Source organism: Luteibacter yeojuensis (assembly GCF_011742875.1).
Lineage (GTDB): Bacteria > Pseudomonadota > Gammaproteobacteria > Xanthomonadales > Rhodanobacteraceae > Luteibacter > Luteibacter yeojuensis.
Window position 1 is genome coordinate 2,272,900 of the sequence record NZ_JAAQTL010000001.1, and the last position, 922,746, is coordinate 3,195,645.

The following is a 922,746-nucleotide window of genomic DNA, read 5'->3' on the forward strand; positions in this document are numbered from 1 at the left end:
CGTCGTCCGGACGGACGACGAAGCCGGTGACCGGGAGCTTGGCGGCGTCCACCTTCTTCCCGGTGGCCGCGGAGAGCGCGGCGGCCACTTTGTCGCGGTCGAAGGCGCGCGTGGCTTCGCCCGTCGCGGCGTCCACCTTCAGGAACTGATCGCCGTCCTTATCGTGATCGCGATACCAGAAGTGACCGTCGTCGATCCAGGTGACGCGCTGGACCGAATGGTCCACCAGCGGCATGGTGTTGTTGGCGAGGAACGAGTCCGCACGGCGGTAATCGTCGGTGGTTACCGCCGCGCTCGCGGCGGACGCCCCGATCAGGGCGAGGAGGACGGCGCCGGAAAGCGCCGCATTGCGTTTGGTCGACATCGATGGTCCCCGTGACGGTCCAGGGCGGCGCGGAAGGCACCGCAAACCGGACGAGGCTAGCCCCCGGCGCCCCGCCCGGCGTATGCCAAAGGTCACGGGTAACGGATCAGCCCCCTCGCGGGCCGGTGCGGAAACGGCGGCCCTGTCGCTGGACCATCTTCAGGGCGAGGGTGTCCGGGATCAGCTTGAACAGGCTCTTGATGGCCCGGTTGACCCGGCCGGTCACGTACACGGCCTTGCCCGCATCCGCGGCATCCAGCCCTTGCCGCGCCACCGCGGGTGCGTCCATCCACATGAAACCTGGCATTTTCGAGACGAGTTCGCGCGAACCGGTCACGTCGTGGAACTCGGAGTAGGTGAAGCCGGGGCATACGGCGGTGGCGTGCACGCCCGTACCCGCGCACTCCAGCGCAAGAGATTGCGAGAACTTGATGAGATAGGCCTTGGATGCCGCGTACAGCGTATGGCCCGCCGAACCGGGAATATGGCCCGCCAGCGACGCGATATTGAGGATGCGTCCGTAACCGCGCGCCTTCATGGCCGGAAGCAGGCGCCAGGCCAGCTCGGTGGGGGCCGTCATGAGCACCTGGATGAATGCCGCATGGGTCGCCCAGGGCTGTTCCTCGAAGTAGCCCGGCACGCCGTAGCCGGCATTGTTCACCAGCACGTCGATCGCAAGCCCCTGCGCTTCCAGCGCCGCCACCAGGGCCTCCGGCCCGTCGGTTCTTGCGAGGTCCAGCGGCGCGACGATCGCCTCGACGGCATGGCGCTCGCGCAAGTCCTTCGCCAGCGCCTCGAGCCGGTCGGCACGGCGTGCCGTGAGGACCAGGTCGTACCCACGCCGGGCCAGTTCGCGAGCGAAAGCCTCGCCGATACCGGCGGATGCGCCGGTAACCAGCGCGCGACGATGGGATGCCATGGGCCCACTCCGTAACCGTGATGTGAGACGGAAGTATGCCCCGGCCTCGCATGAATGAACGAGCATGGTTTGTAGTCGGTCCGGGAACGCGCTTTTCACGACGCCATGCGGGCCCTGACCGCGAAGCTGGCGTTCCCCAAAACGACTCCCCCGAGTCACAAGGAGCCACGACGATGACCGCGACCACCGACCACGACATCAAGGTCCTGAATACCCTGATCGAAACCACGATCGACAGCGCCGAAGGCTATGGCGAGGCCGCGAAGGACGCCGAAAACACCCGCTACGCCGCCATGTTCCAGCAGCGCGCCGCGGAACGCCGCCAGGTGGCGCAGCGGCTGCGCCAGCAGGTGAGCGCGCTGGGCGGCAAGCCCGAGGATGACGGGAGCGTTCTCGCTAAGGCACACCGCATGTTCGTCGAACTGCGCGCGAAGATGAGTTCGAAGGACGACACGGCAGTGGTCGACGAAGTCGAGCGCGGCGAGGACCATATCAAGCACAAGTACGAGGATGCGCTGAAGGACAACGACGTGACCGCCGGCACGCGCTCGGCGATCAACGAGGCGTACGTATCGGTGAAGACGGGGCACGACCAGATGCGCGATCTGAAGCACTCGCTCCATCGGTAATCCCAGGGCGTTCCTCCAACGCCACGCGACCGGCCCGGGCAGCGATGCCCGGGCTTTTTTGCGCGACAGCATCGCGAACGCATCCGCCTGCCGGCCCGGCCCCGCTGCATCCAATCCGGCCCCTCGCGCGTACAGGTCCTAAATCGTCAAGGACATCCGAATGCGAACGTCGTCCTCCATGCAGGCCTTCCCGTCGCGGCGCGGCTCCGTCCTGCAGCGGGTGCGCCTCTGGTTCGACGCCGGCACCGCCGGCGCCGTCCGGTCCGGCAACGCGCAACGTATCGACTGGGTGCGCGCCTTGCCGTTTCTCGCCATGCATCTCGCCTGCCTCGGCGTACTGTGGGTGGGTACGTCTCCCGTGGCCGTCACGGTCGCAGCAGGCCTCTACGCTGTCCGCATGTTTGCCCTCACCGGCTTCTACCACCGGTATTTCTCGCACCGCGCGTTCCGTACGTCGCGCGGCGTGCAGTTTGCGTTCGCCCTGGTCGGGGCCTCCTGCGCACAGCGCGGTCCTCTGTGGTGGGCGGCACACCACCGGCAGCATCATCGCCATGCCGATACGTCGCTCGATCCTCACTCGCCCGCCGTATACGGCTTCCTCTGGAGCCACGCAGGCTGGTTCCTCACGCCGGCGGCGTTCCCTACCGATCTCGAGCGCGTGGCCGATCTCCGCGGGTACGCGGAGCTGCGCTGGCTCGACCGCTACGACATGGCGGTACCGCTGTTGCTGGGCATGCTCATGTACGGATTGGGCGCGCTGTTGCATGTCGTCGCGCCTTCCTGGGGAACCAGTGGCCCGCAGATGCTCGTATGGGGCTTCTTCGTTTCCACCGTGGTTCTCTTCCACGCCACGGTCACCATCAATTCGCTGGCGCACCGTTTCGGCCGGCGCCGGTTCGCCACCCGCGACGACAGCCGGAACAACTTCTGGCTGGCCCTGCTGACGTTCGGCGAGGGGTGGCACAACAACCATCATTTCTATCCCGGCTCCGCCCGCCAGGGATTCCGTTGGTGGGAACTCGACCTGACCTGGTACGGGCTGCGCCTGCTGGCGGCCCTGGGGCTGATATGGGACCTCAAGTCCGTGCCGCCTTGGGTCATGCGCAAGGCGACGCCATGAGCCTGCGTATCGCCGTGGTGGGGTCGGGCATCGCCGGTCTGGCGAGTGCGTGGCTTCTGTCCCGCAAGCACGCGGTCACGCTGTACGAGGCCAACCGCTATCTCGGGGGGCATACCCACACCCACCATGTCCAGCGGGACGGTCAGGCCTACGTCGTCGATACAGGTTTCATCGTCCATAACCCGGTGCATTACCCCCTGCTGACCGCGTTGTTCGACGAACTGGGCATCGTCTCCCAACCGACCACCATGAGTTTCTCCGTGCACGACGAACGGACAGGCCTGGAATACAACGCCAGCACCCTGGATACGCTCTTCTGCCAGCGCCGCAACCTGTGCTCGCCACGGTTCCTCGGTATGGTCCGCGATCTCTTCCGTTTCTATCGGCAGGCGCCGGCCCTGCTCGACGAGTCCGGTCCCGGGGTCACGCTCGGCGACTACCTGGGTCGCGAGGGCTACGGCGCCGCCTTCCGGGACGAGCATCTGATTCCCATGGCCAGCGCCCTGTGGTCGTCCCCCGCGCACCAGATCCTGCAGTTCCCGGCGCGCTACCTGGTGCAGTTCATGGCCAATCACCAGATGCTGCAGATGAGCGGCCGCCCTCAATGGCAGGTCGTCCGGGGTGGCTCCTCACGCTACGTCGAGGCGATGCGGTCGCAGTGGACGGTCGACGAGCGCCTCTGCTCGCCGGTGCGCGCCGTACGTCGGTCCGCGGACGGCGTCCACATTCATTCGAACCGGGGAGAAGAAGCGTTCGATCACGTCGTGCTGGCGTGCCACAGCGATCAGTCCCTCGCCCTGCTCGCCGATCCCACCGACGCGGAGCGGGACATCCTGGGTGCGATCCCCTACCAGGCCAACGACACCGTGCTGCATACCGATGCACGCGCGATGCCCCGGCGGCACAAGGCATGGGCGGCCTGGAATGCCAGGATTCCGGCCGAGCCCGGGGAAAACTGCACGGTGAGCTACTGGATGAACCTGCTGCAGGGCTTCCGGTCGCCCGAGCCCTTCATCGTCAGTCTCAACCAGTCGAACGCCATCGATCCCCTGAAGGTCGTTCGACGCATGGTGTATCACCACCCGGTCTATTCGACGGCATCCGTCGCCGCGCAGGCCCGCAAGGGCGAGATCCAGGGCAGGCATCGCACCTGGTATGCGGGAGCGTACTGGGGGTGGGGTTTCCACGAGGATGGCATGCGCAGCGCCGTCGAGGTCACGCGTGCGCTGGAAGCCCGTGCGCATTTCGCCGAGACCGCGGGCGCGCCGGCATGAACCCGCTCGCCAGTGCCGTGTACGAGGGCCACGTGGTGCACCGCCGGCATGCACCGCACCCTCATGCATTCCGTTACGCCATGGCGCAGCTCTACCTGGATCTGGACGAGATCGAGCAGGTGTTCCGGCAGCATGCGCTCTGGTCGGCGCACGGACGAAACCTGGCCGAATGGCGGCGCAGCGACTACCTTGGCCCGACCGACCTGTCGCTGACCGATGCGGTGCGCGAGCGCGTTCGCGCCGCGGTCGGGGATGTGCCGGGCGGGCCGGTTCGCATGCTCGCGCATCCGCGCTACGCCGGCTATGTCTTCAATCCAGTCAGCTTCTATTACTGCTACGAAACGGACGGCCGCACACTCGCCTGCATCGTGGCCGAAGTCACCAATACGCCCTGGGGTGAACGGCACGCGTATGTGCTGCCCGTCGACAGCGCCCGCCGGCGTGGGCGCGCCTTCGCCTGGGACTTCGACAAGCAGTTTCACGTATCCCCCTTCATGACGATGGACTCTCGCTACGACTGGCGGTTTACACCCCCTTCGGACGACCTTCGCGTACACATGAAGGTGCTCAGGAACGAGACACTCCAGTTCGACGCCACATTGTCCATGCGCCGGCGCCCGGTCGATCGACGCACGCTCGGCCGGTTGCTCTGGCGCTATCCGCTGATGACGGCCCAGGTGATGGGGGCCATCCACTGGCAGGCGCTGCGGCTGTGGCTGAAACGCAATCCGTCCTATGACCACCCCGGCGCCCAGTCCTCCACGCTCAGGGAATCCTCATGACCGATATCGCGAAACCACGCCTGGGCACGGACCGGATACGCGAGGGCACCGTGGATCGCTTCCTGCGCGGCAAGCTGGTCGAGGCCATGCAAGGCCTGCGCGACGGAAGCCTGGTGCTGCACGACGGCCTGGGGCGTGTGGAACTCGGGAACGTCACGGGCGCCGCCGCTCGAGCGCATGTGCTCCTGCGGATCAACGATATGCGTTTCTATCGCGCCGTCGCCCTCAACGGCAGCGTCGGCGCCGGGGCAGCCTATGCCGACGGCTGGTGGCACTGCGACGACCTCGTCGACCTCATGCGTCTGCTGGTGCGGAACCGCGCCCTGCTCGACCGGATGGAAGGCGGCCTCGCCCGGATAGGCGGTGCGGCGATGCGCGCGTGGCACGCGCTGCGTGAGAACACGCGTGTCGGCTCCCGGCGCAACATCGCGGCGCATTACGATCTGGGCAACGACTTCTTTGCCCTGTTCCTGTCGCCGGACCTGATGTATTCGTCGGCCTTGTGGACGCACCCCGACGATACGCTGGAGGTCGCGTCGACGCGCAAGCTCGACGCCATTTGCCGCAAGCTCGCCCTCACGCCCGGCGATCGCGTCGTCGAGATCGGCACGGGATGGGGCGGATTCGCGCTTCACGCCGCCAGACACTATGGCTGCCATGTCACGACCACGACGATCTCGCGCGAACAACACGCGCTGGCCAGCCGGCGCATCGCGGAGGCCGGGCTGGACGGGCAGGTCACCTTGCTCCTGGAGGACTACCGCGATCTCGACGGGCAGTACGACAAACTTGTCTCCATCGAGATGGTCGAGGCCATCGGTGCACGCTACCTCCCGGCCTACTTCGCCAAGCTGGGCGCCCTGCTCAAGCCCGACGGCGTCGGCCTGGTGCAGGCCATCACGATCGAGGACCACCGCTATGCACAGGCATTGGCGTCGGTGGATTTCATCAAACGGCATATCTTTCCGGGCAGTTTCATCCCTTCCTTGAACGCAATGCTCGCGGCGAAGACACAGGCCAGCGATCTTGCGTTGGTCCACCAGGAAGATTTCGGCCTGTCCTACGCCCTGACATTGCGCGCATGGCGCGAGCGTTTCCTGGCGCGTTGGTCCGATGCCCGCGCGCAGGGCTACGACGAGCGCTTCCTCCGCATGTGGGAGTTCTATCTCGCCTACTGCGAGGGCGGCTTCCTCGAGCGGTCGATCGGCGTGTCCCACCTGTTGCTGGCCAAGCCGGACGCACGCCCGGGTCCTGCCGGCTGGGCGATGCCCGCCGGGAGTCCGCGATCATGAGAAGTGGCGGTTCGACCTGCCGGGCCACCGGCCGCCATGGGACACCCACATGAATGGCGCCACGCAGATGCTGTGTCTGGCAATCGTCATGACGGTCGTCATGACGATTGGCTGGGACTGGCAACGCCGTCACGGCAACGCCGGCGTGGTCGATGTGCTCTGGGCTGCCGGATTGGGCGTCGCGGCCCTGTTGACGGCCGCGACCGGCCAGGGCGCGATGACGCCACGGATCCTGCTTGCACTGATGGGCGGCGCCTGGTCCTTGCGGTTGGCCGCGCACCTGTGGCGACGCGTACGTGGCGAGGCCGAAGATGGCCGCTATCGCTACCTGCGTGCGCACTGGAACGGCAGCCAGTTGAAGTTCTTCCTGTTCTTTCAGGCACAGGCTTTCCTTGTGCTGCTGTTCGCGCTGCCCTTTGTCGCCGTGGCCGCGAACCCACACGACGCCGTGGGGGTCTGGACGGCGGCCGGCGTCCTGATCTGGGTGCTCGGCGTGACGCTGGAGACGGTCGCCGACCGGCAGCTGGCCGACTTTCGCAGCGACCCGTCGCACCATGGCAAGACGTGCCGTGTCGGATGGTGGCGCTACTCGAGGCATCCGAACTATTTCTTCGAATGGCTGCACTGGTTCAGCTACGTGGCATTGGCCGTCGGCTCGCCGATCGGCTGGCTGGCCTGGTCGGGACCGCTCGTCATGTATGTGTTTCTCCGCTGGATCAGCGGCGTTCCCTATACGGAGGCGCAGGCGTTGAGGACGCGCGGCGAGGCATACCGCGCCTACCAGCGAAGCACCCCGATGTTCATCCCTTGGTTTCCCCGCCCAGAAACTTCCAGGAATTCCCCATGAACGCCAGGCTCGCCCCTTCCGCCGAACTTCGTGCCGACCGGCCGGCGCCCGGCCTCCTCGGCCTGGCCGAGCGCGGACTCGTCCCCGACATGCTGCTGCGTGCGGGCATCCGCCGGCTTTGCGCCCAGCGACTGGCGGCCTGCAACGAGGGTGGCGTCCAGGCGTGCCAGGAACGCAACGACCGGCTGATCGGCGACCTGCGACATGGCCCCCTGGCCATCCACACCGATGTCGCCAACGCCCAGCATTACGAGCTGCCTACCGCTTTTTTTCAGCATTGCCTCGGGCCCCGCCTGAAATATTCCGCGTGCTACTTCCCGGGACCGGCCACTTCCCTGGAGCAAGCCGAGGTCGCCATGCTGGAGCTTTACGCACAACGGGCCCAGCTGGCGGACGGCCAGGACGTGCTGGAACTCGGCTGCGGCTGGGGTTCGCTCACGCTCTGGATGGCCGAGCGCTATCCCACCTCGCGCATCACGGCGGTCTCCAACTCACACTCGCAGCGTCGCCACATCTTGACGGAATGCGAGCGGCGAGGATTGCGCAACGTCCAGGTCGTCACCTGCGACATCAATGCGCTCGAGCTGCCGGGAGCAAGCTACGATCGTTGCGTCTCGGTCGAAATGTTCGAACACGTGCGTAATCACCATGCGCTGCTGGCGCGCATCGCCGGATGGCTGCGTTCGGGCGGCCGCTTGTTCGTGCACATTTTCGCGCATCGGCACGCTGCCTATCCATTCGAGACGAAGGGCGACGATAACTGGATGGCCCGCCACTTCTTCACCGGCGGGATGATGCCCGCGACCGACACCTTGTTGCGGTTCCAGCGGGATCTGCGGGTGGAACGCCAATGGTTGGTGGATGGCACCCACTACCAGCGCACCGCCAATGCCTGGCTGGCCCGCCAGGACGAACATGGCGCGCCGCTGCTCGCGTTGTTGTGCCAGGCCTATGGCAGCGAAGCGCTGGGCCGCCTGTGGTTCCAGCGCTGGCGGATGTTCTGGATGGCTTGCGCCGAACTCTTCGGTTATGCCCACGGCCAGGAATGGCTGGTGGCGCACTACCGGTTCGTCCGCGGCGATTGAAGGAGGAGCATGTCATGCGTCGGCTCGCCGGAATCCTGACCGTCATCATGTTGGCCGTGCAACCCCTTGCCGGCTGTGCCGCCCCAGCGCCCATCGTTCCGGTGCCTCACGTCGATGTGGCGCGTTTCATGGGCGACTGGTATGTCATTGCAGCCATACCGACCCGCTTCGAACGCCATGCGTATCGAGCCGTGGAATCGTATTCGCTCCGGCCGGACGGACGGGTGAAAACCACCTTCCGCTACCGAGTCGACGCCATGGACGGCGAGCTCAAGACGATGCACGCCACGGGGTTCATCCGCGAAAACACCGGCAATGCCGTCTGGGGCATGCAGTTCATCTGGCCCATCAAGGCGGAATACATCGTCGCCTGGCTCGATCCGGACTATCGATCGGTCATCGTTGCGCGCAGCAAGCGCGACTACGTCTGGATCATGGCACGGACGCCAACCATTCCACGGCAGGAATACGACCGACTGGTCGAGCGTGTCGCGGCGATGGGTTACGACACCCGGAAATTAAGGCAGGTTCCTCAGCGCTGAGATCGGACATGCCGGTTCGGAAGTCGCCCGAACCGGCATGGCGAGGGGGATGCATCCAAACGCGCGCGGCCCACGTACAGGAAAACATGATCACAAGGCGGATCGTGTCATGAACGTCAGTTTGGTGCCGGCCGGTGCTATCGGTCATCCCTCCTTCCCCCACGGGGAACCCGATGGCGCCCGCCGGCACCGCCGGTTCCCTGCCGTGCACCTTCTCTGGCTATGATGGCAACCCATCCACTACCCGCCAAGGTAAGGCCTTTCGAGGCCAAGCGACGCGTGACTGAGCCATCCGGTCAAACGATCGAAGACGCGCGCTACTGGGCCCAGCAGATGGCCGCCGTGGCCGCCGGCCGGGACGTCGACTGCTTCATGCGGATCTACGACCACTATGGGCCGCGTCTGCTCCGGTACCTGCTCGGCTTGCGGGTAGTGCCTGCGCAAGCGGAGGAACTCGTGCAAGAGGCCATGCTTCGCTTATGGCGCGGCGCGGGCCAGTTCGATCCCGCACGCGCGAGTCTCTCTACCTGGCTGTTCCGGATTGCCAGGAACCTTTACCTGGACAGGGTGCGTGCGGAGCCGCATTGGCGGGAAGTACAGGACGGCCTGGAATGGCTGGACCGGTGCGAAGCCGATGGCGAAGACAACAGCACGGAGGCGTTTGCCGATCATGTCCGGCTCACGAACGCGATCGATCGGCTGCCGGCCGTGCAGGCGCGGCTCGTTCGCATGTCTTACCTGGAATCCAAGAGCCACAGTGAAATCGCCCAGGAGCTGGGCATGCCGCTGGGTTCGGTGAAATCCAATCTGCGGCGCGCCTTCGCGAAACTTCAGGCTGGACTGAGACCCGCCCCATGAATTCCTACCACCACCTCGACAGCAGCACCTTGATCGGCTATTCGGCGGGCTCGCTACCCGAGGCCTTTCGAGCCGTGGTGTCCGCCCACCTGAGCATCTGCGCTCATTGCCGCACCCAATTGCTGGACGCGGACCGGGTCGGCGGACAGCTGATGAGCCAGCAGGAAGGCGTCCCCCTGCCCGCCGCTGCGCGGGACTCGTTGCTGAAGCGCCTGGCGCAATCGCCCGTTTCGTCGCCGGCGCATCGCGAGGCGCCCCCCCGCGTCCACGATCCCGATCGGCTGCCCGAGCCGCTGTGGCCGTACTTCGGGCGGAGCTACAGCGGCCTGCGGTGGCGAACCATCGGCCCGGGCGTGCATCACATCCGCTCGCAGGTACGGGACGGGAACCTGATGCTGCTGCGGATCGCACCGGGACGGAGCGTTCCGATGCACAGCCATGGCGGCAACGAGCTGACGATGATCCTCCAGGGAGCGTATGACGATTCCCTGGGGCATTTCGCGCCGGGCGATGTCGCCGACCTCGATTGCGACATCGAGCATCAGCCGGCGACATCGCCCGGCGTGCCTTGCGTATGTGTTGCCGCCACCGATCTGCCGCTGCGCTTCTCCGGCTGGCTTGCCCGCGCCCTGCAGCCGCTTTTCAAGATGTAGCGGACATCCGGACTCACGTCGCATGACGACGATACGCCTGGTTCTCGGACTACGTTCTCCACCACGCGCAGAAGATCATCATGGACGGGACGGCAAGGGCCATCCCGCGGGTGGCGCGTGGAACTATGACCGCCCACGACACGACCACAGCCAGGTGAAGCAAATGTCCCCCCAGACCCGGCCAGGCACCATGAAAGGCAAAGCATTATGACGATCGCCGGCAAAGAAACGGCCGCAGGCAGTGCGAAGGATCGTGCGCTTGTGGTTGACGATTGCGCAGACCTTCGAAAGCTGTTCTGCCTCATGCTCGACGAACTCGGATTCGACGCGATCGAAGCGGCAAACGCTCACGTCGCCCTGGCCATTCTCGACACCGCCGGTCCTTTCGATCTGCTGCTGACCGACGTCACCATGCCCGGTTCCATCGATGGGTCGCTGCTCGCCTCGATGGCGATGCGGCGGTACCCGGGAATGGCGATCGTCGTTACCACCGCATTGCCAGGAGAATCGCTCGAGGCGCTGCCCGAAGAGATCGCCCTGTTACCGAAGCCGTTCTACCTCACGGAGCTGGCCTCGTACATCGAGCGCGCCAGAGGTCGCTCGTCCGGCGCTCCGCCGCGATAGCGAAAGCAACCGTCCCACCCGAGACCGGGGCCGGGAAACCTTCCAGGCATCGGCCCGTTCCGTGCGACGCGTGTCAAGCCGACCATGAAAAAATAAAGCCCCGTAACGACGGGGCTATATTTCTTTCGTCACTCTGGAGCGGGCGTCGCTCAGAACGGGATATCGTCATCGTCGAAGCCCTCGTTGGCCGGCGGAGCCGAACGCTGCGGCGCGTTGCCGCCGCGCGGCTGGCCGTAGTCGTCGCCGCCGCGCGAACCGCCGGCGTAGCCGCTGCGCTGCTGGCCGCCACCGCCGCTCCAGTTGCCGCCACCGGCGCCCTGGCCACCGCGCGACTGCTGCGGGCGGCCTCCGCCCTGGCCGCCGGCGAAACCGCCGCCTTCACCGCCACCCTGGCCCTGGCCGCCGAGCATCTGCATCTCGTTGGCGATGATGTCGGTCGAATAGCGCTCGATGCCGTCCTTGTCGGTGTACTTGTCCGTGCGCAGGGAACCCTCGATGTAGACCTGGCGGCCCTTCTTCAGGTATTCGCCCGCGATCTCGGCGAGCTTGCCGAACAGCTTCACGCGGTGCCATTCGGTGCGTTCCTGCTTCTCGCCGCTCTGCTTGTCGGTCCAGGCTTCGGACGTGGCGATGCGCAAGGAAGTGATCGCCGTACCGCCGCCGGTGTAACGGGTTTCCGGATCCGCGCCGAGGTTGCCGACGATGATGACCTTGTTGATGCCGCGTGCCATGGATTTACCTCGTATGCGTGTACCCGCCCATCATAGCGGGCCGGCGCGGGATGCGCGGGCGGGTCGGACCGGCTAGTTTCGTCGATGGTCGCGCGAAGGGCAAACCGGTACGCAGGGGAGCCATCTGATGCGCCCCGTAGGCCCACCACCCTCATTCCCAGCGGATATGGATCCAGGCCGTCGCCCCCGCAGTGCCCGGACGCAACGCGCCGACACGTACGAAGCGGGCTTCGAAGCCCAGTTCCGGACGATTGCCCTGCCAGGTGAAATCCACGGCGGTCATGCCGTCCGGCGGCAGGGCCTGCCCGCCTGCGGAGCGCATTTCGATGGCGACGCCCCGCGCCTCGCCCACCGCTTCGAGGTAACGGGAGTCGTCCGGGTAGGGTGTGCCGCGCAGGGTGGCGGATGCCCTGGTCGCGCCGATGCAATCCATTCCGCCGAAGCGGGCGCCCCGCCACCGGCTGGCAGAGCCCACTGCGGCCAGTTCGCCGGCCGTCACCGAGCCGAGGTCGATGCGGATGCGGTCGGCGACGAGCGCGCAGGAGGGCGCGATGGCGCCCCGTACCTGGAATTCGAGGCGATCGTCGGCATGGACGTCCAGGCAAGCCACGCCCAAGACCGCCACGGCGAGTCCTTTGAACCTGTTCATTCGCATGCTCCTGTGAGCCGCGGCTCTCCCGCGGCGGTGGTTGCATCCGGCGCGATACGCAGGACGCACCGACCGGTTGCATCGCCGGACCAGCGCACGGTCCATTGCCCGTCGGTACGCTCCGTCCGCAGGAAGATCCGGCCGCCCTGACCGACAAGGCCTACCGAGCGGTCCTGGGAATCCAGCACCTCCGCCCCGAAGGGCAGCGGCCGTCCGTCCGCCAACCGTCCGGCAACGAGGACCGTCTTCGCGAGTTCGGTTTCGAACGCCACGAGGACAACCGCTCCCGCCGTCGGCGCCACGCGGCGGTGAGTGGCCACGAAGCCGACATCGAGCGACGTTCCGGCCGGATCGAGGTCCACCGTATTCCAGCGGTAGGGCGTGAGATGGGGAACGACCGCGTGGCCGCGACGGCCGATCCTTGCGCCCGTGCCGCCCGCCACCCCGGCACCCTGTGCGCCGCGCGCCTGCACAAGGGCGACCGCGTCGCCCAGCCGTTGGGCCGGTGTGATGCCGCCGCGATGGAAGATCAGGCCGCCCGACGCCGACAGCGACCCGGCACGCGCCACCGGCGAGCTGTCGATCGTCGCGACGACCTCGCCCGCGGCCATGCGCCGGGACACCGATGCGTCGAAGCGGCTGCCCTTTCGCCGATCCCGGCCCACTGCCGCGCCATACCGGGTTTCGGCCGCTTCGCCGACGTTTCCGTGAATACCCAGACGCGCGCCGTCGGCATGCGCGCCAGCGAGGGCCGTGGCATGCAGCCGCGCCGCGGACGCGGTCGCGCCCAGCGGCATGGAAACGTTCACCTGCCCGGCGGTCTCGCTGAAACGACCGGCGAGATCGTGACGGCGCGACCGCCTCAGCGAAACATCCATGCCGAGACGACCCCAGGTACGCGTCCACGACACGGCCTGTTCCAGCGCACCACCCTTCCCCCGCGCGTGGGCGACGTGCGAGGCGTTCACGCCGAGAATGCCCCTTCCGCCGAAGTCCTTCTGGATGAGCACATCGATACGCCGCATGGCATCGGCGCGTACCGTCGAGCCGCCCATGGCGCGGGACACGCCTTCGCGCCCCTTCGCCATACCCAACGATACGAGGGTTCCGTCGGCCCATTGCCTCCCATGACGCATGCGCCATAGTCCGGTGCTGCCGCTGCCCGAGCGGCGCGAACGTGCGATATCGAGCGCGAACGCGCCTCCCAGCGTGGCGATCGCTCCACCCACGACCAGCGAGGCGATGCCGCGCGACAGGCGTCCACCGGCGTGACCCGTCAGTTCACCCGGGAAACCGTGCCGCCCATCGGCCTGGACGACGCCGTGGGAACGCCCGCGGCCGACCATGCCGCGTCCGGCGCTCAGCGTGTACGCCGTGCTGCCCTCGCGCAGGAGTTCGGGCACCGGAAAGAACGGCACGCGAAACGTCCGGTGCCTGCCGTGTTCCTCGATGTCGACCTGGATATCCCCGCCGCGCCCGGCGGCATGGAGATCGTCGACCTCGAAAGGTCCAGGCGGCACGACGAGTTCGCGCAGCAGGATCCCGTTCTGCGTGATCCTCACGGTGGCATGGGCGGCCGCGATGCCTTTCACTCGCGGCGCATACCCGGCGAGGGCGTCGGCGGCCATGCGCGCATCGCTGGCGAGCGAGATGCCGCGCAGCTGGATCGCCGGGAACGTGCCGTTCCCCAGGGGAAAAACGCCCGTGCGCAGTTGCGCACGCCATTCGGCCACGGGGCGCTCGACATACGCGTGCCGGCGACTGTAATGCCCGCCGGACAAGGACGCGGCATGGCGTAGCCGCCACGGCCCGACGTTGACGCCCGCGTCCGCATCGGCATGGACGGACGCGTCGCTCCGGCGAGGCGAATCCGTGCGGCGCGCGCCCGCGCGCCACGCGAGGAGGCCCGCCGTCATGCCGTGGTCCCACTGGCCTGGCGGTACGGCGCCGGGTCGGCGGCGCGACATGGCGGCCTGCGGCACCTCGATGTCGAGGCGTTGCTCGCTCACGTCGAATCGAGTCGTCGCCGAGGCGACGCGTTGCGCCATGGGGAGGCAGGGATCGTCGTCCACCGCTGGCAGCGAGGCGGGATCGAGCCCATATGCGACGAGTTCCTCGCGCGCGATGCAAGGGCCGGCGTCGGCACCCCCTCCGTGGGCGACGAAACGGACCGACTTGCGCGCCTGCCACTCGCCGTTCATCCATACGTCGACGTCGTAATCGCCGGGCAGCACCGGATTGCCGAGCGCGAAGCGCGACATGTCGAGCGCCGCCGCATCGGCGGCCTGGAGGAAAGCGGCATCGAAGACAACCGGGGTGTCCTGGGCCTGGGCGACACGGACCGTCATGAGCCAGCCTCCGAATGCGCATAAGGCAAGCCACCGCGCAGAGGTACCCGACAGCATGGGCACGCGGCCACGGTCACGGAGCAATGGCCGCGGAACCGGGAATGGCGGCCCCGAAATCGTTGATCGTCACGAAGCCCACCTTTCCTTCCCGGATGTCGCCCGCGGCATCGGGAAGAGAAAAGCGCGTGGACGCGCCGGGGCCGACCATACCTCCCCCGAGGTCGCGCGCGGCGTCCCCCTTGCCGCCCGGCGAGAGGCCGACAGCCTGGAAGGAGACGTGATAAGGCGAGGGATTGTCGACGCGCAAGCGCATCTTCCCGCCGTCACGCTCCACGGACCAGCGCAGGTCCGAGGCCGCGCGCTCCGGCGCGGTGGAGAGGCCCTTGGGCCGATGGAACAACTTCAGCCGGTGACGGAAGGCGAACTGGAGGAGGTTGCCGCTTTCCGCCTCGGCCGGTTTGGGCGGGATCTCGAGCACATTCAGCCAGTAGAGCGCCTCCCTTTCCTTTGGCTTGCCGTCGCCGACATGCACGATGCGAAGCGTGTGCGCGTGACCGGGATCGATCCGGAAGACCGGGGGCGTGATGGCGAACGGTGCGCGCGCCGTCGACGGCGAGGAGGCTTCGTCGCCGTCGTCGATCCAGGCCTGGACCAGCGCCGGCTCGGTGCCCTTGTTTTCCACTTTCAACGACACGTCGCGTGCCTGCGCGGGGAACACCACGCGCGTGCCCGCGATGACCACGGCGGCATGCGCCATGCCGGCATATGCGAAGAGAACGACGGCGCCGATCGCCGATAGGGTGCGTGACATGACGGTTCCTTTTGTCCATGGAGGCATGGCCGGCCGGGCCCCGTGCCCGGCCGCACCGCGTTGACCGGCCTTATTCGTAGATGACCTGGAATCCCACGCGCGAATTCGCGGCGCCGGCCGTGACCTCGCCGGAACGGTAATAGCGGGCGATGAGGTCGACCTGCGCCTTGTTATCCGCCACGACCACGCTCTTGGAATCCTCGGTGTAGAGATGGATCGGCGTGCCGTCGCCGTTCGCGATCTGGATCTGCACGCCGCCCGCAGCGTCGGCGCCGGCGTCGATGTTGAGCCGGCCGGTGAGGCGATCGAGCGCGGGACTGGAAGGATCGAACCGGACTTTCACCGTCGTATCGTCCGCGCAATCGGGGTTGCCGCCGATCTGGATCGTGAAGCCGCGATCGCCGTAAGTCTGTCCGACCTGGGCGAGGGCACCCGCGCTGATGGTGTCCAGCGGCACGCTCTTCCTGACCCCGCCGCTGCCGGGCGGCTGGCCCTCGACTTCGCAGGTGGTGGAGGTGATCCTTCCGGTGATGTCGATGATGCCGTCGTTCGCGGCCCTGGCGGCCGGTCCGACGGCCAGGGTGGAGACGAACAGGCTCGCTGCGATGAATTTCTTGTACATGGCGGCTTCCTTGGTGGACTGGAAAGGCACGCCTGTGCGCGGCGTGCGAGGTCAGTGTGGGCACAGCGAAAGCCGCCTCGCGATAAGTAAATTCTGAAAAATCAAGCGAACACAGGCACTTTCGCGGGGGCAGCCGCGACTCGCGGCCGGTGGATGCCGGGATGGCGCGTAGGCGCGAAAGCAGGCGGCAGCCCCGAGGCAGGCCCTCCCTGCACCGACACAGACCGTTCAGCCCGTATACTGTTCGCTGATACGTCGCACACGACCTGGTCCATGTCTTCCATCGCCGCCCGCCCCTCCTCCCTCGATTTCGCCGGCGTCCGCGCCCTGGCGGCTGACGACATGAAGGAGGTCGACGCACTCATCCGGCACCGTCTCTCATCGGACGTCGTGCTCATCAACCGGATCGCCGACCACATCATCGCGGGGGGCGGCAAGCGTCTGCGTCCGATGCTCCATGTGCTTGCGGCCCGTGCCGCGGGCTACGACGGCACGGAGCACGCCAAGCTGGCGGCCATCGTCGAGTTCATCCACACCTCCACGCTGCTGCACGACGACGTGGTGGACGAGTCGGACATGCGGCGCGGCCGCAAGACGGCGAACGCCCTATGGGGAAATGCAGCGAGCGTTCTCGTGGGCGACTTCCTCTATTCGCGCTCGTTCCAGCTGATGGTGGAACTGGACGACATGCGCATCATGCGCATCCTCGCCGATACCACCAATACGATCGCCGAAGGCGAGGTGCTGCAGTTGTTGAACATCGGTAACGCCGACGTCGACGAGACCGCCTACCTTGCGGTGATCGAACGCAAGACCGCCGTGCTGTTCGCGGCGGCGACGGAACTGGGCGGCGTGCTCGGCGGCCTGCCGGACGCGCAGACGGCCGCGCTCCGCCGCTACGGCATGGAACTGGGCTACGCTTTCCAGATCGCCGACGACCTGCTCGATTACGTCTCCGACGCGGAGACGCTCGGCAAGAACATCGGCGACGATCTCGCCGAAGGCAAGCCCACCCTGCCGCTGATCTACGCCATGCAGGCGGCCGACGCGGAACAGCTGAAGTCCCTGCGGCACGCCATCGAACACGGCGGGCTCGATTCGCTGGATCGCATCGTCGCCGCCATCCGCGATTCCGGCGCACTCGAGCGCACGCACGCGAAGGCCGTGGCCCATGCGACGGCGGCACGCGACGCGCTCGCGGAACTGGCGCCCTCGACTTTCCGCGACGCCCTCGCGGCGCTCGCCGATTACTCGGTCGAACGCCGGTTCTGACACTCCTTCGCCGGCTCCGGCACTCCGTGCAGGAGCCGCTATAGCGGCGAGGGCATTCTTGTCGCGCTGTCGCGCGTTTTCCTCGCCGCTATAGCGGCTCCTACAGCGGCGCCAGGGATGCCGTTACTTCGCGAAGGCTTCCGCCAGCCACGCATGCATCGCGGCGTACGCGCGATGCGCCACCTTCGCGTCGTAACGGCAATTCCCGGTCTTCGCGGTCGCTTCCTTCTCGGTGAAGCAGTGCACCGCGCCGCCGAAGGTTTCGAGCGCCCAGTCGACCTTCGCTTCGCGCATTTCCGTCTCGAAGGCCGCGCGCTGTTCCATCGGCACACCCTGGTCGTCGGCACCGGTCAGGACGAGCACCTTGGCGTGGATGTCCGAAGGAAGCTTCGCATCGGTGGAAAGGATGCCGTGGAACGTGACCACGGCGGCGATGTCCGCCCCCTCGCGAGCCAGGTCGAGCACGGCCGATCCGCCGAAACAGAAGCCGATGGCGGCAAGCTTCGCGGGATCGATCGGCGCGCTCTTCGCTTGCGCCTTCAATTCGACGAGTGCGCGCGACACGCGCTGGCGCATGACCTTGCGGTCGGCATACAGCGGCTTCACCGCCGCCGCCGCCTCGCTTTCGTTCGACGGACGCTTGCCGTCGCCATACATGTCGGTGAGGAGGATGACGTAATCCTTGCCGGCGATCTCCTTCGCCTTGGCCACCGCCATGTCGTTCACGCCGAACCAGTTCGGCACCATGACCAGACCGGGCCGCTTGGCGGCGACGGCATCGTCGTAGACGAGGAAGCTCTTGTAGGCGATGCCGTTGTCGGTCCACTGCACCGGCTTGGCGACCATCGCCGCCGAGGCGGCACCCACGTAACCGAAAACCAGCAAGGACAGGACGAGCAGCGAACGACGCATCGGCGTGACTCCCGGGGAATGGACCCCAAGCATAGGCTCTGCCGCGCAGGAGCCGCTATAGCGGCTCCTGCGGGCCGGGTCGGATGTGACGCGGGTCAGAGGCCCGCGGCGTGGCGGGCGATGCGGCGCTTCAGCGGGCCGAAGGCATCCATCAGGCGCACGCCGGCGCCACGGACGGCCACCAGCGGTGCGGCCTGCCAGGCGTAGATGCGTGCCAGCGCATCGAACGACCAGGCGTCGAGGCCGTCGGCGCTGCGGCGACGGCGGGCGTAGCGGCGCAACACATGGGCTGCCGCGATGTCGCGACCGGCCTCGTGGGCATCCCGCAAGGTGTCGCGCAACTCGACGACGTCGCGCAAGCCCAGGTTCACGCCCTGCCCGGCCAGCGGATGGACGGCGTGCGCGGCATCGCCGAGGAGCACCAGCCTGTCCGCTTCGTAACGGTCGGCCAGCTTCAGGCGCAGGGGAAACGCGGCTCGACGCGTGACGCCGCCGATGGGGCCCAGCCGGAAATCGCTGGCCACACCGAGCGCCTCGCGAAAGCCTTCGTCGTCCAGCGCGAGCACACGGCGTGCCTCGGCATCGGGCAGCGACCACACGATCGAACTGCGTCCATCGGCCAGGGGCAGCATCGCAAGCGGGCCGGTCGGAAGGAATCGTTGCCAGGCCGTACGTTCGTGCGGGCGCGCCGTCTCGACGTGGGCGACGACGGCGCGCTGCGCGTAATCGCGCCCATGCGTGCCGATGCCGACCATGCCGCGCAGCGGCGATTCGGCACCGTCGGCGGCGACCACAAGACGGGCGGCGATCGCCTGGCCGTCGGCGAGTTCCAGCTGTGCGCGATCCTCGCGCCGCGAGAACGCCACGACCTCCGCAGGGACCACGCGGCGGACGCCGGCATCGTCGAGCGCATGCCATAACACGGCCTGCACGAGGGCGTTTTCGACAATATAGCCGAGCACGTCGCGGCCTTCGTCGGCCGCGTCGAAGCGGATCGTGGCGCCGCTTTCGGCGTCCCATACCACCATGCGGTCGTAGCCCGACGCACGGGCGGAGCGAATCGCCGGCCAGACACCCAACTGGTCGAGCAGCGCGATCGAGGAGGGCGCGAGGCCGACGACCCTCAGGTCCAGTTCGTCCGCCGCCGCCCATGGCGCCGGTTCGCGCGCATCGGCCAGGGCCACCGAGAATCCCGCGCGGGCGAGGGCCAACGCGGCCGCCGCGCCCACCATGCCGCCACCGACCACGGCGACGTCGAGCAGGTTGCCGCGGCGCCGCGCGGCCGTGTCGTTCCGGGGTTCGCTCATGGCGTCTTCTCCCGCACGGCCAGGGGCGCGTGGGCGCGGAATCCCATGCCCCGACGGCTCAAGGCATGCCGCAGTGGGGGAAGCCGGTCCAGCGCCAGCATCGCCAGCGAGCGCAACGGTCCGAGCAAAGGCTGGTCCATGCATGCGAGACGCACGAGGCCGTGGCTCATGGCCATCGTGCCTTCGCGATCCGGCGTGCGGCGACGCGCATACTCCGCGAGCATCGCCGCGTCGCCCGGATCGGCCGCCGTCGTGGCCAGTTCGGCGAGCGTGAGCGCGTCGCGAAGGCCGAGGTTGAAGCCCTGTGCGCCGATTGGATGCACGGTCTGCGCCGCATTGCCGACGAGCACCGCGCGGGAACCCGTCAAGGATTCGGCCGCGACGCGGCGAATCGGGTACGGCACCCGCCTGCCGGGCCGGCTCAGGCGGCCAAGACGCCAGCCGAAGCGCTCCTGCACCAGCGCGAGGTAGGCGGCATCGTCCATGGCCGCGACGTCGTCTGCCCGTTCGGCGGGCACCGTCAGGATTGCGCCGACACGGCGCTCGGCGAGCGGAAGCATCGCGACGGGGCCCTCGTCCGTGAAGCGTTCGAAGGCGCGCCCGCGCGGATCGCGCTCCGGCGTCATGGTGGTGACGAACAGCGCCTGTTCGTAGTCGTGTTCGCGCGTGCCGATCCCCAGCTGGGCACGGATGCCCGATGTCGTGCCGTCGGCGGCGACCAGCAGCGGCGTGGTCAGCCGGTGCGACCCCTCGGCGGTCGCCACCGTTACCGCCCAACCGCCGGTCGCCGGCTCGATGCCTTCCACGCGCGCCGGCGCCATACGGATGAGGTGCCGGCACGCATCCAGGCGTTGCAGCAGGGCGGCACCGAGTTCGCGGGCGGGTAGCGTCCAGCCGAGCGCGTCGACGCCTTCCGCCGCCGCATCCATCCGCACGCTGCCGAAATCGCCGGCGCGGCTGGTGTGGATGTGAAGGATCGGTGTAGCGCGCTGCCGGGCGAAATCCCACACGCCGATCGCATCGAGTCCGTTGACGGTCGCGCGCGCCAGTGCAAGGTTGCGCTCGTCGTAGCTGGGTTGCTGGTCGACCCGCGGCGCGGCCGCCTCGATCAGCACGGCCGGCAGGCCGGCAGCGTCCAGTGCGATGGCGAGGCTGGCACCGACCAGGCCGCCGCCGACGATGAGAATGGGTTCGGACTGGCTCATGCGCGAATGATACCTCCGTCCCGCTAGAATGCCCCGGATGGGCAATCGACTTTCCAAGATCTACACGCGCACGGGCGACGACGGCAGTACGGGGCTCGGCGACGGCAGCCGTATTGGCAAGGATTCCCTGCGGGTGGCGGCGTACGGCACGGTCGACGAACTGAACAGCGCCATCGGCATGGTCATCGCCGCCGAGGGCCTGGACGAGGACATCCGCGAGGCCCTGGTCCAGATACAGCACGAACTGTTCGACCTTGGCGGGGAGCTGTGCATCCCCGGCATGGCGATGATCCAGGCAAGGGACATCGACCGGCTCGAGGGTGTGCTGGACGGTTTCAACGCCGACCTTCCCCCGCTGAAGGACTTCATCCTTCCCGGCGGCGGCATGGCGGCCGCGACCTGTCACCTCGCCCGCACGATCTGCCGCCGCGCCGAACGTGACGTGGTCGCCCTCGGCCGGGTGGAAGAGGTCCGCCCCGAAGCACGACGCTACCTGAACCGCCTTTCAGATTTGCTCTTCGTGATGGCCCGCGTGCTCGCCCGCCGCAGCGGCCACGGCGAGGTGCTCTGGCAGCACGAGCGCCGGCCCCGGGGCTGAGCGGCCACCGCTCGCTCCGGTGTAAGCTCGCCAGGCCGGTGCGGCGATATACGCCGCGCCTTCCAAGGGATCATGCTCATGGGCGACGTGCCATCGTGCGGTGGGGCTGGCGATTCTGCTAAGTTGGCGGCCTTTCGACCGGATAAGACCGAGCCTGTGACGTCACGCATCAGCATCCTGCCTAAACGCCGCCTGCTGGCGACCGCCGTCGCCCTCATCGTTTCGGGCCTCGCCTTCGACGCCCAGGCGCAGAGCGCGCCGACCCAGGGCGAAACCCGTGCCGACCTTCCCGCGGCGCCCGTCGCCGCCGAAACCTGTCCACTGGGTTCGTTCGTCTGCCCGCCGCGACCGGTCAGCTATGCCCTGTGCCGTCCGAACGCGATGCTCGATTTCTATGAGCCGTCGATCACCAAGGACAGCTCGCTGCGCGACACCGCCGTCACCGACATCCATTCGGGTCTCGCGGACGGCAACGTGGCCGGCGTCAAGGTCGAGAGCCCCGAGCCGAACGTGTACCACATGACCGGCGGCGTCCGGCTCGAGCGCGCCGACCAGGTGCTCCGCGCGCAGGACGTGACGTATAACTCCGATTCCACGGCTTACGATGCCCGCGGCGATGTGAAATATCAGGAAGCCGGCATGCTGCTGTCGGCCGACCGCATCACCGGTACCACGACGCCCAACCAGGGCGACGCCTATAACGTCCGCTACCAGCTCCTGCAGTCGCGTGGCAATGGCGTGGCCGACCATGCGAAGGTGACGGACCCGCAGCACGGCCGTTTCACGGCCGCCAGCTACTCCACCTGCGATGTCGGCTCCCGCATGTGGGAGTTCCGCGCGAAGACGATGAACCTCAACAAGGAGACGGGTGTCGGCGAAGCGCGAAGCGCGACCATGCGCTTCAAGGGCGTGCCGTTCATGTACCTGCCCTACTTCACGTTCCCGCTGGACGACCGGCGCAAGAGCGGCTTCCTGTACCCGACCTTCGGTTCGAACACTCGCTCGGGCATGTACCTCAACCTGCCCTACTACCTTAACCTCGCGCCCAACTACGACGCGACGATCACCCCCGGCTATTACACCGATCGCGGCTTCATGCTCGGCGCGGAATTCCGCTACCTGCTTCCCCGCTCGAACGGAACCTTCGACGTTCAGTACATGAACAACGACCGGGGCCCGGAAGACGACGAAAGTGGCACCAGCGATCGCGACGGGTCGAAGCAGCGCTACTTCGTCCACATCACCAACTCGACCAACCTCGGCAACGGCTTCAATTTCGCGGCCAATATCAACCGCGCATCCGATAACCAGTATTTCCGCGATTTCAGCAACGACCTGTACCAGTCCGCGATCGGCATCCTCTCTTCGAGCGCGTACGTCACCAAGAGCGGCAAGTACTGGAGCGCCGCGCTCGGCGCCGACGACTACCAGAACGTGGACGCCGGCCTGCCGAACTACGTGGTCCCCTACCGCCGCTGGCCGCGTGCCACGTTCAATCTCGAGGCGCCGCTGAACGACTGGCTCGACGTCGGCGTCGACAGCGAAGCCGTCGCGTTCCGCAAGGTCGATCGCGCGCCGGTCTTCGGAACGCGCCCCGGCCAGGTCGACGGCAATCGCCTCGACCTCGCCCCCTACCTCGCCGCCGATTTCTCCGGCGCATCCTGGTTCGTCCGTCCGCGCATCGAATATCGCTATACGGACTACCGCCTGGATTCGGACTATCAGCATTTCAACTTCGCGAAGCAGAGTCCTTCGCGATCGCTACCCATCGGCAGCCTCGATGCCGGCCTGATCTTCGACCGCTCGACCAGCCTGTTCGGAAACAACTACACGCAGACGCTCGAGCCGCGCCTGTATTACCTGTACGTCCCGTACCGCAACCAGAACGACCTGCCGACCTTCGACACCAACGTGATGTCGTTCGACTTCTGGCAGCTGTTCACCACGAACAGGTTCTCGGGTGCCGACCGGCAGATGGATGCCAACAACCTCACGGCTGCGCTGACGACGCGGCTGCTCGACGACAACGGCGTGGAACGGCTCTCGGCGAGCATCGGCCAGATCAAGTATTTCAGCGACCAGAAGGTGCAGATGCCCGGGGTGGCGCCGACCGACTTTGGCCGATCGGACTACGTGGCCCAGCTCGGTATCCAGCTCAACGACAGGTGGCGCCTGAACAGCTCCTACCAATGGAACCCGAACAAGCAGCCGAATCCTTACCTGAACGACAAGGGCGAGGCGTTCGAGCGAGGCCGGGACACCGATCTGGCGACCGTCCAGATCCAGCGACGGATCAAGGGCGACGGCATTTTCAACTTCTCGTACCGCTATCGCCGGAACGTGATGGAACAATTCGACACTTCGGTGGTCTTTCCGCTCTCGGAACGGTGGCGCGCGCTGGCCCGGTGGGTCTTTGCCCGGCGCGATGTCCTGCCGGTCACGTATGACGGTCGCACATTCCAGTCGTTCACCTACTCGCACCGGACGCTGGAGGCCGCCGCGGGCGTGGAATACGACAGCTGCTGCGTCGCCTTCCGCGTGCTCGGCCGGCACTATGTCCACGATTACCTGCGAAAGACCGACAACGCGATCATGTTCGAGGTTGAATTCAAGGGCTTGGGCTCGCTCAACCCGCAATCGGGCGCCTATCTGCGCCGTGCTATCCTTGGCTATCAATAGTGGGGCATGCGCCCCGGGCTCCCTACTCGATGAAGCAGATCCTCGCCTATTCCCTGCTGGCCGCCTCCCTCGTGGTGGCCGTGCCTCCCGCCCACGCCCAGCTGCTGCCCTCGGCCCAGCCCTCGCAGGGGATGAGCGTGGGCAATGGCTCGCTCGACCGCATCGTCGCGGTCGTGGAAGAGGACGTCATCCTGCAGAGCGAGTTGGACGAAGCCATCAACGCCATCGTCCGTCAGTACGCGTCCAACCCGGGCCAGTTGCCGCCCAAGGACGTGCTGGCTCGCCAGGTCCTCGAGCGCCTCATCCTCACTCGCCTGCAGGTCCAGCGCGCCAACGACCAGGGCATCCGCGTGTCCGACCAGGACGTGGACCAGGCCGCCGGCAACGTGGCGCAGCAAAACAAGATGAGCCTCGACCAGCTGCGCGCGGCGGTGGAGCAGGACGGCTACAGCTATGCGGCTTTCCGCCAGCAGCTGGCCGACCAGATCATCGCCCAGAAGCTGCACGAGAGCGTCGTCCGCGATCAGGTGACCGTGACCGACGCGGAGGTGAACAACCTGCTGGCCAGCCCCACCTACAAGGCCGGGGAGGTCCACCTCGCGCACATCCAGATCAGCACCCCTTCCGGCGGTGACGCCAACGACATCGCCCAGGCCCAGGCCAAGGCCGAGGAGGCCATCAAGGCCATCCAGGGCGGCATGGATTTCAACGCGGCGGCCATCCGTTTCTCCGACGCCCCGGACGCGCTGGAAGGCGGCGACCTGGGCTGGCGCCGCCTCGACGAGGTGCCGCCGGCGTTCGCCGATGCGGTGTCCTCGCTGAAGGCGGGCGAAACCACCCCCGCCCTGCGCGGCCCTACCGGCTTCCACATCCTGAAGCTGGTGGAAACCCGCCAGCCGGGCCGGCAGATCGTCACCGAATACCACGCGCGCCAGATCCTCATCAAACCCTCCGAGATCGTCACGCCGGAGCAGGCCGAGAAGAAGGCGAACGACCTCTACACGCGCATCGTCGACAAGAAGGAAGACTTCGCGAAGCTCGCCAAGGACGAATCCAAGGACACGACGACGGCGAACAACGGCGGTGACATGGGCTGGTTCGCCAAGGACGCCTGGGGTCAGGCCATCGCCTCCCAGATCGACCAGCTGAAGGACAACGAGGTCTCGCACCCCATCCAGACCGAAGCCGGCTGGATCGTCCTGCAGCGCCTCGGCTCGCGGCAGAGCGATCTCACCGAGCAGCTCCAGCGGGACCAGGCCCGTCAGGCCATCGGCAACCGCAAGGCGGACGAAGCGTACGAGAATTACTTGCGCGAGCTGCGCTCGACCTCGTTCGTGGACATCCGCGTGCCGGAACTGAAGAATCCTGACGACAAGCAGGCTGCGGCCACTCCGTAAGCCCCGATGAACGCGACCACCCTGCCAAGGCTCGCCGTCACCGCCGGTGAGCCTGCCGGGGTGGGACCCGAGCTCCTCGCCCGCCTGGCGGCCAGCGACATCGCCGCCGACCTCGTCGCGGTGACCGATCGCGACCTGCTGCGGCGCGCCGCGATCGCCTGCGGCCTCGAGCTGGACATCCTCGACGACGACGGCACGCGCATCGCGTCCCGCCCGGCCGGCCGGATCCGTGTGCGCCACCTCGCCCTCGGAAACAGGGAGGCGCCGGGCCGGCCCGATCCGCGCAATGCGCGGCACGTGCTCGACATGCTGGCCGCGGCAGCCGATGGCTGCCTCGCCGGGGACTTCGACGCCGTGGTCACCGGGCCGGTGCAGAAATCCAGCATCAACGAGGCCGGCATTCCGTTCAGCGGGCACACCGAATTCTTCGCCGAACGCGCTTCCGCGGACGTGGTGATGATGCTCGCCAGCCCGGACCTCCGGGTCACCCTGGCCACCACCCACCTTCCACTGTCCGCCGTACCCGCCGCGATAACGCCCGCCCTGCTCGAGCGCACGCTGCGGATCGTCGGAAGCGCCCTCGCCTCACAGTTCGGCATCGCCCACCCGCGCATCGCCGTGCTCGGCCTCAACCCGCACGCAGGCGAAGGCGGCCACATGGGCCGCGAGGAGATCGAAACCATCGGCCCGCTGCTGGAGCGGCTGCGCGGCGAAGCTATGGATCTGCTCGGACCGCTGCCGGCCGACACCGCCTTCGTGCCCGCGATGCGCGGCCGCTACGACGCCGTGCTGGCGATGTACCACGACCAGGCCCTGCCGGTGCTGAAGAGCGAAGCCTTCGACAGCACGGTGAACGTCACCCTCGGCCTGCCCTTCATCCGCACCTCGGTGGACCATGGGACCGCGCTCGATCTCGCCGGCACGGGTAAGGCGAGCCCCGCCAGCCTGTTCGCGGCCGCGCGGCTCGCCACCGACCTCGTCAGGCACCGCAGCCAGTCATGAACGCACGTCCCAAGAAAAGCTTCGGCCAGCACTTCCTGCACGAGAAGCGCTATATCGATCGCATCGTGTCGTCGATCGCGCCGAAGGACGGCGACACGCTCGTCGAGATCGGCCCCGGCGAAGGCGCCATGACGATGCCCCTGCTCGCCGTCGCGAAGAAAATGACCGCGATCGAGCTGGACACCGACCTCATCCCCGGTCTGCAGGAGCGCGCGGCACCGATCGGCGACCTGCGCATCGTCCATTCCGACGTGCTCAAGGTCGACTTCGGCGCGCTGGCGCGGGAACTGGGAGCGGAACGCCTGCGCGTCGCCGGCAACCTGCCCTATTACATTTCCAGCCCCATCCTGTTTCATTGCGTGGAACACGCGGCCGCCATCCAGGACATGCACTTCATGTTGCAGAAGGAAGTCGTGGACCGCATGGCGGCGGAGCCCGGCAGCAAGGTATACGGCCGCCTCAGTGTCATGTTGCAGCTGGCCTGCCGCGTGACGCCTCTCTTCACGGTGCCCCCAGGCGCCTTCCGGCCGCCGCCGAAGGTCGACTCGGCCGTCGTGCGGCTGGTTCCCCTGCCCCCGGAGCAACTGCCGCAGGCCGATCCCGCGAAAATTCACGCTGTCGTGAAGGCCGCCTTCGCGATGCGCCGCAAGACCCTGTCCAACACCCTGAAGGGCCTGGTCGGGGAGGCCGCCATCCGCGATCTGGGCATCGATCCGCGCGCGCGCGCGGAAACGCTGGCTCCCGGGGATTTCGTGAAACTCGCGAACGTGATGTGAGCGCGTTTTCGGGGCACACTTGCCCACCCCCTCCCCGTCCCCGACAATCCCTTCATGAACTCGAAATCCCCCTACACGATCGACGTGGAGGTCGAAACCCGCTTCGTTCCCGACCAATCGCAACCGACCGATAACCGCTACGTGTTCGCCTACACGATCACGCTGCGCAACGCCGGCCAGACCGGCGCCCAGTTGCTTACGCGGCACTGGGTCATCACCGATGCGAACGGCAAGGTCGAGGAAGTACGCGGCGACGGTGTCGTCGGCGAACAGCCGTGGATGCGGCCTGGCGACTCGTTCGAGTACACATCCGGCGCCGTCCTCGAGACGGCGGTAGGCACGATGGAAGGCAGCTACCGCATGGTGGCCGACGACGGCACGCATTTCGATGCGCCGATACCCGCTTTCGTGCTTTCGATCCCACGCACGCTCCACTAGGATCGAAACCATGGACTGCGCGCACGCCGGGAACGGCATCACGGAGCAACAGGACTGATGGCCGTCTACGCGATCGGCGACGTTCAAGGTTGCTACCCCGAACTCCAGCGCTTGCTGGACAAGCTCCGTTTCGATCCGGGCGCCGACAAGCTGTGGTTCTGCGGCGACCTGGTGAACCGCGGTGGCGAGTCGCTGGCGACGCTGCGGCTCATCCATTCCCTGCGCGAGCAGACGATCATCACGCTCGGCAACCACGATCTCTCGCTCCTGGCGATCGGCCAGCGTCGCGAGGACGCGCAGGCCCGGGTGAACCCGGAACTGCGCGAAGTGCTCTTCGCCGACGACGCACCCGTGCTCCTCGAATGGTTGCGCATGCAGAAGCTGCTGCACCATGACGAGACCCTGGGCTGGACGATGGTCCACGCCGGCCTCGCGCCGATCTGGACCTTGCGCCAGGCGCAGCGTGCCGCCCTCGAGGTGGAACGGGAACTGGGCGGCCCCCGCCACCAGCGCCTGCTGAAGAACCTGTTCGGCAATCGGCCGCCCGGCTGGAACAACCGCCTGCAGGGCGTGGAACGTCATCGCGCCACCATCAACACGCTCACGCGCATGCGCTACTGCGACGTCAACGGCCGTATCGATTTCGAGGGCAAGGGCGTGCCGGGAACGCAGAAGCCCGGTCTGTATCCGTGGTTCGAGGTGCCGGGCGTGCGCCGTCGCGAGACGAAGATCGTCTGCGGCCATTGGTCGGCACTGGGCCGCTTCGCGGGCCTCGGTGTGTATGCCATCGACACCGGCTGCGTCTGGGGCGGGCAGCTCACCGCCATGCGCCTGGATTCGCCCGAGCCGGTCTACGTCACCGTCGACGCGGAACCCTACCGGCAGAAGCCCAAGGGCGGCGGCGACTGAATCCCCCAAGGAAAAACCCGCCTTCCGGCGGGTTTTTCCTTATCAGCTCAGCTGCCCGTGGCAGTGCTTGTACTTCTTGCCCGACCCACAGGGACAGGGGTCGTTGCGTCCCACTTTCGGACCTTCGTTGAACACCGGAGCCATCGCCTGGGCGACTTCGGCGCCGTCGCCAGCCTGGGCGCCCATCGCCTGCGCGTCGGCGTGCTGGAACTGCAGGCGCTGGGCTTCCGCCATGCGCTGCTGCTCGGCTTCCATCGCGGCGACTTCTTCCTCGCTGCGGATGCGAAGGCGTGCGAGCATCTGCACCACCTCGCCCTTGATCCGCTCGAGCATCTCGGCGAACAGTTCGAAGGACTCCCGCTTGAACTCCTGCTTCGGCTGCTTCTGCGCGTAACCGCGCAGATAGATACCCTGACGCAGGTAATCCATGCTCGCGAGGTGCTCCTTCCAGGCGTTGTCGACGACCGAGAGCATCACGTGCTTCTCGAGCGAACGCATCGTCTCGGCACCGATCTGCGCTTCCTTCTCGGCGAACAGCGCATCGACGGCGTCGCGGACGTGCTCGAGGATGCTGTCGGCGTCCGCGTCCTTCCGGCCTTCCAGCCAGTGCGCCACGTCGAGGCGGAGGTTCAGTTCGCTGGCCAGTTCGCGATCGAGGCCGGCGATATCCCACTGGTCGTCGATGCTGTCCGCCGGAACATGCTTGCGCACGAGGCCGGTCACGACGTCCTGGCGGATGTCGTTGATCGTGTCGGAGATATCGTCGATCTCGAGCAGCTCGTCGCGCTGCGCGTAGATCACCTTGCGCTGGTCGTTGGCGACGTCGTCGAACTCGAGGAGGTTCTTGCGGATGTCGAAGTTGTGCTGTTCGACCTTGCGCTGCACCTTTTCGATCTGACGCGTGATGAGGCGGTCTTCCAGCGCCTCGTCTTCCTTCATGCCGAACATCTGCATCCAGCGGCCGATGCGCTCGCCGCCGAAGATGCGCATGAGGTTGTCCTGCAGCGACAGGTAGAAGCGCGAGGAACCCGGATCGCCCTGGCGACCGGAACGGCCGCGCAGCTGGTTGTCGATACGACGGGATTCGTGACGCTCGGTGCCGATGATGTGCAGGCCGCCGGCCGCGAGCACCTGCTCGTGGCGCTTCTTCCATTCCTCGCGTGCCTTCGCGCGCTCGGCCTCGGTGGCGCCTTCCGGCAATGCCGCCAGCGCGGCCTCGAGGCTGCCGCCAAGCACGATATCGGTACCGCGGCCGGCCATGTTCGTCGCAATGGTCACCGCACCCGGCGCGCCGGCCTGGGCGACGATGTGCGCTTCGCGCTCGTGCTGCTTCGCGTTGAGAACCTCGTGCGCGATATGTTCCTTGCGGAGCAGGCCAGAGACGAGTTCGGACACGTCGATGGACGCGGTGCCCACCAGCACGGGCTGGCCACGCTCGTGGCAGGCCTTGATGTCGGCGATGACCGCCTTGTACTTGGCGTCCGGACCGAGGAACACCGAATCGGGATTGTCGGCTCGGATCATCGGCTTGTGCGTGGGGATGACCACCACTTCCAGGCCATAGACCGTCTGGAATTCGTAGGCTTCCGTATCGGCCGTACCGGTCATGCCGGCCAGCTTCTTGTACATGCGGAACAGGTTCTGGAACGTGACCGTCGCGAGGGTCTGGTTCTCGCGCTGGATCGGCACGCCTTCCTTCGCCTCGACCGCCTGGTGCAGGCCGTCCGACCAGCGGCGGCCGGCCAGGGTACGGCCGGTGAACTCGTCGACGATGATGACTTCGCCGTCGCGCACGATGTAGTCGACGTCGCGCTGGTAGATGGCGTTGGCGCGCAGCGCCGCGTTCATATGGTGGACGACGGCGAGGTTCTTCGAGTCGTACAGGCCGCTATCCGGGTCGATGACGCCCGCGTCGCGCAGCAGCTGCTCGGCGTGCTCCATGCCCTCTTCGGACATGTGCACCTGCTTCTGCTTCTCGTCGACGAAATAGTCGCCGGGGCCGTCTTCCTTTTCCTGTCGCGAGAGGTGCGGCACCACCTTGTTCACCGCGATATACAGCTGCGGGGAATCCTCGGCCGGGCCGGAGATGATCAGCGGCGTGCGCGCCTCGTCGATCAGGATGGAATCGACCTCGTCGACGATGGCGTAGTTCAGGCCGCGCTGGTTGCGCTGTTCCTTGCTGAGCGCCATGTTGTCGCGCAGGTAATCGAACCCGAATTCGTTGTTCGTGCCGTACGTGATGTCCGCCTGGTAGGCTCCGCGCTTGTCGGCGTGCTCCATGCCCGGGTACACGACGCCGACCGTCAGGCCGAGGAAGTTGTACAGCTTGCCCATCTGGGCGGAGTCGCGCCGCGCCAGGTAGTCGTTCACCGTGACGACGTGCACGCCCTTGCCTTCCAGGGCATTGAGGTAGACCGGGAGCGTACCGACCAGGGTCTTGCCCTCGCCCGTACGCATTTCCGCGATGCGGCCCGAGTGCAGCACCATGCCGCCGATCAGCTGCACGTCGTAGTGACGCATGCCGAGGACGCGCTTGGCCGCCTCGCGGGTGACCGCGAAGGCTTCCGGCAGCAGCTTGTCGAGCGTCTCGCCGGCGGCGAGGCGCTGGCGGAACTCGTCGGTCTTGCCACGCAAGGCGTCGTCGGAAAGTTTCTCGAATTCCGGCTCGAGGGCATTGATGCGCTTCACCGTCTTGGACAGGTCGCGCAGCACACGCTCGTTACGGCTGCCGAAAATACTCGTCAGGGCACGATTGAACATCGATCATCCGGATCTGAAGCGAAAAAAGTTGCCGGACGGCACGAAGCCGGCCGGCACGAAGGGACGATCATACTACGGGCGCCCCCGCCTTACCTCCGGGTGGCGGCTGCGCCCCCGGGATTCAAGCCCGTTCAGCGATGGCTGCGTACGTACGCCAGCGGATTGACCACGCGGTCGTGGTACCAGACCTCGAAATGGACGTGGGAGCCCGTGGAACGGCCGGTGGAACCCGCCTTGGCGATGACGTCGCCCACCCTCACGCGTTGCCCGGGGCGCGCGACGATGGCGCTGTTGTGGGCGTAACGGGTCATGTAGCCGTTGCCATGGTCGATTTCGACGACATTCCCATAACCGGAACGCTGACCGGCAAAGGTGACCATGCCTTCGGCCACCGCGGTCACCGGCGTACCCTTTGGCGCGGCGATGTCGATGCCCGTGTGGCGGGCGGCGTGACCGCTGAAGGGGTCCGGGCGGCCACCGAAATAGGACGATATATAGCCATTCACGGGCATGCCCGTCGGTCGCAGGCTGGACTCGATGCTCCGGTCCATCAGCATGTCGCGCAAGGCCTGCAGCTGGGCCTGCTGGCTGTCGAACTGCCCGGAGAGCCGCTCGATGCTCTCACTCAGCGACGCCGGCATGGTGTAGGCGGGGGTATCGGTGGTGAGTTCAGGACCGCCCTGGCCGGGCTCCTCGTCGAAATTGAATTCGCCGTCGTCGAGCTTGCCAACCTGGGTCAGGCGTTCTCCCAGGGCATTGAGACGGACGGACTGGGCCTGCAGCTGGCCCAGCTTCACGGCCAGTGCGTCCAGGTCGCGCTGGGCATCGCGCCTGATCTCGGCGACGCGGGCGTCCTGGTTACCCACTTGCTGCTCGAGATGGCCGATATCGCCAAGGACGCGGGCCTTCGGTCCGGCCACCGCCAGGGCCACGCCGGCACCGACCCCGGCAATGCCCAGGAAGCCGGTCAGGGCGATCGCCACAACCTTGCAGCGCAGGCGCCGACAGGTCAGGTCGAGCGTTTTCGGCCCTTTCTGGCCACGAGACACGAGTATGATCTGCATACGTTCCACATCGAATAGTCAAAGCCGGCCCATGCCACCGCCGTCCAGCCCGTCCCGCCGCTACACCAACGGACTCAAGTCCGTCGGGGAGTTCGGGCCCGTCGCATCGCTGGCCCAAAGGGCCCGCGAACTCGACCGCCTGGACCGCCAGCTGCGCGCGACGCTGCCCTCGCCGTTATGCGACCAGATCCGCTTCGCGGACCTGCGCGACGGCAGGCTCGTCTTCCTTGCGCCCTCGTCGGCCTGGGCTTCGCGGGTGCGCCTTTACCAGGCGCAAATCCTCGACGCCGCTCGCGCCATCGGCGCGTCAGCCCACTCGGTTGCCGTGAAAGTGGCCCCCCTGCCGCCCGAGGAAGTCATCCCCGACCGGCACAAACCGCTTTCCGCCTCGGCGGCCCGCCATCTGCGGGTCGCTGCTGCGTCACTCTCCGACCCCACGTTGCGGGATCTGTTCCTTTACTTGGCCTCCCAGGCCGAAAATCCCGATTAATCCTGTAGTTAGCGCCACCCTTAAAGTCCGTAAGTTCGCACGGACCCTGAGAGGTGGCGAACTTTATAGCACGCATGAACCCTGTGGACACCGAAAATGTACATAAAATTCACCGGACGTGACCCGCATCACTATGGTGCAGGCGCACAAAAAAGGCCGCGATGATCGCGGCCTTTGGGTGTTTCATGTTGCCTGGGGCGCTTAGACGGCCTGGGCGGGATGGGCGTAGGAAATGGGCGCCTTCGCCGGGTCCTTGAAGCTGACCTCTTCCCACGCGGTGACGTCGGCCATGAGGCTGCGCAGCAGTTTGTTGTTGAGCTCGTGGCCCGACTTGTGCGCGGAGTACGCGCCGATCAGGCTGTGGCCCAGCATGTAGATGTCGCCTATGGCGTCGAGGATCTTGTGCTTGACGAACTCGTTGTCGTAACGGAGGCCGTCTTCGTTCAGCACGCGATAGTCATCGAGCACCACGGCGTTGTCCATCGAACCGCCCAACGTGAGGTTGCGCTCGCGGAGCATTTCGATGTCGCGCATGAAGCCGAACGTGCGGGCGCGGCTGACTTCCTTGACGAACGACGTGGTCGAGAAATCCATCTCGGCCTGCGAGTTGCGCTTGTTGAACAGCGGGTGGTCGAACTCGACCGAGAAACCCACCTTGAAACCGTCGAACGGTTCGAGCTTGGCCCACTTGTCGCCGTCCTGCACGATCACCGGCTTCTTGATGCGGATGAAACGCTTGGCGGCGTCCTGTTCCTCGATGCCGGCGGACTGGATCAGGAACACGAACGGACCCGCGCTGCCGTCCATGATGGGCACTTCCGGCGCGGACAGGTCGACGTACGCATTGTCGATGCCGAGACCGGCCATCGCCGAGAGCAGATGCTCGACGGTGGAAACGCGGACGTCGCCATTCATCAGCGTGGTGGAAAGACGCGTGTCGCCGACGTTCTCCGGGCGCGAGTGCAACTCGACCGGCGGATTGAGATCGGTACGGCGGAATACGATGCCCGTATTCGGCGCCGCGGGACGAAGCGTCATGTACACCTTGTCGCCGGTATGGAGGCCGACGCCCGTGGCGCGAATGATGTTCTTTAGCGTGCGCTGCTTGATCATGTTGGGCAGAACCTTGTGGCAGCAGCCTTGAGTAATCGACATGCTAACACAGTCTTAACCTCGGAATAAACAAACCGGACGGTACAGTCCAGCATTCGCCTTCACTATTCCTTCAGCAACAGGCGCCCGTCGTTCTCATCTGCCCTGCGACTGATTCTCCGCCCTTTCAAGGACTTGCAAGTAATTGATCTCACTTGCAGCTTTTCCGTAACGAGACAGCAGGTCCCCGCCGCCCGGACGGGACGGCGGCGGGTACCCCCGGACGATCCGGCCTCATGCCGGAACGTCCTCACGTTTTCCTTAACGTGTCTTGCGTGAGTGCCGGTCAGTCGGCCTGGCGACGCAGGAAGGCCGGAATATCCAGGTAGTCGATGGCCGGCTCGGCGGTCTTCTGCGCCGGCGCGGGTTCGGAGCGGACGGACGGCGCGACGTCGGCCTGCGCGTAATCCACCACCTCGTTGCCCGTACCCGTGCGCAGCACGACCGGCCGCGGACGCTGGCGCATCTCCACCTGTTGCTGGACCGGCTGGCGGATCGGCTGCTTTGCCGACACGCCGCGGTTGAGGCCGGTGGCCACCACGGTGACGCGAACGTCGTCCTGCATCTCCGGGTCGAGCGAGGTGCCGATCACCACGGTCGCGTCTTCGGAAGCGAAGTCGTGGATCACGCGACCGATCTCGTCGAACTCGCGCATCGTAAGGTTCGGGCCAGCGGTGACGTTGACCAGGATGCCGCAGGCGCCGGACAGGTTCACGTCTTCGAGCAGCGGGTTGTTGATCGCCGACTCGGCGGCGGCCTGGGCACGGTCGTCGCCGCGGGCCGTGCCCGAACCCATCATCGCCATGCCCATCTCGCTCATGACGGTGCGGACGTCGGCGAAGTCGACGTTGATCAGACCCGGGGCCGTGATCAGGTCGGCGATGCCCTGGACGGCGCCCTGCAGCACGTCGTTGGCGGCCTTGAAGGCGTTCAGCAAGGTCACTTCGCGACCGAGCACCGACAGCAGCTTCTCGTTCGGGACGGTGATCAGCGAATCCACGTGCTGGGAGAGGTCCTCGATGCCCTTGAGCGCCACCTGCATGCGGCGGCGACCCTCGAACGGGAACGGCTTGGTGACGACCGCCACGGTGAGGATGCCCTTCTCCTTGGCCAGCTGCGCCACGACCGGCGCGGCGCCCGTACCCGTGCCGCCGCCCATGCCGGCGGTGATGAAGACCATGTCCGCGCCCTCGAGCATTTCCTCGATGCGCTCGCGGTCTTCCAGTGCGGCCTGACGGCCCACTTCCGGATTCGCGCCGGCGCCCAGGCCCTTGGTGACGTTGCCGCCGAGCTGGAGGTGCGTGCGCGAGGCACAGCTCTTCATGGCCTGCGCGTCGGTGTTGGCGACGACGAATTCCACGCCTTCGATATTGGAGTTCACCATGTGAGCCACGGCGTTGCCGCCGCCACCGCCCACACCGATGACCTTGATGACCGCATTCGGTGCCAGTTTTTCGATCAGTTCAAACATTTCCCGTCCTCCGCAGAACTTTTGTTTTATTGGTTTATGTCCCGTGACCGACTCCTGTCGACCGCGGGTTGCGGGCCTTCCTCTTGCCCCGGCGCCCCCATTCCATCGGGCACCGGCAATCCGGTAAATCAGAAATTCTTGGTGAACCAGCTTCGGAACTTCTCCACGACGCTGCCGACGTTTCCGACGGCTGAGCCGGTGTGACGCACGCCGCCGCTCGAGCGCGAGCCGTGCAGCAGCAGGCCCACGCCGGTCGAATGCAATTCGCTGGAAACCACGTCGCCCAGGCCGGACACGTGCTGCGGCACGCCGATGCGGACCATCTTGTGGAAGATCTCCTCGGCCAGTTCGAGCGCGCCTTCCATGCGCGACGCGCCACCGGTCAGCACGATGCCGGCCGCGACGAGGCTCTCGTAACCGGAGCGGCGCAGTTCGTCCTGCACCATCTCGAAGATCTCCTCGTAGCGTGCCTGCACCGACTGGGCCAGCGCCTGACGCGCGAGGCGGCGCGGCGGGCGATCGCCCACGCTGGGTACCTGGATGGTTTCCTCCGCGTGGGCCAGCTGGGCCAGCGCGCATGCGTACTTGATCTTGATCTCCTCCGCATGCGCCGTGGGCGTGTGCACGCCGTAGGCGATGTCGTTGGTGACCTGATCGCCGCCGACGGGGAGCGACTTCGTGTAGCGGATCGCGCCCTGCGTGTAGATGGCGATGTCCGTGGTGCCGGCGCCAATATCGACCAGGCACACGCCGAGTTCGAGCTCGTCCTCGGTGAGCACGGCCTTCGCGCTGGCGACGGCGGCGGGGACCAGCTCGTCGACCGAGAGCCCGCAGCGCTGGATGCACTTGGAAATGTTCTGCACCGAGCTCGCGGCACCGGTCACGAGGTGCACGCTGGCCTCGAGGCGCACGCCGCTCATGCCCACCGGATGGCGGATGCCGTCCTGGCCGTCGATGCGGTATTCCTGCGACTCCTTGTAGAGCACCTTGCGATCCGCCGGGATGGCGACCGCGCTGGCGGCCTCGAGCACCTGCTCGAGGTCGGCCGCCATCACCTCGCGGTCGCGGATGGCCGCGGTGCCATGCGAGTTGCGCGTTTCGAGGTGGCTGCCGGAGATGGAAGCGTAGACCGAGCGGATATCGCAGCCGGCCATCAGCTCGGCCTCCTCCACCGCGCGCTGGATGGAGTGCACGGTGGATTCGATGTCGACGACCGAGCCGCGCTTCATGCCGCGCGACACGTGCGTGCCGATGCCGATGACCTCGATCGGTTCGCCGGGTTCGTATTCGCCGACGATCGCGACCACCTTCGAGGTGCCGATATCGAGGCCGACGACGAGCTGTTTGTCGTTCTTGTTTCTCATGGGTTGACTCAGCTTCCGACCTTGGGCGTGGCCGTGGTTTCGGTTTCCGGCCACCGGATGGCGAATCCGTTGGTGTAACGAAGATCGGCATAGGCGAAACCGCCATGCCGACCGGCGACGAGTTGCGGGTAGACGTCGAGGAAGCGGGCGAGGCGGCGATCGGCCTGGTCGCGGTCGCCGATCACGATCTCGGCGCCGCTGTCCGTGGTGACGCTCCAGCTGCCGCGCTCGCTCAGCGAGACGCCGACGATCGAGAGCTGCGCCCTGCCTTCGAAGGCCTTGCGCGCCTGCGCGTAGAAACTCACCACCTCGGCGAGCCGCGAATCCGGTCCGCTGAGACGCGGCAGGTCGCCCATCTGGTCGGCGCCCGGGGCATCGAACACGAGCCCCTGGCGACTGATCAGCCTGTGCTCGTTCCAGCGCGCGAACGGTTGCCTTTCGTACACGCGCAACAGGAGCGTATCCGGCCAGCGCTTGCGCACTTCCACCGATTCCACCCAGGGCAGCGCGCCGATGGAACGGCGTACGTCTTCGAGGTCGGTGGCGAAGAAGCCCTTGCCAAGGCGCGGGAGCACGGCGCTGCGGATCTGTTCGGCACTGACGTGCGCGAACTCCGCCTCGACCTTGAGTTGCGTCACGGGCCAGCGGCCCGCCGCAAACCAGCCTTGCATCACGCCGACCACGGGCAGCACCACCAGCGTGATGGCGATGCCCCAGGCGACGATTCGCGTGGCAGCGGCTCCCCTCATGCCTTCGCACCCCCCCGCTGCATCGAGGTTTCGAGGATCCGCCAGCACAGGGCCTGGTAATCCAGACCAGCGGCGGCGGCGGCCTTCGGCACGAGCGAGTGCGAGGTCATGCCCGGCGCGGTATTCACTTCGAGCAGCCAGTTCTTGCCGTGGCGATCGCGCATCACGTCGACACGCCCCCAGCCGAAGCAGTCGAGAGCGTCGAAGGCCTGTAGCGCCAGCGCGCCCATCTCGTCTTCGGCGGCGCCGGAAAGACCGGGAACGATGTACTGGGTGTCTTCGGCGATGTACTTGGCGTTGTAGTCGTATTGCGTGGCCTTCGGCACGATCTTGATCGTGGGCAGCACTTCGCGGCCGAGCACGCCGACGGTGAACTCGCCACCTTCGTTCGCATCGCCCTCGATCAGCGTTTCCATGAGCATGTCGCCCGGGTAACGCCCGGCCAGTTCCACGGCGGCGTCGAGCCCGGCCTCGTCGAATACCCAGGTGATGCCCACGCTGGAGCCTTCCAGGGCCGGCTTCACGATCAACGGGAAACCGATCTCGCGGGCTGCGGCGTGCACGTCGGCACCGCGCGGCAGTGTCTTGAACTTCGGCGTGGGCAGGCCGAGCGCGATCCAGACCTGCTTGGCGCGCACCTTGTCGAGAGAGAGCGCGGAACCGAGTACGCCGGATCCCGTGTACGGCACTCCCAGCGACTGCAGCGCGCCCTGCAGCTCGCCGTTCTCGCCTCCCGCGCCGTGCAGGATGTTGAACACGCGCGCGAAATGCCCCGCGCGCACGGCGTCGAGCAGTGCCGGGATGCCGTCGATCGGATGGGCATCCACACCGCTCGCGCGAAGCGCGTCGAGCACGCCGCGGCCGGAGTTCAGCGACACGTCGCGTTCGGCGGACTGCCCCCCCATGACCACGGCGACGCGGCCGAAGTCGGCGGCGTCGGTCACGGTGCGGGGGAAGCGTGTACTGCTCATCACTTTTGAGTCCTCAGGTTGCCGGCGCTCGCCAGCTCGATGGCCGCCGCGCCGATGTCGCCGGCACCGAGCAGCAGGATCAGGTCGCCGTCGCGCGCCAGCGCGGGCAGCGTGTCGCGCAGGTCGCGCGGGTGGTCGACCAGCACCGGGTCCGTCTTGCCGCGTGCCCGGATGGCGCGCGCCAGGGCCTTGCCGTCGGCGCCGGCGATCGGCGCTTCGCCGGCCGGGTAGACCTCGGTGAGCACCAGCACGTCCACTTCGGCGAGAACGTTCGCGAAGTCGTCGAGGAGGTCGCGCGTGCGGCTGTAACGATGCGGCTGGAAGGCCACGACGAGGCGGCGATCCGGCCAGCCGCCGCGCGCGGCGGCGAACACGGCGGCCAGTTCGCGCGGATGGTGGCCGTAATCGTCGACGAGCAACGCGCTGCCGGTGTCGAGGGCGATCTCGCCACGACGATGAAAGCGGCGGCCCACGCCCTGGAATCCGGCCAGCGCGTGCGCGATGGCCTCGGCGTCGACGCCGAGCTGCCAGCCCACCGCCGCGGCGGCAAGTGCGTTCTGCACATTGTGCCGGCCCGGAAGGTTCAGCGTCACCGGCAACGTGCCGCCCATGCCCGGAAGGCGCAGGTCGAAGTGCATCTCGAAGCCGACCTGGCGCACGTTCGTCGCCGTGACGTCGGCGGCCGCGTTGTCGATGCCGTAGGTGAGCATGCGGCGCGACGTGTCCTGCGCCAGCTTCGCCGTCTCTTCGTCGTCGATGCACAGCACGGCCATGCCGTAGAACGGCAGGCGGTGCAGGAAGTCGCTGAAGGCCTTCTTCACCAGGGCGAAGTCGCCGTGGTAGTTCTCCAGGTGGTCGGCGTCGATATTCGTCACCACGGCGATCACCGGGGAGAGCATCAGGAACGAACCGTCCGACTCGTCGGCTTCGGCGACGAGGTACTGGCCCGTGCCGAGGCGCGCGTTCGCGCCGGCGGCATTCAGCTGACCGCCGATGACGAAGGTGGGATCGTAATCGGCCTCCGCGAGCACGCTGGCAACGAGGCTCGTGGTAGTCGTCTTGCCGTGCGTGCCGGCGATGGCGATACCGCGGCGGAAACGCATCAGTTCGCCCAGCATCTCCGCACGCGGGACGACGGGGATGCGCGCGGCACGCGCGGCGGTCAGCTCCGGGTTGTCGGCGCAGATGGCGCTGGAGGTGACGATCACGTCGGCGCCGTCCACATTGGACGCTTCGTGGCCGATATGCACTTCGACGCCCAGCTGCGCGAGGCGCTCGGTCGTCTGCGACGGCGCACGGTCGGAGCCGGACACGCTATAGCCAAGATTGCACAGCACCTCGGCGATACCGCTCATGCCGACGCCGCCCACGCCGATGAAGTGGACGCGGCGGAACGAGGTCATGAAATCTTCGTGGGCACGCAAACGACCGGGCGTCATGCGGAAACCTCCATGCAATGACGGGCAATCGTTGCTGCGGCGTCGGGCTTGGCCAATGTACGGGACGCGTTGGCCGCGGAAAGGATACGCACGCGGTCGCTCAACAGGTCGTCGAGCATCTTCGCGAGCAGCTCCGGGGAATCGTTTTTCGCCAGCATGGCGTCGGCGACGATGCGCGCACCCCCGGCGTCGACCATGGCGCGGGCGTTCGCCGTCTGGTGATCGTCCACCGCGTGCGGGAACGGCACCAGCAAGGCCTCGAGGCCGGCGGCGCAGAGTTCCGCCACCGTCAGCGCACCGGCGCGGCAGACCACCACATCGGCCCATTCGTAAGCGCCGGCCATGTCCTCGATGAAGGGCACGACGCTCGCCGCCACCGCGGCTTCCGTGTAAGCATCGAGCGCCTCCTGCAGGCCGCGCTCGCCGGTCTGGTGGACCACCTCGGGCATCGTCGCGCCGGAAGCGGCCATACGCGAAAGGGCACGCGGCACGGCGAGATTGAGGGTGCGCGCGCCGAGGCTGCCGCCAAGCACCAACAGGCGTCGACGACCGCTGCGCGCCGCGAAGCGCTCCGCCGGGGGCGCCAGCGCGGCGATCCTCGCACGCACGGGATTGCCCACCCACTCGGCGTTCGGCAGCACGTTCGGGAAGCCGGTGAGTACCCTCTTCGCGAACGAGGCGAGCTTGCGGTTGGTGAAGCCGGCGACCGCGTTCTGTTCGTGCACCACGAGGGGAATGCCGGCGAGACGCGCGGCGACACCGGCCGGACCGGCCACGTAGCCGCCCATCGAGAGCACGCAGCGCGGCCGCAGGCGGCGCAGCAGCTTCAGCGACGCGAACAGCGCGCGGACGAGCATCAGCGGCGCCAGCAGGCGTGTCTTCATGCCTTTGCCGCGCAGGCCGCCGACGGCCACGGTGTGAAGATCCAGCCCATGCGCCGGCACGACGCGCGTCTCCATGCCGCCCTCGGCACCGAGCCAGGCGACCGGCACGCCGCGCGAACGCAGTTCGTCGGCAACCGCGAGGCCGGGAAAGATGTGGCCGCCCGTGCCGCCGGCCATGATCAGCACCGGCGCGCTCATGCCATGCCTCCCGCCGCCGCCGCGGAGTCCGGCACGGCGTTCGCCGGCAGGCGCACGGCGGTCTGGCGCGCATCTTCGGCGCGATTGATCTCGAACGTGGCGCGCAGCAGCACGCCGACCATCGCGCAGGTCATCAGCACGGACGAGCCGCCCGAGCTGATCAGCGGCAGCGTCAGGCCCTTGGTCGGCAGTACGCCAAGGTTCACGCCGATCGACACCATCGCCTGGAAGCCGATCATCAACGAAATGCCATAGGCCACGTAACCGGAGAAGCGGTGGCCGAGTTCCACGCCCTTCAGGCCGATGTACAGGCCGCGGCCCACGAGCACCACATAAAGGAAGATCACCAGCATGATGCCCACGAGGCCGAGTTCCTCGGCAAGCACCGCCAGGATGAAGTCGGTGTGCGCTTCGGGCAGGTAGAACAGCTTCTGCACGCTGGAACCCAGGCCGACACCCGTCCATTCGCCGCGGCCGACGGCGATCAGCGCCTGGGTGAGCTGGAAACCGTCGTTGAACGGGTCCTTCCATGGGTCGAGGAAGGACGTGAGGCGCTTGATGCGGTAGTCCTCGGCGGTGGCCGCATAGATGAGCGCGGGGACCAGCGGCGTGCCGAGCAGGAGCAGGTTGCGCATCCGCGCGCCGGCCAGCCAGACCATGCCGACCGTGGTGGCGACGACCAGTGCGGCCGAACCGAAGTCGGGCTGGGCGAGCAACAACAGCACGATGAAACCGGCGACGCCCACCGGCTTCACCACACCGAACAGTTCGTACTCCACGCCTTCGCGATGGCGCACGAGGTAGCTCGACAGGTAGGCCACGAGGATCAGCTTCACCGCCTCGACGGGCTGGAAGCTCGTTACCAGCAGGTTCACCCAGCGCCGGGCGCCGTTGATGCGCATGCCGAACACCGGCAGGAACACCATCAGCAGCATGATGATGCCGATCAGGAGGAGCAGGAAGCTGTGCTTCTCGAGCGTCTTCAGTTCAGTGCGCATGGCAGCGCCCGCGAGGCACGCGCCGAGCACGAGGAAGACCAGGTGGCGCTTCAGGTAATAGAACGCGCCCTGGTGCGAACCGTCGGCCACGGCGATCGAGCTGGAGGTGACCATCACCACGCCCAGCGCCGCGAGGGCGAGCGCGGCCACGAGCAACGGGAGGTCGAAGCTCCCCCGTGGGCCCTGACGGCGTTTCGCCTGCTTGTTGCCGATGCCGAACATGCTTTCTCAACGCACCTTCAAGGTAGCCAGACCGATGAGCACCAGCACCACGCTGATGATCCAGAAGCGCACGATGACCCGGGGTTCGGGCCAGCCCTTCAGTTCGAAGTGATGGTGGATGGGCGCCATGCGGAAGATGCGCTTGCCGCGCAGCTTGAAGCTGCCGACCTGGAGCATCACCGACGCGGTCTCCATCACGAACACGCCGCCCATCACCAGCAGCACGATTTCCTGGCGCACGATCAGCGCCACGCAGCCGAGCGCGGCACCGATGGCGAGGGCGCCCACGTCGCCCATGAAAACCTGCGCGGGATAGGTGTTGAACCAGAGGAAGCCGAGGCCCGCGCCCGCGAGCGCGCTGCAGAAGATCGCCAGTTCGCCGGCCCCCGGGATCGACGGAATGCCCAGGTATTCGGAGAAGACCTTGTTGCCTGCGAGGTAGGCGAAGATACCCAGCGCGCCGGACACCAGCACGCTCGGCATGATCGCCAGGCCGTCGAGGCCGTCCGTGAGGTTCACCGCATTGGAAAAGCCCACGACGATGAAGTAGCCGATCACCACGAAGAACAGGCCGAGCGGAATCGCCACCTGCTTGAACAGGGGCACGTAGAGCGCGATCTCGGCCGGCAACTGATGGGTCTGGTAGAGGAACACCGCGGCGCCGAGGCCGAACACCGACTGCCAGAAATACTTCCAGCGGCTGGCGAGGCCGCGGCTGTCCTTCAGCACCAGCTTGCGGTAGTCGTCGTAGAAGCCGATGACGCCGAACAGCATCGTCACCAGCAGCACCACCCATACGTAGCGATTGCCGAGGTCGGCCCAGAGCAGCGTGGCGATGGCCACCGCGAAGAGGATGAGCAGGCCGCCCATGGTCGGCGTGCCGGCCTTGGCGAGGTGGGTCTGCGGGCCGTCGCTGCGCACCACCTGCCCCGCCTTCAGCGCGGCCAGCTGGCGGATCAGCCGGGGGCCGAGCAACAGCGATACGGCCAGCGCGGTGAGGGCGGCCATGATCGCGCGGAAGGTGATGTACTGGAACAGATGCAGCGACGTGAAGTGCCGAGCCATCCATTCCGCCAGTTCAAGCAGCATCGGATGCTCCTTCAGCGTATTTCTTCATCGCGGCCGCGACCCGCTCCATGCCGGAGGAACGCGAACCTTTCACGAGGCAGGTGACGCCTTCATGGATCTGCGCGCAGGCGGCCTCGATGAGGTCTTCCCGAGTGGCGAAGTGCTGCGCGCCCGGACCGAACGCCTCGACCGCCGCGGCGCTCTTCGGCCCCGTCGCGAGCAGGCGCTCGATGCCGCGCTCGCGGGCGAGGCGCCCGATGCCGGCGTGGAGTTTCACTGTCTCCGGACCGAGTTCCGCCATGTCGCCCAGGATCAGCCAGCGCTCGCCGCGGGCCAGCGCCAGGGTGTCGATCGCCGCGGCGGCGGAGCCGGGGTTCGCGTTGTAGCTGTCGTCGATCAGGGTCCAGCCTCCCGGCATCGGCTCGAGGTCGAGGCGGCCCGCGACGTGCGGCACGTGTTCCAACCCTTCGACGATGAGGTCGACAGGCACGTCGAGCGCCACGGCGATCGCCGCGGCGGCCAGCGCGTTCGCCACGTTGTGCCGCCCCGGCAGGGGGAGGTGCACCTCACCGTCGCCATGCGGCGTGGACAGCACGAAGTGCGTGCCGTCGATGCGCTCCTCGACGATGTCGGCACCGATGTCCGCGCGATGCTCGAGCGCATAGCGGAGGATCCGGCGCGAACCGGCCAGGTTGGCGAAGAAACCGGCGAAGCGCTCGTCGTCGGCATTGACGATGGCCACCCCCTCGGCCGGCAGCGACCGGTACAGCGCGCCCTTGGTTTCGGCGACGCCTTCGATCGTGCCCATGCGCTCAAGATGCGCCGCCGCGATGGAGTTCACGAGACCGATATCGGGCCGTGCGATGGCAGCCAGGTAATCGATGTCGCCCGGCTTGCCGGCGCCCATCTCGAGTACCGCGTAGCGCGTGTCCGGCGGCATCGCCAACAGGGTCAGCGGCATGCCGATCTCGTTGTTGTAGTTGCCCGCATTCACATGGGTGGGGCCATGCCGGGAAAGGATCGACGCGGTAAGCGTCTTCACCGTGGTCTTCCCGTTGGAACCCGTGATGCCGATCACCCGCACGTCGCTTTGTGCCCGCGCCGCGCTGGCGAGGTCGCCCAGCGCCAGCTGGGTGTCGTCGACGATCACCTGCGCGATGGGTGCGTCCACGGGACGCGTGACCAGCGCGCCCACGGCGCCGCGTTCCGCCGCCGCGGCCACGAAGTCGTGTGCGTCGACGTGCTCGCCCGGCAGCGCCACGAACAGGTCGCCGGCCTTCAGCGTACGGGTGTCGATGGAAAAGCCGGTCACCTCGGCGTCGGCGCCCTGCAGGCGGCCGCGGGTCCAGAGGGCGACGGCGGACAGGCGCATCATGCGCGAGCTCCTTTCTTGCTCGATTCCATCGCTTCGCGGGCGACGGCGAGATCGTCGAAGGGACGCTTGCCCTCCGGACCTTCCTGGTAGGTTTCGTGACCCTTGCCGGCGATCAGGACGACGTCGTCCGCCTTCGCATCGGCAAGCGCCAGGGCGATGGCCTGCGCGCGGTCGCGCTCGACCATCACCGTCTCGGGATGGCTGAAACCCGCCACGATCTGCGCGACGATCGCATCGCCGTCCTCGGAGCGCGGGTTGTCGTCGGTGACGATGACGACGTCGGCCAGGCGCTCGGCGATGCCGGCCATGATCGGGCGCTTGCCCTGGTCGCGATCGCCGCCGGCGCCGAACACGCAGACCAGGCGGCCTTTCGTATGCGAGCGCAGCGCCAGCAGCGCCTGTTTCAGCGAATCCGGCGTGTGCGAATAGTCGACCACCACCAGCGGCTTGCGGCCGTCGCCGCCGAGGCGGCTCATGCGGCCGTTCACCGGCTGCAGCGACTCCAGCGCGGCGTGGATGCGCTCGAACGGCTCGCCCAGCGCCCCCAGCACCGCCGCCACGGCAAGCAGGTTGGCGACGTTGAAGCGACCCAGCAGCGCGCTGCGCACGGTGCGTGCGCCCCACGGGGTGACGAGATTGAACGACAGGCCCTTGGCGGACGTCACGATGATGTCGGCACGGACCTCGGCGTCCTTGTCGGTGCTGTCGCTGGCCATGGACGTACGCAGCTTCGCCACGCCCTCGGACAACCCCTTCGCCAGCTTCACGCCGAAGGGATCGTCCACATTGACGACGGCCGCGCGCAGGCTTTCGAAGGCGAACAGCTTGGCCTTGGCCGCGCCGTACGCTTCCATCGTGCCGTGGTAATCGAGGTGGTCGCGGGTGAGGTTGGTGAAGACCGCCACATCGAAGGCGATGGCGTTCACCCGGCCCTGCTCCAGCGCGTGCGAGGAGACCTCCATCGCCACATGCGTGGCGCCGGCGTCGCGGAACTCGCCGAGCAGCGCCTGCATGCTGATCGCGTCGGGCGTGGTGCGCTCGCCTTCGGCGATGGCGCCGTGCAGGCCCGCGCCGAGCGTTCCGATCGTCGCCGGCTTGCGGCCGAGGAAGGCCAGCGCCTGTGCGATCAACTGCACGGTGGACGTCTTGCCGTTGGTGCCGGTGACGCCGATCACGTCGAGCGCTTCCGAGGGATCGCCGAAATAGCGCGCGGCGATGGGACCGGTCTTCTCGCGAAGGCCGTCCACGGCCACGACGGGCACGCCGGCGTCGACCGCGTCGAACGGCGGCTCGGCGAGGACGACGACGGCGCCCTGCGCGACGGCCTTCGCCGCGAACTCGATGCCGTGGCCCTTCGTGCCGCGCAGCGCGACGAACGCGTCGCCCTGGGCGATCTCGCGCGAATCGAGGCCGAGCCCTGAAACGACGATGTCGCCGGCACCGGGGGCGGCGGCGAATCCGTGGAGCAGGTCGGCGAGTCGCATGGTCATGGGACCACCTCTTCCGCCGCACTGTCGTCCGCCTGCGGCGGTGGCTCGCTGCTCGTGCCGATCAGCCCGCCCTGGCTGGGTCCGCCCGCATACCAGCGGCCGACGTTGTCCGGCGGGATGTCGAGCAGGCGCACCGCGCCCGTCATCACCTGCGCGAACGCCGGTCCGGCCACCGAGCCGCCGTAGTAACGGCCGCCCTTCGGATCGTTGATGACCACCACCGTCACGAGACGCGGTGCGCTCGCCGGGATCATGCCCACGAAGAGCGAAATGTAGTTGTTCGAGTAGTAACCGCCGACCGAGTTCTTGTGCGAGGTACCGGTCTTGCCGGCGACGCTGTAGTTGGCGACGGAGGCGAATCCGTAGCCGGTGCCGCCCGGGGCCACGACGGTTTCGAGCATGCGCACCAGTTCGTGCGCCACTTCGGGCGATACGACCTGGTCGGGCGGGTTGTCGGCGCCCTTGATGAAACTCGGCTCCCGCAACGCGCCGCCGTTGCCGATCGCCGCATAGCCGGTCGCCAGCTGCAGCGGCGTCAGGTTGAGGTTGTAGCCATAGGCGAGGCGCGACTTCTCGATCGGCTTCCAGGTGCGTCCCACCGGCAAGTAACCGGCGGCCTCGCCCGGGAAGCCGCTGCCCGTGCTGTTGCCGAGACCGAAGGACTTGTACACGCCGTAGAGGAAGTCGGTATCCAGCGTCATCGCGATCTTGGCCGCGCCGACGTTGGACGACTTCGTGATGACGCCCGTCGGCGTGAGCGTGCCCCAGTTGTGCGTGTCGCGCACCGGGTGGCCGCCGATCATCCAGCTGCCGGGCGAGGTCTCGATCAGCGGCGACGTGGGCGTGTACTTGCCGCTCATGAGCGCCGCGGCCATGGTGAACGCCTTCATCGTCGAGCCGGGCTCGACCACGTCGGTGACCGCGCGGTTGCGCCGTTCCGACGGCGTGCTGCCGCGCACCGCGTTCGGGTTGAACGACGGCAGGTTGGCCATGGCCAGCACTTCGCCGGTGTGGACATCCATCATGACGATGGAACCGGACTCGGCCTTGTTCTTTTCCAGCGTGTCCTTCAGCGCGCTGTACGCGAGGTACTGGATGCGCCGGTCGATCGAAAGCGTGATGTCGCGGCCCGGCTGCGGCTCGCGCACCAGCTCCACGTCTTCCACCACATGGCCCATGCGGTCGCGGATAACGCGCTTCGCGCCCGGCTTGCCGGCCAGCCACTCGTCGAAAGCCAGCTCCAGGCCCTCCTGCCCGTGGTCGTCGATGTTGGTGAAGCCGAGGATATGGCTGTTCACCGCGCCGGACGGATAGTAACGGCGGTACTCGCGCTGCGAGGCGATGCCCGGGATCTTGAGGTCGACGATGGCCTGCGCCTCTTCCGGCCGCATCTGCCGCGCGATGTACATGAACTCCTTGTCGGCGCGCTGCGCGATCTTCTGCTTGAGGTCGTCGGCATCGACGTGCAGGGCCTTCGCCAGCTCGGGGATACGGTCCTCGTTCTCGAGCACTTCCGGCGGGTTCGCCCAGATCGAGGCGACCGGCGTGGACACCGCGAGCGGTTCGCCGTTGCGGTCGAAGATGGTGCCGCGCGAGACCGGGATGGGCATTTCGCGCAGGAAGCGCGCGTCGCCCTGGTCCTTGTAGAACTGCTCGCGCACCACCTGCAGGTCGAACGCACGGACGACGAGACCCGACGCCGCGACGCACAGGAGCGCGACGATCACCGTCATGCGCTTGCGCGGGCTGGGACCCTGGCCGCGGCGGCGGGTGGGTACGACGGGCTTGCCGTAACGGGCCTTCATCGACGCACCAGCTGGATGTCCTGCGGCTTCGGCGTGAACATGCCGAGCTTGCCGCGGGCTTCGGCGTCGATGCGGGCGGGTTCGGCGTACGTCGCCTGTTCCAGTTCGAGGCGGCCGTATTCCACGCCCAGATCGTCCTTCTGCGTCTGCAGGCGCGACAGTTCGACGAACAGCACACGGCTCTCGTGGCGCGTCCACACCACGCCGATCGCGCTGGCGATGACCGCCAGCAGCAGGATCGAGAGGCAGATGGCGCCGAAGACCTTCACGCGAGCTTCTCCGCGATGCGCAGCACGGCGGATCGCGCGCGTGGATTGCGGGCCACTTCGGCCTCGGAAGGGAAGATCGCCTTGCCGATCGGCTTCAGGCGCGCGGTCTTCGCTTCCGTCGGCGGGGCGCGCCGGCTGCCTTGCACCCGGCCCTCGTGCCCGCGGATGAACTGTTTCACGGTGCGGTCTTCCAGCGAATGGAAGCTGATCACGGCGAGGCGGCCACCGACGTTCAGCAGTTCCAGCGCGGCGTCGAGCCCGCGCTCCACCGATTCCAGCTCGGCGTTCACGCGGATGCGCAGCGCCTGGAAGGTGCGGGTGGCGGGGTTCTTGCCGGGCTCGCGACGCCCGACGCAGCGCGCGACCAGTTCGGCCAGCTCGCCCGTGCGGGCGATCGGTGCGGTGGCGCGGCGTTCCACGATGGCTTTGGCGATGCGGCGGCTGAAGCGCTCCTCGCCGAAGGTCCAGAGCACGTCGGCGATCTCGGCCTCGTCGGCTTCCGCGAGGAAATCGGCCGCACTGATGCCGCGCGTGGTGTCCATGCGCATGTCCAGCGGCGCGTCGGCCATGAAGCTGAAGCCGCGGCTGGCATCGTCCAGCTGCGGCGAGGACACGCCGAGGTCGAGCAGCACGCCGTCGAGACCGCCCTGGAGGGCCGGCCATTCGCCCATGGCGGCGAAGTTGTCGTGACGCAGCGAAACGCGCGGATCGGTGGCGAGGCCTTTTTCGGCCACGGCGATGGCGGCCGGGTCGCGGTCCATGAGGAACAGGCGGCCGTCTGCCGACAGACGGTCGAGGATCGCCCGGGCATGCCCGCCGCGACCGAAAGTCCCATCCAGGTAGCGCCCGTTCTCGCGCAAGGCGAGGCCCTCCAACACTTCGTCGAGCATCACAGGGATGTGCACATTGCGCCCCGCCGTCGCCACATCCCGCTCCCGTTCCACCAAAAACCTCGTATTAGTTCGTCGTCACAACCGAAGGTCCGCCATGTCGTCGCTGATCTCGTCCTCGCCGATCGTCTGGCGGATCTTCGCGAGGTGGGCCTGTTCGCTCCAAAGCTCGAACTTGTTGCCCATGCCCAGCAGGACGGCCTTCTTTTCTATTCCGGCGGCCGCACGCTGGCTGGACGGCAGGAGGATGCGGGCGGCTCCGTCGGGTTCGACGATGGCCGCGGCACCCACCAGCTTCATCTGCAGCGCACGGTGGACGGCCTTCACGCTGGGGAGCGCGTTGACCTGGTCGCGCACCTGTTCCCATTCCGCGTACGGGAAGATCCAGAGGCACCCGGTTTCGAAGGGGTTGTAGGTAACGACCAGACGGTTCTTGCAGACGTCGGCCACCTCGTCCCGATACGAAGTCGGGATCGTCAGACGACCCTTGTCGTCGACCGTGATGGCTGTCTCGCCTTGGAACATGTTTGCTGGCCGCCCCACCAAATCCCACGATTTCTCACCGGGGCCCACGATAGTCTCGCCCCTTGAGACTGTCAAGGAAATTTTTCTTGTGAATCAAGGAGAAAGGCCACCTTCGCCGCTATTTCCAGCCATTTCTGAGGAACTGGTGGAAGGTGATTGAATCGTGGGGTTTTTTTGCGACGAACTTCGCGTTTCGAGAGGCTTGTGGAATGTGAAATCGCAGGGGGGAATGAACGGGGATTCATCCGAAGGCGAACGTGTAGGAGCCGCTATAGCGGCGAGGGGAACCTGCCTCGCCGCTTCATCGCTGCGTAGGCTTCTCGCCGCTATAGCGGCTCCTACAAGGAGACCGCGACGCCGGGGAAGCGGCGCCGCGGTACCTGGAAGAAAAGGAGTCGGCCTGTAAGCCGGGTTCTGTGCGTCTTGCGACGTGACAGTCATTCTTCTCGGCCTGGCGTCGCCGCCAGGCTCCAGCAACCTACCCGGGAACGACGCGGGCCGCGTCATGGTTCCCTTATTTGGTCTTGCTCCGGGTGGGGTTTACCGTGCCGTGCGACGTTGGCCCCGCACGCGGTGCGCTCTTACCGCACCCTTTCACCCTTACCTGATCCCCTATGAGGGGCCATCGGCGGTCTGCTCTCTGTTGCACTGGCCGTCAGCTCACGCTGCCCAGGCGTTACCTGGCACCCTGCCCTGTGGAGCCCGGACTTTCCTCGATGCGCACAAGGCGCAACGCGACTGTCCGGCCGACTCCGTGGGGAAGTATAGCCGCGAACCGCCTCTGTAGGAGCCGCTATAGCGGCGAGGGGGCATGCCTCGCCGCTTCATCGCTCCGTTGGCTTCTCGCCGCTATAGCGGCTCCCACAGTTACGGCATGCTCCCTCGCCGCTATAGCGGCTCCTACAGGCGCGCTAGAATCGATGGCTGCGATTCACTCCGGCCTTGCCTCATGTCCCCCTCCCGCCCAGGCACCCTCCATGTCGTCGCCACGCCCATCGGCCATCGCGACGACATCGGCGCGCGCGCCATCGAGACCCTCCGGCGGGCGAAGGTGATCGCGGCCGAAGACACCCGGCATACGCGGCCCTTGCTCCAGCACCTCGGCGTCGACACGCCGCTGGTCGCCCTGCACGACCATAACGAGCGCACGGCCGTGGACGGTCTCCTGGAACGCCTGCGCGGCGGGGACGACGTCGCCCTCGTCTCCGATGCCGGGACGCCGCTGATCAGCGACCCCGGCTTCCGCCTGGTCCGCGCTGCGCGGGCGGCCGGCTTCCGGGTGAGCCCGGTACCGGGCCCGAGCGCGGTCGTGGCGGCCTTGTCCGTGGCCGGACTTCCGAGCGACCGCTTCATCTTCGAAGGTTTCCTGCCCGCGAAGGCGGGTGGGCGCCGCTCGCGCCTTGGCGAACTGGCAGGCGAGGCGCGAACGCTGATCTTCTACGAGTCGTCGCACCGCATCCTCGAATCGCTCGAGGACATGCGCGGGGCCTTCGGCGCGGACCGCGAGGCCGTGGTGGCGCGCGAGCTGACGAAAATGTTCGAAACCGTCCTCGACGGTACGCTCGACGATCTCGTTCGCCAGGTCGCGGCCGATCCGAACCAGCAGAAGGGCGAATTCGTGGTGATGGTCGCCGGGCGCGAAGCCGGCGAGGACGAGCGGCTGGCGGAGGGCCTGCGCGTGTTCGCGATCCTGAAGGACGAATTGCCCCCGGCCAAGGCGGCGAAGCTGGCGGCGGCCATCACCGGTGCGCCGCGCAAGGCGCTCTACGGCGCCTGACTCCGTTCAGGAGCCGCTGTTTTTGTGGGAGCCGCTTCAGCGGCGATGGGTGCTTGCGACAAGCTTGCCCGCTGCCGCGGGATCGCCGGCGTAGCCGGCTCCTACACGGAGCAGGCTTTCGCTATTGCACAAGGAAACGGCCCGCCTCACGCCGGCCTCGCGAATCGATGGGCTATGATCCGGACGTTTCGGCGTCCTGTGGCGCCCGTGCAGCCAAGGAACATCTTTCGATGCGATCGATCCGTGCGACCACCCTCGGCCTCCTGCTTTCCGCCGGCCTTGCCGGCTGCGTGACCCAAGGCGGCGTGCAGCATGGGGCGCCGCCTTCGGGCGCGGCCACGCAGGCCGCGCAGGCGCTCTACACCAAGGGCCAGTTCGACCAGGCCGCACAGGCCTACCTCGCCCTGGCCGACCAGGACGGCAGCCATCGCGACTATTACAAGCTGCTCGCGGCGGAGGCTTATCGTCAGGAGGGCGCGCTCGACCGCGCCGCACCCATCGTCGCCGATATCCGCCGCTCGCGGCTCGAAGGCGAGGACGCCCTGCGTGTCGACGCGCTCCGGGCGGAAATCGCCCTGAAGAACAACGACGCGAAAACGGCGTTGTCGCTTACCGGAAAGCCTTCCGCCCGCGTATCGCCACAGATCGACCAGCGTCTCGCCGAACTTCGCGCGCGGGCACAGGCCGCCGCGGGCGATGCCTGGAGCGCGGCGCAGACCCGTATCGAACTGGACGGCGGGCTCCGCGGCATCGACCGCGAGCAGAACCGCAGGGAAATCCTCGCCCTGCTCACCGGCCTCGGCGCCCAGCCGCTGGCGGAACGGGGTAGCGCCCTTCCCGCCGACGACCCGATGAAACCCTGGGTGGTCGAGGCCCAGGCCCAGCTGGGCAGTGTGACCCGCTCGCCGGCCGTGCTCGACCAGGCCGTGGGCACCGTGACCGGCGACAAGGGTGTGCGCGAAGGCTACAAGGTGCCGACCAAGGTCGCCTTGCTGCTGCCGCTTTCCGGCCCCCTCGCCGGCGCCGGCACGGCGATCCGCGACGGCTTCTTCGCCAACTACCTCGAGTCGGCGCAAAACGGGGCACCGCGCCCCGAGGTGGCGGTGTACGACTCCGGCAACGATGCCCAGCACGTCGTCGCCGCTTATGACAAGGCCGTGGCCGAAGGCGCACGCTTCGTCATCGGCCCACTGAACCGCGACGGCGTCTCCGCCATCTTCGCCAAGGGCGCGTTGCCCGCGCCGATGCTCACGCTGAACTACCCGAACGACAACAAGAACCTTCCGCCCGCGGGCGCCAACGAATTCGGCCTGCTGCCGGAAACGGAGGGCGCGCAGGTGGCCGACCACATGGCCGACCGCGGCATGCGCAACGCCACCGTGATCGTCTCCACCGACGACTTCGCCCGCCGCGCCGGCAACGCCTTCAAGGCCGAATGGCAGGCGCGCGGCGGCACGCTGGCGGGCCAGGTGACCCTCGATTCGGGGAGCATCGACTTCGCCTCGCAGCTGTCCGAGCCGGTGGACCAGGATCCCGCCACCAGTGGCGTCTTCATCAGCATGAAGCCCCAGCAGGCCCGCCTGCTGCTCCCGCAGCTGCGCCTCGCGAAGAACACGCTACCGGTGTTCGCCACCTCGCACATCTACGGGGGCGGCGACGATCCGACGGCGGATCGCGATCTTGAAGGGGTCGAGTTCTGCGATGCACCGTGGCTGTTCGACGCGCAGCCGGGCCTGCCGCGCCGCGCCGCGCTGAACGACGCACTGCCTGCGACCCGCGGCGTGGCCGCACGCCTGTTCGCCTTCGGCATGGACGCATGGGGCCTGGTGCCGTACATCGACTGGATGCGCGGCCACCCCGGCAGCTACCTGCCGGGTGCCACCGGCCAGCTGGTCGCGGACGAGTTCGGCCGCGTGCGCCGCGTACTCATCTGGGCGCGCTTCGCCGACGGCGTGGCGCGACCGGTCGCGGGTAGCCTCGAACTCGAAGCGCCTGCCACGGCCCCGGACGTCGAGAGCGGCGGCGGCTGATCCCGGCGGGTGCGAACCAGGAGAGTTCGCTTGGCCCCGCCCGCAAAGAAGACCACGGCACGTCGCGCCACCGGCAACCGCTTCGAAGACACCGCGCGCGAGTACCTCCAGGCGCGGGGCCTGCGCCTCGTGCACGCCAATTTCCTCTGTCGGCACGGCGAGATCGACCTCGTGATGCGCGACGGCGAGACCCTCGTCTTCGTCGAGGTCCGCTTTCGCCGCAGCGGCGCGTTCGGCGGTGCGCTGGGCTCGGTCACGATGGCCAAACGGCACAAGCTCGTCAGCGCCGCACACCTCTGGCTGGCCTGGCATCCGCGGGACGCGCGCCGCCCCTGTCGTTTCGACGTGATCGCCTTCGAAGGCGACGAGGTGGAATGGGTGCGCGCCGCTTTCGAGGCCTGAGCGCCTTCTTCTGTAGGAGCCGCTACAGCGGCGGGAAGCCAACGGAGCGATGAAGCCGCGAGGCACGTCCCCTCGCCGCTATAGCGGCTCCTACAGCTGTTTCGCCAAGCGCTCGGGTAGGAAATCCTCGCGGCGCATCTTCGCCAGTTCGGCCACGGTGTCGATGGCGATGTCCGGCGGCGTCTCTTCCAGTTCCTTGCCCGCCGCGGCCGCGTAGTGACCCTGTTTCACGAAGACCGTCGTCACCTTGTCGCCCAGCAGTTTCTTCATCGCGACGAGGATGCGCGGCTTGTCGTCGACCATCACGTAGTGGTCCGCGGGATACCGCGCGCGCATGTCGTCGAGCATCTCTTCCTTGTGCACGTAGATCAGCACATCATTCGCGAACGCGTCCCACAGGCCCGCTCGGCGGATCTTGCGCGGCTGGAACACGGTGTCGCCGTCGGACAGGATGACCGGGCGTCCCATCGTGCGCAGGTGCGCGACGGTTTCCGGAACGCCCGGGAAGCGGCGCTCGTCGAACGGGTAATCGAGCAGGAAGAACGACAGGCGCATGTAGGCGGGATCGCCGCCCTTGCCGCGCAGTTTCTGCAAGGCACCCAGGTAATCGGCATAACCCACCTCGGCGCGGATCTGCTTGTCGACAGCGGCATAGCGCGCGGGGCCTTCGGCACCGAGTTCGCGCTCCAGCCGCGCGGCGAGGTCGGCGCTGAAGCGGTCGTTGTCGATGAGCGTGTTGTCGACGTCGAAGAGGAAGACGATGGGGTCGTGGGTGGACACGGTGGATCCTTGGACGAAGGAGGCCCATCATCCCATGGAGACTGCCACTCCGGATTGTAGGAGCCGCTACAGCGGCGAGGGGACATACGTCGTCGCTTCACCGCTTCGTGGGCTTCTCGCCGTTATAGCGGCTCCCACAGGTGAGATCAGGCGCGTTTGGGCGGTACCAGCGACAGGCGCTTGCCTTTCGTGGCCTTCGGGGCGAGGAGGCGTTCGATCTCGTCGGGCGGAAGCGGGCGGGAATACAGGAAGCCCTGGCCTTCCTGGCAGCCCGCGCGGAGCAGGAACTCGTGCTGGGCTTCGGTTTCGATGCCCTCGGCGATCGTATGCAGGTCGAGGCTGCGTGCGATGGCCACCATCGCCTCGGTGATCGCCACGTCGTTCGCGTTCATGGGCAGGCCGCTGACGAAGGAACGATCGATCTTCAGGTAGGCCACCGCCGGCAGCTTCAGGTACGCGAGCGAGGAGTACCCGGTGCCGAAGTCGTCGATCGCCACGGCCACGCCGAGGTTGTGCAGGGTCTGCATCGCGCGCTGGGTATCCTCGCCCAGGCGCAGGATGGCGCTCTCGGTGAGTTCGACGAGCAGGCGCTTGGGGTGCACGCCGCTCACGCGCAGCGCCTGGGCGATCCCATGCAGGAAATCCGGATGGCCGAACGAACCCGCGGAGACGTTGACCGCCAGGCGCAGCGACGGCAACCGCGCCTCGTCCCAGGCGACCAGCTGGCGGGAGGCGTTCTCGAGCACCCACTGGTCGATCTGGCGTATGAGGCCAAGGCTCTCGGCGATGGGAATGAATTCGTCCGGCGCGATCTGCCCGCGCTCGGGATGCCGCCAGCGGATCAGTGCCTCGACGGCGACGATGCGGCCGCTCTTCATCTCCACGCTGGGCTGGTAGACGAGTTGGAATTCGTTCCGCGACAACGCCTGGCGCAGCTCCGAGGCGAGCTTCAGGCGGCGCCGCGCATCGGCGTGCATCTTCGGCGTATAGAAGCGCAGCGCGTTGCGCTCCTCGGTCTTGGCGACGTACATCGCGGCGTCGGCGTTGGCGATGAGCGTCACCGCATCGTTGCCGTCCAGCGGGTAACCGGCAATGCCGATGCTGGCGCTGACGAAGAGTTCGTAATCGCCCAGGTCGAACGGCCGTGCCAGCGCGGCCAGCATGGCCTCGGCCACCAGCAGCGCTTCCTCGCGCGAACGCAGGTCCGCCAGCAGCACGGTGAACTCGTCGCCGCCGATGCGGCCCGCCACGTCGTGCGGCGCGAGCTGTGCGCGGATGCGCTCGGCCACGCGCATGAGCAGGGCATCGCCGATCGCATGGCTGTAGCTGTCGTTCACCACCTTGAACGCGTCGAGGTCGACGAACAGCACGGCGACCGCACCGCGCTCGTGCGCGGCGCGCGTAATGGCCTCCGCGCAGCGCCTCTCGAATTCGGAGCGCGTGACCAGCCCGGTCAGCGGATCGTGCGTGGCCAGGTGCTGCAGCCGCTGGCGGTCGGCCTTGCGGGCCGTGATGTCGGACACCACCGCCACGTAGTGCTGTGGACGGCCATCGCGGTCGCGGATGGTGCTGATGCTCATCAGTTCGGGATACGTCGTGCCGTCCGCGCGCCGGCTCTCCACCTCCCCCAGCCAGTTGTCGCCCGCGGCGATGTCGTCCCACAGCGTCTGCGGCAGGGGCCGGCCGTCCGCCAGGGTGCGCGTGGCGTCGAAGCGCGTGCGGCGCAGGGCCTGCGCGGGAAAGCCGGTGAGCTTGACGTGCGCGGCGTTGGTCGTCGTCACGCGGCGATCGGCGTCGGCGATGATCACGCCCTCGGCGATGCTGGCCAGCGCCTCGGCCGCGATCTTGCGTTCCTGCTCCATTGCCACGCGATCGGAGATGTCGCGCACGATCGCCTGCGAGACCTGGCGCGCGCCCCACGCGACGAGGCTGCTCTGCGTTTCCACCGGCCGGGTGCCCCCGTTCACGTCGCGCAGGAGTCCCTCGCCCGATTCCGGCGAGCCGTCCACGAACAGGCTGGCCAGTTCCACGCCGGTGAGATCGGCGCGCGCGCAGCCCAGCCAGGTGGCCGCGCGGTCGTTGGCGTCGAGGATGTGGCCGCTCTCGCGGTCCACCATGAAGATCGCGTCGGCCGCGCTGTCGAACAGCAGGCTATAGCGCTCCTCCGTGCCGCGAATGCCTGCCAGGATGCGCTGGGCCATGCGCAGCCAGAGCAGCGAGGCCAGGGCGGCCACCCCGAGCACCGTGAAGAAGAGCACGCGGCCCAGCCAGGAGGCGCCGTTGGCGATGTCGAGGGAGAAGGCCTTGGCGCGCGGCTCGATGTAATCGTTCAGTGCGGCGATGCGGTCGCGTTCCGCGGTGGCGTCGCCGGACTGAAGGGAGCCCGACCGGTAGCCTTCCTCGAGGCGGTCGGCGATGGTCGCCAGCTCCAGGAGGCTCGTATCGACGGAACGCCACTCGGCCACGGCTTCGCGTACGTAAGGCATGCCGGAGAAATACTGGAAAATGAACACCATGCCCGGAATGGCTTCGGGGATGACCCCGCCCCGGGCGAAGGCGGCCTCGACCTCCGTATGCGAGAAGTCGCCGCCGGCGATGGCGTCGCGCGCCTCGCGGTCGGCCAGGAGCACCGCGTAGTTCCGGCGGAATCCGGCGAGATCGCCAGGCCGGCCATGGGCGGCGTACTCGTCCAGGTCGATCACCGCCTGTTTCTGCGCCTTGGACCAGAGACTCTCGCCGTTGAGGAAACCGGCGAGGGTCACCTGGGTCTGCAACGCGACCCACGTCAGGGTGAGGACCAGCCCCACGACCACCACGAGCGCATAGGCCAGGGGCCTCAGGCGGCGTGACAACGGTTGTTGGTGGCTGGCCTCGAGGCGCATCGGATCCTCTTGTTCCCGAACCTGACGGATAGTGCGCTACTTGGCGCCCAACTTGCGAGTCATGCAGCCGCCTCGTTCCACTTGCGGACCGGGGCCAGCGCGTCCATGCAACGATCGAGGGTGATACTCATGCTCACGTAGCTGCGGCGTACACACTCCCTGATGTGTTCCACCTGGTCCGCCGGCGGGTTGGCGCCGAGCAGCGTGCACACGATTTCCAGCGCCTCCCACGGATGGGTATCGTCATAGGCCGCGTGAAGCTGAAGCCAGCGAAGCCCGGCTTTTCGGCCGGAAATCGGCAGGCTTTCGGCATAGGTCGTGCTTTCGTACACGATCTGCGACCAATCGCCCGTCGCCCCCTCCACCGCATAGTTGGTCGCGGCGATGCCCGCGGCCAGCGAGTCGTTGCGGCTCACCTCCTCGCACCAGTCGGCCAGGGCCTGGCTGCCCTTGGGCGGCTCGGCGCCGAACACGTCCTCCCGCGACACGCCCGAGCTCTCGGCCCAGTTGAGCCAGTATTCGGCGTGGTTCTGCTCCACCCGGATGTTGCGGACCAGCCAGCGCCGGGCGAGGTCGTCGCCGGGGCTGCGGCCATAGCGGGTCTTCAGCAGGCTGTGCGACATGTAGCCGGGGAAGCGCTCGATCACGGGCCAGACCCCGACCATGAAGTTGCGGGTAGTCTGCCGGTCGAGCGTGGCGGCGCGCATGGCCGTCCACATATCGTGGCTGACGATACCGCGACGGGCATCCTCACAGGACGCGACCATGTCCTGTGCCCAGATCGGATAGCTCGCGATATCGGTCTGCGGACCGGTCAGTTCGAAACGTGCGTTCATAATGATCTCCCTAAAGATCTGCCAAGGATGGTCGGGCGAGCCCGGGCGACCCGCGACTCGCCCCGAGACCGGCCCCCTTGCGGGGCCGGACGGCCATTAGCTCACATCGCCCGTACCGCTTCGTCGGCACGCGGGGATGGCCTTGCGCCTAGTCCATCGGTCATGGACACAAGTCGAACGGCGGCGACTATCGTGGGCGTACCAATCACCAAGGGTTCCGTCCATGGCCACTATCCACCGGCTCCTAGCCGCCTCGATCGTTTGCGGTCTCGCATCGACGGCCGCCCTCGCCACCCCGCCGTCGGGCATCGACCTCAAGGGCATCGACCACGCGGTCCAGCCCGGCGACGACTTCGACGGGTATGCCAACGGCGCCTGGAAGAAGACCGCCGAGATCCCCGCCGACCGGGCCAGCACGGGTGTCTTCCTCGAGGTGTTCCAGAAGGCGGAGAAGCGGAACGCGGACCTCATCAAGGCCGCCGGCGAAGGTCATCCCGCCGCGGGCAGCAACGAACGCCTGATCGCCGACTACTACAAGGCGTACATGGATGAGGGCGCCATCGAGAAAGCGGGGCTGAAGCCCCTCGAACCCACGCTGTCGGCCATCGACGCCATCAAGGACAAGGGCCAGCTCTCCACCGCGCTCGGTGCCCAGCTGCGCGCCGACGTGGACCCGATCAACGCGACCCACCTCGAGACCGAACACCTGCTCGGCCTGTTCGTCACGCAAGGCCTGGAAGATCCCTCGAAGAATGTCCCGTACCTGCTCCAGGGCGGACTGGGCATGCCCAACCGCGACTACTACCTGAAGAACGACAAGGACATGGTCGAGGCGCGCACGAAGTACGCCGCCTACGTCCAGGCCATCCTGACCCAGGCCGGTACGCCCGATGCGGCGGCCAAGGCGAAGGCCATCGTCGCGCTGGAAACCAAGCTCGCCCAGGCGCAGCTCTCCATCGTCGAAAGCGAGGACATCCACAAGGCGAACAACCCCTGGCCGCGCACCGCCTTCGCGACGAAGGCGCCGGGCATCGACTGGAATGCCTACTTCAAGGCGGCCGGCCTGGACGACCAGCCCACCTTCATCGTGTGGCAACCCTCGACGGTCACGAAGTTCGCCTCCCTCGTCGCCAGCGAACCGCTGGATACCTGGAAGGCCTGGATGCGCTTCCACACCATCAACGAGAACGCCGCGGGACTCCTGCCCAAGGCCTACGACGACCTCGCCTTCGGCTTCTACGGCAAGACGCTCACCGGCACGCCGAAGCAGCGCGACCGCTGGAAGCGCGGCGTGAGCCGGGTGAACGTCGACCTCGGCGATGCCGTGGGCCAGATCTACGTCAAGAAGTACTTTCCCGCCTCGTCGCGCGCGGAAGTGCAGGACATGGTGAAGAACATCCTGAAGGCCTTCGACGAGCGCGTGGACACGCTCGACTGGATGTCGGCGGCCACGAAGGAAAAGGCGAAGGCCAAGATCGCCACGATCAAGGTCGGCGTCGGCTATCCCGACACCTGGCGCGATTACTCGAAGCTGGAGATCCGCCCGGACGATCCGCTCGGCAACCACGAGCGCGCCGAACTTGCCGAATATCGGCATCAGGTCGCGAAGCTGGGTAAGCCCGTGGACCGCGACGAATGGTGGATGACCCCGCAGACGGTGAACGCGGTGAACCTGCCCCTGCAGAACGCGCTCAACTTCCCGGCGGCGATCCTCGAGGCCCCGTTCTTCGATCCGAAGGCTGACCCGGCGGCGAACTACGGTTCGATCGGCGCCGTCATCGGCCACGAGATCAGCCACAGCTTCGACAACACCGGTGCCGAGTTCGATGCGCAGGGCCGCCTCGCCAACTGGTGGACCCCGGCCGACGAGAAGCACTTCAAGGAAGCCGGCCAGCGCCTGGTCCAGCAGTTCAACCAGTACGAGCCGCTGCCCGGCCTGCACATCAACGGCCAGCAGACCCTGGGCGAGAACATCGCCGACGTGTCCGGCCTCGCCATCGCGTATGCGGCCTACAAGGAGAGCCTGGGCGGCAAGCCGGCCCCGACGATCGACGGCCTCACCGGCGACCAGCGCTTCTTCCTCGCCTTCGCGCAGTCGTGGCGGACGAAGACCCGCGACGCCGCGCTGCGCCAGCAGGTGATCGGCGACGGTCATGCACCGGGCGAGTTCCGCGCGCAGACGGTGCGCAATCTCGACCCGTGGTACGACGCGTTCCAGCCGAAGCCGGGGCAGAAGCTCTACCTCGATCCGAAGCAGCGCGTGCGGATCTGGTAAACCACCCAGTGGGAGCCGCAGTAGTCTTGTAGGAGCCGCTATAGCGGCGAGGGACCATGCCTCGCCGCTTCATCGCCCCGTAGGCTTCTCGCCGCCATGGCGACTCCTACAAAGCGCGGCGCAGTCGACGTTCCAGAACTGCCAAAGCGCCATCCACCGTCAGCGCCAGCGCGCCGACCAGCAACGCGCCCTGCACGACATAGGCCGGATTGTTCCCCACCAGTCCCTCCACGATCGGCGAGCCCAGTGTGGTCGCGCCCACCGCCGAACCGATGGTCGCCGTACCGACGCCGACGATGGCCGATAGCCGTACGCCGGCCATGACCGGCCCCGCCGCCAGTGGCAATTCCACGTCGAGCAGGCGGCGCCAGCGTCCGTAACCCATGCCGTCCGCCGCGTGCAACGCGGCCGGCGACACCTGGTCGAGGCCCGCCACAGTCTGCCCAAGCACGGGAAGCACGCCGTAGAGCACCAGCGCGAGCAAGGTAGGTGCGGCACCGAATCCCAGCAAGGGCACGGCGATCGCCAGCACGGCCACGGGCGGCACCGTCTGGCCGATGACCGCGACCGCGCGGACGGTCGGCAGCAGCGAACGTCCCGCCGGACGCGTGGCGACGATGCCGAGCCCGAGGCCGACGGCCACCGCCACCGAGGTGGCGGCCGCGACGAGGCCCAGGTGCGCCAGCGTCAGGGCGAGGAACGACGTACGCGTGTAGAGCGGATGCGACAGTTGTGGCTGCCAGGCGTGGAACCACCCGGCCGCGTGTGGCAGTCCCAGCAACAAGAGGACGAGCACGGCCAAGGGCGCGACAACCCTCATGCGCCACGCGCCACGAGGTCGATGAGCACGATCGCGCCGACGGCCACGCCATGCTCGCGTACCGGCAGTCGGTCGCGGCCCTGAGCGAGCATCGCGCCCAGCGCCTCCTGCAATGTGGCGCTCGCCTCCACCGGTTCGCCTTCCGCGGACTCGCCGCGACGCATGTTCTCCCCCACCGTGCGTACGGCGAGTTCGCGCAGGCGCGCACGCGTGCCGCCGACGAACTCGCGCACCCGCTCGTCGGCGGGGTTGTGAATCAGTTCGAGGGGCTTGCCGACCTGCACCAGGCCACCGTCCAGCATCAGCCCCACGCGATCGCCGAGACCGAAGGCCTCGTCCATGTCATGGGTGACGAAGAGGATCGTCGTGCCCATGTCGCGCTGGATCGCCTTCAGGCTGCCTTGCAGCGATTCGCGCGTCAGCGGATCGAGCGCGCCGAAGGGCTCGTCCATCAGCACGATGCGCGGTCGCGCGGCGAGCGCCCGCGCCACGCCGACGCGCTGCTGCTGGCCGCCCGACAGCGTATGCGGATAGCGCCCGGCCATCCCGGGCTCGTCGAGGCGCAGCAGCTCGATGAGCTCGTCGACACGCGCGCGGATATCGGCTTCCGACCAGCGCAGCAGGCGTGGCACCGTGGCGATGTTCTCCGCCACGGTGCGATGCGGAAACAGGCCCACGGACTGGATGGCGTAGCCGATGCCGCGACGAAGGGCCTCGACATCGCGCATGGCGACATCCTCGCCGTCCACGCGCACGCATCCCGCGTCGACGTGGACGAGGCGATTGACGGTGCGCAACAGCGTGGACTTGCCCGATCCCGAGGGCCCCACCAGCACGAAGAACTCGCCATCCTCGATGCGCAGCGAGAGGTCGTCGATCACCACATGCTCGCCGAAACGCTTGTGGACATGGTCGAACTCGATCATGCGCGCCGCTCCGTGAGGGCCAGCAGCCCCTGGAAAAGAAGGTCGACGGCCAGGGCCATGACGATGATGGCGAGCGTGCCCAGCGTCACCATGTCCATGGCCCCCTGCCCGATGCCGAGGAAGACGAAACGGCCGAGACCGCCGGCGCCGATCAGCGCGGCGACGGCCGCGAGCCCGATGGTCTGCACGGCGACGATGCGCAACCCGGCGAGCAGCACCGGCCAGCCGAGCGGCAATTGCACCCGCAGCAGCAACTGCGAGCGGCTCATGCCGAGACCGCGCGCCGCTTCGCGCGCATCGCCCGGCACGGCGTCGAGACCCGCGACGGTATAGCGCACCACGGGAAGCAGGGCATACAGCAGCAAGGCGAACACCGCCGGTGCCGCGCCGGTGCCGCCGAAACCGAGCGCGCCGAGCGCCGGCCATGCGCGCGCCAGCCACGCGAACGGTGCGATCAGCAAGGCGAAGAGAGCCAGCGACGGCACGGTCTGCAGGAAGGCGAGGACACCCACCAGCACGCCGTCGCCGCGGCGCCTGCGCCACGCCCACCATCCCAGCGGCGCGCCGATGGCGAGCGCCAGTGCGAGAGTGATCGCGGCGAGGCGCAGGTGCGCCACAGCCGCCGCCGCGAATGGCGCGCGTTGCGCCTGCCACTCGCGCACGAGCGCCAGGCTGTCGAACGCCCCGGTCGCGAAGGCCAGGACGACGGCAGCGAAGGCGGCAAGCCACGCGCCGGCTTGCACCGCCCGATGCATGCCGCGCAGCCGGTCGAGCAGGAGCAGGGCCGCGGCAAGCCATTGGACCCAGAAGCCGGCCCCGAGCTGCACCCTTGCGAAGGGGCTGGCATGCGCGAGGATCAGGCGGGCATCCGTGCCGGCGAGCAGGGGCAAGCCGACCAGGCCGGCCCAGGCGAGGGCGGCCACGAGCACGCGCCTGCCCGGAAAGGCGAGCAACATGCACGCTGCGGCGAATAGCCACGCGCCCGCCATCGACCCTACATGCGGACTCAACGCGTCGCCGGACAGGAGGCGATTCGGCGCGACATGCAGGAACGCCGGCAGGGAGGCCGCGACCATGCCGACGAAGGCGAGCACGAATACGGGCAGCGCGGCAGCCTTCACTTCAGCAATCCCTGCGAACGGAGGTAGCCCTCGGCTACCTTGGCGGCATCCTCGCCGTCGATCTGCGTCCGCGCGTTGAGTCCGCGCAACACTTCCGCGGTCAACGGGCGGAATGCCGCCTCGAGCGGCGCGCGCACTCCCGGGTAACGCCGCAGCACGTCCTCGCGGAACACGGGAGCCGGCTGGTAAACCATCTCCACGTGCGCGGGGTCCGCAAGCACCACCAGGCCCGTCACCGCGATCGCGCCGTCGGTGGAATACACCATGCTCGCATTCACGCCGGAAATTCCTTCCGCCGCGGCCTTGATCGTCGCCGACGTATCCCCGCCCGCCAGCACGAGCAGCTGGTCGCCGCGCAGGTCGAACCCGTACGCGGACTGGAAAGCCGGCAGCGCCGCATCGCTCTCCACGAACTCCGCCGAACCGGCCAGCAGCACGTCGCCGCCGCCGTTCGCCCAGCGCGCGAAGTCGCGCAGGCTGCGCAGGCCCTCGCGTTTCGCCACGTCGCCGCGCACGCCTATCGCCCAATGGTTGTCGGCGGGAGCGGGCGTCAACCAGACGAGGCGATTGGCGGCGAGATCCAGCGAGGCGGCGAGCGCATAGGCCTTGCCCGCGTCGCGAAACGCCGGATCGCTTTCGCGATGGAAGAAGAACGCCGCATTGCCCGTGTACTCCGGATAGACGTCCAGGTCGCCGTTGAGCAACGCGCGGCGGACGATGGATGTCGGTCCCAGCTGCGTGCGGTCGATCACCGGCACACCCTGATGGCGAAGCACCTGCAACACGAGCTGCCCGAGCAGTGCACCCTCGTTGTCCGCCTTCGATCCCACGCGGACGGGTTCCTGCGCGTGCACCGCGCAGGCGACGAGGACGACGAGGAAGGCGGCGAGGCGGCGCAACGCTCAGCGTCCCAGCATGTCGTTGAATCCACGCTTGAATGCCTCGTCGATCGGCGTCGCGTCCACGCTCGCGGGCAACCCGGCAAAGCGTGCCTCGAACGCCCTCACCGCCTCGGCGAAGCGCTCCGGCCTGCCCTCGTCGTCGCCTTCGTCCACGGCATAGGCAAGGACGCGGGCGCCCTGCCCGGCAAGGTCGACGTCGTCGGGCAGCGCCGAGACGTCGCCCCACACTTGCTTGAGGTACTTCACGGCGTCGCTCGCGCGGCGCATGCGGTGCAACAGCCCTTCCGGCGGCGCATGCTCGGGCGCGAATCGGGCGACGACGTCCTGCGCCTCGTCCACCGGCACCGCGCCGAGGTCCACGCGGATGCAGAGCCACGCTGCGTCGAAGAGCCACGTACGCGGCCGGGGTTCGGCGCTGTAAGGCAGGATCTCGCCGTTGACCTCGATGCGTTCGGGAATGCCGGCGTCGAGGAACTCGACGACGTAGGCACGCGAAGCGGGCTGGCCGCGATAGCGGCCGTCCATGCCGTCGATGTGGACGCGGTGGACCTGGCCGTCACGCCGGTTGCGCACCCGGGTACGCGCGAATTCGCCGCGCCGGTAGCCCTGGCTCGTACCGTCGTCGTCGTAGAGTGAGGTGCAGCCTTCGGCGCCGGGAAACACCTGGAGGATCAGCGTATCGGGCACGCTGGCCAGGTCGCGCAGGCCTTCCGGATAGAGCGGCACCACGCTTCCCGGGTGAACGAAGATCGGAATTTCGCCGAGCGTGTACGACCGCTCGAGCACGCCGCCGCCCTCGAACGACTCGGCGCCGTCGCGGCTGTACCAGCGGCCGGGCGGCAGCCACACGGGGAACGGCGCGGTGCCATCGGCACCGGCGGGCACCGTCACCGGCGCGACGAGGATGTCGTTGCCGAACATGTACTGGCCCGGATACGCATACGCTTCCTCGTGCTCGGGCCAGTGGTAGTACATGGGCCGTACGATCGAGACCCCGGTGTCGTAGGCGTGGCGCGCCGCGGCGTAGATGTACGGGGCGAGCTGGTAGCGCAGGCGGATCGCCGCGAAGATCGCATCGCCGCACGGAGGGCCGAAATGCCACGGCTCCTTGTGCAGGCTCGCCTCCTTCGCCGAATGCGTGCGCAGCACGGGGCTGAACACGCCGAGCTGCATCCAGCGTGCGTAGAGCTCGGGCTCCAGGTGGCGCTCGGGGCGCGGAATCTTCTTGTCGAAGGTGTGCCCGCCGATGTCGTGGCTCCAGTACCCGTAGAGCACGTTCGAGGCCATGGACGTGAAATGCGGCTGGTAGGCCAGCGACGCCCAGGAGATCACGCTGTCGCCGGAGAAGCCGATCGGATAACGGTGGTTGCCCAGGCCGCCCCAGCGATGGTAGATGAGGCCGCGGCGGTCGCCGTCGCGCTGCATCTCGGTGAAGAACACATGGTTGAGCCACCAGGTGTTGGAGAGGCCCGGAAGCGCCTTCGACTCCGGCCACTGCTGCCAGTCGAGCCACCAGAAATCCACGCCCTGCCTTTCCAGCGGATCGAGCACCGTGTCGAACAGCGCGCGCATGTATGGCTGCGACGCGCCCTCGAACGGGATGGGCGCCTGCGTGGACGTATCCCACGACAGCGCCCGCGCCATCGCCTCGTAGCGCTCCTCGTGCGGCATCATGCCGGAGGCGGGATGCAGGTTGAGCGTGATGCGCAGGTTCTGCCCGCGCGCCCAGCGCATGAAGGCCTTCGGATCGGGAAAGAGGCTGCGATTGAAGGTATAGCCGGTCCAGCCCGAGGGTTCGCCGAAGACGTCCTTGTGTTCGTGACCCACCCGCAGCGACAAGCCTGGCGTCGTGTGCCAGTCCATGTCCAGCACGAGCACGTCGAGCGGAATGCGTTCTTTCTCGAACCGGGCGCCGAGCGTGCGCAGTTCCTCGTCGGAGTAGTTCCAGTACCGCGACCACCAGTAGCCGAACACGAAGCGCGGCGGAAGCGGCTGGGGGCCGGCGATCGCGGCGAAGTCGGCCAGCGCCGCGCGGTAGTCGCGGTCGTAACCGAAGAAGTACAGGTCCTGGCGCTCCCCCGGCGGCCGCTCCGTCACCCAGTCCGCGCCGTCGATACCGAAGCTTTCCGTGTCGTCGATCACATGCCAGCCGTCGCGCGCGATGAGGCCGTCCTCCAGCGGCAGCTTGCTGCCGTCCTGCCACGTGTCGCCCTCGTAACGGTCCAGCGTGCGGTAGGTACCGCCAAGATTCGCCTTCTGGGCATCGCCGGGATTCCATGTCACCGCCTCGCCGGCGCGGCGGACGAGGATGGCGAGGTTGGCGGCGGCGAAGCGTCCGCTGTGCTTTTCGTAACGGACCCGCAGCGGACCGGTGTCGATCTCGATGAAACGGTCGTCCTCGACAAGCGTGAAAGGTGGAACGTCCAAGCCCCGGCGCACGACGATCTGCGTGCGGCCATCGCGGAACGCCTTGCCGGCGCTCCACTCCAGGCGCACGAGGCGCGGCGTGAGCACGGTGAAACGTACCTCGCCGCGCTCGACGACGGCCTCGGGCCTGGCTGCCGCACCGGCATCCGATCGGCTCTGTGTCGTGGCTTCCATGGGCTGGGGTCACCTCTTCGCGAAACGGAGGTGGGCCATTATGACTCAGAGCCGCACGCAGCGATTGCGTCCTTCGCGCTTCGCCGCATAAAGCGCGCGATCCGCACGATCGAACGCATCCGCCGCACGCTCGTGCGCCTCGAACCGCGTGATGCCGCCGGACATCGTCACCGTCACCGGTTTCGAACTCGCATGGAAGGCCAGCCTTTCCACCGTCGCGCAGAGGCCTTGCGCCAGTGTTTCGGCGTCGGCCGGCGACGTGCGATGGAACACCGCCACGAACTCCTCGCCGCCGTAGCGGGCGACGAAGGCGCGGCCGTCCAGCTCGCGCGCGAGCGTCTGGCCGACGATGCGCAATACGGCGTCACCGGCGGCGTGACCGTAGGTGTCGTTGATGGATTTGAAATGATCGATGTCGAACGCGCCGACGCACGCCATCGCGCCTTCGCGCACTTCGCGCTCGACCTCGACCATGCGCCGCTCGTACGCGAGCCGGTTCGGCAGGCCGGTAAGGCCATCGGTCAACGCCAGTTCGTGCTCGCGACGCAGCGAATCCTGCAGCGTGGACGCCTGGCTTTCCAGCTCCTCCACGCGATCGCGCATGCGTTCGGCGCGGTCGCGATAGGCGGCAAGCCTGGCATCCTCGCGATCGCGGTAGTCGCGGAAGTGGCGGTCGATGAGCGAAAGGCGCTGGCTCACCTCGGCCTGCAGGCTCGCGAGGTCGCCCGCGGCCAGCGTCCTCTCGCCAAGCGCACGCATCTCTTCGCGCACGCGGGCATCGAGCTCGCGGCTTCCGCCCTCTTCCGTCCGGGCTTCTTCCAGCTCGGCGGCGAGATAGCGGGTCATGTCGCCGAGACGCGCACTCACCATGGCGAGGAGATCCTGCAGCCGTGCGATGTCGGCACGCAGCGCCTCGACGGTGGCGGCATCCACGCCGGCATCGGGCGGCAACGCCTCGTCCATCCGCGTGACGGCTTCGGCCAGCGCTTCCAGCAGCGGCTCGATCGACGCGGGCGACGGCGTGCCGCGCAGTTCGGAGGTCAGGCGTTCGAGCAGCGCCTCGATGTCGCCGCCGGCCGGCCTGACGAGCGCCGCGAGACGCAGCGACAGACGGCGCAGCAGCTCCTCGACGGCGCGAAATTCGCGCTCGTCGCGTTCCATCCGCTCGAGCGCAAGATGGTATTTGCGCTCCCAGACATCCTGTTCCAAGCAATTCCCCAATCCGAGTGACCCTGGCCTTGCCGCATCCTACGCCGAAGCGGGTATCAGCCGGTGACCGGGCGGAGCATGCGGCAGATGCCCGTGATCGGGCGGTGCGGCGCACAGGGGTCGGCATGCCACGGATCGTTGCGCTGGTGCGCGGCCGCCTCGGCGAACGAGGGACGGCCCGCGCCTCCCGCCACGCCCGCGGCGAACGAGAGCAGGATGCCTGCGACGAAGGCAACGGTACGGGTCCGGGTGCGCATGGCTTTCTCCCCTGTAGGCGATGCCGACGGTAGGACCACCGCCGCCGGGAGACAATAGACCGAACGGCTGGATCAGACCGGGGTGGTAACGGGGCGGCGCGACACCGTCGCCCGGTCGCTGTCGATGGCGATGGACTGATCGGCCAGGACCGCGACGCCGGGGCGATGCGAGACCACGAGGAGGATCGTGCTTGGAAGCCGGCGCTTCAGCGCCGCCAGCACGTTCAGTTCCGACGCCGCGTCGAGGGCGCTGGTGGCCTCGTCCAGTACGGCCAGCCGCGGCCGGCGCAGGATCACCTGGGCGAGCAGGAGGCGCTGCAACTCGCCACCGGAGAGCCGGCTGGAAGCATCGGCGAGCGCGGTATCGAGGCCTTCCGCGCTGTCGTCCAGGCGACGATCGAGGCCCACGTCGGCCAGGGCCTCGCGCAGCGTGGCGTCGTCCGCATCCGGTGCCGCCCATGCCAGGCATTCGCGCACGGTGTGCTGCCAGAGCCGGACGCCCTGGCTGACGTACGCACCCTTGCTCACCAGGGCGCGATAGGCCTCGAAGCCGAGGCTCGCCCGCCCCGCGCGCGCGGAGAAGGCTTCCGGCGGCGCCATGCCTGCGAGGACGTCGACGAGACTGGTCTTGCCGATGCCCGAATCGCCGCAGACGAGCGTGAGTTCGCCGGGTATCAGCTCGAGGTCCGCGACCTCGATCCCGCGTACCGGCGGCCGGACGAGCATCCGCTCGATATGGACGGGCACGGCGCCGGGCAACTCGGCGGCACCGGAGGCAGCGCGCCGCGGCGTCGCCAGTCCCATGTACCGCCGCCACAGTTCGATCGCCGGCACCGCCGAGCGCAGCTGCTGGAAACTTTGCCGCGTGGTGGCGACATAAGGCAGCAGACGCCCGAGCAGCAGGCAGACGGCCACCAGCGACGCGGTGTCGATGCCGTGCCAGCGCCGCGCCAGCATGAAGAGTCCCGCGATGCCGGCAGCGGAAACCAGTTCGAGCACCAGTCTTCCGGACGCGATCAACTCGAGCTGGCGCGCATAACCATGGGCCAGCCCGGCGGCGACTTCGCCGTAGCTCGCCTTCTCCGATGCCTCGCGCCCGAACGAACGCACATGACGCAGGCGGCGCGGCAGATCCTCGCTGTGCCAGAACAGGCGCGTCATGCCGGCCACATAGGCCCTGCCCACCTCGGCCTGTTCGCGGCCGAAGGCGCGCGAGGCCAGCAGGCCCGCCACGGCGAACACCGGCACGGCCAGCATCAGCGGCGGCGATACCCAGAAGGCTAAGGCGAGGTTCACCGTCGCGGTGCTGCCGGCGACGAGCAGTTGCTGCAGCGCGCTGAACCCCTGCACCGCGATCTCGGCGTTATGGGTGAGCACGTTGGCGATCTCCGCCGAGGTGGCGTCCGCCAGCGCGGGAAGGGGCGCATCGACCAGGCGCGCCTGCACGCGGCGGCGCAGTGCGAGGCCGTAACCCGCGGTGAGCCGCGCGCCCAGACGCGATGCCTGCCAGCGCAGCAGGGCGAAGACGGCGGTCGCGAGCGCGAAGATGGCCGCCGGCGCATCGCTGTCCGGTGCCGGCAGGAGGAAACGCGGCAAGGAAAGGCCGTGCGCCGGCTGCACCAGCGGCACGAGCAGCAGTGCCGCCACGCTGCCGGCCAGGGCCGAACCCAGTGACAGCGCGACGTAGATCGCGATCTTCGGCCGATCGCCCCGCGGCAGCGTGTCCAGGAGGGCGCGCAGCGGCGGCGGGGTGCGGACGTCCGGACCGGCGGCCATGCCGTCAGCCCGCCGGGCGGGCGCGGTCCAGGAGCCCGCCCACGGCCCGGATCGCATCGCGCGGATGCGGCGCCCGACGCAGGCGGTAGACGCCGCCCCGCCTGATCCGCTGCACGAAGCGATCCCAGCCGGCGTGTCCCGAGGCGTAGGGCTGGTCGGCCGAGAGCATCGGCGCGACGAACTCCCAGGGAACCGGCGCAAGCAGGTCGTCCGGCCCGTGGGCGGACTCGCCGGAGACGAAGACGGTAGCGGCGAGGCGCAGCGGAGCCTTCGCGCAAGACGCGTCCCGCTCGCGCAGGTCCGCCTCGTACTTCGCGACGCCGCTGCGTCGGTGGATGACCGGCGACTTCCGGATCCACTCGCGCACGGCGGGATCGTCGACGAAGCGCAGCGTGTCCTCCTTTACGTGGAGGAAGTTGGGCACCCCGGTCGCCAGCAGGCTCTCCGGATGCGCGAAGACGCTGTCCTCCGCGAGCAGGTCCATGCCATCGACGAGGCCTTGCAGTGTCAGCGTCGACTTGCCCGCGCCGCTGGGACCCAGCAGGAGCACGCCGAGCCCGTCCCTTCCGATGCACGCCCCGTGCAGCGGCACCAGGTTCAGCACGCGCGGGGCGAGGAGGAACACGGCGAACTCGAGCAGTTCGTAACGCACGTGGTAGCGGAACGCGAGCATGTCCTCGGAAACGACGATGAGCCCCCGGCGCTGCGCGGGCGCGAGCACCATGTAGTTCGACGCGTCGACGACACCGCAGAGCAAACCCCGACCACCCTGCATGCGCACCGGCGGCGGCTCCGTGACGTCCGCTGCCGCCTCGCGCGGCACCACGCGCAGTTCGATATGGAATTCGGGGGAAAGCCCGGGAAAGCGCTGCGCGGGGAGGCTCCCATACGCCGCCTCGACCAGTTCGAGAAAGGCGATGCTGTCGCTTTCGAAACGGAACCGGGCGCCGAGCACCTGCCGGCTCATGCAGATCGCCGGGCGCAGGCGTTCCCCGAATGGATCGGAGAGCGGATCGTCGCGCAGGGAAACATCGCTGGGGAACATCATTGCCGGTCGGTCGTCCTCTGGCCGGAGCCCACGGACCCGTGGGTGCCCCTCGCACCGGGAATGGTTGCTCGTTCGCGGAGGCAACCTCCCCGGGTGAGCGCGGCACTTACGGCCATGATTCCGTTCGAGGCTGCCGACCGATGCTGAAGATCCAGATGGGTCACTCCTATTTCCTTCGCTACGACAGGAAGCAATGGGAGCGCGGCAAACCCTATCCGCCGCTGGCGACCATCCAGGTCGCGGCGTTGCTGCGTCGCATGGGCCACGAGCTGTCGCTTTTCGATGCCATGCTGTCCGATGGCGTCGAGGACTACATGCCGGCGTTCGTGCAGGCGGCACCGGACCTCGTCGTCTTCTACGAAGACAATTTCAACTTCCTTACGAAGATGTGCCTGGGCCGCATGCGCGAGGCCGCGTGCCGCATGATCGCCGAAGCGCAGGCCGCCGGCGCCCGCGTGATCGTCGCCGGCTCCGACGCCTCCGACCAGCCCGAGCCGTTCCTCGCCGCCGGCGCGGACGTCGTGCTGGTCGGCGAAGGCATCGCCGCGCTGACCGCGCTCGTGGAGCGGCTGGAGCGCCACCCGCACATCGACGACGATGCCTGGACGGCGGGCCTGCCGGGCGTCGCCACCCTCGTGGACGGCGCCGTACGCAAGGGGCATGTCGGTCCGCAGCCGCCCGATCCGCGCGTGGTGGGACAACCGGCGTGGGACCTGCTCGACATCGATCGCTATCGCGATTTCTGGCGCGAGCGGCATGGTTACTTCAGCCTCAACATGGCCGCGTCCCGCGGCTGCCCCTTCCGCTGCAACTGGTGCGCGAAGCCCATCTGGGGAAACCATTACAACCAGCGGACCGCGCGGGACGTCGCCGCCGAGATGACCTGGCTCAAGCGAACCTACGCGCCGGACCACATCTGGATGGCCGACGATATCTTCGGCTTCCGTGCCGACTGGGTCGGCGAATTCGCGCAGCACCTGCACGACGAGGACGGGTCGATCCCGTTCACCATCCAGACGCGCGCCGACCTCGCCGGCGAACGGATGTGCGCCGCGCTCGCGAAGGCCGGTTGCGCCGAGGCGTGGATCGGCGCGGAAAGCGGCAGCCAGCGCGTGCTCGACCGCATGACCAAGGGCACCCGCGTGCCGGAACTCATCGGTGCCCGGCGCCGCCTCGGCGCATACGGCATCCGCGTCGGCTTCTTCATCCAGCTCGGCTATATCGGCGAGCAGCTCGACGACCTGCTGGCCACGCGCGACCTCGTGGTCGACGCCTCGCCCGACGATATCGGCGTGAGCGTGTCCTATCCGCTGCCCGGCACGACGTTCTTCGAGGAAGTGAAGGCGCAACTCGGCCACAAGACCCACTGGGACGACAGCGCCGATCTCGCCATGATGTTCCGCGGCGCGTACGACTCCGACTTCTACCGCGGCTTCCGCGACCTCCTCCACGAACAGGTGACGCGCCAGCAGGGTGCGGCGGATGCCGCCGCCGAGGCCGCGCTGCGCAAACGCTGGGACGCCCTGATCGCGAGCGAACGCGCGCACCGCAGCGAACGACCCACGCTGCCATCGTCCCTGGCGATGCAGAGCGTCGCCCTGCCCTTCGTCTGAGGTGCGCCATGACCCCTCCGCTCAAGCTCGTCCGCCGTGGCCTCCACGACACCACCGAGATCCTTGCGGCGGAACTGGCGCTCGCACAGCCCGGCACCGAGATGCCGGCATGGAACGAACTGGAATGGCGGCTGGCGACCGCGGCCGCCGTCGCCCACGGCATCTCGCCGCTGCTCTGCCGTTTTTCCACCTGGCAGCGACCGGCCTGGCGACGCTTCCTCGTGGAGCAGCGCGGCCACGTGGCGCAACGGCATGAACGGATCGCGACGTTGCTTCGCCAGATCGATGCGGAAGCCCGCGCCGCCTCCCTGCCGCTCATGGCATTGAAAGGCGCGGCCCTGCATGCGCTGGGTCTTTACGCGGCGGGCGATCGGCCGATGGCGGACATCGACCTGCTCGTCGACGACGCGCATGCCGACGCCACGGCGAACCTGCTTGCCTCGCTCGGCTACGAGGCATCGTTCACGCAATGGAAGCATCGCGTGTTCAAGCCGGCCGGCATGGCCCCGGTCACCGGCCTCGGCGAGCATCGCGACACCCCGGTGAACATCGAACTGCACACGCGCATCCACGAGCGCCTGCCGGTCGCCACCGTCGACATCACCGCGCAGGTGCGGACACGCGACGCGTCGCCTGGCATCAACCCCTATCCGTCCATGGGCGCGCTGATGAGTCACCTGCTCCTGCACGCCGCGGGCAACATCTGCGGCCGCAGCCTGCGCCTCATCCATCTCAACGACATCGCCCTGCTCGCCACGCGCATGACGCCTTCCGACTGGGAGCCGCTATGGTCCGGCGGCGCGCCATGGTGGGCCCTCCCGCCGCTGCGCCTCGTCGCGCGCTATTACCGGGACGCGGTGCCCGGGGTCGTCCTTGCCCGGCTCGAACGCGACTGCCCGCTGCTCCTGCGCGCCTTCGCACACCGCCAGACGCTTACCCGCCTGTCCTGCTCGAACCTCTGGCTGGACGCGCTCCCCGGCCTGGAATGGACGCGCTCCCCGCGCGACGCCGTGCGCTACCTGAAGAACCGCCTGCGTCCCACCCAGGAAAGCGTGAAGGAACGCGCCGACATGGTCCGCACCCAGGCGTGGCTGCAAGGCCAGGACTGGGTCACCCTCGGCCACCGCCGCCGCCTGCTCACCTGGCTCACGCGGCCGGTGCCGCGCATGGATACGTTGTATGTGGTGCGCAAGGCCCTGGAACACGGGACGCCGCTCGCGGGCTGACGAGCGCCAGGCGCGGAATCACGGGATCCCCGGGCCCCCTTCTTCGCGAGCATGGGCGGCGAGAGGGAGCAGTTCCTCGTAAAGTGCCTGGAACGATGCCGCCGTACGGTCGGCGTCTTCCGCCAGGGCGTGACGTTGCGCTTCCCTCGCCAGGTCGATGCGCAAGACGTCGTCGTCGACGACCCGGGCGATCGCGTCGGCCAGGGCGTTCGCGTCTCCCACGGGGACGGCAAGCGCCGCCGCCGGGGCCCATTCGGCGATGTGACCCACGGCGGTCCCGACGGTAGGAATGCCGGCTACCGCCGCTTCGAGGAAAACCAGCGGTCCGGCCTCGTGCAGCGAGGACATCACGAGCAGGTCCGCCGACGCCATCAACGCGCGCAGTTCGCGCTGGGTACGGAAGCCGAGGAAGCTCACGCGTTTCCCGAGGCCAAGACAGCGCGACAAGGCCTGGATCTCGCCGTGGAGGGTATCCACGCCGACGATGCGGAGGTCGAACTCCACACCCGCGTTCGCCAGCTTCGCCATGGCGCGCAGCAAGGTCGCCTGGTCCTTGACGCGGTTCAGGCTGGCGACGTGGATGAGGCGGGCGGGCCCCCCGTCGCGCGGCCGCGGGGCCAGCGGCGGCCACGTGCCGGTATCCACGCCAAGCGATACGCGCCGCGCCGGAATGCCCAGCGCGCGCAACGAACGCAGGATCGGGGCGCTGGCGGCGGTCACGACGTTCGCAGCGCGCAGGACCACGGCCTCGCGCAGGCGGCTGCGCCACTTGCGCCGCCCGCCGTAGTCGATCGAGGTCAGCGCCACGAGTTCCCCGCCGGCGATGTGCACGAGACTCGGACGGCGCAGCCACTTGGCCGCGGCGACGGCGATGAAACCGCAGTGACCGGAGAAGATCGCCTGCACGACGTCGAATGGCCCGCGCCCGTGTTCCTCGCGAATTTCCCGGATGGCGCGCCACACGGTACGGCACGCGCCGATATTGTGGACAGTCGCGCCGGCCAGCGGCCACGATCCGGGCCGCGGCTCCTGGTGCAGCGCGAACACATGCACCTCATGCCGGCGTGCCAGCCGCCCGATGAGCGCGAGGAAGGCCGGGATCACCCGCTCTTCGCCGCCGCGGTCGACGCCCCCCGGGAGCACCAGCGCGATCTTCACGACGGTACCCGCGCCGCTTGCAGTTGCGCGTAGACGCCCGCCCAGGTCGCGCCCAGCGCTTCGAAGGACAACGCCGCATCGAAATGCGCGCGCACCCGACGCCGTTCGCACGACCCGGCAGCCGCGTCGACCAGTGCATCGGCCAACGCCATGGCGTCGCCGCGCGGCCAAAGCGTCCCGACACGGCCTGCGTCGGTCATCGCCCTGAACGAGGGAATATCCGTGACCACGGGATAGGTGCCGCAAGCCATCGCTTCCAGCAAGGCATAGCCCGCGCTTTCCGCGAGACTGGCCGAGACGAAGAGATCCGCCGCGCGCATGAGCGCCTCGATCCGCGCGTGCGGCACGTTGCCCAGCAAGCGGACGCGGCCGGCAAGGCGCTCGTCGCTATCGATGCGCCGTTGCACCCCGGCCATCAGCGGCGCCGTGCCGAACACGCAATACAGCCTCAGGTTCGGCAGACGTTCCACGGCACGGGCGACGCCGTCGAGCATCGTCATGGGGTCCTTGCCCGCGGCGAGGTGACCGACCGAGAGAACGCACGGATCGCCATGCAGGCCCGTCGCCGCGCGTGCTTCCGCGCGATCGCCGGTCGTGAAGCGGTTGCTGCTTTCCGGTACGGCGAAAATGCGCGTCCCGCGATCGAACAGACGCCGCCGGAGGAAGGGTTCCGCCTGCACCGCCGAGGTGAAGACGATGCCCGATGCGGCGCGGTACCAGTGTCGCCATGGAAGTCGGCGCCAGCCGCGGGGTACGCCATCCGCATGGTCCTGGAACACGAGGGGAAGCGCAGGATGGCAACGCGCCATGGCCGCCGCATGGCGCGCATAGGCCAGGCTGTGCACATGGACGACATCCGCACCCAGCGCGGCCACGGTGCGTGCCGCGTGGCGGCCGAGTTCGCCGGCATGCCGCGTACCGCCCGTATCGACGAAGCGGTAATCCACACCGTTGCGGGTCACCTGCGTGTCGAATCCCGCCATCTGCACGACCGATACGCGCGTGCCGCCCCCGGCGACGATCTCGGCGATGTCCACGAGCGAGCGCCAACGCGCCAGTACCTCGTCCGCGCCGAGCCCGTGCGGCGCGTTCAGGAAATTGACCATCGCGACATGCACGAGGGCGCCGCTCAGAGGCCGGACACCTGCGGCAGGCGCAGGCGCACCAGGCGGTTGGCGAGGTTGAGTTCCCAGGGCCTGTCGTAGCGCCGCCGGTGGTAGCGCCAGGCGGCCATCGCGCTCAGGCCGCGCTTCGCCCACGGCGGCGAGCGCAGGTCCTGCACCGTGGGAAAACGGCAGCGCAGCACGGTGACGAAATCCTGGATGTGCCGGCGCAGGTCGTCGCCGAGCCACGGCGCGTCCGCGTGGCAGGCGTAGTCGACCCAGCGTTTTTCCGTCCAGCCTTCCGGCGACGTGGGAAATTCGACCGGCTCCCCACGCAGGTCGAGCAGCGGCATGGACGCGCGCTTGCCGCGGTCCTTCTCGTGCTTGCTGCTTTCCGGCAGCGGCGTGTAGATGTAAACGATGATTTCCGACTGCGGGTTGATCTTCTTCAGCTCGCGGATGAATTCAAAGGTATGAATGGTTTCCTCCTCCGTGTTCACCGGCGGCGCGACCATGAAGGAGAGTTCCGGAATCACCCCGTTCCGCCGGCAAAGTTCCGCCACTTCCAGCGTCTGGTCCGGACGCGTGCCCTTGCGGATCTCCTTGAGCATGGCCCCGCTGGGCGATTCCGCGCCGATATAAGCCATGCGCAGGCGGCTCTTGCGCACCAGTTTCCAGGTCGATTCGGAAAGGTTGAGCAGCGCGTCCGAGCGCGCGTAGCACCACCAGGGCAGTTCCAGCTTCGCCATGATCTCGAGCAACGGCACCATGTCCGCCTCGCGGTCGAAGAAGTTGTGGTCGAAGAACTGGATGGCATCGGCGCCGAGCCCGTGTTTCAGGTAACGGAGGTCGCGCTCGAGCCGTGCCGTCGTGGGTAGCGCCGTCGTGCCGCCGAACATCGCCGCCACGCCGCAGAACGTGCAGCGGAAACGACAGCCGATCGCCGCCTGGTGGGCTGCCGTGCGCCGGCCGAGGAAGGTGCGTGCAAGGTAGCGGCGCGGATCGCCGAGCTTGTCGTAGGGCAGCACGATGCCGCTGTCGCCGAGCGAGAAACGCCGGTTGGGATTGTGCACGGCGACGCCGTCCCGTTTCCACGACAGCCCGCCGATGCGCGACACGTCGCGTCCGGGGCGGCCCAGCGCCGCCAGCAGTTCGGGCAGGCTTTCCTCGCCCTGCCCCCGTATCGCGTAATCGACGTAGGGAGCGGACAGCGCGGTATCGGTATACAGCGTGGGGAAGTAACCGCCCCACACGATCGGCAGGTGCGGATGACGCTCGCGTATCGCCTCCGATACGGCGATCGATGGCGCCATCTGCGGCCCGCCCATGACGCTGATGCCCACGGCGTCGAAGCGCTCCCGCTCCAGTGCCTGCAGCGTGGCGCCAACCACGTCGCGATCCACGTTGCCGTCCACGATGCGGCTCGTCCCGTCGCGGTCGAGCGCGGCGGACAGGTGGAGCAACGACAGCGGAAATCGTGCGCTGGCGCGCGAGGTGATGGTGGGATTGACCAGCAAGGTGTTGGGGGACGAACTCATGTCGGCGCACCGGGAAGAGGAGCGGGAACGCGGCGCAGCCCGAACACCAGCGCCACCGGCACGTCGAGCGCCTGGCGATCGAAGCGCGCGCCGGGGGGAATGTCGACGGGATCGAGCATCGGCTCGAGCACCTGCTCGATCGCCAGGCCGAGGCGCGCGCAGGCGGCATGCCAATGGCTGTAGAGATGCGGGGTATGGCGTACGGCATAACGGCGGCCACCGGCCTTGAAATCGCGTAGCCAGCCCAGCGCATGTCCCGTCGGGTGCACGTCGCTGCACAGGATGCGGCCGCCCGGCCGGGTCACCCGGCGCAGTTCGGCGAGCGCCGGTTCGAGCTGTTCGAGGTGGCCGATCGTGAGGCCGCATAGCGCGAGGTCCGCGATCCCCTCCTCCAGCGGCAACGCATCCAGGCTGCCCTGCCGAAGTTCCACACGCGAGCCGCCATTCGTCTGCACCGAAACGGCCTCGGCTCTCGCGAGCATCTCGGGCGACAGGTCCACGCCATGCACGCGGGCCGCGCCACGGTCCAGGGCATGGCGGATGTACCGGCCGCTGCCGCAACCCGCGTCCACCACGATCGCGCCGCGCAGATCGGCGGGCAGCAGTCCGAGCATCGCGCGCTCTTCCGCGCGCATCACCGGATTATGCGCGCAGGCCGGATAGTCCGCGGCCCAAAGCGCGTACGCCAGGGCGGGTTCGAGGATGCGTGTGGCGGTCATGCGCCGCCCCATGCGCGCCGGACGGCGCGACCGATGGCGACCGCCGGTTCCAGTCCAGGCTCCATCGCCAGCAGGTCCGGATCGGCGAAGGCCCGCGCAAGCAACTTCGGCTTGCCGTCGAGCGTCACCGCCATCGTGTCGACGTTCGCCGCGGCGAACCAGTCGGCGAAATCCGGATCGGCGAGGCAAGGCAGGCCGTCGCGCACCACGGCACGCAGCTCGGCGCGCGAGCGGCCGACAAGATTGCCCGCCACGTCGCCGCCCCGATCCTCGACGATCACGAGATCCGCCACGCAAGGGGCGTCGAGACTGCCGCGACCGGGGAGGCCGAGAATACGTGCGGCATCGGCGGTCGCCAGTCCGAGCAGCGCGTCCGCGCCCAGTTCGCCGCGCGCGGCTTCGACGCGTAGCTCCTCGAGCAGGTCGCGAGCACCGCTCAGCCTCGAATCGCTGCCCAGCGCGAGGCGTCCGGCGGACTGCAACGGACGCGGATCGAGTGAACGCCCCAGCAGGCGATGGTTGCTGCCCGGGCACCACACCACGCTGGCGCCGGCGGCGAGCACGCGCTGGATGTCGCGGGCACCCATCCCTACGCCGTGGATGAGCACGGTGTTCATGGCGAGGCAACCCATACGGTCGAGTTCGTCGAGCTCGCCGGCCGCCAGTGCATCCGTGCCCTCGGCGAGGTGGATCATCCACGGCCTGCCGAACGGCGTCGCGGCGAAGCTGGCGCGGACCGGCGGGCCATAGGCCGGGCCGTGCAGCGCGTAGCTCCATCCGTGGTCGCGCAGCACGCTCACGGGGAAATCGGGACCGTCGAGCACCGGATGCCATGGATCGTGGTGGGCCACGCAGGTGACGCCGGCCAGCAGGTTCTTCAATCCGCCGTGACGCATGCGCCTGGCCTTGGGCACCGCCAGCGCGGCGACGGTCGCCGGGTCGGCGAAGTGCGCCTGGAAGGCCTCGATCCAGTCGTACGCATTCGGAAAGACGGTATCGCCGGGCAGCGGCGGCACGTTGTTCACCTGGAGGTGCTCGTGTGCATTCAGCAGGCCCGGAAACACGACGTGGTCGCGAAGGTTCACCGGGAAGGCGCGGGGCGCCGCGCGGGCGGCGATGCGGCCGCCGCGAAGGTGCAGCGGCGCACGCATGGGTCCATGGCTGCCGGCCAGGATGGCGCCGGCGAGGGTGAACCCCGGGATGGATGCCGTGCCGCGCATGCTCAGCGCCGGTGCATGACGATCAGGAAGTGGTCGCCCATGTCGCGCAGCAGGGGAAGATCGCCGAAGCGATCGTCCAGTCGGCCCAGGCGCTCGTACCAGCCGGGCCGGCGACGATAACGATCGACCATGTAAGGCGGCGGAAGAAACAGGCTCAACGCGCGATAGCTGTCCAGCGTGAAATGGTCCGCGAACGCCGCATGGAATTCGCGCGGCATGTAATACCAGGTCCAGATGGTATGGCCATTCATCCCGACCGCCCGCGCGCCGGTGCCGAAGCGGACGGCCGCGCGGCCGAAACGGCGGCGCACGGCGTAATGGCCTAGTTCCCACGGACAGATCCTGCCCATCACCGAGAAGACCAGGCTGCCGCCGGGACGCACGAGCCGCGCGCATTCCGCGGCGACGGCATGCAGGTCGGGCGCGCAATTCAGCGGCCCGAAATTGGAGTAGATGCCGTCGAACCGCCCGCCCAGCAGGTGCAGTTGCTGGATGCCGAGATGGACCGCGCTCAGGCGCGACGCCACGCCGGCGTCCACGGCGCGCGCACGCGTCCGCTCGACCATCTCCGGCGACCAGTCGCTGGCCACGACCTGGTAGCCGTGGCGCGCGAACTCCACGGCGTCCAGGCCCGTACCGCAACCGAGATCGAGAAGGCGCGACCCGGCGGGCAACGCGGTGCCGACGGTGTTCCACATCGTGGTGCGCATCCGCTGGATCAGTTCGTTGTTGCCGCGCGGCCCGTCGTAATCGGGCGCGACACTGTCGAACGCCCGCTGCGTGTCGAGCAGCCGCGACTCGTCGAAGTCGCCGGATGCCAGCCGCCCGGTATGTGCTTGTTCAGTCATGCCGGTGAGTGCCGCGCCGGGGGCTTTAGGTTTAACGTCTCGGCCCGGCTCCGCCATCGCCCTCACGTCTGGACGTGTCGGCAAGAGCCCTGCGCCGCCCTCCCTCGACCGAGTGATTGCGGGCGCCTGTACCCCAGCGATCCAGTTCGCTGCAAGGCTCTCTCGAATAAGACATTTCTCAAAGGCAAATCCGATCGATTTTTCAGAATTTTCCCGTATCTTCGTTCGTGCTCGGCCTCTACCTTGCGTGCTCTCTTTAGCACGCCGGGAAAGACACCATGCCGATTCATCGTTCGACGCATGCGCATCGCGCTACGCTCGCCGTCGCGATTTCGTTCGCTCTTGTCGCCGGCACCGCGCAAGCACAGGAGACGCCGGAGCCCTTTCCCGCCTATCGCGACGGCCACCTCGTGCCCACGCCCGAGGGCGACGAGCACCACGATGGCACCTTGCTGGCGAGTGATGTCGCCCAGGCCGCCGATGTCTGGTGCGCGAGTCATTCAGAGTACCCGGGCTGCGTCCTCAAGACCCACGCCGAGCGCGAGATCCCCGGTGCCGACGGCAAGCACAGCGCGTACTCCAAACTCGACATCACCCTGGAACTGACCGACACGCAAGGCCGGGTGAGCGAGCGGGTGATCGACGGCGGGATCGGCCTGGTTCGTTCGTGCCCCACCGATGCCATCCTCGTCACCGATGCCGGCGGCTACCTGGACAATCGCGAGCGCGTCACCGCACAACGCGCGGTGGCCTGCGCCTCCCCCGACGCCCTGCCCAAGAGCGCCTCACTCGGCGTGCCCGAGGAAAGCGGCGCCAACCAGTGCCCGATCGGCAACAGCCCCATGGTGGGCAACCCGCTCAATCCGTTGACGATGAGCAAGATCGAACAGGTGGTGGATTATGTAGGCCCGACCGCGTCGGGGCTCACCTTTGGCCGCACGTACCACAGCGGAGCCTTTCCCCTGGGGGGCGTGGATCCGAAGACGGGAGCGCGGTATCCCGCCGGCGCACGCATCGGTGCCCGTTGGCGGCATACCTACGACCGCGCCTTCGTCCGCCGCCCGTACTACGACGGGGCGGGGCGGGTCTACGGCACGGCGCTGCACCTGCTCCGCGAGGACGGGGGCGAGACCCGCTTCGTCAAGCAAGGCGACACCTTCGTCCCGGCCGAGGGCGAGCGCGGCAGCCTGCGCGAGCATCCCGAGGGCGGCTGGATGTACACCTGGGCCGACCTGACCGTCGAGCGCTTCGACGACCAGGGCCGCTTGCGTTCGCGTACCGATGCCAACGGCAATACCCTCACCCTGCATTATGACGAGATCACCGTCGGCATCGGCGTGCGGGTGACCGTGCTGGTGCGGGTCAGCGACCGCCAGGGCCGTGAATTGCGCCTGGGCTACGACCGCCTGGGCCGGGTGGAAACCGTCGATACCCCCGACGGCCGGCTCAACTACAGCTACAGCGGCGACCTGCTCGAAGGGCTGGATGCGGACCTGGTCAAGGTCGGCTACCCCGACGGCCACGCGGTGGCTTACCTCTACGATGAGCCTGGCCTGGGCGGCACGCCCAACCACAAGCTCACCGGCATCGTCGGTCAGGACGGCAAGCGCTTCGCGACCTTCCGGTACGATGCCTACCACCGTGCCGTCGGGTCGGCTCACGGCGAGGATACCGAGCGCACCGACCTGCGCGTGTGGGACGACACGCAGATCGACATCGAGCGCCCCGGCCGGGACGGGGAGCACTGGTCGCCAACCTATGCGAACGGCGTGATTCGTCTGGGCCAGCGCGAGGAAGACCGCCGCGGTCATTCGGTCACCCGCGACTTCGCCTACCTGGGCAACCTGGTCACCCGGCAGACCGATTACCTGGGCGTACCCACCACCTACCGTTACGACCGAACGCGTCAGCTGGAGGTCGAGCGCACGGAGGCCGAAGGCACGCCGGTGGCGCGCACGGTCACCACCACCTGGCACCCCATCTTCGACAAACCCACGCGCATCGACCGCGGTGCGACCTGGACCACCTTCGACTACGACGCCCGGGGTAACCTCGTTGAACAACGCGACGGCGGCCGCGCCGATGCGGGCGACGACACGACCGCGCCCTGGCCGGAGGAACGCATCACCCGCTACACCCACGATGCCGCCGGTCGGCTTCTCACCGTCGATGGCCCCCAGCCCGGCGCGGACGACACCACCCGGTATAGCTACCGCCTCGCCGATGCCCCGGGCTGCGCCAGCGGTGGCGCCTGCGACTGGCGCCAGGGCGACCTGCACACCGTCACCCATCCCCTCGGCCACGTCCACACCGTGCTCGCCTACGATGCCGCCGGTCGTGTGCGCACCAGCACCGATGCCAACGGCGTGCGCACCGAGCGCACCTACGATGCGATGGGCCGTCCCCTCACCGTGACCCTGCGCGCTCGCCGCGACGGCACGCCGTCCGCGACGGACATCGTCACCCGCGCGACCTACACCGCGCACGGCGACCTGGATACGCTGACCGATCCGGACGGGGCCACCCTCACGCATCGTTACAATGCCGCCCGCCGTCTGATCGAACAGGTCGATGCACTCGGCCGCACGCGCCGGATCGAACGCGACGCACAAGGCCTGATCGACAACGATCGCTTCAACCGCGCCGATGGCACCGAGGATCTGCATCGGGCATTCCGCTACGACAATGACGGCGTCGTGGAGCGGGTCATGTACAACGGCTCGATCATCGACTACGAAGTCGATGCCAACGGCCGCCTTCTGCAGCGCTTCGGCTGGTTCCGAAGTCCCGCCCTCACCCGCGACGCCCGCGGCCGGGTCGCGCGGCTCACCGAAGGCCGTGGCGACGAAGCCGCCGAGACGACCCTGACCTACGACGGCACCGACCAGGTCAAAACCGTCGTCGACCCCAAGGGCCTGGCCACCGCTTACCTGCGCAACGGCCTGGGCGACCTGCTCTGGCGGCGCAGCCCCGACACCGGCGACACCATCTTCGAACCCGATGCCGCCGGCCAGCCCGTGCGCGAGACGCCGGCCGACGCCCGCACCCTTGAGCGGGCTTACGACGCTGCCGGACGCCTCACCGCGGTGACCTACAGCGACACCGCCAAGACCACGTTCGTCTACGACCAGCCCGAACTGGCCTGCGCCCCCGACGCCACCTTCGCGGTGGGTCGCCTGAGCACCGTCACCGATCGCGACGGGCGTACCAGCTTCTGCTACGACTTCGCTGGAAGGGTCGTACAGAAAATCCAGGTCACGCGCGGGGTTCGTCTGGAATTGCGCTACGCCTATACCCCTGCCGGCCGCCTGGCCGCCATGACGTATCCGGATGGCCGCACGGTCACCTACACGCGAGACGCTGCGGGTCAGGTCACGGGCGTGACCACGCAAGCCCCCCTGGCCGCCGCGCAGCCGCTCATCACCGATGTGCAGCACGACGCCCTCGGCCGCGTCCTCGGCTGGACCGCCGGTACCCGCAACGTCACCCGCGGTTACCACGCGCTGGGCCTGGTCACCGGCGTGCACGACCTGCGCCCCGGCGGGCTCAACCTCACCCTCGACTACCTTAACGGCGAGGTCGATACGATCAGCAGTGGGTTGGTCCCCGGTTTCATGTTCCACGACAGTGCCGCCCGTCTCGTCGCGACCAGCTGGCTGGGCCTGCCCGCCGTACTGCACCAGTACAGCTACGACGGCACCGGCAACCGGCTCACCTGGGACACCGGCGCGTTACAGAAGCGTCGCTACGTCTACGCCGAGGACAGCCACCGGTTGCTGATCGGCGACAACGTCCCGCGCGAGTACGATGCCAACGGCAACACCACCCGCATCGGCGAGCGCGGCTTCGTCTACGACGCCAGCGGCCGGATGAGCCAGGCCACCGTCAACGGCGTGGTCGAGATGAACTACGCGTACAACCCGTTCGGGCAACAGGTGGCGAAATACATCGCCGGACAGACCACCGTCGCCCTGCACGACGAGGCCGGCCATTGGCTCGGCGACTACGACGGTGCCGGCCAGCCGATCCGTCAGGTCGCCTGGCTCGACGATCTGCCGATTGCCGCCATCGACGGCAATGCCATCCGCGACATCCAGACCGACCACCTGGGCACGCCGCGCGTGGTCATCGACCGGGCGACGGACAAAGCCATCTGGACCTGGTCGATCGTCGGCGATGCGTTTGGTAGCGATGCGCCCAATGAAGATCCCGATGGCGACGGCACGAAGTACGTCTTCGACATGCGCTTCCCAGGACAGCGCTACGACGCGGTGACCAAGCTCTTCCAGAACGGCTGGCGCGATTACGATCCGCTGGGTGGGCGGTATATCCAGAGCGATCCGATCGGGCTCAGCGGAGGCATTTCGACCTATGCCTATGTGGGGAGCAATCCGTATGCGCGGGTTGATCCCCGAGGACTGGATGGCATGATCGTCACGTTCCCCAACTACATGGTCGACACGGGATTTGGCTTCAAGGCGCCGTTGGGTCATTCTGGCGTCATCGCCATCAATGATATGACCGGGGACGCACAGTACTTCGATATAGGCCGCTACGGCGGCAAGTACGGCGATGTGCGTGGACCATCTCCTGTCGGAAAAATCTCGTTCGATGCACAAGGGAATCCTACGCACTCCTCGCTTGTGGCAGTACTGGAAAAAGTATCTAGCGAGTTTGGACGAGGATACACATCGGTAATGACGGCATATAGCAAGGATGCTGATGCTCTTTCGATGTGGGCCTATGCCATGGAAAGAAAGGAGAATAGAGAAAAGTACCCATACACCGTTAATCCGTTCAGCACATACCCAATGAACTTCTGCCACAGCTTTGCAAAGGAAGTTTTCTCGGCGGGAATGGGGAGGTGAAGTACGTTCTAACGGCAATCACCTATACCCTGATGGCCCTATCAGCCCTCATGTTTCTGAAAAGCCTTGATCGCGCTGTAGAGATTGATGATCTGAAGTCTCACATAGAGCAACAAAATCGAGCCATTGCTTTCTTACAATCAATTAATGTTGAAGCTATGACCCCGTGCACCATGAAAATTAACGCATTCGATCGGCTTGCAAAGGCGAGCGGGTACGCATCGACCACATGGACAAATGAGCATGTATTCGTCGGCCCCTTTCAAGTTAAACGACGTGGTGATTGCATCTCCAGCATGAAGCTCATCGGGCTTCCTGGCCATCCTGGCCGGGGAAATTAGGCGAGCGATGCAAGATGTCGCAGGGATGAAAACATGTGGAGATCAACTACAGGTACACCCATTCGGCCAGCGGTCGAAGTACATCGCTGGACAAACCACCGTCTCCCTGCACGACGAGGCCGGCCATTGGCTCGGCGACTACGACGGCGCCGGCCGCCCGATCCGCCAGGTCGCCTGGCTGGACGATTTGCCGCTGGCGGCCATCGACGGCAACGCCATCCGCGACATCCAGACCGACCACCTGGGCACACCACGCGTGGTCATCGACCGCACGACGGACAAAGCCATCTGGACCTGGTCGATCGTCGGCGATGCGTTTGGCAGCGATGCGCCCAATGAAGATCCCGATGGCGACGGCACGAAGTACGTCTTCGACATGCGCTTCCCAGGACAGCGCTACGACGCGGTGACCAAGCTCTTCCAGAACGGCTGGCGCGATTACGATCCGTTGGGTGGGCGATATATCCAGAGCGATCCGATCGGGCTCGCGGGTGGGATTTCGACCTATGCCTATGTGGGGAGCAATCCGTATGCGCGGATTGACCCAACTGGTCTGTTCAATCTCTTGGTAGGAGGAAATCTCACGTTTATCCCTGCTGGCGGCGGTGGTGTCGGGGGAGGATTCTATCTCAGTTACACCGCAGAACAGGGGCTAGACTTCGGGGTTTATGGGTCAGTGAAAGGCGGCATCGGAGCCGAGATTGGAGCTGGATTGAGCGCAGGATATGTGCCCGGCGACGCATCGAATATCAGTGGAACCTCTCTTGACGCCTCCATATCCGGAGGGGTGTTCTCCGGCACAGTGGGTGGAGCCGTGAGTCAGCCGACCTATGCAAGTTATAGCGTCGGTCTTGGCATTGGATTGCCCGCGGGAGCATCACTGAGCGCTACGAAAACTTCTCACGCAAGCGCTCTCAATGGGCTGCGATGGGTCGGGAAGAAGCTTGGTTTCGGCAACGGTTGCGATTGATCAGAGCAGGCGAACTAATGCACATTATCCTCTATGTGACTGGCCTATTAATCATAACTCTATGGGGCTTAGGAGCGGCATCGTTCCTTTGGATGTTGGTCTCGTCGCCCCTCTTGCTTGGTCAATTTAGATCACCTAAAGACATGTATTCGAAAAGAACACTATGGAATCCTCTCAACGCCCTTCTACTCCCGCACTTGCTTACTGAAAGAGGACTAAAGATAAGGAGACACATAGGTCGTGCGGGCGTGATCTTTGTTTGCAGTCTGGCAATACTTGGACTGTTGCTAGGTCTCATTGGATTAATGGATACGTAAGCCCATGGAACGCCAACCGACAACGTCCCGCGCGAGTACGATGCCAACGGCAACACCACCCGCATCGGCGAGCGCGGCTTCGTCTACGACGCCAGCGGCCGGATGAGCCAGGCCACCGTCAACGGCGTGGTCGAGTTGAACTACGCGTACAACCCGTTCGGGCAACAGGTGGCGAAATACATCGCCGGACAGACCACCGTCTCCCTGCACGACGAGGCCGGCCATTGGCTCGGCGACTACGACGGTGCCGGCCAGCCGATCCGGCAGGTCGCCTGGCTGGACGATCTGCCGATCGTGGCCATCGACGGCAACGCCATCCGCGACATCCAGACCGACCACCTGCGCACGCCGCGCGTGGTCATCGACCGGGCGACGGACAAAGCCATCTGGACCTGGTCGATCGTCCATTCCTGCCGGGGAAGCAATGTTCAGACGAACGCCCTATCGAACGAGCTGAGCAACAGTGACGCTACCACACCATTGCTCTTCCCGGCAGATCGTCCACGCATCTGCCCCGTGGCAGCACAGCGAGCTGGTTACACGATGCCTTCGGAGAGATTGCGGGCATCCATGAGTTGAATCAGGCCGTGCGCCGGCGCAGCGCATGGCGGGCCACGGCGGCCATCGAGGCGAGGAAAGCGGCGGCGAGGAATCCAATGCCGCCCGTGAGCACGATGTTGGGGAGCACCCGGTCCTTCGGCACGTAGACCGGCCAGGCCATCGACGTCTGGTAGGTGTAATTGGCGAGCTGGCGGGTGGCCAGGTCGGCCCGGGCATGCTCGAGTTCGCGGATGTCGTCATTGCTGCTGGCCAGGGCCACCGCGGCCACCGCGGCGGCGTCGCCCCTGCCCGTCGCTTCCGCGACGAGCCGGTCGCGATCGGCTTGTGCCTGTTTCAGGTTCGCGTCCAGTTCGTCGAGGCGCTCCTTGGCGAGCGCGGTCGGCCTGGCGCCGATCTCCGCGTGCACGGCGTGGAGCACGGTCGCCGTGGCGGTGGCGAGCTGCTTCGCGTCCTCCGCCGAATAGCCGCGGACGCTGAGCTTGACGAGATTGGCGTAAGCCAGTTGCTCGATCCGCATGCTGCGGCGGTAGAGCGCCCCAGCCGGCGCGTCCACGGGCACGCCGATGCTTTTCAGCACGTCGTCCTGGAATGCCCGCGTCTCCAGCCGTTCCACGGTACGCGAGAACGCTTCGACATGAGGATCCTGTCCCGCCGGTGCGAAGCCCATCTGGCCGATCTGGATCCAGGCGGTGGCCTCCCACTGGCTGCGTGCATGGTGAAGGTAGGCGAACGTGGCCGCGAGCACGAGGACGCCGACGCCGATGAACCAGCGCCACTCGCGGACGACGATGCGCCACATGTCGATCAGATAGATTTCGTCGTCGTTGGCCATGCGGGAAACTCGTCGAGGGGATCGGGGGGAACGGGAAGCAGGAGGTGCCGGTTCGGCAACAGCCCTGCCAGCAGCTGGAGAAGCAGGCACAGCACGAGGAAGCCGCCGTTCATCCAGATGAAAATCTGCGGTGCGAAGGGCGACATCATGGAAACGTAGGCGATGCGCAGGAACATGAGCAGGCCGAACAGGGGAACCCCCGGCCGCAACCGGCGAACGCACCAGAGCAGCAGGAGGTAGGCCGCGACCATGGACGTAACCGCGCCGCGCACGCCCCAGGCCAGCAGGAAGGGCAGGTATTCGGTGCCTACGTTGATGTTCGCGGCATCGAGGGGGATATCGGTGTCCGCCGTCAGGAGCGGACCACTGCCCGGCACGAGCTGATGGAAGAGAAAATCCGGATTGGCGTAATGCTTGGCCACCATCGACGCGAAGTTGTACGGACCCGCGCTCACATAAAGAAGCAGCCACTTCACGCCCTGTGGCGCGGCCTTGTAGAGATCGCCGAAAGGCAGCCGCACGTTCTCGATGGAACCGGAGCGGAGCGTGCCGAGTACCGAGAACACCACGCAGCCGGTCACGGCGAGCGCAGCGATGGTCGCCCACGGCCATGGCCGCGCGGCATCGCGGCGCAGGGCCAGCACGAAGGCGATCGAAAACAGCCCGGCGAAGATGCGATTGCGGTCGATCACCAGCACGGGGAAGACCAGGCCCACGATCACGAGGCCATGACGCAACGCGGGGTGGCGCGCGCAGAGCAGGCCGACGACCGGCAGCGTCCAGCACATGTCGGAGACGTGCCGAAGATGCTCGCGCCCGGGTTCGAGCACGGCGTACGAGGATGGATCGCTGATGAGCGGCACCGGAAAGAGCGCGACGTCGAGCACGCAGAACACGACGACGACACCCGCGAACGCCAGCGCCACGAAGCCCTCCCGCGTCCCTGCGTAGTGCCGCTCGCGGAAGCGGTCCGCACCGGGAAGCCGTACCCCGAACAGCATGTCGACCAACAGGATGCCCGCCGCCACGATCGCCAGCAGCAGGATGCCCTGCCCGTAACCCTCCGGCAGATCGTAGGTGAAGGCGGTGATGCCGCAGGCCAGCAGCATCGGCAGGCAGAGGTAGCTCGACGGCAGGCGGAGGAGTTTTTTCATGCGGCGCCCACCCGGTGTCGGGCATGACCGAAGCGTAGCTTCGACAGCGCCATCAGCGCCATGTAGGCGGTCATGTGCACGGCGACCCGCCCCAGCCTGCCTTGCAGGAACGCGATCTTCGCGCCGATGCGGCAGGCCTCGGCGCGCAGGCGCGTGCGGTCGGGCTCGGCGAACATGCTGACGCGTCGCAGCGCCACTTCGCGCGCCTCGGTGAGGTTCACGATGCGGGTGGCGGTATGCCGGGTCTTGCTGAAGTTGGCGCCGTGGAGGCGGTATGCGCAGACCTTCACATCGATGAAGCCGATGGCGTCGCGCGCGGCGAGGCGCAGGAACAGGTCCCAGTCGTCGATACGCAGTCCCTCCGTCCAGCGCGCGACGGTTTCGAGCGCGCCCTTGCGCAGCATGGTGACCGGACCGCCGATGGCCCAGTGGCTGATCACCGCGCGGCGGATACCGTCGTCGGACAGGTAGAGGCGCTTGTCGGCGCCATGCAGGTCGCACATGCCGCTGTCCAGGATCTTCTTGCCGTCGCCGTCGACGACCACGCAATCGCCGATGGCGGCACCTTTGGCCGGATGGGCCATGAGGTAACGGACGAGCGCTTCCGAACCGCCGGGAAGGAGATAATCGTCGCTGGCGCCGATGCGCAGGAACTCACCGTGCGCACGCGCCGCCAGCTCGTTGAGCGTGGCGGCGATGCCCTTGTTCCCGCGGCTCACGTATTCCACGGCGATGTGGTCGCGGTGCAGCGACAGCCATCCCTCGATCCGCTCGGCGGTACGGTCGGTCGAGCCGTCGTCGATGATGACGATCTCCTTGGCCGGGTACGGATCGGCGAGGATGCTGTCCAGGCAATGCTGCACGAAAGCCTCGTGGTTGTACGCGGGGACCAGCACGGAAACGAGCGGCATCGACATCGTCGGGGGATCGATCATGTCAGAGGGCTCCCAGGTAGCGCCGCGCCACCACGAGGTTGAAGACCAGGTAGATCGCGTAGTTCGCGGCGAACGCGTACATCGCCCCGATGAGCCCGAAGTGCGCGGTGAAGACGTGGACGAGAAGGAAGTAAGTGCCTGCGAAAACCAGTTCGGAAACGACGAACAGGCGCGTCATCGCCTTGGCCAGCATCAGGTAGGCCAGCACGAAGGAAGCGATCTTCAGCACGTCGCCCAGCAACTGCGGCGCATACAGCGCGTTGGCCGCGGCGAAGTCGCCGCTGAACAGCACCCGCGTGACCGTGTCGCGCAGCGGGTAAATGCAGGCGGCCACCAGCGTCACCGCCGGCAGCAGGTAACGCCACGCCTCGCCTAGGGCGGCGACCAGGGGAGCCTTTTCCTTCGCCGCCGCCAGCCGCGGCAGGTAGTAGATGTTGATCGCCGTGACAAGGAAGAGCAGGTAGGCATCCGAGACGCGCGTCACGGCCTGCCAGTAGCCCACCTGCGTCCAGCCGAAACGGCTGGCGAGATCGTCGCGCACGGCGATGTTGACCAGTGGCGGCACCAGGGCCGAGGTCAGCGTCATCGTGGAGAACGCCGCCAGCCTTCCGGTCATCTCGCGATCGAAGCGCATGCGCAGCATGCCCCTGCTGAAGTAGGGGCTGCGCCACCATGCGGGCAGACCCACGACCAGCCACAGCACCTGGCCCAGCACCAGCGAAAGCAACGCACCGTACAGATGCAGCCAACGCGACAGCGCGAGTGCGGCCAGCATCGCCAGCAACGAGCCCGCGACCTGGATGAGCGCGAGCCGGCGTACGTCCATGAAGCCGTTCACGACGGCGAGGATGTAGTTGAGGACCGCGACACCGAGCTGCGCGAAGGCAAGGACGCGGACGAGACTCGCATAGCTCGCGTCGCCGAGAAGCCATGCCGCGATCCTTGCGCTGAACACCCACGTGACCAGACCCATTGCACAGGACGCCAGCAACGCGTACCACAGCGCCGCCGACAGGAGACGCGAAAGCCGGACGCCGTCCTCGCGGTACTCCGCCACGTATTTCACGACGGCCGATCCGATCCCTCCGCCGGCGAACACCGCCAGCAGCGACATCAGGCTGATGAACTGGCCAAGGCGCCCCACGCCGGCGGGCCCCGCGAACGACGCGACGAGCTTTACCACCAGCAGCGCCGCGAGCAGGCGCGCCGCGGTGCCGGCAGCCGCATACGCGCCGGAGCGGACGAAGCTCATGGCACCGGAAACGAAAGGCAGGCATCGATCACCCGCTCGACCTGACCGCCCCCGAGGTTGGGCGCCATCGGCAGGCTCAACACCTCGTCGTGCATGCGTTCCGTCAGCGGCAGGGAGAGGCCGGCCAGTTCCGGATACGCCCCTTGCCGGTGCGGCGGGACCGGATAGTGCACGAGTGTCCGCACACCCGCGCCGGCAAGATGCGCCATCAATGCGTCGCGCCGGGCACTGCGCACGACGAACAGGTGCCATACGTGCCCGCCGGGCGTCCCTTCGACGGGCGTGCGAATCGCCGGATGGACGATCGCCTCGCGATAGACGGTGGCGATGCCTTGGCGCGCCGCGTTTTCCGCGTCGAGGTAGCGCAGCTTCACGCGCAGCAGCGCCGCCTGCAACTCGTCGAGGCGCGAGTTGATTCCCTTGCGCGCATGCCGGTATTTCTCCGCCGATCCGTAATTGCGCAGCGCGCGCACGGTGGCCGCCAGGATGTCGTCATCGGTCGTCACGGCGCCCCCGTCGCCCAGCGCGCCCAGGTTCTTGCCGGGATAGAAGCTGAAACCCGCCGCGTCGCCGAACGAGCCCGCCTTGCGCCCGCGGCAAGCCGCGCCATGCGCCTGCGCGGCGTCCTCGATCAGCAGCAGGCCGTACCTGCGCGCGATCCCGCCCAGCGCCTGCATGTCGGCCAACCGACCGTAGAGATGCACCGCCATGATGGCGCGCGTGCGCGGCCCGATGGCCGCCTCGACGCGGACAGGATCGATGTTGAACGTATCGTCGTCGGGTTCCACCGGCACGGGCACCAGGCGGTTGGCGCTCACGGCGAGGAAGCTCGCGATGAAGGTATTCGAGGGCACGATCACCTCGTCGCCCTCCTGCAGCACGCCGAGTTCGATGTAGGCACGCAGGATCAACGCCATGGCATCCAGGCCGTTGCCCACGCCGATGGCGTGGCGCACACCGCACCATGCGGCGAACTCCTCCTCGAAGGCCGAGAGTTCCTCGCCGAGTACGTATCGGCCGGCATCGATGACCCGGGCCGCGGCCGCCTTCAGTTCGTCGGCATGCGCAGCATTGACCTGGCGAAGGTCGAGGAACGGCACCGCGGGCGGGGCGGCGGTCACCATCCGGTACCCCCGAGCCTCGCGTCGCCGCGTACCTCGTTGAGGAATTCATCGTAGTTGGTGATGTAGTCGGCCGGATCGTAGAGCTGGTCGGCCAGGACCATCAGCACGCAGTCGTCGCTGAAATCGTGAAGGTCGCGCCACACCATGCTGCCGAGGAGCAGCCCTTTGGTGGGATCGTCCAGGACCACTTCGGTCGGTCCCGTGCCGTCGTCCAGGAGGATGGTGACGCGGCCGCGCACGGCCACGGCGAGCTGGTTCAGGTGCCGGTGCGCATGCATGCCGCGATGCACGTCGGCGTTCGTCGCGAAGAGGTAGTACACACGCCTGATGGGGAAAGGCACGTTCCGCTCCTGCTCGAGCGCGATGAGCATGCCGCGACTGTCGCCATGCGTCTGCAGGAGGATCGGTTGGATGTCCATGAGCGGGCGACCTGCTGTGCTGGCGGCGGGTTTCGATCCCTGAGTGCCGCGGCGTCCGGCAAAAGGTTGCGGGGGTGTCGGCGCAACCTTCCGCCGGCCGTCCGGCACTCAACCGGACATGGCATCCGAGGATGGTTGGCGATGGACAGAGACGAACCGGTACCGACGCGCCCACGCACCCTGGTGGCGCTCCACTGGCTCACCGTCCTGTGTGTACTCACCGCGGCGACGCTGGTCCTGGTGCGAGACGAACTCGACGGTCGCGCGGTGCGCGCGTGGCTGCTGGAGGGCCACCGCCATGCCGGACTGCTGGTGCTCCTGCTGTTTGGCGCCCGGGTGGGGCTGCGCATCCGCTACGGCAAGCTGCAGCCGGGCGGCAACCATCCGAAGATCGTGCGCATCTGCGCGGCTATCACCCACGTCGCCCTCTATGCGCTGCTGCTCGCCCAGCCCCTCCTGGGCTGGGCGATGTCGAGCGCCGCGGGCGAGGACGTGCACTTTTTCGGCCTCACGCTGCCTGCGCTGGTGGGCGAAAACGAAGACCTGGCCGACGCGTTGCAGTCCTGGCACATCGATGCCGCCTGGGCCTTGCTGGTGCTCGTGACCCTGCACCTGGGCGCCGCGCTCTGGCACCACTTCGTGCTGCGCGACCACACGCTCCGAATGATGTTACCGAGGCGCCACCGCTGATGGGCGGGGGCCGCCTGCACGTTGCGACCCATCGATAGGAAGAAGGAACAGACCATGCTGCCGTTACCCGACCGACGCGTGAAGCGAAGGACCGATATGTTTCTCCTCGGCGGCCTCGTGGCCGTCTTCCTGCTCCTCGCCAGCACGGCGGCGCAGGCCATTCCCGCCTACGCCCGCCAGACCGGCGCGGCCTGCGCGGACTGCCACGCGGGTGCGTACGGCCCGGCGCTCACGCCCTACGGCATGCGCTTCAAGCTGGGCGGCTATACCGACACGGACGGCAAGGGCACGAAGATTCCGCTGGCGATGCAGCTGACCGAGACGCATGCCAATCCGGCACGTGGCGACAGCAGCACGGCGCTGACCGAAGGCGACCTGTACCTCGCCGGTCGCCTCACCGACCAGATCGGCGGGTATGTGAAGGTGGAGGCCGACCATACCGGTCACAACACGTACAACACGAAGCTCAGCAGCGTCGACCTGCGCTTCGTCGCCAAGGAATTGAAGATCGGCGGGAAGGACACCCTCTTTGGCGTGAGCGTGAACAACAGCCCCGGCTTCACCGATCCGATCCACAACCTGCCCTCCGCCAACTTCCTCGGACCCGCGGGCATCACCGGCTCCCTGCTCAATCCGTCCAGCCCCAACTCGCTGTCCAATCGGGTGATCGGCGCCACGGCCTATGCGCTCTACGACAACGACTGGTACGGCGAAGTGGGCACCTACCGGTCCCTGCCGACGTCGCAGCAGGACCACCTTGGCTACAACGTCGGCGGCGACCCCGGACGACTGCGCGATACGGCGTATGCGCGCTTCGCGTACATGAAGGACATGAGGAAGCAGTTCTTCTCCGCCGGCGTCGTCGGCCTGACCACGAAGCGTTCGCTGCCGCGCTTCGGCCCCAGCGACGACATCGTCGACCTGGGCTACGACCTGACCTACCAGTACCTGGGCAATCGCGACCACATCGTCCAGCTCGCCTACGTGAACATCCTGGAGAAACGCGACTACGGCAGCACGCCGGTGATCGGAGGCGTCGTCGCGCGCGACAGCGGTATCGTGCACGACCAGACGATGAGCGCGACCTACACGTTCAAGCAGACCTACGGCGTGACCGTCAGCCACTTCAAGAGCACCGGCTCGCGCGACCTCGCGCGCTTCGGTCCCTCGGGCGACCCGGACACGACCACCAACCTCATCAGTGTGTACTGGGCGCCGTTCGGCAAGGACGATTCGTATACGTCGATCGCCAACCTGAAGCTCGCCGCCACCTGGTTCCGCTTCACCCGCTTCGCGGGCAGGGAGAACGACATCTTCTTCGCGCCACCGGGCACGCAGCGCACCGACGCGCGCGACCTGAACGCGTTCTCGCTCTCCGCCAGCATCGCCTTCTGACCCTGACGGGAGCCGTTCGAGTGCCGACATCCACCCTGCGACACAGCCTCCACCTTTCCCTGTTCGTCATCGCTGCCGCGGGCTGGGCAGCGGCGCCGCCCGCCCGAGCCGGCGACGCCGCTGCCGGCAAGGACGTCTTCAAATCCGAATGTGCCGAATGCCATGCCGTGAAGGAAGGGCGCAACAAGAAAGGCCCCAGCCTGTTCGGGATCGTGGGCCGCAAGGCCGGAAGCGTGGCGGACTACGACTATTCCGATGCGCTGAAACACAGTCCATGGACATGGACGACGGCGCAGCTGCATATGTATCTCTCGCAGCCCGCGAAGAAGGCCAATCCGGGCACGAAAATGAAATACGAGGGCCTCGACAATGCGAAGGACCTGGACGACCTCATTTCCTATCTCGACACCCTGCACTAAAGTGCATCCGGGCGCCGAGGGGCGCTTGGATCGGCCGGATGCAGCAGATGGAATATGGTCCCGCGTTCCCGCATGCCCCGCACGACCGGGAGGTTGCCCAAGCCCGCGCGAGCTCCAGGGCCTGCCTGGCTTTCGCCGTACTCGTGCTGGCCATGGCCTGCTCCGGCGGCGTCCGCGCGCAAGCCTCGCCACTGACCGGCACCGTCGCGCTGAGCTCGCAACTGGTGGACCGCGGCATGGCTGTCACCCGGCCCGGCCCCGTGCTGCAAGGCGCGCTCAACTGGGCGTCGCCGTCCGGCTGGTCGGTCGGCGTCTCGGCCAGCGCGCAGGACCGCTCCCCGCGCGGTTTCGTGGGCTTCGTCGCCCGGATCGCGCGCTCCTGGTCGCTCTCGACCGACTGGCAGATGCAGGCGAACCTGCTCGATTACCGCTATCCCAGCCATGGCCGGTCGAGGACCTACGACCGCACCGAACTGGGCGTGAGCTGGATCTACCGCGACGTGCTCACGTTCGGGCTGTCCGCCTCGCACCTGAGTCGCTATGGCGGCCAGCGTCCGCGCGGCGCCGCCGACCTCGGGCTGCGCTGGCCCCTCGCCCACGGCTTCGCCCTTTCGGCCAGCGCGGGCGTGGCACAGGAACTGGTGCCGCCCCGCGGAACGCGGTACGAACGCCGCAACCACTACTATTACGGGCACGCCGGCCTCACGTGGGATAACGGGCCGTGGCGGGTCGAGGTCGCCCATATCGCCAGCCATCGGGATCGCCCGGACTACCAGCCGAAGGTCGCCCCATGGACGGCGACCGTCGCCTGGGCGTTCTGAAGCCGACGCAACCTTTTGCCCCCCGCCGGGAACTCACGAGTCATCCGAACCAATGGGCCAGCCCATGAGCGATGCCGACAACGAGGCCGACGCGACCGATCGCCAGCTCCTGCGCCGCATGGCGGACGGCGACCGGGCTGCGCTCGCGGTCATGTACCGCGCCTACCATGGGCGGCTGTGCCGCTTCCTGTCGCGCATCACGCGGCGAACGGACATCGTCGAGGAAGCCATCAACGACTGCTTCTGGATCGCCTGGCAGAAGGCCGGCACGTTCCAGGGCGATTCCCGCGTTTCCACCTGGATCATGGGCATCGCCTATCGCTGCGGCCTCAAGGCCCTGCGCCAGCATGGCAGCGAGCCGGTGGACGAGGACAACCTCCCCGAGGACCGCACGCCGGCGCACGATCCCGACGACGACCGGGTGCTGCGTGACTGGCTGGGCAAGGGCCTGGACCGGTTGTCCGCCGACCAGCGCGCGGTGGTCGAACTGGTCTACGGCGTCGGCCATACCCTGGACGATGTCGCGACGATCATGGGGTGCCCGGTGGGCACCGTGAAGGCACGGCTTTTCCACGCGCGCGTGAAGCTGCGCAACGTGCTCCCCGGTCTTGCCGGCGAGCGGAACATCCACAGAGAGAACGCGCCATGACCCTCCATAAGGATGCCGGCAGGGATTGCACACGAGCCTGGGAAGCGATGCCCTGGGTACTCCGCGGCGATGCCCCCGCCGAGCAGGACGATTGGCTGAAGGCCCATCTGGCCTCCTGCCCCGCCTGTCGCGAGGAATTCGCGCAGCAGGAGCGCCTGCGCGAAGCGCTGTCCCTGCCGTCCGACCTTCCGATCGACGCCGAGGCGGGACTCGCCCGGCTGATGGCCCGTATCGACGACGCCGAAACCCGGCCGGCGGCGACGCGCCGGTTCGCCTCGTCGGGATGGCTCGTCCGCGGTCTGCTGGCTGCCGTCCTCGTCCAGGCCGTCGGTATCGGCGTGCTCGGCATCAAGCTGCGCGGCGAGGACCGTCCGGCGCCGGCCTACCGTACGCTGAGCCAGCCGGAAGCGCCGGTCGCCCCGGGTTCGCTGCGCGTGGTGCCGCAGTCGACGATGAAGGTCGCCGAATGGAACACGCTGCTGCAGGACCTGCATCTGCGCGTCACGGGCGGCCCCAACGACGTGGGCGCCTATACGCTGGTTTCCGAAGACGGCAAGGCCGCGTCGGGCGAGACGCTGAAGCGCCTGCGCGCCACGCCGGGCATACGCTTCGCGGAGCCCGTCGCCGGAGCGCCATGAAGCGCCTGCCCTTCGTCCTTTCGGCCGCGCTGGTCCTTTCCACGCTGGGCGGGTGCGTGGCCCTGCCCGCCGCCCCCGCCCCGTCCCCGGGTGCCGCCCCGGCGGCCGGCGACGTCGCCTCCATGGACAGCCGGCGCGACATCGTCCTGGCCGTGGCCAACCCGCTGGAGCCGGCGGCGACCCATGCCGGCTCCAACCTGCTCGGCTACGCGCCCACCGGCAATTACGGCGCGGGTCAGCGGGCCGCATCCGCGCTCGCCGATATCGAGAAGGCCTACGGCGTACGCACCGTCACGGGCTGGCCGATCAGGGCGCTCGGCCTCTATTGCGTCGTCCTCAAGCCGCCGGCAGGCGTGGACAGGGATGCGCTGATCGCGAGGCTGGCGGCAGACAAGCGCGTGCAGCTCGCGCAGCCCCTGCAGGATTACTCCGTCTACGGCGATGCCGGCGGTTCGCAACAGGCGGCGCCGCAGGACGGCCGCCGCTACAACGACCCCTACACGGACCTGCAGCGCGGATTCGTCGAAACGCGGGCCGCCGTCGCGCATACCGTGACCCAGGGCGACGGGGTGCATGTCGCCGTCGTCGACACCGGGGCCGACATGAGCCATCCCGACCTTCGCGACCACGTGCGCGACGGCGGCGATGCCGTCGACGACGACGCGGCCGCCTTCAACGGCGATCGCCACGGCACCGAGGTCGCCGGGATCATCGCCGCCGAGGGGGACAACCACCAGGGCATGGTCGGCATCGCGCCGAAGTCGCGCATCAGCGTGTACAAGGCCTGCTGGTATCCCGATCCCGGCAAGGGCGCGCGCTGCAATTCGTTCACGCTCGCCAAGGCGCTCGCCGCGGTCAATGACACCGATGCGCGCATCGTGAACATGAGCCTGGGCGGGCCAGCGGATCCGCTGCTCGGCAAGCTGCTCGGGCAGTTGCTGAGCCGGGGCCGCATCGTCGTGGCGGCGCTGCCGCCCGACGGGAGCACCGGCGGCTTCCCCGACAACGCGCCGGGGGTCATCGTCGTGCGCTCGAGCGCAGCCGTCCCGGCGGCGCCAGGCGTCGTCAGCGCGCCCGGCAAGGACATCCTCACGACCCAACCCGGCGGCGGCTACGACTTCACCTCGGGCTCGTCCATGGCTGCCGCGCACGTGAGCGGCATCCTGGCCCTGCTGCTTTCGCTGTCGCCGCGACTGGACGCGAACAGCGCGCGCGAGATCCTGCTGCGTACGAGCAGCGTGACCCACGGCATGCGGGAAGTGAATGCCGCCGCGGCCGTCGCCGCGCTGGGCGCCGGGCGAGGAAAGCCGTAAAATCAAGGCCATGCGTATTGGCCCCTACCTCATCGCGCCGGCCGTGGTGCTCGCGCCCATGGCCGGCGTGACCGACAAGCCGTTCCGGCTCCTGTGCAAGCGCATGGGGGCTGGGCTTGCCGTGTCCGAGATGACCACGGCCGACCCGCGCCTGTGGAACACGCGCAAATCCCTGCGGCGGATGGACCACGAGGGCGAACCCGAGCCGGTGAGCGTGCAGATCGCGGGCTACGATCCCGGCATGCTCGCCGAGGCGGCAAGGTACAACGCCGACAACGGCGCGCAGATCGTCGACATCAACATGGGCTGCCCGGCCAAGAAGGTCTGCAACGTCTGGTCGGGATCCGCCCTGTTGCAGGACGAGCCGCTCGTGGCGCGCATCCTCCAGGCCGTGGTCAAGGCGGTGGATGTCCCCGTCACGCTGAAGATCCGCACCGGCTGGGACCGCGAGCACCGCAACGCGCTGAACATCGCCCGCATTGCCGAGGACGCCGGCATCGCCGCCCTCTCCGTGCATGGGCGCACGCGCGCCGACAAGTACGAGGGCGAGGCCGAGTACGCGACCATCGCGGCGGTGAAGGCCAGCGTATCGATTCCCGTGCTCGCCAACGGCGACATCGTCGATCCGGCGAAGGCCCGCGAGGTGCTCCGCGCGACGGGTGCCGACGCCGTCATGATCGGCCGTGGCGCGCAGGGCCGTCCGTGGATATTCCGCGAGATCGCCCATCACCTCGACAGCGGCGGCTTCCTTCCGGAACCCTCCCCCGCCGAGGTGCGCGACATCCTCGCCGGACACCTCGAGCACCTCTATGCCTTCTATGGCGAGACGATGGGCGTGCGCATCGCGCGCAAGCACCTCGGCTGGTACGCGAAGGATCGCCCCGAGAACGCGGCATTCCGCCTTGTGGTGAACAAGGCGGAAGACGCGGCGACCCAGTTGCGCCTGACGCGGGAGTATTTCGACGCGCTCGAGGCGGGAGTCTCGCTGGCGGCCTGAATCCCTTCCTCGGGAAGGCGTCGACTTCAATCCTCGCGCGGGAGGTCCAGCGCGCGGATCACGTCGGCCCGGAGCAGGTAGATCGAGACCACGAGCAGGACGAGGTCCTTCAGGAGGAACGCGGCGTTCATCGCCATCGCGGGGAAACCGCCGGCGCCGGCGTCCCAGCCATTCGGGACGAACGGAAGGATCGTCAGCGTGGAGACGAAGGTGACGATGGAACCGAGTGCGCCCAGCACGCCCAGCTTTTTGTTCCAGAAGCCCAGCAGCAGCAGCGTACCGAACGTCCACTCCGCGGAGCCGAGGAGGATGGCGGTGCCGTGGATGCCCAGGACCGGGATCGTCCAGGAAATGAGCGGCCCCTGCGCGATCAGCGGCGCCAGCGCCGTGATTTCGGATTCGAACCACTTGTCGTACCCGAACCACGCGAAGATGACGATCATCGCGGCGCGGAGCAGGTGGTAACCGAGGTCTTTCTTCAGGAGGCCGGATCTGGCGAGGAGCTGGAGCAAGGCGTTCATGGTGGTTCCTTCGTTAGGTGAGTGCGACGGGGCTCACTTTACGAAGGAACATCGAGCTTCTTAAGACCGAATAGTCCCAATAAGATGCCCGAAAGTATCAGGCGGCTTTCAGGACCGCCGCCATCCTGGGCCGGTCCAGTTCACGCTCCCAGGCCGAGACCACGATCGCCGCCACGCCGTTGCCGACCAGGTTCGTCATCGCGAGGCCGGTACCGAGGAAACGGTGGATGCCGAGGATCAGGACCATGCCCGCGACCGGCACCACCGGCACGACGCTCAGCGTGGAGGCCAGCATCACCAGCGCCGCGCCGGCGACGCCGCTCGCGCCTTTCGACGTGAGCATGCCCACGATCGCCACGGTGATCTGCTGCTCGAGGGTAAGCGGGATGTTCAGCGCCTGGGCGATGAACAGGATGGCCATGGTGAGGTAGATGTTGGTGCCGTCGAGGTTGAACGAATAACCGGTCGGCACGACCAGGCCCACCGTTTCCTTCGGGCAACCCAGGTCCTCCATCTTGCGCATCAGCGGTGCCAGCACGACCTCGGACGAACTGGTACCGAGCACGATCAGCAGTTCGTCCTTGATGTAGGCGCAGAAGCGCAGGATGCTGAATCCCACCAGGCGGGCGACGGCACCGAGCACCGCCACGACGAAGAGGATGCAGACGAGGTAGAAGCTGCCGATCAGCTCCATCAGCGGCACCAGCGACACGACACCGTACTTGCCGATGGTGAAGGCCATGGCACCGAAGGCGCCGATCGACGACACCGCCGTGATGTAGTGGACGATCTTGAAGAACACCTGCGCGCCCGCCTCGATCACGTCGTAGACGGGCTTGCCGCGTTCGCCGACCGACGCCAGCGCGCAACCGAACAGCACCGAGATCAGCAGGATCGAAAGCACGTCGCCTTTCGCGAATGCGCTGACGAAGGTCGACGGGATGATCGACAACAGGAACCCGACCGACTCGATGTTGTGCCCCTGGGCGACGAGGTTGCCGACCTCGCCCGCCTTCAGGGTCCCCGGATCGACGTTGAACCCCGTGCCGGGGTGGAACAGGTGGCCGGCGACGAGTCCGAAGAACAGGGCGAAGGTCGAGATCATCTCGAAGTAGAGCAGCGCCTTGCCGCCCACGCGGCCGACCTTGCGCATATCGCGCATGCCGGCGATGCCGGTGACCACCGTGCAGAAGATGATCGGACCGATCACCATCTTGATGAGGGCGATGAAGCCGTCGCCAAACGGCTTCATCGCCACCGCGTACTTCGGCGAGAGGTACCCGAGGAGCACGCCGACGACCACCGCCACGAGGACCTGGACGTAGAGTTGCCGGTAGAACGGCTTGCGCGGCTTCTGCGACGAGGGAAGGTTGGCGACGGTATCGGACATGGGAATCTCGTGACGTGGATCGATCAGGCGAAGTCGTACAGGCGCGCGGGATTGTCGACGAGCAGGCGGCGACGTAAATCCTCGTCCGGGCAGAAGCGGAACATCAGGTCGACCAGGCCACCGTCGTTGGGCATGTCCTTCGCGATGTTGGGATGCGGAAAGTCCGTACCCCACAGCACGCGATCGGGCGCGGCGTCGATGAGCGCGCCGGCGAAGGGGATCGCATCGTCGAAAGGGCGCTTGCCGGCGGACACGCGCTCGGCGCCGCACACCTTCACCCACGCCAGCGGGTTGTCCCGCATGAGTGCCAGCAGCAGGCGGAACGGTTCCTGCCCGAGGCCTTCGGCGGCCTGCACGCGTCCCATGTGGTCGATCACGAAGGGCACGCGGATCTTCGCGAGGACGTCGCCGTTCAGCTCCACGATGTCGTTGGCATCGAGGTGCAGCACCACGTGCCAACCCATCTCGGCCACCTTGTCGAGCACGCGCCAGAACACCCTCATGTCCGGCCGGCCGCCGAGGTGCTGCACGAAATTGAAGCGGACGCCGCGCACGCCGCCGCGATCCAGCGTCTCGAGGCCCTTGTCGTCGATGCCGTCGTCGACGATGGCGACGCCGCGATAGCGGCCCTCGCCGCGCGCGATGGCGTCGAGCATGGCCGTGTTGTCGGTGCCGTGGCAGCTGGCCTGCACGATCACGCCGCGGTCGAGACCGAGGAAATCGTGCAGCGCGACCAGGTCCTCGTACGGCGCGTCGGGTGGCGTGTAGCTGCGGTCCGGCGCATAGGGAAAGCGATCGGCGGGGCCGAACACGTGGCAATGCGCGTCGCAGGCGAGCGGGGGGAGCGCCTGCTGCGGCTTGGTGGGGTGCGGATCGGGAGGGAGGCAGGACTTCATCGGGGTTTTACTCGTGGGGAAGCTCGTCGACGTAACGCAGCCCGGCGGCCTCGAGCTTCGGGCGCATCGCGTAGATATCGAGGCCCAGCTCGCCGGCCGCAAGGCGCTTGCGCTTATCTTCTTCGTTAAGCATGCGCTTGCGCGACGCGGCGATGGCGGCGTCCACCGTCGCATGAGGCACCACCACCACGCCGTCGTCGTCGGCGACGACGGCGTCGCCCGGGTTCACCAGCTGCCCGCCGATGATGACCGGCACGTTGACCGAGCCCAGCGTGGCCTTCACCGTGCCGCGTGCGTGCACCGCCCGCGCCCATACCGGAAAGCCCATGCGGCGTAGTTCCGCGCTGTCGCGCACGCCGGCGTCGATGACCAGGCCGGCCACGCCACGGGCCATCAGCGAGGTCGCGAGCAGGTCGCCGAACATGCCGTCGGTGTTCTCGGTGGTGCAGGCGACCACGAGCACGTCGCCGGCACGGCATTGCTCGACGGCCACGTGCAGCATCCAGTTGTCGCCGGGCTGGGCCAGCACGGTCACCGCGGAACCCGCGATGGACCGGTCCTGCTGGATCGGCGCGATCGGCGGCTGGAGCAGACCGGTGCGTCCCTGTGCTTCGTGCACCGTCGCCACGCCGAGCGCGGCCAGCGTGCTGGCCTGCTCCGCGCCGATGGACGGCCGGTTGCGTACGACCACGCCGATCATGCGAGCGTCCCCTGCGTCACATGCGGGAACACGCGCTGGAAGGCTTCCGCGTAGGCGATCTTGAAGTCCGAGTTGCGCGTGGCCTGGGCGCCGCGCTGGAGACCGACGCGGGTGTAGTACTCCCACAGGTGCTCCTGCGCGCGCATGGTCTCGAAGGCGGCGCGCTTCTTCTCCCAGACCGGCGTGATGTCGAGGAACAGCTCGGGCTTCCACTCGCACTGTTCCGGCTGGTGCGGCTCGAAGAGGAACACCGGCGGCGCGCCGATCACCGGCACCTGGGGTTCGTGGCCATGGGCCTGCGCGACGACGCGCGCCTCCTGCGCGACGTGGGTGGCGAGCGGATGGTCGAAGTTGTACGGATCCTTCAGCGAATGGCTGAGCACGAAGGACGGGCGCAGTTCGCGGTAGACCTTGGCGAGGTGGAACACCACGTCGAGATCGGCGCGCATCGGGTAGTCGCCGATGTCGAGGAATTCCACGCTGGCGCCGAGGATGTTCGCGGCTTCCTGCGCTTCGGCGCGACGGTCGGTCTTCACCTTCTCCATCGTCATGCCGGGCTGGCGCCAGAGCTTCGCGGATTCGCCGCGCTCGCCGAACGACAGGCAGACGATATGCACGCGCCAGCCCTGGGACGCATGCAGCGCGATGGCGCCGCCGGCGCGCCAGACGAAATCGGCGGAATGGGCGCTGACGACGAGCGCGGTCTTCGGGTCGGACATGGCTAGCTCCAGGGGAATGGGATCAGGCGGCGGGACCGCACCAGATCGATGGGGAGACGGGAACGGTGCCGCGCATGAGCAGGCGGGCGGTGCGCAGGAGCGCCGCGCGGACGACGCGCGTGCCCTCCATGCCGACCTCGACGCTGAATTCGCCGGTCGGATGCTCGATCGAGAGGGTGCGCACGTCGCCCTCGCCCGGGTGCGCGACGTCGTACGCCACGGAGCCCGGGAGCACGGCGGCGGTCGCCACGGTCACCGCGCCGAGCACGCCGATCGAGGTGTGCACGTCGTGCGGGATGAAGGTGCGCGTGCCGATGGCGCCGCCGGCGCGCGGCGGCGATACCAGCGTGATCTTGGGCACGGGCTTGTGGCTCACGTCGCCGAGGTTCATGAGCGGCGCCGCCTTCAGGCGCAACGCCTCGATGCGCGCCTTCAGCGCCGCGTCGCCGTCGAGCTGCCCGGGACTCTCGTCGCCGCGCAGGCCCAGCGCCGCGGCCGCGATGATCATGACGGGCATGCCGTTGTCGATCAGCGTCATCTCGATGCCGTCGACGGTATCGCGCACGTTGCCGGTGGGCAGCAGGCTTCCCGTCAGCGAACCCTCGGTGTCGAGGAATCCGCAGGTCACCGGCGCCGCGGGACGCGGCACGCCGTCGATGCGGGCCTCGCCGTCGTAGACCGGCTGGCCGCACGGCGTCTCGATGCTGATCTCGGCTACCACGCCGGTATTCACCGTACGGACCCGGCGGGTGGTGGTGCCGCGATCGCCCTCGATCAGTCCCGCCTCGATCGCCGCGGGCAGCGCGGCCGCAAGCATGTTGCCGCAGTTGGGCGTGGTATCCACCAGCGCATCCGCGATACCCACCTGGCCGAAGAGGAAGTCGAGATCGGCGCCGCCGTCCGTCGGAACGGAGAGGATGCCGACCTTGCTGGTGAGCGGTTTCGCGCCGCCCAGGCCATCGATCTGCCGGGGGTCCGGCGAGCCCATCGCCGCCAGGATCACGGCATCGCGGATCGTGGGGTCCTCGGGCAGGTCGCGGGCCAGGAAGAACGGCCCTTTCGAGGTACCGCCTCGCATGTACCAGCAGGGAATCTCGTGCGCCATGGCCTTCGCCCAGGGGAAATCGACGGGACGATGGTCTTCCCGGCGACAAGGGCGTACAACGCGATCGGGTGCCTATCTGTTATGCATGATGCGCATATCCAGATCGGCGTCTTGCGTTTGATGCAATGCAGCACGGAACAGGCCGGAGACGCTGGGTCCCTGCCAGGGCGATCACTCCCGCGGATCCAGCTTCCCTTCCGCAATCAGCTCGTCCACCAGCGACAGCGCCCTTTCGGTGATGGGGCTCATCGGCCGCTGCGTCGGCGTGGCCACGACCAGGCGGGTGACGATCTTCGGCATCACGATGGGCACGGCGCGCAGGTGGTGCGGTCCGCGCCGCGCCAGCACCGCGTTCCGCGACAGCACGCCATAGCCCACGCCGCGCTCCACGAGGTCGAGCAGCGAGCGGACCGCGTCGATTTCCAGCCGGATGTCGAGCGACACGCCATAGCGCGCGGCATCCGCCTCGATGAGTTGCCGGACCGAGTGGAGCGGCGACGGGATGATCAGCGGGTACTTGCCGAGGGTCGCCAGCGGTACGCTTTCCGGCAGTTCGCGCCCCTCTTTCTCGCTGCCGATGAGGTAGAGCTGCTCGGAATGCACGTGGCGGAAACGCATGTTGGCGTTTATCGCCGGGTTGTACAGCAACGCGCAGTCCAGGCGGCCGAGCTGCAACCATTCGAGGAGGCTGGCGCTCAAGGCTTCCACCACGCTGATCTGCGCAGCCGGATAGCGTTCGCGGAAGCGCATCACGAGATCGACGGTGAGCAGGCCGCCCACGCTGGGCGGCAGGCCGATCGCGAGCTTGCCGGCATAGACGCCGCGCGCCTGGCCGAGCTGCATGCGGGCCACTTCCACCTGGCGCAGGATGCCGCGGCCATGCTCCACCAGTTCCCGCCCGGCTTCCGTGGCGACGACGCCGCGACCGTTGCGCTCCAGCAGGTGGGTGCCCAGCTCCATTTCGAGCTGGCGCACCTGCCGGCTCAGCAGGGATTGCGACACGTCCAGCGTGGCGGCGGCCCGCGTGAGGCTGCCGAACTCGACGATGCGGATGAAGCTCTGCAGGTGTTTCAGGTCCACGGAAGGATCGCGCGACGGCCGGCCGGGTTGGGTGGGAGGATTATGTCACTGGCTGCCTGGCCCGCCCATGTTCACCATCACGCGCAGGCCCACCACGATGGCGTTGGCCGATACCCGCTTCGCGCCCGCGGTGTTGCCGAGGATGTCCGGGTGCACGATGTACTGCAGGTTCGGCACCAGGCTCACCACCGGGAACAGCTTGTAGCTGTAGTTGAGCTCGGTCATCCATTCGTTGCGGTCGAAATGCTCGTTCGTTCCGCTGTTCTTGTGGATGAGGTCGTCCTCGAAGCCCACCGCCTTGCGGCTGAAACGGAACAGCGTTGCCTGGAAGCCCAGCGAATCGGTCGGTCGCGCCGCCGAAAGTCCGGTCCAGAGCATGCCGAAGGTGGATTGCAGTGTGTAGTTCTCGGCATTGTCCAGCGGGCCGGTCACCGAGCCGAACACCGCGAGGTTGCGCGTGTTCCTGGTCGGGTCCGGCTTCCATACCACCTTGTCGGCGAGGACGTAGAGGCCGTATCGGCCGCCCTGGTAACGACGCGCGGTGCCGCCGACGAGGCCGCGATGCAAGCCACGCGTATTGAGTTCGGGATCGGTGAATGGCGCGGAGTTGTACCAGCCGCCGATCTTCAGGTGCTTCGGATACGGGTCGTTGGCGAAGGTCGTGCCATAGCCCGCCTCGACGGGGACCAGCACGCCCGTGGCCTTGCCGATGCCCCAGTCCAGGCCGTTGTTGTTGCGGCGCTCGGGGTTGATCTCGAACGCGCCGATGGATACGTAGCGTCCGTCGGGCTGGTATTTCACGCGCGCGCCCCAGTTCACGTAGGGAAAGCCGGTGAATCCACCCGCCGTGTTGGTGAGCTGGTATGGGCAATCCGGCGCGCTCACGAAGCGGCAGCCGTAGGTCGAACGCGCGAACTGCCAGGTGGCGTTCATGCGACCGGCCAGCACGTTGACGTGGCTGCCGGAAAACTGCTGCTCCCATGTCAGCTGGGCCAGCTCCCACTGGCGCTTCGGATACCAGTAACCCTGGATCTTCTGGACCACGCCGATGTCGTTGGCCGCGACGCTGTGCCCGTAGTAGCGCGAGAACGTGATATGCATCTTGCCGCCTTCGATCCCGGCAAGCTTCGCCATGTCGAGATCGGCACCGCCTACCGCGCCACCGCCGTTGGTGGCGCCGAGCCGTTCGCCGCCACGGACACTGCCCGCCCAGTCGTTGGCCCAGACGAAGCGTAACGAGACGCCCTTGTCGCGCAGGCGGTCGACGGGCCCCTTCGCCTCGGTGGCGACGGTGGGCGCGGCCTGTCCGGGTGGCTGCGCGTCCGGCGTGCCCTGCGCGGCAGCGGTGGACGCGGCGAGCATGACGAATACGGCGATGGCAAAGCGGCGAAGCATCATGGCGGAGTACCCCCGAACCCGCCGAAACGCCGACGGAACGGGGGCGATGCTCGTCGCGATGGCATGCACGAACAACGCGATCGTGGAACTATCAGGTATGCATTACGCGCATGACTTGCGTTACGTCATGAATATTGTGCATCGCACAAACCAATCCGTGCCAGCTGACGGCCCCGATGGGGCCGCCCTTGTGGCGCCGCGACAGAACATGCCGGGAGCCGGTGCAGCGGCGATCCCGCGCCGGTGGCAGGTTCGCCCCGAGGGCCTCCATCGTCACTCGAGCGGATGCCAGGACGGTCTATCCGGCCTGCGCGATCCGTACTTTCGTTCAATTGAATCGCGGGTGCGCGCGTAGAATGATCGGTCGCGGGATCCACATCAGCGAGCACAGGCCATGAGCGAAAAATCCGTCCCCGGCATCGAACCCTATGAGAGCCCGGCCGGTGGCTGGGGCGCACTCGGTGCCGTGGCCAAGGCCATCAGCGGACAGATGGCCATCGCGCGCGAGTCCCTGGCGCTGCACAAGGTCAACCAGCCGACGGGCTTCGATTGCCCCGGCTGCGCCTGGCCCGATCCCAAGGAAACCTCCTCCTTCGAATTCTGCGAGAACGGCGCGAAGGCCGTTTCCTGGGAAGCGACGGCCAAGCGGGTGCGACCGGAATTCTTCGCCAGCAACAAGGTGGCGGACCTGTGGAACCTGTCCGATTACGCCCTCGAAGGCCTGGGCCGGCTCACCCACCCGATGGCGTACGACCGTGCGAGCGATACCTACAAGCCGATCGCCTGGGACGAGGCGTTCCAACGGATCGGCGCGGCATTGCGCGCCCTGCCCGATCCGAACATGGCGGAGTTCTACACCTCGGGCCGCGCTTCCAACGAGGCCGCGTTCCTCTACCAGCTGTTCGTCCGCGAGTACGGCACCAATAATTTCCCCGACTGTTCGAACATGTGCCATGAGGCCACCAGCGTGGGCCTGCCCAAGTCGGTAGGCTCGGGCAAGGGCACCGTGGTGCTGGAGGATTTCGAGCACTGCGATGCGATCTTCTGCATCGGCCACAACCCCGGCACGAACCATCCGCGCATGCTCTCCACGCTGCGCGAGGCGTCGCTGCGCGGCGTGCCCATCGTCGTGCTCAATCCCCTTCCCGAACGGGGCCTGGAGCGCTTCACGTCGCCGCAGCACCCGGTGGAAATGCTCACGGGCAAGTCGGTGCGCATCGCCTCCACGTATTACAAGCTGAAGATCGGCGGCGACGTCGCCGTACTGAAAGGCATGATGAAGTCGCTGCTCGCGGCCGACGAACGCGCCATCGCCGCCGGCATGCCGGGCGTGCTCGATCGCGACTTCATCGCCGCCAACACCACGGGTTTCGAAGCCCTGGCCGAGGACGTCGCGGGGACTTCCTGGGCGGCCATCGAGCGCTGCTCCGGGCTGACGCGCGCCGAGATCGAGAACGCCGCCGATATCTACGCCAAGGCCAGGAACGTCATCGTCTGCTACGGCATGGGCATCACCCAGCACGCGCACGGCACGGAGAACGTCCAGCAGATCGCCAACCTGCTGCTCCTGCGCGGGAACATCGGCCGCCAGGGCGCCGGCATCTGCCCGCTGCGCGGCCACAGCAACGTGCAGGGCGACCGCACCGTGGGCATCACGGAAAAGCCGAACGACGAACTCAACGACGGCATTCGCCGCACCTACGGCTTCGAGCCGCCGGTGGCGCACGGGCACGACGCCGTCGCGGCGGTGATCGCGATACGCGAAGGCCGGTCGAAGGCGCTGGTGGCGCTGGGCGGCAACCTCGCCGTCGCCATGCCCGATACCGCGGAGACCTTCGAAGCGATGCGCAAGCTGGACCTCGCCGTCCATGTCGCCACGAAGCTCAACCGCTCGCACCTGATCCTCGCCAGGGAGTCGATCATCCTGCCCTGCCTCGGCCGCACCGAGCTCGACGTGCAGGCCTCCGGCCCGCAAGCGGTGACGGTGGAGGATTCGATGTCGATGGTGCACGCATCCGCCGGCACCCTCGCTCCGGCCTCCGAGCACCTCCGTTCCGAACCGTGGATCGTGGCTGGCATCGCCAAGGCCACCCTGCCGCGGACGCGCGTGGACTGGGATCGCCTCGTCGGGGATTACAACCTCATCCGCGACGACATCGAGAAGGTCTTTCCGATATTCCGCGACTTCAACCGCCGTGTGAGCGTGCCCGGCGGGTTCCGCCTGCGCGTCGCGGCCAGCGAACGCGACTGGGCCACGCCGGACAGGCGGGCGCATTTCCTGCTTGCTCCCGGTCTGGAAGAAGATCCGCCGGCCGACGCGAACGGACTGATGCTGACGACGGTACGCTCGCACGACCAGTACAACACCACCATCTACGGCCTCAACGACCGCTACCGCGGCGTGAGCGGCCGCCGCGACGTGGTCTTCATGCATGCCAGGGACCTTGCCGCGCGTGGACTCGCGCATGGCGACCGCATCGACGTGTTCGCCACCGGCGTGAATGCGGCGGACGGCAAGGAACGCGCCGTACGCAACTTCGTCGCCGTGGCTTACGACATCGCCGAAGGTTCCGTCGCCATGTATTACCCGGAAGGCAACGCGCTCATCGCACTGGAGAGCCACGACCGCCGCTCCGGCACCCCGGCTTACAAATCGGTGCCGGTGCGCATCGAGGCCGCGGCGCAACCCGCCTCCGCGCCGGCGCAACCGAAGGCGGCGCATGCCACCTGAGCGCCAACCGCCGTCGGGCTGCGTCACGCGGCCCATCATCCGCTTCGAGCGTGGCCGGCGCAGCGAGGACGAGGATCGCCTCGCGGAGGAAGTGCCGGTCGCGATGCACTTCGACGGCGCCCCCTTCGCCGTGATGATGACGACCCCGGCCGACCTGGAGGATTTCGCACGCGGATTCGCGCTGACCGAAGGCAAAGTCGATTCCATGCTCGATATCGCCGACATCGAGCTGCGTGAAGTCCTGGAAGGCATCGTCGTGGATGTACGCACTTGCAGGAGCCGCCATGGCGGCGAGGAAACCTCGCCCCGGTCCACCGCCATCGCCGGCGAAGCCGGCTCCCATACAAGGCGGGAGCTGCCGGGGCGCAGCGGCTGCGGCATCTGCGGCAGCCGCGAACTCGAAGACGTGGTACGCCATCCTCCGCCGGTGGCGGCGGGACCGACGGTGGACGCCGGCGCCATCGAACGCGCACTCGAAACGCTGCGCACACGCCAGCCGATCAACGCCTTTACCGGCTCGGTGCACGCCGCCGCCTGGGCCTTGCCCGATGGCACGATCGTGGAGGTGCGCGAGGACGTGGGCCGGCACAACGCGCTGGACAAACTGATCGGCGCGATGCTCCTCGCGCGGCACGATCCGCGTGACGGCTTCCTGGTCATCACCAGCCGTGCCAGCTACGAAATGGTGACCAAGGCGGCCATCGCGGGCATGACGATCGTCGTCGCCATTTCCGCGCCCACGGCGCTCGCGGTGCACCTGGCCACGGATTGCGGCGTGACGCTGCTCGGCTTCGCGCGCCCCGGCCGTTTCAACATCTACAGCCGCGCGGAACGCATCCGCTAGCTAGCGCCGTCCCTGCGCCGGCGCAGGCTGTCCTTCACGTCCACGTCGAAGCGCACCGTCGTCGCCACGGTGTCGTAGCCGGGTATATCGAACACGAGACCGTCCTTGCTCGGCAACCGCGATTGCAGGTCGCGCAGCGCCTCGCGCGGCACCTCCATGCGCCACTCGTGCGCCGTGCCGGACAATGTGCAAGCGTTGTCCGTGGCGTCTATCGCGTAGCGCATGGTGAAGGCCTTGCCGAACGCCGTCGACCCGAGCAGCGCGATGTCCTGGAGCAGTTCGTTGAGCTCGTCCTCGTCGATCCGCACGCGGATCTTATCGTCCTCGAGTTGCACCCTCATGCGTTCGCCTCGCGCCATTCGTCGGGGGTATTGCAGTTGACCAGCAGCCGTGTGTCCAGGCCGTCCAGCGGCAGCGCCATCGCGCCGACCGCCGCCTGCAGGGCGGCGATCGAACAGGCGCGCCCGGGCCGGGCCATGAGTTCTTCGAGCGCCGCACGCGCGGTAGCGTCCATGGTCAGCCGCATGGGCAACGGATGATCCCGCCAATGGGTCGCGGCGCGACCGCGCTCGGCGAGCAAGGGAGCCAGCACCGCCGTGCCCAACCGCGGCATGTCCACCGGCACGACCAGCCACTCGCCGTCCGGCAGTCCGTGCATCGCGCTCGCGATGCCGCCGACGGGACCGCTGTCCGGCCAGCGGTCCACTATGCCACCCGCCCGGGTCCCGCTGATCGCCACCCGATCCGCGCCGGCGTCCCATAGGGCGCGCAGCGTCCGTTCCAGCAGGGTGCGTCCGTCGATGCGCAGCATCGCCTTGTCCTCGCCCATGCGGGAGGAGCGTCCGCCGGCGAGGACGAGGCCGAGGATCATGGCGCGTCCGCCGGATCGAGGGGCCACGCGTCGGCGGCATCGTCGGAGCCCGCGGCAGCGGTGAGCCAGTGCGTCGCCTCCGTGTAAGGCAGGATGCGGTAAGCGGCCTGTGCCTTCGCCACGCGCGCGACCTGCCACCCTTCCTCGTCGTGCTCGAGCAGGCCGAGGGCGAAGTGTTGCAGGCCTTCGCGGCCCCCGAGCGGGGCGACGAGGCGCACGCGCGCGGGACGCTCCGGCGCCAGGCCCGCCATCGCGCGCAGCACCGGCGCCACGAAGAAGCGATAGCCGACCGCCACCGCCATCGGATTGCCGGGCAGCGCCAGCACCAGGGGACCGCCGTCGAATCGCGCGGCGAGGAGCGGCTTGCCGGGACGGATGCCCACCTTGTGGAAAAGCCCGCTCGCGCCAAGCGCCGACAGCGCCGAGGGCACGAAGTCGAAACGTCCGGCGGATACGGCACCCGTGGTGACGATCAGGTCCGCATGCGCGTCGAGCGCATCGCGCATGGCGTTCGCGAACGCATCGCCGGCATCCGGCACGCGCGACCGGGAGAGTATTTCCGCGCCCCAATGCGTCAGGCTCGCCGCAAGGAACGGGCCGTTCGAATCGTGGATGCCGGCGGGAGGCAACGGACCCGCCGCGTTGAGTTCGCTGCCCGTCGCGACGATGGCGACCCGCGGCCGACGAAACGCCTCGACCCGTTCGATGCCCAGGGCCGCGAGCAGCATCGTCGCGGCGGCGTCCACGCGGCGCCCGCGATGGAGTACCCGGGCACCCACCGCGATGTCCGAGCCGGCATGGCGCACGTTCTGGCCGCGCCGTTCCTCGGCGGGGAAGCGAACCCGCCCGCTTCCCCGCTCGCTGCGCTCCACGGGGACGACGGTGTCGAAACCTTCGGGCATGCGCGCACCCGTGGCGATCTCGCAGGCCTGCGCCGAGGGGTAGGCGGGCGTGCCGTCGCCTGCCGCCTGCATGGCGGCAACGGCGAAGATCGAACCGGCAGCGATCGTCTCGCCGCCGGCGCGTAAGGCGTAGCCATCCATCGCCGCGTTGTCGAAGGACGGAAGCGCGAGGGGACTGTGTACGTCGCTCGCCAGGATGCGTCGTGCGGCCGACGCGAGCGGGAGAGACTCCACCCCGAGCGGTCGGGTTCCGTCCAGAAGGAGCGCAAGCGCTGCGGGATAGGAAATCATGGATGAAGCGTAACGCGGCCGGTGGGAACCGGCTATGCCGGCGATCCCGCGGCAGCGGGCCAGCGTGCCGCGAGCACCTATCGCCGCTGAAGCGGCTCCCACGAAGTCCGGCAGCTTGCAGGAGAACATGGGATCTCCCACGAGGCCGGCCGTTTGGGGGAGACCATGGGATCCCCCACGAACGGAATCGGGGGCCTGACGGCCCCCGTCCTTTCACGCCGAGCGGCGCGATGGCTCCTGCGTCGCCGGGCGATAGGCGTGGAACGCCACCGTCGCCGAGGCACGTCCCTGGCTCAGCGAGCGCAAGGCGGTGCTGTAACCGTCCAGCTGCGCAAGCGGAACGTCGGCCTCGATCTCCGTGCGCTCCTGCCGGTCGACGAGGTTCACGATCTGCCCGCCGCGGCGCTGCAGGTCGCCCAGGACATCGCCGACCGCCGGCCCGGGGGCGCTCACCGAGACGCGCATCACCGGCTCCAGGAGCACCGTGCCCGTCGTTTCCAGCGCGGACCGCACGGCGATCTGCGCGGCGCGATGGAACGCCGCCTCGTTCGAGTCCACGGCATGCGCCTGCCCATCGAGCACGACCACCGAGGCGCCGACGACCGGATAACCGCGCGGCCCTTCCAGCAACGCCGAGGCGGCTCCCTTCTCGACGGCAGCCTGGAACGCCTTCGGGATGACGCCACCGGTGGTGCGATCCTCGAAGGTGTTGGCCTCGCCACCGTTCGGTGTCACCGACAGCACGACGCGCGCGAACTGGCCGCTGCCGCCGGTCTGCTTGGCGAGCTTGCCCTCGACCGCACCCGATGCCGACGCCGGTGTTTCCTGGTAAGCCACGCGCGGCGAACCCGTGCGTACCTGCACGCCCCATTCGCGGCGCAGGCGCTCCACCATCACTTCCAGGTGCAGTTCGCCCATGCCCCAAACCAGGGTTTCGCCGGTGTCCGGATCGGTGCCCACGCGGAAAGACGGATCCTCCTGCGCCAGGCGCGCAAGCCCGTTGCCGAGCTTCAGCAGGTCGGCCGAACGCTCGGGCGACAGGCGCCACGACAGCACCGCGGGCTGCGCCTGGATCGTCTCCAGCCGCACGCGCCGGTGTGCATCGGACAGGGTTTCTCCCGTGGCCACGTCCTTCCAGCCGGCGATGGCGACGATGTCGCCCGCCTCCGCGGATTCCACCGCTTCGGTGTCCTCGGCACGCACGACGGCGAGACGGCCGACGCGCTGCACGCGGTCCGTGCCGCTGCGCCAGACGGCGTCGCCGACGCTCAGGCGTCCCGCGTACAGCCGCACGAAGGCCAGCGGTCCGTGCGCCTGGTTCACGACCTTGAAAACGAGCGCGGCCAGCGGCGCGCCCGCATCGGGCGCGACCGCCGTGTCGCCATCGTCGGTGTGCGCGACGACCGCGGGACGATCGAGCGGCGAAGGCAGGTACGCCACGAGGGCATCCAGCAGCGGCTCGATGCCGACATTGCGGAACGCCGAACCCGGGAGCACCGGCGAACCGATACCGGCCAGCGTGCCGCGACGCAGCGCCGCGGCGAGCGCGACGGCGTCGACGGGCTGCTCCGCGAGCCATAGCTCGGCCAGCGCTTCGTCGCGGTCGGCGACGGCCGCCACGAGTTCGGCGCGCGCTTCGGCGTGCGCCGCGCGCTCGGCGTCGGTCCACGCATGCGTGGACGGCTGGCCGGCCTCGTCGAAAAGCCAGGTGCGCTCGGCCACCAGGTCGACGAGCCCGGTGATATGCTCGCCCTCGATCACGGGTCGCGCGACGACCCATGGGTTGGCGCCGAGCTTGTCGCGCATCTGCGCGACCACGGCGTCGAAGTCCGCACCCGGGCGGTCCATCTTGTTCACGAACGCCATGAGCGGGACGCCATGTCGGCGGGCCTGGTGCCACACGGTTTCCGATTGCGGCTGCACGCCGGCCACGCCGGAGAACACCGTGACCGCGCCGTCGAGCACGCGCAACGAACGCTCCACCTCGATCGCGAAATCGATGTGTCCGGGCGTGTCGATGAGGGTCAGGCGATGCGGCTGTCCACCCTCCGGCGTCCAGTTGGCGCGCACGGCGGCGGCGCCGATCGTGATGCCACGCTCGCGCTCGAGTTCCATGTGATCCGTGGTGGTCGCGCCATCGTGCACCTCGCCGGTGCGATGGATCGTGCCGGTCTTGTAAAGCAGGCGCTCGGTGAGCGTGGTCTTGCCCGCGTCCACATGCGCGATGATGCCGAGGTTGCGCCAGCGGTCGACAGGAATGCGGGTTTCTCGGGCGGTACTCATGGTCGTGTTTCCTTGCGGCAAAAAAAAAAGCACCCTTGCGGGTGCTTTCAGGTTCTTCGAGGCTGGAACGACGTCTTACGACGGCATACCTCCGTCCATGGCGCGCGCGCACCCGCGACGCGCCCCTGGGGCGATCGGTGGGAGATGCATCAAATCGTGCTTGCAGCGGAACATGGCGGTCTTTCTCGTGGATCGGAGCAAGTTGTGGGCGCTCCGGCCGGTTTCAAGGGGTATCCCAGGCACGATACATCAAGGCAATGCGTAAGCCACGACGTAATCGCCGGACTTCGTGCCCAGGCCGCTGTGCCCGCCCGCGGCGATGACGACATATTGCTTCCCATCGACCGAATAGGACATCGGATTTGCCTGCCCGCCCGCCGGCAGGCGGGCCTTCCACAGCACCTTGCCGCTGCGCTCGTCGATGGCGCGCAGGTAGTCGTCCGCCGTGGCGCCGATGAACACCAGGCCGCCACGGGTGGTCATGTTACCCCCGATATTGAAGATGCCCGTGGGCAGCGGCGCGTTGACGTGGGTGCCGAACGGGCCGGTGTCGCGCGTGGTGCCCAGCGGATGTTCCCAGACCAGCTTGTGCGTCACGAGGTCGATCGCGGCGAGGGTGCCCCACGGCGGCGGATTGCAGGGTACCCCTATCGGATTCAGCCACGGGTGGACCTTGCCCACGTACGGCGTGCCGTACTGTGGCGCCAGTCCGCCACCGACGGGCGGTTCGTTGCCGGTACCGTCCCAAGGCTTCACCAGGCCCTTGGCTTCGGCGTGTTCGCGCGGCGCGAGGCTGATGATGAACGGGATGTAGTTGGCGTTGGCGATCAGCAGCTTGTTATAAGGATCGATGGAGGCGCCGTGCCAGTCGATCACGCCGTCGAAGGCGGGATACACGATGGTGTCCTTGAGCTGCGGCGGCGTGAACTGGCCCTTGTAGTACGCCTTGCGGAATTCGATGCGGCACATCAGCTGGTCGAACGGCGTGGCGCCCCACATGGACTGCTCGGTGAGGTCTTTCGGCGTCAGCGAAGGCATCCCGACCGAATAGGGCTGCGTCGGCGACGTGAAGTCGCCAGGCACCGCACCCTGCGGCACCGGCTTCTCGCGCACCTCGGTCAGCGGCGTACCGGTACGGCGATCGAGCACGAAGAACTCGCCGCGCTTCGTCGTCTGCACGAGCGCGGGAACGCTGCCGCCCTGCCCGTCCGGCAGGTCGACAAGGGAAGGACCGACCGGCACGTCCATGTCCCACACATCGTGGTGCGTGTTCTGGTAGACCCATTTCGGCGCACCGGTTTCGATATCCAGCGCGACGGTGGAACTCGATACCTTCTCGTCGATCGCACGCCGGTGGCCGCCGAAGTAATCCGGCGTGGCATTGCCCATCGGGAGGTAGACGAGGCCGAGATCCGGATCGGCGGTGTACACGCCCCAGGCATTGGGCGTGCCGCGGGTGAGCTGATCGTCCGGGCCCGGCGTCCAGTTCTGCGGGTCGTGTCCCACGTCCCATGCCCAGACGAGTTTCCCGGAAAGCGGATCGAAAGCGCGCACCGCGCCGGAAGGTTCGCCCTCGGCCTGGTTGTCGTAAATCCATCCGCCAAGCATCACGCGGTCCTTGATCACCAGCGGCGGCGAGGTGACGAAGTGAAAACCCGCCGGCACGTGCCCGAGGTACTGCGTCAGCGAAATGAAGCCATGCTGGCCGAAGTCCTCGCAGGGCTTGCCGGTATCGGCGTTCAACGCCATGAGGCGCGCGTCGAGCACGGGAGCGATGATCCGTCGGGGACAGTCGGTCTGCGTTCCTTGCGGCGCCTCGTAATAGGCGACCCCGCGGCAAGCGAGATAGACGTCCGCGTCGGTGTCGGCTTTCGGATCGAATGTCCACTTCGTCCGTCCGGTGGCGGCGTCGAGGGCCACGACCCAACTGTGGCCGGTACAGACATAGAGCGTGTCGCCCACCTTGATCGGCGTGTTCTCGAAATTGAACTCGTGGCCGGCATCGGTGCCGCCCTTGTCTTCCCCGGGACGCATCGTGTCGCCGGTGCGCGCCGTCCAGGCAACCTTGAGGTTCTTCACGTTACGCGTAGTGATCTGGTCCAGGGGCGAGAAGCGATCGCCGCGCGGGGTGCGCCCGTAGAACAGCCAGTCGCCGTCCGGAACGGAAGTGTCGTGGCCGCCGGCATCGTTGCGGACGACCATCGTGCCGCTCGTTCCGACAGGTTGCATGAATCCCGCGACGCCGGTTCCGACGGCGACGAGCGCGGCGACGAGCAACGCGGCCACGCCGCCGCGCGAGGGCGTGAGGCGGCGCGTCACCCAGGGCATCGCGAGGTATATCCCGAGCACCACGGGAACCAGCAGGCGTGGTTCAAGCTGCCATCCGACCAGGCCGACTTCGGCGATCGCCCACACGACCGTACCCAGCAGCAGGACGGCGTAAAGCCAGAGCGACGCCGAAGAGCCGCGCATGAGCAACACGCCGGTCGCCACCAGCGCCGCGCCGGCGACGAGGTAGTAGAAGCTGCCGCCCAGGACGACCAGCCAGAGGCCACCCAGCGCGAGCGCGGCGCCGCAAAGGGCGACGACGAGTCCGAGGATGCGCGGTGGGTGCGCGATCCGTAGGGCTGCTGTCATGACACACCTCCGCGCAAGCGAAAGACGTTAGAAGATAACCATGACGGGTAAATGTGGCGTCTACGATTCGTGCCGCTTCCACCGCGCGCCGGTCCGTGGGACGCGGCGCCGTCGCAACAATTTGCGATGCATGCGACAGGCGAATGGCTCGCCCGATGCCGGCGGAATGGGCTTCGCGCAACGCTGCTGGTATATGTGTGGACAGAACGCAACTTCCGACGGAGTCACTTCATGCGTTACGTGAAACTCGGCCGTACCGGTCTCGACATCTCACCCCTCGTGCTGGGCTGCATGACGTACGGCGTGCCCGACCGCGGCACGCACGCGTGGACACTCGACGAGGAGGCGAGCCGCCCCTTCATTCGCAAGGCCCTGGATCTCGGCATCAATTTTTTCGACACGGCGAACTTCTATTCCGACGGCACGTCGGAGGAAATCGTCGGACGCGCCCTGCGCGATTTCGCGAGGCGCGACGAGGTCGTCATCGCCACGAAGACCTTCTATCCCTGGCGCAAGGGCCCGAACGGCGGTGGCCTCTCGCGCAAGGCCATCTTCCATTCCGTGGACGACAGCCTCCGGCGCCTCGGCACCGACTACATCGACCTGCTGCAGATCCATCGCTTCGACCGCCACGTACCGGTGGAGGAGACGATGGAAGCGCTGCACGACGTGGTGAAGGCCGGCAAGGTGCGCTACCTCGGCGCGTCGTCCATGTACGCGTGGCAGTTCGCGAAGATGGTGTACACCTCGCGCCTGCATGGCTGGACGGAGTTCGTGAGCATGCAGGACCACTACAACCTGCTTCAGCGCGAGGAAGAGCGCGAGATGATCCCGTTCTGCATCGATCAGGGGATCGCCGTGCTGCCCTGGAGCCCGCTCGCCCGTGGCCGCCTCACCCGCGACTGGGACGAACGCAGCACGAGGCAGGACAGCGACCTCTTCGGCGGCACGCTGTACAACGCCACCCTCGATTCGGACAAGGCGATCGTCGCGGCCGTGAAGGAGGTGGCCGTGGCACGGGGCGTGCCGCGTGCCCAGGTCGCGCTTTCCTGGGTGGCGCACCGCCGCGGCGTCACGGCGCCGATCGTCGGGGCGACGAAACCGCAGCATCTGGACGATGCCGTGGCGGCGCTCGACCTGGCACTCGGCGACGAGGAGACGGCGCGGCTCGAAGCGGCATACGCGCCGCACCCCATCGAGGGGTTCTGAGCCCGGGAGAGCGCCCCATGGCTACCCGCCCCGCGCTTGCCGGGAGGCCGGCCCCCGCCCCGGGCGGCCTCCTGAACATCCATGCAATCGTCACCCCCCGGAGGTACCCTTCCCGCTGCAAAACGGACCGGGGGCGTGTATCATGGCGCGCCCCATTTATCTCTTTATCCGTAAAGAAGGATATATCACCCCGATGAGCAACTACCTCTTCACCTCCGAATCGGTCTCCGAAGGCCATCCGGACAAGATCGCCGACCAGATCTCGGACGCCGTTCTGGACGCCATCCTGGCCCAGGATCCGCGCGCACGCGTGGCCTGCGAGACGCTGGTGAAGACCGGCGTCGCCATCGTCGCGGGCGAGATCACCACCAGCGCCTGGATCGACCTCGAGGCCCTCACCCGCAAGGTGATCCTGGACATCGGTTACGACTCGTCCGACGTCGGCTTCGACGGCGAGACCTGTGGCGTGCTGAACCTCATCGGCAAGCAGTCCCCGGATATCAACCAGGGCGTGGACCGCAAGAAGCCCGAGGAACAGGGCGCCGGCGACCAGGGCCTGATGTTCGGCTATGCCACCAACGAGACCAGCGAATACATGCCGGCGGCGATCCATTACGCCCACCGTCTCGTGGAACAGCAGACCAAGGTCCGCAAGAAGAAGAACTCGCCGCTGCCGTGGCTGCGCCCGGACGCGAAAAGCCAGGTCACCCTGCGCTACGAGAACGGCGAAGCCGTCGCCATCGACGCCGTCGTGCTCTCCACCCAGCACGATCCGGACGTGAAGCAGAAGGATCTGATCGAAGGCGTGCGCGAGCTGATCCTGAAGCCCGTGCTGCCGGCGAAGCTGCTGCACAAGGGCACGAAGTTCCACATCAACCCGACCGGCAAGTTCGTCATCGGCGGCCCGGTGGGCGACTGCGGCCTGACCGGCCGCAAGATCATCGTCGACACTTACGGCGGCTGGGCCCGTCACGGTGGCGGCGCGTTCTCCGGCAAGGATCCGTCGAAGGTCGACCGTTCAGCCGCGTACGCCGCGCGCTACGTCGCCAAGAACATCGTTGCCGCCGGCCTGGCCGACCGTTGCGAGATCCAGGTCAGCTACGCCATCGGCGTGGCCGAGCCCACCTCGATCTCGGTGACCACCTTCGGCACCGGCAAGATCCCCGACGAGAAGATCGAGAAGCTGATCCGCAAGCACTTCGACCTGCGTCCGTACGGCATCATCAAGATGCTCGACCTGGTCCACCCGATGTACCAGCCGACCGCCTCGAACGGCCACTTCGGCCGCAAGCCCTACGAGATCACCGACAAGAACGGCAACACGTTCACGGCGTTCTCCTGGGAGAAGACCGACAAGGCCGAGATCCTGCGCGACGCCGCGGGCCTCGGCGCGAAGGTCGCCCGCAGGTAAGCGCGCGCGGCATCGTGCATCGAACGGGCACCCTCGGGTGCCCGTTTTTTTTGTCACGAATGCTTCATCGCCATGGTGCGACACCTTGCCTTCTGTGATCGGAGAGCCGCCATGAACCGTCGCCCCGCACTCGCCATCGCCGTCCTTGCCGTGAGGGAGCATGCTCTCGCCGCTATAGCGGCTCCTACAGGAGATGGCTCCGGCCTGCTCGTGCGGGCGCTTAGTGGCGAGGCCGCTGGCGGTCAGGCGTTGCGATTCGAGCCCGAGAGCACATCCACCCACACGGCCAGCACCAGGATCACGCCCTTGATGATCATCTGCCAGGAATTGTCCACGTCCATCAGCTGCATGCCGCTGTCGAGGCTGGCCATCACCAGGGCGCCGATCAGCGCGCCGTAGACCGTGCCGGAACCGCCGCGCATCGAGGTGCCGCCGATGAAGCAGGCCGAGATGGCGTCGAGTTCCCCGCCCGTGCCCGCCGAGGGCGAACCGGAGCCCGTGCGCGCCACCGTGATGATGCCCGCGAAGGCGCACATGAGGCCCATCAGCGCGAAGACCACCAGCTTCACCCGCGCGACGTTCACGCCGGACAGCCGCGTCGCCTCCATGTTGCCGCCCACCGCGTAGATGTGGCGGCCGAACACGGTCTGCGTCGACACGTAGGTGAACGCGGCGAGCAGGCCGAGCAGGATCATCACCGGGATGGGGATCCCGTTCGCATCGTTGAGCATGCGGATGAAGCCCGCGATGAACGCGCCGATGGCCACCAGCCGCGCCACGTCGATCCACAGCGCGGCCTGCTGCAGCCCCAGCTTCGAGCGGCGCATGCGGCGTCGCATGGTGATCCCCACCATGACGAGGAAGATCACGCCGCCGATCCAGCGCGACAGCGCCTGCGGCACGAAGCCCTGCCCCAGCGCGACGAGGTCGTCGGGCACGGGCGCGATCGTCGCGCTGCCGGTGATGTTCAGCACGATGCCGCGAAAGGCGAGCATGCCACCGAGGCCGACGATGAACGATGGCACGCGCATCTTCGTCACGACGAAGCCGTTGAACGCGCCGAGGAGCAGGCCGAGGACGAGCACCGCGCCGATGGCGGACCAGGTACCCCAGCCTTCGTTCACGGTGAGGATCGCCACCACGCCACCCAGCAAACCGAGCAACGAACCGACGGACAGGTCGATCTCGCCGGCGATGATGACGAACACCATGCCGCAGGCGAGCATGCCGGTGATCGCCATCTGCCGGAACAGGTTGGAGAGATTGCCGGGCGTGATGAAGGTCGAGTCGGTCTTCACGTGGAAGAACACCCAGATGATCGCCACGGCGATGAGCAGCGCGAGGATCTTGTAGCGGACGAACAGTTGCTGGACTTTCTGTGCCTGCATGGAAAGGCTTCCCTGGTGAAGCGGTGGACGGACAGAGATCAGGCCGCGTGGGCGGGCCCTTCCGCGGCGTGCGAAATGGCGGCGGCGAGCACCTGTTCCTGGGTGAGACCCATGCTGGGGAAATCGCCCCGCAACCTGCCCTCCCCCACGACGAGCACGCGATCGCTGACACCGAGCACCTCCGGCATCTCAGACGAGACCATGACGATGGCCACACCCTTGGAGGCCAGTTCGAACATCAGCGTGTAGATGTCGTATTTGGAACCGACGTCGACGCCCCGCGTGGGCTCGTCGAGGATCAGCACCTTCGGCTTCGGCAGCAGCATCTTCGTCAGAACGGCCTTCTGCTGGTTGCCGCCCGACAGCCCGACGATCGGCAGTTCCGGGCTGGCCGTTTTCACGCGGAGGCGTTTTATCTCCGCTTCCACGGTCTGCATTTCCGCCTGGCGGTCGATCTGCCCCGCGTGGGCGTAGTGCGAGAGCGTGGCGAGCGTGATGTTGTCGCCGACGCCGAGCAGGGGCACGATGCCCTGGCGCTTACGGTCTTCCGGCACGAGCGACAGGCCCGCCTTGATCGCCTGCTCGGGGCTGCGCACCTTGATCGGCCTGCCTTCCAGAACCAGTTCCGCTTCGTAGCGCCCCGGATAGGCGCCGAAGATCGCCGACACGAGTTCGGTACGGCCGGCGCCGACGAGCCCCGCGATGCCGAGGATCTCGCCCCGCCGCACATGGAAGGAGATATCGTCCACCCGCTTCCGCGCCGGGTTGGCGACGTCCCAGCAGGTGACATGGCGCGCCTCGAACACCACCTCGCCGATGTCGTGATCCACCTTCGGGAACAGGTTCTCGATGTCGCGCCCGACCATCGCCGTGATGATGGAGTGCGTGGTCATCTCCGCCATCGGCTTCGTGAGGATATGCTTGCCGTCGCGAATCACGGTGACGGTGTCGCAGACCCGCGCCACCTCCTCGAGCTTGTGCGAGATGTAGACGCAGGCGACGCCGTCGCGCTTCAGGTCCTCGATGATCGACAGCAACGTATCGGTTTCGGCCGAGGTGAGCGACGAGGACGGTTCGTCGAGGATCAGAAGGCGAGCGTTCTTTGCCAGCGCCTTGGCGATCTCGAACAGCTGCTGGTAGCCGCCGCCGTAGTTCATCACCGGTGCGGCGACGTTCACGTCCTTCAGCTTCAGGCGGGCCAGCAGCGCCTCCGCCTTGGCGAACATGGCGTCGTAGTCCATGAGGCCGCCGAACCGGCGGATCTCGTTGCCCAGGAAGATGTTCTCCGCCACGGACAGCTGTGGCACCAGCATCAGCTCCTGATGGATGATGACGATGCCGGCGTCTTCGCTGTCGCGCACCGAGTACGCCTTCAGCGGCCTGCCGTCGAACAGGATCTCGCCTTCCCAGGTGCCGTAGGGGTACACCCCGGAGAGCACCTTCATGAGGGTGGATTTGCCCGCGCCGTTCTCGCCGCAGAGGCCCACGCACTCGCCCGGCCGCACGGCCAGGTCGATGCCGTTGAGCGCACGCACGCCGGAGAACTCCTTGACGATGCGGCGCATCTCGAACAGGTAATCGCTCATGACAACGGGATCAGGGGCCGACCTGGGCCTGGGTGTAGAAGCCGTCCTTCACCACGAGGTCGACGTTCTGCTTCGTCAGCGCGGTGGGCTCCAGCAGGATCGTGTCGACGTCCTTCTTCCCGTTGTTCATCTTCGAGGTGAAGGTGGGCGTGCCACCCTTGGCCATCTCCACCGCGAGGTTGGCGGCATCGGTGGCGATGGTCTTGATCGGCTTGTACACCGTCATCGTCTGCGTTCCCGCCTTGATCCGCTTGATGGCGGCGAGGTCGGCGTCCTGCCCCGACACGGCGACCTTGCCGGCGAGCTTCTGGCCGTTGAGCGCGGCGATGGCGCCGCCGGCGGTGCCGTCGTTGGAGGCGACGATGCCCTGGATGTTGTTCCTGTTCGCGGTGAGGGCGTTCTCGATGATCGACTGGGCATTCGAAGCCAGCCATTCGTTCGTCCACTGCTGGCCGACGATCTTGATGTCGCCCTTGTCGACCAGCGGCTTCAGGACCTTCATCTGGCCTTGGCGCAGGATCTTCGCATTGTTGTCGGTGGGCGCGCCGCCGAGCAGGAAGTAATTGCCCTTGGGCGCGGCGTTGACGACGCCCTGCGCCTGCATCTGACCGACCTTGTCGTTGTCGAAGGAGATGTAGGCGTCGACGTCGGCATTGAGGATGAGGCGGTCATAGGAAATCACCTTGATGCCCGCGCGCTTCGCCTCGGCCACCACGGTGGTGAGCGTCTTCGCGTTGAACGGCACGATGACGATCACGTCGACCTTGCGCGAGATCAGGTTCTCGATCTGCTGGATCTGCTTCTGCTCGTTGGCATCGGCGGACTGCACGGAAACGGTGGCACCCTTGGCCTCGGCCGCGGCCTTGAAATAGTCGCGGTCGCGCGTCCACCGCTCGACGCGGAGGTCGTCGATGGAAAAGCCGATCGATGGCTTCTCCTTGCTCGCATGCGCCTGCGGCGCCGCGAGGATACCGGCACCGATCAGGGACACGGCCAGCAGGGTATGCAGGGGCTTCTGTTTCATGTGCTTCTCCATCCGGTCATGGCATCGCCCTGAGGGCGGGGCGGACATCGTCGCCTGCGGCGGCGTCGACATACAGGGGTTTCAGTTGCTCGTAAGAGCGGCGGAACAAAGGGTGGCGCGTTTGCAGGAAATAAGCATGACGCGCCGCATCGGGCTCGAACGCGGCGGTGACGGCGGGCATCCGGCACACGTCGTCGAGCGAGGCATCCGGCTCCGCCGCGAGACGGCCGAGACGTGCGGCGCCCAGCGCGGGCCCCACCTCGCTGCCACTGCGCAGTACGAGCCGCTTGCCGAGGATGTCGGCGAGCATCTGCGTCCAGTAGGCGCTGCGCGAACCGCCGCCGATGACGGTGATTTCTTCGGCGACGAGTCCCGTCGACTCCACGGCCAGCAGTCCGTCGAGAAGGCCGAGGCCGACGCCTTCGAGCGTCGCGTTCGCGAGGTCGGCACGGTCGGTGTCGGGACCCAGCTGGGTGAACGAAGCACGGGCGCGCGGGTCGTTGTGCGGCGTGCGCTCCCCGGTGAGGTAGGGCAGGAACACGGGACCATGGGTCGCCAGTCCGCGCGCCTCGGCTTCGGCGAGCAGCGCGGGCACGTCGGGCAATCCGGTGAGCCGTGCCGTGAAGTCGAGGCAGGCGGCCGCGTTGAGCATCACCGACATCAGGTGCCAGGTATCGGGCAGCGCATGGCAGAAGGCGTGCACCGCTTGTTCGGGACTCGCGCGGAAACCATCGGACACGGCGAAGTACACGCCCGAGGTTCCCAGCGAGAGCATCGCCTGTCCGTGACGCACGATGCCCACGCCGACCGCACCCGCCGCGTTGTCGCCGCCGCCGCCGGCCACGGGAACCTCGTTCATGCCCCAGCGTTCCGCCAGCTCGCGGCGCAGGTGCCCGGCAGGCTGGCTGCCTTCGAACACCTGCGGCATGTGCGAGCGGTCGAGTCCCGTGGCGGCGAGCATCGCGTCGCTCCATCGACGGTTCTTCACGTCCAGCCATAACGTGCCCGCCGCATCCGAGGCGTCGGTCATGTACTCGCCGGTGAGGCGCAGGCGGAGGTAATCCTTGGGCAGCAAGACTTTCGCGACGCGGTCGAACACCTGGCGTTCGTGCCTGCGCACCCAGGCGAGCTTCGGCGCGGTGAAACCGGGCATCGCAAGATTGCCCGTCGTCGCGCGAAAGCCGGGGACGCGTTCCAGTTCGGCGCACTCGAGGTCGGCACGGCCGTCGTTCCAGAGAATGGCGGGCCGCAGGACGTTGTCGGAGTCATCGAGCAGCGTGGCGCCGTGCATCTGCCCCGAAAGCCCGATCGCCGCCACGCGACGCGCGTCCACCTGCTTGAGGATTTTCTCTACCGCGGCTTCCGTCGCCGTCCACCACGCAGCCGGATCCTGCTCCGACCAGCGCGGTCGCGGATGGGAGACGTCGAGCGGGCTGGAAGCGTTGGCGCGCACGGCTCCCGCCTCGTCCATGAGGACCACCTTTACCGATGATGTGCCCAGGTCGATGCCCAGGTACAGACGCGCCGATGCATCCATGTCGTATCTCATTCACCCGTAGATATAGCGGTTGACGATGTTTTCGAGCAACTCCTGTCCACCCGAAACGTGCCTCGGGCGGAAATCGTGCGCCAAGGCATCGTCCGCGAGCGAGGCCAGGGTGTATCCGCCTTGTAGAATCGTGCTGCCGAATTCACCGTCCCAGCCCGCATAACGTTTCGCCTTGAAGTCGGCCAGGGCGTCGCGCTCGATCATCCGCGCGGCGCGCTCGAGGGCAAGCGCCAACGCGTCGATCGCACCGATGTGTCCATGGAAGAGGTCCTCGGGCGCACTGCTCTGCCGGCGTACCTTGGTGTCGAAGTTGAAACCGCCCGTGCCGAAGCCGCCGGACTTCAGGATTTCGTAAGTGACCAGCGTCAGCTCCTCCACGCTGTTGGGGAACTGGTCGGTATCCCACCCGTTCTGCGGATCGCCGCGGTTGGCGTCGATCGAGCCGAACAGGCCCAGCGAGATCGACGTCGCCACCTCGTGGTGGAACGAATGACCGGCCAGCGTGGCATGGTTGGCCTCGAGGTTCGTCTTCACCTCGTTCTCCAGCCCGAACTCCTTCAGGAAGCCGTAGACGGTGGCCGCGTCATAGTCGTACTGGTGCTTGGTGGGCTCCTGCGGTTTCGGCTCGATGAGGATCGTGCCCTTGAAACCGATCCTATGCTTGTGCTCGATCACCATCTTGAAGAATCGCCCGAGCTGTTCGCGCTCGCGCTTCAGGTCGGTGTTGAGGAGGGTGTCGTAACCCTCGCGCCCGCCCCAAAGTACGTAGTTGGCGCCACCCAGGCGATGCGTGGCTTCCATGGCATGGCGCACCTGCGTGGCCGCGTAGGCGAAGACCTCCGGCTGCGGATTGGTCGCCGCGCCGGCCGCGTAACGCGGGTGACTGAACAGGTTCGCGGTTCCCCACAGCAGCTTGATGCCCGTCTCGGCCTGCTTCTTTTCCAGCACGTCGACCATGGCGGCGACGTTGTTGACGTAATCCGCGAGGCCGTCGCCCTCGGGCGCCACGTCGGTGTCGTGGAAGGTGTAGAACGGCGTGCCCAGGCGCGAGAAGAAATCGAACGCGGCATCGGTCTTCTCGCGCGCCCTGGCCATCGGGTCGCCCGGCTGTTGCCAGGGACGGGCGAACGTGCCGGCGCCGAACACGTCGGAGCCCGGCCACACGAAGGTATGCCAGTAGCAACTCGCGAGGCGCAGATGGTCCTCCATGCGCTTGCCGAGCACCCGCTTGTCCGGGTCATAGTGGTGGAAGGCGAGCGGGTTGTCGCTGCCGGGACCTTCGTAACGAATCTTCGGGACGTTGGAAAAGTACGACATAGCGATTCCTTGACGGGCGTGGGGAGCATTCCATCGATCGTGACCAGCGGGCCCCGCCGTGCGCAATTGCGATTTCCAGCGGGCGCCGGGGCATTTTCGATGCCGCGCTGCGTCATGGTCGGAACGGCCGAACCCTGCTAGCTTGGGCGGGCCATGAATCCCCACCGCATCGCCCTGCTGTTCAATGCCAACAAGGTGTACGACCGGCAGGTCATCGCCGGCATCGGCCTTTACCTGAATAGCACGCGCGTGGAATGGGACCTCTTCATGGAAGAGGATTTTCGTAGCCGCATGCGCGACATCCGCCAGTTCAGGGGCGACGGCGTCATCGCCGATTTCGACGATCCCGAAGCGCCCGACGCCCTGTGCGACCTGCACATTCCCGTGGTGGCGGTCGGCGGCTCGTACCACGATCCCGCCGCGTACCCGGCCGGCGTGCCGTACATCGCCACCGACAACGCGCGACTCGTGCGACTCGCGTACGACCATCTCATCGAGCAGGGACTCGGCCGCTTCGCCTTCTACGGTCTTCCGCCCCATCCCGGCAGCCGCTGGGCGCAGGAACGCGAGCATGCCTTCCGCGCCATCGTGGAGGAGGAGGCGGTGGAAGCGACGGTGTACGAGGGCTCGCCCACCAGCGCGGGTGGCTGGGGCGAGGCCGTGGAGGAACTGGTCGCCTGGCTCACCGCGCTGCCCAAGCCGGTCGGCATCATCGCCACCACGGACGCGCGCGCGCGCCAGCTGCTCCAGGCCTGCGTGATCGGGGAGATCGCCGTGCCCGAGCAGGTCGCCATCGTGGGTATCGACAACGACCCGATGGCGCAACTGCTCACGCGCATCCCGCTCACCTCGGTGATCCAGGGCGCGGAGGAGATGGGACGCACGGCGGCGCACCTGCTTCACCAGATGCTGCGCGGGGTGGACTGTTCCGCCACGCGGGTGCTGGTGCCCCCGGTGGGCATCAACGTGCAGGTGTCGAGCCGTTACCATCCCATGCGCAGTCCGCACGTGATGCGGGCAAGCCACTACATCCGCCAGTACGGCTGCCTCGGCATCAAGACCGAACAGGTGGCCGACTATGTGGGCGTCTCGCGCACCGTGCTCGAAGAACACTTCAAGCGCGAACTGAAGCAGACCGTCCACCAGGTGATCCTGAAACATAAGCTGGACACGGCCTGCGACCTGATCGCGAACTCGGGCGCCCCGCTGGCGGACATCGCGCTGCGGTGCGGCTTCACCTCCCTGCAGTACATGTACGCGGTGTTCCGTCGCGAGTACGATTGCACGCCACGCCAGTATCTCGACCTCCATCGGACGACGGGGGCGACCTGATCGCCACTCGTTCGGAACGTTCCATGCCCGTATCCATCGCCACCGCGTGGGGCCAGCTGCCCGACGGCCGACCGCTGCACCGCTGGACGCTGCGCAACGCGGGCGGTGCGCAGGTCGAGATCAGCGATCTCGGCGCCACCCTGCTCTCGTGGCAAGTGCCCGATCGCCAGGGCCGTCTGGGCGAAGTGCTTCTCGGGCATGCCGACGCGCAGCAATATCTCGATTCCAACGCCTACATGGGCGGCATCGTGGGCCGCTGGGCCAACCGTATCCGCGGCGGCCGCTTCCGCCTCGACGGCATCGACTACAAGGTGGATCGCAACGATGGCGGCAACCACCTGCATGGCGGCAACGACGGCTTTCACCGGCAACGCTGGGATGTGGAGCCGGACGGCGAGGGACTCGTCCTGCGGCTCGTCTCGGCCGAGGGCGAGGGCGGCTTTCCCGGCGAAGTGCGCGTGGAACTGCGCCTGCGGCTCGAGGACGACGGCACGCTGGACCTTCGGTACGCCGCGACCGCCGACGCGCCCACGCCCCTCAGTCTCACCGCGCATCCGTACTTCAACCTCAACGACCGCCGGCCGGACATCCGCGACCACCTGATCCGGATAGACGCCGACGCCTTCCTGGCCATCGACGCCGGCGCGATCCCGGTGGCGCGGCAGCCGGTCGCCGGAACGGCCTTCGATTTCCGGGAAGAGGCGCCGATCGGATCGCGGCTGCACTGGCCGGACCCGCAGCTGCGGCTGGTCGGCGGCTTCGATCACTGTTACGTCCCGGCCGGCACGCCGGGGACGGCGCCCCGGATGGTGGCCGTGGTGTCCGAACCGTCCAGCGGCCGCCGGCTCAGCGTGGAGACCGACCGGCCCGGCCTGCAGTTCTACAGTGGCCAGAAGCTCACCGGGCAGCCGGGGCGGCAGGGGGACGTCTACGGTCCGTTCGCGGGCTTCGCCCTCGAGACACAGGCCTTTCCGGACCAGGTGAACGGGCCGGACGCGGAGGCCGCGATCCTGAGGCCGGGCGCCGTTTGGCGGCAGCACACGCGCTATCGCGTCGATACTGTGTAGGAACGTCGCGGTACAATGGACGGATGTCGCTTATCCAACTCCTCAACGTCGACTACAGCGTCGGCGGCCCGCTCCTGCTCGAACAGGTCGATCTTTCCCTGGATACCGGCGAGCGCGTCTGCATCGTCGGGCGCAACGGGGCCGGCAAGTCCACGCTGCTGAAACTCATCGCGGGCGAACTGCATCCCGACGACGGTGAGATCCGCCTGCAGGGCGGTACGCGCATCGCGCGGCTCACGCAGGAAGTGCCACAGGACACCGAGGGCAGCGTGTTCGACGTGGTCGCCGACGGCCTCGGCGAACTCGGTCACCTGCTCGCGCGCTATCACCATATGCTCGACGCGGGCGACATGGACGGTCTCGGCGATGTCCAGGCGGAAATCGAGGCCCACAACGCGTGGGACCTGGATTCGCGCGTGCAGCAGGTGATCGAGCGACTCGAACTGCCCGCCCATACCGATTTCTCCGAGTTGTCCGGCGGCATGAAGCGCCGCGTGCTTCTCGGCCAGGCGCTGGTGCGCGACCCGAACCTCCTCCTGCTCGACGAGCCGACCAACCATCTCGACATCGAGGCGATCGCCTGGCTCGAAGGCTTCCTCAAGGGCTTCGCCGGCAGCATCGTCTTCATCACGCACGACCGCAGTTTCCTTCGTTCGCTGGCCACGCGCATCGTCGAGATCGACCGCGGTGCGGTCACCAGCTGGCCCGGCGACTACGACAACTACCTGCGCCGCCGCGAGGAACGCTTGCACGCCGAGGCCCAGGCGAACGCGCATTTCGACCGCAAGCTGGCCCAGGAGGAAGTGTGGATCCGCCAGGGCATCAAGGCCCGGCGCACGCGCAACGAGGGCCGCGTGCGCGCGCTGAAGGCCATGCGCCGCGAGCGCGCCGAGCGCCGCGAGCAGTCCGGTAACGCGCGCATCACGCTGGCCACGGCGCAGGCGTCCGGGCGCAAGGTGATCGAGGCGAAGCACATCACCCAGGCCTATGGCGGACGGACGCTGCTCGGCGACTTCTCGACGACGATCATGCGCGGCGACCGGGTCGGCATCATGGGCCCGAACGGCGCGGGCAAGTCCACGTTGCTGAAGATCCTGCTCGGCGAACTCACGCCGCAGGAAGGCGAGGTCACGCTGGGCACCGGCCTCGACATCGCCTATTTCGACCAGCACCGGTCCATGCTCGACGATCGCATGAACGCGCTGGACAACGTGGCCGAGGGCCGCGAGTACATCGAGCTCAACGGCCAGCGCAAGCACATCATCGGCTACCTGCAGGACTTCCTGTTCTCGCCCGAACGCGCCCGCGCGCCGATCACGCGCCTTTCCGGCGGCGAGCGCAACCGCCTGCTGCTGGCGAAGCTGTTCGCCCAGCCGTCCAACCTGCTGGTGATGGACGAACCGACCAACGATCTCGACGTCGAAACGCTGGAGCTGCTCGAGGAGCTGCTCAACGAATACACCGGCACGCTGTTGCTGGTCTCGCACGACCGCGACTTCATCGACAACGTGGTCACCAGCACGCTGGTGCTGGAGGGCGACGGCATGGTCGGGGAATACGTGGGCGGCTACAGCGACTGGCTGCGCCAGCGCCCCGCCGCGCAGGCCGCGAGGCCGGCGACGGCGAAGACCCCTCCCACCCCGGTGACGGCGGCGCCTGCACCGGCCGCGCCGAAGAAGAAGCTGTCCTTCAAGGAACAACGCGAGCTCGACCTGCTGCCGGCGAAGCTCGAACAGTTGGAAGCCGAGATCGCGGAACGCACCGAGGCGATGAACGATCCGAAGTACTACCAGCAGGACGCCGCGACGATCACGCGGGCGAATGAGGATCTGGCGAAACTGCAATCCGAGTTGGAGACGGCTTTCGCACGATGGGAAGAGCTGGAAGGCTGACGCACGACGAAGATACCGTGCAGGAGCCGCCACAGCGGCGAGGAAACCTCGCGACATCGCCGCAAGATTGCTCTCGCCGCTATGGCGGCCGCGACAGCAATGGCGCGTCAACCTGTGTTTTGCAAGCCTTGCGACACGCCGTTGACGCACGCCACGAGCGCCTTCAGCAACGCATCGTCCTTACCGCCCGTCGCACGCCAGCGCTTCAAGAGATCCACCTGCAACAGGCTCATCGGATCGACATACGGGTTGCGCAGACGGATCGACGTGGACAGGCGCGGATCGCCCGCCAGCAGTTCCTTCGCGCCCTTTAGCTTCAACACCCAGTCCACCGTGCCACCGAATTCGTCGCGCAGCGTCGGGAAGAAGCGATCGTGCAGCGGCCCCGCGAGCTTCGAGAAGGCCTCGGCGATATCGATATCGGCCTTGGCGAGCACCATCTCCACATCGTCGAGCATCGTGGAGAAGAACGGCCAGTCCCGTGCCATGCGGACGAGGGTTTCGTCGCCGTACTCGCTCGCGACGGCATCGAGTGCCGAACCCAGTCCGTACCATCCCGTCAGCACGGCACGGCATTGCGTCCACGAGAACACCCAAGGAATGGCGCGCAGGTCTTCCACGCCCTTCATGCTGCGCCGGCGCGCCGGACGCGAGCCGAGCGTCATGCGCTCGATGACGTCGATCGGCGTGGCGCCGCGGAAGTAATCCACGAATCCCTCGGTATCCACGAACGCCCGGTACGCCTTGCGGCTCTCGTCCGACAACCGTGCCATCGTGTCCTTCCAGGCCGCTTCGCGCGATTCGCTGTCGCGGGGCCGCAAGGACGCGCGCATGACGGCGCCGAGCGTCTGTTCGAGGTTGCGCACCGCCAGCGCGCGGATACCGTACTTCCTGTGGATGACCTCGCCCTGTTCGGTCACGCGCAGCACGCCACCGACCGAACCCCGCGGCGAAGCCATCAGCGCCGGCGTGATCCGCGAGCCGCCGCGGCTTGCGGAACCGCCGCGACCATGGAAGAACGCGACGCGGATGCCGGCTTTCGCCGCCACGTCCAGCATCTCCACCTGGGCCCGCTGCAGGCTCCACCTGGAGGCGACGGTACCACCGTCCTTGCCGCTGTCGGAGTAGCCGAGCATCACCCATTGGCGGTCGCCGCGGGCCTTCAGGTGCGCGCGGTATACCGGATCGTCCAACAACGTGCGCAAGGTATCCGCGCCGCCCGCGAGGTCGTCGATGGTCTCGAACAACGGGGCCACGTCGAGCGGCACCCCGTCGTCGCGCACCAGACCGCCGTAACGCGCGAGCGCCAGCACGGCGAGCACGTCGGCGGCCGTCTCGGCCATGCTGATGATGTAGAGGCCGGTGGCTTCATGGCCGTAACGCCTCCGCGAATCGGCCAGGGTGGCGAAGACGGCGCGGAGCATGGTGGCGTTCTCGTCGTTCGCGCCGGCAGCGAAGCTCCGCTCGCCCGACGCATAGGGACGCAGCGTGCCGGCGCGCGAGGCGGCGTCACGGTTCGCCCATTCGCCGTCGTCGAGCAGGGCCGAAAGCGCGTCGTCGTGCACCCGGGCGTCCTGGCGGACGTCCAGCCGCGCCAGATGGAAACCGAACGTGCGCGCTCGCCAGAGCAGGCGTCCGACCGCATAGGCACCGGCGTGCCTGCCGCCGTGTTCGAGAAGGCTTTTCTCCACGAGCGCAACGTCGTCGATGAATTCGTCCGCCGAGGCATAGCGTCCGTCGCGATCCTGCAAGGTGGCCTCGAGCCGTTCGGCGACGAAGGCGAGGAAGCACCGGTACGGCATGTCGGCGTGGCGGGGCCGGATGCGCTCGGCGGCTCCCGGGAAGGTGGCGCGATACGACGCGATGCGTTGCCGGAGGCCATCGTCGAGCTCGACCCGGTCGTCCGTCTGGCTGAGCAGGCGGCCCAGTGCGCCGACATCCTCGATATAGCGCTCCAGCACCAGCGCGCGCTGCGCCGAAAGGGTCGCGGCGACGGTCTCGGCATTGACGTTCGGATTGCCATCCATGTCGCCGCCCACCCAGGTGGCAAAACGCAGCAGCCGCGGAATGGCGACGCCCTCGCCGTACGTCTCGGCGAGCGCCTGCTGCAACGATTCGTACAGCGCGGGCAAGACGCGATAGAGCGGCTGCGCGATGTAGAAGCCCACATGCTCGAATTCGTCCTGCACGCTCGGCCGCACCGGCGAAGCCTCGGCGGTCTGCCAGCCGGCCGACAACGCCATGAGGATGCGCGCATCGTCGTCGCGCCGCTCCTGCGGCGTACGGCTCGGATCGAATTCGTCGACCAGCGCGCGGACGATCTCCTGCTCCTTTTCAAGCAGCGACCGCCGCACGGCCTCGGTCGGATGCGCGGTGAAGACGGGTTCCACGTCGAGGTGCCCGAGCAGCCGGGTCAGTTCGTCGCGGTCCACGCCGTCCTTCTTCAGCAGCGCCAGCACCGCGGCCAGCGATTCCGGCTGCGGCGCGCCGCCCTCGCGCTGGTAGTCGCGGCGGCGGCGGATGCGGTGCACCCGCTCGGCGGTGTTCACCGCCTGGAAATAGGTCGCGAAGGCCCGGGCCAGGGCCTCGGCGTCGGCCGCGTCCAGGCCCGTCAGGGAGTCCGCCAGGGCATCGACGGAGGCCCCGCTGCGGCGCCGATGGATGGCCGCGGTGCGCACATGCTCCACGCGCTCGAAGAAGGCCTGGCCACCTTGCTCCGCGAGCATCTGGCCGACCAGTGCGCCGAGACGGCGCACGTCCTCGCGCAGGGGACCGTCGTGGGGCAGGAATTCGGGATCTCGGGCGGCTTCCATCGGACTCTCGTTCGGTATCGGAACCCCGAGAGTACCTAAATTCGTGTGTTCATCCCTGCATCCGGATTTAGCGATATAATCACCGGACCGTTTTGCCCGCCGAGGGGCGCTGCGACCGTGGGATGTCCCATAGGCCAGGCTCGGCGCGGCGTCCCACCGAACGGCGCCCCCGTGCATACTCCGGAGCTACGCCAGATGAACGCCGTTACCAAAGACACCTCGTTCCAGGATTACAAGGTCCGCGATATTTCGCAGGCCGACCTCGGCCGCCGCCGCATCCGCATGGCGGAAGAGGAAATGCCGGGCCTGATGCAGATCCGCGCCCGCTACGCCAAGGAGCAGCCGCTCAAGGGCGTGCGCCTCTCGGGCTCGCTGCACGTCACCAAGGAAACCGCCGTGCTCGCCGAGACCCTTCGCGAGCTGGGCGCCTCCGTGCGCTGGGCGTCGTGCAACATCTTCTCCACCCAGGACGACGTCGCCGCGGCGATGGCCGCCGGTGGCCTTCCGGTGTTCGCCTGGAAGGGCGAGACGCTGGAAGAGTACTGGCAGTGCACCCTGGACATGCTGACCCATCCGGGCGAGCTCGGTCCGCAGCTGATCGTGGACGATGGCGGCGACGCCACCCTCTTCATCCACAAGGGCGTCGAGCTCGAAGACGGCAGCGACTGGGTCAACACCCCGAGCGGCAACCACGAAGAGCAGGTCATCAAGGACCTGGTCAAGAAGACGGCCGCCGCGCGTCCGGGCTGGTTCAAGAAGATCGCCGCCGAATGGAAGGGCGTTTCGGAAGAGACCACCACCGGCGTGCACCGCCTTTACCAGCTCGCCGAAGCCGGCAAGCTGCTGATCCCGGCCATCAACGTCAACGACTCGGTGACCAAGAGCAAGTTCGACAACCTGTACGGCTGCCGCGAGTCGCTGGCCGACGGCATCAAGCGCGCCACCGACCTGATGGTGGCCGGCAAGGTCGCCGTCGTCTGCGGATACGGCGACGTGGGCAAGGGTTGCGCGCATTCGCTGAAGGGCTTCGGCGCGCGCGTCATCGTGACCGAGATCGATCCGATCAATGCCCTCCAGGCCGCGATGGAAGGTTTCCAGGTGACCACCGTCGAAGACACCCTCGGCCTCGGCGACATCTACGTCACCACCACGGGCAACAAGGACATCATCACGCTGGAACACATGGCGAAGATGAAGAACAACGCCCTGGTCTGCAACATCGGCCACTTCGACAACGAGATCCAGATCGACCGCCTGAACACGGCGAAGGACGTCACCCGCGAGAACATCAAGCCGCAGGTCGACCGTTACACCTTCGGCGCGACGGGCCGCAGCATCTACATGCTGGCGGAAGGCCGCCTGGTGAACCTCGGCTGTGCCCACGGCCATCCGAGCTTCGTGATGTCGAACAGCTTCTCCAACCAGACCCTTGCGCAGATCGACCTGTGGAAGAACAAGGACACCTACGAGAAGACGGTGTACCGCCTGCCGAAGAAGCTGGACGAGGAAGTGGCCCGCCTGCACCTCGAGCAGATCGGCGTGAAGCTCACCGTGCTGACGAAAGACCAGGCCGACTACATCGGCGTGCCGGTGGAAGGTCCGTACAAGGCGGATCATTACCGCTACTGATCGGGTGCTTCACAGCGGTCGACGGGAGGCGCCTTAGGGCGCCTCTTCTTTTGGCCGCGGCGATGGGCGGCCGGCTCGTTTCACGATCGGGACGTTTCCGGCCTTCCGGCTCGCAGCTCGGCGTTTTCGGCCTCCAACTGGGCCAGGCGCTCCTGGAGGGGGCGAACCGCCTCGCTGATCTCCTGCTCGGTGAAACGCGGCGTGATGTGTTGCGAGCAATTCCAGTCGAAGCTTGCCAGCCGCAGCCGGAAGATGCGTTCGGGATGGGCCTGGTAGGCCGGCGTGGAGACACGTTCCGTCAACCCGGGGTCCTCGTCGATGGCGAGGATGTCCACGTGCGCGTAGATCTTGAGCCGCGCGCGACGGGCATAATCCATCAGGAACAGGCATGCCCTGCCGTTGGCGGCGAGATTGCCGGTGCTGATGTACTGGCGGTTGCCGCGATAGTCGGCGAAGGCCAGCGTGCGGTCGTCGACGGCCTTGAGGAAGCCACGCGGGCCGCCGCGATGCTGTACGTAGGGCCACCCCGTCTCCGAGACTGTCGCCATGTAGAAGCTTTCGCGTTCCGCGATGTGCGCGAGTTCTCTTTCGCCGAAGCGATCGAACTCGCGGTGCCCCTTGAAGTCGCGCCAGAACTGATCGACGCCCATCCTGGCCTGCACGGCCTGGATACTGGGCGTCGTTGCGATATCGAGAAAGCCATAGGCCATGGCACGTCTCCGCTGATGGAATGCGTGGCGGGACCTACCCGGTCCCGCCACCGTCGGTGTCACGCCGCGTCGGCGACCCGCACGACCGGGAAGTCGATCTCGGTGTCGGCGACCTCGTTAAGGAAGTTCGTGAAACTGTTCTCCGCGACCAGGGCGACGATTTCCACGAGCTCCGCGTCGGTGAATCCCGCGTCGCGAACGGCCTTGATGTCGCTGTCGCTCACGTGACCGCGCTTTTCCGCGACCTTGGCGGCAAACTGGACGGCGGCGTTCGCCTTGGGATCGCTGGACGCGCCCTTGCGGTTCAGAGCGATCTCTTCCGGACCGATCTTCGCGAGATTCAGGCCGAGATAGGTGTGCGCCGAGAGGCAGTAATCGCAGCCGTTGACTTGCGCGACAGCCAGCGCGATCCGCTCCCGCGTCTTCACGTCGAGCGTCTTGGACAGGGCAGCGTGGAATCCCGTATAGGCGGTGAGCGCCACCGGGCTGTTGCCGATCAGGCGGAACAGGTTCGGGACCACGCCAAGCTGCTTGTGGATGGTGTCGAGCGTGGCCTTGGAACCTTCCGGGGCGGCGTCGAGGGCGGGAACGGCGATGCGGGACATGATGTTTTTCCTTGCTGGCGAACCGGGATGGCTCGGCTTGGGAAAAATCATGGACCCTTTCATCCAATAAGATAATCCACTAATGTTGGAAATCATTTCACCATAAAGTGAGAGAATGGATGGATCGCCTCGAAGCCATGTCGATGCTGGTGACGGTGAGCGAGACCGGAAGCCTGTCGGCGGCGGGACGGACTTTGAAAGTGCCGCTTCCCACCCTGAGCCGGAAGATCTCCGACCTTGAATCGCTCCTCGGCACGAAGCTGCTCATCCGCACGACACGCAAACTCACGCTCACGGAAGCCGGCCTTGCCTACGTCGCGGCGGCGCGGCGCATCCTCGAACAAGTCGAAGATGCCGAAAGGGAAGCGGCCGGCGAGTTCACCACGCCGAAAGGGGAGCTGGTCATCACCGCGCCGATCCTGTTCGGCCGGCTGCATGTGCTGCCGGTGGTTGCGGATTTCCTGGCCCTGTTTCCCGAGATCAACATCCGCCTGGTGATGGCCGATCGCAACATGGACCTGGTCGATGCGCACATCGATATGGCCGTCCGGATCGGCAAACTTCCCGACAGCTCGATGGTAGCCACCCAGGTGGGCCATGTGCGGAGCGTGACCTGCGCCAGCCCCTCGTTCCTCGGCGGCCATGGCCTGCCGCGAACGCCCGACGACGTACTGACACTCCCCTGCGTCAGCGTCGAAACGCCCTCACCCTTTCCCGGCTGGCGTTTCAAGACACCGGGATCGACAGCCATGTTCGATCTTCCCGTCGTACCGCGTTTATCGGTGACGACGGCCGAGGCCGCAGCGGAAGCGGCCATCCGCAGTGTCGGCATCGCGAGGCTATTGCATTACCAGGTTTCCGAAGCCGTCGAGGCCGATGCGCTGCGCATCGTCCTCGCCGACTTCGAGCCGGACCCCAGCCCCGTGCATCTCGTCCATGCCTCGCGCGGACAGATGCCGTTGAAGATGCGACGCTTCCTGGACTTCGCCGCCCCACGCCTGCGCGAGGTACTTTCCAGGATCGCCACTTTTTCCAGCCGCTGAGGCGATGTCAGGACTGGAAGTACCTAGCCGTCATCAGCCATCTTTCCATCTGGATGGAAAGATATTTATACTGCGGGTAACACGACGAGATCGCCCATGCCCGCCATCAGCTTCGAATTCTTCCCACCCAAGACCGACGAACAGCGCGAGCAGCTCGATGCCGCGGTAGGCCGCCTCAAGGCCCATGCGCCCGAATACGTCTCGGTGACCTTCGGCGCCGGCGGCTCGACGCTGAGCTACACGGACGACACGGTGAAGCGCCTGCGCGCGAACCACGGGCTCTCGGTGGCGCCGCACCTGTCCTGCATGGGCGGCACGCGGGCGGAAATCGCCGCCCTGCTGGATACCTACAAGACCACGGGCTGCCGCCGCATCGTCGCCCTGCGCGGCGACCTGCCCTCGGGCATGGCCTCGCCGGGCGACTTCCGTTATGCGTCGGAACTGGTCGCCTTCATCCGCGAGCACAGCGGCGACCATTTCCACATCGAAGTGGCCGCCTACCCGGAAACCCATCCGCAGGCGGACAACGCGCTCGCCGACCTGCGCCATTTCAAGGCGAAGGTGGACGCGGGTGCCAACGGCGCCATCACCCAGTACTTCTTCAATCCGGATGCCTACTTCCGCTTCGTGGACGACGTGGCGAAGCTCGGGGTGCGGGTGCCGATCGTGCCCGGCATCATGCCGATCGCCAATTTCAGCCAGTTGCGCCGGTTCTCCGAGCAATGCGGCGCCGAGATCCCGCGCTGGATCGTGAAGCGCATGCAGGCCCACGGCGACGACGCGGCCGCCGTGCGCGAACTGGGCGCCGACGTCGTGGCGGACCTCTGCCGGCGCCTGCTGGAAGGCGGTGCGCCCGGCCTGCACTTCTATACGATCAACCGCGCCCGGGCGACCACCTCGGTATTGGAGCGTCTCGCCACGCGGTAACGTGCGCGCCGTCACCCTTCGCAAATGCGGTGCCGGGGATGATGACGCACTGCCAGCCACCGCGTGCCACCCGTGATCCGCGCCATCGTCCTGTTGCTCCTGCTCTTCCTCGCCCTGCCGGCCGCCGCGCAGACCGCGATCCATCGTTGCGTCGGCGCCGATGGAAGCCCCGTCTTCAGCGACCAGCCCTGTACGAGCGTGGGCGCGACGTCCCTCCTCCCGCTACCCGCAACCAGCGCCAGTTCGGGCGAACCCACGGCGGGCCTCCTGTGCGCGAAAGACCTGGGCGAACTCCGCGACGGCCTGGTACAGGCCTTCGCCGCCCGCAGTGCCAATCGTGTCGGCGGCCTGATCCTCTGGAACGGCTATGGCAGCGCCGGGGCGGTTGAGAACCTGCGGGCGATGGAAGCGCTCGTCCATCGCCCCCTCGTGGCGCTGGAAGGGAACGAGGGTACGGGCATCGACGCCGTGACCTCCGCTCCGGGGGGCGCGGGCGCGACCCGACGCGCCCACTTCGACGTGGTCCGCGACTCGGGATGCCTCTGGCTTCGTCCGCCGGCCTGACCGGCCATCCGCCGGCGCACTGACGCGTCGCGCCATGTGGGCAGGGGCACTACCCGTTATCATGGGCGGTCCCCTCCGGAGCGCTCACATGTCGCAGAACTACCCCGAATGGATCTGGCAGAACGGCCAGATCAAGCCGTGGCGCGAAGCCACCGTCCACGTGATGGCGCATGCGCTCCACTACGGTTCGTCGGTATTCGAAGGCATTCGAAGCTATGAGACGCCGGACGGTGCGGCGATCTTCCGCCTGACCGACCACCTGAAGCGCCTCTACCTCTCCGCCAAGATCTACGACATCGAGATTCCCTATTCGATGGACGAGCTGGCGGAAGCCTGCCGCGAGGTGGTCAAGAAGAACGACTTCAAGGCCGCCTACCTGCGTCCGGTGGCGTTCCGCGGCCTGGGTGGTTTCGGCCTCTCCGCCGAATGCCCGACCGACGTCGCCGTGGCGACCTGGCCGATGGGCCCGTACCTCGGACCCGAGGCGCTGGAGAACGGTATCGACGCCTGCGTTTCCAGCTGGCAGCGTTTCGCGCCGAACACCATCCCGGCGGGTGCCAAGGCCGGCGGCAATTACCTTTCCGGCCAGCTGATCGCGCGCGAGGCGCGCCGCCTCGGCTTCGGCGAAGGCATCGCGCTGGCCTCCACGGGTCTCCTCAGCGAGGGCGCGGGCGAGAACCTGTTCCTGGTGTTCGACGGCGCGTTGCACACGACGCCGGCCAGCGCCTCTATCCTCGCCGGCATCACCCGCCACACGCTGATGACCCTTGCCCGCGAGGAAGGCATCGACGTGATCGAGCGCGACCTCCCGCGCGAATACCTCTATCTCGCCGACGAAATCCTGATGTGCGGCACGGCGGCGGAAGTGACGCCCATCCGCTCGGTGGACGGGAAGAAGATCGGCACCGGCAAGGGCGGCCCGATCACGCGCCGCCTGCAGGAGCTCTACTTCGGCCTGTTCAACGGCAAGACGGCCGACCGCTGGGGCTGGCTGGAGCCGCTTTAAGCACGCTACGATCTCCCCGCCAGAGGATGCAACGTCCTGCCTGGTCCATCTACAGGGGAGTTCAAAATGAAGTGGAATCATCTCGCCGCGCTCGCGGCGATCATCGTAGTGTCCACGCTCAGCGGTTGCGCCAGCGTCCAGAAAGCGGACCCTGGCGCGAGCGACCGGGCGAAAGTGTTCGCACCGCTCACCGACAAGGCCGTGGTCTATGTGTACCGCGACGAGGTGTTCGGCGCAGCCATCAAGATGCCGGTGAAGGTCGACGACTATGTAGCCGGACAGACGGGACCGAAAAGCTTCCTGCAGCTGGCCCTGTCGCCAGGCCATCACACCATCGCTTCGCTAACCGAGAAAGACGATACGCTGCCCCTCGATGTCGAAGCGGGCAAGACGTACTACGTGTGGCAGGAAGTGAAGATGGGGCTGATGGCCGCCCGCAGCAAATTGCATCTGGTCTCGGCCGATGTCGGCAAGGCCGGCGTTCGCAAGTGCGACCTGCTGCAGACCGAGGCCGTGACCCTCCGGATGCCGACGGCGCCGTAACGTCAGGCGAGACCGGGGGCCGCTCCTGCCCGAAGGCAGGAGCGGCTTTTTCCTAGTTGCAGAAGCCGTTCGGGTAGCTCGACGAACGATACGCGTAGAGCCAGCTCGTCTTGCCGCCGTCGTTGGCGATGTTCCAGCCGTTGCCGATCGAGCCGATGGCGGTGTTAAGCAGCTGCGAGCGGGTGAGTACCGGCGTAGTGAAGTAGGAGCCGCTACAGCGGCGAGAGAAATCTTGCCGCGGTGTCGCGACCTTCCCTCGCCGCTGTAGCGGCTCCTACAACGGGGCTCTGATCAGCGGAAGTCGATCGTCGAGATGGCGCCGGCCATTTCCGGACGCGGGCGCAGGGAAACATCCCAGCCGTAGAGCTCGCACAGCCGGCGCACGATGGCGAGACCGAGGCCCGCCCCGCCCCCCGTGGCGCTTTCGCCGCGGATGCCGCGCTGGAAGAGTTTCTCGGCATCCTCCGGCTTGATGCCGGGACCGGTATCGATCACGTCGATGCGCCCGTCGAGCACGCGCACGGTGACCATGCCTTCCATCGTGTACTTGATGGCGTTGCCGATCAGGTTCGTCAATGCGACCGACACCACCGAAGCAGGTGCGTTGACCGTCACCGAGCCGTCCGACACCAGTTCGATCTCGATCGGCTTGCCGCCCATCTGCGGACGCTGGCTTTCGATGACGTCGGACGCGACCTTGGCGACGTCCGTGGTTTCGCCTCGCGTCGGGCCGCGGCGCTCGGCACGCGAGAGCAGCAGCAGCGCTTCGATCAGTTCGGTGGCCTGGCGCGACGCGCGCTCGATGCGCTTCAGCCGCTCGCGCAGCTTGTCGGTGAGGTCGGGCGAGCCCTGCAGGAGCTCCGTCGTGCTCGCGATGACGGCCAGCGGCGTGCGCAGTTCGTGGCTGACATCGGAATTGAATTCCCGGTCGCGCTCCACCACGGAGGTGAGGCGCATCGCATACTCGTCGAGTGCCACCGCCAGCTCGCCCACCTCGTCGTCGGCGAAATGCGGAGCGAGCGCCTCGGCCTTGCCGACGCGGCGGAAGTCGCGCAGGCGACGGGCCAGGTCGGTGACGGGGCGCAAGACGCGCGACGACAGCCACACGCCGAGCACGAGCGACATCAGGCCGAACAGGAACACCGCGGCGATGACGCTGGTGACGAGCTGGCGCTTGCCGAGTTCGTCGCGCGAGACGTCGAACTGGAGGAAGCTGATGATGCCGCCCTCGCGACGCACCGCCACCTTGTAGTGATGGCGCTTCTCGTCCTTGTCGGTCTCGTACAGATCGTGCACGCCCGTGCCCAGCGACTGCCAGTTCAGCGGCGCCTTGTAGATGGTGCGGTCGCTGAAGGTGGCGCCCTTCACGATCTCGAATTGCGGGCGCTCGTTCGGATTCGCCCGCACCTTCGCGTTGAGCGAATCGACCTCGTCCTGCAAGGCGGAATTGATCAGCTGTTCCTCGACGCGCTCGCGAATGTTGAGAGCGGCGAACGCGAACAGCGCGCTCAGCCCAAAACCGAACAGCGTGAAGGTGACGATCAGTCGGAAACGAAGCTTACGCCTGGACCGCATCCGGATCGACCATGCGGTATCCGATACCGTGACGCGTATGGATCAGCGGCTTCTCGAACGGCTTGTCGATAGCCGCGCGCAACCCGTGGATGTGCACGCGCAAGGAGTCGGAATCGGGCAGCTCCTCGCCCCACACGCGCTGTTCCAGGTCCTGGCGGGTAACGACCGACGGACTGGCCTCCATCAACGCCTGCAGGAGCTTCAGGCCGATGGGGTTCAGCTGGATCGACTTGCCTTCCCGCGTGACGGTGAGGGTATCGAGGTTGTAGGTCAGGCCGCCCACCTTGAGCACGCGGCTCTGCGGGCCCTTGCCACGTCGCGCCAGCACTTCCAGGCGCGCGGCCAGTTCCTGCAGGGCGAAGGGCTTGGTCATGTAATCGTCCGCGCCGGACTCGAAGCCGGTGAGCTTGTGCTCCAGCGAATCGCGGGCGGTCAGCATGAGGACCGGCGTCTGCTTGTGCGCCTCGTGGCGAAGCTTCTTTGCGACGTCCAGGCCGTCCATGCCCGGCAGGGTGAGGTCCAGCACGATCACGTCGAAGTCGTGGACCACGGCCAGGTGGAGCCCGGTGACGCCGTCGCCGGCGAAATCGACGACGTGGCCACGGTCCTCGAGGTAGTCCCCGATGTTGGTCGCGATGTCGGTATTGTCTTCGATGACCAGAACGCGCATGCGGCACTCCGTTGTGCGGTCGCTTTCAATCTTATGGGTATTGCGACTTCAAGCTTACCGGGGAATCGGTGAACCGGACAGCAGCAAAAGAAAGGCCCGGGCGGGGAACCCCGCCCGGGCCGAAAGAACTACTGCCCCGATACCGTCACCCCGCGTCGCGGAATCACAGTGGGCCCTTTATAGGGGACCGTCCTTTAAATCGCTGTTAACCCCTTCGCGGACCGCGCTTTCCGGGGCTTCGCCGCGACCGGGCGCTCGGCCCGCCGGGCCTCGCAATGGGCGACGATGGCGGCGGCCACGTCCACGCCCGTGCTGCCCTCGATGCCCTCCAACCCCGGCGAAGCGTTGACCTCGAGGAGCAACGGCCCGCGCGAGGAGCGCAACAGGTCCACGCCGGCCACTTCCAGCCCGAGGGCCGAGGCGGCTTCGACGGCCACCCGGCGCTCGTCCTCGGACAGTTCGACCGCGGCGGCGGTGCCGCCGCGATGCAGGTTCGCGCGGAACTCGCCCGGGGCGGACGAGCGCTGCATGGATGCCACCACCTGGTCGCCGACCACGAAGCAGCGCAGGTCCTGGCCGTTGGCCTCGCGGATGAACTCCTGGACCAGGAAGTTGGCGTAAAGGCCGCGGAAGGCCTCGATGACGCTCTGCGAAGCCGAGCGCTTCTCCGCCAGGACCACGCCGGCGCCCTGGGTTCCTTCGTTCAGCTTGATGACATGCGGCGGGTCGCCGAGCATCGCCATCAGGTCGGCGGTGTCGTCGGGGTTGTCGCCGAAGGCGGTCAGCGGCATGTCCACCCCGCGGGCGGCCAGCAGCTGCAGGCAGCGCAGCTTGTCGCGGGCGCGCAGCACGGCGTCGGACGGATTGGGGGTGAAGACGCCCATCAGTTCCAGCTGGCGGAGCACGGCGGTGCCATAGAAGGTGCTCGAAGCGCCGATGCGCGGGATCACGCAGTCGACCGGCCCGAGCGGCTTGCCCTTGAAGTGGATGGCGAACGACTGCGGCGCGATGCTCATGTAGCAGCGCAGCGGGTCGATGACGCGCACCGTGTGCTTGCGCTTGCGCGCAGCCTCCACCAGCCGCTGGGTGGAGTACAGCCGCGCGTTGCGCGACAGGATGGCGATCTTCATGACGGGTCCCGGACGGCGCGGCGCGGCGTCTGCGAGTAGGAAAGCGATGGATCGACCACGAAACGCCCGTCGAGGGCGGTCCGGCCGAGCAGGAGGGGAAACAGCATGTGCCGCCGGTCGGTCAGGTTCACTTCCGCACCGAAACGGCGCCCGGCCAGCTCGACCTCGGTCCGGATGAACCAGCGTGCCGTGGTATGCCCGCCCGAATCGGTCACCGAGCGCCGCCCCGTCGCCCGCGCCTCGCACGGTGCCGACAGGCCGCCCTTGCGCGTGGTGCGGATCTGGAAAAGCAGCCAGGTACCGTCGGCGCGCTCGTCCACCTCCAGCCACTCGACATGCAGCGACGACGAGCGTGCGCCAGTGTCGAGTTTCGCCTTGAGGATCGGAACGCCGAGCGACGGAAGTGCGAGCCGTTCGCGCCAGCCTAGTGTGATGACATCAGCCATGGTCTGGAGCGACGGTGTGAGGACGACTTGGATCGCGGGGAACGATCCGGTGTGCGCGGCGGCCTGCCGCGATGTGAAAAGGATGCCCAACGCGCGGGGCCGGCGCAACTGGCGCGAGGCGGCCTGCCCGGAAAGGCCGTCACGCCCATGAAAAACGCGTGAAACGACCCTCGGCTAGGGCGTCTCGCGCTGACGCATCATGTAGATGGCGCTGCCCACGCCGACCAGGGCCACCAGCCCCACGTAGTGCGCCGGGCCGAGGCCGCCAGCGGACTTCGCGAGGTATCCGACCAGTACCGGCGTCGCCGCCCCGCCGATGGCGTAGGCGATGTTGTAAGACAGGGAAATGCCGGAAAAGCGGATCGCCGGCGGAAAGGCGGCGACCAGGACGGCGGGCACGATGCCCGCCACGCCAGCGAACAATCCCGCCAGCGCATACAGCGGGAAAAGGTTCGAGCCGCCCGCGACGAGATCGAGGTAAAGCGCGTAGGTGCTGACGGCCAGGCCGAGCGAACCGACGAGCATGGCGCGGGCCTTGCCCTGCCAGTCGACGAGCAGGCCGCCGAGCACGCAGCCGATGCACAGCGCCAGCGCGGCGAGGCTGCCGCCGGCGAACGCGCGCGCGGGCGCGACGTGGAATGCCGTCTGCATGAGGGTGGGCGTCATCAGGATCACCACGACGATCGCGGCGGTGAGCACCCAGGTCACCACCATGGACAACACGACCGACGGGAGGTGATCGCGCAGCACCACCCACGCGGGCAGTTCCGTCGCGAGTTCCTTGCGCTCGCGCATGCGCGCGAACACCGGCGTTTCGCTGAGCCAGCGGCGCAGGTACACGGCGAAGAAGCCGAACACACCGCCGAGCAGGAAGGCGATGCGCCAGCCGTGGTCGAGCATTTCCGCTTCGGACAGGCGCGCGTTCAGCGCGGCGGCCAGCAGCGAACCGATGAGGATGCCCACGGTGAGTCCCGCGCTGAGGCTGGCACAGGCCAGGCCGACGCGATGCCGCGGCACGTGCTCGGCGACGAAGACCCAGGCGCCCGGCACTTCGCCGCCGATGGCGATGCCCTGCACGATGCGCAGCAACGTGAGCAGCACCGGCGCGAGCACGCCGATGCTCGCGTAGGTCGGCAGCACGCCGATGATCAACGTGGGTATCGCCATCAGGAACACGCTGAGCGTGAACATGCGCTTGCGCCCCACCCGATCGCCGAAGTGCGCCATGACGAGGCCGCCCAGCGGACGCGCGAGGTAACCGACGGCGAAGATGCTGAAGGCCTGCAATTGCGCCACCCAGTCCGACGTGCCCGGCGGAAAGAACAGGTGCCCGAGCGTCTTCGCGAAATACGCGAAGATGACGAAGTCGTAGAACTCCAGCGCGCCACCGAGCGCGGAGAGGACAAGGGTCTTCGCGTCGCGGCGATCGAGGGGACGGCTCTCGGTGAGATCGGTATCGGCGATGGCGCTCATGGATACGCTTGGCGGCAAGGGAATGGGCGGGCCCAAACGGTTATTAGCCGCCATGCGTGGAGCACGGTCAAGTCATGCGGCAACGCTTGGACGAAACTGACGACGCCAGTCGCCGGGCGTCATGCCGATGCTCTCCCTGAAGACGCGACGAAACGCCGATACGGATTGGTATCCAACCGCTTCCGCCACCGCTTCGGTCGAGTCGGCCGTATTCTTCAAGACATTCGCCGCCATGCTCATGCGGATGTCCTGGAGCAGCTCGGCCGCGGATCGTCCCAGTCCGTCCTGGAAATGACGCATGAACGTCGCACGCGACATGCTGCACATCGTGGCGAGTTCCGGCAGCGTCCAGGCGCGCGCGGGATCGTCGAGCATCGCGGAAATCGCCGGTGCCAGCCGGGGATGTCCGGCCAGGGCGAGGAGACCGGGTGGCGGCGTCTCCGCTTCGCTCGCCACGCGCAGCACGAGCGCGAAGAGCGCGGCCGACAACGCATTCAACATCGCATAGCCGCCGAGGCGGCCATCGACGGATTCGCTGCGCATGAGGTCCACGAGGTTGGCGAGGTGGCCGGCGGCGGAGAGACCGTCGTCGCCGGCGCTCTCCCGTCCCGCGCGCACCACGAGCGTCGAAGGCAGATAACTGCGCAGCCAGCGATCGTGCGGCGCCGCGATCGCGAACCGCCCGCAGAGCATGTCGAGGCGCTCGCCCTGCCCCTCGTTCTCGCTGAACAGGACGTTGGGGGTGCCGCGTTCGCGCGTCGGACCCGGCGGAAGCCCGCTGCCGTCACGCAACACATGGGCCGAGCCGTGCGGGAACAACACGATGTCGCCCGCCGTCAGCGGCACGCCCTGGCCGTTGGGCCCGTCGAGCCTCGCCGTGCCGCGCAGGATCAGGTGGTAAGGCATCTCGCCCCGCGAGGAATCGCCGTAGGTGACGTTCCAGGGAGCGCCGTAGGAACAGCGGATTTCCAGACGCCCGGTCACCGTGACGATGGCAAGGAAGCGGCTGAGCCAATCGATATCCGCGGACATGGGGTCGATCCAGTGTGATCCTTTCGAGCATTTTATTGACTTTTTTCAAGCTCGTCGAGATCACCCTCAATCGCCAGAATAGCCCCATTCCAACCACACACCGGAGCAACACCATGAGCCGCACCACGATTCCCGCTGTCGACACCGCCACCGGCGCCACCGCCGAAGTCTATGCCACGGTCCGCAAGATGGCCGGCGGCAAGGTACCGAACATGTTCGCCGCCCTGGGCCACCTCTCCCCGGAACTGACCACCGCCTACCTGGACGCCGACACCGCCCTCGCTTCCGCGGGCCTGTCCCGGAAGGACCTGGAAACCATCAAGCTGCTCGTGAGCGCGCAGACTGGCTGTGACTACTGCGTGGCCGCGCACAACATGCTGGGCAAGATGGCCGGCCTCTCCGCGGACGACGTGCGCGCCATCCGCCATATGGAAGGCACCGGCGACGCGAAGCGGGACGCCCTGATCCGTTTCGTGCTCGGCATCCTGCGCCAGAACGGCACGGTGCCGGCGGCGGCCGTGGAAGACATCCGCGCGGCGGGTTACTCCGATGCGCAGCTGCTCGCCATCTCTTATGCCATGGCGATGATCACCTTCACCAACACGTTCAACCGCATCAACGACACCGACGTCGATTTTCCCGCGGCCGAATGATGGAGCCCCGCCCGTGCGCGCCCCGTGGCGCGCACGACTTTTTCAGGGAAGCCCGATTTCCCGTCGCGTGACCGCGTGGATGCATGCGGGTCAATAGGCGCAGCCTCTTGTCATCATAAGATCAATCAATTTTTGCAATATCGCGCACACGCCTATGATCCAGGAAAGGAGCCCCCTTCCGTTCCCGGCAGTCCAAAGGAGATGCGCCCATGTCGACCGAAGCAAAGTGTCCGTTCAAACACACCGCCGGTGGCGGTACGACCAATAAGGATTGGTGGCCGAAGCGCTTGCGCGTCGACCTGCTCAACCAGCACTCCTCGCGATCGAATCCGCTCACGCCGGACTTCGATTACGCCGAGGCCTTCGACAAGCTCGACCTCGCGGCAGTGAAGAGGGATCTCGCCGCGCTGATGACCGATTCGCAGGACTGGTGGCCTGCGGACTTCGGCCACTACGGTCCCCTCTTCATCCGGATGGCCTGGCACAGCGCCGGCACCTACCGTATCGGCGACGGCCGCGGCGGCGGCGGGCGCGGGCAACAGCGCTTCGCGCCGTTGAACAGCTGGCCCGACAACGTCAGCCTCGACAAGGCGCGCCGCCTGCTCTGGCCGATCAAGCAGAAGTACGGCAGCAGCATCTCCTGGGCCGACCTGATGATCCTGGCCGGCAACGTCGCCCTGGAAAGCATGGGCTTCAAGACGTTCGGCTTCGCCGGCGGACGGGAGGATACGTGGGAGCCCGACGAGGACGTGTACTGGGGCAAGGAAAACGAGTGGCTGGGCGGCGACCATCGTTACGGCAAGGCGCAGCCGGACGACGAAGGGGTACTGGTCGCGGATCCGCACCTGCACGGCACCGAGGAAGACCGCACCGATCATGGCCGCAACCTCGAGAACCCGCTCGCCGCGGTGCAGATGGGCCTCATCTACGTCAATCCCGAAGGTCCGGAAGGCAACCCCGATCCGTTCGCTGCCGCGCACGATATCCGCGAAACCTTCGCGCGCATGGCGATGAACGACGAGGAGACCGTCGCGCTGATCGCCGGCGGCCATACCTTCGGAAAGACCCACGGCGCCGCCGATGCCGCGAACGTGGCCGCCGAGCCGGAAGCCGGCGAACTCGAGCAGCAGGGCCTCGGCTGGAAGAACGCCTATGGCAGCGGCGTGGGTGCCGACACCATCACCAGCGGCCTCGAAGTCACGTGGACGCAGACGCCGGCGCAATGGAGCCATCATTTCTTCCAGAACCTCTTCAAGCACGAGTGGGAACTCACGAAGAGTCCCGCCGGCGCCAACCAGTGGGTGGCGAAGAACAGCGATGCCGACATTCCCGACGCGTTCGGCGGCGCCAGCCGCCGGCCGACGATGCTGACGACGGACCTTTCGCTGCGCCTCGATCCGGTGTACGAGAAGATTTCCCGTCACTTCCTCGAACATCCCGACGCCTTCGCCGATGCCTTCGCGCGCGCATGGTTCAAGCTGACCCATCGCGACATGGGCCCCCGCTCGCGTTACCTCGGTCCCGAAGTCCCGGACGAGGAACTGATCTGGCAGGACCCGGTTCCCAAGGTCGACCACCCGCTGGTCGGCGAGAGCGAGATCCAGGCGCTGAAGGACAAGGTGCTGGCGTCGGACCTCAGCGTGGCCGAACTGGTCTCCACCGCCTGGGCCTCCGCGTCGACGTTCCGCGGCGGCGACAAGCGCGGCGGCGCCAACGGCGCGCGCATCCGCCTCGCCCCGCAGAAGGACTGGCAATCGAACCAGCCCGAGCAACTGGCGAAGGTGCTCGAACGGCTGGAAGGCATCCGCACCGACTTCAATCGCTCGCAGACCGGTGGCAAGAAGATCTCGCTCGCCGACCTGATCGTGCTGGCGGGCGGCGCGGGCATCGAAAAGGCCGCGAGGGAAGCGGGCCATCCGGTCACGGTGCCCTTCGCACCGGGTCGCACGGACGCGTCGCAGGAACAGACCGACGTGGATTCGTTCGCGCCGCTGGAGCCCGTCGCCGACGGCTTCCGGAATTACCTGAAGGGTGCGTACAGCGTACCCGCCGAGGCCCTGCTCATCGACAAGGCCCAGCTGCTCACCCTCACCGCGCCGGAAATGACGGTGCTCGTCGGCGGCATGCGCGTGCTCGGCACGAACCTCAACGGCAGCAAGCAGGGCGTGCTCACCGACCGGCCGGGGAAACTGACGAACGACTTCTTCCGCAACCTGCTCGACATGCGCACGGAGTGGAAGCCCACGTCGCCGGCGAGGGAAACGTTCGAAGGCAGCGAGCGCGGCACGGGCAAGCTGAAGTGGATCGCCAGCCGCGTTGACCTCGTGTTCGGTTCCAACTCGGTATTGCGCGCGTTGGCCGAGGTCTACGGCAGCGCGGACGCCGAGGACAAGTTCGTCAACGACTTCGTCGCGGCCTGGACGAAGGTGATGAACCTCGACCGCTTCGACCTCAAGCGGCAAAAGGAGCCCGCGCGAGAACGGGAAGCCGCGTAACGTGAGGCCCGGTCCCGCCCGGAGGAAAGCCCCGGGCGGGACCGATCCCGTCAGGCAGCCGGCAGCATCCGGCCTCGACTTTGCCCCATCCCGCAGCGAACATTGGAACCCGTTTTCATCCCAGGGGGTTCCATGCGCAAGTTGATGCGGTCGCTTCTGCGAGCGTCGTCGGGTGTCTGTCTCGCCGTGGCCCTCGCCGCGCCCGCGATGGCCAAGGATCCGCCGGATACCCGCCTCCAGCAAACCCTCGCCCGACTCGCCGACGAAGCCAGGCCCGGTACGCTGGGGATCACGGTGCTGGACCTCGGCGCGCACACACGCACGCGGATCAATGCCGATCGCGCCTATCCGATGATGAGCGTGTTCAAGGCCCCGGTGGCGGCGGCCATTCTGGCGCAGATCGACGAAGGGAGGCTCAGACCGGACCAGGAAGTGACGATCGACAGCGGCGACGTCCTTGGTGGATCCGCCGTGCCTTCGATCGGAGCGCACTTCAAGGGAAAGAGCATGCGCTTCACGGTCGACCGCCTGCTGGAGGCCGCCGTGAGCGAGAGCGACAACACCGCCGTCGATGCCCTCATCCGACTGGCCGGCGGACCGCAGGTGGTGACGGCCTATCTCCGGAAGCACGGCATCGACGGCATGCGCATCGATCTCGGCGAGGCCGGCATCGTCGACATCTTCGAAGATACGGACCGGGGCCGGACCATTCCCGACGATGAAACGGAAGCCGCCGAGCTGGCACGGCGGCGGCGCGGCATGCAGGCGTATATGGCCGACCCGCGCAACCGCACGACGCCGGACGCGGCGGCCGACTTCCTCGAGAAGCTGTGGAAGGGCGAACTGCTATCGGCCACGTCGACGAAGCGGCTCCTGGCGCTCATGTACGGCCAGACCGTGCCCAACCGCATGCGCGCCGGCCTTCCCGCCGGGGTGCGTTTCGCGGACAAGTGCGGCACGTCGTACACCCTGGAAGGTGTGACGGCGGCATTCAACGATATCGGCATCGTCACCTGGCCGGACGGCCGTACCGTGATCGTGGCAGCGTTCCTCACCGGATCGCAGACGGACGCAAAGGACCGGAACGCGCTGTTCGCCGAAATCGGCCGGGCGGTGACGGGAGCCTCCGCAACGCCCTGAGCGGATAGTGGTATGATGCAACTCATGCCAACCGCTGGAGGTGCCTCCCATGCGCAAGAAGCGCTTCGACGGCATGAACTGCACGATCGCCCGCGCGCTGGACCAGGTCGGCGACTGGTGGACCCTGCTCATCGTGCGCGAGGCCACGCAGGGCGCGACGCGTTTCGACGAGTTCCAGAGTGAGCTCGGCATCGCCCGCAACATCCTCACGTCGCGCCTGGAGCGCCTCGTCGAGCTGGGCATCATGGAACGGTTCCCGCTCGAGAATCGCGCGAACACCGACGGCTACCGGCTGACGCGCAAGGGCGAGGACCTCTATCCCCTGCTGGTCACCCTCAAGCAGTGGGGCGACCGGTGGGTCGCGCCGAACGGCAAGCCGACCACCCGGCTGGTCACGGCGGACTCGGGCCATGTCATCCAGAAGATCACCGTGCACGGTCCCGACGGTAAACCGCTCTCGTTCCGCGACGTGCGCTTCGTGCCAGGGCCTGGCGCGACGGCCAACACCTTGCGGGTGATCGAGAGCCGCAACCACAAGGTCCTCGGCGAGGGCTGACCTCGCTCAGGACGTACAGGCCAGCGCATCGGCCCTTGCGGAACCGCGCCGCTCGAGCGCATGGATCCGCCGGTGCGCCAGTTCGGCGACGACCAGCGCCAGCGCCATGAAGCCCGATGACAGCAGGCCGAGGTGGTGCGCGCCGACGGTGGCGAGACCCGCCGCACCCAGCGCACCCGCGGTCGACACGCCAAAGTACGTGCCCGCGGTATTGAGGCCCAGCACCACCGGCGCGCTCGATGGCGCGAGGTGCACGAGACGGTGCTGCTGCGGTACCTGGAATCCCCACGCGCAGGCACCGAAGACCACGATCGCGACCACGCCGGTCGTCACCCATGCGCTTGCCCACGGCATCAGCGCCATGTCGGCGATAAGCACCGTGAACATGAAGAGCAGCACTTTCCGCGAGCCGATCCGGTCGATATAGCGGCCGGCAAGCAGGTTCATCGCCGTGCCCGCCGATCCCCAAAGGACGAGAAGAACGCCGAGGAACGCCGTGCTGCCGCCGATCACGCGATCGAAGATCACGGCGAAGTACGTGTAGACGATGAAATTGCCGGTCTGCCCCAGCAGCGTCGTGAGCAGGGTCAGCGCCACGCGACTGTCATGCAACGGCGCGATGCGTTCGCGCAGGCTGATCTGCGGCGGCAGTGGCACATCGTGCAACAGCATGGCCACGCCCAGGGCGGCAACCGTCGCGAGCGCGGCCACGAAGACCATCGTGTATCGCCAGTCCCCGAGGCCGCCAATGACGGTACCGATCGGCGAGCCCAGCGCCGTGGCGAAGGTCAGCCCGGCGATGATGACCGAGAGCGCGAAGCCGCGGCGCCCGGCGGGAACGAGCATGGTCGCGGTACCCGTCGCCGTGGGGGCGAACATGGCCGCGCCCAGACCAGCCAGCACACGCATCGCGATGGCGAACCAGAACGTGGGCGCGATCGCCGTCAGCAGGTTCGCCACCACGAAGATGGAAAGGCTTCCGAGCAGCAGGCGCTTGCGCGGCACATGCGCCGCGAGGGCGGCAATGAGCGGGGCAAGGATCGCATACGACAAGGCATACGCGGTGGTCATCTGGCCGGCAGCGCCGATACCGACATGGAAATGATCCGCCAGTTCGGGCAACACGCCGGCGACCACGAAGCTGTCGGTGCCAAGCGCGAACATGCCGAGGGCGAGCATCAACAGCCGGCGATCCATGAAAGCTCCGAACAATAGTTGCTTCATGCAACTCTAGCGACATAAGTTGCATGAAGCAACTTTAGGTTCCAAGCCCCCGCACCGCCGCCTGCGTTCGGTCGCCGCGTCTTCGCCGGCCAACTCCGGACACACGGGTATGCAGGCAGGGCGCGATGCGCTTGCCTCGAGGTCGATGTTCCTGGGGGGGGAAGAGGAGGAGCGACGGTTAGTGGAACGTCGTGGAGCGGGTGAAGGGAATCGAACCCTCGTCAGTAGCTTGGGAAGCTACAGCTCTACCATTGAGCTACACCCGCATCGGAGCTGGATGTTAATACGACTCCGGCAGCGGGGGCAAAGGTGGCGGTGGGCTGAACGCGACCGCCCGTTCCTGCGCCGTCGGCCAGGGCGGCGCGCATAATCGGCCACGGAAATTCCTACGAGGGCCGGATCATGGGTCGTGTACTTTCGCTGTCCATCGCCGCCGGGCTCGCGCTGACCGCGGGCGCGGTCATGGCGCAGTCGCGGACCGTCTCCACGGCCGATATGCCGAAGCCGGGCGTCAGCTATATCTCGGGCCCGACCGCGCCAGTCCGGAAGGAAACGGTCACCACCGGCACGCTGCCCCAACCGGCCCGCCTTTACGTCGGCGGCCAGGTATCCGTGGGTGGCGGCTACCAGGGTCGTGCCGACGACGGCTACGGCGGTTCCGTGGCCGAAGGCGGCTACTACTACGGCGACGGCTGGAACGATCGCGACCGGCGTGACGGGCGCGACCGCGATCACGGCCGGCCGGGACACGACCACGATCACGACGGCCACGATGGGCACGGTGGCGGCCACGACCACGACGGAGGGCGCGGCGAATCGCTTAGCCTTGCCGCCGGCAGCGCCGGCAACACTTCCGCCAGCGGCGCCGGGGTGAAGCTTGCTCCGCAACGGCAGCCGGACCGGCGCGATCGCCATCGGGGCTGGGACCGTGGCTATGACGGAACGCCTCCCGTGCCACCGGGAACCGGATTCACGAACAGCCGGGCGCCGCAACCCGGCACGGGCATGGGATCGGGCAACCAGCCCGGCACCGGTATTCCGACGCGAAGCGGCGATGGCGGCTGGCGCGGGCATGGGCGCTGAGCTCCGGGGCCGGTAGAATGGGCGGATGCTGATAACGCTCAACGGTGATGCGCGCGAATGCGCGTCCGGCACTTCCGTGTCCGCCCTGCTCGACGCCGCCGGTTATGCCGGCAAGCGGGTGGCCGTGGAGGTGAACCTCGAGATCGTGCCGCGCAGCGCGCACGCGACGCACCTGCTCGCCGAGGGCGACCGGGTGGAGATCGTCCACGCCATCGGCGGCGGCTGACGCCGCGGCCCCGACGGAAAGCCCCCCATGAACCACTTCGATCCCGCCGCCGACGACCTCCTCACCGTCGCCGGCCGCACGTTCCATTCGCGCCTGCTCACCGGCACCGGCAAGTACAAGGATTTCGACGAGACCCGTCGCGCCACCGACGCGGCCGGCGCACAGATCGTGACCCTCGCCATCCGCCGCGTGAACATCGGGCAGGACGCCAGCCAGCCGAACCTGCTCGATGCGCTGCCGCCCGAGCGATACACCCTGCTGCCGAACACGGCCGGTTGCTACACCGCCGACGACGCCGTGCGCACCTGCCGCCTCGCCCGCGAACTGCTCGACGGCCACAACCTCGTGAAGCTGGAAGTACTGGGCGACGAGCGCACGCTTTACCCGGACGTGGTGCAGACCCTCGTCGCGGCCGAGAAGCTCGTGGCCGACGGCTTCGACGTCATGGTCTACACCTCCGACGACCCGATCCTGGCCCGCCGCCTGGAGGAGATCGGCTGTGCCGCGATCATGCCGCTGGCCGCGCCGATCGGTTCGGGCCTGGGCATCCAGAACCGCTACAACCTGCTCGAGATCGTCGAGAACGCGAAGGTGCCGGTCATCGTCGACGCAGGCGTGGGTACCGCCTCGGACGCCGCCATCGCCATGGAACTCGGCTGCGACGGCGTGCTGATGAACACGGCCATCGCGGGCGCGAAGGATCCCGTGCTGATGGCGCATGCGATGAAGCTGGCCGTCGAAGCGGGCCGCGCGGCGTTCCGCGCCGGCCGCATCCCGCGCAAACGCTTCGCCTCGGCCTCGAGCCCGGTCGACGGGCTGGTCGGCTGACCATGGCCCACGACAACGACAAGGCCGGAGACGCCCCGCTGCACCGCCGCATCCGCAGCTTCGTGCTGCGCGAGGGCCGGATGACCCCGGCCCAGCAACGCGCGTTCGACGAGCACTGGGAACGTTTCGGGCTCGACTACACCGGCACCGAACGCGACCTGGACGCCACCTTCGGCCGCACCGCGCCGCGCGTGCTCGAGATCGGCTTCGGAAACGGCGAGGCGCTGGCCTGGGCCAGCGAGCACGACCTCGCGCGCGACTACATCGGCGTGGAAGTGCACGGCCCGGGCGTCGGCCGCCTCATGAATGCCCTGGCCGCGCGCGAGGCGACGAACGTGCGCCTCTACAAGCACGATGCCGTGGAGGTCCTCGAGCATGAGATACCGCCGGGCAGCCTGTCGGAGGTCCGCATCTGGTTCCCGGACCCCTGGCACAAGAAACGGCACAACAAGCGCCGCCTGGTCCAGCCGGCCTTCGTCGACCTGCTTGCCTCGCGGATGGCGCCGGGCGGCCTGCTCCACCTCGCCACGGACTGGGAGGCCTACGCCGAGCACATGCGCGAGACGATGGAGGCGGCGCCGGGATGGCGCAATCGCGTGGGCCCGGGCCAGTCGGCCGAGCGCCCCGCGTGGCGGATCGAAACCCACTTCGAGCGTCGCGGCACGCGGCTCGGCCATGGCGTCTGGGATTTCCTCTACGAGTGGCACGGCGCCTGAAGCTCTCCGCTTTCCTGTAGGAGCCGCTATAGCGGCGAGAAGCCGACGAAGCGATGAAGCGGCGCGAAAGGTTCCCCTCGCCGCTATAGCGGCTCTTACAGAAATGCGGCACGGCTTCAGCCCTTGTCCACACCCAACGCGTATACTCCTGCGGCAACATCCCAGCCCTGGCAAGACCATGCCACCGCACGCTCCAACCGACCGGACCCGGATAGCCGGCTAGTGGCACTCACACTCACTCCCGAAATGATCCTCGTGCTGGGCCTGGTGGGCTTCACCATGCTCATGCTCGTTCTGGAGTGGATCCGGGCCGACATGGTCGCCCTGCTCGTCGTGGTCACGATCGGCCTCACCGGCCTGATCCCCGGCGACCAGGTGTTCAACGGTTTCGCCGGCAACGCCGTCATCGCGATCATCGCCATCATGATCATGGGCGCCGGCCTCGATCGCGCCGGCGTGCTCAACCTCACCGCCGCCTTCGTCATGCGCATGGCCCGCGGCATGGAATCGCGCCTGGGCGTGGTCGTGAACAGCGTCACCAGCCTCTTCAGCGCGGTGATCCCCAGCCAGGCGCTGGCCGCGTTGATGATCCCCGTGACCAGCCGCCTGTCGGCCCGCACCGGCGTGCCGATGTCGCGCCTGCTGCTGCCGATGGCCTTCTGCATCCTCACGGCGACCAACACCACGCTGATCGCCAACTCGCCGCTGATCGTCCTCAACGACCTGATCGCCAGCGCGAACAGCAACCTGCCCCCGGGCGCGCACACGATCCCGAAGTTCGGCCTTTTCAGCGTCACGCCGGTCGGCCTCGTGCTGGCCGTCGCGGGCGTGGCCTTCTTCTACCTGTTCACCCGCAAGCTGTTGCCCGAGCGCGAGGACGACCGCCTCAAGGTCACCCCGGGTCGTACCGAGAGCTACTTCGCCGACACGTACGGCATCGTGGGCGAGACGGCCGAGCTGACGGTCACCGCGGAAAGCCCGCTGGTGGGCATGAGCATCGGCGAGGTGGAGCAGCTGCACGGCGCCCCGCTCATCCTGGCGATCAAGAACGGCAACGAGAGCCGCGTGGCTCCCCCTTCGGACCAGATGATCTGGGTCGGCACGGTGCTCGGCGTGCTCGCGCCGCGCGACGCGATCATGTCCTTCGCGAACAATCAGCTGTGCCGCGTATCGATGCGCATGCGCCAGCTGGGCGAGCAGTTCAACACGACGCGCGCGGGTATTTCCGAGGCGGTGATACCGCCGAGTTCGCGCTTCATAAAGCAGAGCGTGGGCGACCTGCGCCTGCGCAAGCGCTTCGGCATTTCCGTGCTGGCGGTGAACCGCGGCGACGAAGTGTTCCGCGAAGACGTGCGCGCGGTGACCCTGCGCGCCGGCGACACCCTCGTGCTGCACAGCAAGTGGCGCGACCTCATGCTGGCGGAGGAGGATCGCGACATCGTCGTGGTCACCGACATCCCCAAGGAAGAACAGCGCCCCGGCAAGATCTGGCAGGCCGTGGGCTTCTTCGTGCTGGCGAAGTGCCTCGCCCTCTTCACCCACCTCGACCTCTCGGTGGCGATGATGACGGGCGCCGTAGGCATGCTGCTCACCGGCGTGCTGAACATGGACGAGGCCTATAAGGCCATCAACTGGAAGACCATCTTCGTCACCGCCTGCCTCATTCCGCTGGGCTGGTCGATGGATTCGACCGGCACCGCCTCGTGGATCGCGCAGGAAGTGCTTCAGGTCCTCGGCCATGCGCCGCAATGGACACTGCAGCTGTCGATCGCGGTGCTCACGCTGATCTTCTCGCAGGTGATGTCGAACGTGGGCGCCACGGTGATGATGGTGCCCATCGCGATCAGCGTCGCCGTCACCACCGGCGGCAATCCGTCGGCTTATGCGCTGATCGTGGCGGTCTCGTCGTCCAACACCTTCCTGCTGCCCTCGGGGCATGCGGCATTGATGATGGTGGCCGGTCCCGGCGGCTACCGCTCCCGGGATTTCCTGCGCGTGGGGCTGCCACTGACGATCCTGATCCTGACGTTGACCTTGGTCACGATCAATTTGATGTACCGCTGAAGAACTCTGTAGGAGCCGCTATAGCGGCGAGAAGCCAACGGAGCGATGACGCGGCAAGGTAAGTTCCCTCGCCGCTATAGCGGCTCCTACAACAGACTTCCCGAAACGTCTTATCAAGCGAGCCGCACAATTCCGTCGGCCACCGCCACCGGCACACCACGCAACCTGTCGCCACGACAAGGCCCGGCCGTGCAATCGCCGCTCTCGGCCGTGAAGGTGGCCCCGTGGGCCGCGCAGATGATCTGCCCGCCACGGACCAGGAACTTGCCGGGGACGTAATCCAGTCGCCGCCCCGCATGCGGGCAGACATTGAAGTAGGCCCGGGCCTCGTCTCCGTGGCGGTAGACCAGCAGCGACTCCACCTCCCCGTTGACCAGGGCTTCGACTTCGATGGCGTTGCCGTCGGGGATATCCGCCAGCAGGCAGAGAGAGGGCGATTCGGTGATGGGCGTCATGGCACTTGTCTATGGGGGCCGGATGCCCCAAGGTACAGGGGCTCAGATGCATGTCATTGTGCCATATACGGATTTTTAACCAATGCGCCTCGTTTTCCCGCCCATCCGCCGCTCGCGCAACCCTCTCGTCCGCGCCTTGTCGCTGGTGCTGGGCCTCGCCGTGGTGGGCGTGCTTCTTCTCTTCGGCGTGGTCGTGCTCGGGGTGCTGTTCGCCGGCGGACTGGTCTTTCTGGCGGTACGCCAGTGGAAGCTGTCCCGTGGCCAGGTGGCGGGCGCCGCAGAGGCGGCGCCGAAGGATCCCGAAGTCCTGGAAGGCGAGTTCGTCGTTATCCGCCAGGGCCGCCCGGTCCATCACCACTGATACCCGCAAGAAGCGGATGGTGACGGGCCCCGCCCCGTCCTACGCTGGTCTCCCATGAAGGAGGCCACCATGAATTCCCAGGCTTGCGCCATGCGTCCCGCTGCCGACGATGCCCTTGAACGCGTGCGTGCCGCCCTCGAGCGCGGCGACGGCGCCACCGACCTCGCCAGCCTCGCCACCATCGCGGGATTGAGCCCGACGCACCTCCAGCGGGCGTTCCGCCGCCGCTACGGCGTGAGCCCGGCCGAATACGCCCGTGCCCGCCGCTTCGGGCAGCTGCGCGAAGCCCTGCGCGAAGGTGCCGCCGTGACCGACGCGGTATATGAAGCCGGTTTCGGCTCCGGCAGCCGGGTCTACGAGGAAAGCGACCGCCGGCTCGGCATGACGCCGGCCAGCTATCGCGCCGGGGGCGCGGGTGCGTCGATCCGCTACACCACCACGAATACCCCATTGGGCCAGTTGCTCGTCGCCACCACGGCGAAGGGCATCTGTTCGGTCACCCTCGGGGAGGGCGACGAGGAACTCGAGGCCCGCCTCGCCGCGGAGTTCCCCCTCGCCAGGCGCGCGCGCGTGGATGAGGGACGCGAGGAGTGGCTCGATGCCGTGATCGGCCGGGTCGCCCACGAGCTGGGCTGGAGCGACCGCGGCGCGCCGGCCATGCCGCCGATCGACATCGCCGCCACGGCCTTCCAGTGGCGCGTCTGGGACGCCCTCACGCGCATCCCGCGCGGCGAGACGCTGAGTTACGGCGAGCTGGCCGCGAAGCTGGGCGTACCCAAGGCCGCGCGCGCGATCGGCCGCGCGTGCGGCAGCAACAAGCTGGCCTTGCTGGTGCCTTGCCACCGGATCATCCGCGAAGACGGAAGCCTCGGTGGATGGCGCTGGGGCCTGGATATCAAGCAGCAGCTGCTCGCCACCGAACGTGCCATGAAAGCCGCTCAAGGCTGACCCCGAAACGTTTCGCTACCGCGCCCCATGCGACAACGATATCTTGCGGTGTCGTGCGGCATGAGGCCGCACGAACGACCCCGGATCCCCCGCATGTCAGACGCCGCCTGTACGAACGCATCCTCCGCCTCTCCCGTCGCCGACCAGCGCTGGATGGTGCCGCTGTCCCTGTTCGCCCTGTACGTCATATGGGGCTCGACTTACCTGGGCATCCGCTATGCGCTGGTGAGCTATCCGCCCTTCACGCTGGCCGCGATCCGCTTCGCCATCGCCGGCGTGCTGCTGTTCGCCGTGCTGCGCTTCCGCGGCGAAGCCATGCCAACCGCGCGGCAGTGGAAGAACGCCGCCATCGTGGGCACGCTGCTCCTGGCTGGCGGCAACGGTCTGGTCTGCTTCGCCGAGCAGTCGGTGGGTTCGGGCATCGCCGCCGTGGCGGTGGCCAGCATGCCGCTGTTCGCGGCCGTGTTCAGCGGCATCTACGGCGAATGGCCTTCGCGCGGCGAAACCGCAGGCCTCCTGCTCGGCTTCCTCGGCGTGATCGTGCTCAACCTCGGCGCGGGCCTGGCCGGTTCGCCGCTGGGCGCCATCGCACTGATCGTCGCGGCGATGTCGTGGGCCTTCGGCTCCGTGTGGTCGAAACGGCAGGACATGCCCAAGGGCCCGATGAATACCGCTGCCCAGATGCTTTGCGCCAGCGTCTCGCTGGCGATCATCGCGTTCCTGCACGGCGAACGCGTTCCAGCCCACCCGGAAGCCGGCGCCACCGCCGCCCTCGCCTACCTCGTGGTGTTCGGCTCCATCATCGCCTTCAGCGCGTACCTCTACGTGCTGAAGACCGTGCGCCCCGCCCTCGCCACCAGCTATGCCTACGTCAATCCGCCGGTGGCGGTGCTGTTCGGTGTGGCTCTTGCCGGCGAGCATGTGGGCGGTTTCGATCTTGCCGGCATGGCGATCATCCTGATCGGCGTCGGCATCATCACCATGATGCGTGTGCGGAAGACTTGAGCCTGAGTGACGACCGACGTCCTGCCCACATCCGTGTGGCTCATCCGTTGGGTGCGACCGCCCCAGCGCCTGGCCCAAGGTGCGGTCGCACGCCAACTTCTACGACGTGGCACCGAGTTTGCGTGGACTGTCCAAGCTCCGGACTACATCCTGCCTGAGCAAATACAGGGAGACCGCCAATAGCACGAGGTCCTTCAGCAGGAACGCGGCATTTATGGACATCGCAGGGAATCCGCCTGCGCCTGGATCCCAGCCGTCCGGCACGAAAGGAAGGATTGTCAGGGTGGAAATGAAGGTGGCGGTCGACCCGAGAGCTCCCAGCACGCCCAGCTTTTTGTTCCAGAAGCCGAGCAACAACAACGAGCCAAAGGTCCATTCGGCAGTACCAAGCAGAATCGACGTGCCGCGAATACCCAAGGCCGGGATTGTCCAGGAAATCAATGGCCCATGCGCGATGAGTGGCGCGATGGCCATGATCTCGGACTCGAACCATTTGTCGTAGCCAAACCACGCGAAGATGACGACCATCGCGGCGCGCAGCATGTGGTAGTCCAGGTCCTTTTTCAGCAAGCCGGATTTCGAAATGATCTGCAGTAGCGCATTCATGAGTTGTCCTTGCCGAGCTGGCCCAGGTTAGCGAGCGGGAAGAACGCTCGCCGGCCACCGGCCCGACCAGAGCGTTCGTCCGCTGGCATCGAAGATGTTCAGACCCGAATCGTCCTGCAAGCGCAAGATCGCTCCCGCATGACCATCCGTGTTGGACGCCCAGACGGGCCGCCCCGTGACGTCAAAGAGCATGAGATTGCCGGTGGGCTGCATCTGCGCAACAGCGATGGACTTACCGAGCGTCGTCACAGTGGCCCACGCGGGCACTCCACCGTCGTACAGTACGAAGTTCCCATCGCCCTGTAGTCCAAGAAGGTAGCGACCGTTACAGGAGCGTATCTCGGTTCCATCCGCGATGGTCTGGCCGTTACTCCATCCGGAATCACAAGCGGTCGCTGGCAGATCCGGTGGAAGGCGCGTCGGGGCGTGGAAAATTTCTATGTCAATGGCGTCCGCGATGGCTTGATAGCCAGCATCGTTCGGATGGACGCCATCCGCCGTGCCAAAATATGCCGGGGCCAGGACGGCTGGGTTTGATGGATCCCGCAGCGCGGCATCCTGGTCAACCAAACCATCGCAACCGCTTGTTCCGGATCGCAGGAACGCATTCAATCCTTGGCGTGTCGCCTCATAGGCGCCGCTGGCATTGACCGGCGGAAAGGTCGAACAGAGATAACTGATCTGCCGATCCTGGGCGCTCTTGATCATCGTCTTCTCAGCCGCAATGAGCTGCGCCAGATTGTTCTGTTCGAGATCGTTGAATTCAGTATGGATGACCCATCGAACACCGGGTTGGTTCAGGACGTCGCGCTCATATCTATTGAGAGTGCCTTCCCCATAGATTTCTCCGTTATCTCGTGTGAGCGTGCCTCCGGCGAGGCCTTGATTCATCACGCCCACGATGGTCCCGCTCTCTGCCAGACGCCGCGAGAGATAGTTCGACCAACGATGATTGGCTCCGACAGTCGAGTTGAACCCATCCGTTATCGAGGCCCCGATGGTCACCACGCTGCCCAGCGCTGCTTCGTTCTGAACATCCATCCCCGTCAGAAAGAAGTACTGTGACGGATACGACGGGTTCGCCAACGATTGTTCATCGCTGTGGTCGCCTTGTACCAGTTCCATGTATTGCTCGGTGAACACGTGGGTCGTATACGATCCCACCGGTGCGGGTCCCGGGAAGTAGGCACTGATGGCCATGTAACCATTGGCTGGAACGACCACGTCGATTGCATCGCTAAGGGCCGTCGCGCCCGCTGGAATGACCGTGCTGCCGGCGCCATCGAAGGTCACAGGTACATCCGTACCCGGTATGACATTGCCGGATTCATCCGCCTGCGCGATACGTACGTGAGAAAGCTCAAGAGGTGTTGACCCGTACTGATTGGAGAAGTGGAGCCGCGCGGCACTCCCTCCTATCGAGGTGAACACGTACTGCCTCAATGTCTGATCGACGAAGCTGGGCAGTGAGGGATTCGTAACGGAGGTTTCGGGAGCGGGCGCGGCCGTCCATGTGCCAATCCACGGCAGCCCATCCGCGTACGCTTCGCTCTGCGCAGTGCAGGCGAACAACACGGCAATCAGAGCAGCCCTGACGACACCGGGTGCGCATGCGAGTTTCTCGAACATGGGGAGATTCCAGTCTGGAAGAAAAGGGACGGCAGACGTGCGACGAACAGTGCGGGCACATCGAGGGGGTGGGGGGTGTCTGCCGTCCGAAAGCAATTACAGGAAGGCCCGGATCGCATCTGCGATCTCGTGAGCGTCAAGGCCATCGACGTTGACGGTGCGATAGGCGACGGTATTCATGGCTCCTCCAAGGCGATCAATCGCTGGCCGCGGCGTAGCGGGGAGTGGGAACCCTAAGAGGTGACATCCCTGTCGGCTTCACCCGATAGGGATCAAAAAGTGCCCGGCGTATCGGGTCCGGGCACCACGTGCGGCCCCGAGCCGGGTCCGCGGCCCGATGGGCGGAGGAAGGAGGTACAAGCCGCGGCGTTTTCTCCCTTTCGGGTTTAGCGTTGCGCCAGAACCGGGCCATAATGTAGCTCCGCCAAGAAGGCAGGTTCGATAATGGTGGACCGCATCATTCGTATCCTGATCGTCGATGACCATCCCATGATGCGGGAAGGCCTTCGCTCGACGCTGGAGCGGGAACGCGACATGAAAGTCGTGGGTGAGGCTTCGGACGGGGGCGATGCGATCGACCAGTTCCGGGCACTGCGCCCGACGGTCACGTTGATCGACCTGCAGATGTCGCCCGTGGACGGGGTTCAGGCCATCGCGAAGATCCACGAGGACTTCCCCGAGGCACCACTCATCGTGCTGACAACGTATCCTGGCGATGCACGCGTATCCCGCGCCTTACGTACCGGAGCGATGTCTTATCTGTTGAAGACGGCCTCGAGTGACGAGGTCGTTCGTACCGTGCGTTTCGCTGCCGATGGGAAGAAGGTGGTCACACCTGAGGTCATGGAGGACATCAGCGCGCATCAGGGACTGGAAGGTCTGACACCCCGCGAAGTGTTGGTGCTGCGCCTGGTTGCCCAGGGGATGTCCAACCGAGTCATCGGAGATCACCTGAGGGTATCCGAGGATACGATCAAGACGCGGATGAAAAGCATCATGGGTAAGTTGGACGCACGTGATCGGGCGCACGCCGTAACTATTGCCATCCGGCGCGGGTTTCTCGATCCGCAATAACTACCGGCTTCGCCGGCGATAGATCCGACGCGCAGGCACCGTCAGCCTCACCGAGGTACCTTGCTCGGCAGTGGAGCGCAGCCGCAACATGCCGCCCAGACGGGAGGCCCGCTCGCGCATACCGGTGATGCCCCAATGACCGTCGAGGCGCCGGCCGGCGAGCAGATCGCCGGGGAGGCCCTGCCCATTGTCCTCGACGAAAATTGCCAGCTTCATGCGCCCGTAACGGATGTGAAGCCGGATAATCGTCGCTCGCGAATGACTTACAGCGTTCTGCAGTGCCTCGCGTATGATGGCAACCACTTCCTGGCCTCGTTCGACCTTGAGTCGCCGAATGCGGCCCTCGATGGTGATCGCGTCGAACCCGCCCTCACCTGTGTCTTCGAGGAATTCGAGATAGGACTCCAAGGGGCAATCGGCATCGCTGCAGTCCTGCCGGAGGTCTCTGACACGCGAGCGACCCTCGGCGACGACCTCGCGGGCCGAGCCCAGTGTCCTGGTCAGGATGGGGCGCGCCGTCTCGTCGATCGACTCGGCTCTTACGACCGATTCCACGGCATAAAGGAGTGCCTGAGCCCCTTGCAGAAGCGTGTCATGCAGTTCGCGGGCAATGCGCTCGCGTTCCTCCAGGCGAATCCTCGCCTTCTGGCTTACCAGCGCCAGGCGCCACTGATAGAGCGAGACAATGAGCGCGATGGCGAGAATCCCGGCTCCGATACGAAAGGCGAGCGTCTGGTAAAAGGCAGGCGCGATATGCAGCACGAGTGGCTTATCCAGCGCGCTGGTTCGCCCGTCCTCGTTCGTTACCCGTAGATCAAACCGGTATTCGCCCGGCCCGAGATTCGTATAGAAAGCTTCCCGTCGTATACCCAGCTCCTGCCAACGGTCGTCGACTCCCGCAAGCTTTGCCTGAAACGTCGTTCGTGTCGGCATGGTCAGTGTGGGCGCACCGAAGTCGATGCGGATGTTGCGCGTATGCGCGGGCAGCGTCATATCATCCGAGGCGCGGTACAGGACGCCACCGGCCAAAACGGTCATGACGGCCGGCTTGGCAGGCCGCAGGTTGCGGACGAGACGACGCGTGTTGACCGACGCCACCTCGCGAGTCGTGGTGATCCACACGCGGTCATCCTGGCCCTCGACCAGCGACGGAAGAGGCCTGACCTTGTCAGCCTTACCGATCAGGCCGTCCTCTGCATCGAAAACCTCATAGTTGACTTCGTATTCGGGCCGAACTGCCACCAGACGCATATCCTCTGATGGTATGCGCACGATGCCTTCGTCCGCCTGCATCCACACCTCGCCGCTGCGCAGCTGCACCAGACCGGATATTCCAGAGAAGACGTGTTCGCCTCGCCCGCGAACCGGGTGGAAACGGCCGTGGATCATTTGCGCCAGGCCCTGCTCGCCGCCCACGAGCGCATTCGCGCGATCCAGAGCCATATCTGCGACCGCTCCGACGTCCAGTCCCGACGAAGTGTCGAACAGGACGACGGAAGCTCCATCCATGCGAACCAGATGGCCATCGCCAAAGGCTACCCAGAGGTTTCCGGCGGCATCGCCAACCAGCCGCGTGAGATGGGTCGTCGGCAATCCAGCGAGGGTTGTCAGGCGCGTCCATTGCGTGCCGTCACGACGGAAGAGACCGAGTCCGGCGAGCGCCACCCACACGGCTCCTTTACCGTCGACCGCAATCGACTGGTATTTGATTGCCTCGGACGGCGCCGTCGGCGGCCCGGCAATCTTGGATATCTCGCCATGGACAATGTGGAACACACCCGATTGCCCGGCCATCCAGACGTTGCCTAGCCTGTCCCGGGTGACGCACGAAAAGTACTGCCCGAGTTCGGGGAGCGGGGTCGATTCGGGTGTCAGACGGAAGGCGCCCCACATGGTTCCAGCCCAGCCAACGCCATCCGAATCAAATGCCACGGTGGGCATGAAGAGCCGTTCATCCACCTCGTGAGGGGTGATACGGTTCTCCCTGAACTGATCGATGCCGAGGGCCGTGGCAACCCACACGTTCGATTCGCGATCCTCAAAGAAGCCGCTTGGTATCGTGTCGGTCAACCCATCCGCCTTGTCGAATTCTTCCTTGGTCGGCGGCTGATCCTTACCCTTTGTCCATCGGTAGCGTTGGAGACCCGTCATTGAAGGCAGCCATAGCGCGCCCGCCGAATCGACGAAGGGCGTCGACACGAGATCGAGAAGGCGCTGGTCCGTGGACGGCGGCAGACCCCAGAGCTGCGTGAGGATCGTCGCCCGGTCGACGGGCTCGAAGCGGGCCGCCCCTGTGGCCAATACCAGATATTCGTTCGCGGTGGTCGTGATCCAGAGACGACCGTCGGCGGATTGGGACATGTCGCGCAAAGGCCTGCCGCTGTAGCCGACGTCGGCCCCTACCGTGTGCCATGCACCATGGACAAGGCGCGCGAGTCCACCCGTGCTCGCCACCCACAGCGTGCCGTCGGGAGTCCGCGCGAACGCGAACACCGTCCCCAAGGGCAGGCCATCGCGATAGGTGTCTATCCGATCGCCGACCACATGACTCACGCCGCCATAGAAATATCCGAGCCAGAGAGAACCATCCGCGTCCACGAAAATGCCTTTGACCATCTGGCTGGGGAGACGCTTGCTCAAGGACTGGTCAAAGTGAACACCGTCGAACCGGAAGAGGCCGCTCTGCGAGGTCATCCATAAGTAGCCATCATGATCCTGGACGATGTCCGAGGTGCGGAGCGGTGCGCCATCGGCCGATGTAAAAGCGCGGTGGTGTAGCTGGCTTACGTGAAGCCGACTGGATAAACCTGCGCCACGAGACCTTTCCTGTGCCCACGCAGCACCACCTGCCAGCCAAGCAGAAGCCAGCAGCCCAGCGCAGAAAAAGGCCCTCCTCACTGTCGTACTCAGCGTCACAAGCCCCGTCTCAAACATTCGGCTCTGCCCACGGAAGATGCGCTGGCCGGTCCACCGCGGGAGCGGATGGAAGGGGATCCATCGTAACTCGTCGATAATCGATCGGGTAGTTATCCGCTTAGCGGACGACGGATCGTGCGCTGCACGGCTCGAAGCCCCCTGGCTTCACCCGATCCGGTGGCCCTGCTGACGAGTGAAATACGTCACGAAAGAGTCTTGCGGGAATGCGCGCTCGATAATAAAGGACCGCCAGAAGCCCATGGAAAAGGACAAGGCAGGTGCGCCGACCTCCGCGGCCAGCGACGCGTACGCGACCATCGTCTTCGCGCTTGCGACGCCTGATCTAAAGATAGGGGCGGCTTCTAGCCGGCAGCCCGTGGCGGGACACGGGCAAGCAAAGGGGCCAACCCTTCCGCGAACGTCAGGTGGGCCAGAACCGCATCGCGCAGCGACGTATAGGGTAGGCCCGCGATCATGGCCGTCTGCACCACCGCCATGACTTCGCCTGCCTCTGGACCAACCATGGTGAAGCCAAGGATGCGGTCGTCGTCTGTTCCGACCAGCACTTTCATGAATCCGGCGACCTGATCGGTGGCCATGGTGCGCATGACCCGGGCCAACGGCAGCGTGGCCATGCGGACCTTTCGCCCTTCGCGCTGCGCATCCCGCTCGCGTAAACCGACGTGAGCGACTTGCGGTTCAATGAAGACGACGTTAGGCACCAGGCGGCCATCCGTACGGCGGTTACCCCCGGCGAGGTTGTCGCGGACAATCCTGAAGTCATCGAAGGATGCATGCGTGAACTGGGGGCTGCCGGCGGCCTCACCGATCGCCCAGATATTCGGGAGGTTGGTTTTCAGCGCGCCATCGACCTGCACGTATCCGCGGTCGTCGACAGCGATGCGCGCGGCTTCGAGCCCAATGCCGGCAGTATTCGGAACACGTCCGACCGAGACCAGGATATCCGTCCCTTCGAGCATCCGGGGTCCGGAGGACAACTGTACGTAAGCCTGGATCTTTACCCCGGACCGGCCCTCGATACATGTGAGCCGTGCACCGACGAGGACCTCGATCCCGTCAGTTCGCAGTATGTTGAGTACTTCCTCCGCCACGTCCAGGTCTTCGTGGGCCAGCAACTGCGTGCCCTGTTCGACGATGGTCACCCTGCTGCCGAATCGCCGGAACGCCTGGGCCATTTCGATCCCGGTATATCCCCCGCCGAGCACGATGAGGTGCTCCGGGGCCCGGTCGAGCTCCAGTGCCTCGATGTGCGTCAAGGGTATGGCCGCGCGTAAACCCGGAACATCCGGTATGAGCGCGTGCGTGCCGACGTTGATCACGATCTTCTCCCCGCGCAGACGTCGGCTGCCGCCTTCGTTGAGCGTCACTTCCAATGTGTCGGAGGAAATGAAGGATCCCGTTCCCATGATCAGTTCAGCGCCACTCGCCTCGTACGCGGCGCGGTGCGCGGCGAGGTCGCGGTCGATCATGCCCTGCTTGCGCGCGAGTACCTTTGCCATGTCGACCGAGAAAGGTCCGGTGACGGTACCGAAATGACCGGCGTGACGTACGGTGGCGGCAACGTGTGCACTCCAGACTTCGTTTTTGCTCGGAAGGCACGCGACGGCGGGGCACGATCCCCCTATCCATTGACGCTCCACCACGGCGACGCGCTTACCAAGACTGGCGAGATGCCAGGCGAGCAGCTTACCGCCCTGGCCGCTGCCAAGGATCACCACGTCGAACGATTCTGTCTGATCCATAGTCCCATCCAGCTGAGGTCGATGATTGACAAGAGGAATTCCCTCCTGGTTTTCGATCTGAGCAGATGGCGGACGAAATGACTTCACCCCTTAGTGATCAATGTGCCACGCGATGGCCTCGCCGCGCCGATCGTTGGCACCCTCCAATCTGTGATGTGGCTCGCATCCTGCGATAGCGCCGACGTATTTTCAGAATTGTTCGATGTCCGAAGTTCTCAAGGCTTCCTAGGCTTACCTGCCTCGACATGGGAGTGGGCATGGCTGGGACCCGATCGACACGATTCCGTTGCTCGCGCCGCCACCGCTGGTGGGCGGCGCGCATGATTACCGTCTTTGGCGTGGGCATCGCCGCGCTAGCCTCCTGCCAGCGATTCACGCCGGCGTCCGCCGATCCGCGCGCGCTCGTCGAGGCGTGCGGGATCGGCCTCGCCCCTGCCCTACAGTTCGCGCAGGGCCGCCGTTACGGGGAGTCGCGCGGCACGCAGTGCGGGGAAGAGGCCACCGACGAAACCGATCGCGAGAGCCCACTTGATGCCGGTCCATAACAAACCGGTACTCACATGGAAGCGAAACACCACCTGACTGAAGTTCGCTCCCAGCGTGGAGGCCGTGTAGCCGTTGAAGACGATCCACACGATGCCGGCACCGATGACGCCGCCGAGCAAGGCGAGCAGCATCGTCTCCAGCATCACAGACACCACCACGGGTATGCCGCGGAAGCCGATGGCGCGCAGCGTGGCGATCTCGCGGGCACGGGCCTGGATGGCTGCGAACATCGTATTGAGTGCGCCGAACACCGCACCGATCGCCATGATGATGCCGACGGTGATGCCCACCGCGCGCAGCACCTTGGTCAGGCCCTCGGACTGCTTTCCGAAGTATTCGCGGGTCGTGGTCACGTCGACCTTCAGGCGCGGGTCCGCGACCAGGCTGGCCTTGAACGCGTCGAAGGATGCCGGGGAATCCAGCAGCACGGTCACCGACTGCACGCTGCTGCCGCGGCGATAGGCCGAAGCGACACTCTGCGTGTCGCCCCAGAGTTCCGATTCGAGGGAATCGTTCGATTCGAACACGCCGACCACCGTCCAGGTCTGCCCCGCGAGACGGATGTTCTTGCCCACGTCGAGCCCTTCGAACTGCGCCAGCGCGCCCTTGCCGACGATCAGCTCGCGCAGGCCCGGCTTGAACTTGCGGCCCTGCACGATCTTCACCTGGTCGCGCAGGTTCCAGACATCCTCGCTCACGCCCCGGATGGGTACGTTGGAATCGCTGTCCGGTTCGCCCTTGCGCGGCAGGTTGGCCACCACCACGAGTTCACCCGAGGCGATCGGCTTGCCTTGCGCGTCCTTCTTCACGCCCGGCGCCTGGATCACCACGTTGGCGCTATCGCGATCGAGGATGGAATTGAGTTCCGCCTGCGAGCCGCCGCGCAGCACGATGGCCGTGCGGTCGTTGCCGGTGGAACGCAGCGTCTCGGCGAAGCCCTCGCTCATGGCAAGCATGGCCACGAGCACGCCCACCACGCCGGCGATGCCCACGACGACCACCGACGAGGAACCCAGCCGCTGGGTGACCGTGGCGAGGCCGACCTTCGTGACTTCCCAGGTCTGCTTGCCACGCCGGGTGACCGCCATCCAGATGGCGAGAGCTATCGCGAGGGCGACGATGCCCGGCCACGGCAAGGCGATCCAGATGGCGAGGAACACCGCCACGACCAGCACGGCGAGAAGACCGATAGCGAACTTCTTCAGGGATTTCATTGGCGTGTCTCCTCAGCGGCCGGCGAGCGCGTCGACGATGTTCAGGCGCATGGCGCGGATGGCGGGCAGCGCGCCGACGAGCGCACCGATGACCAGCATCAGCACGATGCCGAGGATCCATGTCTGCATGCCCAGCGGCGGCAGGTTGAGCATGCCGCCGCTACCCTTGGCCACGATCGGCACGACCACCGTCGCCAGGGCGAGGCCGAGGATGCCGCCGAGCAGCAGCAGGAGCATGCCCTCGGCAAGCACCATCCCCAGCACGCTGCGACTGGAGAAGCCGATGGTCTTCAGCACCGCCAGCTCGTTGGTACGCTCGCGCACCGCCTGGGCCATGGTGTTGCCGGTGAGCAGGATCAGGGTGAAGAAAACGGCGCCCATGATCGCCGACACGATCAGACCGATGTCGCCCAGCTGCTTCACGAACGAGGCGTTGAAGGCCTGCTCGGTCTGCGTCTTCGTCTCGTGGTCCGAGTTCGCCGAAAGCGCGTCGATGGCCTTCGCGACCGAGTCGGCCTTGTCGGCCGAGGTCAGCTGCACGACGTACCAGCCGACCGTTGTCCCCACGGTCTGGAAGGCGTTGGCGTCCTCGAAATACTTGTGGTGGAAGAAGAACTGCTGGTCGGTGCCGTTGGCCGCGCCCTTGGCCGGCTTGTAGATGCCGACGAGGTCGAACGGCCAGGTCTTGTCGCCGTTGCGCTGCGGGAAGATCGTCGACTGGAGGGGAATCTTGTCGCCCACCTTCCAGCCGTAGCGCTTCGCCAGCGCCTCGCCCACGATGGCGCCCGTGCGGGTGCTCTCGAAAGCCTTGCGTTGCCCGGGCGGCAGGACGATCTCATGGTAGATGTCCAGGTAGTTGTCGCTCACCGCGAAGCTCAGGACGAAGTTCTTCGGATCCTGGTAGATGCCGCCGAACCAATTCGCATAACCCACGCTCTTCACGCCAGGCACGGCCTGCATGCGCGTGGACAGGCTCGCCGGCAGCGACTGGATGATGGAATAACGCGAGGTGGTGAGCAGGCGGTCGACGCCGATCACGCTGTCCCCGCCCGACGAGAACGCCGAGCGCGTCGCGTCGAGCATGCCGAACAGCAGGAAGGCGGCAAGGATCGACACCAGGGTGAAGAAGGTGCGCGTCTTGCGCCGGAACAGCGCGGCCCAGATGAGGTGCAGGTATTTCATGCCGGCAGCCTCCGCGTCACGCCATGGCCTGCTCGACGAGGGTGCCCTTGTCGAGGTGGAGGATGTGGTTGGCGTACTCGGCGGCCTTCGGATCGTGGGTCACCATGACGATCGTCTTGCCGTGTTCCCGATTGAGTTCGCGCAGCAGGCCGAGGATATCTTCGGCGGACTGGCGGTCGAGGTCGCCGGTCGGCTCGTCGCACACGAGCAGGGTCGGATCGGAAACGATCGCGCGTGCGATCGCCACGCGCTGCTGCTGCCCGCCCGAGAGTTCCGACGGCTTGTGCGTCGCGCGGTCGGCGAGGCCCACCAGTTGCAACGCCACGGAAGCGTTCTGCTTGCGGTGGGCGCCGGACAGCTTCGTGAGGAGCAACGGCAGCTCCACGTTGCGCTGCGCGGTGAGCATCGGCATGAGGTTGTAGAACTGGAAGACGAAGCCGACGTGGGCCGCGCGCCACTTCGCCAGCGCCCCGGAGCCGAGCTGGTCGATGCGGTCGCCGCCGACGGTGATGCTGCCGCCGCTCGGTGTGTCGAGGCCACCGATGAGGTTGAGCAAGGTGGTCTTGCCCGAGCCCGACGGACCCATCAGCGCGAGGAAGTCGCCTTCCTCGATCTTGAGGTTCACGTTATGCAGGACCTCGACCTTCTGCCGGCCGCGCTCGTAGACCTTGGAAAGATCCTGGATGTCGATCAGGGTTGCCATGGTTCTGTCTCCGTGGATATCAGGGCGTGGCGGCGGCGCGAACAGCGGCGCCGTCGGCGAGGTCGGAAGGTGGCGAAACGATCACGGTGTCGCCCGCGGCGATGCCGTCGGTGACCAGCCGCAGCTCGCCGACGGGTTGGCGTGCCGCCTTCACCGGGCGCATCGCGGCCTTGCCGTCGGTGACGGTGTAGACCACGTCGCGGTCGTCGCGGCGGACAAGCGCGGTGGCCGGCACGAGTACGCCTTTCGGCGCGTTCGCCTGAAGCGGGGCGCGCCGTTCGAGGAAGGACACGCGCACGCCCATGTCGGGCACGATGCGGGCGTCTTTCTGTTCGATGGCCACGCGTACCTTCACCGTGGCCTTGCCGCGATCCGCGGCCGGCACGATCGCGATCACGTGCGCCGGAATGCGCCAGTCGGGATAGGCGTCGAGCACGGCTTCGGCAGGCATGTCGGGCTGTACTCGGCCGATGTAGGCCTCGTTGACGTCGACGTCGATCTCCAGCGAGTCCATGTCCACGATGGTGCCGACGCCCGTGCGGGTGAAGCCGCCGCCGGCGGACAGCGGCGAAACGATTTCGCCGACCTGCGCGGCCTTATCGGTGATCACGCCGTCGAAGGGCGCGCGCACCACCGTGTAATCGAGGTTGACCTGCCCGACGTTAACCTGCGCGTCGGCGGCATCGGCCTGGCGACGCGCCGTGTTCCATTGGGCGCGATACGTGTTGGCCTGGGTGCGGGTCTGTTCGGCCAGCTGGCGCGAGACCAGTCCACGGCCGACCAGCGCCTCCTGGCGATCCGCGTCGCGCCTGGCCTGCGCCAGCTGCGCCTCTGCCTGCACCACGCCGGCGTGCGCCGCCGCGGCGTTGGCGCGGGCGGATTCGAGGCTCGCGCGCAAGGCGTTGTCCTCGAGCCGGGCCAGGACCTGGCCCTTTTTCACCCGGTCGCCTTCCTCGATGAGGACCTCCACCAGGGTGCCGGTGATCTGCGCCGACACGGTCGCCTGGCGTCGCGCGGTGACGTAGCCCGTGGCCTGCAGCACCGCGCCAGCCTCGCTGTTGGCGCTCGGCGCGACGGCGGTGGTTGTCCGCACCTCGACGGGACGCCGGGCCAGGAAGGCCCACGTGCCGCCGGCGAGCGCCAGCACGATCAAGACGGCGGCGACCGCGATAAGCGCGTTACGGCCACCGCGGCTTCCCCCTCCGTCGTGCGATTCCCTGTTCGCCTTGTCGATCTTCAGCTGCCTGAGCAGCTCGGTGTTCGAAGTCATCGTCCCTCTTTCCCCAAGCCGCCTTTGCAGCAAGATCATGCGTCCCCGCGGCGACCGTGCACTACTTGCGGCCATCAGTCATCTGCCGTGACAGGTGTCACCTGCTAGTCTTGGGACATGAAAACCGTCATCCCTTCGCCGGCCCAGCCGAGCATCCCCGTCGCCGGTCGCGCCGAGCGCTTTCCCGTCCGCCGCGTCTTCTGCATCGGCCGCAATTACGCCGATCACGCCCGCGAAATGGGTGCCTCGGTGGACAAGACTAACCCGATGTTCTTCACGAAGCCCGCGGACGCCCTGGTGACCGACGGCGCCGAGGTGCCCTACCCGTCCGCCACCGCCGACCTGCACCACGAAGTGGAGATGGTGGTGGCCCTCGGCGCCGGCGGCTCGGACCTCTCCGTCGAAGAGGCCGCCAGGCTGGTCTGGGGCTACGGCGTAGGCCTCGACCTGACCCGCCGGGACCTGCAGGCGCAGGCCAAGGCCAAGGGCGCGCCGTGGGACGTCGCGAAGGCCTTCGACCATTCCGCGCCCGTATCCGCGCTGGTGCCCGCCGGGGAGGCCACGCTGTCGGCCGCCACCCGCATCGTGCTGGAGGTCAACGGCGAAGTCCGCCAGCAGGCCACGCTGGGCGACATGGTCCTCGACGTGCCGGAAATACTCAGCGCGCTCTCGCGTCTGTTCGCGCTGAAGGCCGGTGATATCGTCTACACGGGCACGCCGGCCGGCGTGGCCGCGCTGGCGCGGGGCGACCGCTTCCTCGCCACCCTGGAAGGCGTCGCCACGCTCGAGGGGCGCGTGGTCTGACTTCGCGAAGCACCGACATACGGATCGTTAGGTTCATACGTTCGCCGACAAGCCATGAGGAGAAGGGCCGATGAGCTTCATCGCGGAATTCAAGAAATTCGCACTGCGCGGCAATGTGGTCGACCTGGCGGTCGGCGTCGTGATCGGTGCCGCGTTCGGCAAGATCGTCACTTCGCTGGTGGAAAACATCATCATGCCGCCACTCGGATGGGCGATGGGCGGCATCGATTTCTCGGACTGGAAGTGGGTGCTGAAACCCGGCGATCCGGCCACCAAGACCGCCGAGGTCGCCATACAGTACGGCGTCTTCATCAACGTGCTGATCCAGTTCGTCATCGTCGCCTTCGCGATCTTCATCGTGGTCAAGGCGATCAACCGCCTCAGCCGCCGCGAAGAGGCTGCACCGGCGGCACCGCCGGCGGACGTGGCGCTGCTGACCGAGATCCGCGATCTCCTCAAACAGCAGAACCGCGCGCCCTGACCGTCTTCCCGCAGGCGCCGCTATCGCGGCGAGGGGAAGCCGCCTTGCCGCTTCATCGCTCCGTGGGCTTCTCGCCGCTATAGCGGCTCCTACGGAAGAGCAGGCCCGGAAGGAACCTTGTGGGAGCCGGCTGTGCCGGCGATCCCGCGGCAGCGGGCACGCGTACCGCGAGCCCCATCGCCGCTGAAGCGGCTCCCACAAAGACAGTTGCGCCTACGTTCCACTTCCGTGACTTCCGGCCTAGTCGTGGCCGGCGCCCAGGGCGCAATAATCGGTGTTTCCGTCCCCGGGGGTCACCGATGCGTCCTACGTTCCGTCTCCACGCGCTTGCCGCGTGCCTTGCGCTTGCCTTCTCCGCCCACGCCGCCGACAAGGCCACCACGATTCCCGCCAAGGCCGTCGCCGCCGCTACCGCACTGCGCGACCGGGCGATGAAGGACGACACCGGCTACGAATTCGTCACCGGCCTCACCACCGAAGTCGGCCCGCGCCTCGCCGGCAGCCCCGGCGATGCGCGTGGCGTCGCCTGGACGGTGTCGAAGTTCAAGGCCATGGGCTTCGACAAGGTTTACACCGAGAAGGTGAGCTACCCGCTGTGGGAGCGTCGCAGCGAACACGCCGAGATCGTCTCGCCCTTTCCGCAGCCGCTGGCCCTGACCGCGCTGGGCTACTCGGCCGGCACGCCGAAGGGCGGACTCGCCGCGCAGGTGGTCGGCTTCGACGACCTGGATGCGCTGAAGAAGGCCGATCCGGCGACGGTCAAGGGCAAGATCGTCTACGTCAGCACGCATATGCACCGGCAGAAGGACGGCCACGACTACCGCGACGGCTCGGCCACGCGCACCGCGGGCGCCGTGATCGCCGCGAAGATGGGCGCCGCCGCCTACCTCCTGCGTTCCGCCGGCACCGATCCGCACAGCCGCACGCCGCATACCGGCGTCACCGGGTTCCAGGATCCGAAGGAAGCGATTCCCGCCGCCGCCCTGTCACTGCCCGATGCCGACCAGCTCGAGCGCATCCTCAAGGAAGGCAAGCCCGTGACCGTGAAGCTCGACCTCGACGTCGGTGTCGTCGGTACTTACGAGGGCAGCAACGTCATCGCCGAGGTCACCGGCGCGAAGCATCCGGACCAGGTCGTCGCCATCGGCGGACACCTGGATTCGTGGGACCTCGGCACGGGCGCGATCGACGACGGTGCGGGCGTGGCCATCGCCGCGGCCGCCGCGAAGCTCATCAAGGACATGCCGCAGCGGCCGGATCGCAGCATCCGTGTCATCGCCTTCGCCAACGAGGAAATGGGCCTCTGGGGCGGTCGCGCCTACGCGGAAGCGCACGCCGGGGAGGTCTCGAGGTTCCAGCTCGGTACCGAGTCCGACTTCGGCGCGGGCCGCATCTGGCGCATGAGCGCGAGCGTGAAGCCGTCGGCGCGCGGCGCCATCGAGCAGATCGCGAAGGTGATCGAGCCGATCGGCGTGGCCTACGACGCGACCAAGCCCGGCGGCGGTGGCTCCGATCTCTCGCAGATGCACGCGAAAGGCATGGCCGCGCTGTCGCTCACCCAGGACGGCACCGACTACTTCGATTACCACCACAACGCCAACGACACGCTCGACAAGATCGATCCGAAGGCATTGGCGCAGAACGTGGCGGTGTATGCGACCTTCGCCTACATGGCCGCACAGGCCGACGGCGATTTCGGCTCGGCACCGGACGCGTTCAAGAACGACGGCGCGCACGACTGATACCGACATGTGGGAGCCGCAATAATCCTGTAGGAGCCGCTATAGCGGCGAGAAGCCAACGAAGCGGCGGAGCCGCGAGGCAGGTTCCCCTCGCCGCTATAGCGGCTCCTACAGCTAATGCACCGGGTTGGCCTCGAGCTCCTTCGCCGGCGCCAACCTGTCTTGCAGGCGGTTCATGTAGAGGTAGATCACCGGCGTGAGGTAGAGCGTCAGGATCTGCGATACCACGAGGCCGCCCACCACGGCGAGGCCGAGGGGACGGCGGGTTTCCGCGCCTGCGCCGATGCCCAGCGCGATCGGCAGCGTGCCCGCGAAGGCCGCCATCGTGGTCATCATGATCGGACGGAAACGCACGCGGCAAGCTTCGTAAATCGCGTCGAACGGTGCCATGCCTTCCTCACGCTGACGTTCGAGCGCGAAGTCGATCATCATGATCGCGTTCTTCTTCACGATACCCACCAGCATGATGATGCCGACGAAGGCGAACAGGTCCAGCGACGCGTTGAAGATCACCAGCGTGAGCAAGGCGCCGACCGCCGCGGCGGGAAGGCCGGAAAGAATCGTCAGCGGGTGGATGAAGCTTTCATAGAGGATGCCCAGCACCAGGTAGATGACGAACACGGCCAGCAGGAGCAGCAGGCCCATGCCCTTCACGGAATCCTGGAAGGCCTGCGCCGTGCCCTGCACCGCACCGCTGAGGGTCGGCGGCAGCTTCATTCCCGTCGTCGCGCGATCGATGCTCGCCACCGCGTCGCTGAGCGATACGCCCGGCGCCAGGTTGAACGACACCGTCACCGCGGGCAGCTGGCCCTGGTGGTTGACCGTGAGCACCTGCGGCTTGCGCTGGAAGCTCGCCACCGTGTTCAGCGGAATGAGCTTGCCGCTGTCCGCGGTCACATAGAGCCGCGACAGGACGGCGGGATCGTCCTGCATGTGGCGCTCGACCTGCAGGATCACCCAGTACTGCGTCGCCGCCCCGTAGATGGTGGAGATCTGGTTCTCGCCGAACGCCGTGCCGAGTGCCGTCTGCACCTGGTCCATCGTGAGCCCCAGCGGCGCCAGCTTGTCGCGGTTCACCGTGACCACGATGGACGGGCTGTTGAGGTCGAGGTCGGTGGTGACGTCCTGGAAACCCGGCAGTTTCTGGAACGCGTCCACGAGTTTTCCCGACCATTCGTAGAGGGCATGCAGGTCGGTGGACTGCACGGTGTACTGGTACTGCGCCTTCGACTGGCGGCCTCCGACCTGGATCGCCGGCGGATTCTGGATGTACGTGCGGATGCCCGGCACGTCGGCGAACTTGCGCCGCAGCTCCTGGATGATCTCGTCGGGCGTGGCATGGCCGCGTTCGCCGGGCGGCTTCAGGCGGAGCAGCATGGAGCCGGCGTTCGCCGTGGCGCGCGGCCCGCCCGCGCCGACGCTCGACATGACGGCTTCGATGTTCGGATCCTGCCGTGCGATCGAGGCGATCGCCTGCTGGCGCGCCGACATGGCCGCGAAGGAAATGTCGGTCGGACCTTCCGTCGTCACGCGCAGCTGGCCGCTGTCGCCTGCGGGAATGAAGTCCTTCGGCGTGATCGCGAACAGCAGGCCCGTCGCCGCGAGGCTGAGCGCGAACACGCCGATGACGACGCGCGGATGGCGCATGCACCAGGCAAGCGAGCGCGTATAGCCGCCGGACACGGCGGCAAAGCCGCGATCGAACCAGACCACGACGACACTGCGCTTTTCATGGTCGTGCGCCTTCACGAAGCGGCTGCACAGCATCGGCGTGAGCGTGATCGAGACGAAGCCCGAGATCAGGATCGACACGCTGATGACGACGGCGAATTCGTGGAACAGGCGCCCGACGATGCCGCCCATGAACATCACGGGGATGAACACGGCGACCAGCGACAGCGTCATGGAGAAGATGGTGAAACCGATCTCGCCCGCACCGATCACGGCCGCATCGAAGGGTTTCTCCCCCATTTCGATGTGACGCATGATGTTCTCGAGCATCACGATGGCGTCGTCGACCACGAAGCCCACCGCCAGCGTGAGCGCCAGCAGCGAGAGATTGTCGAGGCTGTAGCCGAGGGCGAACATGGCGCCGAACGTGCCGAGCACGGAAATCGGAAGCGCCACGGCTGGAATCAGCGTGGCCGAGGCGTTGCCGAGGAACAGGTAGATGACCAGCACCACGAGGATGCCCGCGAGCACGAGGGTGAACTGTACGTCGTGCACGGAATCGCGGATCGACGACGAGCGGTCGTACATCACGCTCAGCTTCACCGAGGGCGGCAGCGTGGCGGTGAAGCCCGGCAGCAGGCGCAGGATGTTGTCGACGGTTTCCACGGTGTTCGCGCCAGGCTGGCGCTGGATCGCCAGCGTGATCGAGCGTCCGCCGTTGAACCAGCTGGCCTTCTGGTCATCCTGCACGCTGTCGCGCGGCGTGGCGATGTCGGACAGGCGCACGGGCGCGCCGTTGCGGTAGGCGACGACCACCTGGCCGTAATCCGCCGCGCGCATCAGCTGGCCGTCCGACCGGATCGAGAGCAGCTGTCGCTTGCCGTTGAGCGAGCCGGTGGCCTTGTTCACGTTGGCCGCCGCGATGGCATCGCGCATCCGGTCCACGCCGATACCCGTGGCGGCGAGCCGGTCGGGGTCGACGGCGATGCGCACGGCGTACTTCTGCGACCCGTAGACATTCACCTGCGCCACGCCATCCACCATCGACAGCCGCTGGGCCAGCTCGGTTTCCGCGTAGTCGTCGACAGTGGACAGCGGCAGCGTCGACGACTGCATGGTGAGGTAGAGAATCGGCGCGTCGGCCGGGTTCACCTTGCGGTAGGTGGGCGGCGTGGGCATCTCGCGCGGCAGCTGGCGTGTCGCGGCGGAGATGGCCGCCTGCACGTCCTGTGCCGCGCCGTCGATGCTGCGATTCAGCGCGAAGGTGACCGTGATGGACGTCGAGCCCAGCGAACTGGAGGAAGTCATCGAATCGATGCCGGCGATGGTCGACAACTGCGCTTCGAGCGGAGTGGCCACCGACGATGCCATCGTCTCCGGCGACGCGCCGGGCAGGCTGGCGTTGATGTTGATCGTCGGAAAGTCGACGTTGGGCAGCTCGTTGACCGGTAGCTTCGGGTAGGCGGCGATGCCGAAGATGACCAGCGCCGACATCAGCAGCGTGGTCATCACGGGCCGGCGGATGCAGAGTTCCGGCAGGTTCATGGGCAGCCCTCAACCCTTGTCGACGCGCACGCGGGCGCCGTCGACGAGCAGCATCTGGCCTTCCGTGACGACGCGTTCGCCCGCCTGCAGGCCCTTGTCGACGACCACGCGGTCCGCGGTGGTCGCGCCCGTCGCGATCGTACGTTGTTCCACCGTGCCGTCCGCCTTCACCACGAAGACGAAGGTGCCCGCCGTGGAACTCTGCAAGGCGACCACGGGAATGCTCACCGCGTCGGACAAACGCGTGGTGGGCAGCGTCACTTCCGCGAACTGGCCCGGCGTGAGCCGTCCGTCGGCGTTCTCGAAACGCCCCTTCAGGACGATGGTGCCGGTGGTGGCGTCCACGCTGTTGTCGATGAATTCCAGTTCGCCGTTCAGCGGCGCGCCGTCGTCGCCTGGAATCTTCGCATGCACCGGCAGGGGCCCGCGGCGCACGCTGTTGCGCACGGCGGCGAGGCTGTCCTCGGGAATGGAGAAGGCGACGCGGATCGGGTCCACTTCGTTGAGCACCACGATGTCGGTGGTATCCGCGCTGAGCGTCGCGCCGGGATAGGCCAGCGGCGCACCGGTCACCCCGTCGAAGGGTGCGACGATGGTGGTGAAGTCCAGCTGGGTCTTGGCGGCGCGTGCCGCCGCGCGATCGCTCTCGAGGGCGGCGCGGGCCACGCCGAGGTTCGCCTTGTAGAGGTCGAAATCCGCCCGGCTGACAAAGCCCTTGCCGAGCATGTTCTGGTAGCGGGCCTGGTCGGCCTCGGCCTTCGCCAGCTGGGCCTGGTCGCGGGCCACGTTGCCCATGGCCTCGTCGTACGCGGCCTGCAGCGGACGGGGATCCACCTTTGCCAGCAGGTCCCCCTTCTTCACGTGCGCGCCGGGCGTGAACGCGAGGGATTCGAGCTGGCCGTCGACACGGGAGCGGACGTTCACCGTGGAATAGGCCTCGGCGCGTCCGATGACCTTCAGGGACAGGTCGATCTCGCCGCGTGTCGCCACCGCCGTGGTGACCGGGACGCCGGCCGTCGGCGCCTTGGCCGCGGGCTTGGCCTTGCCACCGGCTTCGTGCCGCCACATGCCGAAAACGATGGCCGCCACCGCCACGAGGACGACGATGAGGAGGAGTTTCTTCCCGGGGGATCGCTGCATGGGGGGCTCCGGCCGAATCCTTGGGGTTCGGTCGCCACGCTGGGGAGGCATGGACTGGTTTCAGGGACGGTTAACCGTAAAAGCTAACGCACATGCCCGCGACCGGTTGACCTGGATTCAGCTTTCCTCGCCGGGCCCGTCGAGGCCCTGGAGATTTTCCTTCATGCGGTCCAGCACGGCGAGCATGGTCTGCAGATCCGTGGTGGAAATGCCTTGGGTGGCGTCACGGCGAAGCCCCCGGGCGATATCCTCCATGTCGTCGATGACACCCCGGGCCTGGTCGGTATCGTGCAGGCGCCAGGCGCGGCGGTCCTTCGGATCGGCACGGCGCTCGACGAATCCCGCCGCTTGCAGGCGATCGATGACGCGGCCTACGGCGATGGGCTCCATGTCCAGTTGTTCGGCCAGCTCGTTCTGGCGCATGCCGGGGCGCCGATGCAGTGCCTTCAGGGCGCGCCACTGCGCGCGGGTGAGTCCGAAGCGCACGGCCCGTCGGTCGAAGTGCTTGCGGAAGAGCAAAGTCACGTCGTTGATGAGGTATGCGAACGAGATATCTTCGACTTTGAGTTCGGCCATGGCCTTTGGTGGATCGATGGTTGTCGGGGACATCGTAGCCAAATGCAACGTGGCCGTCACAAGGAGTTTTTCGTATGAATTTCCAAGTGATCGAGACGGATATCACCACGCTGGCAGTGGACGCGATCGTGAATGCGGCGAACGAATCCCTGCTCGGTGGCGGCGGTGTCGACGGCGCGATCCACCGCGCCGCCGGACCGGCTCTGCTGGCCGCTTGCCGGGCTTTGCCGGAAGTGCGCAGCGGTGTCCGCTGCCCAACCGGCGAAGCTCGCATCACGCCAGGCTTCGCCCTGCCCGCCCGCTTCGTCATCCATACGGCCGGGCCAGTCTGGCACGGTGGCGGCCGTGGCGAACCTGGCCTTCTGGCCGAGTGCTATACGAATTGCCTCAAAATCGCCTGCGACGAGGGCGTGGAATCCATCGCGTTTCCCGCCATCAGCGCAGGGATCTATGGCTACCCGGCGGAAGCCGCGGCCGAGATAGCCGTCCGTACGATCCGCGGGGCTGCCCGGCTCCCCCGGCGCGTCGTGTTCTGCACTTTCGGCGCCCGGATGACCGCCATTTACGAGACCCTCGTGTAGGAGCCGCCACAGCGGCTCCTGCCCAGGCCGAAGAAGAGGGGGTCTACCGCGGGTACAGGGGCGGAAGCCCGCCGTCGTTCTTCGACGCGGCCGGGGTCGACCAGTCGAAGCCCCGCTCGAAGGCATCGCGGAGGATCGCGCCCGGTGCTTCGCCGCCCGCGAAGCGCGCCCGTTGCAGTGCCGCGATCGCGTCGGTCTGCGCTCCTTCGCGCAAGGCCGCCGACAGCTCGCCCAACGTCCGAAGGGGCGGGCGGACGGTGCGTGCCCACTGGAGCAGGCTACGTTCCATCGCCGCGAAGTCGGTTCCCGCGACCGTCTTGAGGAACAGCGCGTGCGCCGGGCGCTCCCGCGTCGGCGCGTCGGCCGGGGGCACGGCTTCCCGTGCCTGGCGAAGGCCGCCCTTGCGAGCGACGACGAACCACGCGACCAGCGTCAGCAGCCACAATGCCAGCGCGCCCACGAAGAGCGAGCGCCAGGGATAGCCGGCGTCCGGAACCGCGGATGTCGCGACGCCGGCAGCCGTGGTCGCCTTCGGCGAGGCAGCGGACGGCAACGTCACCGCACCCGCGGTCGTGGCCGGCGCCGCAGCACCGCCTTCCGCCACGTCGATGTCCCGCGCGGGCACCGTCGCCACTTCGGGTTTGTCGGTGACGACGTTCCACCAGTGCAGTGTCGTGGACGGAATATGCAGCGTCCCCGCGCGCGTGGGCACGACGGCAAAACCCTGCTGCCGGCGGCCGGTGACCCAGGAACCGCTCAGGCCGCCGCCTGTCACGGCCTTGTCCGGATACACGTCCGCGCCGTCGAGCTTCGGCAGCGACAGCGCCGGCAGCGCCTCGAACGGCATGCCGGTGGCGGTCAGGTGCATGGTGAGCGTGAGGGGTTGTCCCACGCGTGCCTTGCCGTTCGCGGGCAGCCCATCGAGCGTCAGCTTCAGGTCGCGGGCCGGAATCCACGCCCCATCGGTCGCGGATGCGGGGCGTGCCCGCACGTCGACACGCACTTTCTCGGCCACCGCATTGACCGGTTGACCGGCACCGAAGAACGAATTGGCGTCGGTCGGGTCCACGGCCGTGCCCTGGAACGCGGGCGGCAGGATCTCGAGCGTGCCGGCGTGCTGCGGGAAGATGGCGTAATGCCGTTCCACGACATTGAAACGGCGACCGCCACGCATCGTCTGGTAGTTCGCGTCCTGGCCGACGCGGCGCACCTCGGCGCCCTCCGCCGTAGGGTCGCCCAACTGTCCGTCGGCGAGGTTCACCGAAAAATAGAGGCGCAACGTGTAGTCGATCTGCTGGCCTACATAGGCCCGCCTGGGCTCGGCCGTGCCCTCGAGCGCGACGGGGCGGTCCGCGGCCGGGGTACCCGTATCGCTGGACGCCACGACGTCGAGGGACGCCGGCTGCGTCCGCTGGCCGCCGATCGACAAGGCAGGAACGGTGAGGTGTCCTTCGCGGCGCGGACGCAGCGCGATGCCGAGGATCGTCTTCGATTCGCGCTTTCCGTCGATGATGCTCAGCGTGTGGTTCGTGGAGGTGCCGAGAACGATGAAGTCGGGCGTCAACGGCGAGAGATCGGGCGAATCCGTCGTCTGGTCGCCGATCTCGATGTTCAGCGTCACCGTTTCGCCCACGCCCACCCTGCTTCGGTCGAGCGAAGCGACGGGCGCCGAGTCCTGCGCCCAGGCAAGTAGCGGCACGCATCCCAGGACGAGGCCGAGCAGGATCCCGCGCATTCTCATTCTTCCGGCTCCGCGCCATGGCGGCGTTGGTATTCGAGCATGAACTTCCTCCGCAACAAGCCACCCGGATCGTCGGGCACGCGCATCAGCGCGCGCCGCACGTCGGCCGGCAGTTTCGACGATGCATCGTCGCCGGATACCGCGCCGAGATCGTGTTCCCTGCCGGCATCCTTCCCTTCGCCCCTGGCGGCGAGGGCCTGGTCCATCTTCTGCTTCAGTGCGGCCTGCGCCTGTTGCGCCTGCGCGCGCTCGGCTTCGGATTTCGCCGTCGCATCGCCCTTCGGGGCCTGCGCCTTGCCGTTGTCCTTGCTGCGATCGCCGCCCTCGCCTTCGCCCGCCTTGTCCTGCGCGCCCTGCTGTTCGCCGTTCTCGTTGCCGTCGGCACCGGATTGCCGGCCGCTTTCGCCTTGCTTCCCGTCCTTGCCGTCCTGCTGTCCCTGCCGCTGGTCCTTGTCGCCCTGTTGGCCTTTCCGGTCCTCGTCACGGTCGCCCGAACCACCCTGCTTGTCCTGCTGCTTCGGCTTGTTCTCTTGCTGCTGCTTCAGGAAATCGGCGACGGCCTTCCGGTTGGCCGCGGCATCCTCATTGCGCGGATTCGCCTTCAGCGCGCGGTCGTAAGCGGCGAGGGCGTCCTGATAGCGCTGCTGCTTCGCGAGCGCGTTGCCGAGGTTGTACTGCGAGTCGCTGTCCTTGCGTGGAGCGAGCGCCTTCTCCGCGGCGGCGTAGTCGCCCGCGCGATAGGCGGCCGCGCCGCGCAGGGCCGGATCCTTCGCCAGGGCCTGCGCCTGCTGCGCATGACCCTGCGCCAGCGCGTTCGCCGCCTGCTGATCGCGCGTGCGGAACAGGTCGGTGATGCCGTCCGCACGCGCCGGCGAGAGTGGCGCGAGGGCCAGCGCGAACACCAGCAGCCAGCCGCGCCGGAACGCGAGCGCCACGATCGGCAGCAACGGAAGCAGCAGCCAGGGGCCGCGGTCCTGCCACTCCCCCGAAGCGGTGCCCTCTACCGCCTGCCCTCCGCCGTCGCGGTGCGCGAAGCCGGCCAGGGCCTCCACGTCCGACGCATCGCCCGCGACCGGGACGAAGCGGCCACCGCCCGCGCCGGCGACCGAGGCCAGCGACGCGTCGTCCCGCTGCGCCATCACGATCGTGCCGCGCGCGTCCTTCAGGAAGCCACCGTCGTCCGTGGCGATGGGACCGCCACGCACGCTGCCGATGCCGAGCACCGACACGCTATCGCCGGCGACGCGTGCGCGCCGTGCCGCGGCCACGGCCGCGGCATCCGCGCGATCGGTCACCAGGACGATGGAGCCGCCGCGCAGGTCGGCGCGGCGAATGAGGTCGGCGGCGAGGTCGATCGCCTTGCCAGGGTCGTCGCCGTCCACGGGCATGGTGTCCGGCGCGAGCGCATTAAGGAGGTCGTCGACGCTGTGTGCGTCCGTCGTGAGCGGTGCGACGGTGAAGGCTTCGCCCGTATAGGCGACGAGCGCGTTCAAGCCGTCACGGTTCGCCGCGTAAAGTTCGCGCACCTTGTAGCGCGCGCGGCTGAGCCGGTCGGGTACGACATCGTGCGACAGCATGCGCGGCGACATGGACACCACCACGACCTGCGCGGCGCGCTCGGCGAACAGCGGTTGTGTCTGCCTGTTCCACGACGGGCCCGCGAGAGCCAGGATGGACAGCAGCGCCGCAGTGGCGAACGCGGCGACGGGCGCGCGCGACGCCGACGGCGTGCCGTCGAGCAGGTACGGGAGCAGCGCCGGGTCGGCGAGGCGCGCGAGCATGCGCTCGCCAGGCCTGCGCCGGCCCACGAGCCATGCCAGCACCGGCACCAGGAAGAGCAGCCACAGCCAGCGCGGCTCGAGGAAATGGAAGTCGGCGAACCAGGCCGTCATGCGACTCCCCTCCTTCCGGCATAGCGTGGAAGCACGGCAAGGGCGAAGAGAACGAGCGAGATGACCAGCGGCCAGCGGAACAGTTCGAAACGCGGCCGCAGTGCGGCACCTTGCTGCGGCACGGGCTCGAGGGCATCGATGGCGCGGTACGCCTTGGCCAGTTCGTCCGTGTCGGTGGCGCGGAAGAAGCGGCCACCGGTCTGGTTCGCGATGTCGGTAAGCATGCCGACATCGAGATCCGCGGAGGGGTTCACGACGCGGCTGCCGAAGAAGTCGGGGACGCGCATGGCGTTGGCACCGATGCCGATGGTGTAGACGCGCACGCCTGCCGCTTTCGCGGCGCGCGCCGCTTCGCGCGGCGCTATCGAGCCCGCGTTGTTGACGCCGTCGGTGAGCAGCACGACCACGCGTGCTTGCTCGGGCATGTCGGCAAGGCGCTTCACGGCGACGGCCAGCGCATCGCCGATGGCCGTCTCGCGGCCGGGCAGACCCACGACGGCGCCATGCAACTGCGCGCGTACGGCGTCGAGGTCGTAGGTGAGCGGCGTGACCAGGTAGGCCTGCGAACCGAACAGGATCAGGCCCAGCTCGTCCCCCGCGCGGCGGTCGATGAAGTCGCCGGCGATCGCCTCGACGGCGGCGAAACGCGTCACCTGGCGGCCAGCCAGCCGCATGTCGTCGAGCGACATGCTGCCGGAGAGGTCGACCGCCATCATCAGCGCGCGGCCGCTGCGCCTCTGCGGCTCGGGGGGACCGAGGTGCTGCGGGCGCGCCGCCGCGGCGACGAGGCAAAGCCAGGCCAGCGCGAGCAGGACGGTCGCCGCAAACGGCGCGCGGGTCAGCGAGGACTGCACGAGCGACAGGCCGGGCTGCGGCAGGTTCAGCGCCTGCGCGGGTTTCAACGGACGCAGGACATGGCGCAGCAACCAGGGCAGCGGCAGGGCGAGGAACATCCAGGGCCAGGCGAACTCAGGCAGCGGCATGCGCGCGCCTCCTGCGCATCGCCGCGCGCACCCAGGCCTCGACCTCGCGTGCCGACCGTGCCACGTCGAGGTCGGCGCCGCGCCGGTATTTCGCTTCGTCCAGCTCGGCGAGCGCGGCCACGTCGTGCGCCGGCGTCATCGCGGCGAGGGCGTCGCGCCACGCCGCGCCCGACAGCGTGACGCTGCGTGGGTCGCGCATGCGCGCCACGCGGCGGACGAGCTGGCTTGCCGCGGCCGCGAACGCGAGGGCGTCGCCGTTCTCGGCGTGCCGTGCGGTTGCTTCGCGCAGGTCGGCAAGCGATGCGTCGACATAGCGACGCCACGCCGCCCGCCGGCGCAGCGCGACGACGAGGACGGTCACGCCTAGCGCGAAAAGGGCAAGCAGTACCCACCAGCCCGGTGCCAGCGGCCACCACGGCGACACCTGGGGCAGGTGGATGTCGCGGAGTTCGGGCCCGTTCGACGGCATCAGCGTGCCCTCGCCGTGCCGAGCAAGGCCACGACGGCATCGAGCGGATCGGCGCTCGTATCCACCGTGCGGTGACGCAATCCGAGGCCGTTGCAGAGTTCTTCCAGGCGACGGCGGCCGTCGCCCAGGCCACGGGCGAAATCCGCGCGCTGGCGCTCGCCCTCCAGCACGATGTCGTAGTGCACGCCGCGATGGGCGAAGGGGTAGCGCCCCGCCGGCGGCTCGGACAGTTCCAGCGGATCGGCGACGGTCAGTACCGCCACTTCCGCCTTGGCGACGAGGCCGAGCATGCGTCCACGCGCCGCCGCGTCGACCGCGAAGCCATCGCTGACGAGCAGGACGCGCGAAGCGCCATGCATGAGCCGACCCGCACGCTGCAATGCCCCCGAAAGCGTCTCGTCCTCGCCCGGCGGCAAGGCGTCCCACGCGGCGAGGGCACCGGCAAAGGCCAATGCGCCGCGGGCGCCGCCCTGCGGCCGCAACAACTGGCGCTGCCCGCCGAAGGCGAGCACGCCGACGCGGTCCGCGCCGCGCACCGCGTACCACGCGGCCATGGTCGCCGCACGCGCGGCCTGCACGGACTTGAAGCGCGTGCGCGTACCGAAGCGCATGCTGGCGTTCGTATCGAGCAGGACCAGCAGGCGCCCTTCCCGTTCCTCCTGGAACAACTTCGTGTGCGCGACACCGCTGCGCGCGGTAAGCCGCCAGTCCATGCGGCGCACGTCGTCGCCGGCCTGGTAGACACGCGATTCGGCGTAATCCATGCCGCGGCCGTGCAACCGGCTCGGACGCTGCCCGCTGCGCTGCACGCGGGACATCACTGGCGGCGCCGGCGCGCGGGCCACGCGCGAGCGCAGGGCGATCAGCTCGGGGAGCGACACATGGACGCGCCCGTCGGCGCTGGAAGCGGTGGCGGTCACGGCAGCGGAACGAGGTCCAGCAGGCGGTCGATCACCGTATCGATGCGCACGCCTTCGGCTTCCGCCTCGTAGCTCGGCAGCACGCGATGGCGCAGTACTTCGTGGGCAATGGCATGGATGTCCTCCGGCACGACGTAATCGCGGCCGGCGAGCCAGGCGTGGGCGCGGGCGCAGCGGTCGAGCGCGATGGTCGCACGCGGGCTGGCGCCCCAGGCGATCCAGCGCGCGAGCTCCTGGCCGTAACGGCCGGAGTCGCGCGAGGCCACCACCAGCTGGGTGATGTAGAGCTCCAGCGGCTCCGCCATGTGCACGGCGAGCACCGCGTCGCGCGCGGCGAAGACATCCGCCGGACGCAGGCGGTGCACCGGCGGCGGCGTCGGGTGCAGGACCGCGCGCGCCTGCTCGCGGGCCAGGCGAAGGATCGCCAGCTCCGAGTCCGCGTCCGGGTAACCGATGGTCACGTGCATCAGGAAGCGGTCGAGCTGCGCTTCCGGCAGCGCGAACGTGCCCTCCTGCTCGATGGGGTTCTGGGTGGCCATCACCATGAACAGGTCAGGCAGTGGCCAGGTGCGCCGTCCGATCGTGATCTGGCGCTCGGCCATGGCTTCCAGCAGGGCCGATTGCACCTTGGCGGGCGCGCGGTTGATCTCGTCGGCCAGCACGATGTTATGGAACAGGGGGCCGCGTTCGAACTCGAAGCTGCCGGTCTGGGGGCGGAAGATGTCCGTGCCCGTGAGATCGGCCGGAAGCAGGTCGGGGGTGAACTGGATGCGGTGGAAATCGGCCTCCACCCGGGTGGCGAGGGCCTTGATCGCCGTGGTCTTGGCGAGGCCGGGGGCACCCTCCACCAGCAGGTGCCCGTCGGCCAGCAAGGCGATGAGCAGGCATTCGACCAGGTGCGGCTGGCCGATGATCCCCGTGGCCAGGTCCTCGCGCAGGCGGACGAAGGCGTCCTGAAGCGGGGTGGCGGCGATCGGCGTAGCTGACATCGAGGGGTTCCCGGGCAAGGCTGAGGCCCGATGAGACCACAGACTGGCCCGGAAGTTTAGGGCCGAAGGTCAGCCTTGCGCCGGGGCAAGAGATCGACGCCGCGGCGTCACCTCAACCCCACTGTGTCCTCGGCACGAAGCGCGGGAGAGCAGAGTCCCACGTTGGTTACGGTGTGGATATAAAACGCGGTGTGACCCGTAAGGCAAGGATGTGACGACCAGTAATGGCCCGCTGCGTAGGGCCACCTTCCCGCAAAAGCCTGCTGAAGCAGCATGAGCTCACCCTCTGTCGGCAGCCGTTCCCCTCTGCCGGTCACGGCACTCTGGGCATTCGAGTAGAGGTAATGGCCAACGTAACTGACCTGCACAATGCCTGTGAAAGTAATCGTGTACGCCGCCGTCGCATTGGCACTGTCGGTAACGGAGATCGTTGCGCTGCCATTCGCGCGCGGCGTGACGTGGCCGGAAGAGGTCACTACCGCCACCTGCTGGTTGCTGCTGCGATAGGTGTACGGAGGCTGGCCCCCGGAGGCTACCCGGGTGATTGAGTTATTCGCGTCGAAGGGCGGAAGGATATCCATTCGAGCGGTGATGATGAAGGTCCTGCCGGCGCGTGTCACCGGGCTGGTGTCGAACTGAAGAGGCGACGGGGTCAGGTCGGCCTGATCGTCTTCCGAATAAGTGAACGTTGCCCTCGCCGCTTTCGACGCGGGTAAGGTAAGACGGATGATCGGCACCACCTGACCGAAGTACTGGAAATAACGTAGCTGGTCGTTCTGCGCCTTGGTCCTGGCAGTCAGGTCGCCGTCAATATAAAAGAACGACTGGATGGGAAGATTGGCCCCTGTTCCCGTCGCCCAAGTCGCCAGGCGCACTTCATTCTGGACGCGCCAGAACGCGTCGTCCATACCAAGACGGGCACCAATGGCGGCCACGAAACGCGATGCCTGGTCACGCTCGCCTTCACGCACGCTCCAGCCGCATTGCCTGTCGTAGCGATCAGTGCCGGTGTTGAACCTTGCGAGCCAGGCACTGGCGGTCGATATGCCAAGGTTCGTGCATGGTTGGGAGTCGGCAGGGAAAGCCGTATTGGGACCGCAACCTTGCAATGTGGGGCGGGCGGCCGTATTGGCGTCCATCGGGAAAACGCACAGCACGGCAATATTACTGTTCTTACCCGGCGGAGTTTTCAGCACAGGATAAAAAATGAAGCCATTCCGGTAGCTGAAAACAAGCTGCGCAAAGTTGTTGTCTTGGCGTAACCATGAGAAGGACACGCCGCCATTGGTGATGGATCCCGGACTTGGGTCCCAGGGCAGGAACGTCGGATTGTTCTCCGTGGCCCTCAGCATCACTCCGCTGCACAGTGCGGCGAACAGCCCCGGATTGCCGCAATCGTCGACCGTGCTGTTGTACCACTCGGTCAGTTCGGCGGCCGATGCCGGGCCTCGCGTCTCCAGCAAGCCCGTCGTCGTGAGGATGACCGGGACCGCATCGACCTCTGCACCGGCCGTCCGCGATACGGGTGCGGGAGCCTGCGCCGCGCAGGCCGTCAGGAAGATCGTGAGAAGAAAAACGACAATCCGTTCCATGGCACGCTCCCTGTGCTCTGCAATCAGCCGGGCGAATTCCCAGATCCGCCGCGGGTTCCCTGGACTTCACCGAAGCTATGTGGGCATCCGGGGCACGCTCCTTGTCACGGGGCAATGCCTCCGGCAGGTTCTGCGCCGGGCCCGGCCCCTTGAAGTTCAAGCTATCCCACGCCTGGGGCACGTGGTATCCAACGTGCGTCGTAGGGGAAGCATGGGCACTTCCGGAAAGAGCATGCCCGCATGCGGTTTGTTCAACGGGATTTTCTTCTTCGTCGAAAACCGGACGGATTCCGAGTCCGGCAATTCCGGCGGTGAGATAAGGGAAACCAAACGTCATCCAGGCATCTGCGGGTTGCGCAAAAAAAAACGCCTGCGGGCCGCAGGCGTTTTCCTGGCTCGAAGCATTCCGCTTATTGCAGCGTATCGCTCAGGATGCGCGGCGTGACGAAGATCAGCAGTTCGGCCTTGTCGTTGCTGCGGTTCGTGCGACGGAACAGCACACCGAGGCCCGGGATGTCGCCGAGGCCCGGCACCTTGTTCGTCGTGTTGGACTTGGTGATCTCGTAGATACCGCCGAGGACCACGGTCTGGCCGTTGTCGACCAGCACGGACGTGTTGATTTCACGTGTGTCGATCTGCGGCACCGCACCGCCGCCCGGGCTCGGGATGAGCTGGGCGAGCGCATCCTTCTTCACGTTGATCTTCAGATAGACGCGGCTGTCCGCCGTGATCGTCGGCGTCACGCGCAGCTCGAGCACGGCATCCTTGAACTGCACCGTGGCGTTCTGCGCCCCGCCGCCCGAGTTGGACGCCTGGTAGGTCACGTAGCCGATCTGCGTACCCTGCTTGATCACCGCTTCCTGCTGGTTCGCGGTGATGACGCGCGGGCTGGAGATCACCTCGCTGCGGCCTTCGGTCTGGGCGGCCGACAGTTCCAGGTCGACCAGGTAGTTAGCGCCAAGGATCGCCAGGCCGATGCTGCCGGCCGGATTCGAGACGGGCAGGTTGACGTTGTAGCCACCCGGCAGCGTGTACGGGTCGCGGGTCGGGATGTCGCCGGTCCGGCCGTTCGCAAGCCACTGGTTGTACGCGTTGGCATAGTTCACGTCGCTGTTGCGGACGCTCGTCACGAGGCCGCCGGTGCCACCCGCCGTGGTGCCGTTGCCGCCGCTGGTGAGATCGGGCGACGTGCCGATGATGTTGCTGTTGTTATGGTTGAAGCCCTGCGCACCCCAGCGGACACCCAGCTGTCGGGTGAACTGATCGGTGGCGACGACGATGCGCGATTCGATCAGCACCTGCTGCACCGGACGATCGAGCGTGCCGATCAACTCGCGCAGGTCGCGGATCTTGTCGGGCGTGTCGTTGATGAGCAGCGTGTTGGTGCGGTCGTCGAACGAGACGCTGCCGCGCGGCGAGAGGAACCCGCGGGTGGTGGCGCCGCCGCTGGAGCCGCCGCCGCCTTGCAGGCTGCCCTGGGTCAGGAGCTTGGCGATGTCTTCCGCCTTGCCGTAGCTGATCGGAATGTAGTCGGACACCAGCTCGGCGGAATCCTCGGCCTTCTGGCGCGCGTCGGCGAGGTTCTGCTCGTAGCTGGCGAGCTCGGCCTGCGGCGCGATCCAGATGACGTTGCCGCTACGGCGCTTGTCGAGGCCCTTGGCGCGCAGGATCACGTCCAGCGCCTGGTCCCACGGCGTGTTGACGAGGCGCAGGGTGACGCTGCCGCCGACGCTGTCCGAGGCGACGAGGTTCAGCTTGGCTTCGTCGGCGATCAGCTGAAGGGCCGAACGCACCGGGATGTCCTGGAAGTTGAAGGTCAGGCGGGAACCCGAATACGTCGGTTCCTGACCCTTCGCGGTCTTGCCCGTGGGGGCGGGCGCCTTCTTCGGCGCGACTTCGACGACGTATTCGGTGCCGTTCTGGTAGGCCGACACCTCGACCTCGCCCTTGGTGCGGATATCGAGACGTGCGCCGCCGGGGCGCGAGCTGGGCTCGATGGCCTGCACCGGCGTCGCGAAGTCGAGCACGTCGAGGCGCTGGTTGAGTTTCGGCGGCAGCGTCGTGCCCGGCAGGCTGACGATCACATGGTCGCCCTCGCGGTGCATTTCCGGCGTGGACGTCTGGGTGCCGAGCGTCACGAGCACGCGGCCCTCGCCGTTCTGGCCGCGGCGGAAGTCGATATTGTTGAGCGGCGTGCCGACGCTCGAAGGCAGCGCCTTCGTCGGGTCCGAGACGATCGCGGTAGTGGTCGTCGCCCCGCTCGGCCCGTTGTTCACGGTGACGATGAGGTTGTTGCCGTCCACCCGCGTCTTATAGGCGGAGTCGCGGAACAGCTCGATGGTGACGCGCGTGCGTCCGCCGGCCGACACCACCGATACGCCCGACGTCGCACCCTTGCCGATATCCAGGTGGCGCGTGCTGAACGCGTTGCTGGTGTCGGGAAGGTCGATGGCGATGCGTGGCGGATTGCTGGTCGTGAAGACCTTCGGTTCCGGTGCGCGCTCGGAAAACGCGAGGGTCAGCTCGACGCGGCCACCCGGCTGGGTGTCGTAGCTGACGTTCCGCAGCGCGTTGGCCGCCGCGGCCTGGCCGGCGAAGGCACCGGCCAGGGCCAGCGTGACGCCGAGGATCCAGCGGCGCGACCGATGGCGCGCGCTACCCGGCAGATGATTGAGTTTGGTCGTCATGTGCGTCATCCCCGAGTTCTTAATTCTCACCGACCGCGATGCTTGCCGGACGCTCCATCCAACCGCCGGACCCATTGGGTACCAGCTCGACCAGATCGATCCGATCCTCGCCCACGGCGGTGATCCGGCCGTAGGCTTGCCCCATGTATTCATTGCGGTGAACCCGATGGATCACCCCTCCGGGATCCTTCACGAGCGCCTCCAGGTTACGGCCGGCACCAAGCGTGCCAACCATCTTCAGGCTGTCCAGTGAAAACATTTCCAGGGGTTCCTTCGGACGGTTCTCGTCCGGACGCGGGCCATTGGAGGCCGCGGTATCCATTTCAGCCGTGCTCGGGCTGAACGGATCGCGGGCGCCCTGGTCCTGGTAGGCGAAGGTCTCGAACGTGCGGATCACCGGCAACGGCGGGATAGGCTCGCCCTTCTTGTGCTTCTCGGCATCGACCCATTCGCGCAGGTCGGACGTGCCGCGCGTGCAGCCGGCCAGCGAGAGCGTCGCGAAGAGGGCGAGGGCGAGCGAACGAAGGATGGCGTGATCGCGGGTCATCATTTCTTCTTCCCCTTGACCGGCTTCGCGTTCTTCGCCGTCTCGTCGTCGTCGAGGTAGCGGTAGGTCTTCACGGTGCCCTGCAGGACGAGGAGGCCCGAGGACGAGCCCTTTCCGTCCTTGCCGGCGTCCTTCGGACTGAGCGACACGTCGTGCAGCGTCAGGATCACGACGCGGGGCAACGAGGCCACGCCGCTGATGAAGGTGCCGAACTGGTGGTACGTGCCCACCATGCGAAGCGTGATCGGCTTCTCGGCGTAGAAGTCCTTCGGCGTTTCGGGGCCGGGCTGGAACAGTTCGTTCTCGATGCCGGCGGCCAGCGCCGTCTGCGAGATGTCGATGAGCAGTTCCGGCATCTCGGTCTTGCTGGGCAGCTGGCGCAACAGGGTGCGCAGCATGTCCTGCATGTCGGCCAGCTGCTGTTCCAGGGCCTCGAGGTTGGCCGACTTGGCCTGCTTCTGGGAGAACTCCACCTTCAGCCGGTCTTCCTGGCTCTCGGCGTTGGTCAGATCGTCCTGCTGGCTGCTGATCTGGAAATACCAGCCGGCGAGCAGCACCACGGCGAACACCAGGCCGGTGAAGAAGAGCTTGATCGACTTGGGCCAGCCACCGACGTTGTGGCGATCGAGGTTGCGCAGATCGTCCAGGAATTTCATGGCTTGGCTCCTGCCGGGGCCGCCGCGGCCGCAGGCGTCTGGGCGGCCGGCGCGGCGTTCGGGGCCGGCCTGGCCGGGGTTGCCGCGCCGGCGGCCTGGGCCGACGGCACCGGCAGGGCGGCGGGCTTCGCCGGGGCGGCTGCCGTGGACGAGCCGGCGGGCGCCGTGTCCGCCGGGCTGCTCAGGCGTACATCGAGGCCGAAGCGATACGGCATGCGCGAGCCGTCGTGGGTGTTTTCCGTCTTGCGCAGATCGACGTGGCCCATCCAGGGCGAGGCCTCGATATTGCGCATGTATTCGGCCACGCCGGAGTTCGACTGCGAGATGCCGTCGAGCGACATGGAGGTGGCCGACTGCTTCATGCCGGAAAGGCGTGCGCTGGCCGGGATCGTCTTCACCAGCTCGTCGAACAGGTGGACCATCTGCGAACGGTTGGCCTGCAGTTGCTCGATGATCTGCTTGCGCTGGAGCAGGTCGGCGCGGACCTTCTCCAGGTCCTTGATCTTGGCGATGCGGTCGTCGAGCTGCTTGATTTCGCCTTGGAGGTAGGTGTTCCGGTCGCCCTGGTTATTGATGCGGGCATCCATCCAGAACGACCAGGCGATGAGCACCACCAGGGCGGCGCCGAAGGCCAGGCCAAGCTGGATGTAGAACTCCCGTTCGCGTTGCTTGCGGCGCTCCGCGCGCCAGGGGAGCAGGTTTATGCGTGCCATCAGTCGAAGCTCCTCATGGCCAGGCCGACGGCGATCATCAGGGCGGGTGCGTCCTGGGCGAGGGTCTGCGCCTGGACGCGGCTGGACAGCGCCATGCGGGCCAGCGGATTGGCCACCACGCAGGGCACGCCCAGCTGCTGCTCGAGCAGCTCGGTGATGCCCTCGATGGCGGCGCAGCCGCCGGCCAGCACCACCTGGTCGACGCGGCTGTACTCGCTGCCGGCGAAGAAGAACTGGAGCAGGCGGCTCACCTGCTGCACCAGCGACTCCTTGAACGGCTCGAGCGCTTCGGTTTCGTAGGATTCGGGCAGGCCGCCCTTGCGCTTGGCCCGGCCGGCTTCCTCGTAGGAAAGGCCATAGCGGCGCATGATCTCGTCGGTCAGCTGCTTGCCGCCGAAAACCTGCTCGCGGGAGTAGATGGTGCGTTGGTTCTTCAGCACGGCCAGCGTGGTCATGGTCGCGCCGATGTCCACCACGGCCACCAGGGCGTCCCTGGATACGGCCAGCTGGTCGGCCACCATGCCGAAGGCATTCTCCATGGCGAAGGCTTCGACGTCGATGACCCGGGCGGTCAGGCCGCCGAGGTCCAGTGCGGCGATGCGCATGTCCACGTTCTCCGTGCGCGAGGCGGCAAGGAGCACGTTATTCATTTCGGGATTGTCGCGAACCGGTCCCAGCACCTCGAAGTCGAGGCTTACTTCCTCGATCGGATAGGGGATGTACTGGTTCGCCTCGACCTGGATCTGCCCCTCGAGGTCGTCCTCGGAGAGGTCGGCCGACATGGGAATGACCCGGGTGATCACGGCCGAGCCGGCCACGGCGGCCGCCGCATGCCGCGACTTGGCGCCGGAACGGGCCAGGGCGCGCCGGATGGCCTCGCCCACCGCCTCGACCTCGACGATGTTCTTTTCCACGACCGCGTTGGGCGGCAGCGGCTCGACGGCATAATGCTCGACGCGATAGCGCCCGCCGGCTTGGCTGAGTTGCAGCAGCTTTACCGCGGTCGAACTGATGTCGACACCGATCAACGGCGCCGCCTTGGGTGTAAAGAGCCCCACGATGTCCCCCTTCCCCGCGCCTTGTCGGAATTGGTCTTCGGCGCGAAGGCATTAAACCTAAACCTTAACGGATTGGCAACGGGCCTCGGGGGCCTCTTACCGGCACTAATTCACAAATCCAGTCACTGGGTTAGCGGATGCCGTTAACACCCGGTCGAATTCCCGCCCCCCGCCCCGGCGGCGGCTTGGTTCTATACTCGGCCCCGACCCACAAGGCGGTGACCCCTCCCCTCCATGCGAATCCTCAAGCGTCTGCTGCGCTATGCGCTGTACCTGGCCCTGGCCGGCATCCTCTTCGTGGTTGGTGCCGTGGGCGTCGCCTACTGGCTGCTTTCCCCGCGCCTGCCCTCCGTGGCGGTCCTCCGGGACTACCACATGCAGGTTCCCCTACGGGTCCTGAGTTCCGACGGGCGGCTCATCGCCTCCTTCGGCGAAACCCGGCGCATCCCCGTGCATATCGCCGACGTGCCGGCGCGGCTCAAGAACGCCGTGCTTTCGGCCGAGGACGCCGATTTCTACAGCCATCCCGGCGTCGACTGGCACGGCATCGCCCGCGCCGGCATCCACGTGATCCTGTCCGGCGGCGACAAGGGGCCGGGTGGGTCCACCATCACCCAGCAGGTGGCGCGCAACTTCTTCCTCAGTCCCGAGAAGCTCTACTCGCGCAAGCTGACCGAGATGTTCATCGCCCTGCGCATGGAGAACGAGCTCAGCAAGGACCAGATCCTCGAGCTCTACATCAACAAGATGTTCCTCGGGCACCGCTCGTACGGGCTGGCGGCGGCCGCCGCCTACTACTACGGGAAGAACCTCGACCAGCTGACCGTCGCCGAATGCGCCGCCCTCGCCTCGACCTTCCAGCTCCCCTCGGTCGTCAATCCGCTGAACAATCCCAAGCGCCTCCTTGCGCGGCGCAACTGGGTGCTGGGCCAGATGCTGGGCAACCGCTTCATCACCCAAGCCGAATACGAGCAGGCGATCAAGGAACCGAACGACGCGTTCCCGCACGAGCAACAGATCGAGGTGGACGCGCCCTATCTGGCGGAGATGGTCCGCCAGCAGGTGCTCGAGAAGCTCGGCAACGACGCCCTTACCGAAGGCTATGTCGTGCACACCACGGTCCCCAGCGACAGCCAGGCCGCCGCCAACGAGGCGCTGCGCGGCCGGCTGTCGGCCTACGACCGCCGCCATGGCTACCGTGGCCCCGAAGGTCACGAGGAACTGCCGGCCCAGGCCGGTCCCGAGGACTATGACCGCGTTCTCGCCGGCTACACGACCATTGCGGGCATGATGCCCGGCATCGTCACGGAGACCGGCGCAAAGGAGGCCAAGGTGTACCTCTCGCCCAAGGAGACGGTCACGCTGAGCCTGGAATCCATGGCCTGGGCCCGCCCTTACGTCAACGAAGGCCGTGCCGGCGCCGCACCCTCCCGCGTCGACGCCGTGCTGAAGCGTGGCGATGTCGTCCGCCTGTTCCGCGCGGCCAAGGACGAGGTCAACGAGGACGTCGCCAGCGGCGGCAACGCCTCGCCCGCCGCCAAGCCCGAGCCGAAGATGGAGTGGCGCCTCACGCAGATTCCCGCGGTGCAGGCGGCCCTCGTGGCGCTCGATCCCGAGGATGGCGCGGTGCGCGCCCTCGTCGGCGGCTTCAGCTTCGCGCGCTCGAAGTTCAACCGCGCCGTGATGGCCGCCCGCCAGCCGGGCTCGAGCTTCAAGCCCTACCTCTATTCGGCGGCGTTCGACCGCGGCTTCACCCCCGCCTCGATCGTCAACGACGCTCCGGTGGCCTTCCCCGACCCGTCCCGCCCGGACGGTGTGTGGACGCCGTCCAACGACGACGGCAAGTTCGACGGCCCGATGCGTCTGCGCGAGGCGCTGGTGCAATCGAAGAACCTGGTGTCCGTGCGCCTGCTCGACGCGCTCGGACTTCGTTATGCCCGCGACTACATGACCCGCTTCGGCTTCACTCCCGACGCGCTGCCGCAGAACCTGTCGCTCGCGCTCGGTACGGCGTCGGTGTCGCCGATGAGCATGGCGCGTGGGTACGCCGTCTTCGCCAACGGCGGCTACCTCGTCACGCCCTACTTCATCTCGCGCATCGACGACCGCGACGGCAACGCGGTGTATGTCGCCAACCCCGAGCGCGCCTGCGCGGACTGCCAGGAGCGCCTGCTCAACCCGACGCCGCCGGGCCCGCCCACCCAGGCGTCCACCGCGCTCATTCCGGCCCGTCCGGCCACGGCGGGCAGTGCCGCGGGCAGCGGCACGGGCGACGCCGTGCTGCCGGCCGACGCGCATGCCGACGCGTCGGAAGCGCCGAAACTCGCACCCCACGTGATCGACGTCCGCAACGACTACCTCGTGACCTCGCTCATGCAGGATGTGGTGAAGCGCGGCACGGGCTCGGCCGCAAGGGCGCTGGGCCGCGACGACCTCGCGGGCAAGACCGGCTCCACGAACGACCATCGCGACGCATGGTTCGTCGGCTTCAACGGCGACGTATCCACGGCGGTGTGGGTCGGCTTCGACGACTTCAGCTCGCTGGGACGCGGCGAGTTCGGCGCCAAGGCGGCATTGCCGATCTGGATGGATTACATGGGCGCCGTCCTCAAGGACAAGCCCTCGCACACGCTGGCGATGCCGCCCGGCATCGTCACCGTGCAGATCGACCCGGGCTCCGGGCTGCCCTCGCCCGGCGGCATGAACGAGATCATGAAAGTCGAGGACGTCGACCGTCTTCGCGAGCAGGCGACGCGGAAACAACAGGAGGAGCAGCAGGAACACGCCTACGACATCTTCTGACGCGTGCGCGAGCGACGGCACGCGCCTGGCACACGAACACACCATACGGGGGTGAGTCATGGCACGAGGCGAACACCACAGGATCCATGCGCAGGACAGGACGCAGCGCAACCGCGTCCTCGTCGCCCAGGAGGCGGCGCGCCTGATGAGCGAGCATGGCATCCGTGACTTCCACCACGCGAAGCTGAAGGCCGCCGAGCGGCTCGGCATCGTCGATACACAGGCGCTTCCTCGCAACAACGAGATCGAAGATGCCCTGCGCGAACACCAGCGCCTGTTCCATGGGGATTCCCAGCCGCAGGCGCTGCGGGCCCGGCGCGAGGCCGCGGTGGAAGCCATGCGCTTCCTGCGAGATTTCGATACACGCCTGGTGGGCGCCGTGCTGGAAGGCACCGCCGACGAGCACTCCGCCGTCTGCCTGCACGTCTACAGCGACGACCCCGAAGCCCCTGGCCTCTTCCTCCGCGAACAGGGCATTCCGCTGGAAACCCAGACGCGCCGCCTGCGCTGGTCGGGCACCGAGCAGAGCGAGCACACCGTCCTCCTGTTCGGTGCCGACGGCATTCCCTTCGACATCACCGTGCTGCCCGTGGACGCCCTGCGCCGGGCACCGCTGGATCGCGTGGACGAACGCCCGATGCGCCGCGCCACGGCGGCGATGGTGCGGGAACTGCTGGCGGAAGAGGACATCGAGGCGTTCAATACCTCGAGCTGAAAGGCTCGGAGCTGCGTGTGGGAGCCGCTTCAGCGGCGATGGGTGCTCGCGACAAGGATGCCCGCTGCCGCGGGATCGCCGCTGAAGCGGCTCCCACACAAAAAAACCTCGCTATTCGCGAGGTTTTTTTCTTCTTAGCGCTTGTCGCCCGGAACGTAGTCGCGAACGTCGGCGCCGGTGTAGATCTGGCGCGGACGGCCGATGCGCGATCCCGGGGTCTCGTGCTGTTCGATCCAGTGCGAGATCCAGCCGGAGGTGCGCGCAATGGCGAACATCACGGTGAACATCTCGGTCGGGATACCCAGCGCCTTGTAGATGATGCCGGAATAGAAGTCGACGTTCGGGTACAGCTTGCGCTCGACGAAGTAATCGTCCTTCAGCGCAGCCTCTTCCAGCTTCATGGCCACGTCGAGCAGCGGGTCGTTGATACCCAGCTCCTCGAGCACCTTGTGGCACATCTCGCGGATGATCTTCGCGCGCGGGTCGAAGTTCTTGTACACGCGATGGCCGAAGCCCATCAGGCGGAAGGAATCGTTCTTGTCCTTCGCGCGCTTGACCGCCGTCTCGACCTTGTCGGCCGAACCGATTTCCTCGAGCTGCTTGAGGACGGCTTCGTTCGCGCCGCCATGCGCCGGGCCCCACAGCGCCGTGATGCCGGCGGCGATCGAGGCGTACGGATTGGCGCCGGTCGAACCGACCAGGCGCACCGTGGAGGTCGAGGCGTTCTGCTCGTGGTCGGCGTGCAGGATGAAGAGCAGGTCGAGCGCCTTGGCGACCACCGGGTTCAGTTCCAGCGGCTCGCTCGGCACTTCGAACATCATGTGCAGGAAGCGGGTGACGTATTCGAGGTTGTTGCGCGGATAACGCGTCGGCCAACCGATCGAGTGACGGTAGATGGCCGCGGAAATCGTCGGCATCTTCGCGATGAGGCGGATGGCGGCGAGCTTGCGGTCTTCCGGGTTATCGACGTCGAGCTTGTCGTGGTAGAAGGCCGACAGCGAGGCGATCGAACCCGCCAGCATGGCCATCGGGTGCGCGTCGTGGTTGAAGCCGCGCAGGAAGAACTTGAGGTTCTCGTGCATCATCGAGTGATGCGTGATGTCGTGCTCGAACTTCGCGAACTGATCCTTGTTCGGCAGTTCGCCGTTCAGAAGCAGGTACGAGGTTTCGAGGAAGGTCGACTTCTCGGCCAGCTGCTCGATGGGGTAGCCGCGGTACAGCAGGACGCCCTTGTCGCCATCGATGTAGGTGATGGCGCTCTTGGTGCTGGCGGTGCTGCCGTAGCCCGGGTCGTAGGTGAAGTAGCCGGTGTCCTTGTACAACGTGCCAATGTCGACGCACTCGGCGCCGAGCGTGCCGCCGATGACCGGCAGTTCGCTCACGGGCTTGTTGGATTCATCGACCAATTTGACGGTTTTGGCGTCGGACACGGCGAGCTCCTCTTTGTCTCTGTTCCCGCCGCCCGATACCCGGAGCGACGTAGCGATGGTGGGAAAACGGCGCCCTGGGGAAGGCGTCGTACCGGTCACTGCGTGCGACCGAAGTTCCCCATTATCGCACAGAGCCCGTTCGAACGTCCGTTAGAGGATCGTATGGGCCGGACGCAAAAAGACACGGGGCAAGCCATGGGCTCGCCCCGTGTCCTCGATCCTCGCGAAACGCCACCCCGCAGGCGGCGCGCGGACGGAAGCGGTCTTACTTCTTGCCGTAACGCTGGCGGAACTTGTCGACGCGGCCGCCGACGTCCAGCGTCTTCTGCTTGCCCGTGTAGAACGGATGCGAGTGGCTGGTGATATCGAGCTTGATCACCGGGTATTCGTTACCGTCTTCCCACTTCACGGTTTCCTTGCTGGACATCGTCGAACGCGTCAGGAACGCGAAATCGGACGACAGGTCCTGGAAGACCACCGGCTGGTACTTCGGATGGATGTTCTCTTTCATGGCTTGAACCTGAGAAATAGCGGGGTGAAAAGAGCGGCATTGTAGCCAGCGACTCCGCCCCGGTCAAGAAACGCCCAGGGCCCCGGCGATCAGCTCGCCGAAGCGGTCCTGGTCCACTTCCAGGACGATGCGGGCGTTGGGCCGGCCGCCCAGGCGACGCTGCCAGTCGACCACGGTGGCGCCGCGGGTCAGGCGGCCGTCCAGTTCGACGGCCACGTGGCGGGTTTCCTCCCGGACGACGATGCCCGGCTCCAGTGCCACCGCCATGGCCAGCGCGTCCGCGGCGATGAACCCCGTGCGCTCGTGCTTGGCGTTGAAGCGGCGCGCCGTGCCGAAGATCTTCTCGAAAAATGCGGCGCGACGATCGCCCGAGGCCACCCAACGCTCGTACACCTCGTCCGCGAAGGCATGGCGGACCGTCGCTTCCCAATCCACCAGGTCGAACATCGGGAAGGCCTCGAAGACCACGTGCGCGGCCTCGGGGTCGAAGCCGATGTTGAATTCGGCGGGCAGCTTGCCCGTGTTGCCGTGGCCCGTGACCGCGCCGCCCATGATCACCAGCCGCTTTATCCGCGCCGGCAGCGTGGGATCGAGGCGCACGGCAAGGGCCAGGTTGGTCAGCGGTCCCAGGGCGACGAGAGTGAGTTCGCCGGGGCGCTCGCGGGTCAGCCGGACCAGGGCCAGCGCGGCGTGCTCCGTCTCGGCCGCGTGCGCCGGCTCCGCGAAGCCCACATCGCCGAAGCCGTCCATCCCGTGCACGAACGCCGCATCCTCCTCGGGCTGGCGCACGAGAGGCGACGGGCAACCGGGATGGACCGGCGTGTTCGCGCCGATCAGCTCCACCAGCGTGCGCGCGTTGCGCACGGTATGGTCGAGACCGACGTTGCCCGCCGCGACGGTCAGCGCGGTCACCTCCGCGTGCCGGTGCGCCATGAGGATGGCCAGCGCGTCGTCCACGCCAGGGTCGGTGTCGATCAGCAACGGGGTCTTCTGCATCGGTATGACTTTCCGTAACGGCCGCACAGCATAGCGCCCGGCACGGGATCAGGCACCCTGCGCCGCGGCTTCGGCGCGTCTGCCGAAGTCGAAACCGAGGTCGACCGCCACCTGCTCCACACCGGCGCAGAGCGCCTCGAGCGCGGGCGTACGGGTGGCGATGCGCGGACGCAGGTCGAGCGTGCAGGCCAGGCCGGCCTGCAGGAGGTCGGCATGCGCCACGTGCAACGTATCGGCCTGGGCCTGGGTGAGCAGGCCCACGTCGCGCAGCGCATCGATCAGCACGCTGCTGGCCGGCGTATCGAGCACGGTGGGATGCGTGGACGCGTGTGCGAGCACCATGCCCTGCAGGATGAATTCGATGTCGAGCAGCGCGCCCCTGCCCTGCTTGAGGTCGATGCGCGACGCATCCGAACGATCGCGCTCGCCGCGCCAGCGCGCGCGCATCGCGCCCACCTCGTCACGGACGCGCCCGGCATCGCGCGGCGAGGAAAGGATGTCGCGGCGGATCGCCAGCAGCATCTCGCCGAGCCGCGGGTCGCCCGCGACAGGACGCGCGCGCAGCAATGCCTGGTGTTCCCAGGTCCACGCGCGGTCGCGCTGGTAGGCCTCGAAAGCATCCACGCTGGCGACCAGCAGGCCCTTCGAGCCATCGGGACGCAGGCGCGTATCCACCTCGTAGAGGCTGCCCGCATGAGTCTGCGCGCTCAGCCAGTGCATGACGCGCTGGGCGAGGCGCTGGTACCAGCGCGTGCCGTCGACCGGTCGGGGACCGTCGCTCATCGCGTTGGCACGCTTGCCGTCGTAGACGAACACGAGGTCGAGGTCGGAGGCGAAGCCGAGCTCCTCCCCGCCGAGGCTGCCGTAGCCGAGCACGGCGAACCCGCTGCCCTCGCCCGGCAGGCGGCCGTGCTGCGCCGTGAGTTCGCGCGTCGCCAGGGCGAGGATCGCCGCAACCACGGCCTCCGCCAGTCCCGCGAGGCGCCGCGCCGTCGCCGGCGCATCGGCGCGGCCGTCGTTGAAGGCGAGACCGAGGCGGAAGGCGATGCTGGAGCGGAATTCGTTGATGCGCTCGAGTTCGCGCTCGGCGTCGCGTTCGTCCAGCGCGCCAAGCGTGCGTGCGATCTCGGCGGAGATGTCGGCGCGCTTCAGCGGCAACTGGTCGATGCGCGGGTCGAGCACGTCATCCAGCAACAGAGGCTGCGCGATGACGCGCTCCGCGAGGAACGCACTGTCGGCGAATACGCCGGCGACACGGCGGCGCGCATTTGGCTGTTCGTCGAGCAGCGCGAGGTACGACGAGCGCCGCGCCACGGTCTGCACGAGGCGAAGCAGGCGGTGCAGGCTCGCCGCGGGCGCGACGCTCCCGTGTGCCGCGTCCATCAACTGCGGCATCAGGCGTTGCAGACGCTCGGCCGAGCGAGCCGACATCGAGCGCACCGCCGCGGCACGCGGCAGCTTCACGAGTTCGTCGGCCACTTCGTTGCCGGGCACGAAACCGGCCGCCTCCATCATGTTCGCGGTGAGCGTCTCGTCGCAGGCGGCCTGCCAGAGGGCGACATCGGTCGCCGGCGCGGAGGCCGTGCCGCCGGCATCCGGCATGAGCACTGCCGCGAACTCCGCCGAGACGGCATCGCGGTGCTTCGCCAGTTCCAGCGCGAGCTCGTCCCAGGACGCACGCCCCATGCCCAGCGCGAGGCGTTCGCGCGACAGCGCATCCTCGGGAATGTCGTGTGTCTGCGCATCGCGCAGCATCTGCACGCGGTTCTCCAACCGGCGCAGGAACACATAGGACGCACGCAGCGACTTCGCCCGTGCGGCGGGGATGTAGCCCCGCGCTTCGCAGGCGCGCAGCGCGGGCAACAGTCCTCGCACGCGCAGCGCGGGATCGCGTCCGCCGCGGATCATCTGGGTGAGTTGCACGATGAACTCGATCTCGCGGATACCACCGGGGCCGAGCTTGAGGTTGCCGGCGAGGTCCTTGCGCGCGACTTCCGCGTCGATCAGCGCTTTCATTTCGCGCAACCCCGCGAACGCGGTGTAATCGAGATAGCGCCGGTACACGAAGGGTCGCAGCATGTCCTGCAGTTCGCGTCCCGCCACGCGATCGCCCGCAACGGGCCGGGCCTTGATCCACGCGTAGCGTTCCCAGTCGCGGCCTTCGCGCTGGTAATACTGTTCCATGGCGGTAAACGGCAGCGCGAGGCGACCCGACTGACCGAACGGACGCAGGCGCAGGTCCACCCGCGCGCAGATGCCGTCCACGGTGGGCTCGGCCAGCAGGCGCACCAGCTGGCGAGCCTCGCGAACGAAATACTCCCCGTTGTCCAGCGGACGCGCGCCGTCCGTGTCGCCTCCCGCGGCATAGGCCAGCACGAGGTCGATGTCCGAGGAAAAATTCAGTTCGTTGCCGCCGAGTTTGCCGAAACCCAGCACCACCATCCGCTGGGCACGACCGGCGTGGTCGCGCGGCTGGCCGTAACGGGCATGGAGCGACGTTTCCGACCAGCGCAACGCGAGTTCGAGGAGCGTCTCGTAGAGCGCGCTCGTCGACGAGAGCGTGTCGTCCAGTTCGTCCAGCCCGTTCACGTCGCGGAAGACGAGGCGCACGGCCTCCGCGTGGCGGAAGCGGCGCAGGGCCGCCATGCAGCGTTCCTCGTCCGCCGGCAGGTCGAGCGCGGTACCGCGCGTGGCGGCGTCGTTGTTCGCACGGAGCCGCTCCAGCCCCGCGGGCGCCAGCAGGTCGGGCTGACGGCGGAAGACGTCGAACGCGAAGTCGGACGCCAGCAGCGTGCGGCGGATGCGCTCCGCGACGCCGGCATCGTCGTACAGGGGAATGCGTGCCGCGCGGCAGGCCGCCATCACATCGGCATAACGGGCATCGATCAATGCGCGGAGTTCTGGGCTTTCGCGCGGAGCCTGCGAGGGGGCGTTCATGAGGCGCTCATTGTGCCTCACCCGCGCCGTGGCGCGCTCGGCGGCCCTTTCCCGGCCGACGGCGGCAGCGGCCAAACGCGCGGTGAACCGGAGGCCCCCGGACCGGACAACGCATTCATGTCCGTTACGTTACAGTCCTACGCCCAAACGAGCATAAGCGTGAGGATTCGATGACAGCCCATTCGAGGCACTGGAGAGACATGGCGTCCCGGGTGGCCCTGCCGCTCTGCCTCGCCGTGGCCTTCGTCCTCTATACCGGCTTCCTCGACGGCAATCCGGGCGTGGCCAGCCTCGAATGGGCGTCGCGCCCCTGGCACCTCCTCGCCAATGCGTTTCCCGGCCTGCTGCTCGCGGCCCTGCTGCTGGTGTTGACCCGCCGCCCCTGGCTGTCGTTCGGCGTCTCGTTCATGGTCCAGGGCGCCGTGCTGGCCGTCAGCGCCATCAAGATGAAGAACCTTGGCGCGCCGTTGCTGCCCGCCGACTTCCGCATGGTCGGCCAGCTCAAGAACGGCGGCTTGCACCTGCTGGGCGGCTATCTGCCCAGCAACCCGCTGCCCTACCTCGCCATCCTCGGCGTGGTGGCGCTCATCGCCCTCGCCGCCCGTTACGAGCCGCCGCTTTTCGCGCGGCGCACGCGCGGACGCCGCCTGGTGTCCGGCATCGCGCTGGTCGCGCTCATCGGCACGCTGCTCGCCGGCATGCCAGCCTGGTCGGCGCTGTACGACAAGGACCGCCTGGGCCTGCAACCCTGGTCCGCCGCCGGCAATGCGCAGTTCAACGGCGTGGTCACCACCCTCATGCAGTTCCGTCTGCAGGACTCGGGCAAGAAATCGAAGCCGGACGCGGCCGAAGCGACCCGCTTCATCGCCGATACCGATGGCGACCTGCGTCGGCACATGAGCGCCGCGGCGGCGAACCGGCGGCAGACGCCCGACATCGTGGTGGTGCAGAGCGAATCCTTCTTCGATCCCTCCGCCATCCGCGGGCTCGAAGGCCATGACTTCGCCCCGAACCTGCACCGTCTGGCGAAGCATGCGAGCACCGGACGCCTGCACGTTCCCACCTATGGCGGAGGCACCATCCGCACCGAGTTCGAGGTACTGACAGGCCTGTCGCTGCGCTACTTCCCCGAGATGCAGTTCCCGTACCTGCAGATACACGCGGAGGTGGTGCCGAGCATGGTCCGCACGCTGCGTTCGCACGGGTACGAGACCATCGCCGTGCACGGCAACGATGCGGCGTTCTGGAACCGCACCACGGCGTTCAGGTCGCTGGGCTTCGACCGCTTCGTCTCGCAACCGGATTTCCCGAAGGACTACCGCAAGGACGGTCAGTACATGGCCGACAGCGCCATGACCGACGAGATCATGCGCCAGCTCAAGGACGCCGGTCCCCCGCAGTTCGTCTTCGCCATCAGCATGGAAGCGCACGGGCCGTACGATAAATCGGCCGACGTGGACACGAAGGAACGCGATGCGATTCCGGTGCCGGAAGGCATCAGCGACGACGCGAAGCTGCAGCTGCGCAACTACATCTACCACATGCGCCATGCGGACGCGGAGCTCGGCCGCCTCGCGGACCTGCTGAAGCACCGCGAGCGCCCGACGCTGCTGCTCTTCTACGGCGACCACCTGCCGGCGCTGACCGAGACCTTCGACAAGGCCGGCTTCGTCGACGGCGGCAGCATGCTCAACCAGACCGTGCCTTACGTCCTCGTCGACGCGCATCGCGACGGCCCGCCCCCCGAACCGGAAGACGTCGCCGCATGGATGCTTCCCGGCAAGCTGCTCGAACAGGCCGGCGTGCATGACGACGCGTACTTCGCGCTCACCCAGGTGGTCGCCCCGAAGCTCGCCATGCTCACCCACGCCCCCGACGCGCCCGTGCCCGCGGAAGATGCGATGCAGAAATACACCGACGTCTCGATGAGCAACGTGGCAAAGCTTCGCCTCAAGAAGAAGCTGGGACCACTGATGGCGGCGTACACGACCCCCGCCCCGAACGCGTCGCTGGCCCGCCAACCCGGCACCGCCGAACAAAACGCGGCTTCCGGCGCCGAGCAGTAATCGTTGGCGTCGCCCTCGCGGGCTCGGCTAGCGCCATCGCGTTTGGCCGCGCACACCGTCGCGCTTGGCGCGAGGCGCCGGGGGGTGCCCCTCAGCGCTCAAACATGCGGTCGCAAGCGACCGAACTCGCTCTGAGGGGCACCCCCCGACACCTCTCCCATCATTGACGCACGCCGATGGGAGAGCAAAAAGCGAGAGGCCGCGACACCGCTGTAGGAGCCGCTACAGCGGCGAGAAAACCTCGCAACACGCTCATGCGAGCATTTAATCTCAATGCGATCTGACTCTGCCGGCGACATGCAATCGTCCTCGACGACGCGTCGCCTACAACGGAGTCTAGCTATGTTGCGAAAGTTACCGAATGCTGTACTGGCTTCTAAAGCCAGCGCCATGCCGACCGCGGGCTATCGAAGGAATACGGCCTTGAAGCCTCGCCACGCCAGCTACGCAAGCAAATGAAATGGCAGGACTCGTTCCAGTCCCCAACCCAAGGTGAGCACATCCTCATTTACGGACTTTCCGGGACTGAAATTACTTACGAAGAAGTCTGCCACTGCACTCCTAGGCGGATCAATCGGATCCACTATGAAACGCATCAGGACGACAATTATCGTGACAATGATGATCCAGAGCGCCCAGACGAAAACTGCCAGGATGCGTTTCACAAGACGATGACCTGTCCGTACGCCTTCAGATTAGTGCATGGCACATCGAACATTTCCTGCTGACGTATGAAGCGTCGCACTATATGAAAGTCATGCATGAAGGGCAAAGTTATGCATCCAGCACTACGCCCAAACAACACGGCCGGATGCAGGCGAAATTGGCCCCGAAGCACACTTTCGCAATACGTGTTGTCATCAATACGAAGGTCTGCGGCATACAGCGCAAACCATATGGGAGCCTGCGTGAATCTGTCCCGAAGCGGACCAAAGGCTCCGCCAGACTTTCAGGAAAGCTCGAAGCCCCGATCGATGACGCACTCATTTGCAGATTGTTGAGACGATATTTGCAAACAAGCATGTAACACTCCTTTTGGTGATCTTCCATTTGCAGGTTTTGAGAAAATTGGACACTGAAATCTTCCAAAACTAACGAAGGAGTCCTGCTCGCGCAGACCCCCTTCGTGTGAAACATATGGATTGTGGGAGGAACTTAGAAGTCCATGTTGCCTACGCCAGCCCGATATCAGAGTCTGTCAAACGAACTGCGCTCTGAGGAACACGACCCGACACCTCTCTCATCACTGAGGCATCGTGACGGGAGAGCCAATGCAAAGGCTGCGATATCGTTCTTGCATCACGCCGACCGAGACTTATCGAAGGAATACCGCTTTAAAACCCCGCCACGCCAGATACACAACAAGATGGACTGGCAAAACCCTCTCTAGCGCCCAAGCTATCAGCGACACGTCTCCGCTTGGGGAAATCGTCTGATTCCTGTAACTCCCCATGAACTCCACGACCGAACTTCTCGGGGGCATGTCGCATGGACTTGTGATGCCCTCCATGACGATAACGATGATTGAAACGAACGAGATCCAAATCACCCACAAAGCAATAACCAAGAAACGCCTCATACGACGATCACTTGACCATAAGCTTTCATGTCGACGCAAGGTATATCGAACATTCTTTGCGAGGCGATGAGGCGCCTTAGCACGAGGAAATCATGCATGAAGGGCAGGGTGATGCACCCTGCGCTCTGCCCGGACCACCCCGATGGATGCAGCCGGAATTGTCCGCGCATGACGCTATCGCAGAACGTAGTGTCATCAACCCTCATATCGTCCGCATAGAGTGCGAACCACCAGTCCGCTTTCTTGAACTTATCTTTCACCGCGCCGAGGCGTCCTCCAGATTCTCGATCGACGATGTAATACGTTCCCCGAGGGATCGGACCATTCGGCATGCATTGATATGAAGGACTATTGGCGCGCCCTTCTTCGCCAGAGAATGCAGGAAAGTTGCTCGCGCCCACCGATAGCGCACTCATGGGCAGGTTGTTGAGCCGGAACTTGCAAACAAGCATGTAACACTCCTTTTTATTCGATAACCTTCCATCACGACTTGAGAAATTCGGACACTACGATCTCCCAGAATTGACGAAGGAGCCCCGCTCGCCCAGGACTCCTTCGCTTGAAACACATGGTTTTTGGGAGGAACTCGGAAGGCCGTACCACCCGCGCCACTCAGGAAATCGGGGGCATAGCCTTCGTCAATGATGATAAGGCACTGCTCGCCCGCCGATTGCCCCACGACGGCAATCCCACCGGTTACCGTGTCATCAGCCTTCCCCGTAGATACGGTTGACGAGCCGTCGGCCTCGACAGCCCTAAGACGTTTCTCACTTTTCGTTTCACTGTCTTACCCGGCGCGCACGCGCACGCCATCGACTCCCGAGGTCTCGTACGGCCTCGCTCTGCTCTCCCGCCGGGTTGGCTCAGTGCCGGGAGAGGTGTCGGGGTATGCCCCTCAGAGCGAGTTCGGTCGCTTGCGACCGCATGTTTGAGCGCTGAGGGGCACACCCCGGCGCCTCGCGCCAAGCGCGACGGTGTGCACGGCCAAACACGATGGCGCAAGCCGAGCCCGCCATGCCTGAAACGACGAAGGAGCCCCGCTTGCGCGGGACTCCTTCGTCTTGGAACACACAGGGTGCGAGGGGGACTTAGAAGTCCATACCGCCCATGCCACCCATGCCGCCCGGACCGCCGTGGGCGTGGCCTTCGTCCTTCTTCGGCAGCTCGGTCACGGCCGCTTCGGTCGTGATGATCGAGCCGGCCACCGACGCGGCGAACTGCAGCGCCGAGCGGGTCACCTTGGTCGGGTCCAGGATGCCGAAGGCGATCATGTCGCCGAACTCGCCGTTGGCGGCGTTGTAGCCGAAGTTGCCCTTGCCTTCCTTCACCTTGTTCAGCACGACCGACGGCTCTTCACCGGCGTTCGCCACGATGGCGCGCAGCGGGGCTTCCAGGGCGCGACGGGTGATGGCGATGCCGAGGTCCTGGTCGGCGTTCTTGCCCTTCAGGCCGTCGAGGGCCGTGAGCGAACGGATCAGGGCGACGCCGCCGCCCGGGACCACGCCTTCCTCGACCGCCGCACGCGTGGCGTGCAGGGCGTCTTCGACGCGGGCCTTCTTTTCCTTCATCTCGACTTCCGTCGCGGCGCCGACCTTGATGACGGCCACGCCGCCGGCCAGCTTCGCCACGCGCTCCTGCAGCTTCTCGCGATCGTAGTCGGAGGAGGTCTCCTCGATCTGCGCCTTGATCTGGCCGATGCGCGACTGGATGCGCTCGGCTTCGCCGGCACCGTCGATGATCGTGGTGTTTTCCTTGGTGATCACGACGCGCTTGGCGCGGCCAAGGTCGTTGATCGTGGCCTTGTCGAGCTGCAGGCCCACTTCCTCGGAGATGACCACGCCGTTGGTGAGGATGGCGATGTCTTCCAGGATGGCCTTGCGACGGTCACCGAAGCCCGGCGCCTTCACGGCGGCGACCTTCACGATGCCACGGATGGTGTTGACCACGAGGGTGGCCAGGGCTTCGCCCTCGACTTCCTCGGCGACGATCAGCAGCGGCTTGGCGGCCTTCGCGACGGCCTCGAGCACCGGCAGGAGCTCGCGCACGTTGGAGACCTTCTTGTCGTGGATCAGGATGAACGGGTCATCCAGCTCGACCTGCTGCGACTGCTGGTTGTTGATGAAGTACGGCGAGAGGTAACCGCGGTCGAACTGCATGCCCTCGACGACGTCGAGTTCGTTCTCGAGACCCGAGCCTTCCTCGACGGTGATGACGCCTTCCTTACCGACCTTCTTCATCGCGTTGGCGATGATGTCGCCGATGTCGGCGTCGGAGTTGGCCGAGATCGTACCGACCTGGGCGATCGCTTTGTCGTCGGCGGTGGGGTTGGAGAGCTTCTTCAGCTCGCCCACGGCGGCGCCGACGGCCTGGTCGATACCGCGCTTCAGGTCCATCGGGTTGATGCCGGCGGCGACGGCCTTGAGGCCTTCCTGGATGAACGCCTGGGCGAGGACCGTGGCCGTCGTGGTGCCGTCGCCGGCGACGTCGGAGGTCTTCGAGGCGGCTTCCTTCACGATCTGCGCGCCGATGTTCTCGTACTTGTCGGAAAGTTCGATTTCCTTCGCGACCGAGACGCCGTCCTTGGTGACGGTGGGAGCGCCGAAGCTCTTCTCGAGAACGACATTACGGCCCTTCGGGCCCAGCGTGACCTTGACCGCGTTGGCGAGGGTATTGACACCCTTCAGCATGCGTGCGCGAACGTCTTCGCTGAAGCGGACTTCTTTAGCTGCCATAAAAATTTTTGCCTCAAAAATTTTTGAATAAGGAAAGGGGGCTTCCAGGTCTTGCGACAAGCCACCCCGGAGCTACGGGCTGAAGATCAACCTTCCAGAATCGCCACGATGTCGTCTTCCTTCAGGAAGACCAGCTCTTCGCCGTCGATCTTGATCTCCTGGCCGGCGTACTTGCCGAACAGGACGGTCTCGCCTTCCTTGACCGACATCGGACGCACCGAGCCGTTTTCCAGGATGCGGCCATTGCCGGCGGCGATGACCTTGCCGCGGGTCGGCTTCTCGGTGGCGCTGTCGGGGATGACGATGCCACCGGCCGAGACACGCTCTTCCTCGAGGCGCTTGACGATGACGCGATCGTGCAGCGGGCGCAGTTTGCTCATGACTTCTCCAACCATGTGATTGACGGACAAAGGAATTGATACACCCTGTTAGCACTTGGGCAGGGTGAGTGCCAGAATTTTAGCCAAAGCCTTCCCCGGATCGGAAGGGCCTGGACCATGAACACATGGCGCCGCCGCATACCCGTTCAAGGGCCGGACCGGAAAAAGCACGACCGGGCAGGCACAATGCCTGCCATGTCCGAACCCATTGCCATCCTCGTCGCCTGCCCGCCAGGCGAGCCGGCCGACGCCCTTGCCCGTGGCCTGGTCGAGGGCGGCCTTGCCGCCTGCGTGAACCGTCTGCCCGGCATGCGGTCCACCTATCGCTGGAAAGGCGAGACCGTCACCGAGGACGAAGACCTTTTGCTGGTGAAGACCGTCCGCGGCGCGTTCGCGGCGGTGGAGGCCTTCGTCCTGGCCAACCATCCGTACGAGGTCCCGGAGATCGTGGCGCTGCCCCTGGTGGAAGGGCACGCCCCCTATCTCGCCTGGCTGGAATCCGCGGTCGGTGCAAGCCAATCCGGAAACGCCCGGTCATAATGATCGACGTTCATCGCGGTTCGTCGCCGCACCGATCCACGGAGTCGACATGATGTCTGTTGTCCGCCGCGCGCTGGCCGTCCTCGCCAGCCTCGGCCTGTTCGCCGCCGCTCTTCCGGTCCTCGCCCAGGAGGACCAGGAGCTGCTGCCCGTCACCCAGGCCTTCCACCTCACGACGGACGCCAGCCAGCCCGGCATCGTGAAACTCCACTGGCGCATCGCGCCGGACTACTACCTTTACCGCGGCCGGATCAAGATCGCCGCGGCCGACCCGGCGGCCGTGAAGCTGGGCGAGCCGAGCCTTCCGGACGGCCTGAAGGAGCACGACGAGTACCTCGGCGACGTGGAGATCTACCACGGCGACATCCAGGCCAGCGTGTCCTACACCCTGGCCGACGCGTCGACGAAAACGCTGGCGCTGAACGTGCAGTACCAGGGTTGCCACGAGGTGGAGCCGAAGATCTGCTACCCGCCGAACACCGAGCACCTGCAGCTCGCCATCGGCGGTCCGTCCATGATTCCGGCCGCCGCGCCAGCCACCCCGGCCGCGAATGCCGCCGCGCTGCTCGGCGCGCCGGCCGCGGCCTCGCCAGGCACCGACGCCCAGCCGCTACCGGCCGACCAGGCTTTCCGTTTCGAAGCACTGGTGAAGGACCGCGGCAACCTGCTCCTGCGCTGGACGATGCCGAAGGACTATTACCTCTACCGGGACAAGACGCAGATCGCCGTGACCTCGCCGGCCGGCGTGAGCGCCGGTGAGCCCGACTGGCCCAGCGGCACGGCCCATCACGACGAACACTTCGGCGACACGATCGTCTATTTCGACCAGGTGGAACTGCCCGTGCCGCTGGAGGGTGCCGCGAGCGCGACGACCCTGGGGCTGGACGTGGCCTACCAGGGCTGTCTCGAGAACGGCATCTGCTACCCGGTGATGAAGCGCCACGTCGACATCGACCTTGCCGCGGGCACCGCTTCCGTCGGCGCGGCGCAGGCATCGGAAGAGGCCGCGGCCCCCGCCGAGGTGGCGCCCACGCCGCCGCCAGCGGGCCTCGCGCCGGGCGGCGACGCGCCGGTCGGCTTCATCACGGCCATTGGCCTCGCGCTGCTCGGCGGCCTCGTGCTCAATCTCATGCCCTGCGTGCTGCCGGTGCTGTCGCTGAAGGCCATCACCGTCCTCGAGAGCGGCGAGAGCCCGGCCGCCGCGCGCCGCCACGCGCTCTGGTACACGGCAGGCGTCCTGGTGGCCTTCGCCGCGCTCGGCCTCGTCATCGTGGGCATCCGCGCGGCCGGGCACGGCATCCAGTGGGGCGCGCAGTTCCAGCAACCACTGGCGATCGGCCTGCTCGTCTACGTCATGCTCGCCGTGGGCCTGTCCATGTCAGGCGTGTTCGAGATCGGCGGCTCCCTCGGCAACGTCGGCAGCGGGCTGGCCGCCCGCTCGGGCCCGTCGGGCGATTTCTTCACCGGTGTGCTGGCCGTGGTCGTCGCCAGCCCCTGCACGGCGCCTTTCATGGGCTCGGCCATCGCCGTCGCCTTCGCGGCGCCCCTGACGGTGGCCTTCCTCATCTTCCTCGCGCTCGGCCTCGGACTTGCGTTGCCCTTCCTGGTCATGGGCTTCGTGCCGGCGGTCGCACGCCTGCTGCCGCGCCCGGGCCGCTGGATGGAGACGCTGAAGCAGGCGCTCGCCTTCCCGATGTACCTCACGGCGGTATGGCTGCTCTGGGTGCTGACGAAACAGCGCGGCGCGGATGCCGCCGCCCTCGTGCTGGCCGGCGGCGTGCTCCTGGCGATGGCGCTGTGGTGGTACGGCCGCAGCCGTGGCGGCCGCGTCCTGTCCTGGGCATTCACCGCCGTGCTGGCCATCGGGGCCGCCGCGGCACTGTGGACGGTGCACGGCCTGCCCGCGCCGTCGGCCGCCTCGGTGGCGACCGACGGCTCGGTGCCGTACTCCCCCGAGAAGCTCGCGGAACTGCGCGGCGCGGGAACGCCGGTGCTGGTCGACATGACGGCCGACTGGTGCATCACGTGCAAGGCCAATGAAAAAGCCGTGCTCGACACGGATGCCTTCCGCACGCTGCTGAAGCGCACGGGCACCGTCTACATGAAAGGCGACTGGACCGACGTGAACGCGACCATCGGCGCGTTCCTCGAGCAGTATCACTCGGTGGGCGTGCCGCTCTACGTGGTGTACCCGAAGGGCGGCGGCGAGGGCACGAAGTTGTCCACCGTCCTCACCTACGACAGCGTCGAAAAGGCGCTCGAGGCCGCCGCTCACCCATGATCCGCGGTCCGACGTTCTGGATCGTGGCGCTGGCCATCGCGGCCGCGGCGACGGGGCTCTACCTGGAGCACCGCCGCCTCCATCCGCCGCCTCCGCAGGGCCTCATCGTCGCCGACGTGGGCGGTCCGCCGCCCGCGGCCACGTTCCTTAGCGTCGACGGCAAGCCGCGCCAGCTCTCGGACTGGCGCGGCAAACGCGTGCTGCTGAACTTCTGGGCCACCTGGTGTGCGCCGTGCCGCCGCGAGATGCCACTCCTCAGCGAGAACGCGGCGCGCTACCGCGCGCGCAACGTGGCCATCGTGGGCGTGGCCGAGGACACCGCGGTCGCCGTGCGCGGCTACCTTGCCGAAAAGCCGGTGGACTACCCGATCCTGCTCGCCGACACCGATGCGCCGGGCGGTTCGCTCTCCTTCGGCAACACGCGCCGGGTGCTTCCCTACAGCGTCCTGATCGGCGAGGACGGGCGTATCCTGCGGCAGAAACTCGGCACCTTCAGCCAGGCCGAACTCGACGAATGGCTGGCCCCCGAACGATGAACGACCCGCTCATGGACGCCCTCCCCTCGCCCGATGAAGCGATCGAAGCCACCCGCCTCTGGCTCGAGCGCGCCGTGATCGGCCTCAACCTGTGCCCCTTCGCCAAGGCGGTGCAGCGCAAGGGCCAGATCCGCTACGTGGTCAGCGACGCGACCCAGCCGCTGCAACTGCATGCGGACCTGGTCCGCGAGCTGGAGCGACTGCGCGACACGGATGCGGAGACGATCGACACGACCCTGCTGATCCACCCGGGCGTGCTCGGCGACTTCATCGACTTCAACGAATTCCTCGAGGTGGCCGATGCGGCGGTCGCCGACCTGCACCTGGAGGGCGAGATCCAGGTCGCCAGCTTCCATCCCGATTTCCAGTTCGAGGGCACGGCCGCCGACGACATCACCAACTACACGAACCGCTCGCCCTACCCCACGCTGCACCTGCTCCGCGAGGCCAGCATCGATCGCGCCGTGGCAGCCTTCCCCGATGCCTCGGCGATCTTCGAGACGAACATGGAGACGCTGGAGAAGCTGGGGCACGAGGGTTGGCGGAAGCTGTTTTCCTTGTAGGAGCCGCTATGGCGGCGAGGGGAACATGCCTCGCCGCTTCATCGCCCCGTTGGCTTCTCGCCGCTCTGGCGGCTCTCACAGTTTTTGTTGAAACCATACGGCGCCGTGTGGAAAGTCACGATCTCCAGCGAACTGCGTCGAACTCCACCGAACTGGACAACACCAGGCGACAGGCGCACACTGCGCGGCGTGCCGGGGGAGCCGGCCCCAGTCATAAGGTGAACAGTGGCCAGGATCCTTGTCCTGCACGGACCCAACCTCAATCTTCTTGGCGTGCGCGAACCTTCCGTCTACGGCCATGAAACCCTGGCCGATATCAACGCGTCGCTCCAGGCCCGTGCCCAGGCGGCCGGCCACGACCTCGGCTGGTTCCAGTCGAACGCCGAGCACGAGCTGATTGGGCGTATCCACCAGGCCCGCGACGAAGGCACGGCGTGGATCCTGATCAACCCCGCGGCGTTCACGCACACCTCGGTCGCGCTGCGCGATGCGCTCGCCGGCGTGGCCATCCCGTTCATCGAGATCCACCTGTCGAACCCGCACGCGCGCGAGCCGTTCCGCCACCACTCCTACGTGTCGGACATCGCGACCGGCACGATCTGCGGATTCGGCGGCGACAGCTACCGCCTGGCACTGGAAGCCGCCCTGCTCCGCCTCGCCGTCCCGGCGGCCTGAATACCCTTTCGCGGCGCGCCCGGCGCGCCCGCTTCAACCACCAGAAGGTTTGTCCCATGGACCTGCGCAAGATCAAGAAGCTCATCGACCTGCTCGAGGAATCGAACCTCGCCGAGCTGGAAATCAAGGAAGGCGAGGAAGTGGTCCGCCTCTCGCGCGTGCCCAAGGGTGGCGTCGCCGTCGCCGCGCCCCAGGTCATGGCCGCCCCCGTGGCTGCCGCGCCGGTCGCCGTGGCCGCTGCCGCCCCGACCCCGACCCCGGCCGCCGCCGAGCCCAGCCTGCCGGCCGGCCACGTGGTGAAGGCGCCGATGGTCGGTACCTTCTATGCCGCCTCGACCCCGGGCGCGCCGGCCTTCGCCAGCGTGGGCCAGCAGGTCAAGGCCGGCGAGACGCTGGGCATCATCGAAGCCATGAAGATGTTCAACCAGATCGAAGCCGACGTGGCCGGCACGGTCGTCGCCATCATGGTCGAGAACGGCCAGCCGGTGGAATTCGACGAACCGATGTTCGTCATCGCCTGAGGTCACAACGCATGCTCGAAAAGGTCGTCATAGCCAATCGCGGCGAAATCGCGCTGCGGGTGCTGCGCGCGTGCCACGCGCTCGGCATCAAGACGGTCGCGGTGCATTCCACCGTCGATCGCAATCTCAAGCACGTCGGCCTGGCCGACGAATCGGTATGCATCGGCCCGGGTCCGTCGGCCGAAAGCTACCTCAACATTCCCGCGATCATCGCCGCGGCGGAGATCACCGACGCCGGCGCCATCCACCCGGGATACGGCTTCCTGTCGGAGAACGCCAACTTCGCCGAACAGGTGGAGAAGTCCGGCTTCGTGTTCATCGGCCCCACGGCCGACGTGATTCGCCTGATGGGCGACAAGGTCGAGGCCATCCGCGCCATGAAGGCCGCCGGCGTGCCGTGCGTGCCGGGCTCGGGCGGTCCGCTCGGCGACGACGTGGACGAGAACATCCGCATCGCGCGCGAGATCGGCTACCCGGTCATCATCAAGGCCGCGGGCGGCGGCGGCGGCCGCGGCATGCGTGTCGTGCGCACCGAGGCCCACCTCGCGAACTCCATCGTGATGACCAAGCAGGAAGCCAAGGCGGCTTTCAGCAACGATCAGGTCTACATGGAGAAGTTCCTGGAGAATCCGCGCCACGTGGAAATCCAGGTGCTCGCCGACGGCCAGGGCAACGCCATCCACCTCGGCGAACGCGACTGCTCCATGCAGCGCCGTCACCAGAAGGTGGTGGAAGAAGCCCCGGCGCCGGGCATCACGCCGGAGTTGCGCGAGCAGATCGGCAAGGTCTGCGTCGACGCGTGCATCCGCATCGGTTACCGCGGCGCGGGCACGTTCGAATTCCTGTTCGAGAACGGCCGCTTCTATTTCATCGAGATGAACACCCGCATCCAGGTGGAGCATCCGGTGACGGAACTGGTGACGGGCATCGACCTGGTTCGCGAGCAGCTGCTGATCGCCAGCGGCCACAAGCTCTCGATTCGCCAGGAAGACATCGTGCTCACCGGCCACGCCATCGAGTGCCGCGTGAACGCGGAAGATCCGGACACCTTCATGCCGAGCCCCGGCACGGTGAAGCGTTTCGAAGCCCCGGGCGGCCCCGGTGTGCGCGTGGACACGCACCTGTACGACGGCTACCGGATCCCGCCGAACTACGACTCGATGATCGGCAAGATCATCGTGCATGGTCCGGATCGCGCCACCGCCATCGCACGCATGCGCATGGCCCTGACCGAGACGGTGATCGAAGGCGTGAAGTGCAACATTCCGCTGCAGCAGCGGATCATGGCCGACGTCGGCTTCCAGCAGGGTGGGCAGAACATCCACTACCTGGAGAAGCGGATGGCTGAGCAGAAGGAAACGCCGCCGGCGGTTTAAAGCTTGGTGTGGGAGCCGCTTCAGCGGCGATGGGTGCTCGCGGCAGGCTTGCCCGCTGCCGCGGGATCGCCGCTGAAGCGGCTCCCACAAAGTTACCGAGTACTACGATAGCCGCTGATGCGTACCCAGTCTTCCAGCCTGCGCACTTCCAGCCCTTCGAACCACACGGCGTAACGGAGCAGCAGTTCCTCGTGCTGGCCGAAGAGGATGCCCGACAGCGCAAACGGCGCACCGGGTTTCACCGCGGCGGCGAACGTCGGGGCAAGCTCGCCGAGCGGACCGGCGAGGATGTTCGCCACGAGTACGTCGGCGAGCGCCGCCGGTGCCTCGCCAGGCAGATAGACGTCCAGATCGCCGGCCACGCCGTTGCGTTCGGCGTTGTCGCGCGACGCCAGCAAGGCCTGCGGATCGTTGTCGATGCCCACGGCCATCGCCGCGCCCAGCTTCAACGCAGCGATGGCGAGGATGCCCGAGCCACAGCCGTAATCCAGCACGTGCTTGCCCGCCAGCTGCTGGCCGTCCAGCCACTCCAGGCACATCGCCGTGGTCGGATGCGTGCCGGTGCCGAACGCGAGGCCGGGGTCCAGGCGCACCACGACGATATCGCCGTCGGCCGGTGGCTCGATGTTCCACGGATACACCCACAGGCGGCGTCCGAACGGCATCGGCTTGAACTGGTCCATCCAGGCGCGTTCCCAATCCTGGTCGTCCACCACGCGCCATACGATCTGCGCGGGTTCGATGAAGGGCAGGTCGTCGGCGATGGCCGCGGTGAGACCCCGCTTGTCCGCGTCGGCATCGAAGAGCGCGTTCAGCACGATCTGGTTCCACAGCGGGATCTCGCCCACGCCGGGCTCGAAGATCGCCTCCTCGTCGGGGGTCTCGGCGTCGGCATCCTGCAACGTGATCGAGAGGGCGCCGAGATCCTCGAGCGCGGCTTCGACACGCGGCTGCTCGGCGGCGCGGATCGTCAGGGAAAGTTCGAGCCAGGGCATCGTGGGGCCAGTGCGAGGGACGGGCCCACGATTCTACCGGGGTGCGCACGGACGCGGCGCGGCCGTTATGATCGGGCGATGTATACGCAGTGCCCAGAGTGCCTCACGGTCTACAAGCTGGAAGCGGAACTCCTCGTTCCCGCCTGCGGCTGCCTGCGCTGCTGCCATTGCGACGCCGTCTTCAACGCCCTGGGCACCCTGGCCACGCACCTGCCGCCGGAGCCGTTCACGCGGCTGGCCGAACATGCGCTCGACCAGGAGCCGCCCATGGCCGATGTGGCGGTGTTCCGCCCCCGCCCGGCCGTCGAGGCGGCGGCGGAGCCGGTGGAGGCGGTCCCGACCGCCGACGACAGCGTCGCCGTCGAGGAACCGGGTGAGGATTTCTCGCAACTCACGTTCACCCCACGCTTCGCCAAGCCGCGCCGACGGTCCTGGCGCACGGCGGCATGGGTCGCGGTATGCACGGTGCTCGTGATCGGCCTCGGCGCGCAGCTCGCCTGGGCGAAGCGCGACGTGCTCATCGCCGACCCCACGGTCGGACCGCTGATCGAGACCGGCTGCGCCGCCATCGGTTGCCGTCTTCCGCTGGTGTCCGCACCCGCGCGTCTGCGCCTTCTCGCCCGCGACGTCGAGCAGCATCCATCGGTCAGGGACGGCCTCCTGATCACCGCGAGCGTGCACAACGATGCCGCGTTCGCGCAGCCGTATCCGATCGTGACGATCGTGCTTTCCGATACGAACGGCCAACGCCTAGCGATGCGTCGCTTCCAGCCGGAAGACTATGTAGGCGACGCCGCCACGCGCGCACGCGGTCTTGCCGGCGGCGCGACGACGGCGATGGTCTTCGAAGTGCAAGACCCGGGCCAGCGCGCGGTCGCTTTCGCATTCAGCTTCGACTGAACCGTTCGAAAAATTTTCTTTTTGCAAGCCTGCACTTCATCGTCCGGGGCGAGTACACTCGGTTCCCTTCGCGACTGTCGACCACCCCGGCGAGGTGTGTCCAGGCCGCAATCCAAGCGACGATACGACAAGAACCGACCGGGGCTCCGCGCTCCGGCCTGCAGAGGGGAATGCCTTGAACGCTGTGAGACTGACTGCCGAGGCCGCCGCCAACGAGACCTCCATGCAGAGCGCCCTCAGCGAATGCGTCAGCCGCACGGTACGTCGTTACCTGGCCGACATCGGCGACACGGAGTTCGGCGAAGGCCTGCATGCCCTCGTCATCCGCGAAGTCGAAGGCCCCCTCCTCCGCGAAGTGCTCGCCTTCCATGAAGGCAACCAGAGCCGCGCCGCCGCCGCGCTCGGCATCAATCGCGCGACCCTGCGCAAGAAGCTCGCGGCCCACGGCATCTCCTGAAGGCGCCGCCTCGCGGCCGGACGGCTATAATGGCGCGTTTTCGACCCCGGAAGCGCCCATGCCCACGCCCGATCTCGTCCCCGTCCGCCGCGCGCTCGTCAGCGTCTCCGACAAGCAGGGCCTGACCGACCTCGCCCGGCGCCTCGTCGCCGCGAACGTCGAAATCCTTTCCACCGGTGGCTCGGCCAAGGCGCTGCGCGAGGCCGGCATCGCCGTGCGCGACGTCGGCGACCTCACCGGCTTCCCCGAAATCATGGACGGCCGCGTGAAGACGCTGCACCCCCGTGTACACGGGGGCCTGCTGGGCCGGCGCGGCACCGACGATGCGGTGATGGCCGAACACGGCATCGTTCCCATCGACCTGCTCGTGCTGAACCTCTACCCGTTCGAGCGCACCGTCGCCGATCCGGCATGCACGCTGGAAGACGCCATCGAGAACATCGACATCGGCGGCCCGGCGATGCTCCGCGCCGCGGCGAAGAACTGGAACGACGTAGGCGTGCTCACCGATCCCGCGCAGTACGACGATGCGCTCGCCGAGATCGAGTCGAAGGGCGGTCTCTCGCGCGCCACGCGCTTCCGCCTCTCGGTCGCCGCGTTCAATCGCGTCTCCGATTACGACGGCGCCATCAGCGACTACCTCTCGGGCCTCAGCCTCGACGAGTCGCATACCGCCATCGCCGGGCGCGCCGAATTCCCGGCCCAGTCCAACGGCCGCTTCGTGAAGGTGATGGACCTCCGCTACGGTGAAAACCCCCACCAGGCCGGCGCGTTCTACCGCGACCTCTACCCCGCGCCCGGCACGCTCGCGACCTTCCGCCAGTTGCAGGGCAAGGAGCTCTCCTTCAACAACATCGCCGATGCCGACGCGGCGTGGGAATGCGTGCGCCAGTTCGATGCGCCGGCCTGCGTGATCGTGAAGCATGCGAATCCGTGCGGCGTGGCCGTCGCCGCCGATCCGCTGGCCGCCTACGAACTCGCGTACGCGACCGATCCCACCTCGGCCTTCGGCGGCATCATCGCCTTCAACCGTCCGCTAGACGCGGAAACGGCCAAAACGATCCTGAAGCGCCAGTTCGTCGAGGTGCTGATCGCGCCACGGGTCGACGACGGCGCCGTGGCGGAAGCCGCGAAGAAGGCCAATGTGCGGGTGCTCGAGATCCCTGAGGGCGAGGGCCACAACACGCACGACGTGAAGCGCGTGGGCTCGGGCCTGCTCGTGCAGACCGCCGACAACCGGCAGGTACGGCGCGACGAACTGAAGGTCGTCAGCAAGCGCCAGCCGACGCCGACCGAACTCGACGACCTGCTGTTCGCCTGGCGCGTCGCGAAGATGGTGAAATCCAACGCCATCGTCTACGCGAAGGACAACCGCACCGTCGGCATCGGCGCCGGTCAGATGAGCCGCGTGGTCAGCGCGAAGATCGCAGGCCTCAAGGCGGAGGAAGCGGGCCTGGCGGTGCCGGGCAGCGCGATGGCGTCGGACGCCTTCTTCCCGTTCCGCGACGGCATCGACGCCGCCGCCGCGGCAGGCATCCGCGCCGTGATCCAGCCCGGCGGCTCGATGCGCGACAATGAAGTGATCGCCGCGGCCGACGAGCAGGACATGGCGATGGTCTTCACGGGCATCCGCCACTTCCGCCACTGAAACAACCATGTGGGAGCCGCCATGGCGGCGAGAAGCCCACGGAGCAATGAAGCGGCGAGGCAAGGTTTCCTCGCCGCTATAGCGGCTCCTGCAATGCCGGCTTTCGCGCAGAGTAGCGCCGCGCCAGAACGGCACACACCATCAGCTGGATCTGGTGGAACAGCATGATCGGGAGCACGATCATGCCCAGGGGGTGCCCCGCGAACAACACCTTCGCCATGGGCACGCCCGATGCCAGGCTCTTCTTCGAACCGCAGAAGACGATGGTGATCTCCTCCTCCCGCGAGAAGCCCAGCGCGCGCGAACCATAGCGCGTGGCGAGCAGCGCGCAGGCGAGCAGGATCGCGTTCGCCACGACCAGCCCCGCCAGCACCGACGGCGGCAGGCGATGCCAGAGGCCTTGCAGCACGGCGGCACTGAAGGCCGTGTAGACGACCAGAAGGATCGAGCCGCGGTCGACGAAACCCAGGAGCCTCGCGTTGCGCTGCACCCAGCGGCCGATCCAGCGCCGTGCGACCTGCCCGGCCACGAACGGGATGAACAGCTGCACGACGATCGCACCGACCGCATGCCACGACAGTTCGCCGTGACCCGTGCCCGCGATGAGGAGGCCCACCAGCACGGGCGTGATGAAGATGCCCAGCAGGCTCGACGCCGACGCCGCGACGACCGCCGCGGGGACATTCCCGCGCGCGATGGAGGTGAAGGCGATGGACGACTGCACCGTGGAGGGCAAGGTGCAGAGGAACAGGATGCCCAGGTAGAGGTCGGGCGTGACCAGCGGCGCGAGCACCGGGCGCAGCAGCAGGCCGAGCACCGGAAACAGCACGAAGGTGCTCGCCAGCACGGTCGCGTGCAGGCGCCAGTTACGCGTCCCCGCCACGACCGCCTCGCGCGGCAACTTCGCCCCGTGCAGGAAGAACAACAGGGCGATGGCGAGATCGGTGACCACCTCGAAGGCAGCGGCCACTTCGCCGCGGCAAGGCAGCAGGCTCGCCAGCAGGACGGTCAGCACGAGGGACAGGGTGAAGCTGTCGGGAAGGAAGCGGCGCATGCGCCAAGGGACCATGGGAATGTGCCAATTGCAACGCCTGCCAGGCGGGGCCGCTACCTTTAGCGCTGCCGTTCAATACGAACGGCATCTTCAGGCACTACCCCGAGCGGATGGCTGGACGGTCGGCGGCTTCAGTCGGAACCGGCGGGCTTCGGTGCCTTGCCCCACTCGTAAACCTTGTAGAAAACGGGGCTTACCGGGCCGTTCTTCGGATCGTGGATGGGATGGCCGGACTGGTCGAGCATGTAGGTCTGGGGCACGCCGTTCTTCGGCGTCACCACCACCATATACGGTTTGCCGCCCATGGTGAACTCGTCGACATGGTTGCCTTGCCGGTCGTAGGACCGGCTGAGCTTCGGCGCCGGGTTGCCCCGCGCGTCCACGCTGCCGTCGTCCTGCATGGATGGCAGCGCCACGGTCGAGTGGGAGCTCCGGTTGGCATCCGAGGTGGCCGGGGTGGTCTTGCCGTCCTGGGCCTGGTCGTAGGGCACGGGGCGCTCGATCGGCTTCTGACCCGAGCGGTCCGGCTCGCCCGCCTTCACGCCCGGATCGTTGAGCCCCGGCGGCGGCGGCGCCGGCTTGAACGAGGAGGTGTCCTGCGCGGCGACGGGTAAGGCCAGGATCAGGGCGAGCGCGGCGGCGAGGGCATACGGGCGGTTCATGGGAAAGTCCTCCTTGCGGGATGACGAGCATAGCAACTCCGATACCTCCGGCCACGTGAACGGACGGTTCGCGGGCGGCCGTGAGAGAATCCGGGGATGCCTACGCTCACCCTCATCGACGGGTCCTCGTACCTGTACCGCGCCTTCCACGCGCTGCCTCCCCTGACCAACACCTTTGGCGAGCCCACCGGCGCGCTGTTCGGCATCGTCAACATGCTGCGCACGACGATGAAGGCCGGGTCGGATTACGTGGCCTTCGTCTGCGACGCGCCGGGGCGCACCTTCCGCGACGACCTCTACCCCGAGTACAAGGCCCACCGCCCGCCGATGCCCGACGACCTGCGGGCGCAGATCGAGCCGATGATGAAGATCGTCGGCGCGCTCGGCTTCCCCATCCTCTGCGTGCCGGGGGTGGAAGCGGACGACGTGATCGGCACCCTCGCCCGCCAGGCCGCCGACCAGGGCATCGACACCGTCATCTCCACGGGCGACAAGGATTTCGCCCAGTTGGTGGGCGCGCACATCGTGCTCGTCAACACGATGAGCAACACGACGATGGACATCGACGGCGTCGTCGAGAAGTTCGGCGTGCGCCCGGAGCAGATCGTCGACTACCTCACCCTCATGGGCGACAGCGTCGACAACGTGCCCGGCGTGGAAAAATGCGGCCCGAAGACAGCCGCGAAATGGCTGGGCGAATACGGCAACCTCGATAACCTGTTCGCCAACGCGGACAAGATCGGCGGCAAGATCGGCGAGAACCTGCGCGCGGCGATCCCGCGCCTGCCGCTCTCGCGCGAACTGGTCACGATCCGCACCGACGTGCCGCTCGACCAGGGGCCGACGAACCTGCACAGGCGCGAGCGGGACGTCGAGGCGCTGCGCGAGCTCTACACGCGCTACGATTTCAAGGCCGCGCTGAAGGACCTGGACACGGCCGACGCGACCGCGCCGGCGCCCTCGCCCGCGGCTCCCGCAGTGGCGGCGCCCACGGTGGCGCCCGGGTTCGCCGGCGAAGGCGAGTACGAGCTGGTCGTCACCGAAGACCGCTTCGCGGCCTGGCTGGAGAAGCTCGAGACGGCGCCGCTGATCGCCTTCGACACCGAAACGACGAACATCGACGCGATGCAGGCGGATATCGTGGGCCTGTCGTTCGCGGTGGAGCCGGGCAAGGCGGCTTACGTGCCGCTGGCGCACGATTTTCCCGGCGCGCCGGCGCAGTTGTCCAAGGAGCACGTGCTCGGCGCGCTGAAGCCCATCTTCGAGGACCCCGCGCGGCCGAAGGTCGGCCAGCACGGCAAGTACGACGTGAACATCCTCGCGCACTACGGCATCGCCCTGCGCGGCCTTGCCCACGACACGATGCTCGAGTCGTACGTGCTGAACGCCACGGCGACACGCCACGACATGGATTCCCTCGCCTCGCGTTACCTCGGCTACACCACGGTGAAGTACGAAGAGGTCGCGGGCAAGGGCGCGAAGCAGATCCCGTTCTCGCAGGTCGATTGCGACGCCGCATGCCGCTACGCCGCGGAGGACGCCGATATCACGCTGCGCCTGCACCACGCCCTATGGCCGCGGCTGGAGGCCGAGCCCTCGTTGCGGGCCGTCTATACGGACATCGAGATACCGCTCGTGCCGGTCCTGGCGAAGATGGAACGCACGGGCGTGCTCATCGACGCCAACGAGCTGCGCCTGCAAAGCCAGCACCTCGGCAAGCGCATGGTCGAACTGCAGAAGCAGGCCTATGCGGCCGCGGGCCACGAGTTCAACATGGATTCGCCGAAGCAGCTGCAGACCGTGCTGTTCGACGAACTGGGGCTCGCCGCGAAGATCAGGACGCCCAAGGGCCAGCCCTCGACCAACGAGGAAGCGCTGGAAGCCATCGCGGACATGCACGAGCTGCCGCGGCTGATCCTCGAGTACCGCGGACTGGCGAAGCTGCGCTCGACATACACCGACAAGCTGGCCGGCATCGTCAATCCGCGCACCGGCCGCGTGCACACCAGCTACCACCAGGGCGCCGTCGCCACGGGCCGCATCAGCTCGTCCGATCCCAACCTGCAGAACATCCCGGTACGCACGGAGGAAGGCCGCCGCATCCGTCAGGCCTTCATCGCGCCCCCGGGCTGGCGCATCCTCGCGGCCGACTATTCGCAGATCGAACTGCGCATCATGGCCCACCTCTCGAAGGACGAGGGCCTGGTACGTGCCTTCCAGGAAGGGGGCGACGTCCACCGGGCCACGGCGGCCGAGGTGTTCGGCGTGTCGCCGGAGGAGGTCACGGCCAACCAGCGCCGCGCCGCCAAGGCGATCAACTTCGGCCTGATGTACGGCATGAGTTCCTTCGGCCTCGCCCGCCAGCTTGGCGTGGATCGCGGCGAAGCCTCCGATTACATGGGCCGCTACTTCTCGCGCTACCCGGGCGTACGGGCTTTCATGGACGCCACCCGCGAGCAGGCCCATCGCGACGGCTACGTGCAGACCCTGTTCGGCAGGCGCCTCTACCTGGAAAACCTGAAGTCGCGGAACCAGGCGTTCCGCGCGGGCGCCGAGCGGGCGGCCATCAACGCGCCCATGCAGGGCACCGCGGCCGACATCATCAAGCGGGCGATGATCGCCGTGGCCGCATGGATCGAGCCCCGCGACGACGTGCGCCTGCTGATGCAGGTGCATGACGAACTGGTGTTCGAGGTACGCGCCGATGCCGTGGACGACGTCCGGGCCGGCATCGAGGAACGCATGGCGGGCGCCGCGACCCTCAGCGTACCGCTCCAGGTGGACATCGGCGTCGGCGCAAACTGGGACGAAGCCCACTGATCGGCCATCCAAACGTAAGGTTTCCGTTAGCCAAATTCCGGCATGAACGAACGCTGACTTTTTTGCGGCGACGCTGCAACTTTCGGCACGTTCGAACGTCAATACCTGTGGACGCACGCAACGGCGTCCCATCGGTGGACTCCACCTCCCTGGAGTCACCCTGCGGAGGGTCCGATCTTCCCCTGGATCCGACCCTCCACCGGGCCCCGAGAGCTCCCCTGGCTCTCGGGGCTTTTTTTTGCACACGAACCATGCACATTCGTGACCCCATCCTTTCCGCCACATCAGAACCGGGAGGAAATCCACATGCGTGCAGGTCTCATCGTCGTCGGCGTCATCCTGATCGGGCTCGGCCTGTGGGTGACCCTGGGCAACGGCAGTTACAGCAAGACCGATACCGTCGCCTCCATCGGATCGGCCAGGATCGAGGCCACGCACGACAAGGCCATCCCGCAGTGGGTGGGTATCGCCGGCATCGTGATCGGCGGCATCGTGGCCGTGGCGGGAATCGCGCGGAAGAACTGATCCCATCCTGGCCGCGGCGAGGGCCGCCGCGGCCAGGGCCCCGTCCACACCCGTTACAATGGGGGGATGGATGTTTCCCACCTGCTCGACTCCCTCAACGACGCCCAGCGCGAGGCGGTCAGTGCTCCGCCGGGCCACTACCTGATCCTCGCCGGCGCCGGCTCCGGCAAGACCCGCGTGTTGACCCACCGGATCGGCTGGCTCACCCAGGTCGAACGGGTGCCACCTTGGGCGATCCTCGCCGTCACGTTCACCAACAAGGCGGCCGGCGAGATGCGCTCCCGCCTCGACGGCCTCATCCCGGGCGGGACGCAGGGCCTTACCGTCGGCACCTTCCATGGCATCGCCCACCGCCTCTTGCGTCGGCACTGGCGCGAAGCCGGCCTGGTCGAAGGCTTCCAGATCCTCGACTCCGACGACCAGCAGCGCCTCATCAAGCGCGTCATCGCCGGGATGGGCCTGGACGAGGCCCGCTTCCCGCCGCGCCAGGCCGCCTGGCAGATCAACCACTGGAAGGACGAGGGCAAGCGCCCCGATGCCATCGAGCATCGCGACCATCCGGTCACCCGCACCTTCGTCGAGGTCTACAAGGCGTACGAGCAGCAGTGCCAGCGCGCCGGCCTGGTCGATTTCGCGGAGCTGCTGCTGCGCGCGCACGAGCTCTGGCTGAAGGATCCGCAGGTCCTTAAGCATTACCAGGAACGCTGGCGCTACCTCCTGATCGACGAGTTCCAGGACACGAACACGCTGCAGTACGCATGGATCCGCGTGCTGGCCGGCAGCACGGGGCAGGCCTTCGTCGTCGGCGACGACGACCAGGCGATCTACGGCTGGCGCGGCGCCAAGGTGGAGAACGTGCAGCAGTTCCTGCGCGATTTCCCTGGCGCGAAGACGATCCGGCTCGAGCAGAACTACCGCTCCACGTCGACCATCCTGAATGCCGCGAACGCGGTGATCGCCCGCAACGGCGGCCGCCTCGGCAAGCAGCTGTGGACCGACGGCGGCGAGGGCGAACGCATCGCGCTGTACGCGGCGTACAACGAACAGGACGAAGCCCGTTTCGTCATCGAGCGCATCCGCGAATACATCGCGGAACACGGCAACGCGCGCGATTGCGCCATCCTCTACCGCTCGAACGCGCAGTCGCGCAACTTCGAGGAACAGCTGATCCAGCGCGACCTGCCCTATCGCGTCTACGGCGGCCTGCGCTTCTTCGAGCGTGCGGAAATCAAGGACGCGCTGGCCTACCTGCGCCTCGCCTCCAACCGCCACGACGACGCCGCCTTCGAGCGCGCCGTGAACACGCCACCGCGCGGCATCGGCGACCGTACCCTGGACGAATTGCGCCGCCGCGCGCGCGCCGACGGCAGTTCCATGTGGGAGGCCTCGCTCACCGAGGTGTCGATCGGGTCGATGGCCGGCCGCGCGAAGAATGCCGTCAAGGCTTTCCTCGGCCTCATCGACACCCTGGCACGCACCTTCGCCGGCCATGGTGGCGAGGAAGGAGACGGGTCCTCCGCGCTCGATCTCGCCGAACAGATCGAACACGCCATCGTCCATACGGGATTGCGCGACTTCTACGAAAACGACAAGCGCGGCAACGGCGAGGCCCGGGTGGAAAACCTGGACGAACTGGTCAACGTCGCCAGCCGTTTCGAGATGACGCCCGAGGACGTCGACGCCGGTCTCAACGAACTCTCGGCCTTCCTGTCGCACGCCGCGCTCGAAGCGGGCGAAGGCCAGGGCGAGGCCTGGGACGACTGCGTCCAGCTGATGACCCTGCACTCGGCGAAGGGGCTGGAATTTCCCGTGGTCTTCCTCGTCGGCATGGAAGAAGGACTGTTCCCGAGCCAGCGCTCGACCGAAGAGGAGAACCGCCTCGAAGAAGAACGGCGGCTGGCCTACGTCGGCATCACGCGCGCCCGCGAGCGGCTTTATCTCTCGCACGCGGAATCGCGCCGCATGCATGGCACGGAGATGCTGGCGCGGCCCTCGCGCTTCCTCGGCGAGATTCCCCCCGAGCTGGTCGACGAGCTGCGCCCCAGGGTGCAGGTCTCCCGTCCCGCGTATGCCGACCGCTTTGCCGCGGCGCCCTCCTTCGAGGAGTCCTCGCCGATCCGGCTGGGCCAGCGGGTCACCCATCCCAAGTTCGGCGAGGGCACCATCGTGAGCGCCGAGGGTGCCGGTGCCCACATGCGCGTGCAGGTGAACTTCGAGGATGCCGGGAGCAAATGGTTGGTTTACGCTTACGCGAACCTGACCGCCTTGTAGTTCATAATCTGTGGGAGCCGCTATAGCGGCGAGAAGCCCACGGAGCGATGAAGCGGCGAGGTACGGCTCCCCGCCGCTGTAGCGGCTCCTACAGGGCCGGTACGGGGACACAAGGGGAAAACATGATCGTCGGTATCGACCTCGGCACGACCAACAGTCTGGTCGCGGCCTGGATAGATGGCAGGCCGCGCCTGATTCCGAATGCCCTGGGCAGCATGCTCACACCGTCCTGTGTCGGCATCGACGAGGACGGTAGCGTCCTGGTGGGGCAGGCGGCGCGCGAGCGCCTGCAGACGCACCCCGAGCGGACCGCGGCGCTGTTCAAGCGCTATATGGGCAGCACGCGCAGCGTGCGCTTCGGCGATCGCGACTATCGGCCCGAGGAGCTGTCCGCCCTCGTGCTGCGCGCGTTGAAGGCCGACGCGGAAGCCTTCCTGGGCCGTCCCGTCGGCGAAGCCGTCGTCACCGTGCCCGCGTATTTTTCCGACGCGCAGCGCAAGGCGACACGCGTCGCCGGCGAACTCGCCGGCCTGAAGGTAGAGCGCCTGCTCAATGAACCCACCGCGGCAGCCCTGGCCTACGGCCTGCACGAGGCGAAGGGCGAGACGCAGTTCCTCGTGTTCGATCTGGGCGGTGGCACCTTCGACGTGTCCATCCTGGAAATGTTCGAAGGCGTGATGGAAGTGCGCGCCAGCGCCGGCGACAACATATTGGGTGGCGAGGATTTCACGAGCCTCATCGCCGATCTCGCCTTCATCCATGGCATTCCGGCGGCAGCACGCGACGACGCCGTCTTCATGCAGCGCCTGGCCGCACGGGCGGAGGCCGCCAAGCGCGAGCTCTGCGCGAAAGGAACCGCGACGCTCGACATCCGTTACAAGGACGATGCCGCTCGCGCGGCGATCGATCAGGAGGCTTTCGAGAAACTGGCTCAGCCCTTGCTCAATCGCCTGTGGCGTCCGATCGAGCGCGCACTGCGCGACGCCCGCATCCGTGCCGCCGACCTCGACAACATCGTGCTGGCGGGTGGCGCGACGCGCATGCCTATGATCCGGGCGCTGGCGACGCGCATGTTCGGCCGTTTTCCGGCCGTGGGACATAACCCGGACGAGGTCGTGGCACTCGGCGCCGCCGTGCAGGCCGGCCTCAAGATGAAGGACAAGGCCCTCGACGAGATGGTGATGACGGACGTTTGTCCTTACACCCTCGGGACGGAGGTGGTGCGCGTCCTCGAACATGGCGCGCAGGCTGGCGGTTTCTACGCGCCGGTGATCGAGCGGAACACCGTGGTGCCGGTAAGCCGCGTGCAGCGTTTCTCGCCGGTGTCGGCGCAACAGAAGCAGATCCGCATCGGCGTATACCAGGGCGAATCGCGCATGGTGCGCGACAACGTTTCGCTCGGCGAGGTGGTGGTTCCCCTCACGCCGGGACCGGGCCATGCCGAGGGCGTGGACGTACGCTTTACCTACGACGTGAACGGCCTGCTCGAGGTCGAGGTGACCGTCGTCGCCACGGGTGCCAGGGAACGCCTGGTGATCGAAAACGGCGGTACGCAACTCACGCCGGCGGAGATTGCCCAGCGCCTCGCCTCCCTTTCCGCGTTGAAGATCCACCCGCGCGACACTCTGGAGAACCGCACGCTCATGGCGCGCGCGGAGCGCCTCTACGAGCAGCTGCTCGGGGACATGCGCGAGCGTGTCGGACAACTCGTCCTGCGCTTCGAGCAAGTACTCGCGACCCAGGAAGCGCGCCTGATCGCACGCGATGCGGCTGCGTTCCGCGAGGCGCTGGACACGATCGAACGCGACTACCGTTTCGCCCCGGATCCGGTGGACTGAGCATGCACTGGCACCTGGAAGTCCTCGGACTGCCCGCCCACGCCGATCTCGTCGCTGTGCGCCGGGCGTACGCGACCGCCTTGCGCGGGATCGATCCCGCGACCGATCCCGCGGGGTTCGCGCACCTTCGCAACGCCTATGAAGCAGCGCGAGCGTGGTGCGAGCAGGCGACCGCGCCTGCCGACTTCCCGTTACCGGAAAAGGAAACGCCGGATACGGAATCCGCTTCTCCTCCGCCGGAGGAGACCCCGCCGCCTTACATCGATCCGACGGTCACGCTGGCCTGGCGCTTCGCCGCCGACGTGGGCGCGCGCCGGGTCGAGGCGGTCCCGCAACTGCTCGAGGAAGCACTGGCGGAGCTGCGCACGCAGTACATCGATGCGCCGGGACGATTCGAGGAATACCTCATCGACCTCCTCGGCCTGCAGCGTATCGGCCACCGTGCGGCGGTGTTCGCGGCGGCCGAGGAGCAGTTCCACTGGCGCGAGGTGGGGCATCTCTCCTCTCTCGGCCAGCGCGGCCAATGGATCGAGCTGGTGCTCGCGCAGCGCGAGGATTGGCTCGCCTTGCCGGAGGATCGCCGCCGTGCGTGGATCGAGATGTTCGCGCAGGCGGAGTTCGGGCTGGACAGTTCGATGGCGCGCCGCTGGCCGGAGATAAGCAGGCTCAGCGAGCGCTTTCCTGCGTGGCTGAGCCTGCACGTGTCAGCCGACACGCTACAGGCGTGGAAGGCGGCGTTCGACGCGCAGCCGCCGTCGATGCAGGAGACTTACAGGCGCATGGCGCCGCCTGCGTCGGTGTATTGGCCGAAGCGCGTGGATAACGTTCGACAGCGTTCGCGCGACCGCCGGACCATGTGGACGGTCGCCGGCTTCTTCCTCTTCCTGCTCGGCAGCAGCGCGCATTACCTTCTGAACGCGGAGAGGATCGCCCCTAACCTGGTTTCGTCGCCTGAGAGGTTATCCGTGCCGCATGAAAGCGCGGAGCAATGCGCGGCGCTCTACGTGCGAATGGACCGGATCGATGCGTTCGCCGGCCTCGATGAACAGGAGATCGCCACGCTGAAGTCGCGAGGCGATAACTGCGCCCGAGACGGGCTCTGGCACCCGCCGAAGCGCTGAGGCATCTCATTCTTCAGGGCGAAAGACGCGGCACGCCGTGCTGGTCGCGCTCTTCCACCGCCGTGACGCGCGTATCGATGCGGCGCGCACGCAGCTCCTCGGGCAAGGCTTCGGTGGCTTCGCCGCGCGCCAGCGCGAGCGCGTTGCGATAGCAGCGCTGCGCAAGATCGGGCTGGTTCTCGCCAAGGTAGACGTCGCCCAGCGCTTCCCATGCCGCGGCATGCGGTTCGATCGCCAACGCACGCTCGAGATAAGGTTTCGCCTTGCCCCACAGGCGCACACGCACGCACATGCGGCCGACCGCCGTGAGCAGCGCGGCGTCATTGGGATGCGTGTCCACCCAGCCTTCGGCGCGGCGCAGGCGCTGCTCGATGTCTTCCGCCCCCATGCCACCGTACGTGGCGACGAGCGTGGGCGACCATTCCCGGCGTAACGCGGTTTCGATTTCGTCCATCGCCGCCATCGTCTGCCCATGGCGCGCGGCCTGCCGGGCGTAGGCGTCCACGGCCGCGGGCAAGCGGCGCTGGCCCTTGGGCAGTTGCGACCACAACGTGGCGAGCGTCGCGCCGTCGGTGGCGCTCAGGACGTAAGCGGTCACCACGCGCGACTCGATATCCGCATAACCGCGCGAGCCCAGTTCGCTGCTCTTCTGCAACGGGTCCAGCGCGCGCATCGCGTTGCGCGCTTCGCCCGATGCCAGCGATGCCTCGGCGTATTCGATCCAGCCGGCCGGCGTGAGCGAACCGGCGGTCGCCTCGGGCGCCAGCAGGGTGACGGCTTCGCTCGCGCGGCCGGCGTCGCGCAGATAGCGCGCGCGCAGGACACGCGCCGCGCGCGGCGTTTCCTGCGCCGCCTGGTCCAGCGTTTCCAGTGCACGCGCGGATTCGCCATGGCGTTCCGCGGCTTCGGCGGCGGCAAGCAAGGCCGGGCCGCGCACCGACGGATAACGCGCCGCGCGGTTGAGCTCGCGCTCGGCTTCGCCGTGGCGTCCTTCGACGAGGGACACGAGGCCATCGGCGAGACGCCGGCGGCTGAGGCGGCGATGGCGTCGCGTCATCGCACCGAACGGCCAGCGCAGGAGGGCCACGATCGCCGCGATCGCGGCCCAGACGAGCAGCAACAGGGCCAGCGCGGTGACCACCGTCATCTGCACGCTCGTGCCACGCAGGCGGACCAACACGTAGCCGGGATCCTCGGCGACCCAGTGCCAGGCGAACGCCGCGACGACCGCGACGAAGATCAGGCCGACGATCCATCGCCAGGGTTTCATGGCGTGCCCTCGCGCGGCGCGGCGGCACTGGATGGACGCGCCGGTGCCGCGATGGAAGCGGCGGCGGCAGGATGTGCGTTCGGCGCGCCGCCTTGCAGCGCATGCACCGACCGCAGGTTGCGCAGTTCGCCCAGCGCGGCCCCGAGCGTCGGCTTGCCGCCGCGGGCCTGGGTGGCCAGCAGCGCGGCGATGCGCGAGCGTGCGGCCCGCACCGCCGGTGCCTCGCCGTCGAAATAGGCGGCGAGCGCGGCATCGGCCCGCTTCAGGGCGGCTTCGCGCCCCACGTCGTCGTACGCGAGCACGGCGGCTTCCGCGTGCGCCACGTCGAGCGCGGCAAGTTCGCGCGCGATGCGCTCGTCGGCGAGCGCCACCGGCGAGCCGTCGTCGTGGCTCACCCGCACGATGCTGCCCAGTGCGCTGCCGGCACGCTGCCAGAAACCCGGCTGCGCATCGCCGTCCGGCGTCGCCTCGTCACGCTTCAGCGGCAAGGTGGGGAGCTGCGCGCGCAGGTCGGCCAGCGTGGAAAGATCGTTGGTCCGCGCGGCGGGCGCGACGGCCGCCAGCGCCTCGCGCTCGGCGGCCAGATCCTGGCGTACCGCGGCAAAGGCGCTGTCGTTGACGGCGGCCAGCGTCTTGTCGGCGAGGTCGTAGGCCGCCAATGCGCCACTGGCATCGCCGAACAGCGCGAAGCGCTCCTTTGCCATCCGCAGCAGCGACTCGGCCTCGTCGAGGAGCATGGCGTCGTGCCCGCTCAGGCTGCGCTCGGACAGATTGGCCACCGCGTCCTCGAGGTTGCGCGTGCGCTCGGAGACACCGAGCACCTCCTCTCGCGCCGATCGGTTCACGGCATCGGCGTCGCTCAGGCGGCGGCGCAGGTTGGCGCTCTCTTCGCGCATGCCGTCCACGCCGGCCTGCAAGGTGTCGACCTGGCCGCGCAGGCCGTTGGCAACGCCCAGGTCCTCGCGCATGCCCCAGACCGTCCAGGCGGTGTACCCCGCCACGCCCAGCGCGGCGAGGGAAAACACCAGGGCGATGGCCAGGCCCCCGCCGCCGCGCCGTGGGGCGGGTGCGGCGGGCCGGCGCGAGGTGGCGGGCGAGGGCGCGGCGGCGGGGGCCTGCGCAGCCGGCGAGGTGTCGGTCGGAGTGGTCTCGTTCGTCATGGCCGCCATGCTAGCAGGCCATACGCGAACGCACGGAACACCTCGCTCAACGGCGGGTGAACGACACCTCGGCGGCCGCCTTGAGCAGATCGCCGGGCAGCGCGGAGCGGGCCACGGCGACGCGGTCGAAACCCGCTTCGACGGCGATGTCCCGCATGCGCTCGCTGCTCACCACGGCCACGGCCTGGACCAGCTTGCGCCAGGCGGGGGCGATCAGCGCCCGGCGGAGGTGGTCGAGGGCCTCGGCGCTGGACAACAGCACGGCCGACCGGCGGCCCAGCTTGAGCAGCGGATCGATATGGCGCCGGTCGATGCGCGGGGCCACGCGGTGGTAGACGTGGATCTCCTCGAGCCGGGCACCGCGCAGCGCGAGCTGCTCGCGAAGCAGCCCCCTGCCGCCCGGCGCCCCGACGAGGGCCACCCGCCGTCCGCCGAGGTCGGCCAGTTCGGGCATGCCCAGCACGCCTTCGCTGTCCTGGGATTTTTCTGGGAAACGGGCGTCCGGGACATTGGCCGTCTTCAGCGCGCGCGCCGTGCCGCGACCGACGGCAATCACCGTGGCGTTCGTGGCCAGGGGGAGTACGTCGGCGGCGAAACGCACGGCGGCAGGGCTGGTGAAGACCAGCACGTCGCCATCCAGCGCGCGGCGCAAGGCCGCGTCCACCGCGGACGCGTCTTCCGTGGCGCGCAGGGAAAGACCCGGCACACTGACGGGAATGCCGCCGAGCTTGCGAACGCGCCGTGCGAGGGGACCGGCGGTACCTGCGGGACGGGTGATGACGATGGTGACGTTACGAAGGGGGAGGGAGCGACTCACTACTGAGAGTCCTGTCTGGCATCCTGCGACTGAGGATGAGCATAGGGAAGGTGGGGACGCCGTCGCCAATGCCGAAGGTTGGGTCTTCACATACGCGTGCGAACGGTTCCCGCCGGCACGTAAACTTCGCCGCTTATGACCACGATCCACGCCCCTCTCCCCGAGCTTGAACGCTTCATCCGCGACGGCATCCCCCTCGCCCGCGCCATGGACCTGCGCATCGCGGCCTTCGACGGCGACCGTCTCGTCATGACCGCGCCGCTGGCACCCAACATCAACGACAAGGGTTGCGCCTTCGGCGGCAGCCTGGCCAGCCTCATGACCGTGGCCTGCTGGGCGCTGGTGGAGGCCCGGCTGCGCGAGCGCGGGCTCGATTGCGATGTGTTCGTGGCCGATTCCACGGTGCGCTACCTGGACCCGGTCTGGGACGACCTGCGCGCGGAAGCCACCCTGGCCCCGGGCGCGGCCTGGGAACCGTTCTTCGCCACGCTGGAATCCCGCGGCCGCGCCCGCGCCGACTTCGCCTGCATGGTCCCCGGCACCGGGGGCAAGCCGGCCGCCACCCTCGACGCGCGCTTCGTGGCCAAACGCCGGGCATAATGCGGCCCGACGCCTCGATGGAAGCTCTCATGCGCCTGATCGCCCTGCCCGCCCTCGCCCTCGCCCTCGCCCTCCTGGCCCTCGCGGGCTGCGCCACCGACAAGCGCAACCTCGCTCTCAACAAGACCCTGATGAACTACGCCTCGGCGATCCGCTGGGGCGACTTCGGCGGCGCGCAGACCTTTGTCGACAAGGACTATGCCGCCGAGCACCCGATGAGTTCGATCGAGCAGGGCCGCCTGGGGCAGCTGCGGGTGACCGGCTACGACGAGGGCTCCGGCCCACGGCCGGATGGCGACGACGACGTGGTCCAGGTGGTCCAGATCAACGTGGTGAACATCAATACCCAGGCCGAGCGCAGCATCGTGGATCGCCAGCGCTGGCACTACGACCGCGAAAAGAACAAGTGGAGCCTGATGACGGGCCTGCCGGACTTCTCGCCGCACTAATCGGTGCCCAGCCGATATAATCGGCCGTTTACCCCCCTCCTGGGACGCGGAAAGACCCGATGAACGACGTAATGCAGAAGCTGCCCGCCTTCGTGACCAACCACGCGCTGCTGGTGGCTTTGTTCGTGGCGATCCTCGTCGCTCTCGTCGCGGGCGAGGTCGGTCGCCTGTTCCGCAAGTGGAAGTCGCTGACTCCCGCGGGGCTCACCCAGCTGATCAACCGCGACACGCCGCTGATCGTGGATCTTTCCGCCAGCGCGGATTTCGAGAAAGCGCACATCCCCGGCGCGAAGAACGTGGCCATGAGCCAGTTCGACCCGGAAACGCAGAAGGACCTGTCCAAGGCGAAGGAACTCCCGGTGGTGCTCGTCGACAAGGACGGACGCGGCCTGGGCAAGGCCGCCAACCGGCTCGTCAAGGCCGGCTTCACCCGCGTGTTCGTGCTCGACGGCGGTACCTATGCGTGGCAGACGGCACAGCTGCCGGTCGTCAAAGGCAAGAAGTAACCAAACCGTCGCCCGACATGGCTGGGGACACTAGAGGCCGTGGATCCCGGCCCGGCCCTGCAGGATCGCGCTCAGCACATCCGGCGCCACGTCGAACGAATCGAAATACAGGCGGTCTTCCGGCAGGTTCGCGTCGATGAAGAGCTGGCGGCCGGTCGCGACCATCGCCGGCGGGCCGCTCATGTAGAGGTCGAAACCGGAAAGGTCCGGGTGGTCCTCGAGCAGTGCCTCATGGATCAGTCCTTCGCGCATCCCGCTCGCGCGCGCCGCCGCGGGATCCGACAGCACGGGCGTGAAGCGGACCGTGGGCAGCGCGCCCGCCCAGTGCCGGGCGAGATCCAACAGGTACAGGTCCGCCTCGTTGCGCGCGCCCCAGTAGACGTGCATCGGCCGCCGCGTGCCCAAGGCGATGAAATGCTCGACGATGGCTTTCACCGGCGCGAAGCCCGTGCCGCCGGCCATGAACAGCATCGGCCGCTCGGAATCCTCGCGCGGCACGAAGGTGCCCAAGGGAACCTCGACGGTGAGGCGGTCGCCCACGCGCAGCGAGTCGTACACCCAGGAGGTGAAACCCCCTCCTGGCACATGCCGCACGTGGAGTTCGATGAGACCGTCCTCGCGCGGACCGCAGGCGATGGAAAACGGACGGTGCTTGCCATCGCCCAGCACCACGTCCAGGTACTGTCCCGGCAGCCAGTTCACGCGGACACCGTCGAGCGGCTTCAGCCACACGCCGACCACGTCGGGCGCGAGGGCCCGGCGTTCGACCACCTCGGTCTCGACGCGACGATGCGGGATGTCTTCCACCGAGGCGATCTCGCGCGCCTGGATGGCGATGTCGCCCCGGGGCACCGCCTGGCAGAGCAGGATCGCATGGCGCGAAGGCGCGACGCCGGACAGCGCCACGGGAGGATTGCGCGGATAACTGCACTCGCCGCTGACGAGCGTGGCCTTGCAACTGCCGCACACGCCGCCGCGGCACGAATACGGGAGGGCGATTCCCGCGCGCTGGGCGGCTTCGAGCACGGTCTCGTCGGCGGCTGCGTCGAAGCGCTTGCCGGACGCTGTCAGGGTTACGGTGGGCACCCCTCCATTGTAGGACAATGGCGGCTTGCCCCACAGGAACACGACGGCCATGGCCATCTGGAATCAACCCATCGATCTCGCCAGGATCAACGGCTGGAGCCGCGGCACGATGATGGAAACCCTCGACATCCGCTTCACGGAGTGCGGCGACGACTGGCTGCGCGGCACGATGCCGGTCGACCAACGCACCCGGCAGCCGTTCGGACTCCTCCATGGCGGCGCCTCCGTCGTGCTGGCCGAGACACTCGGCAGTACCGCGTCGCTGCTCACCCTGGACGTGGAGAAGGAAGTGGCCGTGGGCCTGGACATCAATGCCAACCATATCCGCGGGGTTCGCGGCGGCATCGTCACGGGCACGGCCAGGGCCATGCACCTTGGCCGCACCACCCAGGTGTGGGAGATCCGCCTCGAAGAGGAACACGGAAAGCTCGTATGCCTCTCGCGTCTCACGATGGCCGTGATTCCGTCGCCGGGCGGCGCGCCGGGGAACCTCCGGGCGTGACCGGGCCCGCCCCGTACGCCGCGCTCTCGCCCGATCTCGTGCTCGCCGCCGTCGACGCCGCGGGCAGCTGGAGCGACGGCCGCCTGCTCGCTCTCAACAGCTACGAGAATCGCGTATTCCAGGTGGGGCTCGAAGACGGCGGCTTCGTCGTCGCGAAGTTCTACCGCCCCGACCGCTGGCCCGACGCCGCGATCGAGGAGGAGCATGCCTTCGCGCTCGAACTCGCCGCGGCGGAACTGCCCGTGGTGGCGCCCCTCGTCGTCGAGGGACGCACGCTGCTGCGTCGCGAGGGCTACCGTTATGCGCTGTATCCGCGCCGCGGCGGACGGGCACCGTCGCTGGAATCCCCCGACCAGCTCGAGTGGCTCGGCCGTTTACTGGGGCGCATGCACGCCGTCGGATCGCGCGACCGTTTCCACGCGCGCGGCACGCTCGACCGCGCCACGATGATCGATGCGCCGATGCGCGCGGCGCTTGGCTCGGACCTGCTTCCCGCGCACCTCTTCGATGCCTATCGGAACGCGGCAGGGCGCGTGGACGATGCGGTCGCACGGCGCTTCGAAGCCGTCGGTCCGCTGCGCCACCTCCGCCTGCACGGCGATTGCCATCCGGGCAACGTGCTGTGGACCGATGCCGGTCCTCACTTCGTCGACCTCGACGACGCGCGCATGGGCCCGGCCGTGCAGGACCTGTGGATGCTCGCGGGCGACGACGCGGCGATGGATGCCCTGCTCGAAGGCTATGCGCAGTTCCGCGACTTCGATCCCCTGGAACTCGCCCTCGTCCCCGCGCTGCGGGCGATGCGCCAGGTGCACTACGCCGGCTGGATCGCCGAGCGCTGGCACGATCCCGCGTTCCCCACGGCCTTCCCCTTCGCCGCCGAGGCGCGCTGGTGGGAACAGCACATCGCCGACCTGCACGACATCGCCGACGATCTGATGGATTTGTAGGAGCCGCCATGGCGGCGAGGGAACCTCCCTCACCGCGTCGCTGCTCCGTTGGCTTCTCGCCGCTATAGCGGCTCCTACATAAAATGGGAGACCTCATGCATTCTTTCCTCACCCGCATCATCGCCGTCTTCGAGATCGCCGGCGGGCTCTTCGGCCTGGTGCACCAGTTCAACCGCCTGCTCGGTGGCCGCTTCGGCGGTGTGGACGCCATCGTCGCCGTCCTCGGCGTGTTGCTGTTCGCCTTCATCCTCGTCGCCGGCGTGCTCCTTGCCAGCAACGACGGCCGCGGCACCGGCATGTCGATCTGGGCGCAGTTCCTGCAGGCACCGCTGCTTGCCACGCCGGTCTTCAGCTACGCCCTTTCCAGCGGCGCGTACGCGAACCTCTCGCTCACCCTGCAGCGCTCGCCGCGCCTCGGTTTCGACTGGGCCATCGCCGAACATGGCTGGCTCCTCGCGCTCGGCGGTCCCTCGGCCGCGCACATCGGCATCAACCTCCTCGCGCTGGCGTCGTGGCTGGTGCTGCGCTTCGGCCGCTGAGGGCCGGTATCATTCCCCGATGAACGCCTCCCCCCTCCCCGTCATCCGCCTGAAGTCCGACCGTGTGCCGGGCCATCCCTGGGTCTGGTCCGCCCAGATCGTGAAGCCCTCCGACCGCCTGCCTCCCGGCAGCGTGGTGGAGGTGGAGGACGCCAAAGGCCGCTTTGTCGGCCGTGGCTTCTGGAACGGGCATGCCCGCGTGGCCCTGCGCCTGCTCACCCTGCGTGCCGACGAGGCGATCGACGAGCGCTGGATCGCCGCTCGCCTCGCCCGCGCCGTGGAACTGCGCCGCGAGCTGCTGCGCCTGGACGAGGTCAGCGACGCGTGGCGCGTCGTCCACAGCGAAGGCGACGGCCTGTCCGGCCTCGTGGTGGACCGCTACGCGAACCATCTCGTGGTGGAGTACTTCGCCGCCGGCATGTGGCGATTCCGGGAGACCATCCACGCCGAACTGCTTCGCCATTTCCCGGGCGCGTCGCTGTACTGGTTCGCCGAACAGCATGTGCAGCGCCAGGAATCCTTCGACGTGCGCTCCAACGACGCGCCGGCGGCCGTGGACGTGCACGAGCATGGCCTCGCCTTCCATGCGGCGCCCGGCCTGGGGCACAAGACGGGTTTCTTCGCCGACCAGCGGGAGAACCGCCGCCGCTTCGCCGCGCTCGCACGCGGGCGGCGCGTGCTCGATCTCTGCTGCAATGCCGGCGGCTTCGCCGTGCACGCGATGAAAGCCGGCGCGCGCGAGGCCACCGGCGTGGACGCCGACGCGGCGATCCTCGAGGTGGCCCGGGAGAACGCCCGCATGAACGGCGTGGCAGCCACCTTCGAACAGGGCGACGTGTTCGAATGGCTGCGCGCGGCCATCGCGCGCGGCGAGACCTGGGATGCCGTGGTGCTCGATCCGCCCAAGCTCACTCGCGACCGCAACCAGGTGGTGAATGCGTTGAAGAAGTACTTCGCGATGAACCGCACCGCGCTCGACGTGCTGGCGCCGGGCGGCATCCTGCTCACCTGCTCCTGCACGGGACTGGTCGGCGAGGGCGATTTCCTGGAGATGATCCGCCGCGTCGCGCTCAATGCCGGGCGGGACATCCAGGTACTCGACGTCGCCGGCGCAGGCCCCGATCATCCGGTGGCAAGCAACGTACCGGAAAACCGCTACCTGAAGGCGGTGTTCTGCCGGGTGGCCTGACGGCGCGTTCACCCTGTCTTGATAGCTCGCCGGGACATAGTCCCGGCCATGTCCCGGAATCCTCCACCCGAAGCGCTCGAACCGGTCAGGTCCGAACAGGCCCATGCGAAAGCCGCAGGCCTGGTGTACGTCCGCGACACCGATCCGGGCATTGCCCGGCGCAAGCGCGGCCGCTCTTTCCAGTACCTCGACGCGGATGGGCACCCCATCGCCGACGAATCCGTGCTCCTGCGCATCCGGGCACTGGCGATCCCGCCCGCCTATACCGGCGTATGGATCTGCACGAGCGAACGCGGCCATCTGCAGGCGACCGGACGCGACGCGCGCTCCCGCAAGCAGTACCGCTACCACCCGCGCTGGCGCGACGTACGCGACCGGGGGAAATTCGACCGGATCCTCGAGTTCGGCGAGGCGCTGCCGCGCCTGCGCCGCCGCCTGCGCAAGGACCTCGCCCTGCCCGGCCTGCCGCGCGAGAAGGTGCTGGCGCTGGTGGTGAGCCTGCTGGAGGAAACGATGATCCGCGTAGGCAACGACGCCTATGCGAAGCAGAACAACTCGTACGGGCTCACCACACTGCACTCCCGCCACGCCGCCGTGCGCAAGGGTCGCATCCGCTTTCATTTCCGGGGGAAAAGCGGACTCTGGCACGACATCGAGCTGGACGACCGCCGGCTGGTGAAAGCCGTGCGTCGCGTGCAGGAACTGCCCGGCCAGCGGCTGTTCCAGTACATCGACGACGAGGGCAAGCCACAACCGGTGGATTCCGGCATGGTCAACGACTACCTGCGTGAGATCACCGGCGGGGAGTTCACCGCGAAGGACTTCCGGACCTGGGGCGGCACCGTGCAGGCCGTCGCGGTGCTCGCCGCTCTCGCCTTGCCCGACGAAGGTGGCGACCGGGCCGTGAAATCCCTGCTCGCGGGAGCCGTGAAGGAGGTGGCCGCCGTGCTGGGCAACACGCCCGCCGTGTGCCGGGCGTCGTACATCCATCCGGAAGTCTTCACCGGGTGGACGGATGGCCACCTCCATCGCTCGGTTCCCGAAACCTGCCTCCGATTTCCCCGGAAATTGGAAGCAGCGACCCTGACTTTTCTGCGCCGGCGACTTCGCGCGACGAGGCGCTCCCGTTGAGACGAACGGACGGCTATAGTGCGCGCGCGGGGTTTGGCGTTCGAACGATCTTGGGACTGGTGACGATGTCGCGGTGGAAGGCAATCCCCGTCTTGCTGTGCCTGTGCACAGGCATGACCACACGTGCGCAGGATGTGCCGGCGGAGTCGCCGTCGGCGTTTCCCGGCCCGGCCGAGCACCGGGGCGTGGTGGACGACACCTGGATCGTCGCGCCCAAACGGCTGGCCGATGCCACGCTGGTGGCCGTGAAGAACTATGCCGACGAAGGCGACATCGCCGCCGGCGTGTCGCTGCGCTACACGATCGACCATGCCGAGTGGATCGTCGCCGACGTATTCATCTACCCGGCCGGCGAGGGCGACAACGCCACGATGCTGCACCGGGCCATGGAGGACTTCCGGGAATCCGTGTCCTTCGCCGAGCGCCAGCAGATCTATCGCAACGTATGGTGGGGCGAGGAAAGCGCCTATACCGCGGTGCTGCCCGGCGGCAGGAAGGTCGAAGGCCGCTTCCTGCCCATCGTGTTCGATGCCCAGCAGGACATGCTTACTTCGCGTGCCTACCTGTTCTACCGCAAGCTCTATTTCGTGAAGATCCGCCTGAGCACCGCGGTCGAAGCGGTCGACTCCCTGGCGGAAAATGCGGACCGTTTCATCGGCAGCCTGCTGGACGGCATCGACATCGTGAGCGTGGGCACGTGCGGACGGAAAATGGACATCGTGGTGTCGCCCGCGGGGCAGGCGCCGCCGGCCGGGCTGAAGGACGGCGTGAGCGCCGACGGCTATCGCGTACTGCTCAAGGCCGATCGAACCGGCAAAGCGGCCCACGCCGCGCAGCTGGCGAAGACGACCGCTCTGGCCGCCCGGCGGCAGCAGGCGAACGGTTGCACTTCGCTCGAATACCAGCCGCCGCTCGAAAACGACACGCGTACCGTGCTGCACCTGTCGTTCGGGCCGGGCGACTGGGGTACGTCGCCACGGCAGCAGCCCTGAAAGAGAACGGCCGGGGCGCGTCCCACGCCCCGGCCGTGCCGTTCACTGGTTGGCGAACAGGGCTCAAGTCCTTGAGCCAGCCGTGGAGCCAACCCGCGGCGACCCGTCCATGATGCGCGACTTCGCCACGGCGGCCCATGGAACTATTCTGAAAAAGTCGTCCGGATCGCTCACGGTGCGAAATCCGCGAGCTCCAGCGTCGCCTTCCTTCCGTTGGCCATCGCCAGGACGACCTTCTGCCCCGGCTTCGCCCGATTGAAGACGTCGCGCCAGCCCCAGCCGCCAAGCTTCGCCGCGGGCACGCCATCGACGGAGAGGATGGCGTCGCCGGCGCGGATACCGGCCTTGGCCGCCGGGCTTCCCGGCACCACGAGCGCCACGACGAAGCGGTCCGGCCGCTCTTGTTTCCGGCCGACGCGCATTCCCGGGTCGAGGTTCCAGGGACCGCCCGGCGTCGACGTCCGTGGCGCGAGGTACATGGCGGCCCGGCGGTAATCCATGTGCACGAGGAACCGCGAGAGCACGTCCTGGCCGATGTTGCCGGCTTCGCTCACGTTCGCCGTGGCGCCCGCGTTCGGCGGCGTGAGCTGCGCGACATGACCGTGGACGGTGAGGCTCCCGATGCCCAGCGAGTCGATATGGGAGATGCGCGACACGAAGGAACCGCCCACGCCGCCGCCACCGCCCAGCGCGTAACCCCTGCTGTAGCGTCCGAACAGGCCGTTGCGCTCCATCCACTGGGGAAAGACGAGCAGGTGGCCGCTGTTACCTGTGTCGATCCCGAACACGCCGGGCTTCCCGTCGAGCGAGCCGTCGACCAGCGGCATGTCCGAGGTGAAGCGCAGTGGCACGGCCGTACCCTTGCCAGGCAGCGGTGCGGTCTTGCCATCGAAAGGAACGAGCAGCAGGCGCTTGCCGTCGTAATCGAAGGTGACGGCGAAGCGTTCGAACACTTCGAGGCCGAGGATGCCGGCGATCGGCGGGCGCTCGCCACGATCGGAGAAGCTGAAACCGAACGGCATCACGAGGAAGGTCTGGTCGCGAACCGTGGCATCGCCAAGGGCCATCGAGCCCACGCGCGCGTACGAGATCGCCATGGAACCCGGACCCGATCCCGTGCTGACACCCTTGCCCTGCCCCTCGATGCCGAGCTTCTTCGCCGTGGCCTCTGTCAGGATCGCGTGGCCACCGGTGTCCAGGATGAAGGGCAACGGCTCCGCGCCGTTGATGGATACGTCGACGAGAAGCGCACCGCCTTCGAGCGTCATCGGCGTCGATGCCTCGCGCGCGCCACCACGCATGACGACGTCGCCGGGGAGCAGCGGCGGACGTTCCAGCGCCTTCGCGAGAGTAGCGGCATCCGGCGCGGTGTAGCGATCGATGCGCACGGTCTCGTTGCTGTCTTCGGTGCCACTGTCGGTCTTCGCTACCGTGGCGATACGGTAAGGCATCGACACGCCGTGCGTGTCGCGATAATCCTCGAACTCGCGGGTCACGGTGAAGAACGACGAGCGCCACTGCGCACGCACCACGCGTCCCGTCTTGCGGTCGATCCAGAGCGTGACGGTGCGACCGCCATGCGGCGTGGCTTCGACGCGCAGCAGGCCGTCGTCGACGGTGCCCGCCGAATACGCCGTCTCGTCGGCGTCCAGCCAGCCCATCCGCAGCAACCAGCCTTCGGTCACGGCGACGGTGCGCGCCTCCTTCGAGTCGAGCGGATGCACGCCACCGGAGACGTCCTGGTGCCAGCGGCCTTTCGCGTCCGCACCGTCGGCGTAAGCGCGCGCCGCATGCTTCACCGATGCCCTCCAGTAACCCGAGTGCCGGTCGACGGCCTCTCGCCATGCACTTTGGAGGCCTTCGCTTTCCTGCGTTCCTTCGGCGACGAAGGCGGCATGGGCCTTCCATCCGTCAGCCGCCGCAGCACGTGCGGCTTGCAAGGGCAGTGGCACCTCGGCGGCCAGCGCGGTCGAACCGACGAAGAGCAGCAACATCAGGCATAGACGCATCGCTCGACTCCCTCATGCTTGGCGTCGTCGCATTCTAGGCAAAGTCCGCGCCGCGGAAAGGTGTCAAACGTAACGGACCGTACGCCATGCCTTCAAACCCATCGCCGCAAGGACGATGAAGCCGACATAGAGCACCGCCGTCACCGGCAGCGACTTGTACACATACTCGCCCACGTAGAACACATCCACCGCGATCCACAGCCACCACGCCGCCGCGTGGCGTCGTGCCTGCCACCATTGCGCGACGAGGCTGAAGGCGGTGAGTGCCGCATCGAGCCAGGGCAGCGATGCGTCGGTGTAACGATGCATCGCGTAGCCAAGCGCCAGCGCGGCGGCGCCGCCGATGGCGAGGTGCAGCAGCGCCTCGCGCGGGGACAGCGCGGCGACGCGCACATGCCCGCCATCGTCGAGGTTGCGCAGCCAGCGGTGCCAGCCGTATAGGATCAACACCGCGAAGATCGCCTGCAGCAGCATGTCCGAATAGAGTTTCGCGTCGACGAAGATCCACGCATAGGCGACGACCGACACGAGTCCCACCGGCCAGCACCACGGGCTGCGTCGCGCGGTGAGCCACACCCCCGCCGCGCTCACCAGCGCGGCGAAGACTTCGAAGGGCGACAGTTCAAAGCTCATAGGTCATCGACACGCGCGCCAGGCGCGGCATGCCGGGGAACAAGTAGCTGTCGCCGCCCGAGCTGCCGGTGTCGCGCCAATAGAAATGATTGAAGACGTTGTCGACGTTCAACCGGAAGGTCAGCGCGTGACCGCTCACGCTCATCGCGTAGCGCAGGCCCGCGTCGAAGACGTGATATGCCGGCACCCGCACCGCGCCGTCCGGCGTGGCGACATTCGCGCTCGCGTAACGCCAGCCGCCGAGAACGGCCAGGCCACGGACGAACGGCAGGCTATAGTCGGCGTACAGCGCCGTGCGCCAGCGCGGCACGTTGACCACCTGGTGGCCCTCGTACGAAGGCGCACCCGTATCCTCGGCGCGCGCGCGAATGACGTTCGCGCTGGCGGTGAGCCGCAGGTTGTCGGTGACGCGGCCGGCAAGGTTCAACTCGATGCCGGTATGCACCTCCTGCCCCTGCTGCACGAAGGTGAAGCCTTCCGGGGTATCGTCCGGCCGCGCGAACTGGTACGACTGGCGAATGCGATAAAGGGCCGCCTGCAGGTCGAGCGCATCGCTCACCGCGTACTTCACGCCCGCTTCCACCTGGCGCGAATGCAGCGGCGCGAGCGTCGTGCCGCCGTTGGACGTCCAGTAAGGCGCTTCCCGTCCGAGCGACAGGCCCTCGCCATAGCTGACGTACGCGGCAAGCGGCTCGGCCGGCTGCCAAAGCACGGCGGCCTGGGGCAATGTCTTGCTCATCTCCGTGCGGCGGTCGAGCGCGCCGGTATCGTCGTACGAACGCTCGTCGAGCCGGACGTGACGCGCGCCCGCCAGCACCTGCCAGGCCTGGCCCAGATGAATGCGATCGATGGCGAACAGCGTGCGCTGCCAACTGGTCAGCCGGCGCACCGAGGCACCGGGCTGGTTCGGCGACGGGTCGAACACCGGCACGACACGATCATCGATGTTCGCCGTCCCCACGTAATCGTAGACATAGGGACGCTGGTCGACCGTGCGACGGAACGAGGTGGCACCGGCGTTGAGTTCGTGGTCCACGGATCCCGTGGCGAAACTGCCCGTGAGCACGCCACGCCATTCGTCGTTCTGCCGGGTGTCGTCCGGGCTTCGGTAGTCGTAGACATCGTAGTCGCCGTTGGGCGCGAAGAAGTAGCCCGGCGTGGCGCCCGACGCGCAGGATGCCGCGTAGAAGCAGCCGTAGGCGAAGGCCACGTTGTCGTCGATCACGGTATGGCTGTGACCGGCCGACAGCTGCGCATTCCAGTTGTCGCTGAAGCGGTAATTGAAGCGCAGCGAGCTGTTGCTGGAGTGGATACCCACCGGCCGCTGCCACGGCTGGTAGCCGAGCAGCCGCGTGCGACTCGGATGCCGCGGAATATCCGTGCCACCCAGCAACTGGTAGCCCGATGCCGAACGCTGGCCGCTGGTCTGGTAGTCGGTGTCGAGCAGCAGGGTGGCCTTATCGGTGATCTTCCAGTCCGCCGCGACGGAGACGAAGCTGCGCCGGCCATCGGCATGCTCGATGGGCGAATGCGTTTTCTCGTTCGCCGCGTTCACCCGCATGCCGAACGTCGGGGAGAACCACGCGCCGAGGTCCAGCGCCTCATAGCTCGATCCATGCGAATCGGTGCCGACGGTCGCGGTGTGCACGTCCGCCGTGCGCTTGCTCACGTAGTTGACGAGACCACCCGGCTCGACCACGCCCGCTTCGAGTCCACCGAGGCCCTTGAGCACTTCCACGCGCTCCTTGCCTTCCAGCGCCAGCAGCTGTTCCGCCGACATGATCATGCCGTTGAAGCGGAAGCCGGTGGCCAGGTCGAGGGGAAAGCCGCGGATCGAGATGTCCTGGTAGTAGCCGGCGGGCGCGTAGTTGTCGTTGATCGCCGCGTCGCCGCGCACCAGCTCGCTCAACGTCCTCGGCTGGCGGTCGTCGATCTGCGCGCGGGTGATCACCGTGATCGCCGCGGGCGTGTCGTGCAGCGGTGCGCTGCCGAAGCTGCCGAACGTGTCGAGCTGCGAATCGGTGGCGCGGTAACTGTCGACCGTGGTCGCGTGGACGTCCACGGTGGGAAGCGTGCGCGCCTGCTGGGGCGCCGGTGCTTCGTCGGCCGCATGCGCGACGGTCGCGGCGAGCAGGAGGGCCAGGGCGAGCGGGGTACGGGAGAGGGTCATCGTCGTCTTCGGGGTTCACGGACGAAGCGACGGCGGACCACGGGCGCAACCGGCCTCCGTGGTCCTGCAAGCTCCCTACGCCGGTGCTAACCGGGTCAGGTTCCAAGGGACTCTCTCAGCCCGGCATTCGCCGGGCACCCCCGCTTCTAGAACGCCTATTGAACCACGAAACGTCAGGCGGCGCTGCGAATCGCCTCGAGGAGGGCCAGGCCGTGCGGACCGGCGAACCAGGCGGCGTGGCCGCGCAGGAAGGTGTGATAAGCCACGTCGGCGTGGTCGCGCCGCCGGGTGACTCCCTCGAAGTACTCTACCTCGGAGAGGGCGAAGTCCAGGTGCACGATAGGCAGCAGGTTCGCCAGGACGTCCAGCGCCTCGGCATCCAGGGGACGTACCGAGCGGTAGCCGGCGACGATCGCAAGGGCCAGTTCATGCCTTGCGATGTCCTCTCGCTCGACCTCCAGCCACGCGATGGCATTGCGCTCGATGGCCGTCGCGAGGTCGAACAGGGCGAAGGTGGCGGCACACAGGCCGAAATCGAGCACGTCGACGATGCGCGCGTCGTCTTCCGGGCCGCTCCAGCAGAGGTTGGACACATGCCAGTCGCCGTGCGTCCAGAGGCGTGGCTGGCCGGCGAGCGCTCCGGCCACGCGGGTGTGCCAGGGCGCGATGGCTGCACCGATCTCGTCGCGCCAGTCGCGCTCGCCGAGGTAACGCGCAAGCGCGGAACGCTCGCGAAGCTGGGTGGCGATCGTCGCCAGCGGATCCTCCGACGAGAGGATGTCCGCCCGCGCGACAAGGATGTGCGTGCGGCGTTGCGGCGCAGCGAAGGCTTCCGCTGCCGAATGCAGCCGCGCGAGCATGCTTCCCGCCGCGAACGCGTGGCCCTCGCCACCGATCGGCGACCATGAAAACGCGTCCCGGTAAATGTCGACGCCCCGCGCGGGTTCGTGCAGCTCGTAGACCCAGTCTTCCGCGCCGAACACGGTGCTGCCGTCGGGGTCGTGAAGGATGCGCGGCACGGGCACGCCGGCTTCGCGAAGAAACGCGGCGAAGCGATGCTCCTCCAACAGCGTGCCTTCGTCGCGCACGCTGCGATGATGGCGCTTGACGAAGACCCGCCCTTTACCGGTCGTCGCCAGCGCGGCCGCCGACAAGGGTCTCGGACTGCGCCAATCGATGGAGCGAAGTTCACCCGACGAGGGCACGCGCGCGATCGCGGCGGCCACTTCTTCCCACGTCAACGGCGGCCAGTCCGGCTCGAGATGGTCGCCTGCAAGGCCGTGCGCGAAATGGCCGTCGTTGGTCATCGTCGGTTCCGAGGCCTCGCGTCTACCGCCGGAGTTGACGGATCATCCCTTCGGCGGTCCAGGCACCGAGGCAGCCGCCGGCGATGCGGGCGGTCTGCTCCTCGTCGTGCGTGCGCTCGAGGCTGGCGCAGATCTCGCCGAAGCTGGCGCCGGCAAGGGCGAGGTCCAGGCAGGTGGATTCGTCGGCGGTCATGCTGGCGAAGCGTGGCGACAGGCCCTGCCGCCATACCCGGGCGCCGACGCCGGCATCGACGATCACCACCGGCGGCGGCGGTGTCTCGTCGGCCAGGGCGCGCCAGATGGCGACCGCGTTGCTGAGCATGGGGCGGAAGCGCAGCGTCGGGACGAACTCGATCTCCACACGGTCCCAATCGTCGGCGACGAGGTCGCGGACTTCCATGGGTTGCGCGTCGGCACCCGAGAACGCACGGCGCAGGTGCCAGTCCAGCCAGGCCAGTTCACCCACCTCGACATCCGCGGGATAGGCGTTCTCCAGCCACTGGACGAATTGTTCGCCGTACGCGTCCAGGGTCCACGACGACGGCGTATGACGGTCGATGTAGCGCGACGCATTGGCATCGAAGGCATCGTCGCCGAGCCAGAGCACCGTCTTCTCGTAGGTATCGCGCAGGCAGGCGAGAAGCTGCGCGCGATAGTTGTTCGCATAGACGGCCATGCCGCGCGCATCGACGCCCAAGGGGACGGCGCCCGTCGCGAGCGAGACGGCGAAGACACGCTGTCGTTCCCTGAGGTTCATGCGGCGCGGGGACGCGAGTCGCGTGCAAGGGAGCGCGCATGCGCGAGCTCGGCCAGCAGGTCCGCAAGCGGCGGAATGTGATCGTCGCGTTCGATCATCACCGCGACGTCGCCCAGGCGTTCGGCGAAGCGTGCGTAGAGATCCCACACCGGATCGCATACGGGCGAATCGTGCGTATCGATCAGCATGTCGCGCCCCTGGCTGTGCCCGGCAAGGTGGAGCTGCAACACGCGGTCGAGGGGCAGGTGCCGCATCCAGTCGTCGGGGTCGAAGCCGTGGTTCGTCGCACTGACGTAGATGTTGTTCACGTCGAGCAGGAGGTAGCAGCCGGTGCGGGCGCACAGTTCGGCGAGGAAGGCCGCCTCGCTCATGGCCGCGTCCGGAAACGCGAGGTACGTGGACGGATTCTCCAGCACCAGCGGCCGCCCGAGGGCATCCTGTGCGGCATGCACGTTGGACGCGACGAGATCGAGCGCCTCCTCCGTGTAGGGCAGCGGCAGCAGGTCGTGTGAATTGAATCCTTCCACGCCCGTCCAGCAGAGGTGGTCCGACACCCACAGCGGCTCGATACGGTCCGCCAGACGGCGCAGCCGGGCAAGGTAATCCGCATCGACGCCGTCGCTCGAACCGATGTTCATCGAGACGCCATGCAGGGCCACGGGATAACGCTCGCGAATACCGGCGAGCACGTCGAGCGGCTTGCCGCCGTCGACCATGAAATTCTCGGAGATGACCTCGAGGAAATCGACGGGCTGCGCCGCTTCGAGGAAATCGTCGTAATGCGGGATGCGCAGGCCTAGCCCAAAGCCGGACAACGGTGTCGGTACAGGGTGGGACATGCGTCGCTCCAGGCAAACGACCCGGCCGCCCCAGGGGGCAACCGGGCCACGGGACTTACTTTTCGGTCTCGCTGCCGCCCTGGGCCTTGCATTCCTTCGCGGAGACTGCCTTGAAGCCCTGGCCCTTGCAGCTGTTCATGCCCTTGCACGAGTTGTGGGCCGACTTGCAGTCGGACGTGCCCTTGCAGGTGTTGATGCCGTAGCAATGCACCGTCTTCGCGGCGCCCTGCTCAGCGGCCTGGGCCGGGGCCGAGATCGCGGCGACCGAAACGGCAAAGATGGCGGCGGCGGCGGCGATGCTATGGGTGGCGGTATGCATGTTCGTTCTCCGTGACAGGATGATTTGCCGGAATGGCATTGTCAGGTTCGCCGGGCCGGGCCGGCCGGTTACAGGAGGATACCCTCTCCTCCACTGTTTTTTCGATCAACGGATACCGAAGAGCCGGTCGAGCGAAAGACGCCCGCCGCCCCGGCCGATGAGGTAGAGGAGGATCGCGGCCCAGGAAAGGTGGGTGGGCCATGCGTCGGGATAGACGAAGATCTCGATGATGGTGGTCATGCCGAGCAGCACGAACGCCGAGAAGCGCGTGGCCAGACCCAGCACCAGCAGGATCGGGACGAAGGTCTCCACGCTGGCCGACATATGGGCCGCGATCTCCGGCGGAACCAGCGGCAGGCGGTATTCGGTGCGGAACAGTTCGTAGGTTCCCTCGGTGACGGTGAGGAACCCTTCCACCTTCGTGCGGCCGGACTGGAAGAAGATGGCGGCGATGGACAGTCGTCCCGCCAGTGCGAGCAGGTCGTGGCCGATCCATCGCTCGAGACTTCCGGCGAATGCGTTCCAGCGGCTGCGCAAGGTGGGACGTGAGGTCGTGACAACGGTGGATGCCATGGCGGGCTCCTTCATGACGTGGCGAATGCGCCGGACTGGAGGAGCCCGGAAAGAATGAGGTCGATGCGTGCATCGGGATGCGCTTCCGCCACCGCGAGCGTCGCTTCCCCGAGCGTCGCGCCCGCTTCGCATGCTTCGAGCAGTGCGATATCCGCCGCCCCCGCGGGCAGGACGCGGACGTCGTGCCCCACGCGTACCACGACAGCGTATTCGGGATCCCAGGCAAGGGCGTCGTCGACCGGCTCGCCCTGGCGACTGGCTTGCCAGATGGTGCGCGCGGGCAACGCCGAGGCGAACCCGCGTGTCGCGGGATGGAGCCGCGGGCGCATGCCGGCGAGCGCCTGGGGAGCGAGCGACGCGAGGTGCCTTGTCCCGAGCGCGGTGGCGTCGGCGGCGTGAAGGCTTTCCGACCACAGGCGATCGAGACGGGCGACGTCGGCAAGGTATGGCAGCGCGGCGGCCGGCTCGAAACCGGCAAGGAAAGCCGGGAACGCTTCGCCGTACGTGGCGAGCCGCGCGTCGCGAGGCGGCTCGTCCGCGACATGCACCGCGGCGGCGGCGCGGAACCAGTCGCGCCCGACGAGGCATGCCACGGCCGGGAAATTGGCTTCCAGCGCGTCGAGGCACGCCCGCATCACGGTATTGCGATAGATCGCGAAGGCGGGCCTGCCGGCCGGGCCGAAAAGCGACGTCTCGTCGAACAGGGCACCGGCGAAATCCCGCTGGAACGATGCAAGGCCGCTCATGCCGCCATCCGGCATTCGGCGAGCAGGGCGTTCGCGCGGAGGCATTCCTCATGCAGCGTCTCGAACGGCGGCACGTTGCCGTCCCGCTCGATGAGCGTCGGGCGCGGACCGTCGAGTGCCAGGACGTAGCGGTACAGTTCCCACACCGGTTCGGCGACCGGGGCATCGTGCGAGTCCACCAGCAGGCCGCCGGCCACGCCGTCGTCGACGCCATGACCCGCGAGGTGGATCTCCGTGACCGAACGCAGCGGGAAACGGTCCAGGTAGGCGCGCGCATCGACACCGAGGTTGTGCGCGCTCACGTGGACGTTGTTGATGTCGAGGAGCAGGCCGCAGCCGCTTCGGCGCACCAGCTCCGCAAGAAAGTCGGTTTCGCTCCAGTCGTGCCCCTCGAGCGAAAGGTAATGGGAAGGATTTTCCAGCGAAAGCTTCCGCCCGAGCGCGTCCTGGCTGCGCTGCACATTTTCCACGACGCGGGCGAGCGCTTCATGGCTGCGGGGGAACGGGAGGAGGTCCGGGAGATAGGCCCCACCCCATGCCGACCATGCAAGGTGTTCGGATACCAGCACGGGTTTCACGCGGTCGACGAGCCGGCGCAACCGGCGCAGGTGCGCCGGATCGGGTGGCGCCGCGGCGGCCAGCGAAAGCGATACGCCATGGAGCGACACGGGATGTCGCTCCGCCAGCGCATCCAGCATGGCCGGATGCGGACCGCCCTCGGCCAGGTAGTTCTCCGGATGAACCTCGAACCACAGCCCCGCCGACGCACACTCCAGCGCGCCGTCGATGTGCTGCGGTTTGAAGCTCAGGCCGGCGGCGAGCGGTCCGCGCACGGCGTCAGCCTGCTTTCGTCAGCGAGCCGTTGCCGTGGGGCGTCTTGATCGAGGTGCAGGTGCCGGCCGGAACCAGCTTCCACGCATTCTTCTGGTAATCGGCCTTCGCCGTGCCGGCGCAGGTGGTGCCGGGGCCGGCGGCGCAATCGTTCTGGCCCGCCTTGGCGACGCCCCAGCATTTCTCCATGGCGGGCTTCGCGGCGCCCTGCGCTTCGCCGGCGTGGGCGACACCGCCGACCAGGGCGGCAAGGGTAAGGGCGAGCGTGGCGGCGTGACGGTTCATAGGGTGGCTCCTTCGCGGATGGCGGACGGGAAGTCCGGGTCGTGAAAGGGTTCGTCGGCCGAGCCGGTCTGGTTACAGGAGCGCTGGTGTAACCGGACGGTACGCCCGGACGAACCAGAGCGCATGAACATCCAAGCGTCGCCATGGTTCCTGGTGTTACCGGCATCGCGGCACGTTCCCATACGTCCAGGTTATTGCGATGTCGGACCCAGCAAGGCTAAATCCCTCCCGATGAAAAATCGGCAGGTCAGCGCGGAGGTCGCGGAAGGACACCTGGTGGGTCGATCGCCCGCCGAGGTGGAAATGCGCGCGTGTTTCATTGCCGGCCTCGCCGGCGACGCGACGCGCTACCGCGACTTCCTCGACGGCCTCTCGGGCCACCTGCGCGCCTATCTCCGCCGGCGCCTGCCCCGCGCGCAGGCGGATGTCGAGGATATCCTGCAGGAAACCCTGCTGGCCGTGCATAATGCGCGGCACACGTATCGTACGGAGCAGCCGCTCACCGCCTGGGTCCATGCGATCGCCCGCTACAAGTTGATGGATTTCTTCCGAGCCCATTCGCGCCGCGAGGCATTGCACGACCCTTTCGAGGATGACGGCGGCCTGTTCGTCGCATCCGATGTCGAACCGACGGACGCGCGACGCGATGTCGGCATGTTGCTCGAGGCCCTGCCCGACCGCCACCGCCTGCCGATCCAGCTCGTGAAGCTGGAGGGGTTGTCCGTGGCCGAGGCCGCGCAACGCTGCGGCATGTCGGAATCGGCGGTGAAGGTCGGCGTGCACCGGGGCCTGAAGGCGCTGGCCGTGCGGATCCGGGGGCAGTCATGAAGACCGACGACCTCATCGCGATGCTCGCGACGCAGGCGCCCCCGGTGGACCGCCGTGCCCCCGTTCGCCGCTTCGCCCTCGCCTGGGTGACCGGTTTCGTGGCGGCCCTGCTGCTGATGGTGCTGTTGCTGGGGGTCCGGCCGGACATCGAGAACGCCATGACCATGCCGACCTTCTGGTTCCGGCTGGGCTATGCCAGCGCCATCGCGGCCGCGGCCCTCTGGGTCACCTCGCGGCTCGCCCGGCCGGGTGTGCGCGTCGGCGGGGCATGGGCGGTGCTGGCCGTACCGGTGGCGGTGGGCTGGGTGGCCATGGGCTGGGTCCTGGCCCATGCGGCGCCGGGCACCCACCTGCCGCTGATCCTGGGCCATACCTGGCGTGTCTGCCCCCTCCTCATCGCCACCCTGGCCATGCCGGCCTTCGTGGCCATGCTGTGGGCCGTCCGCGGGATGGCGCCGGTGCGGCCGCGGCTGGCCGGCGCGGCGGTCGGCCTTCTGTCGGGCGCCACGGGCACGGTGGCCTACTGCCTGCACTGCCCGGAAATGGCGCCGCCGTTCTGGTCCACGTGGTACCTGCTGGGCATGCTCATCCCCGCCGCCCTCGGCGTCGTGGTCGGCCCACGCGCCTTGCGTTGGTAAGCGGAAGGAAAATCCGGGCGCTTATTCGGCAAATCCTCCAAAACGCCATTCAGTCGATGGCGGAGCGGTCGCTATACCTTCAGACTACACACGCGGTCGGGGCATTCTGGGTACCACCCAGGCCTCCACCATCGGTGCCAGTGGATGAAGTGCCTCGTCATCGCTGGCCAATCAGCTTGGGACGCAGGACAGAGGGGGCCGAAACGTGGGCAGAACGAACAGGGATCCGTTGGTCTGGGGGCGCTACCTTGCCGTGGCGGGGGCGTATGCCGCCTGCTACGAGCTGACCCGCTACTTTTCGTTCTCCCATTGGATGCTGCCTGCCGGGCTTCGCCTGGGCTGTCTCCTTCTTGTCCCGAGGCGGTTCTGGCCGGCCCTGGCCGTGGGCGAGGCACTGCCCGTGGCCGAAATGGCCTTCCTCCATGTTTCCGTCTTCGGCCTCGCGTGGTCGCTGGCCGCCTCCGTGCCACCCATCGTCTTCTGCATGCCCGTCGTGGCCTGGATGCGCCGTCGTGCGCCGCTGGTGCTGGACGACGGGCAGATCAACATGAGCCTGATCGTCGCCGTCGCCCTCCTCTGCGCGGCGGTCACTTCCGCCGAGAACTCGGCGGTGCTGACGACGATGGTCATGAGCGACGGTTCGCCCGGTCCCGCCATCACGCTGCCGATCTTCCTCGTCTGGTTCCTCGGCGCCTATCTCGGCGCGCTGAGCCTGGTTCCCACGATCATCGGGCTGCGCGAGCGCCTGACGGCCCAGCCGAACGGTGTCGTCACATGGCATGCCGTCAGGCATAGCCCATTGCTTCGCGATACGGTCGTCATCGCCCTGCCTTCGCTGGCGTTGCTCACCGTCCTCACGTCGTTCACGAGCGACGGCGCGCTGCAATGTGCCCGCGTGGCCATGGGATTGCCGGTGATCGCGATGGCACTGCGGCATGGCTGGCATGGCGCTTCCATCGCCTCCCTGCTCGCGAGCATCGCCATCGCGTCGACGGCGTTCGCGGTAAAGGATCCCGCGATGATCCAGGCGCAGGCCATCCTCGCCTTCATCATCACGACGTCGCTCCTGTTCGGCGTTCGCGTCGCCCGGCGGCAGGCCGCGCTGCACGTCCTCGCGGCCCGCGAACTGCCCCTGCATGGACGCCGTCGCTGAGGAGGCTGTCCCTCCCCAACGACGGGTGTTCTCACGACATTACCGTCCCGTGCATTCGACCGGGTCGTTCTTGCAATCGGCCGGAACCAGCATCAGTCGCGCCGTGCCGTCGGCCTGACGTGCGACAAACAACTGCACCGCGCCGTCGTCGTAAACCGATTCGACCGCCGTACTGGCGGGGGCCGGCAAGCGTTCGTCGGGCGTGGCGAGCTCGTCGCTACCGATGGGCAGGCCACTCAGTTTGTACGGCGTGCGGGCAAACGCACCGCGCACCGCGCCACTGGCATCGTTGACCTGGATGTACCGCGTGCCGCCGCGCTCGAACACGTAGACATGGTAGTTCGGGTTGGTGCTCACGTCGGTGGCGTTGGGCCACGACTGGCCCAGTCCGGTGATGGCGGTCTGCGCTTGCGCGGCACCGATGCCGAGAGCGAGCGTGACGAGCGTGACGAGCAGGGTGCGGTTCGGATTACGCATGGTGGTGGTCCTCGTGGTTGGTGAATGCAGTCTGCGCTCTGGCGGCGTCAGATCGCGCGGCCGGCCGTGATGGATGCACAACCGGACGACGCCACTTTCCCGCACGAATCCTGCCAATACCGGATCACCTGCCGAATTCGCGCATAGATCGTCATTTCATGAAAGGCAAGTGGCGCCGGCGTTCCAGGGCCCAGCAGGCAAGAAGCATGGCCTCCCCGAGGTTCAGGACCGCCTCGGTCGGCCAGGTCACCGGATGACTGGCGTGCACCCGGTTGAATGCGGTCCACAGTGCGAGCACGTTGACCATGGCCCCGCACATGATCAACGCAAGGCAAAAGCGCACCAGGCGCCCCTTCGACTGGTCGGTGACCAGCCAGAGGGTGCTGAACGCGATGAGGCAGCACGCGCCGAGATTCACCAAGACCAATGTATGCATCACTTTTCCACTCCCTTGAAAATGCCCGCAAGAAATCGCTTCGCCACGTCTTCCCCAAACGTGGCGATGGCCTTCTGCGCGAGGATCGTTACATTGAGGCCGAAGCAGCCCACCAGGAACGACACGGCGGCCTGTACATCGAGATCGGCGTCCAGCATGTAGCGCTTCCCGATGGCGGGCGAGAGGAATACGGCGATAAACGTGCCGCAGACCACCCGCACCACCGCAGGCCCCTGCGATCCGCCCGTGTATAACGCGACGGGCATGATGGCACCGCCAACCGCTGCGAGAAGCAGCCATAGTCCCGCGATTTCTTCTTTGCTCATGACCTGGCTCCTCATGGATCGATGGCACGGTGAAGCACGCCGGACCAGGGAATCTTCTGGCGGCGAAACACCACGTCGACCGAGTCGTCCGTGTCGCGCACGACGGACAGTTCGCCGGGATAGAGGCGCTCGCAGAAGCCGCCACCGTTCTGCGGCACCGAGAACCTGTAGACGGTCGCACCCTTCGCGACCTGGAGCAGGCCCGCGACGATGGAACAGTTGGCCGGTTCGCCGAAGCGCAGCGAGATCTTTTCCCCGTCGATCGTGGCGACCACACGGGTGGGCCTGCCGTCTTCGGCGGCCACCACGCCGGCCCAGAGGCTCGGCGGAGCGGCGAAGGCGGCGCTGCCAGGGAAGCAAAGCAGGCCCGCGACGAGAACGGATTTACGGTAGAAGCACGACATGGATCAGTTCCTTTCCTGTTCGGTAGTGATGAGCCGGCCATCCACCTGCACGGCGGGATGCCAGCCGTTACCCGGGTGGCAGACAATGCGGACACGATGCACGGGACGGCGGTCGAGCCACGGAATGAATCCACGCCCCATGTGCAGCAGCGTGTCGGCGCAGCGCCGGCGTTCGTTCCAGCGTGGCGTCATGCGGCAATCGAACTCGATCGCCAGTTCCGCGAGCCTCGGTTGCGCGGAAGCGGCCGGTCGCCCCGCCTTGCGGCGACGCAGGTTGTCCTCGGCGAGACGGGCGCTTCGCCGCAAGGACGCGAGGACATCGCTCAACAGATGCCTGGCCATGCCGGCCTCACGCGTCGCCAAGCCACGAGGGCTTGCGCTGGAAACCCACGTGGTAGCAGATCCATTGCAGCACCACCTGGTGCTCGCCGATCTGCAAGATGGTGAAGCTCTTTTCGAGGCCGACGATCTTGCCCTTGGGAGAATCGCTGAGGCAGCGGTTGAGCAGCGCCCTCGCCTCGTCCACCTGTTCCTCGGTGCTCATCTGCGCGGGGTTGTTGCTTCCGACAACGATGCGTTTGACGTACTTCACATCGGTGAGATCGAACATGGGGACTCCTTGGTTCGATGGGCCGTGGCGCCGTCCTGGCGCCACGGCCCGCCGCGTGGATGCGCGGCGCTTGGGGAGGGGGTTTATCGCAGTCGAACCTTACACAACGGTTTCCGGCTGCGGCAGCGGACGCACTCGCGGCTCGCACGCGGTCTGCATGATGTCCATGACGCGGGCCAGGCCTTCCGGCATGCCCTTGTCTTCGGCCTTCACGTTGACGTGGTACTTCGCCGAGTTATCGGAACTGCGCGTGTTCTGCATGTGCGAGGACACCGAGCCGGCAATGCGGGCGTTCATCGAGAACGGGCCGATCTTCAGGCCGGTCTCGACGTCGTACTCCATCTTGTTGTCCTTGGACTCCTGCTGGGAGAAGGACGACTTCACTTCCATGTCGAAGGTGATGTCCACCGTGCTCACGCCGAGGTTGGGCACCTTGACGATCGACAGCAGCGGAACCTCCATGGACACCTCTTCCTCGCCCGTCGTGCCGTCGGCATTGATCACCGGACGCGTGAAGCGGAACGCGGCGGTGCGGGTTTCCTCGGTCGAGCCGTCCTCCGACTGCTGGAAGCCCACCGTCTTGATGAAGTCCGCGGTTGCCTGGGCCAGCTTCACCTGCGCATCGCAGGCTGCACCGAGGGGGGCGCCGATGAGATCGCCCATGGGAAGGCCCTGGAACTGCTGGGCCATGTTGACGAGTCCGGTCATGATGTAACTCCTTTACATACGGATCGGGACATGCCGCGCAAGAGACGCGGCACGGTTCGGCATGGCGCGACTCAGTCGTCGTCATGCCTGAACGTGCGGAACACACCCTGGGTCTGTGCCAGGTGGTTCATGAGACGTGCCGCGCCTTCGGTGGGCTCGGCGCCCTCCACCCGAAGCACGACGTGAACGGCGCCGGACTTGCCTTTGCCGGCTTTCATGGAGGTGTCGACCTGCACGACCGGCGCGTTGCTTTCGCCGCGCCGCCCCCAGGGCCGCGCCTTCTTCATGGGGCCATCTCCCGGCGTATCGTCGGGTGCCGGTTCGACAAGGTTGCCCAGGTCGGCATCGAAACTGATCTCCACGTCCTTGACGCGAAGGAAGCTGGTGGACACGAGCGGCAGCAGCGGGGCACGGTAGAGATCCTCGTCGTCTTCGGTGGCGCCCGGCCGCATCGAGGGCATGCGTATGACGATGCTCTTCGGCCGGTTGTGCTCGTCGAAGTATTCGCCGAGATAGGCCAGCTGGCGTTTCTCGATACGCTCCTGCGCGTCGATCACCGCGCCGGCCATGGCCTCGATGAGTCCGGGAAGGGGTGTCTGCGTCGACATCGGTCATGCCCTCCGGGTGCCGGCCGCCGCAGGCTCGAAGGAATCGACCCGGCGCAACCATCCGCGGAGGAACTTTCCGAGCGGTGGCCGCCTGGCCACGAGGCGGCGGTAGTAGTCGCGCCGGCCATCCTGGAAAAGCGCATGCACCTTCGCCGGATCGGCGCCGCGCAATGCCGCCAGGGTTCTCGCGCCGACGACGCCGTCCACATACAGGTGGCGCCCGGTACCGAGTTCGTTGAGCACGCTCTGGAGCAGTCGCGAGGAAACGGCACCGGCGTTGACCTGGAAGTCGCAGACGATGTTGGCGATGTGCTGGAACGGCATTTCGTCGCCGCGTATCGCGTCCCAGTACAGCGCCTTGTAGATCGTGGCCGCCTGCATTTCCGTGAGGTTACGCAGTGCTTCCAGGGTGGGCTCGATGCCCAGCAGCTTCCGCGCACAACGCATGAACGTGGCATGGGTAATGCCGCGATTCGTGGCACCGCCCGGATCGACCGGGTCGTCGACGAAACCTCCTTCGTGCCTGAAGAGGATCGGTGCGAAGAGATTGAAATCGGCCATGACGTCGTGTCTCTCGGTTCTGCGATGGGCTCGCCGTTGGACGTACTTTCTCCAAACCCACGCGGAACCGAAATCGGACGCGGACCGATTCGTCCATGCGACGTGCGCGGATGCGGCATCGCTCAGTCGTCCAGGGGCACCAGCCCCTGGCGGATGGCATAACGGGTCAGTTGCGCGATGCTTTGCGCGCCGATCTTCTCCATGACATGCTCGCGGTGCGTGGCGATCGTCTTCATGCTCACGCTGAGGCGATCGGCGATGTCGCGCGTGCCGAGTCCCTCGGCATAAAGGCGTGCGACCTCGCGCTCGCGCGACGTGAGCGCCGGCTGGCCGTCCGTCGATGCATGACGCGACCGGAATCCCTCGACCAGCACGTGGGCGACATCCGGGCTTACGTAATAGCCGCTGCGGAAGACGTGTTCGATCGCTTCCAGAAGCATCGCGAAGGCGCTGCGCTTCGCCAGATAGCCGTGCACCCCGGCGTCGAAGAACTCACGGACGAAACGTATGTCGTCCTGCGCCGCGAGACACAGCATCCTGGTCCGCGGCCGATGCGCAGCGACGCGACGCACCACTTCCACGCCGTTGAATCCGCCCATCAGGTTGTCGAAGATGAGCAAGTCGGGTTCTTCGCGAAGAACGAGGCGGACACACTCCCTCCCATCGCCCGTGCTTCCGCTGATGCCCACTTCGCCATGCGCGCCGAGAAGGGCCGCGAGACCTTCGCGCATGAGCGCATGTTCGTCCGCCAGGACGATCTTCAGACGCCCGCCCGGCCCCGAGCCCGCGGGTAGCCTCGACCGGTTGTCGCACGCGGCAGGGACGGCGTGATCCGATTTCTGGCCTGCAAAGTTCAGATTAGACATATAACAATCCATGTGGGGGGACGCCTACAAGCGTCCTCTGCCATATGCCGATATGTCCTTCCGGAAACCTTACGGTTTTCGTCTTAATTTGTTTGTACAGGAGATTGGTGTCGAGGCTATATGTCGACACACGCGACATGAAGCGACGAAGGATGTACGCGGCTGTTTTTAGGTTAGGCGACTGGACGGTCCGTCCCGCATTGGGAGTCATCGAACGGCATGGCGAGCGCATCCGGCTCGAGCCGAAACTTCTCGACGTGCTGGTGTGTCTTGCCGAGCGACCCGGCGACGTCGTCGGCATCGACCAGCTCCTCGATCGATGCTGGGCCGGTGACTTCTACGGCGACAACCCGGTCCACAAGACCATCGCCATGCTACGGCGGGCGCTGGGCGACGACGCGCGATCGCCATATTACATTGCGACCATACGCAAACGGGGCTATCGCCTCCTCGCACCCGTCGTCTTCCTGAGGGATCGGCCGCCCGGCCGTAACGCGTGGCTCGCACCCCTTGACCATCTGCTCGAACTCGCCCGCGCCATGGATGCCATGGGTCGCGTCCTCCTGCGCATGGGACGGATCGACGTTGCCGCCGAGTATTTCGATGAGGCCATCGAGTTGCGGACACGATGTTCCACCCATGCCCAGGTCAGACCGGATCCCCTGGCCTTCCCGGTCGCGGCGAGCGGGAGGATCACTACACCGTATTGAGAGGAATCTTAAGGTAGCTCGTTCCGTTCGCCGTGAGCTCATTGCGTCTGACGAAATCGACGATCGCATCCGCCGAAAGAACCGGCGGCTCGTCGCCAATCCCGGGTGGCCGTGCGTTCATGGGCGCGCCTCGAGCACGATGTTGAACGGCGTTTCCGCGGCCCGGCGGAAACGGCGAAAGCCGCCGGCGTCGACCAGCAGCTTGCGCAGGCGGGCCTCGCCGGCCTGCGCACCCAGCGCGGGTCCATGACGGGCCAGCGATACCGGTACGCAGATCATCGAAGACGCCGCGTAGTACACGCGGCCGACGGGATTGAGGTTATCTGCCGTGGCGTCGCCCGCGAAGGGTTCGACGACCATGCAGGTGCCATCGTCCTTCAACGCCTGCCTTGCATGACGGGCGGCTCCGTCGGGATCGCCCATGTCGTGCAGGCAATCGAAGAACGTTATGAGATCGAAATCGCGGCCCTCGTATCCGGAGGCGTCCGCCTGCTCGAACGTCGCGTTGTTCACGCCGGCCGCCTTCGCGCGCTCGCGCGCCACCTCGATCGATGGCCCGTGATAGTCGTAACCCACGAATTCGGAGGTGGGGAACGCCTTCGCCATCAGCACCGTACTGGCACCATGGCCGCATCCTATGTCGGCCACCTTGCCGCCGCGGCCGAGCTTCTCCACGACGCCGTCGAGCGCCGGCAGCCACGCGCCCAGCAGGTGGGCGTTGTATCCCGCGCGGAAGAACCGCTCGGTACCGTGGAACAGGCAGGGATGATGCTCGCCCCATTCCATGCCGGCACCGCTGCGAAAGTTGTCGCGCACGCGCGGATAGGTGTGGAAGAGCGCGAGCGCGATTTCGTAGGCGCCGGAAAGATCGACGGGGCCCGCGGGATCCGCCAGACACGCCGCCTGTTCGTCGTTGAGCCGGAACTTGCCCGAGGCCGCGTCGTAATCGACGTAGCCGCCGGCAGCCTGGTTGCCGAGCCATTCGCGCACGTAGCGTTCGTTGGTGCCGGTACGCGATGCCAGTTCGGCGGAGGTCAGCGATTCCTTCGCCAGCGCCTTGTAGAGGCCGAGCTCGTCGCCCAGCAGGACCAGCACGGCGCTGAACGCGGCGCCGAGGTCACCGACCGCCTTCCCCAGAAAAGTGTTGAGCTTCGCTTCGTCGATGGACATGAGTACGCACTCCGGAGCCCCGGGGCTCGGTGCGGCGGATCGTCGACGGTTCCGGCCCGCCGCGAGGCGTGGAACCGGAGACATCGTCCTGCCGACGGATGGTCTCAGCCGCCTGGGAGTATAGCGCCGCCGCTCAGAGGGGAAGCGCGTAGCTCTGTTTCACCACCTGGCTGGGAACGTCCGTCTTCACGTTCTGGATTCCGTTCGCGCGGGTGAGATGGGTCGACTGGAAATGCCGGTAGGCGTCGAGGTCCGCCACGACGACACGCAGCAGCGCGTCGCTCTCGCCCAGCATGACGTAGCACTCCATCACCTGCGGAAGCAGCCGCATGGCCGCCATGAACCGCTCGACGGTGTCCGCGTCCTGGGCGATCAGCCAGACCCGGGCGAACAAGGTCATGCCGACACCCACCTGGACGGGATCGAGGATCGTCACGTAACGCGAGATGACGCCCGCCTCCTCCAGGATGCGGACCCGGCGCAGGCAAGGGGACGGCGAAAGCCCGGCGACACGCGCGAGTTCGGTGTTCTGCAGACGGGCATCGTCCTGGAGTGCCCGAAGGATGCGCCTGTCGGTGGCATCCAGCTTATGCGGCATGGATGACTCCTTTTTGAATACTGATTGGCATGATATGCCAATTGTTCTTACTTGAATGGAATCTTAGGTGCCAAATTGCGCGGAAGGCGGCATAAGCTTTTCGCCCATGAACATGCATCTCCTGACGCTCTTCGTGGCCACCGTCCTTCCACTCGTCTGCGCGCCCGGACCGGACATGCTTTTCATCGCCTCCCAGGCCGTTTCCGGAAACGCCTCCGGCGGCCTCCGTGCGACGGCGGGCGTCTGCGCGGGGTACGTGGTCCATTCGGTGCTGGTCGCGATCGGCCTGGCGGCACTGATCGCGGCTTCGCCGCTGCTGTTCGGCATGCTGCGGTGGGCAGGGGTCGCGTACCTCGCCTACCTTGCCGTCCGGCTGCTGAGATCGGCACTGAAGCCCCGCGGGGCGGCCCTCGCGCCGCCGCGCGGCAACCGCCAGTTCGGCAAGGGTTTCCTTACCGCCGTCCTCAATCCCAAGGGGATGATGATCTACTTCGCCATCCTTCCGCAGTTCATGACGCCGGGCGGATCGTCGGCCATGCAGGCACTCGTGCTGTCGGCCATCTTCATTGCCCTGTGCGGCCTGGTCTACAGCGTCCTGAGTATCCTGCTGGCTCGCGGCGGAAGCGGCCCGGCCGGATTCGGCGATCGGCGCAGACGCTACGTCGAAGGCATATCGGGCGGCATCATCCTCGTGGCCGCGGCAAAGCTCGCGACCACCTGAGCGGACGCCTCCGCGAGGCTAGGGCTGCAACCGCCGCCATCCGGTCATGGGAATGTCCCCGTTGGGACGGGCGGCGACCTGGTAGCTGAGGACATCGCCATCCACCCGGTAGTGACGTACCTGGGTCGCCCCTTCCCAGTTCGGATAGGTCGAACCGTCCACGTGGAAGGTCAGCGTGTGGGCGGCCGGATCCATCTCCACCGTGCCGTAGTGCGAGCTGGTGCCCATGATGGCCCCACGGTATTCCTCCGGCGTGCCCTTGCTCTTGTCGTTCGCGGCGAATGTCGAGCGGCCAGGGTTGAAGATGAACATCGCGTAGTGCCCGGCGCGGTCCACGTGGAGGACACCCTTCGGTGGATTGCCATAGTCGTGCCCTCGCGTGCCGTCCGGATGGACGACATCGGCAAAGGCCAGCGCCCAGGTTCCCTCGAGCGTCGCGGGGGCCGGAGCGGAGCGCGTCTCGGCGGCGCTCGCGGCATGCGCCGCCAGGAACGTCAGAGCACCGAGTGAAAGCACCTTGGATAGGTTCATGGGGAGATCCTTGCCTGTGGGTACTCCGCAAGGTATAGGCTGGTATCCATTCTGAAAACGCATGGCCAGATATTTCAGCCATTTCAAGTCGAAATGAATCCATGAAATCCCTCGATCTCGACGCGGTGCGCGCCTTCGTACTCACCGCGGAACTCCAGAGTTTTACCCGCGCCGCCGACGCACTGGGCAGCACCCAATCCGCGATCAGCCTGAAACTGCGCCGGCTGGAAGCGCAGCTTGGCAGGCGCCTCCTCGAAAGAACCCCTCGCCAGGTTCGCCTTTCCGCCGAGGGGGCGAGGTTCTTCGAATCGGCCCGGGCGTTGCTCGAGGCGCATGAGCAAGCCGTGGCCTCTTTCGAGACCACGGCGCGGCGGCTTTCCATCGGCGTCAGCCACCAACTGGTCGGCAGCGAGATGCCGCGACTGCTCGGGTCGCTCAATCAATACGACCCTCATCTGATCGTCGAGCTTCGCGTCGCCGGTTCCGGCGAGGTAATGGCGAGCTACGACCAGGGGATGCTGGACGCCGCCATCGTGCTCCAGCCGCACGATCACCGCCGGCAGGGCGAGGTGTTGTTCGAGGAATCGTTCGCCTGGGTGGCCTCGCCTCACTGGGAGCCGCGCGCCGGCCAGGCCCTGCCCCTGTCCACGCAAGGCGAAACATGCAGCATCCGCAATGCTGCCGTGCAGTCGCTCGATGCCGCGGGTATTCCGTGGAGGGAAGTCTTCATCGGCAAGGGCGCCGCACTGGTCGGCGTGCCCGCGAGCATGGGATGGGCTGTCGCCGTGCTGGCAAAACGGGCGGCTCCGCCAGGCACGATCGATATCGGACACATGCATTCGCTGCCCGCCCTGCCGACCCAGCAGGTCGTCCTGCATTCCGCACTCAGCGATCCCCGCTCGCGCCAGACGCTGGCGACGCTCGCGGCCGCTTTCAGAAGTTCGCCGGCCGCTTGAAGCCACGTCGCGAATGAGAGGAGCGACATCCGGGATGGATGGGACATGCCCGGTGGCAGGAAGGGGGCGAAAAAAAAGACCCCGATTTCTCGGGGCCTTTCTGGTTTGGCTGGGAGACTAGGATTCGAACCTAGATAAACGGAGTCAGAGTCCGTTGTCCTACCGTTAGACGATCTCCCAATAAACCGGGCTTCGATGCGCTCTGACCTTGGAGCACCGAAGTGTGAAGCGCCTGCTCTAAGACAGAATCAGCGCTTCGAGAACTGCGTAGCGCGGCGGGCCTTGTGGAGACCGACCTTCTTACGCTCGACTTCGCGGGCGTCGCGGGTCATGAAACCGGCCTTGCGCAGCGGCGACTTCAGCGCTTCGTCGTACTCGACGAGGGCGCGGGCGATGCCGAGGCGGATGGCGCCGGCCTGACCCGTGATGCCGCCACCGGCAACGGTGACCATGATATCGAACTTCTCGCTGTTATCGGTCAGCTCGAGCGGCTGACGGACGATCATGCGCGAGGTTTCACGACCGAAGAACTGGTCGAGCGGCTTGCCGTTGACGACGATGCCACCGGTGCCCTTGCGGAGGAACACGCGGGCGGCGGAGGTCTTGCGGCGGCCGGTACCGTAATTCTGCTGGGTAGCCATGTCGATTCCTTAGATTTCCAGCGCCTGCGGCTGCTGTGCGGTGTGCGGGTGCTCGGCGCCGCCGTACACCTTGAGCTTGCGGTACATGGCGCGACCCAGCGGGTTCTTCGGCAGCATGCCCTTGACGGCGATCTCGATCACGCGCTCGGGGTGCGTGGCGAGCAGGTCCTTCAGACTGGTGGTCTTCAGGTTGCCGACGTAGCCGGTGAAGCGGTGGTACATCTTGTCGTCCAGCTTCGCACCGGTGACCGCCACCTTGCCGGCATTGATCACGACGATGTAATCGCCGGTATCGACGTGCGGGGTGAACTCGGGCTTGTGCTTGCCGCGGAGACGGCGCGCGACCTCGGTCGACAGACGACCCAGGGTCTTGTTCGTGGCGTCGATCACGAACCAATCGCGCTTGACGCTCTCCGGCTTGGCGCTGAACGTTTTCATTTCGAAAATACCTGGTTTGCCGCCGCGAAAGGCGGAACACGGAATCGGTGAAAGCAAAGGCGCGAGAGAATAGCGGACTTTTCCCTCATCGCGCAAGCCCACGTTGGTGCTGAGCTTTGGGCCGACAATCATAGCACGGCGGCAGGGAATCTTCACAAGCCCGTCGCATCCTGGATGGGCGCGGCAACCGGCCGCAGCGCCTTCACCCGGGACGCGACAACGGGCATTGTAACGTGTGTCGTCCCCGCCCGCTGGAGCCTCCGATGTCCGTCCGCACCCTCAGCCCCCTCGACCGCCTGCTGGACGGCCTGGAGCGGGCCATGGAAGCCGTGGCGGGCGCGCCGGAACCATCGCGCCGCTCGCCGGCGGACGCCCTCCCCGATGCCGCCCTGAGCGACGCCGAGCGACGCCATGCGGCCGGGCTGATGCGGATCAACCACGTGGGCGAGGTCTGCGCCCAGGCCCTGTACGTCGGCCAGGCCGCCCTCGCCAGGACGGACGAGACGCGCGGACACCTGATGCACGCGGCCCAGGAGGAAACGGACCATCTCGCCTGGTGCGCCGAGCGCCTGAAGCAGCTCGACAGCCGGCCCAGCCTGCTGAATCCCCTGTGGTACGCGGGCAGCTACGCCATCGGCGTGGCCGCGGCGGCCGTGGGCGATCCGGTGAGCCTCGGCTTCGTCGTGGAAACCGAGCGCCAGGTGGAGGCCCACCTTGCCGATCATCTCGAACGCCTGCCGGCGCAGGACGAGCGCTCCCGCGCCATCCTCACCCAGATGCAGGCCGACGAGATCCGTCACGCCGAGGCCGCGCAGGCCCGCGGCGGCGTGGACCTGCCATGGCCCCTGCCCGGCCTCATGCACGCCGCCTCGGCGGTGATGAAGACCGTCGCCTACCGCCTCTAGCGGCAGAAGCCGAAGCCGCGCCGAAGCACAGGAAGATGTCCCGCACGGCATTCCCACATGTGAGAAGCCCCGCTTTCGCGGGGCTTCTCGTCACATCAGGTTGCGGCCGTGGAAGAGTTCCTCGATCTCGCGACGGAGCAGCGACTCGATGCGCTGGCGCTCCTTGAAGGAAAGATCGTCGGCCTGGGCCTCGAACAGGTAGGTATCGAGGTCGAAGTCCTTGATGTGCATTTTCGTGTGGAAGATGTTTTCCTGGTATACGTTCACATCGAACATCTCGTACTTCTGGCGGATGTGCTTCGCCAGGTAGTCCTGCACGGAGTTGATCTTGTGGTCGATGAAGTGCTTCTTGCCCTTCACGTCGCGCGTGAAGCCGCGCACGCGGTAATCGGCGATGACGATGTCGGACTCGAAGCTGTCGATCAGGTAGTTAAGGGCCTTCAGCGGCGAGATGACGCCACAGGTAGCCACGTCGATGTCCGCGCGGAAGGTGGCGATGCCGTTGTGCGGATGCGTCTCCGGGTAGGTATGGACGGTGATGTGGCTCTTGTCCATGTGCGCAACGACGGCGCCCGAGATCGTGTCGCGGCCGAGCTTCTCCACCACCGGCTCCTCGGAAATGAGGATGGTGACGGAGGCGCCCTGCGGATCGTAGTCCTGGCGTGCGATGTTCAGGATGTTCGCGCCGATGATCTCGGCCACGTCGGTCAGGATCTGGGTCAGGCGGTCGGCATCGTACTGTTCGTCGATGTACTCGATGTAGTTCTGCCGCTGCTGTTCGGAAACGGCATAGCAGATATCGTAGATGTTGAAGCTCAGCGCCTTGGTAAGGTTGTTGAAACCCTGCAGGCGAAGGCGGGGAAGCGGTTTGACCACAGCGACTCTCCGAGGCCGGGGGATGGCGGCCAGCAGCAGACGCGGGTTAGCAGCAAGGGTCCCCGCAAGATGAACGCGCCGAACGGGCCTAGCCTGCCCGGCGCTTGTGTACGGCGTGAGACAAGGGGTCCGGACGCCGAGGGGGTGAAATTATGGGGCAAGATGGCCAGGATTTGAACAAGCCCGGACCTCCCCCCTTTCATTGGGGTGGATTTTGGCGCCCGGATGTCTGCAATAATCGGAAAGGGACATGGCGTGTCGGCGACGCATGACGGAATTCCGTCAGCAGACGACCGAAGGGGACGCCATGCCATTGAGGCTCAACGGAATCTGCTGTGGCTCAACTCAAATACATGTTGCAACAGGCGTTCGAACGGTCGCAGGCTCCCTCGAGCTTCGCGCCCGACCCGGCTTCGATGGGGCGCTTCCTGGATGCCTGCCACCGCCGCCGCTACCCGGGGAAGACGGCGATCATCCGTCCTGGCGACCCGGCCAACACGCTCTACTACGTGGTGGACGGCTCGCTTGCCGTCTGTACGGAGGACGAGGAAGGCCGTGAGCTGATCCTGGCCTACATCAACCGTGGCCAGTTCATCGGCGAGATGGGTCTCTTCGTGGAGCAGGCGCAGCGCGAGTCGCTGGTGCGCACCCGCACGGCCGTGGAAATGGCCGAAATCAGCTATGAACGGCTCTTCCAGCTGCTGGAAGGCCCGTTGGCCGCCGAATGCCCGAAGTTGCTCTTCGCCATCGGCTCGCAGCTGACCCACCGACTCCTGCGCACGTCGCGCCAGGTCAGCCGCATGGCGTTCATGGACGTGACGAACCGGGTCTCGCGCACCCTGCTCGACCTCTGCCAGGAACCGGATGCGATGACCCATCCGGACGGCACCCAGATCCGCATCTCGCGCCAGGAAGTGAGCCGCATCGTCGGCTGCTCCCGCGAAATGGTGGGCCGGGTGCTCAAGCAGCTCGAGGAAGAGCGAATGATCGACGTGTCCGGCAAGACGATCGTGGTGCGCGGCACCCGCTGAGGCGCGACGGCCCGGAGCAGGCTCAGCTGCCCCGGTACAGCATGTAGACGTCGGCCCGCTCGTAATGCGAGCCGGGCCGGATGGACGACTGCCGGACGAAGCCGGCGCGCTCGTACATGCCGATCGCGCGATCCAGCCGGCTGTTCGACTCCAGGAACAGCTCCTTGCCGCCACGCCGGCGGTATTCCGCGATGGCCGCATCGAGCAGCGCACGGCCGGCACCCAGCCCGCGGAAGTTCTCGTCCACGCCCATCTTCGACAGCTCGAAGACCCCCTCGCTTTCGCGTATGAGGGCGCAGGTGCCGATGACCTCACCCGCGTAGAGGGCGAAGAAGATGGCGCCGCCCGGCGCGACGATCTGGCCCTCGGGATCGGCGAACAGCGTCCGGTCCACGCCTTCCACCCGGAAATGACGCTCGAGCCACTGCTGGTTGAGCCGGCGGAAGTGATCGCGCAAGGCGGGGTCGAACGGCACCACCTCGACGCCCGCGCGGGTGAGCGCTTCGCGCTGGTCGAGAATGGCCGCCACGAGTGGCCGCTCGCGCAAGGCCTGCTCGCAGTCGTCGATGGCTTTCAGCATGGTGAGCCCATGCGGTCCCAGGGAATCCGCCATGCCGCGGCGGATCGCAAGCCATACCGGCCCGAGGGCGCCGAGTGCCCGCTCGCCCGCGTCGGTGAGCGCGAGCACGCTGCGGCGCCCATCGTGCGGATCGCGCCGCCGCACCACCATGCCGGCGTCCACGAGCCGATCGGCAAGCTGGCTGACCGCGGAATGCGTCTGGCCGATGGCCAGGGCCATGTCGGTGACGGTGGTGGGGCCCACGTCGCGGAGATAGCGCATCACCGGGAACCAGCGCGACTCGATACCGGCCCCGCAGGCGCGGTAGACCTCGTCGACGGCCGTGTAGAACTGGTCGCTCAGTGCCTTGAGCCGACTGCCGAGCGCCAGCTCGCGCAGGGATGAGAGGTACATCGGTAATCTCGCCGTGTGTGGTGGATGAGGCTAGCCGTGGCGCGAGGCCGCGTGCAAGCGCCAGAAGTCGCCCTTCATGCCCCCGTGCCGTCCACCTCGTATATGGTGGTCGCCGGATCCACCGGAGGACGAGAAAACCATGGACTGGAGCCAGTTCCTGATCTTCGTCGGCGTCGGCCTGCTGGCGCAGATGATCGACGGCGCGCTCGGCATGGCCTACGGCATCGTCTCGAACGCGGTGCTGCTCGCGTTCGGCCTGCCGCCGGCGGTCGCCAGCACCACCGTGCATACCGCCGAAGTGTTCACCACCGGCGTGTCGGGGGGTGCCCACGCCCTGTTCGGCAACGTGGACTGGAAGGCCTTCCGCCGTCTTGCCATACCGGGCGTCATCGGCGGCATCCTCGGTGCGTGGTTCCTCGCCAGCGTACCGGGCGAGGCGCTGAAACCTTTCGTCTACGCCTACCTCCTGATCCTCGGCGTGGTGGTGCTGGTGCGTGCGGCCGGACGCGTGGTGTCCCACCATCGGGTGCGCCACAAGGGAGTCCTCGGCTTCTTCGCCGGCCTGCTCGACGCCATCGGCGGCGGTGGCTGGGGCGCGATCGCCACGTCGACCCTGCTCGCCCGTGGCGGCGCGGTCAGGCAGACCATCGGCACCGTCAGCGCGGCGGAATTCGTCGTCACCATCGCCATCTCCACGACGCTGGTGGCCCACATGGGCGTCCAGCACTGGCCGATCGTCCTCGGCCTGCTGGTGGGCGGCATGCTCGCCGCGCCGGTGGCCGCCTGGCTGGTGCGTCACCTGCCGCCGCGCTACGTGATGACGGCAGTGGGCTGCCTCATCGTCGGCATCAGCCTCTACCAGCTCGGCCGCTATCTGCTGGGCTAGTACCAGTACACCGCTTCGAGTTTGCCGGCGAGCAGGCGGCTGGCCTTCTTCAGGGTCTTCGGGGAAGGATTGACCAGGCGCGCCGCATCGGCCGCCTTCAGCATCGGCACGTCCGACAGGGAGTCGCCATAGGCGACGGCCCAGGGCCGTGGAATGCCGGCGCGGTCGAGCGTGCGCACCTTGGCATGGTGGACGTTGTGGTTGACGAAGCGCATGCCGAACAGACCCATGCGGGCCTGGGAGGCCACCAGCTCGCAACCCCCGAGGTTCACTTCGTCGAGCATCGCCTCCACCATTTCCTGTTCGTTGCCGGTGACGATGACGACGCGGTCGCCGGCATCGACGTGGCGGCGCAAGGTGACGACGGCGTCGCGGCAGAACACGCCCGGGCGCCGCGCGTACGTTCGCCCGAACGCATTCATCAAGCGCCGGCATCCCGCCTCGCTGCGGCCGAACGTGACCACGCGAAGGAAGACGCGTCCGAGGAACCGGTTCCCGGCGACGCTGCCGATGAGGACCGGCACGAACGGTACGAGCGGAAGCGCCAGCAGCACACGCCAGCGTCCGAGGCCGGAAAGGCGCTGGCGATAGAACAATTCCAGCGTCTGGTGGCGGACGATCACGCCATCGAAATCGAACAAGACGACGCGTCTCGCGCCGGCGGCGGTGTCTTCGACGACCGCCGCGTCCATCCCCTGATCCATGCGTTCCTTACGACTTGTGTGCGGCGCTGTGCGGACGAACGCCGAACAGCTTCTGCAGTTCCGCGCCCGGATCGGCCGCGCGCATGAAGGCCTCCCCCACCAGGAACGTGTGGATGCCCGCCTCGCGCAGCTTGCGCACGTCTTCCACCGTGTGGATGCCCGATTCCGCGACGATCGCCGTTTCCGGGCCGACGCGGTCCTTCAGCCTGAGCGAGGTGCCCAGGGATGTCTCGAACGTGCGCAGGTTGCGGTTGTTCACGCCGATCAGCGGCGCAGGCGTGCCGAGGGCGATCTCGAGCTCCTCTTCGTTGTGGACTTCCATCAGCACGTCGAGGTCGAGTTCCGCGGCAAGCAGGGAAAGCTCGGTGAGGCGGCTCTCGTCGTAAACGCGATCGCCGTCCGGCTCCTTCTGCGCAAACGCGGCGACGATCAGCAGGATGCAGTCGGCGCCGATCGTGCGGGCTTCGTACACCTGGTATTCGTCGATGATGAAGTCCTTGCGCAGGATCGGCAGGCTGCATGCGGCACGCGCCTGGCTCACGAAATCCTCGTGGCCCTGGAAGAAATCGGCATCGGTGAGCACCGAGAGGCAGGTGGCCCCGCCGCGCTCATAGCTGCGCGCGATGATGGCGGGATCGAAGTCCTCGCGGATCAGGCCCTTGCTTGGGCTCGCCTTCTTGATTTCAGCAATGACCGCCGGATCGCCGTCGTGCAGGCGCGCATCGATGGCGGCGACGAAGCCCCGCGTCGGTTCCAGGTCGGCGATGCGCGCGGCAAGGTCGTCGAGCGTACGCTTGCGGCTGCGCTCCGCAATCTCTTGCACCTTGCGATCCAGGATGCGATGGAGGATGTCGGACATCGGGGAGTTCCTTTGGTAAGGCCGGGGACTGGGGAGCCCCGACCATATCAGGCACCGAGCCGCTGCGTCTCGGCCACGAATGCGGTCATTTTCGCACGGGCCGCACCGCTCGCAATGGTGGCGCGAGCGAGGTCGATGCCCTCCTGTATCGATGGCGTGACATCGGCCGTATAAAGGGCCGCGCCGGCGTTCAGGCAGACGATGTCCTGGGGCACGCCCGGCACGCCCCCGATGGCGTCGAGGAGCATCGCCTTCGAGCCCTCCGCGTCGTCCACCCGAAGATTGCGGCTCGACGCCATCGAGAGGCCGAAGTCCTCCGGCTCGATCTCGTACTCGCGCACGACACCGTCGCGGAGTTCGCCGACCAGCGTCGCCGCCCCCAGCGATATCTCGTCCATGCCGTCGCGGCCCCACACCACCATCGCATGGCGGGCGCCCAGCGCCTGCAGCACGCGAATCTGGATGCCCACGAGATCGGGATGGAACACGCCCATGAGGATGTTCGGGGCGTCGGCGGGATTGGTCAGGGGACCGAGGATGTTGAAGATGGTGCGCACCCCCATCTCCCTGCGCACCGGCGAGACCACCTTCATCGCGGGATGATGGTTGGGCGCGAACATGAAACCGATGTCCACCTGCTCCATGCACACCGCCACCTGCGCCGGCAGCAGGTCGATGCGCGCGCCGAGCGCCTCGAGCACGTCCGCGCTGCCCGACTTGGAGGAAACGCTGCGGCCCCCATGCTTCGCGATGCGGGCACCCGCGGCGGCCGCGACGAACATGGACGCCGTCGAAATATTGAACGTCGAAGCACCGTCGCCGCCGGTGCCCACGATGTCGAGGAAGTGCGGATGGGGGCCCACCTCGACCTTCGACGAGAGGTCGCGCATCACGCGCGCGGCACCCGTGATCTCGCCGACGGTTTCCTTCTTCACCCGCAGACCGGTGAGGATCGCGGCGGTCATGAGCGGGCTCACGTCGCCGCGCATGATCTGGTGCATCAGCTCGATCATCTCGTCGTGGAAGATCTCGCGATGCTCGATCGTGCGCTGGAGCGCCTCGGAGGCAGTGATGGGCATGGAACGCGGACCCTCAGGCGGCGAGCGGCAGCGGCATGCCGAGGAAATTGCGGAGCAGGTCGTGACCGTGCTGGGTGAGGATCGATTCCGGATGGAACTGCACGCCCTCGATGTCCAGCGTGCGGTGGCGCAGGCCCATGATCTCGTCGATGGAGCCGTCCTCGCGCTCGGTCCAGGCGGTGACTTCCAGGCAGTCGGGTACCGAATCCTTCTCCACCACCAGCGAGTGGTAACGCGTGGCTTCGAACGGATTGGGCAGACCGGCGAAGACCCCCTGGCCGCGGTGCCGCACCGGCGACGTCTTGCCGTGCATGATCTCGCGCGCCCGGACGACCTTGCCGCCGAACACCTGGCCGATGGCCTGATGGCCCAGGCAGACCCCGAAAATGGGCAGCTCGCCCGCCAGCTCGCGCAGGATGTCGATCGACACGCCCGCGTCGTCCGGCGTGCCCGGCCCCGGCGAAATCATGATCCGCGAGGGCGCCAGCGCGCGGATATCCGCCACGGTAAGCGCGTCGTTCCGTACGACCTTGACCTCCTGCCCCAGCTCGCCCAGGTACTGGACGAGGTTGAAGGTGAAGCTGTCGTAGTTGTCGATCATGAGGAGCATGGCATCACCAAGCCGTTGTTTTACAACCAAAGAGGCGGGAAAGCATCGCATGGCCGGACGGGGGCATGCGCCATCGCGCCAGCCGGGGGAGCGGGCATTATCCATTGAAAACACATTCTGCATCGACACGGTTGAGGGACGGCCGCCCGCGCCCCATGCTGAGGAGGTTCATCCCCCACAAGGACCCTCCATGGAACACCGTCAACTCGGCCGCTCCGGCCTCAAAGTCCCCGTCCTCAGCCTGGGCACCGGAACCTTCGGCGGCTCGGGCGAATTCTTCGAACGCTGGGGCTCCACCCAGGTGGCCGAAGCGAAGCGCATCGTCGACCTGTGCCTCGAGCACGGCCTCAACATGTTCGACACGGCGGACATCTATTCGCGCGGCATGGCCGAGGAAGTGCTCGGCGAAGCGCTCAAGGGGCGCCGCGACCAGGCCCTGATCGCCACGAAGTCGACCTTCTCGATGGGCGACGGCCCGAACGACAAGGGGTCGTCGCGCTACCACATCGTCCGCGCCTGCGAGGCCAGCCTGCGCCGCCTGCAGACCGATCACATCGACCTGTACTTCATGCATGGCTTCGACGCGCTCACGCCGGTGGAGGAAACCCTGCGCGCGCTCGACGACCTGATTTCGAGCGGCAAGATCGGCTACATCGGCGCCTCCAATTTCTCCGGCTGGCACCTCATGAAGTCCCTGGCCACCTCGGAGAAGTACGGCCTCGGCCGTTACGTGGCCTACCAGGGCTACTACTCGCTCATCGGCCGCGATTACGAATGGGAGCTCATGCCGCTGGCCCTCGACCAGGGCGTGGGCACGATGGTGTGGAGCGCGCTCGGCTGGGGCCGCCTCACCGGCAAGATCCGCCGCGGCAAGGCCGCCGACACCGGCCGCATCGCCTCGGGCGGTGCCGTGGGTGGGCCGCCGGTGGACGACGAAAAGCTTTACGACATCGTCGACGTGCTCGATGCCATCGCGCAGGAGCGCGGCAAGACGATCGCGCAGGTCGCGCTGAACTGGGTGCTCAGCCGTCCGTCGATTTCGAACATCGTCATCGGCGCACGCGACGAGACCCAGCTCACGCAGAACCTGGGCGCTGTCGGCTGGACGCTCACGCCGGAGGAGATCGCGCGCCTCGACACCGTGAGCCAGACCACGCCGCCATATCCTTACTGGCACCAGAAGGGATTCGACGAGCGGAATCCGAAGCCCACGACCTGGTAATCCCGCGGGGGAGCGCATCGACGCGAGCCTTTCGCGCCGGTGCGTTCCCGATGCCCTTGCCGCGCCGCCAGGCACCATGGTCCGTGGCGAACGCGTTTTCTTGCGAGGGCGGGCTGAAAGGATTTCGCCAGAGGGCCGGTCACCCTTGGTTGAATCCGACCCAAGAGCACCGACGATGACCGCACCCCCGGCCGGCCGCCGACTGGCCTCCCTGCTGTTCGAACGTCCCTCGCGCTTCTCGCATTGGGCTCCGCTTGCCATCCGGCTCGTCGTCGGCGGAGGCTTCATGCAGCATGGCTTCGCCAAGCTGCTGCGCGGTCCGGACATGTTCGCCGGCATCCTCGCCGCCATCGGCGTACCGGCACCGGAACTGATGTCGTGGCTGACCGTGGCCATCGAGATCCTTGGCGGGCTGGCCCTGGTCATCGGCGCCTTCGTCACCCTTGCCGCCATACCCATGATCGTCGTGTTGCTGGTAGCCACGTTCACCGTGCACCTGCCCTATGGCTTCAGTTCGATCAAGCTGATGTCGGTGCAGAACGGTGTCGCCCACTTCGGCCAGCCGGGTTACGAGTGCGACCTGCTTTACCTTGCGGGCATCGTCGCGTTGATGCTTTCCGGGGCCGGGCCCTGGAGCGTGGACACGCTGATCGCACGGCGAATGCATCGCGCGACATAGTCCGTGCGATGCAAAAAAAACCTGGGTATCGTGGAGAAGCGCCGAGAAATGAACCCTATGGCACGGTGGCTGTCTTCGAAGACCTCTACGGCAACGGCTGGGACCTGATCCAGCCGGCCTGACCCAGGAAACGACCATGAGCGAAGCACGCATCCGGATCGCGGTCCTCGACGATTACCAGCAGGTGGCGATGCGCAGCGCCGACTGGTCGCCTCTCGACGGCCGCGCGGACATCACCGTCTTCCACGATCACGAGGCGGACCACGAGGCACTGGTCCAACGGCTGCAACCGTTCGACGCCATCTGCGTCATGCGCGAGCGCACGCCGATGACAGCGGCACTTATCGCCGCCCTGCCCCGCCTGCGCCTCATCGCCTCCACCGGGCGGGGCAATGCCTCGATCGACCTCGACGCAGCGGCCGCGCGCGGGGTGGAGGTGGTGCACACCAACTACGCTTCCACACCGACCATCGAGTTCACCTGGGCCGCCATCCTCGGCCTGATGCGCGGCATCGCCACGGAGGCGGCATCGGTGCGCGCCGGTGGCTGGCAGGTCGGGCTCGGCTCGGAACTGCGCGGCAAGACGCTGGGCATCCTCGGCCTGGGTCGCATCGGTTCCAAGGTGGCGCGCATCGGCCAGGCCTTCGGCATGCAGGTGATCGCCTGGAGCCAGAACCTGGAGGAAGAGGCAGCGAGTGCGCTCGGCGTGCGACGGGTTTCGAAGCACGAACTGCTCGCCCATTCGGACGTGCTGACCATCCATGTCCGCCTGAGCGAGCGCACCCAGGGCCTGATCGGCGCGGCCGATCTTGCCGCGATGAAACCCACGGCAAGGCTCGTGAACAGCTCGCGCGGCCCCATCGTGGACGAGGCCGCGCTGGTGGAAGCGCTACGCTCGGAACGCCTTGCCGGCGCGGCCGTCGATGTATTCGACGAAGAGCCGCTTCCGGACGACCACCCCTTCCGCACGCTGCCGAATGTGCTGGCGACCCCCCACATCGGCTATGTCACCGAAGAGATGTACCGCACCTTCTACGGCGACACGGTACGCAACCTCGTGGACTGGCTGGACCGCCAGCGCACCTGAAGCCTCGGCCGATCAGGACGAGGCGACCTTCTTGTGCTCGTCCTCGTCGCTATCGTCATCGTCGCTGTGCTTGGGCTTGATCGTCATGAGCTCGAGCGGCTTGCCATTATCCAGCCGCACCTTCCACCCACGCTGCAACTCGGCGAGTTCGTTGAGCCGCGGGCAGATGGCCTTCGTCTTGGCTTCGAGCGCATGGGACCGCTTGTCCATTTCGCGATCCATGGTCTTGTCCAGCGACTCAGCGCGTGCCTGCAACGCGGCGACCTTGGCCGAATCGCCCGAAAGGGCCGCCGACACCGCGCCGGACGTGACCGAACCGACCAGTTCGCCCACGGAATCCGAGACCGAACCCGCGAACGTCTCGGTCATGCGATTGGCCGACCAGTGACCGGCGCCAATGCCTTCGTCGATCTCGCGCAGTGCCTGGGCCTGCTTGCGCTTGAGCTTCTCCAGCATGCTCGCGCGCTGGTCGCCGTCGGCGAAGGTCAGGGTGACGCTGGTCATGGCCGAGAAGCCCATCTGCACGCCTTCCCGGGCGATCTCCGCCACCTGCGGGAACAGCTTGCGCACGCCGTCCTCGTAGCGGCGCAGGGCTTCGGCGTCCGAACGCGACACCGCCATATCCTTGCCGTCGACACGCAGGGCCCCATCGTGCAGGAAGATCTTCGCGGGCTCGCCATCGGTGCGATGGAAGGAGAGCCCCGCGGCGGTCAGGTCCACGTCGTACGGGGTGGAATAGTCGTGATCGCAGGTATCGGTGCTGAAGCCGACGGTCCTGGCCTGCCCGGCAGCGGCCGCGACGGACAGCACGAGCACGGCGGTGCCGGCAATGAACGGATGACGCATGGTCCTTCTCCCCAGGGTTGGCGCGTGTGGGATGCGCCCGGGCACTCCAGGGTTTAAGCCGATCGTGTGCCGGAAGCATGGGCGGTTGGTCACACCCTGACTTCCGGCAGGGGTCAGGAGGACAGGCCGCGCTCGCGGGCGTACTCGGAAAGCCGGCTGTCGTGGTCGATGCCGAGCTTGCGCATGGCATCGCGTTTCTGCCGGCTCACCGTCTTCACGCTACGACTCAGCCGTTCGGCGATCTGCGAGATCGACATGCCGCTGACATACAACCGCACCACTTCGATCTCCCGCGCCGACAGTCGGACGACGTCGGGGGCGCGCAGCACGCAGGCTTCGTCGAACTGACGGCGTATGGAGTCGCTGAGATAGGGATAGCCGGCCGCGGCAAGGCGAACCGCCACCGCCACTTCGGTGAGCGGCGACCGCTTGTCGCACAGGCCCAACGCCCCGCGCGTACGCATGGTCTGCAGCACCGCGACGTTGTTCACCATCGTCAGCACCACAACGGGCAGGCGCGGGTAGCGGCGACGCATGAGGTCGATCAACGACAGGCCGTCGCCGTGGCGGCCGCCGGGCATGGAGAAATCGGTAACGACGACGTCGCAAGGACGCGATGCGAGGAGATCGACGAGCTGGTCGCTGTTGGCGGCTTCGCCAACCACATCGATATCGCCTGCTGCCTCGAGCGCCGCACGGGTTCCCATGAGGACCACGGGATGATCGTCGGCAATGATCGTGCGCAGAATCATGTCTTTCCTCGCCGGCGCAAGTTGCACCCGCCGTCCGTGAGATGTGTCGCTCGTCGTACGGCGCGCAGGTTACCGTAAACGTCCGCGCGTGTTCGGAGGAGCGCTGCAGTGCGATTGAGATTGCGGGTCATTCCGTACCGCGTCCGTCGCGCAACGACGACCATCGGGCACCGACATCCCTGCCTGGATGCTTCTGACGACGGAGCGACTCGAATGCAGAAGTTGTCTACGCCTCCCACCTACGCGATGTCGCAGGCACGCCGGCGGAAAAGAATGCTGAGCATTTGCTCAAGAAAAAAGATTCGAATTTTCAGACTTGTCTTATTCTCTCGCCACCCTGAAGCAAGTCATCCTGTTCGGATCACGCCGTCATGGCCTATGCCGGACAACTCCATGCTTCCGCACACCATCGAGTACCACATTGCCCGCATGGGCGACGCCTGGGGCATCTTCCGCGAAGGCATGCAGCTCGCCGTGCGCCGGGACCCGGCGGACGCCATCGCCTTCGCCAATTATTTCGCGGACAGGGAAACCCTCATGTCTCCGCATCCGGTACGCGTGTCGGGGGACAACCAATTGCACCGCACGCTGCACGACCTGCGCACGGCGGCCTGAACGCGCCGGATCGGGAATCAGCGCCCCGCGGCACCGCCCAGGTTGGTCATGTCCAGATGCAGCAGACGCAGACGCGCGATATGCCGACCGACCATCACGCGATCGCCGGAGGTCGCCTCGAGACGAAGGAAGGCGTCGAGCAGGCGGCGCTCCATCTGCTCCAGCGTGCGGATGTAAGTCACATCGGGGTCATGGGAAAGCTTCGCGGAGGCGTCCATCATCGTCCGCCGCATGCCGCTCATGGCGCCGCCCGCCGTGGCCGGACGACCGCCGGTGGCGCTCACCTGGTCCTGCAGTTCACGAGCGATCGCGGTGAGCGAATCGGCGGACTCCTGGAGAATCACCTTCAGACCGGGCTCGCGCACACCGCGGGCGGCCTGGCGATAAAGGTCGCGATCCGCGATCACGCGCTTTATCAAACCGTTAACGACGCGATTCGAAGTGCTTTCCATGGGGCGGACCTTAGTCCCGTGGCACTTAGCCTGCGCTAAACGCGAAGGATGCCGGTCAGCGCGCGGTCATTCGCCGGACTCGATCAGGTTCAACGGCCGACCCGAGGAATCGCGAAGTCCCGACTGCAACTCCTGGAGCTCCCGGATCGAGGGGCAAAGCGCCTGGATCCGGGGCCGCAGCGCGGCTTCCACGCGTGCCACGACGCGCGCCTGGCCACCCGTCGACACCGTGGCGACGCGGTCGCGCAGGGCTGCCGCGCCCTGGAGGTCGCCGTTCATCGCCAGCTGCATGGCTTCCCCGCCGACCTCGTTGGCGAACAGCGGGGCCACGTCCCCCACGATTTCCTGGGCATAGGCGCGCATGGCGTCTTCCTGCCAGTCGCGGGTGCTCTGGCTCGTGGCGATGCGGCGCTTGATGTCCGCGACGCGGCCGTTCAGCACCCTGTCGAGCTCGCCGCTGGCGACGGCCTGCGGGGCGGCGGTGGCCGCCTCGTCCCGCACGGCCCGCGCCGCGATGTCCACACCGTCGTTCGCGATGGCCTTGGCCTTGGGAACGAGGACGCGAACCTGGCGTTCGAACAGCGCCACGCGGTCCTGCTCGTCCGGCCGAAGCGCCACCGGCCTGCCGTCCGTGGCGAGGGCACCGTCATGCATGCGGACCGTGCGTGGCGCGGGCTCGGCCCGGTCGAACACCAGGGCGTCCGGGCGGACGGTCAGGTCGTAGGTGCTCGCGATGCGGCAGGTGGTGGCCAGGTCCTGGGCGGACGCGCCGCCGGCAAGACAAAGAAGGACGGCAAGGACAGTGGGACGTGGGCTCATGGCTGTTCGATAACCGGCGGCGGACGAATGCCCGCTGAACCGCCGGGAACCCGCTAGAGCGGCAGCCGGGCGAACTGCTGACGGACGCCCAGGCTGCCCAGTACCCAGGCCAGCCAGCCGAGTACCGGCACCGAGACGGCCTTGAGGGCCAGTCCGACCAGGAGGATCGTCCGGTGCTTCTGCCCCACCGCGAGCAACTGTGCCGGAAGGCCGGCCTGGCCCAGCACCTCTCCCAGTTGCCGCCACTGGTCGAACGCGACGAGCGCCGTATAGGCCGACCAGACCAGCAGCAGCAGGGCGACGACGCGCATCGCGCGCCGCCCCCAGTCGCGCCAGCGAAGGGTGCCGAGGGATACGACGATCACGGCGAAGGCCGCCAGCGCATAGGCCAGCGACCAGATCATGCCGATGCGCGGATCGCCCGCCCCGGCGGCGATGGCTTCCGCGCTCACCGCGCCGACGGCATTGGCGAGGACCACCGATGCGTAGGTGTTGATGACGAAACCCACGGCGGCCAGCAGCATCACCAGCCAGACCACGATGCGCCAGGACGCGAAAGGACGTGAGCGCATCGCTCCCTTGACGGCACCGAACACGATCAGGCGCCCGCCTTCTTGAGTTCGGCGAGGTCGGCCAGCACCTGGCCCGAATTCTTCTCCGGGTCCACATCCTTGTAGATCTTGACGATCTTGCCGGCGGGATCGATGAGGAAGGTTTCCCGGCGCGCGTACTTCTGGCCGGTCGCCGTCGTGGTGAGCACGTCGTATTTCACGGCCACGGCGCTGTCGGCGTCGGAGAGCAGCGGGAACGGCACGTGGTACTTCTCGGCGAATTCCTTGTGCGACTTGACGTCGTCGAGGCTCACGCCGAGCACGACGGCCCCGGCCTTGTGCAGCTTGGCGGTGTCGTCGCGATAGGTGCAGACCTCGGTGGTGCAGCCGGCCGTGAAGTCCTTGGGATAGAAGTAAAGGACCAGCCATTTGCCCTTGTGCGTTTCCAGCGTATGCCAGTCGCCCTTCTGGTCCTGCAGGCGGAAGTCGGGAGCCTTGTCGCCCACGGCGGGCGCGGCGGCCCAGGCGGTGGCGGTCACGATGCACAGCGCGAGGAAGGTGAGCAGGCGACGCATGGTGGAACCTCGGGGGTGGATGGGATCGATATGAGTGTATCCCGTGCGCTCCAAGGTTGCGCCGGCATGTGCCTCGCAAAATAAAGAGGGCGCCCGTAGCCGGGCGCCCTCTTACGGGCGTCTGCGCGCGTTTTTTACTTGAGCCGCTCGATCTCGAACTTGCTGAGGTCCACACCGAGGTTGAAGCCACGGCCCGTGCCCGTGACGGCCAGCGACACCTCGCCCTTGGTCATGGCGGCGCTCTCGGCGCTCTTCACCACGCCCGCATTGGCGCCCCCGCTGACGTATTCGCCGTAGATCTCCTGGATACCCTTGACGTTGGTGAACTCGCCCTTGCCGCCTTCGATGCTGAACTTGCCGGCGGTGAGGCCGCCGCCCCGCACGTGGATGATCACGTCGGCGGTCTGGCCGTTGTCGCAACGCACGTGGCCGCGGCCGTCGGCCTTCTTGTAGATCGCCGCCCAACCCGTGGTGCTGAAGGTCATGTGGCACTTCGTCGAGGCTTCCGCGGCCTGGGCCGGCTGGACGCCGAAGGAACCTGCCGCCGCCAGAACCAGGGCGGCCATACCCGTGATGCGCTTGATCATGTTCGTTCTCCGTGGAAAAGGTGGCAGGAAACTGCGACGCGGATTCTCCACTCACGATCGTGAAGAAACACGGAGCGGCATCGCGCCCGTTCAGGGCCCGCACGGCTAAGTGGACATCTCGTGAACCGCTTCGCGCGACATGCCGGCGGGCCTACTATGGCGCCATTCCCCCAAGGATCTTCCCATGCCTAAGCACATCCTCGTCGGCTATGACAGCTCCGAAACCGCCCGGCGCGCCTGCCGGTTCGCCCTGGAACTGGCCGCCTGCGCCGGGGCACGGGTGCATGTGGTCTCGGTCCTGCAGATCGAGAACGGGGCCGATACCTCGGCCCTCATGATGACCGAGAACGGCGAAGAACGGCTCGCCGCCCTGCGTGCGGAGGTGGCCGAACTCGATCCGGCGTCCCGCGTGGCGGTCGAGGTCGACCTCGTGCACGGCAGCCCCGGCGACGCCCTGCTGTCCTATGTCGCCCAGCACGGCGTGGACCACATCGTGATCGGCCACACCGAGCGGGGCGCCCTGGCCCGCTGGCTGGTGGGGTCCACGTCCACGGACGTGCTGGCGAAGGCGCACGTGCCGGTGACGGTCGTGCGCTGAGCCCGCAAGAACGCGCCCCGCGACCCTTTTGATGCGCCGGGCGCCCGCCTTTGTCACAATCCTGCCATTGCCCAAGGGGGCGCACGACTCGAGACCGGGGAACATCAGCAGTGAGTTACGCCGTCACCTTGCCATGGACGCTCGAAACATTGGACCTCTCGCGGATCGACGTCGCGAAGGTCAGGGACAACGAGGACCTGTTCCTGCTGCTGTGCAGCTCGTCCTTCGTCGAAAGCGGATCCGACCTGTACACGCACAACCTCGTGGACCACTTCGCCGGCGACGACGAACTCCAGGGCTGGCTGCGCGACCATTGGGAGCATGAGGAACTGCAGCACGGCCGTGCCCTCGCGGCCTACGTCCGCCACGTGTGGCCCGAATTCGACTGGGACACCGGCTTCGGCAACTTCTTCGCGCATTACGGCTCGGTCTGCACGTCCGAGGAACTGGAGCCGAACCGCGGGCTCGAACTGGCCGCGCGCTGCGTCGTCGAAACCGGCACGGCCAGCCTCTACCGCGCACTGAACGACGTGACCGACGAGCCTGTGCTCCGCGAACTCACCAATCGCATCAAGAGCGACGAGGTGCGGCACTACAAGCACTTCTACCAGCACTTCCGCATCTACCGCCAGCGCGACGGCATCGGCCGGATCAGCACGTTCCGCACCCTGCTGAAGCGGCTGCGCGAGATCAAGAACGAAGACAGCGACATCGCGCTTCGCCACGTATTCAACGTGCGCTACCCGGACAAGGCACACGACGACGCCGAGTTCCGCCGCGTCACGTCGCGCGCGGAAGGACTGCTGAAGCGGCACATCCCCGCCGAGATGACGGTGAAGATGCTGCTGCGTCCGCTGGACCTCCCGCCGAAGGTGAACTCGATGCTGGAATGGCCGCTGACGCGGATCACCGAGAAGCTGTTCCTGCATTGAAGCTCGACGGCGCGGAGTGCCTCACTTCTTCTTCGGCAACGGCGTCCACTTCTCCGGATCGAAGCCACCCGTTTCGAAGAGGAGCGTGGTTTCGCCGCGGCTGATGGTCACCACGTCGATCGTCAGGCGCTTCGTCTTCGCGAGATCCTTCAGGAACTGCGCATCGTTGCGGAACAGCAGTGCCGGTTCGCCGGTGGGCGGACGGAAGGCCTTGATCGTCTTCGGCTTGCCGTCGAACGTGGCCTTCAGCGAACAGTCGCCCTTGCAGACGAAGCCTTTGCCGGTCGTGGCGTAGAGGAACACGCTCTGGCCCCAGGCCGTATGCCTGCGCAGGATGAGCCGCACCGTCTGCTCGCCGGTGGGGCGGCTCGACTGGATGGTGGCCGTGCTCTGCGTGCCGCCCTGCATCGGCGAGGTCTGGTACAGCCACAGGGCGCTCAGGCGCGCCTTCTCGCTCGCGGCCTTGTAGTTCGCCTCCATGGCGTCGAGGGTCTTCTTCACCTCGGCCGCCGCGGGCGTGTCGGGGTACTTATCCACGATCTCGTGGCCGATCTGCACCGCCGGGCCATCGTTGTGCAGTTTCAGCAGCTGCTGGTAGATCTCCAGCTTCTTGGCGGCTTCGTCGGCGCGCGTGTCCGGGGCGGGAGCCTGCGCGGCCTGCTGGTCCTGGGGCGACGAGCAGGCGGTGGCGAGCGCGGCGACGGCGATGAGGGTGGCGATACGGCGCATGATCTTGCGAACCCCTGACGGAAAGGACCTAGCTTCCCCGATACGGCCACGCCGATCAAACACGCGACGCATGAGCGTAAAATCTGCGTAAATCCCCAAGGATCGCCGATGTCGTCCTCGCCCCGGGAAGCAGGCTCGCTGCTTCGTCACCGCGCCTTCGTGCAGTTCTGGTTCGCCAAGAACGCCTCCAGTTTCGGGTTCCAGATGATGTCGGTGGCCGTCGGCTGGCAGGTCTACGAGATCACCCACCGCGCGCTCGACCTTGGCCTCATCGGCCTCGTGCAGTTCGTGCCGTCGGTGCTGCTGGCCCTCCCCGCCGGGCACGTGGCCGACCAGTTCGACCGTCGACGCATCGTCGCGGCGTGCCAGGCCGTGGAATGGATCGCCATCGCCTTGCTGGCCGTCTTCAGCCTGTCCGGACACCTGACCGAGACCGGCATCCTCGCCCTGGTGTTCGTGGTCGGTGTCGCCAAGTCGTTCGAGTTCCCGGCGCTGCAATCGATGCTGCCGGCGCTCGTGCCGATCGAGGTGCTCCCACGCGCGATGGCGGCCAACGCGGCCGCAGGACAGGCCGCGATGATCGCCGGACCGGCGCTGGGCGGCCTTCTGTATGTCGCGGGCCCCGGCAGCGTGTACGGGGTGTCGGCCGTGCTCTACCTCGTCGCGCTGGTGCTGATCTCGCGGCTCGCCTATGACCACCAGCCACCGCGCCGGGAACCGGCGACGCTGAAGACGCTGTTCGCGGGCATTCACTTCATCCGCAACCGCCCCGCCGTGTTCGGCGTGATCTCCCTGGACCTCTTCGCCGTGCTGCTGGGCGGCGTCACCGCCCTCCTGCCCATTTTCGCGAAAGACATCCTGCACACGGGCCCCTGGGGCCTCGGCGTCCTGCGCGCCGCGCCTGCCGTGGGTGCCCTCCTGATGTCGGTGTGGCTCTCCCGTCGCTCCCTGGAGCGCCGGGTGGGGCCGATCATGTTCGCCTCGGTGGCGGGGTTCGGCGTGGCGACCCTGGTCTTCGCCATCTCGAACGTCCTCTGGCTCTCCGTGGTCGCCCTGTTCGCGCTCGGTGCGTTCGACATGGTGAGCATGGTGATCCGCGGCGCGCTGGTGCAACTGGAAACGCCGGACGACATGCGCGGCCGGGTAAGCGCGGTCAATGCCATCTTCATCAACACCTCCAACCAGCTGGGCGAGTTCGAATCCGGCCTGCTCGCCGCCGCCGTGGGCGCGGTCAACGCGGCCCTGGTCGGCGGCATCGGCACCCTCGTCGTGGTCGGGCTGTGGATGTGGTGGTTCCCCTCCCTGCGGCGTCGCCAGGCCCTGGTCTCCGAGCCCGAGCCCATCGAAGGCGCGAGCGATACGATCTGACACAAGAAGCCGTAAGCATGTTATTAGGTGGACGTCTATACCTCCAAAGGGGAAGAAGCCACCATGAAGCGACTGCTCGGTGTCCTGCTCTTCGGCCTGGTCGCGACGGCCTCCGTCGCGCACCAGGGTCCCGCCAGCCTCGATGAAGCGCTGGCCCAGGGTAAGCGCGAGCACAAGCCCGTGCTGGCCGACTTCCAGGCGGTGTGGTGTTACTCCTGCTACTTCATGGCGAGCCACGTCCTCAACGGCAAGGAGTGGGACGACCTGACGGACAAGGTCGTGTTCTACGAAGCGGACGCCGACAAGCCCGACGACAAGGCGTGGATGACGAAGCTCGGCGTCCACTTCCTGCCGACCTATGTGCTGATCGGCCCCGACGGCGAGGAGCTCGGCCGCATCCTCGCGGAGCGGCCGCGCAAGACCTTCTACGCCGAGGTGGCGGGCATCCTCTCCGGCGACGCGCGCCTCTCGAAACAGAAGGCCGATGCGGCGAAGGGCTCGCTTGCCGCCGTTGCCGACGTACTCGATACCTACCAGCTGCGCTACCAGGGCAGTGAAGGAATGGCCTGGTTCGACACGCTTCCGCCGATGGTGCGCAACGTGTCCGACAAGGACAAGCGCGTCGCGCTCGCGAAGCAGCGCCTGTTGCTCCTGCAGGCGAAGGACAGGAAGGACGCCCAGGGCATCGTCGACGCCGCCACGAAAGTACTGGCGGGGAAGATCGGCTGCAACCGCCCCTATGTACTCGGCGACCTGCTCCGGGCCAGCACGTCCCGCGCGCCCGAGGCGAAACGCAGCCTGCTGGCACCGCAGAAAGCCGCCTACGACAGATTCCTCGCCTCGCAGGTATTCACCGCGACCCCGGCCTGCGCCGACCAGCGCAGCGCCGTGCTCGCCGCGGCGGATCTCGATGCGGCGCTTGGCGACGGTGCCGGCGAGAGGGCGGTGTTGCGCAAGGCGATCGACCTCAGCCGCTCGAAGCTGGCCGGGGACCTCCGCAGCGATCGCAATATCGCCGACAACCTGCGCGTCTACCTCGTGCGCGCGAAAGCCGATGGCGAACTGGACACGCTGGAGAAGCAGCTGATCGCCGCCTATCCGGAGGACTACGTCTACAACTACCGCTATGGCCGCCGCCTCGTGGAGAGCGGCAAGGCGGCGGAGGGCCTGCCCTACCTCGACGCGGCGGCAAAGAAGGCCTACGGCGCCAACCGCATCACCGTCGCCACGTACCAGGTAAGGGCATTGCGCGCCTTGAATCGCGACGACGAGGCGCGCAGGCGTGTCGCCGAGACCGTCGCACAGGAAGGCAAGGCATTCCCGGAGCAGGCGAAGAAACTGCAGGAGTCGCTCACGAGCGCAGGCTGAGCCTGCCTTGCAGGAGCCGCTACGACGGCGAGGGAACCCTGCCTCGAGGCGGTATCCCTCGCCGCCTCAGCGGCTCCTGCAGCAGCCTCGGCGGGCCGCGACACTGAATCGCGATTCAACCCGCCGGCCTCCATTTACGCGCTCCTCACGGGTTGGACCGCAAAGTCCGGAGCGTGTAACCACGTAACAAGGGAGCCATCCGATGAGTAGAAATCGCGAGTTCGCGCGCCAGGTCGAGAGCGCCGTCAACGGAGTCTCCGGACGCGTCCGTCATTACGCCGATGAAGCCGCGAGCGCGGGCACCGACATGCTCGACCGCAGCCGCCGCATTACCGGCAAGTTTGCACGCAACGCCAACGGCAGCAACCAGCGCATCCGCTACATGGCGGAAGACCTGGCCGACGAGGCGACCTACCAGTACCGCAAGATGCGTCGCCGCGTGCAGCGCCACCCTGGCGTGACCCTCGGTATCGCCGCCGCCGCGCTCGGCACGTTCCTGTTGATCCGTCACGCACTGCGCGACGACGACTGATATTCGCCAGTGCAGGAGCCGCTACAGCGGCGAGGAAACCTCGCGACGACCTCGCAAGATTGCCTTCGCCGCTGTAGCGGCTCCTACCTGTCTGCGCTTACTGCACGGGATGCTGCTCCACCACCTTGTCCACGTGCCAGCGCACGCGCGACGCGTCCAGCGGCGGATTCTTCCTGTGGACCTCGGTGATCTTCAGCAGGTACTCGTTGCCCGGCTTCCAGTCGAAACCCTCCATCGGAACGTAACTGGCCTGCCAGGGATCGGTCGGCTGCTCGCGGTATTGCAGGCACTCCGTCTTCATGACGCCGTTCGTGCATGGCACCTTGGTGCCCGCGATATAGAGAAGCCGGGAACGCGAACCCTGGTCGGACGGGGCGGTGGCGCATCCGGCGAGGGTGAGGACGAAGGCGGCGAGGATGAACGGGCGCATGGCGTGGATCCGCGGTCGGGAACAGGAAGAAAGACTTACCACCCCACCCATCGACGATGCGTGACGCGGAAACGACGAAGGCCGGGATGGCCCGGCCTTCGTCATGCTACACGCCCCGACGGTCAGACCGTCATCGGATTGGGCTTGTCCGTGTCCAGCTTGTAATCCTTGATGGCGCGGCTGACGTCCTTGGGGTTGACCTTGCCGTCCTTCGCCAGCGCGGCCAGCGCCGCGTGGGCGATCCAGTAGCGATCGACCTCGAAGTGGCTGCGCAGGTTGGCGCGCGTGTCGCTACGGCCGAAACCGTCGGTACCCAGCACCGTATACCGCATGCCGTCCGGCATGAAGGCACGGACCTGGTCGGCGAACTCGCGCACGTAATCGGTCGCGGCGATGGCCGGACCCTGGCGGTCGGCGAGCAGGCCGGTGATGTACGGCACGCGCTGCGGCGATTCCGGATGCAGGCGGTTCCAGCGCTCGGCGTCGAAGCCTTCGCGACGGACTTCCGAGAAGCTCGGCACCGACCAGATGTCGGAGGTGACGCCGAAGTCCTTCTCCAGCAACTCGGCCGCCGCGATGACCTCGCGCAGGATGGTGCCGGAGCCCATCAGCTGCACGCGCGGCTCGTTCTTCTTCGCCTTGCCGCCGTCCTTGAACAGGTACATGCCCTTGACGATGCCTTCCTCGCTGCCCTTCGGCAGGTCGGGGTGGGCATAGTTCTCGTTCATGACGGTGATGTAGTAGTAGACGTCTTCCTGCTCCTGCATCATGCGGCGCGTGCCGTCCTGCAGGATCACGGCCAGTTCGTAGGAGAAGGTCGGGTCGTACGACACCACGTTCGGGATCGCGCCGGACAGCAGGTGCGAATGGCCGTCTTCATGCTGCAGGCCTTCGCCGTTCAGCGTCGTGCGGCCCGAGGTGCCGCCGATCAGGAAGCCGCGCGCCCGCATGTCGCCCGCGGCCCAGCAAAGGTCGCCGATGCGCTGGAAACCGAACATCGAGTAGTAGATGAAGAACGGCAGCATCGGCACGTTGCTGATGCTGTAGCTGGTACCCGCCGCGAGCCACGCGCTCATGCCGCCGGCCTCGCTGATGCCTTCCTGCAGCACCTGGCCCTTCTGGTCTTCGCGGTAGTACAGCAGCTGGTCGGCGTCCTGCGGACGGTACTTCTGGCCGAACGGCGCGTAGATGCCGATCTGACGGAACATGCCTTCCATGCCGAACGTGCGGGCCTCGTCGGCCACGATCGGCACGAGACGGGGACCGAGTTCCTTGTCGCGCAGCATGAGGTTCATGCCGCGGACGAGCGCCATGGTGGTCGAGATCTCGCGGTCGCCCGTACCCTTGGTGATCTGCTCGAAAGCCTCGAGCGCCGGCGCCTTGAACGACTGGTCGGCCTTCCGGCGGCGCTGCGGCAGCGAACCGCCGAGCGCGCGACGACGCTCGAGCATGTACTGCACTTCTTCCGAGTCCTTGCCCGGATGGTAGTACGGCACCTCGTCCAGCTTGTCGTCCGGCACCGGGATGTTGAAGCGGTCGCGGAACGCGCGCACCGCGTCGGCGTCCATCTTCTTCTGGTTGTGCGCCGGGTTCTGCGATTCGCCGGCGGCACCCATGCCGTAGCCCTTCACCGTCTTGGCGAGGATCACGGTGGGCATGCCCTTGGTATTCACGGCCGCATGGTAGGCGGCGTAGACCTTGTGCGGATCGTGTCCGCCGCGGTTGAGGCGCCAGATGTCGTCGTCGGACATGTTGGCGACCAGGGCCGCCGTCTCCGGGTACTTGCCGAAGAACTTCTCGCGCGTGTAGGCGCCGCCGAAGGCCTTGCAAGCCTGGTATTCGCCGTCGACCGTTTCCATCATCAGCTGGCGCAGCTTGCCCGAGGTATCGCGGGCGATGAGCGGATCCCAGTAGCTGCCCCAGACGACCTTGATGGCATTCCAGCCGGCGCCGCGGAACACGCCTTCCAGTTCCTGGATGATCTTGCCGTTGCCGCGCACCGGACCGTCCAGGCGCTGCAGGTTGCAGTTGATGACGAAGATGAGGTTGTCGAGGCCTTCGCGCCCGGCCAGCGAGATCGCGCCCAGCGATTCCGGTTCGTCGGATTCGCCGTCGCCCATGAAACACCAGATCTTGCGATCGGTCTTCGGCATCAGGCCGCGGTGCTCGAGGTACTTCCAGAACTGCGCCTGGTAGATCGCCTGGATGGGACCGAGGCCCATGGAGACGGTCGGCACCTGCCAGTAGTCCGGCATCAGGTAGGGGTGCGGATAGGACGAGAGGCCACGGCCCTTGCCCGCCACTTCCATGCGGAAGAGGTCCATCTGGTCTTCGCCCAGACGGCCTTCCAGGAACGAACGCGCATAGACGCCCGGCGCCGAATGGCCCTGGTGGAACACCAGGTCGCCCGGATGCTCGGCGCTGGGAGCGCGCCAGAAATGATTGAAGCCCACGTCGTACAGCGTGGCCGAGGAAGCGAAGCTGGAGATGTGGCCGCCGAGGTCGCCGGGCTTGCGGTTGGCGCGCACGACGGTGGCCAGGGCGTTCCAGCGGATCAGGGAGCGGATGCGCCATTCGATGGCGGCGTCGCCGGGGCTGCGCGCTTCCATGTGCGGCGGAATCGTATTCAGGTATTCCGTGGTCGGGTCGAACGGCAGGTAGCCGCCCGCGCGACGGGTGGAATCCACCATCCGCTCCAGCAGGAAATGCGCGCGCTCGGTGCCGTCGTGATTGATGACGGCGTTGAGCGACTCGACCCATTCGCGGGTTTCGGTAGGGTCGAGGTCCTGGTTCAGGATGTCGTCGAACTGGTCCATGGATGCTCCGCTCGCGCGTAACGCGCGCTCATGGGGACTGAAGGGGGCCGCTGGGGTGGCGGGAAAACCTTTTCATGATAGCGCAAGGTTTTCCTACACGGCATTGGATCGTGTGAAACCGCACGATTCTGTGGGAGCCGAGGGGGAATCCACCTCACCGCTTCATCGCTTCGTTGGCTTCTCGCCGCTCTAGCGGCTCCCACAGTATTATGCAGGAAAATCAATCGCTTATGACATTCCTCGGTTTCCCGGCCCGGATCTGCGCCTCGACGCAGGCCACCGAGGTCATGTTCACCACACGGCGGACCGTGGCCTGCGGGGTGAGGATGTGCGCCGGCTTGGCCACGCCCATGAGGATCGGGCCGATCACCACGCCGTCGCAGAGCACGCGGACCATGTTGTAGGTCGTGTTGGCGGCGTCGAGGTTGGGGAACACGAAGACGTTGGCCTTACCTTCCAGGCGCGAGTTCGGGAAGATCCGCTCGCGCAATTCCGGGGTGAGCGCCACGTCGGCCTGCATCTCGCCCTCCACCTCGAGGCGCGGCGCGCGCTCGCGGATGAGTTGCAACGCCTCGCGCATCTTCCTGGCGCTGCGCGACTCGCGGCTGCCGAAGTTGGAATTGGACAGCAGCGCGATCTTCGGCTGGATGCCGAACAGCTTCAGGCGGATGGACGCCTGCAACGTCGCCTCGGCGATCTGCGCGGCGCTCGGGTCTTCCTGCACGTATGTGTCGAGGAAGAAGAACGTACCCTTCTCGGTCGCCACGGCCGCCATCGCGGAGGCTTCGGCGACGCCCTCGTCGAGGCCGATGATGTCGCAGATATAGCCGAGCTTGCTCTGGAAGTTGCCCACCAGGCCGCAGATCATCGCATCGGCTTCGCCGCGCTCCACCATCAGCGCCGCGATCACCGTCGGACGCGAGCGGACCACCGCCTTCGCCGAGGCGGGCGTGACGCCGTTGCGCTCCATGATCGAGTGGTACAGGCGCCAGTAGTCCTCGAAGCGCGGGTCCGAATGGATGTTGCACATGTCGAAGTCCACGCCGGGCTTCAGGCGCAGGCCCGCCCGCGCGATGCGCTTCTCGATGACGTCGGGACGGCCGACCAGGATGGGGCGCGCCAGTCCTTCGTCCACCACCGTCTGCACGGCGCGCAGCACGGTTTCTTCCTCGCCCTCGGCGTAGACCACGCGCTTGGGGTCGGCCTTGGCGCGGTCGAACACGGGCTTCATCAGGAGGCCGGTGCGGAACACGAAGCTGGTGAGCTTTTCGATGTATGCCGGGAAATCGGTGATCGGGCGCTCGGCCACGCCCGAATCCATCGCCGCCTGCGCGATCGCCGGCGGCAGCTGGATCAGGAGGCGCGGGTCGAAGGGCTGCGGGATGAGGTAATCGGGGCCGAAGCTCGGCGGCTTGGTGCCGTAGGCACGCGCGCTCACGTCCGACGACTCGCGGCGTGCCAGTTCGGCGATGGCATGCACGCAGGCCACCTTCATCGCTTCGTTGATCACGGTGGCGCCGACATCCAGCGCACCGCGGAACAGATACGGGAAGCACAGCGCGTTGTTGACCTGGTTCGGGTAATCCGAACGGCCCGTCGCCATGATGCAGTCCGGACGGACGGCCTTGGCGTCTTCCGGCAGGATTTCCGGGTTCGGATTCGCGAGCGCGAAGATGATCGGGCGCTCGGCCATGGTCGCGACCATCTCCGGCTTGAGGATGCCGCCGGCGGAAAGACCGAGGAAAATATCCGCGCCCTCGACGATCTCGGCCAGCGTGCGCTTGTCGGTATCGCGCGCGTAGCGCTGCTTGTCCGGGTCGAGGTCGGTGCGGCCGGTGTGCAGCACGCCGTCGCGGTCGAAGGCGAGGATGTTCTCCTTGCGCATCCCCAGCGTCACCAGCATGTCCACGCAGGAAATGCCCGCCGCGCCCATGCCCGTCGTGGCGAGCTTCACGTCCTCGATCTTCTTGCCCGTGACGAGCAGGGCGTTGATCACCGCCGCGCCGACGATGATCGCGGTGCCGTGCTGGTCGTCGTGGAAGACGGGGATCTTCATCCGCTCGCGCAGCTTGCGCTCCACCACGAAGCATTCCGGCGCCTTGATGTCTTCGAGGTTGATGCCGCCGAAGGTCGGCTCGAGGCTCGCGATGATGTCGACCAGCTTGTCCGGATCGGTTTCGTCGATCTCGATGTCGAACACGTCGATGCCGGCGAACTTCTGGAACAGCACGCCCTTGCCTTCCATGACCGGCTTGCCGGCCAGCGCGCCGATGTTGCCCAGGCCGAGCACGGCCGTGCCGTTGGAGATCACGGCCACGAGGTTCGACCGCGCGGTGAGTTCGGCGGCCTGGCCGGGATCCGCCACGATCGCGTCGCATGCGGCGGCGACGCCGGGCGAGTACGCCAGCGACAAGTCGCGCTGGGTGAGCAGCGACGTGGTCGGCGTGACCTTGATCTTTCCCGGACGGGGAAGGCGGTGGTATTCGAGAGCGGCTTGCCTCAGTTCCTCGGAGATGGCCATGGGATCCTGTGGGACGTAACGGGTCGGGAAGGCGTTCGCCAGCCCCGCGGGGGCGCGCAACGCAAGCGGGCATGGTAGCACCGGCGGACGCGGCCGCCGCCGTCCTCACTGTGTGGCAATACGACAAGCAGTGATATGGATGCCGACCTATCAGCGCGATGCATACCTGCGTTGCGTACCGTGCGTGACCGTACGTCCGGCGCGTCGACCAGGACGACAGACGACCGGACCCCAAGAATCCGCCTACAGATTTTGCCGGGACTGCGGGGGTTTCATGCCTTTACCCGACATGACGCCGGGTACTCCTCCACCCAAGGAAAGGATTCGACATGCCCACCCCGCATCCCCTGCTTTACACCCTCCCGGGCGTCCTCTTGCTCGCATCGTCCCCGGCGCGGGCCGACCAGGCGCTCTGGCGCGACGCGCCGGCGATCCCGGCGGACCCATCGGCCCGAGGCTCCGATCTGCCCGCATCCGCTCGCCGGGTCGTCCTCGTCGGCGACGCGTTCGAGGCCGTCGCAAAGCGCATGCGCAAGAGTGCGACGCCATCGTCCATCGAGCTGCCTCTGCCCTCCGGGGGCACCAGCGAATTCAGACTGGAATCCTCGGGCGTGCTTCCCCCCGGCCTGGCCGCCCGCTATCCCGAACTGAAGAGCATGAAGGGCGAGGACGCCGAGGGCCGCCACGTGCGCATCGATATCGGGCCTAACGGCATCAGCGCGGCGGTCACCGACGCCGGCGGCGACTGGCTGCTGCGCCCCGAGACCCCCGAGGCCTCCAAGGCCCGCTCCGTCGACCGGCGCCACGCCGTGTTCCGGCGCGCCGCGGCCCGCAAGAGGCCCTACCGCGAAGAACCGGGCCCCCACGACGCGGCTGCCCGGCCAGGCGAGCAGCGGTCCGCCGCGGGCCCGGCGATGTCGACGGTGCGCCGTACCTTTCGCATCGCCCTGACGGCCACGCCGTCCTATACGCAAAGCCAGGGCGGAACGCGGGCGCAGACGCTTCAGTCCATGGCGGCGACGATCAATCGCGTCAACCGCATCTTCGAGAGGGATTTCGGTGTGCACCTGGTTCTGGCGGAAGACAGCGACAAGCTCATCTTCACGAAGGAAGGCCCCGATCCCTTCGGCGATCTCACGACCGACGACCGGTTCTACGACGCGAAGCTCGTCGAACGCAACGTCGAGGTCGTCGCGCAAGTCCTCGCCGACGATGCCTTCGACATCGGTCACGCGCTGGATGCGCGGCAAGACGCTGGGTTGGTCGGTGAGATAGGCAATACCTGCATGCGATGGACGGGCAAGCCGGAAGACCGCGCGCGCTCCAAGGCGGCGGGGATGACCGGCAGCACGCGACCGTTCGGAGACCCTTTCCACGTCGATTTCGTCGCTCACGAACTGGGACACCAGTTCGGCGCCCACCATACGTTCAACGGCTGCGGCCGCTTTTCGGAGTCATCGGGCGTGGAACTCGAACCCGGGAGCGGATCGACGGTGATGGGTTATGCGGGGCTGTGCTATGGACACAACCTGCAAGATAACGCCGACGACTATTTCCACGGCGCGAGCATCCAGGAAGTCGCGGCCTGGCTCTCCGGCGAGGGCGGCGCCTGTGCCGCGAGCGAGGCCAACCGGTCCCGCGCGCCGTGGCTCGATACCGAAGGATGGCGGCAACCCATGCTCGTCCCCGCCCACACACCGTTCCGACTGTCCGGCATCGCACGGTTCGCGGCTCCCGGTGCGAAGCCGAGCTATACGTTCGAGCAGATGGATCCTGGCAAGCCCCAGGACGAGACGACGCTGAGCGATCGCGGCACCGGCCCGCTCTTCCGTTCCCGCAAGCCCAATGCACAGGGCGAGCAGACGTTTCCTGCCATGCCGGTCCTCCTGGGCGACGAGAAGCTCGGTCTCGGCGACGCGTTACCCACGAGGCATCGCGACCTGCGCTTCCGCATGACGGTGCGCGACGAGCGCGAGGACCGGCCGTCCCCGGTGGTTTCCGCCGAGCGTGTCGTGACGGTGATCGACACGGGGCGCCCCTTCGCGATCACCGCGCCGAACGCTTCCGCCATCCTGCAACGCGGCAAGCGGCGGGTCGTGCGCTGGAACGTCGCCGGCACGGTAAAAGCGCCCATCGCCTGCCGGTCCGTACGCATCGACCTCTCGGTGGACGGCGGCCGCACGTTCCTGGAAACGCCGCTGGCATCCGCCGCACCCAATCAGGGACGCGCCACCGTCGAGATACCGGCCGGCATCGATGCGTCGCAGGCAGCGAGGCTGCGGGTCGCCTGCGCCGACGGTCGATTCTTCGCGCTCTCGCCGTCGATACGGGTGCGCTGAGGACCGTTCCTACAGGCCGAGGGAGATTTCCTCGGCCTCCACGCCCGCCATGTGGATGTGGTTCACGAACAGCGAGAAAGCCAGTTTTCCCGCCAGGCCGTGCACGTGCTGCATCCATGGCGGCAGGTAGCGCGGCAGCGCGATATCGCCGCTTTCGAAGTGCGCCTCCAGGCTCATCACGTCGTGCAGCGCGAGCTTGCCCGCGAACAGGTTGCGCAGCAGGTCCAGCCGGCGCTGGCGCAGCGCCCAGCGGAAGAACGTGTGCACGGCCAGGAGGCCGCTCAGGTAGACGTTGTCCTTCGCGAACGCCGAACCGCCGGTCAGCGGTACGCCGCGAAACACGCGCTGCGCCGAATGGAAGCTGTCGGGCACGTTCTGGCCGCAATCGCGGAAGTAACGGAACACCTCGACGAAATCCGCGCCGTTGAGCGCCATGTCGATCGCCAGGATGCGCAGGCTGATGCGCTTCAGCCGGGAGATGTCGATGGCCCCGGACATCAGTTCCGCGAATACCGCGAGTCCTTCCTGCGTCGCGGTGACCCGGGGCGACGTGCGCGCCAGCGAAGCCAGCACCGGCTGCTCGCGGCCGTTGAGCGCCGTGAGCGAATGGACGAAGGCCTCGTGCGCCAGGAGCTGGTGGCGGTCGTATTCGGTGAAACGCACGCCGCCGCGCAGGCGGATACGCGTGGCGCCCGCCGCGGCCTTCGCCGTGAGCTCCGGGTCGACCTCGACCGAGATCGTTCCCGGTGCGAAGAACGCGTCGAGCCGTTCGGCCATGTCGCGGCGCAGTTCCTCCGCCGGGATGTTGCCCATGGCGTCCTCGGTCTCGAGGTCGGCGCCCAGTTCGTTGGCGAGGTTCACGAAGTAGCGCGCGGCATCGAGGTTGCTGCGGTTGCTGCCGGGAATGGCGTCACCGGGCTTCCCGTAGAGCAGCACGGACGTCTCGGTGACCCGCTCGGTGCCGGCCGCATGGAGCATGTCCGCCGCGATCCGCCACGACTCGGCGGTGCGCCGGAGGTAGTCCGCGATCGGATGGTCTTCGTCGGCCTCCGCCTCGATGGCCTCCAGCTCGGCCCGGGTCTCGTCCAGCATGGGCGGACGGTAGCGAATATCGGGGATCGACACGCATCCTGCGGCGAACTCCTCGATCAGGCGCTCTTCCACCGAAGCGGGCCAGGACACCGTGGGGAGGATGCGGATGGTGCCGGCGGCGGCGAGGAGACGCTGGTCGAGCGCCGCGTAGCGCCGCATCTCGGGCGACAGGTGGTGCGGAGCGGCCTGGGCATGCATGGTTGCGAAGTATAGCGGCTCCCACAAAAACGGATTATCGGGAGCTGATGTACTTCTCGCGACGGATGTGCTGGACCGGCAGGCCATGCTCCTTCAATGCCGAAAACGCGGCATCGACCATGTTCGGGTTGCCGCAGAGGTAGGCGATGTCCGTCTCGCCGTTCGGCTCCAGCTCGGCCAGCATGTCCTGCACGTAGCCCAGCCGGTCGTGCGGACGCGGATGGGGCCGCGCCCCGCGGGACAGGCAGGGATGGAACGTGAAGCCTTCATGGGTTCGGGCGAAGGCCTCGAACTCCTCGCCGTAGAGCAGCTCGCCCTCGTTGCGGGCGCCGTACAGGAGCACGAACCGGCAGCCGCGCGAGGCCATGAGGGCCTCGATCTGCGGCAGCATGGCCCGGTACGGCGTGACGCCCGTGCCCGTGGCGATGAGGATGTAACGCTGGTTCCGGTCCCCTTCCATCAGGCAGAACCGGCCATACGGCCCGCTGGCATCCACCGTGCCGCCGTGCTCCAGGCCGCCCAGCAGGGCCGTCGCGGCGCCGCCGTCGACGTAGCTCACGGCGATCTCGATCCGCTGCGCGGGGCTGCTCCCATCGCCCACCGTGGCCACCGAATAGCTGCGCTTGGTCGGCTTGCCGTCGTCGTAGTGGAAGTGGATCTGGAGGAACTGGCCCGGCACGAAGGCGAGCGGCTGGCCATCCACCCGCTCGAAGGAGAGGTGGCGCACCGTCGGGGCCAGCATGAAGCTGTCGACGAGGCGGAGCGGGAACTGTTCGGCCATGGAAAGTCTCTGTTGACGCCGGGGAACAAAGCAGCCCGGCAAAGCCCGGTATAATAGGCGGCTTGTCATTCCGGCGCAGCCCATGACCACTCCCGCATTACACGTCAACGATTTACGGAAGACCTACGGCAACGGCGTGGAGGCCCTGAAGGGCATCTCCCTGACCGTGCAGCCGGGGGATTTCTTCGCCCTGCTCGGCCCGAACGGTGCCGGTAAATCCACCCTCATCGGCATCCTCTCCTCCCTCGTCAACGCCACTTCGGGCGACGCCGAGGTGTTCGGGGTGTCCATCCACAAGCATCGCAGCGAGGCGATGCGGCTGATCGGCCTGGTCCCCCAGGAGATCAACTTCAACCAGTTCGAAAAACCTTTCGACATCTGCGTGAACCAGGCCGGCTTCTACGGCATCGGGCGCGCGGAAGCCTCCGTGCGCGCCGAAAAGTACCTCAAGGAACTCCGGCTCTGGGACAAGGCGCACCACCAGGCGCGCATGCTCTCCGGCGGCATGAAGCGGCGCCTGATGATCGCCCGCGCGATGATGAACGAGCCGAAGCTGCTCATCCTCGACGAGCCCACCGCCGGCGTGGACATCGAGATCCGCCGGTCCATGTGGCAGTTCGTCAGCGGCATCAACGCCGCCGGCACGACGGTGATCCTGACCACGCATTACCTCGAGGAAGCCGAACAGCTCTGTCGCAACATCGCCATCATCGACCAGGGCCGCATCGTGCAGAACACCACGATGAAGAGCCTGCTCGCCACGCTCGACGTCGAAACCTTCGTGCTCGACGTCTCCGCCGTGCCGGAGATGCTGCCCAACCTGGCCGGCGTCACGCTGCGCAGGCTCGACGACCACACCATCGAAGCCGAAATGTCCCGCGCGCACGACCTCAACTCCCTGTTCGCCGCCCTGTCCACGCATGGCGTCACCGTCACATCCATGCGCAACAAGGCCAACCGACTCGAGGAACTCTTCGTGCGGCTGGTCGAACACGGCCGGGAGAACGCGGCATGAGCGGCTCCACCCACCTGGTCGCCCTGGGCACCATCGTCCGCCGCGAGATCATGCGCATCATGCGCATCTGGACGCAGACGCTGATCCCGCCCGCCATCACGATGACGCTGTACTTCGTCATCTTCGGCAAGCTCATCGGCAGCCGCATCGGCACGATGCACGGCTTCACGTACATGCAATACATCGTGCCGGGGCTCGTGATGATGAGCATCATCACGAACAGTTACGGCAACATCTCCTCGTCCTTCTTCGGCGCGAAGTTCGGCCGTTTCGTCGAGGAGATGCTGGTGTCCCCGATGCCCAACTGGGTGATCCTGCTGGGCTACGTCACCGGCGCGGTGGCCCGCGGCGTGATCGTCGGCGCCCTGGTGCTCGTCATCGCGCTGTTCTTCACCGACCTGCACGTGGCCCATCCCATCGTCACCTTCCTTTCGGTGGTGCTGGGCGCCTCGGTGTTCTCGCTGGCCGGCTTCGTCAATGCGGTGTTCGCGAAGAAGTTCGACGACATCGCCCTGGTCCCCACCTTCGTGCTCACCCCGCTGACCTACCTCGGCGGCGTGTTCTACTCGGTGGACCTGCTGGGCGAGCCATGGCACACCATCTCGCTGGCCAATCCCATCCTGTACATGGTGAACGCCTTCCGTTTCGGCGTGCTGGGCGTGAGCGACGTGCCCATCGTCACCGCCTTCGTGGTGATGCTGGTGTTCGTCGCCGGCCTGACCGCCGTGGCCCTGCGCCTTCTCACCCGTGGCGTGGGCCTGCGCTCCTAAGGCGATGCGGGTCAACAAGTACATCAGCGAGGCAGGCCTCTGCTCGCGGCGCGAAGCCGACGACCTCCTGGTCGCCGGCCGCGTCACCATCAACGACGTCGTCGTCGGCATGGGCGCGAAGGCGCTCGAAGGCGATGTCGTCAAGGTCGATGGCGAGGTCGTCGTCGCCCGCACCCTCATCGCCAGCCCGGCGAAGAGTCGCGGCGTGTACATCGCGCTGAACAAGCCGGTGGGCATCACCTGCACCACCGACACCACGGTGGACGGCAACATCGTCGACTTCGTCGACCATCCGCAGCGCATCTTTCCCATCGGCCGTCTCGACAAGGATTCGGAAGGCCTGATCCTGCTCACCAGCAACGGCGACATCGTCAACGAGATCCTGCGCGCCGAGAACCACCACGAGAAGGAATACCTCGTGGCGGTGAACAAACCGGTGACCGACGAGTTCCTCGCCGGCATGGCACGCGGCGTGCGTGTGCACGGACAGATGACGCGGCCGTGCAAGGTGCGCCGCATCGCGAAGTTCGGCTTCGCGATCATCCTCACCCAGGGCCTCAACCGGCAGATCCGCCTGATGGCCGCGGCCTTCGGGTACCGCGTAACCCAGCTGCGCCGCGTGCGCATCGTCAACGTGAAGCTCGGACACCTGAAAGTCGGCCAGTGGCGCAACCTGACCGAAGCGGAACTCAAGGGGCTCTTGCCCGGCCGTAGCCACTGGTAAGTTTCCCCCTACAGACATCCTGATTTTTACGCACTCGCAGCACAGGATGCGCTGACAGCGCCGCCCGCTCGCGTGCGCTCTAATGAGCAGAGTCGTGGAATCCCCGCCCGCGGCTGCCGGGACATCCCCACGTCGTCCCGACGTTGCCCCAGCCCCACAAGGACATCCCCCGACATGAAGTCACTCTTCAGGCTGGCAGTCTTTGCCAGTCTCTTCCCCTTATCGTCCCAGGCCGGAGACCTTCCCTCCCTCGACGCCTACAAAGAACTCGTTCGCTTCCGTGTGCAGGACACAAAGGCCAATGAAGTATTCGCAGGGACGACCGGCGAGTTTCTTGCCCAGCTCCTCGTCGTTCCTTCGTCGCCTTACAGCGACCTCGTCGAGTACCCCAGGATGACCAACGAGGTATGGTGGCCGACCTTCATCGACAGCCTCCCGACGCGGCTTCCGGATGCCGAAAGAAGCTTCCTCGGCCTCCTGCAATGGCAAGTTGGCCTGAGCAAGGCCCGTCCGGGCATCGAGGTCGCCGCCAGCGACGAAGCCGTCGCGGCTTATCGCGGCATGCAGTCCGCGGCCAGCGCCCTCAAGGCGGAAGTCGATCCCGATATCTTCTGGAAGGCGCGGGACATGAATGGATCGCACTACGCTCAAGCGGCTGGTGAGGCCGTCGCGTTGCAGATCCTGCGCGACCAGATGCGCCGCAACGATCCGGCGACCTATGGCTCGCGCGCGATCTGGCCCGACGTGTTGAGCCGATACCTGGAACAGACCGATCCAGAGGCTATCAGCAACCGTGACAGGAATTATCTCGGCGGCCTTGTCCGTCAGGCAATCACCAGCATGCCGTCGTTCGGGGATGGCGCGAGTCGTAGCGGTCTCCCGGTCGTGTACCGCGTGGCGCGCGTCGCCGCGGCCTATGCGGATGCCGAAGGCTATGTGATGGTCGGTGGCTACTGTACCGGCAACGAACCGCGCAGCGACCTGCCCCACCAGTGGCCGCGCAAAGCGGAGCCGCTTTGCTTCGTTGCCGCCAACGATCGCGCGGTGCGGGCATGGTACCGCCAGCAGCTGCATCTGGAGACCATCAGCCGCCCGCCGGAGATCGAGCACTCGGGATTGTCCAGGCTGATGCACTGGATCGGCGCCGCGCTCCTGGTCGCCGATTTCGCCGCCTTCATCGAGGTGGCCGACTCCCTCATCGCCGACGACATGCTGTCCGAAGGGCTTATCGAAGAAGAGGACGCCGCACTGGCGGGCGAGCGGGCCGAACGGCTCACCTGCGGAGGCAACCCATGAACAAGCTTCGACGGATATATCGGGCCTGCGCCGCGACGGCAGCCTTCCTTTTCCTTTCGCAGGCCTCGTGGGCCGGAAAAGAGGGAGGCATCGACATCCATGTCGGCTCCGGCAACGTACTTGGCATACTGGAAGAGGAAACCCATCTCCATCTGGACGCTTTTCGGCGGGTCGTCCTGACGCGCCCCGCGTTCCATAGCAACACCTTCCTCATGAACGGATTGCAGAAGCGACTGTGGGACTCCACGGTTGCACGGTTTGACTATAGCTACAAGAACGCTTCCGGGGAGACCGTCACGCGTACCTATCATGCACGCAGCGGCCAGTCGATCGGAGGAACGATGGATGACATCGCCCATGGCGGCTCATCCTCCGGATCTTCCTCGTCCGGGTCGGGCAAGACCCCAACCGCGAACGATCTCGATATCCTGAAAGACGCCGAAGAACGCCGGTTTTACACGGCAGACAACGCGGAGCATGTCCGCGTGCGCAATCTCGATGCGAGGGGATCGAAGGTCAAAGTCACCAATGGCGACTTCAAACGTGTACGCGATGCCGAATTGAAGACGCTTCGGCATATTGAGTTCGACCTGCGGAATGGCGTCATCCCCGAGGGCGGGCGGATCACGGGCTATGTCAGCCAGCCTCCCTGCGACTCCTGCACGGAGGTGATCCGCAACTTCGGCGAGGACTACGAGATCGCAGGCGACATCTATCATCTCGTCCCCGCGCCGCGGAATGCTGCCCCGGCTGACGGGGAGCTCGGGGAAAGCAACAAGGCGGCAAGTCGTTACTTCAGGGTACGGAAGCGAGCTATCGAGTTCGCCCTCCAGGCCAACCGCGTGACCACTCCCGCTCCCGCCACTTGGGGTGCCGATGCCTCGGAAACGATCGGTGCCTTGCAGGCAGCCGAGCAAGGCGAGCTGAACGCATTGCCGTGCCGTAAATGATTGGACGGCCATTCATCTCCTGCCCGAGGACCATGAACAGAACCTGCTCCATCGTCGCCCTGCTTTCCATCCTCATGAGCACCAGCATGGCGATCGACGCCGGCTCCGTCGTCGTCGACGATCTCGATCTCGACGAAGGCAACGTCGTCGCCTTGCTGGAGCAAACCAGTCAGTATTATGTCGACGCCATGCACGAACTGGTGAACGCTCGTTACAAGGACGAGTACAGGGCGATCCGCTGGGAGGATCTGGAGAACGCGATGACGCAGGCCCGGGTCGCCCGCGTCGAATACCACTTCGAGATCGACGGTCGCCCTCGGGTGCGGGTTTACCATGCGATGGGTGGCGTCCCCCTGGGCGTCATGGGTGAAGATATCTTCAGGGGACCGACGCGCCCGGGCACCCCGGTCACCCCGACGGATGCCGGCCCTCCCGAAGCGCACTGGGAGATCGACGAGGGCGATCCCGCTCCAAACGAGCCTCAACGCGATCTTGCCGGCCTCGACGCTGACGATGAGGTTTTCTTCGATCACTTCGATGACATCGACGTCCGTGCGCGCATCCTCCCCGGGCAGGGGTCCGCCTTGCCGTCGTTCCATATCGATGGACAGGATCGCGCCCTGGATCCGGAGATGAAGGCACTACGGCACATCGAAGACGATATGAAGAACAAGATCGTCCCTTCAGGGGGGCGCATCGATGCGAAGATCGGCGGCATCCTATGTTCTTCCTGTCGTCACGCCATGCAGACCATGGCCCGCGCCTACGACGTCGACATCCGCGCGACACAGATATTCCAGACCATGCCGCGGCGCCGGCAGGACGCCATGCTGCAATCGGGACGGGCGCGCATGGCAAGGGGACGCCTGGTCGACGCATCCTCCGGCCGTCCGCTCCTTGCCCACGACGTACTCAACGGTGCCCGTGAAGCGCAGGTCCGGAGAAGCCTCGGCGTACGCTCCCTGGACCGGTCCCTCAAGGGCGTGCAGTGGTCGAAGCGGTCGTTCCTCCCCGCTGCCATGGGCAGTACGTCGGACGCGGAATCGCCACTCACGCGACGCGCAAGCAATCCGGATGTGGACGAGCCGTCGACACCCGGATGCTGAACCCATGAGGGCCGCTTCGCCGACACGGATCGACTCCGCGACGGCCTCCTGTTCCGCATCGCGATTGGGTATCGTTCCCCGCCCATCGCGTCCAATCATCGATGGTCGACACCGCTCATGCGCGTTCGCGATATCCCCGCAAGGCGCCAGCGGGAGGCGACGCGCCGTTCGCGGGAACGCGGTGTGCTCGCAAAGGATCTCCCGACATGATGTCACCTCCACGTCTGGCGCTCGCCGCCTGCCTGCTCCCCCTCGCCACCGTCGCCGTCCACGCGACGGACGCGGGCCGTGAAACAGCCGTTGTCCCCAAGGCCGGCACGGGCGCGTCGTTCGACATGTACGAAGCACTGTCCCGCTTCCGGATCCGGCACAAGAGAACGGCCAGTGCCCTCGAATCCACGACTGCCGGCCTCCTGAGACAGCTCCTGAAGGAGCCCGCGTCACCATACAGCGACCTGGTCGACCATCCGCCCATGACCAACCATCTCGCGTGGCGGCGCTTCACGACGGACCTCTCGTCGACGTTTCCGGATGCAGGCGAGGTCGCACTCGATACATTGCGGTGGCAGATGGGACTCACGAAGGCACGCCCCGGCGTGGACATCGCCGTCGACGAACCCGCCATTACCCGCTACCGCGGCCGCGAAGCCGCCGCCAACGCGCGGAAGGCGGAGATCGACAGCGACATCTTCTGGAAAGCGCGCGACATGAACGGCTCTCGCCTTGCCGAGGCCGCCGGGGAAGCAGTGGCACTGCAGATGCTTCGCGACCAGGTACGACACACCGACCCGAAGGATCATCGCGCACTGGACATCCAGCCCGGCGTACTCGCCCGATACATGGCGCAGACCCACCCTGAGGCCATCAGCGGAGCCGATCGCCGCTACCTTGCCGAGATGCTGGGCATCGCACTCGCCGCAAGGCACTCACCGGTGGAAGGCGGCGGGAGCGGACAGTTACCGACGATCTACCGTGTAGCGCGTACGGCAGCGGCGTATGCCGATGCGAACGGCTACCTGACCCCGGGAGGCTATTGCGACGGCGACGCCCCCCGAATCCGGGCACCGGACTCACCCTTCTTCGACGAGCCATCCGCCTTGTGCTTCGTCGCCGCCACCGATCGCGCCGTTGCCCGGTGGTACCGGCGGCAGTCGCATGTCGAAGCTGTCCGGCACCCTCCGCCGCCGGAGCACGGCGGTTTCTACAATCTCCTCCACTGGGTCGGCGCGGTATTCGTACTGGTCGATTTCGCGGCCTTCATCGAGGTTACGGAAGCACTGACCGCCGAAGACATGGTCCTCGAAGGTGTGCTCGAAGACGCCGATGCGGAACTCGCCAGCAGCCGCTCCTCCCGGCTCACCTGCAGGATCTCCCAGTGAAGCACGCACTCACCATATTCCGCGTAAGCCTCCTGACCGTCGTCCTGCTGCCGCACGCGCTGTGGGCCGGGGTCGTGAACATCGAACCGGGCGCGGCCTCGGCGAAACTGGCGAAGACGGCCCAGGTCCACACGACCGCCTTCCAGATCGCGCTCGCGGATCATCCGGAATTCCTAAAGAGCGGCAAGCAGATGCGAAAGCTGCGCGCGAAGCTCCGCGGCCAGACCATCGCGCGTGTCGAATACATGCATCCCGGCGGAACGCGCGTCTACCACGGTCGCAGCGGACATTCGATCAGGAGCACGCTCGCCAGCCTCAAGTCGGGAAACAGGTCATCACGGCCATCCGAGGGAACGACCACATCGGGGTCGGACAGTGAAACGAGTCTTGTCGACTTGAGTGACGACGTCGCTGCGGACGCTGCGGAGCAGGTGTACTATCCGGAAAATACACGCGAAGACGCGCGTGCACGGCTTCTGCCGGAAGAAGAATCCGTCGTGCAGGCCCGCGACATCGGTGACGGGCACGTCCATGCATGGGATGCGGAAATCAAGGTGTTTCGCACGATCGAGAACGACATAAGGACCGGCGTCGTGTTGCCCGGCGGCAAGATCACCGGTTATGTCAGCAAGACTATCTGCGCATCCTGTCGTGCGGCCATCGAGGAGTTCGCCGGCGAATTCGACGTCACTGTCGATCTGTATGAAATGATCGAGGCCGGGAAGGATTTGCCGCGCACGCCCACGACGGTGATCGAGAAAAGCCAGGCCAGCTCGCGCCACCTCGCCAAAGCGCGAAAGATCGACGTTGACCACCGGATCGATCCTCAACGGATTGGCAACCGCCGGCACGTCTCGTGGCCCGGCGAAGCACGTATCGACGCATTCTTTCTCGAGGAATCGGCACAACGCGCAACGGAGGACGCCGGTGAGCTTGCGGCATGCGATCGGTAGGATGGCTGCGGTGGCTGCGATGGCGGCGCTTGCAGCAGCCGGCCCTGCCGTCGGGACGAACATTGCCGATGTCGATATCGACATCGTCTCGCAGTGGCAGCGTGAGCGCCTCGAAAACGTCGGCGCCGTCACGGCCCTGAACCGAAGCACGGCCTCGATCATGCGCCAAATACTCGACGATCCGGCATCGCCCTATAGCGGCTTGCGGCCTTCGCCCGACTTCATGAACGACGTCGACTGGGCAAGCATGCTCGCCAGGACGCCGACTGGCGCAGGTACCAGCGAGAATGCCCTGGCTGTGCTGCAATGGGATCTCGGCGCCACCCGCGCGCGACCGGACATCGATGTTCCGGTAGGAGCGGCGACCGGTTATCGCGATCGTTTCGTTGCGGCAAGCACACGCAAGGCCGATGTGGATGCCGATATTTTCTGGCACATGCTCGACCTCACCGGATACCGTCATTCGACCAGGGCTGCCTACTACGCGGTCGGCATGCAGATACTCCGAGCCCAGATCCTGGCCACCGCGCCCGATCGCCGCGCCGCGATCGGTGTGGACAAGGAGCTGTTCGATCGTGTCATGCTGGCTCGGCATCTGGGTCACCTGACGTCGCATGACCTGACCTATCTCTCGACCCTGGTCCAGCATCGGCTCATCCACTGGCGAGTCGGCGGGATGGCGTCGACCGGTCTTCGCCAGCTTCCCGTCGCCTTCCGCATCGCGCGCGTGGCCGCCGCTTATCGCGACGCCGAAGGCTACTTCATGGCCGCGCCTTGCCAGGCCGATGCCAGCCCCGCCGACCCGGCGACGGGCGAGGGGCAGGACGATGGCACCCGTGACCTGTGCTTCGTGGCCGCGACCGACCGCGCCGTGCATCGCTGGTATCTCGACGAGTCACGACGCCAGGCCAGCTACCGCCCACGGCAGGAATCCTCGCACCGGACCTCCTTGATCGCGGCCGTCATGGCAGTGGCCTTCCCGTTGCTGGAAATCGCGAGCATGGTCGAGGTGATGGAAGCCGCCATCGCGGACGACATGGTCACTACCGAAGTCCTGACGGTAGAAGAAGCCGAGATGGTTTCGGAACGCGCGGATCTTCTTACCTGCCGCATTCCCGGAATGCCATGAAGAATCCCGGACGCGCCGTCTTCGTCCTCGCCTGCCTGGCGGGCGCCAGTTCCCTGGCCCATGCGGGCAATGTCGTCACGGACGACCTGAGCCTCGACGAGGGCAACGTGACGGCCCTCCTCGAGGCCACCAGCCAGCGGTACGTCGACGCCATGCATCGGCTGATTGAAGCGCGGTATCGCGACGATTACCGGGCCATCCGCTGGGAAGACCTCGAAATCTCGATAACCAGGGCCCGCGTGGCCCGGTTCGAATACCACTACACGGCGAACGGCGCCGATCGCACGCGGGTGTACCACGCCATGGGCGGTGAGCCGCTGAGTTCGCTTGGCGGCCAGATCTTCGAGGGACCGACCCGGGCGGGAACCCCGGTCAGCCCCGACTCCCCCGCATCCATGGACGAGGCGGAAGTGTTCCGTGAGCCGCCGGCGCCCACGATCGATCGCGTGGCCGCCGATGCGGCGGACGATGCGCTCTTTTCGGGATTCGACGACGTCGATATCCGCGCACGCATCCTTCCCACCGGGAATTCGGTCCTGCAGCCGTTCCCCATCGACGGCGAGGACAAGGCGCTCGATCCCGAGTTCAAGCTGCTGCGGCATATCGAACACGATATCCAGAACGGGATCGTTCCCTCCGGCGGGCGCATCCAGGGCGCCATCGGCGGCAATCTCTGCTCCTCGTGTCGTTACGCCATGAAGAGCCTGTCCAACGAGTACGGTATCGAGGTGCGCGTCACCCAGATGTTCGCCTCGCTTCCGCGGCGAGAGCAGGATGCGCTAGTGCAGTCCGGTCGTGCCGTGCTCAAGGGCCGGCTACTCGTCGACGCCCGGTCCGAGCGCCCGCTCCTGGCCTACGATGCCCTGAATCGGGCCCGCACGGCACAGGTGCAACAGAAGCTCGGCCCCCGTGCCATGGGCCGGACGTTCAAGGGGATGCTCTGGCGGAATCGATCGTTCCGATTCAAACTCGACCCGCCACGCCTGCGCCGCGTATCGGAAAGTCCTCCGGACTCCAGCCCGCTCACGGCGAACCGCGACGTCGAGGAGCCCACGCCCCGATGCGACTGACGGCAAGCCCCGCCGACGCGCCGTCTCCACGGACGTGCGATCATGAGCGATGACCGATTTCCAGCAACTGCCCCTTTCGCCCGCCCTGCTCGCCGCCGTCGAGGGCATCGGTTATGCCTCGATGACGGCGATCCAGCGCGAAGCCCTGCCGCCCATCCTCGAAGGCCGCGACGTCATCGCCCAGGCGCGCACCGGCAGCGGCAAGACGGCGGCCTTCGCGCTCGGGCTCCTGCAGCGCATCGACGTACGACAGGTGAGGTTGCAGGCCCTCGTGCTCTGCCCCACCCGCGAGCTCGCCGATCAGGTCAGCAAGGCGATCCGGCGCTTCGCGGCGAACCTGCCGAACGTGAAGCTGCTCACGCTGTGCGGCGGCATGCCGCTGGGGCCCCAGCTCGCCTCGCTGGAACACGATCCGCACATCGTCGTGGGCACGCCGGGGCGCGTGCAGGAACACCTCAAGCGCGGCAGCCTGCATGGCGGCGGCATCAAGGTGTTCGTGCTGGACGAGGCGGACCGCATGCTCGACATGGGTTTCGAGGAAGCCATGGACGACATCGTCAAGCGCATCGCGAAGCATCATCAGACGCTGCTCTTCTCCGCCACGTATCCCGACGCGATCCGCGCGATAAGCGCGCGCATGCAGCATGACCCGGTCGATATCGCCGTGGAGGAAACACACGACGAGAGCAGCATCGAGCAGCGCGTCGTGGAAGCGGAGCCTTCCGTGAAAGCCGACGTGCTGGGGCGCATCCTCACCCAGGAGAAGCCCGAGGCCGCCCTCGTCTTCTGCAACATGCGCAAGGATACCGAGAGCGTCGCCGCCGAACTGGACCGCCGCGGTTTCTCCGCACTTGCCCTGCATGGCGACCTCGACCAGCGCGATCGCGACGAGGTGCTGGTGCGTTTCGCCAACCGCAGCTGCACCGTGCTCGTCGCCACCGACGTGGCCGCGCGCGGCCTCGACATCGCCAACCTCCCGCTGGTGGTGAGTTACGACGTCGCGCACGATCCCGACACGCATACGCATCGCGTGGGCCGCACCGGCCGCGCGGGTGCAACGGGCCTCGCCATCGTCCTGGCCGGTTCGCGCGAGCTCAACAAGCTGCGTGCGATCGAGGAACGCGTCGGCGCTCCGCTGGGCCGCTATCCGGCGAAGGGTGGCGGCGACGGGCGCAAGGTGCTCAACCTCGCACCGATGAAAACCCTGGTGATCGACGGCGGCCGCAAGGACAAGATGCGCCCCGGCGACATCCTCGGCGCGCTCACCGGCGACGCGGGGCTCGACGGCAAGGACATCGGCAAGATCGACGTCTACGCGACGCGTGCTTATGTCGCCATTCGCCGCGACCTCGCCAACAAGGCGCTGGAACGGTTGCGCGCGGGAAAAATCAAGGGTAGGAACTTCCGCGTCCGCCCGTTGGGCTGAGCGAGAGCGGCGAGGAAGTATGCCTTGCCGCTTCATCGCACTGTGGGCTTCTCGCCGCTATAGCGGCTCCTACAGGAGCCTTCAGGTACCGCGCGGTTTGGCGCGGTGGGTCGCCGTGGCCGTCCACGGATCGTCGGGCCAGGGATGCCTGGGGTACCGTCCCTTCAGTTCCTTCTTCACCTCGGGATAGGTCCGGTTCCAGAAGCCGGCGAGATCCTGCGTCACCTGGATAGGCCGGCCTGCGGGCGACAGCAGGTGCAACATCACGGGCACGCGCCCGTCGCCGACCCGCGGCGTATCGGCCAGGCCGAACAGCTCCTGCAACTTCACGGCCAGCACCGGCGGGGCGCCGGCATCGTCCTCGCGCGTGCCGTACTCGAGCCGGCGCGTCATCCCGCTCGGCACGGTCAGCTCTTCCGGCGCGTGCGCGTCGAGCGCGCGACGCTGGTCGTAGTCGAGCATCGAGGCAAGGGCCTGGGACAGTTCGGCCGCCTGCAAGGCCTCGAGTCGCCGCTTGCCCGAGAGATGGGGCGATAACCACGCACCGAGCTCGCGCAGCAGCGCCTCGTCGCCGACATCGGGCAGACCCAGCTCCGGCCGCCACGCGCGCAAGGCGCCGATGCGCGAACGCAGGCGCAGGGCCGGCTCGCTCCACGGCAAGGCATTCACGCCGCGCGAGCGGATGACGGCGAGCAGCACGGGCAGCGCGTCGTCGTCGGTCAATGGCACGGAGCGGCGCGACATCACCAGGGCATCGAAGCGACGCTCCTCGAATCCTTCGGCGATCTGCCGCTGGTCGTCCCAGCGAACGACGCGCTCCGTGACGAAGCGATCGGCGTGATCGCGCTCGAGCACGTCGGGATCGAACGGGGCCGCCGCGAAGACGAGGCTGTCGCGCGCGTCCAGGCGGAGATCGAGCACGACGAGCCACGGTTCGCCATGCAGCGCGCTCGCCTCGTGCAGTCGCGCGCCACGCCCGTTGGCGAGCTGGTAGCGCATCGGCTGCGCATCGTCGCGACGGGCCACGCGGTCGGGGAATGCGTGGACGAGGAGATCGCCCACGGCATGGCTGTCGGGCACTCCGCTCGCGGCGCTGCGCACGCCAAGACGGCGACGCCACCCCGCCGCCGCCTTCTCGATGGCGGCCAGTGCGCCCACGTCGGCGAAGCCGCCGCGGGCGGCGCGGGCCCCACCGTCGCGCCATAGATGCAGGGCACTCACGCGTTGACGGAAGTCGTCGCTGCGTCCGTGCTCGCCACGCAGCGGCGAGCGCGCCTCGACGAGCGCCAGCAGGTCGGCGACAAGCGCCCGATGTGTCGTGGGCGCTCGCAGGGCGGCGGCGCCAAGGCGTGGCGTCGCACCAAGCACGAGCATCTCCCGGCCAAGCGACGTGATTGCCGCCCCTGCATCGATGGCGCCGAGGCGTTGCAGGAGATCGCGGGCCTGTCCCATCGCGCCCGCGGGCGGCTCGTCCAGCCAGGGCAGGTCGTCGCTGCCCCAGCCGGCCAGTTCCAGCGCAAGACCCGACAGCTCGGTGTGCTCGATCTCGGCGCCGCGCGATGCCTCGAGCCGGCGGCTCTGCGGCCAGAGGCGATAGGCGATGCCTTCGGCGACACGTCCCGCGCGTCCGGCACGCTGGTCGGCGGAGGCCTGCGACACATGCACGGTTTCGAGACGTGCGAAGCCGGACTGCGGGTCGAACCGCGGCTCGCGCGCGAGGCCCGTGTCGACGACCGCGCGGATGCCCGGCAGGGTGACGCTCGACTCCGCGACGTTCGTGGCGAGCACGACACGGCGCGTCCCCGGTTCGGCGGGTGCCAGCGCCAGCTGCTGCTCCGCGAGCGACAGCTCGGCATGCAGCGCGACCACGTCCACGTTTTCCTCCACGCGCTGGAGCATCCCGCGGGCACGCTCGATCTCGCGCCTGCCGGGCAGGAACTCGAGCACGTCGCCATCGGTGTCGCGCAGCGCCTGCGTGACGGTCCGGACCAGGTGCTGTTCCACCGTTTCCTGGGTTCTCGCCGGCGGATACGCGATACGCACCGGATAACTTCGGCCCGGACTGGACAGGCGCGGCGCGTCCAGCCAGCGCGCGATGCGCTCGCCGTCGAGCGTCGCCGACATCACCACCAGGCGCAGATCGGGCCGCAGCCCGGTCTGTACATCGAGCGCCAGCGCCGCGCCAAGATCGCCCGCGAGGTGGCGCTCGTGGAATTCGTCGAAGAGGATCGCGCCGATGCCGTCGAGCGATGGATCGTCCTGGATCATGCGGCCGAGGATGCCTTCCGTGACGACTTCGATACGCGTGCGCGGTCCGACGCGCGATTCGAAGCGGATGCGGTACCCGACGGTTTCACCGACCTCCTCGCCGAGTTGCCGGGCCATGAAGGCCGCCGCCGCCCGCGCGGCGATGCGTCGCGGTTCGAGCATCACGATACGGCCGCCGGCCAGCCATGGCGCATCCAGCAGCGCCAGGGGCACCTGGGTGGTCTTGCCGGCCCCCGGCGGCGCCTCGAGCACGAGTCGCGGGCATTCGCCGAGCGACGCGGCAATCTCGGGAAGGAGGGGTGCGATGGGAAAGGCGACATCCATCCCCGTTATGTTACGCAACCCCGCACCGCACCGTCTCAGCCCTCGGCGTTTTCCTGCACCGCCGGACGGGACGCCTCGCGGGCCGCCGCCTCGAAGGGCTGCAACGAGCGGAACTTGAGCCTGTAGTCGTCGGAGACACGCTTGGCGTCCTCGCCGTTCGCGATGACCTTGGGCGTGATGAGCACGATCAGTTCGGTGCGTCCGCTGCCGCTCGAACGATCGCGGAACAGGGCGCCGAGCAGCGGGATGCGCGACAGTCCGGGAACGCCGTCTTGCTTCGTGTGGGCGCTGTCCTGGATAAGCCCACCCAGCAAGACGGTCTGACCGCTCTGCACCGCCACCTGGGTGGTGAGCTTGCGCTTGGAAATCGCAAGATTGCCCTCGGTTTTCCTTGTCTCGTCGGGCCGGCTCACTTCCTGGGTGACGTCGAGGTAGACCAGGCCACCGGGATTCACCCGCGGCCGCACGTCGAGGATGACGCCGGTGTCCTTGTACTCGACCTGTCCCACCGGATTTCCACTGCCGAAGCCAGGGTTCACGAACGTCTGCGTGACCGGAATCTGGTCGCCCACCTGAATGCGCGCTTTCCGGTTGTTGACGACGACGAGGGAGGGCGCCGAAAGCGTCCTGGTGTTCCCGCTCTGTTCCATCGCGCGGATCGCCACCGATACATTCCTGTTCGCGAACGAGTAGTAGAAGGTATCCTCGGACTTCGCCGGTGCGTTGCCCAGCTTCCAGCGCTGCTTGTTGCCGGGCTGGGTCACCTCGCCGTCGCCACCGGCGAGGCCTTCCAGGTACCACTGGACGCCGAAACGGAATGCGTCGACCAGATTGACCTCCAGGATGCGCGTTTCGATCTGCACCTGCAGCGGCGTGGCGTCGAGCCGCTCGATCGCCTGACGGATCTCCGCCCATTGCGAAGGCCGCGCGCGGATCATCAACTGGTTGTTCGCATCGACGGCGGTGATCCGTATCCCGGACTTCGCGTCGCCCGGGTGGCCGGACGAGGCCGCGGGTTTCGGCGGACTGAAGAACGCCGACGCTTCGTCCGCCGGGTTGTCGCCGGTAAGCGAGGCCGGGTCGTCGCTCTTCGCGTCGATTCCCAGGCCGCCGAACAGCGAGGTCGCCGAAAGACCGGGCGCGATGCTGGGCGGCGAGTCGCCAGCCACCGCACCGCCGAAGACGTTGCCGACGTATTTCGCGACATCCGAGGCCAGGAGATTGCGTACCTCGTAGACGAACAGGCGCGGTTCGTTGCCGCCACCGCGGTCGATGCGCGCGATCCAGTCGCCCACCTGGTCGACATGCTCGGCGCGCGTGGCGATGACGACCAGCGCGTTGGTCCGCTCGATGGGAATGAAACGGAACAGGCCCGCGATGGGCGTATTGCTCTTCTCGCCGAACACCGATTCCAACGCCGGCAGCAACTCGCCGACGTAGGCGTTCTCGAGACTGAAGACGCCGACCGACATGCCGGCCACCCAGTCGACGTCGAAGGTCTCGATGGTTTCCTGGTAATTGGCCAGTTCGTCGCGCGTGCCGGCCACGACGAGGACATTACGCGCGGGATCGGCGAGGAGGATCGCGCCGGGCAAGGCAAAGGGCTCGAGCAGCTTGGCCATCGCCGGCGCCGCCACGTGGCGCAGCGGGAACAGTCTCGCGTTCGTTCCCGCGGCGGGCTTGGCCGCCTTCAGGCTGGGCGCGATACGCCCTGCCACGGCACGGCTGGCCGGCAGGATGCTGTAGCGGCCGTGCTCGCGCACGAGCGCATTGCCCGTCCAGGAAAGCAGGGTTTCGAGGATCGGCAAGGCTTCTTCCTGCTTCACCGGCTTGGCGGTGGAAAAGGAAATGGCGCCTTCCACGCCGGGCGCGATCGAATAATTGGCATCGAGGAGATCGCCGAGGATGGCCTTGACCACGGCTTCGATCGGCTGGTTCTCGAAGTTGAGCGTGACCGCGCCCTCGCCCTTCGCTTCCGGCTTCGGCGTGGCGACCCCGTGCGGACGGATGAAGTGTCCATTGCCGCGGCTGATGTCGCCGATGCGGCGCCCGGCCGGCGTGTCCGACGCCTCCGGCGCGTCCTCTCCGCCAAGCGGAAGCGCCGCCGGTACCGGGTCGTCGACACCGGCCAGGGCTTCGCGCTCGAGGACGCCATCCGATTTCACGTTCTTCGAGGTGCAAGCCACCGTCAGCAAGGCCGCAAGGACGGCCGTGCCGAGCATTCCGCGTTTCATGATGTGATTCCTCCTTCCGTGGGGGCAAGACGCCCGCTATCTCGAATCCGTGGCCTGCTGCTGTCGTTGCTGCTGTTCCATGCGGCGCCTCTGGACCGCCTGTTTCAGGGCCTCGATGCGGGCGCGCTGGAGCGCGTCGTCATCCTGCCTGGGCTGCGGTGCGCGCGCCGTGCCGGCGGCGGCCGGTCGCGGGAGCGCCGGGCCGGTCATGCCGGACGACGCCTGCCGCTCGATGTGCACGCCGTTGCCGGTGGCGGGTTGCGGACGCGACGGCACGGGCGGCTGACCGGGTATCGGCGGCATCCCGGGACGTTGCGGGCCTTTCGCGGGTGCGTCGGGAGCGGCCACCTTCAAGGTAAGTTCGCGCCGCTCGCCGCCGCTTTCGAACACCGCGCTGCGTGGCGACAGGGATGCCAGCGTCCAATGGCCGTCGGCGAGCGCGCTGCCCTCCTTCACCCGCACGGTACTGTCCTTGGTGCGGTCGCGCAGCAGCGCCATGCGCAGGCCGGGGGTCACGATGATGCCGGTGAGTTCGAGGTCGCCGATGTTTCCGGTGTCTTCGCCCGTTTCGGCCACGGCGGCCGGTTTGCGATCCGGCATGAAGAGCGGGCGCTGCCAGACCTCGGCGAATCGCGCCAGCAAGGTGGGCGGCGGCATGGCCACCGGCCGCACGGCCGGCAAGGGCTGGGGTTCGCCCGGAGGGTCCCAGCGTACGCCGCGCCCCAAGCCCAGGACCAGCGACACGACGAACAGCGCCAGCACGATGGCCACGATGGCGAGGACCGGCGTAAGGCGTCGCTGACCGGCCGCGTTCACGAGGACACCTTCGCCACGCGCACCGCGTGGATGTAACCCGAGACGGTGAACTGGACTTCCATCGGTGCCGCCGCGCCGTTGCGTGCGGCGACGGGATTGCGATAGATGCTGAAGTCTTCGATGAAGAGATAAGGGGTTTCTTCCTCGATGTCGTGCAGCACCGCGGCCATCGGTTGCATCTGGCACCGCAGGCTGATGTTGACGGTGACTTTCCGGTAGGGATCGCCGCCTTTCTCCTGGCTGGGCACGGGCATCTTCTGGACGACGTCGCAGGCGCCATCCTCGCGATGCGCGGCGGCGACGTCCACGATGCGCTGCATGAGGCCGGCGGCCGCCGCGTTCGCGTCGTCGCCGGGCAGGAACGCATCGCTGCGCGTCTGCCCCTGCTCGAGCGCGGCGAGGCGTTTCAGCAGCTGCGGACGCTCCGCGATGGCCGCGGCATAACGGCGCTCCGTGTCGCGGAGGTCGCTCATCTGGCTCGCGATCGCCAGCTGCGGCGCCACGAACCACCAGTGGATGAGGACGAAATAGCCGGCCACCAGCACGGCCACCAGCAGCAGGATCGCAGCGGCGCGGGATTCAGCGGGCTTCAGGCGCATTCGCGGTCTCCGGCTTCGGCATCAGTGCCTTCGCCTGCATGTAGAAGCGCTCCTTGCCGGAGGTGGGATCGGACTGGATGGTGCCCTGGAAGCTCGGTTCGCCGAGGGTGCGCGCGCCCTTGAGCGCATCGATGAGCCGCGCCGCCTGCGGGCTCTGGCCCTGGAAGCCGAGCTGGCCCGTACCGTTGAGCGTGAACCGCTCGAGCCAGGTGTCGTCGGGCAGGCGATGGGTCAGTTCCTCCAGCACGGGCATGATGGAAGGACTTTCGGTTTTCTTGCGCGCCAGGAATCCCGACGCGCCGGCGCTGTCGGTCAGCCGCTGGCGCAATGCCGAGACCTTCTGCGCGTCGGCGCGCATCGATTCGACGGTGGCGCTCATCGTGGCGAGCGCGGCGTTCCGGTTGTGCAACCAGGTGAGCATGCCCGCGAACACGAGCAGCACGATCGCGGCGACGAGCGCGGCATTGAGGCGCCGGCGCCGGTCGACGCGCCGCGGCGCGCGCGCCGGAGGGAGCAGGTCGACGCCGGCCAGGGCGCTGCCCTGGGCCACGTCGACGCGATCCGGGTGGATGCCCAGCACGGCGAGCTCGTCGAGCAGGGGATCGAGCGTGGACCGCGGGGTGGCGGCGAGCTCCGCGACGAAGCGGCCTTCGCTGGCGGTCTCCTCGAGTTCGCGCACGCCGTAGTGGATGTCCTCCGCACGGAACGGGGTTTGCCTGTCGAGGTCGAAGCCGACCACCTGGCGCAGGTTGTCGCGGGCCGCGACCGGCAGGACGAGACGGCGGCGCAGTACCTGCGCGGACGGGAGCACGAGCGCCACCCGGCGGTCGGTCGGATCGGCTTCGCGCAGGGCATGGGCCAGCACACCGGCGCGGTGTTCCGCGCCATCGATATCGGCGATTTCCGCGAGGCTGGCCGCCTCGCCGGCGCGGCGCAGCCGCCAGCCGTCCTCGCCTCGTTCGATGGCGTACCAGCGCTGCCCTCCCGCAAACGCCGCGCGCCAGCGGGCCGGAACGAGGGGGGACAGTTCGCCACCCCACCAGCGCAGGAAGCCCGGCAGCGCGCTGCCTCGCCAGGCGCGGCGCATGCGATCGAGCTGTAGCTGGGAGGCGTCCTGCAATGTCGTCATTCAGCGTCTCCTTCGCGCCAACGCAACACGGCGTAGGGCTGGTTTCCCGATCTTATCCCACGCAGTCGGATCGTCGATGTAAGGGAACTCCTGGTTCCGTCGTCAAGGATCGCTTCCGCACGTATCGTGTGCGTGACACCGTTACCGCCCGCGACGGTGGAAGCGTCGACCTGGCCGCGCTTCGCCAGGATCGCGGCCACGCCCGCCTGGCCCAGGCCGGGAATCGCCGCCAGCGCCAGTGGCTGCGCGTGTTCGCTGTTGGGCCGCTCGCGACCGGACCAGATGGTCAGCGCGGGAGCGACGGCCGTCCAGGTCTTCGCGTCCATGCCCAGCACCATGCGCGCTTCCTCCACCGAGGCGAAGGGGCCGTTGCGCGGACCGTAAGCCAGCCCCGCCGCCTCGTATTGCGGTTTCTTCGCGCCGTTGGGCGAAGCCGCGTCGCCGGGACGCCGCCAGTCCTGGACGGCGGCGGAAAGACGGTGGGCCTTGTCGTCCGCCACGCCCGCCGCCTTGAACAGTCCGGTGAGCACGTCGCCGGATGCGGCGTTCAGGTCCACCTTGCCGTCCTCGTCGACGATGGTGATGGCTACCTTCGCACCGTCGAACTCGAAGGGATAGACGCGGCCATCGGCGACCCAGCGCGACGCGAAGTCGCGGCTCTGCAGACCTTCGATCGCACGCATGATGCCGGCCTCGGCCGCGTAGTGCGCACGCGTCTGCGCGTACTGGTAACGGGCCTGCAAGCCCTCGGTGCGAGCCAGCGCGGCGAACCCGCCGAGCATGATCGCCAGCAGGGTGCATCCCCACAGGACGATGAGCAGCGCCACGCCTCGGTCGCGTCGGATCGTCATCGGTTCCCCCGCCCGCCCGGCAGCCGGCCGGCGCTGAGGCCGTTCCGCGACGCGGACGGATCGATCCGCACGGGCGCGACCATCGCCGGGAACGCGACGTTCCCCTGCACTTCGAGTTCGATCCGCACCAGCGACGGCGTGCGCCGCCCGTCGGACCAGGCTTCGGTCCAGTCGCCCGGACGGTTCTGTTCGTCCATGCCACGGTAGGCGAACGCGCCCTTGCGGATGCCGCGAAGGAGGACTTCCGGTTCGCCGAGCGGCTGCGGGTCGCTGCCGTCGGGCGGCAGCAGCGCCAGGCGTACTTCCAGGCGATAACCCGAGTGGCCGTCCTCGACCAGCGAGACCGTCTGCAACTGGGGACCGAGCCTCGAAAGGTAGCCCGGCAACGGCGCGACGAAACGCAACGTGTGGTCGTCGCCACCGAACACGATGGGGTCGCCCTCGTCGGTCTGGTCGAACGGCACGACCAGCGCCTGCGCCAGTTCGCCGCGCAGGAAATTCTGCGCGGAACGTATTTCGTCCATCCGTTCGATGGCGGCATCGCCGCTGCGCACGATGCGCGTCGCCGTGCTGATGCCCGAGTAGACGCCGAGCAGCACGATCGTCAGCAGCGCGAGCGCCGCGAGCACTTCCATGAGACTGAAACCGCCCGCGCGCCTCATGGCGCGTTACCCCCGGCGGAACCGGCCAAGCGCAGCGTGGAGAAACGCGCATGCCGCTCGCCGCCGCCCTGTCCCCAGATCACGTCGAGGTCCAGGCGATACATCCCGCCCGCGCCGCCATCGAGGCCAGGCTGCGCATCGCCGGGCGGCACGTCGCCGGGTGGCTGGTAGCGGGTGACGTTCATCCGCCAGCGATAGGTGTCGTCGAAGCGTCCGTCGCTTACGCCTTCGCGTACCGGTTCCATGACGAAGGCGCCGTCGAGCAGGGTCCGCGCGCGCAGCGCCGCCTGGGTGCGCTCGTTCGCCCGTGCGGTGAGGCTGAGCGAACTGCCCGCGACCTGCATGAGCGCCGCGAACGCGATCGCGAGTATCGCGATGGCGGCGATCACTTCGAGCAGGCTGAAGCCGCCCTGGTGGAAGCGCCGCTTCATTTCGTGTCCACCACGCTCACCGCACCGGTAAGCCAGGCGACGTTGACGTGCCACTCGCGCTGGCCGCGCTTGAGCGTGATGCGGCCCCCGGTGGAACTGCCGTCGGGAAAGAAGCGGATGCGTCCGGCGGTCGCGCTGGCCTGATCCTCGCGCGCGCTGGTGATCGACACGCGCATGTCCTTGGGCAGGCGGACGTCCGCCTTGCCCGGCACCTTATAGGTCGACGCCGCGGTGTCCACTTCCAGCGCGAGGCTCTTCCCGCGCACGATCGACTGCGCGCGTGTCCAGCGCAGCGCCGCCGCGAGTTCGCCACTGGCCGCGTTGACGCGCGCGCTGGCGAGCCCCTGCGTGACCGGTATCGAGACGGCCGCGGCGGCGATCCCGATCAGCAGGATCACGGCCAGCATCTCGAACAGCGTGAATCCGCGCGCGCGCATGGCCGTGAACCCCGGGTGTCCTTTTACTGCCAGTTGCCCGCGTCGGCCGAATAGCCGTCGCCGCCGGCCTGTCCGTCCTGGCCGTAGAACACGAGGTCGAAGCTGCCATGCTCGCCCGGGTAGCGGTAACCGAACGCGTGGCCCCACGGATCCTTGAGGTCCGATTCCTTCGCGTAGGGACCCTGCCAGTTGCTGGCGTCGGCCGGCTTCTTCGTGAGGTCTTCCAGCGCATGCGGCGGGGTGCCGTTGTCCAGCGCGTAGTTTTCGATCTTCTGGCTCAGCGTGGTGAGCTGCGCCTTGCCCGCGCCGTACTTGCCCTTGTCGACGTTCTTGCCGACCTGGGTGACCACGATGGCACCGATGATGCCGATCAGCACGATCACCGCGAGCATTTCCAGCAGGGTGAAGCCGCGGGCATGGCTGTGGCGGAGGGTACGGTTCGCACGCATGGGAAAGCTCCTTGGAACGGTTCGATCAGTTGATGTTGCTGGTAAGGCTGAGCAGCGGCAGCAGGATCGCCGCCATGATGAAAGCGACGAGCACGGTCATGACGATGGTGAGGGTGGGCACCAGCGCGGCCAGCAGGCGATCGATGGCGCGCCTGGCTTCCACGTCGAAGGTGTCAGCCACCTTGAGCAGCATGGCATCCAGCGCGCCGGCTTCCTCGCCCACCTGGATCATCTGCAGGGCGAGCCGCGGGAAACGCTCCGTCTGGGCCAGCGCCGTGCCCAGGCCCGCGCCGCCCTTCACCCGGTCGGCGGCCTGCTCGAGCGCGAGGTCGAGCGCGCGGTTGCCGGTGACCTGGCGAGCGATGGCGAGCGAGGACAGCAACGGCACGCCGTTCTTCAGCAGCGTGCCCAGGGTGCGCGCGATGCGCGCCGTTTCCACTTTCAGCAGGAGCGGGCCGGCCACGCGCATCGTCAGCAGATAGCCGTGGAAGGCGAGCTTCGTGTCCGGATCGCGCAGGCGCATGCGCAGCACCGCGACCACCAGCACGAGCAGTACGAGGAACGCCCACCACCAGTCGCCTATCGCCGTGCCGAGCGCCAGCACCACCTGGGTGATGAGCGGGATCGGCACCTGCATGTCGGCGAAGATCGGTACGAACTGCGGCACCACGTAAGCCAGCAGCAGCACCAGCGAACCGAGCACGCCGACCATGAGGAAGGCCGGATAGATCAGCGCGTTGACGATGCTGCCACGCAAGGCCTGCGCGCGTTCCAGGTAATCGGCGAGCCGGCGCAGCGTCTCGTCCAGCGAACCGCCGGCTTCGCCCGCGCGCACGAGGCTCACGTACAGGCGCGGAAAGACGCCGTTTTCCTCGTCCAGCGCCGTGGACAGGGTGGTGCCGCCGCGCACGCGGTCGCGGATGCGTTCCACCATGTTCTTCGCGCGCTCGCCTTCGGGCAGGTCGAGCAGGATGCCCAGCGCGCGATCGAGCGGCTGGCCCGCGCCCAGCAGGGTCGCGAGCTGATGGGTGAACTGGGCGAGCTGGTCGCCGGTGAAGGGGCCTTTGCGGAACATGGCCGCGATGCCGCCGCCCGACGATTCGCCATCCGCGGGCGCGGCCTCGAGCGGCGTATGCCCCTGGTCCTGCAGACGGGCGACCACGTCCTCCACGGACAAGGCCTCCATCCGGCCCGAAAGGACCTCGCCGGCGGCGCTGATGGCTCGGTAGCGGAATTGGCTCATGCGCGCGGGCCTAGGATTCCTGCGTGACGCGCAGGACTTCCTCGATGGTAGTGATGCCGGCCACGGCCTTCGCGAGACCGTCCTCGTACATCGTGCGCATGCCCTCGGCGCGCGCCTGGCGTTCGATCTCGCCGGCGTCCGCGCGCTGCATCACCAGCCGGCGCAGGGGATCGCTCATCACCAGGAATTCCATGATGGCGCGGCGGCCGCGATAGCCGGTGGGGTTCGCCGCGCTGGAGCCCGGCTTCCACAGGCGGATGGGCCGCTCGTCGGTGTACTTGTGCAGTTCGAACTGCTCGATCACCTCGGGCAACGCTTCATAAGGAATGGCCGTTTCCGGATCCAGGCGGCGGACGAGGCGCTGGGCCAGGATGCCGTTCACCGTGGAACCGAGCAGGTAGTCCTCCACGCCCATGTCGAGCAGGCGGGTGATGCCGCCGGACGCGCTGTTGGTATGCAGCGTGGACAGCACCAGGTGGCCGGTGAGCGCGGACTGGATGGCGATGCGGCAGGTTTCCAGGTCGCGCATTTCGCCGATCATGATCACGTCCGGATCCTGGCGGACGATGGAGCGCAGGGCGCCGGCGAAGTCGAGGCCGATCTGCGGCTTCACCTGGATCTGGTTGATGCCTTCGATCTGGTATTCGACCGGGTCCTCGACAGTGATGATCTTCACGTCGGGCGTGTTGATCTGGGAGAGCGCCGTATACAGCGTGGTGGTCTTGCCCGAGCCGGTGGGTCCGGTGACCAGCAGGATGCCATGCGGGCGGTCGAGCACTTCGACGAAGCGCCCGCGGAAGTTGTCGGTGAAGCCCAGCGACGCGAAATCGAACACGACCGATTCGCGATCGAGGATTCGCATCACCACCGACTCGCCGAAGCTGGTCGGCACCGTGGAAACGCGAAGGTCCAGTTCCTTGCCTTGCACGCGCAGCTGGATGCGGCCGTCCTGCGGCAGGCGGCGCTCGGCGATGTTCAGCCGCGCCATGATCTTCACGCGCGAGATCACCGCGGCGGTGGAACTGGAAGGCGGCGCTTCCACTTCGTGCAGCACCCCGTCGATGCGATAACGCACCTTGAGCCGGTTCTCGAACGGCTCGATGTGCACGTCCGATGCGCGCTGCTCCACCGCGCGCTGGAGGATCAGGTTGACCAGGCGGATCACCGGCGCTTCGGAAGCGAGGTCGCGCAGGTGCTCGACGTCGTCCTCCACCGCGGCGTTGCCGTCGAGGCTTTCCACGATGCTGCCCATCGCCGAGCGGCCCTGGCCGTAATACCTTTCGATCAGGTCGTCGATCTCGGAACGCAGGCCCACGCGCAGCTGCACCTCGCGGCCTGTCGCGAGGCGCACCGCCTGCAACGGGTACGGATCGGCGGGATCGGCCACGAGCAGGGCCAGGCCGTCGTCCCCCTCGCGGACCGGCACCACGTGGTACTGCTTGAGGAAGCGGAGCGACAGGTCGGTGTCCGCCGGCGGCAGCTCCGGCGCATCCTTGGCGGCCAGGAGGGGCAGCCCGAGGAGGTCGGCCCAGGCATCCGCGAGGTCGCGTTCCGATACCAGGCCCAGACGGGCCATCAGCGCCGTGAGGGTGCCCTCCGGCGTTTCGTCGTGCAGGCGCCGCGCCCGCGCGAGGTCGGTGTCCTTCAGGCGGCCATGCGCGACGAGGTGCGCGCACACCTGCGCCTCGCCGGGCTCCCCGGTGAGCATGTCCCTGTGCTCGGTCATCGCAGACATGCCATCTCCACACGTTCCGTTGAATGCATTGTCCGTCCCGGTTGTTCCTGCCAGGACGGGCCGCTATTGGTAGCACATACCGTGCGTCGGCGGCGACCGCAAATCGAGTGATCCGAGACACGGCGCAAAAAGAAAAAGCCGGCGTTGCCGCCGGCTTTCAAGGACTTGGCGGCGCCCTGTAGGGCGCCGCCGGGCTTATTACCAGCCTACGCCTACACCGACGCCGCCCGAGCTTTCGCCGCCGCTGATCGCGGCGCCGAAGGTGACCGTGGCATTCGGCGTGATGCTGCGCGAGTAGCCCACCGACAGGGCGCCCTGACCCTTGTAGCCGCCGACGCCCACGCCGAGCCGGTTTTCGCCATTTACGCCCTGGGTGCTGAAGGCCATCTGCGACATCGCTGCCCCCATGGCGCCGACCTTGTCCAGCCGGTCGTTGAGGTTGGTGAAGCGGCGGTCCACCGTTCGCTTGTACTCGTCGAAGGCGCCGCCGCTGACCACATCGCCGAACTTCTGGTCCGTATAGGTCTTTGCGGCCTGCAACGTGGTGGCATCGCCCTGGTCGGCATAGGACTTGGCGGTGGCCACCGCCTGGTCGACCTGGCTGACGTTCGCCGCGTCCGTCGGCGCGGTACCCGCGGCGACATTGGTGATCGGCGCGCCGCCGCCGTCGATGGCCGTCGGGGTGACCGGCAAGGCGGCCGCCGCGGGTGCCGGTGCGGCCGCCGGTGCCGCCGCGGCGGATGTCACCGCCGCCGTGACCTCGGGGACCGTCGCCGCGGGTGTTGCCACGGAGCGGGCCGCGACCGACGGCGCCGCCGTCCGCTGGGACGCCGGGCCCGGCTTCAGGCCGCCGTCCGGTGGCGTCTCGAGCGCGCCCACGCGGCTGTCGAGGGACGAGATGGCGCCATCCAGCGCACCCACCGCGTCGCCCACCGAACCGTAGGAAGCGCCCTGCACCCGGTACACCGGGCCGACGAGGCCGTTCACACCCATCGTCGCGCCGCCGCCCAGGGCCATGGCCACGGCGTTACCCGCCGTGCTGGACGACCCGGAGAAGGCGCCGGAGAGGGCACTGTTCAGCTGACCGAGGTTCACCGCATCGGTGTTCTGCGTACCGGCCGCCACGTTGGTGATCTGACGGTTGTTGCCGGCACTGCCCACCGACACCGTGTTCGCCCGCGTCGCCAGCGATCCGGCACCGAGGGCCACCGAGTTTGCGGCCAGCGCCCGCGCGCTGTCGCCGATCGCGGTGGATGCGGCACCGCTGGCGGTCGAGAACGTCCCCACCGCCGTGGTCGATTCGTTGCTCGCCGTGGCGAAGGCGCCCGAGGCCGTCGAGAGGTCGCCCGTAGCGCTGCTGCCGGCCCCCGTAGCCGTGGCCAGTTGGCCGGTGGCCGACGCGTCGTCCGAGCCATCCATCGCGCCGGTGGCTTTCACGTAATGGGCCGCCGGGGCGACGCTGTCGGCCAGCGTATCGAGCTGGCCCTTGTTCACCGCGTCGGTGGCTTCCGTGCCGGCGGCGACATTCGTGATCTGGCGCTCCGCGCCGGCGTCGCCCACCGAGACCGTGTTCGCGCGGTCGTTGTACGAACCCGCGCCAAGGGCCACCGAGTTGTCCGCCGAGGCGTAGGACGATTCGCCGATCGCCGTGCTGCTCGCGCCATCGGCCCAGCTGTTCCAGCCCAGCGCCGTCGCATAGTCGTTCGTCGCCCACGCGCCGGCACCGAACGCCGCCGCGCCCACCCCCGTCGCCTGCGCCGGAATGAGCCCGAAGAACGTCGTGCCGCCGACGGCGACGCTCTCGTCGCCGAGCGCCTGCGCACTCTCGCCCACCGCCGTGCTGCTCACGCCGGTGGCCGCGCTCAACGTACCGACCGAGGTCGAGTAATCGCCGATCGCATTCGCCACCGCGCCGAACGCCGCCGACTGCGCGCCGGATGCGTAGGCACCCACGCCGTTCGCCGTCGAGGCGAAGCCGCTTGCGTTCGCGCTCGCACCCACCGCCGTGCCACCCACCCCCGCGCTGGTCGCGCCGGTATCCACCGGCACGCCGCCGTTGGTGATCAGCGGATTGCCGTCTTCGTCCACGGCATTGCCGCCCACCGCCACGCTTCCCGGACCGTCGGCCTGCGCGCCCGAACCATAAGCCGCGCTGTTCTGGCCCGTCGCCACCGCGCCGTAGCCAACGGCGGTCGACTGCTGCCCCGTCGCCACGGCGCCACTCCCCAGGGCGCTCGCGCCCTGGTTGCCGGCAAAGGCCCCGGAACCGGCCGCCGTGGCTTGATCGCCGACCGCCAGTGCATCGTCGCTGCCATCGCCAAGGCCGTTTGCCTTGAAGTAATGGCTGGCGTCGGTCACGCCGCCGGCCACCGCGTCAAGCTGGCTCTTGTTCACCGCGTCGGTAGCTTCCGTGCCGGCGGCGACATTCGTGATCTGGCGTTCCGCACCCACGTCGCCCACCGAGACCGTGTTGTCGCGCGTGGACACCGAGCCGGCGCCGAGCGCAACCGAGTTCACTCCCGAGGCATGCGAGGAATCGCCGATCGCCGTGGCACTCGTGCCATCCGCCCAGCTGTTCCAACCCAGTGCCATGGCATAGTCGGCCGTCGCCCAGGCACCCGTGCCGAAGGCCGCCGCACCGATACCTGTCGCTTGCGTCGGAATGAGGCCGAAGAACGTCGCGCCACCGACGGCGACGCTCTCGTCGCCAAGCGCCTGCGCACTCTCGCCTACCGCGACGCTGCTCGCGCCAACGGCCGCGCTTTGTGTACCCACCGCCGTCGACAGATCGCCGATCGCATTCGCCACCGCGCCGAACGCGGCCGACTGCGCGCCGCTCGCAAACGCGCCCACGCCGTTCGCCGTCGAGGCGAAGCCGCTCGCGTTCGCGCTCGCACCCACCGCCGTGCCACCCACCCCCGCGCTGGTCGCGCCGGTATCCACCGGCACGCCGCCGTTGGTGATCAGCGGATTGCCGTCCTCGTCCACCGCGTTGCCGCCCACCGCCACGCTTCCCGGACCGTCGGCCTGCGCGCCCGAACCATAAGCCGCGCTGTTCTGGCCCGTCGCCACCGCGCCGTAACCTGCCGCGATGGATTGCTGTCCTGTCGCTACCGCTCCGCTACCGAAGGCACTGGCGCCCGATGCTCCGGCGAAGGCACCCGAGCCAGCTGCCGTGGCGTAGTCGCCGGCCGCCACGGCGTCATCGCTGCCGTCGTTCAGGCCATTCGCTTTGAAGTAATGGCTGGCGTCGCTCACTCCGCCGGCCACCGCGTCAAGCTGGCTCTTGTTCACCGCATCCGTATCTTCCGTGCCGGCGGCCACGTTCGTGATTTGACGATCGAACGCCTCGTGCACCACGCCATTCGTATCGGTCCACGCCTGCGACGCACCCACCGATACGGTGTTGTCGCGCACGGTCATGGAGTTGGTGCCGAGCGCGACCGAATTCGTGTTGTTCGCATACGCGTTCGTACCGAGAGCCACCGCGCCATCGAACACACCGATGCTGTGCGAGCCGATGGCGATGGTGTCGGGGTCCGCCGTGCCGGCCTTGTAACCCAGCGCGATGGAATTGTTGCCGTACGCGGAAGATTCGCCGCCTATGCCCGTGGAATTGACACCGTAGGCGATGGCGAACTCGCCGAGCGCCGTCGCGTTCTCCTGGTAGGTCAGCGCGCTCCAACCGACGGCCGTCGTGTTCGCCGCACCCGCCACGGCCAGGAGGCCGACGGCCGTGCCGTAATCGCGGGCCAGCGCGCCAGCACCGATAGCGGTCGAGCCATAGCCCGCCGCTTGCGTGTCGAAAAGAAAGGTGTAACCGGTGCCGTAGAGCACGTTGGCCGGGCCACCGATGGCCACGCTGGACTCGCCGTTTGCCTGGCTCTTGTAGCCGATCGACGCGGCGTAGTCGCCAAGCCCCTGTGCTGCGCCGCCGACTGCGACGGTCTGCAGACCGCTGGCCGTCGCCGCATTGCCGAACGCGGACGCCTGCGCGCCGGAAGCCAGCGAATCCGCGCCATGCGCCGTGCTCTGCTCGCCCGTCGCCTGTGCGTTCGCGCCGTGCGCGGAACTGCCTGCACCGGTGGCGACACTGCCGTAACCGCTCGCCGTGGCGAAACTTCCCGTGGCGACCGCACCGCTGCCGTTCGCCGTCGCGCCGTCCGCACCCGCGAACGCCCCCGAACCCGACGCCGTGGCGTACTGGCCCGTCGCCAGCACATCGTCGCTGCCGTCGCCGTTGCCTGTGGCCTTGAAGTAACGCGTCGCGTCGTTCACCGACGCATCGAGCTGGCCCTTGTTCACCGCGTCGGTAGCTTCCGTCCCGGTCGCGACATTCGTGATCTGGCGCTCCGCGCCGGCGTCGCCCACCGAGACCGTGTTCGCGCGGTCGTTGTACGAACCCGCGCCAAGGGCCACCGAGTTGTCCGCCGAGGCGTAGGACGATTCGCCGATCGCCGTGCTGCTCGCGCCATCGGCCCAGCTGTTCCAGCCCAGCGCCGTCGCATAGTCGTTCGTCGCCCACGCGCCGGCACCGAACGCCGCCGCGCCCACCCCCGTCGCCTGCGCCGGAATGAGCCCGAAGAACGTCGTGCCGCCGACGGCGACGCTCTCGTCGCCGAGCGCCTGCGCACTCTCGCCCACCGCCGTGCTGCTCACGCCGGTGGCCGCGCTCAACGTACCGACCGAGGTCGAGTAATCGCCGATCGCATTCGCCACCGCGCCGAACGCCGCCGACTGCGCGCCGGATGCGTAGGCACCCACGCCGTTCGCCGTCGAGGCGAAGCCGCTTGCGTTCGCGCTCGCACCCACCGCCGTGCCACCCACCCCCGCGCTGGTCGCGCCGGTATCCACCGGCACGCCGCCGTTGGTGATCAGCGGATTGCCGTCTTCGTCCACGGCATTGCCGCCCACCGCCACGCTTCCCGGACCGTCGGCCTGCGCGCCCGAACCATAAGCCGCGCTGTTCTGGCCCGTCGCCACCGCGCCGTAGCCCGACGCGATCGACTGCTGTCCTGTCGCCACGGCGCCGCTGCCAAAGGCGCTCGCCCCCTGCGCACCCGCGTAGGAACCCTGTCCGGCCGCCGTCGTGTAGTCGCCGTTCGCGAGGCTGCCGGCACCGAAGGACGATGCGCTGTTGCCGCTGGCGATCGCGCCATGACCGTTCGCCGTCGACTCGTCGCCGATGACCGTGCTGCTTTCGCCCGTGGCGGTCGAGCCGCTGCCCTCGATCGTCGTATTCGCGCCGACCGCGGTGCTGTTGTCGCCATCGATGTTGGAAGCGCTGCCGAGACCGGTCGCGTTGTCGCCCCAGACGAAGGTGTTCGAACCATAGGCCGAGGCGCTCTCGCCCCAGACGAAGGAATTCGTGCCGACGGTGGTCGTCTGCGTGCCGATGGCGGCGCTGCGATAGCCCACGGCCACCGCGCCGACGTCGAGGGCGCCCGCCACCGCGCCGACCGCCGTGGCGTACAGATGATCCGCCGTGCTCGACCAGCCTAGCGAGGTCGTGTAATCCGCCGAGCCCCAGGCTCCGTTGCCGAAGGCCGACGAACCCACACCGCTCGCGAGCGTCGGCACGAAACCGCCGTACGCCGTACCGCCGACGGCGACGCTTTCCTCGCCGGTGGCCTGCGCGCTTTCGCCTACCGCCGTGCTGCTCACGCCAGTAGCCGCGCTCTGCGTGCCGACGGCGGTCGAGTAATCGCCGATCGCATTCGCCACCGCGCCGAACGCCGCCGATTGCGCGCCGGATGCGTAGGCACCCACGCCGTTCGCCGTCGAGGCGAAGCCGCTCGCGTTCGCGCTCGCACCCACCGCCGTGCCGCCCACGCCCGCGCTCGTCGCGCCGGTGTCCACCGGCACCCCCTGGTTGGTGATCAGCGGGTTGCCGTCCTCGTCCACCGCGTTACCGCCCACCGCGACGCTTCCCGGACCGTCGGCCTGCGCACCGGCGCCGAATGCGGCCGCGTTCTGGCCCGTCGCGACCGTGCCGTAACCCACGGCGGTCGACTGAACGCCCGTGGCGACCGCACCGCTGCCGTTCGCCGTCGCGCCGTCCGCACCCGCGAACGCCCCCGAACCCGACGCCGTGGCGTACTGGCCCGTCGCCAGCGCATCGTCGCTGCCGTCGCCCAGGCCGTTCGCCTTGAAGTAATGCGCGGCGTCGCTCACGCTGTCGGCCAACTGGTCGACGCTGTCCGACACGCCGTCGACCGTCTGCGACAGCGCGTCGACGCGATGGGATACGCCCGTCACCGACGAGGACACCTTGTCGAGCTGCCGCTTGTTCACGGCATCGGTCGCCTGGGTGCCGTCGGCGAGGTTGGTCAACTGGCGCTCCGCATTCACCGAGCCGATCGACACCGAGTTGGCGCGATTGGCGATGGAGCTTTCGCCGAGTGCGACCGAATTCTTCGCGGTGGCCTGCGCATCGGTACCGAACGCCGAGCTGGCGGAGCCGCTGGCCCGCGAGGATTCGCCGATCGCCACGCTGTCCGTGCCGGTGGCACGCGAAGCCTGGCCGATCGCGGTGGACCAGGCGCCGAGCGCCTGCGCATCGTTGCCGAACGCCGAGCCGGAGAGGCCGTCGCTACGCGCCTTCGTGCCGACCGCCGTGCTGTAATCGCCCTCGGCCTTGGCCGAGGTACCGCAGGCGAAAGCGTCGTCGCCCTTCGCCACCGGGGCCTTGCCCTGCAGGCCGAGCAGATAGCCTCCGCATACGTTGCCCGCCTGCGCCGGCGAACTAGCCAGCGCCAGCATCGCGCCGGCGGCCAGTGGCAGCGCGGCCATCGCGGCGCGCAGGCGGCGGGAGGTACCGCCCTTGCCCTTGGCCCGTGCGAGTTCCGAAGCGACGACCAGAATGCCTAGCGATGTGTTCCAGACCTTGCTGTAAATGGTATTCACGTCAACCTTCCTCCCAAGATGTCCGCATGTAAGCGATCGATGCGCGGGCGCGCGGCGCGCTGCCCCTCGCCAGTCCGTCGCGACCGCGGCGGACGATGTGTCCTGTGACTGGTACCCCTGGTTCCGGATCGGCGAATGCATCGAGGCATTCTTCGATCCGGGGTGTCTTCCCCGCGAAAGCAGGGGCCCCGGAGAACCGGGGCCCCTGTCCGTCACTGCGTGTAAGTACCCAGGACGGAGACGCCGGAGTACGCCTTCTCGCCCTTGACCGTCAGCGTCCAGGTTCCGGCCGCCGGTTTACCGGCGGTGAACATTTCGCTGTTGCCCGGACGGTTCGGCTGGTTCTTCACCGTGCCGCCGGGACTGGTCACCGAGATCGAGACGTCGCCCGAACCGCCGAACGTGCGCAACGACAGGACCTTCGCGCCGGCCGGCACGTCGAGCAGGTAGACCGTCGTCGCACCCGCGGCGCCCTGCTGGCCGGAAAGCGCCTGGTTGTTGCTGAGCACGATGCCCGGAGGCGCCGGCGGCGGACCCCATTCGTCGTACTGCGCCTGGGTCTGATCGTCGGCGAGGCAGGCATTGAGGCTGCTTGCCTGGTCGGCATTGATCAAGCCGTCGGTCGCGAGCTGCGCGGCGTACGCCGTGACGGCCGCGCGATAGGCACCCACGTCGGCAGCGTTGCCGGCGAGGATCTTCGCGTTGGCGATGACGTTGGCACCGACGATCATGCCGCCCGGCACGAGCTTCGGAATGCCCGTATCGCAGGTCAGCAGGAACTGGTTGCTACGGTCGATGCCCCAGCCGATGTCCTGGAACAGTGCGGGGCCGAGGTCGAGGTCGATCTCGCCACGGAGGTCCTGGTTGATCGCGTACTCCATGATCGCGTTCGGCGTCAGGCGCGTGTCGTAGTGCGAGAACGAGGAACCCGGCGAGAGTTGCGCCGGCGCATAGATCAGGACGCCGTCCGCGTTGGTACCGGAAAGGCCCGTGCCCTGGGCCACTGCGCCGGTGAGGCCGGAGAGATTGGCCTTCAGGGTGTTGCCGTCCGCCTGGCTCACCAGGATCACCGGGATATTCACCGGTGACGCCGGCGTGCCGCCCGGCGTCACCGCCGCGGGCTGATTGTTGGCAAGCAGCACGGCGCTGGCGCCGGCGGCCTGGGCGTTGAGCGCCTTCACCGTGAAGTCGCAGGTGCCACGGTCGATGAGCGCGACCTTGCCCGCCACCTCCGCGGCGTTGGTGAGGGCCGCGCAACCGTCGTTCGGCACGCCGCGCGCCACGCTGCCGGCGAAGTTCGCCGAGGTGGCGACCGGACCGAAGGCGGCCTGGGCGTACTCGTAATCGCCGGCGGCTGCCGCCGGGGCGGACACGCGGTAGACGTTGGGCTGGCTCAGGGCGAGCGGTGCCTCGGCGATCACCGTCGGACCGGAGAACGCGAGGTGACCGTCGTCCAGCGCCGCCGAGACGCGCTGTGCCGGCGTCAGATCGTCCCAGAACGTACCGTTATGCTTGACGAAGGTGCCGTAAATGTCCGGATGCGAATCCGCGCCGCCCGGGAAATCCTCGCCGGTCTGCAGGTCCGTGAGGCCCAGGAAACCGAGACCGTGCGACATCTCATGCAGCACGACGTTGAGGAAGTCGATCTGGCCGGCGGGAACCTGGTGGTCGAGACCCATGTACCACTTCGAACCTTCGATGCATCCCGGCGAACCCAGTGCGCCGTTGAACTGGCTCTGGATGTCGGCATTGCCCGGATCGAGGTCTTCGCCGGCAAGCGCGTCGGCTTCCGGACCGGCATACCAGGTGTTGGCAATGGCACCGGCCGGCAGGCTCGCGCCGGCATCGAACGTGAAGACGGACAAGGGGCCGGACGAACCGAGCACGCCACCGGTGGCGTCGCACTCCAGCGGTTCGAACGTCGCGTTGTTGACGATGGTCACGTCGCTTTTCAGGTAAGCGCCGTGGATGTCGGCTGCGAACTGGAAGACGTTGAGCGCCTGCTGGCCGAAGGTCGTGCCCGGGTTGCCACCGACAGGCGTGGCGGGGGTGTGGTCGTCGAGGCCCTGACCGGTGCCGACGTCCTGGTTGACGATCTTGATCTCGGCGGCGCCGGCGCTCATGGCGCCACACAGTCCGGCTGCGAGAAGGGCTGAGTAGAGGAGGCCGCGGCGGATCATCGGGTTGCCTCCGGTGCCTTGGGCGCGGCCTGCACGCCGTGGTCGTCGTGATGGATGCTGAGGCTGCCGTCCGGCGCGCGCGTGGCGACGACGCTGCTCATGCGTTCAAGCGGCACGCGCATGCCCGTGACTTTGGCTCCGTTGCGCAAGGTGATCTTGCGGGCGGTCTTCGCCGCATCGGCATTGGTGCGCGGTTGGCCGGTGAGCGCGGAGACCCTCGCCTGCCGCGTCTGCGCCGCCTTGGAGAACGCCGCACGCTCGGCAGCGGTCGGCGCCCGCAACTGCCCGGTCGACGGGTCGACGGCGACGACCTGCATGGCCTGACCGGATGCGGCCTGTGGTTTGGCTTGGGCGGCGGGGGTGTCGGCGGCGTAGGCCGCTCCCGCCACGGTGAACATGCCCGTCAGCACGAGACCCAAGGCCTGTGCCAGTGTTCGTGAAGTCATTACCAGTACCTCCCTAGTGCGGCGCCGGGACCCCTCCCTGCACGCCCACCGGCGAAGACCCCCTCGCCGGCGTAAACACCCGAGGATTCGACGTTCCCCTCAACGCCAACCCAAATCCTGTCCCCCGCCGCGCAGGGCGCGACGGCGACGATTCATGACGTGAAGAGGTCCATCGGACCGGTGACGACACAGGGAGCGGTGCCCCTGGCGAACGAAGCCTTGGCCGGCTCCGCGGCGGAACGGTTTACCATCTGCACTACCCCTAGCCACGTGGTATTGCCGTAGACGGCCGTCTGCGCCGTCTTCCCTTTTGATGTCCTCGCGAACATCCCCTGCCGAAAAAAGAGTGGATCCTGCGATCCTTCTGACCGTGGTCCCCAGCGTCATCTTCTTGACGACTGTCCATGGACCGTAGCAGCAAGAAAAAGCGAGCGTCAATGTTTTGACGCACATTTCCTGATCGTCCGAATGGCCTATGCTGAAACCCCGGTGAAAGTTCGTTCGGACGTCCATATGCGTTTCGATTCATGACCTTGCACGCCAATAACGCGTAACGACACCTCCTTGCCCATTGCCCCAACACGAAAGAAAACATGGACTTGATCGATATCGGTGCGAACCTCACTCACGAATCCTTTCGTCAGGATTTTGACGAAGTCCTAGGAAGAGCGACCGCTCACGGCGTCGGGCGGATGGTGGTCACCGGCGCCTCGCGCGAAGGCAGCCTTCACGCGCTGGAGCTCGCCCGCGCCAGCGCGGGCCGGCTGTTCGCGACCGCGGGCGTGCATCCGCACCATGCCGTCGATTACGACGACCGGACCGACGCGCAACTGCGTGAGCTGGCCCGCGAGCCGGAGGTCCGCGCCATCGGCGAAACCGGACTCGACTACAACCGGAACTACTCGCCGCGGGACATCCAGCGCGACGTGTTCGAACGGCAGCTGGACATCGCCGTGGAAGTGGGAAAGCCCCTGTTCCTCCATCAGCGCGACGCCCACCACGACTTCCTCGCCATCCTGAAGCGCTACCGCGATCGCGTGCCGGCGGCGGTGGTGCACTGCTTCACCGATACCGCCGAGGCGCTACGCGACTACCTGGACCTGGACTGCCACATCGGCATCACCGGCTGGATCTGCGACGAACGCCGTGGCGCGCACCTTCGCGAACTGGTCCGGACGATCCCGGCGAACCGCCTGATGCTGGAGACCGATGCGCCCTACCTGCTCCCGCGCACTGTCCACCCGATGCCGAAGCACCGGCGCAACGAGCCGATGTACCTCGCCCACATCCGCGACGAGGTGGCACGCGATCGCGGCGAAACCCCCGAGGAACTGACCGAGACGACGACACGCACGGCCGAACTGTTCTTCGGCCTGCGTTCCGTCGCATGACATCGCGCCTTGTAGGAGCCGCTATAGCGGCGAGAGCAATCTTGCGGAGATGTCGCGAGGTTCCCTCGCCGCTATAGCGGCTCCTACAGGAAGGTCGCGCTCAGTCTGAATGCAAGCCTGTCAACGCCGCTTCGGCAAGGTCTACTTCGCGGGCGAGCATCCGTAGCGTCTCATCGTTGATCCGGTGGTCGCGGCGCAGTTCGGTGAGCTCCTTCCGCTCCGCGCGCAGCGCGGCCAGCCGCATGGCGCGTTCGGCGCCCGCTTCGGCGCGCGCCTTCTCCGGCACGTCGCCTTCCTCTCCGGCCGCCTCGATGCGTTGCCGGTAATCCGCCATCACGCGCGCGGCGACGCGCGACGCCAGCGCGATGGCGTTGTCGTCGCCCACCTCCTCGACACGCTTCTGTTCGTCGGCGATGCCGCGCAAGGCCGCCTCGGCCGTCAGCGCGCGCGCCATCCGTTCCTCGCGCACGCGCGGATCTTCCCCGCTGAGCTTGAGTCCTTTCACGAGCAAGGGAAGGCCGATCGCACCGAAGACCAGCGTGCACAGGATCACGCCGGTGGCGAGGAAGATCATCAGGTCACGCGCGGGAAAGGGAACGCCCTCGGCTTTCATGAAGGGCAACGACAGCACGCCGGCCATCGTGATCGCACCGCGCACGCCCGCGAGCGCGGTGGTCCAGACGAGGCGCGTGCCGACCTTCGGCCGCTTCTCGCCGCGATGCCACGCGCGCATCAGCACGAACCGCAGCGAAACCCACACCCAGACAAAACGAAGGATCACGAGAGCCAGCGTGATCGCCACCACGTAGACCAGGAGATGCCAGGTCTCCCCGCCGCCCGCCTGGCGGATGTCGATACCCGCGTTGTCGACGATACCCGGCAGCTGAAGACCGAGAAGCAGGAAGATGAACCCGTTGAAAACGAATTCCACCATCGACCACACGGCACCGTTCTGCACGCGCGTGGCGACATAGCCGCCCTTGGAGACGTCCGTGTGGTGCATCGTCATGCCCGCCGCCACGGCAGCGAGGATGCCCGACGCATGGAAGTGTTCGGCAAGCAGGTACGCCGCGAAAGGCAGGACCAGCACCAGTCCGACCTGGCTCGCGGGATCCACCTCGCTGGCCCAGCGGATGAGGCGACGCCGCACGACACCGAAGACGAAACCGACGAACGCGCCCGCCACCACGCCGCCGATTGCCATCAAGGCAAAGTCGCGCGCAGCGGGAACCAGCGAGAACGTCCCGGTCATCTCGGCGGCCACCGCGAACTGCAAGGCGACGAGACCGGACGCGTCGTTGAGCAAGGCCTCGCCGGAGAGAACGTGCATGAGTCGCGGCGGCATCCTCGAACCGCCGGTGATCGAGCTCACGGCAACCGCATCCGTCGGCGACAGCACCGCCGCCAGCGCGAACGCCACGGCGAGCGGCACGGTGGGAATCATCCAGTGCACGAAGTAGCCGATGCCGACGATCGTGAAGAACACCAGACCGATCGCGAGGGCGAGAACCGGCTTGCGCAGGAGGAACAACTCGCGCTTCGGAATACGCCAGCCGTCGGCGAACAGGAGCGGCGGAATGAACAACAGGAAGAACAACTCCGGATCGAATTCCACACGCAGGCCGAAGGGCCTCGCAAGCAGCGCGCCGAGGGCGATCTGCAGCAAGGGCAGCGGAAGCCGGACCGGGAGTATGCGCACCACCGCGCCCGACAACGCGATGACGAGGAGCAGCAGGAGGATAGTGATGACGAGGTCCATGCGGCGACGCTAGCGGGGGCTCCCGACGGAGGCAACAGGAACCTTCGAGCGCACGTAATATGCTGCGTATCATACGTAATAACCTGCTTAGGACTTATTCCTATTGTTCCCTTTGTCGACAGAGGTTTACGTTTTGCAAACGCACCGGTTCCGATGCGTTCGTCGACGACGATTTCGCTCCATGGACGATGTCCTTGCATGAGCTTTTTTCAGGGGAGACAAGCAATGCCGTGCCTACTTCGGTCCGCACCCTCTTCCGCAGGAGATGGCAGGCGACGCCGCGTGCCATGACGCCGCGCCGTCGTCCGCATGAAGCGTCGACGACGATGCGATAAGCCACCACTCCCGGTATCCCGACCGCCGTGTCCCGGCGGAACGTCCGCGTGCCGCGCGGACGCGGGGCCTGCCGTCTTTTTTTCTCGTCCCGTTTCACTTACAGGAGGGTCTTTCATGCAGTACGCAATCCGTTCTTCGGCGGCGGCCCGTCGCCGGCTCGCCACGGCGGTGGCCTTCGCCATCGCCGCCGGAGCCGCCGGCGGCGCACTCGCGCAGAGCAACGCCACCGGCTCGATCTTCGGTTCGGCCACACCGGGCGATGTCGTGCACATCGAGAACACGGCCACCGGTCTCCGCCGCGACATCACCGTCGATGCCAGCGGACGTTACCGCGCCAACTCGCTGCCGATCGGCAGCTACGACGTGTCCCTGATGCATAACGGCGCCGCGGTCGACTCGCACAAAGGCGTGCAGACCTCGATCAGCCAGGGCACCGACGTGTCGTTCGCCTCCACCGCGGCCGATGCCACCGTGCTCGGCAGCGTCCAGGTCACCGCCAACAGCCTGCCCAGCATCGACGTCAGCTCGGTCGACTCGCGCACCGTGCTCTCCGCCGACCAGCTCGCCAAGCTGCCCATCGCGCGCACCTCGATCAGCTCGGTCGCGCTGTTGGCACCAGGTACCACGCCGGCCGTGCGCGGCTACGGCAACGCCCTCTCCTTCGGCGGCTCGTCGGCTTCGGAGAATGCCTATTACATCAACGGTTTCCAGGCCACCAACCCGCTGACCGGCGTGAGCTCGCGCCAGCTTCCCTATGACGCGATCGATCAGGAGCAGGTGCTGATCGGCGGCTATGGCGCGGAATACGGCCGCTCCACCGGCGGCGTGATCAACGTGGTATCCAAACGCGGCTCCAACGAGTGGAAGGGCGACGTGCAGGTGCTGTGGTCGCCGGACTCGCTCCAGCAGCAGCCGCGCAATATCGTGCAGCGCGATGGCACCCTTCTCCAGCGCGGTAATCCGTACACCTGGCGCGACCAGGAGAACCTGCAATATTCCGGATCGCTGGGCGGCGCCCTGATCAAGGACAAGCTGTTCATCTTCGCCGCCGCCGACTGGATCAAGCAGACCGGCAACTACACCGGCCCGAGTTCGGTGAGCGACGACGAACGCGACAGCAACAAGACCACGCGCTGGCTCGGAAAGATCGACTGGAACATCACCGACAACAATATCCTCGAGTTCACCGGCATAGGCGATACCGAAACGGCCGACCGCTCGATCTACGCCTACAACTACCAGACCGGCCGCGGCGACTATCTCGGCCACCAGTACACCAAGAACTACAACGGCACGCAGACCAACGCGACGCCGGGCGGCAACATGTACATCGGCCACTACACGGGCTACCTCACGGACGACCTTACCGTGAATGCGATGTATGGCCGCTCCCATTCCGATCACGAGCAGACCGTCGACTCCGCCACCGGCGAGGCGTGCCCTAGCATTACCGACAAACGATCCGAATTCGCCGGCAACAAGCAGACGGGTTGCACGGTCGGTTCCACCACCTCGCTGCTGCCGGGCTCGAAGGACAGTACCCGGGGCTGGAGCGTGAACATCGAATACCGGCTCGGCGATCACGACCTGCGTGCCGGCGTGGACAATTACGTCCTGCGCGCGACGTGGGGCGCCGTGCCCGTGGGCGGCACCGGTTACACGTACAACGACCTGGGCGATGGCCAGGCCATTCGCGACCGCCTGACCAACCTCGGCCTCGACCCGGCCTTGTACAACCCGGCGAACTTCGCCAACGGTTACTACGTGGAGTCGACCGCGTTGTCCACGGGCACCTCGGCCCGGACCGACCAGCGCTCGCAGTTCGTCGAAGATAACTGGCAGGTGTCCGACCGCTGGCACGCGTATATCGGCCTGCGCAACGAGCAGTTCACCAACTACAACGGCTCCGGCCAGGCCTACGCCAACGCCCGGCACCAGCTCGATCCGCGACTGGGCGTGTCGTGGGACGTCTATGGCGACAGCTCGCTAAAGATCTACGCCAACGCGGGCCGTTATCACCTCGGCCTGCCTACGTCCGTCGCCGTGCGCGGTGCCGGTCCGTCGACCTTCCCGTCGCAACTCTATGGCTTCACCGGCATAGATCCCAGCAACGGCACGCCGACCGGCCTCGTCGAAGGACCGTACTCGGATGTCTACTACAAGAATGGCGCCAACGGCACGCCACCGGATGCCAAGACGGTATCGGCCCAGGGCCTGCACTCGTACTACCAGGACGAATACATCCTCGGCTTCGACAAACAGCTCGCCGATAACTGGACCTTCGGCGCCAAGGCGATGTATCGGAAGCTCCGGAGCCTCATCGACGACACCTGCGACTCCCGTCCCCTGCAAGCGTGGGGCGACGCCAACGGCCTGTCCGACGAAGTGGCGGCCGGCATCGGCCGCAGCACGGGTTGCTGGCTGTTCAACCCGGGCCGCGCCAACACGTTCACGTTGTCTCCCGCCGCGGGACAGTATCTGAGCGTCCCCCTCAGCGCGGATGCACTGGGCTTTCCGAAGCCCTCGCGCCATTACTACATGGTCGACCTGTACCTCGAACACCAGTTCAGCGACAAGTGGTACGGAAAGGTCGATTACACGTACTCGCGCAGCTACGGCAACTCCGAAGGCCAGCTCGATTCGAACATCGTGCAGGCCGACGTCTCGACGACCGAGAGCTGGGACTTCCCGGAAATCATGGAGAACACCAACGGCGACCTGCCCAACGACCAGAAGCACCAGCTTCGCATCTACGGAACCTATGCCCCCACCGACGAATGGCAGTTCTCGACGGTGACCCGCATCGCCTCGGGCTATCCGGTGAGCTGCCTGGGCCTCCGCCCGGAATCGGCCGGCGGCGACCCGTACGGCTACGGCGGCAATTACTTCTGGTGCAACGGCGAGCCCGCGCATCGCGGTACGTTCGGCCGCACGCCCTGGACGTATACGGTGGACGTGAGCGCGGCTTGGAAGCCGGCCTTCGCCGCGCACAAGCTCACGTTCACCGCCGATATCTTCAACCTGCTCGGCAAGCAGCGTGCGACGCAGTACTACGAGTACGGCGAAACGGACGCCGGTGTGGCCGACCCGCAGTACAAGAGCGCCCGTTCCTTCCAGGATCCGCGTTACGTCCGCTTCGGTGCACGCTACGACTTCACGCTCTAAGCCATAACAAGAAAAGAAAACACTCCCCAGATTGGCCGCTCCCTGGGAGGGGGCGGCCTTTTTTATGGTTCATCACGCATTACCGGGGAAGGCGACGGGCCGGCCTGCGAGCGCAGTGGACTCGCTACTACACCGTGGCCGGTTCGCGGCGCAGCATCCGAGGACCGAGGACGAATACCGCCACGCCGAAGAGCATGGCAACGATGCCAGCCCATATGGCCATGTCGAAACGCTCGTCGAAAACAAGAGACGAGGTGGCAATGCCGGATACCGGAACGATGAGCGATAGCGGCGCGACCTGCGCCGATGGATAGGTCTTCATCAGATCGTTCCAGACCTTGTAGCCGAAGATCGTCGTGACATAAGACTGGAACAACACCGACCCGGCGGCCCGTGGCGTCAATCCTTCCAGAAGGCTCACGAACGGCGCCGCACCATGCTGGAGCCAGGTGAGGAGAAACAACGCAGGCGCCGAGAACACGCTGGACCACACGACGAAGGCCAGCATGTCGCGGGGCTTGCACCGCTTCACGATGAGGTTGCAGGCACTCCAGCTGAACGCGGCAAGAAGCACGAGAGCCATCCCGGACGTCGTGGCGGCACCTTCGGTATAAACGATCACCAGCGCCAGCCCGGTCCCGGCGAACGCCATGCCCGCCCACTGTGGCGCGCCGATGTGCTCGCGAAAGAAGCCGGCGCTGAGGATAACGGTGAAGAAGGCACTGAACTGCAGCACAAGCGATGACAATCCAGGTGAAAGCCCCTTAGCCATGGCCAGGTTCACGACCCACCAGAGGCCCACGCCGAACAGAACGCCGTAGACTGCCAGTGCGCCGATCCCGACGTCTCGCGGCCTGCGCAGAAAGAACACCAGGGGAAAGGCCGTGAAAGTGAAGCGCAGCGCCGTGAGAAGGAAAGGATCGAGGTCTCGCAGCCCTGCTTCGATCACGGAAAAGTTGCTCCCCCAGATCACCGTCACGAGAATGCCGAGAAGAAGATGGCGGACCTTCATACCTGGACTTCCACGGAACGCGGTGGAGTTACTCCATCGTAGACAAAGCTATCGAACGACTCGTGTCGCCATGTATCGCCACGCACGTAATAGTTGAGCACGGCCGAGATCTTTCGCTCGTTTACCGTTGGCTCACAATCATGCAGGACTTCACGCCCCTTCATGACAAGAAGTGAGCCAGCGGTCGCATGAATGGATCGCCGCTCGGTCCATTGCCCTTTCGCCGGGTGGGACCGGGGAATCTGCATGCGTAAAGGGGCTTCGCGATTCGTCGTCAGGAACAACAGGACCGTGACGCCATTGGTATCGTAATGCTCACCAAGCGTACCCCCGCCGGGCGGATAGACCTTGATGTTGATGTCTGAACGAGGATAAGGGGAAAGCACAACATCCTGGGATGTCATCGAAGAAATCAGCGGAAGCACTGCCTGATATACCGCCGTGAGTTCCGGAAGGTGACGACGAATGTCGTCACCTTCGAAGATGTGGTGAAGATAGCGCCCGCCGGAATCGGATACCGCTTCCGTTCCCAGCCCTTGATGATCGACCAGCTTTACCCGGCCCTCGCCTATCAGACGCTCGATCCGCTCGACCAATACGGCGCAGAGCTCGTCCGCCATGACACCATCTATGACCGTGACGTAGTCGTAATGGTATTCGCGCATATGCCGCGCAAGATCGAATCCAGTGTGCATGCTCACTCTCCTCTCCGATGGCTGTAGCCAGGACGCTACTGACCGATCGGAAAAAGAGATATACGACAATTCTGAAATTGCGTTCAAATGCCGTGACGGCCATCAAAGTTCGCCTTGCTATCGTCGCTCGCGAACAAATAGCTGGAGCTGTTTACTCCCCGTCGTCCTCGAAGCGCAGGTGTTTCACGCTTCGACCGTGACGGCGGACCAGCTTGAGCGCTTCGACACCGACCTTGATGTGGCGCTCGACGAAGGTCGCCGTGACCGCGGCGTCGCTGGTCTCGGTCTTCACGCCCTCGGGAATCATCGGCTGGTCGGAGACGAGGAGCAGCGCGCCACAAGGGATGTGATTGGCGAAGCCGGCGGCGAAGATCGTCGCGGTCTCCATGTCGATCGCCATGCTGCGGGTGCGGCGCAGGTATTCCTTGAAGCCGTCGTCATGCTCCCAGACCCGGCGGTTGGTGGTGTACACGGTGCCGGTCCAGTAGTCGTGGCCGAGGTCGCGGATCATCGTCGACACGGCGCGCTGCAACTGGAACGCGGGCAGCGCCGGCACTTCGGGCAGCAGGTAATCGTTCGAGGTGCCTTCGCCGCGGATGGCGGCGATCGGCAGCACCAGGTCGCCAATGGCGTTCTTCTTCTTGAGGCCGCCGCACTTGCCGAGGAACAGCACGGCCTGCGGCTCGATCACGCTGAGCAGGTCCATGACGGTGGCGGCGTTCGGGCTGCCCATGCCGAAGTTGATGAGGGTGATGCCGTCGGCCGTGGCGTTGGGCATGGGCCGGTCGCGGCCGCGTACTTCCACCCCATGCTCCTGGGCGAAGCGGTCCACGTAATGGCCGAAGTTGGTCAGCAGGATGTGCTGGCCGAAGGCCTCCAGGGGCGTGCCCGTGTAGCGGGGCAGCCAGTTGGAGACGATCTCGTTCTTGGTTTTCATGTCGAACCCGGATGCGCTTGCGCGGTGACCGGCGACGCCACGCCGGCGGAGTGCCAAATTCAGTCGTGCAAGTGTAGCATCCGGCATGAAGGGCCCGAGGGGCCTTCGAGCGGGGTGACCGATGCGGATCGGCGTGGCGATCGATGCGGCCTGTGACGTGCCGCATGACTTCCTGGAGCGTAACGGCATCGCCATGATGCCCATCGCGGTGAAAGTCGACAACCAGCGGTTCAAGGACGATCGCGACCCGGCGGAGATCCAGCGTTTCCGCGACCAGAAACTCGGCAGCCGAAGCCATTCGGCCGAAACCGAGGCCAGCTCGGTCGAGGACGTGCAGACCCTCTTCCTCGACCGCCTGGTGAAGGAGTACGACTGCGTCATCTGCCTGACCATCATGGCGACGCGCAGCCCCATCCACGACAACGTGATCAAGGCGAGCTTCGCGATCCTCAAGAACTACCGCCCGATTCGCGAGGCGGCGGGACTGAGCGGCCCCTTCCTGATGCGCGTCGTCGACACGCGCAACATCTTCGCCGGCTCAGCGCCGGCCATCGCGGAAACGGTGCGGATGATCCAGACCGGCCGCTCGCCGGCCGAGGTGCGCGAGCGGGCGGCGCAGATCGCCGACTGCTCCTACGGTTACATGCTGCCGCGCGACCTGAACTATCTGCGTTCGCGCGCGCGCAGCAAGGGCGACCGCAGCGTGAGCTTCCTCAGCTCGATGCTTGGGACGGCACTCGACATCAAGCCGATCCTGCGCGCCCATCGGGGCGAGACGGGACCGGTGGGCAAGGTCCGCGGCTTCGAGCAAGGCGCCCTGTCGCTTTTCGAATACGCATCGAGGCGCGTGCAGGCCGGGCTCCTGGTGCCGTCGCTCTCGCTCAGCTACGGCGGCGACCTCGACGAGATGCGCAACCTGCCCGGCTACACTGGCCTCGTTCGAGCCTGCGGCGATGCCGGCGTGCAGATCCTCGAAAGCCCCATGGGCATCACCGGCATGGTCAATGTCGGCGAAGGCGCGATGACCCTCGGGCTCGCTTCCGAGGACCACGTGGCCGAGTTCTGAGCATGCGTATCCTTCGCTGGGCCGTCGCGGCGACTGCATGCCTGGCCATCGGCGCGGCGACGGCCGAGACCGTCTACAAGTGCGAAGCGGGTGGCCGCACGATCTACCAGCAGACACCGTGCGCGAAGGGCCAGCGCCAGCAGACGATCCGGTTGCAGGATGCGGCGCCGGCTGTCGATCGCCCCGCCCCGGCGGGCGTACCCCCGCCTGCAACGGAGGAAGCGCCGCCAACCGCTCCGCCGGGGCCTTCCGCGCCGCCTCCGACGCTGTTCGGTTGCATACGGGCCACCGATGGCAAGCCTTACACGAGCGACAACGGCAACCCGGAACCGTACATGGCACCGTTCGGCGTCCTTGGCGCGGTGAGCCAGCCGCTGGCGGACACGTACGGCAACCGTGGCTCGGCCGTCGCCTCCGCCCCCGAACTCAACCGCGGCAAAGGCAATGTCGCAGGCATCGCCACGAGCAACTACGTGTGGGTGCAGGATCAGTGCCGGCAGCTCTCGCCAGCGGAGGCCTGCGCCGCGCTGCGCGACGAGTCGGAAGCGAACCAGCGGTCGATCCGGAATGCGTTCAAGAGCGAACGCGGACCGCTCGAGGCGAAGGACGCGCGGTTACAGAAGCAGCTGCAAGGCTGCCGATAGACAATGTGGGAGCCGCTTCGGCGGCGATCGGTGCTCGCGGCAGGCTTGCCCGCTGCCGTGGGATCGCCGGCATGGCCGGCTCCCACAGCGCATGTGCTTCCGGCCGGCAAGGCGCCGAGTTCGGTCGCCGCGACCGCCAGCCCCGAGACCACGCCCAGCGAGGGATCGCCCTCCACCATCGGTATGCCCGGGAAACTGTCGCGCACCGCGGCCTTTACGACCGGCGAACGCGACGTGCCGCCGGTAAGGAAGACGCTGTCCGGAACGGACGGCCATTCCTCGCGGACCTCGGCGAGCAGGCGCTGCATGCGCTCGATGAAGGGCTCCACCGCCTCGTCCATGTCGGCACGCGCGATATGCACGCCCAGTCCCGTTTCGAGGAAGCCGAGATCCGCTTCGGTGCGCTCCTCGCTGCTCAACGCGATCTTGCTGCGTTCGGCTGTCTGGTTCAGTCGCGTGGTGGCCCCCGGTTGCTGCAGCGCCTGCAGGCGCGAACGCCACGGCTCGTCCAGGAAGCGATAGTCCTGGCGGCGGAACTCGCGCTGCTTCGGCAGGTTGTGGACGCTCGCCGCTTCCACGTAATGGTGCACGGGCACGCGCGTCACGTTATTGCCCAGATGCGGCATGAAGGCATGCATGCTGAGGTTCACGTCGAGGTCGGTACCGCCCTTCGCCAGGCCCCAGGTGCGCACGATCCGCGGCAGTTCGCCGCCGCCGAGTTCGGCGAACGCGACGTCGGTCGTGCCGCCGCCGATATCGACGATGAGTGCCGTCTGCCGCGTGTCGAGCCGCTTGTGGTAGTGCATCGCGGCCGCGGCGGGCTCCTCGAGGAAGCTGACGCTCTCGAAGCCCGCGACGGCGGCCGCCTCGCGGATGATCTCCACCGCCTGCTCGGAACCCTTCTCGCCCATGGAACTGCGGAAATGCACCGGACGGCCGATCACCGCCGTGCGCACGTCCTCGCCCAACTGCCGGCCGGCGGCGAGGCGGATGTGCTCGAGCACGTAGGTCGCGATGTGCACGATGACCTTGCGCACCTGCGGGTCCATGCGGAAACCGAGCATCGATTTCGGCGATTCGATGAGGTTGCCGTCGCCGTATTCGAGGTACGCGGCCACCGCCTCGTCGCCGAACAGCGCGTCCTGGAAGTTTTCCACTGTCGCGGCGCGCGCTTCCGCCGCGCGACGCTTCGCGGGATCGGGCACGACTTCGGGGAAGAAGACGGCGGTGCGGAACTGTTTCGCGTCACCGAACGTGACGTGGGTCAGCTCGCCATCGACGAAGGTCGCGGCGGCGGTGTAGCTCGTGCCGAAATCGATACCGATGTGCATGGAAGTTCCTCGGGGGAACCGCGCATTTTAGACGGTCAGAAGCCGTAGCGCAGGAATCCGCCGTCCACGGCGACGATTTCTCCGGTGACGTAGCTCGAGGCAGGCAGGCAGAGGAAGGCCACCGCCCCGGCGACTTCCTCGGGCTCGCCGATGCGCCCCATGGGGGTGCGATCGAGCACCTCTTCCAGGTATTCCACATCGGCCAGGGCCGGCTCGCTCCGCTGCGTGCGTATGTACCAGGGGGCCACCGCGTTGACCCGGATGCCGTCCTCGGCCCATTCGCAGGCGAGGTTGCGGGTCATCTGGTGGAGCGCCGCCTTGGTCATGCCGTAGGGCGAGCCGGTGCGCACGTGCACGATGCCGGATACCGAGCCCACGTTCACGATGGCGGCATTGGCGTGCTGGACCAGGTGGGCATACGCCGCGCGGCTCATCTCGTAGGCGGAGAACACGTTGAGCTCGAACAGCGCGCGATACTCGTCTTCCTCATAGTCCAGCGTGGGCTTCGGCGTATTGCCGCCCACGTTGTTCACGAGGATCGAGAGGTTTGCGTCCAGATCGGCCACCCAGTCGAAGACGGCGAGGCGGTCTTCATGGTCGGAGAGATCGGCGGCCATGCCGAGCACTTCCACGTCGGGACATTCCTCGGCCAGCTCGTCGCGCACTTCCTGGAGCGCGAGTTCGTCGCGTGCAACCAGCAGCACGTCGGCGCCGAGGGCCGCCAGTTCGCGCGCGCAGGCGTAACCGATGCCCTTGCTGGCACCGGTGACGAGGGCGGTGCGACCGTCGAGGCGCCAGCTTGCGAGTCGTGGATGCATATCGGATCTCCAGGCATTGTCCGTGATCGTAAGCGATTGCACTCGCCTCGCGACAGCGCCAGACTCGACGCAGACACAGGAGGAACCGCGCCATGATCCGATATCTTCCGCTATGGGGACTGGCCATCGCCTGCGCCGCCTGCTCGAAACCGCCGCAGCCGCACGAGCCGCCGACGCCGCAGGCACGCGCGGAAACGCCCTGGGATTCGCTCGAGGCACAGAAGAAGAAGGCACAGGACGTGCAGAAGACGGTGGACGAACAGGCCAAGGCGCAGGCGAAGGCGATCGAGGCGCAGACGCAGTGATCGTGCGGGAGCACCTGTGGGAGCCGCTTCAGCGGCGATAGGTGCTCGCGGCAAGCGTGCCCGCTGCCGCGGGATCGCCGGCATGGCCGGCTCCCACAAATGCCTTCTCAGCGCGGCGAGCAGAAACAGTACGCGTAGACGTGCGGCTTACCCGCCTCTGCACCGCGGAACAGCGACCACTCCGGCGCGAGCCGCGGAAGGTCGGCCACCCACGACGGCAGGCGCAGGCCCCACGACATCGCGACGCGCGCTTCGGAGCTGTCGCCGATGTTCGTGAGGAAGCGCTCGAACGCGCCCATCGGCTTCTCCGCGTAGCGCACGCTGAAATGCTTGCCGAGACCGGCCTGCTCCGCCGCATCGGCGATCGCATCGTCGAGGCTGCCCAGGCGGTCCACGAGGCCGCGGTCCAATGCCTGCTGGCCCGTCCAGACGCGGCCCTGTGCGATGGCGTCGATGGCGGCGAAATCCTTGCCGCGCGCCTTCGCCACGTTGCCGACGAAATCGCGGTAACCCTTGTCGATGATGCTCTGGATGAGCGTCCCCACATTCGGATCGAGCGGCCGGGTCATGTCGAAGGCACCGGCCAGCGGGCCGGTGGCGACGCCGTCGCTCTTCACGCCGATCTTCGCAAGCGTGTCCGGCACGGTGAAGAACATGCCGAAGATGCCGATCGAGCCGGTGATGGTGTTCGGCTCGGCGTAGATCCGGTTGGCGTTCATCGATATCCAGTAGCCGCCGCTGGCGGCCACGTCGCCCATCGACACCACCACGGGAATGCCGGCTTCGCGGGTCAGTTCGACTTCACGCCGGATCTGCTCCGCCGCGTAGACCTCGCCGCCGGGCGAATTCACACGCAGCACGAGCGCGCGCGTGCGCCGGTCCTGGCGTACCGCGCGGATGAGTGCCGCCGTCGAATCGCCGCCGATCCGGCCCTGCGCCTGTTTCCCGCCGGAGATCTCGCCCTCGGCGACGACCACGGCCACGCCCGGCGCCGTCTGCAGCAGGTCCACGGTAGAGAGGCCGCGGTCGGCCACATAACCGGCCAGGTCGACCTGACGGAAACCCTGCTCCTTCCTTCCCGCCGGCACGCCCTCGGCGCGCAGCATCCTGACGAACTGCTGCTCGGTGGCGAGGCCGTCGGCGAGCTTCTCGTCCACCGCCAGCTGGGCGAGGCTGCCCTTCGCATCGCGCACGCGCTCGGCCAGACCGTCGACATCGGCGCGCAGCACCGCGGGATCGAGGTGGCGCATCTTCGCCACCTCGTCGATCCACGTGTTCCACAAGCCGCCCAGCCAGAAGGCGTCCGCTTCCTTCGATTCGGGCGAGGCATGATCGAGGATGAAGGGCTCGGCCGCGCTCTTGAACTGGCCCACGCGGAAAAGGTGCACCTGCACGCCGAGACGATCGAGCATGTCCTTGTAGAACAGGCGGTAGTTGGCGAGACCGGTCGCCATCACCCCGCCCTGCGGGTCGATGTAGAGCTTGTCGGCGTGGGCGGCAAGGTAGTACTGCCCCTGCTCCAGGCTGACTGCCCAGGCGAGGACGGGCTTGCCGGTCTTGCGGAAGCGGTCCAGCGCGGCGCCGACCTCGCGGAGCGCGGCGAAACCGCCGGCCTGCAGCTTGTCGGGACGCAGCACGATGCGGCTGATCCGGTCGTCCTTCGCCGCACTGTCGATGGCGCGGACGAGGTCGCGGACCTGCACCTGCTTCACGCCGTCGCCGGTCATGCGGCCGATGGCGCGGGAAAACGGATCGGCGCTGTATTGCTCCACCAGGGCGCCTTCCGGCGCCAGCACCAGCACCGTGCGATCGTCGACGCGGTTCGCCCGTTCGCCGATGAACATCAGCAGCAGGAACGCGGCCAGGAGTCCGAAGAAGATCGCATTGATGATCACCAGCCGGGTGATGTTGAGGCCGCGCCCCAGGCTGAGCATGAACCGGCCAAACCCACCGCGCCGGCGCGGGGGTGGAACGGGCTGGGGCCGGCCCGGAAGGGGCGGGGGCACGGCGTCGTGGCGATCCGACATCTAGGCGTTTCCTCGAGGATGGCGTCCAGCGTAACGCGTCGGACCGTTGGTATCACGTGTGGAATGGCATGGGCGCCGCCGTATCCGGATCGTCGCGCCACGTGCCCTTCACGCTGCTCCGCCAGAACCGCGCGAAGAGCAGGATGGCGGCCATGCTCAGGCCGGCGATCAGGCCCATCCACATGCCGCGGGCACCCATGTCCCGGTGGAATGCCAGCCACCAGCCGATGGGCATGCCGATGACCCAGTACGCGAACAAGGTGATGCCCATCGGCACCCGCGTGTCCTTCAGCCCGCGCAGGGCGCCGTTCGACGCCACCTGGATGCCGTCGGAGAACTGGAAGAAGCCGGCGAGCACCAGCAGCTGCGAGGCCATCGCGATGACTGCCACATCGCGGGTGTACAGGCGGGCGATGGCCTCCGGGAAGGCCAGCATCACGCCCGAGGAAACCAGCTGCGTGACGAGCACCAGCGCGATGCCGGACAGGCCGGCGTAACGCACGCCGGCCGGATCGCGGCGGCCGGCCGCATTGCCCACGCGGACCGTGATCGCCATCGACAGGCCCAGCGGCACCATGAACGCCACCGAGGCCACGTTGAGCGCCACGTGATGGCCGGCCGTCACGGTTTCGCCGAGGCGGCCGATCAGCAGCGCCACCGCGACGAACAGCCCGGCTTCCATCAGCAGGGTCACGGCCATCGGCAATCCGATGTGCAGGAGGCGGCCGATCTCGCGCGGATCGGGCCTGGCCATGCGTCCACCCAGGTTGAGGTCGCGGTAGTTGCGATGCTTCAGCACGTAGGTGGCGAAACCGAGCATTTCCGCCCAGAGCACCAATGCGGTGGCGATGCCGCTGCCGCGCGCGCCCATGACCGGGAAACCGAGCTTGCCGTACATCAGCACGTAGCCCAGCGGGGCGAGCAGGACGAGGCCGCCGAAGCTGAAGTACATCGACGGTCGCGGCATCGAGAGCCCTTCGGACAGGCCGCGCAGGGCGAAGTACGTGGTCAGCGCCGGCGCGGCGAAGCAGATGGCGTGGAGGAACGCTCCCACGTCCGGGCGCATGGATTCCACCACACCGAACAACGCCATCAGCGGCGACGCATGCCATACCGCGACGGCCAGCAGCAGGCCGAGGCCCCATGCGATGTAGAGCGCCTGGTGGAACACCGGACCCACCTCGCCGCGGCGGCCCGCGCCGTCCAGCTGCGCCACGGTCGGCGGCACGGCCATCATGGTGCCGATGCCGGTCACGATGGCCAGCACCCAGATGCTGGCACCCGTCACGACGGACGCCTGGGTGTGCGCCGCCTGGTGGCCGGCAAGCACGGCGTCGACGACATTGGTGCCGATGGCGGAGAGTTGCGCGACGATCATCGGCAGGGCCAACCGGAGGGTGGCGCCGATCTCCCGCCGCGCGCGAGCGCGGTCGATGGTCATGGGGTGGATGACGATGTGGGCCACCCATTGTAGCGGTTGCCGTGCCATCATCCGCAGCCGAAAGGGGAAAATTCGGGGAAGAATGCGATGAACCAACTGACGCCGTCGCCCGGCCTTTGCTGCGCCAACTGCGGCGAGGAACTGAAGGGCGAGTTCTGTCACGGCTGCGGCCAGTCGATCAAGAGCGTCATCCGTCCGGTCTCGCACATGCTCGAGGACGCGGGCGACCTGTTCTTCCACATGGACGAACGCATCGTCCACACCCTGCCTCCGCTGTACACGAAGCCGGGCTTCCTCACGCTGGAATATTTCTCCGGACGGAGGGTGCGCTACATCGCGCCCTTCCGCCTGATGTTCGTGTTCTGCCTGCTCGCCTTCTTCTTCGCGCACCTGGCCCTCGACAGCACGCCGCTGGGCAGCGCACTGGCGGGCACCGCCTCCGAACGCGACGACATCGCCCAGCTCCAGGCGGCGAAGACGGCCGACGACGTGCGGGAGCTTTACAGGGAGCAGATGAAGCAGCTGGACGCGGCCCTGGCGAATCCGGGCCTGCCGGGGCCGGCTCGACCCGCTATCGAGATGACCAAGGACGTGGTCCGCGATGCGGCCAACAAGCGGCTCGCGGAGCTCAAGGCCGAACCCGTCGCCCCCGAAAGCGGCGACAACGGCTCGCACCGCTCGCGCCGCTGGGACCACTCGGCCACGGTCGTCGACATCGGCTGGCTGCCGGACGCGGTGAACCGCCGCCTGGCCCTGGGCATCGCCCACCTGAAAGCCAACCTCATCCAGATCGAAAGCGGCGGACCGGAGAAGACCGAGGCCCTGCGCAGGATCAGCGAGGGCTTCTTCTCGGTGCTTCCGCAGACCCTGCTGGTGATGATCCCCGTCTTCGCGCTCATCCTGAAGCTCTTCTACGTGTTCAAGCGCCGGCTCTATATGGAGCACATCATCGTGGCCCTGCACAGCCACGCCTTCCTGTTCATCTCGCTGCTCGGCCTGATGCTGCTGGGTTTCGCCAAGGACGGGATACGACCGCATTTCTCGCCCGGCGCATCGGCGATCTCGCTGGTCCAGGCGGCCATGTGGGTGTGGATGCCCCTCTACCTGCTGATCATGCAGAAACGGGTCTACCGGCAAGGCTGGCCGATGACCCTCCTGAAATACTGGCTGATAGGCAGCATCTATTTCTGGCTGCTTCTGTTCGCCCTCGTCGTGGCCGCGGTCCTCGGTGCGGCGCACTAGGATTTTTTCCTACGCGGCAGGGGGTTGTACACAGGCGCCGGCACCCCTTCGCGTTTGTCAAGGCGAGATGGACAGCCGATGAACGCACCCCGTGAACCAATTCGTAAGTCATTGAATAGAAATTATATTTCAGCTTGGTTAAAATGTACCCAAGCTAACCCGAACGGCCCAACCATGCGCCTTGGATGCCCCCTATCCGAGGCTCATCCACAGAGTTATCCACAGCACTTGTGGATAACACGGAAAGCGGTCCCGGGGCGGGCACTTACAGCTTCTTCCTCCCGTCGCCCACGTCATTCTTAGGCAAACCCATGTGTGACTGGTCAATCATTGACCAGCGTTTATGGGATATCCCTCTAAACTAGGCCTCGCATGATTGCCGTCCTCCGCGTCGCCCTGCCGGTGCCCCTGCCGACCCTCTTCGACTACCTGCCCCCCGCAGCGGGCGAGGCGCGCGCGGGTGCGCGGGTACGCGTACCGTTCGGCCGGGGGGAGATGGTCGGCGTGGTGGTCGATCCGGCCGCCGAGGCGGCGGTGGGCACCGGCCGCCTGAAGCGGGTGAGCGAGGTCCTCGATCCCTACCCCCTGCTGGACGACGAGCTCATGGCCACGCTGGCGTGGGCCGCCGATTACTGGGCCGGGGCACCGGGCGAAGCGTTCGCCAACGCCTTGCCGCTGGCCCTGCGCGAACCCAGACCCTTGCCAGCGACCGGCCGCGAGGCATGGGCGCTTACCGTGCAAGGCCGCTCGGCGCGGGACGCCAAGAGCCGCAAAGGCGGCTCGGCGGCGTTGCTCGACGCCTTGTACGACGGGCCGCGGGCCGCCGACGACCTGGCACTGGCGCTGCCCGCGTGGCGGGCGGCCGCGCGCCGCCTGCTCGACGCCGGCCTGGTCGAAAAGCTCGAGCTCGAGGAAACCTTCCCGCCTGCCTCTTCCACGCCGGGTCCCGTCCTGAGCGACGAACAGGCGACGGCCGTCGCCGCCATCGGCGAAGGATTCGGCAGCTTCCAGCCTTACCTGCTGGATGGCGTGACGGGCAGCGGCAAGACCGAGGTCTACCTCGCGCTGATCGAACGGGCGCTGGCCGAGGGGAAGCAAACCCTGCTGCTGGTTCCCGAGATCGGCCTGGCCCCGCAGACAGTGCGCCGGCTGCGCGAACGGCTTGGCGTGGCGGTCGAGGTGCTGCATTCGAACCTCGCCGAGGGCGAGCGCGCCCGAGCCTGGCTGCGCGCACGCGACGGCACGGCCCGGGTGGTCATCGGCACGCGCTCGGCGGTGTTCACGCCGCTTCCGCATGCCGGCCTGATCGTCGTCGACGAAGAACACGATCCCTCCTACAAGCAACAGGAAGGCTTCCGCTACCACGCCCGCGACCTCGTGCTGGTGCGCGCCCGGGCGCTCGGCGTGCCGGTGGTGCTGGGGTCGGCCACGCCGTCGCTGGAAACCCTCGGCAACGTCCAGGCCGGACGGTACAGGCGGCTGGTACTGCGCGCCCGCCCGGGTGCCTCGCAGCCCACGCGCGTCCAGATCGTCGACATGCGCGCGCAGCGGCTGGACCATGGACTTTCGCCTACCCTAGTGCACGCCGTGGCGGCCTGCGTGGAGCGCGGCGAGCAGGCGCTGGTCTTCCGCAACCGGCGGGGCTATGCCCCGGTGCTGCTGTGCCACGACTGCGGCTGGCACGCGGACTGTCCACGCTGCGAGCGGCCCATGACACTGCACGCCGGACGGCGCAGGCTGGTCTGCCATCACTGCGACAACACGACGGCGGTCCCGCCCGCCTGCCCCGCCTGCGGGTCGGCGAACCTGAGCCCTCAAGGCCAGGGCACCGAACGGCTGGAGGAGGCGCTGACCGAACGCTTCCCCGATATCCCGGTCGTCCGTATCGATCGCGAGACGACGCGGCGGCGCGATGCGTTCGGCGACATGCTCGACGGATTGCGCGAGGACAAGCCGGCGATCCTCGTCGGCACCCAGATGCTCGCGAAGGGCCATGACCTGCCCAATCTCACCCTCGTCGCCATCGTGGGCGTGGACGAGGGGCTGCACAGCGTGGATTTCCGCGCCGGCGAGCGTCTCGCCCAGCTCGTGGTCCAGGTCGCCGGCCGGGCCGGCCGCGCCAGCAAGCCGGGAAGCGTGCTGTTGCAGACCCACCACCCCGATCACGCGATGCTGCACGCCCTCCTGCGCGGGGGGTATCCCGCCGTCGCGGAAAGCCTGCTCGAGGAGCGCCGGCTGCTCGACCTGCCGCCGTACGCCCACCAGGTGCTGCTGCGCGCGGACGCGCTGGGTCGCACGGAAGTGGACGCGTTCCTCGCCGAGGCCCACGTGGCGATCGGCGATCCCGGCGATTTGCGCATCGCCGGCCCCATGCCCGCCCCCATGCCGCTGCGCGCGGGCCGCCATCGCGGGCAGCTCCTGGTGGAAGCCGCGTCGCGTGCGCGCCTGCACGCCTTCCTGAGGCCCTGGCGGCAGGCCCTTGCCGGACTGCCTGCGGCGCGCAAGGTGCGCTGGTCCCTGGACGTGGACCCGATCGACCTCTATTGACGCTTGATTCGCGAGGTTTCGCTCACACCTCTTGGATATCGCTGAACCCATACGTTCGGATGCCTACATTTGCACGGCGTTCGGCGCGACAATAGACGTCTTACCAGGTAACGGAACCCCCAACGTGACCAGCCAACTCGAGCAGCTCCGCAAGATCACCACCGTCGTGGCCGACACCGGCGACATCGCCGCCATGAGCAAGTACAAGCCGGAGGACGCGACCACCAATCCGTCGCTGCTCCTGAAGGCGGCCGGTATTCCCGAGTACGCCAGCTACATCGGCGAAGCCGTGGAGTGGGCGAAGTCGCAGAGCAACAACCGCGACCGGCAGCTGGTCGACGCCAGCGACCGCCTTTCCGTGCTGGTGGGCCGCGAGATCCTGAAGATCGTTCCGGGCCACGTCTCGACCGAGGTCGACGCCCGCCTCTCGTTCGATACGCACGCCTCCATCGAGAAGGCGCGCCGGCTGATCGGTCTCTACGAGGACATCGGCATCAAGCGCGAGCGCATCCTCATCAAGGTCGCGTCCACCTGGGAAGGCATCCGGGCGGCCGAGCAGCTGCAGAAGGAAGGCATCAACTGCAACCTCACGCTCCTCTTCAGCTTCGAGCAGGCCGTCGCCTGCGCCGAGGCGGGCGTGTTCCTCATCTCGCCGTTCGTCGGCCGCATCTACGACTGGTACGTCGCCAACACGGACAAGAAGACCTATGCGCCGGAGGAAGACCCCGGCGTGCAGTCGGTGCGCCGCATCTACGACTGGTACAAGCTGCACGGCTTCAAGACGGTCGTCATGGGCGCCAGCTTCCGCAATATCGGCCAGATCCAGGCCCTCGCCGGCTGCGACCGCCTCACCATCGCGCCGGAACTGCTGAAGCAGCTCGACGAGACGGACGCGCCGTTGCCGGTGGCGTTGAAGGACACCGGCCGCCGCGAGGAGGCGCCCGCGAAGATCGACGAGGCCAAGTTCCGCTGGGGCCACAACGAGAACGCCATGGCCACCGACAAGCTCGCCGAAGGCATCCGCAAGTTCGCCGCGGACCAGCGCAAGCTCGAGGAACTGCTCGGCGCGAAGCTCTGAGCGTCGTCGTACCGGCATGACGAACGAAGGGGCCGCCAAGGCCCCTTCTTCCTATTCGTGGTTCTGTAGGAGCCGCTACAGCGGCGAGAGAAATCTTGCGGGTTGTCGCGAGGTTCCTCGCCGCCATAGCGGCTCCTGCCATACGTCAGGCGCTCCAGCCGCCGCCCAGCGCGCGCACCAGCTGCACGCTCGCGCGCAATTGCCGGGTTTCCAGGTCGATCACGCTGCGTTCCGCATCCAACGCCGCGGTCTGCGCCTGCACCACGTCGAGATAGCCGACGGCGCCTTCGCGATAGCGGTTGAGCGACAGGTCGACGGAGCGCTGTGCGGCGTTGGCGGCGGCACGCTGGTCGGTGAGGGCCGTGCCGAGGTCGCGCAGCAGGGTGAGGTTGTCTTCCACCTGGGCGAACGCGTTGAGCACCACGCCCCGATATTGCGCACCGGCCTCGTCCGTGGCCGCCTTGGCCTGGTCGACGGCCGCCTTGCGGCGCCCGCCGTCGAACACGTCGAGCAGCAAGGTAGGCCCGATCGCCCAAAAACGGTTCGGCGCCGTGGCGATGCTGCCCCATCGGTTGCTCTGCCAACCGCCCTGGCCGTCGAGGGTCAGCTGAGGGAAGAAAGCCGAGCGCGCAACGCCGACCTGTGCATTCGCGGCGGCGGTACGCCGCTCCGCCGCGGCGATGTCCGGACGGCGCTGCAGGATGGTCGAAGGCACCTCCAGCGGAATGGTCGGCACCTTCACGGGCGCATCGTCGGTGGCGAGCGAGAAGGTCGACGCCGAATCGCCGACCAGCACCGCGATGGCGTGCAGCACCAGTGCGCGCTGCGCCCGCGCCTGGGTCAGCTGGGACTTCGCGTTCGACACCTGGGTCTGCGCGCGGGCCACGTCGAGACCGGAAGCGATGCCGCCGTCGTGGCGCGACTGGGTCAGCGCGAGGGCGCGCGTAAACGCGTCGATGCTCTCGCTGAGCACCTTGATCTGCCGGTCGAAGCCGTTGAGCTGGAGATAGTTGTCGGCGAGCTGCGCCTGCAGGCTCAGCTGCACCGACGCGAGATCGGCGGCGGACGCGGCCTGCTCCGCGGTGCCGGCGGCCACGCTGTCGCGCACTCGGCCCCACAGGTCCACCTCGTAATCCAGCTGCGCGCCGATGGTGTAGGCGTTGTAGCTGCTCGGCGAGGTCGCGCCCCGCAATGGCCGCGTATCGGATTCGCGGTTGCGCTGTGCGTTGGCCGAAAGGCCGATCTGCGGGAACAGGTCCGCACGTACCTGGCGCGTGATCGCCACGGACTGCTGGTAATGCGCCAGCGCCGCGGCAAGCGTGGCGTTGTTCGCCAGCAACTTCGCCTGCAAGTCGTCCAGGCGCGCGTCGCCGTACAGTTTCCACCAGCCGTTGCGATCGAGCCGGTCGGCAGGCTTCGCTTCCGTCCACGGGGTATCGGCGTTCGCGTACTGCGGCGCCATCGGCACCTCGGGCACCTTGTAGGTCGGAGCGAGCGAGCAACCGGACAGACCGGTGGCAACCAGGACGCCCAGGACCGCCCGCGCCCTGTGGGAGCCGGCTATGCCGGCGATCCCGCGGCAGCGGGCCAGTGTGCCGCACGCACCCATCGCCGCTGAAGCGGCTCCCGCACGGATTCCCACCACGCGAGATGTGTCACGCCTTGGCATGGTCGCCTTCCGCCTTCGGTGCGTTGACGCGCACGGTATCGCCGTCGGCGAGGCCGTCCGGCGGACTCTCGATGAGGCGGTCGCCCGCGGCGAGACCGGAGCCGAGCTGCACCGACTTGCCGAAGTCGCGCGCGATGGTGACGGTCTTGAAGGTCACCTTGTTCTGCGCATCCACCGTGGCGATACGAAGGCCCTTGTCGTCGAAGACCAGCGCGCTCGCCGGCACGCGCAACAGGGCGGCGTTGGCGGGAAGGTCGAAGGTGACGCTGGCATAGCCGCCGGGCAGCAGTTTGCCCTCGGCATTGTCGACGGAGACCTGCACCAGCGTCGTGCCGGATGCGGCATTGATCGCCGCCGACGTCGATTCGACAGTGCCGGTAAAGTACCGTCCCGGATACTCCGGCACCGAAAGCTTCACGGTGGCGCCGTCGCGAATCGACGGCACATAGTTCTGCGGCACGTTCACGTACATGCGCAGCTTGTGCACATCGGACACCACGAACAGTTCCTGCCCGCCGCCGCCCGCATTGATGAGCGCACCGACGTCGGTCTCGCGCGCGGTGACCACGCCGTCGAACGGCGCGACGAGCTTCGCGAAGCCCTTAAGCGCCTGGATGCGCTCCAGGTTCGCCTGCGCGGCCTGCGCAAGCGCGTGCTTTGCGTCGTAGTCCCCGGTCTTCTCGTCCACTTCCTGCCGCGACACGGCATCGGAATCGCGCATCGCCTGCCAGCGCCTGGCCGTGGTGAGCGCCAGCGCCTCGTTGGCACGCGCGCTGGCGAGGTCGGCCTTTGCCTGGAGCAGCTGCTGGTCGAGGTCGGGCGTCTCGATTTCCGCGAGCAGCTGGCCGGCCTTCACCTTTTGGCCGATGTCGGCTTTCCAGTACTTCAGGTAGCCGCTGGTGCGGGCGAAGATCGGCGCTCGCGCGTAGGCCTGGAGGCGCCCAGGCAGGTCGAGTTCGCCGCCGCCCTGCCCGCCTTCCGGCGAGACCAGGTTCACGGTGGGCACGGCCTGCGCGTCGGTCCAGTCGCGCAGCTTTCGCGATTCGTTGGCACGTGTGGCCACGCCGGCCACGACGATGGCGATGACGACGATCGCGGCGATGACGCCGGCCAGGCGAAGCCGGCGCGGCGGAGGTTGGTGCAAGGTGTCAGGCGACATGGACGGGCTCTCCGGAAACGTTCGCCGGGGTGGATGACGGATGGCCGCGACGGCCATGGATGATGCTGAAGACGATCGGCACGAAGAACAGCGTGGCGGTGGTGGCGAAGATCAGGCCACCGATCACCGCGCGGCCGAGCGGCGCGTTCTGCTCGCCGCCCTCGCCCAGGCCGAGGGCCATCGGCGCCATGCCGATGATCATCGCCAGCGCGGTCATCAACACCGGGCGGAAACGGACGAAGCCGCCCTCGAGAGCGGCCTTCGCCGCGTCGCCGTGCTCGGCCAGGCGCTCGCGGCAGAAGCTCACCACGAGGATCGAGTTGGCCGTGGCGACGCCCATGCACATGATGGCGCCGGTGAGCGCGGGCACGGACAAGGTGGTGTGGGTCGCGAACAGCATCCACACGATGCCCGCGATGGCCGCCGGCAACGCGGTGACGATCACGAACGGGTCGCTCCACGACTGGAAGTTCACGACGATCAGCAGGTAGATCAACACGATCGCGCCGAGCAGGCCGAAGATCAGGCCGGAGAAGGCGCTGTTCATCGTCTGCACCTGGCCGAGCAGCGCGGTGCTCGATGCCTTCGGCAGGAACTTCCTGTTCGCGTCGACGATCTTCTGGATGTCCGCCGCCACCGCGCCAAGGTCGCGATCCTGCGTGGTGGCGAAGATCTGCACCATGGAATTGATGTTGTACTGGCTCACCACCGAGCTCATCGCCGTGCGCGAAACCGATGCGAAACCGCCAAGGATCTGCGCGCCACCCGTGCCCGTGCTCGGACTGATCGGCACATTCTCAAGGTCGGGCAGGCTGTCGATGCTGTACTGCGGCGTCTGCATCACGATCGGGTAGGACACGCCGTTTTTCGGATTGAGCCAGAAGGTCGGAGCCACCTGGCTGGAACCGGCCAGGTTCACGCCCAGGCTGGCCGTGACGTCGCGCTCGGTGATGCCTACCTGCTGCGCGCGACTGCGATCCACGTCCACGTTGAACCCCGGCGCCGCCCGTGACTGCTGGATGCGCGCATCGACGACACCCGGCACGCGGCGGATCTCGCGCAGCAGACGGTCGGCGTAGCCGAAGTTGGCCGAGACGTTCGGGCCGCGGATCTGCAGGTCGATCGGTGCGGGCGAGCCGAAGTTGAGGATCTGGCTGATGATGTCCGCCGGCGGGAACGAGAACGTCGCGCCCGGGAACTGGCGCGGCAACGTCTCGCGCAGCTTGCGCACGTAGTCGGCCGTGGGCGCATGGCCTTCGTTCAGCGCGATCTGGATGTCGCCGTCCTGCGAGCCGATGGTGCCGGTGTTGTTGTAAGTGGTGTTGATGCCCGACACCGGCTGGCCCATGTTGTCCACCACGGTGCCCAGGTCTTCCTTCGGGATGACCTTGCGCACGGCCTCGTTCACCTGGGCGAAGAGCCGCGCGGTTTCTTCCACGCGGGTGCCGATAGGCCCGCGCACGTGCATCAGGATCTGGCCGCCGTCCACCGACGGAAAGAAGTTGCGGCCCAGCATGGGAACCAGGAGGAAGGAGAGCACCACGAAGCCCATGAAGGCCATGGTGAATACCTTGCGGTGGAGCAGAGCCATCTCCAGCAGCACGTGGTAGCTCGCGCGTACGCCCTCGAAGCGCTTCTCGAAGGTGCGCTGGAAGCGGACAAGTGGATTGCGCGACACCTTGCCGTGCTCGCCGTGCGGGTCGTCGTGGCTGTGCGGCTTCAGCAGGTACTTCGCCATCGTCGGCACGAGCGTGCGCGACAGGATGAACGACGCGATCATAGCGAACATCACCGCCTCGGCCATCGGCACGAAGAGGAAGCGCGCCACGCCGTCGAGGAAGAACATCGGCACGAACACGATGCAGATGCACAGCAGCGAGACGAAGGCGGGCGTCACGATCTGCGCCGCGCCGTCGAGGATCGCCGTTTCCACGTCTTTGCCCTGCTCCAGATGCCAGTTGATGTTCTCGATCGTCACCGTGGCGTCGTCGACGAGGATGCCTACCGCCAGCGCCAGTCCGCCGAGGGTCATGATATTCATCGTCTCGCCGACGGCCGACAGCGCCGCGATGGAGCCGAGGATGGCTAGCGGGATCGAGGTGGCGATGATGACGGTGGAACGCCAGCTGCCGAGGAACAGCAGGATCATGAGGCTGGTGAGTGCTGCCGCGATGACGCCTTCGCGCGCCACGCCTTCGATGGCGGCGCTGACGAACAGCGACTGGTCGCCGATGGGCGAGATCTTCAGGCTTTCGGGCAGCGCGTCCTTCATTTCCGCCACGCGCTGCTTGATGCCGGCGATGATCGCCAGCGTCGAGGCCGAACCGTTCTTCATCACCGTCATCAGCACCGAGCGATCGCCGTTGACGTGCACGATGTTGGTCTGCGGCGGCGAACCGTCTCGCACGTGGGCCACGTCGCGGATGTACACGGTGGCGCCATTCACGACCCTCACCGGCAGGTTGCCGAGGTCCTCGATGTCCGAAGGCGAGTTGTTGAGCTGCAGCGTGTACTCGAAGCGGCCGATCTTCTGCGTGCCCACCGGGGTAATCAGGTTCTGCGCGGCGAGCGCGTTGGCCACGTCCTGCGCCGATAGCCCACGCGCCTGGAGCGCCTGCGGGTCGATGTCGATCTGCACCTGGCGGGTCTTGCCGCCGAACGGGTACGGGATGGATGCACCGGGCACCGAGACGAGCTGCGGGCGGATGATGTTCAGGCCGAGGTCGCCGAGGTTCTGTTCGGTGAGACCCTTGCCGGACAATGCCAGCTGGATGATCGGCACGGTCGACGCACTGTAGTTCAGGATCAGCGGCGGCGTCGTGCCCGCGGGCAACTGTTTCAGCAGGGTCTGCGCCACCGCCGTCACCTGCGCGTTCGCGGTACGGATGTCCGCGGTGGGCTGGAAGAAGATCTTGACGATGCCGAAACCCTGGATCGAGTTGGCCTCAATGTGCTCGATGTCGTTCACCGTGGTGGTGAGCACACGCTCGAACGGCGAGGACACGCGCCCGGCCATCTGGTCGGCGGGCAATCCCGTGTACTGCCATACCACGGCGATCACGGGAATCTTGATGTCGGGGAAGATGTCCGTCGGCGTGCGCAGGGCGGCGAGCGGCCCCACGATGAGAATCAGCAAAGCGAGGACGACGAAGGTATACGGCCGCGTGAGCGCGATCCGGACGATGCCAATCATGGGGGGACGGATTCCGAGGCGTGTGTTGCGTCGCAGCGGATTTTGCGCCGACCGTCGGCGGCGGCGTAGTTAATATTTATTTAGGCGGTCGCGGGACAGGTCACCGAAAAGACGGCGCCCTGTTCGTTGCCGCCGACGGACAGCGAATACCCGTGCAGGCGCACGATGGCGCTCACGATCGCCAGCCCAAGACCGCAACCCGGCTTCGCGCGCGTCTCGTCGCCGCGGTAGAAACGACGGAACACGGCCTCGCGTTCGTCCGGCGGAATGCCCGGCCCGGTATCCGCGATGTCTACCCGCGCATCGCCGCCGGCGTCCGTCGACGCGACGAGGCGCACGGCACCGCCGTCCGGCGTGAACTTGATGGCGTTGCCGACGAGGTTCGCGAACGCCTCGAACATCAGCTGCGGATCGCCGCGCAGCGGCGGCAGCCGACCCAGTTCGAGTTCGAAACGCTGCCCGCGGTCCTCTGCCAGCGGCGCGTAGAATTCGTGCACGTTGCGCAGCACGGTGCACAGGTCCATCGTCTCGAAGCAGGCACTGCGCTGGCGGTCCTCCAGCTCGGACACCCGGAGCAAGGCGCGGAAGCGCGACAGCACGGTGTCGATCTCGCCCACGCAGGCGTCGAGCTGGTCGCCTTCCGGCCGGCTCTCGAACTGCTGCTGCAGGCGGTAGAGGCGCGTGCGCATCCGCGTGAGCGGCGTGCGCAGGTCGTGGGCGATGTTGTCGGTCACGCCTTTCACTTCGCCCAGCAGGCGCTCGATCTCGGTCAACGTGGCGTTGACCGTGCCTGCCAGCAGGTCGACTTCGTCGCCGGTACCGCTGATGGGCAGACGCACGCTCAGGTCGCCTTCGCGGATCGGCTCCATGGCCTGCTGAATGGCGCGAATGCGCCGCGCGGGTCCGCGCGCGATCAGCACGCCGCCGAGCAGGCCGGGGATGATCGTCAGGGACAGCCCCCAGAGGAGGCCGTGACGGATGATCGTGCCGATACCGTCGATGGTGGAGCTTTCCTTCGCCACGACCAAGCGCGTCCCGTCGGGCAACGCATGGGCGAGGCCGCGCACGCGCGCGGTGACCTTGCGCGTGGGGCTGGCCAGGTTCGCGCTGAGCGAGCGGGCGACGTCGTCTTCCGCCAGTTCCTTCGGCAATGTGGCGATGTTGCCGGCGAGGTGCCTGCCCTGTGCGTCGAACAGCCCCATCCACATCGCGCCCTGGACGTCGATCTGGCTGGCCGATTCCACCGTCGCGCGCATGTTGCGCGGAGCCGTGCCTTCCAGGTAGTGCACGCGCGACGCGAGCATCTGGTCGATGACGCCGGACAGGTAGCGCGACGTCTCCCACTGCACGATGCCAAGCAAGACCACGCACCAGACGGCGAACAACGCGCCATAGATGATGATCAGGCGCGAGGTGGTGGAGCGCCAGGCGTCAGTCAGCGGGCGCAAGGACGTATCCCGAGCCGCGCACGGTGCGGATGAGCGGCAAATGGCCGACGCCGTCGATCTTGCGACGCAGGCGGCCGATGTGGACGTCGATCACGTTGGTCCCCGGGTCGAAATGGAAACCCCATACGTGTTCGAAGATCATCTGCCGGGTCACCACCTGCCCCGCGTTGCGCATCAGGAATTCCAGCAGGCGGAACTCCGTGGGCAGCAGGGTCAGTTCCTGGTCGCGGCGCTGCGCGTTGTGCCGGACCAGATCGAGTTCGAGGTCGGCGACGCGCAGCCGGGTCTCGTTGGCGCCCTGGCGGCGCCGGCGCAGCAGCACTTCGGCGCGCGCGGCCAGTTCGTCGGGCGCGAAGGGCTTGGTGAGGTAGTCGTCGCCACCCGCGCGCAGGCCGCGCACGCGCTCGTCCACGTCGGACAGCGCGCTGATCATCAGCACCGGTGTGTCCACATCGCGCTGGCGCAGTTCGGAAACGACGTCGATGCCGTCCATGCCGGGCAGCATGCGGTCGAGCGTGATGATGTCGTAGCCGTCCTCGAGGGCACGCGCCAGGCCTTCCCGCCCGTCCGCCACCCAGTCGGCGACGAGACCGTGCGCGCCCAACTCCGCGACGATATCGCGGGCGGTAACCTCGTCGTCTTCGATGACCAGGGCCCTGGGCATCCGCTCTGCTCCTGCCGGATGGACAACGGAAAACGGCCCGCAAAGGGGCCGTTTCCGATCTTACGCCGAACCGCGGCCTCAGGCCGCGATGGCGACGCGCATCTTCTTCATCGCGTTCGCCTCGATCTGACGGATGCGCTCGGCCGACACGCCGTACTCGTCCGCAAGATCCTGCAGCGTGGCCTTGTTGTCCTCGGCCAGCCAGCGACGCTGGATGATGTCGCGCGAGCGGTCGTCCAGGTTGCCGAGCGCCGAGGACAGCGCGCCCATCTGGTTGTTGCTGGCATCTTCCTCGGCGAGGTTGTCGTACGGGTCGGCGCCTTCGTCGACGAGGAACGCGGCCGGAGCCGGCTTGTCGTCGTCGTCCGCGTCGGCCGGAGCCTCGAAGCCGACGTCACGGCCCGAGAGGCGGGATTCCATCTCGCGGACGGTGGCTTCCGGCACGCCCAGGTCGTTGGCGACCACGCGCACTTCCTCGGCGTTCATCCAACCCAGGCGCTTCTTGCTCTTGCGCAGGTTGAAGAACAGCTTGCGCTGCGCCTTGGTGGTGGCGACCTTCACGATGCGCCAGTTACGCAGGATGAACTCGTGCATCTCGGCACGGATCCAATGCACCGCGAAACTGACCAGGCGGACACCCTGATCCGGGTCGAAGCGCTTCACCGCCTTCATCAGGCCGATGTTGCCCTCCTGGATGAGGTCGGACAGCTGCAGGCCGTAACCGTTGTAGCCCCGGGCCACGTGGACCACGAAACGCAGGTGGGACATCACGAGCTGCTTGGCGGCGTCGAGGTCGGCGTCGTCGTGGAAGCGGCGCGCCAGCGACTGCTCCTCGTCCAGGCTGAGCACCGGAATGCGGTGCACCGCCGAGATATAGGAATCCAGACTGCCAACGACGCTCGGTAGCCCGTAGTTCCGGGTGGCGAGGGCTTGGGACATGTGTGGAACCTCCTGAAAGTCTGTTCGCAGATTAGCAGTCCCGAAATGAGAGTGCTAAGTCGGCCCGAAGTTCATCGGTTAACTGTACGCAATGGTACAGAAATGCCCCGACGATGTCCAGAGGGTGTACTGACGCGTTCAGGATTGGGTAGGCGCCCGGCCCGACGGGGCGGGTTTCGGGGCCACGCCGCCGCCCGGCTAGGCCGCCAGCTCGGCGCGCCGCGGCAGCGACCAATCGATCGGCGGCTCGCCGCGGGATTCCAGGTAAGCGTTCGCCTTGGCGAAATGCCCGCAGCCCATGAAGCCGCGGTGGGCGGAGAGCGGCGAGGGATGCACGCTGCGCAGCACCAGGTGGCGCTTGCCGTCGATGAGCTGGCCCTTGCGCTGGGCGTGGCTGCCCCAGAGCATGAAGACGAGGCCCTCGCGCTCGCGGTTGAGCGCATCGATGGCGGCATCGGTGAAACCTTCCCAACCCCGGCCCTGGTGCGAACCCGCGTTGCCCGCTTCGACGGTCAGTACCGCGTTGAGCAGGAGCACGCCGCGGTCGGCCCAGGGCGTGAGGCAACCGTGATCCGGTCGCGGGATACCGAGGCAATCCTCGATTTCCTTGAACATGTTCTGCAACGACGGCGGCACGCGCACGCCGGGGCGGACGGAAAAAGCGAGCCCGTGCGCCTGGCCGGGGCCGTGGTACGGGTCCTGGCCGAGGACGACCACGCGCACCTTGTCGAACGGCGTGTGCGCAAAGGCGTTGAAGATTTCCGGACCCGGCGGGTAGATCGTCTTTCCGCGCGCCTTTTCCTCGCGCAGGAACTCCGAGAGGGCAAGCATCTCCGGACGATCCAGGTACGCACCGATCCTCGTCTTCCAGGACGGCTCCAGCTTCACCCGGTCGTTCAATGCGCCGCCCTCGCCCGCAGGTGCCGGGCGACGCGCAGCTGGAAGAGCAGCTTGGTGATGAGGAGCTTCTCCTCGACCGGCTTCTCGACGAGGTCGTTCGCACCGGCGCGCAGCAGCGCGGCCTGGTTGGCGGGATTCTCGTCGCCGGTCATCACCAGCGTGGGCAGTTGGCCCTTGCCGTAGCCGAAGTCGTTGCGGATACGTTCCACGAGGTCGCCGCCGGTCAGTTCGCCTTTCAGGCTCACGTCGGTCAGCACGACATCGGCACCGACCTCGCCGCGCTCGTGCGCGTCGCGGAGGTGTTGAAGGGCGTCTTCCGCGCTGATGACGTGATGCACGGTGAGGCCGTACTTCTCCATCATGCGCCGCGTGGCGAGGGCGACGACGCGGCTGTCTTCCACATAGAGCACTTCGCCCTCCGCGCCGCCCTCGGGACGCACGTAGCCGCGGATGAATTCGGCCAGCGCGCCGAAACCCAGCGATTTGTCGAAGTAGTCGGTGACGAATTCGCCGAGCTCGCGCCGGTGCAGGCGCTCCTCGACGTCGCCGGAGACGACGACGATGGGCATGTAGATCTGCGGCGCGGATTCGCGCACGAAGCGGGCGACGTCGAGTCCGTCCATGTCGGGCAGGCGCAGCGCCACGGTCACGAAGTCGAACACGCCGCGCTGGAGTTCGGCCTGGGCCTCCGCGCCGGTGGACGCGCCGACGATCTCGACACCCGGCACCTCCGCGGCGACGACGCGCGCGATGAGCTGGCGGACGACCTTCGAGCCGTCCACCAGGAGAATGCGCGGCGTGGCGCCGGCAACACCCGAACCGATGTGAGATCCCACCCCAATGCCCCCTTAGTCAGGCCGCCGCGGCACGGCGGATCTGCCGCGCGCTCACGAGTCGTGCGCCGAGCCACCCCAGCAAGGCCGACGCGAAGGGTACCGAAAGCAGCAGCCAGGCGGGGAGCCCTCCGAAGTTGACGCTGCCGTCGTAGGCCGCCGCGAGCCGCTCCACCGGGCCTGCCATCGCCAGTTCCAGCACCACGGCCAGTGCCACGGCGAGCACGCCGGCGAGGAATCCGAGCCAGACGCCCGCGTACAGATAAGGCCGTCGGACGAAGGGACGGCTGGCACCGATGAGCAGCAGCACGCCGATCTCGGCGCTGCGGCTCTGGATGTCGACGCGGATGGTGTTACCGACCACCAGCAGCGCGGCGATGCCGAGCAGCAGGGCGAGCAGGCCGACGGCGCGGCGCCCCACGCCAAGCAGGGCATCCAGACGCTGACGCCATGCCCCGGTGTCCTGGACCATGTCGACGCCCGGCGTCGCCTTCATCGATTCGACCAGACGGCCGGCTTCTTCCGCGGAGAGGCCCGGATTCGGTTTCACGGAAAGCACGTACGGCAAGGGATTCGCATCGAGCGACTGCAAGGCGCCGGAGAAACCCTGCACCTCCGCCAGTTCGTCGAGCCCGTCCTTCGGCGTCCGCACGACGACCTCCGCCACCTCCGGACGGCCGCGCAGCGCGGCGGCGGCGGTGTCCGCCATGACGGCGTTCTGCCCCGGCTTCATGAAGGCACTGATGGACTGGTTGCGGCCGAGCGCGTCGCCCATCCGTTGCACGTTGCCGAGCAGCAGGTAGAACGTGAGCGGCAGGGCCAGGGCCACGCCCATCACGGCCACGGTGAGCAGGGTGCCGAGCGGTCGCGCGCCAAGGCGACGCAGGCTGATGGACAGGCTCCAGGCGTGGTGCTCGCGCCAGGCGCCGACCTTGCGCGGCCCGCTGCGGCGGGTTTTCTCCGGCTCGGGCGTGCGGCGGGGTTCCCGGACGGCGTTCATACCACCTCCGTGGCGGGCACGTCGGCGACCAGCTTGCCGTGGTCGAGCACCACCACGCGCTTCTTCATGCGCTTGATGAGCATGAGGTCGTGGCTGGCGACGAGGACGGCGGTACCGACCGCCTGGAACTCCGCGAACAGGGTCATGATCTCCATGGCCAGCTGGGGGTCGAGGTTGCCGGTGGGCTCGTCGGCGATGAGCACGGCGGGCTTGGCGACGATGGCGCGCGCGATGCCCACGCGCTGCTGCTCGCCGGTCGAGAGGGCTTCGGGCAGCTGTTTTTCGTAGCTGAGCAGGCCGACCTTCTCCAGCGCGGCACGCACGCGACGGCCGCGATCGGACGGGGCGACACCCGCGATGATGAGCGGCAGCTCCACGTTGGCGAAGACGCTGCGGTCGAGCAGCAGGCGATGGTCCTGGAAGACCATGCCGAGCTTGCGCCGCACCTTCGGGACATCGCCCGAACGAACCGTATTGAGCTTCTGGCCGTCCAGCGTGACCACGCCGTTGGTCGGGCGCTCGATCATCGCCAGCAGCTTCAGCAGCGTGCTCTTGCCGGCACCGGAATGCCCGGTAACGAAGGCCATTTCGCCCGCGTCGACTTGAAAGGACACATCGGTAAGGGCCTGGTGACCGCCCTCGTACCTTTTGCTCACCAGATCGAAACCGATCACCGCGTTACCCGTTGGCTCGTGAAGCTCCAGAGGATAAGGGATGTGGTGTAGAAATGTGGGAGCTACAGCAACCTTGTAGGAGCCGCTATAGCGGCGAGTGAGATTGCCGAACTGTGGGAGCCGCTATAGCGGCGAGAAGCCCACGGAGCGATGAAGCGGCGAGGGAGGTTCCCCTCGCCGCTATAGCGGCTCCTACAAAGCGGATTTATCGGCCGCCGAACAGGCGGCCGATGCGGCGCAGGAGGCCCATCTTTTCCTTGGGCGGCTGAGCGACCGGTGCCGGCGCCGGACGACTGGCGGCGACCTGGCGCGACGGGCGGCGGCTCGGATTCGCCTGGCCTTCGGCCTGGCGCGGCGCGCCCTGCTTCGGCTTGTCGGTGCGCACGGCATTGCCGTTCGCCGCGCCGTTGCCGTTCTCGGCGCCCTCGCGGGCACCGCGGCCGCGGCCGCCACGACGACGGCGGCGCTTCTTCGAGGCGCCGTCGGCGGACATCGCTTCCGTGGCGGCCGGGAGTTCGGCGACGGTCTCGGCGACCACCACCGTCTTCACCGGCACCTCGGTGGGCGAACCGGCAGCGGCCGGGCGATCCTCGCGCGGCGGGCGCGGTCGGCGCTCGCGGCTGCCGGAACGCTCGCCGGAACGCGGACCACCCCGGCCATCGCGACCGCCCCGGCCGCCCTTCTCGGGCGGGGCGCCGCGCGTGGGGATATGGCCGCCGGTATCGTTCGGATCGTCCACTTCGTCCTGCACGCCGTCGGCGCGCGGGCGCGGTGCCGGCATCACCAGCATCTTCGCCTCGATGGAGGCGGTGGGAATCTTCTGATTGATGTAGGCCTCGATGTCAGGCAGGCCCATGGCGTAGAGGTCGCAGGCAAAGCTGATCGCATCGCCTTCGGCGCCGAGGCGCGCGGTGCGGCCGATGCGATGGACGTAGTCCTCGGCATCCTGCGGCAGGTCGTAGTTGAACACGTGGCTGACCGCCGGGATGTGCAGGCCGCGGGCGGCGACGTCGGTGGCCACCAAGAGGTCGATCTGGCCTTCCTGGAAGCGCTGCAGCAGCTTCTGGCGCTTCACCTGCGGCACGTCGCCGGAGATGGCGCCGACGCGGAAGTTGTGCCGCTTCAGGCGGTCGGTGATGCGCTCGGCCGCGGCTTTCGTGTTGACGAAGATGATGCTGCGCTCGGCCTTGCTCTCCTCGAGCAGGTTGAACAGCAGCGGCATCTTCTCTTCCTTCGAGGGGAAGTAGACCACCTGGCGGACGCGGTCGGCGGTGACGTTCTCCGTCTCCACCACCAGCTTCTCGGCCTCGTGCATGTGCTCGTAGGCCAGTTCCAGCACGCGATGGCTGAGCGTGGCGGAGAACAGCAGCACCTGGCGCCGGTCGCGGGCAGGCAGGCGACGGAAGATGAAGCGCACGTCCTTGATGAAGCCGAGGTCGAACATGCGGTCGGCCTCGTCGATGACCATGACCTCGACGCTGCCGAAGCCGAAGACGTCCTGCTTGTAGTAGTCGAGGAGGCGGCCCGGCGTGGCGATGATGATGTCGCAGCCGTCACGCAGTTGCTGGCGCTGCTTGTCGTAGTCGACGCCGCCGTAGATCAGGGCGCTGCGCAGGCCGGTGGCCTTGCCGATGGCCTGGAAATCCTTCTCGATCTGGATCGCCAGCTCACGGGTGGGCGCGATGACCAGGGCGCGCGGGTCGGAATCCTTGCGGTCCGCATGGGCCGGATTCTTGAGCAGGCGATCCATCAACGCGACGAGGAAGGCGAAGGTCTTGCCGGTGCCCGTCTGGGCCTGGCCCGCGACGTCGCGCCCCGTCAGGGCGACGGGGAGCGTCAGCGCCTGGATGGGGGTGCACCGGGTGATGCCGGCGGCCGCGAGGCCTTGCTGGAGCAGCGGATGGAGGTCGAGGTTTTCGTAGAAGACGTCGGTGAGAACGGTTTGGGACATGGTGGAATGAAGGGCCTGGAAGCTCGCGCCGCGCTGGGGCGGCGCCGTCCCGGCGGCATGGGGAGCCCACGGGGACACGGAGGGTCCGGCCGGCGTCACGGGAGTGTCGGGAGCGGCCGGGTGCCATGCCGGCGGCCTGCGACGCGCCCGGCGCGCGATGGCCGGAGGCGGTGGTGGCCGCGCCCGAGGGTTCCCGCTGGCATAGGTGAACCGGCTGGAAGAACCGGTTCACCTATGTCAACGGAAACCACCCGCTGGCGACCTTGAATTGCTTGAATCGCGCCCCTAGTTGGGTTGGAATGAGGGCCGCCGGCTGCAATGGCCAAGACCTTCGGTTCCGGTTGGACCCGCGACATGGGGCTCCTTAGTGTAGCCGATGCGAGCGTCACGGTCGTCAACCCCCTATTCACCCTTTTTCTGGAGATCCCGGTGAGCGACAAGATCACCCATACGAGCGACGCTGCGTTCAACAAGGACGTCCTCGAGTCCGATACCCCCGTCCTGCTCGACTTCTGGGCCGAATGGTGCGGTCCGTGCAAGTCGATCGCTCCCGCGCTCGACGAGCTGGCCGCCCAGTACGACGGCAAGGTCAAGATCGTGAAGATCAACATCGACGAGAACCAGCAGACCCCGCGTCAGTTCGGTGTACGCGGTATTCCCACGCTGATGATGTTCAAGAATGGCAAGGTCGAGGCCACGCAGATCGGCGCCGTCGGCAAGGGCCAGCTCGACCAGATGATCCAGAAGGCGATCGTTTAATCGCCTGTTCCACCCCGCCGCCGCGTGAGGCGCTTTACGTCGCGCCTCACGCGATGCTAGGCTCTAAGGCGTTCGCCGGGACACCACTTGTCCCCCTGCCGCGAACCCTCTCCCCCTCTTCTTCCAACGGCGCCCCGTGAGGTTTGCCCGTGTCCGATATCGAAACCAAAGACTCCATCGACGCCAAGGGCGCCGGCGACCAGCCTGCGACCGAACCGCGTCCGCGCACCCGCCGCAAGGCGCCCGCCGCCGAGGCCCCCGCGGTAGAGACGAGCGCGCCCGCTCCGGCGCCCGCCCCTGCCCCGCAGGCCGAACTGCAGCTTGGGAACACCAACCCGCCCGCCCTTCCGCCCCTGCCGCAACCGCAGGCCGAAGGACGCGATGGCGGTCAGCCGCCGGCCCAGGGCCAGCAACAGGGCGGCGGCCAGCAGCACCACCAGCAGAACCGCAACGACCGTAACGAGCGCGAAGGCCGAGGCCGCCGTCGCCGGAACGAGCGCAACCAGCAGCGCCAGGGCGGCGGGGGCGGCAACGCCGGCGGCAATTACCAGCATCCGCGCAACAACAATGGCTATCCCGTCGACGACGACGAGAACGCCGACGCCGGCAGCAACGATCGCCTGATCAACCTGACCGAGCTGAAACGCAAGAACTCCATCCAGCTCCTCGAATTCGCCGAGTCGCTCGGCATCCGCGAAGGCGTGGCCCGCCAGCGCAAGCAGGACGTGGTCTTCAACATCCTCAAGGCCCACGCCCGCTCCGGCGGCGGCATCTGGGCCGAGGGCGTGCTCGAGATCCTCCAGGACGGCTTCGGCTTCCTGCGCTCGGCCGACGAGTCCTACCTGGCCGGTCCGGACGACATCTACGTCTCCCCCAGCCAGATCCGCCGCTTCAACCTGCGCACCGGCGACTACATCACCGGACGCGTCCGCCATCCGAAGGAAGGCGAGCGCTACTTCGCGATGCTCAAGGTCGACGACATCAACGGCGACCCGCCGGAAGCGTCGAAGAACAAACTGCTGTTCGAGAACCTCACCCCGCTGTTCCCGCGCAAGGCGTTCAAGCTCGAGCGCGGCAACGGATCCACCGAGGACATCACGGGCCGCATTCTCGACCTCGTGGCGCCGATCGGCCGCGGCCAGCGTGGCCTCATCGTCTCCCAGCCGAAGTCGGGCAAGACGATGATGCTGCAGAACATCGCGCAGGCCATCCAGTACAACCATCCCGACGTCCACCTGATCATGCTGCTGATCGACGAGCGTCCGGAAGAAGTGACGGAAATCGCCCGCACCGTCCGCGCCGAAGTCATCAGCTCCACCTTCGACGAACCGGCCGTGCGTCACGTGCAGGTCGCCGAGATGGTGATCGAGCGCGCCAAGCGTCTGGTCGAGCACAAGAAGGACGTGGTGATCCTGCTCGACTCCATCACCCGCCTCGCCCGCGCCTACAACACCGTGGTGCCGAGTTCGGGCAAGGTGCTCACCGGCGGTGTCGACGCCAACGCGCTGCAGCGTCCGAAACGGTTCTTCGGCGCCGCGCGCAACGTCGAGGAAGGCGGCAGCCTGACCATCATCGCCACGGCGCTGACCGACACCGGCTCGAAGATGGACGAGGTGATCTACGAGGAGTTCAAAGGCACGGGCAACATGGAAGTCCACCTGTCCCGCCGCATCTCCGAGAAGCGCGTATACCCCGCCATCGACATCAACCGCTCCGGCACCCGTCGCGAGGACCTGCTGATCGATCCGGACCTGCTCGCCAAGATCTGGATCCTGCGCAAGCTCCTCCACCCGATGGACGAGCTGGCCGCGATGGAATTCATGCTCGACAAGATGAAGAACACGAAGTCCAACGACGAGTTCTTCAATTCGATGAAGCGCTGATCGGGCGCCTCGGCGAAACGAACCGCGAAAGGCCGCCTCCGGGCGGCCTTTTTCTTGCGCCGATTCCTGAACCCGCCCAGCGCGGCGGGACACTTTGGACACGGCGCCCGCGCGCGATGCTACGCTCCGCGCGCAGGCACCTTTTGCTTGCGGAAACCCGTCCCCATGTGGTCCGGCTACCGGCCGAAAGCCCCAACGTCAAGGAAAGTCCGTGTCCATCCCCAGCGCCGCGAAAAGCACGCCCATCGGCGACCGCCACGACCTGGTCGCCTACCTCGCCAAGGGCGAGAAGCCGCGTGAGGCCTGGCGCATCGGCACGGAGCACGAGAAGTTCGGGTTCTATACCGACGACCTCACGCCGCCACCCTTCGACGGCGACCGACCCGGCATCCGGGCCATCCTCGAAGGACTCGCGGCGCGCTACGGCTGGGACATCGCGCGCGAAGGCGACACGCCCGTCGCCCTGACCAAGGGCAAGGCGAACATCACCCTCGAGCCGGCGGGTCAGCTCGAACTTTCCGGCGCTCCGCTGGAAACGATCCACGAGACCTGCGACGAGGTCACCGACCACCTCAGGGAGGTGCGGTCGGTCGCCGAGGAACTGGGCATCGGCTTCCTCGGCATGGGTTTCCAGCCGAAGTGGCGCCGCGACCAGATGCCGTGGATGCCCAAGGGCCGCTACAAGATCATGCGCGAGTACATGCCCAAGGTCGGCTCGCTCGGCCTGGACATGATGACGCGCACCTGCACCGTGCAGGTCAACCTCGATTATTCGAGCGAGGCCGACATGGTGAAGAAGTTCCGCGTCGGCCTCGCGTTGCAGCCGATCGCCACCGCGTTGTTCGCCAATTCGCCGTTCACCGAGGGCAAGCCTAACGGCTACAAGTCGTATCGCTCCCATGTGTGGACGGATACCGACAAAGATCGCACCGGCATGCTCGATTTTGTCTTCGAGGATGGCTTCGGCTATGAGCGCTACGTCGACTACATCCTCGATGTGCCGATGTACTTCAGCTATCGCGATGGGAAGTACGTCGACCTCTCGGGGCAGGACTTCAAGGCGTTCATGCGTGGCGAACTGTCTGCGTTGCCGGGCATGAAGCCCACCATGACGGACTGGGCCGACCACCTCACCACTGCGTTCCCGGAAGTGCGCCTGAAGCAGTACCTGGAAATGCGCGGCGCCGACACGAGCACCTGGAATTCGCTGTGCGCGCTGCCGGCATTCTGGGTAGGCTTGCTTTACGACGATGTTGCACTCGACGCGGCGTGGGACCTGGTGAAGGACTTCAGCAAGACCGAGCGCCACGCGCTGCGCGACGGCGTACCGAAGGAAGCGCTGGACCTGGGCTTCCGGAATCACAAGGTGCGCGACCTCTCACTCGAGGCGCTGAAGATCGCGGAAGCGGGCCTGAAGCGGCGCAACCGTCAGGGCAATCGCGGCGTGGACGAGTCGATCTACCTCGAGCCGCTGATGGAGATCGCGATCTCGGGCAAGACGCAGGCGGACGTGAAGCTGGAGTTGTTCCATGGAAAATGGAACGGCAGCGTGGATCCGCTGTTCCGCGAATACGCCTACTGACCGAACCGCTTTTTGTAGGAGCCGCTATAGCGGCGAGGGGCGGCTGCGATACGGCTTCATGGCTTCGTAGGCTTCTCGCCGCTGTAGCGGCTCCTACAAAGGATGAAAAAAAACCTCCCCGTTGCCGGGGAGGTTTTTTTGTATCAGCCGATCGAGGGAACGATCAGAACGAGTACTTGGCCGACACGCTCAGCAGGTTGCCCTTGTCGTCGTTCGAGCCGACCAGGCGGTCGCCGGTCGAGCTGCTCACGCCGTCGATGTGCGCTTCATTGACGAAGATGTGCGCATAGCCGGCGTTGATCTCGAAGCGGTCGGTCGCCTTGTAGCCGATACCGAAGGCCAGCCACTTGCGGGTCGAATCCGGCACGCGCGGCGAACGGGTGCTGGCGTGGGTCGGGGTGGTATCGATGGCCACACCGCCACGCAGGGTCAGCTTGTCGCTGAGGTAATACTCACCACCGACCGACGCGAACCAGGTGTTGCGCCAGCTGTAGTCTTCGCTGGTGGTCGGCTGGTTCGGGTTCGAGTACTTGACGGTGAGATCCTTGAAGACATCCCACTTGGTCCACGACAGGTCGATACCGAGGCCGAACTTCTCGTCCTGGTGCCAGAAGCTGGCGGTGGCGATGGACGGCGTGGTGAACCCTGCGCGGCCGTCGGTGTGGGTGAACGGCGGCTGGCCGCTGCCGAGCAGACCGCCCACGGCGGGATTGGAGAGCACGGCCGTCACGTTCGACGGCATCGTAAAGTTACCGGTGCCCTCGAGGTTGTGCTTGATCTTGCTGCGATAGCTCAGCGCGAAGCGATCGTTGGCGGTCAGCTTCCACAGACCGCCGACCTGCCAGCCATAGGCCCAGTCGTCGCCCTTGATCTTGGCGTAGCCGTCGCTGCCAGGCGGTACCACGGCGGCGTACTGCGCGGCCAGCTGGCCGGCGACCTGCGGCGGCAACTGGCCGGCCATGGCGGCGCGCTGGATCAGGCCCAGGCCGACGGTGTTGTAGTTGATGGCGCTGGTCAGCTCCGCGCTCGTCTTCTGCGCGATGGCACTGACGCCCACGGCGAAATCGTCCGTCACGTCGAACGAGGCCGACAGGGTCGCGTCGAACGACTTGAAGTCGGACTTGACGCCGTTGTAGCGGCCCTTCCAGTCGGAGTCGTATTCGGTCTTGAAGCCGAACGGCGCGGTGAGGCCAAGACCGATGTGCCAGCGGTCGCCAACCTGCGAGGCGAAATACAGCGCCGGGACCGGCATGGTGGTGCCCGCGTCGCCGCCGTTACCGCCGCTGATGGGGCGGCCCTGGGCGTCGGTGGCCGTGCCGTGGAACTTGGTGCTGAAGTTGATGCCGGTCACGTCGGCCTGGAACACGTTGCCCTTGAGCATCGACATCGCGGCCGGGTTGTTGACGATCACCGAGGCGTCGTCGCCCGCCGCGGTCGAGCCCGCGAACGCACGGCCGAGGGCCTTGGCGCTGTTTTCCTTCAACTGGAAGGCGCTGGCCTGGGCAGCCTGGGGAGCCACCAGGGCACCGGCGACGGCCAACGAAAGGGCGGCGATGGCCAGCGGACGAATAGGGAGATTCAGCTTCTGCATGCGGGGTCGGCTCCTGCTTATTGTTCTGCTCGAGGGCGAAGGTAAGCACGCGTGCAAAAGCGGAAACTTACCCGATTTCATACGCGCGTTTAACATTCTGGCTGTGCATGCTGGACGAGTTGACGTCCGTTTTGCAAGTCCCGCTGCAACAAAGGTGAAACGGGTCACGTGTACGTCACCCCGCGGGCGCCCTCCATTTGCTACCGTTGGCTACCCGCCCCCGACCGCGAGACCTGCCGTCATGCACTGCTTCGTCTACGCCAGTCAGCGCAAGCCGGACACCTACGTCTGGCTCGTCCGCCGCGAGGGTTTCGACCTTCTTCCCGAGCCGCTCGCCCTCCTGCTGGGCGACCTGCGCTTCGTGCTGGAGGTGGAACTGACCCCGCAGCGCAAGCTGCCGCACGAGGATATCGAGCGTGTGCTGGGCCATCTCGCCGCCCAGGGCTGGCACATGCAGACGCCGCCCAACGAGACGCTGAGCGTGTGCAACCAGCCGAACCACAACAGGGAGATCGATCCGGACGAAACCCTCGTCCGCATGTGATCCGGCCGAATACGCGCATATCGGAGACGTGCAACGCGAGTTAACGCCACGTTACCGCGTGCGCGCGTACGGCTCCGTATACTCGCGCGCATGGCCAATTCCAAACGTCGTCGACCGCCGCTGATCAAGGCGCTGCCCTGGTTCCTCCCCGCTCTCGCAGCCGTCGCCTGTGCAGGCCTGACCGCCTCGCCCCTGGCCCTCATCCCCCTGTTGCTGGCCAATGCCCTGGCGATGAGCGCGGTATGCCATGCGATCGGCTTCGACCCGGAAACCAGCTACCTGCGCACGGTGCTCCGTCGCGGTGCCGCACACGTCGTGATGTTCACGGGCTACACCTTCCTCGTCTTCGTCCTGGTCGCCTGGCCGCTGCTCAAGCTTACCCAGGCCCCCAGCCTCGGTGCCGCACTGCTGCTGGCGGCGACGCTGGTCGTGGCGCTGGCCGCGCTGTGGCGGGTCTGGCCGGCCTTCGGGCTCGTCTTCGTCTGGGACGACGCCTATCCCGAACAGAGCGGCGACGGTTCCTGGATCTTCACCGCCATGGCCCGCTCGATCACCTTCGGCCGGCACCTGTCCGCGGAAGAGCGCTTTTTCTCGCACTTCCTGCCCGCCTCGCTGAGCCTGCTCGTCCTCGCTTTCTGCGCCGTGGCGCTGTCGGGACTCTATGGCGTGTTCCCGCCGGAGATGCGCATCGCGGCGCTGGGCATCTATGCGCTGGTACTGCTGCCGCTTGGCTGCATGGTCATCGCCAACCGCACCCTGCGCGCCCTGCTGTGCGACCGCCGCGGCCACATTCGCACCGCACGCGCGGAACCGCGCAACGACGCGCCGGCCGAGCCGGTCCGCTCACCGATTCCGGTGCTCGGCAGCGAGGAAAGCCAGCCCGGCGTGCGTGAACGTTCCCTGCTCGCCGCGGCGCGCGAAGGCGACATCGCCCGCGCCGTGGCGCTCGTCGAAGCCGGCGCCGATCCGGACACCGGCGCGGAGCCGGGCGAACGCGACCAGCGGCCGGTGCTCACGCTCGCCGCGCTCTCGCCCGATACGCGCCTGCTGCGCGCGCTGATCGGCAAGGGCGCCCAGGTGAACCGCGTCCACAACGGCATGACCGCGCTGCTCGCGGCCTGCCGCGACAGCTGGCACGGACGTCCGGAAGCCGTGCTCACCCTGCTCACCAACGGCGCGAACGCCGCCGGCACCGACGCCGAGGGAAATACGCCGTTGCACGGTGCCGTGCTCAGCGCGGAGCCGACGGTCGCCGCCATGCTGCTGGACGCCGGCGCGCCGGTGGATGCCGTGAACCACGCGGGCGAGACGCCCCTGGTGATCGCCTGCCGCACGGCGAACTGGACGCTCGCCCGCTTCCTGCTCGATCACGGCGCGAAGCCCGCGCCCGTGGGCACCGAACCCGCGCTGGTGGCCGCGGCAGGCATTCCCGACGACGACGGCGAGGGTGTGAAAGCGCTGCTCCGTTACAAGGCACCGGTGAACGCCACCGACGCCGATGGCCGCACCGCCCTGCTCGCCGCGGCCGCCGAGGGTCACGAACAGATCGCCCGCATCCTGTTGCAGGCCCATGCGAATCCGAACCTCGCCGATCGGCATGGCACCACGCCGCTCATGGAGGCCGCGCGCGCGGGCGCGCACGGCATCGTGCAGATGCTCGCCGACGCCGACGCCGACGCGTCGCCGCGCGACGGGCACGGGCGCGACGCACTGACGCTCGCCTGCCAGTCGCCTCGCGCCCAGGCGGCAACGGTGCGCGCGCTGCTCACGCTCGGCGCGCAACCGAAGGAACCCGCGGTCGACGGCCGCAGCGCGCTCGACCATGCCGCGGCTGCCGGTCGCTGGGACTTCGTCGCCCTGCTCGATCCGGAAACGCCGCTGCCCACGTCCCTGAGCGAATCGGTCGTGCCGGAAGCCGGCGCGGATTCGCCGATGCACCTTTACGACGCCCTTCGCTTCGGCCACTGGGCGGTCGCTTCCACGTTCGCCGCGAAGGTCCGCGAGTGGCCGGCGCACGAGCTCGCCGCACTGTACGTGGACCTGGCCGGCACCGGATTCGACGCGGCACGCGCCTGGCTGCTCGATCACGGCCTCTCCGCGGAAGCGCGACTTGCCGTGCACGCGGATGAGGAAGGCGCGCTCGGCCGACGCCTGTTCGATGCATTGCTGCCGCAGTTGCCGCAGTCCGCCGACGCGCTGCTCCAGCTCATGCGCGCCGGCGCGAGCCCGGCTGGCGCCGGCTTGCTCGGGCATGCCATCTGCCGACTGGAGGGCGCCGACGAGCGGCTGACCCTCGCCATGCTCGAGGCTGGCGCGGACCCCTTCGGGGCCGACGCCCGCGGCCGTACGCCCGTGCACATGGCCGCCGCCACCGGCCGAGTCGGCCTGCTCGGCGCGCTGCTCGCGCGAGGCATGGATCCGAACGTGCGCGATGCCGGCGGCCGCACGCCGCTGCACGCCGCCCTCGAGACGGGCGACGACAGCCTTCCCCTGGTCCGCCTGCTGGTCGCGCACGGTGCCGACCCCGAGGCGGCCGACATCAACGGCGAGACGCCTTATGGCCTGGCCATCGGCCACGGTGGCGTCGAACGCTGGCTGAGCTGGTCCGCGTGGCCGCTGCCGCGGCGCGCGCTGCGGCCCGACGATCTTCCCGCGGCCGCCGCCGCAGGCGACCTGCAGGCCGTCGATCGCCTGCTCGAACTGGGCTTCGACGTGGACACGCGCGACCGTCAGGGTGCCACGGCCCTGCTCCGTGCCGCGGGTGCGGGTCACCGCGACGTCGCAGAGCGACTGATGGCCGCCGGCGCCGACGCGACGGCCACCGCGGCCTCAGGCGTGACGCCGCTCGCCGCGGCGGTAAACGCCCGGCGCGAGAGCATGGTCGCGCTGTTGATCGAACGCGGCGTCGCCGTCGACCAGCGCCTGCCGGGCGAGGCCACGGCCCTGATGATCGCCGCGACGCTGGGTTATCCCGACATCGCCGACCTGCTGCTGGCGGCCGGCGCCGACGTGACCGCCGAAGACGCCCATGGACACACCGCCCTCCATGCCGCCGCGCAGTACTGCTTCGGCAGCAGCGACAGCCTGCGTGCCCGGCGCCTGTTCGATGCGGTGATCGGCAAGGGCGCCGACGTGAACAAGCCGGACAAGGACGGCGTCACGCCGCTGCTCATCCTCCTCGGCGCGCATATGCGTCCCGGCGCCGATGCGGACGCCACGCACCTCGGCGCGCTGGTGCCGGTGCTGCTGGATGCGGGAGCGAAGCTGGAGCATGCCGACCATCGCGGCGTCAGCGTGCTGCATGCGTGCGCGATGCACGCGCTGCTGCCGCCGGCTCGCGTGCTGTTGCAGCGCGGGGCGAACCGCAACGCGGCGGATGCATTCGGACGTACCGCCGGCGACGTGGCCCGGCACCTCGGTTATGTCGATGTCGCACACGAACTGGGCGCGCGGGTCGGCGCGATTCCCAGCGTGAGGCAAACACTGCGCCAGCCCGCGCAGCCGGACTGACTACTTTTCCTCTTCCCGTTCGCGCTCTTCGACGGCATCCGCCTCGAAGAGCTGCTGCAGGTCGTGCAGGGCCTCCTTGGTCGTCTGCACCAGTGCGGTCTCGTCGTCGTAGACGAGGTACTGCGCACGGAGCACCTGGTCGTCGTGCCTCCGGAAACGCTCCAGCCGGCTCTCCGCCACGTCCGGGCTCATGCCGAGGGATTCCAGCACGTTGCGGGTCATTTCCAGGCTCGAGTAGAAGGTCTCGCGCACCGGATCCTCGACACCGATATCCATCAGGCGGAACGCGTGCTGGCGATTGCGCGCGCGGGCGACGATCCGGAGGTGCGGATACTGGCGGCGTACGAGACGCGCGGTGCGCAGGTTCGCTTCCGGATCGTCCGTGGCGATGACGAAGACCTCGGCCTTGTCGGCCTGCGCGGCGCGCAGCATTTCCGGCCTGCCGGGATCGCCGAAGAACAGCGAGGTGCCACCGAAGCGGCGCGACGTGTCCACCTGTTCGACCGAGCTTTCCAGCGCGACGAACTGGATGCCCTGCGCGCGCAGGATACGGGCGACGATCTGCCCCATCCGCCCGAAGCCCGCGATGATCACGCGCGGCGTATCCGTTTCGATGTTGTCGAATTCCCTGTCGGGCTTGCGCACGCGTTCGGTCATGAGCCGCGAGGCCACCAGCACGAGCAGCGGCGTCAATGCCATCGACAGCGAGATGGCCATCACCATGAGGCCGCGCTGGGTCTCGGTCACGAGACGATTCTGCTGGGCCAGGTTGAGGATGACGAAAGCGAATTCGCCGCCGCAGGCGAGCACGGCGGCGAGCCGCACCGAATCGGCCAGGGTGAGTGCCCCGACGAGCCGGCCCAGGGGCAGGATGAGCACCGCCTTCACGGCCAGGAGCAGCCCCACCATGCCCAGCACCAGCAGCGGCTTGTCGATCAGCATGGCGAGGTCCACCGACATGCCCACGCTGATGAAGAACAGGCCCAGCAACAGCCCCTTGAACGGCTCGATGTTCGATTCGAGTTCGTGGCGGTATTCCGAATCCGCCAGCAGGAGGCCGGCGAGGAAGGCGCCAAGGGTCGTCGAGATGCCCGCGAGTTCCATCAGCCACGCGGTGCCCATCACGACCAGCAGGGCCGTGGCCGTGAACACCTCCGTGCTCTTGGCCCGCGCGACGAAGCGGAACACGTGGCGCAGCAGCAGCCGGCCGCCGACGATCACGGCGAGGATCGTCCCGACGACGCGGACGACGCTCATGAGGTCCGGCGAGTGGGCGTCGCGCGCGATGGCCCCGCCCAGCAGCGGCACGGCGGCGATCAGCGGGATCGCCGCGAGGTCCTGGAACAGCAGGATGGCGAAGGCCTGGCGGCCATAGACGGTGCCGGCTTCCTTCCGCTCGGCGAGGATCTGGAGACCGAACGCCGTGGACGAGAGCGCAAGGCTGCCGCCGACGATCACCGCGGATTTCCAGGTCAGGCCGAAGAGGAAATAGCCGATCGCGCCGATCGCCAAAGCGCAGGTGAGGACCTGCAGCGTGCCGCTGCCGAACACCGCGCGGCGCATCACCCACAGGCGCGACGGCGACAATTCCAGGCCGATGACGAAGAGCATCAGCACCACGCCGAAATCGGAGATGGTGGCGACGCCCTCGGTGTCGTTGACCAGGCCAAGCACCGATGGACCGATGACCACGCCGGCAAGCAGGTAACCGAGGACGGCCCCGAGACGGAAGCGCTTGGTGAGCGGCACGGCGATGACCGTCGCCAGCAGGAAGACGACCGCCGTCTCAAGGAAATGATGCCCGTCCATCCCGACTCCCTAAGTGTCGGCCGGGATTATGTCATGCGAAAGCGCGCGGGTTTTGGCGAAAACTGTAGGAGCCGCTATAGCGGCGAGAAGCCAACGGAGCGATGAGGCCGTGACGCGGGTTTTCTCGCCGCTATAGCGACTCCTACAGCAGCATCAGCCCTTCAGCCAGCGGGCCACATCCATGGCGAAGTAGGTCAGGATCGCGTCCGCCCCCGCGCGCTTCATGGACAGCAACGACTCCATCACCACGGCCTTCTCGTCCACCCACCCATTCTGCGCGGCCGCCTTGATCATCGCGTACTCGCCGCTCACCTGGTAAACGAACGTCGGCGCGCCGAAGGCGTCCTTTACCCGGCGCAGGATGTCGAGGTACGGCAGGCCCGGCTTCACCATCACCGCGTCGGCACCTTCGGCGAGGTCCAGCTCCACCTCGCGCAGGGCTTCGTCGCTGTTGCCCACGTCCATCTGGTAGGTGTGCTTGTTGCCCTTGCCCAGGTTCGCCGCCGACCCCACGGCGTCGCGGAACGGCCCATAGAAGCTCGAGGCATACTTCGCGGAATAGGCCAGGATGCGGGTGTGGATGTAGCCGGCGTCCTCGAGCGCCTCACGGATGGCACCGATGCGGCCGTCCATCATGTCGGAAGGGGCGACGAAATCCATGCCCGCCTCGGCCTGGGCGAGCGACATCTTGATCAGCGCCTCGACCGTCGGATCGTTCATCACGTAACCGTCGGCGTCGATCAGGCCGTCCTGGCCGTGCGTGGTGTACGGGTCCAGCGCCACGTCGCCGATGAGGCCCAGTTCCGGGAAGCGGCGTTTCAGTTCGCGGGTGGCGCGCTGGAAGAGGCCGTCCGGATTCCACGCCTCGCGGGCATCCTCGGTCTTCACCGATCCGTCCACCGAGGGAAACAGCGCCAGCGCGGGAATGCCCAGCGCGACGCATTCCGCCGCCAGCTTCACCAGCTCGTCGATCGAGAGACGCTCCACGCCCGGCATCGAGGGCACCGGCTGCCGCACGCTTTCGCCGTCGACCACGAAGGCCACCATGATGAGATCGGACACGGTGAGCACGGTCTGGCGCATCAGCGCGCGGGAGAAGGCGTCGCGGCGCATGCGGCGCATCCGTACGGCAGGAAAGGTCATGGGACGGGCCTGTTCGTGGGCGATCCGCCCATTTTACCCCTCGCGACCCGCTCGTCGGGGGACAAGGCGTCGCAGGCCGTCCTATAGCAGACTATGCCTTCGCGTCGGAGAGGGTGGAACGAGGTCGATGGCAACGAAACTTTATTCGGGCACGCGCAACGCATCGAGCTGGGCCATGCGGGCCTGGCTGGCATTGAAGGAGGCTGGCGTCGCCTTCGAGGAAGAGGTGGTGGACATCCGCCCGCCGCAGCGTTTCGCCAACCTGGCGCGGATCGGCGGCTTTTCCCCACCCGCCGCCGTGCCGGTGCTCGTCGTCGACGGCGAAACGATCTTCGACTCCCTCGCCATCATGGAATACGCGAACGAGCTGGCCGGAGGACGTCTGCTGCCCGCCGCGCCGCTGGACCGCGCCCGCGCGCGTTCGGTCCTGGCGTGGCAGCACAGCGGACTGTCCGGCATCTGCGGACTGATCTCGTTCGAAAGCGCGTTCTATCCCGACAAGCGCGCGCTGACCCGGCGCGAACGGGCCGAATGCGACCGCCTGTTCGCCTTCCTGGAGGGGTGTCTTGCCCGCAGCGGCGGCCCTTATCTCTTCGGCGAACTTTCGCTGCCCGACCTGGCCCTCGTACCCACCGTCGTGCGTCTGACCAGCCACGCGCCGGACTTCGGCCGCTGGCCGCTCACCCTCGCATGGACGAAGGCACTGCTCTCCCGTCCACATGTCGCATGGTGGATGGACGAGGCGAGGAAGCAGCCGCACGTGTGGTACGACGTCTACCTGGCCGTGCCCGCCGACGACGCCTGACCGGCTCCGCTCAGGCGTCGATGCGCGCCGTGTTTTCCGGATCGAAGAAGTGCAGGCGTTCCGGCCGGAAGCCCAGGGCCACCTCGGAATCCGGCTGGATCGTCGAATGCGGCGGCACGCGGGCCACCCACTCCGCGTCGCCGCGACGCATGTTGAGGAAGACCTCGTTGCCCACCGGCTCGACCACCTCGACATGCGCGCGCAGACGCTCGGCCAGCCCGGCGTGGTCGTCCACCGTCAGCAGGTCTTCCGGGCGGATGCCCACGACGACGGGTTTATCCAGGTACGCCGCCAAGCCCGGCGCGTCCGCACCCAGTGCGATCGCGCCGTCCTTCATTTCGAGACGAAGACCGTCCGCGCGGCGCAGCGTGCCGCGGAAGAGGTTCATCGCGGGACTGCCCAGGAAGCCGGCCACGAACAGGTTCGCCGGTGTGTTGTAGAGGTTCATCGGGGTATCCAGCTGCTGCACGACACCGCCGTTCAGCACGACGATGCGCTGGCCCAGCGTCATCGCCTCGATCTGGTCGTGGGTGACGTACACCATGGTGGCGCCGAGGCGCCGGTGGATGCGCGCGATCTCGACGCGCGTGGAGAGGCGCAGCTTCGCGTCGAGGTTGGACAGCGGCTCGTCGAGGAGGAACACCGAGGGATCGCGCACGAGCGCGCGTCCCAGTGCCACGCGCTGGCGCTGGCCGCCCGAGAGCGCGGCGGGCCGATGCTCCAGGCGCTCGTTCAGGCCAAGCATGTCGGAGGCCGCGGCAACGCGCCGGTCGATCTCGGCCCTATCCACGCCACGCAGGCGCAGGCCGAAGCCGAGGTTCTCGCGCACCGTCATGTGCGGGTAGAGCGCGTAGTTCTGGAACACCATGGCGATGTCCCGGTCCTTCGGCGCCACGTCGTTCACCACCCGGTCGCCGATGGTCATGGTGCCGCCGGTGATCGACTCCAGGCCGGCGATCATGCGCAGCAGCGTCGTCTTGCCGCAGCCGGAGGGGCCCACCAGCACCAGCAACTCGCCGTCGGCGATCTCGAAGCTCGCCTCCTTCAGGGCCACATGCCCGTTCGGATATACCTTGCGCACCTTGTCGAGGCGAACCGCTGCCATCTCGTACTCTCCCGTGGGGCCCGGGGCTGGGCAGGCGATGCCTGCCATTGCCCCTGGCAATAAGGTATTCTGCCGACGTAATCGTTTACGTCAAAGTCTCGGCCTGGAGTGCGTCAAGCTGTATGCCCTTGCGGGCCAGAGTAAGCCTTCACTAGACGTCAGCCCCCGCCCAAGGCACCCTTGCGGGCTTCCGTGATACGACAGGTTCTCCAACATGGCCAACGTTAGCGCCCCGGCGCCGACCCTGCTCGCCGACCTCGGCGGCACCAACGTGCGCTTCGGCATCGCCCATCCGGATGAAGATCAACCGCTCATCCAGGAAAGCATCCGGCGCTACCACGTCAAGGACTATGCCTCATTGGCCGATGCGGCCAGGCAGTACTTCAAGGAAACCGGACACCCGGCGCAGCGAGCCATCATCGCGGCCGCCGGTCGTATCGACAACGGCGAGACCGTCAAGGTCACCAACAACCCCTGGGCCATCTCGGCGAAGACCCTCGCCAAGGCGCTGGACCTCGAGTGGGTGCACCTCGTGAACGATTTCGCCGCCCAGTCGATGGCGGTGATGCTGATGGGCGACAAGCCCGATGCCAAGGGCCACGCGGACCTCGTGCAGGTCGGCCCTTGCGCCATCCCGAAGATCGGCAGCAAGGAAGAACAGACTTTCGTGGTCGTCGGCCCGGGCACCGGCCTCGGCGTCGGTGGCCTGCTGATCCGCGGCGACAAGGTGAGCGTGCTGCAGACCGAAGGTGGCCATGCCGGCTTCGCCGCGCACAGCGCCGAGGACATCGAGATCCTCAAGGCGCTCAACCTGCGCTATGGCCGCGTGTCGAACGAACGCCTCATCAGCGGCTCCGGCCTGGTGAACCTCTATAACGCCATCTGCGAGATCTCGGGCCGGAAACCGGACGAATCGATCACGCCGGAAGACATCACCCGTCGCGCCACGGACGAAAGCTGCCCGATGTGCGGCCGCGCGGTGGAAACCTTCGCGGGCATCTTCGGCAGCGTCGCGGGCGACCTCGTGCTCACGCTCGGCGCGTGGGACGGCGTATACCTCACCGGCGGCATGACCCCGATCCTCCTGCCGTGGATCCAGAAGGGCCACTTCCGCGAGCGCTTCGAAGCCAAGGGCCGTTTCCGCGACACGATGGAAACCGTGCCCACGCAGGCCATCATGAACCCGGAACCGGGCCTCATCGGCGGCACCGCGCTGGCGATCGTGGAAGCCGGCGGCACGCCGCTGCGCCGCTAAGCCGGCCTGCGTATCGCCGTGAAGATGCCCGACTCATGCCGGGCATCGTCTCCACACAGGCCCCTTTCAATCCACGAGCGGCTGCGGCCAGGGATTGAACGATATGGCTTCGAGACAGTTGGGCGTCTTACCCGTGAAGGCAAACATCACTTCACCCCACTCGCCAAGTGCCGACCATACGGTCCTCGTCGTCCCCGGTGGATCGTGCGGTCGCGGCGCCTGGGTTAAGTAAAGCTCGGGGTAACGCTGCAGAACCTCGCTTCGCGAAATGCATCGTCCAGCCACATTCATGTATGCAAGGCCGACGCTGCCATCGGACCTCTGCCTGATTTCCGAATGCGCGACCGTGATCTGCTTCGACAGCGAACGCACTCCACTCCCTGCCTCGGCGGGCCACACCTCGCGAAGCTTCGATGCTCCCAATCGCGCCCGCTCCGCCATATCCTCGACGCGGTCCCACAACTCGGCATCAACTTCCACGCCACTTGATTCAACGGCAAGACCATAGTTAGCGTCATACCAGTTTCCGTAGTAGTCGATGTAGGTCTCCCCGGTCGGCACTCTGTTGCGTTCGCAGAACATGTACCCGATCTCATTCGCGTAAACCGGCGGCCGCTGCGCTAATTCCTCGTACTTGGCCAGAAAAAAGTCCGGTTCTGCGGTAATCAGACCCATATCCATGCCAGAACATTTCTTCAATGCTCGATGGGCGATGATGTTCTCCAGGAGCCCGAACCCTTCATCGACGCAGGCCTTTCGGATGTAGGCATCTCGAGAACTGAGATCTTCTCTGTAGTTGTAATTCGCATGCCCCACCTCGTGAGACAGCTGCGAAGCCATATTTAACGCCGAGGCTCCTTGGCGAATCGTGATCTGCTTCGTGGCGCGATTCGCGTATGCCGCATTACCGTACTCAAAGGTCCATTCATTCCTCTGTGCTTCACGGGTCTCTGAACGAAATCGCGAAGGAATATGGACGATATCGTCAATCTCCGCCCCCAATCCCGTCTCGTATTTCACCGCGCCAGGGCTGGTGCAAGCGATATCCTGCGCAAAGACTGTTGGCGGCAACGCCAATGTCATCCACGCTACAGCGTGCTTCCATGTGCCGCGTGCCCGCCTCGACCGATCTTGTTCCATCCGTTACCCCATCCAATGAGTCTGTCCATGGCGCTACGAAGAGCATCATCGCCTTGTGCGCGATCAACCTGCAGACGTAGTTGACCGGCGCGAATGGTCGCGATCACCGGGGTCTACGTCTTGAGAATCGCGCGACGCGCTTGCACGCATCTGAAGAACTGTGAGTGACCGCACATTCCGGCGACTGCCGAGGGCAGATCGAGTCACCGAGAATAGTCAGAAGCAGAGCCCTGCCATTACGAAATATCGGAAGTGACATCGATCGCAGCGCTGCGGTCGGCATGCCGAGTCATGCCGCGCGGCAGGCGCGCAGCTCGCGCGCGCATAGGGCAAACGCTGGAGCTTGCGGCGCGGCTGCGGTCACACCGCGTGCAGGTGGAAACCCAACGCATTCACCACGCGCATGATGGTCGCGAATTCCGGATTACCGCCCGTCGCCAGAGCCCGGTAGAGGCCTTCGCGGGACATACCCGTGGCTTTCGCCACCGAGGTCATGCCACGTGCTCGCGCGATATCGCCCAGCGCGGCACGAATCAGGCATCCATCGCCGGGGTCGTCGTCGATGCAGGCGTTGAAGTACGCGACCTGATCTTCCTCGGACCGGAGATGGTCGACAGGATGCCAACGGGTGAGCTTTTCTTTCATTCGGTTCAATCTCGTACAACCTAGTCCATAGGGTACGATCGTGAGCCATGGGTTACAACCTGCGAGACAAACCCTTACGGCACTGTCTGCTGAGCGTCACGCCGAAGGCGCCAGCAACGCGTCGAGGTCGCTTTCGTCGAAGCTCAGGCGTTCGCGGCTGCCGCCGCCTTCGAGGACGGCATCGGCGAGTTCCGCCTTGCGGGCCTTCAGTTCCTCGATGCGCTCTTCTACCGTGCCCGCGGTGATCAGGCGGTAGACGAACACCGGTTTGTCCTGGCCGATGCGGTGCGCTCGATCGCTCGCCTGCGCTTCGGCGGCGGGATTCCACCACGGGTCGTAATGGATGACGGTGTCCGCGCTGGTGAGGTTGAGACCGACACCGCCCGCCTTGAGCGAAAGCAGGAACAGCGGCACCTCGCCGTCCTGGAAACGCTGCACGGGTTCCGCGCGATCGCGCGTTTCACCGGTGAGCGTGACATAGCTGATCCGGCGACGGTCGAGTTCCACGGCGATGAGTTTCAGCATCTCGGTGAACTGGCTGAAGAGCAGCACGCGGCGGCCTTCCGCGAGCAACGCGGGAAGCATGTCCATGAGTAGTTCGAACTTCGCCGATTCGCGCACGCCCCGCGCCGCCTCGAGCTTCACCAGGCGCGGATCGCAGCAGACCTGGCGCAGCTTGAGAAGGGCATCGAGGACGACGATGCCGCTGTGCGCGATGCCGCGCTGCGCGATGACCTCGCGCAGTTCCTCCGCGAGGGAAAGACGCAGGCTCTCGTAGAGGTCGCGCTGCTTCGACTCCATCACGACGCGGCGGGTGATCTCCGTCTTCGCCGGCAGTTCGGACGCGACCTGCGCTTTCGTGCGGCGGAGGATGAACGGCGCGATGCGGCGATTGAGCCGCTCCTGGCATTCGAGGTCCTGGTGCTTCTCGATCGGCAGGCGGTAATGGCGGCGGAACGCGCCCTCGTCGCCGAGCAGACCGGGCACCGCGAGGTCGACCTGCGACCACAGTTCGCCCAGGTGGTTTTCCAGCGGCGTACCGGTGAGGCACAGGCAACGCGGCGCCTTCAGTGCGAGCAGCGCGCGGCGTGCCTGCGTGCGCGGGTTCTTCACCTGCTGCGCCTCGTCGAGCACCACGAGCGAGAATGCCTGTTTCTTCAGCGTGTCCACGTCGCGCGGCAGCAGCGCGTACGTGGTGAGGATGACGTCGTGTCCGGGAATGCGCGCGAAGGTTTCCGCGCGCTGCGGCCCGTGCAGCGCGAGCAGCGTCAACTCGGGGGCGAAGCGAGCGACTTCGGAAATCCAGTTCGGGACGAGGCTGGTCGGCACGACCACCAGCGCGGGCGACTCGAGGTTGCCGCTTTCCTTCAGCGCGAGCAGATGGGTGATCAGTTGCAGCGTCTTGCCGAGGCCCATGTCGTCGGCGAGCACACCACCGGTGCCGGCTTCGGCGAGCGCGTTCATCCAGCGCAAGCCGTCGCGCTGGTAGCCGCGCAGCTCGGCGCGCAGGCCTTCCGGCACGGCGTCGCTTGCGCGCTCGGCGGCCTCGCGCAAGCGGCGGGTGAAGCCGCGGAGGCGCTCAGGCGCCTCGAAGGAGCCGCCGCTGGGCAGCGCCTGCGCCAGTTCCTCGAGGCGGCCGGCCTGCACGCGCGGCAAGTGCAATTGCTGGCGCGGCTTTTCCAGGTATTCCGCGAGGGGTGCGAGCAGTCCGCGCAGTTCCTTCAGGCGAACCGGCACGCGACGGCGCTCGTCGACCGGTGCGTACCACACCGAGTCCTCGGCCTCGCCCGGCATGGGACTGAGGCTCAACTGATGCTCGGCAAGGGCTTGCGCGACGGCGGGAAGCAGGTTCACGCGCTTTCCCTCGACCTCGATGCCGATCTCCAGGTCGAAGGCGCGGTCCGCGTCGTCCTCGTTGGCCTTGCCGTACCAGCGCACCGGTCCTTCCAATACCTCGAAGGGGAAGCTCGGCGCGTATTCGAGCAGGAAGCCGTCGGCTTCCAGCCGCGGCCGGAGGGCAAGCCAGCGTGCCGGGGTGTTCACCTCGAGCGCGCCGGCGTAACCCTTTCCGGGAAACAGCCAGGCATCGTCGGGAAGCGTGTCGGCCATGTCCCAGGGCAGCCCTTCGGTGTCCACCGCGGGATTGAGCCCGGCGGCTTCCAGGCCCTCCATGGTCGCCAGCTCTTCGGCGCGACGGCGGGCGATCTCGAGCAGCGATCCGTTGCGCACACGGCGAACCAGGGGTTCGCCACCGCGACCGGGCAGCCGCTCGCCTGCGTAGTCGAAGGCCAGCCGTCCGTAGGCGAGCGGCGGTGTGCCTGCGGCGAGCCGCGCATGCCGTGTGAGCGCGTGCAGCACCAGCACCGGGCGCGGCGACACCTCGGCACGGCGCATCTCGCCAAAGACCTGGGGCTCGGGCACGCGCGGGCCCATGCGCGTGGCCTCCAGGCCGGCACGGAACGCGGCGGTGTGCTCGGGCGGGAGCGGCGGCAGGTCGAGCCAGCCGCTTTCTTCCGGATCGCTCTCCAGCAGGCCGACCTCGGCGTGCTCCGCATCGAGGAACCACAGCGAACCCACCCGGAACAGGCGCTGGCTGGCCGGGACATCGGGCAGCAGCTTCTGGCTGCCGTCCTTTTCGAGGCTCCAGCGCCAGCGCAGGGACTGCGGCCTGCCACGCGAGAGCTGCAGGCCCGCCACGCCGCCGAAGAAGCACGGCGCGCCGTCAAGCACCTCGGCGAGCAACTGGTCGCCCAGCTCCCCGCTGAAACGGGCGTAGCTGCGACTCTTGCGAAGGGTCTGCGGCAGGCCGAGCACGGTGGAGGCCAGGCGCTTCTCCACGACCGTGATCGCGGCCTCGGGCAGGTGCCGGCTGTCCAGCGGGAGCGGTCGCGAATAGCGACCGTCGGACCCGACCGTGAGCAGGACCGGCGCGACGTCGAGGCGGGCGGCCGGTTCGTGGTCGTCGTTCACGCCCTCGAGGAAGAAACCGAGGACGACGCCTTCGGACACCGCCGGTCGCGCCGGGGCGCCCAACGCGCGCTGCCAGGCCTGTGGCAGCGTGTCCACGGGATCCTCCCGCCTGCGCTTGTCGTCCGGTTGATGCATCCGTAGCGATCCCGCCCGCGCGACCAAAACAGGAAGCTTAGCAAAGCCGGGACGCCTTACCCGTAGGATTTTTTACCCTACGGACCGCCCCGGTTCAGCCAGCCGCGCGGCGCGGGCCGCCGATGCCTGTCAGCTCCGCCCGGGAAACAGGTCGACGGGATATTCGGCCTTCTGCTCACGGCTCATGAGCGTACGCAGCGCCTCTTCGGGCGTGACCTCACCGTGCAGCACGGCGCGCACGGCCGCCGAGATCGGCAGGTCCAGACCATGGAAACCGGCAAGACGCGCCACTTCGTCCGCCGTGACGACACTTTCGACCACCTGGCCGATCTGGCGGACCGCGTCGGCCAGCGGGACGCCGCGACCAAGAGCGAGACCGAGGCGCCGGTTGCGCGACAGGTCGCCCGTGCAGGTGAGCACGAGGTCGCCCAGCCCGGCCAGGCCCATGAGGGTTTCGGCGCGCGCGCCCAGCGCCACGCCCAGGCGGAGCATCTCGTTCATGCCACGGGTGATGAGGCCGGCGCGGGCATTGAGGCCCAGTGCCATGCCGTCGGCCACGCCGGTGGCCACCGCGAGGACGTTCTTCATCGCGCCGCCCAGCTCGGCACCCAGGATGTCGTTGCCGGTGTAGGCACGGAAGTTCGGCGCGTGCAACAGCCCGGCCAGTTCCTTGCCGAAGGCCTCGTCCGTCGCGTGCACGGTGACCGCGCTGGGCAGGCCGGCGGTGACCTCGCGGGCGAACGACGGCCCGGTGATCACGGCGGCCGGGCGCCCGGGCAGCTTTTCGTTCACCAGCTCATGGAGGAACCGCCCCGTGCCGGTCTCGAACCCCTTGGTGGCCCAGGAAATCCGGGCATCGGGGTCGAGCAGGGGCACGATCTGGTCGAGCAGCGCCGCGAAGGCGTGGCTCGGCACCACCAGCAGCACGATGCCCGCCCCGCGCAGGACCTTGGCGAGATCGGCTTCGTAGGCGAGTTCCGGCGGGAGGTCCAGGTCGGGCAGGTAGCGGAGGTTGCGGCGCGCGGCGGCCATGGCCGCCAGCGCGTCGGCATCGCGCCCCCACAGGCGCGTGGGAACGTCGTTGCGCGCCAGCAGGGCAGCCAGCGCGGTACCCCATGACCCGGCGCCGAGGACGGCGACGGTGGGTCGGGTGGTGGCGCTCATCGCTCAGCTGTTGAGCGTATGGGCACCTGCGCCTTCAAGCTGCTGGCGCTGCTGCTCGGCGTAGAGGGCGTCGAAGTTGATCGGCTGGAGCAGGAACGGCGGGAAACCGCCCTCCTGGATCATGGCGGAAACCATCTGGCGTGCGTACGGGAACAGGAGGTTCGGGCAGTACGAGCCCAGGATGCCGTCGCGATCCTCGGGCGAGAAACCGGCGATGCCGAAGATGCCGGCCTGGTGGACCTCGGCCAGGTAAGCGGTGCGCTCGCCCAGGTTGCAGGTGAGGGTAAGGCTCAGCACCACCTCGAAGAGGTCGTTGCCGAGATCCACGGCCTTGTGGCCCAGGTTGAGCTGGACCTGCGGCTGGGCTTCGGTCTCGCCCATTTCCTGGAACACCTGCGGGGCGTTCGGCGCTTCGAAGGAGGCATCCTTCACGTAGATCTTCTGCAGCACGAGCTGCGGCTGGCCGGCCTGGCCGGCCTGGCCGTTGGCGGTGATTTCTGCCATTGCGTGGTCCTCGAAAAGGCGTCGTGTGGGCTGATTGCGTGCCGCTGGCACGAAAGCAGGGATTGTTTCACACAACCCGGCGCCCCGCACAGTCCGGCTTGCATGAAGGCGCGGGATTCTGAGAGAATGCCCGGCTTCCCTATGCCAGCCCGATACGTCGGGAAAGTCCGTCACGCGATGCGGGCTTCGACTGGTGGAAGTGCTCCACTCTCCAGCCATCGCGTGGCAGCCGGTCGAACGGCATGCCGCTGGGCCGTCGCCGTCCTGGCCAAAGGGCGGTCCAACGAATCTAAAGGAGGCCCCCATGGCCCGTAGATGCCAAGTCACCAACAAGGGTGTGCAGACCGGCAACAACGTCTCGCACGCGAACAACAAGACCCGTCGCCGCTGGCTGCCGAACCTGCACGAGCGCCGCTTCTGGGTCGCCAGCGAGAACCGCTGGGTGAAGCTGCGCGTTTCCAACCACGCGCTGCGCACCATCGACAAGAACGGCATCGAGGCTGTGCTGGCCGACCTCCGTTCCCGCGGCGAAAAGATCTAAGGAGATCGAACCATGGCAAGCAAGCGCGATAAGCACCGCCTGATTTCCACCGCGGGCACCGGTCACTTCTACACGACCACGAAGAACAAGAAGAACACCCCGGAAAAGATGGTCTTCATGAAGTACGACCCCGTCGTCCGGAAGCACGTGGAATACAAGGAAGGCAAGATCAAGTGATCTTGAAGGAAGCCGCCGAAAGGCGGCTTTCTTTTTTTGGCCCCCGCAAAAGCGCAAGCGAGGTGCCGGCGAGCTGAAAGGCAAGGAGATGGCCGCAGTGTTGATGGTCATCGACGCCCTGGTGAGCCGTGGCCTCGACCGTGCGATGCAGGCGCGTACGCAGATGGCGAGGGAGCGGCTGCATGCCGCCACCACGACGCTCGGCGCAACCGCCTTGTAGGAGCCGCTATGGCGGCGAGAGCAACCTTGCCGCGTCGTCGTGAAATTGTCTCGCCGCTGTAGCGGCTCCTACAGCGGTATCGCGGCCCTTCGCTTTTGCTCTCCCATCGGTGTACCTCAATGATGGGAGAGGTGTCGGGGCGTGCCCCTCAGAGCGAGTTCGGTCGCTTGCGACCGCATGTTTGAGCCTGAGGGCACACCCCGGCGCCTCGCGCCAAGCGCGACGGTGTGCGCGGCCAAACACGATGGCGAAGCCGAGCCAGAAAAAAAGGCCGCCGTCTTTCGACGGCGGCCTTTTCGGTTCCACTGGCGGTATCGCTTACGCGCCGACCGCCGAATAACCCTTCAGGCGCTGGGCGAACTGCTGGAGCGAGCGGATGCCGCTCTGCTCGGCTTCCACGATCCACTGCTGCAGGGCCTTCAGCGACTTCTCGGCGCCACGCTCTTCCATCAGGGCGACGAGGCGGGCGCGGAAGTCGCACACCGTGGTCAGAGCCGGGCGGTTGGCCAGGGCGGCCTGCAGGCGCTCGCGGGCATCGTTGTCGAGCCAGCGGCCACCATCGGCCAGGGCGCGACGCAGGCGGCGCGGCACGGCCTTGATGCTCTCGCCGGCCTGGCCCATTTCCTCGCGCATCGTCGGCAGGATCACGTTGCGGTAGTAATCCGTGGTGGCCTGGAAGCGCAGGGTGAGCACACCCTTCAGCGTCTCCGCATCGGGCAGGTGCACGTTCGGGCGGATGTTGAGCGTGGGCGCCACGCGCAGCACCTTGGCGAGGCGCATGAAGCGCAGCCCGCAGATCGCCGCCCAGCCGATATCGAATTCCCATTTGCGCAGGGCGAACTTCGCCGAGCTCGGGAAGGCGTGGTGGTTGTTGTGCAGCTCTTCGCCGCCGATCCAGAAGCCCCACGGCGAGATGTTCGTCGCGGTGTCCGAGCTCTCGAAATTACGGTAACCCCACCAGTGGCCGATGCCGTTGACGAAGCCGGCGGCCCAGAACGGGATCCACACCATCTGCACGGCCCAGATCGCAAGACCGATCACGCCGAACAGCGAGAGATTGATGATCGCCATCAGCGTCGGGCCCCAGTACGGGTGACGACCGAACAGCGTCCGCTCGAACCAGTCGTCCGGCGTACCGCGGCCGTACTTCTCCATGTCTTCCTTGTTCTCGCTGGCGTCGCGGTACAGCGACACGCCGTCGAGGAAGACTTTCTTGATACCGAAGATCTGCGGGCTATGCGGATCTTCCTCGGTCTCGACCTTCGCATGGTGCTTGCGGTGGATGGCCACCCACTCCTTGACCACCATGCCCGTGGTCAGCCAGCCCCAGAAGCGGAAGAAGCCGTTGAGCGTCCAGTGGAAGTCCACGCCGCGGTGCGTGGCGCTGCGGTGGTAATAGAGCGTCACCGTGAAAATGGTGAGCTGGGTCACCACCAGCAGATAGACCAGCATCTCTCCCCAGCTCGCGCGGGTGAGTCCGTTGGACAGGAAATCGAGCAGGGTGTCGAGCATCGAGTCGTTACCGCACGGGTAGTTAGGGAGTCTTACCCGTCCAGTCTAACGAGGCTATGCCATACCCACCAGCATGGTTATCGGCAAATTGTGAAGAGGGTTGTTGTGGGATCGCGAGCCTATTGCGCACAATCGCGGCATGACACCGACCCCCTCCGTTCAGCAGCAGCCCTGCCCCTCGGCACGATGGCACCAGGTTTCGCGACGTAGCCCGTCGATAGCCGACGTAGCCGCATGAACCAGGGTGTTTTGCTGAACGTCGAAGGCGTTTCCCGTCGCCGCGCCGGCCGCGCCGCCGTGAACGAGCTCTCCTTCACCCTGAACGGCGGTGAAGTCCTCGGGCTCCTTGGGGTCAATGGGGCCGGTAAATCCACCACCCTGTCCATGCTTTCCGGCGCCCTCCGGCCCGATCGGGGACGCATTTTCCTCGGTGGCGACGACTTCGTGGCCCATCCGGCGATCGCCCGCCGGATGATCGGCTGGCTGCCGGAGAACGCGCCGTTGTGGCCGGAGCTATCGGTCGAGGAACACCTCGTGGCGTTTTCCCGCCTGCGCGGCGCGACCCGCCCGGCCGCCCGCCGCGCGGCGGAGGCCATCGCCGGCCGTCTGCAACTGGGCGACCTGCGCCGCCGTCTCGCCGGCGTGCTCTCCCAGGGCCAGCGCCAACGCCTGGGCCTCGCCTGCGCGCTTGTCCACGAGCCCGCCCTCGTCATCCTCGACGAGCCGGCCAATGCGCTCGATCCGGTCCAGGTCGGCGAACTGCGCAAGCTTATCCGGGAGCGCGCCGCCGCCGGCGCCGCGGTGATCCTGTCCACCCACGTCCTCGCGGAAGTGGTGGCCGTGTGCGACCGCGTCGTGATCCTCCACGAGGGCCGGCTGCGCCACGATGCGCCGCTGCGCGGGGACGAAGGCGGCGCGGCCCTCGAAGCCACGTTCTTCGCCGTCGCCACGGGAGCCGCCGCATGAGCGTCGCCGCCGTCGCAGGTCTCGAACTCCGCCGCCTCGCCGTGCGCCCCCTGGCGTGGGCGCTCGCCGCGCTGACCATCGCCTGGCTGGCCTGGACCTTCGTGCTCGGCCTGGGCCAGTTCCTGGGGGCGCAGGTCAAGCTCGCCGCCGTGGCCGACGCGCCCGGCTTCACCGACCTGGTGGCGATTCCCCTGCTCGCCGAACTCGCGAAGCTCGCCTTCCTCGTCGTGCCCCTCATGACCATGACCCAGCTCGCCGGCGAACGCCGCGCGGGCACGCTCGCCCTCCTGGCCTCCACCGGGCTCGCCCCCTGGCGCATCGTGACCGGCAAGTACCTCGCGGTACTCGCGTGGCTGGGACTGTGGCTGCTGGCGACGCTGGCGATGCCGCTCGCCATCGGCGCGGAATCCACCGCCGACTGGGGCAAGCTCGCAGCGGCCACGCTGGGTACCGCCTTGCTGCTCGCCACGCTGGCCGCCATCGGCATCGCCTGCTCCGCCGCCACCTCGTTCCCGGCCATCGCGGCGGCCATGGCGCTCATCGTCACGCTCGCCCTCTGGACCATCGATCGCGGCGCACAGGCCGCCGGCGTGAGCGGCGGCTTCCTCGAATGGCTCACCATGGCCACCCACCTGCAAAACCTGCTGCGCGGGCTGGTCGTGACCAGCGACCTCGCATGGTTCGCGCTCGCGATCGCCCTCTCGCTGTGCCTCGCCGTCCGTCGCCTCGCTGCCGACAGGGAGCGCCAGTGATGCGCCGCCTCGATCGCTGGTTCGTGCTCCTCGGCCTCTTCGTCGCCGCCGGCTGCCTCGGTTTCCTCAGTTCGCGGCACGCGTGGACGTTCGACTGGACGCGCGGCGCGCGCGCCAGCCTCGCGCCCGAAAGCGTCGCCGTGCTGGACAAGCTTCGCGGCCCTGTCGACGTCGTCGGTTACATCTCGCCGACCGGACCGTTGCGCGAACAGATCGCGGCGGTGATGGAGCGCTACGTGCGCGAGAAAAAGGATCTCCGCCTCTCCTTCGTCGATCCCGACCTCGATCCCGCCGCTTCGCGCCAGCTCGGTATTTCCGGCGACGGCGCGCTGCTCGTGCGCTACCAGGGCCGCGAGGAGCGCGTGGAAAGCCCGATCAACGAGCGCAACCTCTCCAACGCGCTCGAACGCCTCGCCCGTGGCGGCCAGCGCATCGTCGCCTTCGTCACCGGCGACGGCGAGCGTCAGGGCGACGGTCACGCCAACGCGGACCTCGGCACCTTCATGAGCCAGGTGGAACGCCGCGGCATCCGGGCCGTGCCGCTCAACTTCAGCCAGACGCAAGGCGTGCCCGAGCACACCGACCTCGTCGTGCTCGCGAGCCCGATGGCGCCGCTGCCCGCGGGAAGCGTGGCGGCGCTCGTCGACTACGTGCGCGGCGGCGGCAACCTGCTGTGGCTTACCGAGCCCTCCAACGACGACCTGGGCACCGGTGCGCTCGCCGATGTGCTCGGCATCCGCGTCCTGCCCGGCGTGCTCGTGGACGGCCAGGGCAGCACGCTCAACGTCGACGATCCGCGCATCGTCGTGCTCGGCGACTATCCGTTCCACGCGATCACCCGGGCGTTCCGCGACACGACCCTCTTCCCGCAGGTGTCCGCGTTGGCGCAGGTCTCTTCGCACGATTGGGCGGTCGTGCCCTTCCTCCGCTCGGGCGAGCGCAGCTGGACGGCCTTCGGCGGCATCGACAACGAGAAGCCCTCCACGATCGCCTTCCATCCCGAAGCGGGCGAACTGAAGGGCCCGCTCGATTTCGGCTTCGCGCTGAATCGCCTGTCGCCCAGCCCGGCCAAGAGCGAACAGCGCGCCGTCGTCATCGGCGACGGCGATTTCCTGTCGAACACCTATGTCGGCAACGGCGGTAACCGCGCGCTCGGCGAACGCATCCTCGACTGGCTGCTCGGCGACGACGTGCTCGTGGACCTGCCCGCGCGCGGGGCGCCCGATCGGGTGATCTCGGTATCGCAGGACGGCCTCAACCTCGTGAGCATCGCCTTCCTGGTATGCCTGCCCCTCCTGCTGCTCGGCCTCGGCGCTGGCATCGCATGGCGACGGAGGCGGCGCTGACGTGAAGGCCCGGATCGTCGGCAGCGCCTTGTTGCTTGGCCTCGTCGGTGCGGTGGCGTGGCAGTGGCAGGCGGACGAGGCGGAGGTGCGCGCGCATACGCTCACGTCACTCGATCCGCACGCGGTGACACGCATCGAGATCGACATGCGCGGCCTGCCGGGCCAGCGCTTCGAGCGGCGCGACGGGCATTGGACCGGGAGCACGGCGCACGCGGACGAAGGTCGCGCGCAAGACCTGGCCCTGCTGGCCGCCACACCGGTGGCCGACTGGCGGCCCGCCACCGACTTCGATGCCACGAAGATCGGCCTGTCGCCGCCGCTGGCGGTATTGGTGCTCAACGGCACACGCGTGGAATTCGGCGAGATGGCCGCACTGGGCAAGCAACGTTACGCGAAGGTCGGCGACCGCATCGCCATCGTTCCGGCGCAGGCGCTGCCGCGTCCGCCGCGCACGGCGTCGTTGCCGACGACGGCGGTTGGTGGCGGTCCGTAACGAAGGGCGGCATGCAGCCGATGGGCGTGATCGAACCGGCTTGCGTGTCGCCTCCGTACGCCCCATCTTTCGCCCATGCCCGAGCTGCCCGAAGTCGAAACCACCCGCCGCGGTATCGCTCCCCACCTGGAAGGGCGCCGTGTCGCCGGCGTCGTATTGCGCCGGCCGGACCTGCGCTGGCCGATACCGCCCGAGGTCTCGACCCTCCTGCCCGGTCAGGTGATCGATAGCGTCGAACGCCGGGCGAAATACCTGCTGCTGCATACCGGGGCGGGCACCGCATTGCTCCACCTCGGCATGTCCGGGGTGCTTCGCGTGTTGCCCGAAAGCACGCCCATCGGGAAGCACGACCACGTGGACATCGTGCTCGACTCCGGCCAGGTGCTCCGCTTCACCGATCCCCGTCGCTTCGGCGCGTTGCTGTGGCAGATGCCGGGCGAGACGCACGAGCTCCTCGAAGGCATCGGACCGGAGCCGCTTACCGACGCATTCGACGGCGACCTGCTCTGGCGGGTGTCGCGCGGGCGATCGGCGGCGGTGAAGACCTTCCTCATGGACAATGCGGTCGTTGTCGGCGTGGGCAACATCTATGCGAGCGAAGCGCTGTTCGCCGCGGGCATCGATCCGCGCCGCGCGGCCGGCAAGGTTTCGCGGGAGAGGTACGCAAGACTCGCCGGCGAAGTGAAACGCATCCTTGCCCATGCGATCGCGCGCGGCGGTACCACCTTGCGCGACTTCCTTTCGCCCGACGGAGCGCCGGGTTATTTCTACCAGGAGCTGTTCGCCTATGGCCGCGCCGGCGAAGCGTGCAAGATCTGCGGCACGTCCATTCGCGTGGTGGCGCTCGGCCAACGCGCATCGTTCTACTGTCCCTCCTGTCAGCGCTGATCCGGCGACGCGGCACGCCGTGAAGGCCCGTCCTTGTCCGACTCGTCGTGACGGGGAGCGTTGACAAGCGAAGGCCTTGTGCGTCGGCAGACCCCCGACAATGGCCCTGGCTACCCTTCGCGGACCTCCAACGCCAAGGAAAGCCATTGGACATGCTTCCGTCGCAGGCGCCGCCTGCCCACGTCGCCCATACCAACCAGTCCGCCCTGGACAGACTCCAGCGCATGCGGGACATCCAAGTCTGGATCCTCGAACAGCAGGCCGCGCTGCCGGGATCGATCGAGGGCACTGACTCCTCCCTCGCCCCATTCCTCGCCGCGCTGGACGCTTTCTGGGACGCCTCCGTCGAACATAAGGCAGGCCAGCCGGCTGTCCCGCGCCGACAGGCCCTGGCCCTGCTCCTGGCCCAAGCCGCCGACGACGATGCCGCGTTACGCCACAACGACGGCACCCTCTCCGCTGAAGACCTGCTCATCGCGCGCGCCGTCAGGCTGCCTCCGGGCGGCCCTCTATCCAGCCACCTCCATGCGAGCGAACTCCTCGTCGGCACCCGGCCCTACGCCGGCGCTCTCGTCCTCCAGGACGACCGCGATCCCGCGCGGGTACTGCTGTTCACCGTCGAAACCGGCTGGCGGGTCTTCGCGTCGCTCGACGTCCTCTACCGCGACGTCGAACTGGGCATGCGCCGGCAACTGGCCCAACGCGACGAGCTGCCCGGCATCGGCATGGACGACATGGAAGCGGTCATCGACACGCACTTCCTCGACACCCGGCCCATCGACGGCGATGCGTTCGATACCTTGACCCGCCGGCTCGTCGAACGGCTGCGCGAACGGGTCACGCTGGCCTTCGCGACGCCCGTCGACGAAGAACGCCAGGATGCCTTGCATGCCGCCCTGGACCTGCACGCCCTGCTCGACGTGCACGGCATCGTGCGCGACCGGGACCTCTCCCTGGCCACCCGGCTCGACGAGGAACGTCTGGCCGGACAGCCCAAGGCAGTCCGCGACCACTGGCGGCGCATGGCCGCCGACTACCGCGACAGTGCCTACCGAGCCCGCGACCTCCAGTCCTCCGGGACGTCGTCGCTGGACGCGTTCATCCTGGACGCGTTGGCCACGGCTTTGCGCGATCGCGGCATCGCCGTGTCGCCACGCGACGTGCGGGTCCGCCTGACCCGCCGCACGCTGGAGAACGGTCCGATCGCAACCGCCCTGTCGGGATTCGCGCGGCAGGAGCTCTCGTTGCTCGAACTGGCGTATCGCAACCTCGGCGACACCGACGGCCTGGAGGTCATCCACGCCGACGGCTCGTTGCGCACCGATATCCCGGCACCGGTCGTGCGCAAGATCGTCCGCGACCTGGATCTTCCCAACGCCTACGCCCGGCACCTGGAGAGCACGCTGGGCGATACGCCGCAGGGTCGTGGACAGCGCCGGACGTTCACCGGCCTGCTGAAGGCGCGCATGGCCTTCGAGGCCGCGGATGCGCGGCTGTCCTATTACGACGGCAACGAACCCCGGTCCTTCCATCCCGATCACCGGGAGCGTGGCTTCGCCTGGGTGAAGGCCGTGCTGGACCATCCGGCCTCGACGGGCCGGGCGCGGGTCGAAGGCCACGAGATCGTTATCCACCAACTGACCTACCAGGGCGCCGCGCTGACCGGGCTCTTCCTGATCGGCGCCCGCCAGAGCGGAGCCGTCGCCCGTGTCGTGCTCTACACCCCCGACGCGCCCGATGGCCTCGCGTGGCGTGAATTCGCCGACCGGGCCACACTGACCCGCGACTTCCTGCTCAACCGCCGGTTCGAGCATTACCTCCTGGCCCACCTGCCCGACGAACTCGGCGAGGCCGATCCCGCCCGACAGGGCTCGCGCCGTTTTCGGGTGCCGCGCTTCAACGACGATCGCTCCGCGAGCTGGATATTCAGCACGGGAAGCTGCCAGGGATGCACCGAACTGGCGGAAAAATTCCACTCGCGGGAGGTCGCGACCGATATCTTCGACCGGGCCTACGACGACCTCGTCGCCCTGGCCAAGCGCAACGCCAGCGACGTCGCCCGCTCGACCGCCAACACCGACGTCGGTGCCGCCAGGGACGTGCTATGGCACTGGAACCTACCCGTCCAACTGACCCGCGAACTCGTCGGCGGTGTGATCCGGAGCGTGCCGCAGACCGCCCAGGCGGCATGGCGTTTCTACGACAACGTGAAGGCAGGCGAACGCACCGAGGCCTTCCTCGCCTTCGTCGATGGCTATACCGCCGGCCTCGCCGTCCTGCCGCTCTACTCCCAGGTGCCCGTGCTGACCGGCGCCTACGTCCGCGCTACTGCCGGCTCGCGCGTCCTTGCATCCAACCGGAGCACGCTGTCCAGGCCGGACACCCTCTTTGATAAACGTTTCCTCGCGAAGGACGTCGTCATTCCACCCGGCGAATCCATGTCGGTCTTCCATGTCGTCGAGCATGCGGGAGTGAAGCGCGGCATCATCCGGCACGAAGGAAAGTCCTATCACGTGCGCTACGACACGACGCATGACAGCTGGCGGCTCTTCGACGCCGGCAACCCCGGGCGCCACGGTCCGCCGGTGGAACGCCTTGCCGACGGCACATGGCGCTTCCGGCGCGGCGGGCTGGCTGGCGGTGGCGGCGGGTCCAGCCGCCACGCCCGTCTGCCGACGGAAGATCCCCTCTTCCTGCTGTCCGACAACGAGCTGCTGAACGCCGACGTCGCGCGGCTCACGACCCATCAGCGCGGCGTGCTCCTGGACACGCTGTACCGGGACCTCGCCGCGACCGACTACGACCGTGTCCTGAAGCACATGCTCGGACGAGAACCCGCGCCACACCGCCTGTCGTCGACGCAACGCCAGGCCTGGAACGATGCGCTGCAAGCCGGTACATGGGCGCCCGCCGAGGCGCCGGTCGCGCCCCGCCTCCCCATCGATCCGCCCGGCCTGCCGGCGGGAACCGCCCCCCGCGGCGCGAGCCGGCTGCCCCGCCTGACCACGGTCGACCAGTCCTGGTGGCCTCAGCACGTCTACGCCTACCTTCCGGGTCAGATCTCAGGCCAGGGAACGGAAGTCGTGAGCGTGGCCTTGCAAGAGCTACGGGTTTCCCGCGGGCTGCACGTGGGAATCCCCGTGACGACCCTGCCTCCCACGACGCCACTCTCCTCCCTGCCGACCGGCCTGACCCCATGGATACCGCGCGCGGCGGGAACGACCGCCAACAGTACCCTCGGTTCCGCCTCCGGCCGCTGGGTCCGTATCGACCTGCACACGCTGATGCGCCGTTCCACGACACCCCGGAGCCGGTCCTATCAGCTATTCAGGATCGATGAGACGGACGCCTACCTGCTCCGTCCGGTCAACCGGCACAACCTGCATGCGAACGTCGACAAGCAGACGTCCGTGCGCTTCTCGGGCAATGAATTCGAGATCGGCTCGATGCCGTGAACGCCGACACGTAGCAGGCCGATAGGACTTGAGCTGCTCCGCAGGACTACAACGAGTAGGGAGAAAATCTGACGGCGGGGCGTGGGGAGTGGCTTCTAGACTCAACCCTCCCCACCCCCACACGGAAGTTCCCGATGAATCACGCCTACCTCGTGTCGGTGCGCACCGGCATATTCGCCCTCGCACTGTGCGCCGGCGCCGCCCTCGCCGGCACCCCCGAGGACACCAGTCAGCCTTTCGACCGCTACAGCTGGGTCACCACGCATAACGCCTTCACCAGCAACGGCCTCATTCCCAACCAGAACCAGACCATCGACGAGCAACTCGCCGCGGGCGTGCGCGGCCTCATGCTCGATCTCTACTACCATGAGGACCGCGTGCGGCTTTGCCACAACCGGTGCAGGAGCGGCTCGCGGACGCTCGCCGACCTGTTCATCACCACCTTGCTGCCCTTCCTCGACGAAAACGGCGACGCGATCGTCACCCTGCACCTCGAGGACTACACGAGTCTCGACCAGCTCACGACCGAGCTGAACAAGGTACCGGGCCTCGGTGGCCGCACGTTCGATCCATATGCATGGCCGACGGACGGTTGGCCCACCTACAAGGCGATGCTGGAAAGAGGGCAGCGCATCCTGATCTTCAGCCACAACTGGGACAGCAGCGGAACGCTGACGACGCGCTCCGGCGACGTGCATATCATGCCGAGCGAGGACTTCACCGTCGAAAACTACTGGAGCCTCGGCACCACGGTCTTCACGCACGACCCGCGTTGCTACAGCCGGTGGGAGCACCAGCCGCTGGCGTCGCCGGAGATCCCGGGCATGCCGGGATGGCGGCCGCTGTTCACCATGAACCAGTTCCATGGCGTGCCGATACCGCTGCACCACGACAACCGGTTCGACACGCTCGTGACCCGTTACCGCGACTATTGCTGGCCCGCCGCGCAACGCAAGCCGAACTACGTCGCCGTGGACTTCCACGAAAAAGGCGATACGCGACGCTTCGTCGACTGGCTCAATGCGCAGGCGGACGGCACGAAACCCTGATCGACGCCGATCAGTCCGGCCAGCGCATGGCCGCATGGGTGTTGTTGAAGCGCGGGTCTTCCTCGTCGCCCGACACGCTCACCGCAAGGCCACCGGCTACGCCTTCCACTTCGATCGCCTGCGCGGGATCGAAGTGGGCACCCAGCGCCCCGAGTTCGACGAAGCGCTCGGACAAGGCGCCCGCGCGATCGATCTCGCGATCGGGCACGTTCGTCAGGCTGATGTCCGGACGGCCGAACTTGCGCATGCCGCGGGTGCGGATCCACGAACGCCCCTTGGTTTCCTCGGGGCTGCACAGGATCAGCACGTGGTGGCGCGGCGGCGCGCCGCCTTGTACCAGGTAGTGCTCGCGCCACGACGCGGCATCGAAGAGCGTCAGGATCTGCGGATCGACCACGGCCTTGCCACCGACGTCGGTCAGCGAGGCGACGACGCCCAATGTATCGCGAAGGTAGTCGAGGCTTTCCCGATCGGGGAAGCGCCCACGGATGGCGATCACATGCGGCGCGGCCTTGGCCTCCGCGTACGCCTCCGGATTGTCCTCGCGCAGCAGTTCGCCGAGGGCGCCGGAAAGCGGATAACCCTCCCAGCGCGACAGCACCGCGTTCTGGAAACGCTGCAACTCCACGCCCTCGGGAAGCCCCGGGCTGCCGTAGCGGGCGGCGGGTATGGCCAGGTCCTCGGCGAAGGCGCCGAAGACGAAGAACAACAGCACGGCCTGCTCGTCGCTGGGCTTCCAGTAGGGGCGCGGCCACTCGGCGGCATGGGTGGTCGTCTCGGTCACGCGGGATTTCCTTCTTCGGGTTCGCTCTCGCCGAGCGGCAGCATCGGCTGCTGCAACTCGATACGTCCGTCGCCGCCGGTGATGCTCTTGAACTCGGCGCGGCTCACGGAGACATAGCGGTCGTTGCCGCCGATCTCAACCTGGGGACCCTGGGTCACGGCGCGCCCGTGCTCGTCCACGCGTACCACCATGGTCGCCTTCTTCCCGGAATGGCAGATCGTCTTGATCTCGTCGAGGTTGTCGGCCCAGGCCAGGAGGTACTGGCTGCCCTCGAACAGCTCGCCGCGGAAATCGGTGCGCAGGCCATAGGCCAGGACGGGGATGCCGAGGCGGTCGACCACGTCGGTCAGCTGCCAGACCTGGGCCTTGCTCAGGAACTGGGCCTCGTCCACCAGCACGCAGTGCAGGGCGCCGCGCCCGGCGATGTCCTTCTCGACGATCGCGAAGATGTCCTCCTCGCCGGCAAAGCGCACCGCCCGGGCCTGCAGGCCGATCCGGGAGGCCACCATGCCTTCCCCGTAGCGGTCGTCCAGGGCCGGGGTGAGGATCAGCGTGCGCATGCCGCGCTCGTGGTAGTTGTGCGCGCTCTGCAGCAGCGTCGTGGTCTTGCCGGCGTTCATCGCCGAGTAATAGAAGTACAGCTTGGCCATGCGGGTGGTTCCGGTGCGTGACCCCACATGGTAACGCACCCACCTGCTACCATCCGGGGCCTCGTCCGCCGTCGTCCCGGTCGATCCCATGCTCAATCCCCAACAACATGCGGCCGTCGAATACTGCGACGGCCCCTTGCTGGTGCTGGCCGGTGCCGGTTCCGGCAAGACCCGCGTCATCACGGAAAAGATCTCGCACCTCATCTCGCGCCGGCACCTCGCGGCGGAGAAGATCGCGGCCATCACCTTCACCAACAAGGCGGCGAAGGAGATGCGCGAGCGCGTGGGACGGCTGATCTCCGACGATGCGGCGAAGGCGCTTACCGTCTGCACGTTCCACGCGCTGGGTCTCAAGTTCCTCCAGATCGAGCACGATCGCGCGCGCCTGCGCCGCGGCTTTTCCGTGCTCGACGCCGACGACAGCGCCAACATGATCAAGGAGCTCTCGCCCAAGGGCGTGAAGCCCGAGGTGATCCTGGGCATCCGCAACCTGGTCGGCCGCGCGAAGAACGCAGGCATGACGCCCGAGGAAGCGATGGCATCGGCGCGCAGCCCGCGCGAGATCGAAGCCGCGACGATCTACGACCTCTACCAGCAGCGCCTCGCCGCCTTCAACGCGGTGGATTTCGACGACCTGATCCGCCTGCCGCTGCGCATCCTCGAGACCGACGACGAGGCGCGCGCCATCTGGCAGGAGCGCCTGCGCTACCTGCTGGTGGACGAATACCAGGACACCAACGACGCCCAGTACCGCTTGCTGAAAGCCCTCGCCGGACCGAAGGCGCGCTTCACCTGCGTGGGCGACGACGACCAGAGCATCTACGCGTGGCGCGGCGCGAACCCCGAGAACATCGACCAGCTCGGCCGCGACTTCCCGCAACTGCGCGTGATCAAGCTGGAGCAGAACTATCGCTGCGCGAAGCGCATCCTGCGCGCGGCGAACCAGCTCATCGCGAACAATCCGCACGTCCACGAGAAGAGGCTCTGGAGCGATCATGTCGAGGGACCGCCCATCCGCGTGCTCGAATGCAAGGACAGCGACCACGAGGCCGAGCGCATCGCCGCCATCGCCGCCAACCTGCATGAGAAGTACAAGGAAAAGGGTGTCCGCTGGGACGACTTCTGCATCCTGTATCGCGGCAATTTCCAGGCGCGCGCGCTGGAGAAGGCGCTGCGCGTGGCGCGCGTGCCGTACCACCTGAGCGGCGCGCTGTCGTTCCTCGACCGCGCCGAAGTGAAGGACATCCTCTGCTACCTGCGCCTGCTCACGAATCCGACAGACGATGCCGCCTTCCTGCGCGTGGTGAACGTGCCCAAGCGCGAGATCGGCGCCACCTCCCTGGAGAAGCTGGGCCAGATCGCGCAATCGCGCAACGCCTCGCTGCTCGATGCCGCGCGCAGCGACGCCGTGCTGAAGACACTGTCGCCACGGCCGGCCTCGGCGCTGGCCGGCTTCGCGCGGCTGATGGACGAGTTGCGCAGCCACGCCGTGCATGAAAGCGCGGCGGACCTCGTGAACTCGGTCATCGAGAAATCCGGCTATGGCGCGCATATCGCCGCATCGACGCCCGACGAGACGCTGCGAGAGCGCCGCCTGGGCAACCTGCGCGAGCTGATCGACTGGTTCCGGGCCATGGGGAAGGACGGCGGCCGCACGGGCGACATCGCCGCGCAACTGGCCTTGCTGAGCCACGCCGATCGCGACGACCCCGGCAACGCGCTGCGCATGATGACGCTGCATTCGGCCAAGGGCCTGGAATTCCGCTTCGTCTTCATCGTGGGCTGCGAGGACGGCACGCTGCCGCACGAGGGTGCGATCGACGAGGGTCGCCTCGACGAGGAACGCCGCCTGATGTACGTGGGCATCACACGGGCGAAGGAATCGCTGACCTTGTCGTTCGCCGCGAAGTCGCGCAAGTACGGCGAGATCCTGAGCAACGACCCCAGCCGCTTCCTGGAGGAGCTGCCACAGGACGACCTGCACTGGGACGGCAAGGACCCGGATGCCGACGCCGAAGTGAAGAAGGAAACCGCGGAGACGCACATGGCGCGCATCCGCGCGATGCTGGCCGGCGGCGCCTGATTCGTGCGCGCCTGTAGGAGCCGCTATAGCGGCGAGGACAATCCTGCGCATTGTCGCGAGGTTTTCTCGCCGCTATAGCGGCTCCCACAGAGAGCGCCTAGATCAGGCGCTCCGCTTCCAGTTCGCTCTTCAGGTACGCGTAGTAGATCGGCGCCGCCACCAGGCCGGGCAGGCCGAAAGCGGCCTCCAGCACCAGCATCGCCACGAGCAGTTCCCATGTCCGCGCGCGGATCTGTCCGCCGACGATGCGCGCATTGAGGAAGTACTCAAGCTTGTGCACCACGATCAGGAAACCGAGCGCGGCGATACCCACCCAAAGCGACACGGACAGGCCCGCGATGGTGATGAGCACGTTCGACACCAGGTTGCCCACGACGGGAAGCAGTCCGGTGACGAAGGTGACGATCACCAGCGTCTTCGCCAGCGGCACATGGACACCGAAGGACGGCAACGCCACCAGCAGGAAGAGCGCCGCCAGCGTCGTGTTGATCGCGGAAATCTTCAGCTGCGCGAAGATGATGTTGTGGAACGCGTGCGCCAGCCGCATGGCGCGCGTCGAAAGCTCGAACGACAAAGGCCGCGCCGCGCGGCCCCCGGCACCGTGCGATACCGCCACGATGGCGCCGAGCACCAGGCCGATGACGATATGCACGAACACACGCGCCGCGGTGGTCCCGACCAGGCGCAGGTCGCCGCCGTGATCGTGCACCCAGGCCATGCCCTGGTCGCGGAAATCGACGAAGCTGTCGGGGATGTTCGCGGTCAGCCATGCCGGCAGCTGTTCGTGGGCCTTGCTCAGCAGCGGCAGCAGCTTCGTATCCCACAGCTCCTGCGGGTCGCCCAGGTCGCGCCGGTAGAAGGTGAGCGCGGCAATCACGACGAGGATGATCGCGCCCACCACGACCGCCGTCACCAGGGCTACCGCGATCGGCCTTGCACGCTCGCCCGGGGCGATGCGCCGGATCAGCGGCGTGAGGCTTTCCACCACCTCGTAGACCAGCAGGCCGGCCAGCAGGGCGGAGATCAGGTGTAGCCACAGTACCGCCCACAGCGCCACCGCCGCCAGCACGTAGGTGGCGATACGGAGGCTGCGGGTGTCCTGCGCTGTTCCGACCATGGCGCGATTCCAGCAGTCGCGGGATGAACGCTAGATCAAACGCTCCGCTTCCAGTTCAGCCTTGAGGTAGGCGTAGAAGATCGGCGCGGCGACGACGCCGGGCAGACCGAAAGCCGCCTCGAAGAGCAGCATCGCCACCAGCAGCTCCCAGGCGCGGGCGCGGATCTGGCCGCCGACGATGCGCGCATTGAGGAAGTATTCGAACTTGTGGATGACGATGAGAAAGGCCAGCGCGCCAAGGCCGACGTAGAGCGACACCGAGAGGCCCACGATCGTGATGGCCGTGTTCGACAGCAGGTTGCCGATGACGGGCAGCAGTCCCACGATGAAGGTGATGACGATGAGCGTCTTGGTCAGCGGCAGGTGTACGCCGAACATCGGCAGCACGGCCAGCAGGTAGATGCCGGTGAAAAGGGTATTGAACAGCGAGATCTTGATCTGCGCGAACACGATGTTGTGGAAGGCGTCCGCGAGGCGCGCACTGCGCAGGCTGAGTTCCGCGGCGAAGGGACCGACCTGGTGCGTGGGGCGTGCCCGGCTCAAAGCCACGATGGCGCCGAGCACGAGGCCGATGATGATGTGCACGACGACGCGCGCCGCTTCCTTGCCGGCCAGCTGCAACGTGACCGCGTGCGAACGCGCCCAGTCCATCGCGGTAATGCGAAGGGCGTCCACGCTCTCGGGAAGGCGGTCGACGACGGCCGGCGGCAGCTGTTGGCGCGCGCGTTCCACGAGCGGCATGAGTCGGTTCTGCCACAGGTCTTCCGGGTTGCCGATCTCGTTGCGGAAGAAGCTGATGCCGCCGAGCACGAGAAGGGTGAGCAGTCCGACCACGATCACGCCGACCAGCGCCACGGCAAGCACGCGCGCCCGGTCGCCCGAAAGACGCCGCCCCATCAGCGGCGCCGTGGACACCACGACTTCGTACACCAGCAATCCCGCAAGCAAGGCCGGGAGCAGACGCAGGTAGAGAACGAGGAAAAGGCCGAGTCCGGCGGCGATATAGCTGGCGATGCGCACGGCGCGCGTTCGCGAGTTGGCGGCTTCCATGGACGGTCTCGTCGTGGATGAGGGCGCAGTCTGTCAGGACGCGGGGTACTGTGGGAAGCGTGCTTCCCCACCGCCCCCCTTGGGGGCAGTCCGACTTCACAGTGTCGTAAACTCCCCAGAGAATCGCCGCCCTCGGCGCGCTGCGTCATCCAAGGGGTTTCCATGATGAAGTTCGTTCCGGTCGCCCTGGTGGCCGCCCTGTCCCTGCTCGGCTGCGCCCATGCGCCGCAGACCGCCGCACCGCCCGCCACCGCGCCGCAGGTCGCCGCGCCGGCGGAGGCGTCCGCCGGTCCCGCGGCCGACGACAACCTCAACGCCGTCGCCTGGTCGCAGAAGGCCAGCGAACACGACTACATCTTCCTGCAGACCTACCGCGACGCGCAGGAGAAACTCCTCAAGGCGAAGAAGGATCCGACCTGGGACGCGCTGCCGGCGGACGACCGCGCGGCGCATCCCTCGCTGAAAGGGCTGAAGCCGGCCGTGATCCTCGACATCGACGAGACCGTTCTGGACAACTCGCCCTACCAGGCCCGCCTGGTCCACTCCGGCGGCGAGTTCAACGAAGCCGACTGGGCCGCCTGGTGCAGGGAAGCCATCGCCCGTCCGATGCCGGGCGCGGTGGCGTTCACGAACTTCGCGGCCGACCATGGCATCGCGGTGATCTACATCTCCAACCGCGCGAAAGACCTGGACGAGGCCACCCTCGCGAACCTGCGCGCGGCTGGCTTTCCCGTCGCCGGCAAGGACTCCTTCCTCGGCCTCGGTACCTTCGTCGAGGGGTGCGAGCAGGTGGGCAGCGAGAAGGGTTGCCGCCGCCAGCGCGTGGCGAAGGACTATCGCGTGCTGATGCAGTTCGGCGACCAGATCGCGGACTTCGCGAACGTGCCGGGCAACACGGCGCAAGGCCGCGAGAAGGCCATGGCGCCCTACACCGCCTGGATCGGCGAGCGCTGGTTCGTGCTGCCGAACCCGACTTACGGGGCGTGGGAGAGCGCGCTGTTCGACAACGACTACACTCTTCCCCGTGCCGAACGCCGCCAGAAGAAGATCGAATCGCTTCGATCCAAGTAAAATCAATGAGTTAATTGTTATTTGCTGACATATTGCTTTAGCAATGTCGGGCAACTATCATTCTCCTCGCCGAAACCTGTGGCGCACAAAGCAATGCAGGCAAGGCCATTTCCCTTTCCGGCTTCGGGCTGGATAACCCCGTGAGGCCTCGCCTCCGGGGTTTTTTCTTGTGGGGGGCCGACCGGTCGCGACCGCTCTTCGCGATATGCTCCCCATTCCCCGCCCCACCGATTCCCGCCATGCGCCGCCACTCCCCCGCCATCTGGATCCTCCTGCTGGCCCTCGCCCTGCTCGGTGCTTGCAACCGGCAGAAGGAAGCGCCGGGCAGGCCGGGCGGTGGATCGCCGGAAGATGCCACCCGCGAATCGCTCGCGCTGCTGCGCGACGGCAAGTTCGACCTGTTCTGGAAACACGCCCTGCCGCCCGGCGACTTCGCCACGCTGCGCGCCGACTGGCCGCTCCGCAACGCGGCGCAGGCACCGGTCGGCCCCGACGACGAAACGAAGTTCGACGCCGGCGTGAAGCGACTCACCGAGCCCGACGCGGAGAAGAAGCTCTTCGCCGAACTGCGCCCTACCCTGGTCCGCTTCGACCGCGACTATAAGGACCAGATGCCGTTGATCTCCGGCATCGGCCAATCGATGGCGCTCACTGCCATCGACCAGGACAAAGACCTCACGCTTTCGCAGAAACGTCAGCTGCGCGAAGCCGTGAACGTGGTGGCGCCATGGACGCAGACGGTCGGCTGGGGCGACCAGGCCAAGGCGAAGGAGGCCATCGGCATCGTGGTCGACACGGCGCGCAAGGCGAACCTGTCCACGCCGGACGCCCTCCACGCCATGACGTTCGAGCAATCCATGGCCACCTGGTCCACGGCATGGCTGGGCTTCAAGCGCCTGCTCGACGTCTACGGGCTGTCGGTCGACAAGAGCTTCGATTCGGTGAGCATCGACACGATCGAGAGCAACGGCGGCTCGGCACACGTGAAGATCACCTATACGCTGCTCGGCAAGCCGATCCAGACCGACGCCACCCTGGTCCTCCTGGACGGTCGCTGGTACGACAGCGACCTGCTCCAGCGCGTTCGCGACGAGCATGCCCGCCTGGTGCCGCCGGCGCCCGCCGCCAGCGCGGCCGCGCCGCCTTCCACCACCGCTCCGCCGCCCCGGCTCCAGGCCCCCGGCGGCGCCATGGCGGACGCCAAGGCCCGCTGAAGCCGTACAATCCCACGATGCCAGACATTCCGATGAGTGCGGATCCGCACGTCCACGTCACCCGCTCCCCCTGGTGGTTCAAGCTGCTGGGTCGCATGCTCGAGCCCTGGGTCCGGATCAAGCGGGATCCGGCCGAACCCGCCGGCCTGCTCAACAGCGGCGTCCCCGTCTGCTACGCCATCGAGCGCGACGGCACGTCCGACGCGCTGATCCTGGAGCGCGCCTGCCGCGAGGCCGGCCTGCCCAGCCCGATGCAGCTGCTCGACCTGGCAGGCCGCCGCCGGCGCTCCGTGTTCTCCTTGAGCCGCCGGCACGGCTGGCTGTTCGGCCGCACCGATACGCGTGGGCCGCGCGAGCCGATCGGCCAGCTTATCCGCGCCATCGAGGACGATCCGTCGCGCGATATCCAGGTCGTGCCGGTGTCGATCTACGTCGGCCGCGCGCCGAACCGCGAAAGCGGCTGGTTCAGCGTGCTGTTCGCCGAGAACTGGCTGGTGGTCGGCCGGTTCCGGCGCATGCTGGCCTTGCTGCTCAACGGCCGCGACACCGTGGTGCACTTCTCCGCGCCCGTGTCGCTGCGCACGGTGCTCGAGGAATCGCGCGGGCTGACGCCGGAGCGGCTCACCCGCAAGATCGCGCGCGTGCTGCGCACGCACTTCCGCCGCATTCGCGCCGCGGTGATCGGCCCCGACCTCTCCCACCGCCGCACCGTGGTCGACGCCGTGCTCAATACCGAGCCGGTACGCGACGCCATCGCCGCCACCGCGAGCAAGGAAAACATCACGCTGGCGAAGGCGCAGCGCCGCGCGCGCGACTTCGCGCTGGAAATCGCCGCCGACTACTCGCATCCCGTGGTGCGCTCCACGTCGTTCCTGCTCTCGAACTTCTGGAACAAGCTCTACGACGGCATCGCGATGCACCACTTCGACAAGGCCCGCGCCGCCGCGCCGGGACACGAAGTGGTGTACGTACCCTGCCACCGCAGCCATACCGACTACCTGCTGCTGTCCTACCAGCTTCACCACTCCGGCGTGGTGCCGCCGCACATCGCGGCGGGCGTAAACCTCAACCTGCCCGTCGTCGGCCCCATCCTCCGCCGCGGCGGTGCGTTCTTCCTGCGCCGCAGCTTCAAGGGCAACGCGCTGTATTCGGTGGTCTTCAACGAGTACCTCGCGCAGCTGGTGGATCGCGGCGTGCCGCTGGAATACTTCATCGAAGGCGGCCGCTCGCGCACGGGCCGCCTGCTCGCGCCGCGCGCGGGCATGCTGGCGATGACGGTGCGCGCCTTCCTGCGCGCGCCTCGGCGCCCGGTCATGTTCCAGCCCGTGTACATCGGCTACGAGAAGCTGATGGAAGGCAAGTCGTACATCGGCGAACTGTCGGGCAAGCCCAAGGAAAAGGAATCGCTGCTCGGCCTGATCCGCGGCCTGAAAGTGCTGCGCCAGCGTTATGGCCACGTCACGCTGAACTTCGGCGAGCCCATCCTGCTGACGCCCGTGCTCGACGCGGCGGCGGCGGACTGGCGCGAGACCACGGCGGACCCGGACGTGAAGCCGGAATGGATGAGCAGCGTCGTCGACGACCTCGCCGAGCGCATCCAGGTGAACATCAACCGCGCGGTGGACGTCAACCCCATCAACCTGCTGGCACTCGCGCTCCTGGCGACGCCCAAGCACGCGATGGCCGAGAACGACCTGCTTGCGCAGCTCGAACTGAGCAAGGCGCTGTTCCAGGAACTGCCGTATTCCGATCGCGTCACGATCACGCCCATGAACCCGCAGGGCATCGTCGCCTACGGCGAGCAGATGGGCTGGATCCGCCGCGTGCGCCATCCGCTCGGCGACGTGCTGGTGACCGACGGCGAGCAGGCGGTGCTGCTCTCCTATTTCCGCAACAACGTGCTCCACCTCAACGCCGCCGCGGCGTGGGTGGCGGCGTGCTTCCTCAACAACCGGCGCATGTCGCGCTCCTCGGTGCTGCGCCTCGGCCGGCTCATCTACCCGTTCATCCAGGGCGAGCTGTTCCTGCCCTGGGACGCGGACGGCTTCGCCGCGCAGGTGCAGGACACCATCGAGTTCTTCGTCCGCCGCGGCATCCTCGAAGCCAGCGGCGAAGGCCGCGTGCTCGAGCGCGGGCCGGGACAGGACGACGGTGCCTACCAGTTGCGCGTGATCGCGCGCAGCATGCTGCAGGCGTTCGAGCGCTACTACATCGCCATCGCGGCGCTGGTGAAGAACGGTCCGCACACGATGAGCGCCGGCGAACTCGAAACCGCCTGCACGCTCACCGCGCAGCGCCTGGGCCTGCTCAACGAACTGTCCGCGCCGGAGTTCTTCGACAAGGCGCTGTTCCGCGGCTTCATCCAGAAGCTGCGCGAGGTCAAGGTCGTCTGGACGGATCCCGCCGGCAAACTCGATTTCAGCGAGGCGCTGGAGGACATGGTGCGCGACGCGCGGCTGATCCTCGCCCGCGAGGTGCGCCACTCGATCCTGAAGATCACGCCCGGCGGCGAAAGCGACCGCGACTTCGACGCCCGCCCACCGGTGGACCCCGACGACGGGTCGTCCGGCGAATCGCTGCACGACCGCCACGTCGCGAACGAACGGGAACGGCACGAAAAACACCATTGAGCGTCCCCGCGGGGGACAACACGAGTACCATCGCGCCATGGAAAACCAGAAAACCACCCATTTCGGCTTCCGCGATGTCCCGGTGGCCGACAAGCAGAAGCTCGTCGGCCAGGTGTTCACCTCGGTGGCGCGTAACTACGACTTGATGAACGACCTCATGTCGTTCGGCATCCACCGCCTGTGGAAGCGCCATTTCGTCGCCGTCAGCGGCGTGCGCCGCGGCGACCGCGTGCTCGACCTCGCCGGCGGCACGGGCGACATCGCCGCGCTCCTGAAACCGGTGGTGGGCGACGAGGGCGAGGTCGTGGTCGGCGACATCAATGCCGCGATGCTCGGGGTGGGACGCGACCGCCTGACCGACCGCGGCCTGGTCTCCGGCCTGCGCTGGGCGCAGATGAACGCCGAAGCGCTGCCGTTCCCCGACAACAGCTTCGATGCCGTCACCATCGCCTTCGGCCTGCGCAACGTCACGGACAAGGACAAGGCACTGGCGGACATGCACCGCATCCTGAAGCCCGGCGGACGCGCGCTGGTGCTGGAGTTCTCGAAGGTGCAGAGCCCGGTGCTGTCGAAGCTCTACGACGTGCACTCGTTCAAGATCCTGCCCCGGCTCGGCCGCCTGTTCGCCAACGATGCGGACAGCTACCAGTACCTCGCCGAATCCATTCGCAAGCATCCCGACCAGGAAACCCTGAAGGGCATGATGCTCGGCGCGGGCTTCGGTCATGTGGAAGTACGGAACCTGTCGAACGGCATCGTGGCGATCCACCGCGCTTACAAGTTGTAAGCGCGCCGCCGACGGGCCGTCAGGCCCGACATCGACAGACCCCGACGCCGGCCGGGCCCAACCTTGGCAATCTCCATCGCCAAGGATCGACCATGGACATGCTCCCGCCGCAGGCACCGCCGGCAGACGTCACCCACACCAACCAGTCCGCCTTCGATGCGATCCAGCGCATGGGCGAGCTCCAGCGCTGGATCGCCGGACAGCGGCAGGCGCTCCCCGAACCGCCCGGAGACCTCGAAGGCCGCGACGGGTTCCTCGCCCGCCTGGACGCCTTCTGGGAGGCGCGGGTCGAACCGGCCCCGGGAGCCGCTTCGATTCCCCGCCGGCAGGCCTTCGCCTCCCGCCTGGCCCAGGCCGCCCGGGACGATGCCGCGCTACGCGACAACGACGGCACGCTTTCGGGCGAAGCCGCTGCGCTTGTCCGCGCCGTCGCCCAGCAGGTGCCGGGCACGCCGCTTCCGGCACACCTCCATGCGCGCGAACTGCTGATCGGCGAGCTGCCCTATGCGGGCGCGCTCGTGCTCCAGGACGACCGGCATGCGGGGCGCGTCCTGCTCTTCACCGTCGAAGGCGGCTGGCAGGCATTCGACTCGATGGCGATCCTCTACCGCGACGTCGAGTGGCGCATGCGCGCGCTGCTCGCCCAGGACGACGAACTGCCCGGCGCCAGCGCGGACGATACGGGCAAGGTCATCGATACGCATTTCCTCGCTGCGCGCGCTATCGATGGCGATGTGTTCGACACCGTGATGCGTCGTCTCGTGGCCCGCGTGCGGGAGCGGGTCGTCGACGCCTTCGAGCTCTCGATCGGCGAAGACGATTTGAGCGACAGGCTGCACGACGCGCTGGCGCTGGATGCCGTGCTCGACGCGCACTCGATCGTGCGGCAACGCGACCTCGCCCTGGCCGCCCGGCTGGAGGAAGAACGGCTCGCCCCCCTGCCCGCGTCGGTGCGTCGCGACTGGCGGCAGGCCGCCGAAGGCTATCGCGACCATTGGCGCGTCGTACAGGAAGACGCGCTCGCCGCGCCACCGTCGCTCGCGACATTCACGGAGAACCTGCTGGGCGCGGAACTGACCAGGCTCGGCATCCGGGCCACGCCGGCCGAGCTGTATGTCCGCCTCACCCGCAAGGTGCCGGACCATCCGCTGGGAAACCTCGTTTCCGGCTTCCCTACCGAGGACTTCTCCCTCGCCGAGCTGGCCTACCGCAACGTCGCCCCCGCGGCCACGGAGGCACTGGCCGTCGTCCGTCCCGACGGCACGCCACGGAGCGACGTGTCCGCGGAAACCTTGCGGGGCATGATTCGTGGGCTGGATCTTTCCCAGCGCTACGCACGACATATCGACGCGACCTTCGGCGATTCGCCCGCGGGTCGCGCACGACGTGCCGCCGTCGTCGGCCTGCATCGCGCGGCGATGCGCTTCGAGGCACAGGAGGCACGCATTGCCTCGTATCACGCCTTCGACGATGCGGCACGCCACGCCAGCGCCACGAACACGGCCCCCTTCGTTTACCACCGGCGGGAACGCGGTTTCGCCTGGGTGAACGCCGTACTCGACCATCCCGCCCCGGCAGGGCGCGCGCGGATCGACGGCCACGAGATCGTGGTCCGTCAGCTCACTTACCAGGGCGCCCCGCTCACGGGTGTCTTCGTGATCGGCGCGCGCCAGCCCCAGGCCGTCCCCAACATCGTCCTCTACACGCCCGACGCTCCCGACGGCAGGGTCTTCCGCGAGTTCCGCGATCGCGACGAGCTCGACCGTCGCTTCCTGCGCAACCGCCGCTTCGAGACCTACCTCCTCGACCGCCTGCCCGAAGCGTTCGCCGAGGTCGGTCCGCAAGGCCGACGCCGCTTCAGGATCGTGCGCCTCAACGGCGATCGTTCCCTGGGCTGGGTGTTCGGCAGCGATTCCTGCCAGGACTGCACGGAACTCGGCGCGCGTTTCGAGGAACGCGAGGTCACGACATCCTTCCTCGACGTCGCCTACGACGGCATCCTCGACCTGGCCAGGGAAAACGCCAGGCAGCTTGCCCGCACCACGAGCGCGGCCAACCGGCAGGCCGCCTTCGACGCCCTGAAATGGACACGGACGCCGCAACTGCTCGTCGAGGAGTTCATCGCCGGTGCCATCCGTAGCGTACCGCGCGCGGCGCAGGCTTCCTGGCGCTTCTACGACTCGGTGAAAGCCGGCGAGTCGACGGAGGCGTTCCTCGCCTTCGTCGACGGGTATACGTCGGCGCTGAACGTCCTTCCGCTCTACACGCAGATGTCCCGCCTCGCGGGCGCCAGCGTGCGGGCTTCCGCCGGCTCCCGCACGCTCGTGCCCACCCGCCGCGCCCTGCCCGAACCGGGAACGCTGTTCGACGATCGTTACCTTGCGCGCGGCATCGTCCTGCCGCCCGGCGACGCCCCCGCCACCGGCGTCCATGTCATCGGCGGACGGCATGTCATCGGCCAGGGCGGAAAGGCGTACCACGTGAAATACGATGCCGACCTGCTCGGCTGGCGTCTCGCCCGCCCGGGCGCACCCGATGCCCACTTCACCGGACCGGCCATCGAGCGTCTCCCCAGCGGCCAATGGCACTTCCGCCGGGTCGGCCTGCGTGGCGGCGGCAACCTTCCCGGACGCCATGCCTACCAGGCCATGCCGGAACGACCGCTCGACATCCTGTCGGACAACGAGCTGTTGAACCCGGAGATAGCGGCGCTGACGCTGAATCAGCGGGAAGCCGTCGTGGCACAGCTGCGCAAAGTGCTCTCGCCGAACAAATTCAGACGCACGATGAAGAACATGCTCGGCCACGAACCGAACCCGGGAGCCCTTTCGGCACCGGAGCGGCAAGCGTGGACCCTCTCGATCATAGAAGGTCGCCTGACACCGAAGGACGCGCCGTTGAAGACGCTTCCACCGCTGCCCACCGCCTCCGGCATCCGTCCCCCCAATGTTTCGTCGGTCGCCGCCGAGGAATGGCCCAACCATGTCTATGCCTATCTGCCCGAGCCCATCGCCCCGCATGGGACGGAGGTTGCGACCGTCTCGCTACAATCGCTCCGGGTGTCCGACAGGCAGCTTATCCGCGGCATTCCGGTGACGACCCTTCCGCCCGATACACCCGTGGCATCCCTGCCGTCCCACCTCGCCACCTGGCTTCCCCGCCGGATCGAGACGGCCGGCGGCACGCTGGGGAGCGCCACGGGGGGCTGGGTGCGCATCGACCTGCATCGCCTGCGCCCTGGGGCCGGCGCAATAGGCGGGCGAACGTACAGGCCAACAGCGCGTCCCGACTCCACGGTGGACCCTCACTTCATCATCGAAACACCTGCCTTCCGCCTGCACAAGCTCCATGACCACGCCTTCGTACTGCACGGCGGCCAGGCCCTCGGCAGCGGCCGCCTAACGCGATTCTTCGGCGACGAATTCGAGGTATCCGCGCCCTGACCGCCCGCGGCCAGGGCCGCCCTTCCCGCTCGCGCGTCCCGCGCGGCGCGCCACGCCTTCCGGCGCGGCGCGCCGCCGGATGGCATACTGGTAGTTATCTTGCCTGGAGCTGCCGCATGCGCCTCATTCCCGTCGTCGCCCTCGCCGCGGCATTTCCCGTCGTGGCCTTCGCCGCCGACCCGCATTCCTACGCCCAGCCGGACGCGGTCCGGGTGACCCACCTGGACCTCGATCTCAAGCTGGACTTCGGCAAGCGCGAGTTGGCCGGCAACGCCACGCTGAAGCTCGACTGGAAGGACGCCAAGGCGAAAGACCTGGTCCTCGACACGCGCGACCTGAAGATCGCCAGCGTCGAGGCCGTGGACGCCGCGGGCAAGGCCACGCCGCTGACCTTCGCGCTCGCCCCGCGCGACAAGGAGCTCGGCTCGAAGCTGACCATCGTGGCGCCGGCCCATCCGGCGGCGGTGCGGATCGCCTATGCGACGGTACCGGAAGCCTCGGGTCTGCAATGGCTCACGCCGGAGCAGACCGCGGACAAGAAGCAGCCCTTCATGTTCTCGCAGTCCGAATCCATCCATGCGCGCTCCTGGGTGCCGCTGCAGGATTCCCCCGCCATCCGTTTCACCTACGACGCGCACGTCAGCGCGCCGAAGGACGTCCGCGTGGTGATGAGCGCCATCAACGATGCGAAGCATCCGTTGAACGGCGACTTCTCCTTCGACCAGCCGCACCCGATCCCGTCGTACCTGCTCGCCATCGCCGCGGGCGATCTCGCGGTGAAGGAAACCGGCCCGCGCAGTGCGGTCTATGCCGAGCCCAGCGTGGTCGGCAAGGCGGCCCATGAGTTCGAGGACACCGAAAAGCTGATCGCCACCACCGAGAAGCTCTACGGTCCGTACGCCTGGGGCCGCTACGACATCCTCGTGCTGCCGCCCTCGTTCCCGTTCGGCGGCATGGAAAACCCGAACATGACCTTCGCCACGCCGACCGTCCTGGTGGGCGACAAGAGCCTGGTCTCGCTGGTGTCGCACGAACTCGCGCACTCGTGGTCGGGCAACCTCGTGACCAGCGCCGCATGGCGCGACATCTGGTTGAACGAGGGCTTCACCACCTACGTGCAGGGCCGCATCACCGAGGCCGTGTACGGCAAGGCCCTGGCCGACGAGGAAGCGCTGCTGTCTGCGCGCGCGTTGCAGAAGAGCATCGGAACGATGCCGGCGAACGCGCAGAAGCTCACGCCCGATCCGCGTAGCGTCGGTGCGGACGATGCGCTGTCCGATGTCGCGTACGACAAGGGTTCGTGGTTCCTGCGCACGCTCGAACAGCGCTTCGGCCGCGAGAATTTCGATACGTACCTCAAGGGCTACTTCGCCCACTTCGCCTTCCAGAGCATCGACACCGACACGATGTTCGCGTACCTCAAGGCCAACCTGCTCGACAAGTATCCGGGCAAGATGAGCGAGGCCGAGGCCCTCTCATGGATCCGGCAGCCGGGCATTCCGAAGGATGCGCCCCTGCCCGCCTCGCCGCGCTTCGACGCCATCGATCGCGAGCGCACCGACTTCCTCGCCGGCAAGCTGGATGCCGGCAAGCTCGACGCGAAGGGCTGGAACACCCAGGAGTGGATGTACTTCCTCGACCGGCTGCCCGACGTGACGCCGCTGGCGAAGATCAAGGACATCGATGCCGCCTGGCACCTCACCGGCACGCCGAATGCCGAGATCGGCATGCGCTGGTACGCGCACGCCATCGCCGCCGGCGACAAGGACGTGTGGACGGCCGCCGCCGAGCACATGACCCGCATCGGCCGCCTGTACCTCACGACGCCGGTGTATCGCGCCTTCGCCCGCACGCCCGAAGGCCTCGCCTTCGCGAAGGAAACCTACGCGAAAGCGAAGAGCGGTTATCACCCGATGACCCAGCAGGCGGTCGAACGCATCCTCGCCGGCAAATCGAAGAAGAAATGAGCATGGCCAGGACTCCCAAGCCCGTCGCCCCCGACACCCGCCCCCTCTGGCAGCGGTTGCTGCTGCGCCGGCTGAAGTTCCTCGTCGTGGTGGCGGTGGTGCTGGGCCTGGGTGCGGGCCTGGTCTACGTCTTCGCTCCCGCGATGCTGCTCAAGGCGGATGCCGCGCGGCAGGCGATGTCGGCTCACCTCGAGAAGAAGAGCATCGTCGCGGGCGATACGACCTGGTCGTATTACGAAGGCGGCGACGGCCCCACCATCGTGCTGCTGCATGGGTTCGCGTCGAACAAGGAAACCTGGCTGGAGACGGCCAAGGGCCTGACCGAGCATTTCCATGTGGTGATTCCCGACCTGCCGGGCTGGGGCGAATCGTCCCGGCACGACGACGGCGATTACGGCATTCCCGCGCAGGCCGACCGGCTCGAAAGCTTCGCCGCCGCCATCGGGGTGCAACGCTTCCTCCTTGTCGGCCAGTCGATGGGCGGCGCGATCGCGGGCGTCTATGCCGACAGGCATCCCGAGCGTGTCGCGAGCCTCGTGCTGATGAGTTCGTTCGGGCTCACCGCCAAGGGGAACGATTTCGTGCGCGACGTGAAGGCGGGAAACAACCCCTTCGTCTACCATGACCGCGCGGGCCTCGAAGCCCTGCTCGCGCGCATCTTCGTCAAGCCGCCGCATATCCCCGGCCGCCTCGAAGATGCCTTGATCGCGCGCAACGAGAAGGACCATGCCTTCATCGAGCGCACGTTCGAGGAACTGAAGGAGCCCGCGCAGGCGTATTCGCTCGATCCGGTGATCGGGAAGCTGAGCATGCCGGTGCTTGGCATCTGGTGCCACGACGACAAGGTCATCGACGTGTCGGCCCTGGATACGCTGCGCGCCGGACTGAAGAGTTCGCCATCCATCGGCGCGACCGTGCTGAATGGCTGCAACCACATGCCGATGCTGGAGAAGCCGGTGGAAACCGCCCGCATCATCACGGGCTTCGCGCTGGCGCATTGAAGCAGTCGGGACGCCGGCTCCCACACAAAGCATCGACTCCCGGAAGATCGTGCGATCGTCAGTCCGCCACGTCGGCGATCAATCGATCGAGCTGCCGCTTCAGCCCGCTGCCATTGGCGCGCAGCCACGCGCGTTGTTCCTTGTGCTCGGGGAACACCGATTCGACCCAGTGCCAGAAGCGCGGCGAGTGGTTGCGCACCTTCAGGTGACACAGCTCGTGCACCAGCACATAACGCAGCGCCGCGGGCGGCGCCAGCGCCAGCGCGAGGTCGAGGTTGATCCGGTCGCGCGTGTCCAGGCTGCCCCAGAGGCTTTTCAGCGGACGGATGCGCAGCGCCGTCGGCGCGGCGTTGATCAGCGGAATGTACGCTGGAAGCCAGCGCGACACGTCGCGGCGGATCTGCGCCTCGAAGTGCATGGCAAGCAGGCCGCGGGCCACCAGGAGCGCGCGCGTATGCGGTCGCGGAATGCTGAGCACGAGGGCACCCGGCTCATGGTCCACGCGCGGATACGCGCCTTCGGCCCATGCCAGCGCGACGTCCTCGCCACGGAACGGGAAGGTGGTCGGCACGCCCACGCGCAACGGCGGCAGCGGCACGGCGTCCAGATGGAACTCGCCGAGTTTCTGCTCTAGCCAGCTGGCGTGATGACGCAGGAAGGCCGTCATCTGCGCCACGTGCGTGCCGTTGGGATAGGTGAGACGGGCGCCCTTGGGGGTCACGGTGAGGCGCAGGCGACGCGCACGCGGGTGCGCGGCCTTCAGCACTCTTATGGTGCCGCCGGTGGGGGTTGCCAGTTCCAGCCAGTCGCCGTCTTCCGAAGCCATGCCGCGAGTCTCTTACCGATCCCGACAAACATCCCACCTACCCGTATCAATGCCTGCGACGTCGCGGTCGTCACTCGGGCCGCGGCAGCTTGAACCACTCTTCCAGCTTGCCCAGCAGGCGTTCGTATTCGAGCGCCATCAGGGCGAAATTCGCGTCCATTTCGGCGGCGGCGGATTCCGGGCTATCGGCCTGTTCGTCCAGCACCACGTCGGTGAACTTGATTTTACGCAGGATCAGGTCCTCGCCAAGCACGAAGGAAATGCGGTCGTCGAAGACCAAACCCAACTGGAAAACCTGCTTCCCGGTCCGCAGGTGCTCCCGAATCTCATCGGTGTCGAGATCCTGGCGGCGGCAGCGCGCGATGGCGCCGGAGGCCGTGGCGGGATCCCGCAGTTCGCACTCGTCGCCCAGCGCCAGCCCGGCCGGGAGTTCGCCCGTGGCGACCCAGTGGGTCATGAGGATCCGGGGCGATTCCTCGGGTGCCAGGGGCACAGCCGGGAAGCTGCCCAGGGCCTCGCGGATCTGGCTCAGCGTGTTCTCGGCCGACTTCCGGCTGGAGGTGTCCAGCACCAGCCAGCCGTTCTTCCGGTCCGCGTAGGCCTTCATGCGCGAGCTGCGCACGAAGGCACGCGGGAGCAGTTCGTTCATCACGTCGTCCTTGATCTTCTTGCGCTCGCGGCCGCTCACCTTGCGGCCTTCCTCTTCCGCGATCTTCTGCACGCGGTTGGCCAGCTCGTCGTTGACCACCGAGGACGGCAGGAGCTTATCCTCGCTGCCCACCGTGACCATCGTGTTGCGGCCGACCACATGGGTCAGGCCTTCCTCATTGCGCCCCAGCGGGGAGACGAAGCCGCGGGTGGACAGCTCCATGGGCCCCACCGGACGCAACCGGTGTTCGGGCAGCGCGTCGTCAAGGCGCTCCAGGTCGGTGGCGACAGGTTCGGAGAAACGGAACAGCGTCAGGTTGCGAAAGAACATGTATCCAGGCATCTCATGCAAAGGAAGAGCCGCGGCGGCCGCGCGCGCGGCCGCCGGCGAAAAATCATTGGAATGGCTTACACGACGCGGGCGATGGCCTCGGCCACGCGATCGATATTGCCCTCGTTGAGCGCGGCGACACAGATACGCCCAGTGCTCACCGCATAGATGCCGAACTCCTCGCGCAGGCGATCCACCTGCGCCGCGGAAAGACCGGAGTACGAGAACATGCCGCGCTGCCGTTCGATGAAGGCGAAGTCGCCGACCTTCGACAGGCGTTCGACAAGGCCACGGCGCATCGCGCGGATGCGATCGCGCATCTCGCCCAGCTCGGTCTCCCACATCGCGCGCAGGCCGTCGTGGTTGAGCACGGCGGAGACCACGGCCGCGCCGTGCGTCGGCGGATTGGAATAGTTGGTGCGGATCACGCGCTTCAGCTGCGACTGCACGCGCAGCGCCTCGTCGTGCGAGGCGGTGACGATCGACAGCGCGCCCACGCGTTCGCCATACAGCGAGAACGATTTCGAGAAGGAGCTGGCGACGAGGAAGGACACGTCCGCCGCGGCGAACAGACGCACTGCCTCGGCATCGGCATCGATGCCGTCGCCGAACCCCTGGTAGGCGATGTCGAGGAAGGGCACGAGACCGCGTTCGCGGACGACGGACAGCACGCGCTTCCAGTCGTCGGTGCGCAGGTCCACGCCAGTGGGGTTATGGCAGCAGGCATGCAGCACGACGATCGCGCCGGCAGGCAGTTTGGCCATCCCGGCAAGCATGCCTTCCACGTCGACGCCGTGCGTGGCGGCATCGTAATACGGGTACTCCACCACCTGGAAACCGGCGCCCTCGAACAGCGCGCGATGGTTTTCCCAGCTGGGCGTGCTGATCGCCACCGGCACCGACGGGTTCAGGCGCTTGAGGAAATCCGCGCCGATCTTCAGCGCGCCGGTACCGCCAAGCGATTGCGCCGTGACCACGCGGCGCTCGGCGAGCAGGGGCGAGTCGGCACCGAACAGCAGCTTCTGCACGGCCATGTCGTAGAGGGCGATACCGTCGATAGGCAGGTACCCGCGCGGCAGCGCCGCTTCCACGCGCGCCTTCTCGGCTTCGCGCACGGCGCGCAGGAGCGGGACGTGGCCGTTGGCGTCGTAGTACACGCCGACGCCGAGGTTGACCTTGTCGGCGCGGGTGTCGGCGCCGAACGCCTCATTGAGGCCGAGGATCGGGTCGCGCGGGGCGAGTTCGACGGAAGAAAACAGGGTCATGGTCGGCAGGCCTTGCAGCGTATGTGGGGAAGGATCAATCGTTATCGTCGATGGCATCGCCGCCGGCAAGCCACGCGCGTGCATCGGCGCGCGGCACGCCTTCGCGCGCACCGAGGGAGGCGAAGTCGAACAGCTGGCGGTCGGTGAGTTGCGAGGGAGCGATGTTGCCCATGGCGCGGAAGATCGTCTCGCTGCGCCCGGGATGGGTCTTTTCCCAATCAGCCAGCATGCGCTTCACCACCTTGCGCTGCATGTTCTCCTGCGAGCCGCAGAGGTTGCAGGGAATGATCGGGAAGCGCCTCGCTTCGGCGTAAGCCGCGATATCGTCCTCGCGGCAGTAGGCGAGCGGACGGATGACCACGTGGCGGCCATCGTCGGACAGCAGCTTCGGCGGCATGGCTTTCAGGCTGCCCTGGTAGAACATGTTCAGGAAGAAAGTGCCGAGGATGTCGTCGCGGTGGTGCCCGAGGGCGATGCGCGTGACGCCGTTGTCCGCCGCCCATTGGTACAGGGCACCGCGGCGCATGCGCGAGCACAGGCTGCACATCGTCTTGCCCTGCGGGATCACGCGGGTGACGACGCTGTAGGTGTCCTGCTCGATGACATGGAACGGCACGCCGCGCGCCGTGAGGTAGTCCGGCAGGACGTGTTCCGGGAAATCCGGCTGCTTCTGGTCGAGGTTCACCGCGATCAGTTCGAAGCGCACGGGCGCCTTCGCCTGCAGCGACAACAGCATGTCCAGCAGGGTGTAGGAGTCCTTGCCGCCGGAGAGGCACACCATCACCTTGTCGCCGTCTTCGATCATGCCGTAGTCGGCGATCGCCTGGCCGACCTGGCGGCGCAGGCGCTTGGCCAGCTTGCCGGTTTCGTAGGTCTGCTTGCGGGTGGCGTCTGGGGTGGCGGACATGCTGCGGGACGAGCCGGAGAGGGGGACCCCTATTGTAGCCGCTGCGGCGGCCCCCGCCCGGCGGTACAATCGCTTCTTCTCCCGCCGCCGGCCGAACGCGATGCAGGTTCAGGATCCCGCACAGCTTGCCCAGCGCCTCGCCGAACTGAAGGTGGAGCACCGCGACCTCGACGCGGCGATCGACCACCTGGCGGCCGCCATCGGCCGGGACGAGCTCCAGCTCACCCGCCTGAAAAAGCGCAAGCTGCTCCTGAAGGACACCATCGCGCGGATCGAGAGCAGCCTCATTCCCGACCTGGACGCCTGAATGGACCCCGTTCGCCTCGAAAACGCCCACGTTACGCTGGAACCGCTATCCCTGGAGCACATCCCCCTGCTGGAACGCGCCGCCGCGGACGGCGACCTGTGGGACCTCTGGTTCACCTCGGTGCCAGCGCCCGGACAGATGGCCGAGTACGTCGAGTCGGCCCTGCGCGGCCAGGAGGAAGGCCGGATGTCCCCGTGGGCCATCCGCGAAAAGGGCAGCGGGGACATCGTCGGTTCCACGCGCTATTACGACATCGTGGCGGACCCGTCCCGCGTCGCCATCGGCTACACCTGGTACGCGCGCCGCTGGCAGCGCAGCCACCTGAACACGGCCTGCAAGCACCTGCTGCTGTCCCATGCCTTCCAGATCGTGGGCGCCGTCGCCGTGGAGTTCCACACGGACGCCTGGAACCAGGATTCGCAGCGGGCGATCGAAAAGCTCGGGGCGAAGCGCGAGGGCGTGCTGCGCGCCCACAAGCGCCGCAAGGACGGTTCGCTGCGCGACACCGTCTGCTACAGCATCCTCGCCACCGAATGGCCCGATGCGGACAAGTGGCTGCAGCTCAGGCTGCGCCGCCTGGCTTCCTTGTAGGAGCCGCTACAACGGCGAGGGGAAGCTACCTCACCGCTTCATCGCTCCGCTGGCTTCTCGCCGCTATAGCGGCTCCCACAGTCAGGCATCATCGGGCCGCCACGGTATTCTCGTGCGAAGGCCGCACGACCAGCGTGGCGGTCATGCCCGCCGACAGCACCGTCCCGGGCGGCAGGTGCGCCGTGTCGATCTTCACCCGTACCGGCACGCGCTGGGCGAGGCGCACCCAGTTGAAGGTGGGATTCACGTCGGCCAGCAGGTCGCTGCCCGTGGGATTGTCGGCATCGGTAATGCCGTGCGCGATGCTTTCCACGGTGCCCTTCAGGCGCACGCCGCCGCTCATCAGGCGGATGTCCACCGGATCGCCCACACGCAGGCCGGGCAGCTTCGTCTCCTCGAAATAGCCGTAGATCCAGTACGAATCGCTGTCGATCAGCGCGAGGCGCGCGGCGCCTGCACTGGCATAGTCGCCGATGCGGACGTCCAGGTTGGTGACATAGCCGTCGACCGGCGCCAGCACCTGCGTGCGATCCAGGTTGAGCTGCGCGGACGCGAGTTCCACCTGGGCCTGGGCCACGGCGGCGAGCGCCTGCTGCTGGGCGGCACTCGCCTGTTTCGTGCTTGCCTGCGCCTGCTGCCAGCCGGCGCGGGCGGCGTTCGCGGCGGCGACCGCGTTGGCCTTGTCTTCCGCCGAGATGACGTTGTTGATGAGTTTCTGCCGACGCTCGGACTGCGCTTCGTACATCTCGTAGTTCGAGCGGCTCTGCTGCGCGCCCGCAAAGGCGGCGTTGATATTCGCGCCCGCCGCCCGCGCGGCCGCCTCGGCGGCGGAGAGGTTCGCCTTCGCCTGGGCGACGGCGTTCCGGTAGCGCGCCTGGTCGACGACGAAGAGCAGGTCGCCCTTCTTCACCGCCTGGTTGTCGACGACGCGCACGTCCGTGACGATTCCGGCCACATCCGGGGCGATGCGCACGATCTCGGCGCGCACGCGGCCGTCGCGGGTCCATGGCGAATACATGTAGTGCTTCCACAACGCATGACCGACGAAGGCCGCGACGATCACGACGGCCGCCGTGGCGGCGAAACGGACGAGGTTGGCGAATCTCATGACGGCATCACTCAGTTGAGGAACAGCGCGAACGCGCCGAAGACACAGACGAAGGCGGCGAGGCGGAACAGCGTCGGGTGCCAGACGAGGCGGTAGAGGCCGAAGCGTCCCGCCAGCCAGTCGAGCAACCACAGCGCGAGCAGTGCCAGGACGAAGAGGACGAGCAACCCCGGAACCAGGGCGTCGCCGAGGGCGATTTCACGAGGCATGGGCGATCTCCTTGGCGGGCGGGGTGTCCGGCATGTATGCGGCGAGGACCGATTCGCCGTCGAGCAGGGCCATGCGGACGAGACGGAGGTGTTCGAGCAGGTGGCGGTGCCCCTCGTGCTCGCAGACGCCGGCGATGGCCGTGGCGACGGCGTCGCGCGCCAGCAGGTAGCTGGCGGGATCGGGCTTCACGTAGAAGCGGGCGAGCGTCGCCAGGACGCCTTCCAGGTAAGGCCGGAGCGTCGGGGGCAGTTCGCCGCGCGCCATGTCGTGGCGCAGTTCGATCAAGGCGCGGCCGGTCTCGTGAACCGCCAGCGCCCACGCGATGAGCGCGCGCGAATCGGCGCTGCCCGGCTCGGTCTGCGCGACCACCTGGCTGAAGAGGTCGTGGTTGACGCTCTCGAAGCGGTGGCGCAGCCCCGGTAGCGGCGCCTCGGCGGCGAGCGCCACCTGGCCGCGCAGGGCGGCGAGCTGGCGGCGGCGCAGCCACGGGCTGCCGATGGCCGACGGAATCACGATGAAGGAGACGACCGCCGACATCAGGCCGACGATCTGCGCGATCGCGTCGTTGATGAAATGAGCCGGGTCGTAGACCTGGTGGTTCTTGAACGCCAGGATGTAGAGCAAGCCCAGCGCCCAGCCCAGTCCGATACCGCCCCAGCGCTGGCTCGCCTGCAGCATCACGCCCACGACGAGGAACGGCAGTACGCCGGCGACCATGAGGCCGTATCCGTCGAGCTGGGTCAGGACGAAGAAATGGCACAGGAAGCCGAGGACCATGCCTATCAGGTAGCCGTAGGTAACGTCCCGGGTGACCCGCGTGGGATTGGGGGTGACGGCGAACAAGCCCGCGAAGATGGTCGCGATCAACATCGCGCTGGACCCGAGCGGCCACGCGCTCTCGATCCAGAACGCGCCGAGGACGAGCATGGTCAACGTCGTGCGCGCCGTCGCGATGCCGGCACCGAGATAATCGTTGCCGCGATCGAAGCGCACGCGCTCCACAGGGCCACCGACGATGCGCGGCGCCTGCAAGGTCGACGCCGCGTCGACGTAATCGTAAAGCTCGCCCGCGAAGCGCAGGAGGAGCGATGCGCCGGTTTCGAAATCGCGCAGATCCTGCTCGTCGGCGAACCCCGCGCGCACCTCCACGGCGTCCTCGCGCATGCGCTCCCGCGCCACGAGCAGCCGCGGCAAGAGCACACGCGCGCCCTCGCCCGCCTCGAGCGGCACCTCCAACGCCTCGCCGAGCGGGGCGTAAAGATGGACGAGCGCATCCGCGGCACGGTCGCGCCGCGCACGCTTGAGCCGGTTGATGAGGTGGTGAAGCGACTGGAAGCTCGTCGACGCCGCCATGAAGCGCTGGTTGAACAGGCGCAGGTGATTGCTTCGGGCGCGTGTCTCCGCGTCTTCGAAGATGACCGAACTGCGCAGGTCCTCGAGCGTCACGGCCGCCCGAACGAAGCGCAGGTGCGCGTTCTCCATGGCATCGCGCGGGATCGCGCCCTCCATGCTCCCGCGCACGAAGCCGAGGAAGTCGCTGAACTGCCCCCGCGCGCTGCGGCGCAGGACATCGCGCACGCGGCTGGGAAAGACCACGTCGCTGATCGCGCCGCTGACGAGGATGCCCAGCAGCACCTCGCTGAGGCGGGCAACCGCGGAATCGAAGACGCCCGGCGGGTTCTCGATGACAGGGACGACGATGACCGCCGCCGTGTAGCCGGCGAGGACGAAGGCATAGGCCTTGAAGTTGCGATACAGCGTGGCTCCGCCCGCGCAGACGCCGAGCCAGAGCGACAACGCGACGAGGAAGAGGTCGCGCTGCTGCGGGAAGGCGGCGACGATACCGATCGCGGCTCCGGCGCCGGCCACCGTGCCGAGCGCGCGGTAGAAACTCTTCGCCAGCACCATGCCCGACTGCCGGTTCGCCACGATGATCGTCGTGATCATCGCCGTGGAAGGCGACGGCAAGGCCAGGCGCATGGCAATCCAGCCCGTGACGAAGATCGCAAGGAGGGTCTTCGCCACGAAGAGCCATACCGAGGCTTCCTCGCGCAGTGTCTCGACGACAAGCCGGCGGCCGAGGGGAACGCTGCCTGAAAAATCGGAACCGGTCATGACACGCGTCCGCTCACTCCCCGAACCCGGCCAGCATCTTCTTCAGGAGGGTCTCGAGCTGCCCCTGTTCGGCCACCGTAAGGTTACGCGTCTGCCGGTGAAGCAGCGTGACGATGTCCGGCAGGAAGTCGGCGATGAGGGCGAGACCCTCGGGCGTCAGCGTGAGCGTGACCTTGCGACGGTCCGCCTCGGTGCCCGAACGAGCGATGAGACCTTTCTCGCACAGTTGCGTGGTGAGACGCGTGACGTTCGCGGATTTCTCCCCGGCGGCATCGGCCAGGGCCGAGGGATGCATGCTGTTGTCGGACGAGCCGTACAGCATCATGAGGATGTTGTACTCGGGATGGTTGAGGCCGTAGGGCCGTAGGGCCGCGTTCGCCTCGTCGTGCACTTCCTTGAAGAGGTGCTTGATCAGGCGCACCAGCACGGCCGGCTCCCGCGGAAAGTCGGGGTACTTGGCGCGGGTGATGTCCAGGCGGGCTTCGGTGGGGGCGAAATCGCGCATCGGGGTGAGTCCTGCGGCAGTTACCTCATAAGTATATAGTTCATTTATGTATATTCAATAGCTGTAGTTATTTCGCGATGCTGCCCGCTAGCAGGCTCGGAATGACCCAGGCCCCCGGCCGCCAGCTATGGTTCGATATCTCCCGATCGGGGATACGGCGGTCAGATGATTCCGCCGTTGGCGCGCAGGACCTGGCCATTGATCCAGCCGCCATCGGGACCGGCGAGGAAGGCAACGGCCGCGGCGATATCGTCGGGCGTGCCGAGGCGCTCGAGCGGCGCGAGCTTGGCGAGGTGATCGATCAGTTCGGCGGACTTGCCGTCGAGGAAAAGGTCCGTGGCGGTGGGACCCGGAGCGACGGCGTTCACCGTGATGGCGCGGCCACGCAGCTCGCGGGCGAGGATCCTGGTGGTGGCTTCGATCGCGGCCTTGGTGGCGGCATACGGCGCGTAGCCGGGCTGAAGCAGGCCGACGACGCTCGAGGAGAAGTTGACGATGCGGCCGCCGTTACGCAGGCGTTTCGCGGCTTCGCGCATCGTGTTGTAGCTGCCCTTCACGTTGATGTCGAAGAGGCGGTCGAAATCCTCGTCCTTCAATTCGGCGACGGTGGACAAGGCCATGACGCCGGCGTTGTTCACCAGCACATCGATGCCGCCGTAGACCTCTTCCACCGTGTCGAACAGGCGGCGAACATCGGCCGCCTTGGAAACGTCGGCCTGCGCGGTGATCGCCTTGCCGCCGGCCGCCTCGATCTCGCGGACGACACCGCCGGCCGCCTGGGCGCCACCGGCGTAGTTCACGACGACGATGAAGCCGTCGCGGCCCAGGCGTCGGGCCACGGCCGCGCCGATGCCCCGCGAGGCACCCGTGACGATGGCGATCCTGGATTCGGTATTCACGTTCATGTCGGTTCTCCGGTACCGGCTCGATTGCCGGGCGTGAACAGCATGCGCGTTGCCATGGGTTGGATAATCCACCAATATCTGGCTTCACTATTCCGCTTTCTGGAACAACTATCGTGTCCCTGGATCGCTTCGAGACCATGCGACTGTTCGTCCGGATCGTGGAGCGACGCAGCTTCACCCTCGCCGCGAGCGACCTCGACCTGCCGCGCTCGACGGCGACCCAGGCAATCAAACGGCTGGAAACCCGGTTGGGCGTGCGCCTGCTCCAGCGGACCACACGCCACGTGAGCCCCACGCTGGACGGCGAGGCCTACCATCGCCGCTGCGTCGCCATCCTCGCGGACATCGAAGATGCCGAAGCAGCCTTCGTGGACGCGCGCCCGACAGGGATGCTGCGCGTGGACATGCACGGCACGCTGGCGCGAACGTTCGTGCTTCCCGCCTTACCGGAATTCCTCGCGCGATACCCCGGCCTGCGCGTGCACCTTGGCGAAGGCGACCGCTGGGTGGATCTCGTGCGCGAAGGGGTGGATTGCGTGCTGCGCGTGGGCGACCTCCACGACAGCAGCATGGTGGGACGGCGGCTGGCGATGCTCGAGGAAGTGACCTGCGCGAGTCCCGATTACCTGGCGCGACATGGCACGCCGCAATCGCTGGCGGACCTCGATGGCCATGTCGCCATCGGCTTCCTGTCGACGGCGACCGGCAGCATCATCCCGCTGGAATTCATGGAAGCCGGCGGGCTGCGCCAAGTCACCCTGCCATCGGTGGTGAGCGTGGCGGGCGCGGAAACCAATACCGCCCTGGCACGACTGGGCCTGGGGCTTACCCAGGTGCCGCGCTACCACGTGGCGGCGGATCTCGCCGCGGGCAGACTGGTAGAGGTGTTGCCCGACCTTCCTCCCAGGCCTTCGCCGGTATCCCTGCTCTATCCGCAAAGCCGCCAGCTTTCGCCGCGCGTGCGCGTGTTCATCGATTGGGTCAGCGAGACGTTCAGGGCTCGCGCCGGCGATGGCGTCCGGATGTCCTGACGACGCCCCCGTCAGTCGATGACGCGGCCATCGCCGTCCACGAGGCGCAGGCCTGGGAACTGGGCCCGCAGCGGACCTTCGATATGCGTCCTGTCGCCAACGATCACCCACGTCTTCCGGCTTGTTTGCAAGACATCCTTCAAGGCCTTGCCGGCATCCTGCGTAGTGGTCTGGCTCAGCGTCTCCGGGAGGGTTCGCAGGAAGTCGTCGCGCCTGCCGAGCGTCACGTCGCCGGCGATCTGGTGCATGACCGACTCGCCCCGCTCGAGAGCACCGGCCAGGGAGCGAGCGAGCCCGATCGCGTGCCTGCCCACCTCGATGTCGGAAAGAGGCGACCGCTCCTCGACGAGACCGGCGATCTCGCGACGCAGCTCCGCGATGGCGGCGCCCGTGCGATCCGTCTGCACCCGCATGTCGATGGTCAACGGCCTCCGACCACGCTGCCTGGACAGGCTGGAATGCACACCGTACGTCCATCCTTTCGCCTCGCGCAGGTTCGTATCCAGCCGCGACCCCGGCCCGCCGGCGAAAACCATGTTGGCCAGCTCCAGCGCCACGCCGTTCGTCGCGGGCGGGGCGATGAGACCGAGAGCGATCTGCGATTGTCGTGCGTGCGGCCGATGCACGAGATAGGCCACCTCGTCCGGCGCCACGGAGGCCGCTTCCGCAGGCGGGGACGGCAACGGCGTGTCGGGAGCCCTCCAGTCGCCGAGCGCAGTGTTCAGCGTGGCGAGTGCGGCTTCCCTCGAGACATCGCCCACCACGATCACGCGAAGGTTGTCGGGACGAAGCATCGCGTCGCGAATGGCGCGAAGATCGTTCGCATCCATCGTCTCGATCGATGCGGGAGGACGCCCCTCATCGGTGCGCAGCCGGGCCAGGGTTGCCATGGCCACCTCATAGGCATCCGCCTGCCGGTCATCGGCGAACGCCATGAGCTGTGCCCGGATCCGTTCGACGTCGGCGGAGCGAAACGCCGCGCGCCGGGTCGCGTCGGCCATGACTGCCAGGGCGGATGCCAGTCGGCCGCGCGGCACCGCGAGGTCGAGCGTGCAGGTGTCGGCATCGCAATCGCTGCCGAGGGTGGCTCCCAAACGGTCGATCCGCCGCGCGAATTCCGATGCGCCGATGTCGGGGGTGCCTTGCCGGAGCATCGCCATCATGAAGCGCGCCGCGTCCGCCGGGTTCCCGCTCCCGCTGCCCCGGTCGAACTGAAAGAGCACATGGGTGAACGCGCCGCCGGCGCGTCTCGCCAGGACGAGTTCCGTCCCATTCCCCAGGCGGGCGCGCTCCAGCGGTGGAACGGGCAGCTTCGGCATCGCGACACTTACGGCGGGCACACGGGTTCGATCGACGCTCCAACCTCGCGTCACGGTGAAGTCGGATCTGGCATCGCTTCGCGCGGGCGGCTGTCCCCCGACCGGACCGCGCCCCGCGTCGGAGGCGTCTTCCGCCTCGGCGTCGAAACCGTCCGGTGCGGGCCTCACCAGGAGCGTGTGTCCAGGCCGGCCCAACCAGCTCGCGGCGGCCTCTCGCACGTCGGCGGCAGTGGTGACGTTCATGCGCTCGCGGAATGTCCATTCCGACTCGGGATCGCCGTGCCGCAACTGGCCCTGGACCAGCGCCCGCGCCATGCCGGACATCGTTTCCGTGGAGGCGAGGAAGCCGACCTCCTCGCGTGTCCGGGCCAGGGCGAGTTCGTCCCCGGCCGGCCCGTCCGCGATGAAGGCCGCCAACTCGCTGTCGAGCGCGGCTTCGACGACGGCGGGATCGACGTGCTCCGCGACATCGACGGCGACGACGAACATCCCCGCCAGCGCCCGTCTGGACAGCGTCACCTCGACACCGGACGCAAGGCCGTCCCTGGTCACCAGCCGGCGATGGAGTCGCGAGCTCCGGGTGCCTCCAAGGAGGGTCGCGGCGAGCTGGAGCGGAACCAGCGCCGCGGAACCCGCCCCGGTTCCGGGTACCGGCCAGGCCTTCACTATTCGCGTATGCGCGACCTTGCCGTGCATCACCGCGCGCGACGGCGCGGCGAACGGCACGACCCATGGCTGCTGGCGAACCCGGCCAGGACCCGGCGCGATGTCGGCGAAGTACGCCATGGCTTTCTCGCGGGCGACCTCCGGGGTGATGTCGCCTGCCATGACCAGCGTGGCATTGGCAGCGCCGTAATGCGCGCGGAACCATGTGCGCGCACGGTCGAGGGACACGTTTTCCAGATCGCCGGGAAGACCGTACCCGTCGCGATGGTAGGGATGGTTGGCGGGAAACACATGCCGCAGGAGCCTGGCCTGGGACCGGCCATGCGGCCGATCGAGCATCCCGCGACGCTCGTTGAGGACGATGTCGCGCTGGGTCCGCAACCGGGCCTCGTCGAGCGCGCCAAGGAGATGGCCCATGCGGTCGGATTCCAGCCACAGGGCCTTGTCGAGCGCACCCGTCGGCACCGTCTGGTAATAGGCTGTTTCGTCGACGTCGGTCGTGGCGTTGACCATCGTGCCGCCGCTTTCCAGGATCGCATCCAGGTGCGGGGCGCGGTGGTTTTCCGAGCCCGGGAACATGAGGTGCTCGGACAGGTGCGCCAGTCCCGATTGACCGGCCGGATCGTCGGCGGACCCGCTGCCGTACCAGACGCCCACCGAAACGATCGGCGCCTTGTGATCTTCGTGAACGAGGACGGTAAGGCCATTGGGCAGACGCAATCGCCGGTAGGCGACCCCCTCTGCCAGGGAGACGCCTGCACAGGCGCCGGCAAGCGAAACGAACAGCGTGACCTTCGCCAGACGCCCGGCACCGATGGACATGCCCATACCCACTCCCATGCTGATGAAGCATGGAAGTTAAAAGCCCTGCATGCGACGACCGTAGCGGCGTCCTGCCTCGCGACGGGTCGGGAAAGGACTCAGTTCTTGAGGGGAACGGTCTCGAAACCGCCCTGCGGCGTCGTGTTTGCCGGCGGCGGAGGCGGATTGCCGGCGCGCGCGGGGGCGACTGCGCGGTTTCCGCAGGTGTAGGCGCCCCACTCCTGCGAGCCGTCGCTGGGTTCGCCCAACGGCTTCACCGTGTCGGCGCCCATCTTCGCGGCTTCGTTGCGCGCCATGACTTCCAGTTCGTCGCGAACCTTCAGGTCGTTGCGATCCACGGGGCCGACGCGGCTCATGACGGAGACGGTGACCTTGCCCTGCTCGCGGCAGCTGCCGACGTCGCCGTTCCAGGCGGTACGCACGTTGCGCGCGCCGTCGTCGAGCTTGATGCCCCAGCTGCAGCCTGAGAGGACGAGTGGAACGAGGATGAGGAAGGTCTTGCGCATGGGTGGCTCCGGGAAAGCGGTCACTGGCTATGCTAGCCGGATGGACGTGGAGGCGCGATCTATTCGATCGCGCCTCCGCCCGGCTCACTTCGTGGCGTGGGTCGGTACCTGGCTGGCGTGCTTCGGCTTGACGGGATCGCCGTCGGCATCGACCACGTGCACCTCGCCAAGGTTCAACGCCCGGATGGGCGCCTCGATCTTGCGCAGGTCGCCCACGATCACCCAGGTCAGTGCGTCCGGATGGATGACCTCGGACAACGCTCCCTCCGCGGCCTTGCGATCGACGCCTTCGATGCGCGACTTCAGCGTCTGCACGTAGTCGTCGGGCCGGTCGTATACGACGATGCCCGTCATCGCTCCGAGCACGGCGCCCGTGGTTTCGAAGCTGCCCGGCAGCGCGCGGACGCGTTGCGAGCGGATCTTCGCGATCTCGTCGTCGGTCAGCGGCTTGGCACCGACGACAGCCTTCGCCTCCTTGAGGATTTCCGCAGCGGATTCGGCCGTCTTGTCGGTCTGTACCGGCGCGTAGATCAGCATCGGTCGCTGGCCCTGCGCATCGGAGAGCAGGCTGCCCGCGCCATAGGCCCAGCGCTTCTCCTCGCGCAGGTTCATGTTGAGGCGCGAGGTGAAGGTGCCGCCGAAGGCGCCGTTGGCGATGCCGAGGTCGAGGGCATTCTTCGCCTTCGTCGACGGCGCGATCAGGCCGGCGAGGATGAGCGACTGCGGCGCGTCGGTGCGGTTGATGAGGAACACGCGGGGTTTCGCCTGGATGGCGACCTTGCCGACGTTCTTCTTCGGCACCGGCGTGCCCGGCGGGGTCCAGTCGCCGAACACCGCGTCCAGCTGAGGCAGGATCTTCGCCAGCGTGGTGTCGCCCGCGACCAGGATGCGCACGTTGTCCGGGCGCAGGAAATCGCGCTGGAACGCCTTCAGGTCGTCGGCCTTTAGTGAGGCGATCGCTTCCTCGGTGCCGCTGCCGGTAAACGGAATGCCGTAGGCATGGTGACGGCCGTAGAGCAGCGGCGGAAGCGTGCGCAGCGCCAGGCCCGTCGGCTCGGTCTTCTCCTGCGCGATGCCGGCCAGCCACTGTCCGCGGATGCGTTCGATGTCCTCGGGCTTGAAGGCCGGATGGCGCACGATGTCGGCGAACAGGGCCAGCGAAGGCTTCAGTTCCGCATTGAGCGCGTTGAGCCCGACCGCGCAGGTGTCCAGCGAGCAGTTCGAATCGACGAAGGCGCCGAGACGCTCCTTGCGCCGCGCCACCTCGACGGAGTCCAGCGACGTGGTGCTTTCCTCCAGCAGCGTGGAGGTGAAGCTGGCGGTGCCCAGCTTGCGGCCCTGGTCGGCGGCGTAACCCGCGTCGAAGAGCAACTGGATCTGGGTCACCGGAATGGTATGACGCTCGGCCAGCACGACCTCCACGCCGTTCTTGAGCTTGCCTCGCTGGAGGGTCGGGAAGACGAGGTCGGGAAAGCTATTGACCGGGGGCACACCCTTGGAGCGATCCACGTCCGGCTTGGCGACCGTGTAGTCGGCGGCGTTGGGCAGCACCGCCGCGGGCTTCTTCCCGGAAGGACCGAGGCCCACGACCGCCTTGTCCTCCGCGGCGGGATCGAAGCCCGGACCGGCGGGAAGCACGGTCAGCGTGTAATCGCCCTTCGCGAGCCAGGTCTTCGAGGCCGACAGCACCGAAGCCACGGTGGCGGCCTGGGCCCGGGCCAGGTCCTTCTTGTACGCACCGGGATCGTTCCGGTACACCTGCCCCGCGGCCAGGATCGCGGCCTTGCCCGAACCGCCGACCTTCTCCAGGCCCCGGATGAAGCCGGCCGTGTTGACGACCTTGGCACGCGCCAGTTCGTCGTCGGTGGGGCCGTTGGCGAGGAAGGTCTTCCAGACGTCGGCGATGGCGGCTTCGACCTTCGCCGGATCCACGCCTTTCTTCACGTCGACGCTGAGCTGCACCTGGCTGGCCAGCGCGAACGGCGCGATGGCCACGCTCACGTCGTCGGCGAGCTTGTCCTGGTAGACGAGACGCTGGTAGAGGCGCGAGGTCTTGCCGCCGCCGAGGACGGTGGTGGCGAGGTCGAGCTGGATGGCGTCGTCGCTGCCCTGCTGCGGCACCACCCACGTACGCACGATGCGTACCTGCGCGACCTGGTCGTGCTGCGTGCCGCGCGTGGACGTCTGCACCGGCGTGATCCACGGCTGCTGGCGCGGCACCGGCGGGCCGGCGGGGATATCCCCGAAATATTTTTCGGCCTTGGCCTTCGCCTGGGCCACCGTGATGTCGCCGGCAAGCACGAGCGTGGTGTTCGCGGCGCCGTAATAGTCGTGGAACCACTTCTTCACGTCGGCAAGGGACGCCGCGTCGAGATCGGCCATCGAGCCGATGGTGTCGTGGTGGTAGGGATGGTCGGCGGGATAGGTGTTGAGCAGGATGTTCTCGTCCACGCGGCCGTAGGGACGGTTCTCGTCCTGCCGCTTCTCGTTCTGCACCACGCCGCGCTGCGTATCGAGTTCCTTCTGGCCGATGGCGCCCAGCAGGTGGCCCATGCGGTCCGATTCCATCCACAGGGCCATGTCGAGCGCCGTCGTGGGGACGGTCTCGAAGTAATTCGTGCGATCGAACCAGGTCGTGCCGTTCATGTCGGTGGCACCGGCCAGTTCGAACGGCTGGAAGTAAGTGCCCTTGTGGTTCTCCGAGCCGGAGAACATGAGGTGTTCGAAGAGATGGGCAAAGCCCGTCTTGCCGGCCGGTTCGTCGGCCGAGCCGACGTGGTACCAGATGCTGACGGCGACCACGGGTGCCTTGTGATCTTCGTGCACCACCACGGTGAGCCCGTTGGGCAGCTGGAAGCGGGTGTAAGCGATGTCGGGAATGGCGTCCGACGAAGCGGCGGTGGCGGACGCGGCACCGACCAGGGACATCAGCCCCGCGGCAAGCAGGGCGTAGCGATTCTTCATGTACGACTCCTCAGGGCCTTCTTGGCCTCGACTCTCCCCTGAGGCTAGCCCGCGCCGTCCGTCGGGCGCAATCGGTCTTCCGCCCCGGACACGGACGCTGTCCGGAAGACCCCGGTCAGTGTCCGCGGACAGCGGGGCACGCGGGGACGACCTGACAAACCTCATGCGAATCAGTTGATTGCGCGCTCTTAAAAGCTGGCACGGCGTTTGCCTTACTAGTCATGCCAGGCCGGTGGTCCCTTCCACCCGGCAACCGACGAGGAGAACGCCATGAAATACGAAATGCTGATGCTCCGCAGCCTGCTGATCACCACGATGCTGATCTGCGGCCTGACCCTCGGTCAGATGTTCTGACCGATCCGCATGAACACGATGCAAGGAAACGACCCCATGAAACACGAACTCCTGATGCTGCGCAGCCTGCTGGTCGCCTCGCTGCTCGTCTGCGGGCTGATCCTGGGCAACATGCTCACCTACACCGGCGAACCCATCCAGCTCGCCAACCTGGGGGCCGCGAGTACCGGCACCACCGCCACGGCCTGCACCCTGCCGCCGGACGGCGTCGTCTGCCCCTTCGCGGCCTCATAATGGGCGCATGCCCCACGTCATCCTGTTCCGACCTGAGATCCCGCCCAATACGGGCAACGTCATCCGCCTTTGCGCCAACACCGGCGCGGCTTTGCACCTCGTGCGACCGCTTGGCTTCGAGCTGGACGACACCCGCCTGCGCCGCGCCGGACTGGATTACCACGAGTTCGCCCGCGTCGCCGTCCACGACGACCTCGACGCCTGCCTCGCCGCCATCGGACCGACACGCGTCTTCGCCTTCTCGACCCGGGGCCGGCGCCTGCATACCGACGTGGCCTTCGAAGAAAACGACGCGCTGCTCTTCGGTTGCGAAACCGCCGGCCTGCCCGACGAGGTGATCGACGCCATTCCCGAAGCGCGGCGCATCCGCCTGCCCATGCGCCCGGGCAATCGCAGCCTCAACCTTTCCAATGCGGTGGCCGTGGCAGTGTTCGAAGCCTGGCGGCAGGCCGGCTTCGACGGCGCCGCCGACTAAGCGAGCCGCCCCGGCTAGTCCGCCGGAGACGTGATGGCCTCTCTGAGTTCCACCGCCACACACGCATGCGCCTGCGCCGCGCATTCGAGTCCAAGCTGCATCAGCACATCGATGCCTTCCAGCGAATGCGCCATCTTCTGACTGTTCACGGCTTCCGCCTCGTGGATCAGGTCGGCCAGCATCGCGGTCAACCCACGCGCATAGCGCAGCAACTCGGTGCCCTCATTCCATAGCGCGTGCGCCGACGCCGCAGGATCGATCCGCAAACAACTGCCGCCTTCCACACAACCTTCATGCTTCAACAAAGACATACCCATTCCTCCATGCAACACGCCCCTGTAGGAGCCGCTACAGCGGCGAGGGGTGCTCGCAAAAACACAACAAAACCGCCCTTCATCCCAGATGCGACACGCCCCCCAAAAAGCGACGTGCCGCGATGGAACAAAACGAAACCAACGGCCTCAAGGTTTCACCGGCAGCCCGTGCCCGGGCGCCGGATCGTTTCGGTGACAAAGTGGATGGCAGGCTCCGTCAGCCCACTCGACCGGCCACACAGCTACGCGCCGGGTGGCACGGCTAAGAAAAATCGGAAGCGGCGAACGGCCCTGCCGTTCGTCAACCGGCTCTATCGGGGGGATAGACGACCCGGTAACCGGTAAGGGTGCCGTCGGTGGGGAACCGGTGGGCGGGGGAGTGCCGTAGAATGGTCATAGCGGTCAATCAACGTAGTGGTTGGTTGGACGTTAGCGGGCCTCGTGGTGTTGTCGCACCCTTGGCCCGCGCTCTTCACCGCAACGAAGCGATGGTTGCCTGCGCAGCGATTACGATTCCGAGTGCAGGCAACGACGACAGGCTACCGCGTCGTATCCGCCTTGTCTCTAGCTTCGTGCACTTTTCCGATTCTTCTTGGCTGTCGTCCGATGCGTCAGAAGTCCGTCGGATTTTTCAGATTTCTTCCAAAGCCAACCTGCCGTTGACGTAGCTAGCATCCTCCCGTATCCGCACGGGAGGTTCCTCATGCACGCATGGAAGGCGGTCGGCGCCGTCATCGCAACGTCGGCCGCCCTCGCCGGCGCGGCCTATGGCTCCGGCTATCTGATTTACCTGTTGCTCGGTATCGACGCGCCGGTGGAGTGGCATACCGCGTGGCGCTACATGCAAGTCATCGACGAACCGCCGTACCAGCCGTATGCGTGGCGCATCAAGCTCGGCATCGGCCTGGGTTGTGGGCTGTCCTTCCTTGCCTGGTGCGCGGTCATGTGGCCGCTCGCGAAGTCGCTTTTCGGACCCAGCGCGGACAACGCATCGACCCACGGCGATGCCCGCTTCGCCACACTGGCCGACATCGAGAAGGCCGGCCTGCTGAAGCGCACGGACGAGAGCATCCTCATCGGCAAGTTCCAGGGCCACGAACTCTGGCTGAATGGTGCGCAGCACGTCATCAACATCAGCCCCACCCGCTCGGGCAAGACCGCGAGCGTCGCCAAGCCGGCCGGGCTGACGTACGCCCAATCCATGGTGATGCTCGACGTCAAGGGCGAACTCTACGAAGCCACCAGCGGCTATCGTGAGGCAGAAGGCGATCTGATCCGGGTCTGGGCGCCGTATAACGAGAAAGGCGAGACCCACCGCTTCAATCCGATGACGGTGCTGGATGGCATGGACCCCGGCAAGCGTATCGGCGAAATCCAGACCATCGCGGCCATCCTCTATCCCGACGCCCCGGGGCAGGATCCGTTCTGGTCGTCGCAAAGCCGTGCCGCGTTCACGGCGTTTACCTCATACATGTTCGAAGCGTGGGACCACGATCTGGCAGCGGCACAAGGCCCGAAACCGAACAGCAACGCCTCCGACAGGTTTCCCTCCTTCGAACGCATCTTGCGCCTGTCCAGCGGCGAGCGTCAGGGCGGTACGAAGGCGTTGCTGTATTCCGTCCTGAAAGACACCTCCATGACCTTCGTGAGCGTGCAGACACGCACGGTGTTCGCCAACCTCGCCGGCCTGGCCGAGCAGACGTTCTCGTCGGTCATCGCCTGCATGCAGGCACCGCTCCAGCAGTTCCTCAGCCCGATCCTCGCGGCCGCCACAAATGCCACGGATATCGACGTGAAGAGCCTGCGCCGGCGGCTGACCACGCTCTTCGTCAATATCCCGACGAATAAGCTGGACGAAAGCAGCAAGCTGCTGAACATCTTCTTCAGCACGGTCATCGGCAACAACCTGGACAAGCAGTTGGTCGAGGAGCCCGGCCTGAAATACCAGGTGCTGATGCTTATGGACGAATTCACCGCCATGGGCCGGGTGGATGTATGGGCCAAGCGTATATCGATCGCGGCCAGCTACGGTGTGCGCGACCTGTGCATCATCCAGAGCCGTGCGCAGTTGAACGGTACCTATGGCGAGAACGACGCGCAGAACTTCATCACCAACCACGGCGCGCAGATCGTCTTCGCACCGCGCGAACAGGCCGACGCCAACACCTACAGCGAAATGCTGGGCTACCGAACGGTGCTCAAGCAGCAACGCAGCACCAGCCGGGGCCAGGGCGGAACCCAGGTGTCGACCAGCTATGTCGAAGAACGCCGCGCCCTGCTCCTGCCGCAGGAGGTCAAGGAACTGCCGGCGGACGACGAGCTGATCTTTTTAGAAGGTTGCAAGCCCATCCGCGCGCAGAAGAACTGGTTCTTCAAGGACAAGGTGCTCCAGCAGCGGGCAAACATGCCACCCGCATGCATCGTGCGGGATCCGGAGCCTGACGTCGTGCAGGCATCCTATGCTGTCCAGAAGTCGAAAAGTGGGCCGATGAGGGCGGCGTTGGCAGAAGGCACACGCCAAGAGGTGGTGGCATAAGCCATGAAGACGCATGGAATCGCCGTCATGGCGTTGTTGTTGACCGCCGTGGCGCTTACCGCCTGCTCACCAGCCTCACCGACGCTGAAAAGCGATGAGGACAGGCTGCGAGCGGAACTCAACCTCAAGCCGGCGAAATGGCCGCTGAAGTTCAAGGAGCACACATTTATTCCGCTCTGCTACAGCACGTTGGCGTGCAAGGTCTCGTACGCAGGCCCCCCGTGGATCGATGACAAGCCGTCGCCACCTTCTTCCACGTACGGGCCGAAATACCTCGATCACATCATGGGCGGCCACGTCGGTATCAGCAATTTCCCCGATCCTGCGGAAGTCACCTGGCGTTCGATGGATGGCGTCGAACACAAAGCTCTTATCGACATTGGTGCGATCTTTCGCGATCGCGTGGTCCGGCACAACGTGCCGAGGGAGGAAGTGGCCGAGCTTGTCCATGGCAAGTTGAGCGGCAACCCCCTCATTCTCCTGGAGGTCAACGATCGAACGATTCGCGTCTATATGCGGGCATTTATTCCCACCAAGCATTTGAGCGATCCGGACAATCCGCTTAGTGATCGCCGCGATGAACTAGTCCTCGCCAGAACCTACCAGTACTGAACATAAGGAACATGATCCATGGGACAACTTCTTTCAGGCGGCGCCACGCGACCGGCCACTGCGAGCGACCTGGATGCTTACGAAAGGATGCGCAAGGAGCAGGCAAAGCAGCGAGCACCAGTACTTCAACGAAGCAATCAGGCGAATGAGTATCTGTTTCTCGCCCTCTTTGACGGCACCGGACAGAGTGCCGAGGATCCAAAGCAGTCACTGACGAATATCGGTCACTTTAGAAGTCAGGCGCGTGAACTGGCAACGAACACGAGCAACCGATTTGGCCTCGGCTACGCTGAAGGCATTGGCACGCAGAAGAACCCAATTACCCGTCTGATTGACGGGGCCTTTCCCTACACCTGGGACGATAAGATCGAGCAGGTGTACTGGGATCTTGCGCGCAAGACCTCGGAATGGGTGGAACAAGACCCGTATGCACGCATCCGCGTCGTCGGTGTCGGCTACAGCCGCGGCGCCGTCCTCGTGCCTGGTCTGGCACGCTTGATCGACCAGTACGGCATCGTTGATCCCAAAGGGCTGACCTTCGGTCGCGATGCTCATGGCAACATCAGTGTGAGGTCATCGCGCACGCTCGTCGCTCCCGGCGAGGTCGCCCAGGCCGTGGGCTTGTTCGATCCGGTCGGCACGAACCTGCCGAAGAACTACGACGCGCGCCTGCCTAAATCCGTGCTGTCGGGCTTCTCGCAACTGGCCCGCGACGAACAGCGCGAGCTGTTTCCGCACCAGACCATCCTCGATCCCGAATGGTCCGAGGATGGCCGCTTCCTCAGTGCCACGCTGCCCGGCGGGCATTCCAATATCGGCGGCGGCAACCGGGAGTCCGGATTGGAAAGCCTGGCTTTCAACGGCATGGCCGATTACCTCAATACGTTGACCGACCGGTTCCAGTTCGCGCCGCGCAAGGTGCCGAACGATCCGGCGCAGTTCACCATCTTCCAGGCTGGCGGGGCGACCGCGGCTTTCGGCCTGCGCATGGACACCGATGGCGAGCGCAACCTCCACGATGAACTGGCGAACTGTAAAATCGTCGATATCTGCCGCGATGCCGATCCCGTGGACGTGGCACTGGCCGCCCGCTTCGACTGGCAGCGCGTCGCTCCGCAGCCGCCCCGTGACCTGCCACACCTCCCCGGCGCGCCCACCATGGCGCACGCGCAGGCCGTCTCGCCGCCCGCGGTGGTGCCTGTCATTCGCCTCGACGATCCCAGCCATCCCGATCATGGGATGTTCCTCGCCGCACAGTCCCACGTCCATGCGCTCGACCAGCGCTTCGGGCGACAGCCCGACCAGGGCAGCGACAATCTGAGCGCCGCCCTGGTCGTCGCCGCGCGCGCCGGAGGTCTGCGTCAGATCGACCGCGTAGATCTGAGCCCGGACGGGAATACCCTGGCTGCCGTGGAGACCCCGCACGGTTGGCCGGAGCGGCGCAGCGAGGTCTCCGTCGCCGCCTCGATGGGTCAGTCGATGGCACGCAGCGCCGACGAGTGGTCCGCGGCGATGGGGACATTCGATGAGCACCGGACGACTCGGTACGAAGCGGTGCGCGAACCCTATGCCGTGCACCCGTCGGCGCAGCCAGCCCAGCCCGCGACGGCACATGATCGGGGAACCGAGGTCACGCGCGATCCGATCGGCATCTCGCCGCCGATGCCCCATCGCCACCATGCGGCCCCGGACGAGTACGACCCGCGACAGCTCGGCCCCGAAAAGCATGCGCTGTACAACGCCTTGCACGAACACATCCCCGAAGCCTCGCCGGATCGCCTGCTCCAGTTCACGGCGGCCTGTCATGCGCACCGCATTACGGCCGAAACCCTGGATACGGTTTATCTGGACGAGCCCAGCATGACCGCCAACTTCCGTGGCACGGATTGGCTGGCGACGCCGGCCGTCGTCGATCTGACCACCCCACCGCCCCTGCCCGAACAGTCGATCCAGGAGATCCAGCAGGTCGATGCGCACCGGATGCAGATCGCGCAGGAGATTGCGCAGGCGATTCAGCTCAGCCAGCAGCAGGGATTGTCGCGATAACGTCACGGTGTATGGGGCATCCGCATCCCTGTTTCACCTTGCCGGGCGCCTCCCCTAAATACATTCATCGGTCCCGACCGCCCGAGTTACAATCCGGGGCATGACCCCCGATCGCCCCGCGGCCGACGCCGGCCCCAACCGTTTCCTGCCTCGTCCCCTGCGCGTCCTCGCCGGACGCGCGATGGAAGCCGCGCTCAACCGCGCCGTGGACCTCGATCCGGATACGCGCGCGCGCCTCGACGCCCTCGACGGCCGGAGTATCCAGGTCTTCCTTGACGGCCCGGCTCTCGCCGTGCGCATCTCGGTGGCGAAGGGCCGGCTTCGCGTCGGCCCTCCCGAGGAAGGCGGCAGCCTCCGCGTGAACGCGTCGCCCGGCAGCCTGCTCGCCATGGCCCTGCGCCGCGACGACGACGGTATCGCCCCCGGCAAGGTGGAGATCGCCGGCGATGCGGAACTGGCGCGCCGTCTCGAAAAGCTCGCGCGCCAGTATGCCCCGGACGTGGAGGAAGCGTTCGCGAAGACCTTCGGCGACGTCATCGGCGTACCGCTCGCGAAGGCCCTGCGCGACGCGCTCGCCCACGCGAAGGAATCGTTCGCGCACCTCACCGAGGACACGGCGGACTGGCTGCGCGACGAAGGACGCGTGGCGGTGGCCCCCGGCGAGATGGACGACTTCCTCGACGGCGTCGACGCGGTACGCGAACGCACGGAGCGCGCGGAGGCCCGGCTCGGCCGTCTCGAGCGCATGCTGAAGGAGCGTGGCGCATGACGCCGCTGCGCCTTGCGCCACGCCTGCTGCGCGTCGCCGCCGTACTGCTCAAATACCAGCTCGACGAACTCGTGGACGGGGCGCACCTGTTCCGCCCCCTGAAGCTCGTCCGTCCACTGTTCCCGTCGGCGTCGGCCGACGTGCGCACCTTGCCGCGGGGCGCCCGCCTGCGCCTCGCGCTCACCGAACTCGGCCCCATCTTCGTCAAGGCCGGCCAGGTGCTGTCGACGCGCCGCGACCTCGTCCCCGCCGACGTGGCCGACGAACTGGCGCTGCTCCAGGACCAGGTGCCCGCCTTCCCTGGCGGCGAGGCGCGGGCCATCGTGGAGCGCGAACTGCGCGCGCCGATCGGCACGCTGTACGCTTCCTTCGACGAGGCCGCGCTAGCCTCCGCCTCCATCGCCCAGGTGCACGCCGCGACGCTGCACGACGGTCGCGACGTCGTGGTCAAGGTGCTGCGTCCAGGCATCGACAAACGCATCGCGCGGGATGTCGACCTCCTGCACGCGCTCGGCCAGCTCGCCCAGCGCTGGCACCCGAACGCGGACAAGATCCGGCCGCTCGATGTCGTGGCCGAGGTCGAGAAGATGCTTTCCAACGAACTCGACCTGCAGCGCGAAGGTGCCAGCGCCAGCCTGCTCCGGCGCAACTTCGCCAGCGGCATCGACCTCTACGTGCCCGAGGTGCACTGGGACTACAGCACCGAGCGTGTGCTGACCCTGGAGCGCGTGCGCGGCGTGAGTGCCGACGACATCGCGGCGATCGACGCCGCCGGCCTCGACCGCAAGCGTCTGGCGGAGAAAGGCGTCAGGCTCTTTTACGAACAGGTGTTCCGCGACAACTTCTTCCATGCCGACGCGCATCCCGGCAACATCTGGGTCGACACCTCGCGCCTCGACGAGCCGCGTTTCATCGCACTCGATTTCGGCATCATGGGGTCCTTGCCGGAAGCCGACCAGTACTGGCTGGCCGAGAACTTCATCGCCCTGTTCGAGCGCGATTACGCGCGTATCGCGCAGCTGCACGTGGCCGCGGGGTGGATGCCGTCGACGATCCGCCTGGACGAACTCGAAGCCGCCGTGCGCACGGTGTGCGAGCCGTACTTCACCCGGCCGCTCGCGCAGATTTCCATCGCCGAGCTGGTCGTGAAGCTGTTCCAGACCGCGCGCCGCTTCGAGTTGACGCTGCAGCCGCAACTGATCCTCTTGCAGAAGACGCTGCTGAACATCGAGGGCGTCGGCCGGATGCTCGATCCGGAGATCGACATCTGGGCCGTCGCGCATCCGGTGCTGCGGCGCATCCTGCGTGAACGCTACAGCGTGCGGGCGACCCTGCGCGACGTGCGCCGCCGCCTGCCCGAGTGGATCCATACCGCGCCGCGCGTCCCGGAACTGGTGCGCGACGCCCTTCGCCAGGTGGCGAGCGGACAGCAGGTGCAGGTGGCGGACCCCGTAGCGCTCTCACTGATGCGCGAAGATGCCCGCCGGATGCGCCGGCTGGTCGCGTGCGGCCTGCTCGGCTCGACCCTGCTCATTTCCGCCGCCTTGCTGGGGACACTGGCGCCGCACGCGATGTGGCCGGCCGTGGCGGTCGCGGTGGCGGGAGTCGTCGCCTTCGCCGCGGGCTGGCCCCGGCGCATTCCCTGACCCGTGCTGGCGATCCTTTACCAGGACGACGACATCGTCGCCGTCAACAAGCCCGCGAACCTCGCCGTGCACCGGTCGACGTTCGTCGGCCCGGACGATGCCTTCCTCATCGACCTGCTGCGCGAACAGGTGGAGGGACGCCTGCACCTTGCGCACCGCCTCGACCGGGCCACGTCGGGCGTGCTGCTGGTGGCGCGGTCGCCGGAGATCGCCGCACAACTCGGCGAGCAGTTCATGGGTCGCAGCGTGCGCAAGCGTTACCTCGCCGTCGTGCGGGGGTGGCCGGAGCCGGCCGAAGGCATGGTGGACTATCCCCTGCCCGGCTCACGCGACACAGGTCCGCGGAAGGAAGCCCGTACCGTCTACCGCCGCCTCGCGACCGTCGAGGTGGACATCCCGCTTGGACGCTACGAGAAACAGCGGTATGCACTGGTGGGCGCGGAACCGCTGACGGGCCGCTTCCGCCAGATCCGCAAGCACTTCGCGCACATCCATCACCCTATCGTGGGCGACAGCCAGCACGGCCGGGGCGACCACAACCGCCTGTTCAAGCAGCACTTCGCATCGCACCGCCTGTTGCTCCACGCGGACATGCTCGCGTTCGCGCATCCGCGGGACGGGCGCGCGATGATGCTGCGCGCCGCTCTCGACGAGACCTGGAGGCGATTGATCGGGCGTTTCGGCTGGGAAGAAGACTGGAGCCGATGGTCGGCACAGGTGGGTGAGGACCGGCCCGGCGACGCGACATCCCGCGAGGCTCCCTCGCCGCTATAGCGTTAGAATCCACCTCGACATGCTCACCGTGACCCGCTCCATCGCCATCCCCGACGCCGAACTGGTCGAGCGCTTCACGCGTGCGGACGGCCCCGGGGGCCAGCACGTCAACCGCACCGAAAGCGCGGTCGAACTGCGTTTCGACGTGGCCGGCTCGCCGTCGTTGCCCGACGACGTACGCGAACGCCTGCTCGCCCGGCGCGACCGCCGCATGACCGACGCGGGCGTCCTCGTCATCCAGGCCCGCCGCTTCCGCGACCAGGCACGCAATCGCGAAGACGCTCGCGAGCGCCTCGCCGAGATCGTCCGCGAAGGAACCGTCGTGGCGAAGAAACGCGTGGCCACGAAACCGACGCGCGCCTCGAAAGAGCGCCGCCTCGAGGGCAAGGCGCAGCGTTCGCAGACGAAGAAGACGCGCTCGCGCGACTGGAGCCGCGAGTGAGTGTCGGCTCCTTCGACCTGCCGCCACAGGCGCCGGCGCTTCCGGATTCCGCATGGAGGCGCTTCTGCCGCTGGGCGATCCGGCTGAGCGGCTGGCGCATCGTGGGTGAGCTGCCTAACCTGCCGAAGCTGATCCTGATCGGCGCGCCGCATTCGTCCTATTGGGACGGCGTGTGGGGTCTCCTGATGAAGTCGGCCCTCGGGCTCGATCTCGGCGTGATGATCAAGCGCGAGGTGTTCAACGGCCCCTACGGCCCGATCGTCCGCCGCCTCGGCTTGATCCCCATCGACCGCTCCGCCGCCACCAACGTGGTCGACCAGATGGTCGCGCGCTTCGCCAGCCACGAGAAGATGTGGCTGGGCATCACGCCCGAAGGCACACGCAAGCCCGTGAAGCAGTGGAAGTCCGGCTTCCTGCGCATCGCGCGCGCCTCCGGCGTCCCCATCCAGCCGATCTTCATCGACTATCCCACGAAGACCTTCACCGCCGGCCCCCTGGTCGAAGCGACCGACGACACCGACGCCGACATGGCGCGCATCCGCGCGATGTTTACCGGCTACCGCGGCAAGCATCGCAACGTTTGACCTACCGGTGCTATGGCTAAGCCATAGCACCGGTAGGTCAGCCCAAACCTTGGCGGTGCCTAACCTTGAAGTTCACGCGCGTGGCCCATTTGTTGACGGCCACGATCCTATAAGTGCCCGGTCCTAGATCCTGCACATACGACGATAGCCCACTCGTAACATCCATCCATTCTCCGCCCACCATTTTCTGCAGGTATATCGTCACTCCTACCGCAGATGCGGAGAACGCGCTATGACAGGTCGTCGTCCAAACATGTACAACCGATGCCTCACCGGAATTCAGCCTCCCCTCCGAAGTCATCTGTGGCAGATAGCCGATGCATCGCCCCCAATCCCCTTGGCCTCGCGTAATAACATGTCTCGTGAATTGAGCTTGAGCCGATGCTGTGACCAATAGAAGCACGCCTATCATGACACCATGAATCAAGACTTTCATGACAATCCTCATCGCTGCGCGTGATTGCGCCCACTGACCATACGACGGACATCACGCGCGAACTGTAGGCCATCAATTGGCCCTCACGTGGGTAGATGTACTCGCGGCCCCGACTTATGCCTTACTCGTTGCAGGAATGAGTCAGGCCCTCCCGCCTGCTTTTGCCGACTGTAACTAGGCGCTCCTGCGGCGAAGCTTGGCTCCAGAGAAAAAAGGGAGCACGCATGGAATTCACTATTGGCATGAGGACACCGGGAGCGTTCACGGCAGGAAAGTGCCTGGAGCGCGAACGATCAAACGAATTCGGGTTTCGGGACCATCCCATCGAGAAAGGCAACCCCTCGGATGTCGCAGAAGATCTGCCGGAGTACTTGCAAGACCGACTGACGAGCCTGGATCTTCGATCCATCGATTCCGCACAGCTTCGCGATCTTGCGGCAAACCTACTCTGGGAGGGCTATATCTCTGAGAGCGCGTTCGCGAAGTTTGCGATCTATCATATGGATCATCCGGGCCCCTTGGACTTGACCGCATGGATCGATCAGGCTCAAAAAAAAATCGATAACGGAATGCTTGCCAAGTACCCCGTCGCAATTCGAGAGTATGAGGCCGGCATCGATGCAGCCGAAGGCATCCGAAAGATGGTTGACTACTTAAGTGGACAGAGTGTCGACGTCCAAGCTTAGGGATGCTCTGATTTATTCCCCATCTGCGGCATCATAGCCATCCTCACCATCCGTTCCCAGGAAGCCCACCGCCGATGAAGCAGCGTTCCTTTGGAGTCTGTAAATTGAACTGTGTAACTGCCCTTTGAGAAGATGCGGCTAGCCGCAGGGAGCAGTGACATTGGATTTGAGAAAAGCGATGCTGGATGAGCTGACGGGCGACTGCAAGACCCCGCAGGACGTGGAGAAGCTGTTCTCGCAGATGTTGCAGCACATGATCAACCGGTCGCTGGAGGCGGAGATGCAGGCGCATCTGGGCCATGAGCGGCATAGGCCGTCGGGTGGTAACCCTCGCAACGGCAGGACGCGCAAGCGGGTTCAAAGCGCGCTGGGTGATTTGCAGATCGAGACCCCGCGCGACCGCGAGGGTACATTCGAGCCTCAGCTGGTGAAGAAGCGACAAGTGCGGCTGGCCGGGATGGAAGAAAAGATTCTGACCCTGTACGCCAAGGGCATGACCACGCGCGACATCGAGTCGGTGCTGGTGGACCTGTACGGAGTGACGATCTCGCACGCACTGATCGCACAGGTGACCGACGCGGTGCTGGATGAGGCGCGGGCCTGGCAAACGCGGCCGCTGGAGGCCATCTACCCGATCGTGTGGCTGGACGGCATTGTGGTGAAGGTGCAGCACAACAAACAGGTCATCAACAAATCGGCCCATGTGGTGTTGGGGGTGAATCTGCGCGGCGAGAAGGAGGTGCTGGGCCTGTGGCTGGCCGAGAACGAAGGTGCCAAGTTCTGGCTGTCGGTGTTGACCGAGCTGCGCCAGCGCGGGGTGCAGGATATCTACGTCGCCAGCATGGATGGCCTCAAGGGCTTGCCCGAGGCGGTTAATGCGGTATTCCCCCAAACATTGACCCAGCTGTGCATCGTGCACCTGGTACGGGCCAGCCTGCGTTACGTGACTGCCAAGGACAGCAAGGCGATCGTGCCGGCGCTGCAACGCATCTATCGGTCGGCCACGGTGGATGAGGCGGAACGAGAACTGGACGCGCTGGAGAGCGAGTGGGCAGCCAAATACAAGGCGGTGGTTCGTCTATGGCGTGAGAACTGGGGCAACATCATCCCGTTCTTCCAGTTCCTGCCGGAGATCCGCAAGGTGATTTATACGACCAACGCCATCGAGTCGTTGAACATGGTGATGCGCAAATACACTCGCAACCGGCGTATTTTTCCGAACGACGATGCGGCGTTGAAGGGCCTGTTTCTTGCCATCCGGGAGGCGTCGAAGAACTGGAAATCCATCCATCACTGGAAGCCTGCCTTGCAGAGCTTTCAGGTCATGTTTGGCGAAGAGCGCGTGCCCTTAGCCGCGCTGTGAAATCTCTGGTTACACAGTTCGTTTGACAGACTCTTCCTTTGCCTCACTGAGTTTCGAGTCCAAGAAGAAGCCGACGCGTCGCGAGCGCTTCCTGGGCGAGATGGACAAGGTCGTACCGTGGGCGGCGCTGTTGGCGCTGATCGAGCCGAGCTATCCCACCTCTGGCCGCCGTGGCCGCCCACCGATGCCCGCCGCGACCATGCTGCGCATCCACTTCATGCAGCAGTGGTACGCGCTGAGCGATCCGGCGATGGAGGATGCGCTGTACGAGATCGAGTCGATGCGCCGCTTCGCCGAACTGGAGTTGAACGAGGACGCGATTCCGGACGAGACGACGATCCTGAAGTTCCGCCGCTTTCTGGAGCAGCACGGCCTGGCGGTGAAGATCCTCGAGACGGTCAATGCGCACCTGGGTCAGCAGGGTCTGCTGCTGCGCCAGGGCACGATCGTGGATGCCACGATCATCCAGGCGCCGTCGTCGACCAAGAACCGCGACAAGCAGCGCGATCCGGACATGCGCCAGACCAAGAAGGGCCAGCAGTGGTATTTCGGCATGAAGGCGCACATCGGCGTGGATGTGGAGTCGGGGCTGGTGCACACGGTGACCACGACACCGGCCAACGTGGCCGACGTGACGGAAGTGGAGAAGTTGTTGCACGGCCGGGAGCAGACCGTGCACGCCGATGCCGGCTACCAGGGAGCTGAGAAACGCGCGCCCAAGCGCGGTCGCCGGTGGTACATCGCCGCCAAGCGCGGCAGCGTCAAGGCGATGCCCGAAGGCGCGTTGAAGGACGCGGTCAAGCACACCGAACACATGAAGGCCGCGGTTCGCGCCAAGGTGGAGCACCCGTTCCGGGTGGTGAAGCGGCAGTTCGGCTATCAGAAGGTGCGCTTCAAGGGGTTGCTCAAGAATACGGCGCAGGTGCTGACACTGTTTGCCCTGTCGAACCTGTGGATGGCGCGACGAACGTTGCTGGCTTCTGCAGGAGGGGTGCGCCTGTGAGGCGGAGAATCGAGGTGATCGGAGGTAAATCGGCGCGGCGATGGCGGCGGTCCATCTTCACTGCCACCTTTTTATCGTAGCAAGTCCGGCGTTTTCGCACGGCCGTCTGGGCGGCCATTTTGAACTCAATTGCTCAGAGCATCCTTAGGTGAGCAACATAATCACATATCAATGACAGGGAATTGTATGGGTGAACTCGGCTCTGATGTTGTATCCATCCTGACGAACCTGATGCCGGGCTTTGTCTTCGCTTGGATATTTTACGCGCTTACGACTCATCGCAAACCGAATCAGTTCGATCAAGTGGTCTACGCCCTCATCGCCACAGCGGTACTACATGCCGTCGTGGTGATTGAATCGGTCATCCTCATCTGGATCGGAAAATGGCAAGCCCTTGGACCGTGGACGATGGATTCAGAGCTAATAGCTTCTTTCGCCACTGCAATCGTGGCCGGCCTTGCCACCTCTCAGCTTGCAAGGCGTGATGCTATTTTCAGAATGCTTCGACGAATGGGACTAACTACTCGAAATCACAATACGTCAGAGTGGTGCACAGTATTTGAGCAATCCGACCTAAATGTAGTACTGCATCTGAAGGGTGAGCGACGCATCTATGGATGGCCGCTTCACTGGCCATCAGATCACAAGCAAGGTCATTTCTATTTAGCTGACGCCGAATGGCTCGATGATGAGAACAACCGCTACCCCCTATCAGGAGTTGAAGGTATTCTTATCAACGCCGAAGACGTAGAAATGGTCGAGTGCATCGAAGGAGATAAAGCGTGACAAAGCCGATCGAAGCAAAACCCATAGCGGTAACACGGGTTACCCGGGACGGTGCCAATACGAAGCCACTGCCCATTCAGAACGTCAAGCCAAGCCCACCTCCTGCGCCGCCCCCGAAGAAGAAGTAAAAGGAGTCTTGCTCTACTGACGTCGTGCTTCAGCGTCTATCTCAATCTCAACAAGCATTTTATTGCTTGAATAGAGACTTATCGCCCCGAATGTCCCGACTCATCGTAGTCGCGATGCGTCAACAGGCCGGGGCGGATCAGGTCGATGAACGCGCGCGCTTCGGCGCTCAGGAACTTGCCTTTACGCATCACCACGCCATAGCTGCGTTGCGGAAAGTATCGGCGCAGGTTGCGCACGACCAGACGTTCCTTGTCCGCCTCCGTGATGCAGATGCCGGTGACGATGGAAATGCCCAGGCCCATGGCGACATATTGCTTGATGACGTCCCAGCCGCCGACCTCGATCGCCACCGTGTACGGCACATGCCGCTGCTGGAACACCATGTCGACGAGACGGAAAGTGGTCAAGCGCTGTGGCGGGAGAATGAGCCCGTAGGGAGAAAGATCTTCGAGGCGGATGTCGTCCTTCGCGGCCAGTGGATGCTCCGGCGGCATGATCAGCATCGGGTCGTAGTGGTAGACCGGTGCCCAGGCAATGTCCTGCGGCACGTCGAGCATCGAGCCAATGGCGATATCGGCTTCGTCGGCACGCAGCAACGCCAGCCCATCCTTGCCGGTTACGTTCGCCAGTTGCAGGTGCACCGATGGATAGCGCTCGCGGTAGGCCTTCACCAGATCGGGCAGCAGGTACTGGATGGTCGACGAGCCCGCGGCGACGGTGAGTTTTGCCGCGTGACTGCCCCGGGTCCTGGCCTGGAACTCGCGGTCGAGGTTTTCGAACCCCTCCACGAGGGGGCGCGCGATCTCGTACAAGGCCTCGCCGGCATCGGTGAGGGTCACGCGCCGCCGGGTCCGTTCGAGCAAGGGCATGCCCAGCTCCCTCTCCAGCGCCTTGAGTTGGAGACTCACCGAGGGCTGCGAAAGGAACAGCGCTTCGGCGGCCCGGCTCAGGGTGCCCAAACGGGTGATATAGACAAAAGCCCGCAGCTGCTTGAGGCGGTTGCCCTTGTAATAGAAACGACCGCCGTCGTCGCTCGACGTGCCGCGGTTGGTTTTCGTCGACGGCTTCGACCGCATATTCAGCTTGCGCTGCATGATTTTATGCCAGCAATTTCAATAGGTTATTTCTATCATTAAAGTTATTAATGTTAATCTTTGAAACATATGCTTTGTCAAAAGCATAGCTCCGATCGTAGCGTGGACTCCACACCCGCACCGGAGCAGTGGCAATGGCAGTTCCCCAGCGCGCGATCGATCCCCTGTCCGGCGTCCGCTTTCAAGGCGGCGAGGTCTATCCGGACATCCTGACCCCGGCGGCCATGACCTTGGTGGCGGACCTCCATCGGCGTTTCGATGCCCGGCGCCTCGGCCTGCTGGCGGAGCGGACCGCACGCCAGCAGCGCTATGACGCCGGCGAGCTTCCCGATTTTCGCGCCGATACCGTGGCGATCCGCGAGGGCGAGTGGTCGGTGGCCCCGATCCCGGCGGCGCTGCAGGACCGCCGCGTCGAGATCACGGGTCCCGTGGAACGCAAGATGATCATCAACGCGCTGAATTCCGGGGCGAAGGTGTTCATGGCCGACTTCGAGGATTCGAGCGCGCCCACCTGGGCCAACCAGATGGACGGCCAGCGCAACCTGCGCGATGCCGTCGATGGCAGCATCGAATTCACCAGCGCGGAGGGCAAGGCGTATCGCGTGGGTGCGACACCGGCCGCGCTCGTCGTCCGGCCCCGTGGCTGGCACCTGCCCGAGCGTCATGTCGAGGTCGACGGCGACGTGGTGTCGGGCGCGCTGGTCGATTTCGGCCTCTTCGCCTTTCACAACGCGAAAGCGCTGCAGGCCCGCGATCGCGGCCCGTATTTCTACCTGCCGAAACTGCAAAGCATGGAAGAAGCCGCGCTGTGGAACGACGCGATGTCGCATGCCGAAGTCGCGCTCGGCCTGCCCCACGGCACGATGAAGGCGACGGTGCTCATCGAGACGCTGCCGGCCGTGTTCCAGATGCACGAGATCCTGCACGCACTGCGCGAGCGCGTCGTCGGTCTCAACTGCGGTCGCTGGGATTACATCTTCTCCTACCTGAAGACCTTCCGTGCACACGCAGACCGCCTGCTCCCGGAACGTGGCCAGGTCACCATGAGCGTGCCGTTCCTGAAGGCCTATTCGGAACTGCTGATCCGCACCTGCCATCGCCGTGGCGCATTCGCGATGGGCGGCATGGCAGCACAGATTCCCATCAAGGGCGACGACGCGGCCAACGAGGCCGCCATGGCCAAGGTCCGGGCGGACAAGCTGCGCGAAGTCGGCGCCGGCCACGACGGTACATGGGTGGCGCATCCCGCGCTCGTCCCGGTCGCGCAGGCGATCTTCGACGAGCACATGCCCACGCCCAACCAGTTGCACGTGCTGCGCGAAGACGTGGACGTATCGCGCGACACGCTGATCGCACCGGCCATCGGGACGATCACGCGGCAGGGTTTCGACAACAACGTCGAGGTGTGCCTGCGCTACACGGCCGCTTGGCTCGACGGCCTCGGCTGCGTGCCCATCCACCACCTGATGGAAGACGCCGCCACCGCCGAGATCGCGCGCGCCCAGTTGTGGCAGTGGCTGCATCACGGACCGCTGGAGTTCAGCGACCACGCCGACGTGAACTTCGCGCTGTTCGACCAGGCTCTCGCCGCGCACTGCCACCGGCTGCGCGGGAGCGAGTTGCCCGGCGCACGCCGCGCCGATGAAGCGGCCGCGCTCATCCATGCGCTCACGCATGCGGACGAACTGCGCGATTTCCTCACCCTCCCCGCCTACGAGCACCTGTCCTGAACCCCGGAGCACGACGATGAAGACGCAGACCGCCGAACAGATCACGCTCGACTGGAAGAACAACGACCGCTGGGAGGGCGTCCGGCGTCCCTATGCCGCGGAAGACGTGCTGCGCCTGCGCGGCTCCGTGCAGGTCGAGTACACGCTCGCCCGCCGCGGTGCGGAGCGCCTGTGGCGTTCGCTTCAGGACGAGCCGTATGTCAATGCGCTGGGCGCGCTCACCGGCAATCAGGCAATGCAGCAGGTGAAGGCCGGCTTGCAGGCCATCTACCTCTCGGGCTGGCAGGTCGCCGCCGATGCGAATACCGCCGGCACGATGTATCCCGACCAGTCGCTCTACCCCGTCGACTCGGTGCCGAACGTGGTGCGCAAGATCAACAAGACCCTGCTGCGCGCGGACCAGATCCACCACGCCGAAGGAAGGGACGGCATCGACTGGCTGGTGCCGATCGTCGCCGATGCGGAAGCGGGTTTCGGCGGCGTGCTCAACGCGTACGAGCTGATGGCGCACATGATCGAGGCAGGCGCGGCGGGCGTGCATTTCGAGGACCAGCTGGCCAGTGCGAAGAAGTGCGGGCACATGGGCGGCAAGGTGCTGGTGCCGACGCAGGAGGCCGTGCAGAAGCTCGTGGCCGCGCGACTGGCCGCCGACGTCGCCGGCGTCCCGACCCTCATCGTGGCACGTACCGATGCCATGGGTGCGGGACTGGTCACCTCGGACATCGACGACCTCGACAAGCCGTTCCTGACCGGCAAGCGCACGGTCGAAGGTTTCCATGAATCGCGCCAGGGCATCGAGCAGGCGATCGCGCGCGGCCTTGCCTATGCACCGTATGCCGACCTGATCTGGTGCGAGACGGCCACGCCGGACCTGGAACAGGCGCGCCGCTTCGCCGAGGCGATCCATGCCGTGTTCCCTGGCAAGAAGCTCGCGTACAACTGCTCGCCCAGTTTCAACTGGAAGAAGAACCTGGACGAGAAGACGATCGCGGCATTCCAGAAGCGCCTGGGCGAGATGGGTTACGCCTTCCAGTTCATCACGCTGGCCGGCTTCCATGCGCTCAACTATTCGATGTTCCAACTGGCACGTGGCTACCGCGACCGGCAGATGGCCGCCTACGTCGAACTGCAGGAAGCCGAGTTCGCGGCCGAGAAGGACGGTTACACGGCGGCGAAACATCAGCGCGAAGTCGGCACGGGTTACTTCGATACTGTGAACCAGGTGATCGCCGGCTCGTTGAGTTCGCTGTCGGCGCTGAGCGGCTCTACCGAGGAACAGCAGTTCCATCCGGCCTCGGCGGCATGATCGAGGCGTCCCGGTTCGCCTCCCGCCTGGCCGCTTCGCAAGCCTCGCCGTTGGGCTGATGCCCGACGGCGGATGGCTTCGCGCAAATCATGTGCCGCCCGGGCTCAGGCGCGCCGCGCGCGCGACCAGCGCGGGCAGCGCGCTCATGTCGCTCGTAAGACGCTGCACTTCCTTACCGTCGGCGTCGACGAGGATCACCGTGGGAATGCGCTTCACGCCATAGCGGCGGAACACGTCGCCGCTCGTGTCGATGGCCAGCGGCAGCCTCACCTTGTTCTTCGTGCGATAGGCACCGAGGGCTTCGCTGTCGGACCAGAGCCCGGAGGCGATGCCGAGCCACTGCGCGCCGGAATGCACACTGAGCTTCTCGGACTGCTCGCGTGCCGAGCGGCATTGCGCGCCCGTGGTGGGTTGGCTCTGCGCGAGGTAACCCTCGCACCATGGCGACATGAACACGAGGATGCGCGGCTTCCGGCTCGCCGAGACGCCAAGCTCGAAGGACTCGCCGTCGAGGGTGGTCAGTCGATCCGGCGCACCGCGGCTACCCTCGCGACCCGTTTTCCGCCCAGCGAGCCCGTCGGGGCTCTTGCCGCCAGCGAGTGCGGCCTCCAGCGAGGCGTTGATGAGATGACCGACGTAAGCGACCCGTCCATCCCGGCCGATTACCACATGTTGAGGCGTTACCCGCAGGTGGAATGCCTCGGCGAGCCTGCCGTCGTCCATCACGATGGGCATCTTCAGCCCGAATTTCCTGCGGAAAGTATCGACCCCTTCCCTGGTTTCGTTGAAGTTCGTGTTGATCGCGATCACCACGGTGTCCGGACCCGCCGTTTCGAATGCGTGTTCGAGATGCGGCATCTGCTCGCGGCAGGGGGCGCACCACGTCGCCCAGAATTTCAAGTAGACGATCTTGTGGCCGTAGAGCTTGCCAAGATCGATGGTCTGGCCATCGATCGTCGTCACGGTCAGGGCCGGTGCGGGCTTGCCGACCAGGGTGGAGGCGACTTCCTTTGCGTATTTCTCGCCACCGTCGTCCTGGCTCGCGAAGGCGACCGAGGGTCCCGCGAGCGCGAGGCAAAGCATGAAGCATGCGAACAACTTAGGCACGGGCCGGCGCCTCTTTCGAATAGGAGGCATTAGCGTGCGGGTGGAAGTGGTCCGTGACGAGGGCCGGATCGAAAAATATCGCATGGTCCAATTTAGGCGCCGCCCGCCACCTCCGCGATGGCCTGGCAGAGCTGCTCGACGCCCCGCTCCACGTCCTCCACCCCGATCATGCCGATACCCAACACGAGACCGCTGCAGCGGCCTTCGAGCCGGTAGGCACCGAGGTCTCGCACCGCCACCCCGCGAATCGCGGCCGCAGCGACGACGGCGTCGGCGGGCAGGTCCTCGCGGAGGTGCGCGGCCATATGCAGGCCCACATCCGTGTGGACCGGCGAAAGCCACGCGGTGCCATGACGGGCGATGGCCTGCTCCAGCGCCGCGCGGCGTTCTCCGTAGACGCGGCGCGCCCTGCGTACGTGCCGGGCGAGGTGGCCCTCGCGGATGAAGGCGGCTAGCGTCAGCTGTTCGAGCGAAGGGTTGTGTCCGTTGCCGAGCCGCTTGGCCCCCACCAGCGCCGGCACCGCCCAGGAAGGCGGAACGATGTAGCCGAGCCGCAACGCCGGAAACAGGCTCTTGGAAAACGTGCCTACGTAGAAAACGGCGTGACGCTCGTCGACAGTGCGCAGGGCATCGAGCGGGCGCCCGCCGAAACGGAACTCGCCGTCGTAATCGTCCTCGACCACCGCCATCCGATGCGCGTGCGCGAAATCCAGCAACTCGGCGCGCCTGCGCTGGGACATCACCGTGCCGAGCGGAAACTGGTGGGATGGCGTCGTCAGGATCACGCCCACATCCGCCGGTATGCAGTCGACGCGCAGGCCATCGGCGTCCATCGGCACCGTGACGAGCCGCGCGCCGGCCGCCGCGAAAGCGTCCCGCGCAGGCGGATAACCCGGATCTTCCACCGCGACACGCGTCGTGCCCGGTTCGACCAGGATGCGCGCGATCAGGTCGAAGGCCTGCTGCGCGCCACTGGTGACGACCACGTCCGCGTCGTCGCACGCGATCGCACGCGCGAACGACACATGGGCGGCAATCGCCTGGCGGAGCTCGGGCCGTCCGGCGACGTCGGCGTAATCCGTCCTCTCCTTCGAGAGGCTGCGCATCGCGGCGCAGGCGAGCCGGCGCCAGGTTTCGTGCGGAAAGAGCTGGGTATCCGGAAGTCCCACCCTGAAGTCGAACCGGTGCGCACGGAGCGGCGCCCGCGCCGGCTGGGCTACGCGATGTTGCCAGTAGGTGTTCAGCCGTCCGGCCATCCGGGCGGCGGCATCGCCACAGGCATCTCCGGGACGCACGGGCAGGTGATCGGCGACGAAGGTACCCGAGCCCTGCCGGGCGACGAGGTAGCCCTGACTGAAAAGCAGGTCGAAGGCGGACACCACGCTGTTGCGCGAAATGCCCAGCTCCTCCGCGAGCTTTCGCGTCGGCGGCATGCGGAAACCCGGCTGGAGCCGTCCGTCGAGGATGGCGCCTTGCAGTTGCCGGTGCAGCGACCGGACAAGATCGCGTTGCCTTTCGGCAGGCAGGTCGATCGCCAGAGGGAGAATTGGCTCCATGAAACTCTTCGTTCGCGGACCTTTTGAAAGTCCGCATTGAAGCACACGGCGCGGTTCCCGCGCCGATGGCGCATACCCCGGGAGCAAATGACGTGGCTCGTCCTATCCGTCCGATGGATGACCGCGAAGCAGCCCGACCGGCGCATCACCACCATGCACGGCCGCCAGCGCCGGACGAAGGAAAATCGGCCAACGCCATACAAGGCGGGCCGATGCGCGGGAAATGGGTGAAGCGCCGCTGGAAGAAGGCCGGGCCCCGGTGCTGGAGCGGGGGGAGGGAGGGGTATCCAGCACCGGGACGGGGCGGGCAGCCCATTAAGAGAACCGCCTGGTACAGAATTCTCCGCCCGGACCCTCTATTTGTCAACTAGTGAGTACATGAAATAAGTATTAACTCTTAAGGGGGTGCATCCGATGGAGCACCCAGACGGACGCGCGAGCTCAAGCCGGGTACGAGAATGACTCACGCAGCCCTGCCCAACGAACCGCCACCATCGACGAACAGGGTCTGCCCCGTTACGAAGCTCGCTCCTTCCGACATGAAGAACTGCACGGCGGCGGCAATCTCGTCGGGGGTGCCCAGGCGTCCCATGGGAATGTCGCGAATGAATTCCGCCTCGGCATCGCTGCCCACCGGAGAATTGCTGCGGAACAGCTCCGTCGCGATCGGCCCTGGGGCGACGGAGTTCACCGTGATGCCACTCCGCGCGAACTCGAGCGCCCAGTTTCGGGTGAGGCTGTCCACGGCGGCTTTCGTCGCGGCATAAGCCGAACGCTTCGGGCGGCCTAGCACCGTAAGACTCGAGATGTTGACGATGCGGCCCCAGCCGTTCGACAGCATATGGGGCAGCGCCGCCTGGACCGCATGAATGGCGCCATGAAGGTTCAGCCGCAACATGTGGTCGAGATCGTCGATGTCGATCCTGCCAGGCTCCTGCATGCGCGCCACACCGGCGTTATTGACGACGCCATCGATGGCGTACCTCCGCGCCAACTCCTCGAAGCCAGCCTTAGCGGCGGCGCTGTCGCTGACGTCGACCGAGTGGAGTTCTCCGGGGAACCCGGTATCGCCCCCGCGGGCCACCCCCACTACGAGGTGACCGGCCTCCACGAGCCGTTCGGAAATCGCCCTGCCGATGCCCTTGGTTGCGCCGGTCACCAGGAATGTTCGTTGCGTGGTCATGCTTTTGCCTCTTGGGAAGTCTTCGAGAATGGGATACCCACCGAGGCGAGGCCTTCCCGCACGGCATCGGTCAGCAAGTCCCGGTCGGCGCGGATGCGAGCCAGCACGCGAATGCCCAGCAGCAACGTAAGCAGGTGCCGCGAGGACCGTGCCGGCGAGATAGTCGCCGCGATCTCGCCGGTGCGTCGCGCGCGCGCGAGATGGCGCTCGAAGAACGACTCGATGGCCGAAAACTCGTCCGCAATCGCTTGGCGCACCTTCGTGTCGTCGGACGAGGACTGGATCGAGGAGTTGATGAGCATGCATCCGCGCATTTCGGGATCGCCGACGCTTCGCTCGACGATGTCGGCGAAGAAATCGCGGATCGCGGCGGAAGGCGAGTCGACGAGGTCGAGGTGTTCGATTCGCGCTCGGAGGGTTGTGGTCAGGTAATGGTCCAGCGCTCGATGGAACAGCTCGCGCTTGTCGCCGAAGGCCGCATAGATGCTGGACGCCGTGAGTCCGGTGTGCGCCGAGAGGTCGCGCGTGGACGCGCCCTCGTAGCCCTTCGCCCAGAAGACGTCTGCCGCCGCGGCCAGCACCTTTGTTTCGTCGTACTCACGTGGACGCGCCATGCCGGGCCCCTCGTCGCTCTAGATTATGTATCGATCGCTCCATAACCAGTATTATGGAGCGACCGATACATAATCACAAGACCCTAGAACCGCCGGTAATGCAGCGCCTCCGCAAGGTGCCCCTGCTCCACGCACCCCGTACCGCCTTCGAGATCGGCGATGGTGCGGGCCACCCGCAGGATGCGGTGATAGGCCCGGGCGGAGGCGCCGAGTTTGTCCAGCGACGTCTGCAACCACTCGCGCTCGGCGTGCGGAAGCGCGCAGTCGCGCTCGAGGTTGACCACGCTGAGTTCGGCATTCGCCTGGCCCGCCCGGAGCAAGGCTTTCTCGCGCGCCGCGATCACCCGCTGGCGTACCGTGGCGCTGTCGTCGTCGTGCGGACCGCGCGCGGCGGCCAGGTCCGCGATCGGCACGCGCGGGACTTCCACGCACAGGTCGATGCGGTCGAGCAGCGGGCCCGAGATGCGTCCGCGGTAACGCTGCACCTGGTCGGGCGTGCAACGGCACTCGTGCAACGGGTCGCCGGCATAGCCGCATGGGCAGGGATTCATCGCGGCGACGAGCTGGAACTCGGCCGGGAACGTCGACTGGCGGGCGGCGCGCGAAATCACGATCCGCCCGGACTCCAGCGGTTCGCGCAGCACTTCGAGCACGTGTCGGCTGAACTCGGGAAGTTCGTCGAGGAAGAGCACGCCGTTGTGCGCCAGCGAGATCTCGCCGGGGCGTGGCGACGAGCCCCCGCCGACGAGGGCGACGCCCGATGCGGTGTGGTGCGGCGCACGAAACGGACGGCGGCGCCAGCAGCGCGGATCGATGTCCTCGCCGGAGAGCGAACGGATGGCGCAGCTCTCCAGCGCCTCGGATTCGGTCATGGGCGGCAGGATGCCGGGGAGGCGTTCGGCCAGCATCGTCTTGCCGGTACCCGGCGGTCCGATCAGGAGCAGGTGGTGTCCGCCCGCGGCGGCGATTTCGAGGGCGCGGCGCGCCTGCAACTGCCCGCGGATGTCGAGCATGTCCGGCCCGCACGACGGCATGCTGTAGAAATCCGCGCTTTCCGGCCCCGCCAGGTCGGCCTGGCCGCTCAACCAGGCGCAGACCTCGGCCAGGCTGTCGGCGAGCAGCACGTCGCCCTCGCCGATCAAGGCCGCCTCGGCGGCGTTGGCGCGCGGAACCACGATGCGGCGGCCGCTGCGCCGGGCCCGGATGAGGGCCGGGAGAATCCCGGGAACCGCGCGAAGCTCGCCGGACAGCGCCAGCTCGCCGAGGAATTCGCAATCGTCCAGGCGCTCCCGCGGCACCTGCGATCCGGCGGCCAGGATGCCCAGGGCAATGGCGAGGTCGAACCGCCCGCCGTCCTTCGGCAACTCGGCCGGGGCCAGGTTCACGGTGACCCGGCGGTTCGGATACTCGAAGGCGGTGTTCTGGATGGCGACGCGGACGCGGTCACGAGCTTCGCGCACCGCCGCTTCGGGCAGTCCCACGATGGAGGTGGATGGCAACCCGCCGGACAGGTGCACTTCAACGACGACCTGAGGGGCCGCGACACCTTCCTGCGCGCGCGAAAGCGTGACGGCGAGGCTCATGACGGACGGTATCGTAACCGGTAACGGATATCGACCGGAGGCAGGCGCTTACGATCCGTGCTGGATCCGCTCTGCATGCGCACTCCTTTGCGATCGCTGGGAAAAATAACCGCCCCCGACCGCTCTCGGGGTGAGGGTGACGGATCGGGGGCGGTCCCGGGACGTGCGGCCGTCCTTACTGGCCGCGTTGCGCCGCGCTGATTTCCAGGTCGGCGAGGCGTTTCTCCAAAAGCTCGAGCCGTTCGCGCGTACGCGCCAGAACCTGGCTCTGAACATCGAATTCTTCGCGGGTTACGAGATCGAGGCGGCGTAGTCCTTGCGCCAGAATATCTTTGAAGTTGGCCTGCAGATCCTCACGCGCTTGCGCCAACCCTGGCGGAACCAACGATGCCAATCGCTGTGCGAGTTGATCGATACCCTGCACATCCATCTTGCGCACCTCGATGTCGTGAATGAAGTTTAGGTGATGGGATTGTAGGCGCTATAGGCCCACGCCCACACGTCGTGTAGGGTTTTTCCTACAAGCTACCGTATGGAGGCGGCTCCGGACGGATGGCACAATGACCCATCGCGCGGCTACCGGCCGCGCACTAGGAGAAGACATGAAGCTCGTGGTCGCCATCATCAAGCCTTTCAAGCTGGACGACGTCCGCGAAGCCCTGGCGGACGTAGGGGTCCAGGGAGTGACGGTGACGGAAGTGAAGGGCTTCGGCCGGCAGAAGGGCCATACCGAGTTATACCGGGGCGCCGAGTACGTGGTCGACTTCCTGCCCAAGATCAAGCTGGAGGTGGCGGTGGCCGACGACCAGATCGAGCGGGTGGTCGAGGCCATCCAGCAAGCGGCCCGGACCGGCAAGATCGGCGACGGCAAGATCTTCGTCAGTCCCCTGGAGCAGGTCATCCGCATCCGCACCGGCGAACTGGATAACGACGCCCTCTGAGCGAGGGCGTCCCGGACGGCCTCAGGCGGCCTGCAAGGCCCGCTTGTAGCGGCGGTGGTGCACCAGGATGCCGCTGTAATAAGCCAGGTAGTAGCCGATCGTGAGGCCCACGATCGCCATCGTCAGCGGGCTGTTGCCCGGCGCAGGGCCTTGGGCGTCCGTCAGCGCGCCGCCCGCCATGGCCGGCGCCAGCAGCAGGAAGCGCCAGGCCAGACGGCCCAGCAGCAGCGCGCTCAGCGCGCCGCCCATCCACGGGTTCGGAATGTAATAGTCCGCACCGTCGCCGCCGATCTCGAATCGGGTCAGCCGCAAGCCCAGCAGGATCGCCAGGGCCGCGCCGGCCACCGCGCCGCCGAGGGCGCCTTCCGCCAGGCGGATGTCCTGCAGGCCCGAGAGCATCGTCAGTCCGATCACGATCGCGAAGATGACCACACGGACCGTCATCCGCTTCGTGCGGATCGGCTGCCGGCCGAAACTGCCGCGCACGCGGCGATACACGGCGAACGCCATCAGCGGGACGGTGAAAATGAACGACAGAGCGGACGGGGCCAGCATGGCGGAGCCTCTTGGGTCGGTGTGAGGCCAGATTAGCGAAACGGCGTCACCGTTCGAGGGGCGCTTGTGACCCATCGGGGATGACGCCTGTCATACGCCGCTACTTCGCCTTGCCCTGGTTGGCGACGGCGGCCATCTTGGCCTCGATCTCGGTCTGGTCGCCCAGGTAGTAGTGCTTCACGGGACGCAGCTCGGCGTCGAACTCGTACACCAGCGGAATGCCGTTGGGGATATTGAGCTCGGCGATGTCGTCGTCGGAGATGTTGTCGAAGAACTTCACCAGCGCACGCATGGAGTTGCCGTGGGCCGCCATGAGAACGTTGTTGCCGGCGCGGATGGCCGGGGCGAGCACCTCGTGCCAGTACGGCAGCACGCGGGCCACCGTGTCCTTCAGGCACTCGGTCAGCGGCACGTCGATGCCCTTGTAACGGTCGTCGTCGGCGAAGGACGTCGCGCCTGCTTCGAGGGCCGGTGGCGGCGTGTCGTAGCTGCGGCGCCAGATGTGGACCTGTTCGTTGCCGTACTTGGCGGCGGTCTCGGCCTTGTTGAGGCCGGTCAACGCGCCGTAGTGGCGCTCGTTGAGGCGCCAGTCGGTCACCACGGGGATCCACATCAGGTCCATCTCGTCCTGGACGTGCCAGAGCGTGCGCACGGCGCGCTTCAGGTACGAGGTATGGGCCAGGTCGAAGGTGAAGCCGGCGTCCTTGAGGAGGCGCCCCGCTTCGCGGGCCTCGGCCACGCCCTGCTCGCTGAGGTCCACGTCGGCCCAGCCGCTGAAGCGGTTTTCGAGGTTCCAGGCCGACTGGCCGTGGCGAATCATCACGAGCTTGTACATGGCGTCCAAGGGGCAGGGAAAAATCCGATGGTGGAGCGTGGCCCCGGAGCCGTCAACTTCGCCCGCGGAGGCCCCCTGTCGTCAGTCACGCTAAACCTTCCCCCCGATCGGTGCATCCTAGGGGCTCATTCCACCCGCGGAGTCCCGCAATGCGTCGCACCCTCCTTTCCCTCCTCATCGCCCTCTCCGTGTCCGGCGCGGCCCTCGCGCAGGAGGACGTCAGCAAGGTCAACGGCACCGCCTCGGTCGAGGACGGCCAGCACGCGGGCGATGTCCACACCGTCAACGGCTCGGTACGCATCGGCGAGCGCGCCGTGGTGCAGAAAGCCAGCACCGTCAACGGCTCGGTCGACATCGGCGAGGGCGCCACCGCCACCAGCGTCAAGACCGTGAACGGCGCCGTGACCCTCAACGAGAAGGCACGGGTGTCCGGCGACCTCGAGAACGTGAACGGCAGGGTCCGCCTCGAGTCGGGTGCCGAGGTGAAGGGCCACCTGTCGAACGTCAACGGGCAGATCAGCCTCGAGCGCGCCCATGTCGGTGGCGGCATCGAAACGACCAATGCCGACGTCACGATCGGCGAGGACTCCAAGGTCGAAGGCGGCCTCCTGGTGAAAAAGCCTTCGTGGGGCTGGTTCAACAGCGGCAGCGACCGCGTGCCGAAGATCGTCATCGGCCCGCACGCGGTCGTCCAGGGTACGCTGACCTTCGAGCGCGACGTGGAACTCTATGTCAGCGATTCCGCCACGGTCGGCAAGATCGAGGGCGCCACGGCGAAGAAGTTCTCCGGAAGCACTCCGTAAGGACCTCGAACCTGTGGGGGCCGCTATAGCGGCGAGAAGCCAACGAAGCGGCGATGCCGCAACGCCGACTTCGGCAGGTCAAACCCAGTCGCGCGGCTTCAGGTATTCCTGGAGCCGCGCTTCCGCGCTGTCGGCATCCGGCGAATAGCCGTATTCGAAGCGCACGCGCGGCGGCAGGCTCATGAGGATCGATTCGGTACGTCCCCCCGACTGCAGGCCGAACAAGGTGCCGCGGTCGTAGACGAGGTTGAACTCCACGTAGCGGCCCCGGCGATACAGCTGGAACTCGCGCTCGCGCTCCCCATAGGGCATGTCGCGGCGCCGCTCGACGATCGGCAGGTACGCATCGAGGAATCCTTCGCCGATGTCGCGGGTGAAGTTCATGCAGCGCTCGAAGCCGCCCTCGTTGAGGTCATCGTAGAAAAGCCCGCCCACGCCGCGCGTCTCGCCGCGATGCTTGAGGTAGAAATAGTCGTCGCACCAGCGCTTGTAGCGCGCGTAGACATCGTCGCCGTACGGCTCGCACAGGTTCTTCGCGACGCTGTGCCAGTGGCGCACGTCCTCGTCGAACGGGTAGTACGGCGTGAGGTCGAAGCCACCGCCGAACCACCACACGGGATCGCTGCCTTCCTTCGAGGCTTCGAAGTAACGCACGTTCGCGTGCGTGGTCGGGATGTACGGGTTGCGCGGATGCAGCACCAGCGAGACACCCGTGGCGATGAAGCTGCCACCGACGAGGTCGGGCCGGTGCGCCGTGGCACTCGGCGGCAACGGCGAACCCGACACGAGGGAGAAGTTCACGCCGGCCTGTTCGAAGATGTTCCCCTCGCGCAGCACGCGCGTGCGGCCGCCGCCGCCAGCGGGCCGCGTCCATGCGTCTTCCTCGAAGCGCGCCTTGCCGTCCACCGCCTCGATGGCGGTGCAGATACGGTCCTGCAGGCCGCGCAGGAACGACGCGGCAAGCTCGGCTTGTTCGGACATGGCACATCCTTTCGTGAGGGACACTGGGGGGGATCGCAAAGCTTAGCTCAGGAAATCCGCGTCGCCATCCGCCGGTTCCCGGTCAGGGCCGCCCAGCGCATGCCGGTATCGATCCACATCAGGTAGCCGGCCTCCATCAGCAGGCGGGTCACGTAGCGGCGGCCGAGCGGCAGGCGCTCCTCGGCGGCAAGGGGCGCGGCGTCGAATCCGAGCCGACGGGCGAGGTAGAGGCAGCGTGCCAGGTGGTAGCGGCTGGTCACCAGCCACACCGGCGGAAGGGGCGCCTCGCTCCGCTCCCGCAACAACACGCGGGCATGGCGGAGGTTTTCGAGGGAGTCGATGGAGGCCTGCTCCAGTTCCAGCGGCACGGCGGGTGGCCAGCCTTCGGCCATCAGCCAGCGGCGCCCGGCCTCGGCTTCGCTGATGGAGCCGCCGCTGTAGCCGCCCAGCAGCAGGACCCGATCGGCGAACCCCGCGAGCGCATCGGTGCGGCCACGGGCAAGGCGGCCGAGGAAATCCGCTTCCGGACAATCGCCGACGAGCCGGCGGCCGAATATCAGCATCGCCCGGCGGCCGGCGGCCCGCGCGGGCGTGCGCGCGGCGAGCCAGCAGACGCGCGCGAGGTGCGCGGCATACACCAGCCCCAGGCTGGCGACGAAGACGACGGCGGTGACGAAGGCCGCGACGAGGATGTCGCGATCGCTGAGGTAACGCCATACGCCGCGGCGGAGGATTTTCGGAGCCTGGATACCGGACATGGAAGCATCCCGAAGAAAGCGCAGTATCGCCTGAACGCACGTCTGCATTCACGCGACGCTGCGGATCAAAAAGGATAGGCTCGCCGCATGCCGCATCCCATGACACCGTTGGCCATCCGCGCCTACACCACCACCTCCGCCCTCGGCCGCGGTCTCCAGGCCCACGCCGATGCCCTTTCCGCCCCGCGCGGCGGCCTTGCGCCGAACGATTTCAGCGTGGCCCCGCTGGATTGCTGGATCGGCCGTGTCGCCGGCGTGGAAGACGAGCCGCTTCCGCCGGAGCTGGCCGAGTGGGACTGCCGGAACAACCGGCTCGCCTGGATCGCCTTGCGGCAGGACGGCTTCGCCGAGGCCATGCGCGCGGCGCGCGAGCGGTATGGCGCATCGCGCGTGGCCGTGCTGCTCGGCACGTCGACGGCGAGCATCGGGGCCACCGAGGAAGGCTACCGCCGCCTCGACCATGGCCGCATGCCGGCGGACCTGCACCGGCCGGTGCTGCATACGCCGCACTCGCTCGCGAGCTTCGTCGCGGCGGCGTTCGCCCTGGAAGGCCCCTGCCTCACGGTGGCCACCGCATGCTCGTCCAGCGCGAAGGTGTTCGCCAACGCGGAGCGCATGATCCGGCTCGGCCTGGTCGATGCCGCGATCGTCGGCGGCACCGACACCCTTTGCGACAGCGTGCTGTTCGGTTTCAATTCGCTCGAACTGGTCTCGCCCGAGCCGTGCCGTCCGTTCGATGCCGCCCGCAGCGGCATTTCGATCGGGGAGGCCGCCGGCTTCGCCATCCTCGAACGCGTGGAAGCGGCGATGGACGCGCCCTTGCTCATCGGTTACGGCGAAGCCAGCGACGCCCACCACATGTCCACGCCCCACCCTGAAGGCCTGGGGGCGGAGCTCGCGCTGAACGACGCGCTGGCCCGCGCGGGCATCGCGCCCGACGACGTCGACTACATCAACCTGCACGGCACCGCCAGCCAGAAGAACGACGAAGTCGAGGCCGCGCTCGTCGCGCGGACCTTCCCCGCCTCGACCCGCGCCAGCTCGACGAAGGGCTTCACCGGGCACACCCTCGGCGCCGCGGGCATCCTCGAGGCCGCGATCACGCTCCTGTCGATGCGCGACGGCCGCGTTCCCGCCAACCTCGGTGCCGAAACGCCGGACCCGCTGTGCGGACCGCAGATGGCCTGGCGGCCGGAAGCGGCGGATATCCGCATCGCCCTCAGCAACTCCTTCGGCTTCGGCGGCAACAACGCGTGCCTCGCCTTCGCCCGCGCGGGGCGTCACGCATGAGCGCCGCGCTGTCGGTCTGGGTGAGCGGCATCGGCCTCTGGGCACCGGGGGCCGCCGACTGGCACGCCTTCAGCGAGATCGCCACGGGCGCGGCCACGCCGGGTGCGACGGAGCGGCCGCTCGCCGAGGTGCTTCCGCCGAACGAGCGGCGACGCGCACCGGAAAGCGTCTTGCTGGCGGCCGCGGCCGCCGGCCAGGCCGTGCGCATGAGTGGCCGCGACGCAGCCACCCTGCCCTGCGTGTTCGCCTCCGCGCATGGCGACCAGGTCATCACCGACTACATGTGCGAAACGCTGGCCAGCCACCCGCGCGAACTGTCGCCGACGAAGTTCCACAACTCCGTGCACAACGCACCGGCGGGCTACTGGACCATCGCCACGCACTGCCGTGCATCGTCGAGCGCCGTCTCTGGTGGCGAGGAAGCATTCGGCGCAGGCTTGCTCGAAGCCGCCACGCTGGCGGTGGCCGACGACCGCGACGTGCTGCTGGCGAGCTACGACATCGCCGGGACGGGGCCGCTCGGCGACATGACCAGCACCACCGGTCCGTTCGCCGTCGCGCTCGTGCTCTCCCCTCGCGCCGACGGCGCGGCCGTACGGCTCGACATCACGCCGGAGCGCGGCAACAGTGGCATCGAGGCACTCGGCGATGCCTGGCTCGACGGGCTTGTCGCGACCAATCCCTCCGCACGCGCGGTGCCGTTGATGCGCGCGCTCGCGCTCGCCCGCCCAGCGGCGCTGCGCGTGCCCGCGGCGCGGGGGCTCGACCTGCACATCGACATCGGCGTGGCCGCATGAGCATCGCCACGCCTCGCTACTGCATCCTCATCCCCTGCCTCAATGAGGAACAGGCGATCGGACGCGTCGTGGGCGAGGCCCTCGCGCTCGGGCTTCCCGTCATCGTCGTCGACGACGGTTCGGACGACCGCACCCCGGACATCGTGGGCGCCATGCCGGTCACCCTGCTCCGCCATGCGACACGCCGGGGCAAGGGCGAGGCGTTGCGCACCGGTTTCCGCGAAGTGCGCCGCCTGGGTTACGACGCCGTGGTGACGATGGATGGCGACGGCCAGCACCTCGCATCGGACATCCCCGCCATCATCGCCGCAGCCGAACGTTACCCGGGCTGCATCGTCATCGGCGCGCGCCTGCTCGATCGCGAACAGCAGCCCAGCGGACGGCGACGCGCCAACGCGGTCGCCGACTGGGGCATCTCCTGGGCATGCGGCCGCCCGATCGCCGACACGCAGAGCGGTCAGCGGCTCTATCCGCGCGAGACGCTGGACCTGGCCGATCTTCCGGCCGAACATTTCGTCTTCGAGGCCGCCGTGCTCATCACCGCCTGCCGCGAGCGCGGCATCGGCGTAGTCTCGGTACCCATCGCGTCGCGTTACCACGGCGAGTTCCGACTCAGCCATTTCCATCCCGTGCGCGACGTCACCAGGATCACCACCTACACGATCGGCCGGGTGATCCATTACGGAAGTATCCTCGCCAGCTACCGCCGGTCGCGGGCCCATCCCACGATCGTCGACGAGACACACTGAAAAGAGCGCTTGAAGGGGAGTCGAACCGATGGACCGCAAGATGCACGATGTCGTCATCCTCGGTGGGGGCCTTGCCGGGCTCACGCTGGCCATGCAGCTCAAGGGCGCCTATCCCGACCTGACCGTCGTCGTGCTGGAGCGACAGGTGCGGCCGTTGCCCGAGGCGGCCCACAAGGTGGGCGAGTCCACCGTCGAGATCGCCGCGCATTATTTCGGCCACACCATCGGACTGCTCCCGCACCTCGAAGAAGCGCACATCCGGAAGTTCGGATTCCGCTTCTTTTTCTCCGAAGGCAGGGAGGACCTCGAGGACGTCGCCGAACTCGGCGTGAGCGCGGTGCTTCCCACACCCAGCTACCAGATCGACCGCGGCATCCTGGAAAACTTCCTCGGCGAGGAGTCGCGCCGCCGCGGCATCGACTTCCGCGAAGGCGTGACGGTACGCGGCTTCGACATAGGCGCGGGCGAGGAACCGCACACGGTTCGCTACACGGACGGCGAAGGCGAGCAAACCCTGCAAGCCCGCTGGATGGTGGACGCGTCCGGCCGCGCGGGACTCATCCGCCGCAAGCTGGACCTCACGCGCGACAACGGTCATCACGCCAATGCCGTGTGGTTCCGCATCGGCGAGCGCCTGGCGATCGACGACTGGTGCGACGACGCGGAATGGAAAGAACGTTGCCATCCGCCGGAACGCTGGCGTTCCACCAACCACCTCGTCGGACCCGGCTATTGGGTGTGGCTGATTCCCCTCTCGTCCGGCGCGCATTCGGTCGGCATCGTCGCCGACGCCGGGATGCACCCGCTGGAGGGCATGAAGACCTTCGACCTCGCCCTGGCCTGGCTGGAAGAACACCAGCCCGTCGTCGCGAGGCATGTCGCCGCGCATCGCGACAAACTGCTCGATTTCGCCTTCTTCCGGAATTTCTCCTACGGCTGCTCGCGGATGTTCTCGTCCGATCGCTGGGCACTCACCGGCGAAGCGGGCGCGTTCCTCGATCCGTTCTATTCCCCTGGCAGCGATTTCATCGCGATCGCCAATACCTACATCACGCTACTGGTCGGCATCGACCGGCGCGGCGACAGGCTGGCATCGTATGCGCGCCACTACGAACGGATGTTCTTCTCGTTCTACGAAGGCACGCTGAAGATGTACCGCGGGCAGTACAACCTGTTCGGCGATCCGGAAGTCATGCCGGTGAAGGTGATCTGGGATTACGCGTACTACTGGGGCGTGCTCTGCCAGATCGTCTTCCAGAACCGCCTCGGCGACGATGCGTTCATCACCCGCATGGGCCCGGAGTTCCAGTGCTGCGCCGAGCTCAACACGGCGATGCAGGCGTTCTTCCAGCGCTGGCATGCGCTGTCGGAGCGCCGCAACGGAAGGGCCATGCTGGACCAGCGCGACCTCGCCTGGTTCGCCGACATGAACGCAACGCTGCACGATAGCCTCGACGACGACTCGCTTGCCGGGCGCCTGCGCGACAACATGCGCATGATGCAGGCGCTGGCCTCGAGCATCGTCGAGCGTGCGGCCGCGGACTATCCGTCGGTGGTGGAGGGGTACGGGCACCTCGTCGGCCCCGAGGGACAGCGCATGGATCTGTTCGAGCAGGTAGCCTGAGGCCGAGACCCCTGTATGGCGGGCGTCTCGGTCTTTGAGACGGCCGGCGGGCAGACTGTTTCCCGTCGACCCGGAGGGGCCGGTCAGGCTCCTCATCAGTCACCCTTTCGCGCTGTCCCTCCGGGTCGTCGACATACCCTCGGTGGCTACGCGTCCCGATAGAGCACGGCGGCGCGGCCGGATGCGATCTCCCGCCCGCGGTGCAGGATGCGGAAGCCATACTGCGCGCCGCTGCCGTCGGCGATCAGGCATTCCGCGTGTACATCGAGCGGACCCTGCAACGTATCCACGCGATCCACAGCGAGCTTCACGCCGCGCAGGCTGACCAGCATGCCGGCGCGCGGCCGGGTGCGTCCCTGTTCGCGCGCGAGCAGCGCCCCGTGCACGGCCATCGCCTGTGCCCCGTATTCGGCCAGATGCACCGCGTGCAGTCCCTCTTCGCCGCGCAGCGGGTGCGCGACCAGCACATGGCTCGTGCTGACCGCATGGATCGTCGTGGCGTCCCAGGCCTGCACGCCGTCCAGCAGGCACATGTCGCCCGCATGAGGGATGAGGTCAACGAACTCGGTCTTGGGCAGCATGCGGAGCCATCAGGATCGAAAGGCAGAAGTGGAAGGCGACGCCCAGCGCCACCGTGAGGCCGATCGCGCGGAGCACGGGAATCGACGACCAGGCGAGCATGCCGAACACGAGCAGTGCCGCGATGACGCAGACCACCGTGGCATGCAGCGTACGCCGCTGCTCGGCAGGGTCGCCGGTGTCGCGCTCGAAGAACAGCGCATAGTGCAAACCCAGGCCCGCGGCGAGGATCAAGGCCACGAGGTGGAACAGCGAGATGGGAATGCCCGCCATGCGCTCCACCGCCAGCACGAGGAAGGTGGCGAGCGTCATCGGCGCGAGCACGTGCCACGCACGGCGGATGCTGCGTAACGCCAGCGTGATGGTGAGGAACAGCAGTGCGGCGGCGGCAAGCACGGCGTGAAGGATGCGCGTGCGATACGCGGCCACGAGCGACTCCGAGGCCTCTTTCAGGTCGAGCAGGCGCGCGCCTGGATCGGCAGCGGCCACGGCCGCCGCGACGGCGGCCGCGTCATGCACGCCGCTCAGGGTCGACAGACCCACCCAGTGGTCGCCACGCGGCAGCAGCATCGCGGCAAGGCGCTGGCCGAGCGGCGACCGGGCGAACACCTCGGGCGTGAGCAACGGCGCGCTGCGCGCCGTTTCGACGTCGTCGACGAAGGGCGCGAACAGGTCCTTGCGGAACGGCATGCCGTCGAGGGCCTTCGTCAGCGAGGCGTCGAGCGTCGCGCGATCCGGCAGTTTCGCCTGGCGTGCGCGTTGCGTCGCCAGGTCGGGAAGGTAGATCGACGGCAGTTCGAAGCCATCGAGCGCCTTTGCCGCCACCTGCCCGCGCAGGCGCGGTTCCAGCTTCGCCGAGGCGGCGAGCACGCCATCGGCCGTCTTTGCCTGCACGATCAGGAGGTAGCGGACATCCGGCGCACCAAGCTCGCCGCGCAGGCGCGCGTCCGTCATCAACAGATCGCGCGGCAACGGCGTGAGCGCCGAGAGGTCGTTCTGCCAGAACGGGCCGGGGGCGAACGCGATCATCGCGACCACCGCCGCGGCGATGGGAACGGGCAGCCAGCGCGGACGCGGCAAGGCGTCGAGCCAGCCACGGAAGGCCGCGAGGCCCGGCATGCGCGCGACGTCGCGCGCGTGCTCGGGGAGCAGGTAGGGCAAGGCATAGCGCGTGCTGAACCCCGCGGCGAGCAGGCCGGCGATCGTGAACACGGCCAGCTGCTGCAACCCTCCGACGCCCGACGCATAGAAAGCGAGGTAGGCGATACAGGCCGAAGCGATGGCCGTGAGCAGCAGCGGCCACAATCCACGCACGCTCGCCACGGCGGATTCGCCCTCGCGGCGATGGCTCAGCAGGCGGATGGGGTATTCCTGCGCCACGCCCAGCAGCGTGAAGCCGAAGGCCAGCGTGATGCCATGCACCTCGGCAAAGCACACCGTCAACAACGCGATGCCCGCGAGCGCGCCGGTCGCGACCGGCAACGCGCCGAGCAACAGGCTGCGCACACTGCGATAGGCGACCAGCATCAGCACGATGAAGCCGATGGTCGAGATACGGCCGATCCAGTCGGCCTGATCGCGCGTCTGCGCATTCACCACCACGGTGAAATAGCCGGGGCCGCTGATCGTCAGGTGCGCCGCGGCGCTGCCCGGCAATGCCGCGAAGGCCGCGCGGAGGCGGCCGATGGCGTCCTCCTGCGCGCCCGGATCGAAACCCGCACCGCGCGTCTGCGCGAGCAGCAGGGCTTCCCCGCGCGACGAAAACCATACGCCATCGCGCACCTCGGGCGAGCGGACCGGCGTCCAGCGCTCGGCCAGCTTCAGCGTTTCGAGCGTGGGGTCGCGCGGCAGCAGGCCCTTGAGCAGGGTGGCCGCGGGCGAGCCGAGGTCGTCGAGGCGCTGCTGCAACTCGTCGGCCAGGTAGCCCTCGTCGAGCGAACCGGTGTCGAGCGTCGGCGAAAGCAGGTAGCGGTAAGGCAGCAGCGCGCTGTCCAGCATGCCGAGGTCGAAATCGCCATTCACCACCTGGGTGAATGCCGGATCCTTGCGCAGGGCAAGCGCCAGGCCGCGGCTGAGAGCCGCCTTCGCCGTGTCGTCGCCGCCGTCGATCGCGACGAGCAGCAGGCGGGAACCGGGCCCCTCGCCCACCTGCTCCATCAGCAGCTTCTGGTCCGGCGTGGTCGGTGCGGGCATGAAGCTGCGCAGGTCGGTGCCGACCTTCAGCTGCGTGGCGACCAGCGTGCCGAGCAGCGCGAGGACGAGGATCCAGGCGACGAGCAGGGCGAGGCGCGCGCCCCTCACATCGCGCCGCCGCACTGTGCGATGAGGCCCTCGCGGGTCGGCGCCGCCGGCATCGCGGCGGCGAGGTCGCCGAGCAGGTCGATCGAGGTGTCGCCGTCGCTTTCGTCCATGCGCATGCAGCGGGCGAGTTGTCCGCTGCCGTAGACGTGGATGCCGGCGATCTGCTTCGCGACGCGTGCGTCGCGCGGGGTCAGGGTGAGCTGCCAGCGGTCGGCGTCGCGACCCAGCCTGACCTCGAACGATTCGCCGAGCCGCGACGGGTCGCCGGCGAGCAGGGCGACGAAGCTGTCGAGCAGCACCTGCAATTGCGGAGCGCGCTTCAGCGAGAAGCTGCGTGGCTTCCTCCCCTCGCGCTCCTGCGTCACCTCGCCGTCGGCGATCGTGGAGACTTCCTTCGCGGGCTTCTCCACCCGGCGCTCGAGGCGATCGCCGCCGAGCCAGGCGAGTTCGCCCGAAACCACCAGCGGCTTCTCCAGCACACGCATGAAGCGCGCTTCCGCGAAGGGCGTGCGCGCGGGTGCCGGGCGATGCAGGCTGGCGATCAGCGCGTTTGCGTCATCCGCGTCAGGCGTCGGAGTGGCTGGGCACGCGAGCGGCAGCAGCAGGCTCGTCAGCAGCAGGGCCAGTTTCTTGCCAGAAGTCATAGAAATTGAACCAGTTGAAGGGATACAGGCGGGCGTAATGCTCCACGCGCGCGGCATAGCGGGCGACAAGGCCGTCCAGCGCGGCCGCACGCTCCGCGCGCGGCACGTCGATGCCGTCCGAAAAGGCCTCGAAGATCAGCCGGTAGCGATTGCCGCCGAGGTAGATGCCCATGCACAGCACGACGGGAATCTTCAGCGCGGATGCGAGGTGCCATGGGCCGACGGGGAACGGTGCCGGCCGGCCGAGGAAGGGAACCCGGCGGGTGGCCTCGTTGCGGTGGCCGCGGTCGGCCAGCAAGGCCACCATGCCGCCCTGGGCGGCGCCCTCGGCCATGGCCAAGGCCACGGAGGCGCCCCCGCGCGACGCGTCGATCACGGCCGCGCCCACGTCCGGCGCCAGCGCCTCCAGGACCGCGGTGAGCGCCGGGGTCTTCTGCTTGTCCAGCACGACGCGCAAGGGGACATCCGGACGACGGGCGCCGAGCGCGCGCAGGGCCTCGAAGCTGCCCTGGTGCGAACCGATCAGCAGGACACCTTTGCCGGCGTCGATGCAACGGTCGAGCTCCTGCAGCCCCTCCACGTCCACCGCGAAGTCGCGTTCCCCGTGCGCCAGGAAGAACAGGCGATCGAGCAGGGTCGCGGCGAACATGTGGATATGCCGGAACACGTCGTAGTTCGTGACCGGACGGTTCAATACCCGCGCGAGGTAGGTACGCGAGGCCAGCCGTTCGTCCGCGCGGCGCAGGAAGAAGTACAAGGCGATGGGATACAGCAGCACGCGTGCCACGCCACGGCCCAGCCGCAGCGCGATCGTGCGGATCAGCCAGATGGCGAACCAACCGCCGCCTTCGCGTTGCTTCCAATGGCTCATGCGCCCTCCAGCGTGCCGCGGAGCAGCGTATCCGGGCCGCGGCGAACAGTGAAGCGGAAGCGCGTGTCGTCCAGCGCCACGAGTTCGAGTTCCGCGTCCTCGTCGGGCAGGAGCGGGGCCACGAATTTCGCGTCGACGACCTGCCGCACCGCGAGCCCGCGCCAGCTTCGCAGCGCCAGCGCCGCGGCCTCAAGCAGGAGCACGCCGGCCACGACGGGGCGACCGGGAAAGTGACCGGCAAAACTCGGATGCGCCGCGGCGAAACGCAGCGGACGCACGAACGGCGCGGACTCTGACTCGGTCATCGACATCTCCGGGCGAAGCAAAGCACGCTCCGGGCCAGTACGGCCTGAACGACGATCAGGCGGTGGCGCGATGCTGTTCGATATGCGCGGACAGCGTGCTCAGGTTTGTGAAGATGGCGCGATTGTCCGGGTTGTCGGACTTCAGCTGGAAGCCGTAACGCTTGGACACGGCCAGCGCGATTTCCAGCGCGTCGATGGAATCGAGGCCCAGGTCGCCGCCGAACAGCGGGGCTTCCGGGTCGATCTCGGTGGGCTTCACCGATTCGAGGTTCAGGCTGGTGACGATGAGTTCGGCCAGTTCTTTCTGTGCTGCGGTCTGCGTTGCCATGGGTGTTTCCAGGTCCTGGATGTTCCTGCCTCCCCCCGGATGGCAGCGGGCGCGGAGTTTAGCACAGGGGTCGTTGGACCACCTTCGGAACGGTTCAGACTGGTGAAGACCGGACGTTCACGCCGCGGCCCGGCGAGGGGACGATATGATGGCGCGACCGCGTTGGACGGAAGACCCGATGCTCCCAGGAAGCGAAATGCGCCAGCCCGCGCCACAGGCCACCCATGCACGCACCGCGCCGCGCGTGCGCTACACACACGAATCCGGCGGGCTTTCGTCGTCCACATTGGCCGCCTTCGACTTTGGCGCATCCGCCCCCGCCTTCGACGATCCCCGGCGCTTCCGGGTGGCGCTGGAACCCTTCGGCGAAGCGCTGAGCGAAGTCTGGGAGGTGGACGGCGAGGTATGCAGCGGGCGCGAAGGCGAGCTGCGCTGGTCGCGCGGCGGCGGCTGGCTGTTCGCCGCGGTGGAGTGCCGGGAGGACGAGCACGGCGGCACCGAGGGTGCCGCAAGGCATGCCTATGGCCTGCTCTCGGGTCTTGTCGGCGGCGCGCCGGAGCAGCACGTGCAGCGGATCTGGAATTACCTCGGCGCGATCAACGCGGGGGACGACGACGACGAGCGCTACAAGCATTTCTGCACGGGACGCATCGGCGGCATGGGCGAGATTTTCGCCCAGGGCTTTCCCGCGGCGACAGCGATCGGACACCACGCGGATCCCACGCTGCTCCAGGTGTACCTGCTGGCCACGGACCGTCCCGGCACGCGTGTGGAGAATCCTCGCCAGGTAAGCGCCTGGCGCTATCCCCGGCAATACGGGCGCACGCCGCCGAGCTTCGCGCGGGCCACGCTGCTGCCCGCCGGCGACGTGCTCGCCATCTCGGGAACGGCGGCGGTCGTCGGGCACGCGTCGGCGCATGCGGGTGACATCGACGCGCAGCTGGCCGAGACGCTGCGCAATCTCGAGGCGCTCCTGGCCGCCGGTGGCCTGCCGGCCGGACTCGGACATCTTGCGCCAATGAAGGCTTACGTGCGCCATCCGGAACATGTGGCGACGGTGCGCGCTTTCGCCGCGAAGCACTTTCCCGAAGCGCCGTTGCTGGTATTGCATGGCGACATCTGCCGCGCCGAACTGCTGATCGAAATCGACGGCTGGCGCTATCGCGGCTGATTCCGTAGGAGCCGCTATAGCGGCGAGGGGCGCTTGCCCCGCCGCTTCATCGCTTTGTCGGCTTCTCGCCGCTATAGCGGCTCCCACAACAGCAGCTATTTCTTCGTGGGGCGGTGCCAGCCTTCGATGGTCGTCTGCCGGCCGCGCGCGACGGTCAGCGCATCCGCCGGCGCGTCCTTCGTGATCACCGAACCCGCGCCGATGGTGGCACCCGCGCGTAACGTCACCGGCGCCACCAGCGAGCTGTTGGAGCCGACGAAGACACCATCCTCGATGGTGGTGCGGCTCTTGTTCACGCCGTCGTAGTTGCAGGTGATCGTGCCGGCACCGATGTTCACCTTGCTGCCGATGACCGTGTCGCCGAGGTAAGTCAGGTGGTTCGCCTTCGAGCCGGCGGCGATGACCGCGTTCTTCGTCTCGACGAAATTGCCGATGTGCACGCCGGCCGCCAGGTCGGTACCGGGACGCAGGCGCGCGAACGGGCCGATCGTGCACGGACCATGGGTCACCACGCCGTCCAGGTCGCAATGCGCGAGCACCACGGTGCCGGCCGCGAGCTTCGCGTTGCGCACGCGGGTGAAGGGGCCGATGCGCACGTCGTCGCCCAGCACCACGTCGCCTTCGAAGATCACGTTCACGTCCACCTCGACGTCGCGGCCCGCGACGACCTTGCCGCGGATGTCGAGACGGCGCGGGTCGGCCAGGCGTACGCCGGCGAGGGCCAGCGCGCGGGCGCTGCGTTCGCGGTACAGGGCCTCCAGGCCGGCGAGCTGCCAGGGATCGTTGGCGCCCGAGGCCTCGGTGGCTTCGCAGTCGACGCAGGCGGCCGGTGCGCCTTCGTCGGCGGCCATCTCGAAGACGTCGGTGAGGTAGTACTCGCCCTGCGCATTGCTGTTGCCGAGACGCTGCGCCCACGCGAGGAGGCGCATCGCGTCGGCGGCGACGATGCCGGTGTTCACGAGGTCGATGGCGCGCTGCGCGGCGCTCGCGTCCTTCTCTTCGACGATATGGCGCACGCGGCCGGCGGCATCCAGCACGACGCGGCCGTAGCCCCTCGGGTCGGCCAGGCGTGTCGCCAGCATCGACAGGCCTTCGCGGGTCGAGACCAGGGCGGACAGCGTCTCCGGGCGGATCAGCGGCACGTCGCCATAAAGCACCAGCACGCGTCCCTCGAGGCCGCCCTGCGCCTGCAGGGTTTCGAGGGCCGTGCGCACCGCGTGGCCCGTGCCAAGGCGCTCGCGCTGTTCGATCCAGCCCAGGGCGGTATCGGCGGCGAAGGCGTCGCGTACCTGTTCGCCGTTATGGCCGTACACCACATGTACGCCGGCGGGCTCCAGGGTCCGGGCCGCTTCGATCACATGCGCCAGCAACGGGCGCCCCGCGAGCGGCATGAGCACCTTGGCCGACGCGGACTTCATCCGCTTGCCCTCGCCGGCGGCGAGGATGAGGACGTGGAGGGGCGTCGCTGTCATGGAGTCCATTGCCTGCTGCGGATGGGGCCTGAACATATCGCAAGAGTACGGGGTCAGGAAGAGCCGAGGCGCGCCTGCAGGGCGCGGGTCAATCGTCCTTGGGCCGCTCGGTCAGGTGTTCGAGGTTCGGTTTGTACGCCTCCACGAAGGCATTGCGCAGGATGCCGGCGATCGCCTCGAAGGGCGAGACACTCTTGTCGTCGATGGTCCCGGAGATGGGGACGCGGGTGGCGAACTGATCCTTGGACTGGTTCTTGAAGATCTTCGTGACGCCTTCGGCCACGGCCTCGTAGGCGAGCTTGAGGGGATTCTTCTTTTCCTGCTCCACGTCCTGCTTCCAGCTGAAGATCTTCAGGCCATGGAACAGCGGCTTGGCGTAACCGCTGAGGTGCCGGTCCCGCGCCTGCAACTCCATGAAGAAGTCGCCTTCGCCACCCGCGAAGTCGAGCCCGCTGTAGGCGCGGGCCAGGTCGTTCGCCTTCACCAGCTTGATATCGCGGATGCTCAGTTCGTAGCGGAAGTCGCCGGTGCGCTCGAGGGGATCGAACTCCGCGCGCGTTTCCAGCGGCGCATCGCCCAGCACCTTCGCCGTGGCATGCATGTGCGCCACGCGCGAGCCGCCTTCGCGCTGCACGTTCGTGAGGTTGGTGGCGGTGCCGTTCACCCCGGTCATCTTGAGGTCGACCTTCGGACTCGACACGAAGTTGTGGAAGGTGATGGTGCCGTCCATGACGTTAACCTCATCGAGTCGCGTCGGCACCAGGGCGCGGAGCTGGGCACGCCAGTCGACGCCCTTACCGGTCTGCGTATCGCCTTCGCCGCGGCCGTCGACGAAGTTCACCACGGGGTGGTAGAAGTCGATCTTGCCGCGCAGGCGGCCACGGGCGATCGCCCGCCAGCTCAGGGAGATATCGGCCCGGTCGGTGTCGAAGAGCGGCACGGGCACCTTGCCGTCCACCTTCTCGATGGTGAGCCGGTCGATGGAATACGCACCGCGCCAGAGATGGATGTCGATGTCGGCGATATGACCCGAGTACGCGCCCATGCGCGAAAGGCGGCCATTGAGATAATCGAGCACCGCGTAGGGCAGCACGATGCGCCCGACGATGAGCACGACGGCGACGACACCTGTTATCCAGAGGCTGCGGCGGTAGCGGGTTCGCATGGCTGACATACCGGGTAACGAGCGCCCAGTGTCGCCCGCCGCGAGTCGTCGTTTCATGAACGAGACTGCCCCAGTCTCTTGTAGGAGCCGCTATAGCGGCGAGGGAAACTTACCTGGCCGCTTCATCGCCCGTAGGCTTCTCGCCGCTATAGCGGCTCCTACATAAAAGGACCCCTCCGGAAGGAGGGGTCCTTTTCGATCAGTGCTTGAGCGTCTTGCGCATGCGCTCCAGGGCCTGGAGCTGGGCGAGGGCCTCGGCCAGCTTGGCCTGGGCTTCGGACACGTCCATCTGGGGGCCACGGTTCGCCAGGGCGGCCTCGGCTTCTTCCTTCGCCTTGAGGGCGGCGGCCTCGTCGAGGTCGGCCGCACGGGCCGCGGTATCGGCGAGGATGGTCACCACCTGCGGCTGCACCTCGAGGATGCCGCCGGAGACGAAGAACTGCTGGCGCTCGCCGTTGGCGGCGACCACATCGACGTGGCCGGGCTTCAGGCGGGTGATCAGCGGAGCGTGACGCGGCGCGATGCCCAGCTCGCCAAGCTCACCGGTGGCGACCACGAGCGTGGCTTCGCCGGAGTAGATCTCGGCTTCGGCGCTGACGATGTCGACGCGGATGGTATGGGTCATGGGCTGGTCTTCCGTCGGTCGGGGGATGGGTCAGAAGAGGCTTATGCGGCCTTCTTCGCACCCATCTCCTCGCCCTTCTTGATGGCTTCGTCGATGCCGCCGACCATGTAGAAGGCCTGCTCCGGCAGGTAGTCCACATCGCCGTCGACGATCATCTTGAAGCCGCGGATGGTTTCCTTCAGCGGGACGTACTTGCCCGGCGAACCCGTGAACACTTCGGCCACGTGGAACGGCTGCGAGAAGAAGCGTTCGATCTTGCGGGCGCGCGACACGGCTTCCTTGTCTTCCTGCGACAGCTCGTCCATGCCGAGGATGGCGATGATGTCCTTGAGTTCCTTGTAGCGCTGCAGCGTGCCCTGCACGCGACGGGCCACGTCGTAATGCTCCTGGCCGATCACGCCCGGGTCGAGCTGGCGGCTGGTGGAGTCCAGCGGGTCCACGGCCGGGTAGATGCCCAGCGAGGCGATGCTGCGGCTCAGGGTGACGGTGGCGTCGAGGTGGGCGAAGGTGGTCGCCGGCGACGGGTCGGTCAGGTCGTCCGCGGGCACGTAGACGGCCTGGATGGACGTGATCGAACCGGTCTTGGTCGAGGTGATGCGCTCCTGCAGCACGCCCATTTCCTCGGCCAGGGTGGGCTGGTAACCCACGGCCGACGGCATGCGGCCGAGCAGCGCCGACACTTCGGTACCGGCCAGCGTGTAGCGGTAGATGTTGTCGACGAAGAGCAGCACGTCCTTGCCCTTGCCGCTGGCGTCCTTCTCGTCGCGGAAGTATTCGGCCATGGTGAGGCCGGTGAGCGCGACGCGCAGGCGGTTGCCCGGCGGCTCGTTCATCTGGCCGTACACCATCGCGACCTTGTCGAGGACGTTGGAGTCCTTCATCTCGTGGTAGAAGTCGTTGCCCTCGCGGGTACGCTCGCCCACGCCGGCGAACACGGACAGACCCGAGTGCGCCTTCGCGATGTTGTTGATGAGCTCCATCATGTTCACGGTCTTGCCCACGCCGGCACCGCCGAACAGGCCGACCTTGCCACCCTTCGCGAACGGGCACATCAGGTCGATGACCTTGATGCCGGTTTCCAGCAGCTCGCTCGCGGCGGCCTGGTCGTCGTACGACGGGGCTTCGCGGTGGATGACCCAGCGCTCCTGCTCGCCGATCGGACCGGCTTCGTCGATCGGATTGCCGAGCACGTCCATGATGCGGCCGAGCGTGGCCTTGCCGACCGGCACCTTGATGCCTTCGCCGGTGTTGCGGGCGATGAGGTTGCGGCGCAGGCCGTCGGTCGAACCGAGCGCGATGGCACGCACGATGCCGTCACCGAGCTGCTGCTGCACTTCGAGGGTGATCTCGGTGCCGTCGACCTTCAGTGCGTCGTAGATCTGCGGCACCTGGTCGCGCGGGAATTCGACGTCGACGACCGCGCCGATGATCTGAACAACTTTACCCTGGCTCATGGAATGCTCCGGATGAATCTTATTTAGGTTCTGTAGCGGCGCCGCTTGCGCGTCGCCATGGCGTTTCGTTTAGACCGCGGCGGCGCCGCCGACGATTTCCGAGATTTCCTGGGTGATCGCCGCCTGGCGGGCCTTGTTGTAGACCAGCGTCAGTTCGCCGATGACCTTGCTGGCGTTGTCCGACGCGGCCTTCATGGCCACCATGCGCGCGGCGTGCTCGCTGGCGAGGTTCTCCAGCGCCGCCTGGTACACCACCGACTCGATGTAGCGCGTCATCAGATGCTCGAGCACCGTACGCGCGTCCGGTTCGTAGATGTAATCCCAGTCGTGGGTCTGCTCCACCTTCACGCCTTCCGACGCGGCACCGCCGGCATGTTCCAGCTCGGTGGCCACCAGCGACAGCGGCAGCAGCGCCGCAATGGCCGGCTTCTGCACGATGGTGTTCACGAAGTCGTTGTAGGCCAGGAAGACGCGGTCCAGACGGTTGTCCGAGTATGCGTCGAGCACGACCTTGATGACGCCGATGAGGTCTTCGAGCTTCGGCTTCTCGCCGAGGTGCGTCGCCGAGCCGATCAGGTTCACGCCCTTGATGCGGCGGAAGAACTGCACGGCCTTCTGGCCCACGGCCACGATGTCGATCTCGGCGCCCTTGCCCTGCCACTCGCGGATGTTGGCGAGCGTGCGGCGGAACAGGTTGGAGTTGAGGCCGCCGGCGAGACCGCGGTCGGTCGACACCACGATGAAGCCCACGCGCGCGACGTTGCCGCGCTCGGTGAGGAACGGATGGGTGAAGTCGGTGCTGGCCTGGGCGACGTGCGCGATGACCTTGCGCATCAGGCGCGCGTAGGGGCGCGAGGCCTTCATCAGGTCCTGCGCTTTGCGGATCTTCGACGCCGAGACCATTTCGAGCGCGCGCGTCACCTTGCGCATGTTCTGCGTGCTCTTGATCTTGGTTTTGATTTCGCGGCCGCTTGCCATGGCTTACTCGTCTTTGAAAGGTGTCGCCAGCTCGCGGGACGGGCGTTGCCGCCGGCGTCCCGCGCGTTTCGCTCTTACCAGCTACCGGTCTTCTTGAACTCGTCGGCGGCGGCCTTGAAGGTCGCCTCGATGTCCTTGTCCCAGTCGCCGGTCTGGTCGATCTTCGCCATCAGCTCGCCGTGGTTCTGGCGCATGAAGGCGTGCAGGCCCTTCTCGAACGGCAGCACCTTGGCGACCGGCAGGTCGTCGAGGTAGCCCTTCTCGGCCGCGAAGATCGACACGCCCAGTTCGGCGATCGACAGCGGCGCGTACTGCGCCTGCTTCATCAGCTCGGTGACGCGCTGGCCGCGGTCCAGCTGCGCGCGCGTGGCGGCATCCAGGTCCGAGGCGAACTGCGCGAACGCGGCCAGTTCGCGGTACTGCGCGAGGGCCAGCTTCACGCCGCCGGACAGCTTCTTCACGATCTTCGTCTGCGCGGCGCCACCGACGCGCGACACCGAGATACCGGCGTTCACGGGCGGACGGATGCCGGCGTTGAAGAGGTCGGTCTCGAGGAAGATCTGGCCGTCGGTGATCGAGATCACGTTGGTCGGCACGAACGCGGACACGTCGCCGGCCTGGGTCTCGATGATCGGCAGTGCGGTGAGCGAACCGGTCTTGCCCTTCACTTCGCCGTTGGTCATCTTCTCGACGTACTCGGCGCTCACGCGCGAGGCGCGCTCGAGCAGGCGCGAGTGCAGGTAGAAGACGTCGCCCGGATAGGCTTCGCGGCCCGGCGGACGCTTCAGCAGCAGCGAGATCTGACGGTAGGCCACGGCCTGCTTCGAGAGATCGTCGTAGACGATCAGCGCGTCTTCGCCGCGGTCGCGGAAGTACTCGCCCATGGCGCAGCCGGAATACGGCGCGACGTACTGCAGCGCGGCCGCTTCGGACGCCGAGGCCACGACGACGATGGTGTTGGCCAGCGCGCCGTTCTCTTCGAGCTTGCGCACGACGTTGGCGATCGAGCTGCGCTTCTGGCCGATGGCCACGTAGATGCAGCGGATGCCGGAGTCTTTCTGGTTGATGATGGCGTCGATCGCCACGGCGGTCTTGCCGGTCTGGCGGTCGCCGATGATCAGCTCGCGCTGGCCGCGGCCGATCGGGATCATCGAGTCGATGGACTTGTAACCGGTCTGCATCGGCTGGTCGACCGACTGGCGCCAGATGACGCCGGGAGCGACCTTCTCCACCGGGCTGGTGCCGGCGGCGTCGATGGGGCCCTTGCCGTCGATCGGGTTGCCGAGCGCGTCGACGACGCGGCCGAGCAGGCCCGGGCCGACCGGCACTTCGAGGATGCGGCCGGTGGTCTTCGCGGCATCGCCTTCGCGCAGGTGCTGGTACTCGCCGAGCACCACGGCGCCCACCGAATCACGCTCGAGGTTCAGCGCGAGGGCGAACGTGTTGTTCGGCAGCTCGATCATTTCGCCCTGCATCGCGTCGGCCAGGCCGTGGATGCGCACGATGCCGTCGGACACGCTGATGATCGTGCCTTCGTTGCGTGCCTCGGCGCCGAGCTTGAACTGCTCGATGCGGGTCTTGATCAGTTCGCTGATCTCGGACGGGTTCAGAGTGGTGCTGGACATGGTCGGTTCCTATATGAAATCAGTGCGTCAGCGCGCCGGCCAGCCGCTGGAGGCGGCCGCGCGCCGAACCGTCGATGACCTGCTCGCCCGTGTCGATGACGACACCGCCGAGCAACGCCGGATCGACGTGCGTATCCAGTTCGATCTCACGCTTGAAGCGGCGCTTCAGCGAGGCGCGCAGCGTTTCGGTCTGCGCCGCGTCGAGATCCAGCGCGCTCGTGACCTTGACCTTCAGGGTCGACTCCGACTCCAGCTTGTACTGGTCGTAGAGCGCGGCGATTTCGGGCAGCAGGTGCATGCGGCCGTTTTCCGCCAGTTCCTCGAGGAAACGGGCGAACGGCGCATCGGCAGCCATGCCTTGCGGAAGATGGAGGGCGACGAGCTGCGCCGGCAGCACGCGCGGATCGTTGCCGAGCCCGGCGACCTGGGGGTCGGCCGCGACCGCGGCGGCGAATCCGAGCGCCGCCGACCAGTCGGCGAGCGCACCCGACGCATGCGCCACTTCGAAAGCGGCGCGTGCGTACGGGCGGGCGAGTGTGAGCGCCTGGGCCATGGTCAGATCTCGGCAGCGAGCTGATCGAGCAGCGCCTTGTGGGCCGCCGGATCGATTTCACGCTGGACGATCTTCTCCGCACCCTTCACGGCCAGCGCGCCCACCTGCTCACGCAGCTGCTCGCGCGCCCGCTGCGCCATCGACGCGATCTCGTCCTGGGCCTGGGCCTTCAGACGGTTGATCTCGGCGGTGGCTTCGGCACGGGCCTTGTCCAGCATCTGGTTGGCCTGCTGCTGGGCCTTGTCGATGATCTCGGTCGCCTGCAGGCGGGCCTGCTTGATCTCGGTGGCGACCTTGGCGTCGGCATCCTTGAGCTCGGCGCGCGCGCGCTCGGCGGCAGCGAGACCCTCGGCCACCTTCTTCTGGCGCTCCTCGATGGCACCGTTGAGCTGGGGCCAGATGAACTTGGTGGTGAACCAGACCAGGATCGCAAAAGAGATCATCTGGCCCAGGAAGGTCATGTTGATTTCCATGATCTCTCCGAAAGACTCCGAACGCTTGGGTACTGACGATCGCCGTGACCGCTGGGGTCACGGCGACAAGACGAACGCTTGCTTAGCCGCCGACGGCAGCGCGCACGACACCGACCAGCGGGTTCGAGAACGCAAACAGCAGGGCCACGGCGAGGCCGATGATGAACGCCGCGTCGATCAGGCCGGCGAGCAGGAACATGCGGCCCTGCAGCAGCGGGACCAGCTCCGGCTGACGGGCGGCCGACTCGAGGAACTTCGAGCCCATGACGGCGATACCGAGGCAGGCGCCGAGCGCGCCGAGGCCGATGATCACGCCGATGGCGATGGCGGTCATGCCCTGGACGTGGGCGAGGAGCGAGGCGAGTTCCATGGTGTTCTCCTGGGATAACGAATAACGAAAGGGTGGAAACGAAAAGGATGGAGCCGAAGGTTCTAACGTCGGAGCGGTGAGTTAGTGGTGTTCCCGCGCCGTGGCGATGTAGACGATCGTCAGCATCATGAAGATGAACGCCTGCAGGGCGATGATCAGGATGTGGAAGATCGCCCACGCCGTGTTGAACACGACGCCAGGCACGAAGCTGATCCAGCTCACCATCAGACCGGCAATCAGCATGAACACCAGTTCGCCGCCGTACATGTTGCCGAACAGTCGCATCGCGAGCGACACGGGCTTCGACAGGGTTTCGACGACGTTGAGAAGGAAATTCGGGATCACCAGGATCAGCTTGGCGACCGGGTTGCTCGCATGGAACGGCGCGGTCAGCAGTTCCTTGCCGAAGCCGAAGCCGCCCTTGGCCTTGATGCCGTGGCCGATGACGATGAACAGCACGGCGACCGACAGGCCCACGGTGGTGTTGATGTCGGCGGTGGGCACCATGCGGAAGTACGTGTGATGCGCGACTTCATGACCGGCGAAGGTCTGCACGAGCCAGCCGGCGAGGTCGACCGGCAGCAGGTCCATGGCGTTCATGAGGAACACCCACATGAAGATGGACAGCGCCAGCGGCGTGACCGTGCGGCGGTCGCCGTGGAAGGTGTCCTTCACCTGGGTGTCGACGAACTCGATGGCCAGCTCGACCAGGGCCTGGCCCTTCGACGGCACGCCCGAGGTGGCCTTGCGCGCGAACAGCCAGAACCACAGGCAGAAGGCTGCGCCGAGCACGAACGAAACGATGATGGAATCCGCACGGAGATTCCAGAACCAGAAATGGTCGGCGCTGAAATTCACCGTCAGGTGGTTCAGGTGGTGCTGGATGTATTCGGTCAGACCGCCCTGCGGTTCGCTCGCCATGCCTCAACCCTTGAATCTGAATGCAAATACGTTGACCGCGTAGCCGGCCACCAATCCCGCCAGTGCGGGCAAGGGTGGCAGCTTCCACTGAACCAGGATGAGAGCCAGTCCACCGATGAGGACGATCCAGCGAAGGATCATGCCCACGAGGAACCGCATGAACGTTGCTCCCGCCCCACCCAGCGCGCTGAACGCTCGCGCGGCAAGCAGCGCGGTAGCGATAGCGACGATCAGGGCGCCCCCGAAGGCGGCCAGCGCGGCTGGACGTCCCTGCAGGGAGAAAGCGAGCCCCGCGACGACAGCCACCACCAGCTGCGCGATGACGACGCGCGTGGCTAAGTGACGACCGGCGGCAAGACTGTTAAGCAACGCGAGGCTCCCGTGGTTTCGCTCGAAGGCGGCACCAGATGGTTCAACGGGCCACGGTTTAATCTGGAAAAGTATACCAGCGGCGTAAACGGCGGGACAAGCTGCGAAAGGCCGTAACCACCCGTCGGCGCGACCGTGCGTCGCGTCGTTGGCGAGGCAGCGCTGGCGGTCAGGCCCGGGCGGGCGGACCTGCCAGCGTGCCGAACGACGTGGCCGTCTGCATGGCGACAGTCATCGCATCGGCAATCAGTCCGCTGGCGGCGCGCGCCTGTCCTTCCATCGCCTGCCACTGCAGGTCGGCCACGCGCTCCATCCCGCGCCAGGCCAGGGCCTGGGCGGCGGCGGCCTGACCCAAGAATCGGGCGAGGTCGGCGTAACCGTTTACTTCGGACATCGGGAGGACCGCCGGGGAACGGGGGAGGCCGGAGTGTAGTCCCGCACGCCGCAACGCAGCAACCGCGAATTGTTGCGATGACAGCTATTCGAAGCCGCGGGAGCTGCCGCAGTCTTGTAGGAGCCGCTATAGCGGCGAGGGAACCTGCCTCGCCGCTTCATCGCTCCGTTGGCTTCTCGCCGCTATAGCGGCTCCCACAGTTACGGCTAGACGGCTCGCCGCCATAGCGGCCCCTACAGCGGGGCGGCGGTGAACTCGGCGCCGGAGGTGCAGGTTTCATGCACCACCACCTTCGCCAGCCCCGGCACATCCGGGCTCAGCCGCTCGAAGATCCAGCGGGCGAGGTTCTCGCTCGTGGGATTCTCCAGGCCTTCGATGTCGTTGAGGTAGTGGTGATCGAGGCGGTCGTACAGCGGCTGGAACCGAGCCTTGAGGTCGCCGAAGTCCATGACCCAGCCGAGCACCGGATCAATGGGGCCTTCCACGTGCAGCTCCACCCGGAAGGAGTGGCCGTGCAGCCTCGAGCACTTGTGCCCCTGGGGCACATTCGGCAAGCGGTGGGCCGCTTCGATATTGAAGGTCTTGAAGATGCGCATGGGACCCATTGTAGCGGACGCGTCGCGGCCGGCTCCGCACGCGGGCATTCACGACGGCGTTCGCAGTTCGGCACATCCGGCGGGCGGATTCATGGACTTTTCATCGACGAACCGTTGCAGTGGTAACTACCGGCGCGACGCGGTGGGCTGTCCGTCGGCTTCCATGCGTACGACCAGGAGGCATCGATGTGCCTTGCTCGTGATCCACTCGACGGCTCGCATACCTGCGGGCTGGCCGAGGAAGTGTTCGCCGCGCTGCCGTGGCCCTGCGTCGTCTGGCGCCTCGACGGGCAACGCGCCGTGATGGTGAATGAGGCGTTCCGGCGCGAATTCGGCACCGCGCGGGGACGCGCCGGCCCGGCCTGGCTCGACAGCCACCTCCAGCCCACCGGCACCGCGGACGAGTTCGTCCTGTGCGACGCGCACGCGCCACCCCGCCGCTACCGGATGACGCGACAGCTGCTCGACGTGCCGCCGGAGGCCTTCCACGCCGTCTTCCTCATGCCCCTGCCCGACGACGACCCCGGCGACGAGCCCGCCGCGAGCAGCTTCGCCGCGCTGCGGCCCGACGTGTCGCTCACCCGACGCGAGTCGCAAGTGCTGGAGGGGATCATGTGCGGCAAGCTCAACAAGGTCATCGCCAGCGAGCTCTGCATCAGCCCGAAGACCGTGGAACTGCACCGCGCGAACCTCATGGCGAAGCTGCGCGTGCACAACGTGGTGGAACTGGCGCGCGCGGTGCTCGATCTGTCGCCTCGACAGGACGATATGGCTACCTCCCTGCAGGAGCCGCTATAGCGGCGAGGGGAACCTACCTCGCCGCTTCGTCGGTCCGCGGGCTTCTCGCCGCTATAGCGGCCCCCACAAAAAAAGCCGCGCCCTCAGGGCGCGGCTTTTCGTCTTGGTGGCTAGAGGCGGGCTCGAACCGCCGACCTCAGCATTATGAGTGCCGCGCTCTGACCAGCTGAGCTACCTAGCCGTGAAACCTGGTCGTCCGCGGGCTTCAGCCGCGAAGGCCGGGCAGTTTAATCGCGGCTGGCTCTCCATTCAAGTAGCGCCTTGCCCGCGCTTCTCGCGCTGTGGTTGAATCGGGCCGAACGAGCGTCCCGGCCTTTCGCCGGAAGCGTGCTCGCGGAGGGCGGATGATCGACGCTGATGGCTATCGACCGAACGTGGGGATCGTGCTCCTGAACGGAGACGGCCGCCTGTTCTGGGCGCGCCGCGTCAACCGCGATGGCTGGCAGTTCCCCCAGGGCGGCATGCGCAGCGACGAAACGCCGCTGGAAGCCATGTACCGCGAGCTGGAGGAGGAAACCGGCCTTCTCGCCCAGCACGTGGAGGTCCTCGCGGAAACCCGCGGCTGGCTCCGCTACCGCCTGCCGAACCGCTTCGTCCGCCACCACCAGCGGCCCACCTGCATCGGGCAGAAGCAGGTCTGGTTCCTCGTCCGTCTCACCTGCGGCGAAGACGCCTTCCGGCTGGACGCCTGCGAGAAGCCCGAGTTCGACCTCTGGCGCTGGGTCGATTTCTGGTATCCGGCCCATCACGTCGTCAACTTCAAGCGTCAGGTCTACGAGAGGGCGCTGCGCCAGTTCGCCCCGACGGTCGAGACGGTGTGCCGGGTCGAGGTCGGCCGCTGCCCCCAGCAGGCCGAAGCGCCGCGCCAGGCCGGGGAAGCCGGCGGCTGAACGCCCGCCCGTCCTCGTATTTGACAATCGTTCGCATTCGCGTTCGAATACGCTCCATGTACATCTGCATGTGCAATGCCGTCACCGATCACGCCATCCGCCGCGCCGTGGCCGAGGGTGTGGAGACGTTTGCCGAGCTCCAGGCCCGGACGGGCTGCTCGGACTGCTGCGGCGCTTGCGAGCCGGAGGCCCGCCAGTGCCTGCGCGAGGCCCTAGAAACCAAGCGCCCGGTGCTGACGTTCCTGCCCTCCCCGGCCTGACGTCCTCCGCGCCAGTCGCGGACGCGAAACACCTTCATTCTCGTTACGTCATGGCCGTCCCGGCCGACGTATAGTCGTGCCCTGCACAATCAGGGAGATCCCCCCATGAAGGGCGACGCGAAGGTCATCGAATACCTCAACAAGGTCCTCTACAACGAGCTGGCCGCCATCAACCAGTACTTCCTCCATTACAGGATGTTCAAGGACTGGGGATACAACGAACTCGCCAAGCACGAGTACGAGGAATCCATCGAGGAGATGAAGCATGCGGACAAGCTGATCGAGCGCATCCTGTTCCTCGACGGCCTGCCGAACCTCCAGCACCTGGGCAAGCTGCGCATCGGCGAGAACGTGGTGGAGGCCCTGCAGGGCGACCTCGACCTCGAACTCCTGGCCACGAAGAACCTGCGCGAAGCCATCGCCTACAGCGAAGGCATCCACGACTTCGTCAGCCGCGACCTCTTCAAGTTCATCCTTGGCCAGGAGGAAGAGCACATCGACTGGCTGGAAACCCAGTTCAGCCTGATTTCCGACATCGGCCCCGAGCGCTACATGCTCAGCAAGGTCGGTTCGCTGCACGATTGACCGGAGGCCGCCGCAAGGCGGCCTTTCCTCGTTCTGGGGAACGGTTCCTTGACCATTGAAGGAATCGGGGGCTATACCATCGCGGTCTTCACGCCTCCTCCACGGACACCGCCATGGCTTCACGCCCACCGCCACGGTTCGTCGTGCGCACGCTCGACGACGCGGCCAGCCAGCGCCGGAAGCGCCTCCTCCTGGTGGGCGGGTGGGCGCTCAGCCTGCTCCTGGTGGGTATCGGCGCCTGGTTCGCGGCGGCCCGCATTCCCGCGGCGGTGATCGATCGCGGCGCCGTCCGGCAGCTGAAAGCCGACAACGAGGACCTCCGCCAGCAGGTGGCCAACCTCCAACGGGCCGGCCAGGTCGCCGACGTGGCTGCGAAAGAACTCAAGCGCAACCTCGCCGAGCGCGACGAGGAAATCAGCGGCCTGCGCACCGACCTCGCCTTCTATTCCCGCCTTGTGGGCGGCGGCGGCCAGCGCGACGGACTCAAGATCCAGGGCGCGCGCAGCACGCCCGTGAAGGGTACTGCCAACGCGTGGAACCTCGTCGTGACGCTTACCCAGAACGCCCGTCGCGGCGAGGTGGTCAAGGGCTCGCTGAAGTTCGCGGTCGAGGGCATCCAGGGGAACAAGGTCGTCACCCTCGAGGGTGCGGCGCTCGGCCAGGGCAGCCAATCCACCGATCTTCCCTTCTCTTTCAAGTATTTCCAGCAGATCCAGGGCAGCTTCACCCTGCCGGCCGGCTTCAAGCCGACCCGGCTGCGACTGGTCGCCGATGTCACAGGCGATCCATCGGTGACGGGTACGGTGACGTGGAGCGACGCCCTGCGTAACGACGAGGCCAACGATGTTCAGCAATAACCGGAAGAACCAGGCGCCCTCCGTCAGCGCCGCCGCCACCAGCCTCATTGCCCGTGGCGTCACGCTGCGCGGCGACGTCCTGTTCAGCGGCGCGCTCCACCTCGACGGCACCGTCGAGGGCTCCATCCATGCCGATGCCGGCAGCGACGGCATGCTCACCATCAGCGAGACCGGCCGCGTCGTCGGTCGCATCGAGGTGCCCCATGCCGTGATCAACGGCGGCGTCACGGGCGACGTCCATGTCGCCGAGCGGCTCGAGCTGGCCCCATTGGCCCGGGTCGACGGCGACGTCCACTACCAGGTGCTGGAAATGACCGCCGGGGCCCAGGTGAACGGCAAGATGGTCCACCAGGCGCCGCAGACCATCCGTCAGCTGACCCAGGCCGCCATCGCGGCGGCCCCGGCGCTCGACGAGGCTTGACCTGTCCCGGAACGGCGCCATTATGGTCGGTATGAACAACCCATTCCCCATGGCCCCGAGCGGCGCGCCCGATTACCGCTCGGGAACGGCACCGCTGGTCTTCACCGAGGCCGCCGCCCGCAAGGTGCACGAGCTGATCGAAGAGGAAGGCAACCCCGGCCTCAAGCTCCGCGTGTACATCAGCGGTGGTGGCTGTTCCGGCTTCCAGTACGGCTTCACCTTCGACGAAGAGCAAGCCGAGGACGACCTCGCCGTGGCGCGCGAAGGCGTGACGCTTCTCGTCGACCCGCTTTCGCTGCAATACCTGACGGGCGCCGAAATCGACTACGCCGAATCGTTCAGCGGCTCGCAGTTCGTCATTCGCAATCCCAACGCGAAGACGACCTGCGGCTGCGGCTCCTCGTTCAGCGCATGAGCGAGGGAGCGTGAGCGTCGAACAGGAGCGCGACAAGGCCGCGGCAACGCGCGCCCGCGAGAACGTCTTCGCCGGCATCGACATCGACCGCATGGCGGAGCGCCGCGAAGACCGGCTCTGGGTGGAAGAACAGGAGCGGCATCCCGACACGCGTTTCCTGGTCCTCGACGCCGAAGGCAATGCGTTCGTCCGCGCCGATGCCGAATCGCCGCAATGGATGTCGCCCACGATGCGCGCCGAGCGCTTCGGCGACATTCCCTCGACCCTGCTGGGCATCGCCGGCGGTACTGCCTGGTTCACCCTCGTCGCCGATGAGGCGCAAGCCGAACTCTTCGTATCCCTGAGCGGCGCGCGGCGCATGTCGTTGCGCGAGGCCGGCCTCCTGTTCGGCGCGTTCGAAGCCGGGTTGTTCGCTTACGCGAAGGGCATCACGCATTGGCAGCGCCAGACGCGTTTCTGCAGCCAGTGCGGCGCACCGACCCTCGTGCTGGCCTCCGGCCATCGCATGCAGTGCACGAACCCCGACGGCGCCCATCTGCATTTTCCGCGCACCGACGCGGCGATCATCGTCATCGTCGAGGACGGCGACGCCTGCCTGCTCGGTCGCCAGCGCGGCTGGCCGCCGGGCCGCTATTCCACGCTCGCGGGCTTCATCGAGCCGGGCGAATCGCTCGAGGACGCCGTGCGGCGCGAGGTTCGCGAGGAATCGGGCGTCGAAGTGCTGCATGCCACGTATCACTCCTCCCAGCCCTGGCCGCTTCCGGCTTCGCTGATGGTGGGCTTCACCGCCACCGCGAAGACCCGCGAGATCCGGTTGCGCGACGACGAACTGGAAGACGCCCGCTGGTTCACGGTGGACGATATCGTGCAGGGCATGGCGTCGGGCACGCTGGGGGTGCCGCCACCCCTTTCCGTGTCATACCGCCTCATCGAGCATTGGCTCCGTTCGCGCGGCGTGGACCTGGACGAGTTGACCGCCGCCACACGCCGCTGATCGCTCCCAGGGGTCCTGCCTGGCATTGCGGCCACAGGTAGCCGCCGGCTTCGCCTACAATCGGGCCATCGACCCGCGGATCGTGTCTGTCATGGCCTTACGTCTTTTCGCCGTACTCGTCGCCCTCGTCATCGTCTGGAGCGTGCCGCAACTGGCGCGCTGGCGCGACGAACGCTGGTTCCGCCTGTGGGTGGACCGGCTGACGGACCTCTCCGGCCCCGGGCGGGTGGCGGTCGTGCTCCTTGTACCCGTCGTCGCCTGCGCCCTTATCGCGGGCATTCTCCGTTCACTGCCCTTCTTCGACCTCGGCTGGCTGGTCTTCGCGATCGCCGTGCTGGTCTATGCCCTGGGCCCACGCGAGATCGAAAGCGACATCGACGCGGTCCTGCACGCGCGCGATACCCTGCGCCGCGATGAGGCCGTGGCCGCGCTGCGCCACGACGACGCGCCCTTGGGCTGGTTCGCGCCGGTGCTCGTCGAAGCCGCTTTCTACGGCGCGCTGCGCCGCCGTTTCGGCGTGCTGTTCTGGTTCTTCCTGCTTGGCCCTTCCGGTGCGCTGGGCTACCGCCTCGCCCAGATCCTCGCGCGCGACGCCGCGCTGGCGATCGATGCCGCCACGCGCGCCGTGGCACGTCGCGTGGCCGACGCACTCGACTGGCTCCCGGCGCACCTCATGGTGTTCGCCATGGCGCTGGTCTCCGACTTCGATGCCGTCATGGGTGCGTGGAAGCAATGGCACCGCAATTCGGGCAGCCCGCGCTCGCGCCTGGAACCGGATTTCCTGGGTGCCGTGGCACGCGCGGGCGTCGATGCCGACGTGGAAGCCGGCGACGGCTACGTGCAGGACGTGAGCGACCCCATCGCCGAACTGGAAGATGCCCGCCGCGTCATCCGCCGCGTGCTGATCGTCTGGCTGGCCGTCGTCGCCGTGATCGTCCTGGCGGCCTGGTTCGCCTGAGGTTGCAGGAGCAACTGTCCCTGTGGGAGCCGCCTCAGCGGCGAGGGAAGCTCGGGGCGCGCCGGCCCGCTGCCGCGGGATCGCCGGCATAGCCGGCTCCCACAAACCTGCACCGCCGGCGCTCAGGCCTTGTCGCCGCGCAGTTCCGAAACGCGCGCTTCGAGCGCCGCCGCATTCGCATCGCCTGCCGCCAGCGGCGCGCCGCCGACCAGCTCGATCCTCGACCAGAACCGACGCGGCAGCCGTGCGCGGCGCAATGCGCTGTCGCGACGGCTGAAGATGCTGCCCCACATGCCGCGCAACGCCAGCGGCACCACCGGCACCGGGCGGCGGGCGAGGATGCGGTCCACCCCCGGACGGAAGTTCTGGATGCTGCCGTCGCGCGTGATGCCACCCTCCGGGAAGATGCAGACCAGCTCGCCGTTGGCCAGCGCCTCGTCCACGAGCTCGAACGCGCGCTCCAGCAGGGCCGGATCTTCCTGCCGCCCCGCGATGGGTATGGCTTTCGCCGTCCGGAAAACGAAACGCAGCACGGGAATGTCATAAATCCGGTGATGCATCACGAAGCGCATCGGCCGGCGCACGCTCGCCATGAGGATCAACGGATCCATGAAGCTCACATGGTTGCAGACCACCAGTGCCGCGCCTTCGTCGGGGACATTCTTCAGGCCATCCACACGCACGCGGTAAAGCGTGTTCACCAGCACCCAGGTGACGAAACGCATCAGGAACTCGGGCACGAGGGTGAAGATGTAGACGGCCACCGCGACGTTGAGGATACCCGTGATCAGGAAGATCGTCGGAGCCTCCAGCCCAAGCGCGGTCAAGCCGATGCCGAAGGCCGACGCGATGCAGATGAGCAACGCATTGACGATGTTGTTGCCCGCGATGATCCGCGACAGCCGTTCGCGCGGCGCGCGGCTTTGCACGAAGGCGAACAGCGGCACCACGTAGAAACCGGCGAACGCGCCGATCATGGTGAGGTCGAGCATCGCACGCCACGCACCCGGCACGGCGAGGAAGGCGGTCCAGTTCAGCGCGACGCCCGCCGTCACCGCGGGACGCGCGAAATACAGGTCCACGGCAAACACGGTGAGGCCGAACGCGCCCATCGGCACGAGGCCGATTTCGACACGCCGGCGGGACAGCCGCTCGCACATCAGCGAACCGATGCCGGTACCCAGGGAAAACAGGGTGAGCACCAGTGTATTGACCGAGCCGTCGCCCCCCAGCACATGGCGCGTGTAGGTCGGCAGCTGCGCGATCATCACCGTGCCGAAGAACCAGAACCAGGAAATGCCCAGCACCGCGTTGAATACCGCGCGGTCCTCGTGGGTGATCCTCAGCACGCGCCAGGTTTCGCTCAGCGGATTCCAGTTGAAACGAAGCCCGGGCGCCGTTGCCGGCGCGGGAGGAATCGCGCGACTGGCGAGGTAGCCCATGCAGGCGATACCGATGGTCGTCAGCGACGCGGCGAGCGTGCCGTAGCCGGCGATCAGCATCAGTGAGTTGCCCACGATCATGCCGATCAGCATCGCAAGCTGCGTGCCGGTTTCCACCAGCGCGTTGCCGCCGACCAGCTCGCCGCGTTCCAGCGCCTGCGGCAGGATCGAATACTTGATCGGACCGAACACGGTGGAATGCACGCCCATGAGGAACAGCACCACGAGCAGCAGCGACACGTGATGGGTGAAGAAGCCGAATGCCGCGATCGACATGGCCGCGATCTCGAACAGCTTCACGTAGCGGATGATCCGCGTCTTCTCGAACTTCTCCGCCAGCTGGCCCGCGGTCGCGGAGAACAGGAAATAAGGGAGGATGAAGAGCGCGGGCGCCAGGTTCGTGTAGAGCGACACCTGGGCGTCGGGCAAGGCCATCTGGAACGCCACGAGCATGATCATCGCGTTGCGGAACGCGTTGTCGTTGAAGGCACCCAGTGCCTGGGTCCAGAAGAATGGGGCGAACCTGCGCCTGGCGAGTAGGGAGAACTGCGACATTCTCTGTCGATCCTTGTTTTTTCCCCACAGTGTAGCGGACCACTTCCAAGCATAGCCCCCCGGAAACATTCGACGATCCCGTCACGCGACGAGGTTGTTCAGCACAGCCTTTCGTCAAATTCAGCGTGCGCCTACAGCGAGCCGTGGGCGCGCCCGGCAAATTGGCGCCTCCCCCCTCGCCAAGGACATGGCAACCCATGCAACTCCGTTATCTCGTGCTCTCCCTCGCCATCGCGACCACCGGCCTGTCGTTCCCCACCGACGGCTCGGCGATCCCGGCGCTCCCACAGCCCCATGAACTTTCCGCCGTGCTGGCGGCCCCGCACATCGACATGCAGGGCGCGCGCCCGCCTTCGACGCCCGGTGCCATGAACGTCACATGGGTCCAGCGCGGCGAGCTTTCGTCGCTGGACGTCCGCAACCGCGTCAGCGACGAACTCGGCCGGGGCCATGCGATCCTCGTTACCGGCCCCCGTCCGGAAGACGACGAGGAAGACGGCGAATCGGCGATATTCGGCTACCGGGCCTCGGGAGAGAGCTCGCTGTACTGGCGCTCCCCCCAGGGGCAGCTCGAGGTGATCACGGTCGGCGCCGAACTTCCGCTCGACGAGGCCGGCGCCGCTTTCAGGGCATGGCTGGAAGCCCGGCGCAACACGCGGCGCGCGGCGGTCGCGCCGTGGCAGCCCGTTATCGCGGGCCGGAGCCTGGGCACCGCCCGCAGCCTGGGCGTCGCCCGAAGTGCCCAGGCACCGTCCGCCGGTTACGTCCCTCGCATCGAAATCATCGAGGACCGGACATTTGCAGGCGGACGTGCCATCCGCCACCGCATCGTGGTACTGCGCGATGTCGATGCCAGCACCGACGACAAGGTCGTCATCGTGACCGCCGAAGCGGACCAGGCGCCGTCGAAGAACGGCGCACTCTGGAACGGCAAGTTCCTGTCCCAGGGCAAGGGCTACCAGCTCTTCATCCCGGACCGGTACGTGCTCACGACCCAGCTGGCCGGCGTGGGTGCGACCGTGCCGCTGACCCTGGAGAACTACGAACCGAAGACCGACGGTGCCTCGGAGCGCAACATCCAGGAAACCGTGACGGTCAGGACCACCACGAGCGCCGGGGCGAACTTCGAGATCCTCAATGGACTGGAGAAGAACGACGCCCCGCACCTCGGCAAGATCGCCCTGGACTTCAGGTACGAAAAAGAACGCGTCGAGGAGACGAGCGTATCGATGACGCTGAAGGATTACTCGGTCGAAGCATTGACGCGCGTGAGGGAGCATACCCGGACCGTCGATTGGGTGTTCCCGCTGGCGCAGGATATCGCGAGCAAGATCGATTACTTTGAAGACGGCCACAACATCCATGGCGCGCTCAACTCGACCACCCGGATGACGCCTATGATGCGCCGGGCCAACCTGCGCGGCGTGTCGGTATGGCGCATTCCCGGAAGTTATGAAGGTCGCCTCGACGTGACGACGCAGGCCACCGTCGCGCTGCGCGTCTACGATTCGCTCGCGGAGACCGTGGACCGCGGTCCGGATGCCGGCGCTCGCGTCGCCTTCAATTCGCGCATCGACCTCGGCTCGCCGCACCTCACCCGCCAGCCTACCGTGCGGCTGCAATCGTTGCAGGGCTCGGGCAAGTGCCTGTCGCAACCGGATCCAAAGGCGCCGGCGCTGGTCCTGGAAACATGCGAAAAAGGCACGGGCGGAAAGGCACAGCACTGGTACCTGGAACTCGACAACACGTACCGCAACCGCGGTAGCCGGCAATGCCTGACGACGGATCCCGCCGACGGCCGGATGTTCGCGGCCTCATGCGATGGCGCGCCGCTCACCCAGCAATGGAAGTGGCTGGCCGATCGCATCCATTCGCTTTACATGGGCGGCGGCACATGGCGCCTGCATGTTCGCGACGGCGGCACGCTGAGCGCGAAGTTCGATCCGGCACGGCACCAGCCGCTCGTCTCGAACCAGTACCACTCGCTGCTGCGCCCGTGGTCGTCCTATCCCAACAAGCCAAGCAGGGGCGACGTCATCCCTAACCTGGGCGGCGTGTCGCCGCAGATTCCCGAGAGCTACCTCGGCTTCGGCGCGGTGGGTGTCGACGAGCGCTGGCAGCCCCTGCCGTTGCGCGAGGGGCTGTAACGCGGCTCACCGCCGCGACAGCGCCCGATGGGCGATGTCGCGGCGGTGGAACGCACCCTCGAAGCGGATGGCTTCCAGGGCCTCGTAGGCGCGCTCGCGAGCGGCCGCCAGGTCGTCCCCGAGCGCGCAAACCGCGAGCACCCGGCCGCCTGCCGTCACCGGGCGGCCGTCGGCTCCCAGCCCCGTGCCGGCGTGAAACACCTTCACGTCCGCGCCAAAATCGGTGTCGGTGCCATCGATCGGATCGCCCGCGCGAACCTTGCCCGGGTAGCCGCCCGCCGCCACCACCACGCCGATGGCCGGACGCGGATCCCATGCCGCCCGCGCTGCGTCGATGCGGCCGTCCAGCGCGGCCTCGACAAGATCGACGAGGTCCGACTTCAGGCGCAGCATGATCGGCTGGGTTTCCGGATCGCCGAAGCGCACGTTGAACTCGATGACCTTGGGCGCGCCGCTGTTGTCGATCATCAGTCCGGCATAGAGGAAGCCCGTGAACGGCATGCCGTCCGCCGCCATCCCGGCGAGGGTGGGTTCGACGATCTCGCGCATGACCCGCGCCGAGACGTCGTCGGTCACCACCGGGGCCGGCGAGTACGCACCCATGCCGCCCGTGTTCGGGCCCTTGTCGCCCTCGTCGCGACGCTTGTGGTCCTGGCTGGTCGCCATCGGCAGGGCATGTTTGCCGTCGGCGATGACGATGAAGCTGGCTTCCTCGCCGTCGAGGAACTCCTCGATCACCACGCGCGACGACGCATCGCCGAAGGTCTTCCCGCCAAGCATGTCCGCGAGCGCCGCTTCGGCCTCGTCCAGCGTCATCGCCACGATCACACCCTTGCCGGCAGCGAGGCCGTCGGCCTTGATGACGATCGGCGCGCCCTTTTCGCGAACATGGGCCAGCGCGGGATCGAGTTCGGTGAACACCGCGTAATGCGCGGTGGGGATCCGGTGACGGGCGAGGAAATCCTTCGCGAAGGCCTTGCTCCCTTCAAGCTGGGCCGCCGCGGCGGTCGGTCCGAAGCAGCGCAGCCCTTCGCGCGCGAAACGATCCACCACGCCCGCGACCAACGGCACTTCGGGGCCGACGACGGTCAGCCCGACGTCCTCGCGGTGCGCCAGCGCCACCAGGCCGTCGATGTCGGTCACGGCGACATCGGCGTTCCTCATCCCCGGCTCCCGGGCCGTGCCGGCATTGCCCGGCGCCACGATGACCTCGTCCACGCGCGGGGACTGGCCGAGCTTCCAGGCCAGCGCATGTTCGCGCCCGCCGCCGCCGATGACGAGGACTTTCATGGGATTCTCCGGGTGTCGAACCGCTCATTCTAACCCGAGGCCCCGCCTTCGGCGCTGCGCCGCGGACGTTCCCGGGATCAGAGACCCGGGCTGACGAGGGCGAGCAATTCGCCGCGGGGCAACTTGCCGGTTTCGTTTCGCGGCAGCGCGTCGACCATGCGCAGCGGGCGCGGCAGGAACACCGGGTCCATCGCCTGGCGCAGCGCGGACAGCACCGCCTGCTCGCTCATACCCGGCGCGACGACCAGGCCCGCGATGCGGCGCACGCCGGACGCGTCGCTCTCGTCGAGCTGGAACAGCACGCCGTCGCGTACACCGTCGATGGCCAGCAGGCGGCGGTTGAGGTCGCCGAGCGAGGCGCGCTTGCCGGCGATCTCGAGGAGGTCGGTGTTGCGGCCGCGCAGGCGGAAGCGGCGGCCTTCGTCGTGCAGCGTGACGATGTCGGCGAGGGCGATGGGCTCGGCCAGCTGCGGCGCGTCGACGAGCGTGCCGTCCGGTTGCGGATGCAGCGTCACGCCATCGTAGAGCGCCCAATCCTCTTCGACCGAGGTACGCCGGCTGGCGAAGACGCAGGTTTCCGTCGAGCCGAAGACTTCGTAGAGCGGTGCGCCGAAGCGCTGTTCCGCCGCCGCGGCGAGCTCCACCGGCATCGGCGCGGTGGCCGACACGAAGGCGGCGAGGGTCGGGAGGACGACACCCGATTCCACAATGGCACGGAGGTGCACGGGCGTGATGACGAGCACGCGCGGCTCGGGCATCGTGCCCAGCGCGGCGGCGACATCCGCCGGAAAGAAGGGACGCCCGGCATGCACGCTGACTTCGGAGAGCAGCGGCATCAGCACGGACATCTCCATGCCGTACATGTGTTGCGGCGGAACGGTGGCGACGAGATCGAACGATCCGCCGATCGCCCTGCCGAGCATGTCCGCGTTGCCGGCGTTGCTGGCGACGAAGGCGCCCCAGGTCTTGACGTTCGGCTTGGGCCTGCCGGTGGAGCCCGAGGTGTAGCCGATGGCGACCACCGTGTCCGCGGGAATCGTCGGTACCGCGTCGCCCGGCGCGACCTCGTCGTCGAGCGACGGCATGCGCAGGTAACCGGCCGGCGCGGGTGCCAGCGCCAGCTCGCCGATGGCGTAGGAACCGGGATGCCCCGCCATCACCTCGTCGACGGCATGCGGGGCGCGCGAGGGCGGGAGCAGGTTGGCCTGCCCTCGCACGATCAGCGCGGCGAAGGCTACCAGGAAGGCATAGCGGTCCTCGCAAAGATTGACCGCGCTGTCGGCATCGGGAAGCAGGGACGCCACCCGGCGGACATGACCCAGGAAGGTGGCGGCGCTGACCGGGCGGCCGTCGCGCCATGCGACGGGCCGGGACAACGCACCGACGAGCAACGGCAAGGGCGCGCCGGCCAGGCGCCCGGTAATCTCATGAACGTTCGACGACAACGGCAAATCCCCCCTTCCTCAGGCGCGGATCATAGCGCCGCTGAGGGCGTCCCGGATGACCGTGGGCCGGTCGAGGCCGCCCAGCGGCGCGTCCAGCGCGGCATCGAGCCGTTCGCCGAAGTAGCGCTCGAGGGTGGGCAGGTCGCGGGCGGGGAGCTCGCCATGCGGGTTCGCGCTGGTCGATACCAGCGGCCGGCCGAAGGCGCGGCAGAGGGCGGCCGCCGGCTCGTGGGCGGTCACCCGCAGGGCAATGCCGGCGTGCGCGCCGGCGACCCAGTCCGGCACGCGCTCGCTGCGCGGGAATACCCAGGTATTCGGGCCAGGCCAGGACGCACGCACCTGCGCGAGCACGTCCGCGGGAACGGCGGCCAGGTCGATATAGGGTGCCACCTGCTCGAAGCTCGCGGCGATCAGCAGGACCCCCTGCGTCGCCGGACGTCCCTTCAGCGCGAAGACGCGCTCGAAGGCGGCACGGTCGTGCGGGTCGCAGCCGAGACCGAACACCGCCTCGGTAGGATAGGCGAGAACACCGCCGTCGCGGAGGACCGCGGCGGCGGCGTCGATGGTGGACAGATCGAAGCGGCGCATGTCAGTCGGCCGTGCGCGACACCGTCTTCGCCGCCGCGGTCTTCTTCACGGCGGCCTTCTTCGCGGCTGTTTTCTTGGCGGCGGACTTCTTCGCCGTGGCCTTCTTCGCAGCCGTCTTCTTCGCGGTCTTCTTCGTCGCGGTCTTCTTCACGGCGGCCTTCTTCGCCGTCGCTTCCTTGGTCGCGACCTTTTTCGCCGCGGCTTTCTTGGTGGCCGTCTTCTTCGCCGCGCGGCCGCCGCGCGGCTTCTTCACCGGCGCCGCCGCGAGCAGTTCCGCGCATTCCGCCTCGGTGAGCGTCTTCGGGTCGCGGTCCTTCGGGATGCGCGCGTTCTTCTCGCCGTCAGTGATGTACGGGCCATAGCGGCCGTTGAGCACCTGCACGCCATTGCCGAAGTCGAGGATCGTGCGGTTCGCGATGGCCTCGAGTTTTTCCTGCACCAGCTGCAGCGCGCGCGGCAGTTCGATGGTGTACGGATCGTCTTCGGCCTTGAGCGAGGCATACGTGCTGCCTTGCTTCACGAACGGCCCGAAGCGGCCGATGCCCACGGTGACTTCTTCGCCCGCCTCGGACTGGCCGAGGGTGCGCGGCAGCTTGAACAGCTCCATCGCCTCGTCGAGGGTGATGGTATGCATGCTCTGCCCCGGGCGCAGGCTGGCGTAGGTCGGCTTGGCCTCGTCGTCCTTGCTGCCGATCTGCGCATAGGCGCCGTAGCGGCCGAGGCGCACCGATACCGGCTTGCCGCTCTTGGGGTCCGTGCCGAGTTCGCGCGCGCCGGTGGCCTCGCTGCGGTCGACGGATTCGGTCTTGTCGTCCACCAGCGTCTTGAACGGCAGCCAGAAGCGCTCGAGCAACGGCACCCAGGCTTCCTCGCCACGGCTGACGGCGTCCAGCTCGTCCTCGAGCCGCGCGGTGAAGTCGTAATCCACGTACTGCTTGAAGTGTCCCGAAAGGAACTGGCTCACCGCACGACCGACGTCGGTCGGCTTGAAGCGGCGATTCTCGAGCAGTACGTACTCGCGGCTCAGCAGCACCTGGATGATGCTGGCATAGGTCGACGGACGCCCGATGCCGTATTCCTCCAGCGCCTTGACCAGGCTGGCTTCCGAGTAGCGCGGCGGCGGCTCGGTGAAATGCTGGTCGGCGGCGATCTGCGATACCGGCACCACGTCGCCCTGGGCGAGGCGCGGCAGGCGGCGCTGGTCGTCGTCGTCCTCGTTCTTCTGGTCGCGGCCTTCCTCGTAGACGGCCAGGAAGCCCGGATCGATGACCGTCGTACCGCTGGCGCGGAACGCGGAGTCGTCCACCGGAAACTCCACGGAGACCGTGTTCATCGTGGCGTGGACCATCTGGCAGGCGACGGTGCGCTTCCAGATGAGTTCGTAGAGCTTGCGCTGGTCGTCGTTGAGGAACGAGGCAACGCTGCGCGGCGCGCGCATGGCCGAGGTCGGACGCACGGCTTCGTGCGCTTCCTGGGCGTTCTTGGACTTCGACTTGTAGACCTGCACACCCTCGGGCAACGCCGATTTGCCGTATTCGCGCCCGATCAGGTCGCGGAGCTCGGCCACGGCATCGTCGGAGAGCGCCACGGAGTCGGTACGCATATACGTAATGAGACCGACGTTGCCCTCGCTGCCCAGCGAGACGCCCTCGTAGAGACCCTGGGCCACGCGCATGGTGCGGCTGGTGGAAAAGCCCAGCTTGCGCGCGGCTTCCTGCTGCAACGTGGAGGTGGTGAACGGCGGCGCCGGGCGGCGCTTGCGCTCGCGGCTGGTGACGTCGCCGACGGTGAAGCGGCCGCCCGCGGCCTTCTCCAGCGCCCCGCGCGCCGCCATGGCGTCGGCCTCGTTGGTCAGGTCGAACTGCTCGAACTTCTTGCCGTTGAGCTTCACCAGGCGGGCTTCGAAGGCCCCCTCCGGGTGCATGAGGCTGGCCTGGATCGTCCAGTATTCGCGCGCCTTGAAGGCCTCGATCTCGAGCTCGCGCTCCACGATCATCCGCAGCGCCGGCGACTGCACGCGGCCGGCCGACAGGCCGCGCTGCACCTTGCGCCAGAGCACCGGCGACAGATTGAAGCCCACCAGGTAATCCAGGGCACGGCGGGCCTGCTGGGCGTCGACGAGGTCGTGCGAGAGCTTGCGTGGGTTCGCCACGGCCTCCTTGATCGCCTTCGGCGTGATCTCGCTGAAGACCACGCGCTGGACGTCCTTGCCCTCGAGCAGGCCGCGCTCGCGCAGGATCTCGCTGATGTGCCAGGAGATGGCCTCGCCTTCGCGATCCAAGTCGGTCGCGAGGTAGATGCTGCTGGCCGCGCGCGCCGCCTTGGCGATGGCGTCCACGTGCTTCTCGTTGCGGTCGATCACCTCGTAGGCCATGCGGAAGCCGTGCTCCGGATCGACCGCGCCCTCCTTCGGCCGCAGGTCGCGGACGTGGCCATACGACGCCAGCACCTGGAAGTCGGCTCCCAGGTACTTGTTGATCGTCTTGGCCTTGGCCGGCGATTCGACGATGAGGAGGTTCTTTGCCATGCGTTACCGATTCCGAGGAGCGCGGGGGCGAGTGAACCCCAGCGTATGTATATATTTAGTTGGAAACATATCGCCGTGACGGCTGTCAAGCCGCGGCTACCGGATCACCCGCTGGTAGCGGTTGCCGGGCAGGGCCGCGATTTCGCCTTCGAGTTCCAGTATCAGCAGCATCGACGACAGCGCCCCAGGGGAGAGGCCCGTCGTGCCCACAAGGGCGTCGAGGGAGGCGGGATCGTACCCCATGACGTCGAGCAGGCGGCGATATTCCTCATCCTGGCGCCAGTCGAACGGGCCTTTCTTGGGCTTAACACTCCTTTCGGCGCCCCCGCCCCCTTCCAGCCGGGCCCGCAATTCCGCGCCTAGCTCCATGGCGGCCGGCGCCAGCGCGGCCAGGACCTCCTCCGGCCGCTGGACCAGCCGGGCTCCGTCGCCGATCAGGGCGTGGCAGCCTTCGGCCAGGGGGTTGTGGATCGACCCCGGGAGGGCGAAAACCTCGCGTCCCTGCTCGCCCGCATGGCGGGCCGTGATCAGCGAGCCGGAGCGCAGGCCGGCCTCGACCACGACCACTCCGAGGCTCAGGCCGGCGATGATCCGGTTCCGCTGGGGGAACTGATGGGCCAGGGCCGGGACGCCAGGCGGGTATTCGCTGACGATGGCCCCCTGCTCCGCGATGCGCCGGGCCAGGGCGTGATGCTTGCGGGGGTAGACCCGGTCCGGCCCCGTGGCGATCACGGCCACCGTCGGCTGGCCGGCGTCCAGGGCGGCCATGTGGGCCGCCCCGTCGACGCCGTCGGCCATGCCGCTGGTGACCAGCAGGCCGGCCGAAGCCAGTTCGGCGGCGAAGCGGCGGGCATTGGCAAGACCGGGCTCCTGGGCGCGCCGGGCGCCGACGATGGCCACCTGCGGGCGCAGCAGCAGTGCGGCATCGCCCTTCACGAACAGCGCGGCCGGCGGGTCCGGAACGGCCTCCAGCTGGGGCGGGAAGTCTTCCTCGGTGCAGCGGAGCATCCGTTGGTCCGCGCCGGCCAGCCAGGCGAGGTCGTGGGCGAGCGTGGCTTCGTCGGGCCGTTCGATCCAGGCCCGGCCCTCGTCGTCGAGCACGTCGAGATGGCGCGCCAGCCAACGCAGCAGGGCCGAGGGGCTGCCGCGGGCGACGAGCCCTTCGCGCAGGCGCCTCGCGCTGAAGCCGGGAAGGCGCAGGAGGATCAGCCAGTCGCGCAGGTCGTCGTCGGAATCGGTCATCCGCGCAGTTTAGGGGGGCGAGCTGTCCGTCTTCTGTAGGGACGCCGAGCCGGACATGTAGGAGCCGCTATAGCGGCGAGGGCAATCTTGCGACGCTGTCGCGGGATTTTCTCGCCGCTATAGCGGCTCCTACAGCAGGCGCGGGATTATTCCGGGGCGACCAGCTTGTCGCCCTTCTTCAGCGGGCGCAGCGCATCCATCACCAGCGCATAGCTCACGTGGTCGAAGGTGCGGAAGACCATGATGTGGCCGCCGTATTCGTCGGGCAGTTTCACATGGCGCGAGGTACCGCGGCGGTTGTAGTTGCCGCTGACCTCGTCGGCGATCGTCTCGCCCTGGCTCATCACCGTAAAGGTGGTGCCGTTGTCGACGCCGTCGGCCGAGCCGGCCGAGATGGACACCACCTGGCGGCTGCCCACCGCGTGGAGCGCGTCGGTGAAGCCAATGACGCGTCCGTCGGCGGGCACCGACTTCGGCGCGTGCGGATAGAAATAGGGGTCGTACGGCTTGTCGTCCACCTGCATCAGGCGGTCGCCCTTGCGCACTTCGAGGGTCGAGTCCACCAGCACCAGGCTGGCGACGTCGCCGTTGGTGGCGATGACTTCGGCCGTGCCGATCACCGAGACCTCGACGCCACGGTCCTCGCCCTTGCCGGTATGCGTGTCGTGGCGGGAGTCCTCGCGCCACGGGCTCGGCGCCATCGACACGTCGCTGTCCAGCTCGTCGGCCACGAAGGAGCCGTGCGAGGGGTTGTTCAGCATGTCGAAGCCGCCTTCGTTGCCACCGTGGTCGCGGAAGCGGTTGGTCGGACGAACGATGGCCCAGCGCTGGCCCGGCTGTGCGGCGTCGAGATCGCGCGCGTAGATTTTGTTGCCCGGCGTGGCGCGCAGGTGCGCTTCCTCGAAGCCCACCAGATAGGGGGCCTGCTCGACCTCGTCGGCGTTCATGACCCGCAGCTCCTTGAGGAACATGCGCAACTCGCTGAGCGGGATGGCCGTGACCGGCTCCCCATCGGTGCGGACGCGCGGCTGCAGGCCGATGCGCGGGCCGCCGCCCAGCATCGACAGGTTGAGCACGTCGCCCGGGTAGATGAGGTGGGGGTTGCGGACCTGGGGATTCGCCTGCCAGATCTCCGGCCAGAGCCAGGGCTTGCTCAGGAAACGGGCCGAAATATCCCAAAGGGTGTCGCCCTTGCGCACCGTGTAGGTGTCCGGGTGGTCAGGACGAAGCTGCGACACTGCCGCGTAGGCAGCCACAGTGAAAAACATGCCGCCAAGCAGCATGGCGAACTTCTTGATCATGGCGGGTTTTCCCCCTTCCCCGGTGCTGTCGCGAGTGTAACCGAATCGTTAATGGGCACAATACGTGCCCCGCGCTAGAATACGGGGGCATCCTACCTTCGCCGCTGCTTGGATTTCGCCGATTTGCCCGCAAATCCGCGGACGAGGCGCCGCATTCGGCCCGTGACGTTTCAAGGTGACACCGTGTCCACCCTCGCCATCCTCGAATTTCCCGATCCGCGCCTGCGCACCGTCGCCGCGCCGGTCACCGTCTTCGACGACGAACTGAAGCAGTTCGTGGCCGACATGTACGAGACCATGTATGCCGCCAACGGCGTGGGCCTCGCCGCCACCCAGGTCAACGTGCACAAGCGCGTGCTGGTCGCTGACATGAGCGACGACCGCAACGAGCCGATGGTGCTGATCAATCCCGAGATCCTCGAGAAGGACGGCCAGCAGGTCTACCAGGAAGGCTGCCTGTCGTTCCCCGGCATCTATGCCGATGTGACCCGCGCCCTGCACGTGAAGGTCCGTGCGCAGGACGTCGAGGGCAAGGCGATTCTCATCGAGGCCGAGGGGCCCCTCGCCGTCTGTATCCAGCACGAGATGGACCACCTCGCGGGCAAGGTCTTCGTGGACTACCTGTCTCCGCTGAAGCGCGGCATGCTGCTCAAGCGGATGGAAAAGCAGCGCAAGGCCAGCGCCTGACCGATGGCGAACCCTTCCCTGCGGGTGGCGTTCGCCGGAACGCCCGATTTCGCCGTCCCCTGTCTCGAAGCCTGCCGCGCCTCCGGCGCGGAGGTCGTAGCCGTCTATACCCAGCCCGACCGCCCGGCCGGGCGCGGCCGCAAGCTCGCCGCCAGTCCGGTGAAGGAAGCCGCCCTCGCCGCCGGCATCCCGGTCGAGCAGCCGGAATCGTTCAAGGCCGAGGCCGATCGCTCCCGCCTGGCCGCTTACGCGCCCGACCTCATGGTGGTCGTGGCCTACGGGTTGATCCTGCCGCGTAAGGTGCTCGCCATTCCCCGGCTCGGGTGCTGGAACGTGCACGCATCCCTGCTGCCGCGCTGGCGTGGCGCCGCGCCGATCCAGCGCGCCATTCTCGCGGGCGACGCCGAGTCCGGCGTCGATCTCATGCAGATGGAAGCCGGCCTCGATACCGGACCGGTGCTGGTCGAGAGGCGCACCCCCATCGCCGCCGACGAAACCGGCGGCAGCCTTCACGACCGCCTTTCCGCGCTCGGCGCCGATGCGCTCGCCGAAGGCCTGCGCCGGACCCTGGCGGGCGAAACGCTCGCACCGCGTGCCCAGGCGGCCGAGGGCGTCGAATACGCGCACAAGCTCGACAAGGCCGAAGCGCGCCTCGACTTCACCCAACCTGCCGCCGCGCTGGAGCGCAAGGTCCGCGCCTTCGATCCGTGGCCGGTGGCGGAAGCCGATATCGCCGGGGAACGCCTGCGCATCTGGTCGGCCCGCGCCGTGGCCGGTATCGCCGGTGCCGAGCCGGGCCGCATCCTCGCCGCGTCGCGCGACGGTATCGACGTGGCCTGCGGCGAGGGCGCCCTGAGGCTCACGGCGGTACAGCGCGCCGGGGGCCGCCGGATCGGGGTTGCGGATTATCTCAACGCCCGGCCGGAGCTGAAGCAGGCCTCGTCGTGAGTCGCGCCCTTTCCGTGCGTGCGCTGGCTGCCGAGGCGCTGGCCGAGATCGCGCTCTCGGGCCATTCGCTGCGCGACGTGGCCGACCGCGCCCTGCCACGCCTTCCCGATGCGCGCGATCGCGCACTGCTCACCGCGCTGCTCAACGATGGCGCGCGCTGGTGGCCGCGTTTCGACGCGGCGCTCGATCGCCTGCTCGACAAACCGATCCGGCGCAACGAGCCGGCGATACATGCGCTGCTGGTCACCGGGCTGGTCCAGCTGGAAGTCCTCGAGCTGCCGGGCTATGCCGCCGTGGCGGCGACGGTCGAAGCGGTGCGCGAGTTGCGCCGTCCGCGCCTCGCCGGCCTGGTCAACGCCGTGCTGCGCCGCTGGCAGCGCGAGCGCGACGCGCTGTCGGCCGAACTCGATGCCATGCCCGCGACTCGCCACGCGCACCCGGCGTGGCTTGCCGAAGCCATCGCCCGCGACTGGCCGGCACAGGCCGAGGGCGTTCTGGCCGCCGCGAACACGGAACCGCCGCTCATGCTGCGCGCCAATAGGCGCCGCACGGATCGCGACGACCTCGCCGGGCGCCTGCGCGCCGCCGGACAGAATGCGGAACGCCACCCCTGGCTGGCCGATGCGCTCGTCCTGCCGCACAGCACCGATGTGACCCGGCTGCCCGGCTTCGACGAGGGCCATTTCGCCGTCCAGGACGGCGCCGCGCAGGTGCCGGCCGACCTGCTCGACCTTGCCGGGGGACAGCGTGTGCTCGACGCCTGCGCCGCGCCGGGCGGAAAGGCCTGTCACGCGCTCGAGCGGGCGAAGGTCGACCTGCTCGCGGTGGAATTCGAAGACAGGCGCGCACCCCGCATCCGGCAGAACCTCGTGCGCCTCGGCCTCGAGGCGGAGGTCGTCGTCGGCGACGCGGGCGATGCGTCGGCGTGGTGGGATGGCCGCTTCTTCGATCGCGTGATGATCGACGCGCCCTGCTCGGCCACCGGCGTGATCCGCCGCCGCCCCGACGTGCGCCTGCACCGCCGGGCGACGGACATCGATGCGCTGGTCGCGCAGCAGGCGCGCATTCTTGCGGCGTGCTGGGAAACGTTGGCGCCCGGCGGGCGCCTGCTCTACGTCACCTGTTCGCTGCTGCGCCGCGAGAACGAAGGCGTGGTCGGCGACTTCCTCGCGCGACACCCCGATGCCTCGGCCGTGCCGGTTGCTCTTCCGGTCGGGCAGCCGGCCGCCATCGGTTGGCAGATCCTCCCGGGCGACGGCGACCTCGACGGGATGTACTACGCCTTGCTGGAAAAATCGCGGACCAGCGCGGTATAGACGGCCTCGGTCGCGTCCACGAAGCGCTCCATGCCGAATTCCGCTTCCGCGTGCCGCCGCGCGGCCCGCCCCATCGCGGGAAGCGCATCGCGCTCGTCCAGCAGGCGGCGCAAGGCGTCGGCGATCGCTTCGCGGTCGCGCGCCGGGACCACCCACCCGTCCTCGCCCTGCCGGATGTTTTCCGGCAGGCCCGCGTAGTCGCTGACCAGCACGGGCTTGCCCATCGCCATCATTTCGCGGCAGGCGAAAGAAATCGTCTCGACGTCCCAGGAAAGTACGAAGCCGGCGTCCAGCGCGGCGACCATCGGCCGCACGTCGTCGAGCCGACCGGTGAAATGCACCTGCGCGGAAAGCCCCAGCGCCTCCACTCTGGCCAGGTCGTCCGCCTTGGGCAGGCCACCGGCCAGCACGACACGGAACCGCGCACGCTGGTCCCGCGCCAGCAGGGCGAGGGCCTCGACCAGGTCCATCCAGCCCTTGTAGCGCGCCGTTCCGGCATTGCTGCCGATGAGCAGGCGTTCGCCCGCCGCCGCCGGCTCGAGCCAGCCCGCGCGCCGCGCGGGGTCTGCGGCGAGGGGAGCGAAACGTCCGATGTCCACGCCGTTGAATACCGTCGCCACGCGGCAGCGCGCGTACGGCGAGGCCATGACCTGGCGCCGCACGAAGTCGCAGACGGCGATCACCTGGTCCGTCCCGAACCGCGAACGCCAGGCATGGCCGATGCCGGTCATGGGCTTGGAATTGTGCTTGGTGAGGACGACCGGCGGGCGGGGCCGCAGGCCACGGGCGGCCGACATGAGCAGCCGGTGGTCGGCCGAGCCGTTCACATGGACGAGATCGAAGCGCTCGCGGCGCAGGTAGCCCGCGAGCTGCCGCCGGGCGCGGCTCCGTGCCCGGAGACGGCGCAGCCCGTTCGGGAACGGCTGGTCGAGCACCGTCACGCCGGGGATCGCGCGCGCTTCACGGTTGAGGCGACTGCCCGGCGGCGCCGCCACGTGCACCTCGTGGCGCGCGGCGAGGCCCCGGGCCAGCCCGAGGATATAGGTGGTATGCCCGCCGCCGTCGCCGTCGTGAAAATTCGTGAAGAGGAGCTTCATCGGTCCTGGCTTGCGGGAGGAAAGCTGAATTCCGGCCTCCACGCCGGTCGGTCCCGGACGGCATTGGCCGTCAGTTAAAGTACCATGCCCTCGCGCTTGTCCGGCGGCCTGGGTCGCCGCAAGGCGTGGCCTCCGTGCCGTCCCGATCCAAGCAAGGTGCCGAGTGCTCGAAAAAACCAACCCGTGGCGCATGTGGATCGTCTCGCTGCTGCTCGCGGCCATGCCGCTCACGTTCGCGCTGCCGATCAAGGCGAAGTCGATACCCGCCGCCGTCCTGTTCCTCGCCGGCCTCTGGGCGCTGTTGCGCGACCCGGATACGCGGCGCGCCTACCGTCGTGCGGCCTGGGTGATCGGGCCCGCCGCGCTGGCGTTCGCCTTCTGGCTGACGAACGTGCTGGCCCATGGCATCGACATGCGCGCATTCGACGTCACCTCGCACATCCTGGCCTTCCTCGTCATCGCCGCCAACTTCGCCGCGCCGCTGCGCACGGCGGTATTGCGCGTCGGCTTCAGCGTGTCCGCCGGCGTGCTCGGCGCCATCTGCCTGGAGCAGCGCTACATCGAGGGGATCGACCGCGTCTACGGCATGAACAACGGTCTGTGGGGCGCCATCGAGTTCGGTATGTTCATCCTGGTGCTGTCGCTGATCGCGGTGGCCCAGGCACTGCGCGCCGAACTCAGCCGTGGCGAGCGCCTGCTGCATGGCTTCTGCGCGATCATCGGCCTGTACGGCGCGCTCCTGACGCAGAGCCGCGGCCCCCTGCTCGCCTTCCTGCCTGCCTTCGCGATCGTGGTGCTCTTCCAGTCGCGCCGGAGCGGGCGCTGGCGTGAAGGCCTGCTTCTGCTGGCGCTGGGCATCGGCGCCGCGATCGTCGCGGCCAGCACGCTGCATGGCGAGATGCTCGCCCGCTTCGCGGCCGTGACCGAGGAGATGTCCACCTACAGCGAGCAGGATGCGACCGGTGCCGTGCGCGAGCGCCTCGAGATGTGGCGCACCGCGAACATGGCCATCGCCGAGCACCCCCTTGCCGGCGTGGGCCTCAACCAGTTCGGCGATTACGCCCGCGCCCGGATCGCCGAAGGCAAGGTGAACGCGACGGTGGAACGCTACGACCATCCGCACAGCGAATACCTGGAATGGGCCGTGACGGGCGGCCTGCCTGGGCTGGCCGTACTCGTCCTGTTGTTCGGCGGCGCGCTGCTGTTCTTCGGCCGGCACGCGCTGAATCCCGACAACGCCGTTGCCATGCCGGCGACCGCGGGCCTCAGCACGGTCTGCATGTATGCGTTGTGCGGCCTGACCGACAACGTGTTCTACCGCGCCATGCCGCACTCGCTCTACTTCTTCCTGACGCTGGGGCTGGCGGTGTACATCGGCCGCACCCTGAACACGCCACGGCCGCCGGCAGCGCATTGACGTGGCGTCCATCCACCTGATTGCCTGGAACAACGGGCGCGGCCTGAGCCACGACATCCGTCTGCTCGACGCCGCGCTGCGCGACCTGGGACATACCGTCACGATCACCGCCGTGCCGCGACGCAGCCGCGGCTTGCCGTGGCGGGCATGGGCGGCGGCGCTGCGCATGCACGCGCGCTGGCTGACCGGCCGCGGCCCACGCCGACACGACCTCGGCATCACGCTCGAGCACGTGCACACGGCCTACCTTCCGCTGGCCCGGCGCAACGCCTTCATCCCGAACCCGGAGTGGCTGTCGCGCCGCGACCGCCGGCATCTGCGCCGCTTCGACGCGATCCTCTGCAAGACGGCGATCGCGCGGGACACCTTCGCGGCGCAGGGCCTCCCGGTGCACCTCATCGGCTTCCAGAGCATCGATTGCCGGCGCGAGGGCGTGGTCCGCGATCGCACCTTCCTCCATCTGGCGGGTGCCAGCCGGATGAAGGGCACGGAGCGTCTGCTCGATGTGTGGCGCCGCCATCCGGAGTGGCCGACGCTGCATGTGCTGCAGGCGCCGTCGACGGCGATACCCGACCGGCCGGCCGCGGCAGCGAACCTCGACCACCGCGTGACCTACGTGGACGATATCGAAACCATCCGCCGGCTGCAGAACGCCCATGCCTTCCATGTCTGTCTTTCCGAAGCCGAGGGCTGGGGGCATTACATCGTCGAGGCGATGAGCTGCGGGGCGGTGGTGCTGACCACGGACGCGGCGCCCATGAACGAACTGGTGCGGCCGGACCGCGGCCTGCTGGTGGCCGCGCACGAATGCGGCACGCTCAACCTCTCCGCGCTCTGGCGGTTCGACGAAGCCGCCCTGGAGGCCTGCGTCGAGCACGCGGCCGGCATGAGCGACGACGAACTGCGCCGGCTGGGAGACGCCGCGCGGGCCTGGTACGCCTCGAACCAGGCCGGGTTCACGGAGCGACTGCGCGGCGCGGTCGACGCTCTGCTCTGATATCGTGCGGCTAGAATTCATGATCCTTTAACGGTAACGACGCCCTTGTCCAACAGCGCCTATACCCGATCGGAACACCTTCGCGCCCTGTGGCCCTGGCTACCGCTGTGGGCCGCGATGGCCCTGCTCGCCATCTTCGCGCATGGCCCGATGCCGATGTTCTCCACGCGGACGCTCGCCGTCGCCTGGGAGATGTGGGCGCACGGGCACTGGCTCGTGCCGCATATCAACGGCGAGCCGTACAGCGAGAAGGTGCCGCTGCTGTTCTGGATGATCCATGCCGGCTGGGCCGTGTTCGGCGTCAGCGACGTGTGGCCGCGCATCCTCGAAGTGATCTTCGGCGGCGCGCAGCTGGTGATCGCCTCGGTGCTCGCCGCCCGTCTCTTCCCCACGCGTCCGTGGGTCGCCCGCGCCACGCCGTGGCTGCTGATGGCGCTGGCCTACTCATTCCTTTTCGGCCTGCAGATCATGTACGAGGTGCTCCTCGTGGTCTGGGTACTGGCCGCGCTGCTCTGCCTCACGCCCACCGCCACGCGCCCCTCGCCGCGCTGGTGGCTGTTCGGTCTCATGGTCGGCGCCGGATTCCTCACCAAGGGTCCGGTGATGGCGCTGCATGTGGTGTTCCCGTTCCTGTTCGGCCCGCTGTGGAACGACTGGGCCCGGCAGAACAAGGCGCGCTGGTACGGTTTCGGAATGCTCGGCCTGCTGCTCGGTTTCGCCATCCTGCTCGCCTGGGCGATCCCCGCCGGCGAGGCGGGCGGGGAGGCCTATCGCCAGCGCCTTTTCTTCACCCAGACCGCCGGCCGCGTCGTCGACACGAAGGCGGAAGACCTGCAGAACCATGCCCGCCCGGCCTGGTACTACCTTGTGTTCCTGCCCTTGATCCTTTTCCCGCTGAGCGGCTGGCTGCGCGGCATCGTGGCCGTGCCGGCGACACTGTTCCGGCGGCCGTGGCGGCCGGGCACCGGTGTCGCCCTGGTCGTCGCGGGCATCGCGCTCCTGCTGCTCCTGGCCTCGGCCCTGACCACCGTCCCGGGCTGGGTCGGCAACCTGCTGGCCGTCCTCGTCGTGCTGCCCGTGTTCGTCGCACTCATGCGCCAGCCGCTCGAACCGGGGCTGCGCTTCCTCGCGGCCTGGCTGCTGCCCACCCTGCTGACCTTCTCGCTGATCACCGGCAAGCAGCTCTATTACGTGCTGCCCGAACTGGCCGGCGCCACCATGCTGGTGGCGGCCGCGGTGGCCGACCTGCGCGAGCGTCACAAAGGGTTGGCCTCGCATTACGCGCTGGGCACCTGGCCGCTGTCGCTTGGCGCCTTCCTCCTCGCGATCGTGCTCTTCGCCATGCCCTCGGTGGTGCCCACGCGCTTTCCGGACAACATCTGGCTGGTGGGCATGGCGCCCTACGCGCGCTTCTTCGGCGTGATCTTCATCGTCCTCGGCGCGCTCCTGCTGCTGCGCGGCCGCGGCGAGATGCGCAGGCTGGCCTTCGCGGGGCTCATCGGCACGGTAGCGCTGAATGCGCTGTTCACCCTCGGTCTCTGGTACCGCTATGACCTGACCCCGGCCTCGCTGTTCCTCGCGCAGGCCGACGCCGCGGGTCGTCCCATCGGAAATCTCGGCGTGTCGTACAACGGGCAGTACCATTTCGCCGGCCGGCTGATGCACCCGATCGCGAAGATCGCACTCGCTCCGGGCATGCCCGCGCAGGTGGACGAAGACGACGACAGCGTGGTCCACGACGGCGACAGCCTCGCCGATTTCGCCGGCCACCATCCCGACGGCATCATCGTCTCGTACGCGAAGCATCCGCCGGCCAACGCCTTCCGCTACGCACGACTGATCCAGCCGTCGCGCACGGGCTGGCTGATGATCTGGGACGCACCCACGCTGCTGGCCCTGCAGGAGGGCCGCCTGCCGCCGGAACCCAGGCAGCCGACCCTGCTTTACCCGCAGGATTACTGGCGCACCCGGACGGCGTTGCGATGACCGATCCCCTCGTCGAGCGCCTGCGCGCCCAACTCGGCGGCGTTCGCGACGGGGCGTTGCTGCGTTTCTCGCTCGGCAACGCGCTGCTCGGCGACGGTGCCTACGCGGAGGCCGCGCAGGCCTTCCGCGACGCGCTCGATTTCGATCCGCACTATTCGGCCGCGTGGAAGCTGCTCGGCAAGGCCCTGCTCGCCATCGAGGACGACGCGGGCGCCGCCGCCGCCTGGCGCTCCGGCATCGACACGGCCACCGCCCGCGGCGACATCCAGGCCGCGAAGGAAATGACCGTCTTCCTCAACAGGCTTTCGCGCCCGCGTTGATCTTGTACGGGTCCGCCCGGTCGTGCGCCGTGTAACGCTTGTAGTGCCACTGGTACTGCGCGAAGGCCCGCTCCACGCACGCTTCCACGCCGCGGTTCAGCGCCGTGCAGGCGATCTTGAGGTCGGCGTCGTCGATACCCTCCGGGGCGGGCAGGACGTGGATCCGGAAGCCGGCGCCATCGGGGAGGCGCTCGGCGAAGCTGAAGAGCACGGTGGCGCCCGTGCGGGCCGCCAGCCGGGGCAGCAGCACCATGGTGAGCGCATCGACACCGAAGAACGGTGCGAACTCGCCTTCCCCCTCGCGCGGCTTCTGGTCCGGAAGGATACCGACGGTACCCCCGGCGCCCAGGCGCTTGAACAGCGTGCGCACGCCGGCGCCTTCCGCCCTCACCTGCTCCGGCGCCAGCTTGCCGCGCACCTTCCGCAGCAGCGCTTCGATGGCATGGATCCGCGGAGGGCGATAGAGGATCGCCATGGGTGTCTTGCTGCACAGCCAGTAATTCAGCAGCTCCCAGCAGCCCAGGTGCGGTGCCGCGACGATCACCCCCTTGCCCGAGGCCAGGGCCTCGGCGAAAAGCTCGCCGCCCACGACCTCGCGCACCAGGCCCAGCGCCTTTTCCGCGCCGCCGCCCCAGATGGCGGCCACCTCGGTCACCGACTTGCCCGACTCCTCCATGGTCCGGCAAAGCAGCTCGCTCCGCTCCGCGTCGTTCAGTTCCGGGCGGGTGAGACGCAGGTTCACGTCGCTGAACCGGGCGCTGCGGGAATTCGCACGCAGGGAGCGGCGCCCGATCCATGCGCCGATGGCGTGGACGGTCCGCAAGGGCAGCAGGCTCACGAGCCTGAGCAGGAGATAAAGGAGATAGATGTCGGGACGCATCCTGTGAAGTGTAGTTCCCGATTAAGCTTGCTGCCCACCGGCCGCTAAAGCTCTCATGATTGCACTGATCCAGCGGGTCGAATCCGCACGCGTCGACGTCGAAGGGGAAACGGTGGGCGCCATCGGCGCCGGACTGCTCGCGCTGGTCGCGGTGGAGCCCGGCGACGGCGAAGCCCAATGCGTGCGCATGCTCGAGCGGCTGCGCGGCTACAGGATCTTCGCGGACGCCGAGGGGAAGATGAATCTCGGCCTGGCCGATACCGGGGGCGGCCTGCTTCTGGTCAGCCAGTTCACCCTGGCCGCCGACACCCGCAAGGGCATGCGGCCCAGCTTCACCACCGCCGCGCCGCCGGAACAGGGCCGGCGCTGGTTCGACCGCCTGGTCGAATTGGGCCGGATGGCCCACCCGGGGGTGGAAACCGGGCGCTTCGGTGCCCATATGAAGGTTCATCTGATCAACGACGGCCCGGTCACCTTCCACCTGGAGGTGCGCTGAGGCCCTCTTGCGCGGGGCTCCCCGGCCTCGCATCCTCCTCATCGCCCCGCTCGAACCGCCCGCCCCGAAGGGGCCTTTTGGCGCGATTCTTGCGTCCCGTCGGTGAGTCCGATCCACTTGAAAACTGGTCAAAAAATCATCAAATGACTATACTGATCGGTTCCTGTAACCCGCGGCGGTCGGCATGACTAATAAAGCTCACGAGCAACAGTCTGAAATCAAACAGCTCATCTCCAAGGGTCTGGAGCAGGGCTATCTGACCTACGCTGAAATCAACGACCACCTGCCCGACGACATCGTCGATCCGGAGCAGATCGAAGACATCATGGCGGTGCTCAAGGGCGTCGGCATCGAAGTCCACGATTCCGCGCCCGACACCGACACCATCTCCGACGGCGCCGCGCCGGGCACCAGCACGGACGACGAGTCCGCGGCCGAAGAAGCCGTGGCGCTGCTGTCGGCCGTCGACGCCGAGGTGGGCCGCACCACCGACCCCGTGCGCATGTACATGCGCGAGATGGGTACCGTCGAGCTGCTGACCCGCGAGGGCGAGATCGCCATCGCCAAGCGCATCGAGGAAGGCCTGAGCCAGGTGCAGACCGCGCTGGCCAGCTTCCCGCTCACCATCCAGCTGCTGCTCGAGGAATACGACCAGCACGTGGAAGGCAAGCGCCGCCTCAGCGAGATCCTGGCCGGCTTCGCCGACCTCGAGGAAGCCGCCGACGCCGCCCAGGCCGAAGCCGATAACGCGCCCGAAGTGGAAGGCGATAACGACGACGATGACGACGACGTCGAGGGCACCACCGACGACGAGGATACCGGCCCGACCGGTCCGGATCCGGAGGAAGTGAAGCGCCGCATGGAAGAGCTGCGTTCGCTGCATGCGAAGTTCCAGAAGGCCGCGCCGAAGGCCGAGATCAACGACAAGAAGGTCGCGAAGATCCGCGAGCAGATGTCGGAAGCCTTCCTCAACCTCAAGCTGCCGTCGGCCCTGATCGACAGCTTCGTGCGCAAGCTGCGCGAAGTGGTGAACGATATCCGTCACCACGAGCGCGTGCTGATGGACATCTTCGTCAAGCAGGTGAAGATGCCGCGCGCCGAGTTCCTGAAGAGCTTCCCGTCCAACGAGGGCAACCTCGAGTGGGCCGCCGAGCTGTCGCGCAAGCGCCAGAAGTGGTCGCCGAACATCAAGAACTTCCGCGAGGCGATCGACGCGGAACAGGAGAAGCTCGCCCAGATCGAGCGCACCCTGTACCTGCCGCTCACCGACATCAAGGAAATCAACCGCGCCATGTCCGTGGGCGAGGCGAAGGCTCGTCGCGCCAAGAAGGAAATGGTGGAGGCGAACCTGCGCCTGGTGATCTCCATCGCCAAGAAGTACACGAACCGCGGCCTGCAGTTCCTCGACCTCATCCAGGAAGGCAACATCGGCCTGATGAAGGCGGTGGACAAGTTCGAATACCGCCGCGGTTACAAGTTCTCCACGTACGCCACGTGGTGGATCCGCCAGGCCATCACCCGTTCGATCGCCGATCAGGCCCGCACCATCCGTATTCCGGTGCACATGATCGAAACGATCAACAAGCTGAACCGCATCTCCCGCCAGATGCTCCAGCAGTTCGGCCGCGAGCCGACGCCGGAAGAGCTGGCGAAGGAAATGGAGATGCCGGAAGACAAGATCCGCAAGGTCCTGAAGATCGCGAAGGAACCGATCTCCATGGAAACCCCGATCGGCGACGATGAAGATTCGCATCTTGGCGACTTCATCGAAGACACCAACGCCAGCTCGCCCATCGAGTCGGCGACCGAAACGGGTCTCATGGAAACCGTGCGCGACGTGCTCGCCGGCCTCACCCCGCGAGAGGCCAAGGTGCTGCGCATGCGCTTCGGCATCGACATGAACACGGACCACACGCTGGAGGAAGTCGGCAAGCAGTTCGACGTCACCCGCGAGCGCATCCGCCAGATCGAAGCCAAGGCTCTGCGCAAGCTGCGTCACCCGAGCCGCTCGGAGACGCTGCGGTCGTTCCTTGATATCGATTGATCGATAGCACCGCCCGCAAGACCAGAACGCCCGCGCAAGCGGGCGTTTTCTTTTGTGCTTGCCGAATCCCCACCTACCGTCGTTCCTGCGAAGGCAGGAACCCAGCGCCTTGGCTTTCCGCCAGCCGACAACGCCCCCATCGCAACCGGCAACCCCGCCTACGCCAAACCATCCCCCGCATCGGCTAAACTCCCCCCTCAGCGCAGGGCCTATAGCTCAATGGTTAGAGCAGAGGACTCATAATCCTTTGGTTCCAGGTTCGAGTCCTGGTGGGCCCACCAACATTGGCTTCTGATGTTGCAAAGCTGGTCCAGATATCGGCCATAATCCCGCAAATTGCGGGCTTTTTTGTGCGTGCTTGTCCGTGGCTGTCCAGTTGAATCCGGCAGAAAGGTGACTCAGAGGGTTGGCCAGGGGGCCGCTGACTCACAAATGGGGAAGGTCGGTCTAACACCTGGGGAACGTCGGTCTAACACCATGGAATACAGAACAGTGAAATCGAAGCAAGACCAAAGCCAGATCAAATGGATTTCCGACTTCATCTGGAACATTGCTGACGACCGCCTGCGCGACGTCTACGTGCGCGGCAAGTACCGTGACGTGATTCTGCCCTTCACTGTGCTGCGGCGGCTCGACGCCGTGCTCGAATCCACGAAAGACGAGGTGCTGAATCGTAAGAAGTTCCTGGACACCCACAAAGTTACCGAGCAGGACGGCGCGCTACGCATGGCGGCAGGCCAAGCCTTCTACAACGTCTCGGAGTTCACGCTGGCCAAGCTGAAAGCCAGCGCGGCAGGCCATCGCTTGCGCGATGACTTCATTGCGTACCTGGACGGCTTTTCGCCGAACGTGCAGGAAATCCTCACCAAGTTCAACTTCCGCAACCAGATCCAGAAGCTGGTGGATTCGCACGTCCTTGGCTACCTGATCGACGATTTCCTCGACCCCGAGGTCAATCTCGCGCCGCTGCCAGTGAAGGATGCCGATGGCCGCATCAAGCTGCCCGCGCTCGACAACCACGGCATGGGCACGGTGTTCGAGGAGCTGATTCGCCGCTTCAATGAAGATAACAACGAAGAGGCAGGCGAACACTTCACCCCGCGCGATGTGGTGTGGCTCATGGCCAAACTTCTGTTCCTGCCGGTGGCCGACCGGATCGAGTCCAGCACCTATTCGCTCTACGACGGCTCCTGCGGCACCGGCGGCATGCTCACCGTGGCCGAGGAGGCACTACACGAACTGGCTGAGCAGCACGGCAAGGAAGTCTCGATCCACCTGTTCGGCCAGGAGATCAGCGACGAAACCTACGCCATCTGCAAGGCCGACCTGCTCTTGAAGGGCGAAGGCGCAGAAGCCGAGAACATCGTCGGCGGCGCAGACAAATCCACCTTGTCCGCCGATCAGTTCCGCAGCCGCGAATTCGATTTCATGATCTCTAACCCGCCCTACGGGAAAAGTTGGAAGACCGATCTGGAGCGCATGGGCGGCAAGAAGGAGTTCAACGACCCGCGCTTCATTGTCAGCCACGCGGACAACCCTGAGTTCAAGCTCCTCACCCGCTCCAGCGACGGGCAGCTTATGTTCCAAGTGAACAAGCTGCAAAAGATGAAGCACAACACGCCCTTAGGCAGCCGCATCGCGCTGGTGCATAACGGATCGGCGCTGTTCACCGGCGACGCGAGCCAGGGCGAGAGCAACATCCGCCGCTGGGTGCTGGAAAATGACTGGCTCGAAGCCATCATCGCCCTACCGCTCAACATCTTCTACAACACGGGCATCGCCACCTACATCTGGGTGCTGGCCAACAAGAAGGCCGAAGCGCGCCGTGGCAAGGTGCAGTTGATCGACGCATCTCAGTGGTTCCAGCCGCTGCGCCGAAACCTCGGCAAGAAGAACTGCGAACTCTCGGACGGAGACATCCAGCGAATCCTCGACCTCTACCTCGGCAAGGCACAGGAAACTGTCCAGTCCAGATGGTTCGACACCCAGGATTTCGGCTACTGGAAGATCACCGTCGAGCGCCCGCTGCGTCTGAAAAGCCAGCTCTCCGACGAGCGCATTGAGTCCCTGCGCTTTGCCTCCGGCGATGAGGCACTGCGCGCCGAGATCTACGCCACCCACGGCGAGGCGCTCTACAGCGAGTTCGCCAAGCATAAACCGGCCATCGAGGCTTGGCTGAAAGGTGAGGACGAGAACGAAGACGACGACGGCGAACACAGCGGCGATGACGGTGAGGCCCCCGCCGCCCGTAATGCCGTGCCGGCAAAGCGCCGCAAGAAGTTGCTCGATGCATCGACGTGGCAGCGTGACAAGGGGCTAATGGAGGTGGCGCAACGGGCGCAGAAGACTCTGGGCATCGCCATGTTTGACGACCACAACGAATTCCGCGCCCGCTTCGATGCTGCTCTGAAGGCGCAGGGTGACAAGCTCGGCGCGTCGGAGAAGAAGGCCATCTACAAGGCGGTGAGCTGGCGCGACGAAACCGCACCGCCGGTTATCGCCAAGCGCAGCAAGCTCAAGGCAAGGGAATACTTCGAGCCTGGCTTCGATGGCGCATACCTGGAGACCGTGGGCAAAGATCGCTTCATGGTCGAATACGAACCCGACAGCGAGCTGCGCGACACCGAGCAGGTGCCAATGAAGGAGCCGGGCGGCATCGACGCCTTCTTCGCCCGCGAGGTGTTGCCGCACTCGCTGGACGCTTGGATTGCCACTGACAAGACGCAGATCGGCTACGAGATTTCCTTCGCCCGCTATTTCTACACGCCCGCACCACTGCGCACACTGGCCGAGGTGCGCGCCGACATCCTCGCGCTGGAGCAGCAGAGCGAAGGCTTGCTGCACAAGATCGTGGGGGCGGCGTGATGGCGGTGGCGGGCGCGTATCGGAACTATCGGTCATCAGGATTGCCCTGGGTTCCACGGCTGCCGGAAGATTGGCAGGTGCTTCGCAATGGCCGCCTTTTCGCTCATCGCGTCGAAACGGGCTTCCCCGATCTCCCCATTCTGGAAGTGTCGCTGCGCACTGGCGTGCGTGTGCGTGACATGGAAAACCTGAAGCGCAAGCAGGTAATGAGCCAGAAGGAGAAGTACAAACGCGCAGCCAAGGGCGACATTGCCTACAACATGATGCGGATGTGGCAAGGCGCGGTCGGCCCTGCACCAGTCGATGGGCTGGTCAGCCCGGCCTATGTCGTGGTGAAACCCTACGACGAGGCCAACAGCAGCTACTACAGCTACCTGTTCCGCACGGCGGCGTATATGCAGGAGGTCAACAAGTTCTCGCGCGGCATCGTTGCCGACCGCAACCGGCTGTATTGGGAATCCTTTAAGCAGATGCCCTCGCTTGTACCCCCACGCCCCGAGCAAGACCAGATCGTCGCCTACCTCCGCGCGCAGGACGCGCACATCGCTCGCTTCATCAAGAACAAGCGTGATCTGATCAAGCTGCTCACCGAACAAAAGCTGCGCATCATCGACCACGCCGTCACACGTGGCCTCGACGCTACCGTTACGCTGAAGCCTTCCGGCATCGAGTGGCTCAGCGAGGTGCCGGAGCATTGGGAAGTCGTGCATATCGGCTCCGCAGTCCAGATCGTCAACGGCTATCCGTTCGACAGTGGGTTATTTGACGCATTCGTAGGACATCCGCTAGTGCGTATTCGTGACCTCAATCGTACTCACACCGAAGTCCGGCTCAATGGGCCTGAAGTGCCAGAAGCGGTAATCAACACCGGCGATCTCATCGTCGGAATGGACGGCGATTTCAATGTGGCACGTTGGCGGGGCGAGCGAGCATTGCTAAACCAGCGGATGTGTTGCCTACGTCCGCGTAAGCAAATCACCACTGAGTACTTGGCGCTGATCATTCCGAAGGCGCTCAAGTTCATTAACGACCTAACGCTATCCACGACGGTGAAACATCTTTCGTCAGGCGATGTAAAGCGACTTCGTTTCCCTATTCCTGACGAGACTGAGCAGCTGCAAATCGTAGCGCACGTTCAGGCTGAAACGGCTCCAATAAACGACGCCATCACCCGCGCCGAAGAAGAAATCAAACTGATTCGGGAATACCGCGACCGCCTGATTGTCGATGTGGTCACGGGCCAGGTGGACGTGCGAGGCTCGCAACCCAGCCCGGACGACGTGGTGGACGACACGGCGCTGGCCGCACTGAGCGATGACCCTGAAGATGTGACAGAAGTTGGGGATGACGATGGCGAATACTGACATCAGTGAGCGCTGGTTCGAGGCGCGCGTGGTACGCGGTTTGACAGGCGTGCCGCAGCCTGAGTACGGCCAAGAGCTGGCTCCGACGGATTTTGCAGCAACCCACAACGGCTACGTTCAAGGCAAGCCCACCGACTACAACCGCGACGTAGCGCTGGATGTGGCGCAGTTACTGGCTTTCTTGCAGGCCACCCAGCCCAAGGCTGTGGACACGCTGGATCTGGCGGTGGAAGGCATCAAGCGGACCCAGTTCCTTCACCGACTGCAGGGCGAGATCACCAAGCGCGGCGTCGTGGACGTTCTACGCAAGGGTGTGAGCCACGGGCCCGTACACGTCGATCTCTATAAGCTGCTGCCCACGCCGGGCAATGCCGCCGCAGCGGACGCCTTCGGCAAGAACATCTTCAGCGTCACCCGGCAAGTTCGCTACAGCAACGATTCCGGCAACGAGCTGGACTTGGCCATCTTCATCAACGGTCTGCCGGTGCTGACCTTCGAGTTGAAGAACTCGCTAACCAAGCAAACCCTGGCCGACGCCATCGTCCAGTACCAGACCACGCGCAGCCCACAGGAGCTGCTGTTCCAGTTGGGTCGTTGTGTGGCGCACATCGCAGTCGATGACGCCGAGGTCGCGTTCTGTACTGAGCTGAAGGGCAAGGCCTCGTGGTTCCTACCGTTCAATCAGGGCTGGAACAGCGGCGCGGGCAATCCGCCCAACCCGAATGGCCTGAAAACCGACTATTTGTGGAAGTCGGTTCTAACGCGCGAGTCGCTGGCCAACATCATCGAGAGCTACGCGCAGGTGGTGGAGGAAGAAGAAGCAGACGCCAGCGGCAAGAAGCGCAAGAAGCGCAAGCAGATCTTCCCGCGCTTCCATCAGTTGCGCACGGTGCGTGCGCTGCTGCGCCGCGCCCATACGGATGGGGTGGGCAGGCGCTATCTGATCCAGCATTCGGCAGGCAGCGGCAAGAGCAACACGATTGCCTGGCTGGCGCACCAGTTGGTGGAGCTGCGCCGCAAGGACGACCCGTTGACGGCGCAGTTCGACTCCATCGTCGTTATCACCGACCGGCGCGCGCTGGACACACAGATTGCCCGCACCATCAAGGGTTACGACCACGTGGCGGCGATCTTCGGCCACTCCGACAACGCGCAGGAGTTGCGTGAGTACCTGCGCCGGGGCAAGAAGATCATCGTCACCACGGTGCAGAAATTCCCGTTCATCCTCGATGAGCTGGGCGACCTATCCGGCAAGAGCTTCGCGCTGTTGATCGACGAAGCGCATTCCAGCCAAGGCGGCAAGACCACGGCGCGGATGCACGAAGCCCTTGGCGGCAAGGCGGCGGAGGAGGAGTTCGAGGAGGACAGCACCCAAGATGCGGTCAATACCGAAATCGAAATGCGCATCGCCTCGCGCAAGCTTCTGGCCAACGCCAGCTACTTCGCGTTCACTGCCACACCCAAGAACAAGACGCTGGAGTTGTTCGGCGAGAAGACCCTGGTCGGCGACAAGGTGCAGTTCCGCTCGCCCGAAGAACTGACCTACACTACCAAGCAGGCCATCCAGGAGAAGTTCATCCTCGACGTAGTGGAGAACTACACCACCTACGACAGCTTCTACCAAGTGGCCAAGACGGTGGCGGACGATCCGGAATTCGACAAGGTGAAGGCGCTGAAGAAAATTCGCCATTACGTCGAATCGCACGACAAGGCCATCCGCCGCAAGGCCGAGATCATGGTCGATCACTTCATCGCGCAGGTGGCGGGCAAGCAGAAGGTCGGCGGCAAGGCGCGGGCGATGATCGTGTGCAACGGCATCGCGCGAGCCATTGACTACTGGCGCGAGGTGTCGGACTACCTCACCCAGATCAAAAGCCCGTACAAGGCCATCGTGGCATACTCGGGCGACTTCCAGATTGGCGGGCAGAAGAAGACCGAGGCCGATCTCAACGGGTTTCCAAGCAAGGACATTCCGGGCAGTCTTAAGCAAGACCCCTATCGATTCCTGATCGTTGCCAACAAGTTCGTTACCGGCTTCGACGAACCCCTGCTGCATACGATGTACGTGGACAAGCCGCTGGCGGGCGTGCTGGCGGTGCAGACCCTGTCACGCCTGAACCGGGCGCATCCGCAGAAGCACGACACCTTCGTGCTCGACTTCGCCGACAACGCCGAGGCGGTGAAGGCGGCGTTCCAGGACTACTACCGCGCCACCATACAGACCGGCGAAACCGACGCCAACAAGCTGCACGACCTGAAAGCTGAACTCGACGGACAGCAGGTCTACAGCTGGCAGCAAGTGGAAGACTTGGTGGCGCTGTACTTGAGCGGCGCTGACCGGGACAAACTCGATCCGATCCTCGATGCCTGCGTGGTCGAATACACCGACAAGCTCGGCGAGGACGATCAGGTCAAGTTCAAGGGCAAAGCCAAGGCCTTCGTGCGCAGCTACGGTTTCCTCGCCGCAATCCTGAGTTACGGTCACCCGACGTGGGAGAAGCTGTCGATCTTCCTGAACTTCCTCATTCCCAAGCTACCCGCGCCCAAGGAGGAGGATCTCTCCAAGGGTGTGCTGGAGACCATCGACATGGACAGCTACCGGGTTGAGGCCAAAGCAGCGCTGGAGATGGCTATGGACGATGCCGACGCCGCCGTCGAGCCATTGCCACCCGGTGGTGGAGGCGGCAAAGGCGAAGCCGACATCGACAGGCTCTCTGCGATCATCAAGACCTTCAACGACCTCTTCGGCAACATCGAGTGGAAGGACGAAGATAAGATCCGCAAGGTCATCGCCGAGGAAATCCCGGCGCGGGTGGCACAGGACAAGGCCTACCAGAACGCGCGGGCAAACTCCGATAAGCAAAACGCCAAGCTGGAGCACGACAAGGCACTCAACCGCGTGGTCCTGGAGCTGCTGTCCGACCACACCGAATTGTTCAGGCAGTTCAGCGACAACCCCAACTTCAAACGTTGGCTAACAGATATGGTCTTCGACGTCACTTACCAGCCTGGCATCACTCCATCTGGTCGCGCCCCCGACGAGTCGAGTAAGTCTCTTTAGGCAGTGGTTGACGAGTTCAGTGCGTCCATTACGGGGTGGAGTCGGCGCGCCTGATGATGGGGGGGCCACTTTTCCCTCGATTGAAGTAATCACGCGCGAGACAGGCTTTGGCGACCGCGAAAGGATGCGCCAGGTGTTCTCTCGTGCTTCTGGTCAGCGACCCTGTCAAAGTCGCCTGGGGCGTGACGACTGTATCGCCCGCGAAAGCGATAATCAGGGCAACTCTGGGTCGCAGTAGCGAGTGGCGCACCCGGAAGTCCAGTAGGCGGCACACCTCGTGCTTAATGCCTTTATGTCGTATCCGCCTGGTCAGGCGCAGCACTGATACCAATCAATGCGGAACCGAGCTCGTGCACAACATGGGGTAGTCCGTAAGGCCAGAGACCCCGCCTCTAAACAACGTAGCACGGTGATGCGCATTCAACGGCACACCGATACGCATCCGCTCAGACAGATCCGGATTAGCGATAAATGGCCGCCCGAAGGCGATGGGTTCAGCCCAGCCGGCACCCGACGTCACGCCGCTTTGAATAGCGGAACGGTTTGGAGTCCAGGGGTGGGTCAGTTCAAAATCCAGTCGGCAAATTCCGTGAAATTGTGCATCACCGCCACAACTTCGTCTCCAGTTCATCTATTGCCATCAGCACGCGTTCGTCATCGCTGCCGTTCATGCTCAAGATGAGCGAAAGAGGGTCGACTGTTTTCGTATCGCCGCCCAGCGTGGGCGGATAGCTCCAGACCTGGACCGCTTCCTGGGCGTCACCTGCATAAAGCACCGGTGGTTGGTTTCGCTGGATCTCGACCCAGTGCATCTGGCTGACGGCCCAGATGTGATGCTTCGGTTCGGCAAGCATGGTTAGGTGGGACAGGGCATCTACGCCGGCGAGCCGCATGACGGGGTGACCGGCCTTGATCTCAGGTCGGCGGGGATGCTCGGTCCTGAGGACAGGGCTTCGCATGAGAGGCTTGGCCCGCTTCCATGTATCGGCTCGGCTCGCCGTCAGTGCAATGACTTTGGTGCGTGTTTGGCGCCTCTGTTCAACCAGTCCATGCGCCACGAGATCGCGCACCGCGCGCGTCGCCGTCATGCCGGTATACCCGATCTTCGCGGCGAGAGCCGAAGCCACGACGGGACTCCGCATATCATCCAGCAGCATGGTGATGAGAATGGCCTGCGCAGACGGGCTTATCAGATCGCTGGGGTCGGACAGGGCCGTCGCAAATTGCTCACGCAGCGCCAGCCCGAGGGTGGGCGCAAAAAGCTGGCTCCCCGGCACGACAAACTCAATGCCCGCTTCGATCATTCTCTGACGTTCGTAGGACTGGATGCTCGGAAGCACATAGAGCACGGGCAGGCCGGTCTTCGTCGCCAGGATGTGCAACATCTTCTTGGTTTCACCGCCGGTGCCGTCTTTCGGCGCGATGGCCAACAGCACCTCCCGGCGGGCAACACGTAGCTCGTACAGATCAAATCTGGTCAGGTAATGAGGGAGTCCGTTGCGGAGCTCCAGGCTCAGCGGATGCATGAGACCGACGGCCCCTGGAAGGATGGCCTGCAGGTACTCCACGGTTTTCTGCGCCAGCGGGTTCATGGAGTCTTCTCTAACATCATGGCGCTACGTTAACATGATAGATGTTAACGTGCATATTTTATGTTAACTATATGATTTTCGATGAAATTACGTCTGAGGGGGACTTAATTTGCCCCTTTTCCCGAGGATTCCGGCTAGCCCTCTACGAAATTCGGCATTGCGATATATCGCCGTTTTACACTCTCGCGCCCTCGCTCGTGAATGCTGCATGGCTTCCTTGAGACCTCGCCGGATAAGCCAGGCATTGACGGGGTAACTCGTCGCGAAGTCGGCCACCATCGCCCATTGCATGGCGAACCAGAGCTGGATGTGACTCCGTCAACTCGGCGATGACGTCACCGCGCGTGCATTCGCTGCCGCAGTGCAAGCAGCCCCTGGTCACACTGGTCCACCGCGGTTGATCGTCGAGGCGGTGTCTGATCCGCAGCCCGCCCCATCGCACCCATTAACGCCCTTGATGCCATCACCGGGGCCCCACTCATTTGCGAAGCATCCGGTGGCCCGCGACTACCATGGATGGCTTTCTCATGCGCTGGCACGCTGAAGGCGCAGCGGTTCGGGAAGCATCAGGGTCCGCGTAGGGAAGGCGAACCCGATGTCGTGCTCGGCGAATGCGTCCATCATGGCCAGGTTCATGGACTGCTGTGCGTCCATGTATCGGTTGAAGTCGGGATGAGTCACGTAATACACGACTTCGAAGTCCAGCGAGCTGTCGCCAAAGCCTTTGAAGTGAACGCGATCCAGGCGAACGTCGGGGGTGTCGGCGGCGATGGACCGCACCAGGTCCGGAATGGCGCGCATGGTGGCCGCGTCTGTGTCGTAGGTGACGCCAAAGGAAAACACAATGCGCCGCTCTTGCATGCGAGCGTAGTTGTGCAGCGTGTTGCCGAGCAATTCGGAATTGCCGATGACGATCTCTTCGCCGCTCAAGGATTTGATGCGCGTGGTTTTGACGCCGACGTGGACGATCGTGCCTGCCACATCGCCGAAGGTGATGAATTGCCCGATCTCGAAGGGCTTGTCCAGCCCGATGGACATGGATGCAAACAAGTCGCCGAGGATGCTCTGCAGCGCCAAGGCGACCGCCACGCCCCCTACCCCGAGGCTTGCCACGAACGCGGTGATGTTCACGCCTGCGACGCTCAGGGCAGCCAGCAGCAGCGTGGCCCAGACCATGATGCGCGCAAACCAGCTCATCATCGACAACACGACGGGGTTGTGCGCTTGCCCCCCTTCGGCGGCGAGCGTCTGGGTGGTCCACGCATGTACGAGGCTGTTCGCCCAAAGCCCGACTTGCACGGCGACGGCCACGGCGCCCACCAGCCCGATGTATCGGTCGGCGCGATCGGACAAGCCGAGCGCCTGGGCGCCCAGCGCGAGGAATGCCAGCAGGACGAGCCACCAGCGCGTATGACGGGCAGCGGCACCGAGCGCACGCACCGCGACCAGGTGGCGCCTGCCCAGAGCACCGGCCAGCAGACGCAGCGCCGTGAGGGTAACGACTGTGCCCAATGCGGCGGTCGTTGCCGCCACCAGCCAGCGCCAGGCGGGGATACCAAGGAATGTGTAGTGGAGGGCCCACTGATGAAACGACTCGAACATCGCGGCTCCTGATTGCACCCGAGGGGTGCTCGTGGCAAAGGAGAAGCCGAGGATCGCATGGCGACTGTGGATGTCGTGTCGTCGCATGTCGTGACACTGCATCAGTGGCGCGTTGGCCCGTGCGCGCCAGCCCGCATGGCGAAAATGTTCGAGGCGCCTCACGCATCATCGGCTCCGTTGCACAGGCCTCTTCGGATGCCAGCGCCATTCCGGCTCGGAAAGTTTTTCAGCAAGGAAATTCCCCAGCGCTTCCGTCTTGGCCGGGCGGGATCGCAGCGTGGGTGTGACGAAATACAGGCCGCCTGTCGCCTGCGACCAGCCAGGCAGGATCTCCTGGAGTTCTCCGCGCTTCAGGTATTCGCTCGCAATGAACTCGGGCAGCTCTCCTACCGCCTTGCCCGCGAGTAGAAGCGGGATGGAAGCCTCGATGTTCGTCACGCGGAGCCGGCCTCGCGGCTTGACCAGTTCCTCGTTGCCTTTGCGATCGACCAGCTTCCAGGTGTCGTTCTGGGAACGATAGGCGTAGCCGACGCAGTCATGACGGTTCAGGTCGCCCGGGTTCTTCGGCTTGCCGTTCAAGCGAAGGTAGGTCGGCGAAGCCACCAGGAAGCGCGACACGCTGCAGAGCTTTCGCGCGACGAGCGATGAATCCGGAAGCAACGCGATACGAACCGCTGCGTCGAATCCCTCGCCGATGAGGTCCACCTGGGCATCCGACAGATGGAGATCGACGGCGATGTCCGGGTAGCGCTCCAGGAACTCCGGAAGCAACGGGGCCACCCATTTGATCCCGAATGTCATCGGTACGGCGAGGCGCACCAGCCCCCTTGGTTGCGCGGCTTGCTCGCGTGCGGCGGCCTCCAGTTCCTCGGCCTCGCGAAGCATGCGGCTTGCCCGGTCCAGCAACGACGCACCGAACTCGGTCAGGGCCAGTCGCCGCGACGTCCGATTGAACAATCGGCCACCCAGCCGCTCTTCCAGTCGCGCCACCGCTCGCGACACGGTGGCCACGGACAGGTCGAACTCCCTCGCCGCGCCGGCAAACGACCGCTCCTCCGCCACCTTGGCGAACATGGCAAGGCCTTCCAGGTCGGGCAGATAACTCATTTCATTTCTGCAACGATGATTTGCAATTGATTCTATTTCGTTCCCCTCGCGACGTCGATAGCCTATGCCCATCACGCACTACGCGTTTCCCGATGAAAGAGGAACTGGTCATGGCTCGTAAGCTCGAAGGCAAGGTCGCAGTAGTCACCGGTGGCACGACGGGCATTGGCCTGGCCACCGCGAAACGGTTTGCCGCGGAAGGCGCCCACGTCTTCATCACCGGCCGCCGGAAGAAAGAACTCGACGACGCCGTCGCGGCCATCGGCAATGCGACAGGCATCCAGGTGGACTCCTCGAAGCTCGATCAGCTCGATCGGCTCTTCGCATCGGTCAAGGACAGCAAGGGACGCATCGACGTACTGTTCGCCAATGCCGGCGGCGGCAGCATGGTCCCGCTGGGCGAAATCACCGAAGAGCAGTACGAAGACACCTTCGGGCGCAACGTGAAGGGCACGATCTTCACCGTGCAGAAGGCCCTGCCTTTGCTGACGAAGGGTGCTTCGGTCATCCTCACGGGTTCGACCGCGGGTATCACCGGCACGCCGGCTTTCAGCGTCTACTCCGCAAGCAAGGCGGCGATCCGCGCCCTCGTCCGTGGCTGGATCCTGGACGTGAAGGATCGCGGCATCCGCTTCAACGTGGTCAGTCCCGGTCCGACCAAAACCCCCGGGCTGGTCGATCTGGCGGGTCCCGATGCCGCGCAACAGCAGGGTCTTGTCGACCACCTCGCTTCGCAGGTGCCGATGGGCCGCGTCGGCGATCCGGACGAGATCGCCCGCGCGGTGGTGTTCCTCGCCTCCGACGACGCCAGCTTCGTGAATGGTGCCGAGCTGTTCGTCGACGGCGGCCAGGCCCAGATCTAAGGGAGCAGGCCCGCTAAAGGGACTCGATGACTTTCCGCAACTTCGCCTGGACTCCCGTGGCGGCTTCGGCAAGCCGAGGATTGGCGACCGCCTGCATGGATGCGACCGGGTCGATGGCGGCCACCTCGGTGGTCGTGTCGGTCGTCGCCTGTACCACGACATTGCACGGCAGCATGGTGCCGATCTTGTCTTCGATGGAAAGCGCCTCATAGGCGAGCCTGGGGTTGCAGGCACCCAGGATCCGATAAGGGTGGAAGTCGACGTCGATCTTCTTCTTCAGGGTGTCCTGGACGTCGATCGTGGAAACGATGCCAAAGCCCTCGTCCTTCAGTGCCGAAACGACATGGTCGATGGCCTGCTCGAAGCGCATGTTCAACGTCTTTGCGAAGTAGTAACTCATGGTCGTCTCCTGGCAAATGGCCCCGCCCCGGCCCGGGAGCGCGCCGATACGTGACGACCTGCGATGTACGACGAAAAAAGTGACATCGGGTTGACCCGCGTCAACTGGCGGACCGGCAAAAGATTCCACGCTCGGTTCCAGCCGGTAGGAGGCGGGTCATGGCACATGTAGTTGTTCTTGGCGCAGGTCTGGGCGGCATCGCGGCCGCATACGACATCAACGCGGCCCTGGGCAAGGCGCACCGGGTCACGGTGGTCGGCGACGGGCCGTTCTTCAATTTCACGCCCTCGAATCCGTGGGTGGCGGCCGGCTGGCGCAAGGCGGCACAGATCCGCGTCGATCTGGCCGAGCCGCTGGCGAAGCACGGCATTACCTTCGTTCCGATACCGGCCGAGGCTCTGCTCGCCGGTGAAAACCGGCTGCGGCTCCGTGACGGCAGCTTCGTCGGCTACGACTATCTGGTGATCGCCACCGGACCGCGCCTGGCCTTCGACGAGGTACCGGGACTGGGGCCCGACGGAGGACTGACGCAATCCATTTGCACCGGGCCCCATGCCGAGCGCGCGTGGGCGGCTTACCAGGCGTTCCTGGAAGCACCGGGCCCGGTGGTCATCGGTGCCGTGCAGGGAGCGAGCTGCTTTGGGCCGGCTTACGAGTTCGCGATGATCCTCGACGCCGATCTGCGTCGACGGAAGCTGCGCGACCGCGTACCGATCACCTATGTCACCGCCGAGCCTTACGTGGGGCACCTGGGCCTGGGCGGCGTGGGCGATTCGCGCGGCATGATGGAAGCGGCACTGCGACAGCGCGACATCCGCTGGATCACCCATGCCAAGGTCGTTTCCGTCGAGGCGGATGTCGTCAAGGTCGACGAGCTGGACGACAAGGGCGTCCTCTACCGGAGCCACGCGTTACCGCATCGCTACGCCATGTTCATTCCGGCATTCACCGGGGTGACAGCCCTGCGCGAGGTCGAGGGTCTGACGAATCCACGCGGGATGGTGCTCATCGACCCGTATCAGCGCAGCCCCTCCTATTCCAACATCTATGCGGCGGGAGTGTGCGTTGCCATTCCGCCGGTGGAAGCCACGCCGGTACCCACCGGTGCGCCGAAGACGGGTTTCATGATCGAGTCCATGGTCGGCGCCATCGTCGCGAACCTCAAGGCCGACATCGAAGGCCGTCCCGCCGAAGCGCAGGCGACGTGGAATGCCATCTGCCTTGCCGACATGGGCGAAACGGGCGTCGCCTTCGTGGCGTTGCCGCAGATACCTCCCCGCAACGTGGCCTGGGTCAAGGAAGGCAAATGGGTGCATCTGGCGAAGACCGCCTTCGAGAAATACTTCCTGCGGAAGGTCCGCACCGGCCATACGCATCCGACGTTCGAGACTTATGTCCTGAAGCTCCTGGGCATACGGACGCTCAGGGACAAGCGTCGGGTGGCGTGATACCGGCACGACAGAGGCAAGCGTCATGAATATCGATCGCATGGTTATGTCCTTCGCCGGCACGATGGTCCTTGTGGCCGTCGTCCTCACCTATCTCGTATCGCCATGGTGGCTGCTGCTCGCCGCCTTCGTCGGGGCCAACCTCCTGCAGGCGTCGTTCACCGGATTCTGTCCCATCGCGCGGGTCCTGGCACGCTTGGGGGTCAAGCCGGGCTGTGCGTTTCCATCGTGACCGGGCGGTCTCCGTGAAGGCCGTGATGCGCACGCTCGCATGTGGGAAGGCCATCGCGCCGGGAGCCCTGTTGGTGCTGGCGGCGTGCGGACATCCGGCGACCCAGCCGCCACCCGCATCGGCGGCACCGGCGTTGGCGTCGCTGGTGGTCAAGGCGGAACCGGCAGCGGAGCGCCAGGTGTGGGACGGCACGGTGGAAGCCGTCAATGCGGCGGTATTGTCGGCGCAGACCAATGCGCGAGTCCTTGATCTTCCGTACGACGTCAACGATGTCGTGCCTGAGGGCGCGGTCCTTGTCCGCTTCACCGACGTCGAACAGAAGTCGGCGTCGCGCGCGGCGCAGGCGCAGATCGCGGCGGCGCGGGCTGCGTATACCGACGCCAGGCTCAATTACGAGCGTGTCGCCGCCATCGCCGCCAAAGGGCTCATCGCCAGGCGGGAACTCGACCAGGCATTGGCCCAGCGTGACAGCGCGAGGGCGGCGCTCGCGGCGGCGGAGGCCACGTCGCGCCAGGTTGGCATGCAGGCCGATTACACCGTGGTGCGCGCCCCGTATGCCGGCATCGTCACCCACCGTTATGTCGAAGTCGGCGAGTCGGTGCAGGCCGGCCCGCCGGTACCCCAGCGGTTGATCGCCCTGGCGTCGCTCAAGGACCTGCGCGTCACGGCGCAGGTGCCGCAGAGTTCCGTCGATGCCATTCGCCGCTATCGCGCGGCGGAGATCCTGCTCGATGGACCGGAGCCGCGTAGCGTCCCGGCAACCAAGGTCACCGTGTTCCCCTACGCGGACCCGGCCACGCATTCCTTCGCCGTCCGCGCGGAATTCAAGGGAGACGGCACCGGACTCTATCCCGGCATGACGGTGAAGGTCGCCTTTGCCACCGGCCAGACCGAACACCTGCGCGTGCCTGCCGGCGCCCTGGTTCGCCAGGGCGAATTGCAGGGCGTGTACGTGATCGGCGATGCCGGCGTGACGTTGCGCCAGGTGCGCGTGGGTGAGCGCGACGGCGGGAGTGTCGAATTGCTGGCCGGCCTCGACGGCGGCGAACGCATCGCGCTCGATCCCCCGGCGGCCGTGCGCTGGCTGACGTCGCAGCGGCAAAGAAGCGGACCATGAGCGAGCAGACACCGGGACTCTCCGGCCGCGTCGCCCGTGCCTTCCAGTCGTCGCCGCTGACACCCATCCTCGCCCTGACCGCGCTGCTGCTCGGCGTCGCCGCCATGTTCGTCACGCCCAGGGAGGAAGAGCCGCAGATCGACGTGACCATGGCGAACGTGATGGTGCCTTTTCCCGGCGCGGACGTTCGCGATGTCGAGAGCCTCGTCGCGTTTCCCCTCGAACAGAAGCTTTCCGAGATCGAAGGCATCAAGCATGTCTATTCGGTGAGCCGGCCCGGCATGGCTATCGTCACCGTTGAATTCCAGGTCGGCGTGCCGCGGCAGACGGCCATCGTCCGCCTCTACAACCAGGTCTTCCAGAACCAGGACTTCGTACCGCCTCATCTTGGCGTGGGGCCGCCGCTGATCCGTCCCATGGGCATCGACGATGTGCCGGTGATGACGCTTGCCTTGTGGAGCGACCGGCTCGACAAGGATCCGACGCGTCTCGCCGAACTGGCACATACGCTCGAAACCGATCTCAAGCGTGTGCCGGGCACGCGCGACGTATACACCATCGGCGCGCCGGAGCGCGCGGTCGTCGCGGAACTGGATGCCACCCGGCTCGCCTCCTACGGACTGGCCCTGAGCGACCTGTCCGGCGCGCTGAAGGCGGCCAACGTCGTGACGCAGGCCGGCGACCGCATAGCGGGCGACCGGGTCAGGCCCGTCACCGCGGGCACGTTCCTGGTCGACGCCGCCGATGTCTCGCGGCTGGTGATCGGATTGAAGGACGGCCGGCCGGTGTTCCTTTCGGACGTGGCGCGCATCGACGAGGGCAGTGACATACCGGCGCGGTACGTCTGGTTCGGCACACCGGCGGGCATGTCCTTGCCCGCGACCGGAAGCGCCCCGGCAGTGACGCTCGCCATCGCCAAGAAACCCGGTACGAACGCCGCCGACATCACCAACGAAGTCGCCGTCCGCCTCGAGCGGCTTCGCGGCGTACTGATTCCTTCCGACGTTCATGTCACGGTGACTCGGGACTACGGCCGGACCGCCACGGACAAGGCGGACAGGCTGATCCACAAACTGATCTTCGCCACCTTGTCGGTCGTCGTCCTCGTCTTGCTGACGCTGGGGTGGCGCGAAGCCACGGTCGTGGGCACGGCGGTCGTCATCACCTTGATGCTCACCCTCTTCGCCTCATGGGCGATGGGGTTCACCATCAACCGCGTGTCGCTGTTCGCGCTGATCTTTTCCATCGGGATCCTGGTCGATGACGCCATCGTGGTGGTGGAAAACATCCACAGGCACATGGCGCTCGGTGGCCGCACGCTCCGGGAAGCCATTCCGGACGCGGTCGCCGAAGTGGGTGGGCCGACGATCCTCGCCACGCTCACCGTCATTGCCGCGCTGCTGCCGATGGCCTTCGTATCGGGCCTGATGGGTCCGTATATGCGGCCCATCCCGATCAATGCGTCGGCGGGGATGCTGCTGTCGCTCATGGTCGCCTTGATGGTGACGCCATGGCTGTCGCTGCGCCTCCTTCGCCACGACAGCCCCGGCCCGGGGACGACCGGTCGCGACCATCCGATGCCGGGGCGACTGCACCGCTTCTTCGTCCGGCTGATGTCGCCCTTCCTTCAGGGCAGCACCGCTCCACGCAAACGCCGCTGGCTGTACGGCGCCATGGTGCTCCTCGTGCTGATGGCCGTCGGCCTGGTCGCGGCGAAGGCCGTGATCCTGAAGATGCTGCCCTTCGACAACAAGTCCGAATTCCAGATCGTGGTGGACATGCCGGAAGGAAGCACCGTCGAGCGTACGAACCGCCTGCTTACCGAACTGGCGCAAGCTGTGTCCACGCTGCCCGAGGTCGAGAACTGGCAGGGTTATGCAGGCGTATCGGCACCCATCACGTTCAACGGCCTCGTTCGGCAGTACTACCTGCGCAGCGGCCCGACGGTCGGCGATCTGCAGGTCAACCTGGTCGGCAAGGAGCGACGCGATCGCCAGAGCCATGCGATCGCCCTTGCCATCCGCCCCGAACTCACCCGCATCGGTGCGCGGTATGGGGCCTCGGTCAAGGTCGTCGAGGTACCGCCCGGCCCGCCGGTACTCGCACCGATCGTCGCCGAAGTCTATGGCCCCGACGAGGCCACGATCCGAAGCGCCGCCCGGAAACTGGAGAGGACGTTCCGCGCCAACGCGGATATCGTCGACATCGACACCAGCGTGGAGGCGGACTCGCCGCGCGAGGTCATGGTGGTGAATCGCGAACGGGCCGCGACGTTGGGGCTGACGCAGGCCGCCATTGCCCAGGCGATCCGCGCCGCGCTGTCCGGCGACGATGCCACTTACGTCATGGATGGCCATGCGAAGTACGCCGTTCCCGTGAGGTTGCGTCTTCCCGCAAGCGACCAGGGCTCGATACGGCAGTTGCTGGCCTTGCGCGTCCGCACGCGGGGCGGCGACCTCCTGCCTCTTTCGGAGGTCGTCAGTGTCGTCACCGCCGACTGGGAAAAGGCGATCTACCACAAGGACCTCCTGCCCTACGCCTATGTGGTCGGCGATGACGCGGGTCGTACGGACAGTCCGCTCTATGGCATGTTCTCGCTCGTCGGCGCACTTGGCCATGCCAAGGCGAACGAAGAAAGCATCGCTCAGCGGTTCATCGCGCAACCCTCGGAAACATCCGGGGTATCCGTGAAATGGGACGGCGAGTGGCAGATCACCTATGAAACCTTCCGCGACATGGGGCTCGCCTATTCCGTGGGCCTCGCCTTGATCTACCTGCTGGTGGTGGCGCAGTTCAAGAGCTACGTCGTTCCGCTGATCATCATGGCACCGATCCCCCTCACGGTCATCGGCGTCATGCCCGGGCATGCCCTGGTGGGTGCGCAATACACGGCGACGTCCATGATCGGCATGATCGCCCTCGCGGGCATCATCGTGCGCAACTCCATCCTCCTGATCGACTTCATCAACCACACCATGGCCGCCGGCAAACCGCTGGTGGACGCGGTGGTGGACGCGGCCGCCGTGCGTGCCAAGCCGATCGCGCTTACCGGGGTGGCCGCCATGGTGGGCGGATTCTTCATCATCGACGATCCGATCTTCCAGGGCCTCGCCGTCTCGCTGATCTTCGGCATCCTGGTATCGACCCTGCTCACGCTGCTCGTGATTCCGGTGCTCTACTTCGCGTGGATGTCGCGTCGCCGGTCGGGTTGAACGCGGGGATGGGCGACTCGGCGCGGCCGCCGATGGCTACGACCGCGCATGGCCTCGGGAGCTAGAGCGACCAACCCTCGCGGAACTCGCGACGCAGGAACTGATTGGCCCCCGGCAGATTCGTGACACGCATGTTCGTCGCGTCATACTCGATCCTGCCGCCCGCGCGAAGCGATACGACGCCAAGCAGCATGACCTCGGTCAGCTGCGCGGCGTATTCGAAGGGCGACGACGCCTTCCCTTTCCCCTTGCACGCATCCACCCAGTTCATCTCGTGACTAGTCTTGATGCGTGCATACTTCTGCGGAGGCGTGCCCACCGAATCGTGCAACGACTGCGGCAGCAGGCGCGGGTTGGCGCCGTAGGTTTCGTGGATCAGCTTGCCCTTGTCGCCGATGTAGAGCACGCCGCCGTCCTTGCTCAATTGCCCGGCACCAAGCTCTTGCAGACCAGGCGGCACCAGCGCGCCGTCGTACCAGGTGAGCTTCACCGGTGGCCTGCCGCCGCGCGCCGGGAAGTCGTAGTACGTCATCGTCGCCATGGGGTACGACTCGTGGTTGAACGGCGTCGAGACCGTTTCCACCGACGTCGGGAAACCCAGGTCCAGCGACCAGAACGGCGAATCGATGAGGTGCGCGCCCATGTCGCCAATGGCGCCCACGCCCCAGTCCACCCAGCCGCGCCAATTGAACGGGTGATAGAGCGGGTGATACTCGACAACCGGGCCGGGGCCTAGGAAGAGGTCCCATTCCAGACCCGCCGGCTTCGGATAGTTTCCGGCCATGGCGTTGGCGAGCCGGGCCATCACCGCATCCATGTCCCAGCTCGCGTCGTCCGGCTTCGGCACGGGTCGCGGGCGTGAAATGCCCTGCGGCCAGTAGACGAGTGGACGGTTCGTCCAGACATGCACCTCGCTCACCGTGCCGATCGCGTCGGCCGCGATGTACTCGTTGATCAGCCGGGCGTCGTCGGTCGAATGCCCCTGGTTGCCCATCTGGGTGACGATCCTGGGGTTCTCCCTGGCTTTCCGGGACAGCTCGCGGGCTTCGTGGATCGACCAGGTCAGCGGCTTCTGCACATAGACGTGCTTGCCCATGCCCATCGCCGCGCTGGCGATCGTCGCATGCAGGTGGTCGGGCGTCGCTATGACCACCGCATCGATGTCCTTTTGCTGCTCGAGCATCCGGCGGAAGTCGGTATAGCGCTTGATCGAGTCGTACTTACGAGAAAGCGCCCTCGTCTGCGCGATCTCGTCCTGCAGCTCCTGGCGCTTCGCGGCGGTCTTTGCCTGATCGAGCCTTTCCTGCGCCTTCCCCAGTCCTTCGACCGATTTGCGGAAGGACTTGTCCACATAACCCCAATCCACATCGCACATGGCGACGATGTTCTCGCCGGCCAGGGCGCGCATGTTGTGCATGCCCATGCCGCCGACCCCGATGCCGGCGATGTTCAGTCGATCGCTGGGTGGCGTATGGCCGGGGCCGCCGAGGACATGGCGGGGCACGATCATCAATCCCGTCGCGGCGAGGGCCGTGGCTGTGCCTGCCAGGAACTCCCGGCGTGTGAACTTCGTTTCGTTCGACATGGGCGCTGCAATCTCCGTCTGGATGCGGAAGGTTCAGTCCAGCGGCCTCACCCAGATATTCCGGAAGCTGATGGGCTGGGAGTGGTCGCCGTGCGCCTGTAGCTTGATCGGCGCGTCGGCGTAGGCCTTGTACTTGGGCTTGCCGATATAGAAGGTCTCGCCGGCAAGTTCGGTATGGTTCTGCACAAGCACGCCGTTGTGGAACAGCGTGACGTAGGCCGGCGATTTCACCGAGCCGTCGGCGGCGAAGACCGGTGCCGTCCAGACGACGTCATAGGTCTGCCATTCGCCGGGCCGGCGCGCCGCGTTGACCAGCGGAGCCGCCTGCTTGTAGATGCTCGCGGCCTGCCCGTTGACGTAGGTCTTGTTCTCGAACGAATCCATGATCTGGATTTCGTAGCCCTCGTCGCCGGGCCCGGTGGAGGCCAGGAAAAGGCCGCTGTTACCGCGCCCCTGCCCTTCGCCGGTGATGTCCTTCGGTATCTGCCACTCCAGGTGCAGCTGGTAGTCGCGGAAACGCCGCCGGGTCTGGATGTTGCCGCTGGTCTTGTCGACGGTGACCACGCCATCGTGCACCTTCCAGCGCGCGGGAGAATGATCCTTCGATGCTTCCCACCCGGCGAGGTCGCGACCGTCGAAGAGCACGACCGCGTCCGACGGCGGCGCATGGTCCTTCGCCCCCGGCGTCACCACCCGGGGCACCGGTTCCCACTGCTCCGTGGCCTTCGGGTCGTCCTGCGCCGAAGCGCACGAGCCGATAACCGTGAACGTGACGAAGGCGAGGACAGTCGATGTGCTGCGTTTCATGGGCACTCCTTGGGAAGACGTCAGACCGCGCACGTTCTGAACGCCTCGGCGAACGAGTCGAAGGGGTCCGGGCCTGCCGGCATGAATTCATGCGCGATGAAGCCCTGGTATTTGAGGTCCGCGATGGCCGTGGCGATGGCGCGGTAGTTCAGTTCCTGCGTGCCGTCGATCTCGTGGCGACCGGGCACGCCGCCCGTATGGAAGTGACCGATCCACTGGATGTTGTCGCGGATGGTGCGGATCACGTCGCCTTCCATGATCTGCATGTGGTAGATGTCGTAGAGCAGTTTGACGTTGGGCGAACCGATGCCTTTCGTCACCGCTACGCCGAACGCGGTGCTGTCTCCCTGGTATCCGTGGTGGTCCACCTTGCTGTTCAGCAGCTCGATGCAGAGCGTGATGCCGTTCTCTTCCGCATACGGTGCGATCTTCGAAAGGCCGGCGATGCAGTTGTCGATGGCCCGCCGATCGTCGATGCCCGCCTTGCGGTTGCCGAACATGGTGATCACGTTGGTCACGCCAGCGCGCTTCGCGCGTGGGATCGTGGTCTCGATTTCCTTGATCAGCGCGGCGTGGTTCGCCGGATCGTTGAAACCCATTTCGATGAAGTTGTCCCGCTTTGCGGGATAGCCCATCGACACCGCCATGCCGTGGTCGGTCGCCACCGACCATTCGTCCGCGTAGAGCAGGTCGACGCCCGCGAAACCGATGGCCTTCAGGCGCTTGCACAGTTCGGGGAGAGGCGCCTTGGATGTCCAGCGGCTGAGCGACTGCCGGATCCGCCCGCCGGGAACCGCGGGAGGGACGGCTTTTCCGGTGACGGCTCCGGCGGAAGCGAGCAGGGGCGCGGCTCCCGCGATCGCCGCGGCCGTGGCGAGGCGTCCCAGTGCGGCGCGGCGGCCGATGTCGGTCGTGTCGTCGGGCGTGTTCATTCGAGTCCCAGGATCTGGCGGTTGAACGTGCGGTCGCTGCCTGTCGACACGAAATCGTCGAAAGCGTGATCGGTGACCTGGATGATGCGGTCGCGGATGAACGGCGCACCTTCCTTCGCGCCCTGCTGCGCATCCTTGATGCAGCACTCCCATTCGAGCACCGCCCAGCCTGGATAGTCGTATTGCGCGAGCTTGCTGAAGATCGCGCGGAAATCGATCTGTCCGTCCCCAAGCGAACGGAACCGTCCGGGGCGGTCGATCCAGTCCTGGTAGCCGCCATAGACGCCCGAGCGCCCGTTGGGCCGGAACTCGGCGTCCTTCACGTGGAAGGCGCGGATGCGCTCGTGGTAATTGTCGATGAACTGAAGGTAGTCCATCTGCTGCAGGACCATGTGGCTCGGATCGAACAGGATGTTCGCGCGCGGATGGTGGTCGACCGCGTCGAGGAATCGCTCGAAGGTGACGCCGTCGTGCAGGTCCTCGCTGGGATGAAGTTCATAGCAGACATCGACACCTGCTTCGTCGAAGGCGTCGAGAATCGGCTTCCAGCGCCTCCCGAGTTCCGCGAAGGCTTCGTCGACGAGCCCCGCCGGCCGTTGCGGCCATGGATAGAACAGGTGCCAGGCCAGCGCACCGGAAAAGGTGGCGTGGGCCGTCAGGCCGAGGTTCCTGCTTGCCTTGGCTGCGAGTTTGAGCTGGTCCACCGCCCAGGCCTGGCGCTGTTGCGTATGGCCACGCAGCGCGGGGGGAGCGAAGCCGTCGAACAGGCGGTCGTACGCGGGATGCGACGCCACCAGTTGCCCTTGCAGGTGCGTGGACAGCTCGGTCACGGCCAGGCCGTGCCCGGCGAGCATGCCCGCCATGTCGTCGCAGTACGTCTTGCTGGCCGCGGCCTGTTCGAGATCGAACAGGCGACGATCGTTGGATGGAATCTGCACGCCGACGAAGCCGAGCGACGACGCCCAACGGGCAATATCGGGAAGCGTGTTGAACGGCGCCTCGTCCGATGCGTACTGGGCGAGGAAGATGCCTGGGCCCTTGAGTGTCTTCATGTCAGATCTTCAGCTCGGTCTCGACGGCCCACGCCCTGCCGTTGCCCGCGTCGGCCAGCGGGATGTCGGCCTTCCAGGCGCCGGGAACGGGGTCGTACTGGAGCACCTGGGTGCAACCCGGCTCGGACAGGAAGAAGCCCAGCATCGCGAGCTTCTTGCTCATGAGCACGAAGTCGGCCGCCGGCGTCAGCTGGCCGCCCCGTGGCGCGGCGAGCGCTTCGGCATGAAGCCGGGTCACCAGCGCCTTGCGCTCGGCCTCGTCGAGCTGCAGGAAGGGCTTGCCGCCCGCCTTGTCGAAGGCCGCCATCGCAGCCAGGTAACGCTTCTGGTCGGCCTTCGTGTAGACGGCCTTGAACATCTGGTCGACGAACAACGGCACGCCCGCATCGACCGCTCCCGGCGTATCGGTTCGCGGAATCACGATGTCAGACACGGCACCGACCAGGCTGTACTGGGCCGGCGTGAAGAACTGGGGTTTTGTCTCCGGCTTCAGCGATGCGGCATGCGCATCGAACACCGCCAGCAGCGACGGGCCCGCGATGGCGCCGACGGCCAGCGCGGACATGCTTTTCAACCATTCGCGACGATTCATGGTGGTGTCCTCAGATGTTGCCGCGCTTGAGTTCTTCCACGGCGTGGTTGGCCGCGCGTGCGGTCAACGCCATGTAAGTCAAGGACGGGTTCTGGCAAGCGGACGACGCCATGGCCGAGCCGTCGGTCACGAAGACGTTCTTGCACGCGTGCATCTGGTTCCAGCCGTTGAGCACCGAGGTCTTCGGATCGCGGCCCATGCGCGCCGTACCCATTTCGTGGATGCCTGCGCCGACATTGGCTTTGATCTTGAACGAACCCACGTCGCGATAGCCCGCCGCGGCCAGCATCTCCATCGCGTCGTCGATGATCGCCTTGCCGATCATGATTTCGTTTTCCTGGTGCGCGGCATCAAAATTGAGGATGGGCAGGCCGTACTTGTCCTTGCGCTGCCGGTCGAGCGTCACGAAATTCTTGTGCGAGGGCAGCATTTCGCCGAAGCCCATCATCGAGATATACCAGGGGCCGGGAGCCTGCGCGGCACGCTTGAGCTCTTCGCCCAACGCCTGCTCGTCGACGAGGCGCGTCCAGTCCTGGCGTCCCGCCCCGCCCTGGAAGCCGAAACCTCGCAGGTACTTCTGCTTGTCGGTGCCGACGTTGCGATAACGGGGAATGTAAAACCCGTTGGGGCGGCGGCCCGAGTAGTAGCGGTCCTCATGGCCATCGACCATGGCGCGTGCGCCCGAGCCGAACAGGTGATCCATGATGTTGTGACCGAGTTCGCCGCTGTCGTTGCCGAAACCGTTGGGGAACCGGCTCGATGTCGAGTTCATCAGGATGTGCGCGGTGCCGAACGTCGATGCGCACATGAAGATCACGCGGGCGAAGTATTCGGTCTGCTGACCGGTTTCCGCATCCAGCACGCGCACGCCGGTGGCCTTGCCCTTGTCGTTGTCGTACATCAGCTCGTAGACGATGGCATTCGTCACCATCGTCATGTTGCCCGTCCGCTCGGCGGAAGGAAGGGTGGACGAGTTGCTGCTGAAGTAACCGCCGTAAGGGCATCCGCGCATGCAAAGGTTGCGATACTGGCACGTCGCGCGTTGCGGACTCTGGTCGTGCTTCAGCGGCGCCGAGAGATTGGCGGTGCGGCCGATGATGAGCTTGCGGTTGAACTTGCCGTCGAGCTTGCCCTGGAAATCCTTCTCCACGCAGTTGAGTTCCATGGGCGGCAGGAAGTCGCCGTCCGGCAGCTGCGCGAGATGGTCGGTGTTGCCGCTGACACCGATGAAATGCTCGACATAGTCGTACCAGGGAGCGAGGTCCTCGTAGCGGATCGGCCAGTCCACGCCCACGCCTTCCTTGCCGTTCGCCTCGAAGTCCATCTGGCTGAAGCGATAGCTCTGCCTGCCCCACATCAACGAGCGTCCGCCCACGTGGTAGCCACGGAACCAGTCGAAGGGCTTGGTTTCCTCGTAGGGATTGTCGATGTCGTCGGCGAACCAGTGCTTGGTCGACTGGGTGATGCCGTAGAACGACGGGCGCGTGTGCTTGGGCCACCGGGCAATGTCCGCCTGGGTCGGCTCGTCGCCGTAGGGCAACTCCCATGGTGCTTTCATCGCCGTGGGGTAATCGCCGTGCTTGACCATGGGACCGCGGTCGAGCACGAGGGTCTTCAGGCCCTTCTCGGTCAGTTCCTTGGCGGCCCAGCCGCCGCTGACGCCGGTACCGACGACGATGGCGTCGAATGTGTTCTTTTCCATGCAGGTTCCTCAGCGCAGCGGGCGCAGGTAGTCAAAATCGACGCGAGCGGCCTCGAGCGAGCTCATGCGGGCAAAAGGGCCTTCCTGTTCGACGAAGCAGTGCTTCAGTCCGGAGCTGTCCGCGGCGGCCATGATGGGCTTGTAGTCGAGCGTGCCGCGACCGAGTTCGGCGCCCGGATAATCCTTGGCGTTACCGGGCAGGAAATCCTTCGCGTGCATCAGCGGGATACGCCCCGGGTTGGCCTTGAAATAGTCGGTGGGGTCCTTTCCGCCAGCGTGGACCCAGCCACAATCCAGTTCGAACTGCACGAGCTTGGGGTCGGTTTCCGCGAGCAGCACGTCGTAGAACACCTTGCCGCCGCCTACGTCGCCGAATTCGGCATGGTGGTTGTGATACGCGTATCGCAGGCCCGCCGCCCGGGCTTTCTCGCCGAGCCGGTTGGCGTATTCGGCCGTGCGCTTCGCGTCGTCGAGCGTATAGGTCGGATCGCCGCCACCCTTCTCCTTCTGCATGATCGAGGGAAGCATGCTGCTGACGATGTAACGGGCGCCGAGCGTGTGCGCGGCCTTGATGCCGGGTTCGAAACCGAGACTGTCGAAATGCATGCTGGGGCAACCCAGGCCGGCCTGCTTCAGCTGGTCGCGCAGGGTCTCGGCCGTGCTGGTGACGATGGCCTCGATCTCCGTGTAGCCGATCGATTTCAGGGTCTTGAGCGTGCCGACGGGGTCGTTCTGGTACGCATCGAGCACCATATAGAGCTGGATGCCCATCCCCTTCCCTTTCGACGCGGCGGCGAGGAGCTTGCCCGGTGCGCCGAGGCCGAGCCCCAGCACCGTGCCACACAGCGCGGAACGCGCGAGGAACTGCCTTCGACTCATCATGTGCGGTTCTCCGGAATCACTGGGCGCCGGCCACGGCGGCGGTAGCGGTGGCCTTGCGCTCCTTGAAGAGCAAGACGAAAAGGGCGAAGACGAAGGCGGCGAACGTGCCGGCAATGATCCAGATGGCATGCCAGTCATGCGTCGCGTCGCCGCGCGTATACGTTTCGACCACCGCGCCGGACAACCATGAACCGACGAACATGCCGAGACCATAGGTCAGGAAGGTGATGAGCCCCTGGGTTGCCGCGCGCAGCGCGGGTGGGGCTTCCCGGTCGATGTAGATCTGGCCCACGACGAAGAAGAAGTCGAAGCAGACGCCATGCAGGACGATGCCGAGCCAAAGCATCCACATCAGCTCCCCGGTACCCCCGAAGGCGAACAGGCCGTAACGCACCACCCACGCGAGCATGCCGACGGCGAGCATCCACTTCACACCCAGGCGGCGGAAGAACCAGGGAATGAGGAGCATGAAGAACAGCTCCGACATCTGTCCGCCGGTCATCTTGCCGGCCGCGTTGACCACGCCGGCCTCGTTGAGGAAGAGGTTGGTGAAGGCGTAGTAGAACTGCAGCGGAATGCAGATCAGGAACGATGCGAGGGCGAACACCGCCATCGAGCGATCGCGGAGCAGATGCAGCGATTCGAGCGGCAGCGCGTGGCGCAGCTCGAAGCGAGCATGCCGCGCCAGCGGCGGCGTCGGCGGCAGGGTAAAGCAGTAACCGGCCAGCACGACCGAAAGGCCTGCCGCCAGGAGGAGGGGCGATGCCGTGGCCTCCACGCCCCACGCGCCGACGACCAGTCCCACCACGATCCAGCCGATGCTGCCGAAGACGCGGATGGCGCCGAATTCTTCCTGCGGGTCCTTGATGTGCCGCATGGCGAGCGAGGCGGTCAGGGCCAGGGTCGGCATGTAGCAGAGGCTATAGGCCAGCAGGGGCACATAGACCATCGCGAACGTGGTCTGCTGCGCGGCGATCGCGAGCAGGACGGCGCCAAGCAGGTGCAGCAGGGTGAGTACCCGGCGCGTGTCGAAGAGGCGATCGGCGAGCAGTCCCACGAACAGCGGCGAGATGATCGCGCCGACGGCGGTGGTACCCGCGACGGCGCCTATTTCCGTGCCGGTGAAATGCAGCGTCTTGCCGAGCCAGGTACCGACCGTGACGTACCACGCGCCCCAGATGCCGAACTCGAACAACATCATCACTCTAAGACGCCACTTCATCCGCGCTTCCTCGTTGTACGTGTGGTTTCGAGGGGGTCTTCGACCGGCCGCCATACGCCCCCGGCGGCATGGCTCCTGAGCATCGCGTCCACCAGGAGGCTATTGCGGTAACCGTCGGCGAAGGTGGGCAGCGCGACGGGCTTCGCATTCGGCCTGGCGCCGCGGCGAATCCACGCGTACGCATCGGAGATCACGTTGCGGAATGCGTCCGCCCAGGCTTCGGGATGCCCCGCGGGCAGGCGCGCATAGGCCCGGACGGAGGGATCCAGCAGCGAGGGATCTCGGGTGAGCACCGTGTTCGCCTTCGCGTGGTGGCCGATCCAGAGTTCGTTGGGTTGTTCCTGGCGCCACCCCAACGACCCTTCGCGACCGTTGACCTCCAGGCGGAGGTCGTTCTTGTGGCCGGGGAGCACCTGGCCGACGGTGACGCAGCCGCGCGCGCCGTTGTCGAAGCGAAGCAGCACGCTGGCGAGGTCTTCGCTGGTGATCTTGCGCCGCTTCCCGGGGCGCTTCGCCGTGCCCGCGAAGGCCTTTGCCGAAGCCTCGGGGGCTTCGCGCACGGGCACCACCGTGTGCAGGTCGGCCAGCACGGCGACGATGCGCGCGCCGGTCACGTGCTCGGCCAGGTCGCACCAGTGTGAACCGATGTCCCCCAGCGCGGAGCTGGCACCGCCCAGCTTGGGATCGAGGCGCCAGGTATATGCGCGCTCGTCGGTGAGCCAGTCCTGCAGGTAGCAACCATGCACGAACACGCTCCGTCCGATCCTGCCCTTGGCGATCATCGCGCGTGCCTGCTGCACGAGCGGGTATCCGCGATAGTTGAACGTGACCACATGAGCGAGGTTCGCGCCGCGTGCGGCGTCATGGAGCTCTCGCGCCTCCTGCAGCGTGGCCGCGAGGGGCTTGTCGGAGATCACGTGCTTGCCGGCGCGCAGTGCCGCCAGCGAGATGTCGCGGTGCAGGTGATTGGGCGTGGTGTTGTGCACCACGTGCACGGCGGGATCGGCCAGCAGTTCGCGGTAATCCGCGTAGGCCCGGCCGCCGTTCAATTCGCGCGCGCGCTTCTTCGCGGATTCGAGGCTGGAGCCCGCGATGCCGACCACGTCGACGTCGCCCAGGCGGCGCACGGCATCCAGATGATGCGCGGCGATGAAGCCGGGGCCCACGAGTCCCATGCCGAGCCTCATCGGCCGGCGGTCCTGGCGCTTGTCGATATCGACTGGCTTGCCATGCTTTTCCCCCGACGGCACATCGGCGCCGCCGAAAATGTATTCGATTACATCCGTGCGGCATGAAGGAACCGAGGCTCTTCGACTGCGCGGTGTCGTCATTTCCCCCGGGCGCCCTACTGGCAGAGCGCGCCGAACATGCAAAGATATGTATCAGATGGGTGAAGACGCCTGCAACGGTTTTATGTAATCCATTACATTGCAGTGCAGCATATTCAAGGCGTCGCCGGCCGGGACGCCACGGGCTGGCAAAGGAACGGAAAACGCGTGAGCGCAGAAGGATCAAGGCGGAAGCGTCAGAACGGCAACGGCGGGCGCGCCGATGTTGCGGCGCAGCCCGTCCGCGTGCGCACGGTGAAGGAAATCGCCGCCATCGCGAAAGTTTCAGTGGCAACCGTTTCGCGCGCACTGCAACGTCCGGAAATCGTGAGCGAGAAGACGCGCGAGCGCATCCACGAGGTCGTCAAACGGCTGGGCTATACGCCCAACGCGCTTGCGCGCAATCTGCGGACGGCGCGGACGCGGCTGATCGTCGCCCTGCTTCCCGACATCGCCAATCCCTTCTTCTCCGAAGTGATCCGAGGCATCGAGCAGGTCGCCTACGAGAACGGATACTCGGTGCTCCTGGGCGAAACGCAGAGCAACCTCGTGCGCGAGCAGGCCTATGCCGACATGGTCGCTGCCCGGCAGGCCGACGGCATCATCACCATGTTCCATCGCGTGCCGGCGATTCCCATCGATGGCCGCCTGCCCCTCGTCAACGCCTGCGAATACGTCAAGGACAGCGCCATCTCGAGCGTCTACGTCGACAACGTCGCGGCGGCGGCCTCGGCCGTCGCTTACCTCGTCACGCTGGGACACCGCGACATCGCCTTCATCGCCGGTCCCCCGTCGAGCCCGATCTGCGTCGACCGCGAGCAGGGTTACCATCTCGCGTTGGAGCGAGCGAACATCCGCGCCAACCCCGCCCTGACCGCCGTCGGCGATTTCTCCATCGAGGCCGGCGAGCGGGCCGTCGAGCTGTTCCTGTCGCAGGGCCTGCCTTTCAGCGCGATTTTCTGCGCCAACGACGAAATGGCCATCGGCGCGATGCGCGCCCTGATTTCCCGCGGCCTGCGCATCCCGGAAGATGTCTCCGTCGTCGGTTTCGACGACATTCGCTTCTCCCGCTACACCTCGCCGCCGCTGACCACCGTCTCCCAGCCGAAGAACGCGCTGGGACGCGAAGCCATGACGATGCTGATCGAGATACTCAACGACCCGGAGGTGCCACCGCGCAAGCGGGTATTGTCCGCCGAGCTGGTCGTGCGGGGATCCACCGGCCCCCGATAGGTCGACGAGCGCATTGACGGACCCGGTGGCGCTCGCCGCCCCTCATGCGGCACGGCGCTGCCACAGATAGACCGGCAACCCGGCAAGCAGCAATACCGCGCCCCACATCAGAGTCTCGGCCCCCGTGCCGACCAGCGCCCACAGGCTGAAGGCAAGCGCGCCGGCGGCGATCCAGCGGCGCCACTTCCTGGCCGTGGCGTCGATCCGCCACCAGGCGAGCACCGTCACCAGATAAGGCACCAGCGTCGCGGCGGTCGACAGCAGGATGGTGAAGGTAAAAAGAGCGACCAGGGTGCGACTGTAGTTGGAGCCGATCAACACACTCGCGAGGATGCTGCTGACAAGCAGGCCGAACCAGGGGGTTCCTCGCCTGTCCAGGCGGGCGAAGAGGGCCGGGAACAGGCCATCCTGCGCGGCTGCGAGTGTCGTCTGCGCCTGCAACAGCACCCATCCGTTGAGCGCACCGAAACACGAGACGGTGGCGACCACGCCCATCGCGATGCCCGCCGCATCTCCCCATACCCGCGTGGCCGCTTCGACCATCGGCGCTGGCGACGTGCGCAGCACATCGGCGGGAAGCATGCCGATGACCACGGTACATGCCAGCATCGTGGCAAGCCCGGCGACCGTCACACCGGCGAGGGTGGCGCGGGGCACCGTGCGCTGCGGATTCTTCACGACCCCGGTGGGAACGGTCGCCGTCTCCAGTCCGAGGAACGCCCACAAGGTCAACGCGGCGACCGAGGACGCCACGCTCATCAGCGGCAACCCGCTGGGGTTGAACGGCTCGAAGGCTTCCCGGTGCACCCAGCCCAGTCCCACCAGGCCGAACACGACCAGCGGCAACAGCTTGAGCACTGTCAGGACGATCGCGGTGCGGCCCGCCTCGCGCACACCGGCCAGATTGATGGCCGTGCATAGCCACAAGGCCCCCAGGGCGCACAGGGCGCCGCGCAACGGCGTGAGCGTCGCCGCCGGCCATACCGAACCCAGGCTGCCGGCGAAGGCCACCGCGATGGCCGCATTCGCCGACCACACGCAGACCCAATAGCTCCAGGCCACGACGAATCCGACACGGTCGCCGAACGCGGTTCGCGCGTAGGCGTATGCGCCGCCATGATCGGGAATCAACTCGGCCAGCCGCGCATACACCAGGGCCAGCATCAACGCGCCGCCCAGGCTGATACCCCAGCCGACCAGGCTCGCGGCACCGTAGGGCGCCAGCGCCGCCGGCAGGACGAACACACCCGAACCGATGATGTTGCCGATCACCAGCGAGATCAGCATCCATTGCCCGAGCGGCCGCCGGCTGCCGCTCATGCGGTCGCGAGGTGGTCGCGGTAGGCTCGCCGCAGCATTTCGTGGAAATGATGCACGGCGTTTTCGCGCAGCGGATTCAGGCGCCCGGTCTCGTAGGAGCCGGATGCGAGCCCTCGCTGCACGTCCTCGCAGATGGTCACGTCCTCGTCCTGCACCTCGTCGCTGAATGCAATGTCCCGTTCGCGACGCGCCCATGCCTCGGGACTGTCGTCCGGCGTGTAGTAAAAGTCGAACACCACGCGGCAGCGGTCGACGCCCAACGGCAAGACGCGATTGGTCTGCAGCCGGCCCGGAAGGATGTTGAGCATCGTGTTCGGATAGAGGAAGTAGTAGAGCGCTTCGCCACTCCCATAGAGATCGTCGCCGCTTTCCAGCGGACTGAACTGGAACGAATACCACTCGGCGGTTTCGGTGACGTAGCTGCGGTAATCGAGGAGGCTGTCGAGACCCGGGTGGATGTGGGGTACGTGGTAGCCCTCCAGGTAATTGTCCACGTAGACCTTCCAGTTGCAGGCAACGTCGTAGGTCACGCGATGGTGGAACCGATAGCCGCGCAACGCCCGGTGCTCTCCAAGACGGGCATCGATACCCGCGACGAAGTCGTCGAACGGCGGCGCCTCGCCCAGGGCGACGAAGACCAGCCCCTGCCAAAGGTGCACGCGAACCTCGGGAAGACGGATATCCGCGGGATGGAAGTCGGGGGCGCGCGCCATCTCGGGCGCGCCGCGCAGCACGCCGTCGAGGCCATAAGTCCAGCCGTGGTAGCGACAGCGGAGGTGTTTCGCCCCCTGTCCGTCGCAGCTGGCGATCGGGCCGGCGCGATGCCTGCACACATTGTGAAACGCACGGATGCACGAGGCGTCGCTGCGGACGACCAGCAAGGGCAGTCCGGCAATCTCGGTGACCACGTGATCGCCCACGCCCGCCAATTGCGAGAGATGGCATACCAGTTGCCAACTGCGCGCGAACACGGCCGAGGCATCCACCCCTGGCATACGCGCGTCGGTATAGAAGCGGGCCGGCAAGGTCAACGCATGGTCGAGTTCCTGCGGGGCGAGGGCATCCGGAGACAGCAACTCGGTCGTGACGATGAGCGGCAGTAGCGGTTTCATGTCCGATCCTTCCATGCAACGATTCACTGTGCCGGCCATGGAACCACGAATGAAAGCCGAAGATCTACAACGCCTCGTGACCATCGCGATGCCCTATGGGAAGTACAAGGGGCGCCTGATCGCCGACCTTCCCGGGGCGTACCTCGCCTGGTATGCCCGCAAGGGCTTTCCCCCGGGCAACCTGGGCACCTTGCTGGCATTGGCGCTGGAACTGGACCACAACGGCTTGAAGGGCCTGCTCGATCCGTTGCGCCCGCGGTAAGCGCGCAGCGGGCCCCGGCCGGCCCAAGGGTCAGGGAGGCAGGGTCTTCGGGTCGCCGATCCGCCAGGGCAACGGTTTTCCGCTCCACCACCGGTAGGCGCGGCGAATCCACATGCCGGCCAGGTCCGGATTCCACACGAGGGTCGCCACGCTTTCCGGCGGCATCGTGTACTCGACGCGGGCATCGCCCTGCACGACGGACACACGGCGGGCCGTCGTCTTCACGTTCACCATCACGAGGACGATCGATCCGTCCGTCGCATTCTGGAACGCGACATTGGCGATGCCCTTGTCGGCGTCGGTGTCGGTGGACCTCACGCGCACCGCGCCGGGAAGGACGAAGCGGCTGAAGTGGGCCAGCGCGTAGTACTCGTCCGTGCGGGTCACGGCGCCTGTGCCGGAGTCGATCGTGATGACGCCGTTGCAGAGCGTGCAGCCACCGAAATGCGGGCCGTGGTTCTCGTCCAACGCCAGATTCCAGTAAATCACGCCTCTCGCCCACTGTCGCGTACCGGTCACCAGCAGGTTGCGCGCGAACCAGAGCAGCTCGCCGTTCATGTTCAACGACCAGTCGCCGCCGGAGCACTCGGTGATGTAAGCGTCCTTGTCGGGGTGCTCGCGCTGCACGCGACCCTGCGCGTGCTGGCTGCCTTCGTAGCAGTGCCAGGCCACGCCGTCGACGTAACGTGCGGCCGCGGGATTCGCCAGCACCGCCAGCGGCTGTTCGGGATGGCTCCAGTTGTGGTCCCAGTCGAGGATGCTCACCTTGGGGGTGCGATGGGCCAGTTTCGGACCGAGGTATTTCGAGATGATGCGGGCGCGTGTCTCGGCACCCATCAGCATGCCGGGGTAACTGATCGGCGAATAGTTCGGCTCGTTCTGCAGGGTCAGCGCGAAGATGGGGATCCCGTGGCTGCGATACGTGTCGAGATACTTGATGAGGTAGTCGGCGTATGCACCCTCGTGCTCTTCCAGAAGCTCGCCGCCGATGAGGTTCTGGCTGTCTTTCATCCACGCCGGCGCGCTCCACGGCGACGCCACGATGAGCAGCTCCGGATGGATCGCCAGGATGTCGCGCACCGTCGGGATCAAGTCCGGCAGGTTGAAGGCAACATTGAAGTACTTGAGCTGCGGGTCGGCCTGGCCGAAAGGGATGTCGTCCAGCGTGTAGAGGTTCAACGAAAAATCGGAGGCACCGATGGTCAGGCGCATCATGTTGAAGTTGAGGTTCGGCGGCGGTCCGTAGAGCTCGCGCAACAGGGCCTGGCGCTGCGCTTCGGTCAGCCGGTTGCGGATGAGCCAGGCCGATGCGTCCGTCATCGCTGCCCCGAAGCCGGCGATGGTCTGGTACCTGGCGTCGATGTCGATGGTGATATCGGCGGGCGCCGTGCCCCGGGGGGTCATCGGGACGTCGGGTTGCGGCGCCAGCTTCAGCTTCCGATCCGCGGTGCTCAGCCAGACCTCGGCGGCCGGCATGATGGGCGTGGCTTGGGGAACAACCGCGGCGGCCAGCCTGGCCCGCTCGTAACGGGGGGCATAGAGAACGGCGAGGGTGAGCAGGGAAAGCAGGGCGATGAAGAAGGCGGGGACCCGGCCGGACTCGGATCCTCGCTCATCCATGGGGCGCGCCGGCCCGGTTTCTCGTATGTGCGTTCGCCTTGATCACGGGCGAAGCATAGCGAATCCAAGGCCGTCTATTGAAGAGCGGAATCCACACCGATCGCTTCGAGTTCCGCGAGAACCTCGTCCGACAGGCCGATCCCCGCGGCCGCGAGGTTCTCGCGGAGGTGCCCGGGCGACGACGTTCCCGGGATCAACAGGATGTTCGGCGAACGGTGCAGCAGCCAGGCAAGCGCCACCTGCATCGGCGTCGCGCCCAGCCGGCCGGCGATGGCGTTCAACGCATCGGACTGCAACGGCGAGAATCCGCCCAGCGGGAAGAACGGCACATAGGCGATGCCCATCCCGTTCAAGGCGTCGATCATCGCGTCGTCGGCACGCTGCACCAGGTTGTACTGGTTCTGCACGCACACGACCTGCGCGATGGCTTGCGCTTCCTTCACTTGCGCAAGGGTGGCGTTGCTGAGGCCGAGATGACGGATCAGCCCCTTCTCGCGCAATGCCGCCAACGGTGCGAATTGCGCCTCGATGGGACCCTCCTTCGGCGCGTGGATATCCCCCATGAGCCGAAGGTTCACCACGTCGAGCACGTCGACGCCGAGGTTGCGCAGGTTGTCGTGCACACCCTGCACGAGCTGATGCGGCTCGCGGGCCGGAAGCCACGATGCGTCGTCGCCGCGCGTCGCACCCACCTTGGTCACGATGGTCAGGTTCCCGGCGTACGGCGCCAGGGCCTCGCGGATGATCCGGTTGGTGATGTGCGGACCGTAGAAGTCGCTGGTATCGATGTGGTCGACGCCCGAAGCGACGGCCTCGCGCAATACCGCCAGTGCGGCGGCGTGATCCTTCGGCGGGCCAAAGACCCCTGGTCCCGCGAGTTGCATGGCGCCGTAGCCCATGCGGTTCACGGTGCGATCGCCCAGGGCGTAGGTACCGGCCTTGCTCAGGTTGCTCATGTGCTTCTCCAGGATCGGGGGGGGCCGGAGGGAGAATAGGGATTGACCGTCCGCTCGATAATCCTGTGGAATCGGCACGGGCTGTACGAGGCACCGAACAATGAATGCCGATCCGCAGGATCTCCTCGCCTTCCTCGCCGTGGTCCGGGCCGGCGGCTTCCGCGAGGCCGCACGCACCGGCGACGCATCGGCCTCTAGCCTGAGCGAAGCGGTACGGCGCCTGGAAACCCGCCTTGGCGTGCGCCTGCTCAACCGCACCACGCGCAGCGTGGCGCCGACCGAGGTCGGCGCGCGGCTCGCCGAACGCCTGGCGCCGGCGCTGGGCGAAGTGGAGGCGGCGCTCGACGTGGTGAACCACTATCGCGACCGTCCGGCCGGCACCTTGCGCATCAACGTACCCGCGAACGTGGCGCGCACGGTGCTCGCCCCCATCGTCGTGCCGTTCCTCGAAACATACCCCGACGTGCGCTTCGAGGTGGTAGTCGAAGACAGTTTCGTCGACCTCATCGCGGCGGGCTGCGACGCAGGCATCCGTTACGACGAACGGCTCGAGCAGGACATGATCGCGCTGCCCATCGGGCCGCGCACGCAACGCCTCGTGACCGCCGCGGCGCCCTCCTACCTCGCCGCGCACGGCACGCCGCGCCACCCACGCGAGCTGTTGCAGCATGCCTGCCTGCGCGCGCAATTCTCGGGCGGCGCCACACCCCTGTGGGAATACGAGCGCGACGGCGAGACGATTCGCGTCGACCCTCCCGGCCCGCTGGTGGTCCGCACAGGCGCGGCCTTCGACCTCGCCGTGCAGGCCGCCGTCGCAGGGCTCGGGATCATCCACCTCTTCGACGACTGGTTGCTGTCGCCGCTGCAAAGCGGTGCGCTGGTGCCGGTGCTCGAAGACTGGTGCCAGGAATTCAGCGGCCCGTTCCTCTACTACCCTGGACGCAAGCACCTGCCTTCGCCGCTGCGGGCCTTCGTCGAATTCGTTCGCGGCCGGGCCGGTCGCTAGAATCGCGTCCCCGGACCGGATCCAAGGAGTTCCTCGGGATCCAGGCCACGGTCGATGCCATGCGGGACGACGTTCTGCCCCGGGGCAAGGGCAAGCTTCTTCCCGTCGATCCAGACGTCGACTTCGCCGGGTTCGAAGGAGACGAGATTCGAGATGCGGCCCACCTCTATCCACGCCTGGGCGTAACACCACGCTGCCTTCTTCCGGCTGCCGATGTCGTAGTAACTGGCCAGGCCCTTGTAGGGGCAGAAGGTCTGCCCCTCGACGGGAACGAGCGCCGTTTCGTCGATATCTTCGCGCGCCACGTACCAGCGCGGCGCGAACCCGGATTCGAACAGCACGAGCGGGCGCCGCGTATCGGCGACGGTCCTGTCGCCATCCTTGACGACGAGGTGGCGCGAGGTCTGGCGTATGTCGATGCGGTGATAGGGATCGGCGGCATGGCCGACGATCCTCTCCTCCTCCTCGAAGAACGCGTCCATGGCACGCCAGGCGAAGGCGACATGATCGCGGAGAAGATCCGCATGAGCAGGCAGCGCCGTGTGCTGCCATGCGGCGCGCGCCGCGCTGCGATCGCCCCCGGTGACCGAGAACCAGGCCGTGTCGCCGAGATCGCGATGCTTCGTGACGCGGTCCTCCGCGGCGAGTACGCCGGGATGCACATCCGCAAGCGGGAAATAAGCGACCGGATAACGCGCCGGTTCGTGCAGGAGGAGTACGTCCTCGCTATCGGCGATCCATTCCCCACCCAGCCTGACGCGCAGCCGCCTGCGCAACGGTTCGACGAACAGCAGCCGCTCCGGTAGCGGTTCCGGTGTCAGGAACCGGCCGATGGTCGAACCGCTGAGCGGGCCTTGTTGCCAGGAAAGTCCCATGAGTCAAGCCTTGGTGTGACCGCGTTCCTGAAGGACCCAGGCGTTTCCGTCCGGGTCGGCGAAATCCGCGAAGCTGGCGTAGTCGCGGCGCTGTGGATCCATGCCCGGGCTCCATCCGCCCGCCCAGGTGCCGATGAGATCCTTGTGCCGCGGCTCGCCCACGGCGACACCGCGGGAGATCAGGCCGGCCCGGGCGTCCTCCAGGTCATCGGTCACGAGATAGAGACCGCGCGCACGCTCCGTCGAATCCGCCGCGACCAGCTGGATGGAGCAGGCCGAGCCGGGCGGCGTGAGCTGTACGACACGGAAGTCGTCGGTGGGCCGATAGTCGACGTCGAGCGCGAAGCCGACCTGCTGCGTGTAGAAGACGAGTGCCCGATCGATGTCGGTGACCGGGATGAGAACGACCTCGAGGGATAACATGACCTATTTCACCCATTCAACCAGCGGTTTGCCCTTCTCTACCACATATGTGCCCAGTTCCGCGGCATTTGTCGTTCCCACGTTCGTGGCGCTATGCACCACGCCGCGGGGCACGAACAACACATCGCCGGCCTTGAGCCGCACGGGGGGCTTCCCCTCGAGCCTGTACTCGATCGTGCCCTCGATGACGTAGATGATTTCCTCGCCGGGATGGCGGTGGTCAGGAGCGAACTTTCCCGGAGGGATGTCGACGCGAACCTGCAACGCTTCCCAGCCGGGAATGCTGAGATCGTTCCTCGACAGGTCGGTGCGATGGCTGCCCGGCTGAGGTCGAGGCTGGGCCGGGTGCGCGTGGCTGCACGGCGCGGCGAAGGTGAAGGCCACCACGGCCGCAACGGCGACGGTTTTCATGACTTGTTCCTGTGAGGCGCGCTGTCTTCATCGATGTCGCAGCATCGGATATCGGCGGTTGGCGATCTCATGGCACGTCTCGGAGCGACATCTCGATGCTTGCAGTTCACTCCACGGGCCCGCTCCTTGCTTGCCCAAAGGACGCGCGGGTTCGCGTTTCCCGCCGCGGCTTGGAAGAACCCGCTTCCGCCCGGCGACGATTCATTCCCGCCGTGTACGCGGCCGGGTCTTGCGACGCTTGCCGATGCTCGCGGCGGCCGGCGCGTCGCCGGCCGGCGACGCCTTGCCGTCACCGAGCCGCTCCATCCACGACAGGTCGTCGATGTAGGAAAGAAAATGGCGGAGGTAGCCGGGCGATACGTCGCGCATCAAGGCCATGGAGCGGTGGACCAGGGCGCTCGAGTTGAGCGGGCCCGCGTTCTCCGTCGTCTGTTCCAGCGACTGCCGCAACTGGCTCTCGGTGCGGATGCGCGACCAGATCTTCTGGAACTCCCCCAACGCAGGGAGCTCGGGGTAGCTCGACGACCGGCCGGCCTCGCCTCCGTCGAGGAGATCGACAAGCTCTCCCAGGGGACCCGGCGAGGAGCGTTCGAGGTTACCGGCCATGCGGCGCCACGGTGGCGGTGGACGGCCGGGGAACCGGGGCGATCTCCACGCGGCGGTTCATCGCCCGGCCTTCCTCGCTCGCGTTCGAACCGACGGGTTGCTGGGCGCCGAACGCCGCGGCGAACACCGACGAGGCGGGGACGCCTTCGTCCACGAGCGCGCGCGTGACCGTCAGCGCGCGCTCGGCCGACAGTTCCCAGTTGTCCGCGAAGTGGCGGTTGCCGTCGTGCACCTGCTGGTCGTCGGTGAAGCCGCTGACCATCAGGATCTCGTCGCGCGATGTCAGGTAGTCCGAGAGCGGACCGGCCAGGCTCTTGAGGATGTCCCGCCCTTCCGGCTGCAACCGGTCCGAATTCAGGGCGAAGAGCACGTTGCCGCGGATGCCGATGCGGCCGTCGACCAGCGTGACGCGCCCGGCCGCCAGCGGTGCCGCCAGGGCCTGTTCCAGCGTCATGCGACGCTGCTGTTCGGCCTGGCGCTGCTTCACCTCCTCGTCGAGGCGATGGGAGAGCTGCAGCTGCACCCCGATCACGCCGACGAGGATCAGCACGAACGCCCCGAGCAGCACCGACATGAGGTCGCCGAACGCGGCCCAGACGGGTACGCCGGCTTCGCCCTCGATTTCCAGCTCGTCGCTCATGCCGTCTCCGTCCCGGCCTCGACGTGCCGCCCGCCGAGACGCTGCATGTCCTCGATGATCTGCTTCTGCGACAGGACGCTGAGGTCGACGACTTCGCGGGCCTGCGCGACGTAGTAGGCAAGCTGTTCGTCGCTGCGCGCGAGCGACGCATCGAGCGCGCCGGCGATGCGGTCGAGGCGTTCCATCAGCGCGTCGTTGGACTTGCCGAACAGGTCCACCGCGGCGCCGAAGGTTTCGCCGAGCTTCGCGACCTCGGTCGCGCTCCCGGTGATGTCCGCAGCGACCGTGCCGAGCTTGCCGGCCTCGCTCTCCACCTGCTCCGCGAAGCGCGTGCCCACGCGGTCGAGCAGGTCGGCGGATGTCGCCACCAGTGCGTCGACGGCGGTGCGCTGTTCGGTCGACGCATGGTTCACGGCATCGAGCAGGGTATCCAGTGTTTCGAGCAGGCGGCTGCGCTCCTCGAGCATCGCGTTATCGCGCAGCATGCTTTCGGACAGCTTCTCGCGCAGCTCTCCCACCACCTGGGCGGCGATGCGCGGCGCTTCCGTCGCGGCTTCCACGAGGCGGGAAACCTCGGCGATGGTGCGGTCTGCCTGCGCCTGGGTACGCTCCGACAACTCGGCAGCGGTATGACCGAACGTGTCGCAGATGTCCTTCTGCCGCTGCGCGATGAGCTCGCCGGATTGCTCCGCGCGGGCATTCAAGCCGGCGGCCATCGACGCCAGCGCTTCCGTCCAGGCAGCGAGCCGCTCGCCGTCGCGCGACGCGAGCGTCGCCTGGATCTCCGTCTGCGACTGCCGGGCGGCCCGCAGCATCGTGTCCGCACCGTCGCGGAAGACGGTCGTGGCCTCGGCCAGCGCGTCCTTCCACGCACCCGAGGCGACGCGGGACGATGCTTCGAATTGGTTCGCCAGGCCGTCGAGCTGGCGATCCACCGCCTGCGTCACGCTGCCGTGCAACGCAGTCGCCTCGCGGGCGATGGCGGCCATCGTCGCGTCGACGGCGGGCTGGAAAGCCATGCCGGCCGCGCGCGCGCTTTCGATGACGCTTTCCCTGAGGGATTGCTCCACCGACGACGCAAGCCGTGCGTACATCGCTTCCGTGCGCGCATGGAAGGCTTCCTGGCTGGCCAGCTGACGCTCGGTGGCCGCGAGGTTCTGCCGCTCGATCGACGCCATCATCGCTTCCATCCGCTCGACCAGCGCCGGCATGGATTCCGTCTGCTGCTGCAACAGCCTGAAGGCATCGTCGCGCCGCTGGGCCTGCGAGTGCGGACGCAGCGTCGTCGCGATCCGCGCATCGAGGCGCTGCACCACGCGCAAGCGCTCGCGCCGGCACAGTGCGGAGAGCAGGCCCAGCATCGCGGAACTGGCGACGCCGGCGATCGACGTGCCGAAGGCGAAGCCCAGGCCCTTCACGGGCGCGGCGAGGGACCCGCGGATGGCTTGCAGGTCGGTGGCGCTTTCCAGCGCGACGCCCGTTCCGCGCAGCGTGGCCATCATGCCGAGGAGCGTGCCCAGCATGCCCAGCAGCACCAGCAGGCCGACGAGGTAGGGCGTCATCGTGGGTGCCGGCAGGGCCGTTCGCGCGCCTTCGATGCGCAGGCGCACCGTGTTGCGCAGGCTCGGGTGCAGCCGCTCCAGCCAGGGACCGAGGGCGGGAGGCGTGACGGACAACTCGCCCACCGCGACCCGGAGCGTGCGCGTCGCCCGGCGATAGCGCAGCAGTTCGAGCGCGCCCGCGAGATAACAGGCACCGATGAGTGCGGCCACCATGGCGCCGAGAGGATTCGACCCGGCATAGCCCACGCCGATCCAGCAAACGGCGGCGAAGCCCAGGAGGAAGATGGCGAGATAAAGGAAATTCCTGAACATGACGACCCGATTAGCGGGTGCGAAGCGCTGCGAGCAGCCCTTCCACCGGTTGAAAACGAACATCCAGCTCGGCAAGCAGCACGCCGCGCATGTCGGCGCGGAACGTGTCGAGCCAGTTCTCTTGCGGGGCGGCCGTGCCCTCTTCCGCAGCTTCCGTGGCCGATCGGCGCAACCGGTCGAAATGGTCGGCGAGCACGACCGGTACGGCCGCCAACAGCTTCTGCTCCCGCGGACTCAGGGCCATCTCCATCACGGCGTCCACCTCGGCCAGCCGGGCCATGGCGGGCGTTCCCGACGCCAGTATGTCGCGCAGACGCCCCCGCAGTTGGCCGGTATTGCCCTGTATCGACCTCTGGAGGGTCAGATAGCGCTGCCGGAAGGGCGCGAAATCTGCCGGAGCGGCGCCCTGGGCGGCCGGACGCGGTCCCGATGTGGCCAGCTCGCGCGCGCCCTCGATGGCCTTCGCCAGTGCGGTCCGCACCCGCGCACACTCTTCCTCTTCCCGGCTGTCGAAGGCCGGGACGTCCTCTGGCGGGGCCGGCGGCCGGCCGTCCAGGGCCGTGGAGAGCGCGATGGCGTGGTTCCAGTCGAGCCACCGGCTCAGCCGGTCGGGCAGCGATGGACCGGACGCCCTCGCGTCGACGGCCGTGAGGCGGGCGAGCAGACGGATGAAGGTCGGGCCGCGGACGGTCGTCCGCTGGTGAGATTGCACGATGTTTCTTGAGAAAAAACAGCAAGTTTACAGCATACTGCCCGTGACGACCGGCCCTGGGGGTCCCATGCGTGTAACGAGCGTACCGTTCCTGCTGTCCTTTCCGGCGCTGCTGTTCGCCGCCGCGCCAGCCAGCGCATCCGGGAAGGACGACGTCCAACAGATCCTCAAGGCCGAAAGCGCGATCTGCGCGGCTTATCAGAACGAGGATGCCGACTGGCTGGAGAAGCACCTCGATCCCACGTTCACCCTCACCAGTTCCAACGGCAAGGTCACAACGCGCGCGGATGAAGTGGCCGACCTGCGCAGCGGCACGAAGTACGACGTGTTCCGCAATCGCGATTCGAAGGTGCGGGTGTATGGAGATGCGGCCGTCGTAACCGGCACCACGCGCGTGGAAGGCCAGAGCGATGGCAAGCCTTACGCCCTGGACTTCCAGTTCACCGACACCTACGTTCGCAAGGCTGGCAAGTGGGTGCTCGTCGCAAGCCATGCCTCGCGGCTGACGGAAGGCCGCTGACTCTCGCGGAGGACATGCACCGTGCGCACGGTGGCCGGGCGATGTCCGAACGGACCACCTGGGCGTGAACGGCCAGCCCCGACAGGAGCAGCGTGGCCACAAGGTGGAAGCGATGCCATGGCGCCACTCAGTCCAGCGAGGAAGCCGGACCGAAGAACTCGTACCTGGCGCGCGCATCCGCCACACCCAGGTCGCGTAACGCCTTGCGCACGGCCTTCATGAACGGCTTCGGCCCAAGGAAGTAGGCGTCGATGTCGGTCGTGCCGGGCAGCCAGGCCGCCAGCAGGTTGCGATCGAGGTAGCCGCTCGCCTCGTGGCCGACATCTTCCGTGCGCGGCTTCTCGTAGCAGTAGTAGCGCCGTAGCTGGGGGTGGGACGCCGCGAGCGAGTCGATGGTGTCGCGGAACGCATGCACCCCACCGTGCCGTGCCGAATGGATGAAGTGGATCGGCCGGCCGCTCGGCAGCGCGCGCTCGAGCATCGCGAGCGTGGGCGTGATGCCCACGCCGCCGCTGATGAGCACGAGCGGGCGCTCGTTCTCTTCGAGGACGAAATGGCCCGAGGGCGGAAACAGTTCGACGGTGTCGCCGACCTGCACGTCATCGTGCAGGAACGTCGACACGGCGCCGCCGGCCACCCGCTTCACGCTGATGCGGTAACCCACGCCATCCGCGGCGGCGGAGAGCGAATAGTTGCGGCGCGAATCCACACCGTGGACATGCACGCGCAGACCGATGTACTGGCCCGGCGCATGCGCGTAAACCGGCTGTCCATCGACGGGTGCGAAACGGAAGGAAGTGATCTCGTCGCTTTCGCGGACCTTCTCGATCACGCGGAACGCACGACCGTCGCGCCAGCCGCCCGGAGCCTCCGCGACAGCGTCGTAGATGGTGGCCTCGGCGCCGGACAGGATGCCCGCCAACTGACCGTAGGCAGCCCCCCAGGCGTCGATAATCTCGTCCGTGGCGACGTCGGGACCGAGGACCTCGCGAATGGCCCGCAACAGGCAGCGACCCACGATGGGGTAATGGTCGGCACGGATGCGCAGCGACACGTGCTTGTTCACGATGACGTCGACGAGGTCGCCCAGGGCCTCCAGGCGATCGATATGCTTCGCATACATCAGCACGCCGTTCGCCAGGGCGCGCGGCTGCTCTCCGGTGATCTGGTTGGCCTGGTTGAAGTACGGCCGGACTTCGGGATGCTCGCCCAGCAGGATGCGGTAGAAATGGTTCGTCAGCGCCTCGCCGCCGGTTTCCAGCAGGGGAACGGTCGCACGGACGAGGGCACGGTGTTCGGGAGAGAGCATGGCAGGCACCTTCTGAGGTGAAGTGGGGATGTCCGATCCAATCCACGTTCCGTGCCAGTCTCCGCATGGCCGGTCATTCAATGGGTTATGATGCGCATGGGTCGATCTGACCCATTTCTTGAGGAAGTCGATACGACTTCTGGCGAGTCATCATGACCTCTCTGCCCTCGTCCCTCGAGCTCGTCCTCCCCCTCGTGGACGACCTCGCCCACGACATCCCGGAAATCGAACGCTACCGCCGCCTGCTGGACGCCTTGCGTCGCCTCCTGCCGTGCGACGCGATCGCGCTGCTGCGGCTGGAGGGAGGCGAGCTGTTGCCGCTGGCGGTGGACGGCCTCAGCGACGACACGCTGGGACGCCGTTTCAAGGTGGCCGACCACCCGCGCTTCGCCGCCCTGCTGGCGAATCCGGAGCCGACGCTCTTCCCGGCGGACAGCCCCCTGCCGGACCCGTACGACGGGTTGGTGGACAAGGCGCCCCGCCTCGACGTGCATGACTGCATGGGCTGCTCCTTGCAGGTGGACGGCAAGCCGTGGGGGCTGCTCACGCTGGATGCCCTCGAGGCAGGCCGTTTCAACGCCCAGGACCTCGCCACGCTGCGTGCCTTCTCCAGCCTTGCCGCGGCGACGGTTTCCGCGGCGGAACGCATGCACGTGCTGCAGCGGGCCGCGGAGCGCGAGCATACCCGCGCGGAAAGCTACCGCGCGGCTGCCGGCCAATCCGCCACGCGGACGCTGCTGGGGCGCAGCGCCGCGATGCGACGGCTGCTCGACGACATCGCCACCGTCGCACCCAGCGACCTGACCGTGCTGATCCGCGGGGAGACCGGCGTGGGCAAGGAGCTTGTCGCGCAGGCCATCCACGCCGCATCGTCGCGCGCCGATCGCCCGCTCATCGCGGTGAATTGCGCCGCCCTGCCCGAGAACCTGCTGGAGAGCGAGCTGTTCGGCCACGTGCGCGGGGCGTTTTCCGGCGCCACCGGGGACCGGCAGGGAAAATTCGAACTGGCCGACCACGGCACGCTGTTCCTCGACGAGGTGGCCGATCTTTCGCTGTCGGCGCAGGCCGCCCTGCTGCGCGTGATGCAGAGCGGGCAGTTGCAGCGCGTGGGTTCCGACCGGGAGCATCGCGTGGACGTGCGGATCATCGCCGCGAGCAACCGCGACCTTGCCGACGAGGTGCGCGCGGGCCGCTGCCGCGCGGATTTCTACCATCGCATCAGCGTCTATCCCATCGGGATGCCGCCACTGCGCGAGCGTGGCAACGACGTGCTGATCCTTGCGGGCACCTTCCTCGAGGAGAATCGTGCGCGCCTGCGGCTGGCCGGGTTGAGGCTTGCGCCGGAAAGCCAGTCGGCCTTGCTCGCCTGGACCTGGCCAGGCAACGTGCGCGAGCTGGAACATACGATCGGACGCGCCGCATTGAAGGCGCTCTCGCGACGCGGCGGTGGCTCGCGTGCGCTCACCATCGAAGCCATGGATCTGGACCTCGACGTAACGACCGTGACGCCGGTGGAAACCGTCGCGGCACCCGATCCGGCCGGCCTGCCGCTGCGCGCCGCCCTCGATGCCTACGAGCGCATGCTCATCGGTGCGGCATTGGAACGCCACGACGGCAGCTGGGCCGCCGCCGCACGGGAGCTGTCCGTCGATCGCGCCAATCTGCGGCGATCCGCGCTTCGCCTGGGCGTCGTTCCCGCGGCGATGGGAAACTAGCGACTCGCTCAGCCGCTCAGGGCGATCCCGAATGCCTCGCGCAGTTCCCTCCTGCCTTTCGGCGTGACGATCAATGCGCGGTCTTCCAGGCTCCGGCGTATCCATTGGCGGTCCATGCCGAGCTTCAGCAGTGCCGCGCCCAATGCGCCGCCGAGGTGCGGACGGCGCTCGCTCCAGTCGATGCAGGGATAGGCGAGCTTGCGGCGATGCGGGAACGCGGTGTCGATGCCATAACCGGCGAGCGCCTCTTTTCCGGCCGCACTCAGGTCGTATTCGCGCTTTGCGGCGTCCTTCTCCAGCCACCCGCGTTCAAGCAGCCTGTCGTGCCACCGCACGCCGAGTTCACCGGCGGCGTGGTCGTAGCAGGTGCGCGCCAGCCGCAGCGATTCGGGCGTGCTCGACCGGATACGTCCCGCAGGCTCCGCGACCACGAGCAGGGTTTCCAGCGAACGTGCCACGTCTTCGCCGGTGAGCCGGTAGTACCGATGGCGCGACTGGGCCAGCACTTCGAGCAGGCCCGCACTCACAAGCCGCGCGAGATGCGCGCTCGCGGTCGACGACGCGATGCCCGCCACCGTGGCGAGCTCCGTCGCCGTCCGCGCCGTGCCGTCCATGAGGTGGCACAGCATCCGGCCGCGCGCAGGCTCGGCAATGGCCGAGGCCACCTTCGACAATCTGAAGCCACTGTCGTCGTCGCACATGGTGGTCGCTCCTCGCCCGTCAGGGCCGTGGTGACTCGTCGCGGTCCATCAATCCATAATCGCGCAGGACCTCGACGCGCATGGCACGCACCCCGGCAAGCAGACTGCCGCTCACCGGTTCCTCGCCCAAGGCGAGCGCGTGCGACGGATCGCGGATATTGACGAACACTTCGTACCCGGCGGCGGCGAGCCTGCCGGCCTGGCCTTCGAGCGATTGTAGAAGCACGAGGTCGCCTCGCCCATCGACGATGTTGCCGACGCGGATGCGGTAGTCCTTGAGGAGACCGCCGCGTCCCTTGTCCTGGGCCGAACGATGGAGTGCGTTTTCGCGCCAGCGGATAGCCGCCGCTTCGTTTTCCCAGAGGGAGAGGGACACGAGGCGGCCCGGCCGGTGCCGGCTGCGGAACCTTTCGTTCCCGATGAAGCCTTCGACGGTCGCCAGTCGCGGCGCGAGGCTCGCCGCCAGACCGAGGTACGCCTCGAAACACTCCGGATCGGGTTCGACCTCGAAGATCACGGCGACGCTCATCGACCCGCCTCCGAGGTGGCGCGGATGAAAGCGGCGACGCTCTCGTACAGCGACCAGCGCTGCCGCTCGAGGTGCATCACATGGGTGCCGTCGTCGATGCACAAGCGCCATTTCATCGGCGACGACGTGAACTTTCCGAGGAACGCCGAGGCTTCCGCATCGTTCACGACGGTGTCGTAGTTGCCGAACACCACGAACACCGGCGCGCTCACGTCGGCCGCGGCATACGGGTATGTCCCAGCGACGCCTTCGGCGATGTCGACGTTCGAGCCGTTGGGAATTCGCATCCGCTCCGGCGCGTCGTCGCCGACGGTGGGCGTGGAAGCCCTGAATTCCCGTGCCCATCGCTCGCTCACAGCGGGCTCCAGGAGTACTTTCCCGGCCGGAAGCACCTTCTCGAAGCGAAGCTGTTCCAGGCGCTGTCCGGCGGTGAGGGGAAACCAGGCGACGTTCGGCGCCTTGTTGCCGCCCGCGCCCGGCTTCGGCACGATCGGCCCGAACAGGGTCAGTGAGGCAAGCTCGTGCGGGTACCGCGCCGCGTACGCCGCCGCAGGGATCGTTCCCCACGAATGCGCCACGATGTGGACGTCCATGACGCCCTTCTTCCCGTGCATGTAGCTCACGGCCGCGGCGATCTGCTCGGCCGCTTCGGGTGCACGGTCCACGGGCGGCGCGGCCGATGCGTCTCCCTTCATCGCGGCAGGCATGCTGGACCCGCCGTAGCCGAGGAAGTCGAGGCCGCAGGCGAGGTAACCCTGCCGGGCCATGTAGTGCATCCACGAATCCCCGGGACGGAACTGGAATCCGAACGCGAGCTTCGTGGGAAACGTCGAGCCATGCACGAACAGCACGGCCTTGCCTGTATCGCCACGCGGCGCCACGCAGTGCAGCGCCACGTGTTCCCCGCCACCGGGCAGGGGAATGTTCGTCGTCTCGATGAGCATGGCGCCGAGGGCCGCCGAGGCCATGGCACCGATCATCAGCATCGCCATCCGGATCTCGCTCTTCCACCAGGAAAACCGGAGCCTAGGACGACGGGAGGCCTCACGTTTCGTCCGAGACCGAAGCGTCGTTGCCGGCGCCCGGCCCCGGCGAAGGCGTTACTTCACTTCGTTGATGCGCACGTGATTGCCCGCCGGGTCGCGGAAGGCGCAGTCGCGGATGCCGTAAGGCTGCATGGTGGGCTCCTGGACCACCTCGGCACCGCTGGACTGAATGCGCTCGAAGGTCGTATCGAGGTCGCGGGACGCGAGGATGACCATGGCGTAGGTGCCTTTGGCCATCATCTCTGAGATCGTACGGCGCTCGTCGTCGGTGAGCCCGGGCGTGGCCGCCGGCGGATGCAGCACGATGGAAACGTCCGGCTGGCCCTTCGGGCCCACGGTGATCCAGCGCATGCCGCCATAGGCGACGTCCTTGCGCACCTCGAAGCCGAGGGTGTCCCGATAGAAGACCAGGGAGGCCTCGGGGTCGACCTGCGGGAGGAAGCTGGAGTGGATGTTGATATCCATGACGATCGGTTCCGGTGAGTGGCGAAGTCCACGGCGATCAGTCTAGGGACGGCTCGGTCGCCTGCGCTTCTCGATTCCTGACGGGTCGGCTGATCTGTTTCGCGATGCAGGCCGGCATGCCTTCCGTGGCCTGGGCTTCACGAGCGCGATAAGCGCTGGGCGGCATGCCCACCAGCTCGGTGAAGCGCGTGCTGAAGGTGCCCAGCGACGCGCAGCCGACGGCGAAGCAGACCTCGGTGACGCTGAGTTCGCCCTGGCGCAACAACGCCATCGCGCGCTCGATGCGCCGGGTCATCAGGTATGCATAGGGCGATTCCCCGTAAGCCAGCCGGAACTGCCGGCTGAGGTGGCCCGCGGACATGCCGGCGGCGCGGCCGAGGGCCTCGACATCCAGCGGCTGCGCGTACTCGCGGTCGATCCGGTCGCGGACACGGCGAAGACGGGCAAGGTCGCGCAGGTGCTGCGCGGGGGCGGGCTGGCGGGTCATGCGCCGATCGTGTCACGCCGGACGGGTCGGCTCAACCAAGGCCAGCCGCGTACCTGCGGTCCATCCACCCATGCTAGGCTCCGTGCGACCAGGCGACTTCCTATGTCCGATCCCTCTTCCGTACCGACCGAGCTCAGCGTCATGGCTTCGCTGGACACGGCGAGCGTCTCGGTGCGCAACGTGGTATGCCATGGTGGCTGCGCCCATCGCGGGCCCGAGGAGTGCGCGGCTTCCACCTTCCTGGTCTTTCCTTACCGCGGCGTCTATGTGCGCCACGTGGGCCGCGAGCAGGTCGTCGCCGATGCCAACCACGTCGTCTTCTTCAATGCGGAAGAGGCCTACCGGATCGCCCATCCGGTGGATGGAAGCGACGCGAGTCTCTCGCTGCAACTGCCTCCCGCGCTGCTCGACGAGCTGGCTCCCGCCGTGCTGCTGAAGGGGCAGGCGAATCCGGGGTTCCGGAAGCAGTACCGGCGTATCGACACCGATGCGCAGGCGCTGGTGGCGTCGATCCGCTCCGGGCTGGAAAGGAAGACGATGGAACCGCTGGAAGCCGAGGGCCTGCTGCTGGATCTGGTCGTCCGCAGCCTTGGGCCGCGCAGCTCGCACGCCACGCACGCCACGGAGGGCCAGCAGCGGCTCGCCAACCGGGTGAAGCTGCTGCTTTCGAGCGATCTGTCGCGCCGCTGGTCGCTGGCCGGGGTGGGTGCGGAGATCGGGGCGTCTCCCGTCTACCTCACCCAGGTCTTCCAGAAGGTCGAAGGCATCCCCCTGTATCGCTACCAGCTGCGCCTGCGCCTGGCTCGCGCGCTGGATCGCCTGGCTGGCGCCGATCTGGATCTGTCGGCGCTGGCGGCGGATCTCGGGTTCTCCAGCCACAGCCATTTCACCGCAGCCTTCCGTCAGGCCTACGGGCAGACCCCGGCCGATTTCAGGCGCGGCACGAACGGACGCTAAATATTTCGACAGCCCGGTCCGCGAGGCCATGGTCTCCTTGTCCTGGCCGCGTCGGGCGGCAATCGGGAGACATCATCGTGAGCAGTGTAACGACCAACTTCGGACGCCGTGCCTTCGTGCGTTGGGCGGCGGGCAGCCTGGCGTTGGGCACGCTTGCCGCGTGCGCGCCCGGCGTGGCGAGGATGGCGGCATCGAAGGCGCGAGCGCCGGCAAAGGCGATGAACGCGAAGCAGTTCAATGCGGCACGCCGATACCTTCGCACCGCCTACGGCAATATCGCCCATGTCGAACAGGGAAGCGGCGAGACCGCCCTCTTCCTCCACGGCTTTCCCTTGAATGGCTTCCAGTGGCGCGGCGTACTGCCGCAACTGGCCGACGCGCGACGCTGCATCGCACCCGATTTCCTCGGTCTCGGCTACACCGAAGTGGCCGCGGGCCAGAGCGTGGCGCCCGCGGCGCAGGCAGACATGCTTGCGGCTTTCATGGACGCCCTCGGCATCGCACGCGCGGATATCGTGGCGAACGACAGCGGCGGCGCCGTGGCGCAACTGCTGGCGACGCGGCACCCGGAGCGCGTACGCACCCTGCTCCTCACCAATTGCGATACGGAGCACGAGTGCCCGCCGGCGGCGATGGCGCCGGTGATCGCCATGTCGCGCGAAGGCACCTATGTCGGCAAGTGGCTGCGTCCCTGGCTCGAGGACAAGACCCTTGCACGTTCGCCGCAGGGGCTGGGTGGCATGACGTACTGCTATCCGGATCACCCGACCGACGAAGCGATCGACATGTACCTGTCGCCGCTCGTCGCGCACGCCGAGCGCACGCATGCCTATGCGCTCGCACTCGAAGAGAACTCCCTCGCCGGCATCGGACCGCGTCTTGCGGCGTGCACGGTGCCCCTGCGCGTCGTCTGGGGCATGTCCGATCCGATCTTCTCGCCCGCCGGCGCGGAATACCTCGACCGCGCCTTTCCGCGTTCGCGGGGCGTGCGCCGGATCGCGCAAGCGAAGCTGTTCTTTCCCGAGGAATTTCCCGATGTTGTCGCCACCGAAGCACGTGCCCTCTGGGCGGCGTCATGAAAAACCGAAGCTGAGGCTCGAGAAGTCGGTTTCGTAATCGGCTTCCCCGTCCGCCGGCAGTACGCGAGTCCAGATCACGTTGAGCAACCAGCGCCCTTGCACCGGCAGCGCGAACGTCGCGCGGCCGGTGCCGTCCGTCACGTGGATTTCCACCGGCTTCTCGTCGTGGTCGAGGTCGGTGAGTTTCACCGTGGCGCCGGCCAGCGCCTTGCCTCGGTAGACGATGCGCAGCGGCAACGCGGGAGGGCGCGGCAACGCATAGGGATTGACTTCGGGCACGATCTCGAGCGGCAATCCCACGGGCTCGGTAACCGGTGCCTGCGCGCCGGCATCGAAAGCCCCCGCCTGCATGATGACCTTCGCGCGCCGGCTGTATACCTCGGTTTCGTCGTAGTCCATGCGATGCTCGCGGCGGCGCCGCTCCAGTGCGGGGGTCAGGCCTTCCGCCGTCAGGTAATCGTTGAACCGAAGCGACGGGAGATGACTTTCCGCGCGATGGTCCGTCTCGAGCACGATCAGGTACGTGCCCCTCCCCTCCAGCGACAGGTGGCCGTCGTCCGTCCCGCCACCCGGGTGCAGCGAGCGGGAAAGGTCCGCGGTCGCCGCGAAAGGCCCGATACGCTGGAACCGCGTGATGCGACTGGCGGGAATCGGCGAACGCTGCCGATACGGGCCGTGCCCGACCTGCAACGTAAAGGCCGTCGATGCTTCCGGGCTCACCCGGAAAGTCCGCGGCTCGACCCAGAAATCATGCGCCGCAACCGCTCCCGCGAGACCGAAGCAGCTCAATGCCATCCAGGAACGCATGGTGGGTTTACTCCAGGTGATCGGGCGCGTAGCCCGGGGTGACGGGAAGCAGGGCAAGGGTCGCCGTGAGCGCGGCCACCGCGAGCAACCAGCTGATGAGCACCTGCAAGGCGACGGCACGGATTCGATCGCGGTTCATAGGAAGAACCACACGCCGATGACGGCGATCCCCATGCCCGCGAAACGCACGATCCATGCGCCTTGTCTCCAGCGCGCAATCGTGCCGAGACCGATACCGGAGAGATGCAGCGACCCGGTGGCCAGAACGAATCCCGCCGCGTACCCGACGGGCTCGGCGGCGGACGGCAATTCCTTCCCATGGGCGTATCCGTGGAAGAGACCGAAGACGGCGACGATCGCGATCGCCATCCACACCGCCGGGCGCCAGGCCATCGCGATGGACGCGCCAAGCGCGACCACGGAAAACGCAACGCCCCATTCCACCGGCGGAAACAGGACGCCGACCATGCCGAACACGGCGCCGCAGACCATGAGCCCTGGAAACACGACAGGCAGCCGGTAAACCAGGGGGTCGCCGAGGAAAGCGCCCCACAAGCCCACGGACACCATGGCGAGCAGATGATCGAGGCCGCCGAAGGGATGCGCGAAACCGGCGCCGAAACCGCCCGCGAGGCCGGTGCCCGCGTGGGCCATGACCATCGGCACCTCAATCGCGGTAATCATGCCGCTCCTCCGGATTCACACGCTCGGCAGGCGCGAGGAAGGGAAAAACATCGATCGAGGGCACATGGTCGTCATGGTGGACGCCATCGTCGATCGTATGCGTGTCGCCTGCCGCGAGCAGAGAGCGATAGACGTTGACCGCATCGTAGGTCGGCGTCCGTCCGCCGCAATCGGCAGCGAGGTCGTGTCGACCGGACAAGGCGACGAGTTCCACCGCGAACAACTGCGTGCATGCATGCGCCGTGCTGTTTACCCAAAGCCGGTCGTCGGCCAGCAGCGTCGCCAGGCGCTTGTAGCGCGCGCCCATCGGGGCCCCGCGGTCGGCGAGCCATTGGTTGCCGCGAACGCCGTCGTAGCCGTCATACAGTCCCAGACTGCGCTGGATGTCCGGAACGAACTGCCGCGATGTGGCCGGTTCGGCGCGGTTGTAGCGCTCCTTGAGCCGGTCGCTCACGGCGTCCGGCGCGAGCGGCGCCAGCAGCGCGTTGCCCGTGAGCGGGCGGCCCATGCGGTCGACACGCCCGCCCGCGGTCGCCGTCTCGCCCCATACCGCGAGCAACGGACCGCCGGCGCTCACCACACCGAGATCCACGGTCACGACGATGCATGCCGGCGTCCAGCCCGCAAGGAAATTCTTGCCGGGGCCGCCGTCGGTCTGGCGCCAATGTTTCCGGATCGACGCGACGGTTGCCGTATCGAATGCGGGAAATCCATCAGCATCGATGGGAGCCCCGCGCTCGAGCGCGGCCGCGGCGACCTCGAAGGCGGCGCGAGATCCCTTCACGTTATTGAAGAAGGGATCGTCGCGGCGCCCGGCAAACACTTTCAGGCGCCCGCCTGACGAGACGAAACCGCCGGGCGCGTCGACCAGCCCGTCCGCACGCTCGCTACCCGCGACGCATTGCGCGGCGTACGACGCGCCGAACCGGCAGGTGAGCGTGGTGGTGGCGGCCGTCTTGCCGAACGCCTTGCCGCTGTCGACATGGAAGGTATACGCGATCCTGTCGGAAAAACTGTGCCCGACAAGGGTCATGACCAGGTTCAGCCGCCTGCCGTCAGGCGATGTCCAGGCGTAGACGTCGCCGATGTCCGCACGTGGGTCCGCGGCGACGGTGGGGGTGTCGAGATGATCGGACGCGCCGACCGAAGGAGCGCCAAAGGCGCCGGACGCCAGTGCGAGGGGGAGCAGCAGGGTGAGGCCGTTTCGCATGAGTTCCGTACCCGGACGACGTAGGTACGCAGTACATGCGAAGCGACCGTTCCCGGCTGTCGAAATCTTTAGCGAACGTGCCTGCGGGGACCTTGTGGGAGCCGGCCATGCCGGCGATCGCGCGGCAGCGGACCAGCGTGCCGCGAGCACCCATCGGCGCTGAAGCGGCTCCCACGCAAAGCCGTGTCAGAGCTGCGCCGATGCCTTCCAGAGGTCGGTGCCGCCGTCGTTGGCGTAGCGGTCGATCTCCGCCAGTTCGTCCGGCGAGAAATCGAGGCCCTTGAGCGCGCCCAGCGAATCGTCGAGCTGGGCCACCGTGCGGGCACCGATCAGCGCCGAGGTGACGCGCGGGTCGCGCAGCACCCAGGCGATGGCCATCTGCGCGAGGGTCTGGCCGCGTCGCTCGGCGATGGCGTTGAGCGCGCGCACGCGTTCCAGGTTCGTCTCGTTCAACTGACCCTTGCCGAGCGAACCCTCGCGCGTGACGCGGGCATCGGCGGGGATGCCGCCGAGGTACTTCGACGTCAGCAGGCCCTGCGCCAGCGGAGAAAAGGCGATGCACCCGGTGCCCAGGTCTTCCAGCGTGTCGAGCAGGCCGTCCTCGATCCAGCGGTTGAACATCGAGTAGTTCGGCTGGTGGATGAAGAGCGGCACGCGCTCCTCCGCGAGGATCGCCGCCGCCTTGCGGGTCAGCTCCGGCGAGTAGCTGGAGATGCCGACGTACAGCGCCTTGCCCTGGCGATGCAGGTGCGCCAGCGCGCCCATCGTCTCTTCGAGCGGCGTGGTGGGATCCACGCGGTGCGAATAGAAGATGTCCACGTAGTCGAGGCCCATGCGCTTCAGCGACTGGTCGAGACTGGCGACGAGGTACTTCCGGCTGCCGCCGATGCCACCGTAAGGGCCTGGCCACATGTCCCAGCCAGCCTTCGTGGAGACGATCAGCTCGTCGCGGTACGGCGCGAGGTCGCTCGCCATCACGCGGCCGAAATTCTCCTCGGCCGAGCCGTACGGCGGCCCGTAATTGTTCGCGAGGTCGAAGTGCGTCACGCCGCGGTCGAAGGCGCGGCGCAGGATGGCGCGGCCATTCTCGAAGACGTCGGCGCCGCCGAAGTTCTGCCAGAGGCCGAGCGAGATGGCCGGGAGGTCGATGCCGCTGCGGCCGCAACGGCGATAGGGCATGAGGTTGTCGTAACGATCCGAGGCTGCTTGGTAAGTCACGGTGGGACTCCGGTGGAGGGCTGCGGGGACGGCCGGATGAAGCCCCTCATGTTACGCTTCCCGCGCATGCATCGACGACATCCGCACCATCCCGCATGACCACGTTCGCTTCGGCCCTGCGGCTGTGGTTCGGCATGCTCCTGTGCGGCCTGGCCGTGCTGCTCGCCTCCGTCCTGCTCGGTGGGGCCGATTCCACGCTGGCGGCGTCCTGGCAGGCGCTGACCACGCCCGCGGACACCGCCATGCACGCCATCGTGTGGGAGTTGCGCATCCCCCGTGCCGTGGCCGCCTACGGGGTGGGCGGCCTCCTGGCGATGTCCGGCTGCCTCATGCAGATCCTCGTGCGCAATCCCCTCGCCGACCCATACACGCTGGGCCTCTCCGGCGGTGCCGCCGTCGGCGCGCTGGGTGCCATGCTGGCCGGTGCCGGCGCCGTGCTCACCGCCATGGGCGCCGCCACCGGCGCGCTGCTCGCCTGCGTGGCCGTCTTCGTGCTGGCGCATCGCGACCTGCTGGCCCGCGCCCGCGCGGCGCAGCGCGAGGATTCCACCGACCTCATCCTCATCGGCGTGATGCTCGCCTCCGGCTTCGGGGCCATCGTGAGCATGATGCTGGTCCTGGCGCCCGACAGGAACCTGCGCGGCATGCTGTTCTGGATGATGGGCGACCTGAGCGGCGTGGCGAACGGCTCGATGCCGATCGTCGTCCTCCTGGCCTGCGTCCTTTTCGTCGTGCCGCTGGGCCGCCAGCTCAACCTGCTGATGCGCGGCGAGGAGTCGGCCAGCGCACTCGGCGTGCGCCCGAACGCGGTGAAGTCGGCGATCTTCGTCATTGCCTCGCTCGCCACCGCGGTGGCGGTGACCACGGCGGGCACCATCGGCTTCGTTGGCCTCGTGGTGCCCCATGCGCTGCGGCGCATCGTCGGCAACGACCAGCGCGTGCTGCTGCCGGCCTGCGCCATCGGCGGCGGTATCGTGGTGGTGGTCGCCGATACCGTCTCGCGCATCGTGGCCGATCCGATACAGCTGCCCGTCGGCGCGGTGATGGCGATCATCGGCGTGCCTACCTTCATGTTCCTGCTGGTGCGCCGCCGATGAGCCTGGAGCTTGCCGCCGAATCGCTCACCCTCTGGATGCGCGGGCGCACGCTCGTCCAGGCGCTCGACATGCGCGTCGCTCCCGGCGAGGTCTGGTGCGTGCTGGGTCCCAACGGCGCGGGCAAGTCGACATTGCTGCGCACGCTCGCGGGCCTGCGCGCGGCGGATGGTGGCCGCGTGCTCCTCGGCGGCCGCGACGTCGCGGGCTATCGCCCCATCGAACTGGCCCGCCGTCGCGGCTTTCTGCCGCAGACGATCGTGGATGCCTTCAGCCTCACGGTGATGGAAGCGGTGATGTCCGCGCGTCATCCGAGCCTGCCCTTCTGGGCCTGGGGCGAACGCGACACCGGCAGCGCCGGGCGCGCCCTGCATACCTTCGAACTGGAGGCGCTGGCCGATCGCGACGTCATGACGCTCTCCGGCGGCGAGCGCCAGCGTGTGAACATCGCGGCGCTGTTCACCCAGGACGTGGACGTGCTGCTGCTCGACGAGCCGCTCTCGTCGCTCGACCTGCACCACCAGATGAAGACCCTGCACGAGTTGATGCTCGCCGCGTCCACGCAGGGCAAATCGGTGGTCTACACCGTGCACGACATCAACCTCGCCTTCCAGCATGCGACGCATGCCGTGCTGCTCGACGGCAAGGGCGGCGCGCTGGCCGGACTGAAGGACGAGGTGGTCACCAGCGAGCACCTCAGCGCCGCCTTCCACCATCCCATCCACGGCGTGATGCTCGGCGACGAACTGTTCTTCCGTGCCGGACGCCTGCACGGGGCGCCGCCATGATCCGTTTCCTCGCCGGCCTGGCGATGTGGGTCGCCACCACGGCCACGGCATCCGTGACCGTGGTCGACGATGCCGGACGCACCGTGACCCTGCCCGCGCCGGCACACCGGATCGTCAGTCTCGCACCCAACCTCACCGATACCTTGTTCGCGGCCGGTGCGGGCGCCTACGTGGTGGGAACCTCGCGCTTCACCGAGTACCCGGTGGAAGCGAGGAAGGTGCCGGTCGTGGGCGATGCGACGATGATCGACCTCGAGCGGATCGTCGGCCTGAAGCCGGACATCGTCGTCGTGTGGAAAAGCGGCAATGCCGCGTCGCAGGTGGACAAGCTCGTCCGCCTCGGATTGCCCGTGTTCTATGCGGAAACGACGCGCCTCGCCGATGTGGCGCCGGCGGTGCGCCGCTTCGGCAAGCTCGCCGGAACCGAACACGAAGCCGAGCGGAGCGCGCGCGCCTTCGAGGCGGGCCTGGAGCGGCTGCGCTCGACCTACGCGCGGAAGCGGCGCCTCAAGGTGTTCTACCAGATCTGGGACCGGCCCCTGATGACCGTCGGCCGAGCCCAGATCATCGACGACGCGTTGGACCTTTGCGGCGGCGACAACGTCTTCGCGGACCTCCAGCAAGCCGCGCCCGCTGTCAGCCGAGAGGCCGTCCTCGCCCGAAACCCCGATGTCATTCTTGGTAGCGGCGATTCGGGCGACGCGCTGGAATCCTGGAAGCACGCCCGGTTCCTGGCCGCGACGCGGCACGGGAACGTCCTGTCCATCGATGCGCCGACACTGGCACTCCCTTCCCCCGCGATCCTGCCGGGTGTGACGACGCTCTGCCGCACGCTGGACCAGGCGCGACAGCGAATGGCTCGCTGACGCACCCTTCCATCGCTAGGCCGGCGTCCCGCAATCGCCGCAAAATCGGTCGTCGCCCTGCAACCGGGTACCGCAGCTTGAGCACATGCGCGCAGGCGCGGTGGCCGTGGGTTGGACTGCCGCCTGCGGCTGCGGGCGATGTTCCGCCAGCTTGCGCTTGATCTGCGATACCCCGCCACGCAGGCGGTCTTCGGCGTGCGTGTCGAGGCCCGCACCGAGCGAGTCGTGAATCATGATGTAGCCGAACATCCCGACCAGCACGAACAAGGCGACGAGCACCAGCATCACCACGCCTATGGAAGCGCTTGCGGCGCCTGCCGACTGGAGCTGGTTCATCAAGCCGTCGAAGGGGCCGCGCATGCCGCCGTACCCATAACCGCCCCCCATGGCGCCGAGGATCGAGCCAGCGCCGCCACCGCTGAAGATCGACAGGCTGAGCGTAGAGGTCAGCGTCAGCAGGCCGATGACGAACACCGCGACGGGAACGACCAGAATCGTCAGCACGACGAAATGCAACAAGGCATCGAGTGGCCGTTTCACGACGATGTCGACGGCACGGCCGATCGCACCGAGAACGCCTGCACCACGCCACACCGCCACGAGCATCAGCGGCGTGCCGATGGCGAGCAAGCCATAGCAGAACGCCAGAGCCACCGCTCCCGGACCGGCAAGCAGAAAGGCGAACAAAGTCCCCACGCCGGGGATACGCGTGAGCAGCGACAGCAGATACATCGCCAGCACGACGCACACCAGCCCTAACCCCAGGAGGAGGAAGGCAAGGAACGAGGTCCAGGTACCATGCAGACCGCCCAGGAAGGCCGCGCCCATGCCGCGCAGCGGACGCCGGTCGGCCTGATCGAGCAGCAGCAGGCCGGCACCATTGATCCCGGCGAGATAGACGGTGACGGCAATGAGCAGGCCGACGCCACCGAACAGGACGCCTGCCTGCATCGCCAGCGCTCCGGCCAGCGAAGCGCACATCCCACCACAGACGATGGCGATGGCAAGCAAGGTGAACGCGCGCCAGTTGCGCATACCTTCGTAGCAGCGCACCAACATGCCCAGGCCCGACATCAGCTCACCACCAGCATGGGCACGTCGTTCGAATCGACCTGCCGGCCATCCATCGTCAGTGTCGAGCGCAGCATGTAGCGGCCGTTCTCGATGCCCTTCGGGAGATTGAAGTTGAAGTTGGTCTGGTATTCGCCGGTGCCGCCGATATCGTTGGCGGTCTTGGTCACCGTCGACAGCTGCTTGCCATCGGGCGAAAACAGCGTGAGTGTTTCCGACAGGCGCGGCGCCTGGTCACGCGTTCCGTTCACCACAACGATATTCGAGCGCATTTCTACCGGACTTCCCGCACGCACCGTAGTCGAAGGCTGCAAGGCGCTCTGGTAAGCCGAGACGGTGTTGTTTTCGGGAAGCGCGCCGCGATCCCGCACGTAATCGGCCTCCACCGCGGTGCGCTCGCGTACCTGACGCGCGCGATAGTTGTACACCGTGCATGCCAGAGCACCGAGACCGGCGCCGACGGCGGCGCCGACGAGGTGGCCCTTGCCCTTGCCGAACAGCGCGCCCGCGAGCGCACCGACCGCGACGGCCGCGCCCGTATTGCATCCGGAAGACTCTGGTTGCGCCGCAGGTTGCCCGGCATAAGGGCCACTGGTATGCACGCCGCCTTGTGCCGGCACCTGCGCACAACCTGCAATAACGGCGAGGGTGGCGCCGCTGGCGATCAGGCCGCATGCGCGCATCGATCGATAGAAAATCCTCATGACGAACTCTCCCTTTACTGGATGGAAATGCTGTTCATGGCCTGCTGTTGCGCGCGTTGCGCTTCGTCAAGCAGCTGCTTCGCCCGCGCCAGTCCCGGATTGACGTCCAGTGCGGCGCGCGCGTTCGCGATCGCGGTGGAATAATCCTGCCGGGAGAAGGCGCTTTCACCCTTCCGCACCAGCGAAAGCGCTACGTCTTGCATCGAAGGCGTGACCGTGGGGCGTGGCGGTTGTCGCTTGGCAGGCGCCGGCTTCTCGGCCGTAAGCGGCGCGGCGCGCGGGATCGACAGGGCGACTGTTTCGACGATCGGCGCCGTGGCGGCGGGCGCCGCATGAACGGTCGGTGCCGGGACCGGCGCCGGCTCGACGACCGCCTCGGACGTCGGTGGCGGAGTTATCGCCGGCGCGGAGCGCACATCAACCGCAGGGGCCGCGTCGGGTGCAGCCGGTGCTTCCGCTACGGGCGGTACGGGGGGTGCGTCATGCCGCAGGAAACTCCAGGTGACGAGGCCACCCAACGCCACGACACCCAGCACGACCGTCGCCGCGATGGCAATGACCCGCGACCTTCCGGCAGATGGCTCAGGCGGCACCGACGACTGCGGCTGCGCTGCCTCGGCAGGTGCTGTGGCGGGAGAGACGGCATCCAGTCCGTGCGCGACCGCCTCCGCCGGCCGGGCGGTCGTCGCCCCACATTGCTTGCAGAATCGCGCACCAGCTTGAAGCGGCGATTGACAGGCCGTGCATGTCGGATCGAGTGCGCCAGGAGGTGTTATTGACGCGCCGCAACCGCGACAAAATTTGCTCGCGACGTCGTGGGGCCGTCCGCAATCCGGACAGTTCATGGTGCTTCTCCTGCACGTGTCGAGAAAATGACTAGCGACGAAAAAACGGCGCCATGGGATGGAGGGATGGGGCGACCCCATGCGCCATGGAAGGCGTACGGTCCTCGTCGATGCCGCTGCTGCGGCTTCGTCCTGTCGTCCATGTCGGTTCCCTGTAGATCACAAAAAGCAAACGGCTCGCCGTATGCTTACAAATCTCCACGGGCGCGTGCAAGCTGCACCGTCGCCGACCGACCGATACATGCCAGGGATCGCCACGATGTCATACGAATACAACGCCGAAAGTCAGCGAATGGATTTCCCGAACCCCTCCTACGTGGAGAACTGGTTCCTCATGGCGACGACGATTGTGCTTATCGCGGGCGGCATAAGCCTGCTGGTGGTCAGCCGTGGCGCCATGAGCCATGGGCACGGCATGCAAAGCATGCTGCCGTTGTTGCTCGGCGTGGGCCTCCTGGTGACAGGGCTTCGTTACGGTCGCCGCCTGCTCATGCAGTTGCGCTTTTTCTTCGGCCGCGGTCTTCCCGTCGGCCTCGCCCCGGAACTTACGGGCGATGCAAACGGCAGGAGCGTGCAGGCCGACGAACTCAAGGAAATGTTGCGACAGAACGCCATCACATATCCGGAGCCCATAGGCCCCTTGAACGGTCTTCTCTACGCGTGGATCCGCGACCTCATTTTCGCGCCACGCCCTGTGCAGTACATCGCGCAACGCCAGTTCCAGACTGGCATCGTCATCATCGTGACGCTGCTGTCCTTCCTGGTCGCGTGGCTCGGTTTTTCCGACCGCCAGGCCGCGGCCTGGATGGGACTGTTCTATTTCATCTTCAGCGTGGTGCTCCTGCTGCTGCCCATCGAAACCGGTGCGACGGGGCGTGCGAACGTGGGCATGCGCGGGCTCGTCACGCTGGTGCTGGTAGCGGTTTTCGCACCGGTCCTTCTCCCGCTGGTCTCGCACTCGCTCCCCGATATCGGCTGGCTGTCGCTCGAAGTGCAGACGCTCTTCCTGCTGCTGGCATCGCTGGGAAGCGTTGGCCTGTACTTCCGGGCGCTGATGAACCAGATGACCGGCGCGCCGAACACGAATATGGCGCGCGAGCAGACCAGCCTCTCCATGAACTGCCATCCCAAGCAGTTGATGGACGAACTTGATCGGACGCTACAGGACGAGTGGGTCGAACGGATTCCAAACCGCCGTTACGTGCGCGTGCTGCCCGTGGTTAGCGGCGGTGCCGGCGCATTCAGCGCGGAACTCGTCGAGGAAACCCAGCCGATGCCCGCCGTCGAACAGCGCCGGCTGAATGTCGCCACCGCGTTCGCCTTGGCACGCTTTCGCTGGATCGCGTGGCTGGACGTGGCTGGCGTCGCACTGATCGCGCTAGCCACCCTCTGGTTGGTGATCTTCGGGGTGCGACTCGATCCGACCATCATCGAGCCGCGCCTGTTTTCGCTGATGACGCTCGGTCTGGCCATGCTCACCCTTGGCAGCTATTGCCTGAATGCCGGGCGCGTCCTCTGGCAGCGCTTCGACTTCACGTCACGAATCGTATGGATCGAAATGCAGGGCAACTACCAGGCGGCCCGGATGGATTTCGGCAACACGTTCACGGATCGGGTGAAGACCGAGAAGCAGATCATCAACATCGAGACGATGACACTGCGCGTCTGGGCGGCCGAGCTCGACACCGTGATCTTCGGCAAGGGCGCCACGCGCATCGTCACCGGGCTGCGCGGCACCCCCGACTTCGCGCGCCGCATGACCGGGCACTTGACCGACTTTGCGGGCGAGCAGAGCGTGTTCGTCGCGCCGACCTCCCAGGCGGACCTGCAAAAGAGCGCAGTCCTTGGCGCGCTGAATCGCACGGGCGGCGCGGCGCCCGAGACGAGTCCGGCCGCGGTCGCCTTCGCGGCGGCCGCCAATGTCTGTCCATCCTGCAGCACGTCTATCGACAGGTCCGACAGGTTCTGCGGCGGATGCGGCACCGCGCTTCAACCGGCATGAGCGCGCCGTTGAATCCGTCGTCACATATCGTCTGATTACACTCGCCGACAGGACCCCCCGCCCAGAGGCCTCATGACTACCCCCAACGCCCCGTCCGGAGACACCGCCGAGCTTTCGTGGCTGGATGGCGGTGGCGAAGCTGGCGCGCTCATACGCGCGTTCGATTGGACGACGACGGGCCTCGGCCCTGTCGACAGGTGGCCGCAGAGCCTGCGCACCGTCACCGGCATGCTGCTGCTCTCGCCGGTGCCCATCGTGCTGCTCTGGGGCGAGAAGGGCATCATGATCTACAACGATGCCTACTCGGTGTTCGCGGGCAGCCGCCACCCGGCCCTGCTCGGTTCGGAGGTGCGCAAGGGGTGGGCCGAGGTCGCCGACTTCAACGACAACGTGATGCGCGTCGGGCTCGCGGGCGGTACCCTGGCGTACAAAGACCAGCAACTCACCCTCGTCCGCCACGGGAAGCCCGAGCCGGTCTGGATGGACCTCGACTACTCGCCGGTGCTGGACGAGACCGGCAAGCCGGGCGGCGTGATCGCCATCGTGGTGGAGACCACCGAGCGTGTCCTCGCCGAGGCCGAGGTGCGCGAGAGCGAGCGGCGCTTCCGCGAAGAACTGGAAGCGAAGGTGGCCGAGCGCACCGAGGCCCTGCGGCGTAGCGAGGAGAATATCCGCAAGGCCGAGATGGCGCTCATGCAGGTGCAGAAGATGGAAGCGCTGGGCAACCTCACCGGCGGCATCGCGCACGACTTCAACAACCTGCTGATGGCCGTGCAGGGCAGCCTCGAACTGTTGCGCGAACGCATGCCGCAGGAGCCGCTCCTGCTGCGCCTGCTCGATAACGCGATGGCCGGCGCGCAGCGCGGCAGCACGCTCACGCGGCGCATGCTCGCCTATGCGCGGCGCCAGGAGCTCAAGACCGAGCGCGTCGACATGCGCAACCTCGTCGAAGGCATGAAGGAACTGATGCAGCGCTCGCTCGGCGGCACCATCGTGGTGGAGACACGCTTCGCGCTGGGCCTGCCACCCGTGGAGGCGGACGCCAACCAGCTGGAAGCCGCGCTGCTCAACCTCGCCGTGAACGCCCGCGACGCCATGGACGGTGCCGGCACCATCGTCATCTCGACCAGCGAGCGGTGGATACAGGATGCGGAAGGCGTCGTGCCGCCTGGACATTACGTCCGGCTGTCGCTGTCCGATTCCGGTGCCGGCATGGACGAGGACACGCTGAACCGTGCGATCGAGCCCTTCTTCACCACGAAGGGCGTCGGCAAGGGTACCGGCCTCGGGTTGTCGATGGTGCACGGCCTCGCCGAACAGCTGGGCGGTGCGCTGGTGCTGCGCAGCAGGAAGGACGAGGGAACCACCGCGGAAATCTGGCTTCCGGCCGCCCCGCACGCGGAGGAAACCATGCCGCCGGCGGTGCGTTCGGCACAGGCATTCAGCCGCGTCTCGTCCTCGCGCGCCTTGCGGATCCTTGCCGTCGACGACGACGAGCTCGTGCGCGCCACGACGGTCGAGATGCTGGAAGACCTGGGATATGCCGTCATCGCCGCGCGCTCCGCCGCGGAAGCCCTGAGCATGATCGACGATGCCGTCGACCTCGTCATCACGGACCACGCCATGCCGCAGATGACGGGCGCGCAGCTCGCGGTGGAATTGCGCCAGCGCTATCCCGACCTGCCGGTCGTCCTCGCGACCGGCTATGCCGAGATGCCGGCCGGCCAGTCGCCCGAGCTGCCGCGGTTGGCGAAACCGTATTCGCAGGCATCGCTGGCGCGGATGGTGGTGCAGGTGATGCCAGGCGGCTGATCCAGGAAGCGCGCGCACCTTCCAGGTTCTGGCCGAACGAATAGCGCGTCGGCAAAGCCAACGGACGTCTGGCCTCAGGCACCTTCAGCCCGAGCACCCATAGAAGCGCGGTTGCCACCTTAGAATCTCATCGGGAAGAAAAATCATCAGTAATACATCGATGATTGCGATAAGGACCACGCAACGGCAGGCAATACGAAGTCCGTTGACTCGATCTCCCGCAGAAGCAGGTACATCGGAAAACACAAGACGAAATCCCAGCCTTATGCGCTGCAAATTTATGTATGGAGGAGCTTCTTCGATATATTTATCTTGATACGCGACCATTATCACTGCGATTTCCGCAGCGACAGTCAGAGCGGCCGCCAGGCAAAACAACAACCAGAAACGCAGCGTCTTACTCAGAGGGTCCAGCTGACAAATTTCACACGTCCCCGGGGCCGATCCATCCGAAAAGGCGATGTATAGGGCACTGAGGTAGCCCATCGACCCCAAAATAACGCGCATCGCAAGGACCACGCGCAATATGCGTAGCATCATCGTCGGAGCAGGATGGACGCCAAGCATGACAAGACCGGCATATCTCTGCCGCGCCATCGGATGATCGTAGGATCGTTGCATTGCGGGCGACACTCTATTCAACAAAGCCGCAAAGACCATCCAGAGCACCTGAGTGATGATTCCGAGACAGACCAGGAAGAAAAAATATACAGTTATCGTCACAACATACGCCTCGACGTCCCCCCGCCTTCAGTAGCGGCCCGGCTTAGAGTCCGGGATTACTGTTGTTATTTGAGCCGTAAGAGCCTCGGATCTCCAACATCTGATAGGCCTTCCCGTCTCCGCCAAGATGATTCGTCATTACGCCCGGCCGTTACAAAAGACATCGACCGGCGATGACTATCGAAAGTACCCCGTTGAGATAGCAATGAAGATTGTGACAATAAGCGTCAGTCCGATAACTCCTGACGCCCTTGCCGTGCAGACTAGAGACCAATGCTGTGCTCTAAACCCAGCCTCCATGGACTTCCTCCAGAAGACCGCCTTTATGAGTCGAAGCTGACCACTTGGATCGAACAAACTTACACTTTTATCGCCTGCCTTCTGCATGCGCGACGCAATTAGGCCCATTGAAGCGAGATAAACGACTACAGAGACAAAACATAACAATCCAGATGTAATCATGAGCATTTTCATTCGTTATTTTCCTTGAGGTCGACACCGACAGCGTACAAGCTGATCGACGTACCGGCTCCGACACCGACGTCGATGCCCGCTGAAAAGTAATATGGTGGTACATATTCGATAGTAACCCCGCCCCCTATGAGGGAATAGGCTGCGAGGTCTAGTCCGATGCCCATTCGGACATTCGATGGTGCCATCCCGCCGTTTCCATCGTAAGCAACCCTAATCAAGGACGTTTCGGCCGATGCACGCAGACCCAGTGCTGGGGTGACAATGCTAACGTTGCTATCCGCATTGACAACACCTTTAGTTGCTTTGATTCCTCCCCCTAAAGCTGCCGTGCTTGACGCTGTAAGCGTTGGTTTTCCGGCCACGAGCCCATCCAGACGGAAGTTGTTCTGTGGTAGTTCGAGATTTGTCATCATCGAAGCCATGGATGCCACGTTCATTTCTCGGTCGTACCTACTTTTCGCCACCTCCGCGCTACCGAAAACCTGCCGCCCATCCGGATCGACATACCGATGCGGGTTGTTCCGCCCATACGCATAACGATTGAAGTCGGCCAACTGTCCGGGCGCACCCATCACCGGATCGACTGAGAGAAAGCGGCCGATATGGGTGTCGTAATAGCGGGCCTGCATGTACACCAGGCCGTTGATGTTTTCTTCGTGCAGGTGGCCTGCGTAACCGATGTGGCCTCGCTGGGCAAGGCCCAGCATTCCCTCGCCGAACGGTGTATAGGTCTGGAGCTTCTTCGACGCTCCCTCGGCATCGGTCGCGTCCAGCGCCGTACCCTGCTCGTCGGTGAGGTAATACGTGACGACTTCCTCGTCGGCGCGCGCGGGGCCGTGCATGAACAAGCCGAGCAGGAGGATGAGCAGAATGACCCAGCCTCGGCGATCCATATATGCCAGGCCTGGGTTGACCGCGTAGAGGCGGCGCCGGATGTCGCGACGTTCGGCACGCGCCCGCAGGTATCCACGGATGACTTTGGTGACCAAGCGCCCGGACAATCCTGCCGCCAGCTTTCGTTGCTGGGCGAGTACGCGTAGACCCAACGGCGCTCGTCCATGCCGGCGCCCCAATAGCGCCTCGAGACCAGGGCCATGCTCCACCAGGCATTAGGCTGGAATGCGAACGTGCCCGGTGCATCGGGCAGCGGGTTGATGCTGGGCGCGGCCCAGCATGTCCGGTATAGCCCCGAGCGGCCGCGCCGCACAGGCGTCACGGTGAATTCCGCGGAGAGGCGCGAAGGGTGCACCATGCTGCCCGTGTACACGGTGCCCGCGTTGTCGGCGTTCGCCAGACGGTTGCAGGTTCCCGAGCCGGAGATGGCGATGCGGGCGTCGCTGGAAAACGATGCGAGGTTGAATTGCCAGCTCGCGCCGTCCGGCAAGGTAATGCCCGCCAGCGTCGCCCCGCGGGGCAACGGGGCGTACTGGTAACGCCAGGTGCGGGCCAGGGCATTCCCCGGCATCACCGTGACGGCGGCGATGCGCGATGTCCCCGCCTCGTACCCGATGGCAACATGGCGGCCGTCGCTGGCTGTGATGTCGGTCACCAGATCGCCGTTGTAGTGGTACTGGATCCAGTTGCCGAAGCGGTCTTCCACCCGCGTCGGCAACATTCGGCCTTCGCGACGTTGGAGGACATCGGTTTGTGGCGCGTGCCGTGTGCCCCCCGTTCCCAAGGGACGCTCGATGTTCGGCATCCAGCGATACGCCAGATGGTCGAGCCTGTAACGGGTGCCGTCCGGGGCAATGGCGAGGAAGGCCTGCACGGAGGCATCGTTTGACGCCTGGGCAAGGCAACCTACCGCCCAGTTTCCGCGCGTCACGATCGGATAGAGCAACCCGCCGTAAGTGGGCGCCGCCGGATTGCCGGGTACGCGGCGCAGCAGGTCCTGGTCGCCCTCGCCCGGCATATGCAGCTGGTGGCCGGACCACCATGCGGCGACTTCCCAGCCGTGACGCATGGGGTCGCCCGGTGGCGAGCGAACGAGCGGCGGCGGCCCGAACGACGAGCAGATCGCACCCGGCTGGGCCCCATCCACGGCCCAACCACGCACGTTCTGTTGGTTCGCGGTGCTGGTCGTGATCGAGGGAAGATCGAGTTCCCAATCCCCGAAGGCCCGGCCGATCAAATCCAGGCGCGTGCCGCGTTCGTTGAAGGCGAAGCGGCGGGCCACCTCGATAGTGGGGCCGTTACCGGGCAGGCTGATATCCACCTGACGGAATGCGAGCGCGCCCGAGTAGAGGGCGATTTCCTCGCCGAAGGCATTTTCACCCAACGGCGCAAGCCCGGTCTCGACGCGCAGGTACTTCCGGTACTCCTCCTCCGGCGTCGCGTTCTGCGCTTCTGCTGCGCTCGCGCACAGGAAAGCGGCAAAACCCCGGCAAGCGGCGCGAAGCGGATCGCGCCGACGACGAATCGTCAGTGACATATTGTCTCCCTGATGAAGGCGTAAACCGGGAACGGACCCGGCACACCATGGCGTCCTAGGCGCTAACCACGGATCGATCGAGTAAGGGTGGATGGAAGTCGCTGTAAGCGAAGCGCGCGCACTCGCGCCTGCGTCCCTGATCGCAGCATCGGCATGACCTTCTTCGATGAGTCTTCGACGGGGACGACGCCGAAGATTGGATGCACGGCCTGTCGGCCATGTACACCGACAGATGTGGGTGTGTGTCGGAAGTTAGTGAATCGCCATTTCTCCTGTCAACCCGCCGACGCATCGGGATCGACCTGTAGGACACCATGGCGCTCTTTGTGACTTTCAACTCTCGATAGAGACATCCTCGTTCCTCCTAAGGTGCGGCACGCCGTCGTGAAGACGGCGTACCGCGATGGAACAGCCAAAAAACGACGGCTCGCGGTTCCACCGGCAGCCCGTGGCCGAGCGCCGGATCGTTCGGTATCGGAAGTGGGTGGCAGGCCTGGTCAGCCCCGCTCGACCGCCCAGCCGGCTACGCACCGGGTTGCACGACCAAGAAAAGTCGGAGAAGACAAACGGCGCTGCCGTTCGTCAGCCGACCTTATCGGGGGGGATAGACGACCCGGTAACCGGTGAGGGTGTCGCCGGTGGGGAACCGGCGGGCGGGCGAGTGCCGTAGAATGGTCATAGCGTCAATCAACTTTGGGGTTGGTTGGTCGTTAGCGGGTTGGGGGTGCTCGAACACCCTCAGCCCGCGCTCTTCACCGCATCGAAGCGATGGTTGCCTGCGTGGCGTTTTGCGACTGGAACGCAGGCAACGAAGACAGGCTACCGCGTCGATCAGCCCTTGTCTCTAGGTGCGCGCGTTTTTCAGATTCTTCGTGTGTAGTATCCTTCCCACGCCGTCTTCTCTCCGGATCATTCCTTCGATGCGCCAGTAATGCCTTCGCCCGCTCGCGGGCAAACGTCGATCTTCCTCCGCACGGGGAAGCACATGGCATGGCTGGAAACACGCATGACGAAGACCTTCCTGACGCTCGACCGCGTCACCTGTGTCCTGCCGGACGGCCGGACCCTCTTTTCCGATCTCTCCGAAACCTTCAACGAGCGCCGCACAGGGCTCGTCGGGCGCAATGGCGTAGGCAAGAGCGTGCTCGCGCGCATCCTTGCCGGCACCGACGAGCCGACGGCGGGTCGTTGCGTTCGTAACGGCACGGTGCATTACCTTGCGCAACGCGTTGCCGACGACGGGGACCTGTCCGTCGCCGCGCTTGCCGGCGTGGGCGACATCGTCGCCGCCCTCGATCGCATCGAGGCCGGCAGCAGCGATCCGCGCGACTTCGACATCGTCGGCGATCGCTGGACCCTCCGCGAGCGCCTGCGCGACGCCCTGGAGGCGGAAGGGCTCGCGCACGTCGATCCGGCTGGCGGTGCGGCCACGCTGAGCGGCGGCGAAGCCATGCGTGTCGCACTGCTCGGCGCGCGGTTGTATGGCGCCGGTTACCTTATCCTCGACGAGCCGACCAATCACCTCGATGCCGGCGGACGCGACGCGCTGCGGCAGTGGCTGCACGCATGGCCCGGCGGGCTGCTTGTCATAAGCCACGATCGCGAACTGCTGGCGGCGATGGAGCGCATCGTCGAACTGACGCCGGCCGGCCTGCGCATCTATGGAGGAAACTATGGCTTCTACGAGGCGGCGCGCCGCGAGGAGCGCGAAGCGGCACAGCGCGCGCTCGATGCGAGCCGGATCGAGCGGAAGCGTGGAGAACTGGCGCTACGAGAACAACAGGAGCGCCAGGTGCGCCGGCAGGCACGCGGCCGGCGCGAGGCGGGCGACGCGAACCTGCCGCGGATCATGCTCGGCGGACGGAAGCATCGGAGCGAGACGACGACAGGGAAGCTGAGCCGGCGGCACGACGCCGCGCGCGAACGCCTTGCGGAAAAGGTGACGGATGCCGCGCGGCGCGTGGACGGCGAGGTACCGCCGGCACTGCTCGTCCCCGAGGCCGGGCGCGTCACCGGCCGGAGGGTCGCGCTCCTCGAGGACGTGACGCTTCCCTACGTCCGTGACGGCGCGCGTACCGTCGACCTCATTCTCCGGGGAGGCCAGCGCGTCGGCGTCACGGGACCGAACGGCTGCGGGAAATCGACGCTGCTGCGCGTCCTGGCAGGCCGTGCGGCGCCGTTGTCGGGACGCGCGAGCCTGCCCGCGCGGACGGCCTGGCTGGACCAGCGCCTTTCGACGCTGGACCCCGCGCGTCCGCTGATCGCGCAGATGCGCGAATCCGCACCGGCCGCGGGTGACGATGCGATTCGCCTGCGCCTCGCCTTGTTGGGACTGGATGCGGACAAGGTAACGATGCCCGCGGGGAACCTGAGCGGCGGCGAGCGCCTGAAGGCCGCGCTGTCCCACGCCCTGGTTGCCGAGCCGCCACCGCAGCTGCTCCTGCTGGACGAACCCGGCAACCACCTGGACATCGCATCGCTCGACGCCTTGGAAACCATGCTGCTGCAATACGAAGGCACCCTCGTCGTCGTCTCGCACGATGCGGTGTTCCTCGATCGCCTCGACCTCACCGACCGTCTTTCGCCAACGGCGGAGGGTTGGCGGATGCAGCCATGGTGAGGCGCATGCGCACCGCGTCAACGATCTGCTTTCCGATGGAGCGAGGATCGCCGGTGACGATCTGGATAGGAAGGACTTGGGTACGGGCCATCGCGGGCACCGCCTGTACTAGTTCGATTAGTGCAGAAACGATGCGGATGACCCCAATAGGCCAGAAGCCATGCAGCGCTATCGCTGCATGGCTCGGCCCTTCAGCACTTCAGCCATTTCGCCGTCGCCCGCCTACGGCTTTTTTGGTATACCCGCCCTTGCGACGACGTACTTGCGCGGCGCGGAAACCAGCTCGGGAACTCGCGAGGGCAACCGGAATGAGATGTCAACGGTCTGACCTGCAAGGTGCGCAACGTTCTCGTAGCGGAACCCATGAATCACCTCCAGGCCCGGGTTATCCGGGACGATCGCGCTTTCCCTGAGAGGGAGGCCGCTCTCCGATTCGATGATGAACGCCACCGGTTCATGGGGATGGAAGTCCCCATACCGCGCGTGAACGGATAGACCGTTCTCGAACACGAAATAAGGAATAATTCCCTCGTCTTCCTCCGCACCATCGACGGTGGGTGCCACCATGTCCTGCCGGGCACGTCGTGCAAGAGACTTCAGCGCGCTGCTTATCGACTCGAGAATGGCGAGCAGCGTCTCGTCCTTGAACTTCACGCGAAGCGTGATGGCATGGTCAGAGCATTCATTCTTAGACACGATACGTCCTCCGTGAGATTGACTCCAATACGCGGAAGCCATCGTGCCGAAGGTCGCGCGTTCGCCACGGCGAATGCCTTCCATGCGGGCACGGCGCCGTGCCGGCGGCCACCGCGCCTTCTTAGTAGAACCCCCATCGAACCGAGTCAACCGCCGGCGCCCTGAACAACTCCAATGAAAATAGCTGGTTAGCGGCACTCGTCCGGAAAGACTTACAGATAGACAATGACGCCCCGCCGCGGCCGTCCTTCAGTCGCTTTTTGCCGTCTCTGCCGTCTGCGGCAGCCGATAGCGCTGCTTGCCATAAGCCCAGCTCGGCCACAGCGCGTGCGCCAGCACCACTTTTTCCAGTTGCGGGTCCACGGCTTCCGGGGTGAGCTTTTCGCCGTCCACCGCATAGCGGTACTGCGCGGGCGGCTGGTTCGGGCGCAACACGACGAGCGTGTCGTTGCGCAGGTAACCGTAGTTGTCGCCGTACTGCATGATGGCGCGATCCGGGTAATGCTGCGTGAGGTCCGCACCGAGCATCGGATGTTCGCTGCTGATGCCGATCAACGACAGCAGCGTCGGCGCGAGGTCCACCTGGCTGACGATGTGGTCGTCCTTCTTCACCGGCACGCCCGCACCGAGGATCAATGCGGGGATGTGGAAGTGACGCACCGGCACGAGGCTGGCACCGAACACGCGCGCGTCGTGATCGGCCACGATGAGGAACACCGTGTGGTCCCAGTAGGGCGACTGCCTCGCCTTGGCGAAGAACTGCCCGATCGACCAATCGGCGTAGCGCACCGCGTTCGCGTTGCTTGCCGGATCGCCTTCGGCCTGGATGCGGCCGGCAGGATATTCCCACGGCGTATGGTTGGAGACGGAGAACGCGACGGTCAGCGTCGGCTTGTCGCCGTCGTCGAGCAGGCGCTGGTGCAGCTCCTTGAACATGTCCTCGTCGGATGCACCCCACGATCCGACGAACGTCGGCTTCGTCTTGAAGGTGGCGCGATCCACCACTTCGTCGAAACCGTTGCCGAAGAAGAACGAGCGCATGTTGTCGAAATGCGCCTCGCCGCCGTAGAGGAAGCGGGTGTGGTAACCGAAGGTATCGAGCAGTGCACCGAGCGTGAAGAAATCGCGCTGGCTGCGCGGCAGTTTCAGCACCGCCTCGGCCGGCGTGGGCAGGAAACCGGTGGTGACCGCTTCCAGGCCGCGCGCGCTGCGCGTGCCGGTCGCGTAGGTACGGGTCAGCCACCACCCCTCGTTCGACAGCTTGTCGAGTTCGGGCGTGTAGCCGGCACCGCCGAGGCTGCCGACGAACTGGGCGCCGAGGCTTTCCTCGAGGATGATGACGAGGTTGAGCGGCTTTGCGCCCTGGCGTGTCGCCTGCTGGCGATGAAGGCTGGGATACGTCGGGTCCAGCGGCGCGCCGTCGAAACCCGCCGTGCGCCGCACGATGGCCTGCATTTCGTTTTCCGGCATCTTGCCGTAGACGGCCGACGCCGAGCGTTCGTTACCGAGCGCGATGGCCGCGTTGAGCACGTTGTACAGCGAGTTGAGCGGCAGCGTGTTCACCATCGCGTCGTTGGTGAACGCGACCTGCGCGGCATTCAATGGGCGATGCTGCAAGGTGCCGCGTCCGGCGAGGAAGAGCACGACGAAGGCCAGCACCGTCGCGACCGGGCGCATCCAGCCGCGGACGGGCACCGGATCGGGCCGGCGCGTGGGCAAGAGGCGGAACCCGATCCAGCCGATGACCGCGAGCACGACGAGCGCGCCGGCGACGACCAGTTTGTAACCATGCCAGAGCATCGCCAGCACTTCGTTCGGGCTGGTGAGGTACTCGAAGTACAGGCGGTTCGGGCGCGTGTCGTATTCGATGATGAACTGCGGCGTGGACACTTCCAGCAGCACGAACGCCAGCCACCAGAAGCGCAGCCACCAGGCGGCTATGCGTGTGGGCCATGCGCGGTGCCCCAGCCAGGGCGACAGCAGGGCCGGCCACGCCGCGATCATGGCGACCAGCGAGAGGTCGATGCGCCAGCCGCCGAGGAGGATAGGCCACAATCCGCCCGCGTCGTGGACACGCGTCCACTGCCAGAGCGACAGGCCGAGGCGGGACAGGGTCAGGAAGACGAGGGCGGCAACGATGAAACGCCAGGTAAGCTTGCGCACGTGGTGGGTTCCGGAACGGGGCGCGGCGGCCGCCACGCATGGATGAGCATGTTACAGGGCCATGACTTTACACTGGCCGCCTTTTTGACAACTTACCGGGGCCTTTCGGCCGCCGCGCGAGGATCGACGATGTTCAGACTGGCCGAGGCCACCCCGATCGCCACCGGGCACGTCCGGGAGGTATACCAGCACCCGGACGATGCCGACCTGCTGATCAAGGTGATCGCCACCGGGTCCATCGAAGAGCGCTGGAACAAGGCGCCCTGGTACCGGCGCATGGCGCGCAGCGGCCCTTACAAGGATTTCGTCCGCGAGTTCCGCGAATACGTCACCGGCATCTACGTGGGCGGTTACGCCACGTCGCCCATCGCCCGCGTGGTGGGGCTCGAGATGACCGATATCGGCCTGGGCCAGATCGTGGAGAAGGTTCGCGCGCCGGACGGCCGGCTGGCGCCGACGCTGCACGACTGGGTGAAGGCCGAGGGATTTACCGCGAAGACGCAGGCCGAACTGGACGAGTTCTACGCGCGGCTGCTCTCGCACAACACCATCGCCGCCGACCTGCATGCCTGGAACGTGGTCTACGGCGAGGATTCGCGCGGCGGCCCGCGCCTCGTCATGATCGACGGTTTCGGCGAGAAGAACATCATTCCGCACTGCTCGATGAACCGCGCGCACAACGCGTCGCGTACCAGGAAGAAGTACGAGCGGATGCTGCGGCGGACAAAAGCCGAAGCGCCGACGGCTCCCTAGGGAGCCGCGAAGCGGGAACTCAGCGCGTCGACGCGGGAACACACCCCTGCCTGGAGGCGTCCGCCGGCAGGAGCGCGAAGCGCACGCGGTTCGCCACGCCGAGCCTCATCACCTTGTCGGTGACGACACAGTCATCGAACGCTTCCTCGTTCACCAGCAGCCAGCGGTGGGCGGGGTCGGCCTGCTGCCATGCGCGGGCGTCATGCAGCTGTGCCGCCGCGTCGCGGGCGAAACCGAACTCGGCCACCGGGCGGCGTGCCTGGTACATCTGTTCCTCCCGCCAGAGGACGAGGCCCAGCTGGCCATCGGGCCCGATCGCGATATCCGCCTTTTCCATCAGGCCACGCGCCGACTGGTTGTCGTTGAGCATGGGATAGGTGCCCACGGGCCAGATGATCCAGCCGAGCGCCATGCCACCGAGCAGCGCGGCCACGCCGCGGCGCGGGCGGAAGGCCAGCGCGGAAACCAGGAAGCCGACGCCCACGGCGATCACGCACCACCACAGTGGCTGGCCGTGGCCTGCCATCTCGTAGCCTTCGGCGATACGCTGCGCCGCCTTCGGCGCCTTGGCCAGTGCCCAGGCGCCCGCACCGCCGAACACCGTGGCGCAGGCGATGGCGATCCAGAACGCCGCCGCCTGGAGCCAGCGCGCCTTCAGCAGGCCGGCGACGTATGGCGCCATCGCCAGCGCCAGCATGGGCAGGGCCGGCAGGATGTAGATCGCGCGCTTGCCGCTGGGAATGGAGAAGAACGCCAGCACGAGCACGCACCACATCAGCGGCATCCACACGCGCGGATCGCGCATGCGCAGCGCCTCGCGCCAGCCCGGCACGACGAACGGGATCAGCAGCCAGGTGGGTATCCACAGGCGCAGGATCACCAGCAGGAAGAACCAGGGCTTTTCCTCGTGCTGCCACGAGTTCGCGTAACGCTCGGCGGTCTGGCGGAACAGGATGTCATGCACGTAGGCCATGAATTCCGGGGTCCGGAGGCCATACGCGGTCGCCAGCATCGGCACCAGCCAGAGCGCGATGGCGAGGAGGAAGGCCAGCGCACCACCCGCCCAGCGCCAGCCGTCGCCGCGGGTGACGGTGACGCCCGGCCATTGCCGCGCGCGCATCGCGACGTAAGGCAGCAGCATCAGCAGGGCGATCACGCCCACGCCCTTGGTGATGACGCCGAGGCCGGCCGCGAAGCAACCCAGCCAGTACAGACGCCAGTTCGGCCCGCGCAGGCAATGCAGCAGGATGCCGGCGTTGCCGAGCGTGATCCAGAACAGGTTGAGGGGGTCGATCTGGGCGTGCTTGATCACGTCGACGAACTGCATCGTCGCCAGCACCAGGGTCGCGGCGACGAGCCCCACCCGCCCGTTCCACAGGCGGCGGCCAAGGTGCCACACCAGCGCCAGCGTGCCGAGGCCGGAAAACAGCGAGGTGAGCAGGAAGGCGCCGCGCCAGCCACCGGTGATCCACATCCAGAACGCTTCCGTCCACATCAGCATGGGCGGCTTGTCGGAGTAGAGCTCCATGCCGCGGTGCGGGAACAGCCATTGGCCGGATTCGAGCATCTGCCGCGCGACCAGGGCGAACCGCGGCTCGTCCGGTGGCCACGGGTCGCGCATGCCGATGCCGGCCGCCAGCACCGCCAGGGCGATCAGCATGAACCAGCCGAACTCGCGGCGAAGGGATCGATCGTCGGTGGAGAGCATGTGTCGGGTCTGGCAAGGCGGTCGACCGCATCGTAGCGGATGACCCCGGCGCTTGCCCTACCGTTGCCTTAGGACACCTGCGCCGTTTTCGCCATCCGGCCATTTCAATTTTCCGGCGCTGGGACGTCTAGGGGTTTCGCCGGTGCGGAAATCGGCGCTCGTCCCTGCCCGTACGGGCGCCGATTTCCCACCGTGCGACCTATAGTTACCGTCCCAATGAGCGCTGTCAGGCTAACCATGGATCCATCCGAGACGGGCGCCCCCTCCGGCGGCGCGCGGGCGGCTCAGGTGGTCGCCCTGTTCCGCGAACACAACGCGGCCCTGGTCGCCTTCCTTCGCGCGCGTCTGAATTCCCATGCCGATGCGCAGGAGGTGGCCCAGGAGGTTTACCTCAAACTGCTCTCCCTCGGCGAGGACACGACGATCGATTCGCCCCGCGCCTTCCTGTTCCGGGCCGCGTCCAACCTGGCCGTGGATCGCCTGCGCATGCGCAACGTGCGGGCCGCGGCCCCGCCGGACCCGGACGACGACAACTGGCACGTCACCCCGATCCCGGAACAGCACGCCTCGGCACACGAGCAGTGGCGGGACCTGCGCCAGGCCCTCGACGAACTGCCGGCGAAAACGAGCCGTGCCTTCGTCATGCACGTGATCGATGGCCGCGACTTCGCCGCCATCGCCCGTGAGATGAATCTCAGCGAGCGCATGGTGCGCTACCACGTCGGCAACGCCCTCGCACATTGCCGCCAACGTCGCGACCGCGCGGAGACCCCCCGATGACCACGACCTTCCCCCTCGAACGGCAGATCGAGCACACCGCCGCCGACTGGTGGGCCCGCCTGCGCGATCCCGGCCTGCCCGAACCCGCCCTCCTCCAGTGGAGCGAGTGGCTGGAAGCCGATCCGCGCCACGCCGACGCCTTCGAGCGCGCATCCGCGCTGGCCGAGGCCGCCGCGGCCATGGACACCGCCAGCCGCCGCGACTTCGTCAACCGTTTCGCTCCCCGGCGCATCGTCCGTCGCGTGCCGCCACGATTCGCCCTGGCACTGGCCGCCGGCGTGGCCCTGGTCGTACTCGGTGCGGGACTGTTCCTGGCCGTGCGCCCGGGTTCGTCCGGTGCGCCCAGGCAGTACGTGAGCGAGCGCGCCGGGCATCGCGACATCGATCTGCCGGACGGCTCCCGTATCGAACTGGGCGGCGCCACTTCGGTGACCGCGCGCTACGGCCGCGACGAGCGCACGATCGACCTGGAGGCAGGCGAGGCCTTCTTCCGGGTCGCCCACGCGCCGCGTCCGTTCATCGTGAACGCGGGCCCGTTGCGGATCCGCGATCTCGGCACCGCTTTCAACGTGCGCCGCACGGGCGACCGCGTGACCGTGGCGGTCACCGAAGGCCGGGTACGCGTGTCACCGCTGGCGGCCCAGGGCGACGCGGCGACCGTCGAGCTCGGGGCCGGGCGCGAAGTCTCGTTCGACCCCGAGACGCAGGCCATGCGCATCCTCGACGTGGATCCGGCCACGGCCACGGCCTGGCGCGGCCATCGGCTGGAATTCGTCAACGAGCCGCTGTCCTCGGTGGTGGAAAACGTGAACCGCTACAGCAGCCGGCCGCTCCGCCTCGCCGACCCCGCCCTGGGTCGGCTGACGTTTACCGGTACGGTCCAGGTCGATACCATCGACAGCTGGGTAGCCGCGCTGCCTCGGGTCTTCCCGTTGCGCGTCGACACCTACCCCGACCGGCTGGAGCTCACACGCCAGACGACCACGGCGCGGGGTACCCGACCGCGCTGAACAAAAAATCCAACTGGGGCCGCAGGTCTTGCAGTACATGCTTCGCGGGCGTCGGCGCGTACTCACCGGCGCGCTCGCGCTGGCCCTCGCGGCCCCCGCCGCGGGTGCGGCCGAGGCACCCGGCGACGGCCCTTCGTCCCCGATCCCGTTTTCCATCGCCCCGCAACCGCTGGCGACCGCCTTGCTCGCCTGGGGCAAGCAGGCGAACGTGCAGGTCCTCACCGCATCCGGATCCATCGCCAACTGGCGGTCCGGCGGTGCGCATGGCGTCCTGACACCGAACGCCGCGCTCGACGAACTGCTCGAGGGCACCGATCTCGAAAGCGAGGCCTACGATCGGCGCACGATCGTGGTCCGGCAGAAGCAGCAGCCCGGCAACGCCACGCCGGCACCCGCCGATCCGGACGTCGCCTTCGATCCGGGCACCGTTGTGCCGCTGGCCACCGTCGACGTACAGGGCCTGGTCTCCGACACCGGCTTCAAGGCCGACAGCACCCGTACCGTCACGCGCAGCGAAACGCGCCTCAGCGACGTGCCGCAATCGGTGACGGTGGTGACCCGCGACGTGATCGAATCGCAGCAGGCGGTCGATATCGGCGACGTGGCGCGCTACGTCGCCGGCGTCCAGTACGTGGACGGCTACGGCAGCTCGCCGCTGTTCCTCATCCGCGGCTTCAATGCCGGCCACGGCATGACCGACGGCATGCCCAACGGGATCGCGCGCACCGAAGACCTCCCGCCGCTCATCGGCATCGAGCGCGTGGAGGTCCTGCGCGGGCCCGAGGCGATCCTCGGCGACGCGTCGCAGAACAACAATTTCGGCGGTTCGATCAACGTGGTGATGAAGCGCCCGCAGGCGGAGCCCGTGCGTACCCTCACCTATTCGCTCGGCGAATACGACGGCGCGCGACTGGGCCTCGACCTGGCGGGTGCCGCCTCGCGGAGCGGCTCGCTCACATACCGTCTCGTCGCCGCCGGGCAGCGCGGCGAAAAGACACCGCAGGGTTACGGCGGCGGCCGGGGCGCCTACCTCGCACCCTCGCTGGCATGGCAGGACGGCAGCACGCGCATCATGGGCGGGCTGGAGTACGTGGACAACCGCGTGCCGGGTCCGGATCACACGGTACTGCTCGGACCCACACTGTCGGCCGCCACGCCCACGCTGCGCTCGCGCACCGATCCCGCCGACATTTCCCGCTTCCGGACCAGCCGCGCCGTGTTCGAGGTGGATCATGCGTTCGATGGCGACTGGACCCTGCACAGCCAGGGCCAGTACGTGCGCCAGCGCAGCGACGGGCGCAGCCTGTCCTACCTCTCCACGGGATTCGCCGGAACGCTGGACGCCGTCGCGCGCAGCTTCCGTTATTCGGGCACCTACTGGACGTGGCAGAACGACCTCAGTGCCAGCTTCCGCCACGGCGACGTGACGCATAACCTGCTGGTGGGCCTCGATCTCGCACGCACCCATGCGGGCGACAACGGCGGCGGCAGCGTCGTGGAAGACGATACGGCGGATTCGTCGGACCGCGACGCGGTGATCGTGACGCGGCCGCTCGCTTACGCCCTGCGCAGCATGAGCGATTTCTCGGCGAAGTTCGGCACATTCGTCACCCCGGTCAGCACGACGGTGCAGAACCTGGGCGGCTCGTGGCAGACCAACGCGGGCTTGTACTTCCAGGACCAGGCGACGATCGGGGAGCGCTGGAACGTCCTCGCCGCGCTCCGCCGGACCAGCTACCAGCTGGACACCCGCTGGCAGGACGGTTCGCCGCGGCGCGTGCACGAGTCGCGTTGGATCCCGAAGCTGGGCGTGGTCTACAAGGTGTCGCCGGACGTCTCCCTGTACGCGGACACGTCGACGGGCTTCCAACCCGATCCCCTCCTCGGCAAGGACGGCCAGCCGCTGCCCGTCGCCACCTCGCGGCAGGTGGAGGTCGGCGGCAAGTTCGACCTGTTCGACCAACGCGCGCGGCTTACCGCGGCGCTGTACCGCATCCGCGTCGACCACAGCGTGGACCTGGTGTCGCCGGAGCCGCCATTCTTCGCCACGCCGGGGCCGGGACAGACCAACCGTGGCCTCGAGGTCGAATTCGCGGGCCGCGTCGCACCCGGCCTGGATGTGCTGGCGAGCCTCACGGAGGCACGCATCCAGAACAACGACGACACCCGTCCCACCGGCGCACCGAAACACCAGGCCGCCATCTGGGCGAGCTACCGCTTCGGCGACGGTCGGGTGAAACCCTGGGGCGTGGCCGCCGGTGTACTGGCACGCAGCCGCAGCCTCGGCCGTACCAGCGCCGATGGCCAGTACTTCGGGATTCCGGGTCAGGCCAGCGTGGAGGCGAACGTTTCCCGCTACGGCGACAACTGGCGCGTGACGCTCGGCGTGAAGAACCTCTTCGCGCGCACGCTCTACGCGGTGAACTTCGACGAGACCTTCGTGCCGATCCGGCAAGGCCGGGTCGTGCTGCTCACGGGCGTCTACGATTTCTGACCGTAGTCGCCTTCAATCTTGCTGTAGGAGCCGCTATAGCGGCGAGGGGAACCTGCCTCGCCGCTTCATCGCTTCGTGGGCTTCTCGCCGCTATAGCGGCTCCTACATTGCTTTGCCCAAGGTCTTCAGTGCCACCGCGCAGGCCTCTTCGCGAAAAACGTCACGCTGGGCAGGGGCGCTCGACTCGGCGCTCAGCGGAATGTCGTAGCAGCCATCGGCACCGGCCACTCCGCCGTGGCGGCGCCAGAAGCGGTCGTACGCGGCGGCAGTGACGCCCGCCCGGCGATCCAGCGGATGTGCTTCCTGGGCCACGCCACGCACGCGCTCGATGCCGTAGTGGGCGGCCAACGCACGCACCACGGACAGCAGCAGGTCGCGCGGACGCAGCCCGCCGCTGGACCGGGTGAAGCGGGCGATCGCGCCGCGACCCAGATAGGCCCACGAACCGCGCATCGCCCCCACGAGCAGGCCATCGTCGCCACCGAAGGTGATCGCGCAGGACGAGATCACTTCCTTCTCGCCGTTCAGCAGGTACAGGCCCAACTCGCCCGTGCACTCGTGTTCCGGCGCGCGCGCGTGCAGGTAGGCCATCTCGCCGCCGCCGAGCGGCAGCGTGGCCAGCCGCACGTCGTGGCCCCTCAGCAGGCGCGCACTGATCCGTTCGGGAAACTCGCGCGCCACGAAGCGGTAGTGCGCCTCGATCAGCCGCGCCCGGGTCGCCATGTCGAACGACCGCGAGATGTAGTGCGACTGCCAGCGCTCGTAGACCCGGGGGTTGGACTCCGCGGCCGCACGCATGGCCCGGGACGCTCCCACGAAACCGAGCCACTGGGCCTGGCGCCGGAAGGCGGTAAGGGTACGCAGCAGGTAGGCCAGCCGCCGCTCGGGTACGGGCATCGACCGGCGGAGGGCGGCGCGGCGCCGCGCGTGGTCGACCACGAGGGCGAGGGGGCCGCGTTCCTGGCGGCTCTGGGCCCAACCGAGGGGAATCTCCTCGAAGGGCGCGCTGTGGGGGTAACGGGGCTGCATGCCTTAAAGACGTGCGAGACCCTGAAAATTGAAATTCGCGGCAAGCTTGCCAACTGCCGCGGGATCGCCGGCTGATGGCCGGCTCCCACAGGCTCCTGGCCTCTATGGGAGCCGCTTCACGGGCCCCGGGCTGTCGTGGACGCCCCTTCACCGGTGTGGCTTTGTGGGCGCCCCCCTCACCGGCCGGGGCTTTGTGGGAGCCGCTTCAGCGGCGATGGGTCGCCTCAGGCTGGCGTTTGCGGCGCTCGTCCCGCCAGACGATCCAGGCGCCGAGCAGGGTCAGGAGAGCCAGGCCGTACCAGGTGATGGCGTACATCAGATGGTTGTCGGGGAAAGCGATGACCGTGAGGCCGCCCACCGGGCCGTCGTTGCCCTCGCCGCGGCCGGGCGAAGACGCGGCGTCGGCATCGACGAAGTACGGCGCCACGGACGCCAACCCCTTCGCCGCCGCGATGGCCGCCACGTCCCGCGAATACCAGCGGTCGTTCGCGGGTTCGTTCGCTTGCAGGAACGCCCCCTTCGGCTCGCTGATGCGGAGCAGGCCCGAGATCGTCGTTTCCCCCGACGGACCGGGCGTGCAGGTGGCTTTGCCGCCGCACCAGGTGGACGAGACGAAGCCGCGGTTCACGAGCACGACGTCGCCGTTGCGCTGGCGCAGCGGCGTCATCAGCCACGAGCCCATGCCCAGTTCCGTACTGGCGCGAACGCGAACGCTCCTGTCCTGCAGGAAGGTGCCGGTAAGCTTCACCCGGCGGTACTCGTCGTTGGCCGCGCTGACCACCGGCCACTGGCCCCGGCCCGGCGCGTCCACCGGCTCCGCATGCACGCGCGCGTCGACCCGCGCGACCAGGTCGTGCTTCCACGCCCTCCGCTGCACCTGCCACGTGCCGAGCGCAAGGAAGGCGGCGAACAGGACCGCGCCCAGCAAGGCGAGGCCGCCCAGAACGAAGACGCCGCGCGGGCGGCGCGGCGTCTTCATGTCGTTGCCGGTATCCATGCCCACGTTCAAGGCAGGTTCTTGGCCTGCTGCTCGGTCATGTTGTGCGACATGCCCGGCATCATGTTCGCGTTCATGTGGTACATGACCCAGATGGAACCGGTGAGGGTGATCACGACCATCACGAGGGTGAAGATGAGCGCCAGCATGTTCCAGCCGCCCTCCGCCTTCGTGTTCATGTGCAGGAAGTAGATCATGTGCACCACGATCTGGATCGCGGCGAAGGTGAGGATCACCACCGCCAGCGTCTGCGAGTTCGGGATGACCTTGTCCATCACCAGCCAGAACGGGATCGCCGTCAGCACCACCGCGAGGAAGAAGCCCGTCATGTAACCCTTCAGGGTCACCGGGGCGTGGCCGTCGTCGTGCTCGTGGTGGTCGTGCGCGTCGTGGTGGTCGTGCGATTCGATGTGCGCGCTCACGGCAGCACTCCCATCAGGTAAACGAAGGTGAAGACGCCGACCCAGACCACGTCCAGGAAGTGCCAGAACATCGACAGGCACATGATGCGGCGCTTGTTGGCCGGCGTGAGGCCGAAGCGGCCCACCTGGAACAGCAGCGTGATCAACCAGACGATGCCGAAGGTCACGTGCAGGCCGTGGGTGCCGACCAGGGTGAAGAACGACGAGAGGAAGGCGCTGCGCTGCGGGCCCGCACCCTCGTGGATCAAGTGGGCGAACTCGAACAGCTCGATGCCGAGGAACGCCGCGCCGAACAGGCCGGTGACGATCAGCCAGGCCATCATCGTGCCGCGGCGGTTCTTCTGCATCTCCAGCACGGCGAAGCCGTAGGTGATCGAGGACAGCAGCAGCATGGTGGTGTTGAGCGCCACCAGCGGCAGGTCGAACAGGTCGGCGCCGGAAGGACCGCCCGCGTAGCTCCGCCCCAGCACGCCGTACGTGGCGAACAGGCAGGCGAAGATGAGGCAGTCGCTCATCAGGTAGATCCAGAACCCGAGCAACGTGCCGTTGGCCGGGTGATGGTCCTTGGACATCCAGAACTCGATGTCCTTTTCCGCGATCGCTGCGGAAGGCGTGGCGTTCATATCAGACATGGGCGGCAAGCTCTTCCGTGCGGGCGGCCTCGGTGCGGGCCACGACGTCGGCGGGGATGTGGTAGTCGCGCTTGTAGTTGAAGGTATGGCCGATGGCGGTGACGATCAGCGCCACGAAGGCGAGGCCTGCGATCAGGAACATGTGCCAGATCATCGAGAAACCGAACACGAAGGCGAGACCGGCGAGGATGATGCCCGCGCCCGTGTTCTTCGGCATGTGGATCGGCAGGTAGCCTTCGAGACGACGGCCGGCGTTGCGCTCCTTCATGTCCCACCACGCGTCGGTGTCGTGGATGACCGGGGTGAACGCGAAGTTGTATTCCGGCGGCGGCGACGAGGTGGACCACTCCAGCGTACGGCCGTGCCACGGGTCGCCGGTGACGTCGCGCAGTTCGTCGCGGCGCTTGTAGCTCACCCACAGCTGGACGAGGAAGGCACCGATGCCGAGCGCGATGAGGAAGGCGCCGAAGGCGGCGATCTGGAACCAGATCTGCAGCGACGGATCCTCGAAGTGGTTCATGCGGCGGGTGACGCCCATGAAGCCCAGCACGTACAGCGGCATGAAGGCGACCCAGAAGCCCACCAGCCAGAACCAGAAGGACAGCTTGCCCCAGAACGGATCGAGCCGGTAGCCGAAGGCCTTCGGGAACCAGTAGTTGATGCCCGCGAACAGGCCGAAGATCACGCCGCCGATGATCACGTTATGGAAGTGCGCGATCAGGAACAGGCTGTTGTGCAGCAGGAAGTCGGCGGGCGGCACGGCAAGCATGACGCCGGTCATGCCGCCGATGACGAAGGTGACCATGAAGCCGACCGTCCACAGCATGGGCACGTCGAAGGTGATCCGGCCGCGGTACATGGTGAACAGCCAGTTGAAGATCTTCGCGCCCGTGGGGATCGAGATGATCATCGTGGTGATGCCGAAGAACGAGTTGACGCTCGCTCCGGATCCCATGGTGAAGAAGTGGTGCAGCCACACGAGGTAGGACAGCACCGTGATCACCACCGTGGCGTACACCATCGAGGCGTAACCGAACAGACGCTTGCGACTGAAGGTGGATGTGACCTCGGAGAACACGCCGAACACCGGCAGCACCAGGATGTAGACCTCGGGGTGGCCCCAGATCCAGATCAGGTTCACGTACATCATGGCGTTGCCGCCGAAGTCGTTCGTGAAGAAGTTGGTGCCGGCGTAGCGATCGAGCGAGAGCAGCACCAGCACGGCCGTCAGCACCGGGAACGCGGCGACGATCAGCACGTTGGTGCACAGCGAGGTCCAGGTGAAGATGGGCATCTTCATCATGGACATGCCGGGCGCGCGCATCTTCACGATGGTCGCGATCAGGTTGATGCCGGACAGGGTCGTTCCCACGCCCGCCACCTGTAGCGACCATATGTAGTAGTCGACGCCGACATCCGGACTCTGCGCCAGGCCCGACAGCGGCGGGTACGCCAGCCAGCCGGTGCGGGCGAACTCGCCCACGAACAGCGAGGCCATGACCAGCATCGCGCCGGCCACCGTCATCCAGAAGCTGAAGTTGTTGAGGAACGGGAAGGCCACGTCGCGCGCGCCGATCTGCAGCGGCACCACGTAGTTCATGAGGCCGGTGACCAGCGGCATCGCCACGAAGAAGATCATGATCACGCCGTGGGCGGTGAAGATCTGGTCGTAGTGGTGCGGCGGCAGGAAGCCCGGGTTGCCGTTGAAGGCGATGGCCTGCTGGGCGCGCATCATGATGGCGTCGGAGAAGCCGCGCAGCAGCATAACGATGCCGAGCACCATGTACATGATGCCGATCTTCTTGTGGTCGATGCTGGTGAACCACTCGCTCCACAGGTAGCCCCAGAGCTTGTGCTTCGTGATGAGCGCGAGCAACGCGAGGCCGCCGATGGCGACCGCGACGAAGGTGCCGATGAGGATCGGCTCGTGGTACGGAATCGCCTCGAGGGTGAGGCGTCCGAAGATCAGTTTGGATAGATCTGGCATGTTCATTACCGGGCTCGGCAAGGCTTGAATTCGTTGGGGGCCGGGGCGCTCAGAGCGGCCGCCCGGCGGGCGTCATCGGCTGGCCGCCGGTACCGCTGGCGACGCACAGGGCGCCCACGTAGCGCTTCTCGTCGGCGATGCCGACGCGCGCACGGGTGGCCGCGTCGAGCGAGGTCACGTTGTAGGCACCTACCACGCCCTGACCGCCCTGCGCGTCGAGCGCCATCATGTCGCTCACGCACATGCGGTTGGACTCGACGCAACGGTTGAGGATGGCGTTGTACAGCCCCGGGGCCACGGTGCCGTAGTAATGCACCGGTTCCTTCTCGCTGGGCTGCTCGAGCTTCAGGTAGTCCTCGCGGCCGAGCTGGTCGCCGCTGGCCTTGGCCTTGGCCACCCACGCGTCGAAGTCGGCGTCGGACAGGCTATGGAAGCGGAAGCGCATGTCGGAGAAGCCGGCGCCGCTGTAATTGGCCGAAATACCCTCGAAATCGCCGGTTTTGTTCATGACCGCGTTGAGCTTGGTCTCCATGCCCGGCATGGCATAGATCATGCCGGCCAGCGACGGGACGAAGAACGCGTTCATGACGGTGGACGCGGTGATATGGAATTCGATGGGACGGTCCACCGGGGCGGCCATCTCGTTCACCGTGGCGATACCTTGTTCGGGGTACAGGAACAGCCACTTCCAGTCGAGCGCCACGACCTCGACGACGAGGGGCTTCGTGCCTGGAGCCAGGGCGCGGGCATGGTCGACCTGCTCCACCGGGCGATACGGGTCGAGCTTGTGCGTGCTCGTCCAGGTGACCGCGCCCAGCGCGATGATGATCAGCAGCGGGGCCGACCAGATCAGCAGTTCCAGCACCGTGGAGTGGTTCCAGTCCGGGTCGTATTCGGCATGGGCCGCCTTGTTCGACTCGCGGTACTTCCAGGCGAAGGCCAGGATCATGAAGATCACCGGGACGATGATGATCAGCATCAGCACCACGGAAATGATGATCAGATCGCGCTGCTGCCGGGCAATGTCGCCGGAGGGCGAGAGCAGGACGGCGTCGCAGCCCGACAGGAGCAGGGCCAGGGCGGGGATCAGCAATCCGCGCAACATCTTCATGGACATTCGCATGATGGGGCAACCGTGGGGACACGAAAAAATACGCCGAACGGCCCGCGCCCACCATAGGACACTTTGTCCCATGGCCCTGCAAGCCGAGTAGTGCGATCCTTCGCTATCCTGCCATCCACCTCCCCGAGCGGGCCGAATACGATGTCGAGCATTTCACACGCCGATCACAATGCCGCCGAGGGCGCCGAACGCGACGTCCGGCGCCAGCACCAGCACCACACCAGCCACGCCGCCGTGGCGCCCGGCGAGATCGCCGTGGGCGTGGTCATCGGCCGCGCCTCGGAATACTTCGACTTCTTCACGTACGGCATCGCGTCCGTCCTCGTGTTCCCGTCGGTGTTCTTTCCCTTCCTGAGCCAGCTGGACGGCATCCTGCTGGCCTTCACGATCTTCTCGTTCGCCTTCATCGCCCGGCCGATCGGCACGACCCTGTTCATGGCGATCCAGCGCACCTGGAGTCGCGGCACCAAGCTTACCGCCGCCCTGTTCCTGCTGGGCACCTCCACGGTGTGCATGGCCTTCCTGCCGGCGAACACCACGCACGGTTACACCGTGATTGTGATTCTGGCGGTATTGCGCTTCTTGCAGGGCATTGCGCTGGGCGGCTCCTGGGACGGCCTGCCTTCCCTGCTCTCGCTGAACGCGCCGAAGCACCGCCGCGGCTGGTACGCCATGCTCGGCCAGTTGGGCGCCCCGACCGGCTTCCTGATCGCGGCCTCGCTGTTCCTGTTCCTCAATACCCAGCTGTCCCGTGAGGACTTCCTGGACTGGGGCTGGCGCTATCCGTTCTTCGTGGCCTTCGCCATCAATGTGGTGGCCCTGTTCGCCCGGCTGCGCCTGGTGGTCACCGAGGAATACACCCAGATGATGGAAGAGGGCCAGCTCGAGCCGATCGGCATCATCGAGATGGTCCGCGCGCAAGGCTACAACCTGTTCATCGGCGCCTTCGCGGCCCTGGCCAGCTACGCCCTGTTCCACATCGTCACGATCTTCCCGCTGTCGTGGATTTCGCTCACCCGCTCGCAGGACATCAATAATGTCCTGATCGTGCAGATCGTGGGCGCCCTCGTGGCGATCCTGGCCACCGTGGCGTCCGGCGTCATCGCCGACAAGGTGGGCCGCCGTAACACCCTGGGCACCATGGCCGTGCTGATCGGTCTCTTCGCCATCGCCTCGCCCTGGCTGCTGGGCGGCGGCAAGCTGGCCCAGGATGCCTTCCTGGTCATCGGCTTCGCCCTTTTGGGCCTGTCGTACGGCCAGGCCTCGGGCACCGTCACCGCCAACTTCGCCAAGCGTTTCCGCTATACCGGCGCCGCCCTGACCTCGGATTTCGCATGGTTGATCGGCGCGGCCTTCGCCCCGCTGGTCGCCCTGGGCCTGTCCCATCGTTTTGGCCTGGGCGCGGTCAGCGTCTACCTGCTGTCCGGCGTGGCCTGCACCCTGCTGGCCCTGCGTATCAACCGCGCGCTCGAGACCGATAAGAACAAGGCCTGAGCCCGTCCTGTAGGAGCCGCTATAGCGGCGAGAGCAATCTGGCAGCACCGCGGCCAGGTTTTCTCGCCGCTATAGCGGCTCCTACAAGAATTACGCCCTGAAATTGCCGCCCGATCCCCGGCGGCACGGCCCAGCTCCACGGCGTTACCCTTACGCCATGCTCTTCGACCTCCCCGACCACGACACCCTCTACCGGGCCCTGCTGGACCGCGACCCCGCCTACGACGGCCACGTCTACGTCGGCGTGACGAGCACGGGCGTCTTCTGCCGGCTGACCTGCGCGGCCCGCAAGCCGAAATACGAGAACACCCGGTTCTTCGATTCCGTGGCGGGCTGCTTCGAGGCGGGCTTCCGGCCCTGCCTGCGCTGCCGGCCGCTGGACCCGATAGGCCAGCGGGAGCCCCTGGTGTCGGCGCTGCTTCGCTGCCTGGAGGACGAGCCGGAGCGGGTGTGGTCGGAGGACGATCTGGTCCGCCTGGGCTACGACCCCTCCACCGTCCGGCGCAGCTTCAAGCGGCACCTCGGCCTGACCTTCCTCGACATGGCGCGCCTGCGCCGGGCCGGCCGGGGGATGGATAAGCTGGTCGCGGGGGCCAGTGTCATCGACGCGCAGCAGGCCGCGGGGTACGGGTCCGGCAGCGGATTTCGCGAAGCCGTCGTGAAGCTGCTGGGCGACTGCCCCGCCGAGCTGCGCGGACGCGAATGGCTGAAAGCCGACTGGATCGAGACGCCCATCGGCAGCATGCTGGCCGTAGGCGACACGCAGACGCTGCACCTGCTGGAGTTCTTCGATCGCACCGCCCTGCCGAACGAGTTGAAGCGGCTGCGCGCGGCGACGCGCTCCACGATTACCTTCGGGCGAACGCCGGTCATCGAGCGGATCGAAGCGGAACTGCGCGAATACTTCTCGGGCTCGCGGCGTTCGTTCGAGACACCGCTGGCGATGCATGGCTCGCCTTTCACCCGCGCCGTATGGGATGAATTGATCGCGATTCCACCGGGCACGACACGCAGCTATTCAGAGGTTGCCGCGGCGGCGGGACGGCACACGGCCGTACGCGCGGTGGCGAGGGCGAACGGCGCGAACCAGATTGCGATCGTGATTCCGTGCCACCGGGTGATTGGAGCCGACGGGTCGTTGACGGGGTATGGCGGTGGACTGTGGCGGAAAGACTGGTTGCTGCGGCACGAGCGGAAGCTGGTGTAATCGGGTCTCGCCGCTATAGCGGCTCCTACAACGATTGCCGGAACCTTGTGCTCCTACAACGGTTGCCGGAGCCTTGTAGGAGCCGCTATAGCGGCGAGAGCACGTAACCTCAACCCAACACGGGATACGGTCCATCCTCGAACACGGCGTCGTGATAGCCCTTCACGCCGACGACGCGCGCCATCTCGCTGCGGAAGTCCTCGCCACGGCGCAGGCAGTCCAGCACGAAGGCGAAATCGCGTTTCGGCCGCCAGCCGAGGTCGCGCGTGGCGCGCCCGCTGTCGTAGACGCGATCCAGCGACGGCAGCAACCTCCAGCCGCGCGTGGCATACAGCGCATCCGCGTCCGGGAACAGGCGGCGCACCACGCCGGCGGCGTCACGGCGCAGTTCCGCCACGTCGCCGCGCACGAACGGCGGCGTCGCCGAAACGATGTAGCGGCCGAATCTCAGCGCGGGCGCACGTTCCAGCGCGGCAAGGTGCGCCTCGACGATGTCCTCGATATCCGCACGCCGGTACAGCAACTCGTTGGCCTGCATGTTCGCGGTGTCGTATGCGGAACGGACGTGCGCGTTGTCGTCGTCCTCCGGAAAGAACCGCGACGTACGCAGCACCAGCACCGGCAGCTTGTCCTTCCGCGCGACGAGTTCGCACATGCCTTCGGCGGCGATCTTCGTCGCGCCGTAGATGTTCTTCGGAATCGGCGCCACGTCCTCGTCGATCCATGCCGCCGGCTCGCCCGGCGCGGGCGACAGCGCCGCACCGAACGCACTGGTGGTGCTGGTGAAGACGAACGACCGCACGCCGTGCGCCACCGCCGCCTCCAGCAAGGCCACGGTGCCGCCCACGTTGGTGTCGACGAACTCGCGTTTCGAATGCGTCGCCACGTGCGGCTTGTGCAGGGTGGCACTGTGGATCACCTGCGCGACCCCGGACATCGCGTCGCGCACGAAGGCCTCGTCGTGGATCGAACCGACGACGTGCGTGTACGGGGACGGCTTGATGTCCAGGCCGCGCACCTCGCGGCCGTCCGCCTGCAGGCGGCGGACCAGCGCTTCGCCAAGGTGGCCGGCGCTGCCGGTGACGAGGACGGTCATCGTGGATCGCTCCGTTACCAGATCAGGTCGTCCGGGACGACGAACTGCTTGTAGTAGTCGTCCACCTCTTCCTCGGAGGCCGCCGGCCCGCCTTCCTTGCGCCCGTGATCGAGCACGATCGTCTCGGGCGAGCGGGCGTGGATCTTGTCGGCCGGCATTCGCGGGATCAGCTCGTAGCCGTCGCCGAGGCGTGCGACGACCAGGGCGCCCGTCGCCAGCTGCGACCGCAGGCTCTCGTTCACGAAGATGCTGGCGATCTTCTCGCCATCGGGGAAGCGATAGGCGATATCGCCGTCGCGCTTCACGCGGGTCGTTTCGACGATCTGGCGGACCTGGGCGCGGATCTCACGCGCGCGGGCTTCGGCATTGCGCTCCGCGGCCAGGGCGCGATCGCGCTCCGCGCGCTCGGCCTGCAGCCTGCGCGCATCCACCTGCTCTTCGGCGGGTGCCGCCGGCGCCTTGCCCTGGCGCTGTTTCGCCTGGTCGCGAACGATCTTGGCGGCCTTGTCCTTTTTGACCAGGCCGGCCTTGAGGAGCTGTTCCTGCAAGGGATTGCGCATGGACGATGACTTCTTGCTGCGAAAGTCACGATTCTAACGCCGAAGGCTTGGTTACATCGCGTTACGTGCCTAGGCTTGAGGACCTCCCCGGAGGTAGAACCATGCACGCCCGACCTTCCCTGCGCCCGGCACGGCTCGCCCTCGCGCTCGCCATGCTCCTCGCCACGCCCGCCTTCGCCGCCGATGGCCTGCCCCCGCGCAGCGCCTGGAAAGCCAGCAGCTCTTCCGAGCAGGTACCCGCGCTCGCCCCGGCGCATGCCATCGACGCGGACGAGACCACCCGTTGGGGCGGCGGCTTCAGCCCCGGCCAGTGGTTCCAGGTGGACCTGGGCAAGGTGGCGAAGGTCGGCGGCGTGCGGATCCATTGGGACAGCGGCTTCGCTGCCGCCTATTCGATCCAGACCTCGGTGGACGGGAAGGACTTCCATCCCGTCTACCGCGTGACCGATGCCCCCGGCGGCACCGAGTACCTGGTCTTCCCGGCGACCGATGCGCGCTACGTGAGGCTCGCCGCGCCCGCACGCACCGCGGACTGGGGTGTTTCGGTGTTCGAGTTCGATCCCCTCGCCGCCAACGAAGCGGCGCGAATCTCCGGATTGGGCGACAAGGGCGACGGCGCCTCGCTCTGGGCCGACGGCAGCGCGCGCGACCTCGTCGGCAAGGGCCCCCTCGGTAGCCGCCAGCTGGATATCGCCCTTCCCAGGGCGCTCGATATCGCCGGCATCGAGGTCACCTGGGCCGGTCCGCGCGACGGCGCCACACTGGAAGCACGCGATGCGAACGGCCGGTGGAGCACGGTCGACAGCGACCCGGGGAGCCTTGGCGACACGTCTTACCTCGCCGCGCGCAAGGCGGCCGAGACAACCGCGCTACGCCTCGTCGTCGGCACGCAGGACGGCGCCACGCCGAGGATCGGGCGCCTGCGCCTCCTCGGTCCCTCGCGCGCGATGACCGCGATGAAGCGTTACCAGATCGCGGCTTCGCGGGCGAACGCCGAACTCTTCCCGTCGTCCCTGCACATGCGGCAGGTGTACTGGACCGCCGTGGGCGTACCGGCCGGCCTGCAGAAATCCATCTTCGACGAATACGGGAACATCGAGCCATTCAAGGGCGGACCGCAGGTCCAGGCGATCTGGCGCGACGCGTCCGGACGTACCGCCGTCTCCGACAACGTCGAGCGCACGCATGCGCTGCGCGACCGTTGGAAGCCGATCCCTTCGGTGGGCTGGACGGTGCAGCCGGGCCTCGCGATGAACAGCGAGGCGGTCGCCGTGCAGGGCGACGGCCAACCTGTCGTGCTGCTGCGTCATCGTCTGCGCAACGAGGGAACGACCACGGTCGATGGCACGCTGTCGCTCGTCGTGCGGCCCATTCAGGTCAATCCGCCGTGGCAGAACGGCGGCCCCTCGCCCATCCACGATATCGCCATCGCCGGCGACCCGGCGCGAACCGACGTACGCGTGGAAGGTCGCACGCTGCTGTCCTCGTTGACGCGGGTGGATGCGGCCGGCGCCGCGCCCTTCGGGGCGCATGGCGAGACCGAGGTCACCGCCCAGGTCGCCGCGGGCACCGTGCCGTCGACGCGCGAAGCCCATGACGACGACGGCCTCGCCGCCGGCGTGCTGGACTACCGCGTGCACCTCGCGCCCGGCGACCAGCGTGACATCGTCGTGGCCTTTCCCCTCGGCAATGCCCCCGCCGACGCGCATGGCCACTTGCCGGAACCGCCCGCCGTCGATCGCCGCACCCTGACCGCCGACGGCTATGGGAAGATCGTCGCCCAGGTATCCGACGAGTGGCAGAAGCGCCTCGGCGGCGTGGGGCTTTCCCTTCCCGATACCTCGCTCGTCGACATCCTGCGCTCGCAAGCGGCGTACATGCTGGTGAACCAGACCGGCCACGCCATGCAGGCCGGTCCGCGCAACTACAACCGGTCCTTCATCCGCGACGGTGCGGCCACCGCGTCGATCCTGCTGCGCATGGGCGAAGTGAAGACGGCGCGCGATTACCTGGACTGGTACGCCGCGCATGCCGTGCACGAGAACGGGCTGGTATCGCCGATCCTCAATGCGGATGGGAGCGTCAATCGCGGCTTCGGTTCCGACATCGAATACGACAGCCAGGGCGAATTCATCAACCTGGTGGCGGATGTGGCGCGCTTCGGCGGCGGCCCGGACAGCGTGAAGGATTATCTGCCGAAGGTGCGCGCCGCCATGCGCTTCATGCAGGAACTGCGCGAGCGCACGATGGTACCGGGCTATCTGTCCAACCTGCCGGCGCCGGAGCGTTTCCACGGCATCATCGCGCCGTCGATCAGCCATGAAGGCTATTCCAGCCCTACGCATAGCTACTGGGACGATTTCTGGGCGTTGAAGGGCTGGCACGACGGCGCGTGGCTCGCGGACCAATGGGGCGACAAGCCGCTTGCCGCGTACGCGCGCGAACAATACGCGGCGCTGCGCGAATCGATGCGCCGGTCGATCCTCGCCACCATGGCATGGAAAGGCTCCGACGTGATTCCCGCGGCGGCGGACCTCGGCGACGGCGATCCCACGAGCATCTCCATCGGGCTCGATCCCGCCGGGCAGATGGACATCCTGCCGCACGACGCCCTGGTCCACACCTTCGACCGTTACCTCGCCGACGTGCGCAAGCGTGAGAGACCGGGCGAACTGTTCGCGTATACGCCCTACGAGCTGCGCAACGTCCTCACGTACGTGCGCCTCGACCGCCCGGACGACGCCGCGGAACTGCTGGCCGACGTGGTGCGCGACCGGCGCCCGCCCGAGTGGAACATGTGGGCCGAAGTGGTGCATTCGCGCCTGCGGCATCCGGGGTACCTGGGCGACATGCCGCATACATGGATCGGCTCCGAGTACGCGCGGACGATCTTCGGCATGCTGATGCGCGAGGCCGACGACGGCCTCTACCTGTTGCCCGGCGCGCCGGCGTCGTGGGTCGCCGGCAAGGGCCTCTCGGTGACGCGGCTGCCGGTCGCGTACGGATCGCTGAGCATGCGCGCGCGACGCGAGGGCAACCGGTTCACCGTGACGCTGGACAAGGGGATTCGCGCGGGAACGCCGGTTCGGGTGTTCTGGCCGGATCGGATGAAGCCTGCGCGGGTGATGGTGGATGGAAAGGCCGTGGAGCGATGGGATTCGGATGGCGTGAGGCTGGCGAAACCGTTCCGCACGCTCGTTGCCGACTACTGAGCGCGAGCCGCTAGCGGATGCCCAGCACGCGCAGGCGGTCCACCAGCACGGCGGCCATGCGCTTCGCGGGATAACCGCGGGAATCCGCCGTATACCGCATCAAGCCGACGGCCACCGGCGAGGAATCGCCGGTGGTCTCCACCTGCCAGTGCAGCACGCCATGGGCGACACCCGTGGCGCGATCGATGCTCTGGCGCAGAGGCAGGATGACTAGGCGATGCGTCGCCCCCGCCGAGGATTCCTCGGCGTTATGTACCGCAAGCACCTCGCGCTCGGGCAGCGCGGTACTGTGGCGGCTGCCCGCCGCGTCGGTCACCGTCACCTCGACGGCGAGGCCGTGGCGACGCACGAGCTCCTCGACATCAGCCACGTCCGCGTCCATCTTTTCCGCGCCCAAGCGTTCGGCAATGGCCCGGTCAAGCTTCCGCGCGCCCGCGTACAGACCCTCCGAGCCCATCGCGTGCAGGGGCGCGAAGGAGTAGACCTGCATCTTGCCCACGGTGATGTCGCCGCTCGCATCCACGCGTTTGCCGACGCTCGCCACGGGTGCGCACGCCGCCAGCCAGAGGGCAGGCAGCACGACGCCAAGGCATGGCATGAGCGCGCGACGGGCACGGGATACGAACGTGGTACTCATCTGAAGTCGACCAGCACCGTGACCGGACGGCTGAATTCACCGGCACCGACGGGTTGCTTCGTGCCGCGCATCCGCGCGTTGAAGACGAAATCCTCGCCTGTGCCGAGGGCGTTGAAATCGACGGGCACGCCCGGCCTGATCGTATTCTTCCTGGTATCCGCGATCTCGAGGGCGACGTTCTGCGGCCCGCGGGGAATGGAGAAGAGCTGGGCCGCGTCGGGGTCCGCATCCGAAGGCGCGCCGAACGTGAAGCTGGCGATCATGCCCACGGGCTCAAGGCATTCCTGCACCGTGAGGCGAAATGACGTCCAGGGCGTGGCCCTGTCCGGGTTGTCGAAGTCGCCCACATGAGCCTGGCCGAGATCCACGTCCTGGTTGATGCTTTCCGGCGTAATAGTGCAAGCCGGACGCCTGAAGATCAGATTGAAGATCTCCATCGAGCGGAACACCACCAACCCACCTCCCGTCCGGTCGACGTTGGACTGGGCGATCGCGCCGGCGTCCACGTTGCCGAATTCGACACGACCGGGCATCCGGTAGATTTCATAGCCGACGACATCGCCATCGCTGCGCACGGTGTCGCCTGCATTGAAGCTACGAGTGAAGTCGTGCGGGAAGTATCTTTTCGGGCCAGTGCCGCTTTCCTGGAGGAACAGGCGTATGCCGAAACCGGAAGGCCTTCCTCCCACGGTCAACGGAAGCAGGCCGTCGGCGGGGTTACCTGCCTGCCAGCGACCGCGAAACGCCGCCGTTCCCGCATCGCACGTCAGCAGGAGCTTACCCTCTCCCGCCGCGCTCCCCTCGCGAACCATGGTGCCCACGGGTATGGCGTTATGAACGTCCACATAGGTCGTCTGCCCGATATGGTACGTGGCGAGATTGTTCATCGTGCAGCCGGCGAATGCCGGCGCGGCGTGGAATCCGGCCAACAGGACGGAGCAACCGATTGCCCGGCGAAGGAAAAGTCCGGTTTTCTGTTTCATCAAATTACCTCTTTCCGTAAGGAGTGACATCCACGACGGCGTCGTGGGTCGGGAAGTGACTGTCCAGCCACAGGGTCCAGCGCGAGGCGCGGCGGATAAGGTCGGTGCGGTAACGGGCGTTGATGTGCGGCGTGCGCGAGTGGTAGTTGGAGGCGCGCGTCCATACGTCCCCAACGTCGTTGCGCAGGTGGCCGCGTATACGCCACGCCGCGAGCATGAAGGGATAGCACCCAGGTGCGGCGACATCGGCTGCCGTGATCCCGTAACGGCCCAGATCGCGCAGGTAGGTCGTATTGAACTGCAACGAGCCGACGTCGAAGCTGCCGTTTTCGTTACGCACCCATTGGCCGGGCTTGCCGGCTTCCTTTTCGGCTACCGCGAGAAGGATGTTCGCGGGGACGTCGTAGGCAAGCGCGGCACCTAGGGAGCAAGTCACCATTTCCTGGCGGGCAGGGGGAATGTCCGGAAGAACGTCCATCATGCCGGCTCTCCGGAGGGGGGCTTGTCGTCCTGCATCGACAGGCGACCGTCCGGTGGCACGGCATCCAGCGGCAGCGACAACGGTGACGTCGATTGTTCGTCGCCACGGCTGCGCAGATGGGGTTTGCCGGGCCTCTGTCGCGGCGAGTCCGGCTCACTCGCTTCCGGCATGCCGGTATGCTCATCGTGCACACCTGTGACCGGCGTCGCGGGAAGTACCGCTGCACCGGGAAGCACGTCTACGCCTTCATCTCGGACGGAAGCGACCGGCTTCATGTCGCCCTGAATGACAGTGCCGATCGGCGGCGACGTCGAAGCTACCATCGCGCTCTGCCTCGCATCATTACTTCGTCCCTGAACATGCCCGTCATTGGTTGCCCCAGGTCTGGCCGTATGCCGATGCTCGATGGGACTCCACATCGCGTCGATTGCGTCGTGCGCGGTCGATCCGGACGAGGGGAAGCCGGAAGTATCTCGTGGAGTTGTCGCGAGCTCGGCCCCCGATGCATCGACGAGTGTTTCTCGCTGTCCCTCGGAAACCTGTCCGGCGACGCACGAGGTGCCGGTATCGAGGTCTTGCCCACTATCCGCCAAGCGTGCGCTCTTGCCGGTCACATCCTCCGTTTTTGTCGGCATGGATGCCGTAGCTTGGCGAGGCTGCGCGTTAGCCTGGGTCGCCTCGTTGGACACCATATCGGCCATGCCGCCCTCCGTCATACCGTTCGAAAGATGGTGGGATGCCGATATGTCCAAGGCCCCCGCTGGGGAAAGGTGCGACGTGGGCAGGTTCATGGTGTTCTCTGGCGCCGACGTGCTGATATGGAGACCCGTCTTCGCATCGTCGGGCGTCGTGTCCTGACGTGCGTTATCCGCCTGCTCGTCGATGCGCGGCATCTCGACAGCACCTGCTGGGGAAAGGTGCGACGCGGACAAGCTCACGGTGTTCTCTGGCGCCGACGTGCTGGCATGGAAACCCGTCTTCGCATCGTCGAGCGTCGTGTCCTGACGTGCACTACCCACCTGCTCGTCGATGCGTGGCATGTCGACGGCACCTGCTGGGAAAAGTTGCGACATGGACAGATTCACGGTGCCCTCAGGCACCGACGCGCCGGTGTAAAGACCCGTCCTTCCATCGTCAAGCGTGGTGCCCTGACGTGCGTTATCTACCTGCTCGTCGATGCGCGGCATGTCGACGGCACCTGCTGGGGAAAGGTGCGACGCGGACAGGCTCACGGTGTCATCGGGCGCCGGCGTGCCGGCGTGAAGACCCATCCGTCCATCGTCGAGCGTCGTGTCCTGACGTGCGTTATCTATCTGCTCGTCGATGCGCGGCATCTCGACAGCACCTGCTGGGGAAAGGTGCGACGTGGACAGGTCCATGGTTTCCTCGGGCGCCGACGTGCTGATATGGAGACCCGTCTTCGCATCGTCGGGCATCGTGTCCTGACGTGCGCTACCAACCTGTTCGCTGATGCGCGGCATGTCGAGCGGCTCCTTGCCTCCTTCGATAGCGGCCATGACGGACTCGTGCTGTCGCGCGACCTCTTCGTCGGCAACGGGACGCAACCGGCTGTAGGTGTGATTGGTTCCATTTGCTTGCGGCGCATCGACATATTGTCCGGCCGCCACTCCAGCAAATGACGGCTCCAACCGCCCCTGACTCGCGGTATTGGCATGTCGTACCAGATGCGCTCCCGGCTCAGCGGTGGCCGAGGGCACCGCACTCGCCGGACCGGTATCCACACCGGCCACATGCGACGAATCGCGCACCAATGTCGAGCTGACGAAGCGACTGGGCAGGTCCTCTCCGGCTCCCTGTGTCCTACTGAACACACTGCCGCCACCCGGTGCCCTATGCGGGTCCTGCGATCGGGTAACGCCAAACGGATCGGAGCTCCCCGTGGCGTGGAACGGATCGCTCATACCGCCGGAGGTGATCGCGGACCGATGCACAGCATCCATCACAGAATCTGTACGGTAAGAAGTCGTCGCCTCCGACGCGGAACCTCTCGAAGGGCTGCCACCGTCAGGAAATCGACCCGCAGCAGCGGCCATCACGGAACTGCTCGCGGCGCCGATCGCGGTACCCGCCGCACTCGCCGAACCCGCATACAATCCCAGGGTCGACCCCGTCACCAATGTATAGATGAGCTGAGGAAGCTTGAGCGAAAGGATCACCATCAGGATCGACACGGCAAGCATGAGACCGAGATACGGGAAGGTGACAAGTGTGTCGCTCACCGAGGGGCTCTTGTACTTGAGCTCGGTCAGAAGCTTTGCCGCAATCTTGCCTATGAAGCTGAGCACGAGCAGCGCGGCGCCTACGGCGACCACGTGCTTGTAGAAATTGATCGCGATGGGAGAGGTCCAACGAGCGCCGCCGAATCCAAGCAAGAAAATTCCCGCATAGCCAAGCACCCAGGCCATCACCAGCGCGAGCAGAAACTGCGCCGCGAGGACGGCGCATATACACAGGATGGCAAGCCCCATAAGTCCGGTCAGCAGTCGATCTGCATCGCTACCCTCCCCCGCCTCCATGACCACCGCATAGAACACGGTCAGGCCGCGTGACATGACGTCATTTCCCTTGCTGACAATCAACTCGGTAGACGGGTTGGAAGCGTCATCGTTGGCCATCTGCAGGAACGACGCGGTGATGTCTTCGACGAAACCGCCGCCACCCTGGTGCGTACTGGCGTTGACAAGAAGCCAATAGAACGTGCCGCTGACGATGATGAAGCGCAGAAGCTCCATCAGGAGTTCGCCGATATCCTGTCGCAGGATAAGCGCAGCCATGGTCCAGACTAAGCTGATCGCAGCGAGCGAAACAAAAAGCGACTTAGCCGCCGTCAGAATCGTGTCGCTGAGACTACTCGACGTGAACATCCTCATGGCATGCCCGACCACGTCGCGCGTGTCCACGAATTCATCGGCGCTGGCGACCGGCAGAACGAAAAGCCAGAGAATCGTGGCCAGAGCTACCCGTATGCGGAGAGATAGATACATGTTTGCAGCCGGAAAAATTGGGTCTCGTGGAGGTCTATCGCCTATGGCCGAGAGATCGAGCGGCGCCTGCCCGCGCCGCTCCCGGGATCAGTAGGCCTCTAACGGCTTCATGCTGAGCGCCGTGTCGAGACCCTCGCGAAGCCTGATGCCGACCGCGACGGCGCGGGCTTCACGGTCCGCCGAGGCCTGGGCTTCGGCAACGCGCGCGGACTCTGCGGCGAGCATCGTCGACCGAATCTTCATGAGCTGATTGATCTGGGATCCCGAAAGGGCGTTCGCCACTTGTAGCTGACGACCATGGCCCTCGGCGGTCGCCGTGAGGTCCGCCAGCTCCTTGATGCTTTCCACTTCGCCCAGCAATTCCGCCTCGTCGTCAGCGATAGTCGCCACCAGGGCATCGTTAGCTGCCTTTCGTGCACGCGACGACTCAATGGCCGCTTTATCGCCGAACGAGGCCGGGGCCTTCGCGTGATCCTCGACCGTCTTGTAGTGCTTCACATAGTCGTCCGTCGACTGACCGTCCATGATCGCCGCGAGCTTGTCCTTGAACGGAATGGGGATGATTTCGTCCCCTCCTTTGTTGATAATCCAGGTAAATTCGTTGTAAATCTCAGTATTGAACTCGATATTCTTATTGATTTCCGTATTTACATTCAGGATGTCTTTATTGATGTTCTTGATGGCCGTAGTCGACTTATCGATATTGGTAGTTGATTTGTTTATCGATAGTGTCGACTTGTCGATGTTGTTCGTGTAGTAGTTGATCGTTCCCGATTCCTTGTCCGCTAGCTGGCGATGAATCCCCGTCAACTGGAAGTTCTGCGCGACGTTCGATGCGAAGACGGCCATGTCAAACACGGGCGTGACCGCATGCGTGGGGCCGGCTACCAATGCACCCGCCAGCGCCAGTGCGCATGCATTCCTCTTCATGTAATTTGCTTTCAACGTTGCCTCCTTGTGGTGGGGATATCGGCATGCTTGCCGAATGGGTGGTTAACGGAACTGATATTCGAATGCCTGGTATGGCTTATTGAAGGTGAGATCTTTCACGGCCATCACATTGAACCGGTAACCCGGCCTGATCTGCAGGGTCGGTGCCACGTTCATGTTCTTCTCGATCATTTTGATGGCCACTTCTCCTACCTGCTGGGCCAGCGCCTGGCTCAGCGTCGCGGCATTGGATGAACCGAAGGGATCGCTGCTCGGATCGATGCGTGAAGAGGTCAACCCCGCCGTGATGCCGGACATGAGGATGGCTGAGCCGAACATCCGCAGGTAATGGCTGTTGACCTTGTCGTTGAAGCCAGCATATCCGGCACTATCGACGCCTTCCATCGCACCGATATCCATGGCCCTTCCATCCGGGAACACGATGCGCTGCCAGGCAACGAGCACCCGCGACTGCCCCAGCACGACGTTGTTGTTATAACGTCCGATCAGCTTGGATCCTTGTGGAATGAGCCGATACCTGCCCGTGGGCGTGTCGAACACGTCCTGACTGACCTGGGCCACGATCTGCCCGGGAAGTTCGGAGTTGATACCGGATATCATGGTCGCGGGTATCACCGAACCTGCACGCACTTCGTATGCCGTCCGCGGGTCTTCGAGTTCGGAATCCAGCAGCCAGCGATCGCTGTTCTTGCCCTTCGTCGTCTTCCGATCGAATCTCGCATAGTCGCCTCCGGCAACGATCAGAGCACCGTCTTGTCCTTCGGGCCCCGTTGCGCCACCGCCGTTTCCACTGTCGCCGCGTCTGTCGCCGGTTTCCGCACCGCCAGAGTTGCCGGGATCGTTCTTTCCATCGTCGCGGGTCTCGGACTTCTTCGGTGCAGATTGCAGCAGCCCCGTCCTCGCACGCATGGCCGTCTGGAAGAGTTTCATCCTCTCTTTCGCCATCTCGTCGTTATCCTGCTGCCTCGTCGGTTCCGCTCCGGCGGATGCGGGCTGCGGCGGAATATCCAGATCCTCGACCCGAGCGATGGGAAACGAGGGCACGGCGTTCTCTTCGGGATCGGGCACGAGCCCCGCCACGGCACCACTGGCCAGCATCTGGTCGACGAGTTGACTGTTTTCCGGAAGCGCCGCCGTCGAAACGGTCTTTGCCTCCGCCCGCTTGCTTCCGCCACGCTGCACGGCAACCAGCGCCACGAGGACGACGAATACCACGACTACACCGCCCACTATGAACAGCGGCAGATTGTTTACCCTGCGCACACCGATGGATGGATCGCCGGGCTTCGGCAACAGATCGGCGTCGGGCAGCAGGTCACCATTGACCGTTCGTTGTCTTTCCATATCGCCTACCCCCGCCGCGTCCATGTGCCACCCGCATAGGCGCGGAAGCCATCGAACACCCACGGCCGCGACAAGGTGATATCGCCCACGGTAACCGTCACGCGATAGAGGACGCCCTCGACGAGGGCTACATGACAGTCGAAGACCTCACCCGCTTCTGGCACATCCTTCATGACGAAGCCTCTGGCCCGAAGAGCCGCGTGAAGCGCGACATCGAATGCACCTGTGGCCTGTCGCGATGGTATGAGGACAGTCGCAGTCGGCTCATATACCTCGCTCACGCCGTTCACGACGTCTTCCACCACAGAGCGCCGCAGGGGATCCGTATCGGCAACCGAAGCGGTCGTCCTGGGCGCAACGGGTACGCATCCGCCAAGCAGCCAGGCCATAAAAAGGGGTATCCAAAGCCTCCTCATCGGCGTCTCTCGATGGTGACCTTGCGCTGCCCCGCGCCGACACCAGAGACCAAGACGGCTTTTTCGAACAGGGTATCCACGACATAGCGGCCATCCTGGAGACGGTAGTTCACCATGACTTCGTCGTCTTTTTTGAACACGCTTCCGCTAGCTCGCACAACAAGCAGCGTAGGTGCTTCGCCTTGCGGGAACGTGGATGGCATCTCGATAATCGTCTTGAGCCCGTCGTTATAGACCCGCGTGGGCTTGAATGGCGCATTGCCGCTCACCCGATAACCGAAATCGAGGTTACCTAAGTATTCGTTCTTCGCGCTGGCAGCCGGCACGCGCTGGGCGGCGGCTGTACGCCTCTTCATGGCCGCCCATTTCGACTCAGACGACTCGGGATAGGAAAACGCCACCCGTGGCATGTACTCCGTGCGATGGGAACGCAGTCGAAGATGGTAGGTTCGCCTGTCCGTGGTGACCATCAGCGATGTTTCCAAGCCGACGTCCAGGGGCTTGATCACCAGGTGCTGTATGGCGTCGTCGCCCGTACCCGACAATGCCGGCTCGACCAGCCAACGCACGGCGTCACCCAGGTTCACGGAGCTGACCTGCTCGCCCGACTCGAGTTCCACGTCGCATACCTGCAGGACCGCACAGACGATGCTCGGCTGCGATTGCCCGTACAGAAAGCGAATGGTTCCGTCCGGGCCAGGTACTGGCTTGACCGACGACGACGTGCTCGCGATCCACTTGCGTGAGATATCGAGGCCCGCCTTCTCCTGATCGGTGAGCTTGGGGTTTTCAGCCGAAAAGAACTGGTCGGCGAGTTGCGTTTCATTGGTAGCGGCCGAGGCGGCGCCAGCCACGACTATCATCATCATCGCAGCAATTAACAGGGTTGTTTTCATTGATCGTGCTCTATCAGAACTGCTTGGTCCAGGAGTAATCCGAAATCTGTATGCCCATCGGATTCAGGCGGATCCGGTCTTCTGTAACGTCCGCAGGCGTCGCCTGGCTATCGACATTGAGCAAAGCCCGCATCCGGTACGGCTTGCCGACGATTTCCCCCTTGCGCGTACGCTGGGTCTCGATCCAGTCCACCTGCCACGTGCTGGCCGTTTGTGGAATGGCCGAAACGATCTCCACGTTCACGGTATGCTTCTGCGCTCTCTTGAAGGGATTGGTTTCCGGATTGCCATTGAGGTACGCCGTCATCTTGCGCGTGGCCGCGCTATTGCCGGCCATCACCGCGTAGACTTTGAAAATAGCGCGCCGCTGCATGGCGATGTCGGGGGTTACCGTGCGCGCATTCACGATGAACTCCGCTACAGTCGCTCGGACGATCCGCTGATCGACCTTATCGGCCTGCTTTGCCGGCGCGACGGCCATGGCCTCCCCCAGCTTGTTGACTTCTACTACGTAGGGAATGAACTTCGATTGGCTTCCGATGTAGATCACGCCACCCACCGCCGCCAGGGCCACCAGCATGCTGACCAAAGCCATTGCCTGCCAAAGCGTACGCGACGCAATGAGGCTGCCAACATGCGAGTTCCAGCTCCGCTGCGCGTTCAGGTAGGGATGCTGTAGCGCTTGCGAAACCACACCGTTCGGAGACACGCGCTTCTTCTTCAACTTCATGATCAGACTCCATAGTCCGCGAGGCGTAAACCCTTCAGTTGCAGCCAGTCATGCACCCATGCGTCCCCATAGCGCGCCTCGAGCGCGCGTATGGTGGCTATGGATTCCTTGTCGGTGCTGCCAATGAAGGCCAGGGCGAGAGGACCAAGGGCAAGGTCATAGAGGCGACGGCCCTTGTCGGACATGTAGTAGTAATGGCGCTTCTGCACTGCCGTGGCGAGTATTTCGATCTGCCGCGTGTTCAGCCCCATGCGTCTGTACAGTGCCGCCGCGTCGTCGTCTCGAGCGAATGGATTCGGCAGGAAGATCTTGGTCGCCGTGGATTCGACGATGACGTCGAGGATGCCGGAGTTGGCTGCATCAGAAAGGCTCTGGGTCGCCATGATCACGAGGCAGTTCGACTTGCGAAGCACCTTCAACCATTCGCGAATCTTCGCCCGGAACACCGGATGGCCAAGCATAAGCCAGGCCTCGTCCAGGATGATGGCAGCCGGCTGCCCGTTCAGCGACGCTTCAATGCGGCGAAAGAGATACAGCAGCACCGGCAGAACGTACTTGTCGCCAAGATTGAGCAGGTCCTCGATCTCGAACACGGCAAAGTCAGACAGGCGGAGGCCGTCGACGGAGGCATCGAGCAGGTGACCCATGGTCCCGTCGGCAGTATAGATCTTCAGCGCTTCGCGAATCGCCTCGTCCTGTATCATAAGGACGAATTCGGACAAGGTCGTGGCGCCGGACTGATGCATGGACTGCAAAGCGCTGCCGATCTCGTTGCGTTGGACCGGCGTGGTGTGCACGCCATTAAGCGCCAGCATGGAATCTAACCATTCCATGGCCCAACCGCGATCAGACTTCGATTCCAGGAACTGCAACGGGCAGAACGCCAGATCGTCGTCGTCTCCCGCCACGTCGAAATGGAGGCCACCGCACGCTCTCACCAAGGGGTACAGCGAACGCCCCTTGTCGAAGCAGTACAGGGACATGCCAGGATAGCGACGAAGCTGCGCGGCGAGGATGCCGAGATGCGTCGACTTGCCGGCGCCCGTGGGGCCAAAGATGAAAGTGTGCCCCAGGTCGTTCACGTGCAGGTTCAGCCGGAACGGCGTGGCGCCCTGGGTAACGCACTGCATCAGGGCAGGCGAATTCGGCGGATACATGGGACACGGCGCCTCCGGCAGTCCCGTCCATATGGTCGCGGTTGGCAGGAGATCCGCGAGATTCAATGTATTGATCTGCGGCCGCCGGACGTTCTCCACACCGTGACCTGGGAAGCTACCAAGCAAAGCGTCCATCGTGTTGATGGTTTCGACCCGAGCGGCGAATCCGCGCGCATTGATCGCCTTTTCTATCTGCCTCATCGAACGATCCAGGCGCGATCGATCCTCGTCGGACACCACGACGACACTCGTGTAGTACCCCTGAGCGACGAGTCCGCTGTTGATCTCCGCGATGGCCGCCTCGGCGTCATGCATCATCGACAACGCGTCGTAGTTCACCGCTCCGTTGTTCGTCTGGAATATCTGATCGAAGAAACCCCTGACCTTCTGTCGCCACTTCTTGCGAAACTTCTCCATCTGACGGAGGGCTTCGTGCTGGTCCATGAAGATGAACCGGTTCGACCAGCGGTACTCGCTGGGGAGCTCCGCTAGCGACGCCAGTATCCCCGGATAGGATTCCATAGGGAATCCTTCGATGGCCACGACCTGAACGAAGCGCCGTCCGATGCGCGGCGCAATGCCGGTCCAGATTTCCTGCCCCCCGACGAGCGCATCGATATATACCGGGTTTTCAGGCAGAACGATGGGGTGATCGAGGCCGGTGACGCAGAACTGCAGCCAACGCAGGAAGTCGTCGTGAGTGACCGTGCGCCCTTCTTCCGTGATGCTTTCATGCCCCTGAAGACGACGCATTTTGAATACGCTTGAGAGACGGCTTTCGAAACTACGGCATTCACGCTGGAAATCACCTATGAGGCTCTGGGTCCGTTCGGTATGCCCGGCTACTTCCGTGTCGTCGTCGAACATCATCTCCACGAACTTGCGTTGGGCAACCTGCGGTGGATAGTAGGTGAGGGTCATCACGAGGTAGCCCTCGTAAGTCGTCCCCAGGCTTCGGAACAGACGGCGGCGCTCCTCGTCAATTGCCGCCGACACAGGATCGGGAAAATGCGAGGTAGCCGCGTCAGGGTATTCGCGGGCGGGTCGGCGCACGGCATCGACATGCAGCATCCAACCGTTACCAAGGCGCGACAGTACCTGGTTCACGCGCATAGACGCCGCCTCGCGCTGCTCGTCGGTGCTGCTGGCGGCGTCGTCGCCTTCGAACATCCAGGCGGCCATGAAGGCGCCGCTCTTGCAGACGATTACGCCGTCGGCGGCGACGGCAGCGTAATTGAGCAGGTCGGATACGGCCTGCCCATGAGGTCTGCGGAAGTCGAGCTTGGGTTCGGCATCCAGGCGGCGGATACCCGCGATCAACAGGATGACGAGGATGGCGGTAACAACCGCCATCCCCGTGATAAGCCAGACGATCATCGGTATTGCCGCTCCTCGGCCACGCCATTCGTACGAAATGGCGTAGAACGCGGCGCGTAGTACTTCTTGTAGCCGCGCTGCCTGAGGTAGACATAACGCAGCTTGGGATCGGACTTGGCCATGAGACGGAAGATCTGTAGCGCGGCCACCCACAGGAACACACCGAATATCCCGGCCTTTATCTCCTGAGCCGAGAAGATCAGCGCTCCCGCGAGCAATCCCGTGAACATAACGAGTTCACGATCCCCTCCAAGAACGAGGTTGTCTCGATTGCCTGCCCGACGAATCGGTACCGTTCGAGCACCCATCAAACGACAGCCGAGGCATTGGATGGAATGAAGAAGAAGCCTCTGGCGTCCCCTTCCCAACGTCCGCCGAAGAGTTCGACGATGTTGCTCGCCTGCACGATGACGGACACCACAAGGACGATGAATACCATCGTCCGGAGGAATCCGCTGATCTCTCCACCGAAGATCAGCATCGCACCGCATGCAACGATACCGACCAATGAGATGATGAAGGGAACAGGCCCGGTCATGGACGTCCGGAAGGTGGTCAAACCCTCCTCATAAGGCAAATTCTGGGCAAGTGCCAGAGATGGCATCATGATGGCGACAGATAGCAGGATTGCTCCCACAACTCTAAGCATCAAGGTACCTGCCGGCTTGGCCTGGGACAAAGCGATCATTTTTTTCTCCGGGGACGTTTAAAGATTCCGCAGCACGTAACGCCCGTCCTCGTACCCATCGACGGCTACGATGTCCTGGACGCGACGGCCGCCGGGGGTGCGCGTGATATGAACGAGCAGGTGAACGGCTTCGCCGATCAGCGGCTCGATGGGCCGCGGCGCATCGCGGTGCATACTGATGAGCATCGCCAGCCGCGAGAGGCCGGCACGCGCATCGTTGGCGTGGAGCGTGGCCGCTCCACCCTCGTGGCCTGTATTCCAGGCCATGAGCAGGTCCAGCGCCTCCGGACCGCGCACCTCGCCTACGAGGATGCGGTCGGGTCGCATGCGCAACGAGGTGCGCAGCAGCTGGGTCATGTCAACGTCGAACGACGTGCGGTACTGAACGAAGTTTTCGGCGGCGCACTGGATCTCGCCGGTGTCCTCGATGATGAAGACGCGCTCCCTGTCGTTCGCCTCGACCATCTCGCGGATGATGGCGTTGATCAGGGTGGTCTTTCCCGAGCCGGTGCCGCCGATGACCAGGATGTTGCGGTGCGCATGGATCGCGTTAAGCAGCACCTCGCGCTGGCCAGCCGTCATCGTCCCGCCGGCGACATAGTCGGCGAGGCTGAAGATGGCGATGGCCTTCTTGCGCAGGGCGAAGGTCGGTCCGCTGACGATCGGCGGAAGCTGCGCGGCGAAGCGCGATCCGTCGAGTGGAAACTCGGATTCGAGAACTGGGTTCGATTTTGTGATCTCTTTTCCGTAGTAACCTGCCGTGGTCTTGATCACGGCCTCCGACTGGCTCGGCCGCATCGTACCGATGCAACGCATGCCTTCGCCGAGTCTTTCCTGCCAAAGCCGGCTGTCCGCGTTCAACATGATCTCGACCGTCTTCGGGTCGTTGAACGCATTCATGAATGTATCGCCGAGGTCGCGCAGCAGTTTTTCGCGCGCACGCTCCCTCAGCACGGCGGTCGGACCGCCGGCTTGTACCGCTTCCATAGTTGTCGTTTCTCAGGGACGCCGACACGACCCTCGTGGTCGCGTCGGCGCTTGTCGCCGGCAGACGCATCCGCGTCCGCGATTATGCTTGTGGTATCAGGCAGCCTTTCGCATGGCGATACCGTCCTCGCTGGTTGTGCAGGGGGTTTGCATGGAGCGGTGCATGCCATGCGTCTTCAACCCATCGATCGACTCGGGTATGACGATGCGGCAACTGCCCGCTTCGCCTTCACCCCAGTTCACCGTGAGTCGTTTTCCACTCAATGCGCCTCGCGCGAAGATCTTGCTGCCCTGGCCTACGACACCGACGGCCTGGCCGGTGTCGTCGAACACCGAGGCGCCGAATGGCAAGGGACTTCCGTCCGGTTTCGTTGCGTGGATCAGCATCGACTGGGCCACGGTCGTGCGGTAGTCGAGGCGCGCGAATGAACCGGCGCGCGGCGCGATGCTTTCGCTGGTGCTTTCCAGCTCCACATCGTGCGAGGCGCCGCGAGGGTCGATGGACACGGTGTTGAGCTGGTACGGAAGGAGTCCGCGGACCACCGCATTGCCGTGTCGGTCGAGGCGCGCGCCCGCATGGCTTTCGATGCGCGCACCGGCGGCGCCGGGCGCGTGGATGATGGCGTTCGTTTCGCCAAGCTCCTGTGCCAGCGTCACGCCATCGCGATGCGCCACGACAGCGCCGGTCGCGCCGAGTCCGTACTGGGTGCTGCCCTGGCTACCGCGACCGACCGACGCCCGGTAGCTGCCCGCGTAGCTGCGGTAGACGGCACTGGCGTTGGCCGAGGTCGACGATGGCCTGTGACGACCTTCCGAACGTCCGGCCGCCAGGGTGTACATGAGGTCTTCGTTGCCGGCCATCCTGCCGTTGAGGCGCGCTTGCAGGCTGGCGTCGCCGCTGTCGTTCCGGGTGTAGGTGGCGCCGAGATTCGGCGCGGCCGGCGCGGAGCCCAGCGGCAACGAGAACGACGCGTACACGGTCGTGTCGGTGAGGTTGCGACGGCCGTTTCCTGCGCGGGCGAAGACATCGCCGAGGCGGGAACGCTGCACCGATAGGTTGTAGCTGAGCGAGCGCCAACTGCTGTTGTAGCCCAGCGTGTAGTCGACGCCGCGGGAGCGGCTGTCCCAGTAGTCCACGAGCGATCCGACCAGCGACAGCTGTCCCGCGCCGATGGCCTGACCGATGTTCGCGTCGAACCGGCTCCGCTCCCCACCGATGGCTTCGCCGGGCAGACCGCGCCGCAGGCGGCTGCGCAACGCCGCGGCGTCGACCACGCCGAGGTAGTCGCGCGTGGAGAAGCGCTGGCTGGCCAGGCCGAAATTCGTGCCCGTGGAGGAAAGCGTGCGCGACCAGCGCACGCGGGTGCTGACGCCACGGCGAACGCCGTCCCTGCGGAAGGCCGCGCGGGAACTGGTGACGTCGAGCGCCACCGCGCCGAAAGGCAGGTTCACCGCCGCGCCGAGCAAGCCCGATGTGTAGCTGTTGGACGCCGTGGCGCCGGCGTAGAGGGTCGTGCTGTTACTGACGCCGTGTTGCACCGTGCCCTGGAAGACGAACGGCGTTTCGGCGACGCTGTCCTCGTCTACCTGCCCGGCCCAGAGGGCAAAGCGCGTCGTTCCCTCGCGAAGCATCTGCGGCACCGCCGTATAGGGCACGACGATGCGCTTCGTGCGTCCGTCCGCCTCGGTAATGGTGACTTCGAGGTCGCTGCCGTAGCCGGTCGGATAGAGATCGTCGATCTCGAATGCACCTGGGGCCACGGTGGTGCTGTGGATCACGTAGCCGTTCTGCCGCACGGTCACCTGGGCGTTGCTCTCGGCCACGCCGCGGATGACCGGCGCATAGCCGCGCTGCGACGCCGGGAGCATGCGTTGGTCGCTGACGATACCGACGCCACGGAGGCGCACCGTGTCGAGGATCTCGCCGCTTGTATTCGCCTCGCCGACAGTCAACTGGGCACGCGCATCGGTGATGTCATGCTGTGCGAACACCTGGTTGTTTCGCCAGTGCCTGCTGCCGTCGGCCATCGACAGCACGCCGGTATGCCGGAGCCGCCACCCGCCGAGGTTCGCCCCGGCGTTGAGGTTGACGAAGGTGTCCGTGGAGCGCCGGCCTTCCCGACGCACCTGGAAGGTATTGACGTTGTAGTTGAGCATCGCGGCCTGCTCGCCCTGGTCCCAGAACTCGGGACTCACATAGCCGCGGGCACGCGAAACGAGGAAGGCCTGCGGCAGGGTGATGCGCAGGACCTGCTCCGAGTTGTCGAAGTCGAGCGTGGCCCCCGGGACGTATGCCGACAGGTTTCCACAGAAAGGCTTGTCGTCCAGCGGCGCCACCGTACCGTCGCTCGCCGTGCGGTTGGCCAGTTTTTCCGTGTCCAGCCCGAAGCGCACGAGCATCGCCCGGTCGAAGCACGGCTGTGCGCTCTCGCTGTTCGCGACCTGGCGGAAGGCGATGTCGCGCGACCCCGGGATCGGCCGCTCATTGACCAGCACGTCGGGCCGGTAGATGCCCGGGAGTGTGACGTTGCCGCGTTCGAAACGCGACAGATCGATGGCGCCGTTCGCCGAATGGATGAAGTCCGCGTTGAAGACGGCCTGGGGCCCGACCGGTTCCGGCTCCGGGCCGGGACCGAGCGGATCGAGGGCCACGGCTTTCGCCGCGGCGGGCCCGAGCAGGGCAAGCGCCATCGCCAGCGGGCGGCGAGCCAGCCGATGGCGTGTTCGACGGAAGAGGTTCATGGCGCTTCGATGGCCTTGCTATGCGGCACGAAGCCGCCGTAATCGTTAATGCTCTTGTACTCGACGCGGATGCCATCGGCGGACGGGAGCGAACGCTCAAGCTTCGCTGTGACGGTTTCCAGCGGCGGAATGGCAAACGGTTCCACCGCCACCTCGCCGCCATCCGCGTTCAGGCGCACATCGTTGAGCGTGACGTGGAAGGGCGTGGGGTTGCTGGCCGAAATCTGGCCATCGGCGGTGCGCCGCCACGCGAGTTTTTCCGGTGCGGCGTCGGCGGACCCCGCCAACCCCTTGGGGCGGTAAAACATCTTGAGCCGATAACGGAACGCGAGCTGCAACTTGTTGACGTCTTCCTCCGCCTTCGGCTTCGGCGGCACTTCGAGAATGTTGAGCCAGAACTGCGACTCGCGATCGGAAGGAACCTCGCCGCCGGTGTAAGAGATGCGCAAGGTCTGCGATTTGCCCGCCTCCACACGCGAAATGGGAGGCGTGAGGTTGAATGGCACGTCGACGTGTTCGGGGGTGGACTTCTCGTCGCCGTCGTCGATCCAGGCCTGGGTCAGGGCCGGCAGTTTGCCGACATTGCTGACCTTGACCGTGATTTCCTTCGCGTCGGCGACATAGACGTAACGCGTGCCGTTCATCACCACCGTCGCCGATGCGGTGCCCGCGGCACCCAGCGCCATGGCGGCGATCCACGCGTGCGCGGCACGCCTGGCTTTACGGGTCGTTCCTTGCATGATTCGGGACTTCCTTAGGGCGAAGGCAGTCGGCCGCCGGCATGCGCCGGCGACCGGGGTGGCTCTTTACGGCTCGAAGCGCACCGAGTAGGTCACGGAGCTGTCGGCCGTACCGGCCGTCACCGCGCCGATACGCTCAAACGCGGCGGCATGCGCCAGCACCGCCTGGTTGTTGCTGATCGTTTCCTTGATCGCACCCTGGTCCTGGTCCCACGGATTGATGCGGTTCATCAGCTTGTCGAACAGGCGGTATTGCACGCCCGTCGCGGTACCCGTGGTGCGGAGGCCGCCGGTGACCGGATCGACCGTCGCGCCGGGCTCGAAATGCGCCCACACCTTCGTGCCGTCGGTGCAGGTCGACTCGCCTTCCTGACCGACGAAGATCCGGAAACCCGTCAGGCCAGCGGTGTCGCCGACGTTCGGCATGTCGCCGGCGTTGACGCCGTCGATGCGCACGGTGAAGTCCGGGCTCGGATTGCTCGGGTCGTCGCCATGAATCGAGCAGGTCACCGTGCTGACCGAGCCGGTGAAGGTGATCGTGCCGGTCGTCGCGAAGACAGCCGGAGCCGCCAGCCCTGCGATAAGCAGGGCCGAAGTCATTGCCTTGAGGTTCATCCAATTAACCTTGTTACGTTCTGGAAAAAGCAACGGCCCGGTTGGGCCGTCGGCCTGGAGAGGCACGGGGCCTCCCCGTGCTCACGCAGCCGAGTGCTCGTCCTACGCGAGCGACAAGAATTTTGTCGGATTTGCCCTACAAGCAATATAGAAGTTTGCTCAAAAATCGGACTTCTTTGCCGAAGTCCGATGAGACTCGCAATTTCCGAAAGCGTTCCGTTTTCTCATGACGAAACGCTTCAGAACGTGCTAACGGTTACTGGCCGATCTTGCGCAGCGGCTTGCCGCTCATGAGGTTGCGCTCGATCTGTTCCAGGGTCACGTTCTTGGTTTCCGGAACCAGCCAGTACGTGAGGCCGATGAACACGGCATTGAAGGTGGCATAGAGCCAGAAGGTCTGCGCGTTGCCGATGCCGCTCAGCAGGCTGAGGAAGGTGACGCCGACGATGGTGTTGGCGGCCCAGTTCGTGAACGTGGAAACCGCGATGCCGAAGTCGCGACCCTTCAGCGGCTGCACTTCGGCGCACAACGCCCAGATCAACGGGCCGGCGGACATGGCGAAGCCTACGATGAAGAAAAGGAGCATGCCCACGGTGAGCAACTGCTCGCCGCGCGTGTCGATGCCAAGCCCCATCATCGTGCCGACCGAACCGAGGCCCACCACCATCATGGCGAAGCCGGCATAGAGGATCGGCTTGCGCCCAAGGCGATCGACGAAAGCCAGTGCGATCAGCGTCGCGAGCATGTTCGTCACACCCACGATGGCCGTGAACCACATCTGGGCGTGCGTGTCATAGCCCATTTCCTTGAAAATGCGCGGCGCGTAGTACATCACCACGTTGATTCCCGTGAGCTGCTGCATGACCTGCAAGAGGATGCCCAGGCCCACCGACCGGCGGAAGTTGGGATTCTCGCGGAACATGCTCCAACCGTGCTGGCGCGTCTTCAGCTGCTCGTCGATATCGGCCATCTCCCGCCTCACCGTCTCGTCGTCGCCGCGCAGCTTCATCAACACCGTCTCCGCCTCCTGGCGACGCCCCACCAGAAGAAGCCAGCGCGGACTGTCCGGCAGGAAGAAGAGGCCGATGGCGAAGAGGATGCCGGGCGCGGCGATGATGCCTAGCATCCAGCGCCAGTTGCCGGTGCTGCTGAGCGCGGTATCGGACAGGAAGGCCAGCAGGATGCCGGTGGTGATCATCAGCTGGTAGGTGGAGATCATCGCACCGCGGATCCTTTCGGGAGCCACTTCGGCGAGATAGAGCGGGGCCGTGAAAGCGGCGACACCGATGGCCAGGCCCAGTACGAAGCGCGCCACGATCAGGATCGTCGGCGTACCGGCCACCGCGCAGAACAGCGAACCGGCGACGAACAGCACACCGGCGAGCATGAGCGAGCGCTTGCGTCCCAGCGTCGCGGACATCCAGCCCGCGCCGAGCGACCCGATCGCCGCACCCGCCATCATCGCGCTCACGATCCACTCGACCACGCCGTCGCTGATCTTGAATTCGGCCTGGATGAATTGCGTGGCGCCGGAGATGACGCCGACGTCGAGGCCGAACATGAGGCCTGCCAGCGCGGCGAGGATACAGGTAGTGACGACAGCCGCCTTCGGATGGGCGACAGGGATTTCGTTCTTGGCAACATCCATCGATTCATTCCCGGCAAAAAAAACCTGTAGGAGCCGCTGCAGCGGCCCGAAGCCAACACCATGATGAAGCGGGAAGCTTCCTTACCCGGAGGGCGACGCCCAGGGATCGTAGCTTCCGAAATACCAGAGATGCCCCTGCGGATCGCGCGCCGAATAGCCCGCGCCACCGTATTCCTTCTCCTCGTACTCGTCGACGATGGTGGCGCCCGCGTTCCTGGCCTTGTCGTAGTGGGCGCGCACATCCTTGACGATGACGCAGGCACACTGCGTCTCGCGGCCCCCCACCTCGTCCGGCTGCACCATGTGCCGGCTGAATGCGGTGTCGTCGCGCACCGAGCCGAGCATGATCATGCCGCCGCCGTAGGTCAGCTGCGCGTGGTCGACGATGCCGGGATCTTCCGCGTTCGTGTACACCGCCTGCCGCTCGAAGCCGAAGGCGGTGCAGAGAAAATCGATCGCCTCGAGCGCATGGGTATAACGCAGGCAGGGAATGATCGTGCTGTTCATCGTCCAGGGCCTCCCATTGGAACCCCGTACCTTACGCCTGAATCGCACCCCATGGACACTGCCCTGCCATGGAAACGTGACATCAGGCGAGTTCGGACACCGCCTTGCGCACGGTGTCGATGCCTCCGGCCTGCTGGTCGGTCGCCTTCGCCACGTCGGAGACGCGATCCAGCAGCGTGCCCACCGAGGCGAGGATGTCGCGCATCGCCAGGCCCGCTTCCCCGCTGCGTTCGCTGCCCTCGCGCACGCGTTCGAGCGTGCCGTCGATCAGCGCGCGGATTTCCCGGGCGGAATCGGCGCTGCGCTGCGACAGCACGCGCACTTCCTGGGCCACCACCGCGAAACCTTTCCCGTGTTCGCCCGAGCGGGCCGCTTCGATCGCGGCATTGAGCGCGAGGATATTGGTCTGGAACGCGATGGCATCGATCATCGATACGATGTCGGCGATATCCCGCGCACCCGCCTGGATGGCGGACATCGTGTCGATCACCGCCTCGACCATGGCCCCGCCGTCGGTGGCGGACCGGCTGGCCTCGGTGGCCAGCGCATTCGTGGCGCGGGCCTGCGCGGCAATGGCCGGCACGGTGTCGGCCAGCTCGGCGAGCGAGGCGTGCAGGGTGCGTGTGGCGCGCGTCTGCGCCGTCACATCGGTGGCGTACTTGACCACCTTGAAAGGCCGACCGGCCATGTCGAGGATCGGGTTGTAGCTGCCCTGGATCCATACCTCGCGGCCTTGCCGGTCCACACGGCGAAACAGGCCGGCGTGGTATTCGCCGCGCCCGAGTTTCTCCCAGAACGCGCGGTAGGCCGCACCTTCCCGTTCGACGGCCTCGACGAAGATGCGGTGATGCCGGCCCACGACGTCTTCGCGGGCATAGCCCATCGTGGCGAGGAAGTTGTCGTTGACCTCGAGGATGGTACCGTCGAGCGTGAAGCTGATCACCGCCTGCGCCTTGTCGATGGCGGCCAGCCGGCCCTCCATGTCGGCGGCGCGCAAGCGCTGCCCGGTCACGTCGGTGGCGAACTTCACTATCTTCCGCGGCCTGCCGAGGCCGTCCAGCACCGGGTTGTAGCTGGCCTGGATCCATACTTCCCTGCCGCCGGCCCCGAGACGGCGGTACAGGCCGACGTCCGGCTCGCCCGATCCCAGGCGACGCCAGAACTCGGCGTACGCGGGGGTGTTCGCCTCCTCGTCGGCGACGAACATGCGGTGGTGGCGGCCGACGACCTCGGCCCGCTCGTAACCCATGGCATCGAGGAAATTGCGGTTCGCGTCGAGGATCGTGCCATCGAGGGCGAATTCGATGACGGCCTGGGTGCGGTTCAGTGCGTCCATCTTGCCGCGGACGTCGCCCTTGTCCGGGGTGCTGCGAAGACGAGAAATCATCCTGCCAATCATCGGCACTGCCCTCCCTGTGGTAAGGAGATATATCGTCAGCGACGACGCAAGCTTGAGCCGACTACTCGAGGACTCCCACGACCAGCGCGCGCGCATCCGTCCGGCCCTGGTCGTCCACCACGCGGACGAGGAAGCGCCCGGCGTGTTCGGGGGCCCACATCAGCGACTGGCCGCCGGGGACACTGCCGAGGTACGTGTCGTCGACGAACCAGTAAAGCGTCCGCGACCCCGCATCGGCCGTGGCCGTGAAGGCGATCCGCTCGCTCCCCACGCGCGAGACCCTCACCTGGTAACTGCTGCCCTTCAAAGGCGACGTGATCCTCGGAGGATCCCCGGCCGGCTGGCCTCCGCCCTGGCAATCGGGAAGCGCGGGCGGCGTCCGTCGCGGCATGCCTGCCTGGGCGAAGACCCGCGCGAGGTCGGAAGGCCAGTACTCGTACACCTCGGTTCGCGTCCGCGCCGGGTCGTAGGGTGGGCACGCGGGCTTGCCGGTGGCGATGTCGACGACCACCGGCCGGTGCACGTTACTCACACGGATGGGCGATTTGCCGGGAATGAACCAGGTGCTGCCCACTTGCGGACACCAGCTGTTCGGCAGGTCGCCGCTGGCGAGGCAGACCGGCACGCGCCGCACGTTCGGCGGATTGCGCCGGATCGGTTCGGCGAGGCCCGGGCGTTCGGCGCGCAAAGCATCGGCGATACGGAAGAACAGCGGCGCCGCCGCGTCGATCCCCACGAACGCCGGATTGCCGGCGCCATCGAAGTTGCCGATCCACACCACGAGCACATACGGCCCGAAACTTCCGGCCGTCCAGGCGTCGCGGAAACTCCATGACGTGCCCGTCTTCCAGTACAGCGGCAGGCGCGAGGGCTGTGCCGCCGCCGCATCGTCGGGCCGCGGATTCTGCCGCAGGATGTCCATGACCATGAAGCTCGCTTCCTCGCTCAGCAGGCGCGTGCCGCGCGATGTCGGCGTGCTTTCCAGCAGGCGCAGCGGCCGAAGCTCGCCGCGGTTCGCGAGCATGGCGTAGAGACCGGCGAGTTCCTGCATCGTGACCTCGCCACCGCCGAGCACCAGGGCGAGTCCGTAGTGCTGTTCGCTCGCCATGCGCGAGATGCCGGCATCGCGGAGGAACTGGTAGAGGTTGGGCGAGGCGAGTTTCGCCGCGATCTGCACGGCGGGGATGTTGCGACTGCGTATCAGTGCCTGCGTCGCCGTCACGGGTCCGAGGAAGTGGCCATCGAAGTTCTCCGGCGTATAGGGACCGAAGGCGGACGGTACGTCGCGCAGCACGGTTTCCGGATGCAGCACGCCCTGGTCGAACCCCAGCGCGTAGATGAAGGGCTTCAGCGTCGAACCCGGCGAGCGCTTGGCCAGCGTGCCGTTGACCTGGCCCTGGATCGAGGCGTCGAAATAGTCGGCCGATCCGACCATGGCCTTCACGCCCATGTCGCGCGTATCGACGAGGATCGCCGCGGCATTGCGGATGCCGCGTTCGCCACCGCGCGCCACGTACTGCCGCACCTGGCGTTCCAGGCTGTGCTGCAGCCCCAGGTCGAGGGTGGTGGCGACACGCATTTCGGCGTCGCCGCCGAGCCGACGCTCCGCCAGCACCTGTTCCACGAAATGCGGCGCTTCGAACGGCAGGCGCGAAAGGGGGCGAAGGCGCAGCGGCAGTTCGAACAGGGGGCGGGCCGAGGCATCGACGGGATACCGGGCGATCCAGCGGGCGAACAGGCGGTCGCGCGATGCCTTCAACGCCGTGTCGATCACCGCCGTGCCGCCGACACGGCCGGGCAGGCCCCGCGCCGGCTCCTGCGGAATCACCGCGAGCGTGAGCGCTTCCGGCAGGCTGAGCCGCGCGGGTGCCTTGCCGAAGTAGGCGAGGCTTGCCGCGCCCACCCCTTCCACGTTGCGACCGAAGGGCGCGGCGTTGAGGTAGGCCTCGAGGATGTCGTGCTTGGAGTGGAACAGCTCCAGCTGCAGCGCCCTTCCCACCTGCACGAGCTTGCCGCCGGGCGTTCGCGTGTCCAGATGCCACATCAGGCGGGCCAGCTGCATCGTGATCGTCGATCCGCCCTGGGGATGCCCGCCGCGAACGTAGGTCACCCACGCGCCGCGCAGCAGGCCCCAGGCGCTGACCCCCGGATGCCAGCGAAACCAGCGGTCCTCGTGCAGCAGCACCGCATCGACCATCGAGGGCGAGATGTCCTCGAGGGGCACCCACAGGCGATAGCGCTGGTCGCTGGCGAGGGTGAGGCGCAGCAGGCGGCCGTTCGCGTCGTATACCGCCGTGGAGGACGGAAACGCCGCGCGCAGCGGATCGTGTGGCCAGAGCCGGCATCCCACGAGGATGCCGGCGACGAGCAGAATGGCCGCGAGGGCGTTGTGCCAGCGGGGAAGACGAAGCCTCAGGGTTTTCGCTCCACCGTGATCGTGCCGCCGCCCGGCGCGCGCGCCTGCACGCTGCGGTCATACAGCGACTGCGCCAGCGCGGGCGGCACGACGAAGGTGCCGGCATTTGTTGCCTTGATCCGGTACACGAACTCCTGCACGTCGCGGCTCGCGTAACCGTAGACCACCACGCGGTCTTCGCGCACGTCGGCATAGGCCGGTGTCCAGGTGGACTCGGGGTTGCCGATGGGCGATCGCCATGCCGGCGTATCGCCGGCTTCGCCGCCACCCTCGGCATCGGCTTCGTCCCCTTCGCCGGTGCTTTCGCCCTCGGCCGACGAGTCGTCGGACGCCGGCGCGGCCGATGCCTCGGCGGGCGGCGCGGTATCGAGCACCGGTTCGAAACCACCCGGCAGGAGATCCACGATGGCGACATCCGCGACACCGTCGTCCTTCGTGGCGCGAATGCGCACATGCACGTCGATCTCGTCGCCGGTGTTCACCGTATCGACGGCCTTGCCGTCGAGCGTCGTATAACGGCGGACGATCTCGAGGCCGTCCTTGCGGACGTCGGTGGACGGCTTGCGATCGAAGCCGGTCTGGGCGACCCCGTACCAGGCGGTCGCATCGGCATCGTTGACCAGGCGCAGGCGCTGCGTGCCGGCGGACCAGTGCGCATCCAGGAGGGAGCCCCTGGGCGCGCCGATCGGCGTCACCGCGCCGTTCGCCGCGACGGCGCCGATCGAGAGCTTCGCGGTATCGCCGCCGCCGTCCTTCGCCCATGCGTCCAGCGCGAGGATGATCATGCCGGACGACAAGGTGTTGTAGTGTCCCTTCCCCAGCGGGCGCACGAGGTTTTCGACCGTCTCCGGCGGCAGGGCCTTCGCCTGTTCCGGGAAATGCTTCGACAGCAGGTAAAGCACGGTCGCGTCGCGGATCGGTGCGTCGTAGTACTCGGCATAGACATAAGCCTCGTCGGCGGACGGACGCGTGAGCAGCTTCCGCGGGCCGGCGATCAGGTCGCCGGCGAGCTTGTCCTGGTGCAGGAGCTTGTACGACGCCGCCACCCAGGCCGCGGCGAGGTCGTTCTTCCATGCCTTCGGATGAACCTCCTGCAGGCGGCGCTGTACCGAGGCGAGATCGTTGGTGGTGACGTTGCCCTGGCGGGTCAGCAGGTAGACGGCGTACGCGCGCTGACGCATCGCCGCGAGGGAATCGCCGGTGTCGTCGGCCGCGATCTGCCGCAGTGCATTGTCGGCGGAGGCGAGCATGTCGCGCGGCACGGCCACACCGCGATCGCCGGCCTCCAGCAGGTAGTGGACGGCGTAGTCGGTGACGAACGCATTCGTGTCCGGTGTCGTTGTCCACAGCCCGAAACCGCCCTGTCCGTTCTGCCTGGCGCGCAAGGTGCCGAGCAAGGCCGCCACAGGGTCGGCGGGCGGCGTGGCGCCGTCCTGCATGCGCGCCGGCTTCACGTCGCCGAATTCGGGCCGCTTACCGAGGACCAGCGCCGGCATCGCCGCGCTGACAACCTGCTCGGTGCAGTAATGAGGGAAATCCACGAGGTATGCGGCCAACCCGCGCGCCAGCACCACAGGGACCGTGGAGAACGCGGCGTCGCGGACCGCGTATTCGTCGTGCATGTCGCGCAGGCCCGTCACGTCGGCGCGCCCGTGGGCATCCACGTGGCCGAAGGCCAGATCGGTGCGCAGCGGCGAGGCCGGCCGCACCGACAGGTCCACCGCCTGCCTGGCCGACTTGCCGCCATAACTCGCGGTGAAGGTCATGTTCCCGGAGCCGAGCCTGTCCGTCGCGCGTACGCGGAAGACGGCCACGCCCTCGCGCATCTCGCCGAGGCTGAGCGTCTTCGCCGTATCGCCTACGATCTGCAGCTGCGGGCCGAGTTTCAGGCCCACCGCCACCGGCACGTCCTTGCCGCCGAGCCCGGTGAGGTTGTTCGCCACGCCAACGCTGATCTCGGCCTCGTCGCCCGGCGCCAGGGTGGTCGGCACGTTCGGCGAGAGCACGAAGTCGCCGCGCACGGTCGTGGACCCCTCGAAGGTGCCGGTGCGCTCCGGCGAGACGGCCACGGCCATCACGCGCAGCTTGCCATTGAAATAGTCGGGCACCGTATACGTAAGGTCGCGCGAACCGTCGACGTCGACGATGCCGGACCAGTACGCCACCGGCTTGTCGCGCTTGCGCCGGAACGGATTCAGCTGGCGGGCAATCGCACCCTCGGCGTCGCCGCCCGGCGCAGCCATGCCCATCAGCTTCTCGAAGTCCGGGATGATGAGGTCGAGGATCTGCGAAGTGGACACCTCGAGCATGCGCTTGCGGAAGAAGTAGTCCAGCGGATCGCCAAGCTTGTAGCGGGCCACCTGCAGGATGCCCTCGTCCACCGCGAACACGACAGCGCGGGTCGGCGTGGGTGAGGTGACGTGGAAGGTCACGGTGTCGCCTGGCTTCACCAGCGGGGGCGACTCCACGGCGATCGCGCTCCGCCGCGCGTCCATGTTGACCGAGAACGGCACCACACCGAACGACAGCGGGCTCATGAAGATCTCGTCGGACGATGGGTCGCGCACGTACTGCACGTTGATGTAACCGTTGCCCTCGAAGTCCGCGGGGACGGCGATGTGCTGCACCGAGCTCGTCGTGTCGGCATGGAACCAGGCGTGCGCATAGACCTTGTCGCGCTCGATCGTGATGAGGCCGCTGCCGGCGTACGGCGCGCGGATGGCGACATCCACCGTCTCGCCCGGCGCATAATCCTTCTTCGACAGCGTGAGCTGCAGTTCCGCGTTGCGCTCCAGCGAACGCGACACGTTGCCTTCGCCCGCCACGGACCAGGCGACGCGATTGACTTCCTTGCCGTCGGCGTTCTTCACCACGAGGGCGAAGTTGCCCGGCTTGTCCGTGGGCAGCGCCACGTCGAGGCCGGCTGCCGGTATCGTGAGCGGGGTTTCCGCAAGCGTGGACTCGCGCGCCCTGGATTCGTACTTGAAGACGCCGGAATCCTGCTTCGTGAGCACCGACACGTAGCGGGTCTCCACGATGGCCTGCTTCAAGCCCTTGAGTTCGATGCGCTTCGCGGTCGGATCGATGGCCACGAGGTTCACGGTGCGTTTCGCGTCGCGGCTCACGTAGTCCAGGTTGTCGACAGCCTTGTAGCCCACCAGCCAATCGTTGGACGACACCATGCCCTGGGTCGCGGCGGCCACGCTGCGACCGCCTTCCGCCTCGTACGCCTTGGCGAGGAAGTAGAGCTGGTATGTGGCATCGGCATAGCGGGACAGGTCGAGCGCGAACTCCGCGTGGCCCTTGTCGTCGGTCTTCGCGTCGGCAAGCTTTTCCTCGAAACCTTCCTTGGCACGGCGGACGTCGTAGAAGCGATAGTCCTTGTAACTGGGGAAGGATGCGAAGGCCGGACGCAGCGTCAGCGAACCTTCCACGCGGCGATTCGCCGCCGGCGTGCCGAAGAGGTTCTGCACGTCCACCAGCGCCTTCAGCTGCGCGGGCTTCACCCAGCCCTCCACCACGGTGCGGGAGAGCTTCGCCGACACTTTCATCCGGTCGGGTTGGAATTCCTTCACCTGCACCGTGGTGCTGCCGATCTGCGAGTAAGGCTTCCCGTCCTTGGCGATATAGAGGTTCACCGTCCAGTTGCCGGTCGGCGAGGTTTCGGCCGTGGTGTAACCGAGTTCGGCGAAGCCGGCCGTGTCCATCGACACGGTTTCCTGGCGTACGGCGGTACCGCGCGGGTCCACGACTTCGGCGATGAGCGGCATGCCGGCGACGCTGCGCGTCCAGCTGTTGGCGCGCACGATCATGCCGATATGGAAGAGGTCGCCCGGCCGGTAGATGCCGCGGTCGGAGAACAGGTAAGCGGAAAGCTGGCCCTGGCTGTGCGCATTGGGCTCGCCGCCAATGTCGAAGCGGGAGAAATCGAGTGAACGGTCGTAGCTGCCGACGGGCAGGAACGACAGGTCCTCGCCCTGGCGCACCACGAACATCGCCGGCGTCTTCTCCTGGGCGAAATCCTTCAGGTTGGCGAAATGCGCGCTGCCGTCGGCACCGGTGGCCTGGGTGAACAGGGTGCTGCCGTTCTTCGCGACGACCGACACCGACGCGCCGGCCACGGGGGAGCCGGTGCGAATCGACTGGACGAAGATGTCGTAGCTGCCGTCGAGCACCTTCTTCGCGATCACGCCGAGATCGGTGATGACGATGAGGCGCTGATCGCGCGGAGCGTCGTACATCATGCCGTCGGTATCGTAGCGGTCGGCGGCCGCGGCGGCCGCCGCCGCGTCGGGATCGCCGCCGGCTTCGCGCGCGGCGGCTTCCCGGGCCGCCTTCTCGCGGCGGTCGCGCGCTTCCGCGGCGGCCTTGGCGTCGTAACCGGACAGCTTGAGGAGGAACACGCCCCGTTTGCCGGAGGCAAGGTACCGGCCCAGGTCGAAGCCTTCGTAATGCGCCTTCCCCGGACCTTCGTCGGGAAAGGGCGTGGTGCTCACGAAGCGGTCGACGATGTTGTCGGGAGTCAGGCTGTACAACTCGGGTTTGGCGAAGGTGCCCGCATTCATCGACACGAGGTGCTGGAGCTGGTCGGGAAGCACCCGGCCGACCTCGACGCGCATGCCGGGCATGTTGCGCGACACCACGGAGACGCGGTGATCGCCGCTCAGCGACAGCAGCGATCCATCGGCCATGAATCGCAGCAGCTTCGGATAGTCCGGTACGGTGAGCAGGTCCGCGCGCGGCCTGGGCATCACGTAGCCGCCGAACGAGGTCATGCCCTTGTCGACGCGCACGTAGATACGCTGACCCGGCCGGGCGTGGTAGCGGAAGCTCTGCGTCTCCGACCAGTCGTTCTCCGTCGGGACGATCTCGGGCTTCAGCTTCGCGAACGTACGCAGGTCGGCTTCGCCGATGGTGTCCACGCTGCCATGCTTGTCATCGTCGGCAGGCAGGGCCCACACCTGCAGCTTTTTCGCCAGGTCGCTGTCGCTTACCGGGCCGCCGAAACGCATCACGACCACCTGTTCCGGCTCGAAGCGCTCGTTGTCCACCAGCGTGGCGGAAACCTCGTCCAATGTCAGGCTGTAGAGGCCCGGGACACGCACCGAGGTTTCGAGGTCCTTTTCCGTACCGTCGCCGCCGCGACTGCTGCGCACGCCGTCGTCGAGGTGCAGGCGCACCGAGCCGTCGTCGCGGGGCAATTCCAGCGGCTGCGAATGGACGAAGGCGTTGAGGCGGTGCTCGTCGTAGGTGACGGTGTACTTGAGTTCGCTGCCGCGCTTTTCATTCCCGCTGCGCAGGTCCAGCGCCAGGCGCTTCTCCAGCTGCGCCGCGTCCACCGGGTAATTGAAGCCAAGCTGCACGATGGTCTTCTTACGGGTCGGGTCCTGCGGGTCCTGGTAGAACTCGCCGTTGACCACGCGCACCGTGAAGGGCTCGGTCTCGAAGCTGAAATGATCCTCGGCCAGCAACGCTTGCGGCGCGAAGACCTTCGCCTTGTCGAAGCGCACGTCGACCTTGCGGCCCACCGGCCAGTCGTTGGCAGGCACGAACCGGAGCGTCCGGTCGTTTTCCCAGGTCCATTGACCCGGCAGCTTCGGGTCCATGGCAATGCCCTCGGTCACCACGTTGCCCAGCGATTCCAGGCGCGCGGCCGAGGCGGAAAAGGTGACGGTGAGCGGATGGATCGTCAGCGGCGTGTGGGCGTAGTCGCTGATGTCCGGCGCCGGTGCCTGGAACGTGATCCGCTCCGGCTCGACGGGGCGCGGCCGGTTCTGCCACCAGTGCCATCCGAACCAGCCGGCGGCGACGACGACGAGCACCGCGGCGACGGTACCGGCGAACTTCACCGGATGATGGCGCGCAGCGCGTCCGGTGGCGGGCATCCAGGCGGGAGCGGACCAGGCGAGGTTGCCGAACACGGGACGCAGCGCCCAGGCCAGAAGGCGGAAGAAGCCGCGCACCACGCGCACGGGCAGCAGAGCGATAAAGCGAAGCAGGTCCATGTTCCCTTCCGGTCCTTTCCCAGGTGACGGATACGCCTGGCCTCCGCCCATCGCGGCAGCGACGAACGGGTTATGGCCTACGTATCCCCAAAAACTATCCTTGCGCGCGGCATATGCCAGGGCGACGGCGAAATTCTGGCACAGACGGGACACGTGTCGTGCTGTTCCAGACGCGTCACACAATAGAAGAAATCTCAAAAATCGATCTAAATCCTCCTGGCGTGATCTGGCTCACGGTGGCCGCGTAACCTCATGTAACGGGCATCTATCTTGCTTTATCGTCGAGACGTCCGCGGGGGAAGCGGATGGCGGGGCCGCAGGAAGCGGGCCGTGCCGCATGGGACGCTCCGCGCGAGGGGATTCGAAAGCGCGGGCCTGACGGTAGATACGATGAGCGACAATGCGACAAGCCCAATGGACGACGTGATGGTCCTGCGCGACACCGCACGCGCACAGCGCGTGGTGATCGACGACCTGAACCATCGCATGAAGAACATGCTCATGGTCGTGCAGGCCATGGCCCGGCAGAGTTTTCGCGACGATCGTCCGCTCGACAGTTCCATGGACGCGTTCGAGAGCCGCCTTCGCGCGCTGGCCAGCGCGCACGACCTGCTGCTGACACGACCGGTCCGGCATGTGGCCTTCCTGGGGGTCGTCGAGTCCACCATCGCCCCGCACGATCCCGGTAACGCCAGGGTGAACGTCTCCGGCCCGCCGCTCGTGCTGGATGCCGAAACCGCCGTGGCGGTGGCCATGGCGCTGCACGAGCTGCTCACCAATGCGAGCAAGTACGGCGCCCTGTCCACCGCTGCCGGCACCGTGACCATCGCCTGGTCGTTCGTCGTCGGACAGGCGGGCGGTAGGGTACGGCTGGAATGGAAGGAGCGCGGTGGCCCCCCGGTGAAACCCCCGCTCCGGCGCGGGTTCGGCACCCGGTTCATCGAGCGGACGCTTGCCGGCGAAGCGCGTGGCGAGGCGGCCATCCGCTTCGAGCCGGATGGCGTCCGGGCCGTCTTCGAGGCCCCCGCCCGGCGGGCCTGATCGCCTCCGGTCGCCGGGGGTCGAATAAATGTCGGTCGCCCTTGTCGATTCCACCGGTCCACAATCGACGTCTCCATGAACGCCCGGGATCGCCCGGGCCCTCGCGGGAGTACGACGATGCGTTTCATGGTGATGGTGAGAGCGACCGCGGCCTCCGAGGCCGGCGTGATGCCCAGTGAGGAATTGCTCACGGCCATGGGCCACTTCAACGAAGCCATGTGCCGGGCCGGCGTGATGCTGGCAGGGGAAGGCCTGCATCCGAGCAGCGCCGGCGCCCGCGTGCGTTTCCAGGGCGACCGGCGCGAGGTGGTCGACGGCCCCTTCCCCGAGACCGGCGAGCTCATCGCCGGATTCTGGCTGCTGCAGTTGCGCTCCCTCGACGAAGCCATCGAATGGATGAAACGGGCACCCAATCCGTTCGAAGGCATCGACTCAGAAATTGAGATTCGCCGCGTCTACGATGCCGAGGACTTCGGCGCCGAATTCACTCCCGAAGCACACGCGCAGGAAGAACGCCTGCGCGCCGAACTGGCGTCCCGCCATGAGTCGAACCACCCCCAACGAAAGGAGTTCACATGAAGATCCAGCCCTACTTGTTTTTCAACGGTGACTGCGAAGAAGCCTTCAGGTTCTACGAGAAAGCGCTCGGCGGAAAGATCAACGAGCTGCATCGTTTCAACGAAATGCCCCCGCAGGAGAACGCCGGTGGCAGCGACGACGGATGCGGTGGCATGGACATGTCCGGCATGGGCGATAAGATCATGCACGCGAGCCTCTCCGTCGGCGACCAGATGATCATGGGATCGGACGGCGACATGAAGGACTTCAAGCCCATCCAGGGCGTCAGGGTCGCGATCGGCATCGACGACGCCAAGAAGGGCGGGAAGGTTTTCGACGCCCTTGCCGAGGGTGGCAAGGTGGAGATGCCCTATGGCGAAACCTTCTGGGCACAGGGCTTCGGCATGTGCACGGACAAGTTCGGCGTGCCCTGGATGGTCAACGCGGGCGACAAACCCAGCCCGTAAGGAGCGAACCATGCAATTCCTCATCGTCCGCAAGGCGGACCATGACAGCGAGGCCGGCGTGATGCCCAGCCGCGAACTGCTCGAGGCGATGGGCGAGTACATCGACACGCTGGCGGCCGAGGGCCGCCTGCTTGCCGGCGAAGGCCTGAAGCCCAGCAGCGCGGGCGTTCGGGTCACCTTCGGTCCCGGCCGCAAGGCGATCACCGTCGATGGCCCCTTCGCGGAAACGAAGGAACTCGTCGCCGGGTTCAGCATCATCGAAGCGGCATCGATGGAAGACGCCGTGGCATGGGTGAAGGGCTGGCCGGCGGAAGACGCGCACGGCCAGGCCGAGATCGACATCCGCCCCATCGGTTGCCCCGGAGGGCTTTCCGGCTTCGGCAATCCCAGCGAGGAGGAATCGCCCAAGCCGCGCTACATGGTGATGCTCAAGGCGAACGAGCGCAGCGAGACGGACTGGAATCCCGGCCCGGAACAGCTCGGCCGCATGAGCGAGGCCAACCGCGCGGGACACGAAGCCGGCTTCCTCATTGCCGGTCACGGCCTGTCGTCCAGCCGGCATGCGAAGCGGGTGACGTTCGGCAAGGGCAAGCCCACGGTGCTGGACGGCCCCTTCGCCGAAATCAAGGAAATGGTCGCGGGCTTCTGGGTGCTTCGCGTGGACGGCATCGACGACGTCATCGCCTGGGCGGAAACCTTTCCGTTCCCGGACGGCGACGATGCCCGCCTCGAAATCCGCGAACTGTGGCGAATGGAAGACCTGATCCCGGCCTGATTGACGCAACGCGGCTTGCCACGCATGGCGGCGAATGCTGTCATGCGTGGTCATGACCACGCACGATACCCACCGCGCCATCGACGCGATCTGGAAGATCGAATCGCCGCGCCTGATCGCGACGATCGCACGCATGGTCCGCGATCTCGACCTGGCCGAGGAATTGGCCCAGGACGCGCTCGTCTCGGCGCTGGAGCAGTGGCCGCGCGACGGGGTTCCGCGCAATCCGGGCGCCTGGCTGACCCAGACCGCCAAGCATCGCGCCGTGGACCGCATCCGCCGCGAGCGGATGGCCGGGCGCAAGCTGGAGGCGCTGGGCCAGGACATGGAGGGCCTGCTCGAGTCCCACGACGACAAGCTGATCGACGCGCTCGACGACGACATCGGCGACGACATGCTGCGGCTCATCTTCACCGCCTGCCACCCGGTCCTGTCGATCGAGGCACGGGTCGCGCTCACGCTGCGCCTGCTTGGCGGCCTGACCACCGACGAGATCGCGCGCGCCTTCATCCTGCCGGAAGCCACGGTGGCACAACGCATCGTCCGTGCGAAGCGCAGCCTCGCCGACGAAGCGGTGATTTATGAAGTACCTCGCGGCGATGCCCTGAAGGAACGCCTCGCTTCGGTGCTGCGCGTGCTTTACCTCATCTTCAACGAGGGCTATGCCGCCACCACGGGCGGCGACTGGATGCGGCCGGCCCTGTGCGAGGAGGCGCAACGCCTGGGCCGTGTGCTCGCGGAACTGATGCCGGCCGAACCGGAAGTGCACGGGCTCGTCGCGCTGATGGAAATCCAGGCATCGCGCCTGGGTGCGCGCACCGGAAAGGATGGAGAACCGGTCCTGCTGCTCGACCAGGACCGAAGCCGCTGGGACCGTTTACTGATCGGCCGCGGCATCAAGGCGCTGGAACGCGCCGAACGGCTGGGCGGACAGCGCGGCCCTTACGCCCTCCAGGCGGCGATCGCCGCCTGCCATGCGCGTGCCACGCGGGCGGAGGACACCGACTGGCTGCGCATCGCCGCCTTGTACGCGCAACTGGTGGATGTGCTCCCTTCCCCGGTGGTCGAACTCAACCGGGCCGTGGCGGTATCGATGGCGGAAGGTCCGGGGGCGGCCCTGCCTATCGTCGAAGCCCTGCTCGACGAGCCCTCGCTGAAGGACTACCACCTGCTGCCCAGCGTCCATGGCGACCTGCTCTTCCGCCTCGGCCGGACCGGCGATGCGCGCGACGCCTTCCTGCGCGCCGCCGGCATGACCCGCAACGACCGCGAACGCCGCCTGCTCGAAGCCCGCGCCGAAGCCTGCGCGCTGCCGTTCCAGAGTTGAGCCGGCATCCCGGAATCGGTCCCCGGGCGCGAGGAAGACGTCACCCGGCTGGCGCGGCGCTCAGTGCGTGATGTCGATGTTCACGCTGGTGCCGTCGGGGACATCCTGGAGCTGTTGCAGGACGGAGCCCGTGAGTTCGAAATGCTCCTTCGCGGGAACCGGGTTGAGGTTCTCCACGCTGTATTCGCCTTCCGCGAAAACCGGCAGGGTGACGTACGTGTAGCACTCGCCTTCCGCGCGCGTCTTGCCGGCCTCGATCAGCGCCTCGACCAGCGACGGCAGCAGCCAGTCCTCCGCGGCTTCCTCACGCAGCAGCTGGTTGAAGCCCGGCACGCTCTCGGCCACGCGTTCGAGTTCCGCCGTTCCCGTGTTGAGCCAGAAGATGCCGCCTTCGTCGGCCTCGTAGAACATGTCGCCCAGCGCGGTGAACAGGAGCGGTGTGAAGGCGTCGCCGATGCGCCAGCGCCAGGATTCGGCGAGCGCGTCGATGGCTTCCTTGTCGGGCGTGCAGGTGAGATCGTTCCAGGAGAGGGCCATGAGGGGGGCCTGTTGAGCGGGGACGCCAGTTTACTACCCCGCACAGGTGGCTTCCCGCCGTCGTGGCGGCTCCTACGGATGAGTGTCCACGGCGCGGTTCACCGCCTTGACGAAATCGGCTCGCGCCGTGGCCTGCGCTTCATCGGTGGCTACCGGCCAGGCGGCGAGCTGCACCACCACGAGGTGCCGCCGGGGATCGACGTGCAACAGCTGGCCGAAAATACCGATGCCCTCGAAGCTGCCATCGTCATACGTCCACCACTGGTAGCCGTAACCGCGACCCGGCGCCCCGATGTCCGCATGCTTGCGCGTGGCGTCGGCGATCCAGCCGTCGGCCAGTACCGGCTTCCCCGCGGCGACGCCCCCATCGAGCAGGAACTGCCCCAGGCGGGCGTAATCGGCGAGCGTGGCGGATACGCCCGAGCCTCCGGCCTCGGTGCCGTCGACCTCGTCCTTCAGCCAGAGCGCATCGGCCGCCATGCCATACGGCTTCCAGATTTTCTCGGACAGATAGGCCGCCAGCGTGCGGCCTGTCGCGCGCGTCACGAGGATGCCCACCAGGTCGGTTTCGCCGGTCTTGTAAACCCAATGCTCTCCCGGGGGGAAATCGCGCGGGAGGCGCGACATGTAGGTGACGAGCAGCGGCACGCCGGGCTGGCGCACGCCTTCGTACATCATGGCGACATCGGAATGCGGATCGACATAGTCCTCGTTCCAGCGCACGCCCGAGGTCATTTCCAGCAGCTGGCGCACCGTGACGTCGCGATACGCACCCGCCGACAGCTCGGGGATGTAGCGCGTCACCTTGTCGTCGAGACCGTGGATGGCGCCGTCGCGCAGCGCGGCGCCGACCAGCGTCGCGGTGAACGACTTGGCGACCGAGAACGACGTCCAGCGCGTGGCCGGGCCGGCGCCGAGGCCGTAGCGCTCCAGGCGGACCCGGCCATCCTGCACCACCATCACGCCAGCCACGTGGTGGGCGGCCATGTACGCCTCCAGCGTCGTGCCATCCGCGAAACGCGGCACGAGCGGTGCCCCCGCGGGAAGCGGACGCGCCTTGCCGTGGTGTACGACGTTGCTCGCGTAATGCGTTTCCATCGCGCGGAACGCGGCCTCGCGCTGCGGCTGGTTCCAGAACAGCACGTCGGTACGGCGAGCGTGCTGTGCCGCGCAGCCCGCCAGCAACGACAGGGCGAGGAGCCACGCCGCGACCTTCATGCGGGTGCCGCGATACGGCGGCGCACTTCGAACGCGCCGAGCGCCAGCGAGGCCACCACGAGCGGACCGAGCCCGTAGATGGCGCGATAGGCGAGCAGGGCCGCCAGCACCTGCGCACGCTGCTCCTGCGGGAACGCGGCCAGGGTCAACGCCTCGAACGCGCCGATGCCGCCCGGCGCGTTGCTGACGATGCCGGCGAGGATCGCGCCGACATAGATCGGTGCGAAATCGAGGAAGTCGCCGGCGATCTCGGCAGGCAGCAGGAGGTACATCGCACCCGTGGCACCCACCATTTCCACGACGCCTATCGCCATCTGCGCCCCCGCCGACCGGGCGGACGGCACCGGCGTGCTGAACTTCCACACTGTCAATTCGTCGTGCTTGCCGGCGAGCCAGCGCAGCAGCACCACGAAGAGCACGATCAGCGCGATGCCGGGCCAGCGTCCCCAGCCCTGTGCGATGGACGGTTCGAGCAGGAGGGCCAGGCAGGTCACGGAGGCGAAGCCCATGCCCACGGCAAAACCCACCAGGCCGACGACACGGGCGACGTCCGCCGCGCCGACGCCCTGCGTCGAGAGCACGCGATAGCGCAACGCCGTACCGGTGATCGCGTGGAAACCCAGTGCGTTGCAGATGGCGTGCGTCGTGAATCCTGAAAAAATCTTCATCCGCATCGGCACCTTGCCGGGCACCACCGTTTCCACGGCGAAGACGTCGTAGGCGGTGAGGCAGATCCAGCTGAGCATCGTCGCCGCGATGGAGCCGACCACGTGCCAGCGCGGAATGCGCTCGAACGCCTCGCGCACGTCCTGCCAGGCCATGCGCTCGATATAGCGATGGAGGAGGAAGACCGCACCGCCGACGATCGCCGCCGTGAGGGCGTACTTCGCCCTCCGGATCGCGATGGTCCTGGGGTTCCTCGTCTCTTGCCTGTCCGCCACCGCCGTGCCCTTGCCGCTTCGCCATAAACGGCGGGCATCATCCCACGACCGGGCCGGGAAGCCTAAACTTGGGCAGCCGCCCACGGGGAAACCGATGCTCCACTACGAAGGCTCGCTCTGGCTCACCGATGGCGCCCGCCGCTGGGGCGGCAGCGACCGGGTCGAACTCCTGGCCCAGATAGGCGCCACCGGCTCGATCACGGCCGCTGCCAAGGCCGTGGGGATGAGCTACAAGGGCGCGTGGGACGCCGTGGAGGCCATGAACAACCTGGCCGGCGAGGCGCTCGTGCTGCGTTCGGCAGGCGGTCGGGGGGGTGGCGGCGCGACGCTGACCCCGCGCGCGCAACGGCTCATCGCTTCGTTCCGCGGCATCGAAGCCGAACACCGCCGCTTCGTGGAGCGCCTGGCGGTCCTCGGCGAGGACGCCACCCAGGACCTCCACCTGTTGAGGACATTCACGATGCGAACGAGCGCTCGCAACCAGCTGGCCGGCATCGTCCGGCACATCGCCGAAGGCGCCGTGAACGACACCGTGGACGTCGAACTGCCCGGCGGAACGCCGCTCGTCGCCACGGTGACGCGGGAGAGCACGGCCAGTCTCGGCCTCGCCGCCGGCCGCGCCGTCGTGGCGATGGTCAAGGCGAGCTGGGTGATCCTCGCGCTGGCGGACGACGAACTCCGCCTGTCGGCCGCGAATCGCCTTCCCGGCACGGTGTCGCGCGTTCAGCCCGGCGCCGTGCACTGCGAGGTGACGATGGCCCTGGACGGCGGTGGCAGCATGACCGCCATCGTCACCCGGGAAAGCGCCAAGGCGCTGGGCCTTGTCGAAGGCCTGCCGGTGGTAGCCATCTTCGACGCGTCGTCTGTCATCCTCGGCGTTACCGACTGAGGTCGCTCTGGCGGTGGGGGAATTCAGTTCACGGCTTCAAGGAACCTTGTAGGAACCGGCTATGCCGGCGATCCCGCGGCAGTGGGCCAGCGTGCCGCGAGCACCCATCGCCGCTGAAGCGTCTCCCACAAAGACAATCGCTCCTACATTTTAAGGACGCGGCCGTCGCGGAGTTCGATGGTATGGCCGTCCAGCGCCTCGACGTCTGCCGGGTCGTGCGTGATGACCAGCATCTGCAGATCCAGCCGCGCCTGCAAGGCACGCAGTTCCGAGCGCATCCGGCCGCGCAGCGCGGGATCCAGCGCGGCGAACGGTTCGTCCAACAGCACCAGCCGTGGCTCCGCGACAAGCGCACGGGCCAGGGCCACGCGCTGGCGCTGGCCGCCGGAAATGCGCGACGGATAACTGTCGGCGACGGCGGCGAGTTCGAAGGTATCCAGCCAGCGCCCTACCCGTTCGTCGCGCATGCGGCGGCGGGGATTGAACCAGCCCCGATCCAGCCCGAAACCGATGTTCTGCGCGACGGTGAGGTGGGGAAAGAGCGCGTAATCCTGGAACACATAGGCGACACCGCGATCCCGCGCGGCAAGGTTCACGCGCGCCGTGGCATCGAACAGCGTCCGGCCGTCCACCCGCACATGCCCCTCATCGGGCGCGAGCAGGCCGGCCATCGCGCGCAGCGTCAGGCTCTTGCCCGCGCCGGAGTGACCGAACAACACGATGCGCCGATGCGCCGATGCGAAGGCGACGTCGAGTTCGAAGACGCGATCGTCGGCGCGCAGCACCTTGCGGACGGAGACGTCGACACTCATGACCGCGACCGCCGCAGGTGGTCGGGCGCCAGCCAGCCGGCCAGCAGCAGCGCCAGCACGCAGGTGACCGAGGTGACGATCACCATGATGCCGGCGGAGCGGTCGTCCCCCGCCTGCACGGCGGAATAAATCGCCACCGACAACGTCTGCGTGCGCCCCGGCAGGTTGCCCGCGATCATCAGCGTCGCCCCGAACTCGCCCATCGCACGGGCGAAAGCCAGCAGGGCACCGGCGGTGATGCCGCGCATGGCGAGCGGCAGCGACACGCGGAAGAACACGGCCACGCCACCCAGACCGAGCACGCGCGCCGCGTCCTCGAACTGGGGGTCCACGGCTTCGAACGCCGCGCGGGCCGCCTTCTGGACGAGGGGAAAGGCGACCAGGGTGGAGGCGATCACCGCGCCCTGCCAGGTGAAGACCAGATGGATGCCGAGACGATCCAGCCAGTCGCCCAGCACGCCTTGCCGGCCCAGCAGCACCAGCAGGTAGTAGCCAAGTACGGTCGGCGGCAGGACCAGCGGCAAGGTGAGAATCGAGTCCACCACTTCGCGCGCGTGCGAGCGCCATCGCGAGAGGCCAAAGGCCACGGCCACGCCGAGCACGAGGTTGATCGCCGTGGCCCACAGCGCGACCTTCAGCGTGAGCACGAGCGGCACCCAGGTCGCGCCCATGGGATTCAGGGTGCCTGGAAACCGAAGCCGGCGAGGATCTTCCGGCCTTCGGTCGACTGCACGAATGCCTGGAAGGCGGCCGCCTCCCGCGCCTGACCGGCATGGGCGACGATGGCGATGGGATACGTGACCGGTGTCGGCGTCGGCACCTCCGCGACCACGTTCACCTGGTCGCGCACGATCGCCGCGTCGGTCGCGAAGACCAGCCCCGCATCCACTTCGCCCCTGGCGACGTAGTCGAGTGCCTGGCGCACGTTCTGCGCCAGCACGCCCTTGGCCGATACCCTCTCCCACAAGCCCAGTTGTTCCAGTCCGGCCTTGGCGTAGCGTCCGGCCGGCACCGAGGCGGGATCGCCGTAGGCCACCCGCTTCACGTCATCGGCTGCGAGGCCGCCCGGCGACGACACCGGCACGCGGGCATCTTTCGGCACGATCAGGACGAGCCGGTTGCGTGCGAAATCCTGCCGGGTGGCGGGATCGACGGCGCCCGCCGCCACCGCCTTGTCCATCGCGGCCTCGTCCGCCGAAGCGAACACATCCGCCGGCGCGCCGTTCACGATCTGGCGCAACAGCACGTCCGAGGCGGCCAAGTTGAGGACGACATGCGTGCCCGGATGCCGTGCCTCGTACGACCGGCCGACGGCCTGGAAGGCGTTGGTGAGGCTGGCGGCGGCCGACACGACGAGATCGGCCGCATGTGCGGCGCAGGGCCCGGCTGACAGGAGCAGCGCAACGAGCGGACGGAGGCGCATGGGTCGGTCCCGAAGGCGGAGGCCTCGCAATATAGAAAGCTATATAGCGCCAGGTCAACGCAAAACCGCCCCTTTGCATGCACGCAGGAATCACCAAGCAAGACGGCGTCCCAGGTGGCAGCGTGATCTCTCGCCACGAGGGGACACGCATGAAACTGGCGCTGCGCATCATCGGTGGGCTGCTCGTCTTGGGCACGCTGGCCGCGCTGCTGTTCTTCTGGCTGGACCGCACCGAAACCACCACCGATGCCTACGTGACCGGCCGCATCCATCCGGTCGCGCCGCGTGTCACCGGCACAGTGCTGGTCCTGCGCGTGGACGACAACCAGCATGTGAAGGCCGGGGACGTGCTTCTGGAACTCGATACGCGCGACTTCGACGTGCGCGTGGAGCAGGCCCGCGCGGAAATCGCACGGGCCAGGGGTCAGCTGGCAAGCGCCGAAGCGCAGATCGCCGAGGCGACGGCCGCGATCGTGGCGGCGGACGCGGCGGCGCGAAAGACGGTGCTCGACCTGCGCCGCGCGGGCGAACTGGTGAACGAGACGCCGCGCGGCATCTCCCGGCAGGAATACGACGCGGCGAAGGCGGCCGCGGATTCGGCGGCGGCGAACCGGAAGAGCGCCGAAGCACGCAAGGTGGCCGCGACGGCGGCGCGCGAAATAGCCCGTGCCCAGATCGCCACGGGGGAGGCGGCCTTGCACGACGCGCAACTTGCCTACGGCTATACCAGGGTGCTCGCCCCGGTGAGCGGCTACGTCGGACGCCGTACCGTGGAGGTCGGCGCACGGGTCAACGCCGGGCAGACCCTGCTCTCGATCGTCTCCGACGAAGTCTGGGTGGTGGCGAATTTCAAGGAAACCCAGCTGGCGCGCATCCGTCCCGGCACCCGGGCGCACATGACCGTCGACGCCCTCCCCGGCATCGCGTTCGTCGGCAAGGTGGACAGCCTGTCTCCGGCGTCGGGCTCGCAGTTCGCCCTCCTTCCGCCGGACAACGCGACAGGGAATTTCACCAAGGTGGTCCAGCGCGTGCCGGTGAAGATCCTGTTCTCGCCCGACGACCTGCACCGCTATCGCGAGCGGCTGACGCCGGGCCTTTCCACCGTCGTGAAGATCCGCGCGGACGGAACCTCGCCATGAGCCCGCACGTGCCAGCCCATGCCCGCGGCCGTGCACTTCCGGCGACGATCCTGGCCATCGCTGTCGCCGTGCTCGGCGGTTGCGTGCTCGGGCCGGACTATCGGAAGCCGGACGTGGCGGCACCGGCGGCATGGCGCGACGCGCCGGCCGCGACGTCCACCGTCCCCGATGCCTGGTGGACGCTCTTCGGCGACGAGGATCTGGGCCGCCATGTCGAGGCTACGCTCGCCGCCAACCAGGATCTGGCCGCCGCGCTGGCCCGCTACGACCGCAGCCGCGCACTGCTCGGCGTCGCCCGCGCGGACGAATTCCCGGATGTGTCGCTGGACCCGGCCTATGCGCGCGCCCGCACGTCCGGCAACGTGTCGAACCGCCTGCCCGAACTGGAAACGACGCTCTGGCGCGTCCCCCTCGACGTCGCGTACGAGGTGGACCTGTGGGGCCGCGTGCGGCGCAGCGTGGAAGCCGCCGGCGCGGACGTGGAAGGCAACGCCGACACCGTCGCCGCGCTGCGGCTCAGCCTCGCGGCCGCCGCCGCGTCCACGTATCTCTCCCTACGCAGCGCCGACCGCGACATCGACGTGCTGGTCCGCACGGTGAGCCTGCGCGAGGACGCGCTGGATCTGGCGGACCGCCGGGCCCACGCCGGCGTGGTCGGCGACCTCGACGTGCTCCGCGCCCGCGCCGATCTCGCCCAGACCCGGGCCGACCTTGCGGATGCGCGCCGTCGCCGGGACAACCTCGAACACGCGCTGGCCGTGCTGGAGGCACGCAACGCACCGGACTTCACGGTGGCCGCGCGCGCATGGACCCCGGTGGTTCCCGATATTCCCGCAGGCCTTCCGTCCTCGCTGCTCGAGCGGCGCCCCGACGTGGCAGCGGACGAACGTGCCCTCGCCGCCGCCAGCGCGCGGATCGGCGTGGCGCGGGCCGCCTTCTTTCCGCAGGTCCGCCTCACCGCTTCGGGCGGCGTGGCGAGCAACGGACTCGGCGACCTCCTGGCAGGCGACAGCAAGGCATGGTCGATCGGGCCGGCCGTTCGCCTGCCGATCTTCGAAGGCGGCCGCAACCGCGCCAACCAGCAGGCGGCCGAAGCGAACTATCGCGGTGCGCTGGCGAACTGGCGCCAGGGCGGCATCGTCGCCTTTCGCGAAGTGCAGGACGCCCTCACGGAAACGCGCTGGCTGCGCGAGCGCGGCGAGGCTCTCGCCGCGACGGTGGACGCGGCGACCGCGGCGGCGAAAGTCTCGCGTTCGCGCTACGACCGCGGCCTCGCCGGCTACTTCGAAGTGGTCGACTCCGAGCGCCAGGCGCTGGCCAGCCGGCGCGCGGCGATCCAGAACGAGCAGCAGCGGCTGCTTGCCGCGGTGGCGCTGATCAAGGCGCTCGGCGGTGGCTGGAGCGAGGGCGAAGCGGTGCCCCGGCAGCCGCTCGCCGCCGCCGGGAAAACGCGATGAGCGCGACGCCCGGGACGGTGGCCGCCACGCCCTCGCCGCCCGCCGACCTCCCGTGGCTCGGCATTTTCGCCGTGCTGATGGGCGCTATCGCCACCACGCTCACGTCGCGCCTGACCTCGATCGGCCTCGCCGACGTGCGCGGTGCGATTGGCGCGGGCTTCGATGAAGGTGCCTGGATACCCACGGCGTTTTCCGCGGCGCAGATGATGATCGGACCGCTCGCGATCTTCCTCGGCCGCGTCTACACGCCGCGCCGCGTGCTTTTGGCCGGCAGCGTCGTCTACGGCCTGGCCGAATTCCTCCTGCCCCTCGCCCCCAACCTGCCCACGCTGCTGTTCCTGCAGGTCGTCGCCGGGCTGGGCTCGGGCACCTTCATCCCGCTCACTGCCTCGTTCATCCTGACCTCGCTTCCGCGCCACCTGTGGCCCTGGGGACTGGCGGCATACGCCATGAACATCATCCTCGGGCTCAACCTCGCCTCGTCGCTGGAAGGCTGGTACGTGGAGCACGCCACCTGGCACTGGATCTTCTGGCAGAACACCCTCGTGGCCGGGCCGCTCTTCCTCCTGTACTGGTTCGGCCTACGCCGCCTGCCTGTCGACCGCGACTACCTGCGCCACGGCGATTTTCGCGGCATGCTGCTCGCCGCCTCGGGATTCACCCTCGTCTTCATCGCGCTCGACCAGGGCGACCGGCTCGACTGGCTCTCCTCGTCGCTCGTGGTCGCGCTCTTCGCGCTCGGCTTCGTGGCGCTGGGCCTGTTCCTGCTGCACGAATCGATGCTGGACACGCCCAGCATCGATTTCGGCCTGCTGGTACGCCGCAACGTGGTCGTGCTCATCGTCCTCGTGCTGATCACGCGCTTCCTCGTCACCGCGAGCAACACGCTGGTGACCAACTACCTTATCCAGGTGCGCGGCCTGCGCCCGCTGGAGGTGGGCAATGCCGTGCTGTGGGTCGCCCTGCCGCAGCTGGTGATCGCTCCGGCGGTCGCCTGGATGCTCGGACGCCTGGAACCGCGTTTCGCCATCGGCACGGGACTCGCCATCGCCGCGTCGGGATTCCTGCTCGCGACCGGCATCACCTCGCAATGGGTGGAAGGCAATTTCAGCATCGCCCTGCTATTGCAGGCGATGGGCGAAACGCTGGAACTCACCGCGCTGATCTATTTCTTCGGCCATCACCTCGGGCCGGCGGATGGCATCACCTTCGGCGCCATCATCCAGACCGCGCGGTTGTTCGGCGGCCAGCTCGGCACGTCGCTCATCGTCGTGTTCACGCGCAAGGCGGAGCAACTGCATTCCAACCTCATCGGCCAGCACATTTCCATCGGCGAGCCGGATACGACCGCACGCATCGCGGCCTACGCCCGTGCCATCGGCTCATTGTCGCAAGGCGCGGGCCATGCGGAAGCACGTGGCACGGGCCTGCTGGCCGCCGCGGTCCGCGCGCAGTCGTACACGTTATCGGCGCTCGACGGCTTCCTGCTGGCGTCCAGCGTCGCCGTGCTCGGCGTCGGCCTGGTACTTGTCCTGCGCGAGCCGCCGGTGATCGCGAATCCGCCGGCGGTACCGCCCTGCATCCGGCCCCAGCCCCGCGTACGACGCCAGCGACACCGTGTCGCAGGAGCTTCACGCGAACCCGTGCGATGATCCCTGGACTCACCTCCAGGGTTGCCAGAAGGACGGTTCCGGTGCGTCGAAGCCCGGCGGGAAAGCGATGGTTGGGATGGATGGCGCTCGTTGCCGTCTGGCTCACCGTGCTTGCCCCGACGGTATCGCGTTCGCTCGCCGCCTTCGGACCGACGCCCATGCCCACGGGCATGTCGATGCCCATGCACCATCACGCGATGGCGGACATGCCGGCCCGGCACGACTCGCACGGGGCGGCGGATTGCGGCGATGCGTGCGGGTACTGCACGCTGTTCACGCAGCTGCCTGGCATGGCGGGCAGCTTCTTCGTCGGCCAGGCACTCGCGCCCGCGAGCCATGCTCCGGCCGCCGCGCCGACATGCCGGGCCGGGCCGGCCACCTGCCTCGTCTACGCACCCGCCCGAGGTCCACCGTCCGCGCAAGCCTGATCACCTTCCGATCGCCACTCGCGCCAACGACAACGGACTCCTTCATGTTCCTGCCTACCTTCCATGGGCGCGCGCTCGCGCGCGCCATCGCCTGTGCCGTCGGCAGCGCCTCGATGGCAGCGCATGCGGCCGACGCACCCGACGACCCGCAACGCGCCACGACGTTGCACGAGGTGCGCGTCTCCGCGGCGAGGACCGCCACCAGCGTCGATCCCGATATGCCGGCGGTCGTCGAAACCGTCAGCGCGGCGCGACTCGACCGGCTCAACATCGTCGATACGGCGGACGCGCTGAAATACCTGCCCGCCTTCGGCATACGCAAACGCTTCGCCGGCGACGAGAATGCGACCTTCTCGGTGCGCGGTACCAGCAACCAGCAGAGCGCGCGCGGCCTCGTCTACCTCGACGGCCTGTTGCTTTCGAACCTGCTGGGCAACAACTGGGCGAATCCGCCGCGCTGGTCGATGGCCTTTCCGCGGAACCTCGCCCGCGTGGAAGTGATCTACGGCGCCTATTCCGCGCTCTATCCCGGCAACGCCATCGGCGCCACGGTGCTCATGACCACGCGCATGCCGGAGACGCTGGAAGTCACGGGCGAGGCGCAGGTGTTCACCCAGCATGTGGACACCCATGGCGTGGATCGCGACTTCGGCGGCAGCCGGCAGGCCGCGACGATCGGCGATCGCTCCGGGCGCTTCGCCTTCCTCGTCGGCATATCGCACCTGCAATCGAACGGCCAGCCGCTGGTCTACGCCACGCAGAACCTGTCGACGCACCCGGCCACGTCGAATCCCGTCACCGGTGCCGTGGCCGATACCGGCGCCAACGGACGGCCGCGCGAGATCGTCGGCATCAACAGCGAGGGCCAGGAGGCGACGCGCCAGGACGAAGCGCATGTCCGCCTTACCTACGACGTCACCCGCGACCTGACGGGGGCGCTCACCGCGGGGTACTGGAAACAGGATCTCTCGCATCGTACGGACACCTTCCTGCGCGATGCGCAGGGGCGCCCGGTATGGTCCGGGCCGGTCGCGATCGACGGCCGCCAGTACACCTTGCCCGCGAACTACTTCGCACCGGGTACGCGACAGAGCCGCAACTATCTTTACGGGCTTTCGCTCGGCACGCACCGGGAGACCGGCTGGAACGTGGAAGGCGAGGTCTCCTACTTCGACATGGATCGTAACCGCGACCGCGTGGCGTCCGCCGTGACCTATGATGGCGCGGGCCTCCTCACCGCCGGGGACGGCAGCCGATGGCGCACGCTGGACGTCCGTGCGAGCCACACACCCGACAGCCTCGCGCCGGGCACCCACACGGTGAGCTTTGGCTACCATGTCGACGGCTATCGCCTGGACAACGCCACGCATGCGCTCGACGCATGGCGTAACGGGAGGGGCGGCCCCCTCGTCGCGGCCAATGGCGGAAGCACGCAGACGCAGGCCGTCTACCTGCAGGACGCATGGCAACTCGCGGAGCGGTGGCGCCTGACCCTCGGCGCCCGCTACGAACAGTGGCGCGCCTTCGGCGGCTTCCGTTCGACGGCGACGGCCGGCGTCGGCTACACCGAGCGCAAGGAATCGCACACCTCGCCGAAAGTCTCGCTGGCGTGGAGCGCGAGCGACTCGGTGCTGTTGCGCCTGTCCGGCGCGCGTGCGTACCGCTTCCCCACGGTGAACGAACTCTTCCAGGGCACGTTCGACGGCATCTCGCTGGTGAACAACGATCCGTCGCTGAAACCCGAGAACGATCTCTCCCGCGAACTGTCGGCGGAGTGGTACCGCGAGAACGGCGTGGCGCGCTTCACCGTGTATCGCAGCGATACGCGGAACACGCTGTTCAGCCAGACCGACACGACGGTGTTCCCGAACATCACCAGCGTGCAGAACGTGGGGCTGGTACGCACGCGCGGCGCCGAGGCGAGCTACGATGCGCACGATGCGCTCCGGCAAGGCCTCGACCTCACGGCGAACGTGGCCTACACACAGGCCACGACGGTACGCAACCCGCGCAATCCGGCTTCCGAAGGCAAACAGTTCTACCGCATCCCGCGCTGGAGGGCGAACCTGGTCGCCACATGGCGAGCCACGGAGCGTCTCGCGCTGACCCTGGCCGGACGTTACTCGGGCCGCCAGTACAACACGCTCGACCACAGCGACGTGCATCCGGATACGTTCGGTGGCGCCAGCGATTTCCTTACCTTCGATGCCAAGGTGTCGTGGAAGGCCAGCGACCGGATCGACCTGGGCGTAGGCGTGGACAACCTCACCGACCGTCGCTACTACGTGTACTACCCCTACCCGTCGCGCACCTGGCTCGCGGAGGCCCGATTCCATCTCTGACCGTGGATATAAGGCTTCCGCCGGCCTCGAACGCCGGCGAAAGCCGATCCGCGACGTCGCTAGGGAACGCCGTCGCAGAACTTCAGCGAAGCGAGCGACAGGTGGTCGTCGAGCATGAAGGATGCCGGCCCGCCGCGATGGAGACGATCGAAGAAGGCTCCCACCCCCGCGTTTCCGGTCGCGAAATCGCAACTGATGCGGAGCAGTTCCGCCCCCGGGACGGCGAAGCCTTCGTCGCGCGATACGAGGAAGGGCTCGATACCGCCGGCGATGCGTTTCGCCGCTGCGAGATAGCCGGCCGCGCTGTCGGGAAACGTCTCGGCAAGATCGAGCAAGGTCTCGCCGATGCCGGCCAGGCCGTCGAACAGGCCCGGACAGATGGCGTGCCGTCGCATCAGGTCGGCTTCGGCACCGCGAACGATGTGGCGATAGCGCGCGTCGGCCGTGCAGGCATGGAAACGCGCCGCCACGGCGACGATGCCCGCCGTGCCGTGGCGCAGGTACGGAAACAGCGTGGCGCCACCGGTTTTCTTCGGCCATGCCGCGTCGCCATCGGGGTTGGCGCCTCGTTGCGCGAGGTCGTACGCCAGCGCGGCGTCGGCGGAACGCAGGAAGCGCTCGTCGCCCGTGGCTACATGCAGGTGCAGCAGGAAGAGCGCGATGCCTGCGCCGCCATGGGCGAGGCCGACGGGCTGCGAGCCCGCACGCGGCCAGCGCAGCATGCCCTCGGTGGCGACGGCGTCGCGCAGCAGGATCTCCCCGGCTTCCGCGGCGGCGGTGAGGAAGCAGGATTCCGCCGTTTCGCGCCAGGCCTTGATCCGGGCAAAGCCCCATCCCGCCATGCCGTCGTGGAGGCCTGCGCGTTCGCGGATCGCCTCGTCCGGCGAATGGTCGCGCAGCAGGGAGGCCGCGAGCTCCCGTTCGCCCGCGTCGAACAGCACCCAGGCGATGCCGGCGTCGCCATGCATCAGGCTCGTACCCCGATCCTGGCGGCGCCGCGCACCGTCGACGACATAATCCAGCAATCCTTGCGGCGGCGTCCTGCCTCCACGCAGGTAGGCGTGCAGCACGCCCGACGCACCGTGCGCCACGCCCCAGGGATGGCTCTGGAATACCTCCGGACCCGCGGGTACGTACCGGTCGGCGCGGGCCTTTATCGCCATGCCGGAGATATAGGCGAACAAGGCATCGGCCCGATCCGTCACGGGCTCCTCTCCTGTCGCCGGCGCCGGCGAAGGCGCCGCCTCGAGCGCCCTGCGAAGCGTCGCCATGGCGGCGACGGGCGTGGGACGTTTCGTCGCGTCGCCATGGAGCAGCTCGCCGACGATGTCGGCCAGGGCGCCCGGGTAACCGACGTCCTCGCTCATGCGATGTACGAAGCGCGAAGCGGCCTGCCGGTCGAGGGGCAGCATGGCATTCATCGGCATGATGGCCGCGAGCAGGTTCGCTCCGAAGGCGTAGGCGTCCTCGGCCCGCGCCGCATCCGGATGGTCGCGCAACGGTCGCGGCGAGGCGAAACCCGGCGTCCGCAAGTCCACCGGCAGATCGAGGCCTTCCTCGATCGCCGTCTCCAGGTCGATCAGGCGTACCTCGCCGCCGGGCGTCACGATGCAGTTATGGAACGACAGGTCGCCCATCGACACGCCGATATCGTGGACGAGTTCCAGGGCTTCCGCGAAACGCGTGAACACCTCGGCGACCTCCCGCAGGTAGCGCTGCGCGTCGTCGCGGGTGGCGCGGGTCTTCAGCCAGGGGTAACGCCGCGCAAGCCAGCAGCGGAGCGTATCGCCGTCGATGAATTCCTCGACGAGGTAGCTGTGCTCCCACTCCCTGAAGTGCGCGATCGGCATGGGTGCCACACGGAGCGGCGCCAGCCGGCGCAGGAGGCGGAATTCCTTGCGCAACGCGGCCGTGGCGGTGTCGCCGCCGCCGATGAACGGGCGCGCTTCCTTGATGATGACCTGGCGGCCCTCATCGAGGTCTTCGCCGACGTAGATGCCTCCGGCGGAAGAGAACGACAAGGCTTTTCGTATGCGGAACCGCCCCGCGCCCAGGTGCGCGGCGGCACCGCCCGTCTCGTCGCTTTCCCCCGGGAACGGATCGCGCAGCCAGGGAGGAAGGTGGAAGCACGGCTTGCGCTCGTCGACCTCCCATTGCCCGTCCGGCGCGCGCAGCAGGTATTCGCGACGCCCGTCCGCGGCGATGCGATATTCGCCCGCGATGCCGCCATAGCGGTAATAGAGCACCCGCGAATCGCGGTAGCGCCGGTCGCTGAGAATGTAGGGTCCCACGTAGCCCGACAATGCGACATGGAGATCGTCGATGATGCGACGGAAATCGTCGACGCCACGCGGATACACGGTGATGAACTTTCCGGACCCTCCGCGTGGCCAGCGCTTACCGTTGATGGCCGCCAGCGTCCTTGCGTCGGCGGCGAACTTGAACGCGGTGCCCGAGGCGACGAGGGCCGCGGCGGCGATGGAAAGGACGATGCGTGCCGTGGACGCCACGCTGGATACGTGGATCTTCCACCCTTGCGCCGGCAGTTCGACACCGGGTGGCGAACAGTGCATCCATATGCCCGAGCGGCGCAGCTGCCATTTCTCGGGAACGATGCGCCGGACCGGCTGGACGAAGTCGGCGGTGTCTATCTCGCGCCGCCCGTACGGTTCGAAGAATTCCTTGTCGACGGCGGTGTACTGCAACAACTCCGTGTGTCGCTCCATGCCAACCCAACCCCCAGCAAATCGCCCGTACACTGGGCACGGGGCGTCGCAGGCGCCCCATGCCTCCCCCGGTACCGTCGTTACGACAACTCGTCGAAGCCGTCGCCGTTGGCGGTCGAGCAGGCGCGATTGCTGCACGTGCTGTAGTTCGTCTCGTTCGTCTCGTTCGCTGTCGCCAGGTCGAGATGCATGAGTTGCAGTTCGAGAATCCGGTTCATACGATTTTCCCCGATGCGTTCGCGCCATGTGCGCAGCGCGAATCTAGGTTCTCGTCGTGCGCGGCCTCAAGGCGGAACCCGCCGTTCCGGCACCGGAACATCAAGGAAACGTGATTTTTTATCGCAAACGATCGAAAACGGTCGCGCGCGTGTCCGGAAATGGACACGGGTGTCCACCTTCGGACACCCTCGCTCATGGCAGCAACGGCAGGCGGACGGTGGCGACCGCGCCGCGCGTATCCCCGCGGGACACCAGTTCGACCGATCCGGCATGCGCTTCCACGATGAGCCGGGTCAGGCTGAGGCCGATGCCCGAACCCTCCGGCTTGGTGGTGAAGAAGGGCACGAACAGCGCGTCGCTGTCCGGCAGGCCCACGCCATCGTCCTCGATGAGGATGCAGACGCGCCGTCCCTCCGTGTACCAATCCAGCCGGACACCCCCCGCCACGGGGAGGGCCGCTTCCACCGCGTTGCGCATCAGGTTGATGAAGGCCTGCGACAGCTGGTCCTCGTCGCCATAGAGGGTGACGGACTCCCTGCTCGCCACATCGATGGGGAGACGCCTGTCGAGTGAGGCCAGTCGTGCCAGCGCGACATCCAGGCGAAACAGATGGGGACGGGGTGGCGGCAAGCGCGCCAGCTTTCCGTAACCGGAGAGGAACCGGGCGAGCGAATCGGCGCGGCGGCCTATGGTTTCCAGGCCGGTCTGCAGATCGGAGCGCAAGTCTTCCGCATGCTGCCTTTCAAGCATCGTCGCCAGGCTCCCCGCCAGCGACGCGATGGGGGTGAGCGAGTTGTTCAGCTCGTGGCTCAGCACACGGATCAACCGCTGCCACGCGCGCCGCTCTTCCTGCCCGAGGGCGGCACTGAGGTCGCGCAACATGATGAGGCGATGTTCGCGGCCCTCGCTGTGCCAGGTGGCGCGCCGCACGGCCCAACGTCCCTCCCCGCCGGGGAAGCGCCCGTGGAAGACGGCATGGTCCGGTGTGGCGAGCGCCTCGGAAAGTCCAAGGGAGACGAGGTCGCGGCCCACCACCGTCGCGCGTTCGGCGCCGATGAGTTGCCGCGCCGCGGGGTTGATCAGACGCAACTTGCCTTCTTCGTCGCCGACGAACACCGGGTCCTTCAACGCCGTGAGCGTCTTGGCCAGGAACCGGGAAGCCTCGGTACGCTTCCGTCGGCCCTCGCGCAGCGCGTCCGAAAGGAGGTTCACGTCGGCCAACAGCCCTTGCAGCGGATCGTGCCCCGGACGTACCCGCCCGCGCAGGCCGTAATCGCCCTCGCGCAACGCGGCAAGGAGATCCGACACGGTGGCGAACGTGCCCAGGATGCGTCGTCCCGCCACCCATGCCAGCGCAAGCGTGAGCGACATGCCAAGGGAGAACACGCCCAGCCGCGTGATCCACGGCAGGCCGTCGATCGCCACCAGCAAACCACCCGCGGCGGTCACGGGCAGGAGGACGATGCCGATCCATGGCGCCGCGCCGAGCGGCAGGCGGGTCGAACGCGCATCGCTATTCAATGTTCTCGTGCCGACGGACGGCGTGCCCGGAGCCTCAGCCGACCGACTCCACTCCGCCCCTCGCGCGCCGCTTCTCCAGCCGGCGATACAGGGCCTGACGCGAGATGCCCAGCGCATCCGCGGCTCGCTGCAGATTGTGGTCGTACCGTTCGATCGCCTGCCTGATCAGCAACTCCTCGGCCTCGGGAAGGGTGAGACTGTCGATCACCACCGGCTCGTCCCTGCGCCGCTGGAGCGACAGCGCATCGGCATCGATGTCGTCCCTGCCGGCCAGGAGGACGGCGCGTTCGATCGCATGCTCCAACTCCCTCACGTTGCCCGGCCAGTCGTAACCGCGCAAGGCCCTTTCTGCCGAAGGTGTGAACAGCATCGCACCACGGCCTCTGCGACGGCATTCCCGGAGGAGGAAATGCCGTGCCAGCGGAACGATGTCTTCCTGCCGCTCGCGCAGCGGCGGCAGGCGCACCTGCATGGCGTTCAGGCGGTACAGCAGGTCGCGGCGGAAGCGGTCGTTGCGGATGGCGGCGTCGAGGTCGGCGTTGGACGTGGAGATCACGCGTACGTCCACCCGCCGGGTCCGCATCGAGCCGCAGCGTTCCAGTTCGCCCTCCTCGACGACGCGCAACAGCTTCACCTGCTGCAGCGGGTGGATATTGCCCACTTCCTCGAGGATGAGGCTGCCGCCATGCGCGAGTTCGAAACGGCCGGGTCGCGGCACCGGCTTGTCCTCGCCGAACATTTCCTCGGCGAAGCGCGATTCCGGCAGGGTGCCCATGTCGATGCGGATCACCGGGTTGTCCGCGCGTGGCGACAGCGCATGGATTTCGCGCGCCACGAGCGATTTTCCGGTACCGTTTTCGCCGAGCACCAGCACGTTGGCATCGCCGCTGGCGATCCGCTGGATCAGCTCGAGGACTCGGCGCATCGCCGACGATTCGCCAATGCGCAACATGTCCGCACCTTGACGGGACAACGCGGCCTCGGCACGCAGGCGCCGGTTTTCGTCGGCCATCTGGCGCAACGCGATCTGGCCGCGGACGGCATGGATCAGGTGCGCATTGTTCCACGGCTTCTCGATGAAGTCGGCCGCGCCAAGGCGCATGGCCCGCACCGCTATATCGATGCTGCCCCACGCCGTCATGGCGACGATGGGCATGTCGGGAGCCTCTTCGCGCAGGCGGGCGACCAGATCGAGGCCTTCCAGGCCCGACGTGGTATCGGACGCGTAGTTGAGGTCGAGCACGGCGCAGGAGAACTCGATGCGTGCCACCGCATCCAGCGCGGCGGCCGCCGAGCCGACATCGACCGAGGGAATGCCCTCCGAATGCAGCAGGATGCGCAGCGCAAGACGCACATCGGGATGGTCGTCCACGACGAGTACCGGTGCGACGGCTTCATGGCTTCTGGACATACCTTGCGTTTCCCAATCTCTCATTCGCTACGCAATACGCGCCAGGGCTCCACCGCCCCGGCACGGCGCGCGGGTACGACGGCCGCCGCCACCACGGCCACGCCCATCAGGCATGCGGCGATGACGGTCACGCCGATGCCGATTCCCCCAGGCCACTCCGCTTCCTTGCAAAGCCACCGTTGCAGCAGGTACGTCGCCGGGGATCCCAGGCCGGTACCCATCAGGGCGACGTAAAGCGCCTGCCGGAGCACGCGCTTCCGCTGGTTCGCCGGGCTGGCACCGAACGCACTGCGCAGGGCGATGAGGTCCCGGCCTGCGGCGACGTCCGCCGCCTGCGCCGAGTATTGCCCTATGACGGCCAGGCTCACGGCGAACAGCGACAGGGTGGCGAAGAGGATGGCGTTGCGACTCGCCATGGCGACCGGCGCGCGGGCGATCCGGCGAAGCGGGACCGGCGCGGACACGACCAGCGAGGGGTCGATCCGCTCGACGATACGTGGCAGGTCGTCCTGTGCGACCGCGGCGGCGGCCGGTCCGCGAATCACCGCGTAGATCGGTGCCAGCTCGCGGACCAGCGCGAAGTGTCGGGCATCCGCTTGCGCGAACGGGACGAAGACCGCGGGTCTCGCCACGCCGCTTCCGTCGCGCAAGGTGTCTTCCACGACGCCGACGATGCGAGCCGATGGTCCCGCGTCGCCCGCCGGGCGCACGACATCGCCCACGCCGTCGCTGGCGAAGCGATGCAGGTAAGCCTCGTTCACGATGGCGACCCGGCCGGCGCGCCTGTCGTCGTCCGCGCCGAACCAGCGGCCGGCGAGTTTGCGCAACCCCATGGCGGGGTTCCCGCCAGGTGTGACAAGCGCGTATTCCAGGAACTCGCTGCTGCCGTCGGCATGCAAGAACGGCATCCTGAACGCCTGTCCCGTGGGCAGCTGGGTGGACCATCCCACGCTGTCCACGCCAGCCAGGAGCGTCACGCCCACCCGGACGCTTTCGGCCAGGCGGAGCACGTCGCTTGCCCCTGGATAGTCGCGTGCCGGTGGATGCATCTCCACCACGACGGCATTCGCGCTGTCGAAGCCGGGTGGCGTGCGCGCGAGCCGGCATGCGCGCGACACCGCCGCCACGCAAAGCGAGAGGAGCACGGTCGCAACGGCCACCTCTGCCAGCAACAGGTAGGTACGGGCACGGCGGACCGTTCGTCCCACGCCGGCCGATCCGCGCATGGCGGACTGCTCGCGCCGAAGGAGGGGCTTGCTGATGCTTGTCGCGCCGCTCGCCGTGGCGAGCAGCGCCGCGGCCTGCGCCGCGAGCACGACCACGAGGAAGACGCGCCAGCCTGGTGTCGGCGGGAGCCCCGAGACCGACCAGGCTGGCGGAAGGAAGTCGACGAAACGCCCGGCCAGGAGCGTGCCCAGGGGCAGGCCGGCGACGCAGGCGATGGCGCCGACGACCGCGGCCTCGGTCAGCGCCGGGACCCACGTGCGCGTACCGGTCGCACCGAGCACCATCCTCAGCGCCGTTTCGTCGATGCGCTCGAACATGCGGACGGACATCAGGTGGGACACGTTCACGCCGGCCACCACGAGGACGAGCAAGGCGCAGGCGGCGAACAGCCAGAGGCTGTCATGCGCGCCCCTGGCCACGAGGGCGTCGGCGCGTGTGGCCCCATACCAGTGCAGGTCTTCGCCGCGCAGGCCCAGTCCGGCGGCATCGCGCCGCGCCGCGCGGACGACATCGGCCGAGAAAGCCGCCTCGTCTCCTGACGTCGTGAGAAGTCCCACGGCCGTCATGTTCTCCGCGGTATCCGCTGCCATCGTCGCGGGATCGAACAGGATCAGCAAATCGATATCGGAGAAGAACCGATAGTCGGCGGGAAGCACGCCAAGCACGGTCATCGGTTGCCCGTCGACGACGAGCGTGCTTCCCACCGCCGCCGTCTTCGCGTGGAACCAGCGGCGCCACAAGGCGTGCGATATGAACAGGCCCTCGCCCGACGCCGCCGTTGGCACGGCCTCGCGAGGGACGATGCCGAGGGTCGGAAGGAACCCCGCGTCGATACGTTGGGCGTGCAACATTTCCCGGTGCGCGCCGCCGACCGCGTTCACGGTTTCAGGCATGCGCGCGATCCCATGCGAGACCACCGACGGCGGCAGGCCTACCGCCGCGTACAGACGCGGCGATATGGCGCGCATGGCATCCCCCTCCGTGCGTCCCCCGTAGACGACGACGCGCTCGTGGTTCGGCCACGGGGGAGATTGCAGCACGATGGAATCCAGCAACGTGAACGTGCCGACCATGGCCGCGACACCGAGTGACAGCGTCGCCGATCCCAGCAGCAGGAATCCCGGCCGGCGCACGAGCGCCCGCCCGGTGCGCAGGATGTCGGCGACATGGTTCACGGCAACGAGTCGCCGAAGATGTGTTCGTCGAGGCCCGACTCGACCTCGCTGCGCCGTTGCTGGAACGTGCTTTCGTCGACGATGCGCCCATCCAGCAGGCGGATGGTGCGCTCGGCCATCGCGCCGAATCGCTCGTCGTGGGTCACCATGCAGATCGTGCGGCCTTCCGCATGCAGGCGGCTCAGGAGTGCCATGACCAGCTCGCCGTTGCCGACATCCAGGTTGCCCGTGGGTTCGTCGGCCAGCACGATGGCGGGGTCGTTCACGATCGCCCGCGCGACGGCCACTCGCTGCTTCTGTCCGCCGGACAGCTGCGACGGGTAGTGACGCATGCGATGGGTCATGCCCACGCACTCCAGCACTTCGCGAGTGCGCCGGCCGCGCTCGTGCCGTGGCATGTTTCCACGATACGACAAAGGCAGCGCGACGTTCTCCGCCACACTGAGATCGTCGATCAGATTGAACGCCTGGAACACGAACCCGACATGGCGGTTGCGCAGCACCGAACGCTCCGCCCGGCCCAGGTTGCGCACCGTCTGGCCCGCGAAGCGCAGCTCGCCGCTGGTAGGGAGATCGAGCAGTCCCATCAGCGACAGCAGGGTGGTCTTGCCGCAGCCGGACGGGCCGGCAACCGAAACGAATTCGCCCTGCCGAACATCCAGATGAATGTCGGTGAGTACGTGGCATTCGATCGGGCCGGCGGGAAAGGCCTTGCCGACGCCACGCATTTCGATGATCGGTGGCCTTGGACAAACCTGCATTACGGCAACTCCATGCAAGTGAGTCGAGCCTAGCGCAGCGGGACGTCCTGTCGTCGCGTGCGATGCCTTCACAAAGAGAAAACTTCCGGATGTTGCCGGAAAGGCATAACGATAGTCCCTGTGTGCATAGCAGTTGCCGGATGCGAGCCGGGAGGCCCGTCCTCCACCGGCGGCTTCCCAACGCTCCCGACGCGCTCCGTTCAGGTGTGTGAAGGTATTGGGCCCCAACGACGTAATCGTTTACACGTAACATCATTTACGTCCACACTCACCCGCCGGATGCCGGTATCCTTGCCGGCCTGATGTGTCACCCCGCCATCGCCTCGTCCCAAGGCCCGCCCCATGAATCGTGATTCCCGCATCGAAGACCTGATCGCCCGAATGACCCTCGAGGAGAAGGTCGGCCAGCTGGGCGTGTTCGCCGATGCCGTGCGTCCGTTCGCGCCCGATATCAATCCGGAGGTCAATGCGCGCGGGGCGGCCGACGTCCTGGAGCAAGTGCGCGCGGGCCGCGTGGGCGCGCTGTTCAACGGCGTGGGCGCGGCCGAGGGCCGCGAAGCCCAGCGCGTCGCCGTCGAGGAGAGCCGGCTGGGCATCCCGTTGCTTTTCGGTGCGGACGTGATCCACGGCATGCGCACCGTCTTTCCCATTCCGTTGGCCGAGGCGTCCTCGTTCGAGCCTGACCTCGCCGAACGCACGGCGCGGGCCACGGCGGTCGAGGCTACCGCCGCGGGTATCCAATGGACGTTCGCGCCGGCGGTGGACATCGCGCGCGACCAGCGCTGGGGCCGTGTCGCCGAAGGCGCGGGCGAGGACGTCGTGCTGGGTTCGGCCTTCGCCGCGGCGCGCGTGCGTGGCTTCCAGGGCGTCGACCTCAAGGCCGACGACGCGCTGCTTGCCACGCCGAAGCATTTCGCCGCCTATGGCGCGGTCGCGGCAGGCATGGAGTACAACACCGTGGACATCGCTCCGCAGACCCTGCGCGACGTGCACCTCCCCCCCTTCAAGGCCGCGGTCGACGCGGGAGCGCTCGCCTTCATGAGCGCCTTCAACGACATCAACGGCGTGCCCGCATCGGCGAATCGCGAACTGATGACCGACATCCTGCGTGGCGAATGGGGTTTCCGCGGCCTCGTGGTGTCCGACTACACGGCCGACATGGAACTGATCGCGCATGGCTTCGCGGAAGACGAGCGCGACGCCACGCGGCTCGCTTTCCTCGCCGGCGTGGACATGAGCATGCAGAGCGGCTTCTACGCCGCGCACCTGCCGGCACTCGTCGAGTCCGGCGCGGTACCGATGGACGTGCTCGACGAGAGCGTGCGCCGCGTGCTCTCCGTGAAGGACGCCATCGGTCTCTTCGACAACCCTTACCGCTCGCTCGATCCCGCCGTGGAAGCGGACCGCTCGCGCGATGCCGCCCACGCCGCGCTGGCCCGCGACGCAGCGCGCCGTTCGATCGTGATGCTGAGGAACGACGGCGTGCTGCCGCTGCGCAAGTCCGGCCAGAAGATCGCGCTGATCGGCCCCTTCGGTCCCGACACGGAACACCTCGAAGGTTGCTGGACGTTGTTCGGCGACAAGCGCCGCCATGAAAACATCGAACGAGGCCTGCGCGCGACGCTGGCCGACGACACCTTGCTCGAGGTGGTCGCGGGCTCGGACATCGAGGACGCCATCGAGGGCGGCATCGACAACGCCGTCGCCGCGGCAAGACGCGCGGACGTCGTCGTGCTCGCCATCGGCGAACCGCAGAATTACTCCGGCGAAGCGCAATCGCGCACGCAGATCGTCGTGCCCCACGCGCAGCAGGCCCTCGCCGAAGCGGTGGCGGCGACGGGCAAGCCCGTCGTCGTGTTGCTGAAGAACGGTCGCGCACTGGCGCTGACAGGCGCCGTGCGCGAAGCGAACGCGATCCTCGTCACGTGGTTCCTCGGCAGCCAGACCGGACCGGCCGTCGCCGACGTGCTGTTCGGCGACTACAACCCGTCGGCGCGCCTGCCCGTGAGCTTCCCGCAGGACGCGGGCCAGCAGCCGTACTTCTACAATCACCCGCGCACCGGACGCCCCGAACTCGCCGACCAGCCGCCGGCCTTCAAGTCGCGTTACCGGGAGGTGACGTTCGAGGCGTTGTACGCCTTCGGGCACGGCCTGAGTTACACGCGTTTCGCCTACGATGCGCCGCGCGTGAAGGCCAGCGTGGAATGGGACGAGATCATCGTCGTTTCGGCCACCGTCACCAACGCCGGTGCGGTCGCGGGCGAGGAGGTCGTGCAGTTGTATGTCCACGATCGCGTCGCCAGCCGTGTGCGGCCGGTACGCGAGCTGAAAGCGTTCCGGAAGATCCTGCTTGCGCCTGGCGCTTCGGAAGAGGTGTCTTTCGAACTGACGCGCATGGATCTTGCGTTCACCCACGCCGACGGTACGACCTTCGCCGCCGAGCCCGGCATCTTCGACGTATGGGTGGCGGGTTCGTCGGTCGAAGGGACTCCGGCACGTTTTCGCCTGCTCGCAGCCGGGTAAGTCGTTTCGGCTACGCGCCCTCCCGAGCTGGACGGGCGAACCCCGGGCCCACGCCTACGCGGACGTTCTCCGTGTCCCGCTGCCGTCGATCGTCGTGCCACGGATAGCGTGGTGGCTCCCGTCAACGGAGCCACACATGCGACGCCACCGCCTTCGATCGTGGGTCCCGCCCGTTCTGGCATTCGCCATGCTCGCCGGTGCGGAGCCGAGCGCCGGCTCTCCGGATGCACGCCTGACGAACTCCGTCGCCGCGGTGCCGCCGCTCGCATGGGGAGCCTGCCCCGAGGCCTGGATCGGCTCGTCCGCGAACCGTCTCGGCTCCCGGCTGCAATGCGCCGCCATGGCGATGCCGCTCGACCACCTCGCTCCGGACGGGCGCCTGATCGAAGTCGGTGTCCTGCGCGTCAGCGCCGCCATACCGGCACAGCGGGAGGGCGCCATCTTCCTGAATGGCGGCGGCCCGGGCCTGCATCCCGGTGCGCTCCTGCACTCGCTGGCAGCCGCCTGGACATCCATGCGTCCCCACGATCCGGACGAAGCGGACAAGCGGGGTCTCGCCGAGCGCTATGACCTCGTCGCGGTGATACCGCGCGGCCAGGTTGGAGCCGGCCCGATCCACTGCAGGACCGGGCTGGCCCCTCGATTCCAGTACCTTCCCACGCATACCGACGACACCAACTGGAACCTCGTCCTCGCAGAGGCCAGGGACATCGCGCAGGCCTGTTCCGCGCCAGGGCACGCGCGTTACGTCTCGACCGAGCAACATGCGCACGACATGGACGCGATCCGTCATGCCATCGGCGACGACCGCGTCCACTTCTATGGCATCTCTTACGGAAGCATGGTGGGAGCACGGTACGCATCGCTCTATCCGGAGCACCTCGACCGGATGATTCTCGATTCGCCCCTGGATTTCACGCGCGATTATCGGGCGGCTACCGTCGCCACGCTCGAAGCACGGCAGAAGCGGTACGTGGAGACTGTCGTCGCCCCGCTGCTCGACGACCCGGCCCGTTATGGCCTGGGGAGCGACTCCGGAGCGGTTTCCACGTCGATCGCGCAGCTTCCCGGCGACATCCGGGAAGCCATGGCGGGATACGTCGAGTCGCCCGTGCAACTCGCGGCGGCGCTGCACGCCGCTTCCTGGATGCGGCAGGACCCTGTCCCGACATTCGACCGCTTCCGCCAGATCATCCAGTCGGCGCCTCTCGCTGTCGAAGCGGCGACCGCCATCAGGGTGCGCATGGAAGCGGCGCGTATCGCACGGGCCCTGTACGTTGGATGGAGCACGGAACCGCATTTTTCGCTGGGAGCGGAAGCTGCGTCGATACGAACGATCGTTCCGTGCAACGACGTGAACTGGACGCGCAGCGACCAGGAGATCAGACAGGCCGCGCAACAGTATGCGGCGCGGTATTTCAACATCGATGGGACCGAAACCCTCGACGAGCTTGTCTGCTCGCGTTGGGGAGGATCCGCGGTCCGCACGCTCGACCTCGTCGCGATGGAGGGCGCACGGCGCTTCCTCCTCATCCAGTCGGAAAAGGACAGCACCACGCCCCTGAATGCCACCACCCGCATCCTCGACCGTTTCAACCAGGCCCGCATGTTGCTCGTACGCGACAGCGACCTGCACGGCGTGTTCAATTACACGCGGTCGCCCTGTATCGAGCGCACGGCCGCGCACTATCTGCTGACCGGCGCCTTGCCCGAGTCCGGATCGCGCGTCCTCGCCTGCGACGGCACCCTGGGCAATCCCCTGCACGCCATTCCCGGCGAGCCTCACCCGCCCTTTACGGCACCGGTGCCGGTGCCGGTGCTGGTCGACGGGTCATCCACGGCAGCCCACGACGAGCTGCGCCGTTGAATCAGAACATGACCTGCGCACGCACTTCGAAGATGTGCGGATCGATGCGCAGGTCGCGGCGATCGCTGGTCGCGCGCACGTAGTTGGCCTGCAACTTCAGGTATTTCGTGAGGTACCAGTTGGCCCCGAACGTCCAGTCGTGCTCGGTACCGCCGAGCGTCGGGCCATCGTCGAGATCCAGCGTGCTGTAACGGAGCACGAATTCGAGCGCGCCCCAAGGGCCCTTCGGCGCGACATCGCCCACGTTGCCCGCCTTGTAGCTACGCGATTCGCCGGTCATGACCCAACTGCCGAATGCATACCAGCCGTGGGCGTTGTAATCCGGCTTGTCCTTCAACGTCACATCCGCCGACAAGTACTCGCCCTGCAACGACCACGGGCCACGGATCCAGAGACCCTCCAGGCCGAAACGGTCGACATGGTCGGCCACCGTGAGCACACCGGAATCGATAAGGCGCTGCTTGGCGAGGCCCGCCTCGGGCAAGGCCCTCAGGCGCGCGCTCGGTGGCATGTAGCGACCGCGTCCGTCATAGCTTCCTTCGGGCGTTTCATGCGAGTAAGAACCGCCGAGGTGGAGCACGTCCCCCGGGACGTTCATCGGGGTCCATGCGGCGCGCGCGGCCACCATGCGACCGTCCAGGTCGCCCTGGAGGTTACCGCCCTTATAAACGCCGACTTGCACCAGGTAGGCCTTACGCGCCAGCGCCCAATCCACACCCAGGCGGCGGCTCGCGTAGATGGCCTGCATCGGCAGCGAGGTCTCCATGAAGGACGTGCTGCCCGTACTGGTATTGCCTTCGAAACCGACCGGCGTTTTCATGAAGCCAACGCGGAACGCGCCGACATCGCTGCCGAGCAGCGCCTTACCCTGCACCCGGAAGAAGACGTCGAGCCAGGTTTTCGTCTGGAAGTCGAACACGACCGTGCCGTCGTACACGCCCTTCTTGCGAACGAAGAACCCGAACTCCTTGCGGCGATTGGTCTGCGCGTCCTCGTACGTACCCTCGTCGTGCGAGAAGCGGTCGAGGTCGTACTGGTATTTCAGCGACAACCCGATGTCGGTGCCGTCGGCGAACACGTAGTGGGTCGGCCACTGGGTCCGCCAGTCGTAGGTGTTGGACGACGCACCGGCCGACGCCAAAGCGGGTGCGATCAGCGCGAGCGCGCCGAGGATGATCTTCTTCAAGGTGGGAGCCCCTTCTCAAGCCAGCCGGCGGCACCGGCTGCGATGTGAACATGACTATACAGCGTGCTTGAGAATCCGCTCAATGCTGCGCCTAAATCATCGGCAGGTTCTACCAGGGCTTTAATGAAGGCTTTTCCTGTTGGTCACCGAGCCTCCCGATTCCTCCTACAGGCGCTGTCGCGCCATACCGATACGGCCGGCGAACCGGTCCACCTAGCATCGTGTGCCTTTCCGCGGCAGGACCCAAGGCCATGCCCACGTTGCACCCATTTGCCGTCGCGTCGTGGATGCTTGGCATCCTCGTTGCATCGGCCCCGTCCGGCGCAACCGTCGCGCATGCGGCACCGGTTCCCGAACCGCCAATCGCGTGGGGGCCCTGCGCCGAGCCCTGGGTCGGCGCCACGAGCGACACACTCGGCGAGCGCCTGGAGTGCGGCAGCATGAGAGCGCCGCTGGATCACGTGGCCCCGGACGGCCGTACGATGGACGTCGGCGTCATTCGCGTGCGCGCCCGCAACACGGCGCGGCGCGAAGGCGTCATCTTCTTCAACCCGGGCGGACCGGGCCTCCATCCGGGCAGCGTGCTGCGATCGATCGCCAGTGGCTGGACCGGCGAGGCGGCGGGCGCCGGCATGGCGAGCAAACGGCAACTCTCCGAGCGCTTCGATTTCGTCACCGTCATTCCGCGAGGGCTTACCGGCAGCAGCGCGGTCAATTGCGTCACAGGCCTTCCGCCTCGGCACGCCTACCTTCCCACCCACCTCGACGACGCCAACTGGGGCCGGGTGCTCGTCGAAGCGACGACCGCCGCCGCGGCGTGTGCAGCGCTGGAGTACACGCCCTACATCAACACCGAGCAGCACGTGCACGACATGGACATGCTTCGCCGCGCGCTCGGCGACGAGCGTATCCACATCTATGGCATTTCATACGGCGGCATGATCGCGGCCTGGTACGCTTCCATCTATCCGGAGAACACCGGACGGATACTGCTCGACTCGACCATCGACTTCACCCACGACTATCGCACGGCGATCCGGCTGTCGATGATCGCGCGCAACGATGCTTTCGTGTGCGGCGTGTTGAACCCGTTGATCGCCCATGCCTCGCGCTACGGTCTCGATCCGGACCCCGATGTCATCAAGGCGGCGCTCGCCTCGCTTCCCTCGCGGATACGGGAAATATGGCGCTGGGACGATTCCGAACTACAGCTTGCCGTCGCACTGCACGTCGGCGCCCTATGGCACAACGCACGCCCCACCACATACGCGGCCATGGCGGCGCTGATCCAGCGGACGGCCATGACCCAGGACGCCGCGCTCGCCGGCCGCATGCGCCGTGAGGCGCTGCAACTTGCCACGGCCCTGTACGCGCCGTCGCCCAGTCTGCCCCTTGACGACATGGATGCCGAGGAAGAGTCCGTGCGCCTGATCGTGGTCTGCAACGACATTCCCCAGACCCGTAGCGACGCGGAAATCAGGGCGACCGCCCGCAGCCATGCCTCCCGCTACTGGACTTACAGCGGCAGCGAAACCGTGGAAGAACTGATCTGCTCGCGGTGGTCGGGGGGCGGCGCGAGGCAGCCGGTGCTGGCCACCATGGCCCAGGCGGCGCCGTTCCTGCTGCTGCAATCGGCCGACGATGTCGTGACGCCACCCGGCGGAGCGGCCCACATCCTGGAGGATTTCACCAATGCCCACCTGCTCCTGGTTCGTCACTCCAGCACGCATGGCCTGTTCAATTTCACGCTCTCTCCCTGCATCGAGAAGACCGCCGCCGACTACCTGCTGACCGGCACGATACCGGCTTCCGGCGCTCGTTCCCTGGCCTGTATCGGCACGCACGGGAGCGCGCTGTACGCCATTCCGGGCGATCCTTCCCTGTCGACCGAAGCCCCTGTCCCCATCGGGCGGCCGGCACGACACCATGACGAACTGTGATGTGAGGCCGCGGCCGGCGCCCACGACGCCGACTTGAAAAAAAGGGGGCGCCGGAGCGCCCCTTTTCCTCACCCGCGATCCTGGTCAGATCGCGTAGTACATCTGGAACTCGAGCGGGTGCGTGCTGGCGCGGTAACGCGTCACTTCCTGCATCTTCAGCGCGATGTAGCCGTCGATGAAGTCGTCGGTGAACACACCGCCCGCCTTGAGGAACTCGCGGTCCTTGTCCAGGGCCACCAGTGCCTCGTCGAGGCTGGCGCAGACCTGCGGGATGTTCTTCTCTTCTTCCGGCGGCAGGTCGTAGAGATCCTTGTCCGCCGGCGCGCCCGGGTCGATCTTGTTTAGGATGCCGTCCAGGCCGGCCATCATCAGCACGGTGAAGGTGAGGTAGCCCGACTGCATCGGATCCGGGAAACGGATTTCGATACGGCGGCCCTTCGGGCTGGACACGTACGGGATGCGGCAGGACGCCGAGCGGTTGCGCGCCGAGTAGGCGAGCATCACCGGCGCCTCGAAGCCCGGCACCAGGCGCTTGTAGCTGTTGGTGGTGGAGTTGGCGAAGGCGTTGATGGCCTTGGCGTGCTTGAAGATGCCGCCGATGTACCACAGCGCCGTCTGCGACAGGCCGCCGTACAGGTCGCCCGCGAACAGGTTTTCGCCGTTCTTCGACAGCGACTGGTGCACGTGCATGCCCGAACCGTTGTCGCCGACGATCGGCTTCGGCATGAAGGTCACCGTCTTGCCCGCCTGGTGGGCGACATTCTTGATGACGTACTTCATCGTCATCAGTTCGTCGGCCTTCTTCACCAGCGTGTTGAAGCGGGTCCCGATCTCGCACTGGCCGGCATTGGCCACTTCGTGGTGATGCACTTCCACCACCTGGCCCAGCGATTCCAGCACCTTGCACATGTCGGCGCGCAGGTCGCCCAGGCTGTCCACGGGGCTGACCGGGAAATAGCCGCCCTTCACGCCCGGACGATGGCCGGTATTGGTGCCGTCGTACTTGTAGCGCGACGACCAGGCCGCTTCTTCCGAGCCGATTTCATAGAACACGCGGCCCATGTCGTTCTGCCAGCGCACGGAATCGAAGATGAAGAATTCGGGTTCCGGACCGAAGAATGCGGTGTCGGCGATGCCGGTGGACTTCAGGTACGCCTCGGCACGCTTCGCGATCGAACGCGGGTCGCGGCCATAGGCCTGCATGGTGCTCGGCTCGAGCACGTCGCAGTGCAGGATCAGCTGCTTGTGCGCGCTGAACGGATCGAGGTGCGCGGTTTCCGGATCCGGCATGAGGACCATGTCGGACTCGTTGATGCCCTTCCAGCCCGCGATCGACGAACCGTCGAACATCTTGCCGTCTTCGAAGGTGCTCTCGTCGATGGCGTGCGCGGGGAACGTCACGTGATGGTGCTTGCCGAGGATATCGGCGAAACGCAGGTCGACGAACTCGATTTCCTCGTCCTGGATCAGGTTCAGCACTTTGGAAGCGGCGGACATACAAACCTCGAATGGAGTGGTCAGGTGCGGTTGGCGACGGCCATCCTGGGCCAGGCGGGGGCATGATAGACCGACGGTCCCCATTTCGCGCGAAAGCACCATCATGGTGCAAATATCGGCCACCAGGCGTCGTGGGCGTAACGGGGATTACGCTGGCAGGATCGGCCCCTGGCCTCCTTGGGACCCGTCCATGCGCTCGATCTTGCTAGCCACCGCCCTTGCGGCCTCGCCCTGGCTCGCGAATGCAGCACAGCGCACCTACGCCAACCCCCTCGACATCGACTACCGCTACAACTTCGAGCAGATGAACGAGGGAATCTCCTATCGCACGGGTGCCGATCCGGCGATCGTGCGCTATGGCGACGCGTATTACCTGTTCCAGACACTGGCCGACGGGTACTGGACATCGAAGGATCTCGTGCGCTGGGACTTCGTGGAGCCGGACCGCTGGCCATTCGTCGGCGTGGTGGCGCCGGCGACGCTGGTCGCGGGAGGCAGGCTGTTCCTCATGCCGTCGGCCTTCGGTCCACGGCCGCTGATGGTCTCGACCGATCCAGCCCATGGGCACTGGACGTTCTGGACACGGCAGCTCCCCCAGGTCCCCGGCGCCACGCAGTACGACGAAAGCCACAAGATGGCGGAAGGCGACGCGCCGCCGCCCGGACCCTGGGATCCCGGTCTATTCCAGGACGATGACGGCAAGGTCTACCTCTATTGGGACTCGTCCGACACGTACCCGCTCTACGGCGCGCAGATGGATTTCAAGCTCGACTCGCGCGAGGGCGGGGAGAAACGGCTGGCCTTCGTCACGCAGCCGAAGGCGTTGCTCCACCTCGATCCGGCCAACCACGGCTGGGAACGTTTCGGTCCGGACCATACGATGGGCGACAAGCCGTCGTATATCGAAGGCTCGTGGATGAACAAGCACGGCGGCCGCTACTACTTCCAGTACGCCGCGCCCGGTACGGAATACAACGTCTACGCCACGGGCGTCTACGTCGGCAAGGGACCGCTCGGTCCGTTCGAGTACGCGCCGTACAACCCGGTGGGCTACAAGCCCGGAGGATTCGTCACCGGCGCCGGGCACGGCTCGACCTTCCAGGACGTCCACGGCAATGCATGGAATACCGGCACGGCGTGGCTGGGCGTGAACTGGACATTCGAGCGCCGCATCGACATGTTCCCGGCGGGGTGGCACGACGACGGCCAGATGTGGGTCGACACGCGTTTCGGCGATTTCCCGCATCGCATGCCCGATCGCAAGCTGCGCGAAGGCGAGGACACCTTCACGGGATGGATGCTGTTGTCGTATCGCAAGCCGGTCGTCGCTTCGTCGACGATGCCCGGCCATCCGGCCTCGACGCTGACCGACGAGGATCCGCGGACGTTCTGGGTCGCGCAGGCGAACGAGTCCGGCCAGACCCTCACGCTCGACCTCGGCGGCACGCCCACGGTACGTGCCGTGCAGGTCGATTACGCCGATTACGCATCCGGCCGGTATGCCGATGCGCCCGACCTCGTGACGCGATTCGTGCTGCAAGGCTCGGCGGACGGCAAGCAATGGACGACGCTGGCCGATCTCTCGGAGGAAACGCGGGACCGTCCCAACGCTTACATCGAGCTGGAGCGGCCACGGAAGCTGCGCTTCATCCGCTATGTACACAGGCACGTGGGCGCAAAGCAGCTTGCGATTTCTGACCTGCGGGTGTTCGGCAACGCGGACGGCCAACCGCCGGCCGCGCCGCGGGGCCTTCAAGCCAGGCGCGGCACGGACGAGCGAGAGGCCACGATATCGTGGAAGCCGGTACCCGGCGCGGTCGGCTACAACGTGCGCTGGGGGCTGGCCGCCGATCGTCTGCATTCGACGTACCAGCGTTTTGCGGACCAGCCCACTTCGTTTACCCTGCGTAGCCTCAACAAGGGCGTTCGCTACGTCGTAGCCGTGGAGGCATTCGACGAGCGAGGTGTCTCACCGCTGTCACAGGTCGTACAGATCGTTCCGTAACGATGGGCGACCCCCGAATCCCCATCGGATCCCACGCATGACGAACAAGCACGACGACGACGATACCCTCGACGCAGGCCGGCGCCGCCTGCTGGGCGGCATGGCCACCACCGGTGCGCTTCTGGCGCTGGGCGGGCTCTCCGAGGCCGCGAACGCCAAGGGCGTCGCGCCCGCCGCACCGGGCGCCAAGGCGCTGGACGCACTGCTCGAAAAACACATCGGCCATGTGGTCGTCATCTATGCGGAGAATCGCAGCTTCAACAACCTCTTTGCCGAATACCCGGGCCTCCAGCAACCGCTGAGCGCGGTGCCGAAAGAGCGTTACCTCCAGCGCGACCGCGACGGCAAGCCGCTCGACACGCTGCCGCCGATCTGGGGCGGGATGGTGCCCCACGAGCAGGTGGTGGACCACAAGACCTACAAGATCGGCGAGAAGGACATCGTCGGCCTGCCCAACGCGCCCTGGGCGCTGCATACCGGCGACGGCACGCCGTTTCCGCACGGCGTGGTCACGCGCGACCTCGTCCACGCGTTCTACAACAACCAGCTGCAGATCAACGGCGGCAAGAACGACGGCTTCGTGGCCTGGGGCGACAACGGCGCCCTCACCATGGGCTATTACGCCAGCGCGCCGGTACACCTGCGCCTGTGGCGCCTCGCCGAACAATTCACGCTGTGCGACAACTTCTTCATGGGTGCCTTCGGCGGTTCGTTCCTGAACCACCAGTACCTCGTGGCCGCGCAGCCACCGTTTTATCCGGATGCGGACAAGAGCCCGGCACAGTTCAACATCGCGGTGACCGAAAGCGGCAAGCCGGACGACCATCGCCTGAAGATGGCGGAGGACTCGCCGAAGAGCGCGATGGACGGCAAGCCGAAGTTCGCGCACCACAGCACGCTCACGCCGGATTTCTGGGCGGTGAACACCATCGGGCCGCCCTACTCGCCAGGCTTCAACGTCGATCGCAAGAATCCGCTCCTGGCGGATGCGACCAGCGCGAACACCTTGCCGCCGCAATCGCACAAACACATCGGCGACATGCTTTCGGCGAAGAACGTCGACTGGGCGTGGTATGGCGGCGGCTTCCAGGCCGCGCTCGACGGCAAGGGCGACGGCAACGACGGCAGCTTCCCGCAGACGCCGAACTTCCAGCCGCACCACCAGCCGCTCAACTATTTCGTTTCGCTCGCACCCGGAACCGACGCACGCAAGCGCCATGTGCGCGATGGAGGCGTCGGCGAGACGGCAGCCACCAACCATTTCCTCGCCGATGTCGCGGCCGGCAAGCTACCTCCCGTGTCGTTCTACAAGCCGCAGGGCGACCTGAACATGCACGCCGGGTATTCCGATGTGGAAGCGGGCGACAGGCATATCGCCAATGTCGTGCACGCGCTGCGGAAGAGTCCGCAGTGGAAGGACATGCTCGTGATCGTCACCTTCGACGAGAACGGCGGCTGGTGGGATCACGTGGCGCCGCCGAAGGGCGACCGCTGGGGGCCGGGCACACGTATTCCGGCGCTGGTGATTTCGCCTTATGCGAAGAAGGGCCACGTGGAGCACACGATCTACGACACGGGTTCCATCGCGCGCTTCCTCACGCGCCGGTTCAAGCTGGAGAAGCTGCCGGGTCTGAAGATGCGGGAGGAAGCGATGGTGGCCGCCGGCGGTCCCGCACCAGGTGACCTTACCGAAACGCTGAACTTCGCTGCGGGATAAATCCGTTGTAGGAGCCGCTATAGCGGCGAGGGCAATCTTGCGGATTCGTCGCAAGGTTTTCCTCGCCGCTATAGCGGCTCCTACAGGGTCGCCCCTCAGGGATCGAATTTCTTCTCCACCCCGAGCAGGATCGACTGGTTGTCCGTGCTCGTGTTGTCCAGGTAGTTCTGGTACTCCACGCGCAGCAGCCAGCCTTTCAGCGTCTGCAAGGCCAGCCCGGCGCCCAGCATCGTGTGGGTGCGCGATTGCCGGGTCAGCGTCGCGCGGTACAGCGGGCCGTTCAGCAGATCCGCGTAACGCATCGTCGCCTGGCTGGAACCCTGCATGTCGTGCCCGAACTCCGCACGCAGTTGCGGTGCCCATACGCCGTAATCGCGCTTGGCGGACCACTGCGCGAGCACGCCCAGCGTGGCGGTGCTGGTCTTGACGGTCTGTCCCCGATAGTCGAGCGAGTAGATCGCGTCGCCTTTCTCCGTGTAGCCGTCGAGCGAGGCCCGCGCGATGTCCAGTCGGCCATATGGGGTCAGTCGCATGTCGTCGGTCTGGTGCTGGTAGCCGACCGAGAGCGAAGCGAACACCTGCTTGCCGTCGCGATCGCCGTGCACCGTGTTGCCGTTGTCGGTGACGTAGCGGCGCGCGTCGAACTGCAGCCACTGGTAGCCGACGACCGCATCGACATACGTCGTGCGCGTGGGCTGGTAGCTGCCATAGAGGGCGACGTTGTAACTGTCCACCGAGCTGCGGCTGCCATGCTGGCCGATGTCGGACTTGTCGTGGCCATAGCCGACGCCCATGCCGAGCGTGAACTGGCTGGTCACCTGCTTGTCCGCGCCGAAGCTGAGCCCCGAGGTGGTGAAGTCGATACCGTTGTCGCTCGTGCCGGTCTGCATCTTGCCGAAGTTCACCGCCCCGCCGGTCCAGAAGGCGATGTCGCCCCGTGCGCCGCCGGTACCCGTCGACGGGCTTGCCGCCGGTGCCGGCGCCGCGTCGGGTGCCACCAGGTAACGGTCATTGCGCTCGTCCATGCTATCGCGCATGCCCGCCATGGTGCCGGAGCGGCGCATGCCGCTGGCCGACGCCATGGTGATGCCGTTGCTGAAGCCGCCGACACTGCCGCCGCCGTGCAGGCTTTCCAGGCGTCGCTGGAAGTTCCCGATCTGCCCGGTGGCCATGCGCCGCGTGGCATCCACCTGCGCATCGAGCACGCCGAGCACTTCGGCATTCTTCGACGGATCGCTGCGCGGGGTCACGCTGACCGAGACCGTGCCCGGGTCGGACGTGGCGAAGGCGTTGGTCAGCGTATAGCTGACCTGCGCCATGCCGCCGAACGTCGGCGCCGCGGTGAACGACATCGTGTAGCCGCCCTCGGCCACGGCGGTCACCGTGGCCGTACCGGCATCGGCCGGAGAGATCGACAGCACCTTCGCCGCCATGAACGGTCCGCCGTGCGCCGTCGCGGTCAGGTCGACCTGCACGGTGGTGCCTGCGATGGCCGAGGCGGCGAGGTTCGGTGCCACCGGCCGCGCGTTGACGGTCACCGTCACGTGCGCGGGCTGCGACAGGCCGAACGCGTTGCTCAGGGTGAAGTCGAACTCGACCTTGCCCGAAGCGTTCGCGTCGGCGGTGTAGATGATATCCGTGCCCTGCACCACCGCCGTGCCCGACGCCGGCTTGCCGACCAGCGCGACGGCCGTGATCGGTCCATTGACCGCCCCGGCCGCCGCATGGATCGTGACCGGTTTGCCGGCCAGCACGGTAGCGGCCTGTGCCTTCGCCACCGGCACCGCGCCGGCGGCGACCGTGATCGTCACCGTCGCCGGCGCGGACGTGCCACCCGGGCCGCTCGCGGTGTACTTCAGCGTGTCGGTGCCGAAGTAGTCGTGCGCCGGGGTGTAGACGATGTTCAGGCCGTTGACGGTGGCGCTGCCATGCGCCGGTTGCTGGGTGATGGCGAGACTGGTGATCGGGCCGCTGTCGCCGTTCGTGACCGGAATGCTCACCGAGCCGTTCGCCGCCACGTTCGACGTATCGTTCACCGTCACCGGGGCCGGCTGGCCGACCACCAGCGTGTAGTTCTGCACGGCCTGGAAGCCATGCTGGTCGGTCGCCGTCGCGGTGAAGGCGAAACTGCCAGCCTCGGTCGGCGTGCCGGACAGCGTGCCGGCAGGCGACAGGGCCATGCCATTCGGAAGCGCGCCGGTGGCGGCGTACGTGTACGGCGCGACGCCTCCCGCGGTGGACAGGGTCTGCGAATACGCCTTGCCCACCGTGCCGTCCGGTACCGTCGGCGGGGTGATCGTCACGCTCGGCCCGTCGATCGTCAGCTGGAAGCTTTGCGTGGCGGTCTGCGTCGCCGCATCGGTGACACGCACCGGAATGGTGAAGTTACCCGCCACCAGCGGCGTGCCGGTCACCGCACCCGACGACGGGTTCAGGCTGAGCCCGTTCGGCAGGCCGCCGCTCGGCAGGTCGAAGATATACGGCGCCGCACCGCCGGCCGCGGTGATGGTGAACGAATACGCCGTCTCGGCCGTCGCTGTCGGCATGGCCGGGCCGACCGAGAAGGCGACCGCACCACCGGGCACGGCGACGGCGAATTGCCGCGTCACCGTCGAGGCGGGCAGGAAGGCGGTATCGCCCGACTGGTCCGCATTGATCGAGCACTGCCCCGGCGCCAGCAAGGTCAGCAGGCCCGTCGTGCTGACGGTACAGATCGACGTCGTGGTCGAACTGAAGGACACCGGCAGGCCTGAGTCCGACGTGGCCGTCAGCTGCGGCTGCGTGCCGAACTGCTGTGTACCCGGGTTGCCGAACGTAATCGTCTGCCGGCCCTGAGGCGTCACGCTGTTGGAGCTGCCGGACACCGCGCCGGGGCCCGTGCTGTTGATCGCCTGCACGGTGAAGGTATATGCGGTGCCGTTGGTCAGGCCGCTCACGGTGATCGGGCTGTTCGGGCCGGAACCGGTGAAGCCGCCCGGACTGGACGTCGCGACGTAGCTGCTCACGTTGGCACCGCCGTCGTTCGCCGGCGCGGTGAACGACACGGTCGCCTCCCCACTGGCTGACGTCGTGGCTGTGCCGATGACCGGCGCGCCGGGAGCGATCGCCGCCACCTGGAACGACTGCGTGACCGGCGCGGCGGGCAGGTACGCGGTGTCGCCTGTCTGGTGGGCCGTGACATCGCAGGTACCCGACGCGCTGAAAGTCAGGGTCCCGCCGGACGTGATCGAGCAGACGCCGGTCGAGGTGAACGTCACCGGCAGCGTCGATGTGGCCGACGCGGTCACTGTCGGCGAGGTTCCGAACGCCTGTGTACCCGGGTTGTTGAAGGTGATCGTCTGCGTCCCCTGCGGGGTGATCGCATTCGAAGGATCCGATGCCGGACCCGGGCCCGCCACATTCCTCGCGACGACGGTGAAGGTGTATGCCGTGCCATTGGTCAACCCCGTCACCACGATGGGGCTGCCGTTACCGGTCGCCGTCTTCAAGCCTGGGCTGGACGTCACGGTGTAATCGCCGATCGTCGCGCCGCCGGTGTCCGTCGGCGCGACGAAGGTCACCGTCGCCTGCCCATCACCCGCCGTTGCCGTGGCGCCCGTGGGCTTGCCCGGTGCGATGGCGCTCACGTGCACCGTGTAATTGCCGGTACCGGGGAACGCCTGGGCGTCGGTCGCCTGCACGGTGAAACCGAAATCGCCTGCCGTCGTCGGTGTACCGGACAGCGTACCGTCCGGCGCCAGGTTCATGCCGGTCGGGACGGTACCGGCCGTCGTCGCGAAGGTATAAGGAGCGGTGCCGCCGGACGCCGACAGCGACTGGCTGTACGACGTGCCCACGGTCGCATTGGGCAGGCTCGCCGGCGCCAGCGCGATCGTCGGCGGAGCGATCGTCAACGTGTACGCCTGCGAGTTGTGGTACGGCGCCGCGGGGCCGGTCGTCGAGTCGTTCGCCCTGATGCTGATCGGGAAGGAACCCGCCTGGGTCGGTGTGCCGCTCAGCACGCCCGCGGTGGACAGCGTCAGGCCGTTGGGCAGCGTGCCGGAATCCACCGTATAGGTGTACGCCGCCGTGCCCCCCGACGCGGTGATCGTCTGGCTGTACGGTGTGTTGACGGTTCCGTCGGTCAGCGCGGCCGGCGCGATCGCGATGGCCGGCGCGTCGGCGATCACGGTGACGTTGGCCGGTGCCGAGGTGAAGGGACCCGTGCCGGTCGAGCTGTCGGTGGCCCGGACCTGGATCGTGAAAGAGCCGGCCGCGGTCGGGATGCCGCTGATGACGCCATTGGCGGCGAGCGACAATCCCGCCGGAAGGCTTCCTGCGCTCTTCGCATAGGAATACGGTGCGGCACCACCGCTCGCGCCGGCGATGGATTGGCTGTACGCCATGCCGGCCTGCGCATGGGGCGGGCTGGATGGCGTATAGACGATGGTCGGCGGCGACACCGTGACGGTCACTGTGGCGGGGCTCGACGAGCCCGCCGCATTGGACGCGGTGTAGGTGAAGGAGTCCGGCCCGGCATAGCCCGTCGTGGGCGTATAACTGATCGTCGTGCCGACAGCCGTGGCCGTGCCATGCGCGGCTTGCGTGCCCACCGCCACGCTGGTCGCCGCCGGCCCGCTGAGGTTCAGCGTGATCGGGTTGTTGGTGCTGCCATAGGCGACCGTCGCCGAAGCCGGGCCCGCGGTCGGCGGCTGGTTGGTCACGTCCATCATCAGCGTGGTGATGCTGGTGTAGGGACCCGGCGATGCGCTGCTGTCCCTGCCCTCGATCTGGAAGCTGTACGAACCCAGCGCGGTCGGCGTCCCGCTGATGACGCCGTTGTTCAGCGCGAGCCCCGGCGGAAGCGAGCTTCCCGAGTGCACGGCGTAGGTGTACGGCGAGGTGCCGCCGGAAGCGGACAGCGCATGGCTGTACGGCACGTTGATGACGGCCGACGGCGGCTGGTCGACGACGATGGTCGGATTGCCGACCGTGAGCGAATAGCTCTTGGGCGTCGAGGCACCCGTGTTGTCCGTCACGGTAACGCCGAAATTGAACGTGCCTGCCTGGTTCGGCGTACCGCTGAGGGTGTCGCCGCTGAAGCTCAGGCCGCCGGGCAGCGTGCCGGAATCCAGGACGAACGTGTAGGGGGCCGTGCCGCCCGTGGCGCTCAGCGTCTGGCTGTAGAACACACCGAACGTCGCCGGCGAAGGCAACGATGACGGCGACACCACGATGGTCGACGCCGCCCCGACGGCCACCGTGACGTGGATGTCGTTGCCGAGGTCGTCCTGGAAGGTGAAGGTATCCGTGGCGCTGTCGCCATGGCCGTCGTTGACGTAAGTCACCTTGGCCAGCAACGTGTCGACCGAGAACGAACCGTGCGGCGTGGCGCCGCCCCCATCGTTCAAACCGCTCGGATTGCAGAAGCTGGCATCGATGACAAGCGTGCCACCCGACGCCATCGGCGACGTCGACGGCGACGTGTGTGCATTGGGCACCGAGAAGTCCGAGTCGACGCAGACGGCTTGCGCCACACCGGGAACCAGCAGGCACAGGCCCAACGAAAACACCCAGGTGCGGGGTGAACGGACGAGCGCGAGGAAACGCGCGGCGGCGCGCGACACGAACGGACGGTCGTACATATCCCTGATCCCCCAAAGCTTGGGCCCTGCCGGTCCACACAGCCGCGACGGTGCATGGCGCGCACCGACGCTTCCGACCTGCCAGAGCCGCTGCGGCTTTCCTGAAGCCGCCCCCTTATCCCCTGCCGCGCGCATGAGCGTCGCGGTCCCCCACCGTCTCTCCCGATCATAGTCAATCGGAGCAACAACGCCATATTGTGACGCGTTGCACAGATTACTTGTCAAGTTACCCGTATCTGCGAGACAGTAATCGGGTAAGACGACCGGGAACCCACCGGGCGTCCAACAGGGGGAAACAACATGAGTACGTTTTATCTCGGGCAGATCATGCTCACGGGGTTCAATTTCGCGCCCAAGGGATTCGCGCGCTGCGACGGCTCCTTGATGTCCATCGCCCAGAACCAGGCGCTGTTCGCCTTGCTGGGCACGATGTATGGCGGCGACGGGGTCACCACCTTCGCGCTGCCCGACCTGCGCGGACGCACGCCCATCGCCGGCGGCGGCAACGGCAGCAGGTACAACGTCGGCCAGACCGGAGGCAGCGAGAGCGTCACCCTCACGCCCGACCAGATTCCGCCGCATATGCATTTTGCGAATTTCGCCTCGGGGGCTGGCCAGGCACGCAATCCGGCCGCGGGCCTGTATGGCCAGACGACGGCGGATCACCCCATCTACGCCAATGCGAGCGGCACGCAGGTGCCAATGGATATGGGGGTGATCAGCGGGGGTGGCCAGGGCCAGCCGCATTCGAACATGCAGCCGTACACGGTGCTGAATTTCTGCATCGCGACCACCGGCGTCTTTCCGTCACGTACTTGAGGCCAGGGGCTGTCATGGAATCCTATGTTGGTGAAATCCGGCTGTTCCCCTACACCTTCGCGCCTGTAGGCTGGGCCGATTGCAATGGGCAACTCCTCTCCATCTCGGAGAATGAAACACTGTTCGTGCTGCTTGGCACCACCTATGGCGGTGACGGCGTGAACACCTTCGCCTTGCCCGACCTGCGCGGCCGCATACCGCTGCACAACGGCAGGGCTTCCTCGGGGAACGTCTACACTCCGGGGCAGATCGCAGGAAGCGAGGCCGTCACGCTCCTTCCGGGCCAGATACCCGCCCATACGCACCCCACGTATGCGACGACGGCGCTTGCCGATACGAATACCCCAAGCACTGCCGTCGAACTGGGTTCGCTCAGCGGCGACACGATGTACACCAGTACGCCAACCCAGGTACTGCCCGTCAACGGCCAGATGGTCTCCGCCACGGGTGGCACCCAGCCGCATGAGAACAGGATGCCCACGCTGACGCTGCGGTTCTGCATCAGTCTTTACGGCATTTATCCGTCACAAGGGTGACGACGGCGGCTCCGCGCGCACCGACTTCCAGGGGAATGGGTCATGAATAATTTTCTGGGCGAAATCCAGATCTTCGGTTTCAACTATCCGCCGGCCAACTGGGCCTTCTGCGACGGCAGCCTCGTGGCGATCCGGCAGTACACCGCGCTGTTCTCGCTGCTGGGCACGGTGTATGGCGGCGACGGCAAAACCACCTTCGCGCTGCCGAATCTCCAGGGACAGGCAGCCTGTGCCACGGGCATGGGCCCGGGGCTCGCGGATTACCAGCTGGGCGAGAATTTCGGCAGCGAGACCGTGACCTTGTTGTCGACCGAAATGCCCAGCCACACGCATACGGCCAACCTCTTCCTGCAGAACGACGTGACAAAGCGGATGTCCTCGCCGGTGGCGGGTGCCGCGCCGCTCGCCCCGACCGCCACCTCGCCATTCACGAAGAGCCAGTCCTCGAACGGCAGCTTCGCCCCGAGCTTCATCGGCCCCAGCACTGGTGGGCAGCCGCACGCGAACCAGCAACCTTACCTCGCGGTGAACTTCTGCATCGCCTTGCAGGGCGATTTCCCGCAGCGCCCGTAAGCGGGGGTGGACGGACACGCAACGTGCTTCCCGCCGCGACGCCAGCCGTCGCGGTGGGCGGCTCCGCTCCGGGACGCGCCCGCCTTCGCGTTGCGCGACGCCGGGCCTGACGACGTTCGCTACCTGCGCGATCTCTATGCCGCCTCGCGTGCGGAGGAACTGGCGCCGATACCATGGCCCGCTGCCGCGAAACGTAGTTTCTGTGACAGCCAGTTCGACCTGCAGCACCGGCACTATGTCGCGCAGTTCGCGACGGGGGATTTCCTCGTCGTGCTGCATGGCGATGCGGCGGTGGGCCGCCTGTACCTGCACGAATCCCCGGGAGAACTGAGGATCGTCGACATCCTTCTGGACGAAACGGTCCGCGGCAAGGGCGTCGGGTCGGCGTTGCTGCGCCGGCTGCAGCAGGAAGTGCGCGAAAGACAGCTCGCCACGCTGGCGCTGCAGGTATTGGTCACCAACCAGGCGGCACGCCGCCTCTACGAACGGCACGGCTTCATGCTCGAAGGCGACGAAACCGCCATGCACCTCGAGATGCGCTGGAGGCCCCCGCGGCCGTCTAGTTGAACAAGGCCTGGTAAATGAATCCGTCGCGGTCGCGCGCGATCGGCACCAGGAAGATGCCGAACTCGCCCAGCGCGCCGTTGCGCATGGTGTAGATGCGCTGCGGAAACACCACCGCGGCCTCGTGACGGAACAGCAGCGAGAACGGCTCTCGCATCAGCCCATGTGCCGGTTGATGAGCGATGGGCCTGGCCTCGACCAGGACGAACGGCGTGCTGACGTTCTCGATGTCGACCATGAAGGTCTCGTTGAGATGCGCCGCGAAGTGGTCCAGATGAAACAACTGCATGATTTCCCCCCGTAGGCGCCGAGCATGCCGAAGATGCGCTACCCGTTCAACACTCGGACACCGGGCAGCGGCTAAGCTATGGCGCCGCCTCACAGGAACCCCCGACACGTGAACGACCTGCTCAGCGCCATCCTCCTCGGTATCGTCGAGGGGATCACCGAGTTCCTGCCGATCTCCAGCACGGGGCATCTGCTCATCGCCGAACGCTGGCTGGGCGCGCGTTCCGATCTCTTCAACATTGCCATCCAGGCCGGCGCGATTCTCGCCGTCACGTTCATCTACTGGCGCACGCTGTGGAGCCTCGCGGTGAACTGGCGCCGCCCCGAGACGCGCGACTACGTGCTGAAGCTGCTGGTGGCGTTCCTGATCACCGCCGCGCTGGGACTCGTCGTGTCGAAGATGGGCTTCAAGCTGCCGGAGACGGTGACGCCGATCGCCTGGGCGCTCGTCATAGGCGGTGTATGGATGATGCTCGCCGAAAAACTCGCGGCGAACCGGCCCGATCATGCGGCGATTTCGTGGAAAGTTGCGATCCTCGTCGGCCTTGCGCAGATCGTTGCGGGCGTATTCCCTGGCACCTCGCGTTCCGCCGCCACGATCTTCGTCGCGATGCTCGCCGGTACCAACAATCGCGCCGCCGCCACGGAATTCGCCTTCCTTGTCGGCATTCCCACGATGTATGCGGCCTCCGGTTACGAACTGCTCAAGACCGTCCGCCACGGCGGCGCCGCCGGCGAGGACTGGACCGGCCTCGGCGTCGCCTTCGTCGTGTCCACCATTGTCGCCTTCGTGGCCGTGAAGTGGCTGCTCGGTTACATCCGCTCGCATCGCTTCACTCCCTTCGCGATCTACCGCATCGCGCTGGGCGTCGCCCTGCTGCTCTTCCTGCCCGCCGGCGGCTGACGCATGGACAACGCCACCCGCTACCGCTTGATCGATCTCACTATCGATCTCGCGCGCCAGCGGGTGGAGCGTGGCGGCATGCCGCTCGACGTGACGGGGCTCAGCTTCAGGCTGCTCGCCTGCCTGGTCGAGCGGGGCGATCGTGTCGTCGGCTTCGACGAGCTGATGGCCGAGGTCTGGGCGCCAGCGGTGGTGAACGAGGAGACGGTGACCCAGCGCGTGCGCCTGCTTCGCCAGTCGCTGGGCGACGATGCGCGCCAGCCGCGCTACGTGCGCACGGTGCGCAGCCGGGGTTACCAGTTGGGCGCGCCGCCGGTACCCGTCGGTGGGGAAGTGCCTCGGCGCCGCACGCTCTGGCCGGCCGTGGCCGCGGTGGGCGTATTCGCCGCGACCGCCGTGGGCGTGGGGTTCCTCGCTCGCGAGCAGAAACCTCCCATGACGGCGCAACGCGAGATCCTCGAGCGTGCCGGCTGGTACGCGGCGATGGGCCAGCGCGAGAACAACGAGCGTGCCCTCGCGCTGTACGACCGCGCACTGCGCGAGGCGCCCGACGACGTCGCCGCGCTGTCGGGCGCGAGCCGCACGCGCGCGGCGCGCAGCTGCCTCTATAACGCCGGTCCGGATGAGGCCCGCGACGCGTTGGGCCTGGCCACGCGGGCGGTCTCGGTTCGCGCGGACAGTGCGGCCGCCTGGGCGGCGCTCGGTTACGCCCACGATTGCCTTGGCGACATCCCCGGCGCCATCGCGGGGTACGAACGCGCGGTGCGGCTGGATCCCACGGACGATGCCAGCCGCGCATCGGCCGCGTACCTGTACCAGGAACAAGGCCGCCTCGCCGATGCCCTGCACGCGAACATGGACATGCGCGGCGATCCGGGCCGGGTGCGTTTCCGCGAAGTGCAGGTCGCCCGCGAATACGAATTGCTCGGCTTCACCGGCGCCGCCGAAGCGAGATACCGGCACGTATTCGACCTGTCGCCCGACAACGTCTTCGCCAACATCGGCTGGCCGGCCTTCCTGTTCGCACAGAAGCGCTTCGGCGAAGCGGGCGTGGCGCTCGCCGAGGCACGCGGTCGCGGCACGGCACGCTCGGAGCTGGCGCAGTTGCAGGGCGAACTGGCGCTGCATCGTGGCGACCGGGGCGCGGCCGCCACGGCCTTCGCGGAAGCCCGCGCGTTGCGCCCCTCCGCCACGATGCCGGCGACACTCGCCACCCTTTACGGCGACGCGCCGGTGGCCCCGGCCTGGCTGCGCGACCGGATCGCATCGACCCGCGCCGCGCTGCAAGGCGACCCCTGGCCCGGCAGCCGCCTGGAACTGGCCGTGCTCCTGGAAGCCGCGCACGACCGGCGCGGCGCCGTGGCGGCGCTTTCCGAAGCGGTCGACAAGGGCTGGCGCGACGCCGGCTACCTGCGCGCCTCGCCGCTGTTCGTACCGCTGGCCGGCGATCCCGGATTCGAAGCGGTCATCGAGGCCATTGGCCGACGCGTGACGGCGGAACGCGAACGGGTGCTCGAGGCGCCGTGGTGTCCGCCCGAACTGCGTACACGACGGAACGAATTCCTGTAGGAGCCGCTATAGCGGCGAGAGCAACCGTGCAGCGGCTCCGCAGGATTTCCTCGCCGCTATAGTGGGCGCCTACATGGGTTAGTACGCCCAGAAAGTCCGCCTATCGGGGAAGCGCCTTCAGGACGATATCGCGGAAGATCTCCTGCGACTGCGGATGAGCGTAACGCTGGTTGTACGCCTCGCTGGTGACGACGGCCACGAGGCCGCGCTCCGGCAACACGAATACGTAGTTCCCGCCGTTGCCGCTCATCGCCCATACCTTCGTCTCCGCGCCATGGACGGGGAAGCGGAACTGCCACCAGAGGTAGCCGTAGTCGGCATCGTCGCGGGCCTGCGCATGCGATGTCAGCATCGCGCGCACCCACGCCTCCGGCAACACCGTCCTGCCTTTCCAGCGTCCACCGTCCGCGATCGTCTGCCCGAGCTTCGCGAGGTCGCGCGAGCGGTAGCGCGTGCCGCCGCCGCCCATGCCGATGCCTTCGCTCGATGCGTTCCACTTTGCCTGCGCGATACCCAGCGGCTCTTCCAGCACCTCGTGCGCGAAGGATGCGAGCGGCTCTTTCGTGGCGCGCTCGACGACGGCACCGGCGACGAAGCTGCCGGCGGTGCAATACGAGAACGTGCGTCCGTACGGCGAATCCTTCGGCCGGCTCACCCAGGGCGCATATCCGCGGATCGGCAGGTTGAGCGCGAAATCGAGCCAGCGCTCGGTGACGTACATGCGCTCCTCGTTGCCGGAAGAGAAGGGGTTGTCGTCGTCGCACTCCCAGATCGAACTCATGGTGAGGAGGTCTTCCAGCGTGATCGTTGCGCGGCGCGGATCGGGGTGTTCGATGCGGATATCCGGAAAGAAGGCATACACCGGCGCCTTCACGTCGGGGATGGCGCCGCGCGCGATCGCCGCGCCGACCAGCATCGCGGTGAGGCTCTTGCTCGCCGAGCGGATGTCGTTGAGCCGGTCGGGCGAACCATCGTTGAAGTAATGCTCGTAGACGAGCCGCCCACGGTCGGCGACAACCACGCTGGTGATCTTCTTGTAGCTGCCGTCGGCGACCTTGTCCTCGAGGGTCGCGAGGGTCGCGGTGTTCCAGCCGAGCCTGGCGGCATCGGCTACGGGCCAGCCGTCGCTGGCCTGGACGGGCGGGCGGTAGCTGCCCGCCGCCGCAGGCAGGGTCAGGCCAAGGACAACGAGGGCCGCGAGCCCGCGGCGGGCGAACGTGGGGTACATGGCGAGGGCTCCTGGGATGGAGTCCCGAGTGAAGCGAATGGCCGCCTGAAGCGCCTGAAACCTTCGTGAAGTTTCGTGAAGGCCGCCGCTGCGACTGTAGGAGCCGCTATAGCGGCGAGGGAACCTTACCTCACCGCTTCATTGCTTCGTTGGCTTCTCGCCGCTATAGCGGCTCCTACAAAGTGCTCAGGCCACCGCCGCGGCGGCTTCCTGGCGCAGCTTGCGCTGGCGGGCCATTTCCATCTGTTGTTGCTGCACCAGTTTGCATTTCGGTTCGCTGGTGCGCTGGAACAGCTCGCTGGTCCATTCGATGAAGGCCTGGACGCGTGCGGAGAGGTGGCGCTTCTGCGGGTACACGATCCACAGGTTCGAGCCGGTGGAGATCGTGTCGGTCATGATGATCTCGAGCAGGCCCTTCTCCAGCGCCGTGTTCGCGAGGCAGTGCGGAGCCTGGATGATGCCGAGGCCGGCGATGGCGGCCTGGATCACCGATTCGCCGTCGTTGATCAGCATGTGCGCATCCACGTCGACCGACACGCGCCCGCTCGGGGAATCGAACTGCCACTGGTAGGGCTTGCCGGTGCTCGGATGGACGAAATTCACCGCGCGGTGGTTCTTCAGGTCGTCGATGGAGGACGGCATGCCGTGCTTCGCCAGGTACGACGGCGCGGCGCAGAGCACATTGCTGAAGTGGCCGATCTTGCGCGCGATGAGGCTTGAGTCGGCCAGTTCGCCCATGCGGATGGCGCAATCGAAGCCTTCCTCGTTCAGGTCGAACGGGAAGTCGCACATGGTCAGCTCGAGGCGGATGTCCGGGTATTTGTGCTCGAACTCGGCGAGATTGGGGATCAGGGCTGCACGGCCGACGGCCGAGGATGCGGCCACCCGCAGCTTGCCCGCCGGCTTGGTCCTGGCGTACCCGAGCGCCTCCGTGGCTTCGGTCAGATCGGCAAGGATCTCCTTGCAACGTGCATAGAACGCGGACCCATCGTCGGTCAGACGCAGCGAACGCGTCGAACGAAAGAACAGCCGGGCACCCAGGCTTTCCTCGAGGCGGGAAATGGCGCGGCTGACGCCCGAAGGGGTCATCTGCAGGTGCTGGGCGGCGGAGGAAAAGCTCTTGGCCTCCACCACGCGCACGAAAACGCTGATAGCGGAAAAGTCTTCCATCTCTGGACTCCGGGGGTGCATTCGTGACTGAGCGTCACAGCCGCGATGATTGTAGACCCATTTTTCGCTTGCGGGGCAAGACCTAGATTTCGCCCCCTGCGGTGGACCCGATATCGACCCGGTTGACCTCAACCTTAGTTGAGGTGTCAGGCTTACGGACTGCCAGCCCCTTTCCCCTCCTTTACGACACTCCAGGACTCCCATGAAGAAGAAAATCCTGTTCGGTTCGTCCGCCCTCGCGGTGGCTGTCGCCTCGGCGATCTGGCTGAGCGCCGGCAGCTCGGCCAGCCGCGCCGGCGAGCCCGCCGCGGCTCCGCCGGCACCGGAGGTCACCGTGGCCCAGGTCCTGCTCCGCCCCGTCTCCGACACCAATGCCTTCACCGGCCGCATCCAGGCCGTGGACACCATCCAGATCAAGCCGCGCGTCAGTGGTTATATCGATGCGATCCATTTCCGCGAAGGCGCCTTGGTGAAGAAGGGCGACCTGTTGTTCACCATCGACCCTCGCCCCTACCGTGCCGAGGCCGACCGCCTCGCGGCCAACCTCGCCCAGGCGAAAGCCGAGTCGAAGAACGCCGACGCCAACGCCGCCCGCGGCAACAAGCTGGTGGAGCAGCACGCCGTATCGCGCGAGGAAGCCGACCGGCTCGACACCGCGGCCGCCAGCGCGAAGGCGCAGGTCGCCTCGGCGCAGGCGGCGCTCGACAACGCCCGGCTCAACCTCTCGTTCACCCAGGTGCGCGCACCGGTCGACGGCAAGGTCAGCAATGCCCAGATCACCGCGGGCAACCTCGTGACACCGGGCGACACGCTCACCAGCGTGGTCACCGTGGACCCGATGTACGTCTATTTCGACGTGGACGAGCAGACCTTCCTGAAGCTGGACCGCCTACGTCGCGAGAGCGGTCGCGCCCCGGCGGTGGAAATGGGCCTGGCCGACGAGGAAGGCTATCCACACGCCGGCAAGATCGACTTCATCGACAACCAGGTGCGCACCGGTGCCGGCACGATCCGCCTGCGCGCCGTGTTCCCGAATGCCGATGGCGCCTATACCGCCGGACTCTTCGCTCGCGTCGAACTGCGCAGCGGCGACACCCAGCCACGTGCGCTGATCGACGACAAGGCCGTGGGCACCGACCTCGGTAACAAGTTCGTCTACGTGGTCGGCAAAGACAAGAAGGTCGAGTACCGGCGCGTCTCCACCGGTGCGCTGGTGGATGGCCTGCGCGTGGTCGATTCCGGCCTCGGTGCCGACGACATCGTGGTGGTGAACGGCCTGCAGCGCGTGCGCCCGGGCGTCGAAGTGAATGCGAAGCGTGTCGCGATGGCGTCGCTGGTACCGGAAGGGGCGCGCAACGTCGCCTCGCGCCCGGCCGGCGTCGACAGCGTGGCGCAGAACCAGGACTGATCCACCCATGAAAATCGCCCAATTCTTCGTCGACCGCCCGATCCTCGCGGGCGTGCTGTCGGTGCTGTTCCTGATCGCGGGCGGTATCGCCGTGTTCAAGCTGCCGATCAGCGAATACCCGGAGGTGGTGCCGCCCACCGTGGTGGTGAAGGCCTCCTATCCCGGCGCGAACCCCAAGGTGATCGCCGAAACCGTCGCCACGCCGCTGGAGGAACAGATCAACGGCGTGGAAGGCATGTTGTACACCTCCTCGCAGTCCACCAGCGACGGCGCGATGACGCTCACCGTCACCTTCGCGCTCGGCACGGACCTGGATAACGCCCAGGTGCAGGTGCAGAACCGCGTGGCGCAGGCACTGCCGCGCCTGCCCGAGGAAGTGCAGCGCCTCGGCGTGACGACGAACAAGAGTTCGCCCGACCTCACCATGGTCGTGCACCTCACGTCGCCCGACCACCGCTACGACATGCTCTACCTGTCCAACTACGCCCGCACGCGCATCAAGGACCAACTCGCCCGTCTCGACGGCGTGGGCGACGTCCAGTTGTTCGGCGCCGGCGAGTACAGCATGCGCATCTGGATGAACCCGGAGAAGCTGGCGATCCGCAACCTCACCACGGGCGACGTGATCAAGGCCATCCGCGAGCAGAACATCGAGGTGGCCGCCGGTGCGCTGAACGCGCCTCCCGGGCCGAGCACCGCCGCCTTCCAGGTAAACATCAACACGCGCGGCCGCCTGGTCACCGAGGACGACTTCCTCAACATCATCGTGCGCAGCGATCCCTCCGGCTCCGTGACGCACCTGCGCGACGTGGCCCGCGTGGAGCTGGGCTCGAACAACTACGCGCTGCGCAGCCTGCTGAACAACCGCGAGGCGGTCGCGATTCCCATCTTCCAGCGCCCGGGCTCCAACGCGATCGCCATCTCCGACGAAGTGCGCAAGGAGATGGTCGAGCTGAAGAAGGACTTCCCGCAGGGCGTCGATTATTCGATCGTCTACGATCCGACGGTGTTCGTGCGCGGGTCCATCGATGCCGTGGTGCATACGTTGTTCGAGGCGATCGTCCTCGTCGTGCTGGTGGTGATCCTGTTCCTGCAGACGTGGCGCGCGTCGATCATCCCGCTGGTGGCGGTACCGGTTTCGCTGATCGGTACCTTCGCGGTGATGTACCTCGCCGGATTCTCGTTGAACGCACTGTCGCTGTTCGGCCTCGTGCTCGCCATCGGCATCGTGGTCGACGATGCCATCGTGGTCGTGGAGAACGTGGAGCGGCACATCGAGCACGGCCTCGATCCAAAGATGGCCACGCGCCAGGCCATGACCGAGGTGACCGGCCCGATCGTCGCGACCGCCCTCGTGCTCTGCGCGGTGTTCGTGCCCGCCGCCTTCATCAGCGGCCTGACCGGCCAGTTCTATCGCCAGTTCGCGCTGACCATCGCCATCTCCACGGTGATCTCCGCGTTCAACTCGCTGACGCTGAGCCCGGCGTTGTCGGCCATCCTGCTGAAGGGCCGCGACGAGCCGAAGGACAGGCTCACGGTGTGGATGGATCGCAGCCTCGGCTGGCTGTTCCGGCCGTTCAACCGCACGTTCGAGCGCGGCGCGCACGGCTACGTGGGTGGGGTGAAGAAGATCCTTCGCTTCTCCGGCATCGTGCTGGTGCTCTACGCGGGCCTCGTCGGCCTGGCCTTCCTCGGCTTCTCGAAGGTACCGACCGGCTTCGTGCCCTCGCAGGACAAGCAGTACCTCGTGTCCTTCGCCCAGCTGCCCGACGCGGCTTCGCTCGACCGCACGGAGAGCGTCATCCGCCGCATGGGCGACATCGCGCTGGCCCAGCCGGGCGTGGAGAGCGCCGTGCAGTTCCCCGGCCTGTCGATCAACGGCTTCACCAACAGCACCAATGCCGGCATCGTCTTCGTGACGCTGAAGCCGTTCGAGGAACGCCGTAGCAAGGATGTCTCGGCCGATGCGATCGCCGCGGCGCTGAACCAGAAGTTCGCTTCCATCCAGGACGCGTACATCGCGATCTTCCCGCCGCCGCCGGTAAACGGTCTCGGTACGATCGGCGGCTTCCGCATGCAGATCGAGGATCGCGGCGGACTGGGCTTCGAGGAACTCTACAAGCAGACCCAGGGCATCATCGGGGCCAGCCAGAAGACGCCGGAGCTCGCGCACCTGTTCACCAGCTTCCAGGTGAGCGTGCCGCAGTTCGACGCCGACGTGGATCGCGAGAAGGCGAAGTCGGAAGGCATCGACCTGGGCGACGTGTTCCAGACGATGCAGGCCTACCTCGGCTCGCTCTACGTCAACGACTTCAACCGTTTCGGCCGCACCTACCAGGTGAACGTGTCGGCGGAGCCGTCGTTCCGCCACGAGCCGTCCGACATCGTGGGCCTCAAGACCCGCAATGCCGCCGGCGACCTCGTGCCGCTGGGCTCGTTCCTGACCGTGCGCCAGACCAACGGTCCGGACCGCGTGCAGCACTACAACGGCTTCCCCACCGCCGAGATCAATGGCGGCCCGGCACCGGGTTACAGCACGGGCCAGGCGCAGGACGCGATGGAAGCGCTGGTGAAGGCGAACCTGCCGAACGGCATGAGCTACGAGTGGACGGAGCTGACCTACCAGCAGATCCTCGCCGGCAATACCGCCGTGCTGGTGTTCCCCCTGTCGGTGCTGCTGGTGTTCCTCGTGCTGGCTTCGCTTTACGAGAGCCTGAGCCTGCCGCTGGCCGTGATCCTGATCGTGCCGATGGTGCTGTTGTCCGCGATCTTCGGTGTGTTCGTCACCGGCGGCGACAACAACATCTTTACCCAGATCGGCCTGATCGTGCTGGTGGGCCTGGCGTGCAAGAACGCGATCCTGATCGTCGAGTTCGCCCGCGAGGCGGAGATCGAAGGCATGAACCGCGTCGACGCGGTGCTCGAAGCCGCCCGCCTGCGACTGCGCCCGATCCTGATGACCTCGTTCGCCTTCATCATGGGCGTCGTGCCCCTGGTGACCTCGCACGGCGCGGGCGCGGAAATGCGCCATGCGATGGGCGTGGCGGTGTTCTCCGGCATGCTCGGCGTCACCTTCTTCGGCCTCATCTTCACCCCGCTCTTCTACGTGCTGATCCGCGCCTGGAACGAGCGCTCCGAGGCCCGCCGCCAGGCGCGCCGCGAGCGCCGCCTCCTCGCCCACGCGGCTCGGGAGTCCTGATATGACATCCATGTTCCGCAGTACCGCCCTGTTCGCGGCCCTCGTCCTCGCCGGTTGCGCGAGCGTGGGCCCCGACTACCACGCCCCCAAGGAAGCGCCGGTGACGTTGCAAGGCGTCGACGCCACCCACCAGGACAGCGCCGCGTTCCAGGCGCAGTGGTGGAAGCAGTTCGGCGACCCGACGCTGGACGCGCTCATCGTCCGCGCGGCGAAGAACGCGCCGGACCTGAAGATCGCGGTAGCGCGCCTCGCACAGGCGCGCGCCGCGCTGGGCACCGCGAAGTCGCAGCAGATCCCCGACATCGAGACCGGCGTGTCGTACCAGCGCAGCCGCGAACAACAGCCCGGCTTCAGCGACCGGCGCCAGACCGTGACGGCGTACCAGGCCGGCTTCGACGCCTCGTGGGAACTCGACCTGTTCGGCGGCATCCGCCGTTCGGTCGAGGCCGCCCGAGCCGACGCCGGTGCCGGCGAAGCGTCGTTGCGGGACGCGCAGGTGACGCTGTTCGCCGAGGTGGCTCGCAACTACTTCGACCTGCGCGGCACGCAGTTGCGCGTCGACGTGGCGAAGCGCGATATCGCCAACCAGCAGGATTCGCTCAAGGTGATCGCCGCCCGTGTCGACGTCGGCACGGGCGCCGAACAGGACCTCGCCAGCGCGAAGGCCCGACTTGCCGCCGTGGAAGCGCAGCTCCCCGTGCTCGAGACCCAGGCCAGCGCCGACCGGTTCCGCCTCGCGGTACTGCTTGGCGAACGACCCGGCGAACTGGATATCGACCTGTCGCCGGCGTCGTTCAAGCCGATCGACGCCACGCTCGCCATCGGCGGCGCGGATGAGGTCTTGCAGCGCCGTCCCGACATCCGCGTGGCGGAACGCGAGCTCGCCGCCGCGAATGCGCGCATCGGCGTGGCGAAGGCGGACTACTTCCCGCACATCTCCCTGGGCGGCTTCATCGGTTTCCTCGCCGGGCGCAGCAACGACTTCGGCGGTGCCGATTCGCGCGCGTGGTCGATCGCGCCGAGCATCTCGTGGTCCGGCCTCAACGTGCAGCGCGTGCGTTCCGGCGTGAAGGGCGCGGAAGCACGGGCCGACGAGGCACGCGCGAACTACGATCGCACGGTGCTCACCGCGTTGGAGGACGTCGACAACTCACTGGTCGCCTTCAACCGGCAGCGCGAGCGCGTCGAGAAGCTGGTGGTGCAGGCGAGCGAAAGCCGCCGCGCCGCCGGCCTGGCGAAGCTTCGCTACGACGCGGGCCGCACGGATTACCTGGAACTGCTTGACGCCGAGCGTACCCAGCTCGCGGCGGAAGACCAGCTGGCGGAAGCGGAAGCGGGCGTCAACCTGCGCGCGGTGCAGTTGTACAAGGCCCTGGGAGGCGGCTGGGAAGCCTGCGGCGACGACGCATGCAGCGAGGTAGCGAAAGTGCCATGAGCGCGGCCAATGTTCATCGCCTGCCGGTGCAGGCCAGGCGGACCAAGACCGTCGCGGTGGAACCGCCGCTCAGCCAGCGCGTCGCGCTGGTGAGCGGCGCCAACCGCGGCATCGGCCTCGAGGTGGCGAAGCAGCTCGCCGCCAGCGGCGTCACGGTGTTCATGGGCATGCGCGAACCCGGCAAGGGCGAGAAGGTCGCCCGGGCGATCCGCGAACTCGGTGGCGACGCGCATGCGATCCGCCTGAACGTGACGAAGCAGGACGATATCGACAAGGCCATCGCGCATATCGGCGATCACTTCGGCCGCCTCGACATCCTCGTGAACAACGCGGGCGGCTACTACGATCCCGACGGACGCCCTTCGACACCGGACCTGGACGTCATCCGCGGCGCGCTGGAGGTGAACCTCATCGGCGCATGGTGCCTCACCGCCGCCGCCTTGCCGCTGATGAAGCGCCATGGCTACGGGCGCGTGGTGAACGTGTCGAGCGAGTGCGCGGTACGCGCGATATGCGGCGAGAACAGTCCCGCTTACCGTGTGTCCAAGGCGGCGCTCAATGCGTATACGCAGGTACTCGCGCGCGAAATGGCGGGCAGCGGCATCCTCGTCAACGCCGTCTGCCCGGGTTGGACCGCCACCGCCCTCGGCGGCAGCGGCGGCCGGCCAGCGGCGGAAAGCGCGGAAGGTGTCGTGTGGGCCGCGTTGCTTTCGGAACGCGAAGCATCGTCGGGCGAATTCTTTCGCGACCGCATGAAGATCGGCTGGTAACACCGACCCCGCCGTCGTGCCTGAGCGCTTCAGCGCGAAATGATATGCGCGAACCACTGCCAGCCGCGCAGCTTCGCGGTGATCAGTTTCACGCAGGTGAGCATCGGCACGGCGAGCAGCGCGCCGGGAATGCCCCATAGCCAACCCCAGATCAACAGCCAGAGCAGGATCGCCACCGGGCTGAGCCGCGAGCGGCGGCCTTGCAGCATGGGTGTGATCAGGTTGCCTTCGATGGCAGTGATGCCGGCGAAGGTGGCTGCGGGAAGCAGTGCGGGGCCGAGTTCCTGGAAGTGCAGCACGCCGACGATGGCGAGTATGGTGGTGGTGGTGATGGCGCCCACGTAAGGAATGAAATTCGCGATCGCCGCGACGGAACCCCAGAGCAACGGATCCGGAACGCCATACAGGTAAAGCATGCCGGCGGTGATGAGGCCGAGCGTCACGTTGATCGCCGCCGTCAGCAGCAGGTAACTCGACACTTCGACCTGGATGCTTCGGACGATGCTCACCGTGTGTCGCTTGTACGAGAACGTGGGCGATATCTCGACGGCCCGTCGCAGGATTTCGTCGCCGTAGACGAGGAAGAAGAACACCAGCAGCGCGACCGTCAGGATGCTGGCGATCACCTTCGGCGCGCCCGCGACGACGTCCCATGCGGTGAAGGCGAAGCTGTTGGGACTCTGCGGCGCGTTGCGTGCCACGGTACCGCCCACGAGGGTCTGCGTGGCGCGACTGGCCGCCTCGATCTGCTGGGTCATCGGCTTGATCTTCGGCGCGAAGCTGCGCATCGCCGTCGGCGCCTCGTGGAACCAGTTGAGTGCCGGCGTGGAAAGCGTGGCCACCGCCCAGACGAGCCCCGTGCCGAGCAGGATCATGACGGTGACCGCGGCAAGCCAGCGCGGTATGCGCACACGAGCCGCAGCAGCGACGATCGGATTGAGCGCGAGGCCGATGAAGCCTGCCAGCACCAGAGGCACGAGGATCGATTTGCCGATCGCCACCGTGTACAGCAGCGCCAGCAGGATGATGCCGGTGAGCGATATGCGGATGGCGCGGAGGTGCCGGCTGATGCGTCGCGTGCTCCGGCTGCTGCCAGGCCGGCGGCGCGACGGCGCGGCCAGCGTGGACACGGCGACGCCCGGCGCCGCGGTCGAAGGAAGCGGCGTGGGCAGCGGACTGGGAAAGTCGCTCACGGAACCTCGTCGGCGCCGTCGACGGCGTCGCTGGCAAATTCGCCGAGGAAGCTGCCGGCCGCGATGGACACGCCGTGTGCGATGAGATCGGCCACGCCACCGGCGACGACACCGCTCACACCCGGGACGGCGAGCGGGTTGAGCTTGACGTTGCTGAGCAGGAACCCGGAGCCGGCGGCGATGCCCAGCACGGTAAGCGGATGTTCGTAGCCACGCGCGATCAGCGCGGCGGCGGGGCGCACGGTGTCTTCCCGCGCGGCCGTGACCCGCGCACGCGCCGCGGCAACCTTCGCCATGTTGTTGAAAATGCCCATGCCGCTACTCCCCCGCCTGTTCGCCTTCCGCCTTGCCCCGCTGTCCCGCTTCCCGGGCCAGCGCGGCGACCTCCGCGCGCGTGGCGGGGAGGGTAAGCCAGTGCATGGCGCGGCGGAAGACGAGGATGGCGCCGACCAGCAACAGCAGCTGGAGTCCTGCCAGCACGGTGAGCGCCCACGCCCACGAACCGAACCATTGCGCCAGCCCCCATCCGGCCAGCGCCAGCAGGGTGAAGCCGAGTGCCACGGCGAAGACGATGGCGGCCAGGCCCATGAACAGCATCAGGACGATGCCGCTCCGCGCCAGGCCCAGTTCGGCCGAGAGCAGCTTCAGCTGCGCGGCGAAGAGGTCCTTGAGCCCCGCACCCAGGCGGCGGACGTCGTCCAGCCACGACGGTGCCGCAGGCTTCGCCCCGTCCGCGGCACCGCCCTCTCCGGGCATCGGATCATCCACGTTCTGTCGCCCCGAGGGACCGTCGTCCAGCATGCGCCAACCCCTTGGGGTGATGGATCAGTTACGCAGGATGCGGCCAGCCAGCCAGCCGGCGGCGAGCGCCAGCGCGATCGACTGTACCGGTTTCTCCCTCACGTATTCGCGTGCGGTGTCCAGCCAGTCGTTGGTCTTGTCCACGGCCTCGTCGTAGACCTCCTTGCCCCGCATCTTCACTTCCTCGGCCTTCTCGGCGGCGCGGGTGGCGCCGTGGGCGGCCTTGTCGGTGGCGGTGTGCAAGCTGTCCTCGACCCGGTCCGCCGCCCGGTCGACCGCGTCCTTCGTGCGTTCGACGGCGTCGGAGGTGGCCTGCTTCACTCGCTCGGCGCGTGCGTCGATGCGCTCGGCGGCCGAAACGGTGTTCGCGGCGGCGGTCGCGGCGTTGGCGACATGGTCGGCGGGCTTGTTCATGGACTTCTCTCCGGTACGGGGTCTGACACGTTATGCCAAGAAAGGTGACGCCGGGGTCACGGGCCGCTAAACGCTGCGACCCCGGAAGAACGAAATGATGGCCAGGATCAGGAAGACGACGAACAGGATCTTCGCGATGCCGGCTGCCGTGCCCGCGATACCGCCGAAGCCGAACACGGCGGCGATGATCGCGATGACGAGGAAGACGAGTGCGTAGTGCAGCATGGTAGGTTCTCCGTGGAGTGGCGCGGCACCATTAAAATCCCGCGCCCCGCGCAAGCCGCGTGAAGCCGTCCCCCGCCGCTCAATACTCGTTCAGCCTGCCGCCTTCACCGCGCCGTCACGCCTTGACCTTGGGGTTGAGCGAGTACGTGCCGGTGATGACGGCCTCGTCGACCACATGGCCTTTCATGACATCGCGGAGCTCGGCCAGCGAGAACCCCTTTTCCAGTGCCACCCTCGGCACGTCCAGCGCATACACGTGGAAATGATAATGATGCTTGATGGTGTCGTTCCACGGTGGGCACGGGCCATCGTAGCCGTGGTAGTGCCCTTCCATGTCGCGGTCGCCCTTGAACCACCCCGTATAGTCGTTGAGGCCCTGTACCGATCCCGGCGGGCCCACCGGATCCTCTTTACCGCGGGGCACGATGCCCTCGCCGCAGGCGCCCTCGCCCAGCTCGCGGCATTCCACCGGGATGTTGGCCATCAGCCAGTGGACGAACTCCACGCGCGGCAGGTCGCGGCGGACCTCGCGGCCCTCCACGTTGACGTCGTCCGGCTTCGACGGCACATCGGTGTCGATCACCGCGATGACGAAGGATGCCGCCGTGGCCGGCACTTCGGTCCAGGCCAGGTGCGGCGTCATGTTGCCGGCGGGCTTGATGTGCTCGTCGCCCGGTTCCATGAACGCGAATTTGGCCGGAATCGCTTTGCCGTTCTCGAAGCTGTCGCTCTTGAGGCGCATGGGTGTCTCCTTCTTATTTCTTGTAGGTCACGCGATAGATGGCGCCATTGTCGTCATCGCTCACCAGCAGGCTGCCGTCGGGCAGCGGCTGCACGTCCGCCGGGCGCCCGGACACCTCTTCATCCTTGAGGAAACCTTCCACGAGCGGCTCGTAGCTCACCACCTTGTTGCCGTTGAGGCGCACGGTCATCACCCGGTACCCGGATTTCGCCGACCGGTTCCACGAACCGTGCTCGGCGACGATGAGGGCCCCGTGCCAGGCGGCGGGGAACTGCTTGCCGTTGTAGAAACGCAGGCCCAGTGCGGCGACGTGAGGGCCCAATTTCAGCACGGGCGGCGTGTAGTCCTTGCAGTCCTTGCCCTTGCCGAATTCCGGATCGAGGGTGTCGCCCTGGTGGCAGTACGGGTAGCCGAAGTGCTCGCCGGCCTTCGTGACGTGGTTGAGCTCGTCGTTGGGCACGTCGTCGCCCAGCATGTCGCGGCCGTTGTCGGTGAACCACAGCGTCTTGTCGGTCGGCCGCCAGTCGAAACCCACGCTGTTGCGGATGCCCCTCGCCACGGTTTCCACGCCGCTGCCGTCCGGATTCATGCGCAGCATCTGTGCGAAGCCCTCGTCGCCGCGGTCGCAGATGTTGCAGGGTGCGCCGACGGGAACGTAAAGCTTGCCGTCCGGACCGAACGCGATGAACTTCCAGCCGTGCGCCGTCTCGGTATGCAGCTTGTCGGTGATCACTTCCGGCTTCGGCGGCGCGTCGAGGTGGTTCTCGATGTCGCGCAGCACGTAGATCCGGCTCACGGCCGACACATAAAGGTCGCCCCCGTGGAAGGCGACGCCGACGGGAAGCTTCAATCCGGTGGCCAGCGTCCGCACTTTCTCGACGGAACCGTCCGGCGCGTAGCTGACGGCGTAAACCTTGCCGGCATCGTTCGAGCCGACGAAAACCGTGTTCTTCGCGCCGAGCGCCATTTCGCGCGCGTTGGGCACCTGGTCGGTCCAGACGGCGATGTGGAACCCGGGAGGAACCTTCAGCGAGGCCATGTCCGGCGTGGCGGCGAAGGCGGAAGGGGCGAGGAGAGCGAGGGCGAGAACGAAAGCACTACGCATGGACGGACTCCTTGAGGGTGGGGGCCCGCCAGGTTCAGCGGGTGATGGCGTCGAATCGCGCTGCGATGTAGTCGTCGGTGAAGCTGGTCATGCCGTAATCGCGAATGAAACCGCAGTGGCCGCCGTAGGTCGCGATGTCCAGTTCGACGTTCGGCGGCACGCGCAGCTGGTCGAACGCCGCGACCGGGATGACGGGATCGTCGCGCGAGGTGAGGATGGTGGCCGGCAGGTGCAGGTCCATCAACCGGTCGCCGGCGACGGAGTAGCCGTCGAGGTAAGCCTCGAGCGAACCGAAGTCCGTATGGCGAAGCACCAGCGAACGGGTCAGGTCGCGCATGTTCTGGCGCAGTTCGTCCAGCTCGAAGTAGGTCTGGTGCGGGAAGGCCTGCTGCTTCAGGCGCAGCGAGCGGCGCCATTTCTGCATGAAGTAGGCCTGGTAGAACCAGGGCGCCTCGCTCTCCAGCGAGAACAGGCCTTCGCTGGGATCGACGATCGGGCACACCGCCAGCACGTAGTCGACCGGCACGCCCAGCGACGGGGCCAGCATGCCGGCGCGCAGCGCGAAGTTGCCGCCGAGCGAAAAGCCGGCGACGCCGATGGCCCTCGCGGGGAACATGCGCGCGATCTCGCCCATCGCCGCCACGACCTCGTCGATGCGGCAGGAGTGGAACAGCGCTTCGTTCAGGCCGTGGCTGTCGCCGTGGTCGCGGAAGTTGAGGCGGAAGATGTCCCAGCCTTCCTCGAGGAGCCGGCTACCCGTCTGCAATACATAAGTGGAGTCGACACTGCCTTCCCAGCCGTGGAACAGGATGGCGAGCCCGCGCGACTCCCGGCCGGTGCGCTGGGCGGTGAAGCGCCCGCTCAGGCGATCGCCGTGACCGACATCGACCAGGACTTCCTGCGCGTTTTCCTGCACGCGATGCGCCCGGCGGGGCAGCAGGCGGCGGCGGATGCCGCTGGACGACAGCATCGTCTGGATATGGCCGCTGCGCAGCGGCCACGGCGGCTGGAAGTCGGAACCCATCGGCAGGTTCATGCCGGCGTATCGGTATCCAGGGCCAGCGCGATGCGTTCGCGCGAAGCCTCCGCCATGCGGCGGCGCCCTTCGAGCGACACCGGCACGGGCTCGAGGAAGTGCACCTCCACGTCGAGCGGCGGCTCGCCAAGCAGGCGCACGAAATTGCCCATGAAGCTTTCGCCTTCGCGGAAGCCGGCATCCACGACACGGCGGCCATGGCGGGCGAAACGCAGGGCCACCGGCTGCACCGGCACCTCCGCGTCGAGGGCCGCCTGGAAGATGCGCGCATGGAATACGCGCAGCACCCCGTTGTGGCCGGTGCCGCCCTCCGGGAACACTGCCACGGAGCGGCCTTCGCGCAGGCGCTCCACCATGGCGGCCATGACCGACGACAGCGAATGGTTGTTGCCGCGGCGATGGAAGATGGTGCCGCCGCGCGAGGCCATCCAGCCGACCAGGGGCCAGTTCGCGATCTCCGCCTTGGCGACGAAGCAGGCGGCGCGTTGCGAATGGAGCAGCTCGATATCCAGCCACGAGGTGTGATTGGCCACGAAGAGCACGGGGTCCGGCAGCGGCTGGCCGAAGCGCCGGCTGCGGAAACCGAAGACCCGCAGCAGCAGGGTGGACCACATGCGGATGGTGCGGTGAGCCAGGGGCTCGCGGCCGTTCTTCATCACGCCCCCCGCCCAGCTGAGCACGAGGGCGCAGATCACGATGCCGAACAGCACGTGGAGCAGCAACAGCGGCACCCGCCACAGATAGCGCAGCGGACGCAGGCGGTCGCGGGACGTCGGATTGGCGGTGGCGGCTTCCATCGAGCGCACAAGATTAACGACGGGCGCTTCATGCCGCTAGGGGAACCTGCCTTTATTCTCCGAACGCAGGGTTTTTGCGCCCCCTTCAGCCTCCGGGGGAGGCGGCTAGGAACGGACGTTTCCCAAAGGGAGGGCGGTCGAGGCCTTGACCGTGCGCAGGACGAAACTGGTGTTCACATCGGCGACACCCGAGGCATTGAGCAGGCGATCGAGCAGGAAGCGCGAGAAGCCGTCCAGGTCCGCCACGTAGACCTGGAGCAGGTAATCCATGTCGCCGGTCAGGGCGTAGCAGGAAATCACCTCCTCCCACCCGGCCACCCGCTCCGTGAAGGCATCGATGGCTTCGGATGCGTGGCGGGACAACTGCACGCGGACGAAGGCCTGGAGGCCCAGGCCGAGCGCGCGAGGCTCGAGCCGGGCGCCATAACCGGCGATCACCCCGTCCGCCTCCAGCTTCTGCACGCGGCGGAGGCACGCCGAGGGCGACAGGTTCACCTCCGCGGCGAGTTCGGCGTTGCTCATGCGGCCGTTGGCCTGGAGGGCGGCGAGGATGCGCAGGTCGGTGCGATCGAGATTGATTTGCACGATTATGGCGCTCACTTAATGAGATTCGGCTGATTATTGCTCAATAAGCCCACGTCTACGCAACATTGCAAACCTATTGCGTACATCCTTGGCTAAGCTGTTGCTTAGAGACCACTCCCGCAACCCCGAAGGAGGCCCGCCATGGACACCCCCCGCCGCGTCGAACACCAGCAGACCGACCGCGGATACGTGCCCGTCTATGCGACCGGCACGGTGGAGCAACCGTGGGCGAGCTATTCGAAGACCGACCATGAGGTCTGGGACACCCTGTACCGCCGCCAGCGCGAGCTGCTGCCCGCCTACGCGTGCCAGGAGTTCCTCGACGGCGTCGAGCGTTTCGGCCTGGGGGATGGCGGTATTCCGCGCTTCGCCGACCTGAACAAGGTGCTTGGCAAGGCGACGGGTTGGGAGTTGGTGGCCGTCGAGGGCCTCCTCCCCGACGAGGTCTTCTTCGACCATCTCGCCAACCGGCGTTTCCCGGTGAGCTGGTGGATCCGCAAGCCGGATCAACTGGACTATCTCTCGGAGCCGGACCTGTTCCACGACCTGTTCGGCCATGTGCCCCTGCTGCTCAATCCCGTGTTCGCCGACTACATGCAGGCTTACGGCAAGGGCGGCATGAAGGCCCATGCGATCGGGCCGGAGGCGCTGATGAACCTCACCCGCCTCTACTGGTACACCGTGGAATTCGGCCTTATCCGGACCGACAAGGGCCTGCGCATCTATGGCGCCGGCATCGTCAGCTCCAAGGGCGAGTCGATCTACTCCATCGACTCCCCGGCCCCGAACCGCATCGGTTTCGACCTCGAGCGCGTGATGAACACGAAGTACCGGATCGACACCTACCAGCAGACCTACTTCGTGATCGACAACTTCGAACAGCTGTTCGAGGCGACCCGCCCGGACTTCACGCCGATCTACGCGAAGCTGGCCCAGGGCACCCCGGTCGCGGCGGCGGACGTGCTTCCGACGGACACGGTGTACCAGCGCGGCACGCGCGAAGGCTTCGCCTCGGGCGGAGACAACTGAAACTCAACGGAGGCCTAACGATGGGCTCCCTAGGATGGGCCCACTTCCGTTCAGAACAGGGTGGGTTCATCGTGGTCGTCTTCGATATTCCGTTCGAGTCCGTCGGTCCGGGCCTCTGGCTTCTGCAGAAGAACGAATGCGAGATCGGCGAGTTCTGCTCGCGCGACGACGCGCTGGAATGTGCGCTCAACGAAGCCCGCCGGATCGAGGCCGCCAACGCGGCCTCCGACATCGTACTGAACATCCAGGGCAACGATGGCGTGTGGCGTGCGTTCGACACGTCCATCCGGCCGTATATGTCGCGGGTGCAGCACGCCTGATCCGGCCCCGTAGTGTGTAAGAGCCGCCATGGCGGCGAGGGGGTCTTGCCCCGCCGCTTCGTGGCTCCGTGGGCTTCTCGCCGCTATAGCGGCTCCTACGGAGCAGGCCGGCGCCGGGCAAAATAAAACCCCGGCAGCCAGGGGAGGAGCTGCCGGGGTTCGCGTCGGGTCCAGGCTATCAGGGGAAATAGCGGGACCCGGGACAACCGACTCGAAAGATCGCGTCGCTTGCCAACAGGTCGCCTCTCGGCGATCGAATACTTAGATAAGGCCGAACCCGTGAAGTTCCCGTCTCACTGCATCGCAGCATTTGGTTCCCGTTTAACTTCGGCGGCCTGCGCGTGGTCGGCCAGCCACGGACGGACCTGCGCAACCCACAGCGCGTAGCCGGTCGCATTCATGTGCAGACCGTCCTCGAGGAAGAGGCTGCGCTTGGGCTGACCCTGCGCATCGAGCATCGCCGGCGCCACGTCGAGGAACGCTACGCCCTTCTGCCCCATCGACCAGTCGCGGACCAGCTTGTTCGCGCGCTCGATGTTCGGCAGCAGCGCCAGCCGGGCGATGCTCGGCTTGATCGAGATGAAGGCGATCGGCAGGTCGGGCTGGTCCTGGCGCGCCTTGGCCACGAAGGCAGCGAAATCGTCGCGCACCTGTTCGGGCGTGTCGCCGTTCTGCAGGTCGTTGTCGCCGGCGTAGACCACGATCGCCACCGGATGGTACGGCGCCACGATGCGGTCGGCGAAAGCCGTGCTGTCGTCGAGGTCGGACCCCCCGAAGCCACGATTGATCGTGCGGTAGTTGGGGAAATCCTCCGCGAGCGTCTTCCACATGCGGATGGAGGAGCTGCCGATGAAGAGCACGGCGTTGGCCGGCGGCGGCGATGCCTTGTCCGCGGCCTCGAAGGCCTGGATGTCGTGTTCCCACTGGCTGTGGTCGGGACCCTTGGCGTGCGCGCCGAAGGAGAAGACGAACAAGGTGAGGAGGAGCGTGAGCTTTTTCATCCGGCCCACCGTAACCCCTTATGTCCGTTGGGGTAAACCCTGCCGTTCGACGGGAGTTACCTTCAGTACGGCTTCGATCCGGGTGCCGTTCCAGCGATAGATGAAGTGCTCCGCCTGGATGCAGGGCGCGACCAGGTCAGGGTAGAACGCCGCGACGCATTCGCCGCCGGCATGACGGGCGCTGTCGTAGACGATGCCGTTGGAGCCCTGCTCGCGCAGCGTCCGCGCCAGTCTGACGCTGGCGGCATAGGAGTCCGGATCGTGCTCGGCCCCCCAGCCACCGCGGATGTCGTGGAAGCGGCCCGCGATGGCGGTCTTGTAGCAGCGTACTTGTACGTCGGTCGGCGGTTCGCGGGTGGCGGCCAGGAAAGCCTCGCGGTGGAACACCGTTTCCTCGATGGCGGTGGACACGCTGTGGGCCGCGTAGAACACCCCCCAGTGGCCGTCGCTGAAGCGGCTGCCGTCCGGCGCGATATGGGTAAACGCGGCCATGATCGGCGAGGTGCCCGGTCCCGACACGCGCCGGTCCGGCGGGACGAGGCGGAGCGCGCCCATTTCCTCGCGCAGGCGCGGGTTCGTCATGGATTCGATCGACATCACGGCGTCGATGTCCTTCGGATCGGCGATGCGGTCGAACAGGCCCACGGGCGGGAAGCGGCTCGACACGATCCGATAGGCGTGACTCCAGCGGATGCGGCGGAGCGGCGGCGCCGCGCTCATCCGTTCCAGCCGCGCTGGGCGTCCAGGTACTGGCGGACGACGTAGAGGTCGGCGACGTTGCCGGAGAGCATCCGGTCCAGCGCGGAGCGGCCGCCGAAGAGCGGCGCGTCATTGGGCTTGCGCACCCAGGCATCGGCCTGGGCGGCGTCGGGGAACAGGATCTGGAGGTCCTTCCAGATGCCCAGCAGGTAGCTGATCCGCTCGATCACGTCGCGCGACGGAGTGCCATCCTGCTGCTTCTTCCATTTGAAGTAGGTGGACTCCGGCGGCTCGCCGAGCAGGGTGCGCTGCTCGGCGGGCCGGAGCTTCCAGCGCTCGGCGAGGGCGAAAAAGGCCCTGAGCGCCGGGCCGCCGACGTCGGCGAGGTGGATCGGTTCGGCATGGATGGCGGGCTGCATCGTCGCTTCACCTATGGAGTTGTGACGCAGTGTACTCCACTGGTGGAGAAAATGCTGTACCGCCGCTCTTGCTGTGAGAGATCCTGTGTTCCCCTGCAAGCGGCCGGGCTTTGTGCGGGAGCCGAGTTTTATTTCCTGGAGGCGATCCAGGCGTCGACGTGCTGCTCCAGCACCGGCAGCGGCACCGAGCCCAGGGCCAGCACCGTGTCGTGGAAGGCGCGCAGGTCGAACTTCTCGCCCAGTTGCCGTTCCGCCCGCTCACGCAGCTCACGGATCTTCAGGTAGCCGAGTTCGTACGACAGCGCCTGGCCCGGCCAGCTGATGTAGCGGTCGACCTCGTTGGCGATCTCGCGGTCGCTCAGCGCGGTGTTCCGCGTGAGGTAGTCGATGGCCTGCTGGCGCGTCCAGCCAAGGTGGTGGATGCCGGTATCGACCACGAGGCGGCACGCGCGCCACATCTGGTAGGTGAGGTACCCGAAGCGCTCGTAGGGCGTGTGGTAAATGCCCATCTCGTTGCCGAGGTATTCCGAATACAGCGCCCAGCCCTCGCCATAGGCGGAGATGTAGCCGTCGCGCCGGAACCCCGGCAGGCCACGCTGCTCGGCCGACAACGCCAGCTGCAATGCGTGGCCGGGCATCGATTCGTGCAAGGTGAGCGCGGGCATGTTGAAGAGCGGACGCGACGGCAGGTCGTAAGTGTTCACCAGATAGACGTCCGCACCACCGCGGCCCGAGGTGTAATACGGCGCGATATCGGCCGGCACCGGCTCGATGGCGAAGCGCTGGCGCGGGAGGAGGCCGAAGTATTTGCCCAGCTTCGCGTCCACCTGCTTGGCCACCCATGCCGTACGCATGAGCAGTTCGTCGGGCGTCTTCGCGTAGAACTGCGGATCCTTGCGCAGGAACGCGAGGAAGGCGGGGAAATCGCCCTTGAAGCCTGTTTCCTTCATCGTCTCCAGCATCGCCTGGTGGATGCGGTCCACTTCGCGCAGGCCGATGGCGTGGATCTCGTCGGGCGACAGGTCGAGCGTGGTGTATTCGCGGATCTGCTGACGGTAGTAGGCCTTGCCGTCGGGCAATGACTCCGCCGCCAGCGTCGTGCGCGCCTTGGGCAGGTATTCGTTACGGAAGAAGGTGAGCAGGCGGCCGTAAGCGGGGATCACGCCATCGGCGATGGCCTCGCGCGCTTCCTTCCGCAGTGCGTCCGCATCGGACGCCGGCAGGTTATTCGGCATCGTCTTGAACGGCTTGTACAGCGCGCTGTCTTCCGGATTCTTCAGCGCGGCCACCGCCGCGATCGAGACGTCGCGACCGTCGAGCACCGCGCGCGGCACGGTGAACCCGCGCGCCAGGCCCAGCCGCATGTTCGCGATTTCCTGGTCCATGTAGGCGGGGATCTGGTGCAGGCGGTCCACGTAGTGGCGGTAATCCTCGCGCGTGCGGAGGTCGTCGCCGTGCAATACGTATCCGATGTCGGACCAGAAGGCGGAGTCGCTATTGAACGGCATCTGCCACTGCTCGAAGCGCTGCGACGCGGCGAGGTTGCCGATCTGCGCGCGGTATACCGCGTAATCGACGCGCGCCTTGGCGCTCAGGTGCTTCGTGTCGATGCCGTCGAGCTGCGCCAGCACGTCGTTCCAGTAGGCCAGGCGCCTGGCCTGGTTCGCCGCATCCACCGTGTCGAGCCGGCCGTCGCCCGGCTGCGCCTCGCCCGAGGTGAGGATCCCGGCCTGGCCGTTTCGCCATGCCCATTCCTTCGTGTAGATGGCGCGGAAGGTGTCGTCGGGCGTGGTGGCGGCCTGTGCGGCGCCGGCGAAAAGGCCGGCGAAGGCGATGGCTCGGATCCAGGGGGACATGCGGGCTCCGTTGATGGGGACGAGATTCCCGATCATCGCATCCCGTCGTGGATTCACCTACCGTGCGGGATGGCTTCCTGTAGGAGCCGCTATAGCGGCGAGAGCCATCTTGCGGATGCGTCGCGAGGTTTCCTCGCCGCTATAGCGGCTCCTACAGGAAGCGGGACAGGTCATTCCAGGCCGGCGTAATGGCCGCGCATCGTCTCGAGGTACGCCTCGAGGTTGCGGCCCGGCATGTCGGGGAAGGTTTCGCCGGCGTCGCGGCAATCGGCGATGCGGTCCGGGCGGAAATTGCGGAAGGCCTGGCGGTGCCGGCACCATGTGCCGAGGGTCCAGGCGCCGCCCCAGAAGGAAAGGCACAGCGGCTCCACCTCGCGCGTGCTGCTTCGGCCCTCGGCGTCCTTGTAGTCGAGGCAGAGCACGCGACGCGCCAGCACCGCCTCGTGCAGGCGGTCCAGCATCATGGCGATGTGATTCTGGAACGGATCGCGCCAGATCGGGGCGAAGATCCGCGACTGCGCCGCCTTCTCCCGCAGCTCGGGCGGCAGCACGGCCTCGATCTTGATCAGCGCGGCCTGTGCCTCGCGTGCCAACCGCTCGCCCGCGAAGGCCCGCACGAAACGCGTGCCGGCCACCAGTGCTTCCAGTTCGTCGGCGGAGAACATCAGCGGCGGAATGTCCGAGCCCTTGCGCAGGAGGTATCCCACGCCGGCCTCGCCTTCGATGGGCACGCCGGAGAGCTGGAGGTCCGCCACGTCGCGGTAGACCGTGCGCAGCGAGACCTCGAGGGTGCTCGCCAGCTGGCGCGCGGGCAGCGCGGTGCGCCGCCCGCGCAGGGCGTTGATGATGAGGAAAAGTCGATCGGCGCGGCGCATGCCCGAATCATCGCCTCCCGCGCGCGGCACGGGAAGCGATGAAGGTCACGGGCGTGCATCGCCGGGGGCTCAGGCGGCGGCCAGCGTCTGCGCGCGGGCCAGCGCCTCGTCCTGGATCGCGGCACGGACGATGGCCGGGCGCACCATGAGCCGGGCGACGTAGCCCTCGAACGCATCGCGGCGGGGAACGATACCGAACTTCATCGTCCAGTCCAGCGCGTTCGCCCAGAGGATGTCGGCGGCGGTGAAGTGCTCGCCGAGGAGCCACGGACCCGGCGAGAGCTGCGCTTCGATGAGGTCCATGACCGTGTCGAAATCGCCATAGGGACACGTCGACGGAGGACCCGGCTCGTGCTTCATGAAGCGGTCCATCACGGCGGGTTCGAAGCAGGAACCGTAGAAGGCCAGCCAGCGCAGGTACGGGCCACGCAAGGGGCTGTCCAGCGCCGGCGCAAGACCGGCGGCCGGATAGAGGTCGGCCAGGTAGGTGAAGATCGCCGGGCGTTCCGTCACCAGGCCGCCCAGGTGCTCGATCGCGGGCACCTTGCCCATCGGATTGACCTTCATGTAGCCGGGCTGGCGCTGCTCGCCCCTGCTGAGGTCCATCACGTGCATGTCGTACTGCGCGCCCAGTTCTTCCAGGAGCATCAACGTGCTGCCCGAGCGGCTGTTCGGTGCGTGGTGGAACTTGATCCGGTGCGGGGTGTTCATGCGAGGGTCCTTGTCGAAAGGGAGGCTTGCTTTTGTGGGAGCCGCTTTAGCGGCGATGGGTGCTCGCGGCGGGCTTGCCCGCCGCCGCGGGATCGCCACTGATGCGGCTCCCACAGGAACCGGCCGTCCATCAGCCGGCCGCGCCGGCCTACCGGGGCGTACAGCGCGGCGAGTCGCTCAAGGAAACTGTTCATGCAGGTGACCTCCCCGTTGCTCGAGGGGAAAGTCTGCGTGGGGGCTGCTGACACCGTACTGTCAGCAGACAACGATGGTGGGAGCCGCCATGGCGGCGAGAAGCCCACGAGGCGATGAAGCGGCCGTCCCACCTCTGGCGCTGGTCACCCCCGACCCGGACAATGCAGGCTTTCGCGCCAGAGTCCCGCCCGATGACGAAACCGATTTCCCTGATCCAGTTCCTGATCGAAGAGAAGCGCGCCGGGCATATCAACGCCCAGCTCAGCCTTCTGATCGAGGTCGTGGCTCGCGCCTGCAAGCGCATTTCCGTCGCCACCGGCAAGGGCGCGCTCGGCGGCGTGCTCGGCAATGCCGGGTCGGAAAACGTGCAGGGCGAGGCGCAGAAGAAGCTCGACGTGATCTCCAACGAGATCCTGCTGGAAGCCAACGCCTGGGGCGGCCACCTCGCGGCCTGCGCCTCGGAGGAGATGGACGACCCGCAGCCCATCCCCGACGCCTACCCGAAGGGTAACCACCTGTTGTTGTTCGACCCGCTCGACGGTTCGTCGAACATCGACGTGAACGTTTCGGTCGGCACGATCTTCTCCGTGCTGCGCTGCCCGGACGGCGTCACCGAACCGAAGGTGGCCGACTTTCTCCAGCCCGGTACCGAGCAGGTGGCGGCGGGCTATGTGGTCTATGGACCCAGCACGTTGCTTGTGCTCACCTTCGGCCACGGCGTCCACGAGTTCACCCTTGACCGCGAGCACGGCAGCTTCGTGCTCACCCGCCGCGACATCGCCATTCCCGCCGAAACCGGCGAGTTCGCCATCAACATGTCGAACCAGCGCCACTGGGAAGCGCCGATGCAACGCTATATCGACGAACTGCTGGCCGGCACCACCGGCCCGCGCGGCCGCGACTTCAACATGCGCTGGGTCGCCTCGATGGTGGCGGACGTGCATCGCATCATCACCCGCGGCGGCGTCTTCATCTATCCGCTCGACGCCAAGATCACCGCCAAGGGTGGCACCGGGAAGCTGCGCCTGATGTACGAGGCCAACCCGATGGCCTTCATCGTCGAACAGGCCGGCGGAGCCGCCACCACGGGTCGCGAGCGGCTCATGGAACTCCAGCCCACCGCCCTGCATCAGCGCGTCCCGGTGTTCCTCGGCTCGAAGAACGAGATCGAGGTCGTCACCCGCTACCACCTCGAAGCCGACGAAACCCGGACTTGAAAGATCCGGCCCGGGCGATACCCCGCCCGGGTTACGCCATGAACGCGCCATGCCTCCGCCGCGCAGAGGCCCGATGATCCCGCAGCCGCCCTCTCATCCCCTCCTTATGCGCCTTCCTCGCCCTCGCTCCTGGCTGCCTCTGTTGTTCGCCGCGCTGCTCGGCGGTTGCTTCGGCGGAAGCAAGCCGGACACACGCCCCGATACCGCCCTGCCCGTGCTGGCGGCGAAGCCGCGCATCGGTCTGGCGCTTGGCGGTGGCGCGGCAAAAGGCTTCGCCCATATCGGCGTCATCAAGATGCTCGAAGCCAGCGGCATCCATCCCGATGCGGTTTCCGGTACCAGCGCCGGTAGCGTGGTGGGAGCGCTCTACGCCAGCGGCATGGATGCGTTCGCGCTGCAGGAACGGGCGTTCGCGCTCGACGAAGCGAGCATCCGCGACGTGCGCCTTTTCTCGGGTGGACTGGTGCAGGGGCAGAAGCTGCAGGACTACGTCAACGAACGGGTGAAGGGCGCTCCCATCGAGAAGCTGCGGATGCCCTTCGCCGCCGTGGCCACCGAACTGGAGAATGGCGAGCGCGCCGTGTTCGTGCGCGGCAATACGGGCCAGGCCGTGCGTGCCTCGAGCAGTATTCCGGGTGTGTTCGAGCCCGTCGACATCGCCGGCAAGCATTTCGTCGACGGCGGCGTGGTCAGCCCGGTGCCGGTGGACGCGGTACGCCGGCTGGGCGCGGACATCGTCATCGCGGTGGACATTTCGGCGCGCCCGAACGGGAGTAATCCGGACAGCATGGTCGGCATCGTCGGCCAGTCGATCACCATCATGGGCCGCAAGCTGGCGGAACAGGAACTGGAGCGCGCCGATATCGTCATCCGGCCGAAGGTGGGCCAGATCGGCCCCACGGACTTCGACCAGAAGAACGTGGCCATCCTGGAAGGCGAGCGCGCGGCGCTTGCCGCGATCCCCGCCATCAAGGCGAAGATCGCCGAGAAAACCGCCGCGATGGGCCAGCCCGCCGCGAAGTGATCAGCCCGCCTCGACCAGTTCCAGAGCGGCGGAGCGGCCGAGCGCGAGGATCTCGTCGGAGAGGTCGTCGTCGGCCACCGCACGCGCCAGCGACATCGAACCCACCAGCGACGCGAATACCGCCATGGCCAGCGAGCGGCGGCGCTTGCCGCGAACAGCGGCGGGCAGCGTCGAGGCGATCAGCTCGACCATCTCCGCATAGCCGTCGGTGAAAGCGGTCTTCGTTTCCACCGGACGGCGCGCCATCTCGGCCGACAGCGCCGCGGCAACGCATCCGGTTTCCGGCTGGTCGCGATGCTCCACCGACAGGTAACCGTTGATCAAGGCGCGATAGCCCTCGCCGCGCGACGCCGCCACCTTCGCCGTGAGGCGCTTGATGGCACACCCGGCACCCGCGATCACGCTTTCGCGGACCAGGTCTTCCTTCGAACCGAAATGGTTATAGAAACCGCCCTGGGTGAGACCCACCTCGCCCATGAGGCTCACCACACCGACGCCGTCGATGCCGTCCGCGCGAAAACGCTGCGACGCCGCCTCGACGATCTTCTGCCGCGTCTGTTCTTTATGGCCCTTCTCGTACCGCATACTGCCCTCACTCCCACAGGAATGGTCCTGCCCGGCTTCGATTGTAGCCAATCCTTGCGCGTTGAAATGTCGGGTGTCACGGGCTGTAAGGCATGGATGGAATAGTTGCCTAGGCTATCGTCGGGTGCATTTCCATATGGGTTTCAAGGTGATCGTGGCGATGGACTGATCTCAGCGCAGGGGGTGGGCTCCCACGCCTTCCTTGGTGATCTTCACGGGGAGGATCTTCCCGTCCTTGTCGAAGTACATGTGCTCGATCGAGGTCTGGCGATGGTTGCCGTTCGTGTCGCCCAGCGGATGACGGTGGTAGACGATGTACCAGGCATCGTCCTTCTTCACATGGAACACGGAGTTGTGGCCCGCCCCGGTGGCGACCTCAGGATCCTGCTGGAGGATCTTGCCGATGCGCTTGAACGGACCCATGGGCGAATCGCCGATGGCATAGGCCACCGAATAGTCGGGTCCGGTCCAGCCGCCCTCGGACCACATGAAGTAGTACTTGCCATGGCGCTTGAACATCAGCGGGCCTTCGACGTATTGCGGCGCTGGCGTGATCTCCTTGTAGACCGTGCCATCGGCCATCGGCTCGACACCGGTGAAGTCGGGCTTCAGCTTCACGATGTTCGCGTGCTTCCAGCCGCCGTAGATCATGTACCAGGTGCCGTCGTCGTCATGGAACACGAACTGGTCGATGGGCTGCGCGCCGTTGTGGAAAGCGTCGATGAGCGGCTTGCCGAGCATGTCCTTGTACGGACCGTCCGGCTTGTCGGCCACGGCGACGCCAATGCCCCCGAGCTCCTTGTCGCTCTGGATATCGTTGGCGGCGAAGAAGAAATAGTACTTGCCGCCGTTCTCCACCACGGCGGGCGCCCAGAGGGCTTTCTTCGCCCAGGGAATATCGTGGATGGCAAGCACGTTGGCGTGCTTCGTCCAGTGCACGAGGTCCGGCGACGAGAACGCGTCGAACCCCGTCTGCTTCGCGTAGGCCAGCGAGGTGGTGGGATAGATCCAGTAGGTGTCGTCGAAGATCGCCGCCTCGGGATCGGCATACCAGCCGGGGAAGACGGGATTACTGGCGAAGGCCGTCGCCGGCGCGGTCAGTGCGGCCATCGGCAGCAGCGCCGCCAGCAGCGCGCGCCCCACCCGCTTGCGAAATCCCATCTTCCACCCCCAGCATTTGTCGGACTTTAGATCCTACCGGCTCCGGACGTCCGAATGCCACTCCACTGCCCGTCGTTCCTGCGAAGACAGGAACCCGGTGACTCCATGCGCGCCGGGAAGTCGCTGGGTTCCTGCCTTCGCAGGGACGACGATGCGGGTCTTCTAGAACCGATAACGTGCCGTGCCCACGATGCTGCGGCGAGGGCCGTAGAAGCAGTCGCCGCGCGACAGGCAGCTGGCATTGTATGCCTGGTCGGTGAGGTTCGCGGCGTTCACGGAGAAACGCCACGGTCCCTGCACATAGGCGACCATCGCATCGAACAGCGTCTTCTCCGGCACCTTCAGTTCGCCGGTCTCGTCGTAGTTGACGCCGATGTAGCGCGCACCGATGCCGAAGCTGAAGCCGTCGTTCTCCGCGCCGCTCGCGTGGTAGACACCCCAGAGGGAGCCCTGCTGCTTCGGTAGGCCGGCGACGAGGGTGCCGTCGTCGGGTCGTGCCTTCGTCCAGGTGTACGTGCCGATCAGATCGAGGTGCGATGCGAGGCGTGTCGAGGCTTCCAGTTCCACGCCCTTCGTCTTCGCCCTGCCCGCCTGGATCTGGTTGAGTGGATTCTCCGGATCGGGGGCGAGGCGGTTCTCCTCGCGCAGGTCGTAGTAGGTCGCCGTCAGTAGCGTCGACGAACCTGCCGGCTGGTACTTCAGGCCTGCTTCGTACTGCTTCCCGCGCAGCGGCTCGTAGGGACGGTTGTAGAAGTCCAGGCTGTCCAGCGGCTGGAACGACTCCGTGTAGCTGAGGTACGGCACGAGGCCGTTATCGAAGCGGTACATCAGGCCGAAGCGCGAGGTGGTCGCATTGTCCACCGAACGGTCGCCGCCGGTGGTCAGCGTGGCGCGGTCGTGGCGCAGACCGACGGTAGCGATCCAGCGGTCGCCCCAGTCGACCTGGTCCTGCACGTACACGCCGGTCTGTCGCGTACGGCTGGAAGCGACCGGGAAGACGTCCGGCGCCACGAATCCGTTGCCGTAGGCGGGCGAGTACAGATCGAAAGGCACGTCGTCATAACCGTTGCCCCGCCGGCTGTCGGTGTGCGAGTAACCGACATCCAGACCCATGAGCAGGCGATGACGCATGGAGGCGAAGTCGAAATCCGCCTCGGCATGCGTATCGGTGACGAAACGTTTGTGCCGGTCGATCGCGATATAGCTGTAACGCGCCACGGTACGCTGGCTGTCGTCCAGGAACGGGTACGCCGGATTCGCGTAGACGTCGGGATAGAGCGTACGGTAGTCCACGTTATCGTGCGAGTAGCGCATGTTCTGTACGAACGTCCACGTATCGTCGAAACGATGCTCGAACAGGGATGTAAGCGAGCGCTGGTCCGTGTCGTAGCGATCGAAGCCCGGCTCGCTCACGAAGCGTCGCGTATCGATGCGGCCGTTGGGATTCGGGAGCAGCGTCCCCGCGTGCGGCAGGAAGTTCAGCGAAGTGCCGTTGCGGTCGAACTGCAGGTTCGCCAGAAGGGTCCACCGCGTGTCCTCGTCCGGCGCCCATGTGATCGCCGGCACGATGGCCTTGCGATCGTCCGGAACGTGGTCGATCTGCGAATCCGAATCGCGGTATACGCCGATGAGCCGGTAAGCCCAGTGCCCTGCGCTGTCCACCGGCCCGGTGACGTCGAAAGCCACCTGTTTTCGCGCGGAATTGCCCACCTGCGCTTCCACTTCGTGCGACGCAACGAACTGCGGCAGCTTCGAAGATAGCGCGATGAGGCCACCGGTGGTGCCCTGGCCATACAGCACCGACGAAGGGCCGCGCACGATTTCGACATGGTCGAGGAAATACGGCTCGGTGCGGGCGTAGGAGTAGCCGAAATACTGGCGCAAGCCATCGAGGTATTGCGTGAACGAGGTGCCGCGGACGAATGCGTCGTCGCCGCGACTGTCCACACCATAGGCATCGGCACGCACACCGGCCGAATAGCGCAGCGCATCCTGCACCGTGAGCACACCCTGGTCGAGCATCTGCGTGGCCGAGATGACGGAGATGGCTTGCGGCGTCTCGAGGATCGGCGTGTCCGTCTTGGTCGCGCCCGAGGCATCGGTACGCGCATAACCCTCGTCGGGTCGCTGGCCACGGACGTCGATCGGGGCCAGTTGCACGGCCTTCCCGCCCGGTGTCCCGGCGGGCAACGCCTGCTGGGCGGCGAGCGGGGCCGATATCCCTGCGACGAGCAGGGACAGGATTTTTCTACTCAGGATCATGGACTTCCCCCAGGCCCTGCCTTCCCGGGAATCGCGGGGGAGGCCAAGGCCGTCATTGCGAATGACTCTCATTCCGATGATGGGACAGATCGATGTTTAGCGCAATATCCCGGCGGGACCCGGTGATCCGGTGAGGCTATGGGAAGGCGACTCGGCAGATATCGCGCATGTTCTGTGGGAATCGGCGTTGGGTCAGCGCAGGTCCAGGAGGGTGCCGATGTCGCGAAGCGCCCTGAACCGCCGCACCAGGTTCAGCGGCTTGCGTTTCAATACACCGAACTCGCCGCGCTGGAAGGCTTCCGCCGCATCCAGCACGCGCTCGCTCGAATGGCCGTCGCGATAGGGATGGATGTCGTCGCCGTGCGCACGGATGGCCGCCATCAACTCGGGGGGATGCGAGAGGGCGCGATCGATGGCGGCGTCGACATCGGTGGGAGACGCCACGTCGAGCATGAAAGGCTGCGGCACGCGGTTGGCGACCGTCACCACCGGTTTGCCCATCACCGCGAACTCGTGCACGACGGAAGACGTGTCGCAGACGAGCACGTCCGCGGCGCGTTCCATGTCCATGAGGCGGTCGGACGTGTAGAACCGCGCATTCGGTGCCTGGAGGCCGCGATAGGCATCGAACAGCTCGCCGTCGCACTTCGGATGCAGGGTCAGGAGCCACTGCCGGTCGCCACGCGCGATCATCGCGCGCAACGGCTCCAGCATCGCGGGCGCACTGCTGAGACGATGGCTGAAGGTGGATGCATACATGACCACCGGGCGTCCGTCGCGCGGCGGCAGGTCGGCCATGGACGCCGACGGCGGTCCGAACAGCGGGTCGAGCTTGGGCCAGCCGGTTTCGACCACGGCGAAGTAGCCGTGCTCGCGAGCCAGCGCCTCGAACGGACGCGTGGTGGCCGGGCCCTGGGTCACGTAAAGGTCGAAGAAGCCGCGAATGGCGAAGTGCCCGCGGTCCGGCTCGCGCTTCTGCGCGTTGAAACCGTGGAACACCTGCACCTTGATCCCCGGCAACGCGGGCGACACCCAGTTCGCCGCGCAATACGTGGCCTCGGGTCGCAGCGCCCGCGCCTCGCGCAAGCTGCGCACGCGGTGTTCGTCCGGAGCCAGCTGTCCCGCCACCGCGGCCGGCACGATCCAGCCCACGTCGATGCCGCGAGCGCGCGCCGCCGCGGCCAGTGGACGCAGGATAGGCAAGCCGTACGACTCGGTGGCGAACATCAGGCACGCGGGCAAGGGCGGCACTCCGCAGTTAACGACGTGGCATTATGACGGCTCGTTACCCGACACCGCATCCCGATGACCCGACGGCCCATTTCCCTTTGCGTGATCACCCAGAACGAGGCCGATCGCATCCGGGACTGCCTGGCGTCCGCGGCCCCTTTCTGCGACGACATGGTCGTGGTGGACGGCGGCTCCACCGACGACACGGTCGCCATCGCCGGGGAAGCCGGTGCCCGCGTGATCGCTCGCCCCTTCGACGGCTTCCGCAGCCAGAAGGCCTTCGCGGTGGCCCAGGCGAAGAACGACTGGGTGCTCTGCCTGGACGCGGACGAGCGCGTCGGTGCCGAGCTGCGGGAAGCCATCGAGAAAGCGTTCGACAAGGGGTTCGACGCACCCGGTTATCGTTTCTACCGGCGGAACGACTTTTTCGGGCGCTTCATGCGCCACGGCAACGCCGGTGCCGACAAGGTGCTGCGCCTGTTCGATCGCCGCCACGGCGGCTGGCGCGGACCGCGCGAGATCCACGAGTCGGTGAGCGTCGACGGCGAGGTGCGGATGCTTCCCGGCTTCCTCGACCATTATCCGTACCGCTCGCTGTCGGAGTTGATGGCGAAACAGGAACGCTACGCGCACATGATGGCCACCGAGGAATTCGCCGCGGGCAAGCGCGCCACGCTGGCGCAGATCGTGGCGAGCCCGATGTGGCGGTTCTTTCGCGGTTATGTGCTGCGCGCCGGGTTCCTCGACGGATGGCGCGGCATCGTCTACGCGCTGCTGCGGGTGGAATACGTGCGGCGCAAGTACGTGAAGCTGTGGTTGCTGCAACACGGCCAGAAGGCCTGACGCTTCACAGGATTGCCCGCTGCCGCGGCTCGCCGCTATAGCGGCTCCTACAACGACCGTCGCTCCTGCAACGCGAGGCGAGTCCGCAAGCCTTTTCTGCAGGGACCTGTAGCGGCGAGGCCCCGCCTCAGACTCGCAGAAGCCGCGCCGCCACTTCCACGATGTCGCGCGTGATGGCCGTGGCCGAGGTTTCGCGCGCCAGCGCCGCCGCCTGTCCTGCCCAGAGCGGCTGGAAGTCGCCGCTGCCACGGGCTTCCGCGATCTTGCGCAGCGGTCCGAGCGGACCGCCGGCGAGCGGGAACGGCAGCGCGTCGCGGGAGAGGGGACCCAGTTCGCGCATCACGCGGTTGAGCACGCCACGCGCGGGACGACCGGTGAGGACATTGGTGATCGCGGTGTTGTCGTCGCGCGCTTCGCGAATGGCCTGTCGATGCACTGCCACATTCGTGGCTTCGTCCGCGAGCAGGTACGCGCTTCCTACCTGCACCGCCGACGCGCCGAGGCACAGTGCCGCCGCCATGCCGCGTCCGTCGGCGATGCCGCCCGCCGCGATCACGGGTACGTGCAGCGCATCGACCAGCTGCGGCACCAGGGCCATGGTGCCCGGCTGGGTGTCCATGTCGTCGGTGAGGAAATTGCCGCGGTGGCCGCCCGCCTCGTAACCCTGCGCGATGACGGCATCGCAACCGCGCTCGGCCAGCCAGCGGCCTTCGGCCACGGTGGTCGCCGAGGAGACCACCACCGCTCCCGTGGCCTTCACCCGGGACAACAGGCCCTCCTCGGGCAAGCCGAAGTGGAAGCTCACCACTTCAGGTCGCAGCGATTCGACCATGGCGCACATGGCGTCGTCGAACGGCGCACGGCCACCGGCCGGCGGCAGGTCGGCCGGATCGACGCCGAATTCCTCGAAATAGGGAGCCAACCGCTCCAGCCAGCGCGCCGAGGCCTCCGCCGTGGGCGTTTCCGGCCGGTGAGCGAAGAAGTTGAGGTTGATCGGCCCGTCCACCGCGCCCCGGAAGGCGACCACTTCGGCCGTGGCCGTTTCCACGCTGATCGAAGAACACGGAATCGCGCCAAGGCCGCCGGCGTCGGCCACCGCGATCGCGAGCGGCGCCAGCCCCGCACCGGCCATCGGCGCGAGCAGCAGGGGTTGTTCGATCGAGAGGAGATCGAGGATGCGGCGGTCGGTCCAGGCGGCCATGGCTCTCACCGGTGGGGATATCGGGGGACACGCCAAGCATAACGGGGCAATCGTTGGGTGGGTGTTGGGCGCCATCCGATCCCTTGGGTCCACCGTTCGTCCCCGGGGACCCGGTTTTGCTCCCTCGGCGGAAGACAGCGGCGGCGTCCGAGCCACAGGATGAGCCATCCCGACGACGAGGTTTCCCATGAACCGCCGCACCCTCCTCAAGAACGTCCTCGCCCTGCCCCTCCTGCCCCTCGCCCTGCGGGTGGATACCGTGCTGGCGGCGCCGGACGGTTTGCCGGCTCCCCTGCCGACGCGAACGCGGGTGCGTCCGGGGATGGCGGGGTGGCCGGGCGATGCCCAATGGCGGGCGCTGAACCGGCAGGTGGGCGGCCGGTTGTCGGTGCCGCGGTCGCCGTTCCTGGGCGACGGCGCCACCCGCGCCGAGGCGATGGCGCAGTTGAAGAACCCCTATTACATCGGCGACCAGGCCGCGCTCACCCAGACCAGCGGCTATTTCCATGCCTGGGATTCGCGTCCGAGCGCCTGGGCGCTTGCCGCCGAAAGCGCCGAAGACGTCGCCGCCGCAGTGGATTTCGCTCGCCGGCACGGGGTACGCCTGGTCGTCAAAGGCGGCGGGCACAGCTACCAGGGCACATCCAACGCCCCGGACTCGCTGCTCGTCTGGACACGGCGGATGAACAAGGTGGCGATGCTCGACGGCTTCGTCCCGCACGGTGCTCCGGCGGGAACGACGCCGGTCCCGGCCGCGCATGTGGGCGCCGGCGCCATGTGGATCGATGCCTACGATGAAGTCACTACCCGTGGCGGGCGCTATGTGCAGGGCGGCGGTTGTTCAACGGTGGGCGTGGCCGGTCTCGTCACCGGCGGCGGGTTCGGCAGTTTCTCGAAACGCTTCGGTACCGCGGCGTCGAACCTGCTCGAGGCCGAAGTCGTGACCGCCGACGGGCGTATCCGCGTGACGAATGCCTATCGCGATCCCGAGTTGTTCTGGGCGTTGAAGGGCGGTGGCGGCGGCTGCGTGGGCATCGTCACCCGCCTCACCTTGCGCACCCACGATCTTCCCGACACTTTCGGCGCGGTGTTCGGCGCGATCCGGGCGGACTCCGACGCGGCCTACCGCGCGCTGGCCGCGGAGGCGCTGCGTTTCTACCGCGACGCCCTGTGCAATCCGCGCTGGGGCGAGCAGATCGGCTTCCGCGGCGAGCGCACGATGCAGGTATCCATGGTGTTCCAGGGGCTGGACCGCGCGGCGGCCGAAGCCGTGTGGGCACCCTTCGTCGCCTGGGTGAACGCCCGTCCCGCGTATACCTTCGTCAAACCGTTGCAGGCGATCGCGATGCCGGCCCGGCACTTCTGGGACGCGGACTTCTTCCGCGAACACGCGCCGGACCTCGTCGTTGCCGACGCGCGCGACGGCGCGCCGCGGGACCACATCTTCTGGAAAGGCGACCAGGGGCAGGTCGGCTGGTTCATCCATGGTTATGCGTCCGCCTGGCTGCCTTCGCGCCTGCTCCACGACGGCGACCGCGACACCCTCGCCAACGCCATCTGCGACGCCGCCGGGCACATGGACGTCGAACTGCACTTCAACAAGGGCTTGTTCGGCGCGCCGGCGGAGGCACTCGCCGCGAGCAAGGACACGGCAACCCATCCCGCCGTGCTCGACGGTTTCGCCCTCGCGATCATCGGCAATGCGGGCGACCCGGCCTACGAAGGCCTCGGCACGCACATCGATGCCGACCGCGCACGAAGCGGTGCCGCACGCGTCAAGGCGTCTTATGAACGGCTCACGAAAGTCGTGCCGAATGCCGGCGCTTATGTCTCCGAGAGCGACTACTTCCAGCGCGACTGGCAGGAAGCGTTCTGGGGTTCGAACTACCGGCGCCTCGCGGCTGCGAAACGCCGGTACGATCCCGACGGCCTGTTCATCGTCCACCATGGCGTGGGTAGCGAAAGCTGGAGCGCGGATGGTTTCAGCCGACTCGACCGCCCGTCGCCCCTGTAGGAGCCGCTATAGCGGCGAGGTCAATCTTGCGGTCGTATCGCAAGACTTCCTCGCCGCTATAGCGGCTCCTACAGCATGGCGTCTATACGGGCGGCAGTTTGTCGATGAACTTGTCCAGCGTGATGGGGTAATCGCGTACGCGGACCCCGGTGGCGTTGTACACCGCGTTCGCGATGGCTGCCGCGACGCCGCAGATGCCCAGCTCGCCCACCCCCTTGGCCTTCAACGGCGAGGACATCGGATCGGTCTCGTCGAGGAAGACCACCTCCTGGCGCGGGATGTCGGCATGCACCGGCACCTCGTATCCCGCGAGGTCGTGGTTCACGAAGTAACCCAGCCGTTTGTCGACCACCAGTTCTTCCATCAGGGCCGCACCGGCACCCATCGTCATCGCGCCGATCACCTGGCTGCGCGCCGTCTTCGGATTGAGGATGCGCCCCGCGGCGCAGACCGCCAGCATGCGGTCGATGCGGATCTCGCCGGTGGCCGCGTCCACGCGCACTTCGACGAAGTGCGCGCCGAAGGTGGACTGCTGGTGGGTCTTGGCGAGATCGCCGTACTCCATGCCGTCCTCGGCCACGATGTCGCCATCGGCCGCGGCACGCTCCAGAGCTACGCGCTTGCCGTCGGCCACCACCTGGCCGCCGTCGAACGTCGCCTTGGACGGATCGACGCCAAGTTTCCGCGCGATGGCCTCGCGCAGTTTCACGCAGGCGGCATACACGCCCGCCGCCGAGCTGTTGCCGCCCCACTGGCCGCCCGAGCCCGCCGATACGGGGAACGTGGAATCGCCCAGGCGCACATCCACGCGATCGAGCGGCAGGCCGAGCATCTCCGCCGCGGTCTGGCCGATGATCGTGTAACTGCCCGTGCCGATGTCGGTCATGTCGGTTTCGACGACGAGCCGCCCGCTGCGCTCGAGACGCACGCGCGCGGCGGACTTCATCACCAGGTTGTTGCGGAATGCCGAAGCCACGCCCATGCCTTTCAGCCAGCGGCCCTCGCGCACGCTCCCCGGCCGGCTCGCGCGCTTCTCCCAACCGAACTGCTTCGCGCCGGTGCGCATGCATTCGACGAAGTGGCGTTGCGAGAAGGGGCGGCTGGGCTTTTCGGGATCCACCTGGGTATCGTTGCGGATGCGGAACTCCACGGGATCGATGTCCGTCTTCTCGGCGATCTCGTCGATCGCGATTTCCAGCGCCATCATGCCCGGCGCCTCTCCCGGCGCGCGCATGGCGTTGCCTTCCGGCAGATCGAGCACCGCGAGGCGCATCGCGGTCATGCGGTTCGCGCCGGCATAGAGCAGGCGGGTCTGCGACACCGCCGTTTCCGGGTCGCCGCCGGCTAGATCGCCCGACCAGCTCTCATGGGCGATCGCATCGATCCTGCCGTCCTTCGACGTGCCGATGCGGATGCGCTGGATCGTGGCGGGACGATGCGTCGTATTGTTGAAGATGAGCGGACGTTGCAGCGTGACGGCCACGGGACGGCCGGCGGCATGCGCGCCGAGCGCGGCCATGATCGCATCGGACCGCACGAACAGCTTGCCGCCGAAGCCACCGCCGATATACGGCGAAACGAGGCGAACGTTTTCCTTGGGAATACCGAGCGTGATGGCGACGTCGCCACGGCTCCAGTCGACCATCTGGTTCGACGTCCACAGGGTGAGCTTGTCGCCTTCCCAGGCGGCGATGGTCGCGTGCGGCTCCATCATGGCGTGCGACTGGTCGGGCGTCGTATAGGTCGCGTCGAGTTTCACCGCCGCGTCGGCGAAGGCGGCGTCGAAGTCGCCCACCGCCGTGTCGGGCTTGCCGCCCTTCGGTTTCTCCGCCGTGGCTTTCGATGCCGCGAGGTCGAAGTTACCCTTGGCCCGCGCGTAGTCGACATGCACGAGTTGCGCGGCCGCACGGGCCTGCTCGAAGGTTTCCGCCACCACCACGGCCACCGCCTGGTGGTAGTGCTCGATGTTCGGGCCGCCAAGCAGGTGTGCGGTGTTGAATTTGCCCTTCCCCAGCTTGCCGGCGTTCTGCGCGGTGACGATCGCGATGACGCCCGGAGCGCGCTTCGCGCGCGAGGTGTCGATGGAAACGACCCGGCCCTTGGGAATGGACGAACCCACGATATAGCCGTAGGCATGTTTCGGGGCCGCGTCGTGGCGCTCGTAGGCGTAATGCGCGGTACCGGTCGCCTTGAACGGACCGTCGATACGGTCGACAGGTTTGCCGACGACCTTCAGCCGGTCGATGGGATTGGTGGTGGCGGGCGTGTCGAATTTCATGCCTTCCGCTCCTTCGCTTCGGCCAGCGTGCCGGCGAGCGTGCGCTCCACGAGTACGATCTTGAACGCGTTGCCGTCCGTGGGTTTCGCGCCGGCAAGCAGCCTTTCCGCCACGGCCTTGGCGCCCTTCGGCAGCTCGGCCTCGGCGGCCTCCACGCGCCACGGCTTGTGCGCCACGCCGCCGAGCGCGACCCGCCCGCTCCCATCGGGCTGCGCGACGAGGGCGACCGATACCAGCGCGAACGCATACGACGCGCGATCGCGCACCTTGTGATAGAGCTGCGTGCCGCCGATCGGCTTCGGCAGCGTGACCGCCGTGATCAGCTCGCCCTTCGTCAACACGTGCTCGATATGCGGCGTGTTGCCCGGCAAGGTATGGAAGTCCGCGATGGGAATCCGCCTCGCGCTACCGTCGGGCTTCACGGTTTCCACCGTCGCGTCGAGGGCCCGCATGGCCACCGCCATGTCGCTGGGATGCACGGCGATGCACGACTTGCTCACGCCCACGATCGCGTGCTGGCGGCTGAAGCCCCCGATGGCCGCGCAACCGCTGCCCGGCAGGCGCTTGTTGCAGGGTTGGTTGGTGTCGTAGAAGTACGGACAACGCGTGCGCTGGAGCAGGTTGCCCGCCGTCGTGGCCTTGTTGCGCAACTGACCCGAGGCGCCGGCCAGCAGCGCGCGCGACAGCAGCGGATAGTCGCGACGGATGCGCGCGTCGGCGGCGAGGTCGGTGTTGCGGACCAGGGCACCGACACGCAGGCCGCCATCGTCGGTGGGCTCGATCTTGTCGAGGTCCAGCCCATTGACGTCGATCAGGTGGGCGGGCTGTTCGATCTCGATCTTCATGAGGTCGAGCAGGTTGGTACCGCCGGCGATGAACTTCGCGTTGGGCACCTTCGCCGCCGCGGCCGCGGCGGCCTTGGGCGAATCGGCGCGCTCGTAGGTGAAGGGCTTCATGCGGCACCCCCTGCCACTTCGGCGATCGCGTCGTGGATGTTCGAATACGCACCGCAGCGGCAGATGTTGCCGCTCATGCGTTCACGGACCTCCGTGCGGCTGAACTGCGCCTTCGCCGTCAGATCCTCGCTCACGTGGCTGGGAATGTCGTCCTTGATCTCGTCCAGCACCGCCACCGCGGAGCAGATCTGGCCGGGCGTGCAGTAACCGCACTGGTAGCCGTCGTGCTTCACGAAGGCGGCCTGCATCGGATGTAGCTTGTCCGGGGTACCCAGGCCTTCGATGGTGGTGACCTTCGCGCCCTGGTGCATCACCGCCAGGGTGAGGCAGCTGTTGATGCGGCGACCGTCCACGATGACGGTGCATGCGCCGCACTGGCCGTGGTCGCAGCCCTTCTTGGTACCGGTGAGGTGAAGGTGTTCGCGCAGGGCATCGAGCAGCGTGGTACGCGTATCGAGGTCGAGTGACTGCGCCTTGCCGTTGACCTCGAAGGCGACCTTCGCGGTGACGGGTTTGCCCGGGACGTCGTTCCTGACCTGGGCGGCCACAAGGCCGGGTACGGCAAGGGCCGACATCGACACCGCGCCCATCTTCAGGACATCGCGGCGGGTGAATTTCCAATCGTCCGACGGTTCCATGTACGGGTCCTCAGCGCTGTTGGGGAGTTAGCCTGGACAGGCTCCCGAGGGTAGACCATCGCTGTAGGAGCCGCTATAGCGGCGAGAAAATCGTGTGATGGCGCCGCGAGGTTGTCCTCGCCGCTATAGCGGCTCCTACATAGCGCTTGTGTCCACCCGTGCCCTGTCGCAGCCGCCCCGCTCCCGTCGCCGTGGAGACGATGGCTAGATTCCCTTGATCTCGCCGCCATCCATCCGCAGTGCCGAGCCGGTCATCCATCGCGCGGAGGGCGACACGACGAACGCCATCAACTCCGCGATATCTTCCGGCGTGCCGTAACGCGTGATGCCGGCTTCCTCCGGAAACTTCTCCGTCGCCTCTTCCACCGTCATGCCGTGCAGCGGTGCCCAGTGCTCGAGATAGGACCGGCGACGTCCGGTCATCACAGCGCCCGGCGACACGCTGTTTACCTGCACGCCATCCGCGATGCCGCGGTCGGAGAATGCTTTCGCGAGCGCCAAGATGGCCGCGTTGATGGTCGCCACCGCTGCGTAAGCCGACTTGGGCGCGCTTGCCGAATTGCCCGAGATGAACACCACGGAGCCCTTGGCGTCCCTCAGGGCCGGCCACGCTTCCACGGTGAGCCGGCGTGCGCCGTGCAGCTTGAGCGCCATGCCGGCATCCCATTGCTCGTCGGTCATCTCCAGGAGGTCGATCTGCGGCACCGCGCCGGCGATATGGATCATGGCGTCGATCCTGCCGAACGCGGCGAGCGTCCTGGCGACCACCGACTTCGCGGCCGATGGCGTGGCGAGGTCCGTATCGATCACGAGCGGTTCGCTGCCCGCGGCCTCCACGGCGCGCGCCGTTTCCTCGAGCTTCGCCCGGTTGCGTGCCACAAGCGCCACCGCGTCGAAATCGCGGGCGAGCCGGACGGCGGTCGCCTGGCCGATACCCTGGCTGGCCCCCGTGACGATGGCGACTTTCCTGGACATGGTTTTTCCTCTGCAATGCGTTGCGGGTTAGTCCACATAGCTGCCGCTGGTGGCGCGGCCGTGGCCGGCCATCAGCGCCGCTACCTTCGTGCCTACCGGGAACTCACCGCCCGGGCATACATGAGCGGGGTTCCCTAGGCCGACGATCAGCGGGAGAGGAAATCGCCGATAGTCTTGGCGATCTCTTCCGCGTGGGTTTCCAGGGCGAAATGCCCCGTATCGAAGAAGCGCACTTCGGCCTCGGGAATGTCGCGCTTGAACGCTTCGGCTCCCGGCGGCAGGAAGAACGGATCGTTCTTGCCCCAGACAGCCAGGAAGCGCGGCTTGTGCTGGCGGAAGTACGCCTGGAAGGCCGGGTACATCGCCACGTTGCTCTTGTAGTCGCCGAACAGGTCCAGCTGCACCTCGTCGGCACCGGGACGGGCGAGGTAGTAGTTGTCGAGCGCGATGCCATCCGGCGAGACCATGGATTCGTCGGCCACACCATGGGTGTACTGCCAGCGCGTGGTTTCCGGCTTCAGCATGTCGCGCAGCACGTCGCGGTTCTTCTGTGACGGGTCCTGCCAGTAAGCGCGGATCGGGTTCCAGCCATCGCTCAATCCTTCTTCATAGGCATTGCCGTTCTGCGAAATGATGGCCGTGATGCGCTCGGGGTGGCGGGCGGCGATGCGGAAACCCGTCGGTGCGCCGTAGTCGAAGACATACACCGCGAACTTGTCGAAACCGACCACTTCGGTGAAGCGGTCGATGACGTCGGCCACGTGGTCGAAGGTGTATTTGAAGCTGTCGCGGCTCGGCATGTCCGACAGACCGAAGCCGGGAAGGTCGGGCGCGATGATGTGGAAGCGGTCGGCGAGCAGCGGGATCAGGTCGCGGAACATGTGGCTGGACGACGGGAAGCCATGCAGCAGCAACAGCTTCGGCGCGTTCGCGGCACCGGCTTCACGATAGAACACGTTGAATCCGTCGACATTGGCGGTGCGGTAGGCGATGGCGCTCATGGGGGGTTCTCCTCGGTATGTGATGTCGGATCAGGATGTATGCGCGGGACGCATGGGGTCGTCCGCGATGGCGGGGCGGAGGTAAAGGGCCAGTGCACTGCAGGCGTGCGAAAGGCCTAGAAGGGATACAAGCACGGTCGTTACGGCCGTCACGGCGAACATGAGTGGCGAGCCGGGAGCCTCGGGCCTCGGGACCAGGATGGCGACGATCCCGGCGATCGCCGCCCTGGTGAATGCGCCGAACCGATCGATGGCCACCTCGCGTTCGGGTGTCATGGCGCGGCTCCTCTCGAATCCGGTCCGGATGTCCATGCTCAGCCCGCGATGCCGTGCGCGGCTTGCAGGATCAGGTCCACTACCGTGTCGGGGGCCGTCACCCCCGGGGTGTGATCGACAGGATGCGCCACGACCGTCGCGTTCATCCGCGCCGCCATGAAGCGCTGCGTCTCTTCCACGATCATGCGGTCCTGTGCCGCGACCAGGTACCAGCTCGGCACGTCCTTCCAGAGCGGACGGGCAACGGGGACGGTGATGCAGGCCGGGGAAATGGGACGTTGCACGGCAGCCAGCATGGCTTGCCCGTCCTCCGAGGCATCGGGCGCGAAGGCTTTCGCGAAGGCACTTTCCGGCAACCAGATCCAGCCGTGCGCGTCGGGGGCCAGGTGCGGCGCCAGCGGATGCGGCTCGGTGCGATAGAACACGTCGGCAACGGTTTCGCCTTCGTCGGGCGCCAGGGCCGTCACGTAGACAAGGCCCTTCACCTCCGGGCTGCGGACGGATCCAACCACCGCGCCGGCATAGGCATGGCCCACGAGCACCACCGGTCCACCTACCCGTTCGACGGTTCGTTCGACAGCGGCGACATCGTCGGCCAGGCTCGTCAGCGGAAGGGGTGCAGTAACCGCCTTGATGCCTCGATGAAGGAGGCCGGTAATCACCTTGGACCAGCTGGAACCGTCGGCCCAGGCGCCGTGGGCGAGGATGAAGGTCAGATCGGCTGCGAGCATGGCGTTCTCCGTATTCGGGACTGTGGTGGGCGATTCGAGTGCCGGTCAGGGCATTCCCCGGCCTCGTCTTCGGCGGTAACCGCCTTGGCGTTGATAAGAAGGTTATTCGCCCCAATGTAACTTGTCAATAGCCTTTTGAGAGGTTATTTTCATCCCACCTGACGGAGCCGACCCATGCCCCCTTCCTCCCCCGCCATCCTTATTGCCGACGCCCCCGGCCTCGACTTCCTTAATTCCATCGCGACCCCTGTGGACGTTGCCATCGACTGGATCGACGACGGCGACGCCCTGCTGGCCTGGCTGGATCAGATGCGCATGGTCCCCGCCGCGGTGCTGGCCGAGGTGCGCCAGCGCGCGATGCCCGGCGAACTCGATCGCCTCGCGGATCAGGCGCGCAGCCTGCGCGAGTGGTTCCGTGCGTTTGTCCGGGAGAGGAAAGGTCACGCGCTCGACGCGTCGAGCCTGGGGGAACTGGAGCCGCTGAATTTGCTGCTCGCGCGTGACGAAGGTTATGCGCAGGTGCTCGCCGGCGACGGGGGCGGCTCCCTGCGTTTCGTGCGCACCCGGCGCTGGACGTCGCCGGAGTCGTTGCTACAGCCGATCGGCGAGGCGATGGCGAAGCTCGTCGCCGAAGAGGATTTCACGCACATCAAGGCCTGCGAAGGTCCCACCTGCACCCTGCTCTTCGCCGACCATACCCGTGGCCGCGTGCGCCGCTGGTGCAGCATGGCCGCCTGCGGCAACCGTGCGAAGCAGACGGCACACCGCCAGAGAGCGAAGGCACACCACTGACCCACCGGGTGTGACCGTGCCCCGTGGTGGGGCACGCATTGGCGCGCGAGCGGGTGCTCATGGCAACCCCGGTCGCGCGCCAGCGGCTTTCGACTAATCGACTCTCACTTCCACGCGCCGATTGGGGGCGAGGCACGCCACGAGCTCCTCGCGTGCGCCATTCGGGCAATCCTTCACCGGGTCCCTCTCGCCAAGGCCTTCGGCGAGGATCTTGGTGCGCGGCACACCGTCGGTCACCAGCGCGTCCATCACGGCGCGTGCCCGGCGTTCGGACAACGGTTGGTTATAGGCGTGGCTGCCGAGGCGATCCGTGTAGCCGGTGACGCGAATGCCCTGGATCTGCGCCATGTGCGCGCGCAACTTCGCGCCAAGGTCCGTCACGGCCTGCTTGCCTTCGGTCGTGAGTTCGGATTTGTCGAAGGCGAAGAGTGCGTCGGCAGCGAGGGTGATCCGCTGCGGCATGTCCTCCGCGACCGCGGCCGCCGCCGGCTTCGCCACATCGAGGAACGCCGCGCACGATGCCGGCATCCAGTAGAAACTGCGCGCCAGCTTGTCCTGGTCGAACAGGATCTTGTACTGGCACTGCACTACGTCGTCGCTGCCCGCCTTGCGGAAATTGAACAGGTAGTTCCACTCGCGCACACCCCACACGCCTTCGTCGAAGTGCGGGAAGCCGATCAGTTCCGAGATCTGGTGCTTGTCGACGCCCGCCTTGATCAGGCGCAGGTTGTCGAGGTTGGGAAAGGTACCGCCCTTGTGCAGGGACGGCATGTTCCGCGGCGCGGGCCATTCGAGTTGTCCCGCCGAGCGGCCATCCTTCGCCACGTCGCGGCTGTAACTGCCGCAGGCGGCCAGCGCGAGCGTCAACGACGCCACGGCGAAACCCTTGAGCGATGCACGCATGGTCCTGACTCCTTCGATGTTGTTCATGGATGCACCCCTCACCAGACCACCGCCGCGCCGACGCCCGCGCCGGCGTCGCCGCGCGAGTTGGTCGTGGCGTTGAGCTTCAGCACGTAGTGTCCGCTCTCGGTGATGGTCGACAGGCCCACCGCGATGCCGGTTTCGCCATGGAAGCTGCCCACCGCCACACCGGCCGAATTCTGGTTGGGCTGGTAGGCCTGCGGCAGGCTCGCCATCGCCATCGCCGATGCGACACCCGCGTTGGCGCGGTTGCCGATGCGATTGAGGTCCTGGTTCACTGTCTGGAAGCGCTGGTCGGTGTAGCTCTTCGACCAGTTCTTCGCGCTTTCCACGGCCTGGTCCAGCTGGCTCACGTTCACCGCATCGGTGGGCGCGGTACCCGCCGCCACGTTGGTGACCGTGCGCTCGTGCCCCGCCGAGCCCACCGATACCGTGTTGTTCCCGCTGGCCACCGAGCCGGTGCCTATCGCGACGCTGTTGTCGCCCGTGGCCGAGGAATTCGCGCCCACCGCCGTGCTGTTGTTGCCCGTGGCCGACGAGCCGGCACCGGAAGCCGTGGAGTTGGAGCCCGTCGCCGAGGCCGGGTCCGTGTCGTCGTTGCTGTTGTCGTACTGGTTGTTGCCGCCGTTGCCGCCACCGCCCGGCGGCAGGTTGTTCACTGTGTTGCTGAGGTTGGTCAACTCGCTGTAGATCGCGTCGATGCTGGCGTTGGTGGCAAACAACTGCGAGCCGTTGATGGCGTCGGTGCTGAGCTGGCTGATCCGCCCGGCCGCCAGGTTGGTGATGGTGCGCTCCGCGCCAGCGGCGCCCACGCTCACCGTGGAGCCTGGGGTGATGCCCGCGAAGTTGTACGTGGTGCCGGCAAGCGTCGCGCTGGCCGTTCCGACCGCCGCATCCGTCTTCGACCCCGAGCCCAGGGCCACGCTGCCTACATAGTCCGCTTCCGAGCCGGCGCCCAGGGCCATGCCCTGGATGGCGTTGGCCGTCGCGCCGGTACCCAGCGCCACGCCGTCGGCGAGATTCACGGTGGTGTCCTGGCCTACCGCGATGCCGCCCGGCGCGGTCTGCTGCACGATGGCGTGGTTACCCATGCCGATGCCGTTGTCGCCGTTCACCGTGGTCTCCGGTCCGACGGCGACCGATTCCGCGCCGACCGCCGCGGAGTCCGCCGCCGCCGAATTGGCGTGGAAGTACTTCGTCGGTGTCACCGCAAACGCACTCAGCGAGCCCTTCAACTGGCGCAAGGTCACCGCGTCCTGGTCTTCCGTGCCGTCCGCCACGTTGGTCACCTGGCGGAAATCGGTGGCATTGCCCACCGATACCGCGCCGAGCAGGTTGCGGTCGCTGGTGTTGTACGGAATGGTGTGGGTGCCGGCCGTGACCGTTCCCGACGCCGGGGCGATCGCTCGATCGGATACCGCGCCGGAACCCAGCGCCACGCCGCCTACCACCGATGCGTTCGTGCCCTGGCCCAGCGCGGTAGCGTTCTGCGCCGTGGCGACCGAGCCCACGCCGGACGCCACCGCATTCAGGCCCGACGCGCCGTCGTTGGCGTAGTTGCCGCCGGTGACGCCGTTGTCGTTCACGCTGTAGTAGTGCGTGGCGCTGTTGATGACGGTGGTGTTGAGCGATTCGATCGCCTGGTTGGTGGCGAACAGCTGCGAACCGTTCACGGCGTCCGTGCTCCCCCCGTTCACCTGCCCCGCGGCGACATGGGTGATCGTGCGTTCCGCGCCCGTCGTCCCGACACTGACCGTGCTGCTCGGCGTACCGCCGGCGTAGGTGTACGCTGTGCCCGCGATGGTGTCGCCGGGGGTCTGGACCACGACATCGGTGGTCGAACCCGCGCCCAGCGCCACGTCCCCGATGTTGGCTCCAGCGGTGGCGCCATTGCCTATCGACACCGCGTTATCGGTGGTGGCGTTCGACACCGGCCCGATCGCCACGCTGTTCACACCCGCCGCAACGGAATCGGCGAGGTTTGAATTGGCGTGGAAGTACTTGATGCCGTTGGTGCCGATCTGGTCGAACACCTGCTGGACCGAGTTGTACGTGTTGCCGGCATAGTCGATGCTGGTGTTGATCGTGCCGGTGGCCGGATCGTAGGTGGTGCTTCCGCCGATGCTGTTGGCGATGGAGTCGCCGAGGTTGGTCACGGTGTTGCCGAGGTTGGTGACCGACGTGCCTACCGTGCCGACGGCATCCTGCACGGCGAACAGCTGCGACCCATTGATCGCATCGGTGCTGCCGTTGCTTATCCGGCCTGCCGCCACGTTGGTGATGGTGCGTTCGGCACCGACATCGCCCACGCTCACCGTGGAACCCGGTGCGCCGCCGGCAAAGGTGTAAGGCGTGCCGTTGATGGTGGTGCCGGTGGTGGCGACCTTGTCGGCTGTGACCGAGCCCGACCCCAGGGCCACGCTTCCCACGAAGGCGGCTTGCGAACCGGCGCCGATCGCGAGTGCCTGGATCGCATTGGATGTGGCGCCCGTACCGAGAGCCACGCCATCGGCAAGGTTCACCGTGGTGTCCTGGCCGATGGCGATGCCGCCGGGTGCCGTCTGCTGCACGATCGAATGGTTGCCCATGCCGATGGCGTTGTCGCCGTTGACCGTGGTCTCCGGACCGATGGCGACCGAGTCGGTACCGATGGCCGCCGAGTCCGCGAGAACGGAGTTGGCGTGGAAGTATTCGATCGGCGTCACCGAGAAGGAACCCATGGCGCCCTTCAACTGGCGCAGCGTCACCGCGTCCTGGTCCTCCGTACCGTCCGCCACATTCGTTACCTGGCGATAGCCGGTGGCATTGCCTACCGACACCGAGCCGAGCAGGGTCTTGTCCGTCGTGTTGTACGGGATGGTGTTCGTGCCGACGGTGATCGTGCCGGACGCCGGTGCGATTGCCCGGTCGGAGATCGCACCGGAACCGAGGGCCACGCCGCCGAGCACCGAGACGCCCGCGCCCTGCCCAAGCGCGGTAGCGTTGTCGGCCGTGGCCGTGGAGCCCACGCCGGCGGCAAGGGCATTGAGTCCGGTGGCCCCGTCGTTGGCGTAGTTTCCACCGGGCGTCCCGTTGTCGTTGACGCTGAAATAATGGACGGCGCCGGCGGCCACGTCACCGTCGATCTGGTTGAAGATCTGCTGCAGCGAACTGTAAGTATTGCCGCCGTAGGTCACGCTGGTCGTGATGTTGCCCGTGCTCGGATCGTAAGTCGTACCGCCGCCGATGGTCGTGGCGATACTGTCGCCGAGGTTGGTCACCGTATTGCCGAGATTGGTGACGCTCGTGTCCAGTCCATCCACCGCCTGGTTGGTCGCGAACAGCTGCGAACCGTTGATGGCATCGGTCGAAGCCGACGTGACCTGCCCTGCCGCGACGTTCTGGATCTGCCTCTCCGCGCCCGCGGCGCCCACCGAGAAGGCGCTGCCCGGCGTACCGCCCGCGAAAGTGTAGGAGGTACCGGCAATGGTGGCGTTCGGGACATTCGTGGTGGCCGATGTGGTGCTGCCGGAACCGATCGCGACATCGCCCGCCTTCGTCGCCGCGACGGCACCGTCGCCGATGGCGACATTGCCGCCCATGCCGGCCGCGCCCGCCGTCGACCCGTTGCCGAGCGCGACGCTTCCCTGCCCGATGGCCTTGTTGCCGTTGCCGATGGCCACCGCGCCGTCCGCCATGTTGGCGGCGGTTGCCGTGGCCGTGCCGTCGCTGTTCGCAATGTTGTTCGCGCCACCGGTAAACGCACCCGTGCCGCTGGCATAACTCGGATCGCCGATGGCCACGGCACCGTCGCCGAACGCGGTGTTTCCGGAACCGATGGCCACCGCCTTGCCGCCCGTCGCATGCGAGGCGTTTCCGATCGCCACGGCTTCCGCCGCATCGGCGGTCGCGGACGTACCGAGCGCGATGCTGGAGGCGCCACTCGCGATGGCCGTGGTGCCCATGGCGATGCCGCTGGTTCCCGATGCTGCCGCATTGTGTCCAAACGCCATCGCATCGCCAGCCGATGCGGCTGAATCCACGCCAAAACTCAGGGCGTTGTTCTGCGATGCATTCGCTCGCAGGCCGATGCCCACGGCGTAAGTGCCCGCGGCACTTACATCGGTGCCGATGGCGACAGCCGATTCGGCTGCCGCGCCGGCGCCGGCGGTGCGCGGTCCCAGATAGATGGCGTTGAGGGCGGTCGCATAGGCCTGGAAACCGACAGCCGTGGAATGAACCGCATTGCCTTGGGATCCCAGGCCGACCGAGAGCGCGCCTTCCCCGGCTGCGATCGCTCCATAACCCAGGGCGGCTGCAACGCCCACGCTCGCGGAAGAATACGCACCGAGGGCGATCGCATTGCCGCTGCTGCTCGACGCCCCGCCGCCGATGGCGATGCTGCTCACGCTGGCCGCCGTGGCCTGCCGGCCGAGCGCGATGGAGTTGAGCCCGGTGGCATGCGAGATCGTGCCGATGGATACCGCGTCGTTCTGATTGGACAACGACTGCGTGCCCATGGCGATGGCACCCGAGGCCGAAGAGGTCACATCCGTGCCGATGGCGATGCTCGCGTCGCCGAGTGCCCCTGTACCCGGAGCGGTACGGGCACCCAGGTAAATGGCGTTTATCCCTGCCGCATAGGCCTGGAAGCCCATCGTGATGCCGTTCAAGGCGGCGCTGTGCGCACCGTATCCGACGGCCGTCCCACCACCGGCATCGGCCGCGGACGATACGCCGGCGCATGTGGCCGAGCCCGAGTAGACGTTATACGGCGGATTCACGCAGCTCGCCTGCGCTTGAGCCAGCGTCGTCCAGGCAAGGCCTCCCAAGGTAAGCAGCGCCGCGGCGGCGAGCATGCCGGGCCTTCGCGCCGGCCGTTGCGAGGTCGTGCCACCGCGCGGACGGCTCGCCAGTTCCGATGCCACCACGAGCTGATTCAACTCGCGGTTCCAGATCTTGCTGTGGATTTTGTTCATGCCGGTTTCCTGTTTCGTGGGGAGATGCACGGGAGGAATGGCCGGGAATTCGTGCGCGCGCGCGTGCCCGTCGGCACGGCACAAGGCCACGCCGCACTTCGCGCAGTGACGTACGGATATCCCGGCGTTTGGCCGCAACCCCTCAGTCGCGCCTGGCTAAGGCCAGGCACGTGGAAAGGTGGCGGAATTCGGGAACGAGCGGATCAGACAGTGGCGCTTGCGCTCGCATCCGCGGGAGGTGGATGCAAAATCGTCATGCGCGATGGAAAGACACTGGGCCGCCGTCGTCGATGACCGGCGCGGTTCCGATAAACGAATCGCTTCGCACTCTGAGCAAATGGCCTTCTAAACGGGTACGTGTCCATAACGAGTACCGCTTCCCCTGCAGAGCCGGGCTTGTCGGACGACAAGCCGTGCTTTCACGGCGCTTTGACGTTATAGCTTAGGCGTTACTGAAATATTAAGGCGTAACTCTCATAAGTGTGATCTCGATCACATAGATTTTCCGGGAAGCTTCTTGCGAACAACGCGCGGAATATGAGAATGGCGCCGTTTTTCTGACCGATTTTTTTTAGGGCGGATATACACTTACGTGATACCATCAAATGTCTGACTTATTCATGCTGAGGGTTCGCGCAAGCGATGCCCATGCGCGAGGCAGACGCCTACAAGGCGCGGAAGTCACATCTCGTACTTCTCGAGTACGCCGTCCCGATAGACGTGAAGCTCATAGGCCAGGCTACGCCACGAGAGCACAGCCTCCACGATGACACGCTCCGCACCTTCGATAAGCGGGGCGGCGACGGCTCTCTTTGCTTCGGGCAGCGTATCGAACGCCACCACGTACTCGATTTCCGGAAGCTCATTGTGTCGGAGCTCCACGCCGACCCAGCCGCCGAAGCCGTTGAACGACAGGTCGAGGCCCTGCGGTACACGGCGGGACGCAACGCTTATCCCGTGCTTCGCCACCAACCCCGATCCGGCATTGACCGTCATGACGGCACCGGCAACGACCATCGCCGTGTAGCCCAGGCGACGGAAGGTGATCTCTCCGACACGGGGAAGCACCTTTCGTACGCCGAACGCCGCCGCGATGGCAGCCGCGCCAGTGACGGTACCTGCAATCAGCGCATTTGCGCCGAAGAGACCGAAGGCGCCGTAAAGAACCAGCTTGGTCAGGTGAAGCAGGATCTCGTTCGCCGCGCGCGTCGCGACCACCTGCTGTCTGCTCAGCCCATGGCGAAGATAGAAGCGGTTGAACAGCAGACCCACCGCGCCCGTGAGCCCGGACACGAAGCCGGCAACGAGACCGAGAACCAGCAGAGTGCCGGGACGGCCCGGTTTCGCGTCCATCTCCCGCTGCCGACGAAACAGCATAGGCAGATTGCCCAGGAGGAAGAGGCCCAGCACGGCTTCCAGGTAAAGCGGGCTCATACGATCCAGCAACCACACGCCGACAAACGCACCGGGAAGCGAAAGCGGCACGAACCAGCGCACCACACGCCACTCGATATGCCTTATGAATAGCCCCAGGCGGGCGGCGCTACTGATGGTGCTTCCAACGGACAGGGCCACCGGCACCTGCGCCGTGGCGAGACCCACGCCGAGCACGGGCAACAACAAGAGGCCCGCGCCGCCACCGCTCACGGTGCTGAGCGCGAAAGCGGCAAGGCTCGTAAGGAAGAGCAAAGCGAAGAACATGGGGCAGCCTGCGGACCGGGGAGGGCGTAGCCTGGCGACCGAAACTTAAGCAAGCCTTAGATGGTGTCGCTGTCGCGATGGGGCCTCGTCCGCCCCACCCGGTACGCGTGTACGCGACCGCAAACACGGCAGAACAACGTTGAGAAACGTCGTATGCGTGGCGACAACACCAGCGCGCCGATCGGATCGGAGCCCGGGTATGTGCCGGGTTTGCCTGGAGGACGGAGGCAGACCGACCCCTCTGAAGGACTTGAAGATCGGCAGGCACGCGGACATCATTGGCCCGGCATGCCATGGCCGCCGGGGGACGGGGCCGTCCGCCGGTACGGATAATCAGGGGAAAACCACATGAGCAAATCCATGAGCCGCCGCGTTGCCACGGGCGTGATGGCCCTGGCCGGCACGTTCTTGCTGGCGGGTTGCGCGCACGATGCAACGGTCGCGCCGCCGGGCACGCCGAAGGACGGCAAGGTCAGCTACGACATGGTCCCGGCGAAGGACTCCGATCGCCTCAAGCCGGCGAAGGGCCAGCACACGTTCGGGGCGCAGCCCGTCGACAATCCACCCCCGGTGTATCCGCCGGAGCTGGTCTCGGCCAACCTCGCCGCCACGATCCGCGCCAAGGTGATCGTCGACGGCGAAGGCAAGGTGACCGACGTGCGCGACCTCGACACGATGGGCGGCGAACACCACGGCGTGTTCTTCGCCGCCGTCCGCGAGGCCGCGATGCGTTGGACTTACACGCCGATGACGGTCGTCCAGGATCACGAGGACGCGCGCGGCAACTTCAGCCAGACGAAGACGACCCAGCCCTTCAGCCTCGATTATTCATTCCGTTTCGAGCTGAAGGACGGCGTGCCGACGGTGTCGGCGACGCGCTAAGGAAGGCGCTAGGCACGCTCGCTGACGACACCGTTCTCGATGACGGCCAACGCGTCGACTTTTCCATCCTTGCCCTTCTCGAATTCGAAGCGCAGGTCGCGCTCCGTCGCGAAGAAGCGCGTGGGCGATTCGGGGTAAAGCGTAGCCGTGAAGGTTCCAGCGGCGAGCTTGAGGTGGTCGTCGTCCATGGCGATCGCGATCATGCCCACGCGCGCCGATTTGTAATGACCGACGAACGCGGCCAGCGCGGTCGCAGGTAGTCTCAACGACGTCGTTGGTGGTGTATGGGGTACAGGGCCGTGGTCGTAGCTGAGCACGCGATGCATACGCCATTGCCCCTGGTCGTATTTCCACAAGGTGGTGAATTCCGCCTGGCCATCGAGCTGTTCCGGCTTGCCATCCCGTGAGACATAGAAGAGATGACGGCCCGAAAGGATCGCGTAGCCTCCCTTCATGGGGTGGAACGCGACGCTGCCATCCACGGCTTCCCGGCGCAGGTGCATCTTCGGGTCGCCGCAGGGTCCCTTGCGCAGGGATTCGATCAGCCCCTCGCGCGTCGACGTGAGTCCACCCTTGTCGTGATAGAACTCCACGTCGGCCGTGATCAGGCCACCCATCGTCGTCATGTCGCAGGCGTTGTATGCCTTCCAGAAGGTGGTGTCCGCGCTGCGCACCTGGGCCTCGTCGTCGTCCGCTGCACGGACAAACGGCGAGGAGGCCGCGAGAAGAGCCGCCAGGCCCAGTGCCACTGTCTTTCGGCTCATCCTTCCACTCCCGCCTTTGTATCCCCTCAGATTACTGAAGCAGGCGGTTGATGTCCTCCACGTCCTTCAGCGTGGCGGCACCGACCGTGCGCTTGAGCAGGAGCTTGTTGAGGATGAGCTGGTGGCGCAGCGCGGTGTACTGGCTGCGGATTTCGGCGAGGGTCTGGATCGCCACCACGACGTTGGTGAGGCTTTGCGTGCCGATGTCATAGCCGGCGCGCATCGACGCCAGGGCCTTCTTCGCGGCGTCGACCGCCTTGCGCGCATCGTCCACCTGGCCGATACCCGCCTCCACGAGGTTGAAGTAGTTGTACGTGTCGCGGGTAGTCCGCCGGCGCACGCTTTCCAGGTCGCCCTCGTCGGCGTCGCGTTGGTGGATGGCCTGGCGAACCTGTGACTGGGTCAGGCCACCGCTGAAGAGCGGCACCGAAAGCACCAGACCCACGGTGGTGGTTCCCGTGCCGTAGCTTGCACTGCCGGGCAGGCGGTTCGACCAGGCGCCGGCCTTGTCGTAACCGACGGCGAGGTTGAGGGTGGGCAGATGTCCGGCGCGGGCGGCGTCGATCGAGTGCTCGTCGGCACGGACCAGATGCGTGGCGGCAAGAACCTGGGGGCTTTGCTGCATGGCTTGCTCCACCCACGCCTTGGGGTCGTCCGGCGTCGGCTTTTCCATGGGAATGTCGTCCCGCAGGGTTTTCAGCGTACCCGGTTCCTTGCCCGTCAGTTGCTGGAGGGCACGGCGGGCATCCTTCAGTGCGGTCTCCGCATCCACGCGCGACGACTTGATGAAGAGGTAGTAGGCCTCCGACTGCGTGAGGTCGGCTTGCGGCGCCAGGCCCTGGCCGAACAACGTGGTGGCTTGGTCGTACTGCTGCTTGTATGCGTCTTCGTACGACTGGAACACTTCCACCTGGTCCTGGGCCACCAGCACGTTGAAGTACGCCGTGGTGGCGCGAACGAAGAGATCCTGCAGTTCGCCTTCGTAGGTAGCGTTCTGCGCTTCGGCCGTGAGCTTCGCTTGCCGCTCGCGCGCGAATTTCGAGAGATCGACCACCGTCTGGTCGAGGCTCAAGGTGAGGTCGCGCTGACGACTGTGACCGCTGTTGACGGGTTCCGCGTTTCCGTTGGCGTCGTTGACGACACCGGAATATCCGGGATGGAACTGCTGAAGGCTGAGGCCCGCGGACAGCTGTGGCAACAGTGCGGCGCGCGCCTGGGGCACGCCTTCCGCCACCACCAGCCGCTGCGCGTCCGCCGTCGCGAGCACGGGATCGTTGGCCACCGCCTCGCGGTAGATATCCAGAAGATCCTCGGCACCGGCTGCCGCCGGCACGCCGCCGGCCAGGGCCAGCAGCACCGTCAGGCAAGTCGATAGCTTCCGCTTTTGCATGTTCGCCCCTATGCGCATGTGTTGATGGGGGCATTTCAGCAAGAAGCGTGCCGGTCGTAGATCGCTTTGAATTTCCTCGTGTTGCGATTCGCTTTGGCGTCGAGCGAGGCTGTCCGCGGACGCTGGGTGCGGACACCCTCGGTCACCGTCAGGCGGAACGCATGGCTGCCACCGGTGGCACGGACGCCGCCCGAAGCGCCGGTGCCAGCACGGCGAGCTGACCGAGGATCCAGAGCGCCGCGGCACCCACGGGCAGGTACCCCACCGGCAGGCGCGGCAGTTCGTAGAACTGCATCAGGGTCGCATTGATACCGTAAGCCAGGGCCATTCCGAGTGCGATGCCGATACTGACGATCAGGAAGTTCTCGATCTGGAAGTAGCGGAGGATGTCGCCGCCCGTGGCGCCGAGCGCGCGGCGGACGCCTATCTGCTTGCGACGCTGCGCCACCCAGAAGCTGGCGAGGCCGACGATGCCGAGCGCCGTCGTACCCAGGAGCGCGATCACGACGCCCACCAGCAATCCGGTCATGACCCGGGAACTCAGGAAATACCTGCTGCGCAGGTCGCTGACGGTCTGGCTCTGTACCTGGTCCATCACCGCTTCCGGGGCGGCCTTGAGCACGGCCTCCCGTGCCCGGCGCATGACGCCCGGCAGATCGGAGGGGTTCGCGCGTACCAGGTACCTTCCCGCGAACATCGGGCCCGGCTGGGCCGGTACGTAGACGGACCAGTCCGCATCCTTTTCCTCGCCGCCGCCGGGTTCCGGCACGGCCAGGTGATCCAGCACGCCCACCACGCGGAAGGTTTCCGCGCTCCAGAACGTCTTGCCGAGCGGATTCTCGCCCGGCCAGAAATGCTCCGCCAGCGCGCGGGTGACCAGCACCGGGGGGCTCCTGGGAACGAACGTGGCGACGGGCGTGTACTCGTTCTGGGCGGGCATGCGCCCTGCGATCAGGTGCAGGCCGAAGGCTTCGGCCGTGCCCGGGCTCGCGAGGTAGAAGTCGACCACGCCACCGAACTGGCCATTGTCGTGATCCAGGAACACACCGGCACGTCCGGCGTGCTGGCTGAAGGGCACCGCATTGACCACGGTGGCTGACTGCACGCCGGCCACGCCGCGGATGGCGGACAGGACGCGCGCATTGAGGTCGTTGGCCTGCGCCGGGTCGAAGCCGTCGAGCACGATGGTGCCGAGCGCGCTTTCGTCGACACCGCTGACGACGTGCATCGCGTCCACCCGCTGCATGATCAGGAAGCAGGCGTTGCACAACACCGCGCAAGCCAGCGCGACCTCCAGGGCGATGAGGACAGTGGCGATACGGTGCTTGCGCAGCGCGGCGAGGATGGGCTGGAACTGCATCGTGCTCATCTCAGATCACCTTCAGTTGCAGCGCGGGTTCCACGAGGCTCGCGCGCAGCGCGGGCAACATGCCGGCGACCAGGCTCACGCCAACCGACAGTGCGAAGGTCGCCAGGAACATGGACGTGTCGAGGTGGATGAAGTCCGCATAAGGCACCGGCTGGCTTCGCACCAGGGCCAGGCCGAGCAGGGTAAGCAGCAGGCCGCCGACGCCGCCCACGATTCCGATGACGCCCGCTTCGACCAGGTATTGCGCGAACACCGTTTTCCGCGTGGCGCCAAGAGCGCGCCGCAGGCCGATTTCCCCGCCGCGGCGAAGGAACTTCGCCAGCAGTAACCCGACCACGTTGCACAGGCAGATGGCGAGGAAGGCGAAAGCCAGCATGGTCTGCAGCTTCACGTCGTTGGGAACGACGCCATTGAAATCGAGCCATTCCATCAGCGAGCGCATACGGTTGTTGTCCGCCAGCTTGATGCGGCCGAGCGCCTTCTGCGTGGCGGCGTAGTCGTCGAGGTAGCGGCGGTACGCCGCGACCTTGGCCGCATCGCCAAGCTGCACCCACAGCGCCACCCACACGCACGGCGAATTCTGCAGGTGACCGGGCGTGGCCGGCATGCCCCAGCACGTGAACTGCTGGAAGTTGCCGTCGTTGATCTCGAGGGCCGTGTCGAGAGGCGTGATCACATCTTCCGGCCTGCTGTAGAACTCCGCCGTGTCGCCGTTGGCGAAGCGGCCGCCCCGCACGTCGTAGAACAGCGGCGATGGCCGCCACGGCGCCAGCACCCCGACGATACGCACGTCCTTGCCCCTCAGGCGAAGGGTGCGGCCAACGCTGTTGCCTCCTGCGAAGAGCTTCTCGTTGAGGTCGGAAGAGATCACGGCGACACGCGCGCGGGCAGCATCGTCGGCGGCGCTCCATCCATGCCCGTAACGGAACGGCACGTCGAACATCGCGAAGAAGTCCGTGGTCGTCGAGAGCATCGGCAGCATCAGCGGGGGGAGCCTGGTTTCCGGCGCCTCAAGCTTTACCGGGCTGTTGACGACGAGTGCCTGCCGGTCGGCCCGGTGCGAACGCCAGAGGTCGACGGCGGTCCGGTAGTCCATCACGTCGTAGGGCTCGCGGCCCTTCGATTCCGGACTCACGTCGATCTGCGGGTAATAAAGGTGCTGGCTTCGCCCGGGAAGCGGATCGCCCGAGAGCAGGTGCATGACCGTCAGCGTGGTCATGCTCGCGCCGATGCCGACGGCGATCGCCAGCACCATCAACGCCGTAAGCATCTTGCTGCGCTTCATGTTGCGCAACGCGAGTTCCACGTAATAGCCAAGCATGGCTCGTCCTTCCGCGAAGGGTACCTGCCGGGACTCCCATGGCCCGGTCTGGCGTAGCCCCCAAGGTAGCTGCTCGGGCTTCGTCGGCTATGTGCCACAAGCTGGCCCTGACGTGTGGACTACGGCCGCGCGTAGGAGCCGCCATAGCGGCTCCTGCGCGGGAAGTCAGTCAGGAATGGTCGGCTCGACCAGCGTCGCCAGCTGCATCAGCGATTCCTGCCAGCCCAGATAGCACGCTTCCGTCGGAATGACGTCCGGAATGCCTTCCTGGGTCACCTTGAGTTCCGTTCCCACGCTCACCGCGGTCATGGTCACGGTGGTGACCATCTCGCCGGGGAGGTTGGGGTCGTCGAACACGTCGGTGTAGCGAAGGCGCTTGCCCGGCTCGACTTCGAGGTACTTGCCGCCGAAGGCATGGCCGTTGCCGGTGCTGAAGTTGGTGAACGACATCTTGAAGGTTCCACCGACCTTCGCGTCCATCTGGTGGACCTTGCACGTAAACCCGTACGGCGGCAGCCACTTGGCCATGGCGTCCGGGTCGGTGAAGGCCTTGAAGAGACGCTCGGGAGTGGTACGCAGGACGCGATGCAGGTTGACGGTACCCATGGTTTCACCTCGTTCGTGATGGCAGAGGACGACCCTCTATTCACTCCGTCGAACGGCCGGGGCCGGATTCGACATCCGGATGGGCATCGACATGTCAGCGGACCTCGACGAAGACATCGTCGGTGAGATTCGAATCGTCCGGCACGAGGTTCCGGGCATTCGAGCGGAACGCCACGACGCCTCCGTCGGCGGACACCGCCGGCTGGAAGCAGTCCCCATCGAGGTCGCCGCCGTCCCTGGGCACCGAGACGCGACCGATCCGCTGATGCGGAATGTCCCACCGGTAGATGTTCCGCCTGCCATCGGTGGCGGCGCCGTCCAGGTTGGTGGCCGCCGAGAGGAAGACCACCACGTTGCCGTCCGCGGATATCCGCGGCTGGCCGCTCCAGTCATTGGCGATGTGCGATCCCGACGGACCGGCGAGGGACAGGGTATTCGCACGCAGGTCCCTTATGTAGACGCGTTGCAGGCCGCCACCCGCGCCATCGACAAGGTTGGAGGCCGAGGAGCTGAAAACCAGTCGCGCACCGTCGCCGGAAAGCCACGGTTCGATGCTCCCCCCATGGGCTTCCTCGCCGTGCGAGCCCACGCTGGCACGCAGCATCGTTCCCTTTTCCACGTCGCGCACGAAGATGTCGTCGGCATGGTTGCCGTCGAGGGCCACCAGGTTGCTGGCCGATGAGCTGAAGGCGACGAATCGTCCATCGCCGGAGATCGCGGGCTGGAGGCTGGGGCCGTTGGCCGCCCGACCGTCCAGGCCGGTACTGATGCAGGTCGTGGCCGACCGGGGAATGTCGCGAAGGTAAATGTTGGCCTGGCCCTCCCGGCAGCCAGGCGCAAGGGCCGAGAACGACATGAAGGCGACCCGCGAACCGTCCGCCGATGCGACGGGATTGGCGCTGTCGAGCCCACCGGCGCGGCCGTCGGCTGCGATGCTCACCATCTCGACGGCGCCCGATGCGATGTCCTTGCGGAACACCTGCTTGTGCCCGAAGGTCCGCCCGGCCACGAGGTTCGTGGCGTTCGAGGAAAAAACCAGGAAGCGGCCGTCTCCGGAAAACCCGGGATCGACGCTCGCCGCGTTCGCTCGGGCGCCGGTGGGCGTGGCACTGGCCAGGCGGGTCGTATGCGCCACGGGATCGCGCAGGTAGATGCTCATGCCGGGCACCGTGACACCGGCGGCAAGATTGGACGCCATCGAGATGAACGCGACTTTCGTACCGTCCCCCGGCAGCTCCGGGCGAACGGAGAAAAGGTCGCCTTGCTGCCCGGTGGTGCTGACGCTGGCGCGCTCGAGATGCACTGGCTGGCCGGCCACCACGGCGGAGGCGCCGGCGAGCGTAAGAAATACTGACAGGACGTGCGTCGCGGGATTCTTCATGCGCTCAATTCCATGGGTTCCCTCAATGTCATGTCCAGGATCTGCGTGGCGTCCTGGACAACCTGGCTCCGGTGGGCCGCGTGCACGATGGTCATGCGCAAGGCGCGCAGGTTATCGAGTACACGCGCCTCGGTTTGCGAGTCGAGGTTGGCCGTGCCTTCGTCCATGAACAGCAGGACGGGTCGACGATAGACCGCGCGGGCAATGATGATCCTTTGCACCTGACCGGCCGACAGCGTCACGCCCAGTTCGCCGACCAGCGATTCATACCCCAAAGGCAGTGCCTCGATCTCCTCGGCCACGCAGGCGATGCCGCAGGCCCAGGCCACCCTCGCATCGTCGACGACGACGGATCCCAGGGCGACATTCTCGCGGATCGAGCCGGAAAAGAGTCGGTCTCCCTGCATCACCGCGGCAATACCGTTCAGCCAGGCAGCGCGGGATACCCCGGCCATGGCGGTGGATCCGCGAAGCACGGTCCCCGTCGTCGGCAGGTGCAGGCGAAGCAGCGTCTTTAGAAGCGTGGATTTCCCGCAGCCGGAAGGTCCGACCACGGCAAGGCGTTCTCCCCGTGCAAGACGGAAATCGAGGTTCTCGAACAGGACCGGCTCACCCGCGTAGGCGAAGGCCAGCCCTCGTGCTTCCAGCACGGGTTCGTCGTCCGGCGCCGGATCCGGCTCTCCGGACGGCACGACCTCCTCGGGATAGCGAAGGATGTCGGCAAGTCGTTCGAGATGAATGCCCAGCACGCGTACCTTGAAACCGACCTCGACGAGGTTCACGGCGCTCACGGAGAAGAGTCGCTTGTAGGTCAGGAACGCCACGACCATGCCTATGGTCAGGTCGCCGTGCAGCACGGCGGTGAAGGCCAGCAGCCCCGACACGATCGTCTCGACCCCCGAGAACCCGTCACGAGCGTGCATGTACCTGGCGCGCCACGACTTGATGGCAAGATCGCCGTCGAGATCGCGCGTCAGCAGGCGGAACCACCCGTCCGCGCGCGTCTCCTCGGCTTGCGCCAGCTTCACCGCCTGCATGCGCTGCACCGTTTCGAGCACATGGGCGCGCTGGGAGACCTTGTGGAAGATCTGGTCCTCGTTAGCCAGGCGAAAGCGGGAGAACGTGGCGAAGCGATAGCAGAGATAGGCCGCGACGCCGGCGACGACGCTGCATGTCAGCAAGGATCCGTACGCCAGGAGGATAGCGAGACCAACCAGGACCATAAGCGCGTCGGTGGCAATGGCGACGGCGTCTTCCGAGAGGATGGCCCGCACCTCGTCCATGGCGTCGAATTTCCCGAGCAGGTCCGCCGTGTTCCGTGTCTCGAAGAATGTCATGGGAAGGCGCATCAACCGCGTAAGCAACGAGGCATACAACTGCAGCGTGAGACGGCGGCTGAGCACCAGTGCGATAACGTTGCGCAAGGACCGGAGCGCCCATTCCAGGACCACCAGCAGCGAGAAGAATCCTCCCGCCAGCCATAGGACGTGCATGTCGTGACCGGGCAGGAGCCTGTCGATGGCCACCTGGAAGAAATACGGGCTGGCCAGCGCCAGGCCCTGGCAGACGAGCGACAGCACCAGCAGCGACGCCAGACTCGACCACAGCTTCCCCAGGCTCGGCACCAGCTCGCCAAGACGCACCCGGCGATGGTCGTCGGATGGAACGAATCCCACGGCGGGCGCCATCTCCACCGCGATTCCCGTGAGGTGCCGTCCGATGTCTGCCGTGGGTACGGTCACGACACCCCGGCCAGGGTCGTGGACGACCACGCCCTTGCGGCCTACTGCTCGAATGACGACGAAGTGCGACATGTCCCAATGCGCTATCGCCGGTAGCCTCAGCCGCGCCAACGTTTCCGGTTCGACGCTGACGACCCGTGCATCGAGCCTGGCCAACCTGGCCATGCCCAACAGGTCGCCAAGGCTCGCCCCGCGGTTCGAGATGCCCGTACGGTGGCGGAATGTCGTCAGGTCCGTCCGGTACCCGTGATACCAGGCGATCATCACGACGCAGGCAAGCGCGCACTCCGCATTCTCGCTCTGGTGAACGATCGGGAGGCGACGTCTCATGGCCGCGGCGCACAGGTCGTGGCCTGGCCACCGGGCATGAACAGGTATCGAGCGAGGCGCACGGGATGGCTTCCCAGGGAGTCCCGGCAGGTCGCGGCAGGCACCATGCCGATCCACGCCAGCGCGATCAGGCAGACGGCCGCCGATGCCAGCGCCAGCACCGGACGGGGCCGTTGCGACCGCGCCTCCGGCGGCATGGCGGACCGGCGGTGGTCGAGGGCCTCTTTCCTGAAGGGAAGTTCGCCAGCGTTCATGCCATGGCCCGCTCGAGTTCGCCGAGCAGGCGACGGCCAGCCGGCGTCCACCCCTCGCTGGAGGCGATGTCGCGGTGCATCTGGTCAATCTCGCCGTCCAGTCGGGCATCCTCCTGCTCGAGGTAGCCGCTGCGCAAGCCGACCCGAAGCATCGCGCTGGTGAGTCGCTTGATGTTCACCGCCGCATGGAAAGCGAGAAGCACGTTGTACAGGGGTCTGTGCGCACGCTTGAACGGCGAATAGAAGGTCTCCCTGCAATCCACGCGTACCAGGCGCTCGTGGCCGTTGAGCAGTGCAAGGTACTGGTGCGCGCATTCATGGATGAGCTGGGCGGCCAGGTGATGCACATCGATCGGATGTGAGACGTACACCAGACCAGGATGGCTCGAACTGCTGCCGCTGGTGGTCGTGCCATCTCCCGTGTCCACCAGTACGATACCGCGGAGGACCGGTGTCATCCACGCCAGCCCGCGCGAATACGCCGACCCGATGGCGCGGAGGGCGAGGCTCAGGCTGCGCCGGATCTCCCCCATGGGCGACGACGCGAGCGATAATCCGCCAACGAACGACACATCCTCGAATCCCCCCGTCATGGCAAAGGGAATGATCGCGGCACCGCCGATGCGCACTGCCTCTTCGGTTGCGTCGGATTTCGTCCAGGTACCGTCCATACGCAGGAATGTCCGTGTACCATCGCGGGTGGAAACATCGATTCGACGACCGTCGGTCCGGAAGGACACGCGCCCCTCCAGCACGACGGGACAGGGACCGAGATATCCGATCGCACCGCCGCCCACCGGCAAGGTGCACGTCCATCGGCCCACCCCGCCGAGGCTGGCGACGTAGAACGCCATGCCCAGCGGCACGTTCCCCCATCCATGCTCGCCCCACGCAGAGCCCAACGCGGGCCAGACGGGTGAGGCTTCGCCATCCAGCAGATCGAGATTGGCTTCGATGAAGGCGAGGATGCCTCCTTCCTCGGCGCTCGCGTCCAGCTTCTCCAGTGCCGCTGCAAGCATCCTCATCGCCGGATCGGCCACGAGCGTTCGCGGAAGAAGGCTCCCGGTTCCCACTGGCAGTCCATCCGGACTGGCGCAGAGTGCCTCGATCGCCGGCTTGCTTTCGACCACGCTCATGCGACAACCGGCAATGGAGTCTTCAGCCGCGCGTCGATCGCCTCCACGGGCATCCCCGAGTCGACGGCGGTTTCCGCCATGCGCTCGAAGAGCGCCTTGAGCGTGTCGCAGTAGATCGAGGGATTGTCGAATCCAGTGCCGCGCCGGTACCTATGATAGATATCGCCTCCCCTGCACACCGAACTCCATTCGCAGCCGCCGCAGGCCGTAGGCAGCCGGTAAGTCACGTCAGCCAGCTCGTCGAGTCGCTCGTTGCGAAGAACGTCGGCCAGCGTCGCGTCCCGAATATTGAGTCCGAGCTTCATCAGTTGCGGATCGGTCATCCTGAGGATGTCGTCGGGCGCGATGTCGCCGGCGCTCGACACGGTAAACACGATGTCCTTTCTGGCGAAGTACCTTTGCAGCTCGGACGCGAAGAATGGTTTCATCGTCAGCGCGTAGAGCAGCTTATTGAAGAAGCGTATGGTCACGCGGCCGTCCTTTTCCGCCCTGTAGCATTCGAAGAGTTCCAGCATGAAGGATCGGAAGGCCGCCCTCCGGGGCTCCGGCATGGAATCGTGGTTATCGTCCGGCAGCAGGAAATCGACGTTGTGGAATTCCAGATCGCGCACGAGGTGTCCGTAGAGGACCTGGGCATCGACCAGTTCCGGATTGACCACGCAGAGCGCCCCCGGCCTTGCAATGCGTCCATCCGCATGTGCCTTGCGCAGCAGTTCGAGGCCAGCGATGGTCCGGTCGTAAGTGCCTCGTGATCGCTTGTCCAGGCGGTAAGTGTCGTTGGCCTCGCGCGGGCCGTCGATACTCACGCCTACGTACACGTTGAAGCGCTCGAACAGCTCGATCCATGCCTCGTCGACGAGCATGGCGTTCGTCTGGATGGTGAACTGCAGTTGCGTGGCTTTCGATGCTGCCGCAATGGCGCCCAGCAGGCGCTCCATCCGCGGCCGCTTCAGCATCAGGGGTTCGCCACCATGGATGATGATGCGTACGAGGTCCAGTCGATACCGCTCGATGGCTTCTTCGACGAACGCCGCGAGGTCGTCGACCGTGTCGTCGCCGATGAACGCGGGATTGAACTTGTGCGAGTCGTCCCCGCCGAAGAAGAAGTAGCAATAGGTGCAGGCGATGTTACATCGCTCCGCCACCTTCAGGATGATCTGCAGGCTGTTGCCGCGGCCCGCCCGCATGGAGCGTTCGTACCTCGCCGCGGGCGTATTTCCGGATTCGGTCGACATCTCGGTCTGATTCACGAGCCACCTCCCTTGGAAGCCAGTGCCGGGGGCGCTTGCGCCCCCGGCCGTTTGTTCAGGCCGTCGGCCTTGCAACCGACTGCTGGATCGTGTCGCAACCGCTGCCCCACGAGGCCTTGCACCACACGGGCACCTGGCCGCCTGCCACGCGCTCGCTGATGCGGTCCAGCATCGGCTGCGAAATGGATTCCAGCGGCTCGCCGGTGGAGTCCTTGAGCCTTGACTTGAGCTTATCGATAATCGACATCGTCGTTACTCCTTGTAATGCACCAAGTTCCCTCTTCCGAGGGCTCGCCGCACAATGCGGCAAGACGAATTCCGGTCAGTTCTTCCGAGGCACGCGCGCCAGGGCCACCAGCAGATCGGCGAACTTGCCTGGATCCTGGTCCGTACCCCAATAGACAACGTATTGCCCCTTGACGACGAAAGTAGGCGTCCGCGTCACCTCGGCGTCGACGGCCATCTGGTAAATCTTCATTCGAAGATCCTTCGACGCATCCGATTCCAGGTAAGGCTGGACCTTCTCGAGCAATCCTTCGGAACGGAAGAAATCCACGACGTCGGCCTTCGTGTCGAACAGCTTCTTGTCGACATTGAAGCGGTGGAAGAGATCGGCATGTACCTGTTCTTCGACACCCGCGAGGGAGGCCGCGGCGAATGCGTACTGGGACAACTGCCAGGCCACATTGTCGTAGGCAACTTCATAAGCCTGGAAACGGATGTCCGCAGGCTTCGTCTTCTTGAACACGGCAACGGACTTCTCGGCTGCGTAGCAGTAGTTGCAGTTATACGAGAAGAACTCGATGACCTCCGGATCGCCCGGATGCCACGTAAGGGCGACGGGGTGGTAGAACCGCGCGTACTCCTTCAGGATCGGTTCGGAGCCCGACGCGGCCGCCGGCGTGGCAAGGCAGGCCAGCATGCACGCCGTCGCGAAGAGGACGATCGGGATTCGACGAATGAAGATCACGTTCCTACTCCTTCAGGTCAACACGTGGATCAGATGGAGATACCCCCGCTCGATCAAGCGTCGTGCGGCGAGGCGGCTGGCGACGATCACGAACACGGCAAGACACGAGGCGCACGCCACGACGCCCAACGCGGCCGCGAGCGGACCGGCGATACCGCTTATGACGGTGGTCGTCGTGACCACGGCGATCGCCGCGACCGCGAACGCCGCGAGCGCAACCCCGAGCGGCTTCAGCACGGTGGACGTCAGCTCGGCGACAAGGTGGCGGATGCGTGCGCCCGCTGCGATGCGGGCCGCGATCTCGCGCGCCGTTCCGATGAATACGTAGCGAACCACCGCTTCGGTGCCGGCCGCTGCCATGAGGATGGCAAGGAGGACCAGCACCGCGCACACTGCGGCTTTCACCCTATATTCCCGTACAACATCCAGGCGCAGGGTCTTCGTCGGCACGTTGGCGTCGATCGCAGCCTGCGGTACGACCTCTCTTACGATGCCTGCCAGCTTTTCCGGCTGCCCGGCGATGTCCCCGAAGACGAAGAAGGCGAGCGTGGGTACATCGTCTGGGTATTCGTACGGAAGGTATGCCTGCAACCCTGCTCCCGGAGCCGACGCGACGGGGTTCACGACGTCATTCACGACCCCGACGACGGTGTAACCCCTGCCGTCGATCTGGATGCGCTTTCCGAGCGCCGAGTCGCGACCGCCGACGAGCCTGGCGGCCGAAACACCGAGTACGACGGCATCCGCGTGATCGTGGAAGTCGTTATCGTCGAAACGACGACCTTCCATGAGTTTCATCCGCATCGCTTCCAGGTAGGATCTGCCGACGCCGTTCACCGCGAAGTTGCCGATGTTCGCTCCCGTGGCCGTCGCCACCCTGAATAAGGCAAGTGCCTGGGATATTGTCGGCATGTCGACGTTGGCAATGTCCTTCGCCCCTTCGGCGACGAAGCGCTCTTTCAACCGCTGCATGACGTCCCGTTTGGACGTGCCGTCGCGTTGGTCGGCTGGCAAGAAGAGCTGCACATACGACGAGCCTTCTTCCCGGTAGCCGACCGAAGCGGTCAGCCGCCTGACGGAATCGACCAGCACGATGCCGCCGAGATAGAGCACGCCTGCTATCACGAAGAACTGCACACCCAGGACGATGGCTCGTCCTCGGAAGCGGCTTCCCCCCGCCGACCCCTTGGCTCCTCCCGCCAACTCGAGGGAAAGGGAACTCCGGCCAAGGCCACGAAGGGGCGTCGACGCCGCGATGAGGCCGGAAAGAAGCGCCACCAACGCCATGAACAACAGGTATCCGATACCCGGCGAAAGCTCGGAAAGGCGCGGCAGCGATGCGCTCGCGAGAGCCTTCACGGCCTGTACCGCATAACCGTTGAGAGGGATTGCGGCAAACAGCGAGACGACGACGAGAATCAGCACTTCGGCCCAGACGAGCCACCTGGCGGATGCCTTGCGTGCGCCCAAGACCATGTGGGTGGCGATGACGGAGCGGCGTGCGGCCATGCGGGCGACCAGCATCGTACCTACGATGGAGAGCCCCAGGATGACGAGACACGCGGTGATGCCGAGCATGAGAAGCCCGCCGCGGTAGGTATCGCCGACGATGGCGTCACGCAGCGGCACCAGCACGGGCGTGACAACGGTCCCCTCGGGGAGCATCCCCTTGGCATCGCCCTGGGTCAACCGCGAGGTCACGGTATCGAGCGTCGCCTGGACCGCGGCGGCGTCCGACGGGTGGGCGAGCCTGCCGAGCAGTACGAGGCTGTTCGAGAATCCGTTCCACGCCGCTGCTCCCTGTGGCGCGGCCGGTAACGGGATCCAGAGATCTTCCCTGTCTCCCGCCAGCGATTTCGGCGACACGAAGTCGTCCGGCATGACGCCGACGACCCGGTAATCGAACCCGTCCAGCCGGATCACGCCATCGACGGCGCGCCCCTCGCCGAAGGCCCGGCGCGCCAGATCGTGCGAAATCACCGCAACGCGCGACCGCCATAGTTCCGGCGACAGCTCGTCCAGGGTTCGTCCGGCAAGGGCGGAAGCATGAAGCATCCGAAAATATCCCGGGCCGACACTTCCATAGCCGATGTATTCGTCGTTGCTGGCCAATCGCAGCCGGCCACCGGAAGATGCCGCTACCGCGAATTGCCCGGCGAACGATGCCGCATTCGCCCAGGCGTCCGCGAACCCGCGCGCATTGCCTTGCAATACCTGGTCCTTGGTCCCGATGTCGGCATGGATATCGACCAGCTGCCCGGGTTCGTCGTACGGCAGCGCGTTGTACAGGAACAAGCCGTTGAGGGAGAGCACGGTTGCCGATATGGCAAAAACGACTGCCAGGGTGACCACGGTCGAGAGCACGAAAAGCCTGGCGCGCAAGAGTGCCCGCGCGGCATCGACAATACCCGTCCATGCTCGCCGAGTGGACATCAGTGCGCGTGCTCCAGCACGCCGTCGAGCAGGTGCACCACCCTGGCCGCCCTGGCGGCGAAAGACGGTTCGTGTGTCACGAGCACGACCGTGGTTCCACCCTCGTGGAGTTCTCCGACCAGGTCCATGATCGCCCTGCCGCTGGCTGCATCGAGGTTTCCGGTGGGCTCATCGAGCAAGAGCAGGGCCGGAGACATGAACATGGCGCGCGCGATGGCGACACGCTGCTGTTGGCCGCCCGAGAGCTGCGTCGGAAGATGGCCTGCACGGTGCGCGATGCCTACTCGCTCGAGCAGTTGCCGCGCGACGTCCTGGGCGTGTTCGGGAGGGCGCTCCGCATAGCGGGCCGGCAACATGACATTATCCAGGACGGACAATTCGGGAATGAGCTGAAACGCCTGGAACACGAAGCCTATCGACCGATTCCGCTCCCTCGCGCGGTCGTCGAACCCCATGCTTCCTACGTCGACGCCATTGAGGCGATACGTACCCGTGCTGGGACTGTCCAGCAATCCCAACAGGTTGAGCAAGGTGGACTTCCCGCAACCGGAGGGCCCGGTCAAGGCGACGAACTCCCCCGCTCGGACATCCATCGAGACACCGCGCAAGGCATGGGTCTCCACCGTTTCGGTACGGAAGACGCGGGCGACATCGCGTAGTTCTATCAGCGCCGTCATCGTTCGATCCTGATCCGGCTGGCGTCGGCCGTCGCCGGAAGATTCGCCGCGATCTCTTCGCCGCCGGTGAGCCCGGACACGACCTCGATCTGCGCATCGCTCGCGGCGCCGAAACGGACTGTACGAGGCATCAGGTCTTGCCCGGCACGGACATAAAGGATTGCGTTGCTATAAGGAATCATCCCCTCCCTCCTGGGCAGGTACACGGCATCGCTGTCGGAAATGGTCTGGATGTCGCCGCTGACCGACTGCGCGACCCTCACCCCGGACGGCAATGGCCGCAACGGCTGCACGTCGACCATCACGGCACCGTCCTTCACTTTCGGATCGACGCGCACGATATGACCGGGCACCTGGCGGCCCATGATCGAGAGGGAAGCGGGCGAGCCCACGGCCAATTGCGAGGCGTGCGTCTGCGGTACCTTGAGCGACGCCACCAGGTGTCCTGCATCCGCGACCTGCGCCAGCTTTTCGCCCTGGGCGACCGACTGGCCAAGTGAAACGAAGACATCCTGCACGGGTCCGGCGATCGCCGCGCGTACCGCCAGGGCGTCCACGTTATGTCGCGCCTGCGCCTGCAATACCTCCGCCTGCTCGACGGCATCCTGCTTCGCGCTGACCTTCGACGCATCCAGCTCGCGCAGGAGGGACACGCGGGAGCGTTGGCTTTCGGCTTGCAGGCGCAACGTGGATATCTTCGCCTCTTGTCTCAGCATTTCCAGCTTGCTGACGATGCCCTTGTCGGCCAATGGCTTCATGGCCTCGCTTTGCTTGGCCTCCAGCGACGCCTCCGATTCGGCGGCCTTCAGCTTGTCGGCCTCGGAGATGCCATCCATGCGCTGCGCCAGCAAGGCCTCCTTCAGCTCGAGCCTTGCCTTCTGCACGGCGGCGTCGGCCAGGGTGAGCTCCTGCGCTGCTCGAGGGCTGGAGAGCATGATGATCAGGTCGTTCTTCATGACGACCGTTCCCGCAGGTGCCGCGATCTCCTCGACGACGGCGGGGACGGGAGACACGAGGAGCTTCTGGGTGAGGGCGGTCATGCTGCCATAGGCCTGCACGGGAAGGCGCGCACCGCCTCGTACCGCTGTCACCCATTGCACGTCACCCATGCGCACCGCGTGACGCGATGTGCGGAAGGCGCCGAAGAAGACAACGAGAACGATCAGGGGCACCACCAGGAACAACGCACGTTTCCGGGCCACTCTTCGCGGCGACGCTGTAATGGGCATATCCATCACGCGGAATCCATGGTGGCCATGTCGAGCGAGGCGGCGCCGGTATCGCGGATCAGCACCGTCATCGATCGAAGGAATTCCTCGTCGCTGCAGGACGTACGCGAGACGAGCTCTTCCAACGGTCTCGGTCCTCCGCGCAAGGCCTCCAGCAGCGTGCTGGCGACCGGATAGAAGCGGTCCCCGTCCGTCGACACGTTCGTCGTGTACGCATCGCCGTACCTTTCCAGGAAGTGTGCGCCGCTGAGCCGCACGACCAGACCCGAACCCGGTCCATCGAGGAGGTCGATCGATTTTCTTGCCGCAGCAAGACGCTGCACCTGCGCGTCGTCGTTGATGCAGTGGTCGAGGTAACCGGCCGTTCCCAAGGAAATCGTTGCCAGCATATGCGAGGAAAAGGACGCGATCATCTGTCGCAACCGCATCTCCGGTATGTCGCCTGCCATCTCCCTGCACCGCACGGCCGCGCGCCACTCCGGGCTGTCCATCAACGCGGCATAGGCCGCTTCCATCGCGTTGCCGAAAACCGAGGCCCAGCTGTCCACCAGCCCCACGAAGGAGAGATGCAGCGATGGCGCCGCGTCCTCGTTGACGACGCGATGAATGACGCCGCGCGGCACGTACAGCAGGTCGCCCGGGGTCAGATGTTTCGTCGCCCGGGGAACCGCGGCGTCGACGTCGACCGTGCGTTGCCTTGCTCGGTGGGCGGGCAGGCGATCCACGGGCTCGAACAGATCCCAACGCTTCTGCCCGTGGAGCTGCAGGGCGAAGACCTCGCTTCGATCGTAGTGCGGCCGCGTTGCCACGGTGCGCGGCGGCGAAAGGAAGGCGGTGACATCGAAGCGATAGCCGAACAAGGTAGCAAGCCTGGCACAAGCACTTGCCAACGCGGGCACGTGCAATTCCAGCCCCTGGATGGCGAAAGAGAATTGCCCCTCCGCGAACAGTGCGCGGAAACCTGCGGCATCGGCGTGTCCACCGAAGCGATCGAGAAGATCCGCTTTCGCCAGGCCCTCGGCCCCCACGCCCGGGTGGATGGCGCGCACGCCCCCATTCGCCATCGCGACGGGCAGGAGTTCCATGACCTCGTCGATCGAAAGCTCGACGGTAAGCGACGATCGTCCGAACAGCGCCTCGCGCTCGAAATAACGTGCGAGGAACGTGGGCAGGTCGACTTCGTCGAACAGACCGACGGAGCCGGTCGCGGCGCCTTTCACAGGAAGGCGCGCACGACGACGTAGTCGTGGCCGGTTTCGACGCGGTACGCGGCCAATTCGCTCGGCACGATTGCCGCGTGGCCCCTTTCGACAAGGCATGATGCTGCGATGTGACCGGGTATGGCCTCGACGAAAACCCTCATGTCGCCCTTGTCCGCGACGAGGATCTTTACCGGCCCGACGTGGCGCTGGTCTTCCGGAAGCCCGAAGAAGTCGTCCCGTGCGAGCGCCGTCCTTGCATCGTGGGGGATCCGTTGAACGGAAACGATCGGCCCCAGGATTTCGATGGCACCGCTGTCGTTGATGCTGGAGCGGACGCGGTGAACCGTGTCGCGAGGCATGATCGTTGCGTCCGACATGGATTCGGAGACGCGATCGCTCGCACAGTGCGCCAGCTGCTCCGCCAATCCTTCGGGAAACGTCAGCAGGCGCACTGCGCCATTGGATTTACCCGCCTGCGTATGCGCACTGATCGGCTCGTCCCGTTGCATTCCCTTGCCCCCCGGCTGTTGTGGACCATGACATCGGTTTCGAGATTAGTTGTCAAGTCCACTAAATGTGCGCAAAGTCTCGCCGCAAACCTTCTCGTACTCGTAAGCGCTTACGCGGGGCACCGGGCGCTAGTCGCCGGTCTCGAACGCCGCCGCCACATGATCGACGAAGGCCCGCACCTTAGCCGAATACCGCCGTTCCTGCGGACTCACCATGTGGATGGGCGATGGGATCGACCAATCCGGCATGAGCCGGACGACTTCGCCCCGCGCGATCTCGTCGTCGAACAGCCAGGTGGGCGTGTAGCACACACCCATGCCTGCCAGCACGGCGGCCCTCACGACTTCGCTGCTGTCCGTCTGCAGGTCTCCCGATACCGCCACGCGACGCTCGGTGCCCACGGGTTCCGGTGCGCCCGGCCCGGCAACGAAGCGCCATGCGCTGTGCATGCGGGTGCCTGTGTAAACGATGCAATTGTGGTTCAGGAGATCTTCGGGGAGCCGCGGCGACTCGACGCCTTTCGGCAACCGGCGGACGTAATCGCGATGGGCGAGCACCTCGCGTGTGGACTGACCCACGCGGCGGGCGACCAGGCTGCTGTCGGCCAGGTCGCCGATGCGCGCCGCCACGTCGATGCCGCGTTCGACAAGGTCGATGAATCCATCGCTGAGCTTGAGATCGATCTTCACCCCTGGGTGCTCCGCAAGAAAGCTCTGCACGAGAGGCATGAGTTTCAGCCGGCCGAAACCCACCGAAGCGGCCACGCGCAGCCAGCCCTTGAGTTGCTGGTGACCGCTGTCCAGCGCCGCTTCCGCCTCGGCGATCTCGGCGACCAGCCGGCGTGCCTGCTCGAAGTACCGCTCACCTTCCTCGGTAAGCGCCAGCGAACGCGTGGTCCGGGCGAGCAGCTTGGCGCCGAGTTCGTGCTCCAGGGCCGCCACCTGCTTGCTGACACCGCTCTGGGTGCCGCCGGATTCCTTCGCCACAGCGGAGAAGCTCCCCGCCTCCACCACCCGTACGAAGGTCTGCATGGCCTGCAATTTGTCCACGGCTCGCCTCTTTTATTCCCATGCGGACTTAATGATATGACATTGCGCCTTCTAGTTTCGTGCCGAGGAATGAATCAAAGTTCGCTCCAACGAATACCCCTAATCACGGAGTCCCTCATGAATCACCAAGTCGTCCTGATCACCGGCGCTCTCACCGGCATCGGCCGCGCCACGGCCCTGGCCTTTGCGAAGGAGGGTGCTCGCCTGGTCGTCAGCGGCCGCCGCGAGGAGGCAGGCCAGGCCCTCGCCGCGGAACTCCGTGCCATGGGCAACGAAGCGGAATTCATCCGTGCCGACGTGCGGTACGAGGCAGATGTCCGCGCCATGGTGGACCAGACCATCGCCCGCTTCGGACGCCTCGACGTCGCCGTGAACAACGCCGGTACCGAGGGCCAGCTGGGGCCGGTCGCCGACCAGACCGTGGACAACTACGAGAACACGTTTTCCACCAACGTGCTTGGCACGCTGCTGTCGATGAAGCACGAAATGCGCGCGATGCAGCAGCAGCGCGGCGGTGCCATCGTCAACGTCTCGTCGGTCGCCGGACATGTCGGCATCGCGGGTGCATCTGTCTATGTCGGCAGCAAGCACGCGGTGGAGGGCATGACGAAGGCCGTGGCCCTCGAAGGTGCCGCCCTCGGTATCCGCGTGAATGCCGTCGCGCCGGGTCCCGTCGCCACCGACATGCTCGACCGCTTCGTCGGCAACGACGAGGAGGCGAAGCAGGGCTTCCTCGCCATGATTCCCGCAAAGCGAGCGGCATCCGTCGACGAAATCGCGCAGACCATCGTCTTCCTCGCCGACGACAAGGCCGCGTACCTCACCGGTCAGGTCGTCGCCGTCGACGGCGGCTATTCGGCCCAATAATGAAGGAGAACACCATGTCACGTATCAACGTCCCGACCCGCGATGACGTCTCGCCGGCCAACCAGGCCCTGTTCGACAACCTGAAGAAGGGCGTCGGCATGGTGCCGAACCTGTACGCGACGTTCGCACATTCCGAGCATGCGCTCGGCAGCTACCTCGCCTTGCAGAACGCGAAGAACAGCATTACCGGTAAGGCACGCGAGGTGGTGAACCTCGTCGTGAGCCAGGTGAATGGCTGTGAATACTGCCTCGCCGCCCATACCATGGTCGGCAAGATGAGCGGATTCACCGATGCGCAGGTGCTCGAGATCCGCGGGGGACGCGCCAGCTTCGACCCGAAGCTCGATGCGCTGGCGCAGCTGGTGAAGGCCATGGTGGTCCAGCGCGGCAAGGTCGGCGATGCGCTGCTCGATGCATTCCTCGCCGCCGGGTGGACGAAGGAAAACCTGGTCGACGTCGTCGTGACCGTCGGCGACAAGACCATCAGCAATTACCTGCACTCGGTGACAAAGGTGCCGGTCGATTTTCCGGCGGCACCGGCGCTTGTCGCCTGAGTGAGGGTCCAGGCTTAGCGTGCCTTCCGCTGCGCGCTCGTACGGAAGGCACGCCGCGCATGGCCGGTATCCGCCGGTGTCTCGTTCAACCGTGCAGCGATGCCCACAAGTGCATGCTTGCAAGGCTTCGCCACGGCGCATATCGGTCCATGAGTTTCGCCGTCTCCGTTGCGTCGGGTCGGTATGCCAGCCCGTGCAGGCGTTGCAGCGCGGTGGCGAGACCGCTATCCCCGACCGGTGCCGAGTCGCCGAAGCCGATGCGCATGAGCACATAGCGGGCGGTCCAGACACCCACACCATGCTGGGCCGTAAGCCTTGCCTCGGCCTCGATCGCCGAGCCGCGCCACAGATCTTCGATCTCCAGCGCACCCGAAGCGACGGCTTGCGCGGCGGCCAGCAGGTATTTGGTCTTCGCACGCGAGAAGCGTTGCGATGTCAGGTCGGACGGATCGAGGCGGGCGATGGCTTCGGGCGTGGGATGCACCTTCATCGACCCGACAGGCGTTCCGGCCACCTCGATGAGATGGCGCCGCAGGCTACCCGCGAAGGCGAGATTGATCTGCTGGCCGACGATGGCCCAGCAGAGCGCGTCGAAGGCGGTGGATATGAGCGGTACGCGAAGCCCCCGGCGGCCCTCGACAAGCCCTGGATGGGCCTGCTCGAACGCCATCGCGTCTCCGGTCAGGCCGAGTATCTTGAGCGCGTCCATATGGAGCTTGGCGACACTGTGCCGACCTAATTTGCGTGTACTGTCGATCGACGCATCGACATGGGTACCCGAGAGGTCGAGATGCAGGATGGCGGGGCCATCGGCCGTCATCAGCGCCTTGTGGATGCACGCGCCTTCGACGCGTTCGGCGAGCCCTTGGGGATCGCGCCCCTGGTAAGCGAGCACCTCGGTCTTGCGATACCCGCGAGGCAACCGCAGCTGGAAGCGACTCGTTCGCAATGCCTCCCGGTAATCGCCGGGTGTCATCGCCATGCGGCGCTTGAAGGCGCGCTGATAGCCGGCGTCGGTGGCGAACCCCGCGCTCTCGGCGATGGAGGTGGCCGACCTCTCCCGATCGAGCAGCAGGCGTGTGGCGAAGCCGATTCTTTCCCGTTCCATCCAGGCCGCGGGTTTCAGCTGGGCATGTTCGGCTACAAGGGCCGCTGTCTCTTCCTCGCTAAGTCCCGCCGCCGAGGCCAGCGACGGAATCGAGGGGAGAGAGGCCGGGGACGAGGCCAGGCGCTCTTTCAGGCGGTTGAACAACGGAAGCGTCGTATCGGTCACCTTGGGCTCCCGGCGTGAGACGCGGCATTGTAAGGCAGGCTCGTCGTGCCGACACACGTTGCCCATCGAAGGACATCGCTGAACCTATAGAATGTCTGTCTCGCCGACCAGCGCATAGTTGTGCATGGGCCGCAACGTGCCGTCGCTCGCCGTATAGACATCGGCGTCGCCGGCGGAATCGCGGATATTGCTTCGCGGCCCGCCGATGCGGCCGGCGACGGAGGCGGGCTCCGCCGGATCGCCCCAGCCGACCGTTAGCTTCGTCGCCGTATCGGGTAGCTCCGTTTTCAGGGTGATCCGTAACATGTCCCTCCCGACGACCATCACGTCCGCGATCAGGTTGTCGTCCCCGATGCCCGCGGGAACGATGGCGTTGCCGGCATCGCGTATGTCCAGCCCGTAGTTCCGTGTTGGCGCGACCCAGGTCGTATCCAGTACGAGGCCGCCGGTCGGAACGTTGAACTTCACAAACAGGGTCCGCGCGCCCCAGGCCATGGCGGAAATCAAGTCCACCGCCGGACGGCGCAAGGGCGCGCCGGCCAGACGGTCCTGGATGAGCTGGTGGATGGCGCGCGCGAAGTAGCGCCCCTGCCAGCGGTGGCTTTCGTTGGTGAGGTGCAGCATCGGCTGCCCGAGCGCCGACTCGTCGAAGTAGTCGAAAAGATACTGCGGGTTGACCATGCGCATCGACGCGCTGGCGAGGCAGGCATCGCGCTGCGCCAGTGCGATGAAAGGGTTGCAGAAGGCCATGCTGCCGCTGCCGTAACTGTTATGGCTGCATACCTGGGCCACGAGCCAGAGCGGTCGCCATGCCTGTTCGGGTATCAACACCTGGCAGAGCTTCAGCCAATGCGCGCGTTCGAGCCTGGTCAGCTTGGAGGCGTAGCTGCTGCGCGTTTCGGTGAGACCCGTGGAATCCGTTTCGCCCTGCTGCCACGTGGTGGCCAGCCAGCTGAAGTTGGCGGTGCGAGCCGTCGCCTCCGCACGCATCAGCGCGATCATGTTCCGCAGCCTGATCTGGCTGTTCGTCCAACCCTGGTATCCGCCCAGGTTGCTGTCGTCGAGGAAGCTGGAGAAATAGCCGATGGGCCTTCCACCTTCCGCGCTGGTAAAGGCGCTGTACTGGCTGAACTGCGCGGCAAAGGGAATGCCGGCGGATGCGGCGGCGTATTCCACGAGCCCGTCGGCACAGGCATTGGTGCCCACTTCTCCGCCGGTGCCGTGGCCGCCGTCGTATTCCACGAGCGGCACGAGGCTGGTCATCGCCGCGGGATCGGTGCCCGGACGCACGCCGCCATTGAAGGTGACGTTCGCGTATATCTCCTGCAGCGTCAACGCGGGGTTTCCGCCGGTGCCCACAGCATTGGACTGACCGTGAAACATGATCAGCTCGCGGCGTGCCCTCACGAACCCTTCTCCCCGGGACGCATCCGCGGCGCGTGCCGCACCACCGGGTAACCAGCCGCCCGTTACGCCGGCCACACCGAGGCAGCCGAGCGTGGCGAGGCCCTGTCGCAGGAAGTCGCGACGGAGCGTGGAAGCGTCGTCGTCGTTCATCGTCGCACCTCGCGCCTGGGGAGTAGCGTTGCGGCGAGGTTATGCGCCCGACCGTGAGGGCGAGATCGCGGTTCGCGCCCAATTCTTCCACTTAACCTAGAACAACTCCCCTTGTGGCGAACGGACCCGCGGCGGTACGAAGCACGACGTATCGAGCACCACATCCCAGGCACGATGCAGGCCCGCCTTGCGGCACGCCACCTGCACCCGCTTGCGTATGATCTCCGCGAACACACCCTGCCCGCGCATGCGCGTCGCAAAGTTACTGTCGTAATCCTTGCCACCGTTCATCTGCTGAATCAGGCTCATGATGTGCGCGGCGCGTTCGGGATAATGCAGGTCAAGCCACTCGCGAAACAGCTGCTTCAGTTCGTGAGGAAGGCGAACGCAGGTGTACCCCACCGCCTTCGCACCACGGGCCGCCGCCTGCTCGACGATCGCTTCGAGGTCACGCTCATTGAGCGCCGGAATGATCGGCGCGACGAGGACCCCCACGGGAACCCCGGCCTGCGCCAGCGTCTCCACCGCCTTCATACGCCGATGCGGCGCCGTGGCGCGCGGCTCGAGTTTCGCGGCCAGCTTGTTGTCCAGCGAATTGATCGAAACGAACACCTGCACCAGGTTGCGTTGCGCCATGGGGGCGAGAATGTCGAGGTCGCGTTCCACCAGCGCGTTCTTCGTCACGATGGTGCACGGATGGTTGCACTCGTTGAGCAGCGCCAGCGCCGCCCGCGTCAGGCGCCACTTCTTCTCGATCGGTTGGTAGGGATCGGTGTTGCTGCCGATGTTGATCGGCTTGCATACATAGTTCCGCTTCGACAACTCCCCGCGCAGGATCTCTTCCAGGTTCGTCTTGGCGAACAGCTTCGTCTCGAAGTCGAGACCGGGAGAGAGGTTGAGGTACGAGTGCGACGGGCGGGCGAAACAGTAGATGCAACCATGCTCGCAGCCACGATAGGGATTGGTGGCCTGTTCGAAGGCCACGTCGGGGGAATCGTTCCGCGTGATGACGCTTCGCGCGAGTTCCTCTCGCACCTCGGTCTCCGGGCGATGCTCGTCGTCCTCGCGGTACCAGCCGTCGTCTTCTGCCTGATGGCGCGTGGATTCGAAGCGACCCTCCGGATTGGAGGCTGCGCCACGCCCCTTATGGGGCCGGATCATGGGAATCGGGTCGGACATTGTACAAATGTACGACTCCCCAGTCTCAGAGTGTGCGATACCGCTACACCGCCTTCGCGGATGCCTCGAGCTGGAACGGTGGGGTCGACCTGCTGCAACAGGACAGCTATGCGGTGGTTGCAGCCACCGCCAGATCCGATTAAGCCGGAATCGCGAAGTCCACCGTCGCCAGCGCTTCTTCCCTCGCCAGGGCGGCTTGCCCGTCATCCAGGAACGCCGTGCCTTGCACGGCGAGGAAGTGGACGGTTTGCAGCCCCATGCTTCCCAGCACCGCCGACAGGTATGGGGTGAGGAAATCGGGCTGGTTCGCCCTTTCACCCGAGAAGATCGCCCCGGAGGCGATCGCGATGAACACGGGGCGATCCTGGAGCAAGCCCACCTTCCCCATCGGCGTGGACCTGAAGGTGCGGGTCGCTCGAAGGACCTGGTCGATCCATGCCTTGAGTACCGACGGAACGGTGAGATTGTGCATGGGCGTTCCGATGACGACCGCATCCGCCGCCTCGACTTCCCGGATAAGCGACTCCGAGAAGTCCAGCGACCCGGGCGGAGGATCCGCCAGGGTCGTCGGCGACGACAAGGCCGTCGCGTAATCCGACCACGCATGCGGCACCGGATCGATGGCGAAATCGCGCCGGGTGACGCTCGCGCCCGGCGAGACGTCCAGGAGCCTTTCGACGATCGCCGCCGACAACTTCCGGCTGTGCGATTCGGCCCTCGGGCTGGCATCGATATGGAGGATGTTCATGTGACGACCGTCAGATCGATCCTGCCGGGGCAACGATCGGAAAATCCTTCTCGTGATCGAAGACGTTGTTGAAGAAGTTCGTCAGGGAGTACATCGCCACCAACGCGATGATCTCGATGATGTTCGCTTCCGTGTACCCGGCATCCCGAACGGCTTTCAGGTCCGCGTCGGCGACCTGTCCACGCGACGCGATGACCTTGCGTGCGAACTGGACCGCGGCGTCGCGCTTCGGCTCGGTCGCGTGCCCCTTGCGGGCAAGAATGATTTCGTCGGGCGGCAGCTTGGCCATGTGCCCGGCGGTGAAGCTGTGGACCCCGAGGCAATAGTTGCAACCGTTCACTTCGGACACCGCGAGCCCGATGCTGTCGCGGGTCTTCACGTCGAGCGCTTTGCTCAGCGAACCGAGCAGGGTGGCCCAGGCGTTGAACGCCAGCGGGCTTTGCGCGAAAACGGTCATCATGTTCGGCGTGAACCCGATGTTCTTGGTGAAGGCATCGAGGGTCGGTTTCGAATCGGCCGGTACCTGGTCGGGCGCGATTGCAGTCGTTCGGGACATCGTACGGTTTCCTTTATGTGTTTAGCGACGGGATGAGGGATCAGACGAGATCGAGCACTTCGGCGACGGGCCGGCGCGGCTTCTGCGCCCAGTTTCCTGCGCGCTCGGCGCCCACGGCCAAGAGCATGACCGGCACTTCGTCCTTGGTCAGTCCGAACTCGCGATGCACGGCGACGTCGTCGAAGCCGATCATCGGTGTCGATCCCAGGCCAAGCGAGCGGGCCGCGTAGATCATCGCCGCGGCGCCGAACGTACCGCTGCGTACCGCTTCATCGCGCTGGCGTTGCGGGTACGCCATATACAAGTCGCGTGCGGGGATTTCCCACTCGGGCACCATCGTCGCCGGCATGACGCCGGATGCGACCAGCGGTGCGAGACGATCCGGGATGACCGTGGAATCGGCCAGCTGGCCACAGATGATGAAGGTCACGGCGGCATCGGTGATCGCCGGCTGACTCCACGCGATGGGGCTCAGTCTCGCCTTGGCTTCCGGCGAGCGCACGGCGATGAATCGCCAGTTCTGCAGGTGGAAGGACGTCGGGGCGCTTGTGCCGATGCGCACGAGTTCGCTGATTTCTTCATCGCTCAAGACCGCCTTCGGATCGTAGTACTTGGCGGAGGTGCGGCTCAGGATGGTTTCGATGACGGGGTTGGTCATGGAGGCGGCTCGTTCTCGGTGTGTGTGTGTGTTGGTGCGAGAACAAGTTTCCGACCGGGCAACGTGCAGAGGGTCCGTCTATGGCGTCCCGTTTTCCGCATGAGTGGAACGGTACTCCGACGGATCCATACCGAAGATATTGCGGAAGGCACGGGCAAAGCTGCTGCGGCTTTCGTAGCCGGTGTTGCGAACGACCTGTTCGATGGGTACCTGGCCGGTGCGAAGCTGTTCCGCCGCCTGACGCATCCTCAGGTCGCGCAGCACGTTCATGGGCGGCTGGCCCACGATATCGACGAACCGCGCCATGAAGGCCGAGCGGCCCAGGTAGGCGCTTTGTGCCAGCGAATTGACCGTGTGCGGGGCGCCTGGGTTGCTGGCCATCTCCGCGAAGGCGCGAGCGATCTGCGGATCCCGAAGGAGGGAAAACCGTTCCACCCAGGTGTTGTTCGAATGCAGCGAGCGACGAAGGATGTGGACGATGACCAGCTTGAGAAGGGCCGAGCTCATCGCGCCGGAGCCGACTTCCTGCGTGACGAGTTCGGCGATGGCACTCTTAAGAGTCGTGTCCAGCCGGTCGGCTTCGGAAAACTGCTCGACGATGGGTGCGCTCAGGGTGCCGAACAGGTTCACCGCCGAGCCGTAGCAGGCATCGAAGAAGCCGCAGATGAGGATGACTTCGGGATCGCCCTCGCCGGCAACGATGTAGTTGACCGAATCCTTCGACACGGCGACCAGCATGCCGTCCACCGTGCGCAGGCTTTGCAGTCCTCGCTCGAAACCTTCCGCCTCGATGCGGAAGGGTGCATTTGGCGGAACAATGACGAGAGTGTGCGGCTTCAGTTCGACCGGCTCGCACCCCTTGATGACCAGGCGGCCGCTACCGCGGATGTTGTAATGGATGCCAGGCGCGGCGACGCCGCCCATCTCCAGGCAGTAACCCTGGCTGACAAGGCATTCCGTCAGCGCAACGAAACTGACCTCGAGGCTTCCGAGGAGCCGGTTGAGGTCTTGCGGCGAAATGCGTACGGCGGGTCCCATCATGGGGGGCCGGTCCGCAGGCTTTCCTTCATGACGCGCATGTGGGCGCTCCTGCCCACGGCCATGTCGGTCATGTCGCCTGGCCGCACCAGCCGCGTCTCTATCTCCGATCCGCGCGCCACCGTGACATGGGTGGGGCAGCGCATGGACACATCTACCAGGGCATGGATCTGGACCAGCGACAAGGGCCCAACGATCTGAATCTCCTTCAGAAAGCGGTCGCTCGATGCCAGCGTCGGGCGATCGTGGCTGACGCGCACCGCCAATCCTTCGAGTGGCCAGTCGCGGTCGTCGGCATAGCTGCGCATCGTCATCAGGGAACACGAACCCAACGCCGCGCTGAGCAGGTCGAAAGGCGTCGGTCCCGAGCCCAATCCACCCGCACCGAAAGGCTCGTCGACGATCAACGTGGAGGATGCCGATCGCACGAGCACCTGGTACGGACCGTATTTTCCATCGCTCATATAGACCGACTCGGGACCCGCTTCGAAGAGAGTATTCATGGACCCAGTCTACGAAGGGTCGCTGCGCTCCGGGTCCGGCAATAGCGTCCCATAATCCTCGGTCGGTTCAACGACTCGATCGAGGGTATCTCCTTCGGGTACCCGGGCTTACGGTACGCCGGAACGACCCGAACCCGGAAAGCGACATGACACAGGCACCCGCGATCGGCGGCAGGATGAGCGATAGATCGGCAACGCCCGACGATGGCGCCGTTCGCGACTGGATAGGGGCCCGGGCGTTCGGGCACTGGACGGCGTTGCGGAACTGGATCGACGCGTCCTACCCCGGTGTATTCGCCCCGGAGTGGCTTTATGGCGGCCAGAAGCGCGGTTGGACCCTGCGCTACAAGAAGACCAGGGCGCTCTGCACCCTGGTCCCCGGATACAGGCAGCTTTCCGTCCAGGTGATTTTGGGGCGGGCAGAGCGTGAGGCGTTCGAGGAACGGCGTTATCTCTGGCGCGCTCCCCTGGTCGCACGTTACGACGAGGCCCGCGAATACCCCGACGGGAAGTGGCTGACCGTGCCGGTCGCCTCCGCGGACGACCGGCAGGACGTGATCGAGCTTGTCAGTATGAAACGGCCCCCGCCGTCGCGCCGTTGAAAGCCCGCTGGCCGGCAGCCGTATCCAGGAAGCGGACGTGTTCATCCGGGGGCAAGAAGCGGCCACCCGTGGTCCAGACGATGTGGGTGGCGTCCGCCATCTTGTCCTGCAGACCGTTCGCGCCGAGGTAGCGCGCGCCTTCGTCCGTACCGAACAATGCCCGTAGGCCGCTGAAACCCGCCGCGGCCGAGGGCTCGATCACGTGGCCTTCGAGGTGGAACACGGTGGCGAGGTCCTCGAACATCGCCGCGTCGGATGTCGTGACGACGCCTGCGAGACGGGAGCGCATTTCCGCCACCGCCAACAGGGAGGCCTGGGCAACGGCCAGGCCGTCGGCTTCCGTGCGGTTGCTCATGCCGAGGTCGTAGACAGACCGGAGCGTATCCGGAGGTGCCTGCATCTGGGCGAGGAAGCAGGGCGATTCGGTCGGCTCGACGAAGAAGCAGTGGACATGCTCGCCGTAGACCTGTTTCAAGCCGAAGGTAATGCCGGAAGGCGCACCACCGACGCCGCAAGGGAGATAGACGAACAGCGGATGCCCGGCGTCGACCGCGATGCGTTGCATCTCGCACTGTCTGGCCAGGCGCCGCGCGGCCACGGCGTATCCGTAGAACAGCGGCAGCGAATGCTCGTCGTCGATGAAGAATGCGCGGCCGTCTTCGGCAGCGCGCTTGCGGCCGGCGGCGACGGCGAGGCCGTAGTCGCCGTCGTTCTCGATCACCTCGACACCGCGGTCGCGAAGGCGCTTCTTCTTCCACGGCTTCGCGTCCGAGGACATGTGCACGGTCGCATGAAAGCCGAGGGCCGATGCCATGATGCCGATGCTCATGCCGAGGTTGCCGGTGGAACCGACGACGATGCGGTGCTGGCTGAAGAGTTCGCGCGCCCGCGGTTCGAGCAGGTCGCGATAGTCGCTGTCGCGGGCGATCAGATCGTGGGCGAGTGCGAGGTTCTCGGCGATTTCCAGTACTTCGTGCACGCCGCCGCGCGCCTTGATGGAGCCGGCGACCGGGAGGGCATGGTCCGCCTTGATCCACAGGGAACCCTTGCCGCCTCCGTCGTGGAAGGCCCGCTGCATGGCCGGTGCGCGGAGCAGCGGCGACTCGATGATGCCGGCGGTGTCGCGGGTGTCTTCGAAGAGTTCGGCCAGCAATGGCGCGAAACGCAGGAGGCGGGCGTCGGCTTCATCGACGGCGGCGTGCGTGGCGAGAATCGTCTGCGGGATCTGCGGCTGCGGGTTGAGCCAGAGCTTGGGTGCAGTGTCCAGGGTTTGCATGGTGCGAGCCTCGTCCAGGAGTGGAGGCTGCATCGTGCATCGGGTTTTGTTGCAGCTCAAATCGCGGCGGCTGGTTGCCCCGTTTTTCAGCGGTGGCGAGAGAGGCCTGGCGACGGGTGGAGTTGCGAACTTACTCAAGCTTGCGGTGAGGTGCTGGATTCCTGCCTGCGCAGGAATCCAGCGTCCCACCCCGACCTCAATGCTCCAACGGAACGTCCTTCGTCTCACGCACGAAGAACAGGCCAACGAGGAAGGTCATCATCGAAACGATCACCGGGTACCAGAGGCCGTAGTAGATATCGCCCTTCCAGGCCACGAGCATGAAGCCGATGGTCGGAACGAAACCGCCGAACCAGCCGTTGCCGATGTGGTAGGGCAGGCTCATGGAGGTGTAGCGGATGCGCGTGGGGAACATCTCCACCAGCCATGCGGCGATCGGGCCGTACACGATCGTGACATAGAGCACGAGGATCGATAGCAGCACGATCAGCATCGGGTAGTTGGTCTGTGCCGGATCGGCCTTCTCGGGATAACCTGCCGCCTTGACCTGGCTGCCGACCTTCGCGGTGAACTCCTTGTTCCGCGCGGCGAAGGTGGCCTTGTCGAGTTGCCCGCCCTCGAACGACTCGATCACCTCGTCGCCGATCTTGACCGTGGCGAGCGTGCCCGCCGGCGCCGCGGCGTTGGTGTACGGGATGCCTTTCTTCGCCAGCACGCTCTTGGCCACGTCGCACGAGCTGGTGAAGGTCTTCTTGCCCACCGGGTCGAACTGGAACGTGCACGCGTTCGGATCGGCGGTGACCACCACCGGCGCCGAAGCCGCCGCGGCTTCCACGGCCGGATTGCCGAAGTGGGTGAGGCCCTTGAAGATCGGGAACAGGGTGAGGGCGGCCAGCAGGCAGCCGGTAAGCACCACCGTCTTGCGCCCGATCTTGTCGGACAGCCAGCCGAAGAACACGAAGAACGGCGTGCCGATGAGCAGCGCGGCGGCGATCAGCAGGTTGGCCGTGGTGCCTTCGATCTTGAGGCTCTGGGTGAGGAAGTACAGCGCGTAGAACTGGCCGGTATACCAGATGACCGCCTGGCCCGCGGTAGCGCCGAACAACGCCAGGATCACGAGCTTGAGGTTCGACCAGCGCCCGAAGGCTTCCGTGAGCGGCGCCTTCGAGTGCTTGCCCTCGGCCTTCATCTGGCGGAACACCGGCGACTCCTGGAGCTGAAGCCGGATGTACACCGAGATGCCGACGAGGACGGACGAGATCAGGAACGGGATGCGCCAGCCCCAGGACTCGAACGTCTCGTTGCCCATGCCCATGCGCGTGCCGAGGATCACCAGCAGCGACAGGAACAACCCGAAGGTGGCCGTGATCTGGATGAAGCTGGTGTACAGGCCACGCTTGCCCATCGGCGCGTGTTCCGCGACGTACGTCGCCGCGCCGCCGTATTCGCCGCCGAGCGCGAGGCCTTGCAGCAGGCGGAGCACTATCAGCAACACCGGTGCCGCCACGCCGATCGTCGAATAGCCCGGGAGCACGCCGACGAGGAAGGTCGACGTACCCATGATGACGATGGTGATGAGGAACGTGTATTTACGGCCGATCAGATCGCCCACGCGACCGAACACGATCGCCCCGAACGGCCGCACGAAGAAGCCGGCGGCGAACGCGAGCAGCGCGAAGATGAACTGGCTGGTCTCGTTGAGGCCGGTGAAGAACTGCTTGCCGATGATCGCGGCCAGCGAGCCGTACAGGTAAAAGTCGTACCACTCGAAGACCGTGCCCAGGCTGGATGCGAAGATCACCCGCTTGTGGCTGGTGCCCAGGGTGCCGTCGGCGTGGAGGCTGCTTGCGGTAGTCGCCATGTCGATCTCCGATCAGAACCGGTAATTGCCGTTGAGGGTGAGTTCGTTGGCCGACGTCCTCTGCCGCCCGAGGCCGTTGGTGGTCGTCGAGTTGAGGGTCGAGTGGAGCCATTCGATGCTGAAGTCGTACGCGCCGGCGGTGTATTGCAGGCTGAGCGCCTGCTGGCGGTTCTTCAGCAGGCCGGGCGCATTGGCGGTCCGCCAGCGCAGCACGTCGTTCTCGTTCGGCTTGCTGCCCGCGTAGGTGCCGTAGAGGCTCCAGTTCGGCGTGAACTTGTAGCCCACCTGGAGATAGCCGCCCTTGTCCTTGATGTCGCCGAACTGGGAGAGATCGCCGAAGATCTGCGCGATGGCGGTTCCCGTATACACGGCACCCTTGATCATGAAGTTGCCCGGCATCCACATGCCGCCCACTTCGTAGGCGGTGCTCTTGATGCCGCTCTTGATAGGCGTGACCGTTTCGCCGTCCACGCCGTGCAGGTCGAGCTTGCTGTAGTGCGCGGCACCGAACACCTGCCAGTTGGAGCCCTTCGCGGTGAGGCGCGCCTCCACCTGCGGCTTGAAGCCCGCATTGCCCGCGGTCAGGTAGTTCGTCGTGAGCCCCGGCCCGTTCCAGCTGCCCTCGAACACGCCGAGGTCGAAGCGCCACTTCACGCCCTCGGAGCCATGGTTGAGATCCTGCATCAGGATGATGCCCGGGTATCGCCAGCCGATCAGCCCGGTACCGTAACCCAGCGGGAAGGCTATATGAGAAAGCGACTGCGGCACGTATTCCAGCGGGAACATGAGGTCCCACATCTGGCCGATGCGGAACGTGGTGCCCGTGGCGGCATTGGTGATGTCCATGTATGCCTGGCGCAGGCGTGGCGTCGGCTGCTGCTGGCTGTAGGCACCGGTGCCGTTGAAGCCACCGAAGAAGTCCATCTCGAGGCGACCGCTGCCGGCCCAGCTCTCGGTGAACTTCGCGCCGGTGAAGTCGAGCCAGAACCGGGTATTGCGCACGTCCACGCCGCTCAGCGAATCGTTCACCCGGCCACCCAGGCCCGGAATCGGGTACTCGGCGCTGGCGCCGTTCCCGTAGGTGAAGACCTTGCTCTGGTTGAACGCGTTGGCGTTGATGAAGCCGTGCAGGGCCACGGACACGCCCGGTGCCGAGGTGAAGATGGGCTTCGCCGGCACGGCGGCCACGGTCTTCTCGACCTTGGCCACCTTCTCGTCCGTTTGCTGGGCCTGGGTCTGCGCGGCCTGGGCGGTGGCGGTCGCCTGGCTGGTGGCCGCCTTCTGTTCCTGGATCATGGCCTTCAGCTCGGCCAGTTGCTGCTCGAGCTGGCTGACACGGGATTCGAGTTCGGCCTCGCGCGTGGATTTCTTCGCCCGGGACTGGGCATGGGCCAGGTCCGGCAATGCGGCCATCGGCAGCATCAGGGCACAGGCGACGCTGAGGGCAACGGCCTTACGGCCGCCGGAGCGAATGCTGTTCATCATGGTCTCCCCAACCATTGGCAGGCCGAGCATGTGACACGCCCGCTGGGGCTTCCATTCGCCAAAGGTCGAACCTCGACCAAAGTCGTAGCGGGTTCGCAGCTTAATGCTGCGCCGCGAGGCTAAACTTCATGCCATAGCAAATGCCTGGAGCCAGCATGTCCGATTTCTACCCGGTCGATCCCGCCTTCGCCGCCTCGGCGCGCGTCCGCAAGGACGACTACCAGCGCATGTACGCCCGTTCCGTCCAGGAGCCCGAGGCTTTCTGGAAGGAGATGAGCGGGCGGCTGGACTGGATCGTGCCGCCCACGAAGATCAAGAATGTCTCGTTCGATCCGAACGACCTGTACATCCGCTGGTTCGAGGACGGCCAGCTCAACGTGTCGGCCAACTGCCTGGACCGCCACCTGGCGGATCGCGGCGACAAGACCGCCATCATCTTCGAGGGCGACGACCCCGGCGAGTCGCGCAGCCTCACGTACAAGGAACTCCACACCGAGGTGTGCAAGTTCGCCAACACGCTGAAGAACCTCGGCATCGCCAAGGGCGACCGCGTGGTGATCTACCTGCCGATGATTCCCGAGGCCGCCGTCGCCATGCTCGCCTGCGCCCGCATCGGTGCCGTGCATTCGGTGGTGTTCGGCGGTTTCTCGCCGGATTCGCTGGCGAGCCGCATCGCGGATTCGGGCGCCAAGCTCATCGTCACCGCCGACGAAGGCGTCCGCGGCGGCAAGAAGATCCCGCTCAAGGCCAACGTGGACGAATCGCTGACCCGCCCGCATACCAGTAGCGTGGAGACGGTGGTCGTGGTGCGCCGCACCGGCAGCGCCATCCACTTCCAGTCGCCGCGCGACCGCTGGTACCACACGCTGATGGAGGGCCAGTCGGAAACCTGCGACTACGAGCCGATGAACGCGGAAGACCCGCTGTTCACCCTCTACACCTCGGGCTCCACCGGCCAGCCGAAGGGCGTGCTGCACACGAGCGGCGGCTATCTCGTCTATACCAGCCTCACCCATGAACTCGCCTTCGACCTCCGCGAGGACGACATCTACTGGTGCACGGCCGACGTCGGCTGGGTCACGGGCCATAGCTACGTGGTGTATGGCCCGCTCGCGAACGGGGCCACGGTGGTGATGTTCGACGGCGTGCCCAACTATCCGGACTTCAGCCGCTTCTGGCAGGTGGTGGACAAGCACAAGGTGACGCTGTTCTACACGGCGCCCACCGCCATCCGCGCGCTGATGCGCGAAGGCGACGGCCCGGTGAAGAAAACCTCGCGGAAGAGCCTGCGGGTGCTGGGCACGGTCGGCGAGCCGATCAATCCGGAAGCCTGGAACTGGTATTACCGCGTCGTGGGCGACGAGCGTTGCCCGGTGGTGGATACCTGGTGGCAGACGGAAACGGGCGGTTTCATGATCACCCCGCTGCCGGGCGCGATCGACCTCAAGCCGGGTTCGGCCACCCTGCCGTTTTTCGGCGTGAAGCCGGCCATCGTGGACGCCGACGGCAAGACGCAGGAAGGCGAATGCAGCGGCAACCTGGTCATCACCGATTCCTGGCCCGGCCAGATGCGCACGGTGTACGGCGACCACCAGCGTTTCGTCGACACCTATTTCAAGACCTATCCGGGCAACTACTTCACGGGCGACGGCGCGCGCCGCGATGCGGACGGCTACTACTGGATCACCGGCCGCGTGGACGACGTGATCAACGTATCCGGCCATCGCATCGGCACGGCGGAAGTGGAAAGCGCGCTGGTGGCGCATCCGAAGGTGGCCGAAGCCGCCGTGGTCGGCTGCCCGCACGACATCAAGGGCCAGGGCATCTATGCCTTCGTCACGCTGGTCGCGGGGGAGACGGGCAGCCAGGCGCTGGTGAAGGAGCTGATCGCCGAGGTCCGCAAGGAGATCGGTTCGATCGCCGCACCGGATTACCTGCAATGGGCGCCGAGCCTGCCGAAGACACGTTCCGGCAAGATCATGCGCCGCATCCTGCGCAAGATTGCCGAGAACCAGCCCGACCAGCTCGGCGACGTGTCCACGCTCGCCGATCCCGGCGTGGTGAAGAACCTTGTGGAAGAGCGGTTGATCAAGTAACCCATGTCCGACGTCCTGATTGCCGACGACCATCCCCTGTTCCGCGACGCCCTGAAGCGCGCGGTGCTGGCTGCGGTGCCGGACGCCACGGTGCACACGGCGGACAGCGTGCCCGCGCTGTTCGCCCTCATCGAATCGCTTCCCGATGCGGATCTGCTGCTGATGGACCTGCACATGCCGGGAGCGCGGGGGTACTCCGCGCTCGCGCATATCCGCGGGCAGTACCCCGGGCTGCCGACCATCGTGGTGTCCGGTCACGAGGAAGGACAGATCGCGCGGCGTGCGCTCGCGCATGGCGCGTCGGCGTACATACCGAAGTCGGCCGCGGTCGAACAGATCGTCGAGGCCGTGCGTGCCGTGCTGGAGGGCGACGTCTGGCTGCCTCACCAGCTGGTCGGCGGTACCGTGGAACTGAAGGCGGACGAAGCCGAGGTGGCCGCGCGGATCGCCTCGTTGACCCCGCAGCAGTTCCGCGTGCTGAACATGATCGCCGAAGGCCTGCTCAACAAGCAGATCGCCTTCGATCTCGGCGTATCCGAAGCGACGGTGAAAGCGCACATGACGGCGATCATGCGGAAGCTCGGGGTCTCGAATCGCACGCAGGTGGCGTTGGCCGCGAGCCACCTCGATGTCGAGAAGGAAGCGTTCCCCGGGGTCTCGCAGGACATCTGACCTCCACCGTCGTTCCTGCGACGCCAGGGATCAAGCCGCGTGGGTGCCCGCGCGTTTCCCCAGCGCCACCAGCAGGGCCCGCAAGGCCGCCGGCCTCACCGGCTTGTGCAGCAGCGGATAACCCAGGGCACGCGCACGCTGCTTCAACTCGGTGCTCCCGTCCGCCGTGACCATCGCCGCCGGCGGCATCCGCGTCAGCTTGTTCCCGAGGAACTGGAGGGCTTCCACGCCGTCCAGCCCTTCGCCGAGATGGTAGTCGGCGAGGATGAGATCGACGTGCGTCGACGACAGCGTCTCCAGCGCCGCGTCCACATCCAGCGCCACGCGACAATCGACGCCCCAGCGCCCCAGCAGGGCGCGCATGCCTTCCAGGATCGTCTCGTCGTTGTCCAGGCAAAGCACGGTGAGCGGAAGCTGCTCGCCGCCCGGGCGAACGACGGCGGGCGCACGCTTGCGCGACACGGCTTCCGTGCGCGGCACGGTGATGCTGAAGCAGCTTCCCTTGCCGACGCGGGAACGCAGTCCAAGGGGAAGGCCAAGGATGCCGGCCAGGCGGTCGCAGATGGAAAGGCCCAGGCCCAGGCCCTTTTCACCCCAGGGCGAGGGACGTTCCAGGCGCTGGAATTCGCCGAAGATCCGCGCCTGCTGTTCATCGGCGATGCCCGGGCCGCTGTCCCATACCTCGATGCGAACCTTGTCCCCGGTACGCCGCACCCCGAGCAGCACGCCGCCGGACCGCGTGTAGCGCAACGCGTTGGAAAGGAAGTTCGCGACGATACGCCGGAGCAATTGCGCATCCGACCGCACCGACATCGACGACGGCACGACGCGCAGCGTGAGGCCGCGCTGCTCGGCGACGACGGCGAACTGCTGACGCAACGAATCGAACAGGTCGGCCAGGGCGAAGGGTGCGATCTCGGGTCGATAGCTGCCGGCATCGAGGCGCGAGACGTCGAGCAGCGCGTCGAGCAGGTCTTCGGCCGCGCGGAACGAGGCATCGATGCGCTCCGCGAGTTGCGCCACCTCGCCGTCGAGCCCCGGATGCTGGCGAAGCGCGGAAGTGAACAGGCGAGCCGCGTTGAGCGGCTGGAGAAGATCGTGGCTCGCGGCGGCAAGGAAGCGTGTTTTCGATGCATTTGCCGCCTCCGCCTCGCGCCGAGCCGTCGCGGTGGCACTCAGCGCATCGGACAGTTCGGCCGTGCGGTCTTCCACGCGTTGTTCGAGCGTCTCGTTCGCGTCGATGAGTGCCTGCTCGACGGACTTGTAAGCGGTGACGTCGGTGAAGGTGGTGACGAAGCCGCCGCCCGGCAACGCGCGTCCGCGCATTTCGATCACGGTGCCGTCCGGACGCACGCGCTGGAAGACATGCGGCGAACCGGCGCGCATGTAACGGATGCGCTTGGCGACATGCTCGTCGACTTCGCCCGGTCCGCATTCGCCGTGCTCGGCATTCCAGCGAATGAGGTCGGCGACCGGAAGGCCCACGTAGACCATGCCTTCCGGGTAACCGAAAAGTTCGAGGTAGCGGCGGTTCCACGCCACCAGCCGCATCTCGCCGTCGACCACGCTGATGCCTTGCGATACGTTCTCCAACGTCGTGGACAACAGCTCGCGGTTGAAGCGCAGTTCCTGCGAGGCCTCGTCCATCAGGGCCATCGCCTCGGCGATGTCGAGGCCCGTGCCCGACAGGGCGCCCATCAGGATGCGCCGCGCGCTCGCGGCACCCACGGCGCTGGCGAGGAGGCGCTCGGTGAACTGGATGAGCGGGCGGTCGGCCGCGTCGGTGGGGGAGAGCGTCACGCCATGGCGCTGGCCGTATTCGTTGAAGGCGCGCACGGTGACGCGGTCGCCCACGATGCGGCCCGCTATCGTACCCAGGTCGCGCACCGTCACCCGGCCGCGCCAGTCGCCGGCACCGGTCGCGCTGCGCACGAATGGGTCGACGAAGAGCGCCGCGTGCAGGCGTTCGGCCACGCTTGGCCGGAAACGCAGCGAGATGAAGACGAGGCAACCGACGTTGAAAAGCAGCGACCAGAAGGTGCCGTGGGTGACCGACTCCCACCCGGTCAGGTGGAAAAGCTCCGTCGGCTTGAGCCATCCGACACCGAACGGGCCCTCGTCCATCCATGCCGGATGAAACCAGCCGGCGCGGGTCATGGCGGGCAGCAGCAACGTATAGGTCCAGACGACGAAACCGGCGAGCAGTCCGACGTAGACGCCGACGCGGCTCGCGCCGCGCCAGTAGAGTGCGGAAACGATCGCCGGCGCGAACTGCGCGACGGCGGCGAACGAGAGCAGGCCGGTTGCCGCGAGGTTCTCCGCGTCGGCGATGATGCGGTAGTAGACGTAGGCGAGACCGGCGAGCGCGACGATCGCCACGCGGCGTACAAGCAGCACGATGTTGGACAGATCGCCGCGGCGCTCGAGATCGAGCCGCTTCATGCGCAGCAGCGCCGGCATGACCAGGTCGTTGCTGATCATCGTGGCGAGTGCCACCGCGGCGACGATCACCATGCCGGTGGCGGCCGAGAACCCACCGACGAATGCGAGCAGGGCCATGCCGCTGTCGCCGAGCGCGATGGGCAGGTTCAGGACCCATGCGTCCACATGGCCGCGCATCACCAGCGGCAGATCCATTCCCGCGCTGACGATGGGCAGCACCGCCACGGAAATCAGGACCATGTAGATGGGGAAGAACCAACGCGCGCGATGCAGGTCGCGCGGGTTCTCGCATTCCACGACACCGATCTGGAATTGTCGGGGCAGACAGAACATGGCGCAGAACGCGAGCAGGGTCTGCGCGAAGAAGCCCGGCGGCAGGCTCCCTTTCTCCAGCTGCGATATCGGTGCGCGCAGGGTTTCGACCGCCCCGGGCCCGTGCAGGTAGGCGTAGACGCCGATGGCCACGAAGGCGAGCAGCTTCACCAGCGATTCCGCCGCCACCGCCAGCATCATGCCATGGTGGTGTTCCGTGGCGTCGATGGTGCGCGTGCCGAACAGGATTGCGAACACGGCGAGGAGGCCGGCGCACCAGGCCGCGGTGTCGCCGAACCACCATGCCGAGCCGCCGGTGCCCAGCACGGTGAACGACATCGCCACCGCCTTGAATTGCAGGGCGATGTAGGGAATGACGGCGACCACGGCGATGAGCGCGACCAATGCCGCGAGGCCGTGCGACTTGCCGAAGCGCGCGGCGATGAAGTCCGCGATGGAGGTGATATTGCGCTCGCGCGCCACGAGCACCAGGCGCTCCAGGAGCCCGAACCCAAGGACGAAAAGCAGCAACGGGCCGAGGTAGATCGGCAGGTAGGAGAGACCGGAGACGGCGGCGGTGCCCACCGCGCCGTAGAACGTCCACGACGAACAGTAGACCGCCAGTGCAAGGCTGTAGACCAGCGGGCGCAACCTGGGCTGGCGGGGATAGAGCGGCCGGCGATCGCCAAGATACGCGATGCCGAACAGCAGCCCCACGTAAAGCAGCGACACCAGCAGCAGCAACCAGCCTGCGATCACGAATGGCCTCCCCCCGTGCAGTTGGAATCATTCTAGTGTGGGAGCCACCCTCATGTGGGAGCCGCTTCAGCGGCGATGGATGCTCGCGGCGAGCATGCCCGCTGCCGCGGGATCGCCGGCACAGCCGGGCTCCCACAGGGTAGGATCGGCCAGATGATTCAAGCGATATCGAGCGTTCCCTTCCTGGAGCAGGACGAAATCCACATCTGGCGCTGCCGCTGGGCCGGAGGTGCCGGCGAGCAGGCGTTCGCCGGCATTCTGCGCCGCTACCTCGGCGACGAAACGGTGCCGGTCGAGCGCGGCGAGCACGGCAAACCGCATTTCGCGGCGCCGCACGACACGCTGGGCTTCAACTGGTCGCATAGCGGCGACGTGGCCTTGCTGGCCCTCGGCCGCGGTCCGGCCGGCTTCGAGGTCGGCGTCGATGTGGAAACCGTGCGGCCGCGGGCGCGAGCCCTGGAACTGTCGCAACGATTCTTCGCGCCTCCTGAGACGGCACGTCTCCGGGCGCTTCCCGAAGCCGCCCGTCTGCACGGCTTCCTTACCCTGTGGACTGCGAAGGAAGCCGTGCTGAAGGCCCATGGCGGCGGTCTTTCCTACGGATTGCACCGCGTGTCGTTCAGCCTGAACGAGGAGGGCGCGGTGCCCGAAGTGTTCGAGGGCGACGTAGGCGCGGCGGCGGAATGGCAGGTGCGGCCGTTGGCGCTCGACGAAGGCCTGGTATCCGCCGTCGCGTGGCGCGGTGAGAAGCGCGCGCTTCGCGTCTTCACATTTCCGCTTTGAACCTTTCAGCCACGAGGTGTGTCTTACTCCTTGTGTGTGAGTGACCGTGGAGTGCGCCACAGGGACGTGGCGAGTTATGCTGGGACGACAGTCGTTGCGCACGCTGCGCTTTGCGGCGTGCGTTTTTTTATGGACCGTCGATGACCCTACTCAGCGTTAACCTCAACAAGATCGCCGTGCTGCGCAATTCGCGTGGCGGCACCGAGCCGGATATCGCCACCGCCGCCAACTGTTGCATCGATGCGGGATGTGGCGGACTCACCGTGCACCCTCGCCCCGACATGCGGCACGTGACGCCGGACGATGTCCGCACGCTGGCCGGGCTGTTGCGCGGGCGCGTGGAATACAACATCGAGGGCAACCCGTTCGCGGGCGCCCGCGGGGCGTACCCGGGATTATTCGAGCTCGCCCGCGAGGTGCGGCCCACCCAGGTCACCCTGGTACCCGACAGCGACGGGCAGATCACCTCGGATCACGGCTTCGACCTCACTACCGACATCGACATGCTGAGGCCTGTGGTTGCGGCGTTCCGCGACCTGGGCTGCCGCGTGAGCGTTTTCGTCGACGCCGGCGGCGAAGGCTTCGAAGCGGCAAAGGCCATCGGTATCGATCGGATCGAACTCTATACCGGGCCCTATGCCAAGGCGTTCCACGATGGCGACGCACGCCGGGAACTGAAGGTCTTCTCCGATACCGCGACGCGGGCGCAACGCGCGGGCCTGGCGGTGAACGCGGGACACGACCTGAGCCAGGCGAATCTTGGAACGTTCAAATCCGCGATTCCGGGGCTTGCCGAGGTGTCGATCGGTCACGCCTTGATCTGCGAGGCGCTTTACCAGGGACTCGGCAATACGGTCCGGGCTTACCTCGATATCCTTTCGTAGTGCGGTGGGGGGCGTGGCGAGGCCGCCGCTCGCCCGGGCGATGAGGCATCCGGTTTTCGCGACAAGCCGGCCACGGCTCTTCCCAACATAAAAAAACCCCGCCTCACGGCGGGGTTTTCGGTGCTACCGGACAACCGATCGGTTATTGCGCGTTGACGAAACCGATCTTGGTCAGGCCCTGGCCCTTAGCGTCGGAAAGCACGCGTGCCACGACCTCGTACTGAACCGCATCATCCGCGTCGATCTGCAGTTCCGGCTGGTTCGACTGTTGGGCGATCACCGCGATCTGGGCACGGAGGCCCAGTTCGTCGACCGGTGTGTCGTTCCAATACAGCGAGCCATCCTGGCGGATCTGCAGCCGGACGGGATCCGGCGGATTCTCTGGATTGACGATGTTCGGGTTCGGCTGCGGAAGATCGATCTTGATCTTATGCGACAGCATCGGAGCCGTGATCATGAAGATGATCAGGAGCACCAGCATCACGTCGACGAGCGGCGTGACGTTGATGTCCGACATCGGGCCACCGGAGTTGCCTGAGCTGAATGCCATGTTCGTTACTCCTTGCCGGTCGACATGAAGCCGACGTGGACCATGCCCGCTTCCTTGGCGTCGCCAAGGATCTTCTTGACCACCTTGTATTCGGTGGTGCGGTCCGCACGGATCTGGAGTTCCGGCTGCGGCGACTTCGCCGCCGCAACCGCGAACTGGGCCTTCAGTTCAGCCTCAGTGACTTCGCCGTCATTGAGGAAGTACGTACCGTCCGGCTTGACCGCGAGATCCATCGGTTCGACCGGGGTGTCATCCTTAACGTTCGGATTAGCCTTCGGCAGATCGATCTGGACCTTATGGGACATCAGCGGCGCCGTGATCATGAAGATGATCAGCAGAACCAGCATCACGTCGACGAGCGGCGTGACGTTGATTTCCGACATCGGACCACCGGAGTTGCCCCCGCTGCTCATAGCCATGGGTCAGTTCCTCTTACTTCTTGGCGACGGCAGCCGGACCGGTGCCCTCGACGCGGGCGCCCGTGGCGAAGAAGTCGTGCAGGTCGTGCGCGAATTCGTCGAACTGGGCGTAGGTCAGGCGGTTCGAACGCATGAAGAAGTTGTACGCGAGCACGGCCGGAATGGCGGTGAACAGACCGAACGCGGTCATGATCAGCGCCTCACCGACGGGGCCGGCGACCTTATCCATCGAAGCGGAGCCCGAAGCGGCGATACCGATCAGCGCGTGGTAGATACCCCACACCGTACCGAGAAGACCGATGAACGGAGCCGACGAACCGACCGTGGCGAGCAGGGTCAGGCCGCCTTCCAGACGCAGGCTCTCGCGAGCGACGGCCTGGCGCAGGGCGCGATCGATGAATTCCGAACGCGACAGCGTCTCGGCGAGGCGACCGCCAGCAGCCTGCTGGTGGTGAGCGACGGCCGAAGCGGCGTCGAGAGCGATCTTCGAGAACGGTTCGCCCTTCGGCTGCTCTTCGAGCATACGGATGGCTTCCTGCGTCGACGAGGTGTTCCAGAAGCCCTGGATGACCTTGTCGGCGCGCGAACGCACGAGGCTGTTACGGATGAAGTTGGCGACGATGAAGTACCACGAGAGTACGGACATCGCGACCAGCACCACGAACACAATCCAACCGAGGAAGTCGAAGTTGTGGATCAGGTGGTCGAAGCCCATCTGCTTGAGGGCGTCGGCATTGGAGTTTTGACCTGGATTAGCAGGCTGAGCGGAGGTGTCTTGCAACATAACGCTACCCTTGGGAAGTCAAGCGTGAACAGAGATGTAAGTGTGAGGACTTACAGCTGGTTTAGGTTGAACGTAACGGGGACACGTGCATAGCCTTCGACGGCCTGACCGCCTCGCTTGCCCGGGTTGAATCGCCAGTTCCTTGCCGCATCCTGCGCTGCCTTGTCCAGTTCGCGGAAACCGCTCGACTGGTCGACCTTGATGTCCTTCGGCGAACCGTCGACACCAACGAGGACCAGAAGTACCACCGTACCTTCATGCCGCTGACGGATCGCCTGCGGCGGATACCTTGGCGGGTTGCGCTGACGGTACGACAGATTCTCGCTAGGCGCGATGTCGGCCGGCGGTGCAGGCGGCGCGGGAGGCGCCGGCGGCGGGGCCGGAACGGCATTCGTGCTCGCCTCTTCGACAGCCGGCGGCGGCGGAGCCGGCGGCGGCGGTGTCGGCGGCGGCTTCACCTGCTGGATGATTTTCGGCGGCGGCTGCTTCGGGGGTTCCGGCGGCGGCGGCGGAGGAGGCGGGGGCGGCGGCGGCGGTTCGATGAAATCGACCTGCACGACCTTCTCTTTCTGCTTTTCCTGCGTCTTGGGCGGCGCCATGGGCGCGACCAGCAGCAGGAAAGCGAACGAGTGCAGCGCGATGGCTACTGCCAACGCACTGGTGCGCCCCCAACTGAACGGCGCTTGGCCGGTTGATTCGTTACTTGAGGCCATCAGTCACTATCAAGAGCTAATCAAGCGGAAGTGAGCCCGCACTGCTCTTCCGGCGTTCGGCGGCTTGACATTGCCGAAAACGCAGGTTTCTGCAAGCGGAAAGGTAAGCAAGTTACACCAGCATATGGCGTTTGTATAGCACCTGAAGGGAGGATTTATGACGATCCATAACCCCCCCTTCCGGGTCTTTACAAGCGCTTACTTGCCGGTACCTGCGGTTTTCAACCAGGCGTTGGCCTTGGCAGACGTTTCAGGGTCCTGGGCCGCGAGCTTCATGTCCGCGATGGCACCCTGCTTGTTCTTCTGACCACGCTTGGCTTCCGCGCGCACCATATAGGCCTGGCCCTTATGCTGCACGCCCTTGCTGATGGCATCCGTCGCCGACTTTTCGGCGGCGGCGTATTGATTCTTGGCGAGCTGGAGACGCGCGACGCTCAGCGTGATCTCCCCGTCCTTCGCGAGCGGCGCGGCCTTCTGGTACGCGGCCAGCGCGGCGGCTTCGTTGCCACCCGTGAGGGCGGCGTCGCCCTGGAGCTTGTAGACCTCGGCGCTGGGCTTCACCACGCCCTTCGCCATGCCGTCGTCGAGCACCGCGGCCGCCTTCGAGGCATTGGCTTCCTGGCGATCGCCATGTTCCTGGCCATCGATCAGGTAGACCTTCGCGAGGTTCACGTACTGCTTTTCGTCCTTGAACGCGCCCGCGGCGCGACCCTGCTCCATCAGCTTGATGGCATCGGGGTACTTCTGCGCCTGGATCAGCGCCGAGGCGGCGTTGTTCAGCGCGGTGGGATCGTTCGGGTTCTTCGCCAGTTCGGCGGCAGCGAGTTCGGCAGCCTTGTCGCCCTGGCCGGTCTCGGCATAGCTGGCGGCGAGGATCTGGTCCCACGAACCCTGCGGCTTCGCGTCCGGCATGGACTTGGCCTTGGTGATCGCGGCGATCGCTTCCGGATACTTCTCGAGACGGTAATCGATGTTGCCTTCGAGGCCGTAGGAATCCGCGGTTTCCTTCTTGCCTTCGTTACGCCATTCCTGCAGCGACTGCAGGGCCTGCGCGTACTGTTCGTCGGCCACGAGGAACTGCGTGTACATGTACTTCAGCTGGAAGTAGGTGTCGTTCGGCATCACGCCGATGTCGAGCGCCTGCTTCAGCGTGGTGATGGCGCCCTTGACGTCGCCGTCGTTGTACTTGAGGTTCGCGATGCCCTGCAGGGCCAGCGCCTGGGCGTACTTGCTGCTGGTAGCCGAGCCGTCGGCGAGCGGCTGCAGGATTTGCAGCGCCTTGTCCTTCTCGCCGTTGTTCGCGGCGTCGAGGCCCTCGTTGATGGCCTTCTGGTCTTTCTCGCTCTTGAGGTCGAGCTTGGGTTCCGTACGCGTGGCGTTCGGATACAGCGCTTCTTTCTTTTCCTGGGGCTTGGTGTCGCGAGCGACCACCGCACCGCTTACGAGGGAAAGTGCGATCGCCGTGGCGAGCGCCAACTTGCTGAGGGAACCCTGTTTCATTGAATGACCTCGGTGTGTAGGAGTCGGCCTACTGGGCAGCACTCCGGGGGACTACAGAGGTTAACCCGATTCGATTCCTAAGAACAAGTCGCAGTGCAAGAAAAAAGGAGAGTCAAAACAATGACTTGTTAGAAGAATGTTGGCGCTTACCGGTTTATGGGTAAAAGGTTGCCTTGAAAACGCCTTTTTTATCCCCCTTCCCGTCAACTGTGATGCAGCTCAAAAAAAACGCCTGGTCGGGATTTCGACCGGGCGTTTGGGATGTCGCGCGTGCTTTTATGTGCGAATCAGATGTCCAGATTGGCGACCTTCAGCGCGTTCGATTCGATGAAGTCGCGACGTGGTTCCACCGCCTCGCCCATCAGCATCGAGAACATCTGGTCCGCCGCGACGGCGTCCTCGATGCCCACCTGCAGCATGCGCCGGGTTTCCGGGTTCACCGTGGTCTCCCACAGCTGTTCCGGGTTCATTTCGCCCAGGCCCTTGAAGCGCTGGATGGTGCGCCCCTTCTTCGCTTCCTCGAGCAGCCAGTGGCGCACGTCGGCGAACGAGAGCACGCCGCGCGAGCCGTTGCCGCGACGAACCACCGCGCCGGGCTGAAGGCCCAGCTTGGCGAGCTGCTGGGCGATGGCCTGGATGGCGCGGAACTCGGTGCCGCCAAAGAAGGCCTGCGGCATGATCCAGGTATGGCTGAGGCCGTGCTGCATCCGCTCGACTTCGATCGCCGCACCCTGCTCGTTAAGAGCCGCACGGAACCGCAGCGCGTACGTCGGCTTGCCGAGGCCGCTGGCGCTCAGACGCGAAGCGATGCCGTCGAGCCAGACCTGCATGCGTGCGGCGTCGGTCCAATGGCCGTCTTCCAGCGGCGCGTGCTCGATCATGGCCGTGAGCACGGCGACGTCGAAGCGATGGCTGAGGCGCTGGATCTGGTCGAGCGCGACCTGGTAATCGCGGAGCAGCTTCTCGAGCGCCACGCCGTCGATGGCGGGCGCGCCCTCTTCCGGCGTGAGCGTCGCGTTGTCCACGGCACTGGCGATCAGGTACTCGTTCAGTACGTTGTCGTCCTTGATGTACATCTCCTGCTTGCCCTGCTTCACCTTGTACAGCGGCGGCAGGCCGATGTAGACGTGGCCGCGCTCGATGAGCTCGGGCATCTGGCGGTAGAAGAAGGTGAGCAGCAGCGTGCGGATGTGCGAGCCGTCCACGTCCGCGTCGGTCATGATGATGATGCGGTGGTAGCGCAGCTTGTCCGGGTTGTACTCCTCCTTGCCGATGCCCGTGCCAAGCGCGGTGATCAGCGTGCCGACCTCGGCGGAGGAAATCATCTTGTCGAAGCGGGCCTTCTCCACGTTGAGGATCTTGCCCTTCAACGGCAGCACGGCCTGGGTACGGCGGTTGCGGCCCTGCTTCGCGGAACCGCCGGCGGAGTCGCCCTCGACCAGGAACAGTTCGGACAGCGCGGGATCCTTTTCCTGGCAATCGGCCAGCTTGCCCGGCAGGCCGGCGATGTCCAGCGCGCCCTTGCGACGGGTCATCTCGCGGGCCTTGCGGGCCGCTTCGCGCGCGCGCGCGGCGTCCACGGCCTTGGAAGCGATGGCCTTGCTCTCGGCCGGGTGTTCCAGGAGGAACTCGGCGAGCTTGTCGTTGACGACCTGCTCCACCGCCGTCTTCACCTCGCTGGAAACCAGCTTGTCCTTGGTCTGCGAGGAGAACTTCGGATCGGGCACCTTCACCGAGAGGACGGCGATCAGGCCTTCGCGCATGTCGTCGCCGGACAGGCCGACCTTGGCGTTCTTGGCCAGGCCTTCCTTCTCGATGTAGTTCTGCAGGGTGCGGGTAAGCGCCGCACGGAAACCCGTGAGGTGGGTACCGCCGTCGCGCTGCGGGATGTTGTTGGTGAAGCAGAACATCGTTTCCTGGTACGCGTCCGTCCACTGCATCGCCACTTCCACGGTGATGCCTTCGGAGAACGAGCTGAAGCTGATGACGTTGGGATGCAACGCGGTCTTCAGCTGGGCCAGGTGCTGCACGAAGGACTTGATGCCGCCCTCGTAGGCAAAGACGTCCCGGCGATCGTTCCGCTCGTCCACCAGCTCGATGGTGACGCCGGAGTTGAGAAAGGCCAGCTCGCGCAGGCGCTTCGCCAGGATGTCGTAATGGAACTCGATGTTGTTGGTGAAGGTGGCCGGGCTGGGCAGGAAGCGAACCAGCGTGCCGCGACGGGTGGCGTCGCCCACGGCCCGGATGGGGGCCAGCGGTTCGCCGTGGGAGTATTCCTGGCGATATTCCTTGCCGTCGCGCCAGATCGTCAGCCACAGCTTCTCGCTGAGGGCGTTCACGACGGACACACCCACGCCGTGGAGGCCGCCGGAAACCTTGTAGGAGTTGGCGTCGAACTTGCCGCCGGCGTGGAGCACGGTCATGACCACTTCGGCCGTGGACTTGCCCTCTTCCGGGTGGATATCCACCGGAATGCCGCGACCGTTATCGTCCACGCCGACCGAACCGTCCTGATGGATGGTGACCTTGACGTAGTCGCAGTAGCCGGCGAGAGCCTCGTCGATGGCGTTGTCCACGACCTCGAACACCATGTGGTGCAGGCCCGTGCCGTCGTCGGTATCACCGATGTACATGCCAGGGCGCTTGCGGACGGCATCGAGTCCCTTGAGGACTTTGATGCTGCCGGAGTCGTAGGCTGTCGAGTTCGTCGTCGGATCGAGAGGTTCGTTCATGCGATGCCCGGTAATGGCGCCAGAAAGCGGCTCCGAGGCGGCGCGGAAAGGCCTCGGGACAGTCGGTCGATTATAGCAAAGCCGTGACGGCACCCTGTTCCACGTGGAACAAAGTGACCGGCTGCTCGGTGAGGGCGGACGGGATCTCGGTGCCCGTCACGAAAACCTGCGCATCGCGCCCCAAAAGTTGCGCGACAACCCACTCTTGATGGGTACGATCAAGCTCGGATGCAAGGTCGTCGAGGCAGACCACAGGCCATTCGCCGCGGATTTCGGCGTGGAGAGATGCCTGTCCCAACAAGCAGGCAAGGGCGCACAGCTTCTCCTGTCCACGGGACAGGTGCTCGCGGAGCGGCGCATGCTCGAAAGCGACCGAAAAGTCGGCCCGGTGCGGCCCGACGGTCGTATGGCCCCTCGCCAGGTCGCGCTGCCTGCGCTCGGCGAGGGTAGAGGCCAGATCGGCGGTCTCATCCCACCCCGGACGGTATTTGATGTTGAACCCTCCCAGTTCCGGCAGGACGTTCACCATGAATCCCTGGATGTGGGTCAGAAGCCTCTCGAGGTAGCGGCGCCGAAAAGCGGTGATGCTTTCACCCGCCAAGGCCAGTTCCGCCTCCCAAGGCGCCAGCCATGCCGGGTCCGGGCTCCCGCCCGCGCGCAGCAGGGTGTTCCTTTGCTTGAGGGCGCGCTGGTAGCGGCGCCACTGGGATACAAAGGCATGTTCCACGTGGAACAAACCCCAATCGAGGTAACGGCGGCGCTCGTCCGACGCACCGGCGATCAGGTCATGCGACCCCGGCTCGAAGCAGACCACGGCGCATTCCTGCACCAGGGCGCCAAGCGACGCCGCGGCGTCTCCGTCCACCCTCGCCTGCCAGCGGCTGCCCTCCCGGCCCAACCCCAGTCGACGAAGGCTGCCGTCGGCATGCCTGACCTCGGCGAAGACCGACAACGCGCTGGCGCCCCGCTTCAGCAGCACATCGCGGGAGCCCGCGCGGAACGACCGGCCATGGGAAAGCAGATAGGCCGCCTCCAGCACACTGGTCTTGCCTGCGCCGTTCGGACCGACGAATACGTTGATACCGGCGGAAGGCGTCAAGGACACGCCGTCCAGGCAACGCAATCCAGAGATCCGGAGCGACTCGAACTTCATACCAGCCTTCATCCCATCCAAAACGGACGACGCCGGGGTGTCCAAGACATCCCCGGCGTCGAAAGCCGAACATCGCAATGCAGTGGAGCGGTGCCTGCCGTTCGTGCCGCGCAAGCCCTAAGACTGGCGCGAAAGGCCGGCGCGGACAAGTCCGCTCCTGCAAGGGTCAGAGACGAAGCGGCATCACCACGTGACGGGCCTCGTCGTTCCCCTCTTCCTGGAGAAGGCAGCTGGACTGGGCGTCGCGCAGATTGATGCGGACCTTGTCACCACGCAGGGCGCCCAGGGCGTCGAGGAGATACCCGACGTTGAAGCCTACAGCCAGGTCGTCGACCGCCGTCTCGGCTTCCACCTCTTCCTGCGCTTCTTCCTGCTCCGGGTTGTGCGCCACGATCTTGATGCGACCGGGGCTCAGTTCCAGCTTCACGCCGCGGTACTTTTCGTTCGAGAGGATCGCCGCGCGCTGCAGGGCGCTGCGAAGCACGTCGCGCTCGATCGTCGCGGTCTTGTCGGCGCCAAGCGGAATCACCGCCTCGTAGTCCGGGAAGCGGCCGTCGATCAGCTTCGACGTGAACACCACGCCGCCGCGACGCACGCGCAGGTGGTTCCGGCCGAACTCCAGCTCCACCGAGCCCTCGCCGGACTCGAACAGGCCGATCAGCTCGTTCACGCCCTTGCGCGGAATGATGATCTGGCGGCGGGTGGAAACGGAGCTTTCGAGCTTGGTTTCCTTGAGTGCCAGGCGGTGCCCGTCGGTGGCTACGCAGCGCAGCGTGTGCTCCTGGAGGTCCAGCAGCATGCCGTTCAAGTAGTAGCGAACGTCCTGGTTCGCCATGGCGAAGGCCGTGCGGTCCATCAGATCGCGCAGCACTTCCTCGGGAAGCGTCACGCGTTCGACCAGTTCGATCTCGTCGATGATCGGGAATTCGCTGGACGGCAACGTGGCCAGGGTGAAGCGGCTGCGGCCGGCGTTCAGCGCGATGCGCTCGCCGTTCAACTTGATGTCGATCTTCGCGCCATCGGGCAATGCACGAACGATGTCGAACAGCTTGCGCGCCGGAATCGTGATTTCGCCTTCCTGCACGCCGTCGGCGGCAGTGGTGGCAATCATCTCGACCTCGAGGTCGGTGCCGGTGAACGACACCTCGCTACCGGAGGCGCGAACCAGAAGGTTGGCCAGCACGGGCAGCGTCTGGCGGCGTTCCACGACGCCCACCACCTGCTGCAGGGGTTTGAGCAGTACTTCCCTCTGGATGCTGAATTGCATGCGTCCCCTACTCCTGCTTTTAAGTTTTTAAGATTTTATTGGTGGTAGTTGTTGGGCCGGTGGATATCTTGAAAAGCCTGAAAAACAAATATGTTTCAAGGACTTGTTCTTGGATATCGACTGGCTTGAACACGCGGTTTCGTGTGGGTGCCTTGTGGATAACTTCAGGCGTCGAAACCGTCCTCCGTCCATCCACCTATTATCCACAGCTTCTCAGCCCGTCAAGATACGTATGAGCTGCTCCCAGTCCTGGCGCATGCGTACGTCCTTCTCGCAGAAACCGCGGATCGTGCGGCAGGCATGCAGCACCGTCGTATGGTCGCGGCCCCCGAACGCCTCCCCGATCTCCGGCAGGCTGTGCTCGGTCAGTTCCTTGGACAGGGCCATGGCCACCTGACGGGGGCGCGCCAGCGAGCGCACGCGGCGCTTGGAGAGCAGGTCGGACAGGCGTACCTGGTAGTAGTCGGCCACCGTCTTCTGGATGTTCGGCACCGTCACGGCCTGCGCATGCGTGTTGAGCAGGTCGCGCAGGGTTTCCTCCGCGAAATCCGTGGTGATCGGCTTGCGGTAGAAGTTGGCGCGCGCCGCTAGCGTATTGAGCGCGCCCTCGAGGTCGCGCACGTTGGAACGGATGCGCTTGGCCAGCAGCATCGCGACGTCCTCGGAGACTTCCATTTCCTTCTCCGCCGCCTTCGACAGCAGGATGGCCGCGCGCGTCTCGAAATCCGGCGGCTCGATCGCCACCGACAGGCCCCAGCCGAGGCGCGACTTCAGGCGCGGCTCGAGCTTGTCGAGTTCCTTCGGATAGCGGTCGCAGGTGAGGATGATCTGCTGCTTCGCCTCGAACAGCGCGTTGAAGGTATGGAAGAACTCTTCCTGCGTGGTGTCCTTGCCGGCGAAGAACTGGATGTCGTCGATCAGCAGCGCGTCCACCGAACGGAAGCGGCGCTTGAAGTCGTCCATGTTCTTCTGTTGCAGGGCCTTCACCATGCCGCTGACGAACTGTTCCGAGCGAAGGTAGAGCACCTTCGCGCCGGGATTGTTCTGCATGAGCATGTTGCCGGCGGCATGCATGAGATGCGTCTTGCCGAGGCCCGTGCCGCCGTAAAGGAGCAGCGGGTTGTAAGCGCGGCCGGGATTCATCGCGACCTGCATGGCCGCGGCCTTGCCCAGCTGGTTCGACTTGCCTTCGACGAAGGTTTCGAAGGTGTAGTGCGGATCCAGGTTGTGCACGTGCGGCGGTTCGTGGACCGGCTCCGCCGCGCGCGGCGCTGCCGCGGGGCTCGGCGCCGTCGACGAGGCCGGTCGGGCGGGCGCCGGCCGGCCGCCCGACGAGCCGACTTCCAGGCGCACGGGCAGGGTACGGCCGCTCAGGTGCTCGACGATCGACTGGATCTTGTCCAGGTACTGATCGCGCACGGTATCCAGCGAATAGGGGTTGGGGGCGTAGAGGAACAGACCGTGGCCGTCCTCCCTGGCCTGCAACGGCATCAGCCAGGTATGGACGTCCTCGGACGTCAACTCGCCTTCAAGACGCTCGAGACAGCGCCTCCAGAGATCACTCATCAGGTATTCTTGCCACAGCAGGGGCGCATGCGCGCGGGGTGGACGAGGAAGTCTACCAGTGTTCCGCCCCCTCCTCGGGCCCCCGTACCCACGGACGTCCCGCGACGTCCCGCGACGTCGCTCGGCCAAGCGGTTGACAGTCTTACGGAATGTCCCGCATACTTTCTGGCCTTTTTCCACCTTCATCCGGATGTAGCGCCATGAAGCGTACTTTCCAGCCCAGCAAGCTCAAGCGTGCACGTACGCACGGCTTCCGCGCCCGCATGGCCACGGCCGACGGCCGCAAGATCCTCAATGCCCGTCGCGCGAAGGGTCGCAAGCGTCTGATTCCGTAAGCGGCTCGCCTGTCGTGCGTGCCGCAGCCTTGCCGCGCGAAGCGCGGCTACGCCGCGCCGCCGACTTCGCAGCCTTGCGAACAGTCAGCGGTCGCCTCGGCGGCCGCTGTTTTCTTTTGCGCTTCGGGAACAACGACGCCGGCACCGCCCGGCTCGGCCTGGCCATCTCCAAGCGCTGCTCGAAACGCGCCGTCGATCGCAACCGGATCAAGCGCCTGGCGCGTGAGGCGTTTCGTCGCGCCCGCCCGGCCCTGCCCGCGGTCGATATCCTCGTCATGGCCCGCGACAGCGCCGTGGGCGAGCCCGGCGCGGTGCTCCTGGCCGAGCTCGACGCCCTGTTCCGCCGCATACGGCCGTTGAAGCCTGAGGGTGCCGACGGCACAATCGCGCGTTGACCCCACCGTCCTTCCCGCCTTTCCCGGCCAGCCGGCCGTGGCGCCATTCGGATCTGGCCTAAGCAATGAATCAAACGCGCACGCTTCTCTTCTTCGCGCTCATGTTCGTGGCGTACCTGCTGTGGACGGAATGGGAGAAGGACTACGGTCCCCATCCTGTCGCCCCGACGCCTGCCGCCCAGACCGACGCCGCCGCCGGCGCGGGCAAGGCGAACGCGGACGCCAGCGTTCCCGGTACCGCGGCACCCGCGACCGTGCCGAACGAAACCGCCGCCGCGCCGACCGACGGCAAGGGTGAGCAGGTCACGCTGTCGAACGATGTGCTCCGCCTGACGATCGACACGCGCGGCGGCAGCATCGTGCGCTCCGAGTTGCTGGCATACCCGGACGAGCCGGCCACGAAGACGAATCCGACCCCGCCGCCGGCACGCCTGCTCGACGACACGCCGGAACACTTCTTCGCCGCGCAGGACGGCCTCGTCAGCAGCAACGGCGCCGCGCCGGACCATCGCGCCCTCTTCCACGCCGAGAAGAAGGAAGCCACGCTGGCCGACGGCCAGAAGTCGGTGAGCCTCGACCTGACCTGGACCGATGCGTCCGGCGTGAAGGTGGTGAAGCGCTACACGCTCAAGCGCACCGATTACGTGGTCGACCTCGACCAGCGTATCGAGAACGGCTCTAGCGCGGCCTGGACCGGTAACGCCTACCACCAGCTGCAGCGCGTGCCCGCGCCGAAGGCCAACTGGTTCAAGGCCTATACGGACCCGGCCCAGCACAGCTTCTTCGGCGCCGCGTGGTACAGCCCCGAGAACAAGTTCGAATCGCTGTCGTTCCTCGACTTCGCCAAGAAGCCGCTGAACCACCAGATCACCGGTGGCTGGATCAGCATGCTGCAGCACTACTTCTTCGTCGCCTGGATTCCGCCGGCCGACCAGAACGTGACCTACAGCAGCACGATCGTCGATCCGAACTCGGCCACGCCGCGCTACCTCGTGCGCGCGTTCGGTCCGGCCATCCAGGTCGCCCCGGGCCAATCCGCCGACAGTGTCGCGCGCCTCTACGTCGGCCCGAAGCTGCAAGGCACGCTCGACGTCATCGCGCCGGGCCTCGAACTCACCAGCAACTACGGCTGGCTGACGATCATCGCCCAGCCGCTGCACTGGCTGCTGTCGAAGCTGCACGCGATCAGCGGCAACTGGGGCGTGGCCATCATCCTGCTCGTGCTGCTCATCAAGGCCGCGCTGTTCAAGCTCACGGATGCGCAGTTCCGCTCCGGCGCGCGCATGCGCAAGCTGCAGCCGCGCGTCGCCGCGCTCAAGGAGCGTTACGGCGACGATCGCATGAAGATGCAGCAGGCCATGATGGAGCTGTACAAGAAGGAGAAGGTGAACCCGATGGCGGGTTGCCTGCCCATCCTCATCACCTTCCCCATCTTCATCGGCCTGCTCCGCGTGCTGTCGGAGTCGATCGAACTGCGCCAGGCGCCGTTCTTCGGCTGGATCCACGATCTTTCCGCGCCGGATCCGCTCTACGTCCTGCCGGTGCTCTACTTCCTGGTCACGCTGCTCACCCAGCGCATGATGCCCACCGCGGGCATGGATCCGACCCAGGCCAAGATGATGAAGGTGATGCCGCTGATCTTCGGCGTGTTCTTCGCCTTCTTCCCGGCGGGCCTCGTGCTCTACTGGACGGTGAACGGTGCCACCAGCCTGCTCCAGCAGTGGTGGATCAACCGTAGCGTGGACAAGGCCGAGATCAAGGCCAGAACGGCTTGACCATCCGGGCGGCGCGTCGAAAGACGCGCCGCTTTGCCATAGCAGGTGCCTCATGAGTCACGCCGACGACACCATCGCAGCCATCGCCACCGGCGCGGGTGCGGCCGGCGTCGGCGCCGTGCGCGTGTCGGGGCCGTTGGCTCCTTCGATCGCGCGCGCCATGCTCGGTCGCGCGCCTTCGCCGCGACATGCGCACTTCGCCGCGTTCCGCGACGGCGACGGCGACCTGATCGACCGGGGCATCCTTCTCTATTTCCCAGGTCCGGCGTCCTACACCGGCGAACACGTGCTGGAACTGCAAGGCCACGGCAGCGCGGTGCTGCTGGACGCCCTGCTTCGACGCGTCGTCGCGCTGGGCGCCCGCCTCGCCCGTCCCGGGGAATTCACCGAACGGGCGTTCCTCAACGGCAAGCTCGATCTCGCGCAGGCGGAAGCGGTGGCCGACGTCGTCGCGGCCACGTCCGAAGCCGGTGCGCGTGCCGCGTTGCGTTCGATGGAGGGCGTGTTCTCCGCGCGCGTCGATGCGCTGCTCGCCGAACTGATCGCGCTTCGTGTGCATATCGAAGCGGCCATCGATTTTCCCGAGGAAGAGATCGACTTCCTCGCCGACCCCGTCATCGGCGCGAACCTCGCCGCGCTGCGCGCGAACCTCGATGCCCTGCTGATAGAAACCCGCCGCGGCGTCCGCCTGAACGACGGCGTCGCCGTGGCGATCGTCGGGCGGCCCAACGCGGGCAAGTCCAGTCTGCTGAATGCATTGGCGGGACAGGAACGCGCCATCGTCACCGACATTCCCGGCACCACGCGCGACGTGTTGCGCGAATCGGTGACGATCGACGGCGCCACGCTCGAACTGGCGGATACGGCAGGCCTGCGCGAGTCCGAGGACATCGTCGAACGCGAAGGCATCCGGCGCGCACGCGCCCAGCTCGAGCGCTGCGACGTCGCCCTCCTCGTCACCGAAGAAGCCCACGCAACCGACGACCTCGCCTTCTTCGAAGGCACACCGGTGCACGCGACCCGCCTGGTCGTCATCAACAAGATCGATCTCGCCCGGACAAAGGCCCGTCGGGCGCAGCGTGACAACCATGAAACGCTCTGGCTGTCCGCTCGCACAGGCGAAGGTATCGACGATCTGCGTGCGATCCTTCGCGATCTCGCTACCGCGGGCGCGGGTGAGGGCGCGTTCAGTGCCCGCCGTCGCCATGTGCTGGCGCTCGAGACCGTGCGCGACCATCTCGCCCGCACGGCTGTCGCGTTGCACGACGTCCATGCGGGCGAACTCGCCGCCGAAGAGTTACGCCACGCCCAGCAGGCGCTGGGAGAGATCACCGGCAGCTATTCGTCCGACGATCTGCTGGGTGCCATCTTCGGTTCGTTCTGCATAGGCAAGTAGGAGCGCGAAGGTCAGAGGGCGTACTGCACGCCCAGCACCCCCGAATGCGTTCGCATCGGTCCGTGCTTCACGCGCCAGTGGTCGGTGGGCGCATGCCCGGCGTAGCGTGTGCTGCCGAAGGTGAAATCGGCCGGCCCGGTGCGAACCATCCGATACTCGACGAATGCGGAAACGTGTCGGGTCATCCGTGCGCGAAGCCCTGCCTTCGCCTGCCATGCCAGCGCGATGTCGCTGGCGCGGTTCCTCGAATTGAAATGGTTCACCTTCTCGCCGGTATCCGGGGTCAGTTCGATCGGTCCCGATGGATGGGTCTGGTATGAAACGGCGCGGCCGGCATCGAGCTTCGCCACGCCGATGCCCAGACCGAGGTAGGGTTCCACGAATCCGCCGGTCTCGTAGGCGAGCACGAGATTCAGCATCGCCGTGCGGACGTCCGTGTGCATCCGGTTCGAAAAACGATGCTCCCCGGGGCCGAATTTATCCTTGACGACGGAGGTCGGATCCTCGCGTTCCGCCTGGCTTGCGTCGGAACCGATATTGGCCACGCCTGAGGCGAGAGGATTGCGCAGATGGGCCGTCTGCCTCGACGAAACATGCATGCCTTCCAGTTCGACGGCGGGAACGATGCCGGAATCCCTTCGGGCGAACCGGTATCCGATATGGACACCGAGCAGACCGCTGCGCCCTTGCCTGGCACGGCCCCTGCCGTCGACGACCAGGTCGAAGTCCTTGAATCCGGGCAGGGCATGGTCGCCGCGAAGGTGAGCCCTGCCGCTTTGCCGTGCATCCTGGCTGGCTCCGCCGCCGACACCGCCGAATACCGAGCCGTACCAGCCTTCATGCGGCCTGTTTGTCTCCGCATGGCCTGCTGCCGGAAGGAAGAGAAGCGAAACCATGGCGCCATGCACCCGGGTCCGGGTGGGCAAGCGCTTCGTGCGCTTATCGAACAATGTCATCTTTCATTCCTGTGAAGTGTCTTCCCTCAACCGTTCGCCTGTCCGTCCGGCGACCGGTGTCGGAAAAGCGTGGCACACATCACATGTTTTCTCATTCCGAAGAATCTCAGTGCGTCACCGCGCGTGCATCCTCCCGCAGGGTGTGACCCACACCCGGGTAGCGAACCGCATCGTCCACGGTCAGCAAGGTTCGGCGGCGACCTCGTCGTCACGGCGTTCGGCCGTGACCGACATCGCCCAGATGGCGAGACCGCATACCGCGAGAAGGCTTCCGACCCAGCCCGGAGACGTCCATCCGTAGCCGTGCGCGATGGCCAGACCTCCGAGGAAAGGCCCCAGCGCATTCGCCGTGTTGAACGCCGAGTGATTGAGCGACGCGGCCAGGCCCTGCGCATCGCCCGCCACGTCCATCAGCCGCGTTTGCAGCACGGTCGCCAGCGCACCGCCGATACCGATGAGGAATACGTTCAGCCCCAGCGTCCAGACGTTGCCGGCAGTGAACGGCAGGATGCCCAGCGTCACTATGCTCCACACCAGCAGGACGCCCGCCGTGCGCATGAGCGCGCGATCCGCGAACACCGGCACGATCATGTTGCCCGCGGTAAGGCCGATGCCGAAGACGCCGATGACCCACGGCACGCTATGCAGCGGCATCCGGGTAACGGTGAGGAGAATGTCCGCCAGGTAGGTGTACACCGCGAACAAGCCGCCGAAGCCGATCGCCCCGATGCCGAGGGTGAGCCAGACCTGCGGCCGCTTCAGCGCGCGGAGTTCGCGCAGCGGACTCGCATGGTCGTCGGCGCGCACTTCCGGAGCGAACGCGGCCACGGCGGACATCGTCGCGATGCCGAGCAGCGCGACCAGCGCGAAAGCCCAGCGCCAGCCGACCGCCTGGCCCAGCCAGCTCGCCAACGGCACACCGACCACCGTGGCGATGGTCAGGCCGAGGAACATCTGGCCGACGGCGCGCGTGCGCCGGTTCGCCGGCACCAGCGAGGAGGCGACCAGCGCCGCGACCCCGAAGTAAGCGCCATGCGGAAGACCCGCGAGGAAGCGGAACGCCAGCATCCAGTGATAGCTGGGCGACAATCCGGTCAGGCCGTTGAACAGCGTGAACATCGCCATGAGGATCAGCAGCAGGCGGCGGCGCGGCACACGCGCTCCGAGCACCGTCATGATCGGCGCACCGACCACCACGCCCAGCGCGTAGGCACTGATGACGTGGCCGGCGGTAGGCGCATCGATGCCCAGGCCCTGGGCGAACAGGGGCAACATGCTCATCGAGGCGAATTCGGTGGTACCGATGGCGAAACCGCCAACGGCGAGGGCCAGGATCACCAGGCCGACATGAGGGGTGCGAACAGGCGGCGTGCCCGTACGGGGGGCGGGTGCGGAGGAGGTCATTGAAGGCTCGGGACGATGGAGCGCGGCGCCGTGGTGCGCCGCAACATCGGCTTAGGATACGCAAGGGCGCGCGCCGGGACCAGCCGCCCGGTCGCCGCCGCTCCCACCGCGCCGTTACCGTTCTTCCCGGATGAACTCGATGAAGGCTCGCAAGGCCGAGGTGACGCGCCGCTGGCGCGGGTAATACAGCATGAAACCCGGATACGGCGGACACCAGTCCTCGAGGACCCGCCGCAGTCGTCCTTCGGCCACCAGTGCGGTCACCTGCTCGTCCAGGACAAGGGTGAAGCCGATACCGGCCAGGGCGGCATCGAGGGCGAGACGCAAGTCCCCGAAGGTCACGCGTCCGCGCACGTCCAGTTCCAGCTTCGTCGCACCCTGCTCGAACTCCCACTTGTAGAGGCGCCCGCTGGGGAAGCGAAAGCGGATGCAATCGTGTTGGAAGAGGTCGTTCGGATGCGTCGGCATGCCGTGTTTCGCGATGTATTCGGGCGATGCCACGCAGGCGCCCCGCTGCTCGCCGCCCATCGGCACGGCGATCATGTCCTCGGGCACCTGCTCGAGGAAGCGGATGCCGGCGTCGAAACCAAGGGCGACGATGTCGATGAGGCCGTCGTTGTCGACCGCCTCGAAATGGATGTCCGGATAGCGCGCCAGGAAGCGGGGCAGCAGGCCGGGCAGCAGCAGCTGGGCCGTCACCCGAGGCATGTTGACGCGGAGGGTGCCCGCCGGCGCGGCGCGGAAGTTGTTCATTTCCTCCAGCGCTTCGCCCACGTCGAGGAGCGCGGGCGCCAGCCGTTCGAGCAGCCGCTGTCCCGCCTCGGTCAGCGAGACACTGCGCGTGGTCCGATGGAACAGCACCACGCCAAGGCGCTCCTCCAGGTTCCGGATCGCATAGCTGATGGCCGAGGTCGTGAGGGTCAGCTCGGCACCTGCCTTGCGGAAGCTCGCATGGCGAGCCACGGCGGCGAAGGCGGCGAGGTGGGAAAGGTTGTCCGGACGCATGATTGTCAAGGATAACTCAACGATTCGTCGCGTAATCCCCGTTGGCGCGAAGAATTGTTGAGCCCTTATCGTTAGCGGCTACCGCTCCACCCCCTTACGAAGAGGATGACCCCCATGTTCGAAGTCCGCGGATTCGCCGCTCCCCAGGCCAACGCGCCCCTCGTCCCCTTCAAGGTGCCGCGTCGCGATGTCGGCCCGAACGATGTGCATATCGAAATCCTCTACAGCGGCATCTGCCACTCCGACCTGCACCAGGCCCAGGACGACTGGGGTCCGGGCATCTTCCCGATGGTTCCCGGCCACGAGATCGTCGGCCGCGTGAAGGCCGTCGGCCCAGGCGTGACGAAGTTCAAGGTGGGCGACTATGCCGGCGTCGGCTGCATGGTCGACTCGTGTCGCGAGTGCGAGTCGTGCAAGCGCGACCTCGAGCAGTACTGCCTCACCCATACCAGCTTCACCTACAACGGCACCGAGCAGGACAAGACCACGCCGACCTACGGCGGCTACTCCACGGACATCGTGGTGCAGGAACGCTTCACGGTGAAGATCTCCGAGAAGCTCGACCTCAAGGCCACCGCTCCGCTCCTGTGCGCCGGCATCACCACGTATTCGCCGTTGCGGCATTGGAAGGTCGGCCCGGGACAGAAGGTGGGCGTCGTCGGCCTCGGCGGTCTCGGCCACATGGGCGTGAAGTTCGCCAAGGCGATGGGCGCGCACGTCACCATGATCACCACGTCGGCCTCCAAGGGCGCCGACGCGAAGCGCCTGGGTGCCGACACTGTCCTGCTCTCCACCGATGCGGACGCGATGAAGGCGGCGGCATCCAGCTTCGACTTCCTGCTCAACACGGTGCCCGTGTCGCACGACCTGAATCCGTACATCAACCTGTTGAAGCTCGACGGCACCATGGTGCTGGTCGGTGTGCTGACCCCGATCGACGGCATGATCGGCGGCGCCCTGATGCTGCCCCGCCGCACCATCGCCGGCTCGGCGATCGGCGGCATGGCGGAAACGCAGGAGATGATGGATTTCTGCGCCGAGCACGGCATCGTGTCGGACATCGAGGTGGTGGACATGGCCTCGATCAACGAGACGTACAAGCGCCTGGTGAAGAACGACGTGCGCTACCGCTTCGTGATCGACATGGCGACGATGCCCGCCTGAGGTCAGTCCGGCATCTCCAGCCGCAACGCCATCCGATCGAGGGGCCTGCCCGTCCTGCCGTCCACGACCACGGCATGGATGGGCGCGCCCGTCTCGCTGTCGACCAGCCGGGACAGCGCCCGGCCGCCCCCGTTGTAACGGCGGCCCCATTCCCCCATCGCGGCCAGGATCGGAAGGAAATCGCGACCCGCCTGGGTCAGCACGTATTCGTCGCGGGGCGGCCGTTCGCTGTAGCGGCGCTTCTCCAAGACACCCGCCTCGGTCAGGGATTTCAATCGGCGCGACAGGATGTTCGGCGCGATGCCGAGGCTGGTTCTGAACTGGTCGAACTGGGTCATGCCCAGGCTCGCGTCGCGGAGGATCAGCGCGCTCCAGGCGTCGCCCACGTGGGCCAGGCCCCGGGAGATCGCGCAGGTGCCTGAAGAAAGTTTGTCGGTGTCCATTTATGATAGCGACGTCGCTATCGTATGGCAACGCAGTAACTATCATTTTGCAATCAACCATGCGGAGTCGACATACATGAACACCCAGAACAAAGGTAAGGCACTGATTACAGGCGCTTCTTCAGGCATCGGCGAAGTCTATGCCGAACGTCTGGCCGACCGCGGCTACGACCTGGTCCTGGTCGCCCGCCGTCTCGACCGCCTCGAAGCCCTGGCCCGGAAGATCGCCGAGCGCACCGGCCGCAAGGCGGAAGTCCTCCAGGCCGACCTTGGCGATCGCGCCGGCATCGCGGCCGTCGAGCGCCGGCTCGCGGAGGACGAGGCGATCACCCTGTTGATCAACAACGCCGGTATCTCGCTGGAAGGCAGCATCCTCGAGAACGGCAGCGCGCAGATCGAGAAGCTCATCACGGTGAACACGCTTGCCCCGACCCTCCTCGCGGCGGCAGCGGCCAAGGCGTTCGTGGCCCGCGACCGCGGCGGCATTGTCAACATCGCCTCCGTGCTGGCCTTCGTGCCGGAGATGATGGACGGTCTGTACAGCGGCACCAAGGCGCACCTGCTCAATATCACCCTCGGCCTCGCGTCGAAGCTGCAAGGCACGAAGGTGCGGGCGCAGGCGGTGCTGCCGGGCGCCACCCGCTCGGAGATCTGGGAGAAGTCGGGCAAGGACGTGGACACCCTCATGCCCGGCATGGTCATGGACACGGCCGACCTGGTCGATGCCGCACTCGTCGGTTACGACCGCGGCGAAGTCGTCACCATCCCGCCACTTGCGGACGAAGGCCAGTTCAAGGCGTACGACGCCGCGCGCCTCGCGATGGCGCCGAACCTGTCGCGCAAGGACGTGGCGCCGCGCTACCGCGCCTGAGCGGTGCCCAACCCTGTCGGCGAGGCTTCCGTGCGCCGACAGGGAGTTACCGTGCCTTTCCGGTTGGCGTCGTACGAATGCGCGCTAAACTAGCGAACTGGTTAGGTTCTCACGGTTCGGCATGCTCGCATTCGTGTTCGGCGCCTTCGGGCTGTCCACCCTCTGGTTGCTTCCCCTGCTCTGGCGATTCGTTGCAGCGCTCGTTCGGCGCAGACGGCCGCCCACGGTCGGACCCGGTGCCATACGGTTCTGGGCCGGCTTCGTCCTGGTGCTGCTGGCGAGTTCGACGCTCGAAGGCCTCGTGGTTTCGCACTACACCGACGATCCCTCGGTGGGCGGCGCCGTATGCCGTGCGCTGGCGACGATGTTCGCCAGCTTTCCGGGAGGTGCGGTGACGGCCTTGCTTGGCGGCGCCGTCCTGGCGATCGCGTTGCCGTGGTATCTCGGCGTGCCCTGGTCGTCGTTCCTCATCCGGACCAATGCCTTGCTCGAACCGGTCGGCGCGCTCGCCATCGAGGGAACGCGCCGGCTGTTTTCGCGTTCGGCCGCACGCGCCAGCGGCCGGCGCGCCGCCTCGGCCGTCCGGCGTGCCGATCGCCCGACCGCTCGCCGGCGGGCGAAGTCCGAGACGAAACGACCCGCGTCCGCGCAGGCGATGCCGACGCGTGCCACGCCTGGCCGTGCCGAATCGCCCGAACCGGCCATGCGGCCGTCCGTGGCCACGCCCGTGCCGCCGCGTCATCGCGCGCGGCCGGATACCGTCATTCGCGAGCCGTGGCTGGCGCCGCGGGCGATGGCATCGTCCGCGCCCGAGACAGGAACCGGCCTCGATTTGCCGTCGGAGCCGGCTCCTCTACAAAGCGATGCCCCCATAGCTCACGAGACCCTGTGGGAACCGGCTGCGCCGGCGATCCCTCGGCAGCGGGCAAACCTGTCGCAAGCACCCATCGCCGCTGAAGCGGCTCCCACAATGACAACCGTTCCCGCCGGTCCGGCGCCGCCGCGAGCGGTGTCGCGATTCGCCATCGCGGCGAACGACGAATCGGTGGCGGAGCCCCCGCGTCCCGCCGAGACGCCCACGCCGCCGACGTCGTTGCGGGCGAGCCGTCCGGAGGCCGTGAGCCTGCCTCCGCTCTCGCTGCTGGCCGCGGCGCGGCGCGACGTCATGTCGATATCCGATGCCGAGCTGGCGGAGACGGGTGAACTGATCGAGCAGCGCCTGCGCGAGTTCAAGGTGCCGGTGCAGGTGGTGGGCGCATCGGCCGGTCCCGTGATCACGCGCTACGAAGTCGAGCCCGCGGTAGGCGTGCGCGGCAACCAGATCGTCGCACTGATGAAGGACCTCGCGCGCGGCCTCGGCCGCACCTCCATCCGCGTCGTCGAGACGATACCCGGCAAGACCTGCATGGGTCTCGAGCTGCCCAACGAACAGCGGCAGATGATCGCGTTGTCGGAAATCCTCGACTCGGCCGAATATCGTGGTTCCGATTCGCAGCTGACGCTCGCCATGGGCAAGGGCATCACGGGCGAACCGGTCGTGGCCGACCTCGCGAAAGCGCCGCACATGCTCGTCGCCGGTACCACGGGATCGGGCAAGTCGGTCGCGGTCAACGCGATGATCCTGTCCATGCTCTACAAAGCCACGCCCGAAGACGTGCGCATGATCATGATCGACCCGAAGATGCTGGAGCTTTCGGTTTACGAAGGCATTCCGCACCTGCTGGCGCCGGTGGTCACCGACATGAAGCTCGCCGCCAACGCGCTGAACTGGTGCGTGGCGGAAATGGAGAACCGCTACAAGCTGATGTCAGACCTGCGCGTGCGCAACCTGGCCGGCTACAACCAGAAGGTGCGCGAGGCACGTGCCGCCGGAAGGCCGTTGTTCAACCCGTTCCCCGCGCATCCGGAAGTACCGGAGCATCTCGACACGCTGCCGACGATCGTCGTGGTGATCGACGAGCTGGCCGACCTCATGATGGTCGCGGGAAAGAAGATCGAGGAACTGATCGCACGCCTGGCGCAGAAGGCGCGCGCGGCGGGCATCCACCTCATCCTCGCGACGCAGCGTCCTTCGGTGGACGTGATCACCGGTCTCATCAAGGCGAACATCCCGACGCGCGTGGCGTTCCAGGTGTCGTCGAAGATCGACTCGCGCACGATCCTCGACCAGATGGGCGCGGAGAGCCTGCTCGGCCAGGGCGACATGCTGTTCCTGCCCCCGGGTACCGGTTACCCGCAACGTATCCACGGCGCCTTCGTCGCCGACGAGGAAGTGCATCGCATCGTCGCGTGGCTGAAGCAGTTCGGCGAGCCGGACTACAAGGAGGAGATTCTCGCCGGCCCCGCCGTCGAGGCCGGCGAGGGAGAACCCGGCGAGGAAGGCATCGACGCCGAACTGGATCCTCTTTACGACGAGGCCGCCGCGTTCGTGCTGCGCTCGCGGCGCGCGTCGATCTCGTTCGTGCAGCGCCAGTTCCGTATCGGTTACAACCGCGCGGCGCGCCTCGTCGAGGCGATGGAAGCGGCCGGCCTGGTCTCGCCGATGGGCATCAACGGCCAGCGCGAGGTGATCGCGCCGGCCCCGCAGGATTAGGCGGCGATCCTATTCCTTGGTCAGGAGTTTGAGCGGCACAGCGATCGATTTCTCCACTGGCTGCTTGTCGATCAGCTTCTTCGCCGTCTCGACGCCGAGCCTGCCGATTTCTTCCGGCTGCTGCGCCACCGTGGCGGCCATGCTGCCGTTCTGCACCGCGGCCTTGCCGTCGGGTGTGCCGTCGAAGCCGACGACCAGCACCTTCTTGTTCTTGCCGGTAAGCGCCTGCACCGCGCCGAGTGCCATCTCGTCGTTCTGCGCGAAGATGGCCTGGACGTCGGCGTGGCCCTGGAGCAGGTTCTCGCTCACCGAAAGGCCCTGCGCGCGGTCGAAGTTGGCGGGCTGCTTCGCCACGATCTTCATGCCGGTCGCGGCGACGGCATCGTCGAAGCCCTGGCCGCGTTCGCGCGACGCCGACGTACCGGCCACGCCCTGCAGCTCGATGATGTTGCCCTTGCCGCCCAGTGCCTTGTCCAGGTAGTCGGCCGCCATCTTTCCGCCCGCGACGTTGTCCGAGGCGATATGCGAAGCGACCTCCGCACCGTCGACGCCACGGTCCAGCGTGACGACAGGGATGTTCGCGCGCTGCGCCGATTGCACGGCACCGGCGAGCGCGGAGGAATCGGTTGGATTGAGCAGGATCACCGACACGCGCTTCTGGATGAGATCCTCCACGCTCGAGATCTGCCGGGCGGGATCGTCCTGCGCGTCGACGACCACGAGCCGCACGCCGGCGTCCTTCGCCGCCTTCTGCGCGCCGTCCTTCAGTTCGACGAAGAACGGATTGTTCTGCGTGGACAGCGCGAGGCCGATCACGGGGGTGCCCGACGCGGCGTTACCGCCGGCGGTCGCGGCCGCCGCCGGCGAGGTGTCGCCCGGACCCTGCTGCGAACAGGCGGAGAGCAGCACGACGGCCGCCGCGGTAAGGAAGTTGAGTGTGCGCATGGTGTGGTCCTCTTGGTTCACTTCCGCCTGTCGAGCAGGACGGCGATAAGGATGACGATGCCCTTGACGACCTGCTGGTAGAACGAGCTGACGCCCAGCAGGTTGAGGCCGTTGTTGAGGAAGCCGATGAGCAGTGCGCCCACCAGCGTGCCGAAGAGCCAGCCGCGGCCGCCGGAAAGGCTGGTGCCGCCGAGCACCACGGCGGCGATGGCGTCGAGCTCGTAACCGACGCCGGCGGTGGGTTGCGCGGAATCCAGGCGCGAGGTGAGCACGATGCCCGCGAAGGCGGAAAGGAGACCGGAGAGCCCGTAGATGGCGAGCTTCATCGGCGCGATGCGCACGCCCGACAGGCGCGCCGCTTCCTCGTTGCCGCCGATGGCCATGACATGGCGTCCGAACACCGTGCCGCGAAGGAGGAAGCCGCACACGCCGAAGGCGGCGAACATCAACACCACGGGCAGCGGCACGAGATGGAAGAGGTATCCCTTGCCGAGCAGGGCGAAGCCCTGGTTCGGTGCCGCGATGGGTGTGCCTTGCGTGTAAACCAGCGTCAGTCCGCGCAGCAACGTGAGCGTGCCGAGCGTGGCGATGAACGGCGCCACCCTGCCCCAGGACACGAGCACGCCGTTGACCATGCCCAGCAGCAGGCCAAGGCCGAGACCCGCGCCCACGGCCACCGTCACACCATGGCCGGCCGCTAGCAATCCGCCCGTGATGGCGCCGGTGAACGCGAGGATGGCGCCGACCGAGAGATCGATACCGCCGGCGAGGATGACGAAGGTCATGCCGAAGGCGATGAGCGCGTTGACCGAAATCTGGCGCAGCACCGACAGCAGGTTGCTCGCGGAAAGGAAATCGGGGCTCAGGACGGAGAGCACGATAAAGAGCAGCAGCAGCCCGATCACCGAGCCCAGTCGCTGGAGCAGCGGCGCCACGCGGTTCCAGTTCACTCGTGTCATGTCACTTGCCTCCGGTCGCGGCGGTTATCACGGCTTCCTGGGTGGTGCCGTGCGCGTCGAGCAATGCCGTGGCATGGCCCTCGTGCATCACGAGGATGCGGTCGCTCATGGCAAGCACCTCCGGCAGTTCCGAGGAGATCATGAGGATCGCCACGCCCTGCTCCGCGAGCTGGTTGATGATGTGGTAGATCTCGGCCTTGCCGCCCACGTCGACACCGCGGGTGGGTTCGTCGAGGATGAGCACGCGCGGCTTCAGCGCCAGCCATTTGGCGAGCACCACCTTCTGCTGGTTGCCGCCGGACAGCGAGCGGACGTCCAGTTCCATGTCGCGCGTGCGGATCTTCAGCGCGTCGATGAGGCCGCGTGTCTGCTTCTTCTCGGCGGGACGGTCGACGAGCCCCGCGTGCGCGGGCACGCGCGGAAGGCTTACGTTCTCGCGCAGGCTGAGGTCGAGGACCAGGCCCTGTGCCTTGCGGTCCTCGGTGACGAAGCCGAACCCGGAGTGGATCGCCTCACTCGGCGAGGTCGGTGTCACGACGACCCCATCGAGGGTCACCTTTCCCGAGGCGAGCGTGTCCAGGCCGAACAGCAATCGCGCCAGCTCGGTGCGGCCGGCGCCTAGCAAGCCGGCCACGCCGAGCACTTCGCCCGCGTGCAGGTCGAAGCTCACGTCGTGCACCATGCCGCCGCCGACGTGTTCGACCTTCAGGCGCACCGCGCCGATCTTCGGCGTGCGCGTGGGGTAGCGTGCATCCAGCGTGCGCCCGACCATCATCTTCACCACCTCGTCGAAGGCGAGGCCGGGGACCGGACGCGTCCCGACGAACTGGCCGTCGCGCAGCACGGAAATGCGGTCGCACAGGGCGAAGATCTCTTCCATGCGGTGCGAGACGTACACGATGCCTTTGCCCTGCTCGCGCAGTTCGCGGATAAGACGGAACAGCGTGTCGGTCTCGTGCTCGGTCAGCGCCGCGGTCGGTTCGTCCATGATCAGCACGCGGGCTTCCTGGCCGAGGGCGCGCGCGATTTCCACCATCTGCTGTCGGCCGACCGAAAGACGCTCGACCAGCGTGTCGGGGTCGAGGCTCTCCATCCCCACGCGCGTCAGCCATTCGGTGGCGCGGCGTCGCATCGCGCGGCGGTCGAGCAGGCCGAAACGGTGGATCTCGCGTCCGAGGAAGAGGTTGTCCGCCACGCTGAGCGAGGGGATGAGGTTCAGTTCCTGGTGGATGATGGCGATGCCGTATCGCTCGGCATCGGCAGGCGTCGCGATCGTCGCGGCCTTGCCGCCCACCTCGATGCTGCCCGCGTCGGGCGCGTAGATCCCCGTGAGGATCTTCATCAGCGTGGATTTGCCCGCGCCGTTCTCGCCCATCAGGGCGTGCACTTCACTCGGCAGCAGTTCGAAATCCACGCCTTCGAGCACCTTCACCGGGCCGAATGCCTTGTGGATGTCGTGCATACGGACGAGGGGTGCGTTCATCGGAAGGTGACGCCCGCATGCAGGATGACGTTGGCGTACGGCGAGGTTTCGCCGGTACGCACGATGGCGACGGCACGGGCGCTCAGCCGCTTCAACTCGTCATGGGGTACCTCGTCCACGCCGACGCCGTCGTTCCGCAGCCGCTCGCCCAGCGCCACCATCGCACGGTTCTTCGCGTGGATCTCGCTCGCCATCGTCACCCGCTCGACGGCCAGCTCGGCATACACCGCCTCGAACACCGTGGCGAACGGCGGCGTGCCGGGAAGCACGGCGAGGTCGATGCAGGGCACGCCCGGAGGTACCGGCAGGCCCACGTCGCCGATGACCAGCGTATCGGTATGGCCCATGGCCGCGACGACACGGTTGAGTTCGGCATGCAACAGGCCGTTGCGCCTCATGGCCGTGCGGCCAGGAAATCCGCCAGCTCGCCGGCGCGGGGCATGCCGTCCTGGGCACCCAGGCGCGACACGGCGATGGCGGCGGCGGCGCAGGCCTTGCGCACGGCGACCTCGAGGCCTTCGGAGAGATACACCGCCAGCGCGGCGTTGAAGGTGTCGCCGGCACCGGTGCTGTCCACGGCCTCGACCTTGAAGCCCGCCTGGTGGCGCGGCTCCTCGTCCTTTTCGCTGAACCACGCACCGTCCTCGCCCCGGGTCAGCACGACCGGGCAGGGCGCGCGACGCATGAGGTCGCGGAAGTCGGCATCGCCTGCGGCGCCGAGCGCCGCGGCGAGCTCATGCTGGTTCGGGGTGAGGAAGCGAACCTGCGACAGCCATTCGAGGGGAAGGCGTTGTGCGGGCGCGGGATTGAGGATGACGGGTACGCCCTCCTCCTGCGCGATGCGCAGCGTGGCCTCGACGGCGTCCAGCGGAATCTCCAGCTGCACCAGCAAGGCGTCGGCACCGCGCACGACGTCGCGCGCGGCTTCGACCTGCGCCGGCGTGACGCGGCCGTTCGCGCCGGGCACGACGACGATGCTGTTCTCGCCGCCGGCGACGGTGATCGACGCGGTGCCGCTGCCGACGCCTTCGACGCGCGCGACATGCGCGACGTCCACGCCTTCGGCGACGAGGCCGTCGTGCAATTGCCGGCCGAACGCGTCGTCGCCGATGCAGCCCACCATCGCCACGCTTGCACCGAGTCGCGCCGCGGCGACGGCCTGGTTCGCGCCCTTGCCGCCGGGAATGGTGAGGAAGCGGTCGCCCGTCAGCGTTTCGCCCGGATCGGGGAAGCGCGGGGCGAGGGTCACCAGGTCCATGTTGATGCTGCCGACGACGACGATTCGCGTCATGCTGGTTCGCTCCTGGGTACGCGTGGGGCGTGGGACGACGGGCCAATATACGTCGTCGAGGCGCGCGAGGCTTTCATGCGCTTGCCCTGGTTTCCCCGACCTAGCGGGAAAGCCCCTTCGCCTCGAGTTCGGCGAGGTAGGCCGGCCATGCCGTGTCGTAGGCGCGACCGAGGTCGTGGAGCGTGTCCCAGCCGAAGATGCCGCTGGCGTGCCCGTCGTCGAAGCGGATCAACACGCCGTAATGGCCGGTGGGTTCGAGTGCCGCGATGCAGACGTCGCGCTTGCCCGAGACCAGAACCTTCTGCCCCGGGCCGTGGCCCTGCACTTCGGCGCTGGGCGAATTCACGCGGAGGTATTCGCAGGGAAGACGGAAGCGCTCGCCGTTGTCGAAAACGACCTCGAGGATGCGCGAGGTCGCATGCAGGACGATGTCGGTGGGGCGGGGATAGACCACGGGCGCTTTCCTGGATCACATTCCTGTAGGAGCCGCTATAGCGGCGAGGAAAGCTCGCCACAGTGTCGCCGGATTCCTCGCCGCTATAGCGGCTCCTACAGAGAGACAGCGGCCACAGGGTTCAGGAGGTGACCGCTCCGGGCGTCAGTTCGCGCGGCCGAAGCCGTCGCCCGTGCCTTGTTCGAGCGGCGGCGGGTCGCCGGCCACCGCGAGGAGGGCCGTGGCGTAGGCGTCTTCCATGCTTACCGTGGAGACTTCATCCCAGGCGAAGAACGACGGCTCGCGCAGCCACTCCGCGTCGGGGGTGATCTCCTGCATGTTGAAGCCCTCGTCGTCCACGCTCACCACGCGGCCGATGTAGCAGACCTCGGACTCGTCCTCGCTGTCGACGTGCACGCCGATGACCGGAGCGTGCGCGGCGGCGGCCTGTACGACCTGCGAGATATCGTCCAGCGGGAAGTCGGCCGGCGGTGTCGGGTGGATACCCTTCATCGTGAGCGCCTTCTCGAGGAAGCCCGCATGCTTGTCCGGCGCCTCGAACTCCGAGATGTCGCGATGCCGCATGATGTACATGCCGTCGTAACTGACGCCGTCGCCCACCACCCAGAGGAGGAAGAACTCGCGGCCGACACCGCCGACATAGCCGCAGAAGCTGCCGTGCTCGAGTTCGCCACGCCACAGACGCACCAGCTGCCGGTTGTCCTGCGCCTCGCGCAGGGTGGCTCGCTGACCGTTGGTTTTGAGATGAATGACCTTGCCCATATACGTCAATAGTTTAGCAGAGGGGCCGCCTCCCGGTGTTCAGAGGATGTAACGGCTCAGATCCTCGTCCTTGACCAGCGAACCCAGGTTGTTGTCGACATATTCGGCGTCGATCGAATACTTTTCGCCGGATTTGTCTGCCGCTTCGAAGGAGATGCGCTCCAGGAGCCGCTCCATGACCGTGTGCAGCCGGCGGGCGCCGATGTTCTCGGTCCGCTCGTTGACCTGGAAGGCCACGTCGGCCAGCCGGTCGATGCCCGAATCGGTGAAGTCCAGGGTCACGCCTTCGGTATCGAGCAGTGCAGCATATTGCTTGGTCAGCGCGTTGTTCGGCTCGCGCAGGATCCGCTTGAAATCGTCCACCGAGAGGGCGCTCAGTTCCACGCGGATCGGCAGGCGGCCCTGCAGCTCGGGGATGAGGTCCGAGGGCTTGGCCAGCGAGAACGCGCCCGAGGCGATGAACAGGATATGGTCGGTCTTGATCGAGCCATAGCGCGTGGACACGGTGGAGCCTTCCACCAGCGGCAGCAGGTCGCGCTGCACGCCTTCGCGGCTGACGCCCGCGCCGCCCCATTCGGAGCGCTGGGCCACCTTGTCGATCTCGTCGATGAAGACGATGCCGTTCTGCTCCGCGCTCTCCACCGCGCGGCTGCGCAGTTCCTCGTCGTTGAGGAGCTTGCCGGCCTCTTCCTCGATGAGGACCGGACGGGCCTGGCGGATGGTCATCTTGCGCTTTTGCGACTTCTGGCCGCCCAGGTTCTGGAACATCTTGCCCAGCTGCTGGCTCATCTCCTCCATGCCCGGCGGGGTCATGATCTCCACGCCCACGTTCATGGCGAAGTCTAGCTCGACCTCGCGATCGTCCAGCGCACCCTCGCGCAGCTGCTTGCGCAGCTTCTGGCGGGTGTCGCTGTCGATCGCCGGCGCGGCGCTGCCGGTGTCGTCCCAGCCGCTGGGCTGGCGCCGTGGCAGCAGCGCGTCGAGCAGGCGGTCCTCGGTGGCATCCTCGGCCTGGCTGCGCACCCGGCCCTTGGCCTGCTCGCGCAGCAGCTTGTACGAGACATCGGCAAGATCGCGGATGATCGACTCCACATCCTTGCCGACGTAACCGACTTCGGTGAACTTCGTGGCTTCGACCTTCACGAACGGGGCGTTGGCCAGCGTGGCCAGGCGACGGGCGATCTCGGTCTTGCCCACGCCGGTAGGCCCGATCATCAGGATGTTCTTGGGCGTGACCTCGTCGCGCATGCCCGGGTCGAGCTGCATGCGGCGCCAGCGGTTGCGCAGGGCGATGGCCACGGCGCGCTTGGCGTCGTGCTGGCCGATGATGTAGCGGTCGAGTTCGTTGACGATTTCGCGGGGAGTGAGTTCGGACATCGGCTCAGAGCTCTTCGATCGAATAGTTGTGATTGGTGTAGATGCAGATATCGCCGGCGATCTTGAGCGCTTTCTCCACGATCGTGCGCGCATCCAGCTCGGTATTCTCCATCAGGGCCAGGGCGGCCGACTGGGCGTAAGGACCGCCCGAGCCAATCGCGATGAGGCCGTGCTCCGGCTCGAGCACGTCGCCGTTGCCGGAAATCAGGAGGGAGGCCTCCCTGTCGGCCACGGCCAGCATGGCTTCCAGGCGGCCCAGGCGGCGGTCGGTGCGCCATTCCTTGGCCATTTCCACCGCGGAACGGGTGAGGTTGCCGCCGTGCTTGACCAGTTTTTCCTCGAACAGCTCGAACAGCGTGAAGGCGTCGGCGGTGGCGCCCGCGAACCCGGCGAGGACGTCGCCCTTGCCCAGGCGGCGCACCTTGCGGGCGTTGGCCTTCATCACGGTATTGCCGAGGGTGACCTGTCCGTCACTGCCGATGACGACCTTGCCGTCGCGGCGGACGCAGACGATGGTCGTGGCGTGCATCGGTTCCATAGTGCGTTCCTTGGGGGAGACGTCAGAGGTGGGGATAACCGGGGAGCGGCGCAAGTCTTGGCGCCCCGCGGCTTCGCCTCAAGGCTTCCGCTTCGCCCGCGGATGCGCCGCGTCGTACACCTTCGCCAGGTGCTGGAAATCGAGGTGGGTGTAGATCTGGGTGGTGGCGATGTCCGCGTGGCCCAGGAGCTCCTGCACCGAGCGCAGGTCGCCGGAGGACTCCAGCATGTGGCTCGCGAAGGTGTGCCGGAGCATGTGCGGGTGGACCCGCTTCGCCTGTCCGCTGGAAAGCCTGGCCAGCCGCTGCTGCACGGTCCGGGGGGAGATGGTCGTCCCGTTCCGCCCCTTGAACACGGGCTGGTCCGGTCCGGCGGCGCCCAGGGCGGCCAGCGCCTTCAGGGCGGCGACCGCGAAACGGCCCACGGGAAGGATGCGCGTCTTGTTGCCCTTGCCCAGCACCCGGACCTGGCCGTCGTCGAGGTCGAGGTCCCGCCAGTGCAGGCCGCACAGTTCGGACAGGCGCAGGCCGCTGGAATAGAAGAGTTCCATCATCGCCGTGTCGCGCGGCGCCAGCGGGCCGCCGAGGCTGGTTTCCACCAGCTCCTTGGCCTCGTCGGCGTCCAGCACCTGGGGCAGCTTGCGCCGTACCTTGGGTCCGCGGACGCCGGCCGCCGGGTCGTGGTCCAGCCGGCCTTCGCGGGTGAGGTAGCGAAACAGTGTGCGGCAGGCGGAAAGCAGGCGCTGGATGCTGGTCGGCTCCAGGCCTTCGCGTACCTTGCCGTCCCGCCGCGGCGGCGGGCGGTGCAGGCGGGCGGTCATCGTCCGCATCCGGTCCGGGGTGAGCCGGTCGAAGCTGTCGAGGCCTTCGGCCTCCATGAATTCCAGCAGCTTGTCCAGGTCGCGCCGGTACGCCGCGAGCGTATGCGGCGACGGCGCCCGCTCGGCGGCGAAGTGGCCCAGGAAGGCCTCGACGGCGGCGCGCGGAGTCACGCCACCTTCCGCGCCCGTTCGATGGCGGAACCGACCGTGGTGGAGATCATGTCGAGGAACAGCGTGCCCATGCCCGGATGGAAGCGATCCGGATCCGCGCTGCCGATGGCCAGGAGGGCATCGGCACCGACGCGCATGAGCGCGGCCGAGCGCACGTCGGGCGCGGCCTCCCCGAACAGGCGGTGCAGCTTGTCGGGCGCCAGCCGGCCCGCGACGGGATCGCCGTGCTCGAGGAACGAGGCGAATTCCGGGAGCCCGGAAGCGCCGTGCGGCTCGCGTAGCAGCCACGGCTCGTCGGGCAAGCCGGCGAGGTCGCCGAAGAACACGAGGCGGATGCGTTCGGACTGGAAATCCTCGGTGAGCCGGCGGACCACCTGGCGCACGGTGTCCTCGATGTTGCCGGCGCCGAGCAGCGCGAGCATCAGCCCGTGCACGCGGCGCATCAGTTTCTCGTTGTCGCCGGCCACGGCGGTGAGTTCCCTGAGCCGCCCCTCGAGTTCGGCGTTCTTTTCGCGCAGGCCACGCAACTGGTGAACGGCGAGGGAGGACGCGGGCCCGTTCGCACTGGGTAGCACGAGCTCGTGGGCGAGTTCGGGGTAGGCGACGAGGAAGTCAGGGTGCCGCCTCAGGTAGGACGCCACGGTGGCTGGCTTGATGTCGCCGTCGATCGCGGTGTCGGTCATGCGTGCTTCCTCGAATGCTTGCGTGCGCAGTGTGCCCCGTTCGCGAGCGAACGTCACACCTCGCCTTCGAAAACGAAGGCGGCGGGGCCCGTCATCCACAGGGTATGGCCCGGGCCATGCCATTCGATGGTGAGCGTGCCGCCCGGGAGTTCGACGTCCACGACCGGCGCGGCGAGACCCAGCGACTGGGCCACGGCCGCCGCCGCGCAGGCGCCGGTGCCGCAGGCGCGAGTCCAGCCGCTGCCTCGTTCGTGCACGCGCAGGCGAATGCGATCCGGCCCCAAGCGCTGGGCGAAGCCCACGTTGGCGCCCTGTGGGAACACGGGATGCGCGGTAAGAACCGGGCCGAGGCGGTCGACCCGCGGATCGGCGATATCGTCGACCAGCAGCACGCCGTGCGGATTGCCCATGGAGACGGCGCCGAAGCTCACGTCTTCGCCATCCACGTGGACGGTGTAGACGGCGTGCGGCGGCAGGTCGAGCGGAATGGCGGCAGGTGCGAAATCCGGCTCGCCCATGTCGACCACCACCCTGCCCTCGTCCAGCACGCGGACGGTGACCGGGCCCGAGGGGCTTTCCAGGCGCACGTCGGTGTCGCGCTCGATGGCGCCGTCGCGGTAGAGCCATGCCGCCACGCAGCGCACGCCGTTCCCGCACTGGCCCGAGGGCGAGCCGTCCGCGTTCCAGATTCCGTAGTAGAACGCGCAGGAGGGATCGCGGGCGGACTCGATGCTGATCAGCTGGTCGAAGCCGATGCCGGTGTGCCGGTCGGCCAGCGCGGCCACGCGCGCCGCGTTCGGAACGCGCGGCGGATCCTCGCGCCAGTCGACGATGACGAAGTCGTTGCCGATCCCATGCATCTTGGTGAAGCGGGAGGCCATCGCGGCGTTACGGATGGATCACGGAATTGAACGGCTGGCTGGAGGTGCTGGCCGGCGGCGGCGCGAGCGAGGTATCCCTCTCCGTCGGCTGCGCCGGGGTGGCCTGGGGCGTTGCCGTGGTACCCGCCGCGGGCGGAGGCGGCAGGAACAGCGGGCCCTTGTTTCCACACCCCGCGAGCGCGGCGGCGCCGGCGGCGAGGGCGATGGGCAGGATGAGTCGGCGCATGGGGCAACTCCTTTGAGCGGTCGCCAGTATAGCCTCGGGTCCGCTCAAAGCTGCTTTTCGAAGCGGAAGGCGTCGGTGCCGTCGGCGTAGTAGTTGGCGTATTCGCCGATGCGCGCATAGCCCAGCCGTTCGTACAGGCGGATCGCCACGGCGTTGTCCTTGCGCACTTCCAGCCGCAGCGAGCGGCAACCGCGCACGCGGGCGGCGTCCTCGGACGCCTCGACCAATGCCGAACCGACGCCCTTGCCCTGTGCCTGCGGCGTGGTCGCGATCGAATACAGCCGCGCCACGGTCGTGCCCTTGCGGAAGAACACGACGGCGGTGCCGAGGAAGCGGCGATGGTTGGCGCTGGCGACGAGCACCAGGGCGCTCTCGCTGTCGAGGTGCTTGCGGTACTGGGCGCGACTCAGGCGATCCTGCGCGAAGCTGGATTCCTCGAGGGCGACGAGATCGTCGAGATCGCTGACTTCGGCGCGACGAACGCGCACCGCGGCGGTGACCGGGGGTGGACGCATGCGCTTGGGAACTCCGGCGCGGTGGGGACGGGGCGGGGTGGGCAAGCGCGGCACTGTAGACCTCGGCGAAGCGTGGATCAATGACTTTTTCATGAACCCGTCCGGCACGGCGCGGACACGGTGCTTGTGCGCCGCGGTGGGGGAAGGACACACTGCGCCACCGGCGATACGATCGATCCCAGGCGGGGTCGAAGGAATGGCATTCGCCGCCAGCAGAGGTGTCATGAGCAGGCTCGTCATCGTCGTGGAGAAAGCCTCGGACTGGGGCTCCTATTACCCGTCCGCCGATGTCGTCACCGCGATGGATTACCTGCGCCAGCCGGTGGGTGGGGACGACGAGCGCACCCACGTCATCAACCTCTGCCGCAGCTACAAGTACCTGGGCACGGGCTATTACGTGTCGCTGCTTGCCGAGGCCCGCGGGCACAAGGTCATTCCCTCCGTGCGCACGGTAAACGACCTGCGTCGCCGTTCGCTGTACGGCCTGGACATCGACGACCTCAACCAGAAGCTCTCCAACTTCCTCCCCGCCGGCGGGCGCGACACCACCGATTTCGGCGTGCTCGTCTATTTCGGGGAAACCGCCTACCCGGACCTGCAGGATCTTGCGAGGCAACTGTTCGACATGTTCCCGTGCCCGCTCATGCGCATCGAGTTCGAGCGCGACCGCGTCTGGCAGGTGTCCTCGATCAAGCCCGTGGGGCTGCACACGCTCGACGATGCGCAGGAAGATGCCTTTGCGCAGGCGCTGGACAAATTCTCGCGCAAGATCTGGCGCAAGCCGCGCGCGCGCCGCCGGTTCCGCTACGACATCGCGATGCTGGTCGATCCGAACGAGAAGATGCCGCCTTCGAACAAGAAGGCACTGAAACACTTCATCGAGGCCGGCAAGCACCTGGGTATCGAAGTGGATCCGATCGGCAAGAACGACTACCAGCGCCTTGCCGAATACGACGGCCTGTTCATCCGCGAGACCACCGCCAGCGACAACCATACCTACCGCTTCGCCCATCGCGCGGAGAAGGAAGGCATGGTGGTGATCGACGATCCCACGTCCATTCTCCGCTGCACGAACAAGATCTTCCTCAACGACCTCATGGTGGCGCGCAAGCTCGCGACGCCCGCCACGGAGATCCTCTACCGCGACGACATGCGGCGCCTGCGCGACCTGCCGGACCGCCTCGGCCTGCCCATCGTGCTGAAGATTCCCGACGGATCGTTTTCGCGCGGGGTGGTCAAGGTGGAAACCCGCGAGGCGCTGGAGAAGGCGGCGAGCGAACTGTTCTCGCACAGCGCCCTGCTGATCGCCCAGGAATACCTCTACACCGAGTTCGACTGGCGCGTCGGCGTGCTGAACCACGAGGCGCTCTACGCCTGCCAGTACTACATGTCGCGCGGCCACTGGCAGATCTACAACCATGGCGCGAAGGGCAGTGCGAAATCGGGCGGCTTCCGCACGGTGCCGGTCCGCAACGCTCCCGCCGAAGTGGTGAAGCTGGCGCTCAAGGCCACGCAGACCATCGGCGACGGCTTGTACGGCGTGGACCTGAAACAGGTGGGCGACAGGCCGGTGGTGATCGAGGTCAACGACAATCCGTCGATCGATGCCGGCGTCGAGGATGCTTATCTTGGCGACGACCTCTACCTGCGCATCATGCAGGAGTTCCTGCGCCGCCTCGAACTGAAGCGGCTGGGTATCCACGGCTGACGCTGATCAGCGCCGCAGCAGGCTGGCCAGCAGCGACATCGGCAAACCCGGCTTCATCGCCACCAGGATGCTCGCCGGGGCCAGCAGCAGCCAGAACGCGGGCGTCCAGCCGAGCGCGTCGCTGTGTCCCGAGAGCGGAGTGAGCAGGAGCAGCAGTGCGCCGCCGGCCAGCCAGGCCAGGGCGATGAGGGCGCGCAGGCGGCGCGGCGAAAGCGTGTCGTGCATGGCGTACTCCCGGCATCGGTAGGCGATGCCGGGAAGCTAAGCCCACACTGTCTCAGAAGCCGCGACCGGTGCGCCCGGCAGGCGCCGCCATGGCGACGAGGCAACCTCGCGACAAGGCCGCAAGCCCGCCCTCGCCGCCATGGCGGCTCCTACAAGGCTCGGCTCCTGCCATAATTTGTCCCAGCATGAGCCAAGGGAAAATCCATGAGCGCTGAAGCGCACCGTTACGCCGTATTCGGTCACCCGATCGCGCATTCGCTGTCCCCGGAAATTCACAAAGCCTTCGCCACGCAGCTCGGCATCCACCTGAGCTACGAAGCGATCGACGCGGCGCCCGGGCGGTTCGAGCAGGCGGTCCGTCGCTTCTTCGCCGAAGGCGGTCTTGGCGCCAACGTGACCCTGCCGCACAAGAACGCCGCCTTCGCATTGGCCGCCAAACGGACGGAAGCCGCCACCCGCGCCGGCTCGGCCAACACCCTTACCCCGCTCGTGAACGGCGCCATCGAGGCACACAACACCGACGGTAGCGGCTTCGTGCGCGACATCACCGAACGCCACGGCTTCGACCTGCGCGGCCACGATGCCCTGCTGCTCGGCGCCGGCGGCGCCGCAAAGGCGGTGGCCTGGGCCCTCGTGGACGCCGGGGTACAATCGCTGACCATCGTCAACCGAACGCCCGAACGCGCCGACGAACTCGCCGACGCCATCGGCGAGCCCGCTCGTTGTTACACCCGTTACTGGGACGGCCTCGACGGCGAATCCTTCAACCTCGTGGTAAACGCCACGTCCATCGGCGTCCTCGGCGGCAGCTTCGACCTGCCGACCTCGATCCTGAAGGATCATTCCACCTGCTATGACCTCAGCTACGGTGTCGCCGCGGCGGCGTTCAAGGGCTGGGCGCTGGCTGCCGGTGTGCGTCCGGACTGGTTCCGCGACGGCCTCGGCATGCTCGTGGAACAGGCCGCCGACGCCTTCGAGCGCTGGCATGGCCAGCGTCCCGACACCGACCCGGTCTACCGGATGCTGCGCGAGCGTTTCTGAAGCGGGCGCTTCAGCGGGTAAGCAGCTGGCGCACGCCGAGCGCGACGACGAGACGGTTACGGGAACCCTGCGGGAGCCAGCTATGCCGGCGATCCCGCCACGGAACTGCAACAATCGGGCGGGAAGATGGCGCGCCCGCCGGGGCCGGCCGACAGGGGGCCTGCCTGGTTGCGGGTGCTCCCCCGGATTCCCCCATGTCCAAGTTCGCCCTTGCCGCGCCTCCCCGCCGCGCGGTCGTCGTCGTCATTGTCGCCGTGGTACTGGCCACCGCGGCGTTCGCGTCGCTGCGCCTGCGCCAGCCGGCGACGATCGCCGCGCCGGATACCGGCGCCGTTGCGGAGTCGCCCGCGGACGCGGGTGAATCGAGCGGTGTCGAAATCCTTCTCGGGCTGGCGCGCCAGGCGACGCACGACGGCCGCCTCGTATCGCCGCAGGGCAACAACGCTTATGAGTATTACCTCAGCGTGATCCAGCTCGAGCCGAACAACGCCACCGCCCAGGACGCGCTGCGCGAAACGATCCCGTTCGCCTCGCAGGAGATCGAGCGGCTGATCAATCGCCGCGATCTGGAAGAGGCACGACGTGAAATAGCCCTCCTCCGCGATTACGACCCGACCAATTACACCCTGATCATCCTCGGCGCGAAGCTCGACGCGCAGCAGCAGGTCGTGACCGCCGAGGACGAGGCGAAGGCTGACGCAATGCGTCGGTGAAAGGGCGGTAGCGGTTCAGGAACAGGACCGTAGGCGAACGTCATCGTCTGCGGGCGCGTCGGAGACGACGCGCGGTCCTCTCAATCCCGCGCCGGGGAACGGGCACTCCGGCAGGTCCGCCCGCATACCTACTATGGAGTTTCACCATGAACATGATCGTTCGTCCGCTCGCCCTCGCCCTTTTCCTCGCCGTACCCCTGATGGCCGTTGCCCAGGTCCAGGGCGGCAACGGCTGGCGCCCACCCACCGGATCGCAGGGCAGCAACATGGAGGCAGGCGAGCAGCCCGCGCCGCTGCACGGCGGCAACGGCTGGCGTCCGCCGGCCGGCTTCCAGGGCGGCAATGGCGTGGCAGGCGAGCCGTCCGCGGCGCAGCAGGGTGACAACGGCGAGGGGACGGGTCGTCGCGTCGCGCGCTCGATCGGTGGCAACGCGCTGCGTTGCAGCGTTACCGATTTCCATACGTTCGATGGCTTCATCGCCGGCAAGCCGACCCCGGTCGAGTTCGTCGCCGCCTACTCGTGCGTCACGCTTGTCCTTCCCGGCGACTTCGCCAGCAGGGAGCTGCGCCCGGACAACAGCCGCTATTTCGCCGACCTCGATGCGCACGGCCGGATCGTCGGCGGTTACTTCCAGTAAGCCATGACGGGATGGGCGCCGGGTTCCGGCGTCCATTCGTGATCCGCTTCATGTGCGGCTTAGCGTGTTCGAAGGATAATGCGGGTTCCCCGAGGCAAGGAGCCTTACCCATGAATCGCATCACCCCGCTCTTCTTCATGATCGTCCTCGGCGCCGCCGCCGTCAGTGCCTGCCAGACCACGCCGGTCGCACCGCCGAAGCCCGTCGCCGGCTTCGTCACGGACATGAAGGCTTTCGATGCCTTCATCGCCACCCGGCCCACCCCCGAGCAGTTCCACGCGGCCTACCCCGACGTCATGCTGGTCACGCCGGACATGATCACGACCCGGGAGATGCGTCAGAACAACAGCCGTTACTTCCCGAAGATGGATGCCGAGGGCCGCATCGTGGGCGGTTCGTTCATGTGATCGGCCGTGGCCATGGCGGCAGCGATTACAATGCCGCCATGTCCACCTCCCTCCGGCCCTTCAAGGGCATCCTGCCGCGCCTGGGCGCCCGCGTTTACGTCGACCCTGCCGCCACCGTCATCGGAGACGTCGAACTGGCCGACGACGCGTCCGTCTGGCCGGGCGCGGTCCTTCGCGGCGACGTCCATCACATCCGCATCGGCGCCCGCAGCAACCTGCAGGACGGCGCCATCGTCCATGTGACCCATGACGGCCCCTATACCCCCGGCGGGTTTCCCACGATCGTCGGCGCCGACGTCACCATCGGACATGGGGCGGTCATCCACGCCTGCACCATCGAAGACGGTTGCCTCATCGGCATGCACGCCACCGTGCTCGACGGCGCGGTGGTGAAGAAGAACGGCTTCGTGGGCGCCGGGGCGGTGATTCCCCCGGGGAAGGTGGTCGGCGAGCGGGAGCTCTGGGTCGGGAACCCCGCGCGGATGCTCCGCGTGCTCAGCGACGCCCAGGTGGAGCAGCTCTACTACTCGGCCGCCAACTACGTCCGCCTGAAGGACGCGTACCTGGCCTAGTCGCGGTACGCGTCCGTGGGGCGCCGGAAGGGGCGGCGCGTCTCGACATGCCGCCGCTTGATTTGGCCGCGCCGGGGCACCACGCTGATCGCCTGACAGGAGATCGCCCATGGACACCCCTACCAACCCCCTGCTCGACCCGCATGGCCTGCCCGCTTTCTCGGCCATCCGGCCGGAGCACGTGGAGCCGGCCATCGACGCCCTCGTGGCGGAGCAGCGGGCCGCCATCGAACGCATCGCCGCCCCCGGCGGCGTGCGCGATTTCGACCATGTGATGCTCGCCCAGGAGCGCCTCGACCAGACCCTGGCCCACGCCTGGTCCCCGGTCAGCCACCTGCACTCGGTGGCGGATTCCGAGGCCCTGCGCAAGGCGCACGGCAACGCCGAGGAAAAGCTCACCGATCTCGGCATCGAGGTCGGCCAGAACCGGGACCTCTATGCCGCCGTGCAGGCCGTGGCGGACCGCCCGGACTTCGGTTCCCTGCCGGCGGCTGCCCGCGCCGCCGTCGACCACGCCCTGCGCGATTTCCGCCTCTCCGGCGTGGCGCTGGAGGAACCCGCGCGCAGCCGCTTCCGTGAGATCGGCGTGGAGCTGTCGCGCCTCACCACCGAGTTCTCCAACGCGGTGCTCGACGCCACCGAGGCCTGGCACCAGCACATCACCGACGAGCGCGACCTCGCCGGCATCCCCGCTTCGGGCCGGGCCGTCCTGCGCGAATACGCGCGCGAGGAAAACCTCGAGGGCTTCCTCGTCACGCTGAAGCAGCCCAGCGTGCAGGCGGTGCTCACCTACGCCGAGAAGCGCGACCTGCGCGAGGCCGTCTACTACGCCTACCAGACGCGCGCCTCGGACCAGGGCCCGACCAAGGGCAAGTTCGACAACTCGGAGCGCATCGAGAAGATCGTGGCCCTGCGCCACGAGGCGGCCCGGTTGCTCGGCTTCGCCAATGCCGCCGAGGAATCGCTGGCGACGAAGATGGCCCGCTCGCCCGACGTCGTCCTCGCGTTCCTCCGCGACCTCGCCGCGCGCGCGAAGCCGGTGGCGCGCAAGGAACTCGACGAATTGCGCCGCTTCGCTACCGAAGAGCTGAAGATCGACAACCTGGAACCCTGGGACATCGCCTTCGCCGCCGAGCGTCTGCGCCAGCGCCGTTATGCGATCGACGAGGAACAGATCAAGCCGTACTTCCCCGCTTCCGCCGCGATCGACGGTCTGCTGATGGTGGTGGAACGCCTCTACGGCATCCGCTTCGCCCCGCGGACGGATGTCGACACCTGGCACAAGGACGTGACGTACTACGATCTGGTCGACGCCAGCGGCACCGTTTTCGCCGGCGCGTACCTCGACCTCTATGCGCGCTCCGGCAAGCGCGGCGGCGCATGGATGGACGTATGCGCGGCGCGTTTCCGCGACGGCGAGCACCTGCAACTGCCCATTGCCTTCCTCACCTGCAATTTTCCGCCGCCGACCGAGGGCATGCCGGCGCTGCTCACGCATGACGACGTGCTGACGCTGTTCCACGAATTCGGCCACGGCCTCCACCACATGCTGACCGAGGTGGATATTCCCTCGGTGGGCGGCATCGACGGCGTGGAATGGGATGCGGTGGAGCTGCCCAGCCAGTTCATGGAGAACTTCGCGTGGGATCGCGACGCGTTGCGTTCCTTCGCGAAGCACTACGAAACCGGCGAGTCGCTGCCCGACGAGCTGTACCAGCGCATGCTCGACGCCCGCCATTTCCACGCAGGCCTGTTCCTCGTGCGCCAGCTGGAGTTCGGGTTGTTCGACTTCCGCCTGCACCTGGAGTACGACCCCGCGAAGGGCGCGCGACCGCTCGACGTGCTGGAAGAGGTGCGCCACGAGGTGGCCGTGCTCCATCCGCCGGCCTGGCAGCGCTTTCCGCATGCGTTCACCCATATCTTCGCGGGCGGATATTCGGCCGGTTACTACAGTTACCTCTGGGCGGAGGTGCTTTCCGCGGATGCCTTCGAGGCGTTCGAGGAAGCCGGCGTGCTGGATCGCGCCACGGGCGAGCGGTTCCGCAAGGAAGTGCTGGCGGTGGGCGCCACCCGGCCGGCCCTGGAGTCGTTCAAGGCCTTTCGCGGCCGCGAGCCCCGCCCCGATGCCCTGCTGAAGAGTTACGGGCTGACCTGATCGTCCGACGGTCGGAGTGTCCTTTACAATGGCCCGATGAAGATCGCGTCATGGAACGTCAACTCGCTGAAGGTCCGGCTGCCCCATCTCCAGCAATGGCTGGCGGAAGCGCAGCCGGACATCGTCGCCCTGCAGGAAACCAAGACCGTCGACGAGAAGTTTCCCGTCGACGAGATCGCGGCGATGGGCTACCGCGCCGTATTCTCCGGGCAGAAGACCTATAACGGCGTCGCCATCCTCGCGCGCGACGAACCCGTCGACGCCGTCACCGACATCGAGGGTCTCGACGACCCGCAGCGGCGGATCCTCGCCGCCACGGTGGGCGACATCCGCGTCGTCAACCTTTATGTGGTGAACGGCAAGGCGCTCGGCGACGAGAAGTACGCGTACAAGCTGCACTGGCTCGCGAAAGTCCGCGATTTCCTCGCGGAAGAGATCGCCCGCCACCCGAAGCTGGTGGTGCTGGGCGATTTCAACATCTGCCGCGACGACCGCGACGTGTACGATCCGGTGGCCTGGGGCGAAGACATCTTCTGCTCGCCGCCGGAGCGCGCCGCACTCCAGGCGTTGCTGGATGTCGGTCTTCATGACAGTTTCCGGCTGTTCACCGAAGATGCGGGTCTTTTCAGCTGGTGGGACTATCGTCAGGCAGCGTTCCGTCGCAACATGGGCCTGCGGATCGACCTTATCTTGATCAGCGATGCGCTCAAATCCGTCGCGACCTCGTCGATCATCGACAAGGCACCGCGCAAGTGGGAACAGCCGTCCGACCACGCGCCCGTCGCGTTGGAGTTGAATCTTTGAACACACCGAAGTCCGAATGGCCGAGTTCCCTCGACGACAAGGAACTCGAAGAACTCGACACCTACCTCCGCGCACACGGCGGCGAGGGCGACCTCATGCTCGACGGCGTGCATGGGCTGCTCTCGGCGGTGGCCATCGGCCCTCTCGAGGTGAAACCCGAGGAATGGCTGCACGAAGTGCTGCACGACGCGTTCGACGACGAGAACGAAGGCAACCGCGTGCTGGCGCTGCTGGCGAAGCTCAACGACTCGATCGGCGCGGAACTCGACGTGGATGCGTACGAACCCATCCTTGGCGAGGTGGACACCGAGGAAGGCCCGCTGCTCTCGGCCGCCGGCTGGTGCGAGGGTTTCAGCCGCGGCATCGACATGCGCGCCCAGATCTGGGAGAACCGGCTGGCGGAAGATCCCACGCTGATGCAGCTGCTCGGCCCGATCATGGCGCTGGCGGTGGACGAAGGCGTGCTGCAGGCGGACGCGGAGTTCGAGAAGCTTACCGACGAGGAATACGACGAGTGCCTGGGCCAACTGCCCGAGGTGCTGAATGCCGTCGGCGACTACTGGCGCGAATCCCCGCCCACCGAGGCCGAACTCCAGGCCCTCACCCGCCCCCGCGTGGAAGGCGAGGAAGGCCCGCCCCGCCACCGCGCCGGTCACTGGGTCCATTGACAAAAATGTGGGAGCCGCTATAGCGGCGAGAAGCCAACAAAGCGATGAAGCGGGAGAGAAGCTACCCGATCGATGAAGCGGCAAGGCAAGTTCCCCTCGCCGCTATAGCGGCTCCTACAGGTGGCGTGGTGGAACAGATCGTTCACTAACGGGATCTTGGCCGAAGCGCTCCGAAACGGCATCTTCGCTCCAACCAAGGAGCCACCCCATGACCACCCCCCGCCACATCACCCGCCGCGTCCGCGGCATGGACACCTCCGACGGCGCCGGCGTGAAGCTCAAGCGCGTCATCGGCCAGCCGGCGCTCGACATGCTGGACCCCTTCCTGCTGCTCGACGAGTTTCGCTCCGACCAGGCCGGCGACTACATCGAAGGCTTTCCCGAGCATCCGCACCGCGGTTTCGAAACGGTGACCTACATGCTCGCCGGCCGCATGCGCCACGGCGACAACCACGGCAACCGCGGCGACCTCGGCCCCGGCAGCGTGCAGTGGATGACCGCCGGCCGCGGCATCCTGCATTCGGAGATGCCCCAGCAGGAGGAAGGCCTCATGTGGGGATTCCAGCTGTGGGTGAACCTGCCCGCCGCCGACAAGATGGTGGAACCGCGTTACCAGGACATCCCGCCGGCCTCGATCCCCGTGGTGCATCCGGCGGATGGCGTTACCGTCCGCGTGGTCGCCGGGGAGCTGGCGGGTGCGACGGGTCCGGTCAGCGGGGTCAGCACCGAGCCGGTCTACCTCGACATCGCGCTGGAGGCCGGGGCGCGCTTCGATCTTGCGCTTCCCGAAGGGCACAGTGCCTTCGCTTACGTGTTCGACGGCGAGGCGGCGACGGTGGCCGGCGGGTCGCTGGCGCGAAGCGAGCTGGGGGTGCTGTCGAAGGGCGATGCGGTGAGCTTCGCCGCCGAAAGCCCCGCCCGCATCCTGTTCGTCGCCGGTCGGCCCTTGGCCGAGCCGGTGGCCCGATACGGTCCCTTCGTGATGAACACGCCGGCCCAGATCCACGAGGCGATCGCCGACTTCCGCGCCGGGAAGTTCTGATCATGTCCGCGACAAGGTTTCCTTGAGGTTGTAATCTGACAGGCATGTCCAGACACAAGCATGCCTTTCTCTTCGACCTCGACGGCACCCTGGTCGACAGCGTTTACCAGCATGTACTCGCGTGGAAGGAATCGCTCGACATGGAGGGGATCGACCTCTCCGTGTGGCGCATCCACCGCAAGATCGGCATGAGCGGTGGGCTTTTCACCGATATCCTCCTGCGCGAGACGGGTACCGAGATCACGCCGGACCGCATCGACCGCCTGCGCCGCAACCATGCGGCCGCCTATGGGCGGCTGGCCGAGGCCGGGGCCGTCAAACCGCTGCCCGGCGCCGTGGAACTGCTGGCCTGGCTGACCGACGCGAAGATTCCCTGGGCGATCGCCACCTCGGGCCGGATGGAAACGGCGGCCCACAACATCGCCGCGCTGGGCGTCGACCCGGCCAAGGTGCCCGTGGTGACCCGCGACCAGGTCCGTCACGCCAAGCCCGACCCGGACCTCTTCGTGACCGCGGCCGAACGCCTCGGCACCGACATCCGCGACGCGATGGTGATCGGCGACGCCATATGGGACATGCTTGCCGCACAGAGGGCCCGGGCCCTGGGTATCGGGCTGCTCTCGGGTGGCTATGGGGAGAACGAGCTCGAGCGCGCCGGCGCCTACCGCGTGTTCGAGGACCCGGCGGACCTGCTCCGCCATATCGACGAAGTCGCCGCACGAAGCTGAACGGACGTGGGAAGTTCCCCCAGGCATTTAGGCGGGGGACGGGTAGGGCTCCGTAGCATTGGCCTGTACGCAAAGGATTCGATTGACCATGCGCTTTTTCCTCACCGCGGTTCCACTGACGGTCGCCTTCATCATCGCGGCCTGCTCGCATTCCGAGCCCACCGCGCCCACCGCCAGTCCGGCGGCGGCGTCGACGGCCGCTTCCCCTGCCCCGGGGAAGACCGCGCCGGCCAATGCCGCGCTCGGTTCGCCCGAGTGGTACGCCTGGGTGGACCGGACCCTGGCCGTGAGCGACGACGGCCATGGGCCGCAGGCCGGCAGCGAGGAATGGAACCAGGCGGTGAACCGCAAGCTGGGCCAGGAAGCCCCGCAAAGCCAGCCCGGCTCCGCGGAATGGCAACAGGCGGTGGACGCGCTGCTGCGCACCCGCGTCGCGACCCACTGAGCCATCGCCTGTAGGAGCCGCCATGGCGGCGAGAAGCCTACGGAGCGATGAAGCGGCGACGCGCAGCTTGCCCTCGCCGCCATAGCGGCTCCTACAGGTTTACCTTCAGCGCGGTCGTTCCCGTCGGCAGTTTAGTCTCGCCCGATGGCAGCGAAAGGACGATGCCGCCCGGCGGGTTTAGCGGCTGCGTCACGGTCAGCAGTGCTTCGCCATCCTTCGTTTTCAGCGTGTACCCGAACCGCCCGTAAGGCGTGCGCAGGTCGTGGATCGCGATGCCCTCGCCTTCCAGCCATGAGGGTTGCACGCCGGCGGCGACGACCAGCGCACCGTCCGCATCGCGGTCGTAGGCGAACATGTCCAGCGCCGAACGCACGTAGTCCGAGGCGATCCAGGCATGCGGCATGTCGCCGACGAAGCGCGGCTCGCGAGGATCGCGTCCCACGACCTCCGCCCACTGGTTCCAGGCAGCCGGCCGGCGGTCGGCGAAGAAGAATGCAAGCAGTTCGTCGAGACGATCCCGCCAGCCAAGTCGGACGAAACTCGCGACCGTGCGGATCTCGTAGGGTGTGTAGTCCTTCCACGCGGTCTTGCCGTCGCGTCGTGCGACGAACGCCTGCCAGTACTTCTCGAAAGTGCGGCCGAGCAACCCGGCTGGCAGGCGCGACTGTTCGCCGCCCGGCGACAGTGCGATGGTCGTCGACGTGGCATCGAAATCGCCCAGCTCCGCGGAACCCGGGATGAAGTCGATACCCTTCGCTTTCACGGCCGCGACGATCGATGCGTGCAGGTCGGCACGGAACTGGTCGCGCGAGGCGGCGAAGCGCCGGGCATCCTCGACCTTCCCGAGTGCCTTCGCGAGTTCCACCGCGTCGTCGTAACCCTTGAGCGCCCAGAAGTCGTCCCAGTACGAATGCATCGGCTTGGCCGAATAGCCTTCGTGGCTGATCGATGCGGGCAGCAGGCCGTAGAGCGCGCGATCCGGACCGTCAAGGCGCGAAGGTTGCCGCTCGCCGGCACGCAGCTTGTCCATGTAAGCAACCGCCCTGCGCACATGCGGATAGAGCGCCTCCGCGACCGCGCGGTCGTGCGTGTAACGCCAAAGCTCCGCCACGCTGAAGACGAGTTCGCCGTGGCTGTCGTTCTCCGGCACGGGATCGGACCCGCGCGCATCGACGCAGCAGGGGACCTTGCCGTTGGAGAACTGGTGGGGCGCATACCAGCGGATGAATTCGCCGGCGACGTCCTCGTGTCCGGTGCGCAGCAGGCCTTCCAGCATCATCGCGCCGTCGCGCACCCAGGTGCGCGAGTACGAGCGGGTACCCGGCTGCAGTGCCGGGCCATCGCGCGACATGAGGATCTGGGCGATGCCGCTCTTCATGGTGTCGACGATCGGTTGCGCCTTCGCCGGCACGCTTATGTCGACGCGATCAAGCGTGTCCCGCCACGCGGCGGCGACGGCGTCGGCATGCACGGTCAACCACGTCCCGGCGTCGGCGGGCATGGCAACCTGCTCGTCCGGCTTCACCGGCACGACCACGCCGAGATCGACATGACCGTGCGCCGGCAGGTGGAGGTCGTACAGCAATCCGCCCTGTGCAAAACCCTGGTCGTCATGCAGCGACGTCGTCGAAGGACGCTCGCCCGCGTCGAGCCGTTCGCTCAGTGTCTTCGGCTGGTTGGTGCTGGCAACGAAGCGCGTGGTCCGCTGGAGGGGCACGACCTTGCGGACGCCGTTGACCGTGAGCGCGTGGCCGTCCCAGGACAGGTCGTCGATGCGGCTCGTCCCGCCCGGTGCGTTGAGGAACTGCGTGGGCGGATTGACCTGGAAAGGCCTTGCCGCGAGGACGAGCGTCACGTCGCGTGGGGCGTCGCCATCGTTGGCGACACGGTAGCTGACCACGAGCTGCGAACGGCCAGGTTTGCCCTGTGCGAAGGCGGTCGTGGTCAGCGCGAGCGCTCCTGCTTCCCAGCGCACCGATGGCATGGGCAGGTAACGATCGCGCAACGAAGGGACAGTCTTCACGTCCGCCCAGGTCAGCAGCCTGTCGCCGTCGATGAGGAAGGGCTCGATCGAGAAGCCGCCGCGGGATACCTCGACGGCACCGTCTTCGGAGATCAGCGCGGAGTCGCGGCTGCCGCCGTCCACGCCGACGATCGTCCAGTAAGACTGCTCGCCCGAGAAGCCGCGCGGATACAGGCCGCGGCGCACCTGCTTCGCGCGGGATTCGAAGACGGCATTCGGCGTGGGCGGCGGCGGCGGAACGGCTTCGGGGTTCCGGGCGGCCATCCGCAGGTTGTCGAAGCAGACCTCACCCCTGTTCTGCCCACCCGGTTCCCGCGCTTCCTTGTAGATCACGAACTCCACCTCGCGCGTATGGCGAAGGGTGCGGTCCTCGATCGGGCCCCAGGCGAACTCGACCTGCCGGCTCGTCGCCTCGATGGTCCGCCAGTGGTCGGTGGGAACGAACGACGACGTCGGGTACCACCACACGTTGTCGCCGCTGTCGTCGATGAACTTCAGCTGCAAGGTATTCGGCGGCATCTGGCCGCGCACGTCGAAGCTCAGCGCGAAACCGGGCGGAAAATCCACGGGCAGCGTCTTGCGGATCGACGCCGCGCCGGACACGCCGTTGAAGTCGTAATCGAGGCAGATGGCCTGTCCCGTCTTGCCCGGTACCGCGCGGATAGACGCCGAGACATCGTCGGTATGGTCGGCTTTCCAGCCCACCGTGGTATCGAAGGTGTCGAGGATACCCGCATGTGCGCACGACGATACGAGTAGTGCTGCGACGCAAAGACCCCGTCGGAATGCATCTTGTGGGAGCCGCTGCAGCATCGTGCTCACCCCTTCACGCTGCCCAGAAGCAACCCTTCGAGGTAATACCGCTGCAAGGCGAGGAACAGCACCAGCACCGGCAGGATGGTGACGACCGAGCCGGCCATCATCAGTTCGCTGTCCTGCACGTGCTCGCGCGACAGCGAGGCCAAGGCGATAGGCAACGTGTAATGCTCCTGGCCGGTCAGCGCGATCAACGGCCACATGAAATCGTTCCAGGCGGCAAGGAAGGTGAAGATGGCCAGGGTCACCATGATCGGCTTCAACAACGGCATCACGATGGTGGCGAAGATGCGGAACTCGCCGGCGCCGTCGATGCGCGCGGCCTCCATCAGGTCGTCCGGAATACCGCTGGCATACTGGCGCACGAGGAAGATGCCGAAGATCGTCGCGAGCGCCGGCACGATGACCGCGCCGTACGTGTTCACCAGGCCCATGTACTTCAGCAGCAGGAACAGCGGCAGCATCGCCACCTGCGCCGGGATCACCAGCGCGCCGAGCAGCATCTGGAAGATCCGCTGCCTGCCCTTGAACTCCAGCTTCGCGAAGGCATACCCCGCCATCAGGTTGAAGGCCAGCGAGATCAGCGTGATCGACGTGGAGATCAGCAGGCTGTTGAACAGGTAGCGGCCCATGCCAGCGTTCATGAACAGCTGGCGATAGTTGGCCAGCGTGGCGCCGGTGGGCAGCACGGGCGGAGGTAGCGAGCTGGCCTGCCCCTGCGGCATGAACGACACCGACACCATGTACAGCAGCGGCGCGATGGCGATGATCGCGCCCCCGGTCAGCAGGCCGTTGATGAGGGCTTTCGCCATGCGCGGGCTCATGCCGGGGCTCCCTGCTTCGACAGCCGGAGCATCGATGCGGTCACGATGAACATGATGACGAAGAGAATGAAGGCCACGGCCGAAGCCGAGCCGAGGTTCCACCACTTGAAGCCTTCCTCGTACATCAGGTAAAGCACCGACGTGGTGCTCTGCAGCGGTCCGCCCTCGGTCATCACGTAGGGCTCGGCGAACAGCTGGAAGTAACCCGATACCGTGAGGATGCTCACCATCACCATCGTGGGCTTCAGCATCGGCAAGGTGATGTGGCGGAACTGCGCGATGGCCGAGGCCCCGTCGATACGCGCGGCTTCGTAGAGGTCGCCGGGAATCGCCTGCAGGCCGGCCATGAATATGATCATGTTGTAGCCGAAGTTCTTCCACACGGCGAAGAGGATGATGGTAGGCATGGCCCAGTGCGGATCACCGAGCCAGTCGACCGTGGGAATGCCCACGGCGTCGAACACGTAGTTGACCAGGCCGTACTTGGTATTGAAGAGGTAACGCCAGATCACCGCCACCGCGACCACGGTGGTCACCACCGGTGCAAACAGGGCCGTGCGGAAGAAGGCCTTGCACCGCGCCAGCGGCGAGTTGAGCAGCATGGCGGCGCCGAGCGAGGCGATCATCGACAGCGGCACGCCCACCACCACGAAGTAGACGGTATGGCCGAGTGCCGACCAGAACAGCGGTCGTTGCAGCAGCGCCCAGTAGTTCTGCAGGGCGACGAAGCGCAGGTTGCGGATATCCGCCAGCGCATACAGGTCGTAATCGGTGAGCGAGAGGACCAGCGCCGCCACGACGGGCAGCAGGAAGAACAGCCCGAGGACGATCAGCGCGGGGATGATGAACCACCAGGCGGCGCGGGATGTGTTCATGGCGATGCCTTGTGGCCGTGGTCCAGCATCCAGCGGCGCTTCTCGAGAAGACGATCGGCGCGGCGGTCGATCTCCGCCGCGGCCTGGTCGATGGTGAGGTCGCCATGTGCCGCCTGGGCGGCCACCAGCTGCATCTCGGTGACGATACGCTCCCATTCGGCAACGGGCGGCGTGGGCTTCACGCGTTCCAGCTGTTCGCGGAAAGCGATGGCCTTGTCGTCGTCCTTCAGCGCCGGCGCGTTCCATGACGAGCGCCGTGGCGGCATGTCCCCGAGGATCTGGTAGAAGCGGTCCTGGATGGCCGGGCGCGAGAGGAACTCGATCAACGCCCAGGCATCGTCCTTGTGCTTCGACCTGCGATAGATCACCAGGCTGGAGCCGCCCGCGTTCGACGCCCCCGGTCCGTCCGGACCCGGCAACGGTGTCGTGCCCCAATCGGCCTGCTGCTCCGGCGGAAGACGCTTGCGGAACTCGCCGATGTTCCAGGGACCGGACAGATAGAACGTGAAGAAGCCCTGGCCGAAGGCGGCCCAGGGATTGCCGATGCCGACATTGGTCATCATCGGTGCCTGCCGCTCCTTGAAGATGGAAACGTAGAACGCCAGCGCCTTCTTGAACCCCGCGCTGCGGAAGTTGCCGTAACGGTTGCCGTCGCGCAGCAGGGGTTCGTCCTGCTGCAGGCCGAGCGCGAGCAACTGCTCGAACTCGTTGGTGGGCAACAGCGCGCCGTAGGTCTTGCCGGGCGGCTGCGAGAGCTTCGCCATCATCGCCTGCCATTCCGCCCAGTCGCGCGGCGGGTGGTCGTACCCCGCCTTGGCGAGCAGATCCTTGCGATAGAAGAGCAGGCGCGTGTCGACGTACCAGGGCACGCCATAGAGCACGCCGTCGATGACGTTGGTGGACCAGATGGCGGGGAAGTAGTCGGCCTTGTCCACCGTCTTCGAGGCAGCGACGCGCGCATCGAGCGGTTCGAGCGCGCCCAGGGCCACCATTTCAGGAATCCACGTATTGCCGAGCTGGGTGATGTCCGGCGTGGAATCCCCCGCATAGGCGGTGAGCAGCTTCTGGTGCGCCGCCGTCAACGGAAGCTGCTGCACGGCGACGTGCAGGCCGGGGTGTTCGCGCTCGAACTCCGGCAGCAGCTTCGCCACTGCCTCACCCTCGCGCCCGATCGTCCAGAACTGCAGCGTCCGCGTACCCTCTTCCTGTTTCGCGCAGCCGGCCAGCCCCGCACAGGCCAGGGCCAGTGCGAGCGTCGTGTGGAGGACGCGGGCGCCGCGCTTCACCACAGATTGGCGGCCGTGTCGTCGTCGAGCCAGCCGCCGGTGAAGCCGGCGCGCTCGAGGCCCTTGCGGATGTACGGATTCTTCTTCATCACGCTCCAGACGAACCCGCTGCGGTAGTTCTCGATCATCAGGACGATCGGGCCCTGGTCGATACCGAGATGCACGGTGTCGGCCCAGCCGAAGCCCGGCACGAGGCGGCCGGTGCGCAGGTCGGTGCGCGTATCGAAGCTGAGGTTGAAGGCGTCGACGAAGCCATACTTCGTATAGATGTACTGGCCGTACTTCTTCTTCATCTCCTCCAGCGCCGGAATGACGATGTCCGGCGCGAAGGCGATCGAGCCGCCGGCGGCCGTCGGCACGATAGTGCCGTCGTCGGAAATGTAGTCGCGCCCCGCGCCGCGCGCGGTATACCCGTAGAACGTGCGTTCTTTGTCGCCCTGCTTCACGATCAGGCCGCCCGGGCCGTTGCTTGCCGTCAGGCCCCAGACGTTCTTGCCATAACCCTTCCAGCCGCCGGGATTGGCGACGGCATAGGCCTGCTGCGCATACGTGGCGCGGCGGCTGTTCTCGAAATAATCGAGGTCGTGCGAGCGGTTCCAGTCGTCGCGGATGCCGCGGAAGTCGACCCACGTATGGCTGTACTGGTGTCCGAACAGCGGCGCGAAGTTGAGGAAGGTCTGGCCGTGGAATTCGCCCCAGGTCTTGTCGTACGTCTTCGTCCAGGCCGGCCAGGCGTCATTGCCCACGGCATGCGTGGGCGAGCCGAGGGCGAGAATATAGACGAGCATGCCCTCGTTATAACCGGCCCAGTCGTGCGGAATGAACTTGCCGCCCGGTGTCCAACCCATGCTGACGAGCGGCTTGTGGTTCTGCGCCCAGGTCCAGTCCACGCGACGGTAGATCTCGTCGGCCAGTTCGCGTATTTGCTTTTCCTTCGCATCGTCACGGTCGTAATAGCTCTGAGCGAACAGTACGCCGCCGAGCATCAGCGTGGTGTCGACGGTGGACAGCTCCACCCAGCGGTCGTGCCGCTTGCCGCTTTGCATGTTGAGGAAGTGGTAGAAGAAGCCCTTGTAGCCGGTGGCATCGTCCTCGGAGTCGTTCTGCGGCGCATCGCGGAAGAAGCGCAAGGTGGCGAGCGTGCGGTCCACCGCCTGCTCGCGCGTGATGTAGCCGCGCTCCACGCCGACGCCGTAAGCCGTCAGGCCGAAGCCGACCGAGGCGATGGAAGCGAAAGAGTCGGTCGGGTAATGGTCGGGCACGAGGCCATTGGCCGGATTGCCGCTGTCCCAGAACCATTGGAAGGTGCGCTTTTCCAGGTCCGCGATCATCGGCGGCACGGGATGCACGTCGCGAACGCGGGAGGTGGTCGCAGGCTTCGCCTTTGCCGGTTCCTTCTGGGCCATGGCCATGGGAGCGGCGCAGGCGAGGACGAGGCCGAGGAAGAGGGAAAGGCGCTTGATCGTCTTGGCTTGCATACAACGGAATCCTGGTTGCGTAAACGTTTACGTCGCGAGGCCGGATAAAGGCCCCGGAGGGCCTTGGTCGCGTCTGGAACCATACGGGCCGGACCGCCGCGTGGCAATTGTCGCGCTCATCAGGCGGCCACCGCCGGGGCGCGGCATTCGCGATCGATGAACTGCTGGTGGGTGGGCATGAGATCCACGTTCTTCGACACGATGTCGCGTACGCTGGCAAGGAACCTTGGCAGGTCCTCCTCGGGCATCTGGTCCACCAGGGGGTCGTAGCCGCTGGGCATGATGCCCTGGCCGATCATCACCTGGACCCAGCTCACCACGCCGAACATCTCGTCGGCGTCCCGGAAAAAGCGGCCGCTGTGGCGGAACAGGTCGATGTAGCGCTGCAGCGAGTCCGGAATCGACATCGTCCGGCAATCGTTCCAGAACGGCGAATCGTCGCGCGCGGTGGCCTTGTAGTGGAGCACCAGGAAGTCGCGGATACGCTCGGCCTCGAAACGGGTCTGCGCGTTGTAGCGGTCGACAAGCACCGGATCCATTTGCCCGTTCGCCGGGAACAGCTGGAGCAGCCGCGAGATGCCCATCTGGATCATGTGGATGCTGGTGGACTCAAGCGGTTCCATGAAGCCGCTGGCGAGTCCCAGCGATACCACGTTACGGTTCCAGGCCTTCTTGCGTATGCCGGTGACGAACCGCAGCGGCCGTGGATCGGCCAATGCCCTGCCGTCGAGGTTGGCCAACAGTTTCGCCGTGGCTTCGTCGTCGTCGATGTGGCTGCTGGAATAGACATAGCCATTGCCGGTGCGATGCTGGAGCGGAATGCGCCATTGCCAGCCCGACTCGCGTGCGGTGGAGCGCGTGTACGGCGTTGGCGTGTCCACCCGTTCGCACGGTACGGCCAAGGCACGGTCGCAGGGCAGCCAATGGCCCCATTCCTCGTAACCGGTCTTCAGCGCGTCCTCGATCAGCAGCCCGCGAAAGCCCGTGCAGTCGATGAAGAGGTCGCCTTCCACGCGTTCGCCGTCGGCAAGCACCACGGCAGCGACATGGCCGGATTCGGGATGCAGCTCGACATGCCGCACCTTGCCTTCGGTGCGGTGGACACCGCGTGCCTCGCCATAGGCACGGAGGAAGCGAGCGTAAAGCGCGGCATCGAAATGATAGGCGTAGCCAATGCCGCCGAGCGGGCTGTTCGTGGGGACATCCGTGGGCGCGGGCATGAACTTGCCGCGCGTGGCAGCCACCGTGTTCACCGAATAATCGAGCAGGTCGGCGGCGTGGCCCGCCAGCCGTCCCTTGATCCAGTACTGGTGGAATGGCGTCAGGCCCACGTCGTGCCCCATCACCCCGAAACCGTGGATATATGCGGAGCCGAGCCTGCCCCAGTCGCGGAACTGGATGCCGAGCTTGAACGTTCCCTGGGTCCTGGCGACGAACTCGGCCTCGTTGAGTCCGAGCAGATTGTTGAACAGCTTGATGTGCGGGACCGTGGCCTCGCCCACGCCGACGATGCCGATCTCGTCGGATTCGACCAGCCGGACGGTGACCTGCCTGCCGAGGACGCGGGCCAGCGCGGAAGCGGCCATCCAACCGGCGGTTCCTCCGCCGACGACAACGATATGGGTGATGCCGTAGCTCATGGTCGTCGCACGCTGGCGGAAAGAGAGGTGGCGCAACCGGCCATGCAAGCCGGTTGCGCCGGGGGAGCGCTTAGAACTTGAAGCCAGCCGTGAAGCGCGCGGTGCGCGGCACGAACTGGATGTTGCCCGTCTTGTTGAACGTGACCGGGTTGCTGGCGTTGCTCGGGTTGCCACCGGAACCGAAGTTCGTGGTGTAGTCGACGAGGTTCTTCCAGTTGAAGACGTTGAGGATGTCGAAGCGGATGTAGAACTTCGTCATGTCGCCTTCGCCGATCGGGAAGTCCTTCGTGGCCTGGAGGTCGATGTCGCGGTAACCCCAGATCTTGCCGCCCACCAGGAACTTCTCGCCCGGCGGGGTGTAGGCCCGGGGGATATTCTGCGAGCCGTCCGCGAAGACGGCGCCGTAGCCGTAGTTGCCGTTCCAGGGCAGCGGCGTGGCGAGGGTCAGCTTCGCCGAGAAGGTGAAGCCCCACGGACCGTCGAGCGAACCCGTTGCCACGAAGCGATGCTTGGACGCGGCGTTCGACGTGATGAACGGATAATCGAAGATCGTCGGCTCGTCGAACGAGTAATGTTCCTTGATGTCGCGGTTCTGCTTCGCACGGGTGTAGGTGTAAGCAAAGTTGGCGCTCCAGCCGGATTCGCGCGTATACGGCTTGTCGGCCGACAGCAGCACCTGCGTGGTGCGGGTGCGGATGCCGTTGTTGCCGATGATCATCGAGCCGAAGCCGGGGATGCCGTTGCCCCAGGGCTGATTGCCGTCCTGGAAGAACGCGCCATTCGGGAAACGGTTGCCGAGCGTGAAGGCGAAGCCGTCGTAGGACAGCACGCGCGTGATCGTGGCATCCGTATTCCAGTCGCCCAGCTTGTTCGACATGCCGATGCTGAACTGGTCCGAATACGGCGCCTTCAGATCGTTATTGAGCATGTCGACTTCCTGGCCCTTGTTCGAGCCGGCGACGAGCGCCTGCAGGTTCTCGAGGCCATTCAGGTACGACGGATCCCAGTTCACGCAGTTCGTGTTCGGGCCGACGGTGCAGCCGCGACCCGGAATGTTGAAAAGGATCTCCTGGTACGGCAACGCCGACTTGGTCTGTTCCAGCTGCAGATAGTCGTACAGGTTGCGGTCGTAGGAGCGGCCCGCACCGCCGTGGATCACATGCGCTTCGTCGGCGAACAGGTCATACGAGAAGCCGAGGCGCGGTGCCCACTGGTTCTGCGCGTGCCGGTTGTTGCCGGTGCCGATGTAGTCGCGGTAGTTGATGCCGCCCTTCGCCAGCGTCTGCGCATACGTCTGGCCCGGGAACTCGGCCTGTGCGTTCTGGTCGAGCGAGTTGAAGCCGTCGATCACGCTCTGCGGCGTGACGTAGTCCAGGTAGGAAGGGGTCTTTTCCTTGTCCCAGCGCACGCCGAGGTTCAGCGTGAGGTGATCGTTCACCGACCAGTCGTCCTGGATGTAGGCGCCGTACTGCTTGCTCTTCGTTTCCGCGACCGCGTTCAGGCCCGCGACCGGGTTCGAGAACTGGGCCTTGTAGGGCAGCGGATTCGTGCCGTTCTCGTCGACGTTATAGGTGAACTGCGGGTTCACGTTCTGCGCATCCTGCGCGTGCAGCGTGATTTCCTTGTACTTGTAACCCATCTTGACGATGTGGTCGCCGTGCCAGCTCAGGTCGTTGAAGGTGAAGTCGTCCGAGATCATCGGACCTTCCTGGCCCTTGATCTGCGTCGCCAGGGGGCCGGCGGAACCGATGCCGATGATGGGAGCATCGTTGTTCGGACGCCAGGTGTAGTTGTAGCCGTTGCCGTAGTTGAGCGGCAGCGGATCGTTCGAGGAGTTCTCGTACGAGGCCTTGAATTCGTTGAAGTACCACTCGCCGCTATGCTGCCAGCGGAAGGTGGCGCGGGTATCGTGGTTCTCGGTCACGATCGACTGCGACTGCGACTGGCCGGCACCGATATTGTCGGCCTGGGTCTCGCGGCGAACCTGGGTGCTGATTTCGATACGGTCGCGGTCGCTGAATTCCCAGTCGATCTTTCCGAAATAGAGCTTCTCGTCGAACGGCAGGTTGGCGGGGCCGAGTTCGGCCTGCGCGGCGGCCGGGAGGAGACCGATGGCGTTGGCCGGCACGTCCGAACCCGGCGTCACGGTGATCGGCGTGTCGAACTTCTTCTGCTCGAAGGTCACGAAGAAGTGCATCTGGTCCTTGATGATCGGACCGCCCAGCGCGAAGCCGTATTCCTTCTCGAACGACCGCGCCTTGTCGCCGTCTTCCTCGCCCGCGGTGCGGCTGCGGTACTTGTCCGAGGTGTAGGTGTAGAACGTTTCGCCGTGGAATTCGTTCGTGCCCGACTTCGTCTCGGCCGTGATCGCCGCCGACGACACCTGGTCGTACTCGGCCTTGTAGTTCGACGTGATGACTTTGTACTCGCCGATGGCGAGCTGCGGGAACGGGTTGCCCTGGCTGTTGACCTGGCCGGACACGCCGCCTTCCTTCACGTAGCTCTTCTGGCCCACGCCGTCGATGAAGACGTTGACCGAGCTGTTGTTCTGCGCGCCGCCGCGCAGCGAGGTGTGGCCCTGCGCGTCCACGCTGAACACCATGCCCGGCACGGTGTCGGCGAACTCGAGGAAGTTGCGCGAGACCTGCGGAATGGTCTGGATCTGGTGCAGCGAGATGGTCTTGGCGACTTCGGGCGTGCGCACTTCGGTCAACGTCGTGGCGTTGACGGTGACACCTTCGAGCGCCGCGGCGTTCGCGGCGTCGGCCGGTGCGGCGGCGGCCGGTGCCGCCAGGTTGAGCGTCGCGGTCGAAGCGACCGTCAGCGTCACGTTCTGCTGCGTGCCCGGACCGGCGTCGACCTGGTAGGTCGCCGGCGGCAGGCCGTTGATCACGTACGTACCGTCCGCCCCCGCCGTGGCTTTGCGGCTCAGGCCGGTCTGCGGGTTGAACGCGGTGACGGTCGCACCCGGTGCGGCCTTGCCGCGCAGGGTGGCGATGGCCGACTGCGCGAACGCCGACGGCGTCATGGCGGCGGTGGCAACCGTTGCCGTGATGACGCTCGCGAGAATCTTCTTCTTCAACTGCATCGAGGCTTTCATTGTTCCCCTCTCCCAAAAGGTTCCGTGTGTGATTTTCTTATGCCGGCCGTAGCGCGAGACACGGTGGTCGACTTCAGTCGTGACGCGGTGGATCGTTCCACTCTCTGCGCGCGTTCTTCCCCGTGTACGCACCCGCACCACGCGAGTGGCGCAGCCTTTGACGCTGGTGTCCTATGAAGATGCCGTCCTGAAGAATCCGTCCAGGGCCCGGCAGGCCGCGTATTCCGACGGGCGGTCAGGCCCGTCGTCGTACCGTGTCGTTACCGCCACAGGAAGCGCGTACGACGAGTTCCGTGCCGACGACGGTGCGCGGTTCCGGCGCCGCGTCCTCGGGCGCCTCGATCATGCGGACGAGGCGTCCAAGCGCCGCTTCGCCGAGTTCGGCGATGCGCACGCGGACGGTGCTGAGCGGTGGCGTGACATAGCGCGCCATCGGGATGTCGTCGAAGCCGGCCACGGCGATGTCTTCGGGCACGCGCACCTTCGCTTCCGAGAGTGCGGAGAGGCAGCCGATGGCCATCATGTCGTTCGCGGCGAAGATGGCGTCGGGGCGAGGGACCATCGCGAGCGCCTGCTTGCCCGCGCGGTAGCCGGATTCCTCGGTGAAGTCGCCCTGGAGCACCACGGCGCGATCGTCGAGCCGGGCGGCGGCCAGCGCCTCGCGGTACCCGCGGCAGCGTTCCTGCACGTCGTGGTTCACTTCGGGACCCGCGATGAAGGCGATGCGTTTGCATCCCAGGCCGAGCAGGTGCTCGGTCATCGCGCGTGCGCCACCGTAGTCGTCCACGTCGAGCGCGGCGTGCCGGTCGGACCGCACGTGGCTGTTGATCAGCACGGTGGGCAGCACGATCGGAAGGTTCTCGTCGAGGAAGGCCTCGTCGGCGTGCGGCGACATCACCAGCAGCCCGTCCACGCGGCCCTGCATCGCACGCAGTGCGATGGCCGCCTCGGTAGCGTCGCCATGCGAACTGGACACGAGCATGTAGAGGCCGCGGGCGCGTGCGGCGAGGTCGATGCCGCGGATCAGCTCGGAGAAGAACGCGCCGTGCAGATCGGGCAGCAGGGCACCGATGGTCTGCGTGCGACGGGTGATGAGGCTGCGCGCCGCGTTATGCGGCACGTAGCGCAGCCGGGCCGCCACCTCGCGGATCCGCTTCTGCGTCTCCGCCGTGACCCCGCCATGTCCATTCAGCGCGCGCGAGACCGAGGCCACCGATACGTTGGCCATTCTCGCGACGTCTTTGATCGTCACACTCACGTCGTTCTCGCCCTTGAGCAAAGCCCTCCCGGGGCTCGACGGCGCGGAACGTAAACGTTTTCACACAAGCTTGTAAAGCGTGCGAAATCAAGCGGTTGTTGCGCTGCCGCAAGAAGTGGCGGGGGTTTCAATACCAATCGGAGCGACGCGTTAAAAATTCGTGTCGCATCAGTTGTCTGAGTGGTATTCGGCAAATTGCGGCGCTGCCGCAATAAATGCACACAATCCCTTCACTCACGTAAATACCTGTCACGTATAGAAATACGTAACGCGCGTTACATCGGCGCGCGCACCGGCCTTCGAAGGCGAGTCGGCGGGGGTCAGGCTTCCTGAAGCGCGGCGTCGCGTACCGTCGCGGCGGCGGCGTTCCGCGACGACCACACGCTGCACGGATCGCCGTCGATCGCGCGCTTGCGCGTGGCCATGCCAAGCCAGGCGAAGCCGATGCCCATGGCGACGGCCACGAGGTCGACGCCCAGGACGGCGAAGTCGCCTTCTTGCAGCGTGCGCAGCAAGCGGTCGCCGTGGATCGTCGCATCGAGCACGCCGACGGCGATGCTCACGACGGCCGTGGCCCATAGCAGCTCGACGGCGGCTCTGGCCGGGCGGCGCCAAAGGGTCCAGGCCATGGCCGCGGCGAACGCGGTGAAACATACCGGCCGCACGACGTCCGTCGCCAGGGCGCCCCACAACGGCAGCAGCAGGTTGCCCAGGAACATCATGGAGATGGCGAAGCACGAGCCGATGCAGACACCGACCGTGGCGGTAGCCATCGCACGCACCTTCATCGGCTGCCCGGCCTGCCGGCGTTTGCGTCGCGATTCGATGTACAGCAGGTTGCCCGAATAGAACAGGAAGGCACCGGCGAGCCCGAGCAGGAAGTACAGCCAACGAAGCGAGAGGTTGCCGAAGGAGCCGAAGTGAAGGCCGAAGATGGCGGAATAGGTCGCGTGGTTCGCGTCGCGCACGCCGGTCAGTTGCATGTTCAACACGCGGCCGTCGATGGCATCCAGCGCCACCGAACCGTATTCGCCCAGCGTCTTCGTGGAGGTGCCGCGCACTTCTGCGGTGGCGCCTTGCTGGCCGTAATGCGCATAGCGCATATAGTCCGGTGCGAAATCGGCGGCGCCGGCGGCGATGGCAGCCCGTCGCGCGCGGGCGCCGAGTTCGGCCGGCGACAGCATCGTCGCGGTACCGTCCTTGGCCTGCGTTTCCGGTAGCGAGCTGGTCATGCGTTCGAACGCGGTCATCAGCTTGCCGTCGAAAGCCACGGTGTTGAACGCCATCAGCAGGACAAGCGTCAGGCAGAGCAGAGCGCCGGTGATGGCGAAGACGATATGGAAAGGCAGGCTGAGGATGCCGATGACGTTGTGCGCGTCCTGCCACAGCCGCTTGAGGTTGTTCCCCGGCCGCAGCGCGAACAGCTCGCGCACCAGGTTGGGCAGGTGGATCAAGAGGCCGGTCAGCAGCGCCAGCCCGTAGATGACGCTGACGACGCCCATCAGGTAGATGCCGACGACAGGAATGCCCAGGTCGTAATGCAGTTCGTAGACGAAGTCGGCGAGACCATGCTCATGGTCTTCGGAATCGCGCGGCGTGCTGTCGCCCAGTGCCTGCGTTTTCCAGGAGCCGTCCTTTTCCATCCAGTACGCGGCCACTTCGTGCGAGGGATGGTCGGCGGGATAGGTGACACCTATCTGCGTGCGCGCCGCCGGATGCTTCGCGACGATGTCGGCCAGCATCGCATGCGCGCGTTCCATCGTATCCGCGCGCGCCATCGCGGCCCGCGGCATCGCCCAGGTGTCGATCTGTTCGTGGAACATCGTCAGCGCGCCGGCATAGAACGCGATGAACAGGGCGAAGCCGGCGAGCAGACCGGTCCAGGTGTGTACCGTGGTGAAGGTGCGGATCGTGGGAGCTTTCATCGTCAGAGCCCGGGCAGCGTGTGCTTGGCGAGGAACAGCGCGGCGAACGCGGCGAGGTTCGCTGCCGCGAGCCACATCCATGCGTGGGCGCCGCGGCGGAAGAGGAAGGTGGCGGCCATGACGCCGATCCAGAGCGGGAAGAACAGCATGAGCATCGGTATGACCACCGACTCGCTCGAGTGCGGCCACAGCCAGATGGCCAACGACACCACGGCCATGGACAGGGGAAGGCCCAACAGGATGCCGGCGAAGGTCTTGGCGAGCATCAGCGCGGCTTCCGTCCGGTGGCGGGGCGGAAGAACCAGGTGAGGTACGGCAGGATCACAGCGCCGAACATCAGCGCCGTCAGGGCCGCAAAAATGCCGGGCAGCGAGGTCTCCCTCGCGACCCAGGCCACGAGCGCCGCAAGGGCAAGCACCCAGGCCGCGACTTTGGCGGCCCCGCGAAGCGGCGTCCGCAGGAACCGCTGGTTAGGCGACGACAGGTAGGCAAGGGCCATGGCGGCAATGGCCGCCACGCAGCCGAGGAAATCCATGAGCAAGGCCGGGCGATGGACTGATTGATAATTATTATCATTTGTGTCCGACCGGTCAAATCGTCGCCAGGCCGGAAGGTCTGCTCAAGTTTTGACCAACCCGTCCGTTAACTGAATAGGGGTCACTGGTAAAACTTGCGTTAAAGCCGGCCGTTAAATTAGAATTAATACCCCGACCATCATCATCACGGCATCTGCCAACCCATTGATGTAGCAGCCATGTTGACTACCGCCCTCATCGCCACGACCCTTGCTGCGTTCGCCTTTGCGGCGATCTCGGTCCGGCGCATTCCCGAAGGGCAGGTCTATACGGTGCGTCGCCTGGGTCGCGCTCCCGCGCTGCTTACCGCCGGCACCCATGTCGTGCTGCCGATGATCGACCGCGTCGCGCACAAGATCGACCTTGGCGGCCAGGTCCTCCGCTTCGAGGGCGGTACGGTCTACTGGCAGGTCCTGGAACCGGAAGTCGCCGACGAAGTCATCGACGAGGCGCCGGAACTCATCCGCATCAACCTCGTCGCTGCGCTGCGCGACACGAGCACCGCCCACCAGGCCGACCGCCGCGCCGTGGGCACCCAGCTCAAGCATGCCGTGAACGGCTCGCTCCGCGCCCGCGGCATGCTCGTCACTCGCGTCGAACTCGACGCCGCCTGATTCTTTCTTCGTTCGACCTTCGGACAACGCCATTGGCTTATCTGCCAATGGCGTCCTTTCATTTACGCCCGGCTCGAAGGATGACCTGCATGGATAAGCCGCGCTGGCGGTGTCGCGCCCGGGCTTTCATACTCTCCGTCCTCTTCGACGACCCCGATGCCGCATGACCGCGCGCGACGCCCTGCAAACCCAGCTCGAACACGGTATAGCCACCCTCGGCCTCGACATGCCCGAAGGTGCCGTGGAGCGCCTGCTCGACTATCGCGACCTGCTGGAGCGCTGGAACTCGGCCTATAACCTCACCGCGATCCGCGACGATCGCGAGATGGTCGCGCGCCACCTGCTGGATTCGCTGGCGATCCTGCCCTATGTGCATGGCCGAACGCTCGCCGACCTCGGCACCGGCCCAGGCCTGCCCGGCATTCCGCTCGCCATCGCCGAACCGGCGCGCGAAGTGCTGATGGTCGATTCCAACGGCAAGAAGGTCCGCTTCCTGCGCGAGGCCATCCGCTCGCTGAAGCTGGGCAATGCCAAGGCCTTGCAGAGCCGGGTGGAAGACGTGGAAGGCACCTTCGAGTGCATCACCGCGCGGGCCTTCGCCTCGCTGGCCGACATGCTCGGCTGGGGCGGCCACCTTCTGGCTCCCAACGGAATCTGGCTGGCCATGAAGGGCAAGCATCCGGCCGATGAGCTGGACGGCGTGCCGGATGGCTTCCGGGTAGAGGCCATCCACACCCTCACCGTGCCGGACGTCGAGGGCGAGCGGCACCTGGTCGTTATCCGCCGCACCTAGGGCCCGGCGGCCCGTCGATGCTACGCTAGCTCCCTTTCCGCGCACGGCAGCTACCGGTACCCCATGGCCCGCATCATCGCAGTCGCCAACCAGAAGGGCGGCGTCGGCAAGACCACCACCTCCGTGAACCTCGCCGCGGCCCTGGCCGCCGCGAAGCGCAAGGTGCTGCTCGTCGACTTCGATCCGCAGGGCAATGCCACGATGGCTTCCGGCGTGGACAAGCACGAGGCCAAGCCGAACGGCTGCGAGGTGCTGCTGGACGAGGCCCCCATCGCCGACGTGCTGGTCCGGACCGAAGCGGGCTTCGACCTGTTGCCGGGCAACGGCGACCTGACCGCGGCCGAGCTGAAGCTGATGGACGGCCTGGCCCGCGAGCTACGCCTGAAGGAACAGCTGGCCAAGATCGCCGACCGCTACGACACGATCCTGATCGACTGCCCGCCCTCGCTGCACCTGCTCACGCTGAACGCCCTGACGGCGGCCGATGGCGTGCTGATTCCGGTGCAGTGCGAGTATTTCGCACTGGAAGGCCTGTCGAGCCTGCTCGACACCATCGAAGCCGTGCGCCAGCGCCTGAACCCGCGGCTGGAAGTCGAAGGCCTGCTGCGTACCATGTACGACGTGCGTAACAACCTCGGCAACGAGGTCTCGGCCCAGCTCACCCAGCATTTCGGCGAGAAGGTGCTGCGCTCGATCATTCCGCGCAACGTGCGCCTGGCCGAGGCGCCCAGCCACGGGCAGCCGATCCATCTTTACGACCGCGGTTCGCGCGGCGCCATCGCCTATATCGGCCTGGCGGGCGAAATCATCCGCCGCGAGCGGGCCCTGAACGGCGCGGCCGTCGAATCCGCCGCGAACGACATCGACGAAGCCGCGCCGGATTCCACCGGCGCCGCCTCCTAAGGAGCCTCCATGGCAGCAGCGAAGAAACGTGGACTCGGCCGTGGCCTCGACGCCTTGCTCGGCGGCGGCGCGGGTCCCACGGCCACACCCTCGGTCATCGAGCAGGAGGGCGAGCTGCGTTCGCTGCCGATCCAGCAGATCCAGGCCGGCAAGTATCAGCCGCGCCGTCACTGGAACGACGAGGCGCTGGACGAACTGGCCGCCTCGATCAAGGCCCAGGGCCTGATCCAGCCGGTGGTCGTACGGTCCATCGGCAAGAACAGCTATGAGCTGATCGCCGGCGAGCGCCGCTGGCGTGCCGCGCAGCGCGCCTCGATGAGCGAGATTCCCGCGCTGGTGAAGGACGTGCCCGAGCAATCCGTGCTCGCCATGGCGCTCATCGAAAACATCCAGCGCCAGGAGCTCACCCCGCTGGAAGAGGCCCAGGCCCTGCAGCGGCTGATCGACGAATTCGACCTCACCCACCAGCAGGCCGCCGACGCCGTGGGCCGCTCGCGCGCGGCCGTGTCCAACCTGCTCCGCCTCATGGAATTGCCGCAGTCCATCAAGCAGCTGCTCGACGAGAGCAAGCTCGAGATGGGCCATGCCCGTGCCCTGCTGACCCTGCCCTCCACCGTCGCCGAGCCGCTGGCGCTGGAGGCCGCGCGCAACGGCTGGACCGTGCGCGAACTGGAAGAAGCCGCCCGCAAGGCCCAGCTGGCGCCCAAGGGCAAGGCGAAGTCTGCCCCGGTGGACCCGAACATCGCCAACCTCGAGCGCGAGCTGGCCGAGCGCTTCGCCACCCGCGTGGAACTCGCCCACGGCCGTGGTGGTAAGGGCAAGCTGGTCATCCATTACCACAGCCTCGACGAGCTCGATGGCATCCTCACCAAGGTCCGTTAACCGGACTCTGTAAGAGAATGCCCATGGCGCCGGTCAAAGAGGGTGTGAATCCGAAGCAGCGCCAGTACGAAGCCATGGTGCGCGCCCTGTCGGCCGACCTTTACCGGTACGCCTTCTGGTTGTCGCGCTCCGAAACGGTCGCCCAGGACCTCGTCCAGGAGACCTTCCTGCGTGCGTGGAAGAACCTCGACGCCCTGCGCGACGTGGATTCGGCCAAGCCGTGGCTCATCACGATCCTCCGCCGCGAACATGCGCGGCTGTACGAACGGAAGCGGCTGGACCTGGTCGAGCTGGACGACAACGTGCCCGAGGACACCGTCTTCGCGAGTCCGGAGCGCAGCGGCGACGCCGCGCAGGTGCGTGAGGCGATGCTCAAGCTGCCCGACAAGTACCGCGATCCGCTGGCCATGCAGGTGCTGGGCGGCATGACCTGCGAAGAGATCGCGGAAAGCACCGGGCAGCAACCCGGCGCCGTGATGACCCAGTTGTTCCGTGCCCGTCAACGGCTCAAGGCCTTGCTGGCCGGGCGCGCCGCGGCCGAAGGGGGCCGGAAATGAACTGCCTCGACTTCCGCCGTCGCATCGGCGCCGAGCCGCGCTCGCGCGATCCCGAACTGCTCGCCCATCGCGACACCTGCAAGGAAGGCTGCGCCGCGTTCTGGCAGCGCGCCCAGCGGTTCGAGGACGATTTCGAGGCCGCGCTCGCCGTTCCCGTGCCCGAAGGCCTGGCCGACCGCATCCTGCTTGCCCAGGCGACCGGCGAACGGCGCCAGCAGGTGCGCCGGCGCCGCACCTGGATGGCGATGGCCGCTTCGGTGCTGATCGTCTTCATCGGCGGCGGCCTGTTCTGGCGCCAGGCGGACCTCCGTTCGCTGCCGGCCCTGGCTGTCGCGCACATGCCCGGGGAAATGGATGCGCTGAGCCTCACCCAGCCCATGACCGATGCCCAGGTGGAAGCCGGTTTCGCGGGCCGCGCCACGCGGCTCAAGGGCCCGGCGCCGGTCGGCGTCACCTACGTGCACGACTGCAAGGTGGGTCCGTACCCGGCGGTGCACCTGGTCACGCGAATGAACGACGAGCCGGTGGTGGCGCTCTACATGCCCGGCAAGATGATCGACAAGAGCGCCGACTTCCATCGCGACGGATGGGACGGTCGCGAGGTGGCGCTGAGCGGTGGCACCCTGGTGGTGATGGCCCAGGGCGCGAGCCGGCGGACCATGGCGGCGGTGGAACGGGGCTGGCGCGCGGCCATCGAAGGCCCGGCGGCCCCGAGCGTCGGCCAGATCTGATCTGAGCCGGGTTTTTCCTGTAGGAGCCGCTATAGCAGCGAGGGGAACTCGCGTCACTGCCTCATTGCTCCGTTGGCTTCTCGCCGCTATAGCGGCTCCCACAGTGGTCCCCTTCAGCCCGCTTGGGCGATAATGCCGCCCCGAATCCCGCCACTCCGGAACAGCGATGACCGACCTCGCCGTGGTCGTGCCCGTCTTCAACGAGCGCGACAACATCCCGCCCCTCCTCGCCGAGATCGCGGCGGCCCTGCGTGGACGGATCGACTTCGAGATCATCTACGTCGACGACGACAGCACCGACGACAGCGTCGCCGTGCTCACGGCGGCCAGGACGCAGTACCCGGAACTGCGGATCGTCCGCCACATCACCCGCAGCGGGCAGAGCACCGCCGTCTGGAACGGCGTGCGCGCCGCCCGCGCGCCGTGGATCGCCACGCTCGACGGCGACGGCCAGAACGACCCGGCCGATATTCCGAAGCTGCTGGCCGCGCGCGACACCGCGGCGGGGGACCTCAAGCTCTTCGCCGGCTGGCGCGTCACCCGCCGCGACAGCTTCAACAAGCGCATTTCCTCGAAGATCGCCAACGCGGTGCGCTCGCGCATGCTGCGTGACGACACGCCCGACACCGGCTGCGGCCTGAAGCTGTTCGAGCGCGAGACCTTCCTGCGCCTGCCCTACTTCGACCACATGCACCGCTACCTGCCGGCCTTGGTGAAGCGCGCTGGGTTCGCGAGCCAGAGCGTGCCGGTGGGCCACCGCCCGCGCACGGCCGGCACGTCGAAGTACGGCATGCTGGATCGCCTCTGGGTCGGCCTGGCCGACCTGCGCGGCGTGGCGTGGCTGATGCGCCGGGCGAAGGTCACCCGCACCGAGGAAGTCTGACGCAACCCTGTGGGAGCCGCTATAGCGGCGAGGAGCCCACGGAGCGATGATGCGCCGAGGTAGGGTCCCCTCGCCGCTATAGCGGCTCCTACAAATCAGCGAGTCGCAGGCGACCGCGGCTTCCAGGCCTCGAGCGCCTTCGCTGTGCGCTCGCGTCCCAGCTCGATCAGTTCGCGCGCCCGATAGAACTCGTACACCGTCGACACGTTGCGCGGGATCTCGATCAACAGGTCCGGCGGATAGGCCGCGAGGCGCAGGCGCGAGAGGTTGGCCTGCATGAGGTCCATGGACTGCGTCATCAGCTCGAACGCACCAGGATCGCGGATCTTCGGTTCGGCGGCCGGCAGCACGCGGCCGATGAACCGGCCCAGCTTTGCGGCGTAACCCTCGTCCGGTGCCGCGGTCACGTTGCGCTCCGGTGGCTTTTGCATTTCGGCCGCGCCGTCCACGCTCACCGCCACCACGTAGTCGGCCTCCTCGCGCATCAGCGGCAGGACCGGCAGGGGATTGAGCAGGGCGCCGTCGACGAGGCGGCGGCCGTCGTGCGTATAAGGGCGGAACAGCGTGGGAATGGCGATGGAGGCGCGGATCGCGTCGAACAACGGCCCCCGGGTGAGCCACACCTCGCGTTCGCGATCGATATCGGTCGCCACGGCCGTGTAGGTGAGCTCGAGGTCCTCGATGTTCACCTCGCCGATCAGTTCGCGCAGGGCGGCCATGATCCGGTCGCCCTTGATGAAGCCGCCGCCGGAAAAGCTCCAGTCCACCAGGCGCAGCACGTCGAAGCGGGCCAGCGTGGATACCCAGTCGCGGTAGATGTCGAGCTTGCCCATGGCGTAGATGCCGCCGATGAGGGCGCCCATCGAGGTGCCCGCCACCGCCACGATCTCGTAGCCGCGGTCTTCCAGCACCTCGATCGCCCCGATATGGGCGAGGCCTTTCGCCGCACCGGCGCCAAGCGCAAGGGCCACGCGCGGCTTGCGCGACCCCCCGTTCGCGGCGGGCAGGGCACCCGGATCGGCGATGTCGAAGTCGCTCACGAAACGGCCTTCAGTGATGGTTCCCGTTGGCCTGGTAGCCGGACAGCGCGAGCTGCAGCAGGATCTTCATCTCCTCGCGCAGCGGCAGCGGCGACACGATCTCCGCGTCGGGGCCGTACTTGAGCACGTCCATCAGCAGTTCGCGGGAATTTGAATACGGCACCTTCAGTTCGTAGCGGCCGTCCTGCAGCCACTCGCCCTTCTGCTGGGAATGCCAGTGCTCGTCGGCGACCCATCGCGCGGCATGGGACGAGAAGCGGATGGTGGCCCAGGCCTTTGGCTTGCCGGCGAAGATGCCGTAGCTGGAGGCGAGCAGGTCGTTGAGCTCCGTTTCCTCCACGTCCTTCGCCTTCGCCTCGAGCGCCTGCGGATCGGCGATGCGGTCGACGGCGAAGCTGCGCAGGGCCTCGCGGTCGTGGTCCCACACGTCGAGGTACCAGTTGTCGCGGTAATGGGTGAGGCGCTGTGGCGACACCGTGCGCTTCGTGTCGGAATTCGTGGTGCGCGCACGATAGCGGAAGCTCAGCTGGCGGCGTTCCAGCACGGCGCCAGCCACGATGCGGAACACCTGCTGGTCCATCTTGCGCGCGCCCCAGGAGATGACCCGGATGCGGTCCACCGGCAACGCCTTGCCGCTGCCGTGGTCGGAGAGCAGGCGCTCGATGCGCGCCTTGAACGGCGCGAGGGCGCCCGCCAGCACGCCGGGATCGGAGCGGCCGATCAGCTCGTTGAGCGCCATCAGCGCGGCCAGTTCGTCGCTGGTCAGCCACAGGCCGGGCAGTTCGAAGCTGTCGGCTTCGCCGGCTTCGTAACGGAACGAGGCCTGCTCGCCAGCCACGCTCTGCACCGGCGCGCCCAGGGCGTCGCGGAGGAAGGCCACGTCGCGATACAGGGTGGCCCGCGAACATTCCAGTTCGTCCATCAGACGGGATAGCGGCACCGGGTAATGGGCGGACTTCAGCAGTCGGTGCAGGGTGAGAATGCGCTCGTAGCGGTCCATGGGTGTCGCCGGCAGATGGAGCTTCGGGTAAGTGTGTCCGTGCGGGCGTGACGCCCGTATCTACGGTCGAAGCATGGCGGTGGCAGGGCCACTCCGCAAGAGAGTACGGCGACGGAGCGTGCCCGGGTTTGCGCCGGGCGCCATAAGGCGCAAAAATGACCCTTTGCGATTCGCCGAAGGCCTTCCCCGACCATGGCGGAACCGACCGAGACGCCCTCCGTCGCGCTGGACCCGCAGGGCCGGCCCGACAGGGGCGATCCTGCCCGCAACCTGTTCTCAACCCCGAGCGTGGTCATCCAGACGGCCACCGCGACCGGGTACGGCCTGTGGATGGTGCTCGGCACGGCGCTGGCGCTCGGCACGTACCCCAACGGTCGCGGCGAGGTACTGGTTCCGCTGTCGATCGGGCTGGTCTTCGTCGCCTCCGGCCTGGTCGCGACCTGCCTGCGCCTGCCGTTCGCGTCGGACTGGCATGGATGGAATCCGGTGAAGCGGATGATGCCGACCCTGGAAGGCATGATCGCGATGGTGAATTTCCTGCCCATGCTGGCGCTCGCCGGCCTGGCGCGTGGCGACAACGATTTCTGGGCCACGCGCCTGGCCGGTGCCGCCCTCATGCTGTGCAGCCTCGCCACCCTGGTGTATACGGCGCGCGGCATCTCCCGCGGCCTTCCCATCGCCGTGGCCGCCGTCGCGAACACCTTGCCGCTGGCACGCACCACCTGGGCGCTGTTCGCCGGCGGTCTCTGGTTCTGGCTCTGCGTCGCACTGCAGACCGAGACGCCCACCGGCTCGTTCAACCCATGGCGGCTCGCGTTGCTCGCCGTGGCCCTGGCGCTGGGTATCGTGGAAGGCATGCGCTGGCGCGCGCTGCGCCGCCTGGCCGAGGAAAACGGCGCCGCCGAGCGCTTTTCCCGCGGCCGCGGCGCCATATCCCTGCTTGGCGGGCGGGTCGCGGTGGCCATGCTTTCGGTGGGTCTGCCCAGCCTCCTGCTGATTTCCCATCCCGCCGGCCCGACCCACGCGCTGGCCGCCGGTCTGGCCGCGTTAAGCTGCGTTATCGGTCAATGCCTCGAACAGCGGCTTTACGGTCGCGCGTACGACCGGCTCGTGGCCGGCCGCGCATGACGGTTTCCCTTCCACAATACGGGTAGACGATGAAAAAACTCCTTATCGCCACGCTCGTCCTCGCCGCACTGCCCTTCACGGCATCGGCCCAGGACGCCAATGCCAACGCCAACGCGAATTCGGATGCCTCCCAGAATGGCGGCTGGACGGGCTCCGGCGAATTCGGCTTCGCCTCCTCCCGCGGCAACTCCCGTTCGGAGAACGCCAACGCCAAACTGGGACTCAGCCAGGAAAACGAGGTCTGGAAGAACAACTTCTTCCTCAACGGCCTGCGTTCCAAGGGCGAGGTTTCGGTCGAGGACGGCGCCGGCAACACGGTCGACAAGTTCAGCACCACGGCCAACCGTTACGACACGGGTGCGTCGGTGGGCTACAAGTTCGATCCGCGCAGCTATGTGGTGACGGCGGCTCGCTACGAGCACGACGACTTCGGCGCCAATCTCTGGCAGGGCATCATCTCGGTCGGCTACGGCTATATCGCGCTGAAGAACGAGCGTGCCGAGCTGTCGTTCGAAATCGGCCCCGGTTTCAAGCGCTACCAGCCGGCGAAGTCCGAACGCGCCCTGCTCGGCCCCGACGGCACGCCGGTGGTGGACGCCGACGGCAACACCGTGAGCGAAACCTACACGCCGGACGCCGAGAGCGAAGTGGTCGGCCGCGGCCTGGTCAATGCCAAGTACCGCCTCACCGACAACACGGCGCTGGAAGACACGCTGCTGATGGAAGCGGGCTCCAAGAACCAGTACTACCAGAACGACATCGGTCTTTCGGTCAGCATGACGAAGAAGATGGCACTGAAGGTGGGCTACCAGATCCGTTACAACAGCGACACCCAGCCCGGCACGCAGAGCACCGACAAGCTCACGACGACGAATCTCGTCTACAACTTCTGAGGGCCTGTACCTGTAGGAGCCGCTCTAGCGGCGAGGGAACCTGCCTCGCCGCTTCATCGCTTCGCAGGCTTCTCGCGGCCATAGCGGCTCCTACAGTTCCATTCAGCGCTGCGGCTTCAGGAATTCCTCGGCGCCCAGCGACAGCAGCATCGCCGCCACCTCGTGGCCCAGCGTCACCGGCGTGTCGTTCTTGCTGTCGGCCTGCGCGCGCAGAAGCTCGCCGGTGGCCGCGTTACCCACCACGCCGTGCAGGGTGAGTCCGTGTTCCGCCACCACGCACCAGGCGCCGATCGCCACGGCGCAGCTGCCGCCCAGCTTCTCGTTCATGGCCCGCTCCGCGTCCACCGCGATGCGCGTCTCCGGGTCGTCCAGTGCCGCCATGAGTTCGCCCACGCGTACGTCGGCCTCGCGCGATTCGACGGCAATCGCGCCCTGTCCCGGTGCGGACAGCCAGTCGGGGCTGGCCAGGCGATGGCTGATGCGTCCGGCCATGCCGAGCCGCTCGACACCGGCGCAGGCCAGAACGATCGCGTCGTAGTGACCGTCGTCGAGTTTCGCCAGGCGCGTGTTCACATTGCCGCGCAGGTCCAGCAGCTGCAGGTCCGGGCGCAGCGCGCGCGCCTGTGCCTGACGGCGCAGCGACGAGGTGCCGACACGGGCGCCGTTCGGAAGGTCCGCCAGCGTCGCGTAGTCGTTGCTGATGAAGGCGTCCGCGGCATCGGCGCGCGGCAGGATCGCCGAAAGCACGAAGCCCGGCTCCAGCTCGGCCGGTACGTCCTTCAGCGAGTGCACGGCGATGTCGGCCCGGCCGTCGAGGATCGCAACCTCCAGTTCCTTCAGGAACAGGCCCTTGCCGCCGATCGTCGCCAGGGAACGGTCGAGGATCTCGTCGCCGCGCGTGGACAGCGGCACCAGTTCCACGACCAGGCCCGGATGCGCCTGACGCAGCAGGGTGGCCACGTGTTCGGCCTGCCAGAGGGCCAGTGCGCTTTTGCGGGTGGCGATGCGGAGCGGTGCGGTCATTGCTTTCCAGCCGGGACGAAACGGACGAAGGCGGGAATTGTCCCGCAAACCGGCGGCGCGCGCAGCGACCCTTATGTCGCCCGCAACAGCTGCCGAACCGCCGGCAGATTGCGCCGGCTGACTTCCGGCGCCACCTCGGTGCCCGACAGCCGCGCGAGCACGCGGCCATCCGGCAGCGTTTTCAGGCCTTGCAGGCGGGATCGCGGAACCAGGCAATTGCGGTGCAGGCGGACCAGCCGCTCGCCGTGCGCCGCTTCCAGCTGGCGCAGCGATTCGTCGATCAGCCACATGCCGCCGGCATGGTGCACGGCCACGTATTTCTCGTCCGCCAGCAGGTAGAGCACGTCGTCCAGCGCCACGCGTACCTCGTCGCCGCCGCTGCGCGCGCGCAGCCACGCACCGCGCTCCGGGCGCGGCGACGGGCGGCGCGCGGCGGCACGGTCGAGCGCCTCGTCCAGGCGTTCCGCGCGGACCGGTTTCAGGACGTAATCTGTGGCGCCGAGTTCGAACGCGCTGAGGGCATGCTGTTCGTAGGCCGTGCAGAACACGACCTGCGGCGGTGCGGGCAGGCCCGCGAGCCGTCGCGCGGCCGCCGTGCCGGTCAGGCCGGGCATCTCCACATCGAGCAGGACGAGGTCCGGCGCGAGTTCGACACAGGCCTCGAGCATCGCCTCGCCGTCGGCGACCTCGCCGACGACGGTCACGTCGCTGCGCCGTGCCAGCAGGCCGCGCAGGCGAACCCGCGCGAGCGGCTCGTCATCGGCGATCAGTACGCGCATGCGCGGCCTCCGGCAGGAACACGCTGACGACGAAACGGCCGTCGCGCGCCTGCGCACTCACCGTGGCACGTTCGCCGAAGTGGAAACGTACCCGCTCGCGCACATTGCGCAGGCCATGCCCATTGCCCGGCGTGGCCGGTGTGCCACCCAGGGGATTGTCCACCACGAGCTCCACGCCGCCCGGAACCCGATGGCCGCCGAGACGGATGGTGCCGCCTGCGCGGAGCGGCTGCACGCCGTGGCGTATGGCGTTCTCCACCAGCGGCTGGAGAAGCAGGTGCGGCAACGGGAGGTCCGCCGGCAGGTCGATGTCGCGCTCCACGCGAAGGCGGTCGCCGAGACGCAGCGCCTCGATCTCCAGGTAGCGGTCGACCAGCGACCATTCCTCGCCCAGCGTGCCCAGCGAAGCCTGGTCGCTGCCCAGCGCCGCGCGGAACAGCTCGGCCAGGTTTTCCACCGTACGCTCGGCGGCATCCGGATCCACGCGAATGAGCGCCGCCACCGCGTTCATGCTGTTGAAGAGGAAATGCGGGCGGATGCGCGCCTGCAGCGCGGCCACCTGCGCCTGCGCCGCGGCGGCCACACGCACCTGCCATTGCGCCACCACGTAGAAATAGCGCAGCAGGCCTGCGCCAAGCAGCCCGGTGGCGAGCATGCTGTCGCGGACGAAGCGGAAGCCCGAAGCGGGGCTGAGGCCCGCCCCGAGGTTGCGGTCGATCCACCCGAGCACGGCGGCGCTCGCGCCCACCGTGATCACCAGCAGCAGCCATACGGCGGCATAAGGCAGGAGCCAGGGTAGCCGCTGCATCCAGGGGCGCAGCTTGCACAGCGCCACGGTGAGGAGGATCGACAGCCAGCTCGTGAAGAGTACCGCGATGCTGTAGTCGCGCAGGTCGCCGTCGTTCCCCGGCGCCAGCCACATCAGCGTGACCGTGAGCGCGCCGACGACCAGCAGGGCGAACAGCACCGGCAGGCTGCAGAAATCCGGCAGCGGGGCGGAAGGCTGGCGCGGATTGTGAGGGTCCCCTGGCATGCGGCGAGTATGCCGGAAGCCGGCCCAAACGCTGCTAGCGGTCGGTCACGAAACCTGGCTCCTGCAGGGTGGCATCAGGCCTCGGCGAAGCGTTCCGACAGCCAGGCGCGGATGTCCGCGATCTCCGGCATGCTCACCTGGTGGCCCATGGGGTAGGTGTGCCAGTCGATCCGATGGCCCAGAGCTTCCAGGGCCTGGCGCGACTGCTCGCCGAGGACCATCGGCACGATGGGATCGGCGCTGCCGTGGCCCCAGAAGATCGGCGTGGCATGGTTCGCTCCGCTGCGTTCGGCCTCGATGGTGTCGTGCAGCGGGAGATAGGCGGACAGCACCAGGATGCCGGCGAGCGATTCGCGATGACGCAGGCCGGCGGCCAGGGCCATCGCGCCGCCCTGCGAGAACCCGGCCAGCACGATCCGCGACGGTGGCACGCCGCGCTCCACTTCGCGCGCTATCAGCGCCTCCACCTCGCCGATCGAGGCGCGGATACCGGGAGCGTCCTGTTTGTCGGCGATGGCGAGGCCCTTGATGTCGTACCAGGCGCGCATCGGCACCCCGTTATTCACCGTGATCGGCCGCACCGGTGCGTGCGGGAACACGAAGCGGACCCCCGGCCACGCCGTGTCGACCAGTTCCGGCACGATGGGAGCGAAATCGTTGCCGTCGGCACCCAGGCCGTGCAGCCAGATGACCGACCAGGTCGGCGAGGGGCGGGTTTCGTGTTCGACGGTGGGCAGGGGCATCGACAAAGGACTCCTTTCAGAACCCCGCATCGTAACAGCCCACCCTTGCAGGAGCCGCTATAGCGGTGAGGGGAACCTGCCTCGCCGCTTCATCGCTTCGTCGGCTTCTCGCCGCTATAGCGGCTCCTACAGGGGGCGGCGGGGGTTGGGCGAAACCTTTCCGGAGCTCGGAAGCACTTACCCTTATCGACGTAAGGGCGGTCGCAAATGCATACCGGGGAGCAGTACCACCAGTTCTTCCTGACTTCCAGGCGCGAGGTGGCCGTACGCGACCGCTTCCGGGAGCTGGCGCTGGGCCTTCTGGCGAAAGGTGCCGACGTGCTCGATTTCGGCGCCGGCACGGGCATCGACGCCAAGGCCTACGTTGCCAACGGCCACCGTACCTTCGTCCATGAGCCGTCGCCGTCGATGCGTGGCCACCTCGAGCTTTACTGTCACGACGAGGTCGCCAGGGGCGCGGTGGTCTGCGTCGACGCGGACCTTCCGTGCCGTGTCGACGCGGTGACCGCCAACTTCGCCGTGTTGAACCATATCGCCGATCAGACGCCGCTTTTCGAACAGCTGTACACCGTGGTCAACCCCGGCGGATTCGTTCTCGCCAGCATGCTCAACCCGTACTTCCTGGGCGATGCGCGATACGGCTGGTGGCGAAGGAACCTCTTCAACCTGTTTCGCCATGGCTTCTATTCGTTCGAGACGGAAAGCGGCATCCATCGCTTCGCCCCGCGCGTGCCGGAGCGTGCGGCCGCGCCATACTTTCGCCTGGAGCGCAGGCTCCCCGGCGGATTCGGCATGTTGACCGAACCGTACCTCTTCCTTCTCTTCCGGCGAACCTGAGCATGTTGCGGAAAGCGATCGGGCGAATCGTGCCCTCCGTGCCGCAGTGGGCGACGGTCGCCGTCGATCCCGCGGAACGGTACGTGAGGGCGGAGTTGCACTGGGAAGGCGGTCATGCGGACGCCACCCGGGACCACACCGTCGCCTCGCTCAACCCGTTGACGATCGCGACCGGCATCGATGCCGGCACGCATCCGCTGCTGCGCTACCACGATAGCCACACCGGGAGTCTCCTCGGGCAGTTGCGTCTTCGCAAGGAAGGCCGCATCGCGGTCGATCGCGCCGGAGTCCACCTGTACCGGGTCGAGAAAGGCGAGCATTACTGCCTCGGTTGGCCGCTTCGTCCGCTGACGGCATGGCGCCAGAACCGGAACATGCTCAGGCACCGGTCCACGAACCATCTGAACATGGAGCCGGCGGCCGCGCAGCAACTGATGATCGCCTACCTGCCTCCGCGTCCCGTCGTCCTGGTGTCGCTGGAAACGGAAGGCCACCGCAACATCTTCCCCATGGACCTCATCGGACCGCTCGAAAGCAGCGGTCTTTTCTCGCTCGCCCTGCGCAGCAGCAATGTATCGGAGCCGACGATGCGCACCCTGCGCCGGTTGGCCCTCTCGCACCCGCCCGCGTCGATGAAACCGACGGTCTACCAGTTGGCGCGCCACCACAGGGAGGCAGTCACGGCCTGGAACGAACTTTCCTTCCCTCTGAGCCGGTCGCCCGGGTTCGACATTCCGACGGTCGCATCGGCGCTCCGCATAGAGGAGCTGACCATCGTCCACAGCGAGGCGATCGGCTCGCATACGTTCTTCCTTTGTCGCATCGTCTCGTCCGACGGCATGGGCACCGGTGCGCAGCTTCATCATACGGCGGGCTTCCACCAGCACCGCCGACGCCGCCAGGGGATGCCGTTCCCGGAAGTCTAGTGTCCCTGGCGAAACCGGTGCGGCACGAAGCAGCTCGTATTGCGCGTGATCCGGTCGTCGTCTTCGCGGATGCCGATGCCGGCGGGTTCGTCGCCGATCACCCAGGACCCCACCAGCGCGTGCCGCCCATCGAACACGGGCAGGGGCGCGAGCGACTGGTAGACATGAAGCGGCTTGTCCTCGCCGCGTTCGTTCACACCGAGCACGACGATGCCGTCGCCCTCGCGGCCCCAGTACGGCTTCGCCACCACGGGACCGTCGACGTGCGCACGCGTGCGGCTCGCGGGCAGCAGGTTCGGATGCCCCGGAAAGAATTCCCAAAGCAGTGGAAGGATCGCCTTGTTCGACAGCAGCATCTTCCACGGCGGCTCGAGCCAGCGCGTTCCGCTGTGCGGGATGTGCGTGGCGAATGGCTCGCTCATCAGCCACTCCCACGGATACAGCTTGAACAGGCGGTCGATCGGGCGGTCGGCCAGGTCGATGAACGCCTTGCCGGACCAGCCGATTTCCTCGATATCGAGCGGTTGCACGTCGTATCCCGCCTGGACGCAGGTATCCAGCAGGTAGTCCGTGGTGGTGCCGTCCTCGGGATTGTCGTAGCAGGCCGCGAAGTGCACGCGCGGTCCACCGCCGATCTCCCGCCAGCGTGCGATGAGTTTCTCGTGGATCGAATTGAACTGGTCCGCCTCGGGCGCGACGTCCTCCAGCCAGTACCACTGGACTACCGAGGCTTCGAAGAGCGACGTGGGCGTATCCGCGTTGTATTCGAACAGCTTCGGTGGCGAACGGCCGTCGAAGGAGAGGTCCATCCGGCCATAGAGCGAGGGATCGCGATCGAACCAGCTGCGTTCCGCCAGGCGCGCCGCATCGTCGGGGAGGCCGAGATCGGCGTAGCGGCCGGCGCGGACGATACGGTCGACGGCTTCCAGGCACAGGGAGTGGAGCTCGGCCGTTGCCGTTTCCAGCATGGCGATCGCGGATTCGTCGAAGACGTAGCAGGCATCCTCGCGCCAGTAAGGCCTGCCGTCGAGCGTGTGGAAACCGAAGCCGATCGCCTCCACGCGATGCTGCCAGCCGGCGCGCGGCTCGATGCGTTCGCGCCGCATCAGCCTCCCCTTGCGGAGACGCGTCCCGAGGAGCCGAAGCCGCCACGGCGGCCGAAGTCCATCGAGGAAGGTCCATGACCGTTAAAGCCGGCCCCGGAGGCGAAGCTGCGTCCGGGGCCGGGATCGCCCTTGATCGGGCCATTGCGCCAGTCGCTGCGATACCAGGGGCCGTAATAGTGATAGCCCCCGTAGTGGCCGCCGCTGCCTCCGTTCGAGGACACCGCGGTGTCCCGCGTGCATTGCCCGCTGGCGTAATCGTGCTCGCAATCCTCCAGCGTCTCGTAACCGTTCCGCTGCACGTCCTTGCCGCCGAACGCCATGAAACCCACGGCCGCCACGCCGAGCGCGCCCAGGGCCACGCTCACGGAACGCTTCCGCAGCAACGGATCGGGCGGCGCATGGAACGAAGGGTGCCTGGCGACCGGTGGCTGCGAGGCACGGATGTCCTTTTTCATGCCGTCACCCTTCAGTAGGACATGGCGGCGGCGTTGATCGCGCCGACGCAGGCCGCGACCACCGCGACGAACAGCGCCACCGAACGCACGTCGCCTTCGATCTTGCTGCGCAGGTCGCGCACCACCAGGCGAAGCACGAAATGGGTCAGCAGTTGCACCACCCAGGCCACCAGCCCCCAGAGGGCGAGGTCCAGCAGGCTGACGCTGTGCGCGATCGCGCTGGCAAGCGGTTGCACGAAGCCGACGGCGGCGCCGCCGAGGCTGAGGGCGGCGGCGAGGTTGCCGTCGCGGATCAACGCCATTTCCCGCTGGGGGGTGATCCAGATGTAGGTCACCAGGAAGGCGACGAAGTACAAGGCACCGAGAGCCAGGTAGGCCACGAAGGCGGGAAGGGCGAACAGGTCCGACACGATCACGAAGGCTTCCTTGGCGACGCGGCCACCACCGGCCGCGCCGCCAATATAGGCGAAGCGCGCGACCCGCCGTTACTCCCCGAGGCCCAATTCGGTCGCGAAGAACGTCATCGCCAGCGCCTGGTTGCCCACGCGCTGGCTGAAGGGCGCGCCGATGCCGTGACCCGCGTTCATGCGGGTGAGCAGGAGCACCGGCTGGCCGGAGCTGCTGGCGTCCTGCAACGCCGCGGCGAACTTGCGCGACTGCCAGGGCGCCACGCGCGGATCGTTGGCGCCGGTGGTCAGCAGAACGGCCGGGTACTTCGCGCCCTTCTTCACGTTATGCAGGGGCGAATAGGCCAGCATCGCCTTCGCCAGCACGGGATCGGACACGCTACCGTATTCGCTCACGTTGTACGGACCGTTGGCGAAGGCCGTCTCGTGGCGCGGTACGTCGTAGATACCCACGGCGCCGACCACGGCGCGGTACTGCTCCGGATGCTGCGTGAGCGCCGCGCCCATCAGCAGGCCGCCATTGCTGCCACCGAGGATGCCGAGGTGCTTCGTGTCGGTCCACTTCGTATCGATCAGCGCCTGCGAGGCCGCATAGAAATCGTCGAACACGTTCTGCTTGCGCGTCTTCTGACCCTGCTCGTGCCACGCCTCGCCGAACTCGTTACCGCCACGGATGTTGGCGTAGGCGAGCACGCCGCCGCGTTCCAGCCAGGCGAGGTTTGCCCCGATGAAGCCCGGCGTCACCGGAATGCCGAAGCCGCCATAGCTGTAGAGGATGGTCGGGCGCTTGCCGTTCGGCGACGTGCCGTCCATCGCGATCACCGTCACCGGGATCTTCGTGCCGTCCTTCGAGGTGCCTTCCACCCGCGTGACGCGCACCTTCGAATAGTCGGCGGCGGGCTTCACTTCGAAGATGGTCTTCACCGCGCCGGTGGCGCCGTCGTACTCGGCCCAATGCGTCGGCTGGGTCCAGCCGGCATAGGTGATCAGCGCCTTGCCCTGACCCTTTTCGGCGGCGACGCCACCGATGGCGATACCCGTGGCGGGCAACGGCACGCGGCGCACGAAGCCGGCCCTGGCGTCGTACTGGTCGGCCCACCAGTCGGGGCCGGCGCTGCGCACGACGAGGAAACCGTCGCCTAGCGCGGTCACGTGCTGGATGGCGCCCTTGCCCTCGGCGAGGACGTCGGTGGCCTTGCCGTCCGCCCCGATCGCGACGACCTTTCCGCGCGGCGCGCCCGCGAAGGTGACGACGTAGAGGCGGTCGCCCACCCAGCTCGCCGCGCGCACGTCCGCTTCGCGGCCGAGCACACGCCTGAAGGAACCGTTGCCCTCGCGCAGGTAGACCTCGGCCGGACCGCCGTCGCCCTCGTTGGCGAGCAGTGCCGTGGCCTTGCCGCCCGCGTCCTCCTTGAGGATGTACTCGGCCACGTGCGAGTAACCCTTGCCGAATACCACCTTGTCCTTCGCCGCCGGTTGACCGATGACGTGGTGGGCAAGGTAGGCATCGAATTCGCGGAGCGGCTTGCCGGCCGCCGGGGCGTCGAAGCGCGCATAGGTCACGCCCTTCTCGTCGGCATCCCAGGCCAGCGCCTGCGGCGTGGTGCCGCCGCCGGCGAAGGGCAGCACGTCGCCCAGCGGTTTGCCGGTGTTCGTGTCGAGGATATGGATGGTGGTCAGCTCGCTACCGCCCTCGGCCGTGCCGTAGGCGAGGTAGCGGCCGCTGGGCGACGGCCAGTAAGCGGTGATCGCGGTGCTGCCGTCGCCCTGGTTGAGGTCGACGAGGGTGCGCGTCTTGCCGTCCGGCCAGGCTTTCGCGACCAGTACCGGCTGCGGCTGCGGCGGCGTGTTCTCGAAATAGAAAAGCGTGCCGCCCGCCAGCGTCGGCGAGGAGCGCGTGGTGGAAGTGATCGACAGCTCGCGGATGCGGTTGCTCAGCGTCTTGCCCAGCGGCATGGCGCCGATGGCAGCCTCGGTGTAGGCGTTCTGCGCGTCGATCCACTGCTTCACGTCAGCCGCCGCCGAGTTCTCCAGCCAGCGGTACGGATCGTTCACGGGCTGGCCCGCAAGCGTTTCCGAAACCATCCGCTTCGGCGTCGGCGGCGGAGGGGACGTGGCGGCGTGGGCGCCGAAGGCGAAGAGAAGGCTGGCGGCGAGCAGGCGGGGGACGAGGACGCGCATTGGGTTGGACTCCCGTAGAGGATTTCCGAGGGTAGCACCCCTGTAGGAGCCGCTATAGCGGCGAGGGGAACCTGCCTCGCCGCTTCGTCGCTTCGTGGGCTTCTCGCCGCTATAGCGGCTCCTACAAGGTAAGCTCGCGGGTTTTAGGCTGGACTCTTTCGATGCGCGTACTCGCCGCCGCCCTGATCACCGCCCTCGCCGCGGCCCCTGCACTGGCCGCACAGCCGCCGCTCGACATGGAAACGATCATGGCCGATCCGGATTGGATCGGGCCGCCGGTGGAGGACGCCTACTGGAGCGTGGACGGCAGCCAGGTCTACTACTCGCTGAAGCACGACGGCACGCCGGTGCGCGACCTCTGGCGGGTGGCCGCGGACGGCGGCACGCCGGAGCGCCTCGACCCGGCGGCGGTCGCGAAGGCCGACGGCGGCAAGCCGGTATTCGACCGCGACCGTCGCCATGCCGCCTTCGTCCACCATGGCGACATCCTCCTGCGCGACCTTGCCAGCGGCACCACCGTGCAGGTGACGCGAAGCGGTGCGAAGGAGCGCGACCCGCGCTTCTCCCTCGACGGGCGGCTGCTCACCTTCCGCGCCGACAACGACTGGTTCGCGTATGCCGTGGCCGGTGGTCCGGTGTCGCAGGTAGCCGACCTGGAAGCGAAGGACGATCCGGAGGCGAAGAAGTCCGACGGACTGACCGACGACCAGCAGGCGCTGTTCAAGACGCTGCGCGACCTGCGATCCGACGAAAAAGCGATGGCGGCGGATGCCGACGCCCTTTCGGCCGCCGATCCGGGGCGCGCGCCGAAGCCGTTCTGGCTGGGCAAGAACGTGAGCATCGTGGATACCTCGCTGTCGCCGGACGGTCGCTGGATGATCGTGGTGACCGAGGCCAAGGACGCGGACAAGGGCAAGGTCGCCGACCTCACGCATTACGTGACCGATTCCGGATACGCGGAGCCCGAGGCGACGCGCAGCTACGTGGGAAGGAAGGATCCCGCGCCGCAGTCCCTGCGCTTGCTCGACCTGAAGACGCATGCGAGCTACGACCTCGACACGAAGACCCTGCCGGGCATCGGCGACGATCCGCTGGCCGAGATCCGTGCGAAGACCGTGGCGGCGCTGCGCAAGGAGGGCAGGAAGGAACGCGCCGACGAACTCGCCGCTCCGGCGAAGCGGCCGGCGATCGTCAACGCCGAGTACAGCCCGGGCATCGTCTGGAGCGACGACGGCCGCGAAGCGGCCGTGCAGCTGCGCGCCATCGACAACAAGGATCGCTGGATCGCCACCGTCGACTTCGACCGCCATGCCCTGGTCTCGCAGCATCGACTGACCGACAAGGCCTGGATCAACTGGGACGGCAACGACTTCGGCTGGCTACGCGATGGACGCACGCTCTGGTACCTGAGCGAGGAATCCGGCTACGCGCAGCTGTACACGCGTCCCCTTGGGGGCAAGGCCACGGCGCTGACCGCGGGCCGCTTCGAGGTCGATCACCCGGTGTTGAGCCCCGACGGTTCGCGCTTCTACGTGCGTACGAACAAGGTCGCACCCTATAGCTATGACATCTACGCCGTGCCGGCGAAGGGTGGCGAGCTTGCCCGCATCACGCACTTCGAGGGTCTCGACGATTTCACGCTTTCGCCGGACGGGAGCCGCCTCGCCGTCCTGCATTCTTCGCCCTACGTTCCCTCCCAGCTGGCAACGATCGGGGTGGATGGCTCGGCGCCGCGCGAGCTGACCGATACGCGCAAGCCGGCCTACAAGGCGCGCGAGTGGATCGCGCCGAAGATCGTCCAGGTGCCCTCGAAGCACGGCGCAGGCACGATCTGGGCGAAGTTCTACGGCCCGGCCGACGCGGCCGCGGCGGCCTCGCGCCCGGCGGTGATCTTCGTCCACGGTGCCGGCTACCTGCAGAACGTACACCTGTCCTACCCGTCGTACTTCCGTGAGCAGATGTTCCACAACCTGTTGGTGCAGCGCGGCTACGTGGTGCTGGACATGGACTATCGCGCTTCGAAGGGCTACGGCCGCGACTGGCGAACGGCGATCTACCGGCAGATGGGTCATCCCGAACTGGACGACCTGCTCGACGGCAAGGCCTGGCTGGTGGCGAACCATGGCGTGGACCCGAAGCGCGTGGGTATCTATGGCGGCAGCTACGGCGGCTTCATGACGTTGATGGCCCTGCTGCGCGCGCCGGGCGAGTTCGCCGCGGGCGCCGCGTTGCGTCCGGTCACGGACTGGACCAGCTACAACCATGAGTACACCTCGAACATCCTCAACGATCCGCAGCTGGACCCGGAGGCGTACAAGACCAGCTCGCCGATCCATTACGCCGAGGCGCTCGCCGATCCGCTGCTGATCGAGCATGGCCTGATCGACGACAACGTGCTGGCCAGCGACTCCATCCGCCTGTACCAGCGTTTCATCGAGCTGCACAAGACGAATTTCTGGATGTCGCTGTATCCGTTGGAGCGGCATGGGTTCGTGCATGCGGACTCGTGGTATGACGAGTACCGGCGGATCGACGAACTGTTCCGGGAGAGGTTGGAAAAGTAGGAAATCGCTAAAATTTACGCAAACGTTACGCCGCCCTCCGGTATCGATACACCGTAGATATCGCCCCAGGCGAACAATGCGCACCGTCCTTTCCGACGGAACGCCATCGTGGAATTCCTGTACGTCCTCCTCGTCATCGTGCTTACGGCCATGACGATCGGCTTCCTCATGATCTGCGACCGGCTGGGTCGCCGCTGAGGTAGCCGCCATGTCCTTCATCTATATCGTCGCCATGGTCATCGCCGTGGCGCTCGCGGGCTATCTGTGCGTCGCCCTCCTCAAGCCGGAGTGGTTCGAATGACCGCCAACGATTTCTTCCAGATCGGCCTCTACCTGGTCGTCTTGCTGGCGCTCGTGAAACCGGTAGGCCGCTACATGGCCCTCGTCTTCGCCGACGAGCCCAACCGGGTGACCCGCTTCGGCGCGGGCGCGGAGCGCCTGCTGTATCGCCTCTCCGGCATCCGTGCCGACGAGGACATGGGCTGGAAGCGCTATGCCCTCGCCATGCTGGTCTTCAACGTGGCCGGCGTGGCGGCGGTGTACCTGCTCCAGCGCACCCAGCAGTGGCTGCCGCTGAACCCGCAGCACTTCGGGGCGGTGACGCCCGATTCCGCCATGAACACCGCCGTCAGTTTCGCGACGAACACCAACTGGCAGGGCTACGGCGGCGAGTCGACGATGAGTTACCTGACCCAGGCCCTTGGCCTGGCCGTGCAGAACTTCCTCTCGGCCGCCACCGGCATCGCGGTGCTGATCGCGGTGGTGCGTGGCTTCGCCCGGCGCGGGGTGAACGCCCTGGGCAACTTCTGGGTCGATGTCACCCGCACCACGCTGTACATCCTGCTGCCGTTCTCCCTGCTGATCGCGTTGCTGCTGGTGTCGCAGGGTGTCGTGCAGAACCTCTCGGCCTATGTCGACGCGACGACGCTGCAGCACGGCACGCAAACGCTGCCGATGGGCCCGGCCGCGTCGCAGACCGCGATCAAGATGCTGGGCACGAACGGCGGCGGCTTCTTCAACGCCAACTCCTCGCATCCTTTCGAGAACCCGACGCCGTTGTCGAACTTCATCGAGATGCTCTCGATCTTCCTGATCCCGGGTGCGCTCTGCTACACGTTCGGCAGCATGGTCGGGGACCGCCGCCAGGGCTGGGCGATCCTTGCGACCATGTTGCTCATCTTCGTCCCGCTGACGATCGGTGTCGTGGCCGCCGAGCAGGCCGGCAACCCGGCGCTGCACGGCCTGCACATCGATGCGCAGGCATCGGCCATGCAGAGCGGCGGCAACATGGAGGGCAAGGAAACCCGTTTCGGGATCGCCAGCTCCGGCCTGTTCGCCGCGATCACCACGGCGGCGTCGTGCGGCGCGGTGAACGCGATGCACGATTCGCTCACCCCGCTGGGCGGTCTGGTGCCGATGTGGTTGATGCAGCTGGGCGAAGTGGTCTTCGGTGGCGTCGGCTCGGGGCTGTACGGCATGCTGGCCTTCGCGGTGGTCGCCGTGTTCATCGCCGGCCTCATGGTGGGCCGGACGCCGGAATACCTGGGCAAGAAGATCGAAGCCCACGAGATGAAGATGGCGAGCCTCGCCGTGCTGATTCCGTGCGCCCTGGTGGTGGTGTGCACCGCCATCGCGGTGATGGTTCCCGCCGGGGTGGCGGGCATAGCGAATCCCGGCGCGCACGGCTTCAGCGAGATCCTGTACGCCGTGAGCTCGGCCTCGAACAACAACGGCAGCGCGTTCGGCGGTCTTTCGGCGAACACGCCGTTCTGGAACGTGCTGCTTGCCATCTGCATGTTCTTCGCCCGCTTCCCGTTGGCCATCGCCATGCTGGCCATGGCCGGCTCGCTCGCCGCCAAGCGGCACGTGCCGCCCTCGACGGGCACGCTGCCCACGCATACGCCGCTGTTCGTCGCGTTGCTGGCCTGCATCGTCATCGTCGTCGGCGCGCTCACCTTCCTCCCGGCGCTGGCCCTCGGGCCGATCGTCGAGCACCTCACGTCTCTCACGGGGCACTGATCCATGACCTCCCATGCCCATGCCGCGCGCGGTTTCGACCGCGCGATGGTGACGCGCGCCGTCGCCGACGCGTTCCTCAAGCTCAATCCGCGGATGCAGTTCCGCAATCCGGTGATGTTCGTCGTCTTCGTGTGCAGCATCCTGACCACCCTCCTGTGGGTACAGGCGCTGGCCGGTCACGGCGAAGCCCCCACGGCCTTCATCTTCTGGGTCGGCCTCTGGCTCTGGTTCACGCTGCTGTTCGCCAACTTCGCCGAAGCCCTGGCGGAGGGGCGTGGCAAGGCGCAAGCCGATGCGCTGCGGGGTTCGCGGCGTGACGTGGCGGCCAAGAAGCTCACCGCGCCGCGGCACGACGCGCAGGTCGTGTTTACCCCGTCGAGCGAATTGCGCACCGGTCATCACGTGCTGGTGGAAGCCGGCGACATCGTGCCGGGCGACGGCGATGTCGTGATCGGGGCGGCGAGCATCGACGAAAGCGCCATCACCGGCGAATCGGCACCGGTGATCCGCGAAGCCGGCGGCGACCGCAGCGCCGTCACCGGCGGCACCCGCGTACTGTCCGACTGGCTGGTCGTGCGCATCACGAGCAATCCCGGCGAGAGCTTCCTCGACCGCATGATCGCGATGGTGGAAGGTGCTTCGCGCCGCAAGACACCGAACGAGATCGCCCTCACCATCATGCTGGCGAAGTTCACCCTGATCTTCCTGCTGGCCTGCGCGACGCTCCTGCCTTATTCGATCTACAGCGTGCAGGCCGCCGGCAGCGGCAACCCGATCACGCTGACCGTGCTGGTGGCGCTCCTGGTGTGCCTCATTCCCACCACGATCGGCGCGCTGCTCTCGGCCATCGGCATCGCGGGCATGGACCGGATGATCCGCGCCAACGTGATCGCCACGTCGGGACGCGCGGTGGAAGCCGCCGGCGACGTGGACGTGCTGCTGCTGGACAAGACCGGCACCATCACGCTCGGCAATCGCCAGGCCGTGGCGTTCCATCCCGCCCCTGGCGTGGAAGTGCGCGAGCTCGCGGAGGCCGCCGAGCTCGCCTCGCGCGCCGACGAAACGCCGGAGGGCCGCAGCATCGTCGTGCTCGCCGAAGCGGCCTTCGGCATGCATGGCCGTCGCCGGGACGATGGCGCCACCTTCGTGCCCTTCACCGCGCAGACCCGGATGAGCGGCGTGGACATCGGCGTCCGTCACATCCGCAAGGGTGCGATCGACGCGGTCGAGCGTTACCTCGAAGCCCAGGACAGCCACATGCCGCCGCTCGTGAAGCGCATGGCCGAGGACGTGGCGCGGCGCGGCGCCACGCCGCTGATCGTGGTCGACGGCGCGCTGACGCTGGGCGTGGTCGAACTCAAGGACATCGTGAAGGACGGCATCAAGGAACGCTTCGCGGAAATGCGCCGCATGGGCATCCGCACGGTCATGATCACCGGCGACAACCCGCTCACCGCGGCCGCCATCGCCGCCGAAGCCGGCGTGGACGATTTCCTCGCCGAGGCGACGCCGGAAGCGAAGCTGAAACTGATTCGCGACATCCAGGCCGAGAACCGCCTGGTGGCCATGTGCGGCGACGGTACCAACGACGCACCCGCACTCGCCCAGGCCGACGTGGCCGTGGCGATGAACAGCGGTACCCAGGCGGCGAAGGAAGCCGGCAACATGGTCGACCTGGATTCCAATCCGACCAAGCTGATCGAGGTCGTCGCGATCGGCAAGCAGATGCTGATCACCCGCGGCGCGCTGACCACGTTCTCGATCGCCAACGACATCGCGAAGTACTTCGCGATCATCCCCGCGGCGTTCGCGACGACCTATCCGGCGCTCAACGCGCTGAACGTGATGCACCTCGCCACACCGCAGAGCGCCATCCTGTCGGCGGTGATCTTCAACGCGCTGATCATCGTCTTCCTCATTCCGCTCGCGCTCAAAGGCGTGGCCTACCGCGCACTGGGCGCAGGCCCCCTGCTCCGCCGCAACCTGCTGGTGTACGGCCTGGGCGGCGTCATCGTGCCCTTCGTCGGCATCAAGCTCGTCGACATGCTCCTGGTCCTCACGGGCCTGGCCTGACCGGAGGCGCCCCCCATGCACAGCATCAAGCTCACACGGATCCTCTTGCTGGCCGCCTGCGCGGCAGCCGCCACCGCCGTCCTCGCTCCTGCCGCCCATGCGGCCGGCGCGCCGCCCGTCACCGGCAACGTGGCGATCGTGTCGGATTACATGTTCCGCGGCCTGAGCCAGACCTGGGGCCACCCGGCCATCCAGGGTGGCGCCGACTACAGCAACCCCGCCGGCTTCGCCGCCGGCACCTGGGCCTCGAGCGTCAGCGACCGCAGCTATGCCGGCGGTTCGATGGAGCTCGATCTGTACGCCAGCTTCGGTCGTCCCATCGACGACGACTGGTCGTGGCGCGTGGGCCTCTACGGCTACGTGTATCCGGGCGCCAACCTGGACCAGGCGGCGGGGTACCGGGGCCGCTCGTTCAATACCGCCGAAGCGAACGCGGCGCTCTCGTGGCGCCAGTTCACCTTGAAGTACAACCGCTCCCTTACGGACTATTTCGGCGCGGATCGCGAGCAGGGATTCGATGGCGATACCCACGGTACCGGTTACCTGCAGCTGGACGCCGCGCTGCCCTTGTCGGATGCATGGTCCCTCGCCCTGCACGCGGGGCATACCCATTACACCGCCTCGCTGGCCGTGCCGACGGCGTACGGCGTGCACGACGTGAGCTACAGCGATTACTCGGCGACGGTGAAGTACGCCATCGACGAGCACTGGTCGGTCAGCGCCGGCATCACGCATGCGACCAACGACCGTTACTACGGCCACGTGTCCAGTTATGCCGACGCCGCGGACACCCGCGACCTCGGCGGCACGCGTGGTCTCGTCATGATCCAGGGCACGTTCTGAGGAGTCCGCCATGAAATCCCTTCTTCGCCAGGGCATCGTCCTGTTTCTCGGCCTCACAGCGATCACCGGCATCGCCTATCCGCTGGTGGTCACCGGTATCGCGCAGGTCGTCTTTCCGCACCAGGCGAACGGCAGCAGGATCGAGTCCGGCGGCACGGTGATCGGGTCATCGCTCGTCGGCCAGTCGTTCACCGAACCGCGCTATTTCTGGGGCCGTCCATCGGCCACTTCGCCCGACCCTTACAACGGCGCCTCGTCCGGCGGCTCGAACCAGGGTCCCACCAATCCCGCCCTGACCGACGCGGCAAGAAAGCGCCTCGCCGCGTTGCAGGCGGCCGACCCGGGTAACGCCGCGCCGGTGCCCGTGGAACTGGTGACCGCCTCCGGCAGCGGCCTCGACCCGGAAATCAGTCCGGCGGCGGCGCGTTACCAGGTCGGTCGCGTGGCCCGTGCGCGCAGGATGGACCCCGCCGCCGTGCAGGCCCTCGTCGACGCGAACACCCAGGGTCGCCAGCTCGGCGTGTTGGGCGAGCCGCGGGTGAACGTGCTGGAGCTGAACATGGCTCTGGACGAGACCCGCCGCTGAGCCGAGCCCCCTTGTAGCAGCCGCTATAGCGGCTCCTACAATCTTGCCGCTTGCCGCAAGGTTTCCTCGCCGCTATAGCGGCTCCTACAATCTTCTTCCAGCTCATCCGGGCCAACCCATGACTGACGATCGCGACGCCCGTGCCGACGCGCTGCTCCATGCGGCGAAGGAAGGGCAGCGCCTGAAGATTTTCCTCGGTGCCGCGCCCGGAGTCGGCAAGACCTACGCGATGCTTTCGGCGGCCCGCGACCTGCGCCGGCAAGGCGTGGATGTGGTGGTGGGACTGGTGGAAACCCATGGCAGGGCGGAGACCGCGGCCCTGCTCGAGGGCATCGAGGTTCTTCCGACCCGCACCGTGCGTTACGCGGGGCGCGACTTCCAGGAATTCGACCTGGACGCCGCATTGGCCCGCAAGCCGGCCGTGCTCATCGTCGACGAACTGCCGCACACGAATCTGCCGGGCGGCCGTCACACGCGCCGTTGGCAGGATATCGCCGACCTTCTCGATGCCGGCATCGAGGTCTACACGGCATTGAACGTGCAGCACCTGGAAAGCCTGAACGACCAGGTGCGCCGCATCACCAACGTGGCCGTGCGGGAGACCGTTCCCGATGCCTTCCTGGACCGCGCCCGCGACATCGTCCTCGTCGACCTGCCGCCGCGCGAACTGATCGCCCGGCTGAAGCAGGGGAAGGTGTACGTGCCGGAAACGGCGGCGGTGGCGCTCGATGCGTTCTTCTCGCCCACCAACCTGGCCGCGCTGCGCGAGCTGGCGGTGGAAACGGTCGCCCACCACGTGGACAGCGACCTGCGCGAGCACATGCTGGCCCGCGGCGGCGCCATGCCGGTGCGGCGCCGTACCCTGGCCGCCATCGATGGCCATGCACAGAGCGAATACCTGGTGCGCATGACGCGACGCATCGCCGAGCGGCGCGGCGGTCCATGGAGCGTGGTGTTCGTCGATACGGGGAACATCGACGGCGAACGGCGCGAGCGTGTCGAGACGGCCATGCGCCTCGCCCGCCGTCTCGGCGGCGAACCGGTGATCCTGCGCGGTCACGCCATCGCCGACGAAATCCTCGCCTGGGCCGATCGCGAAGGGGTCGGCCAGATCGTGGTGGGCCGTACGCGTGAGCGTCCGATCGCACGCCGCCTCGGGTTTTCGTTGACCCAGCAACTGCTGCGGCGTGGCGCCCACCTCGAACTCACGATCGTGGCCACGCCCGCCGAACGCGCGCGCGCGCGTCGCCGCCTCCGTTTCGCCGGTGGCACCGGTACGCGGCAAGAGTACGGTTTCGCGACGGCGGCAACCGCCGTCGCCATGGGACTCTCGTTCGTCGCGGATCGCTTCCTGTCGGTTGCCAACCTCTCGCTGATCTTCCTTACGGCCGTGCTCGTCGTGGCCGTGCGCACACGCATGGCCGTGGCCGTGTACACGGCGATCCTCTGCTTCCTCGGCTACAACTTCTTCTTCGCGTCGCCGCGGTACACGCTGGTCATCGCCAACGCGGACGACGTGCTGGCGGTGACCCTGTTCCTGGTGGCCGCGCTCGTATGCAGCCGCCTCGCCACGCGCCTGGCCGGCCAGGTGCAATCGCTGCGCGCGGCTCAGGTGCGCGGGCGCGCGCTGGTGGCACTCGGCCAGCAGCTGGCCACCAGCGCCGACGCGGAGGGTATCCGGGCCGCCGGTGCCCGCGCGCTGGCGCGCGCGCTCGATGCGGAGGTGGCGGTACTGGCGCGGGACGCGGGCGGCGACCTGCGCGTGGTGGCCTCGGTGCCCGAGGCCTTCGCGCTCTCCGCGCAGGATCTCGCCGCGGCCGACTGGTGCGAGGGCCATGCCGAGCCCGCCGGCCGCTACACGGACACGCTCAACGGCGCTTCCTGCTGGATGCTTCCGCTCGGCAACGAACAGCATCGCGCCGGCGTCGCCGCGCTTCGTTTTCCGGCGAGGGCGCGCGAGCCCGATGCGGACCACCGCGGCCTGGCCCTCGCCATGAGCGAAGACATCGCCCAGGCCCTCGAGCGCGCCCGCCTCGCCGTGGAACTGGAAAGCGCCCGCGTGCAGGGCGAAACGGAGCGCCTGCGCAGCGCGCTCCTGTCGTCGGTGTCGCACGACCTGCGCTCGCCGCTCGCCTCGATGATCGGTTCCGCCGGCACCCTGCTGGACTACGACAGGCAGCTTCCCGAGGACGAGCGGCGCGACCTGCTGGAGGCCATCCTCGGCGAAGGGCAGCGGCTGGACCGGTACATCCAGAACCTGCTCGACATGACCCGGCTGGGCCACGGCGCGCTGAAACTCAACCGCGACTGGGTCGACGCCGGCGAAATCGTCGCCGCCGCGGTGGCGCGCATGCGCAAGCTATTCCCCGAATCGCGCGTGGACATGCAGCTGCCGCGCGACACCGTGCTTCTCCATGTGCATCCCGCGCTGATCGAACAGGCGCTCTTCAACATCCTCGAGAATGCCGCGCGCTTCTCTCCCCCCAACGAACCGGTGCGCGTGGTGGTCCGCGGCGAGGCGGACCGCCTGCTGGTCGACGTGATCGACCGGGGCCCCGGCATTCCGGAGGACGAGCGGGAGCGCATCTTCGACATGTTCCACTCCGTCGCGCGGGGCGATCGCGGCAAACAGGGCACGGGTCTCGGGCTGGCCATCTGCCGCGGCATGATCGGCGCCCATGGCGGTAGCGTGGAGGCCTTGCCCAATGCGGGCGGTGGGACCACCATCCGCGTGTCGCTGCCCTTGCCGGCGCCACCCGACGAGACCCCATGAATGCCACCGCTCCGCGCGTGCTGGTGATCGACGACGAAGTCCAGATCCGCCGTTTCCTCGACATCGGCCTGCGTGCCGAGGGCTATCAGGTGATCCTCGCCTCCACCGGGCAGGAGGGCCTGGGCCTCGCCGCCACCCGTTCGCCCGACGTGGTCATCCTCGATATCGGCCTGCCGGACATGGAAGGCCACGACGTGCTGCGCGAACTGCGTGCGTGGAGCGAGGTGCCGGTGCTGATGCTTTCGGTGCGGGATGCGGAAAGCGAAAAGGTGAAGGCACTGGATCGCGGCGCGAACGATTACGTCACCAAGCCGTTCGGTATCCAGGAACTCATGGCGCGCCTGCGCGTGCTGCTGCGCTCGGGCGCGAAGGCGGGCGACGCCGAGGCATCGTTGCGCTACGACGACGGCACGCTGTCGATCGACATCGCGCGCCGCGAGGTATGCCTCGACGGCCAGGCCGTGGCGCTCACGCGCAAGGAATTCGCGGTGCTGTCGCTGCTCGTGCGTCATCCCGGCCGCGTGGTCGGGCAGCAACAGATCCTGCGCGACGTCTGGGGCGCGACGCATACGCAGGACACGCACTACCTTCGCATCGTCATGGGGAAGCTCCGGCAGAAGCTCGGCGACGACCCCTCGTCTCCGCGTTGGCTCAAAACGGAGCCGGGCGTGGGCTATCGTTTTCCCGCGGCGTGATCGCGACGCAAACGTTTTCGTCTCTCACGCCGGCTTCATCCCGTCGCGCGAGCGCGTGATCGCCGTCACAACCCGGCCATCGCGCCCGATTTCTAAGACAAGTCCGATTCCCTTCGTCGATCCGCTGCCGCAGCCTCGCGCGCCTCATTCGAAGAAGGAGAACCGCGTGGTCCGACTGTCGTCCATCATCATCGCCGTCGTATCCCTTTCCGCGGGGGCCGTGAAGGCACCCTTCCCGCGGGCCGCGATGTCGTGCGCCGACGAACGCTTCGTCGCGGGCGAGCGCATCCTGCCGTCGTACGACGAGGCCTTCCTGCAGTGCCGCGAGGAAGAGCGCTGGATGACCCATCCGGAGACGGGAGACTTCGAAATGGAGCGCGCCTGCTACGAGGTGAACGCGCCGGGCGCCCACGGCGAATGGCAATACGGCCGCATCGCGATGGACGTCGTCGAACGCCACAGCGGCGATGCTTACACCTTCGAAACCCTGTGGATGTGCAAACCGTTGCGGGAGCCGCTATAGCGGCGAGGGGAATCGGCCGCGCCGCCTCATCGCTGCGTGGGCTTCTCGCCGCTATAGCGGCTCCTACAACGCAAGTCACAACGCAATGGCCTGCCTGGCGAGGTAACGCCCGGGCGAATCGCCGAAGGCCTTGCGGAACATCGCCACGAAGGCGCTGGGCGAGGCGTAGCCGAGCGCGTCCGCCACGACCGAGACCGGCTCGCCCTCCGCCAGCCGTTCCAGCGCGCAGGTGAGGCGCGCCTGCTGCCGCCATTGCGCCACGCTGCATTGCGTTTCCTGGCGGAACAGGCGGGTGAGGGTACGCACGGACATGCCGGCCCAGCTCGCCCATTCCTCGATGCCGCGGGTGTCGTCGGGCCGTTCGAACATCGCCATCGCGATACGGCGCAGGCGGCGGTCGACCGGCATGGGCAGGTGCAGCTGTTCGACCGGCGCGCGGCGCATCTCGTCGAGCAGCACCGCGAGCAGGCGCTCCTTCTCCGGTTCGCTTTCGGCATCCGGCGGCCAGCTCGCCGCACGTTTCACGATCGCGCGGAAGAGATCGTTCACGCCAACGACGCAGGGGCGGTCGGGCAACCCCGCCACCGCGCACGGCGCGATGAACACGCCCCATGCGTGGATGGGGCCGGCGATGCTGACGGTGTGCATCTCGCCCGGCGGCATCCAGCCGGCGCGGTGCGGCGGAAGGAGCCACGAGCCGTGCTCCGTACGGCTGATCACCAGGCCCCGCTCGACATAGAAGAACTGCCCGCGTACGTGTCTGTGCCAGCCGGTTTCTTCCAGGGGAATCTCCCCCTTCGCCTCGTAGGCAACCAGCGGCGGACCGTCGGCGCTCTCGAGGAATGCATGTAGGACATCATCCAGCATTTTGGCCGTTTCTCGACATAAGTTGGCCGAGTGACGATATCAGGCCGTTAGCTTCCATGGCTAACATTTGCACTCCCAAACAAATGTCCCCGCCGTGGCGAGCCACTGCCGCGACAGGGACTCCGACGCCGGAGATTTCCCCATGATCCGTCTCGTCACCAGCGACTACAGCGACCTCGATGGAGGCCAGGAGGCGGGTCACGCCCTGGTCACCTTCGTCGCCTGCGCCCACGCGATGCTCGATCCGGTCACCCCGGAAGAGCGGGTGAGAACCCTTGAACACCGCCTGCTGGCACAGTTGCCCACCCTTCGCGCCCTGGGCGTGTTCGACCTGTTCGCGGTTCGCGATCCGGCCCTCGCCGCCCTGCTGGCCGACGAAAACGAACCGTCCATGACGTGAAAATATCTGCCGCACGCATATTTGCCTTGACAACTATAATGCGGGCAATAGAATATGCGTCATGAACCCGAACGTTTGCCCAACCCCTGACGGCCGCGACAGCCTCGGCGCCCTTATCGGCATGGTCCGTAGCGAAATCGTGCGTGCCATCGAGAGCGACCTCGCCGCCCAGGGAGCCGACCTCAAGTTCACGCAGTTCCATGTGCTCAAGCGGCTGGCCATATTCGGACCGATGTCGGCCACGGAACTGGCCCGTGCCGTCGACCTGGACGGGGGTGCCATGACCCGCCAGCTCGATCAGCTCGAGACCAAGGGCTACCTGCGCCGGCAGCCGCACGAACAGGATCGCCGCGCGCTGCGCATCGAACTGACCGAGGCCGGGGAGGCGCTCTGGCGTCACCTCCACGAAAGCAATGTCGCGACGCTGGAGCGTGCGCAACGCAGCCTGTCCGCCGAGGAACGCGAGCAGCTGCATGATTACCTGGGGCGCGTACTCACCGCGCTCCGCGACAAAGACTGACTTTACCGTCGAGGCAAAAACTCATGCGTCTGCACACTCTCGTGGCGGCCGTCGGGGCCGCGTTGATCCTTTCCGGCTGCGTCACCAGCCGTGGACTGGAGCCGCAGGGCCAGCTCGCCGATCCGGCCACCCTTCACGCCGAACGCAGCCTGGCGAAAGCCCAGGTGTCGCCGGCCAACTGGCCCGCGGCGGACTGGTGGACGGGTCTTGGCGACGGCCAGCTTTCCTCCCTGATCGAGGAAGCGCTGAAGAACAATCCCGACCTTGCCTCCGTGGATGCGCGCGTGCGCCAGGCCGAAGCGCAGAGCGGCGCCGCCGATGCCGCGCGCGGCCCCACCCTGTCCGTGGGCGGCGGCGTCGCCGGCGCGCACCTGCCCGGCACGCTGTTCCCCGCGCCCCTGGGTAACCACTTCGGTTGGACGAAGTACGGCTACGGCGACTTCAACTGGGACTTCGACCTGTGGGGTGGCAAGCGCGCCGCGTGGGAAGCCGCGGTGGGCGCGCAGCGTGCCAGCGAGATCGATGCGCGCGCCGCGCGCATCGAACTGTCGACCAACGTGGCCCGTGCCTATGTGCAGTTGGGCTACGCGTTCACCCAGCAGGACGTGGCGAAGGCCGAACTGGAGCGCAGCATCGCCTCGCGCGATCTGACCCACCAGCGCGTCGCCGCCGGCGTGGACAACCAGATCCAGGCGAAGCAGGCCGATACCGAGGTGGCGTCGGCGGAACGCGAGATGGCCGTGGCGCAGCGTGCCATCGACGCCTCGCGCAGCGCACTGAGCGTGCTGCTCGGCAAGGGACCGGATCGCGGCCTCGATATCGCGCGCCCCGCCGTGCTCTCGCCCTCGGCCGTGGCCGTGCCGGCGAACCTGCCCGCCGACCTCCTGGGCCATCGCGCCGACCTCGTCGCCGCGCGCTGGCGCGTGGAAGCCGCGTCGAAGGACATCGCCGCTGCGAAGACGGCGTTCCTGCCCAACGTGAGCCTCGGCATCCTCGCCGCGCAGGTCGCGGGCGGCTCCGAGAACCTGTTCTCCTCGCGCGCCCGCTTCTGGCAGGTGCTGCCGGCGGTGAGCCTGCCGATCTTCGACGGCGGGCGGCTGCGCGCGAACCTCGCCGGCAAGGATGCCGACTACGACATGGCCGTCGCGCAGTACAACAAGATCCTCGTCGGCGCGCTCAACGAGGTGGCCGACGATCTTTCCGGGCTCGATTCGCTGGGCACGCAGATCCAGGCGCAGCAGCGCGCGAGGGATGCGGCGCAGCAGGCCTTCGACCTGTCGCAGCAGCGCTACAAGGCCGGTGTCGGCAGCTACCTCGAATCGCTCGTGGTGCGCCAGCAACTGCTCCAGGCCGAACAGCGCATGGCCGCGCTGCGCGCGCAGCAGGTCGACACCTCCGTCCAACTCATCCAGGCGCTCGGTGGCGGGTTCCGCCCCGAGGCAGGCGACCAGCCGGTCGCCGCCGCCACGCCGGCGACCCACTAAGAAAACGTCCCGAGGCAGCTAACGATGTCCCCAGAAACCACCGCCCCCGCCGGCGCCGTCGTGGCGCCGCCGCCGAAGAGCCGCCGCGGCCTCTTCCTCAAGCTCCTTGTCATCGTCCTCATCCTGGCCGCGATCGGCTGGACGGTGTGGTATTTCGTCGACGGCCGCTGGTATGAGGATACCGACGACGCCTACGTCAACGGCAACGTCGTGCAGATCACACCGCAGATCGCCGCCACCGTGCTGTCGATCACGGCCGACGACGGCGACCTCGTGCACAAGGGCGACGTGCTGGTGAAGCTGGACGACAGCGACGCCCAGATCGCCCTGCTGAGCGCGCGCGCCGAACTCGCCAACACCGTGCGCCGCGTGCGTGGCCTGTACAACAACGTCAGTTCCGCCCAGGCCGACGTGGCGGTGCGCCAGACGGCCGTGGATCGTGCCCGCGCCGACTACAACCGGCGCCGCGACCTGGCGAAGTCGGGTGCGATCTCCTCGGAAGAACTGTCGCACGCGCTCGATGCGCTCACCTCGGCGGAAAGCAGCCTCGCATCGGCCAAGCAGTCCTACAGCACCAGCAAGGTGCTGGTCGACGATACCGTGGTGGCCTCGCATCCCGATGTGCGCGCCGCCGCCGCGAAGCTGCGCTCGGCCATCCTCGACGAGGCGCGCACGGTCATCCTCGCGCCGGTGGACGGCTACGTCGCCAAGCGCACCGTGCAGCTCGGCCAGCGCGTGCAGCCGGGTGCCGCCCTGATGGCCGTGGTGCCGCTCCACGAGGTGTGGATCGACGCCAACTTCAAGGAAACCCAGCTCACCCACATGCGCATCGGCCAGCCGGTGGACGTCACTGCCGACATCTACGGGGGCGACGTGGTCTACAAGGCAAAGATCCGCAGCCTCGGCGTGGGCAGCGGCAGCGCGTTCTCGCTGCTTCCCGCGCAGAACGCCACGGGCAACTGGATCAAGATCGTGCAGCGCGTGCCGGTGCGGGTCGTCTTCACCGATCCGAAGCAGCTCGACGAAAAGCCGCTGCGCCTCGGCCTGTCGACCAAGGTGACGGTGTCGCTGCACGACCAGGGCGGTCCGCTGCTCGCCCAACAGGCACCGACCAAGCCGGAGTTCGCGACCGATGTCTACGACCGCCGCCTCGCGGGCGCGGACGAGGAAATCGCGCGCGTCATCCACGAGAACGCCTCGGCCGGCGAAGGCGAAAAGGAAAAGGCGCCGAAGTAAGCGCCGCGGCGGGCATGGCCACAGCATGCCCGCCCTCCCTTCGTCCGCACCGTCCTCCAACGATCAGGTTTATCCATGAGCACCGAATTTCGACCGCCGAACCTGGCGCTGTCCACGGTCGGCCTCTCGCTCGCGACCTTCATGCAGGTGCTGGACACCACGATCGCGAACGTCTCGCTGCCCACCATCGCGGGCAACCTCGGCGTCAGTTCCAACCAGAGCACCTGGGTCATCACCTCGTTCGCGGTGAGTAACGCCATCGCGCTGCCGCTCACCGGCTTCCTCACCCGGCGCTTCGGCGAGACGAAGCTGTTCGTGTGGGCGACGCTGCTGTTCTCGCTGGCCTCCTTCCTGTGCGGCGTCGCGCAGAGCATGGGCATGCTGATCCTGTTCCGCGCCCTGCAGGGCGCGGTGGCAGGCCCCATGTACCCGATCACGCAGAGCCTGCTCATCTCGATCTATCCCCCCGCGAAACGCGGCATGGCGCTGGCGCTGCTCGCGATGGTCACCGTCGTGGCGCCCATCGCCGGCCCGATCCTGGGCGGCTGGATCACCGACAACTACGCGTGGCCGTGGATCTTCTTCATCAACGTGCCCATCGGCATCTTCGCCAGCTTCGTCGTGGCCAACCAGATGAAGGGACGCCCGGAGGTCACCGAACGCCCGAAGGTCGATTACGTGGGCCTGATCACGCTCATCATCGGCGTGGGCGCGCTGCAGGTAGTGCTCGACAAGGGCAACGACGAGGATTGGTTCAACTCCACGTTCATCGTCATCACGGCGATCGTCGCGGCGGTGGGTCTCATCGTGTTCCTCATCTGGGAGCTTACCGACAAGGAGCCGATCGTCGACCTGAAGCTGTTCCGGCACCGGAACTTCGCGATGGGCACGCTATGCCTCGTGCTGGCGTATGCGGCGTTCTTCGCCATCGGCCTGCTCGTGCCGCAGTGGCTGCAGCGCAACGTCGGGTACACCTCGACATGGGCGGGCTTCGCCGCGGCACCGCTGGGCATCCTGCCGGTGATACTCACACCGTTCGTGGGCCGCTATGCGCACAAGTTCGACCTGCGTCTCCTGGCATCCGGCGCCTTCATCGTCATGGGCGCCACCTGCTTCATGCGCTCGGAGTTCTACCTGCAGATCGACTTCTACAGCGTGGCGATGGTGCAGCTGATCCAGGGCCTGGGCGTGGCGCTGTTCTTCATGCCGGTGTTGACGATCCTGCTCTCCGACCTCCAGCCACGCGAGATCGCGTCGGGGTCCGGTCTTGCCACCTTCCTGCGTACCCTGGGCGGCAGCTTCGCGGCTTCGATCACCACGTTCATGTGGGACCACCGCGCGATCGTTCACCACGAGCGCCTTGCCGAGAACATCACGCCGTTCGATCCGACGGCGCAGCAGGCGCTCGAACAGATCGGCCACGGCGATTCGCAGTACGCGGCGGCGGCAGTGAACCAGATGATCACGCAGCAGGGTTACCAGATCGCCTTCAACGAAGTCTTCCACGTGCTGGGCTATGTCTTCGTCGCGCTGATCCTGGTGGTGTGGCTGGCGAAGCCGCCCTTCGCGGCGAAGGCGGGACCGGCGGCCGCCGGGCATTGATGGCAGCCGCCCTGTAGGAGCCGCTATGGCGGCGAGAAGCCAACGGAGCGACGAAGCGGCGAGGCCAGTTTTCCTCGCCGCCATGGCGGCTCCTACAAGGCTTTGTCAGATATCGAAACCGACGCCCAGCAGCGCCATCGTCTCGCCGCGGTTCGGTTCCTTGAACCCGCCGTTGGAAATGTGGCGGACCTGGAAGCTGACGTTCTTCCACTGGTAGCCGATGGTGCTCACGAACTCATAGCCGCTCGACAGCGCCTGGGTACGGCCGCCCGCGATACCGGCGAGCTGGAAACTGAAGAAGAACGGCTGGTACCAGTCGCCATGGTTGCCGTAATGGAAACGCGCGCCCGCGGCGCCTACCCAGATGTTGTCCGTCACGCCGGGGTCGGCGCCACGGTAGCGGCCGAGGTCCCGCCCCTTGATGTAGCCGATGGAAACATCCGGCGACCAGGTGAAGCGGCTCCGGCCCATGACCTGGGGCTCGAACACGGCTTCGGCGAAGAAGGCATTGGTGCCGTGGCTATTCATGTAGCTGCGGCCACCCTGCACTTCCAGGTGGGTCTGCGCGCTGGCGGGAAGGCTGGCGGCGGCAAGGGCGATGGCGGCAAGGGAGCCGAGGACGGGACGGGACGAACGCATGGGGACGGGGCCTTCTGGTGGGACGTTTTGTTGAACTGGATCGTTTGGTAAATAGTGTCCAACGAATGTGAATAAAGGGCGCAAACCAAATTATTTTCCGCCGTGCATCGGGAAGATTGGCTGCACCTGTCACGACGGTCGGTAAAGCGGAGTCGGGGGGTGCCGATACAGAGCGGGGACCCGTCGCCAAAGGCGGGCACAGGGGCTACAGGGGTCAGGGAACGGTGGAAGCCGGGACGTTCAAGGTGGCGACGAGGGTGCGCGCCCGTCATGTGCGCCTGGCGACCTGGGCGGTGACCCTCGCGTTGTCGGCGGCCATCGCCGCCATCGTCGCCGTCCTCCAGCTCGACGGCTACCAACGCATGCTCGGCAATACCTGGCGGCAACTGGCCGGGTCGGCATCGGGTGCCGTTCGCATGATCGACCAGAACATCGACGGCAGCCTCGGTCCGCTGCTCGCCTTGCGCAACGTGGTCGACAGCGCGGACTCGGGCCCCCTCCACGCGCGGCTGGCCGAGGTGCAGGCGCGTCACCCCGAACTGGCCAGCATGGTGGCGCTGGATGAGGACGGCGGGGTGATCGCATCGACCAGCGTGCCCCTGGCGAACTGGCGGAACAGCCTCGCGGCGCCACGTCACATGGCGCTGGGCGCGAGCGTGCGTGTGCTCGTGGCCGACGCACAGGGATCGATCCCGGCAGGCGTGCGCATCCTCGTCGACTCCCGGGTGCCGCAACCCGCCGCGTTCGGAGCGGTCGTCGACGCCGGGCGCGTGCGCGACGGCATGCGCCATTCGATGCTCGGCCTGACCGCGGTGATGAGCGCGTTCGCGCTGGACGGCCGTCCGCTCGCGAGCAATCGCGACGACATCGCCACCCCATGGACGCTGCCATCGCCAGCCCCGGGCGCGTCCGGCGGCTACGACGATGGCGACAGGCTGTACGCCTGGCTTGCCTCGGAGCGCTACCCTTACGTGGTGCTGGTGAGCCTGGACCGCGCCGGTACCTATGCCGAGTGGATGCGCCAGGCCCGCCCCTCGGTGCTGGCGACGCTGGCGCTCGTGATCTTCCTCAACGGCTTCGCCGCGCTGTTCGACCGGGCATACCGAAGGCAGACCCGGCTCGTGGACGCGTTGTCGCGAAGCACGCGGCACCTGGGCGACGTGCAGCGCACGGGACACATCGGCCTGTGGGAAGCCGACCTCGCGGAGCGGACCATCGCCTGGTCCGGGCAGGTCCACGAAATCACCGGCCTGCCCCCGGGCCGGGTGACCGGCCGCCAGGGCACCTATTACAGGCTCGTGCACGAGGACGATCAGCCGGCGGTGGCGACGTGGTTCGCATCGTTCTCGCGCGGCGACGGACCCTACGAGTGCGAGCACCGCCTGCGTCGTCCGGACGGGCGGGAGGTTCGGGTAAACCTGCGCGCCGCGCGGATCACCAACGAGGAAGGTCATTCGATCCTCGCCGGCACGATCAGCGAGATCACGGCACTGCACGAAACCCGGCAGCGTCTGCAGGACACGGACCGCGACCTTGCCGCCAGCGAAGCCGCGTATCGCCAGCTGCTGGCACGCATGCCCCTGCCGCTGGTGATCGTTCGCGACGATCGCATCGAGTACGCCAACCTCCTCGCCGAGGAACGCCTCGGCGACGGGAGGTCGACCCTGGTCGGCCGGCAGGCGGGCGATTTCCTGGATGCGGACGCGCTCGAGGTCACGCGGCGCGGCACGCCCGAGGGCACCAGCGTCGCCGCGTGGATCGAACCGGGCCGCGGGATGCCGTTCGAGGCCGAACTCGCGCTCTCCGATTACCGCGATTCCCGCGGTCGCGGCACCTTGGTGATCGTCCGCGACGTGACCGAGCAACGCCGTTACGAGGAACGCCTCAACCACCAGGCCAGGCACGACGAACTCACCGGTCTGCCGAACCGTCGCGCCTTGCGCGAAACGCTGGATGCGATGGTCGCGCAGAGCGTGCGCGACGGTTCGGGCCTGATGGTGGTGTTCGTCGATCTGGATCACTTCAAGGTCATCAACGACGCGCTCGGCCACGCCCTCGGCGACCAGGTGCTGCGCGATGTCACCTTGCGCCTGGGCGATGCCCTCGACGGCGAGGGACAGGTCGGGCGATTCGGCGGCGACGAATTCGTGGCGGTGCTGCCGTTTACCTGCTCCCCCGCGAAGGCGATCGACGTCCTGCCGCGCATCCAGCGCGCCATCGAGGAGCCGCTGGAAGTGGCCGGGACGTTGCAGCGACTGAAGTGCAGCATCGGCGTCGCCTTCGCCACGCGCGACGGGGCCGACGCGGACACGCTGATCCGCAATGCCGATACGGCGATGTACGATGCCAAGCGTTCGGGGCGGCACACATGGAAATGCTATTCGGCCGAAATGCACGCCACGGCGATGGCGCGGCTCACCGTGCTCACCCGTCTCTCGGGTTCCAACCTCGACAACGAACTCGCGCTCGCATGGCAGACCCAGCATGCGGGCGCCGACGGCGCGACGATCGGTGCGGAAGCCCTGCTGCGCTGGCCGTCGGCACCCGGCGACCTCGGCAGCAACGACCGCCTCATTCCCCTGCTGGAGGAGACCGGCGCGATCGTGCAGATCGGCCAGTGGGTGCTGCGCGAGGCCTGCCGGCAGCAGCGCCTCGTGCTCGACACCATCGGGCATGGCTGCCGCCTGTCGGTGAACGTGTCGGCGCAGCAACTGGTGCATACCGACCTCGTGGCCGACGTGCGCCAGGCGCTGGCCGAGACGGGCGCCAGCGCCTCCGCGCTGGAACTGGAACTGACGGAAAGCGCCTTCATGCACGAGCCCGAGCGGGCGATACGCACCTTGCACGAGCTGCGTGCGATGGGCGTCAGCATCGCGCTGGACGACTTCGGCACCGGCTATTCGAACCTCACCTACCTCTCGCGCCTGCCGCTGGACAAGATCAAGATCGACCGCCACTTCACCTGCACCCTGCTGCAGGACGACGTGGACACGTCCATCTGCCGTTCGATCATCTTCCTCGCACGCAGCCTGAACCTGGAAGCGGTGGCCGAGGGGGTGGAAACCGACCGCCAGCGCAGCTGGCTGCTGGACGCCGGCTGCAGCGCCATGCAGGGCTATTTCTTCTCGCGCCCGGTGCCGGTCGAGGAAGTGCGGCACGTGCGGCGCGTGCCACCAGCCGCGCCCACGGATCAGTCTTCTGTCCTCTGGGAGCCCTTGTAGGAGCCGCTATGGCGGCGAGAAGCCAATGGAGCGACGAAGCGGTGAGGTCGGTCCCTTCGCCGCTATGGCGGCTCCTACCGAGGAGGCTCCGCGGTCGTTCACCGGGCGACCCAATCCGTTCGCCGGAAGGCGATTTATCCCAAGGCACCGCAGTCCTACATTGGAATCATGGCACCAGGCCATCGTCCCCGAGTGATCCCCATGTACCGTGCCCCCGCCATCTTCGTCTCCCACGGCGCGCCCACCTTCGCGCTGGAGCCGGGCCTGCTCGGGTCCCGCCTCACCGCGCTGGGCGAGCGTCTCGCCGCCGCGACCGCCATCGTCGTCGTCTCCCCGCACTGGCAGACCTGCGGCATCCGCGTCACCGGCGCGGCGTGGCCGCCGACGATCCACGACTTCGGTGGTTTTCCGCCGCCGCTCTACAGCCTTACCTACCCGGCGCCAGGCTCGGCCAGCCTCGCCGCCGAAACCGCTTCGCTGCTGATCGATGGCGGCCTCGTCGCGACGGTGGATTCCGAACGCGGCTACGACCACGGTGCGTGGGTGCCGTTGCGCTACCTGCGTCCCGAGGCCGACACGCCGGTGATCCAGGTCTCGATGCCGCACAACCTCGATACCGCCGGTGCCCTGCGACTCGGGAAGACTCTGGCACCGCTGCGCGATCGCGGCGTCGCCGTCGTCGGTTCGGGTAGCCTGACGCACAATCTCTACGAGGTGCGCCGCGGCGGCGAAACCGCGGTGTATGCGAAGGAATTCGCCGCCTGGAGCCGGAAGGCCGTGCTGGCCGGCGATGTCCAGGCCTTGCTGGATTACCGCCAGGTGGCGCCGAGCGCCTTGCGCGCGCATCCCACCGAGGAACATTACCTGCCGCTGCTGGTGGCCCTGGGTGCGGCCGGCGGCGACACGGCGGTGGCGATCGATGGCGGCATCACCTACGGGGTGCTCTCGATGGATTCGTACGCCTGGGGTGTCCCGGGACCGGCCTGATCGGCCCCAGGGAAATCGAATTTCACCCGGAAAGTATTGATCGACAAATTTAATCCGGGTATTATTTGGCGACCGATCCGGAGCCGTCCCATGTCCACCTACACCGCCTTCCACGCCCAGACCCGCCTCGCCGCCGGCTCGCTCAGCGCGGTCGCCGAGCGCTGCAAGGCTTTCCTCGACACCGATCCCGGTGCCGCCATTCTCGTTTACGACGACGGCACGGGCCGCCCGGTCGATATCGATTACCGGGGCAGCACGCACGACGTGCTGGCCCGGTTGGCTCCTTCCCCCGAGCCGACGACGAAGCGTGGGCCCGGCCGGCCGAAGCTCGGCGTCGTCGCACGCGAGGTCACCCTGCTGCCGCGTCACTGGGATTGGCTGGCCAGCCAGCCCGGCGGCGCCTCCGTGGCGCTGCGACGGCTGGTCGAGGCGGCGAGTCGCGACAATGCCTCCGCCGACCGCACCCGCCAGGCGCGCGAAGCGGTCGACCGCGTGATGCTGGCGCTGGGCGGCAACCTGCCCGGTTACGAGGAAGCCTCGCGCGCGTTTCATCGGGGCGAGCGCGAGCGGTTCGAGTCGCTGATCGACGGATGGCCCGCCGACATACGCGATTACGTTCGCACCCTGGCGGCACCCGCGCTGTAGGAGCCGCTATAGCGGCGAGGTCACTCTGGCGGCACGGTCGCGAGGTTTCCTCGCCGCCATGGCGGCTCCCGCAGACCCAGGGATCAGGCCTCGCTGGGAGTGAGGCCCCGCACCCCGCCACGCTCCCGCTCCTTCCGGATCTTCACCCACCGCTTGTACCGGCGCTTCAGCTTGCGCCGGTATTTGCGCTCCTTGCGGTCGTGGTTCCAGAGGTAGATCGCCGGAGTGCTGAGCAGGGTGAGCAACTGGGAGACGAGCAGTCCGCCGACGATGGCGATACCGAGCGGACGGCGCATCTCCGAGCCCACGCCGAAGCCGATGGCGAGCGGCAGCGCCGCGCCCATGGCCACCAGCGTCGTCATCGTGATCGGGCGGAAGCGCACCAGCGCCGCCTGCCGGATGGCCTCCACCGGCGACATGCCATGGTCGCGCTGCGCCACGAGGGCGAAATCGACCATGAGGATCGCGTTCTTCTTCACGATGCCGATCAGCAGCAGCACCGAGATGATCGCCATCAGGGTCAGCTGCGTCTGCGTCACGAGCATCGCCAGGAAGGCACCCGCACCCGCCGCGGGCAGTGTCGAGATGATCGTCAACGGATGGCCGAGGCTCTCGTAAAGGATGCCCAGCACGATGTACACGGCGAGGATGGCGCCGATCAGGAGCACCATGCCGTTCGACTGCGCGTCGCGCAGGCGCTGGTTGGCGCCGGTGAAATCCATGCGCACGCCCTCGGGCAGGTGGATGGCCTGCACCGCCTGTTCCACCAGGCCGTTGCCCTTGTCCGCCGAGATCTTCGGCGCGAGGTTGTACGTGATGTCCGCCGATTCCAGCTGGTTCTGGTGGGTCACCGCGCTCGGCACCGCGACGGGAGCGATCTTCGCCACCGCCGAGAGCGGGATCATCTTGCCCAGTTCGTTCTTCACGTAGGTGTTGAGCAGGGCCTCCGGGCTGAGCGTCTGCGCCGCGGCGGCGGTGAGCACCACCCAGTACTGGTTGATGTCCGAGTAGATGATCGACACCTGGCGCTGGCCGAACGCATTGAACAGCGCCGAGTCGATCGTGCCCATGCCCACGTGCAGGCGGCCCGCGGCCTCGCGGTCCACCTTCAGCATCTGCTGCTTGCCGACGATGTCGAAGTCGCTGCCGACATCGCGGAATTCCTTCATCGTGCGCATCTGCCGCACCAGCTTCAGCGCCCAGGGCTGGAGGTCTTCGCCGCTGGTGCTGATCAGCTGGAAGGAGTACTGGCCGCGGTTGCTGTTGCCGCCGCCGCCGCCGAGGAACTGCACCGGGTTCATGAACACCTGGACGTCGGAGATCTTCTCGTACTCCTTGCCCAGGCGCTCCATGATTTCCTTGATCGACTCCTTGCGCTCGCCGGGGCCGCTGCCCTTGGGCTTCAGGTCGACGAACATCAGACCCTGGTTGCCGACGGCGCCGCCGTTGTCGCCGCCGAGGATGGTCGTGACGTCGGCCACCGTGCTGTCGGCCTGCATGATGTCGCCGACCCGGTTCAGTCGCCGGGTCATTTCGTCCGGCGAGATGTTCGCGTCGGCGCTGATCTGCGCCTGCAGCATGCCGGTGTCTTCGTCGGGCATGAAGTTGCCGCCGGCGGTCTTCACCACCGCGATGCCCAGCAGGATGGTGGCCGCGAGCAGGATCAACGGCTGCCAGCGCATCAGGCGGCGGTGGTGCATGGCCCAGTCGAGCGCGCGCTGGTAGACGTGGAGGAAGCCGCGGTCGAAGCGTTCCAGTGCGCGCTCCCAGCGCGCGGGCTTGCGGTCCGGCGGGTCGTGCTTCAGGTAGCGGGCGCACAGCGCGGGCGTCAGCGTCAGCGACACCACCGCCGAGATCAGCACCGCCGAGGCCAGCGTCACCGAGAACTCGCGCAGGAGCTTGGTGATCATGTTGTTGCCGAACAGCAGCGGGGCGAACACCGCCACCAGCGACAGCGTGATGGAGATGACGGTGAAGCCGATCTCGCGCACGCCCTCGAGGGCGGCCTCCATCGGCCTGGCGCCGCTCTCCATGTGGCGCACGATGTTCTCGATGACCACGATGGCGTCGTCGACGACGAAGCCGATGCAAAGCACCAGCGCCATCAGCGACATGGTGTTGAGGGTGTAACCCAGCGACCACATCACGACGAAGGCGCCGGCCAGGGAGAGCGGCACGCTCAGCGTGGCGATCAGCGTTGGCCCCAGGCGGCGCAGGAACACCATCATCACCAGCACCACCATGAGGATACTGATCATGAGGGCGACCTTGACCTCGTGCAGCGCCGACTGCGTGGTCTGGGTGAGGTCGAAGATGGGGGTCACCTGCGCATCGGCCGGCAGCAGCGCGCGGAATCGCGGCAGCGCGGCGCGGATGGCGTTCGCGGTGGCGATGGAATTGGCCTCCGGACGCTTGCTGATCTGCATGGTCACCGAGCGCTCGCCCTGGAACCAGGCTTTCTGGTACTGGTCCTGCTGCCCGCTGTAGACCTTCGCGATGTCCGAAAGTCGCACCGGGATGTTGTTCTTCACGGCGATCAGTATGTTGCCGAACTCGGACGGGTCGTGCAGCCCGTCGTTCGCGATCACCGTCATCTGCGTCTTGCCGTCGGAAAGCAGGCCCTGCGGCGAATTCACGTTCGCGGCCTGCAAGGCGTTGGAGACGTCGTTGGTGGTGATGCCCTTCGAGGACAGCGCGTTCGTGTCCAGTTCGATGCGCACGGCATGCGGCGTGCCACCGAACACCTGCACGCGCGACACGCCGTCGATCTGCGCCACGGCCGGGCGAATCAGCGTGTCCACTACGTCGTAGAGCTTGTCCGGCGGCATGGTCTTCGAGGTGAAGGCCACCAGCAGCACGGGAATCTGCCCGGTATCGAACTTGAAGTACTGCGGCGGTGACGGCATGCCGGCCGGCAGGTCCGCCGCGGCCGCGTTGATGGCGGCCTGCACGTCGCGCGCGGCCGCGTCCGTGGAGCGGTCGAGGTTGAAGCGGATGCGCACGAAACCGGCGCCCTCCACGCTGTTCGAGTACATCTGGTCGATGCCGGGTATCTGGCCCAGGTGCCTTTCCAGCGGCGCGATCACCGTCGACGCCATCGTCTGCGCGCTGGCGCCGGGCATCTGCGTCTGGATGAACACGGCTGGCACTTCGACCGACGGCAACGCGGCGACGCCCAGCAGCATGTACGCCAGCGCACCGGCCAGCGTAAGGCCCGCCGCAAGCAGCGAGGTGCCTTTCGGCCGGCGAATGAATGGAGCAAAAAAGTTCACGGCACTTCCTGTGTGGGCGGAGCCCACACTCCGCGCCCGCGAACTTTATGACTTCCTGCCGGATTCGTCGCGTGTGCCTTTAGTACGGACCGTGCCGTTAGGCATGGGTTTCCGCCCCCATATCCTCTGTAGGAGCCGCTATAGCGGCGAGGGAACCGCCCTCACGGCCTCGCCGCTCCGTTGGCCTCTCGCCGCTATAGCGGCTCCTACAGGAGGCATGGCATCCGTCAGGCTTAACGCATCGGCGAATAGCGCAGCGTCAGGTAACAGGTGCGGCCGAGCTGGTTGTAGTAGGCCGCTGTCTCGTAGCGTTTGTCCGCCACGTTCGCCACGCGCGCCTGCACGCTCCAGTCCGCGTCGACGTGCCAGGTTACGCGTAGGTCGGCGGTGGCGTAGCCGCCCAGCCGGCGCGTGTTGGCCGCATCGTCGTAGCTGTAGCCCGCCGCATTCATCGAGCCGCCGAGGGTGAACGCGCCAAGGTCCTTGTCGATGTCGACGCGCCCGATGCGCCGCGGGCGGCGGGCCAGCAGGTTGTCCTTCTGCGCACCGGTGTCGCGGTTCTCCGGCTGCTGGAAGGTGAGGTAGCCGCGAAGGTGCCAGCCGTCCACGTCCGCGCCGGCCTGTCCCTCCAGGCCACGGATCCGCGCCTTGCTGACGTTGATCGGAAGGAAGTTGGCATCGAAGCCGATCAGGTCGTCGACCTCGGTGGTATAGGCACTCACCGCCCAGCTCCAGACGCCCGGGCGCGCGGAAAGACCCAGCTCCGCCGTCCGCGATCTCTCCGGATCGAGGTTCACGGGCGCGCCGTACGGATAGAACTCGTCGTTGAAGGTGGGTGCGTGGAAGGCCGTGCCATAGGACGCGGTGACCTTCATGCCGTTGCCGAAGCGGAACCCGTAGGCCGCCGAGCCGGTGGTGTGGTTGCCGAACTGTGTGTTGTGCTCATGGCGTGCCGACAGTTCCAGTTCGTGCGGACCGTAGACGCCACGATACAGGGCGAACGCGCCGGTGTTGTTCCGCGAATCGGCCAGGTAAGCGGTGTCGCTCTCCAGTTTCTCCTGCTGGTAGTCGACGCCCGCGGTGAGCACCTGGTTCGCCGCCAGCGTGAAGTCGTTCTGCCAGGAAGCCTGGTTGCGCTTCGAATAGAGGTAGCCGACGCGTGCCCTGTCGACGCCGTAGTTCACCGCATCGAGGGTCTTGTCCGGGCCGTCGAGGTAATTGTCGGCGCGGTCCTGGTTCTGGCCCACGGAGAGCGACATGCGCCAGCCTGTCGTCGCATCGAAGGCGAGCTTCGCGCCCGCTACCTGCTGCGAACGGCGGGTGACGTTCTGGAAATCGCCGTCGTAGTCGATGTCGCCCTTGCTGCGCAGCCAGCTGCCGGTCAGCTCGGTGCCGTCGTCCCAGCGATACCCGCCGGAGAGCGCGCCGTTGTAGGTGCGGTACGCGTCGCGATCCGGCTCGTCGGTGAAGCAGCCGGCGAACGCCGCGGCGGCGCCGACGCGGCAGGCATTGATGCCCGAGGTGTACTGGCCGCCGAGGCTCGCGTTGTACCAGCCGTGCGTCGTGCCGCCGGAGAGCCCGGCCTGGCCGGCGGCATAGCCGTGGCTGCCGCCGGTGAGCGAAAACGTGGGCGCCGGAGCCTGCCCCATGTCCCCATGGCGGGTGAATATCTGGATGACGCCGCCGATCGCGTCGGACCCGTACACCGCGGAGCGCGGACCCCGCACGACCTCGATCCGGTCGATCTGTTCGACGGGGAGCTGCTCGTAGGCGGGAAGCCCGGCGCCGACCGTCCCCACGCGGACACCGTCGACGAGCACGAGGGTGTGCGAGGAGTTCGTGCCGCGCATGAACAGCGAGGTCTGCTGGCCGAGCCCGCCGGTGCTGGACAGCGCGACGCCAGGCAGGCCGGCAAGAAGGTCCTGCACGTCGAGCGGCTGCAGGCGCTCGATGTCCTCGCGCGCGATCACCGTGACCGGGGCAAGCACCTCGTCCAGTGGCGTGGCGAAACGACTGGCGGTCACCACGACGGGATCGAGGCGGTCGGGCACGTCGGCCGCGTGGGCCGTGGCGATGGTCGACAGCAGGGCCGTCGCAAGCAGGGTCTTCCTCATCTCACCGATTTCCTGGACCGCCACCGCGGCCGTTGCACGGGGCCGACGAGGAGGACAGGCGAACGGCGAACGGGAAGGGGCCCGGAAGCTGTCCGGATCCGCCCTCCGCGAATCGACCGAAACAGGGACACCCACCCCAAGGCGGGGCGGGCGGTCATCGGGCCGGTCTCCGGACTCGCGCCAGCCATCGCCGATGGCTGCTCCGGTGCCTTCCCGCTTTCGCAGTGGCTTACGACCGGAGCCGCAGGAAAGCGTGGAAGCCCTCCCGATTGACGCATACCGTTGCGGGGGCAGTGCCGGCCTTGCCTAGGAACTGGCGCACCGGCTTCCCGTTTCAGCCCCCGAAAACGCTTTCGAGGGCCACCCGAACGTGCGGGATGCTACTCCGCAAGTCCCTGTCTGTCACGGAATTTTCACAAAAAACCTTAACGGGCCCTTGACGATCGCGAAATAATTCGATTACAAGCTTAGGAGATTGCCGTCATGGGGCGAGATCTTTCGCCACGGGGGCGTGTCCGTGAACCACCACATCCTGGGGAGGATGGGCGGAGCGGGCACGACGACGGTCATCGCGAACAGAAGTCCCGGTCCCATCATGGCGACGGGCTTCCTTGCTGTTTATTCGGGGAGACAACACATGCAACGTTCCACCCGCCGCAATGGCGTCATTCGCCGCTCCACCCTGTGCACCGCGCTCGCCCTTTGTTTTGCCAGCGGCGCCGTGCTCGCCCAGTCCAATGCTTCCGGTGTCGTGTTCGGCCGTGTCGCACAGCCTGAAGGCGCCGTCGTCCACCTGCAGAACCTCGACACCGGCCTGACCCGCGACGTCAGCGTCGACGCCGATGGCCGTTACCGCGCCAGCTCCATGCCGGTCGGTCGCTACAAGGTCTCCGTCGAGCGCGGCGGCCAGGTCGCCGAAACCCGCGACAATGTCCAGGTGACCCTGGGCGGCGGCGTGGACGTGTCCTTCGCGGGCGCCGCCGCCACCGCCGAGGCGCAGAACCTCGAAGGCGTGCAGGTTACCGGCAACGTGCTGCCCGCGATCGACGTGTCGCAGGTCGACTCGCGCACCGTCCTCACTTCCGAACAGCTGCAGAAGCTGCCGCTCGCCCGTGACGTGACCGCCGCCGCGCTGCTCGCGCCGGGCGTCATCTCCGGCGACAGCCGTTACGGCAACGTCGCTTCGTTCGGCGGTTCGTCGGCTTCGGAAAACCAGTACTACATCAACGGCTACGCGGTCACCAACGCGCTGACCGGCCTGGGCTTCACCAGCCTGCCGTACGACGCGATCGACCAGCAGCAGATCTTCACCGGCGGCTACGGCGCGGAATACGGCCGTTCGACCGGCGGCGTGATCAACATCGTCACCAAGCGCGGTGGTAACACCTGGAAGGGTGGCGTCGGCATGTACTTCCAGCCGTCGGCGCTGCGCCAGAATCCGCGCAACATCTACCGCACGAACGGCACGCTCTACCAAGACCGCTCGGACAACAAGAGCACCGACACGCAGTACACCGGTTACATCAGCGGTCCGCTGATCCAGGACAAGCTGTTCCTGTTCGCCGCGGGTGACTTCACCCGCTCCAACAGCCGGAACACCAGCGTGGTGACCGCGCCGCAGAGGACGTACCAGGAGCAGAAGGCCACCAAGTGGCTGGCCAAGATCGACTGGAACATCACGGACAACCACCTGCTGGAAGTCACCGGCCTCGGCGACAAGACCAACACCGACCGCAGCGTCTACAAGTACGATTACCCGAACGGTACCCGCGCCAATTACATCGGCACGGACAACCTGAAGAACTTCGACGCGGGCCCGGGCTCGGCGCCGGGCGGCGACGTCTACATCGCCAAGTACACGGGCTACATCACCGACGACCTGACGATCAACGCGCTGTACGGTCACAGCAAGACGGTGCACGAGCGCAACCTCGCCTACGCGTCCAATCCGAACTGCCCGTGGATCACCGATAACCGTTCGGTCAGCACCCCGATCGTGGGTTGCAGCCTGGTCAACGGCACCGTTCTCGGCGATGGCGCGGAAGACAAGACGCATGGCTATCGCCTCGACGTCGAATACCGCATTGGCGACCACGACCTGCGCGTCGGCGTGGATAACCAGACCCTCGAATCCTACGCGGGCAACGAGTACGAAGGCGGCTACCGCTGGGTGTACAAGGACGCCGGTACCGTGCCGAACCGTCCGGACATCGTGCCGCCCCCGGGTGCCGATTATTTCGTCGAAAAGCGTCTGTTCAAGACCGGCGCGGGCGTGAAGACCGAGCAGGAAGCGCAGTACATCGAAGACCACTGGCAGGTCACCGATCGCTGGATGGTGTACCTCGGCCTGCGTAACGAGCAGTTCAAGAACATCAACGGCAGTGGCGCCACCTACGTGAAGCAGCGTCACCAGCTGGCTCCGCGCCTGGGTGCCACCTGGGACGTGTTCGGCGATTCGACCTTCAAGATCTACGCGAACGCCGGCCGCTACCACCTCGCCATCCCGTCGAACGTCGCCATCCGCGGCGCCTCGGCCTCCACGTACTACAGCGAGTACTACTCGTATACGGGCGTGGGCCCGAATGGCGAGCCGACGGGCACCACGCAGCTGGGTAGCCGCCGTTACCTCAACGGCGAGGACGGCACCCCGCTCGATCCGAAGACCGTGGCCGCACAGGGTATCGACGCCTACTACCAGGACGAGTACATCCTCGGTTTCGACAAGGCGATCAGCGACAACTGGAGCTTCGGCGCCAAGGCCACCTACCGCAAGCTGAAGAGCTCGATCGACGACTTCTGCGATTCGCGTCCGTTCGAGTCCTATGCCGAGCGCAACGGCATCGATATCACCAACGCCTCGCTGCCGGGCTGCTACCTGTTCAACCCGGGCAAGTCGAACACGTTCCTCGTGGACGTCGGTGGCGGCCAGTACGTGCCGTTCAAGCTGACGAAGGACGACTTCACCTCGCCTGCCGGCGTGAAGTTCCCGGACCTGAAGCGCAGCTACTACGCACTGGACCTCTACCTCGAGCACCACTTCGCGGACGACTGGTACGGTCGCGTCGACTACACCTTCTCGCGCAGCTACGGTAACTCGGAAGGCCAGCTGAAGTCGGATATCGGCCAGCTCGATCCGTCGGTGACCCAGGACTGGGACGCCCCCGAAATCATGCAGTACACGAACGGCCCGCTGCCGAACGACCGCACGCACCAGCTGAAGGCGTACGGTTACTGGCAGGCTTCGCCCGAGTGGCTGATCGGCGGCAACCTGTCGATCGCCACCGGTCGTCCGAAGAACTGCATCGGTGTCGACCCGGTCGATGCGATCGACTACGGTGCCTCGTACTTCGAGTGCGGCCTGAAGCCGGCGCCGCGCGGTTCGAAGGGCCGCCTGCCGTATACCTGGAACCTCGACCTGAACGCCGAGTACCGTCCGATGTGGGCCGGCGAGAAGCAGCCGCTCGCCTTCACCGCGACGATCTTCAACGTCGCCGGCAAGCAGCGCACGGTGGCACAGGTCGACGTGGGCGAGACGGGCGAGATCGATACGGACACCGGCCTGCCCGTGCAGAGCATCAACTACAAGCGTCCCATCGCGTACCAGAACCCGCGCTACGTCCGCGTCGGCGTTCGCTACGACTTCTCGCTCTAAACAGCGGGAACCTGCGCGCACCCGGGCGAAGTACCCGGGTGCGCGACGAGATCTCCCTGGAACTGGCCGGCGCGGAGCGCCGGCCTTTTTTATGGTTCATCGCGGAAGTCCGGGGACGCATGCCGCATGCATCGGTGCATTCGCCAAGGCGAATGCATGTAGCCAGCGGCTGGCGCCGCCGCTGCTCGGACGGTAGGGCCAGAGCCTTCGGTGTCCACCCTCGCTGCTCAGACAGGTCCTCCGCGTTCGTATCGGTGGGGCCGCTTGCGCGGCCCGTTTACCTATCTGGCCTTCGGCCGCTCACTTGTGCGGAACTCGCCTCGAGGGTGGACACCGAAGACTCTCCCGATACATGAGGTGCGTGTCCGGAGAGCAGCACCGCACAAGCCGGCAGCTGCTGCTCATGCGACAGCATCGCATCGCCTCGGTCCGGTAGCGCCGGTCAGGCCTTTCGTGACGCCGGGCCACCCCTTGTCGGGCATCTTTCGCCTGAAGCCGTGCGCGTGCAGGCCACCGTCTCGAACGCCCGCCGCTCTCCCACCACGCGCCCGCGTCGCCCGGGAGGGTCCTTGGTGTCCGCCCTCGAGGCGAGTTCCGCACAAGTAAGCGGCCGCAGGCCAATAAGCACATGGGCCGCGTCCGCGGCCTTCCTTTACGAACGCGGAGGACCTGTCTGGGCAGCGAGGGTGGGCACCAAGGGCCCATGCGAAGCGCTAAGGTGCGTAGCGCTTTGGCGACTCGATGCTCGTGAACGCCGGGACGAGCTCGGGGAAACCACAACCGTCGAGCCGAAACATCTGTTGCCCCCGGTAATCCGTGAAGAACCTTTTTTTATGTCCGAGGATAGGGCGTTCCTTCACGTTGACGAGCGCATGGCGGTCGCGCGATCCATCGCCACGGACGCATGGGCGTGCGACACGCATTGCACGCCCAGCTTCGTCAGCACCTCGGCGCCTTCCAGCGCAAAGGCCATGTTCTGCGAATCGATCTTCTCGCCTTCATGCACCAACGCGGCCAGCATGGCGATCAACCCACCGGCGTATTGCACCAGTTCCGTCGCGCTGTTCAACAAATCGTGCGTCGTGGTGTCGGGATCGATCTGCAAGCTCGCAATCGCTTTCCACTCATCGTTCGTATGCATCCAATCGTCCTCCATGGCGCAAGCCGTGCGACACGGCATGGCCTTCCTGTGAGATACCCCATGTTCTCCTGCAAGCTGCCGGGCTTTGTGTGGGAGCCGCTTCTGCGGCGATGGGCTGGCGATGCCGTCAGACATCCCAGCCAGGCAGGCGTGCACACGCCGGGCTCCACGGCTGAGAAATATCGGGGAGAGCACGGCGTTGCCGTGGGATCAAAAGGGCCAGTCGGGAGGATAGACGGCCCGATAACAGGTAATGGTGCCGCCGGCGGGAAACCGGCGGGCGTGCGTTTGCCTTATCATGGTTGGAGCCGTGGCAAGTCGTGCAGGAACTGCTCGCTGGCCGCTGGTCGCCGCAGCAGATTGCAGGAATACTGCATGACGCCTTCCCTGATGATCATTCCCTGCGCGTGTCTCACGAAACGATTTATACCGCGATCTACCTCACTCCCCGTGGCGAGCTGCGCAAGCAGCTGATCGCCAGCCTCAGACAGGGGCGAAGCACGCGCAAACCGCGCACGCGAGGCACGGATCGGCGTGGAAAAATCCCGGATATGCAGAGTATTCATGTGCGTCCTGCCGAGGTCGAAGACCGCCTTATCCCCGGTCATTGGGAGGGAGATCTCATCAAGGGAGCGGGCAACCGATCGTCCGTGGGCACGTTAGTCGAGCGCACCAGTGGATTTGTCGTTCTTGCGAAGATGAGCAGCGCCAGCGCTGCCGACGCGCTGGAGAGCTTCAGCAAGGCACTGGAACGCATCCCGCCGGTGCTACGCAAGACACTCACCTACGACCAAGGCAAGGAGATGAGTTATCACGCCGCGCTTACCTTGCGCACCGGGGTAAAGGTTTATTTTGCCGACCCGCACAGCCCCTGGCAGCGAGGTAGCAACGAGAACACCAACGGCCTGCTTCGCCAATACCTTCCCAAGGGCGAAGACCTGTCGGTCTATAGCCAGGACGAACTCAACGCCATCGCACTGAGCCTGAACACGCGACCACGCCAGCGACATGGTTTTCGCACACCGCTACAGGTTTACAACGCGCTCCTTGACCTCGCTCAGGCTGATCTGGGCGCCATGCATTGAGAGTGTTGCGCGCGGACCTTGAAACCGCCATGTTTTGTCCGGGCCACGAAGCTATATCTCGTGGGGAGATACGCGAACACCCGGCAGAAGAGTCGTGAAAGTAAATGGCTTCCCACTAGTGGACTCTTCCCACTGCTCCGACAAGATAACTCTAGCGAAGCTCGAAGCCTTCAATGAGTCGCGGCGAATGATCCAATGATAAAAGCCTGCCGATCATCTGGAAAACCATGACTTCGAAAAGTATCGGAAGACAACAGGTTTAGGGGGTGATTTCATCATCTACTCCGATGTGTACTGGGAACGCGTAGATCTATCACTGGACCTGACATGAATAATTGGCGAGTGATCGTCGTGATAGTTACAGTGGTGGCCACCACGGCGATCTATATGGCGTCAAATTGGTGGGAACGGGCGTTCGCAACGTATGAGCATTCGAATACCAGCCCTGACGGGTGCATTCGTATCGACGCGTACAAGTCATACTGGATTTTGCCATCGGCGTTCCATCGAACTCCACATCCCGATCCAGAAGCTCGCACGACCTTAGGTCGCGAGTGGGATCTACCCATGTTTTATCGGGCGTACGAGGTTCGGACGGGAGCCCTTCTCGGCGAAACCGTCGTTTTCGACGCATCGGTTGCGAACAATCTTCTCTATTGGGGGGACGCCTCGACACCTGGGCGTCGTATCGTCAATGCCTACGGCTTCCCGCTTGTCGATTCCGATCGATGCTCAGACGAGGCCACGCTGGCGAAGCTCGAAACGTTCAACAAGACGCAGCTGCTCATCTATTGACGCCGGCCTTGTTTTGATCGCAATTCGGTAGTAGTGCGCTTCGAGTTATCGCCTAGAATGGTATTGCGAGTGCGACGGTGCCTTGTGTGGTAGCCGCTTCAGCGACGATGGATGCTTGCGACACGCTTGCCCGCTGCCACGGGATCGTCGCTGGAGCGGCTCCCACAAGTTCAGCCGAAGACCTTCGTGCCGCCGATCCACGTCTCGATCACGTGCTGGTTCTCGTCCACCACGGCGAAGTCCGCCCGGTAACCGGCGGCGATGTGGCCGTGCGTGGCGCCGAGGCCGAGGAAGGCGGCGGGATAGGTCGAGGCCATGCGCGCGGCCTCGTCGTAGGCGACGCCGACCATGTGCACGCTGTTGCGTACCGCGGTCGCCATGTCCAGCGCGGAACCCGCGATGGTGCCGTCGGCCGTGCGAACGGCGCCGTCGTGTACCGTGATCGTTTCGCCCTTCAGCACGAAGCTGGGATTGTCCGAACCGACAGGGGGCATCGCATCGGTCACCAGCATCATCTTCTCGCGCGCCTTCGCGGCGATCGCGACGCGCAGCGAGGCCGGATGCACGTGATGGCCGTCGACGATCAGGCCGCACCAGCTGCCCACGTCTTCCAGTGCCGCACCGACCACACCGGGTTCGCGGCTGGTGAACGGCGTCATCGCGTTGAACAGGTGGGTAAAGCCCCGCACGCCCGAGGCCAGCGCGTTTCGCGTGGTGTCATAGTCGGCGGCGGTATGGCCGGCGGCGACGATGACGCCATTGGCGACGAGTTGTGCGAGCACCTCGGGCGGCGTGCGTTCCGGCGCAAGCGTGAGCAGGGTGACGCCGCCGTGCCGGCGCGCCAGCATCGCGATGTCGTCGGCACCGGCGATGCGGAACTTCGCCGGATCGTGCACGCCCTTCCGTTCGGGCGCGATGAATGGCCCTTCAAGGTGGATGCCGAGCACGCCCGGCACGCCCTGCTCCACCGCGGCATTCACCGCATCGATGGCCTTCGCCATCACCTCGGCGTCGTCGCTGATCAGCGTGGGAAGGAAGCCGGTGGTGCCGAACTTCGCATGGGCCTCGCCGATGCGACGGATCGTGTCGACCGTGGGCGCGTCGTTGAAGAGCACGCCGCCGCCGCCGTTGACCTGGCAGTCGATGAACCCGGGCAGCAGCGTGCGGCCGCCGAGGTCGTGGCGTTCCGCCGCGCGCACGCGGGGGTCGGACGGCAGGGCAAGGCCGGTGATCGTGCCACCGTCGACGAGCACGGCGAAACCGCCCTGGAATCCGTTGTCGGTGAGTACGCGGCCGTTGACGAGGGCGATGGTCATCTGGAAGTGGTCCTTAAACGGTCTCGGTGACTTTGTTGAGGTGCGGCGGGACATCCGGATCGAACCCGCGCTTCAGTGCCAGCGCCGCGGTGGCGCGATAGAAACTCTGCACGGTGACCAGCGGCGCGCTGATCGGCGCCGTGGCGACCAGGGGCAGCATGCCCTCGCCCTTCGCGCCCGGCGCGGCGATCCATACCTTGGCACCGCGCTTGCGGAATTCGTCGGCGACCTGGAGCACGCCCGGCAGCGTGTCGTCGTCCTGGGCGAAGAACAGCACGGGGAAATCCGGGCCGACGAGGGCCATCGGGCCGTGCTTCACCTCGGCCGAACTGAACGCTTCGGCGTGCAGGCCCGAGGTTTCCTTGAATTTCAGCGCGGCCTCGAGGGCACCGGCGAAGCCGAAGCCCCGGCCGACGACGAAGAGGTTGTGCGCGTCGACGAGTCCGTCGGTGAGTGCGGACCAGTCGGCGTCCCAGCCTTCGCGGAGCTGCGCGGGCAGCGCGGCAAGGGCTTCGCCGATGGCAGGGTTGTCGCTCCAGCGCGCGGCGATGTGCAGGATGGCGGCGAGCGCGGCGAGATAACTCTTCGTGGCGGCGACGCTCTTTTCGGGACCTGCGTGCAGCGGGACGACGACGTCGGCGCAGGCGGCCAGTGGCGAGTCCACCACGTTCACCAGCGCGACCACATAAGCGCCCGCCCGCTTGGCCGCTTCCGCGTTGCGGACCAGGTCGGGGCTCTTTCCGGACTGCGAGACCGCGATGTAGAGCGCGCCTTCGACGCACTGTTTCGCGTGGTAGATCGACGTGACCGACGGCGAGGCGGATGCCGTGACGACGCCCAGCTGCGTTTCGAATACGTACTTCGCGTACATGGCCGCATGGTCGGAACTGCCGCGCGCGCAGGTGATCACCATGCGCGGCGGGTTCGCGCGCAGGCGCGCGGCCAGGGCGCCGACCACCGCCTCGTTGCCGGCAAGCTGGCGCTCCACGACACCGGCGGTCTCGTGCGCTTCGCGGAACATCAGGGTGTCTTGCGGTCGTTTCGTCATGGAAGGAGCCTGGCGGGTCAGTCGCTCTGCAGTTCGGCGACGAAATCGTAGATATCGCCGCGGTACCAGGAGCAGGTGAATTCGACGATGCGGCCGTCCTCGAGAAAACTGCGCCGCTCGATGTTGAGTCCGGCGCTGCCGGCGCCGAGGCGGAGCAGTCGCGTCTGGGCTGGGCCGAGCACCACCGCGCGCAGTCGCTGCAACGCCCGCAGGGGGCGGTTGCCCAGCTTGTCCAGCGCCTCGTAGAGCGAGTCCACCACGAGGTTCGGGTCGGGCAGGAGGTCGAGCGGCACCGCGCTGCGTTCGATGGCCAGCGGCTCGTCGCCGGCGTAGCGCAGGCGATGCAGGCGGACCACCTGGGTACCCGGCGAGAGGTTCATCGCCATGGCTTCTTCGGGCGTGACCTCGCCGATGCCGCGCTCGAAGAACTCCGAGCGCGGATTGAGGCCGCGGGCGCGAAGGTCCTCGGTGAAGCTGGTCATCCGCGACAACGGCTTCACGATGCGTTCGGATACGAACGTGCCGGCACCATGGCGTTGGGTGAGCAGGCCGTCCTCGACCAGGCCGCCGATGGCCTTGCGGACGGTGACCCGGGACAGGGTGAGGGCCCTGGCCAGATCCCGCTCGCTGGGGAGGGCGTGGCCCACCTGCACCTCGCCGTTCTCGATCACGTTGCGGATGGCGCGGCGCAGGCGCATGTACGCCAGCGGCTGCCGGGCGGCCGGATCGTGTTGCAGACGCTGGTATTCGGCGACGAGGGCGCTTTCCATGCCACGAAGATACCAATTCACGACCACTGAGGCAAGACCATGCAAGCTGCGCCATACCAGCGGTCCGTTCAAACGGTCGTTGGCACGATTTAAATGACAATGGAAACGTTTCCATTCCGTTGTCAGGGCGTGAAGCGGGGCGAAACGTCGCGGCCACTGGTACGGGGCTGGTACGTCCTGGTATGTCACTGGTACGATCCGGAGGCATCCATCTCCGATCCTTCAAGAGGCCTCTGTCGTGAGCGCTCCCCTCCTGCCGATCGAACCGTTCGATCTGGTCATTTTCGGCGGCACCGGCGACCTCGCCGTCCGCAAGCTGCTGCCCGCCATGTACCACCGCTTCGCCGACGGCCAGATCCAGGCCACCAGCCGGATCATCGGCGTGGCGCGCGAAGGCCTGGACGACGATGCCTATCGGCAGCAGGTGCGCGCCGCCGTCGAGAAGGGCGTCTCGCACATCGTGCCCGCGCAACTGGACGCCTTCATCCGGATGATCGGCTACCGCTCGCTCGATGCGCGCAAGGCCGATGGCTGGGAGGAGTTCGCCGCGCTGATGGCGGCGGAGCCGTCCCACATCCGCGTTTTCTACCTTTCGACCTCGCCCGACATCTTCACGGATATCTGCCAGCGGCTCGGTGGCCTCGGCCTCAACGGCGAGCGCTCGCGCGTGGTGCTGGAGAAGCCGATCGGCCGCGACCTGGAAAGCGCCAACGCGATCAACGACGCGGTCGCCCGCGTGTTCGGCGAGTCGCAGACGTATCGCATCGACCATTACCTCGGCAAGGAGACGGTGCAGAACCTGCTCGCCCTGCGCTTCGGCAATGCCCTGTTCGAACCGCTGTGGAACGCCCAGCACATCGACCACGTACAGATCACCGTGGCCGAAACCGTCGGCGTCGGCCATCGCGCCGGCTACTACGACCGTGCGGGCGCGCTGCGCGACATGGTCCAGAACCACATCCTCCAGCTCCTGTGCATGCTCGCCATGGAGCCGCCCTCGTCGCTGGCTCCCGACGCCGTGCGCGACGAGAAGCTCAAGGTGCTGCGTTCGCTGCGCCCCATCGACGGCACGAACGCCGCGCAGCTCACCGTGCGCGGCCAGTACCGCGCCGGTGCCGCGGAGGGCCAGGGCGTTCCGGGCTACCTGGACGAACTCGGCAGCGAACAGTCGACCACCGAGACCTTCGTCGCCCTCAAGGCGGAGATCGGTAACTGGCGGTGGGCCGGCGTGCCGTTCTACCTGCGCACCGGCAAGCGCCTTCCCAACCGTGTGTCGGAGATCGTGGTGACGTTCCGCGCGTTGCCGCATTCGATCTTCGATCCCACCAGCGGTCCGCTCCTGCCCAACCGCCTCACGCTGCGCCTGCAGCCGGACGAGGGCGTGAAGCTGTGGCTGACCATCAAGCATCCGGGTCCGGGCGGCCTGCGCCTGCGCCACGTGCCGCTCGACATGAGCTTCGCGGCGGCGTTCGGCGTGCAGCAGCCCGATGCCTACGAGCGGCTCATCCTCGATGTCGTGCGTGGCAACCCGACCCTGTTCATGCGTCGCGACGAAGTCGAGGCGGCATGGAACTGGGCCGGTCCCATCCTCGACGCGTGGGAGGCCAGCGGCGACATGCCGAAGCCGTATACCGCGGGCACCTGGGGACCGAGCGCCGCCGTGGCGCTCATCGAACGCGATGGCCGTACCTGGGCCGAGGACGCCGCATGAACGCCAAGATCAACCGTCACGACTTCGCCGACCGCCTTACCCTCGCCGACAAGCTGGCGCGGGATGTCGCCTCTCGACTGGATGCCGCGATCAAGGCGCGCGGCAAGGCCACCGTCGCCGTGTCCGGCGGCGGTACGCCCAAGCTCATGTTCGCCGTGCTCGCCCAGCAGGAGATCGACTGGTCGAAGGTCACCGTGACGCTCGTGGACGAGCGTTGGGTGGACACCGACAGCGATCGCTCGAACGCGCGCATGGTGGCGGAACACCTGTTCCACCACGAGTCGCACACGGCCCAATTCGTTCCATTGTTCGACCGCGCGCACAAGGACAACGTGGACGGTGCCCTTGCCGATGTCGGCGCGCGCATCGACGCGCTCGGCCTGCCGTTCGACGTGGTGCTGCTCGGCATGGGCTCCGACGGGCATACGGCGTCGTTCTTCCCCGGTGGCGACAACCTCGCCAAGGCGCTCGATCCGGACGGCAAGGACACCGTCGTCTCGATGCGTGCCGATGGCGCCGGCGAGCCGCGCATCACGCTCAGCCTGCCGCGCGTGCTCGATACGCGTGCGCTCTACCTGCACATCGAGGGCGACGACAAGAAGCAGGTACTGCAGAATGCGCTCGACGGCGGCGACGCCCCGATCGCAAAGGTGCTGACGCAGGAGCGCGTCCCCCTGGACATCTACTGGGCGCCGTAAGCATGGCCATCCATCCCATCCTCGCCGAGGTCACCGAGCGCATCGTCGAGCGCAGCCGCGCGTCGCGCGCCGCCTACCTTGCCAAGATCGATGCCGCGCGCGGCAAGGGCGCCAGGCGCCACCACCTCTCCTGCGGCAACCTGGCGCATGGCTTCGCCGCCTGCGCGGAAACCGACAAGGACGCACTTCGCAACGGTCACGCGGCCAATCTCGCCATCGTCACCTCGTACAACGACATGCTCTCGGCCCACCAGCCGTACGAGCGCTATCCGGAACTGATCCGCCAGACCGCGCGACTGCTCGGCGCCACCGCGCAGGTGGCCGGTGGCGTGCCGGCGATGTGCGACGGCGTGACCCAGGGCCGGCCGGGCATGGAGCTGTCGCTGTTCTCGCGCGATCTGATCGCCATGGCCACCGCGGTGGCGTTGTCGCACGACATGTACGAGGGTGCGCTGTACCTCGGCATCTGCGACAAGATCGTGCCGGGCATGCTCATCGGCGCACTGAGCTTCGGACACCTCGCGAGCGCCTTCGTGCCTTCGGGTCCGATGCCCTCGGGCATACCGAACGAGGAAAAGTCGAAGGTGCGCCAGGCCTTCGCCGCCGGCAAGGCGTCACGCGCCGAACTGCTCGAGGCGGAGGCGCGCTCGTACCACGGATCGGGCACCTGCACGTTCTACGGCACGGCGAATTCCAACCAGATGCTCATGGAGATCATGGGCCTGCACCTGCCCGGCTCGAGCTTCGAAGCGCCGGACACGCCGCTGCGCGACGCGTTGACCCGGGCCACGGTGAAGCGCGTGCTCGCCATCGACACGCTCGGCGAGCACTACCTTCCGCTGGGCCATATCGTCGACGAGCGCGCCATCGTCAACGGCGTGGTGGGCCTGCATGCCACGGGCGGTTCCACGAACCACCTCCTGCACCTCGTCGCCATCGCCCGTGCGGCCGGCGTCGAACTGCGCTGGGACGACTTCGATGCGCTCTCCGCCGTCGTGCCGCTGCTGGCCCGCGTGTATCCCAACGGCTACGCCGACGTGAACCATTTCCACGAAGCCGGCGGCATGGGTTTCCTGGTCGACCAGCTGCTCGATGCGGGCCTGCTCCACGACGACGTGAACACGATCATGGGCCCGGGGCTTCGCCATTACCGCAAGGTGCCTGCGCTCGAAGGTGCCGCGCTGGTGTGGAAGCCGGTGTCGAAGGAAAGCGGCAACCGTGGCGTGCTGCGTTCCATCGACGAGCCGTTCCGCCAGGACGGCGGCCTGCGCATGCTCAAGGGCAACCTTGGCCGTGGCGTCATCAAGGTGTCCTCGGTCCCGGACGATCGCATGGTCGTCGAGGCGCCGGCGATCGTCTTCGACGAGCAGGACGACGTGAAGGCCGCCTTCGACCGCGGCGAGTTGAATCGCGACTTCGTGGCCGTCGTGCGCTTCCAGGGTCCGCGTGCGCGCGGGATGCCCGAGTTGCATAAGCTCACGCCCACGCTGAGCCTGCTGCAGGACCGTGGCCATCGTGTCGCGCTCGTCACCGACGGCCGCATGTCCGGTGCCTCGGGCCGCGTGCCCGCCGCCATCCATGTCACGCCGGAAGCGGAATCGGGCGGGCCCATCGCGCGGGTCCGCACGGGCGACCTCGTTCGCGTCGACGCCGTCGCCGGCACCATCGAAGTGCTGGTGGACGCGCACGACTGGAACGCCCGCACGCCCGACGCCGCCGACCTCGGCGTGCACCACAGCGGCATGGGCCGCGAACTCTTCGCCATGTTCCGCCAGTCCGCCGTCACGGCGGACCTTGGCGCGGGCGTTTTCTGATCCACCGGAGCCGAGATGAGCAACGAAGCCAAGCAACAGCGTGTCGAGTCCACCCTGCGCCTCGCGCCAGTCGTTCCCGTGGTGATCATCGAGGACGCGTCGAAGGCCGTGGGCATGGCACGCGCGCTGGTCGCCGGCGGCGTGCCCGCGATCGAGGTCACCCTGCGCACCCCTGCCGCGCTCGACGCCGTGCGTGCCATCGCCGGCGAAGTCGAGGGCGCCTTCGTGGGCGTGGGCACGGTGCTCACCGCGCGCGATCTCGAGAACGCGTACAAGGCCGGCGCGACGTTCGCCGTCTCTCCGGGCAGCGCGCCGCGGTTGCTCGATGCCGCCGACGATTCGGAACTTCCGCTGCTGCCGGGCGCCGCGACGTCCAGCGAAGCCATGGAACTGCTGGAACGCGGCTATCGCTTCCAGAAGTTCTTCCCGGCCGTGCCGGCGGGTGGAGCGAAGCTGCTCGGTGCCTGGGCCAGCCCGCTGCCGCAGATCCGCTTCTGCCCCACCGGCGGCATCAGCCTCGGGAACGCGCCCGAGTTCCTGGCGCTGCCGAACGTCGCCTGTGTGGGTGGCTCGTGGCTCACGCCGGCGGACAAACTCGCCGCCTCCGACTGGGCAGGCATCGAAGCCCTGGCCCGCGAAGCCTCGCGGCTGCCGCGCTGACCGCGCCGGCTCTGCGTGGGAGCCGCTTCAGCGGCGAGGGGTGCTCGCGGCAAGGTTGCCCGCTGCCGCGGGATCGCCGGCACAGCCGGCTCCCGCACGGTATGTGAGATCCTTCGCGCTTCGTTCCCGCAAGTCCGGCCATGACCTACATCCTCCTCGCGGTCCTTTTCAGCGTCGCCGTCTCGGTCTTGCTGAAGCTCGCCCGCAGGTACGGCATCGACATCGTGCAGGCCGTGGCGACGAACTATGTCGTGGCCGCGCTGCTCGCGGCGATGCTGCTCGGCGCCACGCCGCAGGCGGCCATCGAGGCGAAGGCTACCTACGTACCGCTCGTCCTTCTCGGCATCCTGCTTCCCGCGATCTTCGTCGTGCTCGCGCGGTCGGTGCGTACCGCGGGGATCGTGCGCACCGACGTGGCGCAGCGTCTCTCGTTGTTCCTGTCGCTCGTGGCCGCGTTCGTTTTCCTGGGCGACACGCTGACGGGCATGAAGTCGCTGGGCATCGCGCTGGCCTTCGCCGCCGTGCTCTGCGTGCTCTGGCGCAGGCAACGCGACCCGATGGACCGCGCCGGCTGGATCGCGCCGCTGGCCGTGTTCGCGGGCTTCGGCGCCATCGACATCTGCTTCAAGCGGGTGGCGCAGGCCGGCGCGCCCTTTGCGAGTGCCCTACTCGCCTCTTTCCTGATCGCCATGGCGCTGTGCTGGATCGCGGTCCTGGCGCGCGCGGCGATGCGCGTGGCGCCGGTCACCCTGCGCAGCCTGGGTTTCGGCGTGCTGCTGGGCGCGGCCAACTTCGCCAACATCCTGTTCTACGTGCGCGGGCACCAGGCCCTGCCGAATGACCCGTCGCTGGTATTCGCCTCGATGAACGTGGGCGTGGTGGTGCTCGGCACCCTCGTGGGTGCGTTCGGTTTCAAGGAGCGGCTGGCGGCGGTCAACTGGCTGGGCATCGCACTGTCGATCGGTGCGATAACCGTCATGGCCACCCTGTAGGAGCCGCTATAGCGGCGAGAAGCCAACGGAGCACTGAAGCGGCGAGAGCGATCCTGCCGCGATATCGCGAGGTTTCCTCGCCGCTATAGCGGCTCCTACATTCGCAGGTCAGCGGCGCCGCGGGGCGGTCGAGCCGCGCACCACCAGGTCGGGGCTGAAGCCCTCGTTCTCGATGACGTGGTCGTCGCCCTCGCGCTCGAGTTCAGCGATCAGCCGCTGCGCCGCGTGGCGGCCGATTTCCTCGGTGTTCTGCCGGGCGGTGGTGAGGGCGGGCCAGGATTGCTTTGAGAAGGGACTGTCCTCGAAACCCGCGATGGACAGCTCCCACGGCACGTCGACGCCGCCCGAACGCGCGGCGGCCAGCACGCCGGCGGCGATTTCGTCGTTGGAGCCGAAGATTGCCGTCGGCGGCTCCTTCAGGGCGAGCAGCTTGCGCGCGCCACGGAAGCCATCGTCGAAGGAATAGTCGCCCTCGACCACCAGGCGCTTGTCCACGGCGATGCCGTACGCGCGCAGGGCATCTTCGTAACCCTGGTAACGCTCGGGGCTGGAGCGATGCTCCTTGCCGCCCCAGAGGAAGCCGATGCGGTGATGACCGAGCTGTATCAGGTGTTCGGTGATCGCATAGGCCGCGTCGCGGTCGTCGACGAACACGCAGGGCCAGCCGTCCTTCGGGTCCTGCCGCGCGGAGATGATCCGCACGAAAGGCACCTTCTGCTCGGTCAGCGCGGTCAGCAGGCGGGGCTGTTCGGACATGGGCGGGCAGAGCACCAGGCCGGCGAGGCGGTTGCGCCGGACCAGGTCGGCCAGCTGGTCGGCCAGCTTCGGCGCCGACGAGTCGCAGGGATGGATCTGCAGACCGAACCCGCGCTCGCGGCACACCGAGAGCACGCCGTTCTGCATGGCGATGACGTAGTGCGCGTTCGGATTGTCGTAGACGAGCCCGAGGGCATAAGTGCGGGCGCTGCGCAGGCTGCGCGCGGCCTGGTCGGGCTGGTAGTCCAGCGCTTCGATGGCGCGCTGAACCTTGTCCCGGGTGCGGGCGTGAACCGACGGCTCGTGGTTGATCACACGCGAGACGGTCTTCAGCGAGACACCGGCCCGCTCGGCAACGTCCTTGATGGTAGGACTACGCAATCTACGACCCCTATTGGCAGGACGGCCATCCTAGCGGATGGCCGTCGTGGCGCGAAGATGGGAACTCAGTCCCGGGCGTGCTGCCCGACCCGGTGCCCCGCCGCGCCGTAGTACAGGATGTACAGGTAGCAGGGAACCATGAGACAGAGGAACACGCCCTGGAAGTCGAAGTGCTGCTTGAGGTGCGCGAACAGCACCGGAATCACGGCGCCGCCGGCGATACCCATGATGAGGAAGGCCGAGCCGAACTCGGTGAGGCGGCCCAGGCCCTTGATGGCGAGCGGGAAGATCGCCGGCCACATCATGGCGTTGGCGAAGCCCAGCGCGGCCACGAAGGCCACCGACACGTAGCCGGTCGTGACATAGGTGCCGATCGAGAACACGACGCCGAGGATCGCGGAGAAGGCGAGGTAACGCTGCTGGGAGACGAACTTCGGGATCAGCAACAGGCCCGCCACGTAACCGATCAGCATGGCGATCAGCGTATACGAGGTGAAGTGGCTGGTTTCGGCGGGCGACATGCCGAAGCCCTGGCCGTAGGTGCCGATGGCGTCGCCGGCCATCACCTCGACGCCGACGTAGACGAACAGGCAGAGCACGCCCAGCCAGAGGTGCGGGAAGCTGAAGAGGCTGCCCTTGTCGTGGCCGATGGCGCGTTCGGAGTTGTCGCTGGACGGCTTGATCTCCGGCAGCGAGGAACGCACGACCCAGATCGCGAGCACGACGAGCAGGCCGGCCATCACCATGTACGGCAGGTGCACCTTGGAGGCGAAGGAGGCGAGCAGCGCGTCCTTTTCCGCCGGCGACGCCGCCGCGGCGATCTGCTTGTCGAGGCCGTCGATATTGCTCATCACCAGCGCGCCGAAGACGAACGGCGCCAGCGCCCCGGCCACCTTGTTGCAGATGCCCATGAAGGCGATGCGCTGCGCGCCGCTCTCGATCGGACCGAGGATGGAAATGTACGGATTGGAAGCCGTCTGCAGCAGCGAAAGGCCGGCACCGATGACGAACAGGCCGGTGAGCGCGCCCGGATAGACGCGCATGGTGACGAACTGGCCGAACATCGCCGCGCCGATCGCCATGACGAAGAGGCCGAGGCCCATGCCCTTCTTCATGCCCGTCTTCCTGAGGATGAAGGAGGAGGGCAGGGCGAGGAAGAAGTACGACAGGTAGAAGGCCATCGGCACCAGGAACGCGTTCACGTCGTCGAGGTTGAAGGCCAGTTTGACGAAGGTGATCAGGGGCCCGTTGAGCCACGTGACGAAGCCGAAGATAAAGAACAGGACGCCGATGATGATCATCGGGACCAGGCTGGAATGGCGCGCCTCGTTGACCGCGGCCGTGGTGGACGACATGGATGCTCCCCTCTCGCAGGGGCCGTACGTGCCCCGATCCGCCCCTTTATCGGCTTCCCTGCCCAACGTTGTCAATCGCGCGGCTGCCGGGGCGCGTGACCTCCGGCAGGGCCGGTCACTTTCGATGCCGCGCCGCGTCAAGCGCGCCACCCACCCCGCTTTGGCCGTATATCGCGCCACGACAAGCGCTTACGCGACGGACCGCCGAGCGGCGTCGCAAACGTTTCCTGTTGCAGCGCGTTATGGAATGCCGGCTGTCTTGGCCATTTGTCCTGTTGACAACGTTGTCATCCGAGCCAAGACTCGCCGCCATAACGGGGTCGTCACAAAGTTTCGAAGAGGGGCGGGGCGTGATCGAATCGGCCAAACAGCGGGAAGTGCTGCGTGCGTCGCGAGCGGAGGCGTTCCTCGCCGCCGACGTGGGCGGTACGCATGCCCGCATCGGCCTGGTCCGCGTGGCCGACGCATCCTCGACGATCGATGTGCTCCGCTACGAGCGTTATGCCTGCGCCGAGTGGCCCAGCCTGACCGCCGTGCTCCAGGACTTCGTCGGGCGGCTGGATGGTCAGGTGGCGATCGCGCACTGCGCCGTGGCCAGCGCCGGTTACGTGGTGGGCGACGCCATCGTCAACGAAAACCTCCCATGGCCCGTGTCGATCGGCGACATCCGCCAGACACTGGGTCTTTCCGGCCTCGCCGTAGTCAACGACTTCGAAGCCGTGGCCTACGCCTGCCAGTTCCTGCAGCGCCATGAAACGGCGCCGATCATCGAGACGGACGCCGCGCCCGCCGAAGGCCCGATCCTCGTGATGGGCCCCGGCACCGGGCTGGGCTCCGCGGTATTGCTGCCGGGCCGCCCGCACGCGACCGTGCTGCCGACCGAGGCCGGACAGATCTCGCTGGCACCGGGCAATGCGCGCGAGGTCGCCATCCTCGGCGAGCTGGCCCGCGACCGCGACTACGTTTCCTACGAGACCGCGCTTTCCGGGCCGGGCCTCGTCAATCTCTATCGTGCCATTTCCAGGCTGCGCGGCAGTGCCGCGACGCTGGCCGAACCCGCCGCCGTCACCGGCGCCGCCCTCGACGGCAGCGACATCGCCGCGTCGGAAGCGCTGGACGTGTTCTGCGGGTTGCTCGGCAGCTTCGTCGGCGACCTCGCCATGCTCTATGGCGCCCGCGGCGGCGTGTACCTGGCGGGGGGCATCCTCCCCCAGGTCCGCGAACGCCTGCTCGCCAGCAGCTTCGCCACCAGGTTCTTCAACAAGGGCGTCATGCGCGCCTTTCTCCAGCAAGTGCCGGTACGTCTGATGGACCACGGACAGTTGGGTGTGATCGGTGCCGCCGGTCTCTACCTGCACGGTTCGACCGCTCATTGAAGAGCGGGAAAGGAACGCAGGCTTAGTTCATAGAGCGGGCCGCAAGGCCTATATCCGATACATCCTCTGAGGGGAGGACACCATGTCGCATCGTAGAAACCTGCTGACGGCGAGCATCATCGCCGGGCTCTGTTGTTTCACCGGCACCGTGGCCGCACAGGACACGGCCGCGCCGGCGAAACCGCAGACTGCCCAGGAAAAGGCCGACGCCGCCAAGGCGGCCCAGCTCGAGGGCATCACCGTCACCGGCATCCGCGCCAGTCTCGAGAAGTCGCTCGACACCAAGCGCAACGCCGACGCCGTCGTCGAGGCGGTCACCGCCGAAGACATCGGCAAGTTCCCGAACACCAACGTCGCCGAGGCGATGACGCAGATCCCGGGCGTGGTGATCGACCGCCAGTTCGGCCAGGGCGACCGCGTGTCCATCGACGGCACGGACCCCAGCCTCAACCTCACCTTCCTCAACGGCCAGCCGATCTCGCAGACGCCGTGGCAGTACGGCGCGCAGCCCAACCGCGGCTTCGACTTCACCATGCTCGCGCCGGAAATCATCGGCCGGCTGGAGGTCTACAAGTCGCCCGAGGCGCGCCTGCCGGAAGGCAGCCTTGGCGGTACGGTGCTGCTGCACACGTTGCAACCGCTCGATCTGCCGGCGAATACCATCCGTGGCTCCTTCGGCCTTAACTACAACGACCAGGCTTCGGCGGGTGCGCGCCCTTCGGGCTCGGTGCTCTACAGCTGGAAGAATGTTTCGAATACCTTCGGCCTGATCGCGTCGTTGCAGCACTACGAAGAGAAAATCGACCGGCAGGGCATCGAGATATTTGGCTATAACCCTGTGTCCGATTACATTAAGAGCCCGTATGTCGCCGCGGGCATCGCTAATGGCACGCTCGATCCGAATGCCAAGGTGCCGGACGAAGTAAACGCGGCGTGGTTCCAGCAAAAGCGCAAGCGTGATACGGCAACGCTCGGTTTTCAGATTCATCCAACCGATAACTGGGACATCGATCTCAATTCGCTGTTTATCCGCGAGAATTTCGACAACTGGAACCAGTCGCTTTATCCCTTCACCCACCAACCCGATGCACGCGGCAACATCACCAGCTTCAATACCGGCCCGGACGGCGTCGTTACCAGCGGCCACGTCTGCGGCAACGACAACCCGGGTTGTCCCGCGATTGCCCAAGGCACGTTCGACAGCAATATCCGCAAGTCGGTCGTGCGCACATCGGCGTTCGATTTCAAGTCGACCTACCGTGGTGAGGGCTGGAGCCTGGGTGGCGCGGCTGGCTACAGCAAGGCCATCAATGATCGCATTTCGCAGGCGGTGATCGAACCGAACTATGCGGGCGGCTACAGCTGGGATATCCGTCACGGCTTCGAATTCGACAATCCGGCCGCAGCGCGCGATCCGGCCAACTGGCATATCGGCGATGCGCCGGGACTCGGCGGCTGGCCCGGCAACTATGGCGAATACAACGCACACTCCCGCGACACATATGGCCAGCTCGACTTCAGCAAGGACTTCGACAGTTTCTTCAACCAGCTCCAGGTGGGATACCGCTGGAATCGCCACGAAGAAGCCATGAATGCCCACGTCTACGGGCCCAACGGCGCCATCTCGCTCTCCGATCTTGGAACCGGAGGCTACACCGATCTCGGCGGGCTCGGTCTGTGGGACAGTGCCGCAAGCCACATCATGCCGGATCGTGACGCGCAGTACGCGTGGGTGCGCTCGACCAATGGCGGGAACGAGGATCCAGGAACGTTTCTCAATGGCACGTACAAGATCATCGAAAAGACCAATGCCGCATATGCCCAGTTCAACTTCGCCGGTGGCGACTGGCACGGCAACGTGGGCGTCCGCTATGTCGATACCAAGACCGACGGTTATGGCTACAACTATCTCGGCAAGCCTGTGCTTCCGCCTCCGTCCGGAACGTATGTGAAGTCGGCACAGACCACGAGAAACTGGCTGCCCTCGCTCAACGTGGCCTACGATCTGGCCGAGGATGTGCTGCTCCGCTTTGCCGCCGCGAAAGTGATGGCCCGCGCGCCGTACAACATGCAGGTCAACAATCTGTTCCTCAACGACACCCAGCTCACGGGTGCCGGTGGCAATTCGGGCATCAAACCATATAAGTCGAAGAACTTCTCGCTGTCGGGAGAGTGGTATTTCGCACCGCAGTCGTACCTGGCCCTCACGGGGTTCTACAAGAAGGTGGACGACTACGTCTTTATGGACGTCGTGAAGGAGCAGCATTTCAATTCCGCCACTTCGACCGACCCTGCGACCTTCGCCGCCCAACTTGCAGCCGGTCTGTGTACCGCCGACGGCTATTGCACCTACGACATCAGCCGTCCCGAAAACGTCGGCTCGGGCAAGATAAAGGGTGGAAGCCTCAGCTATCAGCAGTCGTTCGGCGAAACCGGCTTCGGTGTCACCGCAAACTATACCTATGCAAAGGGCACGCTCGATGCGGGCGGTGCATTGCCGTACAACTCGAAGAACGCGTATTCCGTTAGCCCGTTCTATGAGAAAGGCCCCTTCAGCTTCCGCATCAACTATAACTGGCGCAGCAAATACCTCGCCGGTGGCTACGTGGCGGGTGCGCCGCCGGCCACGACTGAAGACTACGCCGACCTAGGCGCCACGCTGGGCTGGAAGCTCAACGAGCAGGTCTCGTTCACCCTCGCGGGCATGAACCTCACCAACGAGGAATACAAACAGTACATCGGCGTGAAGTCGATGCCCGTCGCACGCTACACCACCGGTCGCCGCTACATGGCCTCGGTGCACTTCGACCTCTGATAAGCGTCATGGATGAGCGGCCACGGACGGCCGCAAACGCACTCCTCGAATCTCCATTCCCCTCGGGCCCGTCAATTCCTCGACCGGGCCCGCTTTTTTTCGAACCTGTGGGAGCCGCAGTCTTCCTGTAGGAGCCGCTATAGCGGCGAGGAAAGCTGCCTCGCCGCTTCATCGCTCCGTGGGCTTCTCGCCGCTATAGCGGCTCCTACAATTCGGCAGCCCCCTCGCCGCTATAGCGGCTCCTACAGGGAAACTGCACAATCGACCGACCGCCGACAGAACAGGAACCCTCGATGCGCCGACTCCTCCTTCTCGCGATGGCCGCCGGCCTGAGCGCCTGCGCCACCCAACCGAAGCAAGCAGCCGGTCCCGTCGACACTGTTCCTCTTTCGCTCATCCCGATGCCCGCGCAGGTGCTGCGCGTGCCGGGACATTTCAAGCTGGATGCCGCCACGACGATCGTGGTCGCGCCCGGCGATACGCAGGCGAGGCGCGTCGCCGGACAGCTGCAAGCCTGGATACGGCAGGCGCGCGGCTTCGCGCCCGCGATCGTGGAGGGCAAGGCGGCCAGTGGCGGCATCGCCCTCGCGACGCAGGCCGGGATCAAGGGCCGCGAAGCGTATACGCTCGACGTCGGCGGCGACGGCGTGCGCATCGCGGCGAACGATGAAACCGGCCTGTTCTACGGCGCGGTCACCTACTGGCAGCTGTTGACCGATCCCGCCGCGCGCAACGGTGTGCCGGGCCTGCATATCGTGGATGCGCCTCGCTTCGAGTGGCGCGGCCTGATGCTCGACTCCAGCCGCCACTTCCAGTCGGTGAACGAGATCGAGCACCTGCTCGACCAGATGGCGATGCACAAGCTCAACACCTTCCACTGGCACCTCACCGACGACCAGGGCTGGCGCCTGCAGATCGAGAAGTACCCGAAGCTCACGCAGACGGGCGCGTGCCGCAAGGCGGTGGGTCCGGATGCCGCGCTCACCGGCGGTGCGGACAAGCCGTACTGCGGCTTCTACACGCAGGAAGAAGCGAAACAGATCGTCGCCTATGCCGCGGAGAGACATATCACCGTGGTGCCGGAAATCGAGATGCCTGGCCACGCGCAGGCCGCGGTCGCCTCGTACCCGAAGTTCGGTGCCGGCGGGAAGAAGCTGGCGGTTTCCTCCGACTGGGGCGTGAACACCGCGCTCTACAACGTCGACGATGGCACCTTCACGTTCCTGCAGGACGTGCTCGACGAGGTCATGGACATTTTCCCGTCCACGTATATCCACGTCGGCGGCGACGAGGCCGCGAAGGATGAATGGGAGCGGTCGAAGGCGGTGCAGGCGAAGATGAAGTCGCTGGGTATCGACGACGAGGAGAAGATGCAGGGCTGGTTCATCGCGCGCATCGG

General features: G+C 66.8%; 802 protein-coding genes, 4 tRNA genes, 1 other RNA gene, 7 pseudogenes and 3 riboswitches (2 of these 817 cut by a window edge). Of the genes and pseudogenes, 334 read left to right on the top strand and 480 right to left on the bottom strand.

Going from position 1 to position 922,746, the window contains the following annotated elements:
* Together HBF32_RS10395 and HBF32_RS10400 are read right to left on the bottom strand one after the other, a co-directional pair.
* Positions 1-364: the start of a S9 family peptidase gene (locus tag HBF32_RS10395; RefSeq protein ID WP_166699558.1), read on the bottom strand. It extends 1,976 nt beyond the left edge of the window; 364 of the gene's 2,340 nt are visible here — the first part of the coding sequence; its start codon is at positions 362-364; the stop codon falls past the left edge of the window.
* 106 nt (positions 365-470) lie between these two features.
* Positions 471-1,283 (bottom strand): SDR family NAD(P)-dependent oxidoreductase, encoded by an 813-nt coding sequence (locus HBF32_RS10400; protein WP_166699559.1) that lies wholly within the window; start codon positions 1,281-1,283, stop codon positions 471-473.
* A 173-nt stretch (positions 1,284-1,456) separates the two neighbouring features.
* On the opposite strand from HBF32_RS10400, the gene HBF32_RS10405 reads away from it, so the two are divergent.
* From HBF32_RS10405 to HBF32_RS10455, 11 genes are all read left to right on the top strand, one after another.
* Positions 1,457-1,912, top strand: coding sequence for a PA2169 family four-helix-bundle protein (locus tag HBF32_RS10405; protein ID WP_166699560.1), 456 nt, complete (start codon positions 1,457-1,459; stop codon positions 1,910-1,912).
* Positions 1,913-2,090: 178 nt separating this feature from the next.
* Positions 2,091-3,032 (top strand): acyl-CoA desaturase, encoded by a 942-nt coding sequence (locus HBF32_RS10410; protein ID WP_166700507.1) that lies wholly within the window; start codon positions 2,091-2,093, stop codon positions 3,030-3,032.
* Positions 3,029-4,306, top strand: a complete 1,278-nt coding sequence (locus HBF32_RS10415) for an NAD(P)/FAD-dependent oxidoreductase (RefSeq protein WP_205287733.1) — start codon at positions 3,029-3,031, stop codon at positions 4,304-4,306. The genes HBF32_RS10410 and HBF32_RS10415 overlap by 4 nt, the downstream gene beginning before the upstream one ends.
* The gene (locus tag HBF32_RS10420) at positions 4,303-5,088 is read left to right on the top strand and encodes a DUF1365 domain-containing protein (RefSeq protein ID WP_193570350.1); all 786 of its coding nucleotides are present in this window, start codon (positions 4,303-4,305) and stop codon (positions 5,086-5,088) included. Before HBF32_RS10415 ends, HBF32_RS10420 begins: the two co-directional genes overlap by 4 nt.
* Positions 5,085-6,380 carry an SAM-dependent methyltransferase gene (locus tag HBF32_RS10425; RefSeq protein ID WP_166699561.1) on the top strand — a complete coding sequence of 432 codons (1,296 nt, stop codon included), beginning with the start codon at positions 5,085-5,087 and terminating at the stop codon, positions 6,378-6,380. Before HBF32_RS10420 ends, HBF32_RS10425 begins: the two co-directional genes overlap by 4 nt.
* Positions 6,381-6,429: 49 nt before the next feature.
* Positions 6,430-7,227, top strand: a complete 798-nt coding sequence (locus tag HBF32_RS10430; RefSeq protein ID WP_166699562.1) for a DUF1295 domain-containing protein — start codon at positions 6,430-6,432, stop codon at positions 7,225-7,227.
* Positions 7,224-8,312, top strand: coding sequence for an SAM-dependent methyltransferase (locus HBF32_RS10435; protein ID WP_166699563.1), 1,089 nt, complete (start codon positions 7,224-7,226; stop codon positions 8,310-8,312). Before HBF32_RS10430 ends, HBF32_RS10435 begins: the two co-directional genes overlap by 4 nt.
* Before the next feature lie 14 nt (positions 8,313-8,326).
* Positions 8,327-8,854 carry a lipocalin family protein gene (locus tag HBF32_RS10440; protein ID WP_166699564.1) on the top strand — a complete coding sequence of 176 codons (528 nt, stop codon included), beginning with the start codon at positions 8,327-8,329 and terminating at the stop codon, positions 8,852-8,854.
* A 222-nt stretch (positions 8,855-9,076) separates the two neighbouring features.
* Positions 9,077-9,712, top strand: a complete 636-nt coding sequence (locus HBF32_RS10445) for a sigma-70 family RNA polymerase sigma factor (protein WP_166699565.1) — start codon at positions 9,077-9,079, stop codon at positions 9,710-9,712.
* A complete protein-coding gene (locus HBF32_RS10450) occupies positions 9,709-10,365 on the top strand; it encodes a ChrR family anti-sigma-E factor (RefSeq protein WP_166699566.1) in 657 nt (218 codons plus the stop codon). Before HBF32_RS10445 ends, HBF32_RS10450 begins: the two co-directional genes overlap by 4 nt.
* 207 nt (positions 10,366-10,572) lie before the next feature.
* Entirely contained in the window at positions 10,573-10,989 is a 417-nt protein-coding gene (locus tag HBF32_RS10455) for a response regulator (protein WP_166699567.1), read from the top strand.
* A 149-nt stretch (positions 10,990-11,138) separates the two neighbouring features.
* On the opposite strand, the gene ssb is transcribed toward HBF32_RS10455, so the two are convergent.
* From ssb to HBF32_RS10480, 5 genes are all read right to left on the bottom strand, one after another.
* Positions 11,139-11,720, bottom strand: a complete 582-nt coding sequence (gene ssb / locus HBF32_RS10460; protein WP_166699568.1) for a single-stranded DNA-binding protein — start codon at positions 11,718-11,720, stop codon at positions 11,139-11,141.
* Positions 11,721-11,871: 151 nt separating this feature from the next.
* Entirely contained in the window at positions 11,872-12,369 is a 498-nt protein-coding gene (locus HBF32_RS10465) for a fimbrial protein (RefSeq protein ID WP_166699569.1), read from the bottom strand.
* Entirely contained in the window at positions 12,366-14,717 is a 2,352-nt protein-coding gene (locus tag HBF32_RS10470; protein ID WP_166699570.1) for a fimbria/pilus outer membrane usher protein, read from the bottom strand. The genes HBF32_RS10465 and HBF32_RS10470 overlap by 4 nt, the downstream gene beginning before the upstream one ends.
* Before the next feature lie 73 nt (positions 14,718-14,790).
* Entirely contained in the window at positions 14,791-15,528 is a 738-nt protein-coding gene (locus tag HBF32_RS10475) for a fimbrial biogenesis chaperone (protein ID WP_166699571.1), read from the bottom strand.
* A 70-nt stretch (positions 15,529-15,598) separates the two neighbouring features.
* Complete coding sequence (locus HBF32_RS10480) at positions 15,599-16,150, bottom strand: fimbrial protein (RefSeq protein ID WP_166699572.1); 552 nt, start codon at positions 16,148-16,150, stop codon at positions 15,599-15,601.
* Positions 16,151-16,423: 273 nt separating this feature from the next.
* Here HBF32_RS10480 and HBF32_RS10485 point away from each other — a divergent pair, with 273 nt between their 5' ends.
* Entirely contained in the window at positions 16,424-17,422 is a 999-nt protein-coding gene (locus HBF32_RS10485; protein ID WP_166699573.1) for a polyprenyl synthetase family protein, read from the top strand.
* Between the two features lie 123 nt (positions 17,423-17,545).
* Here the strand turns inward: HBF32_RS10485 and HBF32_RS10490 are convergent, their stop codons facing one another.
* The 3 genes from HBF32_RS10490 to ubiH form a co-directional block, all read right to left on the bottom strand.
* Complete coding sequence (locus HBF32_RS10490; protein WP_166699574.1) at positions 17,546-18,334, bottom strand: dienelactone hydrolase family protein; 789 nt, start codon at positions 18,332-18,334, stop codon at positions 17,546-17,548.
* A gap of 95 nt (positions 18,335-18,429) precedes the next feature.
* Positions 18,430-19,641 (bottom strand): UbiH/UbiF/VisC/COQ6 family ubiquinone biosynthesis hydroxylase, encoded by a 1,212-nt coding sequence (locus HBF32_RS10495; RefSeq protein ID WP_166699575.1) that lies wholly within the window; start codon positions 19,639-19,641, stop codon positions 18,430-18,432.
* Entirely contained in the window at positions 19,638-20,846 is a 1,209-nt protein-coding gene (ubiH, locus tag HBF32_RS10500) for a 2-octaprenyl-6-methoxyphenyl hydroxylase (RefSeq protein ID WP_166699576.1), read from the bottom strand. The genes HBF32_RS10495 and ubiH overlap by 4 nt, the downstream gene beginning before the upstream one ends.
* Before the next feature lie 37 nt (positions 20,847-20,883).
* Between ubiH and HBF32_RS10505 the strand changes: the two genes are divergently transcribed.
* The 7 genes from HBF32_RS10505 to HBF32_RS10535 all read left to right on the top strand — a co-directional run bounded on the left by HBF32_RS10505 (position 20,884) and on the right by HBF32_RS10535 (position 28,645).
* Entirely contained in the window at positions 20,884-21,444 is a 561-nt protein-coding gene (locus tag HBF32_RS10505) for a cob(I)yrinic acid a,c-diamide adenosyltransferase (RefSeq protein WP_166699577.1), read from the top strand.
* A 156-nt stretch (positions 21,445-21,600) separates the two neighbouring features.
* A complete protein-coding gene (locus HBF32_RS10510; protein ID WP_338039764.1) occupies positions 21,601-24,123 on the top strand; it encodes an LPS-assembly protein LptD in 2,523 nt (840 codons plus the stop codon).
* A gap of 29 nt (positions 24,124-24,152) precedes the next feature.
* Entirely contained in the window at positions 24,153-25,520 is a 1,368-nt protein-coding gene (locus HBF32_RS10515; protein WP_166699579.1) for a peptidylprolyl isomerase, read from the top strand.
* Between the two features lie 6 nt (positions 25,521-25,526).
* Positions 25,527-26,522 (top strand): 4-hydroxythreonine-4-phosphate dehydrogenase PdxA, encoded by a 996-nt coding sequence (gene pdxA / locus HBF32_RS10520; RefSeq protein ID WP_166699580.1) that lies wholly within the window; start codon positions 25,527-25,529, stop codon positions 26,520-26,522.
* On the top strand, positions 26,519-27,298 hold the full coding sequence (gene rsmA, locus HBF32_RS10525) for a 16S rRNA (adenine(1518)-N(6)/adenine(1519)-N(6))-dimethyltransferase RsmA (protein ID WP_166699581.1): 780 nt from the start codon (positions 26,519-26,521) through the stop codon (positions 27,296-27,298). Before pdxA ends, rsmA begins: the two co-directional genes overlap by 4 nt.
* 54 nt (positions 27,299-27,352) lie before the next feature.
* Positions 27,353-27,736 carry a Co2+/Mg2+ efflux protein ApaG gene (apaG, locus tag HBF32_RS10530; protein WP_166699582.1) on the top strand — a complete coding sequence of 128 codons (384 nt, stop codon included), beginning with the start codon at positions 27,353-27,355 and terminating at the stop codon, positions 27,734-27,736.
* A gap of 57 nt (positions 27,737-27,793) precedes the next feature.
* Positions 27,794-28,645 (top strand): symmetrical bis(5'-nucleosyl)-tetraphosphatase, encoded by an 852-nt coding sequence (locus tag HBF32_RS10535; RefSeq protein WP_166699583.1) that lies wholly within the window; start codon positions 27,794-27,796, stop codon positions 28,643-28,645.
* A gap of 42 nt (positions 28,646-28,687) precedes the next feature.
* Here the strand turns inward: HBF32_RS10535 and secA are convergent, their stop codons facing one another.
* Together secA and HBF32_RS10545 are read right to left on the bottom strand one after the other, a co-directional pair.
* A complete protein-coding gene (gene secA, locus HBF32_RS10540) occupies positions 28,688-31,405 on the bottom strand; it encodes a preprotein translocase subunit SecA (protein ID WP_166699584.1) in 2,718 nt (905 codons plus the stop codon).
* Positions 31,406-31,536: 131 nt separating this feature from the next.
* Positions 31,537-32,469 carry a M23 family metallopeptidase gene (locus HBF32_RS10545; RefSeq protein WP_166699585.1) on the bottom strand — a complete coding sequence of 311 codons (933 nt, stop codon included), beginning with the start codon at positions 32,467-32,469 and terminating at the stop codon, positions 31,537-31,539.
* A 31-nt stretch (positions 32,470-32,500) separates the two neighbouring features.
* Here HBF32_RS10545 and HBF32_RS10550 point away from each other — a divergent pair, with 31 nt between their 5' ends.
* A complete protein-coding gene (locus HBF32_RS10550; protein ID WP_166699586.1) occupies positions 32,501-32,959 on the top strand; it encodes a DciA family protein in 459 nt (152 codons plus the stop codon).
* A gap of 201 nt (positions 32,960-33,160) precedes the next feature.
* Here the strand turns inward: HBF32_RS10550 and lpxC are convergent, their stop codons facing one another.
* The 16 genes from lpxC to rnpB form a co-directional block, all read right to left on the bottom strand.
* Positions 33,161-34,072 carry a UDP-3-O-acyl-N-acetylglucosamine deacetylase gene (gene lpxC / locus HBF32_RS10555; protein ID WP_166699587.1) on the bottom strand — a complete coding sequence of 304 codons (912 nt, stop codon included), beginning with the start codon at positions 34,070-34,072 and terminating at the stop codon, positions 33,161-33,163.
* Positions 34,073-34,397: 325 nt separating this feature from the next.
* The gene (gene ftsZ / locus HBF32_RS10560) at positions 34,398-35,582 is read right to left on the bottom strand and encodes a cell division protein FtsZ (RefSeq protein ID WP_166699588.1); all 1,185 of its coding nucleotides are present in this window, start codon (positions 35,580-35,582) and stop codon (positions 34,398-34,400) included.
* Between the two features lie 128 nt (positions 35,583-35,710).
* Positions 35,711-36,946: a cell division protein FtsA gene (ftsA, locus tag HBF32_RS10565; RefSeq protein WP_166699589.1), complete on the bottom strand. Its 1,236-nt coding sequence runs from the start codon at positions 36,944-36,946 to the stop codon at positions 35,711-35,713.
* An 8-nt stretch (positions 36,947-36,954) separates the two neighbouring features.
* A complete protein-coding gene (locus HBF32_RS10570; RefSeq protein ID WP_166699590.1) occupies positions 36,955-37,695 on the bottom strand; it encodes a cell division protein FtsQ/DivIB in 741 nt (246 codons plus the stop codon).
* Positions 37,692-38,666 (bottom strand): D-alanine--D-alanine ligase, encoded by a 975-nt coding sequence (locus tag HBF32_RS10575; protein ID WP_166699591.1) that lies wholly within the window; start codon positions 38,664-38,666, stop codon positions 37,692-37,694. Before HBF32_RS10575 ends, HBF32_RS10570 begins: the two co-directional genes overlap by 4 nt.
* Positions 38,666-40,105, bottom strand: coding sequence for a UDP-N-acetylmuramate--L-alanine ligase (gene murC / locus HBF32_RS10580; RefSeq protein ID WP_166699592.1), 1,440 nt, complete (start codon positions 40,103-40,105; stop codon positions 38,666-38,668). Before murC ends, HBF32_RS10575 begins: the two co-directional genes overlap by 1 nt.
* Positions 40,102-41,187, bottom strand: coding sequence for an undecaprenyldiphospho-muramoylpentapeptide beta-N-acetylglucosaminyltransferase (gene murG / locus HBF32_RS10585; protein ID WP_166699593.1), 1,086 nt, complete (start codon positions 41,185-41,187; stop codon positions 40,102-40,104). Before murG ends, murC begins: the two co-directional genes overlap by 4 nt.
* Positions 41,184-42,407: a putative lipid II flippase FtsW gene (gene ftsW, locus HBF32_RS10590; protein WP_166699594.1), complete on the bottom strand. Its 1,224-nt coding sequence runs from the start codon at positions 42,405-42,407 to the stop codon at positions 41,184-41,186. Before ftsW ends, murG begins: the two co-directional genes overlap by 4 nt.
* A 6-nt stretch (positions 42,408-42,413) precedes the next feature.
* The gene (gene mraY, locus HBF32_RS10595) at positions 42,414-43,496 is read right to left on the bottom strand and encodes a phospho-N-acetylmuramoyl-pentapeptide-transferase (RefSeq protein ID WP_166699595.1); all 1,083 of its coding nucleotides are present in this window, start codon (positions 43,494-43,496) and stop codon (positions 42,414-42,416) included.
* Positions 43,486-44,850, bottom strand: coding sequence for a UDP-N-acetylmuramoyl-tripeptide--D-alanyl-D-alanine ligase (locus tag HBF32_RS10600; RefSeq protein WP_166699596.1), 1,365 nt, complete (start codon positions 44,848-44,850; stop codon positions 43,486-43,488). The genes mraY and HBF32_RS10600 overlap by 11 nt, the downstream gene beginning before the upstream one ends.
* Entirely contained in the window at positions 44,847-46,340 is a 1,494-nt protein-coding gene (locus HBF32_RS10605) for a UDP-N-acetylmuramoyl-L-alanyl-D-glutamate--2,6-diaminopimelate ligase (RefSeq protein ID WP_166699597.1), read from the bottom strand. Before HBF32_RS10605 ends, HBF32_RS10600 begins: the two co-directional genes overlap by 4 nt.
* Complete coding sequence (locus HBF32_RS10610) at positions 46,337-48,145, bottom strand: peptidoglycan D,D-transpeptidase FtsI family protein (RefSeq protein ID WP_240147818.1); 1,809 nt, start codon at positions 48,143-48,145, stop codon at positions 46,337-46,339. The genes HBF32_RS10605 and HBF32_RS10610 overlap by 4 nt, the downstream gene beginning before the upstream one ends.
* Positions 48,142-48,414, bottom strand: a complete 273-nt coding sequence (gene ftsL, locus HBF32_RS10615) for a cell division protein FtsL (RefSeq protein WP_166699598.1) — start codon at positions 48,412-48,414, stop codon at positions 48,142-48,144. The genes HBF32_RS10610 and ftsL overlap by 4 nt, the downstream gene beginning before the upstream one ends.
* Positions 48,411-49,358 carry a 16S rRNA (cytosine(1402)-N(4))-methyltransferase RsmH gene (gene rsmH / locus HBF32_RS10620; RefSeq protein ID WP_338039765.1) on the bottom strand — a complete coding sequence of 316 codons (948 nt, stop codon included), beginning with the start codon at positions 49,356-49,358 and terminating at the stop codon, positions 48,411-48,413. Before rsmH ends, ftsL begins: the two co-directional genes overlap by 4 nt.
* 24 nt (positions 49,359-49,382) lie before the next feature.
* Entirely contained in the window at positions 49,383-49,829 is a 447-nt protein-coding gene (mraZ, locus tag HBF32_RS10625) for a division/cell wall cluster transcriptional repressor MraZ (protein ID WP_166699599.1), read from the bottom strand.
* A 387-nt stretch (positions 49,830-50,216) separates the two neighbouring features.
* Positions 50,217-50,583: RNase P RNA component class A (gene rnpB / locus HBF32_RS10630), an RNA gene on the bottom strand.
* Between the two features lie 195 nt (positions 50,584-50,778).
* On the opposite strand from rnpB, the gene rsmI reads away from it, so the two are divergent.
* From rsmI to HBF32_RS10645, 3 genes are all read left to right on the top strand, one after another.
* Positions 50,779-51,606, top strand: a complete 828-nt coding sequence (gene rsmI, locus HBF32_RS10635; RefSeq protein WP_166699600.1) for a 16S rRNA (cytidine(1402)-2'-O)-methyltransferase — start codon at positions 50,779-50,781, stop codon at positions 51,604-51,606.
* Positions 51,607-51,836: 230 nt separating this feature from the next.
* Positions 51,837-53,636 carry a penicillin-binding protein activator gene (locus HBF32_RS10640; protein WP_166699601.1) on the top strand — a complete coding sequence of 600 codons (1,800 nt, stop codon included), beginning with the start codon at positions 51,837-51,839 and terminating at the stop codon, positions 53,634-53,636.
* Between the two features lie 30 nt (positions 53,637-53,666).
* Positions 53,667-54,038: a YraN family protein gene (locus tag HBF32_RS10645; protein WP_166699602.1), complete on the top strand. Its 372-nt coding sequence runs from the start codon at positions 53,667-53,669 to the stop codon at positions 54,036-54,038.
* A gap of 90 nt (positions 54,039-54,128) precedes the next feature.
* On the opposite strand, the gene HBF32_RS10650 is transcribed toward HBF32_RS10645, so the two are convergent.
* The 3 genes from HBF32_RS10650 to HBF32_RS10660 form a co-directional block, all read right to left on the bottom strand.
* Positions 54,129-54,818: an HAD family hydrolase gene (locus HBF32_RS10650; RefSeq protein ID WP_166699603.1), complete on the bottom strand. Its 690-nt coding sequence runs from the start codon at positions 54,816-54,818 to the stop codon at positions 54,129-54,131.
* A 146-nt stretch (positions 54,819-54,964) separates the two neighbouring features.
* On the bottom strand, positions 54,965-57,700 hold the full coding sequence (locus HBF32_RS10655; protein WP_166699604.1) for a putative bifunctional diguanylate cyclase/phosphodiesterase: 2,736 nt from the start codon (positions 57,698-57,700) through the stop codon (positions 54,965-54,967).
* A gap of 59 nt (positions 57,701-57,759) precedes the next feature.
* The gene (locus HBF32_RS10660) at positions 57,760-58,536 is read right to left on the bottom strand and encodes an iron-containing redox enzyme family protein (protein WP_166699605.1); all 777 of its coding nucleotides are present in this window, start codon (positions 58,534-58,536) and stop codon (positions 57,760-57,762) included.
* A 223-nt stretch (positions 58,537-58,759) separates the two neighbouring features.
* On the opposite strand from HBF32_RS10660, the gene HBF32_RS10665 reads away from it, so the two are divergent.
* Complete coding sequence (locus HBF32_RS10665) at positions 58,760-60,811, top strand: M13 family metallopeptidase (RefSeq protein WP_166699606.1); 2,052 nt, start codon at positions 58,760-58,762, stop codon at positions 60,809-60,811.
* 106 nt (positions 60,812-60,917) lie between these two features.
* Here HBF32_RS10665 and HBF32_RS10670 read toward each other — a convergent pair whose 3' ends face one another.
* From HBF32_RS10670 to HBF32_RS10710, 9 genes are all read right to left on the bottom strand, one after another.
* Positions 60,918-61,631: an ABC transporter permease gene (locus tag HBF32_RS10670; protein ID WP_166699607.1), complete on the bottom strand. Its 714-nt coding sequence runs from the start codon at positions 61,629-61,631 to the stop codon at positions 60,918-60,920.
* Entirely contained in the window at positions 61,628-62,557 is a 930-nt protein-coding gene (locus HBF32_RS10675) for an ABC transporter ATP-binding protein (protein ID WP_166699608.1), read from the bottom strand. Before HBF32_RS10675 ends, HBF32_RS10670 begins: the two co-directional genes overlap by 4 nt.
* Positions 62,554-63,678 carry an ABC transporter permease subunit gene (locus tag HBF32_RS10680; RefSeq protein ID WP_166699609.1) on the bottom strand — a complete coding sequence of 375 codons (1,125 nt, stop codon included), beginning with the start codon at positions 63,676-63,678 and terminating at the stop codon, positions 62,554-62,556. The genes HBF32_RS10675 and HBF32_RS10680 overlap by 4 nt, the downstream gene beginning before the upstream one ends.
* Complete coding sequence (locus HBF32_RS10685; protein ID WP_166699610.1) at positions 63,675-64,577, bottom strand: glycine betaine ABC transporter substrate-binding protein; 903 nt, start codon at positions 64,575-64,577, stop codon at positions 63,675-63,677. Before HBF32_RS10685 ends, HBF32_RS10680 begins: the two co-directional genes overlap by 4 nt.
* Positions 64,578-64,580: 3 nt before the next feature.
* Positions 64,581-67,181 (bottom strand): glycoside hydrolase family 31 protein, encoded by a 2,601-nt coding sequence (locus tag HBF32_RS10690; RefSeq protein ID WP_166699611.1) that lies wholly within the window; start codon positions 67,179-67,181, stop codon positions 64,581-64,583.
* A gap of 45 nt (positions 67,182-67,226) precedes the next feature.
* Positions 67,227-68,390 carry a GGDEF domain-containing protein gene (locus tag HBF32_RS10695; protein ID WP_166699612.1) on the bottom strand — a complete coding sequence of 388 codons (1,164 nt, stop codon included), beginning with the start codon at positions 68,388-68,390 and terminating at the stop codon, positions 67,227-67,229.
* A 56-nt stretch (positions 68,391-68,446) separates the two neighbouring features.
* A complete protein-coding gene (locus tag HBF32_RS10700; RefSeq protein WP_166699613.1) occupies positions 68,447-68,647 on the bottom strand; it encodes a hypothetical protein in 201 nt (66 codons plus the stop codon).
* A 72-nt stretch (positions 68,648-68,719) separates the two neighbouring features.
* Complete coding sequence (locus tag HBF32_RS10705) at positions 68,720-70,423, bottom strand: ATP-binding cassette domain-containing protein (protein ID WP_166699614.1); 1,704 nt, start codon at positions 70,421-70,423, stop codon at positions 68,720-68,722.
* Between the two features lie 4 nt (positions 70,424-70,427).
* Positions 70,428-71,471 carry a phosphoenolpyruvate carboxykinase (ATP) gene (locus HBF32_RS10710; protein WP_240147819.1) on the bottom strand — a complete coding sequence of 348 codons (1,044 nt, stop codon included), beginning with the start codon at positions 71,469-71,471 and terminating at the stop codon, positions 70,428-70,430.
* A gap of 140 nt (positions 71,472-71,611) precedes the next feature.
* Between HBF32_RS10710 and HBF32_RS10715 the strand changes: the two genes are divergently transcribed.
* Complete coding sequence (locus HBF32_RS10715; protein WP_166699615.1) at positions 71,612-73,084, top strand: B12-binding domain-containing radical SAM protein; 1,473 nt, start codon at positions 71,612-71,614, stop codon at positions 73,082-73,084.
* An 8-nt stretch (positions 73,085-73,092) separates the two neighbouring features.
* Positions 73,093-74,310, top strand: coding sequence for a nucleotidyltransferase family protein (locus tag HBF32_RS10720; protein WP_166699616.1), 1,218 nt, complete (start codon positions 73,093-73,095; stop codon positions 74,308-74,310).
* Between the two features lie 18 nt (positions 74,311-74,328).
* On the opposite strand, the gene HBF32_RS10725 is transcribed toward HBF32_RS10720, so the two are convergent.
* From HBF32_RS10725 to HBF32_RS10750, 6 genes are read right to left on the bottom strand one after another with little or no spacing between them, the layout of a single operon-like run.
* Positions 74,329-75,468 (bottom strand): glycosyltransferase, encoded by a 1,140-nt coding sequence (locus tag HBF32_RS10725; protein ID WP_166699617.1) that lies wholly within the window; start codon positions 75,466-75,468, stop codon positions 74,329-74,331.
* Positions 75,465-76,574 (bottom strand): glycosyltransferase family 4 protein, encoded by a 1,110-nt coding sequence (locus HBF32_RS10730; protein WP_193570351.1) that lies wholly within the window; start codon positions 76,572-76,574, stop codon positions 75,465-75,467. The genes HBF32_RS10725 and HBF32_RS10730 overlap by 4 nt, the downstream gene beginning before the upstream one ends.
* Positions 76,575-76,597: 23 nt before the next feature.
* The gene (locus HBF32_RS10735; RefSeq protein ID WP_166699619.1) at positions 76,598-78,109 is read right to left on the bottom strand and encodes a B12-binding domain-containing radical SAM protein; all 1,512 of its coding nucleotides are present in this window, start codon (positions 78,107-78,109) and stop codon (positions 76,598-76,600) included.
* Entirely contained in the window at positions 78,106-78,828 is a 723-nt protein-coding gene (locus tag HBF32_RS10740; protein ID WP_166699620.1) for a class I SAM-dependent methyltransferase, read from the bottom strand. The genes HBF32_RS10735 and HBF32_RS10740 overlap by 4 nt, the downstream gene beginning before the upstream one ends.
* Positions 78,825-80,048, bottom strand: a complete 1,224-nt coding sequence (locus HBF32_RS10745; RefSeq protein ID WP_425482201.1) for an amidohydrolase family protein — start codon at positions 80,046-80,048, stop codon at positions 78,825-78,827. Before HBF32_RS10745 ends, HBF32_RS10740 begins: the two co-directional genes overlap by 4 nt.
* Before the next feature lie 2 nt (positions 80,049-80,050).
* Entirely contained in the window at positions 80,051-80,896 is an 846-nt protein-coding gene (locus tag HBF32_RS10750; protein WP_166699621.1) for a class I SAM-dependent methyltransferase, read from the bottom strand.
* Positions 80,897-81,174: 278 nt separating this feature from the next.
* On the opposite strand from HBF32_RS10750, the gene HBF32_RS10755 reads away from it, so the two are divergent.
* The 4 genes from HBF32_RS10755 to HBF32_RS10770 all read left to right on the top strand — a co-directional run bounded on the left by HBF32_RS10755 (position 81,175) and on the right by HBF32_RS10770 (position 87,971).
* Positions 81,175-85,764, top strand: a complete 4,590-nt coding sequence (locus HBF32_RS10755; RefSeq protein WP_166699622.1) for an RHS repeat-associated core domain-containing protein — start codon at positions 81,175-81,177, stop codon at positions 85,762-85,764.
* Entirely contained in the window at positions 85,761-86,105 is a 345-nt protein-coding gene (locus HBF32_RS10760) for a hypothetical protein (RefSeq protein WP_166699623.1), read from the top strand. The genes HBF32_RS10755 and HBF32_RS10760 overlap by 4 nt, the downstream gene beginning before the upstream one ends.
* A 7-nt stretch (positions 86,106-86,112) precedes the next feature.
* Positions 86,113-87,075 carry an RHS repeat-associated core domain-containing protein gene (locus HBF32_RS10765; protein ID WP_166699624.1) on the top strand — a complete coding sequence of 321 codons (963 nt, stop codon included), beginning with the start codon at positions 86,113-86,115 and terminating at the stop codon, positions 87,073-87,075.
* Between the two features lie 419 nt (positions 87,076-87,494).
* Positions 87,495-87,971 carry a hypothetical protein gene (locus HBF32_RS10770; RefSeq protein ID WP_166699625.1) on the top strand — a complete coding sequence of 159 codons (477 nt, stop codon included), beginning with the start codon at positions 87,495-87,497 and terminating at the stop codon, positions 87,969-87,971.
* A 1-nt stretch (position 87,972) separates the two neighbouring features.
* Here the strand turns inward: HBF32_RS10770 and HBF32_RS10775 are convergent, their stop codons facing one another.
* Genes HBF32_RS10775 through HBF32_RS10800 form a run of 6 tightly spaced genes read right to left on the bottom strand, consistent with a single transcriptional unit; the run spans position 87,973 to position 93,669 of the window.
* A complete protein-coding gene (locus HBF32_RS10775; RefSeq protein ID WP_166699626.1) occupies positions 87,973-88,785 on the bottom strand; it encodes a Wzz/FepE/Etk N-terminal domain-containing protein in 813 nt (270 codons plus the stop codon).
* Positions 88,758-89,939, bottom strand: a complete 1,182-nt coding sequence (locus HBF32_RS10780; protein WP_166699627.1) for a hypothetical protein — start codon at positions 89,937-89,939, stop codon at positions 88,758-88,760. Before HBF32_RS10780 ends, HBF32_RS10775 begins: the two co-directional genes overlap by 28 nt.
* Entirely contained in the window at positions 89,936-90,874 is a 939-nt protein-coding gene (locus HBF32_RS10785) for a glycosyltransferase family 2 protein (RefSeq protein WP_240147820.1), read from the bottom strand. The genes HBF32_RS10780 and HBF32_RS10785 overlap by 4 nt, the downstream gene beginning before the upstream one ends.
* Before the next feature lies 1 nt (position 90,875).
* Positions 90,876-92,126, bottom strand: a complete 1,251-nt coding sequence (locus HBF32_RS10790; RefSeq protein ID WP_166699628.1) for an O-antigen translocase — start codon at positions 92,124-92,126, stop codon at positions 90,876-90,878.
* Complete coding sequence (locus HBF32_RS10795; RefSeq protein ID WP_166699629.1) at positions 92,123-93,250, bottom strand: DegT/DnrJ/EryC1/StrS family aminotransferase; 1,128 nt, start codon at positions 93,248-93,250, stop codon at positions 92,123-92,125. Before HBF32_RS10795 ends, HBF32_RS10790 begins: the two co-directional genes overlap by 4 nt.
* Positions 93,244-93,669 (bottom strand): sugar 3,4-ketoisomerase, encoded by a 426-nt coding sequence (locus HBF32_RS10800; RefSeq protein WP_166699630.1) that lies wholly within the window; start codon positions 93,667-93,669, stop codon positions 93,244-93,246. Before HBF32_RS10800 ends, HBF32_RS10795 begins: the two co-directional genes overlap by 7 nt.
* Positions 93,670-93,810: 141 nt before the next feature.
* Here HBF32_RS10800 and HBF32_RS10805 point away from each other — a divergent pair, with 141 nt between their 5' ends.
* The 8 genes from HBF32_RS10805 to dusB are packed head-to-tail and all read left to right on the top strand — an operon-like array spanning position 93,811 to position 100,591.
* Positions 93,811-94,359 (top strand): cytochrome b, encoded by a 549-nt coding sequence (locus HBF32_RS10805; RefSeq protein ID WP_240147821.1) that lies wholly within the window; start codon positions 93,811-93,813, stop codon positions 94,357-94,359.
* Between the two features lie 54 nt (positions 94,360-94,413).
* Positions 94,414-95,754, top strand: a complete 1,341-nt coding sequence (locus HBF32_RS10810; RefSeq protein ID WP_166699632.1) for a cytochrome C — start codon at positions 94,414-94,416, stop codon at positions 95,752-95,754.
* Between the two features lie 35 nt (positions 95,755-95,789).
* Complete coding sequence (locus HBF32_RS10815) at positions 95,790-96,173, top strand: c-type cytochrome (RefSeq protein ID WP_166700514.1); 384 nt, start codon at positions 95,790-95,792, stop codon at positions 96,171-96,173.
* 47 nt (positions 96,174-96,220) lie between these two features.
* Entirely contained in the window at positions 96,221-96,994 is a 774-nt protein-coding gene (locus HBF32_RS10820; protein WP_166699633.1) for a TorF family putative porin, read from the top strand.
* Between the two features lie 52 nt (positions 96,995-97,046).
* Positions 97,047-97,643 (top strand): RNA polymerase sigma factor, encoded by a 597-nt coding sequence (locus tag HBF32_RS10825; protein WP_193570352.1) that lies wholly within the window; start codon positions 97,047-97,049, stop codon positions 97,641-97,643.
* The gene (locus HBF32_RS10830; protein ID WP_166699635.1) at positions 97,640-98,281 is read left to right on the top strand and encodes an anti-sigma factor family protein; all 642 of its coding nucleotides are present in this window, start codon (positions 97,640-97,642) and stop codon (positions 98,279-98,281) included. The genes HBF32_RS10825 and HBF32_RS10830 overlap by 4 nt, the downstream gene beginning before the upstream one ends.
* The gene (locus tag HBF32_RS10835) at positions 98,278-99,594 is read left to right on the top strand and encodes a S8 family serine peptidase (RefSeq protein ID WP_166699636.1); all 1,317 of its coding nucleotides are present in this window, start codon (positions 98,278-98,280) and stop codon (positions 99,592-99,594) included. Before HBF32_RS10830 ends, HBF32_RS10835 begins: the two co-directional genes overlap by 4 nt.
* 10 nt (positions 99,595-99,604) lie before the next feature.
* A complete protein-coding gene (dusB, locus tag HBF32_RS10840) occupies positions 99,605-100,591 on the top strand; it encodes a tRNA dihydrouridine synthase DusB (protein WP_166699637.1) in 987 nt (328 codons plus the stop codon).
* 26 nt (positions 100,592-100,617) lie between these two features.
* Here dusB and HBF32_RS10845 read toward each other — a convergent pair whose 3' ends face one another.
* The 8 genes from HBF32_RS10845 to HBF32_RS10880 form a co-directional block, all read right to left on the bottom strand.
* Complete coding sequence (locus HBF32_RS10845) at positions 100,618-101,112, bottom strand: YkgB family protein (protein ID WP_166699638.1); 495 nt, start codon at positions 101,110-101,112, stop codon at positions 100,618-100,620.
* 97 nt (positions 101,113-101,209) lie between these two features.
* The gene (gene dctA, locus HBF32_RS10850) at positions 101,210-102,502 is read right to left on the bottom strand and encodes a C4-dicarboxylate transporter DctA (RefSeq protein ID WP_166699639.1); all 1,293 of its coding nucleotides are present in this window, start codon (positions 102,500-102,502) and stop codon (positions 101,210-101,212) included.
* 23 nt (positions 102,503-102,525) lie between these two features.
* Positions 102,526-103,398, bottom strand: a complete 873-nt coding sequence (locus HBF32_RS10855) for an amidohydrolase family protein (RefSeq protein WP_166699640.1) — start codon at positions 103,396-103,398, stop codon at positions 102,526-102,528.
* Positions 103,399-103,405: 7 nt separating this feature from the next.
* Complete coding sequence (locus HBF32_RS10860; RefSeq protein WP_166699641.1) at positions 103,406-104,098, bottom strand: 4-carboxy-4-hydroxy-2-oxoadipate aldolase/oxaloacetate decarboxylase; 693 nt, start codon at positions 104,096-104,098, stop codon at positions 103,406-103,408.
* On the bottom strand, positions 104,095-104,817 hold the full coding sequence (locus tag HBF32_RS10865) for a PIG-L deacetylase family protein (RefSeq protein ID WP_166699642.1): 723 nt from the start codon (positions 104,815-104,817) through the stop codon (positions 104,095-104,097). The genes HBF32_RS10860 and HBF32_RS10865 overlap by 4 nt, the downstream gene beginning before the upstream one ends.
* A gap of 22 nt (positions 104,818-104,839) precedes the next feature.
* Positions 104,840-105,922: a 4-oxalomesaconate tautomerase gene (locus HBF32_RS10870; protein WP_166699643.1), complete on the bottom strand. Its 1,083-nt coding sequence runs from the start codon at positions 105,920-105,922 to the stop codon at positions 104,840-104,842.
* A 171-nt stretch (positions 105,923-106,093) separates the two neighbouring features.
* Positions 106,094-107,002 (bottom strand): LysR substrate-binding domain-containing protein, encoded by a 909-nt coding sequence (locus HBF32_RS10875; protein WP_166699644.1) that lies wholly within the window; start codon positions 107,000-107,002, stop codon positions 106,094-106,096.
* A 45-nt stretch (positions 107,003-107,047) separates the two neighbouring features.
* Positions 107,048-108,400, bottom strand: coding sequence for a carbohydrate porin (locus HBF32_RS10880; protein WP_166699645.1), 1,353 nt, complete (start codon positions 108,398-108,400; stop codon positions 107,048-107,050).
* A 394-nt stretch (positions 108,401-108,794) separates the two neighbouring features.
* Here HBF32_RS10880 and HBF32_RS10885 point away from each other — a divergent pair, with 394 nt between their 5' ends.
* Together HBF32_RS10885 and fdhD are read left to right on the top strand one after the other, a co-directional pair.
* Complete coding sequence (locus tag HBF32_RS10885; RefSeq protein WP_166699646.1) at positions 108,795-111,131, top strand: FdhF/YdeP family oxidoreductase; 2,337 nt, start codon at positions 108,795-108,797, stop codon at positions 111,129-111,131.
* On the top strand, positions 111,121-111,975 hold the full coding sequence (gene fdhD / locus HBF32_RS10890; protein ID WP_166699647.1) for a formate dehydrogenase accessory sulfurtransferase FdhD: 855 nt from the start codon (positions 111,121-111,123) through the stop codon (positions 111,973-111,975). The genes HBF32_RS10885 and fdhD overlap by 11 nt, the downstream gene beginning before the upstream one ends.
* On the opposite strand, the gene HBF32_RS10895 is transcribed toward fdhD, so the two are convergent.
* The 5 genes from HBF32_RS10895 to HBF32_RS10915 all read right to left on the bottom strand — a co-directional run bounded on the left by HBF32_RS10895 (position 111,972) and on the right by HBF32_RS10915 (position 118,959).
* Complete coding sequence (locus HBF32_RS10895) at positions 111,972-112,316, bottom strand: DUF7009 family protein (protein ID WP_166699648.1); 345 nt, start codon at positions 112,314-112,316, stop codon at positions 111,972-111,974. The genes fdhD and HBF32_RS10895 overlap by 4 nt on opposite strands.
* The gene (gene mobA, locus HBF32_RS10900) at positions 112,313-112,846 is read right to left on the bottom strand and encodes a molybdenum cofactor guanylyltransferase (protein WP_166699649.1); all 534 of its coding nucleotides are present in this window, start codon (positions 112,844-112,846) and stop codon (positions 112,313-112,315) included. Before mobA ends, HBF32_RS10895 begins: the two co-directional genes overlap by 4 nt.
* On the bottom strand, positions 112,843-114,039 hold the full coding sequence (locus HBF32_RS10905) for a molybdopterin molybdotransferase MoeA (protein WP_166699650.1): 1,197 nt from the start codon (positions 114,037-114,039) through the stop codon (positions 112,843-112,845). The genes mobA and HBF32_RS10905 overlap by 4 nt, the downstream gene beginning before the upstream one ends.
* Positions 114,040-114,252: 213 nt before the next feature.
* Positions 114,253-116,322 carry an elongation factor G gene (gene fusA / locus HBF32_RS10910; RefSeq protein ID WP_166699651.1) on the bottom strand — a complete coding sequence of 690 codons (2,070 nt, stop codon included), beginning with the start codon at positions 116,320-116,322 and terminating at the stop codon, positions 114,253-114,255.
* A gap of 249 nt (positions 116,323-116,571) precedes the next feature.
* Positions 116,572-118,959: a membrane-bound PQQ-dependent dehydrogenase, glucose/quinate/shikimate family gene (locus HBF32_RS10915; protein ID WP_166699652.1), complete on the bottom strand. Its 2,388-nt coding sequence runs from the start codon at positions 118,957-118,959 to the stop codon at positions 116,572-116,574.
* A 231-nt stretch (positions 118,960-119,190) separates the two neighbouring features.
* On the opposite strand from HBF32_RS10915, the gene HBF32_RS10920 reads away from it, so the two are divergent.
* Positions 119,191-120,168 carry an aldo/keto reductase gene (locus tag HBF32_RS10920; RefSeq protein WP_166699653.1) on the top strand — a complete coding sequence of 326 codons (978 nt, stop codon included), beginning with the start codon at positions 119,191-119,193 and terminating at the stop codon, positions 120,166-120,168.
* 193 nt (positions 120,169-120,361) lie between these two features.
* Positions 120,362-121,579: a methionine adenosyltransferase gene (metK, locus tag HBF32_RS10925; protein ID WP_166699654.1), complete on the top strand. Its 1,218-nt coding sequence runs from the start codon at positions 120,362-120,364 to the stop codon at positions 121,577-121,579.
* A 242-nt stretch (positions 121,580-121,821) separates the two neighbouring features.
* On the opposite strand, the gene HBF32_RS10930 is transcribed toward metK, so the two are convergent.
* From HBF32_RS10930 to xylA, 5 genes are read right to left on the bottom strand one after another with little or no spacing between them, the layout of a single operon-like run.
* The gene (locus HBF32_RS10930) at positions 121,822-122,967 is read right to left on the bottom strand and encodes a sugar ABC transporter permease (protein ID WP_166699655.1); all 1,146 of its coding nucleotides are present in this window, start codon (positions 122,965-122,967) and stop codon (positions 121,822-121,824) included.
* A 38-nt stretch (positions 122,968-123,005) separates the two neighbouring features.
* Positions 123,006-124,553, bottom strand: coding sequence for a xylose ABC transporter ATP-binding protein (locus tag HBF32_RS10935; RefSeq protein WP_166699656.1), 1,548 nt, complete (start codon positions 124,551-124,553; stop codon positions 123,006-123,008).
* A gap of 10 nt (positions 124,554-124,563) precedes the next feature.
* Complete coding sequence (gene xylF / locus HBF32_RS10940) at positions 124,564-125,577, bottom strand: D-xylose ABC transporter substrate-binding protein (RefSeq protein ID WP_205287734.1); 1,014 nt, start codon at positions 125,575-125,577, stop codon at positions 124,564-124,566.
* 16 nt (positions 125,578-125,593) lie between these two features.
* Entirely contained in the window at positions 125,594-127,114 is a 1,521-nt protein-coding gene (gene xylB / locus HBF32_RS10945; RefSeq protein WP_343203507.1) for a xylulokinase, read from the bottom strand.
* Between the two features lie 12 nt (positions 127,115-127,126).
* Positions 127,127-128,443: a xylose isomerase gene (gene xylA / locus HBF32_RS10950; RefSeq protein ID WP_166699658.1), complete on the bottom strand. Its 1,317-nt coding sequence runs from the start codon at positions 128,441-128,443 to the stop codon at positions 127,127-127,129.
* 153 nt (positions 128,444-128,596) lie between these two features.
* Here xylA and HBF32_RS10955 point away from each other — a divergent pair, with 153 nt between their 5' ends.
* Genes HBF32_RS10955 through HBF32_RS10965 form a run of 3 tightly spaced genes read left to right on the top strand, consistent with a single transcriptional unit; the run spans position 128,597 to position 132,734 of the window.
* Positions 128,597-129,775 (top strand): XylR family transcriptional regulator, encoded by a 1,179-nt coding sequence (locus HBF32_RS10955; protein WP_166699659.1) that lies wholly within the window; start codon positions 128,597-128,599, stop codon positions 129,773-129,775.
* Between the two features lie 23 nt (positions 129,776-129,798).
* Positions 129,799-130,842, top strand: a complete 1,044-nt coding sequence (locus tag HBF32_RS10960) for an aldose epimerase family protein (protein ID WP_166699660.1) — start codon at positions 129,799-129,801, stop codon at positions 130,840-130,842.
* Between the two features lie 23 nt (positions 130,843-130,865).
* Positions 130,866-132,734 (top strand): ATP-binding cassette domain-containing protein, encoded by a 1,869-nt coding sequence (locus tag HBF32_RS10965; RefSeq protein ID WP_166699661.1) that lies wholly within the window; start codon positions 130,866-130,868, stop codon positions 132,732-132,734.
* A gap of 107 nt (positions 132,735-132,841) precedes the next feature.
* Here the strand turns inward: HBF32_RS10965 and ppc are convergent, their stop codons facing one another.
* Entirely contained in the window at positions 132,842-135,547 is a 2,706-nt protein-coding gene (ppc, locus tag HBF32_RS10970; protein ID WP_166699662.1) for a phosphoenolpyruvate carboxylase, read from the bottom strand.
* Positions 135,548-135,642: 95 nt separating this feature from the next.
* A riboswitch (S-adenosyl-L-homocysteine riboswitch) is annotated at positions 135,643-135,723 on the top strand.
* Between the two features lie 19 nt (positions 135,724-135,742).
* On the opposite strand from ppc, the gene ahcY reads away from it, so the two are divergent.
* Positions 135,743-137,176 (top strand): adenosylhomocysteinase, encoded by a 1,434-nt coding sequence (gene ahcY, locus HBF32_RS10975; RefSeq protein ID WP_166699663.1) that lies wholly within the window; start codon positions 135,743-135,745, stop codon positions 137,174-137,176.
* An 80-nt stretch (positions 137,177-137,256) separates the two neighbouring features.
* On the opposite strand, the gene HBF32_RS10980 is transcribed toward ahcY, so the two are convergent.
* Both HBF32_RS10980 and HBF32_RS10985 read right to left on the bottom strand, forming a co-directional pair.
* Positions 137,257-137,886 carry a pyridoxamine 5'-phosphate oxidase family protein gene (locus tag HBF32_RS10980; RefSeq protein ID WP_166699664.1) on the bottom strand — a complete coding sequence of 210 codons (630 nt, stop codon included), beginning with the start codon at positions 137,884-137,886 and terminating at the stop codon, positions 137,257-137,259.
* A 59-nt stretch (positions 137,887-137,945) separates the two neighbouring features.
* Positions 137,946-138,491, bottom strand: coding sequence for a carboxymuconolactone decarboxylase family protein (locus tag HBF32_RS10985; protein WP_166699665.1), 546 nt, complete (start codon positions 138,489-138,491; stop codon positions 137,946-137,948).
* Positions 138,492-138,610: 119 nt separating this feature from the next.
* On the opposite strand from HBF32_RS10985, the gene HBF32_RS10990 reads away from it, so the two are divergent.
* The 5 genes from HBF32_RS10990 (at position 138,611) to HBF32_RS11010 (ending at position 142,574) form a co-directional block, all read left to right on the top strand.
* Positions 138,611-139,534 carry a LysR family transcriptional regulator gene (locus tag HBF32_RS10990; protein ID WP_166699666.1) on the top strand — a complete coding sequence of 308 codons (924 nt, stop codon included), beginning with the start codon at positions 138,611-138,613 and terminating at the stop codon, positions 139,532-139,534.
* Positions 139,535-139,630: 96 nt separating this feature from the next.
* Complete coding sequence (metF, locus tag HBF32_RS10995; protein ID WP_166699667.1) at positions 139,631-140,461, top strand: methylenetetrahydrofolate reductase [NAD(P)H]; 831 nt, start codon at positions 139,631-139,633, stop codon at positions 140,459-140,461.
* A gap of 72 nt (positions 140,462-140,533) precedes the next feature.
* On the top strand, positions 140,534-141,025 hold the full coding sequence (locus HBF32_RS11000) for a DUF4124 domain-containing protein (protein WP_166699668.1): 492 nt from the start codon (positions 140,534-140,536) through the stop codon (positions 141,023-141,025).
* A gap of 88 nt (positions 141,026-141,113) precedes the next feature.
* Positions 141,114-142,031 carry a branched-chain amino acid transaminase gene (locus HBF32_RS11005; protein ID WP_166699669.1) on the top strand — a complete coding sequence of 306 codons (918 nt, stop codon included), beginning with the start codon at positions 141,114-141,116 and terminating at the stop codon, positions 142,029-142,031.
* Between the two features lie 66 nt (positions 142,032-142,097).
* The gene (locus HBF32_RS11010) at positions 142,098-142,574 is read left to right on the top strand and encodes a DUF2846 domain-containing protein (RefSeq protein WP_166699670.1); all 477 of its coding nucleotides are present in this window, start codon (positions 142,098-142,100) and stop codon (positions 142,572-142,574) included.
* Between the two features lie 291 nt (positions 142,575-142,865).
* On the opposite strand, the gene HBF32_RS11015 is transcribed toward HBF32_RS11010, so the two are convergent.
* The 6 genes from HBF32_RS11015 to HBF32_RS11040 form a co-directional block, all read right to left on the bottom strand.
* Positions 142,866-144,149 carry a sensor histidine kinase gene (locus HBF32_RS11015; protein ID WP_166699671.1) on the bottom strand — a complete coding sequence of 428 codons (1,284 nt, stop codon included), beginning with the start codon at positions 144,147-144,149 and terminating at the stop codon, positions 142,866-142,868.
* Complete coding sequence (locus tag HBF32_RS11020) at positions 144,133-144,819, bottom strand: response regulator transcription factor (protein WP_166699672.1); 687 nt, start codon at positions 144,817-144,819, stop codon at positions 144,133-144,135. The genes HBF32_RS11015 and HBF32_RS11020 overlap by 17 nt, the downstream gene beginning before the upstream one ends.
* A gap of 194 nt (positions 144,820-145,013) precedes the next feature.
* Positions 145,014-145,949, bottom strand: a complete 936-nt coding sequence (gene rimK, locus HBF32_RS11025; RefSeq protein WP_166699673.1) for a 30S ribosomal protein S6--L-glutamate ligase — start codon at positions 145,947-145,949, stop codon at positions 145,014-145,016.
* Positions 145,946-146,395, bottom strand: a complete 450-nt coding sequence (locus HBF32_RS11030; RefSeq protein ID WP_166699674.1) for an ATP-dependent zinc protease family protein — start codon at positions 146,393-146,395, stop codon at positions 145,946-145,948. Before HBF32_RS11030 ends, rimK begins: the two co-directional genes overlap by 4 nt.
* A 174-nt stretch (positions 146,396-146,569) precedes the next feature.
* Complete coding sequence (locus tag HBF32_RS11035; RefSeq protein WP_166699675.1) at positions 146,570-147,868, bottom strand: MFS transporter; 1,299 nt, start codon at positions 147,866-147,868, stop codon at positions 146,570-146,572.
* Between the two features lie 72 nt (positions 147,869-147,940).
* Complete coding sequence (locus tag HBF32_RS11040) at positions 147,941-148,900, bottom strand: AraC family transcriptional regulator (protein WP_166699676.1); 960 nt, start codon at positions 148,898-148,900, stop codon at positions 147,941-147,943.
* Between the two features lie 113 nt (positions 148,901-149,013).
* Between HBF32_RS11040 and HBF32_RS11045 the strand changes: the two genes are divergently transcribed.
* From HBF32_RS11045 to HBF32_RS11060, 4 genes are all read left to right on the top strand, one after another.
* Entirely contained in the window at positions 149,014-149,553 is a 540-nt protein-coding gene (locus HBF32_RS11045) for a carboxymuconolactone decarboxylase family protein (RefSeq protein ID WP_166699677.1), read from the top strand.
* A gap of 209 nt (positions 149,554-149,762) precedes the next feature.
* Entirely contained in the window at positions 149,763-152,048 is a 2,286-nt protein-coding gene (gene katG, locus HBF32_RS11050) for a catalase/peroxidase HPI (RefSeq protein WP_166699678.1), read from the top strand.
* Positions 152,049-152,180: 132 nt separating this feature from the next.
* On the top strand, positions 152,181-153,188 hold the full coding sequence (bla, locus tag HBF32_RS11055; protein WP_166699679.1) for a class A beta-lactamase: 1,008 nt from the start codon (positions 152,181-152,183) through the stop codon (positions 153,186-153,188).
* 49 nt (positions 153,189-153,237) lie between these two features.
* Positions 153,238-153,744 carry a winged helix-turn-helix transcriptional regulator gene (locus HBF32_RS11060; protein ID WP_166699680.1) on the top strand — a complete coding sequence of 169 codons (507 nt, stop codon included), beginning with the start codon at positions 153,238-153,240 and terminating at the stop codon, positions 153,742-153,744.
* 6 nt (positions 153,745-153,750) lie between these two features.
* On the opposite strand, the gene HBF32_RS11065 is transcribed toward HBF32_RS11060, so the two are convergent.
* Together HBF32_RS11065 and HBF32_RS11070 are read right to left on the bottom strand one after the other, a co-directional pair.
* Positions 153,751-154,941, bottom strand: coding sequence for an MFS transporter (locus HBF32_RS11065; protein ID WP_166699681.1), 1,191 nt, complete (start codon positions 154,939-154,941; stop codon positions 153,751-153,753).
* 219 nt (positions 154,942-155,160) lie between these two features.
* A tRNA-Gly gene (locus HBF32_RS11070) sits at positions 155,161-155,234 on the bottom strand.
* 136 nt (positions 155,235-155,370) lie between these two features.
* Here HBF32_RS11070 and HBF32_RS11075 point away from each other — a divergent pair.
* The 5 genes from HBF32_RS11075 (at position 155,371) to HBF32_RS11095 (ending at position 159,885) form a co-directional block, all read left to right on the top strand.
* A complete protein-coding gene (locus HBF32_RS11075) occupies positions 155,371-156,051 on the top strand; it encodes a hypothetical protein (protein ID WP_166699682.1) in 681 nt (226 codons plus the stop codon).
* Positions 156,052-156,076: 25 nt separating this feature from the next.
* Positions 156,077-156,277: a sulfur carrier protein ThiS gene (gene thiS / locus HBF32_RS11080; protein ID WP_166699683.1), complete on the top strand. Its 201-nt coding sequence runs from the start codon at positions 156,077-156,079 to the stop codon at positions 156,275-156,277.
* Positions 156,278-156,304: 27 nt separating this feature from the next.
* Positions 156,305-157,105, top strand: coding sequence for a thiazole synthase (locus HBF32_RS11085; RefSeq protein ID WP_166699684.1), 801 nt, complete (start codon positions 156,305-156,307; stop codon positions 157,103-157,105).
* A 2-nt stretch (positions 157,106-157,107) separates the two neighbouring features.
* Positions 157,108-157,821: a tRNA (guanosine(46)-N7)-methyltransferase TrmB gene (trmB, locus tag HBF32_RS11090; RefSeq protein ID WP_166699685.1), complete on the top strand. Its 714-nt coding sequence runs from the start codon at positions 157,108-157,110 to the stop codon at positions 157,819-157,821.
* Between the two features lie 246 nt (positions 157,822-158,067).
* Positions 158,068-159,885 carry an SLC13 family permease gene (locus HBF32_RS11095; RefSeq protein WP_166700516.1) on the top strand — a complete coding sequence of 606 codons (1,818 nt, stop codon included), beginning with the start codon at positions 158,068-158,070 and terminating at the stop codon, positions 159,883-159,885.
* A 113-nt stretch (positions 159,886-159,998) separates the two neighbouring features.
* Here HBF32_RS11095 and HBF32_RS11100 read toward each other — a convergent pair whose 3' ends face one another.
* Positions 159,999-160,340 carry a Rieske (2Fe-2S) protein gene (locus HBF32_RS11100; protein ID WP_166699686.1) on the bottom strand — a complete coding sequence of 114 codons (342 nt, stop codon included), beginning with the start codon at positions 160,338-160,340 and terminating at the stop codon, positions 159,999-160,001.
* Positions 160,341-160,422: 82 nt separating this feature from the next.
* Between HBF32_RS11100 and HBF32_RS11105 the strand changes: the two genes are divergently transcribed.
* From HBF32_RS11105 to yedA, 3 genes are all read left to right on the top strand, one after another.
* Positions 160,423-160,701, top strand: a complete 279-nt coding sequence (locus HBF32_RS11105; protein WP_166699687.1) for a hypothetical protein — start codon at positions 160,423-160,425, stop codon at positions 160,699-160,701.
* A 69-nt stretch (positions 160,702-160,770) separates the two neighbouring features.
* A complete protein-coding gene (locus HBF32_RS11110) occupies positions 160,771-161,649 on the top strand; it encodes a methylated-DNA--[protein]-cysteine S-methyltransferase (protein WP_240147822.1) in 879 nt (292 codons plus the stop codon).
* A 93-nt stretch (positions 161,650-161,742) separates the two neighbouring features.
* Positions 161,743-162,654, top strand: coding sequence for a drug/metabolite exporter YedA (gene yedA, locus HBF32_RS11115; protein ID WP_166699688.1), 912 nt, complete (start codon positions 161,743-161,745; stop codon positions 162,652-162,654).
* Between the two features lie 99 nt (positions 162,655-162,753).
* Here yedA and HBF32_RS11120 read toward each other — a convergent pair whose 3' ends face one another.
* Positions 162,754-163,260 carry a YkgB family protein gene (locus tag HBF32_RS11120; RefSeq protein WP_166699689.1) on the bottom strand — a complete coding sequence of 169 codons (507 nt, stop codon included), beginning with the start codon at positions 163,258-163,260 and terminating at the stop codon, positions 162,754-162,756.
* A gap of 27 nt (positions 163,261-163,287) precedes the next feature.
* Complete coding sequence (locus HBF32_RS11125; RefSeq protein ID WP_166699690.1) at positions 163,288-164,889, bottom strand: GDSL-type esterase/lipase family protein; 1,602 nt, start codon at positions 164,887-164,889, stop codon at positions 163,288-163,290.
* 444 nt (positions 164,890-165,333) lie between these two features.
* Between HBF32_RS11125 and HBF32_RS11130 the strand changes: the two genes are divergently transcribed.
* The gene (locus tag HBF32_RS11130) at positions 165,334-165,963 is read left to right on the top strand and encodes a response regulator (RefSeq protein WP_166699691.1); all 630 of its coding nucleotides are present in this window, start codon (positions 165,334-165,336) and stop codon (positions 165,961-165,963) included.
* Here HBF32_RS11130 and HBF32_RS11135 read toward each other — a convergent pair whose 3' ends face one another.
* The 6 genes from HBF32_RS11135 to HBF32_RS11160 all read right to left on the bottom strand — a co-directional run bounded on the left by HBF32_RS11135 (position 165,964) and on the right by HBF32_RS11160 (position 175,557).
* Complete coding sequence (locus HBF32_RS11135; protein WP_166699692.1) at positions 165,964-168,657, bottom strand: sensor histidine kinase; 2,694 nt, start codon at positions 168,655-168,657, stop codon at positions 165,964-165,966.
* Positions 168,658-169,241: 584 nt separating this feature from the next.
* Entirely contained in the window at positions 169,242-170,642 is a 1,401-nt protein-coding gene (locus HBF32_RS11140; RefSeq protein ID WP_166699693.1) for an FAD-dependent oxidoreductase, read from the bottom strand.
* Between the two features lie 437 nt (positions 170,643-171,079).
* Positions 171,080-172,402, bottom strand: coding sequence for an ABC transporter permease (locus HBF32_RS11145; RefSeq protein ID WP_193570353.1), 1,323 nt, complete (start codon positions 172,400-172,402; stop codon positions 171,080-171,082).
* A 12-nt stretch (positions 172,403-172,414) separates the two neighbouring features.
* A complete protein-coding gene (locus tag HBF32_RS11150; RefSeq protein WP_166699694.1) occupies positions 172,415-173,584 on the bottom strand; it encodes an ABC transporter permease in 1,170 nt (389 codons plus the stop codon).
* Between the two features lie 16 nt (positions 173,585-173,600).
* Positions 173,601-174,287, bottom strand: coding sequence for an ABC transporter ATP-binding protein (locus HBF32_RS11155; RefSeq protein ID WP_166699695.1), 687 nt, complete (start codon positions 174,285-174,287; stop codon positions 173,601-173,603).
* Positions 174,288-174,306: 19 nt separating this feature from the next.
* Positions 174,307-175,557 (bottom strand): efflux RND transporter periplasmic adaptor subunit, encoded by a 1,251-nt coding sequence (locus HBF32_RS11160; RefSeq protein ID WP_166699696.1) that lies wholly within the window; start codon positions 175,555-175,557, stop codon positions 174,307-174,309.
* Between the two features lie 117 nt (positions 175,558-175,674).
* On the opposite strand from HBF32_RS11160, the gene HBF32_RS11165 reads away from it, so the two are divergent.
* From HBF32_RS11165 to HBF32_RS11175, 3 genes are all read left to right on the top strand, one after another.
* Entirely contained in the window at positions 175,675-176,361 is a 687-nt protein-coding gene (locus tag HBF32_RS11165; RefSeq protein WP_166699697.1) for a fumarylacetoacetate hydrolase family protein, read from the top strand.
* A gap of 70 nt (positions 176,362-176,431) precedes the next feature.
* Entirely contained in the window at positions 176,432-176,842 is a 411-nt protein-coding gene (gene mscL / locus HBF32_RS11170; protein WP_166699698.1) for a large-conductance mechanosensitive channel protein MscL, read from the top strand.
* A 299-nt stretch (positions 176,843-177,141) separates the two neighbouring features.
* Positions 177,142-178,584: a M20/M25/M40 family metallo-hydrolase gene (locus HBF32_RS11175; protein ID WP_166699699.1), complete on the top strand. Its 1,443-nt coding sequence runs from the start codon at positions 177,142-177,144 to the stop codon at positions 178,582-178,584.
* A gap of 114 nt (positions 178,585-178,698) precedes the next feature.
* Here the strand turns inward: HBF32_RS11175 and HBF32_RS11180 are convergent, their stop codons facing one another.
* The 3 genes from HBF32_RS11180 to HBF32_RS11190 form a co-directional block, all read right to left on the bottom strand.
* Positions 178,699-181,800: an efflux RND transporter permease subunit gene (locus HBF32_RS11180; protein ID WP_166699700.1), complete on the bottom strand. Its 3,102-nt coding sequence runs from the start codon at positions 181,798-181,800 to the stop codon at positions 178,699-178,701.
* A gap of 9 nt (positions 181,801-181,809) precedes the next feature.
* Positions 181,810-182,940 carry an efflux RND transporter periplasmic adaptor subunit gene (locus tag HBF32_RS11185; protein ID WP_166699701.1) on the bottom strand — a complete coding sequence of 377 codons (1,131 nt, stop codon included), beginning with the start codon at positions 182,938-182,940 and terminating at the stop codon, positions 181,810-181,812.
* 117 nt (positions 182,941-183,057) lie between these two features.
* Positions 183,058-183,516, bottom strand: coding sequence for a MarR family winged helix-turn-helix transcriptional regulator (locus HBF32_RS11190; protein ID WP_166699702.1), 459 nt, complete (start codon positions 183,514-183,516; stop codon positions 183,058-183,060).
* A gap of 74 nt (positions 183,517-183,590) precedes the next feature.
* On the opposite strand from HBF32_RS11190, the gene HBF32_RS11195 reads away from it, so the two are divergent.
* A complete protein-coding gene (locus tag HBF32_RS11195) occupies positions 183,591-184,097 on the top strand; it encodes an O-acetyl-ADP-ribose deacetylase (RefSeq protein WP_166699703.1) in 507 nt (168 codons plus the stop codon).
* Positions 184,098-184,140: 43 nt separating this feature from the next.
* Here the strand turns inward: HBF32_RS11195 and HBF32_RS11200 are convergent, their stop codons facing one another.
* The 12 genes from HBF32_RS11200 to HBF32_RS11260 all read right to left on the bottom strand — a co-directional run bounded on the left by HBF32_RS11200 (position 184,141) and on the right by HBF32_RS11260 (position 198,344).
* Positions 184,141-185,832, bottom strand: a complete 1,692-nt coding sequence (locus HBF32_RS11200) for a BatD family protein (protein ID WP_166699704.1) — start codon at positions 185,830-185,832, stop codon at positions 184,141-184,143.
* A 2-nt stretch (positions 185,833-185,834) separates the two neighbouring features.
* Complete coding sequence (locus HBF32_RS11205; RefSeq protein ID WP_166699705.1) at positions 185,835-187,730, bottom strand: VWA domain-containing protein; 1,896 nt, start codon at positions 187,728-187,730, stop codon at positions 185,835-185,837.
* Entirely contained in the window at positions 187,727-188,707 is a 981-nt protein-coding gene (locus HBF32_RS11210; RefSeq protein ID WP_166700519.1) for a VWA domain-containing protein, read from the bottom strand. Before HBF32_RS11210 ends, HBF32_RS11205 begins: the two co-directional genes overlap by 4 nt.
* Complete coding sequence (locus HBF32_RS11215) at positions 188,700-189,182, bottom strand: DUF4381 domain-containing protein (protein ID WP_166699706.1); 483 nt, start codon at positions 189,180-189,182, stop codon at positions 188,700-188,702. Before HBF32_RS11215 ends, HBF32_RS11210 begins: the two co-directional genes overlap by 8 nt.
* Positions 189,182-190,102: a DUF58 domain-containing protein gene (locus tag HBF32_RS11220; RefSeq protein ID WP_338039768.1), complete on the bottom strand. Its 921-nt coding sequence runs from the start codon at positions 190,100-190,102 to the stop codon at positions 189,182-189,184. Before HBF32_RS11220 ends, HBF32_RS11215 begins: the two co-directional genes overlap by 1 nt.
* The gene (locus HBF32_RS11225; protein WP_166699707.1) at positions 190,099-191,091 is read right to left on the bottom strand and encodes an AAA family ATPase; all 993 of its coding nucleotides are present in this window, start codon (positions 191,089-191,091) and stop codon (positions 190,099-190,101) included. Before HBF32_RS11225 ends, HBF32_RS11220 begins: the two co-directional genes overlap by 4 nt.
* Positions 191,092-191,198: 107 nt before the next feature.
* Positions 191,199-192,683: an Ig-like domain-containing protein gene (locus tag HBF32_RS11230; RefSeq protein WP_166699708.1), complete on the bottom strand. Its 1,485-nt coding sequence runs from the start codon at positions 192,681-192,683 to the stop codon at positions 191,199-191,201.
* 410 nt (positions 192,684-193,093) lie between these two features.
* Positions 193,094-195,370: a type IV pilus secretin PilQ gene (locus HBF32_RS11240; RefSeq protein ID WP_166699710.1), complete on the bottom strand. Its 2,277-nt coding sequence runs from the start codon at positions 195,368-195,370 to the stop codon at positions 193,094-193,096.
* A 19-nt stretch (positions 195,371-195,389) separates the two neighbouring features.
* Positions 195,390-195,917 (bottom strand): pilus assembly protein PilP, encoded by a 528-nt coding sequence (locus tag HBF32_RS11245; protein WP_166700521.1) that lies wholly within the window; start codon positions 195,915-195,917, stop codon positions 195,390-195,392.
* Positions 195,917-196,573 carry a type IV pilus inner membrane component PilO gene (locus HBF32_RS11250; RefSeq protein WP_166699711.1) on the bottom strand — a complete coding sequence of 219 codons (657 nt, stop codon included), beginning with the start codon at positions 196,571-196,573 and terminating at the stop codon, positions 195,917-195,919. Before HBF32_RS11250 ends, HBF32_RS11245 begins: the two co-directional genes overlap by 1 nt.
* On the bottom strand, positions 196,570-197,286 hold the full coding sequence (locus HBF32_RS11255; RefSeq protein WP_166699712.1) for a PilN domain-containing protein: 717 nt from the start codon (positions 197,284-197,286) through the stop codon (positions 196,570-196,572). Before HBF32_RS11255 ends, HBF32_RS11250 begins: the two co-directional genes overlap by 4 nt.
* Positions 197,286-198,344 carry a type IV pilus assembly protein PilM gene (locus tag HBF32_RS11260; protein ID WP_166699713.1) on the bottom strand — a complete coding sequence of 353 codons (1,059 nt, stop codon included), beginning with the start codon at positions 198,342-198,344 and terminating at the stop codon, positions 197,286-197,288. Before HBF32_RS11260 ends, HBF32_RS11255 begins: the two co-directional genes overlap by 1 nt.
* A gap of 234 nt (positions 198,345-198,578) precedes the next feature.
* Here HBF32_RS11260 and HBF32_RS11265 point away from each other — a divergent pair, with 234 nt between their 5' ends.
* Together HBF32_RS11265 and HBF32_RS11270 are read left to right on the top strand one after the other, a co-directional pair.
* Positions 198,579-201,146, top strand: a complete 2,568-nt coding sequence (locus HBF32_RS11265; RefSeq protein ID WP_166699714.1) for a penicillin-binding protein 1A — start codon at positions 198,579-198,581, stop codon at positions 201,144-201,146.
* Between the two features lie 58 nt (positions 201,147-201,204).
* Positions 201,205-201,861, top strand: a complete 657-nt coding sequence (locus HBF32_RS11270) for a hypothetical protein (protein ID WP_166699715.1) — start codon at positions 201,205-201,207, stop codon at positions 201,859-201,861.
* Positions 201,862-201,995: 134 nt separating this feature from the next.
* Here the strand turns inward: HBF32_RS11270 and HBF32_RS11275 are convergent, their stop codons facing one another.
* From HBF32_RS11275 to glnE, 4 genes are all read right to left on the bottom strand, one after another.
* Entirely contained in the window at positions 201,996-203,291 is a 1,296-nt protein-coding gene (locus tag HBF32_RS11275) for a citrate synthase (RefSeq protein WP_166699716.1), read from the bottom strand.
* A gap of 265 nt (positions 203,292-203,556) precedes the next feature.
* Positions 203,557-203,802, bottom strand: coding sequence for a type B 50S ribosomal protein L31 (locus tag HBF32_RS11280; RefSeq protein WP_045827588.1), 246 nt, complete (start codon positions 203,800-203,802; stop codon positions 203,557-203,559).
* 63 nt (positions 203,803-203,865) lie between these two features.
* Positions 203,866-204,798 (bottom strand): nucleoside hydrolase, encoded by a 933-nt coding sequence (locus HBF32_RS11285; RefSeq protein ID WP_166699717.1) that lies wholly within the window; start codon positions 204,796-204,798, stop codon positions 203,866-203,868.
* A 48-nt stretch (positions 204,799-204,846) separates the two neighbouring features.
* A complete protein-coding gene (gene glnE / locus HBF32_RS11290; RefSeq protein WP_166699718.1) occupies positions 204,847-207,735 on the bottom strand; it encodes a bifunctional [glutamate--ammonia ligase]-adenylyl-L-tyrosine phosphorylase/[glutamate--ammonia-ligase] adenylyltransferase in 2,889 nt (962 codons plus the stop codon).
* A gap of 200 nt (positions 207,736-207,935) precedes the next feature.
* Here glnE and HBF32_RS11295 point away from each other — a divergent pair, with 200 nt between their 5' ends.
* Complete coding sequence (locus HBF32_RS11295) at positions 207,936-209,801, top strand: LTA synthase family protein (protein WP_166699719.1); 1,866 nt, start codon at positions 207,936-207,938, stop codon at positions 209,799-209,801.
* 661 nt (positions 209,802-210,462) lie between these two features.
* Here HBF32_RS11295 and HBF32_RS19720 read toward each other — a convergent pair.
* The 4 genes and pseudogenes from HBF32_RS19720 to groES form a co-directional block, all read right to left on the bottom strand.
* Positions 210,463-210,732, bottom strand: a pseudogene (locus HBF32_RS19720) (tlde1 domain-containing protein); the annotation flags it as partial.
* 644 nt (positions 210,733-211,376) lie between these two features.
* Positions 211,377-211,832, bottom strand: coding sequence for a DUF2778 domain-containing protein (locus tag HBF32_RS11305; protein WP_166699720.1), 456 nt, complete (start codon positions 211,830-211,832; stop codon positions 211,377-211,379).
* A gap of 636 nt (positions 211,833-212,468) precedes the next feature.
* Complete coding sequence (groL, locus tag HBF32_RS11310; protein WP_166699721.1) at positions 212,469-214,112, bottom strand: chaperonin GroEL; 1,644 nt, start codon at positions 214,110-214,112, stop codon at positions 212,469-212,471.
* A gap of 86 nt (positions 214,113-214,198) precedes the next feature.
* Positions 214,199-214,492: a co-chaperone GroES gene (gene groES, locus HBF32_RS11315; protein ID WP_166699722.1), complete on the bottom strand. Its 294-nt coding sequence runs from the start codon at positions 214,490-214,492 to the stop codon at positions 214,199-214,201.
* A gap of 195 nt (positions 214,493-214,687) precedes the next feature.
* Between groES and cutA the strand changes: the two genes are divergently transcribed.
* From cutA to accC, 7 genes are all read left to right on the top strand, one after another.
* A complete protein-coding gene (cutA, locus tag HBF32_RS11320) occupies positions 214,688-215,032 on the top strand; it encodes a divalent-cation tolerance protein CutA (protein WP_166699723.1) in 345 nt (114 codons plus the stop codon).
* Between the two features lie 52 nt (positions 215,033-215,084).
* Positions 215,085-217,313: a protein-disulfide reductase DsbD family protein gene (locus HBF32_RS11325; RefSeq protein ID WP_166700523.1), complete on the top strand. Its 2,229-nt coding sequence runs from the start codon at positions 215,085-215,087 to the stop codon at positions 217,311-217,313.
* Positions 217,310-217,849: a TlpA family protein disulfide reductase gene (locus tag HBF32_RS11330; RefSeq protein WP_166699724.1), complete on the top strand. Its 540-nt coding sequence runs from the start codon at positions 217,310-217,312 to the stop codon at positions 217,847-217,849. The genes HBF32_RS11325 and HBF32_RS11330 overlap by 4 nt, the downstream gene beginning before the upstream one ends.
* Positions 217,846-218,412 (top strand): DUF1415 domain-containing protein, encoded by a 567-nt coding sequence (locus HBF32_RS11335; protein ID WP_240147823.1) that lies wholly within the window; start codon positions 217,846-217,848, stop codon positions 218,410-218,412. Before HBF32_RS11330 ends, HBF32_RS11335 begins: the two co-directional genes overlap by 4 nt.
* 225 nt (positions 218,413-218,637) lie before the next feature.
* Positions 218,638-219,087: a type II 3-dehydroquinate dehydratase gene (gene aroQ / locus HBF32_RS11340; protein WP_166699726.1), complete on the top strand. Its 450-nt coding sequence runs from the start codon at positions 218,638-218,640 to the stop codon at positions 219,085-219,087.
* 56 nt (positions 219,088-219,143) lie between these two features.
* Complete coding sequence (accB, locus tag HBF32_RS11345) at positions 219,144-219,608, top strand: acetyl-CoA carboxylase biotin carboxyl carrier protein (protein ID WP_166699727.1); 465 nt, start codon at positions 219,144-219,146, stop codon at positions 219,606-219,608.
* An 11-nt stretch (positions 219,609-219,619) separates the two neighbouring features.
* A complete protein-coding gene (accC, locus tag HBF32_RS11350) occupies positions 219,620-220,984 on the top strand; it encodes an acetyl-CoA carboxylase biotin carboxylase subunit (protein WP_166699728.1) in 1,365 nt (454 codons plus the stop codon).
* A gap of 92 nt (positions 220,985-221,076) precedes the next feature.
* On the opposite strand, the gene prmA is transcribed toward accC, so the two are convergent.
* Positions 221,077-221,979 (bottom strand): 50S ribosomal protein L11 methyltransferase, encoded by a 903-nt coding sequence (prmA, locus tag HBF32_RS11355; protein WP_166699729.1) that lies wholly within the window; start codon positions 221,977-221,979, stop codon positions 221,077-221,079.
* 78 nt (positions 221,980-222,057) lie between these two features.
* Between prmA and HBF32_RS11360 the strand changes: the two genes are divergently transcribed.
* From HBF32_RS11360 to purH, 3 genes are all read left to right on the top strand, one after another.
* A complete protein-coding gene (locus tag HBF32_RS11360; RefSeq protein ID WP_166699730.1) occupies positions 222,058-222,879 on the top strand; it encodes a zinc-ribbon and DUF3426 domain-containing protein in 822 nt (273 codons plus the stop codon).
* Positions 222,880-223,102: 223 nt separating this feature from the next.
* Positions 223,103-223,336, top strand: coding sequence for a helix-turn-helix domain-containing protein (locus HBF32_RS11365; RefSeq protein ID WP_089981129.1), 234 nt, complete (start codon positions 223,103-223,105; stop codon positions 223,334-223,336).
* Between the two features lie 58 nt (positions 223,337-223,394).
* The gene (purH, locus tag HBF32_RS11370) at positions 223,395-224,984 is read left to right on the top strand and encodes a bifunctional phosphoribosylaminoimidazolecarboxamide formyltransferase/IMP cyclohydrolase (RefSeq protein WP_166699731.1); all 1,590 of its coding nucleotides are present in this window, start codon (positions 223,395-223,397) and stop codon (positions 224,982-224,984) included.
* Positions 224,985-225,060: 76 nt separating this feature from the next.
* Here the strand turns inward: purH and HBF32_RS11375 are convergent, their stop codons facing one another.
* A complete protein-coding gene (locus HBF32_RS11375) occupies positions 225,061-226,053 on the bottom strand; it encodes a bile acid:sodium symporter family protein (RefSeq protein WP_205287735.1) in 993 nt (330 codons plus the stop codon).
* Positions 226,054-226,169: 116 nt separating this feature from the next.
* Positions 226,170-226,700, bottom strand: a complete 531-nt coding sequence (locus HBF32_RS11380; RefSeq protein WP_166699732.1) for a DUF2782 domain-containing protein — start codon at positions 226,698-226,700, stop codon at positions 226,170-226,172.
* A 96-nt stretch (positions 226,701-226,796) separates the two neighbouring features.
* On the opposite strand from HBF32_RS11380, the gene polA reads away from it, so the two are divergent.
* The 5 genes from polA to HBF32_RS11405 all read left to right on the top strand — a co-directional run bounded on the left by polA (position 226,797) and on the right by HBF32_RS11405 (position 235,275).
* The gene (polA, locus tag HBF32_RS11385; RefSeq protein ID WP_166699733.1) at positions 226,797-229,520 is read left to right on the top strand and encodes a DNA polymerase I; all 2,724 of its coding nucleotides are present in this window, start codon (positions 226,797-226,799) and stop codon (positions 229,518-229,520) included.
* A 306-nt stretch (positions 229,521-229,826) separates the two neighbouring features.
* Entirely contained in the window at positions 229,827-230,045 is a 219-nt protein-coding gene (locus tag HBF32_RS11390; RefSeq protein WP_166699734.1) for a hypothetical protein, read from the top strand.
* A gap of 66 nt (positions 230,046-230,111) precedes the next feature.
* Positions 230,112-232,316 (top strand): DNA helicase II, encoded by a 2,205-nt coding sequence (uvrD, locus tag HBF32_RS11395; RefSeq protein ID WP_166699735.1) that lies wholly within the window; start codon positions 230,112-230,114, stop codon positions 232,314-232,316.
* A gap of 122 nt (positions 232,317-232,438) precedes the next feature.
* Entirely contained in the window at positions 232,439-234,154 is a 1,716-nt protein-coding gene (locus tag HBF32_RS11400; RefSeq protein WP_166699736.1) for an Hsp70 family protein, read from the top strand.
* A gap of 2 nt (positions 234,155-234,156) precedes the next feature.
* Positions 234,157-235,275 (top strand): hypothetical protein, encoded by a 1,119-nt coding sequence (locus HBF32_RS11405; RefSeq protein WP_166699737.1) that lies wholly within the window; start codon positions 234,157-234,159, stop codon positions 235,273-235,275.
* Positions 235,276-235,288: 13 nt separating this feature from the next.
* Here HBF32_RS11405 and HBF32_RS11410 read toward each other — a convergent pair whose 3' ends face one another.
* From HBF32_RS11410 to HBF32_RS11420, 3 genes are read right to left on the bottom strand one after another with little or no spacing between them, the layout of a single operon-like run.
* Positions 235,289-236,545, bottom strand: a complete 1,257-nt coding sequence (locus HBF32_RS11410) for a heme biosynthesis protein HemY (RefSeq protein WP_166699738.1) — start codon at positions 236,543-236,545, stop codon at positions 235,289-235,291.
* Entirely contained in the window at positions 236,542-237,705 is a 1,164-nt protein-coding gene (locus tag HBF32_RS19490; protein WP_166699739.1) for a uroporphyrinogen-III C-methyltransferase, read from the bottom strand. The genes HBF32_RS11410 and HBF32_RS19490 overlap by 4 nt, the downstream gene beginning before the upstream one ends.
* Positions 237,706-237,751: 46 nt before the next feature.
* Entirely contained in the window at positions 237,752-238,522 is a 771-nt protein-coding gene (locus HBF32_RS11420; protein ID WP_166699740.1) for a uroporphyrinogen-III synthase, read from the bottom strand.
* Positions 238,523-238,657: 135 nt separating this feature from the next.
* Here HBF32_RS11420 and HBF32_RS11425 point away from each other — a divergent pair, with 135 nt between their 5' ends.
* Genes HBF32_RS11425 through HBF32_RS11435 form a run of 3 tightly spaced genes read left to right on the top strand, consistent with a single transcriptional unit; the run spans position 238,658 to position 240,077 of the window.
* Positions 238,658-239,122 carry a YiiD C-terminal domain-containing protein gene (locus tag HBF32_RS11425; RefSeq protein WP_166699741.1) on the top strand — a complete coding sequence of 155 codons (465 nt, stop codon included), beginning with the start codon at positions 238,658-238,660 and terminating at the stop codon, positions 239,120-239,122.
* Between the two features lie 29 nt (positions 239,123-239,151).
* Positions 239,152-239,571, top strand: coding sequence for a hypothetical protein (locus tag HBF32_RS11430; RefSeq protein ID WP_166699742.1), 420 nt, complete (start codon positions 239,152-239,154; stop codon positions 239,569-239,571).
* Between the two features lie 59 nt (positions 239,572-239,630).
* On the top strand, positions 239,631-240,077 hold the full coding sequence (locus tag HBF32_RS11435; protein WP_166699743.1) for a rhodanese-like domain-containing protein: 447 nt from the start codon (positions 239,631-239,633) through the stop codon (positions 240,075-240,077).
* A 30-nt stretch (positions 240,078-240,107) separates the two neighbouring features.
* Here HBF32_RS11435 and HBF32_RS11440 read toward each other — a convergent pair whose 3' ends face one another.
* A complete protein-coding gene (locus HBF32_RS11440; RefSeq protein ID WP_338039770.1) occupies positions 240,108-241,163 on the bottom strand; it encodes a 2Fe-2S iron-sulfur cluster-binding protein in 1,056 nt (351 codons plus the stop codon).
* A 49-nt stretch (positions 241,164-241,212) separates the two neighbouring features.
* Between HBF32_RS11440 and HBF32_RS11445 the strand changes: the two genes are divergently transcribed.
* From HBF32_RS11445 to HBF32_RS11470, 6 genes are all read left to right on the top strand, one after another.
* Positions 241,213-241,665: a hotdog fold thioesterase gene (locus tag HBF32_RS11445; protein WP_166699744.1), complete on the top strand. Its 453-nt coding sequence runs from the start codon at positions 241,213-241,215 to the stop codon at positions 241,663-241,665.
* Complete coding sequence (locus HBF32_RS11450; RefSeq protein WP_338039771.1) at positions 241,662-242,615, top strand: serine/threonine protein kinase; 954 nt, start codon at positions 241,662-241,664, stop codon at positions 242,613-242,615. The genes HBF32_RS11445 and HBF32_RS11450 overlap by 4 nt, the downstream gene beginning before the upstream one ends.
* 95 nt (positions 242,616-242,710) lie before the next feature.
* On the top strand, positions 242,711-243,154 hold the full coding sequence (locus HBF32_RS11455) for a hypothetical protein (RefSeq protein ID WP_166699746.1): 444 nt from the start codon (positions 242,711-242,713) through the stop codon (positions 243,152-243,154).
* A gap of 19 nt (positions 243,155-243,173) precedes the next feature.
* Complete coding sequence (locus tag HBF32_RS11460; protein WP_166699747.1) at positions 243,174-244,343, top strand: class I SAM-dependent rRNA methyltransferase; 1,170 nt, start codon at positions 243,174-243,176, stop codon at positions 244,341-244,343.
* A gap of 48 nt (positions 244,344-244,391) precedes the next feature.
* The gene (locus HBF32_RS11465) at positions 244,392-245,474 is read left to right on the top strand and encodes a DNA topoisomerase IB (protein ID WP_166699748.1); all 1,083 of its coding nucleotides are present in this window, start codon (positions 244,392-244,394) and stop codon (positions 245,472-245,474) included.
* A 113-nt stretch (positions 245,475-245,587) separates the two neighbouring features.
* Entirely contained in the window at positions 245,588-246,466 is an 879-nt protein-coding gene (locus HBF32_RS11470) for a hypothetical protein (RefSeq protein ID WP_166699749.1), read from the top strand.
* Between the two features lie 170 nt (positions 246,467-246,636).
* Here HBF32_RS11470 and HBF32_RS11475 read toward each other — a convergent pair whose 3' ends face one another.
* From HBF32_RS11475 to HBF32_RS11525, 11 genes are all read right to left on the bottom strand, one after another.
* Positions 246,637-248,475, bottom strand: a complete 1,839-nt coding sequence (locus tag HBF32_RS11475) for an aspartyl protease family protein (RefSeq protein ID WP_166699750.1) — start codon at positions 248,473-248,475, stop codon at positions 246,637-246,639.
* 63 nt (positions 248,476-248,538) lie between these two features.
* Positions 248,539-249,108, bottom strand: coding sequence for a nicotinamide riboside transporter PnuC (gene pnuC / locus HBF32_RS11480; protein WP_425482212.1), 570 nt, complete (start codon positions 249,106-249,108; stop codon positions 248,539-248,541).
* Entirely contained in the window at positions 249,098-251,278 is a 2,181-nt protein-coding gene (locus tag HBF32_RS11485; RefSeq protein WP_166699751.1) for a TonB-dependent siderophore receptor, read from the bottom strand. Before HBF32_RS11485 ends, pnuC begins: the two co-directional genes overlap by 11 nt.
* Positions 251,279-251,333: 55 nt before the next feature.
* Positions 251,334-251,430, bottom strand: a riboswitch (TPP riboswitch).
* Between the two features lie 21 nt (positions 251,431-251,451).
* The gene (locus tag HBF32_RS11490) at positions 251,452-252,585 is read right to left on the bottom strand and encodes a phosphotransferase enzyme family protein (RefSeq protein WP_166699752.1); all 1,134 of its coding nucleotides are present in this window, start codon (positions 252,583-252,585) and stop codon (positions 251,452-251,454) included.
* A 22-nt stretch (positions 252,586-252,607) separates the two neighbouring features.
* A complete protein-coding gene (locus HBF32_RS11495) occupies positions 252,608-253,342 on the bottom strand; it encodes an HvfC/BufC N-terminal domain-containing protein (protein ID WP_166699753.1) in 735 nt (244 codons plus the stop codon).
* On the bottom strand, positions 253,339-254,181 hold the full coding sequence (gene bufB / locus HBF32_RS11500; RefSeq protein WP_166699754.1) for an MNIO family bufferin maturase: 843 nt from the start codon (positions 254,179-254,181) through the stop codon (positions 253,339-253,341). The genes HBF32_RS11495 and bufB (HBF32_RS11500) overlap by 4 nt, the downstream gene beginning before the upstream one ends.
* A gap of 55 nt (positions 254,182-254,236) precedes the next feature.
* Positions 254,237-254,500 carry a BufA2 family periplasmic bufferin-type metallophore gene (gene bufA2 / locus HBF32_RS11505; RefSeq protein WP_166699755.1) on the bottom strand — a complete coding sequence of 88 codons (264 nt, stop codon included), beginning with the start codon at positions 254,498-254,500 and terminating at the stop codon, positions 254,237-254,239.
* Positions 254,501-254,605: 105 nt separating this feature from the next.
* Positions 254,606-255,073 (bottom strand): DoxX family protein, encoded by a 468-nt coding sequence (locus HBF32_RS11510; protein ID WP_166699756.1) that lies wholly within the window; start codon positions 255,071-255,073, stop codon positions 254,606-254,608.
* Positions 255,074-255,084: 11 nt separating this feature from the next.
* Positions 255,085-255,819, bottom strand: coding sequence for an HvfC/BufC N-terminal domain-containing protein (locus HBF32_RS11515; RefSeq protein ID WP_166699757.1), 735 nt, complete (start codon positions 255,817-255,819; stop codon positions 255,085-255,087).
* Positions 255,816-256,652, bottom strand: a complete 837-nt coding sequence (gene bufB, locus HBF32_RS11520; protein WP_166699758.1) for an MNIO family bufferin maturase — start codon at positions 256,650-256,652, stop codon at positions 255,816-255,818. The genes HBF32_RS11515 and bufB (HBF32_RS11520) overlap by 4 nt, the downstream gene beginning before the upstream one ends.
* Before the next feature lie 4 nt (positions 256,653-256,656).
* Positions 256,657-256,935 carry a BufA1 family periplasmic bufferin-type metallophore gene (locus HBF32_RS11525; protein WP_166699759.1) on the bottom strand — a complete coding sequence of 93 codons (279 nt, stop codon included), beginning with the start codon at positions 256,933-256,935 and terminating at the stop codon, positions 256,657-256,659.
* Between the two features lie 231 nt (positions 256,936-257,166).
* On the opposite strand from HBF32_RS11525, the gene HBF32_RS11530 reads away from it, so the two are divergent.
* The 3 genes from HBF32_RS11530 to HBF32_RS11540 all read left to right on the top strand — a co-directional run bounded on the left by HBF32_RS11530 (position 257,167) and on the right by HBF32_RS11540 (position 259,554).
* Entirely contained in the window at positions 257,167-257,763 is a 597-nt protein-coding gene (locus HBF32_RS11530) for a sigma-70 family RNA polymerase sigma factor (protein ID WP_166699760.1), read from the top strand.
* Positions 257,760-258,401: an NrsF family protein gene (locus tag HBF32_RS11535; RefSeq protein ID WP_166699761.1), complete on the top strand. Its 642-nt coding sequence runs from the start codon at positions 257,760-257,762 to the stop codon at positions 258,399-258,401. Before HBF32_RS11530 ends, HBF32_RS11535 begins: the two co-directional genes overlap by 4 nt.
* 205 nt (positions 258,402-258,606) lie before the next feature.
* Positions 258,607-259,554, top strand: a complete 948-nt coding sequence (locus HBF32_RS11540) for an MASE1 domain-containing protein (protein WP_166699762.1) — start codon at positions 258,607-258,609, stop codon at positions 259,552-259,554.
* A 39-nt stretch (positions 259,555-259,593) separates the two neighbouring features.
* Here HBF32_RS11540 and HBF32_RS11545 read toward each other — a convergent pair whose 3' ends face one another.
* The 10 genes from HBF32_RS11545 to HBF32_RS11590 all read right to left on the bottom strand — a co-directional run bounded on the left by HBF32_RS11545 (position 259,594) and on the right by HBF32_RS11590 (position 264,550).
* Positions 259,594-260,031, bottom strand: coding sequence for a hypothetical protein (locus HBF32_RS11545; RefSeq protein ID WP_166699763.1), 438 nt, complete (start codon positions 260,029-260,031; stop codon positions 259,594-259,596).
* Positions 260,032-260,182: 151 nt separating this feature from the next.
* A complete protein-coding gene (locus HBF32_RS11550; RefSeq protein WP_166699764.1) occupies positions 260,183-260,467 on the bottom strand; it encodes a hypothetical protein in 285 nt (94 codons plus the stop codon).
* On the bottom strand, positions 260,467-260,793 hold the full coding sequence (locus HBF32_RS11555) for a hypothetical protein (protein WP_166699765.1): 327 nt from the start codon (positions 260,791-260,793) through the stop codon (positions 260,467-260,469). Before HBF32_RS11555 ends, HBF32_RS11550 begins: the two co-directional genes overlap by 1 nt.
* An 11-nt stretch (positions 260,794-260,804) precedes the next feature.
* Entirely contained in the window at positions 260,805-261,197 is a 393-nt protein-coding gene (locus tag HBF32_RS11560) for a hypothetical protein (protein WP_166699766.1), read from the bottom strand.
* Positions 261,198-261,200: 3 nt separating this feature from the next.
* A complete protein-coding gene (locus HBF32_RS11565; RefSeq protein ID WP_166699767.1) occupies positions 261,201-261,539 on the bottom strand; it encodes a hypothetical protein in 339 nt (112 codons plus the stop codon).
* A gap of 7 nt (positions 261,540-261,546) precedes the next feature.
* Positions 261,547-261,807, bottom strand: a complete 261-nt coding sequence (locus HBF32_RS11570; protein WP_166699768.1) for a hypothetical protein — start codon at positions 261,805-261,807, stop codon at positions 261,547-261,549.
* Between the two features lie 99 nt (positions 261,808-261,906).
* On the bottom strand, positions 261,907-262,515 hold the full coding sequence (locus HBF32_RS11575) for a DUF2589 domain-containing protein (protein ID WP_166699769.1): 609 nt from the start codon (positions 262,513-262,515) through the stop codon (positions 261,907-261,909).
* Between the two features lie 71 nt (positions 262,516-262,586).
* Positions 262,587-263,123, bottom strand: a complete 537-nt coding sequence (locus HBF32_RS11580) for a DUF2589 domain-containing protein (RefSeq protein ID WP_166699770.1) — start codon at positions 263,121-263,123, stop codon at positions 262,587-262,589.
* Positions 263,124-263,126: 3 nt separating this feature from the next.
* Entirely contained in the window at positions 263,127-263,684 is a 558-nt protein-coding gene (locus HBF32_RS11585) for a glycoside hydrolase family 108 protein (protein ID WP_166699771.1), read from the bottom strand.
* Between the two features lie 122 nt (positions 263,685-263,806).
* Positions 263,807-264,550: a LuxR C-terminal-related transcriptional regulator gene (locus tag HBF32_RS11590; protein ID WP_166699772.1), complete on the bottom strand. Its 744-nt coding sequence runs from the start codon at positions 264,548-264,550 to the stop codon at positions 263,807-263,809.
* Positions 264,551-264,687: 137 nt separating this feature from the next.
* Here HBF32_RS11590 and HBF32_RS19725 point away from each other — a divergent pair, with 137 nt between their 5' ends.
* Complete coding sequence (locus HBF32_RS19725; protein ID WP_166699773.1) at positions 264,688-265,260, top strand: winged helix-turn-helix domain-containing protein; 573 nt, start codon at positions 264,688-264,690, stop codon at positions 265,258-265,260.
* 117 nt (positions 265,261-265,377) lie between these two features.
* Here the strand turns inward: HBF32_RS19725 and HBF32_RS11600 are convergent, their stop codons facing one another.
* Positions 265,378-266,430: a class I SAM-dependent methyltransferase gene (locus tag HBF32_RS11600; protein WP_166699774.1), complete on the bottom strand. Its 1,053-nt coding sequence runs from the start codon at positions 266,428-266,430 to the stop codon at positions 265,378-265,380.
* A gap of 133 nt (positions 266,431-266,563) precedes the next feature.
* Positions 266,564-267,028 carry an Lrp/AsnC family transcriptional regulator gene (locus HBF32_RS11605; protein WP_166699775.1) on the bottom strand — a complete coding sequence of 155 codons (465 nt, stop codon included), beginning with the start codon at positions 267,026-267,028 and terminating at the stop codon, positions 266,564-266,566.
* A 106-nt stretch (positions 267,029-267,134) separates the two neighbouring features.
* Between HBF32_RS11605 and HBF32_RS11610 the strand changes: the two genes are divergently transcribed.
* Positions 267,135-267,749: a LysE family translocator gene (locus HBF32_RS11610; RefSeq protein WP_166699776.1), complete on the top strand. Its 615-nt coding sequence runs from the start codon at positions 267,135-267,137 to the stop codon at positions 267,747-267,749.
* Between the two features lie 18 nt (positions 267,750-267,767).
* Here the strand turns inward: HBF32_RS11610 and HBF32_RS11615 are convergent, their stop codons facing one another.
* On the bottom strand, positions 267,768-268,280 hold the full coding sequence (locus tag HBF32_RS11615; RefSeq protein ID WP_166699777.1) for a lipocalin-like domain-containing protein: 513 nt from the start codon (positions 268,278-268,280) through the stop codon (positions 267,768-267,770).
* A 101-nt stretch (positions 268,281-268,381) separates the two neighbouring features.
* Between HBF32_RS11615 and HBF32_RS11620 the strand changes: the two genes are divergently transcribed.
* Positions 268,382-269,236, top strand: coding sequence for a LysR family transcriptional regulator (locus HBF32_RS11620; protein ID WP_166699778.1), 855 nt, complete (start codon positions 268,382-268,384; stop codon positions 269,234-269,236).
* A 106-nt stretch (positions 269,237-269,342) separates the two neighbouring features.
* On the opposite strand, the gene HBF32_RS11625 is transcribed toward HBF32_RS11620, so the two are convergent.
* The 3 genes from HBF32_RS11625 to rplM form a co-directional block, all read right to left on the bottom strand.
* Positions 269,343-269,416: transfer RNA gene (locus HBF32_RS11625), tRNA-Gln, on the bottom strand.
* 68 nt (positions 269,417-269,484) lie between these two features.
* A complete protein-coding gene (gene rpsI / locus HBF32_RS11630) occupies positions 269,485-269,877 on the bottom strand; it encodes a 30S ribosomal protein S9 (protein ID WP_144916175.1) in 393 nt (130 codons plus the stop codon).
* A gap of 9 nt (positions 269,878-269,886) precedes the next feature.
* Positions 269,887-270,315 (bottom strand): 50S ribosomal protein L13, encoded by a 429-nt coding sequence (rplM, locus tag HBF32_RS11635; protein WP_166699779.1) that lies wholly within the window; start codon positions 270,313-270,315, stop codon positions 269,887-269,889.
* 263 nt (positions 270,316-270,578) lie between these two features.
* On the opposite strand from rplM, the gene coq7 reads away from it, so the two are divergent.
* Positions 270,579-271,220 (top strand): 2-polyprenyl-3-methyl-6-methoxy-1,4-benzoquinone monooxygenase, encoded by a 642-nt coding sequence (coq7, locus tag HBF32_RS11640; RefSeq protein ID WP_166699780.1) that lies wholly within the window; start codon positions 270,579-270,581, stop codon positions 271,218-271,220.
* Between the two features lie 90 nt (positions 271,221-271,310).
* On the opposite strand, the gene speD is transcribed toward coq7, so the two are convergent.
* Entirely contained in the window at positions 271,311-272,096 is a 786-nt protein-coding gene (gene speD / locus HBF32_RS11645; protein ID WP_036109987.1) for an adenosylmethionine decarboxylase, read from the bottom strand.
* A gap of 353 nt (positions 272,097-272,449) precedes the next feature.
* On the opposite strand from speD, the gene crp reads away from it, so the two are divergent.
* Entirely contained in the window at positions 272,450-273,127 is a 678-nt protein-coding gene (gene crp, locus HBF32_RS11650; RefSeq protein ID WP_193570481.1) for a cAMP-activated global transcriptional regulator CRP, read from the top strand.
* Between the two features lie 22 nt (positions 273,128-273,149).
* Here the strand turns inward: crp and HBF32_RS11655 are convergent, their stop codons facing one another.
* Positions 273,150-274,100: a bifunctional helix-turn-helix transcriptional regulator/GNAT family N-acetyltransferase gene (locus HBF32_RS11655; protein WP_166699782.1), complete on the bottom strand. Its 951-nt coding sequence runs from the start codon at positions 274,098-274,100 to the stop codon at positions 273,150-273,152.
* 139 nt (positions 274,101-274,239) lie between these two features.
* Here HBF32_RS11655 and HBF32_RS11660 point away from each other — a divergent pair, with 139 nt between their 5' ends.
* Positions 274,240-274,986, top strand: coding sequence for a sulfite exporter TauE/SafE family protein (locus tag HBF32_RS11660; RefSeq protein ID WP_166699783.1), 747 nt, complete (start codon positions 274,240-274,242; stop codon positions 274,984-274,986).
* On the opposite strand, the gene HBF32_RS11665 is transcribed toward HBF32_RS11660, so the two are convergent.
* Genes HBF32_RS11665 through HBF32_RS11680 form a run of 4 tightly spaced genes read right to left on the bottom strand, consistent with a single transcriptional unit; the run spans position 274,983 to position 278,238 of the window.
* Entirely contained in the window at positions 274,983-275,690 is a 708-nt protein-coding gene (locus HBF32_RS11665) for a haloacid dehalogenase-like hydrolase (protein ID WP_166699784.1), read from the bottom strand. The genes HBF32_RS11660 and HBF32_RS11665 overlap by 4 nt on opposite strands.
* A 7-nt stretch (positions 275,691-275,697) precedes the next feature.
* Positions 275,698-276,549 (bottom strand): indole-3-glycerol phosphate synthase TrpC, encoded by an 852-nt coding sequence (gene trpC / locus HBF32_RS11670; protein WP_166699785.1) that lies wholly within the window; start codon positions 276,547-276,549, stop codon positions 275,698-275,700.
* A gap of 47 nt (positions 276,550-276,596) precedes the next feature.
* Complete coding sequence (gene trpD, locus HBF32_RS11675; protein WP_166699786.1) at positions 276,597-277,628, bottom strand: anthranilate phosphoribosyltransferase; 1,032 nt, start codon at positions 277,626-277,628, stop codon at positions 276,597-276,599.
* A 13-nt stretch (positions 277,629-277,641) separates the two neighbouring features.
* Entirely contained in the window at positions 277,642-278,238 is a 597-nt protein-coding gene (locus HBF32_RS11680) for an anthranilate synthase component II (RefSeq protein ID WP_166699787.1), read from the bottom strand.
* Positions 278,239-278,428: 190 nt separating this feature from the next.
* Between HBF32_RS11680 and HBF32_RS11685 the strand changes: the two genes are divergently transcribed.
* From HBF32_RS11685 to HBF32_RS11700, 3 genes are all read left to right on the top strand, one after another.
* On the top strand, positions 278,429-279,460 hold the full coding sequence (locus tag HBF32_RS11685; protein ID WP_166699788.1) for an aldo/keto reductase: 1,032 nt from the start codon (positions 278,429-278,431) through the stop codon (positions 279,458-279,460).
* A gap of 175 nt (positions 279,461-279,635) precedes the next feature.
* Entirely contained in the window at positions 279,636-280,139 is a 504-nt protein-coding gene (locus tag HBF32_RS11690; protein WP_166699789.1) for a DoxX family protein, read from the top strand.
* Between the two features lie 136 nt (positions 280,140-280,275).
* Positions 280,276-281,226, top strand: a complete 951-nt coding sequence (locus tag HBF32_RS11700) for a D-2-hydroxyacid dehydrogenase family protein (RefSeq protein ID WP_166699790.1) — start codon at positions 280,276-280,278, stop codon at positions 281,224-281,226.
* 12 nt (positions 281,227-281,238) lie between these two features.
* Here HBF32_RS11700 and HBF32_RS11705 read toward each other — a convergent pair whose 3' ends face one another.
* Together HBF32_RS11705 and HBF32_RS11710 are read right to left on the bottom strand one after the other, a co-directional pair.
* A complete protein-coding gene (locus HBF32_RS11705; RefSeq protein WP_166699791.1) occupies positions 281,239-282,072 on the bottom strand; it encodes a DUF2884 family protein in 834 nt (277 codons plus the stop codon).
* 113 nt (positions 282,073-282,185) lie between these two features.
* A complete protein-coding gene (locus HBF32_RS11710) occupies positions 282,186-282,824 on the bottom strand; it encodes a response regulator (protein WP_193570354.1) in 639 nt (212 codons plus the stop codon).
* A 393-nt stretch (positions 282,825-283,217) separates the two neighbouring features.
* On the opposite strand from HBF32_RS11710, the gene HBF32_RS11715 reads away from it, so the two are divergent.
* A complete protein-coding gene (locus HBF32_RS11715; RefSeq protein ID WP_166699792.1) occupies positions 283,218-283,439 on the top strand; it encodes a hypothetical protein in 222 nt (73 codons plus the stop codon).
* 17 nt (positions 283,440-283,456) lie between these two features.
* Here the strand turns inward: HBF32_RS11715 and HBF32_RS11720 are convergent, their stop codons facing one another.
* From HBF32_RS11720 to HBF32_RS11740, 5 genes are all read right to left on the bottom strand, one after another.
* Complete coding sequence (locus tag HBF32_RS11720) at positions 283,457-283,891, bottom strand: PA2169 family four-helix-bundle protein (RefSeq protein ID WP_166699793.1); 435 nt, start codon at positions 283,889-283,891, stop codon at positions 283,457-283,459.
* Positions 283,892-283,957: 66 nt separating this feature from the next.
* Positions 283,958-284,710, bottom strand: coding sequence for a DUF2884 family protein (locus HBF32_RS11725; RefSeq protein WP_166699794.1), 753 nt, complete (start codon positions 284,708-284,710; stop codon positions 283,958-283,960).
* A gap of 53 nt (positions 284,711-284,763) precedes the next feature.
* Entirely contained in the window at positions 284,764-285,282 is a 519-nt protein-coding gene (locus tag HBF32_RS11730; RefSeq protein WP_166699795.1) for a hypothetical protein, read from the bottom strand.
* 26 nt (positions 285,283-285,308) lie between these two features.
* Positions 285,309-285,836 (bottom strand): peroxiredoxin, encoded by a 528-nt coding sequence (locus HBF32_RS11735; RefSeq protein ID WP_166699796.1) that lies wholly within the window; start codon positions 285,834-285,836, stop codon positions 285,309-285,311.
* Positions 285,837-285,970: 134 nt separating this feature from the next.
* Complete coding sequence (locus HBF32_RS11740) at positions 285,971-286,423, bottom strand: hypothetical protein (RefSeq protein WP_166699797.1); 453 nt, start codon at positions 286,421-286,423, stop codon at positions 285,971-285,973.
* Between the two features lie 184 nt (positions 286,424-286,607).
* Between HBF32_RS11740 and HBF32_RS11745 the strand changes: the two genes are divergently transcribed.
* Positions 286,608-287,021, top strand: coding sequence for a universal stress protein (locus tag HBF32_RS11745; RefSeq protein ID WP_166699798.1), 414 nt, complete (start codon positions 286,608-286,610; stop codon positions 287,019-287,021).
* 110 nt (positions 287,022-287,131) lie between these two features.
* Positions 287,132-287,953 carry a ferritin family protein gene (locus HBF32_RS11750; RefSeq protein ID WP_166699799.1) on the top strand — a complete coding sequence of 274 codons (822 nt, stop codon included), beginning with the start codon at positions 287,132-287,134 and terminating at the stop codon, positions 287,951-287,953.
* Positions 287,954-287,974: 21 nt separating this feature from the next.
* Here the strand turns inward: HBF32_RS11750 and HBF32_RS11755 are convergent, their stop codons facing one another.
* Entirely contained in the window at positions 287,975-288,682 is a 708-nt protein-coding gene (locus tag HBF32_RS11755; RefSeq protein WP_240147824.1) for a hypothetical protein, read from the bottom strand.
* A 108-nt stretch (positions 288,683-288,790) separates the two neighbouring features.
* On the opposite strand from HBF32_RS11755, the gene HBF32_RS11760 reads away from it, so the two are divergent.
* The 3 genes from HBF32_RS11760 (at position 288,791) to HBF32_RS11770 (ending at position 291,950) form a co-directional block, all read left to right on the top strand.
* The gene (locus tag HBF32_RS11760) at positions 288,791-290,050 is read left to right on the top strand and encodes an MFS transporter (RefSeq protein ID WP_166699801.1); all 1,260 of its coding nucleotides are present in this window, start codon (positions 288,791-288,793) and stop codon (positions 290,048-290,050) included.
* A 63-nt stretch (positions 290,051-290,113) separates the two neighbouring features.
* Entirely contained in the window at positions 290,114-291,418 is a 1,305-nt protein-coding gene (locus tag HBF32_RS11765; protein ID WP_166699802.1) for a thioredoxin family protein, read from the top strand.
* 202 nt (positions 291,419-291,620) lie between these two features.
* Positions 291,621-291,950 (top strand): hypothetical protein, encoded by a 330-nt coding sequence (locus tag HBF32_RS11770; protein WP_166699803.1) that lies wholly within the window; start codon positions 291,621-291,623, stop codon positions 291,948-291,950.
* 97 nt (positions 291,951-292,047) lie between these two features.
* Here HBF32_RS11770 and HBF32_RS11775 read toward each other — a convergent pair whose 3' ends face one another.
* The 3 genes from HBF32_RS11775 to HBF32_RS11785 all read right to left on the bottom strand — a co-directional run bounded on the left by HBF32_RS11775 (position 292,048) and on the right by HBF32_RS11785 (position 297,717).
* A complete protein-coding gene (locus HBF32_RS11775; protein ID WP_166699804.1) occupies positions 292,048-292,380 on the bottom strand; it encodes a DUF4377 domain-containing protein in 333 nt (110 codons plus the stop codon).
* Positions 292,381-292,502: 122 nt separating this feature from the next.
* Positions 292,503-295,196, bottom strand: a complete 2,694-nt coding sequence (gene aceE, locus HBF32_RS11780) for a pyruvate dehydrogenase (acetyl-transferring), homodimeric type (protein ID WP_166699805.1) — start codon at positions 295,194-295,196, stop codon at positions 292,503-292,505.
* A 220-nt stretch (positions 295,197-295,416) separates the two neighbouring features.
* Positions 295,417-297,717, bottom strand: a complete 2,301-nt coding sequence (locus tag HBF32_RS11785) for an NADP-dependent malic enzyme (RefSeq protein ID WP_166699806.1) — start codon at positions 297,715-297,717, stop codon at positions 295,417-295,419.
* A 329-nt stretch (positions 297,718-298,046) separates the two neighbouring features.
* On the opposite strand from HBF32_RS11785, the gene HBF32_RS11790 reads away from it, so the two are divergent.
* Positions 298,047-300,056 carry a reprolysin-like metallopeptidase gene (locus HBF32_RS11790; protein WP_166699807.1) on the top strand — a complete coding sequence of 670 codons (2,010 nt, stop codon included), beginning with the start codon at positions 298,047-298,049 and terminating at the stop codon, positions 300,054-300,056.
* A 9-nt stretch (positions 300,057-300,065) separates the two neighbouring features.
* On the opposite strand, the gene HBF32_RS11795 is transcribed toward HBF32_RS11790, so the two are convergent.
* Together HBF32_RS11795 and HBF32_RS11800 are read right to left on the bottom strand one after the other, a co-directional pair.
* Positions 300,066-301,346 (bottom strand): peptidase MATCAP family protein, encoded by a 1,281-nt coding sequence (locus HBF32_RS11795; protein WP_166699808.1) that lies wholly within the window; start codon positions 301,344-301,346, stop codon positions 300,066-300,068.
* Between the two features lie 34 nt (positions 301,347-301,380).
* Positions 301,381-302,127 carry an FAD-binding oxidoreductase gene (locus HBF32_RS11800; RefSeq protein ID WP_166699809.1) on the bottom strand — a complete coding sequence of 249 codons (747 nt, stop codon included), beginning with the start codon at positions 302,125-302,127 and terminating at the stop codon, positions 301,381-301,383.
* A gap of 82 nt (positions 302,128-302,209) precedes the next feature.
* Between HBF32_RS11800 and HBF32_RS11805 the strand changes: the two genes are divergently transcribed.
* From HBF32_RS11805 to dbpA, 11 genes are all read left to right on the top strand, one after another.
* Positions 302,210-303,142: an ABC transporter ATP-binding protein gene (locus tag HBF32_RS11805; protein ID WP_166699810.1), complete on the top strand. Its 933-nt coding sequence runs from the start codon at positions 302,210-302,212 to the stop codon at positions 303,140-303,142.
* On the top strand, positions 303,139-303,912 hold the full coding sequence (locus HBF32_RS11810; RefSeq protein ID WP_166699811.1) for an ABC transporter permease: 774 nt from the start codon (positions 303,139-303,141) through the stop codon (positions 303,910-303,912). The genes HBF32_RS11805 and HBF32_RS11810 overlap by 4 nt, the downstream gene beginning before the upstream one ends.
* A gap of 4 nt (positions 303,913-303,916) precedes the next feature.
* A complete protein-coding gene (locus tag HBF32_RS11815) occupies positions 303,917-304,636 on the top strand; it encodes a pseudouridine synthase (RefSeq protein ID WP_166699812.1) in 720 nt (239 codons plus the stop codon).
* A gap of 174 nt (positions 304,637-304,810) precedes the next feature.
* Positions 304,811-305,932, top strand: coding sequence for a hypothetical protein (locus tag HBF32_RS11820; protein WP_166699813.1), 1,122 nt, complete (start codon positions 304,811-304,813; stop codon positions 305,930-305,932).
* Complete coding sequence (locus HBF32_RS11825; RefSeq protein WP_166699814.1) at positions 305,929-306,882, top strand: hypothetical protein; 954 nt, start codon at positions 305,929-305,931, stop codon at positions 306,880-306,882. The genes HBF32_RS11820 and HBF32_RS11825 overlap by 4 nt, the downstream gene beginning before the upstream one ends.
* Positions 306,883-306,914: 32 nt before the next feature.
* Positions 306,915-307,988, top strand: coding sequence for a hypothetical protein (locus HBF32_RS11830; protein WP_166699815.1), 1,074 nt, complete (start codon positions 306,915-306,917; stop codon positions 307,986-307,988).
* 206 nt (positions 307,989-308,194) lie between these two features.
* Positions 308,195-309,367, top strand: coding sequence for a hypothetical protein (locus HBF32_RS11835; protein ID WP_166699816.1), 1,173 nt, complete (start codon positions 308,195-308,197; stop codon positions 309,365-309,367).
* Positions 309,364-310,320, top strand: a complete 957-nt coding sequence (locus HBF32_RS11840) for a hypothetical protein (RefSeq protein ID WP_166699817.1) — start codon at positions 309,364-309,366, stop codon at positions 310,318-310,320. The genes HBF32_RS11835 and HBF32_RS11840 overlap by 4 nt, the downstream gene beginning before the upstream one ends.
* Positions 310,321-310,330: 10 nt before the next feature.
* Positions 310,331-311,449 (top strand): hypothetical protein, encoded by a 1,119-nt coding sequence (locus HBF32_RS11845; RefSeq protein WP_166699818.1) that lies wholly within the window; start codon positions 310,331-310,333, stop codon positions 311,447-311,449.
* Entirely contained in the window at positions 311,446-312,519 is a 1,074-nt protein-coding gene (locus HBF32_RS11850) for a hypothetical protein (RefSeq protein ID WP_166699819.1), read from the top strand. The genes HBF32_RS11845 and HBF32_RS11850 overlap by 4 nt, the downstream gene beginning before the upstream one ends.
* 49 nt (positions 312,520-312,568) lie before the next feature.
* The gene (dbpA, locus tag HBF32_RS11855; RefSeq protein WP_166699820.1) at positions 312,569-313,945 is read left to right on the top strand and encodes an ATP-dependent RNA helicase DbpA; all 1,377 of its coding nucleotides are present in this window, start codon (positions 312,569-312,571) and stop codon (positions 313,943-313,945) included.
* An 81-nt stretch (positions 313,946-314,026) separates the two neighbouring features.
* On the opposite strand, the gene hrpB is transcribed toward dbpA, so the two are convergent.
* The 15 genes from hrpB to HBF32_RS11930 all read right to left on the bottom strand — a co-directional run bounded on the left by hrpB (position 314,027) and on the right by HBF32_RS11930 (position 336,655).
* Complete coding sequence (gene hrpB, locus HBF32_RS11860; protein ID WP_166700528.1) at positions 314,027-316,537, bottom strand: ATP-dependent helicase HrpB; 2,511 nt, start codon at positions 316,535-316,537, stop codon at positions 314,027-314,029.
* Positions 316,538-316,572: 35 nt separating this feature from the next.
* Positions 316,573-318,771: a type II secretion system secretin GspD gene (gspD, locus tag HBF32_RS11865; protein ID WP_193570355.1), complete on the bottom strand. Its 2,199-nt coding sequence runs from the start codon at positions 318,769-318,771 to the stop codon at positions 316,573-316,575.
* A gap of 36 nt (positions 318,772-318,807) precedes the next feature.
* Entirely contained in the window at positions 318,808-319,587 is a 780-nt protein-coding gene (locus HBF32_RS11870) for a general secretion pathway protein GspN (protein ID WP_166699821.1), read from the bottom strand.
* Positions 319,584-320,186 (bottom strand): type II secretion system protein GspM, encoded by a 603-nt coding sequence (gspM, locus tag HBF32_RS11875; protein WP_166699822.1) that lies wholly within the window; start codon positions 320,184-320,186, stop codon positions 319,584-319,586. The genes HBF32_RS11870 and gspM overlap by 4 nt, the downstream gene beginning before the upstream one ends.
* The gene (locus HBF32_RS11880; RefSeq protein WP_166699823.1) at positions 320,167-321,315 is read right to left on the bottom strand and encodes a PilN domain-containing protein; all 1,149 of its coding nucleotides are present in this window, start codon (positions 321,313-321,315) and stop codon (positions 320,167-320,169) included. The genes gspM and HBF32_RS11880 overlap by 20 nt, the downstream gene beginning before the upstream one ends.
* Complete coding sequence (locus HBF32_RS11885) at positions 321,312-322,166, bottom strand: type II secretion system minor pseudopilin (RefSeq protein ID WP_166699824.1); 855 nt, start codon at positions 322,164-322,166, stop codon at positions 321,312-321,314. The genes HBF32_RS11880 and HBF32_RS11885 overlap by 4 nt, the downstream gene beginning before the upstream one ends.
* A complete protein-coding gene (locus HBF32_RS11890; protein WP_166699825.1) occupies positions 322,163-322,828 on the bottom strand; it encodes a prepilin-type N-terminal cleavage/methylation domain-containing protein in 666 nt (221 codons plus the stop codon). The genes HBF32_RS11885 and HBF32_RS11890 overlap by 4 nt, the downstream gene beginning before the upstream one ends.
* Positions 322,825-323,259, bottom strand: coding sequence for a prepilin-type N-terminal cleavage/methylation domain-containing protein (locus HBF32_RS11895; protein ID WP_166699826.1), 435 nt, complete (start codon positions 323,257-323,259; stop codon positions 322,825-322,827). Before HBF32_RS11895 ends, HBF32_RS11890 begins: the two co-directional genes overlap by 4 nt.
* The gene (locus HBF32_RS11900; protein WP_166699827.1) at positions 323,256-323,696 is read right to left on the bottom strand and encodes a GspH/FimT family pseudopilin; all 441 of its coding nucleotides are present in this window, start codon (positions 323,694-323,696) and stop codon (positions 323,256-323,258) included. Before HBF32_RS11900 ends, HBF32_RS11895 begins: the two co-directional genes overlap by 4 nt.
* Before the next feature lie 23 nt (positions 323,697-323,719).
* Positions 323,720-324,145 carry a type II secretion system major pseudopilin GspG gene (gene gspG / locus HBF32_RS11905; RefSeq protein ID WP_166699828.1) on the bottom strand — a complete coding sequence of 142 codons (426 nt, stop codon included), beginning with the start codon at positions 324,143-324,145 and terminating at the stop codon, positions 323,720-323,722.
* A gap of 25 nt (positions 324,146-324,170) precedes the next feature.
* Entirely contained in the window at positions 324,171-325,388 is a 1,218-nt protein-coding gene (gspF, locus tag HBF32_RS11910; protein ID WP_166699829.1) for a type II secretion system inner membrane protein GspF, read from the bottom strand.
* Positions 325,389-325,398: 10 nt separating this feature from the next.
* Positions 325,399-327,114 (bottom strand): type II secretion system ATPase GspE, encoded by a 1,716-nt coding sequence (gspE, locus tag HBF32_RS11915; RefSeq protein WP_240147965.1) that lies wholly within the window; start codon positions 327,112-327,114, stop codon positions 325,399-325,401.
* 207 nt (positions 327,115-327,321) lie between these two features.
* The gene (locus HBF32_RS11920) at positions 327,322-334,029 is read right to left on the bottom strand and encodes an ESPR-type extended signal peptide-containing protein (protein ID WP_166699831.1); all 6,708 of its coding nucleotides are present in this window, start codon (positions 334,027-334,029) and stop codon (positions 327,322-327,324) included.
* A 212-nt stretch (positions 334,030-334,241) separates the two neighbouring features.
* On the bottom strand, positions 334,242-336,152 hold the full coding sequence (locus tag HBF32_RS11925; RefSeq protein ID WP_166699832.1) for a PA domain-containing protein: 1,911 nt from the start codon (positions 336,150-336,152) through the stop codon (positions 334,242-334,244).
* A gap of 53 nt (positions 336,153-336,205) precedes the next feature.
* Complete coding sequence (locus tag HBF32_RS11930; RefSeq protein ID WP_166699833.1) at positions 336,206-336,655, bottom strand: post-PEP-CTERM-1 domain-containing protein; 450 nt, start codon at positions 336,653-336,655, stop codon at positions 336,206-336,208.
* A gap of 593 nt (positions 336,656-337,248) precedes the next feature.
* On the opposite strand from HBF32_RS11930, the gene HBF32_RS11935 reads away from it, so the two are divergent.
* The gene (locus HBF32_RS11935) at positions 337,249-338,046 is read left to right on the top strand and encodes a TatD family hydrolase (protein ID WP_166699834.1); all 798 of its coding nucleotides are present in this window, start codon (positions 337,249-337,251) and stop codon (positions 338,044-338,046) included.
* A 100-nt stretch (positions 338,047-338,146) separates the two neighbouring features.
* On the opposite strand, the gene HBF32_RS11940 is transcribed toward HBF32_RS11935, so the two are convergent.
* Positions 338,147-339,805, bottom strand: coding sequence for a Na+/H+ antiporter (locus tag HBF32_RS11940; protein WP_166699835.1), 1,659 nt, complete (start codon positions 339,803-339,805; stop codon positions 338,147-338,149).
* A gap of 450 nt (positions 339,806-340,255) precedes the next feature.
* Between HBF32_RS11940 and HBF32_RS11945 the strand changes: the two genes are divergently transcribed.
* Complete coding sequence (locus tag HBF32_RS11945; protein WP_166699836.1) at positions 340,256-343,306, top strand: TonB-dependent receptor; 3,051 nt, start codon at positions 340,256-340,258, stop codon at positions 343,304-343,306.
* A gap of 127 nt (positions 343,307-343,433) precedes the next feature.
* On the opposite strand, the gene HBF32_RS11950 is transcribed toward HBF32_RS11945, so the two are convergent.
* From HBF32_RS11950 to HBF32_RS11960, 3 genes are all read right to left on the bottom strand, one after another.
* Complete coding sequence (locus HBF32_RS11950) at positions 343,434-344,318, bottom strand: EamA family transporter (RefSeq protein ID WP_166699837.1); 885 nt, start codon at positions 344,316-344,318, stop codon at positions 343,434-343,436.
* The gene (locus tag HBF32_RS11955; protein WP_166699838.1) at positions 344,315-345,013 is read right to left on the bottom strand and encodes a hypothetical protein; all 699 of its coding nucleotides are present in this window, start codon (positions 345,011-345,013) and stop codon (positions 344,315-344,317) included. Before HBF32_RS11955 ends, HBF32_RS11950 begins: the two co-directional genes overlap by 4 nt.
* Positions 345,014-345,164: 151 nt before the next feature.
* Complete coding sequence (locus HBF32_RS11960) at positions 345,165-345,950, bottom strand: AMP nucleosidase (protein ID WP_166699839.1); 786 nt, start codon at positions 345,948-345,950, stop codon at positions 345,165-345,167.
* A 121-nt stretch (positions 345,951-346,071) separates the two neighbouring features.
* Here HBF32_RS11960 and HBF32_RS11965 point away from each other — a divergent pair, with 121 nt between their 5' ends.
* Both HBF32_RS11965 and HBF32_RS11970 read left to right on the top strand, forming a co-directional pair.
* Positions 346,072-347,016, top strand: coding sequence for a DegV family protein (locus HBF32_RS11965; RefSeq protein WP_193570356.1), 945 nt, complete (start codon positions 346,072-346,074; stop codon positions 347,014-347,016).
* 2 nt (positions 347,017-347,018) lie between these two features.
* Complete coding sequence (locus HBF32_RS11970; protein WP_166699840.1) at positions 347,019-347,660, top strand: DUF4124 domain-containing protein; 642 nt, start codon at positions 347,019-347,021, stop codon at positions 347,658-347,660.
* 125 nt (positions 347,661-347,785) lie between these two features.
* Here HBF32_RS11970 and HBF32_RS11975 read toward each other — a convergent pair.
* Both HBF32_RS11975 and HBF32_RS11980 read right to left on the bottom strand, forming a co-directional pair.
* Positions 347,786-348,991: pseudogene (locus HBF32_RS11975) on the bottom strand (Hsp70 family protein); the annotation flags it as partial.
* A 35-nt stretch (positions 348,992-349,026) separates the two neighbouring features.
* Entirely contained in the window at positions 349,027-349,809 is a 783-nt protein-coding gene (locus HBF32_RS11980; protein WP_166699841.1) for an SDR family oxidoreductase, read from the bottom strand.
* Between the two features lie 92 nt (positions 349,810-349,901).
* Here HBF32_RS11980 and HBF32_RS11985 point away from each other — a divergent pair, with 92 nt between their 5' ends.
* Entirely contained in the window at positions 349,902-350,114 is a 213-nt protein-coding gene (locus HBF32_RS11985; protein WP_193570357.1) for a hypothetical protein, read from the top strand.
* Between the two features lie 107 nt (positions 350,115-350,221).
* Here the strand turns inward: HBF32_RS11985 and sppA are convergent, their stop codons facing one another.
* Both sppA and HBF32_RS11995 read right to left on the bottom strand, forming a co-directional pair.
* Entirely contained in the window at positions 350,222-352,048 is a 1,827-nt protein-coding gene (gene sppA, locus HBF32_RS11990) for a signal peptide peptidase SppA (protein WP_240147826.1), read from the bottom strand.
* Between the two features lie 145 nt (positions 352,049-352,193).
* Positions 352,194-353,582 (bottom strand): MATE family efflux transporter, encoded by a 1,389-nt coding sequence (locus tag HBF32_RS11995; protein ID WP_166700532.1) that lies wholly within the window; start codon positions 353,580-353,582, stop codon positions 352,194-352,196.
* A gap of 87 nt (positions 353,583-353,669) precedes the next feature.
* Here HBF32_RS11995 and HBF32_RS12000 point away from each other — a divergent pair, with 87 nt between their 5' ends.
* From HBF32_RS12000 to tal, 3 genes are all read left to right on the top strand, one after another.
* On the top strand, positions 353,670-354,824 hold the full coding sequence (locus tag HBF32_RS12000) for a DUF3667 domain-containing protein (RefSeq protein ID WP_166699843.1): 1,155 nt from the start codon (positions 353,670-353,672) through the stop codon (positions 354,822-354,824).
* A 372-nt stretch (positions 354,825-355,196) separates the two neighbouring features.
* Positions 355,197-357,371, top strand: a complete 2,175-nt coding sequence (locus HBF32_RS12005) for a primosomal protein N' (protein ID WP_166699844.1) — start codon at positions 355,197-355,199, stop codon at positions 357,369-357,371.
* Between the two features lie 124 nt (positions 357,372-357,495).
* Positions 357,496-358,449, top strand: coding sequence for a transaldolase (tal, locus tag HBF32_RS12010; RefSeq protein WP_166699845.1), 954 nt, complete (start codon positions 357,496-357,498; stop codon positions 358,447-358,449).
* 145 nt (positions 358,450-358,594) lie between these two features.
* Here tal and HBF32_RS12015 read toward each other — a convergent pair whose 3' ends face one another.
* The 11 genes from HBF32_RS12015 to HBF32_RS12065 form a co-directional block, all read right to left on the bottom strand.
* Positions 358,595-360,058: an efflux transporter outer membrane subunit gene (locus tag HBF32_RS12015; protein ID WP_166700533.1), complete on the bottom strand. Its 1,464-nt coding sequence runs from the start codon at positions 360,056-360,058 to the stop codon at positions 358,595-358,597.
* 46 nt (positions 360,059-360,104) lie between these two features.
* The gene (locus HBF32_RS12020; protein WP_166699846.1) at positions 360,105-361,277 is read right to left on the bottom strand and encodes an efflux RND transporter periplasmic adaptor subunit; all 1,173 of its coding nucleotides are present in this window, start codon (positions 361,275-361,277) and stop codon (positions 360,105-360,107) included.
* Positions 361,267-364,470: an efflux RND transporter permease subunit gene (locus tag HBF32_RS12025; protein ID WP_166699847.1), complete on the bottom strand. Its 3,204-nt coding sequence runs from the start codon at positions 364,468-364,470 to the stop codon at positions 361,267-361,269. The genes HBF32_RS12020 and HBF32_RS12025 overlap by 11 nt, the downstream gene beginning before the upstream one ends.
* 80 nt (positions 364,471-364,550) lie before the next feature.
* A complete protein-coding gene (locus HBF32_RS12030) occupies positions 364,551-365,918 on the bottom strand; it encodes a sensor histidine kinase (protein ID WP_193570359.1) in 1,368 nt (455 codons plus the stop codon).
* Entirely contained in the window at positions 365,902-366,582 is a 681-nt protein-coding gene (locus HBF32_RS12035; RefSeq protein WP_166699848.1) for a response regulator transcription factor, read from the bottom strand. The genes HBF32_RS12030 and HBF32_RS12035 overlap by 17 nt, the downstream gene beginning before the upstream one ends.
* Positions 366,583-366,660: 78 nt before the next feature.
* Positions 366,661-367,521 (bottom strand): RNA polymerase sigma factor RpoH, encoded by an 861-nt coding sequence (gene rpoH, locus HBF32_RS12040; protein WP_166699849.1) that lies wholly within the window; start codon positions 367,519-367,521, stop codon positions 366,661-366,663.
* Between the two features lie 198 nt (positions 367,522-367,719).
* Entirely contained in the window at positions 367,720-368,421 is a 702-nt protein-coding gene (gene ung / locus HBF32_RS12045; RefSeq protein WP_166699850.1) for a uracil-DNA glycosylase, read from the bottom strand.
* Positions 368,418-369,257 carry a response regulator gene (locus HBF32_RS12050; RefSeq protein ID WP_338039772.1) on the bottom strand — a complete coding sequence of 280 codons (840 nt, stop codon included), beginning with the start codon at positions 369,255-369,257 and terminating at the stop codon, positions 368,418-368,420. Before HBF32_RS12050 ends, ung begins: the two co-directional genes overlap by 4 nt.
* A 16-nt stretch (positions 369,258-369,273) precedes the next feature.
* Positions 369,274-370,254 (bottom strand): permease-like cell division protein FtsX, encoded by a 981-nt coding sequence (ftsX, locus tag HBF32_RS12055; protein WP_166699851.1) that lies wholly within the window; start codon positions 370,252-370,254, stop codon positions 369,274-369,276.
* Positions 370,251-370,928 carry a cell division ATP-binding protein FtsE gene (gene ftsE, locus HBF32_RS12060; RefSeq protein ID WP_166699852.1) on the bottom strand — a complete coding sequence of 226 codons (678 nt, stop codon included), beginning with the start codon at positions 370,926-370,928 and terminating at the stop codon, positions 370,251-370,253. The genes ftsX and ftsE overlap by 4 nt, the downstream gene beginning before the upstream one ends.
* Positions 370,929-371,133: 205 nt before the next feature.
* Positions 371,134-372,879: a DEAD/DEAH box helicase gene (locus HBF32_RS12065; protein ID WP_166699853.1), complete on the bottom strand. Its 1,746-nt coding sequence runs from the start codon at positions 372,877-372,879 to the stop codon at positions 371,134-371,136.
* Between the two features lie 429 nt (positions 372,880-373,308).
* Between HBF32_RS12065 and trxA the strand changes: the two genes are divergently transcribed.
* The 3 genes from trxA (at position 373,309) to HBF32_RS12080 (ending at position 377,103) form a co-directional block, all read left to right on the top strand.
* Entirely contained in the window at positions 373,309-373,638 is a 330-nt protein-coding gene (gene trxA, locus HBF32_RS12070) for a thioredoxin TrxA (RefSeq protein ID WP_166699854.1), read from the top strand.
* A 149-nt stretch (positions 373,639-373,787) separates the two neighbouring features.
* The gene (gene rho / locus HBF32_RS12075) at positions 373,788-375,521 is read left to right on the top strand and encodes a transcription termination factor Rho (RefSeq protein WP_166699855.1); all 1,734 of its coding nucleotides are present in this window, start codon (positions 373,788-373,790) and stop codon (positions 375,519-375,521) included.
* Positions 375,522-375,732: 211 nt separating this feature from the next.
* Positions 375,733-377,103 carry a glutamate--cysteine ligase gene (locus tag HBF32_RS12080; RefSeq protein WP_166699856.1) on the top strand — a complete coding sequence of 457 codons (1,371 nt, stop codon included), beginning with the start codon at positions 375,733-375,735 and terminating at the stop codon, positions 377,101-377,103.
* A gap of 163 nt (positions 377,104-377,266) precedes the next feature.
* On the opposite strand, the gene HBF32_RS12085 is transcribed toward HBF32_RS12080, so the two are convergent.
* Positions 377,267-378,694, bottom strand: a complete 1,428-nt coding sequence (locus HBF32_RS12085; protein WP_166699857.1) for an OmpP1/FadL family transporter — start codon at positions 378,692-378,694, stop codon at positions 377,267-377,269.
* 241 nt (positions 378,695-378,935) lie between these two features.
* On the opposite strand from HBF32_RS12085, the gene HBF32_RS12090 reads away from it, so the two are divergent.
* Positions 378,936-379,238 carry a YcgL domain-containing protein gene (locus HBF32_RS12090; RefSeq protein WP_166699858.1) on the top strand — a complete coding sequence of 101 codons (303 nt, stop codon included), beginning with the start codon at positions 378,936-378,938 and terminating at the stop codon, positions 379,236-379,238.
* A 90-nt stretch (positions 379,239-379,328) separates the two neighbouring features.
* Positions 379,329-382,748 carry an ankyrin repeat domain-containing protein gene (locus tag HBF32_RS12095; protein ID WP_166699859.1) on the top strand — a complete coding sequence of 1,140 codons (3,420 nt, stop codon included), beginning with the start codon at positions 379,329-379,331 and terminating at the stop codon, positions 382,746-382,748.
* On the opposite strand, the gene HBF32_RS12100 is transcribed toward HBF32_RS12095, so the two are convergent.
* On the bottom strand, positions 382,749-384,557 hold the full coding sequence (locus tag HBF32_RS12100) for a monovalent cation:proton antiporter-2 (CPA2) family protein (protein WP_166699860.1): 1,809 nt from the start codon (positions 384,555-384,557) through the stop codon (positions 382,749-382,751).
* A 153-nt stretch (positions 384,558-384,710) separates the two neighbouring features.
* Positions 384,711-385,700, bottom strand: coding sequence for a porphobilinogen synthase (gene hemB / locus HBF32_RS12105; protein WP_166699861.1), 990 nt, complete (start codon positions 385,698-385,700; stop codon positions 384,711-384,713).
* 127 nt (positions 385,701-385,827) lie between these two features.
* Here hemB and HBF32_RS12110 point away from each other — a divergent pair, with 127 nt between their 5' ends.
* Complete coding sequence (locus HBF32_RS12110; RefSeq protein WP_166699862.1) at positions 385,828-386,505, top strand: glutathione S-transferase family protein; 678 nt, start codon at positions 385,828-385,830, stop codon at positions 386,503-386,505.
* A 10-nt stretch (positions 386,506-386,515) separates the two neighbouring features.
* On the opposite strand, the gene HBF32_RS12115 is transcribed toward HBF32_RS12110, so the two are convergent.
* Positions 386,516-387,610, bottom strand: coding sequence for an ABC transporter ATP-binding protein (locus HBF32_RS12115; protein ID WP_166699863.1), 1,095 nt, complete (start codon positions 387,608-387,610; stop codon positions 386,516-386,518).
* Between the two features lie 214 nt (positions 387,611-387,824).
* On the opposite strand from HBF32_RS12115, the gene glk (HBF32_RS12120) reads away from it, so the two are divergent.
* Positions 387,825-388,865 (top strand): glucokinase, encoded by a 1,041-nt coding sequence (glk, locus tag HBF32_RS12120; RefSeq protein WP_166699864.1) that lies wholly within the window; start codon positions 387,825-387,827, stop codon positions 388,863-388,865.
* Between the two features lie 66 nt (positions 388,866-388,931).
* Here glk (HBF32_RS12120) and HBF32_RS12125 read toward each other — a convergent pair whose 3' ends face one another.
* The 5 genes from HBF32_RS12125 to secB form a co-directional block, all read right to left on the bottom strand.
* Positions 388,932-389,948, bottom strand: a complete 1,017-nt coding sequence (locus HBF32_RS12125; protein WP_166699865.1) for a hypothetical protein — start codon at positions 389,946-389,948, stop codon at positions 388,932-388,934.
* Positions 389,949-390,365: 417 nt separating this feature from the next.
* Complete coding sequence (locus HBF32_RS12130) at positions 390,366-390,650, bottom strand: addiction module antidote protein (protein ID WP_166699866.1); 285 nt, start codon at positions 390,648-390,650, stop codon at positions 390,366-390,368.
* A 96-nt stretch (positions 390,651-390,746) separates the two neighbouring features.
* Positions 390,747-393,755, bottom strand: coding sequence for a DEAD/DEAH box helicase (locus HBF32_RS12135; protein WP_166699867.1), 3,009 nt, complete (start codon positions 393,753-393,755; stop codon positions 390,747-390,749).
* A 129-nt stretch (positions 393,756-393,884) separates the two neighbouring features.
* Entirely contained in the window at positions 393,885-394,919 is a 1,035-nt protein-coding gene (locus HBF32_RS12140) for an NAD(P)H-dependent glycerol-3-phosphate dehydrogenase (protein ID WP_166699868.1), read from the bottom strand.
* Positions 394,920-394,922: 3 nt separating this feature from the next.
* On the bottom strand, positions 394,923-395,423 hold the full coding sequence (gene secB, locus HBF32_RS12145; protein WP_166699869.1) for a protein-export chaperone SecB: 501 nt from the start codon (positions 395,421-395,423) through the stop codon (positions 394,923-394,925).
* A 304-nt stretch (positions 395,424-395,727) separates the two neighbouring features.
* On the opposite strand from secB, the gene rpmB reads away from it, so the two are divergent.
* The 3 genes from rpmB (at position 395,728) to HBF32_RS19495 (ending at position 396,361) form a co-directional block, all read left to right on the top strand.
* Positions 395,728-395,964: a 50S ribosomal protein L28 gene (gene rpmB, locus HBF32_RS12150; RefSeq protein WP_089981369.1), complete on the top strand. Its 237-nt coding sequence runs from the start codon at positions 395,728-395,730 to the stop codon at positions 395,962-395,964.
* A gap of 12 nt (positions 395,965-395,976) precedes the next feature.
* The gene (gene rpmG / locus HBF32_RS12155; protein WP_036109728.1) at positions 395,977-396,141 is read left to right on the top strand and encodes a 50S ribosomal protein L33; all 165 of its coding nucleotides are present in this window, start codon (positions 395,977-395,979) and stop codon (positions 396,139-396,141) included.
* Between the two features lie 88 nt (positions 396,142-396,229).
* Entirely contained in the window at positions 396,230-396,361 is a 132-nt protein-coding gene (locus HBF32_RS19495) for a hypothetical protein (protein ID WP_275690417.1), read from the top strand.
* 318 nt (positions 396,362-396,679) lie between these two features.
* Here HBF32_RS19495 and HBF32_RS12160 read toward each other — a convergent pair whose 3' ends face one another.
* Positions 396,680-397,873 carry a DesA family fatty acid desaturase gene (locus HBF32_RS12160; protein WP_166699870.1) on the bottom strand — a complete coding sequence of 398 codons (1,194 nt, stop codon included), beginning with the start codon at positions 397,871-397,873 and terminating at the stop codon, positions 396,680-396,682.
* A 234-nt stretch (positions 397,874-398,107) separates the two neighbouring features.
* Here HBF32_RS12160 and HBF32_RS12165 point away from each other — a divergent pair, with 234 nt between their 5' ends.
* The 7 genes from HBF32_RS12165 to HBF32_RS12195 all read left to right on the top strand — a co-directional run bounded on the left by HBF32_RS12165 (position 398,108) and on the right by HBF32_RS12195 (position 406,822).
* Complete coding sequence (locus tag HBF32_RS12165) at positions 398,108-398,839, top strand: ABC transporter ATP-binding protein (protein ID WP_166699871.1); 732 nt, start codon at positions 398,108-398,110, stop codon at positions 398,837-398,839.
* Complete coding sequence (locus HBF32_RS12170; protein WP_166699872.1) at positions 398,836-399,591, top strand: ABC transporter permease; 756 nt, start codon at positions 398,836-398,838, stop codon at positions 399,589-399,591. The genes HBF32_RS12165 and HBF32_RS12170 overlap by 4 nt, the downstream gene beginning before the upstream one ends.
* Positions 399,591-400,937, top strand: coding sequence for a GldG family protein (locus HBF32_RS12175; protein ID WP_193570362.1), 1,347 nt, complete (start codon positions 399,591-399,593; stop codon positions 400,935-400,937). The genes HBF32_RS12170 and HBF32_RS12175 overlap by 1 nt, the downstream gene beginning before the upstream one ends.
* Before the next feature lies 1 nt (position 400,938).
* Positions 400,939-401,430, top strand: coding sequence for a hypothetical protein (locus HBF32_RS12180; RefSeq protein WP_338039773.1), 492 nt, complete (start codon positions 400,939-400,941; stop codon positions 401,428-401,430).
* A gap of 75 nt (positions 401,431-401,505) precedes the next feature.
* Positions 401,506-402,318: a bifunctional DNA-formamidopyrimidine glycosylase/DNA-(apurinic or apyrimidinic site) lyase gene (gene mutM, locus HBF32_RS12185; protein ID WP_166699874.1), complete on the top strand. Its 813-nt coding sequence runs from the start codon at positions 401,506-401,508 to the stop codon at positions 402,316-402,318.
* 152 nt (positions 402,319-402,470) lie between these two features.
* On the top strand, positions 402,471-405,773 hold the full coding sequence (locus HBF32_RS12190) for a dermonecrotic toxin domain-containing protein (RefSeq protein WP_166699875.1): 3,303 nt from the start codon (positions 402,471-402,473) through the stop codon (positions 405,771-405,773).
* A 134-nt stretch (positions 405,774-405,907) separates the two neighbouring features.
* Positions 405,908-406,822 carry a phosphoinositide-specific phospholipase C-related protein gene (locus HBF32_RS12195; protein ID WP_166699876.1) on the top strand — a complete coding sequence of 305 codons (915 nt, stop codon included), beginning with the start codon at positions 405,908-405,910 and terminating at the stop codon, positions 406,820-406,822.
* Positions 406,823-406,832: 10 nt separating this feature from the next.
* On the opposite strand, the gene HBF32_RS12200 is transcribed toward HBF32_RS12195, so the two are convergent.
* Positions 406,833-407,606, bottom strand: coding sequence for a hypothetical protein (locus tag HBF32_RS12200; protein WP_166699877.1), 774 nt, complete (start codon positions 407,604-407,606; stop codon positions 406,833-406,835).
* Positions 407,603-408,256 (bottom strand): thymidine kinase, encoded by a 654-nt coding sequence (locus HBF32_RS12205; RefSeq protein ID WP_166699878.1) that lies wholly within the window; start codon positions 408,254-408,256, stop codon positions 407,603-407,605. Before HBF32_RS12205 ends, HBF32_RS12200 begins: the two co-directional genes overlap by 4 nt.
* Positions 408,257-408,344: 88 nt before the next feature.
* Between HBF32_RS12205 and HBF32_RS12210 the strand changes: the two genes are divergently transcribed.
* Positions 408,345-410,339, top strand: a complete 1,995-nt coding sequence (locus tag HBF32_RS12210) for a UvrD-helicase domain-containing protein (RefSeq protein ID WP_166699879.1) — start codon at positions 408,345-408,347, stop codon at positions 410,337-410,339.
* 97 nt (positions 410,340-410,436) lie between these two features.
* Here HBF32_RS12210 and HBF32_RS12215 read toward each other — a convergent pair whose 3' ends face one another.
* Together HBF32_RS12215 and HBF32_RS12220 are read right to left on the bottom strand one after the other, a co-directional pair.
* A complete protein-coding gene (locus HBF32_RS12215) occupies positions 410,437-411,456 on the bottom strand; it encodes an AI-2E family transporter (protein ID WP_166699880.1) in 1,020 nt (339 codons plus the stop codon).
* A 30-nt stretch (positions 411,457-411,486) separates the two neighbouring features.
* Positions 411,487-412,506, bottom strand: coding sequence for an AI-2E family transporter (locus HBF32_RS12220; RefSeq protein WP_166699881.1), 1,020 nt, complete (start codon positions 412,504-412,506; stop codon positions 411,487-411,489).
* 162 nt (positions 412,507-412,668) lie between these two features.
* Here HBF32_RS12220 and HBF32_RS12225 point away from each other — a divergent pair, with 162 nt between their 5' ends.
* The 7 genes from HBF32_RS12225 (at position 412,669) to HBF32_RS12255 (ending at position 424,619) form a co-directional block, all read left to right on the top strand.
* Positions 412,669-413,577 (top strand): 5'-nucleotidase, lipoprotein e(P4) family, encoded by a 909-nt coding sequence (locus HBF32_RS12225; protein ID WP_166699882.1) that lies wholly within the window; start codon positions 412,669-412,671, stop codon positions 413,575-413,577.
* Positions 413,578-413,816: 239 nt separating this feature from the next.
* Entirely contained in the window at positions 413,817-414,791 is a 975-nt protein-coding gene (locus HBF32_RS12230) for a hypothetical protein (protein ID WP_166699883.1), read from the top strand.
* Between the two features lie 17 nt (positions 414,792-414,808).
* Positions 414,809-417,421, top strand: a complete 2,613-nt coding sequence (plsB, locus tag HBF32_RS12235; protein ID WP_240147828.1) for a glycerol-3-phosphate 1-O-acyltransferase PlsB — start codon at positions 414,809-414,811, stop codon at positions 417,419-417,421.
* Positions 417,422-417,458: 37 nt separating this feature from the next.
* Positions 417,459-418,208 (top strand): bifunctional demethylmenaquinone methyltransferase/2-methoxy-6-polyprenyl-1,4-benzoquinol methylase UbiE, encoded by a 750-nt coding sequence (ubiE, locus tag HBF32_RS12240; RefSeq protein WP_166699884.1) that lies wholly within the window; start codon positions 417,459-417,461, stop codon positions 418,206-418,208.
* A 92-nt stretch (positions 418,209-418,300) separates the two neighbouring features.
* On the top strand, positions 418,301-421,651 hold the full coding sequence (locus HBF32_RS12245; RefSeq protein WP_166699885.1) for a dermonecrotic toxin domain-containing protein: 3,351 nt from the start codon (positions 418,301-418,303) through the stop codon (positions 421,649-421,651).
* Positions 421,652-421,767: 116 nt separating this feature from the next.
* On the top strand, positions 421,768-423,618 hold the full coding sequence (locus HBF32_RS12250; protein ID WP_166699886.1) for a M1 family metallopeptidase: 1,851 nt from the start codon (positions 421,768-421,770) through the stop codon (positions 423,616-423,618).
* 2 nt (positions 423,619-423,620) lie between these two features.
* Positions 423,621-424,619: an alpha/beta fold hydrolase gene (locus tag HBF32_RS12255; protein WP_338039774.1), complete on the top strand. Its 999-nt coding sequence runs from the start codon at positions 423,621-423,623 to the stop codon at positions 424,617-424,619.
* 58 nt (positions 424,620-424,677) lie between these two features.
* Here the strand turns inward: HBF32_RS12255 and HBF32_RS12260 are convergent, their stop codons facing one another.
* The 4 genes from HBF32_RS12260 to ttcA all read right to left on the bottom strand — a co-directional run bounded on the left by HBF32_RS12260 (position 424,678) and on the right by ttcA (position 428,596).
* On the bottom strand, positions 424,678-425,445 hold the full coding sequence (locus HBF32_RS12260; protein ID WP_166699888.1) for a M48 family metallopeptidase: 768 nt from the start codon (positions 425,443-425,445) through the stop codon (positions 424,678-424,680).
* A gap of 70 nt (positions 425,446-425,515) precedes the next feature.
* Positions 425,516-426,424 (bottom strand): recombination-associated protein RdgC, encoded by a 909-nt coding sequence (locus HBF32_RS12265; protein ID WP_166699889.1) that lies wholly within the window; start codon positions 426,422-426,424, stop codon positions 425,516-425,518.
* Between the two features lie 77 nt (positions 426,425-426,501).
* Positions 426,502-427,689: an amino acid aminotransferase gene (locus HBF32_RS12270; protein WP_166699890.1), complete on the bottom strand. Its 1,188-nt coding sequence runs from the start codon at positions 427,687-427,689 to the stop codon at positions 426,502-426,504.
* A 34-nt stretch (positions 427,690-427,723) separates the two neighbouring features.
* Complete coding sequence (gene ttcA / locus HBF32_RS12275) at positions 427,724-428,596, bottom strand: tRNA 2-thiocytidine(32) synthetase TtcA (RefSeq protein WP_166699891.1); 873 nt, start codon at positions 428,594-428,596, stop codon at positions 427,724-427,726.
* A gap of 100 nt (positions 428,597-428,696) precedes the next feature.
* Here ttcA and HBF32_RS12280 point away from each other — a divergent pair, with 100 nt between their 5' ends.
* Entirely contained in the window at positions 428,697-428,903 is a 207-nt protein-coding gene (locus tag HBF32_RS12280; RefSeq protein ID WP_166699892.1) for a YdcH family protein, read from the top strand.
* A complete protein-coding gene (locus HBF32_RS12285; protein WP_166699893.1) occupies positions 428,904-429,494 on the top strand; it encodes a GNAT family N-acetyltransferase in 591 nt (196 codons plus the stop codon).
* Between the two features lie 88 nt (positions 429,495-429,582).
* Here HBF32_RS12285 and HBF32_RS12290 read toward each other — a convergent pair whose 3' ends face one another.
* The 5 genes from HBF32_RS12290 to HBF32_RS12310 all read right to left on the bottom strand — a co-directional run bounded on the left by HBF32_RS12290 (position 429,583) and on the right by HBF32_RS12310 (position 434,331).
* Entirely contained in the window at positions 429,583-430,602 is a 1,020-nt protein-coding gene (locus tag HBF32_RS12290; protein ID WP_166699894.1) for an HlyD family secretion protein, read from the bottom strand.
* Between the two features lie 11 nt (positions 430,603-430,613).
* Positions 430,614-430,811 carry a DUF1656 domain-containing protein gene (locus HBF32_RS12295; protein ID WP_166699895.1) on the bottom strand — a complete coding sequence of 66 codons (198 nt, stop codon included), beginning with the start codon at positions 430,809-430,811 and terminating at the stop codon, positions 430,614-430,616.
* Complete coding sequence (locus HBF32_RS12300) at positions 430,801-432,927, bottom strand: FUSC family protein (RefSeq protein ID WP_166699896.1); 2,127 nt, start codon at positions 432,925-432,927, stop codon at positions 430,801-430,803. Before HBF32_RS12300 ends, HBF32_RS12295 begins: the two co-directional genes overlap by 11 nt.
* Positions 432,928-432,940: 13 nt before the next feature.
* Positions 432,941-433,432, bottom strand: a complete 492-nt coding sequence (locus HBF32_RS12305; protein WP_166699897.1) for a MarR family winged helix-turn-helix transcriptional regulator — start codon at positions 433,430-433,432, stop codon at positions 432,941-432,943.
* 161 nt (positions 433,433-433,593) lie between these two features.
* On the bottom strand, positions 433,594-434,331 hold the full coding sequence (locus tag HBF32_RS12310; RefSeq protein ID WP_425482235.1) for an SDR family oxidoreductase: 738 nt from the start codon (positions 434,329-434,331) through the stop codon (positions 433,594-433,596).
* A gap of 125 nt (positions 434,332-434,456) precedes the next feature.
* Between HBF32_RS12310 and HBF32_RS12315 the strand changes: the two genes are divergently transcribed.
* The gene (locus HBF32_RS12315; RefSeq protein ID WP_166700538.1) at positions 434,457-435,368 is read left to right on the top strand and encodes a LysR family transcriptional regulator; all 912 of its coding nucleotides are present in this window, start codon (positions 434,457-434,459) and stop codon (positions 435,366-435,368) included.
* Positions 435,369-435,379: 11 nt separating this feature from the next.
* Here HBF32_RS12315 and HBF32_RS12320 read toward each other — a convergent pair whose 3' ends face one another.
* From HBF32_RS12320 to HBF32_RS12330, 3 genes are all read right to left on the bottom strand, one after another.
* On the bottom strand, positions 435,380-438,181 hold the full coding sequence (locus HBF32_RS12320; protein WP_166699899.1) for a M16 family metallopeptidase: 2,802 nt from the start codon (positions 438,179-438,181) through the stop codon (positions 435,380-435,382).
* Positions 438,182-438,273: 92 nt separating this feature from the next.
* On the bottom strand, positions 438,274-438,681 hold the full coding sequence (locus tag HBF32_RS12325) for a DUF4156 domain-containing protein (protein ID WP_166699900.1): 408 nt from the start codon (positions 438,679-438,681) through the stop codon (positions 438,274-438,276).
* 84 nt (positions 438,682-438,765) lie between these two features.
* On the bottom strand, positions 438,766-441,609 hold the full coding sequence (locus HBF32_RS12330; protein WP_240147969.1) for a M16 family metallopeptidase: 2,844 nt from the start codon (positions 441,607-441,609) through the stop codon (positions 438,766-438,768).
* Between the two features lie 426 nt (positions 441,610-442,035).
* Between HBF32_RS12330 and HBF32_RS12335 the strand changes: the two genes are divergently transcribed.
* Positions 442,036-442,233, top strand: coding sequence for a hypothetical protein (locus tag HBF32_RS12335; protein ID WP_166699902.1), 198 nt, complete (start codon positions 442,036-442,038; stop codon positions 442,231-442,233).
* A gap of 7 nt (positions 442,234-442,240) precedes the next feature.
* Entirely contained in the window at positions 442,241-442,708 is a 468-nt protein-coding gene (locus HBF32_RS12340) for a tRNA (cytidine(34)-2'-O)-methyltransferase (protein WP_166699903.1), read from the top strand.
* Between the two features lie 14 nt (positions 442,709-442,722).
* Here HBF32_RS12340 and HBF32_RS12345 read toward each other — a convergent pair whose 3' ends face one another.
* On the bottom strand, positions 442,723-443,019 hold the full coding sequence (locus HBF32_RS12345) for a hypothetical protein (protein ID WP_166699904.1): 297 nt from the start codon (positions 443,017-443,019) through the stop codon (positions 442,723-442,725).
* 706 nt (positions 443,020-443,725) lie between these two features.
* Between HBF32_RS12345 and HBF32_RS12350 the strand changes: the two genes are divergently transcribed.
* From HBF32_RS12350 to HBF32_RS12405, 12 genes are all read left to right on the top strand, one after another.
* Positions 443,726-445,558 carry a type IV secretory system conjugative DNA transfer family protein gene (locus tag HBF32_RS12350; protein ID WP_166699905.1) on the top strand — a complete coding sequence of 611 codons (1,833 nt, stop codon included), beginning with the start codon at positions 443,726-443,728 and terminating at the stop codon, positions 445,556-445,558.
* A 3-nt stretch (positions 445,559-445,561) separates the two neighbouring features.
* Complete coding sequence (locus HBF32_RS12355; protein ID WP_166699906.1) at positions 445,562-446,170, top strand: hypothetical protein; 609 nt, start codon at positions 445,562-445,564, stop codon at positions 446,168-446,170.
* An 18-nt stretch (positions 446,171-446,188) separates the two neighbouring features.
* A complete protein-coding gene (locus HBF32_RS12360) occupies positions 446,189-448,216 on the top strand; it encodes a T6SS phospholipase effector Tle1-like catalytic domain-containing protein (RefSeq protein WP_166699907.1) in 2,028 nt (675 codons plus the stop codon).
* 100 nt (positions 448,217-448,316) lie between these two features.
* Positions 448,317-448,985, top strand: coding sequence for a ubiquinone biosynthesis accessory factor UbiJ (locus HBF32_RS12365; protein ID WP_166699908.1), 669 nt, complete (start codon positions 448,317-448,319; stop codon positions 448,983-448,985).
* On the top strand, positions 448,982-450,631 hold the full coding sequence (gene ubiB / locus HBF32_RS12370; protein ID WP_166699909.1) for a ubiquinone biosynthesis regulatory protein kinase UbiB: 1,650 nt from the start codon (positions 448,982-448,984) through the stop codon (positions 450,629-450,631). Before HBF32_RS12365 ends, ubiB begins: the two co-directional genes overlap by 4 nt.
* A gap of 3 nt (positions 450,632-450,634) precedes the next feature.
* Positions 450,635-451,405, top strand: a complete 771-nt coding sequence (locus HBF32_RS12375; RefSeq protein ID WP_166699910.1) for a pseudouridine synthase — start codon at positions 450,635-450,637, stop codon at positions 451,403-451,405.
* Between the two features lie 19 nt (positions 451,406-451,424).
* Positions 451,425-451,847: an alternative ribosome rescue aminoacyl-tRNA hydrolase ArfB gene (arfB, locus tag HBF32_RS12380; protein ID WP_166699911.1), complete on the top strand. Its 423-nt coding sequence runs from the start codon at positions 451,425-451,427 to the stop codon at positions 451,845-451,847.
* The gene (locus HBF32_RS12385; RefSeq protein ID WP_166699912.1) at positions 451,844-452,431 is read left to right on the top strand and encodes a 1-acyl-sn-glycerol-3-phosphate acyltransferase; all 588 of its coding nucleotides are present in this window, start codon (positions 451,844-451,846) and stop codon (positions 452,429-452,431) included. The genes arfB and HBF32_RS12385 overlap by 4 nt, the downstream gene beginning before the upstream one ends.
* A gap of 660 nt (positions 452,432-453,091) precedes the next feature.
* A complete protein-coding gene (locus HBF32_RS12390) occupies positions 453,092-453,553 on the top strand; it encodes a hypothetical protein (RefSeq protein ID WP_166699913.1) in 462 nt (153 codons plus the stop codon).
* A 178-nt stretch (positions 453,554-453,731) separates the two neighbouring features.
* Complete coding sequence (locus HBF32_RS12395; protein ID WP_166699914.1) at positions 453,732-454,916, top strand: IS256 family transposase; 1,185 nt, start codon at positions 453,732-453,734, stop codon at positions 454,914-454,916.
* A 22-nt stretch (positions 454,917-454,938) separates the two neighbouring features.
* Positions 454,939-455,919 (top strand): IS5 family transposase, encoded by a 981-nt coding sequence (locus tag HBF32_RS12400; protein WP_166699915.1) that lies wholly within the window; start codon positions 454,939-454,941, stop codon positions 455,917-455,919.
* Between the two features lie 186 nt (positions 455,920-456,105).
* Positions 456,106-456,705: a DUF6338 family protein gene (locus HBF32_RS12405; protein WP_166699916.1), complete on the top strand. Its 600-nt coding sequence runs from the start codon at positions 456,106-456,108 to the stop codon at positions 456,703-456,705.
* Positions 456,706-456,911: 206 nt separating this feature from the next.
* Here the strand turns inward: HBF32_RS12405 and HBF32_RS12410 are convergent, their stop codons facing one another.
* The gene (locus HBF32_RS12410; RefSeq protein WP_240147971.1) at positions 456,912-457,910 is read right to left on the bottom strand and encodes a LysR family transcriptional regulator; all 999 of its coding nucleotides are present in this window, start codon (positions 457,908-457,910) and stop codon (positions 456,912-456,914) included.
* A 152-nt stretch (positions 457,911-458,062) separates the two neighbouring features.
* Between HBF32_RS12410 and aceB the strand changes: the two genes are divergently transcribed.
* Positions 458,063-459,658 (top strand): malate synthase A, encoded by a 1,596-nt coding sequence (gene aceB / locus HBF32_RS12415; RefSeq protein ID WP_166699918.1) that lies wholly within the window; start codon positions 458,063-458,065, stop codon positions 459,656-459,658.
* A 16-nt stretch (positions 459,659-459,674) separates the two neighbouring features.
* Positions 459,675-460,964, top strand: coding sequence for an isocitrate lyase (aceA, locus tag HBF32_RS12420; RefSeq protein ID WP_166699919.1), 1,290 nt, complete (start codon positions 459,675-459,677; stop codon positions 460,962-460,964).
* Between the two features lie 87 nt (positions 460,965-461,051).
* On the opposite strand, the gene HBF32_RS12425 is transcribed toward aceA, so the two are convergent.
* The 6 genes from HBF32_RS12425 to HBF32_RS12450 all read right to left on the bottom strand — a co-directional run bounded on the left by HBF32_RS12425 (position 461,052) and on the right by HBF32_RS12450 (position 467,437).
* Positions 461,052-462,071 carry a redoxin domain-containing protein gene (locus tag HBF32_RS12425; RefSeq protein ID WP_166699920.1) on the bottom strand — a complete coding sequence of 340 codons (1,020 nt, stop codon included), beginning with the start codon at positions 462,069-462,071 and terminating at the stop codon, positions 461,052-461,054.
* A gap of 92 nt (positions 462,072-462,163) precedes the next feature.
* On the bottom strand, positions 462,164-463,627 hold the full coding sequence (pdxR, locus tag HBF32_RS12430; protein WP_166699921.1) for a MocR-like pyridoxine biosynthesis transcription factor PdxR: 1,464 nt from the start codon (positions 463,625-463,627) through the stop codon (positions 462,164-462,166).
* 463 nt (positions 463,628-464,090) lie between these two features.
* On the bottom strand, positions 464,091-464,810 hold the full coding sequence (locus HBF32_RS12435) for an SDR family oxidoreductase (protein ID WP_166699922.1): 720 nt from the start codon (positions 464,808-464,810) through the stop codon (positions 464,091-464,093).
* Entirely contained in the window at positions 464,807-465,424 is a 618-nt protein-coding gene (locus HBF32_RS12440; RefSeq protein WP_166699923.1) for a TetR/AcrR family transcriptional regulator, read from the bottom strand. Before HBF32_RS12440 ends, HBF32_RS12435 begins: the two co-directional genes overlap by 4 nt.
* An 83-nt stretch (positions 465,425-465,507) precedes the next feature.
* Complete coding sequence (locus tag HBF32_RS12445; protein WP_166699924.1) at positions 465,508-467,007, bottom strand: YifB family Mg chelatase-like AAA ATPase; 1,500 nt, start codon at positions 467,005-467,007, stop codon at positions 465,508-465,510.
* Positions 467,008-467,182: 175 nt separating this feature from the next.
* Positions 467,183-467,437 carry an accessory factor UbiK family protein gene (locus HBF32_RS12450; protein ID WP_166700539.1) on the bottom strand — a complete coding sequence of 85 codons (255 nt, stop codon included), beginning with the start codon at positions 467,435-467,437 and terminating at the stop codon, positions 467,183-467,185.
* Between the two features lie 172 nt (positions 467,438-467,609).
* Here HBF32_RS12450 and glnK point away from each other — a divergent pair, with 172 nt between their 5' ends.
* Positions 467,610-467,948, top strand: a complete 339-nt coding sequence (gene glnK / locus HBF32_RS12455) for a P-II family nitrogen regulator (protein ID WP_166699925.1) — start codon at positions 467,610-467,612, stop codon at positions 467,946-467,948.
* A gap of 21 nt (positions 467,949-467,969) precedes the next feature.
* Here glnK and HBF32_RS12460 read toward each other — a convergent pair whose 3' ends face one another.
* Both HBF32_RS12460 and gpmA read right to left on the bottom strand, forming a co-directional pair.
* Positions 467,970-468,503 carry a CcdC protein domain-containing protein gene (locus HBF32_RS12460; protein WP_166699926.1) on the bottom strand — a complete coding sequence of 178 codons (534 nt, stop codon included), beginning with the start codon at positions 468,501-468,503 and terminating at the stop codon, positions 467,970-467,972.
* A 100-nt stretch (positions 468,504-468,603) separates the two neighbouring features.
* Positions 468,604-469,338, bottom strand: a complete 735-nt coding sequence (gene gpmA / locus HBF32_RS12465) for a 2,3-diphosphoglycerate-dependent phosphoglycerate mutase (RefSeq protein ID WP_166700540.1) — start codon at positions 469,336-469,338, stop codon at positions 468,604-468,606.
* Between the two features lie 149 nt (positions 469,339-469,487).
* Between gpmA and HBF32_RS12470 the strand changes: the two genes are divergently transcribed.
* Entirely contained in the window at positions 469,488-470,141 is a 654-nt protein-coding gene (locus HBF32_RS12470; protein ID WP_166699927.1) for a DUF4097 family beta strand repeat-containing protein, read from the top strand.
* 78 nt (positions 470,142-470,219) lie between these two features.
* Here HBF32_RS12470 and hemF read toward each other — a convergent pair whose 3' ends face one another.
* On the bottom strand, positions 470,220-471,122 hold the full coding sequence (gene hemF, locus HBF32_RS12475) for an oxygen-dependent coproporphyrinogen oxidase (RefSeq protein ID WP_166699928.1): 903 nt from the start codon (positions 471,120-471,122) through the stop codon (positions 470,220-470,222).
* A gap of 47 nt (positions 471,123-471,169) precedes the next feature.
* Entirely contained in the window at positions 471,170-471,880 is a 711-nt protein-coding gene (locus HBF32_RS12480; protein WP_166699929.1) for a YdcF family protein, read from the bottom strand.
* An 87-nt stretch (positions 471,881-471,967) separates the two neighbouring features.
* Here HBF32_RS12480 and HBF32_RS12485 point away from each other — a divergent pair, with 87 nt between their 5' ends.
* From HBF32_RS12485 to HBF32_RS12500, 4 genes are read left to right on the top strand one after another with little or no spacing between them, the layout of a single operon-like run.
* Complete coding sequence (locus HBF32_RS12485; protein ID WP_193570363.1) at positions 471,968-473,170, top strand: beta-ketoacyl-[acyl-carrier-protein] synthase family protein; 1,203 nt, start codon at positions 471,968-471,970, stop codon at positions 473,168-473,170.
* Positions 473,167-473,967: a beta-ketoacyl synthase chain length factor gene (locus HBF32_RS12490; RefSeq protein WP_166699930.1), complete on the top strand. Its 801-nt coding sequence runs from the start codon at positions 473,167-473,169 to the stop codon at positions 473,965-473,967. The genes HBF32_RS12485 and HBF32_RS12490 overlap by 4 nt, the downstream gene beginning before the upstream one ends.
* The gene (locus tag HBF32_RS12495; RefSeq protein ID WP_166699931.1) at positions 473,964-474,716 is read left to right on the top strand and encodes a glycosyltransferase family 2 protein; all 753 of its coding nucleotides are present in this window, start codon (positions 473,964-473,966) and stop codon (positions 474,714-474,716) included. The genes HBF32_RS12490 and HBF32_RS12495 overlap by 4 nt, the downstream gene beginning before the upstream one ends.
* Before the next feature lie 28 nt (positions 474,717-474,744).
* Positions 474,745-476,340: an NAD(P)/FAD-dependent oxidoreductase gene (locus HBF32_RS12500; RefSeq protein WP_166699932.1), complete on the top strand. Its 1,596-nt coding sequence runs from the start codon at positions 474,745-474,747 to the stop codon at positions 476,338-476,340.
* A 146-nt stretch (positions 476,341-476,486) separates the two neighbouring features.
* Here the strand turns inward: HBF32_RS12500 and HBF32_RS12505 are convergent, their stop codons facing one another.
* The 6 genes from HBF32_RS12505 to HBF32_RS12530 are packed head-to-tail and all read right to left on the bottom strand — an operon-like array spanning position 476,487 to position 481,368.
* A complete protein-coding gene (locus HBF32_RS12505) occupies positions 476,487-476,921 on the bottom strand; it encodes a hotdog family protein (protein WP_166699933.1) in 435 nt (144 codons plus the stop codon).
* Positions 476,896-479,220, bottom strand: coding sequence for an MMPL family transporter (locus HBF32_RS12510; RefSeq protein WP_338039775.1), 2,325 nt, complete (start codon positions 479,218-479,220; stop codon positions 476,896-476,898). The genes HBF32_RS12505 and HBF32_RS12510 overlap by 26 nt, the downstream gene beginning before the upstream one ends.
* Positions 479,217-479,864 carry a LolA-related protein gene (locus tag HBF32_RS12515; protein WP_166699935.1) on the bottom strand — a complete coding sequence of 216 codons (648 nt, stop codon included), beginning with the start codon at positions 479,862-479,864 and terminating at the stop codon, positions 479,217-479,219. The genes HBF32_RS12510 and HBF32_RS12515 overlap by 4 nt, the downstream gene beginning before the upstream one ends.
* The gene (locus HBF32_RS12520) at positions 479,785-480,735 is read right to left on the bottom strand and encodes a lysophospholipid acyltransferase family protein (RefSeq protein ID WP_166699936.1); all 951 of its coding nucleotides are present in this window, start codon (positions 480,733-480,735) and stop codon (positions 479,785-479,787) included. The genes HBF32_RS12515 and HBF32_RS12520 overlap by 80 nt, the downstream gene beginning before the upstream one ends.
* Positions 480,732-481,040, bottom strand: a complete 309-nt coding sequence (locus tag HBF32_RS12525; protein ID WP_166699937.1) for an ApeI family dehydratase — start codon at positions 481,038-481,040, stop codon at positions 480,732-480,734. The genes HBF32_RS12520 and HBF32_RS12525 overlap by 4 nt, the downstream gene beginning before the upstream one ends.
* Positions 481,041-481,095: 55 nt before the next feature.
* Complete coding sequence (locus HBF32_RS12530) at positions 481,096-481,368, bottom strand: phosphopantetheine-binding protein (protein WP_166699938.1); 273 nt, start codon at positions 481,366-481,368, stop codon at positions 481,096-481,098.
* Between the two features lie 196 nt (positions 481,369-481,564).
* Between HBF32_RS12530 and HBF32_RS12535 the strand changes: the two genes are divergently transcribed.
* Entirely contained in the window at positions 481,565-482,539 is a 975-nt protein-coding gene (locus HBF32_RS12535) for a chorismate transformation FkbO/Hyg5 family protein (protein WP_240147829.1), read from the top strand.
* 95 nt (positions 482,540-482,634) lie between these two features.
* Here the strand turns inward: HBF32_RS12535 and glmU are convergent, their stop codons facing one another.
* The 13 genes from glmU to queD all read right to left on the bottom strand — a co-directional run bounded on the left by glmU (position 482,635) and on the right by queD (position 493,534).
* On the bottom strand, positions 482,635-484,011 hold the full coding sequence (gene glmU / locus HBF32_RS12540; RefSeq protein WP_166699940.1) for a bifunctional UDP-N-acetylglucosamine diphosphorylase/glucosamine-1-phosphate N-acetyltransferase GlmU: 1,377 nt from the start codon (positions 484,009-484,011) through the stop codon (positions 482,635-482,637).
* Positions 484,012-484,099: 88 nt separating this feature from the next.
* The gene (locus HBF32_RS12545) at positions 484,100-485,176 is read right to left on the bottom strand and encodes an AsmA family protein (protein WP_166699941.1); all 1,077 of its coding nucleotides are present in this window, start codon (positions 485,174-485,176) and stop codon (positions 484,100-484,102) included.
* Between the two features lie 199 nt (positions 485,177-485,375).
* Positions 485,376-485,801, bottom strand: coding sequence for a F0F1 ATP synthase subunit epsilon (locus tag HBF32_RS12550; protein WP_166699942.1), 426 nt, complete (start codon positions 485,799-485,801; stop codon positions 485,376-485,378).
* A gap of 41 nt (positions 485,802-485,842) precedes the next feature.
* The gene (gene atpD / locus HBF32_RS12555) at positions 485,843-487,255 is read right to left on the bottom strand and encodes a F0F1 ATP synthase subunit beta (RefSeq protein ID WP_166699943.1); all 1,413 of its coding nucleotides are present in this window, start codon (positions 487,253-487,255) and stop codon (positions 485,843-485,845) included.
* A gap of 69 nt (positions 487,256-487,324) precedes the next feature.
* Entirely contained in the window at positions 487,325-488,233 is a 909-nt protein-coding gene (gene atpG, locus HBF32_RS12560) for a F0F1 ATP synthase subunit gamma (RefSeq protein ID WP_166699944.1), read from the bottom strand.
* A 74-nt stretch (positions 488,234-488,307) separates the two neighbouring features.
* Positions 488,308-489,858: a F0F1 ATP synthase subunit alpha gene (atpA, locus tag HBF32_RS12565; RefSeq protein WP_166699945.1), complete on the bottom strand. Its 1,551-nt coding sequence runs from the start codon at positions 489,856-489,858 to the stop codon at positions 488,308-488,310.
* 19 nt (positions 489,859-489,877) lie between these two features.
* Positions 489,878-490,411, bottom strand: coding sequence for a F0F1 ATP synthase subunit delta (locus HBF32_RS12570; RefSeq protein ID WP_166699946.1), 534 nt, complete (start codon positions 490,409-490,411; stop codon positions 489,878-489,880).
* Between the two features lie 2 nt (positions 490,412-490,413).
* On the bottom strand, positions 490,414-490,884 hold the full coding sequence (locus tag HBF32_RS12575; protein ID WP_166699947.1) for a F0F1 ATP synthase subunit B: 471 nt from the start codon (positions 490,882-490,884) through the stop codon (positions 490,414-490,416).
* 82 nt (positions 490,885-490,966) lie between these two features.
* Positions 490,967-491,254: a F0F1 ATP synthase subunit C gene (gene atpE, locus HBF32_RS12580; protein ID WP_089975626.1), complete on the bottom strand. Its 288-nt coding sequence runs from the start codon at positions 491,252-491,254 to the stop codon at positions 490,967-490,969.
* 81 nt (positions 491,255-491,335) lie between these two features.
* A complete protein-coding gene (gene atpB, locus HBF32_RS12585) occupies positions 491,336-492,175 on the bottom strand; it encodes a F0F1 ATP synthase subunit A (protein WP_166699948.1) in 840 nt (279 codons plus the stop codon).
* 3 nt (positions 492,176-492,178) lie between these two features.
* Positions 492,179-492,544 (bottom strand): ATP synthase subunit I, encoded by a 366-nt coding sequence (locus HBF32_RS12590; protein WP_166699949.1) that lies wholly within the window; start codon positions 492,542-492,544, stop codon positions 492,179-492,181.
* A 169-nt stretch (positions 492,545-492,713) separates the two neighbouring features.
* Positions 492,714-492,938 carry a hypothetical protein gene (locus HBF32_RS12595; protein WP_166699950.1) on the bottom strand — a complete coding sequence of 75 codons (225 nt, stop codon included), beginning with the start codon at positions 492,936-492,938 and terminating at the stop codon, positions 492,714-492,716.
* 233 nt (positions 492,939-493,171) lie between these two features.
* Positions 493,172-493,534 (bottom strand): 6-carboxytetrahydropterin synthase QueD, encoded by a 363-nt coding sequence (gene queD / locus HBF32_RS12600; RefSeq protein WP_166699951.1) that lies wholly within the window; start codon positions 493,532-493,534, stop codon positions 493,172-493,174.
* Positions 493,535-493,720: 186 nt separating this feature from the next.
* Here queD and HBF32_RS19500 point away from each other — a divergent pair, with 186 nt between their 5' ends.
* Positions 493,721-494,332: a LuxR family transcriptional regulator gene (locus HBF32_RS19500; protein WP_166699952.1), complete on the top strand. Its 612-nt coding sequence runs from the start codon at positions 493,721-493,723 to the stop codon at positions 494,330-494,332.
* Between the two features lie 104 nt (positions 494,333-494,436).
* On the opposite strand, the gene HBF32_RS12610 is transcribed toward HBF32_RS19500, so the two are convergent.
* Positions 494,437-494,513 (bottom strand) — tRNA-Met (locus HBF32_RS12610).
* Between the two features lie 163 nt (positions 494,514-494,676).
* On the opposite strand from HBF32_RS12610, the gene HBF32_RS12615 reads away from it, so the two are divergent.
* From HBF32_RS12615 to HBF32_RS12650, 8 genes are all read left to right on the top strand, one after another.
* A complete protein-coding gene (locus tag HBF32_RS12615; RefSeq protein WP_166699953.1) occupies positions 494,677-495,222 on the top strand; it encodes an RNA pyrophosphohydrolase in 546 nt (181 codons plus the stop codon).
* A gap of 56 nt (positions 495,223-495,278) precedes the next feature.
* Positions 495,279-495,482 (top strand): (2Fe-2S)-binding protein, encoded by a 204-nt coding sequence (locus HBF32_RS12620; protein WP_193570364.1) that lies wholly within the window; start codon positions 495,279-495,281, stop codon positions 495,480-495,482.
* Positions 495,483-495,587: 105 nt separating this feature from the next.
* Positions 495,588-496,067 (top strand): bacterioferritin, encoded by a 480-nt coding sequence (bfr, locus tag HBF32_RS12625; RefSeq protein WP_166699954.1) that lies wholly within the window; start codon positions 495,588-495,590, stop codon positions 496,065-496,067.
* 113 nt (positions 496,068-496,180) lie between these two features.
* Positions 496,181-496,924, top strand: coding sequence for a DUF6776 family protein (locus HBF32_RS12630; protein ID WP_166699955.1), 744 nt, complete (start codon positions 496,181-496,183; stop codon positions 496,922-496,924).
* Complete coding sequence (locus HBF32_RS12635; RefSeq protein ID WP_166699956.1) at positions 496,911-497,345, top strand: bactofilin family protein; 435 nt, start codon at positions 496,911-496,913, stop codon at positions 497,343-497,345. Before HBF32_RS12630 ends, HBF32_RS12635 begins: the two co-directional genes overlap by 14 nt.
* Positions 497,346-497,376: 31 nt before the next feature.
* Complete coding sequence (erpA, locus tag HBF32_RS12640; RefSeq protein ID WP_166699957.1) at positions 497,377-497,760, top strand: iron-sulfur cluster insertion protein ErpA; 384 nt, start codon at positions 497,377-497,379, stop codon at positions 497,758-497,760.
* Between the two features lie 10 nt (positions 497,761-497,770).
* The gene (nudC, locus tag HBF32_RS12645) at positions 497,771-498,754 is read left to right on the top strand and encodes an NAD(+) diphosphatase (RefSeq protein ID WP_338039776.1); all 984 of its coding nucleotides are present in this window, start codon (positions 497,771-497,773) and stop codon (positions 498,752-498,754) included.
* Between the two features lie 91 nt (positions 498,755-498,845).
* Positions 498,846-499,712, top strand: a complete 867-nt coding sequence (locus tag HBF32_RS12650; protein WP_166699958.1) for a beta-lactamase induction protein — start codon at positions 498,846-498,848, stop codon at positions 499,710-499,712.
* Between the two features lie 122 nt (positions 499,713-499,834).
* On the opposite strand, the gene HBF32_RS12655 is transcribed toward HBF32_RS12650, so the two are convergent.
* Positions 499,835-501,709 carry an MFS transporter gene (locus tag HBF32_RS12655; RefSeq protein ID WP_166699959.1) on the bottom strand — a complete coding sequence of 625 codons (1,875 nt, stop codon included), beginning with the start codon at positions 501,707-501,709 and terminating at the stop codon, positions 499,835-499,837.
* Between the two features lie 197 nt (positions 501,710-501,906).
* Between HBF32_RS12655 and HBF32_RS12660 the strand changes: the two genes are divergently transcribed.
* Positions 501,907-503,856, top strand: coding sequence for an RICIN domain-containing protein (locus HBF32_RS12660; protein WP_166699960.1), 1,950 nt, complete (start codon positions 501,907-501,909; stop codon positions 503,854-503,856).
* 6 nt (positions 503,857-503,862) lie between these two features.
* Here HBF32_RS12660 and purD read toward each other — a convergent pair whose 3' ends face one another.
* From purD to HBF32_RS12690, 6 genes are all read right to left on the bottom strand, one after another.
* Complete coding sequence (gene purD, locus HBF32_RS12665) at positions 503,863-505,146, bottom strand: phosphoribosylamine--glycine ligase (RefSeq protein WP_166699961.1); 1,284 nt, start codon at positions 505,144-505,146, stop codon at positions 503,863-503,865.
* Between the two features lie 77 nt (positions 505,147-505,223).
* Positions 505,224-506,591, bottom strand: a complete 1,368-nt coding sequence (locus HBF32_RS12670; protein WP_166699962.1) for an AMP-binding protein — start codon at positions 506,589-506,591, stop codon at positions 505,224-505,226.
* Positions 506,592-506,609: 18 nt separating this feature from the next.
* Positions 506,610-507,179: an L-threonylcarbamoyladenylate synthase type 1 TsaC gene (tsaC, locus tag HBF32_RS12675; RefSeq protein WP_166699963.1), complete on the bottom strand. Its 570-nt coding sequence runs from the start codon at positions 507,177-507,179 to the stop codon at positions 506,610-506,612.
* A 1-nt stretch (position 507,180) separates the two neighbouring features.
* Complete coding sequence (locus HBF32_RS12680; protein WP_166699964.1) at positions 507,181-509,706, bottom strand: DNA topoisomerase I; 2,526 nt, start codon at positions 509,704-509,706, stop codon at positions 507,181-507,183.
* Between the two features lie 96 nt (positions 509,707-509,802).
* Positions 509,803-510,948: a DNA-processing protein DprA gene (gene dprA, locus HBF32_RS12685; protein WP_166699965.1), complete on the bottom strand. Its 1,146-nt coding sequence runs from the start codon at positions 510,946-510,948 to the stop codon at positions 509,803-509,805.
* Between the two features lie 146 nt (positions 510,949-511,094).
* Positions 511,095-512,249: a LysM peptidoglycan-binding domain-containing protein gene (locus tag HBF32_RS12690; RefSeq protein ID WP_166699966.1), complete on the bottom strand. Its 1,155-nt coding sequence runs from the start codon at positions 512,247-512,249 to the stop codon at positions 511,095-511,097.
* Positions 512,250-512,432: 183 nt separating this feature from the next.
* Between HBF32_RS12690 and def the strand changes: the two genes are divergently transcribed.
* The 3 genes from def to rsmB are packed head-to-tail and all read left to right on the top strand — an operon-like array spanning position 512,433 to position 515,200.
* Complete coding sequence (def, locus tag HBF32_RS12695) at positions 512,433-512,936, top strand: peptide deformylase (protein ID WP_166699967.1); 504 nt, start codon at positions 512,433-512,435, stop codon at positions 512,934-512,936.
* Positions 512,937-512,939: 3 nt separating this feature from the next.
* On the top strand, positions 512,940-513,884 hold the full coding sequence (gene fmt, locus HBF32_RS12700; protein ID WP_193570366.1) for a methionyl-tRNA formyltransferase: 945 nt from the start codon (positions 512,940-512,942) through the stop codon (positions 513,882-513,884).
* Positions 513,881-515,200 (top strand): 16S rRNA (cytosine(967)-C(5))-methyltransferase RsmB, encoded by a 1,320-nt coding sequence (gene rsmB / locus HBF32_RS12705; protein ID WP_338039777.1) that lies wholly within the window; start codon positions 513,881-513,883, stop codon positions 515,198-515,200. The genes fmt and rsmB overlap by 4 nt, the downstream gene beginning before the upstream one ends.
* Here rsmB and HBF32_RS12710 read toward each other — a convergent pair.
* Complete coding sequence (locus HBF32_RS12710; protein ID WP_166699968.1) at positions 515,161-516,297, bottom strand: glycosyltransferase; 1,137 nt, start codon at positions 516,295-516,297, stop codon at positions 515,161-515,163. The two genes, rsmB and HBF32_RS12710, sit on opposite strands and share 40 nt — an antisense overlap.
* 163 nt (positions 516,298-516,460) lie before the next feature.
* Between HBF32_RS12710 and HBF32_RS19630 the strand changes: the two genes are divergently transcribed.
* Genes HBF32_RS19630 through HBF32_RS12730 form a run of 4 tightly spaced genes read left to right on the top strand, consistent with a single transcriptional unit; the run spans position 516,461 to position 521,017 of the window.
* Positions 516,461-517,714, top strand: coding sequence for an O-antigen ligase family protein (locus HBF32_RS19630; RefSeq protein ID WP_166699969.1), 1,254 nt, complete (start codon positions 516,461-516,463; stop codon positions 517,712-517,714).
* Between the two features lies 1 nt (position 517,715).
* The gene (locus HBF32_RS12720; RefSeq protein WP_166699970.1) at positions 517,716-518,711 is read left to right on the top strand and encodes a glycosyltransferase; all 996 of its coding nucleotides are present in this window, start codon (positions 517,716-517,718) and stop codon (positions 518,709-518,711) included.
* Positions 518,712-518,756: 45 nt separating this feature from the next.
* Complete coding sequence (locus HBF32_RS12725; protein WP_166699971.1) at positions 518,757-520,697, top strand: ArnT family glycosyltransferase; 1,941 nt, start codon at positions 518,757-518,759, stop codon at positions 520,695-520,697.
* The gene (locus HBF32_RS12730; protein ID WP_166699972.1) at positions 520,694-521,017 is read left to right on the top strand and encodes a tetratricopeptide repeat protein; all 324 of its coding nucleotides are present in this window, start codon (positions 520,694-520,696) and stop codon (positions 521,015-521,017) included. The genes HBF32_RS12725 and HBF32_RS12730 overlap by 4 nt, the downstream gene beginning before the upstream one ends.
* On the opposite strand, the gene HBF32_RS12735 is transcribed toward HBF32_RS12730, so the two are convergent.
* Positions 520,992-521,897 carry an LpxL/LpxP family acyltransferase gene (locus tag HBF32_RS12735; protein WP_166699973.1) on the bottom strand — a complete coding sequence of 302 codons (906 nt, stop codon included), beginning with the start codon at positions 521,895-521,897 and terminating at the stop codon, positions 520,992-520,994. The genes HBF32_RS12730 and HBF32_RS12735 overlap by 26 nt on opposite strands.
* 55 nt (positions 521,898-521,952) lie before the next feature.
* Here HBF32_RS12735 and dtd point away from each other — a divergent pair, with 55 nt between their 5' ends.
* The 6 genes from dtd (at position 521,953) to HBF32_RS12765 (ending at position 531,727) form a co-directional block, all read left to right on the top strand.
* Positions 521,953-522,393: a D-aminoacyl-tRNA deacylase gene (dtd, locus tag HBF32_RS12740; protein WP_166699974.1), complete on the top strand. Its 441-nt coding sequence runs from the start codon at positions 521,953-521,955 to the stop codon at positions 522,391-522,393.
* 184 nt (positions 522,394-522,577) lie between these two features.
* The gene (gene rpoD / locus HBF32_RS12745) at positions 522,578-524,437 is read left to right on the top strand and encodes an RNA polymerase sigma factor RpoD (RefSeq protein ID WP_166699975.1); all 1,860 of its coding nucleotides are present in this window, start codon (positions 522,578-522,580) and stop codon (positions 524,435-524,437) included.
* A 205-nt stretch (positions 524,438-524,642) separates the two neighbouring features.
* A tRNA-Ile gene (locus HBF32_RS12750) sits at positions 524,643-524,718 on the top strand.
* 196 nt (positions 524,719-524,914) lie between these two features.
* The gene (locus HBF32_RS12755; protein WP_166699976.1) at positions 524,915-527,302 is read left to right on the top strand and encodes a type I restriction-modification system subunit M; all 2,388 of its coding nucleotides are present in this window, start codon (positions 524,915-524,917) and stop codon (positions 527,300-527,302) included.
* The gene (locus HBF32_RS12760) at positions 527,302-528,666 is read left to right on the top strand and encodes a restriction endonuclease subunit S (protein ID WP_166699977.1); all 1,365 of its coding nucleotides are present in this window, start codon (positions 527,302-527,304) and stop codon (positions 528,664-528,666) included. The genes HBF32_RS12755 and HBF32_RS12760 overlap by 1 nt, the downstream gene beginning before the upstream one ends.
* The gene (locus HBF32_RS12765) at positions 528,653-531,727 is read left to right on the top strand and encodes a type I restriction endonuclease (RefSeq protein WP_166700546.1); all 3,075 of its coding nucleotides are present in this window, start codon (positions 528,653-528,655) and stop codon (positions 531,725-531,727) included. Before HBF32_RS12760 ends, HBF32_RS12765 begins: the two co-directional genes overlap by 14 nt.
* 331 nt (positions 531,728-532,058) lie before the next feature.
* On the opposite strand, the pseudogene HBF32_RS19355 reads toward HBF32_RS12765, so the two are convergent.
* The 5 genes and pseudogenes from HBF32_RS19355 to HBF32_RS12785 form a co-directional block, all read right to left on the bottom strand.
* Positions 532,059-532,232 (bottom strand): annotated as a pseudogene (locus tag HBF32_RS19355) (alkene reductase); the annotation flags it as partial.
* Positions 532,233-532,329: 97 nt separating this feature from the next.
* Positions 532,330-533,319 (bottom strand): winged helix-turn-helix domain-containing protein, encoded by a 990-nt coding sequence (locus tag HBF32_RS12770; protein WP_166699978.1) that lies wholly within the window; start codon positions 533,317-533,319, stop codon positions 532,330-532,332.
* A gap of 87 nt (positions 533,320-533,406) precedes the next feature.
* Entirely contained in the window at positions 533,407-533,628 is a 222-nt protein-coding gene (locus tag HBF32_RS19505) for a DUF4396 domain-containing protein (RefSeq protein WP_338039801.1), read from the bottom strand.
* Between the two features lie 216 nt (positions 533,629-533,844).
* Positions 533,845-535,083: a mechanosensitive ion channel domain-containing protein gene (locus HBF32_RS19635; protein WP_205287737.1), complete on the bottom strand. Its 1,239-nt coding sequence runs from the start codon at positions 535,081-535,083 to the stop codon at positions 533,845-533,847.
* Positions 535,084-535,086: 3 nt separating this feature from the next.
* Positions 535,087-536,100 carry a LysR family transcriptional regulator gene (locus HBF32_RS12785; RefSeq protein ID WP_240147978.1) on the bottom strand — a complete coding sequence of 338 codons (1,014 nt, stop codon included), beginning with the start codon at positions 536,098-536,100 and terminating at the stop codon, positions 535,087-535,089.
* A gap of 38 nt (positions 536,101-536,138) precedes the next feature.
* Here HBF32_RS12785 and HBF32_RS12790 point away from each other — a divergent pair, with 38 nt between their 5' ends.
* Positions 536,139-536,891: an SDR family NAD(P)-dependent oxidoreductase gene (locus HBF32_RS12790; protein ID WP_166699982.1), complete on the top strand. Its 753-nt coding sequence runs from the start codon at positions 536,139-536,141 to the stop codon at positions 536,889-536,891.
* A gap of 13 nt (positions 536,892-536,904) precedes the next feature.
* Here HBF32_RS12790 and HBF32_RS12795 read toward each other — a convergent pair whose 3' ends face one another.
* On the bottom strand, positions 536,905-537,291 hold the full coding sequence (locus HBF32_RS12795) for a DUF302 domain-containing protein (protein WP_166699983.1): 387 nt from the start codon (positions 537,289-537,291) through the stop codon (positions 536,905-536,907).
* Positions 537,292-537,449: 158 nt separating this feature from the next.
* Between HBF32_RS12795 and HBF32_RS12800 the strand changes: the two genes are divergently transcribed.
* From HBF32_RS12800 to HBF32_RS12815, 4 genes are read left to right on the top strand one after another with little or no spacing between them, the layout of a single operon-like run.
* On the top strand, positions 537,450-538,739 hold the full coding sequence (locus HBF32_RS12800; protein ID WP_166699984.1) for an NAD(P)/FAD-dependent oxidoreductase: 1,290 nt from the start codon (positions 537,450-537,452) through the stop codon (positions 538,737-538,739).
* Between the two features lie 25 nt (positions 538,740-538,764).
* Entirely contained in the window at positions 538,765-538,971 is a 207-nt protein-coding gene (locus tag HBF32_RS12805; RefSeq protein ID WP_166699985.1) for a YgaP family membrane protein, read from the top strand.
* Between the two features lie 25 nt (positions 538,972-538,996).
* Positions 538,997-540,088, top strand: a complete 1,092-nt coding sequence (locus HBF32_RS12810) for an efflux RND transporter periplasmic adaptor subunit (protein WP_166699986.1) — start codon at positions 538,997-538,999, stop codon at positions 540,086-540,088.
* A complete protein-coding gene (locus tag HBF32_RS12815) occupies positions 540,085-543,300 on the top strand; it encodes an efflux RND transporter permease subunit (protein WP_166699987.1) in 3,216 nt (1,071 codons plus the stop codon). Before HBF32_RS12810 ends, HBF32_RS12815 begins: the two co-directional genes overlap by 4 nt.
* A gap of 61 nt (positions 543,301-543,361) precedes the next feature.
* On the opposite strand, the gene HBF32_RS12820 is transcribed toward HBF32_RS12815, so the two are convergent.
* The 9 genes from HBF32_RS12820 to HBF32_RS12860 are packed head-to-tail and all read right to left on the bottom strand — an operon-like array spanning position 543,362 to position 553,249.
* Positions 543,362-544,885: a Gfo/Idh/MocA family protein gene (locus tag HBF32_RS12820; protein ID WP_166699988.1), complete on the bottom strand. Its 1,524-nt coding sequence runs from the start codon at positions 544,883-544,885 to the stop codon at positions 543,362-543,364.
* A 33-nt stretch (positions 544,886-544,918) separates the two neighbouring features.
* Complete coding sequence (locus HBF32_RS12825; protein WP_166699989.1) at positions 544,919-545,692, bottom strand: 3-keto-disaccharide hydrolase; 774 nt, start codon at positions 545,690-545,692, stop codon at positions 544,919-544,921.
* Between the two features lie 20 nt (positions 545,693-545,712).
* The gene (locus HBF32_RS12830; protein ID WP_166699990.1) at positions 545,713-546,624 is read right to left on the bottom strand and encodes a hydroxypyruvate isomerase family protein; all 912 of its coding nucleotides are present in this window, start codon (positions 546,622-546,624) and stop codon (positions 545,713-545,715) included.
* Complete coding sequence (locus HBF32_RS12835; protein ID WP_166699991.1) at positions 546,621-547,676, bottom strand: sugar phosphate isomerase/epimerase family protein; 1,056 nt, start codon at positions 547,674-547,676, stop codon at positions 546,621-546,623. Before HBF32_RS12835 ends, HBF32_RS12830 begins: the two co-directional genes overlap by 4 nt.
* Position 547,677: 1 nt before the next feature.
* Positions 547,678-548,268 (bottom strand): gluconate 2-dehydrogenase subunit 3 family protein, encoded by a 591-nt coding sequence (locus HBF32_RS12840; RefSeq protein ID WP_166699992.1) that lies wholly within the window; start codon positions 548,266-548,268, stop codon positions 547,678-547,680.
* A gap of 10 nt (positions 548,269-548,278) precedes the next feature.
* Positions 548,279-549,970 (bottom strand): GMC oxidoreductase, encoded by a 1,692-nt coding sequence (locus tag HBF32_RS12845; RefSeq protein ID WP_166699993.1) that lies wholly within the window; start codon positions 549,968-549,970, stop codon positions 548,279-548,281.
* Positions 549,971-549,979: 9 nt separating this feature from the next.
* Positions 549,980-550,852 (bottom strand): sugar phosphate isomerase/epimerase family protein, encoded by an 873-nt coding sequence (locus HBF32_RS12850; RefSeq protein WP_166699994.1) that lies wholly within the window; start codon positions 550,850-550,852, stop codon positions 549,980-549,982.
* Between the two features lie 16 nt (positions 550,853-550,868).
* Entirely contained in the window at positions 550,869-552,074 is a 1,206-nt protein-coding gene (locus tag HBF32_RS12855) for a nucleoside permease (protein WP_166699995.1), read from the bottom strand.
* Positions 552,071-553,249 carry a Gfo/Idh/MocA family protein gene (locus HBF32_RS12860; RefSeq protein ID WP_166699996.1) on the bottom strand — a complete coding sequence of 393 codons (1,179 nt, stop codon included), beginning with the start codon at positions 553,247-553,249 and terminating at the stop codon, positions 552,071-552,073. The genes HBF32_RS12855 and HBF32_RS12860 overlap by 4 nt, the downstream gene beginning before the upstream one ends.
* Positions 553,250-553,570: 321 nt before the next feature.
* On the opposite strand from HBF32_RS12860, the gene HBF32_RS12865 reads away from it, so the two are divergent.
* Complete coding sequence (locus HBF32_RS12865; RefSeq protein ID WP_338039778.1) at positions 553,571-554,635, top strand: LacI family DNA-binding transcriptional regulator; 1,065 nt, start codon at positions 553,571-553,573, stop codon at positions 554,633-554,635.
* Positions 554,636-554,677: 42 nt separating this feature from the next.
* Here the strand turns inward: HBF32_RS12865 and HBF32_RS12870 are convergent, their stop codons facing one another.
* Both HBF32_RS12870 and HBF32_RS12875 read right to left on the bottom strand, forming a co-directional pair.
* Positions 554,678-555,955, bottom strand: coding sequence for an amino acid permease (locus HBF32_RS12870; RefSeq protein ID WP_166699997.1), 1,278 nt, complete (start codon positions 555,953-555,955; stop codon positions 554,678-554,680).
* Complete coding sequence (locus HBF32_RS12875; RefSeq protein WP_193570367.1) at positions 555,952-557,067, bottom strand: aromatic ring-hydroxylating oxygenase subunit alpha; 1,116 nt, start codon at positions 557,065-557,067, stop codon at positions 555,952-555,954. Before HBF32_RS12875 ends, HBF32_RS12870 begins: the two co-directional genes overlap by 4 nt.
* A gap of 49 nt (positions 557,068-557,116) precedes the next feature.
* Between HBF32_RS12875 and HBF32_RS12880 the strand changes: the two genes are divergently transcribed.
* Complete coding sequence (locus HBF32_RS12880; RefSeq protein WP_166699998.1) at positions 557,117-557,329, top strand: DUF3820 family protein; 213 nt, start codon at positions 557,117-557,119, stop codon at positions 557,327-557,329.
* 30 nt (positions 557,330-557,359) lie between these two features.
* Here the strand turns inward: HBF32_RS12880 and HBF32_RS12885 are convergent, their stop codons facing one another.
* A complete protein-coding gene (locus tag HBF32_RS12885; protein ID WP_166699999.1) occupies positions 557,360-558,949 on the bottom strand; it encodes a glycoside hydrolase family 30 protein in 1,590 nt (529 codons plus the stop codon).
* Between the two features lie 74 nt (positions 558,950-559,023).
* Positions 559,024-559,905 (bottom strand): aldo/keto reductase family oxidoreductase, encoded by an 882-nt coding sequence (locus HBF32_RS12890; protein WP_166700000.1) that lies wholly within the window; start codon positions 559,903-559,905, stop codon positions 559,024-559,026.
* Positions 559,906-560,005: 100 nt separating this feature from the next.
* Here HBF32_RS12890 and HBF32_RS12895 point away from each other — a divergent pair, with 100 nt between their 5' ends.
* A complete protein-coding gene (locus HBF32_RS12895) occupies positions 560,006-560,911 on the top strand; it encodes a LysR family transcriptional regulator (protein ID WP_166700001.1) in 906 nt (301 codons plus the stop codon).
* Here the strand turns inward: HBF32_RS12895 and HBF32_RS12900 are convergent.
* From HBF32_RS12900 to HBF32_RS12930, 7 genes are all read right to left on the bottom strand, one after another.
* The gene (locus tag HBF32_RS12900; protein ID WP_166700002.1) at positions 560,908-561,786 is read right to left on the bottom strand and encodes a DUF427 domain-containing protein; all 879 of its coding nucleotides are present in this window, start codon (positions 561,784-561,786) and stop codon (positions 560,908-560,910) included. The genes HBF32_RS12895 and HBF32_RS12900 overlap by 4 nt on opposite strands.
* Positions 561,787-561,789: 3 nt before the next feature.
* Positions 561,790-562,209 carry a VOC family protein gene (locus HBF32_RS12905; protein WP_166700003.1) on the bottom strand — a complete coding sequence of 140 codons (420 nt, stop codon included), beginning with the start codon at positions 562,207-562,209 and terminating at the stop codon, positions 561,790-561,792.
* A gap of 3 nt (positions 562,210-562,212) precedes the next feature.
* Positions 562,213-562,620, bottom strand: coding sequence for a cupin domain-containing protein (locus HBF32_RS12910; protein ID WP_166700004.1), 408 nt, complete (start codon positions 562,618-562,620; stop codon positions 562,213-562,215).
* Between the two features lie 201 nt (positions 562,621-562,821).
* Positions 562,822-563,226, bottom strand: coding sequence for a DUF2894 domain-containing protein (locus tag HBF32_RS12915; protein WP_166700005.1), 405 nt, complete (start codon positions 563,224-563,226; stop codon positions 562,822-562,824).
* On the bottom strand, positions 563,216-563,866 hold the full coding sequence (locus HBF32_RS12920; RefSeq protein ID WP_166700006.1) for an OmpA family protein: 651 nt from the start codon (positions 563,864-563,866) through the stop codon (positions 563,216-563,218). Before HBF32_RS12920 ends, HBF32_RS12915 begins: the two co-directional genes overlap by 11 nt.
* Entirely contained in the window at positions 563,863-565,740 is a 1,878-nt protein-coding gene (locus HBF32_RS12925; RefSeq protein ID WP_166700007.1) for a coiled-coil domain-containing protein, read from the bottom strand. The genes HBF32_RS12920 and HBF32_RS12925 overlap by 4 nt, the downstream gene beginning before the upstream one ends.
* 10 nt (positions 565,741-565,750) lie before the next feature.
* Complete coding sequence (locus tag HBF32_RS12930) at positions 565,751-566,455, bottom strand: DUF3348 family protein (protein ID WP_166700549.1); 705 nt, start codon at positions 566,453-566,455, stop codon at positions 565,751-565,753.
* Between the two features lie 64 nt (positions 566,456-566,519).
* Here HBF32_RS12930 and HBF32_RS12935 point away from each other — a divergent pair, with 64 nt between their 5' ends.
* On the top strand, positions 566,520-566,972 hold the full coding sequence (locus HBF32_RS12935) for a nuclear transport factor 2 family protein (protein WP_166700008.1): 453 nt from the start codon (positions 566,520-566,522) through the stop codon (positions 566,970-566,972).
* Between the two features lie 127 nt (positions 566,973-567,099).
* On the opposite strand, the gene hmpA is transcribed toward HBF32_RS12935, so the two are convergent.
* On the bottom strand, positions 567,100-568,281 hold the full coding sequence (gene hmpA, locus HBF32_RS12940; protein ID WP_166700009.1) for an NO-inducible flavohemoprotein: 1,182 nt from the start codon (positions 568,279-568,281) through the stop codon (positions 567,100-567,102).
* A gap of 152 nt (positions 568,282-568,433) precedes the next feature.
* Between hmpA and norR the strand changes: the two genes are divergently transcribed.
* On the top strand, positions 568,434-569,996 hold the full coding sequence (gene norR, locus HBF32_RS12945; RefSeq protein WP_166700010.1) for a nitric oxide reductase transcriptional regulator NorR: 1,563 nt from the start codon (positions 568,434-568,436) through the stop codon (positions 569,994-569,996).
* 8 nt (positions 569,997-570,004) lie between these two features.
* Here the strand turns inward: norR and HBF32_RS12950 are convergent, their stop codons facing one another.
* From HBF32_RS12950 to HBF32_RS12970, 5 genes are all read right to left on the bottom strand, one after another.
* Entirely contained in the window at positions 570,005-570,697 is a 693-nt protein-coding gene (locus HBF32_RS12950; RefSeq protein ID WP_166700011.1) for an ArsR/SmtB family transcription factor, read from the bottom strand.
* A 19-nt stretch (positions 570,698-570,716) separates the two neighbouring features.
* A complete protein-coding gene (locus HBF32_RS12955; RefSeq protein WP_166700012.1) occupies positions 570,717-571,226 on the bottom strand; it encodes an antibiotic biosynthesis monooxygenase family protein in 510 nt (169 codons plus the stop codon).
* Positions 571,223-572,218 (bottom strand): alpha/beta hydrolase, encoded by a 996-nt coding sequence (locus HBF32_RS12960; protein WP_166700013.1) that lies wholly within the window; start codon positions 572,216-572,218, stop codon positions 571,223-571,225. The genes HBF32_RS12955 and HBF32_RS12960 overlap by 4 nt, the downstream gene beginning before the upstream one ends.
* A 108-nt stretch (positions 572,219-572,326) precedes the next feature.
* Positions 572,327-572,737 carry a VOC family protein gene (locus HBF32_RS12965; RefSeq protein ID WP_166700014.1) on the bottom strand — a complete coding sequence of 137 codons (411 nt, stop codon included), beginning with the start codon at positions 572,735-572,737 and terminating at the stop codon, positions 572,327-572,329.
* Between the two features lie 37 nt (positions 572,738-572,774).
* Positions 572,775-573,224, bottom strand: a complete 450-nt coding sequence (locus tag HBF32_RS12970) for a helix-turn-helix transcriptional regulator (protein WP_166700015.1) — start codon at positions 573,222-573,224, stop codon at positions 572,775-572,777.
* Positions 573,225-573,326: 102 nt separating this feature from the next.
* Between HBF32_RS12970 and HBF32_RS12975 the strand changes: the two genes are divergently transcribed.
* Positions 573,327-574,181, top strand: a complete 855-nt coding sequence (locus HBF32_RS12975) for a helix-turn-helix transcriptional regulator (RefSeq protein WP_240147831.1) — start codon at positions 573,327-573,329, stop codon at positions 574,179-574,181.
* A 77-nt stretch (positions 574,182-574,258) separates the two neighbouring features.
* Complete coding sequence (locus tag HBF32_RS12980) at positions 574,259-575,260, top strand: alpha/beta fold hydrolase (protein ID WP_338039779.1); 1,002 nt, start codon at positions 574,259-574,261, stop codon at positions 575,258-575,260.
* Here HBF32_RS12980 and HBF32_RS12985 read toward each other — a convergent pair.
* The 5 genes from HBF32_RS12985 to mgrA all read right to left on the bottom strand — a co-directional run bounded on the left by HBF32_RS12985 (position 575,255) and on the right by mgrA (position 579,179).
* Positions 575,255-576,067: a DUF4198 domain-containing protein gene (locus tag HBF32_RS12985; protein ID WP_166700016.1), complete on the bottom strand. Its 813-nt coding sequence runs from the start codon at positions 576,065-576,067 to the stop codon at positions 575,255-575,257. The two genes, HBF32_RS12980 and HBF32_RS12985, sit on opposite strands and share 6 nt — an antisense overlap.
* A gap of 7 nt (positions 576,068-576,074) precedes the next feature.
* Positions 576,075-576,206, bottom strand: coding sequence for a hypothetical protein (locus tag HBF32_RS19510; protein ID WP_275690418.1), 132 nt, complete (start codon positions 576,204-576,206; stop codon positions 576,075-576,077).
* Positions 576,203-576,751, bottom strand: a complete 549-nt coding sequence (locus HBF32_RS12990; RefSeq protein WP_166700017.1) for a HupE/UreJ family protein — start codon at positions 576,749-576,751, stop codon at positions 576,203-576,205. Before HBF32_RS12990 ends, HBF32_RS19510 begins: the two co-directional genes overlap by 4 nt.
* The gene (locus HBF32_RS12995; RefSeq protein WP_166700018.1) at positions 576,735-577,961 is read right to left on the bottom strand and encodes a DUF4331 family protein; all 1,227 of its coding nucleotides are present in this window, start codon (positions 577,959-577,961) and stop codon (positions 576,735-576,737) included. Before HBF32_RS12995 ends, HBF32_RS12990 begins: the two co-directional genes overlap by 17 nt.
* 186 nt (positions 577,962-578,147) lie before the next feature.
* Positions 578,148-579,179 carry an L-glyceraldehyde 3-phosphate reductase gene (gene mgrA / locus HBF32_RS13000; RefSeq protein WP_166700019.1) on the bottom strand — a complete coding sequence of 344 codons (1,032 nt, stop codon included), beginning with the start codon at positions 579,177-579,179 and terminating at the stop codon, positions 578,148-578,150.
* 95 nt (positions 579,180-579,274) lie between these two features.
* On the opposite strand from mgrA, the gene HBF32_RS13005 reads away from it, so the two are divergent.
* From HBF32_RS13005 to HBF32_RS13015, 3 genes are read left to right on the top strand one after another with little or no spacing between them, the layout of a single operon-like run.
* Entirely contained in the window at positions 579,275-580,276 is a 1,002-nt protein-coding gene (locus tag HBF32_RS13005) for a FecCD family ABC transporter permease (RefSeq protein WP_166700020.1), read from the top strand.
* Positions 580,273-581,061, top strand: coding sequence for an ABC transporter ATP-binding protein (locus HBF32_RS13010; protein ID WP_166700021.1), 789 nt, complete (start codon positions 580,273-580,275; stop codon positions 581,059-581,061). Before HBF32_RS13005 ends, HBF32_RS13010 begins: the two co-directional genes overlap by 4 nt.
* Positions 581,058-581,927: a cobalamin-binding protein gene (locus HBF32_RS13015; protein ID WP_166700022.1), complete on the top strand. Its 870-nt coding sequence runs from the start codon at positions 581,058-581,060 to the stop codon at positions 581,925-581,927. The genes HBF32_RS13010 and HBF32_RS13015 overlap by 4 nt, the downstream gene beginning before the upstream one ends.
* 15 nt (positions 581,928-581,942) lie before the next feature.
* On the opposite strand, the gene HBF32_RS13020 is transcribed toward HBF32_RS13015, so the two are convergent.
* From HBF32_RS13020 to HBF32_RS19730, 4 genes and pseudogenes are all read right to left on the bottom strand, one after another.
* A complete protein-coding gene (locus HBF32_RS13020; RefSeq protein WP_166700023.1) occupies positions 581,943-583,001 on the bottom strand; it encodes a zinc ribbon domain-containing protein in 1,059 nt (352 codons plus the stop codon).
* Positions 583,001-583,702, bottom strand: coding sequence for a hypothetical protein (locus HBF32_RS13025; RefSeq protein WP_166700024.1), 702 nt, complete (start codon positions 583,700-583,702; stop codon positions 583,001-583,003). Before HBF32_RS13025 ends, HBF32_RS13020 begins: the two co-directional genes overlap by 1 nt.
* Before the next feature lie 14 nt (positions 583,703-583,716).
* Positions 583,717-584,238: a hypothetical protein gene (locus HBF32_RS19365; protein ID WP_240147832.1), complete on the bottom strand. Its 522-nt coding sequence runs from the start codon at positions 584,236-584,238 to the stop codon at positions 583,717-583,719.
* A 165-nt stretch (positions 584,239-584,403) separates the two neighbouring features.
* Positions 584,404-584,628 (bottom strand): annotated as a pseudogene (locus tag HBF32_RS19730) (double zinc ribbon domain-containing protein); the annotation flags it as partial.
* Between HBF32_RS19730 and HBF32_RS13035 the strand changes: the two are divergent.
* Together HBF32_RS13035 and HBF32_RS13040 are read left to right on the top strand one after the other, a co-directional pair.
* Positions 584,627-586,549 carry a zinc ribbon domain-containing protein gene (locus tag HBF32_RS13035; protein ID WP_205287738.1) on the top strand — a complete coding sequence of 641 codons (1,923 nt, stop codon included), beginning with the start codon at positions 584,627-584,629 and terminating at the stop codon, positions 586,547-586,549. The pseudogene HBF32_RS19730 and the gene HBF32_RS13035 overlap by 2 nt on opposite strands.
* A 72-nt stretch (positions 586,550-586,621) precedes the next feature.
* Positions 586,622-588,361, top strand: a complete 1,740-nt coding sequence (locus tag HBF32_RS13040) for an ATP-binding protein (RefSeq protein ID WP_166700027.1) — start codon at positions 586,622-586,624, stop codon at positions 588,359-588,361.
* Between the two features lie 84 nt (positions 588,362-588,445).
* Here HBF32_RS13040 and HBF32_RS13045 read toward each other — a convergent pair whose 3' ends face one another.
* A complete protein-coding gene (locus HBF32_RS13045; protein WP_166700028.1) occupies positions 588,446-589,030 on the bottom strand; it encodes a hypothetical protein in 585 nt (194 codons plus the stop codon).
* A 524-nt stretch (positions 589,031-589,554) separates the two neighbouring features.
* On the bottom strand, positions 589,555-590,451 hold the full coding sequence (locus HBF32_RS13050) for an RHS repeat-associated core domain-containing protein (RefSeq protein WP_166700552.1): 897 nt from the start codon (positions 590,449-590,451) through the stop codon (positions 589,555-589,557).
* 201 nt (positions 590,452-590,652) lie between these two features.
* Between HBF32_RS13050 and HBF32_RS19770 the strand changes: the two genes are divergently transcribed.
* From HBF32_RS19770 to HBF32_RS13065, 3 genes are all read left to right on the top strand, one after another.
* Positions 590,653-590,991 carry a hypothetical protein gene (locus HBF32_RS19770; protein WP_166700029.1) on the top strand — a complete coding sequence of 113 codons (339 nt, stop codon included), beginning with the start codon at positions 590,653-590,655 and terminating at the stop codon, positions 590,989-590,991.
* Positions 590,992-591,620: 629 nt separating this feature from the next.
* Entirely contained in the window at positions 591,621-591,986 is a 366-nt protein-coding gene (locus HBF32_RS19775) for a hypothetical protein (protein WP_166700030.1), read from the top strand.
* Between the two features lie 1,009 nt (positions 591,987-592,995).
* Positions 592,996-594,609 carry an ABC-F family ATP-binding cassette domain-containing protein gene (locus tag HBF32_RS13065; protein WP_166700031.1) on the top strand — a complete coding sequence of 538 codons (1,614 nt, stop codon included), beginning with the start codon at positions 592,996-592,998 and terminating at the stop codon, positions 594,607-594,609.
* A 222-nt stretch (positions 594,610-594,831) separates the two neighbouring features.
* Here HBF32_RS13065 and HBF32_RS13070 read toward each other — a convergent pair whose 3' ends face one another.
* Both HBF32_RS13070 and HBF32_RS13075 read right to left on the bottom strand, forming a co-directional pair.
* Positions 594,832-595,389 (bottom strand): hypothetical protein, encoded by a 558-nt coding sequence (locus HBF32_RS13070; RefSeq protein ID WP_166700032.1) that lies wholly within the window; start codon positions 595,387-595,389, stop codon positions 594,832-594,834.
* A gap of 165 nt (positions 595,390-595,554) precedes the next feature.
* Positions 595,555-597,468 (bottom strand): sulfatase-like hydrolase/transferase, encoded by a 1,914-nt coding sequence (locus HBF32_RS13075; protein WP_166700033.1) that lies wholly within the window; start codon positions 597,466-597,468, stop codon positions 595,555-595,557.
* Between the two features lie 129 nt (positions 597,469-597,597).
* Between HBF32_RS13075 and HBF32_RS13080 the strand changes: the two genes are divergently transcribed.
* Positions 597,598-598,221, top strand: coding sequence for a YrbL family protein (locus HBF32_RS13080; protein WP_166700034.1), 624 nt, complete (start codon positions 597,598-597,600; stop codon positions 598,219-598,221).
* A 19-nt stretch (positions 598,222-598,240) separates the two neighbouring features.
* Here the strand turns inward: HBF32_RS13080 and HBF32_RS13085 are convergent, their stop codons facing one another.
* Complete coding sequence (locus tag HBF32_RS13085; protein WP_166700035.1) at positions 598,241-599,929, bottom strand: ArnT family glycosyltransferase; 1,689 nt, start codon at positions 599,927-599,929, stop codon at positions 598,241-598,243.
* Positions 599,930-600,166: 237 nt separating this feature from the next.
* Here HBF32_RS13085 and HBF32_RS13090 point away from each other — a divergent pair, with 237 nt between their 5' ends.
* The 3 genes from HBF32_RS13090 to HBF32_RS13100 are packed head-to-tail and all read left to right on the top strand — an operon-like array spanning position 600,167 to position 604,213.
* Positions 600,167-600,709: an RNA polymerase sigma factor gene (locus HBF32_RS13090; RefSeq protein WP_166700036.1), complete on the top strand. Its 543-nt coding sequence runs from the start codon at positions 600,167-600,169 to the stop codon at positions 600,707-600,709.
* Entirely contained in the window at positions 600,706-601,719 is a 1,014-nt protein-coding gene (locus HBF32_RS13095; protein WP_166700037.1) for a FecR family protein, read from the top strand. Before HBF32_RS13090 ends, HBF32_RS13095 begins: the two co-directional genes overlap by 4 nt.
* 37 nt (positions 601,720-601,756) lie before the next feature.
* The gene (locus HBF32_RS13100) at positions 601,757-604,213 is read left to right on the top strand and encodes a TonB-dependent siderophore receptor (RefSeq protein WP_166700038.1); all 2,457 of its coding nucleotides are present in this window, start codon (positions 601,757-601,759) and stop codon (positions 604,211-604,213) included.
* A 102-nt stretch (positions 604,214-604,315) separates the two neighbouring features.
* On the opposite strand, the gene HBF32_RS13105 is transcribed toward HBF32_RS13100, so the two are convergent.
* The 6 genes from HBF32_RS13105 to cyoA form a co-directional block, all read right to left on the bottom strand.
* The gene (locus tag HBF32_RS13105) at positions 604,316-605,242 is read right to left on the bottom strand and encodes a DUF535 family protein (protein ID WP_166700039.1); all 927 of its coding nucleotides are present in this window, start codon (positions 605,240-605,242) and stop codon (positions 604,316-604,318) included.
* 205 nt (positions 605,243-605,447) lie between these two features.
* The gene (locus HBF32_RS13110) at positions 605,448-606,245 is read right to left on the bottom strand and encodes an SURF1 family protein (RefSeq protein WP_338039803.1); all 798 of its coding nucleotides are present in this window, start codon (positions 606,243-606,245) and stop codon (positions 605,448-605,450) included.
* Positions 606,246-606,247: 2 nt separating this feature from the next.
* Positions 606,248-606,661, bottom strand: a complete 414-nt coding sequence (cyoD, locus tag HBF32_RS13115; RefSeq protein ID WP_166700040.1) for a cytochrome o ubiquinol oxidase subunit IV — start codon at positions 606,659-606,661, stop codon at positions 606,248-606,250.
* On the bottom strand, positions 606,658-607,233 hold the full coding sequence (cyoC, locus tag HBF32_RS13120) for a cytochrome o ubiquinol oxidase subunit III (RefSeq protein WP_205287759.1): 576 nt from the start codon (positions 607,231-607,233) through the stop codon (positions 606,658-606,660). The genes cyoD and cyoC overlap by 4 nt, the downstream gene beginning before the upstream one ends.
* A gap of 52 nt (positions 607,234-607,285) precedes the next feature.
* Positions 607,286-609,280, bottom strand: coding sequence for a cytochrome o ubiquinol oxidase subunit I (gene cyoB, locus HBF32_RS13125; RefSeq protein ID WP_166700042.1), 1,995 nt, complete (start codon positions 609,278-609,280; stop codon positions 607,286-607,288).
* A gap of 49 nt (positions 609,281-609,329) precedes the next feature.
* Positions 609,330-610,391, bottom strand: a complete 1,062-nt coding sequence (cyoA, locus tag HBF32_RS13130) for a ubiquinol oxidase subunit II (protein WP_205287739.1) — start codon at positions 610,389-610,391, stop codon at positions 609,330-609,332.
* Positions 610,392-610,544: 153 nt separating this feature from the next.
* Between cyoA and HBF32_RS13135 the strand changes: the two genes are divergently transcribed.
* The gene (locus HBF32_RS13135) at positions 610,545-611,897 is read left to right on the top strand and encodes an MFS transporter (protein ID WP_166700043.1); all 1,353 of its coding nucleotides are present in this window, start codon (positions 610,545-610,547) and stop codon (positions 611,895-611,897) included.
* 157 nt (positions 611,898-612,054) lie between these two features.
* Entirely contained in the window at positions 612,055-613,104 is a 1,050-nt protein-coding gene (locus HBF32_RS13140; protein ID WP_166700044.1) for a bifunctional transcriptional activator/DNA repair enzyme AdaA, read from the top strand.
* 109 nt (positions 613,105-613,213) lie between these two features.
* On the opposite strand, the gene HBF32_RS13145 is transcribed toward HBF32_RS13140, so the two are convergent.
* Both HBF32_RS13145 and HBF32_RS13150 read right to left on the bottom strand, forming a co-directional pair.
* Complete coding sequence (locus tag HBF32_RS13145) at positions 613,214-614,200, bottom strand: NAD-dependent epimerase/dehydratase family protein (protein WP_166700045.1); 987 nt, start codon at positions 614,198-614,200, stop codon at positions 613,214-613,216.
* Between the two features lie 14 nt (positions 614,201-614,214).
* Positions 614,215-614,760, bottom strand: coding sequence for a DUF2058 domain-containing protein (locus HBF32_RS13150; protein WP_166700046.1), 546 nt, complete (start codon positions 614,758-614,760; stop codon positions 614,215-614,217).
* Between the two features lie 101 nt (positions 614,761-614,861).
* Between HBF32_RS13150 and HBF32_RS13155 the strand changes: the two genes are divergently transcribed.
* Positions 614,862-617,972 carry a discoidin domain-containing protein gene (locus tag HBF32_RS13155; RefSeq protein ID WP_166700047.1) on the top strand — a complete coding sequence of 1,037 codons (3,111 nt, stop codon included), beginning with the start codon at positions 614,862-614,864 and terminating at the stop codon, positions 617,970-617,972.
* Positions 617,973-617,982: 10 nt separating this feature from the next.
* Here HBF32_RS13155 and HBF32_RS13160 read toward each other — a convergent pair whose 3' ends face one another.
* The 21 genes and pseudogenes from HBF32_RS13160 to HBF32_RS13260 all read right to left on the bottom strand — a co-directional run bounded on the left by HBF32_RS13160 (position 617,983) and on the right by HBF32_RS13260 (position 647,696).
* Entirely contained in the window at positions 617,983-618,609 is a 627-nt protein-coding gene (locus tag HBF32_RS13160) for a hypothetical protein (RefSeq protein WP_166700048.1), read from the bottom strand.
* A complete protein-coding gene (locus tag HBF32_RS13165) occupies positions 618,606-619,592 on the bottom strand; it encodes a fimbrial protein (protein ID WP_166700049.1) in 987 nt (328 codons plus the stop codon). Before HBF32_RS13165 ends, HBF32_RS13160 begins: the two co-directional genes overlap by 4 nt.
* 34 nt (positions 619,593-619,626) lie before the next feature.
* Positions 619,627-620,070, bottom strand: a pseudogene (locus tag HBF32_RS13170) (lysozyme family protein); the annotation flags it as partial.
* The gene (gene trbL, locus HBF32_RS13175) at positions 620,070-623,078 is read right to left on the bottom strand and encodes a P-type conjugative transfer protein TrbL (RefSeq protein WP_166700051.1); all 3,009 of its coding nucleotides are present in this window, start codon (positions 623,076-623,078) and stop codon (positions 620,070-620,072) included. The gene trbL and the pseudogene HBF32_RS13170, both read right to left, overlap by 1 nt.
* An 87-nt stretch (positions 623,079-623,165) precedes the next feature.
* Positions 623,166-624,023, bottom strand: a complete 858-nt coding sequence (locus HBF32_RS13180) for a TrbJ/VirB5 family protein (RefSeq protein WP_166700052.1) — start codon at positions 624,021-624,023, stop codon at positions 623,166-623,168.
* A gap of 48 nt (positions 624,024-624,071) precedes the next feature.
* Entirely contained in the window at positions 624,072-625,373 is a 1,302-nt protein-coding gene (locus HBF32_RS13185; protein WP_166700053.1) for a TrbI/VirB10 family protein, read from the bottom strand.
* A gap of 5 nt (positions 625,374-625,378) precedes the next feature.
* Positions 625,379-625,546 (bottom strand): hypothetical protein, encoded by a 168-nt coding sequence (locus HBF32_RS13190; RefSeq protein WP_166700054.1) that lies wholly within the window; start codon positions 625,544-625,546, stop codon positions 625,379-625,381.
* A gap of 239 nt (positions 625,547-625,785) precedes the next feature.
* The gene (gene trbG / locus HBF32_RS13195; protein ID WP_166700055.1) at positions 625,786-626,685 is read right to left on the bottom strand and encodes a P-type conjugative transfer protein TrbG; all 900 of its coding nucleotides are present in this window, start codon (positions 626,683-626,685) and stop codon (positions 625,786-625,788) included.
* Positions 626,686-626,698: 13 nt separating this feature from the next.
* The gene (locus HBF32_RS13200; RefSeq protein ID WP_166700056.1) at positions 626,699-627,415 is read right to left on the bottom strand and encodes a VirB8/TrbF family protein; all 717 of its coding nucleotides are present in this window, start codon (positions 627,413-627,415) and stop codon (positions 626,699-626,701) included.
* A 2-nt stretch (positions 627,416-627,417) separates the two neighbouring features.
* On the bottom strand, positions 627,418-629,949 hold the full coding sequence (locus HBF32_RS13205; RefSeq protein WP_166700057.1) for a VirB4 family type IV secretion/conjugal transfer ATPase: 2,532 nt from the start codon (positions 629,947-629,949) through the stop codon (positions 627,418-627,420).
* Complete coding sequence (locus tag HBF32_RS13210; protein ID WP_166700058.1) at positions 629,946-630,257, bottom strand: conjugal transfer protein TrbD; 312 nt, start codon at positions 630,255-630,257, stop codon at positions 629,946-629,948. The genes HBF32_RS13205 and HBF32_RS13210 overlap by 4 nt, the downstream gene beginning before the upstream one ends.
* A complete protein-coding gene (locus HBF32_RS13215; RefSeq protein ID WP_166700059.1) occupies positions 630,257-630,637 on the bottom strand; it encodes a TrbC/VirB2 family protein in 381 nt (126 codons plus the stop codon). Before HBF32_RS13215 ends, HBF32_RS13210 begins: the two co-directional genes overlap by 1 nt.
* A gap of 18 nt (positions 630,638-630,655) precedes the next feature.
* Entirely contained in the window at positions 630,656-631,624 is a 969-nt protein-coding gene (trbB, locus tag HBF32_RS13220) for a P-type conjugative transfer ATPase TrbB (RefSeq protein ID WP_166700060.1), read from the bottom strand.
* Positions 631,625-631,720: 96 nt separating this feature from the next.
* On the bottom strand, positions 631,721-634,366 hold the full coding sequence (locus HBF32_RS13225) for a fimbria/pilus outer membrane usher protein (protein WP_166700061.1): 2,646 nt from the start codon (positions 634,364-634,366) through the stop codon (positions 631,721-631,723).
* Positions 634,363-635,106, bottom strand: coding sequence for a fimbrial biogenesis chaperone (locus tag HBF32_RS13230; RefSeq protein ID WP_166700062.1), 744 nt, complete (start codon positions 635,104-635,106; stop codon positions 634,363-634,365). The genes HBF32_RS13225 and HBF32_RS13230 overlap by 4 nt, the downstream gene beginning before the upstream one ends.
* A gap of 66 nt (positions 635,107-635,172) precedes the next feature.
* A complete protein-coding gene (locus HBF32_RS13235; RefSeq protein ID WP_166700063.1) occupies positions 635,173-635,721 on the bottom strand; it encodes a fimbrial protein in 549 nt (182 codons plus the stop codon).
* Between the two features lie 256 nt (positions 635,722-635,977).
* The gene (locus HBF32_RS13240; protein ID WP_166700064.1) at positions 635,978-637,369 is read right to left on the bottom strand and encodes a sugar porter family MFS transporter; all 1,392 of its coding nucleotides are present in this window, start codon (positions 637,367-637,369) and stop codon (positions 635,978-635,980) included.
* A gap of 81 nt (positions 637,370-637,450) precedes the next feature.
* A complete protein-coding gene (locus tag HBF32_RS13245; protein ID WP_166700065.1) occupies positions 637,451-637,876 on the bottom strand; it encodes a VOC family protein in 426 nt (141 codons plus the stop codon).
* 82 nt (positions 637,877-637,958) lie between these two features.
* A complete protein-coding gene (locus HBF32_RS19515; RefSeq protein ID WP_166700066.1) occupies positions 637,959-639,263 on the bottom strand; it encodes a methyl-accepting chemotaxis protein in 1,305 nt (434 codons plus the stop codon).
* A 73-nt stretch (positions 639,264-639,336) separates the two neighbouring features.
* Positions 639,337-641,625 carry a penicillin-binding protein 1C gene (gene pbpC / locus HBF32_RS13255; RefSeq protein WP_338039781.1) on the bottom strand — a complete coding sequence of 763 codons (2,289 nt, stop codon included), beginning with the start codon at positions 641,623-641,625 and terminating at the stop codon, positions 639,337-639,339.
* A gap of 62 nt (positions 641,626-641,687) precedes the next feature.
* Complete coding sequence (locus HBF32_RS13260) at positions 641,688-647,696, bottom strand: alpha-2-macroglobulin (RefSeq protein WP_166700067.1); 6,009 nt, start codon at positions 647,694-647,696, stop codon at positions 641,688-641,690.
* Between the two features lie 390 nt (positions 647,697-648,086).
* On the opposite strand from HBF32_RS13260, the gene HBF32_RS13265 reads away from it, so the two are divergent.
* The 5 genes from HBF32_RS13265 (at position 648,087) to HBF32_RS13285 (ending at position 651,864) form a co-directional block, all read left to right on the top strand.
* Positions 648,087-648,737, top strand: coding sequence for a sensor histidine kinase (locus HBF32_RS13265; protein ID WP_166700068.1), 651 nt, complete (start codon positions 648,087-648,089; stop codon positions 648,735-648,737).
* A 117-nt stretch (positions 648,738-648,854) separates the two neighbouring features.
* On the top strand, positions 648,855-649,316 hold the full coding sequence (locus HBF32_RS13270; RefSeq protein WP_166700069.1) for a YciI family protein: 462 nt from the start codon (positions 648,855-648,857) through the stop codon (positions 649,314-649,316).
* Positions 649,313-649,762, top strand: a complete 450-nt coding sequence (locus HBF32_RS13275; protein WP_166700070.1) for a VOC family protein — start codon at positions 649,313-649,315, stop codon at positions 649,760-649,762. Before HBF32_RS13270 ends, HBF32_RS13275 begins: the two co-directional genes overlap by 4 nt.
* Before the next feature lie 10 nt (positions 649,763-649,772).
* Positions 649,773-650,537 carry a YciI family protein gene (locus HBF32_RS13280; protein ID WP_166700071.1) on the top strand — a complete coding sequence of 255 codons (765 nt, stop codon included), beginning with the start codon at positions 649,773-649,775 and terminating at the stop codon, positions 650,535-650,537.
* 52 nt (positions 650,538-650,589) lie between these two features.
* Positions 650,590-651,864, top strand: coding sequence for an RNA polymerase sigma factor (locus tag HBF32_RS13285; RefSeq protein ID WP_166700072.1), 1,275 nt, complete (start codon positions 650,590-650,592; stop codon positions 651,862-651,864).
* A gap of 60 nt (positions 651,865-651,924) precedes the next feature.
* Here HBF32_RS13285 and HBF32_RS13290 read toward each other — a convergent pair whose 3' ends face one another.
* From HBF32_RS13290 to HBF32_RS13300, 3 genes are all read right to left on the bottom strand, one after another.
* Positions 651,925-652,401, bottom strand: a complete 477-nt coding sequence (locus HBF32_RS13290) for a T6SS immunity protein Tdi1 domain-containing protein (RefSeq protein ID WP_166700073.1) — start codon at positions 652,399-652,401, stop codon at positions 651,925-651,927.
* A 72-nt stretch (positions 652,402-652,473) separates the two neighbouring features.
* A complete protein-coding gene (locus tag HBF32_RS13295) occupies positions 652,474-653,619 on the bottom strand; it encodes a serine hydrolase domain-containing protein (RefSeq protein WP_166700074.1) in 1,146 nt (381 codons plus the stop codon).
* Positions 653,616-654,560 carry a lysylphosphatidylglycerol synthase transmembrane domain-containing protein gene (locus HBF32_RS13300; protein ID WP_166700075.1) on the bottom strand — a complete coding sequence of 315 codons (945 nt, stop codon included), beginning with the start codon at positions 654,558-654,560 and terminating at the stop codon, positions 653,616-653,618. The genes HBF32_RS13295 and HBF32_RS13300 overlap by 4 nt, the downstream gene beginning before the upstream one ends.
* Before the next feature lie 94 nt (positions 654,561-654,654).
* On the opposite strand from HBF32_RS13300, the gene HBF32_RS13305 reads away from it, so the two are divergent.
* Positions 654,655-655,449 carry a TOBE domain-containing protein gene (locus HBF32_RS13305; protein ID WP_166700076.1) on the top strand — a complete coding sequence of 265 codons (795 nt, stop codon included), beginning with the start codon at positions 654,655-654,657 and terminating at the stop codon, positions 655,447-655,449.
* Between the two features lie 143 nt (positions 655,450-655,592).
* On the opposite strand, the gene HBF32_RS13310 is transcribed toward HBF32_RS13305, so the two are convergent.
* From HBF32_RS13310 to modA, 3 genes are read right to left on the bottom strand one after another with little or no spacing between them, the layout of a single operon-like run.
* On the bottom strand, positions 655,593-656,261 hold the full coding sequence (locus tag HBF32_RS13310) for an ABC transporter ATP-binding protein (protein WP_166700077.1): 669 nt from the start codon (positions 656,259-656,261) through the stop codon (positions 655,593-655,595).
* Entirely contained in the window at positions 656,258-656,932 is a 675-nt protein-coding gene (gene modB / locus HBF32_RS13315; RefSeq protein WP_166700078.1) for a molybdate ABC transporter permease subunit, read from the bottom strand. The genes HBF32_RS13310 and modB overlap by 4 nt, the downstream gene beginning before the upstream one ends.
* Positions 656,933-656,937: 5 nt before the next feature.
* Positions 656,938-657,684, bottom strand: coding sequence for a molybdate ABC transporter substrate-binding protein (gene modA, locus HBF32_RS13320; RefSeq protein ID WP_166700079.1), 747 nt, complete (start codon positions 657,682-657,684; stop codon positions 656,938-656,940).
* A 149-nt stretch (positions 657,685-657,833) separates the two neighbouring features.
* On the opposite strand from modA, the gene HBF32_RS13325 reads away from it, so the two are divergent.
* The 5 genes from HBF32_RS13325 (at position 657,834) to HBF32_RS13345 (ending at position 664,702) form a co-directional block, all read left to right on the top strand.
* On the top strand, positions 657,834-658,823 hold the full coding sequence (locus HBF32_RS13325; RefSeq protein ID WP_166700080.1) for an HlyD family secretion protein: 990 nt from the start codon (positions 657,834-657,836) through the stop codon (positions 658,821-658,823).
* Positions 658,820-660,280, top strand: a complete 1,461-nt coding sequence (locus HBF32_RS13330) for an efflux transporter outer membrane subunit (protein ID WP_166700081.1) — start codon at positions 658,820-658,822, stop codon at positions 660,278-660,280. Before HBF32_RS13325 ends, HBF32_RS13330 begins: the two co-directional genes overlap by 4 nt.
* Positions 660,277-661,932, top strand: a complete 1,656-nt coding sequence (locus tag HBF32_RS13335; protein ID WP_166700082.1) for an MFS transporter — start codon at positions 660,277-660,279, stop codon at positions 661,930-661,932. The genes HBF32_RS13330 and HBF32_RS13335 overlap by 4 nt, the downstream gene beginning before the upstream one ends.
* Before the next feature lie 80 nt (positions 661,933-662,012).
* Entirely contained in the window at positions 662,013-662,360 is a 348-nt protein-coding gene (locus tag HBF32_RS13340) for a DUF2946 family protein (protein WP_166700083.1), read from the top strand.
* Positions 662,361-662,404: 44 nt separating this feature from the next.
* A complete protein-coding gene (locus tag HBF32_RS13345) occupies positions 662,405-664,702 on the top strand; it encodes a TonB-dependent receptor (RefSeq protein WP_166700084.1) in 2,298 nt (765 codons plus the stop codon).
* A gap of 59 nt (positions 664,703-664,761) precedes the next feature.
* Here the strand turns inward: HBF32_RS13345 and lanKC are convergent, their stop codons facing one another.
* The 6 genes from lanKC to HBF32_RS13375 all read right to left on the bottom strand — a co-directional run bounded on the left by lanKC (position 664,762) and on the right by HBF32_RS13375 (position 673,742).
* Positions 664,762-667,428 carry a class III lanthionine synthetase LanKC gene (lanKC, locus tag HBF32_RS13350; protein WP_166700085.1) on the bottom strand — a complete coding sequence of 889 codons (2,667 nt, stop codon included), beginning with the start codon at positions 667,426-667,428 and terminating at the stop codon, positions 664,762-664,764.
* An 80-nt stretch (positions 667,429-667,508) separates the two neighbouring features.
* On the bottom strand, positions 667,509-667,646 hold the full coding sequence (locus HBF32_RS13355; RefSeq protein ID WP_166700086.1) for a hypothetical protein: 138 nt from the start codon (positions 667,644-667,646) through the stop codon (positions 667,509-667,511).
* A gap of 193 nt (positions 667,647-667,839) precedes the next feature.
* Positions 667,840-669,168, bottom strand: a complete 1,329-nt coding sequence (locus HBF32_RS13360; protein ID WP_166700087.1) for a sensor histidine kinase — start codon at positions 669,166-669,168, stop codon at positions 667,840-667,842.
* A 34-nt stretch (positions 669,169-669,202) separates the two neighbouring features.
* On the bottom strand, positions 669,203-670,579 hold the full coding sequence (locus tag HBF32_RS13365) for a sigma-54-dependent transcriptional regulator (RefSeq protein WP_166700088.1): 1,377 nt from the start codon (positions 670,577-670,579) through the stop codon (positions 669,203-669,205).
* A gap of 20 nt (positions 670,580-670,599) precedes the next feature.
* The gene (locus HBF32_RS13370) at positions 670,600-672,981 is read right to left on the bottom strand and encodes an ABC transporter permease (protein ID WP_166700089.1); all 2,382 of its coding nucleotides are present in this window, start codon (positions 672,979-672,981) and stop codon (positions 670,600-670,602) included.
* Positions 672,978-673,742, bottom strand: a complete 765-nt coding sequence (locus tag HBF32_RS13375; protein ID WP_166700090.1) for an ABC transporter ATP-binding protein — start codon at positions 673,740-673,742, stop codon at positions 672,978-672,980. Before HBF32_RS13375 ends, HBF32_RS13370 begins: the two co-directional genes overlap by 4 nt.
* A 342-nt stretch (positions 673,743-674,084) precedes the next feature.
* Between HBF32_RS13375 and HBF32_RS13380 the strand changes: the two genes are divergently transcribed.
* Together HBF32_RS13380 and HBF32_RS13385 are read left to right on the top strand one after the other, a co-directional pair.
* Positions 674,085-676,265, top strand: coding sequence for a glycoside hydrolase family 3 N-terminal domain-containing protein (locus HBF32_RS13380; RefSeq protein ID WP_166700091.1), 2,181 nt, complete (start codon positions 674,085-674,087; stop codon positions 676,263-676,265).
* 136 nt (positions 676,266-676,401) lie between these two features.
* Positions 676,402-678,132 carry an alpha/beta fold hydrolase gene (locus tag HBF32_RS13385; RefSeq protein WP_166700092.1) on the top strand — a complete coding sequence of 577 codons (1,731 nt, stop codon included), beginning with the start codon at positions 676,402-676,404 and terminating at the stop codon, positions 678,130-678,132.
* Between the two features lies 1 nt (position 678,133).
* On the opposite strand, the gene HBF32_RS13390 is transcribed toward HBF32_RS13385, so the two are convergent.
* Positions 678,134-679,318, bottom strand: a complete 1,185-nt coding sequence (locus HBF32_RS13390) for an OprO/OprP family phosphate-selective porin (RefSeq protein WP_166700093.1) — start codon at positions 679,316-679,318, stop codon at positions 678,134-678,136.
* Positions 679,319-679,569: 251 nt separating this feature from the next.
* On the opposite strand from HBF32_RS13390, the gene HBF32_RS13395 reads away from it, so the two are divergent.
* A complete protein-coding gene (locus HBF32_RS13395; protein WP_166700094.1) occupies positions 679,570-681,258 on the top strand; it encodes an alpha/beta fold hydrolase in 1,689 nt (562 codons plus the stop codon).
* An 84-nt stretch (positions 681,259-681,342) separates the two neighbouring features.
* Here the strand turns inward: HBF32_RS13395 and glnA are convergent, their stop codons facing one another.
* Complete coding sequence (glnA, locus tag HBF32_RS13400) at positions 681,343-682,755, bottom strand: type I glutamate--ammonia ligase (RefSeq protein ID WP_166700095.1); 1,413 nt, start codon at positions 682,753-682,755, stop codon at positions 681,343-681,345.
* Between the two features lie 190 nt (positions 682,756-682,945).
* On the opposite strand from glnA, the gene HBF32_RS13405 reads away from it, so the two are divergent.
* Positions 682,946-684,760: a family 43 glycosylhydrolase gene (locus HBF32_RS13405; protein ID WP_166700096.1), complete on the top strand. Its 1,815-nt coding sequence runs from the start codon at positions 682,946-682,948 to the stop codon at positions 684,758-684,760.
* Positions 684,761-684,797: 37 nt separating this feature from the next.
* Positions 684,798-686,477, top strand: coding sequence for an acid phosphatase (gene acpA / locus HBF32_RS13410; RefSeq protein WP_166700097.1), 1,680 nt, complete (start codon positions 684,798-684,800; stop codon positions 686,475-686,477).
* Between the two features lie 95 nt (positions 686,478-686,572).
* Here the strand turns inward: acpA and HBF32_RS13415 are convergent, their stop codons facing one another.
* Positions 686,573-692,101 (bottom strand): putative Ig domain-containing protein, encoded by a 5,529-nt coding sequence (locus tag HBF32_RS13415; protein ID WP_166700098.1) that lies wholly within the window; start codon positions 692,099-692,101, stop codon positions 686,573-686,575.
* 300 nt (positions 692,102-692,401) lie between these two features.
* Here HBF32_RS13415 and HBF32_RS13420 point away from each other — a divergent pair, with 300 nt between their 5' ends.
* Genes HBF32_RS13420 through HBF32_RS13435 form a run of 4 tightly spaced genes read left to right on the top strand, consistent with a single transcriptional unit; the run spans position 692,402 to position 694,596 of the window.
* On the top strand, positions 692,402-692,920 hold the full coding sequence (locus HBF32_RS13420; RefSeq protein WP_166700099.1) for a phage tail protein: 519 nt from the start codon (positions 692,402-692,404) through the stop codon (positions 692,918-692,920).
* Between the two features lie 14 nt (positions 692,921-692,934).
* On the top strand, positions 692,935-693,456 hold the full coding sequence (locus HBF32_RS13425) for a phage tail protein (RefSeq protein WP_166700100.1): 522 nt from the start codon (positions 692,935-692,937) through the stop codon (positions 693,454-693,456).
* A 42-nt stretch (positions 693,457-693,498) separates the two neighbouring features.
* Complete coding sequence (locus tag HBF32_RS13430; protein ID WP_166700101.1) at positions 693,499-694,029, top strand: phage tail protein; 531 nt, start codon at positions 693,499-693,501, stop codon at positions 694,027-694,029.
* A gap of 6 nt (positions 694,030-694,035) precedes the next feature.
* Entirely contained in the window at positions 694,036-694,596 is a 561-nt protein-coding gene (locus tag HBF32_RS13435; RefSeq protein WP_166700102.1) for a GNAT family N-acetyltransferase, read from the top strand.
* Here the strand turns inward: HBF32_RS13435 and HBF32_RS13440 are convergent.
* The gene (locus tag HBF32_RS13440; protein WP_166700103.1) at positions 694,589-694,882 is read right to left on the bottom strand and encodes a DUF6916 family protein; all 294 of its coding nucleotides are present in this window, start codon (positions 694,880-694,882) and stop codon (positions 694,589-694,591) included. The two genes, HBF32_RS13435 and HBF32_RS13440, sit on opposite strands and share 8 nt — an antisense overlap.
* A gap of 108 nt (positions 694,883-694,990) precedes the next feature.
* On the opposite strand from HBF32_RS13440, the gene HBF32_RS13445 reads away from it, so the two are divergent.
* Together HBF32_RS13445 and HBF32_RS13450 are read left to right on the top strand one after the other, a co-directional pair.
* Entirely contained in the window at positions 694,991-695,785 is a 795-nt protein-coding gene (locus tag HBF32_RS13445) for an undecaprenyl-diphosphate phosphatase (protein ID WP_338039782.1), read from the top strand.
* A 3-nt stretch (positions 695,786-695,788) separates the two neighbouring features.
* Positions 695,789-697,354, top strand: coding sequence for a winged helix-turn-helix domain-containing protein (locus HBF32_RS13450; RefSeq protein WP_166700105.1), 1,566 nt, complete (start codon positions 695,789-695,791; stop codon positions 697,352-697,354).
* Between the two features lie 100 nt (positions 697,355-697,454).
* Here HBF32_RS13450 and HBF32_RS13455 read toward each other — a convergent pair whose 3' ends face one another.
* Both HBF32_RS13455 and HBF32_RS13460 read right to left on the bottom strand, forming a co-directional pair.
* On the bottom strand, positions 697,455-698,582 hold the full coding sequence (locus tag HBF32_RS13455) for a serine hydrolase domain-containing protein (RefSeq protein ID WP_166700106.1): 1,128 nt from the start codon (positions 698,580-698,582) through the stop codon (positions 697,455-697,457).
* A 186-nt stretch (positions 698,583-698,768) separates the two neighbouring features.
* On the bottom strand, positions 698,769-699,752 hold the full coding sequence (locus HBF32_RS13460) for a LysR family transcriptional regulator (protein WP_166700107.1): 984 nt from the start codon (positions 699,750-699,752) through the stop codon (positions 698,769-698,771).
* A gap of 202 nt (positions 699,753-699,954) precedes the next feature.
* On the opposite strand from HBF32_RS13460, the gene HBF32_RS13465 reads away from it, so the two are divergent.
* The 4 genes from HBF32_RS13465 to HBF32_RS13480 are packed head-to-tail and all read left to right on the top strand — an operon-like array spanning position 699,955 to position 706,564.
* Positions 699,955-701,160, top strand: coding sequence for an efflux RND transporter periplasmic adaptor subunit (locus tag HBF32_RS13465; protein WP_166700108.1), 1,206 nt, complete (start codon positions 699,955-699,957; stop codon positions 701,158-701,160).
* Between the two features lie 7 nt (positions 701,161-701,167).
* Positions 701,168-704,359, top strand: coding sequence for an efflux RND transporter permease subunit (locus tag HBF32_RS13470; RefSeq protein WP_166700109.1), 3,192 nt, complete (start codon positions 701,168-701,170; stop codon positions 704,357-704,359).
* Position 704,360: 1 nt separating this feature from the next.
* Complete coding sequence (locus tag HBF32_RS13475) at positions 704,361-705,794, top strand: efflux transporter outer membrane subunit (RefSeq protein ID WP_166700110.1); 1,434 nt, start codon at positions 704,361-704,363, stop codon at positions 705,792-705,794.
* Entirely contained in the window at positions 705,791-706,564 is a 774-nt protein-coding gene (locus HBF32_RS13480; protein ID WP_166700111.1) for an SDR family NAD(P)-dependent oxidoreductase, read from the top strand. Before HBF32_RS13475 ends, HBF32_RS13480 begins: the two co-directional genes overlap by 4 nt.
* A 29-nt stretch (positions 706,565-706,593) precedes the next feature.
* Here the strand turns inward: HBF32_RS13480 and HBF32_RS13485 are convergent, their stop codons facing one another.
* The 10 genes from HBF32_RS13485 to HBF32_RS13530 all read right to left on the bottom strand — a co-directional run bounded on the left by HBF32_RS13485 (position 706,594) and on the right by HBF32_RS13530 (position 713,468).
* Positions 706,594-707,757 (bottom strand): AI-2E family transporter, encoded by a 1,164-nt coding sequence (locus HBF32_RS13485; RefSeq protein WP_166700112.1) that lies wholly within the window; start codon positions 707,755-707,757, stop codon positions 706,594-706,596.
* On the bottom strand, positions 707,754-708,071 hold the full coding sequence (locus tag HBF32_RS13490; RefSeq protein WP_166700113.1) for a hypothetical protein: 318 nt from the start codon (positions 708,069-708,071) through the stop codon (positions 707,754-707,756). The genes HBF32_RS13485 and HBF32_RS13490 overlap by 4 nt, the downstream gene beginning before the upstream one ends.
* 4 nt (positions 708,072-708,075) lie before the next feature.
* Positions 708,076-708,558 carry an ABC transporter ATP-binding protein gene (locus HBF32_RS13495; RefSeq protein WP_240147835.1) on the bottom strand — a complete coding sequence of 161 codons (483 nt, stop codon included), beginning with the start codon at positions 708,556-708,558 and terminating at the stop codon, positions 708,076-708,078.
* A gap of 24 nt (positions 708,559-708,582) precedes the next feature.
* Positions 708,583-708,972: a DUF883 family protein gene (locus tag HBF32_RS13500; RefSeq protein ID WP_166700114.1), complete on the bottom strand. Its 390-nt coding sequence runs from the start codon at positions 708,970-708,972 to the stop codon at positions 708,583-708,585.
* Positions 708,973-709,038: 66 nt separating this feature from the next.
* The gene (locus HBF32_RS13505) at positions 709,039-709,197 is read right to left on the bottom strand and encodes a DUF1328 domain-containing protein (protein WP_166700115.1); all 159 of its coding nucleotides are present in this window, start codon (positions 709,195-709,197) and stop codon (positions 709,039-709,041) included.
* 115 nt (positions 709,198-709,312) lie between these two features.
* Positions 709,313-709,939, bottom strand: a complete 627-nt coding sequence (locus HBF32_RS13510) for a YbhB/YbcL family Raf kinase inhibitor-like protein (protein WP_166700116.1) — start codon at positions 709,937-709,939, stop codon at positions 709,313-709,315.
* A 13-nt stretch (positions 709,940-709,952) separates the two neighbouring features.
* The gene (locus HBF32_RS13515) at positions 709,953-711,044 is read right to left on the bottom strand and encodes a PQQ-dependent sugar dehydrogenase (protein WP_166700117.1); all 1,092 of its coding nucleotides are present in this window, start codon (positions 711,042-711,044) and stop codon (positions 709,953-709,955) included.
* 34 nt (positions 711,045-711,078) lie between these two features.
* Positions 711,079-712,080, bottom strand: a complete 1,002-nt coding sequence (locus tag HBF32_RS13520) for a YheT family hydrolase (RefSeq protein WP_166700118.1) — start codon at positions 712,078-712,080, stop codon at positions 711,079-711,081.
* A complete protein-coding gene (locus HBF32_RS13525; protein WP_166700119.1) occupies positions 712,077-712,877 on the bottom strand; it encodes a lysophospholipid acyltransferase family protein in 801 nt (266 codons plus the stop codon). Before HBF32_RS13525 ends, HBF32_RS13520 begins: the two co-directional genes overlap by 4 nt.
* A 105-nt stretch (positions 712,878-712,982) precedes the next feature.
* Positions 712,983-713,468 carry an Lrp/AsnC ligand binding domain-containing protein gene (locus tag HBF32_RS13530; protein WP_166700557.1) on the bottom strand — a complete coding sequence of 162 codons (486 nt, stop codon included), beginning with the start codon at positions 713,466-713,468 and terminating at the stop codon, positions 712,983-712,985.
* Positions 713,469-713,603: 135 nt separating this feature from the next.
* Between HBF32_RS13530 and phhA the strand changes: the two genes are divergently transcribed.
* Together phhA and HBF32_RS13540 are read left to right on the top strand one after the other, a co-directional pair.
* Positions 713,604-714,491: a phenylalanine 4-monooxygenase gene (phhA, locus tag HBF32_RS13535; RefSeq protein ID WP_166700120.1), complete on the top strand. Its 888-nt coding sequence runs from the start codon at positions 713,604-713,606 to the stop codon at positions 714,489-714,491.
* Between the two features lie 71 nt (positions 714,492-714,562).
* Entirely contained in the window at positions 714,563-714,811 is a 249-nt protein-coding gene (locus tag HBF32_RS13540; RefSeq protein ID WP_166700121.1) for a hypothetical protein, read from the top strand.
* A 293-nt stretch (positions 714,812-715,104) separates the two neighbouring features.
* Here the strand turns inward: HBF32_RS13540 and HBF32_RS13545 are convergent, their stop codons facing one another.
* The 6 genes from HBF32_RS13545 to HBF32_RS13570 form a co-directional block, all read right to left on the bottom strand.
* Entirely contained in the window at positions 715,105-715,812 is a 708-nt protein-coding gene (locus tag HBF32_RS13545; RefSeq protein WP_166700122.1) for an SGNH/GDSL hydrolase family protein, read from the bottom strand.
* 18 nt (positions 715,813-715,830) lie between these two features.
* Positions 715,831-716,532 (bottom strand): RES family NAD+ phosphorylase, encoded by a 702-nt coding sequence (locus HBF32_RS13550; RefSeq protein WP_166700123.1) that lies wholly within the window; start codon positions 716,530-716,532, stop codon positions 715,831-715,833.
* Positions 716,529-716,930 (bottom strand): MbcA/ParS/Xre antitoxin family protein, encoded by a 402-nt coding sequence (locus tag HBF32_RS13555; protein ID WP_166700124.1) that lies wholly within the window; start codon positions 716,928-716,930, stop codon positions 716,529-716,531. Before HBF32_RS13555 ends, HBF32_RS13550 begins: the two co-directional genes overlap by 4 nt.
* Positions 716,931-717,058: 128 nt before the next feature.
* Positions 717,059-718,786 carry a DUF885 domain-containing protein gene (locus HBF32_RS13560; protein ID WP_240147836.1) on the bottom strand — a complete coding sequence of 576 codons (1,728 nt, stop codon included), beginning with the start codon at positions 718,784-718,786 and terminating at the stop codon, positions 717,059-717,061.
* A gap of 170 nt (positions 718,787-718,956) precedes the next feature.
* Entirely contained in the window at positions 718,957-719,661 is a 705-nt protein-coding gene (locus HBF32_RS13565; protein ID WP_166700126.1) for a helix-turn-helix transcriptional regulator, read from the bottom strand.
* Between the two features lie 69 nt (positions 719,662-719,730).
* The gene (locus HBF32_RS13570) at positions 719,731-720,372 is read right to left on the bottom strand and encodes a glutathione S-transferase family protein (protein ID WP_166700127.1); all 642 of its coding nucleotides are present in this window, start codon (positions 720,370-720,372) and stop codon (positions 719,731-719,733) included.
* A 386-nt stretch (positions 720,373-720,758) separates the two neighbouring features.
* Here HBF32_RS13570 and HBF32_RS13575 point away from each other — a divergent pair, with 386 nt between their 5' ends.
* The gene (locus HBF32_RS13575) at positions 720,759-721,784 is read left to right on the top strand and encodes a class 1 fructose-bisphosphatase (protein ID WP_166700128.1); all 1,026 of its coding nucleotides are present in this window, start codon (positions 720,759-720,761) and stop codon (positions 721,782-721,784) included.
* Positions 721,785-721,890: 106 nt separating this feature from the next.
* Positions 721,891-722,808, top strand: coding sequence for a patatin-like phospholipase family protein (locus HBF32_RS13580; protein ID WP_166700129.1), 918 nt, complete (start codon positions 721,891-721,893; stop codon positions 722,806-722,808).
* On the opposite strand, the gene HBF32_RS13585 is transcribed toward HBF32_RS13580, so the two are convergent.
* The 4 genes from HBF32_RS13585 to HBF32_RS13600 all read right to left on the bottom strand — a co-directional run bounded on the left by HBF32_RS13585 (position 722,809) and on the right by HBF32_RS13600 (position 728,043).
* Complete coding sequence (locus HBF32_RS13585) at positions 722,809-723,393, bottom strand: TetR/AcrR family transcriptional regulator (protein ID WP_166700130.1); 585 nt, start codon at positions 723,391-723,393, stop codon at positions 722,809-722,811.
* Between the two features lie 171 nt (positions 723,394-723,564).
* Positions 723,565-724,554, bottom strand: a complete 990-nt coding sequence (locus tag HBF32_RS13590) for a glycoside hydrolase family 43 protein (protein ID WP_166700131.1) — start codon at positions 724,552-724,554, stop codon at positions 723,565-723,567.
* 162 nt (positions 724,555-724,716) lie between these two features.
* Positions 724,717-726,816, bottom strand: coding sequence for a TonB-dependent siderophore receptor (locus tag HBF32_RS13595; protein WP_166700132.1), 2,100 nt, complete (start codon positions 726,814-726,816; stop codon positions 724,717-724,719).
* 192 nt (positions 726,817-727,008) lie between these two features.
* Positions 727,009-728,043, bottom strand: coding sequence for a CDP-glycerol glycerophosphotransferase family protein (locus HBF32_RS13600; protein WP_166700133.1), 1,035 nt, complete (start codon positions 728,041-728,043; stop codon positions 727,009-727,011).
* Between the two features lie 78 nt (positions 728,044-728,121).
* Between HBF32_RS13600 and HBF32_RS13605 the strand changes: the two genes are divergently transcribed.
* Positions 728,122-728,889 carry a glycosyltransferase family 2 protein gene (locus HBF32_RS13605; RefSeq protein ID WP_166700134.1) on the top strand — a complete coding sequence of 256 codons (768 nt, stop codon included), beginning with the start codon at positions 728,122-728,124 and terminating at the stop codon, positions 728,887-728,889.
* A gap of 127 nt (positions 728,890-729,016) precedes the next feature.
* Here HBF32_RS13605 and HBF32_RS13610 read toward each other — a convergent pair whose 3' ends face one another.
* Positions 729,017-730,090, bottom strand: a complete 1,074-nt coding sequence (locus HBF32_RS13610; protein ID WP_166700135.1) for an NAD(P)H-dependent flavin oxidoreductase — start codon at positions 730,088-730,090, stop codon at positions 729,017-729,019.
* 187 nt (positions 730,091-730,277) lie between these two features.
* Between HBF32_RS13610 and HBF32_RS13615 the strand changes: the two genes are divergently transcribed.
* Positions 730,278-732,104, top strand: a complete 1,827-nt coding sequence (locus tag HBF32_RS13615) for an FAD-binding oxidoreductase (protein WP_166700136.1) — start codon at positions 730,278-730,280, stop codon at positions 732,102-732,104.
* Positions 732,105-732,186: 82 nt separating this feature from the next.
* On the opposite strand, the gene paoC is transcribed toward HBF32_RS13615, so the two are convergent.
* From paoC to HBF32_RS13650, 7 genes are all read right to left on the bottom strand, one after another.
* Positions 732,187-734,382 carry an aldehyde oxidoreductase molybdenum-binding subunit PaoC gene (gene paoC, locus HBF32_RS13620; protein ID WP_166700137.1) on the bottom strand — a complete coding sequence of 732 codons (2,196 nt, stop codon included), beginning with the start codon at positions 734,380-734,382 and terminating at the stop codon, positions 732,187-732,189.
* The gene (locus HBF32_RS13625) at positions 734,379-735,338 is read right to left on the bottom strand and encodes an FAD binding domain-containing protein (protein WP_166700138.1); all 960 of its coding nucleotides are present in this window, start codon (positions 735,336-735,338) and stop codon (positions 734,379-734,381) included. The genes paoC and HBF32_RS13625 overlap by 4 nt, the downstream gene beginning before the upstream one ends.
* On the bottom strand, positions 735,335-735,976 hold the full coding sequence (paoA, locus tag HBF32_RS13630; RefSeq protein WP_166700139.1) for an aldehyde dehydrogenase iron-sulfur subunit PaoA: 642 nt from the start codon (positions 735,974-735,976) through the stop codon (positions 735,335-735,337). Before paoA ends, HBF32_RS13625 begins: the two co-directional genes overlap by 4 nt.
* A 204-nt stretch (positions 735,977-736,180) precedes the next feature.
* Positions 736,181-736,951 carry an SDR family oxidoreductase gene (locus HBF32_RS13635; RefSeq protein WP_166700140.1) on the bottom strand — a complete coding sequence of 257 codons (771 nt, stop codon included), beginning with the start codon at positions 736,949-736,951 and terminating at the stop codon, positions 736,181-736,183.
* A 146-nt stretch (positions 736,952-737,097) separates the two neighbouring features.
* A complete protein-coding gene (locus HBF32_RS13640; protein ID WP_166700141.1) occupies positions 737,098-737,952 on the bottom strand; it encodes an alpha/beta fold hydrolase in 855 nt (284 codons plus the stop codon).
* Positions 737,953-737,982: 30 nt separating this feature from the next.
* Entirely contained in the window at positions 737,983-738,228 is a 246-nt protein-coding gene (locus tag HBF32_RS13645; protein ID WP_166700142.1) for a hypothetical protein, read from the bottom strand.
* Positions 738,229-738,266: 38 nt separating this feature from the next.
* Positions 738,267-738,959 carry an alpha/beta fold hydrolase gene (locus HBF32_RS13650; RefSeq protein ID WP_166700143.1) on the bottom strand — a complete coding sequence of 231 codons (693 nt, stop codon included), beginning with the start codon at positions 738,957-738,959 and terminating at the stop codon, positions 738,267-738,269.
* 174 nt (positions 738,960-739,133) lie between these two features.
* Here HBF32_RS13650 and HBF32_RS13655 point away from each other — a divergent pair, with 174 nt between their 5' ends.
* Positions 739,134-739,751, top strand: a complete 618-nt coding sequence (locus HBF32_RS13655) for a CGNR zinc finger domain-containing protein (protein WP_166700144.1) — start codon at positions 739,134-739,136, stop codon at positions 739,749-739,751.
* Between the two features lie 93 nt (positions 739,752-739,844).
* Here HBF32_RS13655 and HBF32_RS13660 read toward each other — a convergent pair whose 3' ends face one another.
* The 3 genes from HBF32_RS13660 to HBF32_RS13670 form a co-directional block, all read right to left on the bottom strand.
* Complete coding sequence (locus HBF32_RS13660) at positions 739,845-740,654, bottom strand: OmpA family protein (RefSeq protein WP_166700145.1); 810 nt, start codon at positions 740,652-740,654, stop codon at positions 739,845-739,847.
* Positions 740,655-740,692: 38 nt separating this feature from the next.
* Positions 740,693-745,633 carry a YadA-like family protein gene (locus tag HBF32_RS13665; protein WP_166700146.1) on the bottom strand — a complete coding sequence of 1,647 codons (4,941 nt, stop codon included), beginning with the start codon at positions 745,631-745,633 and terminating at the stop codon, positions 740,693-740,695.
* A 681-nt stretch (positions 745,634-746,314) separates the two neighbouring features.
* Positions 746,315-747,334, bottom strand: a complete 1,020-nt coding sequence (locus tag HBF32_RS13670) for a sulfite exporter TauE/SafE family protein (protein WP_166700147.1) — start codon at positions 747,332-747,334, stop codon at positions 746,315-746,317.
* Between the two features lie 348 nt (positions 747,335-747,682).
* Here HBF32_RS13670 and HBF32_RS13675 point away from each other — a divergent pair, with 348 nt between their 5' ends.
* A complete protein-coding gene (locus tag HBF32_RS13675; RefSeq protein ID WP_166700148.1) occupies positions 747,683-748,216 on the top strand; it encodes an energy transducer TonB in 534 nt (177 codons plus the stop codon).
* 8 nt (positions 748,217-748,224) lie between these two features.
* Here HBF32_RS13675 and HBF32_RS13680 read toward each other — a convergent pair whose 3' ends face one another.
* From HBF32_RS13680 to HBF32_RS13765, 18 genes are all read right to left on the bottom strand, one after another.
* On the bottom strand, positions 748,225-748,980 hold the full coding sequence (locus HBF32_RS13680; protein ID WP_166700149.1) for a nuclear transport factor 2 family protein: 756 nt from the start codon (positions 748,978-748,980) through the stop codon (positions 748,225-748,227).
* Positions 748,981-749,011: 31 nt separating this feature from the next.
* Positions 749,012-750,370, bottom strand: a complete 1,359-nt coding sequence (locus HBF32_RS13685) for a TolC family outer membrane protein (protein WP_166700150.1) — start codon at positions 750,368-750,370, stop codon at positions 749,012-749,014.
* 148 nt (positions 750,371-750,518) lie between these two features.
* Positions 750,519-751,730: an ABC transporter permease gene (locus tag HBF32_RS13690; protein WP_166700558.1), complete on the bottom strand. Its 1,212-nt coding sequence runs from the start codon at positions 751,728-751,730 to the stop codon at positions 750,519-750,521.
* A gap of 10 nt (positions 751,731-751,740) precedes the next feature.
* Positions 751,741-753,060, bottom strand: a complete 1,320-nt coding sequence (locus HBF32_RS13695) for an ABC transporter permease (protein WP_166700151.1) — start codon at positions 753,058-753,060, stop codon at positions 751,741-751,743.
* Between the two features lie 165 nt (positions 753,061-753,225).
* Positions 753,226-753,666, bottom strand: coding sequence for an SRPBCC family protein (locus HBF32_RS13700; RefSeq protein ID WP_166700152.1), 441 nt, complete (start codon positions 753,664-753,666; stop codon positions 753,226-753,228).
* A gap of 94 nt (positions 753,667-753,760) precedes the next feature.
* Positions 753,761-755,047, bottom strand: coding sequence for a TolB family protein (locus HBF32_RS13705; protein WP_166700153.1), 1,287 nt, complete (start codon positions 755,045-755,047; stop codon positions 753,761-753,763).
* Positions 755,044-757,119: a peptidase domain-containing ABC transporter gene (locus HBF32_RS13710; protein ID WP_166700154.1), complete on the bottom strand. Its 2,076-nt coding sequence runs from the start codon at positions 757,117-757,119 to the stop codon at positions 755,044-755,046. Before HBF32_RS13710 ends, HBF32_RS13705 begins: the two co-directional genes overlap by 4 nt.
* Positions 757,116-757,373 carry a hypothetical protein gene (locus HBF32_RS13715; RefSeq protein WP_166700155.1) on the bottom strand — a complete coding sequence of 86 codons (258 nt, stop codon included), beginning with the start codon at positions 757,371-757,373 and terminating at the stop codon, positions 757,116-757,118. The genes HBF32_RS13710 and HBF32_RS13715 overlap by 4 nt, the downstream gene beginning before the upstream one ends.
* Positions 757,370-758,413, bottom strand: coding sequence for an aKG-HExxH-type peptide beta-hydroxylase (locus tag HBF32_RS19645; protein ID WP_166700156.1), 1,044 nt, complete (start codon positions 758,411-758,413; stop codon positions 757,370-757,372). Before HBF32_RS19645 ends, HBF32_RS13715 begins: the two co-directional genes overlap by 4 nt.
* A 92-nt stretch (positions 758,414-758,505) precedes the next feature.
* Complete coding sequence (locus HBF32_RS13725) at positions 758,506-759,759, bottom strand: radical SAM protein (RefSeq protein ID WP_166700157.1); 1,254 nt, start codon at positions 759,757-759,759, stop codon at positions 758,506-758,508.
* A 55-nt stretch (positions 759,760-759,814) separates the two neighbouring features.
* Entirely contained in the window at positions 759,815-760,006 is a 192-nt protein-coding gene (locus HBF32_RS13730) for a hypothetical protein (protein ID WP_166700158.1), read from the bottom strand.
* A gap of 75 nt (positions 760,007-760,081) precedes the next feature.
* Entirely contained in the window at positions 760,082-760,729 is a 648-nt protein-coding gene (locus tag HBF32_RS13735; RefSeq protein WP_166700159.1) for a DsbA family protein, read from the bottom strand.
* Positions 760,730-760,741: 12 nt separating this feature from the next.
* Positions 760,742-763,093, bottom strand: coding sequence for an ABC transporter permease (locus tag HBF32_RS13740; protein WP_166700160.1), 2,352 nt, complete (start codon positions 763,091-763,093; stop codon positions 760,742-760,744).
* A 68-nt stretch (positions 763,094-763,161) separates the two neighbouring features.
* Positions 763,162-763,839 (bottom strand): ABC transporter ATP-binding protein, encoded by a 678-nt coding sequence (locus tag HBF32_RS13745; RefSeq protein ID WP_166700161.1) that lies wholly within the window; start codon positions 763,837-763,839, stop codon positions 763,162-763,164.
* Positions 763,836-765,041 (bottom strand): HlyD family secretion protein, encoded by a 1,206-nt coding sequence (locus HBF32_RS19650; RefSeq protein ID WP_166700162.1) that lies wholly within the window; start codon positions 765,039-765,041, stop codon positions 763,836-763,838. Before HBF32_RS19650 ends, HBF32_RS13745 begins: the two co-directional genes overlap by 4 nt.
* A 32-nt stretch (positions 765,042-765,073) precedes the next feature.
* The gene (locus HBF32_RS13755) at positions 765,074-766,288 is read right to left on the bottom strand and encodes a JmjC domain-containing protein (RefSeq protein WP_166700163.1); all 1,215 of its coding nucleotides are present in this window, start codon (positions 766,286-766,288) and stop codon (positions 765,074-765,076) included.
* A complete protein-coding gene (locus HBF32_RS13760; RefSeq protein WP_166700164.1) occupies positions 766,285-766,779 on the bottom strand; it encodes a hypothetical protein in 495 nt (164 codons plus the stop codon). The genes HBF32_RS13755 and HBF32_RS13760 overlap by 4 nt, the downstream gene beginning before the upstream one ends.
* A 129-nt stretch (positions 766,780-766,908) precedes the next feature.
* The gene (locus HBF32_RS13765; RefSeq protein WP_166700166.1) at positions 766,909-767,829 is read right to left on the bottom strand and encodes a LysR substrate-binding domain-containing protein; all 921 of its coding nucleotides are present in this window, start codon (positions 767,827-767,829) and stop codon (positions 766,909-766,911) included.
* 117 nt (positions 767,830-767,946) lie between these two features.
* Between HBF32_RS13765 and HBF32_RS13770 the strand changes: the two genes are divergently transcribed.
* Complete coding sequence (locus HBF32_RS13770; protein WP_166700168.1) at positions 767,947-768,696, top strand: SDR family NAD(P)-dependent oxidoreductase; 750 nt, start codon at positions 767,947-767,949, stop codon at positions 768,694-768,696.
* Positions 768,697-768,710: 14 nt separating this feature from the next.
* Complete coding sequence (locus HBF32_RS13775; RefSeq protein ID WP_166700170.1) at positions 768,711-769,250, top strand: carboxymuconolactone decarboxylase family protein; 540 nt, start codon at positions 768,711-768,713, stop codon at positions 769,248-769,250.
* Between the two features lie 85 nt (positions 769,251-769,335).
* Here the strand turns inward: HBF32_RS13775 and HBF32_RS13780 are convergent, their stop codons facing one another.
* The 8 genes from HBF32_RS13780 to HBF32_RS13815 form a co-directional block, all read right to left on the bottom strand.
* Entirely contained in the window at positions 769,336-770,523 is a 1,188-nt protein-coding gene (locus HBF32_RS13780; RefSeq protein ID WP_166700171.1) for a helix-turn-helix domain-containing protein, read from the bottom strand.
* A gap of 84 nt (positions 770,524-770,607) precedes the next feature.
* Positions 770,608-772,080 carry a hypothetical protein gene (locus HBF32_RS13785; protein ID WP_166700172.1) on the bottom strand — a complete coding sequence of 491 codons (1,473 nt, stop codon included), beginning with the start codon at positions 772,078-772,080 and terminating at the stop codon, positions 770,608-770,610.
* A gap of 96 nt (positions 772,081-772,176) precedes the next feature.
* Entirely contained in the window at positions 772,177-773,241 is a 1,065-nt protein-coding gene (locus HBF32_RS13790) for a PA0069 family radical SAM protein (RefSeq protein ID WP_240147839.1), read from the bottom strand.
* Positions 773,242-773,398: 157 nt separating this feature from the next.
* Entirely contained in the window at positions 773,399-774,007 is a 609-nt protein-coding gene (locus HBF32_RS13795) for an FMN-dependent NADH-azoreductase (RefSeq protein ID WP_166700174.1), read from the bottom strand.
* A gap of 10 nt (positions 774,008-774,017) precedes the next feature.
* Entirely contained in the window at positions 774,018-774,563 is a 546-nt protein-coding gene (locus tag HBF32_RS13800; protein ID WP_166700175.1) for a carboxymuconolactone decarboxylase family protein, read from the bottom strand.
* 40 nt (positions 774,564-774,603) lie between these two features.
* The gene (locus HBF32_RS13805; RefSeq protein ID WP_166700176.1) at positions 774,604-775,221 is read right to left on the bottom strand and encodes a nitroreductase family protein; all 618 of its coding nucleotides are present in this window, start codon (positions 775,219-775,221) and stop codon (positions 774,604-774,606) included.
* A gap of 78 nt (positions 775,222-775,299) precedes the next feature.
* Positions 775,300-776,262 (bottom strand): AraC family transcriptional regulator, encoded by a 963-nt coding sequence (locus tag HBF32_RS13810; protein ID WP_166700177.1) that lies wholly within the window; start codon positions 776,260-776,262, stop codon positions 775,300-775,302.
* Entirely contained in the window at positions 776,259-776,762 is a 504-nt protein-coding gene (locus HBF32_RS13815) for an OsmC family protein (RefSeq protein WP_166700179.1), read from the bottom strand. The genes HBF32_RS13810 and HBF32_RS13815 overlap by 4 nt, the downstream gene beginning before the upstream one ends.
* Before the next feature lie 146 nt (positions 776,763-776,908).
* On the opposite strand from HBF32_RS13815, the gene HBF32_RS13820 reads away from it, so the two are divergent.
* Positions 776,909-777,364 carry a DUF3788 domain-containing protein gene (locus HBF32_RS13820; RefSeq protein ID WP_166700181.1) on the top strand — a complete coding sequence of 152 codons (456 nt, stop codon included), beginning with the start codon at positions 776,909-776,911 and terminating at the stop codon, positions 777,362-777,364.
* Here the strand turns inward: HBF32_RS13820 and dsdA are convergent.
* The 3 genes from dsdA to HBF32_RS13835 all read right to left on the bottom strand — a co-directional run bounded on the left by dsdA (position 777,330) and on the right by HBF32_RS13835 (position 781,983).
* The gene (gene dsdA / locus HBF32_RS13825) at positions 777,330-778,640 is read right to left on the bottom strand and encodes a D-serine ammonia-lyase (protein ID WP_205287740.1); all 1,311 of its coding nucleotides are present in this window, start codon (positions 778,638-778,640) and stop codon (positions 777,330-777,332) included. The genes HBF32_RS13820 and dsdA overlap by 35 nt on opposite strands.
* A gap of 196 nt (positions 778,641-778,836) precedes the next feature.
* Positions 778,837-780,501, bottom strand: a complete 1,665-nt coding sequence (locus HBF32_RS13830; RefSeq protein ID WP_166700184.1) for an MFS transporter — start codon at positions 780,499-780,501, stop codon at positions 778,837-778,839.
* 12 nt (positions 780,502-780,513) lie between these two features.
* Positions 780,514-781,983: a porin gene (locus HBF32_RS13835; protein ID WP_166700185.1), complete on the bottom strand. Its 1,470-nt coding sequence runs from the start codon at positions 781,981-781,983 to the stop codon at positions 780,514-780,516.
* A gap of 158 nt (positions 781,984-782,141) precedes the next feature.
* Between HBF32_RS13835 and acs the strand changes: the two genes are divergently transcribed.
* Positions 782,142-784,082 carry an acetate--CoA ligase gene (gene acs / locus HBF32_RS13840; protein ID WP_166700187.1) on the top strand — a complete coding sequence of 647 codons (1,941 nt, stop codon included), beginning with the start codon at positions 782,142-782,144 and terminating at the stop codon, positions 784,080-784,082.
* A 3-nt stretch (positions 784,083-784,085) separates the two neighbouring features.
* Complete coding sequence (locus HBF32_RS13845) at positions 784,086-784,754, top strand: response regulator transcription factor (RefSeq protein ID WP_166700189.1); 669 nt, start codon at positions 784,086-784,088, stop codon at positions 784,752-784,754.
* 30 nt (positions 784,755-784,784) lie between these two features.
* Here the strand turns inward: HBF32_RS13845 and HBF32_RS13850 are convergent, their stop codons facing one another.
* A complete protein-coding gene (locus HBF32_RS13850) occupies positions 784,785-788,267 on the bottom strand; it encodes a hybrid sensor histidine kinase/response regulator (protein ID WP_338039783.1) in 3,483 nt (1,160 codons plus the stop codon).
* Between the two features lie 153 nt (positions 788,268-788,420).
* Between HBF32_RS13850 and HBF32_RS13855 the strand changes: the two genes are divergently transcribed.
* Entirely contained in the window at positions 788,421-789,050 is a 630-nt protein-coding gene (locus HBF32_RS13855; protein ID WP_166700190.1) for a 4'-phosphopantetheinyl transferase family protein, read from the top strand.
* A 140-nt stretch (positions 789,051-789,190) separates the two neighbouring features.
* Positions 789,191-789,934, top strand: coding sequence for a pyridoxine 5'-phosphate synthase (locus HBF32_RS13860; protein ID WP_166700191.1), 744 nt, complete (start codon positions 789,191-789,193; stop codon positions 789,932-789,934).
* Positions 789,935-790,076: 142 nt separating this feature from the next.
* On the opposite strand, the gene HBF32_RS13865 is transcribed toward HBF32_RS13860, so the two are convergent.
* The 9 genes from HBF32_RS13865 to dnaA form a co-directional block, all read right to left on the bottom strand.
* The gene (locus tag HBF32_RS13865; protein WP_072323403.1) at positions 790,077-790,484 is read right to left on the bottom strand and encodes an ExbD/TolR family protein; all 408 of its coding nucleotides are present in this window, start codon (positions 790,482-790,484) and stop codon (positions 790,077-790,079) included.
* A 5-nt stretch (positions 790,485-790,489) separates the two neighbouring features.
* Positions 790,490-790,903 (bottom strand): ExbD/TolR family protein, encoded by a 414-nt coding sequence (locus HBF32_RS13870; RefSeq protein WP_166700192.1) that lies wholly within the window; start codon positions 790,901-790,903, stop codon positions 790,490-790,492.
* Between the two features lie 13 nt (positions 790,904-790,916).
* The gene (locus HBF32_RS13875; RefSeq protein ID WP_166700193.1) at positions 790,917-791,687 is read right to left on the bottom strand and encodes a MotA/TolQ/ExbB proton channel family protein; all 771 of its coding nucleotides are present in this window, start codon (positions 791,685-791,687) and stop codon (positions 790,917-790,919) included.
* Positions 791,688-791,737: 50 nt separating this feature from the next.
* Entirely contained in the window at positions 791,738-792,340 is a 603-nt protein-coding gene (locus HBF32_RS13880) for an energy transducer TonB (RefSeq protein ID WP_208382039.1), read from the bottom strand.
* A 258-nt stretch (positions 792,341-792,598) separates the two neighbouring features.
* Positions 792,599-793,900: a tetratricopeptide repeat protein gene (locus HBF32_RS13885; protein ID WP_193570369.1), complete on the bottom strand. Its 1,302-nt coding sequence runs from the start codon at positions 793,898-793,900 to the stop codon at positions 792,599-792,601.
* Between the two features lie 287 nt (positions 793,901-794,187).
* Positions 794,188-796,632: a DNA topoisomerase (ATP-hydrolyzing) subunit B gene (gene gyrB, locus HBF32_RS13890; RefSeq protein WP_166700195.1), complete on the bottom strand. Its 2,445-nt coding sequence runs from the start codon at positions 796,630-796,632 to the stop codon at positions 794,188-794,190.
* A 70-nt stretch (positions 796,633-796,702) separates the two neighbouring features.
* Positions 796,703-797,785, bottom strand: a complete 1,083-nt coding sequence (recF, locus tag HBF32_RS13895; protein WP_166700196.1) for a DNA replication/repair protein RecF — start codon at positions 797,783-797,785, stop codon at positions 796,703-796,705.
* 166 nt (positions 797,786-797,951) lie between these two features.
* Positions 797,952-799,052: a DNA polymerase III subunit beta gene (gene dnaN, locus HBF32_RS13900; protein ID WP_166700197.1), complete on the bottom strand. Its 1,101-nt coding sequence runs from the start codon at positions 799,050-799,052 to the stop codon at positions 797,952-797,954.
* 213 nt (positions 799,053-799,265) lie between these two features.
* Positions 799,266-800,618 carry a chromosomal replication initiator protein DnaA gene (dnaA, locus tag HBF32_RS13905; RefSeq protein WP_166700198.1) on the bottom strand — a complete coding sequence of 451 codons (1,353 nt, stop codon included), beginning with the start codon at positions 800,616-800,618 and terminating at the stop codon, positions 799,266-799,268.
* A gap of 200 nt (positions 800,619-800,818) precedes the next feature.
* Between dnaA and rpmH the strand changes: the two genes are divergently transcribed.
* From rpmH to mnmE, 4 genes are all read left to right on the top strand, one after another.
* On the top strand, positions 800,819-800,953 hold the full coding sequence (gene rpmH, locus HBF32_RS13910) for a 50S ribosomal protein L34 (RefSeq protein WP_008211413.1): 135 nt from the start codon (positions 800,819-800,821) through the stop codon (positions 800,951-800,953).
* Positions 800,954-800,967: 14 nt separating this feature from the next.
* Positions 800,968-801,348, top strand: coding sequence for a ribonuclease P protein component (rnpA, locus tag HBF32_RS13915; RefSeq protein ID WP_166700199.1), 381 nt, complete (start codon positions 800,968-800,970; stop codon positions 801,346-801,348).
* Positions 801,349-801,413: 65 nt separating this feature from the next.
* A complete protein-coding gene (gene yidC, locus HBF32_RS13920) occupies positions 801,414-803,123 on the top strand; it encodes a membrane protein insertase YidC (RefSeq protein ID WP_166700200.1) in 1,710 nt (569 codons plus the stop codon).
* A gap of 52 nt (positions 803,124-803,175) precedes the next feature.
* Positions 803,176-804,519, top strand: a complete 1,344-nt coding sequence (gene mnmE / locus HBF32_RS13925; protein WP_166700201.1) for a tRNA uridine-5-carboxymethylaminomethyl(34) synthesis GTPase MnmE — start codon at positions 803,176-803,178, stop codon at positions 804,517-804,519.
* An 11-nt stretch (positions 804,520-804,530) separates the two neighbouring features.
* On the opposite strand, the gene HBF32_RS13930 is transcribed toward mnmE, so the two are convergent.
* The 3 genes from HBF32_RS13930 to HBF32_RS13940 all read right to left on the bottom strand — a co-directional run bounded on the left by HBF32_RS13930 (position 804,531) and on the right by HBF32_RS13940 (position 807,884).
* Positions 804,531-805,475 (bottom strand): outer membrane protein, encoded by a 945-nt coding sequence (locus tag HBF32_RS13930; RefSeq protein ID WP_166700202.1) that lies wholly within the window; start codon positions 805,473-805,475, stop codon positions 804,531-804,533.
* A 180-nt stretch (positions 805,476-805,655) separates the two neighbouring features.
* A complete protein-coding gene (locus HBF32_RS13935) occupies positions 805,656-806,879 on the bottom strand; it encodes an MFS transporter (protein WP_166700203.1) in 1,224 nt (407 codons plus the stop codon).
* Positions 806,880-806,993: 114 nt separating this feature from the next.
* Entirely contained in the window at positions 806,994-807,884 is an 891-nt protein-coding gene (locus HBF32_RS13940; RefSeq protein WP_166700561.1) for a LysR family transcriptional regulator, read from the bottom strand.
* A gap of 114 nt (positions 807,885-807,998) precedes the next feature.
* Here HBF32_RS13940 and HBF32_RS13945 point away from each other — a divergent pair, with 114 nt between their 5' ends.
* Complete coding sequence (locus HBF32_RS13945; protein ID WP_166700204.1) at positions 807,999-809,048, top strand: NAD(P)-dependent alcohol dehydrogenase; 1,050 nt, start codon at positions 807,999-808,001, stop codon at positions 809,046-809,048.
* Positions 809,049-809,050: 2 nt separating this feature from the next.
* Here the strand turns inward: HBF32_RS13945 and HBF32_RS13950 are convergent, their stop codons facing one another.
* Positions 809,051-809,491, bottom strand: a complete 441-nt coding sequence (locus HBF32_RS13950; protein WP_166700205.1) for a winged helix-turn-helix transcriptional regulator — start codon at positions 809,489-809,491, stop codon at positions 809,051-809,053.
* 76 nt (positions 809,492-809,567) lie between these two features.
* On the opposite strand from HBF32_RS13950, the gene HBF32_RS13955 reads away from it, so the two are divergent.
* On the top strand, positions 809,568-810,362 hold the full coding sequence (locus HBF32_RS13955; RefSeq protein WP_166700206.1) for an SDR family NAD(P)-dependent oxidoreductase: 795 nt from the start codon (positions 809,568-809,570) through the stop codon (positions 810,360-810,362).
* Positions 810,363-810,501: 139 nt separating this feature from the next.
* Positions 810,502-812,955: pseudogene (locus tag HBF32_RS13960) on the top strand (FtsK/SpoIIIE family DNA translocase); the annotation flags it as partial.
* 9 nt (positions 812,956-812,964) lie between these two features.
* Here the strand turns inward: HBF32_RS13960 and rbsB are convergent.
* From rbsB to HBF32_RS14030, 14 genes are all read right to left on the bottom strand, one after another.
* Positions 812,965-813,900, bottom strand: a complete 936-nt coding sequence (rbsB, locus tag HBF32_RS13965) for a ribose ABC transporter substrate-binding protein RbsB (RefSeq protein ID WP_166700208.1) — start codon at positions 813,898-813,900, stop codon at positions 812,965-812,967.
* Positions 813,901-813,917: 17 nt separating this feature from the next.
* Positions 813,918-814,859, bottom strand: coding sequence for an ABC transporter permease subunit (locus tag HBF32_RS13970; protein WP_166700209.1), 942 nt, complete (start codon positions 814,857-814,859; stop codon positions 813,918-813,920).
* A gap of 1 nt (position 814,860) precedes the next feature.
* The gene (locus HBF32_RS13975; protein WP_166700210.1) at positions 814,861-816,342 is read right to left on the bottom strand and encodes a sugar ABC transporter ATP-binding protein; all 1,482 of its coding nucleotides are present in this window, start codon (positions 816,340-816,342) and stop codon (positions 814,861-814,863) included.
* Entirely contained in the window at positions 816,339-816,740 is a 402-nt protein-coding gene (gene rbsD, locus HBF32_RS13980; protein WP_166700211.1) for a D-ribose pyranase, read from the bottom strand. Before rbsD ends, HBF32_RS13975 begins: the two co-directional genes overlap by 4 nt.
* Positions 816,737-817,633: a ribokinase gene (rbsK, locus tag HBF32_RS13985; RefSeq protein WP_166700212.1), complete on the bottom strand. Its 897-nt coding sequence runs from the start codon at positions 817,631-817,633 to the stop codon at positions 816,737-816,739. Before rbsK ends, rbsD begins: the two co-directional genes overlap by 4 nt.
* A gap of 100 nt (positions 817,634-817,733) precedes the next feature.
* Positions 817,734-818,087, bottom strand: coding sequence for a gamma-butyrobetaine hydroxylase-like domain-containing protein (locus HBF32_RS13990; RefSeq protein WP_166700213.1), 354 nt, complete (start codon positions 818,085-818,087; stop codon positions 817,734-817,736).
* A gap of 144 nt (positions 818,088-818,231) precedes the next feature.
* A complete protein-coding gene (locus HBF32_RS13995; RefSeq protein WP_166700214.1) occupies positions 818,232-818,849 on the bottom strand; it encodes a hypothetical protein in 618 nt (205 codons plus the stop codon).
* Positions 818,850-818,888: 39 nt separating this feature from the next.
* A complete protein-coding gene (gene hslU / locus HBF32_RS14000) occupies positions 818,889-820,226 on the bottom strand; it encodes an ATP-dependent protease ATPase subunit HslU (protein ID WP_166700215.1) in 1,338 nt (445 codons plus the stop codon).
* A 4-nt stretch (positions 820,227-820,230) separates the two neighbouring features.
* Positions 820,231-820,764, bottom strand: a complete 534-nt coding sequence (gene hslV / locus HBF32_RS14005; protein WP_166700216.1) for an ATP-dependent protease subunit HslV — start codon at positions 820,762-820,764, stop codon at positions 820,231-820,233.
* Between the two features lie 78 nt (positions 820,765-820,842).
* A complete protein-coding gene (locus HBF32_RS14010; RefSeq protein ID WP_166700217.1) occupies positions 820,843-821,754 on the bottom strand; it encodes a tyrosine-type recombinase/integrase in 912 nt (303 codons plus the stop codon).
* Positions 821,751-822,437 (bottom strand): DUF484 family protein, encoded by a 687-nt coding sequence (locus HBF32_RS14015; protein WP_166700218.1) that lies wholly within the window; start codon positions 822,435-822,437, stop codon positions 821,751-821,753. The genes HBF32_RS14010 and HBF32_RS14015 overlap by 4 nt, the downstream gene beginning before the upstream one ends.
* A gap of 53 nt (positions 822,438-822,490) precedes the next feature.
* Complete coding sequence (gene dapF / locus HBF32_RS14020; protein WP_166700219.1) at positions 822,491-823,318, bottom strand: diaminopimelate epimerase; 828 nt, start codon at positions 823,316-823,318, stop codon at positions 822,491-822,493.
* A 7-nt stretch (positions 823,319-823,325) separates the two neighbouring features.
* Complete coding sequence (gene lptM / locus HBF32_RS14025) at positions 823,326-823,544, bottom strand: LPS translocon maturation chaperone LptM (protein WP_166700220.1); 219 nt, start codon at positions 823,542-823,544, stop codon at positions 823,326-823,328.
* 44 nt (positions 823,545-823,588) lie between these two features.
* Positions 823,589-824,059: a GNAT family N-acetyltransferase gene (locus HBF32_RS14030; protein WP_166700221.1), complete on the bottom strand. Its 471-nt coding sequence runs from the start codon at positions 824,057-824,059 to the stop codon at positions 823,589-823,591.
* 223 nt (positions 824,060-824,282) lie between these two features.
* Between HBF32_RS14030 and HBF32_RS14035 the strand changes: the two genes are divergently transcribed.
* A complete protein-coding gene (locus tag HBF32_RS14035; protein WP_166700222.1) occupies positions 824,283-825,767 on the top strand; it encodes a RimK family protein in 1,485 nt (494 codons plus the stop codon).
* Between the two features lie 6 nt (positions 825,768-825,773).
* Here HBF32_RS14035 and HBF32_RS14040 read toward each other — a convergent pair whose 3' ends face one another.
* A complete protein-coding gene (locus HBF32_RS14040; protein WP_166700223.1) occupies positions 825,774-825,992 on the bottom strand; it encodes a hypothetical protein in 219 nt (72 codons plus the stop codon).
* 204 nt (positions 825,993-826,196) lie between these two features.
* On the opposite strand from HBF32_RS14040, the gene aroE reads away from it, so the two are divergent.
* From aroE to HBF32_RS14095, 11 genes are all read left to right on the top strand, one after another.
* A complete protein-coding gene (gene aroE / locus HBF32_RS14045; protein WP_166700224.1) occupies positions 826,197-827,033 on the top strand; it encodes a shikimate dehydrogenase in 837 nt (278 codons plus the stop codon).
* A 194-nt stretch (positions 827,034-827,227) separates the two neighbouring features.
* Positions 827,228-827,746 carry an energy transducer TonB gene (locus tag HBF32_RS14050; protein WP_166700225.1) on the top strand — a complete coding sequence of 173 codons (519 nt, stop codon included), beginning with the start codon at positions 827,228-827,230 and terminating at the stop codon, positions 827,744-827,746.
* A 146-nt stretch (positions 827,747-827,892) separates the two neighbouring features.
* Positions 827,893-828,384 (top strand): hypothetical protein, encoded by a 492-nt coding sequence (locus tag HBF32_RS14055; protein ID WP_166697609.1) that lies wholly within the window; start codon positions 827,893-827,895, stop codon positions 828,382-828,384.
* 110 nt (positions 828,385-828,494) lie between these two features.
* Entirely contained in the window at positions 828,495-828,791 is a 297-nt protein-coding gene (locus tag HBF32_RS14060) for a hypothetical protein (RefSeq protein WP_240147840.1), read from the top strand.
* 38 nt (positions 828,792-828,829) lie between these two features.
* Positions 828,830-829,363 carry a gamma carbonic anhydrase family protein gene (locus HBF32_RS14065; RefSeq protein WP_166700226.1) on the top strand — a complete coding sequence of 178 codons (534 nt, stop codon included), beginning with the start codon at positions 828,830-828,832 and terminating at the stop codon, positions 829,361-829,363.
* 109 nt (positions 829,364-829,472) lie between these two features.
* Positions 829,473-831,518 carry a M3 family metallopeptidase gene (locus HBF32_RS14070; RefSeq protein WP_166700227.1) on the top strand — a complete coding sequence of 682 codons (2,046 nt, stop codon included), beginning with the start codon at positions 829,473-829,475 and terminating at the stop codon, positions 831,516-831,518.
* 36 nt (positions 831,519-831,554) lie between these two features.
* Complete coding sequence (xth, locus tag HBF32_RS14075; protein WP_166700228.1) at positions 831,555-832,322, top strand: exodeoxyribonuclease III; 768 nt, start codon at positions 831,555-831,557, stop codon at positions 832,320-832,322.
* The gene (locus HBF32_RS14080) at positions 832,319-832,990 is read left to right on the top strand and encodes a YecA/YgfB family protein (protein WP_166700229.1); all 672 of its coding nucleotides are present in this window, start codon (positions 832,319-832,321) and stop codon (positions 832,988-832,990) included. The genes xth and HBF32_RS14080 overlap by 4 nt, the downstream gene beginning before the upstream one ends.
* Before the next feature lie 208 nt (positions 832,991-833,198).
* A complete protein-coding gene (locus HBF32_RS14085) occupies positions 833,199-834,032 on the top strand; it encodes a pirin family protein (protein ID WP_166700230.1) in 834 nt (277 codons plus the stop codon).
* Between the two features lie 44 nt (positions 834,033-834,076).
* Entirely contained in the window at positions 834,077-834,760 is a 684-nt protein-coding gene (locus HBF32_RS14090; protein WP_166700231.1) for an HAD family hydrolase, read from the top strand.
* Positions 834,761-834,848: 88 nt separating this feature from the next.
* Entirely contained in the window at positions 834,849-835,205 is a 357-nt protein-coding gene (locus HBF32_RS14095) for a hypothetical protein (RefSeq protein ID WP_166700232.1), read from the top strand.
* Positions 835,206-835,296: 91 nt separating this feature from the next.
* On the opposite strand, the gene HBF32_RS14100 is transcribed toward HBF32_RS14095, so the two are convergent.
* From HBF32_RS14100 to HBF32_RS14150, 11 genes are all read right to left on the bottom strand, one after another.
* The gene (locus tag HBF32_RS14100; RefSeq protein WP_338039784.1) at positions 835,297-837,933 is read right to left on the bottom strand and encodes a glucosidase family protein; all 2,637 of its coding nucleotides are present in this window, start codon (positions 837,931-837,933) and stop codon (positions 835,297-835,299) included.
* Between the two features lie 113 nt (positions 837,934-838,046).
* On the bottom strand, positions 838,047-838,868 hold the full coding sequence (locus HBF32_RS14105) for a carbohydrate ABC transporter permease (protein ID WP_166700234.1): 822 nt from the start codon (positions 838,866-838,868) through the stop codon (positions 838,047-838,049).
* Positions 838,865-839,743, bottom strand: a complete 879-nt coding sequence (locus tag HBF32_RS14110; protein ID WP_166700235.1) for a carbohydrate ABC transporter permease — start codon at positions 839,741-839,743, stop codon at positions 838,865-838,867. The genes HBF32_RS14105 and HBF32_RS14110 overlap by 4 nt, the downstream gene beginning before the upstream one ends.
* Positions 839,740-841,029, bottom strand: coding sequence for a sugar ABC transporter substrate-binding protein (locus tag HBF32_RS14115; protein WP_425482220.1), 1,290 nt, complete (start codon positions 841,027-841,029; stop codon positions 839,740-839,742). Before HBF32_RS14115 ends, HBF32_RS14110 begins: the two co-directional genes overlap by 4 nt.
* Positions 841,026-842,507, bottom strand: a complete 1,482-nt coding sequence (locus HBF32_RS14120) for a glucoamylase family protein (RefSeq protein ID WP_166700237.1) — start codon at positions 842,505-842,507, stop codon at positions 841,026-841,028. The genes HBF32_RS14115 and HBF32_RS14120 overlap by 4 nt, the downstream gene beginning before the upstream one ends.
* 119 nt (positions 842,508-842,626) lie before the next feature.
* A complete protein-coding gene (locus HBF32_RS14125) occupies positions 842,627-844,147 on the bottom strand; it encodes a tryptophan halogenase family protein (RefSeq protein WP_166700238.1) in 1,521 nt (506 codons plus the stop codon).
* A 70-nt stretch (positions 844,148-844,217) separates the two neighbouring features.
* Positions 844,218-847,247 (bottom strand): TonB-dependent receptor, encoded by a 3,030-nt coding sequence (locus tag HBF32_RS14130; RefSeq protein ID WP_166700239.1) that lies wholly within the window; start codon positions 847,245-847,247, stop codon positions 844,218-844,220.
* A gap of 235 nt (positions 847,248-847,482) precedes the next feature.
* Positions 847,483-848,475, bottom strand: a complete 993-nt coding sequence (locus HBF32_RS14135) for a LacI family DNA-binding transcriptional regulator (RefSeq protein ID WP_193570370.1) — start codon at positions 848,473-848,475, stop codon at positions 847,483-847,485.
* 350 nt (positions 848,476-848,825) lie between these two features.
* A complete protein-coding gene (locus HBF32_RS14140) occupies positions 848,826-850,430 on the bottom strand; it encodes a PepSY-associated TM helix domain-containing protein (protein ID WP_240147841.1) in 1,605 nt (534 codons plus the stop codon).
* A gap of 2 nt (positions 850,431-850,432) precedes the next feature.
* On the bottom strand, positions 850,433-850,696 hold the full coding sequence (locus HBF32_RS14145) for a hypothetical protein (RefSeq protein ID WP_166700241.1): 264 nt from the start codon (positions 850,694-850,696) through the stop codon (positions 850,433-850,435).
* Positions 850,696-850,965: a hypothetical protein gene (locus tag HBF32_RS14150; RefSeq protein WP_166700242.1), complete on the bottom strand. Its 270-nt coding sequence runs from the start codon at positions 850,963-850,965 to the stop codon at positions 850,696-850,698. Before HBF32_RS14150 ends, HBF32_RS14145 begins: the two co-directional genes overlap by 1 nt.
* A 219-nt stretch (positions 850,966-851,184) precedes the next feature.
* On the opposite strand from HBF32_RS14150, the gene HBF32_RS14155 reads away from it, so the two are divergent.
* The 7 genes from HBF32_RS14155 to HBF32_RS14185 all read left to right on the top strand — a co-directional run bounded on the left by HBF32_RS14155 (position 851,185) and on the right by HBF32_RS14185 (position 856,368).
* Positions 851,185-851,619: an SPFH domain-containing protein gene (locus HBF32_RS14155; protein WP_166700243.1), complete on the top strand. Its 435-nt coding sequence runs from the start codon at positions 851,185-851,187 to the stop codon at positions 851,617-851,619.
* 163 nt (positions 851,620-851,782) lie between these two features.
* On the top strand, positions 851,783-852,412 hold the full coding sequence (gene rsmG / locus HBF32_RS14160; protein WP_166700244.1) for a 16S rRNA (guanine(527)-N(7))-methyltransferase RsmG: 630 nt from the start codon (positions 851,783-851,785) through the stop codon (positions 852,410-852,412).
* Between the two features lie 63 nt (positions 852,413-852,475).
* Positions 852,476-853,315 carry a ParA family protein gene (locus tag HBF32_RS14165; protein ID WP_166700245.1) on the top strand — a complete coding sequence of 280 codons (840 nt, stop codon included), beginning with the start codon at positions 852,476-852,478 and terminating at the stop codon, positions 853,313-853,315.
* A 9-nt stretch (positions 853,316-853,324) separates the two neighbouring features.
* Complete coding sequence (locus tag HBF32_RS14170; protein WP_166700246.1) at positions 853,325-854,197, top strand: ParB/RepB/Spo0J family partition protein; 873 nt, start codon at positions 853,325-853,327, stop codon at positions 854,195-854,197.
* Positions 854,198-854,220: 23 nt separating this feature from the next.
* A complete protein-coding gene (locus HBF32_RS14175) occupies positions 854,221-854,754 on the top strand; it encodes a sigma-70 family RNA polymerase sigma factor (RefSeq protein ID WP_240147842.1) in 534 nt (177 codons plus the stop codon).
* Positions 854,751-855,485, top strand: coding sequence for a DUF3379 family protein (locus HBF32_RS14180; protein ID WP_166700248.1), 735 nt, complete (start codon positions 854,751-854,753; stop codon positions 855,483-855,485). Before HBF32_RS14175 ends, HBF32_RS14180 begins: the two co-directional genes overlap by 4 nt.
* A 166-nt stretch (positions 855,486-855,651) precedes the next feature.
* Positions 855,652-856,368 carry a glycosyltransferase gene (locus tag HBF32_RS14185; protein WP_166700249.1) on the top strand — a complete coding sequence of 239 codons (717 nt, stop codon included), beginning with the start codon at positions 855,652-855,654 and terminating at the stop codon, positions 856,366-856,368.
* 95 nt (positions 856,369-856,463) lie between these two features.
* On the opposite strand, the gene HBF32_RS14190 is transcribed toward HBF32_RS14185, so the two are convergent.
* A complete protein-coding gene (locus HBF32_RS14190) occupies positions 856,464-857,408 on the bottom strand; it encodes a patatin-like phospholipase family protein (RefSeq protein WP_338039785.1) in 945 nt (314 codons plus the stop codon).
* A gap of 10 nt (positions 857,409-857,418) precedes the next feature.
* Entirely contained in the window at positions 857,419-858,408 is a 990-nt protein-coding gene (locus tag HBF32_RS14195; protein ID WP_166700250.1) for a helix-turn-helix transcriptional regulator, read from the bottom strand.
* A 192-nt stretch (positions 858,409-858,600) separates the two neighbouring features.
* Between HBF32_RS14195 and HBF32_RS14200 the strand changes: the two genes are divergently transcribed.
* A complete protein-coding gene (locus tag HBF32_RS14200; RefSeq protein WP_166700251.1) occupies positions 858,601-859,536 on the top strand; it encodes a hypothetical protein in 936 nt (311 codons plus the stop codon).
* Positions 859,537-859,565: 29 nt separating this feature from the next.
* On the top strand, positions 859,566-860,429 hold the full coding sequence (locus HBF32_RS14205) for a DUF481 domain-containing protein (RefSeq protein ID WP_166700252.1): 864 nt from the start codon (positions 859,566-859,568) through the stop codon (positions 860,427-860,429).
* Between the two features lie 102 nt (positions 860,430-860,531).
* On the opposite strand, the gene hemC is transcribed toward HBF32_RS14205, so the two are convergent.
* The 4 genes from hemC to HBF32_RS14225 all read right to left on the bottom strand — a co-directional run bounded on the left by hemC (position 860,532) and on the right by HBF32_RS14225 (position 864,007).
* Positions 860,532-861,452 carry a hydroxymethylbilane synthase gene (gene hemC / locus HBF32_RS14210; RefSeq protein ID WP_166700253.1) on the bottom strand — a complete coding sequence of 307 codons (921 nt, stop codon included), beginning with the start codon at positions 861,450-861,452 and terminating at the stop codon, positions 860,532-860,534.
* A 71-nt stretch (positions 861,453-861,523) separates the two neighbouring features.
* Positions 861,524-862,231 carry a LytR/AlgR family response regulator transcription factor gene (locus HBF32_RS14215; RefSeq protein ID WP_166700254.1) on the bottom strand — a complete coding sequence of 236 codons (708 nt, stop codon included), beginning with the start codon at positions 862,229-862,231 and terminating at the stop codon, positions 861,524-861,526.
* Positions 862,209-863,264 (bottom strand): sensor histidine kinase, encoded by a 1,056-nt coding sequence (locus tag HBF32_RS14220; RefSeq protein WP_166700255.1) that lies wholly within the window; start codon positions 863,262-863,264, stop codon positions 862,209-862,211. Before HBF32_RS14220 ends, HBF32_RS14215 begins: the two co-directional genes overlap by 23 nt.
* Before the next feature lie 74 nt (positions 863,265-863,338).
* Positions 863,339-864,007 (bottom strand): alpha/beta hydrolase, encoded by a 669-nt coding sequence (locus HBF32_RS14225; protein ID WP_166700256.1) that lies wholly within the window; start codon positions 864,005-864,007, stop codon positions 863,339-863,341.
* 207 nt (positions 864,008-864,214) lie between these two features.
* On the opposite strand from HBF32_RS14225, the gene HBF32_RS14230 reads away from it, so the two are divergent.
* Together HBF32_RS14230 and HBF32_RS14235 are read left to right on the top strand one after the other, a co-directional pair.
* Positions 864,215-864,844, top strand: a complete 630-nt coding sequence (locus HBF32_RS14230; RefSeq protein WP_166700257.1) for a class I SAM-dependent methyltransferase — start codon at positions 864,215-864,217, stop codon at positions 864,842-864,844.
* A gap of 2 nt (positions 864,845-864,846) precedes the next feature.
* Entirely contained in the window at positions 864,847-865,770 is a 924-nt protein-coding gene (locus HBF32_RS14235; RefSeq protein WP_166700258.1) for a PNPOx family protein, read from the top strand.
* Here HBF32_RS14235 and HBF32_RS14240 read toward each other — a convergent pair.
* The 4 genes from HBF32_RS14240 to HBF32_RS14255 form a co-directional block, all read right to left on the bottom strand.
* Positions 865,767-866,876 carry a glutathionylspermidine synthase family protein gene (locus HBF32_RS14240; RefSeq protein WP_166700259.1) on the bottom strand — a complete coding sequence of 370 codons (1,110 nt, stop codon included), beginning with the start codon at positions 866,874-866,876 and terminating at the stop codon, positions 865,767-865,769. The two genes, HBF32_RS14235 and HBF32_RS14240, sit on opposite strands and share 4 nt — an antisense overlap.
* Positions 866,876-867,331: a hypothetical protein gene (locus HBF32_RS14245; protein WP_166700260.1), complete on the bottom strand. Its 456-nt coding sequence runs from the start codon at positions 867,329-867,331 to the stop codon at positions 866,876-866,878. Before HBF32_RS14245 ends, HBF32_RS14240 begins: the two co-directional genes overlap by 1 nt.
* 11 nt (positions 867,332-867,342) lie before the next feature.
* Positions 867,343-867,747 carry a DUF350 domain-containing protein gene (locus HBF32_RS14250; protein ID WP_166700261.1) on the bottom strand — a complete coding sequence of 135 codons (405 nt, stop codon included), beginning with the start codon at positions 867,745-867,747 and terminating at the stop codon, positions 867,343-867,345.
* 69 nt (positions 867,748-867,816) lie between these two features.
* On the bottom strand, positions 867,817-869,919 hold the full coding sequence (locus HBF32_RS14255) for a prolyl oligopeptidase family serine peptidase (RefSeq protein ID WP_166700262.1): 2,103 nt from the start codon (positions 869,917-869,919) through the stop codon (positions 867,817-867,819).
* Between the two features lie 161 nt (positions 869,920-870,080).
* On the opposite strand from HBF32_RS14255, the gene HBF32_RS14260 reads away from it, so the two are divergent.
* The 9 genes from HBF32_RS14260 to HBF32_RS14300 all read left to right on the top strand — a co-directional run bounded on the left by HBF32_RS14260 (position 870,081) and on the right by HBF32_RS14300 (position 881,995).
* Positions 870,081-872,483, top strand: coding sequence for a S9 family peptidase (locus HBF32_RS14260; RefSeq protein WP_166700263.1), 2,403 nt, complete (start codon positions 870,081-870,083; stop codon positions 872,481-872,483).
* A gap of 208 nt (positions 872,484-872,691) precedes the next feature.
* Complete coding sequence (kdpF, locus tag HBF32_RS14265) at positions 872,692-872,784, top strand: K(+)-transporting ATPase subunit F (RefSeq protein WP_166700264.1); 93 nt, start codon at positions 872,692-872,694, stop codon at positions 872,782-872,784.
* Positions 872,781-874,502, top strand: coding sequence for a potassium-transporting ATPase subunit KdpA (gene kdpA / locus HBF32_RS14270; RefSeq protein WP_166700265.1), 1,722 nt, complete (start codon positions 872,781-872,783; stop codon positions 874,500-874,502). Before kdpF ends, kdpA begins: the two co-directional genes overlap by 4 nt.
* Before the next feature lie 3 nt (positions 874,503-874,505).
* A complete protein-coding gene (kdpB, locus tag HBF32_RS14275) occupies positions 874,506-876,575 on the top strand; it encodes a potassium-transporting ATPase subunit KdpB (RefSeq protein ID WP_166700266.1) in 2,070 nt (689 codons plus the stop codon).
* 15 nt (positions 876,576-876,590) lie between these two features.
* A complete protein-coding gene (locus HBF32_RS14280) occupies positions 876,591-877,418 on the top strand; it encodes a TorF family putative porin (protein ID WP_166700267.1) in 828 nt (275 codons plus the stop codon).
* A 10-nt stretch (positions 877,419-877,428) separates the two neighbouring features.
* Entirely contained in the window at positions 877,429-878,004 is a 576-nt protein-coding gene (kdpC, locus tag HBF32_RS14285) for a potassium-transporting ATPase subunit KdpC (RefSeq protein WP_166700268.1), read from the top strand.
* Positions 878,005-878,122: 118 nt separating this feature from the next.
* Entirely contained in the window at positions 878,123-880,777 is a 2,655-nt protein-coding gene (locus HBF32_RS14290; RefSeq protein ID WP_166700269.1) for a sensor histidine kinase, read from the top strand.
* Positions 880,774-881,472, top strand: a complete 699-nt coding sequence (locus tag HBF32_RS14295; RefSeq protein WP_166700270.1) for a response regulator — start codon at positions 880,774-880,776, stop codon at positions 881,470-881,472. Before HBF32_RS14290 ends, HBF32_RS14295 begins: the two co-directional genes overlap by 4 nt.
* A 166-nt stretch (positions 881,473-881,638) precedes the next feature.
* Positions 881,639-881,995 carry a hypothetical protein gene (locus HBF32_RS14300; RefSeq protein ID WP_166700271.1) on the top strand — a complete coding sequence of 119 codons (357 nt, stop codon included), beginning with the start codon at positions 881,639-881,641 and terminating at the stop codon, positions 881,993-881,995.
* Positions 881,996-882,070: 75 nt separating this feature from the next.
* On the opposite strand, the gene HBF32_RS14305 is transcribed toward HBF32_RS14300, so the two are convergent.
* Positions 882,071-882,862, bottom strand: a complete 792-nt coding sequence (locus HBF32_RS14305; protein ID WP_166700272.1) for an AraC family transcriptional regulator — start codon at positions 882,860-882,862, stop codon at positions 882,071-882,073.
* A 142-nt stretch (positions 882,863-883,004) separates the two neighbouring features.
* On the opposite strand from HBF32_RS14305, the gene HBF32_RS14310 reads away from it, so the two are divergent.
* The 5 genes from HBF32_RS14310 to HBF32_RS14330 all read left to right on the top strand — a co-directional run bounded on the left by HBF32_RS14310 (position 883,005) and on the right by HBF32_RS14330 (position 888,104).
* On the top strand, positions 883,005-883,262 hold the full coding sequence (locus HBF32_RS14310; protein ID WP_240147843.1) for a hypothetical protein: 258 nt from the start codon (positions 883,005-883,007) through the stop codon (positions 883,260-883,262).
* Between the two features lie 61 nt (positions 883,263-883,323).
* Positions 883,324-883,782, top strand: a complete 459-nt coding sequence (locus HBF32_RS14315; RefSeq protein WP_166700273.1) for a MarR family winged helix-turn-helix transcriptional regulator — start codon at positions 883,324-883,326, stop codon at positions 883,780-883,782.
* A 23-nt stretch (positions 883,783-883,805) separates the two neighbouring features.
* Complete coding sequence (locus HBF32_RS14320) at positions 883,806-885,266, top strand: efflux transporter outer membrane subunit (protein WP_166700274.1); 1,461 nt, start codon at positions 883,806-883,808, stop codon at positions 885,264-885,266.
* Positions 885,267-885,290: 24 nt separating this feature from the next.
* Positions 885,291-886,502: an HlyD/EmrA/EmrK family protein gene (locus tag HBF32_RS14325; RefSeq protein WP_166700275.1), complete on the top strand. Its 1,212-nt coding sequence runs from the start codon at positions 885,291-885,293 to the stop codon at positions 886,500-886,502.
* Positions 886,503-886,577: 75 nt separating this feature from the next.
* A complete protein-coding gene (locus tag HBF32_RS14330; RefSeq protein WP_166700276.1) occupies positions 886,578-888,104 on the top strand; it encodes a DHA2 family efflux MFS transporter permease subunit in 1,527 nt (508 codons plus the stop codon).
* 105 nt (positions 888,105-888,209) lie between these two features.
* Here HBF32_RS14330 and HBF32_RS14335 read toward each other — a convergent pair whose 3' ends face one another.
* Positions 888,210-888,743 (bottom strand): acyloxyacyl hydrolase, encoded by a 534-nt coding sequence (locus tag HBF32_RS14335; RefSeq protein WP_166700277.1) that lies wholly within the window; start codon positions 888,741-888,743, stop codon positions 888,210-888,212.
* 224 nt (positions 888,744-888,967) lie between these two features.
* On the opposite strand from HBF32_RS14335, the gene HBF32_RS14340 reads away from it, so the two are divergent.
* From HBF32_RS14340 to HBF32_RS14350, 3 genes are all read left to right on the top strand, one after another.
* On the top strand, positions 888,968-891,964 hold the full coding sequence (locus HBF32_RS14340; RefSeq protein WP_166700278.1) for an EAL domain-containing protein: 2,997 nt from the start codon (positions 888,968-888,970) through the stop codon (positions 891,962-891,964).
* Positions 891,965-892,165: 201 nt separating this feature from the next.
* Positions 892,166-892,951: a DODA-type extradiol aromatic ring-opening family dioxygenase gene (locus tag HBF32_RS14345; RefSeq protein ID WP_166700279.1), complete on the top strand. Its 786-nt coding sequence runs from the start codon at positions 892,166-892,168 to the stop codon at positions 892,949-892,951.
* Positions 892,952-893,041: 90 nt separating this feature from the next.
* Entirely contained in the window at positions 893,042-893,596 is a 555-nt protein-coding gene (locus tag HBF32_RS14350) for a DUF2239 family protein (protein WP_166700280.1), read from the top strand.
* Between the two features lie 83 nt (positions 893,597-893,679).
* On the opposite strand, the gene HBF32_RS14355 is transcribed toward HBF32_RS14350, so the two are convergent.
* On the bottom strand, positions 893,680-896,868 hold the full coding sequence (locus HBF32_RS14355; protein WP_166700281.1) for an efflux RND transporter permease subunit: 3,189 nt from the start codon (positions 896,866-896,868) through the stop codon (positions 893,680-893,682).
* 233 nt (positions 896,869-897,101) lie between these two features.
* On the bottom strand, positions 897,102-898,982 hold the full coding sequence (locus tag HBF32_RS14360; RefSeq protein ID WP_166700282.1) for a TonB-dependent receptor domain-containing protein: 1,881 nt from the start codon (positions 898,980-898,982) through the stop codon (positions 897,102-897,104).
* A gap of 156 nt (positions 898,983-899,138) precedes the next feature.
* Positions 899,139-899,351: riboswitch (cobalamin riboswitch) on the bottom strand.
* Positions 899,352-899,619: 268 nt separating this feature from the next.
* On the opposite strand from HBF32_RS14360, the gene HBF32_RS14365 reads away from it, so the two are divergent.
* Positions 899,620-902,634 (top strand): TonB-dependent receptor, encoded by a 3,015-nt coding sequence (locus HBF32_RS14365; RefSeq protein ID WP_166700283.1) that lies wholly within the window; start codon positions 899,620-899,622, stop codon positions 902,632-902,634.
* Positions 902,635-903,490: 856 nt separating this feature from the next.
* On the opposite strand, the gene HBF32_RS14370 is transcribed toward HBF32_RS14365, so the two are convergent.
* Positions 903,491-903,775 carry a hypothetical protein gene (locus HBF32_RS14370; protein ID WP_166700284.1) on the bottom strand — a complete coding sequence of 95 codons (285 nt, stop codon included), beginning with the start codon at positions 903,773-903,775 and terminating at the stop codon, positions 903,491-903,493.
* Between the two features lie 275 nt (positions 903,776-904,050).
* On the opposite strand from HBF32_RS14370, the pseudogene HBF32_RS14375 reads away from it, so the two are divergent.
* The 3 genes and pseudogenes from HBF32_RS14375 to HBF32_RS14380 form a co-directional block, all read left to right on the top strand.
* Positions 904,051-904,860 (top strand): annotated as a pseudogene (locus tag HBF32_RS14375) (IS30 family transposase); the annotation flags it as partial.
* Positions 904,861-905,077: 217 nt separating this feature from the next.
* Positions 905,078-905,191, top strand: a complete 114-nt coding sequence (locus HBF32_RS19735; RefSeq protein WP_425482236.1) for a DUF6402 family protein — start codon at positions 905,078-905,080, stop codon at positions 905,189-905,191.
* A complete protein-coding gene (locus HBF32_RS14380) occupies positions 905,188-905,655 on the top strand; it encodes a hypothetical protein (RefSeq protein WP_166700286.1) in 468 nt (155 codons plus the stop codon). The genes HBF32_RS19735 and HBF32_RS14380 overlap by 4 nt, the downstream gene beginning before the upstream one ends.
* Before the next feature lie 170 nt (positions 905,656-905,825).
* Here the strand turns inward: HBF32_RS14380 and nagA are convergent, their stop codons facing one another.
* Genes nagA through HBF32_RS14395 form a run of 3 tightly spaced genes read right to left on the bottom strand, consistent with a single transcriptional unit; the run spans position 905,826 to position 908,789 of the window.
* Positions 905,826-906,971: an N-acetylglucosamine-6-phosphate deacetylase gene (nagA, locus tag HBF32_RS14385; protein WP_166700287.1), complete on the bottom strand. Its 1,146-nt coding sequence runs from the start codon at positions 906,969-906,971 to the stop codon at positions 905,826-905,828.
* A 13-nt stretch (positions 906,972-906,984) separates the two neighbouring features.
* Complete coding sequence (locus HBF32_RS14390; RefSeq protein WP_240147844.1) at positions 906,985-908,019, bottom strand: SIS domain-containing protein; 1,035 nt, start codon at positions 908,017-908,019, stop codon at positions 906,985-906,987.
* 17 nt (positions 908,020-908,036) lie between these two features.
* Positions 908,037-908,789 carry a GntR family transcriptional regulator gene (locus HBF32_RS14395; protein WP_166700288.1) on the bottom strand — a complete coding sequence of 251 codons (753 nt, stop codon included), beginning with the start codon at positions 908,787-908,789 and terminating at the stop codon, positions 908,037-908,039.
* 238 nt (positions 908,790-909,027) lie between these two features.
* Between HBF32_RS14395 and zwf the strand changes: the two genes are divergently transcribed.
* The 5 genes from zwf (at position 909,028) to HBF32_RS14420 (ending at position 914,664) form a co-directional block, all read left to right on the top strand.
* The gene (zwf, locus tag HBF32_RS14400; protein ID WP_166700289.1) at positions 909,028-910,500 is read left to right on the top strand and encodes a glucose-6-phosphate dehydrogenase; all 1,473 of its coding nucleotides are present in this window, start codon (positions 909,028-909,030) and stop codon (positions 910,498-910,500) included.
* Positions 910,497-911,198 carry a 6-phosphogluconolactonase gene (pgl, locus tag HBF32_RS14405; protein WP_166700290.1) on the top strand — a complete coding sequence of 234 codons (702 nt, stop codon included), beginning with the start codon at positions 910,497-910,499 and terminating at the stop codon, positions 911,196-911,198. The genes zwf and pgl overlap by 4 nt, the downstream gene beginning before the upstream one ends.
* 2 nt (positions 911,199-911,200) lie before the next feature.
* A complete protein-coding gene (gene edd / locus HBF32_RS14410) occupies positions 911,201-913,012 on the top strand; it encodes a phosphogluconate dehydratase (RefSeq protein ID WP_166700291.1) in 1,812 nt (603 codons plus the stop codon).
* Between the two features lie 15 nt (positions 913,013-913,027).
* Positions 913,028-913,672, top strand: a complete 645-nt coding sequence (gene eda / locus HBF32_RS14415; protein WP_166700292.1) for a bifunctional 4-hydroxy-2-oxoglutarate aldolase/2-dehydro-3-deoxy-phosphogluconate aldolase — start codon at positions 913,028-913,030, stop codon at positions 913,670-913,672.
* A gap of 140 nt (positions 913,673-913,812) precedes the next feature.
* On the top strand, positions 913,813-914,664 hold the full coding sequence (locus HBF32_RS14420) for an EamA/RhaT family transporter (protein WP_166700293.1): 852 nt from the start codon (positions 913,813-913,815) through the stop codon (positions 914,662-914,664).
* A 108-nt stretch (positions 914,665-914,772) separates the two neighbouring features.
* Here HBF32_RS14420 and HBF32_RS14425 read toward each other — a convergent pair whose 3' ends face one another.
* Both HBF32_RS14425 and HBF32_RS14430 read right to left on the bottom strand, forming a co-directional pair.
* The gene (locus tag HBF32_RS14425) at positions 914,773-915,801 is read right to left on the bottom strand and encodes a LacI family DNA-binding transcriptional regulator (RefSeq protein ID WP_166700294.1); all 1,029 of its coding nucleotides are present in this window, start codon (positions 915,799-915,801) and stop codon (positions 914,773-914,775) included.
* Between the two features lie 65 nt (positions 915,802-915,866).
* Positions 915,867-917,156, bottom strand: coding sequence for a sugar MFS transporter (locus HBF32_RS14430; RefSeq protein ID WP_166700295.1), 1,290 nt, complete (start codon positions 917,154-917,156; stop codon positions 915,867-915,869).
* A gap of 350 nt (positions 917,157-917,506) precedes the next feature.
* Between HBF32_RS14430 and glk (HBF32_RS14435) the strand changes: the two genes are divergently transcribed.
* From glk (HBF32_RS14435) to HBF32_RS14445, 3 genes are all read left to right on the top strand, one after another.
* The gene (glk, locus tag HBF32_RS14435; RefSeq protein ID WP_338039786.1) at positions 917,507-918,532 is read left to right on the top strand and encodes a glucokinase; all 1,026 of its coding nucleotides are present in this window, start codon (positions 917,507-917,509) and stop codon (positions 918,530-918,532) included.
* An 82-nt stretch (positions 918,533-918,614) separates the two neighbouring features.
* Positions 918,615-921,347, top strand: coding sequence for a TonB-dependent receptor (locus HBF32_RS14440; RefSeq protein WP_166700296.1), 2,733 nt, complete (start codon positions 918,615-918,617; stop codon positions 921,345-921,347).
* Between the two features lie 293 nt (positions 921,348-921,640).
* Positions 921,641-922,746: the 5' end (the start) of a family 20 glycosylhydrolase gene (locus HBF32_RS14445; RefSeq protein ID WP_166700297.1), read on the top strand. Its footprint extends 1,171 nt past the window's final position; the window shows 1,106 of its 2,277 coding nt (coding positions 1-1,106); its start codon is at positions 921,641-921,643; the stop codon falls past the right edge of the window.

Coding starts and splice junctions, on each gene's coding strand:
- HBF32_RS12295 (WP_166699895.1), bottom strand. CDS start 430,811: ATGCCTCGTGAAATCGCCCTCGGCGACGCCCTGGTTCCGGGGTTGCTC.
- HBF32_RS11575 (WP_166699769.1), bottom strand. CDS start 262,515: ATGACCGGACTCGTCAACATGGCCCAGCAGTTCCAGGGCCTTCCCATG.
- HBF32_RS11425 (WP_166699741.1), top strand. CDS start 238,658: ATGACCACGATCCACGCCCCTCTCCCCGAGCTTGAACGCTTCATCCGC.
- hemF (WP_166699928.1), bottom strand. CDS start 471,122: ATGTCCGAACAAGCCGAGCTTGCCGCGTCGTTCCTGCGCGGCCTGCAG.
- aceE (WP_166699805.1), bottom strand. CDS start 295,196: ATGGACCAGTTCGACGACATCCTGAACCAGGACCTCGACCCTACCGAA.
- modB (WP_166700078.1), bottom strand. CDS start 656,932: ATGGGCGCGACCTGGGTGCCGCTCGTGCTCACGCTGAAGGTCGCGCTG.
- HBF32_RS10670 (WP_166699607.1), bottom strand. CDS start 61,631: ATGAGGGTTGTCGCGCCCTTGGCCGTGCTCGTCCTCTTGTTGCTGGGA.
- HBF32_RS12330 (WP_240147969.1), bottom strand. CDS start 441,609: ATGTCCCTGGTCGGTGCCGCGTCCGCCACCGCCGCTTCGTCGGACGCC.
- HBF32_RS10755 (WP_166699622.1), top strand. CDS start 81,175: ATGCCGATTCATCGTTCGACGCATGCGCATCGCGCTACGCTCGCCGTC.
- HBF32_RS14185 (WP_166700249.1), top strand. CDS start 855,652: ATGACCGACCTCGCCGTGGTCGTGCCCGTCTTCAACGAGCGCGACAAC.
- HBF32_RS13150 (WP_166700046.1), bottom strand. CDS start 614,760: ATGCGCAATCCCTTGCAGGAACAGCTCCTCAAGGCCGGCCTGGTCAAA.
- HBF32_RS13070 (WP_166700032.1), bottom strand. CDS start 595,389: ATGGAAGGCATTCGCCGTGGCGAACGCGCGACCTTCGGCACGATGGCT.
- HBF32_RS14035 (WP_166700222.1), top strand. CDS start 824,283: ATGAGCAGGCTCGTCATCGTCGTGGAGAAAGCCTCGGACTGGGGCTCC.
- HBF32_RS10440 (WP_166699564.1), top strand. CDS start 8,327: ATGCGTCGGCTCGCCGGAATCCTGACCGTCATCATGTTGGCCGTGCAA.
- HBF32_RS11555 (WP_166699765.1), bottom strand. CDS start 260,793: ATGAGCAAAGAAGAAATCGCGGGACTATGGCTGCTTCTCGCAGCGGTT.
- HBF32_RS11120 (WP_166699689.1), bottom strand. CDS start 163,260: ATGAATGCGCTACTGCAGATCATTTCGAAATCCGGCTTGCTGAAAAAG.
- HBF32_RS11925 (WP_166699832.1), bottom strand. CDS start 336,152: ATGAGCGCCGGCGCCGCCGAGATCAAGATCGTCAACCAGGACGTCGGC.
- HBF32_RS13690 (WP_166700558.1), bottom strand. CDS start 751,730: ATGCAGTTCCAGCCCATCCTCGCCGCGCTGCGCAAGCACCGTATCGCC.
- HBF32_RS11515 (WP_166699757.1), bottom strand. CDS start 255,819: ATGAGCGGCCTTGCATCGTTCCAGCGGGATTTCGCCGGTGCCCTGTTC.
- HBF32_RS13970 (WP_166700209.1), bottom strand. CDS start 814,859: ATGACACGAGTGAACTGGAACCGCGTGGCGCCGCTGCTCCAGCGACTG.
- HBF32_RS13240 (WP_166700064.1), bottom strand. CDS start 637,369: ATGGATGTTGCCAAGAACGAAATCCCTGTCGCCCATCCGAAGGCGGCT.
- HBF32_RS13275 (WP_166700070.1), top strand. CDS start 649,313: ATGAAGATCCAGCCCTACTTGTTTTTCAACGGTGACTGCGAAGAAGCC.
- HBF32_RS13050 (WP_166700552.1), bottom strand. CDS start 590,451: ATGGATCGCCGAGGCTGGGTCATTCTGCTCATCCTCCTGCTCGGCTTG.
- HBF32_RS13635 (WP_166700140.1), bottom strand. CDS start 736,951: ATGTCCAGGAAAGTCGCCATCGTCACGGGGGCCAGCCAGGGTATCGGC.
- HBF32_RS14290 (WP_166700269.1), top strand. CDS start 878,123: ATGACTGACGATCGCGACGCCCGTGCCGACGCGCTGCTCCATGCGGCG.
- HBF32_RS12520 (WP_166699936.1), bottom strand. CDS start 480,735: ATGAGCCATTGGAAGCAACGCGAAGGCGGCGGTTGGTTCGCCATCTGG.
- HBF32_RS11665 (WP_166699784.1), bottom strand. CDS start 275,690: ATGGATCAGGGGATGGACGCGGCGGTCGTCGAAGACACCGCCGCCGGC.
- HBF32_RS13005 (WP_166700020.1), top strand. CDS start 579,275: ATGACCACGTTCGCTTCGGCCCTGCGGCTGTGGTTCGGCATGCTCCTG.
- HBF32_RS13845 (WP_166700189.1), top strand. CDS start 784,086: ATGTCCGACGTCCTGATTGCCGACGACCATCCCCTGTTCCGCGACGCC.
- rbsD (WP_166700211.1), bottom strand. CDS start 816,740: ATGAGGCGCAACGGCCTGTTGCATGCCGAACTCAACCGTGTCGTCGCG.
- groL (WP_166699721.1), bottom strand. CDS start 214,112: ATGGCAGCTAAAGAAGTCCGCTTCAGCGAAGACGTTCGCGCACGCATG.
- HBF32_RS13105 (WP_166700039.1), bottom strand. CDS start 605,242: ATGCAGCCCCGTTACCCCCACAGCGCGCCCTTCGAGGAGATTCCCCTC.
- HBF32_RS10665 (WP_166699606.1), top strand. CDS start 58,760: ATGGCCACTATCCACCGGCTCCTAGCCGCCTCGATCGTTTGCGGTCTC.
- HBF32_RS10455 (WP_166699567.1), top strand. CDS start 10,573: ATGACGATCGCCGGCAAAGAAACGGCCGCAGGCAGTGCGAAGGATCGT.
- HBF32_RS12355 (WP_166699906.1), top strand. CDS start 445,562: ATGAAGACGCATGGAATCGCCGTCATGGCGTTGTTGTTGACCGCCGTG.
- HBF32_RS12910 (WP_166700004.1), bottom strand. CDS start 562,620: ATGAAAACCGTCGCCGTTGCGGCCGTGGTGGCCTTCACCTTCGCCGCG.
- HBF32_RS10475 (WP_166699571.1), bottom strand. CDS start 15,528: ATGTCACGCACCCTATCGGCGATCGGCGCCGTCGTTCTCTTCGCATAT.
- HBF32_RS10885 (WP_166699646.1), top strand. CDS start 108,795: ATGAGCGAAAAATCCGTCCCCGGCATCGAACCCTATGAGAGCCCGGCC.
- HBF32_RS12395 (WP_166699914.1), top strand. CDS start 453,732: ATGCTGGATGAGCTGACGGGCGACTGCAAGACCCCGCAGGACGTGGAG.
- HBF32_RS10490 (WP_166699574.1), bottom strand. CDS start 18,334: ATGCGTCGTTCGCTGCTCGTCCTGTCCTTGCTGGTTTTCGGTTACGTG.
- HBF32_RS14040 (WP_166700223.1), bottom strand. CDS start 825,992: ATGCACGACACGCTTTCGCCGCGCCGCCTGCGCGCCCTCATCGCCCTG.
- HBF32_RS11155 (WP_166699695.1), bottom strand. CDS start 174,287: ATGGCAACCCTGATCGACATCCAGGATCTTTCCAAGGTCTACGAGCGC.
- HBF32_RS11725 (WP_166699794.1), bottom strand. CDS start 284,710: ATGAGCCCACGTCCCACTGTCCTTGCCGTCCTTCTTTGTCTTGCCGGC.
- HBF32_RS12970 (WP_166700015.1), bottom strand. CDS start 573,224: ATGACCCGCCAGCCCGCCCCCGCGCAGCACCTGCGCGACCTTGCCCGT.
- HBF32_RS11605 (WP_166699775.1), bottom strand. CDS start 267,028: ATGCCGCATAAGCTGGATGCCACCGACAGGCGCATCCTTCGGGCACTC.
- gspF (WP_166699829.1), bottom strand. CDS start 325,388: ATGAGCCAATTCCGCTACCGAGCCATCAGCGCCGCCGGCGAGGTCCTT.
- atpE (WP_089975626.1), bottom strand. CDS start 491,254: ATGGAACTCGCCTCGCTCCTCGCCCACGTCCAGGGCATGACCGCCATC.
- HBF32_RS19510 (WP_275690418.1), bottom strand. CDS start 576,206: ATGAACCGCGATCGAATCCGTGCCGTCGCCTTGCAGGTGCTCATCAGC.
- uvrD (WP_166699735.1), top strand. CDS start 230,112: ATGGATGTTTCCCACCTGCTCGACTCCCTCAACGACGCCCAGCGCGAG.
- HBF32_RS11065 (WP_166699681.1), bottom strand. CDS start 154,941: ATGGATCGCCGGCTGTTGATGCTCGCCCTCGGCATGTTCGCGCTTGGC.
- dtd (WP_166699974.1), top strand. CDS start 521,953: ATGATTGCACTGATCCAGCGGGTCGAATCCGCACGCGTCGACGTCGAA.
- HBF32_RS12615 (WP_166699953.1), top strand. CDS start 494,677: ATGATCGACGCTGATGGCTATCGACCGAACGTGGGGATCGTGCTCCTG.
- HBF32_RS13430 (WP_166700101.1), top strand. CDS start 693,499: ATGAATAATTTTCTGGGCGAAATCCAGATCTTCGGTTTCAACTATCCG.
- HBF32_RS13500 (WP_166700114.1), bottom strand. CDS start 708,972: ATGAACAAGCCCGCCGACCATGTCGCCAACGCCGCGACCGCCGCCGCG.
- HBF32_RS10805 (WP_240147821.1), top strand. CDS start 93,811: ATGGACAGAGACGAACCGGTACCGACGCGCCCACGCACCCTGGTGGCG.
- rpoD (WP_166699975.1), top strand. CDS start 522,578: ATGACTAATAAAGCTCACGAGCAACAGTCTGAAATCAAACAGCTCATC.
- HBF32_RS13465 (WP_166700108.1), top strand. CDS start 699,955: ATGAAGAAGAAAATCCTGTTCGGTTCGTCCGCCCTCGCGGTGGCTGTC.
- kdpA (WP_166700265.1), top strand. CDS start 872,781: ATGACCGCCAACGATTTCTTCCAGATCGGCCTCTACCTGGTCGTCTTG.
- ttcA (WP_166699891.1), bottom strand. CDS start 428,596: ATGTCCGCCACCCCAGACGCCACCCGCAAGCAGACCTACGAAACCGGC.
- HBF32_RS11135 (WP_166699692.1), bottom strand. CDS start 168,657: ATGACCTCGCAGAGCGGCCTCTTCCGGTTCGACGGTGTTCACTTTGAC.
- HBF32_RS10965 (WP_166699661.1), top strand. CDS start 130,866: ATGTCGCTTATCCAACTCCTCAACGTCGACTACAGCGTCGGCGGCCCG.
- HBF32_RS12515 (WP_166699935.1), bottom strand. CDS start 479,864: ATGACTTCTGGCAAGAAACTGGCCCTGCTGCTGACGAGCCTGCTGCTG.
- HBF32_RS12965 (WP_166700014.1), bottom strand. CDS start 572,737: ATGGATATCAACATCCACTCCAGCTTCCTCCCGCAGGTCGACCCCGAG.
- HBF32_RS10640 (WP_166699601.1), top strand. CDS start 51,837: ATGCGATCGATCCGTGCGACCACCCTCGGCCTCCTGCTTTCCGCCGGC.
- cyoC (WP_205287759.1), bottom strand. CDS start 607,233: ATGTCCAAGGACCATCACCCGGCCAACGGCACGTTGCTCGGGTTCTGG.
- HBF32_RS13575 (WP_166700128.1), top strand. CDS start 720,759: ATGACGAAACCGATTTCCCTGATCCAGTTCCTGATCGAAGAGAAGCGC.
- glnA (WP_166700095.1), bottom strand. CDS start 682,755: ATGTCCGCCGCTTCCAAAGTGCTGAACCTGATCCAGGACGAGGAAATC.
- HBF32_RS10405 (WP_166699560.1), top strand. CDS start 1,457: ATGACCGCGACCACCGACCACGACATCAAGGTCCTGAATACCCTGATC.
- HBF32_RS14125 (WP_166700238.1), bottom strand. CDS start 844,147: ATGAGCTACGGCATCACCCATATCGTTGTCGTCGGCGGAGGAACCGCC.
- HBF32_RS10660 (WP_166699605.1), bottom strand. CDS start 58,536: ATGAACGCACGTTTCGAACTGACCGGTCCGCAGACCGATATCGCGAGC.
- HBF32_RS11895 (WP_166699826.1), bottom strand. CDS start 323,259: ATGAAGCGGCGCTTCCACCAGGGCGGCTTCAGCCTGCTCGAAGTGATC.
- erpA (WP_166699957.1), top strand. CDS start 497,377: ATGAACAACCCATTCCCCATGGCCCCGAGCGGCGCGCCCGATTACCGC.
- HBF32_RS11705 (WP_166699791.1), bottom strand. CDS start 282,072: ATGCGTCATCCGTTCATTGCCGGCACCGCCGTGCTCGTGCTGTCCGTC.
- HBF32_RS13455 (WP_166700106.1), bottom strand. CDS start 698,582: ATGTACCCCACGTTCGCCCGCCGCGGGCTCGCGGCCCTCGTTGTCCTT.
- coq7 (WP_166699780.1), top strand. CDS start 270,579: ATGTCCGTCCGCACCCTCAGCCCCCTCGACCGCCTGCTGGACGGCCTG.
- HBF32_RS12575 (WP_166699947.1), bottom strand. CDS start 490,884: ATGGAAATCAACATGACCTTCCTGGGCCAGATGATCTCTTTTGCGATC.
- HBF32_RS13835 (WP_166700185.1), bottom strand. CDS start 781,983: ATGAACAGCATTCGCTCCGGCGGCCGTAAGGCCGTTGCCCTCAGCGTC.
- HBF32_RS14255 (WP_166700262.1), bottom strand. CDS start 869,919: ATGCGCGTCCTCGTCCCCCGCCTGCTCGCCGCCAGCCTTCTCTTCGCC.
- HBF32_RS13200 (WP_166700056.1), bottom strand. CDS start 627,415: ATGAAGTTGAAGAAGAAGCGCGTGTCTCCGAACGGTGTGGTTTCGCAA.
- HBF32_RS10690 (WP_166699611.1), bottom strand. CDS start 67,181: ATGGAAGCCACGACACAGAGCCGATCGGATGCCGGTGCGGCAGCCAGG.
- HBF32_RS12690 (WP_166699966.1), bottom strand. CDS start 512,249: ATGATCAAGAAGTTCGCCATGCTGCTTGGCGGCATGTTTTTCACTGTG.
- HBF32_RS13615 (WP_166700136.1), top strand. CDS start 730,278: ATGAACCGCCGCACCCTCCTCAAGAACGTCCTCGCCCTGCCCCTCCTG.
- rpmH (WP_008211413.1), top strand. CDS start 800,819: ATGAAGCGTACTTTCCAGCCCAGCAAGCTCAAGCGTGCACGTACGCAC.
- HBF32_RS13775 (WP_166700170.1), top strand. CDS start 768,711: ATGTCACGTATCAACGTCCCGACCCGCGATGACGTCTCGCCGGCCAAC.
- ubiH (WP_166699576.1), bottom strand. CDS start 20,846: ATGAGCCAGTCCGAACCCATTCTCATCGTCGGCGGCGGCCTGGTCGGT.
- HBF32_RS13025 (WP_166700024.1), bottom strand. CDS start 583,702: ATGAGGATTTTCTATCGATCGATGCGCGCATGCGGCCTGATCGCCAGC.
- rpmG (WP_036109728.1), top strand. CDS start 395,977: ATGGCAAGCAAGCGCGATAAGCACCGCCTGATTTCCACCGCGGGCACC.
- HBF32_RS11150 (WP_166699694.1), bottom strand. CDS start 173,584: ATGAAATACCTGCACCTCATCTGGGCCGCGCTGTTCCGGCGCAAGACG.
- mutM (WP_166699874.1), top strand. CDS start 401,506: ATGCCCGAGCTGCCCGAAGTCGAAACCACCCGCCGCGGTATCGCTCCC.
- HBF32_RS11095 (WP_166700516.1), top strand. CDS start 158,068: ATGATCCTCGTGCTGGGCCTGGTGGGCTTCACCATGCTCATGCTCGTT.
- HBF32_RS12525 (WP_166699937.1), bottom strand. CDS start 481,040: ATGACCGAGTCAGAGTCCGCGCCGTTCGTGCGTCCGCTGCGTTTCGCC.
- HBF32_RS13090 (WP_166700036.1), top strand. CDS start 600,167: ATGGATCCATCCGAGACGGGCGCCCCCTCCGGCGGCGCGCGGGCGGCT.
- HBF32_RS10655 (WP_166699604.1), bottom strand. CDS start 57,700: ATGCGCCTCGAGGCCAGCCACCAACAACCGTTGTCACGCCGCCTGAGG.
- HBF32_RS12830 (WP_166699990.1), bottom strand. CDS start 546,624: ATGAACACGCCCGACGACACGACCGACATCGGCCGCCGCGCCGCACTG.
- HBF32_RS12230 (WP_166699883.1), top strand. CDS start 413,817: ATGCGCCGCCACTCCCCCGCCATCTGGATCCTCCTGCTGGCCCTCGCC.
- HBF32_RS13715 (WP_166700155.1), bottom strand. CDS start 757,373: ATGAACGCTGGCGAACTTCCCTTCAGGAAAGAGGCCCTCGACCACCGC.
- hslV (WP_166700216.1), bottom strand. CDS start 820,764: ATGGAACCGATGCACGCCACGACCATCGTCTGCGTCCGCCGCGACGGC.
- HBF32_RS14140 (WP_240147841.1), bottom strand. CDS start 850,430: ATGAAAGCTCCCACGATCCGCACCTTCACCACGGTACACACCTGGACC.
- HBF32_RS12140 (WP_166699868.1), bottom strand. CDS start 394,919: ATGAGCGCCACCACCCGACCCACCGTCGCCGTCCTCGGCGCCGGGTCA.
- HBF32_RS14380 (WP_166700286.1), top strand. CDS start 905,188: ATGAATAATTGGCGAGTGATCGTCGTGATAGTTACAGTGGTGGCCACC.
- HBF32_RS11075 (WP_166699682.1), top strand. CDS start 155,371: ATGGGTCGTGTACTTTCGCTGTCCATCGCCGCCGGGCTCGCGCTGACC.
- pdxR (WP_166699921.1), bottom strand. CDS start 463,627: ATGGAGCCAATTCTCCCTCTGGCGATCGACCTGCCTGCCGAAAGGCAA.
- HBF32_RS10855 (WP_166699640.1), bottom strand. CDS start 103,398: ATGAAGTCCTGCCTCCCTCCCGATCCGCACCCCACCAAGCCGCAGCAG.
- HBF32_RS11770 (WP_166699803.1), top strand. CDS start 291,621: ATGAGTAGAAATCGCGAGTTCGCGCGCCAGGTCGAGAGCGCCGTCAAC.
- HBF32_RS14370 (WP_166700284.1), bottom strand. CDS start 903,775: ATGCATACGAACGATGAGTGGAAAGCGATTGCGAGCTTGCAGATCGAT.
- HBF32_RS11475 (WP_166699750.1), bottom strand. CDS start 248,475: ATGCGTCTATGCCTGATGTTGCTGCTCTTCGTCGGTTCGACCGCGCTG.
- HBF32_RS11455 (WP_166699746.1), top strand. CDS start 242,711: ATGCATTCTTTCCTCACCCGCATCATCGCCGTCTTCGAGATCGCCGGC.
- HBF32_RS13415 (WP_166700098.1), bottom strand. CDS start 692,101: ATGTACGACCGTCCGTTCGTGTCGCGCGCCGCCGCGCGTTTCCTCGCG.
- HBF32_RS10860 (WP_166699641.1), bottom strand. CDS start 104,098: ATGATCGGCGTGGTCGTACGCAACCGGCCGTCCATCGGCGCGGAGCAG.
- ahcY (WP_166699663.1), top strand. CDS start 135,743: ATGAACGCCGTTACCAAAGACACCTCGTTCCAGGATTACAAGGTCCGC.
- gpmA (WP_166700540.1), bottom strand. CDS start 469,338: ATGTACAAGCTCGTGATGATTCGCCACGGCCAGTCGGCCTGGAACCTC.
- HBF32_RS10505 (WP_166699577.1), top strand. CDS start 20,884: ATGGGCAATCGACTTTCCAAGATCTACACGCGCACGGGCGACGACGGC.
- HBF32_RS11105 (WP_166699687.1), top strand. CDS start 160,423: ATGCGCCTCGTTTTCCCGCCCATCCGCCGCTCGCGCAACCCTCTCGTC.
- HBF32_RS11535 (WP_166699761.1), top strand. CDS start 257,760: ATGAAGACCGACGACCTCATCGCGATGCTCGCGACGCAGGCGCCCCCG.
- HBF32_RS14390 (WP_240147844.1), bottom strand. CDS start 908,019: ATGACGAAACGACCGCAAGACACCCTGATGTTCCGCGAAGCGCACGAG.
- HBF32_RS12035 (WP_166699848.1), bottom strand. CDS start 366,582: ATGCCCAGGGCCCTGGTCATCGAAGACGACGAGGTTACCGCCCGCGAT.
- HBF32_RS10720 (WP_166699616.1), top strand. CDS start 73,093: ATGACCCCTCCGCTCAAGCTCGTCCGCCGTGGCCTCCACGACACCACC.
- fusA (WP_166699651.1), bottom strand. CDS start 116,322: ATGAGTACCGCCCGAGAAACCCGCATTCCTGTCGACCGCTGGCGCAAC.
- HBF32_RS12360 (WP_166699907.1), top strand. CDS start 446,189: ATGGGACAACTTCTTTCAGGCGGCGCCACGCGACCGGCCACTGCGAGC.
- HBF32_RS12365 (WP_166699908.1), top strand. CDS start 448,317: ATGACCCCCGATCGCCCCGCGGCCGACGCCGGCCCCAACCGTTTCCTG.
- HBF32_RS12545 (WP_166699941.1), bottom strand. CDS start 485,176: ATGCGAACCCGCTACCGCCGCAGCCTCTGGATAACAGGTGTCGTCGCC.
- HBF32_RS12390 (WP_166699913.1), top strand. CDS start 453,092: ATGGAATTCACTATTGGCATGAGGACACCGGGAGCGTTCACGGCAGGA.
- HBF32_RS11015 (WP_166699671.1), bottom strand. CDS start 144,149: ATGCGGTCCAGGCGTAAGCTTCGTTTCCGACTGATCGTCACCTTCACG.
- rimK (WP_166699673.1), bottom strand. CDS start 145,949: ATGAAGATCGCCATCCTGTCGCGCAACGCGCGGCTGTACTCCACCCAG.
- ftsZ (WP_166699588.1), bottom strand. CDS start 35,582: ATGTTTGAACTGATCGAAAAACTGGCACCGAATGCGGTCATCAAGGTC.
- HBF32_RS13225 (WP_166700061.1), bottom strand. CDS start 634,366: ATGAACCTCTTCCGTCGAACACGCCATCGGCTGGCTCGCCGCCCGCTG.
- modA (WP_166700079.1), bottom strand. CDS start 657,684: ATGCGCCTCCGTCCGCTCGTTGCGCTGCTCCTGTCAGCCGGGCCCTGC.
- HBF32_RS13080 (WP_166700034.1), top strand. CDS start 597,598: ATGTTCAGACTGGCCGAGGCCACCCCGATCGCCACCGGGCACGTCCGG.
- HBF32_RS10845 (WP_166699638.1), bottom strand. CDS start 101,112: ATGAACGCCTTGCTCCAGCTCCTCGCCAGATCCGGCCTCCTGAAGAAA.
- rpsI (WP_144916175.1), bottom strand. CDS start 269,877: ATGGCTACCCAGCAGAATTACGGTACCGGCCGCCGCAAGACCTCCGCC.
- lptM (WP_166700220.1), bottom strand. CDS start 823,544: ATGCGCCGACTCATCCTGCCCATCGCCCTCGCCGCCGGCGCCGCCGCG.
- HBF32_RS10980 (WP_166699664.1), bottom strand. CDS start 137,886: ATGGCCTATGGCTTTCTCGATATCGCAACGACGCCCAGTATCCAGGCC.
- HBF32_RS13660 (WP_166700145.1), bottom strand. CDS start 740,654: ATGCGTGCATCGCTCAAGGGTTTCGCCGTGGCGTCGTTGACGCTCGCG.
- HBF32_RS11250 (WP_166699711.1), bottom strand. CDS start 196,573: ATGAAATTCCTGGACGATCTGCGCAACCTCGATCGCCACAACGTCGGT.
- HBF32_RS11335 (WP_240147823.1), top strand. CDS start 217,846: ATGAACGACCCGCTCATGGACGCCCTCCCCTCGCCCGATGAAGCGATC.
- groES (WP_166699722.1), bottom strand. CDS start 214,492: ATGAGCAAACTGCGCCCGCTGCACGATCGCGTCATCGTCAAGCGCCTC.
- HBF32_RS10435 (WP_166699563.1), top strand. CDS start 7,224: ATGAACGCCAGGCTCGCCCCTTCCGCCGAACTTCGTGCCGACCGGCCG.
- HBF32_RS10400 (WP_166699559.1), bottom strand. CDS start 1,283: ATGGCATCCCATCGTCGCGCGCTGGTTACCGGCGCATCCGCCGGTATC.
- trmB (WP_166699685.1), top strand. CDS start 157,108: ATGGCCCACGACAACGACAAGGCCGGAGACGCCCCGCTGCACCGCCGC.
- HBF32_RS10545 (WP_166699585.1), bottom strand. CDS start 32,469: ATGCAGATCATACTCGTGTCTCGTGGCCAGAAAGGGCCGAAAACGCTC.
- HBF32_RS13310 (WP_166700077.1), bottom strand. CDS start 656,261: ATGAGTGTCGACGTCTCCGTCCGCAAGGTGCTGCGCGCCGACGATCGC.
- HBF32_RS11720 (WP_166699793.1), bottom strand. CDS start 283,891: ATGGAAAGCACTTCGAATCGCGTCGTTAACGGTTTGATAAAGCGCGTG.
- HBF32_RS13385 (WP_166700092.1), top strand. CDS start 676,402: ATGCGACGCCACCGCCTTCGATCGTGGGTCCCGCCCGTTCTGGCATTC.
- dusB (WP_166699637.1), top strand. CDS start 99,605: ATGCGTATTGGCCCCTACCTCATCGCGCCGGCCGTGGTGCTCGCGCCC.
- HBF32_RS11240 (WP_166699710.1), bottom strand. CDS start 195,370: ATGACGACCAAACTCAATCATCTGCCGGGTAGCGCGCGCCATCGGTCG.
- HBF32_RS11185 (WP_166699701.1), bottom strand. CDS start 182,940: ATGCAGCGATCCCCCGGGAAGAAACTCCTCCTCATCGTCGTCCTCGTG.
- HBF32_RS13595 (WP_166700132.1), bottom strand. CDS start 726,816: ATGATCCTGAGTAGAAAAATCCTGTCCCTGCTCGTCGCAGGGATATCG.
- HBF32_RS11280 (WP_045827588.1), bottom strand. CDS start 203,802: ATGAAAGAGAACATCCATCCGAAGTACCAGCCGGTGGTCTTCCAGGAC.
- plsB (WP_240147828.1), top strand. CDS start 414,809: ATGCCAGACATTCCGATGAGTGCGGATCCGCACGTCCACGTCACCCGC.
- HBF32_RS12130 (WP_166699866.1), bottom strand. CDS start 390,650: ATGAAAGAAAAGCTCACCCGTTGGCATCCTGTCGACCATCTCCGGTCC.
- HBF32_RS11030 (WP_166699674.1), bottom strand. CDS start 146,395: ATGGCTGATGTCATCACACTAGGCTGGCGCGAACGGCTCGCACTTCCG.
- mnmE (WP_166700201.1), top strand. CDS start 803,176: ATGAGTCACGCCGACGACACCATCGCAGCCATCGCCACCGGCGCGGGT.
- HBF32_RS11435 (WP_166699743.1), top strand. CDS start 239,631: ATGAACGACGTAATGCAGAAGCTGCCCGCCTTCGTGACCAACCACGCG.
- HBF32_RS14245 (WP_166700260.1), bottom strand. CDS start 867,331: ATGAAAAAGGACATCCGTGCCTCGCAGCCACCGGTCGCCAGGCACCCT.
- HBF32_RS13525 (WP_166700119.1), bottom strand. CDS start 712,877: ATGGAAGCCGCCACCGCCAATCCGACGTCCCGCGACCGCCTGCGTCCG.
- HBF32_RS12165 (WP_166699871.1), top strand. CDS start 398,108: ATGAACCAGGGTGTTTTGCTGAACGTCGAAGGCGTTTCCCGTCGCCGC.
- HBF32_RS11265 (WP_166699714.1), top strand. CDS start 198,579: ATGCGAATCCTCAAGCGTCTGCTGCGCTATGCGCTGTACCTGGCCCTG.
- aroE (WP_166700224.1), top strand. CDS start 826,197: ATGAGCGCTGAAGCGCACCGTTACGCCGTATTCGGTCACCCGATCGCG.
- HBF32_RS14110 (WP_166700235.1), bottom strand. CDS start 839,743: ATGAACACATCCCGCGCCGCCTGGTGGTTCATCATCCCCGCGCTGATC.
- glnK (WP_166699925.1), top strand. CDS start 467,610: ATGAAGCTCGTGGTCGCCATCATCAAGCCTTTCAAGCTGGACGACGTC.
- HBF32_RS10445 (WP_166699565.1), top strand. CDS start 9,077: ATGATGGCAACCCATCCACTACCCGCCAAGGTAAGGCCTTTCGAGGCC.
- HBF32_RS12925 (WP_166700007.1), bottom strand. CDS start 565,740: ATGTTCAGGAATTTCCTTTATCTCGCCATCTTCCTCCTGGGCTTCGCC.
- HBF32_RS13285 (WP_166700072.1), top strand. CDS start 650,590: ATGACCACGCACGATACCCACCGCGCCATCGACGCGATCTGGAAGATC.
- HBF32_RS12285 (WP_166699893.1), top strand. CDS start 428,904: ATGGACCCCGTTCGCCTCGAAAACGCCCACGTTACGCTGGAACCGCTA.
- secB (WP_166699869.1), bottom strand. CDS start 395,423: ATGGCAGAAATCACCGCCAACGGCCAGGCCGGCCAGGCCGGCCAGCCG.
- HBF32_RS13745 (WP_166700161.1), bottom strand. CDS start 763,839: ATGACGGCGCTGATAGAACTACGCGATGTCGCCCGCGTCTTCCGTACC.
- HBF32_RS12950 (WP_166700011.1), bottom strand. CDS start 570,697: ATGTGCGACGACGACAGTGGCTTCAGATTGTCGAAGGTGGCCTCGGCC.
- HBF32_RS14330 (WP_166700276.1), top strand. CDS start 886,578: ATGAGCACCGAATTTCGACCGCCGAACCTGGCGCTGTCCACGGTCGGC.
- HBF32_RS14090 (WP_166700231.1), top strand. CDS start 834,077: ATGTCCAGACACAAGCATGCCTTTCTCTTCGACCTCGACGGCACCCTG.
- HBF32_RS13545 (WP_166700122.1), bottom strand. CDS start 715,812: ATGAAAAAGCTCACGCTCCTCCTCACCTTGTTCGTCTTCTCCTTCGGC.
- HBF32_RS13885 (WP_193570369.1), bottom strand. CDS start 793,900: ATGAAACAGGGTTCCCTCAGCAAGTTGGCGCTCGCCACGGCGATCGCA.
- HBF32_RS19500 (WP_166699952.1), top strand. CDS start 493,721: ATGTGCCTTGCTCGTGATCCACTCGACGGCTCGCATACCTGCGGGCTG.
- HBF32_RS10915 (WP_166699652.1), bottom strand. CDS start 118,959: ATGACAGCAGCCCTACGGATCGCGCACCCACCGCGCATCCTCGGACTC.
- HBF32_RS13795 (WP_166700174.1), bottom strand. CDS start 774,007: ATGAACATCCTCCATATCGATGCCAGCCCGAGGGCCGAATCGCACAGC.
- HBF32_RS11940 (WP_166699835.1), bottom strand. CDS start 339,805: ATGGACCTCGTCATCACTATCCTCCTGCTGCTCCTCGTCATCGCGTTG.
- HBF32_RS12850 (WP_166699994.1), bottom strand. CDS start 550,852: ATGATGAGTCGAAGGCAGTTCCTCGCGCGTTCCGCGCTGTGTGGCACG.
- HBF32_RS11190 (WP_166699702.1), bottom strand. CDS start 183,516: ATGGCCGAACTCAAAGTCGAAGATATCTCGTTCGCATACCTCATCAAC.
- HBF32_RS12220 (WP_166699881.1), bottom strand. CDS start 412,506: ATGGAAGCCGCCAACTCGCGAACGCGCGCCGTGCGCATCGCCAGCTAT.
- HBF32_RS14260 (WP_166700263.1), top strand. CDS start 870,081: ATGCGCGTACTCGCCGCCGCCCTGATCACCGCCCTCGCCGCGGCCCCT.
- lpxC (WP_166699587.1), bottom strand. CDS start 34,072: ATGATCAAGCAGCGCACGCTAAAGAACATCATTCGCGCCACGGGCGTC.
- HBF32_RS11375 (WP_205287735.1), bottom strand. CDS start 226,053: ATGGTCCCTTGGCGCATGCGCCGCTTCCTTCCCGACAGCTTCACCCTG.
- HBF32_RS11285 (WP_166699717.1), bottom strand. CDS start 204,798: ATGCAGAAGACCCCGTTGCTGATCGACACCGACCCTGGCGTGGACGAC.
- HBF32_RS12095 (WP_166699859.1), top strand. CDS start 379,329: ATGGCCAATTCCAAACGTCGTCGACCGCCGCTGATCAAGGCGCTGCCC.
- dprA (WP_166699965.1), bottom strand. CDS start 510,948: ATGACCGATTCCGACGACGACCTGCGCGACTGGCTGATCCTCCTGCGC.
- yidC (WP_166700200.1), top strand. CDS start 801,414: ATGAATCAAACGCGCACGCTTCTCTTCTTCGCGCTCATGTTCGTGGCG.
- HBF32_RS10450 (WP_166699566.1), top strand. CDS start 9,709: ATGAATTCCTACCACCACCTCGACAGCAGCACCTTGATCGGCTATTCG.
- ftsW (WP_166699594.1), bottom strand. CDS start 42,407: ATGTTCGGCATCGGCAACAAGCAGGCGAAACGCCGTCAGGGCCCACGG.
- HBF32_RS12225 (WP_166699882.1), top strand. CDS start 412,669: ATGATGAAGTTCGTTCCGGTCGCCCTGGTGGCCGCCCTGTCCCTGCTC.
- HBF32_RS12760 (WP_166699977.1), top strand. CDS start 527,302: ATGGCGGTGGCGGGCGCGTATCGGAACTATCGGTCATCAGGATTGCCC.
- HBF32_RS12840 (WP_166699992.1), bottom strand. CDS start 548,268: ATGAATCGTCGCGAATGGTTGAAAAGCATGTCCGCGCTGGCCGTCGGC.
- ubiE (WP_166699884.1), top strand. CDS start 417,459: ATGGAAAACCAGAAAACCACCCATTTCGGCTTCCGCGATGTCCCGGTG.
- bla (WP_166699679.1), top strand. CDS start 152,181: ATGCGCAAGTTGATGCGGTCGCTTCTGCGAGCGTCGTCGGGTGTCTGT.
- HBF32_RS14280 (WP_166700267.1), top strand. CDS start 876,591: ATGCACAGCATCAAGCTCACACGGATCCTCTTGCTGGCCGCCTGCGCG.
- HBF32_RS12960 (WP_166700013.1), bottom strand. CDS start 572,218: ATGGCGATGCTGATGATCGGTGCCATGGCCTCGGCGGCCCTCGGCGCC.
- HBF32_RS12280 (WP_166699892.1), top strand. CDS start 428,697: ATGCAGGTTCAGGATCCCGCACAGCTTGCCCAGCGCCTCGCCGAACTG.
- HBF32_RS13345 (WP_166700084.1), top strand. CDS start 662,405: ATGTTCCTGCCTACCTTCCATGGGCGCGCGCTCGCGCGCGCCATCGCC.
- HBF32_RS14350 (WP_166700280.1), top strand. CDS start 893,042: ATGTCCACCTACACCGCCTTCCACGCCCAGACCCGCCTCGCCGCCGGC.
- HBF32_RS13560 (WP_240147836.1), bottom strand. CDS start 718,786: ATGTCCCCCTGGATCCGAGCCATCGCCTTCGCCGGCCTTTTCGCCGGC.
- HBF32_RS11045 (WP_166699677.1), top strand. CDS start 149,014: ATGAGCCGCACCACGATTCCCGCTGTCGACACCGCCACCGGCGCCACC.
- HBF32_RS14175 (WP_240147842.1), top strand. CDS start 854,221: ATGGCGCCGGTCAAAGAGGGTGTGAATCCGAAGCAGCGCCAGTACGAA.
- HBF32_RS12795 (WP_166699983.1), bottom strand. CDS start 537,291: ATGAGTTACTACTTCGCAAAGACGTTGAACATGCGCTTCGAGCAGGCC.
- HBF32_RS12325 (WP_166699900.1), bottom strand. CDS start 438,681: ATGCGCAAGACCTTCCTCATCCTCGTTCCACTCGTCCTCTCAGGCTGC.
- HBF32_RS12210 (WP_166699879.1), top strand. CDS start 408,345: ATGCTCAATCCCCAACAACATGCGGCCGTCGAATACTGCGACGGCCCC.
- HBF32_RS10745 (WP_425482201.1), bottom strand. CDS start 80,048: ATGCGCGGCACGGCATCCATCCCGGGGTTCACCCTCGCCGGCGCCATC.
- HBF32_RS11255 (WP_166699712.1), bottom strand. CDS start 197,286: ATGGCACGCATAAACCTGCTCCCCTGGCGCGCGGAGCGCCGCAAGCAA.
- rsmG (WP_166700244.1), top strand. CDS start 851,783: ATGACCGCGCGCGACGCCCTGCAAACCCAGCTCGAACACGGTATAGCC.
- HBF32_RS13830 (WP_166700184.1), bottom strand. CDS start 780,501: ATGGCGACTACCGCAAGCAGCCTCCACGCCGACGGCACCCTGGGCACC.
- HBF32_RS12405 (WP_166699916.1), top strand. CDS start 456,106: ATGGGTGAACTCGGCTCTGATGTTGTATCCATCCTGACGAACCTGATG.
- HBF32_RS14395 (WP_166700288.1), bottom strand. CDS start 908,789: ATGGAAAGCGCCCTCGTCGCCGAATACCAGCGTCTGCAACACGATCCG.
- eda (WP_166700292.1), top strand. CDS start 913,028: ATGAGCAACGAAGCCAAGCAACAGCGTGTCGAGTCCACCCTGCGCCTC.
- HBF32_RS10700 (WP_166699613.1), bottom strand. CDS start 68,647: ATGCGCACCCGGACCCGTACCGTTGCCTTCGTCGCAGGCATCCTGCTC.
- HBF32_RS14320 (WP_166700274.1), top strand. CDS start 883,806: ATGCGTCTGCACACTCTCGTGGCGGCCGTCGGGGCCGCGTTGATCCTT.
- HBF32_RS13035 (WP_205287738.1), top strand. CDS start 584,627: ATGCGCCATGGAAGGCGTACGGTCCTCGTCGATGCCGCTGCTGCGGCT.
- HBF32_RS11615 (WP_166699777.1), bottom strand. CDS start 268,280: ATGAACCTATCCAAGGTGCTTTCACTCGGTGCTCTGACGTTCCTGGCG.
- HBF32_RS12135 (WP_166699867.1), bottom strand. CDS start 393,755: ATGCATCAACCGGACGACAAGCGCAGGCGGGAGGATCCCGTGGACACG.
- HBF32_RS11815 (WP_166699812.1), top strand. CDS start 303,917: ATGCGGGTCAACAAGTACATCAGCGAGGCAGGCCTCTGCTCGCGGCGC.
- hrpB (WP_166700528.1), bottom strand. CDS start 316,537: ATGGATGTCGCCTTTCCCATCGCACCCCTCCTTCCCGAGATTGCCGCG.
- rsmI (WP_166699600.1), top strand. CDS start 50,779: ATGTCCCCCTCCCGCCCAGGCACCCTCCATGTCGTCGCCACGCCCATC.
- HBF32_RS12460 (WP_166699926.1), bottom strand. CDS start 468,503: ATGCTGGCCCCGTCCGCTCTGTCGTTCATTTTCACCGTCCCGCTGATG.
- HBF32_RS12815 (WP_166699987.1), top strand. CDS start 540,085: ATGAGCGAGCAGACACCGGGACTCTCCGGCCGCGTCGCCCGTGCCTTC.
- HBF32_RS14200 (WP_166700251.1), top strand. CDS start 858,601: ATGGCGGAACCGACCGAGACGCCCTCCGTCGCGCTGGACCCGCAGGGC.
- HBF32_RS10985 (WP_166699665.1), bottom strand. CDS start 138,491: ATGTCCCGCATCGCCGTTCCCGCCCTCGACGCCGCCCCGGAAGGTTCC.
- HBF32_RS11935 (WP_166699834.1), top strand. CDS start 337,249: ATGGACTTGATCGATATCGGTGCGAACCTCACTCACGAATCCTTTCGT.
- HBF32_RS11820 (WP_166699813.1), top strand. CDS start 304,811: ATGAAGTCACTCTTCAGGCTGGCAGTCTTTGCCAGTCTCTTCCCCTTA.
- HBF32_RS12990 (WP_166700017.1), bottom strand. CDS start 576,751: ATGATTACCGCGATTGAGGTGCCGATGGTCATGGCCCACGCGGGCACC.
- HBF32_RS14135 (WP_193570370.1), bottom strand. CDS start 848,475: ATGGCCAACGTATCGGTGGCCTCGGTCTCGCGCGCGCTGAATGGACAT.
- HBF32_RS12680 (WP_166699964.1), bottom strand. CDS start 509,706: ATGGCAAAGAACCTCCTCATCGTCGAATCGCCGGCCAAGGCCAAGACG.
- HBF32_RS11270 (WP_166699715.1), top strand. CDS start 201,205: ATGGCACGAGGCGAACACCACAGGATCCATGCGCAGGACAGGACGCAG.
- HBF32_RS12110 (WP_166699862.1), top strand. CDS start 385,828: ATGGCAACGAAACTTTATTCGGGCACGCGCAACGCATCGAGCTGGGCC.
- HBF32_RS12305 (WP_166699897.1), bottom strand. CDS start 433,432: ATGCGCGATTTCGCCCCCACCGAAGCCCGCCTGGACATCACCCGCGCC.
- HBF32_RS14440 (WP_166700296.1), top strand. CDS start 918,615: ATGTCGCATCGTAGAAACCTGCTGACGGCGAGCATCATCGCCGGGCTC.
- HBF32_RS10410 (WP_166700507.1), top strand. CDS start 2,091: ATGCAGGCCTTCCCGTCGCGGCGCGGCTCCGTCCTGCAGCGGGTGCGC.
- HBF32_RS12895 (WP_166700001.1), top strand. CDS start 560,006: ATGAATGCCGATCCGCAGGATCTCCTCGCCTTCCTCGCCGTGGTCCGG.
- HBF32_RS11980 (WP_166699841.1), bottom strand. CDS start 349,809: ATGCATCCACGACTCGCAAGCTGGCGCCTCGACGGTCGCACCGCCCTC.
- HBF32_RS12855 (WP_166699995.1), bottom strand. CDS start 552,074: ATGAAGTGGCGTCTTAGAGTGATGATGTTGTTCGAGTTCGGCATCTGG.
- HBF32_RS13480 (WP_166700111.1), top strand. CDS start 705,791: ATGAGCGCGGCCAATGTTCATCGCCTGCCGGTGCAGGCCAGGCGGACC.
- HBF32_RS10710 (WP_240147819.1), bottom strand. CDS start 71,471: ATGATGTTCCCCAGCGATGTTTCCCTGCGCGACGATCCGCTCTCCGAT.
- HBF32_RS11985 (WP_193570357.1), top strand. CDS start 349,902: ATGATCCGATATCTTCCGCTATGGGGACTGGCCATCGCCTGCGCCGCC.
- HBF32_RS12435 (WP_166699922.1), bottom strand. CDS start 464,810: ATGACCACGCAACGAACATTCCTGGTGACCGGCGCAACCAAGGGCATC.
- HBF32_RS11600 (WP_166699774.1), bottom strand. CDS start 266,430: ATGTCCATCGACGAAGCGAAGCTCAACACTTTTCTGGGGAAGGCGGTC.
- HBF32_RS12635 (WP_166699956.1), top strand. CDS start 496,911: ATGTTCAGCAATAACCGGAAGAACCAGGCGCCCTCCGTCAGCGCCGCC.
- cutA (WP_166699723.1), top strand. CDS start 214,688: ATGTCCGAACCCATTGCCATCCTCGTCGCCTGCCCGCCAGGCGAGCCG.
- HBF32_RS10895 (WP_166699648.1), bottom strand. CDS start 112,316: ATGAGGGTGCAACTCGAGGACGATAAGATCCGCGTGCGGATCGACGAG.
- HBF32_RS11585 (WP_166699771.1), bottom strand. CDS start 263,684: ATGGCCGATTTCAATCTCTTCGCACCGATCCTCTTCAGGCACGAAGGA.
- aceB (WP_166699918.1), top strand. CDS start 458,063: ATGGCAGTTCCCCAGCGCGCGATCGATCCCCTGTCCGGCGTCCGCTTT.
- HBF32_RS14120 (WP_166700237.1), bottom strand. CDS start 842,507: ATGCAAGCCAAGACGATCAAGCGCCTTTCCCTCTTCCTCGGCCTCGTC.
- HBF32_RS14145 (WP_166700241.1), bottom strand. CDS start 850,696: ATGCTCGCCAAGACCTTCGCCGGCATCCTGTTGGGCCTTCCCCTGTCC.
- HBF32_RS13015 (WP_166700022.1), top strand. CDS start 581,058: ATGATCCGTTTCCTCGCCGGCCTGGCGATGTGGGTCGCCACCACGGCC.
- HBF32_RS11960 (WP_166699839.1), bottom strand. CDS start 345,950: ATGAAAACCAAGAACGAGATCGTCTCCAACTGGCTGCCCCGCTACACG.
- HBF32_RS11445 (WP_166699744.1), top strand. CDS start 241,213: ATGGCCATCTGGAATCAACCCATCGATCTCGCCAGGATCAACGGCTGG.
- HBF32_RS12825 (WP_166699989.1), bottom strand. CDS start 545,692: ATGAAACGCAGCACATCGACTGTCCTCGCCTTCGTCACGTTCACGGTT.
- HBF32_RS11835 (WP_166699816.1), top strand. CDS start 308,195: ATGATGTCACCTCCACGTCTGGCGCTCGCCGCCTGCCTGCTCCCCCTC.
- hslU (WP_166700215.1), bottom strand. CDS start 820,226: ATGTCCGAACTCACTCCCCGCGAAATCGTCAACGAACTCGACCGCTAC.
- mraY (WP_166699595.1), bottom strand. CDS start 43,496: ATGCTGCTTGAACTGGCGGAATGGATGGCTCGGCACTTCACGTCGCTG.
- HBF32_RS11580 (WP_166699770.1), bottom strand. CDS start 263,123: ATGTCGACGCAGACACCCCTTCCCGGACTCATCGAGGCCATGGCCGGC.
- HBF32_RS14195 (WP_166700250.1), bottom strand. CDS start 858,408: ATGGACCGCTACGAGCGCATTCTCACCCTGCACCGACTGCTGAAGTCC.
- HBF32_RS12880 (WP_166699998.1), top strand. CDS start 557,117: ATGAAAGCCGAAGATCTACAACGCCTCGTGACCATCGCGATGCCCTAT.
- HBF32_RS10485 (WP_166699573.1), top strand. CDS start 16,424: ATGTCTTCCATCGCCGCCCGCCCCTCCTCCCTCGATTTCGCCGGCGTC.
- atpB (WP_166699948.1), bottom strand. CDS start 492,175: ATGGCGAGCGAACCGCAGGGCGGTCTGACCGAATACATCCAGCACCAC.
- fmt (WP_193570366.1), top strand. CDS start 512,940: ATGGCGAACCCTTCCCTGCGGGTGGCGTTCGCCGGAACGCCCGATTTC.
- HBF32_RS14155 (WP_166700243.1), top strand. CDS start 851,185: ATGTTGACTACCGCCCTCATCGCCACGACCCTTGCTGCGTTCGCCTTT.
- HBF32_RS11880 (WP_166699823.1), bottom strand. CDS start 321,315: ATGACGACATTGCAGGACGCCTCCCAGCTACAGCTCGATCGCATGCGC.
- fdhD (WP_166699647.1), top strand. CDS start 111,121: ATGCCACCTGAGCGCCAACCGCCGTCGGGCTGCGTCACGCGGCCCATC.
- HBF32_RS11125 (WP_166699690.1), bottom strand. CDS start 164,889: ATGTTCGAGAAACTCGCATGCGCACCCGGTGTCGTCAGGGCTGCTCTG.
- HBF32_RS13380 (WP_166700091.1), top strand. CDS start 674,085: ATGAATCGTGATTCCCGCATCGAAGACCTGATCGCCCGAATGACCCTC.
- HBF32_RS14230 (WP_166700257.1), top strand. CDS start 864,215: ATGCATACCGGGGAGCAGTACCACCAGTTCTTCCTGACTTCCAGGCGC.
- HBF32_RS11995 (WP_166700532.1), bottom strand. CDS start 353,582: ATGACCATCGACCGCGCTCGCGCGCGGCGGGAGATCGGCGCCACCCTC.
- HBF32_RS14360 (WP_166700282.1), bottom strand. CDS start 898,982: ATGAGGAAGACCCTGCTTGCGACGGCCCTGCTGTCGACCATCGCCACG.
- HBF32_RS12470 (WP_166699927.1), top strand. CDS start 469,488: ATGCGTCGCACCCTCCTTTCCCTCCTCATCGCCCTCTCCGTGTCCGGC.
- HBF32_RS13520 (WP_166700118.1), bottom strand. CDS start 712,080: ATGAACCTGCCGATGGGTTCCGACTTCCAGCCGCCGTGGCCGCTGCGC.
- HBF32_RS13565 (WP_166700126.1), bottom strand. CDS start 719,661: ATGCGCCGCGCCGATCGACTTTTCCTCATCATCAACGCCCTGCGCGGG.
- HBF32_RS10830 (WP_166699635.1), top strand. CDS start 97,640: ATGACCCTCCATAAGGATGCCGGCAGGGATTGCACACGAGCCTGGGAA.
- HBF32_RS13305 (WP_166700076.1), top strand. CDS start 654,655: ATGCTCCACTACGAAGGCTCGCTCTGGCTCACCGATGGCGCCCGCCGC.
- HBF32_RS12205 (WP_166699878.1), bottom strand. CDS start 408,256: ATGGCCAAGCTGTACTTCTATTACTCGGCGATGAACGCCGGCAAGACC.
- HBF32_RS14305 (WP_166700272.1), bottom strand. CDS start 882,862: ATGCTGGATGATGTCCTACATGCATTCCTCGAGAGCGCCGACGGTCCG.
- HBF32_RS12730 (WP_166699972.1), top strand. CDS start 520,694: ATGACCGATCCCCTCGTCGAGCGCCTGCGCGCCCAACTCGGCGGCGTT.
- HBF32_RS13020 (WP_166700023.1), bottom strand. CDS start 583,001: ATGTCGGGCCTGGGCATGTTGGTGCGCTGCTACGAAGGTATGCGCAAC.
- HBF32_RS13325 (WP_166700080.1), top strand. CDS start 657,834: ATGAAACTGGCGCTGCGCATCATCGGTGGGCTGCTCGTCTTGGGCACG.
- HBF32_RS11495 (WP_166699753.1), bottom strand. CDS start 253,342: ATGAACCTCAGGGAACGACAGCGTGTCTTCGCCGTCTCGCTCGCGACG.
- HBF32_RS11020 (WP_166699672.1), bottom strand. CDS start 144,819: ATGCGCGTTCTGGTCATCGAAGACAATACCGACATCGCGACCAACATC.
- atpA (WP_166699945.1), bottom strand. CDS start 489,858: ATGTCCAGCACCACTCTGAACCCGTCCGAGATCAGCGAACTGATCAAG.
- HBF32_RS11175 (WP_166699699.1), top strand. CDS start 177,142: ATGCGTCCTACGTTCCGTCTCCACGCGCTTGCCGCGTGCCTTGCGCTT.
- mscL (WP_166699698.1), top strand. CDS start 176,432: ATGAGCTTCATCGCGGAATTCAAGAAATTCGCACTGCGCGGCAATGTG.
- HBF32_RS12090 (WP_166699858.1), top strand. CDS start 378,936: ATGCACTGCTTCGTCTACGCCAGTCAGCGCAAGCCGGACACCTACGTC.
- HBF32_RS14225 (WP_166700256.1), bottom strand. CDS start 864,007: ATGCCCCTGCCCACCGTCGAACACGAAACCCGCCCCTCGCCGACCTGG.
- aceA (WP_166699919.1), top strand. CDS start 459,675: ATGAAGACGCAGACCGCCGAACAGATCACGCTCGACTGGAAGAACAAC.
- HBF32_RS13550 (WP_166700123.1), bottom strand. CDS start 716,532: ATGAGCGCGGCGCCGCCGCTCCGCCGCATCCGCTGGAGTCACGCCTAT.
- HBF32_RS11215 (WP_166699706.1), bottom strand. CDS start 189,182: ATGCCGTCGAACGGGCCCGAACTCCGCGACATCCACCTGCCCCAGGTG.
- HBF32_RS14060 (WP_240147840.1), top strand. CDS start 828,495: ATGAATCGCATCACCCCGCTCTTCTTCATGATCGTCCTCGGCGCCGCC.
- HBF32_RS13190 (WP_166700054.1), bottom strand. CDS start 625,546: ATGAAGGATGTGCCAGAAGCGGGTGAGGTCTTCGACTGTCATGTAGCC.
- HBF32_RS13700 (WP_166700152.1), bottom strand. CDS start 753,666: ATGGGTACCGTCAACCTGCATCGCGTCCTGCGTACCACTCCCGAGCGT.
- HBF32_RS13490 (WP_166700113.1), bottom strand. CDS start 708,071: ATGGGCATTTTCAACAACATGGCGAAGGTTGCCGCGGCGCGTGCGCGG.
- HBF32_RS13365 (WP_166700088.1), bottom strand. CDS start 670,579: ATGTCCAGAAGCCATGAAGCCGTCGCACCGGTACTCGTCGTGGACGAC.
- dnaN (WP_166700197.1), bottom strand. CDS start 799,052: ATGCAATTCAGCATCCAGAGGGAAGTACTGCTCAAACCCCTGCAGCAG.
- HBF32_RS11470 (WP_166699749.1), top strand. CDS start 245,588: ATGACCACACGTGCGCAGGATGTGCCGGCGGAGTCGCCGTCGGCGTTT.
- HBF32_RS10770 (WP_166699625.1), top strand. CDS start 87,495: ATGAGCCAGGCCACCGTCAACGGCGTGGTCGAGTTGAACTACGCGTAC.
- ssb (WP_166699568.1), bottom strand. CDS start 11,720: ATGGCACGCGGCATCAACAAGGTCATCATCGTCGGCAACCTCGGCGCG.
- HBF32_RS10785 (WP_240147820.1), bottom strand. CDS start 90,874: ATGATCGATCCCCCGACGATGTCGATGCCGCTCGTTTCCGTGCTGGTC.
- HBF32_RS11560 (WP_166699766.1), bottom strand. CDS start 261,197: ATGTCGTGCTTCTACCGTAAATCCGTTCTCGTCGCGGGCCTGCTTTGC.
- yedA (WP_166699688.1), top strand. CDS start 161,743: ATGTCAGACGCCGCCTGTACGAACGCATCCTCCGCCTCTCCCGTCGCC.
- gyrB (WP_166700195.1), bottom strand. CDS start 796,632: ATGAACGAACCTCTCGATCCGACGACGAACTCGACAGCCTACGACTCC.
- HBF32_RS12290 (WP_166699894.1), bottom strand. CDS start 430,602: ATGAGATTCGCCAACCTCGTCCGTTTCGCCGCCACGGCGGCCGTCGTG.
- HBF32_RS14240 (WP_166700259.1), bottom strand. CDS start 866,876: ATGCGGCGCGAACGCATCGAGCCGCGCGCCGGCTGGCAGCATCGCGTG.
- HBF32_RS13095 (WP_166700037.1), top strand. CDS start 600,706: ATGACCACGACCTTCCCCCTCGAACGGCAGATCGAGCACACCGCCGCC.
- HBF32_RS10730 (WP_193570351.1), bottom strand. CDS start 76,574: ATGGTCAATTTCCTGAACGCGCCGCACGGGCTCGGCGCGGACGAGGTA.
- HBF32_RS12900 (WP_166700002.1), bottom strand. CDS start 561,786: ATGGGACTTTCCTGGCAACAAGGCCCGCTCAGCGGTTCGACCATCGGC.
- HBF32_RS11795 (WP_166699808.1), bottom strand. CDS start 301,346: ATGCATGCCCAGGCCGCTCCGCACCACCTGTCGCCCGAGATGCGGCGC.
- crp (WP_193570481.1), top strand. CDS start 272,450: ATGTTGCAACAGGCGTTCGAACGGTCGCAGGCTCCCTCGAGCTTCGCG.
- HBF32_RS13675 (WP_166700148.1), top strand. CDS start 747,683: ATGAGCAAATCCATGAGCCGCCGCGTTGCCACGGGCGTGATGGCCCTG.
- HBF32_RS14310 (WP_240147843.1), top strand. CDS start 883,005: ATGATCCGTCTCGTCACCAGCGACTACAGCGACCTCGATGGAGGCCAG.
- HBF32_RS11205 (WP_166699705.1), bottom strand. CDS start 187,730: ATGACGGCCTGGTTCGCCGACTTCCATTTCCTCGAGCCGCGCTGGCTG.
- HBF32_RS10430 (WP_166699562.1), top strand. CDS start 6,430: ATGAATGGCGCCACGCAGATGCTGTGTCTGGCAATCGTCATGACGGTC.
- HBF32_RS13940 (WP_166700561.1), bottom strand. CDS start 807,884: ATGCGTCCGGACAACCTTTCCCACCTCGCCGCCTTCGCCGCCGTGGCT.
- HBF32_RS13610 (WP_166700135.1), bottom strand. CDS start 730,090: ATGGCCGCCTGGACCGACCGCCGCATCCTCGATCTCCTCTCGATCGAA.
- HBF32_RS11330 (WP_166699724.1), top strand. CDS start 217,310: ATGATCCGCGGTCCGACGTTCTGGATCGTGGCGCTGGCCATCGCGGCC.
- HBF32_RS14105 (WP_166700234.1), bottom strand. CDS start 838,868: ATGAGCCCGCGCATGGCGAAAGCCCTCATCAACGGCCTGCTGACCGGG.
- HBF32_RS11160 (WP_166699696.1), bottom strand. CDS start 175,557: ATGACTTCGAACACCGAGCTGCTCAGGCAGCTGAAGATCGACAAGGCG.
- HBF32_RS12445 (WP_166699924.1), bottom strand. CDS start 467,007: ATGAGCCTCGCCGTCACGCTTTCGCGCGCGCAGGAAGGTGTCGCGGCC.
- HBF32_RS12505 (WP_166699933.1), bottom strand. CDS start 476,921: ATGCTGCCCAAGACCGAGTTCGTTGACCTCATCCCTCATGCGGGCGAC.
- rbsK (WP_166700212.1), bottom strand. CDS start 817,633: ATGACGCGAATCGTCGTCGTCGGCAGCATCAACATGGACCTGGTGACC.
- HBF32_RS10550 (WP_166699586.1), top strand. CDS start 32,501: ATGCCACCGCCGTCCAGCCCGTCCCGCCGCTACACCAACGGACTCAAG.
- HBF32_RS13135 (WP_166700043.1), top strand. CDS start 610,545: ATGTCGAGCATTTCACACGCCGATCACAATGCCGCCGAGGGCGCCGAA.
- HBF32_RS11365 (WP_089981129.1), top strand. CDS start 223,103: ATGCAGAGCGCCCTCAGCGAATGCGTCAGCCGCACGGTACGTCGTTAC.
- dsdA (WP_205287740.1), bottom strand. CDS start 778,640: ATGCAAACCCTGGACACTGCACCCAAGCTCTGGCTCAACCCGCAGCCG.
- HBF32_RS13145 (WP_166700045.1), bottom strand. CDS start 614,200: ATGACCGTCCTCGTCACCGGCAGCGCCGGCCACCTTGGCGAAGCGCTG.
- HBF32_RS12160 (WP_166699870.1), bottom strand. CDS start 397,873: ATGCTCGACACCCTGCTCGATTTCCTGTCCAACGGACTCACCCGCGCG.
- HBF32_RS11005 (WP_166699669.1), top strand. CDS start 141,114: ATGTCGCAGAACTACCCCGAATGGATCTGGCAGAACGGCCAGATCAAG.
- HBF32_RS14085 (WP_166700230.1), top strand. CDS start 833,199: ATGACCACCCCCCGCCACATCACCCGCCGCGTCCGCGGCATGGACACC.
- HBF32_RS10735 (WP_166699619.1), bottom strand. CDS start 78,109: ATGAGTTCGTCCCCCAACACCTTGCTGGTCAATCCCACCATCACCTCG.
- HBF32_RS10605 (WP_166699597.1), bottom strand. CDS start 46,340: ATGACCATGCGACTCGCCGACCTGCTCCACGGATTCGCCGCCGCCCCC.
- acpA (WP_166700097.1), top strand. CDS start 684,798: ATGACGAACAAGCACGACGACGACGATACCCTCGACGCAGGCCGGCGC.
- HBF32_RS11825 (WP_166699814.1), top strand. CDS start 305,929: ATGAACAAGCTTCGACGGATATATCGGGCCTGCGCCGCGACGGCAGCC.
- HBF32_RS13100 (WP_166700038.1), top strand. CDS start 601,757: ATGCTTCGCGGGCGTCGGCGCGTACTCACCGGCGCGCTCGCGCTGGCC.
- HBF32_RS10920 (WP_166699653.1), top strand. CDS start 119,191: ATGCGTTACGTGAAACTCGGCCGTACCGGTCTCGACATCTCACCCCTC.
- HBF32_RS12190 (WP_166699875.1), top strand. CDS start 402,471: ATGCTTCCGTCGCAGGCGCCGCCTGCCCACGTCGCCCATACCAACCAG.
- HBF32_RS13580 (WP_166700129.1), top strand. CDS start 721,891: ATGCGCCTTCCTCGCCCTCGCTCCTGGCTGCCTCTGTTGTTCGCCGCG.
- HBF32_RS11530 (WP_166699760.1), top strand. CDS start 257,167: ATGAAAAATCGGCAGGTCAGCGCGGAGGTCGCGGAAGGACACCTGGTG.
- HBF32_RS12255 (WP_338039774.1), top strand. CDS start 423,621: ATGGCCAGGACTCCCAAGCCCGTCGCCCCCGACACCCGCCCCCTCTGG.
- bufB (WP_166699754.1), bottom strand. CDS start 254,181: ATGTCCCACCCTGTACCGACACCGTTGTCCGGCTTTGGGCTAGGCCTG.
- HBF32_RS12710 (WP_166699968.1), bottom strand. CDS start 516,297: ATGAAGCTCCTCTTCACGAATTTTCACGACGGCGACGGCGGCGGGCAT.
- HBF32_RS11305 (WP_166699720.1), bottom strand. CDS start 211,832: ATGCTTGTTTGCAAGTTCCGGCTCAACAACCTGCCCATGAGTGCGCTA.
- ppc (WP_166699662.1), bottom strand. CDS start 135,547: ATGGAAGCCGCCCGAGATCCCGAATTCCTGCCCCACGACGGTCCCCTG.
- HBF32_RS12340 (WP_166699903.1), top strand. CDS start 442,241: ATGCCCCACGTCATCCTGTTCCGACCTGAGATCCCGCCCAATACGGGC.
- thiS (WP_166699683.1), top strand. CDS start 156,077: ATGCTGATAACGCTCAACGGTGATGCGCGCGAATGCGCGTCCGGCACT.
- HBF32_RS12410 (WP_240147971.1), bottom strand. CDS start 457,910: ATGCGGTCGAAGCCGTCGACGAAAACCAACCGCGGCACGTCGAGCGAC.
- HBF32_RS11165 (WP_166699697.1), top strand. CDS start 175,675: ATGAAAACCGTCATCCCTTCGCCGGCCCAGCCGAGCATCCCCGTCGCC.
- HBF32_RS13460 (WP_166700107.1), bottom strand. CDS start 699,752: ATGGAAGACTTTTCCGCTATCAGCGTTTTCGTGCGCGTGGTGGAGGCC.
- HBF32_RS13245 (WP_166700065.1), bottom strand. CDS start 637,876: ATGAACAGCACGATCATTCCCTGCCTGCGTTATACCCATGCGCTCGAG.
- HBF32_RS10780 (WP_166699627.1), bottom strand. CDS start 89,939: ATGAAAAAACTCCTCCGCCTGCCGTCGAGCTACCTCTGCCTGCCGATG.
- HBF32_RS11490 (WP_166699752.1), bottom strand. CDS start 252,585: ATGACCAACGACGGCCATTTCGCGCACGGCCTTGCAGGCGACCATCTC.
- HBF32_RS11550 (WP_166699764.1), bottom strand. CDS start 260,467: ATGCATACATTGGTCTTGGTGAATCTCGGCGCGTGCTGCCTCATCGCG.
- mraZ (WP_166699599.1), bottom strand. CDS start 49,829: ATGTTCCAAGGCGAGACAGCCATCACGGTCGACGACAAGGGTCGTCTG.
- HBF32_RS12770 (WP_166699978.1), bottom strand. CDS start 533,319: ATGAACCCGCTGGCGCAGAAAACCGTGGAGTACCTGCAGGCCATCCTT.
- HBF32_RS13475 (WP_166700110.1), top strand. CDS start 704,361: ATGACATCCATGTTCCGCAGTACCGCCCTGTTCGCGGCCCTCGTCCTC.
- HBF32_RS12350 (WP_166699905.1), top strand. CDS start 443,726: ATGCACGCATGGAAGGCGGTCGGCGCCGTCATCGCAACGTCGGCCGCC.
- HBF32_RS12650 (WP_166699958.1), top strand. CDS start 498,846: ATGGCCTTACGTCTTTTCGCCGTACTCGTCGCCCTCGTCATCGTCTGG.
- HBF32_RS13270 (WP_166700069.1), top strand. CDS start 648,855: ATGCGTTTCATGGTGATGGTGAGAGCGACCGCGGCCTCCGAGGCCGGC.
- HBF32_RS13930 (WP_166700202.1), bottom strand. CDS start 805,475: ATGACATTGTTCGATAAGCGCACGAAGCGCTTGCCCACCCGGACCCGG.
- kdpC (WP_166700268.1), top strand. CDS start 877,429: ATGAAATCCCTTCTTCGCCAGGGCATCGTCCTGTTTCTCGGCCTCACA.
- kdpF (WP_166700264.1), top strand. CDS start 872,692: ATGTCCTTCATCTATATCGTCGCCATGGTCATCGCCGTGGCGCTCGCG.
- HBF32_RS10750 (WP_166699621.1), bottom strand. CDS start 80,896: ATGACTGAACAAGCACATACCGGGCGGCTGGCATCCGGCGACTTCGAC.
- HBF32_RS10990 (WP_166699666.1), top strand. CDS start 138,611: ATGGATCGCCTCGAAGCCATGTCGATGCTGGTGACGGTGAGCGAGACC.
- HBF32_RS12955 (WP_166700012.1), bottom strand. CDS start 571,226: ATGAGCGTCGCCGTGATCTTCGAGGTCGAACCCGATCCGGAGTGTTTC.
- HBF32_RS11510 (WP_166699756.1), bottom strand. CDS start 255,073: ATGGCATCCACCGTTGTCACGACCTCACGTCCCACCTTGCGCAGCCGC.
- HBF32_RS10790 (WP_166699628.1), bottom strand. CDS start 92,126: ATGAGCTTCGTCCGCTCCGGCGCGTATGCGGCTGCCGGCACCGCGGCG.
- HBF32_RS13450 (WP_166700105.1), top strand. CDS start 695,789: ATGGACAACGCCACCCGCTACCGCTTGATCGATCTCACTATCGATCTC.
- polA (WP_166699733.1), top strand. CDS start 226,797: ATGCCTACGCTCACCCTCATCGACGGGTCCTCGTACCTGTACCGCGCC.
- HBF32_RS10800 (WP_166699630.1), bottom strand. CDS start 93,669: ATGGACATCCAACCGATCCTCCTGCAGACGCATGGCGACAGTCGCGGC.
- HBF32_RS11805 (WP_166699810.1), top strand. CDS start 302,210: ATGACCACTCCCGCATTACACGTCAACGATTTACGGAAGACCTACGGC.
- HBF32_RS11765 (WP_166699802.1), top strand. CDS start 290,114: ATGAAGCGACTGCTCGGTGTCCTGCTCTTCGGCCTGGTCGCGACGGCC.
- HBF32_RS12485 (WP_193570363.1), top strand. CDS start 471,968: ATGCCGCATCCCATGACACCGTTGGCCATCCGCGCCTACACCACCACC.
- HBF32_RS13975 (WP_166700210.1), bottom strand. CDS start 816,342: ATGAACGCACCCCTCGTCCGTATGCACGACATCCACAAGGCATTCGGC.
- rplM (WP_166699779.1), bottom strand. CDS start 270,315: ATGAAAACGTTCAGCGCCAAGCCGGAGAGCGTCAAGCGCGATTGGTTC.
- lanKC (WP_166700085.1), bottom strand. CDS start 667,428: ATGGAGCGACACACGGAGTTGTTGCAGTACACCGCCGTCGACAAGGAA.
- HBF32_RS11790 (WP_166699807.1), top strand. CDS start 298,047: ATGCCCACCCCGCATCCCCTGCTTTACACCCTCCCGGGCGTCCTCTTG.
- accB (WP_166699727.1), top strand. CDS start 219,144: ATGGACCTGCGCAAGATCAAGAAGCTCATCGACCTGCTCGAGGAATCG.
- HBF32_RS14165 (WP_166700245.1), top strand. CDS start 852,476: ATGGCCCGCATCATCGCAGTCGCCAACCAGAAGGGCGGCGTCGGCAAG.
- paoA (WP_166700139.1), bottom strand. CDS start 735,976: ATGGAACCGTCGGACGATTGGAAATTCACCCGCCGCGATGTCCTGAAG.
- HBF32_RS10775 (WP_166699626.1), bottom strand. CDS start 88,785: ATGGCCAACGACGACGAAATCTATCTGATCGACATGTGGCGCATCGTC.
- HBF32_RS10480 (WP_166699572.1), bottom strand. CDS start 16,150: ATGTACAAGAAATTCATCGCAGCGAGCCTGTTCGTCTCCACCCTGGCC.
- HBF32_RS12265 (WP_166699889.1), bottom strand. CDS start 426,424: ATGTTCTTTCGCAACCTGACGCTGTTCCGTTTCTCCGAACCTGTCGCC.
- HBF32_RS12300 (WP_166699896.1), bottom strand. CDS start 432,927: ATGACCGGTTCCGATTTTTCAGGCAGCGTTCCCCTCGGCCGCCGGCTT.
- HBF32_RS11230 (WP_166699708.1), bottom strand. CDS start 192,683: ATGGAACGGATTGTCGTTTTTCTTCTCACGATCTTCCTGACGGCCTGC.
- HBF32_RS13695 (WP_166700151.1), bottom strand. CDS start 753,060: ATGCTTGGCTATTACGTGGAACTCGCGTTGCGCAACATGAAGCGCAGC.
- HBF32_RS14095 (WP_166700232.1), top strand. CDS start 834,849: ATGCGCTTTTTCCTCACCGCGGTTCCACTGACGGTCGCCTTCATCATC.
- HBF32_RS13855 (WP_166700190.1), top strand. CDS start 788,421: ATGATTCAAGCGATATCGAGCGTTCCCTTCCTGGAGCAGGACGAAATC.
- HBF32_RS11035 (WP_166699675.1), bottom strand. CDS start 147,868: ATGAGCGCCATCGCCGATACCGATCTCACCGAGAGCCGTCCCCTCGAT.
- HBF32_RS13995 (WP_166700214.1), bottom strand. CDS start 818,849: ATGGGCAAGGTCATTCATCTCAAAACCAACGGTCAGCGAGCCACCCTG.
- HBF32_RS13935 (WP_166700203.1), bottom strand. CDS start 806,879: ATGACCTCCTCCGCACCCGCCCCCCGTACGGGCACGCCGCCTGTTCGC.
- HBF32_RS13650 (WP_166700143.1), bottom strand. CDS start 738,959: ATGCTCGCAGCCGATCTGACCTTCATCCTCGCCCACGGCGCCTGGGCC.
- HBF32_RS13085 (WP_166700035.1), bottom strand. CDS start 599,929: ATGCTCTCCACCGACGATCGATCCCTTCGCCGCGAGTTCGGCTGGTTC.
- HBF32_RS13355 (WP_166700086.1), bottom strand. CDS start 667,646: ATGAACCGGATTCTCGAACTGCAACTCATGCATCTCGACCTGGCGACA.
- HBF32_RS13280 (WP_166700071.1), top strand. CDS start 649,773: ATGCAATTCCTCATCGTCCGCAAGGCGGACCATGACAGCGAGGCCGGC.
- HBF32_RS11525 (WP_166699759.1), bottom strand. CDS start 256,935: ATGAACCGTCACGCCGCCACGCTCGCCCTTACCCTTGCCGCCCTGGTC.
- HBF32_RS11610 (WP_166699776.1), top strand. CDS start 267,135: ATGAACATGCATCTCCTGACGCTCTTCGTGGCCACCGTCCTTCCACTC.
- HBF32_RS12875 (WP_193570367.1), bottom strand. CDS start 557,067: ATGAAACCGCTACTGCCGCTCATCGTCACGACCGAGTTGCTGTCTCCG.
- HBF32_RS11360 (WP_166699730.1), top strand. CDS start 222,058: ATGTATACGCAGTGCCCAGAGTGCCTCACGGTCTACAAGCTGGAAGCG.
- HBF32_RS11740 (WP_166699797.1), bottom strand. CDS start 286,423: ATGATCAAGCGCATCACGGGTATGGCCGCCCTGGTTCTGGCGGCGGCA.
- HBF32_RS12800 (WP_166699984.1), top strand. CDS start 537,450: ATGGCACATGTAGTTGTTCTTGGCGCAGGTCTGGGCGGCATCGCGGCC.
- HBF32_RS10470 (WP_166699570.1), bottom strand. CDS start 14,717: ATGACGGTCCGTGTCGCCCAGGCCCAGGACACCCCGGTTGTCTTCGAT.
- HBF32_RS12870 (WP_166699997.1), bottom strand. CDS start 555,955: ATGAGCGGCAGCCGGCGGCCGCTCGGGCAATGGATGCTGATCTCGCTG.
- metF (WP_166699667.1), top strand. CDS start 139,631: ATGCCCGCCATCAGCTTCGAATTCTTCCCACCCAAGACCGACGAACAG.
- HBF32_RS14170 (WP_166700246.1), top strand. CDS start 853,325: ATGGCAGCAGCGAAGAAACGTGGACTCGGCCGTGGCCTCGACGCCTTG.
- pgl (WP_166700290.1), top strand. CDS start 910,497: ATGAACGCCAAGATCAACCGTCACGACTTCGCCGACCGCCTTACCCTC.
- HBF32_RS13680 (WP_166700149.1), bottom strand. CDS start 748,980: ATGAGCCGAAAGACAGTGGCACTGGGCCTGGCGGCTCTTCTCGCGGCC.
- HBF32_RS12345 (WP_166699904.1), bottom strand. CDS start 443,019: ATGTCTTTGTTGAAGCATGAAGGTTGTGTGGAAGGCGGCAGTTGTTTG.
- HBF32_RS12835 (WP_166699991.1), bottom strand. CDS start 547,676: ATGAAGACACTCAAGGGCCCAGGCATCTTCCTCGCCCAGTACGCATCG.
- HBF32_RS10865 (WP_166699642.1), bottom strand. CDS start 104,817: ATGTCCGACCCGAAGACCGCGCTCGTCGTCAGCGCCCATTCCGCCGAT.
- HBF32_RS11830 (WP_166699815.1), top strand. CDS start 306,915: ATGAACAGAACCTGCTCCATCGTCGCCCTGCTTTCCATCCTCATGAGC.
- HBF32_RS11710 (WP_193570354.1), bottom strand. CDS start 282,824: ATGATTCTGCGCACGATCATTGCCGACGATCATCCCGTGGTCCTCATG.
- HBF32_RS12215 (WP_166699880.1), bottom strand. CDS start 411,456: ATGGTCGGAACAGCGCAGGACACCCGCAGCCTCCGTATCGCCACCTAC.
- HBF32_RS10810 (WP_166699632.1), top strand. CDS start 94,414: ATGCTGCCGTTACCCGACCGACGCGTGAAGCGAAGGACCGATATGTTT.
- HBF32_RS14065 (WP_166700226.1), top strand. CDS start 828,830: ATGTCCACCTCCCTCCGGCCCTTCAAGGGCATCCTGCCGCGCCTGGGC.
- ubiB (WP_166699909.1), top strand. CDS start 448,982: ATGACGCCGCTGCGCCTTGCGCCACGCCTGCTGCGCGTCGCCGCCGTA.
- HBF32_RS19725 (WP_166699773.1), top strand. CDS start 264,688: ATGAAGCGACGAAGGATGTACGCGGCTGTTTTTAGGTTAGGCGACTGG.
- bfr (WP_166699954.1), top strand. CDS start 495,588: ATGAAGGGCGACGCGAAGGTCATCGAATACCTCAACAAGGTCCTCTAC.
- HBF32_RS13160 (WP_166700048.1), bottom strand. CDS start 618,609: ATGAGTACCACGTTCGTATCCCGTGCCCGTCGCGCGCTCATGCCATGC.
- HBF32_RS13140 (WP_166700044.1), top strand. CDS start 612,055: ATGCTCTTCGACCTCCCCGACCACGACACCCTCTACCGGGCCCTGCTG.
- pdxA (WP_166699580.1), top strand. CDS start 25,527: ATGAACGCGACCACCCTGCCAAGGCTCGCCGTCACCGCCGGTGAGCCT.
- HBF32_RS13870 (WP_166700192.1), bottom strand. CDS start 790,903: ATGGCTATGAGCAGCGGGGGCAACTCCGGTGGTCCGATGTCGGAAATC.
- phhA (WP_166700120.1), top strand. CDS start 713,604: ATGGACACCCCCCGCCGCGTCGAACACCAGCAGACCGACCGCGGATAC.
- HBF32_RS13865 (WP_072323403.1), bottom strand. CDS start 790,484: ATGGCATTCAGCTCAGGCAACTCCGGTGGCCCGATGTCGGACATCAAC.
- HBF32_RS12085 (WP_166699857.1), bottom strand. CDS start 378,694: ATGCAGAAGCTGAATCTCCCTATTCGTCCGCTGGCCATCGCCGCCCTT.
- nagA (WP_166700287.1), bottom strand. CDS start 906,971: ATGACCATCGCCCTCGTCAACGGCCGCGTACTCACCGACAACGGATTC.
- HBF32_RS13810 (WP_166700177.1), bottom strand. CDS start 776,262: ATGATGGGACCCGCCGTACGCATTTCGCCGCAAGACCTCAACCGGCTC.
- HBF32_RS13570 (WP_166700127.1), bottom strand. CDS start 720,372: ATGAACACCCCGCACCGGATCAAGTTCCACCACGCACCGAACAGCCGC.
- HBF32_RS10610 (WP_240147818.1), bottom strand. CDS start 48,145: ATGAAGGCCCGTTACGGCAAGCCCGTCGTACCCACCCGCCGCCGCGGC.
- HBF32_RS10825 (WP_193570352.1), top strand. CDS start 97,047: ATGGGCCAGCCCATGAGCGATGCCGACAACGAGGCCGACGCGACCGAT.
- HBF32_RS10425 (WP_166699561.1), top strand. CDS start 5,085: ATGACCGATATCGCGAAACCACGCCTGGGCACGGACCGGATACGCGAG.
- xylA (WP_166699658.1), bottom strand. CDS start 128,443: ATGTCGTACTTTTCCAACGTCCCGAAGATTCGTTACGAAGGTCCCGGC.
- HBF32_RS12570 (WP_166699946.1), bottom strand. CDS start 490,411: ATGGCCCAGGCGCTCACACTCGCCCGCCCGTACGCACGCGCCGCTTTC.
- HBF32_RS10705 (WP_166699614.1), bottom strand. CDS start 70,423: ATGGCCGCCGGTCCGGACGTCCGCACCCCGCCGCCGCTGCGCGCCCTC.
- HBF32_RS11660 (WP_166699783.1), top strand. CDS start 274,240: ATGGACTGGAGCCAGTTCCTGATCTTCGTCGGCGTCGGCCTGCTGGCG.
- HBF32_RS14420 (WP_166700293.1), top strand. CDS start 913,813: ATGACCTACATCCTCCTCGCGGTCCTTTTCAGCGTCGCCGTCTCGGTC.
- acs (WP_166700187.1), top strand. CDS start 782,142: ATGTCCGATTTCTACCCGGTCGATCCCGCCTTCGCCGCCTCGGCGCGC.
- HBF32_RS11460 (WP_166699747.1), top strand. CDS start 243,174: ATGAACGCCTCCCCCCTCCCCGTCATCCGCCTGAAGTCCGACCGTGTG.
- HBF32_RS12170 (WP_166699872.1), top strand. CDS start 398,836: ATGAGCGTCGCCGCCGTCGCAGGTCTCGAACTCCGCCGCCTCGCCGTG.
- HBF32_RS12450 (WP_166700539.1), bottom strand. CDS start 467,437: ATGGATGTGCAGGGTATCGATCAACTCGCACAGCGATTGGCATCGTTG.
- HBF32_RS13510 (WP_166700116.1), bottom strand. CDS start 709,939: ATGCGCCTCAAGAGCGACAGCTTCGAGAACGGCAAAGCGATTCCGGCC.
- purH (WP_166699731.1), top strand. CDS start 223,395: ATGCCCACGCCCGATCTCGTCCCCGTCCGCCGCGCGCTCGTCAGCGTC.
- HBF32_RS11145 (WP_193570353.1), bottom strand. CDS start 172,402: ATGAAATCCCTGAAGAAGTTCGCTATCGGTCTTCTCGCCGTGCTGGTC.
- HBF32_RS13205 (WP_166700057.1), bottom strand. CDS start 629,949: ATGATCGTCTGGCTTATCACGGGGATGGCGGTTGTTACCGCCATCCTC.
- HBF32_RS13605 (WP_166700134.1), top strand. CDS start 728,122: ATGACCCGACGGCCCATTTCCCTTTGCGTGATCACCCAGAACGAGGCC.
- HBF32_RS13815 (WP_166700179.1), bottom strand. CDS start 776,762: ATGAATACTCTCTTCGAAGCGGGTCCCGAGTCGGTCTATATGAGCGAT.
- gspM (WP_166699822.1), bottom strand. CDS start 320,186: ATGCGCCTGAAGCCCGCTGAATCCCGCGCCGCTGCGATCCTGCTGCTG.
- HBF32_RS11390 (WP_166699734.1), top strand. CDS start 229,827: ATGCGTGCAGGTCTCATCGTCGTCGGCGTCATCCTGATCGGGCTCGGC.
- HBF32_RS12115 (WP_166699863.1), bottom strand. CDS start 387,610: ATGGCAGCGGTTCGCCTCGACAAGGTGCGCAAGGTATATCCGAACGGG.
- atpG (WP_166699944.1), bottom strand. CDS start 488,233: ATGGCAAGCGGCCGCGAAATCAAAACCAAGATCAAGAGCACGCAGAAC.
- HBF32_RS13555 (WP_166700124.1), bottom strand. CDS start 716,930: ATGCAGCCCGCCATCCATGCCGAACCGATCCACCTCGCCGACGTCGGC.
- HBF32_RS13590 (WP_166700131.1), bottom strand. CDS start 724,554: ATGGGATTTCGCAAGCGGGTGGGGCGCGCGCTGCTGGCGGCGCTGCTG.
- HBF32_RS11485 (WP_166699751.1), bottom strand. CDS start 251,278: ATGACCCTCTCCCGTACCCCGCTCGCCCTGGCCCTCCTGCTCGCCGCG.
- HBF32_RS14130 (WP_166700239.1), bottom strand. CDS start 847,247: ATGAAAGCCTCGATGCAGTTGAAGAAGAAGATTCTCGCGAGCGTCATC.
- HBF32_RS13420 (WP_166700099.1), top strand. CDS start 692,402: ATGAGTACGTTTTATCTCGGGCAGATCATGCTCACGGGGTTCAATTTC.
- accC (WP_166699728.1), top strand. CDS start 219,620: ATGCTCGAAAAGGTCGTCATAGCCAATCGCGGCGAAATCGCGCTGCGG.
- HBF32_RS13785 (WP_166700172.1), bottom strand. CDS start 772,080: ATGAACGACGACGACGCTTCCACGCTCCGTCGCGACTTCCTGCGACAG.
- glnE (WP_166699718.1), bottom strand. CDS start 207,735: ATGAACGCCCCCTCGCAGGCTCCGCGCGAAAGCCCAGAACTCCGCGCA.
- HBF32_RS12765 (WP_166700546.1), top strand. CDS start 528,653: ATGGCGAATACTGACATCAGTGAGCGCTGGTTCGAGGCGCGCGTGGTA.
- HBF32_RS12320 (WP_166699899.1), bottom strand. CDS start 438,181: ATGGGCATGTCCATCGGTGCCGGGCGTCTGGCGAAGGTCACGCTGTTC.
- HBF32_RS11400 (WP_166699736.1), top strand. CDS start 232,439: ATGATCGTCGGTATCGACCTCGGCACGACCAACAGTCTGGTCGCGGCC.
- HBF32_RS10415 (WP_205287733.1), top strand. CDS start 3,029: ATGAGCCTGCGTATCGCCGTGGTGGGGTCGGGCATCGCCGGTCTGGCG.
- HBF32_RS11225 (WP_166699707.1), bottom strand. CDS start 191,091: ATGTCAGCTACGCCGATCGCCGCCACCCCGCTTCAGGACGCCTTCGTC.
- cyoB (WP_166700042.1), bottom strand. CDS start 609,280: ATGCCAGATCTATCCAAACTGATCTTCGGACGCCTCACCCTCGAGGCG.
- HBF32_RS10935 (WP_166699656.1), bottom strand. CDS start 124,553: ATGAGCGATTACCTGTTCGAGATGCGCCGCATCGTCAAGGAGTTCTCC.
- HBF32_RS13805 (WP_166700176.1), bottom strand. CDS start 775,221: ATGACCAACCCCGTCATCGAAACCATCCTGAGCCGCACCTCCGCCAAG.
- HBF32_RS12630 (WP_166699955.1), top strand. CDS start 496,181: ATGGCTTCACGCCCACCGCCACGGTTCGTCGTGCGCACGCTCGACGAC.
- HBF32_RS12790 (WP_166699982.1), top strand. CDS start 536,139: ATGGCTCGTAAGCTCGAAGGCAAGGTCGCAGTAGTCACCGGTGGCACG.
- HBF32_RS13760 (WP_166700164.1), bottom strand. CDS start 766,779: ATGCAACGGGACGAGCCGATCAGTGCGCATACGCAGGCGGGTAAATCC.
- HBF32_RS12595 (WP_166699950.1), bottom strand. CDS start 492,938: ATGTCCGAAGTAAACGGTTACGCCGACCTCGCCCGATTCTTGGGTCAG.
- trpD (WP_166699786.1), bottom strand. CDS start 277,628: ATGCCCATCACTGCCTCCGAGGCGCTCCAGCGCACGATCGAGCATCGC.
- HBF32_RS13625 (WP_166700138.1), bottom strand. CDS start 735,338: ATGAAGCCCTTCACCTACGAGCGCGCCGATTCGCCCAAGGCCGCCGCG.
- HBF32_RS13470 (WP_166700109.1), top strand. CDS start 701,168: ATGAAAATCGCCCAATTCTTCGTCGACCGCCCGATCCTCGCGGGCGTG.
- gspD (WP_193570355.1), bottom strand. CDS start 318,771: ATGAAACGCGGAATGCTCGGCACGGCCGTCCTTGCGGCCTTGCTGACG.
- HBF32_RS11620 (WP_166699778.1), top strand. CDS start 268,382: ATGAAATCCCTCGATCTCGACGCGGTGCGCGCCTTCGTACTCACCGCG.
- hmpA (WP_166700009.1), bottom strand. CDS start 568,281: ATGCTCTCTCCCGAACACCGTGCCCTCGTCCGTGCGACCGTTCCCCTG.
- atpD (WP_166699943.1), bottom strand. CDS start 487,255: ATGAGCCAGGGTAAAGTTGTTCAGATCATCGGCGCGGTCGTCGACGTC.
- HBF32_RS13065 (WP_166700031.1), top strand. CDS start 592,996: ATGACGAAGACCTTCCTGACGCTCGACCGCGTCACCTGTGTCCTGCCG.
- HBF32_RS12530 (WP_166699938.1), bottom strand. CDS start 481,368: ATGGCAACGCAGACCGCAGCACAGAAAGAACTGGCCGAACTCATCGTC.
- HBF32_RS12905 (WP_166700003.1), bottom strand. CDS start 562,209: ATGTTATCCCTCGAGGTCGTTCTCATCCCGGTCACCGACATCGATCGG.
- HBF32_RS13645 (WP_166700142.1), bottom strand. CDS start 738,228: ATGACACCCGAACGCGAGGTGGCCATCGATCGGTTCGGCGCATTCACC.
- HBF32_RS12655 (WP_166699959.1), bottom strand. CDS start 501,709: ATGTCGCAGTTCTCCCTACTCGCCAGGCGCAGGTTCGCCCCATTCTTC.
- murC (WP_166699592.1), bottom strand. CDS start 40,105: ATGACGCCCGGTCGTTTGCGTGCCCACGAAGATTTCATGACCTCGTTC.
- trbL (WP_166700051.1), bottom strand. CDS start 623,078: ATGTATCTATCTCTCCGCATACGGGTAGCTCTGGCCACGATTCTCTGG.
- xylB (WP_343203507.1), bottom strand. CDS start 127,114: ATGGATGCATCGGCGCGTCTGTACCTGGGCATCGACCTGGGCACATCA.
- HBF32_RS11850 (WP_166699819.1), top strand. CDS start 311,446: ATGAAGAATCCCGGACGCGCCGTCTTCGTCCTCGCCTGCCTGGCGGGC.
- HBF32_RS10955 (WP_166699659.1), top strand. CDS start 128,597: ATGAATCCCCACCGCATCGCCCTGCTGTTCAATGCCAACAAGGTGTAC.
- HBF32_RS13860 (WP_166700191.1), top strand. CDS start 789,191: ATGACCCTACTCAGCGTTAACCTCAACAAGATCGCCGTGCTGCGCAAT.
- HBF32_RS11295 (WP_166699719.1), top strand. CDS start 207,936: ATGGCGTCCCGGGTGGCCCTGCCGCTCTGCCTCGCCGTGGCCTTCGTC.
- glk (WP_166699864.1), top strand. CDS start 387,825: ATGGCCAACGTTAGCGCCCCGGCGCCGACCCTGCTCGCCGACCTCGGC.
- HBF32_RS12000 (WP_166699843.1), top strand. CDS start 353,670: ATGAACCAACTGACGCCGTCGCCCGGCCTTTGCTGCGCCAACTGCGGC.
- HBF32_RS11730 (WP_166699795.1), bottom strand. CDS start 285,282: ATGCGCTCACGTCCTTTCGCGTCCTGGCGCATCGTGGTCTGGCTGGTG.
- tsaC (WP_166699963.1), bottom strand. CDS start 507,179: ATGCGCCGCTTCGATCTGTCCACCATCGACGCCGCCGCCGCGGTCCTC.
- HBF32_RS19495 (WP_275690417.1), top strand. CDS start 396,230: ATGGCCGCAGTGTTGATGGTCATCGACGCCCTGGTGAGCCGTGGCCTC.
- HBF32_RS12620 (WP_193570364.1), top strand. CDS start 495,279: ATGTACATCTGCATGTGCAATGCCGTCACCGATCACGCCATCCGCCGC.
- ftsA (WP_166699589.1), bottom strand. CDS start 36,946: ATGAGAAACAAGAACGACAAACAGCTCGTCGTCGGCCTCGATATCGGC.
- murG (WP_166699593.1), bottom strand. CDS start 41,187: ATGAGCGCGCCGGTGCTGATCATGGCCGGCGGCACGGGCGGCCACATC.
- HBF32_RS12195 (WP_166699876.1), top strand. CDS start 405,908: ATGAATCACGCCTACCTCGTGTCGGTGCGCACCGGCATATTCGCCCTC.
- HBF32_RS12975 (WP_240147831.1), top strand. CDS start 573,327: ATGTCCGATCCCTCTTCCGTACCGACCGAGCTCAGCGTCATGGCTTCG.
- HBF32_RS11010 (WP_166699670.1), top strand. CDS start 142,098: ATGAAGTGGAATCATCTCGCCGCGCTCGCGGCGATCATCGTAGTGTCC.
- hemB (WP_166699861.1), bottom strand. CDS start 385,700: ATGACCTTTCCTGCCGTACGGATGCGCCGCATGCGCCGCGACGCCTTC.
- HBF32_RS10600 (WP_166699596.1), bottom strand. CDS start 44,850: ATGATGCGCCTGTCCGCCGTCGCCCTCTGGACCCGCGGCCGCCTGCAG.
- HBF32_RS12125 (WP_166699865.1), bottom strand. CDS start 389,948: ATGACATTGGCGTTGCCGCCAACAGTCTTTGCGCAGGATATCGCTTGC.
- HBF32_RS14015 (WP_166700218.1), bottom strand. CDS start 822,437: ATGACCGACACCGCGATCGACGGCGACATCAAGCCAGCCACCGTGGCG.
- HBF32_RS11775 (WP_166699804.1), bottom strand. CDS start 292,380: ATGCGCCCGTTCATCCTCGCCGCCTTCGTCCTCACCCTCGCCGGATGC.
- rbsB (WP_166700208.1), bottom strand. CDS start 813,900: ATGCGCACACTCAACTTCCTTACCGCGGCGGCCGTCGTGCTGCTCTCC.
- rpmB (WP_089981369.1), top strand. CDS start 395,728: ATGGCCCGTAGATGCCAAGTCACCAACAAGGGTGTGCAGACCGGCAAC.
- recF (WP_166700196.1), bottom strand. CDS start 797,785: ATGAAGTTCGAGTCGCTCCGGATCTCTGGATTGCGTTGCCTGGACGGC.
- HBF32_RS12860 (WP_166699996.1), bottom strand. CDS start 553,249: ATGGGACTCGTGGGCCCCGGCTTCATCGCCGCGCATCATCTGGATGCC.
- HBF32_RS11195 (WP_166699703.1), top strand. CDS start 183,591: ATGAATTTCCAAGTGATCGAGACGGATATCACCACGCTGGCAGTGGAC.
- HBF32_RS19515 (WP_166700066.1), bottom strand. CDS start 639,263: ATGATTTCTCGTCTTCGCAGCACCCCGGACAAGGGCGACGTCCGCGGC.
- secA (WP_166699584.1), bottom strand. CDS start 31,405: ATGTTCAATCGTGCCCTGACGAGTATTTTCGGCAGCCGTAACGAGCGT.
- HBF32_RS10575 (WP_166699591.1), bottom strand. CDS start 38,666: ATGAGCAGTACACGCTTCCCCCGCACCGTGACCGACGCCGCCGACTTC.
- HBF32_RS13395 (WP_166700094.1), top strand. CDS start 679,570: ATGCCCACGTTGCACCCATTTGCCGTCGCGTCGTGGATGCTTGGCATC.
- HBF32_RS12245 (WP_166699885.1), top strand. CDS start 418,301: ATGGACATGCTCCCGCCGCAGGCACCGCCGGCAGACGTCACCCACACC.
- HBF32_RS12810 (WP_166699986.1), top strand. CDS start 538,997: ATGCGCACGCTCGCATGTGGGAAGGCCATCGCGCCGGGAGCCCTGTTG.
- gspG (WP_166699828.1), bottom strand. CDS start 324,145: ATGCGTGCGAACCGTACCCTCCGCCACAGCCATGCCCGCGGCTTCACC.
- HBF32_RS11180 (WP_166699700.1), bottom strand. CDS start 181,800: ATGAACCTGCCGGAACTCTGCATCCGCCGGCCCGTGATGACCACGCTG.
- HBF32_RS10930 (WP_166699655.1), bottom strand. CDS start 122,967: ATGCAGGCACAGAAAGTCCAGCAACTGTTCGTCCGCTACAAGATCCTC.
- HBF32_RS12100 (WP_166699860.1), bottom strand. CDS start 384,557: ATGGACGGGCATCATTTCCTTGAGACGGCGGTCGTCTTCCTGCTGGCG.
- HBF32_RS11140 (WP_166699693.1), bottom strand. CDS start 170,642: ATGGATCAGACAGAATCGTTCGACGTGGTGATCCTTGGCAGCGGCCAG.
- HBF32_RS13260 (WP_166700067.1), bottom strand. CDS start 647,696: ATGGACCTGCTTCGCTTTATCGCTCTGCTGCCCGTGCGCGTGGTGCGC.
- HBF32_RS14365 (WP_166700283.1), top strand. CDS start 899,620: ATGCAACGTTCCACCCGCCGCAATGGCGTCATTCGCCGCTCCACCCTG.
- HBF32_RS13820 (WP_166700181.1), top strand. CDS start 776,909: ATGACACAGGCACCCGCGATCGGCGGCAGGATGAGCGATAGATCGGCA.
- HBF32_RS11590 (WP_166699772.1), bottom strand. CDS start 264,550: ATGTCTAATCTGAACTTTGCAGGCCAGAAATCGGATCACGCCGTCCCT.
- HBF32_RS13235 (WP_166700063.1), bottom strand. CDS start 635,721: ATGAACCTCAAGGCAATGACTTCGGCCCTGCTTATCGCAGGGCTGGCG.
- HBF32_RS10765 (WP_166699624.1), top strand. CDS start 86,113: ATGCAAGATGTCGCAGGGATGAAAACATGTGGAGATCAACTACAGGTA.
- trbB (WP_166700060.1), bottom strand. CDS start 631,624: ATGGAAGCGGTACAAGCCGGCGGTCCGACCGCCGTGCTGAGGGAGCGT.
- HBF32_RS13945 (WP_166700204.1), top strand. CDS start 807,999: ATGTTCGAAGTCCGCGGATTCGCCGCTCCCCAGGCCAACGCGCCCCTC.
- HBF32_RS12020 (WP_166699846.1), bottom strand. CDS start 361,277: ATGTCGCCTGACACCTTGCACCAACCTCCGCCGCGCCGGCTTCGCCTG.
- HBF32_RS11965 (WP_193570356.1), top strand. CDS start 346,072: ATGCGGATCGGCGTGGCGATCGATGCGGCCTGTGACGTGCCGCATGAC.
- edd (WP_166700291.1), top strand. CDS start 911,201: ATGGCCATCCATCCCATCCTCGCCGAGGTCACCGAGCGCATCGTCGAG.
- HBF32_RS13440 (WP_166700103.1), bottom strand. CDS start 694,882: ATGCAGTTGTTTCATCTGGACCACTTCGCGGCGCATCTCAACGAGACC.
- HBF32_RS13640 (WP_166700141.1), bottom strand. CDS start 737,952: ATGAGCGCCATCGCCTACCGCACCGCCAATGTCGACGGATTCAACGTG.
- norR (WP_166700010.1), top strand. CDS start 568,434: ATGACCTCTCTGCCCTCGTCCCTCGAGCTCGTCCTCCCCCTCGTGGAC.
- HBF32_RS13950 (WP_166700205.1), bottom strand. CDS start 809,491: ATGGACACCGACAAACTTTCTTCAGGCACCTGCGCGATCTCCCGGGGC.
- xylF (WP_205287734.1), bottom strand. CDS start 125,577: ATGAAACAGAAGCCCCTGCATACCCTGCTGGCCGTGTCCCTGATCGGT.
- HBF32_RS11060 (WP_166699680.1), top strand. CDS start 153,238: ATGCGCAAGAAGCGCTTCGACGGCATGAACTGCACGATCGCCCGCGCG.
- hemC (WP_166700253.1), bottom strand. CDS start 861,452: ATGACCGCACCGCTCCGCATCGCCACCCGCAAAAGCGCACTGGCCCTC.
- HBF32_RS14180 (WP_166700248.1), top strand. CDS start 854,751: ATGAACTGCCTCGACTTCCGCCGTCGCATCGGCGCCGAGCCGCGCTCG.
- HBF32_RS10675 (WP_166699608.1), bottom strand. CDS start 62,557: ATGATCGAGTTCGACCATGTCCACAAGCGTTTCGGCGAGCATGTGGTG.
- HBF32_RS13875 (WP_166700193.1), bottom strand. CDS start 791,687: ATGTTGCAAGACACCTCCGCTCAGCCTGCTAATCCAGGTCAAAACTCC.
- HBF32_RS13770 (WP_166700168.1), top strand. CDS start 767,947: ATGAATCACCAAGTCGTCCTGATCACCGGCGCTCTCACCGGCATCGGC.
- HBF32_RS13505 (WP_166700115.1), bottom strand. CDS start 709,197: ATGCTGCACTACGCACTCGTCTTCCTCGTCATCGCGATCATCGCCGCC.
- HBF32_RS13185 (WP_166700053.1), bottom strand. CDS start 625,373: ATGGAAAGACAACGAACGGTCAATGGTGACCTGCTGCCCGACGCCGAT.
- HBF32_RS11685 (WP_166699788.1), top strand. CDS start 278,429: ATGGAACACCGTCAACTCGGCCGCTCCGGCCTCAAAGTCCCCGTCCTC.
- HBF32_RS12890 (WP_166700000.1), bottom strand. CDS start 559,905: ATGAGCAACCTGAGCAAGGCCGGTACCTACGCCCTGGGCGATCGCACC.
- HBF32_RS13335 (WP_166700082.1), top strand. CDS start 660,277: ATGAGCGCGACGCCCGGGACGGTGGCCGCCACGCCCTCGCCGCCCGCC.
- HBF32_RS11380 (WP_166699732.1), bottom strand. CDS start 226,700: ATGAACCGCCCGTATGCCCTCGCCGCCGCGCTCGCCCTGATCCTGGCC.
- trpC (WP_166699785.1), bottom strand. CDS start 276,549: ATGTCCGACATCCTCCATCGCATCCTGGATCGCAAGGTGCAAGAGATT.
- HBF32_RS12985 (WP_166700016.1), bottom strand. CDS start 576,067: ATGCGTTCCTGGATGGCATTGAGCTGCTTCGGTCTCGCGGGAGCGGTT.
- arfB (WP_166699911.1), top strand. CDS start 451,425: ATGCTCACCGTGACCCGCTCCATCGCCATCCCCGACGCCGAACTGGTC.
- HBF32_RS11465 (WP_166699748.1), top strand. CDS start 244,392: ATGTCCCGGAATCCTCCACCCGAAGCGCTCGAACCGGTCAGGTCCGAA.
- HBF32_RS11715 (WP_166699792.1), top strand. CDS start 283,218: ATGCTTCCGCACACCATCGAGTACCACATTGCCCGCATGGGCGACGCC.
- HBF32_RS14150 (WP_166700242.1), bottom strand. CDS start 850,965: ATGGATTTCCTCGGCTGCGTGGCGGCCATTGCCGCCATGGCCCTTGCC.
- HBF32_RS14070 (WP_166700227.1), top strand. CDS start 829,473: ATGGACACCCCTACCAACCCCCTGCTCGACCCGCATGGCCTGCCCGCT.
- HBF32_RS10495 (WP_166699575.1), bottom strand. CDS start 19,641: ATGAGCGAACCCCGGAACGACACGGCCGCGCGGCGCCGCGGCAACCTG.
- HBF32_RS11430 (WP_166699742.1), top strand. CDS start 239,152: ATGCGCCTGATCGCCCTGCCCGCCCTCGCCCTCGCCCTCGCCCTCCTG.
- HBF32_RS12440 (WP_166699923.1), bottom strand. CDS start 465,424: ATGGCGCGTCCACGTGAGTACGACGAAACAAAGGTGCTGGCCGCGGCG.
- HBF32_RS12015 (WP_166700533.1), bottom strand. CDS start 360,058: ATGGGTGCGTGCGGCACACTGGCCCGCTGCCGCGGGATCGCCGGCATA.
- HBF32_RS10465 (WP_166699569.1), bottom strand. CDS start 12,369: ATGAACAGGTTCAAAGGACTCGCCGTGGCGGTCTTGGGCGTGGCTTGC.
- HBF32_RS11885 (WP_166699824.1), bottom strand. CDS start 322,166: ATGACGATCCGACGCGACCGAGGCGTGGCGCTGCTCATCGTCCTGTGG.
- HBF32_RS12535 (WP_240147829.1), top strand. CDS start 481,565: ATGCGCCAGCCCGCGCCACAGGCCACCCATGCACGCACCGCGCCGCGC.
- HBF32_RS12250 (WP_166699886.1), top strand. CDS start 421,768: ATGCGCCTCATTCCCGTCGTCGCCCTCGCCGCGGCATTTCCCGTCGTG.
- HBF32_RS10870 (WP_166699643.1), bottom strand. CDS start 105,922: ATGGCGCACGAGATTCCCTGCTGGTACATGCGAGGCGGTACCTCGAAA.
- HBF32_RS11545 (WP_166699763.1), bottom strand. CDS start 260,031: ATGCGTAATCCGAACCGCACCCTGCTCGTCACGCTCGTCACGCTCGCT.
- HBF32_RS12495 (WP_166699931.1), top strand. CDS start 473,964: ATGAGCATCGCCACGCCTCGCTACTGCATCCTCATCCCCTGCCTCAAT.
- HBF32_RS13955 (WP_166700206.1), top strand. CDS start 809,568: ATGAACACCCAGAACAAAGGTAAGGCACTGATTACAGGCGCTTCTTCA.
- HBF32_RS19490 (WP_166699739.1), bottom strand. CDS start 237,705: ATGACGAACGAGACCACTCCGACCGACACCTCGCCGGCTGCGCAGGCC.
- HBF32_RS11930 (WP_166699833.1), bottom strand. CDS start 336,655: ATGACTTCACGAACACTGGCACAGGCCTTGGGTCTCGTGCTGACGGGC.
- HBF32_RS12260 (WP_166699888.1), bottom strand. CDS start 425,445: ATGGCTTCGGAAGACGGCGACTGGCTGGAACTGGCAACCCCCACCGGC.
- rsmA (WP_166699581.1), top strand. CDS start 26,519: ATGAACGCACGTCCCAAGAAAAGCTTCGGCCAGCACTTCCTGCACGAG.
- HBF32_RS13215 (WP_166700059.1), bottom strand. CDS start 630,637: ATGATCGCTTTGTCCCAGGCCAAGCCGGCAGGTACCTTGATGCTTAGA.
- HBF32_RS10835 (WP_166699636.1), top strand. CDS start 98,278: ATGAAGCGCCTGCCCTTCGTCCTTTCGGCCGCGCTGGTCCTTTCCACG.
- trbG (WP_166700055.1), bottom strand. CDS start 626,685: ATGAAAACAACCCTGTTAATTGCTGCGATGATGATGATAGTCGTGGCT.
- HBF32_RS14220 (WP_166700255.1), bottom strand. CDS start 863,264: ATGCCAGGGGACCCTCACAATCCGCGCCAGCCTTCCGCCCCGCTGCCG.
- HBF32_RS11690 (WP_166699789.1), top strand. CDS start 279,636: ATGACCGCACCCCCGGCCGGCCGCCGACTGGCCTCCCTGCTGTTCGAA.
- HBF32_RS11900 (WP_166699827.1), bottom strand. CDS start 323,696: ATGCGCGCGCGCGGATTCACGCTGTTCGAGATGCTGGCCGTGATCCTG.
- HBF32_RS10715 (WP_166699615.1), top strand. CDS start 71,612: ATGCTGAAGATCCAGATGGGTCACTCCTATTTCCTTCGCTACGACAGG.
- HBF32_RS11970 (WP_166699840.1), top strand. CDS start 347,019: ATGCGTATCCTTCGCTGGGCCGTCGCGGCGACTGCATGCCTGGCCATC.
- HBF32_RS12335 (WP_166699902.1), top strand. CDS start 442,036: ATGAAACACGAACTCCTGATGCTGCGCAGCCTGCTGGTCGCCTCGCTG.
- glmU (WP_166699940.1), bottom strand. CDS start 484,011: ATGACAGCGACGCCCCTCCACGTCCTCATCCTCGCCGCCGGCGAGGGC.
- HBF32_RS11745 (WP_166699798.1), top strand. CDS start 286,608: ATGCCTAAGCACATCCTCGTCGGCTATGACAGCTCCGAAACCGCCCGG.
- HBF32_RS14235 (WP_166700258.1), top strand. CDS start 864,847: ATGTTGCGGAAAGCGATCGGGCGAATCGTGCCCTCCGTGCCGCAGTGG.
- HBF32_RS11100 (WP_166699686.1), bottom strand. CDS start 160,340: ATGACGCCCATCACCGAATCGCCCTCTCTCTGCCTGCTGGCGGATATC.
- HBF32_RS12005 (WP_166699844.1), top strand. CDS start 355,197: ATGATTGCCGTCCTCCGCGTCGCCCTGCCGGTGCCCCTGCCGACCCTC.
- HBF32_RS12500 (WP_166699932.1), top strand. CDS start 474,745: ATGGACCGCAAGATGCACGATGTCGTCATCCTCGGTGGGGGCCTTGCC.
- HBF32_RS13685 (WP_166700150.1), bottom strand. CDS start 750,370: ATGCAAAAGCGGAAGCTATCGACTTGCCTGACGGTGCTGCTGGCCCTG.
- HBF32_RS13330 (WP_166700081.1), top strand. CDS start 658,820: ATGAGCCCGCACGTGCCAGCCCATGCCCGCGGCCGTGCACTTCCGGCG.
- HBF32_RS13515 (WP_166700117.1), bottom strand. CDS start 711,044: ATGCGTAGTGCTTTCGTTCTCGCCCTCGCTCTCCTCGCCCCTTCCGCC.
- HBF32_RS11760 (WP_166699801.1), top strand. CDS start 288,791: ATGTCGTCCTCGCCCCGGGAAGCAGGCTCGCTGCTTCGTCACCGCGCC.
- metK (WP_166699654.1), top strand. CDS start 120,362: ATGAGCAACTACCTCTTCACCTCCGAATCGGTCTCCGAAGGCCATCCG.
- HBF32_RS11130 (WP_166699691.1), top strand. CDS start 165,334: ATGGTGGACCGCATCATTCGTATCCTGATCGTCGATGACCATCCCATG.
- HBF32_RS11325 (WP_166700523.1), top strand. CDS start 215,085: ATGTCTGTTGTCCGCCGCGCGCTGGCCGTCCTCGCCAGCCTCGGCCTG.
- HBF32_RS14030 (WP_166700221.1), bottom strand. CDS start 824,059: ATGCGTCCACCCCCGGTCACCGCCGCGGTGCGCGTTCGTCGCGCCGAA.
- HBF32_RS10905 (WP_166699650.1), bottom strand. CDS start 114,039: ATGATTTCCTATCCCGCAGCGCTTGCGCTCCTTCTGGACGGAACCCGA.
- mobA (WP_166699649.1), bottom strand. CDS start 112,846: ATGATCCTCGGCCTCGTCCTCGCCGGCGGACGCTCCTCCCGCATGGGC.
- gspE (WP_240147965.1), bottom strand. CDS start 327,114: ATGACCGAGCACAGGGACATGCTCACCGGGGAGCCCGGCGAGGCGCAG.
- xth (WP_166700228.1), top strand. CDS start 831,555: ATGAAGATCGCGTCATGGAACGTCAACTCGCTGAAGGTCCGGCTGCCC.
- HBF32_RS13290 (WP_166700073.1), bottom strand. CDS start 652,401: ATGGCCCTCTCCTGGAACGATCTCACCTGCACGCCCGACAAGGAAGCC.
- HBF32_RS11785 (WP_166699806.1), bottom strand. CDS start 297,717: ATGGCCATCTCCGAGGAACTGAGGCAAGCCGCTCTCGAATACCACCGC.
- HBF32_RS14215 (WP_166700254.1), bottom strand. CDS start 862,231: ATGCGCGTACTGATCGCCGATGACGAGCCGCTCGCGCGGGTTCGCCTG.
- HBF32_RS11040 (WP_166699676.1), bottom strand. CDS start 148,900: ATGTCCGCGGATATCGATTGGCTCAGCCGCTTCCTTGCCATCGTCACG.
- apaG (WP_166699582.1), top strand. CDS start 27,353: ATGAACTCGAAATCCCCCTACACGATCGACGTGGAGGTCGAAACCCGC.
- HBF32_RS13600 (WP_166700133.1), bottom strand. CDS start 728,043: ATGTTCGCCACCGAGTCGTACGGCTTGCCTATCCTGCGTCCACTGGCC.
- HBF32_RS13790 (WP_240147839.1), bottom strand. CDS start 773,241: ATGATCCGGCCCCATAAGGGGCGTGGCGCAGCCTCCAATCCGGAGGGT.
- katG (WP_166699678.1), top strand. CDS start 149,763: ATGTCGACCGAAGCAAAGTGTCCGTTCAAACACACCGCCGGTGGCGGT.
- HBF32_RS11950 (WP_166699837.1), bottom strand. CDS start 344,318: ATGAAGGTCCGCCATCTTCTTCTCGGCATTCTCGTGACGGTGATCTGG.
- dnaA (WP_166700198.1), bottom strand. CDS start 800,618: ATGAGTGATCTCTGGAGGCGCTGTCTCGAGCGTCTTGAAGGCGAGTTG.
- HBF32_RS11680 (WP_166699787.1), bottom strand. CDS start 278,238: ATGCTCCTCATGATCGACAACTACGACAGCTTCACCTTCAACCTCGTC.
- HBF32_RS14345 (WP_166700279.1), top strand. CDS start 892,166: ATGTACCGTGCCCCCGCCATCTTCGTCTCCCACGGCGCGCCCACCTTC.
- HBF32_RS13265 (WP_166700068.1), top strand. CDS start 648,087: ATGAGCGACAATGCGACAAGCCCAATGGACGACGTGATGGTCCTGCGC.
- HBF32_RS13425 (WP_166700100.1), top strand. CDS start 692,935: ATGGAATCCTATGTTGGTGAAATCCGGCTGTTCCCCTACACCTTCGCG.
- HBF32_RS11110 (WP_240147822.1), top strand. CDS start 160,771: ATGAATTCCCAGGCTTGCGCCATGCGTCCCGCTGCCGACGATGCCCTT.
- HBF32_RS14055 (WP_166697609.1), top strand. CDS start 827,893: ATGAACATGATCGTTCGTCCGCTCGCCCTCGCCCTTTTCCTCGCCGTA.
- HBF32_RS12845 (WP_166699993.1), bottom strand. CDS start 549,970: ATGGAAAAGAACACATTCGACGCCATCGTCGTCGGTACCGGCGTCAGC.
- prmA (WP_166699729.1), bottom strand. CDS start 221,979: ATGCCCTGGCTCGAACTTTCCCTGACGATCCGCGCCGCCGAGCAGCCG.
- HBF32_RS13800 (WP_166700175.1), bottom strand. CDS start 774,563: ATGTCCCGAACGACTGCAATCGCGCCCGACCAGGTACCGGCCGATTCG.
- HBF32_RS13730 (WP_166700158.1), bottom strand. CDS start 760,006: ATGTCGATTATCGATAAGCTCAAGTCAAGGCTCAAGGACTCCACCGGC.
- HBF32_RS11410 (WP_166699738.1), bottom strand. CDS start 236,545: ATGAAACCCTGGCGATGGATCGTCGGCCTGATCTTCGTCGCGGTCGTC.
- HBF32_RS13010 (WP_166700021.1), top strand. CDS start 580,273: ATGAGCCTGGAGCTTGCCGCCGAATCGCTCACCCTCTGGATGCGCGGG.
- HBF32_RS12920 (WP_166700006.1), bottom strand. CDS start 563,866: ATGAGCGACGAGCTGGAAATCGAGGGCGAAGCCGGCGTACCCGTCTGG.
- HBF32_RS12805 (WP_166699985.1), top strand. CDS start 538,765: ATGAATATCGATCGCATGGTTATGTCCTTCGCCGGCACGATGGTCCTT.
- HBF32_RS12175 (WP_193570362.1), top strand. CDS start 399,591: ATGCGCCGCCTCGATCGCTGGTTCGTGCTCCTCGGCCTCTTCGTCGCC.
- HBF32_RS12785 (WP_240147978.1), bottom strand. CDS start 536,100: ATGGGCATAGGCTATCGACGTCGCGAGGGGAACGAAATAGAATCAATT.
- HBF32_RS12065 (WP_166699853.1), bottom strand. CDS start 372,879: ATGTCCCAAACCGTTCTCACCGACGTCTTCTACGAAAACCTCGACCTC.
- HBF32_RS11200 (WP_166699704.1), bottom strand. CDS start 185,832: ATGCGCGGGATCCTGCTCGGCCTCGTCCTGGGATGCGTGCCGCTACTT.
- ftsX (WP_166699851.1), bottom strand. CDS start 370,254: ATGAACGCCGTCCGGGAACCCCGCCGCACGCCCGAGCCGGAGAAAACC.
- HBF32_RS13340 (WP_166700083.1), top strand. CDS start 662,013: ATGGCGCTCGTTGCCGTCTGGCTCACCGTGCTTGCCCCGACGGTATCG.
- paoC (WP_166700137.1), bottom strand. CDS start 734,382: ATGAAATTCGACACGCCCGCCACCACCAATCCCATCGACCGGCTGAAG.
- HBF32_RS13405 (WP_166700096.1), top strand. CDS start 682,946: ATGCGCTCGATCTTGCTAGCCACCGCCCTTGCGGCCTCGCCCTGGCTC.
- HBF32_RS14430 (WP_166700295.1), bottom strand. CDS start 917,156: ATGTCGTCCACCACGGCCGCGGTCAACGAGGCGCGCCATTCCAGCCTG.
- HBF32_RS10795 (WP_166699629.1), bottom strand. CDS start 93,250: ATGGTGACCGCCGCCCCGCCCGCGGTGCCGTTCCTCGACCTTCGCCAG.
- HBF32_RS11945 (WP_166699836.1), top strand. CDS start 340,256: ATGCAGTACGCAATCCGTTCTTCGGCGGCGGCCCGTCGCCGGCTCGCC.
- HBF32_RS14295 (WP_166700270.1), top strand. CDS start 880,774: ATGAATGCCACCGCTCCGCGCGTGCTGGTGATCGACGACGAAGTCCAG.
- HBF32_RS12885 (WP_166699999.1), bottom strand. CDS start 558,949: ATGGATGAGCGAGGATCCGAGTCCGGCCGGGTCCCCGCCTTCTTCATC.
- HBF32_RS12820 (WP_166699988.1), bottom strand. CDS start 544,885: ATGTCGAACGAAACGAAGTTCACACGCCGGGAGTTCCTGGCAGGCACA.
- HBF32_RS12755 (WP_166699976.1), top strand. CDS start 524,915: ATGGAATACAGAACAGTGAAATCGAAGCAAGACCAAAGCCAGATCAAA.
- bufA2 (WP_166699755.1), bottom strand. CDS start 254,500: ATGCATACCGCCACCCATAGCATCGCCGCCGCCGCCGCCATCTTTGCC.
- HBF32_RS10570 (WP_166699590.1), bottom strand. CDS start 37,695: ATGAGGGGAGCCGCTGCCACGCGAATCGTCGCCTGGGGCATCGCCATC.
- HBF32_RS12490 (WP_166699930.1), top strand. CDS start 473,167: ATGAGCGCCGCGCTGTCGGTCTGGGTGAGCGGCATCGGCCTCTGGGCA.
- HBF32_RS13665 (WP_166700146.1), bottom strand. CDS start 745,633: ATGAACAAAATCCACAGCAAGATCTGGAACCGCGAGTTGAATCAGCTC.
- HBF32_RS13210 (WP_166700058.1), bottom strand. CDS start 630,257: ATGGGTGCTCGAACGGTACCGATTCGTCGGGCAGGCAATCGAGACAAC.
- HBF32_RS10820 (WP_166699633.1), top strand. CDS start 96,221: ATGGAATATGGTCCCGCGTTCCCGCATGCCCCGCACGACCGGGAGGTT.
- HBF32_RS10515 (WP_166699579.1), top strand. CDS start 24,153: ATGAAGCAGATCCTCGCCTATTCCCTGCTGGCCGCCTCCCTCGTGGTG.
- HBF32_RS13710 (WP_166700154.1), bottom strand. CDS start 757,119: ATGAGACGTCGCCTCCCGATCGTTCACCAGAGCGAGAATGCGGAGTGC.
- HBF32_RS10535 (WP_166699583.1), top strand. CDS start 27,794: ATGGCCGTCTACGCGATCGGCGACGTTCAAGGTTGCTACCCCGAACTC.
- HBF32_RS11700 (WP_166699790.1), top strand. CDS start 280,276: ATGAGCGAAGCACGCATCCGGATCGCGGTCCTCGACGATTACCAGCAG.
- cyoA (WP_205287739.1), bottom strand. CDS start 610,391: ATGAAGATGTTGCGCGGATTGCTGATCCCCGCCCTGGCCCTGCTCCTG.
- HBF32_RS12995 (WP_166700018.1), bottom strand. CDS start 577,961: ATGCGAAACGGCCTCACCCTGCTGCTCCCCCTCGCACTGGCGTCCGGC.
- HBF32_RS12660 (WP_166699960.1), top strand. CDS start 501,907: ATGCAACTCCGTTATCTCGTGCTCTCCCTCGCCATCGCGACCACCGGC.
- HBF32_RS13295 (WP_166700074.1), bottom strand. CDS start 653,619: ATGAAGGTCGCGGCGTGGCTCCTCGCCCTGTCGTTGCTGGCGGGCTGC.
- HBF32_RS14205 (WP_166700252.1), top strand. CDS start 859,566: ATGAAAAAACTCCTTATCGCCACGCTCGTCCTCGCCGCACTGCCCTTC.
- HBF32_RS11085 (WP_166699684.1), top strand. CDS start 156,305: ATGAACCACTTCGATCCCGCCGCCGACGACCTCCTCACCGTCGCCGGC.
- dbpA (WP_166699820.1), top strand. CDS start 312,569: ATGACCGATTTCCAGCAACTGCCCCTTTCGCCCGCCCTGCTCGCCGCC.
- HBF32_RS13230 (WP_166700062.1), bottom strand. CDS start 635,106: ATGCAAGGAACGACCCGTAAAGCCAGGCGTGCCGCGCACGCGTGGATC.
- HBF32_RS12550 (WP_166699942.1), bottom strand. CDS start 485,801: ATGACCCATACCATCCGCGTCGACATCGTCAGCGCCGAAGCCGAGATC.
- HBF32_RS11405 (WP_166699737.1), top strand. CDS start 234,157: ATGCACTGGCACCTGGAAGTCCTCGGACTGCCCGCCCACGCCGATCTC.
- HBF32_RS13155 (WP_166700047.1), top strand. CDS start 614,862: ATGCACGCCCGACCTTCCCTGCGCCCGGCACGGCTCGCCCTCGCGCTC.
- HBF32_RS13165 (WP_166700049.1), bottom strand. CDS start 619,592: ATGAAACAGAAAACCGGACTTTTCCTTCGCCGGGCAATCGGTTGCTCC.
- HBF32_RS10420 (WP_193570350.1), top strand. CDS start 4,303: ATGAACCCGCTCGCCAGTGCCGTGTACGAGGGCCACGTGGTGCACCGC.
- HBF32_RS12480 (WP_166699929.1), bottom strand. CDS start 471,880: ATGTCCGGTATCCAGGCTCCGAAAATCCTCCGCCGCGGCGTATGGCGT.
- HBF32_RS11810 (WP_166699811.1), top strand. CDS start 303,139: ATGAGCGGCTCCACCCACCTGGTCGCCCTGGGCACCATCGTCCGCCGC.
- HBF32_RS12025 (WP_166699847.1), bottom strand. CDS start 364,470: ATGATTGGCATCGTCCGGATCGCGCTCACGCGGCCGTATACCTTCGTC.
- rpoH (WP_166699849.1), bottom strand. CDS start 367,521: ATGTCCCAAGCCCTCGCCACCCGGAACTACGGGCTACCGAGCGTCGTT.
- HBF32_RS11570 (WP_166699768.1), bottom strand. CDS start 261,807: ATGTTCGATCTCACCGATGTGAAGTACGTCAAACGCATCGTTGTCGGA.
- HBF32_RS12915 (WP_166700005.1), bottom strand. CDS start 563,226: ATGGCCGGTAACCTCGAACGCTCCTCGCCGGGTCCCCTGGGAGAGCTT.
- HBF32_RS11655 (WP_166699782.1), bottom strand. CDS start 274,100: ATGTACCTCTCATCCCTGCGCGAGCTGGCGCTCGGCAGTCGGCTCAAG.
- HBF32_RS11890 (WP_166699825.1), bottom strand. CDS start 322,828: ATGAGGCGCGCGGGCGGTTTCAGTCTCATGGAAGTGCTCGCGGCGCTC.
- HBF32_RS13655 (WP_166700144.1), top strand. CDS start 739,134: ATGCCCCCTTCCTCCCCCGCCATCCTTATTGCCGACGCCCCCGGCCTC.
- HBF32_RS11800 (WP_166699809.1), bottom strand. CDS start 302,127: ATGGCCGAACAGTTCCCGCTCCGCCTCGTCGACAGCTTCATGCTGGCC.
- HBF32_RS14325 (WP_166700275.1), top strand. CDS start 885,291: ATGTCCCCAGAAACCACCGCCCCCGCCGGCGCCGTCGTGGCGCCGCCG.
- HBF32_RS13705 (WP_166700153.1), bottom strand. CDS start 755,047: ATGAAGAATCCCGCGACGCACGTCCTGTCAGTATTTCTTACGCTCGCC.
- dapF (WP_166700219.1), bottom strand. CDS start 823,318: ATGGCCTCCCGCTTCACCAAGATGCATGGGATCGGCAACGACTTCGTC.
- HBF32_RS12270 (WP_166699890.1), bottom strand. CDS start 427,689: ATGACCCTGTTTTCTTCCGTCGAACTCGCCCCGCGCGACCCGATCCTC.
- HBF32_RS12735 (WP_166699973.1), bottom strand. CDS start 521,897: ATGCGTCCCGACATCTATCTCCTTTATCTCCTGCTCAGGCTCGTGAGC.
- dctA (WP_166699639.1), bottom strand. CDS start 102,502: ATGTCCGATACCGTCGCCAACCTTCCCTCGTCGCAGAAGCCGCGCAAG.
- HBF32_RS12935 (WP_166700008.1), top strand. CDS start 566,520: ATGCGTGTAACGAGCGTACCGTTCCTGCTGTCCTTTCCGGCGCTGCTG.
- HBF32_RS10960 (WP_166699660.1), top strand. CDS start 129,799: ATGCCCGTATCCATCGCCACCGCGTGGGGCCAGCTGCCCGACGGCCGA.
- sppA (WP_240147826.1), bottom strand. CDS start 352,048: ATGCTCAGCCTGGGGCGCGGCCTCAACATCACCCGGCTGGTGATCATC.
- HBF32_RS13040 (WP_166700027.1), top strand. CDS start 586,622: ATGACTACCCCCAACGCCCCGTCCGGAGACACCGCCGAGCTTTCGTGG.
- HBF32_RS13670 (WP_166700147.1), bottom strand. CDS start 747,334: ATGTTCTTCGCTTTGCTCTTCCTTACGAGCCTTGCCGCTTTCGCGCTC.
- HBF32_RS11755 (WP_240147824.1), bottom strand. CDS start 288,682: ATGCGCCGTATCGCCACCCTCATCGCCGTCGCCGCGCTCGCCACCGCC.
- HBF32_RS11565 (WP_166699767.1), bottom strand. CDS start 261,539: ATGGCCAGGCATCTGTTGAGCGATGTCCTCGCGTCCTTGCGGCGAAGC.
- HBF32_RS13585 (WP_166700130.1), bottom strand. CDS start 723,393: ATGCGGTACGAGAAGGGCCATAAAGAACAGACGCGGCAGAAGATCGTC.
- HBF32_RS11245 (WP_166700521.1), bottom strand. CDS start 195,917: ATGACCCGCGATCACGCCATCCTTCGTTCGCTCGCCCTCGCCCTCTTC.
- HBF32_RS14335 (WP_166700277.1), bottom strand. CDS start 888,743: ATGCGTTCGTCCCGTCCCGTCCTCGGCTCCCTTGCCGCCATCGCCCTT.
- HBF32_RS13375 (WP_166700090.1), bottom strand. CDS start 673,742: ATGCAGGTTTGTCCAAGGCCACCGATCATCGAAATGCGTGGCGTCGGC.
- queD (WP_166699951.1), bottom strand. CDS start 493,534: ATGCGCATCTTCAAGACCTTCAATATCGAAGCGGCCCACCGCTTGCCG.
- HBF32_RS11955 (WP_166699838.1), bottom strand. CDS start 345,013: ATGCACACTGGATTCGATCTTGCGCGGCATATGCGCGAATACCATTAC.
- pnuC (WP_425482212.1), bottom strand. CDS start 249,108: ATGAGCTTTGAACTGTCGCCCTTCGAAGTCTTCGCCGCGCTGGTGAGC.
- purD (WP_166699961.1), bottom strand. CDS start 505,146: ATGAAAGTCCTCGTCATCGGCGGCGGCGGGCGCGAACATGCGCTGGCC.
- HBF32_RS14050 (WP_166700225.1), top strand. CDS start 827,228: ATGTCCAAGTTCGCCCTTGCCGCGCCTCCCCGCCGCGCGGTCGTCGTC.
- HBF32_RS14315 (WP_166700273.1), top strand. CDS start 883,324: ATGAACCCGAACGTTTGCCCAACCCCTGACGGCCGCGACAGCCTCGGC.
- HBF32_RS13495 (WP_240147835.1), bottom strand. CDS start 708,558: ATGCTGGACGACGGTCCCTCGGGGCGACAGAACGTGGATGATCCGATG.
- HBF32_RS10740 (WP_166699620.1), bottom strand. CDS start 78,828: ATGACCGCCACACGCATCCTCGAACCCGCCCTGGCGTACGCGCTTTGG.
- HBF32_RS11735 (WP_166699796.1), bottom strand. CDS start 285,836: ATGCGTCGCCTGCTCACCTTCCTCGCGCTGTGCATCGTGACCGCCACC.
- HBF32_RS10880 (WP_166699645.1), bottom strand. CDS start 108,400: ATGATGCTTCGCCGCTTTGCCATCGCCGTATTCGTCATGCTCGCCGCG.
- kdpB (WP_166700266.1), top strand. CDS start 874,506: ATGACCTCCCATGCCCATGCCGCGCGCGGTTTCGACCGCGCGATGGTG.
- HBF32_RS19770 (WP_166700029.1), top strand. CDS start 590,653: ATGCTCCACCAGGCATTAGGCTGGAATGCGAACGTGCCCGGTGCATCG.